The 916,227-nt window shown below is 72.9% G+C and carries 786 protein-coding genes, 9 tRNA genes, 3 rRNA genes, 1 other RNA gene, 6 pseudogenes and 2 riboswitches (2 of these 807 running past the window's edge); of the genes and pseudogenes, 323 read left to right on the top strand and 482 right to left on the bottom strand.

Annotation, left to right across the window (positions count from 1 at the left end):
* Both AC3RJ8_RS05770 and AC3RJ8_RS05765 read left to right on the top strand, forming a co-directional pair.
* Positions 1-144: the final stretch of a DEAD/DEAH box helicase gene (locus AC3RJ8_RS05770; RefSeq protein ID WP_489714966.1), read on the top strand. 2,592 nt of this gene lie to the left of the window's left edge; only the last 144 of its 2,736 coding nucleotides appear in the window; the start codon falls outside the window, past its left edge; the stop codon is at positions 142-144.
* 124 nt (positions 145-268) lie between these two features.
* A complete protein-coding gene (locus AC3RJ8_RS05765) occupies positions 269-760 on the top strand; it encodes a hypothetical protein (protein WP_489714965.1) in 492 nt (163 codons plus the stop codon).
* An 18-nt stretch (positions 761-778) separates the two neighbouring features.
* Here the strand turns inward: AC3RJ8_RS05765 and AC3RJ8_RS05760 are convergent, their stop codons facing one another.
* Entirely contained in the window at positions 779-1,531 is a 753-nt protein-coding gene (locus AC3RJ8_RS05760; RefSeq protein WP_489714964.1) for a sulfite exporter TauE/SafE family protein, read from the bottom strand.
* An 82-nt stretch (positions 1,532-1,613) separates the two neighbouring features.
* Between AC3RJ8_RS05760 and ybaK the strand changes: the two genes are divergently transcribed.
* Positions 1,614-2,108: a Cys-tRNA(Pro) deacylase gene (gene ybaK / locus AC3RJ8_RS05755; RefSeq protein WP_489715589.1), complete on the top strand. Its 495-nt coding sequence runs from the start codon at positions 1,614-1,616 to the stop codon at positions 2,106-2,108.
* Positions 2,109-2,112: 4 nt separating this feature from the next.
* Positions 2,113-2,676, top strand: coding sequence for a putative immunity protein (locus AC3RJ8_RS05750; RefSeq protein ID WP_489714963.1), 564 nt, complete (start codon positions 2,113-2,115; stop codon positions 2,674-2,676).
* On the opposite strand, the gene AC3RJ8_RS05745 is transcribed toward AC3RJ8_RS05750, so the two are convergent.
* Positions 2,661-3,062: a YccF domain-containing protein gene (locus tag AC3RJ8_RS05745; protein ID WP_489714962.1), complete on the bottom strand. Its 402-nt coding sequence runs from the start codon at positions 3,060-3,062 to the stop codon at positions 2,661-2,663. The genes AC3RJ8_RS05750 and AC3RJ8_RS05745 overlap by 16 nt on opposite strands.
* 81 nt (positions 3,063-3,143) lie before the next feature.
* On the opposite strand from AC3RJ8_RS05745, the gene AC3RJ8_RS05740 reads away from it, so the two are divergent.
* Positions 3,144-3,890 carry a YggS family pyridoxal phosphate-dependent enzyme gene (locus AC3RJ8_RS05740; protein WP_489714961.1) on the top strand — a complete coding sequence of 249 codons (747 nt, stop codon included), beginning with the start codon at positions 3,144-3,146 and terminating at the stop codon, positions 3,888-3,890.
* Between the two features lie 6 nt (positions 3,891-3,896).
* Here the strand turns inward: AC3RJ8_RS05740 and lplB are convergent, their stop codons facing one another.
* Both lplB and cimA read right to left on the bottom strand, forming a co-directional pair.
* A complete protein-coding gene (lplB, locus tag AC3RJ8_RS05735) occupies positions 3,897-4,985 on the bottom strand; it encodes a lipoate-protein ligase small subunit (RefSeq protein ID WP_489714960.1) in 1,089 nt (362 codons plus the stop codon).
* Positions 4,986-5,005: 20 nt separating this feature from the next.
* Positions 5,006-6,661 carry a citramalate synthase gene (gene cimA, locus AC3RJ8_RS05730; RefSeq protein WP_489714959.1) on the bottom strand — a complete coding sequence of 552 codons (1,656 nt, stop codon included), beginning with the start codon at positions 6,659-6,661 and terminating at the stop codon, positions 5,006-5,008.
* A 299-nt stretch (positions 6,662-6,960) separates the two neighbouring features.
* Here cimA and AC3RJ8_RS05725 point away from each other — a divergent pair, with 299 nt between their 5' ends.
* Positions 6,961-7,527 (top strand): hypothetical protein, encoded by a 567-nt coding sequence (locus AC3RJ8_RS05725; protein WP_489714958.1) that lies wholly within the window; start codon positions 6,961-6,963, stop codon positions 7,525-7,527.
* On the opposite strand, the gene AC3RJ8_RS05720 is transcribed toward AC3RJ8_RS05725, so the two are convergent.
* From AC3RJ8_RS05720 to ilvD (AC3RJ8_RS05640), 17 genes are all read right to left on the bottom strand, one after another.
* On the bottom strand, positions 7,502-7,903 hold the full coding sequence (locus tag AC3RJ8_RS05720; RefSeq protein ID WP_489714957.1) for a hypothetical protein: 402 nt from the start codon (positions 7,901-7,903) through the stop codon (positions 7,502-7,504). The genes AC3RJ8_RS05725 and AC3RJ8_RS05720 overlap by 26 nt on opposite strands.
* A gap of 12 nt (positions 7,904-7,915) precedes the next feature.
* The gene (locus AC3RJ8_RS05715; RefSeq protein ID WP_489714956.1) at positions 7,916-9,049 is read right to left on the bottom strand and encodes a branched-chain amino acid aminotransferase; all 1,134 of its coding nucleotides are present in this window, start codon (positions 9,047-9,049) and stop codon (positions 7,916-7,918) included.
* 126 nt (positions 9,050-9,175) lie between these two features.
* Complete coding sequence (locus AC3RJ8_RS05710) at positions 9,176-10,219, bottom strand: 3-isopropylmalate dehydrogenase (RefSeq protein ID WP_489714955.1); 1,044 nt, start codon at positions 10,217-10,219, stop codon at positions 9,176-9,178.
* 58 nt (positions 10,220-10,277) lie between these two features.
* Positions 10,278-10,625: a VOC family protein gene (locus AC3RJ8_RS05705; protein ID WP_489715588.1), complete on the bottom strand. Its 348-nt coding sequence runs from the start codon at positions 10,623-10,625 to the stop codon at positions 10,278-10,280.
* Between the two features lie 81 nt (positions 10,626-10,706).
* On the bottom strand, positions 10,707-11,270 hold the full coding sequence (locus tag AC3RJ8_RS05700; RefSeq protein ID WP_489714954.1) for an ASCH domain-containing protein: 564 nt from the start codon (positions 11,268-11,270) through the stop codon (positions 10,707-10,709).
* A 127-nt stretch (positions 11,271-11,397) separates the two neighbouring features.
* Entirely contained in the window at positions 11,398-12,426 is a 1,029-nt protein-coding gene (gene ilvC, locus AC3RJ8_RS05695) for a ketol-acid reductoisomerase (protein WP_343036521.1), read from the bottom strand.
* A gap of 87 nt (positions 12,427-12,513) precedes the next feature.
* The gene (gene ilvN, locus AC3RJ8_RS05690; RefSeq protein WP_489714953.1) at positions 12,514-13,035 is read right to left on the bottom strand and encodes an acetolactate synthase small subunit; all 522 of its coding nucleotides are present in this window, start codon (positions 13,033-13,035) and stop codon (positions 12,514-12,516) included.
* A 14-nt stretch (positions 13,036-13,049) separates the two neighbouring features.
* Positions 13,050-14,873 carry an acetolactate synthase large subunit gene (locus tag AC3RJ8_RS05685; protein ID WP_489714952.1) on the bottom strand — a complete coding sequence of 608 codons (1,824 nt, stop codon included), beginning with the start codon at positions 14,871-14,873 and terminating at the stop codon, positions 13,050-13,052.
* Between the two features lie 259 nt (positions 14,874-15,132).
* The gene (locus AC3RJ8_RS05680; RefSeq protein WP_489714951.1) at positions 15,133-15,720 is read right to left on the bottom strand and encodes a pyridoxamine 5'-phosphate oxidase family protein; all 588 of its coding nucleotides are present in this window, start codon (positions 15,718-15,720) and stop codon (positions 15,133-15,135) included.
* A 4-nt stretch (positions 15,721-15,724) separates the two neighbouring features.
* Positions 15,725-17,404 carry a class I adenylate-forming enzyme family protein gene (locus AC3RJ8_RS05675; protein ID WP_489714950.1) on the bottom strand — a complete coding sequence of 560 codons (1,680 nt, stop codon included), beginning with the start codon at positions 17,402-17,404 and terminating at the stop codon, positions 15,725-15,727.
* Positions 17,401-18,585, bottom strand: a complete 1,185-nt coding sequence (locus tag AC3RJ8_RS05670; RefSeq protein WP_489714949.1) for a cytochrome P450 — start codon at positions 18,583-18,585, stop codon at positions 17,401-17,403. The genes AC3RJ8_RS05675 and AC3RJ8_RS05670 overlap by 4 nt, the downstream gene beginning before the upstream one ends.
* On the bottom strand, positions 18,582-19,322 hold the full coding sequence (locus tag AC3RJ8_RS05665) for a glycosyltransferase (RefSeq protein ID WP_489714948.1): 741 nt from the start codon (positions 19,320-19,322) through the stop codon (positions 18,582-18,584). The genes AC3RJ8_RS05670 and AC3RJ8_RS05665 overlap by 4 nt, the downstream gene beginning before the upstream one ends.
* Positions 19,323-19,375: 53 nt before the next feature.
* On the bottom strand, positions 19,376-20,470 hold the full coding sequence (locus AC3RJ8_RS05660) for a 3-oxoacyl-ACP synthase III family protein (protein ID WP_489714947.1): 1,095 nt from the start codon (positions 20,468-20,470) through the stop codon (positions 19,376-19,378).
* A gap of 49 nt (positions 20,471-20,519) precedes the next feature.
* Positions 20,520-21,194, bottom strand: a complete 675-nt coding sequence (locus AC3RJ8_RS05655) for a 4a-hydroxytetrahydrobiopterin dehydratase (RefSeq protein ID WP_489714946.1) — start codon at positions 21,192-21,194, stop codon at positions 20,520-20,522.
* A gap of 93 nt (positions 21,195-21,287) precedes the next feature.
* A complete protein-coding gene (ilvD, locus tag AC3RJ8_RS05650) occupies positions 21,288-23,009 on the bottom strand; it encodes a dihydroxy-acid dehydratase (RefSeq protein WP_489714945.1) in 1,722 nt (573 codons plus the stop codon).
* Between the two features lie 89 nt (positions 23,010-23,098).
* Positions 23,099-23,599, bottom strand: a complete 501-nt coding sequence (locus tag AC3RJ8_RS05645; RefSeq protein WP_489714944.1) for a GNAT family N-acetyltransferase — start codon at positions 23,597-23,599, stop codon at positions 23,099-23,101.
* Between the two features lie 2 nt (positions 23,600-23,601).
* Positions 23,602-25,464, bottom strand: coding sequence for a dihydroxy-acid dehydratase (gene ilvD / locus AC3RJ8_RS05640; RefSeq protein ID WP_489714943.1), 1,863 nt, complete (start codon positions 25,462-25,464; stop codon positions 23,602-23,604).
* Between the two features lie 201 nt (positions 25,465-25,665).
* On the opposite strand from ilvD (AC3RJ8_RS05640), the gene AC3RJ8_RS05635 reads away from it, so the two are divergent.
* Positions 25,666-26,259 (top strand): DoxX family protein, encoded by a 594-nt coding sequence (locus AC3RJ8_RS05635; protein WP_489714942.1) that lies wholly within the window; start codon positions 25,666-25,668, stop codon positions 26,257-26,259.
* Between the two features lie 41 nt (positions 26,260-26,300).
* On the opposite strand, the gene AC3RJ8_RS05630 is transcribed toward AC3RJ8_RS05635, so the two are convergent.
* Together AC3RJ8_RS05630 and AC3RJ8_RS05625 are read right to left on the bottom strand one after the other, a co-directional pair.
* On the bottom strand, positions 26,301-26,603 hold the full coding sequence (locus AC3RJ8_RS05630; RefSeq protein WP_489714941.1) for a hypothetical protein: 303 nt from the start codon (positions 26,601-26,603) through the stop codon (positions 26,301-26,303).
* Positions 26,584-26,754, bottom strand: coding sequence for a POT-type proton-dependent oligopeptide transporter (locus AC3RJ8_RS05625; protein WP_489714940.1), 171 nt, complete (start codon positions 26,752-26,754; stop codon positions 26,584-26,586). Before AC3RJ8_RS05625 ends, AC3RJ8_RS05630 begins: the two co-directional genes overlap by 20 nt.
* A 270-nt stretch (positions 26,755-27,024) precedes the next feature.
* On the opposite strand from AC3RJ8_RS05625, the gene AC3RJ8_RS05620 reads away from it, so the two are divergent.
* Positions 27,025-28,401, top strand: coding sequence for a cryptochrome/photolyase family protein (locus AC3RJ8_RS05620; protein ID WP_489714939.1), 1,377 nt, complete (start codon positions 27,025-27,027; stop codon positions 28,399-28,401).
* A gap of 29 nt (positions 28,402-28,430) precedes the next feature.
* On the opposite strand, the gene AC3RJ8_RS05615 is transcribed toward AC3RJ8_RS05620, so the two are convergent.
* The 7 genes from AC3RJ8_RS05615 to AC3RJ8_RS05585 form a co-directional block, all read right to left on the bottom strand.
* Entirely contained in the window at positions 28,431-28,985 is a 555-nt protein-coding gene (locus AC3RJ8_RS05615) for a GNAT family N-acetyltransferase (protein WP_489715587.1), read from the bottom strand.
* A 23-nt stretch (positions 28,986-29,008) separates the two neighbouring features.
* Complete coding sequence (gene gatB, locus AC3RJ8_RS05610) at positions 29,009-30,511, bottom strand: Asp-tRNA(Asn)/Glu-tRNA(Gln) amidotransferase subunit GatB (protein WP_489714938.1); 1,503 nt, start codon at positions 30,509-30,511, stop codon at positions 29,009-29,011.
* Positions 30,512-30,527: 16 nt separating this feature from the next.
* Entirely contained in the window at positions 30,528-32,033 is a 1,506-nt protein-coding gene (gatA, locus tag AC3RJ8_RS05605) for an Asp-tRNA(Asn)/Glu-tRNA(Gln) amidotransferase subunit GatA (RefSeq protein WP_489714937.1), read from the bottom strand.
* Between the two features lies 1 nt (position 32,034).
* Positions 32,035-32,331, bottom strand: a complete 297-nt coding sequence (gatC, locus tag AC3RJ8_RS05600; protein WP_489714936.1) for an Asp-tRNA(Asn)/Glu-tRNA(Gln) amidotransferase subunit GatC — start codon at positions 32,329-32,331, stop codon at positions 32,035-32,037.
* Positions 32,332-32,488: 157 nt separating this feature from the next.
* Positions 32,489-32,605, bottom strand: a 5S ribosomal RNA gene (gene rrf, locus AC3RJ8_RS05595).
* A 113-nt stretch (positions 32,606-32,718) separates the two neighbouring features.
* Positions 32,719-35,832, bottom strand: a 23S ribosomal RNA gene (locus tag AC3RJ8_RS05590).
* 475 nt (positions 35,833-36,307) lie between these two features.
* Positions 36,308-37,834: ribosomal RNA gene (locus AC3RJ8_RS05585) — 16S ribosomal RNA — on the bottom strand.
* The 16S, 23S and 5S rRNA genes sit together here, the layout of an rRNA operon.
* 607 nt (positions 37,835-38,441) lie before the next feature.
* Here AC3RJ8_RS05585 and AC3RJ8_RS05580 point away from each other — a divergent pair.
* Complete coding sequence (locus AC3RJ8_RS05580) at positions 38,442-39,011, top strand: GNAT family N-acetyltransferase (RefSeq protein ID WP_489714935.1); 570 nt, start codon at positions 38,442-38,444, stop codon at positions 39,009-39,011.
* Between the two features lie 5 nt (positions 39,012-39,016).
* Here the strand turns inward: AC3RJ8_RS05580 and AC3RJ8_RS05575 are convergent, their stop codons facing one another.
* The 7 genes from AC3RJ8_RS05575 to AC3RJ8_RS05545 all read right to left on the bottom strand — a co-directional run bounded on the left by AC3RJ8_RS05575 (position 39,017) and on the right by AC3RJ8_RS05545 (position 51,895).
* Positions 39,017-40,015: a sugar phosphate isomerase/epimerase family protein gene (locus tag AC3RJ8_RS05575; RefSeq protein ID WP_407317139.1), complete on the bottom strand. Its 999-nt coding sequence runs from the start codon at positions 40,013-40,015 to the stop codon at positions 39,017-39,019.
* Positions 40,016-40,063: 48 nt separating this feature from the next.
* A complete protein-coding gene (locus AC3RJ8_RS05570; RefSeq protein ID WP_489714934.1) occupies positions 40,064-40,678 on the bottom strand; it encodes a hypothetical protein in 615 nt (204 codons plus the stop codon).
* A gap of 215 nt (positions 40,679-40,893) precedes the next feature.
* The gene (locus AC3RJ8_RS05565; RefSeq protein ID WP_489714933.1) at positions 40,894-46,788 is read right to left on the bottom strand and encodes a ThuA domain-containing protein; all 5,895 of its coding nucleotides are present in this window, start codon (positions 46,786-46,788) and stop codon (positions 40,894-40,896) included.
* Positions 46,789-46,935: 147 nt separating this feature from the next.
* Positions 46,936-48,111 carry a Gfo/Idh/MocA family protein gene (locus tag AC3RJ8_RS05560; protein WP_489714932.1) on the bottom strand — a complete coding sequence of 392 codons (1,176 nt, stop codon included), beginning with the start codon at positions 48,109-48,111 and terminating at the stop codon, positions 46,936-46,938.
* 108 nt (positions 48,112-48,219) lie between these two features.
* Positions 48,220-49,284 (bottom strand): substrate-binding domain-containing protein, encoded by a 1,065-nt coding sequence (locus tag AC3RJ8_RS05555; RefSeq protein WP_489714931.1) that lies wholly within the window; start codon positions 49,282-49,284, stop codon positions 48,220-48,222.
* Positions 49,285-49,346: 62 nt separating this feature from the next.
* Positions 49,347-50,378: an ABC transporter permease gene (locus AC3RJ8_RS05550; RefSeq protein ID WP_489714930.1), complete on the bottom strand. Its 1,032-nt coding sequence runs from the start codon at positions 50,376-50,378 to the stop codon at positions 49,347-49,349.
* On the bottom strand, positions 50,375-51,895 hold the full coding sequence (locus AC3RJ8_RS05545) for a sugar ABC transporter ATP-binding protein (protein WP_489714929.1): 1,521 nt from the start codon (positions 51,893-51,895) through the stop codon (positions 50,375-50,377). Before AC3RJ8_RS05545 ends, AC3RJ8_RS05550 begins: the two co-directional genes overlap by 4 nt.
* A 128-nt stretch (positions 51,896-52,023) precedes the next feature.
* On the opposite strand from AC3RJ8_RS05545, the gene AC3RJ8_RS05540 reads away from it, so the two are divergent.
* On the top strand, positions 52,024-53,220 hold the full coding sequence (locus AC3RJ8_RS05540; RefSeq protein ID WP_489714928.1) for an ROK family protein: 1,197 nt from the start codon (positions 52,024-52,026) through the stop codon (positions 53,218-53,220).
* Positions 53,217-53,894, top strand: a complete 678-nt coding sequence (locus AC3RJ8_RS05535) for a ThuA domain-containing protein (RefSeq protein ID WP_489714927.1) — start codon at positions 53,217-53,219, stop codon at positions 53,892-53,894. Before AC3RJ8_RS05540 ends, AC3RJ8_RS05535 begins: the two co-directional genes overlap by 4 nt.
* A 25-nt stretch (positions 53,895-53,919) precedes the next feature.
* On the opposite strand, the gene ligA is transcribed toward AC3RJ8_RS05535, so the two are convergent.
* Complete coding sequence (gene ligA, locus AC3RJ8_RS05530) at positions 53,920-56,400, bottom strand: NAD-dependent DNA ligase LigA (protein ID WP_489714926.1); 2,481 nt, start codon at positions 56,398-56,400, stop codon at positions 53,920-53,922.
* A gap of 167 nt (positions 56,401-56,567) precedes the next feature.
* On the opposite strand from ligA, the gene AC3RJ8_RS05525 reads away from it, so the two are divergent.
* A complete protein-coding gene (locus AC3RJ8_RS05525; RefSeq protein ID WP_489714925.1) occupies positions 56,568-58,058 on the top strand; it encodes a flavin-containing monooxygenase in 1,491 nt (496 codons plus the stop codon).
* Between the two features lie 39 nt (positions 58,059-58,097).
* On the opposite strand, the gene AC3RJ8_RS05520 is transcribed toward AC3RJ8_RS05525, so the two are convergent.
* Genes AC3RJ8_RS05520 through AC3RJ8_RS05500 form a run of 5 tightly spaced genes read right to left on the bottom strand, consistent with a single transcriptional unit; the run spans position 58,098 to position 62,100 of the window.
* Complete coding sequence (locus AC3RJ8_RS05520) at positions 58,098-59,327, bottom strand: cytochrome P450 family protein (RefSeq protein ID WP_489714924.1); 1,230 nt, start codon at positions 59,325-59,327, stop codon at positions 58,098-58,100.
* Positions 59,324-59,932: a GTP-binding protein gene (locus AC3RJ8_RS05515; RefSeq protein ID WP_489714923.1), complete on the bottom strand. Its 609-nt coding sequence runs from the start codon at positions 59,930-59,932 to the stop codon at positions 59,324-59,326. Before AC3RJ8_RS05515 ends, AC3RJ8_RS05520 begins: the two co-directional genes overlap by 4 nt.
* The gene (locus AC3RJ8_RS05510) at positions 59,913-60,266 is read right to left on the bottom strand and encodes a DUF742 domain-containing protein (protein WP_407317127.1); all 354 of its coding nucleotides are present in this window, start codon (positions 60,264-60,266) and stop codon (positions 59,913-59,915) included. Before AC3RJ8_RS05510 ends, AC3RJ8_RS05515 begins: the two co-directional genes overlap by 20 nt.
* An 11-nt stretch (positions 60,267-60,277) precedes the next feature.
* Positions 60,278-60,691 carry a roadblock/LC7 domain-containing protein gene (locus tag AC3RJ8_RS05505; protein WP_489714922.1) on the bottom strand — a complete coding sequence of 138 codons (414 nt, stop codon included), beginning with the start codon at positions 60,689-60,691 and terminating at the stop codon, positions 60,278-60,280.
* Positions 60,688-62,100: an ATP-binding protein gene (locus tag AC3RJ8_RS05500; protein WP_489714921.1), complete on the bottom strand. Its 1,413-nt coding sequence runs from the start codon at positions 62,098-62,100 to the stop codon at positions 60,688-60,690. Before AC3RJ8_RS05500 ends, AC3RJ8_RS05505 begins: the two co-directional genes overlap by 4 nt.
* Positions 62,101-62,312: 212 nt before the next feature.
* On the opposite strand from AC3RJ8_RS05500, the gene AC3RJ8_RS05495 reads away from it, so the two are divergent.
* Positions 62,313-64,565 carry a prolyl oligopeptidase family serine peptidase gene (locus AC3RJ8_RS05495; RefSeq protein WP_489714920.1) on the top strand — a complete coding sequence of 751 codons (2,253 nt, stop codon included), beginning with the start codon at positions 62,313-62,315 and terminating at the stop codon, positions 64,563-64,565.
* A 21-nt stretch (positions 64,566-64,586) separates the two neighbouring features.
* Here AC3RJ8_RS05495 and AC3RJ8_RS05490 read toward each other — a convergent pair whose 3' ends face one another.
* From AC3RJ8_RS05490 to AC3RJ8_RS05460, 7 genes are all read right to left on the bottom strand, one after another.
* Complete coding sequence (locus AC3RJ8_RS05490) at positions 64,587-65,624, bottom strand: uroporphyrinogen decarboxylase/cobalamine-independent methonine synthase family protein (RefSeq protein WP_489714919.1); 1,038 nt, start codon at positions 65,622-65,624, stop codon at positions 64,587-64,589.
* The gene (gene mnmA, locus AC3RJ8_RS05485; RefSeq protein WP_489714918.1) at positions 65,621-66,745 is read right to left on the bottom strand and encodes a tRNA 2-thiouridine(34) synthase MnmA; all 1,125 of its coding nucleotides are present in this window, start codon (positions 66,743-66,745) and stop codon (positions 65,621-65,623) included. The genes AC3RJ8_RS05490 and mnmA overlap by 4 nt, the downstream gene beginning before the upstream one ends.
* Before the next feature lie 46 nt (positions 66,746-66,791).
* Positions 66,792-68,039: a cysteine desulfurase family protein gene (locus AC3RJ8_RS05480; protein WP_489714917.1), complete on the bottom strand. Its 1,248-nt coding sequence runs from the start codon at positions 68,037-68,039 to the stop codon at positions 66,792-66,794.
* 56 nt (positions 68,040-68,095) lie between these two features.
* Positions 68,096-70,336 carry a PhoX family protein gene (locus AC3RJ8_RS05475; RefSeq protein WP_489714916.1) on the bottom strand — a complete coding sequence of 747 codons (2,241 nt, stop codon included), beginning with the start codon at positions 70,334-70,336 and terminating at the stop codon, positions 68,096-68,098.
* A 126-nt stretch (positions 70,337-70,462) separates the two neighbouring features.
* The gene (locus AC3RJ8_RS05470; RefSeq protein WP_489714915.1) at positions 70,463-71,437 is read right to left on the bottom strand and encodes a molybdenum cofactor biosynthesis protein MoaE; all 975 of its coding nucleotides are present in this window, start codon (positions 71,435-71,437) and stop codon (positions 70,463-70,465) included.
* A complete protein-coding gene (gene moaC, locus AC3RJ8_RS05465) occupies positions 71,434-71,925 on the bottom strand; it encodes a cyclic pyranopterin monophosphate synthase MoaC (protein WP_489714914.1) in 492 nt (163 codons plus the stop codon). Before moaC ends, AC3RJ8_RS05470 begins: the two co-directional genes overlap by 4 nt.
* Positions 71,922-73,253 (bottom strand): molybdopterin molybdotransferase MoeA, encoded by a 1,332-nt coding sequence (locus AC3RJ8_RS05460; RefSeq protein WP_489714913.1) that lies wholly within the window; start codon positions 73,251-73,253, stop codon positions 71,922-71,924. Before AC3RJ8_RS05460 ends, moaC begins: the two co-directional genes overlap by 4 nt.
* A 96-nt stretch (positions 73,254-73,349) precedes the next feature.
* Here AC3RJ8_RS05460 and AC3RJ8_RS05455 point away from each other — a divergent pair, with 96 nt between their 5' ends.
* From AC3RJ8_RS05455 to AC3RJ8_RS05440, 4 genes are read left to right on the top strand one after another with little or no spacing between them, the layout of a single operon-like run.
* Positions 73,350-73,757: a TOBE domain-containing protein gene (locus tag AC3RJ8_RS05455; RefSeq protein WP_489714912.1), complete on the top strand. Its 408-nt coding sequence runs from the start codon at positions 73,350-73,352 to the stop codon at positions 73,755-73,757.
* Positions 73,754-74,536 (top strand): molybdate ABC transporter substrate-binding protein, encoded by a 783-nt coding sequence (gene modA / locus AC3RJ8_RS05450; RefSeq protein ID WP_489714911.1) that lies wholly within the window; start codon positions 73,754-73,756, stop codon positions 74,534-74,536. Before AC3RJ8_RS05455 ends, modA begins: the two co-directional genes overlap by 4 nt.
* Entirely contained in the window at positions 74,533-75,372 is an 840-nt protein-coding gene (locus AC3RJ8_RS05445) for an ABC transporter permease (RefSeq protein WP_489714910.1), read from the top strand. The genes modA and AC3RJ8_RS05445 overlap by 4 nt, the downstream gene beginning before the upstream one ends.
* On the top strand, positions 75,369-76,424 hold the full coding sequence (locus AC3RJ8_RS05440) for a sulfate/molybdate ABC transporter ATP-binding protein (RefSeq protein ID WP_489714909.1): 1,056 nt from the start codon (positions 75,369-75,371) through the stop codon (positions 76,422-76,424). The genes AC3RJ8_RS05445 and AC3RJ8_RS05440 overlap by 4 nt, the downstream gene beginning before the upstream one ends.
* Positions 76,425-76,455: 31 nt before the next feature.
* Here AC3RJ8_RS05440 and AC3RJ8_RS05435 read toward each other — a convergent pair whose 3' ends face one another.
* The 3 genes from AC3RJ8_RS05435 to AC3RJ8_RS05425 are packed head-to-tail and all read right to left on the bottom strand — an operon-like array spanning position 76,456 to position 79,149.
* Positions 76,456-77,322 (bottom strand): DUF2705 family protein, encoded by an 867-nt coding sequence (locus AC3RJ8_RS05435; protein WP_489714908.1) that lies wholly within the window; start codon positions 77,320-77,322, stop codon positions 76,456-76,458.
* Complete coding sequence (locus AC3RJ8_RS05430; RefSeq protein WP_489714907.1) at positions 77,309-78,268, bottom strand: ABC transporter ATP-binding protein; 960 nt, start codon at positions 78,266-78,268, stop codon at positions 77,309-77,311. The genes AC3RJ8_RS05435 and AC3RJ8_RS05430 overlap by 14 nt, the downstream gene beginning before the upstream one ends.
* On the bottom strand, positions 78,265-79,149 hold the full coding sequence (locus tag AC3RJ8_RS05425; RefSeq protein WP_489714906.1) for a LolA family protein: 885 nt from the start codon (positions 79,147-79,149) through the stop codon (positions 78,265-78,267). The genes AC3RJ8_RS05430 and AC3RJ8_RS05425 overlap by 4 nt, the downstream gene beginning before the upstream one ends.
* Positions 79,150-79,642: 493 nt before the next feature.
* Here AC3RJ8_RS05425 and AC3RJ8_RS05420 point away from each other — a divergent pair, with 493 nt between their 5' ends.
* Positions 79,643-80,299, top strand: coding sequence for a response regulator transcription factor (locus AC3RJ8_RS05420; protein ID WP_489714905.1), 657 nt, complete (start codon positions 79,643-79,645; stop codon positions 80,297-80,299).
* A complete protein-coding gene (locus AC3RJ8_RS05415; protein ID WP_489714904.1) occupies positions 80,296-81,633 on the top strand; it encodes a sensor histidine kinase in 1,338 nt (445 codons plus the stop codon). Before AC3RJ8_RS05420 ends, AC3RJ8_RS05415 begins: the two co-directional genes overlap by 4 nt.
* Here AC3RJ8_RS05415 and AC3RJ8_RS05410 read toward each other — a convergent pair.
* The 4 genes from AC3RJ8_RS05410 to nirB are packed head-to-tail and all read right to left on the bottom strand — an operon-like array spanning position 81,599 to position 86,597.
* A complete protein-coding gene (locus AC3RJ8_RS05410; protein WP_489715586.1) occupies positions 81,599-82,693 on the bottom strand; it encodes a uroporphyrinogen-III synthase in 1,095 nt (364 codons plus the stop codon). The genes AC3RJ8_RS05415 and AC3RJ8_RS05410 overlap by 35 nt on opposite strands.
* 31 nt (positions 82,694-82,724) lie before the next feature.
* Entirely contained in the window at positions 82,725-83,504 is a 780-nt protein-coding gene (gene cobA / locus AC3RJ8_RS05405) for a uroporphyrinogen-III C-methyltransferase (protein WP_489714903.1), read from the bottom strand.
* 1 nt (position 83,505) lies between these two features.
* Positions 83,506-83,913, bottom strand: coding sequence for a nitrite reductase small subunit NirD (nirD, locus tag AC3RJ8_RS05400; RefSeq protein WP_489714902.1), 408 nt, complete (start codon positions 83,911-83,913; stop codon positions 83,506-83,508).
* Positions 83,910-86,597, bottom strand: coding sequence for a nitrite reductase large subunit NirB (gene nirB / locus AC3RJ8_RS05395; protein ID WP_489714901.1), 2,688 nt, complete (start codon positions 86,595-86,597; stop codon positions 83,910-83,912). The genes nirD and nirB overlap by 4 nt, the downstream gene beginning before the upstream one ends.
* Before the next feature lie 220 nt (positions 86,598-86,817).
* Between nirB and AC3RJ8_RS05390 the strand changes: the two genes are divergently transcribed.
* Positions 86,818-88,179, top strand: coding sequence for a cellulase family glycosylhydrolase (locus AC3RJ8_RS05390; protein ID WP_489714900.1), 1,362 nt, complete (start codon positions 86,818-86,820; stop codon positions 88,177-88,179).
* Between the two features lie 62 nt (positions 88,180-88,241).
* Here the strand turns inward: AC3RJ8_RS05390 and AC3RJ8_RS05385 are convergent, their stop codons facing one another.
* Genes AC3RJ8_RS05385 through AC3RJ8_RS05375 form a run of 3 tightly spaced genes read right to left on the bottom strand, consistent with a single transcriptional unit; the run spans position 88,242 to position 93,636 of the window.
* Entirely contained in the window at positions 88,242-89,924 is a 1,683-nt protein-coding gene (locus AC3RJ8_RS05385) for an FAD-dependent oxidoreductase (protein ID WP_489714899.1), read from the bottom strand.
* Positions 89,921-92,230: a molybdopterin oxidoreductase family protein gene (locus AC3RJ8_RS05380; RefSeq protein WP_489714898.1), complete on the bottom strand. Its 2,310-nt coding sequence runs from the start codon at positions 92,228-92,230 to the stop codon at positions 89,921-89,923. Before AC3RJ8_RS05380 ends, AC3RJ8_RS05385 begins: the two co-directional genes overlap by 4 nt.
* Entirely contained in the window at positions 92,227-93,636 is a 1,410-nt protein-coding gene (locus tag AC3RJ8_RS05375) for an MFS transporter (protein WP_489714897.1), read from the bottom strand. The genes AC3RJ8_RS05380 and AC3RJ8_RS05375 overlap by 4 nt, the downstream gene beginning before the upstream one ends.
* A 289-nt stretch (positions 93,637-93,925) precedes the next feature.
* Here AC3RJ8_RS05375 and AC3RJ8_RS05370 point away from each other — a divergent pair, with 289 nt between their 5' ends.
* Genes AC3RJ8_RS05370 through AC3RJ8_RS05350 form a run of 5 tightly spaced genes read left to right on the top strand, consistent with a single transcriptional unit; the run spans position 93,926 to position 97,426 of the window.
* Positions 93,926-95,212, top strand: coding sequence for a molybdopterin molybdotransferase MoeA (locus AC3RJ8_RS05370; RefSeq protein WP_489714896.1), 1,287 nt, complete (start codon positions 93,926-93,928; stop codon positions 95,210-95,212).
* A complete protein-coding gene (mobA, locus tag AC3RJ8_RS05365) occupies positions 95,209-95,778 on the top strand; it encodes a molybdenum cofactor guanylyltransferase (protein ID WP_489714895.1) in 570 nt (189 codons plus the stop codon). Before AC3RJ8_RS05370 ends, mobA begins: the two co-directional genes overlap by 4 nt.
* Positions 95,779-95,819: 41 nt before the next feature.
* On the top strand, positions 95,820-96,092 hold the full coding sequence (locus AC3RJ8_RS05360) for a DUF6457 domain-containing protein (RefSeq protein ID WP_489714894.1): 273 nt from the start codon (positions 95,820-95,822) through the stop codon (positions 96,090-96,092).
* Positions 96,093-96,102: 10 nt separating this feature from the next.
* Entirely contained in the window at positions 96,103-97,182 is a 1,080-nt protein-coding gene (gene moaA / locus AC3RJ8_RS05355; protein ID WP_489714893.1) for a GTP 3',8-cyclase MoaA, read from the top strand.
* Position 97,183: 1 nt separating this feature from the next.
* Positions 97,184-97,426: a MoaD/ThiS family protein gene (locus tag AC3RJ8_RS05350; RefSeq protein ID WP_489714892.1), complete on the top strand. Its 243-nt coding sequence runs from the start codon at positions 97,184-97,186 to the stop codon at positions 97,424-97,426.
* Between the two features lie 15 nt (positions 97,427-97,441).
* Here the strand turns inward: AC3RJ8_RS05350 and AC3RJ8_RS05345 are convergent, their stop codons facing one another.
* Genes AC3RJ8_RS05345 through AC3RJ8_RS05335 form a run of 3 tightly spaced genes read right to left on the bottom strand, consistent with a single transcriptional unit; the run spans position 97,442 to position 99,937 of the window.
* The gene (locus AC3RJ8_RS05345) at positions 97,442-98,089 is read right to left on the bottom strand and encodes a hypothetical protein (RefSeq protein WP_489714891.1); all 648 of its coding nucleotides are present in this window, start codon (positions 98,087-98,089) and stop codon (positions 97,442-97,444) included.
* Between the two features lie 40 nt (positions 98,090-98,129).
* Positions 98,130-99,119, bottom strand: coding sequence for an electron transfer flavoprotein subunit alpha/FixB family protein (locus tag AC3RJ8_RS05340; RefSeq protein ID WP_489714890.1), 990 nt, complete (start codon positions 99,117-99,119; stop codon positions 98,130-98,132).
* 14 nt (positions 99,120-99,133) lie between these two features.
* Positions 99,134-99,937, bottom strand: a complete 804-nt coding sequence (locus AC3RJ8_RS05335; RefSeq protein ID WP_489714889.1) for an electron transfer flavoprotein subunit beta/FixA family protein — start codon at positions 99,935-99,937, stop codon at positions 99,134-99,136.
* Between the two features lie 163 nt (positions 99,938-100,100).
* Here AC3RJ8_RS05335 and glgX point away from each other — a divergent pair, with 163 nt between their 5' ends.
* The 5 genes from glgX (at position 100,101) to AC3RJ8_RS05310 (ending at position 109,485) form a co-directional block, all read left to right on the top strand.
* Positions 100,101-102,341 (top strand): glycogen debranching protein GlgX, encoded by a 2,241-nt coding sequence (gene glgX, locus AC3RJ8_RS05330; protein ID WP_489714888.1) that lies wholly within the window; start codon positions 100,101-100,103, stop codon positions 102,339-102,341.
* 40 nt (positions 102,342-102,381) lie between these two features.
* Positions 102,382-104,082, top strand: coding sequence for an FAD-binding dehydrogenase (locus AC3RJ8_RS05325; protein WP_489714887.1), 1,701 nt, complete (start codon positions 102,382-102,384; stop codon positions 104,080-104,082).
* Positions 104,083-104,198: 116 nt separating this feature from the next.
* Positions 104,199-106,262, top strand: coding sequence for an alpha-1,4-glucan--maltose-1-phosphate maltosyltransferase (locus AC3RJ8_RS05320; RefSeq protein WP_489715585.1), 2,064 nt, complete (start codon positions 104,199-104,201; stop codon positions 106,260-106,262).
* 8 nt (positions 106,263-106,270) lie between these two features.
* A complete protein-coding gene (gene treS, locus AC3RJ8_RS05315; protein ID WP_489714886.1) occupies positions 106,271-108,058 on the top strand; it encodes a maltose alpha-D-glucosyltransferase in 1,788 nt (595 codons plus the stop codon).
* Entirely contained in the window at positions 108,055-109,485 is a 1,431-nt protein-coding gene (locus tag AC3RJ8_RS05310) for a phosphotransferase (RefSeq protein WP_489714885.1), read from the top strand. The genes treS and AC3RJ8_RS05310 overlap by 4 nt, the downstream gene beginning before the upstream one ends.
* On the opposite strand, the gene AC3RJ8_RS05305 is transcribed toward AC3RJ8_RS05310, so the two are convergent.
* From AC3RJ8_RS05305 to AC3RJ8_RS05275, 7 genes are all read right to left on the bottom strand, one after another.
* Complete coding sequence (locus AC3RJ8_RS05305) at positions 109,469-111,622, bottom strand: alpha-galactosidase (protein ID WP_489714884.1); 2,154 nt, start codon at positions 111,620-111,622, stop codon at positions 109,469-109,471. The genes AC3RJ8_RS05310 and AC3RJ8_RS05305 overlap by 17 nt on opposite strands.
* On the bottom strand, positions 111,619-112,626 hold the full coding sequence (locus AC3RJ8_RS05300) for a glycoside hydrolase family 113 (protein WP_489714883.1): 1,008 nt from the start codon (positions 112,624-112,626) through the stop codon (positions 111,619-111,621). Before AC3RJ8_RS05300 ends, AC3RJ8_RS05305 begins: the two co-directional genes overlap by 4 nt.
* Positions 112,623-115,154 carry a glycoside hydrolase family 2 protein gene (locus AC3RJ8_RS05295; RefSeq protein ID WP_489714882.1) on the bottom strand — a complete coding sequence of 844 codons (2,532 nt, stop codon included), beginning with the start codon at positions 115,152-115,154 and terminating at the stop codon, positions 112,623-112,625. The genes AC3RJ8_RS05300 and AC3RJ8_RS05295 overlap by 4 nt, the downstream gene beginning before the upstream one ends.
* Complete coding sequence (locus AC3RJ8_RS05290) at positions 115,151-116,062, bottom strand: carbohydrate ABC transporter permease (RefSeq protein ID WP_489714881.1); 912 nt, start codon at positions 116,060-116,062, stop codon at positions 115,151-115,153. Before AC3RJ8_RS05290 ends, AC3RJ8_RS05295 begins: the two co-directional genes overlap by 4 nt.
* Positions 116,059-117,075 carry a carbohydrate ABC transporter permease gene (locus AC3RJ8_RS05285; protein WP_489714880.1) on the bottom strand — a complete coding sequence of 339 codons (1,017 nt, stop codon included), beginning with the start codon at positions 117,073-117,075 and terminating at the stop codon, positions 116,059-116,061. The genes AC3RJ8_RS05290 and AC3RJ8_RS05285 overlap by 4 nt, the downstream gene beginning before the upstream one ends.
* Positions 117,072-118,391, bottom strand: coding sequence for an ABC transporter substrate-binding protein (locus tag AC3RJ8_RS05280; protein WP_489714879.1), 1,320 nt, complete (start codon positions 118,389-118,391; stop codon positions 117,072-117,074). The genes AC3RJ8_RS05285 and AC3RJ8_RS05280 overlap by 4 nt, the downstream gene beginning before the upstream one ends.
* A 113-nt stretch (positions 118,392-118,504) precedes the next feature.
* Positions 118,505-119,527 (bottom strand): LacI family DNA-binding transcriptional regulator, encoded by a 1,023-nt coding sequence (locus AC3RJ8_RS05275; protein WP_489714878.1) that lies wholly within the window; start codon positions 119,525-119,527, stop codon positions 118,505-118,507.
* Positions 119,528-119,655: 128 nt separating this feature from the next.
* Here AC3RJ8_RS05275 and glgB point away from each other — a divergent pair, with 128 nt between their 5' ends.
* Positions 119,656-121,872, top strand: coding sequence for a 1,4-alpha-glucan branching protein GlgB (glgB, locus tag AC3RJ8_RS05270; protein ID WP_489714877.1), 2,217 nt, complete (start codon positions 119,656-119,658; stop codon positions 121,870-121,872).
* 3 nt (positions 121,873-121,875) lie between these two features.
* Here the strand turns inward: glgB and AC3RJ8_RS05265 are convergent, their stop codons facing one another.
* The 3 genes from AC3RJ8_RS05265 to AC3RJ8_RS05255 are packed head-to-tail and all read right to left on the bottom strand — an operon-like array spanning position 121,876 to position 125,441.
* On the bottom strand, positions 121,876-122,823 hold the full coding sequence (locus AC3RJ8_RS05265; protein ID WP_489714876.1) for a tetratricopeptide repeat protein: 948 nt from the start codon (positions 122,821-122,823) through the stop codon (positions 121,876-121,878).
* Positions 122,824-122,871: 48 nt separating this feature from the next.
* Positions 122,872-123,945 carry a DUF8094 domain-containing protein gene (locus tag AC3RJ8_RS05260; protein ID WP_489714875.1) on the bottom strand — a complete coding sequence of 358 codons (1,074 nt, stop codon included), beginning with the start codon at positions 123,943-123,945 and terminating at the stop codon, positions 122,872-122,874.
* Positions 123,942-125,441: a hypothetical protein gene (locus tag AC3RJ8_RS05255; RefSeq protein ID WP_489714874.1), complete on the bottom strand. Its 1,500-nt coding sequence runs from the start codon at positions 125,439-125,441 to the stop codon at positions 123,942-123,944. Before AC3RJ8_RS05255 ends, AC3RJ8_RS05260 begins: the two co-directional genes overlap by 4 nt.
* A gap of 284 nt (positions 125,442-125,725) precedes the next feature.
* Between AC3RJ8_RS05255 and AC3RJ8_RS05250 the strand changes: the two genes are divergently transcribed.
* Positions 125,726-127,132 (top strand): coiled-coil domain-containing protein, encoded by a 1,407-nt coding sequence (locus AC3RJ8_RS05250; protein ID WP_489714873.1) that lies wholly within the window; start codon positions 125,726-125,728, stop codon positions 127,130-127,132.
* A 76-nt stretch (positions 127,133-127,208) separates the two neighbouring features.
* Here the strand turns inward: AC3RJ8_RS05250 and AC3RJ8_RS05245 are convergent, their stop codons facing one another.
* The 3 genes from AC3RJ8_RS05245 to AC3RJ8_RS05235 form a co-directional block, all read right to left on the bottom strand.
* Positions 127,209-127,997, bottom strand: coding sequence for an alpha/beta fold hydrolase (locus tag AC3RJ8_RS05245; protein ID WP_489714872.1), 789 nt, complete (start codon positions 127,995-127,997; stop codon positions 127,209-127,211).
* A 5-nt stretch (positions 127,998-128,002) separates the two neighbouring features.
* Positions 128,003-128,743: an alpha/beta hydrolase gene (locus AC3RJ8_RS05240; RefSeq protein WP_489715584.1), complete on the bottom strand. Its 741-nt coding sequence runs from the start codon at positions 128,741-128,743 to the stop codon at positions 128,003-128,005.
* A gap of 98 nt (positions 128,744-128,841) precedes the next feature.
* Positions 128,842-129,141: a hypothetical protein gene (locus AC3RJ8_RS05235; protein ID WP_489714871.1), complete on the bottom strand. Its 300-nt coding sequence runs from the start codon at positions 129,139-129,141 to the stop codon at positions 128,842-128,844.
* 110 nt (positions 129,142-129,251) lie between these two features.
* Between AC3RJ8_RS05235 and AC3RJ8_RS05230 the strand changes: the two genes are divergently transcribed.
* On the top strand, positions 129,252-130,232 hold the full coding sequence (locus AC3RJ8_RS05230; RefSeq protein WP_489714870.1) for an FKBP-type peptidyl-prolyl cis-trans isomerase: 981 nt from the start codon (positions 129,252-129,254) through the stop codon (positions 130,230-130,232).
* Positions 130,233-130,485: 253 nt separating this feature from the next.
* On the opposite strand, the gene nrdF is transcribed toward AC3RJ8_RS05230, so the two are convergent.
* From nrdF to AC3RJ8_RS05180, 10 genes are all read right to left on the bottom strand, one after another.
* Positions 130,486-131,466, bottom strand: coding sequence for a class 1b ribonucleoside-diphosphate reductase subunit beta (nrdF, locus tag AC3RJ8_RS05225; RefSeq protein ID WP_489714869.1), 981 nt, complete (start codon positions 131,464-131,466; stop codon positions 130,486-130,488).
* A gap of 47 nt (positions 131,467-131,513) precedes the next feature.
* Positions 131,514-133,634: a class 1b ribonucleoside-diphosphate reductase subunit alpha gene (gene nrdE / locus AC3RJ8_RS05220; RefSeq protein ID WP_489715583.1), complete on the bottom strand. Its 2,121-nt coding sequence runs from the start codon at positions 133,632-133,634 to the stop codon at positions 131,514-131,516.
* 50 nt (positions 133,635-133,684) lie between these two features.
* Positions 133,685-134,116: a class Ib ribonucleoside-diphosphate reductase assembly flavoprotein NrdI gene (gene nrdI / locus AC3RJ8_RS05215; RefSeq protein WP_407317075.1), complete on the bottom strand. Its 432-nt coding sequence runs from the start codon at positions 134,114-134,116 to the stop codon at positions 133,685-133,687.
* 71 nt (positions 134,117-134,187) lie between these two features.
* Complete coding sequence (gene nrdH / locus AC3RJ8_RS05210; RefSeq protein ID WP_106268877.1) at positions 134,188-134,430, bottom strand: glutaredoxin-like protein NrdH; 243 nt, start codon at positions 134,428-134,430, stop codon at positions 134,188-134,190.
* Positions 134,431-135,016: 586 nt separating this feature from the next.
* Positions 135,017-136,468, bottom strand: coding sequence for a GH1 family beta-glucosidase (locus tag AC3RJ8_RS05205; protein WP_489714868.1), 1,452 nt, complete (start codon positions 136,466-136,468; stop codon positions 135,017-135,019).
* Complete coding sequence (yicI, locus tag AC3RJ8_RS05200; protein ID WP_489714867.1) at positions 136,465-138,765, bottom strand: alpha-xylosidase; 2,301 nt, start codon at positions 138,763-138,765, stop codon at positions 136,465-136,467. Before yicI ends, AC3RJ8_RS05205 begins: the two co-directional genes overlap by 4 nt.
* A 40-nt stretch (positions 138,766-138,805) precedes the next feature.
* Positions 138,806-139,705, bottom strand: a complete 900-nt coding sequence (locus tag AC3RJ8_RS05195) for a carbohydrate ABC transporter permease (protein ID WP_489714866.1) — start codon at positions 139,703-139,705, stop codon at positions 138,806-138,808.
* Positions 139,702-140,640 (bottom strand): carbohydrate ABC transporter permease, encoded by a 939-nt coding sequence (locus tag AC3RJ8_RS05190; protein WP_489714865.1) that lies wholly within the window; start codon positions 140,638-140,640, stop codon positions 139,702-139,704. Before AC3RJ8_RS05190 ends, AC3RJ8_RS05195 begins: the two co-directional genes overlap by 4 nt.
* A gap of 72 nt (positions 140,641-140,712) precedes the next feature.
* A complete protein-coding gene (locus tag AC3RJ8_RS05185; RefSeq protein ID WP_489714864.1) occupies positions 140,713-142,035 on the bottom strand; it encodes an ABC transporter substrate-binding protein in 1,323 nt (440 codons plus the stop codon).
* 93 nt (positions 142,036-142,128) lie between these two features.
* Positions 142,129-144,258: a beta-galactosidase gene (locus AC3RJ8_RS05180; protein WP_489714863.1), complete on the bottom strand. Its 2,130-nt coding sequence runs from the start codon at positions 144,256-144,258 to the stop codon at positions 142,129-142,131.
* A 127-nt stretch (positions 144,259-144,385) separates the two neighbouring features.
* Between AC3RJ8_RS05180 and AC3RJ8_RS05175 the strand changes: the two genes are divergently transcribed.
* Both AC3RJ8_RS05175 and AC3RJ8_RS05170 read left to right on the top strand, forming a co-directional pair.
* Positions 144,386-147,115 (top strand): glycosyl hydrolase family 95 catalytic domain-containing protein, encoded by a 2,730-nt coding sequence (locus tag AC3RJ8_RS05175; RefSeq protein WP_489714862.1) that lies wholly within the window; start codon positions 144,386-144,388, stop codon positions 147,113-147,115.
* 3 nt (positions 147,116-147,118) lie between these two features.
* Positions 147,119-148,114 (top strand): annotated as a pseudogene (locus AC3RJ8_RS05170) (LacI family DNA-binding transcriptional regulator); the annotation flags it as partial.
* 15 nt (positions 148,115-148,129) lie between these two features.
* Here AC3RJ8_RS05170 and AC3RJ8_RS05165 read toward each other — a convergent pair.
* The 3 genes from AC3RJ8_RS05165 to AC3RJ8_RS05155 all read right to left on the bottom strand — a co-directional run bounded on the left by AC3RJ8_RS05165 (position 148,130) and on the right by AC3RJ8_RS05155 (position 151,895).
* Positions 148,130-149,110 (bottom strand): carbohydrate ABC transporter permease, encoded by a 981-nt coding sequence (locus AC3RJ8_RS05165; protein ID WP_489714861.1) that lies wholly within the window; start codon positions 149,108-149,110, stop codon positions 148,130-148,132.
* Positions 149,107-150,015 (bottom strand): ABC transporter permease, encoded by a 909-nt coding sequence (locus AC3RJ8_RS05160; RefSeq protein WP_489715582.1) that lies wholly within the window; start codon positions 150,013-150,015, stop codon positions 149,107-149,109. Before AC3RJ8_RS05160 ends, AC3RJ8_RS05165 begins: the two co-directional genes overlap by 4 nt.
* Positions 150,016-150,227: 212 nt before the next feature.
* The gene (locus AC3RJ8_RS05155; protein WP_489714860.1) at positions 150,228-151,895 is read right to left on the bottom strand and encodes a type 2 periplasmic-binding domain-containing protein; all 1,668 of its coding nucleotides are present in this window, start codon (positions 151,893-151,895) and stop codon (positions 150,228-150,230) included.
* A 289-nt stretch (positions 151,896-152,184) separates the two neighbouring features.
* Between AC3RJ8_RS05155 and AC3RJ8_RS05150 the strand changes: the two genes are divergently transcribed.
* Positions 152,185-155,142, top strand: coding sequence for a glycoside hydrolase family 3 C-terminal domain-containing protein (locus tag AC3RJ8_RS05150; RefSeq protein ID WP_489714859.1), 2,958 nt, complete (start codon positions 152,185-152,187; stop codon positions 155,140-155,142).
* A gap of 55 nt (positions 155,143-155,197) precedes the next feature.
* On the opposite strand, the gene AC3RJ8_RS05145 is transcribed toward AC3RJ8_RS05150, so the two are convergent.
* From AC3RJ8_RS05145 to argS, 23 genes are all read right to left on the bottom strand, one after another.
* A complete protein-coding gene (locus AC3RJ8_RS05145; protein ID WP_489714858.1) occupies positions 155,198-156,469 on the bottom strand; it encodes an N-acetylglucosamine-6-phosphate deacetylase in 1,272 nt (423 codons plus the stop codon).
* A gap of 59 nt (positions 156,470-156,528) precedes the next feature.
* Positions 156,529-157,224: an endonuclease NucS gene (gene nucS, locus AC3RJ8_RS05140; RefSeq protein WP_489714857.1), complete on the bottom strand. Its 696-nt coding sequence runs from the start codon at positions 157,222-157,224 to the stop codon at positions 156,529-156,531.
* A 28-nt stretch (positions 157,225-157,252) separates the two neighbouring features.
* Positions 157,253-157,669: a DUF2550 domain-containing protein gene (locus AC3RJ8_RS05135; protein WP_489714856.1), complete on the bottom strand. Its 417-nt coding sequence runs from the start codon at positions 157,667-157,669 to the stop codon at positions 157,253-157,255.
* 12 nt (positions 157,670-157,681) lie between these two features.
* The gene (locus AC3RJ8_RS05130) at positions 157,682-157,969 is read right to left on the bottom strand and encodes a F0F1 ATP synthase subunit epsilon (protein ID WP_489714855.1); all 288 of its coding nucleotides are present in this window, start codon (positions 157,967-157,969) and stop codon (positions 157,682-157,684) included.
* A gap of 91 nt (positions 157,970-158,060) precedes the next feature.
* Positions 158,061-159,542 (bottom strand): F0F1 ATP synthase subunit beta, encoded by a 1,482-nt coding sequence (gene atpD, locus AC3RJ8_RS05125; RefSeq protein WP_489714854.1) that lies wholly within the window; start codon positions 159,540-159,542, stop codon positions 158,061-158,063.
* Between the two features lie 67 nt (positions 159,543-159,609).
* Entirely contained in the window at positions 159,610-160,509 is a 900-nt protein-coding gene (locus tag AC3RJ8_RS05120; RefSeq protein WP_489714853.1) for a F0F1 ATP synthase subunit gamma, read from the bottom strand.
* A gap of 4 nt (positions 160,510-160,513) precedes the next feature.
* On the bottom strand, positions 160,514-162,142 hold the full coding sequence (gene atpA, locus AC3RJ8_RS05115) for a F0F1 ATP synthase subunit alpha (RefSeq protein ID WP_489714852.1): 1,629 nt from the start codon (positions 162,140-162,142) through the stop codon (positions 160,514-160,516).
* 79 nt (positions 162,143-162,221) lie between these two features.
* Positions 162,222-163,037 carry a F0F1 ATP synthase subunit delta gene (locus AC3RJ8_RS05110; RefSeq protein ID WP_489714851.1) on the bottom strand — a complete coding sequence of 272 codons (816 nt, stop codon included), beginning with the start codon at positions 163,035-163,037 and terminating at the stop codon, positions 162,222-162,224.
* Positions 163,037-163,621: a F0F1 ATP synthase subunit B gene (locus AC3RJ8_RS05105; RefSeq protein WP_489714850.1), complete on the bottom strand. Its 585-nt coding sequence runs from the start codon at positions 163,619-163,621 to the stop codon at positions 163,037-163,039. The genes AC3RJ8_RS05110 and AC3RJ8_RS05105 overlap by 1 nt, the downstream gene beginning before the upstream one ends.
* Complete coding sequence (locus AC3RJ8_RS05100) at positions 163,621-163,857, bottom strand: ATP synthase F0 subunit C (protein ID WP_098464265.1); 237 nt, start codon at positions 163,855-163,857, stop codon at positions 163,621-163,623. The genes AC3RJ8_RS05105 and AC3RJ8_RS05100 overlap by 1 nt, the downstream gene beginning before the upstream one ends.
* A gap of 99 nt (positions 163,858-163,956) precedes the next feature.
* Positions 163,957-164,844: a F0F1 ATP synthase subunit A gene (atpB, locus tag AC3RJ8_RS05095; protein ID WP_489714849.1), complete on the bottom strand. Its 888-nt coding sequence runs from the start codon at positions 164,842-164,844 to the stop codon at positions 163,957-163,959.
* 140 nt (positions 164,845-164,984) lie between these two features.
* Positions 164,985-165,473, bottom strand: a complete 489-nt coding sequence (locus AC3RJ8_RS05090) for a Cg1360 family ATP-synthase-associated protein (RefSeq protein ID WP_489714848.1) — start codon at positions 165,471-165,473, stop codon at positions 164,985-164,987.
* Complete coding sequence (locus AC3RJ8_RS05085; protein WP_489714847.1) at positions 165,439-166,683, bottom strand: glycosyltransferase family 4 protein; 1,245 nt, start codon at positions 166,681-166,683, stop codon at positions 165,439-165,441. Before AC3RJ8_RS05085 ends, AC3RJ8_RS05090 begins: the two co-directional genes overlap by 35 nt.
* Positions 166,680-167,375 carry an L-threonylcarbamoyladenylate synthase gene (locus AC3RJ8_RS05080; RefSeq protein WP_489715581.1) on the bottom strand — a complete coding sequence of 232 codons (696 nt, stop codon included), beginning with the start codon at positions 167,373-167,375 and terminating at the stop codon, positions 166,680-166,682. The genes AC3RJ8_RS05085 and AC3RJ8_RS05080 overlap by 4 nt, the downstream gene beginning before the upstream one ends.
* 5 nt (positions 167,376-167,380) lie before the next feature.
* Positions 167,381-168,376, bottom strand: a complete 996-nt coding sequence (gene prmC / locus AC3RJ8_RS05075; RefSeq protein WP_489714846.1) for a peptide chain release factor N(5)-glutamine methyltransferase — start codon at positions 168,374-168,376, stop codon at positions 167,381-167,383.
* On the bottom strand, positions 168,369-169,490 hold the full coding sequence (prfA, locus tag AC3RJ8_RS05070) for a peptide chain release factor 1 (RefSeq protein ID WP_489714845.1): 1,122 nt from the start codon (positions 169,488-169,490) through the stop codon (positions 168,369-168,371). Before prfA ends, prmC begins: the two co-directional genes overlap by 8 nt.
* Before the next feature lie 162 nt (positions 169,491-169,652).
* Positions 169,653-169,859: a 50S ribosomal protein L31 gene (rpmE, locus tag AC3RJ8_RS05065; RefSeq protein WP_407317058.1), complete on the bottom strand. Its 207-nt coding sequence runs from the start codon at positions 169,857-169,859 to the stop codon at positions 169,653-169,655.
* A gap of 124 nt (positions 169,860-169,983) precedes the next feature.
* Positions 169,984-171,876 carry a transcription termination factor Rho gene (rho, locus tag AC3RJ8_RS05060; RefSeq protein ID WP_489715580.1) on the bottom strand — a complete coding sequence of 631 codons (1,893 nt, stop codon included), beginning with the start codon at positions 171,874-171,876 and terminating at the stop codon, positions 169,984-169,986.
* Between the two features lie 322 nt (positions 171,877-172,198).
* The gene (gene thrB / locus AC3RJ8_RS05055) at positions 172,199-173,149 is read right to left on the bottom strand and encodes a homoserine kinase (protein WP_489714844.1); all 951 of its coding nucleotides are present in this window, start codon (positions 173,147-173,149) and stop codon (positions 172,199-172,201) included.
* A gap of 1 nt (position 173,150) precedes the next feature.
* A complete protein-coding gene (thrC, locus tag AC3RJ8_RS05050; RefSeq protein ID WP_489714843.1) occupies positions 173,151-174,257 on the bottom strand; it encodes a threonine synthase in 1,107 nt (368 codons plus the stop codon).
* 2 nt (positions 174,258-174,259) lie between these two features.
* Positions 174,260-175,630, bottom strand: a complete 1,371-nt coding sequence (locus AC3RJ8_RS05045; RefSeq protein WP_489715579.1) for a homoserine dehydrogenase — start codon at positions 175,628-175,630, stop codon at positions 174,260-174,262.
* A gap of 116 nt (positions 175,631-175,746) precedes the next feature.
* Complete coding sequence (gene lysA, locus AC3RJ8_RS05040) at positions 175,747-177,168, bottom strand: diaminopimelate decarboxylase (protein WP_489714842.1); 1,422 nt, start codon at positions 177,166-177,168, stop codon at positions 175,747-175,749.
* Entirely contained in the window at positions 177,165-178,832 is a 1,668-nt protein-coding gene (gene argS / locus AC3RJ8_RS05035) for an arginine--tRNA ligase (protein WP_489714841.1), read from the bottom strand. Before argS ends, lysA begins: the two co-directional genes overlap by 4 nt.
* A gap of 129 nt (positions 178,833-178,961) precedes the next feature.
* On the opposite strand from argS, the gene AC3RJ8_RS05030 reads away from it, so the two are divergent.
* The 7 genes from AC3RJ8_RS05030 to AC3RJ8_RS05000 all read left to right on the top strand — a co-directional run bounded on the left by AC3RJ8_RS05030 (position 178,962) and on the right by AC3RJ8_RS05000 (position 184,633).
* Positions 178,962-179,034: transfer RNA gene (locus tag AC3RJ8_RS05030), tRNA-Arg, on the top strand.
* A 72-nt stretch (positions 179,035-179,106) separates the two neighbouring features.
* Complete coding sequence (locus AC3RJ8_RS05025) at positions 179,107-179,703, top strand: hypothetical protein (protein ID WP_489714840.1); 597 nt, start codon at positions 179,107-179,109, stop codon at positions 179,701-179,703.
* 46 nt (positions 179,704-179,749) lie between these two features.
* Positions 179,750-180,370, top strand: a complete 621-nt coding sequence (locus AC3RJ8_RS05020) for a hypothetical protein (protein WP_489714839.1) — start codon at positions 179,750-179,752, stop codon at positions 180,368-180,370.
* The gene (locus AC3RJ8_RS05015; protein ID WP_489714838.1) at positions 180,367-181,884 is read left to right on the top strand and encodes an MmgE/PrpD family protein; all 1,518 of its coding nucleotides are present in this window, start codon (positions 180,367-180,369) and stop codon (positions 181,882-181,884) included. The genes AC3RJ8_RS05020 and AC3RJ8_RS05015 overlap by 4 nt, the downstream gene beginning before the upstream one ends.
* Complete coding sequence (gene prpB, locus AC3RJ8_RS05010; RefSeq protein ID WP_489714837.1) at positions 181,884-182,792, top strand: methylisocitrate lyase; 909 nt, start codon at positions 181,884-181,886, stop codon at positions 182,790-182,792. The genes AC3RJ8_RS05015 and prpB overlap by 1 nt, the downstream gene beginning before the upstream one ends.
* A 58-nt stretch (positions 182,793-182,850) precedes the next feature.
* Positions 182,851-183,993, top strand: coding sequence for a bifunctional 2-methylcitrate synthase/citrate synthase (locus AC3RJ8_RS05005; protein ID WP_489714836.1), 1,143 nt, complete (start codon positions 182,851-182,853; stop codon positions 183,991-183,993).
* 10 nt (positions 183,994-184,003) lie between these two features.
* Positions 184,004-184,633, top strand: coding sequence for a CYTH domain-containing protein (locus tag AC3RJ8_RS05000; protein WP_489714835.1), 630 nt, complete (start codon positions 184,004-184,006; stop codon positions 184,631-184,633).
* Positions 184,634-184,673: 40 nt separating this feature from the next.
* Here the strand turns inward: AC3RJ8_RS05000 and AC3RJ8_RS04995 are convergent, their stop codons facing one another.
* The 3 genes from AC3RJ8_RS04995 to AC3RJ8_RS04985 form a co-directional block, all read right to left on the bottom strand.
* Complete coding sequence (locus AC3RJ8_RS04995; RefSeq protein WP_489714834.1) at positions 184,674-185,522, bottom strand: M15 family metallopeptidase; 849 nt, start codon at positions 185,520-185,522, stop codon at positions 184,674-184,676.
* Between the two features lie 158 nt (positions 185,523-185,680).
* Complete coding sequence (locus tag AC3RJ8_RS04990; protein ID WP_489714833.1) at positions 185,681-186,745, bottom strand: hemolysin family protein; 1,065 nt, start codon at positions 186,743-186,745, stop codon at positions 185,681-185,683.
* Positions 186,742-188,055 carry a hemolysin family protein gene (locus tag AC3RJ8_RS04985; RefSeq protein ID WP_489714832.1) on the bottom strand — a complete coding sequence of 438 codons (1,314 nt, stop codon included), beginning with the start codon at positions 188,053-188,055 and terminating at the stop codon, positions 186,742-186,744. The genes AC3RJ8_RS04990 and AC3RJ8_RS04985 overlap by 4 nt, the downstream gene beginning before the upstream one ends.
* A gap of 160 nt (positions 188,056-188,215) precedes the next feature.
* Here AC3RJ8_RS04985 and AC3RJ8_RS04980 point away from each other — a divergent pair, with 160 nt between their 5' ends.
* The 3 genes from AC3RJ8_RS04980 to AC3RJ8_RS04970 all read left to right on the top strand — a co-directional run bounded on the left by AC3RJ8_RS04980 (position 188,216) and on the right by AC3RJ8_RS04970 (position 194,158).
* Positions 188,216-188,944 carry a response regulator transcription factor gene (locus tag AC3RJ8_RS04980; protein WP_489714831.1) on the top strand — a complete coding sequence of 243 codons (729 nt, stop codon included), beginning with the start codon at positions 188,216-188,218 and terminating at the stop codon, positions 188,942-188,944.
* Between the two features lies 1 nt (position 188,945).
* Positions 188,946-190,046: a sensor histidine kinase gene (locus AC3RJ8_RS04975; RefSeq protein WP_489714830.1), complete on the top strand. Its 1,101-nt coding sequence runs from the start codon at positions 188,946-188,948 to the stop codon at positions 190,044-190,046.
* A 287-nt stretch (positions 190,047-190,333) separates the two neighbouring features.
* Positions 190,334-194,158 (top strand): multifunctional oxoglutarate decarboxylase/oxoglutarate dehydrogenase thiamine pyrophosphate-binding subunit/dihydrolipoyllysine-residue succinyltransferase subunit, encoded by a 3,825-nt coding sequence (locus AC3RJ8_RS04970; RefSeq protein WP_489715578.1) that lies wholly within the window; start codon positions 190,334-190,336, stop codon positions 194,156-194,158.
* Between the two features lie 74 nt (positions 194,159-194,232).
* Here AC3RJ8_RS04970 and AC3RJ8_RS04965 read toward each other — a convergent pair whose 3' ends face one another.
* Positions 194,233-195,228: an aldo/keto reductase gene (locus tag AC3RJ8_RS04965; RefSeq protein ID WP_489714829.1), complete on the bottom strand. Its 996-nt coding sequence runs from the start codon at positions 195,226-195,228 to the stop codon at positions 194,233-194,235.
* A gap of 78 nt (positions 195,229-195,306) precedes the next feature.
* Between AC3RJ8_RS04965 and AC3RJ8_RS04960 the strand changes: the two genes are divergently transcribed.
* Positions 195,307-196,239 (top strand): aldose 1-epimerase family protein, encoded by a 933-nt coding sequence (locus AC3RJ8_RS04960; RefSeq protein WP_489714828.1) that lies wholly within the window; start codon positions 195,307-195,309, stop codon positions 196,237-196,239.
* Positions 196,240-196,330: 91 nt separating this feature from the next.
* The gene (locus AC3RJ8_RS04955; RefSeq protein ID WP_489714827.1) at positions 196,331-196,942 is read left to right on the top strand and encodes a GDSL-type esterase/lipase family protein; all 612 of its coding nucleotides are present in this window, start codon (positions 196,331-196,333) and stop codon (positions 196,940-196,942) included.
* A gap of 42 nt (positions 196,943-196,984) precedes the next feature.
* Here AC3RJ8_RS04955 and AC3RJ8_RS04950 read toward each other — a convergent pair whose 3' ends face one another.
* Positions 196,985-197,779, bottom strand: a complete 795-nt coding sequence (locus AC3RJ8_RS04950; protein WP_489714826.1) for a DUF4097 family beta strand repeat-containing protein — start codon at positions 197,777-197,779, stop codon at positions 196,985-196,987.
* A 91-nt stretch (positions 197,780-197,870) separates the two neighbouring features.
* Here AC3RJ8_RS04950 and AC3RJ8_RS04945 point away from each other — a divergent pair, with 91 nt between their 5' ends.
* Entirely contained in the window at positions 197,871-197,945 is a 75-nt protein-coding gene (locus AC3RJ8_RS04945; protein ID WP_402375911.1) for a 50S ribosomal protein bL37, read from the top strand.
* A gap of 96 nt (positions 197,946-198,041) precedes the next feature.
* Here AC3RJ8_RS04945 and rsrA read toward each other — a convergent pair whose 3' ends face one another.
* From rsrA to AC3RJ8_RS04925, 4 genes are all read right to left on the bottom strand, one after another.
* A complete protein-coding gene (rsrA, locus tag AC3RJ8_RS04940) occupies positions 198,042-198,314 on the bottom strand; it encodes a mycothiol system anti-sigma-R factor (RefSeq protein ID WP_489714825.1) in 273 nt (90 codons plus the stop codon).
* Positions 198,311-199,036, bottom strand: a complete 726-nt coding sequence (locus AC3RJ8_RS04935; RefSeq protein ID WP_489714824.1) for a sigma-70 family RNA polymerase sigma factor — start codon at positions 199,034-199,036, stop codon at positions 198,311-198,313. The genes rsrA and AC3RJ8_RS04935 overlap by 4 nt, the downstream gene beginning before the upstream one ends.
* An 87-nt stretch (positions 199,037-199,123) precedes the next feature.
* Positions 199,124-200,101, bottom strand: coding sequence for a helix-turn-helix domain-containing protein (locus AC3RJ8_RS04930; RefSeq protein ID WP_489714823.1), 978 nt, complete (start codon positions 200,099-200,101; stop codon positions 199,124-199,126).
* Positions 200,102-200,188: 87 nt separating this feature from the next.
* Entirely contained in the window at positions 200,189-200,956 is a 768-nt protein-coding gene (locus AC3RJ8_RS04925) for a hypothetical protein (protein ID WP_489714822.1), read from the bottom strand.
* Positions 200,957-201,079: 123 nt separating this feature from the next.
* On the opposite strand from AC3RJ8_RS04925, the gene AC3RJ8_RS04920 reads away from it, so the two are divergent.
* The 5 genes from AC3RJ8_RS04920 to hisN all read left to right on the top strand — a co-directional run bounded on the left by AC3RJ8_RS04920 (position 201,080) and on the right by hisN (position 205,147).
* Positions 201,080-201,223 (top strand): hypothetical protein, encoded by a 144-nt coding sequence (locus tag AC3RJ8_RS04920; RefSeq protein ID WP_489714821.1) that lies wholly within the window; start codon positions 201,080-201,082, stop codon positions 201,221-201,223.
* A 67-nt stretch (positions 201,224-201,290) separates the two neighbouring features.
* Positions 201,291-201,902, top strand: coding sequence for a DoxX family membrane protein (locus tag AC3RJ8_RS04915; protein ID WP_489714820.1), 612 nt, complete (start codon positions 201,291-201,293; stop codon positions 201,900-201,902).
* A gap of 51 nt (positions 201,903-201,953) precedes the next feature.
* Positions 201,954-203,276 carry a 3-phosphoshikimate 1-carboxyvinyltransferase gene (aroA, locus tag AC3RJ8_RS04910; RefSeq protein WP_489714819.1) on the top strand — a complete coding sequence of 441 codons (1,323 nt, stop codon included), beginning with the start codon at positions 201,954-201,956 and terminating at the stop codon, positions 203,274-203,276.
* Complete coding sequence (gene rsgA / locus AC3RJ8_RS04905; RefSeq protein WP_489714818.1) at positions 203,276-204,325, top strand: ribosome small subunit-dependent GTPase A; 1,050 nt, start codon at positions 203,276-203,278, stop codon at positions 204,323-204,325. The genes aroA and rsgA overlap by 1 nt, the downstream gene beginning before the upstream one ends.
* Before the next feature lie 102 nt (positions 204,326-204,427).
* A complete protein-coding gene (hisN, locus tag AC3RJ8_RS04900) occupies positions 204,428-205,147 on the top strand; it encodes a histidinol-phosphatase (RefSeq protein WP_489715577.1) in 720 nt (239 codons plus the stop codon).
* 82 nt (positions 205,148-205,229) lie between these two features.
* Here the strand turns inward: hisN and AC3RJ8_RS04895 are convergent, their stop codons facing one another.
* The 3 genes from AC3RJ8_RS04895 to AC3RJ8_RS04885 form a co-directional block, all read right to left on the bottom strand.
* Positions 205,230-205,730, bottom strand: coding sequence for a DUF6912 family protein (locus tag AC3RJ8_RS04895; RefSeq protein WP_489714817.1), 501 nt, complete (start codon positions 205,728-205,730; stop codon positions 205,230-205,232).
* Between the two features lie 78 nt (positions 205,731-205,808).
* Positions 205,809-207,104, bottom strand: coding sequence for a CpaE/TadZ family protein (locus AC3RJ8_RS04890; RefSeq protein ID WP_489714816.1), 1,296 nt, complete (start codon positions 207,102-207,104; stop codon positions 205,809-205,811).
* Positions 207,104-207,751 (bottom strand): hypothetical protein, encoded by a 648-nt coding sequence (locus AC3RJ8_RS04885; protein ID WP_489714815.1) that lies wholly within the window; start codon positions 207,749-207,751, stop codon positions 207,104-207,106. The genes AC3RJ8_RS04890 and AC3RJ8_RS04885 overlap by 1 nt, the downstream gene beginning before the upstream one ends.
* Positions 207,752-207,953: 202 nt before the next feature.
* Here AC3RJ8_RS04885 and AC3RJ8_RS04880 point away from each other — a divergent pair, with 202 nt between their 5' ends.
* Positions 207,954-208,163, top strand: a complete 210-nt coding sequence (locus AC3RJ8_RS04880; RefSeq protein ID WP_489714814.1) for a helix-turn-helix domain-containing protein — start codon at positions 207,954-207,956, stop codon at positions 208,161-208,163.
* A gap of 63 nt (positions 208,164-208,226) precedes the next feature.
* On the opposite strand, the gene AC3RJ8_RS04875 is transcribed toward AC3RJ8_RS04880, so the two are convergent.
* On the bottom strand, positions 208,227-208,778 hold the full coding sequence (locus AC3RJ8_RS04875) for a hypothetical protein (protein WP_489714813.1): 552 nt from the start codon (positions 208,776-208,778) through the stop codon (positions 208,227-208,229).
* 155 nt (positions 208,779-208,933) lie between these two features.
* On the opposite strand from AC3RJ8_RS04875, the gene AC3RJ8_RS04870 reads away from it, so the two are divergent.
* Both AC3RJ8_RS04870 and AC3RJ8_RS04865 read left to right on the top strand, forming a co-directional pair.
* On the top strand, positions 208,934-209,836 hold the full coding sequence (locus tag AC3RJ8_RS04870; protein ID WP_489714812.1) for a LysM peptidoglycan-binding domain-containing protein: 903 nt from the start codon (positions 208,934-208,936) through the stop codon (positions 209,834-209,836).
* A gap of 52 nt (positions 209,837-209,888) precedes the next feature.
* Positions 209,889-210,437 (top strand): Rv3235 family protein, encoded by a 549-nt coding sequence (locus AC3RJ8_RS04865; protein ID WP_489714811.1) that lies wholly within the window; start codon positions 209,889-209,891, stop codon positions 210,435-210,437.
* Between the two features lie 61 nt (positions 210,438-210,498).
* Here AC3RJ8_RS04865 and secA read toward each other — a convergent pair whose 3' ends face one another.
* The 9 genes from secA to mtrA all read right to left on the bottom strand — a co-directional run bounded on the left by secA (position 210,499) and on the right by mtrA (position 224,040).
* A complete protein-coding gene (gene secA / locus AC3RJ8_RS04860) occupies positions 210,499-213,468 on the bottom strand; it encodes a preprotein translocase subunit SecA (RefSeq protein ID WP_489714810.1) in 2,970 nt (989 codons plus the stop codon).
* A 155-nt stretch (positions 213,469-213,623) separates the two neighbouring features.
* Positions 213,624-215,207: a cation:proton antiporter domain-containing protein gene (locus AC3RJ8_RS04855; protein WP_489714809.1), complete on the bottom strand. Its 1,584-nt coding sequence runs from the start codon at positions 215,205-215,207 to the stop codon at positions 213,624-213,626.
* Between the two features lie 2 nt (positions 215,208-215,209).
* Positions 215,210-216,709: a potassium/proton antiporter gene (locus tag AC3RJ8_RS04850; RefSeq protein WP_489714808.1), complete on the bottom strand. Its 1,500-nt coding sequence runs from the start codon at positions 216,707-216,709 to the stop codon at positions 215,210-215,212.
* A 64-nt stretch (positions 216,710-216,773) separates the two neighbouring features.
* Positions 216,774-218,039, bottom strand: a complete 1,266-nt coding sequence (locus AC3RJ8_RS04845) for a winged helix-turn-helix domain-containing protein (RefSeq protein WP_489714807.1) — start codon at positions 218,037-218,039, stop codon at positions 216,774-216,776.
* A 207-nt stretch (positions 218,040-218,246) separates the two neighbouring features.
* A complete protein-coding gene (hpf, locus tag AC3RJ8_RS04840; protein ID WP_489714806.1) occupies positions 218,247-218,906 on the bottom strand; it encodes a ribosome hibernation-promoting factor, HPF/YfiA family in 660 nt (219 codons plus the stop codon).
* Positions 218,907-219,087: 181 nt separating this feature from the next.
* On the bottom strand, positions 219,088-219,858 hold the full coding sequence (locus tag AC3RJ8_RS04835; protein WP_489714805.1) for a ComF family protein: 771 nt from the start codon (positions 219,856-219,858) through the stop codon (positions 219,088-219,090).
* Between the two features lie 90 nt (positions 219,859-219,948).
* Positions 219,949-221,673, bottom strand: a complete 1,725-nt coding sequence (locus AC3RJ8_RS04830; protein WP_489714804.1) for an LpqB family beta-propeller domain-containing protein — start codon at positions 221,671-221,673, stop codon at positions 219,949-219,951.
* Positions 221,670-223,373 carry an MtrAB system histidine kinase MtrB gene (mtrB, locus tag AC3RJ8_RS04825; RefSeq protein WP_489714803.1) on the bottom strand — a complete coding sequence of 568 codons (1,704 nt, stop codon included), beginning with the start codon at positions 223,371-223,373 and terminating at the stop codon, positions 221,670-221,672. Before mtrB ends, AC3RJ8_RS04830 begins: the two co-directional genes overlap by 4 nt.
* Positions 223,360-224,040: an MtrAB system response regulator MtrA gene (gene mtrA / locus AC3RJ8_RS04820; RefSeq protein ID WP_407317006.1), complete on the bottom strand. Its 681-nt coding sequence runs from the start codon at positions 224,038-224,040 to the stop codon at positions 223,360-223,362. The genes mtrB and mtrA overlap by 14 nt, the downstream gene beginning before the upstream one ends.
* 117 nt (positions 224,041-224,157) lie before the next feature.
* Here mtrA and AC3RJ8_RS04815 point away from each other — a divergent pair, with 117 nt between their 5' ends.
* Genes AC3RJ8_RS04815 through AC3RJ8_RS04795 form a run of 5 tightly spaced genes read left to right on the top strand, consistent with a single transcriptional unit; the run spans position 224,158 to position 229,762 of the window.
* The gene (locus tag AC3RJ8_RS04815) at positions 224,158-225,366 is read left to right on the top strand and encodes a glycerophosphoryl diester phosphodiesterase membrane domain-containing protein (RefSeq protein WP_489714802.1); all 1,209 of its coding nucleotides are present in this window, start codon (positions 224,158-224,160) and stop codon (positions 225,364-225,366) included.
* Complete coding sequence (locus AC3RJ8_RS04810; protein ID WP_489714801.1) at positions 225,363-226,034, top strand: DUF4129 domain-containing protein; 672 nt, start codon at positions 225,363-225,365, stop codon at positions 226,032-226,034. The genes AC3RJ8_RS04815 and AC3RJ8_RS04810 overlap by 4 nt, the downstream gene beginning before the upstream one ends.
* Positions 226,031-227,245, top strand: a complete 1,215-nt coding sequence (locus tag AC3RJ8_RS04805; RefSeq protein WP_489714800.1) for a DUF4350 domain-containing protein — start codon at positions 226,031-226,033, stop codon at positions 227,243-227,245. Before AC3RJ8_RS04810 ends, AC3RJ8_RS04805 begins: the two co-directional genes overlap by 4 nt.
* Positions 227,242-228,387, top strand: coding sequence for an AAA family ATPase (locus AC3RJ8_RS04800; protein ID WP_489714799.1), 1,146 nt, complete (start codon positions 227,242-227,244; stop codon positions 228,385-228,387). Before AC3RJ8_RS04805 ends, AC3RJ8_RS04800 begins: the two co-directional genes overlap by 4 nt.
* Position 228,388: 1 nt before the next feature.
* Complete coding sequence (locus AC3RJ8_RS04795) at positions 228,389-229,762, top strand: DUF58 domain-containing protein (RefSeq protein WP_489714798.1); 1,374 nt, start codon at positions 228,389-228,391, stop codon at positions 229,760-229,762.
* A gap of 66 nt (positions 229,763-229,828) precedes the next feature.
* Here the strand turns inward: AC3RJ8_RS04795 and AC3RJ8_RS04790 are convergent, their stop codons facing one another.
* Positions 229,829-230,311: a hypothetical protein gene (locus tag AC3RJ8_RS04790; RefSeq protein WP_489714797.1), complete on the bottom strand. Its 483-nt coding sequence runs from the start codon at positions 230,309-230,311 to the stop codon at positions 229,829-229,831.
* A gap of 480 nt (positions 230,312-230,791) precedes the next feature.
* A complete protein-coding gene (locus tag AC3RJ8_RS04785; RefSeq protein ID WP_489714796.1) occupies positions 230,792-231,781 on the bottom strand; it encodes a stage II sporulation protein M in 990 nt (329 codons plus the stop codon).
* Between the two features lie 76 nt (positions 231,782-231,857).
* On the opposite strand from AC3RJ8_RS04785, the gene AC3RJ8_RS04780 reads away from it, so the two are divergent.
* The 4 genes from AC3RJ8_RS04780 to AC3RJ8_RS04765 all read left to right on the top strand — a co-directional run bounded on the left by AC3RJ8_RS04780 (position 231,858) and on the right by AC3RJ8_RS04765 (position 235,028).
* On the top strand, positions 231,858-232,679 hold the full coding sequence (locus AC3RJ8_RS04780; RefSeq protein WP_489714795.1) for an RDD family protein: 822 nt from the start codon (positions 231,858-231,860) through the stop codon (positions 232,677-232,679).
* Positions 232,680-232,778: 99 nt separating this feature from the next.
* Positions 232,779-233,936, top strand: a complete 1,158-nt coding sequence (locus AC3RJ8_RS04775) for an AAA family ATPase (RefSeq protein ID WP_489714794.1) — start codon at positions 232,779-232,781, stop codon at positions 233,934-233,936.
* Positions 233,933-234,532 (top strand): hypothetical protein, encoded by a 600-nt coding sequence (locus AC3RJ8_RS04770; RefSeq protein ID WP_489714793.1) that lies wholly within the window; start codon positions 233,933-233,935, stop codon positions 234,530-234,532. Before AC3RJ8_RS04775 ends, AC3RJ8_RS04770 begins: the two co-directional genes overlap by 4 nt.
* A 73-nt stretch (positions 234,533-234,605) precedes the next feature.
* Complete coding sequence (locus AC3RJ8_RS04765; RefSeq protein WP_489714792.1) at positions 234,606-235,028, top strand: hypothetical protein; 423 nt, start codon at positions 234,606-234,608, stop codon at positions 235,026-235,028.
* 51 nt (positions 235,029-235,079) lie between these two features.
* Here AC3RJ8_RS04765 and AC3RJ8_RS04760 read toward each other — a convergent pair whose 3' ends face one another.
* The 5 genes from AC3RJ8_RS04760 to AC3RJ8_RS04740 all read right to left on the bottom strand — a co-directional run bounded on the left by AC3RJ8_RS04760 (position 235,080) and on the right by AC3RJ8_RS04740 (position 241,013).
* Positions 235,080-236,351, bottom strand: a complete 1,272-nt coding sequence (locus tag AC3RJ8_RS04760) for an acyltransferase family protein (RefSeq protein WP_489714791.1) — start codon at positions 236,349-236,351, stop codon at positions 235,080-235,082.
* A gap of 135 nt (positions 236,352-236,486) precedes the next feature.
* Positions 236,487-237,152, bottom strand: coding sequence for a response regulator transcription factor (locus AC3RJ8_RS04755; protein ID WP_489715576.1), 666 nt, complete (start codon positions 237,150-237,152; stop codon positions 236,487-236,489).
* A gap of 20 nt (positions 237,153-237,172) precedes the next feature.
* On the bottom strand, positions 237,173-238,585 hold the full coding sequence (locus AC3RJ8_RS04750) for a sensor histidine kinase (protein ID WP_489714790.1): 1,413 nt from the start codon (positions 238,583-238,585) through the stop codon (positions 237,173-237,175).
* A gap of 93 nt (positions 238,586-238,678) precedes the next feature.
* Complete coding sequence (gene ahcY / locus AC3RJ8_RS04745) at positions 238,679-240,238, bottom strand: adenosylhomocysteinase (RefSeq protein ID WP_489714789.1); 1,560 nt, start codon at positions 240,236-240,238, stop codon at positions 238,679-238,681.
* A gap of 118 nt (positions 240,239-240,356) precedes the next feature.
* Positions 240,357-241,013, bottom strand: coding sequence for a sunset domain-containing protein (locus tag AC3RJ8_RS04740; protein WP_489714788.1), 657 nt, complete (start codon positions 241,011-241,013; stop codon positions 240,357-240,359).
* A 169-nt stretch (positions 241,014-241,182) separates the two neighbouring features.
* Between AC3RJ8_RS04740 and AC3RJ8_RS04735 the strand changes: the two genes are divergently transcribed.
* A complete protein-coding gene (locus tag AC3RJ8_RS04735; protein WP_489714787.1) occupies positions 241,183-242,427 on the top strand; it encodes an acyltransferase family protein in 1,245 nt (414 codons plus the stop codon).
* Between the two features lie 106 nt (positions 242,428-242,533).
* Here AC3RJ8_RS04735 and AC3RJ8_RS04730 read toward each other — a convergent pair whose 3' ends face one another.
* The 3 genes from AC3RJ8_RS04730 to AC3RJ8_RS04720 form a co-directional block, all read right to left on the bottom strand.
* Positions 242,534-243,463 (bottom strand): glycine betaine ABC transporter substrate-binding protein, encoded by a 930-nt coding sequence (locus tag AC3RJ8_RS04730; protein ID WP_489714786.1) that lies wholly within the window; start codon positions 243,461-243,463, stop codon positions 242,534-242,536.
* Positions 243,464-243,575: 112 nt separating this feature from the next.
* Positions 243,576-244,493 carry an ABC transporter permease gene (locus tag AC3RJ8_RS04725; protein WP_489714785.1) on the bottom strand — a complete coding sequence of 306 codons (918 nt, stop codon included), beginning with the start codon at positions 244,491-244,493 and terminating at the stop codon, positions 243,576-243,578.
* Positions 244,494-244,501: 8 nt separating this feature from the next.
* On the bottom strand, positions 244,502-245,692 hold the full coding sequence (locus AC3RJ8_RS04720; protein WP_489714784.1) for a quaternary amine ABC transporter ATP-binding protein: 1,191 nt from the start codon (positions 245,690-245,692) through the stop codon (positions 244,502-244,504).
* A 344-nt stretch (positions 245,693-246,036) separates the two neighbouring features.
* On the opposite strand from AC3RJ8_RS04720, the gene AC3RJ8_RS04715 reads away from it, so the two are divergent.
* Positions 246,037-246,705, top strand: coding sequence for a YoaK family protein (locus AC3RJ8_RS04715; protein ID WP_489714783.1), 669 nt, complete (start codon positions 246,037-246,039; stop codon positions 246,703-246,705).
* Positions 246,702-248,528: a gamma-glutamyltransferase family protein gene (locus AC3RJ8_RS04710; protein ID WP_489714782.1), complete on the top strand. Its 1,827-nt coding sequence runs from the start codon at positions 246,702-246,704 to the stop codon at positions 248,526-248,528. The genes AC3RJ8_RS04715 and AC3RJ8_RS04710 overlap by 4 nt, the downstream gene beginning before the upstream one ends.
* Positions 248,529-248,556: 28 nt before the next feature.
* On the opposite strand, the gene AC3RJ8_RS04705 is transcribed toward AC3RJ8_RS04710, so the two are convergent.
* From AC3RJ8_RS04705 to AC3RJ8_RS04665, 9 genes are all read right to left on the bottom strand, one after another.
* The gene (locus AC3RJ8_RS04705) at positions 248,557-248,988 is read right to left on the bottom strand and encodes a TA system VapC family ribonuclease toxin (protein WP_489714781.1); all 432 of its coding nucleotides are present in this window, start codon (positions 248,986-248,988) and stop codon (positions 248,557-248,559) included.
* On the bottom strand, positions 248,981-249,238 hold the full coding sequence (locus AC3RJ8_RS04700; protein ID WP_489714780.1) for a hypothetical protein: 258 nt from the start codon (positions 249,236-249,238) through the stop codon (positions 248,981-248,983). Before AC3RJ8_RS04700 ends, AC3RJ8_RS04705 begins: the two co-directional genes overlap by 8 nt.
* Before the next feature lie 39 nt (positions 249,239-249,277).
* On the bottom strand, positions 249,278-250,921 hold the full coding sequence (locus tag AC3RJ8_RS04695; RefSeq protein WP_489714779.1) for an ABC transporter ATP-binding protein: 1,644 nt from the start codon (positions 250,919-250,921) through the stop codon (positions 249,278-249,280).
* Positions 250,918-252,600, bottom strand: a complete 1,683-nt coding sequence (locus AC3RJ8_RS04690) for an ABC transporter ATP-binding protein/permease (RefSeq protein WP_489714778.1) — start codon at positions 252,598-252,600, stop codon at positions 250,918-250,920. Before AC3RJ8_RS04690 ends, AC3RJ8_RS04695 begins: the two co-directional genes overlap by 4 nt.
* Positions 252,601-252,603: 3 nt before the next feature.
* Positions 252,604-253,614, bottom strand: coding sequence for an ABC transporter substrate-binding protein (locus AC3RJ8_RS04685; RefSeq protein ID WP_489714777.1), 1,011 nt, complete (start codon positions 253,612-253,614; stop codon positions 252,604-252,606).
* Positions 253,611-254,471, bottom strand: coding sequence for an ABC transporter ATP-binding protein (locus AC3RJ8_RS04680; protein ID WP_489714776.1), 861 nt, complete (start codon positions 254,469-254,471; stop codon positions 253,611-253,613). Before AC3RJ8_RS04680 ends, AC3RJ8_RS04685 begins: the two co-directional genes overlap by 4 nt.
* Positions 254,468-255,598 carry a FecCD family ABC transporter permease gene (locus AC3RJ8_RS04675; protein WP_489714775.1) on the bottom strand — a complete coding sequence of 377 codons (1,131 nt, stop codon included), beginning with the start codon at positions 255,596-255,598 and terminating at the stop codon, positions 254,468-254,470. Before AC3RJ8_RS04675 ends, AC3RJ8_RS04680 begins: the two co-directional genes overlap by 4 nt.
* 111 nt (positions 255,599-255,709) lie before the next feature.
* Complete coding sequence (locus AC3RJ8_RS04670) at positions 255,710-256,678, bottom strand: cation diffusion facilitator family transporter (RefSeq protein ID WP_489714774.1); 969 nt, start codon at positions 256,676-256,678, stop codon at positions 255,710-255,712.
* A gap of 39 nt (positions 256,679-256,717) precedes the next feature.
* Positions 256,718-258,001, bottom strand: a complete 1,284-nt coding sequence (locus AC3RJ8_RS04665; protein WP_489714773.1) for a CDP-glycerol glycerophosphotransferase family protein — start codon at positions 257,999-258,001, stop codon at positions 256,718-256,720.
* Between the two features lie 183 nt (positions 258,002-258,184).
* On the opposite strand from AC3RJ8_RS04665, the gene AC3RJ8_RS04660 reads away from it, so the two are divergent.
* The 5 genes from AC3RJ8_RS04660 (at position 258,185) to AC3RJ8_RS04640 (ending at position 264,740) form a co-directional block, all read left to right on the top strand.
* The gene (locus AC3RJ8_RS04660; RefSeq protein ID WP_489714772.1) at positions 258,185-259,411 is read left to right on the top strand and encodes a CDP-glycerol glycerophosphotransferase family protein; all 1,227 of its coding nucleotides are present in this window, start codon (positions 258,185-258,187) and stop codon (positions 259,409-259,411) included.
* An 84-nt stretch (positions 259,412-259,495) separates the two neighbouring features.
* A complete protein-coding gene (locus AC3RJ8_RS04655) occupies positions 259,496-261,580 on the top strand; it encodes an acyltransferase family protein (protein ID WP_489714771.1) in 2,085 nt (694 codons plus the stop codon).
* Between the two features lie 237 nt (positions 261,581-261,817).
* Complete coding sequence (locus AC3RJ8_RS04650; RefSeq protein WP_489714770.1) at positions 261,818-262,567, top strand: hypothetical protein; 750 nt, start codon at positions 261,818-261,820, stop codon at positions 262,565-262,567.
* The gene (locus AC3RJ8_RS04645) at positions 262,564-263,619 is read left to right on the top strand and encodes an ATP-grasp fold amidoligase family protein (protein ID WP_489714769.1); all 1,056 of its coding nucleotides are present in this window, start codon (positions 262,564-262,566) and stop codon (positions 263,617-263,619) included. The genes AC3RJ8_RS04650 and AC3RJ8_RS04645 overlap by 4 nt, the downstream gene beginning before the upstream one ends.
* Before the next feature lie 50 nt (positions 263,620-263,669).
* A complete protein-coding gene (locus tag AC3RJ8_RS04640; protein ID WP_489714768.1) occupies positions 263,670-264,740 on the top strand; it encodes an ATP-grasp fold amidoligase family protein in 1,071 nt (356 codons plus the stop codon).
* A 9-nt stretch (positions 264,741-264,749) separates the two neighbouring features.
* On the opposite strand, the gene AC3RJ8_RS04635 is transcribed toward AC3RJ8_RS04640, so the two are convergent.
* The 6 genes from AC3RJ8_RS04635 to AC3RJ8_RS04610 all read right to left on the bottom strand — a co-directional run bounded on the left by AC3RJ8_RS04635 (position 264,750) and on the right by AC3RJ8_RS04610 (position 273,870).
* Positions 264,750-266,966 carry a CDP-glycerol glycerophosphotransferase family protein gene (locus AC3RJ8_RS04635; protein WP_489714767.1) on the bottom strand — a complete coding sequence of 739 codons (2,217 nt, stop codon included), beginning with the start codon at positions 266,964-266,966 and terminating at the stop codon, positions 264,750-264,752.
* Positions 266,967-266,978: 12 nt separating this feature from the next.
* Positions 266,979-268,238, bottom strand: a complete 1,260-nt coding sequence (locus tag AC3RJ8_RS04630; protein ID WP_489714766.1) for a nucleotide sugar dehydrogenase — start codon at positions 268,236-268,238, stop codon at positions 266,979-266,981.
* 62 nt (positions 268,239-268,300) lie between these two features.
* On the bottom strand, positions 268,301-270,064 hold the full coding sequence (locus tag AC3RJ8_RS04625) for a CDP-glycerol glycerophosphotransferase family protein (protein ID WP_489714765.1): 1,764 nt from the start codon (positions 270,062-270,064) through the stop codon (positions 268,301-268,303).
* 693 nt (positions 270,065-270,757) lie between these two features.
* Positions 270,758-272,068: a sulfate adenylyltransferase subunit CysN gene (gene cysN, locus AC3RJ8_RS04620; protein WP_489714764.1), complete on the bottom strand. Its 1,311-nt coding sequence runs from the start codon at positions 272,066-272,068 to the stop codon at positions 270,758-270,760.
* 3 nt (positions 272,069-272,071) lie between these two features.
* Positions 272,072-272,974 (bottom strand): sulfate adenylyltransferase subunit CysD, encoded by a 903-nt coding sequence (cysD, locus tag AC3RJ8_RS04615; RefSeq protein WP_489714763.1) that lies wholly within the window; start codon positions 272,972-272,974, stop codon positions 272,072-272,074.
* Positions 272,971-273,870 carry an inositol monophosphatase family protein gene (locus AC3RJ8_RS04610; protein WP_489714762.1) on the bottom strand — a complete coding sequence of 300 codons (900 nt, stop codon included), beginning with the start codon at positions 273,868-273,870 and terminating at the stop codon, positions 272,971-272,973. The genes cysD and AC3RJ8_RS04610 overlap by 4 nt, the downstream gene beginning before the upstream one ends.
* Before the next feature lie 174 nt (positions 273,871-274,044).
* On the opposite strand from AC3RJ8_RS04610, the gene AC3RJ8_RS04605 reads away from it, so the two are divergent.
* Together AC3RJ8_RS04605 and cysC are read left to right on the top strand one after the other, a co-directional pair.
* Positions 274,045-274,998, top strand: a complete 954-nt coding sequence (locus AC3RJ8_RS04605; protein WP_489714761.1) for a sulfite exporter TauE/SafE family protein — start codon at positions 274,045-274,047, stop codon at positions 274,996-274,998.
* The gene (gene cysC / locus AC3RJ8_RS04600; RefSeq protein WP_489714760.1) at positions 274,995-276,230 is read left to right on the top strand and encodes an adenylyl-sulfate kinase; all 1,236 of its coding nucleotides are present in this window, start codon (positions 274,995-274,997) and stop codon (positions 276,228-276,230) included. Before AC3RJ8_RS04605 ends, cysC begins: the two co-directional genes overlap by 4 nt.
* A gap of 13 nt (positions 276,231-276,243) precedes the next feature.
* Here the strand turns inward: cysC and AC3RJ8_RS04595 are convergent, their stop codons facing one another.
* The 3 genes from AC3RJ8_RS04595 to AC3RJ8_RS04585 form a co-directional block, all read right to left on the bottom strand.
* Complete coding sequence (locus tag AC3RJ8_RS04595) at positions 276,244-277,206, bottom strand: ABC transporter ATP-binding protein (RefSeq protein ID WP_489714759.1); 963 nt, start codon at positions 277,204-277,206, stop codon at positions 276,244-276,246.
* Positions 277,199-278,191, bottom strand: coding sequence for an ABC transporter permease (locus AC3RJ8_RS04590; protein ID WP_489714758.1), 993 nt, complete (start codon positions 278,189-278,191; stop codon positions 277,199-277,201). The genes AC3RJ8_RS04595 and AC3RJ8_RS04590 overlap by 8 nt, the downstream gene beginning before the upstream one ends.
* 150 nt (positions 278,192-278,341) lie before the next feature.
* Positions 278,342-278,569: a hypothetical protein gene (locus tag AC3RJ8_RS04585; RefSeq protein WP_489714757.1), complete on the bottom strand. Its 228-nt coding sequence runs from the start codon at positions 278,567-278,569 to the stop codon at positions 278,342-278,344.
* 27 nt (positions 278,570-278,596) lie between these two features.
* Between AC3RJ8_RS04585 and AC3RJ8_RS04580 the strand changes: the two genes are divergently transcribed.
* Positions 278,597-279,577 (top strand): CDP-glycerol glycerophosphotransferase family protein, encoded by a 981-nt coding sequence (locus AC3RJ8_RS04580; protein ID WP_489714756.1) that lies wholly within the window; start codon positions 278,597-278,599, stop codon positions 279,575-279,577.
* Between the two features lie 50 nt (positions 279,578-279,627).
* Here the strand turns inward: AC3RJ8_RS04580 and AC3RJ8_RS04575 are convergent, their stop codons facing one another.
* The gene (locus AC3RJ8_RS04575) at positions 279,628-281,094 is read right to left on the bottom strand and encodes a glycosyltransferase (RefSeq protein ID WP_489715575.1); all 1,467 of its coding nucleotides are present in this window, start codon (positions 281,092-281,094) and stop codon (positions 279,628-279,630) included.
* A gap of 180 nt (positions 281,095-281,274) precedes the next feature.
* Between AC3RJ8_RS04575 and AC3RJ8_RS04570 the strand changes: the two genes are divergently transcribed.
* Complete coding sequence (locus AC3RJ8_RS04570) at positions 281,275-282,303, top strand: hypothetical protein (RefSeq protein WP_489714755.1); 1,029 nt, start codon at positions 281,275-281,277, stop codon at positions 282,301-282,303.
* A complete protein-coding gene (locus tag AC3RJ8_RS04565; RefSeq protein WP_489714754.1) occupies positions 282,300-283,532 on the top strand; it encodes a DUF6716 putative glycosyltransferase in 1,233 nt (410 codons plus the stop codon). Before AC3RJ8_RS04570 ends, AC3RJ8_RS04565 begins: the two co-directional genes overlap by 4 nt.
* 85 nt (positions 283,533-283,617) lie before the next feature.
* On the opposite strand, the gene AC3RJ8_RS04560 is transcribed toward AC3RJ8_RS04565, so the two are convergent.
* The 5 genes and pseudogenes from AC3RJ8_RS04560 to AC3RJ8_RS04540 form a co-directional block, all read right to left on the bottom strand.
* A complete protein-coding gene (locus AC3RJ8_RS04560) occupies positions 283,618-284,700 on the bottom strand; it encodes a glycosyltransferase (RefSeq protein WP_489714753.1) in 1,083 nt (360 codons plus the stop codon).
* Positions 284,693-286,162: a polysialyltransferase family glycosyltransferase gene (locus AC3RJ8_RS04555; protein ID WP_489714752.1), complete on the bottom strand. Its 1,470-nt coding sequence runs from the start codon at positions 286,160-286,162 to the stop codon at positions 284,693-284,695. Before AC3RJ8_RS04555 ends, AC3RJ8_RS04560 begins: the two co-directional genes overlap by 8 nt.
* On the bottom strand, positions 286,159-287,130 hold the full coding sequence (locus tag AC3RJ8_RS04550) for a glycosyltransferase family 2 protein (protein ID WP_489714751.1): 972 nt from the start codon (positions 287,128-287,130) through the stop codon (positions 286,159-286,161). Before AC3RJ8_RS04550 ends, AC3RJ8_RS04555 begins: the two co-directional genes overlap by 4 nt.
* A gap of 36 nt (positions 287,131-287,166) precedes the next feature.
* Positions 287,167-288,063, bottom strand: coding sequence for an N-acetylneuraminate synthase family protein (locus AC3RJ8_RS04545; RefSeq protein ID WP_489715574.1), 897 nt, complete (start codon positions 288,061-288,063; stop codon positions 287,167-287,169).
* Between the two features lie 111 nt (positions 288,064-288,174).
* A pseudogene (locus AC3RJ8_RS04540) lies at positions 288,175-289,281 on the bottom strand (cytidylyltransferase domain-containing protein); the annotation flags it as partial.
* 198 nt (positions 289,282-289,479) lie between these two features.
* On the opposite strand from AC3RJ8_RS04540, the gene AC3RJ8_RS04535 reads away from it, so the two are divergent.
* Positions 289,480-290,355, top strand: a complete 876-nt coding sequence (locus tag AC3RJ8_RS04535) for a hypothetical protein (RefSeq protein WP_489714750.1) — start codon at positions 289,480-289,482, stop codon at positions 290,353-290,355.
* The gene (locus AC3RJ8_RS04530; protein WP_489714749.1) at positions 290,352-291,290 is read left to right on the top strand and encodes a hypothetical protein; all 939 of its coding nucleotides are present in this window, start codon (positions 290,352-290,354) and stop codon (positions 291,288-291,290) included. The genes AC3RJ8_RS04535 and AC3RJ8_RS04530 overlap by 4 nt, the downstream gene beginning before the upstream one ends.
* Here AC3RJ8_RS04530 and AC3RJ8_RS04525 read toward each other — a convergent pair.
* Complete coding sequence (locus AC3RJ8_RS04525) at positions 291,242-292,000, bottom strand: hypothetical protein (RefSeq protein ID WP_489714748.1); 759 nt, start codon at positions 291,998-292,000, stop codon at positions 291,242-291,244. The genes AC3RJ8_RS04530 and AC3RJ8_RS04525 overlap by 49 nt on opposite strands.
* A 106-nt stretch (positions 292,001-292,106) precedes the next feature.
* Here AC3RJ8_RS04525 and manA point away from each other — a divergent pair, with 106 nt between their 5' ends.
* Positions 292,107-293,339, top strand: coding sequence for a mannose-6-phosphate isomerase, class I (manA, locus tag AC3RJ8_RS04520; RefSeq protein WP_489714747.1), 1,233 nt, complete (start codon positions 292,107-292,109; stop codon positions 293,337-293,339).
* Positions 293,340-293,417: 78 nt separating this feature from the next.
* Here the strand turns inward: manA and glf are convergent, their stop codons facing one another.
* Genes glf through AC3RJ8_RS04500 form a run of 4 tightly spaced genes read right to left on the bottom strand, consistent with a single transcriptional unit; the run spans position 293,418 to position 299,524 of the window.
* Positions 293,418-294,554 carry a UDP-galactopyranose mutase gene (gene glf, locus AC3RJ8_RS04515; RefSeq protein WP_489714746.1) on the bottom strand — a complete coding sequence of 379 codons (1,137 nt, stop codon included), beginning with the start codon at positions 294,552-294,554 and terminating at the stop codon, positions 293,418-293,420.
* 17 nt (positions 294,555-294,571) lie between these two features.
* Positions 294,572-296,431, bottom strand: a complete 1,860-nt coding sequence (locus AC3RJ8_RS04510) for a glycosyltransferase (RefSeq protein ID WP_489714745.1) — start codon at positions 296,429-296,431, stop codon at positions 294,572-294,574.
* 10 nt (positions 296,432-296,441) lie between these two features.
* The gene (locus tag AC3RJ8_RS04505) at positions 296,442-298,319 is read right to left on the bottom strand and encodes a glycosyltransferase (protein ID WP_489714744.1); all 1,878 of its coding nucleotides are present in this window, start codon (positions 298,317-298,319) and stop codon (positions 296,442-296,444) included.
* A gap of 8 nt (positions 298,320-298,327) precedes the next feature.
* On the bottom strand, positions 298,328-299,524 hold the full coding sequence (locus AC3RJ8_RS04500; protein ID WP_489714743.1) for a hypothetical protein: 1,197 nt from the start codon (positions 299,522-299,524) through the stop codon (positions 298,328-298,330).
* A 113-nt stretch (positions 299,525-299,637) separates the two neighbouring features.
* Between AC3RJ8_RS04500 and AC3RJ8_RS04495 the strand changes: the two genes are divergently transcribed.
* Together AC3RJ8_RS04495 and AC3RJ8_RS04490 are read left to right on the top strand one after the other, a co-directional pair.
* Positions 299,638-300,948, top strand: a complete 1,311-nt coding sequence (locus tag AC3RJ8_RS04495; protein ID WP_489714742.1) for a SpoIID/LytB domain-containing protein — start codon at positions 299,638-299,640, stop codon at positions 300,946-300,948.
* 107 nt (positions 300,949-301,055) lie between these two features.
* Positions 301,056-302,267 carry a polysaccharide pyruvyl transferase family protein gene (locus tag AC3RJ8_RS04490; protein ID WP_489714741.1) on the top strand — a complete coding sequence of 404 codons (1,212 nt, stop codon included), beginning with the start codon at positions 301,056-301,058 and terminating at the stop codon, positions 302,265-302,267.
* Positions 302,268-302,272: 5 nt separating this feature from the next.
* On the opposite strand, the gene AC3RJ8_RS04485 is transcribed toward AC3RJ8_RS04490, so the two are convergent.
* The 6 genes from AC3RJ8_RS04485 to AC3RJ8_RS04460 form a co-directional block, all read right to left on the bottom strand.
* Complete coding sequence (locus tag AC3RJ8_RS04485; RefSeq protein WP_489714740.1) at positions 302,273-304,630, bottom strand: glycosyltransferase; 2,358 nt, start codon at positions 304,628-304,630, stop codon at positions 302,273-302,275.
* Positions 304,627-305,979 (bottom strand): glycosyltransferase family 29 protein, encoded by a 1,353-nt coding sequence (locus tag AC3RJ8_RS04480; RefSeq protein ID WP_489714739.1) that lies wholly within the window; start codon positions 305,977-305,979, stop codon positions 304,627-304,629. The genes AC3RJ8_RS04485 and AC3RJ8_RS04480 overlap by 4 nt, the downstream gene beginning before the upstream one ends.
* A 161-nt stretch (positions 305,980-306,140) precedes the next feature.
* Entirely contained in the window at positions 306,141-306,338 is a 198-nt protein-coding gene (locus tag AC3RJ8_RS04475) for a Trm112 family protein (RefSeq protein ID WP_489714738.1), read from the bottom strand.
* Positions 306,335-307,774, bottom strand: coding sequence for a phosphomannomutase/phosphoglucomutase (locus AC3RJ8_RS04470; RefSeq protein WP_489714737.1), 1,440 nt, complete (start codon positions 307,772-307,774; stop codon positions 306,335-306,337). The genes AC3RJ8_RS04475 and AC3RJ8_RS04470 overlap by 4 nt, the downstream gene beginning before the upstream one ends.
* Positions 307,775-307,784: 10 nt before the next feature.
* Positions 307,785-309,863: an acyltransferase family protein gene (locus tag AC3RJ8_RS04465; RefSeq protein ID WP_489714736.1), complete on the bottom strand. Its 2,079-nt coding sequence runs from the start codon at positions 309,861-309,863 to the stop codon at positions 307,785-307,787.
* 120 nt (positions 309,864-309,983) lie between these two features.
* The gene (locus AC3RJ8_RS04460; RefSeq protein WP_407316888.1) at positions 309,984-310,352 is read right to left on the bottom strand and encodes a DUF3499 domain-containing protein; all 369 of its coding nucleotides are present in this window, start codon (positions 310,350-310,352) and stop codon (positions 309,984-309,986) included.
* A gap of 67 nt (positions 310,353-310,419) precedes the next feature.
* Here AC3RJ8_RS04460 and AC3RJ8_RS04455 point away from each other — a divergent pair, with 67 nt between their 5' ends.
* Positions 310,420-310,911 (top strand): metallopeptidase family protein, encoded by a 492-nt coding sequence (locus tag AC3RJ8_RS04455; protein WP_489714735.1) that lies wholly within the window; start codon positions 310,420-310,422, stop codon positions 310,909-310,911.
* Positions 310,912-310,920: 9 nt separating this feature from the next.
* On the opposite strand, the gene AC3RJ8_RS04450 is transcribed toward AC3RJ8_RS04455, so the two are convergent.
* The 3 genes from AC3RJ8_RS04450 to AC3RJ8_RS04440 are packed head-to-tail and all read right to left on the bottom strand — an operon-like array spanning position 310,921 to position 316,184.
* Positions 310,921-312,522, bottom strand: a complete 1,602-nt coding sequence (locus tag AC3RJ8_RS04450) for a DUF5719 family protein (protein ID WP_489714734.1) — start codon at positions 312,520-312,522, stop codon at positions 310,921-310,923.
* Positions 312,519-315,800, bottom strand: coding sequence for a glycosyltransferase (locus AC3RJ8_RS04445; protein ID WP_489714733.1), 3,282 nt, complete (start codon positions 315,798-315,800; stop codon positions 312,519-312,521). The genes AC3RJ8_RS04450 and AC3RJ8_RS04445 overlap by 4 nt, the downstream gene beginning before the upstream one ends.
* Positions 315,801-315,848: 48 nt before the next feature.
* Positions 315,849-316,184, bottom strand: coding sequence for a WhiB family transcriptional regulator (locus tag AC3RJ8_RS04440; RefSeq protein ID WP_489714732.1), 336 nt, complete (start codon positions 316,182-316,184; stop codon positions 315,849-315,851).
* A 200-nt stretch (positions 316,185-316,384) separates the two neighbouring features.
* On the opposite strand from AC3RJ8_RS04440, the gene AC3RJ8_RS04435 reads away from it, so the two are divergent.
* Entirely contained in the window at positions 316,385-317,128 is a 744-nt protein-coding gene (locus AC3RJ8_RS04435) for a TIGR03089 family protein (protein ID WP_489714731.1), read from the top strand.
* Between the two features lie 30 nt (positions 317,129-317,158).
* Here the strand turns inward: AC3RJ8_RS04435 and AC3RJ8_RS04430 are convergent, their stop codons facing one another.
* Entirely contained in the window at positions 317,159-318,472 is a 1,314-nt protein-coding gene (locus AC3RJ8_RS04430) for a UDP-glucose dehydrogenase family protein (RefSeq protein WP_489714730.1), read from the bottom strand.
* 171 nt (positions 318,473-318,643) lie between these two features.
* Between AC3RJ8_RS04430 and AC3RJ8_RS04425 the strand changes: the two genes are divergently transcribed.
* The 3 genes from AC3RJ8_RS04425 (at position 318,644) to AC3RJ8_RS04415 (ending at position 323,681) form a co-directional block, all read left to right on the top strand.
* Positions 318,644-320,821, top strand: a complete 2,178-nt coding sequence (locus AC3RJ8_RS04425) for an N-acetylmuramoyl-L-alanine amidase (RefSeq protein ID WP_489714729.1) — start codon at positions 318,644-318,646, stop codon at positions 320,819-320,821.
* Between the two features lie 75 nt (positions 320,822-320,896).
* Positions 320,897-322,273, top strand: a complete 1,377-nt coding sequence (locus AC3RJ8_RS04420) for an LCP family protein (RefSeq protein WP_489714728.1) — start codon at positions 320,897-320,899, stop codon at positions 322,271-322,273.
* A 4-nt stretch (positions 322,274-322,277) separates the two neighbouring features.
* Positions 322,278-323,681, top strand: coding sequence for an LCP family protein (locus AC3RJ8_RS04415; protein ID WP_489714727.1), 1,404 nt, complete (start codon positions 322,278-322,280; stop codon positions 323,679-323,681).
* A gap of 190 nt (positions 323,682-323,871) precedes the next feature.
* On the opposite strand, the gene purE is transcribed toward AC3RJ8_RS04415, so the two are convergent.
* Both purE and AC3RJ8_RS04405 read right to left on the bottom strand, forming a co-directional pair.
* A complete protein-coding gene (purE, locus tag AC3RJ8_RS04410) occupies positions 323,872-324,417 on the bottom strand; it encodes a 5-(carboxyamino)imidazole ribonucleotide mutase (RefSeq protein WP_489714726.1) in 546 nt (181 codons plus the stop codon).
* A complete protein-coding gene (locus tag AC3RJ8_RS04405) occupies positions 324,417-325,652 on the bottom strand; it encodes a 5-(carboxyamino)imidazole ribonucleotide synthase (protein ID WP_489714725.1) in 1,236 nt (411 codons plus the stop codon). Before AC3RJ8_RS04405 ends, purE begins: the two co-directional genes overlap by 1 nt.
* Before the next feature lie 40 nt (positions 325,653-325,692).
* Between AC3RJ8_RS04405 and AC3RJ8_RS04400 the strand changes: the two genes are divergently transcribed.
* Entirely contained in the window at positions 325,693-326,172 is a 480-nt protein-coding gene (locus AC3RJ8_RS04400; protein WP_489714724.1) for a GtrA family protein, read from the top strand.
* Positions 326,173-326,298: 126 nt separating this feature from the next.
* Here the strand turns inward: AC3RJ8_RS04400 and AC3RJ8_RS04395 are convergent, their stop codons facing one another.
* Positions 326,299-327,639, bottom strand: a complete 1,341-nt coding sequence (locus tag AC3RJ8_RS04395; protein WP_489714723.1) for an ATP-binding protein — start codon at positions 327,637-327,639, stop codon at positions 326,299-326,301.
* 6 nt (positions 327,640-327,645) lie between these two features.
* Complete coding sequence (locus AC3RJ8_RS04390) at positions 327,646-328,332, bottom strand: response regulator transcription factor (protein ID WP_489714722.1); 687 nt, start codon at positions 328,330-328,332, stop codon at positions 327,646-327,648.
* 141 nt (positions 328,333-328,473) lie between these two features.
* On the opposite strand from AC3RJ8_RS04390, the gene AC3RJ8_RS04385 reads away from it, so the two are divergent.
* From AC3RJ8_RS04385 to AC3RJ8_RS04375, 3 genes are read left to right on the top strand one after another with little or no spacing between them, the layout of a single operon-like run.
* Positions 328,474-329,934: a sensor histidine kinase gene (locus AC3RJ8_RS04385; protein ID WP_489714721.1), complete on the top strand. Its 1,461-nt coding sequence runs from the start codon at positions 328,474-328,476 to the stop codon at positions 329,932-329,934.
* Positions 329,931-330,602 carry a response regulator gene (locus AC3RJ8_RS04380; RefSeq protein WP_489714720.1) on the top strand — a complete coding sequence of 224 codons (672 nt, stop codon included), beginning with the start codon at positions 329,931-329,933 and terminating at the stop codon, positions 330,600-330,602. The genes AC3RJ8_RS04385 and AC3RJ8_RS04380 overlap by 4 nt, the downstream gene beginning before the upstream one ends.
* Before the next feature lie 47 nt (positions 330,603-330,649).
* Positions 330,650-331,312 (top strand): hypothetical protein, encoded by a 663-nt coding sequence (locus AC3RJ8_RS04375; RefSeq protein ID WP_489714719.1) that lies wholly within the window; start codon positions 330,650-330,652, stop codon positions 331,310-331,312.
* 124 nt (positions 331,313-331,436) lie between these two features.
* On the opposite strand, the gene AC3RJ8_RS04370 is transcribed toward AC3RJ8_RS04375, so the two are convergent.
* A complete protein-coding gene (locus AC3RJ8_RS04370; protein WP_489714718.1) occupies positions 331,437-332,369 on the bottom strand; it encodes a hypothetical protein in 933 nt (310 codons plus the stop codon).
* Between the two features lie 385 nt (positions 332,370-332,754).
* Between AC3RJ8_RS04370 and AC3RJ8_RS04365 the strand changes: the two genes are divergently transcribed.
* The 3 genes from AC3RJ8_RS04365 (at position 332,755) to AC3RJ8_RS04355 (ending at position 340,179) form a co-directional block, all read left to right on the top strand.
* Positions 332,755-333,570: an ABC transporter ATP-binding protein gene (locus tag AC3RJ8_RS04365; RefSeq protein WP_489714717.1), complete on the top strand. Its 816-nt coding sequence runs from the start codon at positions 332,755-332,757 to the stop codon at positions 333,568-333,570.
* Positions 333,570-336,155, top strand: coding sequence for an ABC transporter permease (locus AC3RJ8_RS04360; RefSeq protein ID WP_489714716.1), 2,586 nt, complete (start codon positions 333,570-333,572; stop codon positions 336,153-336,155). Before AC3RJ8_RS04365 ends, AC3RJ8_RS04360 begins: the two co-directional genes overlap by 1 nt.
* 79 nt (positions 336,156-336,234) lie before the next feature.
* Positions 336,235-340,179, top strand: coding sequence for an FtsK/SpoIIIE domain-containing protein (locus AC3RJ8_RS04355; protein WP_489714715.1), 3,945 nt, complete (start codon positions 336,235-336,237; stop codon positions 340,177-340,179).
* A 26-nt stretch (positions 340,180-340,205) separates the two neighbouring features.
* Here the strand turns inward: AC3RJ8_RS04355 and AC3RJ8_RS04350 are convergent, their stop codons facing one another.
* A complete protein-coding gene (locus AC3RJ8_RS04350) occupies positions 340,206-340,637 on the bottom strand; it encodes a hypothetical protein (RefSeq protein WP_489714714.1) in 432 nt (143 codons plus the stop codon).
* A 226-nt stretch (positions 340,638-340,863) separates the two neighbouring features.
* Here AC3RJ8_RS04350 and AC3RJ8_RS04345 point away from each other — a divergent pair, with 226 nt between their 5' ends.
* Entirely contained in the window at positions 340,864-341,112 is a 249-nt protein-coding gene (locus tag AC3RJ8_RS04345) for a WhiB family transcriptional regulator (RefSeq protein WP_106267737.1), read from the top strand.
* A gap of 87 nt (positions 341,113-341,199) precedes the next feature.
* Here AC3RJ8_RS04345 and AC3RJ8_RS04340 read toward each other — a convergent pair whose 3' ends face one another.
* Positions 341,200-342,675: a sensor histidine kinase gene (locus tag AC3RJ8_RS04340; RefSeq protein ID WP_489714713.1), complete on the bottom strand. Its 1,476-nt coding sequence runs from the start codon at positions 342,673-342,675 to the stop codon at positions 341,200-341,202.
* A 65-nt stretch (positions 342,676-342,740) separates the two neighbouring features.
* On the opposite strand from AC3RJ8_RS04340, the gene AC3RJ8_RS04335 reads away from it, so the two are divergent.
* The 6 genes from AC3RJ8_RS04335 to AC3RJ8_RS04310 all read left to right on the top strand — a co-directional run bounded on the left by AC3RJ8_RS04335 (position 342,741) and on the right by AC3RJ8_RS04310 (position 349,765).
* Positions 342,741-343,238, top strand: a complete 498-nt coding sequence (locus tag AC3RJ8_RS04335; RefSeq protein ID WP_489714712.1) for a DUF2505 domain-containing protein — start codon at positions 342,741-342,743, stop codon at positions 343,236-343,238.
* 285 nt (positions 343,239-343,523) lie between these two features.
* Entirely contained in the window at positions 343,524-344,858 is a 1,335-nt protein-coding gene (locus tag AC3RJ8_RS04330) for an ABC transporter substrate-binding protein (protein ID WP_489714711.1), read from the top strand.
* Positions 344,859-344,994: 136 nt separating this feature from the next.
* Positions 344,995-346,176 (top strand): carbohydrate ABC transporter permease, encoded by a 1,182-nt coding sequence (locus AC3RJ8_RS04325; RefSeq protein ID WP_489714710.1) that lies wholly within the window; start codon positions 344,995-344,997, stop codon positions 346,174-346,176.
* Entirely contained in the window at positions 346,173-347,096 is a 924-nt protein-coding gene (locus tag AC3RJ8_RS04320) for a carbohydrate ABC transporter permease (RefSeq protein WP_489714709.1), read from the top strand. The genes AC3RJ8_RS04325 and AC3RJ8_RS04320 overlap by 4 nt, the downstream gene beginning before the upstream one ends.
* 81 nt (positions 347,097-347,177) lie before the next feature.
* The gene (locus AC3RJ8_RS04315) at positions 347,178-348,734 is read left to right on the top strand and encodes a glycoside hydrolase family 1 protein (protein ID WP_489714708.1); all 1,557 of its coding nucleotides are present in this window, start codon (positions 347,178-347,180) and stop codon (positions 348,732-348,734) included.
* Positions 348,735-348,754: 20 nt separating this feature from the next.
* Entirely contained in the window at positions 348,755-349,765 is a 1,011-nt protein-coding gene (locus AC3RJ8_RS04310) for a LacI family DNA-binding transcriptional regulator (RefSeq protein ID WP_489714707.1), read from the top strand.
* Between the two features lie 103 nt (positions 349,766-349,868).
* On the opposite strand, the gene AC3RJ8_RS04305 is transcribed toward AC3RJ8_RS04310, so the two are convergent.
* A complete protein-coding gene (locus tag AC3RJ8_RS04305) occupies positions 349,869-353,387 on the bottom strand; it encodes a bifunctional proline dehydrogenase/L-glutamate gamma-semialdehyde dehydrogenase (protein WP_489714706.1) in 3,519 nt (1,172 codons plus the stop codon).
* Positions 353,388-353,497: 110 nt separating this feature from the next.
* Between AC3RJ8_RS04305 and AC3RJ8_RS04300 the strand changes: the two genes are divergently transcribed.
* The 3 genes from AC3RJ8_RS04300 to AC3RJ8_RS04290 all read left to right on the top strand — a co-directional run bounded on the left by AC3RJ8_RS04300 (position 353,498) and on the right by AC3RJ8_RS04290 (position 356,525).
* A complete protein-coding gene (locus tag AC3RJ8_RS04300) occupies positions 353,498-354,292 on the top strand; it encodes a helix-turn-helix domain-containing protein (protein ID WP_489714705.1) in 795 nt (264 codons plus the stop codon).
* A 128-nt stretch (positions 354,293-354,420) separates the two neighbouring features.
* Positions 354,421-355,689: a Glu/Leu/Phe/Val family dehydrogenase gene (locus tag AC3RJ8_RS04295; protein ID WP_489715573.1), complete on the top strand. Its 1,269-nt coding sequence runs from the start codon at positions 354,421-354,423 to the stop codon at positions 355,687-355,689.
* Positions 355,686-356,525, top strand: coding sequence for a putative protein N(5)-glutamine methyltransferase (locus AC3RJ8_RS04290; protein WP_489715572.1), 840 nt, complete (start codon positions 355,686-355,688; stop codon positions 356,523-356,525). Before AC3RJ8_RS04295 ends, AC3RJ8_RS04290 begins: the two co-directional genes overlap by 4 nt.
* Here AC3RJ8_RS04290 and AC3RJ8_RS04285 read toward each other — a convergent pair.
* The 3 genes from AC3RJ8_RS04285 to AC3RJ8_RS04275 all read right to left on the bottom strand — a co-directional run bounded on the left by AC3RJ8_RS04285 (position 356,500) and on the right by AC3RJ8_RS04275 (position 359,344).
* Positions 356,500-357,321 (bottom strand): tryptophan-rich sensory protein, encoded by an 822-nt coding sequence (locus AC3RJ8_RS04285; protein WP_489714704.1) that lies wholly within the window; start codon positions 357,319-357,321, stop codon positions 356,500-356,502. The genes AC3RJ8_RS04290 and AC3RJ8_RS04285 overlap by 26 nt on opposite strands.
* Positions 357,322-357,396: 75 nt before the next feature.
* Complete coding sequence (hemQ, locus tag AC3RJ8_RS04280; protein ID WP_489714703.1) at positions 357,397-358,161, bottom strand: hydrogen peroxide-dependent heme synthase; 765 nt, start codon at positions 358,159-358,161, stop codon at positions 357,397-357,399.
* Positions 358,162-358,198: 37 nt separating this feature from the next.
* The gene (locus AC3RJ8_RS04275) at positions 358,199-359,344 is read right to left on the bottom strand and encodes a ferrochelatase (RefSeq protein WP_489714702.1); all 1,146 of its coding nucleotides are present in this window, start codon (positions 359,342-359,344) and stop codon (positions 358,199-358,201) included.
* A 185-nt stretch (positions 359,345-359,529) separates the two neighbouring features.
* On the opposite strand from AC3RJ8_RS04275, the gene AC3RJ8_RS04270 reads away from it, so the two are divergent.
* Positions 359,530-361,458, top strand: coding sequence for a S1 domain-containing protein (locus AC3RJ8_RS04270; RefSeq protein WP_489714701.1), 1,929 nt, complete (start codon positions 359,530-359,532; stop codon positions 361,456-361,458).
* Between the two features lie 63 nt (positions 361,459-361,521).
* Here AC3RJ8_RS04270 and AC3RJ8_RS04265 read toward each other — a convergent pair whose 3' ends face one another.
* The 4 genes from AC3RJ8_RS04265 to AC3RJ8_RS04250 form a co-directional block, all read right to left on the bottom strand.
* Positions 361,522-365,589, bottom strand: a complete 4,068-nt coding sequence (locus AC3RJ8_RS04265; protein ID WP_489714700.1) for a phosphodiester glycosidase family protein — start codon at positions 365,587-365,589, stop codon at positions 361,522-361,524.
* Positions 365,590-365,705: 116 nt separating this feature from the next.
* Positions 365,706-366,908, bottom strand: coding sequence for a glycerate kinase (locus AC3RJ8_RS04260; RefSeq protein WP_489714699.1), 1,203 nt, complete (start codon positions 366,906-366,908; stop codon positions 365,706-365,708).
* 22 nt (positions 366,909-366,930) lie between these two features.
* Positions 366,931-367,419 (bottom strand): MarR family winged helix-turn-helix transcriptional regulator, encoded by a 489-nt coding sequence (locus AC3RJ8_RS04255; protein WP_489714698.1) that lies wholly within the window; start codon positions 367,417-367,419, stop codon positions 366,931-366,933.
* Between the two features lie 42 nt (positions 367,420-367,461).
* Positions 367,462-368,223 carry an isoprenyl transferase gene (locus tag AC3RJ8_RS04250; RefSeq protein ID WP_489714697.1) on the bottom strand — a complete coding sequence of 254 codons (762 nt, stop codon included), beginning with the start codon at positions 368,221-368,223 and terminating at the stop codon, positions 367,462-367,464.
* A 333-nt stretch (positions 368,224-368,556) separates the two neighbouring features.
* On the opposite strand from AC3RJ8_RS04250, the gene trhA reads away from it, so the two are divergent.
* The gene (trhA, locus tag AC3RJ8_RS04245) at positions 368,557-369,213 is read left to right on the top strand and encodes a PAQR family membrane homeostasis protein TrhA (RefSeq protein WP_489715571.1); all 657 of its coding nucleotides are present in this window, start codon (positions 368,557-368,559) and stop codon (positions 369,211-369,213) included.
* A gap of 20 nt (positions 369,214-369,233) precedes the next feature.
* On the opposite strand, the gene AC3RJ8_RS04240 is transcribed toward trhA, so the two are convergent.
* The 3 genes from AC3RJ8_RS04240 to mca are packed head-to-tail and all read right to left on the bottom strand — an operon-like array spanning position 369,234 to position 371,304.
* Positions 369,234-370,049 carry a carbon-nitrogen hydrolase family protein gene (locus AC3RJ8_RS04240; protein WP_489714696.1) on the bottom strand — a complete coding sequence of 272 codons (816 nt, stop codon included), beginning with the start codon at positions 370,047-370,049 and terminating at the stop codon, positions 369,234-369,236.
* Complete coding sequence (locus AC3RJ8_RS04235) at positions 370,046-370,408, bottom strand: hypothetical protein (RefSeq protein WP_489714695.1); 363 nt, start codon at positions 370,406-370,408, stop codon at positions 370,046-370,048. The genes AC3RJ8_RS04240 and AC3RJ8_RS04235 overlap by 4 nt, the downstream gene beginning before the upstream one ends.
* Positions 370,408-371,304 (bottom strand): mycothiol conjugate amidase Mca, encoded by an 897-nt coding sequence (gene mca, locus AC3RJ8_RS04230; RefSeq protein ID WP_489714694.1) that lies wholly within the window; start codon positions 371,302-371,304, stop codon positions 370,408-370,410. The genes AC3RJ8_RS04235 and mca overlap by 1 nt, the downstream gene beginning before the upstream one ends.
* Before the next feature lie 53 nt (positions 371,305-371,357).
* Between mca and AC3RJ8_RS04225 the strand changes: the two genes are divergently transcribed.
* From AC3RJ8_RS04225 to AC3RJ8_RS04205, 5 genes are all read left to right on the top strand, one after another.
* Positions 371,358-371,804, top strand: coding sequence for a DUF4307 domain-containing protein (locus AC3RJ8_RS04225; RefSeq protein WP_489714693.1), 447 nt, complete (start codon positions 371,358-371,360; stop codon positions 371,802-371,804).
* A 163-nt stretch (positions 371,805-371,967) separates the two neighbouring features.
* Positions 371,968-372,450, top strand: a complete 483-nt coding sequence (gene greA, locus AC3RJ8_RS04220) for a transcription elongation factor GreA (RefSeq protein ID WP_489714692.1) — start codon at positions 371,968-371,970, stop codon at positions 372,448-372,450.
* 124 nt (positions 372,451-372,574) lie between these two features.
* On the top strand, positions 372,575-373,135 hold the full coding sequence (gene ectA / locus AC3RJ8_RS04215; RefSeq protein ID WP_407316776.1) for a diaminobutyrate acetyltransferase: 561 nt from the start codon (positions 372,575-372,577) through the stop codon (positions 373,133-373,135).
* A 98-nt stretch (positions 373,136-373,233) separates the two neighbouring features.
* Complete coding sequence (gene ectB / locus AC3RJ8_RS04210; protein ID WP_489714691.1) at positions 373,234-374,529, top strand: diaminobutyrate--2-oxoglutarate transaminase; 1,296 nt, start codon at positions 373,234-373,236, stop codon at positions 374,527-374,529.
* A 43-nt stretch (positions 374,530-374,572) separates the two neighbouring features.
* Positions 374,573-374,977, top strand: a complete 405-nt coding sequence (locus tag AC3RJ8_RS04205) for an ectoine synthase (RefSeq protein ID WP_489714690.1) — start codon at positions 374,573-374,575, stop codon at positions 374,975-374,977.
* A gap of 135 nt (positions 374,978-375,112) precedes the next feature.
* Here the strand turns inward: AC3RJ8_RS04205 and ilvA are convergent, their stop codons facing one another.
* From ilvA to AC3RJ8_RS04190, 3 genes are all read right to left on the bottom strand, one after another.
* A complete protein-coding gene (gene ilvA / locus AC3RJ8_RS04200) occupies positions 375,113-376,333 on the bottom strand; it encodes a threonine ammonia-lyase (protein ID WP_489714689.1) in 1,221 nt (406 codons plus the stop codon).
* Positions 376,330-377,556 (bottom strand): AI-2E family transporter, encoded by a 1,227-nt coding sequence (locus tag AC3RJ8_RS04195; RefSeq protein ID WP_489714688.1) that lies wholly within the window; start codon positions 377,554-377,556, stop codon positions 376,330-376,332. The genes ilvA and AC3RJ8_RS04195 overlap by 4 nt, the downstream gene beginning before the upstream one ends.
* Positions 377,557-377,669: 113 nt before the next feature.
* The gene (locus AC3RJ8_RS04190) at positions 377,670-378,290 is read right to left on the bottom strand and encodes a YdeI/OmpD-associated family protein (protein ID WP_489714687.1); all 621 of its coding nucleotides are present in this window, start codon (positions 378,288-378,290) and stop codon (positions 377,670-377,672) included.
* A 98-nt stretch (positions 378,291-378,388) separates the two neighbouring features.
* Here AC3RJ8_RS04190 and AC3RJ8_RS04185 point away from each other — a divergent pair, with 98 nt between their 5' ends.
* Both AC3RJ8_RS04185 and msrA read left to right on the top strand, forming a co-directional pair.
* Positions 378,389-379,981 (top strand): Na+/H+ antiporter, encoded by a 1,593-nt coding sequence (locus AC3RJ8_RS04185; protein ID WP_489714686.1) that lies wholly within the window; start codon positions 378,389-378,391, stop codon positions 379,979-379,981.
* 168 nt (positions 379,982-380,149) lie between these two features.
* Entirely contained in the window at positions 380,150-380,821 is a 672-nt protein-coding gene (msrA, locus tag AC3RJ8_RS04180) for a peptide-methionine (S)-S-oxide reductase MsrA (RefSeq protein ID WP_489714685.1), read from the top strand.
* A gap of 74 nt (positions 380,822-380,895) precedes the next feature.
* On the opposite strand, the gene AC3RJ8_RS04175 is transcribed toward msrA, so the two are convergent.
* Positions 380,896-381,540: an NAD(P)-dependent oxidoreductase gene (locus AC3RJ8_RS04175; RefSeq protein ID WP_489714684.1), complete on the bottom strand. Its 645-nt coding sequence runs from the start codon at positions 381,538-381,540 to the stop codon at positions 380,896-380,898.
* Positions 381,541-381,628: 88 nt separating this feature from the next.
* Between AC3RJ8_RS04175 and AC3RJ8_RS04170 the strand changes: the two genes are divergently transcribed.
* The gene (locus AC3RJ8_RS04170) at positions 381,629-382,012 is read left to right on the top strand and encodes a winged helix-turn-helix transcriptional regulator (protein ID WP_489714683.1); all 384 of its coding nucleotides are present in this window, start codon (positions 381,629-381,631) and stop codon (positions 382,010-382,012) included.
* A 106-nt stretch (positions 382,013-382,118) separates the two neighbouring features.
* Positions 382,119-383,738 (top strand): ATP-dependent DNA ligase, encoded by a 1,620-nt coding sequence (locus AC3RJ8_RS04165; RefSeq protein WP_489714682.1) that lies wholly within the window; start codon positions 382,119-382,121, stop codon positions 383,736-383,738.
* Here the strand turns inward: AC3RJ8_RS04165 and AC3RJ8_RS04160 are convergent.
* Positions 383,682-384,617: a LysR family transcriptional regulator substrate-binding protein gene (locus AC3RJ8_RS04160; RefSeq protein WP_489714681.1), complete on the bottom strand. Its 936-nt coding sequence runs from the start codon at positions 384,615-384,617 to the stop codon at positions 383,682-383,684. The genes AC3RJ8_RS04165 and AC3RJ8_RS04160 overlap by 57 nt on opposite strands.
* A 52-nt stretch (positions 384,618-384,669) precedes the next feature.
* Between AC3RJ8_RS04160 and AC3RJ8_RS04155 the strand changes: the two genes are divergently transcribed.
* Positions 384,670-385,077, top strand: a complete 408-nt coding sequence (locus AC3RJ8_RS04155) for a DUF5997 family protein (protein ID WP_489714680.1) — start codon at positions 384,670-384,672, stop codon at positions 385,075-385,077.
* A gap of 1 nt (position 385,078) precedes the next feature.
* On the opposite strand, the gene AC3RJ8_RS04150 is transcribed toward AC3RJ8_RS04155, so the two are convergent.
* Positions 385,079-385,435 carry an Rdx family protein gene (locus AC3RJ8_RS04150; protein WP_489714679.1) on the bottom strand — a complete coding sequence of 119 codons (357 nt, stop codon included), beginning with the start codon at positions 385,433-385,435 and terminating at the stop codon, positions 385,079-385,081.
* Between the two features lie 98 nt (positions 385,436-385,533).
* On the opposite strand from AC3RJ8_RS04150, the gene AC3RJ8_RS04145 reads away from it, so the two are divergent.
* Positions 385,534-386,823, top strand: coding sequence for a class I SAM-dependent methyltransferase (locus AC3RJ8_RS04145; RefSeq protein ID WP_489714678.1), 1,290 nt, complete (start codon positions 385,534-385,536; stop codon positions 386,821-386,823).
* Positions 386,824-386,997: 174 nt separating this feature from the next.
* Here the strand turns inward: AC3RJ8_RS04145 and AC3RJ8_RS04140 are convergent, their stop codons facing one another.
* Together AC3RJ8_RS04140 and AC3RJ8_RS04135 are read right to left on the bottom strand one after the other, a co-directional pair.
* On the bottom strand, positions 386,998-387,399 hold the full coding sequence (locus AC3RJ8_RS04140) for an FKBP-type peptidyl-prolyl cis-trans isomerase (RefSeq protein ID WP_489714677.1): 402 nt from the start codon (positions 387,397-387,399) through the stop codon (positions 386,998-387,000).
* Between the two features lie 224 nt (positions 387,400-387,623).
* Positions 387,624-388,532, bottom strand: coding sequence for a LysR family transcriptional regulator (locus AC3RJ8_RS04135; protein WP_489714676.1), 909 nt, complete (start codon positions 388,530-388,532; stop codon positions 387,624-387,626).
* An 81-nt stretch (positions 388,533-388,613) separates the two neighbouring features.
* On the opposite strand from AC3RJ8_RS04135, the gene AC3RJ8_RS04130 reads away from it, so the two are divergent.
* On the top strand, positions 388,614-389,639 hold the full coding sequence (locus AC3RJ8_RS04130; protein ID WP_489714675.1) for a DMT family transporter: 1,026 nt from the start codon (positions 388,614-388,616) through the stop codon (positions 389,637-389,639).
* A 4-nt stretch (positions 389,640-389,643) separates the two neighbouring features.
* Here the strand turns inward: AC3RJ8_RS04130 and AC3RJ8_RS04125 are convergent, their stop codons facing one another.
* From AC3RJ8_RS04125 to AC3RJ8_RS04115, 3 genes are all read right to left on the bottom strand, one after another.
* Positions 389,644-390,996, bottom strand: a complete 1,353-nt coding sequence (locus AC3RJ8_RS04125; protein WP_489714674.1) for an RNA polymerase sigma factor — start codon at positions 390,994-390,996, stop codon at positions 389,644-389,646.
* Complete coding sequence (locus tag AC3RJ8_RS04120; RefSeq protein WP_489714673.1) at positions 390,993-391,415, bottom strand: YciI family protein; 423 nt, start codon at positions 391,413-391,415, stop codon at positions 390,993-390,995. Before AC3RJ8_RS04120 ends, AC3RJ8_RS04125 begins: the two co-directional genes overlap by 4 nt.
* Positions 391,416-391,478: 63 nt before the next feature.
* Positions 391,479-391,907, bottom strand: a complete 429-nt coding sequence (locus tag AC3RJ8_RS04115; protein ID WP_489714672.1) for a YciI family protein — start codon at positions 391,905-391,907, stop codon at positions 391,479-391,481.
* A gap of 165 nt (positions 391,908-392,072) precedes the next feature.
* Between AC3RJ8_RS04115 and AC3RJ8_RS04110 the strand changes: the two genes are divergently transcribed.
* The 3 genes from AC3RJ8_RS04110 to AC3RJ8_RS04100 all read left to right on the top strand — a co-directional run bounded on the left by AC3RJ8_RS04110 (position 392,073) and on the right by AC3RJ8_RS04100 (position 395,497).
* Complete coding sequence (locus tag AC3RJ8_RS04110) at positions 392,073-393,989, top strand: glycoside hydrolase family 15 protein (protein WP_489714671.1); 1,917 nt, start codon at positions 392,073-392,075, stop codon at positions 393,987-393,989.
* 67 nt (positions 393,990-394,056) lie between these two features.
* The gene (locus tag AC3RJ8_RS04105; RefSeq protein ID WP_489714670.1) at positions 394,057-394,911 is read left to right on the top strand and encodes an alpha/beta fold hydrolase; all 855 of its coding nucleotides are present in this window, start codon (positions 394,057-394,059) and stop codon (positions 394,909-394,911) included.
* Complete coding sequence (locus AC3RJ8_RS04100) at positions 394,904-395,497, top strand: TetR/AcrR family transcriptional regulator (protein WP_489714669.1); 594 nt, start codon at positions 394,904-394,906, stop codon at positions 395,495-395,497. The genes AC3RJ8_RS04105 and AC3RJ8_RS04100 overlap by 8 nt, the downstream gene beginning before the upstream one ends.
* Before the next feature lie 152 nt (positions 395,498-395,649).
* Here the strand turns inward: AC3RJ8_RS04100 and AC3RJ8_RS04095 are convergent, their stop codons facing one another.
* Together AC3RJ8_RS04095 and AC3RJ8_RS04090 are read right to left on the bottom strand one after the other, a co-directional pair.
* The gene (locus AC3RJ8_RS04095) at positions 395,650-396,492 is read right to left on the bottom strand and encodes a Bax inhibitor-1/YccA family protein (RefSeq protein WP_489714668.1); all 843 of its coding nucleotides are present in this window, start codon (positions 396,490-396,492) and stop codon (positions 395,650-395,652) included.
* A gap of 140 nt (positions 396,493-396,632) precedes the next feature.
* The gene (locus AC3RJ8_RS04090; protein ID WP_489714667.1) at positions 396,633-400,010 is read right to left on the bottom strand and encodes an efflux RND transporter permease subunit; all 3,378 of its coding nucleotides are present in this window, start codon (positions 400,008-400,010) and stop codon (positions 396,633-396,635) included.
* 288 nt (positions 400,011-400,298) lie between these two features.
* Between AC3RJ8_RS04090 and AC3RJ8_RS04085 the strand changes: the two genes are divergently transcribed.
* Both AC3RJ8_RS04085 and AC3RJ8_RS04080 read left to right on the top strand, forming a co-directional pair.
* Positions 400,299-400,538 carry a hypothetical protein gene (locus AC3RJ8_RS04085; protein ID WP_489714666.1) on the top strand — a complete coding sequence of 80 codons (240 nt, stop codon included), beginning with the start codon at positions 400,299-400,301 and terminating at the stop codon, positions 400,536-400,538.
* Positions 400,539-400,561: 23 nt separating this feature from the next.
* The gene (locus tag AC3RJ8_RS04080) at positions 400,562-401,215 is read left to right on the top strand and encodes a helix-turn-helix domain-containing protein (RefSeq protein WP_489714665.1); all 654 of its coding nucleotides are present in this window, start codon (positions 400,562-400,564) and stop codon (positions 401,213-401,215) included.
* Here the strand turns inward: AC3RJ8_RS04080 and AC3RJ8_RS04075 are convergent.
* Positions 401,192-402,133 carry an EamA family transporter gene (locus tag AC3RJ8_RS04075; RefSeq protein WP_489714664.1) on the bottom strand — a complete coding sequence of 314 codons (942 nt, stop codon included), beginning with the start codon at positions 402,131-402,133 and terminating at the stop codon, positions 401,192-401,194. The two genes, AC3RJ8_RS04080 and AC3RJ8_RS04075, sit on opposite strands and share 24 nt — an antisense overlap.
* Before the next feature lie 71 nt (positions 402,134-402,204).
* On the opposite strand from AC3RJ8_RS04075, the gene AC3RJ8_RS04070 reads away from it, so the two are divergent.
* The 3 genes from AC3RJ8_RS04070 to AC3RJ8_RS04060 all read left to right on the top strand — a co-directional run bounded on the left by AC3RJ8_RS04070 (position 402,205) and on the right by AC3RJ8_RS04060 (position 404,428).
* Entirely contained in the window at positions 402,205-403,128 is a 924-nt protein-coding gene (locus AC3RJ8_RS04070) for a LysR family transcriptional regulator (protein WP_489714663.1), read from the top strand.
* 146 nt (positions 403,129-403,274) lie between these two features.
* On the top strand, positions 403,275-403,829 hold the full coding sequence (locus AC3RJ8_RS04065; RefSeq protein WP_489715570.1) for a ClpP family protease: 555 nt from the start codon (positions 403,275-403,277) through the stop codon (positions 403,827-403,829).
* Positions 403,826-404,428, top strand: coding sequence for a ClpP family protease (locus AC3RJ8_RS04060; RefSeq protein ID WP_489714662.1), 603 nt, complete (start codon positions 403,826-403,828; stop codon positions 404,426-404,428). Before AC3RJ8_RS04065 ends, AC3RJ8_RS04060 begins: the two co-directional genes overlap by 4 nt.
* 114 nt (positions 404,429-404,542) lie before the next feature.
* Here AC3RJ8_RS04060 and AC3RJ8_RS04055 read toward each other — a convergent pair whose 3' ends face one another.
* The 7 genes from AC3RJ8_RS04055 to eno form a co-directional block, all read right to left on the bottom strand.
* Positions 404,543-404,929, bottom strand: coding sequence for a helix-turn-helix domain-containing protein (locus tag AC3RJ8_RS04055; RefSeq protein WP_489714661.1), 387 nt, complete (start codon positions 404,927-404,929; stop codon positions 404,543-404,545).
* Positions 404,930-405,023: 94 nt separating this feature from the next.
* Positions 405,024-405,097: transfer RNA gene (locus AC3RJ8_RS04050), tRNA-Leu, on the bottom strand.
* A gap of 94 nt (positions 405,098-405,191) precedes the next feature.
* The gene (locus AC3RJ8_RS04045) at positions 405,192-406,643 is read right to left on the bottom strand and encodes an NAD(P)/FAD-dependent oxidoreductase (RefSeq protein WP_489714660.1); all 1,452 of its coding nucleotides are present in this window, start codon (positions 406,641-406,643) and stop codon (positions 405,192-405,194) included.
* Between the two features lie 252 nt (positions 406,644-406,895).
* Complete coding sequence (locus tag AC3RJ8_RS04040; RefSeq protein ID WP_489714659.1) at positions 406,896-407,846, bottom strand: Ppx/GppA phosphatase family protein; 951 nt, start codon at positions 407,844-407,846, stop codon at positions 406,896-406,898.
* Positions 407,847-407,895: 49 nt separating this feature from the next.
* A complete protein-coding gene (locus AC3RJ8_RS04035; protein WP_489714658.1) occupies positions 407,896-408,417 on the bottom strand; it encodes a DUF501 domain-containing protein in 522 nt (173 codons plus the stop codon).
* A 4-nt stretch (positions 408,418-408,421) separates the two neighbouring features.
* Positions 408,422-409,102: an FtsB family cell division protein gene (locus AC3RJ8_RS04030; protein ID WP_489714657.1), complete on the bottom strand. Its 681-nt coding sequence runs from the start codon at positions 409,100-409,102 to the stop codon at positions 408,422-408,424.
* A gap of 149 nt (positions 409,103-409,251) precedes the next feature.
* Positions 409,252-410,532 carry a phosphopyruvate hydratase gene (eno, locus tag AC3RJ8_RS04025; RefSeq protein ID WP_489714656.1) on the bottom strand — a complete coding sequence of 427 codons (1,281 nt, stop codon included), beginning with the start codon at positions 410,530-410,532 and terminating at the stop codon, positions 409,252-409,254.
* Between the two features lie 190 nt (positions 410,533-410,722).
* Between eno and AC3RJ8_RS04020 the strand changes: the two genes are divergently transcribed.
* Complete coding sequence (locus AC3RJ8_RS04020; RefSeq protein WP_489714655.1) at positions 410,723-411,424, top strand: hypothetical protein; 702 nt, start codon at positions 410,723-410,725, stop codon at positions 411,422-411,424.
* Between the two features lie 66 nt (positions 411,425-411,490).
* Here the strand turns inward: AC3RJ8_RS04020 and AC3RJ8_RS04015 are convergent, their stop codons facing one another.
* Together AC3RJ8_RS04015 and AC3RJ8_RS04010 are read right to left on the bottom strand one after the other, a co-directional pair.
* Positions 411,491-415,564 (bottom strand): endo-1,4-beta-xylanase, encoded by a 4,074-nt coding sequence (locus tag AC3RJ8_RS04015; RefSeq protein ID WP_489714654.1) that lies wholly within the window; start codon positions 415,562-415,564, stop codon positions 411,491-411,493.
* Positions 415,565-415,838: 274 nt separating this feature from the next.
* Positions 415,839-416,099, bottom strand: a complete 261-nt coding sequence (locus AC3RJ8_RS04010) for a PqqD family protein (protein ID WP_489714653.1) — start codon at positions 416,097-416,099, stop codon at positions 415,839-415,841.
* Positions 416,100-416,298: 199 nt separating this feature from the next.
* Between AC3RJ8_RS04010 and AC3RJ8_RS04005 the strand changes: the two genes are divergently transcribed.
* The 4 genes from AC3RJ8_RS04005 (at position 416,299) to AC3RJ8_RS03990 (ending at position 419,067) form a co-directional block, all read left to right on the top strand.
* Positions 416,299-416,424: a lasso RiPP family leader peptide-containing protein gene (locus AC3RJ8_RS04005; RefSeq protein ID WP_489714652.1), complete on the top strand. Its 126-nt coding sequence runs from the start codon at positions 416,299-416,301 to the stop codon at positions 416,422-416,424.
* Positions 416,425-416,492: 68 nt separating this feature from the next.
* Positions 416,493-417,644 (top strand): asparagine synthase-related protein, encoded by a 1,152-nt coding sequence (locus AC3RJ8_RS04000; RefSeq protein ID WP_489714651.1) that lies wholly within the window; start codon positions 416,493-416,495, stop codon positions 417,642-417,644.
* Positions 417,641-418,090: a lasso peptide biosynthesis B2 protein gene (locus AC3RJ8_RS03995; protein ID WP_489714650.1), complete on the top strand. Its 450-nt coding sequence runs from the start codon at positions 417,641-417,643 to the stop codon at positions 418,088-418,090. Before AC3RJ8_RS04000 ends, AC3RJ8_RS03995 begins: the two co-directional genes overlap by 4 nt.
* A complete protein-coding gene (locus AC3RJ8_RS03990) occupies positions 418,087-419,067 on the top strand; it encodes a hypothetical protein (RefSeq protein WP_489714649.1) in 981 nt (326 codons plus the stop codon). Before AC3RJ8_RS03995 ends, AC3RJ8_RS03990 begins: the two co-directional genes overlap by 4 nt.
* Here the strand turns inward: AC3RJ8_RS03990 and AC3RJ8_RS03985 are convergent.
* Together AC3RJ8_RS03985 and AC3RJ8_RS03980 are read right to left on the bottom strand one after the other, a co-directional pair.
* Positions 419,019-420,866, bottom strand: coding sequence for an ABC transporter ATP-binding protein (locus AC3RJ8_RS03985; protein WP_489714648.1), 1,848 nt, complete (start codon positions 420,864-420,866; stop codon positions 419,019-419,021). The genes AC3RJ8_RS03990 and AC3RJ8_RS03985 overlap by 49 nt on opposite strands.
* On the bottom strand, positions 420,863-422,026 hold the full coding sequence (locus AC3RJ8_RS03980) for a nucleotidyltransferase family protein (RefSeq protein WP_489714647.1): 1,164 nt from the start codon (positions 422,024-422,026) through the stop codon (positions 420,863-420,865). The genes AC3RJ8_RS03985 and AC3RJ8_RS03980 overlap by 4 nt, the downstream gene beginning before the upstream one ends.
* 136 nt (positions 422,027-422,162) lie before the next feature.
* Between AC3RJ8_RS03980 and AC3RJ8_RS03975 the strand changes: the two genes are divergently transcribed.
* Positions 422,163-422,573 (top strand): PPOX class F420-dependent oxidoreductase, encoded by a 411-nt coding sequence (locus AC3RJ8_RS03975; RefSeq protein ID WP_489714646.1) that lies wholly within the window; start codon positions 422,163-422,165, stop codon positions 422,571-422,573.
* Between the two features lie 12 nt (positions 422,574-422,585).
* Here AC3RJ8_RS03975 and mfd read toward each other — a convergent pair whose 3' ends face one another.
* Positions 422,586-426,215 carry a transcription-repair coupling factor gene (gene mfd / locus AC3RJ8_RS03970; RefSeq protein ID WP_489714645.1) on the bottom strand — a complete coding sequence of 1,210 codons (3,630 nt, stop codon included), beginning with the start codon at positions 426,213-426,215 and terminating at the stop codon, positions 422,586-422,588.
* A gap of 181 nt (positions 426,216-426,396) precedes the next feature.
* Here mfd and AC3RJ8_RS03965 point away from each other — a divergent pair, with 181 nt between their 5' ends.
* Complete coding sequence (locus AC3RJ8_RS03965) at positions 426,397-427,062, top strand: phosphatase PAP2 family protein (protein ID WP_489714644.1); 666 nt, start codon at positions 426,397-426,399, stop codon at positions 427,060-427,062.
* Between the two features lie 39 nt (positions 427,063-427,101).
* Entirely contained in the window at positions 427,102-428,505 is a 1,404-nt protein-coding gene (locus tag AC3RJ8_RS03960) for a hypothetical protein (protein ID WP_489714643.1), read from the top strand.
* A 2-nt stretch (positions 428,506-428,507) separates the two neighbouring features.
* On the opposite strand, the gene AC3RJ8_RS03955 is transcribed toward AC3RJ8_RS03960, so the two are convergent.
* From AC3RJ8_RS03955 to AC3RJ8_RS03945, 3 genes are all read right to left on the bottom strand, one after another.
* Positions 428,508-429,587 carry a glycosyltransferase family 4 protein gene (locus AC3RJ8_RS03955; protein ID WP_489714642.1) on the bottom strand — a complete coding sequence of 360 codons (1,080 nt, stop codon included), beginning with the start codon at positions 429,585-429,587 and terminating at the stop codon, positions 428,508-428,510.
* Positions 429,584-430,654, bottom strand: coding sequence for a glycosyltransferase WbsX family protein (locus tag AC3RJ8_RS03950; protein ID WP_489714641.1), 1,071 nt, complete (start codon positions 430,652-430,654; stop codon positions 429,584-429,586). The genes AC3RJ8_RS03955 and AC3RJ8_RS03950 overlap by 4 nt, the downstream gene beginning before the upstream one ends.
* Before the next feature lie 137 nt (positions 430,655-430,791).
* On the bottom strand, positions 430,792-434,085 hold the full coding sequence (locus AC3RJ8_RS03945) for a hypothetical protein (protein WP_489714640.1): 3,294 nt from the start codon (positions 434,083-434,085) through the stop codon (positions 430,792-430,794).
* Between the two features lie 181 nt (positions 434,086-434,266).
* On the opposite strand from AC3RJ8_RS03945, the gene AC3RJ8_RS03940 reads away from it, so the two are divergent.
* The 5 genes from AC3RJ8_RS03940 (at position 434,267) to AC3RJ8_RS03920 (ending at position 439,156) form a co-directional block, all read left to right on the top strand.
* Positions 434,267-435,106 carry a hypothetical protein gene (locus tag AC3RJ8_RS03940; protein ID WP_489714639.1) on the top strand — a complete coding sequence of 280 codons (840 nt, stop codon included), beginning with the start codon at positions 434,267-434,269 and terminating at the stop codon, positions 435,104-435,106.
* Between the two features lies 1 nt (position 435,107).
* Positions 435,108-436,055, top strand: a complete 948-nt coding sequence (locus AC3RJ8_RS03935) for a glycosyltransferase family 2 protein (RefSeq protein ID WP_489714638.1) — start codon at positions 435,108-435,110, stop codon at positions 436,053-436,055.
* A gap of 131 nt (positions 436,056-436,186) precedes the next feature.
* Complete coding sequence (locus tag AC3RJ8_RS03930; protein WP_489714637.1) at positions 436,187-437,401, top strand: ABC transporter ATP-binding protein; 1,215 nt, start codon at positions 436,187-436,189, stop codon at positions 437,399-437,401.
* 7 nt (positions 437,402-437,408) lie between these two features.
* Positions 437,409-438,233, top strand: coding sequence for an ABC transporter permease (locus AC3RJ8_RS03925; protein WP_489714636.1), 825 nt, complete (start codon positions 437,409-437,411; stop codon positions 438,231-438,233).
* The gene (locus AC3RJ8_RS03920; RefSeq protein ID WP_489714635.1) at positions 438,233-439,156 is read left to right on the top strand and encodes a glycosyltransferase family 2 protein; all 924 of its coding nucleotides are present in this window, start codon (positions 438,233-438,235) and stop codon (positions 439,154-439,156) included. Before AC3RJ8_RS03925 ends, AC3RJ8_RS03920 begins: the two co-directional genes overlap by 1 nt.
* Positions 439,157-439,175: 19 nt before the next feature.
* On the opposite strand, the gene AC3RJ8_RS03915 is transcribed toward AC3RJ8_RS03920, so the two are convergent.
* The 4 genes from AC3RJ8_RS03915 to AC3RJ8_RS03900 form a co-directional block, all read right to left on the bottom strand.
* Positions 439,176-440,609: an apiosidase-like domain-containing protein gene (locus AC3RJ8_RS03915; protein WP_489714634.1), complete on the bottom strand. Its 1,434-nt coding sequence runs from the start codon at positions 440,607-440,609 to the stop codon at positions 439,176-439,178.
* Complete coding sequence (locus AC3RJ8_RS03910; RefSeq protein WP_489714633.1) at positions 440,606-441,886, bottom strand: polysaccharide pyruvyl transferase family protein; 1,281 nt, start codon at positions 441,884-441,886, stop codon at positions 440,606-440,608. Before AC3RJ8_RS03910 ends, AC3RJ8_RS03915 begins: the two co-directional genes overlap by 4 nt.
* A gap of 96 nt (positions 441,887-441,982) precedes the next feature.
* Positions 441,983-442,693 (bottom strand): class I SAM-dependent methyltransferase, encoded by a 711-nt coding sequence (locus tag AC3RJ8_RS03905; protein WP_489714632.1) that lies wholly within the window; start codon positions 442,691-442,693, stop codon positions 441,983-441,985.
* 60 nt (positions 442,694-442,753) lie between these two features.
* On the bottom strand, positions 442,754-444,235 hold the full coding sequence (locus AC3RJ8_RS03900) for an apiosidase-like domain-containing protein (RefSeq protein WP_489714631.1): 1,482 nt from the start codon (positions 444,233-444,235) through the stop codon (positions 442,754-442,756).
* Between the two features lie 149 nt (positions 444,236-444,384).
* On the opposite strand from AC3RJ8_RS03900, the gene AC3RJ8_RS03895 reads away from it, so the two are divergent.
* Positions 444,385-445,530 carry a glycosyltransferase family 4 protein gene (locus tag AC3RJ8_RS03895; RefSeq protein ID WP_489714630.1) on the top strand — a complete coding sequence of 382 codons (1,146 nt, stop codon included), beginning with the start codon at positions 444,385-444,387 and terminating at the stop codon, positions 445,528-445,530.
* A gap of 1 nt (position 445,531) precedes the next feature.
* On the opposite strand, the gene AC3RJ8_RS03890 is transcribed toward AC3RJ8_RS03895, so the two are convergent.
* The 5 genes from AC3RJ8_RS03890 to AC3RJ8_RS03870 are packed head-to-tail and all read right to left on the bottom strand — an operon-like array spanning position 445,532 to position 450,531.
* A complete protein-coding gene (locus tag AC3RJ8_RS03890) occupies positions 445,532-446,425 on the bottom strand; it encodes a glycosyltransferase family 2 protein (protein ID WP_489714629.1) in 894 nt (297 codons plus the stop codon).
* Entirely contained in the window at positions 446,422-447,054 is a 633-nt protein-coding gene (locus AC3RJ8_RS03885; RefSeq protein ID WP_489714628.1) for a PIG-L deacetylase family protein, read from the bottom strand. The genes AC3RJ8_RS03890 and AC3RJ8_RS03885 overlap by 4 nt, the downstream gene beginning before the upstream one ends.
* Positions 447,051-448,277: a polysaccharide pyruvyl transferase family protein gene (locus AC3RJ8_RS03880; RefSeq protein WP_489714627.1), complete on the bottom strand. Its 1,227-nt coding sequence runs from the start codon at positions 448,275-448,277 to the stop codon at positions 447,051-447,053. Before AC3RJ8_RS03880 ends, AC3RJ8_RS03885 begins: the two co-directional genes overlap by 4 nt.
* A complete protein-coding gene (locus tag AC3RJ8_RS03875) occupies positions 448,274-449,128 on the bottom strand; it encodes a sugar phosphate nucleotidyltransferase (RefSeq protein WP_489714626.1) in 855 nt (284 codons plus the stop codon). The genes AC3RJ8_RS03880 and AC3RJ8_RS03875 overlap by 4 nt, the downstream gene beginning before the upstream one ends.
* On the bottom strand, positions 449,125-450,531 hold the full coding sequence (locus tag AC3RJ8_RS03870; protein WP_489714625.1) for a glutamate-1-semialdehyde 2,1-aminomutase: 1,407 nt from the start codon (positions 450,529-450,531) through the stop codon (positions 449,125-449,127). The genes AC3RJ8_RS03875 and AC3RJ8_RS03870 overlap by 4 nt, the downstream gene beginning before the upstream one ends.
* Before the next feature lie 169 nt (positions 450,532-450,700).
* Here AC3RJ8_RS03870 and AC3RJ8_RS03865 point away from each other — a divergent pair, with 169 nt between their 5' ends.
* On the top strand, positions 450,701-451,252 hold the full coding sequence (locus AC3RJ8_RS03865; protein ID WP_489714624.1) for a dTDP-4-dehydrorhamnose 3,5-epimerase family protein: 552 nt from the start codon (positions 450,701-450,703) through the stop codon (positions 451,250-451,252).
* Here the strand turns inward: AC3RJ8_RS03865 and AC3RJ8_RS03860 are convergent.
* The 3 genes from AC3RJ8_RS03860 to AC3RJ8_RS03850 are packed head-to-tail and all read right to left on the bottom strand — an operon-like array spanning position 451,239 to position 454,767.
* A complete protein-coding gene (locus tag AC3RJ8_RS03860; protein ID WP_489714623.1) occupies positions 451,239-452,447 on the bottom strand; it encodes a class I SAM-dependent methyltransferase in 1,209 nt (402 codons plus the stop codon). The genes AC3RJ8_RS03865 and AC3RJ8_RS03860 overlap by 14 nt on opposite strands.
* Positions 452,444-453,742, bottom strand: coding sequence for a methyltransferase domain-containing protein (locus AC3RJ8_RS03855; protein ID WP_489714622.1), 1,299 nt, complete (start codon positions 453,740-453,742; stop codon positions 452,444-452,446). Before AC3RJ8_RS03855 ends, AC3RJ8_RS03860 begins: the two co-directional genes overlap by 4 nt.
* Positions 453,739-454,767 (bottom strand): NAD-dependent epimerase/dehydratase family protein, encoded by a 1,029-nt coding sequence (locus AC3RJ8_RS03850; RefSeq protein ID WP_489714621.1) that lies wholly within the window; start codon positions 454,765-454,767, stop codon positions 453,739-453,741. The genes AC3RJ8_RS03855 and AC3RJ8_RS03850 overlap by 4 nt, the downstream gene beginning before the upstream one ends.
* Positions 454,768-454,969: 202 nt before the next feature.
* On the opposite strand from AC3RJ8_RS03850, the gene AC3RJ8_RS03845 reads away from it, so the two are divergent.
* From AC3RJ8_RS03845 to AC3RJ8_RS03830, 4 genes are read left to right on the top strand one after another with little or no spacing between them, the layout of a single operon-like run.
* Positions 454,970-456,970 carry a glycosyltransferase gene (locus tag AC3RJ8_RS03845; RefSeq protein WP_489714620.1) on the top strand — a complete coding sequence of 667 codons (2,001 nt, stop codon included), beginning with the start codon at positions 454,970-454,972 and terminating at the stop codon, positions 456,968-456,970.
* Complete coding sequence (locus AC3RJ8_RS03840; RefSeq protein WP_489714619.1) at positions 456,967-458,298, top strand: O-antigen ligase family protein; 1,332 nt, start codon at positions 456,967-456,969, stop codon at positions 458,296-458,298. The genes AC3RJ8_RS03845 and AC3RJ8_RS03840 overlap by 4 nt, the downstream gene beginning before the upstream one ends.
* Positions 458,295-459,434, top strand: coding sequence for a glycosyltransferase family 4 protein (locus AC3RJ8_RS03835; RefSeq protein WP_489714618.1), 1,140 nt, complete (start codon positions 458,295-458,297; stop codon positions 459,432-459,434). Before AC3RJ8_RS03840 ends, AC3RJ8_RS03835 begins: the two co-directional genes overlap by 4 nt.
* Entirely contained in the window at positions 459,431-461,668 is a 2,238-nt protein-coding gene (locus tag AC3RJ8_RS03830; RefSeq protein ID WP_489714617.1) for a glycosyltransferase family 4 protein, read from the top strand. The genes AC3RJ8_RS03835 and AC3RJ8_RS03830 overlap by 4 nt, the downstream gene beginning before the upstream one ends.
* Here AC3RJ8_RS03830 and AC3RJ8_RS03825 read toward each other — a convergent pair.
* The 8 genes from AC3RJ8_RS03825 to AC3RJ8_RS03790 all read right to left on the bottom strand — a co-directional run bounded on the left by AC3RJ8_RS03825 (position 461,628) and on the right by AC3RJ8_RS03790 (position 470,294).
* Positions 461,628-462,833 (bottom strand): glycosyltransferase, encoded by a 1,206-nt coding sequence (locus AC3RJ8_RS03825; RefSeq protein ID WP_489714616.1) that lies wholly within the window; start codon positions 462,831-462,833, stop codon positions 461,628-461,630. The genes AC3RJ8_RS03830 and AC3RJ8_RS03825 overlap by 41 nt on opposite strands.
* On the bottom strand, positions 462,830-464,557 hold the full coding sequence (locus AC3RJ8_RS03820) for a CpsD/CapB family tyrosine-protein kinase (protein ID WP_489714615.1): 1,728 nt from the start codon (positions 464,555-464,557) through the stop codon (positions 462,830-462,832). Before AC3RJ8_RS03820 ends, AC3RJ8_RS03825 begins: the two co-directional genes overlap by 4 nt.
* A gap of 16 nt (positions 464,558-464,573) precedes the next feature.
* Complete coding sequence (locus tag AC3RJ8_RS03815; RefSeq protein WP_489714614.1) at positions 464,574-465,722, bottom strand: glycosyltransferase; 1,149 nt, start codon at positions 465,720-465,722, stop codon at positions 464,574-464,576.
* A gap of 115 nt (positions 465,723-465,837) precedes the next feature.
* On the bottom strand, positions 465,838-466,440 hold the full coding sequence (pth, locus tag AC3RJ8_RS03810; protein WP_489714613.1) for an aminoacyl-tRNA hydrolase: 603 nt from the start codon (positions 466,438-466,440) through the stop codon (positions 465,838-465,840).
* A gap of 109 nt (positions 466,441-466,549) precedes the next feature.
* Positions 466,550-467,152: a 50S ribosomal protein L25/general stress protein Ctc gene (locus AC3RJ8_RS03805; protein ID WP_489714612.1), complete on the bottom strand. Its 603-nt coding sequence runs from the start codon at positions 467,150-467,152 to the stop codon at positions 466,550-466,552.
* Between the two features lie 329 nt (positions 467,153-467,481).
* Positions 467,482-468,465, bottom strand: coding sequence for a ribose-phosphate diphosphokinase (locus tag AC3RJ8_RS03800; RefSeq protein WP_407316530.1), 984 nt, complete (start codon positions 468,463-468,465; stop codon positions 467,482-467,484).
* Between the two features lie 41 nt (positions 468,466-468,506).
* The gene (gene glmU / locus AC3RJ8_RS03795) at positions 468,507-470,072 is read right to left on the bottom strand and encodes a bifunctional UDP-N-acetylglucosamine diphosphorylase/glucosamine-1-phosphate N-acetyltransferase GlmU (RefSeq protein WP_489715569.1); all 1,566 of its coding nucleotides are present in this window, start codon (positions 470,070-470,072) and stop codon (positions 468,507-468,509) included.
* A gap of 150 nt (positions 470,073-470,222) precedes the next feature.
* Positions 470,223-470,294: transfer RNA gene (locus tag AC3RJ8_RS03790), tRNA-Gln, on the bottom strand.
* 240 nt (positions 470,295-470,534) lie between these two features.
* On the opposite strand from AC3RJ8_RS03790, the gene AC3RJ8_RS03785 reads away from it, so the two are divergent.
* The 4 genes from AC3RJ8_RS03785 (at position 470,535) to AC3RJ8_RS03770 (ending at position 474,052) form a co-directional block, all read left to right on the top strand.
* Complete coding sequence (locus tag AC3RJ8_RS03785) at positions 470,535-471,131, top strand: TetR/AcrR family transcriptional regulator (protein WP_489715568.1); 597 nt, start codon at positions 470,535-470,537, stop codon at positions 471,129-471,131.
* Positions 471,132-471,277: 146 nt separating this feature from the next.
* On the top strand, positions 471,278-472,177 hold the full coding sequence (locus tag AC3RJ8_RS03780) for a DUF559 domain-containing protein (RefSeq protein WP_489714611.1): 900 nt from the start codon (positions 471,278-471,280) through the stop codon (positions 472,175-472,177).
* 136 nt (positions 472,178-472,313) lie between these two features.
* On the top strand, positions 472,314-472,817 hold the full coding sequence (locus tag AC3RJ8_RS03775; RefSeq protein WP_489714610.1) for a MarR family winged helix-turn-helix transcriptional regulator: 504 nt from the start codon (positions 472,314-472,316) through the stop codon (positions 472,815-472,817).
* Positions 472,814-474,052, top strand: coding sequence for an MFS transporter (locus tag AC3RJ8_RS03770; protein ID WP_489714609.1), 1,239 nt, complete (start codon positions 472,814-472,816; stop codon positions 474,050-474,052). Before AC3RJ8_RS03775 ends, AC3RJ8_RS03770 begins: the two co-directional genes overlap by 4 nt.
* 7 nt (positions 474,053-474,059) lie before the next feature.
* On the opposite strand, the gene AC3RJ8_RS03765 is transcribed toward AC3RJ8_RS03770, so the two are convergent.
* Positions 474,060-474,953 (bottom strand): LysR family transcriptional regulator, encoded by an 894-nt coding sequence (locus AC3RJ8_RS03765; protein WP_489714608.1) that lies wholly within the window; start codon positions 474,951-474,953, stop codon positions 474,060-474,062.
* Positions 474,954-475,056: 103 nt separating this feature from the next.
* Here AC3RJ8_RS03765 and AC3RJ8_RS03760 point away from each other — a divergent pair, with 103 nt between their 5' ends.
* Together AC3RJ8_RS03760 and AC3RJ8_RS03755 are read left to right on the top strand one after the other, a co-directional pair.
* Complete coding sequence (locus tag AC3RJ8_RS03760; protein ID WP_489714607.1) at positions 475,057-475,917, top strand: aldo/keto reductase; 861 nt, start codon at positions 475,057-475,059, stop codon at positions 475,915-475,917.
* 28 nt (positions 475,918-475,945) lie between these two features.
* The gene (locus tag AC3RJ8_RS03755; RefSeq protein ID WP_489714606.1) at positions 475,946-476,878 is read left to right on the top strand and encodes an aldo/keto reductase; all 933 of its coding nucleotides are present in this window, start codon (positions 475,946-475,948) and stop codon (positions 476,876-476,878) included.
* A 118-nt stretch (positions 476,879-476,996) separates the two neighbouring features.
* Here AC3RJ8_RS03755 and AC3RJ8_RS03750 read toward each other — a convergent pair whose 3' ends face one another.
* The 3 genes from AC3RJ8_RS03750 to AC3RJ8_RS03740 form a co-directional block, all read right to left on the bottom strand.
* A complete protein-coding gene (locus AC3RJ8_RS03750) occupies positions 476,997-477,968 on the bottom strand; it encodes a hypothetical protein (RefSeq protein WP_489714605.1) in 972 nt (323 codons plus the stop codon).
* On the bottom strand, positions 477,965-478,591 hold the full coding sequence (locus AC3RJ8_RS03745) for a SigE family RNA polymerase sigma factor (protein WP_489714604.1): 627 nt from the start codon (positions 478,589-478,591) through the stop codon (positions 477,965-477,967). The genes AC3RJ8_RS03750 and AC3RJ8_RS03745 overlap by 4 nt, the downstream gene beginning before the upstream one ends.
* Positions 478,592-478,735: 144 nt before the next feature.
* Positions 478,736-480,574, bottom strand: coding sequence for an ABC-F family ATP-binding cassette domain-containing protein (locus tag AC3RJ8_RS03740; RefSeq protein WP_489714603.1), 1,839 nt, complete (start codon positions 480,572-480,574; stop codon positions 478,736-478,738).
* A gap of 69 nt (positions 480,575-480,643) precedes the next feature.
* Here AC3RJ8_RS03740 and AC3RJ8_RS03735 point away from each other — a divergent pair, with 69 nt between their 5' ends.
* Entirely contained in the window at positions 480,644-481,621 is a 978-nt protein-coding gene (locus AC3RJ8_RS03735) for an acetylxylan esterase (protein WP_489714602.1), read from the top strand.
* A gap of 60 nt (positions 481,622-481,681) precedes the next feature.
* Here the strand turns inward: AC3RJ8_RS03735 and AC3RJ8_RS03730 are convergent, their stop codons facing one another.
* The 7 genes from AC3RJ8_RS03730 to metG form a co-directional block, all read right to left on the bottom strand.
* Positions 481,682-482,614 carry a 4-(cytidine 5'-diphospho)-2-C-methyl-D-erythritol kinase gene (locus AC3RJ8_RS03730; RefSeq protein WP_489714601.1) on the bottom strand — a complete coding sequence of 311 codons (933 nt, stop codon included), beginning with the start codon at positions 482,612-482,614 and terminating at the stop codon, positions 481,682-481,684.
* Positions 482,611-483,483, bottom strand: coding sequence for a 16S rRNA (adenine(1518)-N(6)/adenine(1519)-N(6))-dimethyltransferase RsmA (gene rsmA, locus AC3RJ8_RS03725; RefSeq protein WP_489714600.1), 873 nt, complete (start codon positions 483,481-483,483; stop codon positions 482,611-482,613). The genes AC3RJ8_RS03730 and rsmA overlap by 4 nt, the downstream gene beginning before the upstream one ends.
* A gap of 28 nt (positions 483,484-483,511) precedes the next feature.
* A complete protein-coding gene (locus AC3RJ8_RS03720; protein WP_489714599.1) occupies positions 483,512-484,849 on the bottom strand; it encodes a resuscitation-promoting factor in 1,338 nt (445 codons plus the stop codon).
* A 224-nt stretch (positions 484,850-485,073) separates the two neighbouring features.
* A complete protein-coding gene (locus AC3RJ8_RS03715; RefSeq protein ID WP_489714598.1) occupies positions 485,074-486,387 on the bottom strand; it encodes a resuscitation-promoting factor in 1,314 nt (437 codons plus the stop codon).
* 208 nt (positions 486,388-486,595) lie between these two features.
* Positions 486,596-487,732: a resuscitation-promoting factor gene (locus tag AC3RJ8_RS03710; protein WP_489714597.1), complete on the bottom strand. Its 1,137-nt coding sequence runs from the start codon at positions 487,730-487,732 to the stop codon at positions 486,596-486,598.
* Positions 487,733-487,875: 143 nt separating this feature from the next.
* The gene (locus AC3RJ8_RS03705) at positions 487,876-488,865 is read right to left on the bottom strand and encodes a TatD family hydrolase (RefSeq protein ID WP_489714596.1); all 990 of its coding nucleotides are present in this window, start codon (positions 488,863-488,865) and stop codon (positions 487,876-487,878) included.
* Complete coding sequence (gene metG / locus AC3RJ8_RS03700) at positions 488,865-490,661, bottom strand: methionine--tRNA ligase (RefSeq protein WP_489714595.1); 1,797 nt, start codon at positions 490,659-490,661, stop codon at positions 488,865-488,867. The genes AC3RJ8_RS03705 and metG overlap by 1 nt, the downstream gene beginning before the upstream one ends.
* 101 nt (positions 490,662-490,762) lie before the next feature.
* Between metG and AC3RJ8_RS03695 the strand changes: the two genes are divergently transcribed.
* Positions 490,763-491,341: an isochorismatase family protein gene (locus AC3RJ8_RS03695; protein ID WP_489714594.1), complete on the top strand. Its 579-nt coding sequence runs from the start codon at positions 490,763-490,765 to the stop codon at positions 491,339-491,341.
* A gap of 8 nt (positions 491,342-491,349) precedes the next feature.
* On the opposite strand, the pseudogene AC3RJ8_RS03690 reads toward AC3RJ8_RS03695, so the two are convergent.
* Together AC3RJ8_RS03690 and AC3RJ8_RS03685 are read right to left on the bottom strand one after the other, a co-directional pair.
* Positions 491,350-491,547, bottom strand: a pseudogene (locus tag AC3RJ8_RS03690) (WCX domain-containing protein); the annotation flags it as partial.
* On the bottom strand, positions 491,457-492,326 hold the full coding sequence (locus AC3RJ8_RS03685; protein WP_489714593.1) for a helix-turn-helix transcriptional regulator: 870 nt from the start codon (positions 492,324-492,326) through the stop codon (positions 491,457-491,459). The pseudogene AC3RJ8_RS03690 and the gene AC3RJ8_RS03685, both read right to left, overlap by 91 nt.
* Before the next feature lie 42 nt (positions 492,327-492,368).
* On the opposite strand from AC3RJ8_RS03685, the gene AC3RJ8_RS03680 reads away from it, so the two are divergent.
* On the top strand, positions 492,369-493,511 hold the full coding sequence (locus AC3RJ8_RS03680) for an epoxide hydrolase family protein (RefSeq protein ID WP_489714592.1): 1,143 nt from the start codon (positions 492,369-492,371) through the stop codon (positions 493,509-493,511).
* A 37-nt stretch (positions 493,512-493,548) separates the two neighbouring features.
* On the opposite strand, the gene rsmI is transcribed toward AC3RJ8_RS03680, so the two are convergent.
* Complete coding sequence (rsmI, locus tag AC3RJ8_RS03675) at positions 493,549-494,421, bottom strand: 16S rRNA (cytidine(1402)-2'-O)-methyltransferase (RefSeq protein ID WP_489714591.1); 873 nt, start codon at positions 494,419-494,421, stop codon at positions 493,549-493,551.
* Between the two features lie 48 nt (positions 494,422-494,469).
* On the opposite strand from rsmI, the gene AC3RJ8_RS03670 reads away from it, so the two are divergent.
* A complete protein-coding gene (locus tag AC3RJ8_RS03670) occupies positions 494,470-496,419 on the top strand; it encodes a dolichyl-phosphate-mannose--protein mannosyltransferase (protein WP_489714590.1) in 1,950 nt (649 codons plus the stop codon).
* Between the two features lie 128 nt (positions 496,420-496,547).
* Here AC3RJ8_RS03670 and AC3RJ8_RS03665 read toward each other — a convergent pair whose 3' ends face one another.
* The 3 genes from AC3RJ8_RS03665 to AC3RJ8_RS03655 all read right to left on the bottom strand — a co-directional run bounded on the left by AC3RJ8_RS03665 (position 496,548) and on the right by AC3RJ8_RS03655 (position 501,103).
* Positions 496,548-498,029, bottom strand: coding sequence for a beta-N-acetylhexosaminidase (locus tag AC3RJ8_RS03665; RefSeq protein WP_489714589.1), 1,482 nt, complete (start codon positions 498,027-498,029; stop codon positions 496,548-496,550).
* Positions 498,030-498,041: 12 nt separating this feature from the next.
* Complete coding sequence (locus AC3RJ8_RS03660; protein WP_489714588.1) at positions 498,042-499,736, bottom strand: hypothetical protein; 1,695 nt, start codon at positions 499,734-499,736, stop codon at positions 498,042-498,044.
* Between the two features lie 305 nt (positions 499,737-500,041).
* Positions 500,042-501,103, bottom strand: a complete 1,062-nt coding sequence (locus tag AC3RJ8_RS03655; RefSeq protein ID WP_489714587.1) for a sensor domain-containing diguanylate cyclase — start codon at positions 501,101-501,103, stop codon at positions 500,042-500,044.
* A 252-nt stretch (positions 501,104-501,355) separates the two neighbouring features.
* Between AC3RJ8_RS03655 and AC3RJ8_RS03650 the strand changes: the two genes are divergently transcribed.
* The 3 genes from AC3RJ8_RS03650 to AC3RJ8_RS03640 all read left to right on the top strand — a co-directional run bounded on the left by AC3RJ8_RS03650 (position 501,356) and on the right by AC3RJ8_RS03640 (position 506,362).
* On the top strand, positions 501,356-502,957 hold the full coding sequence (locus tag AC3RJ8_RS03650) for a leucine-rich repeat domain-containing protein (RefSeq protein ID WP_489714586.1): 1,602 nt from the start codon (positions 501,356-501,358) through the stop codon (positions 502,955-502,957).
* 94 nt (positions 502,958-503,051) lie between these two features.
* Entirely contained in the window at positions 503,052-503,630 is a 579-nt protein-coding gene (locus AC3RJ8_RS03645) for a hypothetical protein (protein ID WP_489714585.1), read from the top strand.
* A gap of 137 nt (positions 503,631-503,767) precedes the next feature.
* Positions 503,768-506,362 carry a LuxR C-terminal-related transcriptional regulator gene (locus AC3RJ8_RS03640; RefSeq protein WP_489714584.1) on the top strand — a complete coding sequence of 865 codons (2,595 nt, stop codon included), beginning with the start codon at positions 503,768-503,770 and terminating at the stop codon, positions 506,360-506,362.
* A gap of 248 nt (positions 506,363-506,610) precedes the next feature.
* Here AC3RJ8_RS03640 and AC3RJ8_RS03635 read toward each other — a convergent pair.
* The 3 genes from AC3RJ8_RS03635 to AC3RJ8_RS03625 form a co-directional block, all read right to left on the bottom strand.
* Positions 506,611-506,683 (bottom strand) — tRNA-Ala (locus AC3RJ8_RS03635).
* Positions 506,684-506,791: 108 nt separating this feature from the next.
* Complete coding sequence (locus AC3RJ8_RS03630) at positions 506,792-507,916, bottom strand: hypothetical protein (protein WP_489714583.1); 1,125 nt, start codon at positions 507,914-507,916, stop codon at positions 506,792-506,794.
* Positions 507,917-507,985: 69 nt separating this feature from the next.
* Positions 507,986-508,621, bottom strand: coding sequence for a GNAT family N-acetyltransferase (locus tag AC3RJ8_RS03625; RefSeq protein ID WP_489714582.1), 636 nt, complete (start codon positions 508,619-508,621; stop codon positions 507,986-507,988).
* 66 nt (positions 508,622-508,687) lie between these two features.
* On the opposite strand from AC3RJ8_RS03625, the gene AC3RJ8_RS03620 reads away from it, so the two are divergent.
* The gene (locus tag AC3RJ8_RS03620) at positions 508,688-509,344 is read left to right on the top strand and encodes a 5-formyltetrahydrofolate cyclo-ligase (protein ID WP_489714581.1); all 657 of its coding nucleotides are present in this window, start codon (positions 508,688-508,690) and stop codon (positions 509,342-509,344) included.
* Between the two features lie 7 nt (positions 509,345-509,351).
* Here AC3RJ8_RS03620 and AC3RJ8_RS03615 read toward each other — a convergent pair whose 3' ends face one another.
* Positions 509,352-511,916 (bottom strand): penicillin acylase family protein, encoded by a 2,565-nt coding sequence (locus tag AC3RJ8_RS03615; protein WP_489715567.1) that lies wholly within the window; start codon positions 511,914-511,916, stop codon positions 509,352-509,354.
* Between the two features lie 183 nt (positions 511,917-512,099).
* On the opposite strand from AC3RJ8_RS03615, the gene AC3RJ8_RS03610 reads away from it, so the two are divergent.
* The 3 genes from AC3RJ8_RS03610 to mscL all read left to right on the top strand — a co-directional run bounded on the left by AC3RJ8_RS03610 (position 512,100) and on the right by mscL (position 513,696).
* Positions 512,100-512,453, top strand: a complete 354-nt coding sequence (locus tag AC3RJ8_RS03610) for an FmdB family zinc ribbon protein (RefSeq protein WP_489714580.1) — start codon at positions 512,100-512,102, stop codon at positions 512,451-512,453.
* Between the two features lie 94 nt (positions 512,454-512,547).
* Positions 512,548-513,198 carry an SAF domain-containing protein gene (locus AC3RJ8_RS03605; RefSeq protein ID WP_489714579.1) on the top strand — a complete coding sequence of 217 codons (651 nt, stop codon included), beginning with the start codon at positions 512,548-512,550 and terminating at the stop codon, positions 513,196-513,198.
* Positions 513,199-513,300: 102 nt separating this feature from the next.
* Entirely contained in the window at positions 513,301-513,696 is a 396-nt protein-coding gene (gene mscL / locus AC3RJ8_RS03600; RefSeq protein WP_489714578.1) for a large conductance mechanosensitive channel protein MscL, read from the top strand.
* Between the two features lie 4 nt (positions 513,697-513,700).
* On the opposite strand, the gene AC3RJ8_RS03595 is transcribed toward mscL, so the two are convergent.
* Both AC3RJ8_RS03595 and AC3RJ8_RS03590 read right to left on the bottom strand, forming a co-directional pair.
* Positions 513,701-513,943 carry a hypothetical protein gene (locus tag AC3RJ8_RS03595; RefSeq protein WP_489714577.1) on the bottom strand — a complete coding sequence of 81 codons (243 nt, stop codon included), beginning with the start codon at positions 513,941-513,943 and terminating at the stop codon, positions 513,701-513,703.
* The gene (locus tag AC3RJ8_RS03590) at positions 513,940-518,139 is read right to left on the bottom strand and encodes a hypothetical protein (protein ID WP_489714576.1); all 4,200 of its coding nucleotides are present in this window, start codon (positions 518,137-518,139) and stop codon (positions 513,940-513,942) included. Before AC3RJ8_RS03590 ends, AC3RJ8_RS03595 begins: the two co-directional genes overlap by 4 nt.
* A gap of 321 nt (positions 518,140-518,460) precedes the next feature.
* Between AC3RJ8_RS03590 and AC3RJ8_RS03585 the strand changes: the two genes are divergently transcribed.
* From AC3RJ8_RS03585 to AC3RJ8_RS03565, 5 genes are all read left to right on the top strand, one after another.
* Complete coding sequence (locus AC3RJ8_RS03585; RefSeq protein WP_489714575.1) at positions 518,461-519,687, top strand: MFS transporter; 1,227 nt, start codon at positions 518,461-518,463, stop codon at positions 519,685-519,687.
* 81 nt (positions 519,688-519,768) lie between these two features.
* On the top strand, positions 519,769-521,868 hold the full coding sequence (locus AC3RJ8_RS03580) for a sigma-70 family RNA polymerase sigma factor (protein WP_489714574.1): 2,100 nt from the start codon (positions 519,769-519,771) through the stop codon (positions 521,866-521,868).
* Between the two features lie 51 nt (positions 521,869-521,919).
* Positions 521,920-522,312, top strand: coding sequence for a nuclear transport factor 2 family protein (locus AC3RJ8_RS03575; protein WP_489714573.1), 393 nt, complete (start codon positions 521,920-521,922; stop codon positions 522,310-522,312).
* Between the two features lie 29 nt (positions 522,313-522,341).
* The gene (locus AC3RJ8_RS03570; protein WP_489714572.1) at positions 522,342-525,365 is read left to right on the top strand and encodes a non-ribosomal peptide synthetase; all 3,024 of its coding nucleotides are present in this window, start codon (positions 522,342-522,344) and stop codon (positions 525,363-525,365) included.
* Positions 525,362-525,910 carry a hypothetical protein gene (locus tag AC3RJ8_RS03565; protein WP_489714571.1) on the top strand — a complete coding sequence of 183 codons (549 nt, stop codon included), beginning with the start codon at positions 525,362-525,364 and terminating at the stop codon, positions 525,908-525,910. Before AC3RJ8_RS03570 ends, AC3RJ8_RS03565 begins: the two co-directional genes overlap by 4 nt.
* Before the next feature lie 25 nt (positions 525,911-525,935).
* Here the strand turns inward: AC3RJ8_RS03565 and AC3RJ8_RS03560 are convergent, their stop codons facing one another.
* The 5 genes from AC3RJ8_RS03560 to AC3RJ8_RS03540 form a co-directional block, all read right to left on the bottom strand.
* Positions 525,936-527,669, bottom strand: coding sequence for a choice-of-anchor A family protein (locus AC3RJ8_RS03560; RefSeq protein WP_489714570.1), 1,734 nt, complete (start codon positions 527,667-527,669; stop codon positions 525,936-525,938).
* A gap of 283 nt (positions 527,670-527,952) precedes the next feature.
* A complete protein-coding gene (locus AC3RJ8_RS03555) occupies positions 527,953-528,453 on the bottom strand; it encodes a hypothetical protein (protein ID WP_489714569.1) in 501 nt (166 codons plus the stop codon).
* Between the two features lie 161 nt (positions 528,454-528,614).
* Entirely contained in the window at positions 528,615-536,000 is a 7,386-nt protein-coding gene (locus tag AC3RJ8_RS03550; protein ID WP_489714568.1) for a DUF5979 domain-containing protein, read from the bottom strand.
* A gap of 225 nt (positions 536,001-536,225) precedes the next feature.
* Positions 536,226-542,519, bottom strand: a complete 6,294-nt coding sequence (locus AC3RJ8_RS03545) for a DUF7507 domain-containing protein (protein WP_489714567.1) — start codon at positions 542,517-542,519, stop codon at positions 536,226-536,228.
* Positions 542,520-542,780: 261 nt separating this feature from the next.
* Positions 542,781-543,347: an RNA polymerase sigma factor gene (locus AC3RJ8_RS03540; RefSeq protein ID WP_489714566.1), complete on the bottom strand. Its 567-nt coding sequence runs from the start codon at positions 543,345-543,347 to the stop codon at positions 542,781-542,783.
* A 368-nt stretch (positions 543,348-543,715) separates the two neighbouring features.
* On the opposite strand from AC3RJ8_RS03540, the gene AC3RJ8_RS03535 reads away from it, so the two are divergent.
* A complete protein-coding gene (locus tag AC3RJ8_RS03535; protein ID WP_489714565.1) occupies positions 543,716-545,416 on the top strand; it encodes a collagen-binding domain-containing protein in 1,701 nt (566 codons plus the stop codon).
* Between the two features lie 79 nt (positions 545,417-545,495).
* On the opposite strand, the gene AC3RJ8_RS03530 is transcribed toward AC3RJ8_RS03535, so the two are convergent.
* Genes AC3RJ8_RS03530 through AC3RJ8_RS03515 form a run of 4 tightly spaced genes read right to left on the bottom strand, consistent with a single transcriptional unit; the run spans position 545,496 to position 549,726 of the window.
* Positions 545,496-546,533 carry a glycoside hydrolase family 43 protein gene (locus AC3RJ8_RS03530; protein WP_489714564.1) on the bottom strand — a complete coding sequence of 346 codons (1,038 nt, stop codon included), beginning with the start codon at positions 546,531-546,533 and terminating at the stop codon, positions 545,496-545,498.
* Entirely contained in the window at positions 546,530-547,423 is an 894-nt protein-coding gene (locus tag AC3RJ8_RS03525; RefSeq protein WP_489714563.1) for a carbohydrate ABC transporter permease, read from the bottom strand. Before AC3RJ8_RS03525 ends, AC3RJ8_RS03530 begins: the two co-directional genes overlap by 4 nt.
* Positions 547,420-548,406, bottom strand: coding sequence for a carbohydrate ABC transporter permease (locus tag AC3RJ8_RS03520; protein WP_489714562.1), 987 nt, complete (start codon positions 548,404-548,406; stop codon positions 547,420-547,422). The genes AC3RJ8_RS03525 and AC3RJ8_RS03520 overlap by 4 nt, the downstream gene beginning before the upstream one ends.
* A gap of 3 nt (positions 548,407-548,409) precedes the next feature.
* Positions 548,410-549,726 (bottom strand): ABC transporter substrate-binding protein, encoded by a 1,317-nt coding sequence (locus AC3RJ8_RS03515; protein WP_489714561.1) that lies wholly within the window; start codon positions 549,724-549,726, stop codon positions 548,410-548,412.
* A gap of 156 nt (positions 549,727-549,882) precedes the next feature.
* Here AC3RJ8_RS03515 and AC3RJ8_RS03510 point away from each other — a divergent pair, with 156 nt between their 5' ends.
* Together AC3RJ8_RS03510 and AC3RJ8_RS03505 are read left to right on the top strand one after the other, a co-directional pair.
* Entirely contained in the window at positions 549,883-550,893 is a 1,011-nt protein-coding gene (locus tag AC3RJ8_RS03510) for a LacI family DNA-binding transcriptional regulator (RefSeq protein ID WP_489714560.1), read from the top strand.
* A gap of 79 nt (positions 550,894-550,972) precedes the next feature.
* Positions 550,973-552,781, top strand: a complete 1,809-nt coding sequence (locus tag AC3RJ8_RS03505; RefSeq protein WP_489714559.1) for a glycoside hydrolase family 2 protein — start codon at positions 550,973-550,975, stop codon at positions 552,779-552,781.
* 106 nt (positions 552,782-552,887) lie between these two features.
* On the opposite strand, the gene AC3RJ8_RS03500 is transcribed toward AC3RJ8_RS03505, so the two are convergent.
* The 4 genes from AC3RJ8_RS03500 to AC3RJ8_RS03485 all read right to left on the bottom strand — a co-directional run bounded on the left by AC3RJ8_RS03500 (position 552,888) and on the right by AC3RJ8_RS03485 (position 557,083).
* On the bottom strand, positions 552,888-554,693 hold the full coding sequence (locus tag AC3RJ8_RS03500; protein ID WP_489714558.1) for a family 43 glycosylhydrolase: 1,806 nt from the start codon (positions 554,691-554,693) through the stop codon (positions 552,888-552,890).
* Positions 554,694-554,900: 207 nt separating this feature from the next.
* A complete protein-coding gene (locus AC3RJ8_RS03495; RefSeq protein WP_489714557.1) occupies positions 554,901-555,419 on the bottom strand; it encodes a DinB family protein in 519 nt (172 codons plus the stop codon).
* A 120-nt stretch (positions 555,420-555,539) separates the two neighbouring features.
* On the bottom strand, positions 555,540-556,964 hold the full coding sequence (locus tag AC3RJ8_RS03490; RefSeq protein WP_489714556.1) for an RNA-guided endonuclease TnpB family protein: 1,425 nt from the start codon (positions 556,962-556,964) through the stop codon (positions 555,540-555,542).
* A 46-nt stretch (positions 556,965-557,010) separates the two neighbouring features.
* Positions 557,011-557,083: transfer RNA gene (locus AC3RJ8_RS03485), tRNA-Arg, on the bottom strand.
* 211 nt (positions 557,084-557,294) lie between these two features.
* Here AC3RJ8_RS03485 and AC3RJ8_RS03480 point away from each other — a divergent pair.
* Together AC3RJ8_RS03480 and AC3RJ8_RS03475 are read left to right on the top strand one after the other, a co-directional pair.
* A complete protein-coding gene (locus AC3RJ8_RS03480; protein ID WP_489714555.1) occupies positions 557,295-557,840 on the top strand; it encodes a hypothetical protein in 546 nt (181 codons plus the stop codon).
* On the top strand, positions 557,834-558,826 hold the full coding sequence (locus AC3RJ8_RS03475) for a hypothetical protein (protein WP_489714554.1): 993 nt from the start codon (positions 557,834-557,836) through the stop codon (positions 558,824-558,826). Before AC3RJ8_RS03480 ends, AC3RJ8_RS03475 begins: the two co-directional genes overlap by 7 nt.
* Positions 558,827-558,835: 9 nt before the next feature.
* On the opposite strand, the gene AC3RJ8_RS03470 is transcribed toward AC3RJ8_RS03475, so the two are convergent.
* A complete protein-coding gene (locus AC3RJ8_RS03470; RefSeq protein WP_489714553.1) occupies positions 558,836-560,095 on the bottom strand; it encodes an ROK family protein in 1,260 nt (419 codons plus the stop codon).
* 94 nt (positions 560,096-560,189) lie between these two features.
* Here AC3RJ8_RS03470 and xylA point away from each other — a divergent pair, with 94 nt between their 5' ends.
* The 4 genes from xylA to AC3RJ8_RS03450 all read left to right on the top strand — a co-directional run bounded on the left by xylA (position 560,190) and on the right by AC3RJ8_RS03450 (position 565,888).
* Positions 560,190-561,353 (top strand): xylose isomerase, encoded by a 1,164-nt coding sequence (gene xylA, locus AC3RJ8_RS03465; RefSeq protein WP_489714552.1) that lies wholly within the window; start codon positions 560,190-560,192, stop codon positions 561,351-561,353.
* A gap of 151 nt (positions 561,354-561,504) precedes the next feature.
* Positions 561,505-563,013, top strand: a complete 1,509-nt coding sequence (locus AC3RJ8_RS03460; RefSeq protein WP_489714551.1) for a xylulokinase — start codon at positions 561,505-561,507, stop codon at positions 563,011-563,013.
* A gap of 7 nt (positions 563,014-563,020) precedes the next feature.
* Positions 563,021-564,436, top strand: a complete 1,416-nt coding sequence (locus AC3RJ8_RS03455; protein ID WP_489714550.1) for a serine hydrolase domain-containing protein — start codon at positions 563,021-563,023, stop codon at positions 564,434-564,436.
* Between the two features lie 90 nt (positions 564,437-564,526).
* Positions 564,527-565,888 (top strand): glycoside hydrolase family 6 protein, encoded by a 1,362-nt coding sequence (locus AC3RJ8_RS03450; RefSeq protein WP_489714549.1) that lies wholly within the window; start codon positions 564,527-564,529, stop codon positions 565,886-565,888.
* A 67-nt stretch (positions 565,889-565,955) separates the two neighbouring features.
* Here AC3RJ8_RS03450 and AC3RJ8_RS03445 read toward each other — a convergent pair whose 3' ends face one another.
* Both AC3RJ8_RS03445 and AC3RJ8_RS03440 read right to left on the bottom strand, forming a co-directional pair.
* Positions 565,956-566,510, bottom strand: a complete 555-nt coding sequence (locus tag AC3RJ8_RS03445; RefSeq protein WP_489714548.1) for a dihydrofolate reductase — start codon at positions 566,508-566,510, stop codon at positions 565,956-565,958.
* A complete protein-coding gene (locus AC3RJ8_RS03440; RefSeq protein WP_489714547.1) occupies positions 566,507-567,325 on the bottom strand; it encodes a thymidylate synthase in 819 nt (272 codons plus the stop codon). Before AC3RJ8_RS03440 ends, AC3RJ8_RS03445 begins: the two co-directional genes overlap by 4 nt.
* Before the next feature lie 42 nt (positions 567,326-567,367).
* On the opposite strand from AC3RJ8_RS03440, the gene AC3RJ8_RS03435 reads away from it, so the two are divergent.
* Entirely contained in the window at positions 567,368-567,970 is a 603-nt protein-coding gene (locus tag AC3RJ8_RS03435; RefSeq protein WP_489714546.1) for a hypothetical protein, read from the top strand.
* A 6-nt stretch (positions 567,971-567,976) separates the two neighbouring features.
* On the opposite strand, the gene AC3RJ8_RS03430 is transcribed toward AC3RJ8_RS03435, so the two are convergent.
* A complete protein-coding gene (locus AC3RJ8_RS03430) occupies positions 567,977-568,276 on the bottom strand; it encodes a hypothetical protein (RefSeq protein WP_489714545.1) in 300 nt (99 codons plus the stop codon).
* A gap of 122 nt (positions 568,277-568,398) precedes the next feature.
* Here AC3RJ8_RS03430 and AC3RJ8_RS03425 point away from each other — a divergent pair, with 122 nt between their 5' ends.
* From AC3RJ8_RS03425 to AC3RJ8_RS03405, 5 genes are all read left to right on the top strand, one after another.
* Positions 568,399-568,869 (top strand): OsmC family protein, encoded by a 471-nt coding sequence (locus tag AC3RJ8_RS03425; protein WP_489714544.1) that lies wholly within the window; start codon positions 568,399-568,401, stop codon positions 568,867-568,869.
* Between the two features lie 7 nt (positions 568,870-568,876).
* Complete coding sequence (locus tag AC3RJ8_RS03420; protein ID WP_489714543.1) at positions 568,877-569,371, top strand: SRPBCC family protein; 495 nt, start codon at positions 568,877-568,879, stop codon at positions 569,369-569,371.
* Positions 569,372-569,381: 10 nt separating this feature from the next.
* On the top strand, positions 569,382-570,215 hold the full coding sequence (locus AC3RJ8_RS03415; protein WP_489714542.1) for a hypothetical protein: 834 nt from the start codon (positions 569,382-569,384) through the stop codon (positions 570,213-570,215).
* Between the two features lie 10 nt (positions 570,216-570,225).
* Positions 570,226-571,515: an aspartate aminotransferase type Ic gene (locus AC3RJ8_RS03410; RefSeq protein ID WP_489714541.1), complete on the top strand. Its 1,290-nt coding sequence runs from the start codon at positions 570,226-570,228 to the stop codon at positions 571,513-571,515.
* A gap of 263 nt (positions 571,516-571,778) precedes the next feature.
* A complete protein-coding gene (locus AC3RJ8_RS03405; protein WP_489714540.1) occupies positions 571,779-572,759 on the top strand; it encodes a hypothetical protein in 981 nt (326 codons plus the stop codon).
* Between the two features lie 78 nt (positions 572,760-572,837).
* Here AC3RJ8_RS03405 and AC3RJ8_RS03400 read toward each other — a convergent pair whose 3' ends face one another.
* Genes AC3RJ8_RS03400 through AC3RJ8_RS03385 form a run of 4 tightly spaced genes read right to left on the bottom strand, consistent with a single transcriptional unit; the run spans position 572,838 to position 576,024 of the window.
* The gene (locus AC3RJ8_RS03400; RefSeq protein ID WP_489714539.1) at positions 572,838-573,623 is read right to left on the bottom strand and encodes an amino acid ABC transporter ATP-binding protein; all 786 of its coding nucleotides are present in this window, start codon (positions 573,621-573,623) and stop codon (positions 572,838-572,840) included.
* 28 nt (positions 573,624-573,651) lie between these two features.
* Positions 573,652-574,299, bottom strand: coding sequence for an ectoine/hydroxyectoine ABC transporter permease subunit EhuD (ehuD, locus tag AC3RJ8_RS03395; RefSeq protein ID WP_489714538.1), 648 nt, complete (start codon positions 574,297-574,299; stop codon positions 573,652-573,654).
* Entirely contained in the window at positions 574,296-575,057 is a 762-nt protein-coding gene (gene ehuC / locus AC3RJ8_RS03390) for an ectoine/hydroxyectoine ABC transporter permease subunit EhuC (RefSeq protein WP_489714537.1), read from the bottom strand. The genes ehuD and ehuC overlap by 4 nt, the downstream gene beginning before the upstream one ends.
* Positions 575,058-575,061: 4 nt before the next feature.
* Positions 575,062-576,024, bottom strand: a complete 963-nt coding sequence (locus AC3RJ8_RS03385) for a transporter substrate-binding domain-containing protein (protein ID WP_489714536.1) — start codon at positions 576,022-576,024, stop codon at positions 575,062-575,064.
* Between the two features lie 240 nt (positions 576,025-576,264).
* On the opposite strand from AC3RJ8_RS03385, the gene AC3RJ8_RS03380 reads away from it, so the two are divergent.
* Positions 576,265-577,020 carry a GntR family transcriptional regulator gene (locus tag AC3RJ8_RS03380; protein ID WP_489714535.1) on the top strand — a complete coding sequence of 252 codons (756 nt, stop codon included), beginning with the start codon at positions 576,265-576,267 and terminating at the stop codon, positions 577,018-577,020.
* Positions 577,021-577,024: 4 nt separating this feature from the next.
* On the opposite strand, the gene AC3RJ8_RS03375 is transcribed toward AC3RJ8_RS03380, so the two are convergent.
* Positions 577,025-578,470, bottom strand: coding sequence for a serine hydrolase domain-containing protein (locus tag AC3RJ8_RS03375; RefSeq protein WP_489714534.1), 1,446 nt, complete (start codon positions 578,468-578,470; stop codon positions 577,025-577,027).
* A 65-nt stretch (positions 578,471-578,535) separates the two neighbouring features.
* Here AC3RJ8_RS03375 and AC3RJ8_RS03370 point away from each other — a divergent pair, with 65 nt between their 5' ends.
* From AC3RJ8_RS03370 to AC3RJ8_RS03355, 4 genes are read left to right on the top strand one after another with little or no spacing between them, the layout of a single operon-like run.
* Complete coding sequence (locus AC3RJ8_RS03370) at positions 578,536-579,459, top strand: hypothetical protein (RefSeq protein ID WP_489714533.1); 924 nt, start codon at positions 578,536-578,538, stop codon at positions 579,457-579,459.
* The gene (locus tag AC3RJ8_RS03365; RefSeq protein WP_489714532.1) at positions 579,456-579,857 is read left to right on the top strand and encodes a GntR family transcriptional regulator; all 402 of its coding nucleotides are present in this window, start codon (positions 579,456-579,458) and stop codon (positions 579,855-579,857) included. The genes AC3RJ8_RS03370 and AC3RJ8_RS03365 overlap by 4 nt, the downstream gene beginning before the upstream one ends.
* 36 nt (positions 579,858-579,893) lie before the next feature.
* Entirely contained in the window at positions 579,894-580,922 is a 1,029-nt protein-coding gene (locus AC3RJ8_RS03360; RefSeq protein ID WP_489714531.1) for an ATP-binding cassette domain-containing protein, read from the top strand.
* The gene (locus AC3RJ8_RS03355) at positions 580,919-581,743 is read left to right on the top strand and encodes an ABC transporter permease (protein ID WP_489714530.1); all 825 of its coding nucleotides are present in this window, start codon (positions 580,919-580,921) and stop codon (positions 581,741-581,743) included. Before AC3RJ8_RS03360 ends, AC3RJ8_RS03355 begins: the two co-directional genes overlap by 4 nt.
* A gap of 59 nt (positions 581,744-581,802) precedes the next feature.
* Here AC3RJ8_RS03355 and AC3RJ8_RS03350 read toward each other — a convergent pair whose 3' ends face one another.
* The 4 genes from AC3RJ8_RS03350 to AC3RJ8_RS03335 form a co-directional block, all read right to left on the bottom strand.
* Positions 581,803-582,744: a universal stress protein gene (locus AC3RJ8_RS03350; protein ID WP_489714529.1), complete on the bottom strand. Its 942-nt coding sequence runs from the start codon at positions 582,742-582,744 to the stop codon at positions 581,803-581,805.
* Positions 582,745-582,895: 151 nt separating this feature from the next.
* Positions 582,896-583,624: a C40 family peptidase gene (locus AC3RJ8_RS03345; protein ID WP_489714528.1), complete on the bottom strand. Its 729-nt coding sequence runs from the start codon at positions 583,622-583,624 to the stop codon at positions 582,896-582,898.
* A gap of 96 nt (positions 583,625-583,720) precedes the next feature.
* Positions 583,721-583,912: riboswitch (cyclic di-AMP (ydaO/yuaA leader) on the bottom strand.
* Between the two features lie 285 nt (positions 583,913-584,197).
* Entirely contained in the window at positions 584,198-584,941 is a 744-nt protein-coding gene (locus AC3RJ8_RS03340; RefSeq protein ID WP_489715566.1) for a C40 family peptidase, read from the bottom strand.
* Between the two features lie 51 nt (positions 584,942-584,992).
* Positions 584,993-585,150: riboswitch (cyclic di-AMP (ydaO/yuaA leader) on the bottom strand.
* 162 nt (positions 585,151-585,312) lie between these two features.
* Complete coding sequence (locus AC3RJ8_RS03335) at positions 585,313-586,011, bottom strand: iron-dependent transcriptional repressor DtxR (RefSeq protein WP_489714527.1); 699 nt, start codon at positions 586,009-586,011, stop codon at positions 585,313-585,315.
* 102 nt (positions 586,012-586,113) lie between these two features.
* On the opposite strand from AC3RJ8_RS03335, the gene serC reads away from it, so the two are divergent.
* Positions 586,114-587,241: a phosphoserine transaminase gene (gene serC, locus AC3RJ8_RS03330; RefSeq protein WP_489714526.1), complete on the top strand. Its 1,128-nt coding sequence runs from the start codon at positions 586,114-586,116 to the stop codon at positions 587,239-587,241.
* A gap of 89 nt (positions 587,242-587,330) precedes the next feature.
* Complete coding sequence (locus AC3RJ8_RS03325; RefSeq protein WP_489715565.1) at positions 587,331-587,993, top strand: MHYT domain-containing protein; 663 nt, start codon at positions 587,331-587,333, stop codon at positions 587,991-587,993.
* A gap of 134 nt (positions 587,994-588,127) precedes the next feature.
* Here AC3RJ8_RS03325 and AC3RJ8_RS03320 read toward each other — a convergent pair whose 3' ends face one another.
* The 7 genes from AC3RJ8_RS03320 to AC3RJ8_RS03290 all read right to left on the bottom strand — a co-directional run bounded on the left by AC3RJ8_RS03320 (position 588,128) and on the right by AC3RJ8_RS03290 (position 596,247).
* Positions 588,128-589,423, bottom strand: coding sequence for an MFS transporter (locus AC3RJ8_RS03320; RefSeq protein ID WP_489714525.1), 1,296 nt, complete (start codon positions 589,421-589,423; stop codon positions 588,128-588,130).
* Entirely contained in the window at positions 589,420-589,845 is a 426-nt protein-coding gene (locus AC3RJ8_RS03315) for a MarR family winged helix-turn-helix transcriptional regulator (RefSeq protein ID WP_489714524.1), read from the bottom strand. The genes AC3RJ8_RS03320 and AC3RJ8_RS03315 overlap by 4 nt, the downstream gene beginning before the upstream one ends.
* A gap of 66 nt (positions 589,846-589,911) precedes the next feature.
* A complete protein-coding gene (locus AC3RJ8_RS03310; RefSeq protein WP_489714523.1) occupies positions 589,912-590,646 on the bottom strand; it encodes a class I SAM-dependent methyltransferase in 735 nt (244 codons plus the stop codon).
* Positions 590,643-592,355 carry a methyltransferase domain-containing protein gene (locus AC3RJ8_RS03305; RefSeq protein WP_489714522.1) on the bottom strand — a complete coding sequence of 571 codons (1,713 nt, stop codon included), beginning with the start codon at positions 592,353-592,355 and terminating at the stop codon, positions 590,643-590,645. Before AC3RJ8_RS03305 ends, AC3RJ8_RS03310 begins: the two co-directional genes overlap by 4 nt.
* A complete protein-coding gene (locus AC3RJ8_RS03300; RefSeq protein WP_489714521.1) occupies positions 592,352-593,530 on the bottom strand; it encodes a glycosyltransferase in 1,179 nt (392 codons plus the stop codon). The genes AC3RJ8_RS03305 and AC3RJ8_RS03300 overlap by 4 nt, the downstream gene beginning before the upstream one ends.
* Entirely contained in the window at positions 593,527-594,474 is a 948-nt protein-coding gene (locus AC3RJ8_RS03295; protein WP_489714520.1) for a glycosyltransferase family 2 protein, read from the bottom strand. Before AC3RJ8_RS03295 ends, AC3RJ8_RS03300 begins: the two co-directional genes overlap by 4 nt.
* Before the next feature lie 144 nt (positions 594,475-594,618).
* Positions 594,619-596,247: a DUF2142 domain-containing protein gene (locus AC3RJ8_RS03290; RefSeq protein ID WP_489714519.1), complete on the bottom strand. Its 1,629-nt coding sequence runs from the start codon at positions 596,245-596,247 to the stop codon at positions 594,619-594,621.
* Positions 596,248-596,523: 276 nt separating this feature from the next.
* On the opposite strand from AC3RJ8_RS03290, the gene rfbA reads away from it, so the two are divergent.
* Together rfbA and AC3RJ8_RS03280 are read left to right on the top strand one after the other, a co-directional pair.
* Positions 596,524-597,387, top strand: a complete 864-nt coding sequence (gene rfbA / locus AC3RJ8_RS03285; protein WP_489714518.1) for a glucose-1-phosphate thymidylyltransferase RfbA — start codon at positions 596,524-596,526, stop codon at positions 597,385-597,387.
* Between the two features lie 168 nt (positions 597,388-597,555).
* The gene (locus tag AC3RJ8_RS03280) at positions 597,556-599,118 is read left to right on the top strand and encodes an ATP-binding protein (RefSeq protein WP_489714517.1); all 1,563 of its coding nucleotides are present in this window, start codon (positions 597,556-597,558) and stop codon (positions 599,116-599,118) included.
* 45 nt (positions 599,119-599,163) lie between these two features.
* On the opposite strand, the gene rfbD is transcribed toward AC3RJ8_RS03280, so the two are convergent.
* Positions 599,164-599,997, bottom strand: a complete 834-nt coding sequence (gene rfbD, locus AC3RJ8_RS03275) for a dTDP-4-dehydrorhamnose reductase (protein ID WP_489715564.1) — start codon at positions 599,995-599,997, stop codon at positions 599,164-599,166.
* A 77-nt stretch (positions 599,998-600,074) separates the two neighbouring features.
* Here rfbD and AC3RJ8_RS03270 point away from each other — a divergent pair, with 77 nt between their 5' ends.
* Entirely contained in the window at positions 600,075-600,692 is a 618-nt protein-coding gene (locus tag AC3RJ8_RS03270; protein WP_489714516.1) for a dTDP-4-dehydrorhamnose 3,5-epimerase family protein, read from the top strand.
* A gap of 4 nt (positions 600,693-600,696) precedes the next feature.
* Here the strand turns inward: AC3RJ8_RS03270 and rfbB are convergent, their stop codons facing one another.
* The 3 genes from rfbB to tagD are packed head-to-tail and all read right to left on the bottom strand — an operon-like array spanning position 600,697 to position 603,583.
* Positions 600,697-601,692 carry a dTDP-glucose 4,6-dehydratase gene (gene rfbB, locus AC3RJ8_RS03265; RefSeq protein WP_489714515.1) on the bottom strand — a complete coding sequence of 332 codons (996 nt, stop codon included), beginning with the start codon at positions 601,690-601,692 and terminating at the stop codon, positions 600,697-600,699.
* A 2-nt stretch (positions 601,693-601,694) separates the two neighbouring features.
* Positions 601,695-603,149, bottom strand: coding sequence for an NCS2 family permease (locus AC3RJ8_RS03260; RefSeq protein ID WP_489714514.1), 1,455 nt, complete (start codon positions 603,147-603,149; stop codon positions 601,695-601,697).
* Between the two features lie 41 nt (positions 603,150-603,190).
* Positions 603,191-603,583, bottom strand: coding sequence for a glycerol-3-phosphate cytidylyltransferase (gene tagD, locus AC3RJ8_RS03255; protein ID WP_407320615.1), 393 nt, complete (start codon positions 603,581-603,583; stop codon positions 603,191-603,193).
* A 107-nt stretch (positions 603,584-603,690) separates the two neighbouring features.
* Between tagD and AC3RJ8_RS03250 the strand changes: the two genes are divergently transcribed.
* Both AC3RJ8_RS03250 and AC3RJ8_RS03245 read left to right on the top strand, forming a co-directional pair.
* Entirely contained in the window at positions 603,691-603,942 is a 252-nt protein-coding gene (locus AC3RJ8_RS03250) for a DUF2530 domain-containing protein (RefSeq protein ID WP_489714513.1), read from the top strand.
* A gap of 86 nt (positions 603,943-604,028) precedes the next feature.
* Positions 604,029-604,367 carry a hypothetical protein gene (locus tag AC3RJ8_RS03245; protein ID WP_489714512.1) on the top strand — a complete coding sequence of 113 codons (339 nt, stop codon included), beginning with the start codon at positions 604,029-604,031 and terminating at the stop codon, positions 604,365-604,367.
* A 111-nt stretch (positions 604,368-604,478) separates the two neighbouring features.
* On the opposite strand, the gene AC3RJ8_RS03240 is transcribed toward AC3RJ8_RS03245, so the two are convergent.
* Together AC3RJ8_RS03240 and AC3RJ8_RS03235 are read right to left on the bottom strand one after the other, a co-directional pair.
* A complete protein-coding gene (locus tag AC3RJ8_RS03240; protein WP_489715563.1) occupies positions 604,479-604,895 on the bottom strand; it encodes an SDR family oxidoreductase in 417 nt (138 codons plus the stop codon).
* 103 nt (positions 604,896-604,998) lie between these two features.
* A pseudogene (locus tag AC3RJ8_RS03235) lies at positions 604,999-605,274 on the bottom strand (SDR family NAD(P)-dependent oxidoreductase); the annotation flags it as partial.
* A gap of 140 nt (positions 605,275-605,414) precedes the next feature.
* Between AC3RJ8_RS03235 and AC3RJ8_RS03230 the strand changes: the two are divergent.
* The gene (locus AC3RJ8_RS03230; protein WP_489714511.1) at positions 605,415-606,035 is read left to right on the top strand and encodes a TetR/AcrR family transcriptional regulator; all 621 of its coding nucleotides are present in this window, start codon (positions 605,415-605,417) and stop codon (positions 606,033-606,035) included.
* A 96-nt stretch (positions 606,036-606,131) separates the two neighbouring features.
* Here the strand turns inward: AC3RJ8_RS03230 and AC3RJ8_RS03225 are convergent, their stop codons facing one another.
* The 5 genes from AC3RJ8_RS03225 to AC3RJ8_RS03205 form a co-directional block, all read right to left on the bottom strand.
* Positions 606,132-609,191: a sacsin N-terminal ATP-binding-like domain-containing protein gene (locus tag AC3RJ8_RS03225; protein ID WP_489714510.1), complete on the bottom strand. Its 3,060-nt coding sequence runs from the start codon at positions 609,189-609,191 to the stop codon at positions 606,132-606,134.
* Positions 609,188-610,054 (bottom strand): DUF3027 domain-containing protein, encoded by an 867-nt coding sequence (locus tag AC3RJ8_RS03220; protein WP_489714509.1) that lies wholly within the window; start codon positions 610,052-610,054, stop codon positions 609,188-609,190. Before AC3RJ8_RS03220 ends, AC3RJ8_RS03225 begins: the two co-directional genes overlap by 4 nt.
* Positions 610,055-610,067: 13 nt before the next feature.
* Entirely contained in the window at positions 610,068-610,451 is a 384-nt protein-coding gene (locus AC3RJ8_RS03215) for a cold-shock protein (RefSeq protein ID WP_489714508.1), read from the bottom strand.
* Between the two features lie 124 nt (positions 610,452-610,575).
* A complete protein-coding gene (locus AC3RJ8_RS03210; RefSeq protein WP_489714507.1) occupies positions 610,576-612,078 on the bottom strand; it encodes a sugar transferase in 1,503 nt (500 codons plus the stop codon).
* 138 nt (positions 612,079-612,216) lie between these two features.
* Complete coding sequence (locus tag AC3RJ8_RS03205) at positions 612,217-612,954, bottom strand: TetR/AcrR family transcriptional regulator (protein WP_489714506.1); 738 nt, start codon at positions 612,952-612,954, stop codon at positions 612,217-612,219.
* 115 nt (positions 612,955-613,069) lie between these two features.
* Between AC3RJ8_RS03205 and AC3RJ8_RS03200 the strand changes: the two genes are divergently transcribed.
* The 6 genes from AC3RJ8_RS03200 (at position 613,070) to AC3RJ8_RS03175 (ending at position 621,759) form a co-directional block, all read left to right on the top strand.
* The gene (locus AC3RJ8_RS03200; RefSeq protein WP_489714505.1) at positions 613,070-613,987 is read left to right on the top strand and encodes an NAD-dependent epimerase/dehydratase family protein; all 918 of its coding nucleotides are present in this window, start codon (positions 613,070-613,072) and stop codon (positions 613,985-613,987) included.
* A 65-nt stretch (positions 613,988-614,052) separates the two neighbouring features.
* Positions 614,053-616,383, top strand: a complete 2,331-nt coding sequence (locus tag AC3RJ8_RS03195; RefSeq protein WP_489714504.1) for a helicase-associated domain-containing protein — start codon at positions 614,053-614,055, stop codon at positions 616,381-616,383.
* Positions 616,384-616,446: 63 nt separating this feature from the next.
* Entirely contained in the window at positions 616,447-618,126 is a 1,680-nt protein-coding gene (locus tag AC3RJ8_RS03190) for a DNA repair helicase XPB (RefSeq protein ID WP_489714503.1), read from the top strand.
* A 317-nt stretch (positions 618,127-618,443) separates the two neighbouring features.
* Positions 618,444-619,250, top strand: a complete 807-nt coding sequence (locus AC3RJ8_RS03185; RefSeq protein WP_489714502.1) for a bestrophin-like domain — start codon at positions 618,444-618,446, stop codon at positions 619,248-619,250.
* 19 nt (positions 619,251-619,269) lie between these two features.
* Positions 619,270-620,682 (top strand): glutamate decarboxylase, encoded by a 1,413-nt coding sequence (gene gad, locus AC3RJ8_RS03180; RefSeq protein ID WP_489714501.1) that lies wholly within the window; start codon positions 619,270-619,272, stop codon positions 620,680-620,682.
* An 81-nt stretch (positions 620,683-620,763) separates the two neighbouring features.
* Positions 620,764-621,759, top strand: coding sequence for a TIGR03557 family F420-dependent LLM class oxidoreductase (locus AC3RJ8_RS03175; RefSeq protein WP_489714500.1), 996 nt, complete (start codon positions 620,764-620,766; stop codon positions 621,757-621,759).
* A 37-nt stretch (positions 621,760-621,796) separates the two neighbouring features.
* On the opposite strand, the gene AC3RJ8_RS03170 is transcribed toward AC3RJ8_RS03175, so the two are convergent.
* A complete protein-coding gene (locus tag AC3RJ8_RS03170) occupies positions 621,797-622,135 on the bottom strand; it encodes a winged helix-turn-helix transcriptional regulator (RefSeq protein WP_489714499.1) in 339 nt (112 codons plus the stop codon).
* Here AC3RJ8_RS03170 and AC3RJ8_RS03165 point away from each other — a divergent pair.
* From AC3RJ8_RS03165 to AC3RJ8_RS03150, 4 genes are all read left to right on the top strand, one after another.
* A complete protein-coding gene (locus AC3RJ8_RS03165) occupies positions 622,134-623,138 on the top strand; it encodes an NAD(P)-dependent oxidoreductase (RefSeq protein ID WP_489714498.1) in 1,005 nt (334 codons plus the stop codon). The two genes, AC3RJ8_RS03170 and AC3RJ8_RS03165, sit on opposite strands and share 2 nt — an antisense overlap.
* A gap of 31 nt (positions 623,139-623,169) precedes the next feature.
* The gene (locus AC3RJ8_RS03160; RefSeq protein ID WP_489714497.1) at positions 623,170-623,733 is read left to right on the top strand and encodes an AI-2E family transporter; all 564 of its coding nucleotides are present in this window, start codon (positions 623,170-623,172) and stop codon (positions 623,731-623,733) included.
* A 70-nt stretch (positions 623,734-623,803) separates the two neighbouring features.
* Positions 623,804-625,939 (top strand): TPM domain-containing protein, encoded by a 2,136-nt coding sequence (locus tag AC3RJ8_RS03155; protein WP_489714496.1) that lies wholly within the window; start codon positions 623,804-623,806, stop codon positions 625,937-625,939.
* Positions 625,940-626,036: 97 nt separating this feature from the next.
* Positions 626,037-626,774: a PspA/IM30 family protein gene (locus AC3RJ8_RS03150; protein ID WP_489714495.1), complete on the top strand. Its 738-nt coding sequence runs from the start codon at positions 626,037-626,039 to the stop codon at positions 626,772-626,774.
* Between the two features lie 99 nt (positions 626,775-626,873).
* On the opposite strand, the gene AC3RJ8_RS03145 is transcribed toward AC3RJ8_RS03150, so the two are convergent.
* Positions 626,874-627,629: a type 1 glutamine amidotransferase gene (locus AC3RJ8_RS03145; RefSeq protein ID WP_489714494.1), complete on the bottom strand. Its 756-nt coding sequence runs from the start codon at positions 627,627-627,629 to the stop codon at positions 626,874-626,876.
* A gap of 91 nt (positions 627,630-627,720) precedes the next feature.
* Between AC3RJ8_RS03145 and AC3RJ8_RS03140 the strand changes: the two genes are divergently transcribed.
* Positions 627,721-628,365, top strand: a complete 645-nt coding sequence (locus AC3RJ8_RS03140; protein WP_407320589.1) for an NYN domain-containing protein — start codon at positions 627,721-627,723, stop codon at positions 628,363-628,365.
* Positions 628,366-628,368: 3 nt separating this feature from the next.
* Here the strand turns inward: AC3RJ8_RS03140 and AC3RJ8_RS03135 are convergent, their stop codons facing one another.
* Positions 628,369-629,751 carry a hypothetical protein gene (locus AC3RJ8_RS03135; RefSeq protein ID WP_489714493.1) on the bottom strand — a complete coding sequence of 461 codons (1,383 nt, stop codon included), beginning with the start codon at positions 629,749-629,751 and terminating at the stop codon, positions 628,369-628,371.
* 89 nt (positions 629,752-629,840) lie between these two features.
* Between AC3RJ8_RS03135 and AC3RJ8_RS03130 the strand changes: the two genes are divergently transcribed.
* From AC3RJ8_RS03130 to AC3RJ8_RS03115, 4 genes are all read left to right on the top strand, one after another.
* On the top strand, positions 629,841-630,584 hold the full coding sequence (locus tag AC3RJ8_RS03130; RefSeq protein WP_489714492.1) for a response regulator transcription factor: 744 nt from the start codon (positions 629,841-629,843) through the stop codon (positions 630,582-630,584).
* Positions 630,581-632,224: a sensor histidine kinase gene (locus AC3RJ8_RS03125; protein WP_489714491.1), complete on the top strand. Its 1,644-nt coding sequence runs from the start codon at positions 630,581-630,583 to the stop codon at positions 632,222-632,224. The genes AC3RJ8_RS03130 and AC3RJ8_RS03125 overlap by 4 nt, the downstream gene beginning before the upstream one ends.
* A gap of 104 nt (positions 632,225-632,328) precedes the next feature.
* Positions 632,329-633,057 (top strand): HD domain-containing protein, encoded by a 729-nt coding sequence (locus AC3RJ8_RS03120; protein WP_407320583.1) that lies wholly within the window; start codon positions 632,329-632,331, stop codon positions 633,055-633,057.
* Positions 633,058-633,172: 115 nt separating this feature from the next.
* Positions 633,173-633,460, top strand: a complete 288-nt coding sequence (locus AC3RJ8_RS03115) for a WXG100 family type VII secretion target (RefSeq protein WP_489714490.1) — start codon at positions 633,173-633,175, stop codon at positions 633,458-633,460.
* A 169-nt stretch (positions 633,461-633,629) separates the two neighbouring features.
* Here AC3RJ8_RS03115 and groL read toward each other — a convergent pair whose 3' ends face one another.
* From groL to AC3RJ8_RS03095, 4 genes are all read right to left on the bottom strand, one after another.
* A complete protein-coding gene (gene groL / locus AC3RJ8_RS03110) occupies positions 633,630-635,264 on the bottom strand; it encodes a chaperonin GroEL (RefSeq protein WP_489714489.1) in 1,635 nt (544 codons plus the stop codon).
* A 340-nt stretch (positions 635,265-635,604) separates the two neighbouring features.
* Positions 635,605-635,808, bottom strand: a complete 204-nt coding sequence (cspE, locus tag AC3RJ8_RS03105) for a transcription antiterminator/RNA stability regulator CspE (protein WP_106266085.1) — start codon at positions 635,806-635,808, stop codon at positions 635,605-635,607.
* A 126-nt stretch (positions 635,809-635,934) separates the two neighbouring features.
* Positions 635,935-636,651, bottom strand: a complete 717-nt coding sequence (locus AC3RJ8_RS03100; RefSeq protein ID WP_489714488.1) for a LytR C-terminal domain-containing protein — start codon at positions 636,649-636,651, stop codon at positions 635,935-635,937.
* A 79-nt stretch (positions 636,652-636,730) separates the two neighbouring features.
* Positions 636,731-637,042 carry a DUF3263 domain-containing protein gene (locus AC3RJ8_RS03095; RefSeq protein WP_489715562.1) on the bottom strand — a complete coding sequence of 104 codons (312 nt, stop codon included), beginning with the start codon at positions 637,040-637,042 and terminating at the stop codon, positions 636,731-636,733.
* Positions 637,043-637,237: 195 nt separating this feature from the next.
* Here AC3RJ8_RS03095 and AC3RJ8_RS03090 point away from each other — a divergent pair, with 195 nt between their 5' ends.
* Both AC3RJ8_RS03090 and AC3RJ8_RS03085 read left to right on the top strand, forming a co-directional pair.
* The gene (locus AC3RJ8_RS03090) at positions 637,238-637,888 is read left to right on the top strand and encodes a uracil-DNA glycosylase (protein WP_489715561.1); all 651 of its coding nucleotides are present in this window, start codon (positions 637,238-637,240) and stop codon (positions 637,886-637,888) included.
* Positions 637,889-637,910: 22 nt separating this feature from the next.
* A complete protein-coding gene (locus AC3RJ8_RS03085; protein WP_489714487.1) occupies positions 637,911-638,756 on the top strand; it encodes an SGNH/GDSL hydrolase family protein in 846 nt (281 codons plus the stop codon).
* A 77-nt stretch (positions 638,757-638,833) separates the two neighbouring features.
* Here AC3RJ8_RS03085 and AC3RJ8_RS03080 read toward each other — a convergent pair.
* From AC3RJ8_RS03080 to AC3RJ8_RS03070, 3 genes are all read right to left on the bottom strand, one after another.
* A tRNA-Thr gene (locus AC3RJ8_RS03080) sits at positions 638,834-638,909 on the bottom strand.
* Between the two features lie 126 nt (positions 638,910-639,035).
* Positions 639,036-639,905, bottom strand: coding sequence for a DsbA family protein (locus AC3RJ8_RS03075; RefSeq protein WP_489714486.1), 870 nt, complete (start codon positions 639,903-639,905; stop codon positions 639,036-639,038).
* A 121-nt stretch (positions 639,906-640,026) separates the two neighbouring features.
* Positions 640,027-641,946, bottom strand: coding sequence for a serine/threonine-protein kinase (locus tag AC3RJ8_RS03070; protein ID WP_489714485.1), 1,920 nt, complete (start codon positions 641,944-641,946; stop codon positions 640,027-640,029).
* Between the two features lie 182 nt (positions 641,947-642,128).
* On the opposite strand from AC3RJ8_RS03070, the gene AC3RJ8_RS03065 reads away from it, so the two are divergent.
* From AC3RJ8_RS03065 to AC3RJ8_RS03050, 4 genes are all read left to right on the top strand, one after another.
* Positions 642,129-643,589 (top strand): alpha,alpha-trehalose-phosphate synthase (UDP-forming), encoded by a 1,461-nt coding sequence (locus tag AC3RJ8_RS03065; RefSeq protein ID WP_489714484.1) that lies wholly within the window; start codon positions 642,129-642,131, stop codon positions 643,587-643,589.
* On the top strand, positions 643,582-644,415 hold the full coding sequence (gene otsB, locus AC3RJ8_RS03060; protein WP_489714483.1) for a trehalose-phosphatase: 834 nt from the start codon (positions 643,582-643,584) through the stop codon (positions 644,413-644,415). The genes AC3RJ8_RS03065 and otsB overlap by 8 nt, the downstream gene beginning before the upstream one ends.
* 209 nt (positions 644,416-644,624) lie before the next feature.
* The gene (locus AC3RJ8_RS03055) at positions 644,625-645,740 is read left to right on the top strand and encodes an ABC transporter ATP-binding protein (protein ID WP_489714482.1); all 1,116 of its coding nucleotides are present in this window, start codon (positions 644,625-644,627) and stop codon (positions 645,738-645,740) included.
* A gap of 83 nt (positions 645,741-645,823) precedes the next feature.
* Positions 645,824-647,119, top strand: coding sequence for a DUF4032 domain-containing protein (locus AC3RJ8_RS03050; protein WP_489714481.1), 1,296 nt, complete (start codon positions 645,824-645,826; stop codon positions 647,117-647,119).
* Positions 647,120-647,159: 40 nt separating this feature from the next.
* On the opposite strand, the gene rlmB is transcribed toward AC3RJ8_RS03050, so the two are convergent.
* The 3 genes from rlmB to AC3RJ8_RS03035 are packed head-to-tail and all read right to left on the bottom strand — an operon-like array spanning position 647,160 to position 650,823.
* A complete protein-coding gene (rlmB, locus tag AC3RJ8_RS03045) occupies positions 647,160-648,146 on the bottom strand; it encodes a 23S rRNA (guanosine(2251)-2'-O)-methyltransferase RlmB (RefSeq protein WP_489714480.1) in 987 nt (328 codons plus the stop codon).
* The gene (gene cysS / locus AC3RJ8_RS03040; RefSeq protein WP_489714479.1) at positions 648,146-649,576 is read right to left on the bottom strand and encodes a cysteine--tRNA ligase; all 1,431 of its coding nucleotides are present in this window, start codon (positions 649,574-649,576) and stop codon (positions 648,146-648,148) included. The genes rlmB and cysS overlap by 1 nt, the downstream gene beginning before the upstream one ends.
* A gap of 23 nt (positions 649,577-649,599) precedes the next feature.
* Positions 649,600-650,823 carry an alanine racemase gene (locus AC3RJ8_RS03035; RefSeq protein ID WP_489714478.1) on the bottom strand — a complete coding sequence of 408 codons (1,224 nt, stop codon included), beginning with the start codon at positions 650,821-650,823 and terminating at the stop codon, positions 649,600-649,602.
* Between the two features lie 44 nt (positions 650,824-650,867).
* On the opposite strand from AC3RJ8_RS03035, the gene AC3RJ8_RS03030 reads away from it, so the two are divergent.
* Positions 650,868-652,232: a D-arabinono-1,4-lactone oxidase gene (locus AC3RJ8_RS03030; protein WP_489714477.1), complete on the top strand. Its 1,365-nt coding sequence runs from the start codon at positions 650,868-650,870 to the stop codon at positions 652,230-652,232.
* Here AC3RJ8_RS03030 and ispD read toward each other — a convergent pair.
* Complete coding sequence (gene ispD, locus AC3RJ8_RS03025; RefSeq protein ID WP_489715560.1) at positions 652,202-653,461, bottom strand: 2-C-methyl-D-erythritol 4-phosphate cytidylyltransferase; 1,260 nt, start codon at positions 653,459-653,461, stop codon at positions 652,202-652,204. The two genes, AC3RJ8_RS03030 and ispD, sit on opposite strands and share 31 nt — an antisense overlap.
* An 11-nt stretch (positions 653,462-653,472) precedes the next feature.
* On the bottom strand, positions 653,473-653,955 hold the full coding sequence (locus AC3RJ8_RS03020; protein ID WP_171783492.1) for a CarD family transcriptional regulator: 483 nt from the start codon (positions 653,953-653,955) through the stop codon (positions 653,473-653,475).
* Positions 653,956-654,204: 249 nt separating this feature from the next.
* Between AC3RJ8_RS03020 and AC3RJ8_RS03015 the strand changes: the two genes are divergently transcribed.
* On the top strand, positions 654,205-654,675 hold the full coding sequence (locus tag AC3RJ8_RS03015; RefSeq protein ID WP_489714476.1) for a hypothetical protein: 471 nt from the start codon (positions 654,205-654,207) through the stop codon (positions 654,673-654,675).
* Positions 654,676-654,758: 83 nt separating this feature from the next.
* Here the strand turns inward: AC3RJ8_RS03015 and pstB are convergent, their stop codons facing one another.
* The 6 genes from pstB to AC3RJ8_RS02985 all read right to left on the bottom strand — a co-directional run bounded on the left by pstB (position 654,759) and on the right by AC3RJ8_RS02985 (position 660,932).
* On the bottom strand, positions 654,759-655,538 hold the full coding sequence (gene pstB, locus AC3RJ8_RS03010) for a phosphate ABC transporter ATP-binding protein PstB (protein WP_407320565.1): 780 nt from the start codon (positions 655,536-655,538) through the stop codon (positions 654,759-654,761).
* Positions 655,539-655,584: 46 nt separating this feature from the next.
* Positions 655,585-656,547: a phosphate ABC transporter permease PstA gene (gene pstA / locus AC3RJ8_RS03005; protein WP_489714475.1), complete on the bottom strand. Its 963-nt coding sequence runs from the start codon at positions 656,545-656,547 to the stop codon at positions 655,585-655,587.
* The gene (pstC, locus tag AC3RJ8_RS03000; RefSeq protein WP_489714474.1) at positions 656,547-657,533 is read right to left on the bottom strand and encodes a phosphate ABC transporter permease subunit PstC; all 987 of its coding nucleotides are present in this window, start codon (positions 657,531-657,533) and stop codon (positions 656,547-656,549) included. The genes pstA and pstC overlap by 1 nt, the downstream gene beginning before the upstream one ends.
* Before the next feature lie 130 nt (positions 657,534-657,663).
* The gene (locus tag AC3RJ8_RS02995; RefSeq protein WP_489714473.1) at positions 657,664-658,791 is read right to left on the bottom strand and encodes a phosphate ABC transporter substrate-binding protein PstS; all 1,128 of its coding nucleotides are present in this window, start codon (positions 658,789-658,791) and stop codon (positions 657,664-657,666) included.
* A gap of 138 nt (positions 658,792-658,929) precedes the next feature.
* Positions 658,930-659,652, bottom strand: coding sequence for a response regulator (locus AC3RJ8_RS02990; RefSeq protein WP_489714472.1), 723 nt, complete (start codon positions 659,650-659,652; stop codon positions 658,930-658,932).
* On the bottom strand, positions 659,649-660,932 hold the full coding sequence (locus AC3RJ8_RS02985) for a sensor histidine kinase (RefSeq protein WP_489714471.1): 1,284 nt from the start codon (positions 660,930-660,932) through the stop codon (positions 659,649-659,651). Before AC3RJ8_RS02985 ends, AC3RJ8_RS02990 begins: the two co-directional genes overlap by 4 nt.
* Before the next feature lie 156 nt (positions 660,933-661,088).
* Here AC3RJ8_RS02985 and phoU point away from each other — a divergent pair, with 156 nt between their 5' ends.
* Positions 661,089-661,760, top strand: coding sequence for a phosphate signaling complex protein PhoU (gene phoU, locus AC3RJ8_RS02980; protein WP_489714470.1), 672 nt, complete (start codon positions 661,089-661,091; stop codon positions 661,758-661,760).
* A gap of 31 nt (positions 661,761-661,791) precedes the next feature.
* On the opposite strand, the gene AC3RJ8_RS02975 is transcribed toward phoU, so the two are convergent.
* The 13 genes from AC3RJ8_RS02975 to AC3RJ8_RS02915 all read right to left on the bottom strand — a co-directional run bounded on the left by AC3RJ8_RS02975 (position 661,792) and on the right by AC3RJ8_RS02915 (position 670,176).
* Complete coding sequence (locus AC3RJ8_RS02975; protein ID WP_489714469.1) at positions 661,792-662,148, bottom strand: hypothetical protein; 357 nt, start codon at positions 662,146-662,148, stop codon at positions 661,792-661,794.
* A gap of 83 nt (positions 662,149-662,231) precedes the next feature.
* Positions 662,232-662,972: a phosphoglyceromutase gene (locus AC3RJ8_RS02970; RefSeq protein ID WP_489714468.1), complete on the bottom strand. Its 741-nt coding sequence runs from the start codon at positions 662,970-662,972 to the stop codon at positions 662,232-662,234.
* 57 nt (positions 662,973-663,029) lie between these two features.
* On the bottom strand, positions 663,030-663,470 hold the full coding sequence (locus AC3RJ8_RS02965; RefSeq protein WP_489715559.1) for a nitroreductase family deazaflavin-dependent oxidoreductase: 441 nt from the start codon (positions 663,468-663,470) through the stop codon (positions 663,030-663,032).
* Positions 663,471-663,570: 100 nt separating this feature from the next.
* Positions 663,571-664,827 carry a D-inositol-3-phosphate glycosyltransferase gene (gene mshA, locus AC3RJ8_RS02960; protein WP_489715558.1) on the bottom strand — a complete coding sequence of 419 codons (1,257 nt, stop codon included), beginning with the start codon at positions 664,825-664,827 and terminating at the stop codon, positions 663,571-663,573.
* Between the two features lie 32 nt (positions 664,828-664,859).
* The gene (locus AC3RJ8_RS02955; RefSeq protein WP_489714467.1) at positions 664,860-665,942 is read right to left on the bottom strand and encodes a lactonase family protein; all 1,083 of its coding nucleotides are present in this window, start codon (positions 665,940-665,942) and stop codon (positions 664,860-664,862) included.
* Positions 665,943-666,062: 120 nt separating this feature from the next.
* Positions 666,063-666,398 carry a histone-like nucleoid-structuring protein Lsr2 gene (locus tag AC3RJ8_RS02950; protein ID WP_489714466.1) on the bottom strand — a complete coding sequence of 112 codons (336 nt, stop codon included), beginning with the start codon at positions 666,396-666,398 and terminating at the stop codon, positions 666,063-666,065.
* Between the two features lie 71 nt (positions 666,399-666,469).
* Positions 666,470-666,673 carry a hypothetical protein gene (locus AC3RJ8_RS02945; RefSeq protein WP_489714465.1) on the bottom strand — a complete coding sequence of 68 codons (204 nt, stop codon included), beginning with the start codon at positions 666,671-666,673 and terminating at the stop codon, positions 666,470-666,472.
* An 11-nt stretch (positions 666,674-666,684) separates the two neighbouring features.
* On the bottom strand, positions 666,685-668,223 hold the full coding sequence (gene lysS, locus AC3RJ8_RS02940; protein WP_489714464.1) for a lysine--tRNA ligase: 1,539 nt from the start codon (positions 668,221-668,223) through the stop codon (positions 666,685-666,687).
* 41 nt (positions 668,224-668,264) lie between these two features.
* The gene (locus AC3RJ8_RS02935; protein WP_489714463.1) at positions 668,265-668,726 is read right to left on the bottom strand and encodes a hypothetical protein; all 462 of its coding nucleotides are present in this window, start codon (positions 668,724-668,726) and stop codon (positions 668,265-668,267) included.
* Entirely contained in the window at positions 668,695-669,084 is a 390-nt protein-coding gene (locus AC3RJ8_RS02930; RefSeq protein ID WP_489714462.1) for a hypothetical protein, read from the bottom strand. The genes AC3RJ8_RS02935 and AC3RJ8_RS02930 overlap by 32 nt, the downstream gene beginning before the upstream one ends.
* A complete protein-coding gene (locus tag AC3RJ8_RS02925) occupies positions 669,081-669,509 on the bottom strand; it encodes an AAA family ATPase (protein ID WP_489714461.1) in 429 nt (142 codons plus the stop codon). The genes AC3RJ8_RS02930 and AC3RJ8_RS02925 overlap by 4 nt, the downstream gene beginning before the upstream one ends.
* Before the next feature lie 36 nt (positions 669,510-669,545).
* Positions 669,546-669,785: an ATP-binding cassette domain-containing protein gene (locus AC3RJ8_RS02920; protein ID WP_489714460.1), complete on the bottom strand. Its 240-nt coding sequence runs from the start codon at positions 669,783-669,785 to the stop codon at positions 669,546-669,548.
* Positions 669,775-670,176: a GntR family transcriptional regulator gene (locus AC3RJ8_RS02915; protein WP_489714459.1), complete on the bottom strand. Its 402-nt coding sequence runs from the start codon at positions 670,174-670,176 to the stop codon at positions 669,775-669,777. Before AC3RJ8_RS02915 ends, AC3RJ8_RS02920 begins: the two co-directional genes overlap by 11 nt.
* 153 nt (positions 670,177-670,329) lie before the next feature.
* Here AC3RJ8_RS02915 and nadC point away from each other — a divergent pair, with 153 nt between their 5' ends.
* Positions 670,330-671,271 carry a carboxylating nicotinate-nucleotide diphosphorylase gene (gene nadC, locus AC3RJ8_RS02910; RefSeq protein WP_489714458.1) on the top strand — a complete coding sequence of 314 codons (942 nt, stop codon included), beginning with the start codon at positions 670,330-670,332 and terminating at the stop codon, positions 671,269-671,271.
* A gap of 63 nt (positions 671,272-671,334) precedes the next feature.
* On the opposite strand, the gene AC3RJ8_RS02905 is transcribed toward nadC, so the two are convergent.
* The 21 genes and pseudogenes from AC3RJ8_RS02905 to dacB all read right to left on the bottom strand — a co-directional run bounded on the left by AC3RJ8_RS02905 (position 671,335) and on the right by dacB (position 692,322).
* The gene (locus tag AC3RJ8_RS02905) at positions 671,335-673,011 is read right to left on the bottom strand and encodes an L-aspartate oxidase (RefSeq protein WP_489714457.1); all 1,677 of its coding nucleotides are present in this window, start codon (positions 673,009-673,011) and stop codon (positions 671,335-671,337) included.
* The gene (panD, locus tag AC3RJ8_RS02900) at positions 673,008-673,418 is read right to left on the bottom strand and encodes an aspartate 1-decarboxylase (RefSeq protein WP_489715557.1); all 411 of its coding nucleotides are present in this window, start codon (positions 673,416-673,418) and stop codon (positions 673,008-673,010) included. Before panD ends, AC3RJ8_RS02905 begins: the two co-directional genes overlap by 4 nt.
* 88 nt (positions 673,419-673,506) lie before the next feature.
* Positions 673,507-674,487 (bottom strand): pantoate--beta-alanine ligase, encoded by a 981-nt coding sequence (panC, locus tag AC3RJ8_RS02895; RefSeq protein WP_489714456.1) that lies wholly within the window; start codon positions 674,485-674,487, stop codon positions 673,507-673,509.
* Entirely contained in the window at positions 674,484-675,461 is a 978-nt protein-coding gene (locus AC3RJ8_RS02890) for a Rossmann-like and DUF2520 domain-containing protein (protein WP_489714455.1), read from the bottom strand. Before AC3RJ8_RS02890 ends, panC begins: the two co-directional genes overlap by 4 nt.
* Positions 675,458-677,164 carry a PH domain-containing protein gene (locus tag AC3RJ8_RS02885; RefSeq protein ID WP_489714454.1) on the bottom strand — a complete coding sequence of 569 codons (1,707 nt, stop codon included), beginning with the start codon at positions 677,162-677,164 and terminating at the stop codon, positions 675,458-675,460. The genes AC3RJ8_RS02890 and AC3RJ8_RS02885 overlap by 4 nt, the downstream gene beginning before the upstream one ends.
* Complete coding sequence (locus tag AC3RJ8_RS02880; protein WP_489714453.1) at positions 677,161-677,733, bottom strand: PH domain-containing protein; 573 nt, start codon at positions 677,731-677,733, stop codon at positions 677,161-677,163. The genes AC3RJ8_RS02885 and AC3RJ8_RS02880 overlap by 4 nt, the downstream gene beginning before the upstream one ends.
* A gap of 58 nt (positions 677,734-677,791) precedes the next feature.
* The gene (locus AC3RJ8_RS02875) at positions 677,792-678,880 is read right to left on the bottom strand and encodes a hypothetical protein (protein WP_489714452.1); all 1,089 of its coding nucleotides are present in this window, start codon (positions 678,878-678,880) and stop codon (positions 677,792-677,794) included.
* 2 nt (positions 678,881-678,882) lie between these two features.
* Positions 678,883-679,509: an ABC transporter ATP-binding protein gene (locus AC3RJ8_RS02870; RefSeq protein ID WP_489714451.1), complete on the bottom strand. Its 627-nt coding sequence runs from the start codon at positions 679,507-679,509 to the stop codon at positions 678,883-678,885.
* The gene (locus AC3RJ8_RS02865) at positions 679,509-680,015 is read right to left on the bottom strand and encodes a hypothetical protein (protein ID WP_489715671.1); all 507 of its coding nucleotides are present in this window, start codon (positions 680,013-680,015) and stop codon (positions 679,509-679,511) included. The genes AC3RJ8_RS02870 and AC3RJ8_RS02865 overlap by 1 nt, the downstream gene beginning before the upstream one ends.
* A 6-nt stretch (positions 680,016-680,021) precedes the next feature.
* A pseudogene (locus AC3RJ8_RS02860) lies at positions 680,022-680,189 on the bottom strand (peptidoglycan-binding domain-containing protein); the annotation flags it as partial.
* 341 nt (positions 680,190-680,530) lie between these two features.
* Positions 680,531-681,091, bottom strand: coding sequence for a hypothetical protein (locus tag AC3RJ8_RS02855; protein ID WP_489714450.1), 561 nt, complete (start codon positions 681,089-681,091; stop codon positions 680,531-680,533).
* Positions 681,092-681,174: 83 nt separating this feature from the next.
* On the bottom strand, positions 681,175-681,513 hold the full coding sequence (locus AC3RJ8_RS02850; protein WP_489714449.1) for a hypothetical protein: 339 nt from the start codon (positions 681,511-681,513) through the stop codon (positions 681,175-681,177).
* 192 nt (positions 681,514-681,705) lie between these two features.
* Positions 681,706-682,179 carry a DUF3180 domain-containing protein gene (locus AC3RJ8_RS02845; RefSeq protein WP_489714448.1) on the bottom strand — a complete coding sequence of 158 codons (474 nt, stop codon included), beginning with the start codon at positions 682,177-682,179 and terminating at the stop codon, positions 681,706-681,708.
* A 1-nt stretch (position 682,180) separates the two neighbouring features.
* Positions 682,181-684,250 carry a 2-amino-4-hydroxy-6-hydroxymethyldihydropteridine diphosphokinase gene (gene folK, locus AC3RJ8_RS02840; protein ID WP_489714447.1) on the bottom strand — a complete coding sequence of 690 codons (2,070 nt, stop codon included), beginning with the start codon at positions 684,248-684,250 and terminating at the stop codon, positions 682,181-682,183.
* Entirely contained in the window at positions 684,247-685,176 is a 930-nt protein-coding gene (gene folP, locus AC3RJ8_RS02835) for a dihydropteroate synthase (protein ID WP_489714446.1), read from the bottom strand. Before folP ends, folK begins: the two co-directional genes overlap by 4 nt.
* Before the next feature lie 4 nt (positions 685,177-685,180).
* Positions 685,181-685,795, bottom strand: a complete 615-nt coding sequence (gene folE / locus AC3RJ8_RS02830; RefSeq protein ID WP_489715556.1) for a GTP cyclohydrolase I FolE — start codon at positions 685,793-685,795, stop codon at positions 685,181-685,183.
* A gap of 11 nt (positions 685,796-685,806) precedes the next feature.
* A complete protein-coding gene (gene ftsH / locus AC3RJ8_RS02825; RefSeq protein ID WP_489714445.1) occupies positions 685,807-687,912 on the bottom strand; it encodes an ATP-dependent zinc metalloprotease FtsH in 2,106 nt (701 codons plus the stop codon).
* A gap of 109 nt (positions 687,913-688,021) precedes the next feature.
* On the bottom strand, positions 688,022-688,573 hold the full coding sequence (gene hpt, locus AC3RJ8_RS02820; RefSeq protein WP_489714444.1) for a hypoxanthine phosphoribosyltransferase: 552 nt from the start codon (positions 688,571-688,573) through the stop codon (positions 688,022-688,024).
* A gap of 3 nt (positions 688,574-688,576) precedes the next feature.
* Complete coding sequence (gene tilS, locus AC3RJ8_RS02815; RefSeq protein ID WP_489714443.1) at positions 688,577-689,677, bottom strand: tRNA lysidine(34) synthetase TilS; 1,101 nt, start codon at positions 689,675-689,677, stop codon at positions 688,577-688,579.
* A 7-nt stretch (positions 689,678-689,684) separates the two neighbouring features.
* Positions 689,685-690,812 carry a zinc-dependent metalloprotease gene (locus AC3RJ8_RS02810; protein WP_489714442.1) on the bottom strand — a complete coding sequence of 376 codons (1,128 nt, stop codon included), beginning with the start codon at positions 690,810-690,812 and terminating at the stop codon, positions 689,685-689,687.
* 94 nt (positions 690,813-690,906) lie between these two features.
* A complete protein-coding gene (gene dacB, locus AC3RJ8_RS02805; RefSeq protein WP_489714441.1) occupies positions 690,907-692,322 on the bottom strand; it encodes a D-alanyl-D-alanine carboxypeptidase/D-alanyl-D-alanine endopeptidase in 1,416 nt (471 codons plus the stop codon).
* Between the two features lie 156 nt (positions 692,323-692,478).
* Here dacB and AC3RJ8_RS02800 point away from each other — a divergent pair, with 156 nt between their 5' ends.
* The 3 genes from AC3RJ8_RS02800 (at position 692,479) to AC3RJ8_RS02790 (ending at position 695,575) form a co-directional block, all read left to right on the top strand.
* On the top strand, positions 692,479-692,973 hold the full coding sequence (locus AC3RJ8_RS02800; protein ID WP_407320524.1) for an inorganic diphosphatase: 495 nt from the start codon (positions 692,479-692,481) through the stop codon (positions 692,971-692,973).
* A gap of 103 nt (positions 692,974-693,076) precedes the next feature.
* Positions 693,077-694,408 (top strand): bifunctional o-acetylhomoserine/o-acetylserine sulfhydrylase, encoded by a 1,332-nt coding sequence (locus AC3RJ8_RS02795; RefSeq protein WP_489714440.1) that lies wholly within the window; start codon positions 693,077-693,079, stop codon positions 694,406-694,408.
* Between the two features lie 105 nt (positions 694,409-694,513).
* Positions 694,514-695,575: a zinc-dependent alcohol dehydrogenase family protein gene (locus AC3RJ8_RS02790; protein WP_489714439.1), complete on the top strand. Its 1,062-nt coding sequence runs from the start codon at positions 694,514-694,516 to the stop codon at positions 695,573-695,575.
* Between the two features lie 15 nt (positions 695,576-695,590).
* Here AC3RJ8_RS02790 and AC3RJ8_RS02785 read toward each other — a convergent pair whose 3' ends face one another.
* Positions 695,591-696,361, bottom strand: coding sequence for an NAD(P)H-dependent oxidoreductase (locus tag AC3RJ8_RS02785; protein WP_489714438.1), 771 nt, complete (start codon positions 696,359-696,361; stop codon positions 695,591-695,593).
* 107 nt (positions 696,362-696,468) lie between these two features.
* Between AC3RJ8_RS02785 and AC3RJ8_RS02780 the strand changes: the two genes are divergently transcribed.
* The 3 genes from AC3RJ8_RS02780 (at position 696,469) to AC3RJ8_RS02770 (ending at position 698,767) form a co-directional block, all read left to right on the top strand.
* Entirely contained in the window at positions 696,469-696,846 is a 378-nt protein-coding gene (locus AC3RJ8_RS02780) for a winged helix-turn-helix transcriptional regulator (protein WP_489714437.1), read from the top strand.
* Between the two features lie 159 nt (positions 696,847-697,005).
* Positions 697,006-698,244, top strand: coding sequence for a homoserine O-acetyltransferase MetX (gene metX, locus AC3RJ8_RS02775; protein ID WP_489714436.1), 1,239 nt, complete (start codon positions 697,006-697,008; stop codon positions 698,242-698,244).
* Between the two features lie 103 nt (positions 698,245-698,347).
* Positions 698,348-698,767 carry a VOC family protein gene (locus AC3RJ8_RS02770; protein ID WP_489714435.1) on the top strand — a complete coding sequence of 140 codons (420 nt, stop codon included), beginning with the start codon at positions 698,348-698,350 and terminating at the stop codon, positions 698,765-698,767.
* 59 nt (positions 698,768-698,826) lie between these two features.
* Here AC3RJ8_RS02770 and AC3RJ8_RS02765 read toward each other — a convergent pair whose 3' ends face one another.
* The gene (locus tag AC3RJ8_RS02765) at positions 698,827-699,816 is read right to left on the bottom strand and encodes a hypothetical protein (RefSeq protein WP_489714434.1); all 990 of its coding nucleotides are present in this window, start codon (positions 699,814-699,816) and stop codon (positions 698,827-698,829) included.
* A gap of 51 nt (positions 699,817-699,867) precedes the next feature.
* On the opposite strand from AC3RJ8_RS02765, the gene AC3RJ8_RS02760 reads away from it, so the two are divergent.
* Positions 699,868-700,827: a zinc-binding dehydrogenase gene (locus AC3RJ8_RS02760; RefSeq protein WP_489714433.1), complete on the top strand. Its 960-nt coding sequence runs from the start codon at positions 699,868-699,870 to the stop codon at positions 700,825-700,827.
* Between the two features lie 69 nt (positions 700,828-700,896).
* Here the strand turns inward: AC3RJ8_RS02760 and AC3RJ8_RS02755 are convergent, their stop codons facing one another.
* Together AC3RJ8_RS02755 and AC3RJ8_RS02750 are read right to left on the bottom strand one after the other, a co-directional pair.
* Positions 700,897-702,675 carry a restriction system modified-DNA reader domain-containing protein gene (locus tag AC3RJ8_RS02755; protein ID WP_489714432.1) on the bottom strand — a complete coding sequence of 593 codons (1,779 nt, stop codon included), beginning with the start codon at positions 702,673-702,675 and terminating at the stop codon, positions 700,897-700,899.
* Between the two features lie 106 nt (positions 702,676-702,781).
* Positions 702,782-703,102: a thiamine-binding protein gene (locus tag AC3RJ8_RS02750; RefSeq protein ID WP_407320508.1), complete on the bottom strand. Its 321-nt coding sequence runs from the start codon at positions 703,100-703,102 to the stop codon at positions 702,782-702,784.
* Positions 703,103-703,165: 63 nt separating this feature from the next.
* Here AC3RJ8_RS02750 and cofD point away from each other — a divergent pair, with 63 nt between their 5' ends.
* Both cofD and cofC read left to right on the top strand, forming a co-directional pair.
* Positions 703,166-704,152: a 2-phospho-L-lactate transferase gene (gene cofD, locus AC3RJ8_RS02745; protein WP_489714431.1), complete on the top strand. Its 987-nt coding sequence runs from the start codon at positions 703,166-703,168 to the stop codon at positions 704,150-704,152.
* Positions 704,149-704,838 (top strand): 2-phospho-L-lactate guanylyltransferase, encoded by a 690-nt coding sequence (cofC, locus tag AC3RJ8_RS02740; RefSeq protein ID WP_489714430.1) that lies wholly within the window; start codon positions 704,149-704,151, stop codon positions 704,836-704,838. The genes cofD and cofC overlap by 4 nt, the downstream gene beginning before the upstream one ends.
* Positions 704,839-704,843: 5 nt before the next feature.
* Here the strand turns inward: cofC and AC3RJ8_RS02735 are convergent, their stop codons facing one another.
* Both AC3RJ8_RS02735 and AC3RJ8_RS02730 read right to left on the bottom strand, forming a co-directional pair.
* Positions 704,844-705,812, bottom strand: a complete 969-nt coding sequence (locus AC3RJ8_RS02735) for an aldo/keto reductase (protein WP_489714429.1) — start codon at positions 705,810-705,812, stop codon at positions 704,844-704,846.
* Positions 705,813-705,843: 31 nt separating this feature from the next.
* Positions 705,844-706,020, bottom strand: a complete 177-nt coding sequence (locus tag AC3RJ8_RS02730) for an aldo/keto reductase (RefSeq protein ID WP_489714428.1) — start codon at positions 706,018-706,020, stop codon at positions 705,844-705,846.
* 237 nt (positions 706,021-706,257) lie between these two features.
* Between AC3RJ8_RS02730 and pdxR the strand changes: the two genes are divergently transcribed.
* Entirely contained in the window at positions 706,258-707,721 is a 1,464-nt protein-coding gene (gene pdxR / locus AC3RJ8_RS02725; protein WP_489714427.1) for a MocR-like pyridoxine biosynthesis transcription factor PdxR, read from the top strand.
* Positions 707,722-707,725: 4 nt separating this feature from the next.
* Here the strand turns inward: pdxR and AC3RJ8_RS02720 are convergent, their stop codons facing one another.
* Both AC3RJ8_RS02720 and AC3RJ8_RS02715 read right to left on the bottom strand, forming a co-directional pair.
* On the bottom strand, positions 707,726-708,331 hold the full coding sequence (locus AC3RJ8_RS02720; protein WP_489714426.1) for a nitroreductase family protein: 606 nt from the start codon (positions 708,329-708,331) through the stop codon (positions 707,726-707,728).
* A 135-nt stretch (positions 708,332-708,466) separates the two neighbouring features.
* On the bottom strand, positions 708,467-711,364 hold the full coding sequence (locus AC3RJ8_RS02715; RefSeq protein ID WP_489715555.1) for an FAD-binding and (Fe-S)-binding domain-containing protein: 2,898 nt from the start codon (positions 711,362-711,364) through the stop codon (positions 708,467-708,469).
* Positions 711,365-711,789: 425 nt separating this feature from the next.
* Here AC3RJ8_RS02715 and AC3RJ8_RS02710 point away from each other — a divergent pair, with 425 nt between their 5' ends.
* Complete coding sequence (locus AC3RJ8_RS02710) at positions 711,790-712,905, top strand: NAD-dependent epimerase/dehydratase family protein (protein WP_489714425.1); 1,116 nt, start codon at positions 711,790-711,792, stop codon at positions 712,903-712,905.
* Positions 712,906-713,036: 131 nt separating this feature from the next.
* Here AC3RJ8_RS02710 and AC3RJ8_RS02705 read toward each other — a convergent pair whose 3' ends face one another.
* From AC3RJ8_RS02705 to AC3RJ8_RS02695, 3 genes are read right to left on the bottom strand one after another with little or no spacing between them, the layout of a single operon-like run.
* Positions 713,037-713,480: an OsmC family peroxiredoxin gene (locus AC3RJ8_RS02705; RefSeq protein ID WP_407320498.1), complete on the bottom strand. Its 444-nt coding sequence runs from the start codon at positions 713,478-713,480 to the stop codon at positions 713,037-713,039.
* Between the two features lie 50 nt (positions 713,481-713,530).
* On the bottom strand, positions 713,531-714,958 hold the full coding sequence (locus AC3RJ8_RS02700; RefSeq protein ID WP_489714424.1) for a hypothetical protein: 1,428 nt from the start codon (positions 714,956-714,958) through the stop codon (positions 713,531-713,533).
* Positions 714,959-715,004: 46 nt separating this feature from the next.
* Entirely contained in the window at positions 715,005-715,616 is a 612-nt protein-coding gene (locus AC3RJ8_RS02695; RefSeq protein ID WP_489714423.1) for an RNA polymerase sigma factor, read from the bottom strand.
* Between the two features lie 190 nt (positions 715,617-715,806).
* On the opposite strand from AC3RJ8_RS02695, the gene AC3RJ8_RS02690 reads away from it, so the two are divergent.
* Together AC3RJ8_RS02690 and AC3RJ8_RS02685 are read left to right on the top strand one after the other, a co-directional pair.
* The gene (locus AC3RJ8_RS02690; RefSeq protein WP_489714422.1) at positions 715,807-717,678 is read left to right on the top strand and encodes a DUF4012 domain-containing protein; all 1,872 of its coding nucleotides are present in this window, start codon (positions 715,807-715,809) and stop codon (positions 717,676-717,678) included.
* A gap of 128 nt (positions 717,679-717,806) precedes the next feature.
* Positions 717,807-718,904 carry an LPXTG cell wall anchor domain-containing protein gene (locus AC3RJ8_RS02685; RefSeq protein WP_489714421.1) on the top strand — a complete coding sequence of 366 codons (1,098 nt, stop codon included), beginning with the start codon at positions 717,807-717,809 and terminating at the stop codon, positions 718,902-718,904.
* A gap of 73 nt (positions 718,905-718,977) precedes the next feature.
* Here AC3RJ8_RS02685 and AC3RJ8_RS02680 read toward each other — a convergent pair whose 3' ends face one another.
* From AC3RJ8_RS02680 to AC3RJ8_RS02645, 8 genes are all read right to left on the bottom strand, one after another.
* Positions 718,978-720,636, bottom strand: a complete 1,659-nt coding sequence (locus AC3RJ8_RS02680; RefSeq protein WP_489714420.1) for a glycosyl hydrolase family 18 protein — start codon at positions 720,634-720,636, stop codon at positions 718,978-718,980.
* Positions 720,637-720,694: 58 nt separating this feature from the next.
* A complete protein-coding gene (locus AC3RJ8_RS02675; protein ID WP_489714419.1) occupies positions 720,695-723,040 on the bottom strand; it encodes a glycosyl hydrolase family 18 protein in 2,346 nt (781 codons plus the stop codon).
* A gap of 123 nt (positions 723,041-723,163) precedes the next feature.
* A complete protein-coding gene (locus tag AC3RJ8_RS02670) occupies positions 723,164-724,840 on the bottom strand; it encodes a LuxR C-terminal-related transcriptional regulator (protein WP_489714418.1) in 1,677 nt (558 codons plus the stop codon).
* Between the two features lie 83 nt (positions 724,841-724,923).
* Positions 724,924-725,352, bottom strand: coding sequence for a D-aminoacyl-tRNA deacylase (dtd, locus tag AC3RJ8_RS02665; RefSeq protein ID WP_489714417.1), 429 nt, complete (start codon positions 725,350-725,352; stop codon positions 724,924-724,926).
* Positions 725,349-726,446, bottom strand: coding sequence for an asparaginase (locus AC3RJ8_RS02660; RefSeq protein ID WP_489714416.1), 1,098 nt, complete (start codon positions 726,444-726,446; stop codon positions 725,349-725,351). Before AC3RJ8_RS02660 ends, dtd begins: the two co-directional genes overlap by 4 nt.
* Complete coding sequence (locus AC3RJ8_RS02655; RefSeq protein ID WP_407320484.1) at positions 726,440-726,766, bottom strand: DUF2516 family protein; 327 nt, start codon at positions 726,764-726,766, stop codon at positions 726,440-726,442. Before AC3RJ8_RS02655 ends, AC3RJ8_RS02660 begins: the two co-directional genes overlap by 7 nt.
* A 9-nt stretch (positions 726,767-726,775) precedes the next feature.
* The gene (locus AC3RJ8_RS02650) at positions 726,776-727,198 is read right to left on the bottom strand and encodes a type II toxin-antitoxin system VapC family toxin (RefSeq protein ID WP_489714415.1); all 423 of its coding nucleotides are present in this window, start codon (positions 727,196-727,198) and stop codon (positions 726,776-726,778) included.
* 15 nt (positions 727,199-727,213) lie between these two features.
* On the bottom strand, positions 727,214-727,498 hold the full coding sequence (locus AC3RJ8_RS02645) for a type II toxin-antitoxin system Phd/YefM family antitoxin (protein ID WP_489714414.1): 285 nt from the start codon (positions 727,496-727,498) through the stop codon (positions 727,214-727,216).
* Between the two features lie 135 nt (positions 727,499-727,633).
* Here AC3RJ8_RS02645 and AC3RJ8_RS02640 point away from each other — a divergent pair, with 135 nt between their 5' ends.
* A complete protein-coding gene (locus AC3RJ8_RS02640; RefSeq protein ID WP_489714413.1) occupies positions 727,634-729,640 on the top strand; it encodes an MDR family MFS transporter in 2,007 nt (668 codons plus the stop codon).
* A 60-nt stretch (positions 729,641-729,700) separates the two neighbouring features.
* On the opposite strand, the gene AC3RJ8_RS02635 is transcribed toward AC3RJ8_RS02640, so the two are convergent.
* From AC3RJ8_RS02635 to AC3RJ8_RS02625, 3 genes are read right to left on the bottom strand one after another with little or no spacing between them, the layout of a single operon-like run.
* On the bottom strand, positions 729,701-730,834 hold the full coding sequence (locus AC3RJ8_RS02635) for an FUSC family protein (protein ID WP_489714412.1): 1,134 nt from the start codon (positions 730,832-730,834) through the stop codon (positions 729,701-729,703).
* 7 nt (positions 730,835-730,841) lie between these two features.
* Entirely contained in the window at positions 730,842-732,011 is a 1,170-nt protein-coding gene (ygfZ, locus tag AC3RJ8_RS02630) for a CAF17-like 4Fe-4S cluster assembly/insertion protein YgfZ (RefSeq protein ID WP_489714411.1), read from the bottom strand.
* Entirely contained in the window at positions 732,008-732,583 is a 576-nt protein-coding gene (locus AC3RJ8_RS02625; protein ID WP_489714410.1) for a heme-binding beta-barrel domain-containing protein, read from the bottom strand. The genes ygfZ and AC3RJ8_RS02625 overlap by 4 nt, the downstream gene beginning before the upstream one ends.
* A gap of 154 nt (positions 732,584-732,737) precedes the next feature.
* Here AC3RJ8_RS02625 and AC3RJ8_RS02620 point away from each other — a divergent pair, with 154 nt between their 5' ends.
* Positions 732,738-733,115 carry a DsrE family protein gene (locus tag AC3RJ8_RS02620; RefSeq protein WP_489714409.1) on the top strand — a complete coding sequence of 126 codons (378 nt, stop codon included), beginning with the start codon at positions 732,738-732,740 and terminating at the stop codon, positions 733,113-733,115.
* 3 nt (positions 733,116-733,118) lie between these two features.
* On the opposite strand, the gene AC3RJ8_RS02615 is transcribed toward AC3RJ8_RS02620, so the two are convergent.
* Positions 733,119-733,625 carry a DUF4395 domain-containing protein gene (locus tag AC3RJ8_RS02615; RefSeq protein ID WP_489714408.1) on the bottom strand — a complete coding sequence of 169 codons (507 nt, stop codon included), beginning with the start codon at positions 733,623-733,625 and terminating at the stop codon, positions 733,119-733,121.
* Positions 733,622-734,083, bottom strand: coding sequence for a thioredoxin domain-containing protein (locus tag AC3RJ8_RS02610; protein ID WP_489714407.1), 462 nt, complete (start codon positions 734,081-734,083; stop codon positions 733,622-733,624). Before AC3RJ8_RS02610 ends, AC3RJ8_RS02615 begins: the two co-directional genes overlap by 4 nt.
* Positions 734,084-734,269: 186 nt before the next feature.
* On the opposite strand from AC3RJ8_RS02610, the gene AC3RJ8_RS02605 reads away from it, so the two are divergent.
* Entirely contained in the window at positions 734,270-734,929 is a 660-nt protein-coding gene (locus AC3RJ8_RS02605; RefSeq protein WP_489714406.1) for a YceI family protein, read from the top strand.
* A gap of 34 nt (positions 734,930-734,963) precedes the next feature.
* Here the strand turns inward: AC3RJ8_RS02605 and AC3RJ8_RS02600 are convergent, their stop codons facing one another.
* Positions 734,964-735,698, bottom strand: coding sequence for a hypothetical protein (locus AC3RJ8_RS02600; protein WP_489714405.1), 735 nt, complete (start codon positions 735,696-735,698; stop codon positions 734,964-734,966).
* An 87-nt stretch (positions 735,699-735,785) separates the two neighbouring features.
* Between AC3RJ8_RS02600 and AC3RJ8_RS02595 the strand changes: the two genes are divergently transcribed.
* Entirely contained in the window at positions 735,786-736,532 is a 747-nt protein-coding gene (locus AC3RJ8_RS02595; protein WP_489714404.1) for a winged helix-turn-helix transcriptional regulator, read from the top strand.
* Positions 736,533-736,558: 26 nt separating this feature from the next.
* A complete protein-coding gene (locus tag AC3RJ8_RS02590; RefSeq protein ID WP_489715554.1) occupies positions 736,559-737,488 on the top strand; it encodes an alpha/beta fold hydrolase in 930 nt (309 codons plus the stop codon).
* A gap of 43 nt (positions 737,489-737,531) precedes the next feature.
* Here the strand turns inward: AC3RJ8_RS02590 and nth are convergent, their stop codons facing one another.
* Positions 737,532-738,263 carry an endonuclease III gene (gene nth, locus AC3RJ8_RS02585; protein ID WP_489714403.1) on the bottom strand — a complete coding sequence of 244 codons (732 nt, stop codon included), beginning with the start codon at positions 738,261-738,263 and terminating at the stop codon, positions 737,532-737,534.
* 204 nt (positions 738,264-738,467) lie between these two features.
* On the opposite strand from nth, the gene AC3RJ8_RS02580 reads away from it, so the two are divergent.
* Positions 738,468-739,145, top strand: a complete 678-nt coding sequence (locus AC3RJ8_RS02580) for a cyclic nucleotide-binding domain-containing protein (protein WP_277211188.1) — start codon at positions 738,468-738,470, stop codon at positions 739,143-739,145.
* 308 nt (positions 739,146-739,453) lie between these two features.
* Here AC3RJ8_RS02580 and AC3RJ8_RS02575 read toward each other — a convergent pair whose 3' ends face one another.
* Positions 739,454-739,921, bottom strand: a complete 468-nt coding sequence (locus AC3RJ8_RS02575; RefSeq protein ID WP_489714402.1) for a RidA family protein — start codon at positions 739,919-739,921, stop codon at positions 739,454-739,456.
* 5 nt (positions 739,922-739,926) lie between these two features.
* Entirely contained in the window at positions 739,927-740,088 is a 162-nt protein-coding gene (gene sp36 / locus AC3RJ8_RS02570; protein ID WP_407320466.1) for a Sp36 family protein, read from the bottom strand.
* Between the two features lie 130 nt (positions 740,089-740,218).
* Between sp36 and AC3RJ8_RS02565 the strand changes: the two genes are divergently transcribed.
* From AC3RJ8_RS02565 to AC3RJ8_RS02535, 7 genes are all read left to right on the top strand, one after another.
* Positions 740,219-742,531, top strand: coding sequence for a transglycosylase domain-containing protein (locus tag AC3RJ8_RS02565; protein WP_489714401.1), 2,313 nt, complete (start codon positions 740,219-740,221; stop codon positions 742,529-742,531).
* Positions 742,528-743,445 (top strand): metallophosphoesterase, encoded by a 918-nt coding sequence (locus tag AC3RJ8_RS02560; protein WP_489715553.1) that lies wholly within the window; start codon positions 742,528-742,530, stop codon positions 743,443-743,445. Before AC3RJ8_RS02565 ends, AC3RJ8_RS02560 begins: the two co-directional genes overlap by 4 nt.
* A 101-nt stretch (positions 743,446-743,546) precedes the next feature.
* A tRNA-Pro gene (locus AC3RJ8_RS02555) sits at positions 743,547-743,623 on the top strand.
* Between the two features lie 146 nt (positions 743,624-743,769).
* A complete protein-coding gene (locus AC3RJ8_RS02550) occupies positions 743,770-744,432 on the top strand; it encodes a hypothetical protein (RefSeq protein WP_489714400.1) in 663 nt (220 codons plus the stop codon).
* Between the two features lie 115 nt (positions 744,433-744,547).
* Positions 744,548-745,204, top strand: a complete 657-nt coding sequence (locus tag AC3RJ8_RS02545; RefSeq protein WP_489714399.1) for a hypothetical protein — start codon at positions 744,548-744,550, stop codon at positions 745,202-745,204.
* Positions 745,205-745,331: 127 nt separating this feature from the next.
* On the top strand, positions 745,332-746,237 hold the full coding sequence (locus AC3RJ8_RS02540) for a sigma-70 family RNA polymerase sigma factor (RefSeq protein ID WP_489714398.1): 906 nt from the start codon (positions 745,332-745,334) through the stop codon (positions 746,235-746,237).
* Positions 746,238-746,398: 161 nt separating this feature from the next.
* Positions 746,399-747,028: a DUF308 domain-containing protein gene (locus AC3RJ8_RS02535; RefSeq protein WP_489714397.1), complete on the top strand. Its 630-nt coding sequence runs from the start codon at positions 746,399-746,401 to the stop codon at positions 747,026-747,028.
* On the opposite strand, the gene AC3RJ8_RS02530 is transcribed toward AC3RJ8_RS02535, so the two are convergent.
* From AC3RJ8_RS02530 to AC3RJ8_RS02515, 4 genes are all read right to left on the bottom strand, one after another.
* The gene (locus tag AC3RJ8_RS02530; protein ID WP_489714396.1) at positions 747,018-748,334 is read right to left on the bottom strand and encodes a HipA domain-containing protein; all 1,317 of its coding nucleotides are present in this window, start codon (positions 748,332-748,334) and stop codon (positions 747,018-747,020) included. The genes AC3RJ8_RS02535 and AC3RJ8_RS02530 overlap by 11 nt on opposite strands.
* Positions 748,331-748,600 (bottom strand): helix-turn-helix domain-containing protein, encoded by a 270-nt coding sequence (locus AC3RJ8_RS02525; protein WP_489714395.1) that lies wholly within the window; start codon positions 748,598-748,600, stop codon positions 748,331-748,333. The genes AC3RJ8_RS02530 and AC3RJ8_RS02525 overlap by 4 nt, the downstream gene beginning before the upstream one ends.
* A gap of 77 nt (positions 748,601-748,677) precedes the next feature.
* The gene (locus AC3RJ8_RS02520) at positions 748,678-749,421 is read right to left on the bottom strand and encodes an SDR family oxidoreductase (protein WP_489714394.1); all 744 of its coding nucleotides are present in this window, start codon (positions 749,419-749,421) and stop codon (positions 748,678-748,680) included.
* Positions 749,418-749,810 carry a hypothetical protein gene (locus tag AC3RJ8_RS02515; protein ID WP_489714393.1) on the bottom strand — a complete coding sequence of 131 codons (393 nt, stop codon included), beginning with the start codon at positions 749,808-749,810 and terminating at the stop codon, positions 749,418-749,420. Before AC3RJ8_RS02515 ends, AC3RJ8_RS02520 begins: the two co-directional genes overlap by 4 nt.
* Positions 749,811-749,899: 89 nt before the next feature.
* Between AC3RJ8_RS02515 and AC3RJ8_RS02510 the strand changes: the two genes are divergently transcribed.
* Together AC3RJ8_RS02510 and AC3RJ8_RS02505 are read left to right on the top strand one after the other, a co-directional pair.
* Positions 749,900-751,096 carry an NAD(P)/FAD-dependent oxidoreductase gene (locus AC3RJ8_RS02510; protein WP_489714392.1) on the top strand — a complete coding sequence of 399 codons (1,197 nt, stop codon included), beginning with the start codon at positions 749,900-749,902 and terminating at the stop codon, positions 751,094-751,096.
* A 51-nt stretch (positions 751,097-751,147) separates the two neighbouring features.
* Positions 751,148-752,563 (top strand): DUF4232 domain-containing protein, encoded by a 1,416-nt coding sequence (locus tag AC3RJ8_RS02505; protein ID WP_489714391.1) that lies wholly within the window; start codon positions 751,148-751,150, stop codon positions 752,561-752,563.
* A gap of 9 nt (positions 752,564-752,572) precedes the next feature.
* Here AC3RJ8_RS02505 and AC3RJ8_RS02500 read toward each other — a convergent pair whose 3' ends face one another.
* Both AC3RJ8_RS02500 and AC3RJ8_RS02495 read right to left on the bottom strand, forming a co-directional pair.
* Positions 752,573-754,597 carry a cytochrome c biogenesis protein DipZ gene (locus AC3RJ8_RS02500; RefSeq protein WP_489714390.1) on the bottom strand — a complete coding sequence of 675 codons (2,025 nt, stop codon included), beginning with the start codon at positions 754,595-754,597 and terminating at the stop codon, positions 752,573-752,575.
* A gap of 63 nt (positions 754,598-754,660) precedes the next feature.
* Positions 754,661-755,275, bottom strand: a complete 615-nt coding sequence (locus AC3RJ8_RS02495; protein WP_489714389.1) for a hypothetical protein — start codon at positions 755,273-755,275, stop codon at positions 754,661-754,663.
* Between the two features lie 159 nt (positions 755,276-755,434).
* Between AC3RJ8_RS02495 and AC3RJ8_RS02490 the strand changes: the two genes are divergently transcribed.
* Both AC3RJ8_RS02490 and AC3RJ8_RS02485 read left to right on the top strand, forming a co-directional pair.
* A complete protein-coding gene (locus AC3RJ8_RS02490) occupies positions 755,435-756,136 on the top strand; it encodes a fasciclin domain-containing protein (protein ID WP_489714388.1) in 702 nt (233 codons plus the stop codon).
* Between the two features lie 145 nt (positions 756,137-756,281).
* Positions 756,282-756,668 (top strand): hypothetical protein, encoded by a 387-nt coding sequence (locus AC3RJ8_RS02485; RefSeq protein ID WP_489714387.1) that lies wholly within the window; start codon positions 756,282-756,284, stop codon positions 756,666-756,668.
* Between the two features lie 50 nt (positions 756,669-756,718).
* Here AC3RJ8_RS02485 and AC3RJ8_RS02480 read toward each other — a convergent pair whose 3' ends face one another.
* Both AC3RJ8_RS02480 and AC3RJ8_RS02475 read right to left on the bottom strand, forming a co-directional pair.
* Positions 756,719-757,495: an anti-sigma factor gene (locus tag AC3RJ8_RS02480; RefSeq protein ID WP_489714386.1), complete on the bottom strand. Its 777-nt coding sequence runs from the start codon at positions 757,493-757,495 to the stop codon at positions 756,719-756,721.
* Positions 757,488-758,054, bottom strand: coding sequence for a sigma-70 family RNA polymerase sigma factor (locus AC3RJ8_RS02475; protein ID WP_489714385.1), 567 nt, complete (start codon positions 758,052-758,054; stop codon positions 757,488-757,490). The genes AC3RJ8_RS02480 and AC3RJ8_RS02475 overlap by 8 nt, the downstream gene beginning before the upstream one ends.
* A 261-nt stretch (positions 758,055-758,315) precedes the next feature.
* Here AC3RJ8_RS02475 and AC3RJ8_RS02470 point away from each other — a divergent pair, with 261 nt between their 5' ends.
* Positions 758,316-759,311: a type IV toxin-antitoxin system AbiEi family antitoxin domain-containing protein gene (locus AC3RJ8_RS02470; RefSeq protein WP_489714384.1), complete on the top strand. Its 996-nt coding sequence runs from the start codon at positions 758,316-758,318 to the stop codon at positions 759,309-759,311.
* Positions 759,312-759,417: 106 nt separating this feature from the next.
* Here AC3RJ8_RS02470 and AC3RJ8_RS02465 read toward each other — a convergent pair whose 3' ends face one another.
* Positions 759,418-760,545: a 3-deoxy-7-phosphoheptulonate synthase gene (locus tag AC3RJ8_RS02465; protein WP_489714383.1), complete on the bottom strand. Its 1,128-nt coding sequence runs from the start codon at positions 760,543-760,545 to the stop codon at positions 759,418-759,420.
* A gap of 282 nt (positions 760,546-760,827) precedes the next feature.
* Here AC3RJ8_RS02465 and AC3RJ8_RS02460 point away from each other — a divergent pair, with 282 nt between their 5' ends.
* Complete coding sequence (locus AC3RJ8_RS02460; protein WP_489714382.1) at positions 760,828-761,325, top strand: NUDIX hydrolase; 498 nt, start codon at positions 760,828-760,830, stop codon at positions 761,323-761,325.
* Positions 761,326-761,486: 161 nt separating this feature from the next.
* Here the strand turns inward: AC3RJ8_RS02460 and AC3RJ8_RS02455 are convergent, their stop codons facing one another.
* From AC3RJ8_RS02455 to AC3RJ8_RS02420, 8 genes are all read right to left on the bottom strand, one after another.
* On the bottom strand, positions 761,487-762,218 hold the full coding sequence (locus AC3RJ8_RS02455) for a glutamine amidotransferase (RefSeq protein WP_489714381.1): 732 nt from the start codon (positions 762,216-762,218) through the stop codon (positions 761,487-761,489).
* Between the two features lie 101 nt (positions 762,219-762,319).
* A complete protein-coding gene (locus AC3RJ8_RS02450; RefSeq protein ID WP_489714380.1) occupies positions 762,320-763,126 on the bottom strand; it encodes an ABC transporter permease in 807 nt (268 codons plus the stop codon).
* The gene (locus AC3RJ8_RS02445; RefSeq protein WP_489714379.1) at positions 763,123-764,088 is read right to left on the bottom strand and encodes an ABC transporter ATP-binding protein; all 966 of its coding nucleotides are present in this window, start codon (positions 764,086-764,088) and stop codon (positions 763,123-763,125) included. The genes AC3RJ8_RS02450 and AC3RJ8_RS02445 overlap by 4 nt, the downstream gene beginning before the upstream one ends.
* Positions 764,089-764,129: 41 nt before the next feature.
* The gene (locus tag AC3RJ8_RS02440; RefSeq protein WP_489714378.1) at positions 764,130-764,882 is read right to left on the bottom strand and encodes a hypothetical protein; all 753 of its coding nucleotides are present in this window, start codon (positions 764,880-764,882) and stop codon (positions 764,130-764,132) included.
* A 5-nt stretch (positions 764,883-764,887) separates the two neighbouring features.
* Entirely contained in the window at positions 764,888-765,661 is a 774-nt protein-coding gene (locus AC3RJ8_RS02435; protein WP_489714377.1) for a hypothetical protein, read from the bottom strand.
* On the bottom strand, positions 765,658-766,305 hold the full coding sequence (locus tag AC3RJ8_RS02430) for an ATP-binding cassette domain-containing protein (protein ID WP_489714376.1): 648 nt from the start codon (positions 766,303-766,305) through the stop codon (positions 765,658-765,660). Before AC3RJ8_RS02430 ends, AC3RJ8_RS02435 begins: the two co-directional genes overlap by 4 nt.
* The gene (locus AC3RJ8_RS02425) at positions 766,298-766,621 is read right to left on the bottom strand and encodes an ATP-binding cassette domain-containing protein (protein ID WP_489714375.1); all 324 of its coding nucleotides are present in this window, start codon (positions 766,619-766,621) and stop codon (positions 766,298-766,300) included. The genes AC3RJ8_RS02430 and AC3RJ8_RS02425 overlap by 8 nt, the downstream gene beginning before the upstream one ends.
* Positions 766,618-767,004: a GntR family transcriptional regulator gene (locus tag AC3RJ8_RS02420; RefSeq protein ID WP_489714374.1), complete on the bottom strand. Its 387-nt coding sequence runs from the start codon at positions 767,002-767,004 to the stop codon at positions 766,618-766,620. The genes AC3RJ8_RS02425 and AC3RJ8_RS02420 overlap by 4 nt, the downstream gene beginning before the upstream one ends.
* Positions 767,005-767,219: 215 nt before the next feature.
* Here AC3RJ8_RS02420 and AC3RJ8_RS02415 point away from each other — a divergent pair, with 215 nt between their 5' ends.
* Positions 767,220-767,825: a DUF6318 family protein gene (locus AC3RJ8_RS02415; RefSeq protein WP_489714373.1), complete on the top strand. Its 606-nt coding sequence runs from the start codon at positions 767,220-767,222 to the stop codon at positions 767,823-767,825.
* 128 nt (positions 767,826-767,953) lie between these two features.
* Positions 767,954-768,802 carry a hypothetical protein gene (locus AC3RJ8_RS02410; protein WP_489714372.1) on the top strand — a complete coding sequence of 283 codons (849 nt, stop codon included), beginning with the start codon at positions 767,954-767,956 and terminating at the stop codon, positions 768,800-768,802.
* Positions 768,803-768,897: 95 nt separating this feature from the next.
* On the opposite strand, the gene AC3RJ8_RS02405 is transcribed toward AC3RJ8_RS02410, so the two are convergent.
* The gene (locus AC3RJ8_RS02405) at positions 768,898-769,389 is read right to left on the bottom strand and encodes a DUF6194 family protein (RefSeq protein WP_489714371.1); all 492 of its coding nucleotides are present in this window, start codon (positions 769,387-769,389) and stop codon (positions 768,898-768,900) included.
* Between the two features lie 51 nt (positions 769,390-769,440).
* On the opposite strand from AC3RJ8_RS02405, the gene AC3RJ8_RS02400 reads away from it, so the two are divergent.
* Positions 769,441-770,166 (top strand): MerR family transcriptional regulator, encoded by a 726-nt coding sequence (locus AC3RJ8_RS02400; protein ID WP_489714370.1) that lies wholly within the window; start codon positions 769,441-769,443, stop codon positions 770,164-770,166.
* 156 nt (positions 770,167-770,322) lie between these two features.
* Here the strand turns inward: AC3RJ8_RS02400 and AC3RJ8_RS02395 are convergent, their stop codons facing one another.
* The 4 genes from AC3RJ8_RS02395 to AC3RJ8_RS02380 form a co-directional block, all read right to left on the bottom strand.
* Complete coding sequence (locus tag AC3RJ8_RS02395; protein WP_489714369.1) at positions 770,323-771,435, bottom strand: aspartate-semialdehyde dehydrogenase; 1,113 nt, start codon at positions 771,433-771,435, stop codon at positions 770,323-770,325.
* Between the two features lie 7 nt (positions 771,436-771,442).
* On the bottom strand, positions 771,443-772,744 hold the full coding sequence (locus AC3RJ8_RS02390) for an aspartate kinase (RefSeq protein WP_489714368.1): 1,302 nt from the start codon (positions 772,742-772,744) through the stop codon (positions 771,443-771,445).
* A gap of 135 nt (positions 772,745-772,879) precedes the next feature.
* Positions 772,880-773,659, bottom strand: a complete 780-nt coding sequence (locus AC3RJ8_RS02385; RefSeq protein ID WP_489714367.1) for a TSUP family transporter — start codon at positions 773,657-773,659, stop codon at positions 772,880-772,882.
* Positions 773,660-773,734: 75 nt separating this feature from the next.
* Positions 773,735-776,044: a choice-of-anchor I family protein gene (locus AC3RJ8_RS02380; RefSeq protein ID WP_489714366.1), complete on the bottom strand. Its 2,310-nt coding sequence runs from the start codon at positions 776,042-776,044 to the stop codon at positions 773,735-773,737.
* Between the two features lie 175 nt (positions 776,045-776,219).
* On the opposite strand from AC3RJ8_RS02380, the gene AC3RJ8_RS02375 reads away from it, so the two are divergent.
* Together AC3RJ8_RS02375 and AC3RJ8_RS02370 are read left to right on the top strand one after the other, a co-directional pair.
* The gene (locus tag AC3RJ8_RS02375; RefSeq protein ID WP_489714365.1) at positions 776,220-777,143 is read left to right on the top strand and encodes an ABC transporter ATP-binding protein; all 924 of its coding nucleotides are present in this window, start codon (positions 776,220-776,222) and stop codon (positions 777,141-777,143) included.
* Positions 777,140-778,291 (top strand): ABC transporter permease, encoded by a 1,152-nt coding sequence (locus AC3RJ8_RS02370; RefSeq protein ID WP_489714364.1) that lies wholly within the window; start codon positions 777,140-777,142, stop codon positions 778,289-778,291. Before AC3RJ8_RS02375 ends, AC3RJ8_RS02370 begins: the two co-directional genes overlap by 4 nt.
* A gap of 83 nt (positions 778,292-778,374) precedes the next feature.
* Here AC3RJ8_RS02370 and AC3RJ8_RS02365 read toward each other — a convergent pair whose 3' ends face one another.
* Positions 778,375-778,944, bottom strand: a complete 570-nt coding sequence (locus AC3RJ8_RS02365) for a DUF5063 domain-containing protein (RefSeq protein ID WP_407320752.1) — start codon at positions 778,942-778,944, stop codon at positions 778,375-778,377.
* Positions 778,945-779,162: 218 nt separating this feature from the next.
* On the opposite strand from AC3RJ8_RS02365, the gene AC3RJ8_RS02360 reads away from it, so the two are divergent.
* On the top strand, positions 779,163-782,804 hold the full coding sequence (locus AC3RJ8_RS02360; protein ID WP_489714363.1) for a 3-keto-alpha-glucoside-1,2-lyase-like domain-containing protein: 3,642 nt from the start codon (positions 779,163-779,165) through the stop codon (positions 782,802-782,804).
* Positions 782,805-782,899: 95 nt separating this feature from the next.
* Here AC3RJ8_RS02360 and recR read toward each other — a convergent pair whose 3' ends face one another.
* The 8 genes from recR to AC3RJ8_RS02320 form a co-directional block, all read right to left on the bottom strand.
* A complete protein-coding gene (gene recR / locus AC3RJ8_RS02355; RefSeq protein ID WP_489714362.1) occupies positions 782,900-783,499 on the bottom strand; it encodes a recombination mediator RecR in 600 nt (199 codons plus the stop codon).
* Between the two features lie 127 nt (positions 783,500-783,626).
* The gene (locus AC3RJ8_RS02350; RefSeq protein WP_489714361.1) at positions 783,627-784,232 is read right to left on the bottom strand and encodes a response regulator transcription factor; all 606 of its coding nucleotides are present in this window, start codon (positions 784,230-784,232) and stop codon (positions 783,627-783,629) included.
* Positions 784,229-785,416, bottom strand: a complete 1,188-nt coding sequence (locus AC3RJ8_RS02345; protein WP_489714360.1) for a sensor histidine kinase — start codon at positions 785,414-785,416, stop codon at positions 784,229-784,231. Before AC3RJ8_RS02345 ends, AC3RJ8_RS02350 begins: the two co-directional genes overlap by 4 nt.
* A 109-nt stretch (positions 785,417-785,525) precedes the next feature.
* The gene (locus tag AC3RJ8_RS02340) at positions 785,526-786,353 is read right to left on the bottom strand and encodes an ABC transporter permease (protein ID WP_489714359.1); all 828 of its coding nucleotides are present in this window, start codon (positions 786,351-786,353) and stop codon (positions 785,526-785,528) included.
* Positions 786,350-787,297, bottom strand: a complete 948-nt coding sequence (locus AC3RJ8_RS02335) for an ABC transporter ATP-binding protein (RefSeq protein WP_489714358.1) — start codon at positions 787,295-787,297, stop codon at positions 786,350-786,352. Before AC3RJ8_RS02335 ends, AC3RJ8_RS02340 begins: the two co-directional genes overlap by 4 nt.
* A 130-nt stretch (positions 787,298-787,427) precedes the next feature.
* On the bottom strand, positions 787,428-789,005 hold the full coding sequence (locus tag AC3RJ8_RS02330) for a serine hydrolase domain-containing protein (RefSeq protein WP_489714357.1): 1,578 nt from the start codon (positions 789,003-789,005) through the stop codon (positions 787,428-787,430).
* A gap of 509 nt (positions 789,006-789,514) precedes the next feature.
* Entirely contained in the window at positions 789,515-789,910 is a 396-nt protein-coding gene (locus tag AC3RJ8_RS02325) for an NUDIX hydrolase (protein ID WP_489714356.1), read from the bottom strand.
* Positions 789,907-792,627 carry a DNA polymerase III subunit gamma and tau gene (locus tag AC3RJ8_RS02320; RefSeq protein ID WP_489714355.1) on the bottom strand — a complete coding sequence of 907 codons (2,721 nt, stop codon included), beginning with the start codon at positions 792,625-792,627 and terminating at the stop codon, positions 789,907-789,909. The genes AC3RJ8_RS02325 and AC3RJ8_RS02320 overlap by 4 nt, the downstream gene beginning before the upstream one ends.
* An 86-nt stretch (positions 792,628-792,713) precedes the next feature.
* On the opposite strand from AC3RJ8_RS02320, the gene AC3RJ8_RS02315 reads away from it, so the two are divergent.
* From AC3RJ8_RS02315 to AC3RJ8_RS02300, 4 genes are all read left to right on the top strand, one after another.
* Positions 792,714-793,289 carry a TetR/AcrR family transcriptional regulator gene (locus AC3RJ8_RS02315; protein ID WP_489714354.1) on the top strand — a complete coding sequence of 192 codons (576 nt, stop codon included), beginning with the start codon at positions 792,714-792,716 and terminating at the stop codon, positions 793,287-793,289.
* Positions 793,286-794,020 carry an ABC transporter ATP-binding protein gene (locus tag AC3RJ8_RS02310; RefSeq protein WP_489714353.1) on the top strand — a complete coding sequence of 245 codons (735 nt, stop codon included), beginning with the start codon at positions 793,286-793,288 and terminating at the stop codon, positions 794,018-794,020. The genes AC3RJ8_RS02315 and AC3RJ8_RS02310 overlap by 4 nt, the downstream gene beginning before the upstream one ends.
* The gene (locus AC3RJ8_RS02305) at positions 794,017-794,805 is read left to right on the top strand and encodes a hypothetical protein (RefSeq protein WP_489714352.1); all 789 of its coding nucleotides are present in this window, start codon (positions 794,017-794,019) and stop codon (positions 794,803-794,805) included. The genes AC3RJ8_RS02310 and AC3RJ8_RS02305 overlap by 4 nt, the downstream gene beginning before the upstream one ends.
* Positions 794,806-794,868: 63 nt before the next feature.
* Positions 794,869-795,582, top strand: a complete 714-nt coding sequence (locus AC3RJ8_RS02300; protein WP_489714351.1) for a rhamnogalacturonan acetylesterase — start codon at positions 794,869-794,871, stop codon at positions 795,580-795,582.
* A gap of 48 nt (positions 795,583-795,630) precedes the next feature.
* On the opposite strand, the gene AC3RJ8_RS02295 is transcribed toward AC3RJ8_RS02300, so the two are convergent.
* Complete coding sequence (locus AC3RJ8_RS02295; RefSeq protein ID WP_489714350.1) at positions 795,631-796,506, bottom strand: LysR family transcriptional regulator; 876 nt, start codon at positions 796,504-796,506, stop codon at positions 795,631-795,633.
* A gap of 79 nt (positions 796,507-796,585) precedes the next feature.
* Here AC3RJ8_RS02295 and AC3RJ8_RS02290 point away from each other — a divergent pair, with 79 nt between their 5' ends.
* Positions 796,586-797,614 (top strand): EamA family transporter, encoded by a 1,029-nt coding sequence (locus tag AC3RJ8_RS02290; RefSeq protein WP_489714349.1) that lies wholly within the window; start codon positions 796,586-796,588, stop codon positions 797,612-797,614.
* On the opposite strand, the gene AC3RJ8_RS02285 is transcribed toward AC3RJ8_RS02290, so the two are convergent.
* From AC3RJ8_RS02285 to ffs, 4 genes are all read right to left on the bottom strand, one after another.
* On the bottom strand, positions 797,547-798,200 hold the full coding sequence (locus tag AC3RJ8_RS02285; RefSeq protein WP_489714348.1) for a methionine ABC transporter permease: 654 nt from the start codon (positions 798,198-798,200) through the stop codon (positions 797,547-797,549). The genes AC3RJ8_RS02290 and AC3RJ8_RS02285 overlap by 68 nt on opposite strands.
* The gene (locus AC3RJ8_RS02280) at positions 798,197-799,279 is read right to left on the bottom strand and encodes a methionine ABC transporter ATP-binding protein (RefSeq protein ID WP_489714347.1); all 1,083 of its coding nucleotides are present in this window, start codon (positions 799,277-799,279) and stop codon (positions 798,197-798,199) included. Before AC3RJ8_RS02280 ends, AC3RJ8_RS02285 begins: the two co-directional genes overlap by 4 nt.
* A 141-nt stretch (positions 799,280-799,420) precedes the next feature.
* Positions 799,421-800,311, bottom strand: a complete 891-nt coding sequence (locus AC3RJ8_RS02275; protein ID WP_489714346.1) for a MetQ/NlpA family ABC transporter substrate-binding protein — start codon at positions 800,309-800,311, stop codon at positions 799,421-799,423.
* A gap of 360 nt (positions 800,312-800,671) precedes the next feature.
* An RNA gene (ffs, locus tag AC3RJ8_RS02270) (signal recognition particle sRNA small type) lies at positions 800,672-800,768 on the bottom strand.
* Between the two features lie 153 nt (positions 800,769-800,921).
* Between ffs and AC3RJ8_RS02265 the strand changes: the two genes are divergently transcribed.
* A tRNA-Ser gene (locus tag AC3RJ8_RS02265) sits at positions 800,922-801,006 on the top strand.
* Between the two features lie 101 nt (positions 801,007-801,107).
* Here AC3RJ8_RS02265 and AC3RJ8_RS02260 read toward each other — a convergent pair.
* Positions 801,108-801,704, bottom strand: a complete 597-nt coding sequence (locus AC3RJ8_RS02260) for a hypothetical protein (protein WP_489714345.1) — start codon at positions 801,702-801,704, stop codon at positions 801,108-801,110.
* A gap of 194 nt (positions 801,705-801,898) precedes the next feature.
* Between AC3RJ8_RS02260 and AC3RJ8_RS02255 the strand changes: the two genes are divergently transcribed.
* The 3 genes from AC3RJ8_RS02255 (at position 801,899) to AC3RJ8_RS02245 (ending at position 804,897) form a co-directional block, all read left to right on the top strand.
* On the top strand, positions 801,899-803,707 hold the full coding sequence (locus tag AC3RJ8_RS02255) for a glycoside hydrolase family 35 protein (RefSeq protein WP_489714344.1): 1,809 nt from the start codon (positions 801,899-801,901) through the stop codon (positions 803,705-803,707).
* A gap of 202 nt (positions 803,708-803,909) precedes the next feature.
* On the top strand, positions 803,910-804,206 hold the full coding sequence (locus AC3RJ8_RS02250) for a type II toxin-antitoxin system VapB family antitoxin (RefSeq protein WP_407320396.1): 297 nt from the start codon (positions 803,910-803,912) through the stop codon (positions 804,204-804,206).
* 37 nt (positions 804,207-804,243) lie between these two features.
* Entirely contained in the window at positions 804,244-804,897 is a 654-nt protein-coding gene (locus tag AC3RJ8_RS02245; RefSeq protein WP_489714343.1) for a LytR C-terminal domain-containing protein, read from the top strand.
* Between the two features lie 21 nt (positions 804,898-804,918).
* On the opposite strand, the gene AC3RJ8_RS02240 is transcribed toward AC3RJ8_RS02245, so the two are convergent.
* The 3 genes from AC3RJ8_RS02240 to AC3RJ8_RS02230 form a co-directional block, all read right to left on the bottom strand.
* Positions 804,919-806,220, bottom strand: a complete 1,302-nt coding sequence (locus AC3RJ8_RS02240) for a uracil-xanthine permease family protein (RefSeq protein ID WP_489714342.1) — start codon at positions 806,218-806,220, stop codon at positions 804,919-804,921.
* 75 nt (positions 806,221-806,295) lie between these two features.
* Positions 806,296-808,269, bottom strand: a complete 1,974-nt coding sequence (locus AC3RJ8_RS02235) for a glycosyl hydrolase (RefSeq protein WP_489714341.1) — start codon at positions 808,267-808,269, stop codon at positions 806,296-806,298.
* Between the two features lie 650 nt (positions 808,270-808,919).
* Positions 808,920-809,570 (bottom strand): hypothetical protein, encoded by a 651-nt coding sequence (locus AC3RJ8_RS02230; RefSeq protein ID WP_489714340.1) that lies wholly within the window; start codon positions 809,568-809,570, stop codon positions 808,920-808,922.
* Between the two features lie 101 nt (positions 809,571-809,671).
* Between AC3RJ8_RS02230 and AC3RJ8_RS02225 the strand changes: the two genes are divergently transcribed.
* Positions 809,672-810,328, top strand: a complete 657-nt coding sequence (locus tag AC3RJ8_RS02225) for a TetR/AcrR family transcriptional regulator (protein WP_489714339.1) — start codon at positions 809,672-809,674, stop codon at positions 810,326-810,328.
* Positions 810,329-810,340: 12 nt separating this feature from the next.
* Here the strand turns inward: AC3RJ8_RS02225 and AC3RJ8_RS02220 are convergent, their stop codons facing one another.
* Positions 810,341-811,264 carry an LLM class F420-dependent oxidoreductase gene (locus tag AC3RJ8_RS02220; protein WP_489714338.1) on the bottom strand — a complete coding sequence of 308 codons (924 nt, stop codon included), beginning with the start codon at positions 811,262-811,264 and terminating at the stop codon, positions 810,341-810,343.
* A gap of 28 nt (positions 811,265-811,292) precedes the next feature.
* Positions 811,293-811,913, bottom strand: a complete 621-nt coding sequence (locus AC3RJ8_RS02215; RefSeq protein WP_489714337.1) for a mycothiol-dependent nitroreductase Rv2466c family protein — start codon at positions 811,911-811,913, stop codon at positions 811,293-811,295.
* Positions 811,914-811,965: 52 nt separating this feature from the next.
* On the opposite strand from AC3RJ8_RS02215, the gene AC3RJ8_RS02210 reads away from it, so the two are divergent.
* Positions 811,966-812,193, top strand: a complete 228-nt coding sequence (locus AC3RJ8_RS02210) for a hypothetical protein (protein WP_489714336.1) — start codon at positions 811,966-811,968, stop codon at positions 812,191-812,193.
* A gap of 45 nt (positions 812,194-812,238) precedes the next feature.
* Here AC3RJ8_RS02210 and AC3RJ8_RS02205 read toward each other — a convergent pair whose 3' ends face one another.
* Genes AC3RJ8_RS02205 through AC3RJ8_RS02195 form a run of 3 tightly spaced genes read right to left on the bottom strand, consistent with a single transcriptional unit; the run spans position 812,239 to position 815,430 of the window.
* Positions 812,239-812,823 carry an ECF transporter S component gene (locus AC3RJ8_RS02205; protein ID WP_489714335.1) on the bottom strand — a complete coding sequence of 195 codons (585 nt, stop codon included), beginning with the start codon at positions 812,821-812,823 and terminating at the stop codon, positions 812,239-812,241.
* Positions 812,824-812,836: 13 nt separating this feature from the next.
* On the bottom strand, positions 812,837-813,664 hold the full coding sequence (locus AC3RJ8_RS02200) for an energy-coupling factor transporter transmembrane component T (RefSeq protein ID WP_489714334.1): 828 nt from the start codon (positions 813,662-813,664) through the stop codon (positions 812,837-812,839).
* Positions 813,661-815,430 carry an ABC transporter ATP-binding protein gene (locus AC3RJ8_RS02195; RefSeq protein ID WP_489714333.1) on the bottom strand — a complete coding sequence of 590 codons (1,770 nt, stop codon included), beginning with the start codon at positions 815,428-815,430 and terminating at the stop codon, positions 813,661-813,663. Before AC3RJ8_RS02195 ends, AC3RJ8_RS02200 begins: the two co-directional genes overlap by 4 nt.
* A 106-nt stretch (positions 815,431-815,536) precedes the next feature.
* On the opposite strand from AC3RJ8_RS02195, the gene AC3RJ8_RS02190 reads away from it, so the two are divergent.
* From AC3RJ8_RS02190 to pnuC, 3 genes are all read left to right on the top strand, one after another.
* The gene (locus AC3RJ8_RS02190) at positions 815,537-816,016 is read left to right on the top strand and encodes a hypothetical protein (protein WP_489714332.1); all 480 of its coding nucleotides are present in this window, start codon (positions 815,537-815,539) and stop codon (positions 816,014-816,016) included.
* A 64-nt stretch (positions 816,017-816,080) separates the two neighbouring features.
* Entirely contained in the window at positions 816,081-816,869 is a 789-nt protein-coding gene (locus tag AC3RJ8_RS02185; RefSeq protein ID WP_489714331.1) for a TetR/AcrR family transcriptional regulator, read from the top strand.
* Positions 816,866-817,561 (top strand): nicotinamide riboside transporter PnuC, encoded by a 696-nt coding sequence (gene pnuC, locus AC3RJ8_RS02180; protein ID WP_489715552.1) that lies wholly within the window; start codon positions 816,866-816,868, stop codon positions 817,559-817,561. The genes AC3RJ8_RS02185 and pnuC overlap by 4 nt, the downstream gene beginning before the upstream one ends.
* A gap of 20 nt (positions 817,562-817,581) precedes the next feature.
* Here the strand turns inward: pnuC and AC3RJ8_RS02175 are convergent, their stop codons facing one another.
* Positions 817,582-818,886 (bottom strand): ABC transporter substrate-binding protein, encoded by a 1,305-nt coding sequence (locus AC3RJ8_RS02175; protein ID WP_489714330.1) that lies wholly within the window; start codon positions 818,884-818,886, stop codon positions 817,582-817,584.
* A gap of 183 nt (positions 818,887-819,069) precedes the next feature.
* Positions 819,070-819,360 (bottom strand): hypothetical protein, encoded by a 291-nt coding sequence (locus AC3RJ8_RS02170; RefSeq protein WP_489714329.1) that lies wholly within the window; start codon positions 819,358-819,360, stop codon positions 819,070-819,072.
* A 114-nt stretch (positions 819,361-819,474) separates the two neighbouring features.
* On the opposite strand from AC3RJ8_RS02170, the gene AC3RJ8_RS02165 reads away from it, so the two are divergent.
* The 3 genes from AC3RJ8_RS02165 (at position 819,475) to AC3RJ8_RS02155 (ending at position 822,464) form a co-directional block, all read left to right on the top strand.
* A complete protein-coding gene (locus AC3RJ8_RS02165) occupies positions 819,475-820,077 on the top strand; it encodes a DUF2238 domain-containing protein (RefSeq protein WP_489714328.1) in 603 nt (200 codons plus the stop codon).
* 32 nt (positions 820,078-820,109) lie between these two features.
* The gene (locus tag AC3RJ8_RS02160) at positions 820,110-820,823 is read left to right on the top strand and encodes a glycosyltransferase family A protein (RefSeq protein WP_489714327.1); all 714 of its coding nucleotides are present in this window, start codon (positions 820,110-820,112) and stop codon (positions 820,821-820,823) included.
* A gap of 63 nt (positions 820,824-820,886) precedes the next feature.
* Positions 820,887-822,464, top strand: coding sequence for an NAD-dependent epimerase/dehydratase family protein (locus AC3RJ8_RS02155; RefSeq protein WP_489714326.1), 1,578 nt, complete (start codon positions 820,887-820,889; stop codon positions 822,462-822,464).
* Positions 822,465-822,602: 138 nt separating this feature from the next.
* Here the strand turns inward: AC3RJ8_RS02155 and AC3RJ8_RS02150 are convergent, their stop codons facing one another.
* Complete coding sequence (locus AC3RJ8_RS02150; protein WP_489714325.1) at positions 822,603-823,856, bottom strand: acyl-CoA dehydrogenase family protein; 1,254 nt, start codon at positions 823,854-823,856, stop codon at positions 822,603-822,605.
* A 143-nt stretch (positions 823,857-823,999) separates the two neighbouring features.
* Here AC3RJ8_RS02150 and AC3RJ8_RS02145 point away from each other — a divergent pair, with 143 nt between their 5' ends.
* The 8 genes from AC3RJ8_RS02145 to AC3RJ8_RS02110 all read left to right on the top strand — a co-directional run bounded on the left by AC3RJ8_RS02145 (position 824,000) and on the right by AC3RJ8_RS02110 (position 833,583).
* Positions 824,000-825,295: a glycosyltransferase 87 family protein gene (locus AC3RJ8_RS02145; RefSeq protein ID WP_489714324.1), complete on the top strand. Its 1,296-nt coding sequence runs from the start codon at positions 824,000-824,002 to the stop codon at positions 825,293-825,295.
* 96 nt (positions 825,296-825,391) lie between these two features.
* The gene (locus tag AC3RJ8_RS02140; protein WP_489714323.1) at positions 825,392-826,516 is read left to right on the top strand and encodes a glycosyltransferase family 4 protein; all 1,125 of its coding nucleotides are present in this window, start codon (positions 825,392-825,394) and stop codon (positions 826,514-826,516) included.
* 3 nt (positions 826,517-826,519) lie between these two features.
* Positions 826,520-827,812 (top strand): glycosyltransferase, encoded by a 1,293-nt coding sequence (locus AC3RJ8_RS02135; RefSeq protein ID WP_489714322.1) that lies wholly within the window; start codon positions 826,520-826,522, stop codon positions 827,810-827,812.
* The gene (locus tag AC3RJ8_RS02130) at positions 827,809-828,624 is read left to right on the top strand and encodes an SGNH/GDSL hydrolase family protein (protein WP_489714321.1); all 816 of its coding nucleotides are present in this window, start codon (positions 827,809-827,811) and stop codon (positions 828,622-828,624) included. The genes AC3RJ8_RS02135 and AC3RJ8_RS02130 overlap by 4 nt, the downstream gene beginning before the upstream one ends.
* Positions 828,625-828,717: 93 nt before the next feature.
* A complete protein-coding gene (locus AC3RJ8_RS02125; protein ID WP_489714320.1) occupies positions 828,718-830,223 on the top strand; it encodes an AAA family ATPase in 1,506 nt (501 codons plus the stop codon).
* Between the two features lie 206 nt (positions 830,224-830,429).
* A complete protein-coding gene (locus AC3RJ8_RS02120) occupies positions 830,430-831,752 on the top strand; it encodes an ABC transporter substrate-binding protein (protein ID WP_489714319.1) in 1,323 nt (440 codons plus the stop codon).
* Positions 831,753-831,829: 77 nt separating this feature from the next.
* On the top strand, positions 831,830-832,726 hold the full coding sequence (locus AC3RJ8_RS02115; protein WP_489714318.1) for a carbohydrate ABC transporter permease: 897 nt from the start codon (positions 831,830-831,832) through the stop codon (positions 832,724-832,726).
* Entirely contained in the window at positions 832,720-833,583 is an 864-nt protein-coding gene (locus AC3RJ8_RS02110; protein ID WP_489714317.1) for a carbohydrate ABC transporter permease, read from the top strand. Before AC3RJ8_RS02115 ends, AC3RJ8_RS02110 begins: the two co-directional genes overlap by 7 nt.
* A gap of 4 nt (positions 833,584-833,587) precedes the next feature.
* Here AC3RJ8_RS02110 and AC3RJ8_RS02105 read toward each other — a convergent pair whose 3' ends face one another.
* Positions 833,588-834,451: a helix-turn-helix domain-containing protein gene (locus AC3RJ8_RS02105; RefSeq protein ID WP_489714316.1), complete on the bottom strand. Its 864-nt coding sequence runs from the start codon at positions 834,449-834,451 to the stop codon at positions 833,588-833,590.
* A 94-nt stretch (positions 834,452-834,545) separates the two neighbouring features.
* On the opposite strand from AC3RJ8_RS02105, the gene AC3RJ8_RS02100 reads away from it, so the two are divergent.
* The 11 genes from AC3RJ8_RS02100 (at position 834,546) to AC3RJ8_RS02050 (ending at position 848,820) form a co-directional block, all read left to right on the top strand.
* Positions 834,546-837,788 (top strand): DUF5107 domain-containing protein, encoded by a 3,243-nt coding sequence (locus AC3RJ8_RS02100; RefSeq protein WP_489714315.1) that lies wholly within the window; start codon positions 834,546-834,548, stop codon positions 837,786-837,788.
* Positions 837,785-839,098, top strand: a complete 1,314-nt coding sequence (locus tag AC3RJ8_RS02095) for a cellulase-like family protein (protein WP_489714314.1) — start codon at positions 837,785-837,787, stop codon at positions 839,096-839,098. Before AC3RJ8_RS02100 ends, AC3RJ8_RS02095 begins: the two co-directional genes overlap by 4 nt.
* A gap of 113 nt (positions 839,099-839,211) precedes the next feature.
* Positions 839,212-839,838: a DUF305 domain-containing protein gene (locus AC3RJ8_RS02090; RefSeq protein WP_489714313.1), complete on the top strand. Its 627-nt coding sequence runs from the start codon at positions 839,212-839,214 to the stop codon at positions 839,836-839,838.
* Between the two features lie 93 nt (positions 839,839-839,931).
* Positions 839,932-840,213: a DUF1905 domain-containing protein gene (locus AC3RJ8_RS02085; protein ID WP_489714312.1), complete on the top strand. Its 282-nt coding sequence runs from the start codon at positions 839,932-839,934 to the stop codon at positions 840,211-840,213.
* Positions 840,214-840,301: 88 nt separating this feature from the next.
* Entirely contained in the window at positions 840,302-841,120 is an 819-nt protein-coding gene (locus AC3RJ8_RS02080) for an SDR family oxidoreductase (RefSeq protein ID WP_489714311.1), read from the top strand.
* A gap of 53 nt (positions 841,121-841,173) precedes the next feature.
* On the top strand, positions 841,174-841,950 hold the full coding sequence (locus tag AC3RJ8_RS02075) for a CPBP family intramembrane glutamic endopeptidase (RefSeq protein WP_489714310.1): 777 nt from the start codon (positions 841,174-841,176) through the stop codon (positions 841,948-841,950).
* Positions 841,951-842,110: 160 nt separating this feature from the next.
* Positions 842,111-842,602 (top strand): GyrI-like domain-containing protein, encoded by a 492-nt coding sequence (locus AC3RJ8_RS02070; protein WP_489714309.1) that lies wholly within the window; start codon positions 842,111-842,113, stop codon positions 842,600-842,602.
* A complete protein-coding gene (locus AC3RJ8_RS02065; protein ID WP_489714308.1) occupies positions 842,599-843,399 on the top strand; it encodes a MerR family transcriptional regulator in 801 nt (266 codons plus the stop codon). Before AC3RJ8_RS02070 ends, AC3RJ8_RS02065 begins: the two co-directional genes overlap by 4 nt.
* A gap of 290 nt (positions 843,400-843,689) precedes the next feature.
* Positions 843,690-844,262, top strand: a complete 573-nt coding sequence (locus AC3RJ8_RS02060) for a hypothetical protein (protein ID WP_489714307.1) — start codon at positions 843,690-843,692, stop codon at positions 844,260-844,262.
* Positions 844,263-844,893: 631 nt separating this feature from the next.
* On the top strand, positions 844,894-845,397 hold the full coding sequence (locus tag AC3RJ8_RS02055) for a hypothetical protein (protein WP_489714306.1): 504 nt from the start codon (positions 844,894-844,896) through the stop codon (positions 845,395-845,397).
* A 288-nt stretch (positions 845,398-845,685) separates the two neighbouring features.
* A complete protein-coding gene (locus AC3RJ8_RS02050; RefSeq protein WP_489714305.1) occupies positions 845,686-848,820 on the top strand; it encodes an Eco57I restriction-modification methylase domain-containing protein in 3,135 nt (1,044 codons plus the stop codon).
* A gap of 183 nt (positions 848,821-849,003) precedes the next feature.
* Here the strand turns inward: AC3RJ8_RS02050 and AC3RJ8_RS02045 are convergent.
* Together AC3RJ8_RS02045 and AC3RJ8_RS02040 are read right to left on the bottom strand one after the other, a co-directional pair.
* Positions 849,004-849,591, bottom strand: a pseudogene (locus AC3RJ8_RS02045) (transposase); the annotation flags it as partial.
* A gap of 23 nt (positions 849,592-849,614) precedes the next feature.
* A protein-coding gene (locus tag AC3RJ8_RS02040; protein WP_489714304.1) for an IS3 family transposase occupies positions 849,615-850,894 on the bottom strand; the annotation gives its coding sequence in 2 pieces (ribosomal slippage) (positions 849,615-850,591 and positions 850,591-850,894; 1,281 coding nt in all).
* Positions 850,895-851,011: 117 nt separating this feature from the next.
* Between AC3RJ8_RS02040 and AC3RJ8_RS02035 the strand changes: the two genes are divergently transcribed.
* Together AC3RJ8_RS02035 and AC3RJ8_RS02030 are read left to right on the top strand one after the other, a co-directional pair.
* Positions 851,012-851,674: a hypothetical protein gene (locus tag AC3RJ8_RS02035; protein ID WP_489714303.1), complete on the top strand. Its 663-nt coding sequence runs from the start codon at positions 851,012-851,014 to the stop codon at positions 851,672-851,674.
* Between the two features lies 1 nt (position 851,675).
* Positions 851,676-853,226 (top strand): replication initiator, encoded by a 1,551-nt coding sequence (locus AC3RJ8_RS02030; protein WP_489714302.1) that lies wholly within the window; start codon positions 851,676-851,678, stop codon positions 853,224-853,226.
* Here the strand turns inward: AC3RJ8_RS02030 and AC3RJ8_RS02025 are convergent.
* Positions 853,213-853,560 (bottom strand): hypothetical protein, encoded by a 348-nt coding sequence (locus AC3RJ8_RS02025; RefSeq protein WP_489714301.1) that lies wholly within the window; start codon positions 853,558-853,560, stop codon positions 853,213-853,215. The two genes, AC3RJ8_RS02030 and AC3RJ8_RS02025, sit on opposite strands and share 14 nt — an antisense overlap.
* A gap of 103 nt (positions 853,561-853,663) precedes the next feature.
* Here AC3RJ8_RS02025 and AC3RJ8_RS02020 point away from each other — a divergent pair, with 103 nt between their 5' ends.
* A complete protein-coding gene (locus AC3RJ8_RS02020) occupies positions 853,664-853,885 on the top strand; it encodes a helix-turn-helix domain-containing protein (RefSeq protein WP_489714300.1) in 222 nt (73 codons plus the stop codon).
* 3 nt (positions 853,886-853,888) lie between these two features.
* Positions 853,889-855,106 carry a site-specific integrase gene (locus tag AC3RJ8_RS02015; protein WP_489714299.1) on the top strand — a complete coding sequence of 406 codons (1,218 nt, stop codon included), beginning with the start codon at positions 853,889-853,891 and terminating at the stop codon, positions 855,104-855,106.
* Between the two features lie 68 nt (positions 855,107-855,174).
* On the opposite strand, the gene AC3RJ8_RS02010 is transcribed toward AC3RJ8_RS02015, so the two are convergent.
* Together AC3RJ8_RS02010 and AC3RJ8_RS02005 are read right to left on the bottom strand one after the other, a co-directional pair.
* Positions 855,175-855,263: transfer RNA gene (locus tag AC3RJ8_RS02010), tRNA-Ser, on the bottom strand.
* Between the two features lie 109 nt (positions 855,264-855,372).
* Positions 855,373-857,130: a glycosyl hydrolase family 18 protein gene (locus AC3RJ8_RS02005; RefSeq protein WP_489714298.1), complete on the bottom strand. Its 1,758-nt coding sequence runs from the start codon at positions 857,128-857,130 to the stop codon at positions 855,373-855,375.
* Between the two features lie 254 nt (positions 857,131-857,384).
* Between AC3RJ8_RS02005 and AC3RJ8_RS02000 the strand changes: the two genes are divergently transcribed.
* On the top strand, positions 857,385-858,083 hold the full coding sequence (locus AC3RJ8_RS02000; RefSeq protein WP_489714297.1) for a PAS and ANTAR domain-containing protein: 699 nt from the start codon (positions 857,385-857,387) through the stop codon (positions 858,081-858,083).
* Between the two features lie 254 nt (positions 858,084-858,337).
* The gene (locus tag AC3RJ8_RS01995; protein WP_489714296.1) at positions 858,338-859,024 is read left to right on the top strand and encodes a hypothetical protein; all 687 of its coding nucleotides are present in this window, start codon (positions 858,338-858,340) and stop codon (positions 859,022-859,024) included.
* Between the two features lie 73 nt (positions 859,025-859,097).
* Here AC3RJ8_RS01995 and AC3RJ8_RS01990 read toward each other — a convergent pair whose 3' ends face one another.
* Complete coding sequence (locus tag AC3RJ8_RS01990; RefSeq protein WP_489714295.1) at positions 859,098-862,868, bottom strand: right-handed parallel beta-helix repeat-containing protein; 3,771 nt, start codon at positions 862,866-862,868, stop codon at positions 859,098-859,100.
* 142 nt (positions 862,869-863,010) lie between these two features.
* Here AC3RJ8_RS01990 and AC3RJ8_RS01985 point away from each other — a divergent pair, with 142 nt between their 5' ends.
* Genes AC3RJ8_RS01985 through AC3RJ8_RS01975 form a run of 3 tightly spaced genes read left to right on the top strand, consistent with a single transcriptional unit; the run spans position 863,011 to position 867,651 of the window.
* The gene (locus AC3RJ8_RS01985) at positions 863,011-863,919 is read left to right on the top strand and encodes a Sir2 family NAD-dependent protein deacetylase (protein WP_489714294.1); all 909 of its coding nucleotides are present in this window, start codon (positions 863,011-863,013) and stop codon (positions 863,917-863,919) included.
* A 3-nt stretch (positions 863,920-863,922) separates the two neighbouring features.
* On the top strand, positions 863,923-866,115 hold the full coding sequence (locus tag AC3RJ8_RS01980) for an acyltransferase family protein (RefSeq protein WP_489714293.1): 2,193 nt from the start codon (positions 863,923-863,925) through the stop codon (positions 866,113-866,115).
* Between the two features lie 9 nt (positions 866,116-866,124).
* Positions 866,125-867,651, top strand: coding sequence for a phytoene desaturase family protein (locus AC3RJ8_RS01975; protein ID WP_489714292.1), 1,527 nt, complete (start codon positions 866,125-866,127; stop codon positions 867,649-867,651).
* A gap of 75 nt (positions 867,652-867,726) precedes the next feature.
* On the opposite strand, the gene AC3RJ8_RS01970 is transcribed toward AC3RJ8_RS01975, so the two are convergent.
* The 5 genes from AC3RJ8_RS01970 to AC3RJ8_RS01950 form a co-directional block, all read right to left on the bottom strand.
* Positions 867,727-868,731, bottom strand: coding sequence for a DUF4097 family beta strand repeat-containing protein (locus AC3RJ8_RS01970; protein ID WP_489714291.1), 1,005 nt, complete (start codon positions 868,729-868,731; stop codon positions 867,727-867,729).
* Entirely contained in the window at positions 868,728-869,387 is a 660-nt protein-coding gene (locus AC3RJ8_RS01965; RefSeq protein WP_489714290.1) for a response regulator, read from the bottom strand. Before AC3RJ8_RS01965 ends, AC3RJ8_RS01970 begins: the two co-directional genes overlap by 4 nt.
* On the bottom strand, positions 869,375-870,373 hold the full coding sequence (locus tag AC3RJ8_RS01960; protein ID WP_489714289.1) for a sensor histidine kinase: 999 nt from the start codon (positions 870,371-870,373) through the stop codon (positions 869,375-869,377). Before AC3RJ8_RS01960 ends, AC3RJ8_RS01965 begins: the two co-directional genes overlap by 13 nt.
* Entirely contained in the window at positions 870,370-870,768 is a 399-nt protein-coding gene (locus AC3RJ8_RS01955; RefSeq protein ID WP_489714288.1) for a sensor domain-containing protein, read from the bottom strand. The genes AC3RJ8_RS01960 and AC3RJ8_RS01955 overlap by 4 nt, the downstream gene beginning before the upstream one ends.
* 92 nt (positions 870,769-870,860) lie before the next feature.
* Entirely contained in the window at positions 870,861-871,292 is a 432-nt protein-coding gene (locus AC3RJ8_RS01950; RefSeq protein ID WP_489715551.1) for a nucleoside deaminase, read from the bottom strand.
* Positions 871,293-871,567: 275 nt separating this feature from the next.
* Here AC3RJ8_RS01950 and AC3RJ8_RS01945 point away from each other — a divergent pair, with 275 nt between their 5' ends.
* On the top strand, positions 871,568-873,388 hold the full coding sequence (locus tag AC3RJ8_RS01945) for a hypothetical protein (RefSeq protein WP_489714287.1): 1,821 nt from the start codon (positions 871,568-871,570) through the stop codon (positions 873,386-873,388).
* Positions 873,389-873,500: 112 nt separating this feature from the next.
* Positions 873,501-874,136, top strand: a complete 636-nt coding sequence (upp, locus tag AC3RJ8_RS01940) for a uracil phosphoribosyltransferase (RefSeq protein WP_407320320.1) — start codon at positions 873,501-873,503, stop codon at positions 874,134-874,136.
* Between the two features lie 67 nt (positions 874,137-874,203).
* On the opposite strand, the gene AC3RJ8_RS01935 is transcribed toward upp, so the two are convergent.
* Positions 874,204-878,097, bottom strand: coding sequence for a sigma-70 family RNA polymerase sigma factor (locus AC3RJ8_RS01935; RefSeq protein WP_489714286.1), 3,894 nt, complete (start codon positions 878,095-878,097; stop codon positions 874,204-874,206).
* 189 nt (positions 878,098-878,286) lie between these two features.
* Between AC3RJ8_RS01935 and AC3RJ8_RS01930 the strand changes: the two genes are divergently transcribed.
* A complete protein-coding gene (locus AC3RJ8_RS01930; RefSeq protein WP_489714285.1) occupies positions 878,287-879,048 on the top strand; it encodes a hypothetical protein in 762 nt (253 codons plus the stop codon).
* Positions 879,049-879,150: 102 nt separating this feature from the next.
* Here the strand turns inward: AC3RJ8_RS01930 and AC3RJ8_RS01925 are convergent, their stop codons facing one another.
* From AC3RJ8_RS01925 to AC3RJ8_RS01900, 6 genes are all read right to left on the bottom strand, one after another.
* Positions 879,151-879,459 carry a DUF1540 domain-containing protein gene (locus AC3RJ8_RS01925; protein WP_489714284.1) on the bottom strand — a complete coding sequence of 103 codons (309 nt, stop codon included), beginning with the start codon at positions 879,457-879,459 and terminating at the stop codon, positions 879,151-879,153.
* A 181-nt stretch (positions 879,460-879,640) separates the two neighbouring features.
* On the bottom strand, positions 879,641-880,093 hold the full coding sequence (locus tag AC3RJ8_RS01920; RefSeq protein ID WP_489714283.1) for a heat shock protein transcriptional repressor HspR: 453 nt from the start codon (positions 880,091-880,093) through the stop codon (positions 879,641-879,643).
* Positions 880,094-880,136: 43 nt separating this feature from the next.
* The gene (locus AC3RJ8_RS01915) at positions 880,137-881,129 is read right to left on the bottom strand and encodes a DnaJ C-terminal domain-containing protein (RefSeq protein ID WP_489714282.1); all 993 of its coding nucleotides are present in this window, start codon (positions 881,127-881,129) and stop codon (positions 880,137-880,139) included.
* A gap of 73 nt (positions 881,130-881,202) precedes the next feature.
* Positions 881,203-881,856 carry a nucleotide exchange factor GrpE gene (grpE, locus tag AC3RJ8_RS01910; protein WP_489714281.1) on the bottom strand — a complete coding sequence of 218 codons (654 nt, stop codon included), beginning with the start codon at positions 881,854-881,856 and terminating at the stop codon, positions 881,203-881,205.
* Complete coding sequence (gene dnaK / locus AC3RJ8_RS01905) at positions 881,853-883,733, bottom strand: molecular chaperone DnaK (protein WP_489714280.1); 1,881 nt, start codon at positions 883,731-883,733, stop codon at positions 881,853-881,855. The genes grpE and dnaK overlap by 4 nt, the downstream gene beginning before the upstream one ends.
* 425 nt (positions 883,734-884,158) lie before the next feature.
* On the bottom strand, positions 884,159-885,091 hold the full coding sequence (locus AC3RJ8_RS01900) for a cold-shock protein (RefSeq protein WP_489714279.1): 933 nt from the start codon (positions 885,089-885,091) through the stop codon (positions 884,159-884,161).
* A gap of 184 nt (positions 885,092-885,275) precedes the next feature.
* Here AC3RJ8_RS01900 and AC3RJ8_RS01895 point away from each other — a divergent pair, with 184 nt between their 5' ends.
* From AC3RJ8_RS01895 to AC3RJ8_RS01885, 3 genes are all read left to right on the top strand, one after another.
* Positions 885,276-886,550 (top strand): AAA family ATPase, encoded by a 1,275-nt coding sequence (locus AC3RJ8_RS01895; RefSeq protein ID WP_489714278.1) that lies wholly within the window; start codon positions 885,276-885,278, stop codon positions 886,548-886,550.
* On the top strand, positions 886,547-888,265 hold the full coding sequence (locus tag AC3RJ8_RS01890) for a tetratricopeptide repeat protein (RefSeq protein WP_489714277.1): 1,719 nt from the start codon (positions 886,547-886,549) through the stop codon (positions 888,263-888,265). Before AC3RJ8_RS01895 ends, AC3RJ8_RS01890 begins: the two co-directional genes overlap by 4 nt.
* Positions 888,266-888,327: 62 nt before the next feature.
* Positions 888,328-889,551 carry a glycosyltransferase gene (locus AC3RJ8_RS01885; RefSeq protein WP_489714276.1) on the top strand — a complete coding sequence of 408 codons (1,224 nt, stop codon included), beginning with the start codon at positions 888,328-888,330 and terminating at the stop codon, positions 889,549-889,551.
* On the opposite strand, the gene AC3RJ8_RS01880 is transcribed toward AC3RJ8_RS01885, so the two are convergent.
* The gene (locus tag AC3RJ8_RS01880; protein WP_489714275.1) at positions 889,529-889,708 is read right to left on the bottom strand and encodes a hypothetical protein; all 180 of its coding nucleotides are present in this window, start codon (positions 889,706-889,708) and stop codon (positions 889,529-889,531) included. The genes AC3RJ8_RS01885 and AC3RJ8_RS01880 overlap by 23 nt on opposite strands.
* Before the next feature lie 87 nt (positions 889,709-889,795).
* On the opposite strand from AC3RJ8_RS01880, the gene AC3RJ8_RS01875 reads away from it, so the two are divergent.
* The 5 genes from AC3RJ8_RS01875 to AC3RJ8_RS01855 are packed head-to-tail and all read left to right on the top strand — an operon-like array spanning position 889,796 to position 892,935.
* Complete coding sequence (locus tag AC3RJ8_RS01875; protein ID WP_489714274.1) at positions 889,796-890,131, top strand: ArsR/SmtB family transcription factor; 336 nt, start codon at positions 889,796-889,798, stop codon at positions 890,129-890,131.
* Positions 890,128-890,619: an SRPBCC family protein gene (locus AC3RJ8_RS01870; protein ID WP_489714273.1), complete on the top strand. Its 492-nt coding sequence runs from the start codon at positions 890,128-890,130 to the stop codon at positions 890,617-890,619. Before AC3RJ8_RS01875 ends, AC3RJ8_RS01870 begins: the two co-directional genes overlap by 4 nt.
* A 28-nt stretch (positions 890,620-890,647) precedes the next feature.
* Positions 890,648-891,778, top strand: coding sequence for an AI-2E family transporter (locus AC3RJ8_RS01865; RefSeq protein WP_489714272.1), 1,131 nt, complete (start codon positions 890,648-890,650; stop codon positions 891,776-891,778).
* A gap of 9 nt (positions 891,779-891,787) precedes the next feature.
* Positions 891,788-892,369, top strand: coding sequence for a 1-acyl-sn-glycerol-3-phosphate acyltransferase (locus AC3RJ8_RS01860; protein ID WP_489714271.1), 582 nt, complete (start codon positions 891,788-891,790; stop codon positions 892,367-892,369).
* A gap of 14 nt (positions 892,370-892,383) precedes the next feature.
* Positions 892,384-892,935: a GNAT family N-acetyltransferase gene (locus tag AC3RJ8_RS01855; RefSeq protein ID WP_489714270.1), complete on the top strand. Its 552-nt coding sequence runs from the start codon at positions 892,384-892,386 to the stop codon at positions 892,933-892,935.
* 38 nt (positions 892,936-892,973) lie between these two features.
* Here AC3RJ8_RS01855 and AC3RJ8_RS01850 read toward each other — a convergent pair whose 3' ends face one another.
* A complete protein-coding gene (locus AC3RJ8_RS01850; RefSeq protein WP_489714269.1) occupies positions 892,974-893,897 on the bottom strand; it encodes a universal stress protein in 924 nt (307 codons plus the stop codon).
* A 129-nt stretch (positions 893,898-894,026) separates the two neighbouring features.
* On the opposite strand from AC3RJ8_RS01850, the gene AC3RJ8_RS01845 reads away from it, so the two are divergent.
* On the top strand, positions 894,027-895,646 hold the full coding sequence (locus AC3RJ8_RS01845) for a sensor histidine kinase (RefSeq protein WP_489714268.1): 1,620 nt from the start codon (positions 894,027-894,029) through the stop codon (positions 895,644-895,646).
* Positions 895,647-895,662: 16 nt separating this feature from the next.
* Here the strand turns inward: AC3RJ8_RS01845 and AC3RJ8_RS01840 are convergent, their stop codons facing one another.
* From AC3RJ8_RS01840 to AC3RJ8_RS01825, 4 genes are all read right to left on the bottom strand, one after another.
* Positions 895,663-896,307 carry a response regulator gene (locus tag AC3RJ8_RS01840; RefSeq protein ID WP_489714267.1) on the bottom strand — a complete coding sequence of 215 codons (645 nt, stop codon included), beginning with the start codon at positions 896,305-896,307 and terminating at the stop codon, positions 895,663-895,665.
* A 10-nt stretch (positions 896,308-896,317) separates the two neighbouring features.
* Complete coding sequence (locus AC3RJ8_RS01835) at positions 896,318-897,232, bottom strand: universal stress protein (RefSeq protein ID WP_489714266.1); 915 nt, start codon at positions 897,230-897,232, stop codon at positions 896,318-896,320.
* A 148-nt stretch (positions 897,233-897,380) separates the two neighbouring features.
* Positions 897,381-897,920 (bottom strand): hypothetical protein, encoded by a 540-nt coding sequence (locus tag AC3RJ8_RS01830; RefSeq protein ID WP_489714265.1) that lies wholly within the window; start codon positions 897,918-897,920, stop codon positions 897,381-897,383.
* A 272-nt stretch (positions 897,921-898,192) separates the two neighbouring features.
* Positions 898,193-900,253, bottom strand: a complete 2,061-nt coding sequence (locus AC3RJ8_RS01825; protein ID WP_489714264.1) for a hypothetical protein — start codon at positions 900,251-900,253, stop codon at positions 898,193-898,195.
* A 215-nt stretch (positions 900,254-900,468) separates the two neighbouring features.
* On the opposite strand from AC3RJ8_RS01825, the gene AC3RJ8_RS01820 reads away from it, so the two are divergent.
* On the top strand, positions 900,469-900,729 hold the full coding sequence (locus AC3RJ8_RS01820; RefSeq protein WP_489714263.1) for a hypothetical protein: 261 nt from the start codon (positions 900,469-900,471) through the stop codon (positions 900,727-900,729).
* 61 nt (positions 900,730-900,790) lie between these two features.
* Positions 900,791-901,351, top strand: coding sequence for a hypothetical protein (locus AC3RJ8_RS01815; protein ID WP_489714262.1), 561 nt, complete (start codon positions 900,791-900,793; stop codon positions 901,349-901,351).
* A 34-nt stretch (positions 901,352-901,385) separates the two neighbouring features.
* Here AC3RJ8_RS01815 and AC3RJ8_RS01810 read toward each other — a convergent pair whose 3' ends face one another.
* Complete coding sequence (locus AC3RJ8_RS01810; protein ID WP_489714261.1) at positions 901,386-902,522, bottom strand: dipeptidase; 1,137 nt, start codon at positions 902,520-902,522, stop codon at positions 901,386-901,388.
* Positions 902,523-902,593: 71 nt separating this feature from the next.
* Here AC3RJ8_RS01810 and AC3RJ8_RS01805 point away from each other — a divergent pair, with 71 nt between their 5' ends.
* Entirely contained in the window at positions 902,594-902,980 is a 387-nt protein-coding gene (locus AC3RJ8_RS01805) for a MerR family transcriptional regulator (protein WP_489714260.1), read from the top strand.
* Between the two features lie 28 nt (positions 902,981-903,008).
* Here AC3RJ8_RS01805 and AC3RJ8_RS01800 read toward each other — a convergent pair whose 3' ends face one another.
* From AC3RJ8_RS01800 to AC3RJ8_RS01780, 5 genes are read right to left on the bottom strand one after another with little or no spacing between them, the layout of a single operon-like run.
* Positions 903,009-903,368, bottom strand: a complete 360-nt coding sequence (locus tag AC3RJ8_RS01800; RefSeq protein ID WP_489714259.1) for an RNA-binding S4 domain-containing protein — start codon at positions 903,366-903,368, stop codon at positions 903,009-903,011.
* A 33-nt stretch (positions 903,369-903,401) separates the two neighbouring features.
* Positions 903,402-905,855: a beta-xylosidase/alpha-l-arabinosidase gene (locus AC3RJ8_RS01795; protein WP_489715550.1), complete on the bottom strand. Its 2,454-nt coding sequence runs from the start codon at positions 905,853-905,855 to the stop codon at positions 903,402-903,404.
* Between the two features lie 20 nt (positions 905,856-905,875).
* Entirely contained in the window at positions 905,876-906,769 is an 894-nt protein-coding gene (locus AC3RJ8_RS01790) for a carbohydrate ABC transporter permease (protein WP_489714258.1), read from the bottom strand.
* Complete coding sequence (locus AC3RJ8_RS01785; RefSeq protein ID WP_489714257.1) at positions 906,769-907,779, bottom strand: carbohydrate ABC transporter permease; 1,011 nt, start codon at positions 907,777-907,779, stop codon at positions 906,769-906,771. The genes AC3RJ8_RS01790 and AC3RJ8_RS01785 overlap by 1 nt, the downstream gene beginning before the upstream one ends.
* Positions 907,780-907,784: 5 nt before the next feature.
* A complete protein-coding gene (locus AC3RJ8_RS01780; protein ID WP_489714256.1) occupies positions 907,785-909,110 on the bottom strand; it encodes an ABC transporter substrate-binding protein in 1,326 nt (441 codons plus the stop codon).
* A 264-nt stretch (positions 909,111-909,374) separates the two neighbouring features.
* Between AC3RJ8_RS01780 and AC3RJ8_RS01775 the strand changes: the two genes are divergently transcribed.
* Complete coding sequence (locus AC3RJ8_RS01775; RefSeq protein ID WP_489714255.1) at positions 909,375-910,373, top strand: LacI family DNA-binding transcriptional regulator; 999 nt, start codon at positions 909,375-909,377, stop codon at positions 910,371-910,373.
* A 43-nt stretch (positions 910,374-910,416) separates the two neighbouring features.
* Positions 910,417-911,526: a GNAT family N-acetyltransferase gene (locus AC3RJ8_RS01770; protein ID WP_489714254.1), complete on the top strand. Its 1,110-nt coding sequence runs from the start codon at positions 910,417-910,419 to the stop codon at positions 911,524-911,526.
* On the opposite strand, the gene AC3RJ8_RS01765 is transcribed toward AC3RJ8_RS01770, so the two are convergent.
* The 3 genes from AC3RJ8_RS01765 to AC3RJ8_RS01755 all read right to left on the bottom strand — a co-directional run bounded on the left by AC3RJ8_RS01765 (position 911,507) and on the right by AC3RJ8_RS01755 (position 914,358).
* Entirely contained in the window at positions 911,507-912,742 is a 1,236-nt protein-coding gene (locus tag AC3RJ8_RS01765) for a phosphotransferase (protein WP_489714253.1), read from the bottom strand. The two genes, AC3RJ8_RS01770 and AC3RJ8_RS01765, sit on opposite strands and share 20 nt — an antisense overlap.
* 77 nt (positions 912,743-912,819) lie before the next feature.
* Complete coding sequence (locus AC3RJ8_RS01760) at positions 912,820-913,305, bottom strand: DUF1269 domain-containing protein (RefSeq protein WP_489714252.1); 486 nt, start codon at positions 913,303-913,305, stop codon at positions 912,820-912,822.
* Positions 913,306-913,419: 114 nt separating this feature from the next.
* Positions 913,420-914,358 carry an SDR family oxidoreductase gene (locus AC3RJ8_RS01755; protein WP_489714251.1) on the bottom strand — a complete coding sequence of 313 codons (939 nt, stop codon included), beginning with the start codon at positions 914,356-914,358 and terminating at the stop codon, positions 913,420-913,422.
* A 196-nt stretch (positions 914,359-914,554) separates the two neighbouring features.
* Between AC3RJ8_RS01755 and pgi the strand changes: the two genes are divergently transcribed.
* Positions 914,555-916,227, top strand: the 5' portion of a protein-coding gene (gene pgi, locus AC3RJ8_RS01750) for a glucose-6-phosphate isomerase (protein WP_489714250.1). Its footprint extends 37 nt past the window's final position; only the first 1,673 of its 1,710 coding nucleotides appear in the window; the start codon lies at positions 914,555-914,557; its stop codon lies off the right edge, out of view.

The raw sequence follows: 916,227 nt of genomic DNA, 5'->3' as shown, positions 1-916,227 counted from the left end.
GCCGGGTCGTGGTGGGTCCGGCAGGTGCTCGACGACGCCGACGGCGACCGCGACTGGGCGATCACCGCCCTGGTCGACCTGGCGGCGAGCGACGAGGCCGGCGCGCCGGTCGTGCGCATCGTCCACGTCGGGCGTCTCGCGTAGCACGTCCCGAAGGCCCCGAAGGTCACGAAGGTCCCTGTCGTCGGCAGCGGGTTGCGGGCGCAACCGGTCCGCCGTTCAATAGCCTCAGAGGGGATCACCTCGCTCGACACGTCGGGGGGCAGCCATGGACAGCTCGACCACCCTGTGGATCGTCATCGCGCTCGTCGCCGTGATCCTGCTCGCGATCCTCGTCTGGTTCCTGGTGCGCCGGTCGCGGACCGTCTCGGCGAAACGGCACGAGGCCGAGCAGGCGAAGGCGGCCCAGCTGCGTCGTGACGCCGAGCGCGAGCGCATCGCGGTGCAGGAGCGTGAGGCGTCGGCCGAGAAGCTCGATGCCGAGGCACGGCTGCAGCAGGCCGAGGCCGATCGCAAGGCCGCCGAGGCGGCGCGGCTCCAGCAGGAGGCCCAGGACCGCAGCGCGAAGGTCGGCGAGAGCCGGGCCGACGTCGAGGAGCGCCTGCGCCGCGCCGACGAGCTCGACCCCGAGCACCGGGCCACCACCGGGACCGTCCGCATCGACGACACCGACCAGGAGCACCGTCCCGAGCACCGCGCCGACGCGCCGCCGGACAACCACGGCGACCGCACCGACCGCGAGGGTCGCCACCACACGTGAGCGCCCGGGCGCCCGCCGTCACAGGCCCGTGAGCCCCCGGGTCAGCGTCGCCAGCCCGCCGACGTAGGCGAGCACGATGAGCACCCGGCGGGTGGCCTCGGCGGACACCCGCGGGGCGAGCACCTCGCCGATCGCGAGCCCGCCGACGATGGCCACCATCAGCAGCACCCACTCCCACGGCGCCATGGTCGGGAACGACGCGTCGGCGAGCACCAGCTTGGCCACGAGGGCCGCGACGGCGTTCGCGACGAAGAACGGCTGCGCGGTGGCGGCGAACTGTCGGGGGTCCCAGCCGCTGAGCACGGCGTAGACCGCGACCGGCGGCCCCCCGATCCCCGCGGCGACCGAGCCGATGCCGCTGGCCGTCCCCGTCACGGCCAACGGCCAGCCCGCCGCGGCGTCCACGGGGTGCCGGTCCTCGCGGCGCAGGCGGGTGGTGACGACCGCCAGGGTCATCGCGGCGATGATGAACAGCCCGATGGTGACCTCGAGGGCCGGGGCGCTGACGTCCCGCAGGAGCAGCGCGGCAGGCACCGTGACGACGAACGACGACGTCACGAGCCAGGCGAACTTGCGCCACTCCACGTCCCGGACCACCCGTCCGAGGATCAGCGCCGAGGCGATGGCGCCGGCCAGGTTCACGAAGAGCACGCCTTCCAGCGGCCCGACGATCAGCACGATGAACGGGCCGGCGACCAGCCCGAACCCCATCCCCGTCACCCGTTGGAGGATCCCGCCGACGAGGATCGCGAGGACGAGGAGGGTGAGCACGGCCACCACCGTACGCCGCACGGGCCGCGGGACCGTGCTCGACGGCGGTGCGCGGGGTGCGAGATCGGGCACACTGGGCGTCGTGGCCCGGAAGAAGACCGCGCGCGGCGCGACCCCTGCTGTCAGCCTGCTGGAGCGGGCGGGCGTGCCGCACGGCGTCCACCCGTACGACCACGACCCGTCGAGCGAGCTCAGCTACGGCGACGAGGCGGCGCACGCGCTCGGCGTCGCGCCGTCCCAGGTGTTCAAGACGCTCCTGGCGGACGTCGACGGCACGCTCGTGGTCGCCGTCGTGCCCGTCACCGGCTCCCTGGACCTCAAGGCCCTGGCGCGCGCCGTGGGCGGCAAGCGGGGCGCGATGGCGGACGTGGCCCGGGCCGAACGGGCGACCGGGTACGTGGCCGGCGGCATCTCGCCGCTGGGCCAGCGCTCCCGGCACCGCACGGTGGTGGACACCACCGCGGAGGGCTTCGACGTCGTCTACGTCTCGGGCGGGCGCCGCGGGCTCGACGTCTCGCTGACCCCCGGGGACCTGGTGCGGCTCACCGACGCGACGTGCGCGACGATCGGTCGCTGAGCCGGTGGACGCTCCCCGCCCCGTGGACTCGCTGACCCTCGACGACCTCCGCACGATCACGGCCTACGGGGCCGCCCGGGCGAGGACGGTGCTGCACCACTTCACCCGTGCCCGGCCCGACGACGTCAGGGTGATGGACGCGCTCCGCGCCGCCGACGAGTTCAGCCAGGGCGCTCCGCGCCGAGCGACGCTCCGGTCGGCCGCCTGGGCCGCGCACCGCGCGGGACAGGAGGCCGGTGCGACACCAGCCCGAGAGGCCGCACGCGCTGCGATGAGCGCCGCGGCCGCCGCCTTCCTGCATCCGCTGGCCCGGCCCCACCAGATCAAGCACATCCTCGGGGCGGCCGCCCACGCGGCCTACGCCGTCGAGCTCGCGGAGGGTCCCGCCGCCGGCTCCGCACACCTGGTCCCCTCCCGGGAGCTGGCAGGAGCCCTCGTCCGTGCCGTCCTGCTCCGCTACCCCGTGGCCCCGCCGGGTGGCGGGCGGGTCGGTGAGCTGGTGCGGGCGCTGGACGAGGCGGTGCGTCGCCCCGCGCCACCGGGCACGCCGCTTCAGGCCCGCTGGTAGGTCGGGTACCGCGCGTCGCTGGGGACGATCTCCTTGCCCAGGGGAAGCAGGGAGATCGGGATCATCTTGAGGTTGGCGATCGCCAGCGGGATGCCGATGATCGTGATCGCCTGGGCGACCGCGGTGACCACGTGGCTGATGGCCAGCCAGATCCCGGCGACGACGATCCAGACGATGTTGCCCAGCACCGACCAGCCGCCGGCACCCGGCTTGTCCACCACGGTGCGCCCGAACGGCCACAGTGCGTACCCGGCGATCCGGAACGACGCGATACCCCACGGGATGGTGACGATGAGGACGCAGCAGATGATGCCCGCGGCGGCGTAGCCGAGCGCGAGCACGAGCCCTCCGAAGACGAGCCAGATGACGTTGAGCAGTGCCTTCACGCCTCCCATCGTCCCACCACCGGCGTCGGTACGGGATCCGGGGACACCCTGAGCGGACCCCGGCGTTCGTAGACTGGCCCCATGCCCTCCCTCCACGACCGGCTCGCCGCGGTGCGCGCGCGGGTCGACGCCGCCGCGACCGCCGCGGGCCGCGACCCCTCCGAGGTCCGGGTCCTGCTCGCGACCAAGACTCAGGACGCCGGGACGGTGCTGGCCGCCGTCGCTGCCGCGACCGACCTGGCCGCCTCCCGCGGGGACGACGGCGCGGTGCTCCTCGGGGAGAACCGCGTCCAGGAGCTCGTCGCGAAGGCCCCCGACCTCGCCGGGCTCGTCTCGGCAGGCCGGGTCGAGGTGCACATGATCGGCAACCTGCAGCGCAACAAGATCAACCAGATGCTGCCGACGGTGACCGGTCTGGAGACGGTCGACCGGGCGGAGCTCGCCGACGCGGTCGCGCTGCGAGCGGGCCGCGCGGGCCGCACCCTCGACGTCATGGTCCAGGTCAACGTCTCCGGCGAGGAGAGCAAGTCCGGGTCGGCGCCGACCGAGGCCGCCGCGCTCGCCCGGCACGTCGCCACGCTCGACGGGCTGCGGCTCACCGGGTTCATGACGATCGGTGCCCGCAGCCACGACGAGGCCGAGGTCCGCGCCGGGTTCACCCGGCTGCGCTCCCTCCGTGACGAGGTGGTGGCCTCCGGCGCCCCGGGCACGGCCGGCGCCCGCGAGCTGTCCATGGGGATGTCCGGCGACCTCGAGCTCGCCGTGACCGAGGGCGCGACGATCGTCCGCGTGGGGACCGGGGTCTTCGGGGACCGTCCACCGGTCTGAGGCCGCTCAGGGCACCCGGTGGATCCACTCCGGGGTCGCGAACTTGGTCCGGACCAGCTCCTCGGCCCGCTCCCGCTCCTCCGGCCGCAGCGCGGACTCCTGGGTCTTGTACTGCTCGGCGAAGTACCGCGCGAAGGCGTCGACGACGTCGTCGCGCGCCATCCCGGTCTGCGAGCGCAGGGGGTCCACCCGCTTGTTGGCGCTGCGCGTGCCCTTGTCGGACATCTTCTCGCGGCCGATCCGCAGCACCTCGAGCATCTTGTCGGCGTCGATGTCGTAGGCCATCGTCATGTGGTGCAGCACTGCTCCCCCGGCGAGCCGCTTCTGGGCGGACCCCGCGATCTTGCCGGCCGGTGAGGCGACGTCGTTCATCCCCGCGAACGAGGCCTCGACGCCGAGCTCGGCCAGCGCGCCGAGCACCCACGAGTCCAGGAACGCGTACGAGTCCTCGAAGCTCATGCCGTCCACCAGGGACCCCGGCACCACGAGCGAGAACGTCACGCAGTTGCCTGCCTCCATGAACATCGCTCCCCCGCCGGAGATGCGCCGCACCACGGTGACGTCGTGGCGGGCGACGCCGTCGTCGTCGATCTCGTTGCGGTACGACTGGAAGGAGCCGATGAACACCGCCCGCTCGTCCCAGTCCCAGAACCGCAGCGTGGGCCCGCGCCGTCCTTCGGCGAGCTCTTGGGTGAGCACCTGGTCCAGCGCCGCGAGCGTCCGGGGCGGCAGCGGGCCGGGCCGGAGCACCTCGAAGGTGTGCTGGTCCCACGTGGTGGCCAGGCCGAGGGCGCGGCGCACAGCGACGGCGACCGCCCGGGCGTCGAACCCGACCATGGCCACCGGGCCGGCCAGGGTCCCGGCCCGCTGCGCCGCGTCGAGCGCCTCGGTCACCACCCGGGCGAGCTCGCCCGTGGACGTCGACGACGCCAGCCCGGTCAGCGCGGCGTCGATGACGCCCAGCGCCTCGTCGGGCTCCAGGAAGAAGTCCCCGCTGAGCCGGACGTCGGTCAGGACGCCCGGGTCCGACGAGGTGTCGACGTCGAGGTCGACCGCCACGAGCTTGCCGCCGGAAACCTTGTACTCACCATGCACCCGGCCAGCCTAGCGGCGGTTCACCGAGGATCGACGCCCGCGTGGACCAGGCCGTAGACGTGCGCGTCGATGAGCGCCTCCCACGCGGCCTCGATGATGTTGGGCCCGACCCCGACGGTCGACCAGGTGTGGTGCCCGTCGGTGGTCTCGACCAGGACGCGAGTGGTGGCGTCGGTGCCGTGCTCGGCGTCGAGGATGCGCACCTTGAAGTCGACGAGGTCGAACTTCTCGATCTGCGGGTAGACGCGAGTGAGCGCGTGCCGCAGCGCCTGGTCGAGCGCGTTGACGGGACCGTTCCCCTCCCCCGTGACCACGATGCGCTCACCGCCGGCGTGCAGCTTCACGGTGGCCTCGGCCAACGCCTCGGCGTCACGACGGTCGGCGTCCGGCTGCCCACCGGCCCGGCCGCCCGACGTCTCGACGATCGCGCGCCAGGACTCGATGCGGAAGTAGTGCGGCCGCCCGCCGGTCAGCTCCTCGCGCAGGATCAGCTCGAAGGAGGCGTCGGCGGCGTCGAAGGTGTAGCCCTGCGCCTCCGCCTCCTTGACCCGGTTCGTCACCCGGGTCAGCAGCTCGCCTTGACCCGCCAGGTCGAAGCCGAGCTCTCGGCCCTTGAGCTCGATGGAGGCGCGGCCGGCCATGTCCGAGACGAGCATGCGCATGTCGTTGCCGACCGCGGTCGGGTCGATGTGCTGGTAGAGGTCCGGGTCGACCTTGATCGCGCTGGCGTGCAGACCGGCCTTGTGGGCGAAGGCGCTCGCCCCCACGTACGGCTGGCGGGCGTAGGGCGCGATGTTGGTGATCTCGGCGACCGCGTGGGCGATCCGCGTCGAGTCGGCGAGCCCGTCGCCGGGCAGGGTGGAGATCCCGTTCTTCAGGGCCAGGTTCGCCACGACCGCCACCAGGTCCACGTTGCCGGTCCGCTCGCCGTAGCCGTTCACCGTCCCCTGGACGTGCGCGCAGCCCGCGTCGACGGCGGCGAGCGTGTTGGCGATCGCGCACCCGGAGTCGTTGTGCGCGTGGATCCCGAGCAGGCTGTCGCCGGGCAGGGCGTCGCGGCCGTGCGCCATCCCGAGCGTCTCGCGCAGCTCGGCGACGGTGTCCGCGACCCAGCTCGGCAGCATGCCGCCGTTGGTGTCGCACAGGGCGACCACCTCGGCGCCCGCCTCGAAGGCGGTCCGCACGGCCGCCGTCGTGTACGCCGGGTCGAACCGGTAGCCGTCGAAGAAGTGCTCCGCGTCCACCACGACCCGGCGCCCCTCACCCACCAGGAACTCCACGGTGTCGCGGATCATCGCCAGGCCCTCGTCCGGCGTCGTGCGCAGGGCACGCTCGACGTGCCGGACGTCGGACTTGGCCACGAGCGTCACCACCGGCGCCTCGGAGTCCACCAGGGCGCGCACCTGCGGGTCGTCCCAGGCCCGGGTGGCGGCCTTGCGCGTCGCGCCGAACGCCGCCAGGACGGCGTTGCGCAGCTCGACCTCCTTGGCGGCACGCCGGAAGAACTCGGTGTCCTTCGGGATCGCCCCCGGCCACCCGCCCTCGATGAAGCCCACACCCAGCTCGTCGAGCAGGGGCGCGATCGCGAGCTTGTCCGCGACGGAGAGGTTCATCCCCTCCTGCTGCGCACCGTCGCGCAGGGTGGTGTCGTACACGTGGAACGGGGCGGCGGCCATCGGTGGCTCCCGTGGGGCTCGGTGCGGGCACAGATCTGGACAACAAAAAAGACCCCCCGGGTACGGAAGGTCTGCGCGTCCGGTCAGGTGGACCGGACGCGCTAGCTAATGCGGCAGGAGCAGCGGTGGTGGGGCTGCCGTGCGTGAGTCATGCCTCACATAGTGCCACAGTCGACCTACGAGGTCACCGACCGTCCGCGTCCTGGACCGGTCGATCCACGCCGGTACGGGGTGTCCGCGAGGTGTGCAGGGACCAGATGTGGTCGGCTAGGGCTGTCGACGACACGAGGAGGACGACGGTGAGCGATCCCCAGCGGCCCTACGGCGCGCAGGACCCCACGCAGCGTCAGGAGCCGGTGCACCCGGGCGAGCAGCCCCCCAGCGTCTTCCCGCCCCCCGGCCAGGCGTCCTGGGAGCCGACCGAGCCCGCCGGACCACCACGCCCCCGGCTCGACGCCGGGCGCTACTGGGCCGGTGCCGCGGCGACCGTCCTGGTGTGCGCGCTCCTCGGGTTCGCCGCCTCGGTCATCTTCGACGAGGTCTTCGACATCGGCCTGTACCCGCCGCCGGACGCGATCGGCGTCGGCGACCACGCCTCGTGGGCCGGTGCCGGAGCCCTGTTCGCCCTGCTGGCGGCCGTGGTGCTGCACCTGCTGGTCGTGGTCGCGCCACGGCCCGACATGTTCTTCCACTGGCTGGTGGGCCTGACCGCCGTGATCCTCGCGGTCCTGCCGTTCACCGGGCGACCGGACCCGTTGGCCGCGGCCATGACCGCCCTGGTGTGGATCGTCCTCGGGATCGCGGTCTCCTCGATGCTCGGGAGTGTCCTGGGCCGCACGCTCAACCGGCCGGCCGAGACCATGTGACGGCGCGCTCGGCGGCGTCCGGGGCGAGCCGCTCCACCAGGCGGACGCCCTCGGCGTCCAGCTCGTCGCGCAGCGCCGCGGTGAGGTCGGGCGCGGTGGCGGTCGACGTGACCGCGAGCGTCGCCCGATCGCCGTCGACGTCGAGGGCCCAGGTCCCCACGACCCGACCGTCGACCCAGCAGGCGTCGTCGAGGTCGGTGGTCGACGTCCCCGCCCGGCGCGCCCACAGCGCCGTGGACGGCATGCCCGGATGCTGGGCCTGCAGTCCGCCGGCGGCACCGACCATCTCCGCGACCGTGCCCTCCGCGCGGGCGAGGAGGTGCTGGCGGGCCCACGACGTCCGGCCGAGCTCCGCCGTCGTGAGCTGCGCCGTCACGGCCGCTCGCCCTCAGGCCAGGCGACGCATCCAGCCGTGCCGGTCCTCGGCGCGGCCGTACTGGATGTCGGTCAGCTCGGTGCGGATCTGCATGGTCAGCTCCCCGGGCTCGCCGTCGGCGACCGTGTGGTCGAACGTGCTCCCGGCGAGCCTGCCGATCGGCGTGACGACGGCGGCGGTGCCGCAGGCGAAGACCTCGCGCACGGTGCCGTCGGCGAGCCCGGCGACGATCTCGGCCAGCGGGATCCGGCGCTCGACGACGTCCCGGTCGCGGTCCGCGACGAGACGCAGGATCGAGGACCGGGTCACGCCCTCAAGGATCGAGCCGGTGAGCTCGGGCGTGTGCACGCTGCCGTCGGCCATGACGACGAACACGTTCATGCCGCCGAGCTCTTCGAGGTAGTGGTTCGTGGCGGCGTCGAGGAAGCACACCTGGTCGCAGCCGTTCTCCTGCGCCTGGGTCTGCGGCAGGAGGCTCGCGGCATAGTTGCCCCCGCACTTGGCGTCGCCCGTGCCGCCGGGGCCGGCGCGGTGGTAGTCCTCGGCGACCCAGATCGACACGGGCTTGACCCCGCCGGCGAAGTAGGGGCCGACCGGCGAGGCGATGCAGAGGTACTCGACCTCGGCGGCCGGCCGCACCCCGAGGAACGCCTCGGAGGCGAACATGAAGGGCCGCAGGTAGAGGCTGGAGTCCTCGCCGCCGGGGACCCACGCGAGGTCGGTCCGCACCAGCGCGGCGATGGACCCGATGAAGTCGTCGACGGAGAGCGCCGGCAGGGCCAGCCGGTGCGCGGACCGGGCGAACCGGGCCGCGTTCGCGTCCGGACGGAAGGTCCACACGGAGCCGTCGGCGTGCTTGTACGCCTTCATCCCCTCGAAGATCTCCTGCGCGTAGTGCAGGACGGCGGTCGCCGGGTCGAGCTGCAGCGGCCCGTACTTCTCGATCCGTCGGTCCAGCCAACCGGTGTCGCGACGCCAGGTGACGCGCGCCATGTGGTCGGTGAAGACCGTCCCGAAGCGCGGTGCGGCGAGCGCGGCCTCGCGCTCGTCGTCAGGCGTCGGGGCGTCGGACTGCTCGACGTCGAACAGTGCGACGAGGTCCTCGAGCTCGGCGGGGAGGATGGCGGAACTGTCGGTGCTGGTCATGTCTGCGGGACCCTTTCACGAACGGACCTTCGTAGTCTTCCACGGCTGGGGCGCCGTGACCTACGCGAGCACCGGTCCGATCCGGGAAGGATGGCCCTGCGGCCCCTCCCCGCACCGCGACCAGGCTCAGCCCGCTACTCGTGCGGCCAGGTCCCGGCCGACCTCCGCCGTCGTGCGCACCGTGTCACCACGGGTCGCCAGGTCCGCGGCCACGGCCGCCTCGACCCGCGCGGCCTCGTCGCTCAGGCCGAGGTGGTCGAGCATCAGCGAGACCGACAGCACGGTGGCGGTCGGGTCCGCCTTGCCCTGGCCGGCGATGTCCGGTGCCGAGCCGTGCACCGGCTCGAACATCGACGGCGCGGTGCGGTCCGGGTTGATGTTCGCCGAGGCGGCCAGGCCGATCCCGCCAGTGATGGCGGCCGCCTGGTCGGTGAGGATGTCACCGAACAGGTTGTCGGTGACGATGACGTCGAACCGCGACGGGTTCGTGGTCAGGAAGATCGTGGCGGCGTCGACGTGCAGGTAGTCGGTCGTGACGTCGGGGAACTCGGCGTTGACCGCCTCGACCGTCCGGCGCCACAGGTGACCGGCGTGCACCAGCACGTTGTGCTTGTGCACGAGGGTGAGGTGCTTGCGGGGACGCGCCTGGGCACGAGCGAACGCGTCACGCACGACGCGCTCCACGCCGAACGCCGTGTTGACCGACACCTCGGTGGCGATCTCGTGCGGCGTCCCCGTGCGGACGGAGCCACCGTTGCCGACGTATGGACCCTCGGTGCCCTCGCGGACGACGACGAAGTCGACGTCGCCGGGTGCGGCCAACGGGCTGGTCACGCCCTCGTACAGCTTGCCGGGGCGCAGGTTCACGTAGTGGTCGAGTGCGAAGCGCAGCTTGAGCAGCAGACCCCGCTCCAGGACGCCGGAGGGCACCGACGGGTCGCCGATCGCGCCGAGCAGGATCGCGTCGTGCTCGCGGATGCGCTGCAGGTCGGTGTCCGTGAGCGTCTCACCGGTGGCGTGCCACCGACGCGCACCGAGGTCGAGCTCGGTGGTGGAGATCTTGAGGTCGGATCCGGCGACGGCGGCGTCCAGGACCGCGAGGGCCTGCTCGACGACCTCGGTCCCGATGCCGTCTCCTGCCACCACTGCCAGGTCGATGTTGCGCGTCATGGGCCGAGCCTACGCCGTAGTCGGTCATGATGCGGACGCCCGTCTCGCGATACGGACGCTAGGTCTCCCGGGCGGACAGCACGCAGAACTCGTTGCCGTCCGGGTCCGCCAGGACCGTCCACGACACGTCGTCGGGCTGACCGACGTCGATCACGGTGGCACCCCGCCGGACCAGCCGCTCGATCTCGGCGTCACGGTCGTCGCTCGTGTGCGGCGCGAAGTCCCAGTGCAACCGGTTCTTGCCGGACTTCTCCTGCTCGACCCGGACGAAGACCATCCCGGGCGGCACCCGGTGGAAGTCGAGCTGCTCCACGAGCTCGGCCGCCCACGGCGGCACCAGGACGCACTCCTCGTCGGACTCGTGGTTGAACTGCCAACCGAGCGCCTCGGCCCACCAACCGGCCAGGCGACGCGAGGGTCGGTCGTCTCCACGACCGTCGAGTACCAGCGCAGCGACATCGTGCGTCTCCCTATTCCGAGTGTCTCCCTAATCCGAGTACAGGACCTTGAACCGTTCGCACACGACCGGCATCGACGGGTCGAACTCGCGCCCTCTCGCCGCGAGGGTGCGGCGCCAGTACCGTTCATGCCCCTCGCGCCAGTCCTCCAGCGTGCGGTCGCCCTCGCCCTCGAGACGGGCGTGCTCGACGGTCACCTCGTCGAACCGGACCGTCTCGACGCGGGTCGTCCGCAGCAGCAGCCGGGGCTCGCCCGCGCCGTCCAGCACGATCGAGAGGTCCCCCTCGCGCGGCACCGGCTCGCCCGCCGCCTCGAACTCCCACAGGGACTCCGCGGTCGCGGTCTTGGTCCCCGCCAGGACGAGCTCGAGCAGCTCGTCGGCGAGCTCGGGGTTGTCCCCGAACGCCCAGGCCGGCGGCGGCACCACGTTCTCCGACCGCTCGCCGACGGCACCGCCGTGGCTGGTCCGCCCTGCGCTCGGGCGGGCGGTGTCCCAGAACCGCGTGATGCGGTCGGCCTGGTCGGTGTCCGCCAGGTGAGGTGCGCTGCCTGAGGTCCCGGCGCCCTGCGCCTCGTTCGTCGGTTCGGTCATGCGAGCCATCCTGCCAGGGCGGCACCGCGGCGTCCCGCGCTGCGCCGCGCGCGCCCCGGATGCACGCGCGGCCGCCACCCCGGGGTCGGGGTGACGGCCGCACGCGTCGCTCGCGACAGGGGTGGCGTCAGCGAGCGGCGCTGCCCTCCTGGTAGTCGGAGTCAGCGGGCTTGATCCACGCGAACATCTTGCGGAGCTCGCGACCGGTCGTCTCGATGGGGTGCGCCTCCCCCTTGGCGCGCAGCTCCTTGAACTCCTGGCCGCCGTTGTCCTGGTCCGCGATGAAGCGCTCGGCGAAGGCACCCGACTGGATGTCGGCGAGCACGGCCTTCATGTTCTCCTTCACCTCGGGCGAGATGACCCGCGGCCCGGAGACGTAGTCGCCGTACTCGGCGGTGTCGGAGACGGACCAGCGCTGCTTGGCGATCCCGCCCTCGACCATGAGGTCGACAATGAGCTTGAGCTCGTGCAGCACCTCGAAGTAGGCGACCTCGGGCTGGTAGCCCGCCTCGGTGAGGGTCTCGAAGCCGTACTGGACGAGCTGCGAGGCGCCGCCGCACAGCACGGCCTGCTCACCGAACAGGTCCGTCTCGGTCTCCTCGGTGAAGGTGGTCTTGATACCACCGGCACGCAGGCCGCCGATGCCGGCCGCGTAGGACAGCGCGAGGTCCCAGGCCGAGCCGGAGGCGTCCTGCTCGACGGCGACGATCACCGGGACGCCGCGGCCGTCGACGTACTCGCGGCGCACGAGGTGGCCCGGGCCCTTGGGGGCGACCATGAGGACGTCGTGGCCGGCCTCGGGCTTGATGTAGCCGAAGCGGATGTTGAAACCGTGCCCGAACACGAGAGCGGTGCCCTCGGTGAGGTTCGGGGCGATCTCGTCGCGGTACAGGTCACGCTGGACCTGGTCCGGGGCCAGGATGACGACGACGTCGGCCTCCTTGACCGCGTCGGCGACGGGGAGGACCTTCAGGCCCTCGTTCTCGGCCTTCTGCTGCGACGCCGAGCCGGCACGCAGGCCGACACGGACGTCGACGCCGGAGTCGCGCAGGTTGAGCGCGTGGGCGTGGCCCTGGCTGCCGTAGCCGATGACCGCGACCTTGCGCTGCTGGATGATGGACAGGTCGGCGGCGTCCTCGTAGAACATCTCAGCCACGGTGGTGCTCCTCAATCTCGGGGTGGTTCGCGTCGGGGGGTGTCGGGTTGATGGTGCCAGGCCTCGGGCGGGAAATGACGCGGCGTCTCAGGCGCTGCGCACCCGTTCCAGGGCCCGGTCGGTGATGGACCGCGACCCGCGCCCGACGGCGAGGGTCCCGGACTTGACGATCTCGCGGACCCCGAAGGGTTCGAGCGCGGTCAGCAGCGCGTCGAGCTTGGCGCTCGTCCCGGTCGCCTCGATGACGACCGTGTCCGGCACCACGTCGACGACGTGGGCGCGGAACAGCTCGACGACCTCCAGGACGCCGGACCGCGTGGCGGCGTCGGCCTTGACCTTGACGAGCAGGAGCTCGCGCTGGACGGACACCTCGGCGTCGAGCTCCACGATCTTGATCACGTGCACGAGCTTGTTCAGCTGCTTGGTGACCTGCTCGAGCGGGTGCTCGTCGACGTCCACGACCACGGTGATCCGGGAGATCTCGTCGTGCTCGGTGGGACCGACGGCCAGGGAGTGGATGTTGAAGGCACGGCGGGCGAAGAGGCCGGCGACGCGTGTCAGGACGCCGGGCTTGTTCTCCACCAGCACGGACAGCGTGTGTCGCGACATGGTTCAGTCCTCACTCAGTCTTCGCGTTCCCAGGCGGGCGAGATGCCGCGCGCGTACTGGATGTCGTCGTTGCTCACGCCGGCCGCGACCATGGGCCACACCATCGCGTCGCGCGAGACGTTGAAGTCGACGACGACGGGGCGGTCGTCGATCTCGTTCGCCCGCTTGATGGCGTCGTCCACCTCGGACTCGTGCTCCACGCGGATCCCGACGCAGCCGTAGGCCTCGGCCAGCTTGACGAAGTCGGGGATCCGCACGGTCCCGTGGCCGGTGTGCAGGTCGGTGTTGGAGTACCGCTCGTTGTAGAAGAGCGTCTGCCACTGGCGGACCATGCCGAGCGAGCTGTTGTTGATCAGCGCCACCTTGATGGGGATGTCGTTGATCGCGCAGGTGGCGAGCTCCTGGTTGGTCATCTGGAAGCAGCCGTCGCCGTCGATCGCCCAGACGTCACGGTCGGGCTCACCGACCTTGGCGCCCATGGCCGCCGGCACCGAGTAGCCCATGGTGCCCAGGCCACCGGAGTTGATCCACGTGTTCGGGCGCTCGTACCGGATGAACTGCGCCGCCCACATCTGGTGCTGGCCCACGCCGGCGACGTAGATCGCGTCGGGCCCGGCGATCTCACCCAGCCGCGAGATCACGTGCTGCGGGGCGAGATGGCCGTCCGCCGTCGGGGAGAAGCCCAGCGGGTAGGTCTCGCGCCAGGTGTCGATCTGGTGCCACCAGGCCTCGACGTCGGGCTTGCCCGTCCGCTCCTGCTCCGCCTGCAGGGCGGGCACCAGGTCCTCGATCACCTCGCGCAGGTCTCCGACGATGGGGACGTCGACAGCGCGGTTCTTGCCGATCTCGGCGGGGTCGATGTCCGCGTGGATGACGGCGGCGTGCGGCGCGAAGCTGGACAGCTTGCCGGTCACACGGTCGTCGAACCGGGCGCCGAGCGCCACGACGAGGTCCGCCTTCTGCAGGGCCGCGACGGCCGGCACCGTGCCGTGCATGCCGGGCATGCCCAGGTGCTGCGGGTGCGAGTCCGGCACGGAGCCGCGGGCCATGAGCGTCGTGACGACCGCGGCACCCGAGGTGTCGACCAGGCGCCGCAGCGCCGCCGAGGCACCGGACCGGATGACGCCGCCACCGACGTACAGCACCGGGCGACGCGCCGTGGCGAGCAGCTTGGCGGCCTCGCGGACCTGCTTGGCGTGCGGCTTCGTCACCGGGTGGTAGCCGGGCAGCGCGAGCTCCTGCGGCCACGAGAACGTCGTGCGCTCCTGCATGGCGGACTTGGCGATGTCGACGAGCACGGGACCGGGGCGCCCGGTCGAGGCGATGTGGAACGCCTCGGCGATGGTGCGCGGGATCTCGTCGGGGTCCGTGACGAGGTAGGAGTGCTTGGTCACCGGCATCGTGATGCCGACGATGTCCGCCTCCTGGAAGGCGTCGGTCCCGATGGCCGGGGCGGCCACCTGACCGGTGATCGCGACCATCGGGATGGAGTCCATGTTGGCGTCGGCGAGCGGCGTGACCAGGTTGGTCGCGCCGGGGCCGGACGTCGCCATGGTCACGCCGACCTTGCCGGTGGCGTGCGCGTAGCCCGAGGCCGCGTGGCCGCCGCCCTGCTCGTGACGCACGAGGATGTGGCGCAGCTTCGCCGAGTCCATCAGCGGGTCGTAGGTCGGCAGGATCGCACCGCCGGGGATGCCGAAGACGTTCTCGACCCCGACGGCCTCGAGCGACCGGACGATCGACTGGGCGCCGGTGACCTGCTCGCCTACCACGCGGTCGACACCGCGGGGCGCGGTACGTGCAGCCACCTGGGCTGGTGTCGGGTTCGGCTGGCCCATGGGGTCTCTCCTGCCGCTCGATCTGGGTGGATCCGGGGTATCTGTGCAATGAAAAACCCCCCGGTCCCGGGACGAGGGACTGACGAGGGGTGAGCGCGCTGACGAAAGCCTGTGCGGGGCCTCAGCCGGCGCGCTCAGGAAGTACTACGAGAAGAATCGTCTGCACGTGACGCACGTTACGCCGTCGGACGATGGATGTCACGCCGTGGTCGAAGCGTCCCGCATGATGGACACGAGGGTGTCCGGGGCGTGACGGCGGTCACGGCTGCGACCCCACGGGCTCCTCGACCGGCGCGGGATCGTCGTCGAACGCCGGCAGCCCGTCGATGCTGGTCAGGTTCTTGGCCCGTCGGTAGGCGACCTGACCGTCGGCACCCTTGCGGTCCATGAACGCGGGCAGGAGGTCGCGCTCGCCGACGTGGTCGTAGAGCGGCACGCCGTACCCGCACGAGTCGGAGACCCGCTCCACGTCGACGACGATGACGGCCCGGGCACCGCGCCGCTCGGTGAAGTGCTCCACCAGGGTCGCGTACTCGTCGTCGTACAGGCTCACCACCCGGCCCCGGCCGTGCAGGCGCACGATGTTCGGCGGCCCCTCGAAGGCGCAGAACATCAGGGTGATCCGTCCGTTCTCCCGCAGGTGGGCGATCGTCTCCGCCCCGGACGCCGTGATGTCCAGGTAGGCGACCGTGCGGTCGTCCAGCACCACGAACGTCCCGCCGACCCCCTTCGGGCTCACGCTCACGCGCCCGTCCGTCGCCAGCGGCGCCGTCCCGACGAAGAACACGTGCTGAGCCTCGAGGAACGCCCGCAGCCGGTCGTCGATGCACTCATGGACTTTTCCCATGGCCCTACCCTGCCAGACGACCGGTGCCCGGCCCTGGCCCTGCCTCCGGGCACCACCGGGCCGCGGCGCGGGCGAGCGCCGTCCGGTCGGGCTTGCGGCTGCGCCCGGCCACCGGGACGTGCGACGCGTGCAGCACGACGTCGGGCAGCGCGTCGTGGTCGAGCACGTCCGGCAGCGCGGCCCGCACCTGCGCGACGAGCGGGTGGTCCGCATCGAGGGTCACCTCCCCCGGGAGGCCCGCCGGCGACGGTGCCGAGGTCACGACCAGCGCGACCACCTCGTCACCGTCCGTGCGGGGCACGCCGACGAGGACGGCCTCACCGACGCCGTCGAGCGCCGCGATCCGTGGCTCGAAGAGCCCGGGATAGATGTTCGTCGTCCCGCGGATGATCATGTCCCGCGTCCGGCCGACGAGCACGATGCGGCCGTCGGGCTCGAGGCGCGCGAGGTCACCGGTGCGGTGCTCGCGGGCACGTGCAGGAGCGACCGCGCCGTCGAGGTCGTGCAGGTAGCCCGTCATGAGCGAGGGGCCGCCGAGCACGAGCTCACCGACGCCGTCGTCCGCGTCCTGGGCACGGCCCAGCCATGCCTCCACCCGGGGCAACGGACGGCCCACCAGGTCCCCGTCGCCGCCGAACGCGAGCTTGTCGTCCGCCTCGACGACGGCGACCGGCAGGATCTCCGTCATCCCGTAGACGCCGACCCAGCGGGTGCCGGGCAGGACCCGGGTGGCGCGCTCGAGCAGCGCCCGGGTCACCGGCGCTCCCCCGACCAGCGCCACCCGCGGTCCCCGGGCCGGCAGCCGCCCGTCCTCGACGGCGTCCAGCAGCGCGGTCACGTCCGCCGGAACGAGGTAGGTCCCCGCGGCGTCGGCCAGGCACCGCCCGAACGCCACGACGTCCCGGCCGGGCGGGTCGGCGGGGACCGACCACGTCGCGCCGGCGAGCAGCGCGGGCATGCCCAGCAGCATCTGGTCGGTGTGCACCACGTCGCCGGGGGCGAGGTCGAACACCTCGCGCAGCAGGTCGCACCCGGCCAGCAGCGAGCCCGCGCTGTGCACCACCGCGCGGGGCTGCGCCGTCGTGCCGGAGGTGAAGACGACGAGCGCCTCGCGGTCCGGGTCGAGCTCCGGCAGGGAGCCGCCGTCCGGGACCGCTCGCGCCAGGGCCGCCGCCGACCGCGAACCGCGCGGCACCCCCGGCAGCCAGGCACCGGCGTGCACGTGCCGGACGGGCAGCGTGGCGTAGTCCGGCAGCAGGACGCCCCGGGCCCGCGCGACCCGGCGCAACGGGCCCCGCGAGACGGCGTAGAGCAGGGACTCGGTCATCGCGAGCGCCGGCCGGGCGGCGGCCACGCGGGCGGCGAACAGCTCCGGCGTCGACCCCGGGTCGACGAACACGACCGTCGCGCCGGCACGGACGGCCCCCAGCGCCAGCACGACGCCCTGGGGGCGTGGGCGCACCGAGAACAGCGCCCGGTCGCCCGGGGCGAGCCCGTCGGCGGCGAGCGCGGCAGCGGTCCCGGTGATCCGGCGGGCCAGGTCGCCGTACGTGACCTCCGCGCACACCCGCGGGCCGCGCCGTCCGCCGCGGGTCCACCGGCGCAGCGCGACGTCGTCAGCCCCGGGGTGCCCGGCGGCCCCGCGGGCGAGGACCGGGTCGAGCAGGTGGGCACCGGTGGTCATGCGGCCTCCACGGTCAACGAGCGGTAGGCGGGGATGAGGACGCCGCGCGCCACCGACCGGTCCACGACCCGGAGGTCACGCCCCGCCACGGCGACCGGCCGCAGCGCGTCGAGCACCGCGTCGACCTGCGCCAGGGCGAGCGGCATCCCGAGGCAGAAGTGCGGTCCGTCACCGAACCAGAGGTGCCGGACGGCGGCGTCGGCCGGCGTACCCGGGTCGAACGGGCCGGCGTCGCGGCAGCACGAGATCGTCGCGACGACGACGCGGTCACCTGCCCGGACCCGCACCGTGCCCACGGTCGCGTCCACGCGGACCGACCGGAGCATCGCCGGGGTGGGCGCCGTGACCCGCAGCGCCTCCTCGACCACCCGACCGCGCACGGCGGCGCCTTCCGGTGTCGCCGGGTCCGCAGCCAGCAGCCGGTCGAGCCAGCCCGTGTCCGCGGCGAGCGCCACCAGGCGCGGGACGAAGGACTGGACCGTCTCGGTCCCCGTGAGCACGAAGGCGCCCACCGCGCCCAACGCCTCCTCCTCCGACAGGCCCAGCTCACGCATCCGCCCCGGGACGGTGGCCGGGTCGCCGTCCCGGTAGGCGTCGCGCGCGGGCTCCGACAGCCGGGCGAGCACCGCCCGCGCATGGCGCACCTGGGAGGGGGTCAGGCTGTGCCGGTGCAGACGCACCAGGCCGACGACGGACTGGGCGGCGGTCATCGCTTCGCGCACGGCGGCGTCGGTCGGCGGCAGCCCCGTCATCGCGCAGATCACCGTCCCGGCGATGGTCGCCGTCTCCTCGACCAGGTCGACCCGGTCCCCCGCCAGCAGGCGCTCGGGCAGCGCCGCCAGGGCGGCCGGCACGCTCACCGCGACGAGCTCCCGCACGGCGCGCGGGGTGAACAGGCCGGCCAGCGTGCGGCGCAGGCGGCCGTGGTCGGTCCCCTCCATGTTGAGCAGCACGGAGGGGCCGAGCACCGGTGTCCACAGGTCCGACGGCGCTCCCGGACCGACCTTGGAGAACCGGTCGGTGTCGAGCAGCACCTCCCGGGCGGTCGCGGCGTCCGAGACGACGACGCCGATGCCGGGGACCCGCACCACCGGCCCGAGCCGCCGCAGCCCCCGGATCGCCGGGTAGGCCAGCGGGTGAGCCCCTCGCTGGACGCGTTCCTCCCACCGCAGGGCCGTCATCGGATGTCCACGACCTCGGGGCGGTACCGGTGGTCGGCGTACCAGCCGAGGGTGCGGACCAGGCCCCAGGCGTGGGCACGCCGCGCGGAGGCGCGCACCACGACCTCGCGGTGCGCGCCGTACCGGGTCGTGAGGCGGCGGACGGCGTTGACGAGGGCACGGTCCTCATGGAGGTCCTCGATGGCCGTGCGCGGAAAGCCCCCGGCCGCCTCGTACAGGGCCGCCGTGATCGCCATGTTGCACCCCGCCGCCATCACGTACGGACCCCGGTAGCCCGGGTCCTGGTTGCCGGGCCGGAAGCGGCCGAACGTGCTCGCGACGACCACCGCCGCCGCCAGCACGGCCTGCTGGACGCGCGAGACCGGACGGTCGTCGGTGCGGGCCACCAGGCGGCCGGCGACGAGGTCGTGCCCGGCGGCGAACGCGTCCCGGACGCGACGCGTCCAGTCGGGTGCGGGCAGGCAGTCGGCGTCGGTGCGCGCGAGGTGCGTCGCCCCGCCCGCGATCGCCGCCCGCATCCCCGTGTCGGCGGCGGCGCCGGTGCCCTTCTGCGCCTCGTCGACCACGCGCCACCGTGTCATGCCCCATGCCTCCGCCGTGGCCCGCACGAGCTCGCCGGTCCCGTCCGACGAGCCGTTGTCCACGACGACCAGGTCGAAGTCAGGGTCCTGCTGGTCGCGCAGCGCGGCGAGGGTGGCGCTGATGCCGTGCACCTCGTCACGAGCCGGGACGACCACGGCCAGACGGTACGGGGAACGCGGTCCGTCCGCCGGGGCGGACCGGGTCCCGCTCACAGCCGGACCACCGTCGCGCCGATGCTGATGCCGCCGGCGAGCCCGACGAGCACCACCAGGTCGCCCGGTCCGACCCGGCCGGTGTCGAGGGCGGTCCGGAGCTGCAGCGGGAGCGACGCCGAGGCCACGTTCCCGTGGTCGGCGACCGTGACGACGGTGCGCCCCGGTGGCAGGTCGAGCGCGACCCGAACGTCGTCGAGGTAGGCGACCGCCACCTGGTGGACGGCGACCAGGGCGACGTCGTCCCAGGTGACACCGGCCCGCTCCAGCGCCTGGTGGACGACGTCGGGCCCGAGGGCGAGGAACGCCTCGCGCAGCCGCGACCCGTCGATCTCGAAGTACGTCCGCTCGGGGTCGCGGGGGTGCGCGGTGCCGCCGCCGGGGAGCATCCCCACGTCCCAGCGCGTCGAGTCCGCACCGAAGGCGCTGGCGAGGATCCCGCGCGGCGCCAGCAGGCCCTGCGCGTCCCGGGCGCCGGACTCCTCGGGCGTGGCACGCCGCACGAGGACCGCCGCCCCGGCGTCGGACATGGTGTACCCGGGCGCGGAGAGCAGGTAGGTGGCCCGGTCCGGCACGTCACGACGAACCCCGCGCGTGGGCGCCTCGCCGCAGGCGACCAGGACCGTGCGGTACCCGCCGCCACCGACGAGCGCCTCGGCGACCTCGATCGCGTTGAGCACCGAGTTGCACGCGTTCTTGACGTCCATTACCGGCGCCCGCACGCCCAGCTTCGCCGCGACGATGTGGCTCGTCGCGGGTTCGATCATGTCCTGCGTCGCCGAGGCGAACAGCAGCAGGTCGACGTCGTCGGTGGCGAGGCCCTCGGCGGCGAGCAGCTTTCCGGCGGCGGCGACCGCGAGGTCCGACGCGTCCCACGAGTCGGGCAGGACGTGCACCCGGCGCACCCCCGTCAGTCGCGACACCAGGGGGACGCGGGGCACGGCGCCGGGGTTGCGCGCGGCGAGCTCGAGCTCGCTGGCGCGCACGTCGACGGTGCGTTCCGGCAGGTGGACGCCGACGCCGGCGATCACCGCCGTCGTGGACGTCGGGCGAGGTGCGGTCCGGTCGGACGGCTGGGCGGTGACGGGCACCCGCGACAGCGTAGCGACGCCGGCCGCCGCGCGTCCGACCGTCCACAGGTCAGTCGGACGGCGGCCAGGTGCACACGCAGGCCTCGTTGCCCTCGGCGTCCGCCAGCACCCACCAGGCGGGAGCGAACTCGTCGGTGACGAGGCGTCCGCCCGCGGCCACGGCGTCGGCGACCCGCTGCTCGGCGACGTCGGGGCCGACGTAGACGTCGAGATGGATCCGGTTGCGCTGCTCGCGGGGTGCGTCCATCTGCTGGAACCACACCGTGGGCAGCGCACCGGACGGGTCGACGAGGGCCGGTGCGGCGTCGTCGGCGTCGTCGCCGCTCGTCTCCTGGTAGCCGAGCACGGCCCGCCAGAACGGCTGCACGGCCCGGCCGTCGAGCACGTCGATGCCGACGGTGATCCCGGTCGGCGCCGCAGGGTCCGCCGGGACGTCGAGCTCGCGGGCCACCCGTGAGACCTGCACCGCGAGCGCCACGTCCCGCTCGCTCAGCCCGCCGACGTCGTGCGACGTCAGCCGCACCGTGACGGTCCCGTAGCGCAGGTCGACGTCAGGGTGATGGTTCGCGGCCTCGGCCAGCTCCCCGATCGCCTCGACGAGCTGCACCCCCGTGGTGAAGCTGCCCGTGCGGAAGACCGCGGACGCCCGCTCGTCGGCCGTCACCCGCCAGTCGTCGGTGCCGTCGGCCACCTGGAAGTCGGCAGCGCTGATTCGATCGCTCATGGGTCACACCTCCACGTGCCACGCTAGGGCCGGCGTCCGACACCCGCCGCCGCGCACGCCCGGGTCGGCCGGTCGCTGCGTGGGGCCGCCACCTCAGCCGAGCACCGCGCCACGCGACGCCGACTGCACCAGCTTCGTGTACTTGGCCAGCACGCCCCGGGTGTAGCCGTGCGGCACGGGCTGCCAGCCCGCGGCCCGACGGGCCGCGAGCTCCTCGTCGCCGACGAGGACGTCGAGGGTCTTGGCCGCGACGTCGAGACGGATCCGGTCGCCGTCGCGCACGAACGCGACCGGGCCGCCGTCGACGGCCTCCGGGGCGATGTGCCCGACGCACAGCCCGGTGGTCCCGCCCGAGAACCGGCCGTCGGTGATGAGCAGGACGTCCTTGCCGAGCCCGGCACCCTTGATCGCGCCGGTGATGGCGAGCATCTCGCGCATGCCCGGACCGCCCTTCGGGCCCTCGTAGCGGATGACGACGACGTCGCCCGCGGTGATCGTGCCGTCCTCGAGCGCGTCGAGCGCGCCACGCTCGCGCTCGAACACCCGCGCCGTGCCCTCGAAGACGTCGGAGTCGAAGCCCGCGCTCTTGACGACCGCGCCGTCCGGCGCGAGCGAGCCGTGCAGGATGGTGATCCCGCCGGTCGGGTGGATCGGCTCCGCGAGCGCCCGCAGGATCTTGCCGTCCGGGTCGGGCGGGTCGATCTCGGCCAGGTTCTCGCGCACGGTGCGGCCCGTGACCGTCAGGCAGTCGCCGTGCAGCAGCCCGGCGTCGAGCAGCGCCTTCATGATGACCGGCACGCCGCCGATGCGGTCGACGTCGTTCATCACGTAGCGCCCGAACGGCTTGAGGTCGCCCAGGTGGGGCACCCGGCTCGCGACCCGGTCGAAGTCCTCGAGCGTGAGGTCGACCTCGGCCTCGTGGGCGATGGCCAGCAGGTGCAGCACGGCGTTGGTCGAGCCGCCGAACGCCATGACGACGGCGATCGCGTTCTCGAACGCCTCCTTCGTCATGATGTCGCGGGCGGTGATCCCGCGGCGCAGCATCTCCACGACCGCCTCGCCGGAGGCGTGGGCGAACGTGTCGCGACGCCGGTCGGCCGACGGCGGGGCGGCGGACCCCGGCAGGGACATGCCCATGGCCTCGGCGGCGGAAGCCATCGTGTTGGCGGTGTACATCCCGCCGCACGCACCCTCGCCGGGGCAGATCGCCCGCTCGATGCGGTCCACGTCCTCGCGGCTCATGAGCCCGCGCGAGCACGCGCCGACCGCCTCGAAGGCGTCGATGATCGTGACGTCCTTCTCCGTGCCGTCCGAGAGCTTCACCCAGCCCGGCATGATGGAGCCCGCGTAGAGGAAGACGCTGGCCAGGTCGAGGCGAGCGGCGGCCATGAGCATCCCGGGCAGCGACTTGTCGCAGCCGGCGAGCAGCACCGATCCGTCGAGGCGCTCGGCCTGCATCACCGTCTCGACGGAGTCGGCGATGACGTCGCGGCTCACGAGCGAGAAGTGCATCCCCTCGTGCCCCATCGAGATGCCGTCCGAGACGGAGATGGTGCCGAACTCCAGCGGGAAGCCCCCGCCCGCGTGCACGCCGTTCTTCACCGCACCCGCCAGGCGGTCCAGCGACAGGTTGCACGGCGTGATCTCGTTCCACGAGCTCGCCACGCCGATCTGCGGCTTGGCGAAGTCGTCGTCGCCGAGCCCGACGGCGCGGAGCATGCCGCGCGCGGCGGTGGCCTCCAACCCGTCGGTGACCTGGCGGGAGCGAGGCTTGATGTCGGGCGTGGTCCGGGCGGCAGCAGCGTCGGCACTCATGCGCCCAGGCTAGGCCCGACGACGGCCCACGGCCGCGCGGACCTGCCGACGCGCGTCGTTCCTGGGCCCCGGCCGACCGACCCGGCGCGTCAGGACACGACCGGCCGCGTCCAGATCCGGGCCACGGACCGGACGCTCCCGGACTCGAAGGGTCTCGTCTCGCCCGTCAGGCGGTAGCCCATCGCACGCCAGAACGGTTCGGCGACCTCGCGGTTCGTGTCGACGACGGCGAGCCGGAGCATCGTGACCTCCGGCCATGTCGCCACCCGCTCCTCCACCGCACGGTGCAGCGCGCGGCCGACCCCTCGCCGGTGCCGCGTCGCCGCCGTCTGGAGCAGCCCGACGTGCGCGTGCTCGACGGTCGGCCAGCCACGGATCACGTCGGCGAGCGCTACCAGGTCGTCGCCGTCGGACAGACCGAGGACGTGCTTCGCCGTCGCCGGGACCTCCGGCGGACCCTCGGTGAGCACGGCCAGCGCGTCGGACGCCTCGGCCGATCGGCCGGTGACGCGCCGGCAGTACCCGCCGTCGTCGGCCAAGAGCCGCTGGACGGCGTCAGCGTCGTCCGCCCGGAGGTCGACGAACCGCACGGTCAGCGGCGGGTGACCAGGGAGACGTCCCGCACGGCGCCGCGGTCGGCCGACGTCGCCATCGCGGCGTAGGCCTGCAGGGCGGGCGAGACGTAGCGGTCCCGGTCGACCGGCTGCCACGGGTTCTCCGAGGCCTCCATCTTGGCGCGCCGCTCGGCGAGCACCTCGTCGGGGACGTTGAGCCTGATGGCCCGCGAGTCGACGTCGATCTCGATCTCGTCGCCGTCCTCGACCAGACCGATGAGCCCGCCGGCCGCCGCCTCCGGGGAGACGTGGCCGATCGAGATGCCGCTCGACCCGCCCGAGAACCGGCCGTCCGTGATGAGGGCGCAGACCTTGCCGAGCCCCCGGCCCTTGATGAACGAGGTGGGGTACAGCATCTCCTGCATCCCCGGACCGCCCGCAGGACCCTCGTAGCGCACGACGACGACGTGGCCGGGCTCGACCTGCTTGGTGAGGATCTTCTCCACGGCGTCCTCCTGCGACTCGCACACGAGGGCCTTGCCGACGAAGTGGAAGACGTCCGGGTCCACGCCCGCCGTCTTGAACACGGCGCCGTCCTCGGCGAGGTTGCCGCGCAGCACCGCGAGGCCGCCCTCCACGGTGTAGGCGTGCTCGAGGTCGCGGATGCAGCCTTCGGCCGCGTCGGTGTCCAAGGACTCCCAGCGGTTCTGCGTGGAGAACGCCTGGGTGGTGCGCACCCCGCCCGGCGCCGCGTGGAAGAGCTCCAGAGCCGTGGGCGTGGTCTTGCCGGACCGGATGTCCCAGTCGTCCAGCCAGGCCTCCAGGGTCGGGGTGTGCACGCTGGTCACGTCGGTCTCGAGGAGGTCGGCGCGACGCAGCTCGCCCAGGAGCGCGGGGATGCCGCCGGCCCGGTGGACGTCCTCCATGTGGTAGTCCGGGTGGTTGGGGGCCACCTTGCTCAGGCATGGCACGCGTCGGCTGATGTCCTCGATGTCGGCGAGCGTGAAGTCGATCTCGCCCTCCTGCGCGGCGGCCAGCACGTGCAGGACGGTGTTGGTCGAGCCGCCCATGGCGACGTCGAGCGCCATCGCGTTGTGGAACGCCGCCTTGGTCGCGATGCCTCGCGGCGCCGCGGAGTCGTCCTCGTCGTCGTAGTACCGCTTCGCCAGGTCGACGATGGTCCGTCCGGCCTCGAGGAACAGCTCCTTGCGCGCGGCGTGCGTGGCCAGCGTGGACCCGTTGCCGGGCAGCGACAGCCCGAGCGCCTCGGTGAGGCAGTTCATGGAGTTGGCGGTGAACATGCCCGAGCAGGAGCCGCACGTGGGGCACGCCGCCTCCTCGACCTTCGCCAGCGCCTCGTCCGAGACGTTGTCGTCCGCCGAGTAGTTGATCGCGTTGATGAGGTTGAGGCTGGTCTTGGCGACGCCGTCGGCCACGATCGCCTTGCCGGCCTCCATCGGGCCGCCCGAGACGAAGATGACCGGGATGTTGAGCCGCAGCGCCGCGTTGAGCATGCCCGGGGTGATCTTGTCGCAGTTGGAGATGCACACGAGGGCGTCCGCGCAGTGCGCGTTGACCATGTACTCGACCGAGTCCGCGATGAGGTCCCGGCTCGGCAGCGAGTAGAGCATGCCGCCGTGGCCCATCGCGATGCCGTCGTCCACGGCGATCGTGTTGAACTCCTTGGCGACCCCGCCGGCCTCCTGGATCGCGCCGGCCACCAGGTCGCCCATGTCCTTGAGGTGGACGTGCCCCGGGACGAACTGCGTATACGAGTTCGCGATCGCGACGATCGGCTTCCCGAAGTCCTCGGACCCCATGCCGGTCGCGCGCCACAGGGCGCGGGCGCCGGACATGTTGCGGCCGTGGGTGGACGTGCGAGAACGCAGGGGGCGGCTCATGTCACTCCTTCAAGACGGGGCGCGCATGCCGCGAGCGGCACGCTCGCGCAGCGTACGCCGTCGCTCGGCGGAGCGGCACACCTGTCCCGCGACGTGGGCATACGGGATGCCCCTCATCGGTCCACCAGGTGGACAGATCCGTACGCATAAACGCTTCACCTTGCGCCGGACGCTGGCCACCGCGTCCTCGAGGTGCCGAGGATGCAGGTGCCCACCCCCGAGACGAACGAGGACGAGACGATGACGGCCACGACCTCCGCACCGACCAGCACCAGCCCCGCCGACGCCGGGACGTCAGCCTCCGGGGCTGCGGCCCGCCGTGCGCTCGCCTCCTGTAGCCTCCTGCTCTCCGTGGTGTTCCTGTGGCCGGTGGCCGACAAGGCGTTCGGCCTGGGCCACGCCACCCCGCCCGAGGCGGCCTGGTTGACCACCGGGACGTCGCCGACGGCGGGCTACCTGGAGCACGTCACCGGACCGCTGTCCGGGACGTTCGCGACGCTGTCCGGTCCCGCGACGGACATCCTGTTCATGCTCGGCATGCTCGGCACCGGGCTCGCCCTGCTCCTGGGCATCGGGATGCGGGCCGCAGCGGTCGCCGGTGGCCTGCTCATGCTCTCCCTGTGGCTGTCGACGTGGCCGTTCGCCGCCGGGTCGCACAACCCGCTCGTCGACGAGCACGTCGTGTACACCGCCCTGCTGGTGACGCTGGCCCTGACCCGTGCCGGCGACACGTGGGGTCTCGGCCGCACCTGGGCCGCCTCGTCGGTGCCCGGGACGAGCAGCTGGCTGCGCTGAGCGCTCCGCCCGGGTCGGCCGGGTCACCGGGGTCACCGGGGTCACGCCCCGGCGGTCCGGACTCCCTCCGCCTCGTCCGCGGCCCGGACGTGCCGCACCACCCACGGCGAGACCGCCCAGACCAGCCCCGCCACCGCGAGCGCCACCACGCCGATCCCACCGAAGTAGGCGGTGTCCGAGACCCCCGCCGTCACCTGGACGAGCTGGGCCGTCACGGCCTGGCCGGAGGCGTTCGCCAGGAACCACAGGGCCATCGCCTGCCCACGGAACGCCCGCGGCGCCAGCAGCGTCGTGGCCGCCAGCCCGGGCGGGGACAGGCAGAGCTCACCGAGGGTCTGGATCACGTAGACGACCACCAGCACCCATGCGGGCGCCCGGCCCTCGCCGACGACGGCAGAGCGGCGCGAAGAGCGAGCCGAGGTTGATCCCCATGTAGAACAGCGAGAACCCCGACTCACGTCGCGGGTCGTCGCGTTCGTACAGCTCGCCCACCATCGCGGACACGTTGGGCTTGAGGAGTCCCGTGCCGAGCGGCGCGCATCCCGTGGTAGCTGAACCGTTCCCACGCCTCGGTGGTGAAGAGCGTCATCAGACCACGGGGGTGGCCGAAGAAGGTGCGATCCTCCCCGGGAGCGGGACCGCCCGCCGGCGGCCGCGACGACGCGCTCATGGGCAAACTCTGGCACCGGTGCGCCGGACCTGCGACCGGGCGCCCGGCCCGGCAGACGGCGAGCCGCGGCCCGGGTGCCGGACTACGGTGGACCGGTGCCCTCGACCGTCTTCTGGTTCCGCCGCGACCTGCGCCTCGCCGACAACCCCGCCCTGCTGGCCGCCGTCGAGACGGCCCGCCAGGACGGCAGCGACGTCGTCGGGCTCTACGTCCTCGACGACGCCCTGTGGTCACGGGCCGGCCGCAACCGGCTCGCCTACCTGCTCGAGGCTCTACGCGCGCTCGACGAGGCCTGCGACGGCGCGCTCGTGGTCCGGCACGGCGACCCGCGCACCGTCGTTCCCGGGGTCGCCCGCGAGGCCGGCGCCCGCGAGGTCCACGTCGCCGCCAGCCACGAGCCGTACGGGCGGCGACGTGACGACGCGGTCGCCGAGGCGCTCGCGGACGACAGCAGACGGCTCGTCGTGACCGGATCGGCCTACGCCGTCTCCCCCGGTCGCCTCCGCACCGGCGGCGGCACGCCGTACCGGGTCTTCACCCCGTTCCGGCGGGCCTGGCTGGAGCACGGGTGGCGGGCGCCCGCGGCGCGCCCACGGTCGATCCCGTGGGCGTCGCTGCCCGCCGACGACCTGCCCGCCGCGCCGGCCACCGAGGCGCGGCTGCCCCGGGCCGGCGAGGCGGCCGCGCGGCGCCGGTGGCACGCCTTCCTCGCCGACGGGCTCGCCGGCTACGACGACCGGCGCGACCGGCCCGACCTGGCCGGCACCTCGGCGATGTCGGTCCACCTGCGCTGGGGCGAGGTCCACCCGCGCACCCTGCTCGCCGACCTCGCCACCGCGGCGTCCGACGGAGCACCCGCCGCCGACGTCGCCTCGTTCCGTTCCGAGCTGGCGTGGCGGGAGTTCCACGCGGACGTCCTGCACCACCAGCCGGCGTCCCGCACCCGCTCGCTCCGCGCCGTCGTGCCGGAGGAGTCGTGGGCGCGGGGCGCGCAGGAGGACGAGCGCCTCGCCGCGTGGACGGCCGGTCGCACCGGCTACCCGATCGTCGACGCCGGCATGCGCCAGCTCCTGGCCACGGGATGGATGCACAACCGGGTGCGCATGGTCGTCGCGTCGTTCCTCGTCAAGGACCTGCACGTGCGCTGGCAGCGAGGTGCCGCGCACTTCATGGAGCACCTGGTCGACGGCGACGTGTCGCAGAACCAGCTCAACTGGCAGTGGGTGGCCGGCACCGGGTACGACGCGGCCCCGTACTTCCGGATCTTCAACCCCGTCACCCAGGGCAAGAAGTTCGACCCGGGCGGCGAGTACGTCCGCCGGTGGGTCCCCGAGCTCCGCGACGTCCCGGTCGCCCGCGTGCAGGAGCCCTGGCGGCTCGACCAGCCCCCGGCCGACTACCCCGCGCCGATCGTGGACCACGCCGTCGAGCGGCGCGTCGCCCTCGACGACTTCCAGCGGGCACCACGCTGAACGTGGCGCCGTGATCCGCTCGAGGCCGCTCAGCGCTGGTGGTCGCGGAACTCGTCCTCGAGGACGCTCATGACGATCGCGTCCGCCCACGTCGCGCCGTCCCGATAGACCTCGCGCAGACGCCCCTCCTCGACGAAGCCGAGCGAGGCGTACAGCGCCTTGGCCCGCGGGTTGATGCTGAGCACGTCGAGGCTCACGCGGTGCAGGCGGGGACCGTCGTCGCCCGGCACACCGTCGAAGGCGAACCGCAGCACCTCCTCGATGGCCTCCCGCCCGTACCCCCGGCCCCGGTAGTCCGGCAGCATCTGCAGGCGCAGGTTGGCGCTGCGGGCGGCCGTGTCCAGGTCGTTGAGGACGATCTCGCCGATCAGCTCGTCGCTGACCAGCTCGCCGTCCCGCACGGCGCCCGGGGTGATCGCCCAGTCGTAGCGGCCCTCGCGCTCGGAGACCGTGGCCGCCCACTCGTCGATCTGCCCCCGCGAGAAGGTCGCGGTCGTGCCCGTCAGGCGCATGCCCTCCGGGTCGTGCAGGGACTCCCACAGCCGGTCCGCGTCCCGCGCCTCGATCGGGCGCAGGCGCATCATCTCCCCGGCGAGGAGGGGGCCCCTCACGCGCCGATCCTCTCCAGCACGAGCTCGCGCACGCGCTTGGCGTCGGCCTGCCCCTTCGTGGCCTTCATGACGGCACCGATGATGGCGCCGACTGGTCCCTGGTTGCCGCCGCGGACCTTCTCCACGACGTCGGGCTGCGCGGCGAGCGCCTCGTCGATGGCGGCCAGCAACGCGCCGTCGTCCGAGACGATCTCCAGCCCGCGCGCCACGACGACCGCCTCGGGCTCGCCCTCACCGGCGAGCACGCCGTCGAGGACCTGGCGGGCGATCTTGTCGTTGATCCGCCCCTCGTCCACGAGGCGCTGCAGCTCGCCGATCTGCGCGGGGGTGATCGACAGCTCGGCCAGGTCGACGTCCGCCTCCTTGGCGCGACGGGCCAGCTCGCCCATCCACCACTTGCGCGCCGCTGCCGGGCTGGACCCGGCGGCCACCGTCGCCTCGATGAGCTCGATCGCCCCGGCGTTGACCACGTCACGCATCTCGGCGTCGGCGAAGCCCCACTCGGTCTGCAGCCGACGGCGGCGCGCCTGCGGTAGCTCGGGCAGGGTCGCGCGGATCTCCTCGACCCACTCGCGCGACGGCTCGACGGGCACCAGGTCGGGTTCCGGGAAGTAGCGGTAGTCCTCCGCGTCAGACTTCACCCGGCCGGACGTGGTGGTGCCCGTGTCCTCGTGCCAGTGGCGGGTCTCCTGGACGATCGTCTCGCCGGCGTCGAGGGCGCCCGCCTGGCGGGAGATCTCGTGCCGGACGACCCGTTCGACGGACCGGAAGGAGTTGACGTTCTTCGTCTCGGTGCGCGTGCCCAGCTCGTCCTGCGGGGTGGGACGCAACGAGACGTTGACGTCGGCACGGACGTTGCCGCGCTCCATCTTGGCCTCGGACACGTCGAGGACGCGGAAGATGTCCCGCAGCGCCTGGACGTAGGCGCGGGCGACCTCGGGTGCGCGGTCGCCCACGCCGGTGATCGGCTTGGTGACGATCTCCACCAGCGGGATCCCAGCCCGGTTGTAGTCCACGAGCGAGTACTCCGCGCCGTGGATGCGACCGGTGGAGCCGCCGACGTGGGTGTTCTTGCCCGCGTCCTCCTCCATGTGCGCCCGCTCGATCTCGACCCGGTGGATCGTGCCGTCCTCGAGCTCAACGTCGAGCCAGCCGTCGAACGCGATCGGCTCGTCGTACTGGGAGGTCTGGAAGTTCTTCGGCACGTCCGGGTAGAAGTAGTTCTTGCGGGCGAAGCGGCACGACTCCGCGATCTGGCAGTTCAACGCCAGTCCGATGCGGATCGCGTACTCCACCGCGGTGCCGTTGACCACCGGCAGCGCGCCGGGCAGGCCGAGGCTCACCGGCGTCGTCTGGGTGTTGGGTTCCGCGCCGAACGAGGCCTCGGCCGGGCAGAACATCTTGGTGCGGGTGCCGAGCTCGACGTGCACCTCGATGCCGAGCACCGGGTCGTACCGGCGGACCGCGTCGGCGTAGTCGACCATCTGGGTCACAGTCATCTCCTTCGTGGGTCCGTCAGCCGAGCTCGGGGGCGCGGTCGAGCAGCGGGCCGCCCCAGCGGGTCTCGAGCGCAGCCTCGAGGGCGGCGCCGACGCGGTAGAGACGGTCGTCGGCCTTCGCGGGGGCGAGCACCTGGAACCCGACCGGGAGGTTGTCGTCGGACAGGCCGTTCGGCACCGAGATCCCCGGTACACCGGCCAGGTTCGCCGGGATCGTGGCGACGTCGTTCAGGTACATCGCCAGCGGGTCGTCCAGCTTCTCGCCGAGCTTGAACGCCGTCGTCGGGGCCGTCGGGGACACCAGGACGTCGGCCTGCTCGAAGGCGGCCTCGAAGTCGCGCTGGATGAGCGTGCGCACCTTCTGCGCGCTGCCGTAGTACGCGTCGTAGTAGCCAGCGCTCAGGGCGTAGGTGCCCAGGATGATGCGGCGCTTGACCTCGTCGCCGAACCCGGCGCCGCGGGTGGCGGCCATGACGCGCTCGGCGGTGACCGGGCCCTCCTCCGGCTCGACACGCAGGCCGAAGCGCATGCCGTCGAACTTGGCGAGGTTGCTCGACGCCTCGGCCGGCAGGATGAGGTAGTAGGCGGCCAGCGCGTACTCGAAGTGCGGGCAGGAGACCTGGACGATCTCCGCGCCGGCCTCCTCCAGCAGCGCCAGCGACTCCTCGAACCGCGCCTGGACACCGGGCTGGTAGCCGTCGCCCTGCAGCTGCTCGACGACACCGACACGGACGCCGCTCAGGTCACCGAGCGCCCCCTGCCGAGCGGCACCGACGACGTCGGGCAGCGGCTCGGGGATCGACGTCGAGTCACGAGGGTCGTGCCCGCCGATGAGCTCGTGCAGCAGTGCGGAGTCCAGGACCGTCCTGGTCACCGGACCGGCCTGGTCGAGGCTCGACGCGAGCGCGATGAGTCCGTAGCGGGAGACTCCCCCGTAGGTCGGCTTGACGCCGACGGTGCCCGTGACGGCACCCGGCTGGCGGATGGACCCACCGGTGTCCGTGCCGATCGCGAGCGGCGCGGCGAAGGACGCGACCGCCGCGGCGGAGCCACCCCCGGAGCCGCCCGGGATGCGGTCCAGGTCCCACGGGTTGTGCGTGTTGCCGTACGCCGAGTGCTCCGTCGACGATCCCATGGCGAACTCGTCCATGTTCGTCTTGCCGAGGATGGGCATCCGCGCGGCACGGATCCGCTCGACGAGCGTCGCGTCGTACGGGGGGATCCAGCCCTCGAGGATCTTCGAGCCGGCGGTGGAGGGCATGCCCTGGGTGACCACCACGTCCTTGACGGCGATCGGCACACCGGCCAGGGGATGCAGGTCCTCGCCGGCCGCGCGCCGGGCGTCGACGTCGCGCGCGGTGGCCAGGGCCTCCTCGGCGGACACGTGGAGGTAGGCGTGGACGGCGGGCTCGACGACGGCGATCCGGTCGAGGTACGCCTGGGTGACCTCGGTACTCGTCACCTCGCGTGCACGGAGCCTCTCGGCGAGCTCGGCCGCCGACAGTCTGGTCAGGTCCGTCATGTCACTCCTCCCCCAGGATCTGCGGGACGGCGAACCGGCCGTCCTCGGCGTCCGGCGCGGCGGCCAGGACGTCCTCGACCGGCAGCGACGGGACGGGCTCGTCCACGCGAAAGACGTTCGACATCGGGAGCGGATGGCTCGTGGCGGGGACCTCAGGGGTCGCGACCGCGCTCACCTTGGCGATGGACTCGACGATCACGTCGAGCTCGCCGGCGAGCCGGTCCAGCTCGTCGGAGCGCAGCTCGATCCGCGCCAGTGCTGCGACGCGCGCGACCTCGTCACGGGAGATGGTGGACATGGCCGCCAGTCTAGTGGTCCCCCGAGCCTCGCCCGGGCACCGCGTGGTCACATCCGTGTGAACAAACGGACGGTGCTCGGCACAGCCAGCAGCGGGCACGTTCCCGGGGACGACAAAGGACCCCGCACCAGAAGGTGCGGGGTCCTTGTCAAAGGGTGTCCGGCGGCGTCCTACTCTCCCACCCCGTCTCCAGGGCAGTACCATCGGCGCTGAAGGGCTGAGCTTCCGGGTTCGGTATGGGACCGGGCGTTTCCCCTTCGCTGTGACCGCCGTAACGTTATCGAGTTGTTCGGGTTCCCCCTTGTTGTTTCACCTGGTCGAGGTGAAAGGGGGTGGTGCCCGTTTCTCGGGAACCGCACAGTGGACGCGTGCATAGCAGAAGTGTTGGTGTTGAAGTTGTTGGCTTATTAGTACCGGTCAGCTGCGACAGTCGTTGGTCCTGTCTTCCACTTCCGGCCTATCTACCCAGTGGTCTAGCTGGGTGCCTTCACCCCACGAGGGGGATGGAAACCTCATCTTGAAGCAGGCTTCCCGCTTAGATGCTTTCAGCGGTTATCCCTTCCGAACGTAGCGAACCAGCGGTGCTCCTGGCGGAACAACTGGCATACCAGAGGTTCGTCCGTCCCGGTCCTCTCGTACTAGGGACAGCCCTTCTCAAGTTTCCTGCGCGCGCAGCGGATAGGGACCGAACTGTCTCACGACGTTCTAAACCCAGCTCGCGTGCCGCTTTAATGGGCGAACAGCCCAACCCTTGGGACCTACTCCAGCCCCAGGATGCGACGAGCCGACATCGAGGTGCCAAACCATCCCGTCGATATGGACTCTTGGGGAAGATCAGCCTGTTATCCCCGGGGTACCTTTTATCCGTTGAGCGACGGCGCTTCCACAAGCCACCGCCGGATCACTAGTTCCGACTTTCGTCCCTGCTTGACCTGTCGGTCTCACAGTCAAGCTCCCTTGTGCACTTGCACTCGACACCTGATTGCCAACCAGGCTGAGGGAACCTTTGAGCGCCTCCGTTACATTTTGGGAGGCAACCGCCCCAGTTAAACTACCCACCAGGCACTGTCCCTGATCCGGATCACGGACCGAGGTTAGATGGTCGATGCGGTCAGAGTGGTATTTCAACGGCGACTCCACTCGCGCTGGCGCGCGGGCTTCAAAGTCTCCCACCTATCCTACACAAACCGCACCGAACACCAATACCAAGCTATAGTAAAGGTCCCGGGGTCTTTCCGTCCTGCTGCGCGTAACGAGCATCTTTACTCGTAGTGCAATTTCGCCGAGTTCGTGGTTGAGACAGCGGAGAAGTCGTTACGCCATTCGTGCAGGTCGGAACTTACCCGACAAGGAATTTCGCTACCTTAGGATGGTTATAGTTACCACCGCCGTTTACTGGGGCTTAAATTCTGAGCTTCGCTTACGCTGACTCGTCCTCTTAACCTTCCAGCACCGGGCAGGCGTCAGTCCGTATACATCGTCTTGCGACTTCGCACGGACCTGTGTTTTTAGTAAACAGTCGCTTCTCCCTGGTCTCTGCGGCCCTCACCGCTTCCCACCGCTAGGGTGTTCACGGATCGGGCCCCCCTTCTCCCGAAGTTACGGGGGCATTTTGCCGAGTTCCTTAACCACGATTATCTCGATCGCCTTGGTATTCTCTACCTGACCACCTGAGTCGGTTTGGGGTACGGGCGGCTAGAACCTCGCGTCGAGGCTTTTCTTGGCAGCTGAGGATCACCCGATTCCCGCTAGTGCGGTCACCGTCAGTTCTCACCGTCAATGCTTCGCGGATTTGCCTACGAAGCCGGCTACAACCTTGGACGTGGTCTACCATCGCCACGCCGGGCTACCTTCCTGCGTCACCCCTGTTAACACGCTTACCTACTACCGGATTGGGTCCCACGCCGTTGTACCGGTGTCACCCGAAGGCGACGGTGGTACTCGGGGGTGGTCAGCATCACCGGATTCGGTATGGGCGGTTCTTCGCCGGTAGGAGAATATCAACTCCTTGTCCATCGACTACGCCTGTCGGCCTCGCCTTAGGTCCCGACTTACCCAGGGCGGATTAACCTGGCCCTGGAACCCTTGGTCATTCGGCGGACGGGTTTCTCACCCGTCTTTCGCTACTCATGCCTGCATTCTCACTCGTGTGGTCTCCACCGCTAGGTCACCCTGCGGCTTCACTGCCCACACGACGCTCCCCTACCCACCCACACACCTGAACACCCCCTCGAAAGGGAATGCTGGGTAAAGTGTGAGTGCCACGGCTTCGGCGGTGTACTTGAGCCCCGCTACATTGTCGGCGCGGAATCACTTGACCAGTGAGCTATTACGCACTCTTTCAAGGGTGGCTGCTTCTAAGCCAACCTCCTGGTTGTCTGTGCAACTCCACATCCTTTCCCACTGAGCACACGCTTAGGGGCCTTAGCCGGTGGTCTGGGCTGTTTCCCTCTCGACTACGAAGCTTATCCCCCGCAGTCTCACTGCCACGCTCTGGCTTACCGGCATTCGGAGTTTGGTTGACGTCAGTAACCTGGTGAGGCCCATCGGCCATCCAGTAGCTCTACCTCCGGCAAGGAACGCGTGACGCTGCACCTAAATGCATTTCGGGGAGAACCAGCTATCACGAAGTTTGATTGGCCTTTCACCCCTAACCACAGGTCATCCCCTCAGTTTTCAACCTAAGTGGGTTCGGTCCTCCACGCCGTCTTACCGGCGCTTCAACCTGCCCATGGCTAGATCACTTCGCTTCGGGTCTAGACCCGGCGACTGAATCGCCCTATTCGGACTCGCTTTCGCTACGGCTTCCCCACACGGGTTAACCTCGCCACCGAGCACTAACTCGCAGGCTCATTCTTCAAAAGGCACGCCGTCACCCCTGCTAAGGAGGCTCCGACGGATTGTAGGCACACGGTTTCAGGTACTATTTCACTCCCCTCCCGGGGTACTTTTCACCTTTCCCTCACGGTACTTGTCCGCTATCGGTCACTAGGTAGTATTTAGGCTTAGCAAGTGGTCTTGCCAGATTCACACGAGATTTCACGGGCCCCGTGCTACTTGGGATCCCCTTCACCAGGCCGCACCATTTCGTCTACGGGACTCACACCCTCTACGGTCCGCCTTTCAATGCGGTTCGACTATGACACGACTTTCTTACTGGTCCAGACCATGTCAGTGATCTGAGAAAGGTCCCACAACCCCGCACACGCAACGCCTGACAGCTTGACACGCATACGGTTTGGCCTCATCCGCTTTCGCTCGCCACTACTCACGGAATATCTCTTCCTGCCGGTACTGAGATGTTTCACTTCCCGGCGTTCCCCCCTGCACCCTATGAATTCAGGTACAGGTAACCGCACATGACTGCGGCTGGGTTCCCCCATTCGGACATCCTCGGATCACAGCTCGTTTGCCAGCTCCCCGAGGCTTAACGCAGGCTACAACGTCCTTCTTCGGCTCCTAGTGCCAAGGCATCCACCATGTGCCCTTCTAAACTTCGACACACACTACAAATATGCTACAGAAATCCAAGAATAATACTTGAACATCTGGGATGCTCGCGTCCACTGTGCAGTTCTCAAGCAACGGACGGTCCCGCCGGCCACCAGGCCCACCCGACCCCCACACACCCCACCAACCATCACCCCCGAAGAAGCAACGACCCGGCACGACGCGCGAAGCGGTATGAAGACCCGACCAACGACCCGTATCCATCAAAGGTCACCCGACCACGCAGGCCGGTTGCCTCAGGACCCAACAGTGTGCTCACACGACCCACCAGAGGCCACCGACCACGTTCCCACCCACCACCGAAGCAGCAGACGTACTAGCAGCCGGCACGCACCCAGCGCACCGCAAACAGTCAATGTTCCACCCAGAGCAACCACCAGACACACGTTCGGCGCCTACGATGGCTGTGCATGACCACCCACCCCCAGGGCAGAACCCCACCAGGTGAGCAGTATGTGCTCCTTAGAAAGGAGGTGATCCAGCCGCACCTTCCGGTACGGCTACCTTGTTACGACTTAGTCCCAATCGCCAGTCCCACCTTCGACCACTCCCCCCGGACGAACCGGTTGGGCCATGAGCTTCGGGTGTTACCAACTTTCGTGACTTGACGGGCGGTGTGTACAAGGCCCGGGAACGTATTCACCGCAGCGTTGCTGATCTGCGATTACTAGCGACTCCGACTTCATGGGGTCGAGTTGCAGACCCCAATCCGAACTGAGACCGGCTTTTTGGGATTCGCTCCACCTTACGGTATCGCAGCCCTCTGTACCGGCCATTGTAGCATGCGTGAAGCCCAAGACATAAGGGGCATGATGATTTGACGTCATCCCCGCCTTCCTCCGAGTTGACCCCGGCAGTCTCCCATGAGTCCCCGGCATAACCCGCTGGCAACATGGGACGAGGGTTGCGCTCGTTGCGGGACTTAACCCAACATCTCACGACACGAGCTGACGACAACCATGCACCACCTGTGCACCGACCTTGCGGAACCACCATCTCTGGCAGCGTCCGGTGCATGTCAAGCCTTGGTAAGGTTCTTCGCGTTGCATCGAATTAATCCGCATGCTCCGCCGCTTGTGCGGGCCCCCGTCAATTCCTTTGAGTTTTAGCCTTGCGGCCGTACTCCCCAGGCGGGGCACTTAATGCGTTAGCTGCGGCACGGAACTCGTGGAATGAGCCCCACACCTAGTGCCCAACGTTTACGGCATGGACTACCAGGGTATCTAATCCTGTTCGCTCCCCATGCTTTCGCTCCTCAGCGTCAGTTGCGGCCCAGAGACCTGCCTTCGCCATCGGTGTTCCTCCTGATATCTGCGCATTCCACCGCTACACCAGGAATTCCAGTCTCCCCTACCGCACTCTAGTCTGCCCGTACCCGATGCAAGCCCGAGGTTGAGCCTCGGGTTTTCACACCAGACGCGACAGACCGCCTACGAGCTCTTTACGCCCAATAATTCCGGACAACGCTTGCGCCCTACGTATTACCGCGGCTGCTGGCACGTAGTTAGCCGGCGCTTCTTCTGCAGGTACCGTCCACCCGAAGGCCTTCTTCCCTGCTGAAAGAGGTTTACAACCCGAAGGCCGTCATCCCTCACGCGGCGTCGCTGCATCAGGCTTTCGCCCATTGTGCAATATTCCCCACTGCTGCCTCCCGTAGGAGTCTGGGCCGTGTCTCAGTCCCAGTGTGGCCGGTCGCCCTCTCAGGCCGGCTACCCGTCGACGCCTTGGTAGGCCATCACCCCACCAACAAGCTGATAGGCCGCGAGCCCATCCCCCACCGAAAAACTTTCCAACACCCACCATGCGGCAGATGCTCATATCCGGTATTAGACCCCGTTTCCAAGGCTTATCCCGAAGTGGAGGGCAGGTTGCTCACGTGTTACTCACCCGTTCGCCACTGATCCACCCAGCAAGCTGGGCTTCACCGTTCGACTTGCATGTGTTAAGCACGCCGCCAGCGTTCGTCCTGAGCCAGGATCAAACTCTCCGTAAAAGAGAGAAAACAACCAACAACCCCCAAAGAGGGCCACCAGTCGCCTATCGATACTGGCCAGACCAAACAGACTAGCTGTTCAATCCAGTCCAAAGGAACCAAAAAGGTTCAAAATTTGGCATTGACTATCAAGCACACTGTTGAGTTCTCAAACAACCGACGCACACCATCCACGACCGGAACTTCCCGTCCCGACCCCGTCCGGGGCAACCCTTCAACCTTACCCGATCGCCGCTCCCTGTCCAAACCGCCTGAGCGGCTCGATCAGTGGGACGACCACGACAAGACCCCCACACCCGAGACCGAGGCGCACGAAGCACTCTCGCCCTTCCGGTGGAGTTTCAACCCCGGCGGCCACCTCGCGGTGTCCGTTCCCTGTCGGGCTGACCTCGAGAACATTACACGGCCTGCGGCGCGACGCCAACTCCGCGCACCGTGACCCGGGGCACAGTCGCCAGATCAGCATCCCCGCAGGTCAGGCGACCGCACCCCTCGCCACCGTCCGTGAAGGCCCCGGCCCGGGCTCGCCCACCGGCCCGGACCGGTCCCCGAAGCACGCCTCGGAGCAGGCCTGGACCTGCTCCGCGGACACGCTACGTTCGGAGGCGTGACCACACCTTCCGTCGTCGTCCGCCCGGCCAGGGTCCACGAGGCGGCCGAGACCGCCTGGCTCGCGGCCCTCACCTTCCCGCTCGCCTGTCCCGCGGGAACGCCCGTCACCACGATGGCGACCCACATCGCCACCCACCTCACGCCGGCCCACTTCGCCGCCTGGGTCGCCTCGCACGAGCACGTGCTGCTCGTCGCAGAGACCACGACCGAGGGCACCAGCACTCTCGGGGGCTACGCGCTCCTGGCACGAGGCGAACCGGCCGGGGACGAGGAGTCGGCCGTCCTCCGGTCGGTCGCCGGGCCGGGCCCGTACGTCGAGCTGTCGAAGATCTACGTCCACCCCGACCATCTCGGCCTCGGCACGGCCGGCCGCCTGCTCGACGTCGCCACCACGGAAGCCCACCGCCTCGCCCCCGGCCGGCCGTTCTGGCTCGGCACCAACGGGGAGAACCGGCGCGCCCAGGCCTTCTACCGGCGGCACAGTTTCACCGTCGTCGGTCGCCGCACCTACGACGTCGGCGGGGTGCAGCACGACGACGTGATCATGCTGCACCCCGGTACCTGACGGGCTCAGCGCGAGGAGAAGGCCGCGTCGAACGCGGCGTCCGGGGCGTCGAACGCGTGCTTGCGCACGAAGCCCACCGCCTCGGCCGCGCCGACGAGACGGTCCATCCCCGCGTCCTCCCACTCGACGGACAGCGGACCGTCGTAGCCGATCGCGTTGAGCATCCGGAACGCGTCCTCCCACGGCACGTCTCCGTGACCCGTCGAGATGAAGTCCCAGCCGCGCCGCGGGTCCGCCCAGGCCAGGTGCGACGAGAGCCGGCCGTTGCGGCCGTTGAGGCGCTTCTTCGTGTCCTTGCAGTGGACGTGGTAGATCCGGTCGGCGAAGTCCCAGAGGAACGCCACCGGGTCCAGGTCCTGCCAGACCATGTGGCTCGGGTCCCAGTTGAGGCCGAACGACTCCCGGTGGCCGATCGCCTCGAGCGTCCGCTTCGCCGTCCAGTAGTCGTAGGCGATCTCGCTCGGGTGCACCTCGAGGGCGAAGCGGACCCCGACCTCCTCGAACACGTCGAGGATTGGGTTCCAGCGGTCCGCGAAGTCCTGGTAGCCCGCCTCGACCATGTCGGCCGGCACGGGCGGGAACATCGCCACGGTCTTCCAGATCGACGAGCCGGTGAAGCCGACGACGGTCTTCACGCCGAGCCTGGCCGCCATGCGCGCCGTGTCCTTCAGCGCCTCGGCCGCACGCTGCCGGACGCCCTCCGGGTCCCCGTCGCCCCAGACCTCGGGCGAAAGGATCTCCTCGTGGCGCCGGTCGATCGGGTCGTCGCAGACGGCCTGTCCGGTCAGATGGTTCGAGATGGCGACGATCCGCAGCCCGTGGCGGGCCATGAGGTCGAGGCGCCCCTGGACGTACTCGGCGTCGTCCCACCGGGTCACGTCCAGGTGGTCACCCCAGCAGCACAGCTCCAGGCCGTCGTAGCCCCACCCGGAAGCCAGCTCGGCCAGCTCCTCCAGCGGCATGTCCGCCCACTGGCCGGTGAACAGGCTGATCGGTCGTGTCATGGTCGTTCCTCTCGTTGATGTCTCCACGGTCGGTCGCGGAATCCCGCCTCAGCGCGCACGGCGCCGACGATGCAGGAGGACTGCGGTGACGCCGCCGGCGGCCACCAGGACCGCCAGACCGGCGATCGCCCAGGTGGACAGCCCGTCGCCCGCGTCGGGACCCGCTGCTGCCGCCTGGTCTCCGGAGGTACCGTCCGCGGCGACCTCCTCAACGCTCGGCTCGGCAGACGGCTCGGGGGCAGGGGGCGACGGCGGAGCAGCGACGTCGATCTCGGTCTCCCCCTCGTACTCGGCGGGCTCGGTCGCCGTCGCCGTGATCGTCCAGTGGCCCTCACTCAGAACTCCCGGCTCGGAGCGGTACCAGCCCACGCCCTCGGAGGCCGACTGGAGCTGGATCGGCCCCACCTCTTCACCGTCGTCGGAGACGGCCGTCACCGTCAGGTCTACGGTCTCCTCGACCGGGTGTCCGTCACCGGCCCAGGTCACGGAGGCGTCGATCCCGCCGGCGCCGTCCGTGCCGAGGTCGACCTTCAGGTCTCCGCCGTGAGCCACGGCAGGCATCGCCGTCGAGACCCCGGCCAGCGCGAACGCAGCGAGAATCGCCACGAGCACCGCTCTTGCGACCGTCCGGCCATCGACCAGCACGCCACGTTGCGTCGTCATCAGTCCTGCTCCTTCATCGTCATCGATAGGGCCCTCGGCGCAGGTGCGGAGCGCACCGACCTGCACCGAGGGCTTGCCGACACCAGGTCGGCGGTGTCGCCGCCCGCGGTACCGACCTCACGATCGTCCCCGGGCCGGGAGACCGTGAGGCGTTCCCGGCACCCGGGCGGCGACGGTGCGGGGAGCCGTGACGTGCACGGCTCCCCGCAGTCATGTCAGCCGCAGGCCACCTCCTCGACGGTGAGGATGACCTTGGCCTTGCCCGACGGGCTCAGCTCCCACTCACCCTCGACCTCGAGCTCGGTCTTCGGCTCGGGGCTCGCGATCACGCGATACTGACCAGGCTCGAGCTCCGCCAGGTCGGAGGGCTTGCCCTGCGCATGCCCGTCGACCCAGTTGTGCACCACGTAACCCTTCACGCCGGTCACGTCGACCGGGCTCAGCGAACCCGTCGTCGCGCCGCCGTCGGAGCACGTGGGCTGGACCAGGTCGACCGCCGGGACACGGTCGCAGCCGTAACCGTCGATCGTGACCACGAGCGTCGCCTTGCCCGACGGGCTCATCGCCCACTCACCGTCCACCTCGAGGAGGTGGTCGGCGTCGGGTGTGGCGATCACGTGGTACTGGCCCGGAGCAAGGTCGCCAAGGTCGGACGGCTTGCCGTCGTTCAGGTCACCGTCCACCCAGTTGTGCACCACGTAGCCCTTGACGCCCTCGACGGCCTCACCGGTGAGCGAACCACCGGTGCGGACGTTCTCGCCGTCGGCGTCGACCTCGCAGGTCGGCTGCGTCACGGAGACCACGGGGGTCGCCGTCGGGCAGTCGAACTCGTCGATCGTGACGGAGGTCTCCAGGCGCCCCTTGAAGATCTCCTCCCAGCCGTCACCGGGTACGAGGGTGTAGCCCTCGGCCGGCCAGGCGCGCACCAGGTACTCGCCGGGCGACATGTCCCCCGCACGCACGTACCGGCTGGAGTCGTCGGCGTCCTTGACGACGTAGCGGGCCACGCCGTCCATCTCCGCGCCGACCACCGAACCGTTCACCTGGTCGAACTCCCCGTCGACGACGGTGCAGCTCGACTGGTTCACGGTCACGGCCGGAGTCGCCTCCAGCTCGGCCGGCTCGGCGATGGTGAACGTGAGCTCCTCCCCGGTGACGTTGTCGTCACCGGCCGAGGCGCGCACCTGGACGGTGTGCTCCCCCGGTTCGGAGATCTCGACCGGAGCGGTGTACTCCGCCCAGCCCTCGCCGTCGAGGTTGTACTCGCGGTACACGAGCACGTCCTCAGGGCCACCGGTGGTCTCGATCGAGACCGTCACCGGACCGGTGTACGTGCCGTCCTCACCGTCGGGGGCCGCGGGGTCGAGCGACCCCGTGACGTCCAGCGGCTCGACGTCGTCGCCGACCACGTGGAAGTAGTCGAACGCCGCCGTCGACGAGGACTGCTGCACACCACCGAGGGTGAACAGACCGACCTTCGCGTCACCGAGGGACTCGTTGGTGACACTCTCCGGGAACTCCTCCCACGTCTCGCCGTCGGTGGAGTACGACGCGGAGAACGTCGTGCCCGCCTTGGCCAGTCGCAGGTGCCAGACGTCACCGGTCACGTCGGAGACCGTCGGGCCACCGGCGGAGGCGTTCTCCTCGGAGCGCACCTCCAGGTTGGCGGCCGTCGTCGCACCAGGCTGGTTCTTCGCCAGGTAGTCGAACTTGACGTAGTTGTCGTCGTCGACGTAGGCGATGAGACCCGCCTGCTGCCAGCGCTGGTCGAGGTCGGAGACGTCGACCTTGGTCTCGACCGTCCAATCACCGTCCGGCTGGTCCTGGACGACGATGTTCGGCGTCCCGGTGTTGTCCGCTCCGTAGATGTCCGTAGCGGTCGTGTCGATCTCGAGCGAACCGTCACCCACGCGGTACCCGGTCGGGTCCTCGCGGACCACGGCCCAGCGGCAGCCGTCGAGCTGGTCGCCCTCGAACTCGTCGTCCGGTCCCGGCGCCACCGCGGTGTCGTCGGGGGTGACCGAGAACCAGTCGAACCGGGCGTCGATGACGTCAGCCGGTGAGTTGACGTTGGCGAACGCGGTCAGCCCGATCTTCGGGTCGACGATGTCCGCCGTCGTCGTGCTCTCCGGCATGTCGGTGAAGGTGACGCCGTCCGCCGAGTACGACCCGACGAGCGACTCACCGGAACGGGTCAACCGCAGGTACACGGTGTCACCGAAGTCGGCACCGATGCCCGTGTTGATCTCCGACGGGTCGCCGTCGACCTCCGTGGCCAGCTGGAAGATGCGGGAGTCGGCATCGGGGCTGCTGCCCCGACCCTGGACCACCATCTTCACGTAGTTGGCGTCGTCCGCGTACAGGACGAGACCAGCCTGCTGGTAGTTGACCCGAGCCTCCAGGTCCACCTTCGTGGTGACCGTGAAGTCACCCTCAGGCAGGTCCTGCAGCACGATGTTCGACACGTCGTCGGCCGAGCCGCCATAGATGTCGGTCTTCGTCGCCGGGATCACCAGGTTCCCGTCGGACACCGCGAGGTTCTGGTCGCGGCGCACCACGGTCGTCCAGCGGTCCTCGTCGAGCTCGTCACCGAGGAAGTCGTCCGACCGGCCCGAGAAGCACTGGGTCGGTGGCACGACGATCTCGGAGACCTCCACCTCGACGTACTCGGTCGCATAGGCGCCGCCCGCGTCCGTCACACGCACCTGGACCCGGTACGTACCGGGCTCGGTGTACGTGTGCTCGAACGAGGACGTCCCCTCGACGAACCCGTCGCCGAGACCGGTGTCCCAGGCGTAGGTGAGCTCCTCGGAGTCACCGTCCGGGTCCGATGCCGTGGCGGTCGCGGTGACCGTCAGCGGCGCGTCCCCGGCCACCGGGTCGGCCTCGAGCGTGACGTCGGGGCGGACGTTGTCCGTGACACCACGTCCGTCGAACTCGGCCCAGTTGACGTTCACACGACCGTCGAGCGACACGAAGTACAACGTCCCGGATCCCGACGGCGGGTCCACGAGCTCGACCGGGTCGGTCGTGATCCAGTTCTGCCACCCGCCGGTACCCGGCACGGTGATCAGAGCGAGCTCCGGACCGTCCGGAGCGTCCCAGCGCATGGACACGCGCGACGAGCTGGCCGGCGTCGAGGCGCGCAGAGCGATCGCCTCGACGTTGTTCAGACTCACCGGCTCGAAGGCCCACCAGTCGTCGACCTCGGTCCACCCGATGTTGAGGCCGCCACCGGCCTCGTCCTCGGTCTCCTCGGTCTGCACGCCGGCCGTTCCCCCCGACGTCGAACCGTCGAGACGGCCTGTCGAGGTGAAGAACTCGGCCTGGAGCGCCTTGGGCTGCAGGACCTGCAGGTCGTTGCCGCCCAGCGGGACCCCAGCCTCACCACCGTCGTCGGTGTACGAGGCCTCGATCACCCAGAAGATGTTCTCGGAGATCCCGTGCCCCTCGTCCCGTGCCGTCTGGAGCATCCCCGAGCAGCCCGTGAGCTCCTCGAAGGGGTGGGCGTGGGTGTCGTGCCCGAGCGAGGTGTAGAGGTTGACCTCGGAACAGTCGACCTCGCCGTCGGGGTCGGTGACCTCGACCTCGTAGGCGACCTGGTCACCGAACTCGAAGAACCCGCCGTTCTCCGGGAACGTGATCGAGACCGTGGGCGCCTCGTTGCCCACGACGATGGTCACGTTCGCGGTGCTGACCTTCTCGTTCGCGGCCGTTACCGTCAGCTGTGCGGTGTACGAACCGTTCTCGGTGTAGGTGTGTGTCGGGTTCGCCTCCGTGCTGGGGGCGGAACCGTCGCCGAAGGTCCACTGCAGAGTGATCGGCTCGCCACCGGGGTGACGTGAACCCTCCGAGGAGAACTGCACGGTCAGCGGCGAGGCACCACTCGTCACGTCGGCCTCGGCCCGCGCGATCGGGGCCGGGTCGCCCTGGACGTAGTTCACCTTGAAGATGCCCGACGAGTCGTTGTTGCCGCCGAAACCGGCGCCCCAGTCGACCATGTACAGCACACCGTCGGGACCGAACTCGAAGTCCATCGGGCGGTTGAAGCCGGCCGAGGAGTCGAAGATGCCCGGCAGGATACGGTTGACGTCCACCACGTCCTCACGGGTCTCGCCCGTGAGCTGGATGGAGTACATCCGGCCCTGGTTCCACTCGCCGAAGAACGCCTTGCCGTCCCAGTACTCGGGCCACTTGTAGTCCGAGTCCAGGTCCGGGTCGTAGGAGTATGTCGGTCCCGCCATGGGCGCACCGCCCCCGCCGATCTCCGGAGAGACCTCGGAGCCGTCCTTGTCGTACGGGATCTCCGCACCGATGATCGGCGGCAGCTCCGTCAGGCCGGTGTTGTTCGGCGAGTCGTTCACCGGAGCGGCGCAGTCGAAGGCCTCACCCGACTGGCCGGTCGCGAAGTCGTAGTCGACGTACGCGTCCAGGTCACCGGTGCAGTACGGCCAGCCGTAGTTGCCCGGCTCCGCGACGACGTTCCACTCGACGGTACCGGCCGGACCGCGGTCCGGGTTGGCGTTGCGGTTGTCCGGGCCGTAGTCGCCGACCAGGATGTTGCCGCTCTGCGCGTCCAGGTCGATCCGGAACGGGTTCCGGAAGCCCATCGCATAGATCTCGGGCCGAGTCAGGTCCGTCCCCGGCTCGAACAGATTGCCGTCCGGGATCGTGTAGGTGCCGTCGTCCTGCGGGGTGATCCGCACGATCTTGCCGCGCAGGTCGTTCGTGTTCGCCGACGTGCCCTGGGCGTCGAAGTTCTCGCGGCCGTCGCGCTCGTCGATCGGGGTGTAGCCGTTCGACTGGAACGGGTTGGTGTTGTCGCCCGTCGCCAGGATGAGGTTCCCGGCGTCGTCGAACACCATGTCCCCGCCGGCGTGGCAGCAGGTGTCCCGCTGAGTCTCGACGACCAGCATCTTGACCTGCGAAGCCGGGTCGATGCTCCCGGTCTCCGGGTCGTAGGTGAACCGGGAGATCCGGTTGTGCGGCCCGTCCTCGTCGACGTCGGTCGGCGACCAGTAGACGTAGACCCACCCGTTGGACTCGAAGTCGGGATCGAGCACGAGGCCGAGCAGACCGTCCTCGTTGCCCTGCGTGACGCTGAGCTCCAGCGCCGTCGTCGTGATGCCCGACTCGGCACCGATGACTCGCACACGACCGTCGCGCTCGGCGTAGAACACGTCACCGTTCGGTGCCACGTCGAGCACCATCGGGTTCTGCGTCTCGTCGTCGAGCGTGACCTGCTCGTAGCTCTCGGTCTGGCTGGCGTTGCAGTCGTTGTCGACCACGCCGGCCGCCGTGCGGAGCCCGCCGAGCAGGTGCTCGAGGAACGCCGGCTCGGAGAACGAGGCGTCGGTGTGCCCGCCGCCGGTGTACCAGGACCGACCGCCCTCGAAGTTGTGGCACCACGCGATCGGGTGCTCGGCACCCATCGCCGTCCCGCCAGCGTTGTAGGTGCTCTCGTCGAGGGACGCGAGCACGTGGACCTCGTCGCGGGGGTCCGAGCGGAAGTTGTACCACTCGTCGAACCGGTCCCAACGCTCCGGCAGGTGTTCGGTCGACGGGTGCGCGTGGTCCTCCACCTTGATGGTGGCGTCCTGCTGGGCCGGGTGCCCGGCGAAGTAGGCGCCCACGAGCTCGCCGTACCACGGCCAGTCGTACTCGGTGTCGGACGCCGCGTGGATGCCGGCGTAGCCGCCGCCGTCCTCGATGTATCCCTCGAAGGCGGCCTGCTGGGTGTCGTCCAGGACGTCACCCGTGGTCGACAGGAAGACCACTGCCTCGTACTGCTCGAGGTTCTCCTCGGTGAACGCACCGGCGTCCTCCGTCGCGGTGACGGTGAAGCCGTTGTCCTGTCCGAGCTGCTCGATGGCAGCGACGCCGGTCGGGATCGACCCGTGGCGGAAGCCCGCCGTCTTGGAGAAGACGAGGACGTCGAACTCGTCGATCGCCTCGGCGGCGGGCGCTGCCTCGACCGGTCCGGGCTCGTCCTCGGCCGCCGCGGCGCTGAAGACGCCGGTCAACGACAGAGGCAGAGCGACGGTGGTCGCGACAGCCGCCGCCACGCCGCAACGCACGCGACGTGATCGTGAGCTGAGCACTGTTCTCACCAGGAACTCCTTTGTCTGGGTGGGTGCTGCTGATGGTGCGCGCTCCGCGGTGCCCGCTCACGTCGGCCCGGACGTGGTGGAACCGGCTCGTGCTGGTCCGCTGGGAGGGACCTCCTTCCCCGGCTTCTTCATGTCGGTCCGGACGGTTCACACGTCGAGCCAGGTGCCCTTCTCGGCACTGCGCTCCACGGCGTCCAGGACACGCTGGACGGCGAGCCCGTCGGCGAACGACGGCGCCGGGTCCTCTCCCGCCGCGATCGCCCCTACCAGGTCCACGACCTGGTGGGTGAACGCGTGCTCGTAGCCGAGCCCGTGGCCAGGCGGCCACCAGGCGGCGACATAGGCGTGGTGGTCGGCCTCCGTGACGACGATCCGGCGGAACCCGGCCGTCGCGCCCGACTCCTCGGCGTCGTAGAAGTGCAGGACGTTCATGTCCTCGAAGTCGAACGCCAGGGAGCCTCGCGACCCGTTGATCTCGATCCGGATGGCGTTCTTGCGGCCCTGGGCGTAGCGCGTGGCCTCGAAGACCCCGACCCCGCCGCCGGACATCCGCGCCAGGAAGCACGCGGCGTCGTCGACGGTCACCGGACCGGTCTCGTCGCCGCCGGTGCCGGACAGGCCGGCGAACTCGGTGGCGACGGGACGCTCGGTCACGAACGTCTCGAGCATGCCGGTCACGCCGGCGACCTGCTCGCCTGTGATGAACTGCGTCAGGTCGACGATGTGGGCGCCGATGTCACCGAGGGCACCGGACCCGGCCTTCTCCTTGTCCATCCGCCACGACAGCGGGGTGGCAGGGTCGGAGAGCCAGTCCTGCAGGTACTGCGCGCGTACGTGGCGCACCTGCCCGATGCGGCCGTCGGCGACGAGCTGCCGGGCGAGCTGGATCGCCGGGACGCGCCGGTAGGTGAAACCGACCATCGCCCGGACACCGCGGGCAGCGGCACGGTCGGCCGCGGCCACCATCTCCTCCGCCTCGCCCACGGTGTTGGCCAGGGGCTTCTCGCAGAGCACGTGCTTGCCGGCGTCCAGGGCGGCGATCGCGATCTCGGCGTGCGTGTTCCCGGGCGTGCAGATGTCGACCAGGTCGATGTCGTCCCGTTCCAGCAACCGGCGCCAGTCGGTCTCCGCGGACTCCCAGCCGAGCTTGTCAGCGGCCTCGGTGACCCGCGCCCGGTCACGGCCGACGACGGCGGTCATCTCCGTGCGCAGCGGCAGGTCGAAGAAGCGGGGTGCGGTACGCCACGCCTGGGAGTGCGCGGCGCCCATGAACGAGTAGCCGACCATCCCGACGCCGAGACGGGCACGTGCTGCATCACCCATGTGAGTGGTCCTTCCTTCGTAGGGCACGGCCCGGGCCCGCGCGCGGGCGAGCAGGGCCGCGGCGGCGGGGACAGGGCCCCGCCGCCGGGTCGTGGGTGCGTGGGTCCGTCAGGACTCGAACGCGCTGGACAGGTACTGCTCGACGTTGTCCGCCGTCACGACGGGCGCGTAGAGCTGCACGGTCCGCGGGACGTTCGACGAGGCCAGGTCGCTCATGCTTCCCTCGTGCGCGACCAGCCGGGCGAGCTTGATGCCGTCCGCGGCCTGCGTCGACGGGTAGATGACGGTCGCCTGGACGACGGACTCGCCGCTCTCGATCTCGCGCATCATGTTGGCGGAACCGGCCCCGCCGACGAGGAAGAACTCGTCGCGGCCGGCGTTCTCGATCGCCTGGAGGACGCCGACACCCTGGTCGTCGTCGTGGTTCCAGATGGCGTCGATCTCCGGGGCGGCCTGCAGCAGGCTCGCCGTCACCGACTCACCGCTCTGCACGGTGAAGTCGGCCGAGACCTGGTTGTCGACGTCCAGCCCGCACTCGCTCAGGGCGTCCTCGAAGCCCTGGCTGCGGTCCTGGGTCAGCGGCAGCGAGGCGATGCCCTGGATCTCGGCGACGACGGCGTCCGGCTGGTCACCGAGCTGCTCGCAGATGTACTGGCCGGCGGAGACGCCCATGCCGTAGTTGTCGCCAAGCACGGTCGTGCGGGCGGCGAACGGGTCGGAGAACTCGCGGTCGACGTTGATGACCGGGATGCCGGCCTCCATGGCCTCCATGGCGACGTCCGTGAGGGCCGCGCCGTCGAACGGCAGCAGCACGATGGCGTCCACGCCGTCGGCGATGAAGCCCTCGATCTGGCTGATCTGCACGTTGACGTCGTTGGTGCCTTCGGCGACCCGAAGCTCGACGTCCTCGTAGTTCTCGGCCTCGGCCTCGGCGGCCGACGTGATCGCACCCATCCAGCCGTGGTCGGCCGCGGGGGCGGAGAAGCCGATGACGACCTCCTCACCTGCTGCGTCGTTGTCGGAGACGGCGCCCGCCTCCTCGCTCATGGAGTCGCCGTCGCTCTCCTCCTCGGCCGGTTCGTTGCTGACACAGGCGGTCAGCAGGAGCGCGGAGGCGGCGAGAGCGGCAGGGACGGTGAGCAGGCGGTGCCGGCGGTTCATTCGTGCGGACATGTGATCTTCCTCGATTCGGTCCGGTCGTGCAGGGTCTGGATTCTGGTGGGACGTCTGGGGTGTCAGCTGGATCTCGGTGCCGAGATCCGCTGCTGGAGCAGCACGGCGCCGACGATGATCACGCCTCTGGCGATCTGCTGCACCGAGCTGTCGAGGTTGTTGATGATGAAGACGTTCTGGAGCGTCGCGAAGATGAGGACGCCGATGACGGTGCCGATGATGGTGCCGCGGCCGCCGGCGAGGAGCGTGCCGCCGACGACGACCGCGGCGATCACCTCGAGCTCCATGAGCAGGCCGTTGGTCGACGAACCGGCGCCGGTGCGGGCGAGCATCATGACGCCGGCGATGCCCACCGTGAGACCGGAGAGCCCGTAGACGTACATCAGGTGCCGCTTGACCTTGATGCCGGCCAGGCGCGCCGCCTCCGGGTTGCCGCCGACGGCCACCGTGCGGCGGCCGAACGTGGTGCGGTTGAGCAGGAACCAGCCGGCGACGGCGACGAGCGCGAAGATCCACACGATCTTCGGCACACCGAGCAGGTCACCCTGGAACGTGTCCTCGAAGGACGGCTGGTCGACGATCTGGGTGCGCCGGTTGGCGATGAGCTCGGCGAGGCCGCGGGCCGCGACGAGCATCGCGAGGGTCGCGATGAACGCGACGACCTTGCCGTAGGCGATGACCACGCCGTTGACGAGCCCGGCAGCGAGCCCCACCAGGAGCGAGCACCCGACCATGACGACCCAGCCGTACTGGCCGGCCAGGTTCTGCGTGGACAGCGTCGAGGCCCATACGGTCGTCAACCCGAGCACGGAGCCGACCGACAGGTCGATGCCGCCCGTCGTGATGACGAAGGTCATGCCGATGGCGATGACCCCGATCACCGAGGCGAGGCTCAGGATGATCATCAGGTTCGACAGGCTCGCGAACCGCTCGCCGCCCGTGAGGAAACCGACCAGGCACAGCAGCACGAGGGCGGCGACCAGGCCGAGGTTCCGGACCGTCCCGCCCGAGAGGCCGAAGCGTCCGCGTCCGCCCCCCGCCCGAGTCTTGGGGGTGTCCGCCGCCGGGTTCGACGACGTCTGCTGCTCGCTCACGCGACACTTCCTTCCATGACCATGTCGAGCACCTGGTGCTCGTCGATCGACTCGGCGGGCCCGGAGTGCACGACCTGTCCGTCGGAGATGACGAGGACACGGTCAGCCAGGCCCAGGACTTCGGGAATCTCGCTGGAGACGACGAGGACGGCGGTGCCGGCGTCGGCGAGGCGGCGCACGAGGGCGTAGATCTCCGACCGGGCCCCGACGTCGACGCCGCGGGTGGGCTCGTCGAGCAGGAGCACCTCGCAGCCGTGGACCAGCCACCGGGCGAGCATCGCCTTCTGCTGGTTGCCGCCCGACAGCGTGCGGATGGCGCGCTCGACGTCCGGCGGCCGCAGGTCGAGGGCGGTCGCCTGCTCCCGCGCGGCCTTCTTCTCGGCGCGCTCGTCGAGCCAGCCGGCGCGCGCGGTCCGCGCGAACGTCGACAGCGTGATGTTGCGGTAGACGGGCTCGTCGAGCACGAGTCCCTGGCTCTTGCGCTCCTCCGGGGCCAGGCCGATGCCCGCACCGACGGCCGCGGTCACGGAACCGTTGCGCAGCCGCCGACCGTCGAGGGCCACGGTCCCGCCGGTGGAACGCCGCGCCCCGCAGATCGTCTCGAGGATCTCCGAGCGTCCCGAGCCCACCAGGCCCGCGAGGCCGACGATCTCACCGGCCCGGATGCTCAGCGACACGTCCGAGAACACGCCGCCCAGCGAGAGGTCCTCGACCTCGAGCCGCACCGGGGCGTCGTCGGGGACCCCGGGACGCTCGGGGAACGCGTACTCGACGTCCTTGCCGGTCATCAGCTTGATGAGCTCGTCCGTCGACGTGGACGCCACGTCCAGGTTGCGCCCGACCGTCCGGCCGTCCTTGATGACCGTGATGCGGTCGCCGATCCGGCGGATCTCCTCGAGCCGGTGCGAGATGTAGATGATCGCGATGCCCTGCTCGACCAGCTCCTCGACCACCCGGAAGAGGTTGTCGACCTCACCGGAGTCGAGGACGGCCGAGGGCTCGTCCATGACGATCACGCGGGCGTCGCGCGAGAGTGCACGGGCCATCGACACGACCTGCTTGCCGGCCGCCGAGAGCGAGCCGACCTCGCGGTGCGGCGAGATCTCCGGGTGCCCGAGCCGTTCCATGAGCTGACGGGTGCGGCTCGCGACCGCGCGCCGCTGGGTGAAGCCCACGGACGCCAGCTCATGGCCGAGGAAGATGTTCTCGGCCACGGTGAGCCCGTCGACGACGTCCAGCTCCTGGTACATCGTGGCGACGCCGTGCTCGAGCGCGGCCACCGGGTGCGGGATCTGGATCGGCTCGCCATCCATGAGGATCGTGCCCTCGGTCGGCTGGTGGGCTCCGGCGAGCACCTTGATGAGCGTGGACTTGCCGGCGCCGTTCTGCCCGAGGAGACAGTGCACCTCTCCGGGCCGGACGTCGAGGTCCACCCCGTCGAGCGCGCGGGCTCCCGGGAACGTCTTCACGATGCCTTGCATCTGCAGCAGCAATGCTGGGGGGTCTTCTGTGACCATGTGACGAACGTAGACGGACTTATGTTGCCCGTCAAGCAAAAGTGCGGGTACTTTGTGATCGTTACCCGCTCGTGATAGACACCGAGCAACAAAACACGGATGCCGGAGGGGCGTGGTTCACTGTGCTCATGGAAGGGCTGCAGAAGTTCCCGCCACGTCCCACAGGGGCCGGCGAGATGTTCCAGCTGTTCCGCGACGGCACTCCGCACACCCGGGCGTCGCTCGTCTCCGAGACGGGCCAGTCCCGCTCCACCGTCGCGGCACGCATCGACGCCCTGACCGCAATCGGGCTCCTGACCCCGGCCGGTGAGGCCACGAGCACCGGCGGACGCCCGCCGTCCACGTTCGCCTTCGACCCGTCGAACCGGATCGTGCTCGGGGTGGACCTCGGCGCCACGCACGCGCGCTTGGCCATCACGGATCTCGCCGCCAACCCGATCGCGTCCGCCCAGGAACCGCTCGCCATCGCGGACGGTCCCGAGCACGTGCTCTCGTGGGTCGCGGACACCGGGGCGAAGCTGATCACCGAGGCGGGCCGGCGGGTCGAGGAGCTCGCCGGCATCGGCATCGGGCTGCCCGGCCCCGTCGACCACGCCGACGGCCGCCCCGTGAACCCGCCGATCATGCCCGGGTGGGACGGCACGGACGTCCCCGGCATCCTGCACCGGCTCCTCGGCGCGCCCGTCGTCGTCGACAACGACGTCAACGTGATGGCGCTCGGCGAGCACCGGACGGTGTGCCCCGACGAGCAGAACCTGCTGTTCGTCAAGGTCGCGACCGGGATCGGCGCCGGTGTCGTCATGGACGGCGAGCTGCGCCGCGGCGCGCAGGGCGCCGCCGGCGACATGGGGCACGTCGCGGTGTCCGGCGCCGCCGAGATCCCCTGCCGCTGCGGCAACACCGGATGCCTCGAGGCGGTGGCCGGAGGGATGGCCATCGCCGCCTCGCTGCGGGAGGGTGGAGCACGGATCACGACCACCCAGGACATCGTCGACCTCGTCCGCACGGGCGACGTCGCGGCCGGTCAGGCCGTCCGGCAGGCAGGTCGCGACATCGGCACGGTGCTGGCGGCCTCCGTCAGCCTGCTCAACCCGTCGCGGATCATCATCGGGGGCGTGCTCGCGGGCGCCGGCGAACACCTCGTCGCCGGGATCCGGGAGGTCGTCTACCAGCGGTCCCTGCCGCTGGCCACCCAGCACCTGCGGATCAACACCTCGCAGGCGGGCGCCCAGGCGGGGGTCGTGGGTGCCGCCACGCTGGTGACCGACCGGTTCCTGGCCCCCCACTCGATCGACGCACTCATCACCGTCAAGGAGGACACGTGAGCAACCGCAGGGCCCTCGTGGTCCGGGGAGGCTGGCAGGGGCACGACCCCGTCGGCTCCACCGACCTCTTCCTCCCCGTCCTGGCCGACGCCGGGTTCGACGTCACCGTCGAGGACTCCCTCGAGGTCTATGCCGACGAGGCCGTCATGTCCGGCACGGACCTCATCGTCCAGAGCTGGACCATGGGCGACATCCTCGCCGACGAGATGCACGGGCTGCGCCTCGCCGTCGAGAACGGCACGGGCCTGGCCGGCTGGCACGGCGGTCTGCTCGACGCGTTCCGCAACGCCACGGACTACCAGCACATCGTCGGTGGGCAGTTCGTCGCGCACCCGGGCGACATCGTCGACCACGAGATCCACGTCCGACCCGAGCGGGCCGACCACCCGATCGTCGAGGGGATCGGCCCTCGCCTCCGGATGACCACCGAGCAGTACTGGCTCCACACCGACCCGTTGTGCGACGTGCTCGCCACGACCACCCACGCCGTCAGCCCCGACAGCCCGTGGCGCGAGCCCACGACCGTTCCGGTGGCGTGGACCCGTCGGTGGGGCCGCGGCAAGGTCTTCGCCTGCACGGTCGGCCACAGCGTCGAGGACCTCCAGGTCCCCGAGATCCACACGATCGTCAGCCGGGGGCTCGTCTGGGCCGCGCGGGAGCCCGACACGGTCTGACGACCGGCAGGCACGGCCCGGGCGGTCAGTCCGCGAGCGCCTCCGGGCCGCCCTCCAGCAGCCGCGTGAACTGGTCCTCGTCGAGGATCGTCAGCCCGAGGTCGCGCGCCTTGGTCTCCTTCGACCCGGCCTTCTCCCCCACGACGACGTAGTCGGTCTTCTTCGAGACGGACCCGGACGACTTGCCGCCCGCCGCGATGACCGCCTCCTTGGCGCCGTCGCGCGAGTACCCCTCGAGGGAACCGGTGACGACGACGGTCAGCCCGGCGAGCGGACCGGTCGGCCCCTCGGCGACCTTCTCGGCCATGACGACAGGGCCCGGGTGTCCGGGGATCTCGAACCGCACCCCCGCCTGCTGCCACGCGTCGACGATCTCCTGGTGCCAGCCGACGTCGAACCAGGCGAGCACCTCGTCGGCGATGACCGGGCCAACCCCCTCGACGGCCGCGAGCTCCTCGCGTGACGCACGCCGGATCGCCGCGACGGACCCGAACCACTCCGCGAGCGCCCGCGCCGCCACCGGGCCGACGTGCCGGATGTTGAGGGAGACCAGGATGCGCCACAGGTCCTTGGTCTTCGCACGCGCCAGCTCGGCGACGAGCTTCTCCGCGGTGGAGGACGGCCCGTACACCGGGAAGTCCTTGCGCACACCGGCGGCGCGACGTTCGGCCGGGGTGGCGTCCTCGAAGCCCGGCGGGTAGGTACGCCGGAGGACCTTCTGGAACGGGCGGGCGACCTTGGCGCTCATCGTCGAGCCGTCCGACATCACGACGTCGGCCGCCTCGCCCTGCCCGTCGCTCGGGCGCGGCAGCCCGGTCTCCGCATCTCGGACGACGACGCGGATCGGCGCAAGCTGCTCGACGGTGAGGTCGAACAGGTCCTTCTCGGTGCGCAGCGGCGGTTCCTTCGGCTCCAGCGGCTGCGTGAGCGCGGCCGCCGTCACCTCACCGAGCGCCTCGACGTCGAGCCCGCCCCTTGACCCGATGTGCTCCACGCGGCCGCGCACCTGAGCCGGGCAGGACTCGGCGTTGGGGCACCGCAGGTCGACGTCCCCCTCCTTCATCGGACGCAACGGGGTGCCGCACTCCGGGCACCCGGCCGGCATCACGAAGTCCTCGCGGGGATGGCCGTCGTCGGCGAGCGCGGTCACGGGGCCCAGGATCTCGGGGATGACGTCGCCGGCCTTGCGCAGCACCACCATGTCGCCGATCCGCACCCCCTTCGCCTTGACGACGTCCTGGTTGTGCAGGGTGGCCTGCCGGACCGTGGAGCCGGCCACCGTGACCGGTTCCATGACGGCGTACGGGGTGGCGCGGCCGGTCCGCCCGACCCCCACCTGGATCGCGAGGAGCCGGGTGTTGACCTCCTCGGGCGGGTACTTGTACGCGGTGGCCCACCGCGGCGCGCGGCTCGTGGTCCCGAGCCGACGCTGGTCGGTCCGGGCGTCGACCTTGACCACGATGCCGTCGAGCTGGTGCTCGATGTCGTGCCGGTGCTCCGCGAAGTAGGTGATCATGTCGATCACGCCGTCGACGCCCTGGACCACCCGGTTGTGCGGCGAGACCGGGATCCCCCACCGCTCGAAGAGCGTGTACGCGTCCGACTGGTTCGCCAGCTCCGCGTGCTCGCCCTCGGTCCACTGCAGGGCACCGAGGCCGTGCGCGTAGATCCGCAGCGCCTTCACCCGGGCGAGGCCGGCCTCCCGCTCGAGCCCGCTCTTCTTGTCCAGGAGCTGGCGGAGCCCGCCGGCGGCCGCGTTGCGCGGGTTCGCGAACTGCGGGAACCGGCGCAGCGCGGCGACGCGTGCACGCTCCTCGTCGAACGCGCGGGAGGCCACGGCCCGGCCGTCCGCCCGGTCGCGTGCCTCGGCCACCGCGCGCTCCCGCAACTGCTCCTGCAGCTCGTTGAGCCGGTCGAACGCGGAGACGGGGATGAAGACCTCGCCGCGCACCTCGACGAGCTCGGGGTGGTCGTCGCCGGCGAGATGCTGCGGGATCTCCGCGATCCGCCGGGCGTTGGCCGTGATGTCCTCACCCGTCTGGCCGTCGCCGCGTGTCGCCGCGCGCACCAGGTGGCCACGCTCGTAGAGCAACGCGATCGCGAGCCCGTCGATCTTCACCTCGGACAGGTACCCGACGTCGCCCCCCTCGACCTCCAGGTCGCGGGTGACCCGCGCGTCCCAGGCGCGCAGCTCGTCGGTGCTGAACACGTTGTCCAGGGACAGCATGCGCTCGACGTGCTCGACGGTGGCGAACCCGACGGCGGCCTGCCCGCCGACCCGCTGCGTCGGCGACTCCGGCGTGCGCAGGGCGGGGTGTGCGGCCTCGATCGCCTCCAGCTCCCGCAGGCGTGCGTCGTACTCGGCGTCGGACACCTGGGGCGCGTCCTGCTGGTAGTAGGCCCGCTGGTCCTCCTCGACGAGAGCGGCCAGCTCGGCCCACCGACGCTGGGCGGCGGGCTCGTCGAGCGCGGTCGGGTCGGCGGCGGCATCGGTCGTGTCGGTCACGACCCCATCTTGCCGCGTCCTACCGACAGCAGCAGGACCGGCCCGCACCCCCGGACGTCTCGGGCCCTCCTGACCGATTGGTCCCTCCACGGGGTCTATCGCCCGGTGTGTCCGGACCGCTACGATCCATGCGATCGCCCGCACCGACCGAAAGCAAGGACGCCCTCATGAAGATCGCCGTCGTCGGCGCCGGATTCGCCGGTCTGGCCAGCGCCAAGGTCCTGACCGAGTTCGGCCACCAGGTCGTCGTGTTCGACAAGACCCCCGACGTCGGAGGGGTGTGGAGCGCGACCCGGCGGTACACCGGCCTCTACACCCAGAACAACAAGGGCTCGTACTCGTTCTCGGACCTGCCGATGCCGAAGCACTACCCCGAGTGGCCGAGCGGTGAGCAGGTCCAGGCCTACCTGGAGCAGTACGTCGAGACCCACGGGCTGTCCGAGGCGCTGCGCCTGTCCACCGAGGTGGTCCGGGCCGAGCTCACCGACTCCGAGGACGGCTGGCTCGTCACCTCCCGCCACGTCGGCGAGGCGGTCGGCGACCCCGAGCGGTTCGACCACCTGATCGTCGCCAACGGCATCTTCTCCGACCCGGTGATCCCGGCCTTCGACGGGCTCGCGGAGCTCCTGCGCGCCGGGGGCAAGGTGGTGGCCGCGAGCCAGCTCTCGTCCATGGAGGAGGCGCGCCACAAGAACGTCGTCGTCGTCGGTTACGGCAAGTCGGCGTGCGACGTCGCCGCGGAGATCGGCCCCGTCGCCGAGACGACCACGGTCGTGGCCCGCCAGCTGCTGTGGAAGCTCCCCAAGAAGCTCGGCAAGGCCCTGAACTACAAGTATCTGCTGCTCACCCGTCTGGGCGAGGCGCTGTTCCGCTACCAGACGCTGGACAGCGGCATGGAGAAGTTCCTGCACGGTCCGGGCGACGCCGTCCGCGGCTCGATGGTCTCCAGCGTCGGGGCCGTCTCGAAGAAGCAGCTCCGGCTCGAGGACCTCGGGCTGGTCCCGCGCGGCGAGTTCTCCGACATCGCCCGCTCGACGGTGTCGCTCGCCACCGACGGTTTCTACGAGCAGGTCGCCGACGGGGCGATCACCGTGCACCGCGACACCGAGATCGAGCGGTTCACGACCGACGACGGCGGCGCTCCGGTCGCCGTGCTCAGCGACGGCAGCACCGTCCGGGCCGACCTCGTGGTGTGCGGGACCGGGTTCCACCAGCGCGTTCCGTTCCTGGACCAGGAGGTCACCGGGCGGCTGCTCGATGACCGGGGCAACTTCCACCTCTACCGGCAGATCCTCCCGCACGACGTGCCGCACCTGACGTTCGCCGGGTACAACTCCTCCCTGTTCAGCCCGCTCTCGGCGGAGGTCGGCGCGGTGTGGACGGCGGGCTACCTGGCCGGCGCCCTGGACCTGCCGCCGCTCGAGGTGCGGCGTGAGCACGTGCGGGACCGGGTGGACTGGATGGAGAAGCGCACGGAGGGCAAGCACGCGCGAGGCACGAACGTCATCCCGTTCTCGATGCACCAGGTCGACGAGCTGCTCGGGGACCTCGACCTCAACCTCTCGGGTCCCGCACGAGCGAAGCAGTGGCTGCTGCCCGTCGACCCGAAGGCCTACCGCGGTGTGACCGACCAGTTGCGCGCCCGCGTCGGCGCCTGACGGCTCGGTCCCGCAGCGCGGGTTCCCGGTCCGGTTCCCTCAGCGGAACCGGACCGGGAGCTCGCGCGGGTAGCGCGTCCACGCCGAGCGCACGGGCACGATCTCCTCGGGCGCGACCGCGAGCTCCATCTCCGCCACCCTCCCGACGAAGTGGCCCACCACGAGCCGCGTGAGCAACGGGGCCGCCCGGTGCGCCGGGCAGGCGTGGGCCCCGACGCCCCACGTCAGGTGGAACCGCGAGTCGACCTGCTCCCACGGGTCGGACGCCTGCACGGCCCCGTCGGCGTTCGCGGCCGCGACCGCGGGCACGACGGCGTCACCCGCGGCGATCGGCTGGCCCCCGAGCTCGCAGTTCTCGAGCGCGTACCGCGGGAGCAGGTGCGGCACCGGCGGGGACTCGCGCGCGATCTCGTCGAGCGCGTCGTCGATCGACAGTCGGCCGCCGTGCACCGTCGCCGCGAAGCCCGGGTCGGCCAGCATCCGGTGCAACGCCGTCGCGATCCACGCGATCTCCGCGTCGTGCGCCGTCCGGAAGAGCAGCCCGACGGCGCCCATCACCTCCAGGTCGTGACGGTGCTGGGGGTGGGACAGCAGCCAGGACGTCATGTCGTCGCCCGGTTCCGCACGGCGACCCGCGACGAACGTCGCGAGGAGGTTCTCCGTCTCGGCGACCGCCGCGTAGGCGTCCTCGGTCCCGGACCGCCGCAGGACCGTGAGCTCGTGCAGCCGCCGGGCGTCCGCGAGCGTCATGCCGAGCAGGTCGGCGACGACGCGCACGGGGACGTCCACCGCGTAGTCCGCGACGAGGTCGGCACCGCCCCGGGCGGCGAGCCGGTCCAGCGTGGACGTGCACGCCACCGTGACCGTGCGGGTGAGCCGCTTGTCGTCGACGGCGGCCAGGGCGTCGGCCAGCGGGGCACGGAGGCGCCGGTGCTCCGCCCCGTCCCGGTCGTGGGCGCTGTCGGTCTGGGCCAGCACCGCCCGCACCGGCGACCGCCACGCCACGAGTCGCTCGGACTCGTATCGCCAGTCCCGCGAGTCGCGGGAGAAGAGCACCTCGTTGCGCAGCACCGTGCCGACCTCGTCGTAGCCGAGCGCGAGCCAGGCCGGCACCCCGGGCTCCAGGTCCACCGGGGCCACGGCCCCCCAGCGCGAACGCAGGTCGGCATACCGCTCGGCGGGGTGACGGGCCCCCGCGAGGTCCGCGAGCAGGGGGCGGTCGGTCACCTCCTCCAGCCGCACGACGCGGCCCGCCGCCGTGACGCTCACGCGGCGACGCCCGCGGCGCGCTGACGGTGCAGGGCGTGCGCGACGAGAGTCGTCAGCGCCTCGACCGCCTGGGCGCGGCCCCGCACGTCGCCGGCGACGACGGGAGTGTCCGGAGGCAGGTCGAGGGCGGAACGCACCTCGTCGACGCCGTGCCGCGGCGAGTCCGGGAACTCGTTGACCACCACGGCGACCGGGAGACGGGTGTGCTCCTCGAGCTGGTCGAGCACCTCGAAGCTCTGCGCCAGGTCGCGCGTATCGACGATCACCAGGACACCGACCGCGCCGTCGGCCAGGCCCGACCACAGGTCCCAGAAGCGGCGCTGACCGGGCGTGCCGAACAGGTAGAGCGCCGTGCTCGACCCGACGGTGACCCGGCCGAAGTCCATCGCGACGGTCGTCGTCCGCTTCTCGGCGCGCCGCGGGTCGACGCCCACGCTCGCGGTGGTGATCGACTCCTCGGTGCTGAGCACCGGGATCTCGCTGACCGTGCGGATGAGCGTCGTCTTGCCGACGCCGAACGCGCCGACCACCAGCACCTTGACCGACCGGTCGACCGTCGGTGCCAGGTGTCGTGCGGCGGGGGGCTCAGAGCCGACGGAGCCCATCGAGCACCTCCTCGAGCAGATCTGTCGCGGGCAGGTCGTGGACGGGGGTGGACAGCACCGCGAGGTAGCCGCCGTCGACGAGGTCGGAGACCAGCACGGCGACGAGGCTCACGGGCAGGCGCACGTGCGCGGCGAGCTCGGCGAGGGCCAGGGTGCCGCGGCAGGTCCGCAGCAGGGTCCGCTCGTGACGGCCCGCGCTGCCCGGCAGCTCACGTCCGTCGTCCACGGCGCGCAGCAGCGTCTCGGGCCGCAGCGTGTTGCGCGTGGGGTGCGCCCGCCCCCCGGTCAGGACGTAGGAACGTACCGGGTGGTCGCGGTATCCGTCCGAGTGCATGGCACCATCCCTCAGCTGACCGTGTCCGTACGGAGCGCGTGCTCACCGATCATCAGGACCTGTGCCTGCATCTGCTGGGCGACGAGACCCGGGTCGACGGTCGCGTCGGTGACGACGGCCAGCCGGGAACCGTCGCCGGCACCCCGGACGAAGAGGAAGCCGCCGTCGAACTCCACGACGACCTGCCGCAGCCGGTCGCCCGCCCCGAACTCGCGGCCCATGCTCATCCCGAGGGCGACGAGCCCGGCACACGCCGCGGCGACCTTGTCGGCCGTGTCCGGGTCCGTGTCGTCGGTGCGCACCTTCACCAGCCCGTCCGAGCTGAGCACGACGGCATGCTGCACGCCTCGCACCTCGGCGACGAGGTCGAGCATCCAGCTGTCGGGGTCGTCGGTCCCGGGTGAGGTCGAGGTCATGGTGGTCATCTGTCCTCCGAGGTCCCGTCCGTCGCGACGGACGGCTCATGGGTGTCAGGGTCGTCCTGCGGGGCGTCGGTCGTGGCGGCGAAGAAGGCGCCGATCCAGGCTCCCGCCTCCTCCGCCGTCTGGTCGGGCGTCGGGTCGGGCGTCGTGCCCGCGGTGCGGGAGGCGGCGACCCGGGGCAGACCGGTCCCGGACGTCGAGGGGCGGTCCAGCTCCGCCCGGCGCGACCGCCGCTGCGGCAACGCCGGCGGTCCGCTCGGGACCGCGGCGGCCTCCGGGCCGGCGTCCGGCCCGCCCCCGGTCGAGGTCGGCAGCGGGGCGCCGGGTGCGGCCCCGACCGGTTCGCCCTCACCGTGGCCGTCCCAGGCGTCGTCGACGCTGGGCGCCAGGACGTCGGGGGCGGTCGCGGCGACCTCCGTCAGCGTGTCCGGCACCATGACGACGGCGCGCAGCCCGCCGTACACGGACTCGGTGAGGTCCACACGCAGCTCGAGGAACCGGGCGTACGTCCCGACCACCGCGAGGCCCGTCTGCGGCACCTCGCCCAGGTCGGCGATCCCCACCGCCCGCTCACCGGCGGCGATCGCCCGAACGCGGGAGAGCTCGCGCGGATCCATCCCCACCCCGCAGTCGTCGATCTCGATGACCGCACCGCGCTGCACCTGCCGGATCATCACCAGCACCTGGGTGTTCGGGGGCGAGCACTGGGTGGCGTTGGCGAGGAGCTCGGCCACGACGTGCACCAGGGGCTCCACCGCGCGACCGGTGATCGCGAGACCCGGGTCCCCCGAGACCTCCACCCGGTGGAAGGCGGTGATGCGGCCGGCGGCGGCCTTCACGACGTCCGGCAGCGGCAGCGGGTCCTCCCACGTCTGCCCCGGGCGCCGACCGCACAGGGCGACCAGGTTCTGCGCCTGGCGCGCGTGCTGCGCCGCGGCGTGGTCGATGCGCATCGACGTCTGCAGCACGTCCGGGTCCGCAGCGTGCCGCTGGACCATGCGAGCCGCCTCCTCCTGGATGCGGTGCGCCGAGGACTGGACCTTGCGGCTCAGGGCGACGACCGCCGTCTCGACGGCCGTGCGCTGATCGACGCGCGCCTCCTTCTCGGCCGTGAGGGCCGCCGTCGTCTCCTGGAGAGTCCGGGTGGTCTCGTGGAGTCCGGCGGCGAGCTGGTCGCGTTCGGCGAGCACCGCCCGGAACGCCTCGTCGTCGCGACGGGACGTGCGGGCCAGCAGGACGGCGGCCAGGACCGGAAGCACCACGGCCGCTCCGCCGAGGAGCCAGCCGGCCCAGGCGCGGGCGGACACGTCCACGAGGGGCAGGGCCGCCACGCACAGGACCATGCCCGCGACGCAGAGCCATGGCAGCACGCGTCCGGCCGCCGGAGCTCGTCCGGGTCTCGTCGTGCTCACCGCACCTCCGTCGGGTGTGAGGTCGGGTCCCACGGCGTCGTGCACAGATCGCCCAGAGGTGATCTTCTCCGCGAACCCGGTGGAAGGTCTGAAGCGGGCAGCGAAGCCCTGACCAGGAGTTTCTACCACAGCGGGCAACCGGGTGAAAGAGGAACGCCTCCCGGCGCGCCCTCCCCGGAAGCCGTGTCGCCCCGGCGGGTTAGGGTCCGTCCATGAGTGCCGACGCCCCGACCCGGACCGACGCCACGCCGTCCGAGACCGTCCCCGGGAACGGGTCCGGTCCCGGTTCCGAGCCTGGTTCGGGGCCTGGTTCCGGGCCCGGTTCCGGGCCGGGGACCTCGGAGGACCCGTACCGCTGGCTCGAGCAGGTGTCCGACGACGACGCGCTCGACTGGGTGCGTGCTCGCAACGAGCACGCCCGCGCCGCCTCGGCCGGCCCCCTGTTCGAGGAGACGCGGGACGCGCTGCGCGAGGTCCTCGACTCCGACGACCGCATCCCGGCCGTCTCGCGCATCGGCGACCACCTGTACAACTTCTGGCGCGACGCCGACCACGAGCGTGGTCTCTGGCGACGCACCACCCTCGAGGAGTACCGCACCGACGAGCCACGCTGGGAGACCGTCCTCGACCTGGACGAGCTCGCGGCCGCCGAGGGCGAGTCGTGGGTCTGGCACGGCGCGTCGGTGCTGCGGCCGACGCCGGAGCGGCTCGCCGCCGGCGAACCCTGGCGGCGCGCCCTGGTCGACCTCTCCCCCGGCGGGTCGGACGCGGACGTGACCCGGGAGTTCGACCTCGTCGACAAGCGCTTCGTGCCGGCCGAGGAGGGCGGCTTCAGCCGGCCGCTGGCCAAGGGCGGCCTGTCGTGGGCGGACGAGGACACCGTCTACGTGTTCACCGACTTCGGCCCCGGCACCACGACCCCGTCGGGCTATCCCCGCATCGTCAAGCTCTGGCGGCGCGGGACCCCGGTCGACGACGCGGTGGTGGTCTACGAGGGCACCGACGACGACATGTACATCAGGGGACACCGGTCGCGTACACCAGGGTTCGAGCGCGACGTCGTCCAGCGGTCGATCGCCTTCTACCGCTCCGAGACCTACCTGGTCAGCGACGTCGGCACGGAGCACCAGGCGCTGACCCGGATCGACGTCCCCGACTCGGCGGAGGTGGGGTTCCACCGCGAGTGGCTGCTCGTCGAGCTGCGCGAGGACTGGGAGGTCCGGACCTCGTCCGGTCCCCGCACCTACCCCGGCGGCTCCCTGCTCGCGGCGCCCGTGGCCGCGTTCCTCGCCGGGTCCCGCGACCTGACCGCGGTGTTCACCCCGACGCCGTCGACCTCGCTCGCCGGGGCGGCCTGGACCCGCCACCACCTGGTGGTCAACGTGCTCGACGACGTGAAGAGCTCGGTGCACGTGCTCACACCCCCGGACCCCGCCGAGGACGGCGGGGCGGCCTGGACCCGCTCCGACCTGCCCGTCGGCGGCGAGCTCCTCACCGTCGGCGTCCGTGCCGTCTCGGCCGTGGACAGCGACGACGTGTGGGTGACCAGCAGCGGCTACCTCAGCCCGTCGACCCTGGCGATCGCCACCGTCGTCGGGCCGGACGACGCGCCGCGCGCCCCCGAGCCGTTGAAGTCCGCACCCTCTTTCTTCGACGCGACCGGCATGGTCGCCGAGCAACACTTCGCGACCTCCGACGACGGGACGCGGGTGCCGTACTTCGTCGTCGGCCGCGCGGACCTCGTGCGTCCCACGGACCCGGCGGCACCGGCCGTCGCCCCGACGCTCGTGTACGGGTACGGCGGGTTCGAGATCCCGCTGCTGCCCGGGTACTCGGGCGGCGCCGGACGGGCCTGGCTGGCCCGTGGCGGGGTGTACGTCGTGGCCAACATCCGCGGCGGCGGCGAGTACGGACCCCGGTGGCACCAGGCGGCGCTGCGGGAGAACCGGCACCGCGCCTACGAGGACTTCGCCGCGGTCGCCCGCGACCTCGTCGCCCGCGGCATCACGACGCCCGAGCACCTCGGTGCTCAGGGCGGCTCCAACGGCGGCCTGCTGGCGGGCAACATACTCACCCGGTACCCGGAGCTCTTCGGCGCCGTCGTCGTCCAGGTGCCGCTGCTCGACATGCAGCGGTACTCGCACCTGCTCGCCGGGGCGTCGTGGGTCGCGGAGTACGGCGACCCGGACGATCCCGAGGACTGGGCGTTCCTGCGGACCTTCTCCCCGTACCACCAGTTCGACGCGGACCGGGAGCACCCGCCGGTGCTGTTCACGACCTCCACCAAGGACGACCGCGTCCACCCCGGCCACGCCCGCAAGATGGCGGCGAAGATGCTCGCCGCCGGCCAGGACGTCACCTACTACGAGAACATCGAGGGCGGCCACGGCGGGGCGGCCAACAACGCGCAGGCCGCCCACATGTCGGCCCTGGCGTGGACGTTCCTGCACGACCGGCTCGCCTGACGACCCCGCCCGGCGACCGGTTCAGGCGGCGGCACGCTCCGCGAGCGACTCCCCGACCCGGCCGAGGTTGGCGAGCCCGGCACGGTGGTCGTCGACGCTCGCCGGCACGGTCCGCGGTGCGGCGAGCAGCGTGAGCGAGGCCAACCCGGCGGCGGGCAGCCCGACCCGGCGCCACGGTCCGGCGACGAGCGCCACGAGCTCGCCGAGCTGCGGGCCCGAGCACTGCGAGACGGTGGCGGGCGGCAACCCTGCCCAGAGACCGACCTCGCGCTCGGTCGCCCGGGCGACCAGCTCCCACGCCCGCTCGTTCCACCCGTCGGGACCGACCGCCGACAGGTCAAGGCCGATGGCGTCGGCGCCCGCCAGCACGGCGGGCGGGATGCCCACCCACGTGCCACCGAGGTGGACCACGACCGACGCCCCGGCGTCGTGCACGGCGTCGACCACGGGTCGCATCCCTTCCACGACCGTAGGTCCGTCCACCCCCCGGATCCGCGAGTAGCCCGAGAACGTCGGCAGTACGCCCGCGTGCACCTGTCCCAGCAACGGCTCGGCGAGCTGCACGACGACCTCGGCTCCGGGGACCTGGCCGCGCACGTCGGCGACGTGCTCCGCCAGTCCCGTCGCCAGCGCCACCGCCAGGTCGGCACGCGCTCCCTGGTCCGCCAGGACCCGGTCGCCCCGCGCCGACCACAGCTCGGCGGCGAGCGTCCACGGGCCGGTGACCTCCACGGTCAGCGGGCCGGCGTACCCGTGGGCCGCGACGGCGAGCGCCCCGAGGTCCTCACGCAGCAGGGCCCGGGCGAGGCGCTCGTCCCCACCCGGCCGGTCCGCGAGCTTCCAGCCGTGCGGGCCCAGCTCGATCGCCGTCCCGGCCAGCAGGGTCGCGCTGCGGCCGGTCGAGGCGGCGCCCGGTCCGCGGCCGGTCAGCTGGGTGAGGAACGGGACGGCGTCGACGCCGGTGGGCAGCTCGGCCAGGTCACCGACCACCTGGAGCTGCGCCTCGAGCACGTCGCGCTCGCCGCCGGGCCACGGTCCGTGGCCGCTCACCGCCGTCATGCCCGGGCCCCCGCGCTCGCCGCGGCGGGAGCGTCGCGCCAGGCACGCGCCACCGTCGCCTGCCCGAGGACCCTCGTGCCCCGGTAGGCCACGACCGACTGCCCCGCCGCCACGCCGCGCAGGTGCTCGCCAAGCCGGATCTCCAGACCGGCCGCGCCGGCGTCGGACGCTCGCACCTCGGCGGGCACCGCGCGCCCGTGGGCGCGCACCTGGACGCTGCACGCCGTCCACGCGGCGGGCGGGTCGACGAGCCAGACGGCCTCGCCCCCGGCGATCCGGTCGACGCTCAGCAGCTCGGCCGGGCCGACCACCACGGTGTTCGACCCGGTGTCGATGTCCACGACGTAGCGCGCCCGCCCGTCCGGCGCAGGTCGGCCGAGGCCCAGGCCCTTGCGCTGCCCGACCGTGTACGCGTACGCGCCCTGGTGCTCCCCGACGACGTTGCCGTCGGTGTCGCGCACCTCGCCGGGCCTTGCACCGAGCCGGTCGCGCAGGAAACCGCGGGTGTCGCCGTCGGCGACGAAGCAGATGTCGTAGGAGTCCGGCTTCGCGCTGACCGACAGGCCCCGGCGCGCGGCCTCGGCGCGCACCTCCTCCTTGCTGGCGAACCCGCCGAGCGGGAAGAGGGACCGGTCGAGCCGTTCGCGCCCCATCACCGCCAGCACGTACGACTGGTCCTTGGCGTCGTTCGGGGAGCGGTGCAGCTCGCGCGCGCCGTCCGGACCGGTCTCGATCCGCGCGTAGTGGCCGGTGGCGACGGCGTCGAAGCCGAGCGCCGTCGCCTTGTCCAGCAGGGCCTCGAACTTGATGTGCTCGTTGCAGCGCACGCACGGGTTCGGTGTGCGCCCCGCCGAGTACTCGGAGAGGAAGTCCGCGACCACCGTCTCCTCGAACGTCTCGGACAGGTCCCACACGTAGTACGGGATACCGAGCACGTCGGCGGCACGACGCGCGTCCCCGGCGTCCTCGATCGAGCAGCACCCGCGCGACCCGGTGCGGAACTGGTCCCGGTTGCGGCTCAGGGCCATGTGGACGCCGACGACGTCGTGGCCCGCCTCGACGGCGAGAGCGGCCGCGACGGCCGAGTCGACCCCGCCGGACATGGCGGCGAGCACCCTCATGGGACGTCCCTCCTGCAGGATGGCTGCGGTGCCTCGCTCCGGGCGTTCACGCGGCACCGCCCATCGACGGACGGGCGGCGACGAGACCGGCGGCCCGTGCCCGTTCGGCCACCTGGGGAAGCGCCGCCAGGAGCCGTTCGACGTCGTCGCGCACGGACGTGGCGCCGAGCGAGAAGCGCAGCGCGCCACGGGCGTCCGTCTCGCTGATCCCCATCGCCAGGAGCACGTGGCTGGGCTGTGGGACCCCGGCCTGACAGGCCGACCCGGTGGAGGCCTGCACCCCGGCCGAGTCGAGCAGGTACAGCAGGGAGTCGCCCTCGGCGCCGGGAAACGTGAAGTGCGCGTTGGCCGGGAGGCGGGCGGGCAGGCCCTCGGGTGTGGTGGACCGGGGTTCGGGCCCGCGCAGCACGGCGTCGGGGACGGCGCGGAGCACCCCGGCGACGAGCTCGTCGCGCAGCGCCGCCAGGGCGACCGCCTGTTCCTCGCGCGCACCGACCGCCTCGGCGAGTGCGACGGCGAAGGCACGGATGGCGGCGACGTCGAGCGTCCCGGAGCGCACGCCACGCTCCTGCCCCCCGCCGTGCGAGACCGCCTCCAGAGGAAGGTCGCGCCGGGCGAGCAGCGCGCCGACCCCGACCGGGCCGCCCAGCTTGTGGCCCGTCACCGTCAGGGCGTCGACGCCCGAGGCGGCGAAGTCGACCTCGACCTGGCCCACGGCCTGGACCGCGTCCGTGTGCACGGGGACGCCGTGGCGGTGAGCGATCCGCGCCACCTCGCGCACCGGCTGGAGCGTGCCCACCTCGTTGTTCGCCCACATCACCGAGACCAGCGCGACCTCGTCGCCGTGGGCGGCGAGCTCGGCGCGCAACGCGTCGAGATCGAGGCGCCCCTCGCCGTCGACCGGGAGCAGCGTGATGTCCGCCCCGGCGTGCCCCGCCAGCCAGAACGCGGGGTCGAGCACGGCGTGGTGCTCGACGGCGGAGACCAGCACGCGCCGTCGCCGCGCGTCCTGGGAACGCCGTCCCCAGAACATGCCCTTGACGGCGAGGTTGTCCGCCTCGGTGCCCCCACCGGTGAAGATCACCTCGCTGGGCCGGGCACCGAGCGCGTCCGCGACGGTCTCCCTGGACTCCTCGACGGCGCGCCGGGCGGCCCGGCCGGCGGAGTGCAGCGACGACGCGTTGCCGGTGCGACCCGCCTCGGCGACGAACGCCTCGAGGGCCGCCGCCGACATGGGCGTCGTGGCGGCGTGATCGAGGTAGGCGCCGGGCGCCTGGGTGGTTGTCACAGTCATCAAGTCTACGAACCACGCCAGGCGCCCGTGTCATCCCGTCGCGCCGCCTCCCGGGATCAGCCCCGGAACTGCTCCCCGGCCTCGGGGCGGAACGAGCTGCGGTTGCGCGATCCCCGGCCCCGGCCACCGCGGCCACCGGGGAACGGCCCCGGCCCGTCGTGCCGGTCGCCGCGGCCGGGGTGCTCGTCGTCCGCGTCCGCGAGGTAGACCTGGATGGTCGACGGCCGCGGGCCGCGCCAGGCGCCCGCCGGCACGTCCTCGTCGGCGTCGAGGTAGTCCGGGAAGTAGGACGTCGGGGCGTCCCAGCTGCCGTCGTCGCCCGGGTGCTGGACGTTGACGTAGGCCATCGAGTCCCGGACGTCGAGCACCGGCCCGCACGTCTCCGCCCGGCGGGGGACGGAGAGGAACTGCTCGACCCGGCCGCGCCGGCGCCCGTAGAGGGTGACCTTGAACAGCCCGTCGCACTTCTGGATCGCCGACGGCTGGCCGTCCGTGGAGATCCACAGGTTGCCGTCGGTGTCGAAGGCCAGGTTGTCCGGGCAGGAGATCGGCGAGACCTTCTCGGCCGGGTAGCCGGAGAAGTACGTGGAGTCGTTGACCTCGGGGTCACCGGCGACCAGCAGCAGGTTCCACGTGAACGTGGTGGCCGTCTGGTCGCCGCCGTCCTCGATGATCTCCACGATGTGACCGTCACGGTTCGAGCCGCGGGGGTTGGCCTCGTCGGCGGGCGCGTTCGACCCGACGCCGCGGTTCGAGTTGTTCGTGCACGCCACGTAGACGCGGCCCGTGAACGGGTTGGGCTCGACGTCCTCGGGGCGGTCCATCTTGGTGGCGCCGACCGCGTCGCCGGCCAGCCGCGTGAAGACGAGCACCTCCTCGAGGGACATGCCCTCGACCTGCGACTCGCCGTCGAGCACGAGCGGCAGCCACTCACCGGTGCCGTCGAACGCGCCGTCGGACGGCACCGCGCCGGAGCCGTCGATCTCGGAGGCCGGCGAGTCACCGGTGAACCGCGCGACGTACAGGTCGCCGGAGGACAGCAGCGTCTTGTTGTGCTCGCGCGCCCAGCGGCTGTTGCCGTGGCGCATCCGCCCGGTCGAGACGAACTTGTAGACGTAGTCGAAGCGCTCGTCGTCACCCATGTAGACGACCGCGCGGTCGTCGTCGGACAGGATGACGTTCGCGCCCTCGTGCTTGAACCGGCCGAGCGCCGTGTGCTTGACGGGCGCGGCGTCCGGGTCGTACGGGTCGAGCTCGACGACCCAGCCGAACCGGTGGTTCTCGTTCTCGAAGCCGGGGTTGTTGCCGTCGAACCGCGGCTCGTCGAGCTCCCAGCCGTACCCGGTCGCGGAGTTGCGCAGGCCGTAGCGGGCGTCGCGCGGGTCGCTCCCGTCCACCCGCAGGTAACCGTGGAAGTTCTCCTCGCCGGAGACGACCGTGCCCCACGGCGTCGTGCCGCCGGCGCAGTTGTTCAGCGTCCCGAGGACTTTCCGCCCGGTCGGGTCGTCCACGGTCTTCAGCAGGTCGTGACCCGCTGCCGGGCCGTCGACGACGAACTCGGAGCCGATGTGGATCCGGCGGTTGAGCCGGGCGATGCGGTCGTACTCCCACGGCGTCCCGGGGCGGTCGCGGCGCAGCTCGACGACCGACATGCCGTGCGCGGCCCGCTCGATCGCGCGACGCGTGGCGGCGTCGTAGGACGCGTCGAACATGATCTGCGGGTTCGTGTACTCGTGGTTGGACACCAGCACGCCGCGCTTGCCGCGCCGGGTCTCGACCATCGAGGTGATGTGCTTCGGGTCCTCGGGCAGGATGTCGAGGTAGTCGCAGTTGTAGCCGAACTGCCTCGCCTGCTGCTCCGGCGTCTGGCGCGCCGGGTCGAAGGCGCGGCCACCGGGCAGGATCGGGTCGCCCCAGCGGATGATCGGCGACCACTCGTACCCCTCGGGGACCACGAAGTCGTCGATCGCCATCGGCTGCGGGTCGATGGCACCGAAGGCCAGCCCCCGCCCGCCCCCGCGGTGCGTCGGCGCGGCGGTCGCGGGCTCGGCGCCCAGCACCTCGGCGCCCACCACGACGGCGGCCGCCGCGGCGGCCACGCCACCGAGCATGACCCGCCGGCTCAGCGCCCGGGAGGCGACGTCGCGGAAGTACTCGTTGGCGCTGAGGTTCGGTGCGGGGTGCGCGCAGGCGTCGGCGCACTTGTAGCGGCAGGTCGCCGCGGCTCGCTTGCCGCGCGCGTAGTGCGGGGCCACCGTGACGGGCAGCTGCGGGCGGGACTCGGGGGCGATCGTCATCGGACACTCCTGGATCGGGACCGGGGGGTCGCGACCGACGGTAGGAACGGTCCGTGGCGCCCCGGCATCGACCGGCCGACCACCCGGTGAACAGCCGATGACCTGCGGGTGGGAGCCCGCCCGAGGTCAGCCGAGCGAACCCACCCACTCGCTGGAGCCGTCGATGAAGCCCTGCTCCTTCCAGATCGGCACCTCGGCCTTGAGCTCCTCGACGAGGTCGCTCGCGCAGGTGAACGCGGCCTGCCGGTGGCCGGAGGCGACGGCCACGACGACGGCGACGTCGCCGATGGCGAGGTCGCCCACCCGGTGCGAGGCGGCGACCCGCACGGTGTCGCCGGTGGCCTCGGCCGTCCGGCGGGCCACCCGGTCGGCGACGCGGGCCAGGACGGCGGCGGCGTCCGGGTGCGACTCGTAGCGCAGCGCGGTCACGCCCCGGCCCTCGTCGTGGTCGCGGACGTGCCCGACGAAGGTGGCGACCGCTCCGCAGGTGTCGTCGCGGACCTCCTCGGCGAGACGTGCCAGGGCGTCCTCGAGCGGGGTGCCCACGACGTCCGCACGCAGCACGACGGCGCCGCCCCGCGGTGCAGGTGGCTGCGAGGGGGCGGGGTGGTCGCCGCCACGGAGCTGGTCGACGGCGTGCGTGAGCACGTCCGCCAGCGCGTCGAGCCCGTCGACCACTCCCCCGACCGATCCGGGCAGGTTGACGACCAGCGTCCGATCGGCCACGCCGGCCGTGCCGCGGGACAGCGCAGCACCGGGGACGGCCCTCTTGCCGGGATCGGTGGGGGCCAGCGAGCGCGCCCGTACCAGCTCCGCGATCCCCGGCACCTCGCGGCCCAGCACGGCCCGCGTGGCCTCGGGGGTGGCGTCCGACGGCGCGATCCCGGTCCCGCCCGAGGTCACGATGACGTCGGGGGTGCCGTCACCCGACTCGAGCAGGTCGAGGAGGGCGTCGCGGACGGGTTCGCCGTCCGGCACCACCAGCACGGGCAGCACCTCCCATCCGCGTGCGGTGAACCACTCGGCCGCTGCAGGCCCGGAGCGGTCCGGGTACGTCCCGGCGGCGGCGCGGTCGGAGGCCACGACGACGGCGGCCCTCACGAGCGCTCCTCGCCGCGGACCCAGTCGCCCGACTTCCCGCCGGACTTCGCCACGACCCCGATGTCCGTGAGCACCGCGGCCTTGTCGACCGCCTTGATCATGTCGTAGAGCGTCAGGCCCGCGACGGTGACGGCGGTGAGCGCCTCCATCTCGACGCCCGTGCGGCCGGTGGTGCGCACGGTGGCGGTGATCTCCACGGTGCCCGCCACGTCGCCGACCGGGGTGATGTCGATCTCGACGCCGGACAGCGGCAACGGGTGGCACAGGGGCACCAGGTCCGGGGTGCGCTTGGCGCCCATGATCCCGGCGACGCGCGCGGTCGCGATCGCCTCGCCCTTGGGCAGGTCGCCGGACGCGATGCGCTCCACGACGTCCGCCCGGGTGCGCAGCACGCCGCGGGCGGTGGCCGCACGCTTCGTGACGTCCTTCGCGGTGACGTCGACCATGTGGGCGGCACCGTCGTCGCGGTAGTGGGACAGGTCGCTCATCTGATCTCCCAGCAGTCGACGTCGTCGCCCTCCTCGAGGTGGGCGACGCCGGGTGGCACGTGCACGAGGAGCGTAGCCGCCGCGAGGTGGGCCAGCAGATGGGATCCCGGTCCGCCGACCATCTCCACGCGGCCGTCGGCGTCGAGGCGCCCCCGGCGGACCTGGTGCAGGGCGGACGGGGAGTCGAGGGGCGCGGCAAGCGGCGCCCGTCGGCGGGGCCGGTGGGCCGTGGCGGCGCCCGTCGACGCGGCCAGGACGGGGCGCAGGAACAGCTCGAAGGACACCAGCGCGCTGACGGGGTTGCCCGGGAACGCGACCAGCGGCACCGCCCTGGAGCTGTCAGACCTGGAGTTGTCAGACTCAGGACGGTCCCTACCCGGCAGCGAGTCTGACAGGCCGCCGAGCACGATGGTCCCGAGCCCCTGCGGCCCGCCGGGCTGGACGGCCACGTGCCCGAACCAGGCGTCGGTGAGAGTCTGGCGCACCACCTCGTAGGCACCGGCGGAGACACCGCCGCTGGTCACGACGAGAGCGACGTCGTCGGGCGCCTCGGCGAGGACCGCCCGCAGCGCGGCCGGGTCGTCGGGCACGACGCGATGGGTGACGCGCGCCCCCACCTCCGCGAGCGCCGCCGTGAGCATGGCGCCGTTGGCGTCGTGCACCTGGGCGTCACCGAGGGTCCGGCCGGCGGGCACGAGCTCGGAACCGGTGGAGACCAGCAGCACGTGCGGGGGTTCGGCGACTTCGACCGCGGCGACACCCGCGGCGACGAGCACGCCGAGCTGCGCCGGCCCGAGCGGGGTCCCGGCCGGGACGACGACGTCACCGGCGGTGACGTCGGAGCCGGTGCGGCGCACGAACGTGCCGGGGTGGACAGGCGCGGCGAACCGGACCGTCGCCGGCGTGCCCGGCTCGGGGAAGGCAGGCGGGTCGGCGTCCTCGATCCTGACGACGGCGTCCGCGCCGTCCGGGATCGCGGCGCCGGTCATGACGGGCGCCGCGGTGCCGCGTGCGAGCGGCGGCGGCTGCGTGCCGGCCGGGACGGGAGCCACGACGGGCAGCACGACCGGGTCCGACGGCGTCGCCCCGGTCGTGTCGGCAGCGCGGACGGCGTAGCCGTCCATCTGCGAGTTGTCGAAGCCCGGTAGGTCCGCGGCCGCGACCGTGCCACCGGCGACGGCGTGCGGCAGCGCGCCGCGACCGGCCCCGTCGAGGAGCGTGGTCAGCGCGAGAGTCCGGCGGCGCGGCCGGGACAGCGCCCGTCCCACGAGGGCGCCGAGCGCCTGCTGATGATCGCCGACCGGTCGCCGCGTCGTCTGGTGGTCCACACCGGCAGCCTACGGCCCGGTCCGGAGCTGCCGGGCGGGGACCCGGCCGGTCGAGCACCGCAGCGCTTCCTCATCCGCGGGTCTAGAGTGGACAGTGTGCCGCAGATGAGGATCAGTGAGGCTGCCGTCTACCTCGGCGTCAGCGACGACACCGTCCGCCGCTGGGTCGACCGCGGACTGCTGACCGCCGACCGGGACGACGCCGGCCGCCAGGTCGTCGACGGGTACGACGTCGCGATGGTCGCCCGCGAGCACGCCACCGCGCCCGGGCTCCCCGACGGGATGAAAAGCTCGGCCCGCAACCGGTTCGTCGGCCTGGTCACCGACCTGACGGTCGACACCGTCATGGCGCAGGTCGAGCTGCAGTGCGGCCCGTTCCGGGTCGTGTCGCTCATGAGCAGCGAGGCGGTCCGTGACCTCGGCCTCGAACGCGGTGCCGTCGCGGTCGCGACCATCAAGTCGACGAACGTCGTCGTCGAGGCACCTGACCGGGGCGTGGCGTGAGGGCGGCACCGACGTCAGGCCTGCGAGGCCGTGCCGCGCTCCTGGCCGCGAGCGCCGCCGTCGCGCTCACGGGGTGCGGCACCGGCGCGACCGCCGACACCACCCTCACGGTCTACGCCGCCGCCTCCCTGTCCGAGGCCTTCGAACAGATCGCGGCTGACTTCGAGGCCGCGCACGACGGCGTCGACGTCCGGCTGAGCGTCGCAGGCTCGTCCAGCCTCGTCGCGCAGATCCAGCAGGGTGCCCCGGCCGACGTCTTCGCCTCCGCCGACACGGCGACCATGGCCATGCTCGTCGCGGACGGCCTGGCGGGCACTCCCCAGGACTTCGCGACCAACACCCTCGAGATCGCCGTCCCGCCCGGCAACCCCGCGGGCGTCGCCACGCTGGCAGACCTCGCCGACCCCGGCCTCCACCTGGTCGTCTGCGCACCCGAGGTGCCGTGCGGGGCCGCCGCGGCCGCCGTCGCCGACCGTGCGGGGCTGACGCTGCACCCGGCCAGCGAGGAGCAGAGCGTCACCGACGCCCTCGGCAAGGTGACCAGCGGGCAGGCGGACGCCGGTCTCGTCTACGTCACCGACGTCGCCCGCGCCGGCGACCAGGTCGAGGGCATCGCGTTCCCCGAGGCCGACTCCGCGGTGAACACCTATCCGATCGCCACCGTCCGCCGCACCGGCCAGACCGGCGACCAGGCCGAGCTCGCCCAGGAGCTCGTCGAGTCCGTCCTCGGCGAGGGCGGCCAGGCGACGCTCGCCGACCACGGGTTCGCCGCACCATGACGGCCGCCCGTCGACCCACCGCGGCCGAGCACGGCACCGACCCGGCCGAGGCTCCCGTCGGGCTGCCTCGCTGGACGTATCTTCCCGCCGCCGGTGGCGGCCTGTTCGTGGTGCTGCCGCTGTTCGCGATGACGACGAGGGTGGACTGGTCGGAGTACTGGAGCCTCGTCACCAGCGAGTCCGCGCGCGCCGCCCTGGTGCTCAGCCTGCAGACGGCGACCGTGAGCACCCTGGTCTGCCTGGTCCTCGGCGTCCCCCTGGCGCTCGTGCTGGCGCGCGGCCGGTTCCCCGGACGGAACATGCTGCGCTCCCTGGTGCTCGTCCCCCTGGTGCTGCCGCCGGTCGTGGGCGGCGTCGCGCTGCTGTCCACGTTCGGCCGCCGCGGCCTGCTGGGCGAGTCGATCGAGGTGCTCGGCCTGCAGGTCGCGTTCTCCACGACGGCGGTGGTCCTGGCACAGAGTTTCGTCGCGCTGCCGTTCCTCGTCGTCAGCCTAGAGGGCGCGCTGCGCACGGCGGGAACGCGGTACGACGTCGTCGCCTCGGGCCTCGGCGCGAGCCCCACCACGGTGCTGTGTCGCGTCACGCTGCCGCTGGTGGGGCCCGGGCTCGCCGCCGGCACGGTGCTCGCCTTCGCCCGGGCCCTGGGCGAGTTCGGCGCCACCATCACCTTCGCGGGCAGCCTGCAGGGCGTCACCCGGACGCTGCCGCTGGAGATCTACCTGCAGCGCGAGACCGACCCCGACGCCGCCGTCGCGCTGTCGCTGCTGCTGGTGGCCATCGCCGTCGTCGTCATCGCCGCGACGCACCGGCGGGGCGCTCAGGGAGCCTCGCGATGACGTTCACCATGACCGCCACCGTGCCGTCGCGCGGGCTCGACGTCCACCTCGACGTCGCGGACGGCAGCACGCTCGCGCTGCTCGGCCCCAACGGTGCCGGCAAGTCCACGGCCCTCGGTCTCGCGGCGGGCACGCTGCGCCCGCACGACGGCGAGATCGGCCTCGCGGGGCGGACGCTGGTGCGCGCCCGGTCCGGCCGGACGACCACCTGGGTGCCCCCGCACCGACGCCGCGTGGCCCTGCTCGCCCAGGAACCGACCCTGTTCCCGCACCTGACGGTCCGCGACAACGTCGCGTTCGGACCGCGGTCCCAAGGACGCTCCCGCCGGACGGCCGGTGCCACGGCCGACGGGTGGCTCGACGTGGTCGGCCTCGCCGGGCTGGCCGACCGCCGTCCTGCCGCGCTGTCCGGCGGGCAGGCACAACGGGTCGCGATCGCACGGGCGCTGGCGGCGGCCCCGCGGCTGCTGCTCCTCGACGAGCCGATGGCCGCCCTCGACGTGGACGTCACCCCCGCGCTGCGCCAGACGCTGCAGCACCTGCTCGCCGAGCGGACCGCCGTCCTCGCCACCCACGACGTGCTGGACGCGCTGCTGCTCGCCGACGAGATCGCCGTCGTCGACGGTGGCCGCGTCGTCGAACGCGGCCCGACGGCACAGGTCCTGGCACGCCCTCGCAGCGCCTTCGCCGCATCGATCGCGGGACTCAACCTGCTGTCCGGCACCTGGACCGGCGACGGTGTCGCCACCGCGGGCAGCGGCGTCGTGCACGGCCACGCCGCGCACCCCGAGGTGCCCGTCGGAGCCGCGATGACCGCCGTCTTCCGCCCCGCGGCCGTCGCCCTGCACCTGGCCGACCCGCACGGCTCGCCCCGGAACACCTTCCGCGCCACCGTGCGGTCGGTGGAACCGCACGGCGACCTGGTGCGCGTGCGCACCGAGCACCTGGCGGCGGACGTGACGCCGCAGGCCGTGGCCGAGCTGTCCCTGGTGCCCGGTCGCGCCGTGGTCGGGACCGTCAAGGCCGCCGAGGTCGACGTCTACCCGGTGTGACACGGGCGCCCTGAGACCGGCACGTCCTCGCTCAGGACGACACGTCCGCCGTCGTGAACCGGCTCCACGCCAGGGCACCGAAGACGGCCACCCACGCCGCCTGCACGGCCAGCCCCGCCAGCAGCGTCGAGGCGTCCACCTCCAGCCGGAGGAACTCCCCGAAGCCGAGCCAGTGGTGCGTCAGCAGCGCCGGGTGGATCGCGGACAGCTGAGGCAGCGCGTCGAGCACCCCGCTGACGATCGCGACGACCACCGTGGCGGCCATCGCCGCCACCGGGACCTCGGTCAGCGCCGACAGGAAGAGCCCGACCGCGACCAGCCCGGTGAGCGACGCGACCACGTAGCCGACCACGCCGAGCGTGCGCAGCATCCCCTCGGCGAGCGGGACCGTGTCGCCCGAGAGCAGGACGACGTCCCCCACGCCGAAGTACGCCGCCCCGGCCAGCAGGCCCACCACGGCGATCGCCGCGACGGCGGCCGCGGCGTACGCCAACGCCGCCACCGCCTTGACGAGCAGCAGGCGGGACCGCGGGACGGGCACCACCAGCAGGTACCGCAGGGTCCCCGCCGACGCCTCCCCGGCGATCGCGTCGCCGGAGACGATCGACACGCACAGGGGCAGGAGGAAGGGCAGGCAGCTCACCAGGGCCGCGAAGACGAGGAACACGCCGTTGCCGGTCACGCGGTCCAGGAACGGCGGCCCCTGACCGGCCACCGGCGTGTCCTGCGTGACGAACAGCACGGTGCCGATCAGCAGGGGGACGGCCGCCAGCCCCGCCAGCAGCACGACGTTGCGCACGCGGCCGAACACCAGGCGGAGCTCGCTGCGCAGCAGGCGGGCCGTCGCCCGCGCGGGTGCTGCCGGCGGCCCGGTCGGCGGAGCATCAGCGAGCGACATCGAAACCCTCCCCCGTCAGGCGGACGAACACGTCCTCGAGCGTGGGCCGGCGGACCTCCAGCCCGAGCAGGTCGATCCCGTCGCCCACCACCGCCTGGGCGACCTTCTCGACCGCCACGCTGCCCAGGGGTGCGGCGACGACCTCGCCGTCGACACGCGCGTCGCCCAGCCCGAGGCCCGCCAGGACGCGCACGAGGTGGTCGCGCTGGTCCGGCCGCGTCGCGACCCGCACCTCGGTGCTGCCCTCATCGGCGATCTCCTCGCGGGGACCCTGCGCGAGCAGCTCGCCCCGGCTCATGATCCCCACGTGCGAGCACACCTGCTCGATCTCGCTGAGCAGGTGCGACGAGACGAGGACGGTCGCGCCCGCGTCGGCGACCTCCCGCACCAGCGCCCGCACCTCGCGGGTGCCCTGCGGGTCGAGCCCGTTGGTGGGCTCGTCGAGCAGCAGCAGGTCCCGCGGCCGCAGGAGTGCCGCCGCGAGCCCGAGCCGCTGCTTCATGCCCAGCGAGTACTGCCGGTACCGCTTGCCCGCCGCTGCCGTCAGACCGACCCGATCCAGCGCTGCCCCGATCCGCCGCGGGCTCGAGCCGGGAGCGGCGGTCGGGTCCGCGGCGTCCAGGCGCCGCAGGTTCGCCTCGCCCGAGAGGTACGGATGGAAGGCCGGGCCCTCGACGAGCGCGCCGACCCGCGGCAGCACCGTCGCGCCACGCCCGGGCATCGACTCGCCCAGCAGCTCGACGGAGCCTGACGTCGGCGAGACGAGACCGAGGAGCATGCGGATCGTCGTCGTCTTGCCCGACCCGTTCGGGCCGAGGAACCCGTAGACCGCACCGCGCGGGACGAGCAGGTCGATCCCGGCGACACCCACCTGCCCCGAGCGGAACCGCTTCGTCAGACCCCGGGTGCGCACCGCGGGGACCGCGGTGCCCGACCCTGCCGTCATCCGGCGCGCTCCACGAGCGTCGCGGCCGGCACGGACCCCGCCAGCACCCGGCCGTCGTCGGTCACCAGCACGGACAGCAGCGCGGAGCTGAGGAGCCGCCCGCCGTCCACCGGGGTCGTGAGCTGCTCGTACAGCGCGCCCGTGTCGAGCTCGGGCATGCCCGGCAGCTCGCCGTCCTCGGACTCCGTGAGCTCCTCGAGCAGGTCGTCGGCGCCGCTCGACCCGGTGCTGCCCTCCGGCAGCCGGCCCTCGGCCGTCGCACCGAGGATCGCCTCGACGTCCACGTCCGTCAGCTCGACGACCGTCTCCCAGCCGGTGCCGGTCACCGCCACGTCCGCATCCTCGCCGAGCGCCTCGCTGCGGGGCTTCTCCATCGTTCCCGGCTGCTCCATCATGGCCGGGTCCGGGAGCGGGACCTCGACCTCGCGCACGTCGGCTCCCGAGGGGGCGGAGAACTCGAACACGCTGGGGTCCGGGGCTTCGAACGAGACGTCGGTGAAACCGACCTCGAGTGCCGGCGCCTCGGTGTCCTGGACGCTCCACACCTGGGTGCGCAGCGGCACGGAGGTCTCGGCGTCGACGGCGATCCGCACCTTGTCGACCAGCGTGCCGTCGGTCTGCGGCCGCAGCTCGACCTGGTACGCCGCACGCCCGGCCACCTCCACGGGCTCGGTGGTCTCGACGTCGGTCGTGACGCGGGCGTGCGCGAGCGCCAGGTCCGCCGCCTCCGCGGGGGTCGGGACGTCGCCTGAAACGCTCGGCCCGGCCGCCTCGTCGGCCAGCGCCTCGTACCGTGCCAGGTCGTCCGGGTCGACGACGTAGTGGACCGCCTCGTCGTCGGCGCTGGAGTAGGTCCACGCCTCCGCCCCCGAGCGGACCACCGAGTACTCCGAGACGTCGCCCAGCAGCGCGGCGCGGGACGAGTCGGCGCCGTCGGACCAGACCCGGACCGTGGTGCTGCCGCCGAGGAGGTCCAGGGGCCGGCCCCCTGGACCTCCGAGACGGTGACGTCCGGCAGGCCCAGCCGGGCCGTGTAGACGACGGTCCCGGAGACGGGGACCTTCTCGGCGACGGCCAGGCGCTCGACGAGCTCCTCGGCGGTGACGGCGGGGAGCTCGTCGCTCGCCACGGCCCCCACCGCGGCGGGCACGGCGAACGCGGCGGCGACGGCGCCGGCGACGACGGCGGGGACCGCCCACCGGGCTCGGGGCGAGAGGGTGCGCGTGGTGTCCATGGGACCACTGTGGCCGAGGCCACCTGAGACGAGCCTGAGAGAGCACGGGGTCAAGAAGGCAACGGGGTCAAGAAGGCACGGGGCCCGAGCAAGGACGGGGCGAGCACGCGCGACGTGCGCACGGGTGCCATGCTGCGGTGGTGCGCATCCTGGTGGTGGAGGACGAGACGGTGCTCGCGCGGGCACTGCGCCGGGGCCTGCAGGCGGAAGGGTTCGCCGTCGACGTCGCGTCCGACGGCGAGGCCGGGCTCCGGCTCGCTCTCGAGGGCGATCACGACGTCGTCGTCCTCGACCTCATGCTCCCCCAGCGGTCCGGGATCGACGTGCTGCGCACGATGCGCGACGAGGAGGTCTGGACGCCGGTGCTCGTCCTCAGCGCCAAGGGGACGGACGACGACGTCACCCGCGGCCTGGACGTCGGGGCCGACGACTACCTGCCCAAGCCGTTCGCGTTCACCGTCCTCGTCGCCCGGCTGCGGGCACTCCTGCGCCGCGGTGCGCCACCACGGCCCGCCGTGCTGCAGGTCGGGACGCTCACCCTGGACCCGGCCAGCCGCGAGGTGCGCCAGGACGGCCGGGAGGTCGAGCTGACGACCCGCGAGACGGCGCTGCTCGAGCACCTCATGCGCCGGCCCGGCGAGGTGCTCGCCAAGGTCGAGCTGCGTGACCACGTGTGGGACGCGGCCGGCGACGACCTCAACGTCGTGGAGGTCTACGTCGGATACCTGCGTCGCAAGCTCGGCCGGTCGGCGATCGAGACCGTGCGAGGCGCCGGCTACCGGGTCGTGGGACGGTGACAGGCTGGTCGCTGCGCCTGCGGCTGACCCTCGCGGCGGCAGGTCTGACGGGGATCGCCCTCGTCCTGGGCGCCCTGGCGCTGACCTCGGTCGTCTCGCAGAGCCGGATCGCGGCGACCGACGCCGTCCTGGCGGGCACGGCCGACCAGGTGGCCGCGCTCGTCACCGAGGACCGCCTGCCCGAGGTCCTGGCCGCCGACGAGCCGGGGGAGGTCGTCCAGCTCGTCGACGCCTCGGGCCGCGTCGTCGCCACCTCGCCCAACGCGAGCCGGACGCTGCCGGTCCTCGCAGCCGCCGTGCTGGACGAGATGCCCGACGGCGCCTCGACCCGCGACGACGCCGCCTACGGGACCGGGCCGGTGCGCGTGCTCGTCGACACCCAGCCCACCGGGGAGCGGGTCGTGGCGGCCCTGCCCCTGGGCACGATCGAGGGTGCGCTCGACGCGCTGCGGCTCTCCCTCGGGCTCGTGGTCCCCCTGCTGACGCTCACGCTGGGGCTGGTGACGTGGGTCGTGCTCGGGCGGGCCCTGCGCCCGGTCGAGGAGCTGCGCGCCGGCGCCGCGCGGGTCAGCGACGTCGGAGGGCCCGGCACGCTGCCGGTGCCGCGCGCCCAGGAGATCGCCGCCCTGGCGCGGACCCTCAACGCCATGCTGAACCGTCTGGACGCGTCGGCGCAGCGCCAGCGTCACTTCGTGGCCGACGCCGCCCACGAGCTGCGCTCACCGATCGCCGCCCTGCGCACGAGCCTGGAGGTGGCGCGTGCCCACCCCGAGGCGTACGAGGACGCCGAGCTGACGGCGGACCTCGAGCACGAGGTGGTCCGCCTGCAGGCGCTCGTCGACGACCTGCTCGTCCTCGCCCGGGTCGGTGCCACCCCGGTGGAGGTGCGCGACGTCGACCTGGCCGCGCTCGCCCGGGCGGCCGCGGGGGACGTCGCGGTCCACGGGGAGGGCAGAGCGGTCGTCGACCCCGCCGCCGTCGGCCGCGTGGTGCGCAACCTCGTGGACAACGCCCGCCGGTTCGCGCACGACCGCGTCGTGGTCGAGGTGGGGAACGGCGTCGTGACCGTGGACGACGACGGCCCGGGGATCGCCGCGGCGGACCGCGAACGCGTCTTCGAGCGGTTCACGAGGCTCGGGTCGGCACGCGGCCGCGACTCGGGCGGCACCGGGCTCGGCCTGGCCATCGCGCGCGAGATCGCGCGGGAGCACGGGGGCGACGTCACGCTGGGCGACAGCGACCTCGGCGGGCTGCGCGCCACGGTCACCCTGCCCGTGCCGGAGCGGGGCGCCCCCGACGTCAGTGCGCGAGCTCCAGGCGGTACCCCCGCTTGACGACGGTCTTGATGAGGTCGCGGCGGCCCGCGGCCTCACGCAGCCGTGCCACGGCGACCTCGACGGCGTGCCCGTCGCGGGAGACCCCGGGCAGCACCTCGAGCACCTGGTCGCGGGAGACGACGTCGCCGCCGGCGGACGCGAGCAGCCGCAGCACCTCGACGCCGGTGGGCGACAGCGGCAGCACCTGACCGTCCAGCACGGCGACCCGGGCCCGGATGACCAGCGGACCGGCGATCGTGCCCAGCGCGACGGACTCGATGTGCTCGTAGTGGCCCACCAGCGCCCGGACCAGCGCGCCGAGCCGTCCGCGCTCGGGCTCGAGCGGCGTGATGCCGCGGGCCGCGAGCGGCCGGGAGGTGACCGGTCCGACCGAGGCGACCACCATCTCGCCCGTGGTGCAGCGCGAGACGACCTCGTCCCGCACCCCGGCGGACTCCACCGCCTCCATCCACGCCTCCGCACCGGGCGCGGAGGTGAAGACGACGGCGTCGATCTCCCCGGCCGCCGCCGCCCGGACCGAGTCCTGCACCGCGCGGGGATCCGGTGCCGGCCCCCAGCGGTAGACGACCAGGGGCGAGACCTGCGCACCGGCCTTCGCGAAGACCTCGTCGAGCCCGTCCGCACCGGCGCCGTGGTGCTGGATCGCCACGTGCAGGCCGCCGACGCCCTCGCTGAGCAGCACCTCGGCCACCTCCGCGGACGTCTCGGACTCAGCCACCCAGTCGGCGGCGAGCCCGGCGGCCTGGACGGCACCACGCGCCTTGGGACCGCGGGCCACGATGCGGGCCTCGCCGAGGACCCGCAGCAGGTCGTCGGCCAGCCCGTGGGCGTCGGCCGCCTCGATCCAGGCGCGGAAGCCGACGCCCGTGGTGGCGACGACGACGTCGGGCGGGTCCTCGACGAGCGCGGCCGTCGCGGCGACGAGGGCGTCGTCGTCCACGTGCGGGATCATGCTCAGCGCGGGCGCGTGCCGGATCGTGGCACCCCGACGTTCGAGGGCGGCGGCAAGCTCGCCGGAGCGCCGGTCCGCGGTGACGAGCACGGTGCACCCCGCCATGACCTGTCCCAGGGCAGGCCGCGTCGAGGTGTCAGCCACGCGGGTCCCCCACGTCTCCTCGCTCACTCGTGCCCTCCAACAAGCCGTGCGCCGCCACGTCACCGATCACGATCACCGCCGGCGCCCGCACGCCGAGCTCGTCGGCGCGCTTCGCCGCCAGGTCCAGCCCGACGCGCGTCACCCGCTGCTCCGGCGTCGATCCCCGTTCCACGATCGCCACGGGAGTGTCCGGGGACGCTCCGGCGTCGAGCAACCGGGTCACGATCGCCGGGAGCGCGCACACGCCCATGAGGATCACCAGCGTAGCCGCCCGCTGCGTGACGCAGCCCACCGCGACGTCGTCGAGCTCCTGCTCACCGGCCCGCGTGTGGGCGGTGACGACGTGGAACGCCGTCGTCGTGCCCCGGTGGGTCAGCGGGACGCCGGCGAGCGCCGGCACGGCCAGGGCGGACGAGACGCCGGGCACGACGTCGACGGCGACGCCCGCCGCCACGCAGGCCGCGTACTCCTCGCCGCCGCGCCCGAAGACGAACGGGTCGCCGCCCTTGAGCCGCACCACCCGCCGCCCGGCCCGGGCGTGACGGACGAGCAGCGCGTTGATCCCGTCCTGGGGGACCTTGTGCCGGCCGGGCGCCTTGCCCACGTCGATCACCTCGACGTGCTCGCCCAGGTCGTCGAGCACCTCCAGCGGCACCAGCCGGTCGTGGACGACGACGTCGGCCCGCGCGACGGCGCGCCACGCCCGGTACGTGAGCAGGTCGGCCGCGCCGGGGCCGGCGCCGACGAGGGTGACGTGCCCGCCCGCGGTCATGTCAGGCCGATCCTGCGACGTCGAGGTGCACGACGCCGTCGCGCACCTCGGCGGCGAAGGCTTCGAGGTGGGCGCCGAGCCCGGGCTTCGGCGTCTTGCCGCCCGCCTCGAGGCACTGCCCGGAGGCCAGGGCGAAGACCTGCTTGTAGACGGGCGAGGCCACGGTGGGCTCCTCGCCCCGGCTGCCGACGATGCCGCGGGACATCACGTTCGCCCCGGAGTACGGGTCGAGCTGCTGGACCGCCCGCACGGAGTCGTCCAGGAGCCGGAAGACCGCGACCTGGACGGTCGAGCCGTCGCCGCGCTCCAGCAGGGCGGCGGCACCGCGTTCGGGCACGAGGTCGTCGAGCCGGCACACGGCGGTCCAGCGGTCGACGGCGGGGTCGGTGGGGGCGTCGGTGACGGTCATGCGCGGACCTCCAGGGTGGCGCCGGCCACGAGGACCGGTCCGGTGAGCGAGGGGTCGACGGGCCCGTCGGGCCCGGCGGCGATCTCCTCGGGAGTGGCGGGGCGCTTCTGCCCCCGCTCGGCGACGTACGCGAGGGCGGGGTCCGGCGTCGTCGGCGCGTTGACGAACGACCCGAACCGGGCGAGCTTCTCGGGGTCCTCCAGCACGGCCTTCCACTCGTCCTCGTACCCCTCGACGTGGGCGGCCATGGCGGCGTCGAGGTCGTCGGCGATGCCGAGGGAGTCGGCCAGGATGACCTCGCGGATGGCGTCGAGGCCGCCCTCGTACTCCTCCACCCAGGGCGCGGTGCGCTGCAGGCGGTCCGCGGTGCGGATGTAGAGCATGAGGAACCGGTCGATGGCGCGCAACATCTCGTCGGACGTGAGGTCCTCGGCCAGGAGCTGGGCGTGCTTCGGCGTCTGGCCGCCGTTGCCGCCCACGTACACGTTCCAGCCCTTGTCGGTCGCGATGACGCCGACGTCCTTGCCACGGGCCTCGGCGCACTCGCGGGCGCAGCCCGAGACGCCCATCTTCAGCTTGTGCGGCGAGCGCAGGCCGCGGTACCGCAGCTCCAGCTCGACGGCCATGCCGACGGAGTCCTGCACCCCGTAGCGGCACCACGTGGAGCCCACGCAGGACTTCACGGTGCGCAGGGACTTGCCGTAGGCGTGCCCGGACTCGAAACCGGCGTCCACCAGGCGCTTCCAGATCTCGGGGAGCTGTTCGACGCGGGCACCGAACATGTCGATGCGCTGGCCGCCGGTGATCTTCGTGTACAGCCCGAAGTCCTTCGCGACCTGCCCGACCACGATCAGCCCCTCGGGCGTCACCTCCCCGCCCGGCATGCGCGGCACCACGGAGTACGTGCCGTCCTTCTGCATGTTGGCGAGCATGTGGTCGTTGGTGTCCTGCAGCGCCGCCTGCTCGCCGGACAGGATGTGCCCGTTGCCGAGGCTGGCGAGGATCGAGCCGACGACGGGCTTGCAGATGTCGCAGCCGCGGCCCGGGCTCGCGGACGGCTCGGCGCGCACGCCGAACCGCTCGATGATCTCGCTGAACGAGTGCAGGTCCGCGACCCGCACGGCGTCGAAGAGCTGCGCCCGGGACAGCTCGAAGTGCTCGCACAGCGCGGTGGAGACCTCGATACCGGCCTTGGTCATCTCGGTCTCGGTGATCTTCTTGACCAGCGGCAGGCAGGCGCCGCAGGTGGTGCCGGCCCTGGTGCAGCTCTTGACGTCCCCGACGGAGGTGCAGTCGTGGTCCGTCACCGCGCCGCGGATCGTGCCCGCCGAGACGTTGTTGCACGAGCAGACGTTCGCCTCGTCGGGCAGCTCGAGGTCCGGCGCTCCGCCGCCCTCGGGCAGGAGGAACGCGGCCGGGTCCCCCGGGAGCTCGGCGCCGAGCATCGGTCGCAGCGAGGCGTACGGCGCGGCGTCGCCGACGAACACGCCGCCGAGCAGCGTCCGCGCGTCGTCGGACATGACGAGCTTCTTGTAGACGCCCGCGGTGGGGTCCGCCCACACGATCTCGATGCAGTCCTCGGTGCGGCCGTGCGCGTCGCCGAAGGACGCGACGTCGACGCCGGACAGCTTCAGCTTGGTCGCGGTGTCCGCGCCCGGGAACACGGCCTCGCCGCCGAGCAACTGGTCGACGACGACCTCGGCCATCGTGTTGCCGGGAGCCACCAGGCCGAGGCAGCGGCCCTCGATGCAGGCGACCTCGCCGATGGCCCACACGTGCGGGTCCTCGGTGCGGCAGCTGAGGTCGACGACGGCGCCGCCGCGCTCGCCGATCGGCAGGCCGGCCTCCCGGGCGAGCTCGTCGCGAGGCCGCACACCGGTGGCCATGACGACGACGTCGACGTCGAGCCGCCCGCCGTCGGCGAAGTCCATGCGCCCCACGTGGCCGGTGCGGCGGTGCGGCTTCATCTCCTTCGTGGCGGTCTCGGCGCGCACCGCGATGCCCTTGTCGTTGATGAGCCGCTTGAGGGCCTGCCCGCCGCCGAGGTCGACCTGGACGCCCATCAGGTGGGTGCCGAACTCGATGACGGTGGCCTGCGCACCGAGCGCCTTGAGCGCGCCGGCGGCCTCGAGGCCGAGCAGGCCGCCACCGATGACGGCGCCGCGGACCGGCTTCTCGACGACGCCGCCGCGGGTCGTGACCTTGTTGGCCTCCCGCTTGGCCTCGACCCAGCCGCGCAGCTCGGCCACGTCGTCGATGGTGCGGTAGACGAACACGCCGGGCAGCTCGTTGCCGGGGATCGAGGGACGCGCCGCGTTCGAGCCGGTGGCCAGGACCAGCTCGTCGTACGGGTGGACGGTGCCGAGGCGGTCGGTGACGGTCCGGGCCTCGCGGTCGATGGCGACGATCTTGCAGTCGCGGTGCAGCTCGACGAGCGGGTCGTCCCAGAGCGCGGGGTCGCCGAGGGTGAGCTCCTCGGCGTCGCGGACCTCGAAGTAGCGGGTGAGGCCGACGCGGTCGTACGGCTTGCGGGGCTCCTCGGCGAAGAGGCTCACGCGCCACTCGCCGGCGGAGTCGCGGGCACGCAGGGCCTCGACGAAGCGCTGCGCGACCATGCCGCCGCCGACGACGACGACGTGGCGCCGGCCGTCGCGCTGGACTGAGGTGGGGGGCTCGCTGGTCATGTCCCGAACCTAGGCAGCCGCCGTGACCGCACCGTCAGGAGGTGGTTACCCCACGGGAACATCTTGCTCACGCGGGCGCCGCGATCCGTGAGAGGAGCCCGACACAGTGGCGCGGGCGGACCGCTCCACGAGGACGACTTAAACGCTTAAGAGTCTTCCGGCGCCCGCCGCCGTCGGGCACGGTGACCGTGCCAGGGACCCGACCGGAAGGACCCCACCCATGACTCGCCAACGCGCCCGCACCGTCGCGGGCATCGCGGCCGCCACGCTCGCCGCCGGCGGCATGAGCGCGATCGCCGCCCACAGCGCCGCCGCCGACGACGCACCCGGCATCCACGTCGCCGACGGCCGCATCGTCGAGGCCGACGGCACCGACCTGGTGCTGCGCGGCGTCAATCATCCGCACGCCTGGTACACGCACACCACCACGCAGGCCCTGGCCGACATCAAGTCGGTCGACGCCAACGCCGTCCGGGTCGTGCTCGCGAGCGGCGATCGCTGGACGCGCACCGACGCCACCGAGGTCGCGGCGATCGTCGACGAGTGCGAGGCCAACCGGCTGATCTGCCAGCTCGAGGTGCACGACACCACCGGCTACGGCGAGCAGGCCGGCGCCGCCACGCTCGACCAGGCGGCCGACTACTGGGAGTACCTCTACCCCACCCTCGCCGGCAGCGAGGACCTCGTCATGGTCAACCTCGGCAACGAGCCCTACGGCAACGACGCCGCCACCAACGCCGGCTGGGCGGACGACACCTCGGCCGCAATCCAGCGCCTGCGCGACGTCGGCTACGAGCACGCGCTCGTCGTCGACGCCCCGAGCTGGGGCCAGGACTGGGCGCACATCATGCGTGACCAAGCACCCGAGGTCGCCGCGGCCGATCCCGACGGCAACACCGTCTTCTCCGTGCACATGTACGGCGTGTACAGCCAGGGGTCCACGGTCACGCAGTACCTCGAGCACTTCGTCGACGCCGGCCTGCCGCTGATGATCGGCGAGTTCGGGTACACCCACTCCGACGGGTCGGTGGCCTACGACACGATCCTCGCCGAGACCGAACGGCTCGGGATCGGCTGGCTCGCCTGGTCGTGGAGCGGCAACGGCGGCGGCGTCGAGTACCTCGACCTCGTCGAAGGCTTCGACGTGGGCTCCCCGTCGCCCTGGGGCGAGCGGATCTTCACCGGCCCGGACGGGCTCTCGGAGACGTCCGTCGAGGCCACGGTCTTCGACGGCGCCCCGGACCCGGACCCGACGCCGGACCCCACCCCGGACCCGGACCCGACGCCCGACCCTGAGCCGGGTGCCTGCACGGCCGAGCTCACCGTGGCCCACACCTGGCAGGGCGGCTACCAGGGCCAGGTCACCGTCACCGCGGGGGCCGAGGCGATCTCCGGCTGGAGCACCACGTTGCCCGCGGTCGACGTCGACCAGCTCTGGGGCGGCACCCTGGGCGCCGACGGCGTCACCGTCACCCACGCGCCCTGGAACGGCACGCTCGCCGCCGGTGCGACGGCGTCGTTCGGCTTCATCGGCTCCGGTGCCGCGCCGTCGGACGCCGACGTCGACTGCTCGGCCGGCTGACCGGCAGTGATCCGGTGCGCCCGACGGCGAGGGGATGCGTCGGGCGCACCGGAGTCGTGGGGTCACACGCTCGCGAGGTCGGCGGGCTCGGGTTCCTCGTCCGCGGTCCCGTCGCCGCCCCGGGTGGCGGCCAGCCAGTCGGCCAGCCCGCAGACGGCCTCGCGGCAGCTCCCGCAGCCCGTCGTGGCGCGGGTGGCGGTCGCGATGTCGTCCGCCGAGCGGGCGCCGTCGTCCCAGCAGGCCGTGATGTCGTGCTTGGTGACGCCGTTGCAGCGGCAGACCGTCGCGTCGTCGGGCATGTGCTCGGGTGACGACGCGGGCTCGGCGCTCGGCATGACCGGGGTCAGGAGCAGGAACGCGGGGTCCACCGGGACGGGGGTGCGGCGGGTGTACGCCGCGGTGAGGTCCGCGGCGACCCGGGGGTCGCCCACGCAGGTGGCCCCCACGAGGATCCCGTCGGCGACGACCGCCTCGACGTAGCGGCCGGCCGCCGGGTCGTGCAGGGTGACGGCCCGGTGCCCGGGCTCCGTCGTGTCCCGGCCCCCGCTGACGCCCATGGCGACGACGCTCAGGGCGCCCGCCTTGACCTTCACCACGTCGGTGCCGCGCGTGTCCACCCCCGCGTCGGTGGGTGTCCGGGTGGCGAGCAGCGTGCCGAGGCGCACCGCCATCGACGGTCGTTCGCCCTCGTGCGGGAAGCGCAGGTGCTCGCGCGGACCGCTCTGCCGCTTGGCGACTTCCGCCCGGACCGCCACCCGCGAGGCCAGGTGCTCCGCCAGCCGCCGCGCCTGGTCCCAGCCCTCGGCCACCAGCCCGCGCGAGCCCTGCGGCGGCTGCGCGCAGTCGCCGACGGCGAAGACGCGGGGATCGTCCGGGCTGGCCAGGTCGTGCCCGACGACGATCCCGCGGTCGATGGTCAACCCGGCGTCGCGGGCGATCTCGGCCTCCGGCACCGTGCCCGTCGCCAGCACGACGAGCCTGGCGCCCACCACCTCGCCGTCGCCCTCACCGGCTGCACCGTCGCCGGCACCGCCGGCACTGCTGTCCAGGCGGACGCCGACGACGCGCCCGCCCGCCACGAGCATCTCGCTGGGCCGCGCGCCGGTACGCAGCGTGACGCCCGCGTCCCGCAGGCCCGCCGCGAGGACGGAGCCCGCCGCCGTGTCGAGCTGGCGGGACATCGGCGCCGGCGAGGTGTCCACCAGCGTCACCTGCAGGCCCCGACCCGCCAGCCCGTACGCCGCCTCGACGCCCAGCACGCCGCCGCCGACGACGACCGCCCGCGGCGTGTTGACGCTCGCGGCCACGATCTCGCGCGCGTCGTCGAGGGTGCGCAGCGCGTGCGCCCCCGCCGGGAGCCGCACCTCGCCGTCGTCGCCGACCAACCCCGGCACGGGGACGACCCGGGCCCGCGAACCGGTCGCGAGGACGAGGTGGTCGTAGGCGTGCACGGCCCCGGCGGAGTCCGTGACCGTGCGGGCGCGCCGGTCCACGCGGACCGCGGTGACGCCGCGCAGGGTCGTCACGTGCTCCCCCGCCGGCTCGGGCATCGTGATCGCCGCGACGTCGGTCCGCCCGGCGACGACGTCGCTGAGCAGCACCCGGTTGTACGGCTCGTAGGGCTCCGCCCCGAGCACCGTGATATCGAAGGACTCGGCGCTGCGGCGGACCAGCTCGTCCACCAGGCGCGAGCCGACCATCCCGTGTCCGACGACCACGATCTTCAGCGGCACGTGGAGCGTCATACCGTCACCTCCTGGGCGTCGTGCGTGTCGTGCGTGCCGTGCGACGCCGGCGGGACCGGGTCGACGCTGACCGCGCACACCTTGAACTCGGGCATCGAGGAGATCGGGTCGACGGCGTCGCTCGTGATCCGGTTGACGCTGCCCGCCCCGCTCCAGTGGAACGGCATGAAGACGGTGTCGGGCCGCACGATGTCGGTCCACCGGGCGGTGGCCTCCACGGCGCCGCGCGCCGAGGTGACCCGGACGCGGGCGCCGTCGGCCACCCCGGTGCGCAACCCGAGCTGCGGGTGCAGCTCGACGTACGGCTCGGGCACGATCCGGTCGAGCTCCGGCACCCGGCGGGTCTGCGCACCCGACTGGTAGTGCTGCAGCACCCGGCCCGTGACCAGGTAGGTCGGGGCGTCGGCGCGGACGTCGTCCGTGGGCCCGGCATGATCCACCGGGACCATGCGCGCCCGGCCGTCAGGCGTCGCGAAGGCGTCGAGGAACATCCGTGGTGTCCCGGGGTGCTCCCCCTGCCCCGAGCTGTCAGGACCGGCGCTCGTCATACCCTGCCCTGGTCCTGACAGCTCGGGGGACGGGAGTGCCGGGCACGGCCAGTACAGGCCCGGCTCCCCCGCCTCCTCGGCGGCGTCGAGCCGCGCGTGGGACATCCCGGAGTAGTCAGCGACCCCACCGGCCGAGGCCCGGGCGAGCTCGTCGAACACCACGGCCGGGTCCGTGGGGAACGCGACGTCCGAGCCGAGCCGGCGGGCGAGCTCGGCGAGCAACCACAGCTCGGAGCACGCCTCGCCCGGCGCGTCGACCGCCCGACGACGACGGATCACCCGACCCTCCAGCGACGTCATCGTGCCCTCCTCCTCGGCCCACTGGGTCACCGGCAGCACCACGTCCGCCAGCCGCGCCGTCTCCGAGGGCACGAAGTCGCAGACGACCAGCAGGTCCAGCGCCTCCAGGCGCTCGCGGACCCGGTCCGCGTTGGGCGCCGAGACCAGCACGTTCGAGCCGTGCACGAACAGCGCCCGCGGCCCGTCGGGAGTGCCGAGCGCGTTGAGCAGCGCGACGGCGGGCAGGCCCGGACCCGGGATCGTGGCCGGGTCCACACCCCACACCCGCGCGACGTGCTCGCGGGCGGCCGGGTCGTCGATCTTGCGATAGCCCGGCAGCTGGTCGTTCTTCTGCCCGTGCTCGCGACCGCCCTGGCCGTTGCCCTGACCGGTGAGGCAGCCGTAGCCCGCACCCGGGCGGCCGACCAGACCGAGCGCCAGGGACAGGTTGATCGCCGCCGTGACGGTCGCGGTGCCCTGGGCGGACTGCTCGACCCCGCGCCCGGTGAGGACGTACGCGCCGCGTCCCCCGCGCGACGGCGCCGCGGCGGCCAGCCGGCGCGCCACGGTCCGCAGCTCCTCGGCAGGGATGCCGCACACCGTCTCGGCGCGCTCCGGCCACCACGCGGCGACGGACCGCACGACGTCGTCCCAGCCGCTGGTGCGCGCCGCGAGGTACTCCCGGTCGGCGAGCCCCTCGGCGATCACCACGTGCAGCAGCGCGAGCAGCACCACCATGTCGGTGCCGGGCACCGGCTGCAGGTGGGTCCCCTGGCCGTCGTCGGCGAGCCGCGCCGTGGCCGAGCGTCGCGGGTCCACGACCAAAAGCCCGCCGCGCTCGCGGGCGCCGGCGAGGTGCTGGACGAACGGCGGCATCGTCTCCGCCGGGTTGGAGCCGAGCAGCAGCACCACCTCGGCCCCGCCCAGGTCGGTCAGGGGGAACGGCAGCCCGCGGTCCGCGCCGAAGGCACGGTTGCCCGCCGCTGCCGCCGAGGACATGCAGAACCGGCCGTTGTAGTCGATGTTCGGCGTGCGCAGCACCGTCCGGGCGAACTTTCCCAGCGCGTACGCCTTCTCGTTGGTCAGACCGCCGCCGCCGAAGATGGCGACACCCTCGGGTCCGTGCTGGGCCTGGACCGCCCGCACGCGAGACACGACGAGCTCGAGCGCCTCGTCCCAGGTGGCGGCAGCCAGCTCGCCGTCGGCACCGCGGACCAGCGGCGTCGTGATCCGGTCCGGCACGCCGAGCACCGTGGCGCTCGTCCACCCCTTCTGGCACAGACCGCCCGCGTTCGTCGGGAAGTCCCGCGGCGCGACGACCGGCAGGGGCTCACGCCCGCCGGGGCCCGGCGCCGGCGCGGCGTGCGCGTCCGACGACGGGGCCCCGGCGGGCGTGAGGGTCATGCCGCACTGCAGGGCGCAGTACGGGCAGTGCGTCTTCCGAGGCACTGGCGGTGCCGTCGTGGTGTTCCTGCTCATACCCGGGCGGACCCCATCGCGCTGCCGCGCCGCCCGTAGACGGCCCAGGTGACCAGCGCCATGACCACGTAGGCACCGATGATCACCCAGAGGGCGGGGACCAGGGACCCGGTCATGGTGTCCGACATCGCGAACCCGCGCGGGATGAGGAACCCGCCGAAGGCACCGACGGCGCCCGCGATCCCGATGCAGCCCGCCGCGGCCTTCGCCGTCGCGGCGCCGCCACCGCCGACCTTCGCGACCCGGAAGGCGGCGGGGATCATCCGGTAGACCGACCCGTTGCCGACACCGGTGGCCACGAAGAGCAGCATGAAGGAACCGAAGAACAGGGCGAAGGAACCCGTCCCGAGTGCCTGGATCGCGCCCAGCGCGCCGACGATCATCACCGCGAAGCTCGCCACGCTGACGACGGCGCCGCCGAGACGGTCGGCGACCCAGCCGCCCAGGGGGCGGGTCAGCGACCCGACGAGCGCCCCCATGAACGCCAGCGACAGCGTCACGTCCGGGAACTCGCGGGCGAGCAGCGTGGGGAACGCGCCGGCGAAGCCGACGAAGCTGCCGAAGGTCCCGATGTAGATGAACGAGATGACCCAGGTGTGCTTCTCGCGGGCGGCCGCCCCGAAGGACCGAGGGTCGGCCTTGGCGGTGCCCAGGTTGTCCATGAGCCGCCACGCCAGGACCACCGCGAGCAGGATGAACGGGACGAACACGAGGCCCGCCCGCTGCAGGGAGACCCCGGCCGCGGTCACGATGACCAGCGGCACGACGAACTGCACCGCCGCCGTGCCGATGTTGCCGCCCGCCGCGTTCCAGCCGAGCGCGGCGCCCTTCTCCTTCTCCGGGAAGAAGAACGAGATGTTCGCCATCGAGGAGGCGAAGTTGCCGCCGCCGAAGCCCGCGAGCGCCGCCACGAGGAGCAGCACGCCGAACGAGGTCTCGGGGCGTTGCACCACCCACACCAGGGCCAGCGCCGGGATCAGGAGCAGGGCCGCGGAGATCATGGTCCAGTTGCGCCCGCCGAACACCGGGACGGCCAGCGTGTACGGCACGCGCAGGGCGGCGCCGACGAGGGCCGGCAGGCCGATGAGCCAGAACATCTGGTCGGCGGTCAGGTCGAACCCGGCCGCCGGGAGCTGCGGCACGACGATCGACCAGATCGCCCAGACGCAGAAGCCCAGGAACTCGGCGAAGATCGACACGACGAGGTTGCGGCGGGCGATGCTGCGCCCGCCGTTGCGCCAGAAGACCGGGTCCTCGGGGTCCCAGTGGTCGATCCACCGGCCCGAGCGGTGGACGGGCCGGCGCGGAGGCGCGTCGGCGACGACCGGGCCGGCAGTCTCGGCGGTGGTGGCGGTGCCGTCGGGCACCACCTCGGACGAGGTGGTCCCACTCGTCGGAGCAACCATCGTCGTTCTCCCATCCGTGCTCGTGCCCGGCGACGCCGGGCGGGGCCACGGCTCCCGACGGGTGCCGGGTGCCGGACCGGCGCGACGTCGTGCCGGTGAGGACGACAGTAGGAAGCGGGTGTTTCGTCGTGCCGCGCGACGGCGTGAACTCTCGATGAGGCGAATCTCTCAGCCGAGCGGGATCATGTGTGAGGTCTCTGCCGGGAGCCACGTCGACCTCACAGTGCCCGGGATCCTACCGTGAGATCGTTGCTGCACCGCCGACACATCGGCGGCCTACGGTGGCGGTATGACCGGTCCGACGCCGCGCACCATCGCCGAGCACGTCGCGGCGACGCTCGCCCGCGTCCGTCCGCTCGCGACGGTCGAGGTGTCGCTCACGGAGCTCGACGTCCTGGGCCTCGCCCTCGCGCACGACGTCGTCGCGGCGGCACCCGTGCCGGCCTTCGACAACTCCGCCATGGACGGCTACGCGGTGCGGCGCGCCGACCTGCCCGACGACGGCACGGAGGTCACGCTGCCGGTGCTGGCCGACGTCCGCCCCGGCGCCCCGCCCAGCGCTGTGGGTAGGAGATCTCCCGCTCCGGACCGGTCCGGAGCGGGAGATCTCCTACCCACAGCGGGGCGGGGGGTGGTGCGGATCATGACCGGTGCTCCCCTGCCCGAGGGGTTCGACGCCGTCGTGCCCGTCGAGCGCACGTCGACCGGCCGGTTCGTCGCCGGCCGCCCGACGACGGAACGGACCGTCACGCTCGGTCGCCAGCCGCGCGAGCACGTCCGACGCGCGGGGACCGACGTCGCGAGCGGTGACCTGCTCGCCACAGCCGGGGACACCGTCACCCCCGGCCTCGTCGCCGTCGCCGCGGCGGCCGGGCTCACCGCCCTGCGGGTGCACCGGCGTCCCCGCGTCGCCGTGCTCTCCACCGGCTCCGAGCTCACCGGCCTCGGCTCGACCACCCCGGGTACCGTCCCGGACTCGAACTCCCTCATGCTGGCCGCGCTCGCCCGGCGGGCCGGAGCGGACGTCGTGCGCGTCGGCGCGGTCCCCGACGCCGCCGACGCCCTGACGTCCGCCCTCGACAGCGTGGTGGGGGTGGACATGTTGGTCACCTCGGGAGGCGTCTCGGCCGGGTCCGGCGACGTCGTGCGGGAGGTCCTCGCCGGTGGCGCCCCCACCGACGTCGACGTCGCCGCGGTGGCCATGCGGCCCGGCCGCCCGCAGGCGCTGGCCACCTGGCGCGGCGTGCCGTGGATCGCCGTCCCGGGCAACCCCGTCAGCGCCTTCGTGTCGTTCACCCTGTTCGCCGCGCCGGCGCTGCGCCGCCTCGCGGGCCGTCCCGGCCACACGTCGCTGCGCACGGCCCGGGCCGCCGCCGCCTGGACGTGCCCGCCCCACGCCGAGCAGGTGCTCCTCGTCACCACCGGGCCCGACGGCGTCACGCCGGCCGCGCACGACGGGCACCACCTGTCCGCGCTGCCCCGCGCGGACGCCCTCGCCGTCGTCCCGCCCGGGACCGGGCAGGTCGCGGTCGGCGACGAGGTCACGATCCTCCCGCTCGACGGGGTGGTTCCATGAGGTACGACGCCATGATCCTCGCCGGCGGGCGCGCCCGTCGCCTCGGCGGCGCCCCCAAGGCGGGCGTCGTGGTCGGCGACGCCACCCTGCTGGAGCACGCGCTCGCCGCGACCGCCGGGGCGGTGCTGACCACCGTCGTCGGACCGGAGGACATGACGCTGCCGGCGCACGTGCGCCGCACCCGCGAGGACCCGCCGTTCGGCGGTCCCGTGGCCGGGATCGACGCCGGCCTGCGGGTGCTGGACCGGCCGGAGGCACCGCCGTGGGTCCTGGTGCTCGCCGTCGACGTCCCCGGCGCCGGTGCCGCCCTGCCCGCGCTGCGTGCCGCCGTCACGCAGGACCACCCGACCGACGGCGCGCACCTGGTGCGCCACGGCCGCGCCCAGTGGCTGGTCGGTCTCTACCGCCGGGACGCCCTCGCGGCGGCGCTGCGCGACATCGACTCGCACGGCGCACCGGTGCGCGCGCTCGTCGCCGCTCTCGACCTGGTCACGGTGCCCGACGAGGCCGGGGCGAGCGACGACGTCGACACCTGGGAGGATAGGGACCGGCTCACCGCACGCTAGGACGCCCGCCACGCGGTGGACGACGCAGAGGAGGAAGCGCGATGACGCAGGACACCCCGACCGCGGTCGCCCGCTGGGTCGAGGCCGTCGAGGCCGAGCTGGAGCTGCCCGCCGGCAGCATCGACGTCACCGAGGTGCTCGACCTCGCCCGGGACGCCGCGCACCACGTCGCCCGACCGGCCGCACCGGTCACCACCTACCTGGTCGGCTACGCCCGTGGGCTCGCCGCCTCGTCCGGCCGCCCGACGCCCGACGAGCAGGTCGCCGAACGCGTCTCGCGGCTGGCCCTGGGCTGGCAGCCCGACCCCACCTGAGAGGCCCGTGATGTCCGTCGACCTCGGAATCCCCACGCTGCCCACCCGGTGGCGCGACGCCGGGCTGCCCGCCGGCAGGCCGGCCGAGCCCGGCCTGGTGGACCGCTACGGGCGGGTCGCCACCGACCTGCGCGTCTCGCTCACCGACCGCTGCAACCTGCGCTGCACCTACTGCATGCCGGCCGAAGGGCTGCCGGCGCTCCCGAAGGACTCGGTGATGACGCGCGCCGAGATCGCCCGGCTCGTCGGGGTGGCGACCCGCGAGCTCGGGGTGCGCCAGGTGCGGTTCACCGGCGGCGAGCCCCTGCTGCGCCGTGACCTCGTGGACGTCGTGCGCGACGTCGCGGCCCTGGACCCGCGTCCGGAGATCAGCCTGACGACGAACGCCGTCGGCCTGGAGTCCCGGGCGGACGCGCTGCGCGATGCCGGCCTCGACCGGGTCAACGTCTCGCTCGACACGCTGGACCCCGACACGTTCGCCACGCTGGCCCGGCGCCCCTTCCTCGAACGGACGCTGGCCGGCATCGACGCCGCCGCCCGCGTGTTCGACCTCGTCAAGATCAACGCCGTGCTGGTGCGCGGGGTCAACCTCGACCACGCCGCCGACCTGCTCGCCTGGTCGCTGGAGCGGGGCTTCGAGCTGCGGTTCATCGAGCAGATGCCGCTCGACGCGGACCACTCCTGGGACCGCTCCGCGATGGTCACCGCCGCCGAGGTGCGGGAGCTGCTGGGGCAGCGGTTCGCGCTGGCCCCCGACGTCGAGCCGCGCGACGGCGCACCCGCCGAACGCTTCGAGGTGCGGTCGCCGGCCTCCGGGGAGCGGCTGGGGCGCGTCGGCATCATCGCCTCGGTCACCGAGCCGTTCTGCGGGGACTGCCGGCGCACCCGGCTCACCGCCGAGGGCGGGGTGCGCGACTGCCTGTTCGCCCACACCGAGACGGACCTGCTCGGCCCGCTGCGCGCCGGAGCGTCCGACGACCAGCTCGCCGACCTGTGGCGCACGGCCATGTGGGGCAAGGGCGCCGGGCACGGGCTGGACGACCCCTCGTTCGTCCAGCCCGACCGCACGATGAGCGCGATCGGGGGCTGAGATGGTCGAGCTGCGCTACTTCGCGGCGGCCCGGGCGGCGCTGGGCCGGTCCGGCGAGACGCTGACCGTGCCCGACGGCGCCACCGTCGGCGACGTCGTCGGCCGCGTCACGCAGGACTCGCCGGACGCGGCCCCGGTGCTGTCCCGCTGCTCGGTGCTGCTCGACGGCCGCCGGGCCGCGCCGGGCGACGTCGTGCCCGACGGCGCGACGCTCGACCTCCTGCCGCCCTTCGCCGGCGGCTGACCCGACCCGCAGGTTTCACGGACGGTAGGGACCGAACCGGAAGCCCGGCGGCAGCGGTGGCCGGTCTCGGGCGTCTTGTGACGGCCCGTCGTACTCGGGCTGCGCGGCCCGCGGGTCGGCGGGCACGACGTCGATCCCGGGGCTGTGGACGAGCGCGCCGACGGCGTCGGCCGACGCACCGATGCCCGCCCAGTGCGGGTCGACGTCGCAGGCCATGACCCAGGCACGGTCCTCGGGCCAGACCATGGCCAGCAGCAGGCCCCGCCCGGACAGCACCGACCGGCCGGGCTCGAGGTCGTCGGCGTCCCCGGCAAGGAGTGCGCACTCCGGCCGGTCCGGGAGGTCGAACGTCGGGCCGGGCGGGACGTCGTCGGACATGCCGTCGCCCAGCCACACCGCGAAGTAGACGCGATGCGGTGTCGTCGTCTTGCGGGTCAGGACGCGCAGCACCCGCGCGCCCCACTCCCCTTCCGACTCCACATGGACGGGCTCGTCCTCGACGTCACCCTCGTGCTGGCCGGGGGCCGTCGGGTCCGGGATGAGGCGCAGCCGGGCGGACGCCTCGAAGACGTCCGGTCCGAAGGTCAGCAGCTGCCAGGTGGGCGTGCTGGACCGGGTGATCCAGTCGGCGGCGGACAGGTCGGTGCAGCGCTGCAGGGACATGGCGGCAACCTACCGCCGCACCGACCGCCGTCGCGACGGACTACTGCGAGGCCCGGTGGGCGCGGATGACCTCGGCGGCCTGCGGGAGCACGTCGGCCAGGTCACCGACGACCGCGAAGTCGCAGATCTCGAAGATCGGCGCCTCGGGGTCGCTGTTGACCGCGACGATCACCTGGGAGGCCTGCATGCCACCACGGTGGTGCGGCGCCCCCGAGATGCCCGCACCGATGTAGAGGCGGGGCGCGACCGTCACGCCGGTCTGCCCGACGTACCGGTCGAACCAGCCCTCGAAGACGGCGTCGCGCGAGGCGCCGACCGCCGCACCCAGGGCGTCGGCGAACTCCTGGACGGGACCGAAGTCGCCGTCCGTGCCCCGCCCGCCGGCCACGACGATCGCCGCCTCCTCGAGCGTCGGCCGGTCCGAGTCACGAACGGTCGCCGTCCGGGCCGTGACGGTGGGCAGCGGCGCGCCGACCTCCACCGCGAAGCCCTCGACCTCGGTCGCGACCGCGGCATCGGCGGGCTGGGCGACGACGGCGTTGGCGCGGACGGTCAGCACGGCCACGTCGGTGGTCACCCGGCTCGAGGTGTCCCACGTCCCGGCGAAGACCCGCTTGGTGGCCACCACGTGACCGGAGGCGTCCTCGGCGACCCCGGCGGCGTCGATGACGACACCGGCGTCGAGAGCGCGCCCGGCCAGGGCCGCGGCCTCCTTGGCGGCGAACGTCGACGGTGCCAGCACGACGTCGGCGTCGGTGAGGCGGACGGCGGCGGCCAGCACCTCGGCGACGACGGCGGACAGGTGGCGGGCGTCGCCGCGCACCTGCGCGGGCAGCTCGGCCTGGTGGACCGTCTCGACGCCGTACGCGCCGAGCTGGGCGAGCACCTCGACGCCGGGCGACTCCAGGGTGACCGCCTCGACCCGGCCGAGGGAGCGGCCGATCGTGAGCAGCTCGAGCACGCTGGAGCGCACCTCGGTGGCGGGGTCGAGCAGGACCAGGACGGTTCGGTTGTGCGTGGGCTCAGTCATCGGGGCGGCTCCGTTCACACCAGCTCGTTGCGGATGAGGTACTCGGCCAGGGCCGTGCCGCCCTCGCCCTTGTCCTGGACGAGCTCGACCTCGGGCTTCTCGGGCCGTGGCGCCGCGACGGTCGTCTCGGTGCGAGCGGCGGCCTCCCCCGTGGTGGCCGGGTCCAGGCCGACGTCGGCGGCGGACCACGCCTCGATCTGCTTGGTCCGCGCGGCCATGATCAGCTTGAAGTTGGGGAACCGCGGGGTGTTCGCGGTGTCCGCCACCGACAGCACCGCGGGCAGCGGCGCCGTCAGCGTCTCGGTCGCCTCGTCGGTCACCCGGGAGATCTCCAGCGACCCGTCGGCGACCGACACCTGCTTGGCGAAGGTCAGCGCGGGCCGGCCGAGCTCGGCGGCGAGCAGCGCCGGAACCACGGAACCCAACCCGTCGAGGGCGGCCATGCCGGTGACGACCAGGTCCACCGGGCCCTCGGCCTCCAGCCGGCGCACCGCGGCCGCGAGCGCCGCCGTCGTGCCGAAGTAGTCGGACCCGGCGATCGCGTCGTCCGAGACCCGGACGCCGCGGTCGACACCCATCTGGAACGACTTGCGCAGCGCGATGTCGCCCTCCGCCGGGGCGACGGTGAGGGCCACCACCTCGGCGGCCTCGCGCTCGTCGTCGGGCAGCGCCTCGACGATGCGCAGCGCGGCCTCGAGAGCGTTCTCGTCGAGCTCGTTGAGCGTGCCCTCGGCCGGGTCGCGCACGACCCGACAGTCCGCGAGCTTCCGCTCCGCGTTGATGTCCGGCACGTACTTGACGAGAACGACGATGCGCACGGGGAACCTTCCGATCCAGGTGCTCGGCGGATGGACGCTGGCGGCATCGAGCCGCCAGGGGCGAGCCTACTCGGCCCGGACGGTCGGTCCCGCCGTCGTCCGCATCCTGCGACACGGCCGTGCTCGGTTCGTCGCTGTCGGCGCCCTGGTCCAGGATGGGCCCATGCAGGCCCGCCCCAAGGTCACCCCGCTGACCCGACCCAACCGGACGCGCAGCCACGTCCCCCCGCTCGGTGTGCGCACCACGCCCGACGGCGGCATCGACGTCGCCGTGCTGGCCTCGCACGCCGCCGGGGTGGAGCTGTGCCTCATCGACGTCGTCGCCCCCGAGAAGGACGAGCACGACCCGGCGCGGTACGCCGAGCGTCGCGTCGCGCTGGACGGGCCGACCTACGGCGTCTGGCACGGGCACGTCCCGGACGTCGCACCCGGGCAGCGCTACGGGTTCCGGGTGCACGGGACCTGGGACCCGGGCGCCGGGATGCGGCACAACCCCGCCAAGCTCCTGCTCGACCCGTACGCGCGCGGCTACCGGGGCGAGGTCGCCTACGTCCCGGCGACGCTGGGCGGAGGCGCGGCCGACGACGGCGGCCCGGACGACGAGGACTCGCTGCCGTACGTGCCGCACGCGGTCGTCGTCGCCGACCTCCCCGAGCCCGCTCCGCTGAGCCGCCCGCGCGTGCCCTGGGCCGACACCGTGGTCTACGAGGCTCACGTGCGCGGCCTGACGAAGCAGCATCCCGAGGTCCCCGAGGAGCTGCGCGGCACGTACGCCGGCGCGGCCCACCCGGCGGTGATCGAGCACCTGCGCTCGCTCGGCGTGACGACCCTGGAGCTGCTGCCGGTCCACGCCTCGACGGCCGAGCCCTGGCTGGCGGGCCGGGGCCTGGCGAACTACTGGGGCTACTCGACGATGGGGTTCTTCGCCCCGCACGCCGCCTACGCGACCCGGGCGGCCCAGGAGGCCGGCCCGGCGGCCGTGCTGGACGAGGTGCGCGGCATGGTCCACCTGCTGCACGAGGCGGGCATCGAGGTCCTGCTCGACGTCGTGTACAACCACACCTGCGAGGGCGGGGACGACGCCCTGTTCCTCTCCTGGCGCGGCCTGGACAACCCCCTGTACTACCTGCACGACGGCAACACCCCGGCGCGGCTGGCCGACGTCACCGGGACGGGCAACACGCTGGACTTCCGGCGCACCCGGGTGGTGCAGCTGGCCCTGGACTCGCTGCGCTACTGGGCCGAGGTCGTCGGCGTGGACGGGTTCCGCTTCGACCTGGCGGTCACGCTGGGCCGGGACCACGAGGGGTTCACGCCCGACCACCCGTTCCTCGTCGCGCTGCAGACGGACCCGTTGCTGTCCGGGCTCAAGCTCGTCGCGGAGCCGTGGGACGTGGGTCCTGGCGGCTGGCAGACCGGGCAGTTCCCCGCCCCGACGGCCGAGTGGAACGACCGCTTCCGCAACGCCGCCCGCTCGTTCTGGCTCGAGGCGCCCCGCCAGGGCTCCCAGGGGCAGCCCATGCACGGGATGCGCGAGCTGACGACCCGGCTGGCCGGTTCGGCCGACCTCTTCGGGCGTTCGGACCCGCCGCTGATGCGCGGCCCGGTCGCCTCCGTCAACTACGTCACGGCCCACGACGGCTTCACCCTCGCCGACCTGGTGGCGTTCGACCGCAAGCACAACGACGCCAACGGCGAGGACAACCGCGACGGCACGGACGACAACCGCTCCTGGAACCACGGGGTCGAGGGGCACGCGCCGGACGGCGACCACGACGACGCGACCGAACCGTGGTCCGCCGTCGTCCCGCTGCGGCGCCGGTCCCAGCGCAACCTGCTGGCCACCCTCCTGCTGTCGGCCGGCACCCCCATGCTCACGGCCGGGGACGAGATGGGACGCACCCAGGGCGGCAACAACAACGCCTACACCCAGGACTCCCCGGTGTCCTGGCTCGACTGGGACCTGGACGACGCCGGCCGCGAGCTGCTCGCCACCACCCGCTTCCTCACGAACCTGCGGGCGGAGCACGCCGCCCTGCGTGCCGAGTCGTTCTTCCTCGGCTCGCCGCGACCCGGCGAGGAGGTGCCGGACCTGCTGTGGTTCGACGACGCGGGCACCCCGATGGACCACGAGGCGTGGGCCGTGGACGGACGACGGGTCATCCAGATGCTGCGTCCGGGCCCGGGTCCGGACGAGGCCGACGTCCTGCTGCTGCTCCACGGCGGCCTCGAGGACGCCGACGTCACGCTTCCCGAACCCTTGGACGGGGCGGGGCCGTGGGAGCGCACCTGGAGCTCGACGTGGGACTCGCCGACGGGGCCCGAGCAGGCGGACGACGCGGAAGAGCCCGGCCACGTGACCCTGGAGTCGCTGAGCGTCGAGGTGTTCGTGGCGCGGCGCTGATCCCCTGGGATCCCACCGAGACCTCTGACAGACTGCCCGCATGGCAGACGCAGACGTCATCGTCATCGGGGCCGGCCTGTCCGGCCTGGTCACCGCGACCGAGCTCACCGCGGCCGGTCGCCGCGTGGTCCTGCTCGACCAGGAGCCGGAGGCCTCCCTCGGCGGGCAGGCCTGGTGGTCGTTCGGGGGGCTGTTCCTCGTGAACTCCCCCGAGCAGCGCCGCCTCGGGGTCCACGACTCCGCGGAGCTCGCCTGGTCGGACTGGCTCGGGTCGGCCGGGTTCGCCCCGGGCGCGGAGCACGGTGAGGGCCCAGACCGCCACGGGTACGCCTGGGCCAAGCACTACGTCGAGGCCGCCGCCGGCGACCTGCGCGCCTGGCTGCACGCCAAGGGAGTGCGCTGGTTCCCGCTGGTGCAGTGGGCCGAGCGGGGCGGCTACGCCTTCGGTCCGGGGCAGGGCACCGCGCACGGCAACACCGTGCCGCGCTTCCACGTCACCTGGGGCACCGGACCGGCGGTCATCGCGCCGTTCGTCACCGCTGCCCTGGAGGCACGGTCGGCCGGTCTCCTCGACCTGCGCTTCCGCCGCCGGGTCACCGACCTGGTCGTCATGGACGGCCGCGTGGCCGGCGTGCGCGCGGAGGTCCTGGCCGACGACGGCGCGGTCCGCGGCGCCCCCACGTCCCGCGACGTGGTGGGGACCGAGGAGATCGCCGCGGACGCCGTCGTCGTCGCCTCCGGCGGCATCGGGGCGAACCACGACCGGGCACGCGAACGCTGGTCCCCGCAGCACGGTGAGCTGCCGGCGCGGATGCTGTCCGGAGTGCCCGACTCCACGGACGGGCTGATGCTCGGCCACGCCGCCGCCGCCGGGGCGGCGCTGGTGCACGAGGACCGGATGTGGCACTACCCCGAGGGGATCGCCAACCACTCGCCGGTCTGGACGAACCACGGCATCCGCATCCTGCCCGGCCCGTCGTCGCTCTGGCTGGACGCCGACGGCGGACGGCTGCCCGCCCCGCTGTTCCCTGGCTTCGACGCCCTGGGCGCTTTGCAGCACGTCACCGCCCGCGGTGACGACCACTCCTGGTTCGTCCTCAACAAGGCGATCATGGACTCCGAGTTCGCCCTGTCCGGCTCCGAGCAGAACCCGGACCTGACGGGCAAGGACGTGCGGCTGCTCGCCCAGCGGGTGCTGCCCGGCGCCGTCGGGCCGGTGGCGAGGTTCGCCGCGGAGTCCCCCGAGTTCCTGTGGGCCGAGACCCCCGAGGAGCTGGCCGGGAAGATGAACGCGCTCACCGAGGCCACCCCGGGGTCGCGGGGACGGATCGACCCCGCCGCGCTGGCCGCCGTCGTCCGCGCGCGGGACGCCCAGGTCGCCTCCGGGCTCGGCAAGGACCCGCAGGTGGTGGCCACGCGCGCAGCGCGCGACTTCCGGGTCGACAAGCTCATCCGCGTCTCACCGCCCCGGCCGCTCACGACGCCCAAGGACGGACCCCTGCTGGCCGTCCGGTTGTCGGTGCTGACCCGCAAGACGCTGGGCGGGCTCTGGTGCGACCCCTCGGGCCGGGCGCTGCGTCCGGACGGGTCGGTGCTCGACGGGCTGTGGGCGGTCGGCGAGGCGGCCGGGTTCGGTGGCGGCGGGGTGCACGGGCACCGCGCCCTGGAGGGGACCTTCCTCGGTGGCTGCCTGCACACGGGGCGGGTCACGGGTCGGGCGCTGGCCGCGGGAACCTCCTGAGGCGCGTCGGACCTCCTGCTCTCCGGGAGTACCCGCGGCGTCCTCCCGGAGAACAGCAGGTACTACTTGGCGGCGAGCGGGGTGTTGTCGCGCACAGCGGCGACGCCGTGACTAGCGTGGGGTGCGTGACGTCGCCCCAACCAGCACCGCCCCGACCCGTCGGCCGCATCCCCGTGATCGAGGTCTCCCCCGTGATCGAGGGCGGCCGCTGGCCCGCCAAGGCCACCCCGGGCGAGGTCGTGCCCGTCGAGGCGACGGTCTTTCGCGAGGGCCACGACGCCGTCAACGCCACCGCCGTGCTGTTCGGCCCGGACCGCCGGGTGCACTCCTGGGCGCCCATGGAGGACGTGTCCCCCGGTCTGGACCGGTTCCGCGGATTCCTCCAGCCGGACGCCACCGGTGACTGGTCGTTCCGTGTCGAGGGATGGTCGGACCCCTACGCCACCTGGGCGCACGACGCCACCATCAAGGTCGAGGCCGGGCAGGACGTCGACCTCATGCTCGCCGAGGGCGCCCTGCTGTTCGAGCAGATCACGGCGAGGAGCCTGCAGCGCCGGCGCACTCCCGAGGACGCCGAGCTGCTCGCCGACGTGGCCCGGGAGCTCGCGGACACCACGCGCCCGGCCGAGGCCCGCCTGGCGATGGCCACCACGCACGCCGTGCGGGACGCCCTGCGCCGGATCCCGCTGCGCCGCATGATGAGCCCGAGCGCGACCTACCCGCTGCGCGTCCACCGCCGGCTGGCGCTCGCCGGCTCCTGGTACGAGATGTTCCCCCGCTCCGAGGGCGCCACGCAGCGGCGCGACGGCACCTGGCGGTCCGGCACGTTCGTCTCGGCGGCGAAGCGGCTCCCCGCCATCGCGGCCATGGGCTTCGACGTCGTCTACCTCACCCCGGTCCACCCCATCGGGACCACGTTCCGCAAGGGCCGCAACAACACCCTCGACGCGCAGCCCGGCGACCCCGGCAGCCCGTACGCGATCGGGTCGCCGGAGGGCGGCCACGACGCCGTCCATCCCGACCTGGGCACGGAGCGCGGGTTCAAGGCGTTCGTCGCCGAGGCCCACGACAACGGCCTGGAGGTCGCCCTCGACCTGGCGCTGCAGTGCTCGCCGGACCACCCGTGGGTCACCGAGCACCCGGAGTGGTTCACGGTCCGCGCCGACGGGTCCATCGCGTACGCCGAGAACCCGCCGAAGAAGTACCAGGACATCTACCCGCTGAACTTCGACAACGACCCCGCGGGGATCTACGCCGAGGTCCTGCGGGTCGTCCGGCTGTGGATCGAGCGGGGGGTGACCCTGTTCCGGGTCGACAACCCGCACACCAAGCCCCTGGACTTCTGGGAGTGGTTGCTCGCCGAGGTCCACGCGAGCGACCCAGACGTGATCTTCCTGTCGGAGGCGTTCACCAAGCCCGCCATGATGGCCACCCTCGCCCGGATCGGGTTCCACCAGTCGTACACCTACTTCACCTGGCGCAACACCAAGGAGGAGGTGCTCGAGTACCTCGAGGAGGTCTCGGGCGAGGCGGGCTCGGTGATGCGACCCAGCTTCTGGCCGACGACGCACGACATCCTGCCGCCGTACCTGCAGCAGGGCGGCATCGCCGGCTTCGCGATCCGTGCCGTCCTCGCCGCGACCGGCTCCCCCACCTGGGGCATCTACTCGGGCTACGAGCTCGTCGAGAACGTGCCCCGGCCCGGCGCCGACGAGCAGATCGACAACGAGAAGTACGAGTTCCGGCCGCGCGACTGGTCGCGGGCCGACGAGCTCGGCATCTCGATGCTGCTGGGTCGTCTCAACGAGATCCGGCGCGCCCACCCGGCGCTGCAGCAGCTGCGCAACCTCACCGTGCACCCGACCACCAACGACCAGGTGGTCGCGTTCTCCCGCAGGATCCGGGCCGAGCACCTGCCCGCCGCCGGCCACCCCGGTGCCACCCAGGACGACGTCGTCCTGGTCGTGCTCACGCTGGACCCCCACGAGGCCCAGGAGTCGACGGTGCTGCTCGACCTGGAGGCCCTCGGTCTCACGAGGCCCGGGGGTGTCGAGGACCAGCCCTTCTTCGCCGTCCACGACCTGCTCTCCGGGGACTCCTACCCCTGGGGCGAGCATCCGTACGTCCGTCTGGACCCTCGGCAGCAGGTGGCGCACGTGCTGCGGATCGGACCGGCATGAACGCCTCGGTGAGCGCAGGGGGCGTCGAGGTGCCGCGCCCCATCACGCGTCAGATCCCCGTCCAGGCGCTGCCGCCGCGCCAGCAGCCGGAACCGCCCCCGCTGGCCAAGCCGGGCCTGAGCGACGACCCGGACTGGTACCGCAAGGCGGTCTTCTACGAGGTGATCGTCCGCGCGTTCTCGGACACGGAGGGCGGTGGCACGGGCGACCTGCGCGGCATCGTCGACCGGCTCGACTACCTGCAGTGGCTCGGCGTGGACTGCCTGTGGCTGCCGCCGTTCTACCCGTCGCCCCTGCGCGACGGCGGCTACGACGTCGCGGACTTCACCGCCATCGCCGGGCAGTACGGGACGCTGCAGGACTTCCAGCGCCTCATCGAGGCGGCGCACGCCCGCGGCATCCGGGTGGTGATCGACCTGGTGATGAACCACACCAGCGACCAGCACCCGTGGTTCCAGGCCTCGCGCGCCGACCCGGAGGGTCCGTACGGCGACTTCTACGTGTGGTCCGACGAGGACACCCGCTACGAGGACGCGCGCATCATCTTCGTGGACACCGAGACGTCCAACTGGACGTTCGACCCGGTCCGCCGCCAGTACTACTGGCACCGGTTCTTCAGCCACCAGCCGGACCTCAACTTCGAGAACCCGAAGGTGACGCAGGCGATGATCGACGTCGCCCGGTTCTGGCTGCGGATCGGGGTCGACGGGTTCCGGCTCGACGCGGTGCCGTACCTCTTCGAGGAGGAGGGCACCAACTGCGAGAACCTGCCTCGCACGCACGACTTCCTGCACCAGGTGCGGCGCATGATCGACGACGAGTTCCCCGGCCGCATCATGCTCGCCGAGGCCAACCAGTGGCCCCAGGACGTCGTGGAGTACTTCGGCACGGACGACAAGCCCGAGTGCCACATGTGCTTCCACTTCCCGGTGATGCCGCGGATCTTCTACGCGGTGAAGGACCAGCGCGCGAACCAGCTCCTGGACATCCTGGCCGACACGCCGGAGATCCCCGCCCGGGGCGGGCAGTGGAGCACGTTCCTGCGCAACCACGACGAGCTCACCCTGGAGATGGTCTCCACGGAGGAGCGTGCCGCCATGTACGGCTGGTACGCGCAGGACCCGCGCATGCGGGCGAACGTGGGCATCCGCCGTCGTCTGGCACCGCTGCTGGACAACTCGCGCAAGGAGATCGAGCTCGTCCACGCCCTGCTGCTGTCGCTGCCGGGCAGCCCGTGCCTGTACTACGGCGACGAGATCGGCATGGGCGACAACATCTGGCTCCCGGACCGCGACGCCGTGCGCACGCCGATGCAGTGGACGCCGGACCGCAACGCGGGCTTCTCCACCGCGGATCCCGGGCGGCTCTACCTGCCGCTGATCCAGTCGTTGGTGCACCACTACCAGCACACCAACGTCGAGGCCCAGCTGGCCCAGCCGTCGTCGCTGCTGCACTGGGTGCACGGCATGCTGGCCGTGCGGCGGCTCCACCCGGCGTTCGGCACGGGCGCCTTCGCGGCGTGCGAGGCCGACGACGAGGCGATCCTCGCGTTCACCCGCACCGAGGACGAGACGCTCCTGGTGGCCGCGAACCTGTCGGCCACGGCCCGGTCGGCGACGATCGAGCTGCCCGGGCTCGAGGGGTGGTCGCTCACGGACCTGTTCGGGGGCGGGAAGTTCCCGGACGTCGGTCCCGAGGGGCGGGTCAGCCTGTCGTGGGGGTCGCGGGACTTCTACTGGCTCGTGGCCACGCCGCCGGACAGCGGCGCCCGCCGGGACGACGGCGGACCGGCATGATCGACGTCGCCGTGCGGTCCGCAGCCGAGGGGCCCGACCCGAGCATCGAGGCCCTCCTGGCCACCTGGCTGCCCACACGGCGCTGGTTCCCCGGTCACGGCGAGGTCCGTGCCGACCCGTGGCTCGCCGTCACGTTCGAGTCCGGCGACGGCGGGGAGACCACCACCGGGCCCGACGGCGAGCCGTTGGCCGCGACGTCGGAGGACGTCGTGCTGCTGCTCACCCGCCTGACGGGGCCCGCGCTGCCCGGCGGCGCCGTGACGGTGCAGGTCCCGCTGGTGCTGACCGACCCGGGGTCGCCCGGGCCCGGGTTCATCGACACCGTCACCACGCCGTCCGGCGAGATCGCGGTGCACGACGGCGGTGCCCACCCGGTCTGCTGGCTCACCCTGGCCCGCGCGATGGGCGTCGAGGGCGACGCCGAGACACTCACCGAGCGCGGGCGCGTCCTGGCCGGTGAGCAGTCGAACACGTCGGTGATCCTGCCCGGCGTCCCGTCACCCGGCGGCGCGGGGGGCATGCTCAAGATCCTGCGCACCGTGGCCGACGGGCCGCACCCGGACGTCGTGGTCCCGCAGGCCCTGACCGAGGACGGCTGGGACGGGGTGCCCCGGTTCCTCGGGGCGCTGGAGATCGACGGGGGCGGCACCGGGGCAGGACAGGACCCGGCGGGAAGCACGGTGCACCTGGCGATCATGTCGGAGCTGGTGCCACATGCCGCCGACGGGTTCGAGCTGGCGTGCGACGTCGCGAGCCGGGACGAGTCGTTCGCCGACCACGCGACGGCGCTCGGCCGGCTCGTCGCCGAGCTCCACGAGCGCCTGGCACGGGTGCTGCCCGCCGGACCGCCGCTCGACCCGGGTGCCTTCGTGACGGGCCTGCGCGTGCGGGCCGCGCGGGCGGTGGCCGACGCCCCGTCCCTCGCGGACCGCGCGGACGAGATCACGGCCCTGTTCGACGCGCTCCACGACAGGCTCGCCACCCTGCGGGACCCCGTGCCGACGCAGCACGTCCACGGCGACCTGCACCTGGGCCAGACGCTGTTCGGCGACGGCGCGTGGAAGGTCCTCGACTTCGAAGGGGAGCCGCAACGACCGGTCGCCGAGCGCACGCGCCCCGACCTGCCGCTGCGCGACGTCGCGGGGATGCTGCGGTCCTTCGACTACGCGGCCGCCGTCGGCGCGGCGTCGGACCCGACCGCGTGGCAGGCGGAGGCGACCACGGCCTTCATCGAGGGCTACCGCGCGGTCGCCTCGCGGCCGACGGGCTCCCTGGCGGACCTGGACGACGACACCGCCGAGCTGGTGCTCCGGGCGCTGGTCCTCGACAAGGCCCTGTACGAGGTGGTCTACGAGACGCACCACCGGCCGCAGTGGCTGCCCATCCCGCTCGGTGCCGTCGACCGCGTCTTCACCCGGCCGCGCTGACCCGCAGCAGCACCGCGCGGTCGGCGAAGAGCACCGGCATCGCCAGGCCCACCTCGGCCAGCAGCCGGCCGGGCAGCTCCGCTCCCCCGGCCTCGACCCAGGGCAGCGCCGCCCCCCAGCGCGCGGCGATCCCGTCGAGGTCGCGGGCCGGACCGTCGAGCGCCACCCGGTAGGTGCGATCGGGGTCAAGCCCCGGCAGCCGAACCGCCGGTGGCGGCCAGGTGTCCGACGACGCCGTGCACACCCAGGCGTACAGGGCGTCCGCACGGTCGTGCGCCACGACGCCGTGCAGGTCGTAGGCCGGGTCGGGAACCTCGGCGTGCACCACGCGGCCGGAGTGCAGCAGGCCGCGCCGACGCTTGTAGTACGCCACCCAGGCGGCCAGCCGGTCCCGTTCGGCGGCAGACGCCTCGGTGACGTCCCACTCGATGCCGAAGTGGCCGAACAGGGCGACCGCGCACCGGAAGTCCAGCGGCAGCGCGCGGCCCGACGTCGGCGCCACCGGTGCGGACACGTGCGCACCGAGCAGCTCGTACGGCACCAGGAGCGACGTCCAGCGCTGGATCGCCGTCCGCTCGTGCGCGTCGGTGGAGTCCGACGCCCACACCCGGTCGGTGTGCTGCAGCATCTCCAGGTCGACCCGCCCGCCGCCCGAGGCACAGGTCTCGATCTCCAGGCCCGGGTGCCGCGAGCGCAGCTCGTCCATCAGCCGGTGGACGGCGCGCGTCTGGGCGTGGACGGCACCACGGCCCGACGGCGGCAGCCCGGCGTCGCCGACCTCCCGGTTGTGGTCCCACTTGAGGTACGTGATCGGGTGCTCGTCGAGCAGCGCGTCGAGCTGGTCGAGCACGTGGGCGTACGCCCCGGGGTCGGCCAGGTTCAGCACCTGCTGGTGCCGTGCCTGCCCCGGCGGGCGGCCCCCGGCCGCCGTGAGGATCCACTCGGGACGGGACCGGGCGACGTCCGAGTCGGGGTTGACCATCTCCGGCTCGACCCACAGACCCATGTCCATCCCGAGCCCGCGCACGTGGTCCACCAGCGGTCCCAGCCCGTCCGGGTAGACGTCGCGCGAGACGGTCCAGTCGCCGAGTCCCGCGCGGTCGTCGCGCCGGGCGCCGAACCAGCCGTCGTCGAGCACGAACCGTTCCGCCCCCACCGCGGCGGCGGCGTCCGCGAGCGCCGTGAGCCGGTCGAGGGAGTGGTCGAAGGTGACGGCCTCCCAGGTGTTGACGACGACGGGGCGCGGCGTCCTGGGGTGCTCGGGGCGGGCCCGCAGCCAGTCGTGCACGCGCGCGCTGGCGTCGTCGAGCCCGGTGCCGTAGGTGGCGTACGTCCACGGCGAGACGTAGCTCTCGCCGGACCCGAGCCGGACCTCCCCAGGTTCGAGCAGCTCGCCGGCCGCCAGGAGGGACAGACCGTGGTACGAGCGTTCGGCGAGCATCCGCTGGTTGCCGGACCAGCCGGCGTGCACGGCCCACACCTCGCCGGACCGGGCGCCGAAGCCGGTCTCGCCCGCGCAGAGCAGGTAGCCGGAGTCGAACCCGGGCCGGCCACGGTGCCCGCTGCGCTCGTGGGTGCCGTGGGCGAAGGGCAGCCGCTGGGGCGCCCGTTCGCGGAGCTGGTGGCCCGTGAAGTCCAGGAGCTCGGTGGCCCGGGCGGGCACCGGCAGCGCGGGCAGCACGCCGGCCAGGTCCCACACCTCCCCCGAGGAGGGGAAGGCGGTGACGGTGGCGCGCAGGCGCACCAGCCCGGTGGTGGCCTGCTCGATCTCGAGCACGAGGCCCAGCGCGGCGGCCCGGTCGACGGCGCGCACGACGACGCCGGCCGCCCACGGCGCCGCGCGGCCGGCCTGCTCGACGTGGGTGACCACGAACCGGGACGACGGCGCCGCCCCGGCCCGGTGGCCGCTCACGCCGCGGACCCCGGGCCAGCCGGCGGACGCCTCCGGCAGCACGGAGACCGGCATCGGGCCGTCGACGGGGTACCCGAACGGCTGCGGCAGCATCGCGGTCCGCAGGGCGTCCAGCGCGCCCTCCGGCACCTCGCCGAGGTCCGCGCCCCAGTGCACGACCACCGGCAGGCGCCCCTCGCTCACGTCCAGCACGAGGCTCACGCCCCCGGCACGCAGGTGGATCACGTCGTGGCCTCCGCGACGGCCAGCCGCCGGTAGGTCGCGGCGATCACCGCGGCGGCCGGCTTGCCCGACGGGCAGTAGTCGTCGTTCGTCGCGGCGTCCTGCGGGGCGTAGAGCTCAGCGGGCCAGTCCCACAGCACCCACCCCTGGACCCAGGGCCGGGCCGCCGTGGCGGCGAGCATGTCGGCGTACCACCGGGCCTGCTCGTCGCCGTCGGGCGGGCCCTCCAGGGCCCAGTCGTTGGGCAGCGCCGCCGACCCGGTGCGGCTCGGGCAGCCGGTCTCCATGAAGAAGAACGGCTTGCCCTCCCGGGCGACCACGGGCCCGATGCGGTCGAGCTGGGCCTCCCACTCCCCCAGCGGGTAGTACCCCGAGGCACTCATCACGTCGACGGCGTCCCACCAGGTCAGCCGGTCCTCCTGGTACTTGTCGCAGTTGTAGGTCACCAGGCCGTCGTACACCTCGCGCACGGCGGCCACCACCGCGCGCCAGGAGTCGGCGTGCTCGTCGGCGCGCACCATCTCGCAGCCCACGCAGAACATCTCCGCGCCCTCGTCCGCCGCGATCCGGGCATGGTGCACCACGAACTCGGTGTAGGAGGCGAACCACTCGTCCCAGGTGGGTTCGTTCGGCACGTCGGGATGGAGGAACCCGATGTGGGCGCGCCAGGTGCCGTCCGCGACGTTAACGACCGGCTTGAGGCACACCTGCTGCCCCCGGGCCTTCGCGGCCCGCACGGCCCAGCGCACCTCGTCGTCGGTGAGCGTCGGCGCGTCGCGGAACGGGATCCGCGTCGACTGGGCGGTCGCCTGCTCGGCAGCGTACGTCACGGCCGTCCAGGTGGTGGCCAGCTCGGTGACCATCGCGTCCATCGAGGCCTGGGCCCGCGGCGTCGCCCACGTGCCCCGCACGCCGGTCCATCCCCAGGTCATGCCGAGGACGGGCCCGCCGGGCAGGGGCACCACCGGGACGTCCGTGCCCGACGCCGGTCGCTGCGCCGCGCTCATCGGGCACCGCCCGCCACGAGCTGGTTGAGCGAGCGGAGCACCCGCCCGGCCGTCAGCGCGTCGGCCTCCAGGGCGACGCCGTCAGGCACGTGCACCGTCAGGTCCGCGCTCTCGCCGGGCAGCAGGGTGACCATCTGCCGGTCGACGCGGGCGTCCGGGTGGACCTTGTCCGCGAGGAGCGTGAGGTCCCGCACGAGGTTCCCGGCACGCACGGTGACCCGGTACCCGCCGTCGGTGGCGGCGACGGCCGTCTCCAGCGCCGGGGCCTCGAGCGCGGAGTCGCGGGGCTCGGCGAAGAACCACAGCCCCCGCACCCCGTCGACCGTCGCGTGCACGAGCTCGGCCGCGGCGTCGCCGACCGCGGTCACGTCGTCGGGCAGCGCCACCGTCAGGGTGCCGCGCGGCTCGACGCTCACCTGCTCGCGGGCCTTGGCGAGCTCGGTCCCGGCGAGGTCGAGCCGCTGGGCGACGACGTCGCCCGTCCACGGCTCGTCGGTGTCGTTGACGATCACCGCGGCGAGACCCGCCCGTCCGGTGTCTCGCGGCTGGATGGTGACCAGCCGGTCGGCGTGGGCCTGCCCGAGGGCGGACAGGAGCGGCTTGGGCCGTTCGTCGCCGTCCACGGCCGCCCACGAGGTCACGGGCCAGCAGTCGTTGAGCTGCCAGACGACCGACCCCATGCACCGCGGCCCCCAGGAGCGCAGGTGCTCGACGGCGACCCGGACGGCGGTGGCCTGGTTCCACGACATCGCCCAGTGCCAGTCCTCCATGTCGTCCGGCACCCGTAGGTGCGCCGCGAGGCCCTGGCTGAGCTTCTTGTTGCCCTCCATCGCCTTCTGGTGCACCTGCATGCCGGGCGACTCGGGCGTCAGCGGGTCGTCGCTCACGGACCGGGTGAGCGTCGCCCAGGTCGGTGGCCCCTGCCAGCCGAACTCCGCCATGAATCGGGGGACGTCGTCGCGGTAGTGCGTCCAGTCGAGGCGGTTCCACACCTCCCACGAGTGCATCGACCCGTGGGCGACGTCGTTGGGGTGCAGGTCGAGCGATCCCGACCACGGGCTCGACGGCGTGTACGGGCGGGTGCCGTCGACCTCCGCCACGACGCGCGGCAGCAGCTCGGTGTAGTAGCCCAGCCCCCAGGTGCGGCCGTCGAGGACCGGCTCCCAGCCCCAGTCGTGGAAGCCCCAGACGTTCTCGTTCGAGCCGTTCCACAGCACCAGGGACGGGTGCGGGGCCAGACGGGCGACGTTGTCGCGGGCCTCGGCCTCGACCTCGCCGCGCAGCGGCTCCTCCTCCGCGTAGGCGGCGCAGGCGAACGCGAAGTCCTGCCAGGTGAGGATGCCACGGGCGTCGCACAGGTCGTAGAAGTCGTCGGACTCGTAGATGCCCCCGCCCCAGACCCGCAGCAGGTTGATCCCGGCCGACTCCGCCTGCGCGACCCGGCGGGCGTACCGGGCCCGGTCGACCCGGTGGACGAACGCGTCATCGGGGATCCAGTTGGCGCCCTTGACCCACACCGGGCGCTCGTTGACGACGAGGACGAACGAGGTCCCGTCGTCGTCAGGCGTCATGTCCAGGCGCACCGTGCGGAACCCGGTGCGCGCGGACCACGTGTCCAGGGGTGTGCTCGGTCCGGCCAGGGCCACCTCGACGTCGTAGAGCGGCTGGTCGCCGTACCCGCGCGGCCACCAGAGCTCGGCGTCGGGCACGTCGAGCCGCACCACCGCGACGTCCTCGCCGGCTGGCAGGCGCACGGTGGCGGTGTGCTCGGTCCCGTGGCCCACGAGGCGCACGACGACGGCGAGCGGTCCGTCCGGTGCGCCCGGCGCCCGCTCGACGGCGGCGCGCACGTCGAGGTGCCCGGTGGCGGGCGAGCCGGCGGCGGGGATCTCGGCGGTGGCGGTGGCGGTCACGGTGCCGAGCCGCGCGGCCGTCCAGGACTCGAGGCGGACCGTGCGCCAGATGCCCGCGGTCGCGACATCGATCCCCCAGTCCCAGCCGAAGTTGGCCGCCATCTTGCGCATCGCGTTGAACGGGTGGTGGTTCACCTGCGGGCGCTGACCCAGCGCGAGGCTCCGGGCGTCGGCGGAGGGCACAGGCGCGGCGAACCGGACGACGAGCTCGTTGGCGCCGTCCCGCAGCAGCGCCGTGACGTCGAACCGGTAGGACCGGTGCTGGTTGGCGGTGTGCGCCACCTCGGTGCCGTTGACCAGCACCGAGGCGACCGTGTCGAGCCCGTCGAAGGCCAGCTCGTGACGGTCGTGCTCGTCGGCGTGGTGGGTGAACGTCGTCGTGTACTCCCAGTCGCTGCGACCGATCCACGTCAGCAGGCGTTCGTTGTCGTCCAGGTACGGGTCGGGGATCAGCTCAGCAGCCAGCAGGTCGGTGTGGACGCTGCCCGGGACGTCGGCGGGGACGCCGGGCCCGGCGAGCCGCGCGGCGAGGTGGCCGGGCACCGCTCGGGACGTGCTGCGGACCGTCCAGCCCTCGTGGAGCTCGACGGTGCGGCGGGGGGAAGGCTGGGTCACTTGGTGGCTCCGGAGGTCAGGCCGCTGTAGATCTGGCGCTGCAGCAGCAGGAAGGCGATCAGGGTCGGCACGATCACGAGCACCGCACCCGCCGAGATGACCTCCCACTGCGCCCCGAACGGCCCCATGAACCGGAACAGGGAGGTGGAGACGACGCCGAGGTCGCGCGAGGGCATGTACAGGAACGGGATGTAGTACTCGTTGTAGATCGCGATGCCCTTGACGATGACGACGGTCGCGATGGCGGGGCGCAGGAGCGGGAAGACGATCCGCGCGTAGATCGTGAGGCGGTTGGCGCCGTCGAGCATGGCGGCCTCGTCGAGCGAGCGCGAGATGCCCCGCATGAACTGCAGGAAGATGTAGATGGAGATGATGTCGGTCCCCGTGAACAGCACGATCGCGGCCCAGCGGGTGTTGAACAGCCCGAGGCCGTTGACCACCTGGAAGGTGGCGACCTGGGTCGTCACGGCCGGGACCAGGGTGGCGAGCAGGAAGGCTCCCATGACCAGCCGCCGACCACGGAAGTCGAACCGGTCGACGGCGTAGGCCGTCATCGTCCCGATGATGATGGTCCCGACCAGCGCCACCACGAGGATGATCGAGGTGTTGACGAACCCCTGCACCATCCCGCCCTCGACGAAGGCGGTCGCGAAGTTGTCGAGGTTCGTCCAGCTCTGCGGAGGCGTCAGGGGGTCGGACGTCGCGAACTCCTCCTTCGTCTTGAAGGCGGCCATGAACACCGTCACCAGCGGGATGATCGCGGCGGCGGAGGCGACCACGAGGCTCGCGTACTTCGCGGTGGTGGCGACGGGGCCGAGCAGCGGGTGCAGCGCGCGCACGCCGTGCCGCGCCCGCAGGACCGTCCGTTCGACGGGCCCCGTCCGGCCGGGCAGCGTCGTCGTGCTCATGTCAGGTCCACCTTCTCGTCGGGGAAGATCCGGCGCTGGATCCAGGTGATGAGCAGCACGATGAGCAGCAGCACGACGGCCATGGCCGACGCCAGCCCGAACTTCTTGAACTCGAACGCCTGCTGGACGGTCTGGATGACGAACGTCGTCGTGCCGTTGGCCCCGCCGGTCATGATCCAGGGGATCTCGAACACGGCGAGGGACCCGGAGATCGCGAGGATCGTCGTCAGGCCGATCACCTGTTTGATGCCGGGCGCGATGATGTAGCGGAACTTCTGCCAGCTCGTGGCGCCGTCGAGGTCCGCCGCCTCGTACAGCTCGTTCGGGATCGACTGGATCGCCCCGAGGAACAGCACGAAGTTGAGCCCCATGTAGCGCCAGACGCTGGTGGAGGCCAGGGAGATGTTCGCGAGGTCGGGGTCGCCCAGCCACTGCGGGGGCTCGGCGACCCCGACGAGGGCGAGCAGCGCGTCCAGCGTGCCGCCGGGCCGCAGGAAGAACAGGAACACCAGACCGATCGCGACCCCGTTGATCAGGTAGGGGAAGAAGATGATCCCCTTGAAGAGGTTCCGCACCCGGGTGCGGAAGCTGAGCACCGTCGCGAAGTACAGGGCGAGCCCGAGCTGCAGGAAGGCGCCGGCCAGGTAGTAGAGGCTGACGAGGAAGACGCTGAACATGTCCGGGTCGGTGAAGATCCGCTGATAGTTCTCCAGCCCGACGGGTTCCTTGACGGGCGCCATCCCGTTCCAGCTCGTGAAGCTGTACCAGACCATGTTGGCGACGGGGACATAGGTGAACAGCACCAGCAGGCCGAGGGGTGCGACCAGGAAGAGCCACGGGGTGACCCTCCAGCCGCGGCCCGGCCCGCGCCGTCGTGGCGCGGGGGGCGGGGTGGCCGTGGTGCGGACTGCCGCCCCACGGACCGGGGACGAGACCGTCGACATGGCGGTCCTCCTCTCGGTGGGATCCCCGGGGCGGCGCAGGTCCTCCGCCGCCCCGGGGAGCTCGGTCACTCGCCGACGGTGGCGCGGGCGTCGGCCCAGCGCTGGTTCAGGTCGGCGAAGAAGGATTCCTTGTCGCCGTCCGCGGCACCCCGCGCGACGTCCACGAGCTTCTGGCGGTAGATGTTGCCGTAGAGGTCGATCTCGGCGGTGTTGACGACGTCGGTCTCGTACGCCTCCTGGCCCGCGGGGGCCGGGTTCATCTCGACGTACTCCACGCCGGCCGTCTCGAAGTCGCCCAGGGTCTCCGGCGTCGGGCCGTCCAGCAGCGGCGAGATGCCGCCCTCGTCGTACGCGTAGCCGGACTCCTCGGCGAACCAGTCGATCCAGGCGCGCGCCGCGGCCTTGTGCTCGCTGTTGACGTTGATCGCGTTCTTGTAGTCCCCGGCGACCTGGGCGTGGAACGCGCCGTCCACCTGGTGCGGGAACGGCATGTAGCCGATGTCGTCGGCCGACCCTCCGGCGTCCTCGGCAGCCTGCTGCATCTGGGTGATGGCCCAGGAGCCGAGCAGCATGGTGGCGACCTCGCCGGTGCCCAGGAGCGTCTTGGACTCCTCCCAGTTCGTGGTGGTCGGGTCGTCCTCGCTGAGGCCGCCTGCGACCACGTCGTACAGCAGGCCGTCGGAGATGCCGTGCCACTCGTCGTCGGCCCAGGGGGTGTCGGAGTGGGCGACGTGGGTGTTCTGGTAGTCAGGGTCGCCCATGGCCCCACGGTTGCCGTCCCACTGGCTCAGCGGCCAGCCGTCGGCGTAGTTGGTGTAGTACGGGACGGCGTCTGTGGTGTCCGCGATGGCCTGCAGGTCGGCGAGGAACTCGTCCGGCGTCGTCGGCAGGTCGGTGATCCCGGCCTCCTCCCAGACCCTCTTGTTGTAGACGAGCCCCTGGGTGTTGACGGTGATGGAGACGCCGTAGACCTGGTCCTCGTACGCCGCCTCCTCCACGAGGCGGTACGTCGGCCCCATCTCGGCCACGGTGCCCAGGGGCTCGAAGAAGCTCGCGTACTGGTCCTTGGTGACGCTGTTCGGGATGAGCAGGACGTCGCCGTAGTCGGCGGTGTTCATCCGGACGGCGATCTCGCCCTCGTAGTCGGTCAGCGCCTCGAAGTTCACGGTGACGTCGGGGTGTTCGGCCTCGAACTGCTCCTTGTACTCCATGAACACGGTGTCGACGATGTCGGTGCGCTGGGTGATGACGGTGATCTCGCCCGACGGTTCGCCGTCGCCAGGGTCCGCGTCGTCGCTCCCCGGTGTCCCGCCGCCGCAGGCGGTCAGTGCGAGCGCGGCGGCCGCGGTGGCGGCCACGCCGGTGATCCTGTGCTTCGTTGCCATGTCTGCTCGATTCCTGTCGTCGTTGACGGGGTGACGTCTCGCACATTAAGCGGTTAAGTAGTGCACGGTCAACCACCCCGTTCCCGCTGAGACCGATCCGTGACCCGCCGCGCTCAGGCGGCCGACGGCGCCGGGCCCGTCGAGCCCCGCACCTTCAGCTCGGGCGTCGCGTCGAGATAGCTCCCGTGCGGCGCGCCCTCCATGCGTTCGAACAGCCGCCGAGCCACGTGCGCGCCGTAGCTGGTGACGTCGTGGCTCAGGGCCGTGAGCTGCGGGAAGGCGGCCTCGCAGAGCGGGGAGTCGTCCCACGCCACGATCGACAGGTCCTGCGGGACCCGGAGACCCAGCTCGTGCGCCACCCCCAGGCCGGCGAGCGCCATGACGTCGTTGTCGAAGACGACCGCCGTGACCGGCTCGGGAGCCGTCAGCAGAGCCCGGGTGGCCGCGGCGCCCGCCTCGGGCGTGAAGTCCGCCCGCTCCACGCGGCCCACGAGGTCCGTGCCCCGCATCTCGTCGACGAACGCGAGGTCCCGGATGTGGGTGTGCCCGAACTCCTCCGTCCCCGAGACCCGCCCGATCCGCCGGTGGCCCAGCCCCTCGAGGAACCGCACGCACTCGCGCAGCGCGGAGGCGTCGTCCGTCCACACGGCGGTGACTCCGCCGGCCAGCGTCGGGTCGCCCACGACGACGGCGGGCAACGCGTCGGCATCGGTCAGCATCGGCAGCCGAGGGTCGTCCCGGCGGGGGTCCACCACCACCACGCCGTCCACCCGACGGGCGGCCCGCCAGCGCCGGTGCGCCGTGATCTCCGCGGCGACGTCGGGGACCACCTGCAGCAGCAGGCCGTACGAGCGCTCGGACAGCACCTGCTCGATGCCCGCGACGAACTGCATGTAGAACGACTCGAAGCCGAGCGTCTCGGGGGCACGGGCGAGGATCAGCCCCACCGTCTCGGCCCGCGCCCCGGACAGCGCGCGGGCCGCCTGGCTCGGCTGCCAGCCCATCTCCGCGGCGATCGCCAGGATGCGCTCGCGCGTCGTGGCCGAGACGCCGGGACGGTCGTTGAGCGCGTACGACACGGCTCCGGTCGACACCCCGGCGCGCTCGGCGATGTCGGCGATCGTGATGCGGGCCATTCCTCACCTCTCCTCGCCAGGATCGTACGTGCTCGCCCCACCGGCACGACGCGCCGCCCGCCACCGTTCTGCCCGGCACCGGCCCGGCCCCCCTGACAACTCCTCGTGGCGGTGGAAGGGTGGGGCACATGACACCCGAGCCCCCCGCCGTCGATCCCGAGGTCCTCACCGCCGTCGCGCAGGGCACCACGCACGACCCGCACTCCGTGCTGGGGCCGCACCTGCTCGACCCCGCCGCCGGCGCCTTCGCCGTGATCCGGGTGCTGCGCCCGCTCGCGGACGAGGTCGTGGTGGTCGTCACCGGCCCGGACGGGGCGACGACCGAGCACGCGGCCCGCCACGAGGCGGCCGGGGTGTGGTCCGTCGTCGTCCCCGTCCCGGTGGACGACGACGGCGGCCGCCACGCCCCCGACTACCGGGTCGGCTCCCGGTACGGCGACCACGTCTCCACGGTGGACGACCCCTACCGGTTCCTGCCGTCGCTGGGCGAGATGGACCTGCACCTGATCGGCGAGGGGCGCCACGAGACCCTCTGGCAGGTGCTCGGCGCGAACCCGAAGACCTACCCCGCGGCGGGCGGGGACATCACGGGCACGTCGTTCGCCGTGTGGGCCCCGAACGCCCGCGGCGTCCGCCTCGTGGGCGACCACAACCGCTGGTCGGCGGTGCACCCGATGCGGTCGCTCGGTTCCAGCGGCGTGTGGGAGATCTTCGTCCCGGGCGTCGGTGCCGGCACCCGCTACAAGTACGAGATCTGCGGCCCGGACGGCACCTGGCGCGCCAAGGCCGACCCCCTGGCCAAGGCGACCGAGACGCCGCCGGCGACGGCCTCCGTCGTCGCGCGGAGCGAGCACACCTGGGGCGACGACGCGTGGATGGCACGGCGTGCGTCGACCGACCCGCACGGCGGGCCGATCAGCGCCTACGAGGTGCACCTGGCATCGTGGCGACCGCACCTCGGCTACCGGGAGCTCGCCGAGGAGCTGACGGCCTACGTCGTCGAGCAGGGTTTCACCCACGTCGAGCTCATGCCGGTGGCCGAGCACCCGTTCGGCGGCTCGTGGGGCTACCAGGTGACCGGCTACTTCGCGCCCACCGCGCGGCTCGGGACCCCCGACGACTTCCGGTACCTCGTCGACCGGCTCCACCAGGCGGGCATCGGCGTCATCCTCGACTGGGTGCCCGCGCACTTCCCCCGCGACGAGTTCGCCCTCGCCCGGTTCGACGGGACGCCCCTGTACGAGCACCCCGACCCCCGCCGCGGCGAGCAGCCGGACTGGGGCACACTCGTGTTCGACTTCGGCCGGCCCGAGGTGCGCAACTTCCTCGTGGCCAACGCCACCTACTGGTTCGAGGAGTTCCACGCCGACGGCCTGCGCGTGGACGCCGTCGCCTCCATGCTCTACCTCGACTACTCGCGCGAGGAGGGCGGCTGGACGCCCAACGTCCACGGCGGACGCGAGAACCTCGAGGCCATCTCGTTCCTGCAGGAGGCGAACGCCACGGCCTACCGGCGCAGCCCCGGCGTCATGATGATCGCCGAGGAGTCCACGGCGTTCCCGGGTGTCACCCGCCCCACCGACTCCGGCGGACTCGGGTTCGGCCTGAAGTGGAACATGGGCTGGATGAACGACTCCCTGCGCTACATGGCCAAGGACCCGATGTACCGCAGCCACCACCACGGCGAGCTGACCTTCTCGCTCGTCTACGCGTTCTCCGAGCAGTACGTCCTGCCGATCAGCCACGACGAGGTGGTGCACGGCAAGGGGTCGCTGCTGCGCAAGATGCCCGGCGACCGCTGGCAGCAGCTCGCCGGGGTGCGCGCCTTCCTCACCTACCAGTGGACGCACCCCGGCAAGCAGCTGCTGTTCATGGGCTCCGAGTTCGCCCAGGAGGCCGAGTGGGACGAGGGCCGGGGCCTCGACTGGTGGCACCTGGACGACGCCGGGCACGCCGGCGTCCAGCGAGCGGTCCGGGACCTCAACGCCCTCTACCGCGCCACGCCCGCGCTGTGGCAGCGCGACTTCGACGGTTCCGGCTTCGAGTGGATCGAGGCCGACGACGCCGCCCGCAACGTGCTCGCGTACGTGCGGCGCGCCGCGGACGGCGAACCCGTCGTCGTGGTCGTCAACTTCGCGGGGGTCCCCCACGAGGGCTACCGGATCGGGCTGCCCGACGGCGGCACGTGGGTCGAGGCGTTCTGCTCGGACGCGCTCGACTACGGCGGCTCCGGCGTGGTCAACATCGGCGAGCTGCACGCCGAGCGCACCTCGTGGCACGGTCGGGAGCACTCCCTCGCCCTGCGCGTCCCCCCGCTCGGCGGTCTCGTGCTGCGCCGGGCGTAGCCGTCAGTAGAGGTACATCGCCAGGTGGCGACGGGCCTTGCCCACGCGCGGGTCGGAGACGCCGACGACCTCGAAGTACTCGACGAGCCGGGTGCGGAGCTTCTCCTTGCCGTCGTCATCGGCCGCCGGGAGGAGCTCGAGGAGCCGGGCGAAGGCGTCGTCGACCTTGCCACCGAGCATGTCGAGGTCGGCCACGGCGAGCTGTGCGTCGACGTCGGACGGTGCGTCCGCGGCCGCCGTCCGGACCTGCTGCAGGTCAGCGCCACGGGTGCGCTGCATGAGTCCCACCTGGGCGAGGCCCGCGACGGCCTGGGCGTCCTTCGGGTCCTGCTTGAGCGCCTTGGTGTAGGCCGCGGCGGCGCCGTCGAGGTCGTCCCGCTCGATCGCGTCGTACGCCTCCTGGTGCAGCGGCGGCAGCGGCTCCTCCGGCTCCTCGACCGGCTCGTCGGCGACCGGCGCCGACCCGTCCTGCGCCGGGGCGCGACCTGTCACGCCGTTCTGCTCAGCGGCCGCGAGGAGCTGGTCGAGGACACCGCGGACCTGCTCGGCCGGCGCCCCGCCCGCGAAGAGCGGCACCGGCTGCCCCTGCAGGACGGCGACCACGGTGGGCACGCCCTCCGGCTGGAAGGCCGCGGCGATCTGCGGGTGGGCGTCGACGTCGAGGCGGCCCAGGAGGAACTTGCCGGCAAGCTCGTCGGCGATCGTGCCGAGCGTCGTGGCCAGGTCCGCGTTCGCCTGGTCGGTGGGCTTCCACAGCAGGACGACCACGAGGTACTTCGTGGAGTCCTGCACGACCTGCTGGAAGTTCTCCTCCGTGAGGTCGACGACGTACCCGCCGGCGGTGGGGGCGCCGCCGGGCTCGCCGGGGGGCGGAGACTGCGGGCGGTTCAGCGCGGACAGGTCGACGGCGCCGCGCGGGCTGAAGCTCGGTTCGGGCACGGGGTTGCTCATGTGCTCATCCTACGAAGAAGTGCTGGTGGGTGGGACGGGCCCGGGAGGTCATTCCTCGGCGTCCTCGCGATCGGTGTTCCGCTCCTTCGGGATCTCGTTCGCCGCGTCGACCATGTCGTGGGCGTAGCCGAGCGGGCGGATCTGCTCCTCGGACTCCGCCGGCGGGATGTACAGCGCCACCTGGTCGGTGTACTCCATGTACAGCTCGTTGGTCTCGTCCGCACCGTCCAGGAGCGCGGTCTGGGTGTTGGTGAACGCCGGGATGACGCCGTCCTCCTCCACGTCGAGCCGCGCGTTGCCGTCGAGGACGCCCATGACGACGGCACCGCCGTCGGACGTGCGCACCGCGAGCGGCTCCTCGCGCGGGGCGTACGTCAGGCGGTAGCGCCCGTCGGCCGCCTCGAAGTTCTCCGCCCCGCGCACGTTGCGGGCGTCGGCCTGGACCCGCTTGACCAGGTCCTGGCTGTCCTCGGGCAGCGCGAACGTGTCCGCGTGCTCGGAGTCGTCGGGCCCCTTCTGGACCAGGTCGGCGTACCGGGTGATCGCCTCGGTGGGCGTCATCACGAGCGTGTCGTCGTCCGGGGCGACCGCTTCGGAACCGATCGCCTCGGGATCGGCGAAGTTCGGCATCGTGGTGCCCGGGATCAGCTGGACCCAGGACCACAGCTTGTAGTTCTCGCGGGCCGACTCCTGCTGGTAGGCGACCATCCGCGGGACCTCGAGGTTCTCCGTCGGCTGGGTGATGGTGTAGCTGACCCGCGGCCACGTCTCGGTGGTCGGCACGATCATCGCCGCGAGGTCCGTGGGGATGTCGGTGATCAGCGAGTCGTCGTCACGCGCCGCGGCCACCTGGATCTGGCTCTTGCGCACCTCGAACGCCGGTCCGGCGACACGATCGCGCAGCAGCTTCGGCTCCTCCTCGGTCGCCGCCTCGTCCAGGGCGGCCGCGACGTCCTCCACCACGGCCCCCTCCTGCTCGACGGTCAGCACCGGGCCGGTGAACGGGTCGTCCGCCGTGGGCGTCGGCAGCTCCTGGGCACAGCCCGCGAGGAGCGCGGCGGTGGCCGCGACCCCGACGGCGGCGGTCGTGCGACGCACGGCGCGCGGGTTCGTGGCGGTCATCGGGTCCCCTCCTCGTTCGGGTCGTCGTGGGGCGCTTGCTGCCCGGTGGCCGTGGCGTCGAAGCCCCAGGTCTCGCGCCACGCGGCGGCGCGACGTCCAGGGGCCGCCGAAGGCTCGGCGACCTCCGGCGGGGCCGCATCGGCGGGCGGGACCACCGGCGTCTGGCCGGTCAGGGCACGCAGCGCCCGGCCCATGCCCGACGGCGCGTTCGCCCGGCGCTCCTCCTCCTGCCGGCGCAGCTCGCGCCGTGTCAGCGGCCGTCCGTCGGGAAGCGTCTTCTGCGAGCCCGTGGCGGTGGGCTCCGCGTGCCCGGGGGCGGCGTCCGGGGACGCCGACTCCGTCGCGGTGTCGTCAAGGGCCGGTTCCGGCGCCGAGCGGGTGCGGCGCAGGCGCGAACGCCGCGAGAAGCGACCGGCGACGGGCACCGGTGCGGTGCCGGAGCCCTCCTGCTCGGTGGTGTCCTCGAAACCCTGCGGGGTGCCGTGTCCGTCGTCGGACGAGTGCTCGGTCGGCGACGTCGGCGGCACGTCCGGCGGACCGACGGTGCTCGGGCCGACGGGCGAGACGGCGGTCTGGGCCGGGTCCGGTCGCACGGCCACCGCCGGCCAGGCCGCCCCGGCGGCCGGTCCGGCCCACGAGGGCCCACCGGCCGTGTCCGCCGCGGGAGCGGCGGGTGCCGCGGGCGAGTCCGGCGACGCGGGCGAGTCCGGCGAGGTCGGGCTGTCCGCCGCCGCGGCCGCACCGCCGGGCGCCGGCGAGCGGCGATCGCCGCGCGACGGCCGGCGACGCCGTCCGACGATCAGCAGCACGATGCCCGCCAGCAGCAGCACGCCGCCGATCCCGACGGCGGGCCACAGCAGCGGCGTGCTGACCTCCCGCTCCCAGGTGAGCTCGAGCGTCGGGGCCACGGCCTCCTGGGCGGTTGCCTCCGCGTCGCTGCTCTCGGCGTCGGCGTCCTCGCCGTCCTCCGCGGGCGCGGCGCCGGTCCCGGCGGCCAGCAGGACCCACGGTCCGGGACGGTCGTTCCAGCGCAGGCTGACCTCCTCCGCGGCGGAGAGCTCCGTGAGCCACATGTCCGAGCCCGCGGGGTCCGCCGGCTCGGCGGGCTCCGCCTCCTCGGACTCCTCGGACTCCTCGGCCTCGGCGTCCTCGGTGTCCTCCGCGGCCGTCACGGCCGACGTCGAGAGGGTCTCCCAGTCCGCCAGCCCGGTCACCCGTGCGTAGGGGTCGTCCCCGAGCCAGCCGAGCACGTCGACGTCGCGGCCGACGACGACGGTGACCTCCTGGCCCGCCGGGACGGAGGCGGTGACGGTGACGTCGTCGTCGACGAGGTCGAGGACCCCGGGGTCGGTGACGATCATCGTGCCGTCACCGACGGGCCGGGCGGTCGCGACGACCGTGTCCGACTCGCGCAGGACGGTCGCCGTGGCGACCCCGAACGCGATGGCGGCGAGGCCGGCGACGACCAGGACGGCACCGAGAATGCGTTGCAGCACCAAGCTTCCCTTCGACGTGAGACACCTCAGGATAAGGAGGTGTGGCGATCGGCCCGGACCACGAGGGCACCTGGGCCGGATCGGTTCACGAACCCTTCACGAGTCCGGTACCAGCGTCCTCGAGCCTCCCACGGCTGCGGGCCTCACGACCACCGCACCGCCCCTCGCACCGCGGTGATCTTTCCGTTTCGCGAGGAACGAACCCCTCGTTCGGGTGTCGGAGGCTCCACGTGACGTCTATCCTGGCCGGAGCCTCGGCACCCACGACAGACGGAGGTCTTCACGTGTCCGACGAGCGCACGCTCTTCCCGATCACCATGCGTGGTTACGACCGCGCCGCGGTCGAGAACCAGATCTCCCGCCTCGAGCAGGCCGTCGAGGAGGCTCGACGCAACGTCGAGGCGACGGACGCCCGCGCCATGCAGCTCTCCTCCGAGCTCGCCGAGGCGCACCGCCAGCTGCGGGAGAACGACAAGCCGTCCTACGCAGGTCTCGGCGCCCGTGCCGAACGGCTCCTGCGGTCGGCCGACGAGCAGGCCGCCGAAGTCCTCACGCAGGCCAACCAGCAGGCCTCGGACGTCATGGCACGCGCCAAGCTGGCCGCCGGGCAGGTGCGCCAGCGGGCCGAGACCGAGGCGTCCGAGCTGCTGTCGAGCGCACGGCGCGAGGCCGAGGAGATCCGTTCGACCACCGCCTCGGAGGCGGAGGGCACGCTGCAGGGCGCCCAGCGCCGCGCGGAGGAGCTCGTCGGCTCGGCCGAGCGCGAGTCCGCGCTCATCATGAGCACCCTCACCACCGAGGAGAGCGAACGGCGCGCCGGGCTCGAGCGGGAGATCGGCACCCTGCGCTCGACCGCCGAGCGCGAGGTCACCGAGGCACGCGTCACCGCGGACCGCGAGGTCGCACAGCTCCGGGCCGAGGCCGCCGCGGAGTCGGCCGCGCTGCGCGAGGAGGCGGAGCGGGAGTCCAACGACCTGCTCGAGCGCACCCGCACCGAGGCCGCGCGCATCGTCGCGGAGGCCAAGCACCAGGCCGCCGAGGCCGCCAACGCCGTCACCGCCGAGCTCGAGGACCTCCGCGAGCGGGCCCGCCGGACGCTCTCGGACGCCGAGCTCGAGGTCGCCCAGAAGCGCGAGCAGGTGGAGACCGAGGCGGCCGAGCGGCACGAGGTCGCCCGGGCCGAGACCGAGCGGCTCGTCAGCGCCGCCGAGGAGCACGCCGCGGAGGCGGAGAAGCGGGTCGCCATCGCCCTGCAGCAGGCCGACCAGGTCCGCAGCGAGTCCGACACGTACGTCAAGGAGCTCGTCGCCGACGCACGCCGCACCGCCGACGCGATCGTGGCGGAGGCCCGCACGTTCGCCGAGCAGACGGTCTCCGACGCCCAGGCCGAGGCCGAGCAGAGCCGCACGACGGCGGAGCGGCAGCTCGAGGACCTCACGCGGCGGCACGACTCGATCAACTCCTACCTCGAGGAGCTGCGCAGCCTCCTCGGGACCGAGAAGTCGTCCGGCGAGACCCCCGTGGAGACAATCGCCGCGCCGGCCGAGCTGCGGTCCGTCGAGAGCTCGGAGAGCCCCACGGCCGAGGGTGCCCTCGACCAGACGCCCGCGCAGCGGGCCCGGGCGGCATCCGCCCAGTCCGCCGAGGACGACGCTTCGTCCAGCGACGAGACGGCGGCCAGCCGCGCCTGACCCGGCGCGGGCGGCGGCTCCGCCGTCACGGGCGCACCGCCGTCACGGGCGCACCGCCGTCACGGGCGCACCGCCGTCACGGGCGCTGGGCGCGCTCGTGCAGGTCGGCGAGGGCCTTCGCCACCACGTCCGGCTCCTCCACCGTGCTGAGGTGGGCCGCGTTCGGCACGACGGTGAGCGTCGCCGCCGGCGCGGCGTCGGCCATGTGGTGGGCGTCCTCGAGGGGCGTCACGTGGTCCTCGGCGCCGACCACGACGGCGACCGGCCCGGTGAAGGACCGCAGGACGTGCGTGCGGTCCGGGCGGGCGGCCATCGCCCGTTGCGCCCAGGCGACCCCGGCGACCGACTGCGAACGGATCCAGGCGTAGACGGTCGCGTAGAGCTCCCGCCGCTCCAGCTCGGAGGTGGGCCCGAGGAGCTTGGACGGCATCCCCATCACGGCGTCGAGGGTCTGCGAGCCGGTGACGGCGGCCGCCACCTGCCGCCGCGTGTCGCGAGCGGCGTCGTCGTCGGCGGTGGACTTGGTGTCGACGAGACCGAGACCGTGCACGAAGCCCGGGTGACGCTCCGCGAGAGCGAGCGCCACGTAGCCGCCCATCGACAGCCCGACCACGACGGCGTTGCCCTCGCCCTGCTCGCGCAGCGTGGTGTGCACGAGGTCGGCCGCGGCGTCCAGGCTCGGCGGGAGCTGGCCGAGGTCGCTGTGCCCGTGCCCCGGCAGGTCGACGGCGATGACGCGCACCCCGGGCGGGAGCCGGTCGACCGTGGAGGCCCACATGCGGTGGTCGAGCGGGAAGCCGTGCAGCAGCACCAGGGGCACGCCGGCACCGTCACGCAGCAGGTAGGTCGCCAGGGTCGGGGTCATCGTCCTCATCCTCTCGTCGTGACCGGAGCGACGTCCGAGGCGTGCTGCACCTCGCCGTCGTGGTGCGTGGGCAGCGGGGCGTGGCCCGGCAGCACGTGCTGGACGATCTCGTCGAGCACGCGTCGCACGGCCGGCTCCCCCACCCACAGGTGCTTGGCGCCGTCCACCCCGATCACCTCGGCCTGCGGGACGCGCGCGAACCGCTCCCGCGCCTCGGCGGGCCGCAGGTAGTCGTCGTGCTCGGGAACGAGGACGACGAGCGGCTTGCCGAACTGTGCCCACCGGTCGAGATCGGCGTCGGTCGCCCGGTGCAGCGGCGGGGAGAGCAGGATCGCGCCCTCGATGCTGGGGTCCGCGCCGTGCTTGAGCACCAGCTCGGTGCCGAACGACCAGCCGACCAGCCAGGGGCGCGGCAGCTCGCGGAACTCGGCGAGCTCCAGCGCGGCCGCGACGTCGTAGCGTTCCGCGTCACCGCCGTCGAACTCCCCCTCGGAGGTGCCGCGCGGGGACGACGTGCCGCGCGTGTTGAAGCGCAGCACGGCCAGGTCGGCGAGCTCGGGCAGCCGCCAGGCCGCCTTGCGGTAGACGTGCGAGTCCATGTACCCGCCGTGCGTGGGCAACGGGTGCAGGGTGAGCAGGCTCGCGACCGGTTCCCGTCCCGCCGGCAGGGCGAGCTCACCGACGAGCGTGAGCCCGTCGGCGGTGTGCAGCTCGACGTCCTCGCGCCGCGCGGGCAGCACGGTCATCGAGCGGATCTGGTGGCCGGTGGTGGCGTCGTCGTTCACCCTTCCACCCTAGTTCGGGCTGCGGCTCTCGCCCGCCCAGCCCGCTGTGGCCGGCCAGGTCAGCGCAGGCGCTCGCGCCGTTCCCAGCACGAGGAGTGCCAGTGCCGCCGTGCCTCGAGCCCGGCCTGCTCGCCACCGAGCGCGTCGCGTGCCCACGCGACCACGTGCGGCGTGCCGGGCGGGATCTGCTGGTGGCAGGTGGGACAGACGTAGGCCTTCTCGCTGCCGCGCACCCGGCGCACCGTCCACTCGCCGTCACCGGCGCTGACGTGCCGTACCCCGCCGAGGGCTCGGTCCAGGTCGAGGGGCTGGTGATCCGCACCCCACGGGCGCTTCCGGGACGGTCGACGCGACGGCATGTCTTCCATTGTCACGCCTCCGTCCCGCGGCCCGCACCGGACCTGTGAATCCCGCCCAGGTTCGGCCGCTAGAGTGTCTAGGATCCCACCTTTCGATCGAAGGACACCCTGTGAAGCTCCGTACCTCCGCCGGCGCGACAGGCGTCGTGCTGGCCGCCTCTCTCGCACTGGCGGGCTGCGCCGACGACGGCGCCGGACCCGAGGAGAACTCGCCGTCGGCCGAGGCCTCTGCCGAAGCCTCGGAGTCGGCTGACGCCACCCAGCCGTCCGAGCCCACCGAGGCGGACATCGCCGCCGTGGAGGCCATCGAGGTCACCGGTGAGGCGGGCGCCGAGCCCGAGCTCTCCTTCGACTCGATCGAGGTCTCCGTGCCCACCACGGTCACCGTGGACGCTGGTGACGGTGCCGAGCTCGCCGAGGGCATGAAGGTCACCATGCAGTACGTCGCGTACGACGCCGCGGGCGAGCGCGTCGGTTCCACGTGGGAGAACGACTCCCCGGAGAGCTTCACGCTCGGCGACGAGCGCTACTCGGTCCTCACCGAGCCGCTGGTCGGCCAGGCCGTCGGGACGCGGCTCCTCATCGCCAACCCGACCATGGACGCGCAGAACCAGCCGTCCACCGTGGTGAACCTCATCGAGATCACCGACGCCGTCGAGATCCCGTCCCGCGCCGAGGGCGAGGCCGTCGAGCCCGCCGAGGGCCTGCCCACCGTCACGCTCGGCGACGACGGCGCACCCTCGGTCGAGATCCCGGACGGCTACGAGGCCCCGGACGAGCTCGTCGCCCAGACCCTGATCGAGGGCGACGGCGAGGAGGTCGCCGCCGAGCAGACGGTGATCGCCCACTACACCGGCTGGACGCTGGACGGCGAGGTCTTCGACTCGTCCTGGGAGCGGGGCGAGCCGTCGTCGTTCTCCCTGCAGCAGGTCATCCCGGGCTGGACCGACGGGATCTCCGGCCAGACCGTGGGCAGCCAGGTGCTGCTGGTGATCCCCGCCGAGCAGGCCTACGGCGCCGAGGCGAACGAGAGCAACGAGCTCGCCGGCGAGGACCTCATCTTCGTCGTCGACATCCTCGACGCCGAGTGATCCACCCCGGGTGATTCACCCCGGGCCAAGGCGCCCGGCATGACGCACGGCGGGTCCTCGCTCCACGCGAGGGCCCGCCGTGCGTCATCGTCCGGGCGCTGCCGCCGAGGTAGCGCAGCCCGGCGCGAAGTAGCGCAGCCCGGCGCGAGGTAGCGCCCACGAGAGAGCCGGCACGCCAAGAGGCCCGGCACCGCAGACTCTGCGGTGCCGGGCCTCTGGTCGGCCGAAGCGCGCTGCTGAGCTCCTGGGAGTCTCAGAAGTCCCAGTCGTCGTCCTCGGTGTGGACCGCCTTGCCGATGACGTACGAGGATCCCGACCCGGAGAAGAAGTCGTGGTTCTCGTCCGCGTTCGGGCTCAGTGCCGCGAGGATCGCCGGGTTCACGTCCGTCTCGTCCTTGGGGAACAGCCCCTCGTAGCCCAGGTTCATCAGGGCCTTGTTGGCGTTGTACCGCAGGAACTTCTTGACGTCCTCGGTCAGCCCCAGCTCGCCGTAGAGCGCGTCGGTGTACTCGACCTCGTTCTCGTACAGCTCGAAGAGGAGCTCGAAGGTGTACGCCTTCATCTCGTCCTGCTCGGCCGAGGTGAGCTTGGCCAGGCCCTTCTGGAACTTGTAGCCGATGTAGTACCCGTGCACGGCCTCGTCGCGGATGATGAGGCGGATGAGGTCGGCGGTGTTGGTCAGCTTGGCGCGGCTGGACCAGTACATCGGCGCGTAGAAGCCCGAGTAGAACAGGAACGACTCGAGCATGGTCGAGGCGACCTTGCGCTTGAGCGGGTCGTCGCCGCGGTAGTAGTCGAGGACGATCTCCGCCTTGCGCTGCAGGGCAGGGTTCTCCTCGGACCAGGCGAAGGCCTCGTCGATCTCCTTGGTCGAGATGAGCGTGGAGAAGATCGAGGAGTAGCTCTTGGCGTGCACGGACTCCATGAACGCGATGTTGGTGTACACCGCCTCCTCGTGGGGCGTGATCGCGTCCGGGATGAGGGACACCGCCCCGACCGTGCCCTGGATCGTGTCCAGCAGCGTCAGGCCGGTGAACACGCGCGTGGTCATCAGCTTCTCGGCCTTCGACAGCGTGTTCCACGACTGGATGTCGTTGGACACCGGCACCTTCTCGGGCAGCCAGAAGTTGCCGACCAGGCGGTCCCAGACCTCGAGGTCCTTCTCGTCCTGGACGCGGTTCCAGTTGATCGCGCTGACGCGGTCGATGAGCTTGAGCTGTCCGGTGGGTGCCATGGCGGGTTCCTTCGTCGTGCGCAACAGGTCAGGGGTGGAGCGGTGTGTCAGAGCATGCAGCTGACGCAGCCCTCGATCTCGGTCCCCTCGAGCGCCAGCTGTCGCAGGCGGATGTAGTAGAGCGTCTTGATGCCCTTGCGCCAGGCGTAGATCTGCGCCTTGTTGACGTCCCGGGTGGTCACGGTGTCCGGGAAGAACAGCGTCAGCGACAGGCCCTGGTCGACGTGCTGGGTGGCCGCCGCGTAGGTGTCGATGATCTTCTCGTAGCCGATCTCGTACGCGTCCTGGTAGTACTCCAGGTTGTCGTTCGTCATGTACGGCGCCGGGTAGTACGCGCGACCGAGCTTGCCTTCCTTGCGGATCTCGATCTTGGCGGCCACCGGGTGGATCGACGACGTCGAGTTGTTGATGTAGCTGATCGACCCCGTCGGCGGCACGGCCTGCAGGTTCTGGTTGTACAGCCCGTGCTCCATGACCGAGGCCTTGAGCGCACGCCAGTCGTCCTGCGTCGGGAGGTGCACGCCGGCCTCGGCGAAGAGCTCGGCGACCCGACCCGTGGCGGGCTTCCACTCGGCCTCGGTGTACTTGTCGAAGTACTCGCCGGAGGCGTACGTGGACTCCTCGAACCCGCCGAACGCGCGCCCCCGCTCCTTCGCGAGCCGGTTGGAGGCCGCGATCGCGTGATACGCGACAGTGTAGAAGTACATGTTCGTGAAGTCGATGCCCTCGTCGGACCCGTAGTAGATCCGCTCGCGGGCGAGGTAGCCGTGCAGGTTCATCTGGCCCAGGCCGATCGCGTGCCCGAGCTCGTTGGCCTTCTTGATCGACGGCACCGACTCGATGCTCGTCTGGTCGGAGACCGCGGTCAGCGCACGGATCGCGGTGTCGATGGTGTGCCCGAAGTCCGGCGAGTCCATCGTCCTGGCGATGTTCAGCGAGCCGAGGTTGCAGGAGATGTCCCGGCCGACCTCGTCGTAGGACAGGTCCTCGTGGAACGTCGACGTGGTAGAGACCTGCAGGATCTCCGAGCACAGGTTCGAGTGGGTGATGCGCCCGGCGATCGGGTTCGCCCGGTTCACGGTGTCCTCGAACATGACGTACGGGTAGCCGGACTCGAACTGCAGCTCGGCGATCGTCTGGAAGAAGTCGCGGGCCTTGATCGTCGTGGACCGGATCCGGTCGTCGGCGACGAGCTCGTCGTACTTCTCCGTGATCGAGATGTCCGCGAACGGCTTGCCGTAGACGCGCTCGACGTCGTACGGGCTGAACAGGTGCATGTCCTCGTTGCGCTTGGCGAGCTCGAACGTGATGTCCGGGATCACGACACCCAGCGAGAGCGTCTTGATCCGGATCTTCTCGTCCGCGTTCTCCCGTTTGGTGTCGAGGAACCGCAGGATGTCCGGGTGGTGCGCGTGCAGGTACACCGCGCCGGCACCCTGGCGGGCGCCGAGCTGGTTGGCGTAGGAGAACGAGTCCTCCAGGAGCTTCATCACGGGGATGACGCCGGACGACTGGTTCTCGATGTGCTTGATCGGCGCGCCGTGCTCGCGCACGTTGCTCAGCAGCAGGGCCACGCCGCCACCGCGCTTGGAGAGCTGCAGGGCGGAGTTGATGCCGCGCGCGATGGACTCCATGTTGTCCTCGATACGCAGCAGGAAGCAGGACACGGGCTCGCCGCGCTGCGCCTTGCCGACGTTGAGGAAGGTCGGCGTGGCCGGCTGGAAGCGTCCGGAGATGACCTCGTCGACGATGTCGCGGGCCGTCTGCTCGTCGCCGTCGGCCAGGCCGAGCGCGACCATCGAGACACGGTCCTCGAAGCGCTCGAGGTACTTCTTCCCGTCGAACGTCTTGAGCGTGTACGACGTGTAGTACTTGAACGCGCCGAGGAACGACTCGAAGCGGAAGTCCGCGGCGTAGGCCCGCTGGAACAGCTCCTTGACGAAGGTGCGCGAGTACTTCGCGAGCACGGTCGGGTCATAGTACTTGTTGTCGACCAGGTGGTCGAGCTTCTCGTCGAGCGTGTCGAACTCGATCGTGTTGGGCAGCACGTGCTGCCGGAAGTAGGCGGAGGCCGCCTCGCGGTCCTTGTCGAACTGGATCGTGCCGTCCGGTCCGTACAGGTTCAGCATCGCGTTGAGCGCGTGGTAGTCGAGCTCCGACTGCTGCAGGGGCGCCGTGGCGGCGCCGTCCTGCGCCGGGGCGTCGGCGGAGGTCGCGCTCACGCCGAGATCAGTGACTGTCGTTGCCAAAATCGTCCCAATCCGTCACGGACGCGCTGGGCGTCCTCGGCCGTCCCGAGCAGCTCGAAGGCGTACAGGTACGGCACCTGGCACTTCGCCGAGATGATGTCGCCGGCGATGCAGTAGGCAGCGCCGAAGTTGGTGTTGCCCGCGGCGATGACGCCACGGATCAACGACCGGTTGTGCGTGTCGCCGAGGAATCGGCGGACCTGACGTGGCACCGATCCACCCTCGTTGCCCCCGCCGTAGGTGGGGACCATGAGGACGTACGGTTCGTCGACCGTCAGGAAGCCGTCGGCGGGGCGCAGCGGGATGCGGTGGACCGGCGTCCCGAGCTCCTCGAGCCCGAGACGCTGGACGAACCGGTGCGTGTTCTCCGAGACGCTGGAGAAGTAGACGAGCGACCCCATGTCACCCTCCCCCCGAAGGACGTGCAGTGTGCCTCGTCGGCCACGGACGCCACGGACGCCGCAGCCGGGTGTCAGGCCGAGACGGCCTGCTGCGCCGCGACGGCGCTGATCTGGTCGGGGCGGAAGCCCGACCAGTGCGTGTCGCCGGCGACGACGACGGGAGCCTGCAGGTAGCCGAGCCCGCGGACCATCTCGAGCGCCTCGGCGTCCTCGGTGATGTCCACGACGGTGTACTCCACGCCCTTGCGGTCGAGGGCGCGGTAGGTCGCATCGCACTGCACGCAGGCCGGCTTGCTGTAGACCGTGACGCTCATGTCGCACTCCCTGTCTCGCCGCCCGATCGGCGGTCGTCCGGTGTCATGTGTGGTGGTTCCTGACGGAGCTCCGCTCCCGCCGCCGCCGGTCCCCCGACGCCCTTGCCGGGAGCCTGTGACCAGTGACGACACCGGTGGAACTACGCCGATGTTGTTCACGCGGAGCCAGTGGCTTCCGCGTCCCACAAACACTACACCTAGTGTTCGGCGACCGCCTGCCCACGACATGTTGTGGTCGACACGGTCGTACTTACGCCTGTGTGATTCGCCCGGTATGGCCGTCGCGAGCCGTCCCGGAGCACCTGCGAGCATCGTCGCACGAGCGTGTGACACCCCCGGCCGTCCACCGCCCGGTCCACCGGCCGCGCACCGCGGGGAGCGCGCGCCGACGCGCCTGGACGGGCGTCGTCCACAGCCCGTGGACGACGCCCGTCCACACCTGTGCACGACGTCCGGGCACGGCCGCGGGCGGTCTCGGGCCGGCCCTCGGGAGCGTCCCTCAGATCTTCCTCACACCTGGCGCGCCCGGGCGTGTCGAGCACACCCGGGCGCGCCGCGCCGAACCCGCCACCGGAGGGCGCAGGAGTCAGGCCGTCGGGCCGGCCTCGAACACCGCAGGGATCCGGCCGGTCCGGGTGAGCCGGGCGTACCAGTACGCCGAGTCCTTCCAGGTGCGCTCACCGGTCGGGTAGTCCACGCGCAGCAGGCCGAACCGCTTGGAGTAGCCGTAGGCCCACTCGAAGTTGTCCATGAGCGACCACGCGAAGTAGCCGCGGACGTCGGCACCGGCGTCGATCGCCGCGGCGACGGCGGCCACGTGGTCGCGCAGGTACGCCACCCGCGCGACGTCGTGGACGCGGTCGATGCCCAGGGCCGGGTCCTCGACGACCTCGTCCTCGAACGCGGCCCCGTTCTCGGTGACGGCGAGCGCCTGGTCGGGGTACCGCTCGTGCAGCCCGAGCAGGAGCTCGGTCAGCCCGGCGGGCTCGACGTTCCAGCCCATGGCCGTGCGGGGGCCGGGCTGCGCCAGGAACTCGACGTCGTCGGCGGCGACCCAGGGCGAGACCGCGGTCGTCTTGTGCCCGTCGGCCCGCACTGGCTCACCCTCGCCGTCGAACCGGCGCACCCGGGTGGACGAGTAGTAGTTGACGCCCAGCACGTCGAGCGGCTGCCGCACGACGTCGAGGTCTCCGTCCTGCACGAACGACCAGTCCGTGACGCCCGCCGTGTCCGTCAGCACGTCGGCCGGGTAGGCGCCCTCGAGCAGCGGCCCGAGGAACACCCGGTTGGCGAGCCCGTCGACCTGGCGCACCGCGTCCGCGTCCGCCGCCGAGCCGGAGTCCGCGCGGAACACGTGCAGGTTGAGGGTGATGGAGCAGGCGGCCCCCGGGATCTCGTCGCGGATCGCGCGGACCGCGAGCCCGTGGGCGAGGTTGAGGTGGTGCACGGCGGCGAGCGCGGCGGCCGGCTCGGTCCGGCCCGGGGCGTGCACGCCCGAGGCGTACCCGAGGTAGGCCGAGCACCACGGCTCGTTGAGTGTGGTCCACAGCGCGACCCGGTCGCCGAGCTCTCGGGCCATCGCCCGGGCATAGTCCGCGAAGGCCTCCGCCGTCTCGCGCACGGCCCAGCCGCCGGCGTCCTCCAGCTCCTGGGGCAGGTCCCAGTGGTAGAGCGTGACGTACGGGGTGATGCCCCGCCCACGGAGCGCGTCGAGCAGGTTCCGGTAGAACTCGACGCCCTCGGCGTTCAACGGGCCACGACCACCGGGCTGGACGCGCGACCACGAGATGGACAGCCGGTAGGCGGTGACGCCCAGTCGGGCCAGGTGGTCCACGTCCTCGGCCCACCGGTGGTAGTGGTCGCAGGCGACGTCGCCGGTGTCGCCGCCCTGGACGGCACCGGGCACGCGGCACAGCGTGTCCCAGATCGACGGCCCGCGGCCACCCTCGGCCGCTGCCCCCTCGATCTGGTAGGCCGCGGTCGCGGTCCCCCACAGGAAGTCCGGCGGGAACTGGCCGGTGGTGCTGATGCTGCTCACAGGTGGATCCTCACTTCTCCCGGACCGTCTGCCTCGGTCCGCAGGCCACCGACCTGGACCGCCCATCGCGTGGGAGCGTTCCCACTCGAGACGACGACGGCGTCCTCGGTGCGTCGAACACGGAAGGTCGCCGGTGCGCCCTCGCCACCGGGCACACGGACCTCGGAGTCGTGACCGGCTGCCAGCTCCACGCAGTGCAGCGTCACGTCCTCGGCCCAGGCGTAGTCGGGACGGTCGGTGCGGGCCCCGACGGGGAGCACGCTACCCGGTCTAACGAACAGGGGCAGCGACGCGAACCCGTGTGTCTCGCCCACCCACCGCGGGCCGGTGACGACGGGCCCGTCGAGCGCCCCGCCGTCGGCCACCGCGCCGGGGTCGATCCGTGTCCATCGCCCCTCGGGCAGGTAGACGTCGGCGGTGCCGTCCTCGCGCAGCACGGGCGCCACCAGCAGCGCGCCACCCAGCATGTACTGCGTGTCGACGCCGAAGGTCGACCGGTCGCCGGGGAACTCCAGCACCATGGGACGCATCATCGGGGTGCCGGCAGCGACCACCTCCTCGGCGAGCGAGGCGAGGTACGGCATGAGGCGCATCTTCAGGTGCGTGAAGCGCCGGGCGACGTCCACGGCCTCCTCGTCGAACGCCCACGGCACGCGGTACGACGACGACCCGTGCAGCCGCGAGTGGCTCGACAGCAGGCCGAAGGCCAGCCACCGCTTGAAGACCCCCGCGTCAGGGGTGCCCTCGAACCCGCCGATGTCGTGGCTCCAGTAGCCGAACCCGGACATCGCCAGCGACAGCCCGCCGCGCAACGACTCGGCCATGGCCGCGAAGGTGGAGTCGCAGTCGCCGCCCCAGTGGACCGGCATCTGCTGGCCGCCGGTGGTGGCCGCCCGCGCGAAGACGACCGCCTCGCCCGTCCCCCGCCGGCGCTCGAGCAGCCCGAAGACCGCCTCGTTGTAGAGCTGTGCGTAGTAGTTGTGCATGCGCTGGGGGTCGGACCCGTCGTGCCAGACGACGTCGTCGACCGGTACGCGCTCGCCGAAGTCCGTCTTGAAGCAGTCGACGCCCTGGTCGAGCAGGCGCTCCAGGTGCCCGAGGTACCAGGCGGTCGCCTCCGGGTTGGTGAAATCCACCAGGCCCATCCCCGCCTGCCACATGTCCCACTGCCAGGTGCCGCCGTCGGCGGTGCGCAGCAGGTAGCCGCGCTCCGCGGCCTCGGCGAACAGCGGCGAGCGCTGCCCGACGTACGGGTTGATCCACGCGCTGACCTTCAGGCCGCGGTCGTGCAGGCGGGCGAGCATGCCCTCCGGGTCGGGGAACGTGCGCGGGTCCCACTCGAAGTCGCACCACTGGTACTCGCGCATCCAGAAGCAGTCGAAGTGGAAGACGCTCAGCGGCAGGTCCCGCTCGGCCATCCCGTCGATGAAGGACATGACGGTCCGCTCGTCGTAGTCCGTGGTGAACGACGTCGACAGCCACAGCCCGTAGGACCAGGCCGGCACGCGCGGCGGCCGGCCGGTGAGCGCCGTGTACCGGCGCAGCACGTCCTTGGGCTCCGGACCCGCGACGACGTGGTAGGTCAGCGACTGCCCTGGCACGGAGACCTGCACCCGGGAGCTCACCTCCGAGGCGATCTCCAACGAGACCTTCTCGGGCTGGTCCACGAACACGCCGTATCCCCCGCTGGTGAGGTAGAACGGGACGTTCTTGTACGCCTGCTCGCTGGACGTGCCGCCGTCGGCGTTCCACACGTCGACCTCCTGGCCGTTCTTGACGAACGGTCCGAACCGCTCCCCCAGGCCGTACACGTGCTCGCCGGGCGCGAGGGCGAGCTGCTCGTGCATCCAGTGCGAACCGTCGTCCGCGGTGATCGCCGCGACCGACTTCGGCAGGCTGGACGTCAGCACCCGGCCGTCGTGCTCGAAGTCCACGCGCCACGGGCCCTGCCGGTGCACGCGCACGGTCAGGCCGCCGGTCTCCAGCACCCCGGCCGTCTCGTCGACCTTCACCACGGGCACGAACCCGGGCTCACGGCGCAGCGCGAAGTCCGGGCCGCGTCGCACCCCTCCGGCGTGGTGCTCGACACGCACGGTGACCACGCCGGGAGCCGGCGAGGAGTACGTCAAGGTGAGCAACGGGCGGTTGAGGGTGTCGCCCCGGTGGCGGATGACGGCCGTCGGCGCGTAGACGGTCATCGTGCCCGCCGCCTCGTCGACCCGGACGTCGTCGACCTCGACGGCGTAGAGCGGGTCGATGCCGGGCCTGGACTGCCAGTAGCCGTCCGTGAACTTCATGGTCGCTTCACCTTCTGGTCGGTAGTGGTGCGGGGTGGTCTCACTTGACCGCTCCCGCGGTGACGCCCCGCGTCAGGGTGCGCTGGAAGATCAGGAAGAACACGAGGGCGGGAAGCAGCGAGATGAGCGCGCCGGCGTTCGTCGTCGGGGCGTCCATCATGCGGTCGCCCTGCAGCGACGCCAGGGCGATCGGGATGGTCTGGGTGTCGTTGGTCGTCAGCATCACCAGCGGGATGAAGAACTCGTTCCAGGTCCAGATGAAGAAGAAGATCATCAGGACGCCGAGCGTCGGCCGCACGATGGGGTAGACCACCTGCCACAGGATCCGCCAGCGGCTCGCGCCGTCGAGGGCGGCCGCCTCGAGCAGGGCCGGCGGGAACGTGCCCAGCACGGACGCCAGGAGGTAGGTGCCGAACGCGGACTGGACCACCGTGAAGATGATGATCACCGACCACTGGGAGTTCGTCAGGCCCACCTGCCGGGCCATGTCGAACAGCGGGTAGATCAGCGCCTCCTGCGGCAGCATGTTCGCCAGCAGGAACAGCATCACCACCCACAGCCGCCCCTTGATCCGTCCGATGCCGATCGCGTAGGCGTTGAGCAGGGAGAGCAGGCAGCCCAGCACGGCGACGACGCCGGCGATGAAGAACGAGTTCCACAGCTTGACCGGGAAGTCGACGCGCTGCCAGAAGGTGACGATCCCGTCGAGGTAGAGCTCGCCGGGGATGCTGAGCGGACCGTCCTGGGAGTACTCCGCCGGGGACTTCACGGCGTTGAGGACCATGATGACGAACGGCGCGAGCATCACGAGGGCGACGAGCACCGCGCCGGCGAGCACGAACCAGCGGGCCGGGCCGTGGCGGCCGCGGCCGTCGGGTCGCAGGGTCTGGGTGCCCGACGGCGCGGGCACGGGCGGGGCGGTACGGGCGACGGCGGTCATCGGTGACCGGCCTCCTCTCGGCGCTCGGAACGCGCCTGCAGGGCAAGGATCACCAGGGCCACCGCGATGATGACGACGGTGAGCACGGTCGCGACCGCGGCGCCGTAGCCGACCCGGGACTTGTCGAAGAAGTTCAGGTAGGAGTAGTAGCTCGGCACGAGCGTGGAGCTCTCCGGGCCGCCGCGCGTCAGCACGTAGATCGGACCGAACACCTTGAGGGCGGCGACCGTGGAGGTGAGCGTCACGACGAACGTCTCGGGGCGGATCTGCGGGACCGTGATGGCCCGGAACCGGCGCCACCATCCGGCGCCGTCGAGCTCGGCGGCCTCGTAGAGCTCGGGGTCGACCCGTTGCAGCGCCGCCATGAAGATGACCACGGGATAGCCGATCTGCACCCAGATGAGCACGAGCATCACGCTCGGCAGCGCCGTGGCGGGATCACCGAGCCAGTTCGGCGGGTCCTGGACGCCCAGACCGCGCAGGACGACGTTGAGCGCGCCGGTCTGGGCGTTGAGGATCCAGTTCCACAGCACGCCCGCCACGGCGACCGGGAGGATCTGCGGCAGGTAGTACGTGGCCCGCAGCACCGCGGCGACGCGGCCGCCGAACCGGCGGCCGAGGTAGTCGAAGAGCACGGCGGCCAGGACCAGGCCGATCAGCGTCGGCACGATCACCATCGCCACGATCATCGCCACGGAGTTCTGGAACGACGTCCAGAACGCGGTGTCGCCCCACAGCTCGGCGTAGTTCTCGAGCCCGACCCACTCCAGGGGGGCCAGGCCGCCGGGCCAGTCGAACAGGCTGATGTAGACGTTGGTGACGAGGGGGTACCCGATGATGAGCACGAACCCGACGGCGCCGGGGATCAGGTACGGCAGGTAGGGCAGCCACGCGGGCCGACGGCGGCGCGCGCGCACGGTGGGTGGGGCAGGCATCGGGGCTCCTTCGAAGACGGACGGCCGGGTCCCGGGCCGGCCGCCGGATCGCTCCGGCGGCCGGCCCGGGTCTCAGTCACCGACCAGGTCGGCCTTGCCGTCGACGTAGGCGGACTCGAGCCCGTCGAGGACCTCCTCGGGCGACTTCGACCGGTTGACGAGCGACTGGAGCTGGCTGACGACCACGTCGTAGTAGCCCGGGACGGGCCAGTCCGGGTAGAACGCCAGGCCGTCGTCGTCGAGGATCGCCTGGAAGTTCTCGGTCAGCTCGCGGGTCTTCTCGTCCTCGATGACGGAGGGGTCGCCGGCGACGGGCAGACCTCCGGTCTCGGCGAGCACCTCCTGCACCTCGGGCCGCAGGGTGACGTCGATGAACTCGGCGGCGAGCGACGGGGAGTCGGCGTTGGTCGGCACGACCCAGAGGTTCCCGGACGACCCGGCGTGCAGCGTGTTGCCGGGGAAGTTGAACTGCCCCCACTCGGCGTCCATCTCCTCGACGACGCGGCCGAACCACCAGGAGCCGGAGACCATCATCGGGTAGGTGCCGTTGATGAACGACACGCCCATGTCCTCGGCGGTGAGCGCGGCAGAGTCGTCCGCGACGTACCCGGCCTCGACCCACTCGGCGAGCTGCTCCGTGGCGGCCGTCATCTCGGGGCCGTGGAAGTCGACGTCGCCCTCGAACAGCTGGTACTGGTCCACGAGCTCTCGGTCGCCGTGCGCCAGGACCAGCTGGTACCAGAGCTGGCCGAGCGGGTACTCGGCGCCGGCCTCGGCCAACGGGGTGATCCCCTCGTCGGCGAAGGCGTCCATGACGTCCTCGAGCTCGTCGAGGGTGGTGGGCACCTCGAGCCCGTGGGCGTCGAACATCTCCTGGTTGTAGTAGACGCCGACGAACTCACCGTAGTTCGGCACCCCGTACCACTCGCCGGCACCCATGAGGCCGGACTCGTCGTACCGCGCCGTGGTCGCCAGCGAGCCGGGCAGCGAGTCCGCCCATCCACGCTCCTCGGCGACGTCGGTCAACGGCGTCAGCAACCCCTGCGAGGCGAGCTGCCCGGCGGTCGCGTTGCCCTTGTTGTACTCCATGACGTCGGGCACGTCGTCGCCGGTGAGCACGATCTTGGCGTTCTTCTGGATCTGCTCGAACGTCTGCTTCTCGACCACGACCTCCACGTCCGGGTGCTCCGCGGAGAAGATCTCGATGGCCTCGGCCCAGGCCTGGCCCATCGCCGAGTCGTCGTTCTCGTAGTGCCAGATGGTGAGGGTCTCGTCGTCGGCGTCCTGCCCTCCGGACGGTGCCGCGGCGTCGCCGCCACCACCGACGCAGGCCGTCAGCACCAGAGGCAGGGTCACCAGCGTGGCGATCGTCGAGACGCGGGTACGGTACTTCATCGGTCCTCCTCGTTGAGTCCGGCGGTGGGCCGGCACGCTGTCGAAGCGCTTCGATGAACGAGTATCAGCGAGGCCACTCCTCTCGTCAAGAGGTCACCGCGTGCCGGGGTCGCCCCCGGCCCCTCGCGGCACCAGCACGACGGCGTCCTCGCCGGCGACCGTGACGGTGTCGTCGCAGGTCACACCGGACAACAGATCTTCGGCCGGGCCGTCGAGCGGCACCTCGACCGGCACATCACCATGGTTGAGCACGATGAGGTGCTCGCCCCGGCGAATCGCTTCGACGCCCGGTCGTGCAGAGATCCCCGGGACCCCGGCGACCCCCACCCGGTGGCAGGCGTCGACGAGGACGTCGCGCAGCAGCGGCCCGGGCGGCACCGTGCCGACGTACCACGCCACCCCGGCGCCGGCCGCGTGCCGCGTCACCGCCGGCCGGCCGGCGAGGTGCCCGCTCGAGAACGTCGCCAGGACGCGAGCACCCTCGGCCCGCAACAGCTCACCGAGGATGCTCGCGCGGTGGTCCCCCGCCGGGACGGGTGCGCTCCCGCCCGCGGACGACCGCGGCCACCGGTCGTCGAGATCGAGCCGCACCCCGTCGTCGGGCAGCGGCACCCACTCCTCCCCGCTGACGCCGAGCACGCCGCACAGCAGGGCGGGGAACCGTCCGGTGAGCACGTGCGCGCACTCGTCCACCACCCCGGTGAAGGGCCCGACGACGAGGCTCGCTCCCCGGGCGACGGCCTCGGTGAGGCCCGCGGCCGCGGCGGGCGTCAGCAGGGAGGACTGCGGGACCAGCACGACGTCGTAGGCGGCGAGGCCTGCGCCCGGCCGGACGAGGTCGACGGTGACACCCTCGTCCCAGAGCACCCGGTACCAGGCGCGCAGCTGGTCCAGCGTCCGCAGCCGCCGGGTGGGGACCGCCTGCTCCTCGGCCGCCCACCAGGACTCCCAGTCGAAGAGCATCGCCACCCGCGCCCGTACGCGGCCTCCGACGACGCCGCGCAACCGCCGCAGGTCCGCCCCCACGCGGCGCACGCCGTCGTGCACACGGGTGTCCGGCCCGGCGTGCGGCAGCATCGCCGAGTGGAAGCGCTCGGCGCCCGCCCGTGCGGCACGCCACTGGAAGTAGCAGACCCCGTCGGCGCCGCGAGCCACGGCCTGGAGCGCCTCGAGGCGGGACCGGCCGGGCGACTTGGGCAGGTTGTGCTCGCGCCAGCTCACCGCGCCGACGGCGGCCTCCATCAGCATCCAGGGATCACCGCCCCCGAGGGATCGCATGAGGTCGCAGGTCAGCGCGGCGTCGGCCGGTGCCCGCGGGTCGGCCGGGTCGGGATAGGCGTCGTCCGCGACCACGTCGAGCTCGTCGGCCCAGGACCAGTAGTCGGCCAGCGGGAAGAACCCCATGAGGTTGGTCGTGACCGGCCGGTCGGCGTCGAGTCCGCGGACGACCTCCCGCTGCTCGCGGTAGAGCGCGAGCAACTGGTCGGAGGAGTACCGCCGGAAGTCCAGGGCCTGGGTCGGGTTGACGTGGTACGGCATGCGGCGCGGCGGGAGGATCTCGTCGAAGGCGTCGTAGCGCTGCGACCACACCTGCGTCGCCCAGGCCTCGTTGAGGGCGTCGATCGTGCCGTACCGCCCACGGAGCCAGGCCCGGAACGCCCGGGCCGACTCCTCGCCGAAGCAGACCTGGCCGAGCTCGTTGCCGACGTGCCACATCCGCACGGCGGGGTGGCCGGCATACCGGGCGACGAGGTCGCGGGTGATCGCGAGCGCCGCCTCGCGATAGACCCGGGACGCCGGGCTGAACTGGTTGCGTGACCCCGCCACGAGGCGCACGCCGTCGGCGTCGACCGGCAGCGTCTCAGGATGGAGCACACCCAGCCAGGGCGGCGGTGAGGCCGTGGGGGTCGCCAGGTCGACGGCGATGCCGGCGCCGTGCAGCAGGTCGAGCACCTCGTCGAGCCACCCGAAGTCACGCACCCCGGGACGCGGTTCGTAGCGCGCCCACGAGAAGACGCCCACCGTGACCAGGTTGACGCCCGCCGCGGCCATGAGCCGGGCGTCCTCGCACCACGTCTCGCGGTCCCACTGCTCCGGGTTGTAGTCGCCGCCGTAGAGGATGCCGAGGTCCGCGGTCAGGGCGGCGAACCGGTCGCGCGTCCCCGTGCCGCCGGCCGCGGCGTGCGGCCCGGCCCGTCCGGCAGCGTCGTCCTGGTGCGGCATCCTCGCCCTCCTGATCCTCCGGCGCCTCGCTGCGCCGGTCGTGACACTCGGCCCCGGTCGCGACCCGCTCCCGAGCGCTCGGGTGCGGGGCGGCTGTCGAAGCGTTTCAACACGCTAGCCTGTGCTCATGCCCACCGTCCAGGGGTTCACCGGTCCCACGGCCCGCGTCCGGCAGCACGGCACCGACACCGGGCCTCCGGCCGAGGAACCTCCTGCCACCAGGACCGACGGCGGTGCTCCGACGTCGGCGGCCGACGCGGCGCTGCACACCCTCCGGTACCGGCATCCTGCGGACGACTGGATCGAAGCGCTTCCGGTCGGCAACGGTCATCGTGGCGCGTTGTGCGCCGGACGGCCGGGGACCGAGCACCTCTGGCTCAACGACGCCACCGCCTGGTCGGGAACCCCGGGGCGCGACCCCCTCGCCGGCGTCGCCGCGCACGGGCCGGAGCACCTCGCCGCCATCCGTGCGGCGCTCGACCGCGGTGACGGCCGTCGCGCCGAGAAGCTGCTCGCCTCGATGCAGAGCCCGTGGGTCCAGGCGTACCTGCCGCTGGCCTCGGCGGACGTCACCGTGCGTCCCGCCGGTCCCGGCACGACGCCGAGCGGCGCCCCGGCCCCGGCCCCGGAGGAACCTGCCGACGCACCGCGGCTGGTGCACCGTGCGCTCGACCTGCGCACCGCGGTCGCCACGCACACGTGGACCTCGGCCGCCACCGGCACCGTCGTCCAGGAGACGTGGGCGGACGCCGCGGACCCGGACGGCGGACCGCTGGTGCACACCGTGCACGCCGAGCAGCCCGTGGCCCTCCGGGTCGCGCTCACGAGCCTGCTGCGAGCGGCCGACGGCGCACCGCGCGCCGACGACGCGCCCGCCGGACCGCCGTCGGGCGCCCCGAGCGCCCTGCACCGCACCTGGCACCTCCCGGTCGACGTGGCCCCGGGCCACGAGGACGTCCCCCGGCCCGTGCGCTACGACCCCCGGACGGGCCGCCGCGGCCACGTCACCGTCACGGCTCTCGACGACCCCGACGCCACCGTCGCCCACGGCACCCTGCACACCTCCCCCCGCCACCACCACACCCTGCTCATCCACACGAGCACGACGCCCTCCGTCACCGCACCGAACCGGGCGGACGAGGGCGGGGCGCCCGGCCGTCAACCCCGAAGTGGAGGGCGCCCCGCGCCCGTGAACGCGGCTGGGCGCCCGGTCCTCGTCCGCTCGGCCGTCACCGGCCTGCACGCAGACCGCGCGGACCGCGCGGACCGCGCGGAGCACGTCCGAGCCCACGCCGCGCTCTACGCCCCGTTCCACCTGGACCTCCCCAGCGCGACCGGCGCCGAGACCCTCCCCACCGACCAGCGCGTCGCCGCGGCCGTCGAGCGTCCCGACCCCGGGCTCGCGGCGCTCGCGGTCCACTACGGTCGGTACCTGCTCCTGTCGTCGTCGCGCCCCGGCGGCCCGCCAGCCACGCTGCAGGGGATGTGGAACACCGAGCTCCCCGGCCCGTGGTCCAGCGCGTACACGCTCAACATCAACCTGCAGATGGCGTACTGGCCGGCCGAGGTCACCGGTCTCGCGACGTGTCACGAGCCTCTGCTGCGGTTCGTCCGGGAGCTCGCCGACGGGCCCGGTGCCGCCGTGGCGCACGGCCTCTACGGCGCCGAGGGCTGGGTGGCGCACCACAACTCGGACCTGTGGGGGCACGCGGCGCCGGTCGGCGCCGGGCACGGCGACGCGTCGTGGGCGGCCTGGCCGTGGGGCGGGGTCTGGCTCGCCCACCACCTGTGGGAGCACCACCGGTTCGGCGGCGACCGGACGTTCCTGCGGGAGTCGGCGTGGCCCGTCCTGGCCGGCGCCGCACGCTTCGTCCTGGACTGGGTGCGCACCGGGACGACGCCGGAGGGCTCGCTGGGCGCCTGGACCTCACCGTCCACCTCCCCCGAGAACACGTTCGTCGCCGACGACGGCGCACCGGCCGCCGTGACGACGTCGGCCACCATGGACGTCGCCCTGGTGCGGTGGCTCGCACGCACCTGCCGGGAGGCGGCCGTCGAGCTGGCGCTCGACCGCGGCGGCGACGGCGCCCGGGGCCAGGACGCCGGCGACGACGAGCCGTGGCTCGCGCGGTTGGAGGCGGTCGCCGCGGCCCTGCCCGCCCCCCGGGTCGACCGTCGCGGTGCGCTCGCCGAGTGGGCGACCGACCTTCCCGAGGCCGAGCCGGAGCACCGGCACCTGTCGCACCTGGTCGGGCTGTTCCCGCTCGGGACGCTCGACCCGACGACGACGCCGGAGCTCGCCGCGGCCGCCGGCCGCAGCCTCGATCTGCGCGGCCCGGAGTCGACGGGCTGGTCGCTGGCGTGGCGGATCGCTCTGTGGGCCCGGCTCGGCGCGGCCGGGCGCGCCCACGACCAGGTGCTCCTGGCCCTGCGCCCCGCCCTCGGCGACGGGCCCGGGCCGCGCGGCGGGCACCGCGGCGGGCTCTACCCGAACCTGCTCAGCGCCCATCCGCCCTATCAGATGGACGGCAACTGCGGCCTGACGGCCGGTGTCGTCGAGATGCTCCTGCAGTCGCACCGCAGCGTGGACGGGCTGGTCCGTCTCGACCTGCTCCCGGCGCTGCCGGACGCCTGGCCCGACGGGTCCGTCGAGGGTCTGCGAGCCCGCGGTGGGATCCGGGTCGGCCTGTCCTGGCGGGACGGTCGCCTCACCGGGGCCACGCTGCGGGCCGCGAGCGCCACCGCCGTCGTCGTCCGCACGGGTGAACTCACCCTGTCGGGTCCGGTCCACCTGCCGCCGGGCGTTACGGTTTCCCTCACCGAGGGTGCCGTGCCGTACCCCACCACGAGGAGCTGAGGAATGGCCACGATCGAGGACGTCGCCCACGCGGCCGGGGTGTCGGCGTCGACGGTGTCGTACGTGCTGTCGGGCAAGCGGTCCATCAGCCCGCCCACACGACGCCGTGTGGAGCAGGCGATCGCGGACCTCGGGTACCGCCCGCACATGGGGGCTCGGGCGCTCGCCTCGAACCGGACGAACGTCATCGGACTCATGGCCCCGCTGCGGGCCGGCGTCGACGTGTCGGTGATCATGCAGTTCGTGACCGGTGTGGTGACGCGGGCGCGCGGGTTCGAGCACGACGTGCTGCTGCTGACGCAGGACGACGTCGGTGGCCTGGAGCGCGTGGCGGCGGGCTCGATGGTCGACGCCATCGTGGTGATGGACGTCGAGGCGGACGACCCGCGCATCCCGGTGCTCGGCTCGCTGCGCCAGCCCACGGTGCTCATCGGCCTGCCCCGGGACGCGGGCGGGCTGAGCTGTGTGGACCTCGACTTCGAGGCGGTCGGCGCCGTGGGTGCCCGCCACCTGGCGGGGACGGGCCACCACGACGTCGCGCTCCTCGGCTCGCCGCCGGAGGTCATGGACCGCCACACCTCCTACGCCGACCGGGTGGTGCGGGGCTTCACCGCGACGGCGGGCGCCCGCGGCCTCGACGCCACGGTCGAGCCGTGCGAGCCGACCCTGGCGGGCGCCCAGCGTGCCGTCGACGCCGTGCTCGACCGCGCGCCGGGCACCACGGGGCTGCTGGTGCACAACGAACGCGCCCTGCCGCACGTGCTGGCCCACCTGCGCGAGCGGGGACGCGTCGTCGGCGACGACACGTCGGTGATCGCCGTCTGCCCGGAGGACGTCGCCCTCGCGCAGGCGCTGCCGATGACGAGCATCGACATCCCGGCCGCGATGATCGGTTCCGTGGCCGTCGAGATGGTCATGGCACGGCTGCAGGGCGAGCAGCCGGCCGAGACGCGGCTGCTCGCCCCGGTGCTCACCGAGCGGGCCAGCGGGGCACCCGGCCGGCGGCACCCGCGCTCACCCCTTGATGGCGCCGAAGATGACGCCCTTCGTGAAGTGCCGCTGCACGAAGGGGTAGATGAGCAGGATCGGCACGACGGCGAGCACCAGCACGGCCATCTTCACTGGCAGGCCGGTCACGGCCCCGGTGGCGACGTCCACCTGCCCGACGCCGGAGCCCGGCAGCGTGGCACCCTGCAGCACGTAGGACCGCAGGACGAGCTGCAGCGGCCACTTCGCGTTGTCGTTGATGTAGAGCATCGCGTTGAAGAAGGCGTTCCAGTAGCCGACGCCGTAGAACAGCGCGACGACGGCGATCGCGGCCTTCGACATGGGCGCGACGATCTGGAACAGCACCCGCCAGTCCCCCGCGCCGTCGATCCGGGCGGCGTCGGTGATCGCCGGGTCGATCCCCATGAAGAACGACCGCAGGATCAGCACGTTGAACGCCGAGACGGCCGTGGGCAGGATCAGCGCCCAGTAGGAGTCGATGAGCCCGAGCGCGGAGACGAGCAGGTACGTCGGGATCATGCCCGCACCGAAGAACATCGTGATGAGCAGGACGAACAGCAGCGGACGGTGGCCGAACGACCCGGGGCGCGACAGCCCGAAGGCCGCCAGCACGGAGACCACCGTGGACAGCAGCGTGCCCACGGCGGTGATCGCGATGGACACCACGGCCGCCCGGGTCACGATGCCGCCGGACAGGATCTGCTCGTAGGCGCTCAGCGAGATCGCCCCGGGCACGGTGACCAGTCCTCCGGACCGGGTGACGTCCGGCTGGGTGGAGAGGCTGGTCAGCACGATGGTGTAGAGGGGAAAGGCGACGGCCAGCACGATGAACGCCAGCAGGACCACCTTGCCGGTGAACCCGAGCGGGCCGGGCGCCTCCTCCCACACGGGGCGGTGCTTCGACCGCCGACGTCGGCGCACCGCCGTCGGACGGGTCGTCGAGCCCCGCGTGGTCGTGGGCTGGTTCGTGCGTGTCTGGATGGTCATGCGCGCTGATACACCCCCGCCTCGCCGAACACGTGGGCGAGCTTGTTGGCGCCGAGGACGAGCACGAGCGAGACGATGCCCTTGAGGAGCCCGGCCGCCGCGGCGAAGGACCAGTCGCCGTTGACGACGCCCTGGTAGTAGACGAACGTGTCGAGGACCTCCGCCGCCTCGACGCCGACGGCACCCCGCTGCAGGATGAGCTGCTCGAACCCGACCGTCAGGGCGTCACCGAGACGCAGGATGAGCAGCAGGATGATGACGGGCCGCAGCGCGGGCAGCGTGATGTGCCAGATGCGCCGCCACCGGTTGGCCCCGTCGACGACCGACGCCTCGTAGAGCGCCGGGTCGACGGTGGACAGCGCCGCGAGGAAGATGATCATCCCCCAGCCGGCGTCCTTCCAGACGCTCTGCATCGTGATGAGGGCGAGGAACGTGTCCGGGTCCGTCATCAGGTCGAAGCCGTCGAACCCCAGGTCGGCGAGGCGCTGGGCGACGAATCCCGCTCCCCCGAAGATCTGCTGGAAGACGGTCACCACGATCACCCACGAGAAGAAGTGCGGCAGGTAGACGATCGACTGGATCGTCGTGCGCACGCGGGGCGTCATCACGCTGTTGAGCAGCAGCGCCATGGCGATCGGCACCGGGAAGAAGAACACGAGCTGGAAGGCGGTGATCAGCAACGTGTTGCCCACCGCGTGCCAGAAGGCGTCGTTGGTGAACAGGCGCTCGAAGTTGTACCAGCCGACCCACTGACTGTCGGCGATCCCGACGAACGGCGAGTAGTCCTGCCAGGCGACGACGTTCCCCGCGATGGGGACGTAGGCGAAGACGGCCAGCAGCAGGACCGCCGGCATCGTCATGATGATCAGCGACCGGTCGCGGGCGAACCGGGTGCGCCACGACACCTTCCGCCGGACCGGCGGGGCCGTACCGGTGGTCGCGGCGTGGTCGTCGCCGCCGGAGTGGTCGTCGCCGCCGGAGCCGCTCCGGGTGGGGTCGTCCGGGAGCGCGGCGGCGACTGCTCGGGTCCCCGCGCTCGCCGTGGCCGAGGCGGCCACCGCGAGCGCGGGTTCGTCCGCGGTCCCCCGTCCGCGGACCTCCTGGGGAGAGCCGTCCGTCACTGCTCGTCCAGGATGTCCTGGTAGAACTGCCGCAGCTCGTCACCGCCGGAGGTGCGCCAGGTGTCGACCGCCTCGTCCAGGTCGGCCATGGACTTGCGCCCGCGCGCGATGTCCTTCTCCAGGTCGGGGAAGGGTGCGTCCAGCGCGGCGAACCGGCTGGGCTCGCTGATCTGCATGCCGTAGAACAGCGGGTCGGCGAGGTACTGGGCCGCGTCCGCCATCCACGTGCAGTAGTCCTCGACGAACCCGGGGTACTGCACCTTGGTGTTCACCACGGGCGGGTCGACGAGGAACGTGTAGGTGGGCTGCAGCTCGGTGGCTGCCAGGTCGGTCGGCACGGGGAGCCCGTCGCCGTCGGTCTCGTAGTGCACCCCTTCGACGCCGAAGTTCACCAGGTGGTACTCCTGGGTGCCGAAGGGCGCCGCGAGGAAGTCGGCGACGGCGAGGAGCTCCTCGATCTTGGCCGGGTCCTCGTTCTTCTTGAGGAACGAGAAGATGTTGGCCGGGGCGCCCTTGTAGAGCACCGGGGTGCCGCCGTCGGCGGCGATCGGGGCGAAGGCCTGCTGGTCGTAGTCCGGGTTGTCCCGGAGCTGGCGCGAGAGCGCCTCGTGCCAGCCGCCCACGCCGTCGGTCGCGATGAGGGATTCGCCCGTCTCGAAGCGCTGCTTGGACTCCTCGGTCTTGTCGGCGACCGCGGCCGGGTGGACGGCGCCGGACGCGTAGAGCTCGATCTGCCACTCGAGGGCGGCCCGGTACTGCTCGGTCTCGATGCGGTGCACCAGGTTGCCGGCGTCGTCCTGGGTCCACTTCTCGGGGACCGCGAACATCATCGTCGCGGCGGTCCACATGTCCTCGCAGCCCCAGCGCTGCGCGGAGGAGTCGGTCACCTCGACGGCCAGGTCCAGCAGCTCCTGGGCGGAGGTCGGCTGCTCGGTGATGCCGAGCCCGTCGAGGAGGTCCTTGCGGTAGAAGACCGCGTTGTTGATGACCTCCCCGGGGAACGGCAGGGCGTAGAGCTGGTCCTGGAAGACGCAGAACTTCCAGACGTCGGTGGGGATGTTGGCCAGGTTCTTGTACTTCTCGACCTTGTCGCCGGCGAGGTACGGGGTGAGGTCCTCGAACAGCCCCTGGACCGCCTCGGTGAACCGTGGCGGCACGTTCCAGGTCGGGATGCTGACCCAGTCCGGCACGTCGTCGGCGGACGCGAGGACCGCGGCGAGCTTGTCGCCGTAGGTGTTGCCGTCGGAGATCTGGAAGCGGAGCGTCGAGCCCAGCGCCCCGTTGACGGCGTCGTAGTACTGGTTGCCCTCGGTCGGAGGGATGGTGCCCCACAGCGGTGTCATCGCGGTGAAGGTGCTTCCCGCACCGGGCGGCCCGGAGAAGGCCTTCACGAGGTCGGCCGGGATCGAGGCGTACCCGGCCGTCGAGCCGTTGACGCTCGGGAAGTCCGGGGCGATGTACTCGATGGGGACGTAGTTGGGCAGGACGCCGGCCGTCACCGATCCCCCGCCGCCGGCCGACCCGACGGGTCCGCCGCCGCTGCTGCAGGCGGCGAGCAGCGAGGGCGAGCCGATCGCCGCGGCACCGAGTCCCATCAGGCCGAGGAACCCTCGGCGGCCGACCCTGGCACGGGCCGGCGTGTTTCCGGGAGACTTCGTCGTCATGCGGACACTCCTTCGTGGACACCACGGCACCCGGTGGCACCGTGCAGACAACTGCTCTGCGATTCTCCGTCGAAGCGCTTCGATGTGGGAGCGTATCCATCTCCGAGCGTCCTGACAACACCTCCGAGGCAGTCGTCGCGAGCGCGTCCGGGCTCATCGGTCACCGTTCAGGTACCGCCGGTGGACCCGACCTCGCGCTGCCGACGGCCGTGGCGTAGTCTCGGGCCTCGCGCACCGCTGCCCCTCTCTAGTCGAACCGTTTCGACCGTTTGGAAAGGATCACGACGCCGTGACCCCCCTCTTCCGCGACCCCTCGTCACCGCTGCGCGAGCGCGCGCTCGACCTGCTGGGCCGCCTCGACCGTGCCGAGCGGCTCGCCCTGCTCCACCAGGTCTCCCCCGGTGTCGGACACCTCGGCCTCGCGCCCTTCCGCACGGGCACCGAGGGGCTGCACGGGGTGGCCTGGCTCGGGACGGCGACCGTGTTCCCCCAGCCGGTCGGCCTCGCCGCCACCTGGGACACCGGGCTGCTGCGGCGGGTCGGCGACGCCGTCGCGACAGAGGTCCGCGCCAAGCACGCCGCCGACCCCGCCGTCAGCCTCAACGTCTGGGCACCGGTCGTCAACCCGCTGCGCCACCCCCGGTGGGGACGCACCGAGGAGGGGTGGTCCGAGGACCCCCACCTGACCGCCCACCTCGCCGGCGCCTTCGCGGCCGGGCTGCGCGGCGACCATCCGCGCGTCTGGAAGACCGTGCCCACGCTCAAGCACTTCCTCGGCTACGGCCACGAGACCGACCGGGCCGTCACCAGCTCCCACCTGACGCTGCGCACGCTGCACGAGCACGAGCTCCCCGCCTACCGCGGTCCCGTCGAGGCAGGCGTCGTCGGCGCCGTCATGCCCGCCTACAACCTCGTGGACGGACGCCCCTGCCACGTCTCCGGCGAGCTTCTCGACGCGCTGCGCGGCTGGTCGGACACGTCGCTCGAGGGCTCGCTGGCCGTGGTCTCCGACGCCGCCGCACCGACGAACCTCGTGACCGGCGAACGCTACTTCCCCGACCACGTGACGTCGCACGCCGCCGCGCTGCGGGCCGGCATCGACTCCTTCACCGACAACGACGCCGACGCGGGACCCACCGTCGAACGCCTCACGACCGCCCTGGCCCGGGGGCTGATCGACGAGGCCGACGTCGACCGAGCCGTGCTGCGACTGCTCGAGCTGCGCCTGCGGACCGGCGAGATGGACGGCGACGCCGACCCGTACGCGGAGATCGGCACGGACCAGCTCGACCGTCCCGAGCACCGTGCCCTGGCCCGCGAGGCCGCCGCTCGCTCCGTCGTCGTGCTGCGCAACACCGGCCCCCTGCCGCTCGGCGGCGAGACCGCCCCCGCCCGTGTCGCCGTCGTCGGGCCGCTCGCGGACCGGGTCCTCACCGACTGGTACTCCGGCACCCCGCCGTACGCCGTCGACCTCGCCGCCGCGCTGCGCGAGCGATGGCCCGAGGCCACGTTGACCGTCGCCACCGGCGCCGACGTCGTGGCCCTGCGCTCCACCACGGCGCACGCCTACCTGGCCGTGGCCGAGGACGGCGACCCCGTCCTGGTCGCCTCCGCACCGGACGTCTCCGACGCGACACACCTCGAGGTGACCGACTGGGGCGACGGGCTGCTGACCCTGCGCGCCCGGGCGAACGGCCGACTGCTCACCGGCGCCGACTGGATGGTGCGGGCCGCGGCGACGCGGGTCGGCGGGTGGATCGCCCAGGAGAGCTTCCGTCGTCACCACCACACGGACGGCACCTGGTCGCTCCAGCACGTCGGCTCGGGGCGGTGGCTGCGCGTCCAGCACGGCTCCGGCGTCCTCGTCGCCGAGGCGCTCTCCCCCGACAGCGCGGAGCGGTTCTCGTGGCGCACGGTCCGGTCCGGCCACGCCGACGTCGCCGCGGCCGCCGCCCGTGCCGACGCCGTGGTCGTCGCGGTCGGCAACGACCCGCACCTGGCCGGACGCGAGACCGAGGACCGCCCGCACCTGCGGCTGCCCGAGGCCGCCCTGGAGGTGTGGCGCACCGCTCGCTCCGCGCACGACGACGCCGTGCTGGTGCTCGTCTCGAGCTACCCGTACGTGCTGGGTCCAGAGACCGACGACGCCCGCGCCGTGGTGTGGTCGTCCCACGGGGGCCAAGAGCTCGGCCACGGTCTCGTCGACGTCCTGACGGGTGACACCGAGCCCACCGGTCGGCTCGCCCAGAGCTGGCCCGCCGCCGAGGACGACCCCGGCGACCTGCTCGACCACGACCTCGCCGCCCAGCGCGCCACGTACCGCTACGCCGACGCCGAGCCGGCGTTCGCTCTCGGGCACGGACTGACGTACTCCACGGTCGAGTACACCGGGCTCCGGCTCGACCGCGCCGACCTGTCCGCCCCGGAGCCGACCCGTGCGCACCCCGCCTACGGGGCGACGACGTCCGGCCCCGACCGCACCGTCCGGGCGGGGGTCACCGTGCGCAACACCGGTCCGCGCCCCGCGCACGAGCTCGTCCAGCTCTACGCGCTCCCCGGTGACCACCCGGTCGCGGCGCCCCGCCGGCTACTGATCGCCCACGAGCGGGTGGTGCTCGCGCCCGGCGAGCAGCGCGAGGTCGAGCTGGTCGCGGACGTCGCCCGCCTCGCCGTGTGGGACGTCGCCGCACGGGTACCGGGCGGGCCGGACGACTGGGTGCACACGGGCGGGCTGCGGGTGCAGCCCGGCCCGTACGCGGTGGCGGCGGGACCGTCGGCCACGGAGCTGCCCGTGCGCGGCCTCCTGCACGTCGACGGGCCGGGGGCACGGGTACGCCGGCTCGCCGACGAGCCCCTCGCCGGCCACGCCTTCCACGTGGCCCGCGGCGCCGTCGTCGGTGACCTCACCCGGGCGGGCGGCGCCTGTGCCGAGACTCCCGCCGGTGCCGCGACGGCCGGCGCCGTCCGGTACGACGGCGTGGACCTCGACGGGTGCACCACGGTGCGGCTCCGTCTGGCCGCCGCGCGCACCGTCCACGGACCGGTGACGCTGGGCTGGCGCCCGGCCGGCGACACCGACGTACCCTGGCGACCGCTCGGGTCGGCGCGGGCACCGGCCTCCTCGGGCCCCGACGCCCGCTACGCGTGGCGCGACGCCTCCGTCGTGCTCGACGACGTGCCGACCGGCCCCGTCGACCTCCGCGTCACCCTGCCGCCGGGAGCCCGGCTGGCCGGTATCGGCGGCTGAGCCCCGGGCTGCCGGCGCGGTCGTCGGACGACGCGGTCGTCGGACGGCGCGCTCGTCAGACCGCGCGCCCGCCCCGGCACACGTGCTGCACCCGCAGGTCGCGGTCGGTCACCACGAGGTCGGCACGCCGCCCGGCGACGAGCCCGCCGACGTCCGTCAGCCCGAGCACGCCCGCGGGCACCCAGGAGGCGCTGCGCACGGCGGCCACGAGCGGGACGCCGGCGTCCACCGTGGCACGGACCACGTCGACCAGGTGCGCGGTGCCCCCGGCGATCGCCCCGCCCCCGGGGTGGTCGGCGTCGACCACGCGCGCGACGCCGTCGGTCACCGCGACCGACACCGGGCCCAGGTCGTAGTCGCCGTCCGCCATGCCGGCGGCCGCCATGGCGTCGGTGACCAGCACCACCTGGTCGACGCCGACCGTCTGCACGACGGTGCGGACGACGGCGGGGTCCAGATGCACCCCGTCCCCGACGAGCTCGACGACGAGCCTGCCACGACGCGCGGCCGCGAGGCAGGCGGCGACCGGCCCGGCCTCGCGGTGGTGCAACGGGCGCATGGCGTTGAACAGGTGGGTCGCCGTCATCCGGCGGGTCGGCCGGGCGTCGGCCAGTGCACCGGCCACCTGGGCGATGAGCTCCTCGGCCTGCTCGGTGGAGGCGTCCGTGTGCCCGATCGAGGGCACGACGCCGGCGCGCACCAGGGCGTCGGCGACGCCCCCCGGGCCGCTCACCCCGTCGACGTCGGGCGCGACCGTCATGGTGCGCAGGTGCCCGCGCGAGGCGTCGACGAGCTCACGCACGAGCGAGACGTCGCCGGGAAGGAGGTGCGCCGGGTCGTGGGCGCCGCGCCGGGCGGGCGCGAGGAACGGGCCCTCGGCATGGATCCCGGCGATCTCGCCGTCGTCCGCCAGGTCCGCCAGGAGGCCGGCCCTCTCGAGGAGGGTGGCCCGGTCCGCGGTGACCAGCGACGCGAGCAGGGTGGTCGTGCCGTGGCCGCGGTGCTCCAGGACGGCCCGCATGGCCTCGTCCCGGCTCGTCGCGTCGGGAAAGCTCGCGCCGCCGCCGCCGTGGTCGTGCAGGTCGACCAGCCCGGGCAGCACGTAGGTGCCGGGAGGTGGCTCGGACGCGTCCCGGACCGCGTCGCCGACGCCGGCCGCGGCGGCGTCCTCCAGAGGGCCGACCCAGACGATCCGGTCGCCCGCGACGACGACGGCCCCGTCGGGGACGAGCGCGTCGGGCGTGACGACGTCTCCACGGACAGCGAACACCGCCGGGGCGACAGGCGTCTCCGGCGGGTCGGGCGGGGGCGTGTGATCGGGGACCATCTGTCCATCCTGCACCACTGGCAGCAGATTGAGTAACCCGCCTCACAAACCTCGCGCTCTCAGAACAGGCGGGAATCCGGGTCGTCCACGCCCCGCATGGCGTCGTAGTCGAGCACCAGGCAGCCGATCCCCCGGTCCGTGGCGAGCACCCGCGCCTGCGGCTTGATCTCCTGCGCCGCGAACACCCCGCGCACGGGGGCGAGCAACGGGTCACGGTTGAGCAGCTCGAGGTACCGCGTGAGCTGCTCGACCCCGTCGATGTCTCCGCGCCGCTTGAGCTCGACCGCCACCGTGCCGCCGTCGGCGTCCCGGGCCAGGATGTCCACCGGCCCGATCGCCGTCATGTACTCGCGGCGCACCAGCGTGTGACCCGCGCCCAGCAGCTCGATCTGTGCGGCGAGCAGCTCCTGCAGGTGAGCCTCGACGCCGTCCTTCACCAACCCGGGGTCGAGGCCCAGATCGTGCGAGGAGTCGTGGTGCACCTCGTGCAGCTCGATCTCGAGCCGGTCGTCGGACTTCTGGTGCTGGACGGCCCAGACCTCCGTCACGCCGCGGGCGGCGGCCTCGTCACCCGGCGCGGCCAGGGCCAGCGAGCACGGGGGGCTCATCCAGTTCAGCGGCTTGTACGAGCCGCCGTCGGAGTGCAGGAGCACGCTCCCGTCGCTCTTGACGACCAGGAGGCGGACGGCGAGCGGAAGGTGCGCGGTGAGCCGGCCCGTGTACCGGGCCGAGCAGCGGGCGACGACGAGACGCACGGTCCCCCTTCGGGTACAGGTTGGTCGGTCAGACGACGAGACCGCGTCGGCCCGGAGGCGCGGCCTCGAGCCAGGACGCCAGGCCGGCGTAGGCGCCGGAGGACATCGTCAGCTCGAAGTCGACACCGTCGTAGCGACAGCGGACCAGGTACTGGTCGACCTGGCCCGCCTGGTCGAGCGGGGCGCGGCCCGTGACCGTCAGCCGGTCACGGTGCCAGGTCCGGGCCGGACGCGGGGCGAGCGACCAGCAGCGCCACCAGTCGATCCGGCCGACACCGTACTGGGCGATGCCGGCGGACCACGGTGCCTGTGGTCGCGCCGGCCGGGCACCGCACTGGAACGAGCCGACGCGGCGCGAGAGCGTCCGCAGTCGCGACGCCCCGAGGACGAGGCCCAGGGCGAGCACCACCGCGACCGCGATGACGACCCCGAGCGCGTACCCCATGTGCGTGCCGCCTCAGGCCAGCGAGCTCTCGCGGTCGGCGACCTCGGTGATCTCGTCGACGACGATCGTCACGACGTCGTCGTCCACCGAGACGAAGCCACCGGTGACGTGCGCCTCGACCGCCACCCGGCCCGGGCCGGTGGAGACCTTGACGGTGCCGGGCCGCAGCACCGCGAGCAGCGGCGTGTGTCCGGCGAGGATGCCGATCTGACCGTCGGCGGACGGTGCGCTGACCTCGCGCGCCGCGCCGGACCAGACCTTGCGGTCGGCCGCGACGAGATCGACGTTCAGCTCTGCCATGTCGGGCTCCAGAGTTCTTCAGTCGAGAGGGGGAAGTCGTCCTGCCGGCCCGTGGCCGGGCCGGCAGGACGACGCGGGTGCGTCCGAGGGCTCAGGCCCCGTACTCCTTCTGGATGCGCGCCCAGTTCTGCTCGAGGTCCTCGAGCCCACCGATGTTGTAGAAGGCCTGCTCGGCGACGTGGTCGTACTCGCCCTCCGAGATCTTCTTGAAGGCCTCGATGGTCTCGCTCAGCGGCACCGTCGAACCCTCGACACCGGTGAACTTCTTGGCCATGTAGGTGTTCTGGGAGAGGAACTGCTGGATGCGGCGAGCACGCGCCACCAGCGTCTTGTCCTCCTCCGAGAGCTCGTCCACACCGAGGATCGCGATGATGTCCTGCAGCTCCTTGTTGCGCTGGAGGATCTGCTTGACCGTGGTCGCGACCTCGTAGTGCTCCTGGCCCACGTACCGCGGGTCCAGGATCCGGGAGGTCGACGTGAGCGGGTCGATCGCCGGGTACAGACCCTTCGAGGCGATCTCTCGCGAGAGCTCGGTCGTCGCGTCCAGGTGGGCGAACGTCGTCGCCGGGGCCGGGTCGGTGTAGTCGTCGGCCGGCACGTAGATCGCCTGCAGCGAGGTGATCGAGTGACCGCGCGTCGAGGTGATGCGCTCCTGCAGGATGCCCATCTCGTCCGCGAGGTTCGGCTGGTAGCCCACGGCGGAGGGCATGCGGCCCAGCAGCGTGGAGACCTCGGAGCCCGCCTGCGTGAAGCGGAAGATGTTGTCGATGAAGAGCAGCACGTCCTGCTTCTTCACGTCGCGGAAGTACTCCGCCATCGTCAGCGCCGAGAGCGCCACGCGCAGACGCGTGCCCGGCGGCTCGTCCATCTGGCCGAAGACAAGGGCCGTCTTGTCGAAGACGCCGGCCTCGTCCATCTCGGCGATCAGGTCGTTGCCCTCACGGGTGCGTTCGCCGACACCGGCGAACACGGACACACCGCCGTGGTCCTGGGCGACTCGCTGGATCATCTCCTGGATGAGGACCGTCTTGCCGACGCCCGCACCACCGAAGAGACCGATCTTCCCGCCCTGGACGTACGGCGTCAGCAGGTCGATGGACTTGATGCCGGTCTCGAACATCTGGGTCTTCGACTCGAGCTGGTCGAAGGCCGGGGGCTTGCGGTGGATCGGCCAGCGCTCGGTGACCTCGAACTTCTCGCCCTCGGCGAGGTTGAGGACCTCGCCCGTGACGTTGAAGACCCTGCCCTTGGTGATGTCACCGACGGGCACGGAGATCGGCTCGCCGGTGTCCGTGACCACGGCGCCGCGGACCAGGCCGTCGGTCGGCTTGAGCGCGATCGCGCGGATCAGCGAGTCGCCGAGGTGCTGGGCGGTCTCGAGCGTGAGGGTGAACTTGCTCTCCCCCTCGCCCATGCCGGACAGGTCCAGCTCGACGGTCAGGGCGTTGTAGATGTCGGGGATCGAGTCCTCGGGGAACTCGATGTCGACGACAGGGCCGATCACGCGGGCAACACGGCCAGTTGCCGGCTCAGCCGGGGCCGCGCCGCGTGAGTCCACGGTGGTGGCGGTCATTGCTTGCCTCGCTTCGAAAGGTTCGGGTGTGAGTTCGTCGGTCGACGGCGTCGTGCGCGGGTGGTCGTCACGACGCCGCGAGGGCGTCAGCACCCGAGACGATCTCGCTGATCTCCTGGGTGATGTCCGCCTGGCGGGCCTGGTTCGCCAGGCGCGTGTAGGTACGGATCAGGTCCTCGGCGTTGTCCGTCGCCGTGTGCATCGCGCGCTGGCGCGAGGCCAGCTCGGAGGCCGCGGCGTCGAGCATGAAGCTGAAGATCCGGCTGCGCACGTACCGCGGGAGCAGGGAGTCGAGCACCAGCTCGGGCGACGGCTCGAAGTCGTACAGCGGCAGCGCCTCGTTCTCGCCGGGGACGGCGACGCCCTCGACGACCTCCAGCGGCAGCATCCGCACGACGCGCGGGCGCTGGGTCACCATGTTGACGAACTGCGTATACACGACGTGCAGCTCGCCCACGCCACCCTCGGCCACCGGCGCGAGGAACGCACCGAGGAGGGTGTCCGCGATCTCCGTGGCCGTGTCCGACTGCGGGCTGTCCGAGCCGTACGACCACTGGGCGGCGAGTTCGCGCCCGCGGTAGCGGTAGAAGGAGATCGCGCGGCGGCCCGCGGCGTAGATCGTGACGTCCTTGCCCTCGGCCGTGAGCTGGGCGACGAGGCGCTCGGACTCACGGATGATCGACGCCGAGTACGACCCCGCCATGCCGCGGTCCGACGCGATGACGAGCACCGCGGCACGGTTGGTGTCCGGCCGCTCGTTCGTCAGCGGGTGGTCGGTCGAGGTGTGCGTGGCCACGGCCGACACGGCCCGCGTGATCGCCCGCTCGTACGGGGCCGCGGCCGCCGTCCGACCGCGCGCCTTGCTGATGCGGGAGGCCGCGATCAGCTCCTGCGCACGGAACATCTTCTTCAGCGACTGCGTCGACTTGATCCGCTGCTTGTAGACGCGCTGGGATCCTCCGGCCATACGATCAGGCCTTCTTCTGCACGACGAGCTGCTCCTGCTCGACGTCCGACTCGGCGGCCGCGTCCTCGCCACCGAGCAGCGGGGTGCCGTCGCCCTTGAGGAAGCCGTTGCGGAAGTCGTCGACGGCGGCCGCGAGGGCGTCCTCGGTGTCCTGCTCCAGCTTGCCGGACGACACGATGGCGTCGAAGACGTCGGTGTTCCGGCGGAGGTGGTCGAGGAGCTCGGACTCGAACCGCTTGACGTCCGGGACCGGGACGTCGTCGAGCCGGCCCTTGGTGCCGGCCCAGATCGACGCGACCTGCTCCTCGACGGGGTACGGGGTGTACTGGGGCTGCTTGAGCAGCTCCATGAGCACCGCACCTCGTGCGAGCTGGCCACGGGACGCCGCGTCGAGGTCGGAGGCGAACATCGCGAAGGCCTCGAGCGAGCGGTACTGCGCCAGCTCGAGCTTCAGCGTGCCGGAGACCTTCTTCATGGCCTTGACCTGGGCGTCACCGCCGACTCGGGAGACCGAGATGCCGACGTCGACCGCGGGACGCTGGTCGGCGTTGAACAGGTCGGACTGCAGGAAGATCTGCCCGTCGGTGATCGAGATGACGTTGGTCGGGATGAAGGCCGACACGTCGTTCGCCTTGGTCTCGATGATCGGCAGCCCCGTCATCGAACCGGCACCGAGCTCGTCCGAGAGCTTCGCGCAACGCTCGAGCAGGCGGGAGTGCAGGTAGAAGACGTCACCGGGGTACGCCTCGCGGCCCGGCGGGCGGCGCAGCAGCAGCGAGACGGCACGGTAGGCGTCGGCCTGCTTCGACAGGTCGTCGAAGATGATCAGGACGTGCTTGCCGTCGTACATCCAGTGCTGACCGATGGCCGAGCCCGTGTACGGGGCCAGGTACTTGAAACCGGCCGGGTCGGACGCCGGGGCCGCGACGATCGTCGTGTACTCGAGCGCGCCGGCCTCCTCGAGGGCGCCACGCACCGAGGCGATCGTCGAGCCCTTCTGGCCGATGGCGACGTAGATGCAGCGAACCTGCTTCGTGGGGTCGCCCGACTCCCAGTTGGCCTTCTGGTTGATGATCGTGTCGACCGCGATCGCCGTCTTGCCGGTCTGGCGGTCGCCGATGATGAGCTGCCGCTGGCCGCGGCCCACGGGGATCATCGAGTCGATCGCCTTGATGCCCGTCTGCAGCGGCTCGTGGACCGACTTGCGCTGCATGACGCCGGGCGCCTGCAGCTCGAGCGCACGGCGCCCGTCGGTCTCGATCTCGCCGAGACCGTCGATCGGGTTGCCCAGCGGGTCGACGACGCGACCCAGGTAGCCCTCGCCGACCGGGACGGACAGGACCTCGCCCGTACGACGGACCTCCTGGCCCTCCTCGATGCCGGTGAACTCCCCGAGGACCACGACGCCGATCTCGCGCACGTCCAGGTTCAGCGCGAGGCCGAGCGTGCCGTCCTCGAAACGGAGCAGCTCGTTGGCCATCGCGCCGGGCAGACCCTCGACGCGGGCGATGCCGTCGGCGGCGAAAGTGACGCGACCGACCTCCTCGGTCACCGCGCCCTCGGGCTCGTAGGACTTCACGAAGCTGTCCAGAGCGGCGCGGATCTCCTCCGGCCTGATCGTCAGCTCAGCCATTGCTCTTCTCCTGTCGTGGCCGCGTCCGCGACCGAACGTTCATCTGCGCCGACCGGTGGCCGGCTGGGCGTCGAATGGATCAGCCGGCCAGCCGGCGACGGGCGTCAGCCAGGCGGGACAGCACGGTGGAGTCGACGACGTCAGCGCCGACCTGGATACGCAGCCCGCCCACGACGGCCGGGTCGACCGTCACGTTGAGCTGCACGGGACGGCCGTAGGCACGCTCGAGGATCCCGGCGAGACGCTCTTCCTGCGCCTCGGTCAGGACCGAGCCGCTCGTCACCGTGGCGACGAGGCGCCGACGGCGCTCGGCCGCGACCTCCCCGTACCAGGTGAGCGTCGGGACGAACCGCCGTCCTCGCAGCGTCGTCGTCGCGCGGCGGACGAGCACGAGGGTGACCTCGTCGACCTTGCCCTCGACGAGGGCGTCCACGAGCGCCGTGCGGCGCTCGGGTGCGGCGGACTCGTCCGACAGCGCCTGCCGCGCCTCGCGCTGACCCACCAGGGTCCGCGTGAGGCGGAAGAGCTCGTCCTCCACCGTCTCGAGGGCGCCCCGAGAGTCGGCGGCGGCGAGCACGGCGTCCAGACCGAGCCGCTCGACGGCGTCGGTCAGGTCGGCGTCGCTCGACCAGCGCGCACGGGCCAGGCCCGCCACGAGGTCGACCACACGCTCGTCGAACCGGTCGGCCAGCACGGCCGACACGACGCGCGCCTTGTCCTCACCGCCACGCGACGGGTCCGCGAGCGAGCGGCGCAGCGCCCCCGAGCCGTCGAGCGCGGTCACGACGGCGAACAGCTGCTCGCCGAGCGTGATCGCCTCACCGGCCGCAGACCGCAGCACCGGCTCGAACCGCTCCTGGGCGGCCGCCAGCGATGCTCCGCTCGTTCCTCGCATCAGCCCTCCTTGACGCTCGTCGTCGCCGACTGGTCCGCCTCGAGCTCGTCGAGGAACCGGTCGACCACACGCGACTGGCGGGCAGTGTCCTCGAGGGACTCACCGACGATCTTCGACGCCAGCTCGGTGGCCAGCGTGCCGACCTCGGCCCGCAGCGAGACCGCCGCGGACTGACGCTCGGCCTCGATCTGCCGGTGCGCCGTCTCGACGATGCGCGCCGCCTCCTCGTTGGCCTTCGTCTTCAGCTCCGCGACGATGGCCGTGCCCTCGGCACGCGCCTCCTCGCGGGTCTTCGAGGCCTCGGCGCGGGCCTCGGCCAGCTGCTGGTGGTACTCCGCCAGCGCAGCCGCGGCCTCCTCCTGCGCCTTCTCTGCCTTCGCGAGGCCGCCCTCGATCTTCGCCGTGCGCTCGTCCAGGACGACCTGGAACTTCGGCAGCACGTACTTGTAGAAGACGACGGCGATGACGAGCATGACGACCGACGACCAGATGATGTCGTACCAGGCGGGGATGAAGAGGTCGATGCCCTCCGCGGTCCCCTCCGCCGCCACGATGACCGGGGCGGCGTTCTGCGCCGCCGCCATCACGCGGCCGGGAACAGGAAGCCGGCGACGAGGCCGAGGAGCGCGAGGAGCTCGACGAACGCGACACCGAGGAACATGGTGGCGCGGAGCTGGCCGGCGACCTCGGGCTGACGGGCCATGCCCTCGATCGTCTTGCCGATGAGGATACCGAGACCGATGCCCGGGCCGACCGCGGCGAGGCCGTAGCCGACAGCGTTGAGGTTACCGGTGACCTCGGCGAGGGTGGTGACGTCCACTGGGTTTCCTTCCGTTGGGCGTCGGACCGGCGGTCCGACGTCGCTGACTTGCGTCTGTGTGGGTGGTGGGCGTGTTCAGTCGAGGAGCCGACCGGCAGGTCAGTGCTCCTCCTCCAGCGAGAGGCTGATGTAGACCGCGGCGAGCAGGGCGAAGATATACGCCTGCAGTGCCGCGACCAGGAGCTCGAACAGCGTGATGGCGAAGCCACCGGCGAGCGTGAGCGCGCCGATCCCCTTGAGGGCCGGAGCCGCCTCGAGGAGGAAGAACTGCGTCGCCGCGAAGCACAGGACGAGCATGATGTGCCCGGCGATCATGTTGGCCGCGAGTCGCAGCGCGAGCGAGAGCGGGCGGACCACGAGGATCTGCAGCGCCTCGATCGGCGTCACGATGAGGTAGATCGGCCACGGGATGCCGGGCGGGAAGAGGTTGTTCTTCAGGTACCCGCCGAGGCCGTGCTGCCGGATGCCCACCCACCAGTAGGTGACGAAGACCCACAGGGCGAGCACCAGGGGGAGCCCGATCCGGGCAGTCCCGGCCATGTTGAGGAACGGGATGACACCCGTGAGGTTGAAGACGAGGATCGCCAGGAAGATCGTCGTCAGCATCGGGACGAAGCGCCGGGCGTTCGCCTTGCCGAGGATCTCCTCCGCGATCTGGACCCGCACGAAGTCGAGGATCATCTCGATCGCGCCCTGGAACCGACCGGGCACGAGCTTGGCCCGCTTGGCGGCGACGACGAAGACCGTCAGCAGCACGACCGCCGCGAGGACGCGGATGATCCAGATCCGGTCGATCTGGAAGATCGTGTCCTCGAAGAGGATCGCCGGCGGGAAGAACTCGTCGATGGACGGCACGTGGAAGCCGCCCTCACCCTCGGAGGCGGCGAGCAGCGTGGGGGTCGCTGACGTAAACAGGAGGACTCCCGGAGGTCGAAGGTCGTTCGGCACTCCCACGGTCGTGGGCACGCCGTCGGACCTGGCCGTCATGGATTCGGGTACAGCCTACCGGATGCTGTGCCGTGCTCCGACACATCCGTGGCGAACCGAGGCTGGAATCCTGCGCCTTGTGAACGACCGCACTTTCTCGGCGGTCGACCGGCGGCCACCGCGAGCGGCCGCGCAGGACGTCAGGGCTGGACGTACGGCATGCGCGCGCCCTTGACCGCCTGGTAGTCGAGCAGCGCGGAACCGATCGCCCCGATCGCCAGCACGACGAAGAGCACGTAGGGGTCGTAGAAGTCGGCACCCCTCAGCACCGCCAGAACGATCACCAGCACGACGATCTTCGCCAACCAGGCGCCCATGACCACCCCGGCCATCACCGTCGGGGGCTTGCCCACCGTGCGCTGCATCGACCAGATGGTCGTGGCGCAGAAGAACGCGGCGAGGCCCGCGCCCACGAGAGCGCCCCACAGTCCAGCGGTCCCCGCGACCAGCGCACCCACCGCGGAGCCCAGCACGACGAGCGCGCCGACCAGGACGAGCGTCCACCGCATGGCACGGCGCAGCATGTCGCGCTCGCCCGCCTGGACCTCGTCGAACGAACGTCCGCCCGGCGCCGGTTCGGCACCGGCAGCGTCATCAGGGCTGTCCGGGGCGGGAGACTGTGCGGTCATGGTCCGACTCCTTCGGGTTCGCGGCGGACGGTCGGGCCGTCGTCGCCGTGGGTGCGGTGTGCGCGGCGTGCGCCGTGGGCAGCGCCCCCGAGGCCACGTCGTCGTCGAGGAAGCGCCCCCGCGTCCGCAGGGGGCCCAGCGTGAGCACCAACGCGACCACGACGGCGACGAGCAGCCACGCCAGGACCACCTGCCAGCGCCAGCGGACGAACGCCGCGGCACCGAACGCGAACACCGCCGTCCAGACGTAGAGGATGAGGACCGCACGCCGGTGCGAGTGCCCGAGGGCGAGCATCCGGTGGTGCAGGTGCCTCCGGTCGGGGGCCATGGGCGACTTGCCGGCGGCGAGCCGCCGCACCACCGCCATCGTCATGTCGAGCAGGGGCAGCACCACGACGGCGAGCGGGAGCAGCAGCGGGATGAACAGGGGGGCGCGCTGGGCCCCGGAGAGCGCGTCAGTGATGGTCGGGTCGATCCGCCCGGTCACGGAGATCGCGGCACCGGCGAAGACCAGCCCGAGCACCATCGACCCGGAGTCGCCCATGAAGATGTGGGACGGGTAGAAGTTGTGCGGCAGGAACCCCAGGCAGACGCCCACGAGCACGGCCGTCATCATGGCGGCGAGGCTCGAGAAGTCCGTCGGGCTGGCCTGCGTGGTGAGCGAGTACGTGTACAGGAAGAACGCCGACCCGCCGATCGCCACGATCCCGGCCGCCAGGCCGTCGAGCCCGTCGACGAAGTTCACGGCGTTCATCGCGACGACCACCACGAGCACCGTGACGAACAGCGACAGCCGCGCCGACGGGATCGTCAGACCGCCCGGCGTCGGCAGCGACGTGAGCTGGACCTGGTTGAACGCCATGAAGCCGGCGGCGAGCACCTGTCCGGCGAGCTTCGTCATCCAGTCGAGGTCCCAGACGTCGTCGGCCCACCCCAGCAGGCACACGATGACCGCTCCCCCGACGATCCCGATCACCTGCGGCTCGCCGGCCGCGTCGTCGAGGAACGGCATCTGGCCCGCGAGGACCACCGCGACGACGATCCCCAGGAGCATCGCCAGCCCGCCGAGGCGCGGCGTCGGCAGCACGTGCACGTCGCGGGCGCGGACCGCCGAGATCGCGTTGGTCCGGGTGGCGACCCACCGAGCTCCGGGGGTGGCCAGGTAGGTCACCGCCGCGGCGACGAGCATGACCAGCAGGTAGGCCCTCACCCGCCGGGCACCTCGCTCGGGTCGTCGGGCCGGCCCTCGGCCTGCTCGTCCGCCTGCTCGTCACGCCCGAGCACGGGCGCGACCGCCCGGAGCTCCGCCAGGGACACCGCGCCGTCACGCACCACTCGCAGGTGCTCCCCCGTCGCGTCGACGATGGTGGAGGCCACGCCGCCGGGCGCCGTCCCGCCGTCGAGGTAGCACCCGACGGCGTCGCCGAGCTGCTCGACGGCGTCGGCCGCCTCGAGGGCCGCCGGCCGACCCGTCCGGTTCGCGCTGGAGACGGCGAGCGGACCCGTGCGACGCAGCAGCGCGAGCGCCGCCTCGTGGTCGGGCATGCGCAGCGCCACGGTCCCGTGCGTCTCGCCCAGGTCCCACTGCAGCGAGGGCTGCGCGCGCAGGATGATGGTGAAGCCGCCGGGCCAGAACTCCTCGACGAGCGCCCGCGCCGCGTCGGGGACCTCGGTGGCCAGGCCGTCGAGGGTGCGCGCGTCCGGCACCAGGACCGGGGGTGGCATCTGCCGACCCCTCCCCTTCGCCGCCAGGAGCGCGGCGACCGCGTCGGCGTCGAAGGCGTCGGCCCCGATGCCGTAGACGGTGTCGGTCGGGAGGACCACCAGGCCGCCGCGGGAGATCGTGTTGACCGCCTCGTCGATGCCGGGACCCCAGGTGTTCGCGTCGGTGACGTCGTGCACGCTGCTCACACGCCCCAGTCTGTCACGGTTCGTGGACCGCCCGACGCATCGTCCGGCGCTCGGCCGACCGTCATGCGCGGCCGCCCGGTGAGGTCCGCCCGGGTGCTGACGTCGACGAACCCGGCGCGCGACACCATCGCGCGGGCCGCCGCGGCCTGCACCTCGGCGTGCTCCATGACGAGCACACCGCCGGGCCGGAGCAGCCGCCGGGCGGCCGCCGCCACCCCGCGGGGCACCTCGAGCCCGTCGCTCCCGAGCCCGTACAGCGCGACGGGCGGGTCGTGGTCCGCGACCTCCGGGTCCTGCGGCACGGCTCCCGGCGGCACGTACGGCGGGTTGGACACCACGACGTCGACCCTCCCGTCCAGGTCGCCCAGCGCGGTGCGGGCGTCCCCCCGCACGAGGCGCACGACGGCGTCGGCTCCGGCAGGCGAGAGCGCCGCGACGTTGCGGGCGGCCCAGCAGTGCGCGACCGCGTCCAGCTCGACCGCATGCACGGACGACCCCGCCACCTCGGTCGCGACGGCCAGCGCGATGGCGCCCGAACCCGTGCAGAGGTCGACGACGACGGCGGTCCCCCGGTCGCGCACCACGCTCGCCGCCGCATCGATCGCCACCTGGGCGACCTCCTCGGTCTCGGGCCGGGGCACGAAGACCCCCGGGCCCACCGCGAGCTCCAGGTGCCGGAACGGCGCGGTCCCGGTCAGGTGCTGCAGCGGCTCGCGACGGGCACGACGGGCCACGAGCCCGGCGAAACGTTCGGCGGATCCGACGGCCGCCACCGGACCGCCGTCGGACCCGGCGCCGCGGGACGCGTCGAGCGGCGCGTCGAGCGGCGCGTCGAGCACGACGAGACGTCGCACCTCGCCCCGGTCGGCCCCGAGGGAGTGGGCGAGCAGGATCTCGGCATCGACCCGTGGCGACGGGACACCGGCGTCGGCGAGCGTGCTCACCGCCGAGCCCAGGACGGCGGACAGCCGCTCCACGGGGCGCTCAGGCATCGCCGGCGGCGGCGAGCCGGGCCGCCTCGTCGGCGTCGATCGCCGACTGCACCACCGGGTCCAGGTCGCCCGCCAGCACGTGGTCGAGGTTGTACGCCTTGTACCCCGTGCGGTGGTCCGCGATGCGGTTCTCCGGGAAGTTGTACGTCCGGATGCGTTCGGAGCGGTCCACGGTCCGGATCTGCGAACGGCGGATGTCGGCGGCAGCGGCGGCCGCCTCCTCCTGCTGGGCGGCGAGCAGCCGTGCCCGCAGGACGCGCATCGCCTGCTCCTTGTTCTGCAGCTGGGACTTCTCGTTCTGCATCGACACCACGATCCCGGTGGGCAGGTGGGTGATGCGCACCGCCGAGTCGGTCGTGTTGACGGACTGCCCGCCCGGCCCGGAGGAGCGGTAGACGTCGATGCGCAGGTCGTTCGGCTCGATCGCGACCTCGCCGGGGTCGTCGACCTCGGGGAACACCAGGACGCCCGCGGCCGACGTGTGGATGCGGCCTTGCGACTCGGTGACGGGGACCCGCTGCACGCGGTGGACGCCGCCCTCGTACTTGAGGTGCGCCCACACGCCGTCGGCCGGGTCCTGCGGCACGCCCCGGGACTTCACGGCGACCTGCACGTCCTTGTACCCGCCGAGCTCGGTGGCCGTGGACTCCAGCACCTGGGTCGCCCAGCCGTGGCGCTCGGCGTACCGCAGGTACATCCGCAGCAGGTCCCCGGCGAAGAGGGCCGACTCGTCGCCGCCCTCCCCGGCCTTGATCTCCAGGATGACGTCCCGCCCGTCGTCGGGATCGCGCGGGACGAGCACCCGGCGCAGGTGTTCCGCCGCCTCGGCGAGCGACTCCTCCATGGCCGGCAGCTCGGCCACGAGCTCCGGTGCGTCGCCACCCGACAGCTCGATGAGCTCCGCCGCCGCGGCGACGTCGTCCCGCGCCGCCGACCAGGACCGGTACGCACCGACGACGCGGCTCAGCTCCGCGTACCGGCGCCCGAGGGTCCGGGCGCGGGCGGCGTCGGCGTGCACGGCGGGGTCGGCGAGCTCGCGCTCGATGTCGGCGTGCTCGGCGAGCAGCGGCTCGGCCACCGCGAAGGACTCGGTCACGTCGTCTCGTCTCGTCATCGTTGTGGGTATGAGATCTTCAGTTCTCCATCGATAGAGGTCCGTCGATTCGATACCCACAGCGGAGGGGTGGAGGGATGCGGAGACACGACAGCGCCGGTGGTCCGTCGTCCGACTGCCCCTGGAGAGGTTGTCGGGCGGACCACCGGCGCTGCGTGGGTGCTACTTCTTGCCGTAGCGAGCCTGGAACCGGGCGACGCGGCCACCGGTGTCGAGGATCTTCTGCTTGCCCGTGTAGAACGGGTGGCAGGCGCTGCAGACGTCGGCGGCGATCTTGCCCGACTTCTCGGTGCTGCGCGTGGTGAACGTGTTGCCGCAGGTGCAGGTGACCTCGGTCGCGACGTACTCGGGGTGGATACCGGACTTCATGATGCTCCTTGGTGTGATGTCGCCGGGTCGCCTCGCAGGACCGCGAGCCGTGAACCGGTCGACCGACGAACCATTGTGCCAGAACGCGTGCACGCCCGGGGGTGTTCCCGGGTGTGACGTGGGATCAGATCGTCTCGCCCGGGTCGCCGTCCGACAGCCCCGACGGGGTGGTCTTCTGGACGTGCAGGAGGAACTCGACGTTGGTCTTGGACTTCTTGAGCTGGCCGAGCAGGAGCTCGATGGCCTGCTGCTGGTCCAGCGCCCCCATGACGCGACGCAGCTTGTAGACGATCCCGAGCTCGTCCTTCGACAGCAGGATCTCCTCGCGGCGGGTACCGGAGGCATTGACGTCCACGGCCGGGAAGATCCGCTTGTCCGCGAGGTTGCGGGACAGGCGCAGCTCCATGTTGCCGGTGCCCTTGAACTCCTCGAAGATCACCTCGTCCATCTTCGAGCCGGTCTCGACGAGCGCGGAGCCGAGGATGGTCAGCGAGCCGCCCTCCTCGATGTTCCGGGCGGCGCCGAAGAACTTCTTCGGCGGGTAGAGCGCCGCGGCGTCCACACCACCGGAGAGGATGCGGCCCGACGCCGGCGCGGCCAGGTTGTAGGCACGCGACAGGCGGGTGATGGAGTCGAGCAGCACGACGACGTCCTGGCCCAGCTCGACGAGGCGCTTGGCGCGCTCGATGGCCAGCTCGGCGACGATCGTGTGGTCCGAGGCGGGGCGGTCGAACGTCGAGGCGATGACCTCGCCCTTGACGGTCCGCTCCATGTCGGTGACCTCTTCGGGCCGCTCGTCCACGAGCACCACCATGAGGTGGACCTCAGGGTTGTTGGCCGTGATCGCGTTGGCGATCTGCTGCATGATGATCGTCTTGCCGGCCTTCGGGGGCGAGACGATGAGTCCGCGCTGGCCCTTGCCGATCGGCGCGACGATGTCGATGACGCGCGGCGTGAGCCGGGTCGCCTCGGGGTTCTCGAGACGCAGGCGGTCCTGCGGGTACAGCGGCGTCAGCTTGTTGAACTCCGCACGCTTGCGCGCCTCGTCCGGCGTCATGCCGTTGACCGTGTCCAGGCGCACGAGCGCGGCGAACTTGCTGCGCACGTTCTTGCCGGTCTGGGTGCCACCGCTGGGCGGCTCCTCACCCTCGCGCGGCTGACGGATCGCCCCGACGACGGCGTCGCCGCGGCGCAGGCCCGACTTGCGGACCTGGTTCAGGGAGACGTACACGTCCTTCGGCCCGGGCAGGTAGCCGCTGGTGCGCACGAAGGCGTAGTTGTCGAGGATGTCGAGGATGCCGGCGACGGGGAGCAGGACGTCGTCCTCGCGGACCTCGACCTCTTCCGGGCCGAGGTCGGGCGCGCCTCCGCGGCCGCCACCCTGACCGCCGCGGTTGCGCTTGCGGTCGCGACCACGGTCACGACCCCGACGGCGACGCGAACCGTTGCGGTCCTGCTGGTCGCCGCGCTGGCGGTCCTGCTGGTCACCGCCGCGCCCGCCCGCTCCGCGGTCGTCGAGGTCGGCGCCCTGGTCGGAGCTCTTCGGTGCGTTCTGGTTGCCCTGGTTGCCCTGGTTGCCGTTCTGGCCGGGCTGCCGGTCACCGCGCTGGCGCTGGCCGCGCTCACGAGGGGCCGCCACGGCGTCGGCGAGCTCGGCGAGCCGGGCCTCCCGGTCCGCGCCGCTCTCGCCAGGCTGCTCGCCGGCGCCGCCGGTCGGCCGGGTGGCGCGGCGACGCCGCTGGCCGGACTCGGCCGGGGCGTCGGTGCGCACCGTCGGTGCGTCCGTCGCGGCCGCCGCGACCGGGGCGGCGGTCGACGCCTGCTCCACGGTCCGCCCGGCGTCACCCGTCGGGCGCTGCTCGGCGGGGGGCTTCTGCGCGCTGCGCTGCTCGGTGGCCGGGGCTGCCGCACCACCGCGTCGGGCACGGATGGTCTCTGCCAGGTCTCCCTTGCGCATGCGGCTCGTGCCCTTGACGCCCATCTGGGACGCCAGTGCCTGGAGCTCGGCAAGCTTCATCGAGCTCAGGTTGTCGTTGGTGTTCGTCACGAAGGACCCTTCCCCCTCGTATGCGGACCGACGGTGTGAACCGCTCGGGCCGGGGTGGTGGGCGTCCGGGCGCAGGGGGCGCCTGGACGCGGAACCTCACGTCAGTGGTACGACGACGTCGGCTGGCGAGGTTGCTGTCGGCCTTCTGCACGGGACGTCGGTGGCGTTGGAGCTGCCGCCGCGAACTGACACTCCTCGGACTGCGACGACGCGCGCGATCACGCGGTGCAGTGTGGGGTGGGTGCCGTCGAACCCGTATCCGAGCGCGACCCCGAAGGCTTGATTCATGCTATCACTCCTGCGCGACGCTCCGGCACGTCGCCCCGGTCCCGTCGATCGCCAGGTCGGCGACCCGCCAGCCGGTGCCCCCAACCCGGTCCCCGCCGAGGTCTCCGAGCAGGTCGGACAGCACCGCGTCGAGCGCGGCCCGCTGCTCGGCGACGGCGAGCACGAGCACCGTCGGCCCGGCGCCCGAGACGGTCGCCGCCAGCCCCGCGGCCCGCAGCGCACGCACGAGCTCCGCCGTCGACGCCATCACCTCGGCCCGGTAGTCCTGGTGGAGCCGGTCCTCGGTCGCGTCGAGCAGGAGCTCCGGGCGACGGGCGAGGGCCTCGACCAGCAGGGCCGCTCGCCCGGCCGTGAACGCGGCGTCGGCGTGCGGGACGTACTCGGGCAGCACACCGCGGGCCCGGCTGGTGGCCAGTCGCACGTCGGGGACCAGCACCGTCGCACGGATCCGCGGGTCGACCTCGAGGTCCACCGCGCGCGGCCCGTCCGCCCCCGACCAGGCCAGCGTCGCACCGCCGCGCAGCGCAGGGGCGGCGTTGTCAGGGTGCCCCTCGAACGCGGTGGCGATGCCCAGCATGGTCCGGGCGTCCAGGACGTGCGGGTCGGCGAGCAGCCCCCGGGCCGCGACGATCCCGGAGACCACGGCCGCCGCCGAGGAGCCCAGGCCACGCCCGTGCGGGATCCTGTTCGTGCACCGCAGGTGGACCCCGGTCAGCGGCGCCCCGGCCGCCTCCAACGTGTGCTGCAGCGCCCGCACCACGAGGTGGTCCGCGCCGTCGGGGACCTCGCCGGCGCCCTCTCCGACGACCTCGACCGTGACGTCGTCGCTCGCGACGAGCTGGACCTCGATCTCGTCGTGCAGGCCGAGCGCGAGGCCCATCGCGTCGAAGCCGGGGCCGAGGTTCGCGCTCGTGGCGGGGACGGTGACCAGCACGTGGTCGGCGCCGAGCCTCATCTCACTCCAGCCCGAGCGCGTCGGCGACCGACACGACGTCGGCCGTGACGCGGGTCGGGGTGACCTCCCCGCCGTCCGGCGTCCGCAGGGCCCACTGCGGGTCCTTGAGGCCGTGCCCCGTCACCGTGACGACGACCCGGGCGCCGGCCGGCACCAGCCCGCGCTCCGCCCGGGCGAGCAGACCCGCGACGCCGGCCGCGGAGGCAGGCTCCACGAACACCCCGACGTCGGCCGAGAGCACCCGGTGCGCGGCGAGGATCTCCTCGTCGGTCACCGCCTCGATGACGCCGCCGGAGTCGTCGCGCGCCGCCTCGGCCTGCGCCCACGAGGCCGGGTTGCCGATCCGGATAGCCGTCGCCACGGTCTCCGGGTCCACCGGGTGGCCCTTGACGATGGGCGCGGCGCCCGCCGCCTGGAAGCCCCACATCGCCGGGGTGCGGGTCGCCACCGCCTGCGGCGCGGCACCCGGGCCCTCGTCGCTGGTCGCGATGCCCGCGTACTCGCGGTAGCCCTTCCAGTACGCCGTGATGTTGCCCGCGTTGCCCACCGGCAGCGCGTGGATGTCCGGAGCGTCGCCGAGGGCGTCGACCACCTCGAAGGCACCGGTCTTCTGCCCCTCGATGCGGTCGGGGTTGACCGAGTTGACCAGCTCGACCGGGTAGGCCTCGGCCAGCTTGCGCGCCACCACGAGGCAGTCGTCGAAGTTGCCGTCCACCTGCAGCAGCACGGCGCCGTGCGCGATCGCCTGGCTCAGCTTGCCCATCGCGATCTTGCCGTCCGGCACCAGCACCGCGCAGGTCATGCCCGCCCGGGTCGCGTATGCCGCCGCCGACGCGGAGGTGTTACCCGTCGAGGCGCACACGACGACCTTCGCCCCGCGGCCGGCGGCCGCCGACATCGCCGTCGTCATGCCCCGGTCCTTGAAGGAACCGGTCGGGTTCATGCCCTCGACCTTGACGTACACCTCGGCACCCGTGCGCTCGGAGAGCGCGGGGGCCGCGACGAGCGGCGTGCCGCCCTCCCCCAGGGTGACGATCTTCTCGGCGACGTGGGCCGGCAGGCGGTCGGCGTACTCGGTGATGACACCCCGCCACTGGTGTGCCGGCATTCTCAGACTCCCTCGACTCGCAGGACGGACGTGATCTGGCGGACGGGGTCGAGCCCGTCCAGGGCCGCGACGGTCGCGGCCAGCGACGCCTCACGCGCCGCATGGGTGGTGATGACCAGCCGCGCGACGGGCTCGGTCTCCTCGGGCTCGATCTCGGCCGACGGTTCGGACGACGGCTCCGCCTCGAACGACGCCGTGAGCGCCTCGCTCTGGCGCACCGTGTCGATGGAGACTCCGTGGTCGGCGAGCACCCCGGCGACCTGGGCGAGCACACCGGTACGGTCCGCGACCTCGAGCCGGACCTGGTACCGCGTCACGGCGGCGTCCGCCGAGAGCACCGGCAGCGACGCGTACGCCGACTCCCGCGGCCCCTTGCCGCCGACGAGCCGGTCGCGGGCGGCGGACACCAGGTCGCCGAGCACGGCGGACGAAGTCGGCCGGCCCCCGGCGCCCTGGCCGTAGAACATCAGCGGACCGGCGGACTCGGCCTCCACGAAGATGGCGTTGAACGCCCCCCGGACGGCGGCCAGCGGGTGGTCGGTCGGCACGAGCGCCGGGTGCACGCGCGCGGCGACACCCTCCGAGGTCCGCTCGGCGATGGCGAGCAGCTTGAGCACGTAGCCCGTCCGGCGCGCCCACTCGACGTCCTCCGTGGTGATCGCCCGGATGCCCTCCCGGGCGACCTGGTGGATCGAGACGCGGGTGTGGAAGGCGAGCGACGCCAGGATCGCGGCCTTGGCCGCGGCGTCGTACCCGTCGACGTCGGCGGTCGGGTCGGCCTCGGCGTACCCGAGCTCTTGGGCCCGCTGGACGACGTCCTCGAGGTCGAGCCCCTGGCTGGTCATCTCGTCGAGGACGTAGTTCGTGGTGCCGTTGACGATGCCCAGGACCCGCTGGACCTGGTCGCCGGCCAGCGACTCGCGCACGGGCCGCACGATCGGGATGGCTCCGGCGACGGCCGCCTCGAAGGAGAGGTCGGCCCGGGCGGCGTCCGCCGCCTCGAAGAGCACCGGGCCCTGCTCGGCGAGGAGCTGCTTGTTCGCCGTCACGACGCTCGCGCCCCGGTCGAGGGCCCGCAGGATGAGCGTCCGGGCCGGCTCGATGCCCCCCATCAGCTCGACGACGACGTCGGCCTCGGCCACCAGCGCCTCGGCGTCCTCGGTGAGCAGCTCGGGAGGGATGCCCTCCCGGTGCCGGGAGGCGTCGCGCACCGCGATGCCGACCAGCTCGAGCGGCGCACCGGCACGGGCGGCCAGCTCGGTCGAGTTCTCGAGCAGGCCGCGCGCCACCTCGGTCCCCACCACGCCGCAGCCCAGCAGGACGACGCGCAGGGCGCGATCCTCGGTGCGCGGGGTGCCCGACGGTGCGGGCACGGCGGGCGGGTCAGCTGCAGCAGGCACGAAACCACCTTGGTCGAGGTCGGGAGGACGTGGCTCAGGATAGCCGCGGCCGACCGGCCGCGGGCCACCGTCCCGGATGGTGAGGAGGCTCAGCCCTGGTCGAGCGCGAGCAGGTCCTCGACCGTCTCGCGACGCACGAGGACGCGGGACGTGCCGTCCGCGACGGCGACCACCGGCGGGCGGGTCAGGGCGTTGTAGTTCGAGGCCATCGAACGCCCGTAGGCTCCGGTCGCCGCGACCGCCAGCAGGTCCCCGGCACGCACGTCGCCCGGCAGCATGACCTGGTGGACGACGACGTCGCCGCTCTCGCAGTGCTTGCCCACGACGCGGGCGAGCACGGGGACGGCGTCCGACGTCCGGCCCACGAGCTCGGCGTGGTAGTCGGCGCCGTACAGGGCGGGACGGATGTTGTCGCTCATGCCGCCGTCCACGGAGACGTACAGACGGGTGAAGGTGCCGGCCGCGTCGTCCGACACCGTGACCGGCTTGACCGTCCCCACCGTGTAGAGCGTCAGCCCGGCCGGCCCGGCGATCGCGCGACCGGGCTCGATCGAGAACTGGGGCAGGGGCGTGCCCAGCTCGCGGGCGACGGTCGCGACGGCCCGCGCCACCGAGACGGCCACCGGTGCCGGCTCGAGCGCCTCCTCGCCCGGCAGGTAGGCGATGCCGTACCCGCCGCCGAGGTCGACCTCCTCGACGAGCACCCCGGTGCGGCTCGCCAGGTCGGCCCGCAGCTGCAGCACCACGCGCGCCGCCGCCTCGAAGCCCGACGGCTCGAGGATCTGCGAGCCGATGTGCGAGTGGATGCCGAGCAGCTCCAGCTCCGGCCGGGCCACGACGGCCTCCAGGGCCGCGAGCGCCGGCGACGTGCCGCCGTCGGGCCCGGGGTTCACCGAGAGCCCGAACTTCTGGTCCTCGTGGGCCGTCGAGATGTACTCGTGGCCGCCGGCGTGCACACCCGTGGTCACGCGCACCATCACCGGCGCGCGCACGCCCCGGGACACCGCGAGGTCTGCCACGCGCTCGATCTCCACGAGCGAGTCGACGATGAGGCGCCCCACGCCGGCGTCCAGCGCGGCGAGGATCTCGCCGTCGGACTTGTTGTTGCCGTGCAGCCCGATGGACGTGCCCGGCACACCGGCGCGCAGCGCCACCGCGAGCTCGCCTCCCGAGGCCGTGTCCACGCGCAGCCCCTCCTGGGTGGCCCAGCGGGCGACCGCGACGGTCAGCAGGGCCTTGCCCGCGTAGTAGACGTCGACGCCGGCACCCACCTGCTCGAACGCGGCCTCGAACGCCGACCGGTAGGCCCGCGCCCGGGCACGGAAGTCCGCCTCGTCGAGCACGTAGGCGGGCGTGCCGTGCGCGGCGGCCAGCTCGCTCGCCGGGACGCCGGCCACCTCGACCCGGCCGTCCGCGCGCCGGCGGACGCCCGAGGACCACGGTGCGCCCAGGGCTCCGGGGCCGCCCAACGGGAGCGCGGCGGCCCGGCCGGTCTCCGGCCCGGCGCTCACATCCGCTCCGGGGCGGACACGCCCAGCAGGTCGAGCCCGTTGGCCAGCACCTGGCGGACCGCGTCGTTGAGCCACAGGCGGGTGCCGTGGACCGCCTCGACGGGCTCGTCGGGATACGGCAGCACGCGGCGCTCGGCGTACCACTTGTGGTAGTCGGCGGCGAGCGACTCCAGGTAGCGGGCGATGCGGTGGGGCTCGCGCAGCTCGGCGGCCTGGGCCACGATCCGCGGGAACTCGGTGAGGCGGCCGATCAGCGCGGCCTCGGTCGCGTGGTCGAGCAGGGCCGGGTCGAAGGCGTCCGTGCCGTCGTCGAGGTGCCGACGCACCTGGCGGTCCGCGGCGTTGCGGTCCACCGCGCAGGTGCGCGAGTGGGCGTACTGCACGTAGAAGACCGGGTTGTCGTTCGACTGCTTGAGCATCTCCTCGCCGGCGAGCTCCAGCGGGGTGTCCGCCGGGTAGCGCGACAGTGAGTAGCGCACCGCGTCCGCGCCGATCCACTCGACGAGGTCCCGCAGCTCGATGATGTTGCCCGCCCGCTTGGAGAGCTTGGCGCCCTCGACGGAGACGAGCTGACCGATGAGGACCTCGATGTTGCGTGCGGGGTCGTCGCCCGCGGCCGCCGAGATCGCCTTGAGGCGGTTGATGTACCCGTGGTGGTCGGCGCCCAGCAGGTAGATCTTCCCGGGGAAGCCGCGGTCCTTCTTGGACAGGTAGTACGCCGCGTCCGCCGCGAAGTAGGTGGGCTCACCGTTGGCGCGGATCAGCACCCGGTCCTTGTCGTCCGTGAAGTCGGTGGTGCGCAGCCAGACCGCACCGCCGTCGTCGTACACGTGCCCCTGCTCGCGCAGGCGCTCGACGGCCTTGGTCACGGCACCCGACTCGTGCAGGCTCCGCTCGGAGAACCACACGTCGAAGTGCACGCCGAACGAGGCGAGCACGTCGCGGATCTCGGCGAGCTGGACCTGGTACCCGGCCTCGCGGGCGAGTGCCAGGGCCTCGTCGTCGGGCAGGTCGACGATCTCCGGGTGCTGCGCGACGACCTTGGCGCCCAGCTCGGCGACGTACTCGCCCCGGTAGCCGCCCTCCGGCACCTCCGTGCCACGGATCCGCGCCAGCACCGACCCGCCGAAGCGGTCCATCTGTGCTCCGGCGTCGTTGACGTAGTACTCGGCCGTCACGTCCGCGCCGGCGGCCCGCAGGATGCGGACCAGCGCGTCGCCCAGCGCCGCCCACCGGGTGTGGCCGATGTGCAGCGGGCCGGTCGGGTTCGCGGAGATGTACTCGAGGTTGATCTTCTGGTCGGCGAGCGCTTCGCTGCGGCCGTACGCGACGCCCGCCGTGACCACGGTGCGCGCCAGCTCGCCGGCGGCCCCGGCCTCCAGGGTGATGTTGAGGAACCCGGGGCCGGCGACCTCCACCGCCGCGATGCCCTCGTGCGTACCCAGGCGCGTCGCCAGCTCCTCGGCGAGCGCGCGCGGCGCCGTGCCCGCCTTCTTCGCGAGCTGGAGCGCCACGTTGGTCGCCCAGTCACCGTGCTCGCGCTGGCGGGGTCGCTCGACGTGGACCGACGCCGGCACGGCGTCGGCGGGCAGGGCGAGGGTGCCGTCGGCCACGGCCGAGGCGAGGGCAGCGCTGAGTGCATGCGAGAGCTCGTCGGGTGTCACCGGACGATCCTATCGGCCCGACGGCGGCCCCCTCCCGCGGATTCCGGCCCGGTTTCCGACCTGCAGACTCGCGGTGATAGTCTCGGTCACCGTGCCGACGGGTCGCCCCGAGCGAACCTGACGGTGCCCGCGCCTGTAGCTCAGTGGATAGAGCGTCTGCCTCCGGAGCAGAAGGTCGGGGGTTCGAGTCCCTCCAGGCGCACCGCAGAAGGCCCGGGCCGCGACACCGATCGCAGCCCGGGCCTTCGTCGTCGGTGGCGGATATCCTCCCCCGGTGAGCACGACCGCCGTCACCTGGTCCCCGCACGGCGCCCGGGGGTACTCCGTGCGGGCACTCCTGCTCCTGATCGTCCCGGCGACCGTCGTCACCGGCACCACCGTGTTCATCGGCCTGTCCCGCTTCGTCGTCGGCCTGGCGGCCGCCGCCACCTTCGCGGGGCTGACGGCCTTCGTCGCGGTCGGCCTCCTCCGGCTGTGCACCTACACCCTGCGGGTCGAGCACGACCCCGACCGCGGCATCCTCGATATCGTGCGCCACTCCTGGGGCGGCACCCGGCGCGATCGGATCGCCGTCGGCGACCTCACGTCGTGGTACTACCTGGAGGCGATCCAGGCGCTGACCTTCGTCTGCCGAGACCGCCGACCCCTGCGGTTCGTCCTGCACGTCCCGGGGACGTCGCCCGCGGCCGGCGACTCCGCGCCGCGGATCACGACGTGGCTCGCGCACGGACCTCTCGGACCGCTGCGCGACACCGACCACGAGGTCCGTGGAGACCGGCGCGCCCGCCGACGGCTGATGACGGGCTTCGGCGTCGGCGTGCCCCTGGTCGGCGCCGCGCTGGGCTGGGGCCTCGCGAAGATCTTCGGCTGACGGACCGGCGGTCGACCCCGCACCCGGACGCCGCTACCGTCGCCGCGTGCCTCCGACCGCTTTCCACGAATCCCGTCTCAAGGCCCTCGGGCTCGCCGCCGCGTGCCTCGTCGTCCTGGCCGCTACGGCCGCCGGGCTCGTCCTGGACGATCCCGGACCCTTCGGAGTCGTCGCCCTGCTGCTCGCGGCGTCCGTCGCCGCCGTGTGCCTGGTCCCGCTGCTGCGCCAGGCGGTGCGCCCGCGCTCGATCGCCCTGTCGCTCGACGCGGAGGGGTTCGGCTATCGCGGCCTCCGGGTCGACTGGGACGAGGCGACCGGGCACACGTCACGTCACGTCTACCGGCGAGGGACCGTCGTCGTCGTGCACGTCGAGGACCCGCACACGCTCGCCGCCCGGTGGCGGGCCGCCGGGCTGCACGGCGCCGACCGTTCGCTGCGTACCTGGGGTACTCCGGTCGTGCTCGACACCGCGGGGCTCGACGCACGGCCACGCCGCGTGGTCGCCGCCTTCGCGGCCCATGTCGACCCGTGCCGTCGTGCGGCACCCACCGCTTGGACGCCGCCGCGCCCACGCGTTAGGTTCCAAGCAGCAGTCGATGACGACGACGCGTGGGCACGCGCCACCCGGCGGCCCGCGCGGCCTTTCCGCGACCCGGAGGACCCATGATCGACCACACCGTGCGCACCTACGGATCCGAGGAGCCCCTGGCCCGCACCGACCAGCTCGCCTGGAAGATCGCTGCGGTCGCCACCGAGCGGGTGGACCCCACGGACGCGGTGACCGACATGGTGATCAACCGCGTCATCGACAACGCCGCGGTCGCCACCGCCTCGCTGGGCCGCGCACCGATCCTCGCGGCTCGCGCCCAGGCGGAGGCCCACCCGGTGTCCCGGGGCGGCGCGGGCGCCACGATCGTCGGCAGCCGCGAGCGCACCAGCCCCGAGTGGGCGGCGTGGGCCAACGGGGTCGCCGTGCGCGAGCTCGACTACCACGACACCTTCCTGGCCGCGGACTACTCGCACCCGGGCGACAACATCCCGCCGATCCTCGCCGTCGCCCAGCACCTCGGGCGCGACGGCGCCGACCTGCTGCACGGCATCATCACCGGCTACGAGATCCAGGTGGACCTGGTCAAGGGCATCTGCCTGCACGAGCACAAGATCGACCATGTCGCGCACCTCGGTCCCGGCGCGGCGGCGGGCATCGGGACCCTCCTCGGCCTGCCCACCGAGGCCGTCTACCAGGCGGTCGGGCAGGCGTTGCACACCACCACGGCCACCCGCCAGTCCCGCAAGGGCGAGATCTCGACGTGGAAGGCGCACGCCCCGGCGTTCGCCGGGAAGATGGCGATCGAGGCGGTGGACCGCGCGATGCGCGGGCAGACCTCCCCCAGCCCGATCTACGAGGGTTCCGACGGCTTCATCGCCTGGCTGCTCTCCGGGCCCGAGGCGCGCTACACCGTGCCGCTGCCCGAGGAGGGCGAGGCGCGCACCGCGATCCTCGAGACCTACACCAAGGAGCACTCCGCCGAGTACCAGGCGCAGGCCTGGATCGACCTCGCCCGACGGCTCGGCGCCGAGCGCCCCGAGCTGCGCGACCCGGGCCAGGTGCGCTCCGTCGTGCTGCACACCTCGCACCACACCCACTTCGTCATCGGCTCCGGCTCCGGCGACCCGCAGAAGTACGACCCCACGGCCAGCCGCGAGACGCTCGACCACTCGATCCCGTACATCTTCACCGTGGCCCTGCAGGACGGCGCCTGGGATCATGCCGCCAGCTACGCGCCGGACCGTGCCGGGCGTCCCGACACCATCGAGCTGTGGCGCAAGGTCACCACGGCCGAGGACCCGGAGTGGACCCGCCGGTACCACTCGTCCGACCCGGCCGAGAAGTCGTTCGGCGGCCGAGTCGAGATCGAGCTCGTCGACGGCGAGCGCGTCGTCGAGGAGATCGCCGTGGCCGACGCCCACCCGCTCGGTGCGCGTCCGTTCGGCCGCGAGCAGTACGTCGCGAAGTTCCGCGCCCTGGCCGACGGCGTGCTGGCCCCCGAGGAGATCGAGCGCTTCCTCGACGTGGCCCAGCGCCTGCCGGAGCTGACCGCCGACGAGCTCGCCGGGCTCACCGTGACCCCGGCCGACGACCCGGCGGCACGGGCCGCCGTCGTGCCCGGGATCTTCTGATGCTGTACTCCACGCTGACCCCCGCGGCGAAGCGCGCCGCCTTCCGCGAGCGCCTGCGGTCCGGCGAGCTGCTCCAGCTCCCCGGCGCCGTCAACCCCCTGTCGGCCCGGATGATCGCGGCCAAGGGGTTCGACGGCGTCTACGTCTCGGGCGCCGTCGTCGCGGCCGACCTCGGCCTGCCCGACGTCGGCCTGACCACGCTGTCCGAGGTCGCGGGCCGCGCCGGCCAGATCGCCCGGATGACCGACCTGCCGACCCTCGTCGACGCCGACACCGGGTTCGGCGAGGCGATGAACGTCGCCCGGACCGTGCAGACCATGGAGGACGCCGGCGTCGCCGGGCTGCACATCGAGGACCAGGTCAACCCCAAGCGGTGCGGCCACCTCGACGGCAAGCAGGTGGTGGACGACGCGACGGCGCTGCAGCGCATCCGTGCGGCCGTCACGGCCCGCCGTGACGAGAACCTGCTGATCATGGCGCGCACCGACATCCGGGCCGGCGCCGGGCTGGGGGTCGCGATCGAGCGGGCCCGGGCCCTCGTCGACGCCGGGGCCGACGCCGTCTTCCCCGAGGCCATGAGCGACCTCGGCGAGTTCGAGGCCATGGCGTCCGCGCTCGACGTGCCCGTCCTGGCCAACATGACGGAGTTCGGCAAGTCGGAGCTGTTCACGGCCGCCCAGCTGCGCGACGCCGGGGTGGCGCTCGTGATCTACCCGGTCTCTCTGCTGCGCCTGGCGATGGGCGCCGCCGACCGCGCCCTCGACGCGCTGCGCACCGAGGGGTCGCTCACGTCGCAGGTGCCGCACATGCAGACCCGCGCCGAGCTCTACGAGCTCCTCGACTACCCGGCGTACAGCACGTTCGACGCCGGCGTGTACGACTTCTCCCTGGAGGGCCACCACCACTGAACCGCGAGGCCGGCGCCGTACCCCGGCGCCCGGCGTCATGGCGAGCGAAGGAGCACCGATGACCGAGCCCCGTACCGAGTCCGAGGTCCGCAAGGGCCTGGCCGGCGTCGTCGCGGACACCACCGCGATCTCGAAGGTCGATCCCGAGACCAACTCCCTGCTGTACCGCGGGTACCCCGTGCAGGACCTGGCGACGACCCAGCCGTTCGAGGCTGTGGCGCACCTGCTCTGGCACGGCGAGCTGCCCACCCGCTCCGAGCTCGAGGAGCTGGAGGCGCTGGAGCGGTCCCTGCGGCCGCTCGACGAGCGCACCCGCCGGGCGATCGACGACCTGCCGCTCGAGGCGCACCCCATGGACGTGCTGCGCACCGCCGTCAGCCAGCTCGGCGGGCTGGACGACACGCTCGGCCGCGAGAACGGCATCCTCGACCCCGAGCTGAACCGCGGCCGCGCCGTGTACCTGTTCGCCCAGCTCCCCGGGATCGTCGCGTACAGCCAGCGCCGGCGGCACGGCCTGGAGCCCGTCGCCCCGCGCGACGACCTCGACTACACCCGCAACTTCCTGTGGCAGACGTTCGGCGAGGTCCCGGACGACACCGTCGTGGACGCGTTCCGCGTCTCCCTCGTGCTTTACGCCGAGCACTCCTTCAACGCCTCGACGTTCACGGCACGGGTGATCGCCTCGACCCTGTCCGACGTGTACTCGGCCGTGACCGGCGCCGTCGGCGCCCTCAAGGGCCCGTTGCACGGCGGCGCCAACGAGGCCGTGATGCACGCCTTCGCCGAGATCGGCTCCGCGGACCGCGCCGAGGCCTGGCTCGACGAGGCGTTCGCCGCCAAGCGCAAGGTCATGGGGTTCGGCCACCGGGTCTACCGGCACGGGGACTCGCGGGTGCCGTCGATGAAGACCGCGCTGGACTCGCTGGTGGAGCACTACGACCGGCCCGACCTCGGCGAGCTCTACGCCGCGCTCGAGTCGGCGTTCGTCGAGCGCAAGGGCATCTACCCCAACCTCGACTACCCCGCCGGCCCGGCCTATCACCTCATGGGCTTCGACACCCCGACCTTCACGCCGATCTTCGTCGCCGCGCGCGTGACCGGGTGGACGGCGCACGTCGCGGAGCAGCACGGCGCCAACTCCCTCATCCGCCCGTTGTCGCAGTACGTCGGCCCGGACCGCCGTGAGGTGCCGTCCGAGTAGTGTCGGGACCATGTCCACCAGCTACTCCGACTTCGAGTTCGAACGCCGCTTCCTCGTGCGGCGGCTCCCGGCTGTGCTCCGGGACGCGCCGTCCCTCATCGTGCAGTCGTACTACCTGTCCGACGGCGGCTACGCGCTGCGGGTCCGGGTCCAGGCGGGTGGCGTCGAGGCGGGGGTCGACGGCCAGAGCGACCCGCGCGAGGTCCTCGACGCCCACCGGGACCAGTTCGACTTCGCCGCCGTCACGGTCAAGGGCCCGTCGACGGGCGGCACCCGGTACGAGGCCGAGCGGCAGCTCGACCCGTTGGTGGGCGTGGAGCTGGTCCGACGCGGCGGCGCGCGGATCGCCAAGACCCGCTACGCGGTGTGGCTGGGTGCGGACGGCTGGTCCGTCGACGTGTTCGGCGGTGCCAACCATCCGCTCGTCGTCGCGGAGTGCGAACGCTCGGGACCGGTGACCGGTCTGCAGATCCCGGACTTCTGCGTCACGGAGATCACGGACGACCGCCGGTTCTCCAACGAGTCGCTGGCGGTCGAGCCCTACGGGGAGTGGTCGGCCGCGCACGCGCAGGAGCTCGCGCGCACAGGTCCGCGGTTCCGCGAGGACTTCGGCGAGAACCAGCGGCTGGAGTCGCCGTAGCCGGGCACCGCGGCGCGGCCCCTCGGTGCCCTCAGTGCCCTCAGTGCCAGGTCGAGACTTCCTCGACCCCGGCACGGAACTCGAAGTGCCAGGGTTCGTACTTGCCGGAGCCGCCGCGCTGCGCCCACGGCGGGTTCTCCCAGCCGTAGGCGGGGGCGTTGTCCCACAGCCACTTGTAGACCTCGGCGCTGCCGGTCTCCTTCGAGCACAGGTCGATGGCCAGGCCCCAGCCGTGCATCGAGGTCCCCGGCGTCGCCGCGAGGTACCCGCGGCTCGCCTTGACCGAGTACTGCGAGGACAGCGACCGGTAGCTGTCCACGAGGCACAGGTCCCGGCCGAACCGTGCGCGGAACGCCTCGTTGAGCGCGCTGAGCGACACGGCGGCGTCCGGTCGCAGCTGCTCGCCGCTCTGCCACAGGTCGCACAGGGAGTGGTCGGCGAGCTGCCCGTTGGTGCCCTCGACCGGGGCTGTCGTGTCGCAGTCCGGCAGCGGGTCACGCTCGGTGGACCGGCTGGCGACCTCGACGCTGCGCTCCCGCGGCGCCGCGGCGATGGCGGACGCCGTGCCGGGGGTGTCGGCACCGGACTGCAGCAACGCCAGGGTCGAGGGACCGGTCGGGGGCGCGTCGAGGTCGAACGGAGAGCGCTCGTCCGCGTCCGCGGCGCCCGTCAGGGGGACGGCGATCGTCGCCGCCGCGAGGGAACCGAGGACCGTGGCACGGGTGATCCAGGCATGGCCCGCCGGCGCCGCGTGGGCGCCCCGCCCGGCCTTGCGCGACGACCCCGGGGGGCGTCGCCGCGGCGTCCGTCCGGTGCGCGCCTCGGCCGCTTCACGGATCTCGCGTCGGGAGCGGGGGGCGGGGGCGTCGCCCTGCGACGTCGTGTCCACGCCACCTCCGTGCCTCACGCCGCGCGCTCGCGCGACACCTGTTCAACCCGCCGATCCGGACCGCCTCCGGTGCTCCGCACCGCCGGCGTGATCGTTCCGTGACCGCACACTAGCGGTGACGTCGCCCACCGCCAAGTCCCTCCTTGTTCAAGACCTGTTCATCGCAGCCGCTGCATCGCGTCACGCACCTCGCCGACGAGCTCCTCGAGGATGTCCTCGAGGAAGACGACGCCGACCGTGCGCTCGCCGTCGTCGACCCGCGCGAGGTGCGCACCCGACCGCTGCATCGCCCGCAGGGCGTCCTCGACCTCGTCGTCGGGCCCCACCTGGGCCGTGGCACGCACCCGCCACGCGGGCACCGGGCGGTCCCGGTCGCCGTTCGCCGCGTAGAGCACGTCCTTGAGGTGCAGGTAGCCGACCATGGCGCCCGGCACGCTCGCGCCGGACGGGTCGGCCGACGCCTCGACCACCGGGAACCGGCTGTAGCCGGTGCGTGACACCTCGTGCTCGACGTCGTCGGGCGTCGCACCCGGCGTGAGCGTGACGAGGGAGTCGAGCGGGACCATCACGTCGCGGGCCGTGCGCTCGGAGAACTCCAGGGCTCCCGACAGGAGCCCCTGCTCGTCGGCCAGCACGCCCTCGGCCCGGGAGTGCTCGACGATCGACTGCACCTCCTCGGCCGTGAAGGCCGACGCGACCTCGTCCTTCGGCTCGACGCCGAGCGCGCGGATCGCATGGTTCGCGACCCAGTTGAGCGCCACGATGACGGGCTTCACGACGCGCGCGATGAGCACCAGCGGCGGCGCGAACCACAGCGCGGCCGTCTCGGGACCCGTCACGGCGAGGTTCTTCGGCACCATCTCCCCGAGCACCACGTGCAGGTAGACGACGATGCCCAGGGCGATGACCAGGGCGACCGGGTGCAGGAGCTGCTCCGGGACGCCGAGCGCCGCGAACGGCACCTCCAGCAGGTGCGCGAGCGCCGGCTCGGCGATGATGCCGAGCCCCGTCGAGCACACGGTGATGCCGAGCTGGGCGCACGCGAGCATCAGCGAGACGTGCTCCATCGCCCACAGCACGATCTGGGCCCGCTTCTCCCCCGCCTCGGCACGCGGCTCGATCGTGCTCCGGCGCACGGACAGCACGGCGAACTCCGCGCCCACGAAGAACGCGTTGCCGACGAGCAGCAGCAGCCCGACCCACAGGGCGGTCGCGTTGCTCATGACGCCACCTCCTGCACGCGCAGGCGTTCGACGCGGCGACCGTCGACCAGCTCGACGCGCAGCCGCACGCCCTCCACGTCGACCGTGTCGCCGGCCTCGGGCAGCCGGCCGAGGTGAGCCATCACGAGCCCGCCGAGCGTCTCGTAGGCCGACCCGTCGGGCACGCGCAGCCCGGTCGTCTCGGCCAGCTCGTCCGGTCGCAGCACGCCGGGCACCGTCCACGTCCCGTCGGCGGCGCGGGCGGCGCCGCCCCGACGGCGGTCGTGCTCGTCCGCGACGTCGCCGACGAGCTCCTCGACGACGTCCTCCAGCGTCACGACGCCGGAGGTCCCCCCGTACTCGTCCACGACGACGGCCATCTGGAGACCGAGGCCCCGCAGCTCGACGAGCAGCGGCCCCAGGCTCACGGTGTCCGGCACCCGGGGCGCGTCGGTCATCAGCGCCCCGGCGGGCACGTCCTGCCGCCGGGCGAACGGGACGCCGACGGCGCGGCGCAGGTGCACCAGCCCGACGATGTCGTCCCGGTCGTCCCCGATCACCGGGAACCGGGAGTGCCCGGTGCGGTGGGCCAGCGCCAGCACCTCGGCGGCGCTGGTGTCACGACGCACGACCGACATCCGCGTGCGGTCGGTCATCACGTCCCGGGCGACCAGGCCGTTCAGCTCAAGAGAGTTCGCCAGGAGCGTCGCCGTGCCCTTCTCGAGGGTTCCCTCCTGGGCGGAGCGGCGCACGAGCGAGAGCAGCTCGGTCGCTGACCGCGCCCCCGAGAGCTCCTCGCGCGGCTCGATGCCCATCCGGCGCAGGATGGCGTTCGCCGACCCGTTGAACATGGCGATGAGGGGCCCGCACACGATGGTGAACACCCGCTGCAGCGGCACGACCGCCCGCGCGGTCGGGTGCGGGGCCGACAGGGCGAAGTTCTTGGGGATGAGCTCGCCGAAGAGCATCGAGAAGGCGTTGACCACCACCAGCGCCAGGATCCCGGCCAGCACACCGGCCGCGGTGGCGCCCAGCGGGGTCGCGGCGAGCCCGGCGTCGAACATGCTCAGCAGCGCCGGCTGCGCGGTGTACCCGAGCAGGATGGTCGTCACGGTGATGCCCACCTGAGCGGAGCTGAGCTCCGTCGACAGGTGCTTCAGACCCGACCGGACGATGCGGTCACGTCGGTCGGGCGCCCGGCGTCCGGGCCCCGGACTGTCGCCCTCCTCGTCGTCGCCACCGACGACGGCGGGGTCCAGGGTGACGAGCGAGAACTCGCTCGCCACGAAGATCGCGGTCCCTGCGGTCAGCAGGACGCCCACGGCGATCATGATCGTCTCGTTCAGCACGGCAGGCCCCGCAGGCCGGTATCTCGACTCTCGTCCATCGTGGCACCGATGCTATCCCGACGGGCGGACCGTCGTCGTGCTCCGTCCCGCCACGCCAGCCCAACCCCAGCGAACACCCAGGTCTTGCGTGCAAGATGGGACCATGACCACCACTGCGACCAGCCCGGGACAGGGCCAGCAGAACGCCACGGTCCTCGTCGTCGAGGACGAGCCGGCGATCGCGACGGCGATCGCCCAGCGCCTGTCCGCGGAAGGATGGCGGGTCGAGGTGGCCCGCGACGGGACCTCCGGCGTGGACGCCGCCGCCCGGCTCCACCCCGACGCGGTGGTCCTCGACGTCATGCTCCCGGGCATCGACGGCCTGGAGGTGTGCCGCCGCATCCAGGCGGACCACCCCACGCCCATCCTCATGCTGACGGCACGCGACGACGAGACCGACATGCTCATCGGCCTCGGCGTCGGCGCCGACGACTACATGACCAAGCCGTTCTCGATGCGCGAGCTCGTCGCCCGCGTCAAGGCTCTCCTGCGCCGGGTCGAGCGTGCCGCGCAGGCCGCGGCCGCGGCGCCCGCCGACCCGCCGCTCGTCGCCGGGGACGTCACGATCGACCGTGCCCAGCGCCGGGTGCACCGGGCCGGCGACGAGGTGCACCTCACACCGACCGAGTTCGAGCTGCTGGTCATGCTCGCCAGCGCTCCCAAGACGGTGCAGACCCGCGAGAAGCTCCTGGCCGAGGTCTGGGACTGGGCCGACGCGAGCGGCACGCGCACGGTCGACTCCCACATCAAGGCGCTGCGTCGCAAGCTCGGCCCGGACCTGATCCGGACCGTGCACGGGGTCGGCTACGCCTTCGAACCCCCGGCCGGCTGACGTGGGTGGTGCGCACGACGACGGCACGCGGTGGCGCGACCACCGCCTGCCGGACGTCCGCCCGCTCGACCCGGTCCACTCCCTCAAGGTCAAGCTGGGTCTGCTGGTCGTCGCGAGCGTCACGGTGGCCGTCGTCATCACGTGGGTGGGCCTGCGCAACGAGCTCGGCCCCAGCCGGACGTTCCCCCTGGCGATCATCGTCTCCCTGCTCCTCACCCAGGTCCTCGCCCGCGGCATGACGTCGCCGCTGCGGCAGATGACGGCGGCCGCGCAGGTGATGGCCGACGGCGACTACTCCGTCCGGGTGCGCTCCACCAGCCAGGACGAGGTCGGCCAGCTGGCCGAGGCGTTCAACACGATGGCGCGCGACCTGGAGGCCTCGGACCACATCCGCCGGGACCTCATCGCGAACGTCTCGCACGAGCTGCGCACACCGGTGGCCGCGCTGCAGGCCCAGCTCGAGAACATGGTGGACGGCGTCACCGAGCCGACGGCGTCGTCCCTCGAGCTCTCGCTGGAGCAGACCGAGCGGCTCAGCCGCCTCGTCACCTACCTCCTCGACCTCTCACGCGTCGAGGCCGGCGCCTCCGCCCTGATGCTGACCGAGTTCTCCGTGGGCGACTTCCTCGAGGAGTGCGCCGAGGCGATGTCGATGGTCGACGCCGCCAAGGGGCTGACGTACGTCGTGGACGTCACGCCCGAGGACCTCCCGCTCGAGGCCGACGTCGAACGGCTGCGCCAGGTGGTCACCAACCTGCTGCAGAACGCGATCCGGCACTCCCCCCACGGCGGGACGGTCCGGCTGGACGCCTACCCGGACGGCGAGCACGTGATCATCGAGGTCGGCGACGAGGGGCCGGGCATCGCCCCCGAGGACCGCGACCGCGTCTTCGAGCGGTTCGCGCGCGGCACCACCGACGTCCGGCCGCAGCCCAGCGCGAGCGGCGGGACCGGCATCGGCCTCGCCATCGTGCGGTGGGCCGTCGACCTGCACGGCGGTCACGTCGAGGTCGCCGACACGGAGTCCGGGGCGACGATGCGCGTCGCCCTGCCGGCCGTCGCGCGCCCGGCACCCGGAGTCACGACGGAGTCGGCCGCGTAGACAGGTGAGATCGATCACACCGGTTGCCCGCGGCACGGCGTTCGTGAGGTGTGCATGACGCCGGGGGAAGCAACCCCGGCCATCACCTGACTGCCGTATTACCGGGGCACCACGCTGCGGTGAGAGAGGCCCTCCGGAGGCGCCGAACGGCCGAACTCCGGGCTCCGTGAAGGTCGCCGAGGGCATAGGCTGGAACTGCCCGACAACGGGTGCAGAGCCGAAAGAGCAGCTCGACCGAGCTGTTCGACCAAGCAGTCGAGCAACGTGGGAAAGTGGGCGATCCGGGCGTGGTGTCCCCCAAGGCAGGGTCAGAGTCGATCAACGCCGGAAGTGCGTCGTTCGGAGCCAACGAGTGGCTCGTGGACGAGCTCTACGAGCAGTACCTGAAGGACAAGAACGCGGTCGACCCCGCGTGGTGGGACTTCTTCGCCGACTACACGCCGGACGAGTCCACCGACGGGGGCAGCGAGCGCTCGGCCGCGCCCACGGCACCCGCCTCCGAGACGCCCGCGCGGCAGTCCGCCGCGGCGCCGGCCGCGGAGACCGAGGAGGCCACGACGGCGTCGCCGGCGTCCGGCACGGCGGCCGCCGAGGCCTCCCAGCCGTCCGAGCCCGCCCCGGTCCCCGCCGATCCCGAGGTCTCCCCGGCGGACGCCCCGGTCGCCGAGGCCCTCCCCTCCACCGCCCCGTACGCCGAGGTCGCCCGGTCCGCGCCCAAGGACGACGACGGCGAGGCCACGGACGAGGTGCAGAAGCTCCGCGGTCCGGCGGCCCGGGTCGTGACGAACATGGAGTCGTCGATCGCGGTGCCGACCGCGACTTCGGTCCGCGCCGTGCCCGCCAAGCTCATGGTGGACAACCGGATCGTCATCAACAACCACCTCAAGCGTGGTCGCGGCGGCAAGATCTCGTTCACGCACCTCATCGGCTTCGCCCTCGTCGAGGCGCTGGCCGACATGCCGGTGATGAACGCGCACTTCCAGGAGACCGACGGCAAGCCGCACGTCGTGCAGCCGGCCCACGTCGGCTTCGGCCTGGCGATCGACCTGGCCAAGCCCGACGGCTCCCGCCAGCTCCTCGTGCCCAGCATCAAGAAGGCCGAGGAGATGGACTTCGCCGGCTTCTGGACGGCGTACGAGGAGCTCGTCCGCAAGGCCCGCGGCGGCAAGCTCGGTATGGACGACTTCGCCGGGACCACCATCTCGCTGACGAACCCCGGCGGGATCGGGACGGTCCACTCCGTCCCGCGCCTCATGCAGGGCCAGGGCACGATCATCGGCGTCGGCGCCATGGACTATCCGGCGGAGTTCGCCGGCGCCTCCGAGGAGCGGTTGGCGCGGCTGGGCGTCTCGAAGGTCATGACGATCACCTCGACCTACGACCACCGCATCATCCAGGGCGCGCAGTCCGGCGAGTTCCTCAAGATCCTGTCGGGCAAGCTGCTCGGCCTGGACGGCTTCTACGACCGCGTCTTCGCGGCCCTGCGCGTGCCGTACGAGCCCGTGCGCTGGGTCCGTGACAACACGGTGGACGCCGAGGTCGAGGCCGCCAAGCCCGCCAAGATCGCCGAGCTCATCCACTCGTACCGCTCGCGCGGCCACCTGATGGCCGACACCGACCCCCTCGCCTACCGCCAGCGCAAGCACCCGGACCTGGACATCCAGAACCACGGGCTCACGCTGTGGGACCTCGACCGGGTGTTCCCCACGGGCGGGTTCGGCGGCACGCCGAAGGCGACCCTGCGCGACACCCTCGGGCTCCTGCGCGACTCGTACTGCCGCTCGATCGGCATCGAGTACATGCACATCGCCGACCCGGCGCAGCGCAAGTGGCTGCAGGACCGGCTCGAGCACGGCTACGCCCGCACACCGCGCGAGGACCAGCTGCGCATCCTGCGCCGACTGAACTCCGCCGAGGCGTTCGAGACGTTCCTGCAGACCAAGTACGTGGGCCAGAAGCGCTTCTCGCTCGAGGGCGGCGAGTCGGTGATCCCGCTGCTCGACGCGATCCTGTCGAAGTCCGCGGAGAACGGCCTCGACGAGGTCGGCATCGGCATGGCGCACCGTGGGCGGCTCAACGTGCTCGCGAACATCGCCGGCAAGAGCTACGGCCAGATCTTCAAGGAGTTCGAGGGCCAGATCGACCCGAAGTCCGTCCAGGGCTCGGGCGACGTGAAGTACCACCTCGGCACCGAGGGCACCTTCACCGCCGAGTCCGGCGCGACCACCAAGGTCTACCTCGCGGCGAACCCCTCCCACCTCGAGGCGGTGGACCCGGTCCTCGAGGGGATCGTGCGCGCCAAGCAGGACCGCATCGACCTCGGCGGGGACGGGTTCTCCGTCCTGCCGATCCTCATCCACGGTGACGCCGCGTTCGCCGGGCAGGGTGTCGTGCCGGAGGTGCTCAACCTCGCCCAGCTGCGCGGCTACCGCACCGGCGGCACCATCCACGTGGTCATCAACAACCAGGTGGGCTTCACGACGGGTCCGACGTCGTCGCGCTCGACCACCTACTCCACCGACGTGGCCAAGGGTTACCAGGTCCCGGTCCTGCACGTGAACGGGGACGACCCGGAGGCCTGCGTCCGCGTGGCCGAGCTCGCCTTCGCGTACCGCGAGCAGTTCGACCGCGACGTCATCATCGACCTGGTGTGCTACCGCCGTCGCGGGCACAACGAGGGGGACGACCCCTCGATGACGCAGCCCCTGATGACCAAGCTCATCGAGGCCAAGCAGTCGGTGCGCAAGCTGTACACGAAGAACCTCGTGGCGCGCGGCGACATCACCGTCGAGGAGGCCGAGCAGGCGCTCAAGGACTACCAGGCGCAGCTCGAGCGAGTCTTCACGGAGACGAAGGACAGCGGGTACACCGCACCCGACGGTGCCGAGGAGTTCGCCGGCCTCGAGCGCCCGGAGTCCCAGCGCGAGGACGCCGGGACGATGGTCGGCTGGCAGACGTCGGTCCCACACTCGGTGCTCGAGCGCGTCGGCGACGTGCACGTCGCCCCGCCCGAAGGATTCTCGGTCCACCCGAAGCTGGCCAAGCTGCTCGAGAGGCGCCAGCTCATGGCCAAGGAGGGTGGCATCGACTGGGGCTTCGGCGAGCTCGCCGCGTTCGGGTCGCTCCTCATGGAAGGCACGCCGGTGCGGCTGGCCGGGCAGGACTCGCGCCGTGGCACCTTCGTCCAGCGGCACGCCGTCCTGCACGACCACCACACCGGTGCGGAGTGGACGCCGCTGCTGTACCTGTCGGGCGACCAGGCCAAGTTCTGGGTGTACGACTCCTCGCTGAGCGAGTACGCGGCCCTCGGCTTCGAGTACGGCTACTCGGTGGAGCGGCCCGACGCCCTGGTGCTCTGGGAGGCGCAGTTCGGCGACTTCGTCAACGGCGCCCAGACGGTGATCGACGAGTTCATCTCGTCCGCCGAGCAGAAGTGGGCGCAGAACTCCTCGGTGGTCATGCTCCTGCCGCACGGCTACGAGGGCCAGGGCCCGGACCACTCGTCGGCACGTATCGAGCGGTTCCTGCAGCTCGCGGCGGAGGAGAACATGACGGTGGCGCAGCCCTCGACGCCGGCGTCCTACTTCCACCTGCTGCGTCGGCAGGCGTACGACCGGCCGCGCCGCCCGCTCGTCGTGCTCACGCCGAAGCAGCTACTGCGGCTCAAGGCGGCCGCCTCGAGCGTCGAGGACTTCACCTCGGGGACGTTCGAGCCGATCCTGGGTGACGCCGCCGTCGCGGCCGGCACGATCTCGCCGTCCGCCGTCGAGCGTGTCGTCCTGTGCACCGGCCGCGTCTACTACGACCTGATCGCCGAGCGTGAGGAGCGGGGCGACACGGCGACGGCCATCATCCGCCTCGAGCAGCTCTACCCGTTCCCGGAGGAGCAGCTGCGCGAGCAGCTCGCCCAGTACCCCGGTGCCGAGGTGGTGTGGGTCCAGGACGAGCCGCGCAACCAGGGCGCCTGGTGGTACCTGCACCTGGCGATGCCCGAGGACATGCCGCGCGTGGGTGTGATCTCCCGCCCGGCGTCCGCCTCGACCGCCGCGGGCACCGCCAAGCGGCACAAGGAGGAGCAGGTCGTGCTCCTGGAGCAGGTCTTCACCCGCTGAGGGCCCGCACGACGAAGGCCCCGGTCGCGCGCTCGGCGCGACCGGGGCCTTCGTGGTCCGTCATCGGGACCGGTCTACCACCTGTCGTGGACGTGCTCGCGCACGAGCTCGTCGTACAGCTCCCGCACACCCGAGACGAACAGCGGACCGAGCACCTCGGCGTCGCCGGCGGCCGCGTTGAGACGCGCCTGCTCCGGGTTGCGGGCCCCCGGGATCACCGTCGAGACGCCTGCCCGCTGCCACACCCACGCCAGCGCGGCCTGCGCCGGGGTGAGCTCCTGCTGGAGCGCGGACTCCACGAGCCGCGAGAACCGTGTCGCGGCCTCGACGCCCTCCTCGAACGGGACGCCGGAGAACGTCTCGCCGACGTCGAAGGCCTCGCCGGAACGGTTGAACGTCCGGTGGTCGTCCGCCGCGAAGGTGGTGTCCTTCGTGTAGCGGCCCGACAGGAGCCCGGACGCGAGCGGCACGCGGGCGATGATCCCGACGCCGGCCTCGGAGGCCGCCGGCAGGACCTCCTCCAGGGGCTTGTGGCGGAACGCGTTGAGGATGATCTGCACCGTCGCCACACCCGGCCGGGCGATCGCCGTGAGCGCCTCGTCGACGGTCTCCACCGAGACGCCGTAGGCAGCGATCACGCCCTCGGACACCAGCGTGTCGAGGGCGTCGTAGACCTCGTCGTCGGAGTAGACCGCGGTGGGCGGGCAGTGCAGCTGGACCAGGTCGAGCCGCTCGACGCCCAGGTTCCGGCGCGACCGGTCGGTCCACTCCCGGAAGTTCGCCAGCACGTAGTTCTCGGGGACCTGGTCGGCGCGACGACCCATCTTGGTCGCCACCGTGATCCCCTCGCCCGGGTGGTCCGCGAGGAACCGTCCCAAGGCCTGCTCGCTGCGGCCGTCACCGTAGACGTCCGCCGTGTCGTAGAAGGTGACACCGGCCTCGAGCGACGCCTCGAGGACGGCACGCGACTCGTCGTCGCCCACCTCGCCCCAGTCGGCGCCGAGCTGCCAGGTCCCCAGTCCCACGACTGACACCATGCGCCGGGTCCGGCCGAGCACCCGCTGATCCATAGAGACTCTCCCCCTCTGACGTGACCACCACACGGTACGCGGGACACGGCCCCTCGGCGCGGCGACTACGGTGTGATCGTGAACACGACCTCTCTCCCCGCCGCGCCACCGGCGCCGTCGGGCACCCAGCACCGCATCGCCGCCGGGCCGCACGCCGCCACGATCACCGAGGTCGGGGCGATGGTGCGCGAGTACACCGTGGGTGGCCGGGACGTCTTCGTCCCGTTCGCCGAGGACGAACCCGCCCCCGTCTTCAACGCCGCCGTGCTGCTGCCCTGGCCGAACCGGCTGCGCGACGGCCGCTACACGGCCGACGGTGAGACCTACCAGCTCGCGCTCAGCGAGCCGGACCGTGGCACCGCCCTGCACGGTCTGGGCTGCTGGTACCGCTGGACCGCCGTCGAGGTCGCCGAGGACGCCGTCACGCTCGAGCTGGCACTGCCCGCCCAGAAGGGCTGGCCCTTCCAGCTGACCAGCCAGGTCCGGTACTCGCTCGACGCGACCCACGGCCTGGAGGTGCGCGTGACGACCCGCAACGTCGGCCAGGGCACGGCGCCCTACGGCATCGGGTTCCACCCGTGGCTGTCCACGGGTGGCGCGGACCTCGACGCCTGCACGGTCCGGCTCGACGCGACGGAGCACGTGACGGTCGACGAGCGCCTGCTGCCCACCGGCGTCGAGCCCGTCCACGGCGACCACGACCTGCGCGCGACGCGCTCGCTGGCCGGCCTCGACCTGGACGACGCCTGGGTCGGAGCCACGCGGGACGCGGACGGGATGTCGTGGTGCCTGCTGGGCTGCCCGGACGGCACGACCCCGGCGATCTGGATGGACGACTCGATGGACTGCTGGCAGGTCTGCTCGGCCGACCACATCGAGGGGCACCGCCGGTTCGGGCTCGCCGCGGAGCCGATGAGCTGCTACGCCGACGCCTTCAACTCGGGCGACCGGCTCGTGCACCTGCCGCCGGGCGGGTCGCACACGGTGCGCTGGGGTGCCACGCTGCGCTGACGGCCCCGGCCCGGCGTGGGATCATGCGGTGCCGCGTCCGGGCACGGAACAATGGCGGCGCAACGGCAACACGGCAGGGTGGTGAAGTTTCGTGACGGAGCGCGAGGTGCGCATCTGTGTGGTGGGCGACGAGCTCGGCGTGGGCGTCGGCGACGCCCGCGCCCTGGGCTGGACCGGCCGCGTGCTGGCCCGGACGCGGTTCGACCGGCCCGCGATGTCCTTCGTCCTCGCCGTCCCCGGGGAGACGACGTCGCAGCTCGGCGCCCGCTGGGAGGCGGAGACGGAACCGCGGTTCGGTCCGGAGTCGACCCACGACAACCGGCTCGTCGTCGCGCTGGGCCGGCACGACCTGGCCGCCGGGCTGTCCGTCGCCCGGTCGCGGTTGAACCTGGCGAACGTCCTCGACGTCGCGGACTCCCGGCGGCTGGCGACGTTCGTCGTGGGGCCGCCGCCGGGGCGACCGGAGGACGGCGACCGCATCGCCGAGCTGTCGGCGGCGTTCGCGGACGTCGCCAACCGACGCCGGGTGCCGTACGTGGACACGTACACCCCCCTCGCCCAGCACGAGCAGTGGCTGGCCGACCTCGCGACCACGGGGGCGACCTACCCGGGGCAGGCGGGCTACGGCCTCATGGCCTGGCTCGTGCTGCACACCGGATGGCACTCCTGGCTGGGGCTGCCGAACGACTCCGACGGGGCCTGACCAGCCCCGACCTGACCAGCCCCGCCGGCGGTGCCGGGACGGTCAGCCGCGCGAGACGATGACGCGCGCGGAGGTGACGTTCGCCGTGAGGTAGGCGACGGCACCGGCGCCCGTCTCCGTGCGGTCCACGGCGAGGGTCCGCGTGGCGGAGGGCTGGACCTCACCGTCGAGCACCACCTGCCCGGCGGCGCCGCGCACCTTGAGGCTGACGGGCGTGCCCTCGTCGAGCCGCAGTGCGACGTCGCCGGAGACCGTCTTGGCGGTGAGCATCGGGGCCGTCCCCCGCGCGGTGACCACCACGGCCCCGGAGACGCTGCTGGCGGAGACCCTGCCGAGCGCCCCGTCGAGCGCGAGCGCGGCGGAGACCACCTGGGCGGAGACGTCTCCGGTGTGCCCCGACGCGGCGACGTCGCCGGAGACGGACCGCACGTACAGCGAGCCCGTGGTGTCCGTCGTCCTGATGGTGCCGGTCACGGTCTTGGCGACGGTCCCGGCGGTGCCGACGACGTCGATGTCGGCCTCCGTGGTCCCGACGTCGACGCTCACCCCGGCGGGGACCGTGAGTCGCACGACGGCGCGTTCCGAGTCGCCCAGCGCCTTCACCCGGGCGACGAAGGCCTCGACCTTGGAGCGCTCGTAGCCGATCCGGAGCCGGTCGCCCTCGCGCACCACCTGCAACGGCTTCGCCCCGACCTCGAGCACCTCGAGCGTCGTGCGGGTCGCCGCGGCGTCGGCGACGACGTCGGCACGGCCGTCCTGGAGGCGGACGGACACGGCGGACGCCCGGTCCACCTCGAGGGTCTGCGGGGCGGCGACCGCCCAGGACTCGGTGCTCATGCTGCCTCCGTGAATGCCAGGGTGCCGGACGAGATCGCCCGTATGGGATCATAGAGCGACCCCGTGTCAACCTTCCCCTGAGGAGACGATGATGAGCAAGCGCGGAAGCAAGCGGCGCGGCCGCAAGAGCAAGGCCGCCAACCACGGCAAGCGCCCCAACGCCTGAGGCGCCACCGGGCACCGCCCGACCCACGCCGTGGGTATGAAAAATGCAGGCTTCCCCGACAGGAGGCCTGCATCTTTCATGTCCCCGCGAGGCGTGTCAGCCGGTGGCGAGGATCTGCGCACGGATGCGCAGCCGCAGCGTCTCGGGCGCCTGCTCGGCGCACGAGCGCCGGACGAGCTTCTTGACGAGCTCCTCGAGGCTGAGCTCGGCCAGGCACGGCGAGCAGTGCGCGACGTGCGCGCGCATGCGGTGCTCGTCGGCCGCCGTCATCTCCGAGTCGAGGTACTCGTACAGGTGCGTCAGCACGTGCTCGCAGTCGCTCTCCCCCTCGGCGGGCTCGTGCGGCACGGGGGTGATGTCGCCGGTCATGACTCTCCTCCGCGTGCTGCTGTCAGGCCCCGGTCGGCCGCGTAGTCGGCGAGCAGCTCACGCAGCTGCCGCCGGCCTCGGTGCAGGCGGGACATCACGGTCCCGATCGGTGTTCCCATGATCTCGGCGATCTCCTTGTAGGGGAAGCCCTCGACGTCGGCGTAGTAGACCACCATGCGGCGGTCCTCGGGCAGCTCGGCGAGCGCCCGCTTGACGTCGGAGTCGGGCAACCGGTCCAGCGCCTCGACCTCGGCCGACCGCAGCCCCTGCGAGGTGTGCGTCGCCGCCCGGGCGATCTGCCAGTCCTCGATGTCGTCGGTCTGCGACTGCTGCGGCTGCCGCTGCTTCTTGCGGTAGTTGTTGATGAACGTGTTGGTCAGGATGCGGTACAGCCAGGCCTTGAGGTTCGTCCCCGGCCGGTACTGGTGGAAGGCGGCGAACGCCTTCGCGAACGTCTCCTGGACCAGGTCCTCGGCGTCCGCGGGGTTCCGGGTCATGCGCAGCGCGGCGGAGTAGAGCTGGTCGAGGTACTGCAGGGCGTCACGCTCGAAGCGCGCGGCGCGGTCCGCCGTCGTCTCCTCCGGGGCGCGCTCGGTGTCCTCGCCGATCTCGTCCGCGGTCGGTTGCGCACCCGGAGTGCGCTCGGTGTCGTCGGTCATCACCGTCGAGCCTAGTTCAGGAGGTCCGACGGCGTTCGGTCGTGCAGGTGCAAGCGTGGCCACGGTCGGTGCAACGACGTGAGGCCGGGCCGCATTCCCCGGGGCTGACGGCGACCGACGAACGCGCACCGGGCCGCCGCCGTCGGACCCTCACGAGGCGACCGCCGCGAACCGCCGCCGGTATGCCACCGGGCTGGTGCCGAGGCGCCGGGCGAAGTGGTGGCGCATGACGGCGGCGCTGCCGAACCCCACGAGGCGGGCGATCTCGTCGACCGGCGCCTCGGTGGACTCCAGGAGCTCCTGGGCGCGGGCGACCCGTTGCCGGGCGAGCCACGCGGCGGGGGTGGCCCCGGTCTCGTCCCGGAAACGCCGGGCGAAGGTGCGTTCGGAGAGCATGGCGCGCCGTGCCAGCGTGGCGACGGTGTGCGGCAGCGCGAGGTGCTCGCGCATCCACGCGAGCAGGTCCGACAGGGAGTCGGCCTCGCACGGCAGCGGGTCGACGACGTACTGCGCCTGCCCGCCGTCACGCTGCGGCGGGACGACCATCCGGCGGGCGACCGAGCGCGCCGCCTCGCCGCCGAGCTCGGTGCGCACCAGGTGCAGGGCCGCGTCGATGCCGGCGGCGGTGCCCGCGCTCGTGATGATGCGGTCGTCGTCGACGAACAGCACGTCGGGGTCGACGTCGGCGTGCGGCGCGGCGGCCGCGAGCCGGTCGGCGAACATCCAGTGGGTGGTGCACCGCCGGCCGTCGAGCAGGCCGGCCGCGGCGAGCACGAAGGCCCCGGAGCACAGCGAGAGGATCCAGGCGCCGCGGGCGTGGGCACGCCGGACGGCGTCGAGATAGGCGGGCGGGACGTCGATTCGATGGCCGGGTCCGGCCTCCGCGCCGATGACGTCGTAGGCCACCACGACGACGACGTCGGCCTCGTCGGCGGCCTCCAGCCCGGCATCGACCCCGACGGGGAACCCGCCCTTCGTGGCCACCATCCCAGGCTCGGGCGTGCACAGCGTGAAGTCGAAGGTCGGCCCGCCCGTGTCGCGGCGGTCGATGCCGAAGACCTCGTAGGCGATGCCCAGCTCGAAGGGGGCGACACCCGGCACGACGACGGCAGCGACCTTGTGGATCATTCCGCCATGCTGCCACGAGGGTGGCTGGAAGTCGATGAGTGCCGAAGAACTGCCGCAGGCCCGCCGTGTCGCGCGACACGGCGGGCGTCAGGTCGGGCTGATCGCGACGAGCGCGAGGAGCAGCGTCACGAGTCCGCCCCACAGCGCGAGGGGAACACGCCCGGCCACCGGGCCCCCGCGCCGCCCGCCGCGCGCACCGACCAGACACACGACGAGCGTGGAGACCGCCGCGCCGATCGCGCCGGCCCAGAGGAACGGCACCGCGGCCGACGGGTCACCGGGCTCCCCGAAGAACGACGCCGCCGAGATCATGGCGGCGAAGCCCGCCCAGGCGGGCAGGAGGAGGAGACCGAGCGTCGCCGCGAGCCAGACGAGCGGAGACCGCCAGTCGTCCGTCCGGTCCGCGGGCTCCTGCGCGGCCGAGCCGTCCACGTCATGTCGTCGGACGTCCCGCCACGCCACCCACGCGCGCCCACCGGCGGCGCCACCCACGGCGGCGACCACGGACGACGGCGTGGAACCCCACGCCGGCAGCAGGAGGGAGCCGAGCAGGCCGCCGGCCGCGAAGACCGCCACCTGGACCGGCACGGGCCGCGCCGCGAGCAGGGCGGTGACGAGGGCGGCTCCGGGAACACCCACGAGCACGGCCGGGATGCCGGCGCTCCACAGCACTCCCACCGCGGTGGAGCTCGCGGCGCCCGGGCCCGCCGTCAGCGCGGCCAGCCCGACCGCGACCACCCAGAAGACGAGGAAGCCCGCGCCGCAGGCACGCCAGGCGACCCGCCACGGGCTCGCGACGGGCACGGCGGTGCGGCGGGCATCGGCGCCCTCGACGCCAGGTCGCGGAGAGGTCATGCTCCGCGCATCCAACCGCTCGCGACCGGACGGGTCAAGGGATCGAACTCTTGGCAGGATCTCAACGAAGCATGCCCCTCCTGCCACTCGTGGCTGGAATCTAACGGGCGAAGAATTGCTGCCATGACCTTCCTCTTCCTGCTCACCGCCCTCCTCCTCGCCGCGTGGCTCGTCGCGCTCGTCCGCGTCGTCCACCACGACGGTCTCGGTACCCGCCGGCCTCCGCGGTCCCACACGGACTGGTGGGACGACCCCGCGCCGGGGTGACCACCCGAGCGCCGACACGCGACGGCGTCGGCGAGCATGCACCCGCAGCCTCTGCCACAGTGGGCCCATGCTGCTGCGACGACTCGCCCGACCCCTGCTGGCCGCCCCCTTCGTCCATGACGGGCTCTCCGCCGCGCTGCACCCGGCCGATCACACCGACGCGGCGCGCGAGGGTGCCGACCGGGTCACGAGGGCGCTCGGGGTCGACGAGCTGGACGACACCCAGGTCTCCCTCCTGGTCCGTGCCCACGGCGCCGCCACGGTCGCCGCGGCCCTGCTCCTCGCCGTCGGGCGCGCTCCCCGGACCGCCGCCCTGACCCTCGCCGCGCTGACCGCCCCGCTCGCCGTCGTCAACCAGCCGTTCACGTCCCGTGGCGACGCGAAGCGCGAGCGGACCGGCAAGTTCGTCCGGAACCTCGGCGCCGTCGGTGCCGCCGTGATCGCCGGCATCGACCTCGAGGGCCGGCCCGGCGTCGGCTACCGGATCGAGCAGAAGCGGGCCGCGGCGTCGAGGTCCGCCAAGCACGTCGCGGAGTCGGTGTCCAAGGACGCCCAGCACGCCGCGTCGTCGGCGTCGAAGTCCGTCAAGCACACCGCCCGGTCGGCGACCAAGGACGCCCGGGCCGCCTCCCGGCAGGCCAAGGCGTCCGCGGCGAAGATGAAGGCGAAGGTGTCCTGACCGCCGGACGCCGTCACCGCCGTCGGGCCCCCGTCAATTAGGCTCGGGACCATGACGACAGCGCCCGACCAGACCACCGCACCGCTCTGGGACGCCCCGGTGGCCGAGGGCTCCCTGGACGCGACAGTCGAGGTCCCGGGCAGCAAGTCCCTCACGAACCGGCTGCTCGTGCTCGCCGCGCTCGCCGACGCTCCGGGGACGCTGCACGGCGCGCTGCGCTCCCGCGACGCCGACCTCATGATCGGCGCGCTGCGGTCCCTGGGCACCACCGTCGCCGAGGGCGAGTCCCCCAGCACCCTGCACGTGACCCCCGGCCGCCTCACCGGCGACACCGCCGTCGACTGCGGCCTCGCCGGGACGGTCATGCGGTTCCTGCCGCCCGTCGCCGCGCTGGCCCACGGCGACGTCCGGTTCGACGGCGACCCCGAGGCACGCGTGCGCCCGATGCTCCCGGTGCTCGCCGGGCTGCACAGCCTCGGCGTGCAGGTGACCGGGGACGGCGCGGGCTTCCCGACCCACCTGCCGTTCACCGTGCGCGGCCGCGGGCGCGTCGCCGGCGGTGCCGTCGACGTCGACGCCTCCGGGTCGTCGCAGTTCGTCTCCGCGCTCCTGCTGGCCGCCCCCCGCTTCGAGCGGCCGCTGGAGCTGCGCCACATCGGGGCCACCCTGCCGAGCCTGCCGCACATCGAGATGACCGTCGCCACCCTCCGCGACGTCGGCGTCGTGGTCGACGACTCCCGCGACGGCATCTGGCAGGTCACGCCCGGCCCGATCGCCGCCCGCGACGTCCGCGTCGAGCCCGACCTGTCCAACGCCGCGCCGTTCCTCGCCGCCGCCCTCGTCGCCGGCGGCACGGTCCGCGTCCCGGGGTGGCCGGCGCGCACCACGCAGCCCGGCGCAATGGTCCCCGAGCTGCTGGAGCGGATGGGCGGTGCCGCCTCCCTGGAGGGCGACGTCCTCACCGTCACGGGGACCGGGCAGATCCGCGGCGTCGACGTCGACCTGCACGCGGGCGGCGAGCTCGCCCCGACGTTCGCCGTCCTGGCCGCGCTCGCCGACTCCCCGAGCCGGCTGCGAGGCATCGCCCACCTGCGCGGCCACGAGACCGACCGGCTGGCCGCCCTCGCCACGGAGATCACCCGCCTGGGCGGACGGTGCGAGGAGACGCGCGACGGCCTGGTCATCACCCCGCGCCCGTTGCACGGAGGCGTCTTCCGCACCTACGCCGACCACCGGATGGCGACGTCGGCGGCGTTGCTCGGGCTGCGGGTGCCGGGGGTCCAGGTCGAGGACGTGGCCACCACCGCCAAGACGCTGCCCGGGTTCGACACGATGTGGCTGCGGATGCTGCGCCGGACGGCGCAGGAGGCCTGATGGCGCGCCGGGTCCGCGACGAGCACGCACGGTACGCGCGCCCGTCGAAGCACGGTTCACGGCCCCGCAGCAAGCAGCGTCCCGAGCACGCCGACGCCGTGGCCGGGCTGGTCGTCGGCGTCGACCGGGGGCGGTACACCCTGGTCCTCGACGAGGGCGGTCCGGACGAGCGCGAGATCCTCGCCATGAAGGCGCGCGAGCTCAGCCGCACCCGCGCCGTCGTCGGCGACGTAGTCGACGTGGTGGGCGACACCTCGGGGCAGGAGGGTACGCTCGCCCGCATCGTCCGCATCACCGAGCGCACGTCGGTGCTGCGCCGCACCGCCGACGACAACGACCCCTACGAGCGCATCGTCGTGGCCAACGCCGACCAGCTCGTCGTCGTGACCGCGCTCGCCGAGCCCGAGCCGCGCACCGGCATGATCGACCGCTGCGTCGTCGCCGCCTACGAAGCCGGCATGGACGTGCTGCTCTGCCTGACGAAGGCGGACCTCGCCTCCCCGGACGAGCTGCGCGACCTCTACACCCCGCTGGGAGTGGAGGTGGTCGTCGCCCGTCGCGACGCCGCCGACACCGTCGAGGCGGTCCGCGAGCACCTGCTCGGGCGCACGTCGGTGCTGGTGGGGCACTCCGGCGTCGGCAAGTCGACGCTCATCAACGCGCTCGTGCCCGACGCCGCGCGGGCCACGGGCGTGGTCAACGACGTGACCGGCCGCGGCCGGCACACGTCCACCTCCGCCGTCGCGCTCCGCCTGCCCGTCGCCGCCGGGACCGCCGAGCGCACCCACGACGGCTGGGTGATCGACACCCCGGGGGTACGCTCCTTCGGCCTCGCGCACGTCGAGGTCGCCCACCTCCTGGCAGCGTTCGAGGACCTCGACGAGGTGGCGGCGCAGTGCCCGCGAGGCTGCACCCACCTGGCGGACGCCCCGGACTGCGCGCTCGACGAGTGGGTCGACAAGGCGCCGGACGAGGAGTCCCGCACGACACGCGCGTCCCGCCTGACGTCGTTCCGCCGCCTGCTGGTCTCCCGGACCGCTACCGTGTGAGTCGTGGCCACCTTTCAGCGAACCTCCAGCCAGCACGGGCACGGACGCACGTACGAGGACGACCTGCGCCTGGCCCACGTGATCGCCGACCAGGTGGACTCGATGACGATGTCCCGGTTCCGCGCGGTGGACCTGCACGTGGAGACCAAGCCCGACCAGACCCCCGTGTCCGACGCCGACCGCGGTGCCGAGGACTTCATCCGCGCCCAGCTCGCCCGGGCCCGGACGCGGGACGCCATCGTGGGCGAGGAGCGGGGCGAGTCCGGCAGCGGCGCGCGCCGCTGGATCATCGACCCGATCGACGGCACCAAGAACTTCGTGCGCGGGGTCCCCGTGTGGGCGACGCTCATCGCCCTGGCCGAGGGCGACGAGGTCGTCATGGGGCTCGTCTCCGCACCGGCCCTGGGGCGTCGCTGGTGGGCGGCCAAGGGATCAGGGGCCTGGACGGGCAAGTCGATCGCGGCCGCTACGCGGATGCACGTCTCGGGGGTGTCCTCCCTGCGCGACGCGTCCTTCGCGTACTCGTCCCTGGACGGCTGGGAGGAGCGCGACAAGCTCAACGGGTTCCTGGACCTGACCCGCGAGTGCTGGCGCACGCGCGGGTACGGCGACTTCTGGTCGTACATGCTCGTGGCCGAGGGTGCTGCGGACATCGCGGCGGAACCCGAGCTGGAGCTCTACGACATGGCCGCGCTGGTGCCGATCGTCGTCGAGGCGGGCGGTCGCTTCACGTCCCTCGACGGCGCGGACGGGCCGTGGGGCGGCAACGCCCTGGCGACCAACGGGCTGCTGCACGACAAGGCCCTCGTCTACCTCGGCTGACCCCTCGCTGTGGGTATGGAATCTCCCGTTCTTGTCCGCCAAGAACGGGAGATTCCATACCCACAGCGACGGGTGGGCGGGATCAGGTGAGACGGGGGACGTCGTGGGCCTCGGTGGGGTCGTACCAGAGCAGGTCCCGCTCCGCGACCCGGTCGGTCGCCACCTCCAGCGCTTCGTCGTCACCGGCGTCCACGGCGGCCAGCACCGCTCGCACGTCACCCGCGGCGGCCGGCTCGTCGACGTGGACCGCCTCGACCTTCGTGCCGGGGACGGCGACGACGTCGACGCCCGAGGGCGCCGTCTCCCCCGCCGCCGGGGTCGTGGCGTCGTCGGGCACGTCCACGGTGACGACCGCGCGCAGCGGTACGGCGCCTGCCCGGCCGACCACGAGCACGAGCGACGCGTCCGCGGCGGCGAGGAACGCCTCGTACTCCCGGGACTCCTCGTCCTCGTCGGGCAGCGCGGCCGCGAGCTCGGCGGTCACCGCGTGCGCGCCGCGGGCCGGAACGTCCCAGCGGGCGCCGCGCGCCGTCACGGTCAGGGCGTCGAGGTCGTCGAAGGTCGCGGGGACGTAGAGGCGCATGGCCCCAGTGTGCCCTGTCGTGGCACGCCGGGCAGGCAGAGTGGTCCCCAGCCCGGCGCCTCGGCCCGAGTGGGCCCGTCAGGCCGGCACGTTCACGCCGGCCCGTTCCCGCACGAGCGCCGCCAGCCCGGCGAAGGCCTGCCGGGCCGCCGACGACGGCGCGTGCTCGGCGAGGGTCCGCCCGGCCAGCAGCGCCGCGTCGAGAGCCGGACCGTCGTCCGGGACGGCGTGCACCTCACCGACGCCCGCGTAGCGGGCGAGCGCGTCGCCGACCGCCCGCGCGGGATCCGGGCCCACCGCGGAGGAACGGACCCGGTTGGCGACCACGATCCGGGCCGCCGGGACGGGCACCGGCGCCTCGGCCAGGTCCTCCAGCGCACGGACGACCCGCTGCACGCCGACGGGGTCGGCGGCACCGACGACCACGACCAGGTCAGCCGCCTGCAGCGCCGCCAGCGTCGCACCGTTGCGCTGCGGGGCGTGCGTGTCGTACATGAGCAGCTCGTCGGCCTCCACCAGCGGACCGCAGTCCACCACCGTCCAGTCCACGAGGGCGCGGGCTCGCTCGAGCACGACCTCCAGCGCGCTGGCGGGCAGCTCCGGCCAGCGCGCCGCCCGCGTGATGCCCGTCAGGACTCGCAGCCGGCCCTCGACGACCGGCGCGTGCCGGGACAGCGTGGCCAGGTCCAGGGTGCCGTGCCCCGCCGCCCGGGCGACGGCGGCCAGGCCGGGGGCGTCGTCGAGCAGGCCGAGCCGCGAGGCGACGCACGACCCGTACGTGTCGGCGTCGACGACGAGGGCGGACGCGGCCGGCCCGGCGGGCGCCTCGCGGCGGCCGCGCCGCCGTCCGGAGCGCCGCCCGCCCACGCCGGCCAGCTCGGCGGCCAGCTCGATGGCGGTCGTGGTCCGGCCCGGTGCCCCGACCGGCCCCCAGACGGCGACGACCGCACCGTGCCGCGCACCCTCGGCGTCGTGGCCGGCCAGCGCGGAAAGGTCGTTCTCGCGGGTGGCGAGCGGGTCGTCCACGCGCGCCGTGTCCCGCACCGCGTCCAGGAGCCTCGGGTCGGCGGACCCGTCGAGGACGGCCTCGAAGCCGAGGGCACGGAGGCGCTCGGCCGGGCCGTCGTCGGCCAGCGCGACCACGCGGGCACCGGCCCCGTGGAGCCGTCCCACCGCCTCGCGGTCCAGGCCCGGCAGGTCCGCGGACACGACGGCGACCTGCCCAGCGCCCGCTGCCGCCGCCGCCAGCAGCTCGGTCAGGTCCCCGCAGCGGCGTGTGACGCTGGTCCCGGTCCCGGGAGCACCCAGGGCGAGCACCACGTCCATCTCGGCAGGTCCGCTCACCGCGCAGAGGACGGTGATCTCGGCCGGCATCAGGTGCCGACCACGGGCACGACGGCGACCTGACCGTCGGCGCCCAGCGCGGACAGGACGGCGGACAGGTCCTCGGCACCGACCAGGACGTGCAGCGTCCCGCGGTCGGCGACGACCAGACCTCCCTCGGTGGCGTCCACCTGCTCGACGACGACGCCGGCGACGAGCGGTTCCGGTGCCGCCGCCTCCTGGGCGCCCTGCGCCGCCGTGGGGACGAACCACAGGTCGACGACGGCGCCCTCGCGGATCCGCTCGGAGAGACCGGCCCCGATCGGCACGGCGACCGAGCGCACGTCGACGGAGTCGGCGGCCCCGATCGCGGTGGCCGCGACGAGCTCGCCGTCCCCCACCACCCGCACGGCGACCTGCCCGTCCGGGAGACCGGCGTCGGCCCGCAGGTAGCGGTCCGCCTCCACGCCGAGGTTGACGTCGACGGTGCGCAGCCGCGACGCGTCGACGGGCTCGCCGGGGGTCAGGGTGCCGGACGCCGCGTACACGGACACGGTGCGGTCGGCGCCGGAGACGACCCACGATCCCAGCGCGACGGCGACCGCCACCAGGACGACACCGACGACGAACCGAGGGTCTCGCCAGGTCGGGCGGCGCAGACGCGGGGCGGTCGGGGCCGGGAGTGCTTCGTTGGTCACGCTGGTCCTTCGGGAGTCGGACGGACGCTTCGCTGCGTCCGGTACGGGTGATCGGTCCGTCGGGCGCGACGAACGCTAGCGGCCGTCGCACTCGTGATGACGGCCCGATCCATCATCCGGGACATCACGGCGAACCGGAAGCATCGACCATCATCTGTGGACAACTCGCACGTACCGAGGCCCTGTGTGGGAAGATCGGCCCATGGCCAGCCGCTTCCTCTCCCTCGCCGAGGTGCAGGAGATCCTCAGCATCTCCGCCGCCCAGGCGTACTCGCTCGTCCGCTCGGGCGAGCTGCCGGCGATCCAGGTGGGCCCCAAGAAGGTCTGGCGCGTGGAGACCGTCCAGCTCGAGGAGTACATCGCCCGGCAGTACGACCGGACCCGCGCCCGCATCGACGCCGGCGACCTGTGACCACCGTTCCGCACGACCGGCACGACCGGCACGACCGGCACGACCGGCACGACCGGCGAACCGTCAGGCCTCGCTGACCCGGACCAGGGCAGAGAACGGCACGACGCGCGTCCCCGACCCGGCCGCATCGAGCTCCGCCACGTCGAGGTGGTCCGCGCCGACCCGCGCGACCCGTCCGAGCAGCACCTGAGCCGAGGTGCGGACCTGCACCCGGGCGCGGTCGCGCTGCAGCCCCCGCAGGGCGGTCCCCAGGCCCAGCCCGTCCGTGCGTGCGGCAGATGGCGTCGCGTAGGGCCCCAGGCCGGTGACACCCACGACGGCGGACAGCGGCACGAGGTGCTGCACCCGGCCACCCTGCGCGGTGCGGGCGTCGACCTGCACCCAGGTCGTGGCCACCCGCTCGAGCCGCCCCGCGAGCGACTCGCCGTCGGACAGGTCGAGGCGCAGCACCCGGCCCTGCGCGGCCCGCAGCCGGTCCACGAGCGGCACCGAGGCCTGCTCGGCACGGGTGAGCTCGGCGACGGCGCCGTCGCGCTCGGCCGCCTCCTCCGCCGCGAGCTGCGCCTCCAGATCGGCGAAGAGCAGCGTCCAGCGGGCCGCCCCTGATGTCGTCACCGGTGGTCCTCCCGTCCGTCGGCCCTGGTCGGGCCGCGGCCCAGGATGCCCTGCCCTGGACAGGAGGGCCACAGTGCGGTTCAATATCTGCCACCAGAGCACATCAAATGGCATCAAACGACATGATCGACGTTGATTCGACGGAAGGTTGCCAGATGAACCACCGGGCGACGACACCCGGCCAGCCGCGTCACCGCTCCGCCGGAGCGGTGCGCAGCACCCTGGGGCTGCTCGCGATGCTCCTGGCGTCCGCCGGCGCCGCGACGCTGCTCGCGCTCCGGGTCCAGGCGGTCGTCCCCACGCGAGAGACGGCGCCGACGCTCGGGGTCGACACGTGGGTCGAGCTCGCGGTCCTCGTCGCCGGCCTCGGCGCCACGGCCTGGACCCTGCTGGGGACGGTCGCCGCGCTCGTCGGCGTCGTCGCGGTGCGCCGAGGACGGCCCGGTCGCACGGCAGACGCGGTCGTGGGCCGCTGGGCGCCCGCCGTCGTGCGCCGGCTCGCCTGCGGTGCCGTCGGTGCCGGCCTCGGTGCCGGCCTGGCGCTGACCCCCGCCGCCGCCCTCGCCGACGACCGGCCAGGGACGGACACCGACCCGGCCGTCGTCCTCGAGCTCGGCTGGGAGAGCACCGCCCAGGACCCGGCGCCCGAGCCTCCGCCCGCGGCGGACGCCGACCTGCCGGACGGGCCTGCCCCGTCCCCCGAGGACGAGGCCGGCGACGGGTCGCCCGGCGAAGAGCCCGCCAAGCCGTCCGCCGAGCCGTCCGCCGAGCCGCCGGCCGACCCGACCGGCGAGGGACCGGACGACCGAGCGGAGGGGCAGCGTGCCGACCCCGTCCTCGGCGAGGTCCAGCGGACGTCGAACCAGGTCCACGCCGCGGACGAGACCGTCGTCGTGCGCGGCGACACCTTGTGGGACATCGCCGCGCGCGGCCTTCCCCCGGGCGCCACGGACGCGGACATACTCCGGGCGGTCACGGCCTGGCACGACGCCAACCGGGACGTCATCGGCGGCGACCCCGACACGATCCTCCCCGGCCAGGTGCTGCACGCGCCCTGACCGGCTCTCGCACCCGGCCACACCCGTTGCCCGCACCACTCCCGGAGACCCCATGACCGCCACCGCGTCCGAGAACACCCGACCGACTGACGCCGCGACGCGCCGGCTGCGCGTCACCGGCACACCCCGCGGCCGCCGTCCGGCCGAGCCGCCACGCGCGACGAGCCGCAGACCCGCACCGTCCCGCCGGGTGCGCCTCGGTGCCGTCCCGGCCGATCCGGTCCCGACTCCCGGCCGCCCGTCGGCCCAGACGCCGGCCGCACCGGCACGGCTGCCGGACCCCACAGCGATGTGCGGCTCCGTCGTCCGTGCCGCCGTCGAGGTGCTGCGGGGCGAACGTCCGGCGACCCACCTCGCGCGGTGGGTGACACCCACGGTCCTCGACCAGCTCGTGCACCGGGCTCGGCTCGTCCAGGCGCAGCGCGGCGAGGGGCGTGCCGGGCTGCCGGTGACCGTCCGGCGGATCCGCACCGTCCGCCTCGGGGACAGCACGGCCGAGGCGACCGTCGTCCTCGAGGACTCCGGACGCGTCCGCGCCGCCGCCGTCCGGCTGGAGGCTCGACGAGGCGTCTGGCGGGTGGCCGTGCTCGAGCTCGGCTGAGGTGCAGACTCAGCCGAGAAGGCACCGCCGAGGCGGAGGTGCGGCTATCCGGGCACCGAGGTCACTCGTTGACGCCGTGGCACATCTTGTACTTCTTGCCGGAGCCGCAGGGGCAGTGCGCGTTGCGAGGGGTTCCGGGGAAGGTACGGCCGTCGGCGTTCGCGGCGGACGCCTCACCGTGCAGCGCCCGACGCTCCGCCCGCGAGCCACCGCCGGACGACGAGGCCGAACCGTCCTCGCTGGGTGCCGTGTACTGCAGGTTCTGCGGGGGCTTGGGGTTCTCGAGCCCCTTGGCGACCAGCACGGGCTCCTCGGTCCCGCCGAACGCGGCGGGCACCTCCGGGCCGTCGGCAGCCGTCGTCGCGGGCTCCTCGTCGTCGGGAGCGTCCTCGACCGCGTCGGCACCGGCGACGGCCGGCGCCCCGCCGGCCCCGATCGCCTGCGCCGCCGACGAGCCGGCAGCGGCGACGGCAGCGTCCACCGAGAGGGTCGGACCGTCGCCCGTCGCCGGGTCGCCCGACCCGCCGGCCTGCTTGACCTCGACCTCGAGGTTGAAGAGGTAGCCGACCGACTCCTCCTTGATCGCCTCCGTCATGGCCTGGAAGAGCTGGTAGCCCTCGCGCTGGTACTCGATGAGCGGGTCGCGCTGGGCCATCGCGCGCAGACCGATGCCCTCCTTGAGGTAGTCCATCTCGTAGAGGTGCTCGCGCCACTTGCGGTCCAGGACCGAGAGCACGACGCGTCGCTCGAGCTGACGCATCGCCGGCGACCCCAGGGACTCCTCGCGGGCCGCGTACGCCACCCGGGCGTCCGACAGCAGCTCCTCGAGCAGCATCTCCCGGGTGAGACGGTCGCGACCGCCCGCCTCCGAGACGACGTCGTCCACCGTGATCGAGACCGGGTAGACCGACCGCAGGGCGGTCCAGAGCCCGTCGAGGTCCCAGCCTTCGGCGTTGCCGTCGTCGGCCGTGCCCTCCACGTACGCGGTGATGACATCGGTGACGAAGTGCTGGACCTGCTCGTGCAGGTCCTCACCCTCCAGGACGCGGTGACGCTCGTCGTAAATGACGGTGCGCTGACGGGACAGGACGTCGTCGTACTTGAGGACGTTCTTGCGGATCTCGAAGTTGCGGGACTCGACCTGCGACTGCGCGCTCTGGATGCCGCGCGTGACCATCTTCGACTCGAGAGGCATGTCGTCCGGGAATCCCGCGCGGCCCATCATGGACTCGGCGAGCCCCGAGTTGAACAGCCGCATCAGGTCGTCCTGCATCGACAGGTAGAAGCGCGACTCACCCGGGTCGCCCTGACGACCCGACCGCCCGCGCAGCTGGTTGTCGATCCGCCGCGACTCGTGGCGCTCGGTGCCCAGCACGTAGAGGCCGCCGAGCTCGACGACCTCCTCGTGCTCCGCGGCGACGGACTCGGTGGCCTTCTCCAGGACCTCCGGCCAGGCCGCCTCGTAGGCCTCCGGGTCCTCGGTCGAGTCGAAGCCCCGGGCCGCCATCTCGGCGACCGCCGTGAACTCGGCGTTGCCGCCGAGCATGATGTCGGTACCGCGACCGGCCATGTTCGTCGCGACCGTGACCGCGCCCTTGCGTCCCGCCTGCGCGACGATCGAGGCCTCGCGCTCGTGCTCCTTGGCGTTGAGGACGTCGTGCGGCACGCCGGCCTTCTTCAGCAGCCGGGACAGCAGCTCGGACTTCTCGACGCTCGTGGTGCCCACGAGGACCGGCTGCCCCTTGGCGTGCCGCTCGACGATGTCCGCGACGACGGCGTTGAACTTGCCGTCCTCGTTCTTGTAGACGAGGTCGGGCTGGTCCTTGCGGATCATCGGCCGGTTGGTCGGGATCGGCACGACGCCGAGCGTGTAGGTGCCCTGGAACTCGGCCGCCTCGGTCTCGGCGGTACCGGTCATGCCGCCGATCTTGTCGTACAGGCGGAAGTAGTTCTGCAGGGTGATCGTGGCGAGGGTCTGGTTCTCCGCCTTGATCTGCACGCCCTCCTTGGCCTCGATGGCCTGGTGCATGCCCTCGTTGTAGCGACGGCCGGCGAGGATGCGGCCGGTGTGCTCGTCGACGATCATGACCTCGCCGTTGAGCACGACGTAGTCCTTGTCGCGCTTGAACAGCTCCTTGGCCTTGATGGCGTTGTTGAGGAAGCCGATGAGCGGCGTGTTGAGCGACTCGTACAGATTGTCGATCCCGAGGTAGTCCTCGATCTTCTCGATGCCCGGCTCGAGCACGCCGACGGTGCGCTTCTTCTCGTCGACCTCGTAGTCCTTCTCGACCTGCAGGCGCTTGACGACCTTGGCGAACTCCACGTACCAGCGGTTCGCGTCGCCCGAGGAGGGACCCGAGATGATGAGCGGGGTCCGCGCCTCGTCGATGAGGATCGAGTCGACCTCGTCGACGATCGCGAAGTGGTGACCGCGCTGGACCAGGTCGTCCGGCGACCACGCCATGTTGTCGCGCAGGTAGTCGAACCCGAACTCGTTGTTCGTGCCGTAGGTGATGTCGGCCGCGTACTGGGCGCGCCGCTCCGCCGGGTTCTGGCCCGACACGATCACGCCCGTCGTCATGCCGAGGAACCGGTAGACGCGGCCCATCAGGTCACCCTGGTAGCGCGCGAGGAAGTCGTTCGTCGTGACGACGTGCACACCCTTGCCGGTGAGCGCGTTGAGGTAGGCCGCCGTCGTCGCGACGAGCGTCTTGCCCTCACCGGTCTTCATCTCGGCGATGTTCCCGAGGTGCAGGGCCGCGCCGCCCATGAGCTGGACGTCGAAGTGGCGTTGGCCGAGCGTGCGGCGGGAAGCCTCGCGCACCGTCGCGAAGGCCTCGGGGAGCAGGTCGTCGAGCGACGCCCCGTGCTCGAGCCGCTCCTTGAACCGGCCCGTCTCCTCCTGCAGCTCGGTGTCGCTGAGCTCGGTGAAGCTCGACTCGAGCTGGTTCACCTGCTCGGCGAGTCCGGTCAGCTTCTTGAGGATCCGGCCTTCGCCCAGGCGGAGGATCTTCTCGAGGATCGCAGGCACGCAGTTCTCCCGTGTCGGTGGTGCCCGGGAAGCCTCCCGAGCCCGTTCGGTGGCGGCGACCGGGGCCGGACGACGGCGTCGTCGTCCCGGTCGCACCGCCTGTCATCCTATTCCCCCGCGGCAGAGCTCGGGGCCAGGTTCGCGACCGACGAACGTCACCGGTCGGTGGCCAGCACCTCCGCGGCGCGGTCCGCGAGCTCCGCACCGGCGGCGCCGTACAGGTGGAACACCGCGTCGGCCCCGTGCCGCCGCAGCTCGTCGGCGTCGTCGTCGTAGCGCGCGATCGCGGCGACGAGCCCCTCGAACCCCGCGTCCTGCAACCGGGACAGGGCGATGAGGTTGGCGTTGTGGAACGGCATCGCCAGCACGGCGAGGCGCACGTGCCCGGCGCGCTTGACCCGGGCCCAGAACTCCAGGTCCGTCGCGTCGGCGCGGACCACCTCGAAGCCATCGGACTGCAGCGCGTTCACCCGCTGGTCGTCGTGCTCGACCCCCACCACCCGCAGACCGTACACGTCACGCAGGCGGGCGCACGCCGTGTTCCCGACCCGCCCGAGCCCGAGCACCACGGCGTCGGCGTGCCCGATGTCGACCAGGCGGTCGTCCGGGTGCAGCGACGTCGGCGGCTTCCTCGGCAGCAGGCGCGTGAGCGCCGAGGCGATCTCGACGCCGCGCCGGTTCACCACGGAGGCCAAGACGAAGCTCATCGCCACGGCCAGGGACACGACGACCACCCAGTCCTCGTCGAGCAGGCCGTGCTCCGCGCCCACCACCGCGACGATGATGCCGAACTCGGAGAAGTTGCCGAGCACGAGCCCGACGAGCATCGCCGTCCGCCGTCGCAGCCGCATCATCCACAGCAGCACCGCGAACCCGGCCGCCTGGAGCGGCAGCAGCACGAGCAGTGCCGCCGCCATGCCGAGATGCTGCAGGGTGGGCGTGCCGTGCAGCCCGATCTCGAGGAAGAACGCCACCAGCATGAGGTCCTTGAACGACATCAGCGACCGCGACATCTCTCCGGCGCCGGGGTGGGACGCCAGCAGCATGCCCATGACGAGGGCGCCGAGGTCTCCGGAGATCCCCAGGTGCTCGAAGAGGTAGAACCCGGGCCCGAGCGCGAGCGCGACCCCGAAGAGGGCCTGGAGCTCGCCGTGCCCGACCCGGTCCCAGACGGCGTGCAGCGCCCGGCGTCCCGGGACGAGCAGGACGAGCAGCAGCGCCCACGGGCTCGGGAGCTCCCCGGTCGCGAGCACGAGGAAGACGACCGCGGCGATGTCCTGGAGCACCAGGATGCCCACGGCGATCCGGCCGTACAGGCTGGTCGCGTCCGAGCGGTCCTCGAGGACCTTGACGACGAACACGGTCGAGGAGAACGACAGGGCGAACGCGATCAGCGCGATCGTCGTCAGCGCCTCACCACCGAGGAGCGCGGCCCCGGCGACGGCGAGCAGGGCCAGGAACCCGACGCCGACCAGCGTGCTGATCACCATGTGCGAGACGGTGGTCACCCAGATCTCCGACCGGGCGAGGGTCCGCACGTCGAGCTTGAGCCCGATGGTGAACAGCAGCAGCGAGACGCCGACCTCGGCGATCGTGCCGATGCCCGGCAGCTCGGGCGCCCCGGCGGCACCCAGGGCGAACCCGGCCACCAGGAAGCCCACGAGGGGCGGCAGCTTGACGAGGCGGGCCAGCAGCCCGCCCGCGAACGCCGCCCCGAGGTACAGCGCGATGACCTCCATGGTCAGCCACCCTTCTTGCGGTCGTCCGACGTGCCGGCGCCCACCGGCTCGCCCCGGGCCCACGCGGTGACCTGGCGGGCGGCGTCGGGGCGGCGGGGGACGACCAGCAGCAGCACGTCCCCGGCCCGGAGCTCGACCGGGTCGTGCGGCAGGAGCGTCTCCTGGTCGCGCACGACGGCGGTGATCCGCCCGCACGGTGGTTCGACGTCCATCACGCGACACCCGACGAGCGCCAGGTCGGGCCGGACAGGGATCTCAAACAGCTCCGTGGCGGTGCCCGCGAGCGGCCGGCCCGAGGCGACGGGGTCCAGGTCGTGCGCGGCGGCGGCGATACCGAGGAACCGGGCGACGCTGCGGATGCTGACACCCTGGACGGCCGCGGAGGCCAGCACCACGAAGAACACGACGTTGAAGATGAGGGCACCCTCCGGGTACCCGGCCACCGCGGGGAAGGTCGCCAGCACGATCGGTACCGCTCCACGCAGCCCGACCCACGAGACGAAGGCGATCTCCCGCCACGTGTACCCGAACCACACCAGGCACAACCCGACGGCGAGCGGGCGGGCGACGAGCACGAGCACCACCGCCACGAGCACCGCCGTCCCTGCCACCGGCGGCAGCTGGGACGGGAAGACGAGCATGCCGAGCAGGAGGAAGAGCCCCACCTCCGCCGTGTTGGACAGCCCTTCGTGGAAGGTGCGGATCTCGCGACGGTGCAGCGTCACCCTGGCGCCGACCACCAGGCCGGCGAGGTACACGGCCAGGAACCCCGAGCCGCCGACGAGGGCCGCCGCGCCGTAGGCCAGCCCGGCGACGCCCAGCGCCAGCACGGGGTACACCCCCGTCGGCCCGAGCGCGGCCCGGGACAGCGTCCAGCTCCCGGCCAGCCCGACGACGGCGCCCGCCACGATGCCCCCGACGACCTGCGTCACGCCGAACACGACCCAGTCGACCGGTTCCGGCGTGCCCGTGAAGGTCGCGACCAGACCGACGGTGAGCATGATCGCGACCGGGTCGTTCGCGCCCGACTCGACCTCGAGCAGCGCGGACATCCGCCGCGGCAGGGGCGAACGCCGCAGCACGGCGAACACGGCGGCGGCGTCGGTCGAGGAGACCACCGCGCCGATGAGCATGGCGGTCAGCGGGTCGAGACCGAGCAGCCACCATCCGGCGAGCGCGACGACCGCGGCGGTGACGACGACACCCGCGGTCGCCAGGACGAGCGCCGGCCCGGCGGCCCGGCGCACGTCACCGGGCTTGGTCGTCAACCCGCCCTCGAAGAGGATCAGCAGCAGGGCGACGGTGCCGAGCGTCTGGGCCAGCTCCACGTCGGACAGCCGGACGAGGCCGAGGCCGTCGTCGGCGACGAGCATCCCCAGCACCAGGAACAGCAGCAGGCCGGGGATCCGGACCTTCCCGGCGAAACCGGCCGCGAGGATCGCTGCGACGAGCAGCGCGCCGGCGGCGAGGATCCAGACGTCCGCGGGAAGGCCTGCTGTCATCCGAACTCCTCCACACGCGCGCCGACCGGGTAGGCAGTCTATCGGCGTGGCGGCCCGGGGGCGTTCAGCCGCCTGCTGCCGACACCGCCGCTCCGCGCCCGGCGTGCTGCGCGGGGACCTCCATCGCCAGGGCGTCGGCGAGGTCGCCGACAGGTGCGACCTCCACCTCGTCCAGACCGAGCCAGGACGCCAGGAGCCACAGCTCGCCCGCCAGCGCGCCGGGGGTCGCGGCGTCGGCGTGCGGCGTCCGGTGCGCTGCGACCACGCGCAGGACGCCGGCCGCCCGGTCCGCCTTGAGGTCGACCATCGCGGTGATGGCGTCGCCCTGCAGGTACGGGAGCACGTAGTAGCCGAGCCGCCGCCGGGGCGCCGGGACGTAGATCTCGATGCGGTAGAACACGTCGAACAGCGCCTCCAGCCGGCGCCGCTCCCACACGAGCGGGTCGAACGGGCTGAGCAGCGCACCGCCGGTGGCCCGCCGCGGCACGACGGCGTCGCGGTGCCGGTACGTCGGGTCGTCCCAGCCGTCGACCGCGACAGGGACGAGGACCCCGGCGTCGACCAGCTCGCCCAGCGCCTGCTGCGCCCGCGGCCCGCGCAGCCGGAAGTAGTCCCGGAAGCAGCGCGCCGTGCCGATGCCGTGCGCCCGGGCACCGAGCTCGAGGAGCCGGCGGACGGCATCCTGGTCGGACACGGCGGGCAGGTCGCGCACGGCGGGCGGAAGCACGCGCTCGGGCAGGTCGTAGCACCGCTCGAACGCGCCGTTGCGCCGGGCCGACATCACCTCGCCGGTGAAGAACAGGTACTCGAGGCAGCGTTTCGCCGTGGTCCAGTTCCACCCCCACTCGAGACGTGAGCGCGGTGCGGTCCGCCCGACGCGCTCGAGCTCGTCGTGGATCCGGCTGGCCGTCACCGGCCCCTGCTCGGCCACGAGCGCGCGCACGAGGTCGAGCTCGTGCGGGTGCGCCTGCGGCACGGCGGAGATGGAGCCCCACGCCTCGCGCTCGTGGGCACGACGGCGCCAGGCGAGCAGCGGGTACGTCGAGGTGGGGACGTAGGAGGCGACGTGCGCCCAGGTCTCGACCAGCCGCCGTGGCGCGCGCCCCGCGGCCCGGTCCAGCAGCCCCGTGTCGTACGGTCCGAGCCGCGAGAAGAGAGGCACCAGGTGCGCACGGGCCAGCACGTTCACCGAGTCGATCTGCAGCAGGTTGAGCTGCTCCACGGTGGCGGTGACCCGCCGCATCGTGACGGGACCTGGCCGCCGCGGGCGGTCCAGCCCCTGCGCGCGCAGCGCGACGCGACGGGCCTCGGCGATCGACAACGACTCCATGACCGCATCCTGCCCGCCCCCACCGACACGCCTGCCCCGCTCCCCCCACCCAGTGCCTGCCGGATGCTGGCCGAACAGTCGTGTCGAGGGCGAGGGAGGGCCTCCCGCCGTACGGTCGTCATCCCCGATGTGGAGGGCGCGCAGCGCCCGTGAACGCGACCGTGCGGCGGGAGGCCCTTCCTCGTCCGGGCCGGACCGGGCCGGACCTCAGCCCAGCTCGGTCACCGGCGCGACCCCGCTGCACGTCGCGTCCAGCTCGATGACGCCGTACGACCAGCCCCGGCGGCGGTACACGGCGGCCGGACGGGCCGACTCCTTGTCGATGAAGAGGAAGAAGTCGTGGCCGACCAGCTCCATGTGCTCCACGGCCTCGTCGGCCGTCATGGGCTCACCCCGGTGGAGCTTCTGCCGGATCACGACGGGCGAGTCGCCGAGCTGGTACTCGACGGCGTCACCGGGCGTCGAGAGCGACGCCGGCTCCACCTCGGGCTCCGGCTGGTCCGCCTGGACCTCGTCGTAGGGGCGCACGTCCACGGGCGGCATGACGTCCGCGCCACGACGCCGGTGGTCCTTGCGGCGGTCCCGGGAGCGGCGCAACCGCTCGTTGAGCTTGTCGATCGCGAGGTCGAGGGCTGCGAAGCGGTCGTCTGCGGCCGCCTCCGCCCGGATCACGGGTCCCTTGTCCCGGACGGTCAGCTCCACCCGCTCGCTCATGTCGCTGAGCCGGGGGTTCTTCTCGTGCGTGACCTCGACGTCCACGCGGCGCGCGTTCGGCGCGAGCTGCGAGACCTTGGCGAGCTTGTCCTCCACGTGGTCACGGAACCGGTCCGTGACCTCGGTGTGCCTGCCGACGACGGCGATCTCCATCGTGTTGCTCCACTTCGTCGTGGGCCACCCTCGCTGCATCTCTCGGGGCGGCCCGTCGTGAGGTCTGGGCACCGCGGTGGGTGCCGGTCGGGGCACCACCTCCCGGTCGCCGGACGTCGTCCGGCCCGCTCGTGAGATGCGACGAACCGTCCGCTGCCGCGGGCTGCTCGCCGTCGGGTTCTCACACTAACCCCAACGTGTCGGCCGGGTGAACCGCAGACGTCGAACCGGTGTGAGGAGATTCCGTGACAGTGTCCGGCGGCGGCGTCGCGGCCAGCACCGAGGCGCCGAGGACCACGGCCCCGGCGTCGGTCAGGGCCTGCTCCGCCGCCGCGAGCGTCGCGCCCGTGGTGAGCACGTCGTCGACGAGCAGGCACGGGGTGCCGGGGCCCAGGGCGTGCCGGCGGACCGCCAGGGACGCGGCGAGGTTGCGGCCCCGGGCCCGCACACCGAGACCGACCTGGTCGCGGGTGATCCGCCGTCGCCGCAGGGCGGGCACGACGTCGGCACGCACCGACCGGGCGCGGAGCCCGTCCGCGAGCGCCCGCGCCAGCACGCCGACGGGGTCCCGTCCGCGACGCAGCCGGGCACCCGGGGCCGAGGGCGCCGGTACGACGACCACCCGTGCCCGCCCGGCCGCCGTCCGGACCGCCGGGGCCACGACGGTGCCCGCACGACGCAGTGCGGCGGCGAGCAGCCCGTCGAGGTCGGCACGCTCGCGGTCCTTCCACGCCACGACGACGTCGCGCACCGGGCCGGCGTAGTCACCGACCGCCCACACGGGCAGGGGTCCACCCGCCTCCAGGCGGTCCAGCCGCGGTGCGCCGAGCTCGACGCGGCACACCGGACCGCCGGCGGTCGCGGCGGCGCACGCGGGGCAGCAACGCACGTCGTACGCACCACAGCCCGGGCAGGAGACGGGGACGACGAGGCGGGCGAGTCGGACGAGCATCCCGCCAGGCTGCCGGACGCCGCCCGTGCCGCGGCGGCTGTCGCTGCGGCGCCTGTGGACGGCCCTCGCGGTGGAAGGGGTCAGGGACGGTCAGCCCGGGTAGGCCACCGCGACGACGTCGCTCGCGATGGCCGGCCACAGGGCGGCACTCTGCCGGACCCGGAGCGTCCCGTCGTCGTCGAGGACGAGCGTCGGGCTCGCCCCCACGCCGGTGGCCACCACCGTCGGCGGCTCGGTCGTCGGCAGCGGACGCGTCAGCCCGTCGTTGGAGCCGGCCAGCCCGCCGACACCCGCGACGAACAGGGTCCGGGACACGCCCGGGGGGGCGGACAGCAGGGTGAGCGTCGACTCCTCGGACCAGTCGACGGCCACGACGTCGTCGACCGGGCCCCCGACGCGCACGGGCGTCGACAGGCCGGTCGGGACGTCCTCGGCGTCGCGCTCGATCCCCGCGGACCAGACCTCCGCACCGTCGGGGCCGTCCGTGACGACCGCGACCCGCGCACCCTCCGGGGAGACCCGCAACGACCGCACCGGCAGCCCGGTCAGCCACTCGGCCTCGACCGGGGCCACGCCCCCGGTGGGCAGGACGACCCGCAGCCCACCGCCCGTCGCGGTCCAGACCATGTCGAACCGGTCGACCGACGGCGCCGCGAGCGACCTGCCGACGAGCACCTCGACCGGCCCTTCCTCCGTGAGCCGCAGCAGCCGGTCGGAGCCGTCACGCACCACGATCGTCCCGTCGTCGGGGCCGACGCCGACCGCGGTCACGTCGAGCCCCGACGTGTCCACCGGCTCGTCGAGGTCGGTCAGCTCCCGTCCGACCACGCGTCGCAGCACCTGCCCGTCGGCGGTGTCCTGGACGGCGACGGCGTCCCCCACCGTGACCGGTCGCGAGGGCGCGTCCGCGACGGTGGGAGCGAGCGGCGACGTCCCCTCCGAGAGCACCACGGTGCGGCCGTCGCCCTCGCGCAGCGTCGCCTCGAGCTGGGCCACCAGCAGCGCGCGGTCCTCGGTGGGCGCCTCGGTGATCGCCGAGGTCAGGCTCACGTCGATCGTGCCGTCGTTCGAGACGGTCACGGCATCGATCGCCAGCGTCGCCCCCTCGGGGACGACGGAGATCGCCGACTGCGACAGGTTCTCGGGCGGCCCGGCGAGGACCGCCTGCGTCGCCGCGGTGCGCCACGACTGCTTGGGATACCAGCGCACCGCCGGCACCCACCACTGACGGTCGGACGTCGGGTAGTACAGGGGCGTGCGGTGGAACCCGTCCGTGAGGAACTCGGCCAGCACGAGCAACCCGTCGTCGAGCCCGCTGATGCGCCACTGCCCGTCGGTGCCCCGGGCCAGCTCGAACTCCACGTCCACGACGCTGGGCCCGGGCAGCTCGGTGTAGACGCCGGACTCGTCGAGCGACGCGACCACGGTCGCCTCGCCGCGCACCGACGTCGTGGCCGACGCGTCGTCGTACTCCTCGACCGTCCACTGGGGGTACTCGGAGAGCATCAGGACCTGCGTGTACGGGTCCCACGACGCACGGGCGACCGGTGTCGTGTACTCGCGGGCGATGTCGAAGGTCTGCGACGACGCCGGGCCGAGCTGCGCCGCGCTGACGAACCCCTGCACGATCTGCTGCGGGTCGGCGTCCACGGCGGGGCCCTGGACGTCGAAGGCGATCGGCTGCGCGTCGTCGACCTCGGCGGAGCCCTCCATCACGCCACCCGTCGTCGGGATGCTCGCGCACGCCGCGACGGACGCCACGAGCACGCCGGCGCACGCGACGGACAGGGCGCGGCGAGCGTTCGGCCGGCTCATCGGGACTCCTCCTCGGGCGGCAGGTCGGGGATGGCGGTCGGCGTGGGGCCCGTCGGCGGGTTGACGACCGGCACCTGCCCGGTGGGGACGTGCTGGCCCCCGGCTCGCGGCGGCCCGTCGACGGGCAGCGGCGGGCGCCCGATCTCGATGCCGGCCCGGCGCGGCAGCGTGAGCCGGAAGCTCGCCCCGTGGCCGATCCGTCCCCACACGTCCAGGCGGCCACCGTGCAGGCGGGCGTCCTCCTGCGAGATGGCCAGGCCGAGGCCCGTCCCGCCCGTGGTGCGGGCGCGCGCCGGATCACCTCGCCAGAACCGGTCGAAGACCCGGTTGAGCTGGTCGGGCGAGAGCCCGACACCGTGGTCGCGGACCACCACCGCGACCGCCTCGGCGTCCTGGCCGACCGTCACCTCGACCGGCTTGCCCTCCGCGTGCTCGATCGCGTTGACCACGAGGTTGCGCAGGATCCGCTCGACGCGGCGCGGGTCGATGTCCGCCGTCGTGCGGTCCTCCGGCATGTCGACGGACAGGAACACGGAGCGGCGCTCGGCGAGCGGTGCGCACGTGTCGACGACGGCGGTCACCACGCCGCGCACGTCGCGGTGCTCGACGTCGAGCACGGCCGCCCCGGCGTCGAACCTGCTGATCTCCAGCAGGTCGGTCAGGAGCTCCTCGAACCGGTCGAGCTGGGTCTGCAGCAGCTCCGCGGAGCGCCGGGCGGACGGGTCGAGGTCCTCGCGCGCGCCGTGGATGACCTCGCCCGCCATGCGGATCGTCGTCAGGGGCGTCCGCAGCTCGTGCGACACGTCGGAGACGAACCGCCGCTGAGCGGCCGAGAGATCCTCCATCCGGGCGATCTGCTCCTCGAGGTTGTCGGCCATCTCGTTGAAGGTCCGGGCCAGGGTCGCCATCTCGTCGTAGCCGCGCGACCCGGGCACCCGGACGTCCAGGTGCCCCTCGCCGAGACGGGCCGCCGCCGTGGCGGCGCGGCGCACCGGGGCGACCGTCTGACGCGTGACGGTCCACGTGAGCAGCCCGATCATCGCCAGGATGGCGACCGCACCGATCGCCAGGGTGCGTTGCACGAACCGCAGCGTCTCCTGCTCCGGGGCGAGCGAGTACAACGAGTACAGCTCGAACGTCCCGGCCGACGGCAGCTCCACGGTGGCGCCGACCACCACGCCCGGCTCCGCCATCCCGGTCCCGGAGGCGTCGGCCGGGATCGGCACCGACTGCAGCACCTGGTCCGTCGTCGCGAGCGTGGCGGTCCGCATCTCGGGCGTGACGACGTCGGTGACGGCCAGGCCCTGACGCGAGGAGGGGTCGGCGAGCGGGAGCCGCAGGTCCGGCGCCTGCCGCAGGAAGTAGTCCTGGGCGCTGGACCCGCCCGCGCTCAACGACAGGATCTGGTCACGCAGGAGCGCCTGCTGCTCGCCGGTCTGGGTCGCGGGGGAGCTGCCCAGGCGCGATCGGACCTCCTGGATCACTGCGGCGTTCTCGCGCTCGATCTGGTCCACGCGCTGGTCGAACAGCCCGTCGCGGATCGAGTACGACAGGTACAGGCCGAGGACGGCCACGGCCAGCACCCCGAGGGCGACCGCCGAGGTGACCACCCGCACCTGCATCGAGGAGCGCCACCGGTGCACGAGCGACCGGGCGCTGCGGCCCAGCGCACCGACGGCGCGCCGGTCAGCGCGCGGCACCGGCCTTGTAACCCACCCCACGCACCGTCTGGACGACCTCGGGGTTCTCCGGGTCGTTCTCGATCTTGGAGCGCAGCCGTTGGACGTGGACGTTCACCAGGCGCGTGTCGGCGCTGTGGCGGTACCCCCAGACCTTCTCCAGGAGCACCTCGCGCGTGAACACCTGCCAGGGCTTGCGGGCCAGCTCGACCAGGAGGTCGAACTCCAGCGGCGTGAGGCTGATGCGCTCGCCGTCCCGCGTGACGGTGTGCCCGGTGACGTCGATGTCGACGTCACCGATCTTCAGGCGCTCGGGTCCGGGCTCGTCGGACCGGCGCAGCCGGGCACGCACGCGGGCGACGAGCTCCTTCGGCTTGAAGGGCTTGGTGACGTAGTCGTCCGCACCGGACTCCAGCCCGAGCACGACGTCGACCGTGTCGGTCTTCGCCGTGAGCATGATGATCGGCACCCCGGACTCGGCCCGGATCTCGCGGGCGATCTCGATTCCGTCCTTCCCGGGGAGCATGAGGTCGAGCAGGACGAGGTCGGGCTGGGTCGACCGGAACATGCCGATGGCGGCATCGCCGTCGGAGCAGAAGCTCAGCTCGAGGCCTTCGGACTCCAGGACGATGCCGATCATCTCGGCGAGGGCAGTGTCGTCGTCGACCACCAGGACGCGGGACTTCATGGCCATAGTCTGCCAGTGTCCATGACCATTCGTCCGAGACGCGCCCGCACGGGCCCGGAGCCTATAGGGTCGTGGCGGTCACGTCCCCGCCCCGTTCGCCGTGCCCCAGGAGGCAGCATGAGCACGCCCGACCAGCCGACGCCGCCCTCCGGCTGGGGAGACGCCCCGCGGCCGCCAGCGTACGGGCAGTACGGGCCTGGCCAGTACGGCTCCGGACAGTACGGCGGCGGGCAGCAGCCGGGCCGGTACGGCCCCGCCCGACCCTCCCCCGGGCCGCAGCCGCCCCACCCCTACGGCCCGACGGCGACCAAGCCCGGCGTCGTCCCGCTGCGCCCGCTGTCCCTCGGCGAGATCTTCGACGGCGCGTTCAGCGCCGTCCGGCACAACCCGGCGGTCATGCTCGGGCTCGTGTCGATCGTGGTGGCCGCCGCCACGCTGCTCGCCGCGCTGCTCGCGCAGTTCGCGGTCCCGGCGCTGACGAGCCTGTTCGCCGAGCCGTTCAGCGGCGAGGCCACCGTCGACGGGTTCACGGCGGCGGACCTCGACTGGTTCGCCCAGCTCATGGCCATCTCCGGCGCCCTGTCGCTGACGCTGCTCATCGCACAGCCCGTCACCGAGGGGTTCATCACCGTCTCGGTGAGCCAGTCCGTCATCGGCCGCAAGCTGACCGTGGGCGAGGTCTGGCGCAAGGTGCGCCCCCGCCTCGCCGTCCTCATCGGCTGGATGCTGCTGCGGTCCATGGTCGTCGGTACGGCCCTCACCGTCGCGACGATCGGGCTCGTGCTGCTCGTGACCGCCGTCGCCGTCGCGACCGAGTCGGTGGCCCTCACGATCGTCCTCGGGCTGCTGTGCCTCGCCGTGGTCGTGGCGCTGGCCGGCTGGCTGTGGGTGCGGCTCATGCTGGTCGCCCCGGCGCTGGTGCTGGAGGGCAGCGGCCTGGGCCGGACGATCGCCCGCGCCTGGCGACTCACCCGCGGCGCGTTCTGGCGGGTCCTCGGGACCGTGCTGCTCGCGAGCATCATCGCGAGCGTCGCCGGCCAGGTCGTCGCCTACCCGCTCAGTCTGCTAGGCGTGTTCGTCGACGGGGGCGACGTCGGCTGGGGGCTCATCGTGGCGTCGGTCGCGGCGTCCGTCATCGCGAGCATCGTCTACCTCGTCTTCGTCTCGAGCGTCGTCGCCCTGGTCTACACCGACGTGCGGATGCGCGGCGAGGGCCTCGACGTCCAGCTCGCCGCGGCCGCCGAGCGGGCGGCGAACCAGCCTCCCGACGGGGCCGCCGGCATGCCGGGGTCCCAGCCGCCGCCCGGGGGCAGCCCGCAGTGGTGAGCGTCGTGGCGACGGGCCGTGCGCTCCTGCACGCCACCGAGGTGCCCGTGGTGCCGGACCGCGAGACGGCACGCGACTGGCTGGTCGAGGAGCTCGCGAAGCCCGAGTACGCCCAGGACCCCTCACTCCTGATGCGGCTGCTCGAGTGGATCCTGGACCTCTTCTCCGGGATCGGCACCGTCGACGTCAGCCCGTGGCGGCTCGCCGTCGTCGTCGCGGTCGTGCTGGTGGCGGTCGTGGCGGTCGCGTACTTCGTGGCGGGCCCCGCCCGGCTGCGGCGCCACGCCGCCCGCAGCTCCGCCGTCCTGCACGAGGACGACGCCCGCACCGCCGACCAGATGCGCGCCGCGGCCGACCAGGCCGCCGCCCGCCAGGACTGGACCCTCGCCGTGCTCGAACGCTTCCGCGCCGTGGTGCGCGGGCTGGAGGAGCGTGTGGTGCTCGACGAACGTCCCGGGCGGACCGCACGGGAGGCCGCGGCCGCCGCGAGCGCCCGGCTGCCCGACCTCGGCAGCGCGCTGCACGACGCAGCCGAGCGGTTCGACGGCGTCTGCTACGGCCACCTACCCGCCGGCCCGGACGACGACGCGGCGATGCGCACGCTCGACGCCCGGGCGACGGCGACCCGGCCCACCCCGACCACGACCGTCGCGGAGGTGGCACCGTGAGCGCACCCACGGCGTCCCCGACGGGCTCCTGGACGTCGGCACCGGTCACGGGTGACGGGACCACCGTCGGCTCGCGGAGCCGACGGCGGTGGCGTGCCGTGCGCTGGGTGGTCTGGGGGATGGCCGCCCTGCTCCTGGCCGTTCTGGTCCTCGCCGTCATGCGCCCCCCGGGGTCGGTCGTGGCCTACGACCCGGAGAACTCCCGGCCCGACGGGTCCCGGGCGCTCGCCCAGGTCCTCGGGCGGCAGGGCGTCCAGGTCGAGCACGTCACGCGGGTCGCCGACGCCGTGGACGCCGCCGACGCCGGGGCGACGCTCCTCGTCACGCCCGCGCCGTTCCTCCTGCCGGAGCAGGTCGACGCGCTCGCCTCGGCCGAGGCCGACGTCGTGCTCGCAGGTGCCGACGACGGGCTGCTGCGGGCGGTGACCGGGGACCAGGTCCAGCGCACGCGGTGGCACGAGGGGCCGGCTTTCCCGGTCGAGCCCGGCTGCGACGTCCCTGCCGCCGTCGCCGCCGGCCCGTCGGACCTGCAGCCCGGCCTCGAGGCGGTCGGCCCCGCGGTGACCACGTGCTGGGCGGACGGTCAGGGCGCGTCGGTGCTCGCCGCGCTCGAGCGGGACGGCCGCTCCGTGGTCGCCGTGGACGACCCGGCCCTGCTGCGCAACGACGCGGTGCTCACCGAGGGCAACGCGGCGCTCGCGCTGCACCTCCTCGGCGCTCACGAGCGGCTGGTCTGGCTGGTGCCGGACCCCGCCGACTCCACGGTCGAGAGCTCCGCGCCCGATCCGGCGCCCACCAGCGTGCTCCCGGACTGGTTCGACACGGTGCTGTGGTGGGCCGTCCTGGTCGCCCTCGTCGCCATCTTCTGGCGCGGTCGTCGTCTGGGCGGGCTCGTCGCCGAGCGGCTCCCCGTCGTGGTGCCGTCCGCCGAGTCCACCCGCGGCCGCGCCCGGCTGTACCGCCGGGCACGCTCGCGCGGGCACGCCGCGGCAGGTCTGCGGGCCTCGACCGCGCAGACCGTCGCCCTGCGCCTCGGCCTGGCGCGCTCCGCGCACCCCGACGCCGTGGTGGACGCCGTCGTGCGCGCCACGGGACGCGACCCCCGCGAGGTCGCCGACCTGATCTACGGACCACCACCCGCCGACGACGCCGCGCTCAGCGAGCTCGCCCGCCGGCTCGACACCCTGGAGAGCGAGGTTCACCGACCGTGACCCCATCCGACGAGAACCAGCAGACGCCGTCCGTCCCCGGCCCGCCGCCACCGGGCGACGCGCCGGCAGCGCCCGCCACGCACACCGCGGCGGCGCAGCAGGTCTCCCCGGCCGACGGGCCGGCCGCACAGGTCGAGGCGCCCGCTGCACCGGCCGAGGCACCGGCTGCTCCCCCGGAGCCGCCGCAGCCCTCGCTGGAGCTGCGCCGCGCGCTGGCCGGCGTGCGCACCGAGGTGGGCAAGGCCGTGGTCGGCCAGGACTCGGCCGTGACGAGCCTGCTCATCGCGCTGCTGTGCTCGGGCCACGTGCTGCTCGAGGGCGTGCCCGGGGTGGCGAAGACCCTCCTGGTCCGCTCGCTCGCCGCCTCGCTCGACCTCGACTTCAAGCGCGTCCAGTTCACGCCGGACCTCATGCCGGGTGACGTGACCGGCTCTCTGGTCTACGACGCCCGCAGCGCGGAGTTCTCCTTCCGCCAGGGCCCGGTGTTCACCAACCTGCTGCTCGCCGACGAGATCAACCGCACGCCCCCGAAGACCCAGGCCTCGCTCCTGGAGTCGATGGAGGAGCGTCAGGTGTCCGTGGACGGCGACCCGCGCCCGTTGCCGGAGCCGTTCGTCGTCATCGCCACCCAGAACCCGGTGGAGCACGAAGGCACCTACCCGTTGCCGGAGGCTCAGCTCGACCGGTTCCTGCTCAAGGTGCTGCTGCCGCTGCCCGAGCGGGACGCCGAGGTCGAGGTGCTCGCCCGGCACGCCGGCGGGTTCGACCCCCGCGACCTGGGCGCGGCCGGGGTGCGCGCCGTCGCCGACGCGGACGTGCTCGCCGCGGCGCGGGCCGAGGTCCGCCAGGTGGAGGTCTCCGGCGAGGTCCTCGGCTACGCCGTCGACGTGTGCCGGGCGACCCGCCAGTCGCCGTCGCTGCAGCTCGGCGTCTCGCCCCGTGGCGCGACGGCCCTGCTCGCGGCGGCCCGGGCGTGGGCCTGGCTGTCGGGGCGCATGTACGTCACCCCGGACGACGTCAAGGCGCTCGCCCACCCGACGCTGCGCCACCGCGTCCAGCTCCGCCCCGAGGCGGAGCTCGAGGGCGTGACGGCCGAGTCCGTGCTCGGCACCGTCCTGGCCGCCGTCCCGGTCCCCCGCTGAGATGGCGCTGTCCTGGCGCGCCGTCGTGCTGGCGGCGCTCGGTCTGGTGCCGGTCGCGATCTGGCCGGTGCCCGGCACGGTGCTGCTCTGGGCCGTGGTGGTCGTGATCGTCTGCCTGGTCGACGCGGCCCTGGCGGTCTCGCCGCGGCAGGTCACCCTGCAACGGACGGTCCCCACCTCGGTCCGCCTGGGCACCCCGACGACGTCCCGGCTCGTCCTGACCAACACGGCCCGACGGCGGTTGCGTGCGCTGGTGCGGGACGCCTGGCCGCCGTCGCTGGCCACGGCCCGGGACGACGACGGAGGGCTGCGCCCGCACACCGACGCCGCGGAGCCCACTCGGACGGCACGGCACCGGGTGGACCTGCCCACCGGCGAGTCGGTGCGGCTGAGCACTCCCCTGCTGCCCACCCGGCGCGGCGACCGGGCCGCCGGTCCGGTGACGATCAGGACCCTGGGCCCGCTCCGGGTGGCCGGCCTGCAGGCCTCGATCGCCGTAGGCGGCCGGATCCGGGTGCTGCCTGAGTTCGCCTCGCGGCGTCACCTGCCGAGCCGTCTGGCGCGCCTGCGCGAGATGGACGGGCGCGCCTCGGTGCAGGTGCGCGGCGAGGGGACCGAGTTCGACTCGCTGCGGGAGTACGTGGTGGGCGACGACGTCCGCTCGATCGACTGGCGGGCCACCGCCCGCGGCGGCGACGTGGTCGTACGCACGTGGCGTCCCGAACGGGACCGCCGGGTGGTCGTCGTGCTGGACACCGGCCGGACGTCGGCGGCGCGGATCGGCACGTCGTCGCAGGGGTCGGTGAACAACGGCGGGACCCGGCTGGAGGCGAGCGTCGAGGCGGCCCTGCTGCTGACGGCGCTGGCCGACCGGGCGGGCGACCGCGTCCAGGTGCTCGCCTACGACCGGACGCTGCGGGCGCGGGTCGCGGGGGCGTCGGGGCCGCGGCTGCTGCCCGCCCTGGCCGACGCGCTCTCCGCCGTCGAGCCGGTGCTGCTGGAGACGGACTGGACGGGACTGGTGGGCCAGGTGCGGGCCCGGGTCTCGCAGCGCGCGCTCGTGGTGCTGCTGACCTCGCTCGACCCGGCCGTCGTGGAGACGGGGCTGCTGCCCGTGGTCGACCAGCTCGCCGCCCAGCACCAGGTCGTGGTCGCGGCGGTCACCGACGCCGAGGTGGCGCGGATGCGGTCCGGCCGCGCGGACGTCGACGAGGTCTACGACGCCGCCGCGGCGGTGCGGGGGGACCTCGAGCGCTCCGCCGTGGCGGCCGTCCTGCGCCAGCACGGTGCCGAGGTGCTCGAGGCCCTGCCGGACGACCTCGCGCCGCGCCTGGCGGACACCTACCTGGCGCTCAAGGCCGCCGGCCGCCTCTAGGTGTTGCGAGTCATGACGCTGGGCCGGGGATGAGGAAGGGTGATCCGGGGCTCCTCCACCTGCCGGTCAGCACCGGAGCGCTGCAAGGCGTCGGCGGTGTGCCGTCACACCGGCTGCACCAGCCGCGACCAGCAGCACCGAGAGCGCGACGAGGAGCGTAACGCCGTCGGCACCGGTCCGCGCCAGCGAGGGCGGCGCAGACGTGAAGGCATCCTGCTCCGGGCCCTGCTCGTGCGCGCTCGAGATCGGCTCGTCGGCCGCGTCCTCAGCGGGTGGCTCCTCGGCGTCGTCAGGGCCCTCGGCAGGTGGGGCCTCCGGACCTGGTGCGTCGGTTGGAACGCACTCGTCCGCCTCGGCCTGTGTCATGTCACGGATGCGGGACTCCTCGATGGAGACCGGCTCGCTGTAGCCGTTGTCCGGCAGCTGCCCACCAGCGGGGGTCGACACCGCGTCGGCGGTGATGCTCGGGTCGAAGGTGAGGCCCTGGACGGTATCGATGACGTAGGTGGCGTCGGTCAGGGCGACCTCGGTTGCCGCATAGAGCCGCATTGTCCTCGTCGCTCCCTCGCCCCACGCCTCAGCATCTGCCCCCCCCAGCCGTCGGCGTTGACCTCGCCCATCTCGTCGCCGACCGTCTCTTGATGCGCTCGGTGATGTCACCGACGTAGACGGTCCACAGCGTCTGGCCGAGGAACTCAGCTGTGCAGTCCTCGGGTTCCGGGGTCGGCTGCGGCAGACTCGGGCGGTCGACGATCTCGCACTGCCGAGTGTTGCCACTGCAGCAAGAGATCGCTTTCTCACGGTCGTCCCCTTCGTTGTCGGACGAATCGCCTGCCGCGGTGAGCAGCACAGTGATCCGACGTTCCCTCGAGGCCTGCCGGTTGGGTATTCCCTGCTGCCAGGTCGGGCCAGGTTGGCCCGGGGCGCCCACACCTCACGGACACCCACCCATCAAGACTCTGAAGGTGGGCGTTCATGACGCCGCGAGCGAGGCCCTTTCCTCGAAGCGGGCTCCGATGGACGTCGGATCTAGCCGGCAGTGGGCAGGACGGCGCCCGCGCGGTCGGCGTCGAGGTCCCCGGTCTCCCCGGCCCGCACCGCACGGCGGCCGAGCACCAGGCAGTACGTGAGGAACGCGGCCAGGGCCAGCGCCCCGATGAGGATCTTGAGCCACCACGGCAGGCCGGAGCCGGTGACGAAGCCCTCGACCAGGCCGGACAGCGCCAGCGCCCCGACGAGTCCGACGCCCACCGTGACGAGCGCGCGCCCCTCGGCCGCGAGCGCCGTCGAGCGGGGTCGCGGGCCCGGGTCGACCCACGCCCAGAACAGCCGCAGCCCGGCCGCCCCGGCGACGAAGATGCTGGTCAGCTCGAGGAGCCCGTGCGGTGTGATGAGCTGCAGGAAGAGCGTCAGCTCGCCGTGCGCCGCCATCATCCCGCCGATCGAGCCGACGCTCACGGCGTTCTGCAGCAGCACGTACACCGGCCAGATCCCCGTGACGCCGAAGGCCACCATCTGCAGGGCGATCCACGCGTTGTTCGTCCACACCATCGCGGCGAACGACGTGCCGGGGTCGTAGTAGGAGGCGAACGCCTCGTCGACATACTGTTCCTGCTGCGACGGCGACATGAGGGCGGCGAGCGCGTCGGGGTCGGTCGCGACCTGCACGCCGGCGACCAGGGCGACCAGCAGGAAGCCGACGGTCACCCAGAAGCTCCACCACCGGATCCGGTAGAGGGCTGCGGGCACGCTGACCGTGGCGTACCGCACGACCTCCGACCAGGCGGGTTCGTGGGCACCGGCGATCCGGGTGCGCGCCCGGCTCAGGAGCTCGGACAGGCGGGTGACCAGGACGGGGTCGGGGGCCGCGGACCGCACGGTCGACAGGTGGGTCGCGACGGCCTGGTAGAGCCGCACGAGCTCGTCCGCCTCGGCGCCGTCGAGCCGGCGCTGCTTCGCGAGACGGGCGAGGCGGTCCCACTCCGGGCGGTGCACGGCGGTGAAGGCATCCAGGTCCACGACCGCTACCCTGCCACAGGAGACGATGTCGCGACGACGGCGTCTTCCCCAGTCCGACCGAGGAGACGGAGGCACGGTGCAGGACGGAATCCTCATCGGCGAGGGCGTGGTCCTCGACGCCCGCCCGGCGTCGTTCGCGACGCGTGCGGGAGGCGCGCTGCTGGACGCGCTGGCGACGGTGGTGCTGTTCGGCGTCACGGCGAGCGTCGTGCTGGGCACCACCATCGACCGGCTGAACGAGCAGTGGGGCAACACGCTGGCGGTCGTGCTCCTGGTGACGTTCCTCGTCGCCCTGCCGGTCGCCGTGGAGACGCTGACCCGCGGACGGTCGCTGGGCAAGCTGGCGACGGGGTTGCGGGTGGTGCGCGACGACGGCGGCCCGGTGCGTCTGCGGCACGCGTTCGTGCGGGCGCTGGTGGGGGTGTTCGAGCTGTGGTTCACCTTCGGGGCGGTCGCGATGATCACGTCGCTCGCCAACGCCCGCGGCAAGCGGCTCGGTGACCTCCTCGCGGGCACCTACGCGGTGCGGGTGCGAGGCGCGCGGGGCTGGGAGCGGCCGCTGGTGATGGCTCCGGACCTGGCGGGATGGGCGCACACCGCGGACATCCGCCGGCTGCCGGACGGGCTGGCGCTGCGGGCGCGGCAGGTGCTCGACCGGGCGGCCCGGCTCGCGCCGTCCTCGCGTGCGCAGCTCACGGACGAGCTCGCTGGCCAGGTGGAGGCCTACGTGGCCCCCGGGCCCCCGCCCGGGACCCCCGCCGAGGCGTTCCTGCACGCCGTCCTGCACGAGCGGCGGGACCGCGAGCTGGTCCGCGGCCGCGCGGAGCGGGAGCGCGCGGCGCAGCAGGCCGAGGTGCTGCACCGGCTGCCGTACGCGATCACGGACCCGCGCGACTGAACGCAACGCCTTCCAGCGTCCCGATCGACCCGCCAGGCGGCCAGTAGCCTGGCACCACCGACCGCACCGGAGCCGGGGATCACCCAAGGAGTATCGACCGTGCAGATTACCCGCGTCACCGCGCACAACTGGCGCAACTTCAAGACGGTGGACTTCGAGTTCGGCGACCGTGTGTTCATCGTCGGGCCGAATGCTTCCGGGAAGTCGAACCTCCTCGATATCTTCCGGTTCCTCGGCGACATCGCATCGGCCGGGAACGGGCTCGCGGCAGCAATCTCCAGCCGTGGTGGCCTGAGCAAGGTGCGGAGCCTCTTCGCCAGAAACCACCACCAGGGGCAGATCGTCGTCGACGTCCGTCTTGAGGACGGTACCGACCAGTGGCGCTACCGGCTCGCCATCAAGGGTGAGGCAGGTGGGCGGAACCGCCCCGTTGTGGCAGAAGAACTCGTCGAGCACAACGGCGTCGAGATCCTGCGCCGTCCCGACACCGACGACTCCAACGACCGCGAGCGACTGACCCAGACCCATCTCGAGCAGATTGCCGCGAACCAGAGTTTCCGTCCGGTCGCCGAACACTTCGCGAAGGTCCGCTACTTCCACCTCGTCCCGCAGGTCATCCGCAACCCGGGGCGGGTCGCCCAGGTAGAGAACGACCCGTTCGGTGCCGACTTCATCGCACAGATGAACGCGACACCTCTGCGGACACGCAACGCCTGGATCAAGCGGATGGAGTCGGCGCTGCAGGCGGCCGTGCCGTACTTCGAGTCGCTGAGCCTCGAACAGGATCACACCGGACGCCCCCACCTGATCGCCGGGTACCGAAACTGGCGCAAGAACCCGGCGCGGCAGAGCGAGCACGAATTCTCCGATGGCACCCTCCGGCTGATCGGACTGCTGTGGACCATCGTGAGCACGCCGGCACACGGTGGTGTGCTCCTGCTGGAAGAGCCTGAGCTCTCCCTCAACGCTGCAATCGTCCGAACGCTCCCTCATCTCCTCGCCGCGGCCCAACGAGATCCAGGTATGCAGATCGCCCTGGCCACACACGCTCCCGAGATCCTCGACGACGAAGGTGTGCGGCCCGACGAAGTCCTCGTGCTGCGTGTGACGGACGACGGCAGCACTGCTCAGCTCCTGTCCAGCATCCCCGAGGCAGCGGGAGAGGTCGCGGCCGGGCTGCCGGCGTCTGAGACCGTTGGTGATCTCATCGCGCCCGGCGACCTCGGCGGGCTCGTCGCGGCGGGCCGTCGGCGGTGACCGTCGTCAACATTGCGGTCGAGGGCGATTCGGACGTCGAGCTCGCGAAGCAAGTAGTGCGGGCCGCCGGCCACATTCCCGGGACGGTTCGGCCCGCGCGCGGCACCGGTCGCCTTGACCCGAAGATCGCCAAGTACCACGCGGCGTCACGCTGGCAGCCTTGGGTCGTCCTGCGCGACACGGACGGCGAGTGCCCGGTCCGGCTCCGCGAGAGGCTCCTTGCAGGAACGGCATCTCTCGACGGGCTGCTCCCGACGTTTCGGCTTCGCTTCGCCCGGACGATGTCGGAGGCGTGGCTGCTCGCCGACTCCTCCGGGTTCGCCGAGTACTTCCGAGTCCGGCCGGGCCAGGTTCCCCAGGACCCTGAGAGTCTTCCGCACGCCAAGCGAACACTGCTGGATCTGTGTGCAGGATCCCGATCAGCGACCATCCGCGACGAAGTCGTCAGCGAAGGACCGCGCCCTGGACCGCTCTACGTCTATCATCTCAATAGCTTCGCGGCTGACCGCTGGGACATCGACGCCGCCCTCTACCGCTCAGACAGCCTCCGGCGCGCTGTCGAACGGATCCGCACCATCTCGGACACTCCAACTTGACGTAGTCGCTTTTCATCGTCTCGACCACCAGACGACCTGTGGTGTTCCTTGGAGCAACCTCTAAGATGGCTGTATGCGAAACCACCTTTCCCGGACCACCGCTCTGGCTGCTGCCGGCGTGCTCACCCTCTCGCTGACGGCCTGCGGCGGCTCGGACGAGAGCGCGCAGGCGTTCTGCGACTCCTTCAGCTCGATGGACGAGCTGACGACGGACCTGCAGAACGTCGACCCGAGCGACCCGGAGGCCGCGGTCGCCTCGCTCGAGGAGCTGGCGACCGAGGTCGAGTCGGTCGAGGCCCCGGAGGAGATCGCCGACTCGTACGCGGTCATCACCTCCGCCTTCCGCACCTTCACGGACACGGCCTCCGAGGCGCTGTCCGACATCGAGAACGCCGACCCGACGGCCCTCACCGAGGCCATGGGCGAGTTCTCCAGCGAGGAGTTCACCACGGCGAACGCCGAGATCAACGAGTACACCTCGGAGAACTGCTCCTGACCGACCCCCTCGACGCCCCGCCCGGTCCGGACCGGGCGGGGCGTCGGTGTCTCACCGGCGGGACGCCTCCCGCGCCCCGGTGACGCCGGCCCGCCGGCTCCCGGCGCCACGACCCCCGGCGCCACGACTCCCGGCGCCACGGCTCCCGGCCCGCGACGACTCGAACCGTCCGCACAGCGCGACCAGACCGGCCAGCACGAGCAGGTAGGCGCCGAACCACACCGGCCGACCCGCCCACCAGTCCGTCGACCACGCCTCGGGCAGCCCCCGGCCCAGCCCGAGGAGCACCGTGCCCACGACGACGAACATCGCCGTCAGGTGCCACAGGTACACGGTCATGGAGCGCCTCGCCATCGCGCCGACGACCGGACGGGCCCCGGCCGCCCACCCGACCAGCACCGGGCGCGCCGCGAGTGCCAGGCACACCATGGCGACGGCGTGCAGCACGACGGGCGCGGTGGGCGGAGCCAGGTTGGAGATCTGGGCCCCCGGCATCCCGACGAGGCTCGCGGGGTAGGGCCCGACGGCGACCAGCAGCGCCGCACCCGCCAGCGCCGCCAGCGCTGCGCCCACCAGGACGCGGGCGCGTGGACCCGTCCGCCGGCCGTCGCGCCGGTCGGTCGCGTACGCCGCGCCGGCGCCGAACGGCACGGCCCACGCCAGGACCACCGTGGTCCAGGCCGCGCCGTCCAGGCCGGCGCCGAACCGCAGGGCGTCCACCCCCAGCGGCAGGGCGACGACGACCGCCGCGGCCGCCCACCGCCATCGGCGCCAGGCCAGGACCAGCAGCGGAGCGCACGCCAGGAGCACGAGCCACACGCCGAGGAACCACAACGGCTGCGGCACCATCCGTACCAGGCGCCACACCGCGCCGTCGGGCACCCCCGCGGCCAGCAGCACCAGGGCCGCCGCCGTCCAGGCGACCAGCAGGACGGCGACGGGCCGTGCCGCACCGCGCGCGCTGCCCGCCACGCCCCGCCACCACCCGGCCACGCCCGACGGCACGCCTCGGTAGGCGGCGGCCGCGCCCGCCGCGAAGAAGAGCAGCGGCAACGGCTGGAGCCAGGTGAGGGTCCAGCCTGCCCCGTGGGCCAGGGCGTTGCCGATGCGCAGCGTCGTCCCGTCCCAGGAGGCGTCCGCCATCAACCAGTGGAGCGCCACGACCGCCATGACCCCCAGGGCCCGGACGACGTCGACGAACCGGTCGCGGTCGGTCGGGACGGGTGCCGGCGCCGACGGCGGTGCCGCGGGCTGGTCGAGCAGCGCCACCGCCGCCGGTACGAGTGGTGGCGCGCTGTGCACCGGTGTGGTCGTCGAGGGCATGTCAGGCTCCGCGGTCAAGGGGTCGAGAGGACCCCTTCAGCCTGCTGACCTGCGAGGACGATCACCATGGGTGGTTCCCCCGGTCTGGGGGCCGCGAACCCCCGGACTTTCCCGGGGGACACCCCTCCTGCCGGGCTACTCGGGCACGCCGAGGTGCCGCAGCACGGCGAGGACCCGGCGGTGGTCCGCCGCGTCCTGCGGGAGGTCGAGCTTGGTGAAGATCGACGCGACGTTCTTCTCGACCGCCCCGTACGACAGGAAGAGCAGGTCGGCGATCGCACCGTTGGAGCGGCCCTGCGCCATGAGGCCGAGCACCTCGCGCTCGCGGGACGAGAGCCGGGAGAGCCCGTCGTCGCCGTGCGAGGCCCCCATGAGCTGGGAGACCACCTCGGGATCGAGGACCGTCTGGCCGTCGGCGATCCGCACGAGGGCGTCCAGGAAGTCGCCGACGTCGGCCACGCGGTCCTTGAGGAGGTAGCCGACCCCGCGCGAGCTGCCGGCCAGCAGCCGCCCGGCGTACCGGGTCTCCACGTACTGGCTGAACAGCAGCACACCGAGGTCCGGGTGGGCCGCGCGGAGCGCCAGCGCGGACCGCAATCCCTCGTCGGTGAAGGTGGGCGGCATGCGGATGTCGACGACGACGACGTCCGGCGGCTCACCGGCGGAGTACCCCAGCGCGACCTCCTGCTCCAGCGAGACGCCGTCGGCCACGGCCGCGACGACGGTGTGACCGCGCCGTTCGACGAGGGCGGCCAGGCCGTCGCGCAGGACGGCGGAGTCCTCCGCGATCGCCACGCGCAGGGTGCGGTGCGCGGCCGGACTCATCGGCGCGGCCGGGATGGGGCGGGACGGGCAGGGCGAGGCCGGGCCTGGGTGGGGAGCAGCACGGTGACCACCGTAGGCCCGCCGGCAGGGCTGGACAGGTCGAGGGTGCCGTCGACGGCGCGGATGCGGTCGGTCAGCCCGGCCAGACCCGTGCGGTGGCCGCTGCCGTCCGGCGCGACGACGACGGCGCCGCCCTGACCGTCGTCGCGCACGCGCAGGCGCAGCCCGTCGGGCGTCCGCTCGACGAGCACGTACGCCCCGCTGGCGCCGGCATGCTTGACGACGTTGGTGACCAGTTCTGCGACCGTGTAGTAGGCGATGGACTCCACCGCCGGGGCGAGTCGACCGCCGGCCTCCACGGCCGGGTCGACGTCGACGGTCACCGGCACCGGAGCCCGCGCCCCGAGCGTCTCCAGCGCGACCGCCAGGCCGGAGTCCAGCGCGGGCGGGTGGATGCCGCGGGCGATCTCGCGCAGCTCGGTGAGCGCCTCCTTGGTGGAGTCGTGCGCGGTGCCGACGAGGTCTCCGGCCACCGCGACGTCGCGGCCGCCGTCACCGTCGTCACGGTCGCTGCCAGGGTCCGCGGCGAGCAGGTCCCGGGCCTCGCCGAGCTGCATCGACACCGCGACGAGGCGTACCTGGGTGCCGTCGTGCAGGTCCCGCTCGATGCGCCGCAGACGGTCGTCCGCGTCCTCGACGACCCCGGCGCGAGTGGCCTCCAGCTCGGCGACGCGCAGGCTCGCCGTCGTCGGGCCGAGCAGCGCACGCGCGAGGAGCCGGAACAGTGCGACGAGCAGGGCCTGGACCCGGGGCCAGAGGAGGAGGAGCGCGAGCCCGGCGACCACCAGGAGGAGCTGCCGCGGCGGGGTGTCCGCGAACCAGGACCGCTCCCCCGCGACGATCGAGAAGCCGCGGTGCATCGACCCGTCCGGGGCCTCCTGCCAGGGCAGGGACCACGACCAGAGCCAGTGCGTCATCCCTCCGAGCGCGACCGCCAGGACCACCGTGCTGACCACGAACGAGACGATCGCGAGCGGGAACGTCGCCACCAGGAAGAGCACGGCGCGCCAGCCGGTCGGGTCGGTGACGGTCTTGCCGAGCCGGCGCCAGAACCCCTGGTACCGCGCACGAGCGGGCGGGTCGCCGACGTCGGCGCCGAGGAGGCTGCGCGCCATCCGCCGGTACATGCCGCCCCAGCCCCGGGCGCCGACGACGAGCTCACCCGCGGCGATCAGCCCGAGCACGGGCAGCAGGATGCCGACAGTGAACGTGAACACGGTGGTGACGAGCGCGTAGGCGAAGGCGAAGGGCGCGAGCAGGAGCGCGAGCCACAGGAACCCGTAGGCCCGCCAGGTGCTCCGCGTGAAGGGCGCGGCGAGGAGTCCGGGCGCGCGCGTGGTGGTGGTCATGGTGCCCATCCTCGCGAGCGTCGCGCCTGCTGCCCAGGGTGCGTGCCGCCGTCGGGCACGGGGGTTGTCCCCCGTGCCCGACGGCACCGTGGGTCAGTAGCGGTAGTGCTCCGGCTTGTACGGGCCCTCGACGGGCACGCCGAGGTAGTCCGCCTGCTGCGGGCTCAGCTCGGTCAGGCGCACGCCGAGCGCGTCGAGGTGCAGGCGGGCGACCTTCTCGTCGAGCACCTTGGGCAGGCGGTAGACCTGACGCTCGTACTGACGCTCGTCGGCCGGGCGGGCCATGTCCGCGAAGAGCTCGAGCTGGCCGATGACCTGGTTGGCGAACGAGTTCGACATGACGAACGACGGGTGGCCGGTCGCGTTGCCGAGGTTGAGCAGGCGCCCCTCGGAGAGCACGATGATCGACCGCTCGGCACGCTCCGCACCGTCCGCACCGGACGGCCCGCTGCCCGCGGGCAGCGTCCACTCGTGCACCTGCGCCTTGATCTCGGTCTTGACCACGCCCAGCACGTCGGCCAGCCCGGCCATGTCGATCTCGTTGTCGAAGTGGCCGATGTTGCCGACCACGGCCTTGTCCTTCATCGCCAGCATGTGCTCGGCGGTGATGACGCCGAAGTTGCCGGTGGTGGTGATGAAGAAGTCGGCCTCGCCGACGACATCCTCGATCCGCGCGACCTGGAAGCCGTCCATCGCGGCCTGCAGCGCGCAGATCGGGTCGACCTCGGAGACGACGACGCGCGCGCCCTGACCACGGAACGCCTCGGCAGCCCCCTTGCCGACGTCGCCGTAGCCCGCCACGAAGGCCACCTTGCCGCCGATGAGGATGTCGGTGGCGCGGTTGATCCCGTCGGGCAGCGAGTGGCGGATGCCGTACTTGTTGTCGAACTTCGACTTGGTGACCGAGTCGTTGACGTTGATCGCCGGGAACAGCAGCTCGCCGGACTCCGCCAGGTGGTACAGGCGGTGCACACCGGTGGTGGTCTCCTCAGTGACGCCGCCGATCTGCTGGGCGATCCCGGTCCAGCGCAGCGGGTCGGCCTCCAGCGCCCCGCGCAGGACGTCGCGCACGACGTTCATCTCCTGGGTGTGGTCCGGCTCGCCGGGCAGCGTGTTGGGCGGCACGACGCCGGCACGCTCGTACTGCAGCCCGAGGTGGACCAGCATCGTGGCGTCGCCGCCGTCGTCGAGGATGAGGTTGGGGCCCTCGCCCGCCGGCCAGACGAGGATCTGCTCGGTGCAGGCCCAGTACTCCTCGAGCGACTCGCCCTTCCAGGCGAACACCGGCACGCCCTGGGGGTCGCCGGGCGTGCCGTCCTTGCCGACGACGACGGCTGCCGCGGCCTCGTCCTGCGTGCTGAAGATGTTGCAGCTCGCCCACCGCACCTCCGCGCCGAGCGCGGTGAGGGTCTCGATGAGCACGGCGGTCTGGACGGTCATGTGCAGCGAGCCGGCGATCCGCGCGCCGGCCAGCGGCTGCGCCTCGCCGAACTCCTCGCGCAGGGCCATCAGGCCGGGCATCTCGTGCTCGGCGAGCCGGATCTGGTGACGCCCCGCCTCGGCGAGCGCGAGCGAGCGGACCTTGTAGCGGCCCGGCGACTCGTCGAACCCGGGCGTCGGCTGGGTGGTGGTGGCCTCGGCGGTGTCGGTCATGGGTGCCCTCCTGGGACGTCGATCGGTGCTGTGCGCACTGGGGGCTCCCGTCGGCGCTGTGGCACGCCACCAGGCGTGCACCTTCCAGAGTAGTAGGTGGGCGACACCCGGTCAGCGGTCAGCCGTTCTTGGAGGCGCGATACCCGGCGTTGCGCGCGGCGCTCGCCGTGGTGAAGCACTCCTCAGGGCTCGTGATGTCGTAGTAGCGGCCGCCCGGGAGGTGGTAGATGCCCGACTGGTTGCCCTTGATCGGTGCCCAGCTCGGGCAGTTCCACTTGCTGGCCGGGGCCGTGCGCGCGGGACGCTTGCCCTGCTTGACCACGAGCTTCTGCTTCAGCGTCCTGGTCTTCGTCGGTCCGTAGACCCGCACGGTGCCCCGGGCGGTGGACTTGAGCGAGTATCGCTTGAACGTCGCCTTCGTGGTCACCCGGTAGGTGCCGGGCTTGAGCGAGACGACCTTCTTGTTCTTCGCGACGGTCTTGCCCGACCGCTTGACGGTCAGCGTCTTCGACGTGATCTTGACCTGCCCGGTCTTCGTCACCCGGGGCTTCACCTTCGCCTTCCCACCGTAGGGTGCGGTCCTCGTGCCGATCTTCTTGACGGTGACCTTCGCGGGCTTCTTGGCGGTGGACACGCCGGTCGGCACGGACGACGCCTGGACGACGCCCGGCACGGCGACGGCGGACGGCGCGGCCGACGCCGCAGAGCCGGTGGCGACGACCGCGCCGGAGGCGAGCAGCGCACCGAGGGCGAGCGAGGCGAGCAACGAGCGCATGAGGGGATCCTTCGCGACGGGCCGGGACGACGACCGGCGGGTGGGGGCGCTTGATCGTAGGAGCACGCGGTCGGTCGCGCCCCGTCAACGGGTGCGTCGCCCCGATATTTCACCCGAGCCAGGCGCCCCGAGCTAGAATGTTATCTATTCGTGATCTAAGGTCGGCGAGATGACTCCGGCACCCACGACGACGACGCCAGCACCGCGCAAGCACCTGCTCGACGTGCTGCGGTTCGGCGCGGCGTTCGCCGTCGTGGTCTACCACTTCACGGCGACGCCCACGGCGAGCACCTACTGGGGCACCGACGTCACCGCGTTGTTCGACGGCATCAACCAGGTCTCCCGCTACGGCTGGCTGGCGGTCGAGGCGTTCTTCGTCATCAGCGGGTTCGCCATCCTCTGGTCGAGCCAGGGCCGCACCGTGGCCCAGTTCACCGGGTCCCGCGCCGGACGCCTCTACCCCGCCCTGTGGGCCTGCGTGCTGGTCACCGCCCTGCTGCAGTCGGTCTGGACGGGCGGACGCGAGCTGAGCGTCGGCGACACCCTCCTCAACCTCACGATGGCCCCTGACGTCTTCAGCGCCGAGCTGTCCCAGGTCGTCTACTGGACGTTGCTCGTCGAGCTGAAGTTCTACGTGCTGGTCGGCCTGCTCATGCTGCTCGGCCCGCTGACCCGTGGCCGCATCCTGGCGCTCGCCCTGGCCTGGCCCGCCGCCGGGATGCTCGTGCGCGGGTTCGGCTACCCCGAGGTCGCCGAGCACCTCGTCGTGCGGCACTCCGTCTACTTCGGCATCGGCATGATCCTGTTCCTGCTCTGGCAGGACGTCTCGGCCCGCCGCGAGACCGAGCCCGACGGCACCCGCCGCGCGCTCGCCGTCGACGCCGGTGCGCTGGCGCTGCTCCTCGTCCTCGCCGTCGACCGGGTCACCACGTCCAGCGAGCACGCGGCCGCGTTGCAGGGCGTGCCCGTCCACGCCGGCGTCGCGGTCGTGGTGCTGCTCGCCGTCATCGGCGCCGTCTGGCTCGCCGTGCAGCCGGGGGCCACCGTCCGCGAACCGCACCTCGCCGCACTCTGCGAGCTCGCCGGCGCGCTGACCTACCCGCTGTACCTGGTGCACACCCAGTTCGGCTGGGCCGTCACCGAGGCGCTGGCCGGGCAGGGCGTCAACGCCTGGGCCGTGCTCGTCGCCGCCACCGCCGTCTCCCTGCTGCTGGCCGCGGCGATCCACTACGCCGTGGAACGGCCGTTCTCGACCCGCCTGCGACGTGCGGTGACCCGCGGGCTGTCGTCCCGCCCGGCACTGCCCACGACGCACCCGTCGCCCGGACACCTCGCTGTCGGCCGCCCGCTGTCGGCCCCGCCGGTCCAGGAGCTGCACGAACCGGCGCTCGCCCTTCACCGCGCCGCGAGGTGACCGTAAGCCCTTCCACGCACCCGGGCCGACGCGGTTCCGGAACGACAGATGCCCGCCCCGGCGCAGGCCGGGACGGGCATCTGTGAAGGCAGTCGAGCCGTCAGGCTCAGCCCTCGAACGCAGGGATCACGTCGGGGTTCGCCTCGAGCCACGCCTCGACGCCCGCGGCCGGGTCGTCCGGGTTCTCGTTGACGACGGAGTCCTCGAGAGCGCCGTACTGGTTGTCGTCCAGCTTGATCTGGGCGATCCAGTCAGCGACCTCGGGGTGCTCCTCCGCGAAGCCGTCGGTGCCGAGGAAGTGCAGGCCCTCGGCCTCACCGAGCGCACCCTCCGGGTCCTCGAGCGTCTTGACGGGGTAGGACGCGTTCGCCCAGAACGGCTGCCACAGCGTGACGAGGATGTCCTCCTCGTTCTCCGTGGCCTGCTCCAGCTCGGTGAGCATGGCCGTCGTGGAGGAGGTCTGCAGCTCGTAGCCGGCCTCGTCCAGACCGTAGGTCGGGATGACGTTGTCCTGCACGGCCGCCGTCAGGCCGGCACCCGGCTCGATGCCGGTGATGGTGCCGTCGAACAGGTCGGCGTTGTCGGCGAGCTCGTCGATCGAGTCGATGTCGGTGTACTCCGGCACCGCCATGGTCAGCTTGGCGTTGTCGTAATAGGTGCCGATGTCCTCGATGGAGTCGCCGTACTCCTCCATGTACTGGGCATGGGTCACGTCGGGCCAGGCCGACGGGTACATGTCGACGTCACCCTCGGCGAGCGCGGTGTACAGCAGGCCCGCCTCCTGGATCTCCTGGTGCTCGACCGTGTAACCCGCCTCCGTGAGCACGTGGTCCAGCAGGTAGGCGGTGCTCAGCCCGTCGGTCCACGACGGGATGTAGCCCAGGTCGATGGTCATGTCCTCGGCGGCCGTCTCGTCGGTGGCGCCGTCGGAGCCGGCGTCGTCCGAGCCGCACGCGGTCAGGGTCAGCCCGAGGGCGGCGGCGGAGACGAGGGCGACGCCCTGGCGGCGACGCAGATGCTTGCGATGGGTGCTCATGTGATGAGTTCCTTTCGTGTCGAGGAACGGTGGCCCCGGTCGGGGCCGGTCCCGGGACGTGGGGTTCCGGACGGGTCGGTTCCCGTTCGGCGGGTCGGTGTGCTGCGGCAGTTCAGGCCGCGCCGGCGGTGGCGGCTCGAGCGCCGTCGCCCTTCCGGCTGCTGAGGATGGCGACCAGCGAGCGGCCGGTGGGCTGGCCGATCGCGCCGGTGAGCCGGTCGAGGAAGATCGCGAGGATCACGACGGACAGGCCGCCCTCGACCCCGAGCGGGACGTCGAGCGTGGAGATGGAGGAGACGACCCTGCCGCCGAGGCCGCCGGCACCGACGATGCCGGCCACGACGGCCATCGACAGGGCCAGCATGATGACCTGGTTGACGCCGGCCATGATGGTGGGCAGGCCCAGCGGGAGCTGGATGCCGCCCAGGATCTGCCGCGGGGTGCCGCCGAACGCCTCCCCGGCCTCGACCGTCTCGGAGTCGACCTGACGGATGCCCAGCTCGGTGAGCCGGACCCCGGGCGGCAGCGCGAAGACGATGGTCGCGCACACGCCGGGGACGACGCCGATCCCGAAGAAGACGACGACGGGGACCAGGTAGACGAAGGCCGGCATGGTCTGCATGAAGTCCAGCACCGGCCGGACGAAGGCGCTCACCGTGTCGTTGCGCGCGGCGAGGATCCCCACCGGGACGGCGATGACGACCGCGATGACGGTCGCGACCAGCACGAGGCTGAGCGTCTCCATCGCCGGTTCCCACATCTCCATGCTGATGATGAGCAGCATGCCCACCAGCGTGAAGACCGCCAGCCCCCAGGACCGCACGAGCAGCGCGAGCAGGGTGAACACCGCGACCATGATCAGCGGCGCGGGGAGCAGCAGCAGCTCGGTGATGCCGTCGATGAGGAAGGACATCACCGCGGTGATGCCGTCCAGCAGCCACTCGAGGTTGTCGTTGATCCAGTCGATGCCGCTGTCGACGGCCTCACCGATCGGCACCTTCGGGATGGTGGTGCCGTCAGAAGTTGACATCGGTGCCATCACTTTGCTCCTGCGGTGTCGAGGACGGACTCACCGTCGGCGGGGCCGTCGCCCGGCGCGGCCGGGCTGAGCGCGCTGTCGGCGCCCGGTACGGCGAGGGCGCTGAGCAGCGTCACCCGCGGGATGACGCCCTGCAGGCGACCGTCCGCCCCGACCACGGCCAGGGGCGCCTGGCTGGTCGCCGCGTCGTGGAACAGGTCGGCCAGCGCCGTGTCCGGGGAGACCTGCGCGACCGGGTCGCTGCTCACCGGGAGCGTGTCCGTGCCCTGCCGCACGGCGTCGGCGACGTCCTTCTCCCACACGATGCCGACGACCTTGCGGTCGCGGGCCGTGACGAGCAGGGAGGAGACCTGGTGCTCGCGCATCAGCTTGTGCGCGGCCTTCGGACCCGACTCCGGGCCGACCACGGCGACGGGTCGTTCCATCACGTCGGCGGCGGACAGGACGCGCGAGCGGTCCACGTCCGCGACGAACTGGGCGACGTAGTCGTTGGCGGGCTCGTTGAGGATCTGCTCCGACGTGCCGACCTGCACCACCCGCCCGTCGCGCATCATCGCGATGCGGTCGCCGAGGCGCATGGCCTCGTTGAGGTCGTGGGTGATGAACAGGATCGTCTTGCCGAGCTCCGCCTGGAGCTCGAGGAGCTGGTCCTGCATCTCCTTGCGGATGAGCGGGTCGAGGGCGCTGAACGCCTCGTCCATCAGCATGATGTCGGTGCCGGCGGCGAGCGCGCGGGCGAGGCCGACGCGCTGGCGCATGCCGCCCGAGAGCTCTGACGGCAACGAGCCGCCCCAGCCCTTGAGCCCGACCATTGCGAGGGCCTCCTCGGCCTTGGCCTCGCGCTCGGCCTTGTTCACCCCGCGCAGCTTGAGCGGGTAGGCGGCGTTCTCACCGACGGTGCGGTGCGGCAGCAGGGCGAAGTGCTGGAACACCATGGAGACCTTGGTGCGGCGTACCTCGCGCAGGGCCGTGGCGGACAGGTGCGTGACGTCCTGGCCGTCGATGCGCATGACGCCGTCGGTCGGCTCGAGCAGCCCGTTCACCATGCGGATGAGCGTCGACTTGCCGGAGCCGGACAGGCCCATGACCACGAAGATCTCGCCGGGGGCGACCTCGAAGGTCGCGTCGATGACGGCGGGTGTCAGGCCTTCTCGTCGGAGCTGGGCGCGGTCCGCGCCTTCTTTGAGCATCTTGACGCCGCGTTGTGGCCGGCGTCCGAAGATCTTTGTCAGGCCGTTTGCCTCGATGGCTGGCACAGTTCTCCCGGGTCGGGGACATTGGCGTGCCGTCGAACCGCCCGTGGACGTGCCCGAGCGGGTCCTCGACCCGCACTCGACGGCCTGCGGGCCATGAGTCGGCATTCACGTTCTTTGCACGAGCGTATGTCACGCTCTGCACGGCTCCCGTCCATCCCGGGCAATTCGGCGATGATCTTTATCACGATGTGACCAAAGGTGCCTGTTCGACCTGCACTTGGCGTGCAGATGTCCCGGTGAAGATCCTCACGCCGCCGCCACGCTCTAGAGTGGCCGACGTGCCTCGCGACCGTCTTCACCTCGGCCTCATGCTGGCCCTGACCTTCTCGACGGGGATCGCCGACGCCGTCGGCTACCTCGGCCTCGACCGGGTCTTCACCGGGAACATGACCGGCAACGTGGTCATCCTGGGCATGGCGCTCGCCGGGGCGGACGACCTGCCCGTCGTCGGGCCGCTGCTGGCCTTCGCGACGTTCCTGGCCGGGGCCGCGCTCGGCGGCCTGGTGGTCCGCTCGGAGGACGTGGGCTGGACCGGCCGGACGACGGCGCTCTTCGGCTCCGTCGGCGCGATGCTGGTGGCGATCGCGGTGACGCTGGCGGTGTTCGACGGCGCGATGCCCTACGGCGTGCAGCTCGCGGTGACGGGTTCGCTGGCCGGGGCCATGGGTCTGCAGGCGGCGACGGCCCGGCACCTCGCCGTCAAGGAGATCACCACCGTCGTGGTGACGAGCGCGATCACGGGGCTGGCGATGGACTCGCGCCTGGTGGGCGGCCACGGCCTGCTCGTGCGGCGGCGGGTCGCGGCGATCGCGCTGATCGGCGCGGGGGCGTGCGCGGGCGCCCTGCTGCTCCAGGTGCACGTCGCCTGGGGCGTGGCCCTCGCCGCGGCGCTCACCCTGGCGGTCACCGTGCTCGGCCACGCCCGCGGACGGGCGGTGCCGGCATGAGCTTCACGCCGCCCGACCCGCACCGCACGCGCCCGGACCTGCAGGGCACCTTCGGCATGGCCGCCACCACGCACTGGCTCGCCACGGCGACCGCCCAGTCCGTGCTGGAGCGCGGCGGCAACGCGTTCGACGCCGCCACGGCGGCCGCGTTCGTGCTCCACGTCGTCGAACCGCACCTCAACGGCCCCGGGGGCGACATGACGGGCGTCCTCGCCACCTCCGACGGCGCCACGAAGGTCCTGGCGGGCCAGGGGCCCGCACCAGCGGGCGCCACGGTCGCGCACTACCGCGACACCGAGGGGCTCGACCTCGTGCCCGGCTCAGGAGCGCTGGCTGCCGCCGTGCCGGGCGCCGTCGACGCCTGGCTCCTGCTGCTGCGCGACCACGGCACCTGGCCGCTGCGCGAGGTGCTGGCCTACGCCGTCGGCTACGCCCGCGACGGGCACCCCGTCCTGGGCGCCGTCGTCACCACGATCGAACGGGTCGCGGGACTGTTCTCCCAGCACTGGCCGACGTCCGCCGCCCGCTGGCTGCCGGACGGCCGTGTCCCCCGGGCCGGGGAGATCGTCACCAACCCGGACCACGCCGTCGTCCTGGACCGGCTCGCCGACGCCGCCGACGGCGCGCCCGACCGGGAGGCGGGCGTCGACGCGGCACGCGCGGCTTGGCGCGAGATCGTCGGGCCGGCCGTCGAGGCGTTCGTCGCCACGCCGCACCGGCACGCCGACGGCCGCGACCACGCCGGGGTCCTGACCGCCGACGACGTCGCCCGCTTCCGGGCGGGCTACGAGGCGCCGGCGACGGTGGGCTTCCGGGGGCACACGGTGGTCAAGACGGGTGCGTGGGGGCAGGGCCCGGTGCTGCTGCAGGCGCTGCGGATACTCGACGGCTTCGACGGGTCCGACAGCGACCGCCTCGACCCCTCGACCGAGCGCGGCGCGCACACAGTCCTGGAGGTGCTCAAGCTGGCGCTGGCGGACCGGGACACCTGGTACGGCGACGCCGACGTCCCGCTCGAGCACCTGCTGTCCGAGGGGTACGTCGCCGACCGACGAGCGCTCGTCGGCGAGCGCGCCTCGCACGAGGTGCGCCCCGGCGTCGTCCCCGGACGTGCCGCTCCCCCGCTGCCGCCGCTGCGCACGGCGGCGGCAGCGGCGTCGGGCGCCTCCGGAGCGGGCGCCGCCTCGTCGCAGGGCGCGGGCGAGCCGACCGTGCAGACGAACGGCACGACGCGTGGGGACACCTGCCACCTCGACGTCGTGGACCGGTGGGGGAACATGATCAGCGCGACACCGTCGGGCGGATGGCTGCAGTCCTCGCCCACGGTGCCCGGGCTCGGGTTCTGCCTCGGCACGCGGTTGCAGATGACCTGGCTGGACGAGACGTCGCCGTCCCGGCTCGTGCCCGGAGCACGGCCCCGGACCACTCTCTCCCCCACGCTGGTGCTGGACGGGGACGGCGCCCCGGTGCTGGCGTGCGGCACGCCGGGGGGCGACCAGCAGGACCAGTGGCAGGTGCCGTTCCTGCTGCGGGTGCTCGTGGGCGGGTACACCCCGCAGCAGGCGATCGACGCCCCCACGCTACACACCACGTCGATGGTCGACTCGTTCTGGCCGCGGACCTGGACGCCCGGCGGCGCCGTGGTCGAGTCCCGCCTCGGGGCCGACGTGCTCGCCGGGCTCGCGGCGCGCGGGCACGTGCTGACCGAGGCGGGGCCGTGGTCGCTCGGGCGGATCTCCGCGGTGACGCGCGACCCGGCGACCGGGATGCTCGGCGCGGCCGCGAACTCCCGCGGGGCCCAGGGGTACGCGGCGGGGCGGTAGGCCCACGGGCCGACGGCCAGGCGGTCCGTCAGCCGGCGAGCGTCAGGACGTGACGCCGGTCCGAGGGTGTCAGCGCACGCTCGACCTTCGCGTCGAGGGTGACGAGCACTCCACGGCGGTCCGCCGCGAGATTCAGCAGATGAAAGTCCGTCACCTGCCGGTGCCCCGTCATGCGCGACAGGTCGACGACCGGGTCCGCCAGGCTCGTGTCGTCGCGCCAGAACTCGTGCTGTCGCCGCGCACGGACACGACCCAGTGCGGCGAGCGCATCGGCGGTGGACGCACCGGGGTTGGCCACAGAGTTCGACAGCAGCCGCACCAACCCCTGTTCGGTCGTCGGACACGTGGCGAACGACGAGACGCCCCGCAACCAGCTCAGGGCCGTCGTGTGGTGCTGGTGCGCGGCAACGTGCGCCGCGAACAGGACGTTGACATCCGGCAGGCAGACGCGATCATTCACGCCGCGTCTCCGCGACGGCGTCCGAGTCGTCCTCGTCCAGCAGCTCGGCGACGTCGTCCGTGGTGATCGTCGGGCGGTCCGGGTGGAAGACCAGGAAGTCCTCGTCCCGCGCAGACAGCAGATCCGCCTTCTCGACGAGCCGCGCCACGGTGGCCGCGCGCGGTTCCCCCGCCACGGCGTTCCGGTCGATGATCGCCGCCAGGCGCGCCGTCTCCGTGAGGTGGATTCGTCGTCGTGTCGCTGCAGACATGGCATCCATGCTATCCGCAGCGGCAGCCACAAGGAAGCCCTACCGTTCCCCGAGGGTCACCTGACGGTCCGCGGCGGCGATCGTGGCGGGGCGGTGGGCGACCAGGAGGGTCGCCCGATCCTCCGCCTGGCCGAGCAGCTCCAGCAGTGCGGCGTCGGCGTCCGGGTCGAGGGACGCCGTCGGCTCGTCGAGGACGAGCACGCGCGGGTCGCGCAGGAGCGCCCGGGCGATCGCGACCCGGGCGCGCTGCCCGCCCGAGAGCCCACTGCCGTGCTCCCCCACCGGGGTGTCCAGCCCGGCGGGCAGTCCGGCCGCCCGGTCCAGCAGCCCGGCCGCACGGGCGGCGGCGTCCACCGCGCCGCCCGAGATGTCCGGGTCGCCGAGCACGATGTTGGAGCGCACCGTGCCGCGCAGCAGCGGGGAGGACTGGGGGACGACGGCGAGGCGCGCGCGCAGCTCGGCGTCAGGCAGGGTGCGCACGTCGTCGCCGTCGACCCGCACGGCGCCGCCGTCCGGGTCCCACAGCCGCTGGGCGATCCGGGCCGCCGTGGTCTTGCCCGCACCGGACGGGCCGACCAGCGCCACGACCTCCCCCGGCCGGACGTGCAGGCTGAAGCCCTCGAGCACGGGCCGCGCCGGGTCGTAGGCGAAGCTGACGCGGTCCAGCACGAGGCCCGTCTCGTCCGGCACGCCGTCGGACACGGCGTCGGGCACGGCGTCGGAGGCCAGGCCGACGACGGCGGGCGGCAGCGCCAGCACGTCGTCGATCCGTTCGGCCGACGCACGCAGCGTGCTCGCGCTGCGCAGCAGGTCCGCGATCTGCGCGGCGGGCCCGAGTCCGGCGACGGCGACCGTCACCGCGAGCGGGATGTCGGCCGGGGCGATCGCGTCACGCTGGAGCAGCACGACCGCGAGCGTGCCGAGCGCGGCGGCGGCCAGCGCGACGTCGGCGATGCCGCGCTCGAGGCCGAGCCGGGCGGACTCGCGCACCTGCAGCCGGGCGAGGGCCCGGGTGTCCTGCGCGACGCGGTCGAGCTGCGCGTCGAGGGCACCGGACCCGGTGAGCTCCCGCAGCCCACGGACCGTGTCGAGCAGCTCGGAACGGACGGTCGCGGAACCGGCCGCGAGCGCGTCGCTGTCCCGTCGTGCCCACCGGGCGGTGGCCAGGGGTACCGCGACACCGAGGACGAGCAGCGGCACCCACACGAGCAGCAGCGACGGGTCGAGCGCGACGGACACCCCGGTGCTCACGGCGAGGACGAGCAGCGCGCTGAGGCTCTGGGCGGCGGTGTGGGCGTAGAGCCACTCCAGCGTCTCGATGTCGGAGACCGCGGTGGTGACGAGCTCGCCGGTGCGGCGGTGCCGGGTGCGGGTGGGCAGTGCCCGGCGCAACGCGTCGAAGAGCCGGCCCCGCAACACCCCGATGAGCCGGTAGGCCAGGTCGTGCGACACCCACGACTCGCGCCACGCCGCGAGCGACGCGAGGACGCCGACAGCGCCCAGCGCGAGGGCCGGTCCGGCCAGCCCGGGCGACTCTCCCGCGACGACCCTCCCGACGACGACCGCCAGTCCGAGCGCGAGCCCGAGCACCGCCGCCTGGGACACGACGCTCCACAGCACCGTCTCGACGAAGCGTCCGCGGTGGGTCGTGACCACCGGCAGCAGCCGCAGCACGGCCCTCATCGCGCGCCTGCCAGCACCTCGGTGGCCGGGGCGCCGTCGCCGGTCGCGACGATCCGACCGTCCTGGAGACGCACCCACCGGTCGGCGTGGGTGCAGGCGCTCTCGCGGTGCGCGACGACGATCAGGGTGCGCTCCTCGCTGGCGGCCACGACGGCGTCCATGACCCGGCGCTCGGTGTCGACGTCGAGCGCCGAGGTGATCTCGTCCAGCACGAGCACCGGGGCCGTGGAGAGCAGCGCCCGGGCGAGGGCCAGCCGTTGCCGCTGCCCGCCGGAGAGCTGCCCGCCGTCCTCGGCCAGCACGGTGTCGTAGCCGTCGGGCAGGGAGCGGATCACGTCGTGGACGTCCGCGGTGCGTGCGGCCCGTTCGACCTCGACGTCCGTGGCCCCGGGACGGTACAGGCGCAGGCTCTCCGCGACGGTCCACGCGAACAGCGTGGGGTCCTGCGGGACGACGACGACGCTGCGGCAGCGCGCCGCCGCGGTGTACTCGGGCAGAGGCACGTCGTCGAGGCGCACGGTGCCGCCGCACGGGTCCGCCTCACGTTCCAGCAGTCGCGCCAGCGTGCTCTTGCCGGACCCGGACGGGCCGACGACGGCCACGGTCTGGCCCGCGGCGACGCGCAGGCTCAGGTCCTGCACCCCGGTGGAGGTGCCGGGGTAGCGATACGTGACGTCGGCGAGCTCGACGGCTCCGGTCGTGGCGGGGGTGGTGTGCCCACCGGTCTCGGCGACCGACGGCCGCATCGACAGCAGGCGGTCGAGGCCGTCGACGGCGGTCAGGCCGAGGTAGCCCGCGTGCCACGCGGTGCCGAGGTCCTGCACCGGCCGGAAGCACTCGCGGGCCAGGAGCAGCACGGTCACCGCGACCGGCGCGCGCACGTCGCCGGAGAGCACCCCGTGCAGAGCGGCGACGACGGCCAGGGCGGTGCCCAGGTGCAGCGCCAGCGCGCTCACGACGGTCTCGACGAGTGAGACGCGCAACTGGGTCATGGTCGTGCGGCGCAGGCCCTCGGCAGACGTGGCCAGCCGGTCCGCGACGCGGCCCGTGGCGCCGAAGGCACGCAGCAGCGGGATCTGCTGCAGCGCCTCGACGAAGTCTGCCGTGAGCCGGGTGAAGACGTCCCAGCGTCGGCGCCCGTCGCGCAGCAGCCGCGCGTCCCAGACGCGAGGGGCGAGAACCGCGACCGCGGTCGCGACGGCGAGCACGGCTCCGGCCGCCGTCGAACGGTCCGCCACCAGGACGACGACGGCGGCGGGCACCACGAGCACGACGACCAGCTGCGGCAGGTAGCGGGTGTAGTAGGCGTCGAGGCCGTCGACGCCGTCGATCACCGAGGTCGCCACCTGACCTGCGTCCCGCTCCGCGGCGGGTACCGCGACGAGCTGCGCGAGCAACCGGCGCCGCAACCGCAGCCGCACCGACGCACCGAGGCGCGTGGCCAAGGGTTCTCGTACCGCGACCACCGCACCCCGGACGACGGCGATCGCTGCCAGCGCGACCAGGGCGGGCACCGTCGAGGCCAGGTCCCGGCCGTCCCGCACGAGGGCGGCGATCACCGAGCCGGCGGTGACCGCGAACGCGACGTGCAGGGCGGACAGCAGCACGCCGACACCGGCCAGGGCGAGGATCGCGCCCGGGACGGCGCCGGCGAGCTGCAGCAGACGACGATGGATCACCGGTCAGAACGCGTCGGGGTAGAGCTGTTCGGCGATGTCGCGGACGATCGTGATGTTGCCGAGGGTTCCCGGGAAGACGTCGGCGCTGGAGACGGCGACGAGCCGGTCCTCGCGGACGGCCGGCAGGTCGGGGAACGTCGTCGTCAGGTACTCGCGGGTGGCCGCCTCGTGCTCGTCGTCGTAGACGGAGAACACCAGTGCCTCGGGCTGCTCGGCGGCCAGCGACTCGGGGGTGATGGTCGCAGCGAAGAAGTCGGCGAACATCGGGTCCTCAGGGCCGTAGACGTTGTCCGCTCCCGCCCGAGCGAGGATGTCGTGCTCGATGCCGGCGCCGATGGCCTGCAGGTTCGTGCCCTCGACGTAGACCTGGGCGACGCGCAGCGGCTCGACGTCCTCGATGGCCGTGGCGACCTCGTCGAGCTGTGCCTGGCTCTCCACGACCAGCTCGGCCGCCTCGTCCGGGACCCCGAAGATCTCCCCGAGGTTCTCCAGGTCTACGAACAGGTCGGTCACCTCGCCGGCCATGCGGCGCTCCGCGCACCCGCCCGTGGCGACGTAGACGGCGGCGTCGGCCTGCTCGAGCTGGTCGATGCTCGCGAAGCCCTGCTCGGCGGTGAACTCGTACGTGGTGGGCGAGTAGACGAAGTCCGGCTCGACGGCCAGGAGGTCCTCGCGGCTCGGGGGCATCACGTCACCGATGACGGGGACATCTGTCGCGAGCGCCGCGACGTCGTCCGGCAGGGCCTGTGCGGCGGCCTGGGCCTGTCCGGCGAGCCGGTCGGCCAGGCCGAGGCGCAGCATGAGCTCCGTCTGGGCGGGGTGCATGCCGACGGCGGCCTCCGGGGCGCCCTCGACGACGACCTCGCGGTCGCAGTTCTCCAGCGTGACCGTGGTGGCGTCGGCGTCGGTCGCGCCCGCCTCGGTGGTCACGGAGGACCCGCAGCCGGTGGTCGCCAGCGCTGCGGCGCTCAGCATGCCGATCGTGGCGGTGTGTCGGAAGGTTCGGCGGTTCATGTGGGGATGCTGCTTTCTGTGCGGAGCTCGAGGGAGGCCGGCTCGGTGGCCTGTTCATGGGCATGCTCGGCGGCTTGCTCGGCGACTCGTTCGGCGGCTCGTTCGAGCCGGTGGAAGCCGAAGACGGGGTCGTGCCCGCCGAGCACGCGGACATCGACGCGGAAGGTCGCCCGGATCAGCTCGGGGGTGAAGACCTGCCGCGGCGGGCCGGCGGCGACCACTCGGCCGGCGTCGAGCACGACGACGTGGTCGCAGTACTGCGTGGCGAGGTTCAGGTCGTGCAGAGCGGTGATCACGGTGCGGCCGAGGCTGCGGACGGTGCTCAGCAGCTCGTGCTGGTGGCTGATGTCGAGGTGGTTGCTCGGTTCGTCCAGCACCATGACGTCGCTCTGCTGGGCGAGGGCGCGGGCGAGCATCACGCGCTGTCGCTGCCCGCCGGACAGCGTCGCGACCATGCGGTCTGCCAGGTCGGTGATCTCGGCACGACGCATCGCGTCCGCCACCACCTCCACGTCCTCGGCGGTGTCCCGGCCGAAGGAGGCGTGGTGCGGCACGCGGCCGAGCATGACCGTCTCCTCGACGCTGAGGTCGAAGTCCGTGGGCGGGTCCTGGAGCATGACCGCCACGGCCCGCGCCGCCTGCCGGCCGCGGAGGCTCTGGACGTCGCGACCGTCGATCCGGCACGTGCCGAGCCGTGGCCGCACGGCACGATAGATCGTGCGCAGCAACGACGACTTGCCGCTGCCGTTGGGACCGACGAGGCCGACGACCGCGCCCGGCTCGGCGACCAGCGACGCGTGCTGCACCACGTCGCGACCACCGAGGGTCACCGTGACGTCGTCGAGCTCGACCCTCATCGCCCGAACCCCGCTCGTTCGGCGCCGCCGCGCCGCATCAGCCAGAGGAAGAAGGGCGCCCCGACGAACGCGGTGAGGATGCCCAGCGGGATCTCGGTGGGGACCGCCACGGTGCGGGCGAGCAGGTCGGCGCCCATGAGGAACACGGCCCCGCCGAGCACGGTCACGGGCAGCATCCGCCGGTGGTCCGCGCCGACCACGATGCGGGCGATGTGCGGGATGACGAGGCCGACGAACCCGATCCCGCCGGCCACGGACACCACGGTGCCGGTGAGCAGGGAGGCCACGACGAGCAGCAGGCCACGCAGGCGGGTGGCGTCGACGCCGAGCGAGACGGCGGACTCGTCGCCGGTCATGAGGGCGTTGAGCGAGCGCGCCAGCAGTGCGGAGACCACGACGGCGGCGCTCAGGGCGAGCGCCGGTCCGATCAGGCTCGACATCGTGGCCGCGGAGACGCTGCCGAGCAGGAAGAACAGCACGCTGACGACGTTCTGCGCGCTGGTGGTGATCGTCAGGTAGCTGGTGATCGCACTGAACAGGGTTCCCAGGGCGACGCCGGCGAGGATCATCCGCGTCGGGGACAGCGCCCCGTCCTTGCGGGCGAGCGCGGCCACGCAGACGCACGCTCCGAGCGCGCCGGCGAAGGCCGCCAGGTTCAACGACAGACCACCCAGGGCTGCCGAACCGAAGACGATCACGAGCACCGCGCCCACGCTCGCGCCGGACGACACCCCCAGGATGTAGGGCTCGGCCAGCGGGTTGCGGACCGTGACCTGCATGAGGGCGCCGGCCAGGGCCAGGCCGGCGCCCGCGAGCCCGGCGAGCAGAGCGCGGGGCAGCCGGAACTGCCAGACCGCCTGGTCCTGCAACGGCGTGAGCGAACCGTCCGACATCCACGGCATCCCCGGGACGAGGTGCCCGATGACGACCTGGGCGGCCTGGGTCGGATCGACGTCCACGGATCCGACGGCGCCGGAGACCACGACGAGCAGGACCAGACACAGCGTCAGCGCCCCGCAGGTCCACCACGCCCGGCGGGCCAGACGACGGCGGGCGCCGGGCGAGGATCCCGCCGCAGCAGCCCGGCGGTCGACCGCCGCGGAGAGGGTCGTCGGTTCTGGTGGCACGCGACGGAACTCTACGGAGAATGATTCTCAGGTGCAAGAGAGGTCTGCCGTGGGGGCGCTCCCGCCGCTCGGTGGCTCGCGGCAGGCCGGCCGGGTCCTGCCCGGCGCGACTCAGCCTTCGGCGCCCTCGGTACCCCCGGTGACCTCGGTACCCCCGGGGGCCGCCGGGGCACGGCGCAGGTCGGGTTCGAGGTAGACGACCCGGGCGATGTCGACGGCGCCGCGCACCCGGGACTCGGCGTCGTCGATCGCGCGGGCGACGTCCGCGGCGGTCGAGGCGCCGTCGACCTCGATCTTGGCGGCGACCAGCAGCTCGTCCGGGCCGAGGTGCAGCGTCTTGAGGTGGATGACCGACCGGACGCCGTCGCCGACCAGAGCAGACCGGATCGCGGCGACGTGCGCCCGCGTGGCGGACTCCCCCAGCAGCAACGACTTCGTCTCGATCGCCAGGACGATCGCGATGAGCACCAGCAGGACACCGATGCACGCGGTCCCGGCGGCGTCCCACCGACCATCCCCGGTCAGCAGCGTCAGGCTCACCCCGAACAGGGCGAGCACCAGACCGACGAGCGCGCCGATGTCCTCCAGCAGGACCACCGGCAGCTCAGGCTGCTTGGCCCGCCGCACGAACTGCACCCAGGAGGCACGCCCGCGCACGGCGTTCGACTCGCGGACGGCCGTGCGCAGCGAGAACGACTCCATGACGATCGCCGCGACCAGGACGGCGAGCGGCACCCACCACCAGCGCCCCTCGATGGGCTCCGGGTGCTGCCACTTGTGGAAGGCCTCGTAGAGGGCGAACAGGCCGCCGACCGAGAACAGGACGATCGAGACCACGAACGCGTAGACGTAGCGCTCGCGCCCGTACCCGAACGGGTGCTCCTCGTCCGCCGCCCGCTTGGCCTTCCGGCCGCCCAGGAGCAGCAGCCCCTGGTTGCCCGAGTCGGCGAGCGAGTGAACGCCCTCCGCGAGCATCGACGACGAACCGGTCAGCGCCCACGCGCCGAACTTGGTCACCGCGATGCCGAGGTTCGCGAGCAGTGCAGCGATCACGGCCTTGGTGCCGCCCTGTGCAGACATGCCTCGGATCCTAGCGGGGCCCGATTTCGCTGCCCCGACCTACAAGGGATCGGACGTGTCGTCGCGCCGGACCTCGACGAGACGCGCCAACTCGGCCTCATGGCGCGCGATGGCGCTCTCGCACGCTGTGACGAACCTTTCCAGGGAGGCACCCGGCGTCACATCGCCGAGATAGTACTCCACCAGCCGGCGGCGCTCTTCGCGCGCGGCACCGTCCGAGGACTCCGACCGCACCAGCCCGACGATGCCCTCGACGTCGTCGACGCGCAGACGTCGGGCCGCTCGGAGGAGTGGCGTGCTGGCGATCGTCGCCCACGGCGCGGCCACGTCCGTGACGATCAGGGGCCTGAGAGTCGGCAACCACTCGGTCGCAGCGGCGGAGATGTCACAGACGAGGACATCAGCCTCCGCGAACGTGGTCGCGAGCTCACCCCCGTCGCGGGCGGCATGTCCGGCACCGGGGTCGGACTCGGCAGCTGCCCGGACAATCTCCCGCACCTCGGCATCAGCGTCCGCATAGGCCTGGGAACGGACGCCGGTCAGTGGGTGCGGTCGGTACAGGAGCCGCGCCCGGCGGTCCGAGACGACTGCGCGGGCCAGTTCCGGCCCCAGGACGTCGACCGAACCATAAGCGACCGAGGGATTGGCACCCTCCCACGTCGGCGCATAGAGGATCGTGGATCGCTCGGCCTGCTTCCGAGCGACAGGGTCCGGTCCGAGCAGGTCGAGCTGAGGCCGCCCGACCTGCACGCACCGCGACTCCGCGTCAAAGTAGGGCAGGTTGCGTGCAAACCGGTCGACCGCGGCCTGGCCGGCGACGAACACGAGGTCATAGGCCTTGTGCTGGTTCGAGACGGAGACGGTCTTGTCCGAGTCGCCGTGCAGTAGGGAGACGTGTACGAGCTCGCCGAAGCTCAACATCGTGAAGTTCTGCGGGCTGTGGTTGACATAGAGCGCAAGCCGCACGTCACTACCGGTCAGAATCTCATCGAGCGTCGCGTGCTGCGCCACCGTCACGACGCGTAGCGGCGTCTCATGACGGAGCAGGCGCGCCGTCCGGGAGTCTCCGGTGATCACTACGAGCGGGACACGCCGGTTCAGGGCTTCGAGCGCCGTATACCACTGACGGATCTGGTACATGCTCTCCGGCGGGTCTCCGAAGAAGACCACGGCACGCGCAGACAGAGTGGTTCCCTGCAGGACGCCGTCTTCTCCCAGGCCATCCGGAACGCCTCCGGGAAGCAGGCCAAGACGACGAATGAGCTTGCCACCGGTCGACCGGACCGTGCGGCGCAGCCCTCCGCCGCGCGTCGAGCCGACCATGAGCACCTCACCTCTGCGACAGGTCCGGCGAGCGCCGGACATCTGCGCGCAGTTTAGCGGCGGGTCCAGCGAGAGCAGGGAGACTGCGGCCGGGCCGACCGGAAAGCACCGCGTCGGAGGCTTCCCCAGCCTCGGTAGGATGTTCAGGTCTCGACCCCGGCTACCGAAGGTGCTGTCGCACGCATGCAGTTGATCCAGGACGTACGAAACTTGGCACGTCTCGTGCAGAGGGCCGCTCGTAGGCGCCGGGACCGGGCGGCCTGGCAGCACTACGAAGCCACCCGGACGCCCCTCACTCGGCAGTTCGAAGCAGCTGTCTTCTTCTCCGACGGCCCGGTCAACATCTACCAAGTACGGCAGTGGTACGAGCCGATGCGCCATCTCGCCGAGCAGCATCCCGTGGTGGTGATCACTCGGAACCTGTCTGCCGCCCTCGCGCTCAAGGGAGAGTGCCCACTCCCGGTGCTCTACCAGCCGAAGATCGCCGAGACAGAGGAGTGGCTCACCACACATCCCGTCGGGGCTGTCTTCTACGTCAATCAGAACATCGTGAACTTCCGCATGATGCGATTCCGTGACCCGGCGCACATCTTCATCAGCCACGGCGAGTCCGACAAGGACTACATGGCCTCGAACCAGCTCAAGGCGTACGACTACACGTTTATTGCCGGGCAAGCTGCCTTCGACCGCATCGGACGCCGTCTCATCGACTTCGACCGTGACAAGCACCTCGTACGGATCGGTCGCCCCCAGGTCGACGTCGAGAATCCCGGACCGTCCCTCCCCGACGACGGCCGAACCGTCGTGCTGTATGCGCCGACCTGGGAGGGCGACCGGCCCTCTATGCGCTACTCTTCCCTGCAGTCCCACGCCCCGGAGATGCTGCGAGTCCTGCTGGGAACGGGGAAGCACCGGATCGTGTACCGCCCTCACCCGCGGACCGGGGCGGCCCAACCAGAGTACCGGAAGGCGCATGAAGCGATCGTCCGGCAGATCCAGTCCGCCAACTCCACCGACCCGAGCGCCCAGCACATGGTGGACACGGACTCCGTGTTCGGCTGGCACCTCCGGGCGGCGGACGTCGCCATCGCGGACATCTCCGCCGTCGCCTTCGACTTCCTGGCGACCGGCAAGCCCCTGCTCCTGACAGAGCCGGCCGACCCGCTGGCAGAGATGGACCACGATGGTCTCGCTGGGCAGATCCGTACGGTCCAGCAGCACGAGTCCGCGGACGTCCTCAACATCATCAACTCGATCCTCCACGGCGCCGACCGGGGAACATACGCGAAGATCGTCGAGCACTACTTCGGAGACACAACTCCCGGTGTGCCGCTGCAACGCTTCCTCGAAGCAGCGAGCACCATCATCACGGCGCGCACCGGTTCCGATCTGTCCGCGCCACAGCGGTGACCGAACTGCAGTAGTTATGAGCGCACGTCTGCCCGGCAGCAAGCACTCCCGTCCACATGACCCCGTACGAAGGACCCTAGAGACTTGACCAGCAGCGACACCAGTGCGGGACCTGCCAAGGAGCGACCGTCCGCCGTCTTCCGTCCCGACATCGAGGGCATGCGCGCCATAGCCATCGGGCTGGTCCTCGTCTACCACGCCGGGGTTCGGCAGCTGCCCGGTGGGTTCGTGGGCGTCGACGTCTTCTTCGTCATCTCGGGCTTCCTCATCACCGGACTACTCATCCGGGAGCTCGAGCGCACGGGCCGGATCTCACTTTCGCGGTTCTACGCGCGGCGCGCCAAGCGCCTCCTTCCCGCGACGGGTCTCGTGCTCGTCGCCACCGCCGCCCTGACATGGTGGACGGTCTCCGCGGTCGACTGGCGAGCTTTCGGCGGCGACATCGTCTCCGCCGCGCTCTACGTGGTGAATTGGCGGCTCGCCGACCGCAGCGTCGACTACCTTGCGGAGGACATCGGCGCCTCACCGGTCCAGCATTTCTGGTCCTTGGCGGTGGAGGAACAGTTCTACATCGTCTGGCCGCTGCTGATCGTCGCCCTGGCGTGGTGGCTGCGCCGCCAGGGGCACCTGAGGTTCCGACCGGCGCTTGCGGCCGGCATCCTGGCCGTGATCGTGCCCTCACTCGCCTACTCCGTATACCTGACGACGAACAGCCCCGCCACCGCGTTCTTCGTCACCCCCACGCGCCTGTGGGAGCTGGGGATCGGAGCCTTGGTCGCCATCGGAACCGCGACCTGGCAGCGCTTGCCCCGCCCGACTTCGATCGCGCTCGGCTGGGCGGGGTTCGCTGCGGTGGTGGCGAGCGGGTTCGTGTTCTCCACCAGCACCCCGTGGCCTGGCTATGCGGCACTCCTGCCGACTCTGGGGACCGCGGCGATGATCGTCGCCGGCCATACCTCGGGTCGCGGCGGGGTGGCAGGCATCCTCTCCTGGCGTCCCGCCGTATGGATCGGTGGCCTGTCCTACTCGCTCTACCTGTGGCACTGGCCCCTCGTCGTCGCGGCGACCGCCTACTGGGGCGATCTCGGCGCACGTCGAGGCCTGCTGGTCGTCGCCGCCTCGTTCATCCCGGCCTACCTTTCGTACCGATTGGTCGAGAACCCTGTCAGGTTTGCGCCGGCCCTGAAGTCCAATCGGCTGAGCCTGTCCGTCGGCGCGAACTTCACGGCCGTAGGTGTGGTTGCCGGACTGGTGCTCGTCCTCCTCGTCCCGTCGAGTAGCGGTGGCGGTGGCGACCGGCAGGCACCGGGAGCGTCCGCGATCGGGTCCGGCGCCGAGCCTGCGCCGGGTACCACCGCCAGCCTCGCTGACGTCGGCTGGTTCGTCCCGGACGCCGTGACCGCCGTCGACGATGTGCCTCCGTATCCACGCGAGTGTCAGGTCGACCAGGAATCCGCTGACCCGGTCCGTTGCGACTGGGGCGACACCGACGGCAGCCTCACGGTCGCCGTGGTCGGCGACTCGAAGATCATGCAGTACTACACCCCCCTCGACGAGATCGCCCGCGAGGAAGGCTGGCACATCGTGTCGTACACCAAGTCCGCGTGCGGCTTCCACGACGGGATGCAGGTCAACAAGGGTGAGCCGTACGAGTCCTGCGCCGCATGGAACGACGCCGTCTTCGACAAGCTGATCGAGCTGAGGCCAGATCTCGTCCTCACGTCGCAACGCCCCAACGATGCCATGGCCGACCTCGACGATGTTGAGAGCCGTTCTGTCGATGCCATGGTCGACGCGATGGTCCGGCGGTGGACCGCGCTCACCGAGACCGGCACGCCCCTGGTCGTGCTGCTGGACAATCCGAACCCCAGCATGGCGGTCTACGAGTGCATCGCAGACAACCCCGACAACCTGGCGGAGTGCACTTTCGACCTACAGCACGGCATCAGCCGGAGCGGCGCCTTCGCCCAACAGCCAGCCGCTGACGAGGTGGACGGTGTCCACACCGTCGATCTGCGGTCCGAGATCTGTCCGGACGATCCTTGCGTTCCGATCATCGGCAATGTCTTGCTCTACCGCCAGACATCGCACCTTACGGACACGTATGCGCTCACGCTGATCGATCAACTGCGCGACTCCCTAGTAACCGTCGTCGACGAGGTCGCCTGAGGCAGACGGCCCCGTCATGAGGCTGGAGCAGGCCCGGCCACGAAACATGGTCGAGCTCCCCCCAGCACGGTGACGCTCTGTGCAATGATGCCCATTACGAACTGGAAACACGCGAGGTGGTCAGTGCCCATCAGAAAGCCCACACTTCTGCACAGGCTCACGTCTCGTTGGTGGCCCGACGTCGCCCCCGGTGCTACTGCCGCGGATAGCGTCCAGGAACCAGCGTCCCCGACCGTCATGGAGGAACTCCGCGCCGCCGAACGGGAGCTCGAGGCGCTCGAAATCGAGAAGAAGGCCATCGGCGCAGAACGGCGCCGCCTGCAGAAAGTCTTGGGCGAGCGTGCCGGCCTGCGCCTCATGCCCCTGTCCCGAGTCGAGAAGACCAACGGCACTCCGAGTTTCGTCGCCGGAGCCCGGCTCATACAGCGAATTCACCGTCGCGCCGAGAATCCCCGAGACGGACTCGACGGAGCTGGGGCGATCTTCTCCGACCAGAAGCGCACCGAAATGTTCGCCGCGTCACACGGGATTCCGTTCGATCGGTCCGCACCAACGTCAGCACGGCGCATTATTGTCCACGCGTTCAAGGGCGAGGTCGGTCTCGTCGAGGTGCGGGATCATGGCGGAGCGCGACATTTCGACGCCACGATGAAGGACCTCGGTGACGTTCGATCGGCTGTCCTGTACCGCCAGGACATCGCGGCACCCAGCTCGGCAACACAGATCTGCACCTGGTCCGAGGAACTTTCGCGGAGCATCCCCAGACCCTACGTCCAACTCTTGTGGTCAGAGAACGACGGTCGCGCCTCCCTGCATGGTGTTGACGTCGACCCCGAACGGATACCGGTCCTCGTCGACCGCTGGGACAGGCAACTCGGCCGGCTCTTCGACAGCGCCCACGCCCGCATGCTGCTGCAGCCCTATCATCAGGGCGCGCTCGACAACAGGGTGCCCGGCGGAACCTTCGATCCTGAGGACCCCGCGTGAGCGCGACCAGGTCCAAACCAACTGCGGACGAAGAGCTCCGTGCCCAGCTAGCAAGGGCGCGGCGACGCATCGAGCGTCGGCGACGGCAGATCGAAACTTTGAAGGCTCAAGTCGTCATCCTGTCCGAAGAGGTCAGGTCCCCCCTGGAACGCACGGTCGCTGCCGCTGCGGATCCTGAGACCACCCTGGGAGTGCCTTCCTACGCTTTGGCGGCCCGAATGCACCGGCGACACAACACGACCGGCGTGAACCTCGGCGAAGGCCTACGGGAACCTATTCTGCAGCTCTACACGAAACTGACTGCGCAGCGCTTCGCCGCCGCGCACGGTGTCCGGGTGCCAGCTGTCCTGGGGCGATGGCCCGATCCCGATGGGATCGACTGGGACTCACTGCCTGATCGAGTCGTCGTCAAGAGCAACATCGGCGGCGGTGGAGTCAACGTCTTCCCACTCGTGCGCGACGGCGACAACTACATCGACATGCTGACGGGTGAGCTGACGTCGCGAGAAGAGATCACTCAGAAGCTTTGGATCAAGCACGAGGAGCGTTCCTTCTACTTCGCCGAGGAGTTCCTCGTCGCCAGAGGGACTGGAAACAACTCCATGCCGAACGACGTGAAGGTCTTCTGCTTCTATGGCGAGCCGATGTACCTCGAAGTCCGAACCGGCGACTGGTCGCGTGCACGAGACGTCACCTCTCAGGTGAGGACGTTCACGGCGGACGGGACGGAATTATTCAACGTCAGAGCCCTCATTGATGTCGGTCACGATCTTCAGAAGCCGGGGAGTTTGGAGGAGATCGTACTTGCAAGCGCTCGCCTTTCCCGGGCCATTCGACGACCGCTGGAGCGGCTGGACTTCTTCGAGACCGACGATGGGCTCGTCTTCGGTGAGGTCACGCAGAATCCTGGGCACCTGCCCGCGCTCGTACCGGAGTGGGATCACCGGCTCGGCAATGCCTACGAGGACGCCTACGCCCGCCTGCTGAGCGACCTCGCAGCGGAAGGTGCGCTCGGGGTCACGTACGGTGAGACCGAGCCCGCCATTCGGTAGCACGGTCCGCAGGCGGACAGCGACCAGATCCGGACGGTAGGAGCCCGACCATGGCGAGAGAACCTCTCTCGGAATCGCCCGTCGAGGCACGACGCAACCTGAAGCGCGTCCGGGCCATGATCGATCGACGACAAGCCCAGGTGCACCACGTCACGGCGCAGGTCATCATCCTGCGTGAGGAGCTCAGGTCCCCGCTGGAACGAACCATCGAGGCTGCCGAGGACCCAGAGACCTTCCTCGGCAGGCCCTCCTACCTGCTCGCTGGGCGTATGCACCGTCGCCACTCCACCGACGGCATCAATGCTCGAGAAGGGCTCGATGAACCCGTCGATCAATTCCTCGACAAGAGAGCCGCTCAGAGGTTCGCAGCGCGCCATGGCGTCCGTGTCCCACAGACGCTCGGCGAATGGGGGGACCCCAGTGCCGTCGACTGGACCGCCATGCCCGAAGGGTTCGCGCTCAAGAGTACCCGCGGCGGTGGAGGCTTCAACGTCTTTCCCCTCTTGCGCCGTTCCGACGGGATCTACACCGACTTGCTGACCAACGAACAGACCACTCCCGAGGCGGTCACCCAGCAGCTCTGGAAGACCCATCGCACGACGTCACACTACTTCGCCGAGGAGCTCCTGACGGCACAAGGCTCCGCGCCGGGCACGATACCGAACGATATCAAGGTCCATTGCCTCTACGGCCGCCCCGTGTATCTGGAGGTACGTACCGGTTCGTGGTCCCGGGCGAAGAAGACGAAGAACGTCCGGACGCGAATGCGGGCCTTCGACGCCAGCGGTAGCAAGCTTGTCGACGTTCGCGCACTCGTCGACCATGATTCCGGGCTTCCGACACCCCGGAGGCTCAACACGGTCCTCGACGTTTGTGCCCGACTCTCGGGCTCCATCCGCCGGCCGATGGAGCGCATTGATGTCTTCGAGACCGACGAGGGCATCGTCTTCGGCGAGATCACGCCGTCGCCGGGTGCCATTCCAGCTCTCGTGCCGGAGTGGGACGAGCGGCTCGGAGAAGAGTACGAGGGCGCCTACAGCAGGTTCGTCTCCGACCTCGTCGCTGACGGCGGTCTCCGTGTGCTGCACGGCGAGACCGCTGTCACGAGCGACGAGGCGTGAGCCAGGACGTCATCGACGAGCATGCCGGCGTCGCAGCTCGTCGACCGACGCGACGGTCCGCGTGCAGTTCTCCGTGTCACGGAACGTGAACGTCGCATCGACGCGGGCGAGGTAGTAGGGGTCGGGTCGGCACTCGCGAGCGATGAGCTCCTCGACCGCATCGAGCGTCTCGTCCAGCGTGCGGACCACCGGCCCAAAACCATCACGTTCGTAATCGAACCAGGAAGGCGAGGCATGCTTCGTCTCGAAATCCTCCTCGTCGAACCGAGCATAGATGATCGGCGTACCGACGTACGCGACATCAAAATGCACCGACGAGTAGTCCGTGATGAATCCGTCGCAGCCACGGAGGAGGTCCTGGAGGTTGACTGCATTCGCGTCGGCAACATCGATGCGGGAGCCAGCGACGCTAACACCGTCGAAGCGGGACGCCATGTTGTAGTGCGGGAGGAACGTGAGTCGGTAGTCGTGTTTCTCTAGCATGTCATGCAATCGCTCGCTGCCGAGGAAATCGAGCATAAATCGCTGGTACAGGGAACCCTCGTATCCGACGTCGCCCTCCTTCGCACCGTCAAGAACCTTCGAGACCAGGTACTTGCGCCACGTGGGCATGAAGAGCAGGGTCCGGCTCGGTGGCGTCGGCGTCAGCGCGTCGAACCGCGGCATCCCTACCTCGACGAGTTGGTGGTCGTATCCGGACGCATGGCGCAACGCCTCCGTCTCGCGGGGCATCGCCGTGAGGCACAGGTCGTATCCGGTCGTCCCTCGCTTCACAGCATTCGGGCTCAGATGCACGCCGTGCTTGAGATACACGCGGGTGGCCCCGACCCGCCAGACCAGGTGGCGTGTGTAGCTACCAGGATTCCACGTCGACGGGATCAGATAACGAATCGAGTAGGCATTGGCCAGGACCGAGGCATGGAGCATCAGCAACTGGTGTTTCCAGGATGAGTGCTCGACCACGTTGCCGATATCCGCGACGCGTCCGTACTGGGGGCTCGACTTATCGATAACGTAGTAGACGGACCTGTCTGGGTTGTGCTGGCGCATGTGCCGGAAGAGGTGGATCCCATTGTCTTGTGCGGTATCCGTCCGTTCACCGATCAGCCAGATCTCTTTCCGGGCAAAGAAGACCTGCGTCAGCAGTCGCACCAACCGGAGCCGTCGCATCTGAAGGCGTCGGCGTCCGCGGACGATGAACCCAACATCCTTCCGAAAGAGGGTCGCCGCCCAACGCAGACGCGCCTTTCGTCCGCTGCCCAACTGCGACGTAATGTAGGAGGAAAGGCCTCTGCCAGTGGTGTGCAAGAGGTACCGCACCACGGCGGGTGCCGCGACATCATCGCCTGACTGTGGCACCTGCATCTCGACCGTCCGTGCACTGATCAGCGCACCCCGCCGTGGGCGGAGGTTGCGCCGGAGGCGCAGCTGAGGAAACTCCGTGTCGAGCTCGATCACGATCCTGTAGTGCCCGCTATCGGCGGCGCCGAGATCGAGTCGCGCCGTGAGCTCTTCCCAGCGTTCGTCGCCGCGCGAGTCGATCCTCCGAGCCAACGCTGTGGGCTCGGACTGGACAACGTCACCTTCTGGACTGGTCAAGACGAACCGGTACCGCCACGGTGGCGTTGTCATTCCTGGGACGAACTGCGCCGCCAAATAGCTGAGCAGCACGATGTCGCCATCTTCTGGGTCAACCGCCTCAAGAAGCGGGGTGGCGGCAGAAAGAGAAAGCCGACCGAGGAAGTCAGCCAACGGCGAGCCCTTCAGGACGGAGTGCTCGCCAAGTACGTGGTGAACGTACCGGGCGGCGACCTGCTTGATCCCGTACTCGCTCCAGATGAGCACTGGTACTTCGGCGGGGAGGTCGACCGTATCGAGCCGCCCGATCGAACGCAGGACCCTGCGCGCCCACGACGCCATCTTTGACGAACGTGAGACTCTCGCGACGGAAACGTAGCGCGTCTCAGGGTCGACCACCAAGTTGCTCGCCGCGTCGACCAGATCGGACTCCAGGTCCGAGGCTGCCACGACTCTCCGTACGTCCGGGATGCCAGAGAGGCACTCTTCCGTCTCGACGCTCGGTGCGTGGACAATTGTTACGCCAACCTCGTTCAGGCCCGGTACCGACCGGATCATCGTCAAGGCACCGGGCATCTCCCGACACGACGCTTCGTCCACGACGAGGACGAGCGAGAGGTTTGCAGGGGCCACATCGATGTCGGTCACCAGCAGTACCCCTCAAAGCCGAACGGCGCGCGCATCCTTCGATGCACCCTTGGTGTCGAAGAAGCGCTGCGACTGGGCGACCAGCGCGTCGACCTCGTACGCCGTGTGGTCCTGGACGAGTATGACGAGGTCAGCCTCTCGGACCGACGTCTCGAGGTCGTCGACTCGCGTCAGCACGGTGCCGTCCACGTTCCACTCCTCCACGGCCGGGTCGTGATAAAGCACGTCCGCTCCACTGGCAAGCAGGGCATGGGCCAGAGGGATCGCCGGCGACTCGCGCTGGTCGGCGATGTCACGCTTGTAGGTGACGCCGAGCAGGAGAACCTTGGAGCCACGCAGCGCCTTGGAGTCCTCGTTGAGCGCGTCCTGCGCACGGCGAGCCACGTACGACGGCATCGTCGCGTTGATCTCCTGGGCGAGCTCGACGAAGCGGAACGGGTAACCAAGACGCGAGCGCACGTTGTGGCTGAGGTAGTTTGGGTCGATCGGGATGCAGTGCCCACCCACGCCCGGGCCCGGGTAGAACGCCTGGAAGCCGAACGGCTTAGTCTTCGCCAGGTCGATGACGTCCCACAGGTCGATGTCGAGCTCGTGGCAGAAGCGCGCCATCTCGTTGACCAGCGCGATGTTGATGTGCCGGTAGGTGTTCTCCAGCAGCTTGGCCGTCTCGGCCTCCCGGGCACCCTTTGCCTCGACGACGGTGTCGACGAACCGGCCGTAGAGTTCGGCGGCACGACGCGTCGCGGCCTCGGTGGTACCGCCGACGACCTTGGGCGTGTTCTTCATGCCGTAGACCGCGTTGCCCGGGTCGATGCGCTCGGGCGAGTAGGCGAGCAGGAAGTCCGTCTCGGAGCTCAGGCCCCCCTTCTCCAGGAGCGGGCGCAGCACCTCCTCCGTCGTGCCTGGGTACGTCGTCGACTCGAGGACGACCAGCATCCCCGGGCGGAGCACCTCTGCAGCCGTGCGGGTGGCGGACACCACAGCGCCCAGGTCCGGGCCGCCGTCCGGGCTCAGCGGCGTCGGCACGCAGATGACCACCGCGTCGGTGTCACGGATGTCGTCGACGGTGGAGGTCGCCGCGAACCCTGCGTCTAGCATCTCCTGGACATCCGCGTCCGAGAGGTCGTCCACGTGGGACTTCCCGGAGTTCAGACCGTCGATGATCCGAGGGCTCACGTCGAACCCTCGGACCTTGAGGCCGGCTCGAACGGCTTCCTGCGCCAGCGGGAGGCCCACGTATCCGAGTCCGACAACAACGAGGTCAAGCGCCATTTCTTGCTCCAGTCCTTAAAGGTAGGTATCTGTCTCTGCGAGGCCAGGCGTGATCTGCCCGTTCACGAGGTCGGGTCGTGGGCCCGCTGCTCCGGCACTCCGCGCCGGTCCTGCAGGCGCCACCACTGCACCCTTGGCCCACCGGCTCTGCGGACCGACGCCGCGACGCGCTCACAGTTCCGGCGGTCATGGTAGCGAACCATGCTCGCGGCACGGTCTGCGTACTCCGGCCGCATCACCGAGCCTGCGGCCATCAGGTTCACGACCTCGTCGACGAGCGGGGCGACGTCCGCGAGGATCGGCCCCGGCAGGTCCTGCTCGAGGTCCAGGTGCGAGCCTTGCGGTCCGAAGAACCGCTCCTGGTCGAACTGGTAGTAGACGACCGGGCGTCGTTGGAGCGCGAAATCGAAACCGACCGACGAGTAGTCGGTCACGAGCACGGCGTGCTCGCGCAGGAGTGTTTGGACATCCGCGTCTCCCTGGCGCAGCACACGCACGCCAGGCGCATCGAGGAGGTCGGTGTAGTGACGCATGTTGGGATGCAGGATGAGAGTCACTTCCAACCCGCCCTCCATCGCCGCGACCAGCCGAGGATGAGTGAGGAACCCCTGCCACCGGTCGCGGTACTCGCTCGACGCGAAGGCGTCGCGGTGCCCCAGCCACTCCCGCCAGGTGGGGATCACCAGCAGGCCGGAAGGCGGGTCGTCCACGGGTGCCAGCAGCTGGTCGAAGCGCGGCAGACCGGTCACCCGGACCTGAGCAGGTCGGTACCCGAACTCGTCGACGACGAGCTGGCGTTCACGGTCTGAGCTGACGTGGAAGCGGTCGGTGGAGAAACCCGGAGCGAAACGGCCGTAGTTGGCCACCATGTTCTTCGTTCCCGAGATGCCGTGCCGCAGGAAGACACGGACGCCGCGGGCACCGGCGACCACCCGGGGGTCCCGAGAGGGCAGCAGGTACTCCGCGTGGTGGGTGCCGACCAGCCGGCTTGCAAGGAAAGCCACCCGTACGTGCTCCCGGGAGTTCCGGAGAACGACGTTGCCCAGGCCTTCCAGACGCCGCCGATCAGGCGAGTCCCGATCGATCACGTAATACGCCCGGCGGCGGGGGTGGTGCTCGCGGAGCCAGCGGAAGAAGTGGTACCCGTTGTCCTGGGCCTTGTACGGCAGCTCCCCGATCAGCCAGATGCCGAGAGCCGGCCGGACCAGTGGGAGCCACCGCGCGCAGCGGGTCCAACGCCTCAGAGATCGATGGACGTCCGGGCTCATCCGCTCTACGCGGAACGACCTGTTGGCGCCACGGAACGTCGTGTACGGAACGAGCTGGACCAGCCCGTCGTCGGAGCGAGCCGGACCCCACGGAGCGGTCCGATCGCCTGCGGCAGACTTGATGCGCGAGGTCTGCACCTCGCCGTTCTCGTCCTCGACCTCGAGGTAGAGGTCGAGCATCTCGTCGCGAGCGTCGAGCTGCGGCACGACGACGTCGAGGTCGAACGTGATGGACGCCGATTGGACGAACCGTCCGTAACCTGTGCGCGACCGCTCGGGGTGGTCGACGGGCACGCCGGCGAACTCGTGGCGACTCTCGCTCTCCCTCGACACCGCGACGACGCGAACGGTGGCCGCGCGTCTGTCCCCGCCGCGCAGATCGACGTCGAACCCCAGCGCCTCCGTCTCGGGTCGCTCCCCGACCTCGACGTCGAACCGGCGTCGGTGGGGTTCACCGAACGAGATGGCGAGGTTGCCGTTCTGCGTGACGACGATCCTCTCCAGGCCTGTCGTGCCGCTCGGTGCCGGATGGCGGACGGTATCGGTGAACTTGCCCAAGCGAAGAGGCGCCGACTCGGCCGGACTCCCCGACGGGCGGCCGTCGTCGATCGGCACGAGGTGCATCCAGAGGTCGGCAACATCGCCCGTACCGGCCGCCAGGCGGCGCAACTGGGCAAGTGGGAGGGCGGCGACCACCGAGTTCCTGTCCTCGACACTCGTCCTCACCACCGACCCGCTCTCCCGGAGAACGGCCGAGACCTCGTCGACGCGCCAACCCGTCTGCACGTAGTCGATGGTGAGGTGCAATGCCTCGTCCGTGAGGGTGAGCTCAACGCTACGCCGGCGCGAGCTTGAGGCGTCCGTCGTACCAGGACGCACCTTCTGCGGCGCACGTCGCCCCACGAGGTGCTGAATCGACTGACGCAGCCGGCCGAAGACGGACACGCTCACGACGGGCCGCGAACGGTCCCGAGCGCCCAGGAATGGTGCTGCGCCTTCGACGTGCTGCCAGCCAGCCGGGCGTCGCGACGGTGATCTGCGCACCGCGCCGAGCCAGTCATCCTCAACCTCTCTCTCGTTCACCCACAGTTACCGGGCGGTTCATCATAGTGCGCCGAATCGGGTCGTCTGCACCACCACGACAGGACGGACCCCTTGCTCTATTCCCGTCAGTTTCACGGCGGGAATAGAAGCAAGGGGTCCGTGGCGGTAGCCGGCGCGCCCGATCGAACTCAGCTGCAGCGTTCGACCTCAGGCGCTGTGTGGCAGGCCGCCGACCATGCCGGCGGCGACCGTCTTGTTCGTGGACTCGTCGACCAGGATGAACGACCCGGTCTCCGGGTTCTGCTGGTAGGGGTCGACGAACAGCGGCTGCGTGACCCGGAGCTGGATGCGACCGATCTCGTTGAGCTTGATCTCGGTGACGTCCTCGTCCCGGTGCAGCGTGTTGACGTCCACCCGGTAGTTGATGTTCTTCACCATGGCACGCGCCCAGCGTGTCGTGTGCTTGATCGCGTACTTCTTGCCCACCGTCAGCGGCGACGTCTCGTCCATCCAGCAGATCTGCGCGTCGATGTTCTGCAGGGCGGCCGGCGTGTTGTTCGGACGGGCGATCATGTCGCCCCGGGAGATGTCGATCTCGTCGGCCAGGCGCACGGTGACCGCCATGGGCGGGTAGGCCTCCTCGACCGGGCCGTCCGCGGTGTCGATCGACTCGATCGTCGTCTCCAGCCCGGCCGGTAGCGCCACCACCTTGTCGCCCGGCTTCATGACGCCGGACGCGACGGTGCCCGCGTAGCCGCGGTAGTCGCGGGCCTCGTGGGACTGCGGCCGGATCACGTACTGCACCGGGAAGCGGACGTCCACCAGGTTGCGGTCCGAGGCGACGTGCAGCCGTTCGAGGTGGCTCAGCAGCGGCGACCCCTCGTACCACGGCGTGTTCTCGGAGCGGTTGACGACGTTGTCGCCCTCCAGCGCGGAGATCGGGATGAACGTCAGGTCCGGCACACGCAGTCGCGAGGCGAACTCCGTGAAGTCCCGGCGGATGCCCTCGAAGACCTCCTCCGAGTAGTCCACGAGGTCCATCTTGTTGACGCACACCACGATGTGCGGCACGCCGAGCAGCGTCGCGAGGAACGTGTGGCGGCGCGACTGCTCGATGACGCCCTTGCGCGCGTCCACGAGGATCAGCGCGACGTCCGCCGTCGAGGCGCCCGTGACCATGTTGCGGGTGTACTGGATGTGGCCCGGGGTGTCCGCGATGATGAACTTGCGCTTCGGCGTCGCGAAGTAGCGGTAGGCGACGTCGATCGTGATGCCCTGCTCGCGCTCGGCGCGCAGGCCGTCGGTGAGCAGCGAGAGGTCGGTGTAGTCGTTGCCGCGGTCCTTGGAGACGCTCTCCACGGAGTCGAGCTGGTCCTCGAAGATCGTCTTCGAGTCGAACAGCAAGCGGCCGATGAGGGTCGACTTGCCGTCGTCGACCGATCCCGCCGTCGCGAAGCGCAGCAGGTCGGTGGAGCCGTCGGTCAGGGCCTCGGCCAGGTTCTCGGTCGTGGTGCTCATGGCTTAGAAGTAGCCCTCTCGCTTGCGGTCCTCCATGGCGGCCTCGCTCACCTTGTCGTCGCCACGCGTGGCGCCGCGCTCGGTGATGCGCACCGCGGCGGTCTCCTCGACGATGGCGGTCAGGGTGGTGGCCTCGGACTCGACGGCTGCCGTCAGGTTGGCGTCGCCCACGGTGCGGTAGCGCACCGAGCGCTTCTCGGACGTCTCGCCGTCCTTGAGCGGCGTGAACTCGTTGACGGCGAACAGCATGCCGTCGCGGTTCACGACCTCGCGCTCCTGGGCGAGGTACAGGTCCGGGATGTCGATGCACTCGGCGGCGATGTAGGACCAGATGTCCAGCTCGGTCCAGTTCGACAGCGGGAACACGCGGATCGACTCGCCCTGGTGGACCCGGCCGTTGTACAGGCTCCAGATCTCCGGGCGCTGGTTCTTGGGGTCCCACTGGCCGAAGTCGTCGCGGAAGGAGAAGACGCGCTCCTTGGCGCGGGCCTTCTCCTCGTCGCGCCGACCACCGCCGAACGCCGCGTCGAAGCCGTGCTTCTCGACGGCCTCCAGCAGCACGGGCGTCTGGATCCGATTGCGCGAGCCGTTCGGCTCCTCCTTCACCAGGCCGCGGTCGATGGCGTCCTGGACGGACGCGACGACGAGCTGGATGCCGAGCCGCTCGACCCACCGGTCGCGGCAGTCGAGCACCGTCTGGAAGTTGAGGCCCGTGTCGACGTGCATGATCGGGAACGGGATCCGCGCCGGCGCGAACGCCTTGGCCGCCATGTGCAGCATGACGATCGAGTCCTTGCCGCCGGAGAACAGCAGCACGGGCCGCTCCATCTCGGCGACCACCTCGCGGATGATGTGGATGCTCTCCGCCTCGAGGCTGCGGAGCTGGCTCAGGACGTGGGACGTCACGACTGGGCACCTTCCTTGATCGCCACGCCGACTCCCTGGAGCGCCGCGCGCAGGTGCGCGGCCAGGGCCGGGTGGCAGACGAACAGATCGGGGAGCCAGGGATCCTGGCGGTTGTACTCGAGCGGGGTGCCGTCGAGCCTCGTGCAGTCGTAGCCGGCGGCGAGCGCGACCGCGACCGGTGCCGCGGAGTCCCACTCGTACTGGCCACCGCCGTGCACGTAGGCGTCGACCGTACCGTCCACGACGGAGACGACCTTCACCCCGGCCGATCCCATCGGGACCAGCTCGACGTCGTCCCGCCGGGCCAGCTCGGCGACGAACGCGGGCGGGCGGCTGCGGCTCGCCGCGATGCGCAGCGGCCGCTTCCCCGCCAGCACGGCACGCGCCTCGTCATCCTGTGTTGCCGACGACGACGGCGCACCGGTCGTGTGCACGATGCCCCGGGCCGGCAGGGCCACCGCACCGGCGGCCAGGCCGCCGGGACCCGCCGTGCCGTCGGCGGTCCCCCGGTTCCACAGGGCGACGTGCACGGCGAAGTCATCGCGCCAGGGTGCACCACCCGGGTGAACGTCCGCCGAACGTTCCGCGAACTCCCGGGTGCCGTCGAGCGGGTCGATGATCCAGACACGGTCCGCCGCGGTGCGGGCGGCGTCGTCCTTCGCCTCCTCGGACAGGACGGCGTCGTCGGGGCGCGCGTGGGCCAGCGCGGCGGCGAGCCACGACTGGGCCGCGGCGTCCCCCGCGTCCTTGAGATCTCGCGGTTCGAACGCCTCGGCAGTGTTGTCCACCTCGGCACGGAGAGCGAGCAGCACGGACCCCGCCCCCTCGGCGAGCGCGGCCGCGAGCGCGGCGTCGTCGAGCGCCGGTTCGGGGAGGACCGGGGTGGTCGTGGTCATCGAGTTCCTCGGTGTCTCGGGTGGTGGCGCACATCGGCTCTGAGCCGTCGCTGAGGCTACCATTTCGACCATGCCTGCCACCCTGGTCCACCGACTGCCGAGACTCGCGCGAACCGGCGCCGTCCCGTGTTGTCGCCGCACGGGCCCCCGCCCCGCCGGTGGTGGCGGCGCGGCATGATCGACATCGACCCCGGCCTGATCGTCGGAGGTCTGCTGGTCGGCTTCATCGTGGGGCTGACCGGGATGGGCGGCGGCGCCCTCATGACCCCCATGCTGATCTTCGTCTTCCGCGTCGACCCGCTCGTCGCGGTCTCCAGCGACATCGTGGCGAGCCTCTTCATGAAGCCCGCGGGCGCGGTCGTGCACCTGCGGCGGCGCACCGTGAACCTCCAGCTCGTGCTGTGGCTGTGCATCGGCTCGGTGCCCGCCGCGTTCTGCGGGGTCTTCATCATCCGGGCACTGCCGTTCGGGGACTCGCTCGACGAGGCGCTGCAGGTGATCCTCGGCGTCGCCCTGCTCATGGCCGCCACCATGCTGGTCGTCCGCGCGGCCCTCGGCATGGTCCAGCACCGCCGCGCGCTCGGCGAGGGCCCCACCCGGCCCACGAACGCCCAGGTCGTCGTCCGCAAGGTCCCCACGGTGCTCCTCGGCGTCGTCGCCGGCCTCATGGTCGGGATGACGTCGGTGGGATCGGGTTCGATCATCATCGTCGCGCTGCTCATGCTCTACCCGGCGCTCAAGGCCTCGAACCTGGTGGGCACGGACCTCGTCCAGGCCGTCCCCCTGGTCGCGGCGGCCTCGCTCGGCCACCTGCTGTACGGGGAGTTCTCGCTCGCGCTGACCACGTCGCTCCTCATCGGTGCGATCCCTGGTGCGTGGTTCGGCGCCCAGGTCTCCAGCCGCGCCCCCGGCGGGCTCATCCGCCGCGCGCTGGCCATCCTGCTGCTCGCCTCCGGGCTGAAGCTCCTCGGCGCCTCCGTCGCCGTCGTCGCCGGCGCCGCGGTCGCCGCCCTGGTGCTCGGCAACCTCGCCTGGGTGGTCGTGCGCGAGCAGCTCAAGAAGCGTCCGCTCCCGCCGACGCCCCGCGAACCGGCCACGGCCACCAAGGACGGCACCGAGAGCCCATGAACCTCCCCCCGAGCACCCACGTCCTGACGGCCGACGAGCTCGACCTGCTCGAGCTCCACCTCGGTGGCGGCACCCCGACGATGCCGCTGCCCGGGACCGCCGAGCCCCCGGCCACGCTGACCGACGCCGAGAACACGCCGCTCGCCGTCCTGGACGCGGACGGGCACGCCGTCCCGGTCAAGCCGCTCGCCCGGGCCGCCGGACCGCACTGGGACCCGAGCCTGCGACGACCGGCCCACGACGTCCGCGACGGCGTCCGCCGCACCGTCGGCCCCGACGCCGACGTCCTCGCCGTGGTGGTCGAGGAACCGCCCACCCGTGACGAGCTCGCCGCGCTCGCGGACCTCACGGCCGGAGCGGCCGCCGTCGTCGTCCTGGCTCCCGCCGCACGGCGCCCGCCGCGGCCCGGCACCCTCGGCGGGCCCGGTCTGGCCCGCGCCGCCACCGTCGTGCGCGACGCGCTGCCCGCCCCGGTGGCGGGACGCAGCACCGCCGCCGTCGTCCCCTGGCCGACGGCGGCGCCCGGCGCGACCGAGCTGACCTGGGACCAGGTCGCCGCGGCCTACGGGGCGGACCGGGCGGTCCGCCTCGCCGACCACCGCGCCGCGGCCACGCGCGAACGCCTCGCCCGCCTGGACGGGCTCTGGGCCACCGAGGTGGACGCGCTGTTCCCCGACGCCGTCGCCGCGGAGGTCACCCGTGCCGCACAGGGCGCCCGCCAGGAGGGCACCGTCGTGTTCTTCACGGGCCTGTCCGGCTCCGGCAAGTCGACCGTCGCCCGTGCCCTGGCGGCCGAGCTCGACGACGAGGGCCGGCACACCACGCTGCTCGACGGCGACGAGGTGCGCCAGCACCTGTCCCAGGGGCTCGGGTTCGACAAGGCGTCGCGCGAGCTGAACGTCGAGCGGATCGGCTACGTCGCCTCCCTGGTCGCCTACCACGGCGGCATCGCCGTCGCGGCGCCCATCGCGCCGTTCGCCAGCGGGCGCGCCCGCGTGCGAGAGCTGGCGGAGGCCGCCGGGCGCTTCGTGCTCGTGCACGTCTCCACCCCGCTCGAGGTGTGCGAGGCCCGCGACCGCAAGGGCCTCTACGCCAAGGCGCGCGCCGGCGAGATCGGCGAGTTCACCGGGATCTCCTCCCCCTACGAGGAGCCCGACGACGCCGACCTCGTCGTCGACACGTCGGTGACGTCCGTCGAGGACGCCGTCGCCCAGGTGCGCGCGCTCCTCTGACGCGGCGGGCGCCCTACTTCTTCTTGTCGTCGCCGCCGTTGCGCCGGCGACGCGCGCCGCCGGCGCGACCCCCCGACCGCGCCTGGCGGTGCGCCCGGACGAACTGCCGGTAGGCCGCCGTGACCTCCTCGACCGGCCCGTCCATGACGAGCTTGCCCTGGTGCATCCACAGCACCCGGGTGCACATGGCCTCGATGGTCGTGATCGAGTGGCTCACGAGGAACACCGTGCCCGCCTGCTGGCGGACCTCCTCGATCCGCGCCTTGGACCGCGCCTTGAAGGCAGCGTCGCCCGTGGCCAGCGCCTCGTCCACCATGAGGATGTCCGGGATCGCGGCCGAGCTGATCGCGAACCGCAGGCGCGCGGCCATGCCCGAGGAGTACGTCTTCATGGGCAGGTCGACGAAGCTGCCGATGTCGGCAAACTCCACCACCTCGTCGAACTTCTCGTCGATCTGCTTGGGCGTCATCCCCAGGGCCAGACCACCGATCTCGATGTTCTTCGCCCCGGTCATCTGCGGCATCAGCGCCGCGTTGACGCCCAGCAGCGCCGGCTCGCCGTCGACGAAGACCGACCCCGAGTGCGGCGGGATGAGCCCCGTCACCGCCCGTAGCAGCGTCGACTTGCCGGAGCCGTTGATCCCGACGATGCCGATGGACTCGCCGTGCCGCGCCGTGAACGACACACCGCGCACCGCGTGCACCTCGCTCACCGCCCCGACGTGCTGGCGCCCAGCGCCGAGCAGCCGCTTGACGAGCGGCTTCTTCTTCGGTGCCGCCGCCTGCACGTGCGCACCGGACTTCTCCGCCCGCTCGCGGCTCTTGCCGCCGAACACGCGGAACACGATGTGCAGGTCGTCCACGACCAGGCACGGGTCGCCCAGCGGGATCGCGCCCGCGTGCTCCCCGGCGTCGTCCTCGTCGACCTCCAGGTCGAAGTCGAGGTGCGCGTCCGCCTCGGTCACGTCGTCAGTCACGTCCGTACCTCTCCTCACCGCGCCAGAAGATGATGAACCCGGCCACGAAGAACACGATCGCCCACACGACGCCGAGGATCCACATGAAGGGGTCCTGCACGAACGCGTCCTCGTTCATCAGCGACGAGCGCCCCAGGTAGAGGTAGACGGCGATCGGCTGGTACTCCAGGATCGGGCCCAGCCACACCTGGATGGCGTCGGGCAGCTCGTTGACGTACCGCACCACCGGGAAGATGACACCCGAGCCGTACATGGCGAACCGCAGGACGAACGAGATGACGTTGTCCAGGTCCGGGGTGATGGCCACCGCCCGCGCCATGACGAAGGCCAGCCCCATGTTGAAGATCCACAGCAGCGCCACGGCCGGGATGAGCAGCAGCCACTGCCACGTGACCGGTACGGCGTCGTACTCGGGGAAGTATCCCGAGGCCCACACGATGACGGCCATGACGACCAGCGCCGGGATCAGCGTGGTCAGGTGCGACATGACGTTCGAGATCGGCAGCACCGCCCGCGGGAAGTGCAGCGAGCGGATGAGATTGGTGCGCTTCGCGATCGACTGGGCCCCGCCGTTGACGGACTGCTCGACGAACCGGAACAGGAACACGCCGATCACGATGAAGGCGATCGTGTTCTCCACCCCGCGGCTCACGTCGAGCAGCACCCCGAAGATGAGCACGTAGACGGTCGCGTTGAGGATCGGGTTGAGGACCGCCCAGAGCTGCCCGAGGTACGTGTTCTGGTTGCGCGCGTAGGCGGTCGCGGTGCCGAGCACCCGGATGAACGCCCACCGGGAGGCGACGTCCTTGACGTACGGCCACAGCGGAGGGCGCACGCCCATCTTGGTCAGGCCGTATCGTTCGGCCAGAGCAAGGCGCTCGGCCGACGACGTCTCCGGCACGATCGGGTCCGGTGGTTCCGGAGCTGCGGGTCGCTCGCCGCCCGGCGAGGCCGCACCCGCGGCCGGGGTCTTCTCAGAGGTCACGGTGGGTTGCGAACCTGTCCTTCAGGGGGGGATCCGACCGCATGATCCTACCCACAAGGTGAGATACTGAGCGCCGTATCGTTCGAACGCGACCGACTCCCGGAAGGGCCCATGCCGAGGACCGCAGCCGCATACCGTCGCTCTTTCACGTCAAAGACTGCCGACGTCATCCTCCAGGTCGGGTCCCGCGTCAAGCGTGCACTGTACGCTGCCGCCGATCAGCAACCGGACATCGATCCACCGCTTGACGACGTCGCCCGAGCGACGGTCGCGGTGCACTTCGCCGACGCTCCCGCAACGATCTACCAGATCGAACAGTGGCTCCCCGTCCTTGAGAAGGTCGCCGGACGCCACCGGCTCGTCATCGTCACCGGTCACCCCGCAACCACGACTCGGCTGCGCTCGATGACGGCACTGCCGGTCGTGTCCGCGCGCACGATCGACTCCGTTCTCAAGCTGTACGAGCAGATCGGCGTCAAGACCGTGATGTACGTCAACAACGGGATGCGAAACTTCCAGTCGCTGATCTACCAGCGCGCGCTGCACGTGCACGTCAACCACGGCGAGTCCGACAAGGTCTCGATGGTCTCCAACCAGGCCAAGTCCTACGACCGGGTGGTGGTCGCCGGGCAGGCCGCGATCGAGCGGCACCGCCGCGCCCTCATCAACTTCGACGAGGCCCGGCTGGCCGTGTGCGGCCGCCCTCAGCTCGACCTCGACGTCGCCCCGGCGCTGCCCTCCGCTCCAGACGGCGTGCGGACGGTGCTCTACGCCCCCACGTGGTCCGGGGAGAACGACGCCAACAACTACACGTCGCTGGACCGCTACGGCGTCAAGATCGTCCGCGCCGCGCTGGCCCAGGACGGCGTCCGCCTGGTCTACAAGCCGCACCCGCGCGTCATCAACGGCACCGACCCGGCCTGCGGCGCCGCGCACGACGAGATCCTCCACCTCGTCGAGACCGCCAACCACGGTGGCGGCAAGCACCTCATGCCGTTCGACGCCGACCCGCTGGCCGTCTTCGAGGGCGTCGACCTGCTCGTCACCGACATCTCGTCGATCGGGCTCGACTTCCTCTACCTGCACCCCGAGACGCCGATCATCCTCACCGACCGCCGCACGGACCGCACCCGGCTGGTGGCCGAGTCTCCCATCGCCGGAGCGGTCGACGTCGTCGACGGCGACACGGTGGGCACGGTCGCCGACCTCCTGCGGGGCAACCTGGCCAAGGACCAGCGCAGCGACGCCCGGAAGGCCGCCCGCCAGCACTACTTCGGCTTCGAGCGCGGCGAGTCGAGCGCCCGGTTCCTCGACTTCGTCGACGAGTGCCTGCTCGAGCGCGACCGGCTCGTGGGTGCGGTCGCGGCGGCCGACGGCGGGAGCTGACCCGGGTCCGGCCGCGCGGCGGACCGGCTGGACCCGGAACAACGGTCCGGTCAGTCCGCCGTCGCGGTCGTGGCGGTGCGACGGCGCCCCTCGGCGCGCTCCGCCGCCGACCGGAACACCTGCGCCCAGCGTGCCACCACGGCGCCGTCGGCGTACTGCTCCGCCGTCGCCCGGGCCGCGTGCCGCATCCGGCGCACGTCGTCCTCGTCGAGGTTGAACAACCGCTCGATACGGTCCGCGATCCCCTCGACGTCCCCGTCCGGCACGAGGAACCCGTCGACGCCGTCGGTGATGAAGTCCGCCGGACCGTAGCGCACGTCGTAGACGATCGGCAGGCTCCCGCGCGACATGGCCTCCGCCAGCACCAGGGGCAGCCCCTCGCTGCGGCTGGTCAGGAGCAGGTACGACGCCTTGGCCAGCCGGTCGGCGGCGCGGGGGACGTAGCCGTGCAGGCGGACACCGGTGGTCCGGCGTGCCGCCGCCTCCACCTCGGCACGGCGCGGGCCGTCCCCGTAGACGTCGAGGCGCATCCGGGCCCCGGTGCGCTCGGCGGCCAGCGCGTAGCCGGCGACGGCCTGGTCGACCTGCTTGCGGTCGGAGAGCTGGGCGATCACGGCCCCGGCGCCCCGGTCGCGGGCCCGGTCAGGAGCGACGCGCGGGAGGTCGGTACTGTTCGGCACCACGTGGACGTGGTCGCGCGGACCGACCCGCTCCAGCACGTCGCGTCGCTGACCGTCGGTGAGCAGCACCACCGCGTCGAAGTCGTCGAGGTGCCGCACGAGCGCCCTGCGGCTCCCGGACAGCGGGCCCAGCGCGTCGTCGGCGCGGCCGCTCAGGTGAGCCCCGTGGACGACGTGCGCGACCGCCGTGCCGGGCCGCTCCAGCCGGGCGAAGGGGCGGACCATCGACTTGCTGTCGACCACCACGTACGCGGGTCCGGGCGGCAGGATCCCGTCGATCCAGTCGGCGTACAGGCCCCAGATCGACGTCCACCGCCGCCCCGGCCGACCTGCACGGTCGAAGACCCGCACCAGGCGTCCGCGCCGGCGTACCTTCTCCAGGGCCGCGAGCGTGCCGTCGGGACGGTAGTGCCACCGCCGGACCAGCGCGCCGTCGTCGTCGACCTCGGAGCGGGACCGGCGTCCGCCATCGGCGCGGGGGTACGTGCGGGGCTCCGCGCCGGGCGCGACGCCCAGGGCGTCGTCCGGCCAGGCCGCGAGATCCTCCCACAGGTGGTGCAGGGTGACGCCACCGTCGAGCTCGCCCACCTTGCTCAGCCGCGCCCGGGCGCGGGCGGCGTCGAGCGCCGGGTCGAACGTGAGGATCCGCACCGGCTCGCCGGTGTCCCGCGCGAAGGCCCGCGAACGGCGGAGCAACGCCGACGTCATCCCGCCGTAGTCGTCCGGGATCGTCCACGTCACCGCGAGGTGACTGCCGCGGGGCAGCATCGAGCCGGCGGGGGTCGACGGCTTTTCCGTCTCGTGCCCCCGCAGCCTGTCGCGTAGTGCACGGAGCATCGACACCCCATGATGCTAAGACACCCCGGACGCTCGCCGCTGTGCGGACCCACCAGCTCGATCCACCGCCCGGCAGCTGTTCGACAGCCCGTTCGACCGAATGCGCCGCTCGTCGCCTCGTTCATCCGGTGGACACCCACGGGTCGCCCGCAGGACGCCCGGGCGTGCTTCCCTGGACCTGTGAGCGCCCTGGTCGAGTCCCCGCTGCAGCTGCTGTGCGCCGTCGAGGCCCACGCCGCGGGCCATCTGCGCACGTCGTCCGACGACCGGACCCGGGTGGTGGCCCGCGCGGACGTCCCCACGCTGGCCACCGCCGTCGGTACCGTCCGTGACCTCGGGCTGCCCGACGGGCTCGACGTGACGGTCGGTCCCGCCGGGCGGTCTCTCGACGGTGCACCCGTCCACCTGGTCGGCGACCCGTTCTCCGGCGTCTTCCAGACCGCGCTGGCCCGCGCCGGCACCGTGGGGCGGATCGTCGTCGTCGACGACGGCCTGGCCACCCTCGACGTGGCGCGCCGTCTCGTGGACGCCGAGCCCATGGTCCGGCTCTCGACCTCCGCCGGTCCGTTGCGGTACACCCTCGGGACCCTCACGACGCGCCGGCTGCGGCGCCTGGCACGGGCCGGGCGGCTGACCCTGTGCACCATGCTCCCGCTCGACGACGACCTCACCGCCGCGCTCACCGCGCTGGGCGTCGACGTCGTCGAGCACTCGTTCGCCTGGCTCTCGTCGCGGCCCGACGACGGCGCCCCCGCCGAGATCGACGAGCCGACCGTCGTCGTCGGCTCCGGGCTGGTCGCCGACCGGCTCGTCCACGCCGACCAGTACGCGGCCTGGCTGACCGGCCTCGCCGCCGACGGGCCCGTGCGCTACATCCCGCACCGCCGGCACGACCCGCTGGTGACCGCTCTGTTCGAACAACTCCCCGGGGTGCAGGTGGACGCGCCCGGAGCCCCGGTCGAGCTCCGGCTGCGCCGGCTGACCTCCGCCCAGCGAGTCGTGTCCCTGCCGTCGACCTCCGCGGTGACGCTCACCCGGCTGCTGACACCACGCGGCGTCGGCGTGCTGCCGCAGGACGTGCCCGAGGCGTGGTGGACGTCCCGCGCCACCCCCGCGCTGCGCGAGCACCTCGGGCTGGCCGCGGACCTCGCGCGCGGCGCCGACGCCCGCCGCGACGACCGTCGACGCGGCTCCCGATCGGTCGCATGACGCCCGTCCGCGTACTGGCCGTCGCCGACGCCGACTCCTACCTCAAGTGGGCCGCCTGGAGCCTCGCCCGGTTGCGCGACGACGGCGGCGGCGCACCGGCCGTGGACCCCGCCGTCGTCGTCGTCCGCTCACCCCTGGCGCCCAGCACCGAGCAGGCGCACGCGGCGGTGGCCGGGACGGCCCTGAGCCCGCCCGCGGTGCTCTCCCCCGGTGCGCTCGCCCGCCTCGTGGCGACCCGGCGCCCGGACGTCGTCCTGGTGGCGGCCACCGGGCCCGTCGCCGAGCTCGTCGCCCGCCGCGTCCTGCGCGCCGCGCGCGGCGGCCGGCGACCAGCCCTCGTCACCGGCCTGCCCGGCATGGCCCTGCCCGCCACCGAGCGCGGCACCGGGTGGCGGCGCTGGGCCGACGCGTTCGTCGTGCACGGCCGCCGCGAGACCGCCCCCTACGCCACCGCCTTCGCCGCCCACGGCGCCACACCGCGGATCGTGCTGTCCCGGCTGCCGTTCCTCGACGCCGCGAGCGGCCCGACCGCCGAGGCCGGCACCACGGCATCGCCCTCCTCCCCGCAGCGCACCCCCGGCATCCCGCACCGCGTGGTGCTCGCGGCCCAGGCCAAGGTGCCGGCCACGCGCGAGGAGCGGGTCCGGCTGCTCGACGGCCTCGCACGCCTCACCGACGACGGCCTCGAGGTCACCGTCAAGCTGCGGGCCCGCGCCGGGGAGCGCCAGACGCACAACGAGCCGTACCCCCTCGACGCCCTCTGGACCGCCGAGCACCGGCGGCTCGGGCGGACCGCCGACGCGCTGAGCTTCGCCGTCGGCCCCCTGGCCGACCACCTCACACCCGGCACCGCGCTGCTCACCGTCAGCTCGACCGCCGGGCTGGAGTCGCTCGCCCGCGGGCTGCCCACCGTGTTCCTCACCGACTTCGGCGTGGGCCCCGACCAGCTCAACGAGGCCTACGCCGGCTCCGGGTGCCTGCGACGGCTCGACGAGGTCGCCGCCACGCTGCGCACCGGCGGCCCGACGCCGGAGCCCGCCTGGTGCGAGGACGGCTACCTGCACGCCGGTGACGAGCTCGGGCCGGCGGTGCGCGCGCTCGCTGAGCGGTCGCGCGCCGGAACGCTGACGCCGCGGGACGTCGTCGGACCGTGGTCGTGGCCGCGGCACCTGTGGTCCGTCGCGCGGTCCGCGCTGCCCGTGGCGCTCTCCGCGCGCCTCACCCGCTGACCTCCCCGGCCTCGGTGCCGAACAGGACGTTGGTCCCGCTATCGAGCCGAATGCGGGCTCAACTTCCTGCTCGGCCGCCGAAAGGTCAGGCGCGGTGGTCCGCCGCCGCGCGAGCCGTCAGCCCGCGCACGAACCCGGCCCCCCAGCACACGTGCATCACCACCAGCACGACCGGCAGCACCAGCGCCGCCCGGGCGCGCAGGACCGGACGCCGCGCCGCCGCGTGGGCGGCCGCGGCCAGCACCCCCACCACGTACGCCACCGGCAGCGACAGGCCCGCACCGACCACGAACGGCGACGCCAGCAGCAGCCCGCACACCGTCAACAGCACCGCGAGCGCGAGCACCAGCACCAGCGCCGGCGGCGCCAGGTAGCGCGGGCTCGCCGTCGACGGGTCCCGGCGGACCACCTCCCGGCGCCACATCCCGGTGCGCCAGAACTGCTTGGCCACGGCCCGCAGGGTGCGGCGTGGGCGGTACTCCACGACCAGCGACGGGTCGAACCACAGCAGGCCGCCCGCCCGCCGCAGGCGCAGGCACAGCTCCCAGTCCTCGGCCCGGAACAGCGTCGGGTCGTACCCGCCGACGGCCCGGACGGCGTCGCGGCGGAACGCGCCGAGGTAGACCGTCTCGGTCTCGCCGGGGCGACCACCGGTGTGGAAGGACACCGCCCCGATGCCGGCCGGGTGGCTCATCGCCCGGGCGGCCGCCTCCTGCACCGCCCCGTCACCCACCGGCGTCATCATCCCGCCCACGCCCACGGCACCCGTGACCCGCAGCAGCTCGACGCACCGGCGGACGTAGTCCGGCGGCAGCTCGGTGTGCCCGTCCACCCGCACGACGACGGCGTGGTCGTCCGGCGTGCCGTCCGCGGCGTCGTGCTCCATCGCCAGGTTCAGCCCGATCGACCGCGAGCCGGTCGGGTTGTCCACGACGGTGACCCGGTCGTCCTCGGCCAGCCGCGCGGCGATGCCCGCGGTGTCGTCGTGGGACGGACCCACCGCGAGGACCAGGTGCAGGCCACCCGCGTGGTCCTGGGCCAGCACCGACCGCACGGCGTCCGCCAGGTAGGCCTCCTCGTCGCGCACGCACGCGACGACCCGCACGCCGCAGTCCCGCGGCAGGTCGCCCACCAGCCGCAGCGCGCCCGCGTCGTCCGGCTCAGCCATCCATCTCGCCCCTCACCGACGCGACGGCGGCCCGGACGTCGTCCCCCGCACCGGCGTAGCGCCGTCGGACGAGACGACGCAGGCGACCGCCCAGCAGGCGCCGGTCGACGCCGTCCACCAGCGCGATCACCCGGGCCGAGCGCCACCGCGGCACCGGCAGCCCGCCGGGCAGACCGAGGGCGGTGAGGCGCTTGCGGCGGAACCACAGCCGCAGGGTGCTCTCGTCGAGCCCACCCAACAGACCGGCCGCCTCCCCCCGGAAGCGCGCCAGGAGCTGCGGCTGCTGGCAGTACGACACCGCGCGGACCAGCCGCTGCATCTCGGCCGGGTCCTGCCAGCGTCCGTCCGGCCGCCCGAGGGCGTCCACCACGACGGCCGGCACCCGGTTCGAGTTCGGGTACGGCTCGAGCCGCTCGAGCAGCATGCCGGTGCCGACGTTCAGCGTCGGCACGTCGTACAGGGCGCGAGCCGTGGCCAGCGCCGTCGAGAAGCAGGACACCACGAGCCCCGGCGCCGACTCCCCGTACAGGGACTCGGCGAGCACCGCGGCGGGAGCCACCTCGAGCTCGACGCCCACGCTCCGGGCGTGCTCGACCAGCTCCGCGGTGCCCTGGCGGGGTGCCGACGGATGCGGCTTGAGCAGCACGTGCGTGAACCCGCGCTCCGCCGCCGCCTCCACCATGCGCCGGTGCAGCGCCGCCTCCTCGGTGTCCGTCACCAGCCCGATCGCCGCCATGTACTGGCCGAGCAGCAGGGCGTACGAGCCGGGTTCCGGCAACCGTTCCGCGAGCGTGCGCGGCACGACGGCGGAGTGCCCGTTGGTCGGTCCCCGCCGCTCGGCGCGGGCCACGTCGGTCGCCACGGCCTGCTCCGTCAGCGCACCGACGACCTTGCGGAACGCCTCCGCCGGCACGACGGCGCCCGGGACGTCCCACTCGGCGAGGAGCGTCGGGCGCACCCCCGGCAGCAGGTCGAGGTGCAGCAGGCGGTCGACGCGCCCGCCGACCTCGTGACGGAGGTCGAACCGCGTCGGGCCATAGACCATCAGACCGTCCGCGTACACGCTCACCGCGGCCGAGGCGAAGATGGCGACGAGGGCTCCGGTCGGCGGCGTGGCCACCGACTCGCCCACGATCTCCAGCGGTCCGTCGCCCAGCTCCCACCGCTCGCGCAGCAGCCGCTGCCACAGCGGGACGTCCGCGGGCCGCGGCTTCCACTCCTTGGGGTGGTGCGGCGTGATGACGTCGTTCCAGGCCACCACGGCGTCGAAGCGGTCGGCGAGCGCCGCGAAGGCCGGCCCCGCCGTGAAGTCGTCCGAGCACTCCGGGGCCGGCACGTTGTGCTGGACCACCAGAACCGTGCGGTCGCGTCGCGGCAGGGCGCCCGCGTCCCAGGCGGCGGCCACCGTGGCCGCCCCGAACAGCGTGGACGCCGTGACGATCTGCGTGTGCACGTCGCTCACAGCGCCACCCCCTGCTTGCGGACGGTGCGGACCCTCTCGGGGCCGAGCGCGGCGACCTGCTGGGCGACGACCGACTTGTCGAACCGTCCCACCACCTGCCGGGCCCGCGCCGTCATCGTGTCCCACACGTCGTCCGGGTAGACCTTCCGGCGGGACGCGTGGTGGTGCAGCACCGCCAGGACGTCCCGCAGCACCTTGGGCTCGTACTGGTCCAGGCCGTCACGGCGAAGCCGCTCCAGCACCGTGTCGTAGGCCTCGAGGAACCCGAGCTGGCGGCCGTCGCCGACATCGGTGAGCGACCCGGTCACCGCCCGGCGGTAGACGTAGCCGGGCGCGTCCACGACGGCGTAACGCCGGGCGCCGAGCAGCAGGCGCCAGGCCCACTCCCGGTCCTCCGCCGTGGGCAGGCCCTCGTCGAAGACGGCCAGGCCGTCGTCGACCACCCGCCGTGACAGGAAGCGCGAGGAGACCTGGACGTAGTTCACCATCGTGGACCGCGAGGTGGGCAGGATGCCGGTGCGCGGGTCGAGCGGCACGTGCCGGCGCGGCTCCGGCGCGCGGACCCGGCGCCGTTCGTTGCCGTACGCCTGCACCTGGTCGCACACCAGGAAGTCGACGTCGTACCGTTCGGCGGCGCCCACCATCGCGGCGAGGTGGCCGGGGAAGAACCAGTCGTCCGGGTCGAGGAACGTGACCCAGCGGCCGCGCGACTCCCGGACCCCCCGGTTCCGGGCCGCCGAGACGCCCTGCGGGGTGCGGTGGTGCACCCAGCGCAGAGCGGGAAGGTGCGCGGAGGCCTCCTCCAGCACCGCGAGGGTGTCGTCCGTCGACCCGTCGTCGACGACCACCACCTCGAGGTCGCACAGGTCGAGGTCCTGCCGCTGCAGGCTGCCCAGGGCGTCGGGCAGGTGCCCGCCGGCGTCCCGGGCGGGGACGACGACGGACACCTGGGGTCGGGAGACGGTCATGCGGTCCTGTCCTTCGTGCGGTGCTCTGGCTCGCGGTCAGGCGCCGATGCGGCGCAGGCGCGACATCGGCGCGAGCTCGCCGGGCATGACCTTCTTCTCGCCGTCGCCCAGGGCGTCCTGGAGGATGCGGATGTCGCGCACGAGGTTGCTGAGCCCCTTGGGCTCGAGCGACGCGGCGTGGTCCGAGCCCCACATCGCACGGTCGAGGGTGATGTGCCGCTCGACGGCGACCGCGCCGAGGGCCACGGCGGCCAGCGAGATCTGCAGGCCGGTCTCGTGACCCGAGTAGCCGACGGGCACGCCGTACCGCTCCTGGAGCGTGTTGATCGTGCGCAGGTTCGCCTCCTCCGGGGGCAGCGGGTACGTCGAGGTGGAGTGCAGGATCACCAGGCCGTCCGTGCCGAGGATCTCCACGGCCTCGTCGATCTGCTCGAGCGTGGACATCCCGGTCGACAGGATGAGCGGCTTGCCGGTGTCGGCGAGAGCCCGCAGCAGCTCGTGGTCGGTCACGGACGCCGAGGCGATCTTGTGCGTCGGCACGCCGAACTCCTCGAGGAACCCGACCGAGGGGACGTCCCACGGCGAGGCGAACCACTGCAGGCCCTGCGCCTTGGCGTACTGGTCGATCTCGGTGTACTGCTCGTGCTCGAACTCGACCTTGTACTTGTACTCCAGGTAGGTCATCTCGCCCCACGGCGTCTGCCGGATCTTGTCCCGCTGGTCCTTCGGGGTGGAGATCTCCGGCGTGCGCTTCTGGAACTTCACGGCCTGGCAGCCCGCGGCCACCGCGACGTCGATGAGCTGCTTGGCGATCTCGACGTCACCGTTGTGGTTGATGCCGATCTCCCCGATCACGTACACGGGCTCGCCCGTGCCCACGGCGTGCTCGCCGATCTGGACGGGCTGGGCCGGGGCGGTGGAGGTGGCGGTCATGACGGGGTCCTTCCGATGGGTGGTGATGCGGTCGCAGATCTCGCGGACGGCGCCGTGGCCGCCTCGCTCTTCGGTGACGACCCGCGCGGCGGCGAGCACGTCGGGGTGGGCGTCGGCGACGGCGATGGGCCAGCCGACGACGCGCAGGGCAGGGAGGTCGTTGACGTCGTTGCCGACGTAGGCGACCCGGTCGGGGTCGAGCCGGTGCGCGGCGCACCAGTCGCGCAGCGCGGTGGCCTTGTCGTCGATGCCCTGCAGGACGTCGACCCCGAGCTTGCGGGCCCGGGCCGTCACGACCGGGTTGGTCTCCTTGGACAGGATGAGCATCGGGACGCCGGCCGTGCGCAGGTGGCCGACGCCGAGGCCGTCGCCGCGGTGGACGCGCACCTGCTCGACACCGTCCTGGGAGACGTACACGCCGTCGTCGGTGTGCACGCCGTCGAAGTCGGTCACGAGGGCGTCGACGTCGATCCGTTCCGCCGAGCGCCCGGGCTCGGCACGGTTCGAGGCGTCGGACCCCACCGCACCCGGACGCTCGGCGGGCTGGTCGAGGAGCGTGCGGGCGAGCCACAGGTCACGGGGCTCGTCGATCTCGACCGCCCACTCCGGCGCCACCTCCTGCAGGCCGACCGAGCCGAAGAACCGGGTGCCGTGCTCGCGCAGGCCGGCGGTGCGCATGACGTAGAACGCGCCGGTCTCGCGGAAGTGGGGTGCCCGGTCCTGGCGGCGGGGGCGATGATCGGTGGTGTGACCCACCGGGACCGGCCCGTCGGCGTCGAGGCGCCACTGGAAGTCGTGCGTCGGCGAGACGGCGACGACGACGTCGTGGCGTCCGTCGAGCACCTGACGGACCGCGGCGTCCAGGTCGGCCGGGTCGACGAACGGGCTCGTCGCCTGCAGCAGCACGGTGACGGCCGGGTCCGGCGCGCCCTGGGCCGCCAGCTCGTCGAGGACGTGCAGCACGGCGGACTCGGAGCTGGCGGTGCCTCCGGCCAGGTCCGCGGGACGCTCCACGACCCGGGCGCCGTGCACCGCACCCTCGCGGGCGATCTCGGCGTGGTCGGTCGACACGACGACGTCGGTCACCGCGGGGGCGGCGGCCGCCGAGCGCACCGCACGGGCCACCAGGGAGCTGCCCCCGACCCTTTGCAGGTTCTTCAGGGGTACCCCGGCAGACCCGCCACGGGCAGGCACGACGACGAGCACGGATTCGTTCATGGCGGCGACACTATGAGCCCCAGGAGGCGAAGTCGGCCATATCGCGAAAACTGTCGAAGAACATCATGTGACCCGTCGGTGAACATTGGCGATCTCCTGTCGCCCATTGTGCTCCCGGGCCACCAGGATGTCACTTCTCACCCGTCGGGGGGACTAACGTTCCCATCGTCCGGCACACGGCAAGAAGGAGTCCGAGAGATGCCCGAGGCGAGATCGCCGGTGGCCGTCCACCTGAGCACCCACCGCCCCACGGTGCGCACCGTGCGGGCGTGGTGCGACACGCACCGCACCGCGCTCGGCGAGCGGGGCGTGACGGCCCGGACGTCCTGGTCCGAGCTGCGCGACGCGGTGCCCGGCCTCGACTGGCGCTCCGACAAGGGCCGCGACCGCCTGCGCGAGCACCTCACCGCCGACGGCCCCGTGCTGTTCTCCTCCAACGCCCCCCTCGGGCCCGTCTACCTGCCCCGCGGCGGCGCCCTGCACCCCCACGCGCAGGCCGGGGTCGACGCCCTCGCCGCGGCCCTCGCCGGCACGTCCTGGACCGTCGACGTGACGCTCACCGCCCACGCCGACGCCGTCACCTCCGGCTGGGTCGCCTCCGTGCGCCACGGGCACGACGTCGGCCTCGACGCGTTCTGGGACGGTGTCGAGGACCCGAGCTGGGTCCCGCTCGTCGAGTCGTTCGTCGCCGCCGTCGGGCCCGAGCGGGTCCGCGTCCACGACGCGACCACCCTGCGAGGAGCCGACGACCCTGTCGCGGCGACCGCCGCCGTCGGGCGCGCCGTGCTCGCCAGCACGCTCGGCCGCCTGACCACGCTCGACGGCCTTCCGCTGGACGACGTGCCCGGCACCCCCGACGAGCACTGGACCGACCGGCAGCTCCGGGTCGCCCGTACCGCGCTGCCGCACCTGCGCTCCCACGACGAGCGCCGCAGCCTGCGCGCCTTCGTCGACCGCCAGGTGGACACCCACGGCACGCCCGCCCGCCCGCTCTCCCCCGCGCAGGAGGCCGGGCTCGCCGACCGCGACCGTGCCGACCTCGCCCGCCTGCGCGACCTCGTGGAGGTCCGATGAACCTCGTCCAGCGCCTGCGCGACGCCGTCGCCGCACGCCGCCCCCTGCCGGCCGGTCACCAGGTCGTGCTGCACCTCGGCTCGCAGAAGACCGGCACCACCGCCGTGCAGTCCTGGTGCCGCGAGCACGACACCGAGCTCACCGCCGCCGGCGTCGTCACCCGGACCACGCAGCCCGACATCCGTGCCGCCCTCGACGGCTGGTACGACGTCGCCCGGCCGGGCGCCGACGACCGCCTGCGTGCCTTCCTCGAGGACGCCTGGCGCGGCACGCGAGCACCCGGGCTGTTCTACTCCTGCGAGTCGAACACCGGTCCGGCCTTCGCTCGCGACAGCGCGGAGCTGTACCCGCGGATCGCGGAGAACGTCGCCGGGATCGCCCGCGCGACCGACGGCGTCCCGCGGCACGTCCAGTTCACCGTTCGCGGGTACGCCGCGTTCCTGGAGTCCGCCTACCAGCAGCAGCTCAAGCACGGCAGGGCCGTCCGGTTCGACGAGCTCGCCGACCGGGTCCAGGCGCGGCTGTCCTGGCGCGGCGTCGTCGAGCAGCTCGCCCGCACCTTCGGCGCCGAGCACGTGACCGTCTACGACTACGACCGGGACCGCGGCGACGCCCGCCCGCTCGTGGGGCAGATCCTCACCGACGCCCTCGAGCGCCTGGGGGCGACCGGCGTCGAGGTGGGCGACGAGGTGTCCCGGCGCACCAACACGCGGTACACCCAGCGCATGGCCGACCTCTCCCTCGAGGTGCTGCCGCTGCTGGACGGCGCCGACGAGCGGGCGGCCTTCCACCGGTTCGTGACCGACGCGCTCGGCAGGCACCCTGCCCCGGGCGACGTCCCGGCGTCGTTCCTGTCCCCCGACGCCGTCGCCGCCCTGGACGAGCGCTACGCCGAGGACCTCGCCCGGATCGGATCGGTCGTGGAGCTGCGATGACCGTCCTCGTACCCGAAGACCTCCGTGAGCAGGCGCTCGCGGGCCGCCACCCGGCGTCGGGCGTCCTCCGGGACCTCGAACCGCGCGTCGTCGTCGAGCCGGCGGCTGGTGTTCAGACGGCGCTGGGCCCGCAGCGCCTCGAGCGCGACGTCCCGCGACGGGCGCCACGCCAGGTCCTCGCGCTGCACCAACGCCTCGAGGTCCTCTGTCAGCGTCTCGTTGTGCAGGACGACGTCGACGACGGTGTGCTCGCGGTAGCGCGCCACGAAGTCTTCCGGCGACGTCACGCGGCGGATCCAGCGTCTCGCTCGCGGGCTCGACAGCCGCGCCACCCGGTAGGACAGCAGTCCCGCGTGCTCCGCAACGCCGGACCGCTGATAGCTGCGCGGGTTCATCGCCCCGGCGTGGGCGGGGTCGAGCACGACGTCGAGCCACCTGTCGAACCCGGCGGGGGTACCGTCGTAGAGGTGGCCGAGACCCGCCGCGCGGACCGAGCCCGCGAGTCCACCCTTGCGCTGGCAGCCGTAGGAGTACAACGACAGGTAGGACTCCAGCGGGTCACGGACGGAGATGACGTGCAGGCGGCCCGACGGCGGCCGGTCCTCCAGCTCGACGTGCTTGCGAAAGGACACCTCGTCGTCGTCCAGGAAATCGCGCAGAAAACGCGACACGTACGTGGACCCCGACTTCTCGACGTCGAGATAGGCCATGGAATGAAATGCATGCACGAGGTCTCCGGTGGGTCGGTTCCGTCAGGGCGCCTGGATCGAGCGCCGAGTGAATCACATCCGTCTCAGGAAAGTCGATGAACCGCTGATGAACACCATCCCAACAGCACCGGTCGACCTCACTGCCGCGCATCGGCTCGAGAACACCGTCCAACCCTATGACTGGGGCTCCCACCACCACATCCAGGGTCTGCTCGGCCGACCGCGCGACGGGCGACCCGCCGCCGAGCTGTGGCTGGGTGCCCATCCCTCCGCGCCGTCGCGCGTGAGCAGCGGTTCCACCGTCGCCGACCTGGTCGCCGCGGCCCCCGTGGAGGTGCTGGGCCGCCGCGTCGCGGACCGGTTCGGGCCCCGGCTGCCCTACCTGCTCAAGGTGCTGGCCGCCGAGCGGGCGCTGTCGTTGCAGGTGCACCCCCGGCCGCACCAGGCGCGGGCCGGCTACCACCGCGAGAACCGGGCCGGTCTGCCCGCCAAGGCGCCGCACCGGTCCTTCCACGACACCGAGCACAAGCCCGAGATGCTGGTGGCGCTCACGCCGTTCGAGGGGCTGGCCGGGTTCCGCAGCCCGCGAGCCGTCCTCGAGCTGCTCGACGGCCTGGACGGCGAGCTCGTCGGCCGGCTCCAGGACGCGCTGGTCGGCACCCGGTCGTCGGCCGGCCTCCGCGCGGCCATGGAGCTCCTCGTCGCCGCGCGGGACGGCGCCACCTGCGCGGACGACGTCGCCGCCACCGTCGCCTCGGTCCGGGCCCGCGCCCGGTCGGGCTCGCCGTCGGACCGCGCCGACGCGACGGTGCTGCAGCTCGCCGACGAGCACCCCGGGGACCCCGGCGCCGTGGCGTCGCTGCTGCTCAACCGGGTCTCCCTCGAACCCGGCGAGGCCATGTTCATCCCCGCCGGGGAGGTGCACGCCTACCTGTCCGGCCTGGGGGTCGAGATCATGGCCGCCTCGGACAACGTGCTCCGCGCCGGCCTGACGACCAAGCACGTCGACGCGGGGGCGCTCCTGGAGTGCGCGGCGTTCGCACCCCGCCCGCCGGTGCGTCCCGACACCGTCGTGGCCGGGACGGCGAGCCTGGTGACGAGCTACCGGGCACCCGTGAGCGAGTTCGCCCTCATGACGGCGGACGTCGACCCGGCGGAGCCGGTGGCTCTCGCCCCGGACGGCCCGCGGATCGTGCTCGTGCTCGACGGCGCGGTGCGACTGCTGACCGCGACCGGCGAGGTCGAGCTGCGCCGCGGCGAGTCGTGCCTCGTGCCGGACGCCGCCGGGCCGGTGAGCGCGGACGGCGCCGCCCACCTCGTCTGCGCCTGGGTCCCCTGACCCCTCGGTGCCGAACAGGAGCTTGGGCCCGCTGTGGACGTCCACAGCGGGCCCAAGCTCCTGTTCGGCACCGAGGGGTCAGGCGAGCTGGTTGTCCACCATTGACAGCGCCGAGCCGATCGCCATGTGCATGTCCAGGTACTGGTACGTGCCCAGGCGGCCCCCGAAGTAGACCTGGGGCTCGTCGCGCATCAGCTCGCGGTAGCGCAGCAGCCGCGCACGGTCCTCAGGGGTGTTCACCGGGTAGTACGGCTCGTCCTGACGGGCGGCGAACCGCGAGAACTCCCGCATGATGACGGTCTTGTCGCGCGGGTAGTCCCGCTCCGGGTGGAAGTGCCGGAACTCGTGGATCCGGGTGTACGGCACCTCGGCGTCGGCGTAGTTCATCACCGTCGTGCCCTGGAAGTCGCCGACGTCGAGCACCTCGGTCTCGAAGTCCAGCGTCCGCCACGACAGCTCGCCCTCGACGTCGTCGAAGTACCGGTCGACCGGCCCGGTGTACACGACCGGGACCTGTCCCACCACGGCGGCCTGGTGCACCGGCTGCGAGGTGTCGAAGAAGTCGGTGGAGAGCCGCACCTCGATGTTCGGGTGGTCGGCCATCCGCTCCAGCCAGGCGGTGTACCCGTCGACGGGCAGACCCTCGTGCCGGTCGGAGAAGTAGCGGTTGTCGTACGTGTACCGCACGGGCAGCCGGGAGATGACCGACGCCGGCAGCTCGCGCGGGTCGGTCTGCCACTGCTTGGCGGTGTAGTCACGGATGAACGCCTCGTAGAGCGGACGCCCGATGAGGCGCACCCCCTGCTCGTCGAGGTTCTCCGGCTCCTTGTCGCCCAGCTCGGCGGCCTGCTCGCGCACCAGCTGGCGCGCGGCCTCGGGACCGTACGCCGACCGGAAGAACTGGTTGATGGTGCCCAGGTTGATCGGCATCGGGAACACCTCGCCGCGGTGCGTGGTGTACACCCGGTGCTGGTAGCCCGTGAAGTCGGTGAACCGGTTGGCGTACTCCCACACCCGCTCGTTCGAGGTGTGGAACAGGTGCGCCCCGTAGCGGTGCACCTCGATGCCGGTGGTCGGCTCGTCCTCCGAGTAGGCGTTGCCGCCCAGGTGGTCACGGCGGTCGATCATCAGCACGCGGCGGCCGGCGGCGGCCATCCGCTCGGCCACGGTGAGACCGAAGAACCCGGTCCCGACGACGACGAGGTCGGCGTTCATGCACAGCTCCTGAAGGACTAGATGTCGTCGGGGACGTAACCGCCCCGTCGGCGGGTGTAGCGGCGGTAGCCGGCCTGGCGCACGCGCTGCGGCACGAGCCGGTAGCCGGCGCGCACGACGACGTTGCGCACCATCTGCGGCGTCGAGACGAAACCTTCGTCGTGCAGGGTGCGCTGCAGCGCCAGCTCGGAGGCGAGCAGCCGCCGTCCGCCCCGGCGGGCGTACGCCCCGGCGCCGACGCGGTACAGCACGAGCGGCTCGGTGATGTTCTGGGCGTGGGCACCGGCGGCCAGCATCCGGGCGAACAGCAGGTAGTCCTCCATGAGGTCGAGGTGCTGGTAGCCCCCGACGGCCGCGACGGCGGACCTCCGGTAGACGACGGACGGGTGGTTGAAGGGGTCGCGGAACCGGGCGGCCTCGGCGATGCCCTCGCCGGTCGGCGGCACGCGCACCATGCCGCGGTCGTCCTCGTCCTCCTCGAACTCCCAGATCGCCGAACCGACGATGTCGTAGCCCTTGGCCACGAGCGGCACCTGGACGGCGAACCGTTCGGGCAGGGAGATGTCGTCCGCGTCGGCGCGCGCCACGATCTCGTGGCGGCACACGGCGAGACCCTCCTCGAGCGCCCGCGCGAGACCCAGGTTGTGCGGCAGCGCCACCACGGTGACCGGTACGTCGGTGATCTCCTCGAGCCGGGACAGGACGGCGGCGATCTCGTCGCCGACCGGCCCGTCGCGCACGACGACGACCTCGTCGGGGCGCAGCGTCTGATCGACCGTCGCCGAGCGGAAGCCTCGCTCGAGGTGCTCGGCGTCGTCGCCGCGGTAGACGGGCAGCAGCACGGAGAACCGCTGGTCGTCCACCGGCTCGCCGGTGCCGAAGCTCCCGCTCGACGCCGCGGTGCGGTTCACGTGCACCGGCGCCGGGAGGGAGGCGCCGGCCTCGAGCCGCGCGACCGTCAGCGCGGCCGGCCCGACGCCGGACAGCACCTCCGTGTCGGGGCGGGGTCCGCGAGTGATCCCGTGCCAGAACCCCCGCCATCCCGCACCGAGGAGGGTGCGCCGGTCGCTCGAGCGCAGCACGGTGCGCAGCCACCGCCGCACCGTGGACCCGCCGTAGAGCACGCGCTCGCGGAACGACAGCGCCCCCGACCGGGAGAACATCCAGATCTTGTTGCGCACCTCGTAGTAGAAGCGCGGCCCGGGGTCGGCGTCGGTGGCGCCGAGCTTCTTGGTGCGGTGCTCGACGACGCTGCCCGGCACGGACAGCCCGACGCGGTGGCGCAGCAGGCGGGTGGCGTACTCGAAGTCGTCGTTCCAGATGAAGTAGTCGGTGACCGGCAGCCCCGAGCGGCGCACGGCCGCGGCGTCGATCATCATCGACACGAAGGACATCGAGCGCACCGGCATCGCGCCGGCGGCGCGCGCCCGCTCGACCTCGTCGGCGGAGGCGCCCGGCCGACGGCGCGGCGTGTTCATCGGGTGGTCGGTGCCGTCCGTCCACACGACCCGGCTGCACAGCGCGGCGACCTCGCCGTCATAGGCGTCCCGCGCCGCCAGGAGGGCGCACAGCGCGGTGGGCGTCGGGATGGTGTCGTCGTCCATGACCCACACGAGGTCGGCGCCGAGCTCGGCGACGGCGGTCGCGATCCCCACGGCGAACCCGCCCGCGCCACCGGTGTTGCGGGCCAGCGGGACGACGTGGGGGGCGCTGGGGTGCGCGCGCGCGACGGCGAGCGCGTCGTCGGTCGAGGCGTTGTCGACGACGACGACGCGGTCCACGGGGCGGCTCTGGTCACCCAGGGCGTCGAGCGCGGCACCGAGCAGCTCGGCTCGGTTGTACGACACGACGACGGCGACAACGACAGGGGCGGGCATCCGGAACATCCTAGTCGGCGTGACCAGGTGCGAAGTCCGCGCGCCAGGTCTCGACGGCGGCCAGGTCGGGCGCCGCGGCGCGCCACGTCCGGGCGAGAGCCCGCCAGCGCAGGGCCAGGCGGGCGTGGCCGACGACGGCGGCACCCGCCAGGCGCCAGAACGTGCGGCGGTCGCGCCGCAACCACACCCCCGAGGTCGCCTCGGAGTCCAGCACCAGCACCGAGTCGTGGGAGGGTACCTGCCACCATGTCGCGGCGGTCCGTGCCAGGACGGTGGTCGGCGCCTCCCGCGCGGCGGGTGGGACAGGTCGCAAGGTGCGTGCCGCCCCGCGCAGCACGAAGCCGGCGAGCCCGAGCATCCCCGTCGGGCGGGATCCCGGCTCGTGCCCCGCCGTCGGTCCGGTCCCCGCGGGCCCGTGCTGCGCCGTCGTGCCCACGGCGGCGTCGAAAGCCGGGTCGCCCGGGCGGTGGCGGACGGTCTCGGGATGCTCGGCACCGACGCCCCGCACCCGTCCGACGACGGTCGCGAGCTCGGGGTGCAGCCGCCCCGGTCCGTCGAGCACCTCGCCCAGCGCACGCACGTGCAGGTCGACCGGGTAGTAGCGCATCGCCAGCAGCAGCTTGAGGTCGGTGGCGAGCAGGGCGGCCGGCAGCAACCCGGGGCCGTCCGCGTGCAGCAGGGCCGTGATCACCCGGTTGCGCACGTGCAGGTACGCCTGCCACTCGACGCTGTCGTCCTTCTCCGTCCAGGCCATGTGCCACAGGCAGGCGCCCGGCAACGAGACCGTGGGGAACCCTGCCTCGCCCGCCCGCAGGCAGAACTCCGCGTCGTCCCACTTGAGGAAGAGCGGCAGGCTGAGACCCACCTCGCGCAGGACGACGGCGGGGACGAGGCACATCCACCAGCCGTTGAAGTCCGAGTCGGCGCGCCGGTGCAGCCACGGGGTCGCCCGCAGACCGCCCGCGAGGTCGTGCCACTGACGGTCCATGACCGGCGGGCCCCAGTTGAAGATGCGCCGGTGGACGACCTCGCTGAAGGAGTTCAGCACCGTCGGCCGCGCCAGGTCGAGCATGTGCCCGCCGACCACGACCGGCGACGTCGCCGCCCGGTGCAGCCGGACGGCACGCAGCAGCGCCTCGGGCTCCACCTCGACGTCGTCGTCGCAGATCAGCACCGCGTCGGCGCCGTCGTCGATGGTCTCCAGCATCCCGCGCGAGAACCCGCCCGAGCCGCCGAGGTTCGGCTGCTCCACGACCCGGAGCCGGTCCCCGAGCGCGGCCGCGACCTCCGCGAAGCCCGGGTGCGCCGCGACCTTGCGGCTGCCCTGGTCCACGACCTGCACGCGGACGTCCTCGGCAGCCAGCTCCGGGGCGGCGGCGAGGGTCGCGAGCGTGGCCACACAGTACTCGGGCTTGTCCATCGTGGTGATCGACACCACGACCTCCCCGGCCCGGCGCGCGGGCGCGTCCACGGACCACTCACCCCCGGTGACGACGACGCCGTCCGGCCCGCCCGCGGCGTCCGGCCCGCCCGGTGTGCCGTCGGCCACGACCTCGCACCACCACCAGCCGCCCTCGACGCTCAGCGGCGCCTCCAGCGGCTCCGCGACGGGGCCGGACGCGACCTCGGTGACCCGCCCCTCGGCGTCGGACCGCAGCAGGCGCAGCGTCCCGGCGCCCGTGGCCGCCAGGCGGACCCGCGCGCGCGTGGCGCCGGCCCACCGCGCCCAGTACGACCCGGGGAACCCGTTGAGGTAGGTGCCCATGCCCTGCGTGGCGCCGGACGGGACACGCAGCACGCCGCCGTCGAGGACCCCGGGCCCGTCCTCGACGCACAGGGGGCGCCGCTCGGGCCGGTCGGAGAGGATCAGACGGTGGGCGAGATGCACAGCCTCTGTCACTGGAGCCGACTGCGCACACGACGAAGAAGCGCGCGGACCAACTCACGTCCTGAGGCCTCGTCAACCCGCGGTACACCGGTATCGAACGTGTCCGCCGGGGACTCGGCCTGCTCCGCCAACAGCCGCTGCGCCTTGTCGTACTGCATCTGCCCTCGACCGACAGCGCCGATGATCGCCTGTGCGGCGGCGTCGACGGGCACGCTGCTAGAGCGCGCCTCCTTGCGACCGACGGACCGCACCCGCTGCTCCAACAACCTGAGATCGCCGACGACCCTCACACCGGACTCCTTGATCTCGGAGACGAAGCGCGCACTTCGCTGGGCGGCCTTCTCGGCCGCCGGTTCCGGCAAGAGCAGCTTGGACTCCCCGTCCCCGGGTGCGCGTCGGCTCATCATCGCCGCGACGGCCCCTTGCCTGATCCAGTAGCGATACTCCTTCCACGACAGCTCGTTGCGGATCTCGGCGTTCACTGCTCGGAGCAGCTCAACCTCCTCCAGGCTCATGCTGCGGTTGGAGGCAAAGCCGTCTAGGTCAGCGCTGGCAAGGACCCCTCGTTCGAGTCCCAACATGTCCTCGAACGCGTCGAACAGGAGAGTCGGGGTCGACTTGTCCACCACAACGACGGTGACCCGTTCCGGTCCCACGACGCGTGCCCAGCGTGAAGTAACTGCGCCTTGGTCCAGCCGGTCGCGCTCGAGGCGCAACCGAGGATGACTGATGTCGTCGGCGAGCACCCTCTTGAGCCAGTGACCGAAGGACATGGTCCGACCGGACTTAAGTGTCTGCTGCCATGCTGAGGGTAGGACATCCGCGTAATTGCGCAACGCGATCACCACATGGGTCCGGTTCCCGAGAGCCTCGTAAACGCGCCTTGCTGTCGCGTCGTCTGCCTCGGAGACGAACTCGTGGCTGAGCAGCACCCGGCGGCTCTGGTCGGCCTCGATCTCGGTGTGGAGGTCGTTCCACGTCCGTGGCCGCATCGCCACGCCCGGCAACTTGCGCTCCATGAGCGCCGCCAAAGCCAGGCGGTGGTTGACTGCCGTCCCGGGATACAGGACGCCACGTGGAACAAGGTCGTCCCTCAACGCAGAGGCAGCGTTCTGCAGGCTGGTCGTCCCCGTCTTCATCAGGCCAATGTGCAGCAGCCTCGCTCGTTCGGGCAGGAGCAGCCCCTCCGCGCTGGGACCGGTCACCGGGACCTCTCTCTCCGTCGACGTTGCATAGATCGGCCTACCTTAGCGGATGGGCCGCGCCTCGAGATGCTGAGGACGGATGCCTGAGGCACAGTGAACGAGGGGGTAACCACATGAACCAGCACCACTGGTACCGGCGCACCGTCGCCGTCGTCACCGCACTCTTCGTCGCCGCAGCCGGAGGGGTCGTCGCGAGCGCCCCGGCGGCCGCCGCCGACGTGCCCGACAGGTTCACCGTCACCGGGTCCGGCTACGGGCACGGCGTCGGCATGAGCCAGTACGGCGCGTACGAGCTCGCCCGCCAGGGGAAGTCGGGCGTGAAGATCCTCAAGCACTACTACACCGGGGCACGAGCGCCGTACACCTCGACGCCGAAGCGCATCCGTGTGCAGGTCCACGGGCCCGACCCGTACGGGTACGCGAGCTACGGCGACTCGGGGCGCAACACGTGGGTCACGATCACCGGCGGCGACTGGCGCGTCCGCAAGCCCGGCAAGGGCACCGTGGCCCAGGGATCGGGCACCACGACCATGAAGGTCCGGATCGGCACCAAGGGAGCGGTGCGCGTCAAGGTCGACGGCAAGGTCCACAAGGGCGACAAGATGCGGATCCAGTGGTCCGGCACCACGTTCTGGCGCCCGAACGGCAAGGAGGCCGTCGCCACCGTCGACGGCGCGCACGGCGCCTACCGGCACGGCCGCCTGACCGTGGTGAACAAGGAGGCGACGCCGAACATCACCAACGACGTGCTCCTCAACACCGAGTACCTCTACGGCATCGCGGAGATGCCCTCGTCGTGGGGCCTGAACGGCGGCGCCCGCGCGCTGCGCGCCCAGGCCATGACCGCCCGCTCGTACGCGGTGGCCAAGCACGACGGCAAGCCGAGGTGCCGCTGCCACGTGGTCGACGACGTGCGCGACCAGCACTTCACCGGCTGGAAGAAGGAGGACGAGGGCACCGGCGGTCGCTACGGCGCGGTGTGGACCAAGGCGGTCGACGCCACGACCAAGCACGCCACGCGGGCGCGGGTGCTGCAGGTCGGCGGACGACCCGTCACCGCCCACTACTTCTCCTCCAGCGGCGGTCGCACCGCCAACTCCGAGGACGTCTGGTCGTCCGCGCTGTCCTACGAGCGCAGCGTCTCTGACCCCTACAGCCTGCGCGCACCGGGCAACTCCATGCGGTCCTGGACGCGGACCATCACCCAGCAGGAGGCCCGCGACCTCTTCGGCCTCAAGAACGTCGAGTCGATCAAGGTCACCCGCCAGTGGTCCAGCGGCCAGGTGCGCACGCTGACCGCCACGCAACCCAACGGGCGCACGGCGAGCATCAGCGGCAAGGCCGACCAGATGCGCTCCTGGGTGGGCCGGGCCACGACCCACGGCAGCATGCCTGCCTCGTGGATCACCAAGATCCGGGGGTAGCAGCGTTCACCCGACGTTCACCGACGACCTGGCTGACAGGGTCCTCCCGGCGGCCTAGCGTGGGGCGACAGCCCCGCGCTGGGCACGGCCGACGAGGAGGAGCCCCGGTGGAACGACGTCGCACCTGCGTGCTGCGCATGCACGAGGCGCAGACCCGGCTGAACTGGGGAGGCCGGTCGACGAGCCTCGCGCTGGCGGAGATCCTCGAGGTGCACGCGGGGCGCACCATCGTCTCGACGATCGGTGCCCCCCACATCCTCGGACAGCTCGGTGACCTCGACGTCCGGTCGGACGGTCACAGCGTGTTCGAGATGGTCGACGACCTCGCCGTCCAGATCGCCGCCCCGCACCCGACGTCGGAGAAGCTGGCGGACGTCCGGGCGGCGATCACGGCGGCCGACGAGCTGGTGGTCAACGGCGAGGGCGACTTCATCCTCACCGAGCGGCTCACGCTGGTGCGGACGATGGCGATGATGCGTGCCGCCAAGCTGCTGGGCAAGCCCGTGTACCTGGTGAACAGCATCCTGTCTTACGCCACCGGCCGGTCCGGTGCCGACGCGCTCGCCCGCGAGGAGGTGGGCCGCACCCTGGCCCGGTGCGACGCCGTCTGCTACCGGGACCCCGCCAGCCTGGCGCTCCACCAGGAGCTCTATCCGGACGTCCCCGCCTCGTGGCTGCCCGACGCGCTCTTCGCGTGGGCGCCGCACGCCGCGACGTCCCTCGCTGACCGCGTGGGCTTCTCGCCGCGGTCCGAAGGACTGCCGCTGCCGGTCCAGCGGCTCGTCTCCGGGGACGACCCCTACGTCGTGCTGTCCGGGACCTCCCTCGCGGGTGTCGACCCGCAAGCGTTCCGGACGACCGTCGCAGCACTCGGCGAGCACCTCGCCCACGACGGGACCCGGCTGGTCTTCGCCGGGTCGGACACGCCGGACCGTGCCCTGGCCGAGTCGCTCGCCGGCCTGGACGTCCACGTGGTCGACCCGCGGGTCCCGCTCACGGCGGCGTCGCTCCTGCTGTGGAACGCCGCGGCGATGATCTCGGGCCGGTACCACCCGAGCATCCTCGCCTCGCTCGGCGGCACCCCGTTCCTGCTCATGGCGTCGAACTCCCACAAGACCCGCTCGCTGCTGGACGTCGTGGACAGCGGCTGGCGAGGTGCGGAACAGCAGTTCTTCACCGGTGGGGCCGAGCAGGCCGCGGGCCTCGCACGCAGCGTGAGCGAGGTCCGCGGCCGTCACGGCGTCCGCAGCCACGTGCGCCGCAGCGCACGGGCCAACGGGACCGCCGTGGCACGCGGCGTCAGCGATCTGCTGAGCTGACCGGGTCAGACCAGGGCGAGCAGCTTGCCGAGGGCCTCGTCGTAGCGGCCGCGCAGCACGGCCCGAGCCTCGGCGACCTGGCCGCGGTAGCGCTCCTGGTCGCCGAGCACGTCACGGACCAGCTCGGTGAGCCGCTCGGCGAGGTCCGGCGCGTGGATCGACAGTCCCCACTCCGGGTGTTCGACGTCCTCGAGGAAGTACCGCAGCTTGGGGTGCGACACCAGGGAGACGATCGGTGTCCCGACGCCGAACGGGATCATGCCGGCATGGCCGCGCATCCCGACCACGACGGCGGCGTCGGCGTACGCCTGCAGGGCACCGTCGACGCCCTTGCGGAAGAAGGCGTCGACAGGGATCCGCGTGCCGTGGTGCGCGTACAGGTCGTGCGCGACACGCTCGTCCCCCACGGTGTGCGCGGCGACCCGGACGTCGGCGGTACCGCCCACGGAACGGACGAACGAGTCGATCGCGGCGAGGAACGCCGGGTAGTCGTCCTTGAAGCGCAGCGACGAACGGTCGTAGGCGATGTTGACGTAGACGACCGGTGCCGCCCCCTCGTCCACGGCACGACGGACGCGAGCCCCGGGGCCGTGGTCGAGCAGGCCCAGGAACGTCGTCGGGCACGGCATGTAGACGACCTTCTCGGCGAGTGCCGCGGGAAGGACGGACCGCACCCGGTCGATGGACCCGTGGTTGCGCAGGCCGACCAGCGCCGCGGTGTCGACGGTGAGCCGCAGCGACTCGGCGAACCGGTCGCCGTGGATCTCCTGGCCGTCGAAGAGGTTGTAGCCCACCGCCGTCAGCGCCAGGGGGACCTCCAGCCGGCGCAGGCTCTCGTCCGGCACGTTCCACTGCCAGCCGCTGTTGCCGTTGGGCATGGTGTCCGGCAGGAACAGTCCCCCGCCACCGACGAGCAGGGCGTCCGTCGCGTTGACGCGTTCGACCGCCGACTCGTCGAAGACCTGGTGCACGTGGAGGCCGGTCCACGACCCGACCGGGCGCAGAGCGGCGACGCTCTCCCGGACGGCGACGGGCAGGAGCTCGTCGCCGAAGTTGCCGAGCTCGTCGACGTAGAAGGCCGCGTGGGACAACCGCAGCCCTCCGTCCACGAGCGTCGACCCGACGCGCGCGTCGGGGCTCGGCCACTCCAGGCGCCGCTGCAGCGAGCGGGCCTTGGCGTGCACCGGCTGGCGGGCCAGCGTGGCACCGACGTGGGCGGTGGCCACCTCCAGGTCCCCTCGGACCCAGGCGGTCTCCGCCTGGAAGTAGCGGCCGTCGACCGCGTCCCCGTCGACGGCGCCGAGGCCGGCGACGGCCATGGCGTCGTCGTACCGCCCCACGGCCCGGAGCGCGGTGGCGTACCGCAGCGGCTGGTCGACCCGACCGGTCTGCACGGCCACGAGCCGACGCACCGCGACAGCGCCGGCGAAGTCGCCCTGCGCCGACAGCTCGGCCGCGGTCCACAGCAGCGCCTTCATGGTGAGGTCCTCCCGCTGGAGCCGCTCGACGAGCTCCGCCGGCAGGTCGCGGACCAGCTCCGTGCAGTGGGCGAGGAAGGCGTCGTCGACGGCACCGCCCGCGTCGACGTGCGCGCGAGCGGCCTCGACGAACCGGCAGAGGAAGGCGGCGTCCGAGACCGCGAAGCGGTGCCAGGTCTGCTCGAGGGCCGCGTAGCCCTGCTCGCCACCGGTCCACGGCTTGAACCGTCCCGTGTAGTGGATGATCCGCGCGTCGGCAGGGGCCTCGTCTCCCGGCCGGGTCGCACGCTTGACCCAGTTGAAGACCCGGTCCAGTCGGGTGTAGTCCCCGTCCAGCGCCGCGGTGAGGACGCCCTGGTCGTGCCGTTCGAGCTCGTACTCCCCGGACTCACCGATCTCGTCCAGACGCGCGACGAACTCGTCGCTCATGTGCTCGCGGCCGAAGACCAGCAGACCGCTGTTGAGCTTGCGGCCGCCGTCCGAGTCGAAGAGCTGCGGCACCGCGGCGAACGTCGCCGGATGGTCGAAGAGCTCCTCGACGGGCCCGGTGACGATCATGTCGGTGTCGAGCGTCACGACCCGGTCGTAGTCACGCAGCCGGAAGGCATCGAGGATGTAGTACGCCTTGGTGTACAGGTAGTTCGCGTCGTCGCCCTTGCGGTACCTCTCGTACGGTGCCGGGTCGACGCGGACGAACCGCACGTCCGGCCGCAGCACACGGAGCCGTGCCACGTGGGCGGGGTCCAGCCCGTCGTGGAGCACGACCAGCTCCGCGGTGGATCCCGGCTCGCTCAGGTGCAGGCTCTTGAGCAGCGCGACGAAACCGACGAAGTAGGCGTCGTCGACGAAGGACACGTAGGCACGTCGTCCCGTGGTGGTGGTCATCGCAGGGAGATCCTTCCCGGGGCGGTCTCGACGGTTCGTTCGGCGACCCACTCGCGCTCCACCTCGTACGAGTGGGCCTCCGCGATGGGTAGGTGCATGGCGTCGTCACGCCGGTAGGGGGCCCCGGAGTGGAAGTTGAAGCCGAACAGGTCGATGCGGGTGCTCACGTCGAGGTAGTCGAGCAGGAGCAGCGTGTTGAACCCCGTGGTGGGCACCGTGCACCGTTCGCGCAGGGCGGGGCTCAGCAGGCTGCGACGGGGCCAGCGCAAGGACTCGTCCCCGAGCAGCCTCTGCGCCTCCGGGCGCACGTACCGGCGCACGTTCTCCGCCCAGGGTGCCGGAGCGCCGCCGAAGACGATCCGGAGGTCGACGGGGACGTCCCAGTTGAAGTCGTGCAGGTGGATGGTGGCGTGCACGTCGGTCTTCACACCGGTGCGGACCGGGTCCGTCGCGAACGAGTTGAACCGGACCACGACGTCGTGGGCGTCGATCTCCTGTCCCAGCTCCAGGTCGAGCAGCTCGGCAGAGTTCGCGACGAGGCAGATCGACTTGCCGGCGAGCTCGTCGCGAAGTCCGGAGATATTCACCGTGTCGATATCGACGATCTCGGGCCGTACCTTTCCCGAGAACTGTTCCGCCGTGGCGTCGAGGATCTCTTGCGAACGACCCAGCGGAAGACCTCCCGCGAGCCCGCGAGCGATGCCGGCGTGCAGGGAAGGGATGTAGGCGCGATCGGCACCCGGTTCACCCAGGTAGGCGCGCCGGAGCTCGGGCGCCGTCGCGAGCGCGAGGTCGTCCCCTGCGCGCAACGACTCCTCGACGCCGAACCAGCCGGCGTCGACCGGCGCGGGTCCGGACAGCGCCGAGAGCTTCGAGGCGACCGCGTCCGTGGCAGACCGGCGGGCGGCACGCTTGCGCCACGGCTCCTCCGTCGCGGACCGGACGGCCTGCAACGCCTCCTGCGAGACCTCGCTCGCCTCCGCGTCGTCCGGTCGCGCCGCCAGGAGCAGCGCCGCGATCCGCGCCGCCAGAGCCGGATCGCTGCGGCGCGCGCGCCGGGCGACCAGCAGCAGGGCCTCCCACGTCCGCGACGGGCTCGCGTGCCAGGCCGAACGGCCAAGCGCGAGATCGACGTTGCGCGCCTCGTCCTGCTGGTCGGCCGCGTGGGCCGCCTGCAGCTCGACGACTGCCCGGGTGAGCTGGACGTCACGCCAGGCGGCGCTCGCCGAGAGCACGGAGGCGAGCCCGCCCAGCTCGGCGACGAGGGCGGCGAACTCCACGTTCTGACGCCGGGTCCGTGGTCCCCCGCGCAGTCGTTCCATCGCGGCTGCGCGGAGTCTCCGCTTCACCGCCGACACCGTCCGGCTCATCGATCTCAACTCTCCTCGGGCCACGTGCTGACCGAGGCATCGTAGCGATAGAGAAGTCGAATTCTGACGAGATGAACCCGAGAAGGAGAAGTTCACTCCGAGGCGTCGATGAATTCATCGCGCGTTCATTCTTTGCCGCCTCACAACGGCCGCGCCTCCACCTCCAGCAGGACGGGGATGCCGTCCCGTACCGGGTAGGCCAGCGGCCGGTCGGTGTCCGTCGAGTGCAGCTCCGGCGACCCGTCGGGCCCCGTCGCGTCGACGAGGTCGGCCCCGGTCACCGGGCACCGGAGCACCGACCGGACCCACGGGTCGATCCAGGGCGTGTCGTCGGTCATGCGTTCTCCTCCCGCACGAGCGACAGGACGTCGTCGCGCACCTTGATCATGATGTCCTCGTCGGCCGCCTCGACGTTGAGGCGCAGCAGGGGTTCGGTGTTCGAGGCCCGCAGGTTGAACCACCACTGCGGGTGCAGCCCGTCCCAGTGGGCCACGGTCATGCCGTCGAGGGTATCCACGACCGCCTCGGGGTAGGCGCGGGTGTAGGCCTCGCGGACCCGTGCGACCACCCCGTCCGCGTCGCTCACCGTGGAGTTGATCTCCCCCGAGGCCGAGTAGGGCGTGTACATCTCGGCCAGCGCCGACAGCGGGTGGGGCTGGCCGCCCAGCGCGGCCAGGACGTGCAGCGCGGCGAGCATCCCGGTGTCGGCGAACCAGAAGTCACGGAAGTAGTAGTGCGCCGAGTGCTCACCGCCGAACACCGCGTCCTGCTCGGCCATGGACTGCTTGATGAACGAGTGCCCCACCCGGGTGCGCACCAGTCGCGCCTCGGCGGCACCCAGGAGGTCCGGCACGGCCCGGGAGGTGATGAGGTTGTGGATGATCGTCGCGGTGCGTCCCGCGGCCCGCTCCCGGTCGATCTCCCGCATCCCGACGAGCGCCGTGACCGCCGACGGCGAGACCGCGCCGCCGCGCTCGTCGACCACGAAGCACCGGTCGGCGTCGCCGTCGAACGCGAGCCCGATGTCCGCCTCGTGGGCCACGACCGCGGCCTGCAGGTCGACCAGGTTCGCCGGCTCGAGCGGGTTCGCCTCGTGGTTCGGGAACGTGCCGTCCAGCTCGAAGTACAACGGCACGACTTCCAGCGGCAGCCCGGGCAGACCGGCCGCGGTACCCAGGACCGCCGGGACGGTCAGACCCGCCATCCCGTTGCCCGCATCGACCACCACCTTCAGCGGCCGTACCCCCGAGATGTCCACCAGGCCTCGCAGGAACGCCGCGTACTCGCCGAGGAGGTCGACGTCGCTGACCTGTCCGGCCTGCCCGGGCAGGCCGGACAGCGTCGCCTGCCCGGCACCGTCGAGCAGCCCCTCGGCCAGCTCACGTACCTGCGCCAGACCGGTCTCCTGCCCCACCGGTCGCGCCCCCGCACGGCACAGCTTGATCCCGTTGTACCGCGCCGGGTTGTGCGAGGCCGTGAACATCGCCCCCGGGGCATCCAGCGAACCCGAGGCGTAGTAGAGCCCGTCGGTCGAGCACGACCCGATCCGCACCACGTCGACGCCCTGCGAGGTCACCCCCTCGGCGAACGCCTCTACCAGCGCAGGCCCCGAGTCACGCATGTCCTGGCCGACCACCACCCGCGCACCGCCCTCGGGCACCACCACCGCCGCGGCGAACGCCTCCCCGACTGCCCGCGCCACAGCCGGCGAGAGCTCGTCCGGGACGACGCCACGCACGTCGTAGGCCTTGATGATGTTCGACAGGTCGGTCACGCGGACCAGCCTACGGTGCGGCCGCCTGCGCGTCGTCGGCGTAGAGCCAGGGGGTCTCGGCGCGCAGCCGCTCGTCGAGGAACGGCGCCAGCGAACGGACGTACGTCGCGGACAGGTGTCCCTTGTCGCGGTAGACGAGGACGTTGCCGACCACCGCCGGGCACGCGTCCCCGTCGCAGATCCACCGCGTGAGGTCGACGTGCGTGACCGAGCCGGGGACGTCCGGGGCGTGCTCCGCGGGGTCCCGCGGGGCGAGCGCCTCGCGGCGGACCTTCCCGCAGGGCGCGTCGATCCCGTCCTCTCGCAGGCACACCGTCGGTGAACGTTCGAAGCGAGGGTTGTACCGCACCGTGAGCACCCGGAGCCCGGCGGCGTCGAGGTCCCGCCACCCGGCGACGTGCGACGGGATGACCCGGTCCGGGCCGTCACGTCGCGAGACCGCTCCCAGGACCACGACGAGGTCGGGGTCCAGCGCGACGACCCGCTCGCGAGCGCCCTGGTTCCAGTCCCGGCAGCTCGCCTCGGTGCTCTCGTCGGTGTCCATGAAGTGGCACCCGGACTTCGAGACCGTGAGCACCTCCCAGTCGTGCGCGGCCCCGAGCGCGGCGAAGGCGGGCTCGTACTGGACCACGTGCGAGGCACCGAGCAGCACGACGGTCGCCGTCACCTCGGCGGGCACCTCCGGCTCGTGGACCGTGCACACCCGGACCTCGGCATGCCCCGGCCCGGAGTCGACCGCGCAACCGTCCAGGTTGCTCGGCGCCGCGTCCTTGCTGGCGAGCGCGGGCTCGGGTCGCGGAGCGGCCGTCCACGTGCGGGGACCGGCGTACGCGTCCCCCAGCACCGCGGCCCCGGGGTGGTCGGCCGAGGGTCGCGCGAGGCGGCTGAGGTCTCCGCGCTCCTGGACGCCTTCCGCCACCACGACACCGCCGACCACGAGACAGAAGGCGGCGGTGGCGGCCAGGGCAGCCGCGCCACCTCGCCCGGTACCGCGCCGGACCAGCAGGGCGCGACCACGCTGCTCGACCAGGGCGTGCGTCGCCCAGGCCAGCAGGACGGAGACGCCGAGGATGACCGCCGCCCCGCGCCAGCCGACAGCCGCCCGCCCCCGCACCGCCAGGTAGGTGATCAGCAGCGGCCAGTGCCACAGGTACAACGAGTAGGAGATCCGGGCGACGAAGCGCAGCGGTGCGGTCTCGAGCAGCAGTCGCGGGCCGCTCCGTGTCGTGCTGCCGGAGCCGACGATCACCAGGATCGCGCCGCCGACGGGGACGAGCGCCCACGGGCCCGGGTAGTGGGTCGCGCCGTCCACGACCAGCCCCGAGGCGACGACGAGTCCGAGCCCGCACCAGGCCAGGACGTCGCGCATCCGCCCGGGAAGCGCCAGGGACGGGAGAAGGACGGCGAGCAGCGCTCCCGCTCCGAGCTCCCAGAACCTCGCGCCGGTGTGGAAGTAGGCCACCTGCTGGTCGACGTCGACCAGCCGGACGGCCCAGAGGAACGAGACCACCGTGGCGACGCCTGCCGAGGCCAGGACCAGCCGGTCGAGCCGCAGGGCTCCTCGGCGGGCCACTGCCGCCAGCACCAGGACGACGACCGGCCACAGGAGGAAGAACTGCCCCTGCACGGCGAGCGACCAGAAGTGCTGGACCGGGCTCGTCTGCGGACCCGCGGCGTCGTACGTGAGCTGCGAGAAGATGAGCTCCCAGTTCTCGAGGTAGAGCGCCGAGGCCACGATCTCCCGACCGGTCTGCAGCGCCTGCTGCGGCGGGAGGACGGTGTGCGCCGCGACCGCCACGAAGGCCAGGACGACCAGCGCGGGCGGGACCAGCCGGGTGGCGAAGCTCCCGTAGCGCTCGGCGAGCGAGAGCCGCCCCTCGTCCGCGCGCCGCAGCAGGGCGACCGTCACGAGGAAGCCGGACACCATGAGGAAGACGTCGACCCCGCCGGAGACCCGTCCGTCGCCGAAGAGGTGGAAGACGACGACGAGCGACAGTGCGAGTCCACGCAGCCCGTGCAGCTCGGCGATGTGCCGCGGACGTCGCGCCACGATGTCCGCGCGGCCCTCCACCGATGCCGTCACCACCACGTGCTCCTCCTCGCCGGGGGCCGAGAGGGTCGGCCGCGCCCGGCGGACGGTAGCCGGTGCCCGTGGCCGGAAGGCGACCGCGGGGTGAACAGCGAGTTTCGGGCCGAACGGCCCGTCGCGTCAGTCGGACTCGGCGCGCAGGACGCGCAGGTGACCCCGCCGAGCGGTCTCGGTGACGCTGTCCGGCTCTCCGCCCGACGGTGTGCCGGGCCGGGCGCCGCGCCCGGCCTCACGCACGGCCTCGGCGAGCGCGGAGAGGTCGTCCTTCGAGGGGGGCGGGACGGCGAACTCCGGCTGCAGGCGCACGACCTCCCAGCCCCGCGGCGCGGTCAGCCGTTCGGCGTGCACCGAGCACAGGTCGTAGCTGTGCGGCTCCGCGTGCTGGGCGAGCGGCCCGAGCACCGCGGTGGAGTCCGCGTAGACGTAGGTGAGGGTCGCCACAGCAGCTTCCGTGCATGCCGTGCGCGAGCACTGCCTGGTCGATCTCACGCGGGGAGAATACGCGTCGGCGTGCCTCGCCCGCTCCAGGCGCGCCGGTCGTGGGTACCCTCGGACGGTGAGCAGCTTCGACCTGACCCCTCCGGCCGGCGACCACCACGGCGGCGCCGGGCGGGGTGCGCAGGCCCCGGTCGCGCCGACGGTCCGCCGCCGTCGCGACCGACGGGGGCGCGGGATCCGCGGTCCGCTGCTGCCCCCGGGGTCGCCCGGTCACCGGACGCGTGCCGAGCGGTTCGACGACCTGGTGCTGGACGCCCTCGCGCGGGTCGAGCGCACCTGGCCGGCGGTGGGCGGCACGGAGCTCGCCGTGGAGGACGTGCCACCGTCCGACCCGGCCCCGTGGGAGCCCGGCGGGGTCACGCTCGGTCGCCTCTTCCCGGCGGAGGCGGGGCAGCCGCCGCGGATCGTCGTCTACCGGCGGCCGGTCGAGACCCGCAGCCTGGACACCGACGACCTCGCGGTCCTGGTGCACGACGTCGTCGTGGAGCAGGTGGCCCATCTGCTCGCCCGCACGCCCGAGGAGATCGATCCCGGCTTCGGGACGCGCTGACCGAGCGGCTTACCAGGCGTCGACGCGCCGCACGGCGACGCCGCCGGGCGCGACGACGGTGGACGCAGGGTCGAGCGTGGCGACCAGGGCGCCGGGCGTCCGGGCGGCGTCGGCGGCGGTGAGCCGGACGGACCAGGCGACCGAGGCGGAGCCGGCGGCGGCATCGACCAGGACGGCGGAGGTCGCCCCGACGGCGGACGCCGGGACCTCGACGGTGCCGCCCACCGGCACGGTGACCTCCTGCGCGTCACCCACCGTGCCGTCGGCGCCCAGACCGCGGACGGTGGCGGTCAGCTCGTCGCCGGCGGGATCGGCCCCCCGCTCGGCGGGAACTCCCGTGAGCACCACGGTCGCGTCGTCCGCACCGCTCGGCAACGCCACCTGGCCCGACGTCGGCTCCTGCGGCGCGGCGATCGCCTGACCGGCGCTCCACGCGACGTCGTAGGGCGTGCCCTCGACGACGTCGTCGTCGGTCAGCTCACCCGGGACGGCGAACCGCGCGGCCCCGGTGACGGAGACGTCCGCGTCCACCACCACGGTGTAGGTCCCGGCCTCGAGACCGCCGAGCGGGACGCCGACGACGCCGCCGGCGGTGAGCGCCACCTGCTCGGCACCGCGGAGTGTCACCCGGCCCTCGGGGCCGAACACCCTCACCTGCGCGGTGCCGTCGCTCTCCGGGGCCAGCAGCCACATGGTGGCGGCGTGGTCGTCGTCGGTTGCTTCGCCCCGGCTGACGACGCCGCTGACGGCGAACGACTCCGCGGGGGCCGTCCCCGGTTCCACGAGGTCGGTCCCGGCGGGCACCAGGCCGTCGATCCCCTGGCTCTGCAGGGAGGTGGTCACGCGGGCGCCGGAGGCCCGCACGTGCACCGCGAGGCGTCGCTGCTCGGGGGCGAGCGAGTCCAGGCGGATGACGACCTGCTCCCCCGGCGCGACGGTGAAGGCGGCCTGGCCGCCGACCGCGACGGGCCCCGAGGGGCCGAAGACCTCGAGGGCGACCGACGCCGGCCGCGAGCTGGGGTTCTGCACCGCGAGGAGCGCGCTGGAACCGACCTCGCTGCTCCCGCCGACCAGCCAGTGCGAGGTGCGGGGCGTGGTGCAGGAGGCCGCCGCGAGCCCCCGCAGGTCTCCCGCCGTGGTGAGGGACGCGAGCGCCGCGGCGGACCGCAGGGGGTCGACCGCCGTGGGCTGGGTGTGCAGCACCCGGACCCGGCCGGCCGCCCCGGCGGCGGTCGCGGCGTCGGGCCCGTCGACCAGGGTGTTGTCCCGCGCGCCGTCCAGGTCGGTCAGGCGCGGCGGCTCGGCGGCACCGACGACCGCCGCCGCCAGGGCCGAGGTGGTCCGCACGGGCGTCGCCTCGAACTGCTCGTCGCCGACGTCGGCACCGTCCGGCAGGGCGACGGGAGCAGGGCAGGCGGAGACCAGCTCGGCCGGCTCGACGGGCACCTCGCGGGTGCCGGCGTCCACCGCCGCCCGGGTGGCGCCCGTCCAGCGGCCGACCCACTGGTCCCCGACGGCGGCGGTCACGCCGAGGACGCCGACCACGGCGATGCCGGAGAGGGTGGCGACGGCGACCCGGACGGCACGCGCGGCGCCCGCGAGGCGGCTCATCGGATCCTCCGTCGCCCGACGGGCAGCGCCAGCAGCACGTACACGACGAGCACGAAGCCCGCCAGGAGGAACCACGGCGGCCGGGACGGCGCGTCGTACGCGACGTCGACGTGCCCGGCAGACTCGCCGAGCTCGAACGCCTGGCGGCCGTCCACCTCCACCGCGGTGAGCCGGTGGCCGTCCAGCGTGGCCCGCCAGCCGGGACCGGAGGTCTCCGCGAGCACGAGCAGGCGGTCCTCGTCGCCCGCGGTCACGTCGTCGGAGACCCGGGTGCCGTCCGCGGCGAGGGTTCGCGCGGCCACGCCGCTCGTGCCGTCGCCGGGCGGGCCGGCCAGCACGGACGCCCAGCCGGGTGGTGGCGCGTCGTCCAGGTCGACGCGCCACAGCAGCACCCCGTCCTCGGTGACCCGGGTCAGCCCGGGCACGAGGTCGAGCGTGGTGGCCAGCTCGGGGTCGCCGTCCCGCGGGAGCTGGACCGCGCCGACGCCCAGCGCACCGAGACGCGGGGCGAGGTCGGGCGCCCGGCCGACGGCGACCTGGGCGACGAGCTCGTCGAGCGCCGCCACGTCGTCGCGGGCGGGGCCCGGCAGCAGGCCGGCGTCACGGCCTCGCACCACGACGGAGGAGTCGACCAGGCTGGAGCCGTCCGCGTGCAGCACCGTGTAGTCGACGACGCCGTCGGCACGGTCGAGCTGGAGCACGCGCGCCGCCCGGGGGGCCGCCTGCATCTGCTGCCCGACGGCCGGCACCACGGTGGCGTCCGTCGCGCGCAGGTCCGCGACGGCGTCCCCCCGGGCGTCGTCGTGCCACCACACAGCCAGCCCGGCGGCCGGGACGAGGAGCGCGACGGCCGCGAGCACTCCCGCGCCGATCGGCCGCAGGCGCCCGGTGCCGGGTTCCGGCGTGGCGGCCAGGGCCGCGACGCCGAGGCCGAGGAGCAGCACCGACAGGCCGGCACCCGGCCACCCCTGCACGGCGGTCGCCGTCCCGTCGGCGGCGCGACCGGACGCGACCGTCGTCCCGGCGGCGAGCAGCGCCGCCACGAGGCCCAGGACCGCCAGCGCGACGCCCAGCCGGGACGCCACGACGCGGCGCCGCACGAGCAGGCCGGCCGTCGCGAGCACGAGCACACCGGCCCCGAGCAGCCACGGCCCCGCCGCCAGCAGCAGACCGGCAGGCCCGTCCGCCGGTCCCACGCCGGCCAGCCACGGGGCCGGGTCGGCCGGCTGCCCGAGCAGGAGCATGAGCCCGTGCGGCGCCGGCGTCGCCACCGGGACGCCCGGCTCGGCGACGAGGAGCCGCCAGCCACCGTCGGACCAGATCGCCACGGCATGCCACCAGAACGGCAGGGGGACGACGACGGCGGGCAGCAGCACGAGCGCCAGCCGCCGCCACTGGCGCCAGGCGACGACGGTCCCGCCGACGACCGCGACCACCGCGACCGGCAGCAGGACGGGCGCGGCGCAGACCGCCACGGCCAGGAGCAGACCGGCGGCCGCCGCGGCGCCGAGCGACCCGCGCGCGACGGGATGCCCGGGCACCCGGTCGCGGGCCTGCGCGCCGACGGCCCGCGCGGCGGCGACCAGGACCCACGGCAGCGTCAGGTGCGCCACGAGCGCACCGACGCGCCCCGAGCCGAGGCTCTCCACGAACCCTGGTGCTGCCGCCCAGACGAGGGCGCCGGCCGCGCGCGCCCACACCGAGCGGGTGACGGCTCCGGCGCCGAACCAGCCGCCGAGCGCCGCGAGCGGCACGGCCGCGACCACCAGGGCGTTCACGGCGGTCTGGGCGCTGCCGCCGGCGAGAGCCGTCAGCAGGGTGACCACCAGCAGCACGGGGTCCGCGGGCGCACCGGTGCCCAGGCCGTCACGCACCCAGCCGGACGTCGCCGCCCAGGCCGTCTGCCCGAGGTCGGCGGGCGCCGGGAGCAGCGCCCCGCCGACGATCCGGCCGCCGTCGGCCAACGTCCCCTGCCAGGAACCGAAGCCCGCTGCCCCGACCGCGACGACGGCGACCATCACGAGCACCAGCGCCGTCCGGCGGCGCCGGGCGAGGGCACGCAGCTCGGCCCGCTCGAGGTCGGACGGTTGGCGGACGGTCCGGTGGGCCTCCGCCCGGGCCAGCCGGGCGTCGCGCCGCTCCGCAGCGACCTGGCGCCACCCCGCCTGCAGGGGCCGCAGGACCCGGCGCGGGAGCCGACGCGTCCGGGCGGCCCGCCGTCGTCCCCGGACCAGCGGCACGACCCGCAGGACGGTGACGAGGGGGGCGACGATCTCGTCGCGGGCCCGGGCCGGGCGCTTGAGCGCCAGCCGGTAGGCCGCCGCGAACGGCGCCCACACGATCATCGCGAGCGCCGCCAGCGGCAGCAGGCCCAGCGGCACCCCGACCAGGCGCGCGTAGAGCTGGCTGCGCCGCCGGGCGTACGCGGAGGACTCGATCCCCCCGTGCGCCCGGTGGCCCCGCACCCCGCGCAACGACGCCTGGACGTGGTGGACGACGGCGTCGGGCACCACGACGACGCGGTGACCGGCGAGCCGGGCGCGGCGGCACAGGTCCAGGCTGTCGCCGAACCGGCCGACCTCGGGGTCGGTCCCGCCGAGGGCGTTCCACACGCTGCGCCGCACGAGCGCACCGGCGAGCCCCACGGCCAGCACGTCCTCGCGCGCGTCGTGCTGACCCTGGTCGATCTCGGTGTCGTCGACGCCGGTCATGCGGCGGCCCAGCGGCGAGACGGTGTAGCCGACCTCGACGAGGAGGCCGGGGTGGTCGGGGTCCGGGACGGAGGCACGCCCGTCCTCGTCCGGCTGCCACCGGCGCTGCTTGCAGCCGGCGACGGCGACCGCCGCGGAGTGCTCCACGGCTCGCAGCAGGCGCCCCAGGGCGTCCGGCGCGGGGAGCGAGTCGTCGTGCAGGACCCACAGCCAGGTGGTGGGCGGCAGGTCGGCGATCGCCAGCGCGCGATCGACGGCCTCGCCGAGGGTGCGGGCGCCGGCGCCGCCGACGAACCGGCGTCCACCCATGCGCAGGTCGGTGTGGCCCGCGGTGGACTGGGTGGTGTCGACGTCGACGACCACCACGTCCTCCGGCGCGCGGTCCTGGGCGGCGACGGCGTCGAGCGTCGCCTGCAGGTAGGGCGTCCGGCCCTGGGTGACGACCACCGTCGTGACGGTGACGGCCACCCGGGCGCCGCAGCTCACGGAGGGCACGACCTCCGGGGCCGCGCCGGGCGGCGCGTCCCCGTCGTGCGCGGGTGCCTGGGTCAGGTGCGAAGCAGTCATCCTGTCCGCCATGATGCGGCGAACGAGGCGGACCGCGTGGGATATCCGTCAGACGGCGCGCCGCTTGAGCTTGCGGCGCTCCCGTTCCGACAGCCCGCCCCAGATGCCGAAGCGCTCGTCGTTCTCGAGGGCGTAGTCCAGACACTCGGACCGGACCTCGCAGGAGGCGCAGACCTTCTTGGCTTCGCGCGTGGACCCGCCCTTCTCGGGGAAGAAAGCCTCCGGGTCGGTCTGGGCGCACAGCGCTCGTTCCTGCCACCCCAGCAGGGTCTCGTCGTCCTCGACGACCTCCTGCCCGAACAGCGGCAGGACCGGTGCGACCCGGTCCGGCTCGCTCGTCACGTCAGACGGGAAGACCTCGTCCCCGTCGAGCAAGTTCCACATGGCGTGCCCCTCCATGCCGTTCTGTCGGAAACTGCATACCTGGAATTACACGCGTGTCTTTCCGGGTCGTCAAGCCGAAATGTGCTAAGTCGCCAAACTGCACCGCGTGTTCACAACTGTCTGAGGTCGAGTTGAGGTGATTCTCCACCGCCGGGGGGCACGCGAGGCCTGGTCACGGCCCTGCTCGTAGGCTGGGGCCCGTGAGCACCGCACCCACCACCGTCACCGACCTCCTCGACCGCCTCACGGCCACCGGCGGGCGCCCCGCACTGACCTGGTACGGCGACGACGGCGAGCGCATCGAGCTGTCCGGCGCCGTCCTGGGCAACTGGGTCGCCAAGACCGTGAACCTGCTCGTCGAGGAGTTCGACGCCGGGCCGGGCACCACCGTCGTCGTCGACCTTCCCGTCGGGTGGCGCCAGACCGTGTGGTCGCTCGCGGCGGCGCGCTGCGGCGCGGAGGTGACCCTGGAGGAACCGGGCGGGCCGGGGACGCCCGGCGAGCAGGACGCCGCCGACGTCGTCGTCACCTCCCGGCCCGGGGCCTGGACCGGCACGACCGCCGAGCTCGTCGCGGTCGCCCTGCCCGCGCTGGCCCGCCGGTTCGACGGCGATCTCCCGGCCGACGCGATCGACGCGGCCGCGGCCGTCATGACCTACGGCGACGCCATCGGCCTCGACCCGGTCGCCGGACGCGCACCGTCGCTGACCGTGCTGCCCGTCGTGCCCGCCGGTGACGCCGGGACCAGCGCCGGCGCACCGGGCGGCGGTCGCACGCTCGTCCGCGGCGACCGCGACGTCGCCACGGTGCTCGGCGAGACCCTCGACGTGTGGACGCGCGGCGGCTCCGTCGTCCTGACCTCCGCGGCCACCGCCCAGGAGCTCGCCGCCGACCCGGCGCGCCTCGAGCGCCTGGCCGCCACCGAGCAGATCACCCGTCCGTAGCCGCCGGCCGCCGCCGGCACCGGCGACCCGTCAGGCGCGGCCCAGCGCCCGGTAGCGCCATCCGGCGGCCTCCCACGCCGCCCGGTCGAGGGCGTTGCGGCCGTCGAGCACCGTCCGGTGGGCCACGAGCTCGCCCGCCCGCACCGGGTCGAGCGAGCGGAACTGCCGCCACTCGGTGAGCACCAGGACGACGTCGGCGCCCGCGAGCGCCACCTCGACGTCCTCGGTGCACGTCAGCTGCGGTGCGCGAGCCCGCGCCGTCGGGACCGCCTGCGGGTCGGTGACGACGACGTCGGCACCCGCGGCGTCGAGCCGGGCGGCGACGTCGAGGGCCGGCGAGTCGCGCACGTCGTCGCTCTCCGGCTTGAAGGCGGCACCCAGCACCGCCACGCGACGGCCGGCCACGGACCCGCCGAGCACCTCGGCCGTCAGCTCCACCATCCGCGCCCGACGGCGGTGGTTGATGCGGTCCACCTCGCCCAGGAAGGCCACCGCCTCCCCGGCACCCAGCTCGTCCGCACGGGCGGTGAACGCCCGGATGTCCTTGGGCAGGCAACCCCCGCCGAACCCGAGCCCGGCGTTGAGGAAGGCCCGTCCGATCCGCGCGTCGTGCCCGATCGCGTCCGCGAGCTGCGTCACGTCCCCGCCCGCGACCTCGCACAGCTCGGCCATCGCGTTGATGAACGAGATCTTCGTGGCCAGGAACGAGTTCGCCGCGACCTTCACGAGCTCGGCCGTCGGGTAGTCCGCCAGGATCCGGGGCACGCCCTCGGCCAGCGGGCCCGCGTAGACCTCGTCGAGCAGCGCCGTGGCGCGCTCCCCCGCCTCGCCGGTCGGCACGCCGTAGACGATCCGGTCCGGGTGCAGTGTGTCGTCCACCGCGTGCCCCTCGCGGAGGAACTCCGGGTTCCAGGCGAGCACGGCGTGCGGCTCCGCGGCGGTGACGACGGCGGCCAGCCGCTCCGCCGTGCCGACCGGGACCGTCGACTTGCCCACGACGACGTCGCCCGGCGCCAGGTGCGGCAGGAGGGAGGCCACGGCCGCGTCCACGAACCGCAGGTCCGCGGCCGGCGAGTCGGCCGACTGCGGGGTGCCCACGCACACGAAGTGCACCGAGCACCCGGCCACCGCGCCCACGTCGGTGCCCACCCGGAGGCGTCCGCCGCGCATGACGTCGGCCAGCAGCGCGTCGAACCCGGGCTCGTAGAACGGCGCCTTGCCGAGCGCCAGGGCCGCGACCTTCTCGGCGTCGACGTCGACGCCCACGACGTCGTGGCCGGCCGCCGCGAGCGCCGCGGCGTGGACGGCGCCGAGATAGCCCAGCCCGATCACCGAGATCCGCATGATCGCGAGTCTAGGGACGCCGGACGCCGCCGGGGAGAGGCGGGGGCGAATCCGAGGTGGCCCGGAGATGAAATCTCGCGGCGCGGGCCGCGTGGTCCGACATGCCGCCTGGATCCTGATCCGCCCGTTGTCGCCCTGCGCAACAGCTCGAGCGACCGTAGCGTGCCCGGTGTGACACGCGCCACCCTCTCTCGGAGCCGTACCGTCCTCGCGTCCGGCGTCGCCGGGCTCCTGACGTTCGCCCTGGCCGTCCCGCCGGGCGCCCAGGCCGATCCGCTGGTCGCCGGTGCTCCCGTCCAGCAGGACGCCGCGGGGGTGGCCGCCGACCAGGAGGCTCCCGAGGAGGCGGACGACCCGACCGACGGTGCCGCCCGACCCGTCGCGCCCGACGCCGAGGAGGCCGAGTTCGCCCCGGCCGAGGGCGACGCGGCGCGAGTCCAGGAGCCGTCGCCGACCGTCGACGCCGACGCCGACGAGGAAGCTCCCGAGGACGCTGACGGCGAGGAGCCCGAGGACGCCGCCCCGCTGGTCACCCCCGGCACCGTGGAGCCGCAGGTCGCGACCGCCGACGCAACCGGGTTCGCCGTCGTGGGCGTCACCTGGAGCGGGGACGTCGCCGAGGACGCCCTCGTCGTCGAGGTGCGCACCAGCGAGCACCCGGACGCCCCCGACGACGCCGACGACGGCTGGGACGCCTGGGAGGAGGTCTCCGCGGAGCCGTCGCCCGACGGGACGCTCGACGGGACCGAACCGGTCGTCGTCGGCGACGTCGCCCGCGTCCAGGCACGCGTCACCGGTTCCGCCCCGGTCCGCGACCTCACGCTGACCGTCGTCGACCCGGGAACCTCCAGCGCCGACGACGACGTGCCCACCCCGCCCCAGGGCACCTCGCCCGGGGGGACCGCCGTCGCGGCCGCCGCCGTGCCGGACCGGCCCACGATCTCCTCGCGCAAGGCCTGGGGCGCCGACGAGTCGATCATGACGTGGAAGACCCGCCAGGGAACGATCCGCGGGGCGGCCATCCACCACACCGCCGGCACCAACAGCTACTCGAAGTCCGACGTGCCGCGCATCATCCGCGGGATCTACGCCTACCACGCCCAGGCCCGGGACTGGGGCGACATCGGCTACAACTTCGTCGTCGACAAGTTCGGCCGTGTCTGGGAGGGCCGGGCCGGGGGCATCACCCGCCAGACCATCGGCGGGCACGCCCGGGGGTACAACACCAACTCCACCGGCATCTCCGTGCTCGGCGACTACGACAAGACCACCGTCTCCAGCGCGGCCGTGACCGCCGTCGTCGAGGTGGCCGCCTGGAAGCTCGCCCTGCACGGCGTGCCCGCCACCGGCTCGACCACCATCAACGGCACCCGCGAGCAGCGCATCTTCGGGCACCGGGACGTCGCCGCGACCGCCTGCCCCGGGCGCACCCTCTACGCGAAGATGGGCGAGATCCGCCGTCGGGCCGACACCCTGCAGGACCGGGCCGCGGCGTCCCAGGCGCCGAAGGTCGCCGACGGCACGTTCGTCGAGAACCCCAACGGCAACCTCGCGATGGTCGAGAAGGGCCGCAAGCACGTCGCCTACTGCTCCGTGGTCGAGGAGTTCGGGGCCAGCTGCCACCGGGCCACGAAGGTGACCAGGGAGCAGTGGAAGGCGCTCGTGCCCGGAGGCCGACTGCAACGCACCGTCAAGACGACGGACGGACGGCTGTACCGGATCGTCAACGGCAAGAAGCGCGAAGCGTTCGACATGAGGTCGCTCGAACGGGTGAACAAGAAGACCAAGGTCGTCACCATGCACGCGAACGCCCTGAGGGACCTGCGCTACGGCAGCCCGATCGTGCGCGCCGGGGTGGTCGTGGTGAACCGGAGCAACGGCAACCACCGGCTCGTGGTGAAGGGTCGCAAGCACGGGTACCTGGGTTCCGCGCTGCGTGAGCGCACGCCGCTGAAGTACGTCGAGCGCGGACGGCTCGACGGCGAGAGCGTGTCCCGCATCCCCAAGGTCACGAAGACGACGGGCGTCATCAAGCGCTCGAACGGCCGGCAGTTCCTGCTGACGACCCGCGGACTGCTGTGGATCGACGACACGGGTCGCCTGCGGTCGTCCGCCAAGACCCAGAGCTGGGGCACGCTGCCCATGGAGGCGGTCCCGCGGATCAAGGGCAAGCCCGACGTCGTGGTCCTCAAGGTGCGCAACAAGAGCCAGCTCTACGTCCTGCGTGACGGGATGCTCCGGCCCGTGTCGAAGGCGCGCGCCCGGCAGATCAACGGCGGCACGACGCCCCGGGTCCATGTCATCCTCAAGCTCACGAAGCAACAGCTCCCCGTCGGTTCACGGCTCTGACCCTCACAGGACCTCTACCTCATCGGACCCGCGCGACCCCAGGACCGACGGTCGGGGCATCTATGCTCACCTCTTGTGAACCACACGCCAGCCCGCCACGTCGCCCCGCGGCAGGCCCCGTCCCGGGGGCCCGCGCACGCGAGGTCGCTGCGACGGCACTCGGTGGTCCGCGCGGTCGGGATGGTGGCGACCGCGGTCGTCGCCTTCGCGGGCGTCGGCGCCGCGACGGCCGCCGTCACGCTCACCGGCAACATCCGGACCGTCGACGCCGACGCCGCACTCGGGACCGACCGTCCCGAGGTGGTCGCGCCCGAGGACCCGTCCGCCGGCTCACCGCTGAACATCCTGCTGCTGGGCTCGGACTCCCGCGGCGGTGACAACGCCGACGTCGTCGGCGACGGCGTGTCCGGCGCGCGGTCCGACACCACGATGGTCATGCACCTCTCGGCCGACCGCTCGCGCGTCGAGCTGATGTCCATCCCCCGTGACACCACGATCGACGTGCCGGCCTGCCCGACGTCCTCCGGCGGCGAGACCGCGCCGATGTACGGCGTGAAGTTCAACGCCGCCTTCGCGCAGGGCGTCATGACCGGCGGCGACGTCGAGTCGGGCGCGCTGTGCACGATGAAGACGTTCGAGACGATCTCCGACGTGTTCGTGGACGGGTTCATCGTCGTGGACTTCGCCGGGTTCGAGAACATGATCGAGTCGCTCGGCGGCGTCGAGATGTGCATCCCGAACGACATCTCCTCCAAGAAGGCGGACAACCTGGTGCTCGAGGCCGGTGTCCAGACGCTCGACGGCGAGACCGCCCTGAAGTACGCCCGCGCCCGGACCGGCGAAGGTCTCGGCGACGGCTCGGACATCGGCCGCATCGGCCGCCAGCAGGAGCTCATGGCAGCCCTCGCCCGCACGGTGCTGGGCCAGAACCTGCTAACCGACTCGCCGCAGCTCCTGCAGTTCCTCGGAGCCGTGACCGGCTCGCTGACGATGAGCAGCAACCTGGGCTCGATGCAGGGACTCGCCGGGCTCGCGTACAGCGCGCGCAACGTGCGACCTGACAACATCGCCTTCATGACGGTCCCGTGGCAGTACGACCCGTCGAACCCGAACAACGTGGTCCTCACCGAGGAGGCCACGACGGTTTTCGACAACCTGAGGAACGACCGTCCCCTCAGCGACGTGATCGAGGAGCCGGAGGACGAGACGAGCGAGGACGGCAGCGGCGCCGACGACGCGGGCGAGGACGGAGCGGACAAGACCTCCGAGGAGAAGTCCGCCGCCGAGGACGAGACCGCCGAGGACGAGACCGAGAAGCCGGCCACGGACGAGACCGAGAATTCCGCCGCCGAGGACGACGCGTCCGCGGAGGAGGAGCCGGAGCCCGCCGAGACCCGTGAGGCCGGCGAGGAAGCCTTCACCGGCGCCGACGTGACCTCGGTCTGCGGGTGATCGCATGACGGACGAACGACGGATCCCACCGAGCTTCACGCCCACCGGCGGCCGGGACTCGCGGCCCCAGCAGACGGGTGACGCCATCTCCGTGGGCGGCCCCGCGTCCGCCCAGCCCCGGCCGGGAGGCCGGGTGGGGCGACGCGACGACGCCGTGCCGATGGAGCCCCGCGAGCCGCGGGTGCGCCGCCAGTCGTCCCGGGAGATCCCCGTGACACCGCCGCAGCGGCGCTCGGCCGCCCCGACACGCCCGCCGCAGTCCTACGCACCCGCGGTGGGCAGCTCCCGCACCACCCGGGCGTCCCGGCCCGCGACGCCAACCCCGGCGGGCGACTCCGGCACCCGGGTGATGCCCGCCCGGCAACGGTCCGGCGCCGCCCCGCCCGCCACGCACGGGGCGGGCGGCTCCGGCGGGTCCTCGGGTCGTCGCGCCGCAACGGCCGCACCCGGCAGCGGGTCCGGCGGCATCCGGGTGCGCAAGGGCCGGGTCGCCGGCCTGGCGTTCCTGCTCGTGCTGGTCCTGCTCCTCGCCTGGCCGATCGGCCTGGTCATCTGGGCCGACGGCCAGATCCAGCACACCGACGCCCTCTCCGACGCCGAGGGCACGGCCGGGACGACCTACCTGCTCGCCGGGTCCGACGCCCGCGGCTCGGGCGGCGTCGACGACGAGACCTCCGGTGCCCGCACCGACACGATCATGGTGCTGCACAAGCCGCAGAGCGGCCCCGCCGCGCTGATCTCCATCCCTCGCGACACCTACGCCGAGATCCCGGGCAACGGCATGAGCAAGATCAACGCCGCCTACGCCTGGGGCGGCGCGCCCCTGCTGGTCGAGACGGTCGAGGGGCTGACCGGACTCACGGTCGACCACTACGCCGAGGTCGGCTTCGGCAGCCTCGAGGAGATCGTCGACGCCGTCGGCGGTGTCGAGCTGTGCCTGGACTACGACGTGGACGACCCGAAGTCCGAGCTGGTCTGGGAGGCCGGGTGCCACCAGGCCGACGGCGCGACGGCGCTCGCGTTCTCGCGGATGCGCTACTCCGACCCGCAGGGCGACATCGGCCGCGCCGAGCGCCAGCAGCAGGTGATCGCCGCCATCGCCGACACGGCGGTGCAGCCGAGCGTGCTCGCCAACCCGCTCGACCAGGTGCAGCTCGTCGGGGCCGGGACGGACGCCCTGGTCGTCGACGAGAGCACCGGGATCATCGACCTCGGCAGGCTCGCCCTCGCCTTCAAGGCCGCGACGGGCCCCGACGGCGTCACGGGCACCCCGCCGATCGCCGACCCGGGCTACAACCCCGGCAACGGCGTCGGCTCGACCGTGCTCCTCTCCGAGGACGCCGACCAGTTCTGGGTCGACGTGCGCGACGGCGAGCTGGAGCCCGGCTCGACCGTCGGCGGCCTCTGACCGCGAGGTAGCGCACCACGGCACGAGGTAGCGCAGGAGACCGCGAGGTAGCGCACCCGGAGGGCTCGCGCTAGCTCGGCAGGTCGAGCGCTACCTCGCGCGACCGAGCGCTACCTCGCGCGACCGAACGCTACCTCGCGCGACCGAACGCTACCTCGCGCGACCGAACGCTACCTCGGCAGGTCGAGCGCTACCTCGTCGTGAAGCCGGTGGACGCAGCGCCACGCCGGCTCGCACGCAGGCGCTCGCCCTTGGCGTGCGCGACGTCGCGCAGCTCCGCCTGGAACGCCACCATGCGTTCCCGCAGCGCCAGCGACGCCGCGTCGGTGCCGGCGCCCAGGATCTGCGCGGCGAGCAGCCCGGCGTTGCGGGCACCACCGATCGAGACCGTCGCGACCGGCACACCGGCCGGCATCTGCACGATCGACAGCAGGGAGTCCATCCCGTCGAGGTGCTTGAGGGGGACCGGCACGCCGATCACGGGCAGCGGGGTCACCGCCGCGAGCATCCCCGGCAGGTGCGCCGCTCCCCCGGCTCCGGCGACGATCACCCGGATCCCGCGGTCCGCGGCCTCGCGGCCGTAGTCGATCATCTCCGTCGGCATCCGGTGCGCGGACACGACGTCCACCTCGCTGGGGACCCCCAGCTCGTCGAGGGCCTCCGCCGCGGCCTGCATGACCGGCCAGTCGGAGTCGGACCCCATGACGATCCCGACGGCGGGCTCGTTGTCGCTCATCAGTTCTCCTCGATCCTCTCGCCGCGCAGCAGCGCCGCCGCGGCCAGCGCCCGGCGGCGGACCTCGTCCAGGTCGTCACCGCTCACGTTCACGTGGCCCAGCTTGCGGCCCGGGCGGATGCCCTTGCCGTACAGGTTGACGCGCGCCTCCGGGAACCGCGCGCCGAGCTCCGGCAGCGCGTCCGTCAGCCGACCGAGCGTGGAACCGAGCACGTTGGCCATGACGGTCCAGCGCGCCGTCGGCTCCGTGGCGCCGAGCGGCAGGTCGAGCACCGCCCGCAGGTGCTGCTCGAACTGGCTCGTCACCGCGCCGTCGATGGTCCAGTGGCCGGAGTTGTGCGGGCGCATCGCGAGCTCGTTGACCAGCACCTCCGGGCCGGCGTCGCCGCCCGGGACCTCGAACATCTCGACGGCGAGGACGCCGGTGACGTCGAGGCCCTCGGCGACCCGGACGGCCACGGCGCGCGCCCGCTCGGCCAGCGCGGGATCGAGCGCGGGCGCCGGAGCGATCACCTCGGCGCACACGCCGTCGCGCTGGACCGACTCCACCACCGGCCAGGTGCGTACCTCGCCGGAGGGGCGACGCGCCACCAGCACGGCGAGCTCACGGGTGAACGGCACCTTGTCCTCGACGAGCAGCTCCGGGCCGCCGGCGACGTGCGCGGCGACCCAGTCGTCCGCCTCGGCGGCCGTGGCGACCACCCGCACGCCCTTGCCGTCGTAACCGCCGCGCGCGGTCTTCACCACCGCCTCGCCGCCCGGCGCCGCACGCAGGAACTCCGTCAGCGCCTCGCGGGCCGCGTCCGGGTCCGCGGGCAGCGCCGCCCAGCGGGGGCACGGAGCCCCCAGCGCGGTGAGCCGACGGCGCATGACGATCTTGTCCTGCGCCTGCACGAGGGCGGCCGGCCCCGGCCGCACCGGCGTGCCGGCGTCGGCCAGCTCGGTGAGCAGCGCGTTCGGCACGTGCTCGTGCTCGAAGGTGAGGACGTCCGCCGCAGGGCGCCCGTCCGCCGGGGCCACCAGCGCACGGATCGCGGCGTCGTCGGACGCGTCGCCCACCGGGGCGTCCACGACGACCTGGGCGGCCGCCGTCGTCGGGTCCTCGACGAGCACGCGCAGGTGCACGCCGAGCTCGGCAGCGGGCGGGGCCATCATGCGGGCGAGCTGGCCGCCGCCGACGACGGCGACCACGGGCGGGACGGAGGCACTGGCGCGGCCACTGGCTGGGGATGTCACGGACGTCGAGGATACCGGCCGGGCCGATAGGGTGGCCCGCATGTCTCGCCCTCCGGCCCCGGCCGTCCCGGTCCGGTGGCCCACCCGGCTGGTCGTCGGTGCGTGGGGCCGCCGTGGCGAGCTCCTGCGGTTCGGGTCCGTCGGCGCCCTGGCGTTCGTGGTGGACCTGGCCGTGTTCAACCTCATGCTGCACGGGCCGGTCGACGTCCTGGCGCACAAACCGATCACGGTGCGGGTCATCGCCGCGGCCGTCGCGACGCTCGTCGCCTGGATCGGCAACCGCTACTGGACCTTCGCCGCCCGGCGCACCCGGCGCCGAGGACGCGAGCTCCTGGAGTTCGCGGCGGTGAACGTCGGCGGGCTGGCGATCTCCGCCGGGTGCCTGGCCGTGTCCCGCTACGTGCTGGGCCTCGACTCGCCGCTCGCCGACAACGTGGCCGCGAACGGCGTCGGGCTCGTGCTGAGCACCGCGTTCCGCTATGTGATGTACCGCGCCGTCGTCTTCCGCGGCGACGACTGACCCCGTGCTGTGGGTAGGAGATCTACCGTCCGCGCGCATCCAGACTCGTCGTTCTCATACCCACAACGAGGGGGGCGGGTCGGCCTTCAGCACCTTCGCCCGGCCGAACCTGCACTGCGCTCCGGTTCAGCCTTCGTGGTGGTGGAGCCAGCCACGACGGCGGCCGCGCGACGAGATCGTCGACCCCGGCGGCAGGACCACGCTCGGGTCGAGGGCCCGGGGCACCCCCACGAGGAAGATGCGGAACACCGGGGGCCGGCGCTGCGCGAGCTCGAGACGCCCACCGTCCGCGGCCACCAGGTCCCGTGCCAGCGCCAGCCCCAGCCCGGTGCTGCCGCCCGTCGTCGCACCCCGCTCGAAGATCCGGGGAGCGATCTCGTCCGGGACGCCCGGGCCCTCGTCCGACACCTCCAGCGCCACGGCCCCCTTGGGGCCGGACGGCTTGGACCGGACCGTCGTGGTGCCGTCGCCGTACTTCAGCGAGTTCTCCAGGAGGGTGGCGATGACCTGCGCCAGCGCGCCCGGTGTCGCCAGGACGCGGTGCTCCGGGGCGACGTCCACCACGAGCACCCGGCCCGCCGTGCGGAACGTCTCCGCCCACTCCTCCTCCTGCTGGTGCACGACGTCGAGCAGCGTGACCGCCTCGGTGGTCCCCCCGGTCGACCGGCGGGACGTCGAGAGCAGGTCGTCGACCACCGTGACCAGCCGCTCCACCTGCTCCAGCGAGACCCTCGCCTCCTCGACGACGCCGTCCTCGCCACTGGTCAGCATGATCTCCTCGAGCCGCATCGTCAGGGCGGTCAGCGGGGTGCGGAGCTGGTGGGAGGCGTCCTGCGCGAACTGCCGCTCGGCGGCCAGGCCGGCGAGCCGGTCGGCGCTGCGAGCCAGCTCCGCCGCGACGAGGTCGATCTCCTCGACCCCCGAGGGTTCCAGGCTCGGTCGGACCTGACCGGACCCCAGCTGCTCCGCCGAGGCCGCCAGGTAGACCAGCGGCGCGGAGAGCCTGTTCGCCTGCCACACCGCCATCGCGACCCCCGCGGCGATCGCCACGACCCCCGCCACGACGACGAGGGCGACGATCTGGGCCGCCTTGATGTAGGCGCCCCAGGCCGACACCTCGAAGGACACCGACGCCCGCTCGGTGGTCTGCACCGCGAGGAAGAGGGTCGGCTCCCGCAGCTCGCCGCCGTAGGTGAGCTGCTCGCCGTCGGGCAGGCTCACCGTGATGCGCGCGGGCAGGTCGCCGTCACGCCCCTCGGCGGCGCGCTGGAGCTGCTCGTCCGTGGGGCTCTCGCCGCGCTCGACCGCACGGTCGACGGTTCGCGCGAACGTGTCGAGCCGGTCGGAGAGCCGCCGCTCCTCGGTGGCGATGACGTACTGCGCGCCGAAGATGCCCAGGGGGACGCCGAGCAGGACGACGGCGACGGCGACCGCCGAGATCGTCGCCAGCAGGACGCGACGGCGCACCGGAGGTCAGGCCTGCTGGCCGAGCTCGAACCGGAAGCCGAGGCCCCGGACCGTGGAGACGTACCGCGGTGCGTTCGCGTCGTCGCCGAGCTTGCGACGCAGCCAGGAGACGTGCATGTCGAGCGTCTTCGTCGACCCGACGGGGTCGGAGCCCCACACGTCACGCATGAGCGTGTCCCGCACGACGACGGAGCCCGCGTTGCCCACGAGCACCTTGAGCAGGTCGAACTCCTTGGTGGTCAGGTGCAGCTCGCGCTCGCCCTGGAACGCGCGGTGGGCCGCGACGTCGACGCGCACGTCCTGCGCGCGCAGCTCCTCGTCGTCCGCGGTCTCGCCGTGCGTGCGACGCAGCAGCGCCCGCACGCGAGCGAGCAGCTCGGCGAGCCGGAACGGCTTCGTCACGTAGTCGTCGGCACCGGCGTCGAGACCGACCACCAGGTCCACCTCGTCGGCGCGGGCGGTGAGCACCAGGATCGGGGTGCTGAGGCCCCTTCCGCGGATCTCCCGCGCGACGTCGAGGCCGTCGATGTCCGGCAGGCCGAGGTCCAGGACGACGATGTCCGCGTCCCCGGCGTTGTCGATCGCTCCTTGACCGGTCCCTTGCACGACGACGTCGTAACCCTCACGTGTGAGAGCCCGCGCCAAAGGCTCGGCAATCGCCGGGTCGTCCTCGGCCAGCAGTACGTGGGTCATTCCCTCATGCTAGCGGCAATGTGCCTGGTCCCGGCACGTCACGACACGGCGATCTCGTCAGTCCCAGGTGGCATGTCAGGATCTCCCGCGTCCCCCTGGGGGCGGACGCGCAGCACCGCCGACCTGCCTACCCTGACAGCCATGGGTTGGTCAGCGCGAGTCGCCGGGTGGTTCGAGCGCCACCGGTTCGTCATGGACGCCACCGGCACGGCGCTCTTCGGCCTCTTCGTCGCCGGCACGGCCTCCTCGTGGGACGGCTCGGACACCCGGGGGGTCTCCGTCCTCGCCTGGTCCCTGGCCACCGTCGCTCCCCTGGCCTGGCGGCGCACCCGGCCCGTGGCGTCGGCGGTCGCCGTGTACGCCGTGGCCCTCGCGCACCTGCTCGTCGGCCACCCCCTCCTCGTCCCCGCCGACTTCGCCGTCCTCGCCGCGCTGTGGGCCGTCACCGTCTACGGCCCGGGCTGGGCGCACATGACGGCCATCATCTCGACCGTCGTGGGCTCGTTCCTCATCGGTCCGGTCGTGGCGGTGCAGGAGCAGAGCACGGCATTCCTCCCCCAGCTCGCCTCTCTCAGCCTCTTCTGCACCCTCCTAGGTCTCGCCGTGTGGGCGCTCGCCCTCGTCCGCCGCCAACGACGGGTCACCCTCGACGCCCTGCGCGACCGCGCGGAACGCCTCGAGCTCGAGCGCGACCAGCAGGCCCGCATCGCCACGGCCGCGGAGCGCGCACGGATCGCGCGCGAGATGCACGACATCGTCGCCCACTCCCTGTCGATCGTCGTCGCCCAGGCGGACGGCGGCCGGTACGCCGCCACGAACGACCCCGCGGCAGCCGTGCGGTCCCTCGACGTGATCTCCGAGACCGGGCGGGCGGCGCTCGCCGACATGCGCCGGCTGCTCGGCGTCCTGCGGGAGGACGACGGTGGCCCCGGCGCCTCAGCACCCTGGCAGGAAGGCGGCGGGGTGACGACGGGCCACGGCACGCACCCCCCGGCACCCGGGCGGGCACGGCGCGCGGACGGCAGGCCCTCCGCCGACGGCGCGGCCCGGGCGGGCGACGCCTCGGCCGCCACGGTGCCGCCCGGGCGGGCGACGTCGTCGGGCACCGCGCCCCTCGCCCCGCAGCCTGACGACGCCGACCTGACGACCCTCGTGGCGCAGGCGCGCGACGCCGGCACGCGCGTCTCGCTGGTGCGCGTCGGCGTCGCGCGACGCCTGCCGCCCGGCGCCGGGCTGACGCTGCACCGCGTCACGCAGGAGGCGCTGAGCAACGTGCGCAAGCACGCCGGACCCGACCCGCGGGTGACCGTCGTGCTGCGCTGGGAGGCCGAGTCCGTCACGGTGGAGGTCGCCGACGACGGCCGCGGGGCGGCGGCCGGCGACGGCGAGGCGGGCTTCGGGCTGCTCGGGATGCGTGAGCGCGCGGCGATGTTCGGCGGCTCGGTGACGGCAGGTCCGCGCCCCGGTGGCGGCTGGCGGGTACGGTTCACGATGCCGGTGCCCGCCGCCGCCCCCGCGGTCCCCTCCGCGGCCGCGGGAAGTCCGGCGTCCCCCGTGCCGCCGGTGCACCCCGGCGCCCCTGACGACAAGGAGCCCGCATGACCGACGTCGTGAAGGTCGCGCTCGTCGACGACCAGCAGCTCGTGCGGGCCGGCTTCCGGATGGTCATCGACTCCCAGCCGGACCTCACCGTGGCGGTCGAGGCGTCGGACGGGGCCCAGGCGCTGCGCCTCCTCGCCGACCACCCCGTCGACGTCGTGCTCATGGACGTGCGCATGCCCACCATGGACGGCCTCACGGCGACCGGGCGGCTGACCGCCCGACCGGACGCACCGCGCGTCGTCGTGCTGACCACCTTCGACCTCGACGAGTACGTCCTCGAGGCGATCCGGGCCGGGGCCTCCGGGTTCCTGCTCAAGGACGCCCCGCCCGAGGAGATGCTGGGCGCCATCCGGACCGTGCACCGCGGCGACGCCGTCATCGCGCCCTCGTCCACGCGCCGGCTCCTGGAGCACCTCGTCACCGCGCTGCCGACGACGGCGGCGGGCCCGGCGCACCAGGCGCTCGGCGGGCTCACCGAGCGCGAGCGCGAGGTGCTGGTCCTCATGGCGCGGGGGCAGTCGAACACCGAGATCGCCGCCGAGCTGTTCGTCGCCGAGGCGACGGTCAAGACGCACGTGGGCCGGGTCCTGGCCAAGCTCGGCGCCCGCGACCGGGTGCAGGCCGTGGTCACCGCCTACGAGACCGGCCTGGTGCGTCCCGGGTCGTAGTACCGGGGCTCGCCCCCTCTCCCCTCGGCCTCCCCTACCCTGGGGCGGTGGTTGCTGACGTCCCCGCCTCCCCCGGGACCGAGCCGGAGGACGCCGAGGACCGGTGGCAGCGACGGTTCGCCGTCCCCGTGCTCGTCGCGGCCCTCGTGTCGGTCCCCGCCGTGTGGCTCACGCTCCTGGAGGATCCGTACGCCACGGTCGGCACCACCGTCAGCCTCCTGACCGGCGCGGTCCTCCTCGGCGAGACCGTCGTGCTCTTCGTCGTCTCCGACGACAAGCGCCGGTGGGTGCGCAAGAACCGGTGGCTGGTGATCGTCACGCTCGCCATCGTGGTCTCCGTGATCCTCGCGGTCGGTCCCACGCAGCTCCTGCGCCTCGTGCGCGCCGTCGGAGCGCTGCGGCTCCTGCGGGCCCGCCACATCGTGCGGGCCGGGCGCCGGCTGATGGACAACGCCTCCCTCGACACCCGCTGGGAACGGGTGGTGACGGGCGTCGTGATCGCCGTCGTCGCGGCGTTCGTCGCCGTCGTGCTGGCCGACCCCACGTCCCGCAGCCGCGCCCTGATCGAGGACCTGCTCGGTGCGCCCGCGTCCGTGTGGGCCGTCGTCGTCGCGGGCCTGCTCCTGGCCGGCGCGGTGTTCGTGCTGACCAGGTACCGGCCCCGCCGCGACGGCGACCCGCAGGTCGAGGAGTCCTCGACCCGAGCCTGAGACCGCCCAGCTGTCAGACCCTGGCAGGCGCACACCGCGACCAGGTTCTGACAACTCGCGGGTCCGCACCGTTGTCAGACCCTGGCAGGTGCATACCGCCACCAGGTTCTGACACGTCGACGGGCTACCAGCCGAGGTGACGGCGGACGATCGCCACCACGCGTCCCGGCTCGTGACGTGCCGCCATCGCCGGGAGCCGGATCCGGACCGTGGCCGCGTCGGCACCGATCTCGGCGTCCCGCAGCAGGTCGTCGTACCACCGGTCGCGCTCCAGGTGCCCGACGCCGTCCACCTCGACCACGAAGCGTCGCCCACCGCCGAGCCGCCACTCGACGTCGAGGAACCGCCGGCGGCCCCGGGCGTCCGTCCGGACGGACTGGCGGCTCGGCTCCGGAAGACCTGCGCCCCGGCACAACCGGGCGAGGTCGATCTCGGCGAGCGAGTCGGCACCACCGGCGATGTCCGCGAGCGCCAGTCGCATGGTGCGCCGGTGCCGGACCTGGCCGACGGCGTCGAGCACCCCGAACAGGTCGTCCGTCGAGGTGAGCCGCTGCTGCACGACGGCGGCCATCACGCCCGCGGCGGTCCGCCACGACCGCTGCCAGGCGGCCGCGTCGACGGCGGCGCGGGCGACGGTGTGCACGGGCAGCCCGTCCCGCGTGGTGACGTGCTCGTCGCACAGGCGGCGCGACTCGTGGACGACGAGCCAGCGGTACCGGTCGTGGGCCGATCCTCGGTCCACGACGAGGTGGACGGGTTCGCGGTGCCAACCCTGCAGGCGGTGCAGCTCCAGGGCCGTCCACGCCCCGATCACGCTGCCGGCCGGCGCCCCGAGGACCGCCGCCCACCTCCGCGCGGGTCGGGTGAGCGGTCCCCGGTGCGTCACCAGGACGGTGCCGCTGAGCGCTCGCCAGCGCAGGGCGCGCAGGTGGCACGCCACGTGGTCCGGCCCCACACCCAGCCGGGCGAGCTGTCCACGGGTCAGCACCATGTGCTGACGCCGGAGCACGTCCATCAGGCCCGGTACGGCCCTGTACACCTTCGCGGTCCCTGTCATGCCGACGCACGGTGCTCCCTTTCGGCGGGCCGCGACGTGGGGCCGGACGACCGCTGTGGACGAGCGCCGCCGTCGGCCCCCTGGGGGTGGCCTCCCCGCCCCGACCTGTCAGACCCACGACCCGGAACTCCCCCGGCATGTTCTGACAGCTCACGCGGCCCCGGACCTGTCAGACCCACGACTTCGTACACCGGCACGAGGTTCTGACAGGTCTCGGGGTGCCCCTCAGGGAGCTCTCAGGGTGGGTGTCATACCTGGGTATGACCTGGGCGGCGCCACGACCAGCCCGGGGACCGACGACGGCGCACCGGCCGGTCCGTAGCGTCGGTGGTGTCATCGAGCTCCCGTCCCGGGAGCCGCAGGAGCAAGCCCGTGGAGACACCTCGTGGACACCACCGTGTTCGTCCCCGTCACAGACACCGACACCCCCGGCACCGACCGGCTCGCCGTCAGGGCGCGTGGACTCACCAAGACCTACGGCTCCGGCGAGGCGCAGGTGCGCGCCCTGGACGGCGTGGACGTCGACTTCGCCGAGGGCCGGTTCACCGCGATCATGGGGCCCTCCGGCTCCGGCAAGTCCACGCTCATGCACCTGCTGGCCGGGCTCGACAGCGCGACGGCCGGACAGGCGTTCCTCGGGAGCACCGAGATCACCGGCCTCGGCGACAAGGCGCTCACCCGCCTGCGCCGGGACCGCGTGGGCTTCGTGTTCCAGCAGTTCAACCTGCTGCCGATGTTCTCCGCGCGCGACAACATCACGCTGCCCCTCGAGCTCGCAGGCGCGAAGGCCGACGCCGGGTGGTTCGACACGCTCGCGCGCACCCTCGGCCTCGAGCAGCGGCTCGAGCACCGCCCGAGCGAGCTCTCGGGCGGGCAGCAGCAGCGGGTCGCCATCGCCCGCGCCCTCATCGCCCAGCCCGAGGTCGTCTTCGCCGACGAACCGACCGGCAACCTGGACTCGCGCTCCGGTGCCGAGGTGCTCAGCTTCCTGCGTCGCTCCGTGCGCGAGCTGGGCCGCACGATCATCATGGTCACGCACGACCCGGCCGCCGCCGCCTACGCCGACCGCGTGGTCCTCATCGCCGACGGCCGCATCGCGGGCGAGATCAGCGACCCCACGCCCGAGGCCGTCCTCGCCGGCCTCGACGCGCTGCGGTCCCTCGAGGGCCCCGTGGCCGACGACGCGCAGGCGGGTGCCTGATGCTGCGGATCACCCTGGCGCAGATGCGCCGCAGCACCGGCCGGCTCGCGGCCGCCGGCATCGCGATCGTCATCGGCACGGCGTTCGTCGCCGCGACGCTGCTGGCGGGCGACGTCGTCACCCGCACGACCTACGACTCGATCGCCGCCCGGTACGCCGACGCCGACCTGGTGGTCGGCGCGACCCAGGAGGACCCGGTCACGGACGTCGCCGCCCTCGACGCGATCGACGGCGTGGACGCCGTGGCCCCGATGAGCAGCACCTACGCCGAGCTGTCCGCGGGGTCGCGGTCCGTCTTCCAGACCATCATCCCCACCGCCGACGACCGGCTCATGCCGATGGTCGCGACGGTCGGGTCGATGCCCACGCAGGCCGACGAGATCGCGCTCCCGCAGGACGTCGCCGAGCGCCTCGGCGTCGAGACCGGCGAGCGCGTCAACCTGAACCGCGACGTGCCCACCGAGGACGGCGGCTGGGAGCGGGTGACCGTCCGACCGGTCGTCGTCGGGATCCTCGACGACCCGTACGGCGCGTACTCGCAGACGGGTGGTGCCGCCGTCGTCGACGCCGACACCGTCGCGTCGTGGAGCGCCGAGGACTACGGCGGCGAGGTGGGAGCCGTGGAGGTCGCGGTCGCCGTCTCGCCCGGTGCCGACGTCGCCGCCGTCCAGGGGGCGCTGGCCACCGCGGTGGGCGGCACGACCGACCTCGACGACGCCCGCTGGGTGGTGCCGACCGACGAGCGGGCCGCCGCCGTGGCAGCGAGCCTGACCGGCGGCCAGGACCTGATGTTCCTCATCTTCGTGCTGACCTTCGCCGCGATCGCCCTCGTCGTGGCCGGTCTGGTCATCGCCAACACCTTCCAGGTGCTGGTCGCCCAGCGTGCCCGCACCCTGGCACTGCTGCGGTGCGTCGGGGCGAACAAGGGGCAGGTGGGCCGCGGGGTGCTCACCGAGGCCGCGATCCTGGGTGCTGTCGCGTCGGTCGCCGGAGTGCTGCTCGGCGCGGCGCTCGGGCAGGGTGCCCTCTGGGTCGCCGGCACGATGGACCTGCCGGTGCCGCTGCCCGACAGCATCACCGTGACCTGGCAGGTCGTGGTGGTCCCCGTGCTCGTCGGCACGCTCGTGACCGTGGGTGCGGCGCTCGTCCCCGCCCGGGTCGCGACGCGGGTCGCTCCGCTGGCGGCGCTGCGTCCCGCCGACGCCCCCTCCGCCTCGCGCCGGGCGGGCCGCGTCCGCCTGGTGCTGTCGATGCTGGCCGCCGTGCTCGGCTTCGCGCTGCTCGGCCTGGGCGCGGCGCTCGGCACGGTGGCGCAGGAGCCCACGTTCGGTCTCCTGGCCGGGATCGCCGGCGGTGCGCTGTCGTTCGTCGGCGTGGCGGTCGGTGCCGTCTTCTGGCTGCCGAAGGTCGCGGCGCTCGCCGGCCGGCTGGTCGGGGCCTCGGGCCCGACGGCGCGGCTCGCCAGCGCCAACACCTTGCGCAACCCGCGGCGCACGGCGACGACCAGCACCGCCCTGCTCATCGGTGTGACGCTCGTGGCGATGATGTCCACGGGGGCGGCCAGCGCCCGGACCTCGCTGACGTCGGCGCTCGACGAGCAGTTCCCGGTGGACGTCGAGGTGTCGAGCTCAACCTACGACGAGGAAGGCGCCAGGACGGCGCTGTCGGACGGCCTGCGTGCCGACGTCGCGGGCGTGGCCGACGTCGCGGCGATCACCGACCTGACCGACGTGTCGCTGGGCGTCCCGGAGATCGTCGACCCGGACGGCGAGCCCGTCTCGGTGGACTTCACGGCACTCGACCCGGGCGCCGGCCGCGAGGTGCTGAACGCGCCCGACCACATCGACGGCCTGGCGCCCGGCACCGCTCTGATGGGCTATGCCAACGCCGAGTCGCTGGAGCTCGCCGACGGCGACCGGCTGACGCTCGCCGGTGCCGACGGCACGGCCACGTTCACCGTCGCGGTGAACGAGGTGGAGCCCTACCTCAACTACCTCGCTGCCGACGACCTGCCCCAGGTGCAGGCGGCCACGGTGGTCACCGCGATGTACGTGGCCCTCGCGGACTCGGCGGATGCCGCCGGCACCGTCGCGACCATCCAGGACGTCGTCTCGGACTCCGGCGAGTCGGCCCAGGTCACGGGGATCGCGGTCGAGCGCGCCATGTACGACGAGGTGATCGACACGGCGCTGGCGATCGTCCTGGGCCTGCTGGCGGTCGCGGTGGTCATCGCGCTCATCGGCGTGGCGAACACCCTGTCGCTGTCCGTGATCGAGCGGCGCAAGGAGTCCGCGACGCTGCGCGCGATCGGCCTGTCGAAGGCCCAGCTGCGCGGGATGCTGGCGATCGAGGGCCTGCTCATCGCGGGTGTGGGTGCGGTGCTCGGCATCGTGCTGGGGCTGGTGTACGGCTGGGGCGGCTCGGCCGCGGCGCTGGGGATCATGGGTGACGTCACCCTCACGGTCCCCTGGCTCGACGTGGCGCTGGTCCTGGTGATCGCCCTGGCGGCCGGCCTGGTCGCCTCGGTGGCCCCGGCCCGCACGGCGCTCAAGGCCTCCCCGGTGGAGGCGCTCGCCGCGGACTGAGCCTCCGCTCCCGCCGGCGTCGTCCACACCCTGTGGACGGCGTCGGCGGTCGTGCGTCCGACGGCGGCAGGCTGCTCCCATGCCCGTTGGACTCACGCTGCACCCCGCCGAGGACGTCGAGCTGCCGGAGGGTGTCCGGCTCGGCGACCTCCGCGCTCCCCTGGCCGAGCTCGTCCGCCGCCCCGAGCTTCGGCACGCCCGTCTCGAGGCCGACGGCACCCCGGTGGACGACGACGCGGTCGTCGGCCGTCGCCCGCTCCTGCCGGGTGCGACGCTGCGGGTCGCCCCCGCGGGCGGAGGGCGCACCGAGGCCCCCGACCTCGCCGCCCTGCGCAGCCCCTGGCTCGTCACCCCGACCACCGGACCCGATGCCGGGGAGGCGCTGCCGCTCGCGCCCGGCCGGCCGGTCGTCCTGCCCGGCACGGACCTGCGCGTCACCGTGCGGCTCGACGCCCGCCGCCCTGCCCGGGTCCGGGTGCACGGGCGCCTGCACCGGGCGTCCGGACGCCGGTGGCCGGCCGTGCCGGGCACCGGGGCACGCGCCGCGCTCGTCAGGGCCGACGGCGACCGCGAGCGCCGCCGCCCCGTGGGCCCGCTGGGCCGCCGGTGGCGGCCCGGCCCCCTGCTGGAGGCGGGCGGACGCCGGTACGCGCTGCACCGGTCCGGCGACGTCGCCACGTGGCTCGCCCCGCCCGCCGCCGATCCCGTGCCGTCGCCGCCGGTGAACCCCGCGATGCTGCTCACCGGGCTGGTGCCGGTCCTGGGGTCGGTGGCCCTGGCCGTCATGCTGCGCCAACCCCTGTACGCGCTGTTCTCCCTCGTGGCGGTCGTCGCGCTGGTGCCGCAGGTCGTGGCGGCCGTCCGTCGTCGGCGGGCGGCGCGCGAGGAGCCGGCCGGTGGCGTCCCGCAGGCGCCCCCGCCCGGCACCGCCCCCGGCCGGACGGCAGCCCGGGTGGCCGCCGCGCACCAGGCCTCCGCGGTGGCCTGGCGCCAGGCGCTCGACAGCCTGTCCGCCCAGGCGCGCTCGACCTCGCAGCCGGTCGTGCCCACGGCGCCCGCCCCGCACGACCTGCTGCCCGACGGTGCGCTCGCCGTGCGGGGGCCGGCCGGCGCCGCCCGGGCCGCCGCACGCGCCGTCGTCGTCGATCTCGCCGCCGCCGGGGCGGACGTGCAGGTGACAGGCGCGGGACGCGGTGCGTGGGCGTGGGCCCGCTGGCTCTCCCCGGGCGCGGGTACCCCGGAGGCCGTGGACCGTGTCCTGGTGGTCGACGATCCCGACCAGGACGCCCGGTCCGCCGCGGAGGAGGCCGCCCGGTCCGGCCACGCCGTGGTGCTGTGCCTGCCGCACGAGCCGGGTGGACCGGAGGTCGCCGCCCCGTCGTGGTGCCGTGCCACGCTGCGCGTCGTCCCCGGCGGACTGGTGCACCGCACCGCACCGGACGGGACCGACGGCACGGTGCCGTACGTCGGCGTCTCCACCGGCTGGGCCGAGCGCACCGCTCGACGCCTGGCGGGCCTGCGGGCCCTGCGGCGCTCGTTGCGCGACCTCGACACCGCCGCACGGTCCGGGCCGGTCGCGACCGCGACGGAGTCGGACGAGGCGGACGCCACGGCGGCCGGCCTGCCCGGCGTCGTGCCCCTCGGCGACCTGCTCGACGGCTCGGACCCGGCACGGCGGTGGGCGGACGCGTCCGGCTGGCGGGTACCCCTCGGTGTGGACGCCGCGGGCAGCGCCGTGGAGCTCGACCTCGTCGCCGACGGACCCCACCTGCTGGTCGCCGGGACCACGGGCGCGGGCAAGTCCGAGCTCCTGCAGTCGCTCGTGCTGGGTCTGGCCCTGACCCGCTCCCCCACCGACCTGACCCTCGCGCTGGTCGACTTCAAGGGCGGTGCGTCCTTCGGGGCGTGCGCCGACCTGCCGCACGTCGTCGGCCAGGTCACCGACCTGGAACCGGGGCTGGCGGGGCGCGCCCTCGCCGGCCTGCGCGCCGAGCTCCACCGCCGCGAGCGGGTGCTCGCCGAGCACCGGATCGCGTCGCTCGACGACGCCCCGCCGGGCACGCTGCCGAGGCTCGTCGTGGTGATCGACGAGTTCCGGGCGCTGGCCGACGACCTGCCGGACTTCCTGCCCGGCCTGCTGCGGGTCGCCGCGCAGGGCCGGTCCCTGGGGGTCCACCTCGTGCTCGCGACGCAGCGACCGTCGGGCGCCGTCAGCACCGACGTCCGCGCCAACGTCTCGACGCGGATCGCGCTGCGCGTCGTGGACGCCGCCGACTCCCACGACGTGGTGGGCACGGCGGCGGCCGCCCGCATCCCGGTCGGCACCCCGGGCCGCGCCGTGCTGCGCGTCGGCTCCGCGCCGCCCGTCGCCCTGCAGTGCGCCCACGCGGGGACCCTGCCCGACGGCGGCGGGCCCGTCGTGCGGCGAGCGCCCACCTGGGGCCGCGCGACGGTCGGCCCGCCGACAGCGGCTGGGCCGGTGCCCGGGCCCAGCGCCGCCCCCACGGGCGGAGCCGGTCCGGTCGGCTCGACGGTGCGGGCGGTGCGCCGCGCCGCCGCCCGTCGGGGCCACCGCCCCGGCCCCGCGCCGTGGCTTCCTCCGCTGCCCGTCCGGGCGACCGAGGCGGACCTGGCGCCGGACCTCCCGGCGTCGGACGAGCAACCCGGCGGCCTGCCGCTCGCGCTCGCCGACGACCCGGACCGCCAGCGACGGGTCCTGGTGCGCTGGCACCCGCGCAGCGGGCACCTCGCCGTCGTCGGTGCCACCCGGTCCGGCCGCACGACGGCGCTCGTGTCGCTCGCCGCCGCCGCGCTCGCGCGCGGCCTGCACGTGCACGTGCTCGCACCGCCGGCAGCGGCGGCGGCCTTCGCGGACCTCGCCCGGCATCCCGGGCTGGGGACCGTGACCGGACCTGACGACCCGCGCCGCGCCCGTCGCGTGCTGCGCCTCGTCGACAGGTCGCCGGAACCGGGTGCCGGCACCCCGTCGACGCTCGTCGTCGTGGACCAGGTCGACGAGCTGCGGGCGGCGCTCGCCGGACGCGACCCGTGGGACCCGCTCGTCTCCGCGCTCACCGCCGGCGCGGCGGCCTTCGCCCTGTCCGCCGACTCGGCGACCGTCGGCGGGGTGGCCGCACGGGTCGGGCCGCGTCTCGTCCTGCTCGGCACCGACCAGCACGAGGACGTCATGCGCGGAGCACCCGCGGGGCTCGCCGGAGGCGGCGGCCCACCCGGCCGTGCCGCGTGGCTCGGGCCCGGTGCCCCGCTGGGCTGCCAGGTGCTCGCGCCGTCGGTGCCGGCCGCCACGGCCGCGCACCGAGGGCACACCGGCCCCGTCCGGGTTGAACCGCTGCCCGCGCGGCTGACGTGGGACGACCTCGCCCGCGAGCACGGTGCCGACGCCGATACCGGTGCTGAGGGCCCTCGCTGCCCGGTCGTGATCGGGGTGGGTGACGACGGCGCGGTGCCCGTCGTCCTCGACGTGGCCGCCGGGGCGCTGGTCGTCGGTCCACGGGGTGCGGGCCGGTCGACGGTGCTGCGCACGGTGGTGCGCTCACTGTCGGCACGGGGACGGCTCGTCGCCGTGGTGTCCCGCGACGCCCTGCTGCGGTCCGAGCCGGGCGGCCACACGGCGACCGCCCCCACACCGTCGGCGGTGCGTCGGCTGGTCGAAGGCCTGCCGACGGCCGGTCCCGGGAGGCCGACCGTCGTCGTCGACGACCTCGACGCGCTCGCCCAGGCGTGCCCCGTGGAGATCGAGCAGCTCGGGGCGCTCGTCGACGACGGCCGGGTCGCGCTGGTCGCGTCCGCCACCACCCAGGGGGCCCTCATGGCGCACCGTGGCCCGCTGGCCGAGCTGCGCGCACGGCGTCACGGCGTCGTGCTGGCAGCCGGGAGTCGCGAGGCCGACGAGGTGCTCGGCACGCCGCTCGGAGAGGTCGCCGATCCCGGTCCCCCGCGGCCCGGCCGCGGCGCGCTCGTGCGGGAGGGCGCGGCCGTCGCGCTGCAGGCCGCCGGGCCGTGAGGTCGCCCCGGCCGCTCGGCGACCCGTCAGCCGGAGGTGTACGCCACCACCTGGCGCGTCATGAGCCCCGCGAAGGACCCGACCGCCAGCAGGATCAGCATGATGCCGCCCACGACGGCGACCGTCGCACCGCCGGTCAGCAGCGAGACACCGATGATCCCCTGGAAGACCTGCCACCCCGCGACGGGGGCTCGGCCGCGCCGGCTGCCACGCCACAGGGCACGGGCGCAGCCGACGAGGAGCCCCGCCAGCCCGAGGAAGAACACCACGACGAAGACGCTGACGCCGAGGCTCGTGGAGCCGCCGCCCACCAGCTCGACGAGCACGGCACCGGCGAACACGACCATGGCGGCCGCCTCGAGGCCCACGGCCGCCAGCACGCCGAGCAGCACCCGGGGGGCGGGACGTCGCGGTCCGACCGGGCCGGGCTCGGGCGAGGGGGTGACAGGAGCGGGCATGACACGTCAGGATACGGCGGTGGCGAAACTTTGTGCAGTGTGATGAAACCCTCAGGGTTCACGGCGTAGAAATCTCGCCGTAACCCCTTGTGCGCACCTTCACGAGGTGTGATTCTGGACAGAGATTCCGAACCCCCCTGAACGATCCGCCCCGGAGACGGCTGCCTCTCGGCATGCCCGGCCGCGCGCCGCCCGGGACCGATCACGGACCAATTGAGGAGATGACATGGACTGGCGCCACAAGGCAGCCTGCCTCGACGAGGACCCGGAGCTCTTCTTCCCCATCGGCAACACCGGCCCCGCCCTCATGCAGATCGAGGAGGCCAAGGCCGTCTGCCGGCGCTGCGACGTCGTCGACAACTGCCTCAAGTGGGCCATGGAGTCCGGGCAGGACGCCGGCGTCTGGGGCGGCATGAGCGAGGACGAGCGCCGCGCCCTCAAGCGCCGCACCGCACGCGCCCGCCGGGCCGGCTGACCCCGTCCCGGGCTCGAAGGGCTCTCTGCTCCTGGTGAGCAGGGAGCCCTTCGGCGTCTGCCGGCCGTACCGCCGCAGCGATGGCCCTCAGCGGTGCCCCTCGCCCCGCAACCTCACCTGCAGGACCACCTCGGTGCCTCCACCCTCGCGCGGGCCCCAGTCGATGGTGCCGCGCAGCTCGTTCACGACCAGCGTCTTGACGATCTGCGACCCCAGGCCGCTGCGGGAGGCCCTGCCGAGCTCGTCGATCCCGTCGCGCATCCCCACGCCGTCGTCCGCCACGAGCACCCGCAGCGACGAGTCCACGCGCTCGACGTCGATCGACACCGTGCCGGTCTCCTGCCCCGGGAAGCCGTGCTCGACGGCGTTGGTCACGAGCTCGGTGAGCACCAGCGCGAGCGGGGTCGCGTCCTGGGCGGGCACGAGCCCGAAGGACCCGCTCTGCCGCGTGCTGATCTGCGCACGGGTGGACGCGACGTCGGCCGCGAGGCGCAGCGCACGCTTGAGCATGTCGTCCAGCTCGACGCTCTCGTCGAGCGTCTGGGACAACGACTCGTGCACCAGCGAGATGGTGGCCACCCGCCGCATCGCCTCCTCGAGCGCGGCCCGCGCCTCCGGCACCTCCATGCGTCGCGCCTGCAGGCGCAGCAGGGCCGCGACGGTGGCGAGGTTGTTCTTGACGCGGTGGTGGATCTCGCGGATCGTCGCGTCCTTGGTCATGAGCTCGCGCTCACGGCGGCGCAGCTCGGACACGTCCCGGCACAGCAGGACCGCGCCGATCCGCTGCCCACGGTCCGTCAGCGGCAGCGCGCGCAACGACAGGGCCACGCGCCCGGCCTCGATGTCGGTGCGCCAGGGCGCACGGCCCATCACCACGAGCGGCAACGACTCGTCGACGGTGCTCTGCTGCTCGGCGATCCCGGCGGTCACCTCGACGAGGGACTGACCCACGAGCGGGCCGATGACGCCGAGGCGGTGGAAGCAGGACAGGGCGTTCGGGCTGGCGTACAGCACCTCACCCTCGGAGTTGAGGCGGATCAGCCCGTCACCGACCCGCGGCGCCCCGCGGCGCGGCCCGGTCGCCGCGTTGGGCGACGGGTACTCGCCGCGCCCGATCATCGCGAGCAGGTCGTCCGCGGACTCCACGTAGTTGAGCTCGAGCCGGCTCGGCGTGCGCCCCGACCCCAGGTTCGTCTGCCGGGCGACGACGGCGATCGCGCGGCCGTCGTGCACCACGGGCACGGCCTCCTCCCGCACCGCGTAGGCGCCGAACCAGCGCGGCTCGCGCGAGCGCTGGGCACGTGCCTCGTGCATCGCGGCGGTGAGCTGCGGGCGCTGCCCCTCGGGGGCGAAGGAACCCACGACGTCGTCGTAGTGGACCGTGGCCCCGGTGCTGGGCCGGCACTGCGCGACGGCGACGAACCGGCCGTCGGCGGTGGGCAGCCACAGCACGAGGTCGGCGAAGGCGAGGTCGGAGACGATCTGCCAGTCACCGACGAGCAGGTGGAGCCACTCGAGGTCCCCTCCGGCCAGCTCGGCGTGCTCGGCGATCAGATCACTCATGGCGGACACGCCCACCAGCGTACGGGGCACTCCGCGGCTCGGGGCACGCCGGTAGGGTGTGGGACGTGCACCTGACCGTGGAGCAGACCTATCCGGCGGACGTGTCCGCCGTGGCCGCCATGCTCAGCGACGCGGAGTTCGTCCGCTGGCGGAGCGGCCGCTCGGACGCCGGTGCCGCCTCCCAGGTGGACGTCACGGGAGACCCGGCGTCGGGGTTCACGGTGTCGTTGCGGCGCACCCTGCCCACGGACCTCATCCCCGCCCAGGTCCGGCAGCTCGTCGGCGACCACCTCGAGGTGCGCCAGGCCGAGGCGTGGGAGCCGGAGCGGGCGGGCCGTCACGTGGGGACCGTCGCGGTGGAGATCGCCGGCGCCCCTGTCCGCATGACCGGGTCGTTGCGGCTCGAGCCGGTCTCCGACGGCACCCGGGTGGTCTACGACGGAGAGGTCAAGACCTCGCTGCCGGTGTTCTCCTCGACCGTCGAGGAGGCCGCTGCCCGAGCCGTCCGACGCACCCTGGAGGCGGAGGAGCAGGCCGGTCGGGAGTGGTTGTCCCAGGCCTGACCCGGGGTCGCCGGCGTCGGCGCACGGGCCACGGACCGCGGCGCCATCCTGCCGCGATGCCGCACACGCATCACGGTTTGGTCACGGGAGCGCTCCCAACACGTCGCTGACCTGCGAAGACACGGTGGGGCGAGATCACCGTCCCGCATCGTTCGCCCACAGGGCTTGACGTAGAACGCGGACGACGGAAGCATCATGGTCGGTCGTGGAAGCGCTACCACGTCAGAGTTGGTCGCGCTTCCAGAAGCGTCCTTCGCATGATCCGAACCAGACAAGGGAGTCATCGTGCTCAGCAGCACCCGCCCCCGCCGCAGCCGTCGCATCGCAGCGACCACTGCCGGCATCGCGTCCCTCGCCCTGCTCCTCGGCGCCTGCTCCGGCGACACCGAGGACCCCGGAACCTCCGGCGAGGGCGACGGCGAGGAGACCGACGAGGAGATCACCCTCACCGTCGCCACCTTCAACAACTTCGGCTACACCGACGAGCTCCTCGCGCAGTACGAGGAGGAGCACCCGAACGTCACCGTCGAGCACGTCACGGCCGCCGAGTCGGGTGACGCCCGCACGAACCTGACCACCAAGCTCGCCGCCGGCGGCGAGGGCCTGGCCGACATCGAGGCCATCGAGGTCGACTGGCTGCCGGAGCTCATGCAGTACCCCGACCTCTTCTCGGACCTGCCGACGATCGACGGCCGGTGGGTGGACTGGAAGGTCGCGCAGGCCACGACGCCCGAGGACAAGCTCATCGGCTACGGCACCGACATCGGCCCGGAGGCCATCTGCTACCGCTCCGACCTGCTCGAGGCGGCCGGGCTGCCCCACGAGCGCGAGGAGGTCGCCGAGTGGATCGGCGGCGACGGCGCCACGTGGGACACCTACTTCGCGGCCGGCAAGGAGTACGTCGAGGAGAGCGGCAACGCGTGGTTCGACTCGGCGCAGGCCACCTTCCAGGGCATGGTCAACCAGCTCCCCGCGGCCTACGAGGACCCGGAGACCGGTGAGCCGACCGACCTCGCCGGCAACACCGAGGTCAAGGGCCTCTACGACCAGGTGCTCGCCGCCTCCGTCGAGGACGAACTGTCCGCCGGCCTCGAGCAGTGGGGCGACGACTGGGCGGCGGGCTTCCAGAACGACGCGTTCGCCACGATGCTCTGCCCCGCGTGGATGACCGGTCCGATCGAGCAGAACGCCGGCAACATCGAGGGCTGGGACATCGCCGACGTCTTCCCCGGCGGCGGTGGCAACTGGGGCGGTTCGTTCCTCACCGTGCCTGCCTCCGGCGCGAACACCGAGGCCGCCATCGAGCTGGCCGACTGGCTGACCTCCCCCGAGGTCCAGACCCAGGCGTTCGAAGAGGCCGGCACGTTCCCGTCGCAGATCGAGGCGCAGGAGTCCACGGCGGTCCAGGAGTTCACGAACGACTTCATGAGCGGCGCCCCGGCCGGCGCGATCTTCTCCACGCGGGCCCAGGCCATCGACGGTGCCCCGTTCAAGGGTGCGAACTACTTCGCGATCCACGCCGAGGTCCAGAACGGCATCAACCGTGTCGACCTCAACGGGGAGGACCCGGAGGCGTCGTGGGAGACCACGCTGTCCGACGTCCAGGCCCTCGTGCCGTGACGTCCTCGGACGTCCGGGCGTGAGGCCCAGCCTCCCCGCCCACCTCTGAGACACCGTGTCGGGCCGGTCGCCATCCCGGCGGCCGGCCCGACCCGCGCCCCGCCCCGCCCCACGGAGAGACGTACAGGAACTGCTCATGGCCCTCTTGTCCCCCACCAAGCCCGCGCACGCGCGCGGCGAGCCGGACCGTCCGCCACGACGACTCGGGCTCTCCCAGCGGCTCGGCCGCCTGGACGTGAAGCTCTCGCCCTACCTGTACATCTCCCCGTTCTTCCTGCTGTTCGCGGTCGTCGGCCTGTTCCCCCTCGTCTACACCGCGATCGTGTCGGTGTACGACTGGAACCTGCTCGGCGGCCAGGGCGACTTCGTCGGGATGGCGAACTACGTCGCCGTCCTGCAGCAGCCCCTGTTCTGGAAGTCGGTCGTCAACACCTTCTCGATCTTCCTGTTCTCGTCCGTGCCGCAGGTGATCATGGCGATCACCATCGCCGCGATCCTCGACCAGAACCTGCGTGCGGCCACCTTCTGGCGCATGGGCGTGCTGGTGCCCTTCGTCGTGGCACCGGTCGCCATCTCGATGATCTTCGGCCGCCTGTTCGCCGACCAGTACGGCTTCATCAACGAGATGCTCGGCCTGGTCGGGATCGACCCGGTCGCCTGGCACGGGGACCGCCTGGCCAGCCACTTCGCGATCTCCACGATGGTCAACTACCGCTGGACCGGCTACAACACCCTGATCTTCCTCGCCGCCATGCAGGCCGTGCCGCGCGAGCTCTACGAGGCCGCCGTCATCGACGGTGCCGGCCGCATCCGCCAGTTCTTCTCCGTGACGGTGCCCCAGATCCGCGCCACCGTGATCTTCGTGGTCATCACCTCGACCGTCGGCGGCATGCAGATCTTCGACGAGGTCCGCATGTACGACGCCCAGGGGCTCGGCGGGCCGGACCGTGACTGGATGACCACCGTGGTCTACCTCTACGACGTCGCCTGGGGGAACCAGAAGAGCTTCGGGCGAGCGGCCGCCGTCGCCTGGCTGCTGTTCCTCATCATCGTCCTGGTCGGCATGGCCAACTTCATCATGACCCAGCGGATCGCCACCGCCGGGTCGAGAGGCCCGAAGGTGAGCCGCCGGCACACCAAGCGCCTGCTCGCCGAGGCGCGTGCCGCGGCCGCCCGGACCGACGGCCCGACACCGTCCGCCGCACCCGGCGGCACCCCCGGACCACAGCCAGGGTCACCGCCACCACCACCGTCGATCCCGCCCACGCAGCCGCACGCCGGCTCGCAGAGCCCGAACCACGGGGAGGACGCCCGATGAGCTCCGTCGCCGTCACCGCCCAGACCGCGGGGCCCGGCGCCGCCCGCGCCGCCGCCAAGCGCCGCTCGCGGGGCAAGGCGCCCGTGGGTGGTTCCGCCCGCCGCGCAGGCAAGGTCACCTACGTCCTGCTCGGCGCGGTCCTGCTGATCTCGATCTTCCCGCTCTACTACACGCTCCTGCTGGGTTCGTCCGACCCGACCGCGATCGCCCAGAACGCGATCCCGCAGTGGCTGCCGGACGCGAGCCTCTTCACGCAGTTCGCCACCGTCATCAGCGACTCGAACATCAACTTCTGGCTGGCCCTGTGGAACTCCACCCTCATCGGGGTGATCTCCTCGGCGTCCGTCGTGCTGTTCTCGACGCTGGCGGGCTACTCGTTCGCCAAGCTGAACTTCCGGGGCCGGGGGCCGCTGCTGGTCTTCGTCATCGCCACGATGGCCGTCCCGGTCCAGCTCGGCATCATCCCGCTGTACATCCTCATGAGCGAGATCGGCTGGTACGGCAAGGTCCAGGCGGTCATCCTGCCCGGCCTCGTCACGGCGTTCGGCGTGTTCTGGATGACCCAGTACCTCTCCGAGGCGCTGCCGTACGAGCTCATCGAGGCCGCCCGCGTGGACGGGGCCTCGATGATCCGCACCTTCTGGTCGATCGCGTTGCCCGCCGCGCTCCCGGCTGCCGCGATGCTCGGCCTGTTCCAGTTCGTGCAGCAGTGGACCAACTACTTCTGGCCGTCGATCATCCTCACCAACGAGAACCCGACGCTGCCGCTCGTGGTCCGGTCGCTGCAGGCGAACTACTTCGTCGACTACTCGCTGGTGATGGGCGGAATCTTCCTGGTCACCCTCCCGCTCCTGGTGCTCTTCTTCTTCGTGGGCCGCCAGCTCGTGGCCGGGATCATGGCTGGCGCGGTGAAGGGCTGACACGCACACTCGACCACAGGGCTGTCCGGACGTCCGGAGACGTCCGGACAGCCCTCTCACCGACAGGGAAGTACAGCTGAGATGACTCTGAGCATGCCGGGCACAGGTGCCCGCACCGCCGCACCGGGGACGGCCGTGCCGTTCACACCGTCGGCCCCGCTGACCCGGACGACGCCGAACAGCAGCGGCCGGGTCGCCTTCCCCGACGGTTTCCTGTGGGGCACCGCGACCGCCGCCTACCAGGTCGAGGGTGCCGGCGACGAGGACGGCCGTCAGGAATCCGTCTGGGACGTCTTCTGCCGGATCCCCGGAGCCGTCCACCAGGGCGACGACGGCATGGTCGCCTGCGACCACTACCACCGGTACCGCGAGGACGTGGCTCTCATGAAGAGCCTCCACCTGGACACCTACCGCTTCTCGACCTCGTGGGCGCGCGTGGTGCCGGACGGCCGGACCGTCAACCGGCAAGGGATCGACTTCTACTCCCGGCTGGTGGACGAGCTGCTCGCGGCCGACATCCTGCCGTGGCTCACGCTGTACCACTGGGACCTGCCGCAGGCCCTCGAGGAGCTCGGCGGGTGGCCCGAACGGGACACCGCCTACCGGTTCGCCGACTACGCGGCGGTGATGGCCGACGCCCTGGGCGACCGCGTACCCGTGTGGACCACGCTCAACGAGCCGTGGTGCTCGGCGTTCCTCGGCTACACCTCCGGCGCGCACGCACCCGGCAAGAAGTCGCCGGAGCTGGGCCTGGCGGCGGCGCACCACCTCATGCTCGGCCACGGCCTGGCCCTGGAGACGCTCCGCGAGCGCGTCCCGGAGGCGTCGCTCGGCATCACGCTGAACTTCACCGTGTCCGACCCGGTCGACCCGACGAACCCGGCGGACGTCGACGCCGCCCGACGCGACGACGGCATGTTCAACCGGATCTTCCTCGACCCGATCCTGCGGGGTGCCTACCCGCAGGACCTGCTGGTCGACGTCGCGCACCTCGGCCTCGCGGACCACATCCGCCCCGGCGACCTCGAGATCATCTCCGCACCGATCGACGTGCTGGGCGTGAACTACTACAACGGTGGTGCCGTCGCGGCGACGCCGGAACCGCGCGACGGCACCCCGCTGGGCACGGCGGGCCCCGACGGCGCCCGCGAGGACGCCGCCGGAGCCCCGGTGTGGGAGACCCGCTCACCCAACCCGGTGCCCGAGGGCGTCCACCCGCACAGCCGGGGCCTGCCGACCACGGACATGGGCTGGGAGGTGCAGCCGGAAGGGCTGACCCGTCTGCTGGTCCGGATCCAGGAGGACTACACCGGGCCGCGCGGCACCGCGATGTTCGTCACGGAGAACGGCGCGGCCTACCCGGACGTCGTCGAGCAGGACGGCACGGTCGACGACCAGGACCGCCTGGCCTTCCTCGACGCCCACCTGCGCGCGCTCAAGGACGCGATCGACGCCGGTGCTGACGTGCGCGGATACTTCGCCTGGTCGCTGATGGACAACTTCGAGTGGGCCCTCGGCTACTCCAAGCGCTTCGGCCTCACGCGCGTGGACTACGAGACCCAGGAACGCACGGTCAAGTCCTCGGGTCGCTGGTACGCGGACGTCGCTCGGGACAACGCCGTCCCGGCCCGCGGTTGAGCGAAAGGTAGTCTCCGAACGTGGTCACGAAGCACATCGTCCCGACGCTCGACGACGTCGCCCGCGCCGCGGGGGTCTCCCGGTCGACCGCGTCCCGCGCGATCAACGGGGGCGACCGGGTCTCCCCCGAGGCGCAGCAAGCCGTCGACGCCGCCATCCTCCGGCTGGGGTACGCCCCGAACCGGGCGGCCCGATCACTCGTGACCCGCCGCACGGACTCCATCGCGCTGGTGGTGCCCGAGCCGGATGCCCGGATCCTCACCGACCCGTTCCTCGCGGGCGTCGTCCGCGGGGTGAGCGAGGGCCTCGGCGGGACGGACCTGCAGCTCGTGCTCCTGCTCGCGCGGCAGGGTGAGCGGCCCGGCCACATCGCGCGCTACCTCAACAGCGGGCACGTGGACGGCGTCATCATCGCGTCGCACCACAAGGACGACCGGCTGGAGCCGGAGCTGCGGTCGGGCACCCTGCCGGGTGTCTTCGTGGGCCGTCCGTTCGACAGCGCGGGGCTGCACTACGTGGACGTCGACAACGCCGCCGGGGCGCGGGTCGCGACCCAGCGCCTCGTCGACCGCGGGTGCCGCCGGATCGCGGCGCTCACCGGACCGCAGGACATGACGGCCGCCCTCGACCGCCACGAGGGGTGGCGCCGGACCCTGAGCCGCGCCGGGCTGCCCGCGGACGCGGTCGCGAACGGGGACTTCACCGTCGAGGGCGGTGCCGTGGCGATGGAACGCATCCTCGCCGATCACCCGGACGTCGACGGGGTCTTCGCCGCCTCGGACCTCATGGCCTCCGGCGCCCTCCAGGTGCTGCGAGCCCACGGCAAGAACGTCCCTGACGACGTCGCGATCGTCGGGTTCGACGCCCTCGGCGCGGAGCGCACGACGCCTCGGCTCACGACGGTCCTGCAGCCGGTGGTGGAGATGGTGGCGGCGGCGACGTCCACCCTGCTCGACATGCTGGCGGGCGAGGACGTGCACCCCGAGCCGCGGATCTTCGTCCCGCGCCTCGTCGAGGGCGACTCCGCCTGAGCCGAAGCCTCAGCCCGCCAACGCTGTGGGTGCACGACACGCCGCTTGGCCGAATGGGCCAGCGGCGTGTCGTGCACCCACAGCGTGGGGGGGGGTGGGGTGATCAGTCCCGCAGGTGCCCGTACCGGTGCTTCGTGCGGCTGACGGCCTGCTCGCGCAGGAAGGTCAGCAGCTCGCGACGCCCGGCGGCCAGGACCGGTCCGTCGAGCACGGTCACCTCGCCGACGCGTCCCGCGGCCGCCTCGCGCAGTCCCGGTGCCGACCCGACGACCCGGACCCGCCCGGTCACCCGTCCGTCGGCGACGGCGGCGGCGAACTGCGCGTGGGAGACCGGCTCCTCGTGCGGCACGCCCCAGCCGGCGTCGGCCTCGGGCACGACGACGGTACGCACGCCGGCACGCCGGGCGGCGGCGAGGACACGACGCACCTCGACCGGGAGGGCGTCGTCGCCGACGCGCACGGTCACCGTGTCCACGGCCCGGTACCAGAACGTGTTCTCCTCGACGCTCAACCCGGACTCGTCGTGGTCGACGCCGAGCTCGGCGACCCAGGCGGCGTCGTCCGACGCCTCGGCCCAGGTGAGCCAGCCCTGCGGGTCGTCGCCACGCGCGGGCGGGCCACCGGCCGCGGAGGCCGTGTCGCTCCAGGAGCCGAGCTGGGCCACGTAGTTCGGGCCGCCCGCCTTGGCACCCGGTCCGACGGCGGAGGCCTTCCACCCGCCGAACGACTGCCGCTGGACGATCGCCCCGGTGATGTGCCGGTTGACGTAGGCGTTGCCGACCTCGACGCGGTCGAGCCACGTGGCGATCTCGTCCCCGTCGAGGGAGTGGATGCCGCCGGTGAGCCCGAACGACACCTGGTTCTGCAGGTCGATCGCCTCGTCGAGGGTGTCGGCACGCAGGATGCCCAGCACCGGCCCGAACACCTCGGTGAGGTGGAAGAACGAGCCCGGAGCGACGCCGTCGCGCAGGCCGGGGGTCCACAGCCGGTCGGGGTCGATCCCGGCGTCGGCCGCGACGTCGTCGAGCCGGCGCGGCTCGACCAGCCACGACTCCCCCGGCTCCAGCGAGGTCAGCGCGCGGTGCAGCTTGCCGGCGGCCGGTTCGGTGAGCGGTCCCATGACCGTGGACAGCGAGGTCGACGGGCCGACGGCCAGGGAGCGCACGGCGTCGACGAGCTGGCGGCGGAAGCGCTCGCCCGTGACCGTCGTCGGGTCGCCGACGGAGCCGACGAGGATCACCAGGGAGGCGGCGGAGCACTTCTGCCCGGCATGGCCGAACGCGCTGCGCACCACGTCCGCCACCGCCAGGTCGAGGTCGGCCGACGCCGTCACCACCAGGGCGTTCTTGCCCGACGTCTCGGCGAGCACGGGCCGCTCGGGCCGCCACCGGGCGAACAGCTCGGCGGTCTCGATGGATCCGGTGAGCACCACGCGGGCCACGTCCGGGTGGGTGACGAGGTGCTTGCCAAGGTCTCCGTCGGGCACGCGCAGGTACTGCACGGCGTCGCGGGCGACGTCGGGGGCCAGGCCGATCTCGGGTGCCACGGCCTCGAGCGCCTCGTGGACCGCCTCGACTGCGAGCTCGTAGCAGCGGGGGGTCGGCGGCGCGGGCTTGGCCAGCACCGTCGACCCGGCCGCGAGCGCGGCGAGCACGCCACCGATCGGGATCGCGACGGGGAAGTTCCACGGCGGCGTGACGAGCGTGACGCCGTCGGGCGTGAACTCGGCGCCGTCCACGGTGTCGAGCGCCTCGGCCGAGGCGGCGTAGTAGTTGGCGAAGTCGATCGCCTCGGTGACCTCGGGGTCCGTCTCCGGGACGGTCTTGCCCGCCTCGTGCACGGCGGCGGCGACGAGGTCGCCGCGGTGCGCCTCGAGCCGGCGGGCGGCCTCGCGCAGCACCCGGGCGCGCCCGGCGGCGGGCACCGCGGCCCACTGCTCGCGCACCTCGACGGCACGTGCCACGGCCGCGTCGACCGTTGCCACGTCGGTGACCTCGGGAGCCTGCACGGGCACGAACCCGCTGTCCGGTCCGACGAGCCGGGCGGCCCACTCGCGGTGCTCCGCCACGGACGGGTCGGTGTCGATCGCGTTGCGGAACGGTCCGTCGGTGGCGGGTGCGGGCTCGGCGTCGAAGCGGGACCGCCGACGGGGCGTGACGTCGTCCGCGGCGTACGGCACGGCACCGGACACGGACGAGCGGAACGCGACCTCCTGACGCTCCATCGGCGCCTCGGAGACCCCCGGCACCGCCGACGACGGGGCGAACGAGGCGTGCAGGAAGTTCTGCTCGGCCGCGTTCTCCTCGAGGCGGCGCACGAGGTAGGAGATCGCGACGTCGAAGTCCTCGTCGCGGACCACGGGGGTGTAGAGCACCACCTCACCGTGCTCGCCGGGTGCACCCTTCGAGGCCAGCTCCGCCCGCACCAGCCGCGCCTCGATGGGCGCCATGCCCTGCAGCATCTCGACGTCGAGCCCCTCGCTGACCCCGCGACCCCGGGCGAGGAGCACGGCGAGGGCCACGTGGAACAGGTTGTGCGACGCGGCGCCGAGGCGGACGGCGGCCGTCCGCTCGGGGGTGAGGTGGTGGTCGAGGATGCGCACGTAGTTGGCGTCGACGTCGGCCTTGGTCGGGTACGGCGCGGCGGCCCAGTCGTGCAGCTCCGCCTCGACGTCCTCCATCGCGAGGTTGGCGCCCTTGACCAGGCGTACCTTGATCCGCGCGCCGCCGGCCGCCACCCGCTCCTGCGCCCAGGCGGTGAGCTCGTCCAGGGCGCCCATCGCGTCGGGGAGGTAGGCCTGCAGCACGATCCCGGCCTCGAGGTCACGGAACTCGTCGCGGCCCAGCACGTCGCGGAAGACGGCGGTGGTCAGCGCGAGGTCCTTGTACTCCTCCATGTCGAGGTTGAGGAACACACCGTGGTCGCGGGCGGCGCGGTACAGGGGCAGCAGCTGGGCGACCACGCGCTCGCGCGAGCCGTCGAGGTCCCAGGTGACGAGCTGGGCCGCCACGGAGGAGACCTTGATCGACACGTAGTCGACGTCGTCGCGACGCACCAGGTCGAGCGTGCGCTGCAGGCGTGCCTCGGCCTCGTCGGCGCCGAGCACGGCCTCGCCGAGCAGGTTGACGTTGAGCGTGTAGCCCTCGTCGCGGGTACGCGCGAGGTGCTTGCCGAGCCCGCGGCCGGCGTCGGCGACGAGGTGGCCCACGAGCTGGCGCAGCCGGACCCGGGCGGCGGGCACGACGACGGCGGGCAGCACGGGGGCGACCGCCGCGCCGACGCGGAACAGGGTGCGGTCCACCGGGGACAGGAAGCTGGCGCTCCCGGCGTCCCGGCCCAGCCGGGCGAGCGCCTTCGCGGCGACCCGGACGTCCTGGGGCCGGGCGACGTCGTCGACGAACCCGACGGCGAGGTCGAGGCCCGCCGGGTCGGCGACCAGGTCGCCGAGGCGTTCGGCCGTGGCCCGGGTGCGCCGGTCGGCACGGGTGGCGCCGCCGGCGCCGTCGGCAGCCGCGATCCAGGAGTGCGCGAGGGCGACGGCGTCCTCGACCAGCTCGGCGGCCGTCGGCTGGCCGGACGTGTCGGTGGCGGTGGCGCCGCGCTCGTTCAGGTGGGTGCTCATCCCTCCAGCCTGCTCCTGTTCGGCCGTGCTCGTCTTGTACAGGACGCCCCGCGGCACGGGCCTCCTGCGACAAACTTGCCCGACGGCTCGCGGCCGGGTAGACCAGCACCGTGCCCCACCCCGTGCCTCCGTCCGCCGACGGCCCCCTCGGCGGCCCGCCGTGGCCGGCCGCCGAGGCCCTCCTCGCGGCGATGGCACGCACGACGGTCGCGCTGATGGACGAGCTGAACGAGGTGATGTTCTGCGCCAAGGACGTCTCCGGGCGGTACGTGCTGGTCAACCGGACGTTCGTGCACCGGACGAACGAGCGGTCGCGGCGCCAGGTCGTCGGTCGGCGCGCCCGGGACCTGTTCGTGCCGGAGCTCGCCGAGCGCTACGAGGCCCAGGACGCCGAGGTGCTGCGCGGTGGCCGGCCGCTGCGCGGCGAGCTGGAGCTCATCCGCCGCCTGGGCGGGTCCGCCGGGTGGTACCTCACCTCCAAGCTGCCCGTGCACGACGACGGTGGCCGCCTCGTGGGGATCGTCTCGGTCTCGCACGACCTGCGCTCGCGCGACGCCGACGACGTCACGATGGACGCGATGGCCCGCCTGCGCGCCGCGGTCGACCGGCACCTGGACCTCTCCCCCGAGGTGGCGCTGACGGTCCGGGACCTGGCACGGATGGCCGGGTGCACCCCGGCCGTGCTGGAGCGGCGGGTCAAGCAGGTGTTCGGCCTCTCCCCGCGGCAGCTCGTCCTGCGCACCCGCGTGGACCGCGCCGCCGACCTCCTCACCGGCGGCACGACGCCGATCGCGGAGGTCGCCGCCGTGACCGGTTTCTACGACCAGGCGGCGTTCACCCGGGCCTTCGCGCGGCTGACGGGCGAGACACCGGCCTCGTTCCGCCGTCGGGCACGCCGTGGCTGACCGGGTGGGACGCACCGGGCCTGCCGCGGGGCTACGGTTTGCCTGCGGTCCCGCACAGGACCGACCGACCCGCCGGGCCCGACCCGACCGCCCGGCACGTTCCTTCCGAGGAGGACCCGTTGACGACGATGTCGATCGATGCACCCGTGGTGGCTGACGCCTCACCCCTGGCGACGGCGCACAGCCAGCTGGCGACCGCCGTCGCGCACCTGGGGTACGACGAGGGCGTGCACGAGATGCTCGCCACGCCGCGCCGCGAGACGCACGTCGCCGTGCCCCTGCGGCGCGACAGCGGCGAGACGGTGCTGTTCCACGGCTTCCGGGTGCAGCATAACGTCTCGCGGGGCCCGGGCAAGGGCGGGCTGCGCTACCACCCGGCGGTGGACGTCGACGAGGTCCGCGCGCTGGCGATGTGGATGACCTGGAAGTGCAGCATCGTCGACCTGCCGTACGGCGGTGCCAAGGGCGGGATCGGCATCGACCCCCGCGCGTACTCGGCAGCGGAGCTGGAGCGGGTGACGCGCCGCTACACGTCGGAGATCATGCCGATGATCGGCCCGGACACCGACATCATGGCGCCCGACATGGGGACGGACGCGCAGACGATGGCGTGGGTGATGGACACCTACTCGGTCAACCGTGGCTTCACGATCCCGGCCGTCGTGACGGGCAAGCCGCTCGCGGTGGGCGGCTCCCTCGGCCGCGGGACCGCCACGAGCGCGGGCATCGTGCACGTGACGGCCGCCGCGCTCAAGGAGGCGGAGGTGCAGCTGGCCGAGGTCACCGTCGCCATCCAGGGGTTCGGCAAGGTGGGCGGTCACGCCGCGACGATCTTCGCCGACCGCGGTGCCCGCGTCGTCGCCGTGAGCGACCAGTACGGCGGCGTCCGCGCGGACGACGGGCTCGACGTGGTGCGCCTGCAGCAGCACGTCGAGGCGACCGGCTCGGTCGTGGGCTTCGACGACGCCGACCCGATCACGAACGCCGAGCTGCTGGCCCTCGACGTCGACGTGCTCGTGCCCGCCGCGCTCGAGGGCGTGCTCGACGAGTCCACGGCGGGCTCGGTCCGCGCGCGCTGGGTCGTCGAGGGCGCGAACGGGCCGACCACGGCCAGGGGCGACCGGATCCTGGCGGCGAACGGCGTGACGGTCGTGCCGGACGTCCTGGCGAACGCGGGCGGCGTCGTCGTCTCCTACTTCGAGTGGGTGCAGGCCAACCAGACGTACTGGTGGTCCGAGCAGGAGATCGCGGAGAAGCTGGCCCGCCGCATGTCCTCCGCGTACGCCGACGTCTCGGCCCTCGCCCGGCGCGACGGCATCTCGCTGCGGGACGCCGCCCTGGTCATCGGCGTCCAGCGCACGGCCGAGGCGCACGAGACCCGGGGTCTGTACCCCTGACCGGCACCGAGGAGGCGCTCGTCGCCCGGCTGCGCGCGGCCGGGTGCGTGTTCGCCGAGGAGGAGGCCCGGCTGCTCGTCGAGCAGGGCGGCGACGTCGACGCGCTCGCCGCGCGCCGGGCCGCGGGCGAACCGCTGGAGCACCTGCTCGGGTGGGTGGAGCTCGCGGGGCGCCGGTGGTCGGTGGGCCCGGGCGTCTTCGTCCCGCGCCGGCGGTCCGAGCTGCTGGTCCGCGCCGCCCTCGCCGCACCGGGGGCCGCGGGGGCCGGCCGTGCGCGAGCGGCGGTGGTGCTGGACCTGTGCTGCGGGTGCGGCGCCGTCGGGGGCGCGGTGGCGGGCGCCCTGCCGGGCGCGGTGCTGCACGCGAGCGACGTCGACCCGGCGGCCGTGGCGCACGCCCGCACCAACCTCACGCCGCTCGGGGGGACCGTGCACCGCGGCGACCTGTTCGACCCGGTGCCCGGCGCGCTGCGCGGTGCGGTCGACGTGCTCCTGTGCCACGCGCCGTACGTCCCGACGGCGGCGATCGCGACGATGCCGCCCGAGGCGCGGGAGCACGAACCGCGGGTGGCGCTCGACGGCGGAGCCGACGGCCTCGACGTGCTGCGCCGGGTGGTCGCCGAGGCGCCCGGCTGGCTCCGGCCGGGTGGCAGCCTGCTGTTCGAGGTGGGCACCGACCAGGTGACCGGTGCCCTGGCGCTCGTCGGGTCGGCCGGCCTCATGGGCCGTGTCGTGCACGACGAGGACGACGATGGACCGGGCGGCACCGTCGTCGTCGCCACGGCCGCCGGAGCGAGCCGGCCCCGGACGCTCAGCGCGGGCGACGAGCGAGCGTGACGACGACCGGCGCCGCCACGGCCACGACGGCCGTGATCGTGGCGGCGACCGCGACGACGACGTCGGTCAGCGGGCCCTGCGTGCGGGCGACGGCGATCCAGGCGAGGCCCCAGCCCGCGGCGAGCCCGACCGGGATGATCGTGGTGGGTCGCGACCGGCCGAAGACGGCGACCGCGACGACCATCAGCGCCCCGGCGCCGGCCAGGACGGCGCCCCAGACGCTCTCGCCGAGGCCGAGCCCGCCGACCTCGTCCGCAGCGAGCGTCGCAGCCACGTCGGCGATCGTCGCGATGCTGACCCACCCCAGGTAGAGCCCCATGGTGACGTCGGTCGCGACGGTGTCGAGCGGCCGTGCCGCCGGGATCCGCACGATCCGCACGAAGACCACGCACAGCACGGCGAGCAGCGCGACGATGACCAGCACGCTGCCCCACAGCCAACCGGCCTGGACGACGCCGATCCAGACGGCGTTGAGCAGCATGGACCCGAGCACCCACCAGCCCACCGCCCGCATCCGCGGGTCGGCGGCGCGTCCGGGGAGCAGCTGGACGATCGCGAACAGCAGGAGGCCGGCGTAGATCACCGACCAGATGGAGAAGGCCGGCGAGCCGGGTGCGACCACGGTGGCCTCGGCGGAGAGGGCTCCTCCGGCCGCCTCGGAGACCGGCTGGCCACCGGCCGCGCCGGAACCGAGGGCGGCACCGGCGATCGCGAGGAGCGACCCGAGCAGCACGACGACCTGACGCACCCGGTCGCCGGCGGTGGCTGAGGACGTGGTGGTGCTCTCGGTACTCATGGCTCCAGCATGACGAACATCAACCTGCTGAGCATCTGGGGACGCACCGAGCACCCCGTGCGGCGACGCGGCCGGTCAGGCGAGCGGCTGCCGCTCCGCCCAGTCGGCGAGCGCGACGCGGGGTCCCGTGAAGAAGGGCACCTCCTCGCGCACGTGCCGGCGCGCCTCGGTGGCCCGCAGGTCGCGCATGAGGTCCACGATGCGGTGGAGCTCGTCGGCCTCGAAGGCGAGCAGCCACTCGTAGTCGCTCAGCGCGAAGGTGCTCAGAGTGTTCGCCCGCACGTCCTCGTAGCCGGCGGCGGCCATCCCGTGGTCGCGCAGCATGGTGCGGCGCTCGGCGTCGGGCAGCAGGTACCAGTCGTAGGAGCGCACGAACGGGTAGACGCACAGGTAGTCGCGGGGGCGCTCACCCGCGAGGAAGGCCGGCACGTGACCGCGGTTGAACTCCGCGGCGCGGTGCAGGGCCACGACCGACCACTCGGGGGCGAGCGCGGCTCCCAGCCGCGAGGCGCGCAGGCGCTGGTACGCGCCCTGCACGGACTCCACGGTGGGCCCGTGGACCCAGACCATGAGGTCGGCGTCGGCACGCAGGCCGGCGACGTCGTAGAGTCCGCGCACGACGACGTCACCGTCGGTCCGGGCGGGGTCGCGCGACCCGGCGTCCGCCCCGTCCCACAGCGCCGACTCCGCCCCGGCCACGACCTCCGCCCGCTCCACCGGGTCGGCGGGCAGCGGCTCGGCGACGGAGAACACCGCGATCATCGCGTAGCGGATCGAGGTGTTGATCGCCTCAGCGTCGACGGCCTCACCGGTGTCGGCGTGGGTGTGCTGGTCGGTCATCGTGCGCTCCTCCTGCGGGGCCGGGCGGTCGGGATGGTCAGCGGTAGAGATCTCGTGAGCACAGCGCGGGCACGCCGCTCGGCTCGCCGTCGCGCCGCAGGCAGCAGTCCACCTCGCAGACCGACCGGAAGGCGGGCAGGCCGCCGACGGTCTCCTCCGCGACGGCCTCGCCCCGGGCGATCGCGGCGCGTTCGAGCACCAGGTCGACCAGACCGGACACGAACTCCGGCCGGGTGCCGACGGTGCCCGCCCGCACCGCGGTCATCCCGAGCTCGGTCGCGGTCTGCATCGCCTCGGTGTCGAGGTCGTAGGCGACCTCCATGTGGTCCGAGACGAACCCGATCGGGGACATCACGACGTCGCGCAGGCCCTCGCCCGCCCGTGCGGTGAGCAGGTCGTTGACGTCGGGCTCGAGCCACGGCTGCGACGGCGGGCCGGAGCGGGAGCAGTAGGCCAGCTCCCACTCGACGGCGTGCCCGAGCCGGTCGGCGACCTGCCCGGCGATGACCCCGGCGACGTCCAGGTGCTGCTCCGAGTAGGTCGCGGACGAGACCCGCGAGGCCGCCTCCATCGTGTCGGGGATGGAGTGCGTGACGAAGACGAGCTTTGCCGCGGCGGGGGCCCCGCCCTTCTCGGCGAGCTGCACGTAGGCCTCGACGACGGCCTCGACGTTGGCCTGCACGAACCCGGGGTGGTTGAAGTACGACCGGATCTTGTCGAACCGCACGCCCGTCGAGCCGTCGGGCCCGAGCTGACCGCGCCCGTCCAGGGTGACGGCGAGGTCCTCGCGGTACTGCCGGCATCCCGAGTACGACGAGTAGGCGGAGGTCACCAGGGCGACGGCCCGCTGCGCGCCGAGGCGCTCGAGCTCGTCGATCGCGTCGGTGGTGTACGGCTCCCAGTTGCGGTTGCCCCACACGACGGGCAGCTCGAGGCCGCGGCGCGCCAGCTCGGCCTCGAGCGCCGCCTGCAGCGCGAGGTTCTGCTCGTTGATGGGGCTCTTGCCGCCGAACCCGTAGTAGTGCTCGCCGACCTCCTCGAGGCGGGCGTCGGGTATCCCCTTGCCGGCGGTCACGTTGCGGAGGAACGGGACGACGTCCTCCGCCTTGTTCGGGCCACCGAAGGAGTACAGGAGCAGGGCGTCGTACGGGCCGGTGTCGGCCGACCAGGGGGTCATCGGCATGACCCTCATCCTCGCACCGGTCGGGGTCCGCGGGCGCCCCGGACGGCTCGCGCAGGACGTGACATCGAACCGACACCGTGTCACCTCGTCGCGTGGCTCGCCGAGCACCCCGTGAAATGTCACGATCAGGTCACGACGACGGTAGGCTCGAGGTCCCGGTCCGACCGCGAGCCGAAGGAGGCGACGTGACACTGCGCACCTCCGCCCCTCGCGGCACACGTCCGGCAGACCGCCCGCGCGCCGTGCCCACCGTGGTCGACCACGTGCGCAGCGCGGCCCAGGCCGAGGACCTCGCCGCCCGGCTCCAGCACCCTGACCGCACGTGGCCCGTCGTCGTCGTCTCCACCCCGAGGGGCCGCGGACGCCCCTACGTCGACCCGGCCCGCGTGCTCGACGAGGTCCGCGGGCTCGCCGAGGTCGTCGTCGTCCACACCGGCGAACCGTCGTGGGCCTTCTCCCACGGCATGCCACCGGGCACCCCCGTGTACGGCGGCGCGTCCCGCGTCTACCCGGTGGGCGTGGAGTGGGTGCACGACCTGTCGCGCTCGACCCTGTGGTTCGCCGACGACGACGCCGAGGGCACCCGGGTGCACGAGCTGCTCGTGCAGGACGCCCTCACCGCGGCCGCCTCCGCCGGGCTCGCCGGCACCACCGCGGCGCCCGGCGGGAGCACCACGGGCGCCCGCGTCCTCGGCATCGTCGGCACCCGCGCGCTCGTCCAGACCTCCGCCGGCGCGACGGCGCAGGTCGCCCAGGAGCTCACCCTGCCGATCGTGCCGATCGACCGCCTGCTGGCGCCACGCATGCGGGTGCGCGGCGTCCTCGACGCCGGCGCCCGACGCCTCGACGTGCGCGGCATGCTCCCCGACCCGGCCGCCCAGCTGGCACGGGTCCAGGACTCCTACCCGCCCGGCACCGTCGTCCCCGCGCAGGTGCACGAGGTCGCCGACGACTCCGTGCTGCTGGCCCTCGCCCCCGCCGTGACCGTCCGGGTCGCGCGGGAGCGGGCGACCCGCGGCGACGACGACCTGCGAGACCTGTTCTCCGTCGGCGAGACGGTCGCGGCCCGGTTGCTGCCGGGCCACCCCGTCCCGGGACCGGGCGGCGGCACGATCCGCCCCGACCTGCGGCTCGACGACGTGGCGGACACCGAGCCGGTGCACCCGGCGCTCAGCCTCCTCGGCGGCGGCCCGCCGTGGTTGCCGCCGCCGACGCCCGTGCACGACTCCCTCGGCTCGACGGACTCCGCCGGGACACCCGACGAGCCGACGGACGAGCACCGCGCCACGACGCCGCCGCGGCCGCTCCCCGGTCCGGGGCCGCGCCCGGCGGTCCCGCCGCCCGGCACCGGACCTCGTCCGGGGCTGACCTCCGCCCCGCCCGACGGCGGCGAACCGTCGGCGCCCGTGGTCGCGGAACCGGTACCGCCGAACCCGCCCAAGAAGGCCCTCGTCAACCAGCTCGAGCTGTCCGTCCACGAGCACCGCTCACGGGCCGACCGGGCCGAGCACGAGGTCACCGAGCTCCGTGCCACCGTCCGGGCCCTGGAGCTGGAGGTCGCCGGGCTGCGTGACGTGGCCCGCGAGCAGCGCGACCGGCTCGACCGGTTGCACACCACCGTCGAGCGGTACAAGTCCAAGATCCGCAGCGCCCGCAAGGACCGTGCCCGCACGCAGGACACGGGGACGGGCGCACCCGCACGATGCTTCACGGATCCCGAGGCGCAGCTCCGGTTCGACGTGCTGCGCACCTGGGTGCAGATCATCGGTCCGGCCGAGAAGGACCGGTACCCCCTGCCCGGCTTCACCGTGGGCCCCCGGTTCTGCGAGTCCCTCGCCGACGTCGGGCGCGGTCTGGAGGACAAGGTGCACCGCGCCGTCGTCCTGGTGCTCGTCGGGCGCGCACCGGAGGTCTCCGGGTTCGAGCTGCACCGGCTCCGGCGCGGCGACGGCGGCGGCAGCCCCTACCTGGTGCGCGAGTCGGACGGCGCCCAGGCCATGCGCCTGTCGCTGCAGGTCAGCTCGCCGCAGGCCCGCCGGCTGCACTACTGGGTGCTGCCCGGCGGTGAGGTGGAGCTGTCCCGCGTCGTGCTGCACGACGACATCGACCCCTGAGGTCGCGCTCGTGCGGTGGCACCTCCCGGTGCCCCGCACGAGCGCCCTCCGTCGGACGCCCGGTCAGTCGCGCACCCGGACCCGCAGCTCCCGGCTGCGGGTCTCCCCGGCGTCGTTGGTGAGCACCGCGGTGTAGCGGTACGTGCCGGGCTCCCGTCCGGAGAGCAGCGTCGAGGCCGACTGCGCCTCGCCGCCGATGCCCGCCACCAGCTCCTGCCGGTCGACCTCCGTGCCGTTCTCGTACAGCACGTACCCGGTGGCCTGCGTGCCCCACCACTTGTCCACCGTGACGGTGTAGGAGCCGTCACGGTCGTGGTTGTCGTGCGACAGCACGGGCGTGCCCGGGGTGGCGTCCGTGACCCGCACGGTGTGCTCGCCGCGGCACGGGGTCGTCCCGGCCGCGTTGACCAGCTCGCACGTGTACGCGTACTCGCCGTCGTGGCGTCCCGTGACCGGGACGGTGACGCGCTGCGCCCCGGTGCCCCCGTGGGAGAGGTCCTCGGTGTGCAGCAGCTCGTCGTCCTCGAAGAGGCGCAGCGAGGTGGCGTTCTCGCCCCACCAGAGGTCGACCATGACCTGGTAGTCACCGTCGCGCAGACCGGTGTCCCACCCGTTGTCGTCGCTGAGCCGCGCCTCGCCGGGCGCCCCGGCCGGGACGAGCACCTCGTGGGCACCCACCGCCCCGTTGACCTCGACCTCGATCGTCGCCCGGCCGGGGGCGACGGCGGTGACCTCGCGGGTGCGCGGGTCGAGCGCCAGCACGGTGCCCGACGGCGCGTCGCTCGCGGCGCCGAGGAAGACGCCGTCGCCGCCCCACCGGGCCGAGACCGGCCACTCGACCGGGACCTCGCGGTCGCCGTCCTGGGTGACCAGGGCGCTGACCCGCCCCCGGGTGTCGACCGCGAGCTCGGCCGGACCGGAGACGGCGACGTGCTCGGCCCGCGCGTTGACCTCCCACCCGAGCCAACCGTCCGGGCCGGTGCCCGTGGCCGCCGGGTCGACGCCGAGCATCGACCAGCCGGTGAACCCGCCGTCGTCGGGCGTGCTCGCCGGGCCCTTGCCGGAGTTGCCGTTGACGACGGAGGGGACGCCGTCCCGCGTCGAGGCGTGGAAGACGCCGGTGTGCGCACCGACCGACGCGATCTCCTTGCCGGAGGTCTCGCGGAACTCCTCGAACCAGCCGCGCAGCGTCTCCGCCTCGAGCCGGTCGGACAGCTGGGAGGCCTTCGTGGGCAGCGGGTCGTCCAGCGGGTGGTGGAACAGGGTCACCACACCGGTCACCGCGTCGTCGGCCGCCGCCTCGTCCAGGGACTCGCGCAGCAGCCGCAGCTGGGCGAAGTCGCTGCCGAGACGCCCGGTGGACGAGTCGAGCAGGATCAGTCGGGTGGTCCCGCCGTCGGCCGGCACGTCCACGACGTGCGTCCGCTCGCCGAACTCCGCCTCGAAGTTCTCGATGGAGCCGCCCATGATCTCGTGGTTGCCGGGCACGTAGTACCAGGGGAAGTCCACGCCGGCGAGCTCGTCGGCGAGGATGTCGCGCGCCAGGTCGAAGTCGGCCGGCGAGGCCTCGTCGACCAGGTCCCCGTTGACGACCAGCAGGTCCGGGTCCTCGGCCGCGATCTCCGCCAGCGTCTGCCGGGCGCCCTGGACCGCTCCCGATCCGGGCGAGCGGGCCACGAACTGGGCGTCCGACATGACGGCGACGCGCAGCGGTGCGTCGTCGGTGGCACCTTCGGGCACCACCACCGGGTCGGCGACCTCGACCTGCTCGGGGACCTCGACGTCCGGAGGCACGAGCGCCCGGACGTCGGAGATCACCAGCTCGCCGGCGTACTGCGCGGCCGCGCTGGTCTCCAGGGCGCGTACCCGCTGCACCACCAACGGGTACTGCACCCCGTCCGGCACGGCAAGCTCGACCTGGCGCCAGCCTTCCCACGACACGGTCGGACCGTCGAGGTTGGTCACCACACCGTCGCCCTGCTGCACCTGCAGGCGCAGCCAGGCACCGTTCGCGTCGCCGTGCACCCACATCGTCACCTTGCGCGGCTGGCCGGGGATCTCGCGGCCGCCGGCGGGGACCACCGCGTACTGCCCACGGGTCGCGGTGGACTGCGTGAAGTCGTAGACCATCCGCAGCCCGGCGGCGCCGTCGTGCCCCTCGGCCGGCTCGACCCGGCCTCCCGGGGCACGGGCGTGCGCGGAGGTCCAGTCGCTCGCGTCGGCGAGGTCGGCGACGACGGCCTCCTCCAGGGAGACGGCGACGGCGAGCTCGACGGTCAGGTCGTCGACCGTGAGCGTGAAGCTCGCGGCGCCCGAGGGTTCCAGCGCCCGCACGACGAACGACCCGTCCGCGGCGGGCTCGAGCGTCGCGACGCCGTCCCCGCCGGCGACCTCGACGTCACGCGCCTCGACCGGGGCCCGGTAGCCGTCGGCGTCGTGGCCGACGACGGTCACCGCCGCGGTGTCCTCGGCGTCGGAGAGCGTGACCACCGGCTCCGGCACGTTGAGACGCACCGGGTCGCCGAGCACGGTGAGCTCGGCGGCCCCGGTCGCCACGCCGTCACCGGTCACCGTCGCCGCCCTGACGGTCGCCGTGCCCGCCCCGGCACCGGTAACGACGCCGGAGCCGTCGTCGGCGCGGGCGACCCGCGCGACGTCGTCGTCCGTCGTCGTCCACTCCTCGGGTGCGACCTCGACGGCGGCCATCGTCTCGTCGTACCCCGCGGCGACCAGCGTCCGGTGCAGGCCGGGGAACACCCGCAGGGAGTCGTCGGCGGCCGAGGCCGTGCGCACGTCGTAGGCGTCCACGACGCCCGACCCGCCGTCGACGAACAAGCCCAGGCCGTTCGCGTCCCGACGTTCCGTCCCGTCCGACGGGCTGTTCACCACCGAGGTGGTCGTGTCGCCCGGCACGCGGGCGTTCATCTGCGACGACCCTCCGCCGTCGAGGTTGAGGGCGTCGTCGGCGCCGAGCTGTGCCATGAGCTCCCCGAGCTCGGCCAGGCTCATGCCCGTGCTGGCCGCCTGCCGCCCGTCGACCACCACGAGGTAGGCCGTGGACCCGTCCGCCGAGAACCCGACCGCCGTGCGCGGGTGCCGCGCGGTGGCGAAGCTGCTCGTGGCGGACGTGACCTTGCCGTCGTCGAGCAACCAGTCGTCCGGGTCACCGCCGATCGCGACCGCGACGTCACCGGCGTCCTCGCGCAGGCCGTAGGCGAGGGTCACCTCGTCTCCGACCTCCAGGGCGGCCAGCGTGTCCGCCGCGTCCCCGGGGCGCGCCACCAGGGCGCGCACGTCGTCGGCCAGGCGTCCCTCGCCCGGCGTCCCGACGGCGACCACCTCGCCGCGGACGTCGTCCGTCAGGGCGACCCGCACCTCGACGCCGGTCTCGTCGCCGCCGAGCGGGCGGGCACGGCTCGCGTCGCCCCAGGAGGCGTCGTAGACGACGAGCCCGCCGGCCGGGACGCCCGTGACGTTGAGACCGTCCACGGGGAGCTCCGTGGTGGCGCCGTCCTCCCCTGCCGGCACCTCCACCGACCCGCGGAGGAACAGCTCGGCCAGCCGGCCCATGCCGTCGGAGCCGAAGACCACCGACCGGTGCCGCCCGGGCGTGGCCGACTTCAGCAGCTCGCCGTCGTCCACGGCGGTGCCGAGCGCCGCGCCGGAGTTGTTGATGTCGAAGAAGTCCCCGTTGACCGCGGCGACGGCGCCGGCAGAGTCCGCCATCTCCGACACGGTGGCGTTGCCCGCCACGTCCTCGGCACCGAGGTAGCCGAAGTCCGCGGAGCCGTCGGCCAGGTCGACGACGAGCACCTCGCCACTGAGCCAGCCGTCGGCCGACACCCGGGCGAACTCGGTGAGCTCCACGCCGGGAGCGACGAGCCGTTCGACGCGCTCGGTGACGAGGGCGTCGCCGTCGTCGTCCAGCGCGAGGTCGACGACGTCGTCCCGCAGGAACTCGCCGGCCGGTGCGACGGCCGCCGCCGCGACCGGGGGCTCCTCCGTCGCGGCCGCCGCGGGCACGGCCGGTACGAGCAGCGCCAGTCCTGCCGCCGAGGCGGCGGCCATGGTCCGGGCCCGCGGCCGGGACGGCCCGTGTCGCTCGCGGTGACGGGTGGTCGCAGGACTCATCGTGGTGCTCCCCTGATCGGCTGCGCGCACCAGGTCGGTGGCTCAGTCGCAGGGTGGCGCGGAGAGGTTGCCGCGAACCGTCCCCGGGGCGACCGTCGGGCGAAGTCTCGGTGGCGTCAGCGCCGGGCGAGGGTCAGGTTCGTCACCGACGCCGCGACGTCGGTCAGGCGCGCCGCCGTGCGCGACATCAGGTCATCGAGCCCGACGGGCCCCGGCGCGATCGAGAACGCCGCCGTGATCCCGGCGGCCCGCGTCTGCTCGGCGGGCAGCAGGACCTGGCCCGCGACCACGACGACCGGTGGGCGGGCGAGAGACGCCGCGGCGAGCCGCGCGACGCCGTCGGCCACCTTGCCGCGCACCGACTGGGAGTCGAACGACCCCTCGCCGGTGAGCACCAGGACGGCGTCCTCGAGCGCGGCCGGCAGCCCGACCGCCTCCGCGACCAGGGTGGCACCCGGTTCCGGCTCGGCGCCGAGCAGCGCCACGAGGGCCGCCGGGACCCCGCCGGCGGCCCCCGCGCCCGGGAGGTCGTGCGTCCGGACGCCGGTCTCCCGCTCGAGCAGGTTCGCCCACCGGGTCAGCGCCTCGTCCAGGAAGGCCACCTCCCCGGTGCCGGCGCCCTTCTGCGGGGCGAACACGGCCGCCGCGCCGAGCTCGCCGACCAGCGGGTTGGTGACGTCGACGGCCAGCCGCCACCGCACCTGGCGGGCGCGCGGGTGCAGGCCGGACAGATCGAGCTGCGCGACCTGCGCGAGCCCCTCCCCGCCGTCGGGCACGGACCGGCCGTCCGCGTCCAGGAGGCGCGCACCCAGGCCGACGAGGAGACCCGCCCCGCCGTCCGTGGACGCGGACCCGCCGAGGCAGACGAGCACCTCCTGCACGCCCGCGTCGAGCACAGCCGCCGCGACGTCGCCGGTGCCGCGGGTGCCGGCGTGCAGCGGCTGCAGGGGCACGTCGCTCACGGCGGGCAGGCCGCTGGCCTCCGCGAGCTCGACGACGCCGGTGCGCCCGTCGGGCGAGACGGAGTAGCGCGCGGTGGTGGCCCGGCCGACGGCGTCGACGGTCGCGACCTGACGGACCGGCGACCGCCAGGTGGTGAGCAGCGCGTCGAGGGTGCCCTCGCCGCCGTCGGCCATGGCCAGGCACGTCACCCGGGCGTCGGGCGCCGCGGCGAGCACCCCGTCGCGCAGCGCCGCGGCGACGTCGGGGGCCGCGAGGCTGCCCTTGAAGGAGTCGGGGACGACGACGACGTGGGGTGCGTCGGGCGTCGGGGGAACCGCAGCGGGCCCCGTGGTCTCAGCAGGCGTCGGCGAGGTCACGCGCCGAGGATATCGGCACCGATCAACCCCGGGGGGACCAGTCCGGGATCCCGGACTGGGCACCCCGCAGCTTGTCGAGCAGGCGCGTCAGCTCTGCCTGCTCGGCCGTGTCGAGCGCACCGCCGACGTACTGCTCCATGGCACGCACGTGCCGTCGACCGACAGCACGCTGCATCCTCCGCCCCGTCTCGGTCAGGGCCACGAGGGTCCCGCGGGCGTCGTCCACCGGGACCGAGCGCAGCACCAGCTCACGGTCCTCGAGCCGCTCGACGAGACGGGAGAGCGAGGACTGGGCCATGAGCACGCTCTCGTTGAGGTCGCGCAGCCGCATCGTGCCGTCGGCGGCGCGGGACAGGGTGAAGAGCACGTCGTACTCACGGATGGAGATCTCGTGCCAGACCGCGTCCGCCTGGAACCGGCGCATGAGCGTGACCTGGGTGCGGAACAGCGCCTCCCACGTCCGGGCGGCGTCCCGGGCGGTGCCGGGCAGGGGGCTGTCGGTCGGTGTCATGGAGTCTCCCGTCCCGGCGTCGTCGCCGCGGTGTGTCGGTACCTATCGTCCCAGCCGGCGCTCACGCCGGGAGAAGTCGCGCAGCGCCCGCAGGAAGTCGACACGCCGGAAGTCGGGCCAGAAGGCCTCGACGAAGGACAGCTCGGAGTGCGCGCTCTGCCACATGAGGAAGCCGCCCACCCGCAGCTCGCCCGACGTGCGGATCACCAGCTCCGGGTCGGGCTGGCCCTTGGTGTAGAGGTGGGCGGCGATGTCCTCGACGTCCAGCCGCTCGGCGAGCTCGGCGAGCGTCGTGCCGTCGACCTCCGCCGCCCGCAGGTAGGACCGCACGGCGTCGGCGATCTCGTGCCGCCCGCCATAGCCCACGGCGACGTTGACGTGCAGGCCGTCCACCTGCGCCGTCTCGGCGGCCGCGGCGCGCAGGGCGGCGGCGAGACGTTCGGGCAGCAGGTCCAGGCGTCCCATGATCCGCAGCCGCCAGCGGCCGGACCCGGCGAGGTCGCGCACCGCGTCCTCGATGATGTCGAGCAGGTTGGCCAGCTCGTCCTTCGGGCGGGCCAGGTTGTCCGTGGAGAGCATCCACAGCGTCACGACCTCGATCCCGAGCTCCTCGGCCCAGCCCAGGAACTCGGTGATCTTGTCGGCGCCCTTGCGGTGCCCGGTGGCCGCCGTCTCGCCGAACGACTTCGCCCAGCGCCGGTTGCCGTCGAGGATGACGCCGACGTGCCGCGGCATCTGCTCGTGGTCCAGCGAGCCGGCGAGCCGACGCTCGTACAGGCTGTACAGCGGATGGGGCAGGCGCACGCTGGTCCTTCACGGGTGAGGCGGACGAATCGGGACAACGGTACCGCTCCCCCGAGCACGGGCGGCACGCCGGACGCAGGCCCCCGGCGAGGGTGCGTCGCCTCGTCGCACGATCTTCACACGCGGGCGCGACACGGCGCGGAGCGATCGCCTACGCTGGCATAACCTACGGGACCGTAGGTTGTCGGTCGGGGGTACGCAGCGGACGCTGGCACGCCACGGCACCGAGCAGGAAGCACCGAGCAGGGAGATCACGTGTCAGGAAGAACCGGGCGACGCGCGCCCCGGTCCGGGGCGCCGGAGACGAGCGACCTCACCGCCGCCGCCCAGGAGGTGGCGCTCGAGGCGAAGGAGGCCGCGCGACGGCTCAAGCCGCACCTGCGTGGCTGGATCCACGCCGTCACCACGCCGCTGGCCCTCGTGGCGAGCATCGTCCTCGTCGTGCTCGCGGAGCCGGTGGCCGGCAAGGTGGCCGCCGCCGTCTTCGGGCTCAGCGCGTTCCTGCTCTTCGGCACCAGCGCCGTCTACCACCTCGGCAGCTGGTCGCCCCGGGTGGCGGCCGTCCTGCGCCGCATGGACCACGCCAACATCTTCCTCATCATCGCGGGCACGTACACCCCGCTCGCGGTCATGCTCCTCGACCCGCGCACGGCGACCACCCTGCTGACGATCGTGTGGACCGGCGCGGTCGCCGGGCTCCTGGCGCGCGTGCTGTGGATGAACGCACCGCGCTGGTTCTACGTGCCGGTCTACGTAGCGCTCGGCTGGGTGGCGGTCGCCTACCTGGGGCAGTTCGGCGCCGCCGGCGGCCCCGCGGTCGTGTGGCTGGTCGCCGGCGGCGGGCTGGCCTACACGGTGGGCGCCGTCGTGTACGGGACCAAGTTCCCGGACCCGTCGCCCCGCTGGTTCGGGTTCCACGAGATCTTCCACGCCCTGACGGTCGTGGGGTTCACCTGCCACACCGTCGCGATCTACCTCGCCGCCGTCTGAGGAGCTCGGCGTGGACGGGCTCAGCGCGGCACGACGGTGTACCGGCGGTTGGCCAGCGACGGGTTGGCGCGACGCACGGCGGCGAGCCCCTCGGGGTCCAGGTCCACGGTCCGGTACTGCGGCCGCTCGTCGAGCTCCAGGCCGACGACGCCGTCCGGCCCGGCCAGCAGCGACCGTCCCGTGACACCCTTGCCGGCCATGCCCACGCCGATCACCACGGCGGTGTTCTCGATGGCCCGGGCCGTCAGCAGCGTGCGCCAGTGCTCAGCCTTGAGCGGCCCGTCCACCCAGGCCGCCGGCACGACCAGCACGTCCGCGCCCGCGTCGACCACGCGGCGCGCCGACTCGGGGAACCGCAGGTCGTAGCAGGTGATGACGCCGAACGTGAGCTCGCCGACGCGGACGGTCAACGGCTCCGCGTCCGCCGGCCCGGGCTCGAGGCGGTCGGACTCGCGGGTCCCGAACGCGTCGTACAGGTGCACCTTGCGGTAGACCCCCACGAGGTCGCCGTCGGCCCCCACCGCGACGACGGCGTTGACCGCGCGCCGCGGACCGTCGTCGTCCGGCCCGGGTTCGCCGCCCGGCAGCGTGGTGCCGGCCACGACCGCCACCCCGTACCGCGCCGCGAGGGTCCGCAGCGTCGTCACGAACGGACCGTCGAGGGGCTCGGCGTGCTCGATGCCGACGCCGTGCCGGTGGTACCCGGAGGCGTACTCGGGCAGGACGAGCAGCTCGGCGTCGACCGCCGCGGCCGCCTCGAAGGCGTCGGCGACCATGTAGCGGTTCGCCTCGTGGTCGTCCGCGACGGCGACCTGCGCGACCGTGACCCGCGTCATGACGGCGGCCGCCCGCCGCCCGGCTCGTCCGGCGTGCCGTCGTCGGGCACGTCCGGGGAGACCGGGGTCGCCGCCTCTCCGGCGGACGCCGCCGCACGCTCCGGCTCGGGGCGGTCGCGCCGGAACCCGATGGTCCGGCGCTCCGGGACCTCGATGCCGTGCGCCCGCGCGTAGGCGTTGGCCTTGCGCATGTGGCGGCTCAGGGACAGGAAGAGGAGGACCGCCGCGACCGCGACGCCGAAGGTGGCGAGGAACCCCGTCAGCCCGGGCGTCACCTCCCAGTCCTCCAGCGGCGGCGTCGACGGGCTGGGTGACGGGTCGACGTCGGCGACCAGGCCCACGAGCAGCTCCAGGGACATCAGGATCCCTCCCGGAGGCCGGCGAACAGGTCGTCCTCCGGCGTCGTGGCCTCGACCCGGGAGTCCGCGAGCTCGAACTCCTCGGTGGGCCACACGTCCGCCTCCAGGTCGCGCGGCACCGCGAAGAAGAACCCGTCGGGGTCGATCTGCGACGCGTGCGCGGTCAGCGCGGCATCACGCTGCGCGAAGAACTCGGCCACGTGGACCTTCGTCGTGGCCAGGCGCTCCGGGATCTCCCGGACGGCCCGCGACTCGATCCAGTCGCCGAACGGGGACTCGAGGCCGGCCCCCTCCATCGCCTCGTGGACGGCACGCAGGCGGTCGACCGAGAACCCGTGGTTGTAGTAGAGCTTGCTCGGCTCCCACGGGGCGGCGCCGCCGTCGACCACGTAGCGGCTGTCGTCGCCGGCCGCGTGGTAGGCCTCGAACGCGACCTCGTGGCAGCGGATGTGGTCGGGGTGCGGGTAGCCGCCCGAGGGGTCGTACGTCGTCATGACGTGCGGGCGGAACTCGCGCACGAGCTCGACCAGGGGGGCGGACGCCTCCTCCAGGGGCAGCAGCGCGAAGCAGCCGTCCGGCAGCGGCGGCAGCGGGTCGCCCTCCGGCAGCCCCGAGTCGACGAACCCGAGCCAGTGCTGACGCACACCGAGCGCCGCGGCCGCGGCCGCCATCTCGAGGCGGCGGACCGCGCGCTTCTCCTCGAGCGTGTCGAACCGGTGGCCCGACGGCGGTTCGAACGACGGGTTGAGCACGTCGCCCCGCTCACCGCCCGTGCAGGTCACGACCAGCACCTCGACGCCCTCCGCGGCGTAGCGCGCCGTCGTGGCCGCGCCCTTGCTCGACTCGTCGTCCGGGTGCGCGTGCACCGCCATGAGACGCAGTGGTTCGCCGGCCAAGGGTCCTCCAGGGATGGTTCGGGACGTCAGCGTTCGTCGGGGACAATGGTGTCATGACCTCCGAGCAGCCCCCCACCGTCCCCGCCGGTCGGTACGGCGCGGCGCGTCCCGCCGCGGGGCCGGCCGGTCGACGGACGTCGCAGGCCCGCCGGCGGCGCGGGACCCGGGCCGCGATCGTGGTCGCCCTGGCCGCCGCCGTCGCGCTCGTCGCGTGGTTCTCCTTCTCGCTGAGCGCGAGCGACCCGGTGACGGCCGAGATGATCGGGTTCGACGCCGTCGACGCCGAGCAGGTCGACGTCACCTTCCAGGTCCACATGCCCCCCGGCACGACGGCCGTCTGCACCGTCGACGCCCTGTCGACGAGCTACGCGCAGGTCGGCACGCTCGACGTCGCGGTGGGACCCGTGGAGGGCCGGACCTCGGCGTACGAGGTGTCGGTCGGCACCTCCGAGCTCGCCACCTCCGCGGACGTCGTCGGGTGCGAGACCGACGGTTCCTGAGCCGCCTCCCCGCCGTGTTCCTCGCGGTCCGTGGCCCCCGTCGGCTATCCTGAGGGATTCACACGCAGTCCTGCGCCGTCCGGCGCGCGTACCGACGCCCCGCCGGGCGCGCCGACGCGTGCCGTCCGGAGCAGGCGACGAGCACCACGAAAGGAGAGCCCTCGTGACCGAGAGCAACGTCACCTGGCTCACCCAGGAGGCTCACGACCGGTTGCAGTCCGAGCTGAAGCACCTCTCCGGCCCGGCCCGCACCGAGATCGCTGAGCGCATCGCTGCCGCACGCGACGAGGGTGACCTCAAGGAGAACGGCGGCTACCACGCGGCTCGTGAGGAGCAGGCCAAGAACGAGGCCCGCATCCGCGAGCTGACGGAGAAGCTGCGCAACGTCGCGGTGAGCAGGCCCGCCGACGACGGCAGGGTCGAGGCGGGCATGGTCGTCGTCGCCGAGGTCGCGGGCGACGAGATGACGTTCCTGCTGGGCTCGCGCGAGATCGCCGGGACCACCGACCTCGACGTGTACTCCCCCACCTCCCCGCTCGGCGCGGCCATCGACGGCAAGAAGGTCGGTGACTCCACGAGCTACACCGCACCGAACGGACGCGACATCCCGGTGCTCGTCCGCAGCGCCAAGCCCTTCTCGGGCTGACCACGGTGCCGGGACGCGCGACGACGGACGTCCCGGCACCGTGCGGCTGTGGTCAACGTCGCACCCAGATCTCCCCCCGCAGGGGTGGGCTTATCCCTCGATCGTGTCTATGGTTGATAGCGGTATGACAATTTCTGACGGTACCTCGACCACTCCGACCAGCCCGTCCGGTGCGGCCGCCGCCCAGGCAGCCACCCCGGACGAGGCCACACCGCTCACGATCCGCCGGCCCACCGTCGACGACGGCGGCGCCATGTGGCGGGTCGCACGAGACTCCGGTTCCCTGGACCTCAACTCGTCGTACAGCTATCTGCTGCTGGCCGACCACTTCGGCGACACGTGCCGCATCGCCCTCCTGGGTGACGACGTCGTCGGCTTCGTCACCGGGTACCGGCTGCCGCGCGATCCCGGCCGGTACTTCCTGTGGCAGGTCGCGGTCGACGAGCGCGCCCGCGGGCGCCGCGTCGCCGGACGGCTCATCGACGCCGTCATCGACGACCAGCCCGAGATCACCTCGCTCGTGACCACGGTCACCGAGGACAACCTCGCCTCCCGCCGCGTCTTCCAGCGCTGGTCGGCAGCCCGGGACGCCACGCTCACCGAGGTGTCCGGCTTCGAGGCCCACCACTTCCCCGACGGTCACGAGGCCGAACCGCTGCTCGTGATCGAGGGCTTCCGCCACTGACAAGATCCCCGGGCTGCGCCGGTCCCGCGCGCAGGTGACGACGTAGCCCCCGCTCCACTCGAAGCACCCGCGCGCACCACCTCAGAGGAGTGTCCTTCGTGACGACCCTGACCCCCCAGTCCGACGCGTCGACCGCCGATGACCCGACAGGCTTCACCGCCCTCGAGTCCGAGGTCCGCAGCTACTCCCGCGCCTGGCCCGTGGTGTTCGACCGCGCCGTCGGCGCCACCGTGTACGCCGAGGACGGCACCGAGTACCTCGACTTCTTCGCGGGCGCAGGATCCCTCAACTACGGGCACAACAACCCGCTGCTCAAGAAGGTCCTGATCGACTACCTCACGGACGATCGCATGGTCCACTCGCTCGACATGCTGACCACGGCGCGTCGCGACTTCCTGCAGACCTTCCGCTCGCACATCCTCGAGCCGCGCGACCTCGACCACAAGGTCGTCTTCCCCGGCCCGGGCGGCGCCAACGCCGTCGAGGCGGCGTTGAAGCTCGCCCGCAAGGTGACCGGCCGAGAGTCGGTCATCAACTTCACCAACGCCTTCCACGGCATGACGCTCGGCGCGCTGTCCGTCACGGGCAACTCCATGAAGCGCGGCGGTGCCGGCATCCCGCTGGTGCACGCCACCCCCATGCCGTACGACGACTACTTCAACGGTGACGTCGACGACTTCCAGTACTTCCAGCGCATGCTCGAGGACGGTGGCTCCGGGCTCAACGAGCCGGCCGCCGTCATCGTCGAGACGGTGCAGGGCGAGGGCGGCATCAACGCCGCCCGCGCCGAGTGGCTGCGCGGCCTGGCGGACCTGTGCAAGACGCACGGGATCCTCCTCATCCTGGACGACATCCAGATGGGCTGCGGCCGCACCGGTGGGTTCTTCTCCTTCGAGGAGGCCGGCATCGTGCCCGACATCATCTGCCTGTCGAAGTCGATCTCCGGCTACGGCCTGCCGATGGCCATCACGCTGGTGCGCCCCGAGCTCGACGTGTGGGAGCCCGGCGAGCACAACGGCACCTTCCGTGGGCTCGCGCCCGCGTTCGCCACGGCGTCCGAGGCGATCCGGACCTACTGGGCCGACGACACCCTCGAGAAGGAGATCAAGGCCAAGGGCCTGATCGTCGAGAGCCACTTCAACTCGGTCGTCTCGCGCTACCCCGACCACGAGCTGATCGCCAAGGGGCGCGGCCTGGCCCGCGGTCTCCAGCTCCCCGACGGCGAGCTCGCCGGCCGGGTGACCCAGTACGCGTTCGAGCACGGCCTGCTCGTCGAGACGTCCGGTCCCGACGGGGAGGTCGTCAAGCTGCTCCCGCCGCTGACCATCGCCGAGGACGAGCTGCGCCGCGGCCTGGCCATCCTCGACGAGGCGTTCGACACCGTCCTCGGCTGACGGCCGCCCCTTCCCCACCCGACCTTCACGACCGAGGAGAACCATGATCGTCCGCACCCTCGACGAGATCACCGACACCGAGGCCGACATCAAGACCGAGAACTGGCGCTCCAAGCGCATCGTCCTCGCCAAGGAGGGCGTCGGCTTCTCGGTGCACGAGACCACGCTGTACGCCGGGACCGAGAGCTTCTTCTGGTACGCCAACCACATCGAGGCCGTCTTCATCACCTCGGGCGAGGGCGAGATCGAGGACATGGCCACCGGTGAGGTGCACGAGCTCAAGCCCGGCACGCTCTACCTGCTCAACGACGCCGACAAGCACAAGGTGCGCCCGCGCACCGAGATCAAGTGCGTCTGCGTGTTCAACCCGCCGGTCACGGGCCGCGAGGTCCATGACGAGAACGGTGTGTACCCGCTCATCACCGAGCCGGAGACCACCACGGTCTGACCCGCACGCATCAACGCGGCGGGACGAGAAGATCCCCGCCGCACGGTCGTCAGACGCGAAGTGCAGGGCGCGCAGCGCCCGTGAACGCGACCGTGCGGCGGGGATCTTCTCGTCCCGCTCGGCCGAGCCCTGTCGTCACCCGATCCGGTAGCCGTCGCTGCGCAGCCGGTCCAGGACCGCCGCACGGTGCTCGTAGCCCTTGGTCTCGAGCTGCAGCGTCACCAGCACCTCCGACACCTCCAGGGTGGTGTCGGTGCGCCGGTGGTCCACGCGCACGATGTTCCCCTCGGCGGCCGCGATCGTCTCCAGCAGGGTCGCCAGCGCACCCGGCTTGTCGTCCAGGCGCACGGACAGCTGCAGGTAGCGTCCCGCGGCCACGAGCCCGTGCTGGACGACCCGCTGCAGCAGGAGCGGGTCGATGTTCCCCCCGGTCAGGACCGGGACCACCGTCCCGTCGAAGGCGTTCGGTGACGCCATGACCGCGGCGACCGCCGCCGCGGCCGACGGCTCGACGACGAGCTTGCCGCGTTCGGCCACCAGCAGCAGCGCTCGCGACATCTGGTCCTCGGTGACCGTGCGGACCTCGACGCCGAGCCGGGTGAGCACCTCGAAGGGCACGTCGCCGGGCGTGCCGACGGCGATGCCGTCGGCCATCGTCGCGCCGAGGTCCCCGGCCATCGGGCGCCCGGCGGCGAGCGACGCCGGGTAGGCCGCCGCCGAGGCGGCCTGCACCCCCACGACCCGCACGTGCGGCGCCAGCTCGGCCAGCACCGTCGCCATCCCGGCCACGAGCCCGCCGCCACCGAGCGGCACGACGACCGTGCCGACGTCGGGCACCTGCTCGAGGATCTCGAGGGCGACCGTCCCCTGCCCGGCCACCACGTCGACGTGGTCGAACGGGTGGATCAGCACCTTGCCGGTCCGGGCCGCCTCGGCCCGGGCCGCACCGAGCGCCTCGTCGACGGTGGCCCCGATCTGGCGCACCTCCGCGCCGTATCCCCTCGTCGCCTCCAGCTTCGGCACCGAGGCACCCTGCGGCATGTAGACGACGGCGGGGATACCGAGCTGCTCCGCGGCGAGCGCGACGCCCTGGGCGTGGTTCCCCGCGGAGGCCGCGACGACCCCCCGCTCCTGCTGCTCCGGCGTGAGGCCGGCGAGACGGGTGTACGCGCCGCGGATCTTGAACGACCCGGCGCGCTGGAGGTTCTCGCACTTGAGGACGACGTCGGCCCCCGCCAGCTGGGACAGCGCCCGGAACGGGTGCACCGGCGTGCGGGTCACCACCGGTTCCAGCAGCGCGGCGGCCGCGCGGACGTCGTCGAGCGTCACTCGATGGATGGGGTGGGGTGCGGTCACGTCCTGCTCTCTCCTGCCGGTCCGGCGTCGTGAGCCGGTCCGGCAGGAACGTCACCCGGGGTGGTGGGTGCCGCGCCGTCGTCCTCGGACGTGCCGGACCGGTTCGGCCACAGGAGCGTACCTGGTAGGTCGGCGAGCGACGGACGACGGCGCAGGAGCGGCAGGTGGTCGTCCGTGCCGAGCTCGGGGAACTTGTCGTGACCGTGCAGGTACTGCATCACCGTGTTGAGCACCGCCGCCAGGGGGACCGCGAACAGCGCACCGATGAGGCCCGCCGCGAGGCTGCCGGCCGCGACGACGAGCACGACCGCCACGGGGTGCAGCGAGACGGCGTGCCCCATGAGGAAGGGCTGCAGGATGTGGCTCTCGGCCTGCTGCACCAGCAGCACGATGCCCAGCATGATGAGTGCGGCGATCCATCCCTCGGCGACGAGCACGACGGCGCACGCGATGGCACCCGTGACGATGGCGCCGAGGATCGGCACGAACGAGCCGACGAAGACGAGGATCCCGATCGGGATGGCGAGCGCCGGGACGAAGAAGGCGGCGCCGATGCCGATGCCGAGGGCGTCGACCAGCGCCACGAGGATCTGCGTGCGCACGTACGACGACAGGGTCACCATGCCGCGGCGGCCGGCCTGGTGAACCTTCTCGCGGGCGGCGATCGGCAGGAGGTTGACCACCCACGTCCAGATGTTCCGGCCGTCCTGCAGGAAGAAGATGATGCAGAACAGCGAGATGATGATCCCGACGAGCACGTGGCCCACCGTCGTGGCCGCGCCGAGCGCACCGGTGATCAGCGAGGAGCTCTGCTGCGCGACCATGTCCTGCGCCTGGTTGCCGAGGTCGCTCAACGTGGCCGTGTCGAGGCCGAGCGGACCGTCGGACAGCCAGGACAGGAACTCGTCGAAGCCCGCGACGGCCTGGTCCCAGAGGTCCTGGAACCCGTTGACGATCGACTGGCCCGCGATGACGATCAGACCGGTGACGAAGGCGATGAGCCCGATGATGGACAGCGTCGTGGCCAGCCCGCGGGGCACGCCCCAGCGCTGCAGGGCGATCCGCACCGGCCGGAGCAGGATGGTGACGAGCAGCGCGATCGCGACCGGGACGACGATCGTCTTGAGCTGGGCGAGGAGCCAGAGGAGGCCGGCGACACCGGCAGCGATCATCAGCAGCCGCCACGACCAGGCCGCGGCACCGCGCACGCTGGCAGGGACCATGTCACGACCGCTGGCGGACGCCTCCTGAGGGGTAACCACGGGCCCACACTAGGGCGGCGGCGGCGGCATCGCTCGGCGGTGTCCCGGCAGGTCGTGTGGGGAAGCTGTGGACGTCACCGCTCCGTGCCGCGCGTGCGTCGCTCGGGGTAGGGCGTCTCACCGCGTTCGAGCATCGCGACGAACTTCTCCGCGTTGCGGACCCGGGTCTCCTCCTTCTTCACGATCGCCAACCGGTGCAGGATCGCGTACCGGTTCTGGGAGCTGAGGACGTCCCACAGGGCCGCCGCCCGCGGGCTCCGCGCGAGCGCGGCGGACAGCGCCGGGGGCACCTCGATGGTCGCCGGGCCCGCGTAGGCGGCGTCCCAGCGGCCGTCCTGCTGCGCGCGCTCGATCTCGGTGTGCCCCCGCGGCCGCATCCGACCGTCGGCGATCAGCCGGGCGACGATCTCGCGGTTGCGCACGGACCAGATGCTGCGGCGCCGGCGCGGGCAGTACCGCTGGAGGCTGGTCGCCTCGTCGCGACTCTTCGCCTGCGCGTCGATCCATCCGCTGCACAGGGCCTCCTCCAGCGCCGTGGCGCGGGTGAGGGTGGTCGGGGCGTCCTGGCCCTTCTTCGCCACGACGAGCCACACGCCGTCGGGCACGGTGTCCTCGTGCTCGTCCAGCCACGCCCGCCAGGCGGCGACATCGGGCAGGAGCAGGGCGTCGGCGTCGGCGTCGACCGGTGGCGTCATGGTCCGACGCTACGGCCTGCGACCGACAGGGTGCAGCACCTTCCCGGGACGGGCAGACTGTGCGCGACCACCGCCGTCGTCCGCGAGGAGCCGCACCCATGTCATCGCTCGCGCTGTGGGGTGTGGTGATCGCGGGCCTGGTGGTCCTGACCCCGCTCGCGGACCGGATCAAGGTGCCGCAGCCGGTGCTGCTGACGATCTTCGGCATCGCGCTGCCGCTCGTCCCGGGCACGCCGCACCTGTCGATCGAGCCCGAGCACGTGCTGCCGATCGTGCTGCCGCCGCTGCTGTTCGCCGCGACGCAGCGTTCGACCTCGCGCGAGTTCCGGGGGCAGGCGCGGCCCATCCTGCTGACGGCCGTCGGGCTGACCGTCGCCTCCGCGGCCGTGGTCGCCGTCGTCGCGCACGCCGCGGGGGTGCCCTGGGCGGTGGCCTGGGTGCTCGGCGCGATCGTCGCGCCGCCCGACCCGGTCGCGGCCACGGCGGTCGCCCGCCGGCTGCGGCTGCCGGGACGGGTCGTGACGGTGCTCGAGGGCGAGGGCATGTTCAACGACGCCACCGCCCTGGTGATGTACCACGTGGCGGTGGCGGCGGTCGTCGCCGGGTCCGTCACGGCGGGCGAGGTGGGCCTGGACCTGCTGCTCGCCGTCGTGGTCGGGGTCGGTGTGGGGGCCGGTGTCGGCTGGCTCGGCCACCGCCTGCTGGGACGGATCCGGGTGCCCGCCGCCGAGACGACGATCACCCTCGCGCTGCCGTTCGTCGGGTACCTGCTCGCCGAGGAGCTCCACGGGTCGGGCGTGCTCGCCGTGCTCACCCTCGGGCTCCTGCTCCGCGACGTCAGCCACACGTCGGTGAGCTCCGGCGGGTGGCTGCTCGGCCGGTCCGTGTGGGAGTACGCGGACTACCTCATCACGGGGGTCGTGTTCGTCCTCATCGGGTTCGAGCTCACGTCGGTGCTGGAGGACAACCCGGTGGCCGCCACGACGCTCCCGCTTGCCCTCGCCGTCGTCGCGCTGCTCGTGGCGGTGCGCTTCGCGTGGATGTTCCCCGCGGTGTGGCTGCTCGAGCGGGGGCTCGCAGCCCACGCCGTCCGCCAGGGCGTGCCCGAGGAGGTCGCCGGCGTCGGCGCCTTCACGCCGCGGGAGACGACCGTCATCTCCTGGGCGGGCATGCGAGGGGTGGTCTCGGTGGCGTCCGCGCTGGCGCTGCCGCACCTCGTGGCCTCCGGGGACGACTTCCCGCACCGGGACACCGTGGTGTTCGTCGGGCTCGTGGTGGTGCTGATGACGTTGGTGCTGCAGGGCCTCACGCTCGCCCCCGTGGTGCGCCGGCTCGGTGTGGGCAGCACGGTCGACGACGCCGCCGAGGTGGCCCGCTTGCGCGAGGAGGCCACCCGCGCCGCGCTGGCGGCGGTCCTCGCCCGCGAGGACGTCCCCGCACCGGTGCGGGACGCCGTCGCGCTGCAGTACGAGGGCTACCTGACGGCCCAGCTCGCCCTGGCGCGCGCCCGTGCCGCCGGCGACGACGCCGAGGGCCGCTACGGCGAGCTCGTCGACGCCCTGCTGCGGGACGCCGTGGAGGTGGAGCGCGGCGTCGTCGTCCGGGCGCGGGCGGAGGGGCTCGCGAGCCCGCACGTCGCCGACGAGGTGCTCTCCGACGTCGAGGCCCGGGCCGTCCGCGACCTCGACTGACCTCCCTCCCCCTGTGGGTGCACGACACGCCGTCATGCCCGTCGTGCCAACGGCGCGTCGTGCACCCACAGCGACGGGGGCCGACGGCGGAACACGGCGGGACGCTGCGTCGTTGCGCAGGTGCGGGGTCGGCGGACCGGCCCCGTGACCCACCAAGGAGGCGACGCGATGTTCGAGAACCTGTTCGGCCAGTCGGCGAAGACCACGATGGTGGCGCCGGAGGAAGCGCTGCCCGGCCGCGAGTCCCCGATCCTGCCCGCCCCCCGGACGCACACCGTGCTGGGCACGTCGCTCACCGGACCGTGGGAGCCGGGCACGAGGGTGCTCTACCTCGCGATGGGCTGCTTCTGGGGCGCGGAGGAGATCTACTGGCAGGTCCCCGGCGTGGTGAGCACCGCCGTCGGTTACATGGGCGGGACGACGCCGAACCCCACCTACGAGGAGGTGTGCTCGGCGCGCACCGGGCACACCGAGACGGCGATGGTCGCCTACGACCCGTCGGTGGTCTCCGAGGAGGAGCTGCTCAGGATCTTCTGGGAGCGGCACGACCCGACCCAGGGTTTCCGCCAGGGCAACGACGTGGGCACGCAGTACCGGTCCGGCGTGTACTGGACGACGCCAGAGCAGGCGGAGGCCGTGCGCGGCACCGCGGAGCGCTACGGCCAGGTGCTCGCCGCGAGGGGCTACGACCCGATCACCACCGACATGCGACCGGCCGCCGAGGCAGGGCCGTTCTTCTACGCCGAGGACTACCACCAGCAGTACCTGTCGGCGACGAAGAACCCGCACGGCTACCGCTGCCACGCGACGACCGGCGTCCCGTTCCCGGACGCCGCCTGACCGGCCGCGCCGCCCCACGGCGTCGTGGAAGGTCACACCTCGGACGCTGAAGCGTGACCTTCCACGACGTCGGGTCAGTGCGCGACGGTGAACCGGGTGCGCCGGTGCGCGGGCTCCTCGATCTCGTCGACGACGGCGCGGGCGAAGTCGGGACCGGAGATCTCCGACCGCCCCGCGTCGTCGGTGACCAGCACGTCCCCGCCGACGCGATAGCTGCCGGTGTCCTCGCCCGGGGCGTAGGCGCCGAACGTCCCGGCGGGGCTCAGGTAGAACCAGTCGAGCTCCGCGGGCCCCGCGCGCAGGTCGTCGAGGATGCCGGTGAACTCGCTCGCCTCGTCCTTGAACGCGTCCGGGAACTCCGGGGTGTCGAGCAGTCGGGGGCCGCCCTCGGCCACCTGCAGCGAGGCGGCTCCGCCGACGACGGCGAGGCGCACGCCGCGCTGCTGGGCCGCGGCGGCGAGCCGCGCATACGCGGGCCGGACCTGCCCGGCCATGTCACCGCGGGGCGACACGGCGGCCACGACGACGTCCGCGCCGTCGAGCGCGGCGGCGACCGCGGCGTCGTCGAGCACCGAGCCCTCGGTGTACGCGACGCCGTCGATCGGTTCGGTGGGGACGGACCGGCTGAGCGATCGGACCTGGTGGCCGCGCGTGGCGGCCTCGCGGACGATGTGGGTGCCGGCGTAGCCGGTGCCGCCGATCACGGTGATGCGAGCCATCTGGCGTGCTCCTCTGATAGTTACTGATGGAGAGTCACTCTCCATTGGAGAGATTAAGTCGTAGAATGTCGCTGCGCAAGGAGGAACCGTGAACCAGCTCCCGTTCGACCCGTACCAGCGCGGCTGCCCGAGCCGCACCGTCCTGGACCGCATCGCCGACCGCTGGTCGGTGCTCGTCCTCGGCGCGCTCGACGGCGGCCCGCTGCGCTTCACTGCGCTCGCGCACCGGGTCGACGGGGTGTCCCAGAAGATGCTCACGCAGACCCTGCGCGGCCTCGAGCGCGACGGGCTCGTCGCCCGGACCGTCCACGCCGAGGTGCCGCCGCGCGTCGAGTACGCCCTCACCGACGCCGGGCAGGGCGCGCTCGAACCGATCCGCGCGATGGAGCGCTGGACGCTCGACCATGCCGGCGACGTGCTCGCCGCCCGGGCCGGCTACGACGCCGACCACGCGATCCCCGCCGCGACGTAGCACCTGCCGCGCCGCCGGAGGCCCCGCGGGGTGCGACCGGAGGCCCCTGCGGCACTGCTTCTCGGTACGACCGGCGGGCGTCGGTGGCCGCTGCCACGATGGGACGGTGCTGCTGACCGAGCTCGTCACGACCCACGCCGCCGTCGCCGCGACGCGCTCACGGCTGCGCAAGCGAGAGCTGCTGGCCGACGCGCTGCGTCGCGTCGGCGACGGCACGGAGACCAGCCCGGGTGCCGACGAGGTCGAGATCGTCGCCTCGTTCCTCTCGGGACGCCTGCGGCAGCGCCGCACCGGCGTCGGCTGGCGGTCGCTGACCGACCTGCCCGCGGCGGCGACCGAGCCGACGCTCACGCCCGTCGAGGTGGACCGGGCCTTCGAGGCCATGTCCGCGCTGACCGGCGCCGGCTCCCACGTGGCACGTTCTGGCGCGCTCGCCGCGCTCCTGGCCCGCGCCACGCCGGACGAGCAGCGCTTCCTGCGCGGGCTGGTGCTGGGTGAGCTGCGTCAGGGCGCCCTCGACTCCCTGCTGCTCGACGCCATCGCCGCGGCGGCGGACGTACCGCCGAAGGCCGTCCGCCGGGCCGCGATGTTCAGCGCACCGTCGGGTCCGGTCGCCCGGGCCGCCCTCACCGGCGGTGTCGGCGCGCTCGAGGACTTCCGGCTGCGGGTCGGGCGTCCGGTCCGGCCGATGCTCGCCTCCTCCGCCCCCGACGTCGCCGCCGCGCTCGCCCGGTTCGACGGCACCGAGGTGGCCGCGGACGTCAAGCTCGACGGGATCCGCGTCCAGGTGCACGTCGCGGGCGGCGACGTCGCGGTGTTCACCCGTTCCCTGGACGACATCACCGAGCGGCTCCCCGAGGTCGTGTCCCTCGCCCGCGACCTGGACGTCCGGGCCGCGGTGCTCGACGGCGAGGCCCTCGCCCTGGACGACGGCGGACGCCCGCGCCCGTTCCAGGAGACCGCCGCACGCACCGGGACGCACGACGTCGGCTCCGCCGCCCCGTCGGTGCCGCTGAGCGTGCGGTTCTTCGACGTCCTGCACCTGGACGGCACCGACCTGCTGGACGCCCCCGCCCACGAGCGGCTCGCCGCGCTGGACCGCGTCGCGCCACCGGCCGCCGTCGTGCCCCGCGTCGTGACCGCCGACCCCGACGCCGTCCAGCAGTTCTTCGACGACACCGTCGGTGCCGGGCACGAGGGCCTGGTCGTCAAGGCGCTCGACGCCCCCTACGACGCCGGACGGCGCGGTGCCGCCTGGGTGAAGATCAAGCCGCGGCACACGCTCGACCTCGTGGTGCTCGCCGTCGAGCGGGGCTCAGGGCGCCGGGAGGGCTGGCTGTCCAACATCCACCTCGGCGCGCGCGAACCGGGCGGCGGGTTCGTCATGCTCGGCAAGACGTTCAAGGGGATGACCGACGAGACGCTCGCCTGGCAGACCCAGCGGTTCCGCGAGCTGGCCGTGGACGACGACGGCCGGGTCGTGACGGTCCGACCGGAACAGGTCGTGGAGATCGCGTTCGACGGCGTCCAGCGCTCCACCCGCTACCCCGGCGGTGTCGCCCTGCGGTTCGCTCGCGTCATCCGCTACCGCGACGACAAGACCGCGGACGAGGCGGACACCCTCGACGCCGTCCTCGCGCTGCGCACGTCGCCGGCAGCGCCGGCGCGGTCACCGCTTGCGGCGCCGGCCCTGCCCGGTGCCGCCCGCGCGACCCCGGCCGCGTGACGGGCGGCCCGACGCCCCCGCGCTCCCCCGGCCCGAGCGGCCCCTCGCGGGACCGCCCTTCGCTGGACCGCCCTTCGCGGTGCCACCCTCGCGTCCCGACGAGCCCGCCCGTGCCGTCGCCGCACCCTTCGCGCCCTCGGCCCCGGCGGCTCGCCCGCCTCGGCCGCGTGAGCTGTTCGCCGTCCGGCCGCGGACGATCCCGACCATCTCCTCCACGAGCTCCGTGACGTCCTCGGTCAGCCCGTCCCGGCGCCACACCAGGCCTACGGGCGCCTCCGGCACGCCGTCGACGACCCGCGTGACCACGTCCTTGCGGTGGTGCAGGCGCGCGAGGGACATCGGCACCACGACGACGCCAGACCCGGCGGCGGTCCACGCGACCGCCTCCTCGGTGGTCGCCGGCTCGGGCTCCACCAGGGTTCCGGTCCCGTCGTCGTAGGCCTCGGGCCGCCGGCCCGGGCGGTCGACGCCGGCGTCGAACAGCACGTCGTCGCGGGGTACCCACAGCACGTCGTCGGCCAGGTCGTCGACCGTGACCCGCTCGTCGTCCTCGGTCGCGGCCAGCAGGTGGTCGCGGGAGACCACCACCACGGGCAGCTCGTCGTACAACGGGATGGCATGGAAGACGTCCTTGTCGACGGGCAGTCGCGCGATCGCTGCCTCGACCTCACCGCCACGCAGGGCGCCGGGGACGTCGGCGGCGCCCACCTGCACGAGGTCGAGCCGGACGCCGGGCAGCCGCTCGCGCCACGTCCGCGCCCACCGGCCGGGCGTCGCCCCGGGGACGTACCCCAGCCGGAACCGGGGGGCGTCCGCCGCACCGTTACCGCCGTCGTCGGGCCCGGGCTCGTCCGGCGCCGGTCGCGTGTCGTCGCTCACGCGCCCAGGCTACGGGGCGCCGGGGGCGCTCACCCGCGACTAGGCTGGGCCCATGGCCGGAACCCCCTTCTCCCAGCAGGTCCTCAAGCCGACGAACGCGGCGAAGAAGCTCGGGGTGTACCTGCCCGCCACCCCGCCCGAGTTCCAGGAGCACGGCGTCACGCGCGCCGAGCTCGAGGAGCTCGAGAAGAACCCCCCGCAGTGGCTCGCCGACCTGCGCCGCAACGGCCCGCACCCGCGGCCCGTCGTCGCCGGACGGCTCGGCGTCTCGATCGCGGGCCTGGCCCGCGGGGGCATCACCGACCCCCTCACGAGCGAGCAGATCGACGAGCTGCGCGCGGACCCGCCCGAGTGGCTGGTCCGCGAGCGCGAGACGGCCGCGAAGGTCCGCGCCGAGGACGACCGCGTCGCCGCCGAGGCGGAGAAGGCCGCGAGGAAGGCAGCCCGCGAGACCCGCTGAGCTACGCCTGGTCCGCCGACGCCTGGTCCGCGGCGACGCGGTCCGTGTGCCCGAGGGGCAGGTCCGGGGCCACGGCGTCGCGGACGGCCTTCTTCAGGGGCGGGATCTCCGGGAACCCGCCCTCGGCCTTGCGGTCCCACAGCAGCGTCGGCTCCGCGCCGGGGGCACGGACCAGCTCGACGCGGAACACACCGTCGGTGCCCGGCACCAGCGCCACCTCCCCGAGTCGCGTGCGGAAGGTCTGCAGGAGCTCCTGGGCCACCCAGGCGGCCCGCAGGAGCCAGCGGCACTGCGTGCAGTAGGTGATGGTCACCCGGGCGTCCGACGACGGCACGGACTTCTCGCTGGCTGCACTCATGGGGCCAGGGTAGGCCGCCGTCCGAGACCGCCAGATCCCCGACGGGACGGACGGGCGGCCGTGGCGTGGTCGGGGCCGACATCGGGGAGACTGGACACGTGCACCACACCCCTGACCCCACCCGGCCGGACGCGTCGCGCCACGCCGACAAGACGTCTCCCCTCGACCCGGGGACGCGGGCGGCGACCGTCCTCGCCTCGCTCGTCCCGTTCCCTGACGACGGCTCGCGCCCCGACGGCCCCGTCGCGGTGGACGCCACCGATCGTCTGCTGCTGGCCGAGGCGGCTCCGCTCGTCGCGGACGCCGGGCCGCGCGGCGTCGTCGTCCTCGGTGACCGGTTCGGAGCGCTGACCCTGGGCGCGCTGGCGCTCGGTGCCGAGACCGTCCGCGCCCACCACGACACGATCGACGCGGAGGCGGCGACGCTCCACAACGCCACCCGGGCGCAGGACGCGCACGGCGTGCCGGACGCCGCGTCGCACGTCACGACGTCGGACGAGCTGAGCCCCGAGCTGCTCGACGGTGCCCGGCTGGTCCTGCTGCAGCTGCCCAAGTCGCTGGGCGAGCTCACTGAGATCGCGGAGGCCGTCGCACGGTTCGCCGACGACGACGTGACACTCCTGGCGGGCGGGCGCATCAAGCACATGACCCGGTCGATGAACGACGTGCTCGGCGACCGCTTCGCGTCGGTGCACGCCACCCTGGCGCGCAGCAAGTCCCGCGCCCTGGTCGCCACGACGCCCCGGCCCGAGGTCCGTTCGGCCGCACCGCTCTACCCGGCGCGCGAGCGCCTCACGGATCCCGAGCTGCTGGCAGCGGCCACACCGACGCACGACGGCGCTGCCCCGGCCGAGCACGTCGAGGTGGTCGCCCACGGCGGGACCTTCGCGGGTACGGGGCTGGACCACGGCACCCGGTTCCTGCTGAGCACGGCGGGCCGGTGGCCGGCGGCGCCCCGGGTGCAGGACGCCGTCGACCTCGGCTCCGGCACGGGGCTGCTCGCCGTGGTGCTGGGTCGCCGCTACCCGGACGCCCAGGTGGTCGCCACGGACCGGTCCGCGGCGGCGGTCGCCTCGACGCGGGCCACCCTCGCGGCGAACGGCGTCGAGGGCGTCGTGACGAGGAGCGACGTCGGCTCCGACCTGCCCGACGCGAGCGCGGACCTCGTCCTCCTCAACCCACCGTTCCACGACCGGGCCGCGGTGAGCACGGACGCCGCCCACCGGATGTTCGCCACGGCCGGGCGGATCCTGCGGCCGGGCGGTGAGCTGTGGTGCGTGTTCAACACGAAGCTGCGCTACCGCGGCTCGCTGGTCCGCGCCGTCGGCCCCACGGACCACGTGGCCCAGGCTCCCCGCTTCACGGTCACCCGCTCCCGCAAGCGCTGACCTCACCCCTGCCCAGTCCTCCGCTCCCGTCGAGACGGAGGACCCGAGCGGGCGGCGGGGCAAGGCGGGGTGAAGGGTGCCGTGCACGGTCGTCCTCCCCGAAGTGGAGGGCCCCCTGGGGCCCGTGAACGCGACCGTGCACGGCACCCTTCACCCCGCCGGACGAAGAAGAGCTCAGCGCACGCCGACGACGTCGACGACGAAGACCAGCGTCGCCCCACCGGGGATGCCCGCCTGCGGCACACCGCGGGAGCCGTAGCCGTGCTCGGCCGGGATGGAGAGCAGCACGCGGTCGCCGACGTTGCGGCCCACGAGGCCCTTGTCCCAGCCGCCGATGACGGCACCGACGCCGATCGGGAAGTCGATGGTCTGGCCGCGGTCCCAGGAGTTGTCGAAGACGTCGCCGCCCCAGGTCTGGCCGAGGTAGTTGACGACGATGGTGCGGCCGGCGTCGACGACGGGACCGTCGCCCTCGGCGAGGACCTGGACCTGCAGGCCCGACGGCGCGTCGCCCTCGGGGAAGGTGATCGCGGGCTTGTCGCCGAAGGAACCGGTGGCGGTGGGCAGGGTGGTCACGGGAGAACCTCATCCGTCTCGGGAGGCCGCGGGCCGTGTCGCCCGGCGGCAGTGCGCGTCAAGCCTACGCGGCCCCACCCTCCCCCCGAGTTGTCAGAGTGTGAGCCGCGCATACCTCGACGAGACCCTGACAGGTCGCGAGCGCTCCGAGCTGTCAGAACCTGCGGGAGGTCGACGTCGCTCACACGCTGACAACTCGACGGCGGGAGGGGCGTCGGTGCAGGTCAGTGCGCCTCGGCGGCGACGTTCCCGGCGGCGACCTCGCGCAGCACGTCGAGCGCGGCCCGGACCGGCGGCGTGTGCGCGACGGCGTCCTGCACCACCGCGTAGATGGTCCGCGAGGGCGTGGGCCGGACGGCGGGGACACCGACCGTGCCGGGCGGCAGGTGCACGGCACCCAGCGCGGGGAGCACGGTGATGCCGATCCCGGCGGCGACGAACGCGAGGGCGGTCGGGTAGTCGTGCGCCTCGACGCGGAACGCCGGACTGAACCCGGCGGCCCGGCACGCCTCGAGCAGGTTCCGGCGGCACCAGCCGCGGGCAAAGTCGTTGTCGACCCAGGCTTCGTCGGCCAGCTCTCCGAGCTCGATCTCGTCGCGGCCGGCGAACGGGTGGGCGGCAGGCAGGACGGCGACGTACGGGTCGTCGAGCAGGTGGTGCGCGGTGAAGCCCTGACCTGCCTCGTACCCCTGCCGGGCGACGACGACCTGCAGGTCGGCCCGAGCTGCGGGGTCGGCGGGGATCTCCTCGCGCAGCTCGAGCTCGAGGCGCAGCCTGGGGAACCGGTCGGTGACGGTGCTGACCACGTGCGGCAGCCAGGCCGCGCCGACCGAGGCGAAGTACGCGACGGTGAGCCGGCCGGTCCGACCCGAGCGGAGGTCCGCGACGAACGACTCGGCCTCGCCGAGCCGCGCGAGGACGCCGTCGGCCTGGGCCGCGAGCGCCTCGCCCGCCGCGGTGGGCCGCACACCGCGGCCGTGCCGGGCGAGGAGCTGCAGGCCGGTCTCGCGCTGGAGCGCCGTGACGTGCTGGCTCACGGCCGACGGCGTGTAGCCGAGGTTGGCGGCGGCAGCGGCGACGGAGCCGCTCGCCACGACCGAGCGGAAGATGCGCAGGCGGTGGACGTCGAGCATCCTTCAACAGTACAGCCGGACTGAAGCGTTCGGTAGACATCAGGACTGGTGCTGAATGGTACTCGGAGCGACGATCGTGCCATGACGACGACGAGCACCCCGGCAGCCACCCTCGGACGCGCCACCTCCTCCCGCGCCGGACGCCTCACGGCCGCGGCGATGGCGGTCACCGTGCTGCTCTGGGCGTCGGCCTTCGTCGCGATCCGCGCCGTCGGCCACGACGTCGACCCCGGCCCCCTGACCCTCGGCCGCGTCGCCGTGGGCAGCGTCGCCCTGACCGTGATGCTCCTCGTCGTGCGCGCCCGGCGGCGCGTCCGCGCCGCGGGGGCAGCGGCCCGCACAGGCGGGCCGACGGCCGGGCCGGGGCGGGCCGCCGTCCCGCGGGGGCGCCTGCTGCTCCTCGTCGCGGTCTGGGGCGTGGCCTGGTTCGGCGCGTACAACCTCAGCCTGAACGCCGCCGAGCAGCACCTGGACGCCGGGACCACCGCGCTGCTGGTGAACATCGCGCCCATGCTCGTCGCCGTCCTCGCCGGCGCGCTCCTCGGCGAGGGGTTCCCGCGCCGGCTGCTCGTCGGGATCGGCGTCGCGTTCACCGGCGTCGTGATCATCGCCGTCGCCACGTCCTCGGGGAGGTTCGACGCCGTCGGCGTCGTGCTGGGCCTCGTCTCCGCCGTCCTGTACGCCGGTGCCGCGACGCTCCAGAAGCGGCTGCTCCCCCACGTGGACGCCCTCACCATGACCTGGCTCGGCTGCCTCGCCGGCACGGTGGTCTCGCTGCCGTTCCTGCCGGGCCTGGTCGACCAGGTGTCCGTGGCCACGTCCTCGACCGTGCTCGGCATCGTCTATCTCGGAGTGTTCCCGACCGCGATCGCGTTCAGCACGTGGGGGTACGTGCTGACCCGGGCCAGCGCCGGACGCACCGCGGCCACCACCTACGCGGTGGCCGCCGTCGTCGTCCTGCTGTCGTGGGCGCTCCTGGCGGAGATCCCCACGCCGGCCGCGCTGCTCGGCGGCGTCCTCGCGCTCGCCGGGGTCGCAGTGGCCACCCTGCCCGCACGCCGCCGAGCTGTCGGGGCGAGGCAGATGGATACCGCCCGGTCATCCTGACAACTCAGGCGAGCGCGGCGGCCTTGGCCTCCAGCACCCCCCGCTCGCGCTCGTTGCCGCACCGCTGTGCCGCCAGCTCGAGCTCGGCCCGCGCCTCGGCGTGGCGGCCCAGCCGGGACAGGAGCTCGCCGCGCACGCTGGGCAGCAGGTAGGAGCCGGCCAGCGCGCCGGTCCCCGCCAGCGCGTCCACCTCCTCGAGACCCGCCGCCGGCCCGGACGCCATCGACACGGCCACCGCACGGTTGAGCTCGACCACGGGCGACGGCGCCACTCGACCGAGCGCCTCGTACAGCGCCACGATGCTGTCCCAGTCGGTGGCCTCCACGGAGGCGGCGACGTCGTGCTGCTCGGCGATCGCCGCCTGCAGGCCGTACGGCCCCAGCCCACGACCGGCGCCCTGGGCACGGGCGAGCGCCGCGCGACCCCGCCGGATCGCGCCGGCGTCCCAGCGACGGCGGTCCTGGTCCGCCAGGAGGATCGGCTCGCCGTCGGAGCCGGTGCGTGCGGGGAACCGGGCGGCCGTCAGCTCGAGCAGGGCGAGCAGCCCGGCAACCTCCGGCTCGTCGGGCACCAGCCGCGCGAGCACCCGGGCGAGCCGGATCGCCTCGCGGGCGAGGTCGGTGCGGATCCAGTCACCGCCGCCCGACGCCGAGGACCCCTCCGAGAAAATGAGGTACAGGACGTTGAGCACCGAGCCGAGCCGGGCGGTCCGCTCGTCGGCCGGCGGGACCTGGAACCGGACCCGGGCCGCACCGAGCTGCTTCTTCGCCCGCGTGATGCGGGCCTGGATCGTGGGTGTGGGGACCAGGAAGGCACGCGCGATCTCCTCGCTCGACAACCCCCCGACCACCCGGAGCGTCAGCGCGACCCGCGCCTCCTTGGCGAGCACCGGGTGGCAGGCGGTGAAGATCAGGGCGAGCTTGTCGTCCTCGATCCGGTCGGGGTCCCACAGCAGGTCGGGCTCGCCGCCCTCGGACGGCGTGGCCCCCGCGTGCGCCCCGCCCTCGCCCAGGTCCCGGGCGAACGCGGCGTACCGCACGTCCCGCGCCGCCCGACGGCGGAACGCGTCGATCGCCCGACAACGCCCGGTGGCGAGCAGCCAGCCCGTCGGGTCGCGCGGCACACCGTCACGGGGCCAGCTCACGAGCGCCTCCGCGACAGCCTCGGAGGCGACGTCCTCGGCGAGCGCGAGGTCGCCGGTGTACCGGGCCAGCGCACCGACGATCCGTGCCGACTCGATCCGCCAGGTGGCCTCGACCGCGCGGCGTCCGGCGTCGGGGCCCTCCTCGACCCCGCCGCCGGACGTCGGTGCTGCTGCCGGGGTGCCGCCGTCGGGCACCCCGCCGGTGCCGTTCACTCGGTCCCGAGCTCCTTGCGCCACTCCTTCTCCTTCTCGATCCACTCGTTCTCCTGGGGGAAGTCCTCGACCCCGTGGACGCGCCGGACCTCGAGCTTGGTGCCGGGCCCGCTGAGCGGCGCCCGCTTGGCCCACTCGACGGCCTCGTCCTTCGACGCGACGTCGAGGATCCAGAAGCCGTTGAACAGCTCCTTGGTCTCGCCGTACGGCCCGTCCGTCACCACGGGGGTGTCGGTGGAGAAGTCGACGACGGCGCCCTCGGAGGCGTCGGCGAGCCCCTCGCCGGCGGTGAGCACCCCCGCGTCCATCATCTGCTCGTTGTAGCGGCCCATCGCGGCGATGACCTCGGTAAAGTCCATCGCCTCGTAGTCGGCCTGTCCCTCGTCGGTGCCCCGCATGATCAGCATGTACTTCGTCATCGTCCTGTCCTCTTCTCAGGTCTGCCCGGCTGGCGCCGGCGTGATCGGTCGGCTCGGCTCGGCTCAGAGCTGGCCGGTGCGCTCGCGCCAGGCGCGCTCGGCCTGGATCCACTCGTTGTCGGCCGGGAACTCGTCGATCGTGGGGATGCGGCGGATTTCCGACTTCATGCCGGGCCCGGCGAGCGGTGCCTTCTTCGCCCAGGCGACGGCGTCGTCGATCGTCGGGACGTCGAGGATCCAGAAACCGTTGAAGAGCTCCTTGGTCTCGCCGTACGGTCCGTCGGTGACGGTCGGCTCGTCGCTCGAGTAGTCGACGACGACACCCTTGTCGGCCTCCTCGAGACCGTCCATCGCGACCAGGACCCCGGCCTCGATCAGCTCGTTGTTGAAACGACCCATCGTCGCGAGCATCTCCTCGAAGTCGGTGCCGGACTCGGCGAACGCCGCCTCGGCCTCGTCGGTGCTGCGCATGATCAGCATGTATTTCGCCATGGTTCTCATCTCCTGTGACGACGGTCCCCCCGCTGGGGACCTTCTCACCCCCAGGTCGAACGGGAAACCCGTGGATCGACACGCGACGTCACAAGTGTGTGAATCTTCCGCGACCCGGGGGTCACCAACTGGCGCCCGGACCCCCACGCGACGCAGTCTGGTCCCATGACGCTCGATGCCCAGCCCACCCCCCGGTCCGACGGCCGCAGCACGTTCCCCTCCATCGCGGAGTACGCGTTCCTGTCCGACTGCGAGACCAACGCCCTGGTCGCTCCCAGCGGCGCGATCGAGTGGATGTGCCTGCCCCGCCCCGACTCCCCGAGCGTCTTCTCCTCGATCCTGGACCGCGGGGCGGGGATGTTCCGCGTGGGGCCGCACGGCGCGCGCGTCCCGGTGGCGCGGCGGTACCTGCCGGGCACGCTCATCCTCGAGACGACGTGGCAGACCTCGACCGGCTGGCTCGTGGTGCGCGACGCGATGGTCATGGGCCCGTGGCACAACCTCGACGAGCGGTCGCAGACGCACAAGCGCACCCCGACCGACCACGACGCCGAGCACGTCCTGCTGCGCACCGTGAAGTGCGTCTCGGGCACCGTCGACCTCGAGGTGGTCTGCTCCCCCAAGCCCGACTACGCGCGCGGCGAGCCGGACTGGGAGTACCTGGACGACGGCTACTCGTCGGTCGTGGCCCGCATGGGCGACGAGAACCCGGACCTGCGCCTGAGCTCCAGCCTCCGGTTCGGCCTAGAGGGGCAGCGCGCCCAGGCCCGGACCCGGATGAGCGAGGGCGAGACGGCCTTCGTGGCGCTCGCGTGGTCGCCGCTGCCGGCGCCGGGATCGTTCGAGGAGGCCGCCGACAAGATGTGGCGCACCGAGCAGTTCTGGCGCGACTGGATCACGCAGGGCTCGTTCCCCGACCACCCGTGGCGCATCTTCCTGCAGCGGTCGGCCCTGACGCTCAAGGGGCTGACCTACGCCCCGACGGGGGCGCTGCTGGCCGCGGCGACGACGTCGCTGCCCGAGACTCCGGGCGGTGAACGCAACTGGGACTACCGCTACGCGTGGATCCGGGACTCGACGTTCGCGCTGTGGGGTCTGTACACGCTCGGCCTGGACCGCGAGGCCAACGACTTCTTCGCGTTCATCCAGGACGCCTGCCACGACAACAAGCAGCTCCAGATCATGTACGGCGTGGGCGGCGAGGAGAAGCTCACCGAGTCCGAGCTGAGCCACCTGTCGGGCTACGAGGGCGCCCAGCCGGTCCGTGTGGGCAACGCCGCGTACAACCAGCGCCAGCACGACGTCTGGGGTGCCGTCCTGGACTCGGTGTACCTGCACACGCGCAACCGCGAACAGCTCCCGGAGGCCCTGTGGCCGGTGCTCAAGCGCCAGGTGGAGGAGGCCGCCAAGCACTGGCACCTGCCCGACCGGGGCATCTGGGAGGTGCGGGGCGAGCCGCAGCACTTCACGTCGTCGAAGCTCATGTGCTGGGTCGCGCTCGACCGGGGGGCGCGGCTCGCCCGCCTGTACGACGAGCCCGACTTCGCCGAGCAGTGGCAGAAGCTCGCCGACGAGATCCACGCGGACATCTGCACCAAGGGGGTCGACGGCCGCGGCGTCTTCACCCAGCGCTACGGCGACGACGCCCTGGACGCGTCGCTCCTGCTCGTCCCGCTCCTGCGGTTCCTGCCGCCCGACGACGAGCGCGTGCGGGCCACGGTGCTGGCGATCGCCGACGAGCTCACCGAGGACGGGCTCGTGCTGCGCTACCGGACCGAGGAGACCGACGACGGGCTGGCCGGCGAGGAGGGCACGTTCACGATCTGCTCGTTCTGGCTGGTGAGCGCACTGTGCGAGATCGGGGAGATCGACCGGGCGCGGTCCCTGTGCGAGCGGCTGCTGTCGTTCGCCTCCTCGCTGAACCTCTACGCCGAGGAGATCGACCCGCGCACGGGGCGGCACCTGGGCAACTTCCCGCAGGCGTTCACGCACCTGGCGCTCATCAACGCCGTCATGCACGTGATCCGCGCCGAGGAGGAGCCCACCGACCACCGGTCGTTCCGCACCCCGAGCGGCGCCTGAACACAGCCCACCAGTGTGGCGCAGCACCCTCTTGCGCGCACTGGCTAATAGGTATAGCTTGAAGGCTATGTCTGATACCCTGCGCTTCCTCCGGCTCCCCGAGGGGCGCCTCGCCTACAGCGACTCCGGCGTGACGGACGACCCGCTCGTCGTCGCCGTCCCCGGGATGGGCGACCTGCGCTCCACCTACGACGACGTCACCCCGGCCCTCGTCGAGGCCGGGTGGCGCGTCGTGGTCGCCGACCTGCGTGGTCACGGCGACTCCGGCACGAGCTTCACCCGGCACGGGGACGAGGCGACCGGTGCCGACCTCCTGGCGCTCGTCGAGCACCTCGACGCCGGCCCCGCGGTGCTCATGGGCAACTCCATGGGGGCGTCGTCCGCGGCCTGGGCGGCCGCCGAGCGGCCCGACCTCGTGCGCGGCCTCGTGCTGCTCAGCCCGTTCCTCCGCGAGACCCTCTCCCCCGCCAAGCAGCGGCTCCTGCGCGCGGCCTACCGCGTGCTCTTCGCCCGTCCGTGGGGCGCAGCCGTCTGGGCCGGCTACTACTCGATGATCAGCAAGGGTCGACGGTCGCCCCGGCACCGCGAACACGTCGCCCAGGTCAGGGCCGCGATGTCCGACGGCGCCCGCCTGCGATCGTTCCGCGCGCTGACGGTCGCGCTCGACCACGCCGTCGTCGAGCGCCGGCTGGCCGACGTGCGGGCGCCCGCGCTCGCCGTCGTCGGCGCCCTCGACCCCGACTTCGCCGACCCGGCGGCCGAGCTCGCCTGGGTGCGCGAGGCGATCGGCGTACCACCGGAGCACGGCGTCCTCGTGCCGGACGCCGGGCACTACCCCCAGCACCAGACCCCCGACGTCGTGGTCCCGGCCGTGCTCGGGTTCCTCGCCGGCCTGCCCGTGGCGGGTGATCACGGTGCCTAGGGCCGGCCTGTCGCGCGACGCGGTCGTCGACCTCGCGCTCGGGATCGTCGACGACGGCGGTCCGGACGGGTTCGCCGGCCTCACGCTCGCGCAGGTCGCCGCCCGAGCCGGCGTGGCCACGCCCAGCCTGTACAAGCACGTCGGGTCGTTGGCCGAGCTGCGCCGCGAGGTGGCCGTCCGCACCGTCCGCGAGCTCGCCGTCGTCAGCGCACGCGCGACCGTCGGACTGTCCGGGGCCGACGCCGTCCGCGCCATGGCGCACGCCTGGCGCGACCACGCCCGCACGTACCCCGGCAGGTACGCCGCCACCCAGCTCGGTCCCGACCCCGACGACCCGGCGCACGCCGAGCACCGCGCCGCCGCCGCCGAGAGCGTCGCCGTCGCCGTCGCGGCGCTGCGCGGCTTCGGGCTGCCGGACGACGGCGTGATCGATGCCGTGCGCGCCGTGCGCTCGGCCGTGCACGGGTTCGTCGCCCTGGAGCTCGGCGGCGGGTTCCGCATGCCCCAGGACCTCGACCGCAGCTTCGAGGCCCTGGTGACCATGCTCGTCGCCGGGATCACCTCGCTGAGCGACCAGAACAGCTGATCGTCCGACGGTGCGCTACCTCGCGGGGGTGTGCGCTACCTCGCGGGGGTGAGCGCTACCTCGCCGCCTGGGGCGCTACCTCGGTGGGGGACGACGACGGCCGGCCACCCGGGGCAGGGTGGCCGGCCGTCGCACGGGGATCGAGCGCTGGATCAGTCGCCGCGCAGGATCGCGAGGAGTCGCAGGATCTCGAGGTACATCCAGATGAGCGTGACCATGAGGCCGAAGGCCGCCGACCAGGCGAACTTGGCCGGGACGCCGCCCTCGACACCACGCTTGATGGAGTCGAAGTCGATCATGAGCATCGCCGCGGCGAGACCGACGGCGAACAGGCCGATGACGATGCCGAGCGTGCCGCCGCGCATGCCCCAGCCGTCGAGGACGCCGGTCCACACGAGCACCACGTTGACGAGGGAGAACACGAGGTAGCCGACCATCGAGATGAGCACCCACCGCGTGAACTTCGGGGTGACGCGCACCTTGCCGGAGCTGAACAGCGCCAGCGAGACCGCGAAGACCGACAGCGTGGCGAGCACGGCCTGCAGGACGACGCCGTCGTAGAACGACTCGTACATCTTGGAGATGCCACCGAGGAACGCACCCTGCGCGATCGCGTAGAGGGTGATCAGCAGCGGGCTCGGGTTCTTCTTGAAGGCGTTGACCAGACCGAGGACGAGCCCGACGATCATGCCGCCGATCCACAGGGCCGGCATGGTCTCGGTGAGCGACCAGCTGATCGCCGCCACCACCACGAGCAGCGAGAACAGCCCCGCCGTCTTCATGATGACGTCGGTGTAGGTCAGACGCTTGGTGTCGACGGGGGACGCCGACGGCGCGTTGTACATGTTCTGCAGCGAGGCGGCGTCGGCCGCCTGGGCGCCGAACTGACCGGCCTGGCCGTACTGGCCCGGGCCGCCCGGTGCTGTCGTGGCACCGCCGGCACCGCGCCGGGGCTCGCCGAAGGCGGCGCTGTTCGAGAAGACGGGGTTGCTCATGAGCTCCTCCTGGTCGCGGCTGCCGGGTGCCCGACGACGGGTCGTCGCGCGGACAGGGCCGGGTCGCTGGCCGTGGCCATCATCCTAGGCAACGCGCGACCCGGCCGTCAGGTTCCCGGCCGATCTGTGACGTGCTCGGGTCAGTCGGCGGCCTGCGCGGCGCGGACCGCCTCCCGGTCCTGACGCTCGGCCCGCTTCGCGGCCCTGCGGTCCCGCCGAGCGGCCCGGCGGTCCTTGCGGCCCTCGACCAGCACGTACAGCACCGGCACGATGAGCAGGGTCAGCAGGGTCGAGGAGATCAGTCCGCCGATCACCACGAGCGCGAGCGGCTGCGAGATGAACGCCCCGCCGCCGGTGATCCCGACGGCCATGGGCGTGAGCGCACCGATGGTGGCGAGCGCCGTCATGACGATCGGCCGCAGGCGCTTGCGGGCGCCCTCGCGCACCGCCTCGTCCAGCGACCGGCCGCGCAGCCGGTACTGGTTGATGAGGTCGATGAGCACGATGGCGTTGGACACCACGATGCCGATCAGCATGAGCACGCCGATGAGCGCCGGGACGCCGAGAGGCGTGTCGGTCGCCAGCAGCGCCACGAGGGCGCCGGTGGCGGACAGCGGCACGGAGACCAGCAGGATGAGCGGCTGCACCAGCGACTTGAACGTCGCGACCATGATCAGGTAGACGATCGCGATGGCGGCGAGCAGGGCCAGACTCAGGTCGGCGAAGGCCTCCTCCTGGTCGGCGGCGACACCGCCGATCTCCACGGTCGCGCCCGGCGGCAGCTCGAGCCCGTCGACGGCCGTGGCCACGTCGGTGCTCAGCGTGCCGAGATCCTGGCTCTCCGGGGTGATCGACACGGTGGCCGAACGCTCCCCGTCGACGCGGCTGATCGACGTCGGCGTCTCGACCTCCGCGACCTCGGCCACGTCCGTCAGCGGAACCATGCCGGCGGCGGTCGGGATCTCGATCCCCTCGACCTCCTCGACGGTCGCGGGCGCCTCGCCCGAGACGACGACGGCGTCCACCGGCCCGTCCCCGAGGTCGACCTCGCCGACGGTCTGCTCCGGGTTCATCGTGCCGGACACGATCCCGGCCACCTGGGTCTCGGTGAGGCCGGCCTCGGCGGCCGCCTCGCGGTCCACCGTGACCTGCAGGACCGGCTGGGCCGAGGCGAGGTCGTTGGTGACCTCCGCGACGCCGTCGAGGCCGGAGACGGCCGCCGTGGCCTCGTCGGCCGCCGCGGTGAGGTCGTCGGCGTCGTGGGCGCGGACCACCAGGTCGATGGTGGTGGACCCGAAGCCGGAGTCGCCGCCCGCCACGCTGACCTCCGTCGTCGGGCCGTCGCCGGTGAGCGACTCCGCCGCGTCCCGGACGTCGCCCTGGACGGCGAGCGGGTCGGCCTCCTCGTCGAGCGTGATCGAGAAGGTCGCGGTCGGCGCCGAACCGCCGCCGAAGAACGCGGCCTCGCCGGCGTCGCCCGAGCCCACCGAGGTCTGGACGGTCTCGATCCCCTCGACGCCGTCGAGGGCCTCCTCCATGTCGCGGGCGGCCTCGTCCTGCGCCTCCAACGACGCCGTGTCGGTGAAGGTCTGCGTGACCGAGACGGTGTCCTGGCCGGAGTCACCGATGAAGTTGGTCTCGAGCCGCGGCACGAGCGCGAGCGTGCCCGCGAGGATGCCGACGGCGATCACCAGCGAGATCCACGGGTGCCGCAGCGACGCGGCGAGGCTCGGCACGTACGCGCGCTGCCACAGGCCGCGACGCTCCTTGGCCTCGGCGGCCTCGCGGATCGCCTCGCCCCCGTCATCAGCGACACCGTCGGAGCCGGCGCTGCCCTTCGGCGCCTTGACGAACCAGTAGGCGAGCACCGGCACGATGGTCAGCGCCACGAGCAGCGACGCGAGCATCGCGATGGCGACGGTGAACGCGAACGGCCGGAACAGCTCGCCGGTCATGCCGGAGACGAGACCCAGGGGCAGGAACACCGCCACGGTGCAGATGGTCGAGGCGGCGATGGCGCCCGCGACCTCGCCGACGGCGGTGAGGATCGCCTGCTTCTTGTCCTCGCCGTAGGACAGGTGTCTCTTGATGTTCTCGATGACGACGATCGCGTCGTCGACCACGCGCCCGATGGAGATGGTCAGCGCGGCCAGCGTGAGGATGTTCAGGGTGTACCCGGTCAGGTCCATGACGAGGAACGCCGTCGCGAGGGACAGCGGGATCGACACGGCCGAGACGAGCGTCGAACGCACGGACAGCAGGAACACCAGGATGATGAGGATCGCGAAGATCAGCCCGAGGCCGCCTTCGGTGGCCAGGCCCTCGATGGACTCCTCGATGAAGGGCGCCTGGTCGAACACGACCGCTGTGCTCACGCCGGCCGCGTCCAGCTCGGCCGCGTTGTCGTCCAGGACATCCTGCACCGCGTGCGAGACGTCGACGGTGTTGCCCTGCGGGGTCTTGGTGATGGCGATGCCCAGCGACGGCTCGCCGTCCAGCCGGGAGAAGGAGTCCGCCTCGGTGGGAGCCACGGTGATCTCGGCGACGTCGCCGAGCAGCACGGGCTCCGGCAGCTCGGGCGGCGCCGGGGGCGCGTTGGCGTCCGGCAGCAGCTCGTCCTCGCCGGGGACGACCGCCTCGTCGCCGGTGCCGGGCTCTCCCCCGGTGTCCGACGGCGGCACATCGGTCGCGCCGTCGGGCGCGGTGGCGTCGCCGCCCGCTCCGGAGTCCGTGCCGGTGCCGTCGGCAGCGCCGCCCGTGCCGCCGGTCTCGGCGGCGGACGGCACGAGGGGGATGTCCTCGAGGTCGTCGACGCTCTCGACGCGGGTCCCGGCCTGCAGGGAGTAGGTCGCGCCGTCCTCGGTGACGGTGCCGGCGGGGATCACCACGCCGTAGTCCGCCAGGACGTCGGTCACCTGGGTGAGCTCGAGGCCGTCGTCCGCCAGCTCGGCCGGGTCGACCTCGATGAGCACCTGCTCCGCCTGCCCCCCGGTGACGGCCACGGAGCGCACGTCGCCGATCTCCTCGAGCGCGGGGACCAGGACGGTGTCGATCTCGTCGGCGAGAGCGGCGACGTCGTCGGACCCGGCGGCGGCCAGCTGGACCACCGGCAGGTCGTCGAGCGAGCCGGTGACGACCTGCGGGTCGACGTCCTCCGGGAGCTGCGACTGGGTGCGCGTCACCGCGGTGGTGAGCCGCTGGGTGGCGGCATCCATGTCTGTGCCGTACTCGAAGGCGACCGTGGTCATCGACATGCCGGTGGACGCCGTCGAGGTGATCGACTCGATCCCGTCGACCGTCTGCGCCGCCGCCTCGAGGGGCTCGGTCACGTTCTGCTCGACCACCTCGGGCGACGCGCCGGGGTACACGGCGACGACGGCACCGGCCGGGAGCTCGAGCGACGGGATGAGCTCCTGCTTGAGCGACGTCAGGCTCAGGGTGCCGAACGCGAAGATCGCGATCGTCGCGAGAGCGACGACGGCACGGTTGGCCAGGGACAGGCGGGCAAGGCGGAACACACACACTCCTGAGGGGCGGGGGGAGGTGCACGACGGCGGCATCGTACGGCTGCACAACGGAGCGTACGCCGGTCGAGTTCCCGCGAGGTCACGGGTGGATGAACCTTGGCCTCCGTGTTCGAACACTTGTACGATCGAAGGCGCTGCACCGTGCACCTCGTACCGCACTGCACTGCACTGCACCGCACCGCACCGCGAGGCAATCCAAAGAACATGTTGCAAAGCTATCTTTGCAACGCTATCTTGGTACCACTTCGATGCACCGTCCGTCACCACCGGGAGCCCGACATGCTGCTCGCCATCACCTTCCCCACGACCACCTCCCGCTCCGAGCGCCGCCTGCTCGACGACCTCGTCGACCGCCTCGGCCACGCACTGGTCGCGCTGGGCACCCGGATGACCCGGACCGCCGCTCGCCCGCCGCGCACCGACCACACCGCTGCGCGACGCACCGCCGAGGCGCGGTACCGCGCCGACGAGCACATGCGGGACAACGCCGCCCAGGTCAACCCGCTCGGCCTACGCTGAGCGCCTCGCTGTACCGTCGTCGCATGAGCGACACCCCCGAGGCTCCGTCCGGCGGCGACCGGCGGCCCGACCGGCTGAGCGCGTTGCGGCTCCGAGGCCTCTCGCACCCGCTGCGGGTGCGGATCCTCGATCTCCTGCAGGTCCACGGCGCGCTCACCGCGAGCCGGCTCGCCGAGCTCGTCGGCGAGTCCAGCGGCTCGACCAGCTACCACCTGCGCCAGCTCGCCAAGCACGACTTCGTCCGGGAGGTCGAGGGTCGCGGTACGGCCCGCGAGCGGTGGTGGGAGGCCTCGCCGGGCGGGTTCTCCATCGGCCCGGAGGACCACGACGACGCCGGCCTGCGGACCACCAAGTCCCTCGTGAACGCCGAGTTCGAGCGCACCCGTCAGGACAAGATCTGGCGGCTCCTTGCCGTCATGGACACGGACCTCGAGCAGACGGAGCTCGCCCGGTGGAAGGATGCCGTCACGCTCAGCACCTCCAACTTCTTCGCCACGCCCGCACAGCTCTCGCGCCTGATCCAGGCCGTCAGCGCCGTCCTCGACGAGCAGCTGGAGCCGCTGAAGGACCAGGACGACGTGCCCGGTGCGGTGCCCGTCCAGATCCACTTCAACGCGTTCCCCGTGGTGGACGCCGTGCGCGACGACCGGCCCTCACCGCGCGACGACGGGCACTGAGGGTGCTCCCTCGGGTGCCGCGCCCTCGGACCCGTTCGGCTCGGCGGCGCGCGCCCGACGACGCGCCCCGCCCCACAGCACGCCCGCGACGACCAGCGCCCCGCCGCCCAGCTCCAGCAGGCTGACCGCCTCGCCCAGCACGACCCATGCCGCCGTCATCCCCACCACCGGGACCAGCATCGAGTAGGGCGCGACCACCCCGGCGGGGTGGCGAGCCATCAGCCAGGTCCAGACGCCGGAACCCAGCACCGTCCCGACGACCACCGTGTAGGCGAGGCCGACGAGCGCGCCCACCGCACCCGGCTCGTCGAACGACGTCAGCGACCCCACGATCCGGGCCGGACCCTCGACGGCCAGGGCGAGCGCCAGCATCGGCAGGGGTGGCACGACCGACATCCACAGGGTGAGGTGCAGTGGGTTCTGCGGCCGCGCCTGCCGGTTGGAGATGTTGCCGAGCGCCCAGCCCAGCGCACCGGCGAGCGTGAGCAGGAACGGCAGGAGCGCCGCCGTCTGCGCCTGCTGCCAGCCGACCACCGTGAGGCCGGCGACGGCCACCAGGATCCCGGCGACCTGCCGCGGCCCAACCCGCTCGCGGAGGAACGTCGCTCCGAGGACCACCGTGAACGGCCCCGACGCCTGGAGCACCAGGGACGCCAGCCCGGCCGGCATCCCGACGGCCATCCCCCAGTAGAGGAAGGCGAACTGCAGGATGCCGAAGCCGACGCCGTAGCCGATGAGCCACCGGACGGGCACCCGGGGCCGCGGCACCAGGAACAGCGTCGGGACGGCGATCACCGCGAACCGCAGGGCCACGAGGAACATCGGTGGGAAGTGTCCGAGCGACGCGTCGATGGCCAGGAAGTTCAGACCCCACATGACGGCGACGGACGCGGCGAGCAGACGGTGGCGCAAGGGCATACCGCCATCGTCGACCCGACCTCGGTGAAGGACAAGCGAGAGTTTCTGTCATGACTCTGTAGGCTGCCTTCATGGATGTCCGACACCTCGAGCTCCTGCGCGAGCTGGCCGACCGCGGCAGCGTCTCCGCCGTCGCGGCCGCGACGCACCGGACACCGTCGGCCGTCTCGCAGCAGCTGCGCACGGCGCAGCGTGAGCTCGGGGCACCGCTCGTCGAGCCGCACGGCCGCGGCCTCCGTCTGACCGACGCCGGACGCCTGCTCGCCGAGGGCGCGGTCGACGTGGCCACGGCCCTCGCCGAGGTGCAGGCACGCTGGGACGCCTTCCGGGACGCGCCGACGGGCACCGTCACCGTCGCCGCGCTGCCGAGCGCCGCGGCGTTCCTGCTCCCCGCCGTCGACCGTGCGCTCACCGGCAGCGGGATCGACCTGCGCTACACCGACGTCGACCTCGCCGAGTCCGCGTACGGCGCCCTGACCGCCGACCACGACGTCGTCATCGCGCACAGCCTGACCAGCGTCCGGCCGGCCGGGACCGACGGCCTCGTCGTGGTCCCCGTGGCGGGCGAGCCGCTCGACGTGGCGATGGCCACCGACCACCCGCTCGCCGTCCGGGAGACGGTCGACGCCCACGACGTGGTCGACTCCGCATGGATCGGCGTGCCGGCCGGATACCCGTTCGACACGGTCCTGCGGAGCATCGAGCAGACGACCGGCGCGCAGCTCGACGTCCGGCAGCGGCTCGTGGACAACCGGCTCATCGAGTCCCTCGTCGCGGCCGGCGACCGCCTGGCGGTCCTCCCCCGCTTCACCACCCCGACCGGGGACCGGCTGACTCTGCGGCCCCTGACGGGCGTCCCGGCCACGCGGCACGTCGCCGCGGTGATGCGTCCGGACCGTGCCCGCCGCCGGGCCGTGCGCCAGGTGCTCGACGCCGTCGTCCGCGCCGCCGAGGAGACCGCACGCCGGCACCACGCCGACCCGGCGGCGCGCTGATCTGCCAGGAGCAGATGCGCTGACGGCAGATCGCCGTTCCCCCGCCGGCGCCGACGACCCACCGTGGAGCCATGACCACCACCACGCTCCGCTCCTCGGACGCTCCCCCGCCCGTCGCACCGTTCGACGACTAGCTCGCCACGCGGCTGCTGCACCAGCGCATCGTCGTCGTCGGCACCGAGATCGACGACGCCGTCGCGAACCGCGTCTGCGCCCAGCTCCTGCTGCTCTCCGCCGAGGACCCGGCCTCCGACGTCGCCCTCTACGTCAACTCCCCCGGCGGCTCGGTCAGCGCCGGGCTCGCCGTCTACGACACGATGCGGCTGCTGCCGAACCACGTCGTCACCGTCGGCTTCGGCTTCGCCGCCAGCATGGGCCAGTTCCTGCTGACCGCCGGCACGCCCGGCAAGCGCTACGCGCTGCCGCACACGCGGGTGATGATGCACCAGCCGTCGGCGGGGATCGGCGGCACCGCGGTCGACATCGCCATCCAGGCCGAGAACCTCGAGCACACCAAGCGACTGATGCACGAGCTCACCGCGCAGCACACCGGGCGCAGCGTCGAGCAGGTCACGGCGGACGCCGACCGCGACCGGTGGTTCACCGCCACCGAGGCGCTGGAGTACGGCCTCGTCGACCGGATCGTGGAGTCCGTCGCGGACGTCCGCCCCGCGGCCGCCGGCCGGAAGGCGGGTCTGTGATGAGCTACACGATCCCCAGCGTCGTCGAGCGCACCCCGCTCGGCGAGCGCGCCTCGGACGTCTTCAGCCGCCTGCTGCGCGACCGCATCATCTTCCTCGGCACCGAGATCGACGACGGCGTGGCGAACGTCGTCATGGCGCAGCTGCTGCACCTCGAGTCGGAGGCGCCCGACCTCGAGATCGGCCTGTACATCAACTCCCCCGGCGGCTCCGCGACGGCCATGGCGGCCATCTACGACACGATGCAGTTCGTGCGCTGCGAGGTCGCCACCACGTGCATGGGGCAGGCGGCGTCGGCGGCCGCCGTGCTGCTGGCCGCCGGAGCGCCCGGCCGCCGCGCCGTGCTGGAGCACTCCCGCGTGCTGCTGCACCAGCCGTCCGGGCAGGCCCAGGGCACCGTGTCCGATCTGGCGATCCAGGCCCGCGAGGTGCTGCGGCTGCGCGCCGAGACGGAGGAGCTGCTCGCCCGGCACACCGGCCACGCGGTGGACCGGTTGCGGGCGGACACCGACCGCGACCTCATCCTGTCGGCGTCCGAGGCCGTCGCCTACGGCGTGGCCGACGCCGTCGTGACCTCTCGCAAGCACGCGGCGGCCTGACCAGCGCCGGCCCGTCCGGCACGGCCCGTCCGGCACGGCGCCGGTCCGGCACGGCGCCGGTCCGGCAGGGCGGGCCGGCGCTGAGCCGGCGTGGACGTCGTCGTACGGACCTGCTCAGGCAGCGAGCGCGACGACGTCGCGCGTCGGGCGCGGGCCACCGCCGGGCAGCGCCGCCACGCCGGTCGACGAGCGCACGTGCCGGACCGTCGTCGGGCGCGTGGACGTCAGGACCACGCGTGGCTCGGTCGCCGCGACGAGCGTGGCGTGGGTGTCGGCGACGAGGTCGACGAGCCGCAGGTCGAGCGCCCGGCAGACGGCGGCGAGCACCTCCGACGACGGCTCCTTGCGGCCACGCTCCACCTCGGACAGGTAGGCGGTCGACATGCGTGCCGCCTCGGCGACCTCCTGCAGCGTGCGCCCCTGGCGCTGCCGCGCGCGGCGCAGGATCGCACCCAGGAGGTGCCTCAGCAGCGGCTCGTGCGCGTCGTCGCTCCTCGTCATGCCCCGACGCTACTCCGGGTCTGTGCCGGGACGCGGGCCGTGCGCGCCGTGCGGGCGCCCGTTCTGCCACGGGCAGAAGAACCCGGCGGCCGCGTGCCCCCGCCCGGGTTCGAACCGGGACTGGACCGGGTTTAAGCCGGCTGCCTCTGCCAGTTGGGCTACGGGGGCGCCGACGACGCGAACGGGCGGCCACGTTCGGCACTTCCGGCCTCGTTCGGCAGTTCAAGGTACCGAACGTGACACAAAGTGCCGAACGGGACCGTCAGCCCTTCTCGGCCCTCGCCGCGGAGGACTCCGCCTTCTGCTCGACCTTCTCGTCCTTCGGCTTCGGCGGCACCGAGGCCTTGCGGAACTCGTCGCGCGGGTCGTGCAGCGAACCCAGCGAGACGATCTCGCGGCCCATGAGGAACTGGCCGATCCACCCGATGAGGATGCGCAGCTTGCGGTTCCCCGTCGGCATCGCCATCACGTGGTAGCCGCGGTGGGCGAGCCAGGCGAGGGGGCCCTTGAGCTTGAGGAAGCCGAACAGCTCGGCGACGCCCTTGTAGAGGCCGAGCGACGCCACCACGCCGACGCTCTTGTGCTTGTACTCCACGAGCTCGGCGCCCTTGAGCTGCGCGATGATGTTGTCGGCGAGCCGGGTGGCCTCACGGATCGCGTGCTGGGCGTTCGGCGGGCAGAAGCTGCCCGGGTTCAGCAGGTCCGGGACCGCGGCGCAGTCGCCGGCGGCCCAGGCGTCGGGGACGACCTCGCCGTTCTCGTCCTCGACCTGCAGCGTCGCCCGGACGGTGACGCGCCCCATCTTGTCGGCCGGGAGGTCCGAGCTCTCCTTGATGACCGGGTTCGCCTTGACGCCGGCGGTCCACACGATCGTCTCGGTGTCGAACTCGACGCCCGTCGACGTGACCACGTGGCCGTCCTCGCACGAGCTCAGGAACGTGCTGAGGTGGAACTCGATGCCCCGCTTCTTCATCTCCTCGAGCGCCCACTCGCCCATCGGCTCGGAGACCTCGGGCAGGATGCGCCCGGTGCCCTCGATCATCACGAAGCGCAGGTCCTCGGCCTCGATCGTCGGGTAGTTGCGCGTCGCGTAGCGCGCCATGTCCTCGATCTCGGCGAGCGCCTCGATGCCGGCGAAGCCGCCCCCGACGAACGTGAAGGTCAGCATCTTCTGGCGCAGGTCCGCGTCCCACGTCGACGACGCGACGTCCATGCGGTTCAGCACGTGGTTGCGGACCGCGATGGCCTCTTCGACGTTCTTGAAACCGATCGCGTTCTCCGCGAGCCCCGGAATGGGCAGCGTGCGCGAGACCGAGCCGAGGCCGATCACGAGCTGGTCGTAGGAGACCTCGTAGTCCGGCCCCTCCTCCGGGCGGATGGTGATCTTCTTGTCGCCGTGCGCGATGTGCGACACCTTGCCCTGCAGCACGTCGATGCCCTTGAGCGCGATGCGGTGCGGGGCGACGACGTCGCGCGCGTCGATCGAGCCGGCGCCGGCCTCGGGCAGGAACGGCGCGTACGTCATGTACGGCCGGGGATCGACGACGACGATCGCCGCCTCGCGCTTCCCGAGCTTCTTGCGCAACCGGCGCGCCACGTAGAGCCCGACGGATCCACCGCCGAGCACGACGATGCGCGGGACCTTGCGCGGACGCGGTGTGGGCGCGGGTGCGTCCTGGGCAGGGGTGTCCGTCGACAGAACGTTCTGAGGCATGGCTCCCAGTCTACGACCGACAGCGGACCGCTCGCGCGCGGGTCCGATGTACCGTCCGTCACCGCCGCGGACTGGCGTCCAGCACGGTGGTCGCGCCGCCCGTCGTGGACGGTTCCGGGGAGGGGAACCGCGCGACACGCCCACCCGGTGCTGTGGGTAGGAGATCTCCTGGTCTGCACGCCGAGAGTCGGGAGAGTTCCTACCCACGGCGCGGGGCGAGGTGGGGCGGTGGCGCAGGTGGTGGGTCGTCGGTCAGGCGAGAGACAGGGCGATGCCGTCGAGGATGTCGCTCTCGGACGTCACGACCTGCGTGAGCTCGCCGCCGGCGGCCGCGACCTCGTCGCGTACCCGGCGCACCACCCGGGACCACACCAGCGCCCCGGCGCCGATGACGTCCGCCCGGCCCGGGTGCATGAAGCCCAGCGCGAGCCTCTCCTCACGCGTCCGGCGCAGCAGGTCGTCGCACGCCGCGAGCACGTCCGCCACGCTCAGCACCGCGCCGTTGATCGTCTCGCGACGGTAGGTGGTGAGCCCCAGGGCGTGCGCCGTCACCGACGTCACCGAGCCCGCCAGGCCCACGAGGGTCGCGGTGCGCCCGAGCGGGACGACGGCGGCCGCCTCGTCCAGCGCCGCGTCGACGTCCGCTCCCGCGCTCGCGACCTCCGCCGTCGTCGGCGGGTCGGAGTGCAGGTGGCGCTCCGTGAGCCGCACGGACCCGACGTCCATCGACACCGCGGCGTCCGGCGTCGACGTGCCCAGCACGAGCTCCGTGGAGCCGCCGCCGAGATCGACCACCAGGTACGGATCGGGGTGCTCGCTCGCCGACCCGCTCGTGGCGCCGCGGAAGGACAGCAGAGCCTCCTCCTCGCCCGAGACGACCTCCGGGTCCACGCCCAGCGCGGTACGGACCCCGTCGACGAAGTCTCCCCGGTTCCGGGCGTCGCGGGTGGCGGACGTCGCGACGAAGCGCACGCGGGTGGACCCGAGCTCGGCCGCGACCTTCGCGTACTCGCGCGACGCGGCCAGCGTGCGCTCCAGCGCCTCCGGGGCCAGCTCACCGGTGCGGTCGACACCCTGTCCCAGGCGCACGATCTCCATGCGCCGGTCCAGCTCGGTGAGGGTGCCGTCGCCGGAGACGTCGGCGACCAGAAGACGGATCGAGTTGGTGCCGCAGTCCACGGCGGCGACACGGGTGCTGCTCATCACGGACGCACCCTCTCATCCCGGGCCGACACGTGCCCGTCCGCGGGCGTCAGCACGAGCACCGGTCCGGTCGCCACTGGTCACGGACGCGCTCCAGCGCCTCGTCGCCCAGGGGGTTCACGCCCGGCCCCGCCGCCAGGGCGTGCCCGACCAGCACGTGCAGGCACTTGACGCGGGTCGGCATGCCGCCCGCGGAGATCCCGTCGATCTCCTCGACGTGCCCCAGCTCGGCCCGCCGGGCCAGGTAGTGCTCGTGCGCGCCCCGGTAGGCCGCGGCGAGGTCGTCGTCCTCGGTCAGTCGCTGCGACATCTCTCGCATCACCCCGTCCGCCTCGAGCCGCGACGCCGCCGCGACGGCCCCCGGGTGCGTGAGGTAGTAGGTCGTGGGGAACGGGGTGCCGTCGGGCAGGCGCGGCGCGGTCCGCACCACAAGCGGCCGTCCGCACACGCAACGGGCCGCGATGCCCACCACGCCGCGCGGCACCCGGCCGAGCTGCTCGGCCAGCACCTCGAGGTCATGGTCGGTCACGGCCGCGGGGTCGTCGGCAGGAGCCTCGTGCTGAGATGTCACGGGGTCATTCTCCCCCGTCGGCGCCGCCCGGTTCCACGTCCGTGCCGTCGCTCTCGTCACCCTCGGCGTTCTCGCCGTCGACGTGGGTCGCGGCGTCGTCGGTCACCTGCACCGACTCCCACAGGGCCTGGTACCAGGGTGCGCCCGTCGGGCCGGCGCGCGAGACCGGCTCCGCCGACGCCTCGTCCCCGGCCGGCACGTCGCCGTCGGACACCTCGTCGCCGTCGATCACCCGCCACACCGTGTCTCCCGGCATGACGTAGTTCAGGCGCGTGCGCGCCTGCTCCACCACGTACGAACGGTCCTCCCAGCGACCGAGCTCGTTCTCCAGCTCGGTGCGCTCCGACTCGTAGGCGGTGAGCTCTGCCTGCAGGCGGTCGATCTCGGCGCGCTGCTGGACGGCGCCGCGCACGGTGGGCAGCAGCAGCACGAAGGCCAGGAGGACCACCACGGACAGCACCAGCAACCGGACGGTGAGCACCTCGGGCAGCACGAGCCCCAGCCGGCTGCGGCGCCGGTCGTCCCGGGACGGGCCCGCGGGCCGCCGAGCGCTGCCCCGCTTCGTCGACGTCGTCCTGCTCGCGCCGGTCGCTCGCGAGCGCGCCGTCGACGCCGGTCGGGACGGTGTGCGCGCGCCCGGGCGAGAGGCGGGGCGACGCGGCGTGGTCGGTCGACGGGAGGGCACGTCTCGATTGTGCCGAATCGGCAGCCCGTGCCGCCGCACCCTCCCCGGCGCGCCATCCCTCGGTCGGAGGGGGTCCGGGCGCGACGACGGCCGGCCACCTCGGTGAGATGACCGGCCGTCGCCGGGCCCGGCGAGCGGGCGGGGGGGTGTCAGCCCTGGAAGCGCGGGAACGCCGAGCGGCCGGCGTAGCGGCCGGCGTCGTCGAGGGCGTCCTCGATGCGCAGGAGCTGGTTGTACTTGTTGATGCGCTCACCGCGGGCCGGGGCACCGGTCTTGATCTGACCGGCGTTGGTGGCCACGGACAGGTCCGCGATGGTGGTGTCCTCGGTCTCGCCGGAGCGGTGCGAGGTCATCGTGGTGAAGCCGTTGCGCTGCGCGAGCGTGACGGCGTCGAGCGTCTCGGTGAGCGTGCCGATCTGGTTGAGCTTGACCAGCAGCGAGTTCGCGGCCTTGGTCTCGATGCCCTTGGCCAGGCGCTCCGGGTTGGTGACGAACAGGTCGTCGCCGACGATCTGGACCTTGTCGCCGACCTTCGCCACGAGCGCGGACCAGGAGTCCCACTCGTCCTCGGACAGCGGGTCCTCGATGGAGACCAGCGGGTAGTCGGCGACGAGGCCCTCGTAGAACGCGATCATCTCGTCGGGCGTCTTGGCGCCGCCCTCCCACTGGTACGCGCCGTCGGAGAAGAACTCCGTGGCGGCGACGTCGAGCGCCAGCGCGACGTCCGTGCCCGGCGTGAAGCCGGCCTTCTCGATCGCGGTGATGATGAGGTCGAGCGCCGCACGGTTGCTCGACAGGTTCGGCGCGAAGCCGCCCTCGTCGCCCAGCCCGGTGGCCAGGCCCTCGGCCTTGAGCACCGACTTCAGCGCGTGGTAGACCTCGGCGCCGGTGCGCAGGGCCTCCTTGAAGGAGCTCGCGCCGATCGGGGCAATCATGAACTCCTGGATGTCGACGTTCGAGTCCGCGTGGGACCCGCCGTTGAGGATGTTCATCATCGGCACGGGCAGGACGTGCGCGTTCGGGCCGCCCACGTAGCGGAACAGGTCCAGACCGGCGCTCTTCGCGGCCGCCTTGGCCACCGCCAGGGAGACGCCGAGGATCGCGTTCGCGCCCAGCTTGGCCTTGTTCGGGGTGCCGTCCAGGTCGATCAGCGCCTGGTCGATGAGGCGCTGCTCCTCGGCGTCGTAGCCGATGAGCTCGGGAGCGATGTCGTCGATGACGGCGTTGACCGCGCCCTCGACGCCCTTGCCCAGGTAGCGGCCGGAGTCGCCGTCCCGGCGCTCGACGGCCTCGAAGGCGCCCGTGGAGGCGCCCGACGGGACGCCGGCACGTGCGAACGTGCCGTCGTCGAGGGCGATCTCGACCTCCACGGTGGGGTTGCCGCGAGAGTCCAGGATCTCGCGCGCGCCAACGGCTTCGATGCTTGCCACGGATGCTCCTTTGAGAGGGCACGCGGGCCGCCGCGGCCCGGCTCAGGCACGCTCAGTGCCCGGGGCCGCCGACGCCCGCGACGATGGAGGGTTGACGCCCCCAGGGTAGCCCCGTCCGACGCCCGCTGCGCCCGCGCCCACGTGGCGAGCAGCCGCACCGCGCCCGGTGGCGCGCACTATCGTGGGGGCGGTGGATGGGTTCTGGGACTTCGTCGGCTCGTACTGGTGGCTCGTCTTCCCGTTGGGCGGGATGGCCGGCGCCTGGTTCGAGGGTGTCCGCAAGTGGGACGAGCGCCGACGCCGGGACAAGATCGAGATGTACCGGATCAAGCACGGCGCCGTGGGCCACGGGTCCGACGCTCCGGACGCTTCCGAGGCGCTCGGCCGAGAGATCGAGCGCGTCGTCGCCGCGCACGAGGAGACCGACCGGCGGTGGCTCTCCTACGAGCTGGACGCCGCCAAGACGCTCGAGTACCCGGTGATCACCGACATGCGCGAGGAGGTCACCGTCGCCTTCCACCGTGCCCGGCGGGACGCCGACGCCCTGCGGCCCGACGACCCCGACGAGCTGCGCGACCGCGGGCTGCTGGACCGCTACCGGGAAGCGGTGCGCGACTACCAGCTCGCCTTCGACGTCGCCGAGCGCGAGGCGAAGCGCCGGCGCGACTCCGACCTCACGGCCGACGAGCGACGCGCCCTGGACCGCGCCAAGAAGCTACTGGCGCTGGCCGACGACGCCGGTGCCGGCCACGCCGAGCGCCAGGCCGCCTACCGGCGCGCGATGAAGGAGCTCGAGGGGATCCTCGTGCTGCCCGACGCCGCTACCGAGGCCATCGAGCAGCGCATCGCCGGCGTGCTCGGCCGCTTCCCCGGCGAGGACCAGCGAGCCTGAGGTCGCGGCGCACGGCCGCGCCCGGGGCGACGCGAGCACGTCGCCCCGGGGCGGGCCGGGGGTCCGTCAGCCCAGCGGGGACCACGGCCCCCAGGGCGAGTCGCCCGGGGCCTGGTTGCGGGTCCACCACCGCGCCTCGTAGGTCTCGCCGTCGTGCACCACGACGTCACCCGCGGTGAAGATCCGCGACGCGGTCCACTCCGCCGTGCCGTCCGGCGCCGTGGCGATCTCCTGCCACGAACCCCAGGGCGAGTCGCCCGGCGTCTCGGTGGTCCACCAGGTCGCCCGGTACAGGGAACCGTCGTGGCGCACCTCGTCGCCGGCCGTGTAGACCTGCCCCGCCACCCACTCCGGCGCGGGCGGCGCGGGGGCCGTCACGAGCTCGGCCACGCCCCAGCGGTTCGTGTACTGGTAGCCGGTGCCGGTCGGGTCGGCCCACGTCGTGACCCCGGTCCGCTCGCCGCCGGTGGCGTCGTTGACCTGGAGGTCCAGGCCGTGGAACGTCCCCACGCCGCCCTCGCCGAGCAGGTCGATCGCGGCCTCCACGCGGTAGCCGTCGTCCGTGAGCGTCGTCGCCGACTCGAGGCGTGCAGCCTGGTCCGCGGCGTCCCCGGTGCCGAACGAGACCTCGTTCTCCGCGCTGATGCGGATCTGCGTGTCCTCGGCCCGGTAGGCACCGTTCTTCGCGTTGCCCGCGTCGAGGAAGATCTCCACCGAGTCCTGGATCCACGGGTCGGACCCGCTGACGTCCACCTCCGGGTCCGGGACCTCCGCCAGCACGTGCAGCGTGTCGTCGGTCCACAGGGTCCGCACGGTCGCGACGGCGCCGTCCGTGCCCTCGACGGTCCTGTCGGTCGTGACGGCGTTCGCCGCGGACCACACGTCGTCGACCTCCCCGTCGACCTCCGGGGCGGCCGGCGCCTCGACGACCTCGACGACGCTCAGCGACTCACGGAGCGTGAGCGTGCCGAGCGCGCCGGGGGTGTTCCACCCGGCGGTGGTGCCGCCGTCGGACACGCGGACGTCCAGGCCGAGGGTGTCACCCTCGCTCGCCGCCTGCAGCGGCAGCCGGACGACGACGACGTACCCGTCGTCGGTCCCGGTGACCTCGGCCGCGCTGTCCGCTGCCAGGTCGCCGGTGACGTCGCCGTCGCGGCCGACGACGGCGGTCGCCCCGTCGAGGTCGAACGTCACCGTGTCGCCGTCGCCGGGCGAGGCGTCGTCGACCGCCACGTAGGCGGTCAGGTGATCGGGCGCCCAGCGCAGCTGGAAGCCGGCGACCCGCTCCCCCGCCGCGGACACGGCGTGCAGCGGCAGGCGGTCCCAGACGGGCGACGCGGCGGCCTCGCCGTCGAGCGGCACCTCGCCGGCGAAGACGTCCGCGGCGCGCAGCTGCGCGGGCAGCTCGTCGTCGACGGCCCCGTGGTAGGCGGGCTTGGCCTGGTAGGCGTCGTCGAAGAGCAGCGGCGCGCCGTCGTCCGCCCGCCACGACCGCCCGTCGGTGAGGCCCCACACGGTCACGGAGTACAGGGAGTCCGCCCGGTCGCGGAACAGCCGGAAGGCGTCCCGGTAGTAGTAGCCCTGCTCGACGAGCCGGGCCTGGGTCTCCGGCGTGCCGGTGGTGACGTCCAGCTCGGTGACCGCCTGGGTGACCGGCAGGTCGGCGAAGCGGTCGATCGCGGCACCCAGGGCCGAGATGGGCATCGCGAGCGACACGTGGAACTGGTGGCCCACGCCGTCCAGCGGGACGTCGCGGTCGAGCAGGCGCTCCACCAGCGCGCGGTAGCGGTCCTGCTTGCCGTCCTGCTCGGTGTTGTAGTCGTTGATGAACAGCGCCACCGGACGGTCCGCACCCTCGGCGGCGTAGCGCTCGTTGAACGCCTCGTCGGCGTACTCGAAGGAGCGGTCGATGAACTCCTCGCCGAGGATCCGGTACCACTCGCTGCGGCGCAGGCCGTCGTCGGTGGCACCGTCGGACACGACCTCGTTGACCACGTCGAACGCCGTCACAGGGTTCTCGCCACCGAACGCGCCGTAGGTCGCCAGCCACTCGGCCACCGCGAAGATGTGCGTGCGCAGCCGGTCGCGCAGCACCTGCTGGTCGGCCGCGGAGTCCGTGAGCGGCTCACCCGCGGCGTCGGTGAAGAACCAGTCCGGCGTCTGGGAGTGCCAGGTCAGCACGTGCCCGTACATCGCGAGGTCGTTCGCGGCCGCGAAGTCCATCAGCGCGACGGCCTCCGGGTGCGGGCGGAACGTGCCCTCGTCGTCGTACCAGGCCTCCGGCTTCATGTGGTTCTCGGCGGTGATCTGGTCGAAGTGCCGCAGCAGCAGTTCGGCGGCCGACCCGGTGGTCTCGCGCGAGTCGATCGCCACCCCGGCCGGGAACGGCACCGTCTCGTGGACCGGCGTGAGGTCCTGCACGACGGCCGGCGCGGGCACCGAGACCACGACGTCGTCGACCAGGAGGTCGCTCGTGTTGGAGCCGTTGTAGTCGGTCTCCAGGTAGAGGTGCTGCTCCTCGCCGGCCGGCGCCTGGAACGTCCCGGTGACCTCGGTCCAGCCGTCGGCGGTCACCTCCGACCACTGCGCGAGCGTGGCGTACGAGGTGCTGCCGTCCGCGGTGCTGGCCAGCGACAGCCAGACGGCGTCCGGCTGCTGGCCCGCCGGGAACCGCACCTGGGCAGAGATCTCGTAGCGCACCCCGGAGGTCAGCACCTCCGAGACGTCGCGCCCGATGCCGTCACCCTGACCGTCGCGACCCGTGACCAGCGCGGCCGCGTCGCCCGAGGCCGCGTCCGCCGTCGTGATCTCCACGGTCGGGTCCGTGTCGTCGCCGGTGCGCGGCCCCCAGCCGTCGAGACCGTCCTCGAAGTCGGTGCTCAGCACGGGGCCGGACGCCGGGGGCACGCCCTGGACCGGGGTGAACTCCCAGCCGTCGGCGAGCCGCTCGGCGACCACGGTCTCGACCGCGGCGAGGGAACCGGAGCGGTCGCCGCCGCCGTCGTGCACGAGCACGAGCTCGCCGTCGGTCAGGGCGGCGCGCAGGTTCTCCGTCAGGGTCGCCTCGTCCTGGGTCTCCCAGTCGGCGATCGTGTTCGTCACCGCGAGCGGCTGCATGCCGAGGTTCACCGCGACGCCCGGGGTGGCTCCCCACGAACCGTTCGGGGCCCGCCAGAACGGGACCTTCGCGTTCGGGTCACCGAGGGCGTCGCGGATGATGTCGAGGTTGGCGATCATGTCGGCCTGCGCCTGCTCGGGCGTCATCGACCCCATGTCCGCGTAGCCGGTGGAGTGGTTGCACAGGGTGTGCCCCTCCGCGACGATCCGGCGCAGGAGCTCGGCGCCGCCGTCGGCCTCGACGTTCTGGCCGATGACGCAGAACGTGGCCGGCAGGTCGCGCGCGGCGAGGAAGTCGAGCAGCGCGGGCGTGACGTCCGGGTTCGTGCCGTCGTCGAACGTGAGCGCGGCGACGGGGCCGCCGGTGGAGCCGGGCTGCGCCCCGGACACGGGTGTGGCCGTGGGGCTGACCGCTCCGCCGGGGACGAACCCGTCGGGCAGGCCGGTGTCGACCTGCTGGCCGGTGATCGTCAGGTCGTCCACGAGGAAGTCGGGGTGCACGTCGCCGACGGGCGCGGCCTCCAGGTAGAGCTGAGCGGCGGTGAGACCGGCGGGCATCGTGTACGACCCGCCGACCTGGACCCAGTCGTCGGCGGTGGCCGTGACGGCTCCGCCGACCCAGGTGTACGCGTCGTCGCCGTCGTCCGCGGGCGTCTCCTGGACGGTGAAGTGGACGTCGGTGGCGTCCGTGGCCCCGGCGGGCAGCTTGACCCAGGCCTCGACCTGGTAGACGCCGTCCTCGGCGAAGAGGCCCACGACGTCGGTCGCGGGACCGTTCCACTCCCCCGTGCGGTCGGTGACGCTGAGCGCCCCGTCGCCGGTGCGTGCGTCGTCGGTGATCCCGAGGGTCACGGGACCGCGCGGACCCCAGGGGTCGACTGTCGACTCGAAATCGTTTTCCAGCACGACGGCGTCGTCCGCCGCAGCACTGGACGCCCCCGCGGCGGTGGCGCCGAACGCGACCCCCGCCGCCAGGACTGCTGTACCGAGACGGGCGACCGCCCCGGTGAAACTCTGCCTCATCGTCGCTCCCTTGCGATGTGCGGTCGGGGCGCCGGCATCGATGCTCACGGCCCCGGGCAGGGCGCACCGCGCCCCGTCACCCGGCACGCTACGGCGGCGCGGTGACCAGGGTCAACGTCTGAGCCACACCGTTCGAAATCGTTATCTCACGCATGCCAACGCTGCGCCGTGCTCCCAGGGGTTCGCGTCGGTCAGGGCAACGTGCGTGCCGGCCCGTGACGGTGTCCGGCAGGATCGCCACGGACCGGCACGCACGTTGGTCGGCGGGGACTTCTCAGTCGTGCAGGAGGTCGCGGTCCCGCAGGTCGGCGAGGAAGGCCGCGGTGTCGGTCCGTGCGACGGACTCGTCGATCCCGTACTCCCGCACGAGCGCTCGCGCGAGCTGGTCCTCGGTGGCGCCGTCCGCGTCGGCGAGCGTCCGGGCGAGGAGGGTGCCGGCCCCGTTGGTCGTGAGGTACGTCGACGAGTTCAGGTCCAGGAGCACCATCTCGCCGTCGATCTCCTGCCAGGTCACCCCGTCTGCGCGAAGCCGCATGGTTCTCCCCGATCGTCGCGGTCGTCCGCAGGCATCAAACCACCGGACGGCGGGCCACACCGGCCTGCTCGTGGATTTCATCCGCAGGGCCGCGGCATTCACCCGCTCTGCGGGCCTTTTCACCCCCACCTCACCTGCCGAGGTCACACCGTGCTCGGAATACTGAAACGGTCCGGCACAACACACAGGAGGCACTTCTATGTACGAGGCACCCAGCATCCGTGAGGTCGGCACGGTCGCCGACCTCACGCTCGAGGCGCAGTTCGACCTCGACTACGACGGCGACCTGTTCCGCGGCGACAGGGACAACGGCGGCGTCTCCTGACGTTCCGCCACCGGATCGGCGGCGCCCACGGCACGGCCGCGGGCGCCGCCGACCTGAGGGAGGCCGACATGACCCTCGACGTACACCGCCCGACACCTCGCGAGACGGCGTGGGCGTGGCTTCCCGGACTGGTCGACGCGCCGTCCGGCCGCAGGACCACCTTCGAGCCGCTCGACGTCCTGCCGTCCCGCATCGCCGAGAGCGCCGGCGACCGACAGGTCTACGTCACGTTCTCCGGAGGACGTGACTCCTCGGCCGTCCTGGCTGCCGCGTGCCGCGCCACCGCGCTGTGCGGCACCCCGCCCCCGATCCCGGTGACGTTCGTCTACCCCGGCGTCTCTGAGGCCGACGAGTCCGACTGGCAGCGGGCTGTCATCGACCACCTCGGCCTGCACGACTGGTGGCGGCTTTCCGTCACCACGGAGAACGACCTGCTCGGCCCGGTCGCCCAGGACAGCCTGCGGCGGCACGGCCTGCTCTGGCCGGCCACCATGCACGCACGCGGTCCCCTGCTCGAACGGTGCGCCGGCGGCGTCGTCCTCACCGGCGAGGGTGGCGACGAGATCTTCGGCAACCGCCGGATCCGAGCCCTCCGCCGCACCGTTCGCCGACCTTTCGCGCCGGGAAGCCCGCGCCGCTCCGCGCTCGCAGCGGTCTCTCCTGCCGCTCTCCGCCGTCGCCGGCTGCGGACGGCGATGCCGCTGCCCTGGCTCCGGCCTGCCGCCCACGACGAGCTGGTCGAGCGGATCGGTGCCGACGACATGGCCGAGCCGCTGTCCTTCGGTGGCTCGCTGCGCTGGGTCGCGCGCCGTCGGTCGGTCACCGAGTTCTTCCGCACCTACTCCGCCCTCGCGGCCGAGCACAACGCCGACGTCGCCCACCCGCTGCTCGACCCGACGTTCCTCGCCGCCGTGGCTCGTCGGCACCCGACCGGCTTCTCGTCGCGGACGGAGGGCATGCGCGCGGTGTTCGCCGACGTGCTCCCGGACGCCGTCCTCGCGCGCACCTCGAAGGCGACCTTCACTCTCGCCTACCTCGGCGCGGCGACGCGTGACTTCGCGCGGAGCTGGACCGGCAGCGGCGTACCGCACGACCTGGTCGACGCCGAGGAGCTGCAGAAAGCCTGGCTGGGCGAACGCCCGCCAGGCCCCACCGGCCTCCTGCTGCAGTCCGCCTGGCTGGCGAGCCAGGCCCGCACCCCTGCCCAGGACGCGGCATGAGCCCCCGGCGGCAGGTGGGCGGGCTGCTGCGGGCGGCCCGGTCCGGGCTCGTGTACCTCGTGGCCGAGACGGGCCTGCGCACGGTCGGGCTGCGCCGGACCGCCGCGGTGCTGGGTCTGCGGCTCGGCGGAGCGCCGGGCACGACTCCGCGCGCCGCCTTCGACACGGCGCGGCTCACCGCCGTCGAGCTACGCACGCTGCGCATCGACCGCCGCGTGCTGCGCCTGCGGTGGGTCAACGGGACATGCCTGCGCACCGCCCTCGTGCTCGGCCGGAGCCTGCGTTCTCGCGACCCGCAGATCGTGCTGGGCGTCCGTCGCGACGACGGCGGCCAGATCAGGGCCCACGCTTGGCTGCGGATCGACGGCACCGATCTCGACCCCGAGGGCGCCGCCTGGCTGTACCGCGAGTTCGAGCGGGCCCGGACCACCGGAGGATCGGCATGACGGCGCCGACCACGCTGTACGGGCTGTCCGTCGACACCGACGTGCCGATGCCCTCACGGGCGGAGTCCGTGACGGTCGACGGCAGGGTTCGCCTCCGCAGCGGCGCCGACCGCCTCCACACCTACGAGGACCCGGCCGGTGAGGTGGTCCTGCGCTACGCGAGCCCGGAACGCCCCTGGTACACGGCGACCCGGTCGGACGACGGCTACCGGCTCCGCTTCCACGGGACCTGCGACTTCGTCCTCACGCCCGACCTCGAGGAGGTCACGCTGCACGTGGTCGACGGCGCCGACGGCGGTGTGGCACGGGTGCTCGCCTCCGGTGCGCACATGGCGTTCCAGCTCTACCTCCGCGGGCACGCGGTCCTGCATGCGAGTGCCGTACAGCTCGAGGACGATGTCATCGGGTTCGTCGGGCGGTCCGGGATGGGCAAGTCCACGATGGCGGCGCTGCTCTGTGCCGAGGGCGGCGCGCTCGTCACTGACGACGTGCTCCGCGTCGACCCGGCGGGCGACGACCACCTGGCTCGGCTCGGGGCGACGGAGCTGCGGCTCCGCAAGGGTGCGGACACCCTCACCGCGCGGTTCGGTGTGGACTCACCGCGCCGGGGACGCAGCGCGGACGGCCGCGACCTGCTGGCGCCCGGGCGCGAACCGACGGACGCTCGCCGGGTCGGTGCGCTGGTCGTCCCGCTCCCCGACCGCACGTGCGAGGAGCTGCGTGTCGACCGGGTCCGTGGCGGGGCAGCGGCGTTCGCGCTCATGCAGTTCCCCCGCCTGCTCGGGTGGCGGGACCCGCGGGTGACCGCCCAGCAGTTCGCCCTGGTCTCTGCGCTCGCCGCGAAGGTGCCCGTCTTCACGGCGCGGGTGCCCTGGGGACCGCCGTTCCGCGAGCGCCTGGGGGCTGAGCTCGTCGCGGCGCTGCGGGCTCAGGGCGCCGAGCTGGACCAGCCGTCGGGAAAGTACGCACCCGCCTGAAGGTCGAACAGCTCGGCGTACAGCCCACGCGCGGCCATCAGCTCGGCGTGCGTCCCTGCCTCGACCACGCGACCCGAGTCCATGACGTAGATGCGGTCGGCGCCCCGCACGGTGGCGAAGCGGTGCGAGACGAACAGGGCGGACCGGCCGTGCAGCGTCGTGCGCAACGAGCTGAACAGGTCGTGCTCGGCCCTCGGGTCGAGCGCCGCGGACGGTTCGTCGAGGATGACCAGGTCCGCGTCCCGGTAGAACGCCCGGGCGATGGCGAGGCGCTGCCACTGGCCGCCCGACAGGTCCGCGCTGTCGTCGAACATCCTCGACAGCCGAGTCGCGTACCCGTGGGGCAGGCGCGAGAGGGCGCCGTCGATGTCCGCGGCCCGCGCCGCCGCCCGGATGTCGTCCCGGCCGAGCTCGTCCTGCCGGGCGTCGGCCCCGGCACGGTCCAGGGCGATGTTCTCCGCGGCCGAGAAGGCGTACCGGACGAAGTCCTGGAAGATCACCGCCACCCGACTGCGCAGGGCGTCCTGCGAGAGCTTGGCGTAGGGCGTCTCGCCCCAGAGGACGTCGCCGGCGTCCGGCTCGTACAGCCCGGCCAGCACCTTCGCCGCGGTGGTCTTGCCGGACCCGTTCTCGCCGACGACGGCGACGACCTCCCCGCGACCGACCTCGATGGTGACGTCCTGCAGCGCCGCCGTGCCGGCCCCCGGGTACCGGAACGAGACGCCCTCGATCCGCGCGCCGTCGAACGCAGGGAGATCGTCGAGCCCGGAAGGCCCGGCCGCCTCGTCGGCGTGGTGCTGGAAGAACGCCTCCAGGTCGTCGAGGTAGAGCCCCGACTCGTGGATCTGCTGCACCCCGCCGACGAGGCCCTGGATCTGTCCCTGCAACACTCGGATGCCGACGATCGCGGCACCGGCGTCCGCGACACCCACCTCTCCGTTCGCGATGAGCACCACGAGGAGGAGCAGCGTCCCCACGAGGACGACGCCGGAGAGCACCTGCCCGAGGGTCGCCAGCCGCAACCGGCGCCCGAGGTGCTTGCGCAGCGCCTGGAGGTAGGTGTCGTACAACGCCCGGTACCGGTCCCGCAGCCACGGAGAGACCTGGAAGGCGCGGATCTCCTTCGCCTCGTCGCGGTTGGTCTGCACGTGGTTGACGTACATGCGCTCACGCTGGTTGGTCGTCTGCGCGACCGTGAACCGGAACTCCAAACCGCTCTCGCGGCGGCTGGTCAGCAGCACGGGGACGGCACCGACGGCCAGCAGCGGCAGCAGCCACGGGTAGAGCGCGACCAGCGCCGCCCCGACCGCGACGCTCGATGCCAGCGTCCCGATGACGGTGAACAGACCCTGGGTGACCTGGAACGGCCGGGTCATGGCGCTCTGCCGGACGCGCTGGAGGTTCTCGAAGAACTCGGGTGCCTCGAAGTTGCGCAACGGCACCGTGGTGGCGACGTCCTGAACCCTCTCGTTCATCGATCGGGCGACGAGCTCGCCGAGGAGCCGCCGCACGCTGCCCTGCGCCACCCCGATGACCGAGCCCAGGGCCATCAGCCCGGCGAGCGCCGCGACCGACCAGACGAGGCCGGGGGTCATCCCGGCGTCTGCCACGTCGAGGATGCGCTCGAGGACCTGGGCGACCACGAGCACCTGAGCGCCGAGCGCGGCCGCCGCCACGACCTGGAGCGCGACCAGCGACACGAAGAGGCGCGGGCTGCACGACCACACGATCCGGGTCGAGCGGCGGACCAGCTCGACGACCCGCCGACCGCGGGACGGGGCGGACCGCCCGCCGCTCATCGTCCTTCGCCCACGGCGGTGGCGAAGTAGGCCTCGCGAGCCCGCGGGTCGGGGACGTCCTGCTGCAGGGGCCGGACGGTGCTCCGGCCGTGTCGGTGCTGCCAACCCCGGTACCGGGCCGCGACGTGGTTCCTCGCGAGCCCCCACACGCTCGCCGCCACCGTGGGCCGCGCGGCCCCGTAGATGTTCCCCCCGAGCCTCGGGTCCCCCGGCAGACCGGGGAACGGGTGGAGATCGTCACGGGAGCGCGCGAGCCGCCCCCAGACGCCGTCGGCGACCTTCGCCAGGTCCCGCGACGGGACGCTGCCCCGACCGGCGATGCGGTACGCCCGGTCCAGGACGAGCGCCACGGGCACCGTGGCGTGCGCTCGTCGGCACCGGCGCGCCAGCTCGTCCCAGTCGATGCCGCGCGTCGCGTAGTAGGCGTCGGCGAGCCACACCAGTCGGTTGGCGCCCGCCTGGGCGGCGTGCACGGCCACGTGCAGCGCCTGGTCCTCCGGGTCGAGCATCGGCATCGGCACGGCCGACAGGTGGTGGCGACGGCGTCGTGCGAGCATCGCGTCGACCTCGAGAGGGAAGGCGCGCCGCACCGAGGGCGCGACAGCCAGGTGCCAGTGCAGGTCGAGGGGCGTGCCGTGCCGGCCGATCATGGCCAGCTCGCCCCGGCCCGACGTGCTCAACGCGGGCCAGTTGCGGTCGAGCAGTCGGCCGCCCGTGGACTCGACGACCTCCACGGCGTCGCGGAACGACGCCGGCTGGACGAGCAGGTCGAGGTCGTAGTACTCCCGCATGTCCGCATGCGGCCAGACGACGGAGGCGAGCGTCGCACCCTTGACCACCACCCAGGCGATGCCTGCCCGGTCGAGGGCCGCACCGGCGACCTTGAGATCTTCCAGCGCTCGCAGGTGCCTGAGCATCTGGCCGTGCTGCACCCTCTGCAACGGCGCACGCCACGCGTCCGGCCGCTCGGCCCAGCCCCGCGTCGCGCGGGCGACCGCGGGCGAGATCCGGTGCAGGAAGCCCGCCTCCACCACGTCGTCACCGGCGACGGCCGCTAGACCGTCGTCCCAGGTGGCGCGCCGGTCGAAGGCAGCATCGAGCAGCAGCCGCGCCAGCGGACGCAGCGGCCGGCCGGGTCCCGGTGCCGCCCGTCGTCTCACAAGTACCACCAGCCGAGCATGACGCGCGCTCGGCACGCTCAACACCTCGGGAGCGGATTTCACCCGAGTGAAAGCGCGCCGGCGACCGAGGCGCAGACGGCCGATGAGTCCGCGGGCTGCCGCCGGTCGACCTGGTATGGCCACCACACCAGTTCCCGTACCTCTCCCCGACCTCGCCCGCGAGCTCGTCGCAGGGCCGCACGTCGCCCACCTCGCCACGGTTCTGCCCGACGGTGCGCCGCACAGCGTCCCGCTGTGGGTGTCCTGGGAGGGTGACCGGCTGGCGTTCCTCACCGGCCCGGACTCGCGCAAGGCCCGCAACGTGGCCCGGGACCCGCGGGTCTCGGTGTCCGTGACGCACACGGAGCGGCCCTGGCTCATGGCGACCCTCTTCGGACGGGTCGCCCGCGTCCTCGACGGGGACGAGGGATGGGCGGTCGTCGACCGCATCTCCCACCAGTACACGGGCGGCCCCTACCCGCGGGGCGAGGACCGGGTCGCGTTCCTCGTGGACGTCGACCGGGCGAGCGCGGCGTCGTTCGGCTGAGCCCGGCGGCGCCTACCGCGCCGCCGTCCCGACGGCGGCGGCCGAGGCCACCTCGCCGAGGATCACGGCGTCGATGAGCTGCTTCGCCCAGGCGAGCACCGCGGTGCCGCGCAACGGCTTGCCGCCGATGCGCGCCGTCGTCGGGAACGGCACGAGCACCGCGCGGATGCCGGGCTTGAGGATCGTGCCGGGGTAGAGCCGCTTGAGGCGCATCTGGGCGGACTCGGGCAGGTCGACCGGCGCGAACCGGATGTGCTTGCCCTGGGCCGTGATGTCCGTGAGCCCCGCCCGCCGGGCGTGGTTGCGGAACTCGGCGACCTCGAACAGCGCCTCCGTCGGCTCCGGCAGGGCGCCGTACCGGTCCACGAGCTCCGCCCGCACCTCCGCGAGCGCGGCGGCGTCCTGGGCGGCGGCGATCTTCTTGTACGCCTCGAGCCGCAGCCGCTCGGTGGCGATGTACGACTCGGGCAGGTGGGCGTCCACCGGCAGCTCGATCGTCACCTCGGGCTGCTCCTCCTCCCGGTCGCCGCGGAACGCCGCCACGGCCTCTCCCACCATGCGCACGTACAGGTCGAAGCCGACGCCGGCGATGTGCCCGGACTGCTCCCCGCCGAGCAGGTTGCCCGCACCGCGGATCTCGAGGTCCTTCATGGCGATCTGCATGCCCGCACCGAGGTCGGTGTGGGCGGCCATCGTGGCCAGCCGGTCGTGGGCGGTCTCGGTGAGGGGCCGCTCGGGCGGGTAGAGGAAGTAGGCGTAGGCGCGCTCACGGCCACGTCCCACCCGCCCACGCAGCTGGTGCAGCTGGGACAGCCCGAGGGTGTCTGAGCGCTCCAGGATGAGCGTGTTCGCGTTCGAGATGTCCATGCCGGTCTCGATGATCGTGGTGCACACCAGGACGTCGAGCTCCTTCTCCCAGAAGGCGCGGATGACCTGGTCGAGCTGCTGCTCGCTCATCTTGCCGTGCGCGACGCCGATCCGGGCCTCCGGCACCAGCTCGGCGAGCCGGGACGCGGCCCGCTGGATCGACTCGACCTTGTTGTGCACGTAGAACACCTGGCCCTCGCGCAGGAGCTCGCGCCGGATCGCCGCGGAGATCTGCCGCTCCTCGTACCCCCCGACATAGGTGAGCACCGGGTGGCGTTCCTCCGGCGGCGTCGCCAGCGTCGACATCTCGCGGATGCCGGTGACGGCCATCTCGAGCGTGCGCGGGATCGGCGTCGCGGACATCGCCAGCACGTCCACGTTGGTGCGCAGCTGCTTGAGCGTCTCCTTGTGCTCGACGCCGAACCGCTGCTCCTCGTCGATGATCACCAGCCCGAGGTCCTTGAAGTGCACCGACCCGGTGATGATGCGGTGGGTGCCGATGACCACGTCGACGCTCCCGTCCCGGAGACCGGCCAGCGTCTCTTCGGACTCCTTGGCGCTCTCGAAGCGCGACAGCGCCCGCACGTTCACGGGGAACCCGGCGTACCGCTCGGAGAACGTGTCGAAGTGCTGCTGGACCAGCAGCGTGGTGGGCACCAGGATGGCGACCTGCTTGCCGTCCTGCACGGCCTTGAACGCCGCGCGCAGAGCGATCTCCGTCTTGCCGTAGCCGACGTCGCCGCACACCAGGCGGTCCATCGGCACGGACTTCTCCATGTCCGCCTTGACCTCGTCGATGGTGACGAGCTGGTCGGGCGTCTCGACGTAGGCGAAAGCGTCCTCCAGCTCGCGCTGCCACGGCGTGTCGGGGCCGAACGCGTGCCCCTGCGTCGCCATCCGCGCGGAGTAGAGCCGGATCAGCTCGCTCGCGATCTCCTTGACGTGCTTGCGGGCGCGCGCCTTGGTGTTCTTCCAGTCGGCACCGCCCATCTTGGACAGGCTCGGGGACTCGCCGCCGGTGTACTTGGTGACCTGGTCGAGCTGGTCCGTGGGCACGAAGAGCCGGTCGCCGGGGTGCCCCCGCTTGGAGGACGCGTACTCGATGACCAGGTACTCGCGCGTCGCGGCGTTCGCCCCGGCCCCGAGCGTGCGCTGCACCATCTCGATGAACCGGCCCACGCCGTGCTGCTCGTGCACCACGAAGTCGCCCGCCGTGAGCTGCAGCGGGTCGACGACGTTGCGGCGTCGCGAGGGCATCTTGCGCATGTCCCGGGTCGAGGACCCCTGACGGCCGGTGAGGTCCGACTCGCTGAAGACCGCGAGCCGCAGCTCGGGCACCACGAAGCCCTTGCCCACCAGGGCGGGCGCGACGTGCACGACGCCGCCCTCGGGCACGTCGGTGAGCTCGGTGACGAGGCGCGCGGCCGTGTCCGCGGCACGCAGCTGCTCGGTCATGCGCTGCGCCGGGCCGTGCCCCTCGGTGGTCAGCACCAGGCGCCAGCCGGCCTTCTGCAGCCCCTGCACGTCGTCCAGGGCGCGTGCCACGTCGCCGCGGTAGGACTCGACGTCGCGCGCCGCGACCGTGAAGGTGCTCGCGTCGTCGTCGGTCGCGACCGGTTCCGCGGCCGCGGCGTCGTCGTCCGCTGCTGCGGCGCTCGCGGTGTCGAGCGAGAAGGCCGAGAGCGTCCACCAGCCGAGGCCGCGCCGGGCGGCGACCTCGCGGGTCTCGGCGAAGGTCGCGAACGACGCGGCCGACAGGTCGAGGGGGGCTTCGCCGCCCGCGACGGCACCCGTCCAGGCCGCGGCGAGGAACTCCTCGGTGGTGGCGACCAGGTCGTGGGCACGACGGCGCACCCGCTCGGGCTCGTCGAGCACCAGCAGGGAGTCGGCCCGCACGAGGTCGAGGACGGGCACCATCCGCTCCACCAGCGCGGGAGCGAGGGACTCCATGCCCTCCACGGCGATGCCCGCGGCGAGCCTGTCCAGCATGTCGGTGGCGCCCGGCAGCTGCGGGACGAGGCCGGCGGCGCGCTCCCGCACGGCGTCCGTCAGCAGGATCTCGCGGCACGGCGGCGCCCACAGCCCGCGGTCGGCGAGCTCGAGGGAACGCTGGTCCGCCACCGAGAACCACCGGATCTCCGAGACCTCGTCGCCCCAGAACTCGAGGCGCAGCGGGTGGTCCTCGGTGGGCGGGAAGACGTCGAGGATCCCGCCGCGGACGGCGAACTCGCCCCGGCGCTCCACCATATCGACGCGCGTGTAGGCGGCGGCGACCAGCGCGTCACCGACGGCGGTCAGGTCCGCCGTCTGCCCGGTGTGCAGCTCGACGGGGACGAGCTCGCCCAGCCCCTCGACCACCGGTTGCAGCAGGGCGCGCACCGGCATCACGAGCACCCGCACCGGGCCCGCCTGCGCGTTGCCCGGGTCCGTGTCGGGGTGCGCCAGGCGGCGGAACACGGCCAGCCGCTTGGCCACCGTGTCGGCCCGGGGGCTCAGCCGCTCGTGCGGCAGCGTCTCCCACGCGGGCAGTACCGCGACGTCGTCGGCACGGTCGTCCGGCAGGTAGGCACGGACGGCGGCGGCGAGTTCGTCGGCGTCCCGCCCGGTGGCCGTGACCACCACGAGGGGACGCTTCTCGGCGGCGGCGGCCACCAGCGGGGCGCGCACACCCTTCGGCCCGACGACGTCGACCTCGCCGCCGAGCGGCACCGCCTCCAGGGCGGCAGCCGCTCCGGGGTCGGCGAGCAGGGCGGGAACGATGCCGGTGAGGTTCATGGGGGCCCTTCGGACGCGCGACGACTGGCCCACTTCTCCCTCGGAGGGAGTGCGGGCTGACCGTCCCAGGGTACGCCGGACCGCCCACGGACTCCTGTACCGGCCTGGCGGCCGGCAGTCGGCCCAGTTTCATCCGGCGGCGCACTCGACCCCGGCTCGTGCGTCGAGAATCATCGAAGGTGTGACAGGACGGTGGGAGGGTCGGCGCAACCACGCGGCGCGAGCGGTCGTCGGAGCCGGTGCCTTCGTGGTCCTCTTCACGACCGCGGTCCTCAGCTCCTGGGGCCAAGGGGTGGACGAGGCGCTCTTCGGCGTCCTGGTCCGCGGCGGGGAACCGACCCGTGCCGTGGCGGGCGTCCTGCGCGAGGCGGTCGTCGGGATGCTCACCGTGACGGTCGTCGTCCTGTGCGTCATCGCGTTGCGGCGGTGGCGGTGGCGGCAACCGGTGGCCCTCGCGATGCTGACCGGGGTCGCCGCCCTCGTGAGCATGGCCCTGCGGGACGACATCCTGACCCGCCCCGACCTCGGGCACCTCCACGGGTACGCCCACAACACCTTCCCCAGCACGCACGCCACGGTCGCCACAGCTCTCGGTCTGGCGATCATCGTGCTGTGGCCCGCACGGAGCCGGCTCGAGTGGACCAGGGTGCGTGCCGTCACCCTGACGGCGGTCGCCCTGGCATGCCTCGTCAACGTCACGACGTTCGCTCACCGCCCGGCCGACGTCGTGGGTTCCCTGCTGCTGGTCGCGTGTCTCGCGTCGATGGTCGGCGCGATCGCCCCGCCCCTCGTCCAGCCCAGCATCGCTGGATTTCACCCCGCGGACGACGGCACTTCACCCCGGTGACGACTGCCCGGGCGGGCAGCCCGCACGTACGGTCAGCCTATGGCGAAAAGGCTTTCCTGGGTCGTGCGTTCGCTGATCGTGGCTCTCGGCGTGTTCGCCCTGAGCTCGCCCGCCGCGGCCGAGGAGGTCACCAGCACGTCGTCGCAGGTGACGTGGTCCTGCACCGGTGACCCGTGCCCGTGGGGCCAGCAGCTGTCCGGCAACGCCGCCGTCTGGCCCGACGGCATCACCAGCCGCTACGGCTACACCACCTCAGCCAGCATCTACCTGCCCGCCACCGCCGCCCAGGGGACCACCATCACCCTCACCGAGGGCAACGCCGCCGTCTACGCCGGCCCCACCGACAGCCCCCACAGCCGCCTCGCCCAGCTCTCCACCGGCGACAGCTACACCCTCACCGACCTGCCCGGCACCCACGTCGTCTCCGTCCAGAACGACAACGGCGCCTTCGCCTACACCCTCAACCGCGGCCCCGCGCCCACACCCACACCCACACCGGAACCCAGCGACGAGCCCACGCCCGATCCCACACCCGAGCCCACGCCCAGCGACGACCCGACCCCCGATCCCACACCCGAGCCCACGCCGGAACCGACGGACCATGCGAGCACGCCCTCCCAACCGGTGACGTGGACGTGCACGGGCAGCCCGTGCCCGTGGGGGCAGCAGACCACCGGCAACGCCGCCACCTGGCCGGAGTCCACCGGTGCACAGTCCACGCGGCACGGATACACGACGTCCGCCGCGATCTACCTGCCTGCCGAGACGGCCAACGGCGACACCTTCGCCGTGATCAGCGGTTCGGCCGCGCTCTTCGCGGGGACGCCGAACGGCTCCCACCGCAAGATCGCAGACCTGGCGGCGGGCGAGCAGCACTCGATCTCGGGGCTGGCCGCCGGCGAGGTGGTCTCGCTCCAGAACGACGGCGCCTCGTTCACCTTCGCGGCCGTGCCGGGCGACGCCCCGACCCCGGATCCGGAACCCACCCCTGAACCCGAACCCACGCCGTCCGTCCCCGCCGGCGCCGTCGTCATGGAGTCCACACTGGCTCTATGGCACTGCACGGCCTACCCGGGCTGCGAGGAAGACGGCTGGTCGCCCTGGGTGGGAGGGGCAGTGGCGTGGCCCGACTGGGCGGCCTACCCCGACAACGCCCGGGAGGGGTCGAACGAGCGCATCGTGAAGTCCCTCGACGGCGAGGTGATCTACCCGTACATGGGGTCCTGGGCCGACGGCTGCGAGATCCTCGTGCTGGACGGCGACGTGCTGGTCATCGAGTGGGAGCGCGGGACCGACGTGTGGCGATCCACCTACCTCAGCCCGGGTGACACCTACACGATCGACCTGGTCGCACCGGAGGACGGGGTGCTCATCGAGACGCCCGACACGCCGACCACGTTCCAGGTGGCGCTGTCGAGCTGCACGCCGGAGCCTCTTCCCTGAGGTCAGGCGACCCCGCGGTAGAGCTCCTCGTAGCGGTCGACGACGCGGCGGAGCGAGTACTCCTGGGCACGCTGCGAGCCGGCCTCGGCGAGCGCCTCCCGTCGGGCGCCGTCCGCCAGCAGGCCGGCGAGCGCGGTACCGACGCTCTCGAGGGGCGTGAGCAGAGCGGCGCGACCCTCGTCGCTGACGTAGCGGGCACCGACGTTCGCGGTGGCGACCACGGGCAGCCCGCTCGCCATCGCCTCCACGTACGGGATGCCGAAGCCCTCGTAGTCCGACGGCAGGCAGAACACCCAGGCACGTCGGTAGGCGTCGGCGAGCGCCGCGTCGTCGAGAGCCCCCAGCGACCTGACGCCCGGACCGGCATCCTCGGGGACGTCGCGCGAGACCATCCACAGCTCGGCCTCGGGATGCCGGGTACGGACGTCCGCCACGAACTGACGGGCGAGCTCGTCACCGTTCTTGCGGCCGCGCCACGCCCCGACGAACAGCACCACGGGATGCGCCGCCCGGACCTCCGGCTGCGGCCGGAAACGCCGCAGGTCCACCCCGTTCGGCACGACGTCGCGCACCCACGGGTACCAGCGGCGAGTGCCCGGGGAGACGACGACGGTCCGGTCCGCGACGACGCTCGCCAGCACCTCCGACAGGCCGAGCAGCACCATGCGGGTCCGCTCCTTGGCGCCGCGGATGCGGCGCGCCTCCTCGAAGCACGAGCCGTGCAACGTGCGCACGTGCCGATCGGTCCGGCGGCGCCACATCCAGTAGTCGTCACCGTGGGCGTGCACGACGTCGTAGCCCGACAGGTCGAGGCGCCGCACCGCCGTGGCGAACCTGAACGTCCGCAGAGATCCGGTCAGCTCGAGGTGTCGGTGCCCGTAGACGGCATCCTGGACCGGGGGGCACTCGCTGATCACGTCCACGTGGTGGCCGCGGCGCACGAGCTCGGTGGCGAGCTCGTGCACCTGGTAGCCGATGCCCTGCTTGCTGCCGCTCGGCAGGTAGTAGGAGATCATCGCGACGCGCAGCGGTCGGTCCGCAGCGGCCTGGACGCTCGTCGGGCTCGCTGCGGGCGTCGTCATGCCGTGTCCCGCAGACCGTCGCGCAGGGCTTCCAGCCAGCCGTGACCGTGCCGCAGGTCCGGCTCGAGATGATTCCCCTCCGCCCACTCGTTCCACGACTTGACCCACAGCAGCCGCTCGTCCGCGGGACGGTGCGCCACCGACTCGGCGGCCTGACGCACGTTGTCCCGGAACGCCGACGGCGTCGCACCGTGCAGCACGACGCCGCGACGACCCGACCGCGGGGTGTTGTCCCAGTTCGGGTAGACGCAGGGCTGGATCAGGTCGCCCGTCCGGTTCTGCTCGGCCCAGTCCGTGGAGTACGGGTGGATCTGCGGCCCGCCGGCGGTCTTGCGGAAGGCACGCATGCGCAGCATGTCGAGCCGTGAGGTGCCGGCCGGCATCCGCATGTACACGCCGGCGTCGAAGCCGTCCTCCTTGACGCTGTCGTAGCGCACGCCGGTACCGAAGAGGTCGCTCATCTCGGCGACCAGGTAGAGACCCTCCAGGCCCGCACGCCGGGCCAGCGACTGCCACAGGTCCACGAAGCGGGCGGCGTCGGGCAGCTCCTCAGGACGGAAGACGTAGAAGACCGGCCGTCCCCCGACCCGCAGGTAGCGGGGGTCGCGGAACGCGGGCAGGACGGCCTCGAAGTGGGCGACGTGGTCCTCGTCCCCCGGGTACTCCTGACGCACCAGGACACGGTCGGCGTCGCCGTGCCAGATGCCGCTCCACGTCTGGTTCGCCCAGGCGAGGCAGAACGACAGGTCGGGGCTGCCGGAGTCGAGCACCTCCGTGAAGGGCCGCTCGAGGATGCGTCGGCCACGACCGAACCAGTAGTGCCAGTAGGCGAACGCCTCGATGCCGTAGGAGGTCGCGAGCTCGGCCTGCGAGGCGCGCACCTCCGGCACCCGCAGGTCGTAGAACCCGAGGTCGGCGGGCACGAGCGGCTGGACGTGCCCCGGGTAGAGGCGGCGCGCTCGTGCCACGTTGGTCCACTCGGTGAACCCCCGTCCCCACCATGCGTCGTTCTCGGGGACGGGATGGAACTGCGGCAGGTAGAACGCCACCGCACGCGTCGTCGTCATGGCGCCCTCCTCTCGCGGCTCGGCCTCCCCCAGTCTCGACCGGCGATCACGGCCGCTCAACGCTTCTCCGGGCTTTTCACCCTGGTCGGCGGCCACGGGAGGGAAGTTCACCCCTGACTCTCGGCCTGCTCCTCGGGTCAGGGCGGCGACCACGCCCGGACCGCGCTCACCGCGACGAGCCAGTCGCTCTCCGTCACCAGCCCCATGAACGGCTGCGGCAGCCCGCCGAGCACACCCGTGTAGTTGAGGTCGAGCACACGGCTGCCACGGATCCGCGTCCACGGCACGCTCACCCGCACGGCGGTGATCTCCACCGGGTCGGTGCGCAGCAGCGCCACCCGCTCCCACAGCTGGTCCGTCGGCGCGGGGATCTCCCGCCAGTCACCGTCCCGCGTCCGGACCTCCACCGTGTAGTGGCGCAGGCCCGCGGTGCAGCACCGGATGCCGGCCGTGGCGACGGCGATGCGGTCCACCACGACAGGAGCGTCCGTCTCCACCGTCACCGACGGCGCGGGGTCCACCGACCCGTCCTCCAGCCGCCCCGAGCGCCACGGGTCGCGGACGGTGAGCGAGCCGGAGGTGACCGTCGCCGGGTCCCCGGCGTCCGGGTGGGTGGAGGACGCCGTCACCGGCGCCCCGGCGAGGACGTCCTCGCCGAACGGTTCGACGGCCCGCACCACGAGCTCCGTCCCCGCGGGCACGAGCAGCACCACCGGGCTGCCGGTCACGGGCACCTCGGTGCCGCTCGCCGCGACGTGCAGCGGGACCTCGGCCCCGTAGACGTCCCGGCGGACGACGTCGACGCCGGCGTCGGCGCCGGCGTCGGACGAGACCAGGACGGACGTGCGCAGGTCCTCCGACCACAGCGCGAGTGCCGACGCCCCGTCGTCGGCGACCGCCCGGACGGCGTGCACGCCGGGCACGCCGGTCGCCACCGCCGTCGCGGCGTCGTAGCGCTCCACCACCGGAGCGGTGGCCGCCATCGCCGCCCCGGCGGGCTTGACGTAGGCGTCGTGCTGCACGAGCGACCAGGAGACCCCGTTCTCCCCGAACCCGCCCTCGCTGAAGAAGTAGGTCCACTCGGCGACGTCCTCGACCTCGTACCACCACAGCTTGCGGGCCACGTCCCACCCGGACGCCCAGAAGTTCACGGCGCCGTCCGACCACCAGCCGGACTCCGTGTCCCACCAGGGCAGCTCGTCGCAGTCGGCGAGGATCTCGCGCAGCTCGTCCATCTCGGCACCGGCTCGGGAGAACCCCTCCTCCTCCCACGAGCGGTTGAACCCGGTGTACGGATGGACCCCCACGGCGTCCATCGACGCGCACCCGCCGGCATCCACCAGCCCGCGCCACCAGTCCGGCGCGAGCCCGAGCGTGTTGCCCCCCACGACGACGGCCTCCGGGTCGGCCGCGCGCACGCCGTCGGCGAACGGGGCGCCCACCTCCCGCTCGTAGCGGGCGGCGTCCTCGTAGCCGGTGTTGTTCGGCTCGTTCCACGGCTGCCAGGCGGTGATCCCGGGTGCCCGCTCGCGCAGGCCGGCGACGACGACCTCCACCCAGCCCCGCCAGGTACCGGCGTCGACGGCGGCACGGTCCGCCTCGCTGCCCTGTCCCACCTGGACCACGAGCCGGACCCCGGTGCGCTCGGCCAGCCGGGCGGCGGCGGCCAGCTCGGCGAACGGATCGACGATCTCGCCGTCCCGGGAGTGCAGCCCGGCCCCGGGCAGGCCGTCCCAGACGATCGAGGCCGGGTCGGGGCGGGCCGCCGGGTCCGGCACGAGGGCGCCGAGGTCCAGCTGGACCCGGTGGGAGCCCACCCCGAGCTGGTCGGCGAGCTGGACCCCGCGCAGAGGCGCCGCGCCGCCCCAGTCGGCGCCGTCGGCGAGCGCCGCCGGGTCCAGCCTGCTGCCCGGCGGCGTCACTGTGTAGCGCAGGCAGGTCCCCGACACCGGCACGTCGTCGGCGTCCAGCAGGGCAGCGTCGACCTCGTACACGCCGGGGCGGGCGGGCGGCAGGTCCAGCTCGATCTCGCCGCCGTCGGGCGGCAGGTCGGCGACGTGGACCTCACCGACGACCGGGTCGGGCACGCGAGGATCGCCGCGCACCTGGTAGCGCAGCCGGTACCGGTCGGACTGCGCACCCCACGCCGGGTCGAAGGCGGCGACGACGCGAGGGGACTCGTCGGCACCGAACACCGCGAACGGTCGCTCGACGAGCAGGCCGGCACCGAGACCGAGCGTGGCGACGAGGGACTCGGTGCCGGCGGTGACCTCGACGGGGTCGCGCAGCCCGTAGGCCATCCGGTCGTCCCGGATCGCGGTGAGCGCGACGGTCCCTCCGTGCCCGTGGGTGAGCAGGTAGTAGTCGTCGCCGTGGTGCAGCACGGGGGTGCGGTCCCACGGCGAGAACGGGTGGTCGACGTCGGTGCCCGTGGCGGGCCAGAACCCGCGACGCACGCCGTCGGTGCCGAACCAGCGCAGCTCGGTGCCGGGCTCGGCCAGCAGCAGACCGCCGTCGGGCGCGGTCGCGACCCCGGTCGCGTCGGTCCACGGCAGGGCCGGCACCCCGACCGGCCGGTCCGTCCGTGCGGGCGCGCCGAGGCGGGCCAGGACCTCGCCCTCCGGGCCGGCGACGGTGAGCGAGCGGCCCCGCGGGCCGTCGGCGGCGTAGACCACGGCCCCGTCGTCCAGCGCACCCAGGATCGATCCGTCGACGTCCAGGGGATCCAGGCGCTCGCCGTCGGCCGTGACGCGGTGCACGACGGCTCCGGCGTCCCCCACACCGACGACCCGCCCCCCGTCGGGGTCGTCCCACGCCACGGTGCCGCCCGCCAGGTCGGTGACGGCACCGGAGCTGTGGTCCCCGGCGGGCAGGTGGACCCGCCACCGCTCGCTGCCGTCCGCGGCGACCTTGAGCAGGTCGCGGCGGCCCATGAGCGTGTCGACGAGGTACACGGCGCCGTCGTCGTCCACCTCGAACGAGCCGATGCCGAAGAGCTCGTGGGCCGGGTCCCACCGCAGCTCGACGACGGTCTCGCCCTGCGGGCTCCCGTCGCCGACGTCGAAGCGCGCGACGGTGTACGTCGCCTCGTCGCGCGACATCACGAAGGCCGTCCCGCGGTGCACCCTGACGGCGACGAGCTCGCCGGCGGCCGGGAGGACGTCGTCGACGACGGTCCGCCACCCGGGCAGCGACGTCGCGTCGACGCCGTCGTCCACCACCTGCGCGAGGTCCGGGATCCCGCACACGGGTACCTCGCCCGTGACCACCTCGACGCCGGGCACCGCCACGGCCGGAGCGGTGACGGCCGGACCCGTGGCAGCCGGGCGCGTCGGACGCGCCCCCTCGCCCTGGCTGCGCAGGACGACGGTCGCCAGCACCACCGAGCACGCCAGCAGCAGGACCAGGGCCACCCCGACGTGTCGTCTCACGGCGCCTCCCGCCCACTCCCCCACCGGCCACGCTAGGCACGCGGGGCGCCCGACGGCGAGGGCCCGGTCGAGAGTTCACCCGGGCGGAACCGCACCGACCGGTGTCGCCGCACGGTGGCGACCAGCAATGATGAACGGGGCGACACCCACCTGCGGATCCGCCGGACGAGAGGGGGCAGAGATGAGCAGCGCACGTCGTGTGGGTGCGTACGTCCTGCCCGGGGACCCCACCTGGCTGGAACGCACCCTCTCGGTCTACTACCCCCTGCTCGACGACCTCGTCGTCCCCGTCCCGCAGGACGGCCGCGGCTGGACCGGGCGGCGGCTGCCCGTCGAGACGTGCGTCGACATCGTCCGGTCCGTCGACACCCGTGGGATCGCGCGCTTCGTCCACGGGAGCTGGGTCGATGCCCGGGACCCCCTCGCCGCCGAGACGCGCCAGCGCCAGGCTGCCGTCGACGCCATGCCGGACGTGGACTGGGTGGTCCAGCTCGACGGTGACGAGCTGCTCCCCTCACCCGGTCCGCTCGTCCACGCGATGGACCGCGCCGACGCCCGGGACGTCGACGCCGTCGAGCTGCCGATGCGGGTGGTCTTCCGGCGCACCCGGCGGGCCCGCTTCGAGGTGGTGCGGCCGGGCGGCGCACCGCACCTCGAGTATCCCGGCCCGGTCCTCGTGCGTCCGACGGTACCCCTGGCCTCCACCCGCCGGACGGCCGGCGGTTTCCTGCGCCTGGTCGTTCCCGGTGACACCTCGCTGCAGTCGGCCCGGGCACCCGAGCCCGGCGAGATCCGCGAGGAGCTCCCGGCCCACTTCGAGAGCATCGTGCACAACTCCTGGGGGCGGTCTCCCGGCGAGATCCTGGCCAAGGTCCGTTCGTGGGGACACGCGAACGACATCCACCGCTACCGCTACTACGTCGCGGTGTGGCTGCCCACCCCGGCGACATGGCGCCTCCTGCGGAACTTCCATCCGCTCGTGGGTGAGCTGTGGCCCCGCCTCCGACGGGTCGCCGACTGACATGCCGCCGACGGTCCGCAGCCTCGTCGTGGTCCTGTCGTTCCACGGGGCCGACGACACCCTCGCCTGCGTCGACTCCGTGCTCCGGGGGTCTCCCGGGCACGACGTCCTCGTCATCGACAACGGGTCGTTCGACGGGGTCCTGGAGAAGGTGAGTGCCGAGTGGCCAGGCATCCTGACGATGCAGACCGGGACGAACCGGGGCTACTCCGGCGGGATGAACGCCGGGCTCGCTCACGGGCTCCGCTCCGGCTACGACGTCGTCACGGTCCTGAACAACGACACCCTGGTCGAGACCGGCGCGCTCGACGAGCTGGTGGCGGTCGCCGCCGGCGGTGCCACGGCGGTGAGTCCCCGTGTCCTGTACCAGGACGACCCGGGCTGCGCCTGGTTCGAGGGTGGCCGTCTGGACCCCGTCGACGGGTTGCCCCGGCACATGACACCGCAGGAGGCCGTCGAGGCGGGTCGGCAGGTGGAGGGCGAGCCCTACGCCGTCGACCTCTTGGCCGGGTGCTGCGTCACGGCGTCCGCCGCCACGTGGCGGCACGTCGGGCTCTTCGACGACCGGTACTTCCTCAACTTCGAGGACTCGGACTGGAGCATGCGGGCCCGGCGCTCCGGCGTCACCTTGCGCGTGGTCCCGCGCTCCCGTGTCCACCACGGCGTCTCGCGCTCCTTCACCGGCGCCTACGCGTACCTGGGCACCTACTACTACCTGCGCAACCTCCTGCTGTTCGCCCGGACCTGGCTGCCGCCCCGGCAACGCCGACGGCTGCTGCGGACGCGGGTCCTGCCGGCCCCGGTCCGGGACTGTCGCGAACGAGGGCTGACGGCCGGCCTGCGCACCGGACGGATCCTCGTGGCGGTCGCCGGGGCGCAGGTGCGACGGCGGTACGGACCAGCACCGTCCCGTCTCGAGCAGCGAGCACGACGCTGGTCGCGGAGATGAGCGGGTCCCGGAAGGAACCGGTCACGATCCCCTCGGCAGGACGAGGTTTCACCCCTGCCCAGGCGTCGCCGCGCCAGATTCACCCGTCCACGCCGTTCCGGACCTCGACGGCACCTGCCTACGGTTCACCTGTGCAACCACCGGCCGGTTCGGCGATCGTGGCGCGCGGTCTGGGCAAGTCCTACCGCATCGCCACCTCGGGACGTTCCCACGACCGCCTCTCCGAGGCGTTGGTGGCACGCGCCAAGGATCCGTTCCACCGGCGCGAGTTCGAGACGTTCGACGCCCTGCACGACATGTCGTTCGACATCCCCTGGGGCGAGGCGGTGGGGATCGTCGGACGGAACGGCGCCGGCAAGAGCACGCTGCTGAAGATCCTCACCCGCATCACCGCGCCGACGACCGGACGGGTCGAGCTCGGGGGACGCGTGGGCAGCCTGCTCGAGGTCGGCACCGGGTTCCACCCGGAGCTGACCGGGCGCGAGAACATCTTCCTCAACGGTTCGCTGCTGGGCATGGGGCGCAGCGAGATCCGGCGCCGCTTCGACGACATCGTCCGGTTCTCCGGCATCGAGAAGTTCCTCGAGACGCCGGTCAAGAGGTTCTCGTCGGGGATGTACGTGCGCCTGGCGTTCGCCGTGGCGGCACACCTGGAGACCGAGATCCTCGCCATCGACGAGGTGCTCGCCGTCGGCGACGCCGAGTTCCAGCGCAAGTCCCTGGACAAGATGCGCGACGTCGCCAAGGACGGTCGCGCCGTGCTCTACGTCAGCCACCAGATGCAGACCGTGACGGCGCTGTGCAGCTCCGCCATGTTCATCGACCGCGGACGCCTGGTCCGGACCGGCTCCGTGGACGACGTCATGACGGCCTACCGCGACAGCTTCGACGACTGGCGGTCGCGGCAGGTGGAGGCGAAGCACCGCCCCGGCACCGGCGAGATCCGGCTCGAGCGCGTCGACACCACCGAGGTGCGCGACCCGGTCGACGACACGGTCGTGTCCTTCTCCGTCGGCGCGAACCCGGAGATCGTGGGCAAGTACTTCGTCTCCCTGCACATCGTCGACCACCAAGGGGCCGTGGTGGCGCAGTGCGACTCCCGGCTGGTGAGCCAGTGGTTCGACCCCTCCGAGCCCCACAGCGGTGAGCTGCGGGTCAAGAATCTCTGGCTCAAGCCGGGCACCTACACGGTCGACGCCTTCGTGTGCCAGAACGGGGTGTTCGACGGGTGGCGCGGGGCCGCGGCGTTCGAGGTGCTCCCGCACCTGCCGTACCCCGACCTGGTGATGGACGAGGGCGTGGAGCTCGGTGCCGTCTTCGCCGACTTCGACTACGAGGCCTGGTGAGACCGGCATGAGCGCACCACGGATCGTCATCACCCCGCCCGGACGGCTCAACATGCCGCGCTGGCGCGAGGTGTGGGAGGCCCGCGAGATCTTCTATCGCTTCGGCATCCGCGACGTGGTGCTGCGCTACCGGCAGACGGCGATCGGCATCGCCTGGGTGGTGCTGCAGCCGCTCGTCACGGCGGGCATCTTCGCGATCGTCTTCGGGCGGGTCGCGGGCCTGCCGACCGGCGGCGTGCCGTACCTGCTCTTCGCCTTCGCCGGCACGACGGCGTGGACGGTGTTCTCCGGCGTCCTGACGCGTGCCGCGCCCTCCCTGGTGGCGAACCAGGCGCTGGTGTCCAAGGTGTTCTTCCCCCGGGTGGTCGTCCCGCTGTCGACGTCGCTGTCGGTGCTGCTCGACTTCTGCGTGTCCCTCGCGATGTTCGCCGTGCTGCTGGTCGTCTACGGGGTCAACCCGGGGTGGGCGCTGCTGGGCCTGCCGCTGTGGACCGTCTGCGCCGTGGTGTTCGGCTCCGGTCTGGGTCTGGCCGCGTCCGCGGTGATGGTGAAGTACCGGGACGTCACCTACGTGCTGCCCTGGCTCGTGCAGGTGCTGATGTACGCCACCCCGGTGGCGTACTCGCTCGACGCCGTCCCGGCGAACCTCTCCTGGCTGTTCGCGGCGAACCCGCTGACGTGGCTCATGGAGTGCTTCCGGTGGTCGATGCTCGGGACGCCGGCGCCGCCCGTGTGGCAGATCGCCGGACTGGTCGCGATCTCCGCCCTGACGCTCGCCGGAGGGCTGCTGGTGTTCCAGCAGCGCGAGCGCGAGTTCGCGGACGTGATCTGATGGAGGCTCGCCGGGTCACGGTCGTCATGTCGACCAACCGCGTGTCTCCGTACCTCCCCGAGGCTCTGCAGAGCCTGAAGGACCAGTCCTTCACGGACTGGGACCTGATCGTCATGGACAACGGCTCGCCCGACCCGGACGGGGTGCGGGACGCGGTGTCGGCCGTGCCCGGGGCCGAGGTCGTGCCGGAGGCCGGGCACGGCGTCTCCGTCCCGCTCAACCACGGCGCCGCGCTGGCACGCGGCGAGCTCCTCACCTTCCTGGACGACGACGACGTCTGGCTGCCGGACCGGCTGGGGCGGCTCGTGGCCGCTCTCGACGCCGCCCCGGACGCGGGCGCCGCCTACTCCTCGGTCGACTTCGTCGACTCCCACGGGGAGCGGGGCGAGCCGCTGTTCGTCGCCGCCGACGAGAGCCCACGGGACCTGCTGGCCGGCCGGTACCCGTTCCCCAACGTGGTCTCGATCATGTACCGGCGCACGGAGTTCCTGCGTGTCGGCGGGTTCAACCCGGCGCTCCACTACGCGGAGGACACGGACCTGACCTTCCGCATGATGCAGTACTCGCGGATGGTCGCGGTCCCGGAGGTCCTGACCCTGTACCGGCGTCACGAGCAGAACGTCACCCGGGTGCTCCCGACCGACCTGCACGACGCGTCGCGCCGGATGATCGGCATGCAGCTCTGGGGCGCCGAGCACCACCGGGACCCCAGGATGCTCGAGGACGTACGGGCCAACCTCGAGGCGCTGGACGCCCGGGACTCCGTGGACTCGGTGGGGGTGGGGATCGAACGGCTGCGCCACGGTCACGTCGTCGGGGCAGGGCGCATGTTCACGCGCGCGGTGCGGCTCGACGCGCCGGTCGCCGTCCGCGAGGTCACACGACGGGTCGGGAACCGGCTGCGTCGCCCCACCGCTTCCTGACCGGCCCGCCGGGCGGCGGTCATCCCACGGGGTGGGCGCCCAGCACGAGCAACCAGTCGCGGTCCCCGGCCGCGTTGGCGCCCGGTGCCGCCATCGACACCTCCAGCTCGGCGGACGTCGCCTCGCCCGTCGTGGGGTCGACCCACCAGGCCCGCGCGCCGTCCACCAGGCGGTCGACGTCGAGCGTGACGGTCCGCGCCGTCGGCACGTAGACCAGCGCGAGGTCGCCGTCCGGGCTGACCGCGGCCGTCGCGAGGTCGCTCTCGAGCTGGTCCGACGCCTCGTCGGCTCCGCCGGCGCCACCGGTCAGCAGCTCGCCCGGGTCGGGGACGAGCGTCCACCACGGCAGCGAGGCCACGACGTCGCGGACCCGGGAGACCTGTTCGGCACCCTCCGAGCGCAGCCGGCCCTGCCACCCGGGCAGGAACTCCCAGTCGTCGCTGCCGTAGACGTCCCCCGGCGAACCCGACGTGATCGCCCACAGCACCTGGCGACGAAGCGTCTGCGTCGTGGTGGGCTCGCCACCGGTGTTGTTCTCCCCCTCGTAGTTCGACTCCGCGAGCAGGGCGGGGCGCACCGGCAGCGAGTCGTACGCCGCACGCACGGCCTCGTGGACGGGCTGGTAGGTGTACACGAAGTCCCAGTCCACGAGCGGGTCCCAGTGGGGGTCCTGGCCGGCGAACCGCACCGAGATCAGCTGGGCCGAGAAGGGGCGGTCGTCACCCGTGGAACGGATGCCCTCCTGGACCCCCTCGAAGCACGCGTCGGTCTCCGGGACGGGGGTGTAGTCACCTCCCGTCATCCACAGCACGTTCGGCAGGTCGGCCGCCCACTCCCCGACCATCGCGCCGTACCGGTGGCACGTGTCGGCCGACGGCGAGCCGAACGGCTCGTCGATGGTCCAGCTGTCCACCGGGTAGAGCAGCACCGTGAGGCCCAGCCCGGCCGCCCGCTGCAGGGTCGCGTGCGCCCGGTCCCAGTAGGGCTCGTTCCAGCGCGTCACGTCGCCGTCGAGGAACGGCAGGACGCCGTCCACGGTCGCGCCGTCGCCCGTCACTCCTCCGTTGGCCGGATTGCCCAGGAGCGAGACGACGAGAGCGTTGACGCCCTGGTCCGACCGGGTGGACAGGTAGACCTCGGCCTCGTCGGGCACCAGGTCCACGAGCAGCGACCACGGCGCGTCTCCTCGCACGAGGATCGGCTCCCCGTCCTGGTCGACGAAGGACCGGCCCCCGGGCGAGACACCGCTGATCAGCCGGGGCGCGCCGTCCTGCGCGGAACGTGCCGTCGACGGCGCCACCGGCCGCAGGGGCGCACCGGCCGCCGGCGGCTGCTCGTTCCATCCGTCCTGCGTCGGGACGGACGGCTGGAGCGCGCGGAACACCACGACTCCTGCGGCGGCGACGACGATCACGGCGAGCGCCACGGCCAGCGCCCGGCCCCGCCGGTTCATGCGCTGACGGAATCGGGCGCCCGGAGCCCGAGCGCGGCACGGACCCGGACGGCCTGCGCCCGGACGGCAGCCCGGTCCCGGACCGCCACCTCGCGCACGCGCGCGGACTCGGCCGCGTGGTCGTCGAGGATCTCGCGCACCTGGTCCACGATCTGGGCCGCGTCGTAGGTGTCCCGGTGGTGCGCCCGGTCGGCCGGGCCGTACGACGCCACGAGCGAGGCCTGCTTGGGGCTGTAGCCGGTGGCCACGACAGGCACGCCCTCGCTCACCGCGGCGATCAGGTTGTGGTGGCGGGCCGCGACGAGGGCGTGGCAGCCCTCGAGGGAGCGTGCGACGTCCTCCACCGTGCGCGCCGCACCCAGCTCGACGGCGGCGCCCGCATCCGCGGCGCGGACGCGGCGGACCAGCTCGGCGGCCACCCGGTGGTCCAGGTCCTCGCCGATCACGACCCGGACGCGCATCCCGGCGTCGAGCAGGGCACGGACGAGGGCGACGCTACGGCCGGTGTACACCTCGCGCTCCGCATCGCGCTCGGTGCCGCCCCAGTCCATGACGCCGACCGCCACGAGCGGCTCCGTCCGGGAGCCGCCGGGTCGGCACGGGGCGGTCACGGGTTCCCGCCCGAGCACGAGGTCAGGGACGACCGGCGTCTCCCGCCGCACGCCGAGTGCCGCCACCGCGCGTGCCGACTCGCGGTCGCGCACCGTCACCAGGTCGGACCAGGCGAGCACCCGCGCGAAGAACCAGTTCACGCCCCGGGTCCCGGCGTCGTCGACCCCCACGCTCAGCAGCAGTAGCGGACGACGCCACCACCGCGACCACGCCGCCAGCCAGAACAGGGAGAAGGGGATGCCCCGCGGCCGGACCCCGCGGCCCTCGAAGATCCCCGTCCCGGGCACGATCACCGCGTCGACCGACCGCACGACCCCGCCCAGGTGCAGGACGTCGGCGAACCGACCGGTCAGGCTGGTGAGTCCGTGACGCATCGGTCCGGGACGGCGGATGTCCACCGCCTCGACGCCGTGCTCGGCGACGACGTCCGCGCACCGCTGCGCCACGGCGACGGGCTGCGCCCCCGTACCCTCGAGCAGCTGGATCCCGGCCACGAGGGAGGCCTCGTTGCCGAAGTTGCCGATCCCGGTCTCACCGAAGAGCGCGACCCGGCGAACCTCCCCCGGACGCCTCCGGGCACCGCCGTCCCGCGCACCGCCGTCCCGCGCACCGCCGTCCCGCGCACCGCCGTCGTCGTCCTCCGGCTCGGGAGAGATCCGGCGCATCCTCTGACTCCCGTCTCGTCGGGTGCTGCCATTCTCCCGTCCCCTCGGTCCCGGGGTGAAGCCGTTCGGCGGGAGTTCACCCGTCCGGGCGGGTGATCATCTGCCGCGCACCTCGGCGACCAGGGTGCGTCCCGAGCCGAGACGTTCGAGCACGCGATGCCAGAGCCGGCCCACCGGCCCGAGCGCGTCCCGCAGCCGTTTCGACGTGAGGACGCGTCGCCACGACGCGTCGCCCTGCGGAGTGATCGTGCGGATGCTGACGACCTCGCCGGCCATCTCGGCGAGATCGCGGAACCGCTGCGGACCGGGCCTGTCAGATCGTGCGCGGGGGTCGGGCGGCGGGAGGCGACCGTGCCTGCCGAGGACTGCGCCGTTCTGAGCGGCGATCATGATCAGCCCGCCCGGTGCGATCAGCCGTGCGAGCTCGCGCATGAACGCCTCCTGGTCAGAGACGTGCGGAAGGGTCTCGAGGCTCACGACGACGTCGAACGACGGGGCGGGCAGCTGTCCGACGAGGACGTCCCCCGTGATGAACGTCGCCCGCGGTGTGCGCTGTCGCGCCTCGGCGATCACGTCGCGACTGACGTCGATGCCCGTCACGTCGCCGTACTCGAGCAGCTGGTCGACGAGCCAGCCCGTGCCGCAGCCGATGTCGAGGAGGCGGAGGTCGGTGCGTCCCAGGCGCCGCACCCCCCGGTGGATCGCCTCGGCCTGGTCCAGCGGAACCTGGTCCAGCGTCCCGGGCCGACGATGTCTCGCGTTCCACTCGTCCCAGTAGGCAGCCTCGGCGTCGGCGACGTGATCCATACCCTGAGCATCCCCCACGGCCCGTCTCCCACCGCATGAACCGGACGCTTTCACCCACCGTCAACCAGCCGGCTGCTGTCCTTCGAAGACGAGCAGCCAGTCCGTCGCACCGTCGCTGTTCGCCCCCGGCGTCGCGTAGGACGGCCCGTCCCCTGCCGGGGTCCCGGCACCGGAGGCGGGGTCGACCCATCTCGCGCGCACGCCGGGCACGAGCCGCGCGGTGTCCACGGTGATCGTGCGCCTGCTCGGGACGTAGACCAGCGCCTGGGTCCCGTCGGCGGTCAGCGCGGCGGTGACGTAGTCGTTGTCAAGCACGTCCATCGGCTCGTCGCCGGTCACGAGCGTGCCACGACCGGCGGTCACCAGCGCCGTGCCGACGTCGGGCCGCAGCTCCCACCAGCGGAGCGACTCGACCACGTCGAGGGCCACGGCGGCGGCGCGAGCACCCGACGAGTCCATCCGTCCTTCCCAGCCCGGGAGCAGCTCCCAGTCGTCGGTACCGAAGAAGGCCCCGCACGCCCCCGACGTCAGCGCCCACAGGATCTGGCGCCGGATCGTCTCGTCGGTGGTCGGCGCGGTGTCCGGCTGGTTGTTCTCGCCCTCGTAGTTGGCCTCCCCGAGCACGGCGGGAACCGAAGGAGCGGCCCCGACCGCGTCGAGCACCGCTCGATACGTCGGGTAGTACGTGTAGACGAAGTTCCAGTCCACGCGCGGCCGCCAGTACGGGTTGTCCGTCGACACGGACTTGTCGTAGCCCAGATGGACGGAGAAGGGCCGCACCACCGCCTGGTCGAGCCCCTCCCGCACGGCGTCGAAGCAGTGGTCGACGTCGGAACCCTCGGCCGGCTCGTTCGTCACCGGGAAGTAGTCCCCGCCGGTCACCCACACGATGTTCGGCAGGTCGGCGAGCCTCCTTCCCACGGCTGCGCCGTACTGCCGGCACTCGTCGACGGAACGTGGCACGAACGAGGTCCCGATCGTCCAGCCGTCCACCGGGTAGAGGAACATCGTGATCCCGTGGTCGGCGGCCACCGTCACCGCGGCGTGCACCCGGTCCCAGTAGGCCGGCTCCAGCCGCGTGACGTCGTCGTCCACGAACGGACGGAGCCCGTCGTGGGTGGCCCCGGAGTCGGACGGCCCGCCGTTGCCCGTGCTGCCGAGCAGGGAGACGATCAGGGCGTTGAAACCCTGCCGCTCACGGGCGGTCACGTACGCCTCGACCTCGTCGACGGAGAGGTCCGTCAGGAGCGACCACGGGGAGTCTCCCCGGACGAGCATCGGCCGTCCCCGCTCGTCCTGGAAGGACGGCCCGTCCGCGGACAGGGTCCAGCCGGTCCCCGTGCCCGTGCCCGCCGGGGCCGAGGCCGAGGCCGCACCGGACAGGTCGGAGGCCGCCGAGGGTTCGGCGCTCACCGTGGAGTCGGAGATCGGCAGTCCCTGCGGACTCGCCGTCGTCCACCACCACGCGCCGACACCCGCGACGAGCAGGACGACCACGAGCGCGGCACCGAGCGCCACGCGACGCGTGCTCCACGCTCTCATCTCGGCCCTTCCGTGCGGACGTACAGCCAGTATCGAGGACCAGGCCGCCGACCACGGGCAGACGCCGACAACTTCACCCGTCCGCCACGGGCCCGGCCGCGGGCACCCTCGGTAGCATCGCTGCACACCATCTGCCGACTGGACGTGCCGTGGACCGTCGCCCCATCCATGTGATCACTCCCGGGGACCACTTCTCTCCGCGCACCGGGAGCGCGATCCCGACCGTCGTGCACGGGCTGGCGGCCGCGACACCGGACGGCGCCCCGCGGCCGGCTGTCGTCGTCGCGCAGGGGACGTACCCGGACCGCTACCGCAGCGCCGAGGTCCTCGAGTATCCCGCCTCACCGGCACGGCGCTCCGACCGCTGGCGGGACGCGGCGTGGTCCCGGGTCACCGCCACGCGGCCCGGCAGACGTCGTGAGCTCGCTGCCGCACTCGCCGACCAGCACTCCTGGGCACCGGCGTCCGTCCTCGCGCACAACGCTCCCCAGGCGGTCCCGCTCGTCGACACCCGGACCCACGCGGCGGTGCTCTACGCGCACAACGACCTGCTGAGCACCTACACCCGACGGGAGGTGCGCCGCGTCCTGGACCAGGTCGCAGGGGTGGTCTGCGTGAGCGAGTTCCTGGCCGACGTCACCCGGGACCGACTGCCGGGCCGGATGGCCGACGTCGTCCGCGTGGTCCACAACGGGGTGGACACGGAGCACTTCGCGCCCCGCGCCGCGCGGGGCGCCGGCGACCGGCTCGAGGTGCTCTTCGTCGGGCGCACGGTGCCGTCGAAGGGAGCGCACGTGGCGCTCGACGCGATGACGCGCCTCACCGACCGTGACGTGCGGCTCACCGTCGTGGGAAGTTCCGGGTTCGACGCCGAGCAGCCGCTCACCGACTACGAGCGGGCCGTCCGGCGCGCTGCGGCCGCCCTGGGAGATCGCGCCCGCGTGCTCCCCTTCGTGCCGAGGCACGACGTCGCGCGCCTGATGTCGGTGGCGGACGTCCTCGTCGTCCCGTCGGTCTGGCCGGAACCCTTCGCGCTCACGGCGCTGGAGGGCCTCGCGTCGGGCTGCGCCGTCGTGGCGTCCCGGGTCGGGGGCATCCCCGAGGCCACCGGCGACGCCGGCATCCTCGTCGAACCCGGCGACCCGTCCGCGATCGCGGCGGCGTTGGCCGCTCTGCACGACGACTCCGCTCGTCTCCGGACGGCGCGCCGGGGTGCCCGCGAGTACGCGCTCTCGCACGACTGGCGGGTGTCGTGGCAGGCGCTGGCGTCCGTGCTGTCCGAGATCTCGCCCTAGCTCATCCGGCGCGGACGGGCGCCGGGAGGCCGGTGGCCACCGCGACGTCACGAGCCACCCCCCGCCAGCGTGGCAGGACCCACGAGGTGCTGATCGCCTGCCACGCGCGGGCCTTCTGCTCCGGCGAGAGGGGTGCGAGCGCTGCGGCACGATAGAGCTCGAGACTCAGCCGGGTCTGCGGGAAGGCGAATCGCACGTCGCCCCGAGGGTCGTGCCATCGCACCTGCTCGTGCCCGTGCTGGGAGAGCTGTGCCCCGTGCTTGCGGGGCCGGAAGCACAGCTCGCTCGACTGCGCCATCGGCCCGCGGCAGAGCAGCTCGGTGTTGAGCACGATGTCGTCGCCCACCATCGAGATCAGTCCCCGCGTCCGGCGCAGGACGGCGGTCCGGATGAGGCCGTAGACCACATGCGAGGCCTGGGCCCGGAGCATGTTCCTGACCCGGACGACGGGATCCGGCGCGTCGAGGGCCATCGCGTCGTCGTGGAGCGTCTCGAGAACTGCCCCGTTCTCGTCGATGACCTGCGCACGGGTGCACGCGAACACCGCTCGTTCGTCGCCGTCCATCGCGCGGAGGCAGGCGAGGGTGAACCCGGGCAGCTTCACGTCGTCGGCGGCCAGCCAGGTGAAGTACCGGCCGCGAGCGCGTCTGGCCACGTTCATGTAGTTCCATCCGCCCCCGCGGTTCTCGTCGTAGCGGAGGTAGACGACGCGGTCGTCCTCCGCGGCGGCGGCGCGGCACATCTCTCGCGTGGCGTCGGTGGACCCGTTGTCGGAGACGATGATCTCGACGTCCTCGAAGGTCTGGGAGCGGGCAGACCGCAGAGCGTCCGCGAGGTAGTCCTCGCCGTTGAACACGGGAATGCCGATCGACACCCGTGGGACGCGCGCCGTCACAGCTCGAGCACCACCTTGTGGGTCGTGAACGCCTCGGCGTACCCGGTCCGTGCCTCGATCCCCCGGATCCTCAGGAGCCCGCGGAACGTCTCGGCGTCCCACCAGCCCCTGCCGGCCTGCGACGGGTAGCAGGCGTCCAGCAGCTCGATCTTCCGCCGCACCTGGTCGGCCGTCACCGGGACGTACACGTTGGGACGCCCGAGGTCGCCGTCCCACTTGGGGATCTCGTAGTGCAGCACCGTCGGTCCGCGCCAGACCGTCGACGCGAGCTCGCCGACGAGGCGATGGTCCTGGTGCGCGTCGTCGATCCGTGGCGCGAGGACCAGGTCCGGAGCGGGCACCCGCTCCGCCACCTCGTGCATCGCTGCCTTGACCCGACCCCAGTGCTCGGGGAGGCGCCCGTCCGGCAGCCCGGCGAAGTGCGCCTCGGCACCGGGCACGAAGGCCTGGGCGGCGGCACGCGACTCGTCCTCACGCTCCGCGCTGCCGGTCATCGTCAGGATCGCCCCGGAGACCTCCCTGCTCTCCCCGAGCGCCAGGAGCGTCGCCCCGCAACCGATCTCGACGTCGTCGGGGTGCGCCGCCAGGCAGACGACCGTGACCGGTCCGTCCACGTCCGCGAGCCTCATCGTCCGTCCTCCACCGAGGACGCGACCGGGGCTCGGGACCGTCCGGCCCACGTGCGCTCCACGGCCTCCCACTCACGGTCCAGGCCGGCGCGTGCCGCCGCGAGCCCGCGCTCTGCCGCGGCCAGGCGCCCGTCCCGCTCCCGCACGGCTCGTGCGACCGCGCCGACCACCCCCGACGGCACGAACGTGTCGATGTCGAAGCTGAGGTCGCTGCTGCCGAGCAGCCGCAGGAGCTCGCCGTGCTTGGTCCCGTAGGCGAGCGCGATCACCGGCGCACCGGCCAGCGCCGCGATGACGAGCGTGTGATAGCGCGCACCGATCACTGCCGCGGCTCCCGTCATGAGCGCCCGCAGCTCTTCGAGATCGCCTGCGGAGCTGACCCGGGCCGTGGACGCGGCGGCGACCCTGTGCGCCGTCGGCAGGTCGTACTCGTCCCCCCCGACCAGCACCACCCGATAGCCGGCCGCGTCGAGCAGGTCGACGAGCAGGACCGACCGGTCGACGTACTGCGCGTGGGCGTCGGCACGCCGCGCCGGGTCGTCGTCCTCGGCGAAGTACGTCATGACGCCCAGGACGACGACGGGCCGACCGGTGCCATCACCCCGCGGCCCGGCCTGGCCCCGGTTCCCGGACGCCCCCAGCACGAGATCGGCCACGACGGGATCGTCCGGGTCACCGGCACGCATGTCGAGCAGCGCGCGTCGGGACAGCTCGTCCCGGACGGACCGGTAGGCCGACCACCGTGCCACCTGACGGATGAAGGAGCGCGTGAGCCACGCGTCCTGCCGCTGCACACCGACGTCGAGCAGGACGAAGGTCCTGCGCCGGATCCGCGCCGCGGCGGCGAGGCACCAGATCTCGAAGGCAGTGCCGAACGGGCCTGCCCCCAACCGTTCCCAGACCCCGCAACCGGCCACGACGACCGCGTCGACGTCGCGCACGACCGCCCAGGCCCGGCCCAGCGCCGAGATCCGGTTGGCGGCCAGCCCGAACATCCCCGGCAGGGTCCTCCGCGGTCCGGTGAACGGCGGGACGAGCCGGACGGCGCCCACGTCTCGTTCGCGTGCCACCCGCTCCGCCCCCTCGGACACCACCAGGACGGCAGCACGGTCCCCGATCCTCCCGAGCACCGTCGACAGCGTCGCCTCGTTGCCGAAGTTGCCCGTCCCGAACAGGCCGAACACCGCCACCCGCGGCCGGACGTCCGGTCTCCAGCCGGTCACCGACGCCCGCCCGGGGCGGCCGGGTCCAGGACGGCGAGATCGACCACGGGGACCCTCCTCCCGGGCTCGCGGTGCCACCCTTCCCAGAGCGCCCACGGGCTCTGTCCCGTGCGGTGGAGCTCCTCGAGCTGCGACCGTTCCTTCAACGTGTCCATCGGGGCCCAGAAGCCGTCGTAGCGCTGTGCGCGGAAGAGTCCGTCCTTGGCGGCACGGACGCACCCGTCCATCACCAGGTCGTCGCCTTCCTCCAGGTAGTCGAAGATCCCCTGGCGCAGGACGAAGTAGCCGCCGTTGATGCGCATCTCCATGTCGGCGACGGGCTCGATGCCCTCCAGGTTGCCGTCCGGGTCGATCTTGACGACGTGGAAGGAGTCCTGCGGGTCGACGGCGAGCAGCGTGCCGACCGCGGGGGTCCGCGCGAAGTCCTCGATGATCTCGTCGAGGGGGGCGTCCGTGAGCACGTCACCGTAGTTGGCGAGGAACATCTCGTCCCCGTCCAGGTGCTTGCGCACGCGGCGCAGCCGCTCCCCGATCGAGGTGTCCATCCCGGTGTCGACGAACGTGATCGTCCAGTCGCTCACGTCGGTGGACAGCATCCTGACCTCGGTGCAGCCCTTGGTCAGGACGAAGTCGTTCGAGTGCGTCTCGCGGTAGTCGAGGAAGTAGTCCTTGACGGCGCGTGCGCCGTAGCCGAGGCACAGCACGAACTCCGTGTGCCCGAAGTGCGCGTAGTACTTCATGATGTGCCACAGGACGGGGCGCGAGCCGACGGGCATCATCGGCTTGGGCAGCTGGCTGTCGGCCGAACGCATGCGCATGCCGAGTCCGCCGCAGAAGAGCACGACCTTCATGAGTTGAACCTCTCGGTGAGCCGGTGGTCACGAAGACGCCGGGGCGCGGCCCGCGGACGCAGAGCCGGCGCCACGGGCCGTCCGCCGAGCAGGCCGTCGGTGGTGCCCGCGTCCAGAGCCGCGGCGTAGGCGGGCAGAGCGGCGCGGACGGCCTCGACGGTCCGGTCGACGTCCGTCGTGGTGTGCGCGGCCGAGACGACGAACGACTGCGCGAGCACCCCGCCGCGCAGCAGCTCGGCGAGGAACAGCGTCCGGTACGCCTGCGAGGCGCGGCCCGCGGGGTCGCGGGTGCCGAACACGAGACACGCCGGGTGTCCCGAGACGGTCACGTACGCGGAGAGCCCGGCGTCCGCCACGACCTGGGTGACGCCCGCTCGCAGGCGCTCGCCCCGCGCGGCCATGATCCCGGGGACGTCCGACCCGGCGTAGGCGTCGTGGACCGCGAGGTAGGCCGCGAGACCCGCCGTCTCGGCGCCGTGCGTCGTGGACATCAGGAACACCCGGTCGGCGTCGGTGTCGAGGCCGCCGAGCTCCATGAGGTCCCGGGTGCCCGCGAGCGCCGAGACCGCGAACCCGTTGCCGAGCGCCTTGCCCCAGGTGGACAGGTCGGGCGTCACCCCGTGGACGGCCTGGGCCCCGCCGGCCGACCACCGCATCCCGGTGATCATCTCGTCGAAGACGAGGACGATGCCCTCGCGGTCGCACAGCGTCCGCAGCCCCGGCAGGTAGCCCGGTGACGGCGACGCGCCGGCGGTCTCCGCCTCCAGCACGAGGGCGGCGACGCGGCCCGGGTGCTGCGCGACGAGCGCCTCGACGGCGGGCAGGTCGTCGTAGGGAAACGTCACCGTCAGGTCGCGCACCGCCTGCGGGATGCCGGCGGACATGGCGGTCGTGCCCATGAACCAGTCGTCCACGGAGAAGAAGGGCTGCGAGCGGCAGACCGCGACGAGGTCGCGGCCCGTCGCGGCGCGCGCCAGCCGCACGGCCGCCGTCGTCGCGTCCGAGCCGTTCTTGGCGAACTTGACCATCTCGGCGGTCGGGACCTGCTCGAGGAAGGCCTCGGCGGCACGCAGCTCCCACACCGTCGGCCGGGAGAAGCTGACGCCGTCCACGATCGCGGCGGCGACCGCGTCGACGACGGGGCGGTAGCCGTGTCCCAGGGTCACCGAACGCAGGCCCATGCCGTACTCGACGTACTCGTTGCCGTCCACGTCCCACACGTGCGCGCCGGCCCCTCGAGCCATGACAGGTGCCATGCCCTCGGGGTACTGGTCCGACCCGCGGGCGTAGGTGTGAGCTCCGCCCGGCACGAGCCGGTGCAGACGCGCCTGGGCGACGTCCGACCGGGTGAAGGACCGGTCCCGAAGTCCGGTCTCACCGTCTGCCGCCGTCTGCTGCGTCATGGTGCTCTCTCCGCCCGCGTCCGTGGCCGGCCAGCGCCGCCGTCGCTGTCAGTCTGAGTCGTCGACGTGCCGCGGTGTAGGTCTGCGCGGCCTTTTCATCCGCACCGGGACGAGAATTCACCCCGGCTCGGGGCCCGGCCCCGAGCCGGCCCCTCCTACGGTGGGGAGCATGGAGATCAGGACGACGTCGCTCGACGGCGTGCTGCTGCTCGTCCCCGTCCCGCACCGCGACGACCGGGGGCTGTTCACCCGCACCTTCGACGCCGAGACCGCCGCGTCGGCGGACCTGGACCCGGCCGCGTACGTCCAGGACAGCCAGTCCCGGTCCTCGCGTGGCGTGGTCCGCGGGCTGCACGGCCGGGTGGGGTCCGGTGAGGCGAAGCTGGTCCGGGTGGCCCACGGCGCGGTCCTCGACGTGGTCGTCGACGCCCGGCCCGGTTCGCCGACCTTCGGGCAGTGGGAGGCGTTCACGCTCGACGACGTCGACTTCCGGGTGCTGGCCGTCCCCCGCGGGATGCTCCACGGCCACCAAACCCTCACCGAGACCGCTGACGTCTGCTACCGGATCGACGCCGAGCACGACCCGACCGAGGACGTCGCGGTGCACCACCTCGACCCGGACCTGGGCATCGGGTGGCCCGTCGACATCACGACCGTGAGCGCGCGCGACCGTGGTGCCGGTTCGTGGCAGGACCTGGTCGCGCGGCTCAGGACGCGCTGACCGCTTCAGGCTCGATCTCGCGCGGGACCGGCTCGGCGACCACCCACCGCCCGCCCCGGCCCTCGACGCGGGGAAGCGCCCGACGCACCTCTCCGAGCAGGTCGGGGACGAACAGCAGCACCCACCGGGGACGGAGCGTGCCCAGTGCCGCCGCACCGACGATCGGGATCCTGGGCGTGCCGTCGGGACCGCCGGTGCCCGGCATCGCCAGTCCGTGCTTGGCCGGCGAGGCGTCGACCACGGCCTGGATGTCGCGCCCGCTCACCCCGGCGAGCGTCAGGAGGGCGACCGCTCGCGACGCCGCCCCGTAGCCGACGACCCCCTCGGAGCGATGGTCGGCGACCCAGCGGCCCAGGCTCTCGACCGTCTGCCGGACGGCGTCCTGGAGCCCCGCCACCGCCTCCGGTGCCGTCACGCCTGCTGCCCGCTCGGCGTCGAGCACCTCGTCCAGCGTGCCCAGCGGCGCCGTGCCGTCGGCGGCCCCGGCACGGGCGGAACCGGCACGGGCGAGAGCGAGCACGACCGTCCCGCCGTACAAGGGGTAGCGCCACAGGCCCACGGGTACGAGTCCCACCTCCCGGGCGGCGCGCACGAGCCAGGTCACCGAGTAGTAGGCGTAGTGCCCGTGCCGCAGCGCGTTCCAGGCGTTCGTGCGCAGGATCGTGCCGAGCGGGTGGACGTGCAGGGCGAGCACCCCCTCGGGGGCGAGGCGGCCGGCCCGGTCCGTGAGGGCCGCCCGCTGGTCGGCGTCGTGCATCATGCCGAGCGAGTCGACGAGGAGGTCCACCGGTCCGTCGTCGGAGCCCGGCTCGTCCGGGACGACCGTCAGGCCGCGCTCGGCCAGATGGCCCAGCCAGGAGCCGCCGTGCGGGCTGGGCCGTTCCGCCGCACGGGCACCGGGGGCCGCCAGGCCGGCGGCGGCGAGGTCGTCGACCGCCGCACGGGCCTGCGCGACGAGGGCTGCCGGTTCGATCCCCCGCGGCTCGTCGGCATCGGTCGGGTCCTCCTCGAGCTGGGCCAGGCCGCACCCGGCGCACAGGACCATCCGCAGCGGGTACGCGTCGTCCGCGCCCGTGGCTCCGACCGGGGGGAACACGTCGGCCGCGGGCTGCTCGCCCAGGTCGAGCACGACGGAGCCGTCGTCCGCCCCGCACCACCGGCACCGCCAGGACGCGACCGGCCGGGCGACCGTCACGTCCCCGGCTCGAACACCTCGAGGTGCGGGAGGGCCACGACGAGGCGGCCACCCCACTCCGCGACGTGCGCGAGCTGGGCGGAGATCTCCCTGCGCAGGTTCCACGGCATGATGACGACGTAGTCGGGTCGGGCGGCGTCGAGCGCCTCGGGAGCGTGCACGGGGATGTGCGTGCCGGGCAGGAACCGGCCGTGCTTGTAGGGGTTCCGGTCGACGGCGAGCTCGAGCAGGTCGGCTCGCACCCCGCAGTGGTTGAGCAGCGTGTTCCCCTTGCCCGGCGCCCCGTACGCGACCACCCGTTTGCCCTCGCGGCGGGCCGTGATGAGGAACGACACGAAGTCGTCGCGGACCTGTGCGACCTGCTCGGCGAAGCCGTCGTGCCCCTCGACGGTGTGCAGGCCGAAGTCGGCCTCGGCGGCGAGCACCTCGGCGACCGCCGCCGTCGGGGTGACGCTCCCGGACTCCACGGTCTCCGTCGGCGCCGACCACGTGCGCAAGGACCCGCCGTGGCTGGGGAGCTCCTCGACGTCGACCACCGTGAGCCCGGCGGCCGCGAGCACCCTCTGCGTGGTCAGCAACGACAGGTAGCTGAAGTGCTCGTGATAGATCGTGTCGTACTCGTTGCCCTCGATGAGGCGCAGCAGGTGCGGGATCTCGATGGTGACGCGCCCGTCGTCGGCGACCAGCTGCCGCAGGCCCTTCGCGAAGTCGACGATGTCCGGCACGTGCGCGAACACGTTGTTCGCCACGACGAGGTCGGCCGGTCCGTGCTCGGCGCGGACCGCGCGGCCCGTGTCCTCCCCGAGGAACTCCACGAGCGTCGGGATCCCCTGCGCCACGGCCGCCTCGGCGACCGTGCGGGACGGCTCGATCCCCAGGCAGCGGATGCCCTGCGCCTGCACGTGCTGGAGCAGGTAGCCGTCGTTGCTCGCCACCTCCACGACGAACGACGACCCGGCGTCGAGCCCGAGCCGGTCGGCCGCCTTCTCGACGTACTGACGGGCGTGCTCGACCCAGCTCGTGGAGAACGAGGAGAAGTAGGCGTAGTCGTCGAAGATCTCCGTCTCGGCGACGTAGGCGGGCAGCTGCACCAGCAGGCACTGCGTGCAGATCCGCACGTTGAGCGGGTAGAACGTCTCCCCCTGGTCGACCTGGTCCGCCCGCAGGATCGCCTCGCACGGCGGGGACATGCCCAGGTCGACGAACGTCCGCGTCAGCTCCGCGCCGCACAGGCGGCACGCCGGCACCGACGCCGCCAGCCCGGCAGCAGCCGCCGCGGCCGTCGTCGCCGTCACGCCGCCACCACCATGCGCAGCGAGGCGAGGTCCAGGCGACCGGCGGACGCCAGCTCTTCGATGCGGTGCAGCCGGACGAACGTCTGCTCGAAGTCCCCAGCCTCCAGGCCACGCTCGCGCATGTCCCGCCACAGCTCCTCGATACCGTCGCGCACCGTCCAGCAGGGGTCGGCCCCGGGCAGCAGGCTGCGGATCTTGCCGAAGTCGACGCGGTAGTTGCGGGCGTCGGCCCCCGCCCCCGGCGCGAAGGTCACCGGCGCCCCCGTGACCTCGGCGACCTGCTCGGCCACGGTGCGGATCTGCACGACGTCCTCGTCGCGGCCCACGTTGAACGCCTGGTCGTGCACCACCTCGCGCGGGGCCTCCAGCGCGGCCAGGAAGGCCCGGGAGATGTCCTGCACGTGCACCAGGGGCCGCCACGGCGAGCCGTCGGACTGCAACCGCACCTCGCCCCGTGTGAACGCCGTGCCCGTCAGGTTGTTGACGACGATGTCGGCCCGCAGCCGCCGCGACGACCCGTACGCCGTCGCGTTGCGCAGGTAGGTGGGGCTGAACGAGTCGTCCGCGAGCGGAGAGATCCCCCGCTCCGCGCGCACCTTCGACTCGCCGTACGGGGTGACCGGGTTGAACGCGCTCTGCTCGTCCACCGGCGCGTCCCCCGCCGCGCCGTACAGCGAGCACGACGACGAGAACAGGAAGCGCGGAACCCCCGCAGCCTTGGCCGACGCGGCCATGTGGATCGCTCCGCCCGCGTTCACCGAGAAGGTCGCGTCCGGTGCGAGGTGCCCGATCGGGTCGTTGCTGATCGCCGCCAGATGGACCACCGCGTCGAAGCCCTCGAGGTCCTCCGGTCGCGCGTCCCGCACGTCGCCGGTGCGCTGCTCGTAGTCCGCGGCGGGCGTGCCGAAGTCGCAGCCGTCGTACCACCCGACGTCGAGGCCGACGACCTCGTGCCCGTGCGCCCGCAGGAGCGGTACCAGGACGGCACCGACATAGCCCCGGTCGCCGTCGACGAGAACCCTCATGGCAGTCTCCTCAGGTCACGGAACAGGCGTCCCGTCGACAGTAACCAGTCGCTCCGGCGGCAGGACAGGCGGGGAGCGGGTGGAAATCCGCCCCGGGCGGGTGAACCGTCGCCCTGCCGTGCGGGGTGAACTTCCGCCCGCGCCGGGTGATTACCCGGCCGCCAGGTTCCCCGGCCCGCAGGAGCGGGGGACGATCGTCGACATGAAGGTCCTCCGCGTCTCGCACAGCGCTGTCGTCGACGCGTGGCGCGAGCGCGAGCGCGAGCTGCGCGCGCGCGGGGTGGACGTCCGGCTGCTCACGGCCCGCGCCTGGGACGAGGGCGGCTCCCGCGTCCGGCTCGTCCCCCGGGCGGGCGAACCGGTACGGGGCGTACGGACCCTGGGCCGGCACCCCGCCCTCTTCGTCTACGACCCGTTCGCGCTGTGGCGCGCGCTGGGCCAGGACTGGGACCTCGTCGACGTCCACGAGGAGCCCTTCGCGCTCGCGACCGCGGAGGTGCTGGCGCTGCGCCGCCTCCGGGCGGTGCTGGGCCGCCCGGTGCCGCCCGTCGTGCTGTACTCGGCGCAGAACCTGCCCAAGCGCTACCCGTGGCCCTTCCGCTGGTTCGAGGCCCGCGCGCTGCGTGTCGCCGCGGGCGTCTCGGTCTGCAACGAGGAGGCGCGACGCCTCTGCACCGCCAAGGGCGCCACCGGCCGGGTCGAGACGATCCCCTTGGGCGTGGACCCGGCGCACTTCTCCCCCGCGCCGGTCCCGTCGCAGGACGGCGGACGCCCGTGGCGGGTGGGCTACGCCGGGCGCCTCGCCGACCACAAGGGCGTCGACGCCCTGCTCCGGGCCGTCGCGGGAGAACCTGACCTCCGGCTCGAGCTGGCCGGGGACGGACCGGCTCGCCGAAGGCTGGAGGACCAGGCCCGGACGGCGGGACTGGACGCCCGCTTCCACGGGGCGCTCGACGGCGACGCGCTCGTGGCGTTCTACCGGTCGCTCGACGTCCTCGCGGTGCCGTCGCGCGAGACCCCCGGCTGGGTCGAGCAGTTCGGCCGCGTGGCGGTCGAGGCCATGGCGTGCGGCGTGCCCGTGGTGGCCACCCGCACCGGGGCGCTGCCCGACGTCGTCGGCGGTGCCGGACTGCTCGTCCCCCCGGACGACGCCGCGGCCCTGCGGACCGCCCTGCGGCGGGTGCGCGACGAGCCCGGCCTCGCGGACCGCCTGCGCAGCGCCGGTGCTGAACGGTCCGCGGCGTGCTCGTGGCAGGAGGTCGCCCGCCGCTACCACGAGCTCTACCGGGCGGTCGCCCCGGCCGCGCCGGCGCTGGCCACCGTCGACCCGCCCGAGGTGGTGGTCGTCGCCTACGGCTCTCCCGAGCTGGTCCGCGACGCGCTCGCCCCGCTGGTCGGCCGGTACCCGCTCACCGTGGTGGACAACTCCTCCCTGGCGCGGATCCGAGAGATCACCGAGGAGGCCGGAGGGCTCTACCTCGACCCGGGCCGCAACGGCGGGTTCGCGGCGGGCGTCAACCACGCCCTCGCCCACCGCCAGGTCCCGGGCGCCGACGTGCTCCTGCTCAACCCGGACGCCGTCGTCGGGCCCGAGGACGTCGCCACCCTCCAGGAGGCGTTGCGCGCGCGGCCCCGGACCGCGAGCGTCGGCCCCGCGCAGGTCGACGAGGCCGGCACGCCCGCGCGGGTCGTCTGGCCCTACCCCTCCCCCGCGGCGGCATGGGTCGAGGCGCTCGGGCTCGGTGCGCTGCGGCGCACCCGGCCGTCACGGTCCTTCGTGATCGGGTCGGTCCTGCTGCTCCGGGGCGAGGCGCTCGCCCAGGTCGGCGGCTTCGACGAACGGTTCTTCCTCTACGCTGAGGAGACCGACTGGGCCTACCGTGCCCACCGGGCCGGATGGCGCCACGCCGTCGTCCCGGAGGCGCGGGCGGTCCACCTCGGCGGGGCGACCAGCAGCGACCCGTCGCGCCGGGACGCTCACTTCCACGCCTCCCAGGAGCACTACCTGCGCAAGCACCACGGCCGCGTGGGCTGGCACGTGGCACGGGTCGGCGGGGTCGTGGGGGCCGCACCGCGCGCGCTGCTGCTGGACGGAGAGCGCGGTGCCGCCGCTCGCCGTCGGCTGCACTCGTACCTGCGCGGACCGGCCCGCACCGAGCTGCCGTACCGCGAGGCGGTACCCCGAGCGGTCGGGACGCCGTGATCCGGCGCTCGGCCGCCTGGGTCGTCGGGGTCGTCGCGGTGACGGCTGCACTCGCCACCGTCGGTCTCCTCGTCCCGGGCCACGCGGTGTACGCGGCCGCCGCGGCCGCGCTCGTGCTCGCCGTCGGCCTGACGATCTACGAGCCCGTCGCGCTGCCGGTCCTCGCGATGCCCGCCCTCGTCGTGATCGAGCGTGTCGGTGGCGGCGGGTTCGACCTGTCGATCTCCGACGTCGCGCTCTTCGGCGCCTTCTGGCTGGCCCTGTTCCTGGCCCCTCGGCCCTTCTCTCGGCCGATGCGCTCGATGCTGTGGCTCTCGGCCGCCTACCAGGTCGCCACGCTGTTCACGGTGGTCGTCAACCCCTACCAGGCCAACACCGTCGAGTGGTTCCACGCCTGGCTGTCCGTCGGCGGCGCTCTCGTCGTCGGGTGGGCCGTCGGACGAGCCGGACGGGCACGGCTCGGCCTGACCCTGTTCCTCGGGGCGTGCCTCGGCATCTCCGCGCTGACCCTGCTGGTCGCGGCGCGGCAGCTCGTCACCGGAGTGACCGGTCCGGTCTACCTCGAGTGGCCCTACCCCATGCACAAGAACCTCATCGGTGCGGTGGTGGCCTTCGCCGCGCTCGTGGCCTACGCCCGGCCGTGGTGGGTGGGCTGGCCGCGCTGGTTCGCACAGTCGGCCTTCTGGCTGTGCTCGCTGGCGGTGCTGGCGTCCCAGGCCCGGCAGGCGCTGGTCGGCCTGGCCGTCGGGGTCATCCTCATCACGCTGCGGGCGGACCCGGACCGCAAACGCTCCAAGCTCGTCCTGCTCGCCGCGGTCCCCGCGATCTACTTCGTGTGGGGCGCCGTCCAGGAGCAGCTGGCCGAGGACAACGAGTTCAACTCCGCCAACCAACGGCTCGCCTGGTACCAGGACGCCATCGAGGTCTGGCAGAGCAGCCCGTGGTTCGGTGTGGGCCTGCGCTGGTGGACGGCCGACCGCACCGACTTCGTCTTCCAGCCTCCCAACGCCGAGCTGGAGATGCTCTCCTCCGCCGGGGTCGTGGGTCTCGCAGGGTTCCTGACGCTGTTCCTCGGCGCTCTGGTCGTGCTGTGGCGGATCGACCCGCGGTTCGGCACGCTCGCGCTCTCGATCCTGCTCATGCGGCTGATCCAGGGGCAGTTCGACCTGTTCTGGACCGCCGTCGTGGTCTCCGTGCCGTTCGCCGTCATCGGCATCTGTCTGGGCGCGGAGGACTACGCCCGCGTCCGGCACGAGGCGCGCGTACGGACGGGCTCGGCGATGCCCGGGGACGACCTGCGATCCGTGCAGGAGATGGCGGCCCGATGAAGATCCTCCAGATCGCCCCGACCATCGGCCCCGGCACGGGCGTCGGCGCCGTCGCGCACCACCTGGAGCAGGAGTGGCTCGCGGCGGGGATCGACGTCGACCGGTTCACGCTGGACGACGCGCGCGGTGGCTGGCTCCCGCGGCCCGGCCCGGGCGTGCGCGGGCGGCTGGGCCTGCTGTGCCGGGTGGTGTGGTTCTCGACGGTCGGGTCGGTGCTCGCGCGGCGGAGGCTCGCCCGTGAGCCCGGCACGGTGGGCGTGTGCCACAACGACGCCCTCGCCGGAGCCGTCTACGTCAACCACGGGATCCTGCGCGTGGCCATGGCCGCGCGGGGCGGCTACGCGTGGCGGATGCTGCGCAACCCCGTGCACCTGTTCACCTCCGTGCGGGACACGTGGCGCTACCGGAGCGGGACCCATCGCGCCGTCGTGAACCTCACGCCGGCGGAGCGCGACGCGCTGCACAGCACCTACCCCCGGGTGCGGCCGCGCACCTCCGTCATCGGCAACGGCGTCGACGTCGAGAGGTTCCGCCCACCGACGGCCGCCGAACGAGAGCTCGCCCGCGCCGCGATCCCCGACGGCGCGACGAACGTCGTGTTCGTCGGCCACGAGTTCGACCGCAAGGGCCTCCCGCTGGTCCTCGAGGCAGCGGTCGAGCTGCCCGGCGTCCACGTCACCGTCGTCGGAGGCACCTCCACGATGCTCGACGCCCTGCGGCGCGACGTCGCCCGACTCGGGATCGCCGACCGGGTGCACGTCGCGGGCCAGGTCCAGGACTCCCGGCCGTTCCTGCACGGCGCCGACGTCCTCGCCCTGCCCAGCGCCTACGAGGCGAACGCCCTCGTGGTGCTCGAGGCGCTCTCGTGCGGCGTCCCGGTCGTGGCGACCCCCGTGGGCTACGCACCACAGGTGGTTCGTGACGGCGTCGACGGGTATCTCGTCGATCGCACCGTCGAGGACGTGCGGCGAGGCCTCGCGCAGGTCGTGCGGGCGAGCCCGCGCGAACGGGAGACGCTCGCACGTGCCGCGCGCCAGGAGGCCGAGACGCACACCTGGGACCGGGTGGCCGGGCAGTACCTGGACCTGTTGCGCTCGATCGCCGGGGACGTCGACCAGAGGGCGGCACACCGATGAGGATCGTCCACGCCGTCCGGTCCGACGGCTTCGCCGGGGTCGAGCGGCACGTGGCCCGGCTCGCCGCCGCCCAGGCCGCGGCCGGGCACGACGTGCGCGTCGTCGGGGGCGCCACCGACCGGATGCGCGCGGCCGTCGGCGACCGGTCGGTCGGGCTGGCGCCGGCCACGTCGACGGCCGCCGTCGTCCGGGCGCTGCGCGCCGCCTCCGACGCCGACCTGGTCCACACCCACATGACCGCCGCCGAGGTCGCGGCCGCCCTCGCCTCCCGGACGCTGCCGCCGGGCCGGTTCCCGCCGGTGGTGACCACCCGTCACTTCGGTCGGGCCCGCGGGTCCGGGACCCTCGGAGGCCTGGTGGCGCGGTTCGCCCGCAGCGTGGTCCAGGCACAGCTCTCGATCAGCGAGTACGTCGCGGACCGGGTCGACGGGACCAGCACCGTGGTCCCGCCCGGGATCTGCGCGCGGCCCGACGGACCCCGGGCGGCGGGACGGCGTCGGGTGGTGCTCATGGCCCAGCGTCTCGAACCGGAGAAGCGCACCGACGTCGGGATCGAGGCGTTCGCGGCCTCCGGGCTCGGGGCCGACGGGTGGCACCTCGTGGTGGCGGGCGACGGCTCGCGCCGGCCCGCGCTCGAGCAGCAGACCCGTCGGCTCGGTCTCGACGGCTCGGTGACGTTCCTCGGGGAGCGTGGGGACGTCGACGCGCTGATGTCGCGGGCCGCCCTGTTCCTCGCCCCCTGTCCCGTCGAAGGGCTCGGTCTGAGCGTCCTCGAGGCGATGTCGCAGGGGCTTCCCGTCGTCGCGGCCGGAGCCGGTGGCCACCTAGAGCTCCTGGACGGCCTGGACCCGCTCGCGTGCTTCCCGCCGCACGACGCCGACATCGCCGGCAAGCACCTGGCCGAGCTCGCCGCCGACCCGGAGCACCGCGACGCCTACGGGACCGCCGCCAGGGAACGTCAGCGGCGGCACTTCACCCCGGAGGCGCAACAGACGGCCACCGACGCCGTGTACCGCAGGGTGCTCGCCGGGTCGGCAGCGACACACCGCGGGCGCCGGCCCCGACCTGCCGCCGGTGACGAGCTCGTGATCGCGTCGCTCGAGGACTGGGACCTCGTGCGCCGCCGCAACCAGCACCTCGTCACCGAGCTGTTGGCGACGCACCCGGACCTGCGGATCCTCTTCGTCGAGCCCCCCGCCGACCCTCTGCACCAGATCAGCAGGCGGTCCCGGCCCCGCGCGGGCCGTGGGCTGCACCGTCCGCCCGCCGGCGAACCGGGCGCGGGCCGGCTGTGGCTGTACCAGCCGACCAAGCTGCTGCCCCGGCGCATCGACCCGCGCGCCGACGAGCGCCTGGCACGCGGCGTCCGGCGTGCCGCTCGCTCCCTCGGGTTCGTCACACCGGTGCTCTGGGTGAACGACCCGGCAGCCGCCACGCTGGTCCGGACCAGCGGGTGGCCGGCCCTCTACGACGTCACCGACGACTGGACCCGGGCGGCGCGGACCACGGCCGAGAGGACGCGGCTCGACGCGGACGAGGAGCTCCTGCTGGACCGGTGCGCCGCCGTCACGGTGTGCTCGCCCGACCTCGTGCGCACCAAGGGCGGACGGCGGCGCGCGCTCGGTCGCGACGACGCCGTCCTCGTGACCAACGGCGTCGACGTCGACAGGTACCGGCGGCCCGTCCCACGCCCCGACGACATGCCACCGGGCACCGTGGCCCTCTACCTCGGGACGGTGCACCCCGACCGGTTCGACGTCCCGCTCCTGCTCCGGACGGCCCGGGACGTCGCCGGGGAGGCGACGGTCGTCGTCGTCGGCCCGGTCGTGGACGTCCCGCCCGACGAACGCGCGTCGCTGCGCGACGCAGGGGTGGCCCTGCTCGGCGCCCGCCCCTGGACCGCCGTACCGGCGTACCTCCAGCACGCCGACGTCCTGCTGGTGCCGCACCTGGTCAACGGCTTCACGTCGAGCCTCGACCCGCTCAAGCTCTACGAGTACCAGGCCGTCCGGAGACCGGTCGTCGCGACACCGGTCGCCGGGTTCGACGACAGCGCGGACCCGCTGGTGACGAGCGTCGACGCCGGCGGCTTCCCTGCCGCCGTCCGGGCCGCGCTGCGGGGGGCCGGACCTGCCGCCGGCGGTGCGGACGACCTCCCCACCTGGCGCACCCAGGCGGCCCGGATGGCCGAGGTCATCGCCGCCGTGCGGCAGCCCGGCGCCACACGGCGGTGACGACGGCGGCGGTCCGCTCCACGGTGAACCGATCCTCCGCCACCGTGCGCGCCCTGCGTGCCCGCTCCCTCGAGGCGTCGGGGTCGTCCAGCACGGCCAGGACCCCGGCGGCCAGGGCGTCGACGTCACCCGGGGCGACGAGGACCCCGAGGTCGCCGTCCGGGTGCGACAGGATCTCCGTCACGCCTCCGGCGCGCGTCGCGACGACCGGGACCTCACGCACCATCGCCTCCACGACCACCTGCCCGAACGGCTCCGGGACCGGGGAGGCGTGGACGCAGACGTCGAACCGGTCGAGCTCGGGTCCCGGGTCGGGGACGTGCCCGGTCCACACGACGTGCGCCCCGACGCCGAGGCGTTCGGCCTCGGTCCGGACCTGGCGGGCATGCTCCCCGCCGCCGAAGAGCGCCCCGCCCACGATCCGCACCGTCGCCCGCGGGTACCTCGCCAGGACGGCGGGCAGCGCACCGACGAGCTCGAGCTGCCCCTTGGTCGGGCTGACCCGGCCGACGATCCCCACGACGGGTGCGTCCCCGACGGGTGCGTCCCCCGGGGCCTCCCGCGGCGCGCGGTCCGCCCTCTGGTCGGCGGCGAAGCCCGGGTAGGCGACGGTGGCGCGTCGGGGCAGGGTGCTGGCGGTGGCCCGCGAGTTCGCGATCAGCGCCCGCGGGGCGCGGGCGAGCGTGCGGACGAGACGGACCAACGGTCGAGGCAGGTAGTCGGCGGCGATCCGGTCGTGGACGTACCAGACGACGGGACGACCGGCAGCGACCGCCGCGACGGTCCCGAGCAGGTCGGCCTTCAACGAGGTGGTGTGCACCACGTCGGGGCGCAGGCGACGCAGCAGGCGCACGAGCCGGGCGACGAACAGCAGGGTACCGAGGGTGCCGCGCCACCCGAGGCCGCCTCGCAGAGCCTCACGGCGCCCGAGACCCGCCACCCCGGGCTCCAGCTCCAGGACGTCGACCGGCACGCCCACGTCGGTGAGGGCGGCGCGCAGGGGACCGTCGGCGAACAGCACGGCACGGACGCTGACCTCCGGACCGATCGCCGCGCAGAGCCGGACCAGGGCGAGCTCGGCACCTCCGGGGTCCGCCGTGTGGTCCAGCACCAGCACACGCAGGGTCTCCGGCGGCGGACGCCGGGTCGCCCGGTCGGGGATCACGTGGCCGGCGGACGACGCCCGTCCACGGGTTCGGGCACACGGACCTCCGCACCGGCGGCGGGGCTGTCGGCCGACGGCTCAGGGGCGCTGCTCGGGTCCGCCTCCGGCGACCCGGGCACGGCGTCCCACAGCGGCACCCGGTTCGACGAGCGCGCCGGAGGACCTGACGCCGGCTCGGCGGCCGCGCTCCCCGGGTCCGGTACCGCGGCGGGCTCCGAGCGCCGGCCGAACGAGCGCACCCGGCGCGGGGCGCCGTCGTCCTCGCCGTACGTCGAGGCGTAGAGCATCCGGCGGTCGCTCTTGACGCCCTCGAGGGCGATCCCTGCGAGCCGGACGTTCGTCGTCCGGAGCCGTTCCGCGGCCTCGCGAAGCACCGTGGAGTCCGTCCGGCCCGCCGACGCGAGGAGCACCACACCGTCGGCATAGCGACCGAGGATCGTCGCGTCCGCGGCCGCCAGCACGGGCGGGGCGTCGATCACGACGACGTCCGCCCGTCGACGCAGGTCGTCGATCAACGCCGTGGCCCGGGCGGTCGCGAGGAAGTCAGCGGGATCCATCGCGTCCTCGGTGATCGTCAGGACACCGAGGTTCGGCACGCGGGTCCCCCGCACGCCCTTCCGTCCGCCGTGCCAGCCGTCCGGGTACGGCAGCATGCGGTCGAGCTGCGGCCGCCTGAGGTCGGCGGAGACGGCGATGGTCCGCCGGCCGCTCAGCGCGAACGACGCCGCCAGGTTCGCGGTGATGAAGGACCGCGGAGCGTGCGGGTCCGCCGCCGTGACCGCGATGACGACCGAGTCGACGGCATCGAGGGAGACCTGCACGGACGTCCGTAGCTCACGGATGGACTCGGTGAACGGGGTGGCGACCTTGCTCGAGACGGGCAGCACCTGCGTGCTCCCGAAGTCCCGGCGTGCGTCCCGGACGGAGTAGAGCTCCGCGAGCACCGGGGAGTCGGCGAGGCGCGCGGCCTCGGCGGTCGAGCGGACCCGGAAGTCGAGCCCACGGCGGGCGAAGGCCAGCCCGATCCCCGCGAGGAGGCCCACCAGGACGGCGACCGCTCCGACGACCGCGGGAGACGTGCCCAGCTCGGTCGCGCTGTCCGCCGGGATGCTGACCTCGGCCGGCTCGGTGATCGATCCCAACGTGTTGAACCGCTCGGTGAGCGTCGTGTACTCGCCCACGATGGTGTCCTGCTCGGCGAGGGCGAGCGGGTCCTCCGGCTTGCGCTCGATCCGCCCGGTCACCCCGTCGAGCTGCTCGGCGAGCACCTCTCGGCGTCCGTCGAGAGCGGCGAGCTGCTCCTCCTGGAGCACCGGGACGTGAGCGGCGTACGCCTCGGCGACGGCGTTCGCGAGGGCCACGGAGCGGGCAGGGTCCGTCGTCTCCACGCTGACCGTGACGATCGAGGCGTCCTCGTCGTCTCCCTCGACCGTCACGAGCGCCGCCAGCTGGGCCGCGGACACCTCGCCCGACGTCTCGGCCGCTGCCTCCATCACCGGCGCGGCCAGCACGTCGTCGGCCGAGGTGTCGACCGTGACGCGGACGACCTCGTCGCTGCCGCCCTGCGCGGTCTGCACCCCGAGGACGCGCACCTCGGCGGTGGCGCTGTACGTCGTCTCCTGACGGTCGAGATAGACCAGCGCGGCCGCACCGACCACCACGACAGCCGCCAGCACCAGGTACTTGGCGGTCCACACCGTGCGCAGGAACTCTCTGATGGTCATGAGACGTCCTCTCCCGTCACCGGCCCGCACCGGCCGTCGTGCGTTGTTCGGCGACGACGGCCTGGAGCCGTTCCGCGAAGCGCGTGGCCGAGAACCGGTCCACGTGCTCGACGATGCGCGCCTCGTCCCAGCGTGACGACGCCGCGAGCTCGATCGCGGCGGCGACGAGGTCGGCACGCGGGGCGTCGAAGAACACGCCGTTGACCCCTGCGACGACGGTGTCCAGGTATCCCCCGTCGCGCAGGACGACGCTCGGGCGGCCGAACGCTCCCGCCTCGAGCGGGGAGAGCCCGTAGTCCTCGTACGAGGCGGCCACCAGCAAGCACGCGCGGCGGTAGAGCCAGCGCAACGTGGCGTCGTCGACCCGGCCGAGCAGGTGCACCCGACCCCTCGATCTCCCGCTCCGCGCGGCCAGCGCCTCGAGCCGGGCCCGGTCGGGACCGGAGCCCACCACCACGAGCTCTCGGCCGGTGGCCTGCGCGGCCCCGACGACGACGTCGACGTTCTTGTAGGGCAGCAACCGTGCCACGCAGAGCAGGAACCCCGGGGCGAGAGCGGCCACCTCGCGCTCGGGCCCGGTCGGCAGCATCGCCGGTGGCGGCGGCAGGACCTCGGCGTCGATGCCGTACACGTCCCGGACGGCGCGCCGCGTGACCGTCGAGTTCACCAGGTAGGCGTCGGCCCGGTCCGCGGCCGCGGCGTCCCAGCGTCGCAGTCCGGGTGAGACGGCGCCCAGGCCAGTGGCGACGACGGCGCGCCGCACCCGGCGCGACGGGCCCCCGCCGACAGGACCGAGGTACCGGTCGCGCTGGTAGAGCCAGCGGGCCGGGGCGTGGCAGTAGACGACGGTCCGCTGCGCACCCCGGTAGCCGTGCGCCCAGCCCGTGGACGAGGCGACGAGGACGTCGGCGTCGACCCGCTGTCCGTCGACGGCGCGAGCGAGCAGGGGCAGCGCGAGCCGGTGGTTCCGGCGCAGCACCCCCACCCGGTCGAGGCGGGAGGTGCGCAGGTCGAGCCCGGCGAACTCCGGGAACGTCCCGTCCGGGTCGTGCAGCGTGGTGTACAGGGGCGAACCGGGGAACGCCTCCGCGAGCAGCAGCGCCACCCTCTCCGCGCCGCCGCGCTGCGTCGCGTAGTCGTGCGCGAGCGCGACACCTGTCGTCATGTGCCCTCCCTCGCGGACCGACCACCAGCGTAGGCAGGTGACGGTCGCCCGAGGCCGCCGTCGGCGGGTGAATCAGGGCAGGACGGGCGGGTGAAACTGGCGCCCACGGCACCCGTCAGGCGCGCGCGTGGTATTTCCCCTGCGCGGCCAGGAGCCCCTCGGTGACGACCATCTCGACGGCGTCGGCGGCGTCGTCGACCAGCATCGGCAGGTCCTTGCGCTCCGTCGCCGAGAAGTCGCGCAGCACGTGGTCCGCCGTGTCCATCCGGCCCGGGGGGCGCCCGACGCCGACCCTGACCCGGGTGTAGTCGCGCGTCCCCAACGCCTTGGAGATGTCGCGCAGGCCGTTGTGCCCGCCCTCTCCCCCGCCCGCCTTGAGCTTGACGGTGTCGAACGGGATGTCCACCTCGTCGTGAACCGCCAGCACGTGGTCGGCGTCGATCCCGTAGTACCGGGCCAGCGCCGAGACGGGTCCGCCGGAGGTGTTCATGTAGGTGGTCGGCTTGGCCAGGACCACGCGCGGTCCGGGGGCCCCGCCGGCCAGCGTCCCGAGGCGCGCCTCGGCGACCACGGCCTGCGCCCGGGGGTGCTTCGCGAACCGGCTGCCGGTCCGCCCGGCCAGCAGGTCGAGCACCATCTGACCCACGTTGTGCCGGTTGCCGGCGTACTTCGGTCCGGGGTTGCCGAGCCCGACGACGAGCCAGGGCGTGTCCGACATGCTCTCCATCCTTCCGCCGGGTGCACTGTAGCCCCGGCAAGCAGAACGCCCGACGGCGGCGCGGGGCCGCCGTCGGGCGTTCGGGTGCTGCTGCCTCGTCAGACGAGGGTCACTCGGGGGACGAGCCGCTCTCCGGGGAGGCGGACGCGGCCGACTCCTCGTCCGCGGACTCCTCGCCGCGCGGCTCGGTGATCGTCACGACGGTGTAGGAGGCGTCCGTGAGGAGCTCGACGCCCTCCGGGAGCTCGACGTCGCCCGCGACGATGTGGTCGCCGGCCTCGCGGCCCTCGATGGAGACCTCGACGTACTCCGGGATGTTGGTGGCGTCGGCCTCGACGGAGAGCGTCTGCTCCTCGACCAGGTGGATCGAGCCCGGGGCGGACTCGCCCACGACGTGCACCGTGATGTCGACGGCGATCTTCTCGCCCTTGTTCACCAGGAGCAGGTCGACGTGCTCGATGTCGGCGCGCACGGGGTGACGCTGGACGTCCTTGACGACCGCCAGGTAGCCCTCGCCGTCGACGTCGAGGCCGATCAGCGCGTTGGTGTGGCGGACGGCGAGCATCGTCTCGTGGCCCGGCAGGTTGATGTGCAGCGGGTCGGCGCCGTGGCCGTAGAGGACGGCGGGGATCTTGCCGGCGCGGCGGGCGCGGCGGGCGGCCCCCTTGCCGAACTCGGTGCGGGCCTCGGCGGCGAGCTTGATCTCGGCCATGTGGATCACTCCTGCTAAAGGTCTGTGCGTGCCGACGACCAGAGGGAGCCATCGGCTGTCCGCGATGGGGAACCGGCGCGGACGGGCGGCTGCGTCGGCGTGGGACACGTGACGGACGCGATCGTGAGCGCCGCACGGTCGGCGCGGGTGCGCGCTCTACCGGCAGCCGCCCAGTCGATCACGGAAATCCGACGGATCCAGCTCTGCGGGCGATTCTTGCGAAAAGCCGGCGCCCGTCAGACGTCCCTCGCCGAGGCAACCTGACTACTGTACCCGGAGGGGCGGGACGGAGGGAAGTCGGCGAGGGACGCGGCCCTGTCGTGCTCGTCTCAGCTGTTGCCGTCGAACAGCGAGGTGACCGACCCGTCGTCGAAGACCTCGCGGATCGCCCGCCCGATGAGCGGCGCGATCGACAGCACGGTCAGCCGGTCGAACCTCTTCTCGGCCGAGATCGGCAGGGTGTTGGTGACCACGACCTCCGAGGCGCCGCACTCGCTGAGCCGCTGCCCCGCTGGGTCGGAGAGCACACCGTGCGTCGCCGCGACCACGACGGACTTCGCCCCGGCGTCCATGATGACCTTGACCGCCTCGGCGATCGTGCCACCGGTGTCGATGAGGTCGTCGACCAGCACGCACTCGCGCCCCTCGACGTCGCCGACGACGCGGTTGGCGACGGCCTGGTTGGGCCGGGTGACGTCGCGGGTCTTGTGGACGAAGGCCAGCGGCCCGCCGCCCAGCTTCTCGGCCCACTGCTCGGCGACGCGGATGCGGCCGGCGTCTGGGGACACCACCGTCACGTTGGAGGTGTCGACGCGGGTGCGCACGTACTCGGTGAGCAGCGGCATCGCCCACAGGTGGTCGACCGGCCCGTTGAAGAACCCCTGGATCTGCGCGGTGTGGAGGTCGACGCTCATGATCCGGTCCGCACCCGCGGTGCGCAGCAGGTCGGCGACGAGCCGCGCCGAGATCGGCTCGCGCCCCCGCGACTTCTTGTCCTGGCGGGCGTACCCGTAGAACGGCGTCACGGCGGTCACCGTGCGCGCCGACGCGCGCTTCGCGGCGTCGACCATGAGCAGGTGCTCCATCAACCACTGGTTGACCGGAGCGGTGTGGCTCTGCAGCAGGAAGATGTCCGCGCCACGCACCGACTCGCCGAAGCGCACGTACGTCTCGCTGTTCGCGAAGTCGTACGCCGACACCGGCAGCAGGCCGATGCCGAGCTCGTCGGCGACGGCTTCAGCCAGCTCGGGGTGTGCCCTGCCCGCCGCGAGGACGAGGTTGCGCTCTCCGGTACCGGGGATCGAGGTGTTCATGTGGGGGTTGCTTCCTTCGGTGCGAGGCTCGGGGCGGGCGATCAGGCGGACTCGGAGGACTCCGGGGTCCCGGCGTCGTCGGGGGACGTCGGGGTGGCCCCGGTGAGGGCATTGTGCTCGGCCAGCTCGCGCTGCGCCTGCGCGCCGAGCCCGTCGGTGCCAGCCTCGGCGCGCGCCCGGACGGCGGCCTCCGCGGCGGCGGTCCCCGGACGGCGGCGCTCGACCCAGCCGTCGACGTTCTTCTGCTGGGAGCGGCTGACACCGAGCGCCCCGGACGGCACGTCGCGCGTGATGACGCTGCCGGCGGCCGTGTACGCGCCGTCGCCCACCGTCACCGGGGCGACGAACATGTTGTCCGCGCCCGTGCGGGCGTGGGAGCCGATCACGGTGCGGTGCTTGTGCACGCCGTCGTAGTTGACCGTGACCGACGCGGCGCCGATGTTGCTCTGCTCGCCGATGGTCGTGTCCCCGACGTACGACAGGTGCGGGATCTTCGAGCCCTCGCCGATCTCGCTGTTCTTCGTCTCGACGAACGTGCCGATCTTGCCGCGGGCCCCGAGCACCGTGTTCGGGCGCAGGTAGGCGAACGGCCCGACGCTCGCGCCGGCCCCGATCACGGCGAGCGAGCCGTGGGTCCGCACCACGGTCGCGTCCGGGCCGACCTCGACGTCGGTCAGCGTGGTGTCCGGGCCGATGGTGGCGCCGGCCTCGACGCGGGTGGCCCCGTGCAGCTGCGTGCCGGGCAGCAGGGTGACGTCCTGGGCGAGCTCGACGTCGGCGTCGACCCACGTGGTGCCCGGGTCGACCACGGTCACGCCGGCCCGCATCCAGTCCGCGAGGATGCGGCGGTTCAGCTCGGCACCGAGGGTCGCCAGCGCGAGGCGGTCGTTGACGCCCTCGACGAGCATGGGGTCGTCGCTGAGCAGCGCACGCACGGCGCCGCCCTCGGCCCGGGCCGAGGCGATGACGTCGGTCAGGTACACCTCGCCCTGCGCGTTGTCGTCGCCGAGACTGCCGAGACCGCGGCGCAGCACCGCGGCGTCGAACACGTAGACCGAGGAGTTGATCTCGCGGATCTCGCGCTGCTCGGCCGTGGCGTCGGCGTGCTCGACGATGGCCACGACGTCGCCCGTGCCCTGCTCGCGCACGATCCGGCCGTAGCCGGTGGCGTCGTCGAGCTCGGTGGTCAGGACCGTCACGGCGTTGCCGTCGGCGTGGTGGGCGGCCAGCAGCTCGCCGAGCGCGGCGCCGTCGAGCAGCGGGATGTCCCCGGCGAGGACCACGACGGAGCCCTCCAGCCCGTCGCCGAGCGAGCTCTCGGCGTCGCCGCCCGCGTCCGCGAGCCGGGCGGCCGCCGCGGCGTGCGCCCGGGCGTCGAGCGCGTCGAGCGCGCACTGCACGGCGCGCCCCGTGCCGGGGATCTCGTCCTGGTCCACGACCACGGCCGCCTCGTCGAGCTCGTGCGCCGCGGCGGCGACCTGCTCCCGCTCGTGGCGGACGACGACGGCGAGGTGCGCCGGGTCGAGCTCGCGCGCGGCGGTCATCGCGTGCCCGAGCATCGAGCGACCGCCGAGGGCGTGCAGCACCTTCGGCGTCGCGGACCTCATGCGGGTGCCCTGCCCGGCCGCGAGGACGACGACGGCGGCCGGTCGCGGCAGGTCGTCCGGTACGGGCGTCGGACCGCGAGCTGCGTCCTGGTTGACCTGGGGGGCCGTGGGAACCACCGGTGCTCCGTCTCTGTCGGGGTGTCGCGAGCGCTCCGCCCCCAGGGCTCGAACCTGGACCAAGGGCACCAAAAACCCGTGTGCTGCCGATTACACCAAGGCGGATCGGTGCGCCACGGCGGCCCGGGATGCTCCCCGCAGCACGCGGTACTGCCCACCTGCTGCGCACCGCCGTCACGCGTCCGTGCCCCAGTCTGCCAGGTCGCCCGGGGTGCCCCGCGCACATCCGGGCGAACCGGACGAGGGGCCGGCGTGGCGCGGACCACACGGTGGGCGGCCCGGAGCAGGCATGATGGACTCATGCCTGCCGACTCCCGCGCGTCCAAGCGTGTCCCGCGTGCCCGGATGACCGCGAGCCAGCGCCGGGAGCAGCTCCTCGCGGTGAGCCGCGGTCTGTTCGCCGCGAAGGGGTTCGAGGGCACCAGCGTCGAGGAGATCGCCGCCACCGCGGAGGTCTCCAAGCCCGTGGTCTACGAGCACTTCGGCGGCAAGGAGGGCATCTACGCCGTCATCGTCGACCGCGAGGTGCAGGCGCTGACCTCCGCGCTGACGGGCGCCCTGGCCGAGGGCGGGCACCCCAAGCTCATGGTGGAGCGCACCGCGCTGGCGCTGCTCGGCTACATCGAGACGTCCGAGGACGGGTTCCGCATCCTGGTGCGCGACTCTCCCGTGGCGCAGGCGACCGGCACGTTCTCCTCGCTGATCGGCGACGTCGCCGCGCAGGTCGAGCACATCCTCGCGGACCAGTTCAAGGGCAACGGGCTGGACCCGAAGATCGCGCCGCTGTACGCGCAGATGCTCGTGGGGATGGTGGCGCTGACCGGTCAGTACTGGCTGGACGCCCGCCGCCCCAAGAAGGCCGACGTCGCCGCGCACCTGGTGAACCTGGCCTGGAACGGTCTGGCAGGCATGGAGCGCAAGCCCGGCCTCATCGACAGCTGACCCCCCTCGCTGTGGGTGCACGACGCGCCGTCTGACCGGTCGCCGCCGCGGCGTGTCGTGCACCCACAGGCGACGGGTGGCAAGGTTGTCCACAGATGCTGGATCGGCGCTCCCGCCACACCGGCACCCCCGGGCACCGTGTGCCCGTGCCTCGCCCACCGCTCGACCCACGCCTCCCCCTCGACCGACCGTTCCGGGTGTCCGACGCCGTCCGTCACGGCGTCCCGCGCCACCGGCTCCGCTCCTCGCAGCTGGCGACCCCGTTCCGCGGGGTCCGGTCGGCCGCGGCGCCGCAGACCCTGGCCGAGACCTGCCGCGCCCTCGCCGAACGCCTCGGCCCCGACGTGGCGTTCTCGCACACGACGGCGCTCGACCTGCTCGGCGTCGAACGACCCTGGACCCTGGAGCACGACGACGCCGTCCATGTGGTCACCGCCCGGCAGGAGGACCGGCCCCGGTACGACGGCGTGGTCGCGCACCGCTCACGGCAGCCGTGCCTGGAGGTCGTCGAGCACGAGGGACTGCTCGTGACGACGGCAGCCCAGACGTTCGTGCACGTCGGCGTCGGACTGCGCCGCCCCGACGACGTCGTCGTCCTCGGTGACGCGATGATGCGCCGGGAGCGTTCGTTGACCACCGTCGCAGGCCTGACCGACCTCGCCGAGAGGACCCGAAAGGTCAAAGGCATCGCCCAGGTGCGCGAGCAGATCCCGCGGATGCGGCCGGGCACCGACTCCAGCCCGGAGACCGTGACGCGGCTCGGCCTGGTGACCGGCGGTCTGCCGTGCCCGCTGGTGAACGAGGTCGTCACCGACCCTGAGGGCCGCTACGTCAAGCGCGTCGACCTGGTCTACCGCGCCGAGCGGATCATCATCGAGTACGACGGCGACCAGCACCGCACCGACCGGGCTCAGTGGCGTGAGGACGTCCGCGCCCGACGACGGCTGGAAGAGCTCGGCTGGGTGGTGGTCGTCGTCGTCGGCGACGACCTGCGCGATCTCGGTCGCGTCGTCGAGCGTGTCCGTGTCGCCTTGCGTCGCCGCTAGCACGCCTCCCCTCGCCGCTGTGGGTGGACGACGCGCCGTCGGCCAGCACGTCGCGACGGCGAGTCGTGCACCCACAGCGTGCCGGCGGGATGCGTCAAGAGTCTTGACGTCGAGAGACCCGCGTTACCCTGGGCGGATGGACAGCACGCAGCGGGGGGACGAGGTCGACCGGATCGTCGACGCGTGGCAGCGGGAGCGACCCGACCTGGACGTCGAGCCGCTCACCGTCTTCTCCCGCATCAGCCGCCTGGCGCGCCATCTCGACCGCGCCCGCCGCGGCGCCTTCGCCGGCCACGACCTCGAGACCTGGGAGTTCGACGTCCTGTCCGCGCTGCGCCGCTCGGGCGCCCCCTACCGGCTCTCCCCCGGCACGCTCGTGGCCCAGACCCTCGTCACGAGCGGCACCATGACCAACCGGATCGACCGGCTCGAACGCCGCGGCCTCGTCGAGAGGCACCGCTCACCGGACGACCGTCGCGGGGTGCTCGTGCAGCTCACGGCGTCCGGTCGCCGCCGTGTCGATGCCGCGATGAGCGACCTGCTCGACGTCGAGGCCCGCGTGCTGGACGCCCTGCCGATCACCGAACGCCCCCGCCTGGCCGGTCTTCTGCGCGCCCTCGGTGCGCAGTTCGACGAGTGAGCGCCACGAACAGGGGTCACGAGGACGACGACGGCGCCCGACCGGGTCCGGCCCTGGCCGCCGGCGCGGGCGGCCTGGCACTGGCCGCGCTGCTGCTCGTGGCGGTCAACCTGCGCGCGCCGCTGACTGCGCTCGCCCCCGTCGCCGACGACGTTGCCGCCGGCCTGGGGCTGACACCCGCCGGGGTCGGCCTGCTGACCTCGATCCCCGTCCTGACCTTCGCCCTGTGCACTCCCGGGGCGGCCGTCCTCGTCGGACGCTGGGGTCCCGAACGGGCGATCGCGCTCGGGCTGCTGGCGATCGTCGGCGGCACCCTGCTGCGGTCGAGCGGGTCGGTCGACACCGCCCTGGTCGGGACCGCGGTGCTCGGCGCGGGCATCACCGTCGGCAACGTCGCCGTGCCCGTGGTGATCACCCGTGACTTCCGTCGGCGGGCCGCCGGGGTGACCGGCGCCTACACCGCCACGATGAACGCCGGTTCCACGGTGACCACGCTCTGCACCGTGCCCCTGGCCGTGGCCTTCGGGTGGCAGTGGGCGTTGGCCGGCTGGGCCGTCCTGGCGGTCGTCGCGCTGGCCGCGTGGGTCCCCGCCGGACGTTCGCTCGCGCGCCGCCACGCCGGTGAGCCCACGCCACGGCCCGGTGACCCTGGAGCGGCAGGACCGGTGGCCGTGCAGCGCGGCCTGGCGGTGCTGCTCATGATCGCGTTCGCCGGGCAGACCTCCGGGTACTACGCGATGTCCACGTGGTTGCCGACGATCCTGGCGGACCGGATCGGGTTCGAGGCGGCGGCCGCGGGCGGCGCTGCCGCACCGTTCCAGCTCGCGGCAGTCGCCGGGGCGTTCCTCGTGCCGCTCGGCCTCGCCGGACGGTTGTCCGAACGCACGGTCGCCAGCGTGCTGTGCGCCTTCTGGCTCACCCTCCCGGCAGCCCTGGTGCTCGCCCCGCAGGCCTGGTGGGTCGGCGTCTGCCTGGCCGGGGCGGCCCAGGGCGGCATCTTCACGGTGATCTTCACGCTGATCGCCCGGCGGTCGCCGTCGGTGGCCGCGGCCCGCCGGACCTCCGCCGTCGTGCAGACCGGCGGGTACGCCTGCGGTGCCGCCGTGCCGACCGTGCTCGGCGCCGTGCACGAGTCGAGCGGCGGGTGGACCGCACCGCTGCTGGTGGTCGTCGGCCTGCTCGTCGCGATGACGGCGGCCCTGTGGGTAGCGGCGCGTCCGACCTCCGTCCGCTGAGGAGTGCTCAGCCGCGGGCGACCTCGAGATTCGCCTCGCCCAGCAGGTCGAGGAGCCGACCGGCGGTCGGCTCGGCCCCGGCGGACGAGACCGCGGAGACCACCCACTCGGGGCGCCCCTCGGCAGGCAGCTCCAGCACGGCCAGCCCGGCAGCCTGAGACTTGCCCGCGACGTGCTGCGGCACGACGGCGATCCCGAGCCCGCGCTGCACGAAGTCCAGCAGGGTGTGGACGTCGTCCACGCTCATCCGGACCCGCCGGTCGAGGTGCCGGTCGGTGAACGCACCGTCGACGAGGTGCCGGATTCCCCACGGCTCGCGGAAGTCGACGAAGTCGCGGCTCGCGAGATCCTCCCACGAGACCTCCGTGGAGCCCGCGAGCACGTCGGTGGGGTGGGCGAGCACCACGACGGGGCGCCGGCCCAGCTCGAGGCGCCGCAGGGTGCCCAGGTGCTCCGTCGTCGCGACGAACGCGATGTCGAGGTCGCCCGCGCGCAGCTGGGCGGCGAGCTCGTGCGAGCCGGCCTGCGCGAACTGGATGTCGACGAGCGGGTAGCGGAGCTGGAAACGTTCCAGCAGCGGACCGACATCGACCACGCCGAGGCACTGCTCGGATCCCACACGGAGGCGCCCGGAGAGCTGCTGGCTCGCCCGGACGACGGCGTCCCGGCCGGCGGAAGCCTGCGCCAGCATCCGGCGGGCGAACGGCACGAGCGCACGTCCGGCGTCGGTGAGGCTCACCTGGCGCGTCGTGCGCAGGAAGAGCGGCGCGCCGAGCTCGTTCTCCAGGGACCGGATCGCGGCGGACAGCCCCGACTGGCTCACGCCGCACAGGGCGGCCGCCCGGGTGAAGTGGCCTTCGTCGGCCACCGCGACCACGTACTCCATCTGCCGCAGCTCCATCGATCACTCCTGGTTCTGAATCTCATGACTCTCAGTCGTTGGACTTCTCATCATCCTCGTCCCTATCGTCGAGCGCACACCACCGTCGTCACGAGGGAGAACCGTGGAGATCCGCACCATCGGAAACCGCAGCGTCAGCGCGATCGGTCTCGGCGGCATGCCGATGTCCATCGAGGGACGCCCCGACGAGGCACGCTCCGTCGCCACCGTCCACGCCGCGCTCGACGCCGGCGTCACGCTGATCGACACCGCCGACGCCTACCACCGCGACGCCGCCGAGGTGGGCCACAACGAGGAGCTGATCGCCCGCGCCCTGCGGGCCTGGGGCGGTGACGCCTCCGAGGTGCTGGTCGCGACGAAGGGCGGTCACCTCCGCCCCGGCGACGGCACCTGGACCCAGGACGGCCGCCCCGAGTACCTCAAGCAGGCCGCCAAGGCCTCCGCACAGCGCCTCGGGGTCGAGGCGATCGGTCTCTACCAGTTCCACCGGCCCGACCCGTCGGTGCCCTACGCCGAGTCCGTCGGCGCCCTGGCCGAGCTGCTCGACGAGGGCGTCATCCAGCAGGCCGGCATCTCCAACGCGAACGTCGACCAGATCGACGAGGCCCGTCAGGTCCTCGGCGGCCGGCTCGCCTCGGTGCAGAACCAGTTCTCCCCCCGGTTCCGCTCCAGCATGGACGAGCTGCGGCACTGCGCCGAGATCGGCGTCGCCTTCCTGCCCTGGTCCCCGCTCGGCGGTATCGCCCAGGCCGCCGAGCTGGGCTCCGCGCACGCCGCGTTCGGCCGCGTCGCCGAGCACCACGGGGTGAGCCCCCAGCAGGTCACGCTCGCCTGGGAGCTCGCGCTCGCCCCCGTCGTCGTGCCCATCCCGGGTGCGTCGCGTCCTGCGAGCATCGCGGACTCGGCCCGCGCCGTAGAGCTCGAGCTCACCGCCGACGAGCTCGCCGAGCTCTCGGCCTCCTGACCGCCGGAAGACCGAGGAGAAACACCCCATGAAGACCGTCCCCCTGGGCACCACGGGACGCCAGGTCCCCAACGTCGTCCTCGGCCTCATGCGCATCGCGCAGATGGACGACGACGCCGTCCGCGAGCTCGTGCGCACCGCCCGCGACGCCGGCATCGACTTCATCGACCACGCCGACGTGTACGGCGCGGAGCTGCACGGCTGCGAGCGCCGGTTCGCCGAGGCCATGCAGCTCACGCCGTCGCAGCGCGCGGAGCTGACCATCCAGTCGAAGGCCGGGATCGTGCCTGACGGCCCGTACTTCGACTACTCGTACGACCACCTGGTGGAGTCGGTCGAGGGGTCGCTGCGGGCGCTCGAGACGGACTACCTGGACGTGCTGCTGCTGCACCGCCCCGACGCGCTGGTGGAGCCCGACGAGGTGGCCCGGGCGTTCGACCACCTGGAGTCGTCCGGCAAGGTGCGCGCCTTCGGCGTCTCCAACCACACGCCGGGCCAGATCGAGCTGCTGAAGAAGTCGGTGCGTCAGCCGCTCGTGGCCAACCAGCTCCAGCTGTCGATCACGCACGCGCCGATGGTCGCGCAGGGCGTGGCGGCCAACATGGCGGGTCTGGACCAGTCGACGGTCCGCGACGGCGGCATCCTCGACTACTGCCGCCTGCACGACATCACCGTGCAGGCCTGGTCGCCGTTCCAGGCCGGGTTCTTCACCGGCGTGTTCCTCGGCCACGAGGACTACCCGGAGCTGAACGCCGTCATCGACCGGTTGGCCGCGACGTACGACGTGCCCGCCATCGCGATCGCGACGGCCTGGATCACGCGCCACCCTGCCGGCATGCAGGTGGTGCTCGGCACGACGACGCCGGAGCGCGTCGCGGGTGCGGCGCAGGGATCGGACGTCCCGCTGACCCGTGCCGAGTGGTACGAGCTGTTCCGCGCGGCCGGCTACACCGTGCCGTGACCGGGGACGACGGTGCTTAGGCGCCGTCTCCACCGCTGTGGGTGCACGACACGCCGCTGGCCTCAACTGGCCGACGGCGTGTCGTGTACCCACAGCGAGAACAGGGCGTCAGACGACGTCAGCACGTCTCCCAGCTCGCACAGCCGGCCATCTCCAGCGTGGGCTCGACCGGTGGCTGGTGAGCGGGGCGCTCGTCGATGAACGTCTCGGTCCAGAGATGGTCGTCCGCGCGCTCCTCGAACCCGTGCACCGTCCGCTCCAGCAACAGTTGCTCGGTCGGCGAGTAGACGAGCTCGACCATGCCGCTCTCCGCAGGCTGGTAGGTCATCCGCGCCCCCGGCCGCCCCGTCGTGTCCGTCGCACCGTCCTCCACGACGGCGCCGGCCAGGCCGGTGACGACCTCCCACACGGCGTCTCGCAAAGGCGGTGGCGCGGGACTCGCCGTCAGCAGCTCCGTCGCCATCTCCAGCACCTTGTCGTCCGGCGTGCCGACACTCCTGCCCTCCTGGACGCTGTCGTACAGGATCGCCTCGATCTGTGCGGGGTCCGTCGGCAGCGCCTCGAGCGCGTCCCACCCGATGTGCACCCACTCGTCGTCGACGAGCAGGGTGCCCCACAACCCGACGGGACCGAAGGCGATCGGGTTCTCTGCGTCGTCGTCGCGGATGACGATCCCCGGGTCGGTCCGTCCATACCACCCCTCCTCGGGGTGGCTCTCCTCCCGACCACCGTCCACGGCGACGTTCACCGAGCGGACGTACCAGTAGTCGGCGTCCGGCCACCCTTCACTCCCGGTCACCACCTGGCGCTCCGCGCTCGCGGCGGGCGCCGACTCCGCCGGGGCGGACGATGCCGGGGCAGGCGCCGCCGGGGCGATCTCCGCCGTCGTCGGCCTCCATGGCTGCGCCTGGGCGACCCACCCGGCCGCGAGCGCCACCGCCCCCACCGAGGCGACACCGGTCGCGACCACCCGGCGGGCGCGCCGCCGTCGGGCCCTGGGCAGCACCGCGTCGGTGTCGACGTCGACGGCCGGGGCAGCCCGGTCGACGCACGCGCGCAGCTGGTGGGCGAAGGTCTCGTCGTCGTTCATCGTCCCGCCTCCTCGTCGGTCGTCGATGCGCCGGCGGCTCCGAGCACAGAACGCAGCTGGGCGAGCCCTCGGGACGCCGTGGACTTCACGGTGCCTGTCGAGACGCCGAGGTCGTCAGCGACCTCGCGCTCGCTGAGCCCGACCAGGTGGCGCAGGACCACGATCCGTCGCTGCCGTCCGGTCAGGGTGGCCAGCGCACGGACGAGCTGGTCACGTTCGGCGTGCTGGTCGGCTGCCCCGCTCCGGCCCGAGGCCGGCTCGGGCAGCTCGGTGGGTGCGGTGAGCACCTCGCGCCGACGACGGCGCCACAGGTCGATGCGCTGGTTGGCCAGCACCCGCCGGGCATAGGCGAGCGGGTCCCGCTCCCGCGCCGTCGGCCACTTCAGGTAGGTCTTGGTCAGAGCGCGCTGGACCAGCTCGTCGGCCTGGTGCTCGTCACCGCACAGCAGCCAGGCCGTGCGGGCGAGCGCAGGGGCGGCCTCCCGCATGAAGGCGGTGAACTCCTCGGCGTGCGTCGTCCCGGCGGCGACCACGCGGACGCGCGGGGCGCCACTCGTGGCGACACCTTCGTCGTCGGGCGGATCAGGCAGGTCGGCCCAGCGGTCGAACGTCCTCGTGGTCACTGTCACACCCTGTACACGTCCGGGCTCGCTCAAAGGTTGAGCCGGGAGCGCCTCAGGGCCGCGCAACCCTGCGTTGTGGGTGCACGACACGCCGCCGGCATCAGCTGGCCGACGGCGTGTCGTGCGCCCACAGCACGGTCGGGGTCACTCGGCGAGCTCGGCGGCCTCCAGCCACTCCATCTCGACCTCGTCCTTCTCGGCGAGCAGCTCCCGCAGCCGGGCGTCCAGCCTGGCCGTGGCCTCGAAGTCGGTCGGGTCGGCGGCCATCGTCTCGTGCAACCGTGCCTCCTCCTCCGCCAGCCGGGTCAGGCGCTTCTCCAGCCGCTGCACGGTCTTCTTCGCAGCCCGCTGCTCAGCGGGCGACGCCTTCGGCACGGCCGTCCCGCCCGTGCCGGGCTCCTGCCCCGACTCCCGACCACGGGGCGAGCCGGACGCCGACGCCGACGCCGCAGCACGGCGCAGCTCCAGGTACTGCTCCACTCCCCCGGGCAGGTCCCGCAGCGTGCCGTCGCCGAGCAGCGCCCACTGTCGGTCGCACACCCGCTCCAGCAGGTACCGGTCGTGCGAGACCACGATGAGGGTGCCGGGCCAGCCGTCGAGCAGGTCCTCCACCGCGGCGAGGGTGTCCGTGTCGAGGTCGTTGGTGGGCTCGTCGAGCAGCAGCACGTTCGGCTCGGAGACCAGCAGCCGCAGCAGCTGGAGGCGACGACGCTCACCGCCGGACAGGTCCCGCACGGGCGTGTGCGCCCGCTCGCGCGTGAAGCCGAGCCGTTCGGTGAGCTGGCCCGCCGTCATCTCCTTGCCGTCGACGACGACGGTCCGCTTCTCGGCGTCCACCACCTGCACGGCCGTCCGGTCACCGACCTCGTCGAGCTCGGTCACCTCCTGGGTCAGCTCGGCGACCTCGACCGTCTTGCCGCGACGCACGTGTCCGCCGTCGGGCTCTCGCCTGCCCGCGAGGAGGGCGAGCACCGTCGTCTTGCCGGCACCGTTGACGCCGACCAGCCCGTAGCGGTCGCCGGGCCCGAGCCGCCAGGTGACGTCGTCGAGCAGGGTGCGTTCGCCGCCGTCCGGCCGCGGGACGGTGACGGTGACGTCCTCGAGGTCGAGCACGTCCTTGCCGAGCCGCTTGGTGGCCATCTGGGTGAGCTCGAGCGTGTCGCGCGGCGGCGGCTCGTCGTCGATGAGCGCGGCGGCGGCGTCGAGCCGGAACTTCGGCTTGGAGGTGCGGGCGGGGGCGCCGCGCTTGAGCCAGGCGAGCTCCTTGCGCAGCAGGTTGTTGCGCTTCTCGGCGGCGGCGGCCGCCTGCCGGGACCGCTCGGCACGCGCGAGGATGTAGGCGGCGTACCCACCCTCGTAGCCGTCGACGGCGCCGGTCCCGTCGCCGCGCACCTCCCACATGCGCGAGCAGACGGCGTCGAGGAACCACCGGTCGTGGGTGACGACCACGAGGGCACCCGTCGCGCCAGGACGTCCGTACCGGTCGCGCAGGTGCTCGGCCAGCCAGGCCACCCCTTCGACGTCGAGGTGGTTCGTGGGCTCGTCGAGCAGCAGCACGTCGGGGTCGGTGACCAGCAGCGCGGCCAGCGCCGCCCGGCGACGCTGCCCGCCGGAGAGGGTCGACACCGGCTGGTCCAGGTCGAGGTCCGCGAGCAGCCCGGCGTGCACGGCGCGGATGCGGGAGTCCGACGCCCACTCGTGCGTGGCGTCGTCACCGTGCACGAGGTCCAGCACCGTGGCACCGGGCCGGGCGTCGTCACGCTGGTCGAGCATCCCCAGCCGGGAGCCGCCCACCCGGGTGACCCGCCCGCCGTCGGGCGTCGCGGTGTCCGCGAGCAGGCGCAGGAGGGTGGACTTGCCGGCGCCGTTGGGGCCGACGACGCCGATGCGGTCGCCGTCGTCCAGCCCGAGGGAGACGCCGTCGAGCAGGGTGCGGGTGCCGATGGTCAGGGAGATGCCGTCCGCACCGAGGAGATGAGCCACCGCAACAGCGTAGTGGCGAGCTAGCCTCGGACCGACGCCGCCGTCCGCAGCAGCCCGAAGGAGACCCGCATGGCCCAGTTCGACCTGCCCCTGGCCGAGCTCGAGCAGTACACGCCCGAGATCGACGAACCCGCCGACTTCGACACGTTCTGGTCCGGCACGGTGGCGGAGGCCCGCGGCCACGGCGGCGAGGTACGCGTGGAGCGGATCGACAGCGGGCTGACCGAGCTCACCGTCGACGACGTCACGTTCCCGGGGTTCGGCGGCCACCCGATCAAGGCATGGCTCGTCCGCCCGGCCCGCACGGACGCCCCGCTGCCGGCTGTCGTCGAGTTCGTCGGCTACGGCGGCGGGCGCGGGCTGCCGCACGAGCAGCTCGGTCTCGCGGCGGCGGGGTTCGCCCACCTGGTCATGGACACCCGGGGCCAGGGTTCCGGCTGGGGCTCGGGCGGGGACACCCCCGACCCGGTGGGGCACTCCCCCGCGGCCCCCGGCTTCCTGACCCGCGGCATCCTCGACCCGGCCGAGCACTACTACCGCCGGGTCTTCACGGACGGAGTACGAGCCGTCGACGCCGTCCGGCAGGTCGACGGGATCGACCCGGCACGCGTCGCGGTCGCCGGGACGAGCCAGGGTGGCGGCATCGCGACCGCCGTGGCGGGGCTTCTCCCGGACGTCGTCGCCGCCGCCCCGAACGTGCCGTTCCTCAGCCACTTCCGGCGGGCGGTCCGGATCACCGACGCCTTCCCGTACGGCGAGATCACGCAGTACCTGTCCGTGCACCGCGAGCACGAGGAGGCGGTGTGGCGCACGCTGTCCTACCTGGACGGCGTGTCGTTCGCGCGCCGGGCGCACGCCGCCGGGCTGTTCTCGGTCGCGCTCAGGGACGACGTCTGCCCGCCCTCGACGGTGTACGCCGCGTACAACGCGTGGGGCGCTGCGGACAAGCAGATCGACGTCTACCCGTACAACGGGCACGAAGGTGGCCAGCACTACCGGTTCGCGCCCACCCTGGCGTTCCTGCGCAAGCACCTCGACCAGGCCTGAGTCTGCGCTACCTCGGCACCAGCAGCGCTACCTCGGCACCAGCAGCGCTACCTCGGCGGGTCAGAGGACCCGCGCCCCCGGGGCGGGGGCCGTCGTGCACCACACCGCGTCGGCGGTGTCCTCGGCGGTCCACGTCGCGGCGATCGCCAGCGCGTGCTGGCGCGACCGCGCCAGCGCCGCGACCGTCGGCCCGGACCCGGAGACCATCACCCCGAGCGCGCCGCCGTCGCGTGCGACCTGCAGGGTGCGCTCCAGCTCGGGACGCAGGTCGAGCGCCGCGGCCTCGAGGTCGTTCTGCAACGCCGCACCGAGCGCCGTCGGGTCCCCGGCACGCAGGGCCTGCATGAGGCCGTTGTCGTCGGCGTCGTCGACGGAGGGCGCGGTGGGGCCGGTGAGCTCGTCGAACCGCCGGTAGACCGCCGGGGTGGAGAGCCCGTCGTCGCGCGTGGCGAAGGCCCAGTGGAACTCGCCGCGGGTCATCGCCGGCGTGAGCAGGTGCCCGCGGCCGGTGCCGACGGCGGTGTGCCCCAGCAGCGCGAACGGCACGTCCGAGCCGAGGGTCGCCGCCAGACCGGCGAGCTCGTCACGGGGCAGCGCGGTCCCCCACAGCGCGTCGCAGGCCAGCAGCGTCGCGGCGGCGTCGGCGGACCCTCCGGCCATCCCGCCGGCGACCGGGACACCCTTGGCGATGTGCAGCGCCACGCTGGGGTCCAGCCCGACGTGCCGGGCGATCACCTCGACGGCCCGCCAGGCGAGGTTGGTGCCGTCCAGCGGGACGCGGTCGGCCTGCGGCCCCTCGACGGTCAGCGAGATGCCGGCGCCCTCGGGCACCTCGGTCGCGGTGACCTCCTCGTACAGCGACACCGCCTGGAAGACCGTCACCAGGGGGTGGTAGCCGTCGTCGGCCACGGGCCCGACGCGCAGCGTGAGGTTGATCTTTCCCGGGGCGCGCACGCGGACGGACGGCGCGGGGGCGGCGGCGAGGTGGCTCACGCGTCCACCGTGCCAGCACCGGCGCCCAGGCGCTCGGCGATGCGGGCGAAGTCCGTGATCGCCAGGCGCTCACCGCGCAACGACGGGTCGATACCGGCGGCGCGCAGCGCCTCCTCGGCAGCGGCGCCGGAGCCGAACAGGCCGGACAGCGCCGCCCGCAGCGTCTTGCGTCGCTGCGCGAACGCGGCGTCGACCACGGAGAAGACCTCCTGGCGGGTCGCGGTGGTCGACGGCGGCTCGTGCCGCACGATCTCCACCAGCGCCGAGTCCACGTTCGGCACGGGCCAGAACACGTGCCGGCTGATCGTCAGGGAGCGCCGGGCGGCCCCGTACCAGGCGGCCTTCGCGGACGGCACGCCGTAGGTGCGGGAACCGGGGGGCGCCGCGAGACGGTCCGCCACCTCGGCCTGCACCATGACGAGCACCGACCGCAGCGACTCGAAGCGCTGGAGGAACGTGAGCAGCACGGGCACGGCGACGTTGTAGGGCAGGTTCGCCACGAGGGCCGTGGGCGGAGCGCCGGGCAGGTCGGTGACGGTCATCGCGTCGGCGGTCACCAGCTCGAGGTCAGCGTCGGGCAGGTGGCGGTGCACGGTGGTCGTGAGCTGGCCGGCCAGGACCGGGTCGATCTCGACGGCGACCACGGAGGCGCCGGCCTCCAGCAGCCCGAGGGTCAGGGACCCGAGGCCGGGGCCCACCTCCACGACCCGGTCGCCGGGCTGCACCCCCGCCGCACGGACGATCTTGCGGACGGTACCGCCGTCGTGCACGAAGTTCTGCCCGAGCGTCTTGGTGGGCCGGACGCCGAGACGCCCTGCCAGCTCGCGGATCTCCGCGGGGCCGAGCAGGGCGCCAGGGGTGTCAGTCATGGGGCTGAGTATCGCCCGTCGGGGCGGCTCAGTACCAGTTGTTGGCCTGGGAGTGGCCCCAGGCCCCGCACGGAGAGCCGTAGCGGCCGGCGATGTAGTCCAGGCCCCAGGCGATCTGCGTGGCCGGGTTGCTCTGCCAGTCGGCACCGGCGGTCGCCATCTTGCTGCCCGGCAGCGACTGCGGGATGCCGTAGGCACCCGACGACGGGTTGGCGGCCGTGTGCGACCAGCCGGACTCCTTGGTCCACAGGCTCTCCAGGCACGTCCACTCGCTGCCCGTCCACCCGCGGTCCGCGGCCATCTGCTGGCCGATCTGGCGGTTCGACCCGGAGTAGCCGGACGAGGTGCTCGACGACGACCCGGAGGACGAACCCGACGACGTCGCGGGCTCCGGCTCCGGCTCAGGCTCGGGCTCGGGCTCGGGACGCTCCTTGGTGCCCTGGAGGAGCACCTCGGTGACCGGCTCCGCGGTCACCATCGAGGTGATCTTCTTGTTCGAGATCTCCTTGCCGTCGACCGTGGTGATCTCCCGGACGACGGTGCGCGAGCCGGGCTCGCCCTTCTTCTTGACCTTCGGGTCGAGGTCCTCGTAGCGCTTCGAGCTCTCCTTGGTCCGGGTGTCGAAGGCGATCTCCTTGACCTTCGTGACCCGCTCGACCTCGACGCGCTCGACGACGACGGCGACCTGCGGCAGGTCGGCGTCCTGGGGCACGTCGGCGGCCTCCACCCCGGCGTCGTGGGTCGTGGACAGGGTGACGGAGTCGTCCTCGTCCACCTCCACGTCGGCCGCGGCCAGGACGGCATCCACGTCGTCGGAGCCGTCGACCACGTCGACGGTGTCGTCGTGGACCACGGCGACCTCGTCGCCGTCGTGGACCTCCAGGGGCAGCTCGACGCGGTCGTCGGCGCGGGAGGCCACGAGCGCGATGTCGTTGCCGCGCTGGGAGAGCAGGTCGAGGGCCTCGTAGGCGTCGGCGGCGGTCACCCACGCGGAGGTGGGCTCGCCGTCGATCTCGACGTCGACCTGCTTGCCGGTGCGCACGACGACGTCGCTCGCGTCGGTCAGCGGGTCGGCGAGAGCGGGCGAGACCAGGTCGCGGTCGGTCACGGCAATGTCCTCGGCGGCGAGCAGTCCCTCGACGTCGCCGGCGAAGCTACTGACGGTGCGGGACTCGCCGTCGACGTCGAGCGTGACGGTCTTGTGGGCCTGGGACACGGCGACGGCGGAGCCGCCGCCGACGACGAGGGCGCCACCGGCGACGGTGGCGACCAGCGCCCGACGGCGGCGGGTGCGGCGCGTCCGGGTGACGGCGCGGGTCTCGGCCGTGGTGGGCCGGGGCTCGTGGTTCTCCGGTGCGGAGCTCATGGATCTCCTGAAAGACGGGGGGGTGGCCCCCTCAGGGGCCATGGCTCATACAGCAGATGTCGACTGTCGAGCGCGAACGACACCCGACCGTAACTGATTCGTTATGGAGCGCAACACGGTCTGGGTCACACTCCGCGGCCCGCCACGATGACTTCACCTGGCTTCACACGCCGGGCACACGAAGGCCGCCGGGGCGGCTGGGCGCCCCGGCGGCCTTCAGCGGGTCAGAGCAGGCCGAGCTTGCTGGCGCAGTGCGGCCACTGTCCCCAGCCCGAGCGCTCCTGCAGGATCTGCGCGCGCTTCGTCTGCTCGGCAGCGGATGCGTCCGAGGGCAGCCCGGAACCGCCCACGGCCTGCCACGTCGGCAGCGAGAACTGGTAGAGCCCGTAGTAGCCGTTGCCGGTGTTGGTGGACGGGTTGCCACCGGACTCGCACTGGGCGAGCTGGGACCACACGCCCGCCGGGGCGCTGCCACCGGAGGAGCTGGTCGAGCCGGAGTCGCTCGAGGAGCTGCTGGACGACGAGCCGGACGAGGAACCGGACGACGTCGCAGTCTCGGGCTCGGGCTCCGGCTCCGGCTCGGGCCGCTCCTTGGTGCCGACGACGACGATCTCGTCGACCGGCTTCTTCGTGACCTCGTTCGAGACCTTCTCGCGCGACTCGACCTCACCGTCGACGCGCGTCACGCGCTTGACGATGGTCCGCTCGCCCTTCGAGCCCTCCTGCGAGACGAACGACCCCTCGTCGCTGTAGCGGTCCGAGTCCTTCTTGGTGACGGTGTCGAAGTCGATCTTCTTCGTCTTCTCGACCTTCTTGACGTCCACGACCTGCACGACGACGCGCACGGTCGGCTCGCCGGCGGCGCCGGGTTCGACGCGGTCGACGTGGACGCGGTCGTCGTCGTCGATCTCGACCGACTCCGCCTCGAAGAGCTCCGAGAGCGTGCGGGCACCGTCGTCGACCACGGTCTCCTCGCCGCCCACGACGAGGGCGACCGGCTGGTCGGCGTCGAGGCGGATCGGCAGGGACGCGCGGTCGGCGGACCGCGAGGGCAGCAGGCGGACCTGCTCGTCGCGGGTGGCGAGCTGCTCGAGGGCGTCGTCGGCGTCGAGGGCGGCGACCCAGACGTCCTCCTGCTCGCCGTCCGCCTCGACCGTCAGCTCGCGGCCGTACCGGACCTCGACCACGGCGCCGTCCCGCAGCGCGTCGCCGGCCGCGGGGGTGACCTCGTCGTTGTCGCCGACGCGGACTCCCTCCTCGGCGAGGACGTCGTCGACGGTGTCGGCGTACGTCGTGACGGTGACGAGGTTGCCGTCGACGTCGAGCGTGACGTCCTTGCGGAGCTGCTCCACCACGGCGAAGCTCGCGCCGCCGGCGACCACGAGGCTCAGCGCGACCACCATGGCGACCAGCGGCCACCGGCGGCGCCGTCGGGCCGTCGCGGCGGCAGGCGCCTCGCCGGCCGTGGCCGTGGGCTCGGCACTGACGGGGACGGGGGCGGTCGGCGGCGTGACGGAGTCGTCGGGCCAGTCGTTCAAGATGGTTCCAGACGTCGGCGGTACCGGCCACGACGGCGGTTCCCGACGGGTGGTCGGGCACGCGGTCGATCCGGTGGCTCCGACGACCGTAACCGCATCGTGATGTTCATCCAAGGGCACCTGTGGTAGGTATGCCCGACTACGGCGCGGTATGCCGGAAAAGAACTCCGGGTTTCCGGGACGGAGATCACACCCCTGAGGGGGTGGCTCAGTACCAGCCGACCGACATCGAGTGGTTCCAGGCACCGCACGGCGTGCCGTACCGGCCCGAGATGTAGCCCAGCCCCCACGAGATCTGCGTGGCGGGGTTCGTCCGCCAGTCCGAACCGGCCGACGCCATCTTCGAACCCGGCAGGGCCTGCGGGATGCCGTACGCGCCGCTCGAGGAGTTCTCCGCGTTCCAGCGCCAGTTGGACTCCTTGGTCCACAGCTTGTCGAGGCAGACGAACTGGTCGTCACCCCAGCCACGCTCCGCCGCGAGCGACCGGGCGACCGCCTTGGCCGAGCCCGGGTCGACCTGCACCTGCGAGACGTCGAGCGTGCCGACCACCACCACCTCGTCGACCGGCTCGACCGTGACCGCACGGTCGACGACCGTCCGGCGCACCTCCGCACCGTCGAGGGTGTGCACCTCGTACGTCGTCACCCGCTCCCCCGGCACGCCGCGGGTCTGCACGGACTCGTACCCCAGGGGCAGGTCGTCGGACTCGACCCGCTCGGTGTCGAACGGCATCACCTCGGTGACGATGTCCGACGCCGTCTCGCCCCGGTTCACCACCACGACCATGCCGTCGACGGCGGCCGCACCGAGCGGCACCGAGGTCCTGTCGTCGTCCCCGAGTGAGATCTCGACCTCGGCGAGGACGTCCCGCACCGTGGCCTCCGTGGTGCGCAGCGGCAGCACGGACCCGTCCACGGACACGTGCACCGTCTTGAGCGTCGAGACCCGCACCGGGCCGCGGCCCAGCGGCTCACTGCGGGACGCCGTCGTCACCGCACCGTCGCCGCGCGGCCCCAGGGCGGCGAGCAGCTCGCCCACCGTGTGCGCCGTCGTCGTGAAGGTGGTGGTCTCGCCGTCGACCTCGAGCGTGACCTCCTTGCTGGTGCGCACCACCACCTCGCCACCGTCCGGGGCCGGGGCGGAGGCGGCCGGCTGGACGAGGTCGTCCGGGCCGGGCCGGATGTCGTGGAACGCGAGGACGTCACCCACCGTCCGGCCGTAGCCGTCGAGGGTCTGCACCTGGCCGTCCACGTCGACCAGGACCTCGTGGTGCGTGTCGACCACGCCGTACGCCCCGACCGCCACCGCCGTCACCACGAGGGCCTGCAGCGCACCACGGACCACGCCGCCGAGCGGGCCCCGGCGCCCTACGTAGCGCCCCGGGGGTCGGCGACCGGAGGTGGCATCACGCCGGTCCCGCCGTCGTCCCTGCTCACGCCTCGTCACGATCACCAGACCGTAGTCGAACCAGCGCCTCAGCGACAGGGTCACCACGTCCCGTAGACGCGCTCGGCGTTCCGCGAGACCGCTCGGCAGAGCTCGTCGAGCGGGCGCTGCAGCGTGTCCGCCATCGCCCGCACGGTGTGCGCGACGACGTACGGGGCGTTGGGGCGGCCGCGGAACGGGTGCGGCGGCAGGTAGGGCGCGTCGGTCTCGACCAGCACCAGGTCGAGGGGCACGGTCCGCAGCGCCTCGCGCAGGTGGTCGTTCTTCGGGTAGGTCACCGGGCCCGCGAAGGACAGGTACCAGCCGTGCTCGGCGGCCAGCGCCGCCATCTCGGCGTCCCCGCTGTAGCAGTGGAACACCGTGCGCTCCGGGGCGCCGTCGGCCAGCAGGACGTCGATCACCTGCTGGTGGGCGTCACGGTCGTGGATCTGCATCGCCAGCCCGAGCTCCTTGGCCAGCGCGACGTGCGCCCGGAAGGCCTCGCGCTGCACCGCCTCGCCCTGCGGTCCGGTCCGGAACAGGTCCATCCCGGTCTCGCCGACGGCCCGGACGCGGGGGTTGTCCCGGGCGACCTGGGCGACGCGCGCGATCGCGTCGTCGAGCCCGACGGCGTGGTGCTCGCGCGGGGACGGTTCGAGGCCGTCCGGGCCCACCTCGCGCACGCCGGCGTGCAGGACCGCCTCGTTGGGGTGGATCGCCACCGCGCCGACCAACGCACGGGTGCCGAACAGGAGCTTGCGCCCGCTTTCAGGCGCGAAACCGGGCCCAGGCTCCTGTTCGGCACCGGTGGTGCGCAGCAGAGCGTCGGTCCACTCGATCGACGGCAGGTCGCAGCCCACCTGCACCATCCGGTCGACGCCGACGGCGGCCGCCCGGGCGAGATGGTCCGCCACGGTCGGGACCGGCTCGCCGGGCGACGCGTCGCGCGCCAGCGCACCGATCGCGTCCAGGTGCGTGTGGTTGTCGACGACGGCGACCGGCAGCGGCTCCGGGTCGGGCGGGAAGCCCCGCTCGCGCTTCGACCGTCCCATCAGGCCTTCTCGCGCAGGCGTTCCAGCTCCTCCTCGACGATCGAGTCGTCGAGCTTGGTGAACACCGGGGTCGGCTTGGCGATCGGGGTGCCCGGCGTGACGGGGCGGGACTCCCACGCCGGGAACCGGTACGTGCCGTCGTGGTCGCCCGTGATGACCGGATAGTGCCGGGAGTCGTCGTCGAGGTCGGTGACCTCCTCGATGCGCGGCTGCGGGGCGAACTCCCCCGTGCCGCCGAGCACCTCGTGCACGGACTGGGCCGAGTGTGGCAGGAACGGCGCGAGCAGGGTGTTGCAGTCGCTCACCGCCTGGGTGGTGGTGTGCAGCACGGTGGCGAGCCGGTCCGGGTCCGCCTTGAGCTTCCACGGCTCCGTCTCGGAGACGTAGCGGTTGACGTCGCCGACGACGCGCATCGCCTCCGCGATCGCGGCCCGTTGCCGGTTCGACTCGATGAGCGACCCGATGTCACCGAACGCCTTCCGCGTGGCCGCCAGGACGTCGTGGTCCGTGTCGGTCAGCTCACCGGCCGTCGGGATCTCCCCGAAGTTCTTGTGCACCATCGACGCCGTGCGGTTGACCAGGTTGCCCCAGCCCGCCACCAGCTCGTCGTTGGTGCGGCGCAGGAACCCGTCCCACGTGAAGTCGACGTCCTGGTTCTCCGGCCCGGCCGCCGCGACGTAGTAGCGGAACGCGTCGGGCTGGTAGCGCGCCAGCATGTCGCGCACGTAGATGACCACGCCGCGCGAGGACGAGAACTTCTGGCCCTCCACGTTGAGGAACTCGCTGGAGACGACCTCCGTGGGGAGCTGGAGCGACCCGAACTCGCCCGGTGCACCTCCGCGCGACCCGCCGCCGTCGTACGCCAGCAGCTCGGCCGGCCAGATCTGGGAGTGGAAGGTGATGTTGTCCTTGCCCATGAAGTAGTACGAGCGGGCGTCGGGGTTGGTCCACCACTCGCGCCACGCCTCGGGCGTGCCCTGGCGGCGGGACCACTCGATCGAGCTGGACAGGTAGCCGATGACGGCGTCGAACCACACGTAGAGCCGCTTGGCGGGGTTGTCCTCCCAGCCCTCCAGCGGCACGGGGATGCCCCAGTCGATGTCGCGCGTCATGGCGCGCGGGCGGACGTCGTCGAGCAGGTTGCGGCTGAAGTTCAGCACGTTGGGCCGCCAGCCGCTACGGGTCTCGAGCCACGACGACAACGCGTCGACGAGCGCCGGCAGGTCGAGGAAGAAGTGGTTCGACTCGACGAACTTCGGCGTCTCGCCGTTGATGCGGCTGCGCGGGTTCTTCAGGTCGATGGGGTCGAGCTGGTTGCCGCAGTTGTCGCACTGGTCGCCGCGCGCGCCGTCGTAGCCGCAGATCGGGCAGGTGCCCTCGATGAAACGGTCCGGCAGCGTGCGCCCCGTGGACGGGGAGATGGCGCCCATGGTCGACTTCTCGACCATGTAGCCGTTCTTGTGCACCGTGCGGAACATCTCCTGCACGACGGCGTAGTGGTTGCGCGTCGTGGTCCGCGTGAACAGGTCGTAGCTGAGGCCCAGGTCCGCAAGATCCTTGGTGATCACGCGGTTGTAGCGGTCCGCGAGCTCCTGCGGCGTGACGCCCTCCTGCTCCGCCTGGACGAGGATCGGGGTGCCGTGCTCGTCGGTGCCGGAGACCATCAGGACGTCGTGACCCGCCATCCGCATGTGCCGGCTGAAGACGTCGGAGGGAACGCCGAAGCCGGCGACGTGGCCGATGTGCCGCGGGCCGTTGGCATAGGGCCACGCCACGGCCGAGAGGATGTGGGTCATGCCCCGAATCCTAATGGCCGACGGCGGTGGGTGACCGGGGCGTCCAGGCTGCGGCCCCGTCACCCCTGGGCGGCCCTCGCCCGCGGTGGCACAGTAGGAGCATGAGCACGCGCGCACTGATCGTCGTGGACGTCCAGCCGACCTTCTGCGAGGGCGGCGAGCTCGGCGTGGAGGGCGGCCACCGCGTCGCGGCCGACGTCGCCGCGTACGCCGGGGCGCACCGCGACCGGTACGGCCTGGTCGTCACCACCCAGGACTGGCACATCGATCCCGGCGAGCACTTCAGCGACACCCCGGACTTCGTGACGTCGTGGCCCGTCCACGGCGTCGCGGACTCCCCGAATGCGCAGCTCCACCCGGCGCTCGCGGACCTGGCCGCCGACGTCACCGTGAAGAAGGGCCAGTACGACCACGGGTACTCCGGGTTCGACGGGGCCGACGACGAGGGGCACAGGCTGGTCGACGCGCTGCGGGACGCCGGTGCCGACGCCGTCGACGTGGTCGGCCTCGCCGAGTCGCACTGCGTCAAGCACACCGCGCTCGACGCGGCACGCCTGGGCTTCACCACCCGCGTGCTGACCGACCTCACCGCTCCGGTCTCGCCGGAGCTCGGGGAGCAGGCCCGCAGCGAGCTCGCCGACGCCGGGGTCGAGCTCACGGGGTCCGGGGACGTCGGGTAGGCCCGACCTCACGTCGCGGGAACGCCCGCGGCGCGGCGGAACCTTGCCGCCAGCCGGTCGAACGCCACCGCGAGCTCGTCACCCTCGAGCACCTCGACGTCGGCGTCGAGCTGGGTCAACCACAGTGCGAGCCGGTCCGGGTCGTCGGACCCCAGCTCGACGCGGCACGAGGACGCGTCAGCCGCCTCGATGTCGAGCGGGACGACGAGCCTCGCGGCGACCTCGGCGGCGGGAGCATGCACCAGCACCCGGGCGCGGTATCTCCAGGCTCCCTTGCTGACACGTCGCACGACGAACTCGACGACCTTGTCCTCCGGGATCGCCCGCGGAACCGCGCGCCCGTGGGTGCGTGCGGAACCATGCGGTCCACGCGGAAGACCCGCCAGTCGTCACGGTGGAGGTCCCACGCGAGCAGGTACCAGTACGGCCCCCACGTCACGAGTCGCTGCGGCTCGGTGTGCCGCGCCGCCTCGCTGCCCCCGGGCTTCGTGTACCCGAACCGGAGCCGTTCGTGGCCACGGATCGCGGCGGCGACGGCGCCGAGCACCGCGAGGTCGAGCGGCGGACCGGCCCCGGCGACCGCGCTCGTCGCCTCACGGACCGCCTCGACGCGCCGCCGCAGGCGTGCGGGCAGCACCTGCTCGAGCTTCGCGAGCGCGGTGAGGGACGTCTCCTCCACGCCGATCCGACGGGTGGCGACCGCACCGAGCCCGACCGCGACGGCGACGGCCTCGTCGTCGTCGAGCAGCAGCGGGGGCATCGCCGTCCCGGCGGCCAACCGGTACCCGCCCGCGACGCCGGGGCTCGAGTCCACCGGGTAACCGAGCGACCGCAGCTTGCCGACGTCGGAACGCACGGTCCGTGCACTCACGCCGAGCCGGTCGGCCAGCTCGGGTCCCTTCCAGTCGCGCTTGAGCTGGAGCAACGACAACAGCTCGAGCAGGCGGGCCGACGTCTCCAGCATGTTCCCGATCATCTCAGCCATCGCGGAAGAAAACCTGCCGCATCGGCTGCGAACGTCGTCGTCATGACCGAGAACACAGCACTCACCCCCTTCCGCATCGACATCCCGCAGGCCGACGTCGACGACCTGCGTCACCGGCTCGCGCAGACCCGCTGGCCGCACCCCGTCCCGGGCCGGTCCGACCGCACGGACTTCAGCCGAGGCATCCCGCTGGCGTACCTGCGCGAGCTCGCCGAGTACTGGCGCGACGGTTTCGACTGGCGCGCCCAGGAGGCGGCGCTCAACGAGCTCGAGCAGCTCACCACCGTCGTCGACGGCCAGGCGTTCCACGTGGTCCACGTGCGTTCGGCGAACCCGGACGCGATCCCGCTCGTCCTCCACCACGGCTGGCCGGGCTCCTTCGTCGAGTACCAGCGCCTCGTGCCGTTGCTGACCGACGACTTCCACGTCGTCGTCCCCTCGCTGCCCGGCTTCGGGTTCTCCACGCCGCTGTCCGGGACCGGCTGGGAGCTGGCACGGACCACGGAGGCCTTCGCCGAGATCCTGACGCGCCTGGGGTACGAGCGCTTCGCGGCCCACGGCACCGACATCGGCTCGGGGATCGTCGGCCGGCTCGCGGCCCTCCACCCGGAACGGGTCATCGGCACGCACGTCGCGACGGAACGCCGGCTGCTCGGGATGGTGGGCGACAAGTTCCCGGTGCCCGACGGTCTCACCGACGACGAGACGGCCGAGATCGACGCGATCCGTGCCGAGGGCGCGGCCGAGCGCGGGTACTACGAGATGCAGAACCACCGTCCCGACACGATCGGGCCGGCCCTCACCGACTCGCCGGTCGGCCAGCTCGCGTGGATCGCGGAGAAGTTCAACGGCTGGACCGGCGGCGCGTCCCGGACGCCGGACGAGTCGGTCGACCGCGACCAGCTCCTGACCAACATCAGCCTGTACTGGTTCACCCGTGCCGGCGCGTCGAGCGCGCAGTTCTACTACGAGGGCGAGCACTCGGGGCTCGAGTGGGCCATGGCCGCCGACGTGCCGGCCGGATGGGCGGTGTTCGACACCCATCCGCTCGTGCGCCGCGTGATGGACCCGTGGGGCGCGGCCAGCCGCTGGAGCGAGTTCCGCGAGGGCGGCCACTTCCCCGCGATGGAGGAGCCGAAGCTGCTCGCGGACGACCTCCGCACGTTCTTCCGCAGCCTCTCCTGACCGCGCGCCGGCGTCGTCGGTGCCCCGTTCCGGCGCCCTACCTCGACGGGCGGGCGGCGAGGGCGCCGGCGTAGAGGTCCCGCTTGGGGACGCCGGCCGCCGTCGCGACCTCGGCCACCACGGCCTTGAGGCGTTCACCGGACTCCACGCGCTCGAGGACCTCGGGCACCAGGTCCTCGAGCCGTGGCGGCCCCGCGGCCGGGGCGCCGCCGACGACCACGCAGATCTCGCCGCGCAGCCCCCGGCCGTCGGCGGCCCGCTCGCCCGCGAGCGCCGCGAGCTCACCGAGGGTGCCGCGCAGCACCTCCTCGTACGTCTTCGTCAGCTCACGGCAGACGGCCGCCGGGCGGTGCTCGCCGAACGCCGTCGCCATCGCGGCCAGTGTCTCGACGATGCGGTGCGGCGCCTCGAAGAAGACCATGGTGCGCGGCTCGGCCGCGAGCGCGTCGAGGAACCGGCCCCGGTCCCCCGCCTTGCGCGGCACGAACCCGTCGAAGGTGAACCGGTCGGTGGGCAGCCCGGACAGCGCGAGCGCGGTGGGTACCGCGGAGGCTCCCGGCGCCGCCGTCACGGGCAGGCCGCGCTCGACGGCCCGCTCGACCAGCCGGAAGCCTGGGTCGGAGACAGCCGGCATCCCGGCGTCGGTGACGACGACGACGGTCCCGCCGCCGTCGACGACGTCCAGCAGGTCGTCGGCGCGGTCGCGCTCGTTGTGCTCGTGGTACGACACGACGCGGCCACCGACCTGGATCCCGAGCCGCCCGGCCAGGCCGTGCAGGCGACGGGTGTCCTCGGCGGCGACGACGTCGGCCTCCTGCAGCAGGCGGAGCAGTCGCGGCGAGGCGTCCTCGACGTTGCCGATGGGGGTGGCGGCCAGCACGACGGACCCGGCCTCGGCGTCACGACTCATGTGGCCCACTGTCCCACGGCGCCGTCATGACCCTCTAAAGTGGCCGAGGTGAGCGCCCCCGATGCCGACGCCCCGACCACCGGTGAGAACTCCGCTGCCGACGCCGCATCGGAGAACCGCCAGCAGTACCCCTCGCGACGCGACATCCACGGGCACCGCCGCACGGACACCCGCGGCATCCCCCTCGTGACCGGCGCGATCCGTGCCGTGACCGGGGCGATCCCGAGCGTGCGGTCGAACGGCACGGCCGACGCCCCGTCGGACGCGGCACCGGGACCGGGACCGGCACCGGCACCGGGACCGGCACCGGCATCCGACCACGGCCGTGTCCCGCCGTCGGACGCGGACCCGGCACCAGGCACGGACGTCGGGACACCGCGGCCCGGTGACGGGCCGGAGGAGCCCGCCCTGACCGAGCAGTCGCTCCTGGTCCGGCTGCTGGGCGAACGACGCCTCGCTCTCGGCGCGACGTGGCGGGCCCGCGCGCTGGGGTGGCTCGGCGCCGTCCTCGTCACGCTCGTCGCGGCCGCCACCCGGCTGTGGGAGCTCGGCAAGCCCGGGACCCTCGTCTTCGACGAGACGTACTACGTCAAGGACGCCTACACCCTGGGCCGCGAGGGCGCCGAGAGGCAGTGGCCCGACGACCCCAACCCGGCGTTCGAGGCGGGCGACGTCGACACCTACCTCGACCAGGCCGCCTACGTGGTCCATCCCCCGGTGGGCAAGTGGATGATCTGGCTCGGCATGGAGGCGGGCGGCGGGGCGACCGACCCGTTCGCCTGGCGGCTGGCGAGCGCCGTCGTCGGCATCCTCGCGGTGCTGCTGCTGGCCCGCATCGCGCGGCGGCTGTTCTCGAGCACCGTGATGGGCCTCGCGGCGGGCTTCCTCCTGGCGATCGACGGTCAGGCGATCGTCCACTCGCGGACCGCGCTGCTGGACCAGTTCCTCATGTTCTGGGTGCTGGTGGCGTTCGGGTGCCTGCTGCTGGACCGGGAGCAGACCCGACGACGGCTGGCCGCCCGCGTGGGAGCGATCTCCCCGGCGGGCGGTCCCGTCACCGGGTGGTCCCCGGCCTGGCTGGGCGTGCGGTGGTGGCGACTCGCCGCGGGGGTCTCGCTCGGGCTCGCGTGCGGGGTCAAGTGGTCCGGGCTGTGGTTCGTCGCCGTGTTCGGGCTGCTCACGGTGCTGTGGGACATGACCGCGCGACACCGGGCGGGCCTCCCCGGGGGCGCCGCCAGGTCGCTGCTCCTCGACGCCCCGTACGCCTTCGTCCAGATCGTGCCGGTCGCGCTGGTCACCTACGTGGCGTCGTGGTGGCGGTGGATCGCCAGCGCCGGTTCGTCCGTCCCCGCGTACAACCGCACGTGGGCGCAGGACGACCCCGACCAGGCGTCGTGGGTCCCGGACTGGCTGGAGAGCCTCTGGCACTACCACCAGCAGGTGTACGGCTTCCACCGGGATCTCGACTCCGAGCACGCCTACGCGGCCCACCCGCTGGGCTGGATCGTGCAGTGGCGGCCCACGTCGTTCTTCTGGGAGCGCTCGGCCGCCGGGGAGAGCGGCTGTCCCGCGGACGCCGACGGCGCGTGCGCGGTCGCGGTGACCGCGCTCGGCAACCCGCTGCTGTGGTTCCTCGCGGCGATCGCGATCGTGGTGACGATCGTGCTCGGTGCGTGGTGGCGGGACTGGCGGGCGATCGCCGTGCTGTCCGGCACGGTCGCCGGCTGGCTGCCCTGGTTCCTGTACACCGACCGGACGATCTTCGCGTTCTACTCGATCGTGTTCACGCCGTGGGTGATCCTCACGCTGCTGTACCCGATGGTGGTAGCGCTGGAACGCAGCGCACGAGGTCGCGGGCGCGGCGGCACGGTCGGGGTGGTCGTGGGCGTCCTGCTGGCCGTCACGGCCGTGTCGGTGGCGTTCTACCCGTTCTGGTCGGCGATGCAGGTGCCGTACGACTACTGGCGCGAGATCATCCGCTTCCAGAACTGGATCTGAGCGGGCGAGTCGCCGGGGCGAGGAGAACCGCGCACGACCGCGTTCACGCGCCCCAGGGGGCGCTCCACTTCGGGACCGACGGTCGTGCGCGGTTCTCCTCGCCCCGGCTGCGGCCGGATCGCTTCAGCTCACCAGGCGACCTGCGGGGTCTGGTGGAACGCCCAGCCCGCGGACCGCCACGCCGGTGCGGCGGCGGCGGTGCGGGCGGCGAACCCGTCGAAGTCCTTGTGCTCCGGCGCGGACCAGGCCACCTCGGCGACGGCGCCGAGGCGCGGCAGCAGCATCGAGAACAGCTCGTCGCGCGTGGTGAGGGTCTCGGTCCAGACGGCGGCGGACACCCCTTCGACGGCCGAGGGCGGCAGGCCGTCGATGACGGCGCTCGGCTCCCACGCGTAGGCGTCACGCAGCTCGACGTGACCCGCCCACTCCAGGCCCAGCGGGTGCTCGGGGGTGTACTTCATGTCGAGGTAGGCGTGGTTCCCCGGCGACATGACGAACCGCGCCCCGCTCTCGGCCGCGGCGACGAACCGGTCGAACTCCTCGCCCTTCGGCTCCCAGTACTGCAGCAGCGTCCCGGCCTCGACCGGCCCGCGGGCACCCTCCTGCCAGAAGATCGGCGTCTTGCCGTGCTCGCGGACGATCCGCTGCGCCAGGTCGACGAACCGCGCGAACTCGGCGTGGTCCATCGTCAGGACCTCGTCGCCGCCGACGTGCACCCACTCGCCGTGCGTCATGCGGGCGAGGTCGCCGATCACGTCCCGCAGGAACGGTTCGGTCGCCGGGTTGTCGAACCACAGCCGGGAGAACCCGACCTCGATGCCGTCGTAGGCGTCGGTCGCGAGACCGTCGGCGGTGAGCGCGCCGTAGACGTGCGTGGCGGCGTTGACGTGGCCCGGCATGTCGAACTCGGGCACGATCGTGACGAACCGGGCCGCGGCGTACTCCTGGAGGGCCGCGTAGTCGGCCGAGGTGAGGTGACCGGCAGGCCCGCCACCGACCTGGTTGTCCGAGGCCTTCTCCAGCTCGGGCCGCGACGGGATCTCGATCCGCCAGCCCTGGTCGTCCGTCAGGTGCAGGTGCAGCACGCGCAGCTTGAACGCCCCCACCAGGTCGACCACCGCCCGGATGTCGTCCGGCCCGAACCAGTGGCGCACCACGTCGAAGCTGAGCCCGCGCCAGGCGTAGCGCGGGGCGTCGTGCACGACGCCGAGGGGCGCGCTCGCGCCGTCGGTCACGAGCTGCCGCAGCGTCCGGGCCGCGTGCAGCAGCCCGACCGGTGCGGCCGCGGTCGCCTCGACACCCGCCTCCGTCACCCGCAGCGTGTAGCGCTCCGGGCTGTCCGAGGCGGCGGGGCCGGCGGCCGGGTCGAGACGCAGGGTGAACGGCACGGCGTCGGCAGCACCGGCGGCGGGCTCGGCCGTGTCGGCGCCGGCACCGGCACCGGCACCGACGACGGGCACGCCGGCGGCGGCGAGCTGTTCGGCGACGACGGCGGTGAGGTCGGCGGGGGCGTCGATCCGCACGGCGGGCAGCGGGAGCCGCGCGGCGCCACGCTCGGAGGCGTCGGTGGCCTCGATGACCTCGGTGGGCCACGGGATGAGGGGCAGCATGGGTTCTCCTGGTCAGGGCCCGGCGACGAGCAGCGGCGCCGGGTCTGTCGGGACGAGGTCGGCCGCCGGGCCCGGGAGGTAGGTCGGTCCCGCCCAGCCGGCGTGCACCCCGTCGGGGACGTCGTCGATCACACGGCCCCACACCCACTCCGTGGTGGTCGGTCCGCCGGTGCGGTCCGCGGCGAGGACGATCTCGACCGCGTCCGTGGCGGCGGCCACGTCGGCGAGGTGCTCACGGTCGACGACGGACTCGGGACGCGTCTGGTGCACGACCACCGTCGTCGGGGGCAGACCGTGATTAGTAACCACCCCTTCAATATAGGCGATCACGGCCTCCACCTCCTCCACCGCCACCTGTCCGGGCGGCAGCCCCTCGCCCCGGCGCTGCTCCGGGTGCAGCGCGACCCCCACGCCCGGTCGCTCCAGGAGCTCGGCGAGCGGTTCGACGCCCTCGATCAGCGTCGACTCCCCCGCCCCGACGTCCAGCAGCACGTACTGGTCCGCCGCGAGCGCCGCGTCGACCAGGGGCTCCAGCTCGGCGAGCGGCTCCACGGCGCTGCCCTCGACGACGACCGTCGGCACGACCGGCCCGCCCTCCAGGTCGGCATACGCCTCCGCCGTCGCCGCGGCCCGGGCCACGACGTCGGAGGGCTCGTCGTAGCGGCTCCCCGCGGTGGTGACGTAGCGGGCCGGGAGCAGGTGCTGGGTACCCGTCGGCAGCAGCTCGCCCCGTTCGGCCGCCGCCACGCGCCACGCGAACTCGGTCGCGTCCCCGAACGTGGGGCCCACCCCGACGACGGCGAGCGCCTGGGCCATGTCGATCTGCTCGATGGACTCCGGCGAGGCGCCGATGTCCCCGTCCGGCACCTCGTGGTCGACCGCACCGGCCGCACGCAGCGTCGCGATCGCGGCCTCCTGGCCGGGCTGCGGGTCGGTCAGCGCGAGAACCTCGCGCAGGCCGGCCTGCGCGGCCTCACCGCTGCCCGCCGTCGCTCCGCTCGCGAGGGCCGCGGCCACCTCGTCCTGCAGCCGCGACGCCTCGGTGGCGCTCAGCGCCCCGGGTTCCTCGGAGCGGTCCGGCAGGGCGCCTGCGCGCAGGTGCACGACGGCGGCACCCGCGGTCGTCGCCGCCCGCTCCGCGTCGCTCGACCCGGCCGCCGTGCCGCCGTCGGACGGCGCCCCGCTCTCGGCGCCCCCCGGGCTCCCCGACGCCTCGGCCCCCGCAGATCCTGGAGCCGCCGCCGGACTCACCACCACCGCCACCTGCACACCCAGCCGCTCGAGCTCGTCAGTGACGCCGTGGGACGAGACGGCGCCGCCGACCACGAGGGCGGGCGCGCCGAGCAGCTCGGCGGCCGCGGCCTGCGCTCCTCGCACCGCCGCGCCGTCGGACGCGAGGTCGGAGGCGGGGTCAGATGCCGGAGCGTCGGACGTGCCGTCGTCAGGTGCACCGTCGGGCCCGTCCGCGACCGGGTACCCGGCGGCCACGACCGCCACCGGCGAGCGTTCGAAGACCTGCTGACTCGTCGTCAGCGCGAGCTCGGCCGGGTCCGTCGCCGGCAGCAGCAGGGTGTGGCTCGTCGGGGCAGCGACGACCGTGTCGCCGGCCGGGCCGGCGGGCTCGGGCGGTGGGTCGTCAGCAGCGCAGCCGGCGACGAGCACCGCCAGGCAGATGGTCAGGACGAATCGGGCGTTCCGTACACGCACGTACCCCATCCTCGCGCATTCTGGGCACCAGGTCGATGCCGCGTCCCCCTGCTCAGCCCTTCGGCTCCCACGGGTTCTCGATCACGGCGCCCCACGGCGCGAAGTCCTTCTCGTGGCGCGTCGCGACGACCAGCCGATGGACCACGGCCGCTCGATCCCGCTGCGCAGCTCCAGGAGCGTGATCACCGACAGGAACGAGTCTCTGGGCTGACGCCGTCCGCCCAGAGGTTGAACTCCTGCACACGGCGCCGGGGCAGCTTGCGCAGCTCGGAAAGGACGTTCGTGTCGGCCGTCGTCGAGCGGGGTCAGCCGACCTGGCGCAACGGGAGGGCAGCTGCGTCCGGGTGCCGCTGCGCAGGCGCCGCGGGCTGCGGAGCCGGTGGCGTCGGATCGCGCGGTACCTCAGGACCGGCCGGCCGCTCGGTCTGGCCCGCGCCCCGCGTCAGCCGGGACTCGGCCTCGCGCACCAGCTCCTCGGACGAAGCCGAACCCGCCACCGACCACACCACCGAGGAGCGCAGCGCCGGCCACACGAGGCCGTCGACGGCGCCGGAGGGCTCGGCGAGGTTCGCCAGCACGTGCCGCCGCAGGTGGTCGGCCGACGCCGCGGCCTGGATGTCGTCCATCGGCGGAAGGGTCGCGAGCACCGCGAAGCGGTCACCGTCCACCCGACCGGCCTCGCACCCGCGCGGCAGCCCGCCGGAGATCCGTGCGGCCAGCTCGACGAGCACCGTGTCCCCCACCGTGAAGCCGTGGCGGGCGTTGAGCGTCGCCATGCCGCGCACGTCCAGCAGCACGAGCACGACCCGTGTGCCGGTGCCCCGCACGAGCTCGCACCGCCGGGCCAACGAGTGCCAGGTCGCCGCCCGCGTGGGCAGTCGCGTCTGCGGGTCGTGCGTGGACCGGTCCGCGAGCGCCGCCACGAGCGAGCGCATCAGGTCCGCGGTGCTGGCGCTCTCCCAGCGGTCGCCGGCGACGAGCACGTCGTCGTAACGGTGGTCGTCGGCGCGCTCCATGGCCCGGGTGGCGACGGCGGACACGGCGTCGTGCGGGTGCACCACCATCGGGTTCCAGTCGGTGACGGCGGCCGTGGGCCTGCGCTCGAGCACCGCGCGCCCGTAGCCGAGCCGCCCGGTCAGCGAGGCCGTGAGGCCGGACCGCATGATGACACCGGTGCGCGTCCCGCCGTCCTCGACGACGACGACGCACGTCACCTCCGGGTTGCGGAACATCACCTCGAGCTGGCCGACGGGCATCGTCGACCCGACGACGTCGACGGGTCGCGCCAGGTCGGTGACGATCCCGGCGAGCCGGGCACCGCCGCGGACCTGACGATGCCGGGCCACCTCGGAGATCTCGTCATGCACGCGGCCAAGGATGACGCGACCGCCTCGCGCACTTCCAGACATATCGGGCAGCGTGCGCAGTGTTCGGCCATTGTTCACGGTCGTTCATGCTGAGGTCACGGAGGAGGGTGTGCGCGTGCGGCTGCGTCCGACCCGTCCGGTCGGCACCGGCACCGGCACCGGCACCGACACGTAGTCAACAAGTGACCATTGCTGCGTCTCACGGGCCGCTCCTACCGTCTTGGGGTCCGACAGTCCCTGGAGAAAGCCGCCATGCAGATTTCTCGATGCCCCGACGTCCGACCGGCCCGCTGGGTCCTCGGTGCGGCCGCGCTCGTCCTGCTCGTCCCTGCCCTGGCCACCCCTGCTGCGGCCGCCGACACCGTCGATGTCGACGGGGTGGGCTACGAGCTCCGGTCCCCCGCGAGCCCGAGCCTCGGCGCTGCGGCGACGTCCTACGACCCGGTCGGCAACGACGAGCACCCCGCCGTCACCCTGCCCCCGTCGGTGACGATCGACGGTCGGAGCGTCCCGGTCCGCGCGGTCGGTGCGGGCGCGTTCCAGGACGAGGGGCTCGAGGCGGTCGCGCTGCCCGACGGGCTGACCACTATCGGCAACCGTGCCTTCGAGGGCAACCGGCTCACCGAGCTCGTGCTGCCCCCGTCGGTCACGGGGATCAACGGCGTCCGCGCGTTCGGCGGGAACGCCCTGGCCTCGATCGACCTGCCCGGGTCGATGACGCACCTGGGCAACAGCGTGTTCAGCGAGAACGAGCTGACCTCGATCGACCTGCCGGCCGGGCTGGAGTACCTGGGCCACGGCGTGTTCAGCGACAACGCCCTCGCACAGGTCGACCTACCCCCCGCGCTCGCGACCATGGGCCAGGACGTCTTCCAGGACAACCCCACCCTCGGGACGATCCGGTTCCTCGGGCCGGCACCCGAGATCATCGGCGGGCCGGAGAACTCGCCCGTCGCGCGGGACGTCGCCACGACGCCGCGCGTCGAGCACCTCTGGCGGCACGGTGAGACGAGCGGCCTCCCGCAGGCCTTCACCTGGCCGACCTGGTACGGGCTGGCGACCGAACCGTTGATCGAGGTCGACTTCGTCGCCGGCGCCGCCACCGGCGCGCACCTGCCGGAGAGCCGGCTCGTCCCCCTCTACCTCGGCACCCCGCAGGACGACGCGCCCTGGGGCACCATCGCCCCGGACGACGCCCCGCCGACGCCGACCGCCCCCGGACTGCTCTTCGCCGGCTGGACGACCGTCGGCGACGACCCTTCACCGTGGACCTATGGCCAGCCGCTGCGCGCCGACACGACCCTGTCGGCGCTGTGGCGGGACGACTCCCCGCGCGTCGCGGCCATCGAGGTGACGGCGTCGGCCGCCCGGGTGGACGTCGGCGGGACGGTCACGCTGGCCGCCGAGGGCTTCGACGCCGCCGGGACCTCGCTCGGCGACGTCACCGACGACACGCTGTTCGCCTCGGACGTCGCCACCGACGTCGTCGCGGGCGACCAGGTCACCTTCCCCACCGCCAGCTCCCACACGATCACGGGCACGCACGAGGCCAGCGAGGCGCGAGGCAGCGTGGTCGTCGAGGTCGACGAGGTCGACGGAACGGACACCGCCGACGCTCCGGCGGGGTTCGTCGACGACGGCGGGGTGTCCAGAGGCGGGACGGAAGGGGGCGACGACGACGGCGCGAGGCCCGCGACGACGCCGGTTCCGACCGACACCGTCGCGGCGTCGTCCGCGCTGCCCGCCACCGGCGCCTCGCCAGCTGTGGCCGTCGTGGTCGCCGTCGGGACGATGCTGCTCGGCATGGCGCTCGTCCTGACCGCCCGTCGAGCCGCAGCCGGGCGCAAAGCATGACCGTCCATCACGCGGTCACCGCCGCCGTCTCCTGTCCGTGACGGCATCCATGATCACCCGAGAGGTAGCACCCACGATGAGAACCCTCTGCCGCATGCCGGCCCGCGCGTTCGCCGCTGCCGCCCTGACCACCCTGCTCGTCGGCGGCTGCGCCGCAGGTGACGACACCATCCCCGACGACGACGTCGTCGAGGAGTCGGCAGCAGGCACGGAGACCGACGCAGCGGCCGGCCCCGACGGTGCCCCGGAGACGGAGCCGGAGGCGACCGCATCGGACGAGCGTTCCGGGCCGGAGGAGCCCGACGACGACGGGTCGAGCGCCGGCACGGTGACCGTCGGCGGCATCGAGTACTCGCTCGACGAGGTCCGCAGCTGCGATCCGCTGCAGGACGCGGGGATCGACCGCGAGCTCGAGCTGCAAGGGCTGGGCACGCACGAGGGAGAGCGCGTCCAGGTCGACGTCTCCGTGCAGACGATCGGCGGTGCGCCGTTCGACGACGTCTCGTGGGCCGGGCCCGAGGGAGTCTTCGGCAGCCCGGAGTCGGCCGAGGTCGTGCACGAGGACGGCACGATCATCGGTGCGGCCACCCTGGTCGACGGGCTGACGCAGACCGAGACGGTCGACGTCGAGTTCGTGATGGACGTCCCCGCCGAGACCGTCGCCTGCCGGTGAGCGCCGACATCGGTCAGGTGCCGGCGGGGGCGGACCCGGGCGGGTGAAGTCCTCGACACCCGTCCGGTCCGGCGGGTCGTCGGGGCCGGGGCGCCATAGTTTGGAGGCCTCAGCCCCGCACCGGAGGACGATCACGCTTGCCCGGCCCTGCCCTGACGTCGAACGCCCACGACGAGATCGTCGCCCTGACCCGCACTGGTCGGGCGGTGCTGATCACCGGCCCGCCCGGCATCGGCAAGAGCCACCTGCTGCGCGCCGTGGCAGCGGACCACGAGGGCCGAGGCGGCAGCGCACCGGTCCTCAGCGCCTGCGGCCTCGGCCGGGAGATCCCCCTCGGCGTCTTCGCGGGCCTGCCGGGCATCGACCCCGCGGAGCAGACGCCGGCCGGCCTCGTCGACGTCCTGACCCGGCGCCGCTCGACCACCCTGCTCCTGGTCGACGACGTCGAGCACCTCGACGACGCCTCCCTGTTCGTCGTGGGCCAGCTGCTGCGCAGGGCTCGCCTCCGCGCCGTGCTCACCGCCCGTGACCTCGCCGCCCTCCCCGAGACCGTCGGGAGCCTGTACGACGCCGGCGACATCGACGCGGTGCGACTCGAAGGGCTCGACACCGCCCGGTCGGCGCAGTTCCTCACGGACGAGCTGTCGGGTCCCGTCACCCCGGCGACCCTGCCCCGCCTGGTCGCCGCGACGGGCGGCAACCCGCTGCACCTGCGCGAGGTCGTGCGCGGCTCTCTCGACGAGGGCCGCCTCGTGCCGACGCCGCACGGGTGGGAGCTGGTGGGCGACCCTGTGCCGACGACCCGCCTGGCACAGGCCCTGCGCCGCCGGTTCGACCGGCTCGACGAGGCCGCCCGCGAGGCCGCGGCCGTCGTCGCGATCGCCGGCGAGTGCCCACCGGCGGCCCTGGACGACGCACTGCGGCGCGCCCTCGTCCGGGCGGGCGTCGTCGACGTCACCACGGACGGACGGCTGCAGCTCGCGGGCCCCCTCGACGGTGAGGCGCTGCGTGCCGCGATGCCTGCCGCGCTGTGGCGAGATCTCACTGCCGAGGCCGTCCGTGCCCTGCGCGACGGCGACGCGGCCTCCGCCGGGCCGGGACCCGGCGGGCCGTCCCGCCGTCGGGCCGCACTTCTGGCGCTCGACCTCGGTGAGCCGTTCGATGTCGCCGCGACCCTCGACCTCGCGCGGCTGGCCCTGGCCGCCCACGACGACCGCCTGGCGTTCAGAGCTGCCAACGCCGCGCTCGGCCAGGCGCCCGACGCGGTCGAGGCGCACCGGATCGCGGGCCTGGCCGCTTCCGGGCTCGGGGACACCGAGCAGGGCGACCGGTATCTGGACGCGGCCCAGGACAGGGCGACGACGCCCGCCGAGCAGGTGGCGGTCGCCCTCGCCCGGGCACACCACCACGGGCTGCACCACCGGGACGCCACGGGAGCGCAGACGGTCCTGGAGGAGACCCTGGCCCGGCTGCCGGACGGCGACGACGCCGCTCACCTGCGCCGCGCCGCCCTGCGGTGGCGTGCGGTCGCCGGCGCCACGGCCACCACGCCCGTCGAGGCACCGAGCGGACCCACCGACGCCGAGACGACCTACGGGATGATCATGGTCGCGATGTCGGGCGTCGTCACCGGACCGCTGGAGATGACCGAGCGGCTCGTGGACCGGCTACGGCGGACGCCTGCGGAGATGCTCGCGCAGGTGCCGGCCGGCTCGCTGCTCGTCGAGCTGGCCGACGCCATGGCCCTGTCCTACACCGGCGACGTGCAGGCCACGCGCCGCCGGGTCCGGGACGCGATCGCCGCGGCCACCGAGCAGACCCCCGAGGCGGTCGGCGCATGGCAGTACGCCCTGGGGCTGACCGAGCTGCTGGCCGCCGACGCCGAGGAGGCCTTCGCGCTGGCCACCGATGCCGTGTCCCGGCTGCAGTGGCGGGACGTCTCGGGTGTGCTGCCGGCCGCCCTGGCGCTCGCGGGAGCCGCGGCACAAGCGACGGGCCGCACTGTCGAGGCGCGCAAGGCGTGGGACGCCCTGCCGGGCGCGGCCTCCGGTGACCCCAAGGTGGTCATGCTGCGTACGTGGGGCGAGGCGTGGCGCTCCGGCGCGGACGGGTACCGCGACCGGGCCGCCGAGCAGCTGGTCGACTCGGCCCGGTGGCTGCTCGCGGCCCAGCACACCTACCTCGCCGGCATGCTCGCTCACTGCGCCGTCCGCATCGACCGGCAGGTGTCGGCCGCGACGTCCGTCCTCGACGACGCCGTGGCGACGGCCGGCGGGGGGCTGCTGCAGCTCCTCGCCCGCCACGGGCGTGCGGCGGCGGACGGGGACCTCGAGGCTCTGTCCACGATCGCCGACGAGGCGAACGAGCTCGGGCTGGTGACCACGGCCACGGACACCTGGCTCGCACTCGCCGACCACCTCGACCGCAGGCGGCGCACGCCGGCCTGCCTGCGCCACCGGGTCCGGGCGGACGCGCTGCGGTCCCAGGTGCCGGGCATGGCCACCTGGCGGGGCGACGCCGACCGGAAGCTGTTGCTCAGCGCCCGCGAGCTGCAGGTGGTGCGGCTCGCCGCCGACCGGTACACGGCCAAGGAGATCGCCGCGGTCACCGGGACGTCACCGAACACGGTCACGAACCAGCTCTCGTCCGCGTTCCGCAAGCTCAGCGTCCGCAGCCGTGCGGAGCTGCGGGAGTGCCTCGCCGCCGGGCCCGACCGGACTGACCTGGGATGAGCACGTCATGGACCGGCCGGTGCCCGCGCCCGCGACGCCGGGCAGGTGTGCCGCGGTTCAGCGATCTTGATGATTCCCTGAGGTGTTCCCGACGGGGCCCTGACGGTGCGTCACTAGCGTGAGGAACAGACGCCCTGCCGGGCTCATCCCCCAAAGCGGGTCCGGCGGGGCGTCAACCATCTCCCCTCCCGTCGCCGCCGTCGGGGGACGACGAAGGCCCGGAACCATCGGTTCCGGGCCTTCTGCGGTGGAGCTAGGGGGATTCGAACCCCCGACCTTCTCATTGCGAACGAGACGCGCTACCAACTGCGCCATAGCCCCATGCACTGCCCCGTGGAGCGGTAGCAAGATTAGCACCCTGCCACCGTCCCCGACCAAATCGGCCCGCCGGCCGGGACGTGACATGAGCCACCCGGCCGGGCGGGTGAGTCAGCCCGCGGCCCGGCGTCGCGCGAGGATCTGCTCGAGCGGCAGCCCGAGCGTCTCGGTGCGCGGGCGGGGATCCTCGATGGTCGACGAGGCATCCTGCCCGTCACGTGCCGGGTGCACCGGCGCAGCAGGAGCGGACGCGGCCGAGGACGCGGCGGCCGGACCGCTCTCGCGTGCCGGGCCCGGCGTCTCCACGTCCCGGGTCCGGTGGGTCGGCACGGTCGTGGCCTGCTCCCGTCGCGGCGCGGCGGGCTTGGTCACGTAGGTGGGCAGGGGCACGGGAACCGGCTCCCAGGGCTCGCCCGTGGGGCGCGACGCGACCGGAGCCTCTCGGACGGGCTCCTGGTCGTCGTCGCCCGCCCGGTCTCCGGAGCCGGCGACGGAGGTGGCCGGCTCGCGCGGTGCGGTCGCACGCCCGGCGGGCTCGGGTTCCGCCGCGGGCGCCGCCTGCTGCACGCGCGGGATCATCCGTGTGCTGGTGTCCGACGGGTGCACGGCGCGCCCCGTGATCCGCGCCCGGTTGCGCGGTGCGTACGGTCCGCCGTGCGCCAGCGTGCGCTGCTGGGTCGCCCACTGCTGCTCGGCCCGTCGCTCCGCACGCCACCGCGCGTCCGAGCGCCGCGCCGCGAGCACCGCGAACCGGCCCAGGAGCAGCACGCCCGCCAGCATCGCCGAGGGGATCACCGCACCCCACCAGACCAGGTACCCCAGCCCGACGGCTGCCCACGCCCCGCCCGTGCCCAGCGCCAGGAGCAACGTCACCAGAAGACGGCGGCGCGCACGCGCGGCACGCCGTTCCAGCACGGCGAGCCGCTGGGTGCGCACGTGCGGCGTGGCGTCCGACGGCGGCCCGGCCGCCCGTGCGGCAGCGAGCGGGACGCCGCCGGTCGCCGTCGAGACGCTGTCGCGGTCCTGTCGCATCGCACGCTCCTTCCGTCGCCCACCGGTTCCCGGTCCATCTGTGCCTGCGTCCGCCACCGCGAGGACCCGCAGACCGCCGGAGAACCGGTCGTCGAGCTGCGCGTCGGCGAGCTGCTGACGGTGACGCACCCGCTGCGGGACCCAGAAGCCCAGCCACAGCACGAACAGCGCGAGGGCTGCGAGTCCTGCCGGCGACGTCTCCACACGACGACGGTAGGCGAGGCAGGGCGAGCCGTGCCGGACCGACGGGCGGCGTGTCCGCGACCTGGACGCTCAGGCGCTGCCGCGCACCTGCTGCCACCGGGCCAGCAGCCCGCCCGGCACCTCCTCGGTCGTCAGTGCGAAGGTGCGGTGGTCCCGCCAGTCGCCCTGGATGTGCAGGTACCGCTCCCGCAGCCCCTCGTCACGGAAGCCGAGCTTGGTCACGACCCGCAGGCTCGCGGCGTTCTCGGGCCGGATGTTGATCTCGATCCGGTGCAGCCCCAGCACGAAGAAGCAGTAGTCCGTCGCCATGGCCACCGCGGTGGGGATGATGCCGCGGCCCGCGTGCTCGCGCGCCACCCAGTAGCCGATGCTGCCCGAGCACAGCGACCCGTACTGGATGGACGACACGGTGAGCTGTCCGACGAGCGCCCCGTCCAGCTCCACCACGAAGGGCAGCCCCGTACCCGCCCGGGCCTGGGCGCTCAGCGCGCGCACGTAGTCGGCGAACGAGGTGGCCTCCGGCCGGTCGCCCGGGGTCGTCGCCTCCCAGCTCTGCAGCCAGGACGCGTTGAGCTGGCGCAGCCGCATCCACTCGCCGCCGTCCCGGCGGCGCAACGGGCGCAGCACCACGGCGCCCGACGGCGTGTCCTCCCGCAGGGTGACGGGCCAGGGCCTGGTCACCGCCCACCTCTTCGCATCGTTCATCCCGGCTTCCCTCGTCCACCCGGCGCGCCGGGTCCCCCGTGACCAGGACCCTGCCACAATGAGGACATGCACGGCGACCTCAAGGCCTCGACAGCGCGCCAGCCGTACCCGGTCGTCGCGGGCATGGAACCCGAAGACGCCAAGGACGAGCTCCGGCGCGCGATCCGGCACCATCGCACGGAACGGTCCCAGCGGCTCCGCGACGAGGCGGCTGCCGCGCTGGCCGAGGTCCTCGCCACCATCCCCGCGGTGCGCGACGCCGCCGTCGTGGTCGCCTACGCGGCGCGGCCCACCGAACCGGGCACGGGACCGCTGCTGGAGATGCTCGCCGGACGCGGCGCACGCGTGCTGCTGCCCGTCCTCGGTGCCGGGCTGGCCCGCGACTGGGCCGACTACACCGGCCCCGACGACCTGCTCGAACGTGCTCCGGGACGCCCACCCGAACCGGGCGGCCCCAACCTGGGCGCCGACGTGATCGCCGAGGCCGACGTCGTCATCGCCCCGGCGCTGGCCGTCGACACCCGCGGCACGCGCCTGGGACAGGGCGGCGGCTGGTACGACCGCGTACTCAAGCAGGTGCGCGCCGGCGTGCCGTCCGTCGCCGTGGTGTTCCCCGAGGAGCTGTACGACGCGACCCAGCGGCCACTGCCCGTCCTGGAGCACGACGTGGCGGTGGACGCCGTCGCGACGCAGGACGGCTGGCTCCCGCTGCCGGCGGTCTAGCAGGCGCTCAGGGCACCAGCGTCGCGGTGGCCTGCGCCGACTCCTCGACGGCCTGCCGGCTGAACGGCCAGGCGAACGTCTCGCCGGCCGCCCACGCCGAGAGCTGGTCCGTGTAGTGCGCGGACCCGGGGTGCCCCGACGTGCCGGTCACGGTCACCCACGTCGACCCGTCCAGGTCGCCGAGGTCGACCACCATCCGCATCGACGGGCCGGTGGTCACCGCGAAGCTGCCCGTAGAGGCGTCCCACGACGTCGCGTTGACGATGGAGCTGCCGCCGGGCATCTCGACGGGCCGCGGGTTGACGTAGTCGCGCACGAGCGCGGGCACGTCGTCGCCACCGACCACGGGGTGCGTGAGGGACAGGGTGTGCAGCGCGCCCCAGCTCCAGTCCTCCGGTTCCTTGGACAGCTCGACCGTGAGGTCGCGACGGGCGGTCACCAGCGCCTGGGTGAGGGCCTCGTCCCGGGTCTCGACGACGTTGACGGTGGAGCGGTCGTCCCAGAACGGGTCCTCGGGCCGCTCCAGCATGTCTCGCACGACGACGAGCCACCGGGAGCCGCCGGTCGGTCGCATGCCCTCGGGGACGTCGTCCCAGAAGGTCGCCTGCAGCAGGTTGCGCCACACGGCGTTGAAGTAGGCCGCGGCCGCCGAGTCCGTGCCCGTCGTGTAGTCCCACCCGGCCAGCAGCTCCTGGCCGGCGGCGTCGTACGGGTCGTCGAGCTCGACGTCCAGCAGCACCGGGACGAGCTCGGCGGCGAACGGAGACCAGCCGTCGTTCTGCAGGGCGTTCATGTCGGTGACGGTGAACGGGCGGCCGGCCGCGACCTGCTCGCCGAGGAGCTCGCGGATGCGCTCCGAACGGAACCCGTGGTCCCAGTCCTGCGTCAGGTACGGCCCGGCCCCCGAGGGCAGCACCGCCTGGTTCGCGGCCACGATGAACCCCTCCTCGGGGTCCAGCGCACGCGGCATGTCCTCCGCGTCGACCCGGCCCTGCCAGTCGTAGCGCGGGTCCCAGCCCGGCCGCGGCCAGGTCCCGTCCGCGGGGACCGGGCCGGCGACGCGCCGGCGGTCCGGCACGCGCCCCGGCGCCTGGTAGCCGATGTGGCCGTCCGTGGTCGCGAACACGATGTTCTGCGCCGGCACGTCGAAGAGCGCGGCCGCGGCCTGGACGTCGTCGGCGTCGCTCGCGGCGTCCATCGCGAAGATCGCGTCCGCCGTGCGTCCCGGTTCGAGGGCGGTCCACGACAACGACACGGCGTACTCGCCGAACGCGGTGCCCGCCTCTGTCGGGGAGCCGACGACGGCGCCGACGTCGACGACGGACGACACCACCGGGCCGTGGCCGGTCGAGCGCACCTCGAGCTCGACAGAGTCGCCGCCCGCGACCCGGATCGTCTCGGAGCGCACCTCCATCGGCTCCCACTCCTCCGCGTCGGCGTCGCGCAGCCAGGTGTCGTCGCGGATCCGCTCGACGAAGAAGTCCGTGACGTCGGCGCCCATGTTGGTCAGGCCCCAGGCGAGGTCCGCGTTGTGACCGATGATCACCCCGGGGAACCCTGCGAGCGAGAACCCGGCCACGTCGAAGGGGCAGTCGTCGCCCACCTGCTCGCAGTGCAGACCCACCTGGGACCACAGGCTGGGCACGTCGAGCGCCAGGTGCGGGTCGTTGGCCAGGATCGGGGAGCCGGACTCTGTGAGGTCTCCGGAGACGACCCACGAGTTGGACCCGGTGCCCTCCCCGGTACCGACGAGGACGGGGACGGCCTCCACGGCGGCGGCGGCGGACGACACGGCGCCGTCCAGCGCCGCGTCGCCCCAGGCGATCTCCGTGGCGGAGCGGGACCGCTGGGAGCCGCCCTCGCCGCCGGCGGTCAGGTCGCTCTCCGCGAGGATCGGTGTGTTGCCACCCTCGGCGAAGCTCGGGAAGAGCTCGTTCACGAGCTCGACGTCCTCGAGCGTGCTGTAGGCGAGCGCCCGGTCCAGCTCGTCGTCGTAGTTGCCGCGCAGGTCCCAGGCCATGGCCTTGAGCCAGGCCAGGGAGTCGACGGGGTCCCAGGGTGCCGGGTCGGGGACGTCAACGGTGGTGCCGAGCACGGTGTACTCGAGGGCGATCTCGTCCGGGCTCCGGTCGGCGAGGTAGGCGTTGACCCCCTGCGCGTACGCCTGCAGGTAGCCGCGCGACTCCGGGGAGATGAGGTTCCACTCCTCCTCGGCGACGTCGCGCCAGCCGAAGGTGCGGATGACCTTGTCGGCGTCGATCGCGGCGGGGACGTCGCCGACGAGCTCGGCGAGCCGGCCGGCCGTCACGTGGCGGCGGTAGTCCATCTCGAAGAACCGCTCCTGGGCGTGCAGGTAGCCCTGGGCGGCGAACAGGTCCTCGGACGTGGAGGCGTAGACCTGGGGCACGCCCTGCTCGTCGCGGTGGACCGTGACCTGACCGGTCAGCCCGGGCACGTTCTGCGTCCCGGACACCTCGGGCAGCGGCTTGCGGACCGTGACGACGGTGAACGTGACGGTCGCGACGAGCGCAAGCGCCACCAGCACCGCGACCCCGACCAGGGCGCGGCGCAACCGGGAGTGCGCAGGAGCGGGATCGGCCTCACGAGCCGGTTCGTCCGGCCGTTCCGGCTCACCGGGCTCGAGGTCGGAGTCGTTCGCTGAGGGCAGGTCGCTCGCTGACACGCAGGCGAGACTACCGTCCGCGTATGATTGGCACTCGCAACTTCTGAGTGCCAGCCCGACGAGGAGAGCCCCGTGCCCACGTACGCCTACCGGTGCGCCGACTGCGGCCACGCCTTCGACATCCACCAGGCGTTCACCGACGACTCGCTGACCGTCTGCCCCGAGTGCTCCGGACAGCTGCGCAAGCAGTACGGGTCGGTGGGCGTGACGTTCAAGGGGAGCGGGTTCTACCGCACCGACTCGCGCAGCGGCTCGAAGAGCTCGAGCGGATCGTCGTCCGGGGACTCCGGCTCCGGCGCCAAGAAGTCGGGCAGCTCCGGTTCCAGCGGCTCGTCGGGCTCGGGTTCCAGCGGTTCGTCGGGCTCCGGCTCCTCCGGCGCGGGGTCCAGCGGATCCGGGAGCTCGTCCAAGGCCGCCTCCGCCTGACCTCGGGCCACCGCAGCCACCCACAGGCCGCCGGCGTCCACACGGACCCGCGCCGCCGCCCCGGCGTGCCGGGCACCGACCTAGCGTGCCGGACATGCAGCCCACCACCAGGACCCGGATCGCCCGCCACGCCCGGACGCTGCTGTGGCGCGGACGGTTCGTCGTCGCCGCCGTCTGCTGCGGTCTCGCCGCCGGGGCGACCGTCGAGGCGCTGCGGCCCGCGCCGCCGCCCACCCGGGAGATCGTCGTCGCGGCCCGCGCGCTGCCCGCCGGCGCGACGCTGACACCCGGAGACCTGGACACGGTCACCGTGGCGGCCGAGCTCGCCCCGCCGGGCGTGCTGACCGACCCCGCCGACGCCGTCGGCCGGTCCCCGGCCGTCGCGCTGGCCCAGGGCCTGCCGCTGCACGCCGACCTCGTCGCCGGCGGCGGCATGGCGGCGCGGGCACCCGAGGGGACCGTCGTCGTCGGCGTGCGCCTCACCGAGGCGTCGTGGCTGCGGCCCGGCGACCGCGTCGACCTGCTGGGCACCGACGAGGACGCCGACTACCTCGCGCGGCGAGCGCTCGTCCTGCCGCCACTGGGGTCCGACGACGCCGCGCCCGGAGCCGCGGGGCTGCTCGGCAGCGCACCACCCGCAGCCCGGGACGCGGCCGTGACCCTCGTGGCCGTCGACCCCGACGACGCCGCTGCCGTCTCGTCCGCCGCGGAGTGGGGCGCCGTGGCCGCCGTGCTCGTGCCCTGAGGGCCACGTTGCTCCCGCGCCCGTCGGCCGCGACAATCGGGGCCGGATGCCGGGACCGTCCCGGCAGGGCGCACCGCGCCCGGGCAGGAGGACTCACCACGCATGCTGGCCGGATTCAAGACCTTCGTCCTGCGGGGCAACGTCATCGACCTCGCCGTCGGGATCGTCATCGGGGCGGCGTTCACGGCCGTCGTCACCGGGCTGATGGACGGGATCATCACCCCGCTGATCGCCGCGATCTTCGGTGAGCCGCACATCACCGGGGTCGGGCACTTCAGGCTCAACGGGGCCGACTTCAGCATCGGCCTGTTCCTCGATGCCGTGCTGAACTTCGTGCTCGTCGCCGCGGCGCTCTACTTCGTCATCGTCATGCCGATGAACAAGCTCAACGAGCGCCGGCAGCGGGTGGACGACGAGGTCGCCGAGGAGCCGGCGGCCGACCTGGCGCTGCTCACCGAGATCCGCGACCTGCTCGCCGCGCAGTCCCGGCAGCCCTGACCCGTCACCAGTGCGGCGGCACGTCGCGACGCAGGCGCTCGTCGTTGGAGTCGTGACCGCCCCCGTCGTCGGTCGTCGCGCCCCAGACCGTCTCCCGCTCGGTCCCGCGGCGCACGGCCCGCCGAGGGCCACGCCGCCGGCCGGCAGCGGCCTCGTCCGGTACGGCCGGCTCGTCCGGCGCGGCGGGGCCGTCGCCCGGCGCGGACCGGGGGGACTCGTCGGGGTGCTTCGCTGCGGGGTCTGTCACTCCCCCATTGTCTCCCGCGGGTCCTGGACGATCTCGTCGGGCTCGTCGTCGGCCAGCACCGGCACGACGACCTCCGGCGGCACCGGTACGCCGCCAGGGGTGCCGACCCGGTCGTCGCGCACCTGCTGCACCAGCCGGCGCACGCGGTCGGCCTCGCCCTCCGGGTCGAGGAACGCCGCCGCCGACCACACCTGGGCGACGGTCCAGCCCAGCCGTTCGAGGCGCTGGGCGAGCTGGCGGTCACGCACCCGGACCGACGGCTCCGCCACGTACGCGGCGTCGTCCGTCAGCACGGCCACGAGGAGCTCCCCCGGCAGGTCAGGGTGGCCCACCACGAGCGGGATGCGGTCGCCGTCGCCGATGCCGTAATCCGTCTCCACGAGATACCCCAGGCGCCACAGCCGCTCGCCGAGGTCCATGAGCAGCCGGTCCGGGACCCGCCCGGCGTCGATCCCGTTGCCCAGCTCGACCTGGTCCGCGACGCCGGACCTGCGCTCCGCGAGCTCAAGGAGCTCGCGCAGCAGCCGCGGGCCGCGACCGCGCAACCGGTCGGGGTCGAGGGCGTCGGCCGGGAAGCACGAGACCACGTGCAACCGGTGCCGCGTCGCGCCGAGCGCACCGAGGAGCATCGCCGCCCCGCCGTCGTCGCCGAGCACGCCGAACCGGTGCAGCACCCGCCCGTGGGGTGTGCGGCCGAAGCCCAGCGAGAGCAGGATCGTGTCCCGCGACAGACCGGCGACCCCCGTGATGTCGGCCACGACGACGGGCTCGGCCCGGCGCCCCGAGAAGAACGGCGCGAGGGCCGGGTTCGCCCGCACCTCGGCCAGGAGCGCGTCCCGGATGCGGTCGGCGTGCGCCGCGGTGACGGTGACGATGCCCAGGGTCTCCTCGGGACGGGTCAGCGCGTGCTCGATGGAGACCTCCACGACGCGGTCCACCTCGGCACGGGTGCTCTCGACCGACCCGGAGTCCGGGTCGGGCATGCCCGTGCCGTCGACCACGTCGAGCCGGACCAGCGCCTCCGGCCGGGGCAGCGGCGCGGGACGCAGCAGCCCCTCGTAGCCGTGCGCGGCCAGGAGCCGGGTGAGCTCGGGGTCGCGCCGGTTCTCCTGCGGCTGGAGGGTCACCGTCGGCAGCAGCTCCGACAGCTCGCGCACGCTCGTGCCCGACGCCGTGCGCGGGTCCCCGACGACGACCACCTGCCGGCCGCGGGCGAGGCAGGTGACGACGACCTCGATCGGCACGTGCTGGACGGCGTCGAGGACCACCAGGTCCACGGTGCGGTGCGGCGGCAGCAGGTGCGGCACGAGGGTCGGCGTGGCCAGGACGACCGGTCGCAGGCGGCGGGCGACGTCGCCGTAGTCCTCGACGAGGTCGCGCAGGGACGTCATCCGCCCCTCGATGAGCTCGGTGAACAGCGCCTCCGCACCCTCCCGGTCCTCACGCATCGCCGTGCCCAGGTGCGCCCGGGCCGCGACCCGCGCCGGCTGGGACAGCGCGGCGAGGTGGCGCACGTCCAGGTCGCGGAACCGACGGGCCAGGGCGTCCAGGCCGGCGCCGTCCTGCCCGGCGAGGGTCGGGTCGCCGTCGAGGATCTGCTCGAACACCGTCGTCCACCAGGCCAGGTCGAGCTCGGCGCCCACCTGGTCGGCGGCCGCGCGACGGGAGGTGAGGTCGTCCACGAGCTCGCCGATCCCGGCGTCCCGGGCCCGGCGCAGCAGGTTCGTGCGCTCCGGCAGGGTCTCCAGCGCCTCGGGGTCGTCCGCGAGCCGGTGCAGGCGCTCGGAGAGCGCGTCGAGATCCAGGTCGAGCAGCCTGCCGCCGTGCGTGGTCGGGCTCAGGACGGGTTCCAGGGCGGCCAGGTCGATGCGGACGGCCTCGTAGGTGTCCTCGATGGTGGCCAGCCCCTCGGGCAGGGTGGGCCACCCGCCGCGGGGCGAGTGCTCGGCCCAGACGTCGCGCTGCTCGGCGACCTCGACGAGAGCCGCGTGCAGGTTCGTCACCCGCACGCCGGGCCGGACCATGTCGCGCGCCCGCTTGCGCAGCCGGCGGCGCGTGAACCAGCCCATCTCGACGCCCCGCTCCCGGCGCCAGCCGCGGGTCGCGGTCGCCTGGACCAGGTCGGTGGCGGTGCGCTCGAAGACCATGGGGTGGAAGACGTCCAGGGTGCTGCGCATCCCGGCGAGCATCGAGAGCTGGGTGCCCCACGAGCTCACGGTGGTCGGCGCGGCCAGCCCGGTCACCTCGCCGGTGTAGGCGATCTGCCGGCGCAGCTGGGGCAGGCTCGCCTCCTGCAGCCGCCGCACCCGCGCCAGCGCCTCGCGCGCCTCGTCCATGGTCGTCAGGTGCGCCCCGAACCACGGGGTCGACGACGGCCGGAGCGTGAACGCGCCGAGCGCGGCCGCGCGTCCCAGGTCCGCGGCGAGCCGCCGTCGTCGGTCGCCGTCCAGGGCGACGGCCGTGCGGGCGTCCAGCCGGACGGACGTCGACGGCGCCGGGCGCTCCGAGGTGAGACGGGCCAGCTCCTGCAGCGCGTCGTAGGCGGAGACCCCCCACGGCTCGCGCCGGGCGTGCAGGGCGTCGATGTACCCGGTGAGCTGGGCGCGCGCGCCGATGAGGGCGTCACGCAGGCCGGCCGTCTCCGCCGTGCTCACGGACTCGGGCTCCGTCGCCATCGCGGACAGCAGCCGTTCGGACATGTCGTCACGCCACGTCTGCCGCGGGGTCACGTCCAGCGAGAGGCCGTCGAGGCCGAGCTCGTCCAGGCGCTGCGCGAGCCGGTCGGCGGCCCGGCGGTGACCCGTCACGTACAGCACGGACCGGCCGGCGGCCGCCGCCTCGGTGACCACGGCGGCGAGGGTGCCGGCGACGTCCGCGCCGAGCGGCGCGTCGACGAAGAAGTGCTGCCCCGAGCCCAGCACGTCGACCACGTGCCGCTGGTGCGGGTCCAGGTCACCGACGCCACGCTCCCGCGACGGGTCGGCGTCCCCCCGGCGCGAGGACGGCAGCTCCGCCGTCGACACGCGCTCCACCGCCTGGTCGGCCCCCGCGAGCGCCGCGACGAGCTCGTGGCGGCCCAGCGCGGGCGCCAGCTCGTCCAGGTCGTCGACGAGCGCCTGCCCCGGGTGCACGAACGTGCCCACGAGCACCCTCTTCTCCCACCGGAAGTCGGCGAGGTGCTCGGCCGCAACCGCGGCGACCCGGTCGAGCACGTCGTCCGGGTCGAACCCGGCGGCCGTGAAGGTCGCCTGGGCGAGGGCGGTCAGGTCCTCGCGCACGCCGCGGGCCCGCAACGTGCGCGCCAGGACCGGGTTGATCTCCGCCGTCGGCTCCAGCGTGAGCTCGTAGTCGGTCTCGCCGTCACCACGGGGCGTGAGCGTCACCGGCCGCAGCAGGATCGGGACGTGCACGGTCCGGGTGCCCGGCGTCACCTCGTCGGGCGGCGTCGGGCGACGCGCCGGAGCGTCGCGGCGCCGGGCCACGCTCACAACCGGGATCGACGTCGTGACGGCCGGCGCCGTGTCTCCCGCCTGCTCGAGCCGGGCGGGAGACACGGCGGAGGCGGAGCCGACGTCGTTCGCGGAGTCCGCGGAGTCCTCCACCGGGCTCGGCGAGCTCGCGCTGGCCACCTCCGCGAGCGCGGTCAGGTCGCCGTGGCGGTCATCGGCTGTCTGGCCCGCCTCGCCGGCCTCGACGGGCTCGGACCACGACGCGACCCCGATCGCCAGGGACGTCGGGGCCAGACCGTACTGCGCGGCGTGCTCCGCCGAGCGGACGACGACGGCGCGCGCCCGGCGCCGGGCCGTCGGGAACGTGCCGGGTTCGCGCACCAGGTTGGACAACCGGGTGGACCGTCCGGCGAACAGCTGGGCGACACCGGAGGGGTGCGCGGCCGACAGGTCGACGACGGCCTCGCCCAGCGTGCCGACGTCCGTGAGCGTGGAGCCCCCGACCATCTCGGCGAGCCCGGCACGCCACCGGCGCACCGCCTCGACGAGCGGGGTCGTCGTGGTGGGCCCGGACGGACGCGGCGGCCCGTCGGGTCCGGTCGGCTCGTGCGGACCGGTCGTCGGGGGGCGCGGGCCGGCGTCCGACGGGCTCGTGGCATCGGATGGCCGCTGCGGCGCGCTGTCGTCCTGCGGCTCGACCGAGGGTTCGGCCGCGGCCGCGGCTGTGGATCGGCGGAGGACTCTCACGCGAGCACGGTAGACCCGGTCGTCCGGGCGGCGGCGCCGGGCACGCCGGGTCGGCCGGAATCACCGGCGCACCGAGCGGTCGAACCGTCGACGCCCCCTCGGTGGGGGGCCGAGGAGGCGTCTGACCGGAAGTCCGGTCGAGGACAGCGCGCACCGCGCAGGGGGCGGGCGATGCGCGCTGCCACCAGGTAGTCTGCCCCGCGTCTCACCTGGCAGTCAATACAGAAGCAGCATTCACCGCCTCCAATGCGAGACCGCTCCCACACCCTGTGACGTCGAAAGATGTGGCACGGCACCCCGCCGCGGACCTACGCTCCACCGGTGAGGAGAGTCGTCGAGGCCGTCGTGCCGGCACGGATGGGCGTGCCCTTCCGCTGGATGCTCGCGTCGAGCTGGACGAGCAACATCGGCGACGGGATCGCGCTGGCCGCCGGCCCCCTCCTCGTCGCCTCGCAGACCGACTCGGCGTTCCTCGTCGCGCTGGCCGCCATGCTGCAACGTCTGCCGTGGCTGCTCTTCGGGCTGTGGGCCGGTGCGCTCGCCGACCGGCTCGACCGGCGCCGCGTCGTCGTGGTCGCCAACGTCCTGCGGGCCGCCGTCGTCGCCCTGCTCGTCGCCGTGATCGCGACCGGGCACGTCTCCATCGAGCTCGTACTGCTCGCCATGCTGCTCATGGGCACCGCCGAGGTGTTCGCCGACACCACCTCCCAGACGCTGCTGCCGATGCTCGTCCCCACGAACGACCTCGGCACCGGCAACGCCCGCCTGCAGGCCGGCTTCCTCACCGCGAACCAGCTCGTCGGGCCGCCGGTCGGGGCGGCGCTCTTCGCCCTCGGCACCGCGTGGCCGTTCGCCGTCCAGGTCGTCACGGCGCTGCTGGCCGTCCTCCTCATCGCCCGGATGGCGCTGCCCGCCGTGCCCCCGCCCATCGAACCGACCCGGGTGCGCCAGGACATCGTCGACGGCCTGCGCTGGACGTGGACCAACCCGCCGGTACGGACTCTCGCCCTCGTGATGCTCTCCTTCAACGTCACCTGGGCGGCGCCGTGGGGCGTGCTCGTCCTCTACTCCCTCGACCACCTGCACATGGGGCCGGTCGGCTACGGACTCCTGACGACGTCGGCGGCGGCCGGCGGGCTGGTCGGTACCGTGCTCTACGGACGGCTCGAACGACGGTTCGCGCTGTCCACGCTCATGAAGGTCTGCCTCTCGCTCGAGGTGCTGTTCCACCTCGTCCTCGCCCTGACCGACACGGGCTGGGTGGCAATGGCGGTGCTGTTCGTCTTCGGCGTCTACGGCTTCGTGTGGGGGACGGTGGCGAACACCGTGCGGCACCGGGCCGTGCCCACCCGCTACCAGGGACGCGTCGGGTCGCTGTACATGATGAGCCTGTTCGGCGGCATCGTCGTGGGCAACGCCCTCGGTGGCGTCATCGCCCAGCACTGGGGACTGACCGCACCGTTCTGGTTCGGGTTCGTCGGCGCGGGGCTCACGCTGGCGCTCGTGTGGCGCCAGCTCGCCCACGTGGCGCACGCCCAGGCGGACTGACGGCCGACCCGGCACGGGCACCGCCCGTGGTGCGTGACAATAGGTGGGCAGCAGGCACGTGCGCGGGGGGAGGCTGCGTCGATGAGGTTCGGTCACCGAGGACCGCGGGACGACGAGACCGCCGAGCTCCGCGAGCTCGGGGACGACCAGCTCGCCGCGGCGGTCCGGACGGGCACCGAGCGTGCGTTCGGCGTCCTGTGGGACCGCCACGCCGGGGCCGGCATGGCCGCCGCACGCCGCATGACGGCCGCCTTCGACCCCGAGGACCTGGTCCAGGAGGCCTACCTCCGCATCTGGAACGCCCTGCTCAACGGCCGCGGCCCCGACGGCCCGTTCCGCCCGTACCTGTACCAGACGCTGCGCAACATCGCGGCCTCCTGGTCCCACCGGCCCGCGGACCTGCCCGTCGAGCACCTGCCCGAGCAGGCCGACCCCCGCGACCTGTCCGACGACGTCGTCGAGGGCTCCGTGGCGATGCACGCCTTCCGCGCCCTGCCCGAGCGGTGGCAGTCCGTGCTGTGGTACCTCGAGGTCGAGGAGATGCGGCCCCGTGAGGCCGCGCCCCTGCTCGGGCTGTCCGCCTCGGCCACCGCGGCGCTCGCCTACCGGGCACGCGAGGGGCTGCGGCGGGCATGGCTGCAGGCCCACGTCAACGTCGGGGCGGTGGCACCGGCCTGCCGGTGGAGCGTCGAGCGGATGGGCGACTTCCTGCGCGACACCCTCAGCCGCGACGTCTACCACAAGGTCCGTCGGCACGTGTCGCAGTGCGACGACTGCACCGCGCTCGTCGGTGAGCTCGACGACGTCTCGTCGCGGTTGCGCGCCGGACTGCTCCCGCTGTTCCTCGTCCCCGCGCTCGCCGGCGAGGCGGGGCTCGGAGGGACCGCTGCCGTCGGCGCCGCTGGTGGGAATCCCGGTAGCGGCGGTGGGGTCTGGCGACGGGCAGGGCGGCTCAGCACCCGCCAGGTTCAGGCCGTCGTGGGTGGTTTCGCGGTCACCGCCGTCGTCGGCGCCGGGGCCTGGGCAGGCAGCACCGTGCTCGGCGGGTCACCCGCGTCCGACGGCGCAGGTGCGGCACCCGTGGCCTCCCCGGCCCCGCCGGCGTCGACGGCCGACGAGGAGCAGGCGGCACCGGAGGAACCGGTTGTGGACCCGAGCCCGACGGCGGAGCCCACGCCCACCGGCGTCGACGAGACCGACGATGTCGAGCAGACCGCGGAACCTGAACCACCCGCCACGGGATCGCCATCCACGGACGGGATCACCACCGATCCGGCCGAATTCACGGACCCGGACGACGACAGCTCCCACGACGACGGCTCCGACGAGGTGCCGTCCCCGGTCGGCACGGCCCCCGGTCAGGACACGACGCCGGAGATGGGTCCGACGACCGCGCCCACGGAGCCGACGGCGGCTCCTGCGGGCCCGACACCCACGCCCAGACCCACCCCCTCAGCGACCCCCACACCGACGCCCAGCCTGTCCCCGTCCCCGTCCCCGTCCCCGTCCCCGTCCCCGTCCCCGTCCCCGTCCCCGTCCCCGTCCCCGTCCCCGTCCCCGTCCCCGACGGAGCATCCCGTGGAGCCGCCGGTGCTCAGCTCGGCGACGCCCGCGGGCACCGTCGCGGTGTTCCCGCGGACCAGCGGGGAGGCACCGCCGGAGACTGTCGTGACCGTCGTCGACGCAGCCGGGACGATCGTGGACACCCTCACCGTGGGCGACGACGGCACATGGGAGCTGACGCTCGATGGGCTGGGGACCGGGGACCACGGTGAGCTCACCGTGACGCAGGAGGCCCCCGGCCAGGTGCCGGTCGAGGACACGATCGGGCCGTACACGTTCGACCTGCCGCAGATCCTCGCGCCGGCCGACGGCGCGGTGGTGACCGGTCGGCTGGTCTTCGGTCAGCCGGGGCTGACGGTCGACGTCGAGTTCGGCGGCACCACCGGCCGGACCGTTCAGGCGGCGGTCGACGAGGCCTGGACCGGGAACACGCACACCCTCGGGAACGAGCCCCTGGAACGCGTCGTGCACGGCCTGGAGCCCGGCAAGCACGCCCTCGGGCTCCGGATGGCGGAGGACCTCGACGGCGACGAGCCCCGCTACGGGCCGACGACGACGGTGACCTTCACCGTGGTCTCCCCGTTCGGCGTCGCGGGTGCGGTGCCCGCATACCCGTGAGACGGTGAGTGCGGCTCGACACCCCACCCACCTCGCACTGAGGAGAGTTCCGTGTCCCTGACCCACCGCAGCGTCCTCGCGAAGGTCTACGAAGCCTTCAACGCCGCCGACGCCGACGCCCTCGACCAGCTCATCCACGACGACGCCGTCATGTCGGTCCCGGGTGAGACGCAGATCTCTGGTGTCTACCGCGGCAAGACGGAGATCTTCGGAGCGTTCGCCCGCATGGCCGAGCTCACCGACGGGACCTCGCACGCCGTGGCCCACCGCATCACGCTCGACGACGACGGCGGCGTGGTGATCGCCGTCGACGAGGCCACGCGCTTCGGGGAGCGGGTCACGGCTGAGTTCGCCGACGTCTACACCCTCCGGGACGGCGCCGTGAGCGAGCTCCGCGTGTTCCCCGCCGACCCCGCAGCGATGACGTACTTCTGGCGCGACTGAGCCCGACCACCCACAGTCGAGGAGACCTCATGGCCGACATCCGTGGTCTGATCGAGCACCTCGACGGGCTGACCGAGCGGCAGCCCGACGAACCAGCGATGGTCGACGCCTCCGGGACGAGCACCTATGCGGACCTGCGACGGGCCTCGACGAGGATCGCCGCGGACCTCGCGGCAGCAGGGGTCGGACGCGGCGACGTCGTCGGAGTCCTGGGACCCCGGGGCCGTCGCACCCTCGCGGCGATGATCGGGGTGCTGCGCCGAGGCGCCGCGTACATGCCGATCGACCAAGCCGTACCGCGTCGCCGGTTGGCGACCATGCTCGACGTGGCCGGCTGCGGAGTCGTCGTCTCGACGGCACCGGACACGTCGGTCGCCGATGGCCTGGTCGACATCGTCGACGCCCGGTCGGACGAGTCGGCCGCCGACGTTCCGGACCTGCGCGCCGTCGCGGTCCCCTCGACGGCGGAGGACCACGCCTACGTGATGTTCACCTCGGGATCCACGGGCACGCCCAAGGCTGTCGCCGTGTCGCAGGCCGGTGTGGCGCGGCTCGCCACGCAGAACGGGTGCTGGAGCGTCGGGCCGGGCAGCCGCTTCCTGCACGCCTCCACGCTCGCCTTCGACGCCTCGACCATCGAGATCTGGTCGTCGCTGCTGAACGGCGCCTGCCTCGTCGCCGTCGACACCGACATGCTGCTCGCCCCCGAGGCGCTCCGTGAGCACCTGCGCCACCACGCGGTGGACACCGCGTTCTTCACCACCAGCCTGCTCCACCACCTGGCACGGACGTCGCCCGAGGTGTTCGACGGCCTGGCTCAGGTGATCACCGGCGGCGAGGCTCTCGACGCCCGGTACGCCGAGGTCGTGGCTCGACGCGTCGGCGTCCTGATCAACGTCTACGGTCCCACCGAGGGGACGGCGGTGGCCATCGCCCACGTCGTCGAACCAGGGGCTGCCGGTCCGGTGCCCATCGGCCGTCCTCTCCCGTACGTCGAGTGCCTCCTGCTCGACGGCGACCGAACGGTCTCGGGGGAGGGCACCGGCGAGCTCCTCATCGGGGGCGTCGGCGTCGCATCCGGCTATCTCTCCGACCCGGAGCGGACACGGGAACGATTCGTGGAGATGAGCGCGGGCGAGAGCGGGGTCCGCTCGTTCTATCGCACCGGCGACCTGGTCCGTCGATCGTCGGACGGTACCTACGAGTTCGTGCGCAGGCTCGACGGGCAGGTGAAGATCCGTGGGTTCCGCGTCGAGCTGGGTGATGTCGAACAGGCGCTGCGCGGTCTCGACCACGTCGGCGAGGCGGTCGCGGTGGTCGTCGGCGAGGGAGCCGACAAGCGACTGGTCGCCGTCGTCGTCCCCGCGGCGGGCGCGCGGTTCGACGCGGCCGGTCTCCGTGCCCGGTTGTCCGAGGTCCTGCCGACCTACATGCTGCCCAACGACATCATCCAGGTGACCGAGATCCCCCGGACGCAGAACGACAAGGCCGACCGCGATGCGCTGCAGCGCATCGCGGCCGAGCACACCGTCCCGCCAGGTCGGGACCACGGACCTGCACACGGGTCGGTCGCCGACCAGGTCGCGGCATCGTGGATGGCGACCCTCGGCACCTCGGAAGCGGCGCCGGACGAGCACTACTTCGACGTCGGCGGGACCTCGCTCGGCGCCGCTCGCCTCGTCGCCCGGGTCCAGGCCGACCTAGGCCTCGCGGGCACGACGGGCTACGACCTGATCCGGGCGCTGCTCTCCGCACCACGCCTGGACGAGTTCACGTCGCACGTGACGTCCATGGTCGATGGCAGCCGGTCGGGCGCCGACGAGGCCGACGGTGCCGCGGACCGCTGGCACGGCGACATCCATCTGCCGGCGACCACACCGCTGAACCCCACTCCGACGGGGGACCGCATCCTCCTGACCGGGGCGACCGGGTTCTTCGGTTCGTACGTGCTGCGCGACCTCCTTGCCACCACCGACGCTGTCGTCGAGTGCGCGGTCCGCGCCCCCGACCCCGTGGCGGGTCGGCAGCGCATCGCCGAGGCCCAGGTCCGGTATGGGCACGGACCGCTCGACGACGCCGACCGCGTCGTCGCGCTCCCCGCGGACCTGACGGCGGTGGACCTCGGGCTCCCGCCGGACGAGTTCGACGCGCTGGCGGGCCGTACGCGCGCCATCCACCACTCGGCCGCTCACGTCAACTTCGTCTATCCCTACGAGTGGCTGCGACCGACGAACGTCGACGGGACTCGCACGGTGGCCCGGCTCGCATTGCGGGGTGGCGGTATCCCCGTGCACTACGTCTCGACGATCGCGGTCCTCTCGGGCATGGGGTCGGCGGACGTCCGGCACCTCTCGGAGGACGACGATGTCGGCCACGTGGAGCGGATGTCGATGGGCTACCCGGAGAGCAAGTGGGTGGCGGAGAAGATCCTGGGCCTGGCGGCGGAACGCGGTGTCCCTGTCTCGGTGTACCGCCCATACGAGATCACGGGGAACCTGCGCGACGGCGCCTGGAACACCGAAGCGGCGATCGTCGCGTTCTTCAAGACCATCGCCGAGATGGGTCTCGCACCCGACGCCCGCCTGCCGCTGGACTTCGTGCCGGCGGACTACCTGGCGCGTGCGTTGGTCCATCTCGCCGAACAGCCGGATCACGTCGCGGCCACCTACCACCTGACGAACCCGTCCTTCGCCGTCCTGTCTGACATGGTCGAGCGTCTTCGGCTCGCGGGACACCGGATCAGGACGATCGGCTACGACGAGTGGGTCGGTGCACTGCGAGAGTTCTGCACCGCTCACCCGGAGCACCCGATCGTGGCCTTCCTCCCGATCTTCACCACCGTGGCTGCCCAGCGCGATGTCAGCGTCAAGGAGCTGTACTTCGAGGACCTGTTCCCTCAGTTCGGCCGCGAGAACGTCGAGGCAGGGCTCGCGGGATCAGGCATCGAGTGCCCCCCGGTCGACGAGGCGATGCTGGACACCTACATCGACTGGTTCCACACGATCGGTTGGATCGATGCTCCGGCACGCACCGACGCGTTCGAGAGGGCGTGATCGTCGAGCTCTGGGCCGGTCCGGTGGCCCCGGTGGCGCGCTGCGTCGCCTCGCTGTCCGCGGCGGACGCGGCCGCGGTCCGTCGCGCGGCGTCGCCCGCTCTCGCTGACCTCGTCGCGACGTCGCGGGCGATGCAGCGCTCGGTGCTCGCCCGGACGCTGGGCGTCGACGTCGAGGACGTCCGGATCGTCCGTCGCTGCGCGCGCTGCGGCCGCAGTGATCACGGCCGTCCCGTGGCCGTGGACGGACCGCCGTACTCGGTGACCCGTACCGGACGGCTCGCGGCGATGGCCGTCGTCCCGGACGGCGTCGTCGGGCTCGACGCCGAGAAGGTCCGTGAGGGTTCACGCGCCTGGGTGCGCGGCGAGGCGGCGCTCAAGGCGCGGGGCCTCGGGATCGACCGGCTGTGGGCGCCGGACCCGCAACGGATCTTCGACGGTCTGCACCTGGTCGACCTGCGCGCGGGTCCGCAGATCGGCGCCCTCGCGACCGACCGCCCGGTCACCTCGGTGCGCTGGCACCGGTGGCGTCCCGGGCCGCCCTGAGCGTCAGGGCGACCCGGGACGGGCCTCAGACCCGCCCGTCGCGAGCCCGGCGGCGCGCCATCACGACGAGCCACGCACCGGCGGCGAGCAGCGCGACCGCGACCGCCGCCGCGATGCCGGCCTCGGTACCGGTGACGGGCAGCGTGCCCGTCTCGTCCGACGTCGCGACCATCTGGTCGGCCGTCTCCGTGTCGGGGCCTTCCCCCGCCACCTGCTGACCGGCGGAGTCCTGCGTGCCCTCCGCCCCGCCCGGCTCCCCGGACTCCGGCTCCTCGACCTCGGGCGTGGTCTCGTCGCCGGGCTCGGTCACCTCGGGCGTGGGCCCAGGGGTCTCCTCCTCCGTGCCGACGACGTCCGCGGTGTTGGTGAGGGTCACCCGCACGACCTCGTCGGTCGTCACGGTCACCGACGACGGCGAGAACTCCGGAGCACCCCACACGACGCCCTCGACCTCGGGAGGCCCCGACTCGGCGAACGTCACGACCGTCCCGGCCGGCAGGTCCTGCGGGCCCTCCACGACGGTCCCGTCCGCCGGGACCGTCAGCGTGCCCGCGACGGGCTCGCCGTCGACGGTCGCGGCGTACTCGACGGAGAACTCCGTGCCCGGGTCCACCAGGTCGGCGCCCGCGCCGGTGACCTCCTTGACCACGGAGAACCCGCCGACCTCGGCGATCTCGGTGACGCAGCTCATCTCCGGCGCGCCGATCCAGGGGTAGTTGTGCTGCTCGTTGCCGGCGCCGCTGGTCGTCAGGTCACCGCCGACGTAGACGCGACCGTTGGTGCTGGCCGTGATCTCGGTGTCTGCGGCGGGCGCGAGGATCGAGCCCATGAACTGGCTCGTCCCGCCGATGGTCACCTGCTCGGCGTCCGCGAGGTTCCACAGGAGCTGGGACGCGGCGTTCCCGTAGTTGGGGCTGGCGAAGTCGTCCACCCGCTCCCCGTCGATCATGAAGTAGGTCGGGGCGAAGTCGACGGGACCACCCGTGACGGTGATCGCGACGGCGGCGCCCTCGTCGATCCCCTCGACGTAGACCTCGGTGGCGCCGTTCAGGTCCGCCGCCGAGATCTCGAAGGTCTCGAGGTCGGTGCCGCCGCTCCCGGTGAACGTGACCTGCTGTCCGGACCGCGCCGCGGTGCCGGTGGTGCCCGCGCCCGCAAGGTCGGACGACACCTCGGTGATCGTGGACTGGAAGTCCGCGTACGGGGACATGGCGGACTCGGCGCCGAGGCCTTCCTCCACGGTCCCCCCGAAGGCGTCCACGCCGCCTCCCGGCGTCAGGGTCCCGCCGACGCGGACCGCTCCGCCACCGTCCACGAGCGCCCCGACGTGCAGCTCGGTGAGGTCGGTGACCGTGAGGTTCCCGCCGACGGCGAGCATCGTCTCGCCCGGCGCCGGGCTGATGCCGGAACCGAGGCCGACGGAGCCGACGTTGAAGACACCCTCGGACTCCTTGGCGAACGTCGCGTCGCCGCGGACGAGAAGCAGCCCCTCGGACTCGGCCGCGGTCCCGGTGGCCAGGTAGTCGCCGCCCGCGTAGACGGCGACGTTGCCGTCGGTGAAGGTGGGCACCTGGCCGATTCCCGGCATCTCGCCCTCCGCCGCACACCGGTCGGCGGGCACCGCGGCGGCAGCGGGCGCCGCTCCGGGCCCGACGGTGACGGCGAGAGCGCCGCCGAGCGCGAGGCCGGTCGCGGCGGCCACGGTCGCCGCACGCCGGAGGCGTCCGCGGACGGTCCACCCGTCCACTGCGTGAGTCATGAACACTCCGTTCGATCGCTGGTGGAGGCTCTCACCACCAGATAGTTAGACAACCGTACTTATCGATCATGACGCGAGTCGATCGTGAGGTGAATCACTCTGCGCCGCGTCATCGAACCGGCCCGGCGAGGTCTGTGCAGGTGGCGGCGGCTCACGGGCGGCACCCCCCTCGTCCGAGGGGCGTCGCTGCCAGCACGGGTCGACATCGACCGCGGTCCGGGACACGTCGCAGGGGGACGGGTCCCGGACCACGTGCCGCGGCACCGTCAGGTGCGGTCCGACGTCAGGCGCGGTCCGACGTCGCCAGCAGAGCCTCCAGCGCCAGCACCGCGTCGACCATGCTCGGGGTGTCCCCCACGCACGCCGCCCGGACACCGGCCCAGGCCAGCTCGCGCGCCAGCGCAGCACGGGAGACCGTGAGCATGCTCTGCCCGCCGCGGACCACCAGGCCAGCGAACGCGCCGACCAGGGGCGACTCGGCCACGTTACGGTCGGCCCGGTCGAGCGCCTCGCTCGTCCGGACCTCGATCGCTCCGGCGAGGGCCTCCCGGACGACGCGACGAGTCCCCAGCCCGGCGTCGACCTCCCGGCCGCCTTCCGCCGCCGTCGGCCGCAGACGCGAGTGGAGGTCGGCCAGCTCGTCGGGCGTCAGGAGCGGCGGGACCATCACGTCGACACGGACCGCTCCGGCCTGTGCTCCGGGCTGTTCCGGCGGCCCGGCGCCACCGATCCGTGCATACCCCCAGATCGTCGGGGTCAACGCATACGTCGTCCGCATCCTCACCGAGGCCCCCTCGCCTGTCGCCACCCGGTACCTGTCATGACGCCCGTCGCACCCGCACCTGACGGCAGCCACCGGGTGAAGTCCGGACGGGTGCACCGACGCGACCCGACGACGGCGCCCCCGCCGGCGTGGGCGGGGGCGCCGTCGGCCGGTGCTCGGCCTCAGGACTCCCGACGGCGGCGGACCGTCAGCAGGAGTGCACCGGCCGCGAGCAGCAGGACCATGAGGCCCAGTGTCCCGGCCACCGCGACACCGGTGCGGGGCAGGTCGCCGCCGCCCGAGACGTTGTCGTCGGTGCCCTGGGGACGGGAATCACCGTCGTCCCCGGAACCACCGGTCCCGGGCTCGGCCGGCACCGGACCGAACGTGTTCGTGACGGTCACCCCGGCGGCCTCGCCGGACGCCACGGTGACCGCACCGGGCTCACCACCGTCGACGGCCGACACCGTCGTGGCGTCCGCACCACCGTCGTCCGTCTCGGTGACGAGGCAGTCCGCCCCGACGGGGAGCTGGCCGTACTCGACCGGCTCGCCCGCGACGATCTCGCGCGCCGCGCCACCCGGCACGTCGATCGGCTCACCGACGAACGTGCACGCCAGGGTCACCTCGAACGGTCCGGCACCCCAGAGCTCAGCACCCGGGCCGTCCACGACCTTGTCCACCTGCACCACTCCGACATCGAAGGTGTTGGTGACGGTGATGACGGCCGGATCGGCGCCGGCGCCCGGCACCACCACCTCACCGGGTGCACCGCCGTCGACCGTCGTGGAGACCTCGCTGCTCGTCGCGCCGTACGCGTCGGTCTCGGTCACCAGGCAGTCGGAGCCGACGGGCAGCCCGGTGTACGTCACCGTGCCGTCCGCCGCGAGAGCTCGGGTCGCGCCGCCCGGGACCTCGACCGGCTGGCCCCGGAACGTGCACTCCAGCGCCACGTCGAAGGGCCCGACGCCGAAGGCCGCACCCGGGCCGTCGACCACCTTGGTGACCGCGACCTGCCCGAGGTCGAACGTGTTGGTCACGACGACCTCGACCGGGTCAGCCCCGACGGTCACGGTGCCGGGGGCGCCGTCGTCGACCGACGACACCTGGACGGAGGTCGCCCCGCCGTCGGCGGTCTCGGTGACGACGCAGTCGGCGCCGACGGGCAGGCCGTCGTAGGTCACCGGCTCGCCCGGCACCAGCTCGCGCGCGGCGCCGCCGGGGACCGCCAGGCCCTCGCCCTGCCAGGCGCAGTCCAGGGTCACCTCGTACGGACCGGTGGCGAACTCTGCCGCGTCACCGACGACGACCTTGTCCACCACGACGGACCCGACGTCGAACGTGTTGACGACCTCGACGTCGACACTCTCGCCGCCGTCCACGACCACGGACTCCGGGGTGACGACCGTGCTGGTCGCCCCACCGTCCTCGCTCTCGGTGACCGCGCACTCCGCGCCGGCCGCCAGGTTCGTGATCTGCGCCTCGAGCGGGCCGGCTCCGCCGAGCACCACGGAGCCATCGTAGACGACCCGCGGGTCCGGCTCGGTCCCCGTCACGACGCACACGGCGTCGAGGACGAACGGGCCGGTGCCGTAGGCCTCGGCGCCGTCACCGTCGACCTCCTTGAGCAGGTCGAGCGACCCGACCTCGTAGGTGTTGGTGATCTCGACCGAGGTGGCGACGTCGTCCTCAGAGCCTTCGGGCAGCTCGGTGAGCACGACGGTGGCGGACGTCCCGTCCGTCGTCACCGGGTCGGTGCCCTCCTGGCTGACCTCGATCGACGTCGAGGCGGCGGACATCGTCTCGGTCTCGGTGACGGTGCACTCGGTCCCCACGGGGAAGCCGTCGAGGGTCGTGGGGGCCGCACCGTCCTCGAGCGTCAACACCATCGGGGTGTCGGCGTCGTAGCCGTCGGCGTACACCGCCTCGTCGAGGAACGTGCACTCCACGGCGACCTCGAACGGGCCGTACGGGACGGCCCCGCCGGTGGCGTCGACGGCGTCGCTCTCCACCTGCTTGGCGAGCTCCATGCCGGTGAGCTGGTAGTCGTTCGTCGCCGTGATCTCGGCGACGTCCGGCTCCTGGCCGATGGTCACCGTCTCGGTGGAGAAGCTCGACTGCCCGTTGTCGCCCTCGGTCAGCGTGCACCTGGCGCCGTACGGCAGGTTCGGCACGGTCACCGGCTCACCCGGGGTCACCGTCACCGTGATCGGCTCCAGCGCGGTCTCGACCCAGGTGTCGACGGCGGAGACGCACTCGACCGTGAGCTCGAAGCTGTCCGGGGCGTAACCGAGGCCAGGCCCCGTCACCTCCTTGTCCACAGTGAGGGAGCCGGTCGCCGTCGCGACGCCGACCTTCGTACCCTCGGTGGGCAGGATCGATGACGAGCTGCCGTCGGCGAACACCGACCCCGAGGCCGCCGCGGAGTTCCAGGCGATCGAGAGATCGCCGGCCTCGGGCGCCACGGGCGGCGTCGTCGTGGTGCCGTCCAGGTCGATGTGGTCGCCGGGCTGGAAGAGGTCGTCCTCGGGGAACGTGATGACCATCTTGATCGCTGTGATCGACGCGAACAGCTCGTCGGACTCCGTGCCCGTCAGCGGCACCCACCCCGTCTCGGGGTCGTCCGTCGGGCAGATCGGCTCGTTGGTCGCTTCCTCGAGGTCGTCCATGCAGTAGTCCTGCACGGTCGAGTACGCGAAGCTCAGGTCGGCCCCCTCGGGAGCGTCGACCAGCTCCGGCGGCGGGTCGGTGGTGAGGTACGGGCCCCACGCCGAGTCGCGCGCCGAGTCCGCGTAGGAGCCGGTGTCCCCGGGCGTCGGCAGCCGGTCGTAGATCACGAGCTTGTCCATCGGCAGGTTGCCGACGTTGTTGATCTCGATCCGCCACGTCTCGTTCTGGCCCGGGGCGATGACCGGGGTGCAGGGGTAGGAGTAGAAGCCGTCCGCGTCCGGGACGCACTCCGCCGGCGGGTTCGAGGCCGCCGGGTCGACGATCACGTCGAGCTCGTCGTCCTCGGTGGCCTTGACATGCTTGGTCTGGGAGAGCACCGCGGCCGGGATCGGGGTGACGTCGGCGTCCGCCTCGCAGGCGCCGCTCTCCTCGTCGAGCCGGGGCTCACAGAGGTCCCACGGCCGGTCGGCCGTGACCCCGGCCGTGTTCTCCACCAGCGTCCGGGCCGGCAGGCCGAGCCGGAACTGCACCTGCACGGTGATGGTGTACGACTGCCCCACCTCGAGCACCGACCCCTCCGGGAAGGTGAACCCGAGGGTGTCGAGGTCGCCGGTCTGGTCGACCGTCACCTCCGCAGGGTCGGTCGGCAGCGCGGGTCCGGTGGCGGGGTCGGGTGCGGCGCCGTCGAGCGTGTAGCTGAACGGTTCGTCGACGTCGGCCAGCCGGAGCTGGGCGCCGTCGCCGTCCGCCGGCATCGGGTCGTCCACGATCACCGGGTCGACGATCGCGCGGTCACCGGTGTTGGTGACCGTGATGTTCATCGGGAACACGCCGTTGGGCGTCTGCGTGCCGCCGGAGACGACGTCGTCGAAGTCCTTGACGATCTCGACGGCGTTCGTGGCGTGCACGTAGACGATCTCGGCGTCGGCCTCGTCCGTCGCGGAGACCGGGACGGTCTCGCCGGAGTCCGGGTCGACCACGAGGTCGGCGCCGGTCACCTCGCCGTCCACGGTGTTGCTCCCGACGCCCGGTGCCGACTCCCCCGGTGCGGGGTCGTTGCCCACGAGGTCGTGCTGGACGGCACCGCCGCTGCGCATCTCGTGGCGCCGCTCGACCGAGACCGGTACCTCCTGCACGGGGCTGGCCGGGTTCTCCCAGACGGAGCCGTCCGTCCGGGTGAAGGTGAATCGCAGGCCCTGCACGTCGCCCGGGGCGACGCCGTCGGGCAGCTCGAAGGCCGCGGACGGCGTCCCCTCGACCCAGGTGCCGCCGTCGACCGCGACCGGGTCGGCCGACCCGGGCTCACCGGTGAAGGTCGCGCCGGTGAAGGCGTCGACCTGGACCTGCTGGATCGGGGCCGAGAGCGTCGCGCCGTCGAAGCCCACGAAGTCGTACTGGTTCCAGAACTGCGGGTCGTCGTCGGTGAGCACCATCTCGACCGCGCGCGACGGGCCGACCGGCTCCCCGGTCAGGGTCATCGTCACCGGTCCCGTGCCGGGCTCGACGATCTGCTCGGGCGAGAAGGACTTGCCGACCTCGAGGCCGATCTCGGCGTCCTGCAGCGCCATCGTGGCGTCGTCGTACGCGAGCCGGACGTCGTCCTCGGTGCCGCCCGGGTCGGCGATGGTCGCCACGGCCCCGTTCGGCACGGGGTTCGACTCGAGCGTGTCGAGGGTGATGGTCTCGCCGGTGTACCGGTCCGCCTCCCGCAGCTGCAGCGTGAGGTCCATCGCGCCCTGCGCGCCGGCCTCGACGAGGCCGTCGTAGGCCACCTCGACACCGACGACGTCGGACAGGTCGGCGGGCAGACCCGTGCCGTCGGCCTCGACCACGTACTCCGTGCCGGTCGCGGCTCCGCCGTCCCACGTGGTGAGGGTGACGGTGATCGTCTCGGTGCCGTCCGGGGGCGAGAGGTCGATCGCCGTCAGGGTGAAGTCGTCGAACGGGCGGGTGCCCTCGGCGGTCTGCACGTCGCCGCTGCCCGGCACGCCCGGGTCGGCGAGCAGAAGCTGGTCGACCTTCGCCGCGGACGTGTTGGTGCCGGTGATCGTCGACGTCGTCGACGGGTAGGACCCCGCGGGGGTGCCAGCCGGCGGGACGGAGATCGGGCCGCCGGTCCAGGCCTTGTCGACCGTGACGTTGAGCGGCTGGTCGATGATCAGCACGTCGTCGCCGTCGACGTCGGTGTACTCCGTCTCGCCCAGCGTGGCGGTCTCGCGAGCGGTGTCGTTCACCAGCCCCGGGTCCGCCGTGTTGTAGTCCGACGCACCGAGCGCCGGGCTGCCGTCGCTGCGCGTGTAGTCCCGCACCTGGAAGGTCAGGTCGAGGTGCCGGCCCGTGTCCAGGGTCGAGCGAGCCACGCCGTCGCCCGGCTGCGGCGCCGACGGGTCGTCCGTGCCGCGCGTGGGCGACTCGACGTAGGTGAGCCGGACGGACGTGGCCGCCTCCTGCTCGGCCTCGGTGAGCGTGTAGCCGGGGAAGCCGCCGTCGCACGGGCACGGGTCGCCCTCCGCGGCGACCCACGCACCGTCGATGAACAGCTCGACGGACTCGGCCTGGTCGTACGGCAGCAGCGGGTCGTCCGCCGCGATGCTCACCAGGTCGAAGGCGTCGAAGAACGAGTCCGCGATCGCCGGGTCGTCGGCCGCGACGGGGTCGGCGGTGTCCTGCACGACGACCTGCTCCATCCCGGAGAACCCTCCGGTCGACCAGGTCAGGCGTGCCGTGGCCTGCTCGTCGGAGCGGGCGATCACGTCGGCCGGGTCCTCGAGGAACTCCTTGGTGAGGAGGTCGGGGCCCGCGCCCGGGTCGACGGGCTCCGGCGTCACGTCGGCACACCCCTCGGCCCAGGGAGTCTGGGCGACGGCGTCCGACGACGCGCTGGACGCCGCGCAGTTGGTGAGCGGTGCGGTCTGGTCCGGCGAACCGGTGTACTCGGCGACGAGGTTCGGCTGCACCTGGGTACCGGGGGCGAAGCCGTCGGCGGTGGAGTCGTAGACGAGCTGGACCCCCTGCGCGTCGGCGGGCAGGTCGCAGCTGACGGTGTCGGGGCCGGCGAACGGGCCGCAGCCGGGCGCGGCCACCCAGCCGGTGCCGTCCCAGTAGCTGACCGTGAGCGTGGAGTCGGCCGGGACGTCGGTGCTGCGCACCTCGGTGGGGGCGAAGCTGCCCCAGAAGCTCGACGGGTTCTCGGGGTCGGTCGGGTCCTGCACGACGATCTGGTCGGCGTTGGTCGTGGAGCCGTCCGGGCCGAACGGCAGGAGCTGCGTCGGCAGCTGCACGATGACGTTCTGCCCGGGCACGGCCGGGATCGTCGACGGCGTGACCGACTTGGTCGTCTCGGTGGCGAGCCGGTCGGTCAGGGTGACGAGCTCCGCGGCGGCGGTGTCCTCGGCGTTCGGGACCTGCGCGGTGATCTCGTTCGGGTGCGTGACGTCGTCGGCGTCCTGGTCGGGGTCCGTGTCCGCCGTGAAGGGGATCGTCGCCTCGGCGCTCGAGACGATGTCGCCGGTGAACTCGACGGTGAAGCCGACCACCTCGCAGCCGTCGGGCGGAGCGGGCAGGCCGTTCACCGTCGTCATGCTCTCCTCGGACATCCCGCCGTCGGCGCACGTGAACGTCACGGTGGCCTCGGTGGCGTCCGCCGGCCAGACGACGCCCGCCCCGGCGCCGTCGGTGCCCCACCCGGTGAAGGTGATCGGGTCGTCGCCCTCGAAGGGGCTGTCGGTCCCCGGCGACGGCTCGGTGATCGTCAGCGAGCCGACCTGGGTCCCGGCGTTCGTGGCGCCCAGGGTGACCGTGGTCGGGTCTCCGGCGCTCACGGTGGCCGGGTCGAAGCTCTTGGACGCGGTCACGGCGTTGTTCGGCGGCGTGATGACGTAGGTGTCCTCCGCCGTCGTCGGGTCGGACTCGCCCTCGGGGTGGGTGACGTGGGAGGACACGTCGTTGGTGACCGTGGTCTGGTCGGCGAGCTCGGTGACGGCATCGCTCTGCTGCACCTCGACGGGGATGGTCGCCGTGGCGCCGGGCTGGACGTCGCCGCTGAACGTGTAGCGCACGCCCTGCACGGTGCTCGGGTCCACCGCGGCGACGAGCGGCTCCCAGGAGTCGCCGTCCCAGTACTCGCTGTCCACGGTGTCCGCGTCCGGCGGGAGCGTGATGTCACCGGTGCCCGTGTACTCGAGGTACGTGAACGGGTTCGGCTCGGCGGTCGGGTCCACCGGGTCCTGGACCACCAGCGTGTCGACCGCGTCGTTGGAGGTGTTGGTGGCCTCCAACGTCATCGTGGCCGGCGTGCCGGGCTCGGCGAGCGCACCCTCGGGCTCGATCGTCTTGGCGGTCTCGGAGTCGAGGACCAGCTCGACGACCGGGACGATGTCGTCCGTGTCGCTGGTCTCGGCGGCGTTGTCCGCGACGACGGTCGCCGTGTTGGTGATCGGCACCTCGGACGCGCTGTACGGCAGGTCGGGGTCGATGCGCCCGGTGATGGCGATCTGGACCTGCGTGCCGTTGGTGACGCTCGGTGCCGTGTACGTCACCGTGTCCGACTCGGTGTCGGCGACGATCTCGCCGTCCGAGCCGTTCTGATTCTGGATGGTGGCGCTCACGAGTTCGACGCCCTCGGGCAACGGGTCGCTGAGGACGGTGTTGGTGCACGGGTCCTGGTTCGGGTCCGAGCAGGAGATCGTCACGAGCCACCGTACGTCCTCACCGGGCGCGTACGGGCCGGCGCTCGTCTCCTGCTTCTGGATGCCCCAGGTCGCCGCGCTCGCCGAGGTCGCGGGGACGGCGGCGAGGGGAAGCGCGAGCGCGAGGACGCCTAGGAGCGACCAGCCGCGCCGCCACCGTCCTGCCCGCCGCTCGTGGTGTACTCCAGCAGCAACTCGCCTGTCCATCATCTCGCCCTCTCGTCATCGCTCGTGCGGGGGTGGCTGTCGACCGCTGCAGCTCAGGGTCGGCACAGGCACCAGCAGGCAAGACATCGAAAGGACGCCGACATGACGGGGCGAGACGTGAGGTGACGCACATGTTCCGGTGCGGGTCGGCGACTCCGCACACGACGACGGCGCCGCCCGCCCCGCAGGATGAGCGGCGCCGTCGTGGTCGACGACCTGAGCCGTCGGCTACTGGTGCGTCCGGCGGTGGCGCGTGGTCAGGACGACCGCCGCGCCGAGCAGCAGCAGCAGGACTGCGGCCGCGGAGAGCCACCCGATCGTCGCGCCGGTGACGGGCAGGCTGCCCGGTCCGGCCGGCGTCGGGTCTTCCGGCTCGTCAGGTGTCGCGCAGGCCTCGGCCGCCCCGGTCAGACCGTTGTGGTCGATCCCTGCGGTGTTGGCGAACCCGCCCGGCTCCCCCGAACCGGGTGCAGGGCAGGCGAACGTGGACTCGTTCGCCTGGTCCTCGTCGAGGTTCGCCGTGACCCGCACCCGGTAGGTGTGGGCCTGCTCCGCACCCAGCAGGACGTCGGTGGCGACCACGTTCGCGGGGGCGCCCTCACCGCCCTGACCGGTCCAGCTCGACGACGCCGCGACGCCGTCGGGCGTCATGGTCACCGCCGCGGACGTGATGTCCAGGCCGGCACCGAACCGCAGACGGTCGGTGAGGGTGTACTCGCCCTCGGCCGCGCCGTCGTTGGTGGCCGTGATCTCGTACACGACCGTCCACGTACCCCCGCTGCCCTCGGTCGGCTCCCCGACGAGCTGCTTGTCGATCGAGATGGACGGCAGCGGACCGCAGTCGGTGTCCGTGGTCTCGTTGCCGTTCTCGTCGGACAGGGTGGCCGCGTTGTTGAGCCCCTGCTCCAGGGTGTTGTCCCCGGCGGGCTCGGTGCAGTCCGGCGACCCGGCGCCGTCGGCCCCGCCGGGGCCGACCTGCATCGGCACGTCGGCCAGCACCGTGACGGTATAGACGTGCGGGGCGTAACCCTCGTCGTCCAGCCCGATGATCGGCACGTCGGTGGAGATCCGCGTGTCCTCCATCCCGTCGAAGGTGTCGCTGACCGTGACGCCCTCCGGACCGGTGACACCCACGTCCGTGACGGTGACGTCGGCGGCGAAGAGCAGCTGGTCGTCCAGGTCGTAGAAGGTGCCCTGGTCACCGACGTTGCCGACGGTGATGTCGTAGACGACCTCCCACTGACCGTCGCCGACGGGCTCGGCGGACGTCAGCTCCTTGTCGATCGTCGGCTTCCCGGCGCGGAGGCACTCCTCGTCCTCCTCGGTAATCCCGTTCCAGTCCACGGAGGCCTCGTTGGCCAGCGCACCGGGGACGGGTCCGCCGTCGGCGGTCGAGCAGACGTCGTCGGTCGGGACCTCGACGCCGAACAGGTCCGCGCTGTACCGCACGACCACCTCGTAGCGGTGCTCCACCGTCTCCGGCTCGGCGCCCACGATCGCCTGGTCGGCCACGATGAGCGTGTCCTCCAGTCCGTCGAAGCCGTCGTTGAGCACGGCCTCCGGCGCATCGGTCGTCACGTCCTGGACGCCGATGACCTCGATGCCCTCTCCGGCCGACAGGGTGTCGGTCAGGTCGTAGGTGCCGGCTCCTTCGCCCTCATTCGTCACGAGCAGCTCGTAGGTGGCGTCGTACACGCCGTCCTCGCCCTCGACCGGCATCACCGCGCCCACGAGGGACTTGGTGATGTCGATCAGCGGCAGCGGGGCGCACACGTCGTCGTCCCGGTTCTCACCGTTGTGGGTGAGCTCCGTGGAGTTCGCCAGCCCCCCGCTCTCGCCGGATCCCGGCTCGGGGCAGGCCAGCGCGTCCGGCGTGACGGTCTCACGGTCCAAGGAGACCGTGACGTCCACCTCGTAGGTGTGGTCGCTCTCGGCAGGCAGGGTGACGCCGGAGGCGATGACGTTCTCCGCCGCGCCCTCGGCGCCCTGACCCGTCCAGCCGGCCTCGGTCTCGACACCGTCCGGAGCCGTGACCACGGCCGCCGACTCCACGACGATGCCCTCGCCGTAGATCAGCCGGTCCACGAGGTCGTAGTCGCCCTCGGCCCCACCGGAGTTCGTGGCCACCAGCTCGTAGGAGATGGTCCACGTCCCGTCGCCGTTCGGCACCGGACCGTCGCCGATCGTCTTGTCGATGTCGATCAGCGGCAGCGAGGCGCACACCTCGTCACCGTCGGTGATCCCGTTGTGATCCAGCCCTGTCGAGTTGGCCAGACCACCGGACTCACCGGAGCCCGGCTCGGGGCACTGCAGCACGGACGGGTCGATCGTGTCCTCGTCCAGCTGGACCGTGACCTCGACCTGGTAGGTGTGCGTCGCCCCGGCATCGAGGGTGACGCCGTCGGCCACGACGTTGACCGCCGCACCCTCGGCACCCACACCGGTCCAGTCCGGGTTGGTGGTCACGCCCTCGGGGGCGGTGACGATCCCGGCCTCGGTGATCTCGATGCCCTCGCCGTACTGCAACCGGTCGGTGACCTCGTAGTCGCCTGCGGCGCCACCGACGTTCTCGGCCACCAGGTCATAGGTGATCGTGAACGTCCCGTCACCGTTGGGCACCGGCCCGGCCGAGATCGACTTGTCGATCACGATCGCGGCCACCGAGGTGCACTCGGCGTCGGTGTCGGTCAGGTCGTTGTGGTCGATCTCGACCGTGTTGGCCAGACCACCACCATCAGCACCCGGCTCGGCCGGGCAGGCCGACACGTCCGGCGGGTAGGCGGCGTCCTCGGCCATGCCGAGCACCACCTGCACCTGGTACGTGTGCATCCCGCCACCGGCCAGCGTCTCGTCGCGCACGATGACGTTCTCCGGCGACCCTTCGGCGCCCAGCCCGGTCCACAGCTCGTCCGGAGTGACACCCTCCGGCCAACCGACGAGCGAGGTGTCGACGACCTCCAGGTCCCCGGCCGCCGTCATCGCGTCGGCGAGGTCGTACTCCCCCTCGGCGGCGCCATCGTTCGTGGCGACCAGGTCGTAGGACACCGTCCACGTCCCGTCACCGTTGGGCACCGGCCCGTCCGTGATCGACTTCGTCACGTCGATCGAGGGCAGCTCGGCGCAGGCCTCGTCGACCTCCGTCTCACCGGTGGACTTGGTCAGCTCCGAGGTGTTCGTGAACGCCCGGTCCTCGGGCTCGCCGTCCTCGGCGCCGCAGGCCGTCGGGTCATCGGCACCCGAGCCGGCACCCTCGAGCTGCAGCGGCACGTCGGCGACGACCGTCACCTGGTAGACGTGCGGCTCGTAGTCGGGGTTCTCCATGCCCTCGATGTCGGCGAAGTCCGTGATCATCAGGTTGCCCTGACCGTCCCATGCCGGGTCGGTGAGCGTCACGTCGGCCGGGGACGCCGTGACCTCAGCCGAGGTGATCGTCGCCTGGTCGGTGAAGTGCAGCTCGTCCGCCAGCGCGTAGTACGCGGCCGGCGTCTCGATGCTCTCCACGACGATCTCGTAGACGATCTCCCACTGCCCGTCACCGATCGGTGCGGCCGAGACCAGCTCCTTGGAGTGGGTGGTGTCCCCCACCGGCGTGAACCTGGCGGGGTCGCAGTTGATCTCCGGCGGCAGCGGGTCGCCGTTCTCGTCCACCGAGTCCTCGGGGATGTCGGACTCGGCGCACGCCGTGTTCACCACGTCGTCCTCGCCCACCGGCTCGGTCAGCACGATCTCGAACTCGTGGACGTAGCTCTCCCCCGGCTCGAGCACGTCGATCGTGAACGAGCCGAGCTCCGGGTACAGGTCGTCCGTGACCTCGATGTTGGTCAGCGTGCCCTGCCCGGTGTTCTCCACCACGATCCGGTACGGGACGGTGTCCCCGATGTGGAACTCGGGGCCGGTCCCCGGCTCCTGCGCGTCCTGCCACTCCCCCTCGGTGTCCTGGACGTACTTCTTCAGGTTCGCCGAGTAGTAGGTGGCGATCTGCGTCTCCGCCGAGGTCCGCATCACCAGACGAGTGTTCTCTGCCCGGCCCTGCGCCCGGTTGACCAGCACGTCCGCGCTGTCCATCCCGTCGGTCACGATCGGGATCGTGAAGTTGAACGCACCCCGCGGCTCCAGCTCGTCGGTGATGACACGCACCGCCGTCGCGTCCGGGGTGAACGTCGTGGTCCACCCGACCGTGTTGCCCGTCGTGTCACCCGCGGCCCCGTTCATCGGGTCGGCCGGGTCGTCCGACAGCGTCGCCGGGTCCGCCGTCGTGTAGTAGACGGTGGCACCCATGCTCACCGTGACGTCGCCGCTGAGGTCGTAGGTGCCGGCCATGTCCGTGCCCCGGCCGTCACCGTTGTACGGCAGGATGTCGATCGTGTCCGTGAAGGCCTGCGGCGACGGGTCCTCCGCGACGATGTCGACCGTCCACGAACCCTCGCCGACGCCGTCGCCGTTGACGTTCGGGATGAACGCCTGGTCCGCCGTCTTGAGGATCGACGTGGACCCCGCGGAATTCACCGTCACGGCGGCCGTCGCCGGCTCGCTCGTGAGCCCCCCGACGCTGCCCGTGACGCTGTTGACCAACCGGTCACCGCCTTCGACATCGTCAGCGATGTCCACCGTGTAGGCCAGCGTGTTCTCCGTGTTGGTCGGCACGCCGTCCACAGTCCACGTCAACACCTGCTGCCCGTCGCCATTGGTCGATTCCACCGGGTCGGGATCGGTCGAACCGGTGACATAGGTAGCCCCGACCGGCAGCGTGTCCTTCACGACGTACCCGTCGACCTCCTCAGGCACATCCATACCCTCGGCCGTGTACGTCACCGTGAACGTCGCCGTACCACCCGGGTCCACCGTCGGCGGGTCCACCGACTTGGACACCTGCGGCTCAACGGTAGAGATCCGCAGGATATCGCGACCACTACCCGCATACGGGTAGCGCGCACCAGGCGTCGTGGTCCCCGAATTGGGAACGTCAGCCGGGTCCATGGTGCGATTGCGGTAGACCCAGTCACCGGCACTGGAGACCGCCCGGTGCGCGCCCCAGGTCCAGATATCCTGACCAGCGACCACGTCGTCGTCGATCACCTGGGTCACCTGGAGCTGAGGCGCCGCCTCGCCCATCCCGCCACCGAGGCCGTAGCGGGCGCGCACCGCATGCACCGTCGACAGATCCGCCGGCGGGCTCGAGACCCAGTTGGCGTTGTCGTTCCCACAAACCTCAGAACCATTGGGGTCGCCGATCGGCGTATCGCGCACGAGATATTCGAGCGGGGTGTCGAGAGGAGATCGATCGTTGTTCCGGTCGACCACTTGAGCACCTGTGTACGTGACGTACTCGCCGTCAAGGACCACGCACAAGCCACCGAATCCCACCTCGGGATCCACATTGGTATAGTCCACAGAGGCGCTTCCCATGACTTCGGTACCAGGGGGCACGCGGTACTGGTCCTGCCAGAGCCTCGCACTGGTGTTTGTATAAGCGGGGTACCAGTTGGCTACACCGAAACCAGACACCCAGTTGATCTCTGAGCCGTTGTTCTGCACTTCATCCTTGCTCGTCGAGCCAGTCTCCGAGACATACGTCGGCGCGTTGGACGTCAAGCTCACGGTTCCCGAGTTCGCCTCGGTGACGACGCGGAACTGCACCTCGCCGGACGCCACCGCGACGCGCTGAGTGGGCAGCGCCCGCCCCCGTGAGTCCTCGGTCGGGACCTGCGCGTGGCTGTAGTCGATCCCGCTCAAGGTCAGGTCGTACGTCGAGTCGTTGATCCTGGTCAGGGTGCAGCTGTCGACGAACGGCGCCATCTGCGTCGTCGGGTTGTCACCCCCGGAGTACGGATGACCCCCCGCACCACCAGTGGTGAACGGGGAGCAGCGCTGAGGTCCACGCTGCATCGGAGCATCGTCGGTGTTGTCGAGCCTCAACCGGTACGTCACCGTGTCGGGACCGTCCGGGCCGAGCGCCCCCTGGAAGAGCGTCCAGTTGAACGTGACGTCGCGCGACCCGCCGTTGTCGACCGCCTTGCCTGCGTTGTTGTCCCACAGGATGTCCATGACGAACGCGTTCTCGACCGGCACCGGCGTCAGGTCCGCCGTCTGGTCGGCGATCGCCCCTGACAGCGACACCGCCTCACCGTCCACGGCCGTCACCGTCACCGACGTGTCCACCCGGAACGCCGTGCCCTGATCGAACGTCCCCCCGTTGCACACCAGCACCGAACCGTCGCCCGAGATGCTCGACGACGGGTTCACACCCTCGGTCAGGCAGGCCGGCGGAACCTCCTCGAAGATCGCACCGTCCGCCGTCACCGTGATCGTGACGTTCTCGACCGGCTCGTTGCCCGGCGCCTCGGCGTCGTCGTTGACGTTCGCCCACCAGGTCCCTGCGACCGAGTCGCCGGTCCTCACGACCTCCGGCGTGTCGTCATCCCACTCGCCCACGATCTCGTAGACCGTCGCCGCCTGCGCGGGCATCGCGATCGCGACGCTGCCGACCAACGCGGCCACCAGCAGCACGGCGAGGCCGGCCAACCGGTGTCGCAGCGTGGCGAGACGAGTGGTAGGGGGGGCGGACTCTCTGCCCCTGGAGATCCGGTGCGAGGCGATCACGCTGGCCCCTTTCCTTGGCGTGACACTGAACGTTCGTCATCGAGGTACTGCTCAAGCTCGCGTGAGGCTCGAAGGCCCGTTCGACGGACGCCCTCGTGTGGTCTCCGTCACTTCACCGATCACCCGTCAAGACCCTGGCCCCCGGAGGAAGTGACGGAAGCATCTATGTGATATAGATCACACCTAGGGAGACCGTTCCTGCCACCCCGGAGTGCGCTCGGCCGTCAGGAACCGCCACTCGCGCCGGAGCCCGGCCCGCGCGCGGTACAGCAGCGCGGAGACCGCCCCGTCGTCGATGCCCAGCAGCTCGCCGATCTGGTGGCGCGGCAGATCCTCGACCTCGGCCGCCCACAGGGCGACCCGGTGCCGCTCGGGGAGGCTCTCGAAGGCCTCGCGGACGGCGAGTCCCTCGGTCGCGTCGCGGGGCACGATGACTTCCTCGTGTGCGGCGGCCTGCTCGGCCGCGACCTTGCGGGCCTCGCGCGCCGCCCGGGTGAACACCACGGACCGGATCGCCGAGTAGTAGTACGGGGTGAACTCCTCGCGCGGCCCGGCGCCGGCATGGATCGCGTGCAGGATCTTGGCCCAGGCGTCGTGCAGCGCGTCCTCGGGCTCGAACGACCGGCTGATCCGCCGCACGAGGCGCAGCCCCGCCGGACGGTGACGTTCGTAGAGTTGCGAGGCGGCCCAACTGGCACCCCCGCGGATCTCGCTCAACAGCTCGGAGTCCCCCTGCTCCGCCACGCTCACCAACCCCCTCCGGGCAGGGGGCGACAAGCCTCGCGGCGTGCCCCCTGCAGCGCCTCGTTACCCGTCATCGCTGACGGGCCGGTCGCCAGCGACGTTAGGTGTCGCCCTGAGCAAGCGCATGCGGGAGGGCAATTTTCACCCGCCCCAGGTCTTGTCAGACAGCTCGCGACGTGCAGCCCTTACCACGAGTGCTCCGAGGCAGCATCTTGAGTGAGCGACGGCACAGACCATGGCGTCATGGTCCTGCCGCCCCGGTGTCTTGCCTCGTGGTCGACCGGCCTGCCCGGCGTCCGCCACAGCCCACCGAGAGGATGACCGTGAACTCACCCGACCGCCGTCGGACCCCGTCCCACCGCACGCGACGCGGAGTGCTGACTCGTACCGCCGCCCCGCTCGGGCTCGCGCTCGCCGTCAACGCGCTCGCAGCCCCCGCCGGCGCCGCGACCACCCAGGTCGATCCGTTCGACCTCGCCGGCGGCTTCTCCGTCTACGCCCTGGGCGACGCGACCTTGGACAACCACGAGACCGAGGGCGCCATCGCCGTCGGCGGCGAGCTGACCGTCCGGGCTGACGGCGGCACCTACCCGGTGATCCACCAGGCCGCCGGCACGGCCGACTACACGATCCCGACCGTCGACGGCGACCCCACCCGGCTGCTCATCGGCTCCTACGCCCCGACCTCCGGGCTCACGAAGGTCGAGAACAAGGGGGTCCCGGCGGGCAGCGGCAGCGAGCTCGAGGGATACCTCAAGGTGGTCGGTGACGATCCCGCCTTCGGCACGTACGAGCGCGGGGGCTGGACCCGCTACCGGACCGCGACGGAGGGCGCCCCCGCCATCGACGCCACCAACCAGGCGTGGCCCGACGGCGCGGACACCGTCGGCACCGAGCACGACTCGGTCGCGGCGTACGTCGAGTCCGGCCCCGGCGTCGACGCGGTCCGTCAGTGCCTCGCCGAGCTGAGCGGCGATCTGGCGCACCGGCTCGATGTCGCCGAGGACGTCGGGGACCGCGTCGTGCTGTCCGCGGTCGAGCCCGGCATGCCGAACGTCGTCGACTACGCCGACATCGCCGGAGCATCCCAGGTGCAGTTCGCCGACGGCACGCTGCCCTCGGCCGACGCCCCGTTGATCGTGTCCGTCCCTGCCGACGTCACCCAGGTCTCCGGCGCGGTGTTCGGCACCGAGGGCCAGGTGGCGCGTTTCGTGATGTGGGACCTCTCCCGGCACGACGGCGCCGTCGCGCTCGACGGCTCCGGCACGCGCATCGACGGTTCCGTCTACGCGCCCGAGGCGGACCTCACCGTCGACGCCGCCCCGATCGACGGCCAGATCGTCGCCCGGGACCTCGACCTGCGCGGCGGCGAGGCCCACGCCTACTTCTTCGCCGGCACCCTCCCGTGCGGCACGCCGGCGGAACCGACCGGGAGCATCAGCATCACCAAGGTGGTCGGCGGCCAGGCCGCGGACATCGTCCCCGGCAGCACCGTGTACACGGTGTCCTACCAGGTGGCCGGCGGTGAGACCGGCACGCTTGAGCTGGTGGCCGGCGAGGAGCAGACGCTCGCCCCGCTGCCCGTCGGCACCGAGGTCACGCTCACCGAGCAGGACCTGCCGCCGGTCGACGACGTCGTCTGGGAGCCGGTCGAGTGGCGCGTCGACGGCGATCCCGTCACCGGCGCGTCGGCGACCGTGTCGGTGGGGACCGACGTCGAGGTCGTGCTCGTCAACACCGCCACCGACAAGCCGGACGAGCCCGCCGACCCGTCGGAGCCGAGCGAAGAGCCGTCGGACCCGACCGAGGACCCGTCGTCCTCGCCCGAGCCGACCGAGCCGGGAAGCGAGACGGGAACCAGCGAGCCGGGCGAACCCACCGACGCACCCTCGACGGCCGACGACGGGCCGGGCGACCCCACCTCCGACGTCGTCCGGGCCCAGTCCATGTCCGACGTCGCCACCGACGGGCAGCTGCCCGTCACCGGTCCCCGGGTGGCCGCGCTGGTCCTGCTCGCCCTCGCCCTCGTCGGATCGGGTGTCCTGGTCGTGCTGTTCCGCCGTCAGCGCCGCTGACCTCGAGGCCGGGTCGATCGGCGCCTGCCCGGGGCGCCGATCGATCCGGCCTTGCCACTACAGCGCGGCGAGACGGGGATCAGCGCGACGAGCGCGCGACGGGCAGCACGGCGAGCGGCTGGTCACCGTCCCACCCGAGCGGTACGGAGTGCAGCTGCCGCGCGACATACGCCCCGTCCCACCCGTGGAACACGAGCACGTCCCCGTCCGGCGTCGCGACGACGTCCTGCCCACCCGGCCCACGGAACATCTCCCCCGTGCCCGCGGTGGAGAGCAACGGCTCCGAGTCCTTGGTCCACGGTCCGTCCAGGGCGGGTGCGGTCGCGTGCCCGACGGCGTAGGTGTCGTCGCCGTAGAAGTTCGCCGAGTAGAACGCGTGGTAAGTCCCACCACGACGCACGATCGTCGGCGCCTCCACGAGCTCGCCCTCCCACGCCAGGTCCTGCCGGAACAGCCGCACCGGGTCGCCCGCGAGCGCGGTCCCGTCCGGAGCCAGCGGGGCGGCCTGGATCCAGGTGTCGTGCCCGCAGCAGTTGCCGTCGTTCTTCCACAGCAGGTACGTCGTGCCGTCGTCGTCGAAGGTCGCCGCGTCGATGGCCCCACCCTCGCCCTCCGGGCAGACGAGCATCCCGTCGCCGACGGCCTCGAAGGGCCCGAGCGGGTCGTCCGACACCGCCACACCGACGCACTGGACGCCGTGCTCGGCGCTCGCCGCGGTGAAGTACAGGACGTACGTGCCGTCGTCGGACCGCGTGACCTCCGGCGCCCACGTCCTGCCGGGGATCACCCAGGGCGGCAGGTCCGGCATGGCGTCGTCGTGCTGCTCCCAGGTCGCGAGGTCGTCCGACGTCGCGACGCGCACGTTGGTGTGCGGGCCGTTGGTGGCGTAGGCGACATACCCGTCGTCGGTCACGAGCACGTCGGGGTCGGGGAAGTCCTGGCCGATCAGCGGCTCCGGACGCCAGGTCTCCGCTCCCTGCTCGGCCACGACGTCCGCCCCCGGTGCCTCGCCCGGACCACAGGCCGTCAGGCCGACGACGACGGCACCCGCCCACGCCGCGCACGCCACCCGTGGCCAGGGCCGGGCCGGGCCGTGCCGGTGCGCGGCGGCGCTCACCCCTTGAGGCCCGACCGCGAGACGCCCTCGATGATGAAGCGCTGCAGGAACGAGAACAGCACCATGACGGGCACGCTCGCGATCACGGCGCCGGCCATCAGCAGGTCGTACCGCACCTGGTTGGCACCCTGCAGGGTCGCCAGGCCTGCGGGCAAGGTGCGCGTCTCGGGGCTGAACAGGACGTACACGGGCCACAGGAAGTCGTTCCAGTTGGTGAGGAACGCCAGCAGGGCGAGCGTCGCCATGGCCGGTCGCGCGAGGGGTAGGACGATCTTGACGAACACCTCCCAGCGGTTGGCGCCGTCGAGCAGCGCCGCCTCCTCGAGCTCGACGGGCAGGTTGACGAAGAACTGCCGCATGAAGAACACCCCGAAGGCGGAGGCCGCCGTCGGCACGATGATCGCGAGCAGGGAGTTCAGCCAGCCGATCTCGGACACGATGAGGTAGTTCGGGATGACGAGGATGACGCCGGGCACCAGCAGCATGGCCACCACCAGCCCGAAGACGATGCCCTTGCCGCGGAACTCCATGCGCGCCAGCGGGTACGCCGCCATCGACGCCGTCGCCACGACGAGCACGGCGTTGGCCGTGGCGGCGACCATCGAGTTCGCGAACCAGGTCAGCACCGGCGTGTCCGACGCGGTGAACAGCGTCTGGAACGCCTGGGTCGTGAACGGGTCCGGTATCCAGCTCGGCGTGACGCCGGTGGCGTCGGCGCGGGTCTTGAACGACGTCACCAGCATGTACAGCAGCGGGCTGACGAAGACCAGCGCGAGGGCGTAGAGCGCCACGTACCGGGCGACCCGCCGTCGGACAACGCTGCCGGCGCGGTGGCCGGCGACCCGCACGGTGCGGTCGGTGAGGGGTGCGGTGGGAGGAGCGGCGGTCATCGGCGCACCTTCTTTCCTGTGCGGCGGGCGTCCCGGTCCCGGAAGAGCCAGAAGACCGCGGCGCTGAGGATCATCAGGCACACGGTGAGGATGTAGCTCATGGCTGCGGCGCTGCCCATCTGGAACGAGCTGAGGCCCGTGTCGGCGATGAGGTAGATCGCGGTGCGGGTGCTCCGGCCGGGTCCGCCCTCGGTCATCAGGTAGGACTGGCCGAACATGTTGGCGGAGAGGATCAGCGTGTTGACGACGACGAACATCAGCACCGGCTTGAGCCCGGGGAAGGTCACCGCCCAGAAGCGCTGCCAGGCGCTCGCGCCGTCGACGTGCGCCGCCTCGTACAGCTCGGCGGGGATGTCCTGCAGCGCCGCCAGGTAGATGACGGCGTTGAAGCCGAGGGTCCACCACACGGTGACCCCCACCAGCGCGACCCACGCCCAGGGCAGGGACGTCAGCCACGCCGTGGCGTCGGGCAGCCCGACGAGGCCGAGGTAGTGGTTGACCAGCCCGATGTTGGTGTCGAGCAGGTACCGCCACAGGACGGAGACGACGGCGACGCCGAGCACGAACGGCGCGAAGTAGACGGCCCGCAGGAAGTTCCGCCCGGGGAACCGCGCGTTCATCATCATCGCCACCAGCAGCGGGATCACCAGCAGCAGCGGGACGCTCGCCAGCGTGAAGATGCCGGTCGCGCGCATCGACTCCCAGAACGGCCCACTCGCCGTGGACGACGGGTCGATCAGGGCCTGGTAGTTCTCGAGCCCGACGAACGGGTGGTTCGGGAACGTGTAGTCCCAGTCGTGCAGGGAGATCCACACCCCGAGCGCCGCGGGGAGCAGGACGAACGTCCCGAACAGCAGGAGGAACGGTGCGAGGAACAGCCAGGGCGTGGCCGGGGCAGGGTCGATCGGACTCCGACGGCGCCGAGCGCCCCGGGCGGACGCCCTCGCCGTGGCGAGGGCGTCCGTCGGAAGGGTGGCGGTCATGCGTCAGCCTCCGAACCGGGCCAGGTTCTCTTCCATCAGCGCGGTGGCGCGCTCGGCCTCCTCGGTGAGGGCGACGTCGGGGGCGCGGTCACCGAGCACGCCGTCGGCCACCGCGACCTCGAGAGTCTCGGCCTGGATCGTCCCGAGGCCGGGGACCGGCGGGAGGAAGCGCATGGTGTCGATCGCGTCGGCGACGGGCTCCTGCACCGTGCCGTCGAGCACGCCGCTGGTCCGCACGGACTCGCGGGCGGGGATCATGCCGGCGCCGGCCCACTCCCCCGAGTGCTCGCTCATCCAGGCGACGAACACCTGGGCGGCGGCGACCTTGTCCTCGTCCGGGTCGTTCTGGTGCGGCAGGAAGAACTGGTGCGAGCTCGCCCAGGTCGCCTGCTCGCCGAGGAGCGCGGGGACGGGCACGGCCGCGTACGGCAGGCCTGACTCCTCCAGGTCGTTGATCTGCCAGATGCCGTCGAACGTGATCGACGTCTCGCTGTTCTTGAACGCGACGTACTGGGCGTCGGCGTCGACGCTCTCCGGGCTGTACCCGTCGTCGACGATCGAGCGCATCCACTCGAGGGTCTCGACGCCCTCGGCGGAGTCGAAGGTGGCGCTGGCGCCGTCGGTGGCGTACGGCTCGCCGCCGCCCTGCCAGACTCCCGACAGGAACATGAGGTGGGCGGGCCACCGGGCGGGCATCCAGAACGGGTGCTCGTGCCCGGCCTCCTGCAGCGCGTCGAGCGCGGCGTCGAACGACTCGGCGTCCGTCGGCGGCTCGGCGATCCCGGCCTTCTCGAAGTGCTCGGTGTTGTAGTACATCGCGAGCGAGTGGACGTCGAGCGGGACGCCGTAGTGCTGCCCCTCGTACTCGGTGGCGTCCCAGATCTCCTGCGTGAAGTCGTCGGCCGTCAGCCCGATGCCCTCCAGGAGGGGGTCGACGGGGTCGATCACCTGGCGCACGGCGTTCGACGAGAGCTGCTCGATGTGCATGACACCGACGTCCGGACCCTCGCCGGCGGTCACCGCGGCGGGCAGCTTCTGGTAGAACTCCGCCCACTCGATCGTGTTCGACTCGACGGTGATGTTGTCGTGCTCGGCGTTGAACTCGTCCACCATGCTCTGCATGAACGGGCCGTCGCCACCGGTGAAGCCGTTCCAGTAGCTGAGCGTGACCTCGGGGCCGTCGTAGGTGCCGGTGAACTCGGCCGCCTGCTGCTGGCCCGGGGCGTCGCCGCCGCCGGAGCACGCAGCCAGGGCAAGTGCTCCGGCGGCAGCGAGGGCTGTGGCGCGAACGGTGCGTCCGCGCCCGGTGTGGTTCGTCATGAGTGTCGTCCTCCTCGTCGAAAACGCCTGCGCGATGCGCGCTGGCGACGAATGTACAGCGCTGTAACGGGCATTGTCGACCCCCGACCTCGACGAGGACCCCACGGGCACTACGATCACGACAACGAGCGGGCAGCGGCGGGCGAGGGAGGCGGCATGGCACGGGTACGGCTGGTCGACGTGGCCGAGCGGGCCAACGTCTCCATGAAGACGGTGTCCAACGTGGTCAACGGCTACGCCCACGTGCAGCCGGCGACGCGCGCCCGGGTGCAGGCGGCCATCGACGAGCTCGGCTACAAGCCGAACCTCACCGCACGCCGGCTGGCGACCGGCAGGACGGGCATGATCGCCCTGGCCATGCCCGAGATCGACCACCCGTACTTCGCCGAGGTCGCCCGGCACGTCGCCGAGGTCGCGAGCGACCACGGCTACCGCGTCATCATCGAGCAGACGCTCGGCGACGAGACGGCCGAGCGGGCCGTGCTGCGCGACCGGGACGCCGGGCTCGTCGACGGGGTCATCTTCCAGCCGCTGCGCATCGCCACGCTCGACATCGCGCGGTTCCACCAGGACCTCCCCCTCGTGCTGCTCGGCGAGGTCGAGGCCCCGGTGACCACCGACCACGTCATGGTGGACAACGTGCGCGGGGCCGCGGACGCCACCGCCCACCTGCTCGCCGCGGGGCGCACGCGCATCGGCTTCCTCGGCCTGGTGGAGGGCGACATCACGGCGACGAACAGCCGCCGGCTGCTCGGCTACCAGGAGGCGCTCGTGGGCGCGGGCGTGCCCCTCGACCCGGGCCTGGTGCTCACCACCTCGGGCTTCGGCTCGGACGCCGCCGCGGCGGCCGTGGACGACGCCCTGTCGCGAGGGCTCCGGTTCGACGCCCTCGTCTGCCGCGACGACCGCTTCGCGGTCGGCGCGCTCACCGCGCTGCGGCGGCACGGCCGTGAGGTGCCGGGCGACGTGGCGCTGGTCGGGTGGGACGACTCCGCGATGGCGCAGTGGGCCTGGCCGCCGCTGACGTCGCTGGCCCCGGACAAGCACGAGCTCGCCCGCGTCGCGTTCGAGCTGCTGCTGGAGCGGATGCAGGGGACCACGGGCGTGGGCCGGCACCGGCTGGTCCCCCACACGCTGCAGGTCCGCGCCTCCGCACCCGGCGCCTGACCGGCCCTCGCCCGGACCGAGGCACCAGTGTCTCGATGCCCTGCTTTACAGCGCTGTATTATTGGTTCATGCTCATGCCATGCGTGAGACCTCGATGATGAGCACCACCGACGGCACCTGCCCCCGACCCCAGCTCGTGCGCCCGCAGTGGCACGAGCTGTCGGGAGAGTGGGAGTTCGCCATCGGCGACGACGACGCCCCCGCGCGCCGCGCCGGCGATACCGCCCTTCCCCGGCACATCCGGGTGCCGTACCCGCCCGAGTCCGCCCTGTCCGGGATCGGCGACACCAGCGCCTACGACGTCGTCTGGTATCGCCGGACGATCACCGCCGACGACGTCGCCACCGCCGGTCTCGGCACGCAGGGTGACGTGCTCATGGTTCACTTCGGCGCCGTCGACCACGACGCGCAGGTCTGGGCGGACGGCCACCTGCTCGGTACCCACACCGGCGGGCAGACCCCGTTCTCCCTCGAGGTTCCCGCGGAGATCGCCCAGCGCGGTTCCTTCGCCCTCGTGGTCCGCGCCCACGACGACCCGCACGACGTCTCGCAACCACGCGGCAAGCAGGACTGGCGCGACGAGCCCCACAGCATCTGGTACCACCGCACCACCGGCATCTGGCAGCCCGTCTGGCTCGAGGCCGTGCCCCGGGCCGCCGTCGTTCGCCTCGACTGGTGCTCCGACGTGCCGCGCGGCACCGTCGATCTCACCGCGCTGCTCGCGCGCCGACCGGACCGGGGCACCCGGATCGCCGTCGAGATCACCACCGGTGACGAGACCCTGGCCCGCCAGGAGATCGAGATCGACGACCCCCAGATCACCCTCTCGCTCACACTGCCGCGGCAGACCAACGGCCAGGCGTACGAGGAGCTCCTGTGGAGCCCCGAGCGCCCCACCCTCCTGGACGCGCAGGTCACGGTCGTCGGACCGGACGGATCGGTGCTCGACGACGTCGCGTCCTACCTCGGGCTGCGATCGTGCGGTGAGGCGGACGGAAGGTTCCTGCTCAACGACCGCCCGTACTACGTGCGCTCCGTGCTCGAGCAGGGCTACTGGCCCGACTCGCACCTCGCGGCCCCGAGCGCCGACGCGCTGCGCGACGAGGTGCAGCTCATCAAGGACCTCGGGTTCAACGCCGCACGCGTGCACCAGAAGGCCGAGGACCCGCGGTTCCTGTACTGGGCGGACCGCCTCGGCCTGCTCGTCTGGGGCGAGGTCGCGGCGCCGTTCACCTTCACGTCACGCGCGGTCGAGCGCACCGTGCGCGAGTGGACCGACCTCGTGCTCCGGGACCGGTCGCACCCGTGCATCGTGACGTGGGTGCCCGTCAACGAGAGCTGGGGCGTCCAGCACATCGCGCACGACCCGGCGCAGCAGCACCTCACCCGCGCCCTGTACCACCTGACCAAGGCGCTCGACCCGACACGACCCGTGATCTCCAACGACGGGTGGGAGCACACCGAGTCGGACCTGCTGACCCTGCACGACTACGCCTCCGAGCGTGCGGTCCTCGAGCCCCGGTACGCGACCGCCGAGGCGCTGGCAGCGCTCCCCGGCTCCATCGGCCCTGCCGGCCGACGGGTGGCCCTGCTGCCCTCCGCGGTACAGGGCAAGCCGGTCATGGTGACGGAGTTCGGCGGCGTCACCTGGGCGCCCGATGCGGACATCGACACCTGGGGGTACTCGGTGGCCGGCTCACCGGAGGACTTCGAGGACCGGGTCCGCTCGCTGTTCGACGCCCTCCATGCCAGCCCCGTGCTGGCCGGGGTCTGCTACACCCAGCTCACGGACACGCTGCAGGAGGCCAACGGGCTGGTGGACTCCCACCGCAAGCCCAAGCTGCCGGTGGAGGTCATCCGCTCGATCGTGCAGGGCACATCCCGCTGATCCAGGGCGCCCCGATGATCCGGGGCTCCGGCCCGTGGCGCGCGACGCCGTGGGCGCGCATCCCGGTGATGCGCGCCCACGGGCGTCGTGCGCGGACGGGGGTGGATCACGCCACGTCGATCGCGTCGATCTCCGCGTACCAGCTCAGGCGCGTCAACGTGACGGTGTTCCAGCCCGGCTCGAGCGTGACCTGGTGCTCGACGACGTTCCAGTTGCCCCAGCCGGTGTGGGGATAGGTGACGGTCCCGTTCGGTACTCCGTCGACCGTGACCGCATGCTCCGTCTCGAGCGGGTACCAGCCCCGCTCGGAGCCGTTGGCGAACCGGACCCCGAGCATCACCGGGCCCCCACGGTCGGACCAGACCTGCACCGAGACGGCGCTGTCGACGAAGTCCAGCCCGCCGACGACGTGGCCCCCGGACGCCGCGCTGTCGGCGCGGACGTGGGCGCGGTAGATGACGCCGTCCTCCGCCTCGTACCGCGTGGCGTCGACGAGGTCCTCGGGGTGGACAGGCACGACAGCATCGGCCTTCCCGCGCGACAGGTAGATCGCGTCAAGCTCGGCGAACAGGTCGCTCCCGCGCAGGGTGATCGTGTTGGTGCCCCGGGCAAGCCGGACCGGCACCTCGACCGTCTGCCAGTTCTCCCACCGGGTGTGCCAGTAGTCGACAGCACCGACCTCGTCGTCGTTGACCGTCAGGACGTGGCGTGCGCTCGCCGGTCGCCCGTCGGCGTCGAGGGAACCGTTGGCGAACCGGATCCCGAGGGTGTGCGGACCCGACGTGCCCGCCTCGACGGTGAACGTGACCGCGCTGGAGTCGTGGTCGAGCCCGCCGACCTTGCCGAGACCCGACGCCGCCGGGTCGTCCAACGCGACGGCGTCGGTGAGTAGAGCGTCCTCCGCCTCGTATCGCGCGGCCGTCCCCTCGACGGAGGGAACGCCGTCGGGACCGTAGTGGAGCGCGGCGGTGTAGACGCCGCGCTGGGTGAAGTCGTCGTCCCACCCGTGGAAGACGACCCGAGGGTCTCCCTTGCGCGTGGTGACGACGTCGAGCCCGCCTGGGCCGACGATCTCGCCGGCGAAGTCCTCGCTGGTGAGCAGCTCGTCCTCAGCGACGGTGAAGGGTCCGGTGACGCTGTCCGCGACGGCCCAGCCGGTCCGGTACTCGCCGCCGAAGTAGTCGTTCGCCGCGAAGAACAGGTAGTACCTGCCGTCGTGCTGCGTCATGGCGGGGGCCTCGACCACGGAACCCTGCCACGGGAGGTCGTTGCGCATCAGCTCCACGGGCGGACCGGCGAGCGTGAGCCCGTCTGCGGACAGCGGCTGGGTGTAGATGATCGCCGGCTGGGCGCAGCAGTTCCCGTCCGACTTCCACAGCAGGTGGAGCTGGTCGCCGTCCCGGAACGTCTCGGCGTCGATGGCGCCACCCAGCTCGACCGGACACACGAGGGGCTCACCCAGCGCGTCGACGAACGGACCGTCCGGGGTGTCGGCCGTCGCCGCCCCGATGCACTGCCTGCCCGACGCGGCGTCGCGCGCCGTGTAGTAGAGCACGTACCCGCCGCCGACGGCCGCGACCTCAGGTGCCCACACGCAGTAGTCGTGGGTCCCGTCCGGGAGGGTACGGCACGGGCCGACCCAGTCACCGGCGGCCTGGCCGATCCCCGGAGCCGCGTCGGGCTGCGTCTTCCACACCCGCAGGTTCCTGGACGTGCGGTGCTGGACCTGGTGCTGGCCGTCGTTGTTGGTGGCGTAGGCGTGGTAGGTCCCGTCGACCAGCAGCACGTCGGGGTCAGGAAAGTCAGCGTCGATGACGAGCCGTGGTGAGTCGGCGTCTGGTGCGGCGTGCGCGGTCGGTAGCGCGACGAGTGCTCCTGCGAGGACGAGGAAGCCCCCCAGGACGGCGGCCATTGATCGGCGGGGTCTCGGACGACGAGGCATGCGTGCTCCTTCGCAACATGGGCAGCCCACCATCGGGCCGCGCTGGGTCGTGCGTTGCCATCTTGTCGGTCCGGGAACACTACAGCGCTGTAATGCTGAGCACCAGAGGGAGATCAACCTAAAAATGGGGCAGTTGACCCGATCTACAGCGCTGAAACGATGGAACAGCCAGCTCGACTACTCGCCGGTCGCGCCGTCGGACAGCTCCCGGGCGACGTCGAGGTGCCCCGCGTGGCGGGCGTACTCCTGCAGCACGTGGAAGCAGATCCACGTCAGGGTGGGCGGGTCCTCGGTGAACCGGCCGCCGACGGCGCCTCGGGCGGCGAGGTCGTGCTCGGCCAGGATCGCCCGGGTCCGCTCGCCCCCGGCGTGCAGCGCGCCGACCAGCTCGGCCGGGGTGACGCCGTCGGGCACCTGCCACGTGCCGTCGGGCTCGCCGTCGGCGTGGTCGCCCCACGGGTCGGGCACCTCCTCGCCGAGGAAGCCCCACACGAACCAGCGCCGCTCCATGTGCACCAGGTGGACGAGCAGCTCCAGCGGGGTCCAGCCAGAGGGCAGTCGGCTGGTGCGGAGCTGGGCGTCGGTCATGCCGTCGAGCTTCCGCTCGACGACCTCGCGGTAGTAGTCGAGGTAGGCGACGAGCTGCGCCTGCGGGTCGGGCGAGTCGAGGCGGGGTTCGACGGCGGAGAGCGGCATGCGTTGAGCGTATGACGGCGCAGTCGCACCGACACCCGCTTTGCAGCGTGCACAGCACCGACCTACCGCTTGCAGCGTCCGCACGATCGGCGTGCACCGCCCTCCTCGGGCGTCCTTCGCTCAGGCGGCGGGCGCCTGGTCTCCGGTTCCTACGTCATCCGGGCTCGTTGCACCGTCGCGGAGGCGACGGCCAGAGCGTTCCCGTCGGTGGGCGTTGATGACCGGGCCCTCTGCTGGAAGGTCCCGGGCCCAGACGTCTGCACCGTGGTGCAGCTCGGCCCAGGCGGCGAGGTTGGCCGCGGCGTTGAGATCGCGGTCGAGGGTCAACCCGCAGGCGCGGCAGTCGAACGTCCGGACCGCCACCCCGCCCATGTCCTGCACCGAGCGGCAGCCCGAGCACGTCTTCGACGACGGGAAGAAGCGGTCGACGACGGCGACCTCTCCCCCGCGCCACGCCTGCTTGTCAGCGATCTGCTGGGTGATGAGGTTCCAGCCGACGTCGTGGATCGCCTCCGCCAGGTGCGGGTTGCGGGCAAGCATGCCCCGGACGTCGAGGTGCTCGATCGCGAGCCGGTCGTGGGTCTTGACCAGTCGGTTCGAGATCTCGTGAGTATGGTGGCGACGCAGCCGTGCCGTGCGGGCGTAGTACCGGCCGAGCCGTTCGGCGGCCGTGCGGCGGTTGCGGGACCCCCGCTTCTTGCGTGTCACGGCCTTGTGCAATCGCCGGCGCCGACGAGCGGTCCTCGCCAGCACACGAGGCCAGCCGTCGACGCGGTCGACCTCCGTGCCGTCGCTGCGTGCCGCCACAATGAGCGTCGTCAGCCCCAGGTCGACGCCTACCCAAGGTGACGCCCCGTCCCGACGATGCTGCCGGTCCGGGTGGAGGTCGGCGGCCTCGACGTTGAGCGACACCCACCACCGCCCCTGGCCGCGCGCCACCGTCGCGAAGAGGATCCTCGCCCGACCCTTCGTGATCATCCGCCGGAGCCGACGGGTGTCCTCGCGGACCCGCAGTGCGCCGACCCTCGGGAGCCGCACTGACCGTGGTGTGCCGTCACCGACCCGGATCGCCGGCTTCCCACCCTTCGGGAACTGGTTGCGGATCCGGAACGACACGCGCGCCGTCGACTTCTTCTTGAAGCGTGGGTGCGAGATGCGCGGACCCGCTCGCTCACCACGCCGGGACTCGGACCACGCTGTGAGCCCCCGACCGAGGTCGACGGCAGCCTCCTCGAAGACCTGTTGATACACCTCACGGCGCCACACCAGACCGTGGTCGCCGACGTGGGCGACGCCGTCTGCATCGACGGTGAAGACCCGCCCGGCGTCCTCCGACCTCTTCCACCTGTTGAAGCGGTTGATGAGGTCGTACCCGGTCCGTGGGACCTGGACGTCCTGACCGCCCTCACGCTCACGGCGAGCGTCGAAGACGAACCGAAGACACTGGTTGTAGGCGAACCGCGAGGCCCCCGCATGGCGTTCGAGCACACGTTCCTGCTCGACCGCGAGGTCGAGACTGAAGCGGAAGGTCGTGTGCCGTGTCATCGCTGGTCATGATGCCAGGAGCCACCGACAGCGACGCGAACGAGTGTGCGCCCGACTGGATTCGAACCAGCAGCCTGATCTTTAGGAGAGATCTGCTCTATCCATTGAGCTACGGGCGCTCGCCGCCCCGAGGACGGCGACGTCGCCAGACCTGCGACCGACGACGCCCACAGCCTAGCGCGGACCGGTCCGCGCACCGGAATCGGCGCCCTGCGATGCTGCCGCGCCCGCTACTGTCTGTGCCCGGGCGCTCCCGCGCCCACCGAGACCGACCACGAGGACCCGAAGCACGCCGCCCGTCGCGCTCTGACGGCCGTCACGACGGCCGCCGTGGTGGTCGTCGTCGGCGCCTGCGGACCCGACGAGGCGGACGGCGTCGTCCCCCTGGAGACCGCTGCCACCCCCGAGACGCCCTCGAGCACCTCGGCCGACCCCGGCGAGCAGGCGCACGTCGACGAGGCGCTCGCGCTGGTCACCGCCTACTACGACGACCTCAACGAGCTCGGCCGAGGCGGGTACGCGGAGGGTGTGCGGATGCGGGGGTACTGGAGCAACAGCGAGGCGTGGCAGGGCAAGGAAGCGACCTACGCGCAGCGCCACGAGGACGGCTGGCGGCTGGAGGGCGGCACCGAGATCGTGTCCACCGAGGTCGTCGAGTACGTCCCCGACCCGACCGGTGAGGGCTACGAGCAGGTCCGCATCGACGTCTGCGGTGACGTGAGCTCCTCGCGGATGTTCGACGGCGACGACACCGAGCTCGAGCGCGCCGCCGACGTCCCCGACCGCTACATCACCCAGTACCTGATCGCCCACCAGGGTCCCCTGGACCGGCGGGCGATCGCCGAGCTCGACGCCGAGGTGGACCGCACATGCTGAAGCACCTGAGCCAGGCTCTCGTCGTCGCCCTGCTGGCCCTCGGCGCCGTCGTCGCGCCACCGGCGGTCGCCCCGGCCAGCGCGTGCCCCGGCTCGGGGTCGGTCGACGAGGGCGGCTGGGCTGAGGTCGGCGGCGAGTGCCCCGGCGGCGAGGAGGAGAGCGACCAGCCGAACCCGGGCGGCGGCAGCGGCGGCGACCCGGTGTGCATGTACAGCGAGCACGTCATCCCGTGCGTCACGGACGCCGGGTACTGGGACGGCACGTGCTACGTCGCGATCGTCGACCCGCCGCCTGCCAAGGACGCCCCCGTCTGGGAGGGCAACGAGGAGGGCTACATCATCAGCTGCAGCCTGCCCCCGGAGTGCCTGGACGGGCTCGAGATCGACGAGGGATCCGGCCAAGGGTCGCACTGGTGCGCGCCCTTCACGGAGTGGGTCGCCGAGCCGCCGGAACCCGCAGGGGTCTCTCCGCTCGAGCTCGCCCAGCGGCTGCTGGCGGGCATGCAGATGTCGATGGGCGAGATCGGTACGACACCGCCGTCGACGTCGGAGCGGGCGGACTCGGTGGGGCTGGTCGGCGTCCCGATCTGGCTCTGGGTCGCCGACCCCGGCGAGAGCACCACGGGCCCTATCACCCGCACGGCGTCCGAGGGCGGTCTGACCGTCACGGGCACCGGCACGCTGGACCGTATCGAGTGGACGCTGGCCGACGAGTCCGGGGAGGTCTACCGCTCGGTCACGTGCGCCGGTGCGGACGCGCCCGGGACCCCCTGGTCAGAGGCGGCCGGCGACGGCGGCCGGGCGGGCTCGCCGACGTGCGGGTTCGACGGCTGGGACAACACGCGCTCCGGACGCCTCACGCTCACCGGCACGGCCTACTGGACGTTCGAGTGGTCCGCCGGCGCCGTGTCCGGAACCCTCGACATCCCGCCGCAGGTCCGGAGCGCCGAGCTGGTCATGGGCGAGGTCCAGGTCGTCACGCAGTAGGCGGCGCGGTCAGCCCCAGGCGACCGGGTCGGCCACGACCTCGCGCAGCACCTCGCGCGCTCCCCCCGTGAGGGCCGCGTGCGCCCCGGCGTGCGCGGGACGCACCTCGACGGGGGCGAAGGGCGCGGCCAGCACGCGCTCGCGCAGCACCGCCACGACGCCGTCACGCAGCCACGGCTCGAGCTCGGTGTACACGCCGCCGAGCACGACGGTCGAGACCCCGGTGAGGTTGACGAAGTCGGCGAGCGCCGAGCCGAGCGCCTGCCCGGCCCGCTCGACGGCGGCACGGGCGTGCGCGGCCGGTGCGTCACCCCCGCCCCGGGGTGCGGACGCGGTCAGCAGGGAGACGAGCTCGCTCAGCGGGGACTCCGCGGCGAGCCCGGCGGCGCGCAGCACGGCCTCCTTGCCGGCGTACTGCTCGAGGCAGCCGTGCGCGCCGCAGGAGCAGCGCGGCCCGGCGGGGTCGACGACGACGTGGCCCACCTCGCCGTTCCAGCCGCGCTCGGCGAGGAACAGGGCACGGTCGACGACGATCGCGGCACCGATGCCGACGTCGCCGGAGACGTAGAGGAACGACGGCGGGACGTCGCCGGAGAGCTCGGCGAGCGCGGCGAGCTTGGCCTCGTTGGCGACGTGCACGGGCAGGTCGCCGAGACCCAGCAGGCCGACGGGGTCCACCGACGACCATCCGAGGTTGGGGGCGACCTCGAGCTCGCCGGTGCGGGCGTCGACGAGGCCGGGCAGTGCGAGGCGCGCACCGGCGACCCGCATCCCATCGGCCTGCAGGCGCGCGACGACGTCGGCGGCGAGCGCTCCGAGGCGGGCGAGCACCGTGGTGGGGTCGGAGTCGTGGAACGACCCGTGCTCGACGGCGTCGGCGACGGCCTCACCGGACAGGTCGAGGGCGCGCACGCCGAGGTAGTCGACGTTGACCTCGAGGCCGAGGCCGACGACGGTGCGTCGCGCCGGGACGAGCGGTACCGCGGGTCGGCCGGCCCGCTGGGCGGCGACCGGCGCGAGCTCGGCGACGAGCCGTGCCGCGACCAGGTGGTCGACCAGGGTGGAGACGGTCGCGCGGGTGAGCCCGGTGGCGGCGGCGACGTCGGCGCGAGACGGTGGCGTGGCGGCCGACGTCAGGGAGGGCGCGGCGTCGTAGATCGCCCTCGCCACGAGCCGGAGGTTGCGTTCGCGCAGCGTGTGCTGGCGCGAGGCGCTGCCGGTCGAGGGGCGACCGGTGGCGCGCTGGGTCGTCGTCGGCTCGGCGGTCACGTCTTGACTCTAGCCCAACGACCCGCAATAGTTCATCCGTACAACAAAACGCCGCGGCCGTGCCCGGCGACGAGCTCTCGACGAGGAGAAAACCGTGAGCGACATCAAGTACTCCTTCGGCCTGTGGACCGTGGGCTGGCCGGCGAACGACCCCTTCGGCACCGCGACGCGTCCCGAGCTGGACCCCGCCGAGTCGGTCCGCAAGCTCGCGGACCTCGGCGCGTGGGGCTTCACCTACCACGACAACGACGTGTTCCCCTTCGGTGCCTCCGAGACGGACCGCCAGGCCGGCATTGACAGCGTGAAGAAGGCCGCCCAGGAGTCGGGCCTGGTCTGCGAGATGGTCACGACCAACACGTTCAGCCACCCGATCTTCAAGGACGGCGCGTTCACGTCGAACAACCGCGACGTGCGCCGGTTCGGCCTGAAGAAGGTGCTGCGCAGCGTCGACAACGCCGCCGAGATGGGTGCCTCCACGTTCGTCATGTGGGGCGGCCGCGAGGGCACCGAGTACGACAACTCCAAGGACCTCGCCTCCGCGCACGCCCGCTACGCCGAGGGCATCGACACCGTCGCCGCCTACATCAAGTCCAAGGGCTACGACCTGAAGATCGGTCTCGAGCCGAAGCCGAACGAGCCCCGCGGCGACATCTTCCTGCCGACCATCGGGCACGCCATCGCGCTGATCAACACTCTCGACAACGGCGACATCGTGGGCCTCAACCCGGAGACCGGGCACGAGCAGATGGCGGGCCTCAACTACACGCACGGCCTCGCGCTGGCGCTGTACTGCGGCAAGCTGTTCCACATCGACCTCAACGGCCAGCACGGCCCGCGCTACGACCAGGACCTCGTGTTCGGCCACGGCGACCTGCTGTCCGCGTTCTTCACCGTCGACCTGCTTGAGAACGGGTTCCCCAACGGCGGTCCCCGCTACGAGGGCCCGCGGCACTTCGACTACAAGCCGAGCCGTACCGAGCACCTCGACGGCGTGTGGGAGTCGGCGAAGGCCAACATGGCCACCTACGACATGCTCGCCGCCAAGGCGAAGGCCTACCGCGAGGACCCGAAGGTCCAGGAGGCGTTCGAGCACGCCGGCATCTTCGAGCTGGGCGAGTCGACGCTGGGTGCGGGCGAGTCGTTCGACGCGTTCCTCGCCGACGAGTCCGTGGACGGCATCGACGTCGACGCGACCGCCGCACGCGACTACGGTCTGGTGAGGCTGCACCAGCTCGCGCTGGAGCACCTCATCGGCTGAGCCGGAGCGGAACCCACGAGTTGTCAGACTCTCGGCCACGTATACCGGGCCGAGAGTCTGACAACTCTGCAACGTAGGGAGCTGTCAGGACGAGAGCGAGGCATACCGCGCTCTCGTCCTGACAGCTCGTGAAGCACAGACTGGAGCGAAGATGCCCCTCGTGGCCGGCGTGGACACCTCCACGCAGTCCTGCAAGATCGTCGTCCGCGACGCCGAGACCGGCGCCCTGGTCCGCTCGGGCTCCGCCCAGCACCCGGACGGCACGGAGGTCCACCCCGACCACTGGTGGACGGCGTTCACCGAGGCGGCCCGCGCCGCCGGCGGGCTCGACGACGTCGCCGCGATCGCCGTCGGCGGCCAGCAGCACGGCATGGTCGCCCTCGACGCCGAGGGGCGCGTCGTGCGCGACGCCCTGCTGTGGAACGACACCCGCTCCGCCCCGGCCGCCGAGGACCTGATCCGCGAGCTCGGTGACGGCGACCGCGCCACCGGCGCCCAGCGGTGGGCCGACGTCACCGGATCCGTCCTCGTCGCCTCGCTGACCATCACCAAGCTGCGGTGGCTGCGCGACGCCGAGCCCGACAACGCCGCCCGCGTCGCCGCCGTCGCGCTCCCCCACGACTGGCTGAGCTGGCGCATCGCCGGCTACGGCCCCGCAGGCGAGTCCCCGCTCGGCCCGGACCTCGACGCGCTGTTCACCGACCGCTCCGACGCCTCGGGCACGGGCTACTACGACGCCGAGGCCCCCGGCGGGCCCGACGGCGCCGGCCCGGACCAGCGAGGTGCTTACCGGCCCGACCTCCTGCGCCTCGCGCTCGGTCGAGACGACGTCGTGCTGCCCCGCGTCGTGGCGCCGTCCGGGTCCGGCGGCCGGGCCCACCCGTCGGTGGCGGGTGCCGACGTCGGCGGTGGCGCGCTGATCGGTCCGGGGACCGGCGACAACGCCGGCGCCGCGCTCGGCCTGGGGATGCGCCCCGGTGACATCGCGATCTCCCTCGGCACGTCCGGCGTGGTGTCCGCCGTCGCCCCGCAGCGCACCGCCGACGGCTCCGGCGCCATCAACGGGTTCGCCGACGCCACGGGCAACGCGCTCATGCTCGCCGTGACCCTCAACGCGGCCCGGGTGCTCGACGCCGCCCGCTCGGTGCTCGACGTCGACTACGACGAGCTCTCCCGCCTGGCCCTCGCCGCCCCGCCCGGCGCCGACGGCCTCGTGCTCGTGCCGTACCTCGAGGGCGAGCGCACCCCCAACCGCCCGGACGCCACCGGCACGCTGCACGGCATCCGGATCGCCACGTCGACGCGTGAGCACCTCGCCCGCGCCTACGTCGAGGGCATGCTGTGCGGGCTGGCCGACGGCCTCGACGCCCTGCGCGCCCAGGGCGTGCCCGTCGAGCAGGTCATGCTCATCGGCGGGGCGGCGCAGTCCCCGGCCGTGCAGGCCGTCGCCACGCAGGTGTTCGGCCTGCCCATCGGTGTCCCCGAACCCGGCGAGTACGTGGCCGACGGCGCCGCGCGCCAGGCGGCATGGGTCCTGGCGGCGGCGAGCGCCCCGGACGCGACGGCGCCGCAGTGGTCCACACGGGTGGCCACCACCCTCGACGCCGACCCTCGTCCGGAGGTCCGGGAGCGGTACGCCGCCGTCCGCGACCTCTTCTGAGTCGACGGTGCATCCGCTCGCCCGCCTGCGGCGCGAGGCCGAGGCGCTCGGCCTCGCGCTGCACAGCGTGGAGGTGCTGCACGGCGACGACCTGGTACTGAGCACCACGTGCCCGCCGCTGACCGTGCACACCCCACGGCGGACCTACTCGGTGTCCAAGACGGTGACGGCGCTCGCCGTCGGTCTCCTGGCCGCCGAGGGCCGCCTCGACCTGGACGACGCCGTCGTGCAGCACTTCCCGGAGCACCTCCCGGTGCACCCGTGGGTCGCGGCCACACGCGTGCGCGACCTGCTGACCATGCGCGGGCCGCACCATGCCACGACCTACGACCGGGCGGGCCGCGACTGGGTGGCGTCGTGGTTCCGGGTGGAGCCGACCCACCGGCCCGGCGCCGTCTTCACCTACGACACCAGCGGGTCGCACGTGCTCGCGGCCCTGGTCGAGCGGCTCGCCGGGACGTCCCTGACCGACTACCTGCGCCCGCGGGTGCTCGACCCACTGGAGGTGAGCGACGGCTTCCGGTTCCTCACCGACCCCGAGGGCGTCTCGCAGGGCGGCTCCGGCCTGGTGTGCAGCCCGCGTGACCTGCTGCGGCTGGGACGCCTGCTGCGCGACGGCGGCACCTCCGGCGCTGAGCGTCTCGTCCCGGCCGACCTCGTGCAGCAGATGACGACGGCACAGGCGGACACGTCGCTGCAGGGCTGGGGCGCGCAGCTCACCGGCGGCTACGGGCACCTGCTCTGGCTGCCGAGAGGTGGCGGATGGCTGATGTTCGGGATGGGCGGCCAGCTCGTCCACGTCGACCCGGTCCGCGACCTCGTCGTGGTGGTCACCGGGGACACCCAGGCCTGCCCGACGGGCGACCACCGACTCATCGACCTGCTCGTCGGAGAGCTCGCCGACGGCTGGGACCCCGACGCCCGGGACCTCGACGCCCCCGCCGGGCCGACTCCGGCCCCTCCGGCCGAGCTGTCGTGGCCCGCACCGCGGCACGCCCCCGCGCACGCACGGCACGTCGTGGGGCGCTGGGTGTTCCGCACCGAGCACGGGCCGGTCACGATCGACCTGGACCTGGGTGCCGACGGTGGGACGCTGCGCCGAGAGACCGCCGGGGTCGGCGGCACGGTCGTGCTGCCGCTGCGGTGCGGCGAACCGGTGAGCGTCGACCTGACGGCGCGGCACACCGCACTGCCGGGCCACGGCGGTCCCGGCACGGTCGTGGTGACCAGCGGCTGGACCGGGCCCCCCACCACCGGGCCGTCCACGCTCGACGTGCGCTGCGCCGTCGTCGGCGACGAGCTCGCCACGCTCGTGCTGCGGGTCGTGGTGCACCCCGACGGACCACCGACCGTCCGGTCGTGGGGCCACGGGGAGGCCGTCGACCCGACGTGGACGTTCGTGGCGACCGGCCACGAGGCCTGACCTCGGTCGAAACGTTTAGGCGGTGTGCCCGCCCCGAGCGCCGTCGTAGCGTGGCCCGCGACCGACTCGACGACGATGCGGAGACCACCGATGACCCAGGGACGACGACGTACCCGCCTGACCGCGCTCACCGCGACCCTGGCCCTGCTAGGGGCCGGGACGGCCGGCGCGCTCGCCGCGACCAGCGCAGCAGCCGCCACCGGATGCACGGTCGACTACCGGGTGACCAACGAGTGGGCCGGAGGCTTCCAGGCCGACGTCACCGTCACCAACCTCGGCGACCCGGTGCCCTCGTGGGAGCTCGGGTGGACCACGGCCGCGGGGCAGGCCGTCACCCAGGCCTGGAACGCGGACGTGACCCAGTCCGGCACGTCGGCGACGGCGTCCGGCGTGAGCTGGAATGCCGACCTGGGCACCGACGCGAGCGCGAGCTTCGGCTTCATCGGCACCTGGTCGGGGTCGAACCCCGTCCCGACGGACTTCGTGCTCGCGGGCGTGCCGTGCACGGGCGACGTCGGCGGGCCGGACCCGACGCCGGACCCCACCGACGAGCCGACCGACGAGCCCACCCCCGACCCCACGGACGACCCGACCGACGAGCCCACGCCGCCGGCGTCGGAGCTCTACGTGGACGTGACGAACCAGTCGTACGAGGCGTGGGAAGCCGCGACCGGCGCCGACAAGGACCTCCTGGCCAAGATCGCGCACACGCCGCAGGCCTACTGGGTCGGCAACTGGAACGACGCCACGACGGAGCGCGAGGCGGTCGCCGACTACACCGGCCGCGCGGTGGCTGATGGCACCACGCCCCTCCTCGCCGTCTACGCCATCCCCGGCCGCGACTGCGGCAACCACTCCGGCGGCGGGGTGGAACAGAGCGAGTACGCCCAGTGGATCGACGAGGTCGCGGCCGGCATCCAGGGCAACCCGTCCATCGTCCTCGAGCCGGACGCGCTCGCCCAGCTCGGAGACTGCGACGGCCAGGGTGACCGGGTCGGCTACCTGCGGTACGCCGCCGAGCAGCTCACCGCTGCCGGCGGCCGCGTGTACATCGACGCGGGTCACTCGGGCTGGCTGAGCCCGTCCGAGGCGGCGGACCGGTTGAACCAGGTCGGGTTCGAGCACGCCGTCGGGTTCGCGCTGAACACGTCGAACTACAACACGACGGCCTCCGAGCGGGCGTACGGCGAGCAGATCTCGGCGCTGACCGGCGGGGCGCGGTTCGTCATCGACACCTCGCGCAACGGCAACGGTTCCAACGGCGAGTGGTGCAACCCGCGCGGACGGGCGCTCGGAGAGCGGCCCGCGGTCGTGACCGAGTCCGGTGGCCTGGACGCGTTGCTGTGGGTCAAGCTGCCCGGCGAGTCGGACGGAACCTGCAACGGCGGTCCGGCGGCCGGCGCCTGGTGGCAGGAGATCGCCCTCGAGATGGCGGCGAACGCCTCCTGGTGACGCCCGCTGTGGGTATGAGACCTACGGCCTCGACACGTCCAGGACCGTAGATCTCATACCCACAGCGTCAGGGGCGCCGGGGGGATCGGCGTTCGTAGGAACGGATGCGGTAGCGCAGCCCGCCCGACGACGTCGCCCACCCGGCGCCGTCGTCGGCCCGCCCGCCCTCGGACTGCCCGCTGTCGGCCCGCCACGTGGCAGGGTCGAGCACCGGCGCGAACGCGTCTCCGGCAACCTGCAGGTCGATCTCCGTGACGACGCAGCGGTCCGCGAGCGCCACCGTCTCCGCGTACACCTGTCCGCCGCCCATGACCCAGACCTCGTCGCCCCCGGCGGCGTCCCCGGCGAGATCCAGCGCGGCGGGCACCGACGACGCCACCACGGCACCGTCGTCGGACCACCCCGGCCGCCGGGTCACGACGACGTTGGTCCGGCCGGGCAGGGGGCGCACCCGAGCCGGCAGCGACTCCCAGGTGAGCCGTCCCATCACCACGGGGTGCCCCGCCGTCGTGCGCTTGAAGTGGGCGAAGTCCTCGGGAACGTGCCACGGGATCGTCCCGCCCGCGCCGATCACCGGGCGACCCTCGGCGTCGCGTGCCTGGGCCCAGATCAGCCCGATCACACCGCCACCGGAGCCTTGATGCCCGGGTGGTGCTGGTAGCCGAGCACCTCGATGTCCTCGTACTCGTAGGCGTCGATCGACTCCCGGGGTGCGAGGCGCAGCGTCGGGTACGGGTACGGGTCGCGGCCGAGCTGCGTGGTCACCTGCTCGACGTGGTTGTCGTAGACGTGGCAGTCACCGCCGGTCCAGACGAAGTCGCCGACGGCGAGACCGGTCTGCGCGGCGACCATGTGGGTCAGCAACGCGTAGGAGGCGATGTTGAACGGCACGCCGAGGAACAGGTCCGCGGAACGCTGGTAGAGCTGGCAGCTCAGCCGCCCGTCGGCCACGTAGAACTGGAACATCACGTGGCACGGCGGCAGCGCCATGGTGTCGATCTCCGCGACGTTCCACGCGGAGACGATGTGCCGCCGCGAGTCGGGGTTGCTGCGAATCTGCTCGATCACCGCGGCGATCTGGTCGACGTGGCGGCCGTCCGGCGTCGGCCACGAACGCCACTGCACGCCGTAGACGGGGCCGAGCTCGCCGTCGTCGTCGGCCCACTCGTCCCAGATGCTCACGCCGCGCTCCTGCAACCAGCGCACGTTGGAGTCGCCGCGCAGGAACCACAGGAGCTCGTAGGCGATCGACTTCAGGTGGACGCGTTTGGTCGTGATCAGCGGGAAGCCCTGCGAGAGGTCGTAGCGGAGCTGGCGGCCGAACACGCTCCGAGTGCCCGTGCCGGTGCGGTCGCCCTTGGGGGTGCCGTGCTCCAGCACCTCCCGCAGCAGGTCCTCGTACGGTGTGGGGATGCTCGGCACCGGGGCTGCACTCATGTGCGAGAGTCTACGGATCGCACGCTGACGGAAGGGGAGACCATGCCGCGACGCGCGACGCCCGGACGCGGCTTCGGCACCGGTGGGCTGGCCGGGCTGGTCTCGGTGCTGATCGTGCTGCTGGTGCTCGCGCGGATCGGGCGCCGGCTCGACACCCCGGGCGTGCTCACGGGGCTGGGCGTGGTGCTCGTCGTCGCCACGCTCGGCGTGCTCCTGTGGCTCGCGTTCGTCAGTGCCCGGGTGCGCGGCCAGGTCGCGCGCGTGGCCCCGCACCGTCCAGGGACCCCGCTGTTCGTGGGGCGCCCGACGGCGGCGCTGACGGCCGAGGCACGGCGCCTGCGGGCCGGGACGCGTGGCCTGCCACCCGACTGCCCGGACCGCGAGCACGTCGTCTACGCCGTCCTCACGGATCGCGTGGAGCTGTGGGTGCGCGGGGACGACGCGCCGCGCTGGTGGGTGACGCTGCCCGCCCCCGTCGCGACCGGGTCGGTCCGGGTGGGCTGGACGACGCTCGAGACGCTGACGATCCGGGACGCGTCGGCACACCTGGAGCTCGCCCCGACGTCGCACGCCGGACGCGCGTGGCCCTTCCGCGCCCGCCGGTCCGCCGCCGTCGAGCAGGTGCGGGCGCTGCTGCGTCGCTGACTGCGGCTACGCGGAGCCTGCCGACCGCGCGTGCTTCGGCGGATGCGGCGGGTCCACGGGTTCCTGCGGGGCGTCGTCGCCCTCGTCGGCCCGGAAGTGCGCTCCGCGTTCCACGGCCGGAGCGTGGGCGGCACGGTCGGCGGCCTCGGCCGCGGCGATGTCGGGGCCCGTCGCCCAGTCACGGTCGGGGTGCACGACGCCATGGTCCCCGTCCGCGGCGGCCGCGTCGTCGGAGCCCGCCGCGCCGGGCAGCTCGTCCGGCAGGATCTTCCCCGACCCGAAGTCGGACTTGTCCCGTGTGCTCATCCTCCGATCCAAGCACCGTCCGGCCTGCCTCGCCCGGGATGAGCCCTCCCGGGGCGAGACCGCGGCCCGCACTGTGACGGACGCCGTCGCGCCGGGACTCGTGCCGGTGCGAGGATCGACCCATGAGCGACCAGACCGACACCGAGGCGCCCGCCGCCGTCACCCCCTCCCCGACCGACCCCCTGTGGGTCGAGCGCACCGGGACCCGTACCTACCGCGGACATACCGCGCGGGGCGCCAGCGTCGAGATCGGGCCGGCCTCCGAGGGTGCCGTCTTCACGCCGGGCGAGCTGCTGAAGATCGCGCTCGCCGCCTGCGCCGGCATGTCCAGCGACACGAAGTTCTCCCGCGTGCTCGGTGACGACTACCGCGTGACCGTGCGGGTCGAGGACCCCAAGGACATGGAGGACGACAGCTACCCGGTGCTCACCGAGAAGTTCGAGATCGACCTGTCGAGCCTGGACGACAAGACGCGCGAGAAGACCCTCCTGCTCGCCCAGCGCTCGATCGACCGGGCCTGCACCGTCGGTCGCACGCTCAAGGCCGGCGCCGAGGTCCCGCCCGCGGTGTTCGTCCAGCCGGACGAGGGCTGAGGACGCCGTGACCGCGCGCGCGGCGCACCGCGTCGAGGTGTCCCGGCTGGTGCCGGTCGGCGCCGAGGCCGCGTTCGAGCGCGTCGCGGACCCCCGGAACCACCCCCGCTGGATCCCGCTGACCCGCTACGACGGTCCGACGGCGGCACCCGCCCCGGGCGAGGCGTTCACCATGGTCAGCGGGCCCGGGGCACTGCGGGGCGGCCGCGGGTTCGTCGACCGGATGACCGTCCTGGAGCACGCGCCGCCGTCGACGGCGCGGGCGACCGTCGGTCGCAGCGTGCTGCGCAAGGACGGGCCCGCGCTGATCGGGACGGCGGGGCTCGACGTCGTCCCCATCGACGGGCACCGGGCGCGCGTCGTGTGGTGGGAGGAGACGCACCTCGCCGGACCGTTGCCACGACGACTCAACGAGGCCGCCGTCGGGGTGTTCCTGCGCGGCATGCTGGCGCTCGCCCTGTGGCGGTTCGGCCGTGAGGTCACCAGAGGCGGTCGCGGGTAGAGTCCCGGACGTGAGCACGTCGGACGTTTCACCACCGGGCGGCGGCGAGGTCGAGAGCTGGACCCGCTACCGCCCCACTCCCCTGCTCGACTCCCTGCTCGACAAGGCCGTGACGATCCCGTCCGCCGCGATCCACAAGCACGTCGACTCGGTCCGGCGCCGCAACCCGGAGGCGGACCCCGCCCGCGTCATCCGCATCCTGGAGCGCGAGTACCTCACCGTGGTGTCCACCACCGGGGGCGCCGTGGGCGCCGCGGCCGCCGCGCCCGCGATCGGCACGACGGCAGCCGCCGTGCTCACCTCGAGCGACATCGCGACGTTCTTCGCGACGTCGGCGGCGTTCTCCCTCGCGGTCGCCGACGTGCACGGCATCCCCATCGACAACGTCGCCCGGCGCCGGGCCCTGCTGCTGGCGAGCGTGCTCGGCGAGGCCGGCGCCCGCGACGTCCAGCGCGCCACCGAGGGGTCCCAGCTCGCCTGGGGCAAGGTGCTGCTGACCTCCATGCCGCAGACCGCGATCAAGCGTGTGAACAACGTGCTGACGCACCGGTTCCTCAAGCGCCAGATCGCCAAGCAGGGCACGCTGGCGCTCGGTCGGATGATCCCGTTCGGGGTGGGCGCCGTCGTCGGGTTCGCCGGTGGGCGCGCCCTGGGGCACGGGGTGGTGTCACAGTCCCGCTCGGCGTTCGGGGTGCCCCCGGACCACTTTCCCCGGGTGATCGAGAACGAGAGCCCGGCTCTCGAGGAGGGTGGCGGCGAGGCCCGTCGGACTGTGCGGTTCCGCCGATTCCGTCGGCGAGGTTCGGCCATCTCCGACGACGACGGCGCGCAGCCGGGCGCGTAGTCTCGTGCGCGTGAGCATCTCACCCGACCAAGCAACCGCCGTCGACCCCGCGCTCGCCGCCCGCCTGCCGGAGCTGCGCGAGCAGTACGCCGCCCTGCAGGCTCGCGGGCTGAGTCTCGACCTCACCCGCGGCAAGCCCTCGGCCGAGCAGCTCGACCTGTCCGAGGGGCTGCTGTCGCTGCCCGGCGAGGGCAACCACACCTCCGCGTCCGGCACGGACGTGCGCAACTACGGCGGTCTCGCGGGCCTGCCGGAGCTGCGCGAGATCTTCGCCGAGCTGCTCGGCGTGCCGACCGACCAGCTCCTGGCCCAGGACAACGCGTCCCTGCGCCTCATGTACGACTGCATGGTGCAGGCGATCCTGTTCGGCGTGCCCGGCGGCGACGGACCGTGGTCCGCGCACGACGGGCCGGTGACGTTCGTCTGCCCGGTCCCCGGGTACGACCGGCACTTCGCGATCTGCGAGGAGCTCGGCATCCGCATGGTGACCGTCCCCATGACGCCGGCCGGCCCCGACGCGGAGGCCGTGGCCGAGCTTGTGGCCGACGACCCGTCGGTCAAGGGGCTCTGGGCCGTGCCCACGTACGCCAACCCGGACGGTTCGGTGGTCTCCGAGGCCGTCGCGCGGCGTCTGGTCTCGATGCCGACGGCCGCCCCGGACTTCCGCATCTTCTGGGACAACGCCTACGCCGTCCACCACCTGACCGAGCACGAGACGAAGACGGCGAACGCGATCGAGCTCGCCGCCGAGGCCGGGAACCCCGACCGGGTCCTGATGTTCGCCTCGACGTCCAAGGTGACGTTCGCCGGTGCGGGCGTGTCGTTCCTCGCGTCCTCGCCGGCCAACATCGCGTGGTTCTCGGAGCACCTGGCGTTCCGGTCGATCGGCCCGGACAAGGTGAACCAGCTCCGGCACGCGCAGTTCTTCGGTGACGCGGACGGCGTGCGGGCCCACATGGCGAAGCACCGCGAGATCCTCGCGCCGAAGTTCGCCGCCGTCGTCTCGATCCTGTCCGAGCGGCTCGCGAACACCGGCGTCGCCACCTGGACCGACCCGGACGGCGGGTACTTCGTCTCCGTCGACGTGGTGCCCGGGACGGCGTCGCGCGTGGTGGAGCTCGCCGGCGAGGCCGGGATCAAGCTGACCCCCGCCGGCGCGACGTTCCCGTACGGGCATGACCCGCACGACCGCAACATCCGGCTCGCACCGTCGATGCCGCCGCTGGACGAGGTGCAGGTGGCGATGGACGGCGTCGCGACGTGCATCCTGCTCGCCGCCGCGGAGACCGCCTCCGCCTGACCCTCCGCCCCCCTCTCGCTGTGGGTGCACGACACGCCCTCCTTCCGGAGGGGCGACCGGCGTGTCGTGCACCCACAGCGCATGGGGGGAGGCAGGGAGCGCCTGAGACGTTCGGCACGACACGAAAACTCCGCAGCGTCTGTCGGGGTGCTGCACATCGGTCGGCCTAGGCTCGGGGCACGCCCGCCGCCGACGCCGCAGCACGCCACGGCACCTGAGCGCCGGGTGATGCGGGCGCTCCACCGCTGCACCCTGGAGGCCCCGTGCCGGCGACCACCGCTCCCCCGACCGACGACCGCGCCGACGACCGCGCGACGACCCCGTCGACGCGCCTGTCCGGCACCCAGATCCTCGCCAGCGGTCTCGCCGCCGTCAGCACCACGGTGCTGCTCTCGTTCTTCGGCGTCGCCGGCACCATCATCGGCGCCGGCCTGGCGAGCGTCCTCACCGTCGTGGCGAACTTCCTCTACACCCGCTCGATCGAGAAGACGCACGCGCAGTTCAGGCCGGTGGTCGGTCAGATCGTGCGTCCCCGGCCAGGGTCCAGCGCGGTGGCCACCGGGTCCACCGCTGTGTCCGTCACGTCCGCCGGTACCGTCGTCGAGCCAGACGACGCCGACGGCGGCACCGCGGTGGCGCTCGACGTCGACGGCGCAGAGGCTGCCGCCCCGGGCAACGCCTGGCTGCGACTGATCGACCGGCACGGCAAGGTCCGTGTGCTCACCGCCTCGGCCGCCGTGGTGTTCGTCGCCGTCATGGGCGTCGTGGTCGCCGTGGAGCTGATGATCGGCAAGCCGCTCGCCGACGCTGTCCAGGGCACCGAGGGATCCGGGACGAGCATCAGCCGGACGGCCGGAGACGACGCCAGCTCGTCGTCGTCGCGGGCGGGGAGCGGCGAGGACCGCGAGACACCGGCGGACCAGCGGCCGGCAGGCAGCACGACCGAGGACTCCACGTCGCCGGAGGACTCCGGCGAGGAGCCGACCGAGCCCACGCAGGAGCCCACGACCGAGGACGGTACCGGCACCACGGATCCGACGGGACCGGCGGAACCGGAGGACTCCGGCGAGGAGCCGACCGGCGGGTCCACCGTCGAGGAGTCGACCGGCGGGTCCACGGACGAGGAGACCACCGGCGGCTCCACCGGTGACGAGACGACCGGCGGGTCCGGCACCGACACGCCCTCGTCGGGAACGTCGGACCAGGAGTCGAGCACCTCCACGGACGGCGCCACCACGGGCTGAAAGGCCACCGGCCGAGAACGACGGCGGCCCGCACCGTCCGGTGGAGGGACGGCACGGGCCGGGGCAGGCGGGTCCTGTTCAGCCGAGGACGGCCTTGAGGAACGCCTGTGTCCGCTCGTGCGACGGGTTGGTGAACATCGTCTCGGGGTCGGCCTCCTCGACGATCTGCCCCTTGTCGAACATGAGCACGCGGTCCGACACCTCGCGGGCGAACTGCATCTCGTGCGTGACCAGCAGCATCGTGATGTCCGTGGTGTCCGCGATCTCGCGGAGCACGTCGAGCACGTCGGCCACGATCTCGGGGTCGAGCGCCGACGTGACCTCGTCGAGCAGCAGGATCTCGGGATCCATCGCCAGCGCCCGGGCGATCGCCACCCGCTGCTGCTGACCGCCCGAGAGCTCGTTCGTCTTGAAGTCTCGCTTCTCCGTCATCCCGACCTTCTCGAGCAGCCGCTCGGCGTCGGAGACGGCCTCGTCCTTCGACTTGCGCAGGACGTGGACGGGCGACTCGATGATGTTCTCGAGCACGGACATGTTCGGGAACAGGTTGAACTGCTGGAAGACCATCCCCACGCGGTTGCGCACCACGCGGCGGCGCTTCTCGGAGACGGGGACCCACTTGTCACCCTTGTACTCGTGGGTGTAAGGGTCGCCGTCGATGAGGATGAGGCCGCCGCTGAGCTCCTCGAGCGTCATGAGCAGGCGCAGGATCGTCGTCTTGCCCGAACCGGACGGACCGATGAGCGTGATCCGCTGGCCCTGCGGCACGGAGAAGTTCAGCTTGTCCAGGACGGTGTTGTCACCGAACCGCTTGACGACGTCCTGGAACTCGATGGCGGGCACGTCGCCCGAGGCAGTGGTCATGGTCTGGCTTCCTGTGGGACGAGTCGAGTCAGGCAAGGCGGATCTCCATCCTGCGCACCAGCAGCGAGGTCGGGTAGCTCACCGCGAGGAAGAGCAGGCCCACCATCGTCAAGGCCTCGACGTACGAGAACGTGTTGGCGCCGTAACTCTGCGCCTCGGTGTACATCTCGACGATGCCGATCGCGAAGAGGAACGGTGTCTCCTTGAACATCGAGATCGCGTAGTTGCCCAGGCCCGGCAGGGTGTTGCGGATCGCCTGCGGCAGGATCACCGCGCGCCAGGTGCGGCCCGGTGCCATGTTGAGGGCTGTGGCCGCCTCCCACTGGCCCTTCGGCACCGCCTCGATGCCCGCCCGGTAGACCTCGGACATGTACGTCGCGTAGTGAATGCCCAGCACGCTGAATCCGATGAACAGGACAGGCACCCATGGCGGCGAGAGCAGGTAGACAAAGACCAGCTGCACCAGGAGGGGCGTCATCCTGATGAAGTCGGTGACGAACCGCAGCGGCATCGTCACCCAGCGGGTCGGGGTCCGCATCGCCAGCGCGATGAAGAGACCGAGGATCGAGGCGATCACCATGCCGACGACGGTGGCCTCGATCGTGATGACGAGGCCCTCGAGGAGTCGAGGGAGGACCTCCCAGGCCTTCTCCCAGTCCCAGATGCCGTCATTCATTCGGGACCTCCTGCCTGCGGCGCCATCTGCGTGTTCGCGAGCCTCGTGTTGACGGTCGGCTTGATGCCGAAGGTCTCACGCAGCGTCGGCTTCGTGCCGCGGCCCAAGCGTCGCTTGGCGCGTTCCTCGAGCAGGTTCATCCCCCAGGTCAACAGATAGGCGATGACGAAGTAGACGATGAGCCCGGCGCCATAGCTGAAGATCGTGTCGTTCGTGGCCTTGCGCAGTTCGACCGTCCAAAAGTTCAGGTCGTGCAAGGTGATGTAGTACGCCAGCGCCGATCCCTTGATGAGCTGGATCAGCAGGTTCGCCAGCATCGGGATCATCAGTGCCCACGCCTGCGGGAAGATCACCCGCCGCACCTTGTGGAACCACGTCATGTTCAGTGCGGTGGCGGCTTCCCACTGCCCCTTCGGCACGGACGCGATGGAGCCACGGACGACCTCGGACGCGTAAGCCCCGTAGTTGAGCCCCAGCGCGACAATGGCGACGGCGAGAGCCTCCATCTTGAAGCCGAACTGCGGCAGCACGTAGAAGATCCAGAAGATCTGGACGACCAGCGAGGTCCCCCGGAAGAACTCCACGATGACGCGGGACGGCCCGCGCACCCAGAGGGACTGGGTGCGCGAGCCGAATCCGAGTACCACGGCGACGACCATGGCGAGGGCGGCCCCGCCGAGCGTCATCTCCAAGGTGACGAGGACACTGGTTCCGAGGTCAGGAAGCCTGTCGATCAGTGCCTGGATGTCATCGGACATGCGTTCAGTAGTCCATACCCAGCTCGTCCGCGAGGTCGGACAGGTCCTGCTCCGGGTCGCACAGCTGGTCAGCCGTCAGGCCCTCGGGCGGGAACTCGGTGGCGCTGAAGCCGAAGGGCTCCATGACCTCGAGCCACGCGGCCTCGTCGCCGAGGTAGGTGGCAAGCTCCTCGTTGTAGGCCTCAAGGAGCTCGGTGTCGTCCTGGCGGAAGACCTCGGCGCCGGCGCCGATCTGCGGCTCACCGTTGATCGTGGCGACGAACGCCTCGGTAGCCTCCACAGCCTCGTCGGTCTCCTCAGCCAGCGCACGCAGCGAGATGCCGGTCAGGGCGTACGCGTCGGCACGACCGGTCGTGACGGCGTCCAGGCCGGCCTGACGGTCCGGGACCTCCATGCCGTCCACGTCGGTGTCCTCGACGTAGCCAGCCTCGATAGCGCCCTGCGTCACGGCGACCGTGACGTCGCCGCCCTCGACCGACTGCCAGTCGGTCAGACCCTTCGGGTTGCCCTCAGGCACCAGGAAGGCGGTGGTGTACATGATGGTCGGGTCGGCAAACGCGGCCTGCTCACAACGCTCCGGCAGGATCGACATGCCGGCGCTGACGGCGTCGAACCGGTCGGCCTGGACACCCGGGATGAGGGCGTTCCACTCGACCTGGGTGCCCTCGACCGTGTCAATGCCGAGCTCACCGTAGATCTGGCGACCCAGCTCGATGGTGGCGCCCGTGAGCTCGCCGTCCTCCTCGTAGCTGTAGGGCACCTCGCCGAAGAAGCCGACGTTGATGCTGCCGGCGTCCTGCAGCTCGGCCAGGTGCGACATGCTCTCGCCGTCGCCGTCGCCGCCGTCCGAGCCGCCGTCCGAGCCGCCGTCGTCGACGCTCGAGCACGCGGCCAGCGCGGTCAGAGCAAGAACTGAGCCGGCCGCGGCCAGTGCGCGGCGGCGATGCGTGGTCCTGGTGGACTGCACGGTGGTCTCCTTCCGTCGCCCCGACGCGAGCGCTGCGGGGCTGGATGTGCGGACGATCCGTTACGGTAGCCGCGTTCCGGACGATCCGACAATGGGCGTGTCCCCTCGTCTGATTGTCCTACAATCTTGAGATCGGCGCGAACAAGCGGTTGAGCACGGCAGAATTCACCCCGCGACACACGCCGGCAACATCGCGCGATCCGTGATCGTTGTCGTGTCGTGACCTCGGAAGGAGCCTGGATGCCCTCGTCCCGCCGCGCTGCGCCCGGCGCAGCGCCCACGCTGTCGCCCGTGACGCGACCCTCGACCGTGGACCTCATCACCGCCGAGCTGCGCAACGCGATCTACTCCGGGGCGCTGCGCGTCGGTACCCCGATCCGCGAGGTCGTGATGGCCGGTCAGCTCGGGGTGAGCCGCGGACCGTTCCGCGAGGCGGCACAGCGCCTCGTCTCTGAGGGTCTCGTCGTCGCCACGCCGGGGCGCGGGCTCTCGGTACGGACGATCGGGAAGGACCGGATCCGACCGCTCTACGACGCCCGCACGGTGGTCGAGACGTCGGCCGCACGCCTCGCCGTCGCGCACGCGACCGACGAGCAGGTCGCATCCGTCCGCGCCGCGCACGATGCGCTCGCCGTCGCGGACGCGACGCACGACGCCCTCCAGGTGGGTGCCGCCGACCTCAACGTGCACTGGGCCCTCGTCGCCGCGAGCGGCAACCCGTGGCTGCTGCGCTGGATGACCACGCTCATCGTGGAGGTGCGCATCGCCAGCTTCACGGTCAGCGAGGAGTACGTGGTCCGCAAGGACGCGGCCGAGTCGCACGCGCCGCTGGTCGAACGGCTCGAGGCACGTGACGCCGACGGCCTTGACGCGGCCATCCGCGCGAACCTCGACGACGCCGTCACCCGCCTGCTGACCCCGGAGGCCGCCGGCGTGGAGACGCTCGAGGAGCCGCGCCCGCTCCCGGCTCCCCGCCTGGACCCGATCGACCTGTAGGACGTCAGCTCGCGAGCCGCGCCCCCTGAGCACGCCGCTCGCGCTCGTAGTCGACCGCCCGCCACGACGTCATCCCGCCGACGACGACGGCGACCGGTTCGTCGGCGGCGTCACGCAGCATCTCGACCGGCTCGCCGACCGGGCCGAACCCGTCGTGGACCTCGGGCCGCAGCACCGCCCCGTCCACCGTGAGCCGCTCGGCGCCGACGAACGGGTCGGCCTGGCGCGGGTCGATCAGCCACAGCCGGCCCCCCAGCCGTGCCACGTCGACCATGCCCCACAGGTTCGCGAACCGGCCGGTCCACCGGTCGAGGCCGGCGTGGTCGACGCCGGCCGTCCCGCCGTCGTCGGACAGCGCCGTGCTGACCAGGGCGAACAGGCCGGAGGCGATCTGGTCGGCAGGACCGTCGACGGCGTTGGTCAGGACGGCGACGGCGATGCGGCGCCGCGGGTCGAACCACGTGCGGGTGATCTGCCCGGGGAAGCCGCCCGAGTGCCCGACGACCCGGTGCCCGGCGATCTCGCGAGCCTCGAAGCCGAGGCCGTACTCGCGGCGCGGAGCGCCCGGCCGCTCCACGACGGACTCCGCGCGCTGCAGCAGTCGTCGCATCGTCGGGCCGAGCAGTCCGGATCCCTCTCCGTGCGCCGCCGCCCACCGCACCAGGTCGCGGGCGGTGGAGCAGAAGCCCGTGGCCGCGGCGAGCGCACCGGTGCTGACGGCCGCGACGGGCAGCCTCCCGTCGGCGAAGCGCGCGGGCAGGCCCGGCTCGGCGAGGGTCGGCGCGGAGTGCCCGACGACGGCGCGGCGCTCCAGGCTCTCCTCGAGCTCCGGGTGCGTGTCCCTCAGGCCGAGCGGGTCGAGCAGGTCGCTGCGGACGTGCTCGGCGTACGGGGTGCCGGTGACGGCCTCCACGGCGAGGCCGAGCAGCCCGTAGGCGAGGTTCGAGTACTTGAACGCCTCCCCCCGCGCGAGCACGTCGCCACCGGTGAGCACCTCGTCGAGCAGGCGGGCGCGGTCAGGGAAGGGCGCGCCGAGCTGCCAGAAGTCGGCGTCCCGGCCGTCGCGGCGGACCCCGCCGGTGTGCCCGAGCGCCTCGCGGACCGTGACTTCGCCGACAGGGGCGCCGTCGAGCTCGGGCACGAACGACCCCAGCGGGTCGTCGAGCCGCATCTCCCCCCGCTCCACGAGTCGCGCGACGGCCGTCGCGGTGAACGTCTTGGAGTGCGAGGCGACCCGGAAGAGGTGGTCCGGGCGCAGCGGGCTGCCGGACGTGAGGTCGGTGACGCCCCACGCGCCATCCAGGACCACCTCGTCGTCGACGAGCACGGCGTACTGCACGCCGGGGACCCGGGAGAGGGCGGCACGGGTCGTGACCCAGTCGCCGAGGTAGGAGGTGTTCAGGTCCGTGGTCGGGCGCCCGAGGGCGCGCTCGGGGGCACCGGCGGTCATGGTCGTCACCCTAGCCGCGCACACCATGGTTGAATGAACCAACTTATTGACTCAAAGGAGCGGTCGTGTCCAGCATCTTCCTGACGGTCGTCGTGGGCGTCCCCGTGGTCGCCGCCGCCCTGGTCCTGTGGCTCGCCGGCCGTCGCACGCCCGACGACGGCGCGGCGACCCGCCGGGCGCGGCGCCACGACTCCCTCATCACCCTCGTCGCGACGCTGGCGGCCGCGGCCACCGCCGTCGTCGCGCTCGGCCTGCCCCTGGCACCGGACGGCCTGCCGGCCCCCACCGCGCCGGGGGCCGTGCAGGCCGTCGCCCCCTTCGCCGTCGCCGTCGTGCACTGCCTGGTCCGCGTCGCCGGCGAGCTGACCTGGCCCCGCCCGAGCGGCACCGTGCGGCACGCGTCGCTCGCGCGGCGGACCGTGCGCCGGACGGGCGGGGGCTCGCTGACCCACCTCACGGTGACGTCCGCGGTCCTCACCGGCACCCTGCTCGTCACCGGGGTCACGGCCGCTCCCGACGGCCGCTCGATCGCCAGGCACCCCGTCACGCTGCCCGACGGCGGCCTCCTCACCGGAAGCAGCGGCCCCTACCCCGGCTGGCCGTACGCCGTGCCGATGCTCGCCGGGCTCGCCGCGGCGCTGCTGGCGACCTTCGCCACGCTGCGCGTCGTCGCCCGCCGGGCGCCGCTGACGAGCCTCGACCGTCGGCAGGACGACGCGCTGCGCCGGACGTCGGCGGCCCGTGTCCTCGCCATGACCCACGTCTGCGTCGGCGCCGCGACCACGCTGACCCTGCTCGTGGTCGCGCTGGCGGTCCGCAACGCCGCGACCTACGAGGACGCGACCAGGTCCTCCTCCGACCCCGCGATGCTCGTCGTCGCCGCCGTGGCGGGAACGCTCGCCGTCGCCGTCGCCGTCGGCACCGCCGTGGCGGTCGGCCGCAGCGGTGCGGTCGGCGGCGGAGGCATCAGCGCACCGGACCGGCCATGACCGACGTCAGCGTCGACCTGCGCTCCCCCACCCCGGTCTACGAGCAGATCCGCCGCCAGGTCGCCGGGCTCGTCGCCGTGGGCGTGCTGGGTCCCGGCGAGCGGCTGCCGACCTCGCGCGACCTCGCCCGGGACCTCGGGATCGCCGTCGGGACCGTCCAACGGGCGTACCGCGAGCTCGAGGCCGCCGGCGTCGTGACGTCCCGGCGCCGGGTCGGCACGGTCGTCGCGGCCGTCGCGGCCGGCCGCCCGGGCGCGGCGGCGGTCGCCGAGCTGCGGGCGGCGGTGCGCCGGGCTCGAGCGAGCGGGCTCGGCGACGCGGCGGTCCTCGACGTCGTGCACGGCGAGCTGCGCACCGTGCGGCCGACCGATGAAAAGGCTGTCGGAGGCGGGTCCTAGGTTCTACGTTGGGAACAACCACCTGAGGAGCTCACCATGACCGACCACGCGGGCGGGTCGCCGTCTCTCGCCGTCGAGGCGACCGGCCTCGTCAAGCACTTCACCTCCGGCAAGAAGACGACCAAGGCCGTGGACGGCGTCGACCTCTCGATCCCCACGGGCAGCGTGTTCGGTCTGCTCGGTCCCAACGGTGCCGGCAAGACGACGGTCGTGCGCATGCTCGCCACGCTGCTGCGCCCGGACGGCGGCACCGCCCGCGTGCTCGGCCACGACGTCGCGCACGACGCCGACGCCGTCCGCGCCGCCGTCGGCCTCACCGGCCAGTACGCCTCCGTCGACGAGGACCTGACCGGCACCGAGAACCTCCTGATGCTCGCCCGGCTGTACGGGTTCCGCGGCCGCGCGGCGACCGAACGGGTGGCGAACCTGCTCGAGGCCTTCAGCCTCACCGACGCCGGCCCGCGGCAGGTCAAGACCTACTCCGGCGGCATGCGGCGCCGCATCGACCTCGCCGCCTCGCTCGTGCTCTCCCCCCGGGTGCTGTTCCTCGACGAGCCGACCACCGGCCTCGACCCCCGGTCGCGCAACCAGGTGTGGGACATCGTGCGCGTCCTCGTCGACGACGGGGCGACCGTCCTGCTCACCACGCAGTACCTCGAGGAGGCCGACCAGCTCGCCGACCGGATCGGTGTCATCGACCACGGCCAGCTCATCGCGGAGGGCACGTCCACCGAGCTCAAGCGGTCCGTCGGCCAGGGCGCGGTGGACCTCCGCCTCGCGGACGCCTCGCAGCGCGCCGCGGCGGCCACCGTCCTGCAGCGGGTGCTCGGGACCGAGCCGACACTGCCCACCGATCCCTACGCGCTGAGTGCCCGGGTGCCCGACGACGGCGCCCACCTCGTGGCACAGGTCCTGCCCGCGCTGGGCGAGGCCGGGATCGCCGTGCCCGAGTTCTCGCTCGGCCAGCCGAGCCTCGACGAGGTGTTCCTGACCCTCACCGGCGCACCGTTGCCGGCGGACGAGACGAGCGACGGCACCGCCGTCGAGGAGGAGGTGGCCCGATGAGCGCCGTCGACATCAGCACGACCTCCCTGCGCGAGGCCGTGGCGCTGGACGAACGGCCGGCGCGGCCCTCCGCGGTCGCCACCTCGCTGACCTTCGGCTGGCGGGCACTGCTCAAGATCAAGCACGTGCCGGAGCAGCTCTTCGACGTGCTCGTCTCGCCGGTCATCTTCACCCTGATGTTCACGTACCTGTTCGGCGGGGCGATCGCAGGCTCCACGGATGCCTACATCCAGTTCCTGCTGCCCGGCATCCTGGTGCAGACGATCATCATCGTGACCGTGTACACGGGCTACACCCTCAACACCGACATCACCAAGGGGGTGTTCGACAGGTTCCGGTCGCTGCCGATCTGGCGCCCCGCCCCGATCGTGGGCGCGCTGCTGGGCGACACCGTCCGGTACACGATCGCGTCGATCATGTGCATCGGGCTGGGCCTGCTCATCGGGTTCCGGCCGGACGGCGGCGTGCTCGGGGTGGTCGCGGGGGTCGCGCTGCTCCTGGTGTTCGCCTTCGCGCTCAGCTGGATCTTCACCATCCTCGGCCTGCTGCTGCGCACCCCGAACGCCGTGATGGGGGTGTCGATGATGGTGCTCATGCCGCTGACGTTCGCGTCGAACATCTTCGTGGACCCCTCCACCATGCCGTCCGGGCTGCAGACCTTCGTGGACCTGAACCCGGTGTCGCACCTCGTCACGGCGGTGCGGGGTCTCATGGCGGGCACCGCGGACCTGGGTGAGGTCACCACGGTACTGATCTCCGCCGTCGTCATGACCGCGGTGTTCGCGCCGATCACGATGTACCTCTACCGCAACCGCCACTGACCCGTTCCCCGCCCCGCCGCCTCGCGGCGGGGCGGGGCCGGGCGGGTCGTGTGGGGAGGTCAGGCGGCAGGGTCGGCCTGCATCTCCTCGTCGCACTTGCGGGTGACCACCAGCACGGGGCACTGCGAGTGGTGCAGCACGGCCTGGCTGGTCGACCCGAGCAGCAGCCCGCGGAAACCGCCACGGCCCCGTGAGCCGACGACGACGAGATCCGCGGCGGAGGAGAACTCGGTGAGCAGCTCGGCACCGGACCCGTCCAGCACGTGCCGCTTGATCGTGATGTCCGGATGCTCGGCCTCGACCTGGTCCACGATGACGTCCAGCCCGGCCTTGACGTCGGCCAGCACCTGCTCGTGGTCGATCTGGGACGGCAACCAGGCGAGCACCCCGGCACCCGAGCCGAGCGGGACGCCGGCGACGGCGACCAGCTCGGCGCCCCAGGACTCCGCCTGCTCGACGGCGTGCCGCAGGGCGACCTCAGACGTCGGCGAGCCGTCCACACCGACGACGATCCGCCGGACCTCGTGCACGACGTCACCGTCGCGACGCTCCGGGTTCTCCGCTCCCTCACGGTGCGGGACCACGACGGTCGGACAGTGGGCGTGCGCGGGCAGCGCGGAGGAGACGGTACCGAGCAGCCGCTCCGCGAAACCTCCGCGTCCGCGCGTGCCGACGACGGCGAGGCAGTGGTCGCTCGACATCTCGACGAGCACACCGGCCGCGTCTCCCGTGGCGACGGTCCCTTCCACGGGGATGCCCAGCCCCTCGACGCGCGCCTGCGCCTCGGCGAGGACCGCCTTCGCCCCCTCGGCGATGGCCGTGTCGTCGAGAGCCGCGTACCCGCCGTCGAGCGATGCCGCTGTGAACGACGGCAGCGAATAGCTGCACACGATGTGCAGCCCCCATCCGACCCGCTGGGCGTACGTCGCCGCCCAGTCCAGGGCGTGCAGGCTCGCGGTGGAACCGTCGACGCCCACCAGGACGACCTCAGGACGTGTCATGTCGCGCCTCCCGTCATGCCCGGACCTCGACGTCCGGAACAACTGTGGTTCAAGCGTAACGAAAGACGGCCGCAAGGTGTAGCAAAGGACAGCACGACGCCCCGACCTTCACGGGGAACGTCGGGGCGTCGTGGATGCTGGGGCGGTCAGGTCAGCCGGTCACCCGCAGGTAGGTGGGGCTGGACTGCCAGATGCCGGACTGTCGCACGACCCAGCCACCGGGACGCGTCGCCTCGATCTGCTGGCCGTTGCCGATGTAGATCGAGATGTGTCCGGGCGACCAGATGAGGTCACCGGCACGAGCCTCCGACGCGGAGATGACGGTGGTGTTCGACGCGCTGCGGATCGCGCTGGAGGAGTGCGGCAGCGACACGCCGAGCTGGTTGTAGACGTAGGTCACGAGCCCGGAGCAGTCGAAGCCGGACGGCGACGCGCCACCCACGACGTACTTGACGCCGATGTAGCGGGCGGCGATCGAGACGGCCGAGGAGCCGCTCGCGCTCGCGGCGGGTGCCGCCGTGGACTCGGTGCTGGACGACTCGGTGCTCGACTCGGTGCTCGACTCGCTGGTGGACTCCACCGCGGTCCGCTCGGCCGAACGCGACGGCGCGACCTCACGCACCGGCTCCGGCTCGGGCTCCGGCGCCGCCTTGATCTCGGCACGCGCAGCGATCTTCGGCGTGACCTTCTCCACCGAGACCTTCGCCTCGGAGTCCACGGTCACGACCGGAGCCGCCTCCAGCGCCGAACGCGCCTGATCCGTCAGAGCACCCAGATCGACCGTGCTCAGCTTCTTCGCCGCGTCGCTGTCGACCGGAGCGGCGTGCGCCGCAGAAGCCCCACCGATCGTCGAGACCAGCAGACCACCAGCAGTGGCCACCACAGCAGCCCGACGACCGGCCGCCGCGGACGGCGCAGCCAACATCGGACGCCGCGCAGCGCGGTGCTTGCCGCGCGTCCTGGTAGATGCGTTCACGTCTTCCCTCTCCTGTCGCCTACGAGGTCAGCTGTCGGGTTCGGGTGGGAGAAATCACCCGGCCCCACAGAACCAGAGGTCCCGTGCGGCTTCACCCCAAGGACACCGTCACCGATGCCCACAAATGGGTCCCCCGCTCCTGCCGGCGGTCTTGGTTCCCCGACCGGTGGCAGGACTCGGCGTCCGGTCAGGATCCGGCAGAATGCTCCACCGGACGAGGAAACCGTAGCGGATCACGGCGCCCATGTCACGTTTAGGTCACGGTGACGAGGGATGGCCTCCGTCACCAGCCCCCTGGAGGTGCTGGAGGGCCCGCTGAGCGCCGGAGATCCTCCGCCCGCCCCCCTGTCGCGATACCCGAAGCAAGGCCTCCAGCGCCCCGGCATGGCGCAGCGGCGCACAGAGGCCGGGACGGCACGAGGCCCTGCCGCGCGTGGTGCGCGGCAGGGCCTCGTGGTGGCGTGGCGACCCGGGGGGTCAGCCGACGCGGATGAACGTGGGGTTCGACTGCCAGATGCTCCGGAACTGGATCGTCTTGCCCGGGCGCGGGGCGTCGATCTGGGTGTTGCCGCCGGCGTAGATGGCGATGTGACCCGGCGACCAGATGAGGTCGCCCGGCTGCGCGTCCGCGCGGGAGACGACCGTGCCGGCGTAGCGCTGCGCCGAGGAGGCGCGCGGGAGCGAGATGCCCGCCTGCGCGAAGACGTACTGGGTGAAGCCCGAGCAGTCGAAGCCGGACGGCGAGGTGCCGCCCGAGACGTAGGGCACACCCACGTAGCGCGAGGCGATCGAGATGATGGAGCCGTTGGCCGACGCGGGTGCCGCCGTGGACTCGGTGCTGGACGACTCGGTGCTCGACTCGCTGGTGGACTCCACCGCGGTCCGCTCGGCCGAACGCGACGGCGCGACCTCACGCACCGGCTCCGGCTCGGGCTCCGGCGCCGCCTTGATCTCGGCACGCGCAGCGATCTTCGGCGTGACCTTCTCCACCGAGACCTTCGCCTCGGAGTCCACGGTCACGACCGGAGCCGCCTCCAGCGCCGAACGCGCCTGATCCGTCAGAGCACCCAGATCGACCGTGCTCAGCTTCTTCGCCGCGTCGCTGTCGACCGGAGCGGCGTGCGCCGCAGAAGCCCCACCGATCGTCGAGACCAGCAGACCACCAGCAGTGGCCACCACAGCAGCCCGACGACCGGCCGCCGCGGACGGCGCAGCCAACATCGGACGCCGCGCAGCGCGGTGCTTGCCGCGCGTCCTGGTAGATGCGTTCACGTCTTCCCTCTCCTGTCGCCTACGAGGTCAGCTGTCGGGTTCGGGTGGGAGAAATCACCCGGCCCCACAGAACCAGAGGTCCCGTGCGGCTTCACCCCAAGGACACCGTCACCGATGCCCACAAATGGGTCCCCCGCTCCTGCCGGCGGTCTTCCGTGGGGCCGGGACGGCGGCAGGACTTGGCGGTCCGGCCCGGCACTCGGCGGAGGGCACTCCGGCGAGCGTGTCTGACCGTACCCGAACCCACCGGTGATGTCACGTTCCGATCACAGCCCGCCCGCCGCGGTGTCCCGTGCGTCGCGACGGGCCCGCGGGAACGGTCAGCGGGCCGCCACGAACAGGTGCTTGGCGAGGTCGTCGGGTAGCTCGAGGCCCTCGCTCGCGCCGTCGGCCTGGACGGCGTAGTAGTCGCCGAGCGTGCGGGCCTCGATGCGAGCCCCCGGCACCAGCCCGACGCGCTCGAGCCGGGCGAGGAACTCGTCGTCGACCTGCACGGGCTCGGCGATGCGCTGCAGGACGATCTCGACGTTCTCTGTCTGCCCGCGCAGGAAGGCGGGCAGCGACTGCACACCCTCGAGGAACGGCACGTCCTCGTACTGCTCGCCGAGCTCGGACAGCCCCGGGATGGGGTTCCCGTACGGGTCGTGGTGCGGGTGGTCGAGGAGGGTGACGAGGCGGCGCTCGACGAGGTCGCTCATCACGTGCTCCCAGCGGCACGCCTCGTTGTGGACGTGCTCCCAGTCCAGCTTGATCACGTCGGTCAGGAGCCGCTCGGCCAGCCGGTGCTTGCGCATGACGCGCGTCGCCTTCGCCTGGCCGTCGTCGGTGAGCTCGAGGTGCCGGTCGCCGGTCACGACCACGAGCCCGTCCCGCTCCATCCGGGCGATCGTCTGCGAGACCGTCGGACCGGAGTGCCCGAGGCGTTCCGCGATCCGCGCGCGGAGCGGCGTGATGCCCTCCTCGCCGAGCTCGTAGATCGTCTTCAGGTACATCTCGGTGGTGTCGATCAGGTCGGTCACGTCCACTCCCGTCTTGAGGCCCGGGCCTAGTCTATTCGCACACGTCACCGTTCCGGCGTCCGCCACCGGCGGCCGCCCCACCACGCCAGCCACGGAGTCCCCATGCCCCTCCAGATCCCCTCGTCGCTGCTGCCGTCCGACGGCAGGTTCGGTGCCGGACCGTCCAAGGTCCGCCCCGCCCAGGTCGACGCCCTGCGGGCGGCGGGCGACCCTCGGCGGCCGCTGCTGGGCACCTCGCACCGCCAGCCCGGCGTCAAGGACCTGGTACGCCGCGTGCGCACGGGTCTCGCGGAGCTGTTCGACCTCCCCCCGGGGTACGAGGTCGTGCTCGGCAACGGCGGGTCGACGGCGTTCTGGGAGGTCGCGACGGCGAGCCTCGTCCGGGAGCGGGCGCAGCACGCCGTGTTCGGCGAGTTCGGCGGGAAGTTCGCCGCAGCCACCCGCCGCGCCCCCTTCCTGGCGGACCCGGAGGTCGTCGAGGCCGCACCCGGCCGCGTCGCGCACCTCACGCCGTCGGCGTCCGTCGACGTGTACGCGACACCTCACAACGAGACCTCGACGGGCGCGATGGCCCCGGTGCGTCGCCCGGCCGGCTCCGACCAGCTCGTCCTGACCGACGCGACGTCGGGCGCGGGGGCCCTGCCGGTGGACCTGCGCGAGACCGACGTCTACTACTTCGGCCCGCAGAAGGTCTTTGGGGCCGACGGCGGGCTCTGGCTCGCGCTGTGCAGCCCGGCCGCGATCGAGCGCGCTGCCGTCGTGGAGGCGTCCGGAGGCGGACGCTGGGTGCCCGAGTTCCTGTCCCTGACGACGGCGTTGGCGAACTCCCGCCAGGACCAGACCCTGAACACCCCGGCCGTCGGGACGCTGGTGATGCTGGTGGAGCAGATCGAGTGGATCCTCGAGCAGGGCGGTCTGGAGTGGTCGAGCGGGCGGTCGGCGACGTCGGCCGGGATCCTCTACGACTGGGCGGAGGCCCGTGAGTGGGCGACGCCGTTCGTCGCGGACCCGGCGGAGCGGTCCACCGTGGTGGGGACGATCGACCTGGACGAGCGCGTGGACGCGAGCGCCGTCGTCGGCCACCTGCGCGACAACGGGGTCCTCGACGTGTTCCCGTACCGCAAGCTGGGCCGCAATCAGGTCCGAGTGGGGATGTTCCCCGCCGTGGACCCCAAGGACGTCGAGGCACTCACTGAGATCATGGATTTCGTCGTGGATCAAGTCATGTAGCCTTCGACGAGAAATTTCACCCGCTCCACTGCTAGCATTCCGGCGTTTCGTACAAAGCCGACATAGCAAAGGAGCTGGACGTGCCAGAGATGGAGCACTTCACCTACGGGCTGCTGACCCCGCTCGCCGGGTACATCGCGTCGTTCATCGGCTGCCTGACAGGACTGTCGGCCACCTCGCGGGCACGTGCGGCCACGGGCGCCGTGGCCAAGAGCGTCTGGCTCACCCTCGGCGGCGTCGCGATCGGCGGCACCGGCGTGTGGGTCATGCACTTCATCGCCATGCTCGGCTTCACCGTCGACGAGATGCCGATCAACTACGACGTCCCGCTGACCATCCTCTCCGCTCTGCTGGCGATGGCCGTCGTCACGGCAGGGCTGTTCCTCGTCGGGTTCCTCGGCGACAAGCTGCTCTACCTGCTGGTGGGCGGGCTGTTCGTCGGCCTGGGCGTGGCGAGCATGCACTACCTGGGCATGGCCGCGATGGAGATGAGCGGGGAGACCCACTACGACAGCCTCCTGGTCGGAGCGTCTCTGGTCATCGCCGTCGTCGCCGGCACGGCCGCGCTCTGGCTCTGCGTGAACGTCAAGGGCTGGCTGCTCGCGACGGTGGCCGCGCTGGTGATGGCCGCCGCGGTCGCCGGCATGCACTACACGGGCATGGCCGCGATGCACATGACCGGGCCGGCCCGCCGCCGGGCGGCACCTCGGCCCTGGAGCTGCTCGGCCCGCTCATCGCCGGGGTCTTCCTGAGCACGGTGGCGATGGTCTTCGTGGTCCTCATGTGGCCGACGGAGGACGAGATGCGCGAGCGACAGGCGCTCGAGGAGCGGATCACGCCCACGCCGGCCGGCTGACCCGACCCGCAGCAGCACGCTCGCGCGCCGTCAGGCGGCGCGGGCGTGCTCGCGCTCGACGGCGGGCGGGTCGAGGTAGACCACCTCGAGGTGCGGGCGGCTCAGCAGCCGGTAGCGCACCCGGAGGCGCCAGTTCCGGACGGCCCACGCCGTGGCGCCGAGCGCCACGAGGAGGGTCGCGATCGAGCCGATGAGGATCGCCCAGCGAGGGCCGAACGTCTCGCCGACCCAGCCGACGATCGGCGAACCGATCGGCGTCGCGCCGAGGAACACCATCATGTAGAGCGCCATGACACGCCCCCGCATCGCCGGGTCGGTCGAGGTCTGGATGGTGGAGTTCGCGGCGGTCATCATCGTCAACGACGCGAGCCCGACGGGGATGCACGCCACGACGAACGCCGGGAACGTCGGCATGAGCGCCATGACCGCCGTGGCGACGGCGAAGGCGAAGGCGGACCCGATCACCAGCCGCACGCGGGGGCGGTCGCGACGGGCCGCCAGCAGCGCCCCCGTGAGCGACCCGATGGCGAGCACCGACCCGAGCAGCCCGAACTCGCCGGCGCCACGCTCGAACTCGACCCTCGCCATCATCGCCGAGGTGAGCTGGAAGTTGAGGCCGAACATCGACACGACGGCGAGGACCACCATGATCACCACGATGTCCGAACGCCCCCGCACGTAGCGCAGGCCTTCGCGGATCTGCCCCTTGCCGCGCGGCGTCGGCTCCCGCGACCAGGTCGCCTCGGCCTTCATGAGGGCGACCGCCGCGATGGTGGCCGCGAAGGTGGCGCCGTTGATGACGAACACCCAGCCGGAGCCGACGGCGGCGATCAGCAGGCCGGCCACCCCCGGGCCGACCAGCCGGGCCGCGTTGAACGACGCCGAGTTCAGCCCGACGGCGTTCGCGAGGCGCTCGGGGGGCACCAGCTCGGCGACGAACGTCTGCCGCACCGGGTTGTCGAACGCGGTGACGACGCCGAGCCCGAGCGCGAACGCGTACACCTGCCAGAGCTGCGCGTGACCGGACAGCACCAGCACCCCGAGGCCGAGGGCGAGCACGCCCATCGCCCCCTGGGTGACCATGAGCAGGCGGCGGCGCGGCAGCCGGTCGGCGAGCAGGCCGGCCCACGGACCGAGCAGCAGCAGGGGCAGGAACTGCAGGGCGGTGGTGATGCCGAGGGCGACGCCGGAGTCGTCGGTGAGGTCGGTGAGCACGAGCCAGTCCTGGGCGACGCGCTGCATCCAGGTGCCGACGTTGGCCACGAGGGCGGCGCCGAACCAGAGCCGGTAGTTGGGGTAGCGCAGGGAGGAGAAGGTCGCGCTCATCCGGCCGCCACCCGGGCCAGGATCTCGGTGGCGGCGGCGAGCGTGGCCCGCTCGTCAGGGTCGAGCTCCTCGAGCCGGCAGGTGAGCCAGGCGTCCCGACGACGGCGCGTCTCGGCGATCTCGTGGCGTCCGGCGTCGGTGAGCCGCACGACGACCTGGCGCCGGTCGGTGGGGTGGTCGGCCTTCTCGACGAGGCCGAGCTCGGCCAGCGTGGTGACGGCACGGGTCATCGCGGGAGGACGCACTCGTTCGTGCTCCGCGAGCGCGCCCGGGCTCATCTCCCCGTGGCGGTTCAGCACGGCGAGGACCCCGAACTGACCCTCGGGCAGGTCCGCCTCGCCGCGCTGGGTCCGCAGCCGGCGGGCAGCGCGGGTGAGGGCGACACGGAGGTCGCTGCTGAGCTGGGCGGGGTCGTCAGTCACTTCTCTTACTCTAGGTCATTACCTTCCCGAATGATATGTGGGGGCAATCACAAACGGCGCGCACGGTCAGCGCGTGCCCCAGGCGACGAGCGCCGGCCCGGAGCGCGGCAGCGCCCGCTGGGCCACCCGGAACGGCCACGTCGCCACGGCGACGGCCGTCCCCTGCGCCGCCGACGACGGCTGGAAGAGGCGGCCCGAGCGCGCGGTGCGCTCCGCCGTCGTCGTCCCGTCGTCCTCCAGCCGCCGCGCGGCCACCCGGTTGCGCACCGCTTCCAGGGCATAGCCCAGGGGCGCGCCGTAGAGCCGCCCGCCGACGTCGGTCAGCCCGGCCCCGGTCAGCAGCGCCCGCATCTGCGCGGGCTCGTAGCGACGGTGGTGGCCGACGGCGGCGTCCATGGGTCCGTAGCGCGCCTGCCACGCGGGGGTGGAGACGAGCACCAGGCCGCCCGGACGCAGCAGCTCGACCCAGGAGGCGAGCGCCCCGGCGTCGTCCTCCAGGTGCTCGAGCACCTCGAAGGCGCAGACGACGTCGAACCCGGCGCCGGCGTCGAGCTCCCGGGCGTCCCCGTGGACCACCTCGCCGTCCAGCCCGGCGTCCACGAACCGCCGACGGGCCACCTCGGCGCTGGCGCCGTCGAGCTCGACCCCCGTGTACCGGTGCCCGGCGGCCGCGAGCCGGACGCCCACGGCGCCCTGCCCGCAGCCGACCTCGAGCACGCGGCCGGGCTCGGGCGGGAGCACGCGCCGCACGACGTCCCAGCGCAGGGAACCGAACAGGGTCAGGGGTGGGGCGGTGGTCACGCGTCCTCCGGGTGTCCGTGGGGTGAGCGGCGTACCGGGTCCGGGGCGGGGAGGCGGCCGTGGGCCACGATGCCCGTCCCGCGGTGGGGCAGGGCCCGCTGCAGCAGGCAGAACGGCCAGACCGCCGCGGTGACGAGGGCGCCCGCGACCTGCGAAGTGGGCTGCAGCACCCGGCCGCTGACCGCCGTCTGCTCCGCCGGGACCGGGGCGCCGGACCGGGAGCGCGCCCGCCGGCGGGCCACGCGGTTGCGCACGGCCTCCAGCAGATAGCCGAGCGGGGCGTCGTAGAGGCGCACGTCGACGTCGATCAGCCCGGCGTCCCCCAGCAGGGTGCGCAGCCGCTCGGGGTCGTAGCGGCGGTAGTGCCCGGCGAGGGTGTCCCACGGGCCGAAGCGCTCGGGCCACGCCGGGGTGGACAGCAGCAGCAGCCCGCCGGGCCGCAGCCGGGCGGCCCACTCGGCGAGGGCCGCGGCGTCGTCGGCGACGTGCTCGACCACCTCGAACGCACACACGACGTCGAAGCGTTCGTCGACGCCGAGCGCGTCCGTCCCGCCGTGCACGACGCGCGCTCCCGGCGCCACCGCCTGCACCCGTGCGGCCGCGACGGCCCGCGTCGTCTCGTCGAGCTCCACGGCGGTGTAGTCGTGGCGGGCGGCGATCCGGGCGCCGACGGCGCCCTGGCCGCACCCGACCTCCAGCACCCGTGCCCGCTCCCGCGGCAGGGCACGGCGCACCACGTCCCAGCGCAGGCGGCCGCGGGGTGCGAGCGGCGGGGGTGGTGCCCGGCGCACGAGCGCTCCCGCGACGGCGAACTTGAGGTCGGCAAGCGTCACCAGGGCACGGCTGACCAGGACGACGAGCAACAGCTCGGCGTGCGGCAGCGTGCCGGCCAGGACCGCGAGCAGCACGAGCTCGCGCGCCCCGGCCCCGGCCGGCACCACGACGACGAGGAACCCCACCATCCAGGCCAGCGCGTAGCCGCCGACCGCGAGCGCGAGCGTCCGTGCCCCGGTCGCCATCCCGAGGCCGGTGGCCAGCAACCACACCTGCAGACCCGCGCACACCCACCCGAGCACGGCCCACGCGGTGGCAGCCCCGAGACCCCGCCACGACAGGGGGTGCTCGAGCGGTGCCCGACGCGCGAGGCGCAGGGCGAGGGCGAGCAGCCGGTTGAGCACCGGCGGCAGCAGCAGGACGACGACGGCGGGCAGCAGCCACAGCGTCCAGCCCCACGGACCGAGCGCGTCGGCGGCGAGGAACGGCAGCGCGACGGCGCCGACGACCGCCCCGGAGACGACCCCGACACCGGTCGCGACGGCGGTGGCCGTCATCGTGCGCCGGCGCGGGACGCCGTGGTCGGCACCGACCTCGGCCGCCGCGACGATGTTCCACACCCCGCCGGGCACGTACTTGCCGAGCTGGCTGATGCCGAACACCGCGACGGCGGAGCTCGTCCCGAGCCGCGAACCGAGGTCGGCGAGCACGGCCCGCCACGACATCATCGTCGCGGCGACGAAGAGCAGGGAGACGCCGAGCGCCGCGGCGAGCCGCCCGGCGGACATGGCCCGGGCAGCCTCGAGCAGGTCCGCACGGACGGCGACGACGGCGTAGACGGCCAGGCCCAGCGCGAGCACGAGGAACCCCCACCGCACCCACGGTGAGCGCAGCACGGCCAGCAGCCGTGCGGTCGCACCGCGCCGCCCGGTCACGGTCGGACCCCGCGGTCGGCGAGCGCCGCGTGCAGAGGCCCGACGACGGCGCCCGGCCGGACCTGCGCACGCGCGGCGGTCGCGCGGGCACGGGCGGCGGCGAGGCGACCGGGACCGGCGAGGTCGAGGAGCCGCCGGGCAAGGGCGGCGGGGTCGGCGGGAGGCACGAGCTCGACGTGGTCGGCGAGCAGCCGGCGCTGCGGCGGGGTGTCGGAGGTGACGACGACGCACCCGGCGGCGAGCCCCTGGAACACCTTGTTGGGCACCACCCGCAGGCCCTTGGCGGTGTCCGAGAAGATGCCGAGGCAGACGTCGTGCCCGGCCACGAGGGCGGGCAGGTCGGCCGGTTCGACCCAGTCGTGCCACGTCACGTCGGGCACGCCGTCGAGCACGGCCTGTGCGGCGGCGTGGTCCTGGCCGTGCCCCACCAGCGTGGCCTCGAGGGGCCGGCCGGCGTCGCGGTCGCGGGAGCGGGGCAGGGCATCCGCGAGCGCCGCGGCCACCACGGTGGCGCCCTGCAGGGGGGTGAACAGGCCGAAGAACACCACGCGCAGCGGCGCGGGACCAGCCGGGGCGGCGCCGTCGGAGGCCGCACGCGGGGGTGGTGTGCCGCCGTCGTGCGCGGGCGGGTCGGCGAACCAGGCGTCCGGGGCGCCCACGGGCACGACGACCCCTCGCCGCCCTCGTGAGGGCGCCAGGTGCGCGAGCATGTCGCGGTGCTCGGCGGTGTCGAGGACGACGACGTCGGCGCACGCCACCGCGAGCCGGTCCAGGCCGCGCAGGAGCGTCACGCGCAGGCCGGCCGCGCCGCGGTCGGTGGCGGTGTCGGCGGCGAAGACCAGGTGGTCGAGCACCACCGTGGTGCGGGGGTGCAGCAGGCGGGCGAGGACCACGTCGAAGTGGCCGAGGTAGCCGACCAGCAGGGCGTCCGGGGCGCCGTGCACACGCCGGTGGGCGACGTCGTCGCGGACGAGCAGCGCCCAGCAGGCCAGGAGACGGACGAGCAGCAGCGGCAGGCGCCACGGCTGGCGGAGCATGCGGACGCGTTCGGCGGTGCTGAACCCGAGGGGGCGGTTCAGCTCGGTGACGGTGTACCCGTGGGCGCGCAGCCCGGCCACGAGGATCCCGGCCCGGGGGTGCCGGGCGGCGTCATAGGTGCCGAACGCGACGATCACTCGTCCGGCCCGTACTGCAATTTCTTGAGCCGTTCGAGGGAGTCCTCGAGCAGCGTGCGGTTGGTGCGCAGCAGGTCCGCGAGGACCAGCAGCGCCAGGCACAGCAACGAGCCGACCAGCATGGCCGCGGCGAACACCAGCGACTGCACGTGCCCCCCGCCCTCGCCCTGGGCGAAGTACACGAGGAACCGCACGGCGGGTATCGCGGACGCCAGGAAGAACAGGCCCGCGAGCGAGAGGAACACCAGGTGCGGGCGGAACATGATCCAGCTGCGCACGATGGCGCGCGCGGAGCGGCCCATGTGCTGCCAGATGTTGCGGAAGAGCCGCGACTCCCGCGTCTTCGGATTGGTGGTCACCGGGACCGAGGCGATCCGCAGCCCTTTGTTGCCCGCCTGGACGATGGTCTCCATCGTGTAGCTGAACTGGGTGACCACGTTGAGCCGCATCAGGCCGTGGCGCGAGTAGGCGCGGAACCCGCTCGCGGCGTCGGGCAGGCTCGTCCGGGCTGCGGCACTGACCACCCGGCTGCCCACGCGCTGCATGCGCTTCTTGAAGGGGCTGAAGTGCTCGATGGTGGCCGTCTGCCGGTCGCCGACCACGACGTCGGCCTCCCCGGACAGGATCGGCGCGACGAGGTCGGCGACCTTCTCGGACGGGTACTGGTTGTCGCCGTCGGTGTTGACCACCACGTCGGCACCGCGGGAGAGCGCGAAGTCGACGCCGTCGCGGAACGAGCGGGCCAGGCCCATCGTGCTGCGGTGCCGCACCACGTGGTCGACCCCGAGGTTCTTCGCGACCTCGGCCGTGCCGTCGGTGGAGCCGTCGTCGATGACCAGCCACTCGACCTCGTCGAAGCCGGGCACCTCGCGCGGCAGGTGGGCGAGCACGAGCGGGAGCGTCTCGGCCTCGTCGAGGCACGGGATCTGGACGACGAGCTTCATCGAGGCCCTTCAGTGGGGACGACGGCGGCGTTGGCGGGTCGGCGCGGAGGCACCGACGGCGCGAGTCTAGCGACGAAGGGCCGCACCCGACGGGACCCGGACGGTCTGTTTGAGCGCGGACGACCAGGTCGGCGTCATGGGGAGTCAGGCATCAGGGGGTGATGCCTGAACGTGCACGACGTCGCCCCGCGCCGCTGGCTGCCGTGCTCGCCAGTGGGCCGCGACGACCACCGCAGCCACCATGCCGACGACCGCGACGACCAGCACGACGGCGACGGCCGGCTCGCTCAGCGGACTCCACGCGACCCAGCGCTCCCACGCGACGCCCACCGGCTCCCCCGGACCTCGGTACATCGCGACGAACGCCCACGCCAGACCGGCGACGGCCGCCAGCACGCCGAGGCCGGTGGCGACCGGCACGGCCAGGGCCACCGCCCGTTCCCGTCGGCGGCACACCTGCCAGACGGCGACGGCCAGCAGCGCGGCGAGCGCCGTCAGCCCGCCGAAGACGTACCGGCCCTGCAGCGCGACGAGCACGCCCGACTCGGACCAGCTCCTGACCGCGTTGACGATCACGCCTGCCGCGAGGCCCCCGGGCAGCAGCGCGATCGTCAGGGAGCCACGCCGCGCCCCGGGGACGACGACGGCGACCAGCGTGGCGCCGACCAGCAGCACCGAGCCGAGCACCACCAGGTCGCCCGGCAGACGCACCTCCAGCCAGCCGAGATTGCCGAAGAACGCCTGGGCGGTGCGCCCGAGCGCGTCCTGGAGCACCTGGTCCGCGGGGACGGGTGTCATCCCGGAGTAGTCGCGAGGCAGCCCGACCGGCTGCACGGCGCCGTCGATGATCCAGTTGCGCGCCCACCACCAGCCGCCGACGACGAAGGCGAGCGCCAGGGCGACGAACCCGCGCACGGCGCGGGAGACCGCCGTCGGACCCGCGCGGGCGCTGCGCGGACCAGGGGCGAGCAGGTAGGCGAGCGCCACCGTGGGGATGGCGAACGCGAGCATCACCTTGGTGAGCAGCCCGGCGCCGAGGACGAGACCGATCGCCACGGCGACCCGCCACCGGGCGTCGCCGGTGACCACGCGTGCGGCGAGGTAGGTGACGCCGGCACCGGTGAGCACCACGAGGGCGTCGTTGTTCGCGGCACCCATGATGTGTCCTACCTGGGGGATCAGCATCGGGAACGGCGCAGCGACCAGCGCCGCCGAGCGCGACCCCGTCAGCCGGCGGGCGGTCGCCGCCGCGAGCGGGACGGTGGCGGCGAACAGGGCGACGTCGAGCAGCCGCAGGGTCAGCAGCGCGACGTCCCACCGGGCGTCCGCCGTCCCGGTGGCGTGCAGGACGGCCGCCCCGAGGGCGTAGTACGCCGGCGGGTGCTGGGTCATCTGGTCGACGGTGGCGCTCGTGCCCGGGGCGGGCAGCGCGTTCTCCGCACTGATTTGCACACGCTCGTCCGCGGGGACGGGCGTGAGCTCGACGAACTGCGTCGCGCGGTCCCGGTACCGCCAGCGGCCCGGCAGGTCGGCGGGGTAGGCGGCCTCCGCGACGGCCTGGTCGGTGACGGGCGCGAAGTGCGCGTCACCCGGCGCGGGCCAGCCGCCGCCGTAGGCGATCCGGACCACGCTGTTGAGATGGTTCTGCTCGTCGGGCGAGCGGAACCCGGGGGTCAGCACGGCCCAGGCCACGGCCCACAGCGCCACGGCGAGCGTCAGGACGGCGAGGGTGCGGCGGTAGGCACGCTCGCACGGCGGCGTGTCACGCGTCACAGGGACAGTGTGCCAGGAGCCGGCGTCCGAGGTCGTCGGGCCCGGATGCGACGAGCCGCTCTCCGGGCCAGTGCTGTGACCGCTGGTGGTGACGGCCTGGACACAGGCGCCGACGAGGTCCGCCTGTCCGTGCCGAAGGACCGGCTCGCGGGCTGAGCCGTCAGCGCCGCCGCCCGGGCCGCGGCGATCGTGGCGGCCCACGGCGGGTGCGGGCACATCGCGTCCCGGCGATGGTGGCTGAGCTCGGCCGAGACGGGACGTGAGACCATCCATCACATGCGCGGCATCATCCTGGCCGGCGGTTCCGGCACACGGTTGCACCCGATCACGCTGGGCGTGAGCAAGCAGCTCGTGCCGGTGTTCGACAAGCCGATGATCTACTACCCGCTCTCGACGCTGATGCTCGCGGGTATCCGGGACGTGCTGGTGATCACCACACCGCACGACGCGGAGCAGTTCCGGCGCCTCCTCGGCGACGGGTCCCAGTTCGGCATCTCGATCGAGTACGCCGTGCAGGCCGAGCCGAACGGGCTGGCGCAGGCTTTCGTGCTCGGCGAGGAGTTCATCGAGGACGACTCGGTGGCTCTCGTGCTGGGCGACAACATCTTCTACGGCCAGGGCCTGGGCGACCAGCTCCAACGCTTCGCGGACGTGGACGGCGGCTCGATCTTCGCCTACCGGGTCGCGCAGCCCTCGGCGTACGGCGTGGTCGAGTTCGACGACGCGGGGCACGCCGTCTCGCTCGAGGAGAAGCCCTTCGTGCCGAAGTCCAGCTACGCGGTGCCCGGGCTGTACTTCTACGACAACGACGTCGTCGAGATCGCCAAGAACATCCGGCCCTCGGCCCGGGGCGAGTACGAGATCACCGACGTCAACAGCGCCTACCTGGCCGCTGGGAAGCTGCACGTCGAGGTGCTGCCCCGCGGCACGGCATGGCTGGACACCGGCACGTTCGACTCGCTCCTCGAGGCGGGCGACTTCGTGCGGACCATCGAGCAGCGCCAGGGACTCAAGGTCGGCTCGCCCGAGGAGGTCGCCTGGCGGCGCGGGTTCCTGTCCGACGACGAGCTGCGCGTGCGCGGCGAGAAGCTGGTGAAGTCCGGCTACGGCAGCTACCTGCTCAGTCTGCTCGACGACTGAGCTACGCGAGCACCTCGGGCGCCGCGGCAGGTCCTGCTGTCCACCGTCGAGGCGGTAGAGGCCTATCTGGCCTGGCTTCGAGCCCGCAAAGTGTGACCGAAGGGCAGCACGCCTGCTTGAACATACTTTTCTCGAGAAAGAATCATGGTCGAGCGGTGTGATCGCACCATGACCATCACTTTCGGCCCCGACCCTGTCGGCGACGCGGTCGTCGCAGCACTGGAGGCTCTGGAGGCTGGAGAGCCCGTCGTCGAGTGGTTGCGTGCGCGCATCTACGAACTCACGAACCGCCTTCTGACAGTCGACGCCCGACCGGCAACGGTCCGCGGGACGCGACTGCTCATCCTCACCATGGTCGAGGCCATGGAACCTGTGCGATGGAAGGGCAGGATCACGTGGCGAGTTGCCGACCGCTGCGTCGAGATGGACTCGTCCACCTGGCACGCGCGGCGCCTACAGTCGATGCGGGTCGACTGGTCCGCTCATTCCAGCAATCTCACTGCCGATGAGGTCCGTGCGGACGCGATCGAGATCGTTCGCGACTTCCTCCGCGCCTCGCAGGACACGTCCGCCAACGACCTCGCCGAGGTGGAGACTCCCGACCTGCTCCGACGGCTCAACGCTGTCACCGGATCAGGGCACCTCACCAATGCCGCGGCGTTGCTGTTCGTCGGACGCGAGACCCCGGGACTGGACTACATCCGACGTGACGCGCCCGGCGGAGACAGCACCGAACGAGTGCGGCGAGGTGGTCGCCCCCTGATTCGCGAGCTCGACGAGGTCTTCACCGCCGCACGTGCCCACAACCCCTTGATCCATCTGAGGTCCGGCCTCGTCATCGGGCGGGAGCGCCGCATCCCGGATCGGACCGTCCGCGAAGCGATCGTCAACGCCGTCGCGCACCGAGAATGGTCGATGCCGGAACCCAGTCTGGTCGAACACGTCGGCAACCAACTTCGTGTGACGAGCCCTGGCGGGTTCTACGGAGGCGTGACTCCGACGAACATCATCAATCACCCGTCGGAGTCGCGAAACACGGCCCTCACCGCCCTGCTCGCCGACGTGCGCATCGCCGAGCGCGAAGGCATCGGCGTCGACCGCATGGTGGCGGACATGCTTCGCTTCGGGTACCCCCTCCCTGACATCCGCGAGACAGGATCGCCGAGCGTCGTCCTCACCCTCGTCGCGGACAACGTCGACGCAGGATGGATGTCGTGGTTGGCGCGCTTCGACGACGGACGGGCGCGTTCAGACCTGCGCTGGCTCATGGCGTTGCACCTGTTGGCTCGTCGAGGCTGGTTCGACGTCGCATCGCTAGCCCGTTTCCTCCAGGTGTCCGCACCGGAGAGCGAGTCCGTGATCGCCGAGATCTACAGCACCTCGATCGGGAGCACCCCGGTTCTCGCGCCGGTCGACGGCGTTCCGGATTCGGCCGATTCCGCGTGGGCCATCACTCGCAAGGCACGCTCCGCGCTGGACAACGAGGGAGCGCCTCACGGTGCACGACGCCGAGCCCCGGGTCGGGCATCGATCGCCACCACCTACGCCCGCGAGCGAGGGCGTATCAGCTCCACCGAGCTCGGCTCCCTGGTCGGCGCCGCCCCCAGCAACGTCAGCCCGGTGCTCCGCACTCTGGAGGCGGAAGGGTTTCTGGAGCCGTCTCGTCCCAATCGGCGCGGAGCAGGGTTCTTCTACCGTCCGACGGCCGTCAGCAGTGCGGCTTCCGAATAGCGCGCCGCTACGGCACTTGCCCGCTCGGCTTGCTCGACGACTGAGCTACGCGAGCACCTCGGGCGCCGCGGCGTCCCACCGCTCGGCCCAGCCTCCGATCGGTGCGACGCCCGCCGCGCGCAGGGCGTCGTGGCCGAGCACCGAGTAGGCGGGCCGCGGAGCGGGGCGCGGGAACGCGTCGCTCGTCGTCGGCTCGACCGGCGTCGACAGCCCCGCCGAGGCGACGACCCGCCGCGCGAACTCGTACCAGGACGTCTGGCCGGTCGAGGTGCCGTGATAGATCCCCGCCGGCGCCCCGGAGGCCACGAGCCGGACGATGAGCTCGGCGAGGTCGCGCGTCCACGTAGGTTGGCCCACCTGGTCGTCGACGACGGCGAGCTGGTCCCGCTCGGCGGCGAGCCGGGCCATCGTCCTCGGGAAGCATCCGCCGTGCGCCCCGTAGAGCCACGCCGTCCGGATGATCAGGTGGTCGGAAGCTTCCGCGCGCACCGCCCACTCCCCCGCCGCCTTGGTGCGGCCGTAGGCGGACCGCGGGGCGACGGGCGCGTCCTCGGCGTACGGCTCATGTGCGTCGCCGTCGAACACGTAGTCGGTGGAGACGTGCACCAGCCGGGCGCCCGCCAGCCGTGCCGCGCGCGCGACGTGGGCTGCACCCGTCGCGTTGACGGCGAAGGCTTCTGCCTCGTGGGTCTCGGCGCCGTCCACGTCGGTCCAGGCGGCAGCGTTGACGACGACGTCGGCCCCGACGAGCGCTCGACGCGCAGCCTCGGCATCGGTCACGTCGAGGTCCGCGTGGCGCAGACCGACCACGTCGACGTCTGCCTGCTCGAGCACGGCGATCAGATCGCGGCCCAACATCCCGCCGGCGCCGACGACCATCCAGCGCTGCGACTGCGAGACGGAAGGCACGCGTAGCATCCTAGGGCCACGGAGTATCGACGCCGGGAGGTCTACCAGTGCAGTTCCGAGAGCTCGCCGTCCCTGGCGCGCTGGAGATCACGCCGCAGCAGTTCGGCGATCCGCGCGGGGTGTTCCTCGAGTGGTTCAAGTCGGGACCGTTCGTCGAGGCCGTCGGCCACCCGCTCGACCTGCAGCAGGCCAACTGCTCCGTCTCGGCCGCCGGCGTGCTCCGCGGCATCCACTTCGCCGACGTCCCACCGGGCCAGGCCAAGTACGTCACCTGCGCCCAGGGGGCGGTGCTCGACGTCGTGGTCGACGTCCGCGTGGGCTCGCCCACCTTCGGCCGCTGGGACTCGGTACTGCTCGACGACACCGACCGGCGAGCCATCTACCTCGGCGAGGGCCTCGGGCACGCGTTCATGTCCCTGGAGGATGACTCGACGGTGCTGTATCTGTGCTCGTCGGGCTATGCGCCGGAGCGTGAGCACGGTATTCACCCGCTGGACGCGACCGTGGGTATCGAGTGGCCGACGACGGCGCGTGACGGGTCAGCGCTGACGCCGCAGCTCTCGGACAAGGACACGGCGGCGCCGAGTCTGCACGAGGCCGAGCAGCAGGGTCTGCTGCCGTCGTTCGACGAAGTGAACGACTACCTGGCGACCCTGCGAGCCTGAGGCCTCACTGGCCGGTCCGGGCGTACTTCGCCTCGACCGCGGCCTTGACGGGCCGCCACCACGCCTCGTGCGAGCGGTACCAGTCGACCGTTGCCTCCAGGCCGGCGCGGAAGTCGGTGAAGCGCGGGGTCCAACCGAGCTCGTCGCGCAGCTTGCTGGCATCGATCGCGTAGCGCATGTCGTGCCCCGGCCGGTCGTTGACGTGCTCGAAGTCGTCGGGATCGCGGCCGAACACCTCGAGCAGCGTCCGCACGACCTGGAGGTTGTTCGTCTCCCCGTCAGCGCCGATCAGATAGGTCTCCCCGATCTGTCCGCGGTCGATGATCGCCCAGACCGCCGCGTTGTGGTCCTCGACGTGGATCCAGTCGCGCACGTTCAGTCCCGCGCCGTACAGCTTGGGCCGCACGCCGTCGATCAGGTTGGTGATCTGGCGCGGGATGAACTTCTCGACGTGCTGGTACGGGCCGTAGTTGTTCGAGCAGTTCGAGATCGTCGCCTGCACCCCGAACGACCGCACCCACGCCCGGACCAACAGGTCCGAACCGGCCTTGGTCGACGAGTACGGGCTCGACGGGTTGTAGGGCGTCTCGGGGGTGAACTTGGCCGGATCGTCCAGCTCCAGATCGCCGTAGACCTCGTCGGTGGAGATGTGATGGAACCGCACACCGTGCTTCCGCACGGCCTCCAGCAGCGTGAACGTCCCCACCAGGTTCGTCTGCACGAACGGCGACGGGTCGTTCAAGGAGTTGTCGTTGTGGGACTCCGCAGCGAAGTGCACCACCACGTCCGCCTCGCCCACCAACCGGTCCACCAACACCTCGTCGGCGACCGAACCCTCGACGAAGGTGATCTCCTCAGCGACCGGCGCCAGGGACGAGCGATCCCCCGCATACGTCAACGCGTCCAGCACCGTCACCCGCACCTGCGGGCGCTCACGCACCGTCTGGTGCACGAAGTTCGCACCGATGAAGCCGGCACCGCCGGTGACGAGGACCTGCATGATCAGCCGATCACCGACTCCAGCGGCTCCAGGAGGAAGTACGCGAGGAAGGCCAACGACGACACCCACATCAGCCAGTGGATCTGCCGGACCTTGCCGAGCGCCAGCTTGATGACCACGAACGCGATGAAGCCCGCGCCGATGCCGTCCGCGATCGAGTAGGTGAACGGCATGATGACGATCGTGAGGAACGCCGGGATGGCGATCTCCACGTTCTTCCAGGAGATCGCGGCGACCTGCATCATCATGAGATAGCCGACGAACACCAGCGCCGGCGCCGCCGCCTCGTACGGCACGAGGGCGACCAGCGGGGACAGGAAGGTCGCGGCGAGGAACGCCAGACCCGTCACCACGGAGGCCAGACCGGTGCGCGCGCCGTCGCCGACGCCCGACGTCGACTCGACGTACGCCGTGTTGGAGGAGACCGAGCCCATGCCGCCGGCCACAGCGCCGAGCGAGTCGACCACCAGGATCTGGCGGGTCTTGGGCGGGTTGCCCTTCGCGTCGAGCAGCTTCGCCTCGGCCCCGACGGCGACCATCGTTCCCATCGTGTCGAAGAAGTCCGCGATGAGCAGCGAGAACACCAGCAGCAGGACGGTGACGACGGCGATCGACTCGAACGAACCCAGCAGCGAGAACTGTCCGAGCAGACCGAAGTCCGGCACGGTCACGATGCCGTTCCACGTGGGGGCGTTGAGGTTGAAGCCGTTCGGGTTGGAACCGTCGGGCGCCTTGGCACCGATGTCGAGCGTGTTCTCGAGGACGACGGCCAGCACTGTGGCAGCGGCGATGGCGATGAACATCGCCCCGCGCACCTTGCGCACGAACAGGACGATGACCAGCAGCAGTCCGACCACGAACACGAGGATCGGCCACGTCCCGAGGTAGCCGAGCGCGACGGGAGTACCGTCGCCCGGCACCACGAAGCCCGCGTTGACGAACCCGATGAGGGCGATGAACAGGCCGATACCCACGCTGATCGCCGTCTTGAGCTCCAGCGGCACCGCGTTGAACACGGCCTCGCGGAAGCCGGTGAGCACCAGGACGAGGATGATCAGGCCCTCGATGACCACCAGCCCCATCGCGTCCGCCCACGTGACGTCCGGCAGGCTCGCGATCGAGTAGGCGACGACGGCGTTCAGGCCGAGGCCCGCGGCCAGCGCGAGCGGGAAGTTCGCGGCCAGGCCCATCGCGATGGTCACCACACCGGCGACGAGCGCTGTCGCGGCGGCGACCATCCCGAGGTTCGGCCCGTCTCCCCCACCGAGGAACTGCCCCGTGCCGTCCTGCACCGTGCCGATGATGAGCGGGTTGAGCACGATGATGTAGCTCATCGCGAAGAAGGTGACGAGACCGCCCCGGACCTCTCTGCCCACGGTCGAGCCGCGTTCGGTGATCTTGAAGAACCGGTCGATCGCGCTGGACCCCTGAGTGGGCGCGCTGGTCTGGTTGGCCATGAGCACCTATGGTGCCAGAGCCGTGAAGGTGCTGGGGAGGATCAGGCCTTGGAGGCCAGGCCCGCCTTGATCTGTGTGGTGGAGATCTCGGGCGTCCGCTCGAGGTACACGACCTCGCAGTGCTCCTTGAGCTCGTCGAACTTGCCTGCCCAGTCGTCGCCGATGACGAACGTGTCGACGTGGTAGAGCTTGATGTCCTCGGCCTTCTGCTCCCAGGTGTTCTCCGGGATGACGAGGTCCACGTGCCGGATGGCCTCGAGCATGCGGCGGCGGTCCTCGAACGAGAAGTAGGACTTCTTGCCCTTGCCCGCGTTGAACTCGTCCGTGGACAGCGCGACGATCAGGTAGTCACCGAGTGCACGCGCCCTGCGGAGCAGCTCGATGTGCCCGTAGTGCAGCAGGTCGTAGGTGCCGTAGGTGATGACTCGCTTCATGCCCTCGTCCCTCGTCGTAACCGTCACGCCGCGCAGCGTTCGTCGCGCGTTCATCCTACGCCGCGCGGAGTCACCTGCGGCGACACGCGCCGACGTACGATCGACCCGTGCCCACCGTGATGTCCCTGCTGCTCCACCCGGAGCGACGCCGCCCGACGCCGCCGCCCGAGCGCGTCGACCTGCGGCGCATCATCCTGCTCGGCATCATCGTCTGGTCGATCGCCCTGGTGGTCACGAGCATCCTCGCGATCGCCGGACAGCCCACCGCCGACGCCGTCGCCGTGTGCCTCGCCGGCATCGCTCTGGGGGGTCTCGGCCTGCTCTGGGCGCGCCGCCACCGCGACGACCCCGCGGACTGACGCGCTCAGCCCACGCGACGCGTCAGCCGAGGCCGGCTCACCGTGAGGCCCCTTGACCGCCCCGAGACGGATCACGGTCACGCCCGATGACAGAACGTGATGCGCATCAGTCGGCTGTCGGCCCAGTCGTCGAGTCGGGTCGGCCGGATGGTGCCGGGATCGTGGGGCTGGTTGAGATCCGCAACGATCTCCGCCAGCACGGCCCGGCGTTCAGCGAGGTCGGTGACCGGCGTGGCCTGTGCCGGCAGATCTGCACGGACACCGTTCTTGAGGTGGAAGGTGAAGCCGGGGTCGGCGAGAAGGTACGCATGCCAGTCGGTTGCCGCCCCGCCGGCGCCGCTGCACAGGTAGGTTGCGCCGGCGGCTCGGTAGAAGAAGATCTCGATGCGGTGCGCTCGGCCCGTCCGGCGCCCCCCGCGTCGTGATGTCGACGATCCGTTCTCTGGTGCCCGCGGCGGGCGTGATCTCGATGGCTCGTCGGACGGGGTGGGGCAGGTGGGACAGGGACGCGTCCGGTGCCGAGGCGTCCGACCCGATCATGTCCGACGTGCTCCTGCGGCCTCGACCTGAAGCGCGGGACCGAGGGAGAGCCCACCGTCGATGACGTACTCCGCGCCGGTGATGAACGACGCCTCCGACGACGTGAGGAACAGGAGAAGCCGGGTGACGTCGTCCGGCTCGCCGAGCCGGGGGACGGCGAACGGCGCGGGCGAGTAGAAGTCGGCGATCGCCGCGGTGGCGCCGGCTGCTGGTTCGTGGATGAAGGGGGTCGCGATCACGCCGGGGTGGATGCTGTTCACGCGGATGTCGTCACGGCCGAGCTCGAGGGCTGCCGTCTGGGTGAGCCCTCGCACGGCCCACTTGCTGGCGACGTAGGGCGCGTAGCATGCTGTGCCGCCCAGGGCCATGGTCGACGCGATGTTGACGACGGCTCCACCTGCCGCACGGCGCAGAGCCGGAGCGGCGACCTTGATCCCGAGGAACGTCCCGCCGACGTTTGACGTCGAGGATGCGCGACCACGTGGCCGGGTCCGTGTCCTCGATCAGTGCCGGGGGGTTCTGGACGCCGGCGTTGTTGACGAGCACGTCCAGGGCGCCGAAGGCGCTCTCGGCGGCCTCCACGGCGGCCGACCACGAGTCCTCGTCCCTGACGTCGAGGCGGGCGAAGCGAGCGCGGGTCCCGAGCTCGTCGGCGAGAGCGGTGCCGCGGTCGGCGTCGAGGCCTCCGATGACCACGTTCGCCCCCTCCGCGTGAAAGGCGCGGACGTGGCTCGAGCCCTGACCACCGGTCCCGCCGGTCACGAGCACTGTCTGGTCGTCGAATCGGGGCATCAGAGTTTCCTCACTCGAGGGGCGACCGACCGGCATCCGTCGTCGACTGCGGCCAGTGGTGATCCGTCTGACTCACCATGTCATCGACACTAGGCCCGACAGAGAGGTGAGTCAATCCACTCACCTCATAGGCTCCACCCATGAGCAGCGTCCTGTCGGAGTACCACCAGCGTGTCGCCCAGGAGAAACGTGCCCTGATCGTGGCGGCCGCGACCGAGCTCTTCCTCGATCTGGGCTACGACCGGACGTCGCTGGCGCGGATCGCGGAGCGCTCAGGCGTCTCCCGGGCCACCCTGTTCAAGCAGTTCCGGACCAAGGCCGCCCTGTTCGACGCCATCGTCACCGAGTCCTGGTCGACCGCGACCGAGGAGGATCCGCCGTCGGCGGGCGACGTCGTCGACGGTCTCACCACCCTCGGTCGCCGCTACGCCGCACTGTTGAGTCGCCAGCAGATGACCGACCTCTTCCGCATCGTCATCGCCGAGCTCCCGCGCTTCCCCGAGCTGGCCCAGGCGCAGTTCTCCCAGGGCAAGATGCCCTACTTCGAGTCCGTACGGAACTACCTGCTAGCAGAGCACGAGGCCGGAACGGTGCGGGTCGACGACGCCGATCTGGCCGCCACCCAGTTCCTGGGCATGATCTCCAACTACGTCTTCTGGCCGGCACTCCTGGTACCGGGCTGGGAGGTGAGCGCCGAACGCGTCGATCAGGTGGTCGACGAGGCCGTCCGCACCGCCGTCGCCCGCTACGCCGCCGGCTGACCAGGAAACACCGCGCCTGCCACGTGGGCCAGCTCTCCCGTGCGACTCTCCTCCGGCTCGACGGGTGGCGCCGCACGAAGGCCGCGACCCGTCGCTCTATCCCCAGGCGGTGGTCGCCCAGAGCGCGACGGCGCGGTCCGGGTCCGCGAGCACGGCGCTCACCAGCACGGTCCGGTCCGGGCGGCCGAGCACGTCGGCGATGCCCGCGGCGAGTCCCGCCACCGAGGTCGCGTGCACCCGCCCGTTCGCCTCGACCCACCACGGCACGGGACGACCGGCCACCGACAGGCGCTCGTGCTCGTACCAGGACGTCGGCATGCGGTGGTCCAGCGCCGCCAGGCGCGGGTCCAGCTCCCGCTCGACACCGGGCATGTCGGGGGCCGGCAGACCACCCTCGCCGGCCAGCGGCAGGTCGAGCAGGTCGGCCAGCGCCTCGGCGTCGGCCGCCAGCGCCGGCAGCACCGCGCCGAGGGCGGCCCAGCGGGCGGTCCCGGCCACCTCGACGTCGTCCGCCCGGTGCACGACGACGTCGCTCGCATCGAGCGCGGGCAGACGGTCCGGCAGGGGGTCGAGGGCCGAGGAGCGGTCCGCGGGGTCGAGCCGGGCGGAGAGCCGCGCCAGCCCGCGCCACACGACCAGGGCGTCGCGCAGGGGCAGGCTCGACCCGGCGGCAGGCAGCCGGTCGAGGGCGGCCGGCCAGTCCTCGGCGTCGAGGTCCGTGAGGGCCTCCACACCCCCCAGAGCGCGGCGCGTCGCGATGTCGAGCCCGGCCAGGGCCCGCGGCGCGGTGGGCAGGAGGGGCACGCCGTCGTGCAGGGCGAAGGGCGCGCCGAACCGTCGGCGCAACCACCACGCGGTGTACGACGGCGCCGCGGCGCGACCGTTGCGCACGGGTGCGAGCAGGGCGTGCCGGGCGTCCGGGTCGGACGCGAGCCGGGAGAGCACGCTCGGCCAGGCGTCGTCGCCGACGGCGTCCAGGTCGGCCACGGCCACCAGGTCACCGAGACCGACGCCCCCGCCGAACCGTGCCGTGAGCACGTCCAGGTAGTCCGACCACCCGGCGAGCCACCCGGACGGGTCGTCCGGCCCCTGGTCCGCACCGTGGCCGCCGCCCTCGCCCAGGTCAGGGTCGTCCTCGTCGGGCGTGACGACGTCCGCCACCGTGTACACGGCGGGCTCGGTCCGCGCACCGGCGGCGGCGAGGACGGGCGCGCTGTACCGGGCGACGAACTCGGGGGCGACGGGCGCCAGCCCCGTGAACAGCTCGGCCGCCCACGTGCCGGGCAGCACGGCCTCGCGCAGGGCGACGGTCTCACCGTCCGCCGTCGGGACGGGCAGCTCGCCGGTCCAGAACGGCACGTCGGTGCCTCCCGCCAGGCGCACGAGGGCGAGCGCGTGGCTGACCAGCTCCAGGGCGCCATCGTCGCCGCCGTCGTCGAGGACGGCTTCCGCGGCGGCCAGCGAGATGTCCCGCACCTCCGGGTCGTGCAGGAGCCGGCGAGGGTCCGTCGCCACGGCCCCGGCACGCAGCAGCAGCGGGTGCGTGGCGTCCGGGTGCACCACCCGCAGCCCCAGGGCGCGGGCGGTCGCGGCGAGGGACGCCTCGTCGCCGTCGTCCGCGGACTCGGGCAGCACCACCGCTCCCCGCACGCCCGCGACCCGACCGTCCGCCAGCGGGATGCGGACGCCGGCGAGCGCCTCGAGCACCCCGGGCTCGGCGGCGTGCGGCTCGAGGGCGGTCAGCAGCTCGTGCCAGCGGGAGGCAGGTAGCCCCGAGGGGAGGTCGTCGACGATGTCGGCGAGCGTGGCAACCGTGGCACCCAGCGACCGCACCACGGCCTGGTGGGCCGCGGCGACGGTGACGATCCCGGGAAGCACCGGCGCCAGCGCCGCGACGAGCGCCGGATCCTCACCGGGCGCGCCCGCGATCGCCAGGGCGTCCACCGGTGCGACGCCGCCGTCCAGCACGGGGGTGGTGCGCAGGGCGTCGGCCGCCGCCGAGCGGATCGCGGCGTCGAGATCCGACGCCGGCAGCCCGGTGGGCACGAGGCCGAGCACGCCGGCCGCGCCGCCGTTCTCCGCACCGTCCGCGCCGTCGGCACGCTCCTGCCCGCGAGCCACCTCGCCCAGCAGGGCCGCGTACTCCCGGCCGGCCGCCGCGGCGAGCCGTTCCGTCGCCGCGCAGGGCAGCACGTGGCGCCGCCCGGCGTCCACGGGGAACGTGGCCAGCAGGACGGCCGGCAGGTCGAGCGCGACGTCGGTCGGGGTGGGCGCGTGCAGGACGCGGCGCCGGGAACCGTCCGGGGTGCCGTCGTCGGGCACGAGCGCCCAGGTGAGCGACCAGTCGAGCCGCCGGTGCTCGCGCGGCAGGTCCGCGACGTCGGCGTCCTCGAACCGGCCCGTCGCCGTCCTCCGGGGGCGGGAGGTCTGGCCCGACAGGTGCCGCGTGTCCCCGTCCGTGCCCGCCACGGTGACGGTGACCCTGTCGAGAGCGGGGAACGCGAGCAGCAGCACGTCGTCCAGACCGTCGAGCTGTGCGCGCACCGAGGCGAGCGCCGCGTCGTCGCGCAGCTCGAGCTCGACCACCGTGTCGTGCTCGGCGTCGGCGGGCAGCGCCGGGGCCTCCACCGGCAGACGCAGCACCGGCAGGTCGTCGCCACGCCCCGCGACGTCCGCGGCGAGCCGCTCGACACCCGCGGGGTCCTCCGCGGTCAGCTTGGCCAGGAACTCGCGCGTCGCCACCGCCGAGAAGCGCACACCGCCCGAGCGCGATCGCACCGCCACGTCGTCGGACACCGAGCGCACCGCGGCGAACCCCACGCCGAAGCGACCCACCTGGCCGGGGCCGGACTTCGCGGAGGCGCGCAGCGAGGCGAGCGACGCCACGCCGTCGGCGTCCAGCGCGGCTCCCGTGTTCGCCACCACGAGGCGGCGCTCGGCGGGCTCGAGGCGGACGAGAGCGTGGCCCCGCACGCCGGCGCGCGCCGCGGCGTCGGCCGCGTTCTGCAGCAGCTCGACGACGACACGGTCGCGGTAGTGGCCGCGGGCGTGGTCCTCCTCCGAGTTCGCGTCCTCACGGAAGCGGGTGGCGGACCCGAGCCACGCCTCCGCGACCGCGTGCCGCAGCGCGGCGGTCCCGAAGACGTCTTCCGTCACGCGATCCCGTTGCCTTCCGTCACGTCGCCGGACTCCTGCTCCGCCGAGGGCTCGGTCTGCGCAGGACCGGTCCCCGGGACCGCGACCCGCTCGATCGACGACTCGTCGATCAGCGGGGCGGGAGCCGGCCAGTCGGTCCGACGGCGGCTCACGTCCGTCTCCGAGTGGGCACCGCAGCCGTGGTCGAGCGAGACCACCTTGCCGTCGTCGGGCGACCACTCGTTCGCGCACACCCCGAAAAGCTGGCCCAGCGGGCCCTGGAGCGGGACGAGGAACCCGCAGGTCGTGCACTCGGCCGGCGAGGCGACGGCACCGGGCGCCGTCGGGCCGCGCGAGCCGCGGTACCAGCGCTCGGCCGCCTCGTCGCGGCCCTGCGGGGACAGCACCCGCTGACGGGCCAGCGCGAGCTCGTCGATCGCGACGCCGTCCAGCTCCTCGTCGCCGGTCGGCGTCCAGCCGGGCTCCAGGCGCGGATCGTCGGCACGGAACGGCAGGGTGTCGCCCGGGCGGACGTCACCGGGTCGCAGCCGCTCCGACCACGGCACCCACTCCGGGGCGAGGATCGCGTCGTCGCCGGGCAGCAGCTCGACCTCGCACACGGTCGCGGACCGGCCGCGCGGCACGCGGGCCAGCGTGACCGTCCAGTGCCAGCCCTGGTAGCCCTTCATGCCGGCCGCGAACCGGTGCGACATGAGCCGCTCACCCTCGGCGACCGTGCCCAGGTGCTCACCGACGTCGTCCGGCGATGAGGCGACGTCCAGCGCCGCGGCGCGCGCGAGCTCGACGGCGCCCAGCAGGACGGCGTCGTTCCGGGCGCGCGAGCTCACGCGGCGTGCCCTCGCGGGCGCGTCGGCGGTTGCCATGATCGTCTCGCTCTCAGGAATCGAGGTTGTCGGCGACGGCACGGAGCATGGTGGCGACGCGCTTGCCGGCCTCGCCCTCGGGATACTTGCCGCGCTTGAGCTGGTCGCCCGTGCGGTCGAGCACCCGGATGAGGTCCTCCACGATGCCCGCGAGCTCCGACGGCGGCCGACGCTTGGCCTTCACCACCGACGGCTGCGGGTCGAGCAGGGTCACCGACAGCGCGGACGGTCCACGACGCCCGTCCGCCACACCGAAGTCGACCCGCGTGCCCGGCTTCGGGCTCGGGACGTCCTCGGGCAGCGCCGAAGCGTGCAGGAAGACCTCACCGCCGTCGTCGTTGGCGATGAAACCGAACCCGCGCTCCGCGTCGTACCACTTGACCTTGCCGGTAGGCACCTGGACCTCTTCGTGCTCGTCGTTCTTCTCAGCCGCCTGGCCGGGTGCGGCCGAGGCAGTGTCCCAGGGTACCGGGAAGTTCGGCGCCGCTCCGTCGCAGCACCTCTGCGTCTCCAGCGGATGCTCAGTAGGCGCCCCGCGCGCCGAGCACGACCTTGGCCGTGCGGGCCAGGATCAGCAGGTCGCCGAACGGCGTCCAGTTCTCCGCGTAGTACACGTCGAGGCGCACGGTCTCCTCCCAGGGCAGGTCGGACCGCCCGCCGACCTGCCACAGCCCGGTGATCCCGGGCTTGACGAGCAGGCGGCGGCGCATCCGCGCCTCGTACCGGCTGACCTCCTGCGGGAGCGGCGGGCGCGGGCCCACCAGGGACATCTGTCCCGCCAGGACGTTGAAGAGCTGCGGCAGCTCGTCCAGGGAGTAGCGGCGCAGCGTGCGGCCGGCGGTGGTCACACGCGGGTCGTCGCGGCGCTTGAACAGCACTCCGGCACCGTCGTGGTCGCCCTCGAGCACCGCGTCCTCCCTGTCGGCGCCGACCCGCATCGTGCGGAACTTCAGCATCCGGAAGGCGCGCCCGCCGCGGCCCACCCGCTGCTGGCTGTAGAGGACGGGCCCACGGCTGGTCGTCACCACGACGAGGGCCACCCCGACCAGGACCGGCAGCACGAGCAAGGTGATCAGCGCGGCGCCGGTCCAGTCCATGATCGTCTTGGCCACGTACTTGGGGCCGGCGAACCGCGGGGCGTCGACGTGCAGCAGGGAGACCGACTGCTCGGGAGTGACGGTGATGCGCGGGCCCGCCACGTCGGCCAGCTCGGCCATCAGCATGAGGTCCACGCCCACGGGCTCCAGCTCCCAGCCAAGGCGGCGCACCGCGTCGGCGGTCATGTGGTCGGAGCCCGCCACGGCCACGCAGTCCGCGCCGACCTGCGCCGCGATCGTCGCGGCCCCGTCGAGGTCGCCCAGCACCGGCACGCCGAGCACCTCCTCACCGGGTCGCACCTCGGCGGGCGGGCAGCACATGCCCACCACCTTGTAGCCCGACGCGCGCTCGTTGAGCTCACGCACGAGCCGCTCGGCCTGGTCGCGCAGCCCCACGGCGAGCACCGACGTCGTCGACTCGCCCCGGGCCCGGCGGCGCCGGAGCCAGCCGCGCCACTGCCAGCGGCCCAGGAGCAGCAGGACGAGACCTACCGGGAAGGTCACGAGGAGGTAGGAGCGCAGGCCCGGCCAGGACAGCAGGAACGCCCCCAGCGCGAGCACCGCGAAGAGACGCAGGGTGGCGTCGAAGACCCGCTCGAACTCCCGGGGACCCGACCCGAAGACGCGGACGTCGTAGCCCCGGCTCATGGCGATCGACACCGGCCACACCACGGACACCACGGCGATGAACACGACCTGGTCCGCCCGGAGCCCGGCCGCGGGCGGCCACGCGCCGCCCAGGTTGTTCACGACGACGGCGAGCAGTGCCGCCAGGGCGACCAGCACGCCGTCGGAGGCCATGAGGCGGCGGCGGTACGCGGACTGCCAGCTCGCCGCCCGGAAGATGGCGCGCACCTCCCGCAACCGGACAGCGCGCACACCGGCGAGCGCACTGCGGGTGCGCTGCTGGACGTCGGTGATGGACACGGTAGCGGCTCCTCGGGATGACCTGTTCTGTCATGACTGTAGGAGCGCCGAAGCGGTTCGATGTGCTTTTTCGGGGGCCTTTCACCCCCTCTTTCACCCCGTGCCTGAAGGCGGTGTTTTCCCCGGTCAAGCGCCATTTCACCCGGGTGAGAAGCCCTCCTGGAGGCCGATTCCCAGGTCAGCGGCCAAGCGCAGCGAGACGACGTCGAACCATGCGTGCGGATCGACCACGGAGCCGACCAGATGACCGAAGAGCTCGAACGACACGGTGCCGAGCACCGTGGTCCACGCCATGAGGGTGCGCACGACCAGCTCGGGCGGGGCGTCGTCGATCAGGCCCCGCGCCGCGACGACCTCCCGCGCCGGGGCCACGAGGGACGTCAGGCCGCTCTCGGCCGTCGGCCCGAGCGGCGGCACGACGCCGGCGTGGTACGCGTCGGCGACGACCCGGACGAGGACCAGGACCGTGCGGATCGCCGGGTCCACGGTGTCCCGGGGCGCCGCGTAGCCGGGGACCGGGGTGCCGTAGAGCAGGGCGAACTCGCCCGGGTGCGCGACGGACCACGTCCGGGCGGCCCGGCAGGCGGCGAGCCAGCGGGTGGCGAGGTCCTCCCGGTCGGGCACCTGCCGCTCGGCGTCCTCGACGGCGGCACCCAGCTCGTCGTAGCACTCGACGATCAGCAGCGTCAGCAGGGCGTCCCGGTTCTCGACGTACCGGTACACGGCAGAGGACACCATGCCGACGTCGCGGGCCACGGCGCGCAGCGACAGACCCGCCGGGCCGTCGGCCGCGAGCCGTGCGCGGGCCGCGGTGAGGATCTCGCGGGTGATCGTCTCGCGGGCGAGGGCTCGGGCGGTGCGGGGCGCGGTGGTCACGTCGGCATCGTCGCACGGAGTGGTGCTCCTTTTCGAGAGCGCCGCTCTTGCCTCCTGGTCCCGGAAGGTCCACACTGGGCAACGAGAGCACCGTTCACATCAAGGAGCACTGATCATGGATCGTCATCTCGTCGTCGGCGCCGGACCGGTCGGCCGGCACGTCGCCGCCCTGCTGGCCGCGCAGGGCGAGACCGTCGCCGTCGCCACGCGCTCGGGGCGCAGCACCGGCATCGACGGCGTGGAGCACCTGACGCTGGACGCCTCCGACCCCGACGCCCTCAGCCGCGCCACCGAGCACACGGCCGTGCTGTACAACTGCGCCAACCCGACCGACTACACGCGGTGGGACGAGGTCTGGCCACCGCTCGCCGCCGCGTTCCTCACCGCCGCCGAGCGCACCGGCGCCGTCTACGCCATCACCGGCAACCTCTACCCCTACGGACCCGTCGACGTCCCGATGACCGAGGACCTCCCCGACGTCGCCGCCGACCACAAGGGCCGCCTGCGCGCCCGGCTGTGGGCCGACGCACGGGCCGCCCACGACGCCGGCCGCCTGCGCGCCGTCGAGGTCCGCGGCTCCGACTACATGGGTCCCGGCGTCGGGCAGAACGGGCACGTCTCCCGCGTCCTGCCGGCCGCCCTGCGCGGACGTCGGGCCTGGATGCTGGGACGCACCGACCAACCGCACACGTTCACCGACGTGCGCGACGTCGCCCGGACCCTGGTCGCCGCCGCGGCAGACCCCGGCGCCCACGGCCGCACGTGGCACGTCCCCAGCAACCCGCCGGTCACCCAGGTCCAGGCGTTGACCGACACCCTCGCGGCGGCCGGACGACCTGCGGTGCCGGTGTCGTCGCTGCGCGGCCCGGCGCTGGCCGCCGCCGCCGCGTTCTCCCCGCTGCTGCGCGAGCTGCGACAGCTCGGCTACCAGTGGGAGGCGCCGTACGTGCTGAACTCCTCGTCGGCGCAGGACCGCTTCGGGATCGACCCCACGCCGTGGCAGGAGGTCTGCCGCGCCACCGCCGAGCCCTGACCCCTGCGGTCCGTACAGCCGGGACCAGGGCCCCGCGCCCAGGCAGCGGGCGTAGCATCGTGCAGATGGTCGGCAGCTACACCGAATGGGTGCGCCACCGCACCGACGACGAGCTCCTCGCGCTGCTCTCTGCCCGCCCCGACCTCAGCACGCCCGCCCCGTCGACGCTCCGGTCCCTCGCGGCCCGCGCCGCCAGCCGGACCAGCCTCGACCGCGCGCTGAGCCACCTCGACGCCGGCACGCTGCAGGTCCTCGAGTCGTTGCTCGCGCTGTCCGACGGCGACGGCCCGGTGGGGGCCGAGCAGGTCGCGGCCGCGCTCGGGGCACCCGGGGCGAGCACCGGCGTCAGGCACCTGCTCGACGCGGCCCGCACCGCCGCGCTGGTGTGGGACGACGAGGACGGGGTGCACCCGGCCCCGGGCCTGGACGAGGTGCTCGGCCCCTACCCGGCGGGCCTCGGCCCCGTGCGCGACGCCCCGCCCACGGCGCCCCCGGCGCTCGACGACCTGCCGCCCGGTGCCCGCCCGATCCTCGACGCCCTCGCATGGGGACCGCCGGTCGGCGTCGTGCCACCCCCCGGGACGGCGCCCCGCGAGGCCGTCGACGCGCTCGTCACCTCCGGCCTCCTGCTGCGCTCCGACGGCCGGCACGTTCTCCTGCCCCGCGACGTCGGCCTGGCGCTGCGCGGCGGCCGCACCCACCGGGAACCCGACCTGGCGCCACCTCGGCCCGCGGGCCGGGAGGTACCTGCCGCCGGCGCCGACGCGGAGACGGCCACCGCGGCCCTGGAGACGGTGCGGCAGGTGGCCCGGCTGATCACCTCCTGGGACGACACCCCGCCGGCGACCCTGCGCGCCGGCGGCCTCGGCGTCCGCGACCTGCGCCGCACCGCGCTGCTGCTCGACACGGACGAGCCGACCGCCGCGTTCGTCGTCGAGCTCGCCGCGAGCGCCGGCCTCGTGGCCGACGACGGCGACGCCCCGGCGTCGTACGTGCCGACCACCCGGGCGGACACGTGGGAGGAGCACGACGACGCCGAGCGGTGGGCGTGGCTGGCGACCGCGTGGCTGACGTCGCGGCGCACCCCGTGGCAGGTCGGGTCGCGCGACGAGAAGGGCGTCCTGCGCGCACCGCTGTCCCCGGACCTGCACCGCCCGTGGGTGCCGCGGCTGCGCGCCCAGGTCCTCGACACGCTGGCGGCGCAGCCCGGCACGGCGCTGGCGCCCGACGACGTGCTGGCGGTGCTGCGGTGGCACTCGCCGCGGGCGGTGCCCCCGGAGGCGGCGCTGACGGGGCTGCTGCGCGAGGCGGCGCTCCTGGGGGTGACGGGTGCCGGTGCGCTGTCGTCGCCGGGCGCCGCTCTCCGGTCGGTGGGCGACGGCCCGTCGGAGGTCACGCCGGGCGGGCCGGACACCGCGGACGTCGCCCGCGCGCTGCGCGACGTGCTGCCCACGGAGGTCGACGAGGTGCTCCTGCAGGGTGACCTCACCGGGATCGTCCCGGGGCGCCCGTCGCCGGGGCTCGCGCGGCTCCTGGACCAGGCCGCCGACGTCGAGTCGCGCGGCGCGGCGACCACCGTGCGGTTCTCCACGGCCTCGGTCACGCGGGCGCTGGACCACGGCCGCAGCGGTCCGGAGCTCCTCGCCGAGCTCGCCGGTCGCTCCCCCGTGCCCGTGCCCCAGCCGCTGGAGTACCTGGTCAAGGACACCGCGCGCCGGCACGAGGCCGTGCGGGTCGGGTCGGCGACCTCCTACGTGCGCGCCGCCGACCCGACGGCGCTGGCCGGCCTCGCCGACGACCCCCGGCTCGCTGGACTGGGCCTCGTCCGCCTCGCGCCCACGGTGCTGGCCGCCGCGGTCCCGGCCGTCGAGCTGCACGAGGCGCTGCGGGACCGTGGGCTGCTCTCCGGTCTGGAGGGGCCCGACGGCCGCCCTCTCGGGCCGGTCCGCCGCACGGTCAGGCTGGACCGCACGGCCCGGTCGCGCCGACCCGCGGCCCCCGTCCGGGACACGTCGGCCGAGGCCCGGGCGGCGCTCGTGGCACGGCTGCGCGGCACGGCGCCGTCCGCGAGCGCCTCGCCCGACAGCGGCCCGTCCGCCCCGGTGAGCACGTCCGCCCCGGCGAGCTCGTCCGGCCGCGGGGAACCGCCGAGGGTGAGCGACGCCGTCGGGCACGGCACGTCGGAACCCGGGGACGCGTTGGCCGTCCTGCACGACGCCTTGCGCGAGGGCCGCACCGTGCGCATCGAGATGGTGGGCGGCTCCGGCACGCTCGTGCGACGTGAGCTCAAGCCGATGCGGCTCGACGGCGGTCGCCTGCGGGCTCTCGACCCGCAGCGCGAGGCGGAGCTGACGGTCGCGGTGCACCGCATCGCATCGGTGGAACCCGTCGACTGACGCGCGGAACACCACGGCGGCGCACGGCGTTGCCATCCTGGACACCCCACCGGAAGGACCCGCATGCCCGACGGCCCCCTCATCGTCCAGAGCGACAAGTCGATCCTCCTGGAGGTCGAGCACCCGCAGTCCGGCGACGCCCGCCGCGCCATCGCGCCGTTCGCCGAGCTGGAGCGCGCCCCCGAGCACGTGCACACGTACCGGCTGACCAACCTCGGCCTGTGGAACGCCCGCGCCGCGGGCCACGACGCGGAGCAGGTCGTCGACACCCTCATGGCGTACTCGCGCTACCCGGTGCCGCACGCGCTGCTCATCGACGTCGCCGAGACGATGGGGCGCTACGGGCGCCTCACCCTCGCCTCGCACCCCGTGCACGGGCTCGTGCTGGAGTCCACGGACGCCGCCGTGCTCGCCGAGGTGCTCAAGTCCAAGCGCACCGCCGGACTGGTGGGCGAGCGGATCGACACCACGACCGTGGCGGTGCACCCCTCCGAGCGCGGGAACCTCAAGCAGGCCCTGGTCAAGCTGGGCTGGCCGGCCGAGGACCTGGCCGGGTACGTCGACGGCGAGAAGCACGCCATCGCGCTGTCGCCCACGACGAAGCCCGTCTACCCGGGCGAGGACGCCGCCGAGTGGGAGCCCCGGCCGTACCAGGCGCAGGCCGTGGACGGCTTCTGGCACGGTGGCTCCGGCGTCGTCGTGCTGCCCTGCGGGGCCGGCAAGACGATCGTCGGTGCGGGAGCGATGGCGAGGTCCGGGACCACCACGCTCATCCTCGTCACCAACACCGTCAGCGCCCGGCAGTGGCGGGACGAGCTGATCCGGCGCACGTCGCTCACCGAGGACGAGATCGGCGAGTACTCGGGCTCCCGCAAGGAGATCCGCCCGGTCACCATCGCGACGTACCAGGTGCTGACCACCAAGCGGAAGGGCGTCTACACGCACCTGGAGCTGCTCGACGCCCGCGACTGGGGCCTGGTCGTGTACGACGAGGTGCACCTGCTGCCCGCGCCGATCTTCCGCATGACGGCGGACCTCCAGGCCCGTCGTCGGCTCGGCCTCACGGCGACGCTGGTGCGCGAGGACGGCCGCGAGGACGAGGTGTTCTCCCTCATCGGGCCCAAGCGCTACGACGCCCCGTGGAAGGACATCGAGGCGCAGGGCTACATCGCCCCGGCGGACTGCGTCGAGGTGCGCCTGACCCTGCCCGAGCACGAGCGGATGCTCTACGCGACGGCCGAGCCGGAGGACAAGTACCGGCTCGCCGCGTGCGCACCGGGCAAGAACCGGGTGGTCGAGCGACTGGTCGCCCAGCACCCCGACGACCAGGTGCTGGTCATCGGGCAGTACATCGACCAGCTCGAGGAGCTCGCCGAGCACCTCGACGCACCGCTGATCACCGGCGCGACCACCGTCCGCGAGCGCCAGAAGCTGTTCGGCGCGTTCCGGTCGGGCGAGGTCTCCCGGCTGGTGGTGTCCAAGGTGGCGAACTTCTCCATCGACCTGCCGGAGGCGTCCGTGGCGATCCAGGTCTCGGGGTCGTTCGGGTCCCGGCAGGAGGAGGCGCAGCGGCTGGGGCGTGTGATGCGGCCCAAGCAGGACGGTCGCACGGCGCACTTCTACGCCGTCGTCGCCCGGGACACCGTGGACCAGGACTTCGCGGCCCACCGCCAGCGGTTCCTGGCGGAGCAGGGGTACGCCTACCGCATCGTCGACTCCGAGGAGCTGGACGGAGCGAAGTGACGGGTGGGGGCCGAGGAACGAGGCACCCGCCCGGCACGGCACGACGTCCAGGTCCGACCATCAGGACCGAGGAGCTGGACATCGTGCAGGAGAGGGTGAAGACCATCGCCCCTCGTGCCGCAACCCGTGCGGGCGCGTAGCGTGACCCGTGGCGATGACGCCCGCGAGCCGGGCGCCGCGTCGGCGAGCGGCACGTCCCGGGTCGCCGCTGGACGGAGGCCTTCGATGTCGATCCAGGAGCGTGGCCCCGGGGGCGCCGGCCGCCTCGAGGTCGGCGCCGTCGTGCCGTGCCCGGCATCCTCGGACGGTGGCGGGCGGTGACGATCTCGACGACCGCAGCGATCTTGCTGACGACGGCGGTCGTCGCGTTCGGTCTGAGCCTCCTGACCCGGCGCCTGGTGCGCGGCATCAGCTTCGACACCGGCCCGTGGACCGCGACGCTCTCCTACGTGGCGACGGCCTACGGCATCGTCCTCGGCTTCTCGATCGTCTTCCTCTTCGGAGAGTTCTCCGCCGCGCGCAACGCGATCGGGGACGAGGCGACGTCGATCGGCACCGCCTTCGACCAGGCTCAGCTGTTCCCGGACAGCCAGGCCGCCATCCAGCACTCCTTGATCTGCTACGCGCGGGCCGTCCCCGAGCACGACTGGCCCGCGCTGCAGGACGGTGGGTCGTCGCCCGTGGTGGACGCCGCCTACAGCGACCTGTTCGTGACCCTGGGCGAGTCGACGGAACCCACCGGCGGGACGTTCCAGCCCGCGACCGCGACGAACATGCTGGCACAGCTGGGCAACATCTCCACCGCCCGTGAGACCCGGCTCGTCGCCGCCGAGATCCAGACGCCTCCGTTGCTGTGGGTGCTGCTGATCTTCGGCGGAGTCCTCATCCTCGTGCTGCTGTTCGTCGTGACCCTCCCCGCCCGCTCGGTTCCTCAGGCGGTCCTGGTCGCGGTGTCGGCGGTGTTCACGCTGGTGATGCTGCTGATCGTGATCGCGCTGAGCACGCCGTTCAGCCCCGGCGCCGGACGGTTGTCCCCCCTCTTGATCGAGCAGACGACGGACTTCATGGAGACCGCGGCCCCCGACCTGGCGGCGCTGCCCTGCGCCACCGAGACCGACGACTGACCGAACGAAGGAGACCCCGATGAGCGACGACCCGAACGGTCCGATCCACGGCACCGCGGCTTTCCGCGAGCATCTCGACCCGTTCGAGTTCCCGGCGTCGGGGATGGCGGCGGGGACGGCCTACGAGCTGCTGCACACCGGCCTGATGCTCGACGGTCGCGAGACGCTGAACCTGGCCTCGTTCGTGACGACGTGGATGGAACCCGAGGCGGAGCGCCTCATCATGGGTTCCCTGCGCAAGAACCACATCGACCACGAGGAGTACCCGGCGTCGTCGCTGATGGAGGAGGCCTGCGTCCACATGCTGGGCGACCTGTTCAACGCGCCGGACCCGGCCGAGGTCGTCGGCGTCGGCACCATCGGCTCCTCCGAGGCGATCATGCTGGGGCTGCTCGCGCACAAGCGCAGCTGGCGCGACCGTCGTCGTGCCGCGGGTCTGCCGACCGACCGGCCGAACGTCGTCTACGGGGCCGAGACCCACGTGGTGTGGGACAAGTTCGCCAACTACTTCGACGTCGAGATGCGCAAGATCCCGATGAAGCCGGACCGGTACGTCATCAGCGCCGACGAGGTGGCCGAGCAGGTCGACGAGAACACGATCGCCGTCGGGGTCGTCCTCGGTACCACCCACATCGGCGAGGCGGACCCGATCGAGGAGATCAACGACCGCCTGGTGCAGATCAAGGAGCAGCAGGGGTGGGACGTCCCGATCCACGTCGACGGCGCCAGCGGCGCGTTCGTCGCGCCGTTCGCCGAGCCCGACCTGAGGTTCGACTTCCGGCTCGAGCAAGTCGCGTCGATCAACGCCTCGGGGCACAAGTACGGGCTGGTCTACCCGGGCGTCGGCTGGCTGGTGTTCCGCGACCGGACCAAGCTTCCCCAGGACCTCGTGTTCAGCGTGAACTACCTCGGCGGCGCGCAGCCCACGTTCACGTTCAACTTCTCGCGAGGGTCGGCGATGATCCAGGCGCAGCTGTACAACTTCCTGCGGCTCGGGCGCTCCGGGTACCAGGAGATCGTGGCGACGATGCTCGCCAACGCACGACACCTCAACGACGAGCTGGCCGCAGGCCGCTGGTTCGAGATCCTCAACCCGGGTCTGAGCGAGCCGGTGGTGACGTTCCGGCTCCGCGACGACCCCGGGTTCGACGTCTACCACCTCTCGGCACGGCTGCGGGAGCACGGGTGGATCGTCCCGGCGTACAGCCTCCCGCCCGACGCCGAGGACGTGCACCTGCTGCGCATCGTGGTGCGGATCGACCTGAGCCGGCAGATGGTCGACATGCTGCTGCGTGACCTGGAGGACGCCTGCACCCACCTGGCGGAGGAGAAGCCCGGGGCGCGCAAGCGCCCGGCGCCCGACGTGTGGACGGCGCCCGCCCTCATGGCGGCGCACCAGAAGGAGCGCACCGGACAGCGGCGCCGTTCCTGACGTCCACGAGGCCGGACGGCGCCACCGCGAGCGGCCCGGCGTCCGGGTGCGGGCACAGCGCATCCGCCGCACGGTAGTCGGGTGACCAGATTCGGATACACCCTGATGACCGAGCAGTCCGGTCCGCGGAGCCTCGTCGACTACGCGGTCCGGGCTGAGGACGCCGGCTTCGAGTTCGAGGTGATGAGCGACCACTACTTCCCGTGGCTCGACTCCCAGGGCCACTCGCCGTACGCGTGGAGCGTGCTGGGAGCCGTCGCCCACGCGACGGAGCGCGTCGGGCTCATGTCGTACGTGACGTGCCCGACGCTGCGCTACCACCCCGCCGTCGTCGCCCAGAAGGCAGCCACCGTGGGCCTGCTGTCCGAGGGACGTTTCACCCTCGGGCTCGGTGCCGGCGAGAACCTCAACGAGCACGTCGTGGGGGCCGGCTGGCCGGCCGTCGACGAGCGCCACGAGATGCTCTCCGAGGCGGTCCAGATCATCGCGGCGCTGTTCGAGGGCAACCTGCTCAGCTTCCGCGGCGACCACTTCCAGGTGGACTCGGCTCGGCTGTGGGACGTGCCGGACGAGCCCGTGGAGATCGGTGTCGCGGTCTCCGGTCAGCAGTCGGTGGGCGGCTTCGCCACCTTGGCGGACCACCTGATCTCCACCGAACCGAAGCCCGGCCTGCTGCAGCAGTGGGACTCCGCACGCTCGGACGCCGACCTGCCGGCCTCCCGCAAGATCGGGCAGATGCCGATCTCCTGGGACCCGGACCCCGACGCGGCCGTGGAGCGGGCGCACGAGCAGTTCCGCTGGTTCGGCCTCGGCTGGCCGGTGAACGCCAACCTCCCGACCACGGAGGCGTTCGACAGCGCCAGCGCGTTCGTGCGCCCGGAGGACGTCGCCGAGTCGATCCCGTGCGGTCCGGACCTCGACGCGATCGTCGAAGCGGCGTCGGCCTTCTGGGAGGCCGGCTACACCGACCTGGCGCTGCACCAGATCGGCGACGCCAAGCAGGAGGAGTTCCTCGGCACGGCCGCCGGGCCGCTGCTCGAGAAGCTGCAGGCCGCCGCGCCCGACGACTCGATGTGAGGCGCGCCCGCAGAAGGTCCGGCCGTCACGGCCGCCGTCAGCGCACGCCTTCCCGACGGACCGAGCTGATCTCGGCCATCTGTGCCTCTCCCCAGTCTCCGAGCGGACGCAGCGCCCGGTCCAGCGCGACGCCGTCGTCGGTCAGGCTGTAGACGACCTTGGGCGGCACCTGGTCGTGCACCTCGCGCCGCACGACGCCGTCGCGCTCCAGCTCTCGGAGCTGCTGGATGAGGACCTTCTCGGAGACGCCGGGCAGCTCCCGGCGCAGCTCGCCGGTGCGCCGCGGGTGCTCGGACAGCGCCCACAGGATCAACGGCTTCCACTTCCCGCCGACGACGGCGACCGCCGCGTCGAGCCCGCACAGGAACTCGGCCATGCCACTCCGTCCTCCCTGGTCACGCACCTGGAGGTCAGTACGTACTTCAAAGTGGGTACTTCACCGCGGGAGCGGTTCCCCCGAGACTCACTGTATGACCACCGAACGGAACGCACCCACCACCGCCGTCGTCGGCCTCGGCCCCATGGGCAGCGCCCTCGCCCGAGCCCTGCTGGCCGCTGGACCGGCTCCCGTCGTGTGGAACCGCACGCGCTCGCGGGTGGAGGATCTCGCCGCCGAGGGCGCCGTGGCCGCACCGGACCTTGCCTCGGCCGCCTCGGCCGACCTGGTGATCACCTGCCTGCGCGACCACGGGACGACGCGCTCCGTGCTCGCTGCCGTGCCGCCCGCGGCGCTGCGGGGACGCACCGTCGTCGTGCTCGCCTCGGCGACGCCGGACGAGGCCCGTGCCACGCACTCCTGGGCCGCCGAGAGAGGGTTGTCGGTCCTGCTCGGCGCGATCATGGTTCCCGTCCCGCTGATCGGTTCGCCCGAGGCGCAGATCCTCTACGCCGGGGACCCGGACCTCCTCGAACGCCACCGTGCCGTGCTCGAACGGCTCGCCGGGCGCTCCGAGCACGTCGGCACCGACCCCGGGCTGGCGTCCCTGCTCGACACCGCGATGCTCGAGGTCTACTTCGCAGGGATGACGGCGTTCCTGCACGCCGCCGCGATGGTCACCGACGCCGGCCTCGACGCCACCGCCTTCGCCGCCCGTGCCCGGGACGTGCTGGCGCTGCTGCCCGAGACGGTCGACGCGCTGGCGGGCGACGTCGACGCCGGCCGCCACCCCGGTCACGAGGACACGATCGCCATGGAGCTGGGTGCGCTGGAGCACATGGTCTCCACCAGCCGGGCGAGCGGGACCGACCCCGCCCTGCCGGAGCTGATGCGCTCGCTGGCCCAGGAGGCGGTCGACGCCGGGCACGGCACCGACTCGTGGTCGCGTGTCGTCGACCTGCTGCGCCGGACCGGACGGGGAGGGGCTCGCCCCGCGGCGTGACCGCAGGCGGCGGCTGTGGGAGATCACGCAGGTGAAGGTCTCGGACTTCATCAGCTCACGCATCGTGCTCGCCGCGCTCTCGGCGGCGTTCACCGCGGTGTTCCTCGTGGTCCTCGGGACGCCCTACGCCCTGCCGTTGGCCCTGTTCACCGGCGTCGTCTCGCAGTTCATCCCGACGATCGGCACCTACATCGGCGGGGCGCTGCCCGTCGCCGTCGCGCTGACCTCTCAGGGGATGCCGCAGGCCGTCGCCGTGCTGGCGTTCGTCATCGCCTACCAGCAGCTCGAGAACCTGTACTTCTCCCCCAAGATCTCGGCGCGGGCGCCGGAGATGAACCCGGCGGTGAGCTTCGTCGTCGTGCTCGCGTTCGGTGCGGTGTTCGGGGCTCTCGGGGCGTTCCTCGCGCTGCCCGTCGCCGCGACGATCCAGGCCGTGGCGAACACCTACCTCACCCGGCACGAGCTCGTCGACTCCGAGCTCCTGCGCGACCCGGAGCGCGCGCCGCCCCGGGAGTCGCGACGGTCGCGGAACCTGCGTGCCGCACGGGAGGCTGCTCGCACGGTCGACGCGCGCCGGGCGGACGGCGTCGAGTAGGCGCGGTGCCGAGGCCTCGCGTCGAACGTCACCCACCCCGGGATTGCGCCGTGCGTCCGCGCGCGGAACGATGCAGTCCGTGATCCCGTCTTCCCAGGCCGCGCGGCGACGCGCGGCCACGCTCGCCCGTCGGACGCTGCTGCTGGCCGCCGCGCTGCCGGTGGCGTTCACCCTCGCCGTCGGCGTCTCGCACGCACAGCCTCCGTTGACCGACCTGGACGGTGACGTCACGGACACCGCCGACGTGCTGACCGAGGACGAGCTCGCCGAGGTGCAGGGCGCGCTCGACGAGCTCGCCGACGAGACGCCCTACCAGCTGTTCGTCGTGTACACGGACCGGTTCGACGGGGTGGACGGCCGCTCCTGGGCGGACGCGACGGCGACGAACGCCCAGCTCGGCCCCTCCGACCTGCTGCTGGCCGTCGCGACCGAGGACCGCCTCTACGGTCTGAGCTGGGACAACAACGTCGACCTGACCGACGAGCAGCTCGACACGGTCCGCGACGCCACCGTCGACGCCCTGCGCGACGACGACTGGGCCGGCGCCACGGTCGCCGCGGTCGACGCGACGCTCGCCGTCACGGGGGCGGGCGACACCGGCGGGGGCGACCCCGGCGGCACGTCCGGCGGGTTCTCGGTGCCCGGGCCGCTGCTGGTCGGCGGGGCCGCCGTCGTCGTCGGCGGGGGCGTCTTCCTGTGGGCCCGCTCCCGTCGCGACAAGGAGCTGACCCGCCGCGGTGCCGCCGCGGCGGCCGCCCGCACCGGCGCGGGCGGACCGGACCCGGACCCGCTCGCGAACCTCACGACCCAGGAGCTGGCCCAGCGGGCGGGCAGCGCCCTCGTGAGCGTCGACGACGCGATCCGGACGTCCGAGCAGGAGCTCGGCTTCGCCCAGGCGGAGTTCGGGCTCGAGGCGACCCGGGAGTTCACCACCGCCCTGGAGCAGGCCCGCGCGGACGTCGCCGAGGCGTTCCGCCTCCGCCAGGAGCTCGAGGACGGCGTACCGGCCGGCGAGTCGCTCGGTGACGCGCCGGCCTCGGACGCCGCGCGGCAGCGCGCCGTGCTCGCGGACGTCGTCCGGCGCTGCGAGGCGGCGGCCGCGGCCCTGGACGCGCAGACCGACTCCTTCGACGACCTGCGCCGGCTGCAGTCCCGCGCCCCGCAGGTCCTCGACGAGGCGGAGCAGCGCGCCGGTGAGATCGCGGCCCGCATCGAGGTGGCCCGCAGCACGCTCGCCGGGCTCACCGCCACCTATCCCGCCTCGGCGCTGACCAGCGTGCGCGACAACCCGGACCAGGCGGCGGCTCTCGTCGCGAACGCCCGCGCGGCGGTCACCGTGGGCCGCACCGCCGTGCAGAAGCGCAAGAAGGCGGTCGCGGTCGCCGACGCGCGCGCCGCGCAGAACGCCCTCGGCCAGGCGGTGGCGCTGCTCGACGCCGTGGCGAGCGCCGGCGACGACCTCGCCTCCGCCGGGACGAACCTCGACAAGGGCATCGCCTCGATCACGCAGGACATCGTCGACGCCGAGCGGCTGGCACCGCATGACCCCGCCGTGCAGCACGCAGCGTCCGAGGCACGGTCCGCCGCCGAGCAGGCACGCGGTGCCCGGGGCGGCGGTGACCCGCTGGCGGCCCTCGCCCGGCTGACCGAGGCCGAGGCAGCGCTCGACACGGCGCTGGCGCCGGCCCGCCAGCAGGCGGAGTCCGACGCCCGTGCCCGCGCCCTGCTCCGGGACGTCCTGGGCCGCGTCGAGTCGCAGGTCCGCGCGACGCAGAGCTACGTCACGACGCGGCGCGGCGCCGTCGGCCCCGACGCCCGTACCCGGCTGGCCGAGGCGGAGCGCCTCGCCGCCGAGGCGCGCAGCCGGCAGACGACGGACCCGCACGGGGCGCTGGTGGCCGCGCAGCAGGCCGAGCGCTTCGTGCAGCAGGCCGCGCAGATGGCCCAGACGGACACCTCCGGGTGGGACATGCGCCACGGCGGCCCCGGCGGCTTCGCCGGGTCGGGCGGGCGATCGACGAACGTGGGCGGCATGATCCTCGGAGGGATCGTCCTCGACTCGGTGCTGCGTGGCGGGTCCCGGCGCGGCCGGCGCGGTGGCGGGCTCGGAGGCTTCGGCGGCGGGTTCGGCGGCGGCTCGCGCGGCGGGTTCGGCGGGGGCTTCGGCGGCGGCGGTGGCCGGGGCGGCGCCGGGGGGCGCTTCTGATCGTCCGGCAGCGTCCGGCCCGGGAACTACCGGGCCCGCGCCGTCGTCCTCTTCACATCGGCAACACACCGGGTACAAGGCACCAGGAAGGCACGTCATGACGCAGAAGCAGAGCATCCTCGGGCGCATGAGCCAGCTCGCGAAGGCGAACCTCAACGCGCTGCTCGATCGCGCCGAGGACCCCCAGAAGATGCTGGACCAGCTCATCCGGGACTACACGAACAACATCGCCGAGGCCGAGCAGGCCATCGCCCAGACGATCGGCAACCTGCGCCTGGCCGAGCAGGACTACCAGGAGGACGTCCAGTCGGTCCGGGAGTGGGGCGGCAAGGCGTTGGCGGCCTCCCGCAAGGCCGACGAGCGGCGCGCCGCCGGTGACGCGGCCAACGCCGACCGGTTCGACGAGCTCGCCAAGGTCGCCCTGCGCAAGCAGCTCGACGCCGAGGGCGAGGTCCGGTCCGCACAGCCGATGATCGAGCAGCAGCAGGTCACCGTCGACAAGCTCAAGACCGGCCTGGCACAGATGAAGGACAAGCTGGTCGAGCTGAAGTCCAGGCGCGACCAGCTCGTCGCGCGGCAGAAGGCCGCAGAGGCGCAGCAGACCGTCCACGGCGCGATCAGCTCGATCAACATCCTGGACCCCACCAGCGAGCTCAGCCGGTACGAGGAGATCGTGCGCCGCGAGGAGGCCCAGGCCATGGGCCAGGCCGAGATCGCGGCGTCGTCCCTGGACTCGCAGTTCGCCGAGCTGGAGGGCTCCATGGAGGACGTCGAGCTGGAGGCCCGCCTCGCTGCGCTGAAGTCCGGCGAGACCCCGGGCCAGATCGGCTCCTGACGACTCGCCCGCCCCCTCAGCGCTGTGGGTGCACGACACGCCGTCGGACGCCATCCGGCGACGGCGCGTCGTGCACGCACAGCGCTGAGGGGCAGCCGGTCAGGCGGCGGCCCGCGCCTGGTCGAGGAACGCCGCGGCGAGCAGGTCCCCGGCCCGCGCCAGACCGTCGTCGTGCGCGGTGACCTGGGCGTGCACGACGGCGGTGTCGACGTCGGTCTCCCCCAGCGCCCAGCGCACGGCCAGCGACGGGCTCGCCTCCGGGTGGAACTGCACGCCGAGCGCCGACCCCCACCGGAACGCCTGGTACGGATAGGTGTCCGACCAGGCGAGCCACTCCGCACCCGCCGGCAGCTCGATGACCGCGTCGGAGTGCATGGACACCGCGGGGGTGACGCAACCGGGCAGCTCGACGTCGTCCTCGCAGGCCGCTCCGGCGTCCCGCACCAGCGGTCCGAGGACCGGGTCGTGCAGCGCCGGGGCACGCCAGTGCACGTCGACGACGCCGGCCTCTCGCCCGGGCGGGGCGGCGACCTGGACGGCCCCTCCCCCGGCGACGGCGAGGAGCTGGGCGCCCAGGCAGATGCCGAGCGTGGGCAGCCCGGCACCGACCACGCCGGCCAGCAGCGACCGGACCGCGGGCAGCCAGGGCGCCTCGTCGTCCGCGTAGGCGTGCATCCGACCGCCGAGGACGACGAGCCCGTCCCCGCACTCGTCGAGGGCCGGGACCGGGTCGCCGGCGAACAGCCGCACGACGCGGGCGTCGTGGAACCGGCGCGCGAACCGGTCGAGGGGGACGTCGGAACCGTGCTGCAGGACGGTCACCCGCGGGTGGTCGAGCCTCGTGATGTCGGACACGGCCGCTGAGATTACTCCGCCGGGCGGCCCGGGTCCATGGGCGGGAGCGTCCCGGCCGCCGGACCGGCGTCGTCGCGCGTACCCTGGGCGCATGGTCTCCCCCTTCTCTGCGTCGACCGCCTCGCCTGCCCCGGTGCCGGCACCGGACCCGGTGTCGCCGGACGTGCCGAACGAGCCGCGCCGGACCACCTACCTGCTGGTGGACGGCGAGAACATCGATGCCACGCTCGGCATGAACGTGCTGAACCGCCGCCCGAACCCGGAGGAGCGACCGCGGTGGGACCGGATCACGAAGTTCGCGAGCCGGGTGTGGGGATCCGACGTCGTCCCGCTGTTCTTCCTCAACGCGACCAGCGGCCAGATGCCGATGTCCTTCGTCCAGGCGCTGCTCGCGATGGGCTACCGGCCCATCCCCCTGGCGGCGAACGGCGACGAGAAGGTCGTCGACCTCGGTATCCAGCGCACGCTGGAGGCGATCGCCGGACGCGACGGCGACGTCCTCCTCGCCAGCCACGACGGCGACTTCCTGCCCCAGGTCGAGCGGCTGCTGGCCGACGACGGCCGGCGGGTCGGCCTGCTGGCCTTCCGCGAGTTCGTCAACGGCCAGCTGACGTCGCTGACCGACGAGGGGCTGGAGATCTTCGACCTGGAGGGTGACGTCGACGCGTTCACCAGCCCGCTGCCGCGCGTGCGGATCATCCCGATCGACGAGTTCGACCCGCTGCGCTTCCTCTGACGGTCAGAGGGTGGGTGCCTGCGTCGAGCGGCGCTCACCGGGGACGTCCGCCGTCCGCTGGGCGACGGAGATGCCCACCAGGCATGCCGCGCCGAACAGCGCGACGAGGACGAGTGCCACCCAGCTGAACCCGGTGAGCACCAGCACGAGCACGGCGATCCCGATCACCGTGACCCGCAGGGCGTCGGCGTGCCGGGCGACCCACCGGGCCTGCCGGCCGTCCCCGCCGGTCACGGTCCGCACCCACGGTGTCCGCCCGGCCGCCCGCTCGAGCCAGACCGGGCGGCCGAGCAGCACCCCGACGACGACGCCCACGGCAGCGATGATGCCGACCAGCCAGAAGATCTCGTGGAGGCCCCCGGAGACGGTGTCGAACAGCACCGCCGCGACCCGTTCACCGTCCGGCGCACGGGCGACGTCGAGCACGAGCCCGCGGAGCCGCCCCACCAGGGCGGCGGCCAGCACCAGGCCCACGACGACGCCGATCCCGAGCTGCACGACGGCACGCCGCCGGTCGGGGGCGACCAGCACGGTCGCGACGATCAGCACCACGGTGAGCGCCAGCAGCAGCCAGACGGCACGGTCCGCGGTCACGACGGCGGCCTGGACGAGCTCGAACGTCTCGGTGTCCATCAGCACGACCTGGCCGAAGCCGTCCGGGAGCCGGGATCCCAGCGCGTCCCCGAGCTGCGCGCGCGCCTCGGGGGCGCGGTCGGCGACGGCGTCGGGCACGGTCACGTCCGGCAGCAGGTCACCGAGGCCGGCGAGGGACTCGCGCAACGCCTCGGTCACCAGCGGCACGGTGTTGAGCTTGACGGCGTCGTCCGTGAGGTAGACGTTCGGGTAGTCGTCGACGTCCGCTCGCGCGAGCCCGATCCCGGCGGCGTGCGCGCGCTCGACGAGCTGCGGCAGCCGTTCGCCGAAGGCCTCAGAGGTCACGAGCCGGTCGACCACCGTCTCCACCCGGTCCTCGAGGCGGTCCACCACGACGGGCGTCAGCGCGGCGAGGGTGGGCCGATCGATGCGGGAGCCGAGCGCCTCGAGCAGCGGGCCCTCGTCGACCTCCAGGCGTTCGACGAGGGCCAGCGCCAGCACCTCGTCGAGCTCGGTGAGCCGCTGGGAGACACGCGTGTCCAGGTCGAGCGCCAGGAGCGTCTGCTCGGTGATGTTGTCCGCGAGCGCGGCGTCGAACGCCGGGTCGTCGAGCGCGGGGCCGACGGTGTCCATGAACTGGTCGGTGTCGAGCACGGTGCGGTGCGCCCAGACCGCCACGGAGGACGCCACCGCCAGCAGCGTCGTGACGACGACGAGCACGATGCTGGTCCATCGGCGCACGCGCAGGCCACGCGGGCCGGGACGGGCGGGTGCGGATCCGGGTCCTGTCACACCCCCACCCTGGCCCGGGGCCGCCCGTCGCGCGACTGCACGCGGCGGGCGTCCAGGAAACCTTCAGGGAATCGGCGCACACTGGAGCCATGGCTGCCTCCACCGACACGCCCGAAGCCCGGCTCGTCGTCGTCGACGACGAACCGAACATCCGTGAGCTGCTCTCCACCTCCCTGCGCTTCGCCGGGTTCGAGGTGCACGCCGCCGCCGACGGCGCGAGCGCCCTGCAGCTCGTACGCGACACGGAGCCGGACCTCGTGGTGCTCGACGTGATGCTGCCCGACATGGACGGCTTCACCGTGACCCGCCGCATGCGCGCCACCGGGCGACACACGCCGGTGCTGTTCCTCACCGCCCGCGACGACACCCAGGACAAGATCCAGGGCCTGACCGTCGGCGGCGACGACTACGTCACCAAGCCGTTCAGCCTCGAGGAGGTCGTGGCCCGGATCCGCGCGGTGCTGCGCCGCACCGCGGGCGGCGAGCCCGACGACGACGCCGTCGTGCGCGTCGGCGACCTCGAGCTCGACGAGGACTCGCACGAGGTGCGCCGGTCCGGGGTCGAGATCGACCTGTCCCCCACCGAGTTCAAGCTGCTGCGCTACCTCATGCTCAACGCCGGCCGGGTGCTGTCGAAGGCGCAGATCCTCGACCACGTGTGGCAGTACGACTGGGGCGGCGACGCGAACATCGTCGAGTCCTACATCTCCTACCTGCGGCGCAAGATCGACCACGTGGCCGTCACCGGCCCGGACGGCGAGGACGTCGAGCTGCCGCCGCTGATCCACACGAAGCGGGGCGTCGGCTACCTGCTGCGAGCCCCGCAGCGATGACCTCGGACCGCCCCGACCGCACCGAGCCGACGTTCGCCGCACCGGAGGCCCCCGGGGCGGCGAACGCGGTGGCGGTCCCGCCGTCGGGCACGGACGCCCCCGGCCCGACGGCGGAGGCCGCCGAGGGCGCGGCGGCACCTGCGGGCGCAGGCGCGACCGAGGAGCCGGTACCGGAGGGGTCGCGCGGGGGCTGGCTCGCCCGGGTGCCGCTGCGGGTGCGGCTCGTCGCGATCATCGTGCTGCTGCTGGGCGCCGGGATGATCATCGCCGGCCTGACGACCCGGACCGTCGTGTCGAACTATCTGGTCGACCAGCTCGACACGCAGCTCAAGCAGTCGGCCCAGGGCGTGGCCCGGATGACGGCCCTGAACCCCACGGAGAGCAGCCAGCACATCCCCAGCGACTACGCCGTCGCCCTGCGCAACTGCAACGGCCTCTACGGCGGGCCCGAGGGCTGGAACGCGACGCTCGAGCGCTTCGGCGAGCCGAGGATTCCCGACGAGTCGCTGACCACCGTGGTGGACCGTGGGCTCGAGCCCTTCACCGTCGACTCCGCGGGCGGCTCCGACCCGACGACGTGGCGGGTCGTGTCCATCCCCTGCCGCCAGACCCAGGACAGCCCCGTGGAGGGCGCCGCGTACGTCGCGCTGCCCATGGCCGCCGTCGACAAGACGACCGCCTACCTGTCGAGCTCCCTGCTCTGGTCGGGCCTCGGCATCGTGGTGCTGGGCGGCGCCCTGGCCCTCTGGCTCGTGCAGCACTCGTTGCGCCCGCTGCGCCGGATCGAGGCCACGGCGGCCGCCATCGCCGAGGGCGACCTGTCGCGCCGCGTGCCGGAGCAGCCGCCCTCGACCGAGGTGGGCTCCCTGTCCCGCTCGCTCAACGCGATGCTCGCCCAGATCGAGGTGGCGTTCGCCGCCCAGGAGGCTTCCGAGCAGCGGATGCGGCGATTCGTCTCGGACGCGAGTCACGAGCTGCGCACCCCGCTGGCGACGGTCCGCGGCTACGGCGAGCTCTACCGGATGGGCGCCCTCGACACCGAGGACAAGGTGGACGACACCATGGTCCGCATCGAGGACTCCGCCCGCCGGATGGGTGCGCTGGTCAACGACCTGCTGGTGCTGGCCCGCCTCGACGAGGGCCGCCCGATGCGGCACGACGTCGTCGATCTCGCGGACCTCGCCCGGGAGACCGCTCAGGACCTCCACGCCCTCGACCCGACCCGCACCGTCACGGTCACGGGGCTGCGTCCCGGCGAGGCCCCGCCGTCGGCCCTGCGCACCGTCGGGGACGCGGACCGGCTGCGGCAGGTGCTCACCAACCTGGTCGGCAACGTCGCGCGCCACACGCCGGCCGGGTCGCCGGCCGAGCTCGCCCTCGGGACCGCGGCGGGCGGCGTCGTCGTCGAGGTGCGGGACCACGGACCGGGCATCCCGGCGGACCAGACCGGGCGGATCTTCGAACGCTTCTACCGGGCCGACTCCTCGCGCAACCGGGAGTCCGGCGGGTCCGGGCTGGGGCTGGCGATCGTGGCGGCGATCCTCGGGGCGCACGGCGGCTCCGCGTCCGTGGCGCAGACGCCCGGCAGTGGACTGACCGTGCGGGTTCTCCTTCCGAGCGCCGACGACTACGCTGCGTGACGGCCCTGTCGGCACGGGTCGGCGCACCGGACACGTTTGTCGGTCGGCGGTCGTAGGCTGGCAGGGAGACAGAGAACGATCTCCGAGCGAAGGTCTTGATAGCGATGGGCGTCCTCAGCGCCGGCGCGCCGCAGTGGTTTCTCTCGGCGTTCGTCCGCACCTGTCGAGGGGCGGGTGCCACGGGGTCCGAGGACTCGATCCGCGCGGTGGGTGAAGAGCTCATCGAGCGCTGGTCCGGGCCGGGCCGCCACTTCCACAACCTGCGTCACCTGGCCGCCGTCCTGCACCGGGTCGACGAGCTCGCGCACGAGACCCACGGGCCCGACCTCGTCCGGCTCGCCGCCTGGTACCACGGCGCCGTCTTCGACGCCGACCGCAAGGTCGCCTACGCGACGCGCGGCGGCGAGCAGACGACGCTCAGCGCCGAGCTCGCGCGCACCCAGCTCGTGGAGCTCGGGATCCCCGCCGAGTCGGCGGACCGCGTCGGGGAGCTCGTCGACACGCTCGCCCGGCACAAGGCGGCACCCGGCGACTTCGACTCCGCCGTCCTCAACGACGCCGACCTGGGCATGCTCGCCGCCGAGCCCCAGCGCTACAAGGAGTACGTGGCGGAGATCCGCGCCGAGTACGCCCACATCCCGCTGTCGGACTATCTCGACGCCCGGATCAACGTCCTGACCAAGCTGCTGGGCCGCCCGAAGCTCTACGTGAGCCCCCTCGGCGCGACGTGGGAGGAACCTGCTCGGCAGAACCTCGACGCCGAGCTGCACCGCCTGGTCAAGGAGCGCCGCAAGCTGGGCCAGGAGGCGACGGCCGGGCCGGCCCGGCGCTGACCCTCCGTACGTCCGGTCGTCCACAGGCTGTGGACGACGACGGCGCGGGACGCGCACCGCGCCCTACCGTCGAGGCCAGCCCGGTCCACCGGGACCCACGACGAAGGAGCAGCACGTGCGATACGAGGTCGACAGCGATCGGGTGGCGCAGGCGAGCGCCGCGGTGAACGGTTCCGTGGGCGAGATCCGCGCGGAGGTGGGCGCCATGATGCGGCACCTGCAGGATCTGCAGGCGAGCTGGCACGGCAGCGCGGCGACGTCCTTCGCGGGAGTCATGACGCAGTGGCAGTCGGCGCAGGCCCAGGTGGAGACGGCCCTCGACTCCGTGACGGCGGCGCTGCAGTCGGCGTCGACGACGTACGCGGAGGCCGAGAGCCAGGCAGCGCGCCTCTTCGCCCGCTGACCCCCCGCGCCGCCGCTGTGGGGAGGAAATCTCCAGGCCTGAGCGACGACAGCTCGTAGATTTCATACCCACAGCGAAAGGCGACGGCCGGTCGTCCCGGGAGCGAGGCTCCCAGGACGACCGGCCGTCGTCGTGCGTGGCGCGGTCTACCGCGCCGAGCGGGCGTGGATCAGAAGCCCATGCCGCCCATGTCACCCATGCCGCCACCGTCGCCGGCCGAGGCACCGGCGGGCTCCGGCTTGTCGGCCACGACGGCCTCGGTGGTGAGGAACAGCGCGGCGATCGACGCGGCGTTCTGCAGCGCGGAGCGCGTGACCTTGACCGGGTCGTTGACGCCCGCGGCGAGCAGGTCCTCGTACACACCGGTCGCGGCGTTGAGGCCGTGACCCGGGGTGAGACCGCGGACCTTCTCCGCCACGACGCCGCCCTCGAGGCCGGCGTTGATGGCGATCTGCTTCAGCGGGGCCGAGATCGCCGCGTTGACGATCTGCGCACCGATCGCCTCGTCGTCCTCGAGCTCCAGCTTGGCGAACGCGGCGGCACCGGCCTGCAGGAGCGCGACGCCACCACCGGCGACGATGCCCTCCTCGACGGCGGCCTTCGCGTTGCGCACCGCGTCCTCGATGCGGTGCTTGCGCTCCTTGAGCTCCACCTCGGTGGCCGCACCGGCCTTGATGACGGCGACGCCGCCGGCCAGCTTGGCGAGGCGCTCCTGGAGCTTCTCGCGGTCGTAGTCCGAGTCCGACTTCTCGATCTCGGAACGGATCTGCTGCACGCGACCGGCGATGAGGTCGGCGTCGCCGGTGCCCTCAACGATGGTGGTCTCGTCCTTGGTGACGACGACCTTGCGGGCCTGACCGAGCTCCTCGAGCGTGGCGTTCTCCAGCTTGAGGCCGACGGTCTCGGTGATGACCTGACCGCCGGTGAGCACGGCGATGTCCTGCAGCATGGCCTTGCGGCGGTCGCCGAAGCCCGGGGCCTTGACGGCGACGGACTTGAAGGTGCCACGGATCTTGTTCAGCACCAGGGTCGCCAGGGCCTCGCCCTCGACGTCCTCGGCGATGATCAGCAGCGAGCGACCGGACTTCATGACCTGGTCGAGCAGCGGCAGCATGTCCTTGACGTTCGAGATCTTCGACTCGACGATCAGGACGTACGGGTCCTCGAGGACGGCCTCCTGGCGCTCCGGGTCCGTCTCGAAGTAGCGGGCGAGGAAGCCCTTGTCGAAGCGCATGCCCTCGGTGAGCTCGAGCTCGAGGCCGAAGGTGTTCGACTCCTCGACGGTGATGACGCCTTCCTTGCCCACCTTGTCGAGGGCCTCGGCGATGAGCTCGCCGATGGCGAGGTCGCCGGCGGAGATCGCGGCCGTGGCGGCGATCTGCTCCTTGGTCTCGACCTCGACCGAGGCGTTGAGCAGCTGCTCGGTGACCGCCTCGACGGCCTTCTCGATGCCGCGCTTGACGGCGATCGGGTTCGCGCCGGCCGCGACGACGCGCAGGCCCTCGCGCACGAGCGCCTGGGCGAGCACGGTCGCGGTGGTGGTGCCGTCACCCGCGACGTCGTCGGTCTTCTTGGCGACCTCCTTGACGAGCTCGGCGCCGATCTTCTCGAACGCGTCCTCGAGCTCGATCTCCTTGGCGATGGAGACACCGTCGTTGGTGATCGTGGGGGCGCCCCACTTCTTGTCCAGGACGACGTTGCGGCCCTTGGGGCCGAGCGTGACCTTGACGGTGTCGGCGAGCTGGTTGAGCCCGCGCTCCATGCTCCGACGAGCTTCCTCGTCGAACGCGATGATCTTGGCCATGGGGACTGATCCTCCGCTGTGGCTGGTGGACGGTCGACCGGTGCCCGCGACGGACGACGCGCCCCCGCACCGTTCACATCACGGGCGTGGGCGTGCCTCACCTTTCGACCAAGGTTGTTCACCCCGGCTGTCACTCGACAGTCGAGAGTGCTAACCCATTATTGGCACTCTCCACCCGAGAGTGCAAGACGTTCCGCCGCCAGCGCACAGCGCTCCCCCGCCCGGGCCCGTCGACGCCCGGCGTCGGCACCCCGGACACGGCGAAGGCCGGCGCCCCCGACGCATCGCTGCGCCGTCGGACGCCGGCCCTCGCCGACGCTGCCCGTCGAGACCTCCGCGGTCAGAGCGGGCGGACCTGCTCCGCCTGCGGACCCTTCTGACCCTGGCCGACCTCGAACTCCACCTGCTGACCCTCGTCAAGGGTGCGGTACCCGTCTGCCTGGATCGAGCTGAAGTGGACGAACAGGTCCTGTCCGCCGTCGGCCGGCGTGACGAAGCCGTACCCCTTCTCGGCGTTGAACCACTTGACGGTGCCCTGAGCCATCTACTTCTCCTCATCGTTCTGGCACACGGGGCCGGTGCCCCGCAGTGGACAGGAGACTAGTGGTGAAGGTCACTCGAAGGGAAGCATCCTCGCAGGGACGTCCCCCTCCTCGGCGAGCGACGCCGGCTACTCCGCGATGTCGAGGGCCTCCTTGACGACGACGACGACGTCACCGCTGGCCAGCGGCTGCTGCGACGTCTCCTCGGCCGGGATGCCCATGATCGCGGCGACCGCCGCCGCCGTCTCCGCACGCCCCTCGGCGTACCAGACGACGTTGGTCGACTGGCCCGAGTCGCCGTCGTAGTTGTTCGCCTCGGTATTGGTGAAGCCGTGCTCCGCGAGCGCGTCGGCACCACGCCCCGCCTCGCCGCTCTCGCCGCTGTCGTCGTTCAGCACCCGCACGAGGGCGCCGGTGTCGCCGGCGGCGACGAGGGCCTCGATGTCGGCTCCCTCGTCGGTCTCCTCGTCGCTCGGCTCCTCCGACTCGTCGTCCTCGGACCCGTCGTCCCCGGCACCGTCCTCGGCGCTCTCGCCGTCCGTCGGCTCCTCACCGTCGGCCGGCTCCTCGCCCTCGGCCCCCTCGGCGTCCTCACCGCCCTCGGAGTCCTCCGGCGCAGGCGACTGCTCGGAGGCCGCGGGCGGGTTCGCCTCGGGCGTGTCCCCGCCGTCGGACAGGTAGGCGACGATGCCGACGCCGAGGCCGGCGAAGACCACGGCCACGAGCAGGAACGGCCACATCGAGCTCCACCCGCTCCGGGGCTCGCGGTGGACACCCACCGGCGCGCCCTCCGGACCGCGGACGTCGAACTCGTCGGGCGGGTACGGGTACTGGCTCTTGGTCACGCCGGACAGGGTAGCGGTTCCCCGTCGCGAGACCTACAGCCCTTGTTCAGCGTCCCGGTCAGCATCGCGCCGCCGCAGGTCAGCCGTTCGTGCCGTCGAGGCGCCGGGCCGTGCGGGCGCGCTGCCGGGTCGCCCGCATCCGGCGCAGCCGCTTGACGAGCATGGGGTCGTGCTCGAGCGCGGCGGGGGTGTCGATCAGGGCGTTGAGCACCTGGTAGTACCGCGTGGCCGACATGTCGAAGAGCTCGCGCACGGCCTGCTCCTTGGAGCCGGCGTACTTCCACCACTGCTTCTCGAAGGCGAGGATCTCGCGGTCCCGGTCGGTCAGCGCACCGGTGTCGGTGGCCGACGACGGGGCCTCCGTCGTGGTGTCGATGTCCTGGACCAGCATCTCGCTCATAGCGGCCAGTATGGGGCACCTCGGGCGCTGTCCCGGGCATCTGTCGCCGCGCGTCGCGACCCACCCGAGTTGTCAGAACCACGTGGCGACAGACAGGAGCCTTGTTCTGACAGCTCCCGGGGCGGGTGCGCTAGCGTCGCCGTCGTGGACACCCCGACGACGACGCGCCCGGCGCTCGACACCGTGATGACACCCGACTGGGCGGCCGCCCTCTCCTCCGTCGCACCGCAGATCCACGCCATGGGGGACTTCCTGCGCGACGAGGTCTCCGCGGGCCGCACGTACCTGCCCGCCCCGGGCGACGTCTTCGCCGCGTTCCGGCGCCCGCTGGCCGACGTCCGGGTGCTGGTGGTCGGCCAGGACCCGTACCCGACGCCCGGGCATCCCATGGGGCTGTCGTTCTCCGTCCAGCCGCACGTGCGCCCGGTCCCCAAGTCCCTGGCCAACATCTACACGGAGCTGGCGGACGACGTCGGCGCTCCCCCGCCGTCGTCGGGCGACCTGAGCCCGTGGGCCGACCAGGGTGTGATGATGCTCAACCGGGTGCTGACGGTGCGACCGGGCGAGCCGGCGTCGCACCGCGGCAAGGGGTGGGAGCAGGTGACGGAGGCCGCGATCAAGGCGCTCGTGGCGCGCGGCGGACCGCTGGTCGCGATCCTGTGGGGCCGGGACGCGGCGTCGCTCAAGCCGTGGCTCGGCGAGACCCCCACGGTGGAGTCCGCTCATCCGAGCCCGCTGGCTGCCTACCGCGGATTCTTCGGCTCCAAGCCGTTCTCGCGCGTCAACGCGCTGCTGGAGGCGCAGGGGGCCGCACCCGTGGACTGGCGCTTGCCCTGAGCGACGGGTGCAGAATGGCGGGGTGACTTCGCCCGAGAGCACCCCTGCCGGCCCCCCGCGCTGGTCGCGCTACGTCGCGATCGGCGACTCGTTCTCCGAGGGGCTCTGGGACCCCTACCCACGCACGGACGGCACCCCCGTCGCCGCCGGCACGGAGTCCGACGGCGTCCAGCGTGGCTGGACCGACCGGCTCGCCGACCACCTGGCCGAGCGCCGCGGCGACGCCCCGCTGGAGTACGCCAACCTGGCGATCCGGGGCCGCAAGCTGCGCCAGATCATCGCCGAGCAGGTCCCGACGGCCCTCGCCACGGCACCGGACCTGGTGTCGCTCGTCGGTGGCGGCAACGACATCCTGCGGCCGCAGGCCGACGTCCACGGGCTCTCGGCGACCCTCGAGCGGGCCGTCGCACAGATCCGCGCCACGGGCGCTGACGTGCTGCTGGCCACCGGGTTCCGCACGGCGGGAGCCCTGAACTGGACGCAGGGGCGCGTCGGCATCTACAACGCGAACATCTGGTCCATCGCGCGGCGCCACGGTGCGTTCGTGCTCGACACGTGGGGGCTGCAGAGCCTGCAGGACTGGCGGATGTGGTCCGACGACCGCATCCACCTCACCGACGAGGGGCACCGCCGCATCGCGAACGCCGCGCTCGTCGGGCTCGGGCTCGTACCGGACGACCCGGCGTTCGACGCCCCGCTGGACGCGGCGCCCGCGGTGCGGTTGCGGCAGCGGCTGCAGGCGGACGCGCAGTGGGCCCGGGTGCACGTCGCGCCGTGGGTCCGACGGCGGCTCACCGGCACGTCGAGCGGCGACGGCCGGCTGCCGAAGTGGGCCGAGCCGCAGGCGTGGCCCCCGTCCGAGCGCTGACCGGGCCAGGGGGCGCCGACCCGGGAGCACCGGGCGGAGACTCGGGCGTCGGGCGGAGACCTGCGACGGGTGAGCGGTGGAGCCGCCTGTCGGATTCGAACCGACGACCTTCCGTTTACAAGACGGGAGCTCTACCAGCTGAGCTAAGGCGGCGAGGCGGGGTCCATCGTACCGAGCGCAGGCCCGCCACCGAACCCCGAGCGCTGTGGGTATGAAATCTCCGGGTTCCGTCGCCGGAGACCCGGAGATCTCATACCCGCAGCACGGTGGGAGCGGGGGTCAGCCCTCCGAGGACTCCTCGGCCGGCTCCTCCTCCGACGGCGCGGGCTCGTCGCCCTGGACCGCCGCGAGCAGGGCGCCGGGCTGGTTCCAGCCCTCGAAGCGCTCACCGTCGATGAGGATGGTCGGCGTGCCGAAGCCGCCGTTGGCGTTGAACAGCGCCTCGTCCGACGTCGCGTCGTTCGTCAGGGAGTGCACGTACTGCCCGAAGGTCGCCCGCGCGGTGCCGTCCGCGATCCCCGCGGCGGCGTCCGCGGGCACGCCGGCGTCTTCGGCGATCTGCGCGAGCTCGTCGTCGTCCAGGCCCGGCGAGTTCTCCTCCGGCTGGTTCGCGAACAGCGCCTCGTTGAACGCGTAGAACGACGCCGGGGCCTGGTCGGCCACCCAGTAGGCGGCGGACGCGGCGCGCGTGGAGTACTCGGTGTTGCTCGACATCCGGTCGAGGATCGACACCGGGTGGAACACGACGGTGGCGTCACCGGAGGTGAGCATCGTCTCGACGTCGGCGCCGTTGATCTCCTCGAACTGGCCGCAGACGGGGCACAGGTAGTCGAGGTACTCGTCCACGACCGGCGCCTCGGGGTTCTCCGACCCGGCGACCAGGTCGGAGCCGACCGGGATGCCGCCCGACTCCAGCGCCGTCGACGGCACGTTCTCGACCTCGGACAGCGGGATGTCCTCGACGTTCTTCTTCTCGCCCTCGTTGATGAGGATGAACGCCGCCACGGCGACCAGCGCGGCGATCGCGACCCCGAGCCCGCCGAAGACGAGGAGGCGGTTGCGCCGGTCACGCTGCGCCTGCTTCTGCTGCAGCGCGAGCGCCTCGGCGCGCGCCTCTTCGCGGCGCTGGGCCTTGTTCTTGTTCGACATCTGGGTAGAGGTCCTTCGGTTCGTGGGTTCCGGAGCGACAGATCCGCGCGCCAGCCTACCTGTGCGGACGCGTCGACCCGCGTGACCGTAGCGAGCCTTCCTGGGAGGGACCTGAAGAGCCTCAGAAGAACGAGGGCGGCCCGTCCATCGGCCACCACTCGATCGGGTGCGGGTCACCGGTGAGCTGGCCGTACAGGATCCAGGACCCGACGAGGCACAGCCCGACCACGACCGCGGCACCGACCAGCCCGGGGGCGAGGTTGCCGAGGATCGTGCGCGCCCCGTCGCGCGCCGTCCGGCCGGCCGGACCGAACCACGTCGCCAGGACCGCCGCCACCATCGCCCCCACGAGCACGAGCCCGAAGACGACGGGAGCGTTGCGGCCACCGACCGACCGCGACTCGACATCGGTCAACGGGGCGACGATAAGGTTCCCGTCGCCGAACAGCCAGTAGCCCCCCACGATCGCGAGCAGCCCCACGCAGCCGCCGACCAGCGCGGCCGGGATGATCCCCAGCGCCCCGACCACCGCGTGGTAGGGCAGCAGCAGCGCCGCCACCCAGCCGTCCGAGCGCCGGACGCCCTTGTGCTCGCGCCGCTCGTGGAACCGGTGGCCCGCCGTCCCCACGATGCGGCACAGGACGGTGACCCCGCAGAAGACACCGAACGCGACCAGCGGGTAGAACGCGGCCAGGACGACGAACGGCAGGCCGAGCGCCAGCACCGTCCCCCACCGCCGCGGATGGCGCGGGGCCACGTACGGCCCGGCCGGCTCGTCGGGCACGTGGTCGGGCACGACGTCGCCCAGCTCGTCGTAGCTGCGGTAGCGCACGTCCCCGACGGGCACGGCCTGGGTCGCGCCGTCGTGGACGAGTGCCCGCTCCCGGTCGTCGGCCGTCATGACGTGCCCGGTGTCCTGCGCGTCGGGCGGCAGCGGTGGGCCGAGGACGGCGGTCTCGTCGCCACCCGGTGCCGGCGGCACGCCGGGCGGTCCGGCCGGGGCGACGTCGGCGGTCCCGGTGCCCGGCTCGTCGCCCGACGCCCCCGAGACCGCGGTGTCGGAGCTCGCGCGGGCCCCGGCCGCCGTGGCTCCGGCCAGGGCGGCCGTCGCGGCCCCCGCCGCGACCACGATGCGCTGGGTCGCCTGCGGGTCGTCCGGCACGCCGACGACGCCGTTCCCCCCGTCCTCGAGGTCCCGGCGGACGGCGCGGACCACGTCGGTCGGGCCCCACCGGCGCGCCGGGTCGGCGTGCAGCGCCCCGGCGAGGGCACGGCCGGTCCGTGCCGGCACGCCCACGAGGTCGGCCCGCCCCTCCCGGGACCGGCGCAGCACCAGGTCGGTGGGGCGCACCCCGAACGGCGAGCGGCCGGTGGCGGCGAAGGCCAGGAGCGCGGCCCAGCTCCACCAGTCCGTCTCGGGCACCGGGTCGCCGCCGTCGAGCAGCTCGGGGGCGATGTACCCGGGGGTGCCCATGACGAATCCCGTCATGGTGGTGCGGGCGTCCTCCGTGCTCTGCGCGATCCCGAAGTCGATGAGCGTCGGCCCGGCGCCGGTGACCATGACGTTGGAGGGTTTGAGGTCGCGGTGCACCACGCCGGCGGCGTGCACCGACTCGAGCGCGTCGGCGAGCTGGTCGGCCAGGGAGAACAGGTCGGCGACGTCCAGCGGACCGCGGGCGTCCACCTCCTCCTCGAGCGTGAGCCCCTCGACGAGCTCGGTGACGACGAACGCGTGCGGCCCCTCGAACTCCGCGTCCAGCACCTGCGCCACGGCGGGGTGCCGCAGGCGCTGCAGGGCGGCGACCTCGCGGCGCAGCCGCTGCCGGCCCGCCGGGTCGGCGTCGACGTGCGCGTGCAGCACCTTGAGCGCGACCCGCTGGCCGCCGCCGTCGACGGCCTCGTAGACCGCCCCCATCGCCCCCCGGCCGAGCAGGGACACCACGGAGTAGCCGCCGACGTCCGCGCCGGCGGGGAGCGCCCCGTCGGCTCCGGACGCGGGAGCACCCGTCGTCATCACCTGCGCCTCGTCGCCCTCACCCATGGGCCACACCGTAGCGCCGGGGCACGGGTCCGCGCGTCCGCGGTGCGCCCGTGACGCCGCGTGTCGCGGCCCTGCACGGACAGGCCGAGCGGCCCCTACCGGTGCTCGGTAAGGTTCGCCGTGGGCGTCTGGCTACCCTGTCGAGCACACGGCAGGGGCCACCAACCTGGGGAGAGAACACGTTGACGGATCAGGGATCGGCACGCAGCTCCGAAGACTCAGGAGGCTACGACCTGGTCGTCGTCGCGAACAGGCTCCCCGTCGACTTCTCGGTGGGGGCCGACGGCGAGGTCGACTGGCAGCGCTCCCCGGGAGGCCTGGTCTCCGCGCTCGAACCGGTCATGCAGGAGAACGACGGCGCCTGGGTGGGCTGGTCCGGGGCACCGGACCTCGCGCACGAGCCCTTCGAGGCGGACGGCATGATGCTCGTGCCGGTGACGCTGTCGGCGAGCGAGATCCGCAAGTACTACGAGGGGTTCTCCAACGACACCCTGTGGCCGCTCTACCACGACGTGATCGCCCCGCCCGCCTACCACCGGCAGTGGTGGGAGGCCTACCGGCGCGTCAACCAGCGGTTCGCCGAGGCGGCGGCCGCCCAGGCGGCCCGGGGCGGCGTCGTCTGGGTGCACGACTACCAGCTGCAGCTGGTCCCCAAGATGCTGCGGGACCTGCGGCCCGACCTGCGTATCGGGTTCTTCGACCACATCCCGTTCCCCCCGGTCGAGCTGTTCCAGCAGCTCCCGTGGCGGCGCAGCATCCTCGAGGGTCTGCTCGGCGCCGACCTCGTCGGGTTCCAGCGGGGCGGGGACGCCTCGAACTTCGTCCGTGCCGTCCGCCGGCTCACCGACCACCCCACCCGCGGGTCGGTCGTGTCCATGGACGACGGCGACACCCCGGGCCGGCGCGTGCGGGCGGCGGCCTTCCCGATCTCGATCGACACCCAGCGCTTCGACGACCTGGCCCGCAACCCCGACGTGCAGGCCCGGGCCCGGGAGGTGCGGGCCGACCTGGGCGACCCGGACGTCGTCATGCTCGGCGTCGACCGCCTGGACTACACCAAGGGAATCCGCCACCGGATCAAGGCGTACGGCGAGATCCTGCAGGACGGCCGCATCGACGCCGAGCACACGACGCTGGTGCAGGTCGCGAGCCCGTCGCGCGAGAACGTGGGCGCCTACCAGGAGCTCCGGGAGCACGTCGAGGGCCTGGTGGGGCGCCTCAACGGCGAGTTCGGCGAGATCGGGCACTCGGCGATCCACTACCTCCACCACTCCTATCCTCCCGAGGAGATGGCGGCCCTGTACCTCGCGGCGGACGTCATGCTCGTCACCTCGCTCCGCGACGGCATGAACCTGGTCGCCAAGGAGTACATCGCCGCACGCTCGGACCTGGGCGGTGTGCTCGTGCTCAGCGAGTTCACCGGGGCGGCGGACGAGCTCGCTCCGGGCCCGCTGCTGGTCAACCCGCACGACATCGACGGGATGAAGGACACCATCGTGGCCGCCGCGCATATGGACCCCAAGGAGAAGCGGCGCCGCATGCGACGGCTGCGGCGCAAGGTCATGGGCGACGACGTCGCGAAGTGGTCCAAGAGCTTCCTCGGTGTGCTCACCGCGATGCCCTCCCGGGACACGCATGTCTGACACGCTCGGCACCCCGCTCGGCACCGCCCTGGAGCGGCTCGTGGCCGACGACGGCGCCGCGGTGCTCGTCGCCCTCGACTTCGACGGGGTGCTCGCCCCGCTCGTCGACGACCCGACGGCCTCCCGCATGACGCCGGCCACCCGCGCGGCCGTGGACGGGCTCGCCGCGCTCGTCCGCGGGGCGACGCACGGCAGCGCGGGGCGCGCTCGGCTCGCCTTCGTCTCGGGCCGCGACCTCGAGGACCTTGCCCTGCGATCGCTCCCGCCGGCCGGCGCCTACCTCGTGGGCAGCCACGGGGCGCAGACCGGCCACGCGACCGCCGACGGGCTCGACACGGTGCCGCTCGAGCTCACGTCCGAGCAGGCCGACACCCTGGCCGCGCTCACCGCGGCGCTCGACGCCGCCGTCGTCGGCAGGGACGGCGCCTGGGTGCAGCGCAAGCCGAGCGCCGCCGTCCTGCACACGCGGCAGGCCGGCCCGGACGACACGGCGGCCGCCGTCGCCGCCGCGGACCAGGCCGCCGCACGCCTCGGGCTGGACGCGATGCACGGCAAGGACGTGGTCGAGATCGCCGTGCTGCTCACGTCCAAGGGCGAGGCGCTCGAACGGCTGCGCACCGTCGTCGCGCGGGACGTCGACGCCCCGGTCACGCGGGTCCTGTACGCGGGCGACGACACCACCGACGAGAAGGCGTTCGCCGTGCTCGGGGCCGACGACGTGACCGTCAAGGTCGGGCCCGGCGAGACCCTCGCGACGCACCGCGTCGCCGACAGCGACGGCGTCGCCGCGGTCCTGGACCGGATCGCCGGGCTCCTCGCGCCGTGACCGGGGGCGCCGCGGAGGCGTGACCAGCGACATGGCGTGATCCCTGTCACGGGCATGTACTATCGAGCAGCGCGCCGGAGCCCCGGGACGGACCGTGGCGGGGCGCGCCGAACAACAGAATGTGTCACCGCCGACACGCACGTCGTGAACGCAAGACACCCGACCACAACGGATCGTCCGGCACGTACCTGCCGGTGGAGGGAATCATCATGGCTTCGGTCACCTACGACCACGCGACACGTATCTACCCGGGCACCGAGCGCCCGGCCGTGGACCAGCTCAACCTCGAGGTGGAGGACGGCGAGTTCCTCGTCCTCGTCGGCCCCTCGGGCTGCGGGAAGTCCACGTCGCTGCGCATGCTGGCTGGGCTCGAGGACGTCAACGGCGGGCACATTTACATCGGCGACCGCGACGTCACCGACGTGCAGCCCAAGGACCGCGACATCGCGATGGTCTTCCAGAACTACGCGCTGTACCCGCACATGTCCGTCGCGGACAACATGGGCTTCGCGCTGAAGATCTCCGGCACGCCGAAGGCGGAGATCCGCCAGCGCGTCGAGGAGGCCGCGAAGATCCTCGACCTCACCGAGTACCTCGACCGCAAGCCGAAGGCGCTCTCCGGTGGTCAGCGCCAACGTGTCGCCATGGGCCGCGCCATCGTGCGTCAGCCGCAGGTGTTCCTCATGGACGAGCCGCTGTCGAACCTGGACGCCAAGCTCCGTGTGCAGACCCGTACGCAGATCGCCTCCCTGCAGCGTCGTCTCGGCGTCACGACCGTCTACGTGACCCACGACCAGACCGAGGCCCTCACCATGGGCGACCGCATCGCGGTGCTCAAGGACGGGCTGCTGCAGCAGGTCGGCACCCCGCGCGAGATGTACGACACCCCGGCGAACGTGTTCGTCGCGGGCTTCATCGGCTCCCCGGCCATGAACGTCGGCACGTTCGACGTCAAGGACGGCAAGGCCGTCGTCGGCCACGCGGCCGTGCCGATCGACCGCGACGCCATCAGCCAGCTCACGGACGCCGACGGCGGCAAGATCACCGTCGGGTTCCGCCCCGAGGCGCTGAACATCGTCCCCGCCGGCTCGCCCGACGCGCTGCAGGTCGAGGTCAACCTCGTCGAGGAGCTCGGCTCGGACGCCTTCGTCTACGGCTCGCTCAAGAGCGAGGGCGTCACCGGCGACCTGCACTCCGGCAACTCCGACCAGGTCATCGTGCGCATCGACCCGCGCGACGTCCCGATGAAGGGTGACACCATCCACGTCACCATCGAGCCGGGCAAGTCGCACGTCTTCTCGCCCGCCACGGGCGCCCGCCTCTGAGCGAGCGCACCGCGTAGCAGCACGCCGCGGGGCGGGTCCGGCTTCGGCCGGGCCTGCCCCGTCGTCGTCTACGCTGACTCCCGATGGAACAGCTGCAGATCACCTCGGCGACACCGAACTCGGCGCTGCTCGACCTCCCGTGGCGGCAGCCGCTCGCCGAGTGGCCCGCCGACGTGCTCGCCGCCCTGCCACGCGGCATCTCGCGGCACGTGGTCCGCTTCGTGCGCCTCGACGGCCGGGTGCTGGCCATCAAGGAGATCAGCGAGGCGGTCGCGTTCCGCGAGTACGAGATGCTGCGCCAGCTGCGCAAGCTCGAGGTCCCGGCCGTCAAGCCGGTCGGCGTCGTCACCGGCCGGCGGTCCGACAGCGGGGAGCCGCTCGAGGCCGCGCTGGTCACCGAGCACCTCGCCTTCTCGCTGCCGTACCGCTCCGTGTTCAGCCAGGCGCTGCGCGACGAGACCGCCAACCGGCTCATCGACGCCCTGGCCGTGCTGCTCGTCCGGCTGCACCTGACCGGGTTCTTCTGGGGCGACGTCTCGCTGTCCAACACCCTGTTCCGCCGCGACGCCGAGCAGTTCGCCGCCTACCTCGTCGACGCGGAGACCGGCGCGCTGCACCGCGAGCTCACCCGCGGCCAGCGCGACTACGACCTCGAGCTCGCCCGCGTCAACATCATCGGCGAGCTCATGGACCTCGCCGCCGGCGAGCTGCTCGACGAGGAGGTCGACGAGATCGGCATCGGTACCTCGCTCGTGGCGCGGTACACCGAGCTCTGGGAGGCGCTCACCGGGGTCGAGGCCTTCCACACCGACGAGCGCTGGCGCGTGGCCGCCCGCATCGAGCGGCTCAACGAGCTCGGCTTCGACGTCGGCGAGCTGTCGATCACGACCGACATCGACGGGACGACGGTCCAGATCCAGCCCCAGGTGGTCGACGCCGGCCACCACTCGCGGCGCCTGCTGAAGCTGACGGGCCTCGACGTCCAGGACAACCAGGCGCGGCGACTGCTCAACGACCTCGACTCGTACCAGGCCGCGACCGAACGTCAGGAGGACGACGAACAGCTCGTCGCGCACGACTGGCTGCAGAACGTCTTCCACCCGACCATCCGGGCGGTGCCGCGCGAGCTGCGCCGCAAGCTGGAGCCCGCGCAGCTCTACCACGAGATCCTCGACCACCGCTGGTTCATCTCCGAGCAGGCGCAACGCGACGTCCCCATGCCCGAGACGGTGGCGTCGTACGTCGAGAACGTCCTGCAGCACCGGCCCGACGAGAAGGCGATCCTCGGGCTGGCACCGGGCGAGGAGCCCGAGGCCGGCCCCGAGGCGGACTACTTCCACTACGCCGCCGCCGATCCCGACGACGACCCGGCAGGCTAGCCCTACCTCGCGGAGATCGCCCTACCTCGCGGAGATCGCGCTACTGCGCGGAGCGAGCCTGGGCGACCTCGTAGAGCGCGATTCCCGCAGCCACGCCGGCGTTGAGCGACTCCACGGACGAGGCGATCGGGATGGACGCGACGGCGTCGCACGTCTCGCGCACCAGGCGCGACAGGCCCTTCCCCTCGGACCCGACGACGATCACCAGCGGGTCGGTCGCGAACGCGAGGTCACGCACGGCCGTGTCGCCGCCGGCGTCGAGGCCCACGACGAACACACCAGACTTCTTCAGCTCGGTCAGCGTGCGCGCCAGGTTCGTCTCCTTGGCGACCGGCACCCGGGCCGCGGCACCGGCCGAGACCTTCCAGGCCGACGCCGTCATCGACGCCGAGCGCCGTGAGGGCACCAGCACGCCGTGCGCCCCGAACGCGCCGGCCGACCGCAGCACCGCCCCGAGGTTGCGCGGGTCGGTGACGGAGTCGAGCGCCACGATGAGCGGCTGCTCGTCCGCCTCGGCGGCCGCATCGAGGAGGTCGTCGACCGAGGCGTACTCGTACGGCGGCACCTCGAGCGCCACACCCTGGTGCACGGAGCCCTCGGTGAGCTGGTCCAGCGCACCGCGCGAGGACTCCAGCAGCCGGGCGCCGCGCATCGAGGCCAGCTCGAGGATCTCACGGGTGCGGTCGTCGTGGTCGATGCGGTCGGCGATGTGCACCGCCGTCACCGGCGCCTGGGTGCGCAGCGCCTCCAGGACGGCGTTGCGGCCCGCCACGACCTCGGCGCCGCCCGTCGCCTTGCGCGTCCCGCGGGCCACACCCTTGCGGGCACCCTGCGTGGCCTGCGACGCCTGCCGCTTCTCGGCGGCGACCTTCTTCCGGTGCGCCGGGTGGTAGGTGCGGTCCTCCGCCTTCGGCGTCGGGCCCTTGCCCTGCAACGCCTTGCGGGAGTGCCCCCCGGTGCCGACCTGGGCACCCTTCTTCGTGCCGTCCTTGCGCTTCGCGCCCGGGCGCTGCGAGTTGCCCGCCATCAGTTCTCCTCGGCTGTGGACAGCGTCCAGCGGGCGCCGTCGGGTGAGTCCTGCACGACGACGCCGGCCGCGGCGAGGCGGTCCCGGATCGCGTCGCTGGTGGCCCAGTCCTTGGCGGCACGTGCCGCGGCCCGGGCGTCGAGCTCGGCGCGCACGACGGCGTCCAGCGCGTCGGCGACCTTCGTGTCGGTGCTGCTCGCCCACCAGGGGTCGGCCGGGTCGAGCCCGAGCACGTCCAGCATGCCCCGCAGGGCGACGAGCGCGGCGCGCGCACCGTCGTCGTCGGACGCCGCGAGCGCCGTGTTCCCCGCGCGGAGCGTCTCGTGCACGACGGCGAGCGCGGCCGGTACGTTGAGGTCGTCGTCCATCGCGGCCTCGAACGCCTCGGGGAGCGCGGCCGTGGCGACCTCGTCGCGAGACACTTCGCCGACCCGCTCGGAGGCGCGCCCCACGAACCCGCCGAGCCGCTCCCACGTGGTGCGGGCCTCGTCGAGCGTGTCCGGACCCCACTCGAGCATCGACCGGTACTGGACCGCCGCGAGGGCGTACCGCACCACGGGTGCCGGCGCCTTGGCGAGCAGCTCGCTCATGAGCAGCCCGTTGCCGAGGGACTTGCTCATCTTCACGCCCTGCTGCGTCACCCAGGCGGAGTGCATCCACCGGTCGGCGAACCCGTAGCCGGCCGCACGGGACTGCGCCTGCTCGTTCTCGTGGTGCGGGAACCGCAGGTCGAGACCGCCGCCGTGGATGTCGAACTCCTCGCCCAGGTAGCGGTGCGCCATGGCCGAGCACTCGAGGTGCCAGCCGGGACGCCCGCGCCCGTAGGGCGTGTCCCAGGCCGCCGTCTCCGGCTCTCCCGGACGCGGTGCCTTCCACAGGGCGAAGTCGTGCGGGTCGCGCTTCTCGGTGGCGACGGCGTCGTCGGTCGCCTCGGGGTTGAGGTCCTCGAGCCGCTGCGTGGTCAGCTCGCCGTAGGACGGCCATGAGCGGACGTCGAACCAGACGTTCCCCGGGCCCGTGCTGTAGGCGTGGCCGCGCTCGACGAGCCGTTCCATGAGCTCGATCATCTGTGGCACGTGCCCGGTGGCGCGCGGTTCGTAGGTGGGGGGCATGATGCCCAGCGCGTCGTAGGCGGCCGTGAAGCCGCGCTCGTGGACGGCCGCGTGCGCCCACCACTCGACACCGGCGGCAGCCGCCTTGGTGAGGATCTTGTCGTCGATGTCGGTGACGTTGCGGATGAGCGTGACGTCCAGCCCCTTGCGCAGGAGCCAGCGGCGCAGGATGTCGAAGGCGACGGCGGGGCGCAGGTGACCGACGTGAGGCGCCGACTGCACGGTCGCCCCGCAGAGGTAGATGCCGACCTTGCCCGGGTTTCGAGGGACGAGCTCGCGCACGGTGCGCGTGGCGGTGTCATACAGGTGCAAGGTCACCGGTCCAGGGTACCGGCCAGGTGTCAACCGAACGTGCGACCCTCGCCCCGGTAGGTGGGCACCGTGTCGACCACCTCGTCGCCGCGCACCAGGTGCACGGCGGCGAACCGCTCCATCGGCTCGCCCGCCTTGGCGGGCCGGAACCACACCCGGTCGCCCACGTGGAGGGTCCGGCCCCCGCGCAGCCGCAACGGTGTCTGGACTTCCCCGGCGGCCTCCTGCCGGGTCAGCGACCAGCCGGGCGTGACCAGCCGCGGCAGCCGGGACGTCCCCGCCGGCCCCGAGGCCACGTACCCGCCACCGAACGCCGTCGCCCACCCCGGTTCCGGCCGACGCACCACGTCGAGCCCGAAGAACGCCGACGGCCGCTGCGTCACCCGGCGCATCCCGTCGAAGGTCCCTGGCACGAACAGCCCCGAGCCCGACGTCACCTCGGTCACACCGGTGCCGGCCGACGACGTCTCGAGGGACCCGGTGCCACCGGCGTTGACGAGCTCGAGGTCCTGCCCGACGGCGGCACGCACCGCGGCGAGGATGTCGCGGCGCCGGCGGTCGACGTCGGGCACGGACAGCGCCTTGACGACGCGGACCGCGGCCGTGTCGGGCAGGCCGGCGACCTGCGCCTCGTAGAACATCAGCCCCCGCAGGCGGAGGCCCTCGGCGCCGGCGACCCGGGCGGCGAGCTCCGCCACCTGCTCGGGCCTGCGCAGCGGCGAGCGCCGGGTGCCCAGGTGCACCTGCACCGGGCCGGCGCCCAGGCGCAGCGAGGAGTCCACGTCGAGGCACACCGCCACGTCGCCTGAGGGGTCGGAGGTGCCGGCTGGCCCGGGTGCGGCGCTCGGCCCGCCGTCCGCCCGGACGCGCTCCAGGGCCGTGCGCGCGAGCGCGAGCTGGGCGACGTCGTCGACCATCAGGGTGATCTCGCGCCGGGCGACCGGGTCGGCGGCGAGGCGGTCGAGCGCGGCGGCGTCGACCGTCGGGTACCCGAGCAGCACGTCGCGCACACCGGTGCCGACGAGCCACAGCGCCTCCTCGAGGGAGTAGGCCATGACGCCGGCGAACCCGGCGCCCAGGGCGCGGGCGATCAGGGAGCGCACGCGGACGGACTTGCTCGCCACGCGGACAGGGGTCCCGCCCGCCCGCCGCAGCAGGCTCGCGGCGTTGGCGTCGAACGCGTCGAGATCGACGACGGCGAGCGGCGCGGGCAGGCCCCGGGTCGCCCGGGTCAGTCGCTCGGTCGCGTTCATGCAGGCACGCTACACCGGCGGCTCGACGTGGCAGAGTGTGCGCCGTGACGTTCACCACGTGGGGGCGGACCTTCACCGCCGAGCCGGCACGGCGCGCGACGCCGCGGGACGAGCCGGAGCTCTGCGCGCTCGTGGCGCGCGCCGCACAGGACGGCCTGCACGTCCGAGCGGTCGGTGCCGGGCACTCGTTCACCGACGCGGCGGTCACCGACGGGCTGCTGCTGAGCCTCGACCACCTGCGCGGGATCGAGTCGGTGCAGCGGCTGCCGTCGGGCGGCGCGCTGGTGACGGTCGCGGCCGGCACCCGCCTGTTCGAGCTCAACCGGCTCCTCGCCGCGAACGGGCTGGCGATGCGCAACCTCGGCGACATCGACCGGCAGTCCGTGGCCGGTGCGATCTCCACGGGGACGCACGGCACCGGGGAGCGGCTCGGCGGGCTCGCGACCCAGGTCCGCGGGGTGCGCGTCGTGCTGCCGGACGGCTCGGTGCGCTCCGTGTCCGACGACGACCCGGACGGCTCGCCCGAGCGGGTGCTCTTCGAGGTCGCCCGCCTCGGTCTCGGCGCGGTCGGGGTGCTGGCGGCCGTGACGCTGGAGGTCGTGCCCGCGTACCTGCTGCGTTCCACGGAGACGGTGCGGCCGTGGCGCGAGGTCGTGGACGGCTACGACGAGCTGGTGGCCCGGCACGAGCGGGTGGACGCGTACTGGTTCCCCGGCACGGACCGGATGCTCACCTGGTGCAACGACCCGCTCGACCCGGACGAGGCGGCGGCGCACGCCGCGCGGCAGGAGGGACCGGCCGGGGTGGTGCGGAGGCTCGGTGCGGGCGCGCGGACCTTCCTCGACGAGGAGGTGCTGGCCAACGCGGCGCTGGGAGCCGTCATGCGGACGGCCACCGTGGCCCCACGGTGGGTGCCGCGGATCAACCGGGTCAGCGCGGCGCTCCTCGGCGACCGCACCTACGTCGCGCCGTCGGACCGGGTGCTGGTGACCCGGCGCCGGGTGCGGTTCGCGGAGATGGAGTACGCCGTACCCCGGTCGGAGCTGGCCGGGGTGCTGACGGAGCTCGCGACGTGGTTGCGCACCTCGGGCGAGCCGGTGCCGTTCCCGGTCGAGGTGCGGTGCGCGGCCGCGGACGACGTCTGGCTGTCGACCGCGCGGGGCCGGGACACGGCCTACGTGGCCGTCCACCAGTTCCACCGGATGCCCCGCGAGCGGTACTTCGCCGCCGCCGAGGAGATCTTCGTCGCCGCGGGCGGACGGCCGCACTGGGGCAAGCTGCACACCCGCACGGCGGACGACCTGGCCACGCACTACCCGTTGGACGACGTGGCGAAGGTGCGGGCCGTCGTCGATCCCGACGGCGTCCTGCGGAACCGCTACACGGACCGCGTCCTCGGCACCCCGTAGCGGGGGGCGACGACGGCGGTGGCGATGGCGGCGACGCCCTCGCCGCGGCCCGTGAGCCCCAGACCGTCGGCCGTGGTCGCGCTGAGCGACACCGGTGCCCCGGCCGCGTCCGACAGTACGGCCTCGGCCTCCGTGCGGCGCGTGCCCAGCCGGGGCCGGTTCCCGATCACCTGGACTCCGACGTTCCCGATCTCGAAGCCCGCGGCGCGCACCCGGTGGGCGGCCTCCGCGAGCAGCGCGGCACCGCTCGCCCCGGCCCACTCGGGCTCGCTCGTGCCGAAGTGCGCGCCCAGGTCGCCGATCCCGGCGGCGTTGAACAGAGCGTCGGCCGCCGCGTGCGCCGCGACGTCGGCGTCCGAGTGCCCGGCCAGCCCTCGCTCCCCCGGCCAGCGCAGCCCGCCGAGCCACAGCTCGCGCTCGGTCCCGTCGGGAGCGAAGGCGTGCACGTCGACGCCGACCCCGGTCCTCGGCAGAGCCCTCATCGTTCCTCCGGCGCGCTCGTCCAGCAGCAGGGCCGCGCGCGCGAGATCGGCCTCGGTCGTGATCTTCAGGGCCGCCGGATCGCCGGCGACCACGTGGACCGGCTGGCCGAGCGCCTCGACCAGGCCCGCGTCGTCGGTGGCGGCGAGGTGCTCCGCGGCGGCCCGGGCGGTCCCGTCGGCGTGGGCACGCTGCAACAGCTCGCGCTCGAAGCCCTGCGGGGTCTGCACCGCGCGCAGCACGCCACGGTCGGGGGTGTCGACGACCCTCTCGGCCACCGGCTCGCGGGAGGCGGGGCGGTCGCCCGGGGTCCTGCCGTCGCCACCCGGGGAGGCGGGCAGCACGCGCTTGACCGTGTCGGTGACCGCGAGCCCGGGCACGACGGCGCGATGCCCGCCGCGCACCGCCGCGACCACGCGCTCCACGAGGGAGGGCGGCGCGAAGGGGCGGGCGGCGTCGTGCACCAGGACGACGTCGACGTCCGGACCGGCGAGGGCGAGCCCCGCGGCGACCGAGGCCTGCCGGGTGGCTCCTCCGTCGACCACCCGGACGTCCACGTCGAGCGACCCGACGGCGGCACGCATCTCCGCGCTGCGCCCGGGGGGTGCGGTGACGACCAGCGCGTCCACCACGCCCGACCGCACGAGTCCGCGGGCCGCGTGGGTGATCATCGGCAGCCCACCGACCTCGACGAGCGCCTTGGGGAGGTCGCGCCCGAGTCTCGTCCCCGACCCGGCGGCAGTGAGGATCGCGAGGGTCGTCAGGAGGCGAGCACCTCGTCGATGATGGCGCCGGCCTTCTCCTCGTCCACACCCTCCGCGAGGGCGACCTCGGACTCGAGGATCTGCCGGGCCTTGGCGAGCATGCGCTTCTCGCCGGCGCTCAGGCCGCGGTCCGCGTCACGGCGCGAGAGGTCGCGCACGACCTCGCCGACCTTGATCACGTCGCCCGATGCCAGCTTCTCGAGGTTGGCCTTGTAACGGCGCGACCAGTTCGTCGGCTCCTCGGTGTACGGGGCACGCAGCACGTCGAAGACCTTGTCGAGCCCTTCCTGGTCGACTACGTCGCGCACGCCGACCAGGTCGACGTTCTCGGCCGGGACCTCGATCGTCAGATCACCCTGGGCGACCTTGAGCTTGAGGTACATCTTCTCTTCGCCACGGATCTTGCGCGTCTTGACCTCTTCGATCAGCGCGGCGCCGTGATGCGGGTAGACAACCGTCTCGCCTACTGTGAACGTCATCTGTAGATGTCCCCTTTCCCAGTGGCCGAGTCTATCACGGGAAAGGGCTCCCTCCCCGTGCCCGAACGGTTCGCCGCCGCCGCTCGAGAGCGCATCACTGCAGGTCAGAGGGCTGTAGCTGGCCTCGGTGGATGTCGGTCTCCCTCCCCCACTAGGATGGCTTCGGGCGCACTGCGTCCTCCCATCCAGTGACACAACGCGTGCACAAGACCTGCCGTCGGCACGCACGCTCCACCCGAAGGAGAGCACGTGGCCCGCTCCGCCCGTCCTGCCCGTCCCGCCCTCGCCGTCGCGGCCACCGCCGCCGGGGCGCTGCTGCTCGGGGCGTGCGCGCCGATCACCACGCAGCTCCCGTACGCGCCGTCCGACGGGGCACGCGTCGACTTCGAGGACCTCGACGTCCGCGGCCTCAACCTGCTGCTGATCTCGCCCGAGGAGGGCGCCGAGGGCAACGTCCTGGGAGCGCTGGCCAACAACACGTCCGAGGAGGTCGAGTTCGTCCTCACCGTCTCGGGCGCCGCCCCTCTCACGTTCGTCGTCCCGGCCGAGGAGACCGCCTACCTCGGCACCGACGGCGTGGAGACCCTGGTCGACTCCGTGGCGACCATCCCCGGCGGGACGCTCGAGGCCACCCTGTCGGTCGACGGCTCGAGCGAGGACTTCTTCATCCCGGTGTTCGACGCGACCCTGCCGGAGTACGCCGAGTACGTCCCCTCCTGACCACGCACGAAGCCCCTCCCGCTCGAGCGAGCGGGAGGGGCTTCGTCGTTCCACGACCGAGGTTCACCGGCCGGGCGCGAGGGTCACCCGAAGCGGCCGGAGACGTAGTCCTCGGTGGACTTCTCGGCGGGCGACGAGAAGATCGTCGAGGTGTCGTCCATCTCGATGAGCTTGCCCGGCTTGCCGGTGCCCGCGATGTTGAAGAACGCCGTCCGGTCACTCACGCGGGCCGCCTGCTGCATGTTGTGCGTGACGATCACGATCGTGTACTCGCTCTTGAGCTCGCCGATGAGGTCCTCGATCGCGATCGTGGAGATCGGGTCCAGGGCCGAGCACGGCTCGTCCATGAGGAGCACCTGCGGCTTGACGGCGATGGCCCGGGCGATGCACAGGCGCTGCTGCTGCCCGCCCGAGAGGCCCGACCCGGGCTTCTCCAGACGGTCCTTCACCTCGTTCCACAGGTTCGCCCCGTGCAGCGAGGACTCGACCAGGTCGTCGGCGTCGGCCTTCGAGATCCGCTTGTTGTTCAGCTTGACACCCGCCAGCACGTTGTCGCGGATCGACATCGTGGGGAACGGGTTCGGCCGCTGGAACACCATCCCGACGTTGCGCCGCACCGCCACGGGGTCGACGTCGCTGCCGTAGAGGTCGACGCCCTCGAGCTCGACGGTCCCCTCGACGCGCGCGCCCGGGATCACCTCGTGCATCCGGTTGAGCGTGCGCAGGTAGGTCGACTTACCGCAGCCGGAGGGGCCGATGAGGGCCGTCACCGACTTCGGCTCGATCGTCATCGCGACGTCCTGCACGGCGAGGAAGTCGCCGTAGTAGATGTTGAGATCCTTGACATCGATGCGCTGTGCCATCGTTAATTCCTTCGTGTGAGCTGCGGCTGATCGACAGGTCTGCGCGTCAGCGCAGCTTCGGGGAGAACCATCGGTTCACCAGTCGGCCGACGAGGTTGAGGAGCAGGACGATCACGATGAGCACCAGCGCGGCGCCCCACGCGTTCTGGAACGCGATGTCGGCGACGCACGACGCCGACTCGCCGGCGGGGCACGGGGCGTACCCCTGGTGGTACTGCCGGTAGCTGAAGACCGGCAGCGTCATCATGCGGCCGTCGAACGGGTTGAAGTTGATCGAGTCCGTGACACCGACGGTCACGAGCAGGGGCGCCGTCTCCCCGATCACCCGGGCGACGGCGAGCAGCACGCCGGTGGTCAGGCCGGCCACCGAGGTGCGGAGCACCACCTTGACGATGGTCAGCCACTTCGGCACGCCGAGGGCGTAGGAGGCCTCGCGCAGCTCGTTCGGCACGAGCTTGAGCATCTCCTCGCAGGAGCGCACCACCACGGGGATCATCAGCACCGAGAGCGCCACGGCGCCCATGATGCCCATCTGCGCGCTCGGTCCGAGGAAGAGCGCGAAGAGCGAGAAGGCGAAGAGGCCGGCGACGATGGACGGGATGCCCGTCATGACGTCCACGAAGAACGTGACCGACCGGGCGAGCCAGCCCTTGCCGTACTCCACCAGGTAGATCGCCGTGAGGATGCCCACCGGCACGGAGATCAGCGCGGCGATCCCGGTGATGATCAGCGTGCCCATGATGGCGTGGTAGATGCCGCCGCCGGGGTCGCCGCCGAAGATGTTGCGCGTCGACAGCGTCAGGAAGTCGATGCTCATCCGGCCGACGCCCTCGACCGTGACGGTCCACAGCAGCCAGACCAGCGGGATCATCGCCAGGGCGAAGGCGAACCAGATCAGGCCCTGCATGATGCAGTCCGTGCGCCGGCGGCCCGAGTCGGCGGTCGTGAGCAGGGCGCGCGTGCGCTCGGTGGCGTCCAGGGAGTTCGTGCTTTCGGTCGCGGCACTCATCAGTTGGCCCCCGAGAATTCCTTGCGGCGCGCGACGATCCAGCGCGCGGTCATGTTGACGGCCAGCGTGATGACGAAGAGGACCAGGCCCGCGGCGATCAGCGTGTTGATGCCGAGCCCGGTGGACTCCGGGAAGTCGGCCGCGATGTAGGCGGCGATGGTCTGGTGCTGGCCGGCGGCGAGGATGTCCAGGCTGTAGCTGAATCCGGGCGAGATGATCATGAGCACCGCCATGGTCTCGCCGAGCGCACGCCCGAGGCCGAGCATCGCCGCCGAGATGACACCGGAGCGCCCGAACGGCAGCACGGCGGTCCGTACCACCTCCCACCGCGTCGCACCCAGGGCGAGGGCGGCCTCCTCGTGCAGCTTCGGCGTCTGGAGGAAGACCTCGCGCGAGACAGCGGTGATGATCGGCAGGATCATCACCGCGAGCACCACGCCGACGGTCGCCATCGCGCGCCCCGTCGTCGAGGCCTGCCCGCCGTACAGCGGGATCCAGCTCAGGTTCTCGTTGAGCCAGAGCCAGAACGGGGTCAGCACGGGCGCCAGGACCAGGAAGCCCCACAGCCCATAGACGACCGAGGGGATCGCGGCCAGCAGGTCGACCAGGTACCCCAGCGCCTGCGACAACCTCCGCGGCGAGTAGTGCGAGATGAACAGGGCGATCCCGATCGCCACCGGCACCGCCAGGCACAACGCGAGCACGGCGGCCAGGAGCGTGCCGAAGACCAGCGGGCCCACGTACGCCAGGAAGGACGTGTCCTCCGGGAACCGCGGGACCTCGGCGGCGAGCTCGTCCCCGCCCGCCGTGAGAGCCGGCCACGCCTGCCAGAGCAGGAACAGGGCCACCGCGGCCAGGACGACGAGGATCAGGATGCCGGAGCTGACGGCGATCCAGCGGAAGCCACGGTTGAAGCCGCGGTCGGACGACCGCCGTCGGCGGACCGTACGGGTGCCCGCTCTCGGCGGGCTGTCGGTGGTGGTCACTCGGATTCCTCGCTCATGCTGGGTGCGCTGCTCTCGTCTCTGCAGTGGGGCCCGTGCCGGTGCCGGCGGCCGGGTGCCACGCCTCGTGCGGCGGGGTCACCCGGCCGCCGGCCGGTGTCGTCGGGTCGGGTCAGCCCGCGGAGATCGACTCGATGCCGGGCATGATCGCCTCACGGATCGTGTCGGACAGCGGCGCGGAGCCGGCGGCGTCCGCGGCGGCCTGCTGACCCTCGTCGCTGGCGACGTAGGTCAGGAAGCCCTTGACCAGCTCGGCCGTCTCCTCGTCCTCGTAGGTGGTGCAGGCGAGGCTGTAGGAGACGAGGACGATCGGGTAGGTGCCCGCGATGTCCCGCTCGAGCTCGATCGAGTAGACGTAGTCGCTGGTGCCCTCGGTCCGCGGCGACTGGGCCACGACCTCGGCGGCAGCCTCGGCGGAGTAGGGCACGAACTCGTCACCGACGCCGACGGCGACGGTGCCCAGGTCGGCGACCTGCGAGGCGTCGGCGTAGGTGATGGTGCCGTCACCGGCCTGGGCGGCACCCACGACACCGGAGGTGCCCTGCGCGGACTCCTGGCCCTCGACGGGCCAGACGCCGGAGGCCTCGGTCGTCCAGATGTCCGGCGCGACGGTGTGGAGGTACTCCTCGAAGTTCTCCGTGGTGCCCGACTCGTCCGAGCGGTGCACGACGGTGATCGCCGTGTCCGGCAGCTCGACGTCGGTGTTGTCCGCGGCGATCGCCTCGTCGTTCCAGGTGCTGATCTCACCGAGGAAGACCCCGGCGATGGTCTCCGGGGACATGTTCAGCGAGTCGACACCCTCGAGGTTGAAGGCCACGGCGACCGGGCTGACGTAGCCGGGGAACTCGATGACGCCACCCTCGCCGCACTGGGCCTCGGCGGCGGCGAGCTCCTCGTCGTCCAGCGCGGCGTCCGAGCCGGCGAACTTGTACGAGCCGTCACCGAAGCCTGTGCGGCCACCGCCGGAGCCGACGGGGTCGTAGTTGACGGTCGCGTCCGGGTTCGCCTGCTGGAAGCCGGCGCGCCACGCGTTCATCGCGGCCTCCTGCGACGAGGCGCCGCCGCCCGAGAGCTCGCCGGCGAGCGATGCCATCTCGCCGGACTCCGTCTCGGACGACTCCGGGGCGTCGCCCGCCGCGTCGTCCGCGGGCTCCGGGTCCGAACCGCACGCGGCGAGGCTCAGAGCGAGCACACCGACGGCGACGGCAGATCCGGCACGAGTGAATCGGCTGAGGTTCACGAGTCGTCCATCCTTCACGCATTTGGTGGCACCGGCGGCCGCCGGCGTTCGTCAGGAACGCTAGGGAGGCCAGGTGGACCGGTGACCAGGAGCAGGTGAACGACGAATGAACAGCCGACGGCCGATAGGCGAGAACGCCTACGACTCGTCGTCGGCGAGCTTGTAGCCGAGTCCTCGGACGGTCAGCAGCAGGGTGGGTGAACCGGGGTCGGACTCGATCTTGGACCGGATCCGCTTGACGTGGACGTCGAGGGTCTTGGTGTCGCCGACGTAGTCCGCACCCCACACCCGGTCGATGAGCTGCCCGCGGGTCAGGACGCGACCCGCGTTGCGCAGCAGGAGCTCCAGCAGGTCGAACTCCTTGAGCGGCAGCGACACCGCCGTCCCGTCCACCGCCACCGTGTGGCGCTCCACGTCCATGCGGACGGAGCCGACCTCGAGCACGGACTCGCCGTCGTCGTCGTGGCCGTTGGCGCCGCTGTCGACGCTGCCGGTGCCGGTGCCGCGACGCCGCATGACCGCGCGCATCCGCGCCAGGAGCTCGCGGAAGGAGTACGGCTTGGTGACGTAGTCGTCGGCGCCGAGCTCGAGGCCCACGACCTTGTCGATCTCGGAGTCCTTGGCCGTGAGCATGATGATCGGGACGTCGCCGCGCTGGCGCAGCTCGCGGCACACCTCCGTACCGCTCAGGCCGGGGAGCATCAGGTCGAGCAGCACGAGGTCCGCGCCGCCGTCGTCGAAACGGTCCAGCGCGTCGTTGCCGTTCGACGTCGCCACGACCTCGTAGCCCTCACGGGTGAGCTGGTACGTCAGCGGGTCGCGGTAGGACTCCTCGTCCTCGACCACCAGGATGCGCGTCACGCGCCTACCTCCTCGTTCGTCGGGCCTTCCGGCCCGCGGTCATGGTCACCGGCGCGTCCCGCCGTCGGGGGCGCGTCGGTGGGGTGCTTCACGTCGTCGGTGTGGTCGTCGGGGCTGTCCGACGAGCCGGACGGCAGCTCGCCGGCCGGAAGGTCCGCGGCAGGTATCCGCAGGGTGAACGTCGAACCCTTGCCCGGCTCGGACCACACCCGCACGTCCCCGCCGTGGTCGGCGGCGACGTGCTTGACGATGCTCAGGCCGAGCCCGGTGCCGCCCGTGTCGCGCGAGCGTGCCGGGTCCACGCGGTAGAAGCGTTCGAACACCCGCTCCTGGACCTCGGCCGAGATGCCGATGCCCTGGTCGACGACGTCGATCTCGACCAGGCCGCCGCGCTCGTGCACGCCCACGCCCACCCGGGTGTTCTCCCCCGAGTAGGACACGGCGTTGTCCAGGAGGTTGCGCACGGCCGTCACGAGCAGGTTGTGGTCGCCGAACACCACGCAGTCCGCGGAGCCGCCGACCGTGATGGTGATGTTCTTGCCCTGCGCCGTGGTGCGGGCCCGGTCGACGGCCTCGTCGACGACGTCGCGCACCGGGACGGGCCGGACCTTCTGCAGCGCTCCGGCCACCTGGAGGCGGGACAGCTCGATGATCTCGTGCACGAGCGCGGAGAGGCGGTGCGCCTCCGACTGCATGCGTTCGGTGAACCGCCGGACCGCGACCGGGTCGTCGGCGGCGTCCTGCACGGTCTCCGCGAGGAGGGCGAGCGCGCCGACCGGCGTCTTGAGCTCGTGCGAGACGTTGACGACGAAGTCGCGCCGGATGGCCTCGACGCGGCGGGCCTCGGTGCGGTCCTCGGCGAGGACCAGCAGCTTGTCGAGCCCGAGCGCGGCGACCCTCACCTGCAGCAGTACGGTGCCCGAGCCGATCGGGCCCCGCGGCAGCTCGAGCTCCTCCTCGCGGATGACGCCGTCGCGCCGCACCTCGCGCACCATGTCGACGATGGCGGGGTGCACGAGGGCGTCGTTGCGGACGACGCCGAGGGCGTAGGCGGGCGGCGAGGCACGGACGACCTCGTCGTCGTCGTCCAGCACGACGGCGGCCGAGCGCAGGACCGAGAGCACGCGGACCAGCCCGCTGTCGAGCTCGGCGGCACCGGAGTCCGCGTCGCGGTGCTGGGCGCGGTCCGAGAAGCGGAAGGCGAGGGCAGCGACGAGCCCGACGACGACGCCGAGCACGCCGGCGACGACGGCGGTCGCACCCTGGATGATTCCTTCCACACCCTCAGCCTAGGTCGCGCGAGGCCCGCCACCGTGCCAGGGCGCCTTCTGCTCCCTGACGTGTCGTCCACTGTTCACCTGTGGACCTCGCGACGTTCACCTGAGAGTCTGTGCCGGCTGCGAGAGTTGCTCAGCACCAGAATCGAGAGGACACCCATGCGAGAGATCTTCGACGCCGAGCTGCAGCAGATCGGTGAGGGACTGGTCGAGATGAGCCGGCTGGTCGAGTCCGCGATCACGCGGGCCGGCGCCGCGCTGCTCGACGGCGAGCACCAGCTCGCCCAGGACGTCATCGCCGCCGATCACGAGATCGACCGGCTGGAGAAGGAGCTGGACGAGCGGTGCGTCCACCTGCTCGCCCAGCAGGCGCCCGTGGCCACCGACCTGCGGGTCGTCATCAGCGCCCTGCGGATCAGCGCCACGCTGGAGCGCATGGGTGACCTCGCCCAGCACGTCGCCGAGGTGGCGCGGGGCCGCTACCCCGCGGCGGCGGTGCCGGAGCCGGCGCGCGAGACCTTCGTGCGGATGAACGAGGCGGCGACACTCGTGGCCCGGCGCACCACCGAGCTCCTCGCCACCCGGGACGTCGCGCTGGCGGCCGAGGTCGAGCAGGGCGACGACGACCTCGACCAGCTCCACCAGGACACGTTCGCCGCCACCCTGTCGCCCGAGTGGGCGGGGACGGCGCAGGAGACCGTTGACGTGACCCTCCTGGGTCGCTACTACGAGCGGTTCGGCGACCACGGCGTCTCGGTCGCGCGTCGCATCACGTTCCTCGTGACCGGCGAGTTCGAGGCGGAGCACGGCACGGCGAGCCCGACCGCCTGATCCGACGGCTCCTCCGGCCCGGCCCGCAGGTTCAGCGCGAACCTGCGGGCCGGAGCGCGTCCGAGGCACGCACGCGACGACGTCCCGCACCCCGTGGGACGGACGGTCGAAGAACGGCCCGGTGGCCGGGCCCTCCGGCGCCGGGAGCCCCACCGCGCGCTGCCGCTCCAGGACCGCGAGCACGCGGGACCCCAGGTCGTCGCCCCGCGCAGCCCCAGTCGTGGTCGCGGGACATGGCGTCGTCCAGACCCAGCACGTCCGAGCCGCAGCCGAGCCGCGCCGCCGCGTGCGGCAGGCCGGGCCGCCAGGCGTCCAGCAACGGCCCCACCACCTCCGTGAAGTAGCGGCGGGCCTGCTCGGTGCCGGACATCTCCCGGGTGGTGTCCATGGCGTCATGGTGCCAGCACCGACGACGACGGCGACGCACCGGTCGGGTGCGTCGCCGTCAGGTCGTGCAGCGGTCGTGCTGGCCTACTTGCCCTGGTTGGCCACGGCCGCGATGGCGTCCTTCGCGGCCTCCGGGTCGAGGTAGGTGCCGCCCGGGTTGGTCGGCTTCAGCGTCTCCTCGTCGAGCTCGTACACCAGCGGGATGCCGGTGGGGATGTTGAGCCCGGCGATCGTCTCGTCGTCGACCCCGTCGAGGTGCTTGACGAGCGCGCGCAGGGAGTTGCCGTGCGCGGCGACCAAGACCGTCTGGCCGGAACGCAGGTCGGGCACGATCTGGGCGTCCCAGTACGGCATCGCCCGCTCGAGGACCTGCTTGAGGGCCTCGGAGCGGGGGATCGGCTCACCGGCGTAGCGCACGTCGGAGTCCTGGGAGAACTCCGAGCCCAGCTCGATCTCGGGCGGCGGCACGTCGTAGGAACGGCGCCAGAGCATGAACTGCTCCTCGCCGTACTGGTCGCGCACCTGCTTCTTGTCCTTGCCCTGCAGATCACCGTAGTGGCGCTCGTTGAGGCGCCACGACCGCTTGACCGGGATCCAGTGGCGGTCGGCGGCGTCGAGGGCGTAGTTCGCCGTCATGATGGCGCGGCGCAGCAGCGAGGTGTGCAGCACGTCGGGCATGACGCCCGCCTCGGCGAGCAGGGTGCCGCCGCGCTTCGCCTCCCCGATGCCCTTGTCCGACAGCGGGACGTCGACCCAGCCGGTGAAGAGGTTCTTGGCGTTCCACTCGCTCTCGCCGTGGCGGAGCAGCACGAGGGTGTAGGTCATGGCTCCATCCTGCCCTGACCGACGGCCCGGACGCACCATCCGGCCGGATCGCGGACGTCAGGCGTCCGTGCGCTCCAGGACGAAGACCGGGATCTCGCGGTCCGTCTTCTTCTGATACTCGGCGTAGTCGGGCCACGTCTCGACGGCGCGCTCCCACCAGACGGCCTTCTCCTCGCCGGTGACCTCGCGGGCGACGTAGTCGTGCTTCACGGTGCCGTCCTGCAGCTCGACCTGCGGGTTCGCCACGATGTTGTGGTACCAGACGGGGTGCTTCGGCGCACCGCCCAACGAGGCGACGACGGCGTAGGCACCGTCGTGCTCGACGCGCATCAGCGGCGTCTTGCGCACCTTGCCGCTCCGGGCGCCGAGCGTCGTCAGGACGACGACCGGCCGGCCCCTGAGCGTGGTGCCCTCGGTGCCACCCGAGGACTCGTACGTCGAGACCTGGTCGGCGGCCCAGGTGGACGGGCTGGGAACGTACTCTCCGGTGATCGGCATGTCCGCGACAACGTCGTCGTCCGGCTCGGGCATTCCCGCGCTACCTCGCGGGTCCCTGCGCTACCTCGCGGGTCCCTGCGCTACCTCGCGGGTCCCTGCGCTACCTCGCGCGACGGACCTTGCCCGCCTGAGAGTACACGTCCAGCATCGCCGCGGCGGCCCGGTCCCAGGAGAACCGTTCGCTCGCCCGCCGGGCGCCGGCCGCGAGCCGTGCGAGCCGCTCCTCGTCGCCGAGGAGGTCCCCCAGCTCGCGCGCCCAGGTCCACGGGCTGTGGTCGTGCACGAGCACCCCGGAGACGCCGTCGACGACGACGGTCCGCAGCCCGCCCACCGCCGCGGCGACGACGGGCGTCCCGCAGGCCTGCGCCTCGGCAGCCACCAGGCCGAACGACTCGTTGTGCGAGGGCACGGCCACCACGTCCGCCGCCCGGTACCAGTCGGCGAGCTCCTCGCGGGGCACCGGGGGACGCACGTCGAGCCGGTCCGCGACGCCGGTCTGGTGGGCCAGCGCCTCGAGCTCGCGCACCGCCGTCGGGCGGCCGCTCGCGCCACCGAGGACGACGAGCCGTGGCAGGTGCGCGCCGCCCGGCGCCGTCGGGTCGGCGTGGTCGGCCATCACCCCGAGCGCGCGGACGAGCACGTCGGGCCCCTTGAGGAGCTGCACCCGGCCGGCGAACAGGACCACCGGGCCGTCCACCGGCAGCCCGAGGCGACGCCGCGCCGCACGCCGGGCGTCGGCCGCCCCGCCGGGCCCGGGGGCGAACTGCTCCAGGTCGACGCCGGGCGCCACCACGTGGACGCGGTCCGGGTCGGCGGCGTAGTACCGCACGAGGTCGTCGGCCTCCTCCCGGGTGGAGGCGACGAGCGCGTCGGCGGCCTCCACCACCTGCTCCTCGCCGATCACCCGGCCCTGCGGCTCCGGGCTGTCCCCCGGGGCGAGGGCCGCGTTCTTCACCCTCGCCATCGTGTGCATCGTGTGCACCAGGGGGACGTCCCACCGCTCGCCCGCCAGCCATCCGACCTGGCCCGAGAGCCAGTAGTGCGCGTGCACGACGTCGTACCAGCCCGCCGGGCGGTGCGCCTCGGCCCGCAGCACACCCGCCGTGAACGCACACAGCTGACCGGGCAGGTCGTTCTTGTCCAGCCCCTCGTACGGTCCGGCCGCCACGTGCACCACCCGGACACCCGGTTCGGCGTCCAGGACTCTCGGCTGCGCCGACGTCGTCGCCCGGGTATAGATCTCCACCTCGGCGCCGCGGCGGGCGAGGGCACGGGACAGCTCCAGCACGTAGACGTTCATCCCGCCGGCGTCGCCCGCGCCCGGCTGGTCCAGCGGCGAGGTGTGGACCGAGAGCATCGCGACCCGGGGGCCGTGCCCCGGTGAGCCGCTCACCGTGCCACCAGCACGCAGGCCGGCGGCGTGTCCCAGGAGGTCCGGTCGACGACCCTCCCGGCGCCGGTGGCCCCGTCGACGCGCACGGAGGCCAGCTCGGCCGTCCCCTGCAGGGCGACCACCACGAGGCCGTCGTCCCCGACCACCTCGTGGTGCCGGGGCCAGGCGCCCTCGCCCAGTGCGACGTCGGCGAGGTGCTCGATCCGCGGGACCGCGCCGTCGGCGACCGCGTGCACAGCCAGGACGTCCGCGCCGCGCACGCCGACGTGCAGGTGGGTCGCGTCAGGGCTGAGCGTCACGTGCCCCCCGAAGTCCTGGCCCGCCACGGCACCGGGGGCGACCGGCACGCTGCCGGCGTGCTCCCACCCTCCGCCGGCCGGGACCAGGACGTGCAGACGCGCGTCGAGCTCGCCGACGACCACGAGCGCCCCGCTCGGCAGGACGACGAGGTGCCGCGGGCCGGTACCGGCGGGCAGCCGCGCGGCCACCGCGTCACCACCCGCGACCCCGGCCGGTCCGGCTCCCGGAGCCCGGTCCGGCGCGGGGTCGACGGGGTAGCGCCGGACGAGGTCGGCCCCGAGGTCGGTGACCAGCACGTGGTCGCCGACGGCGGTGACCTGGTGGGCGTGCGGTCCTTCCTGGCGGTCCGCCACGGGCCCGGAGCCCGTCCCGGCGTGCCGCACGCGACGGTCCGCAGGGACGCCGTCCTCGGCGACGCCGAGGGCGGCGGCGGTCCCGTCGCCGTAGTTCGCGACCCACACCGCGCGGCGCGTCGCCAGGAGGTGGCACGGGTCATCACCGCCGGAGGAGGTCTCGCCCAGCGGTGCGAGCGTGCCGTCGTCGTGGACCCGCCACGCGCTGACGCGTCCGGCCGGCGACTCCGTCACGGCGTAGAGCGCCGGTGCCTGCGGGTGCGACGCGAGGAAGGACGGCGAGCGGACCTCCGCAGCGAGCGTCCTGGCGCCGAGGGCACCGGACGCCGGGTCGACGTCGACGCGCCAGACGCCCTCCCCCGAGCCCGGGCCGTCGTCGCCCGGGTACGTACCGATCCACAGGGTGCGCGAGCTCGTGGCGATCATGGGTCAAGCGTAGGCTCCGGCCGGTTCACCGGCGGCCGGGCCCGGAGCCGCCCGTCCCGACACAGCACCGCGCCCCGGCCGGGTCGATCCGGCCGGGGCGCAGGCTGACTGGGGAGAGGGTCAGTGCGCGGCCTCGTAGGCCTCCAGCACCCGCCCCGGGATGCGACCACGGTCGTTGACCGTGTGGCCGTTGGCGCGGGCCCACTCGCGGATCTTCTGGAGCTGTTCCCGGTCGGTCCGCCCGCGGCGCGGCCCGGAGGTGGCACGCGGTGCCGTCCTCGAGGCCGTCTTGCGGCCGTGCCCGATCCACTGGGCGAGAGCATCGCGCAGCTCCGTGGCGTGCGCCGCGGAGAGGTCGATCTCGTAGGACACGCCGTCCAGCGCGAAGGTGACCGTCTCGTCGCCCTCCGTGCCGTCGATGTCATCGATCAGCACGACCTGTGTCTTCTGAACCACGCTGTCACCCTCCGGTGCCTCGAAAGTCTTGAGCGATTCGAGCATGCACGAACAGAGAATGAAAAGTCAACTCACGGCGAGGAGTTTCGCATTGCCTGCGACGGATCCTTGAGCAATTCCTTCTGCGTGGCCAGACGCGCCTCGTCGTCGTGCCGTTCCAGGGCGGCCCGCTCGTTCCGGTCCGCCCGGACGATCTTTCGCATCGCCAACCAGAAGAGCAGGCCCACACCGATGGAAGGGACCAAACCTGCGATCACTGCCCAGAACGTACCCATGACCGGTCCTCTCAGTGCGTCGGCTTGACGAGGGGAAAGAGAATGGTCTCGCGGATCCCGGCGCCGGTGAGTGCCATGAGCAACCTGTCGATCCCCATCCCCATGCCGCCCGCCGGAGGCATCGCGAACTCCATGGCGGTGAGGAAGTCGTCGTCCAGGCGCATGGCCTCGTCGTCGCCCGCGGCGGCCAGCCTGGCCTGCGCCTCGAAGCGCTGCCGCTGGATCACGGGGTCCACGAGCTCGGAATAGGCCGTGGCGAGCTCGAAGCCGCGCACGTAGAGGTCCCACTTCTCGACCTGGCCCGGAACGGTCCGGTGGTCCCGGGTCAACGGTGAGGTCTCGACGGGGAAGTCACGGACGAATGTCGGCTCGTGCAGATGGTCGCCGACATGGTGCTCCCACAGCTCCTCGACGAGCTTTCCGTGGCTGGTCTTGCGCGGGTCGACCGAGATATCGGCCTTCTCGGCCAGCGCCATGAGGTGGTCCACCGACGTCTGCGGGGTGATCTCCTCGCCCGCGGCGGCCGAGAGGGAGTCGTACATCTTGATATCGGCCCACTCGCCGCCGAGGTCGTACTCCTCACCGTCGGCCAGCGTGACGAGCGTGGTGCCGAACACGTCCTCGGCCGCCTGCTGCACGAGATTCTTGGTGAGCGCCGCCATCGTGTCGTAATCACCGTAGGACTCGTACGCCTCAACCATCGCGAACTCCGGCGAGTGCGAGGAGTCGGCCCCCTCGTTGCGGAAGTTGCGATTGATCTCGAAGACGCGCTCCACACCCCCGACGACAGCCTTCTTGAGGAACAGCTCCGGCGCGATGCGCAGGAAGAGGTCCATGTCGTAGGCGTTCATGTGCGTCTCGAACGGCCGGGCGGAGGCACCGGAGGCCACCGCCTGGAGCATCGGGGTCTCCACCTCGAGGAAGTCGCGGCGGTGGAAGTTCTCCCGCAGGGAACGCACGACACCGGCGCGCACGCGGACCATGTCGCGCGCCGCGGGGCGGGCGATGAGGTCCACGTACCGCTGGCGGACGCGAGCCTCCTCCGACAGCTCCTTGTGCAGGACCGGCAACGGGCGCAGCGCCTTGGCCGCCATCTGCCAGGAGTCCGCGAAGACGCTGAGCTCGCCCCGGCGGGAGGCCCCGACCCGCCCGTGGACGAACAGGTGGTCGCCGAGGTCGACGTCGGCCTTGAAGGCCGTCAGCGACTCCTCGCCGACGACCTTCTGGCTGAGCATCGCCTGCAGGCGGTTGCCCTCGCCGTCCTGCAGCGACACGAAGCAGAGCTTGCCCGTGTTGCGCAGGAACACGACGCGGCCGGCCACGCCGACGAGGTCGTCGGTCTCGACACCCGGCTCGAGGTGACCGTACCCGTCGCGGACCGCAGCGATCGTGCTCGTGATCGGCAGGCTGACGGGGTACGCCTCGCCCCCCGCGGCGATGATGCGGTCGCGCTTCTCGCGGCGGACGCGCAGCTGCTCGGGCAGGTCGTCGGAGAGGTCGTCGGGCACGTTGTCGGGCACAGGTGAACCGGCATTCTCGGGGGAGGTCACCGTCCGATTCTACGGGCGTCGCCGGCCACCGCCCCACGCCGTCAGACCAACGAGACCCGGCGGTTCCACGAGCGGACGGTCCACACGACGCACACCAGCGTGATGACCAGCAGCGCCACGAGGAACCCGATCGGCATGACCTCGGCGGGGTTGCCCGCCACCATCTCGGCGACGAGGTCGAACCGGACCAGGGCGAGCCGGCCGTCCTCGACCCCGACGGCGAGCGGCACAGCAGCGAGCGAGACGGCCGTGAGCATCTGCGTGACGACGTACACCCCCAGCCAGACGAGCACCGGCCCTCCGAGCCCCAGCCGGTTCATCGGTGCCTGACTGCCGATGGAGGCGGCGAAGAAGTACTGCACCGGCCAGACCAGCACGAGCGCCACGAGCAGGAGCGCCGCGGCGGCGATGGCCCAGGCAGGTGCCATCTCGGTCAGCAACGCCCACCCTTCGCGCAGCGGTGCCAGCAGGTCACCCCTGCCGACGCCGGCACCGCGCTCCACCAGCGGCAGCACGGCCAGCGCGAGCCCGACGGAGGCGGCGACCGCGGCGAGCGAGACGACGAACGCCCAGGCGAGCTTGGCCCGGTAGATGACGGACCCCCCGGAGCGGGAAGGTCTGCGTCAGGTAGCCCGTCCGGCCGTAGCTGGAACGCCAGTAGGTGACGGCCAGCACGATCTGGGCCGCCGGGACGAGGCCGAAGATCACCGCGACGGCGAGCATCAGCCCGAACGGGGCGAGCGCGGGCCAGCCGGTCGCGGCGAACAGTGCGCCGACGACCGACACGAGCAGGGCCACCAGGCCCACCACTCCGAGCATCGCGCGGGTCTGGACGACCTCGTGCTTGAGGAGCGTGATCATGAGCGGTACACCTTCCGGAAGATCTGGTCGAGGCTGGCGCCGTGCTCGGCGCGCAGGTCGTCCACCGCCCCCGTGAGCAGCACCCGGCCGTGGCGCATCATGACGACCGCGTCGAGCGTGGTCTCGAGGTCGTGGACCAGGTGGGTGGCGACGAGCAGCGACGACCCCGGCTCGAGGTTGTCGAGGACACCCGCGAGGATGCCCTCCCGAGCGGCCGGGTCGACGCCGGAGATGGGCTCGTCGAGCAGGAACACCCTGGCCCGGCGCGCCATGGTGAGGGACACCTGCACCTTCTCGCGCATGCCCTTGGACATCTGCTTGAGCCGCATCGACTCGTCCAGCCCGAAGCCGGCGACCAGCCGGCGGGCCTTGTCGAGGTCGAAGTCGGCGAAGACGTCGGCGAACAGCTCCAGGCAGTAGCACACCCGGACGTGGTCCGGCAGCGCGCTGCGGTCCGGGAGTTAGGACACGATCGCCTTGGACTCCGGGCCGGGCGCACAGCCACCGACCCGGACCTCCCCGCTGTAGTCGGCATAGAGACCGGCGAGGGTCTTGAGGAGGGTCGACTTGCCGCAGCCGTTCTCCCCCAGGAGACCGACGATCTGGCCGGCGGGCACGTCCAGGTCCAGCCCGTCCAGGGCGGTGCGGGAGCCGTAGCGGACGGTGAGACCACGGGTGCTGACGAGCTGCTCAGCCGTCATCGTGCTCTCCCTGTCCGACAGGGGAAGGGGTGTCGTCATGGGTCCATCTCTCCTCGATGAGCTGCCGGGCCCGGACCGGGCCCATGCCCAGCCCCCGCGCCCGGCGGACGAAGTCGTCGGCGGCCTCGCGGGCGAGTTCCGCTCTCAGGTCGTCGATCGTCGGTCCGTCGGTGGTGACGAACCTGCCGGCCGTCCGCTCCGAGCGGCACAGGCCCCGGCGCTCGAGCTCGGCGAGCGCCCGCTGGACAGTGTTGGGGTTGACGCCCAGACCGGACGCCAGCTCTCGCACGCCCGGGATCCTGTCGCCGGCGGACCACTCCTCGGTGACGATGCGCCGGGAGAACTCGGTAACCAGCTGTGCCCAGATGGGCGAGCCGGTGTCGAACTCCACGCCGCACCTCCTGTGTCGCTGTACTAAGACCTTAATGCACTAACACGCCGCCACGACCCGCTGTGGGTGGACGACGCGCCGGTGGCCCGTCCGGGTAGGCGGCGCGTCGTCCACCCACAGCGGGCGGGAGGGCTCGGCGGGTACCGTTCCAGCGTGAGCACGCCCGAGACCCCCCTGCCCGTCCACGCGTCACCCTCCGCCGTCGAACCGGCTCTCGACGACGCGTGGCTCGCCCACGCGGTCGAGACGGCGCTCGACGAGGACCTCGGCCCGGCTCCCGGCCGCGACGTCACCACCCAGGCGACCGTCCCGCCGTCGGCCACCGGCACCGCCGGGCTGGTCGCCCGCGCCGAGGGCACCGTCGCGGGCCTGGTCGTGGTGGCCGAGACGCTGCGACAGACGGCGGACCGCCTCGCCCTGGCGGCGCCGGAGGTGACGTTCCACGCGCAGGACGGCGACACCGTCGTCCCCGGGCAGGTGCTCGCCACGCTCGTGGGGCCGACGCAGGTGCTGCTCGTCGCCGAGCGGACCCTGCTCAACCTCGCCTCCCGCGCCTCCGGCGTGGCCACCGCGGCCGCGGCCTTCACGCGCGAGCTCGACGGCACCGGCGCCCAGGTGCTCGACACCCGCAAGACGACGCCGGGGCTCCGGGAGCTCGACAAGTACGCCGTCCGAGCAGGCGGCGGGACGAACAAGCGGATGGGCCTCTACGACGTCGCGATGGTGAAGGACAACCACGTCGTCGCGGCCGGCGGTGTGGCCGCCGCGATCCGCGCGGTCCGCGCCGCGTTCCCCGACGTGCTCGTCCAGGTGGAGGCCGACACGACCGACCAGGCCATGGAGGCCCTCGACGCCGGCGCGGACTTCCTGCTGCTGGACAACATGCCGACGCCGGTGCTCGCCGCGACCGTCCGGGCGGTCCGCGAGCGCGAGGGCCGCGACGGCGTGCCGGAGCACGTCGAGCTCGAGGCCACCGGCAACCTCACGCTCGACCGCGCGCGGGAGGTCGCTTCGACGGGCGTCGACCACCTCTCGGTCGGGGCGCTGACGCACTCGGCGCCGATCCTCGACCTGGCGCTCGACCTGCGGGACTGAGCGCTACCTCGCGCCACGCAGCGCTACCTCGCGCCACGCAGCGCTACCTCGCGCCACGCAGCGCTACCTCGCGAGCAGGGTTCCGTCGGCGTCCAACGAAACCGTCACGCGCCGCTCCCACGCGGGGTCCCGGTCGGGGAAGTCCGTGCGGAAGTGCCCGCCGCGACTCTCGGTCCGCACCCACGCCGCGCGCACCAGGGCGCGGGCGACCTGGTGGACATTCGTCGTCTCCCACTCGGCCGTCTGCGGGGCCGCGACGACGTCCGCCTGCCGGTGGGCCGACGTCGTCACCCCGGCGAGCACCGCGTCGGCGCGTTCCAGCGACTCCGCCGCACGGACCGGTCCGGCACCCTCGGAGGCTGCCCGCTGCACCCTCGACCGGGCGACCGCCGCGACCAGCGCCGCCTCCCCGGGACGCGCCACCGCCGCGGGGGCGTGCCGCAGCTCACCGCTCTCGTAGCGGCGCACGGCGTCCGCCGCCGCGCGCTGGGCGAACACGAGCCCCTCGAGCAGCGAGTTGGACGCGAGCCGGTTGGCGCCGTGCACCCCCGTGCACGCCACCTCCCCCACGGCGTACAGCCCCGGCACGGAGCTCCGCCCGTGCAGGTCCGTGACGACACCGCCGGAGTGGTAGTGCTGCGCGGGTTCGACGGGCACCGGCTCCTCGGTCCAGTCGATGCCCGCCTGGAGGAGCCGCGCCGTGATGCCGGGGAACCGCCGGCGCAGGAAGTCGGCGCCGAGCGCACGGGCGTCGAGCAGCACGTGGTCGGCCGACGTCGCGGCCATCCTCCGCACGATCGCGTGCGCGACAACGTCGCGCGGGGCGAGCTCCGCCAGGGGGTGCGCGTCCGGCATGAACCGATGGCCGGTCACGTCGAGCAGCAGCGCGCCCTCCCCGCGGACGGCCTCGCTGATGAGCGGCAGCTGGCCGCGCGCCCCCGCGCCGAGCCACAGGACGGTGGGGTGGAACTGGACGAACTCCAGGTCGCCGAGCACGGCACCGGCGCGCAGCGCCGCGGCGATGCCGTCCGCCGTCGCGCCGGGCGGGTTCGTCGACGAGCGGAACACCTGGCCCACTCCCCCGGTCGCCAGGACCACCGTGGGGGCCAGGACCGCCCCGACGCCGTCCCGCGACCCCTCGCCCCGCACGTGCAGGGTCACGCCGGCCACCGGGCCCGGACCGTCCGACGACGGCGCCCCGGTCAGGACGTCCAGGACGAGGGCGTTCTCGATCACCTCGATGCCGGGGTCGTGCTGGACCGCCTCGATCTGGGCGACCAGCGCCCGGGAGATCTCCGCACCGGTCGCGTCGCCGCCGGCATGGGCGATCCGGTCCGCGCGGTGCCCACCCTCCCGGGTGAGCGCGATGCCGCCGTCGTCGGCCAGGTCGAACGTCGCGCCGCGCGCCACGAGCTCACGCACCCGGTCCGGCCCCTCGGTGACGAGCACCTCGACCGCGGCCGGGTCGCTGAGGCCGCCGCCCGCGACGAGGGTGTCGTGCTGGTGGGCCGCCGGGGTGTCGTCCGGGTGCAGCACCGCCGCGATGCCGCCCTGCGCCCAGACGGTCGAGCCGGAGGACAGCGCCGCCTTGGTGACGAGCAGCACCCGGGGCACGCGGGTGCGCAGCTCGAGCGCGGCGGTCAGCCCGGCGATGCCCGACCCGACGACGACGGCGTCCGCGTGCGCCGTCCAGCCCGGTGCGGGCGCGGCGAGGGTGCGGGCGAGCCGGGCCGGCCTCACCGGGCCGCGACGGGGATGCCGGAGCTGACCAGACCGAATCCGTCCGGGACCTGGCCCGGGTCGTCGTCGACCTGGACGATCCGGTTCTCGGCGTCGACGAACACCACGTGCGGCAGGAAGCTGCGCGCGTCCGCGTCGGACAGCATCCCGTAGGCGATGATGATGACCGTGTCGCCGGGGTGCACCAGGTGCGCGGCGGCGCCGTTGATGCTGATCTGCCCGGAGCCGGCCTCGCCGGGGATGACGTAGGTGGTCAGCCGGGCCCCGTTGTCCACGTCCACGACGTCGACCTGCTGGCCGGGGATCAGGTCCGCGGCGTCGAGCAGGTCGGTGTCGACCGTGATGGATCCCACATAGTGCAGGTCCGCCTGCGTCACCGTCGCGCGGTGGATCTTGCCGATCATCATCGGGCGCTGCAACGAGGCGGGGCGCCGTGCCGGCGTGCGGGGGTCGCGCACGCCGCCGGCGGCGACGTCCGCGGCAGAAGCGGTCTGGTCAGTCACGAGATGCCTCCTGGCCTGGGGTCTCGTTGCCGTCGGAAGGCGCGACGACGTCCACGGCCTGGTTGTCGATCAGTCGGGTGGTCCCCACGCGTGCCGCGACGAGCAGGAGCGCGGGTCCGGTGTGCTCGGCGGGAACCTCCTCCACGGTATCCGGGTCGACGAGCGCGAGGTAGTCCACCACAACGTCGGTGGCGTCGTTGAGGATTCCCGAGGCCGTCGCCCGGACCGCGGCCGCACCCGCCCCGGCGGCCGCCCACTCCGCCCCCGCCCGCAGCGCGCGGGACAGCGCCAGCGCGGAGCGACGCTCGCCGTCGGACAGGTAGGCGTTGCGGGAGGAGAGCGCCAGGCCGGCGTCGTCGCGGCGGGTGGGCACCCCGACGACCTCGACGTCCAGGTCGAGGTCGCGCACCATGCGGCGCACCGCGAGCAGCTGCTGGGCGTCCTTCTGCCCGAACAGCGCGACGTCGGGCCGGGTCTGGTGCATCAGCTTGAGCACCACCGTGAGCACGCCGTCGAGGTGGCCGGGCCGGAACGCCCCCTCGAGCACGTCACCGATCTGACCTGCGCTGACGCGCACGATCGGGTCACCGTCGGGGTAGACGACGTCGGGCGTGGGCGCGTAGACGACGTCGGCCCCCGCGGTCGCGAGCAGCGCGACGTCCCGCTCGAGGTCGCGCGGGTAGCTGTCGAGGTCCTCCCCGGCGCCGAACTGCAGCGGGTTGACGAAGATCGTCACCAGCACCTGCCCGCCCGGGCCGGCCTCCTCGCGAGCACGCCGCACCAGGTCGAGGTGCCCCTCGTGCAGCGCCCCCATCGTCATGACCACGGCGCGCCGGTCGGTGGCGGCCGGCGCGGTCAGCGCCCAGACCGCCATGGCGTCCCGCAGGGCGGCGCGGGTCGTGACGACCGCGGGTCGCGGGGTCGGCGCAGCCCCGTCCTGCGACGTCGTCTCAGGTTCGGTGGGAGTGTTCATTCCTGCTCCTGGGGTGGTGCACCGAGGACGTCGAGCAGCGTGCGCGCGGCGTCCTCGTCGATCCGGTGGCTGGCCAGGGCGCGCCGCGTGGCACCCCTCGCGAGCCGGGTGTAGCTGTCGGGCACGTCCGTCGCGCCGGTCCGGGCGGCGAGGTCGCCGAGGACGTCGAGGTGCGCGGTCACCGTGCCGCTGTCGCCGCGCGAGACCGGCCCTGTCAGGGCGGCGATGGCCCCGGGGCCGACGCCGTCGCGCACGTCCGCGGACCGCGTGGCGCCGTCCAGCGCCGCGCCGAGCAGCGGCGCGAGCACCCGGCCGGGCCGCTCGATCCCGGCGGCCTCCAGGGCCTGCGCGGCCTGCGCCACGAGCACCACGAGGTGGTTCGCGCCGTGGGCGAGGGCCGCGTGGTAGAGACCTCGGGCCGACTCGTCGACGACGACGGGCTCCCCGCCGATCTCCACGACCAGCGCCTGGCCGATGGGCAGCACCGCGGCCGGGCCCGTGACGGCGAACGTGCAGCCCGTCAGGCGGGCGAGGTCGAGGGACGTGCCCGAGAACGTCATCGCCGGATGGATCGCCAGCGGGATGGCACCGGCCCGCTGCGCGGGGGCGAGCACGTCGGTGCCGTAACGGCCGGACGTGTGCACCACGATCTGACCGCCCTGCCACGCCCCGACCTCCGCGAGACCCGCGACCAGGTCGGCCAGCGCGTCGTCGGGCACCGCGAGCAGCACCAGCTCCGCCCGCTCGACGATCTCGGGGATCTGCAGGTTCTCGACGCCCGGCAGCAACATCTCGATCCGTTCGCGGGAGTCGTCCGAGACGCCGCTCGCGCCGACGACGGCGTGGCCGGCCGACCGCAGCGCGCTGCCCAGCACGGCGCCCACGCGGCCCGCGCCGACGACGCCCACGCCGAGCCGTCCCGGTCGTGACGGGCCCGCGGGGTCCGGGCCGCCCGACGACGGCACGACGCTCACGCGTCCTCCTCCGGCGCCGTCGGGGCCGGTGCGCCGCCGGCCTCGTCGTCGCCACCGGAGCGCGCCGCGGCGACCGCCGCGACCGTCTCCATCCACCGTTCCGGGGTCTGGTGCGACCGGGCGGTCCGGGCGCGCACGGACTGCTCGTCCAGCAGCCGGGCGGCGTCAGGCGCGTCGAGATGGTGCACCGCCGGGCTGATCGGCCCCGGCGTGGAGTGCACGGTGAACGACGCCACGCCCCGGCGTCGCTGCCACGGGCCCTGCTCGACGCCCAGCGACTGGGTGCGCTCGTGCGGCACGACCGTGAGCCGCCGGGTCAGCCGGCCGCCCCGCAGCAGCAGCGCCCTCCCGGTGACGGCGAACCCGTTCCGCCGCCAGGTCAGCGGGTCCAGGATCAGCGCGCGCCGGGGGCTCGTCGTGAACGTCCGGTCGGTCCGCGCGTCGCCCGTCAGACCCTCGTCCACCAGGGCGGCCGGGTCGTCCGTGCCGAGGTCCGGCAGCACGAGCCACATCGCGGTGAGCGCCTCCTGGCGGGTGCCGACGGGCAGCAGGACGCTCTGCACGCCGTCCGTGCCCTCGATGCCGTACCCGGCGACGTTCACCTTGATCCGCCACCAGTCCTTGCCCCGCCACCAGAACCCCTGGGTCAGCTGGATCGCCTGCACCCGGCCCGGCGGGATCGTCTGGGCCCTCGTCTCGAGCAGCCCGTGCCGCAGCCGGATGCCGTCCGGCGACACCGCGGCGCGGAACCCGAACTCGCCCGCGAACCGGTTGAACAGGAAGGTCCCCACGCCGAGCAGGGCGGGCAGCAGCGAGAACAGCAGGCCGACGTTGCGCGTCGCGGCCACCGTGACACCGAGCGCGACGACCAGGAGGAACGAGATCCAGACCGCGGGCAGCCGCACCAGCGACGCCAGCAGCCGGCCCGGGGGCACCTCGTACACCTGGTTCTCCGGCGCCTCTGCGGCCTCCGGACCGACCGGCGCCGTCGCACCGACGTCGGCGGGTGGTCCGACCGCCGTCCCGTCGGCGTCCGAGGGTTCCGCCTCCGACCCGGGCGCGGGCTGGTCCCGGCCGGGGCCCGTGCCCGCAGCGGCCGTGCCCGTGCCCGCGTCGACCGTCCCGGTGCGCGCACCGCCGGACCGCCGCGCCTTCACGCCGGCCGCGCGGGCGAGCAGGTCCGCGCGCAGCGCGGTCGCGTCGTCGAGGCGCAGGAACCCGATCGCGACCGCGGAGTCCGTGCCACCGGCCACCTCCAGGGTGAGCTCGGCCAGCCCGAAGATCCGGGCGAGCAGCGGCTGACGGACGTCGACGGCCTGCAGCCGGTCGAGCCGAGCGTGCCGCTGCTGGCGGAACAGGATGCCCTTGCGCAGGTGCGCGGCGTCGTCGTCGACCGCGTAGCTTGTCATCCGCCAGGCGAGCGCCGCGTAGCCGAAGACGAGCAGGAGGACGCCGAGCACCCCGAGGGCGAACACCCACCAGATCCGGGCGAGGCCGTCGACGAGCTCGCCGTACGGGATCCCCTCGAAGCTCTGCTGGGCGACGACGAAGAGCAGCGCGACGATGATCGCCCAGCCGCGCACGAACGGCGTGACCGGGTGGACACGACGCCACTTCAGGCCCTCGCTCGGCCCGGGGGGACCGCCGTCCGAGGGCGTCGACGGGTTCTGCGCCGGGACGGGCGCGGCGCCGCTGTCGCTCACAGGCCCGCCAGCCTCGCCTCGCCCCGCGCGGTGAGGCGGTCGCGGAGTCGCTCCGCCTCGTCCGGGGCGAGCCCGGGGATGACGGCGTCCGTGCTCGCCGCCGCGGTGTGCAGCTGCACCTTGGCGATGTCCAGCTTGCGGTCGAGCGGACCGGCCTGGACGTCGACGAACTGCATCCGCCCGTAGGGGACGACGACGAGCTGACGGAACAGGATGCCCTTGCGGATCAGCAGGTCGTCGTCGCGCTCGGCGTAACCGATCGCGCGGACCTGGCGCGGGACGAGCAGCACCACCCACAGCAGCAGGACCCCCAGGACGCCCGCCGGGATCCAGACCCAGGGCGTCACCAGCACGGCCACCACGACGCAGGCGAGCGTCGGCAGGCCCAGCCAGACGCCGAGCGAGACGAGCCGCGCCGTGACGAGCCGCGGCGAGACGCGGTCCCAGGTGATGTCCGGCGGGTCGAACGGGCCCCTGGAGGCTTCGGGCACGGTGGCGCCCGACGGCGGCACGGGCGTCGCGCCGTCTGCGGGAGCCGGCGGCACCGGCGAGGACTCGGGACTGGTCATGGGTCCATCCTGGCATCGACCAGGGCCAGGAACAGCACCGGCTACCGGCTGCGCGAGGTCAACGCTCCTTGAAGTAGCGGAAGAGGTGCTTCTCCCGGGTCGTCAGCACCCCGACCAGCGTGCCGATCAGCGTCGCTGCCGCGCCGGCACCGGCGGCCATCCCAGCCGTCGCCCACGTCCCGAGAAACGGTCCCGGGCTGCCGACCAGCGCTGCGACGCCGGTCGCTGCGGTCGTGACGGACAGTGCTGCGGCGAGCCAGCACCCGGCCTCCAACAAGTGCTGCCAGGTCAGGACAGGCTTCGACACCCTGGCGTGCAGCGCCGCGGCGAGCTCGAGCCGCCGAGCCCGGACCGCGAGGTAGCCCAGCACGAGTCCCACGGCAGCGGCCGCTGCCGGAGCGACTGCCGTGGGACGTGCGTCGACCAGCCCGGGCAGGTCGTAGGCGCTCCCTCGGGTGGAGTTGAGGTGCCCGAGTCGTAGGTCGTCGGCGCCCGGAGACATCGCGGAGTAGAGCAGCCCGGCGGCATCGTCGTCGACCGGCCAGGCTTCGGCCCAGCACCGCTCGAAGGCCCCCGTCGCCGGCACCGCGACGACGGCGGCATTGGCCAGCACGCGGTCACGGCCGTCGTCGGGCCAGGTGTACACGCCGGCGACGCGCACGCGCCCGTTGTCGATGACGAGCTCGTCACCGGCTGACGCCCCGAGGGCAGCGGCAAGGTCGTCCGACAACCAGATGCCGCCCGCCGTCGTGCCGATCGCCGCGTGAACCGGACGGGCCGTCGTGGTCAGCAGCTCGAGGACACCGGGGGTGACCTCCCACACCGTCAGGTCAGAGCTCGGCATGTTCGCCGCGCGGACGGGTGCGCCCGGCCGCAGTGCTCCCGCACCGGTCAGCGCCGAGACGCCGCTCAGCGCCTGGCAGCGTGTCCCGTCCACGACCTGCTCACGCTCGGACGCCAGAGTCAGCACGGCGGCTCCGGCGGACCGGAAGGCGTCGGCGTCCTGCCAGACCCGTACGAGCACCCGGGCGTCGGCCACGGCCAGACCACCGACGAGGACGACGAACGCCAGCGCCCACCACAGCGCTCGCGTGGTCCCCGTGACCAGGTTCCGTGCCGCTTCACCGGCAACAGAACGAGCCTGCATGCTCACGCTGCCGCACGGACGGCAGGCGAGAACTCAGCCAGGTCGACCACGCGGGTGCAGGCGTCACGGGTGGCCGGATCGTGCGTCGCGACGAGCACGGCCGTGTCGTCCTGCACCAGCTGTGCCAGGACACCGTTCACGGTCGCTGAGGTGGCGAGGTCGAGCTGTGCCGTCGGCTCGTCGACCAGCAGCAAATCCGGTGCGGTGGCCACGGCACGCGCGAGCATGAGCCGCTGCGCCTCGCCACCCGACAGAGCCTGGAACGGGCGTTCAGCGATGCCCGCCAGGTCGAACCGGGCCATGAGCTCGAGCGCCTCGGACTCAGCAGCACGCCGGGTGAGTCCCCGAGCAAGGAGCGGGAGCACGACGTGGTCCAGAGTGCTGCGGCGGGCGGACCCGTGCGGGTTCTGAAACACCCATCCGGTGCGCACGACACCTTTCCGGACGATCTGGCCGCGGTAAGGCACGACCCATCCCGCAAGGATCGCCATCAGGGTCGACTTGCCCGAGCCGGACGGCCCGACGAGTGCCACGACGTCACCCGCGTGCACCTCCAGGTCGAGATCTTCGAAGAGCATCCCTTCCGGCGGGAACCTGTGCGCGAGCCCGGTGGCGTGCAGCACCGCCATCAGCAGTCCACCTCGTGTGGTTCCAGGCGGACCGAACGCAGCCCCTCCGCCTCGACGAGGCGCACCATCGTCTGCCCCAGCGATGACGCCACCACCTCCACGCGCAGCGCCTCACCGTCGTCGGTCTGGACACACCCCTGTCCGTCCCCGGTGGCGACGATCGCCGATGGCGGAACCACCACCACGTCGATCTCCTGCGCGAGGGCGATCGCCATCGTCAACCTGTCCGTCCCCTCGTCCCTGCCCTGCCGAAACGGCTCGCTGCCCTCGACCGCCGCGAGTAGCTGGGGGTCGCGCACGACGCCGTCGCTATCGATCGTTCCAACGTGGCCGTCGTGCCGCACGACCCAGCCCTCACCGGGCGGATCGACGACCGTCAGTTCCGTCAGGCCTCCGGAGACCGTCGCGATCTCGCCTTCGGTGACCCGGTCACCCACCTGTGCGAGGCACTCGGAGACCACCACCTCGGGATCCGGCAGCCACAGGACAGAAGCCGCGACCAGCACCCCGTCAGGTCGTCCGACCCCAGCACCCCCCTGGACCGCGCGGACGGCGGCTCGCGTCACGTCCCCGAAGTAGCCCTCCAGCTCCAGATCGTGGCCCAACCGGGCGAGCTCCTCCTGCAGTGCGAGAACGTCCTCTCCTCGGGAACCCGACTGCAGATCGCGCCACAGGGGCACGTCGGTGGCCAGAGCGACGACGGGCCGGTCGTCGATGACCAGCGGGACGTCACCGGACTCGACGGTCCCACCGGGCTCGCAGGCCGACGCCGTCACCCGGCCTGTGTCGGCGACCGTCAATGACTCCGCTGCCCTCACGGTGGCCCGGACCGAGACCTGCCGAGCACCGTCGTAGGTCTCGGTCGTCACCGCTACAGCGCCCTCGCCGACGGATGTCTCCGCCGAAGCCTCCTCGACGGGACCGGGCAGCAAGATCAGTGCCGCTGTCACGCCGCCAGCGGCCAGTGCCGCGACCGCCAGCAGCCCCGCGGAGAATGCGACCCGAAGGTCCCCGCGCCCCTTCACTCCCCGCCGACCTCCATCTGACTGTCAGCCAGGAGCTCTCCGGCGGCATCGGGCGTGAGGCCCTGCGTCCCGAACGGATCGTGCAGGCAGACCATCGCCTCGGTGGTGGTCGGCTGCATCTCGGCCGCCTTGATCTGCCGGTCCAGCTCGGTCCCGGGCACTCCGGCGAACTCCGTTGCCCCGGAGTCGTCCAAGCAGCGGCGCATCGCCTCACCCAGGCCCAGCCCCTCGGGGTTCTCTCGCATACCAAGGTAGATCGCCTCGACGGGCCCGGTCGTACTGTCCATGCACTCGGTCACCAGCTCAAGCGTCTGGGAGCCGTCGTCATCCCCGGCGATATCCGACGTCTCCAGACTTCCACCCTGATCCGAATTCATTTCATGATCGATCCCGTGCCCGGAAAGGCAGTCCGACAACTGTTGGCGGAGTCCACCATACTCGGCCTCACTGATGTTGTAGTCGGCGAGAATCTGGCGGTGCGCCTCCGTCACCGTAGCGCTGTCACTGGCGAGAACCTGCTCGATCTGCCCACGCCACAGCTCCGGAGTATCGTCCACCTCTTCCTCGGAGGCCGTGCATCCCGCCAGAGCAATCAGGGCCAGGGTCGCGACTGAAACAGTCCTCACGGCACGTCGATGCATCAGTACGTGTACCACGCGGAGTTCGCCGCTCCGACCTGGGCTCGCACACCGCGAACGATGTCAGACGAGTTCCCTGCCGAGGCAGAAGAATACCCTGCCATGGCACCGTAGTTCGTGACACTGGTGCCGTAGTTGTTGTACCTGATGTAGACCTGCACCTTGTTGCAAGCCGCCGCCTGCGCATTCGCCGCCAGCGAAGGTTTGTACACGTCGACCGTACAACTGTACGCACCGCGTGTGATCGTCTTCGGCGCAGCCTGCGAAGGCGCCGCGCCCACGGCAAAGACGAGCCCCGCCGAGGCCAGGACGGTCACCGTCGCACGAACGAACTTGCGCATCTTTGCACTCCCTCTCGTTGCGGAGCGCTCCCATCGTTGTGGAGCGCTCCCATCGTTGTGGAGCGCTCCCATCGTTGTGGAGCGCTCCCATCGTTGTGGAGCGCTCCCATGCCCGAAATTTAACGGTACGTCGATGATGTCGTCAAGGCGTTTGCGATGGCGCACCTGGGCGCCATGCAGTGGTGCACGGCATCAGGACGTGAGCGGCTCCGCCTCGCCGTCGTCGTCCTCGGGCGGCGGGATCTGGCAGAACTTCTCGACGAGCACGCCCGCAGCGCTGAGGACCACCGCGGCCAGCGCGGCGACGCCGGAGGCGATCGCCTGGTCGCGCCGGGCCTCGACCTCGAGCTGTGGCAGCACCACCAGCACGGACGCCGCGTACCGTCCGGCGAGCAGCGCACCGGTGTAGGCGGCGGCCTTGGCCATCGCGAAGGTCCGTGCCGCGCGCAACCCGTCGAGGTCCGGCTTGTCGCCGCGCAGGTAGGCACGGACCGACCAGCCGGCCGAGAACACGAGCCCGGCGATCAGGAGGACCGCGAGGACCTCGACCCACGCCGCACCGGGCAGGTACACACCGCGGGTCTCGAGCAGCCGCAGCACCAGCGCACCGACCACGGCGACGGCCGCCGCGACGGCTACCAGCGTGCGGACGCGGGTGCGGCGCACGTCAGGGATGCCTCGGCGGGCCGGCGTCCGGGGCGGGCGGGATCGGGGCGTGCTGCGGCGAGAAGTCCTGCACGGGGAACGCCTGCGGGGCGCGCTCCTGCGGCGAGAAGTCCTGCACGGGGAACGCCTGCGGCGCGTAGGACTGCGGCTGGGGCGCGGGGATGGTGGCCTGCTCGGCCGACGACGGCGGCCGGACCGCCGGGGGCATCGGCGCGAGCGGTGCGGCACCTGGCTGGTCGGCGTGGACGGGCTGCGTGCCGTACGCGGACCGCGGCTCGTAGGGCTCCTGGGGTTCGTAGGGCTCGTAGCCCGGCTGCGGCTCGTAGCCCGGCTGCGGCTCGTAGCCCGGCTGCGGCTCGGCGGCCTGCTGCATGCCGTCCGGGCGATCGTCGTGCTCGGGCTGCACGGACCGGGGCGCGGCGGGAGGGCCGGGCGCGGCCGGCACGAAGGCGGGCGGCTCCTGCCGTTCGGGCAGCACCTCCGGCTCGTAGCTCCACCCGGTCTCCGCCGGCTGCTGCGGCAGACCGTGGCCCGGATCAGCGACCGGCTCCGGAGCAGCCGCTTCGTACCCCTGGACGGGGCCCGTCGGCGGGGTCTCCTGACGAGGGACCGGGATCGACGGGGGCATCTGGTCGCGGTCCATCGAGGGGGCCTGTGACGGGGCGGCCTCGTGCCCTGCCTCCGGGTACCCGGCCGGGGCGTGCGGCGCCGCGCCCTCGACCGCGGGCTGCGCCCCCGACGAGGGCTCCTGGACCGGGTGCGGCTGCTCCGCGGCCTGCGGCTGAGCAGCGACCGCGCCGGTCGTCGCCGCCTCGGTCAACCAGTCCAGCGCCAGCCAGCGGATGCCGGGACGGTCGGGGGCGGTCGCGGCCAGCTGCGCCACGGGACCCCCGCCGAGCCCGCCGAGCACCGCCTCCGGATCGACCTCCGCCCACGGCACGAGGACGAAGGCCCGCTCCCGCGCCCGCGGGTGCGGGAGATCGAGGTCGTCCGCGCTCGCCACGAGCGAGCCGTACTGCACGACGTCGACGTCCAGCGTGCGCGGCCCCCAGCGCTCGTCGCGGACACGGCCGTGCAGCAGCTCGACCTCCTGGCAGGCGCCCAGCAGCTCCCGGGGCGGCAGGGTGGTCCGCACGAGCAGCACGGCGTTGAGGAAGTCCGGCTGCTCGGGCCCGACGGCGGCGGTGCGGGCCAGCGGCGAGACCTCCATGACCTGCAGCCCCGGGATCCGGTCGATGTCCGTGACGGCGGCGCGCAACGTGCCCTGCGGGTCGCCGAGGTTGGAGCCCAGGGCGAGCACCGCCTCCACCGGCTCCGACGGCGGGGCGTCCAGCGGGTCCTGCGGTGCGGTCTCCTCCGGTGCGGGGTCCAGCGCGGGCGCGGGAACCGGAGCGGCCGCGAACTGCGACGGCACGGCGGAGATCATCGTCCCGTCGAGATCGGGCACCGCGGTGGCCTCGTCCGGCTCGACGGGCTCGGTGTGCTGGTCGTACTCGGCGTGCTGGGCGTGCTCGGAGGGCCCGACCGGGAGCGCGTCCGGCGTCGGGGCCGCCGGGGGCGCGGGCGGGGCCGGGACGTCCTCGGGCTCGTGCGCCGACGTCGCGACCGGACCTTCGCCCGTGCGAGGGGCGGGCACCGCAGCGGCCGGGGACGCCGCCACCGCGGGACGGTGCTCACGGTCGCGGCGCACCACGACCTCCACGTCGTCGAACGGCACCGCGATGGGTGCCTGCGGCTTGTGGACCCGCACGTCGACCGCGTGCACGGCGGAGTACGCGAGCACGGCGGCGGCGATCCTCTCGGCGACAGTCTCGACGAGATCGGCAGGCGGCCCGGCGAGCACGTCGTGCACGTCCTCGGCCACCTCGGCGTAGCTCACCGTCGCGGCCAGGTCGTCCGACCCCGCCGCGACCTGCGTGTCGAGGTGCAGCACCACGTCGGCGCGGAAGGTCTGCCCCTCCGCACGCTCCTGGGCGAGGACTCCGTGGTGACCGGTCGCGGTCACGCCGGACAACCGGATCTGGTCGAGAGGACGACCGTCCGGGCCGGGCACGGCATCGGCAAACGTCACGGGGTGGCCTCCGTCTCGTGGACCGGGTGCGCGACGTCGTCGCGCCCCGGAGGGGTCTTCTCCTGGGTGGTGCACGCTGCGTCCCAGGCGGCTGCCACGCGCACGGCGTCCACGCTCGCACGCGTGGCGTGCACGCGCACGCACCATGCCCCGGCGTGTGCGGCGAGCGCGGAGATCGCTGCGGTGGCGTCGTCCCGCGCGAGCGGCGGCGCCGGGTCGCCGTCGGCGAGCAGGTGACCGAGGAACCTCTTGCGCGAGGCGCCGACCAGCACCGGCCGACCGAGGGTGTGCAGCGCGTCCAGGTGCGCCAGCAGCGGCCAGTTCAGCGACCCCGCCTTGGCGAACCCCAGGCCGGGGTCGAGGACGACCTGCTCGGGGGCGACACCAGCGTCGTGCAGCGCGGCCAGGCGCGCACCGAGCTCGTCACGCACGTCCGTGACGACGTCGTCGTACTGCTGGAGGTCGTCCATGACGTCGGAGTGACCGCGCCAGTGCATGGCCACGTAGGCCGTCCCGGTCTCCGCGACGACACCGGCCATCGCCGGGTCGGCGAGGCCGCCGGAGACGTCGTTGACGAGCCGCGCACCGGCCGCCACCGCGCGCTCGGCGACCGCGGCGCGCGTCGTGTCCACCGAGACGACGGCGCCGGCCGCGGCGAGCCGGCCGATGACCGGGATCACGCGGCGCAGCTCCTCCTCCTCGTCCACGCGGACGGCCCCGGGCCGGGTCGACTCGCCACCGACGTCGAGGATGTCCGCCCCGTCCGCGAGCAGCTCCAGGCCGTGCTGGACCCCGGCGTCCGGCTCGAACCACTCGCCGCCGTCGGAGAACGAGTCGGGGGTGATGTTGACGACCCCCATGACCAGGCAGCGGCCGGTGCCGGACAGCTCCGGGAGCCCGGCGACCACGGCGTCGCGCGCGACCATCGGGCTACCGTCCCAGGATGAGGCTCATCGCCTCGGCCCGGGTCGCCGCGTTCTGCATGCCGCCGCGCACCGCCGAGGTGACGGTGCGCGAACCCGGCTTGCGCACGCCGCGCATCGACATGCACAGGTGCTCGCACTCGACGACGACGATGACGCCCCGAGGATCCAGGATCCGCACCAGGGCGTCCGCCACCTGCGACGTCAGCCGCTCCTGCACCTGCGGACGCTTCGCGTAGACCTCGACGAGCCGCGCCAGCTTCGACAGCCCGGTGATCCGGCCGTCCGTGCTGGGGATGTAGCCGACGTGCGCGACCCCGTGGAACGGGACCAGGTGGTGCTCGCAGGTCGAGTACACCTCGATGTCCTTGACCAGCACCATCTCCTCGTGGCCGAGGTCGAAGGTCGTGGTCAGCACGTCCTCGGGCTCCTGGTGCAGGCCGGCGAAGATCTCCCGGTAGGCGCGGGCGACCCGCGCGGGGGTGTCGCGCAGGCCCTCGCGGTCGGGGTCCTCGCCGACGGCCAGCAGGAGCTCGCGCACCGCGGCCTCGGCTCGCGGGGCGTCGTACGCCGGCACCTCGGCGGCCGGGCGGACGCCGAGGGACACCGCGCTCAGCGGCAGGTCCTCCCCCGTCACGGACTCTCCTCGGTGGGCCCGTCGTCCGACGTGCGACCCTCGCCGTCGCCGGCGGCTCGCGCGATCCGCCCGCCGACGTCGGACCGCGCCGCCTCCTCCGCCTCGCGGTTGCCGACGACGGCAGCCTCGTCCTGCGGGACGCCCGGCGTGCCGTTCGTCGAGAAGGCGGCCTTCTCGCCGTCGGTCATGACCGGGCCGCGGATGTGCACGGCACGCTGCTCACTGGACAGCCAGACGTCCCGTGCGGGTCGCTTCACGACGGGACCGAAGACCTCGGCGAGCTCGGCCTGGTTGAGCGTCTCCTTCTCGAGGAGCTGGAGGACGAGGTCGTCGAGCACGTCGCGGTACTGGGTCAGCACCTCCCACGCCTCGTCGTGCGCCGCCTCGATCAGCCGGCGCACCTCGTGGTCGACGGTGCCCGCCACGGCCTCCGAGTAGTCGCGCTGGTGCCCCATGTCCTTGCCGAGGAACGGCTCCGACGACGCGGACCCGAGCTTGATCGCCCCGACCTTGTCGCTCATGCCGTACTCCATGACCATCTTGCGGGCGATGGCGCTGGCCTTCTCGATGTCGTTGCTCGCACCCGTGGTCGGGTCGTGGAACACGATCTCCTCGGCCACGCGGCCACCCATGGCGTACGCCAGCTGGTCGAGCAACTCGTTGCGCGTGGTGGAGTACTTGTCCTCGGTGGGCATGACCATCGTGTAGCCGAGCGCGCGACCGCGCGGCAGGATCGTCACCTTCGTGACGGGGTCCGTGTACCGCATGGCGGCGGCCACCAGGGCGTGACCGCCCTCGTGGTACGCCGTGATCTTCTGCTCCTTGACCTGCATCACGCGGGTGCGCTTCTGCGGTCCGGCGATGACGCGGTCGATCGCCTCGTCGAGCGCGCGGTCGTCGATGAGCTGGGCACCAGAGCGGGCGGTGAGCAGCGCGGCCTCGTTGAGCACGTTGGCCAGGTCGGCGCCGGTGAAGCCGGGGGTGCGGCGGGCGACGGCGGCCAGGTCGATCTCGTCGACCATCGGCTTGCCCTGGGCGTGCACCTGCAGGATCCGCTCGCGGCCCTTGAGGTCCGGCGCCTCCACCGCGACCTGCCGGTCGAAGCGGCCGGGACGCAGCAGCGCCGGGTCCAGGATGTCGGGACGGTTCGTCGCGGCGATGAGGATGACGTTCGTCTTGACGTCGAACCCGTCCATCTCGACGAGCATCTGGTTGAGCGTCTGCTCGCGCTCGTCGTGCCCGCCGCCCATGCCGGCCCCGCGGTGGCGGCCGACGGCGTCGATCTCGTCGACGAAGATGATCGCGGGCGCGTTGTTCTTCGCCTGCTCGAACAGGTCACGGACGCGCGAGGCGCCCACGCCGACGAACATCTCGACGAAGTCCGAGCCGGAGATCGTGTAGAACGGCACGCCTGCCTCGCCCGCGACGGCGCGGGCGAGCAGCGTCTTGCCGGTGCCGGGCGGGCCGTACAGCAGCACGCCCTTGGGGATCTTCGCCCCGACCGCCTGGAACTTGTCCGGCTCGGCGAGGAACTCCTTGATCTCGTGCAGCTCCTCGACCGCCTCGTCGACGCCCGCGACGTCCGCGAAGGTCACCTGCGGCATGTCCTTGCTGATCAGCTTCGCCTTGGACTTGCCGAAGCCCATCACGCGGTTGCCGCCACCCTGCATGCGCGACATCACGAACCAGAAGATGGCCAGGATGATGAGGAACGGGATGAGGAACGACAGCATCGACCCCCAGAACGACGCCTGCGGCACGTCGGTGTCGTAGCCGTCCGGCAGGTCCGCGCTCTCGACCGCCGCGACGACGTCCTCGCCCTGCGGCGCCACCCAGAAGAAGTCGACCTTCTCGCCGTGGTCCACCTCGTCGTCGGTGTCCGCGTCCACGACGTACGGCTCGGACAGGTCGAGCTCGACGCGTTGCTCGCCGTCGACGATGAGGGCGTGCTCGACCGTGTCACCCTGCAGCAGCTCGAGGCCCTGCGAGGTCTCGACACGGCTCACGCGCTCGCCGGTGAAGGCCGAGAACGCGAGCGCGACGAGCACCAGGCCGAGGACGATCCAGACGATCGGTCCGCTGAAGATCTTCTTGAGGTTCATCCGTGACGGGGCGCTGCCCCGCTTCCCTTCGTCCGGGCGGTGGTTCGACAACCGAAACTACACGGCGGCCCTGAAAGTTCCCCGTGTGTTCGCGCAGGGCTCAGCACGGTCAGGAGTAGACGTGCGGCGCCAGGGTCCCGATGAACGGCAGGTTGCGATACTTCTCCGCGTAGTCGAGGCCGTAGCCGACCACGAACTCGTTGGGGATGTCGAACCCGACGTACTTGACGTCGACCTCCACCTTCGCGGCCTCCGGCTTGCGGAGCATCGTCGCGATCTCGACCGAGGCGGGGCCGCGCGAGCGCAGGTTCTGCACCAGCCAGGACAGGGTCAGCCCCGAGTCGATGATGTCCTCGGCGATGAGGACGTTGCGGCCCGACAGATCGGAGTCGAGGTCCTTGAGGATGCGCACCACGCCCGAGGAACGGGTGCCGGAGCCGTACGACGACACCGCCATCCAGTCCATCTCGACCGGGTGGTGCAGGCGGCGCGAGAGGTCGGCCATGACCATCACGGCGCCCTTGAGGACGCCGACCAGCAGCAGGTCCTTGCCCGCGTAGTCCGCGTCGATCTGGGCGGCCATCTCGTCGAGCCGCTCGCCGAGCTGGTCCTCGGTGAGCAGGATGTCGGCAAGGTCGCCGGCGACGTCCGACTGGTCCACGGGCTACTCCTCATGGTGCGGGGTGGGGGCAGCGCCGGGACCGGGGCCCGAGCGCAGCACCAGCCTGCCACACGCGCGAGCGGCCCGTGCACCACCGGGCAGGTGCACCTCGCCCTGCCCGCGCCACCGCACGACCAGGGCGTCGAGCGCCTCCACGTGCCGCGCCGTCGTCCTCCCCGCAGGACATCCGGCCTCCAGCGCCGCCGCCCGGAGCGCACGACGACGCAGGGCGGCGGGCGCCTCGACGAGCGGTGTGACGTCCAGCACGACGTCGGCGCCCCCTTCAACCATCTTGCCGACGTCGGTAGAAGGCCTGCGGGGGGACGGGCGGGCAGCGGCGAGGAGGTCCGCGGCGAGCTCGTCGAGCAGGTCCGCGTCGTCGCGCAGGTGGTCGGCGCTGCGCCCGAGCGCCTCGACCGCGCCGGGCCCGAGCACGTCGGACAGGGCCGGCAGCAGCCGGCCCCGGACCTGTGAGCGCAGCGGGGCCCCGGCCGCCGACCCGTCGTTCGTGGGGTCGTGCCAGGGCTCGAGGCCGACGACGGCGCACACCCGCTGCGTCTCGGCCCGCCGGAGCCCCAGGAAGGGGCGGCGGTAGCGGCCGCGCCGCCGCGGCATCCCGGCGAGCGACCGCGTCCCGCTCCCCCGCGCCAGCCCCAGCAGCACCTGTTCGGCCTGGTCGTCGAGGGTGTGGCCCAGCAGGACGGCGACCGCCCCCGTGGCCGTGGCCACGTCCTCGAACGCTCCGTAGCGGGCGTCGCGCGCACCGGCCTCCGGACCGCCCGCCGCCGGGTCCACGGCGACACGACGGACGACCACCGGGTCGAGACCCAGCCCGCGGCACTGCTGCGCGGCCCGCTCCGCCACGCCGTCGGACCCGGGCTGCAGCGCGTGGTCGACCACGACGGCCCCGGCCCGCACCGCGTACCCGCGCGACCGCACGGACCGGCCCACCCGTCGCGCCTCCGTGGCGACGGCGGCCGCGAGCGCCAGGGAGTCCGGGCCACCGGAGCACGCGACGAGCACCAGGTCGTCCGGGGCGAGGTCGGCGAGCTCGGCCCGCACGGCGGTGCGGGCCGCGGCCAGGGCCGGGTCGACGGGAGGCACGCGGGCCCTAGGAGTGGACCCGGCGGACCCAGGCGCGCGGGTCGTGGATCTCCCGCGGCCCGGGCAGGTTCTCGGGCGCCGCCCAGACGGCGTTGAGCCCGGGGCGCCCGACCTGCTTCTCGACGGCGCGCACGAAGGCCGCCCCGTCGCGGTACTGGGCGAGCTTGGCGTCCATGCCGAGCACCCGGCGCAGGACGGCGTCGAACCCGGGCGCACCCTCGCCGTCGCGCCGCTTCTCGAACCGGGCGCGGATGGTCCGCACGCTGGGCACGACGCGTCGCCCGACGGCGTCCATCATCACGTCGGCGTGGCCCTCGAGCAGCGCCATCACGGCGGTGATCTCGGCGAGCACACGCTTCTGCTCCGGTCCCAGCACGGGGTCCAGCGGGGTGGTGAGGTCACCGCGGACGGCGTCGAGCACGGCACGTCCCACCAGCGCGGCCTTGTCGCGCCACGGGGCGCTGGTCAGGTCCCGGGAGGTGGCGGTGACGTCCCGCAGGAGGGTGGCGAGCCGGCCCGCGAGATGGTCGGCGAGCCACGGCGCGGTGGCGAACTGCAGGGCGTGGGTCTGCTCGTGCAGGCACACCCACAGCCGGAAGTCGTGAGGGTCGAGGCGCAGGGCACGCTCGGTGGCGAGCACGTTGGGGGCCACCAGCAGCAGCACGGGCCGCCCCTCGCCGTAGGGGTCGAACTGCCCGAGCACCTTCGAGGAGAGCAGGGCGAGCAGCCCGCCGACCTCGGCGGCACCGGCGAGCCGGGCGGCGCCGGTGCCGCCCGGGCGGGCGTCCGGCGCGATCGTCGCGAGGGCCGGACCGGTCATGGCCGCCATGGACCGGGTGTTCGCGAGAGCCCACGTCGCGCGGTCGACGACGCGGACGTCGCCCAGGTCGGGGCGTGGCACCCGCACCCTGCGCAGGCGGCCGTCCGGGTGGTGGTGCCGCTCGACGTCGCCGGCCGCCGGGCGCATCCGGGTGACGCGCAGCACGTGCCCGACGGCGTCGTCGGCCGCCGTGCGCAGCCCCCCGACGAGGTCGTCGAGCTCGGCGCGCGAGGCGACCGGACCGGGCCGCGCGACGTGGCGGGCGATCTGGGCGGCCGTCGCCCAGTCGACGAGTGCGGTGCTGGGTGCGGTCACGACTCCACCGTAGCCGCACGGTGCCGAGCAGGAACCTGGTCCCGCAAAGGCGAAGGATTGCGGGCACAACTTCCTGTTCGGCGCCGCTGGGGGGTCAGGAGCAGCCGCAGGCAGCGAGATCGCCGACGAAGTCGTCGAAGATCAGGTTGGCTCCGAACGAACCGCCCTCGGGGACCCGGTCGGCGACGGTGGCAAAGACGAGCAGGCGGTCGTCGGCCGTGACGACGGTCCCGGCGAGCGCCCGGACGTCCGGCAGGCTGCCCGTCTTGGCCTCGGAGTACCCCCGCCCGGGGTTGTCGCCGCCGAACCTGTCGCTCAGCGTGCCCTGCAGCCCGGCGACGGGCAGCCCGGCGACGGCCTCGCGCAGCTCCGGCTCGGCGGCGGCCGCGACGAGCGTATCGACGAGCTGGCGAGCGGTCATCCGCGAGCCGGTGCCGAGCCCGGACAGGTCGGTGAGCTCCGCGCCGGTGAGGTCCACGCCGAGCCCCTCGACCTCGGCCAGCACCTCGCTGACGGCGGCCTCGCCCGACCCGGGCAGCCCGGCGTCGATCGCGACGAGCCGTCCGACCACCTCGGTGATCGTGTTGTCGGACTCCCGCAGCAGGTAGCTGACGATCTCGCCCAGCCGCGCGGACTCGACGCGGCCGACCTCCTGGGCCGACGACGGCGCCGCCTGACGCACGATCTCGCCGGACACCTCGACTCCCCGCTGGGCGAGGGCGTCGGCGAACGTCTCGGCGGCCGCCAGGGCGGGGTCGTCCTCGCGGAGGGCGTACTTGTCGTCGGAGAGCCGCGCGACGTCCACCGCGAGCGCGGCGACCGGCGCGATGTAGTCCTGACCGTTCTCCCCGCGCCTCTTCTCCGTGACGGACGGCGGGATCGCCGGTCCGGTGAACAGGGTGTCGTCGACGGCGAGGGTCACCCGGTCGACGCCGGTGAGCGCGATCCGCGCGACCACCTGGTCGGCGAGATCGCCGAGCCCGGCGCGGCCGTTGACCGCCTCCGGGTCGCCGTCCCCGGCGGCGAGCATCATGTCGCCGCCGCCGACGAGCACGAGCCGGTTGTCGCCGTGCAGCATCGCCCGGGTGACCAGCCGCGTGTCGCCCCCGGGCCCGGCGTAGGCGGCGACGGCGGTGAGGACCTTCTGCGTGGACGCCGGCACGAGGAGCCGGTCCTGGCCGGAGGCGCCGAGCGTCTCGCCGGTGTCGGCGTCGGCCACCATCGCGCCGACGCGCCTGCCGAGGCGGTCGTCGTCGGCGAGCTCCTCGACGAGGTCGCCCGTCGCGGAGGCGGACGGCAGGGGTGCCTCGTCCGGCAGGGCGGGCACGGCGACGGCAGGGCTGGGACCGGTGACGGCGCCGGGTGCGGTGGGGAACGGGGCGGCGGGTTCGGGGGCGGGCTCCAGGGTGACCATGCCGGGCACGACGTCGTACGCGTCGGCCACGAGGTAGCCGCCGAAGAGCGCCACGACCGTCGTCACGGTGGCGCCGACCCTCAGCCGCCACCCCATGCGGTCCTCCCCGTTCTCGTGAACCTGGTCACAAGCAGGTTCCTCCACCGGCATTCTCGCACGTCCTCGCCCGTGAGCGGCACTGCGCCACGGCGTCCGGACGGCGTCCGCGTGGCACACTGGGGGGTGCGCGCACGCCCCGAGACTGGAGGAACAGTGGAGTTCGACGTCACGATCGAGATCCCGAAGGGTCAGCGAAACAAGTACGAGGTCGATCACGAGTCAGGTCGTATCCGCCTCGACCGCATGCTCTTCACCTCGACCCGCTACCCGGACGACTACGGGTTCATCGAGGGGACTCTCGGCGAGGACGGCGACCCGCTGGACGCCCTCGTCCTGCTGGAGGAGCCCACGTTCCCCGGCTGCCTCATCAAGTGCCGGGCGCTCGGCATGTTCCGCATGCGCGACGAGGCCGGCGGTGACGACAAGGTGCTGTGCGTCCCGCTCGGCGACCAGCGGGCAGCGTGGCGCCAGGACATCGACGACGTGTCGGACTTCCACCGCCTGGAGATCCAGCACTTCTTCGAGGTCTACAAGGACCTGGAGCCCGGCAAGTCGGTCGAGGGTGCGCACTGGGTCGGCCGCGAGGACGCCGAGGCGGAGATCGAGCGCTCGTTCCAGCGCGCGAAGGACTCCGGCTACAACCACTGACCTGCACGACGGCGGGCCCCCACCTCGGGTGGGGGCCCGCCGTTCGTCTCAGGTGGTGGATCACCCCTTCCGCCCACCGAGACCGGCCTCGTACGGTCACGACATGACAGACGCACCGCGGTGGTCGTTCGCGACCCGCCAGATCCACGCCGGCCAGGAGCCCGACCCGACGACGGGCGCCCGGGCACTGCCCATCTTCCAGACGACGTCGTTCGTCTTCCCGGACGCGGAGACCGCTGCCAAGCGGTTCGCGCTCGCCGAGCTCGGCCCGATCTACACCCGCATCAACAACCCGACCCAGGAGGTCGTGGAGAACCGCATCGCGGACCTGGAGGGCGGTGTCGGCGCGCTGCTGCTCGCCTCCGGCCAGGCGGCCGAGACGTTCGCGATCCTCAACCTCGCGGGCGCCGGCGACCACGTCGTGGCCAGCGCCAGCCTGTACGGCGGCACGTACAACCTGCTCAAGCACACCCTGCCCCGGCTGGGCATCGAGACCACGTTCGTCGAGGACGCCGACGACGCCGACGCCTGGCGCGCCGCCGTGCAGGACAACACCAAGGCGTTCTTCGCCGAGACGATCCCCAACCCGAAGAACGACTTCCTCGACATCACGCTCGTCGCCGACGTCGCGCACGCGGCCGGGGTGCCGCTCATCGTCGACAACACGGTGGCGACCCCGTACCTGGTCCGGCCGATCGAGCACGGGGCGGACGTCGTCGTGCACTCGGCGACGAAGTACCTGGGCGGGCACGGCACCACCGTCGCCGGCGTCATCGTGGACTCCGGGAACTTCGACTACGCCCAGCACCCGGAGCGGTTCCCCGGGTTCAACACCCCCGACCCCTCCTACAACGGCCTCGTGTACGCCCGCGACCTGGGCGTCGACGGAATCCTGGGTGCCAACCTCGCGTACGTGCTCAAGGCGCGCGTCCAGCTCCTGCGCGACCTCGGCTCGGCCCTGTCGCCGTTCAACGCGTTCCAGATCGCCCAGGGCATCGAGACGCTGTCCCTGCGGGTGGAGCGGCACGTCGAGAACGCCCAGCAGGTCGCCGAGTGGCTCGAGGCCCGCGACGACGTCCGCACCGTGCACTACGCGGGCCTGGAGTCCAGCCCGTGGCACGCCACCCAGCAGCGCTACGCCCCGCGCGGCGCCGGTGCCGTCCTGGCGTTCGAGCTCGACGGCGGCGCGGACGCCGGCCAGGCGTTCGTCTCGGCCCTGCGGCTGCACTCGAACGTCGCGAACATCGGCGACGTGCGCTCGTTGGTGATCCACCCGGCCTCGACGACGCACAGTCAGCTCACCGCCGCGGAGCAGGAACGCTCGGGCGTCACGCCGGGGCTGGTGCGCCTCGCCGTCGGCATCGAGGACGTCGAGGACATCATCGCGGACCTCGAGCTGGGCTTCACCGCCGCCAAGTCGGCGCTCGACGGCTGATCCGGCAGCCGACGAGCCGGGTCGGCCGCTTCCTGAGACGAGGTCTCACGACGTCGGCCGACGACGGTGCCGCGCAGGCGCCGTCGTCGGCCTACGGTGGGGACCATGCTCTCGACGATGATCCACGGCGCGCGGGACGTGCGTGCCGAGCGACGCCCCGACCCGGTGCTGCGCACCCCGCACGACGCGGTGCTGCGGGTCACGGCCGCCTGCGTGTGCGGCTCGGACCTGTGGCCCTACCGCGGGGTGGCGCCCACCCAGGAGCCGCACCCGATCGGGCACGAGCTGGTCGGCGTCGTCGAGGAGGTCGGCGCCGAGGTGACCTCGGCCGTCCCCGGGGACTTCGTCCTCGTGCCGTTCTCGCTGAGCTGCGGGCGGTGCCAGTCCTGCCGGGCCGGGTTCCCCTCGGCCTGCGACCTCGTGACCGGGTTCGGCTCGACCGACCGCGACGGCCACCCGGTCGACGGTGCCCAGAGCGAGCGGGTGCGCATCCCGCTGGCGCAGCACTCCCTGTTCCCGGTGGGGCGGAGCGAGGCCGACCTGGAGGCCGCAGGGCTCGTGCCGCACCTGCTGACCCTGTCCGACGTGATGTCCACGGGTCATCACGCGGCCGTCTCGGCCGGCGTCGGCCCCGGTGACACCGTGGCGGTGGTCGGGGACGGTGCGGTCGGCCTCTGCGGGGTGATCGCCGCCCGGCGGCTGGGCGCCGCACGCGTGGTCGCGTTCTCCCGGCACCCGGACCGGGCCGCGCTCGCCCGAGAGCTCGGCGCGACCGACGTGGTCGCCGCGCGGGGCGACGAGGGCGTGGCCGCACTGCGCGAGCTCCTGGGCGGCGACCTTGCGGACGCGGCGCTGGAGTGCGTGGGCACCGAGCAGTCGATGGCGCAGGCGCTGGGTTCCGTCCGCGGTGGCGGTCGCGTCGGGTTCGTCGGCGTGCCGCACGGCGGCTCCCGGGTCCCGATCGGCAAGCTGTTCGGCCGGAACATCACCGTCGGCGGCGGCATGGCGCCCGCCCGGGCGCACATGGCCACGCTGCTCGACGACGTCCTGTCCGGGGCGATCAGCCCGGGGAAGGTCTTCGACGCCGAGATGCCGCTGGCCGACGTCGCGGACGCCTACGCCGCGATGGACGAGCGCCGCGCGACGAAGGTCCTGCTGCGGCCCTGAGCTCCGCCGTCGGCCTCACGCTCCCCGCGGACGCCGGTGGATCGCCAGGTCGCCGCGCCCCGGGGCGTGCTCGTCGAGCAGCCGGCGCTGCCCGTCGTAGTCGTCGAGCATGCGGCGGTACGGCAGCGGCCGGTCGGTGCCGAGGTTCTCGAACCGCTTGCGCACCTGCGCCCGGGCGTCGTCGACGCCGGCCCACACCGGGGAGTCCACACCCAGCAGGGCGAGCGGCGCGAGCGGCTCGATGCCCGTGTACCAGAGGATGCCGTGGTTGACCGGGAACAGCAGGTCCTCGATGTGACCGTTGACGCCGCGGGGCCCGAAGGCCTCCGCGCGGTCCCCCGCCGTCGTCACCACGAGCCCTCGCTTGCCGGCGAAGGCGCCGTCGCCGTACTTGCGAGGGTTGTCCTCGGCGTCCCGCAGCCCGTAGGCGAACCCCTGCGTGAGGACCCGGTCGAACCAGCCCTTGAGGATGGCCGGCATCCCGGCCCACCACAGCGGGAAGACGAGGACGAGGAGGTCGGTCTGCCGCAGCAGCTCCTGGTGGCGGCGGACCTCCGCGTCGAGGGTCCCGGCGGCCGCCGCCTCGACGGCATGGGTGCCGACGGGCGCCGAGAGCTCCTCGACCCCGTAGTCGGAGCGGCGCACCGCCGGGTGCCAGCCGAGCCGGACCAGGTCGAGGACGTCGACGTCGTGACCCTGGTCGTGGAGGGTCGCGGCGGCCGTGCGGGTGAGGTCGGCGGTGAGGGCGCCGTCCGAGGGGGCGGCGGAGACGATGAGCGTGTGCATGCTTCGACCGTAGGCAGAACGATCCACGAGCGGTAGTACGGTCATTCTTGTCACCAAGGGTCATCACAGACAGCATCGGGGCGGTGCGGAGCGGGAGCGAGGACGAGATGCGTGAAGCCGTACGGCGCGCCCTGGAGGTGTGCCCGATCGAGGTCGGCGTCGCCGTCGCTGGTGGCGACTGGAAGCTGACCGCCGTGTGGAAGCTCAGCGACGGCCCGCTCCGGTTCGGGGAGCTGCAGCGTGCCGTCGGACCCGTCTCGGCCAAGACCCTCACGCGCCAGCTCCGTGCGCTGGAGGCCGACGGGGTCGTGGTGCGCACCGTGTTCCCCGAGGTGCCGCCGCGGGTGACGTACGAGCTCACGGAGGCCGGACGGGAGCTGGCCTCGATCGCCGTGCTGCTCGGCCGGTGGAGCGAGCGGTTCGTCGCGCGGGACGACAGGGAGTGGGACGAGAACAGCGTCTCAGAATATGGTCCCGAATCGTGAGATCCGGTGGGCAGCGTCCCACCTGGGGGTTACCGTCGAATCCATGACTCGTCGAATGCGCCGCTGACCATCGCGCACCGTCGCCTGCCTGCGGCCACCGGGCAGCCGCACGCCGTGTGCGCCCGCCCGCACCGCCGGAGACCGCAGCCAGGAGAGACGATGACCTCGACGCCGACCAGCACCCCGGGCCACCGCGCCACCGGCGGCCACCACCGGGGGCCCCGCACCGGGCGCCGCAGCCCCGCCGGGCCGGTCCCGGCCTCCGGCGCCTGGCGCGTCGGCGACCCGCCCGCAGACCGGAAGTTCGCCGACGTCGGCACGTTCGACCTGGAGGCCGGGGGCCGTCTGCCGGACGTGCGGGTCGCGTACGAGACGTACGGAGAGCTCGCCGAGGACGGTTCCAACGCCCTCCTCGTGCTGCACGCGCTCACCGGCGACGCCCACGTCCGCGGTCCGGCCGGACCGGGCCAGCTCACCGCCGGCTGGTGGGAGCCGATGATCGGGCCCGGCGCACCGATCGACACCGACCGGTACTTCGTCGTCGTGCCCAATGTGCTCGGCGGGTGCCAGGGCACCACGGGACCGTCCTCCCCCGCCCCCGACGGCCGACCCTGGGGCGGACGGTTCCCCCGCATCACCACGCGCGACCAGGTGGCCGTGGAGATCGAGCTGGCGCGCCTGCTCGGCATCGACTCGTGGGCATCCGTGGTGGGCGCCTCCATGGGCGGCATGCGGGTGCTGGAGTGGTCGCTCCTCGGCCCGGAGGCCGGGATCGCCGTGCGCTCGATCGCCGCCATCGCCACCGCGGCGCAGTCCTCCGGCGACCAGATCGCCTGGGCCCACCCGCAGCTCGGCGCCATCCGCGCCGACCCGGGCTGGAACGGCGGTGACTACTACGACGCTCCCGACGGCGAGGGCCCGCACGCCGGGCTGGCGATCGCCCGCCAGATCGCGCACACGACGTACCGCACCGCCGTCGAGCTCGACGAGCGGTTCGGACGGCTGCCGCAGGGCGGGGAGGACCCGTTCGACGACGGCCGGTTCGCCGTGCAGTCCTACCTCGACCACCACGGGCACAAGCTCGCGCGCCGGTTCGACGCCAACTCCTACCTGCGCCTGACCGAGACGATGATGACGCACGACCTCGGCCGCGACCGCGGCGGGGTGGAGTCCGCGCTGGCGCAGATCACCGCGCGGGCGCTCGTCGTGGCGGTGGACAGCGACCGCCTCTTCCCGCCGCCGCAGGCGGCGCGGCTCGCGGCCGGGATCCCGCAGGCCGAGGACCTGCGGGTCATCACCTCGGACTTCGGGCACGACGGCTTCCTCCTCGAGCACGACCAGACGGGTCCGCTCCTGCGGGACTTCCTGGCCCAGGTCGCCCCGGTGCCCCCCGCGTAGCCGGACCGGACTGGCGTCCGCCGCCGCGCGAGCGCCGTGCCCGCGCCCCACGATGGTGCCGGACGCCGACGACGGCGGCCCGGAGCACCGCCTGGAGGGCACCATGGCTCGACTGAACCCCTATCTCAGCTTCCGCACCGAGGCGCGCGAGGCGCTGGAGCTCTACCGCTCCGCGCTGGGCGGCGAGCTCGACATCTCGACGTTCGACGCCGTCCCCGGCATGGTGGAGGACCCTGCCGAGGAAGGTCTCGTCATGCACGGCCAGCTCGAGACGCCCGGCGGGCTCACGCTCATGGCCGCCGACACGCCGTCGTCCATGCCGTACGCCGCACCGACGGCCGGTGTCACCGTCGCGCTCACGGGCGTGGCGGAGGACATGGAGTACGTCCAGGCCGCCGTCGCCGTCCTGCTCGAGGGCGCCACCGACGTCCTGCCGTTCGAGCCGGCCCCCTGGGGCGACCACTACGGTCAGCTCACCGACCGGTACGGCGTCACCTGGATGTTCGACGTCGGTACGCCCTGAGCCACCTCCGCACGCGCCGCCGTCCGCATCACCGGCCTCTCGCGAAGCGTCACGTCACGTCACGTCAGCAGGAGGTTCTCCCACCGGCGGTCGAGGCCGACGAGGTCCTCCTCGACCGCGGCCAGCCGGTCGGCGAGCCGTCCGTCGACGTGCTGCACCGCGGCCCGGGCCGCGTCCACCCGGTCCCGCGAGTCCCGGATGTGGCGCGCCACCGACAGGTCGCTGAAGACGTTGTCGAACCAGATGTCGAACGTGCGCGCCATACCCTCGACGCCCAGCCGGCCGACCCCGCGCTCGCCCACGTCGCCCAGCTCGACCGCGAGGTGAGCGAGCGCCGCGTCGGCCGCACGGGCCCGCTCGGCCGCGCGGTCCAGACGGTCATGCTTGGCCATGCTGGCGAGCAGGTCACCGCCGAAGAAGGTGTCGTAGGTCGACCAGCCGTCGGCCCCGGCCAGCTCCTCCGCCGCGGCGTCGAGGGCGTGCCGGGCGAGGTCCGCGGCCTGCTGCGCCTCGGCGATCTCGACCAGCTCGGCCTGACGCCGTCCGCGCCGTTCCGCGATGTCGACCAGCTCGGCACCGCGTCCCGTCCCGGAGGACCACAGCCACGCCTCCTTGTCCGCGAGCGCCTGCAGCCGGCGGCCGGCGACGTCCCCCAGACCTTCCACGGCCTCCTGGGCGCGGGTCAGCTCGCGGCGTGCCGCCTCCTGACGCGTCCGTGCCGCGGCGAGCGCGTACTCCGCGCGACGCAGCTCGGCGCGCTCCTCGTCGAGTCGCGCGTCGCGGTCGCCCCGCAGGCTCGCCCAGAGCCGGACGAGGCTCAGGGACTCCAGGCGGTCCACGTCGCCGGACTCGTGGGACAGCTTTGCCTCGGCCTGCGCGACCGCCTGCTCGGCACCGTGCAGCGCCGTCGTCGCCCGCTCCCGTCGCGCCAGGTAGTCGGCGAGCAGCGTGGCGTCCCGCTGCGCCCTTTCGACGCGCTCCTCGAGTGCTGCCGGGCCGGGACCTGCCGGATCGAGGTCGGTCGGGTGGTCCTGGACGTCTTCAGCCATGCCGACCAACATAGTGGCCCGCCGCACCATGGCATCACCTAGGTTGGGACCATGCTCGCTGCCACCGTCGCCCGTTTCTCCCCCGATGCTCCCCTCGAGGGACTGGAGGTGTCCGACCGGCCCTCACCGGCCGCGCGGGAGCACTGGACCACCGTCGACGTCCGCGCCGCCAGCCTGAACCACCACGACCTGTGGTCGCTGCGCGGCGTCGGGCTGCGCGAGGAGCAGCTCCCGATGATCCTCGGTACGGACGCAGCCGGCGTCACCCCCGACGGCACCGAGGTCGTCGTCCACGGGGTGATCGGCGCGGACGGCCACGGCGTCGGACCCCACGAGCGCCGCTCGCTGCTCTCCGAACGGTACCCGGGAACCCTCGCGGAACAGGTCGCCGTCCCCACGGCCAACCTCGTGCCCAAGCCACCGGAGCTCACCTTCGCGGAGGCCGCCTGCCTGCCGACGGCGTGGCTCACGGCCTACCGGATGCTCTTCGGCGCCGCGTCGTTGCGGCCGGGCGACCGGGTGCTCGTCCAAGGGGTCGGCGGCGGTGTCGCCACCGCCGCGATCGTGCTGGGCGCCGCCGCGGGCCTCGAGGTCACGGCCACGTCCCGCGACGAGGCGAAGCGGGACCGCGCCCTGGCGCTCGGCGCCGCCCACGCCCTCGCGCCCGGGGAACGGCTGCCCGCCCGGGTGGACGCCGTCGTCGAGTCGGTGGGGGAGGCGACCTGGGCGCACTCGGTGCGGTCGGTGCGCCCCGGCGGGGTGATCGTGGTCTGCGGGGCGACCAGCGGCGACGCCCCGCCGGCCGAGCTGACGCGGGTGTTCTTCTCCGAGATCCGGGTGCAGGGCGTCACGATGGGGTCCCGGGCGGACCTCACGGCGCTGCTGCGGTTCTGCGCGCGGACCGGCGTGCGGCCGATCGTCGACTCCGAGGTGTCGCTGCCCGACGTCGCCGCCGGGCTCGCGCGGATGGCGGCCGGTGAGCAGACGGGCAAGATCGTCGTCGTCCCCTGACGGGAGGCGCCTCGCGGATCAGCTCCGGCGAAGGTGCCGGGTCCGACGACCGCGGTCGAACACGCCGGCTCAGGCGAACCGGGCGCGGTAGGCGTCCAGGAGCGACGGCCCGCCGGGCCCCAGGTGCCAGACGTTCCACCCGTCGTCGGTCAGGGTGCCGCAGGCGGCCGACGCGGCATGGTCCGGGTGCTGGAACCGCGAGCCGTCGGCCAGCTCGATGACCCCGTCCGGGTGCAGCACCGCCTCGAAGTGCTGGCGTCGCCGCGGGCGCGACCAGACGAGCAGGGCGGGCTGGCGCAGGGTGGAGGCCAGGGCGATGAGGTCCCCGTCGATCTCGTCGTCGAGCATCACCGGAGCACGCTCGGCCGTGTCATAGAGGCCCCGCTCGGGCGGCGGCGTGTACGACGGCGCCTCGAGCGGCGGGACCTCGAGGCGCGGCAGGTCGTCGGACGCGTTCGTCCAGCCCGACGGCGTCGACGGCTCCCACTCGGTCGAGCCGTACGGTGCCGGGTCGTTCAACGGGTCGTCCCACCGCTGCGCCGGCGGGTCCCACGGCGCCGGCTCCCGGCGGGGGGCGGGCGGTGCGGGAGGCGCGGGCGGAAGGTCCAGCGCGGGGGCGGTGTACCGCGCGAAGTCCTCGCCGAGACCGGGGGTGTCGGTGCTCGCGGCCGAGGTGGTGGTCCGTCGGGCCAGCTCGGCGAGGTCGAGGTCCTCCGCCGAGCCCGCGGACGCCGCGGTGAACGCCGCGAGGTCGGGCGTCGGCTGCTGGGGCCGGGACGTGAACCGGTCGGTCCGCGAGCGGCGGCGGGTGCGCTCCGGGGCCGGCGGTGGCGTCGCCTCCGCCGCGGTCCACGACGGTGCGCGCACGGGCGCGGGGCCGGCGGACGGCGGGTCGGCAGGCGGGGCGGGGACCGGCGGGACGTCGGTCCGGACCGCGGGGAGCGAGAGGCTGCCGGCGTTGGCCGCCGTCCGCCGACCGGACCGCGTGCGCGGCTGCTCGGCCGTGTCGCGGGTGGCGTCGGCGCCGGCGGCGTCGGCGCGAGTGCGCGCGGCGCGGGTCGGGGCGGCCGGGCGGGCCGGAGCGGGAGCGCTCTCGTGCACCGCGCCGGGCGTGCTCGCACCCCCGGGCTGCGCGACCGCCGGGTGCTTCCCGGTGAGCGCGATGCCGACCTTGACACCCTCGGCGAACGACTCCGGCTCGGTGTCGCCGGCCGCCGGGGCACCGCGACGCTCCTCCGCGGGCGCAGCACCGGACAGGCGCGGCGCCGCCGGCGTGGAGGCCGGGTGGATCACCAACGGCGAGACGTCGACGAACCGCCGGCCGTCCTGGCTGTGGACCACGCCCATCTTCAGCACCTCGACCGGCATGGTCGGCTGGCGCAGGAAGTCGACGGCGTTGAGGATCTCCTCCCCGGCCTCCTGGCAGATGACGATGAGCCGGGCGCTGGACCGCCCCGGCTGGGACCGGGTGATGGGGACCGAGTCGTAGAACGACGCGACGTCGCGCTGGAACGCGTTCGGGCCGCCGTGGTACCGCGAGGCCAGCTCGCCCCGGGTGAGCCGCCCGGCCCAGCCCGCGTGGTCGAGCGCACGGGTCAGCGCCGGCCGGTCGAGCTCGGCGACCAGCTCGACGACCACGGGCGACCCGGTGGCGTCGAGGGCCAGCAGGTGCGGTTCGTCCGGCCCGACGCCCTGCGCGACGGGGAAGATCTGCTCCCCGAGGAGACCGTCGATGTGCGAGTCCACGACCCGGTGCGCCGTCGTCCCGAGCCCCGGCTCACCACCGCCCGGCGTGCGCCCGGACTGCACGAGGAGCGGCCTGCTGGCGTCGACCTCGAACAGTGGCATCGCGCTGACTTCTCCCCGGTTGCTGCACACGGCCCTGTGCCGTGTGCGGCATAGCCTACGGCGAGTCGTCCCGTGACCTGCAACACCCCAGGTGGGGTGATCACGGTCACGCGTGCCCGGCCTGCTCCTCGTCCGCCGCGAGGGCTTCCTCGACCCTGCGGACCTTGGCGTCGAGCTGGCCGGTGAACCCCGGGCGGATGTCCGCCTTGAGGACGAGCGAGACCCGGTGCCCACCCGCGCCCACCGCCTCGGTGGCGCGCTGGATCACCGGCATCACCTCGTCCCACTCGCCCTCGACCTCGGTGAACATGGACGTGGTCCGGTGCGGCAGCCCGGACTCCCGCACGATGCGGACGGCCTCGGCGACGGGGCCCGCGACGGACTCGCCGGCGCCGAGCGGGGACACGGAGAACGCGAAGACAGCCATGCCCCCATGATGCCCCGGGGAACGCGGCAGGGCGTGCACGCACCATCCGTCATGATGGTGGCCATGCGCACCGAGTCGACGTCAGCCACCCCCAGCACCTCGGTGACGGTCCTGGCCGGCGGCGTCGGTGGCGCCCGGCTCGCGCACGGCTTCGCGCTGGCGCTGCCCGACGGCGGTGCCCCGGCGGACGGCGGCGGCCTGACCTGCGTGGTGAACGTGGGCGACGACACCGAGCGCCACGGGCTGCACGTCTCGCCCGACCTGGACACCGTCATGTACACGCTCGCCCGGCTGAACGACGAGGAGCGCGGCTGGGGGCTGACGGGCGAGTCGTACGCGACGCTGGCACAGCTGGAGCGGCTCGGCGAGGACACGTGGTTCACCCTCGGGGACAAGGACCTGGCGACGCACGTGGTGCGCACGGCGCGCCTGCGCGAGGGCGTCCCGCTGAGCGAGGTGACCGCCGCGCTGACGGCCGCCCTGGGCGTGCGCGCCCGGCTGCTCCCCGTCACGGACGACCCGCTGCGCACCCGCGTGACGACGCCGTCGGGCACGCTGGCCTTCCAGGAGTACTTCGTGCGCCGCCAGCACGCGGACGCCGTGCTGGACCTGACCTTCGACGGCATCGGGTCGGCGCGCCCGGCGCCCGGGGTGCTCGACGCCGTGACCGGTACCGACCTGCTGGTGGTGGCGCCGTCGAACCCGTTCCTGTCGGTGGAGCCGGTGCTCGGTGTGGCCGGTGTGCGCGACGCCGTGCGGACCTCGCCGGCCCGCCGGGTGGCCGTGAGCCCGATCGTGGGCGGCCAGGCGGTCAAGGGGCCGGCGGCACAGATCCTGGAGACCCTCGGGCACGAGGTCTCGGCGCTCGGCGTCGCCCGCCTGTACGCCGGCGTCGTGGACACGATGGTGATCGACGACGCCGACGCCGCGCTGGCCGGCCCGGTCGAGGACCTCGGCCTCGAGGTGGTCGTCACCGACACGATCATGCGCGGGCCCGCGGGCCGCGAGCGCCTCGCCCGCGAGCTGCTCGCCACCGCCGGACCGCGATGACGGGCACGGTCGCCGTCGTCCCGCTGCGGGACGGCGTCTCGGGCAAGTCCCGGCTCGCGGCCGCCCTGGACCCGGGGGCCCGACGGCGGCTGGTCGTCGCGCTCGCCCGGCACGTCCTGGAGGTGCTCACCTCGCCCGCGGGCGGACGGCTGGCGGGGGTCGTCGTGGTGACGGCGGACGTGCCGTTTGTCGAGGAGGTGCTGACCGGTCTGACCGGCAGCTCGGGTCGGGAGTCCGAGCTCCCGACCCGGGCTGTCGACGTGATCGCGGAGCCGCCCGACCGCCCCGGCCTCGACGGCGCCCTCGACCGTGCCCGCGCGCACCTCCGGGATCTCGGCGCCGACCGGATGCTGGCGGTGCACGCCGACCTGCCGGGGCTGGGCACCGACGACGTCGAGGCGCTCCTGGCGACCCCGGCGGACGTCGCCGTCGCCACCGACCGGCACGGGACCGGCACGAACCTGCTCGCTGTGCCCCTCGACCCGCCGGATCTCCGGTTCCGGTTCGGTCCCGGCTCGCGGGCCGCCCACGAGGCGGAGGCCGCCGCGCACGGCCTGACCTCCGCCGTCGTGCGGCGCCCCGGCACCGCCGCCGACCTGGACACGATCGACGACTGGGCCGAGCTCCCGGCCGGGCTCCGCGCCCGGGTGGGTGCCGTCGTCGGGCACCCGCTGGCCGCGCGGTAGCGTCCTCAGGCCGCGTCGAGCCGGGCGCGGACCTCGTCCGGCAGGTCGAGGTGCACCGCGCCGAGGAGCTCGTCGAGCTGCTCCACCGAGCTCGGGCCGGTCACCGGGATCACCGGGACCTCACCGCCCATCATCCAGGCGAGCGCCACCTGCGCGGGGGTGGCGCCGATCTCGCGGGCTACCTCGCGCAGGACCCGGACGCGGTGCTCGGAGCCCGGGTGGTCGGCGTCGTGGTACAGCCCCTTGTCGTGCCGCATCAGGGCCCCGGCCTGCAGCGGCCCGTACCCCACGACGTCCAGCGACGGCCGGTCGGGCGTCCCCGTGGACGCGGCGTAGTCGAGCAGGTCGCGGGTCACCCAGGGCCGCGACGTCGGCCGCGGGTAGACGTACGAGTGCTGCTGCTGCACGACGGCGTAGGGGGCCACGCCCTGGCGCTCGGCCTCCGCCCGTGCCTCGACGAGCCGCCAGAGCGTCACGTTCGAGATGCCGCTCAGCCGGACGGCACCCTCCGACTGGAGCTTGCCGAACGCGCCGACCGTCTCGGCGAGCGGGGTGGCCCGGTCGTCCACGTGGCCGTAGAGCACGTCGATCTGCTCGATGCCGAGGTGGCGCAGGCTCTCGTGCGCCTCCCGGGTCACGACGTCGGCACCGAGCCCCTCGAAGTTGTCGGGTCCGAACGTCACCGCCGGGTCGCGAGGACCGGCACCCGCCTTGGTCGCGATGCGGACCTGGTCACGCACCCCCCGGGAGGCCAGCCAGCCGCCGAGGAGGTCCTCGCTGTCGCGGCCGTGACCTCCGTTCCAGATCGCATAGTTGTTCGCGGTGTCGAGGAAGGTGCCGCCGGCCTCGACGAACCGGTCGAGGATCGCCTCCGACGTGGCCGGGTCCACGAGGGTCCCGTAGTTCATGGTGCCCAGGCACAGCAGCGAGACCTCGATCGCGGTGTCCCCGGTGCCGATGGTGCGGTAGCGCATGGTGTTCTCCGTTCGGTGGTGTCGGTTCGGTTCAGACGGCGTCGAGCCGGGCGCGCAGCTCCGGGTCGAGGTCCAGGTCGGCGGCGCCCAGCAGCTCGTCGAGCTGTTCCACGCTGCTCGCCCCCGCGATGGGGACCACCGGCACGTCGCCGCCGAGCAGCCAGGCGAGCATCACCTGGTGCGAGGTGGCGCCGGACTCGTCCGCCACGCAGCGCCACGGTGGAGATCCCGGAGATGCCGACCAGCCCCTCGGCCTGCAGCTTGCCGAACGCGCCGACGGTCTCGGCGAGCGGCGTCGCGTCGTCGTCGACGTGCCCGTCGTGTCGAACGACGTCGAGCCGTTGCTGAGCGTGCGACAGCGCATGGTTTCTCCGTGGGAAGGCGGTCGTCGGGAGGACACCGTCGACGCTAGGCGCGGATCGGTCCGGGTGTACGGTCCAATGCCATGGCCGCCAACCAGACCAATCTGGCGTGGGAGACCCTGCTCGACCTCGAGGCCGGCAGCGGCCCACGCGTGGTCCGCCTCGAGCGCGCGCTGCGCGACGCCGTCGGTTCCGGACGGGTCCCCGCCGGCGCTGCGCTGCCCGCCAGCCGCCGCCTCGCCGACGCGCTCGGGGTCTCGCGGTGGGTGGTCACCGAGGCGTACGGCCAGCTCGTCGCCGAGGGCGTGCTCGACGCCCGCGTCGGTGCGAGCACCCGCGTGGCCCGCACGGCACCCCCGGGCTCCCACCACGGCTCCACGACCGCCACCCGCGACGTGGCGCCCCCGGCACCCGGCGCAGTCCCGCCGTTGCCCCCGCGGCCCCGGTTCGACCTGCGCCCCGGGGTCCCCGACCTGCGGCACGTCCCCCTCGACGCCTGGCTGCGCGCCGTCCGGGACGCCGTCGCCACCGCGAGCAGCGCAGACCTGTCGGCCCCGCCGGCCCCCGGGCACCCCGCCGCGCGGACCGCCGTGGCCACCTACCTGCGACGCGCGCGGACGGTCGACGCCCCGGACACCGCCGTCGTCGTCACGCGCGGGGCCACCGACGCGATGGGCCGGGTCGCCGCCGCCCTGCGGTCCACCGGGCACACGCACCTCCTGGTCGAGGACCCGTCCTGGCCGGTGCTGCGCGACGTGGCGCACCGGGCGGGCCTGGCACCTGTGCCCGTGCCGGTCGACGCCCACGGGGTCGACGTGGAGGCGCTCGCCGGCGCCGCCGCCCGGACCGGCGCACGGGCGGCGCTGCTCACCCCCGCCCACCAGTTCCCCACCGGGGTGGCCCTGTCCGGCGGCCGCCGCGAGGCCGTGCTCGACTGGGCGCGGTCGGTGGACGGGCTGGTCGTCGAGGACGACTACGACGCCGAGTTCCGCTACGACCGGCGCCCCGTGGCCGCGCTGCAGCGACTGGACCCGGAGCGGGTGGTGCTGCTCGGGTCCGTGAGCAAGACGATGTCACCGGCGTTCGGGATCGGCTGGATGGTGGTGCCCGCACGGTGGCGGCCCGCCCTCGCCGAGGCGGGAGGGCCCCTGCCGGGGCCCTCGGCGATCGACCAGCTCGCCCTCACCGGCTTCCTCGACGACGGCGGCTACGACCGGCACCTGCGCGCCGCGCGCGGCCGGTACCGGCGCCGGCACGACGCGCTGGCGACCGCCGTCGGGCACCGGCTGCCCGAGGCGCGGCTGCACGGCATGGCCGCCGGTCTGCACGCCCTGCTGGCGCTGCCCGGCGGCGAGCGCGGCACGGGGCCCGCGCCCGACGCCGCCGACGTGGTGCGCGCCGCCGCGGCCCGCGACGTCGGGGTGGTGGACCTGCGCCGGTACCAGGCCCGTCCCGCGACACGGTCCCGGACGCTGGTGCTCGGCTACGGCAACCTCGTGGACGCCCGCCTGGACGAGGCGGTGTCCCGGCTGGCGGAGTGCGTCTGAGGACTCACCAGCGCCCGCGGTGCACGACGTCGGCCATCGGCTTGCGCTGCCGTCGTGCCGGCGACCCCTTCGCACCCCCGGGCACCGGGTGCCCGACGGCGACCACACCGGTGGGTGCCCACTCCGCCGGCACCCCGAACGCGTCCCGGAAGGCCCCGAGACGGCCGGCGTCGATCCCGAAGAAGCAGGCGCCGAGCCCCTCGTCCACGCACGTCTGCAGCACGAGCAGGGACGCCATGCCGGCGTCGACGTGCCAGTACGGCACGGGCCAGCGGGCCTCGTCCCGGTCGGTCCACCCCTTGTCCGGCTCGGCGTACCGGCCGACGTACGCGTCCCGGGACGTCAGGACCACGATCAGCACCGGGGCGGTGCGCATCCCGGCCAGCCATGCGGACATGTCGCGCACCGAGTCCTCCGGCGTGGTCGCCGCCCAGAACCGCTCGCGCTCCGCGTCCGTGGTCAGCACCAGGAACGACCAGCCCTGCGTGAACCCGGCGCTCGGGGCGCGCACGGCGTGGTCGAGCAGCCGGTCGACCACCTCGGGCGCGACCGGCTCGTCGCTGAAGCGGCGGACCATGCGCCGCCGTCGGACCACGTCACGGAACTCCATGCGAGCGATGCCTCCCGAGCTGTCAGAACCACGCACCGGTCTACCTGCACCTCATTCTGACAACTCCCCGAGGGCGCGAGTTGTCAGACCCACGTCGCGGTGGACCCGGGCCACGTCCTGACAGCTCGCGGGAGGTCAGAGACGCTCGGCCAGGACCTCGACGAGCGCCTTGCCCTCGACACCCTCGAGCTGGACGGCCTGGGTGCGGCAGGAGAACCCGTCGGCGATGAACTCCTCGCCCTCGCCCTGCGCCCGCAGGGCGGGGAGCAGGGCGTTCTCCGCCACGGCGACCGACACGTCGTAGTGGCCCTTCTGCATGCCGAAGTTGCCGGCCAGCCCGCAGCAGCCCGCCAGCTCCGTCACGGTCGCCCCGGCGTCGGCCAGCAGCGACCGGTCGGCCGCGAAGCCCATCACGGAGTGCTGGTGGCAGTGCGGCTGCACGACGGCGGTGACGTCGCTGAGGTCCGGCAGCTCCCAGCCGGAGTCCTCGGCGGGTGCCGTCGCCGGGTCGGTCAGCAGCTCGGCGAGGGTCTTGGTCGCGCCCGCCACGGCGGTCGCGCGCGGGTCGTCCGGGAACAGGTCGAGCAGGTCCGAGCGCAGCACCGCCGTGCAGGACGGCTCCAGCCCCAGGATCGGGATGCCGTTGACCGCGTACGGTCCGAGCACCGTCAGCAGGTCGCTCAGCCGCCGCCGGGCACCGTCGAGCTGGCCGGTGGAGATCCACGTCAGCCCGCAGCAGGCCTGCTTGTCGGGGACGACGACGTCGTAGCCCGCCGCCTCGAGCACCTTCACCGCGGCCTGGGGCACAGACGGCGAGAGCGAGTCGCTGAACGAGTCGGTCCACAGCACGACCTTCGGCCGGGTCGCCGGGGCCGGCTTGCCCGGCAGCTCGCGGTGCGCCAGGCCGGGCACGCCGCTGGTGGCGTAGCCGCGGCGCCACCAGGTGCGGAACGGCAGCTCGGCGAAACGGGGCATCTGCCGCCGGGTGTCCATGCCGCCGCCCCACAGGACGGCCCGGCGGACCCAGTCGACGGACAGCAGCCTGTTGATCGCCCGGGGGGCCAGACCCGCCAGACGCGCCCAGCGCGGCAGCCAGCCCAGCGCGTAGTGGTCCACGGGCCGCAGCCGCCCCTTGTACGTCCGGTGCAGCACCTCGGACTTGTACTGCGCCATGTCGACGCCGGCCGGGCAGTCGGACGAGCACGCCTTGCAGCTCAGGCACAGGTCGAGGGACTCACGCACCTCGGGCGCCGTGAGGCCCCCCACGAGCGAGCCGTTGACCGCCTCCTGCAGCACGCGCGCCCGGCCCCGGGTCACGTCCTTCTCGTCCTTCGTCGCCAGGTAGCTCGGGCACATGAACCCACCGGCGGCCGTGTTGTCCGCGCGGCACTTGCCGACCCCGACGCAGCGGTGCACCGCCGTCGTGAGGTCGTGGTGGTCATGGGCAAAGCTGAACCCTGCATAGCCGCTCTTCTTCGCGACGCCCCGCAGCGTGCCGGAGCCCAGCAGCCCGCGCTCCCCGATCGGTGCGGTCGACGTCACGGCCTGGGCGGCCGGTCGGCGCAGGTCGGCGTCGACCGCCGCCGGACGCACCACCACGCCCGGGTTGAGGACGTCGTCCGGGTCGAACAGCGCCTTGACCTGCTCCAGCAGCGCGATCGCCTCGGGCGAGTACATGACGGGCAGCAGCTCGGAGCGGGCGCGGCCGTCGCCGTGCTCGCCGGACAACGACCCGCCGTACTTCGCGACGAGCTCGGCCGCCTCGATCATGAACGTGCGCAGCACCGAGCCGGACGCCTCCAGCGGGATGTCGATCCGCAGGTGCATGCAGCCGTCGCCGAAGTGCCCGTACGGCAGGCCGTCGACGCCGTAGCGCGCCATGAGCGCGTCGAGGTCGCGCAGGTAGTCGCCGAGCTTCTCGGGCGGGACCGCCGAGTCCTCCCAGCCGGGCCACGCCTGCTCCCCCGCCGGGGTGCGTCCCGCGAGCCCCGCGCCGTCGGCCCGGATCCGCCACATCTGCGTCGCCTCCGGGCCCGCCGGGTAGATGGACGCGTCGATCGCCGCCGAGGCCCCGACGATCATCTCGGCGATCTCGCGGGCCTCCCCCGGGGAGGTGCCACCGACCTCGATCATCAGCCAGCCCGCGCCGTCGGGCAGGTCCGGCACCGAGTCCACGCCGTTCGCCCGCCGCACCACGTCGACGAGCCGCGCGTCGAGGCCCTCGATCGCGAGCGGGTCGTGCCGCAGCAGCACGGGAACGTCGTCGGCCGCGGCGGGCATGTCCGAGTAGCCGAGCACCACGAGCGTGGGAGCCTTCGGCACTGGGACCAGCTCCAGGGTGGCGCCGAGCACGGTGACGAGCGTGCCCTCCGTCCCGACGAGCATCTTGGCGAGGTCCGAGCCGTTCTCCGGCAGCAGGTGCTCCAGCGAGTACCCGGACACCTGGCGTCCGAACCGCCCGAACTCGGTACGGATGAGCGCGAGGTTCTCGCGCACGAGCTCCGCGAGGCCCGGCACGGCCGCGAACGTCGGGTCGCCCTTGCCGGCCACGAAGCGGCGACCCCGCCCGTCCACCACGTCGAGCGACACCACGTTGTCCGCCGTGCGGCCGTACGCCACGGCGTGCGGCCCGCAGGCGTTGTTGCCGATCATGCCGCCGAGCGTGGCCCGGTTCTGCGTGGACGGGTCGGGGCCGAACCGCAGCCCGTGCGGCGCGGCCTCGCGCTGCAACGAGGACATGATGACGCCCGGTTCGACGACGGCGGTGCGGGTGTCCGGGTCGATCGCTCCGATGCCGTGCAGGTGCTGGGAGAGGTCGAGCACGACGCCCGGTCCCACCGAGTTGCCCGCCACCGACGTCCCGGCACCCCGCGCCGTCACCGGCACCCCGAGCTCGCGCAGCACCTCCAGCGCGGCCACGACGTCGTCGGTCGAGGTCGGGAAGGCCACGACGTCGGGCACCACCCGGTAGTTCGACGCGTCCGTGGAGTACTCGGCCCGACGGCGCGTGGTCGTGTCGACCGTGCCGGCCATCACCGTGCGCAGCGCGGCGGCCACCGCCTCACGCGCCTCGGCGGCCGCCTGCTGCGCCTCGCGCTCGGCCTCCCGCTGCGCGGCGAGCGCCGCCGCCCTCTCGTCCGCCGCGGAGGGCGCGGCGTCCGCTGACGAGTGGTGGCCTGAGGGTGTGGTCGTCGACTGGGCAGACACGGAGCGATTGTGCCACCGCTCGCCACGGGGCCGCGGCAACGACCACGTCGCCGCGCGATTCCCCTGCGACCGTCACCGACGAGGCCACGACGCCCGGGCCGGTGTGTCGCCCTGCTGCTCGGCGAGCAGGCTCGCGGTGAGGACGACGGGCCGGAGCGCCTGGTCGCCCGCGGCGCCCCGATCGACCGAAGGACGGAGCCGCCCTGACCTGCGCCCGCGCGTCGGGCGCCCGTGGCCGATAGCGTCGGGGCATGCGCGTCGTCGTCGTAGGAGCCACCGGGAACGTCGGGATGTCCGTGCTGCGTGCCCTCGCCGCGGAACCGGTGGTGACATCGGTCGTCGGGGTCGCCCGCCGGGTGCCCCGCACCGACGGCAGCAGCACCGTCACCCCGCCGTTCGACACGGCCGAGTGGGTGCGGGCCGACCTCGCGGACGAGGGCGCCGTCGCCCAGCAGCTCGACCAGGCGGTCGCCGGCGCCGACGTCGTCATCCACCTGGTCTGGGCGATCCAGCCGGCCCGCGAGCCCGACGTGCTGCACCACGTCAACGTCGACGGGACGCGTGCCGTCGTGGACGCCGTCCTCCGCCACCGGGTGCCGCACCTGCTGTTCATGTCAGCCTCCGGGGTGTACTCCCCCGGACCGGCCGACGGGCACGCCGTCGACGAGGACTGGCCGACGGGCGGTGTGCCCGGGTCCTCCTACGCCCTCGACAAGGCCGAGGTCGAGCACCTCCTCGACGACGTCGAGGCCAGCGAGCCCTGGCTGACCGTGACGCGGCTGCGACCCGCGATCATGCTGCAACGGGAGGCGGGCGCCGAGATCGGCCGCTACTTCCTCGGACCGGTCGGGCGGCTGGGGCTCAAGGTGGCGGCCGGACCGGTCGGGCACGTGGCCAGCGGGCTGCTCCGCGGATGGCAGGCCGACGAGCCGCCCGCGCCCGCCGACCCCCCGATGTTCCCGCTGGTGCCGTTCCCCGCCGGTGTCCGTCTGCAGGTGCTGCACCCGGACGACACCGCGAGCGCTGTCCGGGCCGCCGTCGTCGGCCGCCACCGCGGGGCGTTCAACCTCGCGCCGGACGGGGCGCTGACCGGTCAGGACCTCGCGGACCTGCTCGCCGACGGTCGGGTCCTCGAGCTGCCCGTCGGGCTGATGCGGCGCGGGCTCGACCTGGCGTCGCGGGCCCGGCTGGTCCCGATCGACGCCGGCTGGCTCGACATGGCCGCCGCGAACATCGTCATGGACGCGTCCCGCGCCCGGGACGTGCTGCGGTGGCAGCCGACCCGGACGCAGGACGAGGTGCTGCTCGAGGTGCTCGGCGGCGTGCTCGACGGCACGCACGCCGACACCCCGCCTCTCAGCAAGTAACCCCCGTCCGCTGTGGGTATGAGATCGACGACGTTCCACCAGCGAAAGCCGTAGACCTCATACCCACGACAGGGGGTCAGCCCTCGGACGTGCTGGTCGGGCCGACCCTGCACTCGCGGGCTCGCTCCGGGTCAGCCCTCGTAGCTGACGTCGAGGGTGATGTCCTCGACCGCACCCAGCGCCTTCGAGACCGGGCAGCCGGCCTTCGCGGCCTCGGCGGCCTTGCGGAAGCCCGCCTCGTCGGTGCCCGCGGCGTAGCCGCGCACGCTGAGCGCGATCTTCGAGATCTTCAGCCCGCCGGCGGGGTCGGGGCTCAGCGTGACGTCGGCGGAGACCTCCACCTGCTCTGGCGTGGCGCCGGCGTTGCCCAGCTCGCCCGAGAACGCCATCGCGAAGCAGGAGGTGTGTGCCGCGGCGATCAGCTCCTCGGGGCTCGTGACACCCTCGGCGGAGTCGGCCGTGCGGCGCGGGAACGAGACCTCGAACGTCCCGGCGCCCGAGCTGGTCAGCTCCGTCTGGCCGGTCCCCTCCTGCAGGGTGCCGTTCCAGGCGGTGCGGGCGGTACGAGTAGACATGGAAACTCCTTCGCGGGGTACGGCAGGGACGTCCCGACCGTACCCCGCCCTCACGACGAGGTCGTGTCCAGACCCTCCTCCGCCACGGCGAGCACCGACCAGGTGTTCCCCGCGGCGTCGCTCAGCTCGTAGGCGGGCAGCAGCAGCACCGACCCGCTCGCGTCGTGGTGCCGGGTGAGGCCCAGCCGCGCCTCCGTGATCGTCACCTCGGACACGGGCCACGGCAGGGCGTCGCCCGACGCCGGTGGTGCGGGCGGAGGGGTCGGCTCGCTCCCGTCCTCCTCCGCCCACCTCTCCTCCAGCATCGCCTCCGACTCCGCCGCGTAGGCGACCGGCCACGAGGACCCGCCGAACCGCGGGTCACCGAGCCGCTCGACCGCGTCGGCAGGGCTCACCACCGGGTAGTCACCGAGCGGGACCGTCGGAGCGAGGAACCCGTCGAGCCACGCGATGCCCTCGTCGCCGACGGTCGCGCTCCAGGTCGTCCCCGTCTCCTGGCCGTCGACCACCTGCTGGGCGCTCACCCACACCGCGCCCTCGCCGCCGTCGTCGGGCGCCTCGAACGCGAACCCGTCCGGGTCGACGTCGAGGCGCTCCATGAGGGCACGCACCTCGTCGATCGCGTCCTGCGGGGAGATCTGCGGGTCGCCCGGCGCCTCGCAGGGCGCCGGCTCGATCATGTCTCCGTCGCCCGTGTCCTCACGCTCCATCGTCTCGACCGGCTCGTCGGCGCAGCGCCACGGGTTGGCCGCCGGGTCGTTGAAGCTGAAGGTCCCGGTGCCGTCCGCGGAGAGCCAGATGCTCGGCCCGTCACCGTCGCGCGGACCCACGCTCCACGCTCCCCACTCCCAGCGGGGCTCGCCGGACACCCCGAGCGTCTCGGCCAGCCGCGCGGCCGCCTCCTGGGTACCGACGTCGCGGGCGTCGTAGGCGTACGCCGTCGCGGTGCCGGCCTCGGCGGAGAGCCCGCTCGCGCTGAACACGGACCGGCCCTCGTACCAGCCCGGCAGCTCGACGTCGGCGGTCGCCGCGTCGTCGCCCGACTCCGTGCGGGCCAGCGCCTCGCCGTCGGCCGCCCCCGCCGCGTCCTGGGCGCCGCCCTCCGCGCCGCCGCGGGCGTCGCCCAGCGTGATCGGCGGCAGCGCGTCACCGGCGGCCTCGCCGCCCGCCGTCGTCCCGGCCCCCGAGCTGCCGAGCGCGTACCCGCCGCCACCGATCGCGACGGCGCCGACCACCGCCGCGGCGACCAGCCACGACGCCCGGGGGCGCGCCCTGCGGGACGACAGGTCGTCGCCCGGCCGGGAACCGGCGCGGAGCGGGTCCGCCTCCGCGGTGCCGTCCGTTCCCGACGACGTGGCCGACAGCGCCTCGGCGGCGCGCGTGTCGGTCTTGGCCCGGAGCACCTCCGGGCGCGAGGCGGTGCCGGCCGCGGGATCGGCGGCGACGAGCCGCTCGTAGGCCTCGTCCTCGGTGTTCATCACGGCCTCCTCGGGGCGCTTCGGGTCTGGCACCCTTCCTGTGTCGTCACCGGCCGCGACCTTGCGTGCCGTCCAGCTCCTGCGCGTCCCGCGCGACGCCGTCGCCGGCCGCCGGACGGCCGGGGGCCGCCTCGTCGGTGGCCGCCTCGTCGGTGGCGTCCCAGGCGTCACGCAGCCTCGCCCTCGCCCGGCTCAGCGCCGCGTCAGCCCCGCCGCGGGTGACGCCGAGGACCTGCGCGAGGTCGTCCCCGCCGAGCCCGTCCCACGCCACCAGCAGCAGGATCCGCCGGTCCCGTGCCGAGAGCCGGGCCAGCGCCTCGCGGACCCGGTCGTCGACCACGGCGAGCACGGCGGGGTCGACGTCGTCCGGTTCGTCGGGGACGACGGCGACGGGCAGGGCGCGGTGCTTGCGCCGATGGTTGGCGAGCACGTACCCCGCCGTGCGGTAGAGCCAGGGCAGCTCCGCGCCGTGCGGGACGTCCGTGCGTCGCCGCCACGCGGTGGCGAGCACCTCGGCGGCGAGGTCCTCGGCCTCGTCCCGCGACCCGTCCCCGCCGGGGAGCCGTCGCAGGAAGTACCGGTGGACGGCGCCCGCGTGCGCGGCGAAGAGCGTGTCGAACCAGGCGTCGTCGTGCTCGGTCGCCTCGTCGGGGGTCACAGGGCCTCCTGCGGTCGGTGGTCGCCCCGGCACGGTGCTGCCACCTGCTGGTCATCGGGACGTCGGACGTGCCGGTCACCTGCACTGTGTCGCGGGAGGCCCCGGCCTTGCACCTCGTCGCGCCTTCTCACGAGCGGTTTCACCCCGCCGGGGACCACCCCGCGGCCGGCCGACGACGTAGCCTGCGGACATGACCGTCGAGACCCGCGGTACGGCAGGTCCGTCGGCAGCACCTCCTCGCCGCCACGTCCTGCGCTGGGTGCTGCTGTGCATGCTGGTGCTCGTCGTCGCCACCGCCGTCGCCGCCGTCGTCATGGTCCGTGAGGCCCTGGTCGCCCGCGACGCGCTGGAGGAGGCCGCCGACCAGATCCCCGCCGTCGAGCAGGCCCTGCGCGACGGTCTCCTCGACGGGTCCGTCGGCTCCCTGGCGGGCTCCCCGGAGCTGGCCGTCCTGCAGGAGCAGACGTCGACCGCGCGCGACGCCACGGACGGGGTGCTGTGGACTCTCGCGGCGTACCTGCCGGTGATCGGACCGTCGGTCGACGCGGTGCAGTCGGTGGCCGCGGCACTCGACGACGTCGCCGCCGACGTCCTGCCCGCGCTCGCGTCGACCGCGGACGCCGGGGCGGCGACCAGCCGGACCGACGACGGCGGCGTCGACCTCTCGCCGCTGACGGCGGTGGCGGCACCGGTGGCCGACGCCCGCGAGACCCTCGACGCCGCCCGGGCCGACCTCGACGAGATCGACCCGAGCCGCGTCCGGCCCGAGCTCGTCGACCCGCTGGTGACGCTCGAGTCCCGCCTGGGCACCCTGGCCGGGCTGACGGCGACCGCCGAACGCGCCACCTCGCTCCTGCCGCCGATGCTGGGCGCGGACGGACCCCGCCAGTACCTCCTGCTCGGCGTGAACAACGCCGAGCTGCGCACCGCCGGCGGGATCGTCGGCTCGCTGACGCTGCTGTCCGTCGAGGACGGCCGCGTCACGGTCGAGGACCAGGCCTCGAGCGGCGACGTCGGGCCGTTCGACGAGCCCGTGGTCCCCCTCGAGTCCGAGGTCGAGGCGGCGTACTCCGAACGGCTGGGACGGTTCGTGCAGGACGTGACGGCCACCCCGGAGTTCCCCACGACCGGCGAGATCGCCGCCGAGATGTGGTCCCGCGACCAGGGCGACGAGGTCGACGGCGTGGTGGCCACCGACCCGGTCGCGCTGTCGTTCCTCCTCGAGGTCACCGGCCCGGTCGAGGTCCCGCTGCCCGCGGAGGTCGCTGCCGCCGTCGGGCGGGACACCCTCGAGGTCAGCTCCGAGAACGTGGTGGACCTGCTCCTGCGCCGCGTGTACGACACGCTGCGGCCGGAGGAGGCCGACGCCCTCTTCGCGGCGGTCGCCGCAGCGGTCTTCGACTCGCTCACGACCGGTGACCTGGAGCCCGGCGCCGTCCTGCCCGCCTTCGAGCGGGCGGCGCAGCAGCACCGGTTCCTGGTGTGGTCGCCGCAGCCCGCCGAGCAGGAGCTGCTGACCGGCACCCTGATCGCCGGGACGTTCACGGCCGACCGGGCGGCGGACGCCGTCGGTGTGTTCCTCGACGACACGCGGGCGGGGAAGATGACCGCGTACCTGGACGTGGAGGTCGCCGCGACGTCGTCCGTCTGCACGGGCGACGTCCGCCACGACACGGTGCAGGTGACGCTGACCAGCACGCTGGACCGGGCCGCCGCCCGCGACCTCCCCTTCTACGTCGCCGGTCCGGAGGACGCCCGGCGCCGCGGGGACATCGAGGTCAACCTCACGGCGGCGGGGGTGCAGGGCGGGCCCACCCCCACGCTGACGCAGGACGGCGACGCCGTCGGCGGCTCGACGTACTCCGTGGGCGGGCGGGAGAACACCGCCGTGCCCGTGACGCTCCGCCCCGGGCGCACGACGACGTTCGAGGTCACCGTGCCGGCGTCGGCCGCGGCGGCGCACGGTGCGGGTGCCGGTGCCCCCGGCACCCTGGAGGTGTGGTCCACGCCGACCGCGAGCACGTCCGGTCTGCACGTCTTCGACGTGCCGTTCTGCGGGTGAAATCGGCCGTCCGCCCGCTTTCACCCGTGCCCGCTCTCCCCGCCGTGACGCGCCGTGGCTAGCGTGAATGGAGCAACGAGACGGCAGGCCACCGCCTGCGGACGGCGACCACCAAAGGGGACGGACCCATGACTTCGGGACCACGCGCGCGGCGACGCGCACTGACGGCGGTCGGGCTGAGCGCCGCCGTCGTGCTCGGCGGCGCGTCGCTCGCGGTCGCCGACACGGAGGACGACCCGGGCGCGGAGCCCAGCCCGAGCGCGTCGGGGTACGTGGAGGAGCCCGAGGAGGGGCTCGAGCTCGACATCCTCGAGCCGATCTGCGACGGCGACGTGCCCTACCTCCGCTACGACGCCGTGGTCACCGGCGTCGAACCTCCGCCCGAGACCGCGACGATCACGTTCGTGAACCCGTCGGGCGACGACTACGTCCTCGCGGACCAGCCCCTGTCGGGCCGCGTGCTGTGGCCCGGCGCCGAGGTCGACGGCGCGGGCGAGCCGGTGGACTGGCCGGGTTGGAGCCTCGTGGACGGCGAGTGGGTCGTCGGCGACGAGTGGGACTGGGTGCGCCCCTCGGTCGAGATCCTGGTCGAGGTGAACCCGACGGTCAGCAGGACCGTCGGATACCCGCCGTCCTCGCCGGACTGCGACGCGAACCCGCCGGGCGCGGAGGAACCGTCGATCGACGTCGACACCCTCACCCCCGTGTGCGTCGAGGGCGTGACCTACCTGGACTACGGGGTCACCGTGGACGGCGTCCCGGAGTCCGAGGTGACGCTCACGTGGCACAACCCCGACGGCGACGACTTCGTCCACAGCGACCAGCCGTTGCGCGGCCGCGTGCTGTGGCCCGGCGCCTACCCGGAGCGGTTCGTCGAGCTGTCGCCCGACGACGGCTGGGAGCTCGTGAACAACATGTGGCAGAACACGCGCGACTTCGGCTGGGCCGTGGGCACCGTGGACGTCACGTTCTCCGTCAACCCGGAGGTGACCGTGCCGGTGACCTTCCCGACGGACACGGACGGGTGTGTCGACCAGGACGCCCCGCCGCCCGGCAGCGGCGCGGAACCGCCGCCGTCCACCACCGGCGCTGCGCCGCCCTCGTTCCTGCCGAACACGGGCGCCGAGGTGCTGGGCCTGCTCGCGGCGGCCGCCGGGCTCCTCGTCGTGGGTGCCGGGATCGTCCTCGTGGTGCGCCGTCGCCACCGGTCCGCGGACGCCGACTGAGACGTCCCGCCCGGAGCAGCCGGAAGGCCCGGTCCCTCGACCTGTCGTCGAGGGACCGGGCCTTCCACGTGGGTCAGCAGGCGCCGAGGTCCCTCCACACGCCCCACTCACCCGTGGTGCCGGGCTCCTCGCCCGTCGTCCACCACTGGGCCCGCCACTCGTGGCCGCCCCAGGAGACGACGTCGCCCCCGGTGTAGACGTCGGCGGCGACCCACGGCGTGCTCGCGCAGCCGGGGTCCGGGTCCGGCGTCGGGTCGGGATCCGGCGTCGGGTCCGGCGTCGGGTCGGGGTCCGGCGTCGGGTCCGGGTCCGGCGTACCGGGGTCGACCGGGCCGGCCGGGCCGGTGAACAGCCCGCCCGCGACGGCGTCGAGCAGCTCGGCGTCGTCGTCACCGGACAGGTCCCACCACATGGCTCCGCCGAGACCCTCGTCCCGGATGTAGGCGGACTTCTGCGCCACGGTCTGGGGCGTGTCCAGGGACCACCACTGGTCGCCGTCGTAGCGCCAGGCGGCGCCCAGCGCGGCGTCGTAGTGCTCCGTGCCGACGTTCTTCAGCACGTCGTAGTCCTCGATGCCGGCCTCCCACGTGCCCGGCGCGGCACCGGTCGCCGGCCCCCACGCGTCGGCCGAGTCAGCACCCTGCCAGCCGCGGCCGTACATGGCCATGCCGACGCCGAGCTGTGCGGGGTCCACGCCGGCCGAGACGTACTCCTGGACGGCCTTGTCCACCGAGAACTGGCGGCTCGGCTCGCGGGTGTCCGCCGGGTCGTCGTAGAGGTTGATCTGGTGACCCGTCAGGTCGGGGTCCCAGGCGCCGTGCAGGTCGTAGCCCTGCACGTTGCCGAAGTCGAGCGAGTCGAAGATCCGCGGGTCGTTCCAGCCGCCGGCGGCGATGTCGTCCGGGTTGGCCGGGAGGAATGCGCTGAGCAGGTAGTCCTCTCCGGTCTGCGCCCCGTAGGCGTCGAGCTGCTCACGGAACTCGGCGAGCAGCAGGCGGAAGTTCTCGGCGTCGTTCTCCTCGTCGACGTGGTTGCCCTCCAGCCCGCTGTTCGTGCCGGGCCACTCCCAGTCGATGTCGATGCCGTCGAACACACCGGCAGCGGCTCCGGGGCCGCCCCGACCGTCGATGACGGGCAGGTCGCCCTTGAGGTAGAGGTCGATGCAGGAGGACACGAAGTTCTCCCGGGACGCGGCCGTGGCCGCGGCGCGCGAGAAGTTCTTCGACCAGGTCCAGCCACCGATCGACAGCATGACCTTGAGGTCCGGGTGCAGCTCCTTGAGCTGCTTGAGCTGGTTGAACGAGCCGGCCAGCGGCTGGTCCCAGGCGTCGGCGACGCCGGCCACCGAGCTCGCCGCCGTGTAGCCCATCCCGTAGTCCGCCCAGGCGTCGCCCGCGCCGTCGGAGCCGTTGGGCCCGGTGCCCTGCGCCTTGTTGGCCACGAAGCACTCGAGGCTCTCGTGGTGGATGTTGCCGAAGGAGTAGTTGATGTGGGTGAGCTGGTCGGCCGCGCCGGAGGTCACCAGGTCCTTGACCTGGAAGTCGCGCCCGTAGACGCCCCACTGCGTGAAGTAGCCGACGTTGCGGAAGCCGTTGATCGCACTGTCGCCCGACGACGTCGGCGCTGCGGACGCGCTGGTCGCGGCGACGGTGCCCAGGGCACCGACGAGCGCGACGGCCGCCCCGGCGAGGGCCGCCGTGAGGCGGCGTCCTCCTCGTGCTGTTCTGGACATGGTCCTTCCTCTCTCAAGGGCCCGAAAGCTCTGTCGGGCCGTGGTCTGGTCCCGTGCGTCAGCAGCCGCCGCCGCACGGTGCGTCGACGACGGTCACGCCGCGCGGGTGGTCATAGGTGATCGCGTGGTCGACGCCGTCGATCGTGACGACGACGTTCGAGAACTGCGCGACGGGTAGCGCCCACTTCAGCTGGTTGGTGATCGAGCCGCCGGCAGGGATGCCGCCGGCCGGCACGGTGAACGTCGCGGTGTGGAAGCTCGCCCCCAGCCCGCCGACGTTGTCCCCGCTGCGTCCCGGCGTCGTCGTCGTGCCGAGGCCGGACCAGTCGCTCATCTCGCCGGTGTCGGTCGTGCCGTACTGGAAGGTGACCGTGGCACCCGCCGGGATGTCGGTCGTCCCGCGGTTGTGGAAGAGGACCTTGGGGGCGATGGGGTAGTTGTTGTCCCCGAGGGCGAACTCCGTGTACTCCAGGTCCACGTCCAGGGCCTCGTCGGGCATCGGTGCCTCCGCCTTGGTCGCGCCGTACGGAGTGGTGCCGGACAGCTTGCTGTGCATGAGGTCGACGAGGTCGCTGCCCATGGCGTACTGGCCGGCCGCCTCGTCGTAGGAGTAGTCCCCCGCCAGCTCCCAGATCATGAGGCCACCGAGTCCCGTGTCGGCGACGTAGTCGGCCTTGGCGCTGATCGCGTCGGCGGAGTCACCGGACAGGAACGTCCTGGTCTCGGCGTTCCACCACCACTCGTTCTTGGTGACCTCGTCGAAGTGGTGGGTGTAGTCGCCCTCGATGGTGGTCGGGACGCCGTACGCCTCGGCGTAGTCGCCCACCACTCCGTCCTGGAGGTTCAGGGCGTGCCAGATCGGGTTCACGCCGGCCGGGACGGCGTTGCCCTGCGGGTCGGTGTCGTACCAGAGGTTGTCGATGCCGTCCGCGCCGAACCCGCACTTGTTGTTGGTGCCCGCCGGGCAGGCGAACCCGGACGGCGCCGGCGCCCGTCCGCCCATGCCGTGCGTCCCGCCCGTCACGTCCTGGAAGCCGCGGGTGTAGAACGGCACGCCCAGGTTGATGCGCCCGGCCTGCATGGCGCCGCGGAAGTAGTGGGCGGCCCAGTCACCGTTCAGGTACCCGATCCCGTCGTAGGCCGTGTAGACACCGCCGGCCGCGAGCTCCGGGTCCTGACCGTCGTCGAAGAGCGCGGCGTTGCCGCCGACGTACTCGTTCCAGGCACCGTGCAGGTCGTAGGTCATCATGTTGACGTAGTCGACGTACTCGGTGATCTGGTGGACCTCCATGCCGCGCAGCAGCCAACCCGACGACGGCGTGGCGGTCGTCAGGACGTAGTACTCACCGTCCTCGGCACCGGCCCGGTCGAGGTGCTCGCGCAGGGTCTTCATGAGGGCCACGTAGCCGTCGAACAGCTCGCCGCGGCGCGCGTTGGAGATCTCGAAGTCGTCCGGGTTGCCGGCGTCGGCGTTGGACGTCGGGTACTCGTAGTCGATGTCGATGCCGTCGAACCCGTACTCGCGCACGAAGTCGACGACGGAGGCTGCGAAGGTGTCCATGCGGTCCTGCGACTCGGTGAGGGTGTAGAAGCCGCCCGACGCGACCCGGTCGCCGTCACCGTCGAAGTAGCCGCCGGTCTCGGCCCAGCCGCCGACGGCGGGGATCACCTTCACGCCGGGGTTCTCCGCCCGGTAGCGCGACAGCAGGTTGAAGTGGCCGGTGTAGTCCAGGGACGGGTCCATCTCCGCCCCGGGGACCTCGGGCCACGTCATGTCGGTGGCCGCGTTGCCGGGCACCTCGGCGTTGACGGAGACCTTGTCATCCGGGCCCACGTGCGCGAACGCGTAGTTGATGTGGCTCAGCGAGTCCCAAGGGATGTCGTTCGCGAGGTAGGCGGGCTGGCCGTTCTTGCCGGTGCGCCAGCTCGTGAAGTAGCCGATCACGCGGCGGTCGAGACCGTTCGGCAGGATCTCGCGGCCGTCGGTGTCGTAGACGTCGCAGTAGGGGGTGTCGACGCCGTCGGTCGGGGCCATCCCGTCGGGGCGGCAGACCTCGTCAGGGTTGTCCGACGGCGGGCCGGTCGGGTCGGGGTCGGGCGTCGGGTCGGGGTCGGGCGTCGGGTCGGGGTCGGGCTCGCCGCAGGCGCCTTGCGACGTCCACGGACCCCATGCCGCTGCTCCGGGCTCCTCGCCCTGCGTCCACCACGAGGCCGTGTAGTTCTCGCCGTCGTACGACGCGAGGTCTCCCTGGGTGTAGACGGTGGTGGCTACCCAGGCGGGTGCGCACTCGGCGGCAGCCGTGGCGGTCGTGCCGGCTGCAGCCGTCAACCCGGCGGTGCCCAGGAGAAGTGCGGTGGCCGCGGCGCCGAGTCGGCGCCGGCCGGTGGACAAGGCTGCTCGCATCGAAGAGTCTCCCTGCGTCGTCGGTCGATGCCGCGTTGCATCGTCCGCCAAATGTAAGGACTCTTTCTCATTGCGTGCATGAGGGATGCCCACATGATCGGGGCGACCTCTACGTGGTTTCCCCTACGCGGGCCGCACCGGGGCCAGCGCCAGCACGACGAGCTCCGAGCGGGAGCGCACGTCGAGCTTGCGGAACACCCGGCTCAGGTGCACCTCCACCGTCCGTACCGAGACGCACAACGCCGCGGCGACCTCCCGGTTCGTCATCCCGGAGGTGACGAGCCGGGCCACCTCCGCCTCGCGCTCCGTGAGCGCCGCGGACCAGCCGGCCGACGGTGCCGGGCCGCCGTCCGCCACCCCGGACGACTCCGCGGGCCGGTCGCGGGCCGTCACCGTGGCGAGCAGCGAGCCGCAGGTCCGCACGGCGGCTCCGCCATGGGCGGCCCGGCCTCGGGCGGCCCGGCCTCGGGTGGTCCGCCCGGACCTCACGACGGCCGACGCGGCCGACGGGCCGTCGGGGTCCCGCGGGCCGGCGGCCTCCAGCGCCGCCGTCGTGCGCGTCGTCCGCGCGCCGAGCTCGTCGAGACGGCGGGACAGCACCGCCGCGAGCCCGCCCGCCACGTGCGTCACCGGCAGCCGGGCCGCGGCGTCCTCGAGGACGGCGGCGGCCGCCTCAGCCTCGGTCCCGTGCAGCAGGAGCAGGGCCTGGGTCACGCGGACGTGCGCCTCGGCCAGCGGCGAGAGCACACCGGCCGACCTCGGCCACGGCCCGGGACGCGACCGGGCCGGCGTGGCCGCGAGGACCGCGCGCGCGAGCAGACTCTCGGCACCGGCCCCGTCGACGTCGAGCAGGCTCAGGCACCCCACGACGGCAGACATCGCGGCGCGGTCCGGGCGGGTCGCCGGGAGGTGGACCAGGGGTTCGACCAGCCGAGCGAGGCGGGCGCCCGGGCCGGTGGAGCGCACGGCGGCCTGCTCGGCACCCTCGACCGCAGTACCCGCCCGCAGCGCCCCGGTGGCGGCGGCGCAGTGCTCGGCGGCCCGGCCGACGGCCGGCACGTCGCTGCCCGCCGCCCGGCGCAACCAGTCGTCGGCGTCGGCGAGGTGGCCGCTCCAGAGAGCGGCACGCCCGGCCGCGAGGAAGGCTCGCGCCCGGCGCTCGCCGGTGGCATGGCTCGCGGCCTCACGAGCGACCTCGTGAGCCGCCTCCATGTCTCCGCGTGCGGTGAGGGCGGCCGCGAGCTCGACCAGCCCGTCGGCGAGGAGCTCGTCCCCGGCGATGGTGCCCAGCGCGGTGTGCCAGAGGGCGACCTCGGGCTCGCCGAGGTCCCGGGCCGACCGAGCCAGCGCGGAGTGGGCCGCCGTGCGTGCGCCCAGGTCCGCGTCGTCGTGCACCACGCACCGCAGGCGCGCGTCCGTCACCCGGGTACGGCCGGCCACGACCTCGACACCGGCAGCCGCCGGCCCGGCGACCAGGACCTCGGCGGCCGGGCCGACCGCCTGCAGCAGCACGTCGGCCCGATCGGTGACCGCCACGGCGGCGCAGAGCAGCGCCCACCGGTCGTCGCCGCCCCGGGGCGCCACGTCCAGGCCCGCGCGGACGGCCGGGACGGCCGGCAACGGGTCCGGCAGGAGGGCGAGGCCGGCCAGGTGCTCGGGACGCAGGACGGCGGCCACCTGCGCCAGCGCGGCAGCGTCGCCGCCGACGGTCCGCGACAGTCGCACGGCGACGTGCGGCGCCACGGGCCCGCGACCTGCGTCGAGCAGGGCGAGCGCTGCGGCCGGTCGGTACGACGTCATCGTCAACCTCCGGGACGACCTGCGCCGCTCAGCGTAGGTCAGTGCAGGTCAGGCGTGCGGCCGAGTTTGTGAGGTCTCCTCCCTCAGGAGGTTTCCACCATCATAGTGATCGGCCCGTCGTTCACCAGCTCGACCGCCATGTCCGCCCCGAACACCCCCGTCGAGACCTCGATCCCCCGGGCACGCAGGTCCGCCACGACGGCCTCCACCAGCGGCTCCGCGACCGGCCGGGGAGCGGCGGCCTGCCAGGTCGGCCGGCGGCCCTTGCGGGCGTCGCCGTACAGCGTGAACTGGCTGACGACCAGGACCGGTGCTCCCACATCGGTCACCGACCGCTCGTCGCGCAGGATCCGCAGGTCCGCGATCTTGCGGGCCACCGTCGCGGCGTCGGAGGGGCCGTCGTCGTGCGTCACGCCGACCAGCGCCACCAACCCCGGCCGGTCGAACGCGCCGACCACCTCGCCGTCGACCGTCACGCTCGCCCGCGTCGCCCGCTGCAGGACCGCCCTCACGACCGCTCCCCCGGCCCGACGGCGGACCGTCCGCCGGTCGTGCCGAGCACGGCGCCGTCGAGCACGGCGCCGTCGAGCACCGCGTCGTCGAGCACCGCGCGGACCTCGCCCACGGGCCGGCCACCGCCCAGCACCGGGACGTGACCGACCGCCGCCAACGCGTCCGCGTCGGCGCCCGGCACGTCGGCGGCGCCGGCGCGCCGCAACGCCGCCGCCAGCACCGCCGGGCGGGGCCGGGCGGCGCCGTCCAGCACCTTGAACGCCAGCGCCGAGCCGTCCGGCAGGCCTGCCGCGCAGACCCCGTCCGCGCCGATCTTGGCGACCAGCCCCGGCACCGCCTGCATCGTCAGCGTGTCCTCCCGACCGGTGCCCGCCACCATGTGCGGGTGCGTGCTCATCGCCCGCGCCACCTGCGCCGTCGGGTCGGCGTGAGCGTCGGCGTCACCGTCGGCGCGTGCCGCCGCGGCTGCCAGCCGGCCGAACGACCGTGCCAGCCCGTCCAGCGTCGTCGCGAACAACGGCGCCCCGCAGCCGTCGACGGTCACGTGGGCGGGCTCCGCCCCGGTCAGTTCCGCGACCGTGGTCCGCACCGCGCGCTGCAGCGGATGGGTCGGGTCGAGGTAGCCGTCGGTGCCCCACCCCGCCGCGACACAGGTCGCGAGCATGCCCGCGTGCTTGCCCGAGCAGTCCTGGGTGACGGACGCCGCCGAGCGACCGGCACGGAGCCAGTCCGCGGCCGCGGGCGGGTACATCGGCAAGGCCGGGGTGTTGCGCAGCGCGTCGAGCCCCAGCCCGGCGCCGCCGAGGATCGTGCGGACCCCGTCGCGGTGCACCGCCTCCCCGTTGTGGCTCGCCGCGACGAGGGCCAGCAGCTCGGGCGGCAGGTCGAGACCCGCACGCACCATCGCCACCGCCTGCAGCGGCTTGACGGCCGAGCGCGGCCAGATCTCCGCCGTCGGGTCCCCCGCCGCGAGGACGACCTCCCCCGCGGCGTCGAGCACCACGAGATGGCCCAGGTGCACCGACTCGACGAGCTCGCCGCGCACCACCTCCGCGAGCGGGACGGCCCCTCGGGCGACGGGGGCGCTCACCATCCGCTCGGTCCCTGACGGCGACCCTTGCCCGGGCCGTACGCCTGGAGCTTCGGGCGCACGTCGACGAGGTACACGATGGCAGCCACGCACGCGATGAGGTTGAGGAAGCTGGTCGAGGTCAGCATCATCGGCGGCAGCCCGAGAAAGCCGAGCGCGGCCGCGACCCCCAGGATGAGCAGCCAGATCGGCTTGGTCAGCTTGCCCTCCGCGGTGAACCCGCGCGCCGGGCGGCGCAGCGCGTCGACGAGCGCCCAGGCCTGCACGACGAAGACGACGATCGCCAGGAGGACGAAGACGTAGTACTGCAGGTTCGCGATCACGCGACCAGGCTACGGGAGGACGCGCATCCGTCGGTCCCGTGCGGCGGTCGCGACGTGCTCGTCCCACGCGGCGACGAGCGTGTCCTCGTGCGCGACGGCGAGCGCGCTCGCCACGTGCACGGCGTCGCCCCCGCGCAACGGGTGCGGGCCGGAGGCGAGCTCGGCGGCCGTGGCGGCCACCCGGGCCGTGACCTCGACGACGTGCAGGCCCGGCCAGAGCGTGGTCCAGCGCTCGAGCGCGCGGTGGCGGGCCGCGGCGTCGAGGACGCCCGCACGCTCCCCGGCGGCCAGGGTCGCGCGCATCTCGGTGTCCGCCAGGCGCGAGGTGACGACGACGTCGGCCCGGTTCCACAGAGCGCTCGCCAGGGCGGAGCCCTGCTCGGGGACGCACAGCTTCACCAGCGCGCTGGCGTCGAAGTAGACCAGTGCCATCGCTTCCTCCCCGGCTCAGCGGCGGATGCGCCGGACGAGGCCGGACAGACCGGAGCGCGAGGCGCCGTTGCCCGCCCCGACCGCCTGCGCCGTCGTCGGCACCGTGTGCGTGGGCCGCTCCGCCTGCGCCGGTGTGAGCAGGCCGTCACGGACGAGCTCGCCGACCAGGTCGGCGCTGCCGACGGCGGTGAGCCGGGCCACCGGGACGCCGCGCTCGGTGATGACGACGTCCTCCCCGTCGCGCGCCTTCTCGATCCACGACTTCAGCTCGGCGCGCAACGCGCTGACGGAGACCTCCATGGGCGACGACGCTACCGCGCCGTGCGCTGCAGGAACAGCCCTCGCCGTGTCGTGGCGACGTTCGTCCCGCTGCGCGCGCGACACCGCGCCGGCCGTGACAGGCTGCCGAGCAGGCAGGCACCAGGGAGGACCCGCGTGACGGCGCAGACCACGGACCCGCAGGCGCTACCGCAGTCGAAGATCTGGGCGATCTTCGGCGGGCTCATGCTCGCTATGCTGCTCGCCGCGCTCGACCAGACCATCGTCGCCACCGCGCTGCCCACCATCGTCAGCGACCTGGGCGGCGCCGAGCACCTGTCCTGGGTCGTGACGGCCTACATGCTGGCCACCACGGCCACCACGGTGCTGTGGGGCAAGCTCGGCGACCTGCTCGGCCGCAAGGTGCTGTTCATCGTCTGCATCGCCATCTTCCTCGGCGGCTCGATGCTGTGCGGCACGTCGGAGACGATGGGGCAGCTCATCGCCTGGCGTGCGCTCCAGGGCGTGGGCGGCGGCGGGCTCATGGTGCTGAGCCAGGCCATCATCGGGGACGTCGTCTCCCCGCGTGAGCGCGGGAAGTACCAGGGGATGTTCGGTGCCGTGTTCGGCGTCGCCTCCGTCGCCGGACCGCTGCTGGGCGGCTGGTTCGTGGACAACCTGTCCTGGCAGTGGGTGTTCTACATCAACGTCCCCCTCGGCATCGTGGCGCTGGTCGTGGTCGTCGCCGTGCTGCCGCCCATCACCCCGCGCAACCGGCCGCGGATCGACTACGCCGGCATCGTGCTCCTCGCCGTCGTGTCCACGGCCGTCGTGCTCACGACCAGCCTCGGCGGCACCACGTGGGGCTGGGACTCGGTGCAGGTGTACTCGATGGTCACCGTGGCCGTCGTGGGCGTGGTCGCGTTCGTGCTCGTGGAGCGCCGCGCCCCTGAGCCGGTGCTGCCGCTGCATCTCTTCCGCAACCGGGTGTTCTCCGTGGCAGCGGTGGTCGGGTTCGTCGTCGGGTTCGCCATGTTCGGCGCCATCACCTACCTGCCCCTCTACCTGCAGACGGTCAAGGGCTCCTCCCCGACGATGTCCGGCCTCGAGATGACGCCGATGATGCTGGGGCTGCTGCTCACCTCGATCGGCTCCGGGCAGCTGATCACCCGCACCGGCCGGTACAAGGTCTTCCCGATCCTCGGCACGGCGATCACCACCGTCGGCCTCTTCCTGCTGTCCCTCATGGACCGCGACACGAGCACGCTCCAGTCGAGCCTGAGCATGTTCGTGCTGGGCATGGGGCTCGGCATGGTCACCCAGGTGCTCGTCATCGCCGTGCAGAACGCGGTCGCCTACCGCGACCTGGGGACCGCGACGTCGGGCGCCACGTACTTCCGCACCATCGGGTCGTCCGTCGGCGTCGCCGTGTTCGGCACGATCTTCGCCAACCAGCTCGTCGCGAACCTCTCGACCGACGTCCCCTCCGCCGCGCAGGGCCGCTGCGGCCCCGCCGTCCTCGAGGCGTCGGTCGAAGGGCTCGCCCAGTGCCCGCCCGAGGTGCAAGGCTGGTTCCTCGACGGATACGCCGACACCCTGCAGACCGTGTTCCTGTGGGCCGTGCCGGTCGCCGCCGTCGCCTTCGCCCTGGCCTGGCTCCTGCCCCAGGTCGAGCTGCGCACCGCGACCCGCGACGCCGACCCCGCCGTCGTGGCGGCCCACTCTGCCGGCGAGTCCTTCGCCCTGCCGTCGAGCCGCACCTCCCTCGAGGAGCTGCGGATGATCCTGTGGCGCCGGGTGGGGGTCCAGGACCCGCTGCGCGTGTACGAGATCACCGCGCCCGACGCCGACCTGTCCCCCGAGGAGGCGTGGATGGTCACCCGGGTCTCGCTCAAGCGGTCCCGGACGGTCGCGGTCATGGCGGAACGCAGCCATGTGTCGTCGGAGACGGTGCGGCACGTCGCGTCGGGGCTGGCGGCGCGCGGGCTCGTCGCCGTCGACGGCGACACCGTGCGGGCGACCGACCAGACGGACGTCGCTGCGGAGATCCTGCGCGAGGCCGAGCGACGCCGGCTCCAGCAGGTCGTGGCCGAGTGGCCCGGCGACGAGCCAGAGATCGACGCCCTGGTCCACGAGGTGTCGACGCTCGTCTTCGCCGACGCCACGGACGGTGCCGCACCCTGACGTCCGCACCACTCGCCGCGTCCGCCGGGGCGTTCTGCCGATGTCGGCAGAACGGGAGAATCAGAGCTCCGGCAGGTGCTCCCGCGCCGCCTGCGCGTCCAGCCCGCTCGCCTCGAGGGCGTCCACCACGGGCGAGCGCAGCAGCACGACCAGCGAGGCGACGCGCAGGTCACCACCCCCGAGCGCGTGCGGGTCGGCCGCCTCGGCGACGTCGACCAGGAGCTCGCGGGCCTCCTCGAGAGACCCCCCGCCGCCGACGGCGGACGCCAGCAACCGTGCCCCGCCGGCGAACCGCTCCACCTCGTCGGCCAGCGCACCGAGCTCGGGCCACGTCCCGTCGGGTCCGACGACGGTCGGGGCGCGGCGAGCGAGCAGGCGCACGCTGCGCATGGCCCGGTCCACCAGCACCGCCTGCCCCGCGAGGTGGTGGATGTCCCCGCGCTGCCCGCGGTTGACGCCGACCCGAGCGATCTCCTCGGCCTTGCGTGCGGTGTCCCGCCAGTCGGCCAGCACCGACTCCGACGCCCGGCCACGGACCAGGGCCGCGCCGAGGTCGTCCATGTCCCGGTCCCGCAGCCCGCGACCGACCGCCTCCAGCGTCTCGGCCAGCTCGGTGGTCGCCTCGTAGGCCAACGAGCGCAGCCTGCGCAGCGGGTCGCTCGGCAGCAGCAGCGTCACCGCCAGGGCGACGAGCCCGCCGACAGCGGCGTCCGTCCACCGGCCGAAAGCGCCGTCGTGCGCGACGGCCGCCGGGAGCCCGACCACGACGATGGCCTGCACACCTGCCTGTGTGACGAGCAAGGGTCCGCGGTCGATGAAGCGGGCGAGGAGCGCCGAGACGAGCAGCACGACCGTGAGCTGCCACCACCCGGTGCCGATGAGCTCGACGATGACCTCGCCGATGCCGACGCCGACCGCGACGCCCACGGCGACCTCGGCCACCCGGCGCAGCTCCCGGTCGAACGAGAACCCCAGGCACACCCAGGCGGCGACCGCCGCGAAGAACGGTTGCTCGTGGCCCAGCACGAGGTGCGCCAGCAGGTAGGCCACCCCGGCGGCGAGCGACGCCTGGACGATGGGCCAGAACCCCGACCGCACCCGTGCGAAGCCCTGCCGGATGCGGATCCGGCGGAGGAGCGTCCGCACCGCGGCACCCGCCGCAGCACCCGCCTCGCGCGGGTCCGGTGCTCTCACCGCACGATCACAGCAGGCTCTGGGTCCCGTCGCCACCGCGTGGGGTCAGGCCGCGCAGCGTCTCGCCGCGCCCCTCGGGCCGGTCGGCGGAGACACCCTCGCCCGGGACGATCGTCTCCTGGGTCGCGTCGACGACGAGCTCCTGAGCGTCCGCGCCGGTCCCGACCGTCCCGACGACGACCAGCGGGGCGTCGTCCGGCAGGTTCCGCTTGACCACGGCGAGCGCCACCGGGCCGAGCTCGTGGTGGCGGGCGACCGAGGTGACCTGGCCGACCACCTTGCCGTCGACGCCCTCGCGCCGGACGTCCGCACCGGCGTCGGGCACGACGTGCTGCGACCCGTCGAGGTGGAGCAGGACGATGCGCCGCGGGGGCCGTCCGAGGTTGTGCACCCGCGCGACGGTCTCCTGGCCGCGGTAGCAGCCCTTGTGCAGATGGACCGCGGTGCGCAGCCAGTCGAGCTCGTGCGGGACGGAGCGGTCGTCGACCTCGCGGGCCAGCCGCGGACGCCACGCCTCGACGCGCAGCGCCTCGGTGGCCCAGGTGCCGGCGAGCCGCCAGCCGGCGGCCTCGCGCTCGGCGACGGCCTCGGCCAGCGTCGCCCGCGGCACGAGCACGAGCCGCCAGGCGCGGTCCGCTCCGGGGTGCTCCTCCTCGGGCGGGCCGTACCGGGTGCCGCCGACGGCGACGCGCGGCCAGGTGTCCCACCACGTCACGGGCTCGTCCGCGGTGCCCTCGGCGGCCACGGGCTCGCCGAGCGCGGCGTAGTCGTCGGAGACGTCGTCGATCTGGACACGCATCATGAAGCGCATCCGCGTCAGCCAGGCGACGAGCGGCTCGACACGGTCCCGCTCGGTGACCAGCCACGTGGACGTGCCGTCGTCGACGACGCCCAACGCGTGCTCGACGCGGCCCTGCGGGGACAGCACGAGCAGCTCGGTGGAGGTGCGCGGGGCGAGGTGCTCGACGTCCTGCGAGGTGATCGAGTGCAACCAGCTCAGGCGGTCGGGGCCGGTGAGTCGGACGACACCGAGGTGCGACTGGTCGACGACGGCACCGCCGCGGGTCAGCGCGCGCTGCTCCGCGACGGGCTCGCCGTAGTGCCAGGCGACGCCCTCGTCGGGCCCCGTGGCGGCGACGGCTCCGGGTCGGTCCAGGATCGGGCTGCGGTACGTCATGACGCGTCGTCGGCCCGGTCGAGCTCGCCGGAGGCGTAGGAGCCCATGGGGTGGCCGAACGCGGCCAGCTCCTCGAGCCACAGCAGGCGACCCTCGACGTTGCCGTACAGCCGCTTGGCCGCGGTGACCTCGGCGGCGGTCGAGGTCCGTGCCACGAAGTCCGTGGCCAGGTCGACCCGGCCGTCGCCGACGATCCCCAGGAACAGGGACAACCGGCCCGAGGCGTCGGTGACGAGCACCTCGAGGGGGTGCTTGCCCTCGGGCAGGTCGTCGGGGCGCTCGGTGGCCACGCGCCAGTAACCGGTCTCGGTCGACCAGACGGTGTCGAAGGCGTCGTCGCCCTCGCCGTCACGGTCCGTCGTCTCGCCGTCGGCCGCCGCACCGGACCGGACCCGCAGCGTCGAGGTGAAGCGCAGGTACGGGCCGCCGTCGTGATCGAAGAGGAGCTCCTGGCGGAACGGTGTCTCGGCGATGCCCTCGTACTTGATGACGCCGCCGCCGGTCCACCGGCCGACGAGCCAGGCCAGCGGGTACACCTCGGGCGCGAGACCCTCGGGGAAGGCGAAGGGCATCAGCGCTGCCCCTGGAACAGCTTGTAGACGACGTAGCCCGCGAACCAGGTGATCACCCCGACGGTGACGACCAGGAGGCTGGTGAAGAAGATCTCGAGCGCGTGGACCGACATGCCTCGATCGTACCCACCGCCGCGCGGCTAGGGTCGGCGCTATGACCGAGACCACATCGCAGCGCTCCCTCGTCGTCAAGACCACCGCCGGCACGGAGCGACCGGAGGCGACGAACCAGGCGCTCACCGTCGCCGCGGCGGCCGTCGCCGCCGGCGTGGAGGTCTCGCTGTGGCTCACCGGCGAGTCGGCCTGGTTCGCGCTGCCGGGCCGTGCCGCCGAGCTCGAGCTCGACCACGCCGCGCCGGCGGCCGATCTGCTCGAGGCCGTCCTGGCGGCGGGGACGGTGACCCTGTGCACCCAGTGCGCGGCACGGCGGGGCATCGGGCCCGACGACGTCGTGCCGGGGGTGCGGATCGCGGGCGCGCCGGTGTTCGTCGAGGAGTCGCTGCGCCCGGGCGCGCAGGCGCTCGTCTACTGACGGTCAGACGCGGACGCCGCGGAACCGCCGTCCCAGCAGGTACAGCTCGCACCCGAGGCAGAGCCCGACGGTCGCGTTGAGCGCGGCCGCGAGGAACGCGATACCGGCCGCCCACGGCACGGCGCCCGGCACGCCCACGAGGCCGAGCGTCACCCCGGCCGCGGTGACGACGAGCCCGACGAGCTGGGCGAACCGCGGAGGCCGGGGGTCCTCGAGGTGCTCGGGGGCACCGAGCCGCGGGCGCACCAGTGTGCGGAACAACCAGCCCTGCCACGTCGCGTGCGTGCCGCGCAGCGCGCCGGGGAGGAAGCTGAGCGCGACGACGGCGAGCAGCGTGAGCGCCTCGGTGCCGGGACCGAGCAGCACGACGACGGCGAGCAGCGCCGCGGTGATGCCGGCGCCGACCCGGGGGCCGCGAGGGTCGATGCCCGCCGGCTCCGACGTCCGGGAGGTGCTCGGAGCCGGCGGTGCGGTGCGTGCGGTGGGTGCGGGGCGGTCGGACGAGGTCATGCGGTCCTCCCGGACGGCAGGTCGACGGGTGTGACGGCGTCGAGCGCCGCGCGCGCCTGGGCGGGCGTCATCGCCCCGGACGCCCGGGCCGCCTCGGCCCCGGCGGCGTCGAGCACGACCACGGTGGGCGTGCGCAGGACCCGGGCCCGGAGCACGAGATCGAGGTGGTCCTCGACGTCGACCTCGACGTGCACGACGTCCGGGCGGGTGGCGACGAGCTCGCCGAGAGCGCGGGCGGTGACTCGGCACGGTGCGCACACCGCCGCCGAGAACTGCACGAAAGTGGCCCGGGCGCCGGGCTCGGCGCCCAGCGCGGTCAGGTCCGCGTGCCAGGAATCCTGCGTCGTCGCGCGACCGGCGGCTCCGACCCGGACCCGGCCCTGCCTGCGACGCCAGACCAGGCCCACCACGACGGTCAGCGCCACGAGCGCGCCGAGCACCACGGGCTGCGGTTCCATCCGGACCTCCTGTTCGCGGGACATGTCACGACCACGTCGTCGGCAGGAACAGATCGGTTTGCATGAATGTTCCCGGTACCGTGGGCGTGGTGACGCGCCCGTAGCGTACGCGCACCTGTCCCGGCACCGCCGCCCCGCACTCGAACACCGGGTGCCCAGCGTCGTCGGGCATCCAGGAGGCCCCTGATGACCGAAGCACCCACGCGGACCTGGAACGGCCTCGTCGTCCCCGCTGGCGGGACGTACGAGCTCGACGTCGCCCACCAGCGCATCGGCTTCCTGGCGATGCACATGATGGTCAGCCCCGTGCGCGGGCAGTTCGGCACCGGGGGCGCCGTCATCCACGTCGCCGAGGACCCCCTCGCCTCGTCCGTCGCGGCCACCATCGACGCCGCCTCGATCGAGACGGCGAACGTCGACCGGGACACGCACCTGCGCAGCCCCGACTTCCTCGACGTCGAGGCGTTCCCTACCATCGAGTTCCGGTCGACCGCGGTGGAGTGGAACCCGGCACCGGACCCGATCTTCTCGTGGGCCGCGCTCAAGGGCCGCACGCCCGGTCGCGACGTGGACACGAGCCGGGCAGCGGCCGGCACCAGCACCAGGTTCGTGCTGCACGGGCACCTGACGATCCGGGGGATCACGCAGCCGATCGCGCTCGACGCGGAGTTCGGTGGGGTCGGGGCCGACCCGTACGGCCGCCACCTCTTCGGGTTCAGCGCCACCGCGGACTTCGAGCGCGCGGCGTTCGGCCTGCTGTGGAACGTGGCCCTGGAGGCCGGCGGCGTGCTCGTGGCCAAGACGGTCCGGATCGAGCTGGCCGGCGAAGCGCTCCGCGTCGGGTGACCCGGCGACCTCGCCGCCCGGGCCCGGAGACGCGTCAGATGACGACGCGCCCCACCACGAACACCAGGATCCCCGTCACCACGACGGGCACCGCCGCCGCTGACGCCCCGGCCCGGCGACGGGACAGCGCCGGCTGCCGCTCGAAGAGGAAGCGCAGCGCGGCGGAGACGAGACCGGCGACCAGTCCCGTCAGGGCACCGGTCAGCGGCTCCACCTCGGGGACGACGCTCCCGGCCGCCGCGCCGGCCACGGCGCCGAGGGCGACCGAGAGCAACGAACCGGTCCAGCCGGCCGCGACCGGGAGCGCGGAGACCGCGGAGGCGACGACCAGCGACACGGCGCTGGTCACCACCAGGGCGGCGCCCGCGTCCGAGCGGCCGGTGGCGACCCATCCCGCGGCGGCGGTCGCGACCACGACGCCGGCCGTCATGCCGCTCACCGACTCCACCAGCCGAGGACGCCCCCCACGCCGAAGCATCTGGGCCACGAAAGCCAGGACCAGGGCCATCGCGATCACGACCGGGACGTGCCGCAGCACGGGCTCGTCCGGTGTCGCCCAGGCCACCGCCACCGCGCCCAGGCCCCCGAGCAGGACGACGAGGACGGTCGCGCCCTCGGCAGGGAGCCGCAGTAGCGCGGGCCAGCCGACCGCCACCAGGACCACCAGCCCGGCGGCCGCCGCCGTCGTCCACAGCGGCCCCAGGTACGCCGCCGCGGCGACGAGAGCGGCGAGCGCAGCGGTCGTCACGGCACGGGTGGTCACGGTCACGTCGAAGAGTCTCGCATGCCGACCCGTTGTGACCCGCGGTCCGCGGCACGGTACCTTTACCACCACCGGTGGCGGGAGGAGGTGCGCGTGGCCGAGCTGTTGATCCTGACACCCGCGACGGGCGGGTCGGTCGAGGTACTACCTGCTCTCGGACTGCTCTCGCACAAGGTGCGGGTGCTGCCGATGGAGCCGTCCGCGCTGGTGGACGCGCCCGACTCGGACGTCGTGCTCCTGGACGCGCGCCGCGACCTCGTCGCCGCCCGCACCACCTGCCGGCTGCTGCACGCGACCGGCCTGACCGTCCCGCTCGTGCTCGTCCTCACCGAGGGCGGCCTGACCGTGGTGAACCACGAGTGGGGCGCCGACGACCTGCTGCTGGAGAACGCCGCCCCCGCCGAGGTGGAGGCGCGGCTGCGGCTCGTCGTGGAACGGTCCGCGCACGGGCCCGCCGAGGACTCTCCCCAGGAGATCTCCGCCGGCGAGCTGGCGATCGACGCCGGCGGGTACACCGCCCGGCTCCGCGGCCGCCCCATCGACCTCACCTACAAGGAGTTCGAGCTCCTCAAGTACCTCGTCCAGCACCCGGGCCGGGTCTTCACCCGGGCCCAGCTGCTGCAGGAGGTGTGGGGGTACGACTACTACGGCGGCACCCGCACCGTGGACGTGCACGTCCGGCGGCTGCGGGCCAAGCTCGGCCCCGAGCACGAGCAGCTCATCGGCACGGTGCGCAACGTCGGCTACCGGTTCGACCCGCCGAAGGAGCCTCGCGAGGACCGCGACGGCGAGCCCGGACCTGGCACGAAAGGGTCCACCCGGGTGTCCTCCGGCGGTTGAGCCGGTAGGTTCGGCGCGTGACCGCCATGCCTGACGCCGACTACACGTCCGCCCTCGTGGAGGGCCCGTGGCGTCACGAGTTCGTCCCCGCCAACGGTTCGCGGTTCCATGTCGCCACGGCCGGCCCGGCCCGCGGGAACGGCGACCGGGCCCCGCTCGTGCTGTTCCTGCACGGCTTCCCGGAGTTCTGGTGGGCCTGGCGCCACCAGCTCGAGGCCCTGGCCGACGACGGCGTCCGGGTCGCCGCGCTCGACCTGCGGGGGGTCGGCGCGTCCGACAAGCCACCGTCAGGTCACGACGTCCCCACCCGGACGCGGGACGTCGCGGGCGTGGTGCGATCCCTCGGCCACGACCGCGCCGTCGTCGTCGGTGCCGGCACCGGCGGCGTACTCGCCTGGGCGATGGCGGCGCTGCAACCGGCGGTCACGGCGGGGGTGGCGGTGCTCGCCGCGCCGCACCCGCTGCGCCTGCACGTGCCCAGCCGGCGGCTCCTCACGCCCGTCGCCCGGCGGACGCTCGCCCTCTACCAGGTGCCCTCGCTCGCCGAGCGTCGTCTCGCCGACGGCGACGAGGTCGCGCGCGTGCTCGACGCCGGCGCCGCTCGGCCGCTCGCCCGCGACGCGGTGGAGCGGTACCGGGAGGTCCTGCGCGTGCCCTTCGCCGCGCACAGCGCGGTGGAGTCGGTGCGCTGGTTGACACGGTACGCCGTGCGGCCCAGCGGGCGCCGGTTCCTCGGCGCCCTGCGGCGCCGGGTCGACGTGCCCGTGCTGCAGGTGCACGGCTCGGCGGACGGGTTCGTCCGGGCCGCGACCGCGGACGTCGACGGCGCGGCCCTGGCCCGCGACTTCCGGTTCGAGGTGGTCGACGGGGCGGGGCACTACCTCGCCGAGGAGGATCCCGAGGCGGTCACCGCGCTCCTCGCCGACTGGCTGCCCCACGCCCTCGCCGCGGGGTAGACCAGCGGGCACCGCGGGACGGCTCGGACGCACCCGCCCGTGCTCAGGCGCGCCCGCCCGTGCGGACGAGCTTCGCCGCGGCCGCCGGGTCCGTCTCCCCCGCCCCGTACGACGGGCACCAGCGGGCGACCGGGCACGCCCCGCACGCAGGACGCCGCGCATGGCACACCCGCCGGCCGTGCCACACCAGGTGGTGGCTGAGCATCGTCCAGTCCTTCTTCGGGAAGATGGCACCGACCGCGTGCTCCACCTTCACCGGGTCCTCCTCACGGGTGAACCCCAGCCGGCGCGCCAGCCGCCCGAAGTGCGTGTCGACGGTGATCCCCGGGGTCCCGAACGCGTTGCCCAGCACCACGTTCGCCGTCTTGCGGCCCACGCCGGGCAGCGTGACGAGATCCTGCAGCCGCGGAGGGACCTCGCCGTCGAACCTCTCCACGAGCGCCCGGCCGAGACCCATCACCGCGCGGGTCTTGGCACGGTAGAAGCCCAGCGGCCGCAGGATCTCCTCCATCTCGGCAGGGTCCGCACCGGCGAGCGCGGCCGCGTCGGGATACCGCTCGAAGAGGACGGGTGTGGTCGCGTTGACCCGGACGTCCGTGGTCTGCGCGGACAGCACCGTCGCGACCAACAGCTCCAGGGGCGTGGTGAAGTCGAGCTCGGCGCGCGCCTCGGGGTACGTCTCGGCGAGCACCCGGTCGATCCGTCGCGCCCGACGGACCAGTGCCAGGGACGACTCCCCCGTCGGGGTAGGCTGCTGTGGCTTCTCGGCGGTCACCTCGGCAGCGTATCGGCCACCCTCCGACAAGGACCTCGGTGTCCCTGTCAGGAACCGCCGGCGGTCCCCGGACGTTCGCCAGGGAGCCACCTGAGACACCCCTTCCAGGCATGATGCCCCTGCGTGAGGCACACTGAGACCTGGAACACATTTCGAGACAGCACACGTCCCGAGCGGACGCGACCTGAGAACGTGAGGATTCCTGTGGACGACACCGTCGTGCTCTCCGCCCCCCTCTTCGCGGACATGGACAGCGAAGAGTCGAAGGCGCTCTTCGAGTCCATGGTCCCCGTGGAGCTGACCCGCGGAGACGTCCTGTTCCGCGAGGGAGAGCCGGGCGACCGCCTCTACGTGATCGCCCAGGGCAAGATCAAGCTCGGTCGTCGCTCGAGCGACGGACGCGAGAACCTGCTCTCGATCCTCGGTCCGGGCGAGATGTTCGGCGAGCTCTCGCTGTTCGACCCCGGCCCCCGCACCGCCACGGCCTCGTCCGTCTCCGACGCGCTCTGCTACGAGCTCCGCCACCAGGCGCTCGTGCAGTGGATCGCCGCGCACCCCAACGTCGCCACCACCCTCCTCGGCGCGCTGGCCCGGCGCCTGCGCCGCACCAACGAGACCCTGGCCGACCTCGTCTTCTCCGACGTGCCTGGTCGTGTCGCCAAGGCGCTGCTCGACCTGTCCAACCGGTTCGGCGAGCCGAACGACGAGGGCGTCCGCGTCGCGCACGACCTCACCCAGGAGGAGCTCGCCCAGCTCGTCGGCGCCTCCCGCGAGACCGTCAACAAGGCGCTGGCCGACTTCGCCACCCGCGGCTGGGTCCGGCGCGAGGGCCGCGCCGTCGTCCTCCTCGACCTCGACCGCCTGGAGCGCCGCGCCCGCTGAGCCTCCTTCGCTCCTCGGCCACCTCCGCGGACGAAGGGGCCCCGCAGTCCCGGTCGCGTTCACGGGCGCGAGGGCGCCCTCCACTTCGGGACAGAAACGACCAGGACTGCGGGGCCCCTTCGTCCGCTCACGCTGTCTGCTCGCGAGCACGCTGCCAGCCGCAGCCCGACGACGGAGCGGGGGAGCGGCGAGCCGCGCGCGGTCGTCTCTTTTCCCGAAGTGGAGCGCCCCCTGGGGCGCGTGAACGCGACCGCGCACGGCTCGGCGCTCCCCCGCGGACCGCACCGAACGGTCTGCACAAACGACCGTCAGTCGGTGAGCTCCGCGATCAGCTCGACCTCGACAGGGGCGTCGAGCGGCAGGACCGCGACGCCGACGGCGGAGCGTGCGTGAATACCGGCGTCGCCGAAGATCTCGCCCAGCACGTTCGAGGCGCCGTTGAGGACCGCAGGCTGTCCGGTGAACGACGGGTCGCTCGCGACGAATCCCGTCACCTTGACGATGCGGACGTCGTCGAGGGAGCCGACGACGGAGCGCACCGCCGCGAGGGCGTTCAGCGCGCAGGTGCGGGCCAGGTCCGCGGCGGCGGCCGGGTCGACGAGACCCTCGCCGTCGCCGACCTTGCCCGTGGCGGGCAGCGCGCCGTCGACGAACGGCAGCTGACCCGCGGTGTAGACGTGCACGCCCGAGCGCACGGCCGGCTGGTAGGACGCCACCGGCGCGGCGACGTCGGGCAGGGTGATCCCGAGCTCGGCGAGTCGCGCGTCGACGCTCATCGCGCTCACTGTCCCGAAGGCCGCTTGAGGTAGGCGACCAGGCCGGTACCGTCCGGGCCGGGCACGACCTGCACGAGTTCCCAGCCGTCCGCACCCCACTGGTCGAGGATCGCCTTGGTGTTGTGGATGAGGAGGGGGATGGTCGCGTATTCCCACGTGGTAGCCATGCCGCGATGGTAGCCCGACCGGGTGAAACCTCGCCCCGTGAGGTCGTGCCGACGAGCGCTCCACAGGACCTGCACACGCGCACCGTCCGGATCGGCTGGCCCGTCCCACCTGACCCTCTAGGCTGAGAACATGGCGAATCCTGAGCCGCGCCGCATCACGCGCACGATCCCCGCCACCCAGATGGTCGCACTCCTGCTGGCGTTCCTGCTCGCCGCGGGAGCCGGCGGCGTGCTCGCGGCCGGGTTCGTCATCCCCGCCGTGGCGGGTGCCAACGCCGCAGCCGACAGCACCATCGAGATGTACGACGAGGTGCCGGCGGAGCTCGAGCCGCAGCCGCTGTCGCAGCAGTCGCGTATCTATGCGGACAACGGGAAGCTCCTCGCGACGTTCTACTACCAGAACCGCATCGTGGTCTCCCTCGACGAGATCTCCGACCACATGGAGCACGCGGCCGTCGCCATCGAGGACGAGCGCTTCTACGACCACAACGGCGTCGACCCGAAGGGCATCACCCGTGCCGCGCTGAACAACCTCAGCGGCTCCGCCACGCAGGGCGCGTCCACGATCACGCAGCAGTACGTGAAGAACATGCTCATCGAGGCGGCGCTCCAGGAGGACGACCCGTTCGCGGTGATCGACGCGCACGAGGACACGCTCAACCGCAAGCTCCGCGAGGCGAAGATGGCGATCGCCATCGAGAAGAAGATGTCCAAGGACGAGATCCTCCAGGGCTACCTCAACGTGGCGCAGTACGGCGTGAACCAGATTTACGGCGTCGAGAGCGCCGCGCGCTACTACTTCGACAAGTCGGCGGCCGACCTCAGCATCGTCGAGGCCGCCACGATCGCCGGGGTGACGAAGGCCCCGAGCGACTTCGACCCGACGCGCGAGCCCGAGCAGGCCGAGAAGCGCCGCAACCTCGTGCTGCAGAACATGTGGAGCCTCGGGTACATCACCACGGGCGAGCGCGAGGAGGCGCAGGCCACCCCGATCGCGGACACCCTGAACGTCAGCCCCGTGTCCGCCGGGTGCCAGTCCGCGAAGGGTTCGGCGTTCTTCTGCGACTACGTCATCAAGGAGATCCTCCTCGACCCGACGTACGGCGAGACCCGCGCCGACCGCAACGAGCTGCTGTACCGCGGTGGCCTCGAGATCCACACCACGCTCGACATGAAGATGCAGCGGGAGGCGAACAAGACGATCAAGGCGCACGTCCCCCCGGACGACGCGAGCGGCCTCGAGGCATCCGTCGTGTCGGTCGAGCCGGGCACCGGTGAGATCAAGGCGATGGCCCAGAACGTGCCCTACTCGGGGACGGCCGCGGCCGAGAAGACCCGCCACACCACCGTGAACTACAACGCGGACTACATCCACGGCGCGTCCGGGGGGTTCCAGCCGGGCTCGAACTTCAAGCCGGTGGTGCTGGCCCAGTGGCTGCGCGAGGGCCACACGCTGAACGAGACGGTCACGGCCAACAAGGTGGGACGTTGGCCGCAGAACTTCAACGCTCCCTGCACCCGGCTCACCAGCGAGAAGCCGTGGGAGCCGGCCAACGCCGAGGGCAACACGGCTGGCAACATCTCCGTGCTCCGCGCGACGTACGAGTCGGTGAACACGGCCTACGCGTCGATGGGCTACGAGATCAACCTGTGCGACCTGGCGGACAACGCCTGGGACATGGGCTTCCGGCCCACGAGCAAGACCGGGCACGGCCCACTGACCGTCGCCGAGAAGCCGGACGTCGACGTCCAGGCGCCGATGGTGCTCGGGACGCAGGAGTCCTCCCCGCTCAACATGGCCGCCATGTACGCCACGCTCGCCTCGGGCGGCACGTACTGCACGCCGGTCGCGATCACCGAGGTCACCGGCCCTGACGGCGAGGGGTACGACGTCCCCAAGGCCCAGTGCGACTCGAACGCCCTGCCCAGCAACATCGCGAACACCGTCGTCTACGCGATGGAGCAGGTCTTCACCGGGACCGGTACGGCGCGCTCCCTCGGCGGGCTCGCCGACGGCCGACCCGTCGCCGGCAAGACCGGTACGTCGCAGCTGGCCGCCCAGACGTGGTTCAGCGGGTTCGTCCCGCAGCTCGCGACGTCCGTCTGGGTCGGGTCGGTGGACGACCCGCAGGAGAACCACGCGACGGTGCCGATCACGGTCAACGGGGTGACCCACATCCCCATGTACGGCTCCCGGGTCGCCGCGCCGGCGTGGAAGGACTACATGGACGACGCCGTCGCCGGCATGCCCGTCCAGGACTTCGGCGCACCCGACCAGAACCTGATCGGGCGAGCCCCGGTCACGTACACGCCGTCGGACGACGATGACGACGACTCCGGCGAGTCGGACGAGAGCAGCGATGACGGCGGGGACGACAGCCCCGGGAACAGCGGCGGCAACGGCGGCGGCAACGGGAACAGCGACGACGGGGACGACGACTGAGCCCCCGGACGCTGCTCGGCGGTGCCGCCGCCGTCACGGCAGCCGGTCTCGCCTACGCCCACCTCGAGACCAAGCTCTTCACCGTCCGGCACGTCACGATCCCGGCGCTGCCGCGCGGTGAGCGGGACCTGCGCGTGCTGCACGTCTCCGACCTGCACCTCACACCGACGCAGCACCGCAAGATCGCCTGGGTGCGGTCGCTGGCCGACCTCGAGCCGGACCTGGTGATCGACACCGGCGACAACCTGGCGCACCGCGAGGCCCTGGGCCCGCTGCTGCACGCCCTGGAGCCGCTCCTCGAACGGGCTCCCGGCGCCTTCGTCATGGGGTCGAACGACTACTACGTCCCCAAGCCGAAGAACCCGGCCCGCTACCTGTGGACGAGGTCCGGGCCCCGTACCCGCAGCAAGCCCAACCTGCCGGCCGCCGAGCTCGCCGCGGCGATGTCCGGCGCCGGGTGGGCCGACCTGACGAACCGGCGTGACGCCGTCGTCGTCGACGGGCGTCGCATCGCCTTCGCGGGCGTCGACGACCCGCACCTCGGCCTCGACGACTTCCCCGCCCCGGCGCCTGAGCACGACGACGGCGCCCTGCTCCGACTCGGCGTGACGCACGCGCCGTACACCCGCGTGCTGGACCAGATGTACGCCGACGGTGCGGACGCCATCATCGCGGGGCACACGCACGGCGGCCAGCTCTGCGTGCCGTTCTATGGCGCGCTGGTGACGAACTGCGACATCGACCGCCGGCGGGCCCAGGGGTTGCACGGCTGGCCCGGCGCCCGCCCGGACGCGCCCGACGGCGCAGCCTCCACATGGCTGCACGTCTCGGCGGGTGCGGGGACCTCGCCGTATGCGCCGGTGCGCTTCGCGTGCCGTCCCGAGGCGACCTTGATCACGTTCACCGCCCGGTAGCCGGATCCGGTTTTCGTTCCGGGGCGATCGTCGGCTATTCTGAGCAGGCTTCCGCACACGGGACTGGCCTTCGGGTCGGATCGCCAGCGGGCGCAGTCCTTCGGGGTGTGGCGCAGCTTGGTAGCGCGCTTCGTTCGGGACGAAGAGGTCGCAGGTTCAAATCCTGTCACCCCGACCAGCCGAAAGGCCCTCTGACCGGCGGAAACGCTGAGTTCGGAGGGCCTTTCGTTTTGTCCAGGAGGCCGCGAAGAGGCACTGGGCGACTCATTGGCCGAGCGGCCGCACCGGTTGACCGATGCCTTCGCGTCAGCGAAACTGTCTGTCATGTCGCTGGTGGCGGTGCGGGACACGGCCGAGCTCCTCGGGGTCTCACCCCGGCAGGTGCAGCACCTTGTTGTCCAGGGCGAGTTGGTGTCACCCGCCCGTGGGATCATCGAGTCGGACTCGATCGACCGGTTTCTCGCGGTGCGTGGCGAGCGGCGCACCAGAGCATGGTCGCCCGAGACGGCGTGGGGAGCGGTCGCGATCCTGTCCGGGGTCGAGGCGTCCTGGATGGGCGGCACACAACGGTCTCGCCTCAAGGCGCGGCTTCGAACCATGGGCGCCGCGGACCTGGTCGAGCGGACGAGGGACCGCGCCGATCCCGTGCGGTTCGCCGGACACTCGTCCGTGGCCGAGCGCGTGCGGCGTGCGATCGTCGACACGGGCTCGATGCGATCCCAGCTCGGACTCGCGGACACCGGCACGGTCGATGGCTACGTCGCCGCAAGCGAGGTCGACGAGCTGGTGCGCGAGTTCGGTCTCGCGCCTGACCTCGACGGCCACATCACGTTGCGCGCGACAGGAGTCCCGATCGCCACGATCAGGCGCGTCGTCGGTGCCGACACGGTGCTTGCCGCGCTGGACCTTGCCGCCTCTCTCGACGTGCGTGAGCGCACGGCCGGGTTGAACGCTCTCGCCACCGCCCTGGAGCGAGTGCATGGCTGACCGTCCCACGATCACCATCCCCACGCCGCCGGGCGGATGGCTCGCACCGTGGCCCAACGTCGCCGAGATCGCCGCCACCCTGCCGCACACCGCATGGACCCTCGTCGGCGGGCTCATGACCCAGCTCCACACGATCCACCACGGACTGGACGTCGTTCGCCCGACCAACGACGTCGACATCGTGCTGCACGTGGAGACCACCCGCAGCCTGGCGGCCCAGGCCGCGCGAGCCCTGGAGTCCCTCGGCTACCAGATGATCACCTCGATCGATCCATGCGAACGCACCGCGCACCGGTTCGTTCGCGGCATCGACCGCATAGACCTGGTCACAACCAAGGACGACGTCGTCGACGTCCTCGTCGCCGACCACGCCGCACCGCGCGTGATCGAGCCGCTCCGTGGCCGAGACCTCGTCGCCATCGAAGGTGGCACCCAAGCGCTGCGCCGCACCGTCAACGCAGAACTGGTCATCGACGGCGACCAGACGACGATCAGTGTGCCCAACGAGTTCGGGGCACTGATCCTCAAGGCCGCCGCCTACCGTTCTGACTCACGCGATCGTGAACGCCACCTGCAAGACGCCGCGGCCCTGCTGTGCTGTCTCGACGACCCCGTCGCCACACGGGAGACCTTTGCCGGATCAGACCGGCAACGCATCGCCACGCTCGCGCGCAACCTACCCGGCGACGCCAGGTACTGGAACGCGATACCGACCCAGGCTCGCCGCGAAGGGCGGGCGGCGCTGCGGATCCTTGCCGCCTCCCTCGGGTGACCAACTGGCCGACGACGGCGCCCAGACGGGCGGCGACGTGCTGACCAGCGGAAACGCTGGGTGCGGAGGGCCTTTCGTCGTGTCCTGAACAGGCCGGCACGGCCATCGTCTGGCGTAGCGTGACCGTATGACGTCGCGCCCCTCCGCGCCCGAACGCCCCGACAACCTCGACGACGACGCGGCGGTCGACGCGTTCCTCGCCGCCCGCCCGCAGCTCTTCGGCATCGCCTACCGCATGCTGGGCAGCGTCGTCGAGGCGGAGGACGTGCTGCAGGAGGCATGGATCCGGTGGCAGGGCACCGACCGGACCCGCGTGGCGAACCCCGCCGCGTTCCTCACCACCGTCGTGACGCGTCTCGCGATCAACGCGACGACGTCGGCGTACGCCCGGCGCGAGACGACGTACGTCGGGCCGTGGCTGCCAGAGCCCGTCGACACCGCCGCTGATCCTGCGCTGGGCGCGGAGCGGGCCGAGGCACTCGAGCTGGCGGTCCTCGTCCTGCTCGAGCGGCTCACACCCGTCGAGCGCGCCGTCTACGTGCTGCGGGAGGCCTTCGACTACCCCCACCGCAGGGTCGCGGAGATCCTGGGCCTGACCGAGGCGAACACGCGCCAGCTCGCCCGCCGGTCCCGCGAGCGTCTCGGCACCCGCGACGCGGTCGCCGTGGACGCGAGCGAGCACCGCCGTCTGCTCGGGGAGTTCGTCGCCGCCGCGCGCGACGGCGACCTGGCGCGCTTCGAGCAGTTCCTCGCCGAGGGCGTCGTGGCCCGGACGGACGGCGGCGATCGTGTGCACGCCGCGCGCATCGACCTCGTGGGGCCGGCACGGGTGGCGTCGTACTTCGACAAGATCTGGCACAAGTACGGCACCGGCATCGAGGCGCACCTGGTCGAGGCGAACGGCCGTCCCGCGCTCGCTCTCCGACGGGAGGAGACCCTCGTCGGACTCCTGGCGCTTGAGGTGGCGGCCGCGGGCATCGAGCGGGTGTTCGTCCAGCTCAACCCCGACAAGCTGGAGGGGTTCACACCGTGAGCTCCTGAGCTGGACCGCGCACCGGTGCCCGCCTCACGTCGCGGGCGCATGGTCGGCCATCGGCGCGACAGCCGACCTGTTCGACGGAGTTCCCGGAGCGCGCACCCGCGGCATCGCTCGTAGCATCGCACCAGGCAGTTACGCCACGAGGAGGCACCGCGATGTCAGACACCAGCGCCCCGATGTCCAGCCGCACGGTGGGGACGGCGCGGCGGCTGTGGGGCCTCGTGTACCTCCGCGCCGCCGTCCAGCTGGTGGCCGGCGTCGTCCTGTTCGTCAACCCGGACGAGGGACTGACGTGGCTGCGCTGGCTCGTCGGCATCGCGATCGCGGTGCAGGGTGTGCTGCTGGTCGTCGAGAACCGGCGTGCCACCGGCGGTTCCGGCGGTGAGGATCTCAACGCGCGGCTGGTCGCGGGGATCGTCAGCGTCGTGGCGGGCGTGCTGGTCGTGGTCTGGCCGTCGATGACCAGTCCGCTCCTCTTCCTCGTGGTGGGCATCTGGGCGTGCGTCGCCGGCGCCATGGCCCTCGTCGGCGGGTTGCGGGGCCGTTCCGCCCGCACCATGGCGTGGGACTGGCAGCTCGTCAACGCGGCGCTCTGGCTGGTGCTGGGCGTCGTGCTGCTGGCCCGACCCACCGATGACACGACGACCGTCGCGATGCTGCTCGCGCTCTACCTGCTGCTGTCGGGCGCGGTCGTCCTGGTGGGCGGCCTGGCGACGACCACGCGTCAGAAGGACACGGACTCCTTCGCATCCGGGCGCCCCTCGGGGACCGCGGCTACGCTTTAGGCGATCGGCGCCTGTCCGCCGGGAGCTCCACGGGGTCGTCAAGTCGCTCCAGCACTCGTCGGGCATGCCGGAGGACCGGGTCGACCGATCGCACGCGCACCTCGTCCGCCTCCGAGGTCCCGATCTCGCACAGCGCCTCCGCGAACGCCTCCGGGAACGCCTCCGCCATACCTCTGACCCTGGAACGCATCTCATCGCTCGACATGTTCAGCAGCGCGGCGGCACGGTCCCAGTGCTTGCCGAGGACCTGCCCGAAGGCCCTCCGTCCGCCGATGGAGACGGCGACCTCCTGCAGAGCGCGGTTCGTCGCCTCGTACGGCAGCGCGGTGGCGAGGTCATAGAGGGGCGCGACCCGCATCGTCCCTGGCAGCAGGAGCAGCGACACATTCTTCGCGTGGCCGTCCGGTGCGCCCGCCACGTAGTTGAACGCGACGAAGTCCCCCAACGCTCGGAGGCCGGCCTTCCGATCACCGACGTTCTGACGGACGATCCTCGCCATGTCTGCGAGTCCGGGTCCACCGTTCGACTCGTACTTGCGACGCGGTGATCGGCCGGTGGCGGAGCAGAAGTCCTCCTGATGAAGCCTGAGGACCGACCCATCCCGCCTGCGCGCTCGGTCGTAGCGCGCGACGACGATCGCGGACTCGTCGTCGAACTGTCGGTACTCGCTGCGTGCGATGTCCAGACCGAGAGATCGCGCAGCACGCATCGTGGCGTGCTCGACCAGCGCCTGGTGGCTGAGGATGCCGATCCCCGGCTTGAAGATATGAGTAGTCGCCGCTGAACCGCGGGCCTCCGACCAGCCGTCGTCGTCACGCCGGAGGGCGAACTTCGCCTGTTGGCCCGCGAGAGACCAGTGCTCGCCAGGCTGCGTCCACGACGGCGCCGACCCGGCGCGCAGTGCTCGCAACCGCTCAGCGATGTCGGCGACGCTCACCGATGCCGTCTCGTGGGACCGAGTCCGCATCTCCTCGAGATCCTCCGGTCGGCAGAACTGGACTGCCCCGGGGCAGTCCCAGCCCATCTGCGAGAGCACCCCTATCGCGTCACCGGCGGGCACCGACAGCCGGCGCGCCCACTGCTCCCGCGCCCACTGCGCCTCGGGGAGCAGCCCGTCGAGGAAGTTCTGTACGGGTCGTCCTCGGTAGGTGGTGTCCGCGAGCGGCATCCGGACCCCGAGCGGCGTGGAACCCTGCGCGAGGTACTCGGGTGTGTAGGTGAACTCGGGTTCGGACGACGGAGCACGTTGGTCGATCCGGCCGACCATCGCCCCGTACAGGCTGACGACCAGCCGTCGGGCTGTCATGGCCGTTCCTCCGCCGCGAGCGCGTCGAGGACGTCCGCCTCTGCTGCAGTGACCTTTCGTTCGGTCACGGCGAGTCCCAGACCCAACGTGTCGAGGACGCGGAAGACCGGTTCGAGGCTGGCTGCCGGATGCCCTCCTTCGAACCGAGCGAGCCATGCCCGGGATACGCCGGACGCCGCGGCGAGCGCCGACTGGGAGAGACCACGATCACGCCTGGCGGCCCGGACGACGGCGCCGAGCTGCCGGGCGCCGCTCACTGCCACCATGTCGAACTCCGTCCACGAACGTAGACAACTGACCGATGTCTACGTTCGTAGACGATAGCAGATGTCTACGTTCATAGTCAGGCCTGCCATGCTCCCAACCACTCGTCGAACGTCACCACCCCGCGCGGCCCGTCGCCGTCGGGCAGCAGCGCCCCGCCCCGGAACGCGGCCCCCGTCCCGGGGAAGTCGATCGGCAGCACCCACCGCCGTCGGCCCCGCGCCCGCAGCAGCCGGCGGGCCATGTCCACCATCTGCTCCTCGCGCGGCCCGGCGATCTCCGGCGCGTGGCCCTGCGCCGGCCGCGCGGCGACCTCGGCCAGGTACGCGCCGACCTCGGCCGCCGCCACCGGCCGGCACCGCATCCGCGGCATGATCGCCACCGGCCCCGGCACCGCCCCGAGCACCTGCTCCGGAAACTCGTGGAACTGCGTCGCGCGCACCACGGACCACGGCACGTCCCCCGCGCGCACCACCGCCTCCTGGGCCAGCTTGGCCCGGTAGTAGCCGTACCCCGACGCCCGGTCGACCCCGACGATCGACAGCAGGACGTGGTGGCCGACGCCGGCCCGGACCTCGGCAGCCAGCAGGTTGCGCGAGGTGGTGGTGAAGAACTCGGTGGCGACCCTCTCCTTGAGATTCACGACGTTCAGCGTGTCGACGACGGCCTCCACCCCGTCCAGCGCCGCGTCCAGCCCGGAACCGGACGCCACGTCCACGCCGCGGGCGCGAGCCAGCACCACCACCTCGTGCCCAGACTTCTCCAGCGCCGCGACGACGTGACGCCCGACGACCCCGGTCCCACCGGCGACTGCGATCTTCATGATGTTCCCTCCGAGGAAGAGCGGACCAGCAGCAGCGACGCCGAGACGAGCAGGAGCCCGCTCAGCCCGACGACGTTGAGCGCCTGGTCCACCGTGTCGTACACGTGCAGGTGTGGCACGTGGTAGATCAGGTGGAGCGCGTTGAACACGGTCCATGCCGCCGCGACCGCCCGGACGACGCCGACGTCAGCGGACCGGCGCAGCGCCAGGCACGTCACGACCGCGAGCGCCAGGTAGAGCGCTCCGGTGTCCTTGGCCAGGTGCTCGTTGTAGGGGCCGAGCGGGGGCAGCCAGCGCCGCCCGAGACCGGGGAAGGTCGCGTACCAGCCTGCCGGGTCCAGGTAGGCCCAGCCCCCGACGACCAGCCCGGTCACGACGAGAAGGCTCAACAGTGTTCTTCGCATACCTCGACGACCGCACACCAGCCCCCGACGTGACAGGCTGTGAGGCGGATCACTGCCACTGCAGGGGAGGACCGATGGAGCCGATCGTCGTCGTCGGAGGCGGGTTCGCCGCCGCCCGCGCCACCGAGGCGCTGCGCACGGAGGGGTACGACGGCGATCTCGTCGTCGTCGCCGGGGAGGCGGTCCCGCCGTACGAGCGACCACCGCTGTCCAAGGCCTACCTGCGCGGGGAGGTCGGGCGCGACGCCCTGGTCCCCCTGGACGAGCGCTGGTACCGGGACCACGGCGTCGACCTGCGCACGTCGACGACGGCGGTCGGCCTGGACGTCGCCGGACGGACGGTCACCCTGGCACCGGGCGGCTCGCTGCGCTACTCGCGGCTGCTGCTGGCCACCGGGTCCCGGGTCCGGCGGCTCGACGTCCCGGGCAGCGAGCTGCCCGGAGTCCTCCACCTGCGCAGCGTGCGCGACGCCGACCGGCTGGCGAGGGCGCTCGACCACGACGGTCCGGTCGTGGTGGTCGGCGACGGCTGGATCGGTATGGAGGTGGCGGCGTCAGCCCGGCAGCTCGGCCACGACGTCACCGTGGTCGGCAGGTCCCCGCACCCGCTGCGCGGCCTCGGTCCGCAGGTCGGGCAGATCTTCGCGGACCTCCACGAGAAGAACGGCGTCCGCCTCGTGCGCGAGGCCACCGTGACGAGCCTGCCCGGGACGGACCGGGTCACCGGGGTGACGCTCGACGACGGCCGCACGCTCGAGGCGCGCACCGTCGTGGTGGGCATCGGTGTCACGCCCGAGGTCGGCGTCGTCCAGGGCGCCGGGATCGAGCTGCGCCCGGCGTCCGACGGCGGAGGGATCGTCGTGGACGGGACGCTGCGGACCACCGCGCCCGACGTGTGGGCGGCGGGCGACATCGCCTCGGTCCCGTCCCCGCGCTACGGGCGACCGCTGCGGACCGAGCACTGGGCGACCGCTGACCAGACCGGCCGGCACGCCGCCCGGTCGATGCTCGGGGACGGGACCGCCTACGACGTGCTGCCGTACTTCTTCACCGACCAGTTCGACCTGGGCATGGAGTCTAAGGGTGTCACCGAGGGTGAGGTGGTGGTCAGCGGATCGCCGGCGGACTGCGAGGGCGTCGTCTTCTGGGTCTCCGACGGGCGGGTCTCCGCGGCGATGGGCCTCAACGTGTGGGACCGCATGGACGAGGCGGAGGAGCTGATCCGGGCCGACGGCCCCGTCGACCGAGCCATGCTGGAGTCGTTCGTCTGATCCGGTCCGGACCGGCGCGGACGGCGCGCCGCGGTCTGGCACGATCAGCACATGTCACGTCGCGTCGTCCTCGGGTGGGTGGCGCTGCTCGCCGTCGGCCTCGTCGCGATCGGGCTCTGGCGTCCGTGGGACGCGGTGCCGGGCACCGTGCCGGACACGGTGCCGCACGCCCTGCGCGACGCCGTCGGCCAGATCGAGTCCGTCCCCGGCGTCGTCGGAGCAGAGGTCCGCTACGACGTCCTGCACCACGACGCGAAGGACGGCGACACTGCCGTGGCCGGGCTCGAGGTCCGGCTCGAGGAGGACCTGACGCCGCAGGAAGCCGGTCACGCGGCCGGCCAGGTGTCAGCACTGTTCACCGCGGTCCCTGTCCCCGGCGTCGAGCTGACCCGGTCGATAGGGATCGTCGCCGGCCAGCCGGACGAGAGCGGCACTGCCCCTGCCTACCCGCTGAGCGTGCGGACCCTCGACAACCCCGACCTCGACATCGCCGTCGCCCAGGCCTACGAGCTGTGGCAGGCAGGCGCCGCACGCGCCTCCGACAACTCCGCCGAGACGAGCACACCGGACGAGCTCCTCGCGTTGGCCGACTTCGCCGAGCGGCGCGGAATCATCGCCGCTCTCGCCACGCTCGACCGCACGGTCCGCTACGAGCCCGGCATCCCCGTCGTCGTCGACGTCGCTCTGGTCCGCCTCGCCGTCGAGGCTGCCGAGCGAGACGGCGTCGAGTCGGCGTTCTCCACCGGTGAGAGGGGCCTGACGCTGCACCTGGCGGACGACCGGGCGAGCACGACCGCCTCGCTCGTGGACTGGCTGGAGACGCACGCCGTGGCGGGCGACCCCGTGCCCTACACCCTCTTCTCGCCCGGCTACGCGACGATCGCCGAGGGCTGGCTCGGCGGCGTCGCGCCGCCCGAGCCTGAGCCGCGCACCCTCCCGCTGCCCGACGGCACCGAGGCCTGGCCCGCCGACGCCGCGGCGCCCGCATGCACCGGCGCGGACCTCGAGCTCGCCCTCACCTCGCCCGACGCCGCCACGGGAGCGCGCTACCTGTCGGTGCGGGCGCGCAACGTCTCCGGCACCCCCTGCGCCGTCGACGGCGTGCCCGAGCTCGCGTTCCTGAACGCGGACGGCGAGCGCCAGCGGGACGTCACGATCGTGCCGACGGCCCCGGGCGTCGTCGCCGGACGCGTCGTCGTACCGCCCGGGGAAGCGCTGATCGCCACCCTGGAGTGGCGGGCCATGTCGACGGCGAACGACCCCGACGTCACCACCGCGGTCGAGGTGGTCTCGGTGCCCGGGGCCGACCCCGTGCGCCTCGTGCCGCGCGCACCGGGCCTCGCCGACCACCCGCCCGCCGAGGGCGGGGACTCCGCGGCCGGCGGCGCCCCGGCCCCGCTGGACGTGCTCGACGGCGCCGAGGTGCGGGTCGGACCGTGGGCCCAGGCGGTCGCCGGCTGGTCCTGACCCGGACGATCACCCGAAGGTGAACGTGTAGACCGACATCCCGGCGGGCACCTCCAGCTCGACGATGCCGTCCGTCGGGCCGTCACCGCGCAGCACGTCGTACAGGGTGGGGTTGCCGCCGACGGCGATCTCCTCCTCGGACCGCACCGTCCCGTCCGGTGCGGTCACGCGCGCCGTCACCGTGCCCTCGCCGCCGAGCACCGCGAACACGTCCGTCGACCGGTAGGCGAGACGCAACCGGGCGCCGTCGGACACCGCCGTCGCGCCCTGGAAGTCGACGTCCCACGTCCCTGCCAGCGAGAACGTGTCCGGCTGCTGCTCCGCGGCCGGCTCGAACCGTTCCTCCCCGCTGCCGTACGCCGTCGGGCCCGCGTAGTTGAAGACCTTGTTCAGCGCGAGGTACGTCTCCGGCGTGGTCTCCGCGTCCGGCGTGGTGTCGACGACGTCGGACGGGGGCGGCAGGTCGACGTCCGGGTCGGCGGCACGCAGCAGGTCGCGGATGTGCTGCTCGGTGACGTCGTAGTCGCCCTCACCGAACTTCAGGTAGCGCACCGTCCCGTCGGCGTCGATCAGGTACTCCGCCGGCCAGTACCGGTTCCGGTAGGTGGTCCAGGTCGAGTAGGAGTTGTCCTGGGCGATCGGGTACTCCACGCCCAGGTCCTCCGCGCCCGCGATCACGTTGCGCGTCTCGCGCTCGAACGCGAACTCCGGCGTGTGCACCCCGATGACCTCGAGCCCGGCGGACTGGTACTTCTCGTACCAGTCCGCGATGTGCGGGATGGCGCGCTGGCAGTTGATGCAGGAGTACGTCCAGAAGTCGACGAGGACCACGTCGCCGCGCAGGTCCGCCAGCTCGACGGGCTGCTCGCCCGGCGTGTTGAGCCACTGCGTGATGCCCGTCAGGGGCGGCGCGGTGCCGCAGTCGGCCAGCTCGGTGGACCCGCTCGTGCAGTTCGACAGCTCACGGTTCGCGTCGGTGACGATGCCGCCGAGCTCCAGGGCCTCCTGCACCGACTCGTTGGAGTCGACCTGCTCCTGCAGCGCGCCGGTGTAGTCCGGCAGCGCGCGTTGGATCTGGGCCGGCACGTCGAAGGCGAGCCCGACGGCCAGGACGATCATCACCGCACCACCGGTGACCCGGATGCCGCGCTGGTGGCGCTGGAACCCGCGCACCCGCTCGGCGACCCGGCGCCCGGCCAGCGCGAAGACCAGCAGCGGGATCGCGGCGCCGACGGCGAAGCTCACCGTGAGCGCGACCGTGCCCGGCCCGATGTTGCCCGTCGCGCCGGCGACGGTGATGGCGGCCAGCACCGGCCCCGCGCACGGCACGTACAGCACGCCGAGCCCGAGGCCCAGGAGGAACGCCCCGCGGTCCTGACGGGCGGCACCCTTCCGGGAGCCGAACGCGGCGATGCGCTGGAACGGGCGCTCCAGCACCTCCTCGATCCGCGGCACGATCATGCCGACGCCGATGGCCGCCAGCAGCGTGATCCCCAGCCAGCGCAGCAGGTCCTGCGGCAGCCCCAGAGCCGTCAGGAGCACGGAACCGAGCAGGGTGAACACCGTGAAGCTCAGCACCAGCCCGGCGATCACCAGGTAGGGGCGCCACGACCGGCCCGCGGCGCCCGCGGACCGGCCGCGACGCCGGTCGGCCCGGCGGGTGGTGCCGTCGCCGCGGCCCGACGGCCGGTCGTCCGCCGTCTCGTCCTCCGTCTCGTCCGGCGCGAGCGGCAGCGTCACCGTGCCGGCGCGACCTGTCGGGGGGCCGCTCGTGACCTGCCCGGACCGGCCGACCCGCACCGCGGACGGGGCACCCGCGAACAACGCGGGGCTGACGCCCTTGCCGGCCGCGGCGTCCGAGCCGGCGTCCGGGGTGCCGTCGTCGGCCGCTGCGCTTCCCCCGGCTGCTGCCGCGCGCTGCCGGGCCCCCTCGACGCCGCCAGCGAAGAAGATCACCGGCAGCATCGGCAGGATGCACGGCGAGATACCGGTGATGAGGCCGCCGAGCAGGCCGATGATGATCAGTGTCTCCATGCCACGGGTTCGGAACCGTGGGCCGCTCGGATGGGTCGCAGCACGCCGTGCGCCCCGTGCCCGTCAGCCGCGGACGGTGGTGACGACCTGCGTCAGGGACGGCCGCCGGGGCGTCGAACCGAACCCGAACCGCACCGGAGGGTCCACGTCCGCGAGCGCGCCGAGGCCCCTGCCGTCCCACGTCGCGCGGACCGCCGTGAGGGCGCGGACGTCCGTCGCACCGTAGGTCTCGGACCGCCCGCTGCCCGCGCTCCCCCGGGTGCGCACCCCGTCGAGCAGGAGTCGCGCGACCGGGTCGGTGAGCAGCGCGAACCGTGGCGACGTGGCGAGCCGCGCCGGGACGAGCCGCAGCGCCCACCCCAGGGCGGTCCGGCGCCCGACGGCGGCACGCAGCCGGAGCGGGCCGGCCTCGGCCTCGACGTGGCCACCGGGCCCGCGGCCGGTGTCGGCCCGGACGGTGACCGGCGTCTCGACGACCTCGTCGAACCGGTACGTGGTGGACACGAAGTCGGCGATCTGCGGCGGGGCGACCAGCACCCGGTGCCCGGCGACGTCCTCGACCATCACGTCGGCGAACGCGCCGAACGGCGACTCCCACCAGTGCCCCACGACCACGCGCGTGCCCGACGTCGTGCCGCACCCGAGGATCTGCCCGCGGAACCGCTGCTCGTCACCCATCCCCCGAGTCTGCTCCGGCGGTGCACCGGGTCGCGCGCCGGGCTCCTCCGACCCACGCGAAACAATCTTCGTCCGCGACCCATCCACGCCGTCGGGCGCTCCGAACCTCCGGTGAAGCGCCCCGGGACGAGGTCGGGGCGACGAGGCAAGGAGAGACCGATGAAGAACGTTCGTACCCGCACCGCCGCCGCCGGCTTCGCCACTCTGGCCCTGCTGGCCCTCGGCGCGTGCTCCTCCGACGACCCCGAGATGTCGGGCTCGACCGAGGAGACCATGGCCGAGGAGTCCCCGATGGCGGAGGACGAGATGGCCGAGGAGGACATGGCGGAAGAGGACATGGCCGAGGAGGACATGGCCATGGACCCCGCCGCCAACCTGGTGGGCCCCGGCTGCGAGGCCTACGCCGAGGAGGTCCCCGAGGGTGACGGCTCGATCACCGGGATGTCGACCGACCCGGTCGCCGTGGCCGCCTCCAACAACCCGCTGCTGACCACGCTCGTCTCGGCCGTCAGCGGCGAGCTGAACCCCGACGTGAACCTCGTCGACACCCTCAACGGTGACGAGTTCACCGTCTTCGCCCCGGTCGACGACGCGTTCGCCGCGGTGGACGCCGAGACGATCGACACCCTCTCCACCGACGCGGACCTGCTGACCACGGTGCTCACCTACCACGTGGTGCCCGGTCAGATCCTGCCCGAGGACATCTCGGGCGAGCTCGAGACCGTGCAGGGCGAGACCGTCGAGGTCACCGGATCGGGCGACGAGCTCATGGTGAACGACGCCAACGTGATCTGCGGTGGCGTCATGACGCAGAACGCCACGGTCTACCTCGTCGACTCGGTGCTCATGCCGCCCATGTGATCGGCGCCCTTCCGGTCCGGTTCCCGGGCACGCAGGGGGTGTCCGGGGCCCTCCGAGGCCGGGCCCGTCTCGTCATCCGACGAGGCGGGCTCGGCCTCTTCGTGCGCGCGCAGGAGCCGCTCCGCACAGGCGTTAGGGTCGGCCCATGCCTCGTCCTCGTCCCCGTGTCGTCGTCGTCGGAGCCGCCGTCGTCGCCCTGCTCGCCGGGCTCTTCCTCGCCGTCCCGGTGGCGTGGCTCGAGCTCGACGGCCCGCCGGCGCCGCCTGTCGCGGCGATCGCCGACCTGCCCGAGGGTGCTCAGGTCACGGCGATCGACCGGGCCTGCGGGTCGGGCGGCTGCTGGCTCGAGGTCTCCGTGCTGGCCGCTGCGGGAACCACGGGTCAGGAGCTGTCGAACGAGGTCACCCCGGACGGAGAGGAGTGCGGGGTCCGCAGCATCGTGGACCTGCGCCGGGTGTGCACCTCGACCAGCGCGGTCGGGCCGACAGACGCACGGTTCGTCGTCCGGTACGACCGGTACCTCGATCTCTGAGGCAGCCGGTGCCGTCGACCCTGGACCGTCGCGTCGACGGGCGGGCGTCCTCAGCCCTCGGCGAGGACCACGATCGGGTCGCTGGTCGGCTGCTCCGAGCCGCCCTCGGGCTCCACGGAGACCGCTAGGCCCACGCCGGAGACGTCGCTGACCAGCTGCTCCACCTCGCCGTCCTGCGGCTCGAGGAGCCCGGCCGACGTCACGCCGCCCTCAGCACCGACCAGCCAAAGCTGGTAGACCGAGTCGTCGCCGACGTCGGGCAGGTCGCCCGCGCTGAAGAGGAAGTCGTCGCCCGCCGCGAGCACCGTGGCGTAGCCGCCACCGGTGACGTCGCTGCGCAGCAGGGTCGCCGACGGGTCGGCCATCATCTCGGCGACCGTGTCGACCTGCTCCTGCAGGCGGTTCTGCTCCGTCGTGGCCTGGATGGCCACGGTGGTGGGCACGGCGACGGCGACGACGGCGGCCGCCGCCACGGCGACGACGCCCCATCGACGACGGCGGCGCGACGAGAGCGGCACGACGTTCGTCCCGTCCGCGTGGCCGGTACCGGGCGAGGCGGGCGTGCCGCCGTCGTCCGCGACCGGTGCGCCGCCGTCGGCCGCTCCTGCCGACGCCACGATCCGGTCCATGACGGCGGCACGCAGGTGGGCCGGCGGTTCGTGCTCGACGGTGAAGGAGGCCACGACCTCGCGGTACTCGTCGAGCGCGCGCCGGGCCTCGGCGTCGTCCGCGAGGAGTCGCTCGACGGCGCGGCGCTCGAGGTCGTCGACCGCGTCGAGAGCGTAGGCGGGGAGCAGGTCCCAGGCGTCACGGGTGCTGTCAGGCACGGGCCACCCCCAGGCAGTCGCGCAGGCGGCCGAGGCCGTCGCGGATCCGGGACTTCACCGTGGGCAGCGCGGCGCCGAGCCGCTCGGCGACCTCGCGGTAGGTCCGTCCGCCGTAGTAGGCGTCGACGACGGCCTCACGCTGGGTCGCGGTCAACGAGTCCAGGCAGCGGCGCACGGCCGCACCCTCGAGCCGGCGCTCCACGTCCTCGGCGACGACGTCGTGCTCGCTCACCGCGCGCGTGCCGTCGAGATCGCGCTGGTCGCGGTCGCGGCGCGCCTGCTCGGCACGGACGCGGTCCACCGCCCGGCGCCGGGCCAGGGTGGCGACCCAGGTGCGCGCCGAGGCGCGGGACGGGTCGAAACGCGCTGATGTCTGCCACACCTCGACCATCACCTCCTGGGTCACCTCGGCGGCGTGGTCCGGGTCGCGAAGCACACCGAGCGACGTGCCGTAGGCCACCGGGGCCAGGGCGTCGTAGACGGGCCCGAACGCCGCCGGGTCACCGTCGACGCACGCCACGAGGGCATCGTCGACAGGAGTCGGCAGGGAAGGCGGCACCGTCACAGTGTGCCGCACCCCAGCCGTCCGGTCGATCTGCACCCGTCCCGCGTCGCTCGTCCCGGGCCTTCCGGGACGTCATGGGTTCGGCGCGGACGGCGTCCTGGATGGGTGGTCGCGCCGTGGCGCGCATCACTCGCCGGGCGCGGGCGTCTCTGTTCGTCAGGAATGAGGCGTTGATTCCTGACGAACAGAGACGCCCGCGAGCAGGGCTGTGGATGACGACGGCGGCGCAGGCAAGAGATCTGCTTCGCTCGCTCGGTGCCCGGTCGTCCTCAGCCCGTCCCCGAGTCGTTGCTCCTGATCGCCGCGCAGCAAGAAGGCCTCGTCTCGGTGCGACAGTGCCTCGCTGCCGGGATGACCCGCGAGCAGGTGGCCGCGCGGACACGTACCAAGGAGTGGGAACGTGTCGCCCGCGCGGTCCTCGACACCGGACTGACCGGCGTGAACCGGGCCGACCAGGGCCTCGAGATCGAGCATCGCCGGCGCCGGGCCGCGCTGCTCGGGCTGCTGGCGCACCCGGGGTCCGTGGCCACCGGTCTCTGCGCCCTCGTGCTCCACGGCGTGCAGGGTGCGCCGGCGCGGCTCACGCCCGAGGTCGCGATGCCCACCGGAGCCCCCCGGGCGGGACGGCCGCCGGTCAGGCTGCGGCGCTCGCCGGTCGACCGATGGGTCGACGTCGGAGGCTTCCGCTGCGTGCCCGTGGACCGAGCGCTCGTCGAGGCCGTGCCGCAGGTCGGGCGCCGCCACGCCGTGGCACTCATGGACTCGGCGCTGCACCGAGGGCTCATCGACGCCGAGCGACTCGAAACCACCTATCGGGCCGCCGCCGGGCGCCGCGGCATGGCGCGGACACGCGAGTGGTGGCCGTTGGCCGACGGACGTTCCGAGTCGCCGGCCGAGACGTGGGCCCGGCTGTCCTGCGTCGAGGACGGTTTCCCGCCCGACACCCTCCAGCTCCAGGTCGCCGGACCCGGTGAGCAGGTCTTCGCCCGCGTGGACCTGGCCTGGCGGTTGCCGGACGGCACGGCGCTGCTCGTGGAGATCGACGGGCAGGAGGTCCACTCGGCACCGCGGGCGCTCTACCGTGACCGCGCCCGCCAGAACCGTCTGGCCACCTCGCGCACCGTCGTACGCCGGTTCACCGGCACCGACGCCTGGCACGGGCGGGTCGGACCCGAGGTCGCCACCGTGCTCCGAGGCTCCGGGTGGCGGCCGCACCCGCTGCCGGCGGACGCGATCCTGCACCTTGCCTGACGGCACACCGTCGCGAGCGTCTCTGTTCGTCAGCTATCAGGCCTCCATTCCTGACGAACAGAGACGCTCGTGGCAGCAGGTGCCGACGACGGCGCGCCACCCGGCGTCAGGCGTCCCGTCGCGAACGCACCGCAGCGGCCAGGACCTCCAGCAGCTCCGCCGTCGTGCCCCAGTCCATGCACTTGTCCGTGACGGACTGGCCGTACACGAGCGAGTCCAGCGGGCCGGGCTTCTGGGCGCCGGCCTCGATGAAGCTCTCCAGCATCAGGCCGGTGATGCCCTGCTCACCGTCGGCCAGCCGCGAGGCGACCTCCCGCACCACCTCGGCCTGGCGCACGTGGTCCTTGCCGGAGTTGCCGTGGGAGGCGTCGACGATCACGCCCGTCTCGACGGCTCCGCCCAGCCCCGAGGTGCGGGCGACCGCCAGAGCCGCGGCGACGTCCTCGGTCCCGTAGTTCGGGCCGCCGCGCCCGCCGCGCAGGATGACGTGACAGTCCGGGTTCCCGGCGGTCTCGACGGCGGCGGCCCGGCCCTCGGAGTCCGCCCCGAAGAACGTGTGCTCGCTGGCCGCCGTGATGCAGCCGTCCACCGCGATCTGCACGTCGCCGTCGGTGGCGTTCTTGAAGCCGACCGGCATCGACAGCCCCGACGCGAGCTGGCGGTGCACCTGCGACTCGGCGTTGCGCGCGCCGATGGCGCCCCAGGTGACGGCGTCGGCGATGTACTGCGGGGAGGTCGGCTCGAGGAACTCGCACGCGGCCGGGACGCCGGCGTCCAGCACGCCGAGCAGCACCTCGCGGGCGAGGCGCAGGCCGTGGTGCACGTCGTGCGAGCCGTCCAGGTGCGGGTCGTTGATGAGACCCTTCCACCCGACCGTGGTGCGCGGCTTCTCGAAGTAGACCCGCATCACGACCACCAGGTCGTCCGACAGGTCGCGTGCGACGGGTGCGAGCCGGCGGGCGTAGTCGAGCGCGGCGGCCGGGTCGTGCACGGAGCAGGGCCCGACGATGACGACCAGCCGGTCGTCCTCCCCGGTCAGCACGTCGCGGACCTCGCGGCGCGACGTGGTCACCAGGTCGCTGCGCCGGGTGCCCAGCGGCAGCTCGGTGCGCATCGCGCGGGGTGCGGGCAGGGGGTCCAGGGCGCGGACGCGCAGGTCGGAGGTCTCGGCCATCAGGTCAGTATCGTCGGTCGTCGCGGTGGCGCGCGCGGCGGGCGAGGTGGTGGGACTCATCGGGGGCTCCTGGTGGTGGCGGTCTCGTCGGTCGGTCGGCGCCGTCGCAGGCGGTCCGGTCCCGACCGGAAGCCCCGACGACAAAGGGCCCGGACGCGCGGTGCGTCCCAGGCCCTGTGCTGGCTCCGGTGGAAGGAGTCGGTCAGGCGCGAGCCCGCCGAGCTCCCAGCGGAGCCGGCGTAAAGCGCCAATACCAACGGATGTTCACGGCGATGACAGTACGCCCGGCCACGCCGCACCGTCCAGCGGTGTCCACGATCCGGTCCCGGGTACGGTCGCCCCATGCCGATCCCCGAGTTCGTCGCCGCCCTCCGCGCCCAGGTCGGGACCGCACCGCTGTGGCTTCCCGGGGTGACCGCCGTCGTGCACGACGACGCCGGGCGTCTGCTGCTGGGCCGGCGCGCCGACAACGGGCTCTGGGCTCTGGTCAGCGGGATCCTGGAACCTGGCGAGGAGCCGGCGCGCGGCCTCGTGCGCGAGGTCCTCGAGGAGACCGGCGTCGAGGTGGAGGTCGACGCGCTGGCCGCGGTGTCCACCACGCCGGAGGTCGTCTACCCGAACGGCGACCGCAGCGCGTACCTCGACCTGTGCTTCCTCGCGCGGCCGGTCTCGGCCGCGTCCGCCGCCGCCGCGCACGTCGCCGACGACGAGTCGGTCGCGGTGGCGTGGTTCGCGCGGGACGCGCTGCCCGAGGACCTCGCACCCTCCACGCGCCGGCGGCTCGCGTCGGCGGAGCGGTACCGTGCCGACCCCGGTGCCGGCACGGTCTTCGTCCGCTGAGGTCACGGATCGGGCACGAGCGGCCCGATCCGCCGTTCCGTCGTCGTCGCCCCGACCGCCTCGGAACGTGACCACGGTGCTGGTCAACCGACGGAGCTGTCAGGCTCATGACGGTGTATCCCGGGTCCTGAGCCTGACAGCTCCGGACGCGGGGCGGAGCGTCAGCGTCGGTACAGCTCGACGAAGTTGCGCAGGATCCGCATCGGCTCCGTCACGCGGCGCGCGGCCGCCCGGGTGACGACGTCGTCGGCCTCGTTCGCCGCGAAGTAGCCGTAGTCGCGGTACACCTGCACCCGCTGGGTCAGGCCGGCGAGGTCGAGCTCGGGGTGGAACTGCGTCGCGTACAGGTGGGACCGGATCCGGAACATCTGCACGGGCGAGCGTGGCGAGAGCGCGAGCCGGACGGCGCCGGGCGGCAGGCCCCGCATGGCCTCCTTGTGCCCCACGAACGCGGTGAACGCGGGTGGCAGGCCCGCCAGCAGGGGGTCGGCGATGCCCTCCTGGGTGAGCTCGACGGTCGCGAGGCCGACCGCCTCGCCGTAGAGCCGGTCCACCACTCCCCCGGCGTACTGGCCGAGGGTCCCGACGCCGTAGCAGGCACCGAGGAACGGGAAGTCGCGGTCCACGACCTCGTCGAGCAGCGTCCTGAACTCACGCTCCACCCGGCGCTGCACCGCCGACTTGGTGTCCTCGGGGTCGGAGGAGTTGAAGGGTCCGCCGCCGACGATGATCCCGGCGTAGTCGTCGAGGTCGATCCGCGGCATCGGGGCGGCCTCGAGGCGCACCCGGTGGAGCTGTTCCGGGGCGAGCCCGGAGTAGCGGCACATCGCGGCGTACTCGCCGTCGGCGGCGACGTCCTCGGCACGCGTCGCCAGGAGCAGGAACGGCTTCACTCCCGCAGCGTAGGCCGAACCCGCCCCGGGGTGCCGAACAGGAGGTTGGGCCCGCTATGGCGGGGCAAAGCGGGCACAACCTCCTGTTCGGCACCGTGGGGTCAGGACCAGCGGAACATCCGGACTGCCAGCGGCAGCAGCACGGCCGTCCACACGGCCATGACGACCATCTGCAGCAGGGGGAAGCCCGTCTCGAACCAGCCCGTGGTCAACGCCTGGGCCGCCGCCCCCAGCGGGGTGAACTGCCCGATCTGCTGCAGCAGCTCCGGCATGATCGGTCCCGGCGTCCACAGGCCGGCGAGCATCAGCATCGGGAAGTAGAGCAGCATCGACACGGCGTTCGCCGTCGACGCCTTGGGCGCCCACGCCGCGATGAGCATGCCGAGCGAGAACATCGCCGCCATGCCGAGCACGAAGGCGAGCAGCACCACGCCGAGCTGCCCCGGCATCGGGACGTCGAACATGAACCGGCCGACCAGGACGGCGACCAGCACACCCACCAGTGTGGTGGCGACGTTGATGATCAGGTGCGCGACGACGATCCCCTGCGAGCGCATCGGCGTGGTGCCCAGCCGGCGCAGCACCCCCTTCTCGCGGAACGTGGCGAAGGTGACCGGCAGGACGGTCAGCGCGGCGGTGCCCAGCGCCATCGCGACGACCACCGGCAGGTAGGTCGCGATCGGCGTGAGCCCGTACCAGACGGACGTCTCGGGGGCGTCGAGGATGGGTTCGCGCATCCCCGGGATCGCGTAGCCGACACCGATCATGAGGACCGTCGGGAACAGGATGCCGAAGAACACGGCGGCGAAGTCGCGCAGCCAGACCTTCGTCTCGGTGGTCAGCAGCGTGCCGAAGCCACGCCAGGACCCGGCGGACCGGCGGGTGGCGGGCAGCGTGGTGGTGGTCATGAGCGGGCTCCTTCGGTGAGCTCCTGCGGGTCGTAGGTGCGGCCGGTGACGGCGAGGAACACGTCCTCGAGCGAGCGGGCGACGGTGGCGACGTCGTCGGGCACGACGTCGGCCTCGGCGAGCGCGGGCACGACGGCGAGCAGCACCCGCCGCGACCCGGTGACGGCGATGCGCCGCTCCCCCGCGTCCCCGGTGCGGTAGACGTCGGGGTGCCGGTCGGCGAGGTCGGCGAGCAGGGCCCGTGCCCGGTCGGTGTCCTCGGTGGCGAAGCGCACGATGACGGTGCGTTCGTCGTCCAGGTCGTCGATGAGCCCGTCGGGGGTCCCCTCGGCGACGACGCGGCCGCGGTCGATGACGACCAGCCGGTCGCAGAGCCGCTCGGCCTCGTCCATGAAGTGGGTGACGAGCAGGATCGTCACGCCGGAGTCGCGCACCCGCTCGACCAGGTCCCAGGTGCTGCGGCGAGCCTGCGGGTCGAGCCCGGTGGTGAGCTCGTCGAGGATGGCGACCTTCGGGTTGCCGACGAGCGCGAGCGCGATCGACAACCGCTGCTTCTGCCCGCCGGACAGCTTCGCGAACTGCTGGCCGGTGTGCTCGGTGAGGTCGAGCATGCGGGCGAGCTCGTCGACGTCGGCCGGGTCCGGGTAGAACGAGGCGAACAGCCGTAGGGCCTCGCCCACGGTGATCTTGTCGTGCAGCGCGGCCTCCTGGAGCTGGACCCCGAGGTGCTCGCGCACCCGCTCGGGGTGCCGCTGCGGGTCGATGCCGAGCACGCGGACCGTGCCGCCGTCGGCGTGCCGCAGGCCCGCGAGGGTCTCCACGCTGGTGGTCTTGCCGGCGCCGTTGGGGCCGAGGATCCCGAAGATCTCCCCGGGCTGGACGGCGAACGACACGTCGTCGACGGCGATCTTGTCGCCGTAGGTCTTGCGGAGGTTGCGGACCTCCACGATCGGCTGGGCCATCTCTGGCCTCCTTCTGCGAGGTGGGACGAGGTGCGGGCGGTTCACGACGGACGCACGGTGGCGTCGCGGAGCATGAGGTGCGCCACCACCGCGGCCAGGACCGCGGCGAGGAGCGCGCCGACGAGGCTGACGGCGACGCCGGCCGCCGAGTCGACGGGGCTGTCGCGGAGCGGGATCGCGAAGACGCCGGAGCGGCTGCCGAGGTCGGCGAGCGCGGCGGGGACCAGCAGCGGGACGACGGCGAGGGTGCCGCGGACGGCCCCCCAGCGCCGGTAGCCGCCGTGGACGGCCGTGCCGACGAGCACGTAGGTGACGATGACGAGCGTCTGCGCGACGACGGTCGCCGCCACGCCGGACACGGTGTCGAGCGGGAACCCGCCCGCGCCCTGGTAGGGCCGCTCGAGCGCCGTGTAGACCTGTTCCTCGACGAGGCCGAGCGCGACGGTCAGCACGCCGAAGACGAGCCCGCCGACGACGGCGCCGCGTGCGATCCCCTCCACGAGGGAGCGCCGCGACCCGCCGGCGGCCAGGTGGGTGCGCAGGAGCGCGGCGGTGAGGATGATGCCGACGGCGAACGCCGGCCAGCGCGCGGGGCTCCCGGCGGCGTCGTAGGTCAGGCCGTCGGCCACGCCGCCGTAGCGGTTCACGATCACCGGTACGGACAGGACGAGCAGCGCCCAGCAGGCCCAGAACCAGATCGCCGTCCTGAGCAGGTAGCGCTGGAGCCGGCGTCGGGCCGCGGAGACCGCGCGGCGGTGGGGCGTGGCGTCGCGGACGGCCGTCGTCGTGGTCATGGCGGTCACCTCGTCGGCCGGAGTCGGACGGTGCGCAGGCGCAGGTGCAGCCACACGGCCGAGAGGCCGATCGCGGCGAGGGCCACGACGATCCCGGCGACCGTGTCCGACGCCTCGTCGGGAAGCAGGGAGCCGAGCACGTCCGTGGCCCAGCCGCTGCGGGTGGCGAGCTCGACGAGACCCAGCAGCACCAGGCCGGGCAGGAGGAGCAGCGTGCCGCGCCACGGACCGTCGGACGTGTACCCGATCGCGACGGCGCACCCGACGAGTACGTAGACCACGACGACGAGAACCTCGGCGCCCGCGGTGGCGAGGACGCCTCCGCTCCCGGTGGCCAGGCCGCCCTCGGGCTCCGGCCAGGGCCATCCCACGGCGCGGAACACCTCCCGTTCGGCCACCGTCGCGAGGGCACGGAGCACCCCGTAGGCCGGGGCGGTGACGACGGCGGTGACCAGCGCGGCGTCGCGGAGCGCCCGGCGGGTGCCGCCGGCGGCCAGGTGCGTCGCCAGGATGGTCGAGCAGGTGATGAGTCCCAGCGAGAACGCGAACCACCGGGCGCTGTACTCGGCAGCGACCAGCACGCCGACGTCCATGTGCCCGCCGGCGCGGTCGACGACGAACGGCACCACGACCGCCGCCGTCGCGAAGAACACCCAGAAGCCGGTGCCGACGAGCAGCGAGGGGACGGCCATCGACCGCGTCGCCCGGCGGGTGGCGCGCCGCTGCGAGGCGGCGGCGAGCGCTGCCCGGGACGGCGGGGTGGTCGTGGTGGCGCTCATCGGTCCGCCCCCGTCCGGTTCGGCTCGGTGAGGCGCACGAACAGGTCCTGCAGCGGGAGCGCGCCCAGCTCGACGCCGGCGGCTCGTGCGGCTGCCGCCTCGCCGTCCTCGGGCGTGCCCTCGAGCGTGACCTGCAGCGTGCCGCCGAGCTGCTGGCGGTGCAGCACCCGACGGTCCCCGGCGAGCCGCTCGACGGCGGAGGCGGGGCCGGTGAGGCTGAACCCGCGCCGGCCCATCTCCTCGGCCGTCTCGGCGAGCAGGATCCGGCCGCGGTCGAGCACGATCACGTCCTCGAAGAGCCGCTCGACCTCCTCGACCAGGTGGCTGGAGAGCAGGATCGTGCGGGGGTGCTCGGCGTAGTCGGCGAGGACCTCGTCGTAGAACGCGTACCGCGTCGGGGCGTCCATGCCGAGGTAGACCTCGTCGAAGATCGTCAGCGGCGCGCGGGCGGCGAGGCCGATGGTGGCCCCGACGGCGGACTTCTTGCCGCGCGAGAGGGCGGCCGGCTTCTTGCGGGGGTTCACCTCGAACATGTCCAGCAGGCGGGCCGCGAGCTCCGCGTCCCAGTGCGGGCGCAGGTCCGCGTAGTACTGGAGGGACTCGGACAGCTTCTCGTCGTCCTGGAGGTCGCCGGACTCACGCACCAGCTGGACGTTCGAGGTGACCCAGGCGTTCTCCCAGGGGTCCCCACGCCTCCGGGGCGTCGCCGTCGGGCCCGAGGCGCACGGTACCGGCGGTGGGCCGGTTGAAGGCCGCCAGCAACGAGAGCAGCGTGGACTTGCCGGCGCCGTTGCGCCCGAGGATCCCGGTGATCACACCGGGGCGGAGGGCGAGATCCACGCCGTCGAGCGCGACGGTCGCCTCGTCCTGGTAGGTCGTGCCGTCGACCGTCATCCGGCGCTGCTTGCCGAACCGGACGCCGACGTCCTCGAGGCGCGCGCCGAAGGGCTCGGGGGTCATGACTTCTCCTGGGTGGTCTCGGTGGGCGAGTCGTCGCCGCCCTGGACGTAGGCGACGATCTCCGCGGTCGGGATGCCGAGGACGTCCGCCTGGGCGAGCGCCGGGGCGAGCACGTCGTCGAAGTAGGCCTTGCGGTGCTGGTCGAGGAGGCGTTCGCGCGCGCCCGGGGCGACGAACATGCCGAGCCCCCGCCGCTTGTAGAGCACCCCCTCGTCGACGAGCCCGGTGAAGGCCTTCGCCGCGGTGGCCGGGTTGATGCGGAACGTCGTCGCGAACTGGGTGGTGGACATGACCTGCTCCTCCTCCGCGAGCTCGCCCGCGAGGACCTGCGACCGGATCATCCTGGCGATCTGGACGTAGATCGGTTCGGGGCCGTCGAACACGCGACCCTCCTCAGGGTGTGCTGGTGCTGTGGTTCATTACTGGACTAATGAACCACAGAGCGGCGGCGAGGGTCAACCCCTGCCGCCGCGCGGCCGGTCGTGACCGTCTGGTGAGACGTCGTCCACAGGCCCGTGCCCGAGATGGTCCGGTTTCGCTACGGTGTCGAGGTGTCGCCGTCGACCCGCTGGTGAAGGAAGCCGTGAAGGAGCCCTCGATGTCCCCTGCCGCCCCTGCGCTCGGTGCGCTCGCCCTGGTGGCGCTCCTGCTCACCGGCTGCACCCAGCCCGCTCCCGCGCCGACGGATCAGGGCACGACGGCGGAAGTCACCTCCAGCCCGTCGCCCTCCGTCGCCGAGTCCTCGCCGGCACCGTCGCCGACACCCGTGGTCGTCGCGCCCGAGCGGCCCGCCGCGATGGACGACGACGGGTACGAAGGTGCCCAGGCGGCAGCGAAGTACTTCCTCAGCCTGGACGACTACATCATGAAGACCGGCGACACCGCCGAGTGGGAAGCGATGTCGCACAAGGAGTGCGGGTACTGCTCGCGACGCCTCGAACAGGCGCGAGAAATCCACGACAACGCGTACGTGTGGACAGGCGGCGAAGCGGCGGTTGAAATCACACACGTCTACGAGCGGGATGATCCGACAGGAATCTGGCCAGTCGATGTGAGAGTGTCCGCCGATCGAGCGAGCATCCAGAAACCGAATGGCGATGTGGTGTTCGAAGAAGGGGCGTCCACCTTCAAGCAACGTGTCGAAATCAAGAACTCAGGCACAGGCTGGCATGTAGTTGCCGTGAGCGGCCTGGAGGACGAGTAGTGCTGAAGGAAGTACTCTTCGCCGCCGCAATGGTCCTAGTGGCTTCCGAAGCGCCGCAGATTCCGGCGCAACCGGCGGCCGAGCCAACCTTCGACGGCAGGACCGACGATCAGGACAATTCAGCCGTTGTGACGGGCGTCGGCGATGCGGAGAGCCCCGCGACGTCCGGGGACGACGGTCCCCGCGACCGCTACTTCCGCACCGACTCCACCACCTGCAACCTCGCCGCCACCACCGACGGCGCAGACTTCATCACCACCCTGGACTCCTGCCCCGACGGCTCCCAGGAAGCGGACTTCCAAGGCGCACCCTGCGCGGACGACGAGTACGAGCTCGCCGAGCTCTGGGTCGAGCGTCTCCAGAACGACGGCACCTACACCGCCCCCGAACGCGTCTCCGGCAGCGAGTGCGTCACCCCCGCCGACCTCGCCGCCCCCGCCCAGCACGAGTTCGCCACCATGCACATCCCCACCCCCGACGCCGTGCTGCAGGCCCGCGAACCCCTCCTGGTCAACGTCCACTACCCCGCCTACGCCACGACCCAGCCCCAGATCGCCGACGTCACCCTGCTCGACGTCCCGGTCCAGATCCGCGCCGACCCCGTCCAGTACACCTGGGACTTCGACGACCCCCACACCCCCGGCGGCGCCACCCTGACCACCACCGACCCCGGCCACCCCTGGACCGACGGCACCCCCATACCCGACAGCACCTGGATCGGCCACACCTACACCCACCTCGGCCACCCCGACACCCATACCGGCACCCTCCGCGACCAGGCCGGCAACTGGTACCGCGACGACGTCACCACCACCCTGACCACCACCTGGGAAGGACACTTCCGCATCACCGGCACCAGCACCTGGACCCCCATCGACGGCACCATCACCACCACCAGCACCACCGACCCCGTCACTCTCACCGAAGCCCGCGTCCGCCTCGTGTGCGACGACACCCACGGCGATCCCACCTGCTGACCCCCCCCGACCGTTGTGGGTGCACGACACGCCACCAACGACCCGACCACCACCGCGTGTCGTGCACCCACAGCGAGGGTGCCGGGTCGCCACGGCTACCCGAGGGAGCTCCGGCGCTCGTACCGCCGTCGGGCCGCGTCGTGCGCCTCCCGCAGCAACGCCAGGACGGTGCCGGAGGTGCGGTCGGCGGGGTCGACGACGCACACCCAGCCCAGCTCCCCGTACACCGGGTGGGCCATCAGCACGTCCGTGGGGACGTCGGCCGACGGCCGCGCCCCGGCCGCACCGCCGCCATCGGCAGCGGTCGGCGCGTGCACGGGGTCCAGCTCGACGGAGCGCCGGCGGCCCACGTGGATGTTGACGCGCCACCGTCCTGGCCGGTCGAGGTCGCAGCTGGTGTCGTCCGGGTAGTCCTTCGTGACGATCGTGCCGTAGGGCTGCACGGTGGTCGGTACCCGACCGTCGGGTGCGCAGTAGAAGAAGGCGTCACCCCAGGCGAGCTCCGGGGCGCCGCTGCCAGGTCCGGGCTGCAGGACGAGGGCGCCGTCCCACCCGCGCACCGTCTCGATGATCTGGTCCATACTCATGGTTCAAGCATCACCTTGAAGTGCTTCTGTGGGGTTGTCATGGATCGACCGATGCGGACCGTCGAGGTCGCCCGCGCGACGGGGTACTCCGTGCAGGAGGTGCGGGACCTCGAACGGCTCGGCGTCCTCCCGTCGGCCGCACGGTCCGCCACCGGCTACCGGCTGTACCGGCCGGTCCATGTCCGGGCGGTCCGTGCCTACCGGGGGCTCGCCACCGCCGTCGGCCCCGTCGTCGCGCGCCGCACGATGGCCGGACTGTGGGGATCGGCGCCCGATGTCGCCGTGGCGGCCCTGACCGATCTGCACGTCGGCCTCGCCGAGGACCGCCGGCAGACCCTCCTGGCGCTCGACGCGCTCGACGAGATCGGTGCCGAGCCGGCGGCGACCCGTCCCGGGGACGTCCTGACCATCACCGAGCTCGCCGACGCCCTGGGTGTCCGGACCTCGACGCTGCGCCACTGGGAGGCCGAAGGACTGGTCACCGCACAACGAGTCGGGTCCCTGCGCGTCCGCACCTACGACGTCGAGCAGGTCGGTTCCGCGCGGATCGTCGCGGCGTTGCGCGCGGCAGGCTACGGCGTCCCGGCGGTGGCGACCGTCCTGGCGGCGCTGCGAGGACCCGGAACCACATCCCAGGCCGAGACCACCCTGCGCGCACGGCTGGATTCGATCGCGACACGGTCACGGGCGCTGCTGCGCGCCGGTGCCGACCTGGCCGACCTGCTCGACGCCGTCCAGCACGGGCGGACCGAGGTCAGCGACGCCGCACGCCCGTGAGCCCACTTGTGGGTGTACGACACGCCGTCGTCCACTCGGCGACAACCGCGTGTCGTACACCCACAGCGGAAGAGGGGGACGGCGAAGGGCCGCGGCGGGACGAGTCCCACCGCGGCCCTTCGTGCGCTACCTCGCGCAGAGTTGCGCTACCTCGCGTCAGGCGTCGACGGCGGCAGCGTCGACCTCGTCGTACGTCGAGAGCTCGGCGAGGTCACCGGCGACGATCTCCGCGATCTGCACGGCGTTCAGCGCCGCCCCCTTGCGCAGGTTGTCGTTGGAGACGAAGAGGACGAGCCCCCGACCGTCCGGCACTGACTGGTCGGTGCGGATGCGGCCCACGAACGACGGGTCGGCACCCGCCGCGCCCAGCGGCGTCGGGACGTCCGCCAGCTCGACACCCGGAGCGGCGGCCAGCAGCTCGCGCGCCCGCTCGGGCGACAGAGCCGCGCCGAACTCGGCGTGGATCGCGAGCGAGTGACCGGAGAACACCGGCACCCGGACGCAGGTCCCGGCCACCGCCAGGGAAGGCAGCCCGAGGATCTTGCGCGACTCGTTGCGGAGCTTCTGCTCCTCGTCGGTCTCCCCCGACCCGTCGTCGACGATCGACCCGGCGAGCGCGATGACGTCGAACGCGATCGGCGCGACGTACTTCTCCGGCTCGGGGAACTGCACGGCCGAGCCGTCGTGGGTGAGCCCCTCGAGGTCACCGGCGACGGCGGCGCGCGCCTGGTCGGCGAGCTCCTTGACGCCGCCGAGCCCGGACCCCGAGACCGCCTGGTACGTCGCGACCCGCAGCCGCTCCAGCCCGGCCTCGGCGGCCAGCGGCTTGAGCACCGGCATCGCGGCCATCGTGGTGCAGTTCGGGTTGGCGATGATGCCCTTGGCCGCGTCGCTGATCGCCTCCGGGTTCACCTCGGAGACCACCAGCGGGACCTCGGGGTCGAGACGCCAGGCGGACGAGTTGTCGATGACGACGGCGCCCGCCTCCGCGAAGCGGGGCGCGTGCTCGCGCGACGTGCCCCCGCCCGCCGAGAAGAGGGCGACGTCGATGTCGGCGAGCTCCGCCGTCGGCGTCGCCGCGACGTCCTCGACCGTGACGTCGACGCCCTCGTAGGCGAGGGTCGACCCCGCCGACCGCGCCGAGGCGAAGAGCCGCAGCTCCTTGACCGGGAACCCGCGCTCCGTGAGGAGACGGCGGATCACGGCGCCGACCTGACCGGTCGCGCCGACCACGGCGACGTTGACTCCCTGAGCGTTGATGACAGTCATCAGCCGATCACCGCCCCGACCCGGCGTAGACCACGGCCTCGCCCTCGGAGGAGTCCAGACCGAACGCCGTGTGGATGGCCCGGACCGCGTCGTCGAGGTTGTCGGCGCGGGTGACCACCGAGATGCGGATCTCCGAGGTGGAGATCATCTCGATGTTGATCCCGGCGTCCCGCAGCGCACCGAAGAGGCGCGCCGAGATGCCGGGGTGCGACTTCATGCCGGCACCGACGAGCGACACCTTGCCGATCTCGTCGTCGATCTGCAGCTCGTCGAACTTCAGCTCCGACTTCACGGCGTTGAGCGCGGCCACCGTGGAACGGACGTCGCCGTGCGGCAGCGTGAACGAGATGTCCGTGCGCCCGGTCGCGGCGACCGAGACGTTCTGGACGATCATGTCGATGTTCGCGCCGGCGCTGGCCACCACCTCGAAGATGCGGGCGGCCTGGCCGAGCGTGTCGGGGACACCGACGACGGTGATCTTGGCCTCGCTGCTGTCGTGCGCGACGCCGGAGATGATCGGGTCTTCCATGGCTTCCTCCTGGTCACCGGTGCTGGCGTTCGGGTCGATGAGATCTCCGTGAGTACCGGCCACGAGCGTGCCGGTCTTGCCCGAGAACGAGCTGCGCACGTGCACGGGCACGCCGTACCGGCGGGCGTACTCGACGGCGCGCAGCGCGAGGACCTTGGCGCCGGACGCCGCCAGCTCGAGCATCTCTTCGTAGGTGACCCGGTCGATCTTGCGGGCGCCCGGCACGATGCGCGGGTCGGCGCTGAAGATGCCGTCGACGTCGGTGTAGATCTCGCAGACGTCCGCGTCGAGCCCGGCGGCCAGGGCGACCGCCGTCGTGTCGGATCCACCACGACCCAGCGTGGTGACGTCGTTGGAGGTGCTGACGCCCTGGAACCCCGCGACGATCGCGACCTGGCCCTTGGAGAGCGTCTGCCGGATCCGGTGCGGGACGACGTCGACGATGCGCGCCTTGCCGTGGACGGCATCGGTGAGGAGACCGGCCTGCTGACCGGTGAAGGACTTCGCCTTGACCCCGAGCTTGTCGATCGCCATCGCGAGGAGGGACATCGAGATCCGCTCACCGGCGGTGAGCAGGATGTCCATCTCGCGCTGCGGGGGCTTCGGGCTGATCTCTCCGGCAAGATCGAGGAGCTCGTCCGTGGTGTCGCCCATGGCGCTCACCACGACGACCACGTCGTTGCCGGCGCGCCTGGCCTCGGCGATGCGCTTGGCCACGCGCTTGATGGAGCGGGCGTCCGAGACGGACGACCCGCCGTACTTCTGCACGACCAGTGCCATGCATGCAACCTTTCTGTTGCCGACCACCGTCTCTCTCAACGGCCCGCCGGTGTCTTGTGTGTGCGCGGACCATCGTAGCGACCGACTCCCGGGACCGGTGTGTCGACGGTCACAAGGAGAGCCTGGACACCCGCGCTACGCCGCGCCGGTGACGACGTCGTAGCCCAGCTTGCAGATGAGCGCACCGACCACCACGACGAAGACGACGCGCACGAACCCGGAGCCCTTCGCCACCGCCATGCGCGCCCCGACGTACCCGCCCACCAGGTTCGCGGCGCCCATCGCGAGCCCGAGCCCCCAGATCACGGCGCCGGCCGGCACGAAGTACAGCAGCGCCCCCAGGTTCGTGGCGAAGTTGACGATCTTCGCGAGCGCCGACGCCGGGAGGAAGGCGTAGCCGAGCACGCTCACGAGCGAGATCACCAGGAACGTCCCCGTCCCGGGACCGAGCAGACCGTCGTAGGCGCCGATGACCAGCCCGATCCCGGCGGCCGTCCCGCGGTGCCGGTTGCCCTCCCAGCGCAGGTTGTCCTGCTGGCCGAGCTGGGGCTTGAGGAGGGTGAACGTCGCGACGGCGATGAGCACCACGAGGATGATCGGAGTGAACAGCTCGGCGGGGATCTGGGTGGCGAGCGCGGCGCCACCCACCGCGCCGGCCAGGGCGGCGACGGCCATCGGCCCCGCCGTCGTCAGGTCCGGCCCCACCCGCCGGTAGTACGTGATCGAGCTGACCGACGTGCCCATGATCGAGCCGAGCTTGTTCGTGGCCAGCGCCTGCACGGGCGAGATGCCCGGCACGAGCAGCAGCGCCGGCAGCTGGATCAGCCCACCACCGCCGACGACGGCGTCGACCCAGCCGGCCGCGAGACCGGCCAGGACGAGCAGCAGGATGGTGGTGACGTCGAGATCGAGCACGTCCGGAATCCTCGCACGTGGTCACCCCGGTCGTCGGTCTCCCCGCCGACCTCTGTTCTGCGTGCCGCCTCGCGCCTACTTCACGCGGACGGTGAGCTCCTTGCTGGAGGTCTCGCCGAGGTCGTTGGCGAAGACGATCCGGTAGGCGTGCCTGCCGGGCTCGCGCCCGGTGAGCGGCACCTCGACGTGCTGGGCCGACGGCGTCGCGTCGGTCAGCTCGCCGGTCGCCACCTCAGCGCCGTCCTCGAGCAGCGTCCAGGAGGTGGCGTTGGTGCCCCACCACAGGTCCGCGGAGACCGTGTACGTGCCGTCCTTGTCGTGGTTGTCGTGGCTGAGCTTCGGCACGGCGGGGGCCGCGTCCGTGACCCGGACCGTGTGCGAGCGGCAGTCGGTGGTGCCGGCCGCGTTCACCAGCTCGCAGGCATAGGAGTACGTGCCGTCGGTACGCCCGGTGAGGGCGAAGTCGACGTGCTGCGACGACGGCGAGGCGTCCACCAGGTGGCGCCTGGCGACGACCTCGCCGTTCTCGAGCAGTCGCACCTGGGTGGCGTTCTGGCCCCACCACAGGTCGACGGACACGGTGTAGTCGCCGCCACGGACGCCGTCGTGCGCGTTGTCGTCGCTGAGCACACCGCGCGCCGGGACCTCGGTGGGGGCCGGACCGTCGATCGCGTAGAGGGTCGTGGAACCAGAGACCTCGTTGCCGACGGCGAGCAGCGGCTCACCGGTCGGTGAGTCCTCGGCCGCGATGAAGTCCAGGCCCTCGGGACCCAGGTCGCCGGCCGCGGCGACGGTGGCGGCCGGGTCGGCGCCGTCGTCGATCGCGTCCTCGGCGGAGACGGAGAAGTCGCGGTTGTTGACGTACTGCACGAGCTGCGCCCCGGCCGGGTCGGTGACGTCGTAGACCATGATCCCGCCGACCCGTTCGAGCCCGACGAACGCGTAGGTGCGGCCGTCGACCTCGCCGATCGCCAGGTTCTCCGGCTCCGGGCCCTTCGCGTCCGAGCGGGACTCGAAGGACGACTCGCCGTGGTCGGAGTTGAAGTTCTCCGGCGCGACCTCCGCGGTGACCCGCTCGAAGTCGTCGCCGGAGTCGAAGACCTGCTCGCCGTCGGTGGTCCAGATCGAGAAGGAACGGCCGCCGAACGCGAACACCTCCTCGTAGCATGCGCCGTCGGCCCGCAGCCCGGAGGCCCGCGAGACGTCCAGACGACCCAGGTCCTCGTCGGCCGTGCGCCCCGCGACCGGGCTGCCCTCGCACAGCGGCGCGACGCCGTCCTCGCCCAGGTCCTTGATCCGCACGGGCTCCTCGTAGTCGCCCCACTCGCGGGCGTCGCCCTCGTTGGCGGTGACCAGGTAGGTCTCGCCGCCGGTGGTGTAGGCGTTGATCCCGTCCGGCATGTACAGGCCCTGGACCGGGATCGTCCGGACGTCGATCCCGCCGTCCTTGTCGGACGGGTCGATGCCCTGGCCCTCGACCGAGAAGTCCTTGGCGCCGAGCGGCCAGATCTCGGTGACCTCGGCGGCGGCCAGGTCGACGACCGCCACGGCGTTCGCCTCCTGCAGCACCGCGTAGGCGGTGGCCGAGTCGGCCGAGACGGCCACGTACTCGGGCTCGAGGTTGCGCGAGACCGGGTGGTCGACGCCCTCGATGCCCGCGAAGACGCGCACGCCGTCGGGCAGCGCCCCGTCCGCCTCGTACGCGTGGAAGTCCGCGATCCGCACGGCGTCCTGCGACGGCGCGGCCACGCCGTCGGGCAGGTCCACGACGGCGACGTCCCCCTCGGGGTCGACGGCGTAGTCGTCGTCCGGCTCCCCCTCGTCGGCGACGACGGCGCGGGCACCGTCCGGCGTGATCGTCACCATGTCGGGCAGCGCCCCGACGCGGACCGCACCGAGTGCGGCACCGTCGGCGGCGGCGTCGAAGAAGACGAGCCAGCCGGAGTCGGTCTTCGGGTCGGACTCGACGGCGACGGCGACGAGCCCGTCCGCGCGCACGGTCACGGAGTTGGCCACGGCACCGGCCGGGACCGTGGAACCGTCGTCGGCCGCCACGCCCGCCGTCCGCAGGGCGAAGAGCTTCACGGGCGAGGCCGGGTCGGCGACGTCGAGCACGGTGACCTCTCCGGCGTGCGCGTTGACCGAGAAAAGCCGCTGCGAGCCGCCGTGGTGGGCGACGATCTCGGCCGCGGACTCGTCGAACAGCCCGGTCTCGTAGCTGCCGAGCGCCCGCAGGTCGATCGCGGCGTCGTCGGCGCTCGTGCCGACCGGGTCGTCGACCACGGACGCCCGGGCGGGGAGCGCCAGCGCGGCCCCGCAGAGCGCGAGCCCGGCCGCGGCGGCGACGGCGCGGGCGACAGGTGGGTGGATGCCTCGGACGGGCACAGGTGCCTCCGGTGTGAGGGGACGGGTCCTGGCGCACGCTAGGAGGCCCCGGTAGCGCCGGCGGGCCCGCGCGGTGAACGCCGGGTGACGCCCGGGTGGCGGGACGTCGTCGCACGTCAGAGATCATCCCCGAGGATGACGCTCGCCCCCTCCGGCACCGCGTAGGTTCGTCGCTATGACCGACGACGGTGGTGGGATCAGGACACGTGACGTGCGGCGCGCGTTCGGGGCGGTGCACGCGGTGGTGAGCGTCGACCTCGACGCGCGGCCCGGGCGGGTGACGGCGCTCGTGGGCCCCAACGGGTCCGGCAAGACGACGCTGCTGCTGATGCTGGCGGGCCTGCTGGCCCCGGACCGGGGCGAGATCCGCGTCGCCGGACTCGACCCGGCCACGCACGGACGTGCCGCCCGCGCCCGGATCGGCTGGATGCCCGACGTGTTCGGGACGTGGGAGTCGCTCACCGCGCGCGAGGTCTTGGTCACCGTCGCGGCGGCCTACCGGATGACGCCCGACGCCGGCGCCCGACGCGCGGTCGAGCTGCTCGACCTGGTCCATCTCACCGAGCTGGCCGACGCCCCCGCGCACGTGCTCTCGCGCGGGCAGAAGCAGCGTCTCGGCCTGGCGCGCGCGCTCGTGCACGACCCGGACGTGCTCCTGCTCGACGAGCCGGCCTCCGGCCTGGACCCGCGCTCGCGCGTCGACCTGCGGGTGCTCGTGCGCCGGCTCGCCGCCGCCGGCAAGACGGTCCTCATCAGCTCGCACGTGCTCACCGAGCTCGACGAGATGGCTGACGACGCCGTCTTCCTCTCCCAGGGGCGGACCGTGCGGTCCCAGTCGGTCGACGACGCCGCGGCCGAGCGCCGGGCGTGGCGGATCGCCGCGCTCTCGCCAGTGGCGCTCACGGACTGGCTCACCACGGCGGGGATCCCTGCCCGTGCCGAGGAGGACGGGGCCGCGCTGGTCGAGCTGGACGGCGACGAGGCCGCGGCGGCCCTGCTGCGGGACGCGATCGCGGCCGACGTGCCGGTGGTCAGCCTGGCGCCTGCCGGCGGTGCGCTGGAACAGGCATACCTGCGACTCGAGGAGGAACGGCGATGAGCGTCGACACGCAGGAGGCACCGGCGTCGGGCGACCGGCCGTCGAAGGTGCCGACGAGCGACTGGTCGCTCTCCTGGCAGGGCGTCCGGACCGTCACGCAGCTCGAGCTGCGCCAACGGGTGCGGTCCACCCGCTGGAAGATCGCGCTCGTCGTGTGGTTCGTGGTCGTCGGGGTGATCACGCTGCTCACCTCCGGCGCGATCGCCATGCTCTTCGACGATCCCTCGATGGGCGCGGGCGCGGGCCGCACGATGTTCGGCGTCGTGGTGTTCTTCGTGCTGTTCCTCGGGCTGCTCGTCGCACCGGCGCTCACCGCCTCCGCGATCAACGGCGACCGGACCGCCGGCACCTTGGCGACCCTCCAGGCGACCCTCCTGACGCCGGCCGAGATCGTGGTCGGCAAGCTGCTCGCCGCCTGGCTGGCAGCGCTGGCGTTCCTCGCGACGAGCGTGCCGTTCCTCGCGTGGGCGTTCGTCGTGGGCGGGCTGCCGTTCTGGTCGCTCGTGTCGGTGCTGCTGGTGCTGGCGATCGTGCTCGGCGTGGTGTGCGCCGTCGGGCTCGGCTTCTCCGCCCTGACGGCGAAGACCTCCGGCTCGGCCGTGCTCACCTACCTCACGGTGGGCGGGCTGTCGGTGGTCACCGTGGCGCTGTTCGGGCTCAGCGTCCCGCTGGTGACCACCACCGAGGAGGTGCGGACCTGGGACGTGCCGGTCGGCTACGACTGGGAGGACACGGAACCGCCCGAGTGCGAGTGGACCACCCAGAGGCAGGAGGTCTGGCACTCGGAGCGCACCTGGTGGCTGCTGGCGGCCAACCCGTTCGTCGTCGTCGCCGACGCCCAGCCGCTGACGGACCCGGAGACGTACGACTACGCCGCGGACCCATTGACCCTGATCCAGTACGGGGTCCGGTACGCGCGCACCGGCCCTGCCCCGGAGCAGGACTGGTGCGGCGACATGTGGTACTCGGAGAGCCAGAGCGGGGTGCCGATGGCCTCGCCGGTCGAGGAGCCGGAGCCGAGCGAGTCGCCCGTGTGGCCGTGGGGCCTCGGGATCTACGTGCTGCTGGGCGCGGGCGGCATCGTCACCGCCGTCCGGCGCCTGCAGATACCGGCCCAGCGCCTCCCGCAGGGCACGCGCGTCGCCTGACCCCCGTCCGCTGTGGGGATGAAATCGACGAGTCTCCGCCAGGAAAACTCGTCGATTTCATACCCACAGCGAGACGGCGGGCGTCAGGCGTGCAGGGCGTCGTACTCCGCCTCGGCGGCGACGTCGTCCGCGACGTCGAGGCGCAGGTGCGCCAGCACACCCTGGAGCACCCGCAGCGCCGAGGAGGCGCGTTCTCCCCAGCTCGACAGGTAGCTGAACTGCCACCACCACAGGCCCTCGAGCTCGTGGCCGTCGTCGAAGTGCTGGAGCCCCTTGGCGATCTCGTCGGCGACGCAGGCCAGGTCGCCCGAGAGCGCGGCGGGCGCGACGTCGGTGCTCAGCACCGGGTCGGATACCTCGACGTAGTCGTCGAACCCGTCGAACATCTGGGCCAGGGCGATCCGCAGCGGGTCCATGTCGGTCTCGCGACCGGCGTCGGGCTCGAAGCGTTCGACGGGGACGACGTCGGTGATCGCGGCGAGGCGCGCACCGGCGGCGAGCAGGTCCGACGTCGCGAGGATGAGCAGCGACAGCTCGGCACCAGGGAAGCCTCCCGAGGCGACCTGCGACGTCGTCGACAGAAAGGTCCGCGCCTGGGCGGACATCTGCTCGGCGACGTCCCGCAGCTCGGAGTCGGGGGAGATCTCTGGCACGTTCCTCACCTGTCCCTGCGTTCGGTGCCTGGCCGAGCATGTCCTCGGCCGCGTGCTGCCAGTGTCCCCCGAGCGGCCGTCGAGGCGCCAGGCGGGTCACGGATCGGCCAAGGACCGAGCATGATCCGAAGATGAACTTTCAACTTTTGCTTGATCGTTAGCATAAGTGGGGCTACGGTCGAGGACGGTCGATCGCACCGTCTTCGAGGAGGAAGAACATGCCAGCACGGCCGTCAGGCCCCGCCAGGAGATCTCTCGCGGGACTCGTCACCCTGACCCTGGCGGGCGGCACCGTAGCCCTCGCCACCGCACCCGCCGGGGCCGTCGAGCCCGCTTCCCCGGCCGCCACCCAGCTCCGGACCGCCGACCTGCCGCCGCAGGAACCCGGCGTCACCCTGCGCACCTACGACCTGCGCCAGGGCATCGACCAGCTCTGCCGCCTCAAGGACGGGCAGACCCCCAACATCGACAAGCTCATGCCGACGGTCGACTGGACCGAGGCGAGCCAGTTCGGGCTCGAGGACCACTTCCTCACCCACGTGGTCGGCAACGTGCACGCCCCCGAGGACGGCGAGTACACGTTCCGCCTCACCAGCGACGACGGATCCCGGCTGTCGATCGGCGACGAGGTCGTCGTCGACAACGACGGCCTGCACGGCGAGGAGTCCGTGGACGGCACCGTCACGCTGACGGCTGGTGCGCACCCGCTGTTCGTCGAGTTCTTCGAGGACGCCTACGGCCAGGTCCTGCGGCTCGAGTGGATGCCGCCGGGCGCCACCGAGTTCACCGTGGTGCCGCAGGAGGCGCTGAGCACCGAGGCCGGCGTCGTCCGCGTCACGGCACCCGGCACCAAGTACTGCGAGGGCGCCGAGGACACCGCCGGCGACGGCCTGCCCCTGGACGCCGTCCACCCCGGCTACGACCTCACCGACCTGCGGCCCGAGGGCTTCGAGCCCATGGTCTCCGGCATGGACTGGACCGCCGACGGCGACCTCGTCGTCGCGACGTCCGGCTCCGTGAGCCCCGGCGGCTGGGTCGAGGACCCGGAGCCCGGCGAGCTCTTCGTGCTCGACCAGGTGACCGGCGAGACGAGCGCCGAGGAGGTGACGGCGACCAAGATCGCCACCGACCTGTTCAACCCGATGGGCGTGGCCGTCATCGACGACTCGATCTTCGTCACCGAGCGCGACGCACTCACCGAGCTCACCGACCCGGACGGCGACGGCTTCTACGACCAGCGCTCCACCGTCGCGGAGTGGCCGTTCGGCGGCAACTTCCACGAGTTCGCGTTCGGCCTGCTGCACGACGAGGACCACTTCTACGTCAACCTCTCCGTGGCCATCAACAACGGTGGAGCGACGACCGACCCGCAACCGGCCGAGAACCGCGGCACGAGCATCACGGTCGACCGCGAGACGGGCGAGATCGACTACGTGGCCGGTGGTCTGCGGACGCCGAACGGCATGACGTTCGGGCCGGAGGACGAGCTGTTCGTCATGGACAACCAGGGCGCCTGGCTGCCCAGCTCCAAGCTGGTGCACGTCGAGCAGGACCGGTTCTTCAACCACTACACGAACCCGGACGGCCCGTTCGACGACCAGCCCGTCACCCAGCCGGCCCTGTGGATCCCCCAGAACGAGATCGGCAACTCGCCCAGCGAGCCCGTGCAGCTCTCCGAGGGCCGGTTCGCCGGCCAGCTCCTGTTCGGCGACGTCACCTACGGCGGTCTGCAGCGCGGGTTCCTCGAGAAGGTCGACGGCGACTTCCAGGGCGCCGTCTTCCGGCACACCGCGGGCCTCGAGGCGGGCGTCAACCGCACCGTGATCGGGCCCGACGGCGCCGTCTACGTGGGCGGCATCGGCGAGGCCGGCAACTGGAGCGAGCCCAACAAGCTCCGGTACGGCCTGCAGAAGCTGACGCCGACCGGCCAGGAGTCGTTCGACATGCTGGAGATGCGCGTGCAGGAGGGCGGCTTCGAGATCGAGTACAGCCAGCCGCTGTCCGACGAGACGGTCGCGAAGATCGCCGACGACGCCGCGCAGGCGTACCGCGTCGACCAGTGGCGCTACGTGCCCACCCAGCAGTACGGCGGACCGAAGATCGACGAGGAGGTGCTGCACGTCAGCGACGCCACCGTCTCGGAGGACGGCACCACCGTCAGCCTCTCCGTCGACGGGCTCAAGCCGGGCCGGGTCGTGCACCTGCGCTCGCCGCGCCCGTTCAGCGACGCCGAGGGCCGCGAGCTGTGGAACACCGAGGCCTGGTACACGCTCAACAGCCTGCCCGGCTACGTGGCACCCGCGGACCGCGGGTACTACGAGGCCGAGGAGTCGGTGCTGCTCGGGTCCGCGGGGCTCGACAGCGAGCACAGCGGCTACTCGGGCTCCGGGTTCGTGGACGGCATCCAGTCGCCCGGCGCCGGCGTGACGTTCACCGTCGACGCGGACACGGCCGGCACGCAGCCGGTCAACCTGCGCTACGCCAACGGTCCCAACCCGTTCGAGGGCGACAAGTCGATCTCGGTGCTCGTCAACGGCACCGAGGTGGACCCGTGGGTGCTGCCGAGCACGGGTGACTGGAAGACGTGGGACTTCGTCACGCGCGACCTCGACCTGCGCGAGGGCGGCAACACGATCACCCTCCGGTTCGACGAGGGGGACGACGGCAACGTCAACCTCGACGTCCTGTCGATCGGCGAGAACCCGGACCTGTGCGCACCGAGCGAGCCCAACGAGGGCTACACCGCCCTGTTCGACGGCACGCTCGCCTCCTTCGACGACTGGCGTCTCGCCGGCGCCGGGTCGTTCGGGCGGCAGGCCGACTGCACGCTCGAGGGCGCCGGGGGGATGGGCCTGCTCTGGCACACCGAGGAGCTGCAGGGCTCCTACAGCCTCCAGCTCGACTGGAAGCTGGTCAAGGACGACAACGGCGGCGTGTTCGTCGGGTTCCCCGACCCGGGCAACGACCCGTGGGTCGCCGTCGACCAGGGCTACGAGATCCAGATCGACGCCAGCGACGAGCCGGACCGCACCACCGGTGCGATCTACACCTTCCAGGGTGCGGACGCCGAGGCGCGTGACGCGGCCCTCCACCCGGTGCCGGAGTGGAACAGCTACGACATCCGCGTCGTGGGCGACACGATCCGGATCTTCCTCAACGGGGTGCTGGTGAACGACTTCGTCAGCACGGACCCGGCGCGAGACCTCTCCCGCGGCTTCCTCGGGGTCCAGAACCACGGCGCCGGCGAGACGGTCTTCTACCGGGACATCCAGGTGAAGCCGCTCGGCGACCTGGCCGTCGCCGCGACCGCGGAGGTGCGGTGCGAGGCGGAGTCCGCCGTCGTCGACGTCACCGTGACGAACGACGAGGTCGACGTCCCGGTGGACCTCGCCGTCGACACGGCGCTCGGGTCCCGCACCGTCGAGGGCGTCGAGCCGGGAGCCTCCGTCACGGAGTCGTTCGCGGCCGAGGCCGCCGAGCTCGCCGCGGGCACCGTCCAGGTGACGGCGTCGGGCGACAAGCGCACCCTCGACGTCGAGGCGTCCTACGACGCCGTGGACTGCGCCGAGGGACTGCCGGCCGAGGTCCGGGCGAAGCTCGCGCCGCCGAAGGTCAAGGCCGGCAAGGACACCAAGGTGATGGTCTGGGTGTCCGGCGCGGAGGGCGACCCGGTCCCGACCGGCACCGTGCGCGTCACTCTGGGCGACGAGGTCGTCGAGACCGAGCTCGGTGACGGCCCGGCCAAGGTGAAGCTGCCGACGGCGGAGCTCACCGACGGGGCGCACACCGTGACCGTGGAGTACCTGGGCGACTCGCTCTACGAGGAGGTGACGACGACGGCGGAGCTCACCGTCCGCTGATCTCCCACCTCAGGACCCGGCCGGGCCCGCTCCGCCACCGTGCGGGGCGGGCCCGGCCGCGTCTGCGGGCCTGCGCCGCGCGGGCCGGCGGCGGCTCAGCTGCCGACGACCCGGCGTCCCTCGAACGCCCGGCCGAGCGTGACCTCGTCGGCGTACTCGAGGTCGCCGCCGACGGGCAGGCCGGACGCCAGCCGCGAGACGGTCAGCCCCATGGGGCCGATGAGGCGCGAGAGATAGGTGGCGGTCGCCTCTCCCTCGACGTTCGGGTCCGTGGCGATGATGACCTCGGTGACGGCGCCGTCGGCCAGCCGCGACATCAGCTCGGAGATGCGCAGGTCGTCCGGACCGACGTTGTCCAGCGGATTGATGGCCCCGCCGAGCACGTGGTACCTGCCGCGGAACTCCCGCGTGCGTTCGATCGCGACGACGTCCTTCGGCTCCTCGACCACGCAGATCACGTCGTCACCACGCCGGGGGTCGGCGCACACGCGGCAGCGCTCGGACTCCGCGACGTTGCCGCACACCTCGCAGAACCGCACCCGCAGCTTGACCTCGGTGAGCGCGTCGGTGAGCCGCCGCACGTCGGCGGCGTCCGCGGCCAGCAGGTGGAACGCGATCCGCTGCGCGCTCTTGGGCCCGACGCCGGGTAGGCGGCCGAGCTCGTCGATCAGGTCCTGGACCGCTCCTTCGTACACGCGCCCAGCCTACGGGCCGTACCCGACAGCCACGCCCCGCCCCCCGTCGCTGTGGGTGCACGACACGCCGTCTGGCCAACAAGCCAGACGGCGTGTCGTGCACCCACAGCGAGAGAGGGGGGGCGGGTCAGACCCAGCCTTTGGCACGCGCCACCCGGACCGCCTCGTGCCGGTTGGTCACCCCGAGCTTCGCCACCGCCGAGGACAGGTAGTTGCGCACCGTCCCGGGGGCGAGCGCGGCGCGGTCGGCGATCTCCTCCACCGGCGCACTGTCGGCGGCGAGCTCGAGCACGTCCGCCTCGCGCGCCGTCAGCGGCGAGTCGCCCGCGGCGATGGCGTCGGCCGCCAGCTCCGGGTCGACGTACCGGCCGCCGGACGCGACCTGCCGGATCGCGGCGGCGAGCACCGTCGCCGACACCGTCTTGGGCAGGAACCCCCGCACCCCGGCCCCGAGCGCCTTCTTGAGGTGCCCCGGCCGGCCGTGCCCGGTGACGATGACGATCCCGCAGCCGGGGACCTCTCCCCGCACGGCCTCGGCCACCTCGATCCCGTCGGCGCCCGGCATCTGCAGGTCCAGCACCGCGACGTCCGGCGCGTAGTGCCGCACCACCGCGACGGCCTCCGTCCCGGAGCTCGCGACGGCCACCACGTCCAGGTCCTCCTCCAGGTCCAGGAGCTGAGCGACGGCGTCCCGGATGAGGGTCTCGTCGTCGGCGAGGACGATCCGGATCATGCGGCAGCTCCAGGAGTCGGGACGCGCGCCGTCACGGTGAACCGGTCACCGTGCGCTGCCACGTCGAGGGTGCCGCCCACGGCGGCAAGTCGTTCACGCAGACCGGCCAGCCCGGTCCCGCCCCGGTCACCAGTACCGCCGGCGCCCGCGCCGCCGACGCCGTCGTTCGCGATCCGCAGGACCGTCGCCCCGGCGTCGTCGTCGAGCTCGAGCCGGCACTCCGTCGCCCGCGAGTGCCGCACCACGTTGGTCACCGTCTCGCGCACCACCCAGGCGAGCGCCTCCTGCTGGGGCGTGCCGAGCGGTGGCACCTCACCGATGACGCGGACCGTGATCCCGGCCGCCCGCAGGACGGATCGCGCCCCGGCCAGCTCGGTCGTGAGATCGGTCGAGCGATAGCCGGCGACGACGCCGCGCACCTCGCGCAGCGACTCCTGGGCCAGCGCGCGCACCTCGTCCATCTCGTCGGCCGCGCGCTCGTCACCACGGCGGGCCAGGGCGGCGGCCAGGTCGCTCTTGACGGCGACGGCTGACAGGGCACGCCCCACGACGTCGTGCATGTCGCGCGAGATGCGCAGCCGTTCCTCCGCGACGGCGAGCCGGCCGGCCACCTCCCGGGCCGCCTCGAGCTCGCGCACCACCTCGACGATCCACATCGAGATGCGCACGGTTCCCGTCCAGAACATCACCAGGCCGTAGAGGAACACGGCAGCCACGACCGCGCCGCCGCTGAACGAGCCGTCGAGGACCCAGGTGACCAGGACGACCACCGGCACCCACAGCGCGACGACGGCGAGCGGCCGGATCGCGAACCCGGTGGCCAGCGCTCCGCAGGTCGCGGCGCCGCAGACCGCGATCGTCATGGCACGAGCATCGAGGCGCACCGCGTCCGTCGCCGTCCCGGGCAAGGCCACCAGGGCGAGGACGACGACGGCGGCGGTGGCGACGAGGAGGGCGATGACGATCGGGTGCAGCCTGCCGCCGGCGACCAGCGGCCGGTCGAAGCCGACGTGCACCGTCGCGAACGCCGTCCCGATGTGGACCAGGGCGGCGACGGCGAGCGCTCCCAGCCCGACGGCGGACGGCAGCGGGTCGTGCTCCGCCAGCGCGACGACCGCGTACAGGTAGAAGAAGCCCTCCAGCGGCACGAACAGGTACAGGCTGATCCGCGTGTAGATCTCCACGCCCCGGGCGCCGCCGGCCAGCGAGGCGGCCTGCGCGACGCCGTGCGAGGAGCGGTGGTGGGCTCGGAGGTCACGTCGTCAGCCTGCCACGTCCGCGCGACGGTCGAGATCACCGCCGCGGTGCCCAACGCATCCAGCGGCGTGCCGCCAGCACCCCGAGCACCGACCAGCCCACGAGCACGGCGACGGGCAGGGCCGCCGCCCCGAACGTCTCGACGAACGACAGCGTCTGACCGTCGACGTCTGTCCCGGTCAGCCCCAGGGTCATGAGCTCGGACACGGGCCGCAGCGGTGTGAACCGCGCGACCGTGCCGAGCACCCCGGCGTCCGACGTCGGGAACATTCCCGCGAACGGCAGGACCAGCGCGATCACGGGCAGCGTGGTGAGCTGCACGGACTCCACCGTCCGGGAGAAGCCCGCGGTCGCGGCCGCGAGCGCCCCGAGCACCGCCGCGCCACCGAGCGCGGCGACGAGGAGCAGGACCGGGTTGACCAGGCCCGGCGGCTCGATCACCACGGCCACCGCCGCGTAGCCGAGCCCGAGCTGGGCGAGGGTGACGACGACGGCGGGCAGCGCGGGCGCGAGCAGCGCCTCGACGCGCGTCGTGGAACCGGTGAGCAGCCGCTGGAGCACACGGTCCTCGCGACGGGCCACGTACGCCGTCGTGAGGTTGTAGTAGACGACGAAGAGCAGGGCCACGAGCAGCAGCATCACCAGGACGCTGGTCGCCACGGCCGCTCCCGGCGCGCCGTCCTCGCCCACGGCGCCCAGGACGGCGAACAGGCCGACGAACCCGACGGGCAGCAGCAGGGCGTTCGCGAGCGCCGTGCGGTTGCGCACCAGGAGCAGCGTCTCGGCGCGCCCCAGCGCGAGCAGCCGTCGGGTGGGTGACGCCGTCGGCCGGGCGGCCCGCGCGGTGCCGGTCGGGGCGTTCATGCGGCGACCTCCTCGACGTCGGACTGCTCGGCGAGCGAGAGGAACGCCTGCTCCAGGGACGCCGACCGGGCGTCCAGCTCCCCCAACCGCATCCCGCGCTGACGCGCCCAGACCAGCACCGTCTCCAGGTCCTCCTGGAGCGCCGTGGTGCGCAGGTGCACCCGCGCCCGCCGGACCTCGGCGTCCACGAGCCCGGCAAGGGCCGGCAGGTCCGCCGTCGTGAGCGTCAGCAGCGCGCCGGCGCCGTCGTGCGGCACGAACTCGATGCGTGCCGGCTCGGCGGCGACCGCCTCGGCGACCGTGCCCTCCCGCACGACCCGCCCGGCCCGCATGATCGCGACCCGGTCGGCGAGCTCTTCCGCCTCCTGGAGGTAGTGGGTGGTCAGCAGGACGGTGACACCGTCCTCCAGCATCCCGCGCACCAGCCGCCACACCGCACGCCGGCTCTCGGGGTCGAGGCCCGTGGTCGGCTCGTCCAGCACCAGCAGCTCCGGGCGGCCGAGGATGGCGAGCGCCAGGTCGAGCCGACGGCGCTCCCCACCGGAGAGGCTGCCCACCCGCACGTCGGCGCGGGAGGTGAGCGCCACGTCGTCGAGCACCTCCTCGAGCGGGCGAGGCCGGGCGAGGGTCCCCGCCCACAGGCGCATCGTCTCGACGGTGGTCAGGTCGGAGGAGAAGCCGGCCTCCTGGAGCATCACGCCCAGGCCGCCGACGATCCGCGCCCGCTCGCGGTAGGGGTCGTGGCCCAGCACACGGATCTGGCCGGCGTCGGCCGGGGCGAGCCCCTCGACGAGCTCGACGAGCGAGGTCTTCCCGGCGCCGTTGGTGCCGAGCAGCGCCAGCAGCTCGCCACGCCGGACGTCGAGGTCGACTCCGCGCACGGACTCGAAGTCACCGTACCGGCGCCGGACCCCGCGGACAGAGACGATCGGTTCGTAGGTCATGCCCCGAGCCTGCCGCCACCGCGTCGCCGCAGGTAGTGCCCTGTCTCACCGGTGGCCGTGAAGTTCCCATCGGCCGGGCATGACATCTGTCAGCAGGGCGAGGTCGCCGACACCGACGGCGCGGGCGGGCTCAGCGTGCGGTGCCGATCCCGGTGGCGCGGAGCAACACCGTCGGGCCAAACGACACGTTCTGGTCGACGGCCACCTCGACCCGGCGTCCCTCGCCGTCCCCGCCGAAGCGAAGGCGGACGTCGAGGGCGAACGGCGTGCTCCGCCACAGCAGCCGGCACGTCAGCTCGTGCGGGGCCGTCCATGCGGCGGCCCCGGCGACGGGCACCTCCTCGTCGTCGACCTGGGCGCGTCCCAGCGCCCAGCGCCCGACGCCGCAGCGCACCACCTGGCGCTCGTCGTTGTCCGTGAAGGTCCAGCCGAGCGCGATCTCGTCACCCTGGCGGTCGATGCTCACGGAGTCCCACCGCAGGACGGACGGCGCGTGCTTGTCCGGCGCTCCCGGCACCGGGCCGTCCGGCGTGCCCGGGCCCCCGCCGTCGTGCGCCCCGAGCGTGAACGTCGAGCCGCGCACGAGGTCCTCAAGCGCCACGTGCGACGCTCCGCGGGGCAGCGCGACGGCGAGGCCCTCGCGGGAGAGGGGGCTCCCGCCGTCGGACGGCGTGTCCGTGCCGGACGGCACCTCCGCGCCGGTCGCGACGTGCCCGGCGGCAGGGTCAGCGGGGTCGGCGCCCATCACCTCGAGGACCGCCTCGAGCTCGGCGGCCGTCGCCGAGGTGCCCGAGGTGAGCACCGCGACCATGTCGTGCTCCGGCGACACCACGCAGAACTGCCCGAACGCTCCGTCGGCACGGTACGCACCGCCGCGGCACCGCCAGAACTGGTAGCCGTACCCCTGCTCCCAGTCGGCGTTCTGGTCGGGGCCGTTGGGCACCTGGGCGCTGGTCATCTCGTCGACCCACGCGGCCGGGACGAGCTGTTCGCCGCGCCAGGCGCCACGCTGGAGCAGGAGCTGGCCGAACACGGCGAGGTCCTCGGTGGTCAGCCGCAGGCCGTACCCGCCGACGTCGATGCCGCGCGGGCACTGCTCCCAGGTGGCGCCCACGATGCCCAGCGGAGCCAGGAGACGCGGTTCGAGGTAGTCGAGGAGCCGACCGCCCGTGAGCCGGTGCAGGACCGCCGAGAGGAGGTAGGTGGCTCCCGTGTTGTAGACGAAGCGGGTCCCCGGCTCGTGGGTCACCGGCGCGGCGAGGATCGCCCGCGCCCAGCTCGACCCGAGGACGTGCAGGTTCGTCAGGGTGAAGTTCATCGTGTCGGTGCCGTGGCCGGACGTCATCGTCAGCAGGTCGCGGACGGTCATGGCGGCGAGGTTGTCGCCCGGGTCGGCGGGGGCGTCCTCGGGCAGCAGGTCGATCACGCGGTCGTCGGTGGTGAGCAGGCCCTCGTCGACGGCGAGGCCGACGGCCGTGGCTGTGAAGGACTTGGACACCGAGAACATCGTGTGCGGCTCGTCGGGTGCGTAGGGGTGCCACCAGGCCTCGGCCACGACGGCACCGTGACGCAGCACCATGAGGCTGTGCACGTCACGGATCCCGTCGAGCCTCTCGATCAACCGTGTCAGCACGGCGCGGTCCACCCCCCGGGTCTCCGGGGTGGTGCGAGGCAGGCGGGCTGAGGTCGTCGGCGTCGTCGTCGGCACGGGGCCAGTGTGCCGCACCACTGCCGCGAGCGTCTCTGTTCGTCAGGATTCAGCGGTCGGACTCTGACGAACAGAGACGCTCGTGGGAGGGCGGCCGTGGGCTACTCCACGATCTGGTGCAGCCCGGGCAGCGTCTCGACCGTGTCGTCGCCGTAGGCGCTGAAATCCAGGGAGTGGAGGACGCCCCTCCTCGACCCACAGCTCGAGCACGCCCAGCGGTGTCTCGCCGTCCGCGACCTCGAAGCCGGCGACCGGGCCGCCGTCGTGCGGCGGGATCCTCGGCAGGTCCGTCCCGACCGGGACGTGGAGGACGAAGCAGGCGTCCCCCCTCGTGGTCCTTGCCGCCCCAGCGGGCGTGCGCGAGCTGCGCCCGGGCCTCCTCGGCCCCTCGCCAGGGGCCCGCACAGATCCGCTCCAGCAGTGCTCTCTCGTGCGGGGTCAGCGGTGCGCCGGGCCGACGAGGCGCCTCGCCGGGGGGCCGGTGTGCCGCACGGCTCGCGCGAGCGAGGTCAGGAGCGCGCGCGGGCGAGCAGGTCGACCGAGAGGGCCGCGACCGGGTGGGTCGTGACGGGCTCGGCCGGGTCCACCCAGACGAGCTCGGCCAGCTCGGCCCGGGGCTCGGGCTCGAACCCGGCCGGGAGCTCGACGGTGAAGGCGTCCGCGACGACGACGTGGTCCGGCTCGTTGGCGGCGGGTGCGCTGGAGCGCCCCAGCGGCACCACCCCGGCCGGGTCGACCACGAGGCCGATCTCCTCCGCGCACTCGCGCACGAGCGCCGCCAGCGGCTCCTCGCCCGGCTCAGGCTTGCCGCCGACCTGCATGAACGCGCTCGTGCCTCGCTTGCGGACCAGGAGGAACCGGCCCTCACGCACGATGACGGCCGCCACCACGTGGACGGTTCTCACGGCTGGTCCGCGACCTCCTCCACGACCGTGCCGTCCAGCACCTTGACGACCAGCGGCACGCCGACCAGCCCGGTCGAGGCGATGTCGGGGTCGTCGTCCGAGGCGTCGTCGTAGCCGCCCGCCGACGGGCGCGCCCGCTGCTCGGAACGCTCCTGCGCGTGCGAGGCGGCGGCCGCCTGCTCGGCCGCCTGGCGCGGCGTCCGCGTCGGGGCCGACGGCGGCACCGCGGTGCGCTGCGGCGTGCCGGCGCGCGGCGGCTCGGCGCCGACTGCCGGTGCCGGCGCGGACGACGCACCGTCCGGCGAGGTGGACGATCCGGCGAGCCAGGCCGCGTCCGCGGCGTCGGCTGCCGACTGCGCGGTCTCCGCGGACTGCGCGGCAGGGGCAGCGGACCGTGCGGCAGGGGCGGCCGCATCGGGCTGCGCGGCCGGCGCGACGGCGGTGCCCTGCGGGTCGCCGGCACGGACGTCGCCACCTGGAGCCGCTCGACGTCGCGCCTCAGGAGCGTCTGGAGCCTCACCCTGCGGGCCGCCGGGTGCGGGCACGTCCGGCCACGGGTCGGTGGCAGGAGGGGCGTCGGGAGGCGCGGCACCGTCCGAGCCGCCGGACCGCGCAGGAGCCGGGCTCGCCGCCGGGCCGGGTGCACCCACCGTGGCCTCGAGACGGACCTGGACACCGAGCGTCTGGAAGAGGGCGTCCACCACGGCGTCGACGTGGCGCGGCTGCGCGGAGAACGTGCGGGCCATCCCCTCCGCGTCGAAGGCGATGCGCAGCACGCCACCGGACAGCGAGGCCACCTGCGCGTTGGGTCCCACCAGGGCCCGGGTGACCGGGCTGGACAGGTTCGCGACCACCTCGTCCCAGCGCCGCCGGACGAGCTCCGCCGTCACCTCGGGCGACCCCGCGGACGGTGCGGGCGCAGCGTCGGGAGCAGGACCGTCGTCGGCGACGGCCACCGTCGGCTGAGCGGTCGCAGGCTCGGCAGGCACCGCCTCCGCCGCCGCAGGTTCGGCCGGCACCGGCTCAGCGGGCCCAGCGGGCACCGGCTCAGCGGGCACCGGCTCGGCCGGCTCGTCCGACCACGGGGGCTCGCCGGCGGAGGCGGAGACCGCTGGCTGCTCGGCCGGATCGTCGGCACGGTCGGCCGCGGCGTCGTGCGCACCGGCACCGTGCCCTCCGGCACCCACCGGCTCGGTACCGTCCACCCCGGCACCGTCCGCCGAGGTGTCGGACGCAGGGGCGGCCCCGGGCGCAGGTGCCGGCGGAGCTGTCGGCGCGGGCGCGGCCGACGCCACCGACGAGGTCGACGCCGCGGAGGCGGCCGACCCCACCGAGGCGGTCGTTCCGGCGTCCTTGGCGACCGGTCGCCGGCTCTGCTGCAGGGCGGCCCGCGCGGCCGCAGCACCGGACAGGCCCGCCGTCGCCGCGCCCCCGGCGGCCTGGCCGGGCCCGCCGGACGCGGGTGCCGCCGTCGGCCGCTGCTCCGTGGCGTCGCTGCCGGCAGGCCGTTCCGCCGCGGCGACGGGCGCGCCCGACGGCGCCGCGGCGATCGCGCCGCGCTCGAGCCGGTCGATGCGTGCGGCGAGTCCGTCGGCGCCGTCGTCGGCGCCCGGCAGCAGCAGCCGCGCGCAGAGCAGCTCCAGGTGCAGGCGCGGCGACGTGGCGCCGGTCATCTCGGTGAGCGCGGAGTTGACCAGGTCGGCGGCCCGGGACAGCTCCGCGAGCCCGAGATGGGAGGCCTGCTCGGCCATGCGCTCGAGCTGGTCGGCGGGCAGCCCGCGCAGCACGGCCTCGGCGGCGTCCCCGGAGACCGCGATGACGACGAGGTCCCGCAGCCGCTCCAGGACGTCCTCGACGAACCGGCGCGGCTCGTGCCCCGTCGCGATGATCTGGTCGACGACCCGGAAGATCGAGGCGCCGTCGCGCGCCGCGAGGGCGTCCACGACGTCGTCAAGGAGGGTGGCGTGCGTGAAACCGAGGAGTCCGACGGCGGTGTCGTACTCGACCGAACCGCCGGTCGCGCCGGCGATGAGCTGGTCCATGACGGAGAGCGAGTCACGGACGGACCCGCCCCCGGCGCGCGTCACCAGCGGCACGACTCCCCCGCCGATCTGCACCCCCTCGGCGGTGCACAGCTCCTCGAGGTACGGGCCCAGGACGTCGGGCGGGACGAGCCGGAACGGGTAGTGGTGGGTGCGTGAGCGGATGGTGCCGATCACCTTGTCCGGCTCCGTCGTCGCGAAGACGAACTTGATGTGCGGCGGCGGCTCCTCGACGATCTTGAGCAGTGCGTTGAAGCCCTGCTGGGTGACCATGTGGGCCTCGTCGAGGATGAAGATCTTGTACCGGTCGCGCGCGGGGGCGAACGTGGCCCGCTCGCGCAGGTCGCGGGCGTCGTCGACGCCGTTGTGCGAGGCGGCGTCGATCTCGACCACGTCGAGCGAACCGGAGCCGCCGCGCGCCAGCTCCACGCACGAGGGGCACTCGCCGCACGGGGTGTCGAGCGGCTTCTCGGGGGTGTTGCGGGCGCAGTTGAGCGTGCGCGCGAGGATGCGTGCCGAGGTCGTCTTGCCGCAGCCCCGCGGGCCGGAGAACAGGTAGGCGTGGTTGACGCGCCCGCTGCGCAACGCCTGCATGAGCGGCGCGGTGACGTGCTCCTGGCCGATCACCTCGGCGAAGGTCTCGGGCCGGTAGCGGCGGTACAGGGCGGTGGTCACGCACGCCACGATAGACGCCGCGGCTGACAGGGACACGTCTCGACCCGACGGTGGCCGTGGCGAATGTTAGTGAGTAACATCATGGGGTGACCCCCTCGAGCCCACGGGCGCTGCGCACCCGGGCACGCATCCTCGACGCCGCGCTCGACCTCTTCGAGCGGCAGGGCTACGACGCGACCACCGTGGCCGAGATCGCGGCGCGGGCGCAGATCACCCCGATGACGTTCTTCCGGCACTTCCCCACCAAGGACGCCGTGCTGGTCTCCGACCCCTACGACCCGCTCATCGCCCGGTCCGTGGCCGCCCAGCCCCGTGACCTGCCACCCGTCGAGCGCGTCCGTCGCGGCCTGCTCGCGGCGCTCGGCACCATCGAGCCCGTCGAGGACGCCACGGCGGCACGCCGCGTCCGGCTGATCGCGGCGCACCCGTCGCTGCGCTCCGCCGTCGTCGCCGCCACGGCGGACACCGAGCGGGCGATCGTCGACACCCTGGTGGCCGACGGCGCCGACCCCTTCGACGCCGGTGTCGCCGCGGCCGCCTGCCTCGGCGCGTGCAACGCCGCCCTGCTCACGCTGCCGGACCTGCACGACCGGACCGGCGGCGCGCTCCACCTCGGCGCGGCCATCACCCGTGCGCTGAACCTTCTCGGGAGGACCTCATGACCTCGCTGACCCTGCGCGACCTGCGCCACCGATTCGGCGACCGCCCGGCGCTCGACGGGTTCTCCCTGGAGGTGGCACCCGGCGAGGTCGTGGCGATGGTGGGCCTCAACGGGGCGGGCAAGACGACGGCGCTGCGCATCCTGACCGGCCGGCTCCGTCCGGAGCAGGGCACCGCCCGCGTGCTCGGCGCGGACCCTGTCGCGCTGGGCACGGCGGCGGCCCGCCGGTTCGGCCACGTCGTCGGCACCGCGCTCGTCTCGCCCGACCTCACCGTCACGGAGAACGTCCGCACCGCCGCACTGCTGCACGGCGTGGCCCCGCCGGACGTCGCGACCGCGAGCGCCGCCGTCGTCGACCGCCTGGACCTCACCGCATGGGCCGGAGCCCGTGCCCGCACGCTGTCCGCCGGCAACGCCCAGCGGCTCGGGATCGCCTGCGCGGTGGTGCACGGACCGTCGGCCCTGGTGCTCGACGAGCCCACCTCCGCCCTGGACCCGCGCGGCGTCGTGCTCGTGCGTGAGCTGGTCCGCTCCCTGGCCGACGAGGGTGCCGCCGTGCTGGTCTCCAGCCATCACCTGGACGAGGTGGCGCGCGTGGCCGACCGGGTCGTCGTCGTGCACGGCGGGCGGGACGTGGGCGAGCTCGCGCCGGGCCCGGAGATGGAGCAGCGGTTCTTCGCGCGGGTGCTCGCGGCGGACGCCGGGACGGCCACGCCCGGAGCGGCGGCATGACCGGGCTCGGTACGGCACTGCGGGTGGAGACGCTCGCCTGGCGCCGCTCGGCGGTGCAGCGGGTCACGACACCGCTGCTGGTCCTGCTCGTCCCGCTCGGCGCGGTCGGCCTGGTGGCGCTGGCCAGGTCGGGCGCGATCGTCGGGGCGGGTGCGGCCAAGCTCGCCGACTACGGGACCGGCCCGCTGTCCACCACCCACCTGACCGTGGCCGGGCAGGTGCTGTCGGTCGGGCTCCTCATGGCGGGCGGCTTCGCGTACGCGGCGGCGTTCGGCCAACCGCTCTCCGACGGACGCGCGGGAGCGCTGTTCGGGCTCGCGACACCGCGGTCGACGATCGCGCTGGCGCGGTGCCTCGTGGTGCTCGGCTGGGCGGCGGCGTGCGTGGTCCTCGCGGTCGGGCTGACGGCCGCGGCGTCGGCGGCGGCCGCGGCCCTGAGCGGCGAACCGTTCACGGCCGCGGCCTGGGCGTCGGCCGGGAGGGCGCTGCTGGCCGGGCTGCTCGCCGCCTGCCTGGCACCGCCCTTCGCCGCGTTGGCGACGGCGACCCGCAGCCCGCTGGGGACCGTCGGGGCGCTGATCGGGGTCGTCGCGGCGACGCAGATGATCGTCCTCGTCGCCGGCGGGGCCTGGTTCCCCTACGCCGTGCCCTCCCTGTGGACGGGGACGGGCGGCGCGGAGGCGGCGGCGTCGGTCACCCCGGCGGCGCTCTGGCTGACCGCGGCCGTCGCACCGGTGGCGATCGCCCTCGTCGTGGGCCAGTGGCGGCGCCTCACCGATGTGTGAGCGTTGACGCGGCAGCGTGCTCGCCCTAGTGTTTAATCGATTCAACCACTGACCGGAGGACCGATGACGATCCACCTCGCGGGCGACTCCACCGTCGCCCCCACCGACCACGGCGCCACCTCGGGCCACCCGGAGATCCCGCTGCTGGGCTGGGGGGACGAGCTCGCCGCGCTGGTCGACGACGCCGTGCACAACGCCGCGATCGGCGGTGCCACCACGAGGTCGTTCCGCGAGGAGGGCCACTGGGACCGTGTGACGGAGGCGGTGCGGCCCGGGGACACCGTCATCATCCAGTTCGGCCACAACGACCAGAAGCACCCCGAGGACCTGGCCGCCGAGGGCGGGTACCGCCGTCGGCTCACCGAGTTCGTCGCCGAGGTGCGCGACGCCGGAGCCCGCCCCGTCCTGGCCACCAGCGTCGAGCGCCGCTGGTTCGCCGACGACGGGTCGCTGCGCTGGTCGCACGGCCCCTACCCCGCGACCGTGCGCGCCCTGGCGAAGGAGCTCGACGTGCCGGTCGTCGACCTGACCGTGTTCACGCGCTGGCTGTACACGTGGCTCGGCGAGACGGCGTCGGCCGCGCTCTTCCCGCACGGCGCCGCCGCGGCGGCCGGCCTGCCCGTGGGCGACCCCCTGGCCCAGGACAACACCCATTTCACCACCGCCGGAGCCCGGTACGTGGCGCAGTACGTCGCCGAGGCGCTCGTCTCGATCGACGGTGTGCACGACGGCACCGAGCCGATGGGCGCGGCGATCATGGCGGCCCAGCAGGGGTGACCGACGTCGCGGACGGTCATGCATCAGCCCCTCATGCGTGACTCGCCGCTACGGCGACGCGTCGGCCACCAGGTCGAGGAACGCCAGGGCGGCCGGGCGAGGGTTCAGGTCGCTCCACGCGAGGTACTGGACCCGCGCCGGGCCGCGCGTCACGGGCAGCGCGGCCACGCCGTCGGCGCCGGTGACCACCCCCTCGGGCAGCATGGCGACCGCGAGCCCCTCGCGGACGAGGCCGAGCAGCACCTCGCTCGTCGGTGCCTCGAAGGCGACCTCGCGGCGCAGCCCGGCCGCGGCGAACGCGCGGTCGCTCTGCGCCCTGCCGGGCGAGCCGGCCGGGAAGTCCCCGAAGGTCTCGTCCGCCAGGACCGCGAGATCGATGCGTGCCCGCCCGCGGAGCGGATGGTCCGGGCCGACGGCGGCCACCAGGCGTTCCCGGAGCAGCTCCCGGGAGCGCACGCCCGCCGGCGGCGGGCCCTCCGGCAGGCCCAGCAGCGCGACGTCGGACTCCCCGGCCCGGACGGCGGCGACGAGCGCGTCGCTGGCATCGACGCGCAGGGAGACCGTCACCTGCGGGTGGGCCGACCGGAACCGTCGCAGGGCGGCCGGCACGTCGAGAGCGGTCACCGTGGGGATGATCCCCAGCCGCAGCGCCCCACGCACCCGGCCGGCCGCGGCGGCCGCCTCGACACCGGCGCGCTCGGCAGCGTCCAGCGCGACCCGCGCGGAGGCCAGGAACGACTCCCCCGCCGCCGTGATCTCGACCCGCCGGCTGGTCCGGGCGAACAGCCGGACCCCGAGCTCGCGCTCGAGCGCGGCGATCTGGTGGCTCAGGGCCGACTGCACGACGAAGCACCGTTCGGCCGCGCGGGTGAAGCTCCCCGTCTCCGCGACGGCGACCACGTAGCGCATCTGCTGCAGCTCCATCCATCTATCGTGTTCCACGATCGATGCGGTGACAAGCATGTGTTGGACTCATGACGGCGTCCGGGAGCACCGTAGGTGCATGGCCACCACCGCCCCGCCGCCGGGCACGACGACGACACCGACGCCCGCCCGGCACACCTTCGGCACACCGCTGCTCCGCACCACGGGCCTGACTGCCCTGACCCCGGTCGTCTGGGGAACCACCTACCTCGTCACCACGGAGCTGCTGCCGCCGGGCCACCCGGTGTTCGCCGCGGCCGCCCGCGCCCTGCCCGCCGGGCTGCTCGCGCTCGCGCTCACACGGACCCTGCCCCGCGGGTCCTGGTGGTGGCGCGCGGCCGTTCTCGGGGTGCTCAACATCGGCGCGTTCTTCCCCCTGCTCTTCGTGGCCGCCGAGCGGCTCCCCGGCGGCGTCGCGGCCACCATGGGTGCCGCGACGCCGCTCGTCGCGACCGTCCTCGCCGTCGTCGTCCTGGGCGAGCGGTGGTCGCGGTGGCGGCTCGTGTGGGGCGTCGTCGGGGTGCTGGGCGTCGGGTTCGTCGTCCTGGGCCCCGACGCCGCTCTCGACCCTGTCGGCATCGTGGCCGGCCTGGGTGGCGCGGCCGTCATGGCGCTCGGCGTCACGCTCACCAAGAAGTGGGGCCCGCCGCCCGGCGTCGGTCCGATGGCGTTCGCCGGCTGGCTGCTCACCGCGGGCGGCCTGGCCCTGCTGCCGCTGGCGCTCGTCGAGGGCGTCCCCACACAGGTGGACGCCCCGGCGCTGGGGGGCTACCTCTGGCTCGGGATCGTCGGCGGGCTCGTGGCCTACACCCTCTGGTTCTCGGGCATCCGCCGGCTGTCCGTCCCCGCGGTGGCGTTCCTCGGCCTGCTGTCGCCCCTGACCGCGGCCGTCCTCGGCGCGGCGGTGCTCGGCGAGTCGCTGGACCCGCTGCAGCTCGTGGGGTTCGGCCTCGCGCTGCTGGCCCTGGTCGCCGGGCAGGTGGTCCCGCGCCGGCGACGGGTCGGGGTCGCTCGCCCGCGTCCGGTCGAGGACTCGGCGGTCAGCGCCGCAGCGCCTTCCGGGCCAGCGAGTTCCCCAGCCACTGCACGAGCTGGACGATCACGATGATGATCACCACGACGATCGCCGTCACGGCCCAGTCGTACTGCCGGTAGCCGTAGACGATGGCGAAGTCGCCGAGGCCGCCCGCACCGAGATAGCCCGCGATCGCGGACATGTCGAGCACCCCGATGAACAGGAACGTGTAGCCCAGGATGAGGGGCGACAGCGCCTCAGGCACCACGACGGTGCGCACGATCCGCAGCGGGGAGGCACCCATCGCCCGAGCCGCCTCGATGACCCCCGGGTCGATGGACACGAGGTTCTGCTCCACGAGGCGGGCGAACACGAACGCCGCCATGATGCACATCGCGAACGTGAACGCCTCGATGCCGATCGTGGTCCCGACCACCGCCCGCGTCAGCGGGCCGATGGCGACCAGGAAGATGAGGAACGGCACGGGTCGCACGATGTTGACGGCCACGTTGAGCACGGCGAACACCGGACGGTTCGCCAGCAGGTTGCCGGGGCGCGTCAGGTACAGGCCGAGGCCGAGCAGCAGCCCGAAGAACCCGCCGACGGCCAGGGTGATCAGCACCATGAACAGGGTCTGACCGAACGCCTCCCACAGCAGGGGCACCAGGTCGGGTCTCATCGGTCGCTCCCTTCATGGGCGGGCGCGGCCGCCGTCCCGTGGTCGACGACGGCGGTGACCGCGCGCAAGCCGTTGAGCGCGGCCGACACCGCGGCGTCGGACCCGACCAGCTCGAGCGTGAGCGAGCCGTAGGGGCGCTCGGCCACCTCGGTGATCCCGCCGTAGACGATCGTGCCGGAGACACCGTGCCGCGCGAGCACGCTCATGACCTGCGCCGAGGAGCCCGCGACCTCGTCGATCCGGACGGTGACGACGCGACCGGCGTGCCGCTGCCGCAACCGCTCCAGCACCGCCGTCGACGGCACGTCCCGCAGGGCGGAGCCCACGAACCGTCGGGTGACCGCCTGCTGGGGTGCGCTGAACACCTGGTAGGCGTCGCCGAGCTCGACCACGCGCCCGCACTCCATGACCGCGACGCGGTGGCAGACGGACCGGACGACCTCCATCTCGTGGGTGATGACCACCACGGTGATGCCGAGCTCGCGGTTGACCCGCTGCAGCAGGGCGAGCACGTCCGCCGTGGTCTCGGGATCGAGCGCGCTCGTCGCCTCGTCGGCCAGCAGGATCTTGGGGTTCGTGGCGAGCGCCCGGGCGATGCCGACGCGCTGCTTCTGCCCGCCCGAGAGAGCCGACGGGTACGCACCCGCCTTGTCCGCGATGCCGACGAACTCGAGCAGCTCGGCGACGCGGGCGTCCCGGTCGGCACGCGACCAGCCCGCCACCTCCAGCGGGTAGGCCACGTTCCCGGCGGCCGTGCGGGACCGCAGCAGGTTGAACTGCTGGAAGATCATGCCGATCCCCGCGCGCACCGGCCGCAGCCGCGCCTCGCTCAGCCCCGACAGGTCGGTGCCGTCCACGACGACGGAACCCGCCGTCGTCGTCTCCAGCGCGTTGACGAGCCGCACCAGCGTGGACTTGCCGGCGCCCGAGTAGCCGATGACGCCGAAGATCTCCCCCGCCCGGATGTCGAGGCTCACGCCGTCGACGGCGCGGACGGGCTCGCTCCGGCGGCGGCCACGAGCCCCCCGGCCGGGGAACTCCTTGACCACGTCACGGAAGCTGATGACGGGCTCGCTCACGACAGTCCTTTCGGCGAGGTAGCGCGGATCAGCGCGAGGTAGCGCACACCGGTGCGAGGTAGCGCACACCGGTGCGAGGTAGCGCACACCGGTGCGAGGTAGCGCTACCTCGGCACGGGATGCGCTACCTCGCGCATCCGGTCACTGGGCGGCGAGGTTGGTCTTGATCTCGTCGAGGATGGCCTGCAGGTCCGCGGCGTCGTTGTCCTTGATGACGCCGGTGCCGCCGGACGCCTCGACGACGCCCTGCTCGATCTCCTCGGTGTGGAAGATGTCGACGAGCTTGTTCAGCGTCTCGTCGTCGGCGTCCGCGGCGCGGGAGACCCAGACGTTGATGTACGGCTCGGCGGCCGAGGCGTCCGGGTCGTCGGAGTAGAGGGCGTCGTCCGCGGTGAGGCCGGCGTCGCCGACGAAGTCGTTGTTGACGATCGAGGCGTCGACGTCCTGCAGGGCCAGTGCCGTCTGCGCGGCGTCCACCGGGGTGACGGTCACGCGGGACTCGTCGGCAAGGACGTCGGCCGGGGTCGAGAACGAGTTGCCGCCGTCGCGCAGGGCGATGAGCCCGGCCTCCTGCAGCACCAGCAGCGCGCGGGCCTGGTTGGTGTCGTCGTTGGGGATGGCGACCTCGCCGCCCTCCGGGATCTCTGCGAGGCTCGCGTGGGTCGTGGAGTACAGGCCCAGCGGGTAGACGGCGGTCGCCCCGATGGGGGTGAGGTCGTCGCCCCGTGCCACGTTGTAGCCCGCGAGGAACTGGATGTGCTGGAACTGGTTGAGGTCGAGGTCCCCTTCGCTGAGCCCCTGGTTCGGGAGCTGGTAGTCGGAGAAGTTCACGATCTCGACCGTGATGCCCTCGGCGTCGGCGGCGTCGACGAACGTGTCCCAGTAGGCCTCGCCGGACGAGACGACGCCGATGCGGATCGGGTCCTCGGCGGTGCCCTCGGCGACGGCGGCCTCGGCACCCCCGGAGCAGGCGGCGAGGGCAAGGACGGAGACGACGGCACCGGCGGAGAGCAGGGTGGAGCGCACAGACATGGGTGGGTCCTTCCACGGGCACGACGGCAGGGGGCGCCGTCGGCGGTTCAAGAACAGAGGACAAGCAGGCAGGCCGCGGCCATCAGCACGCGGCGGGCGCAGGGAGAGAGGGTGCCGTCAGGAATGCCCGACGGCGGTGCGGAGCGCTGTCAGCGCACGCACATTCGGGTGCTCCGCATCGCGGCACGGCACATCCGGTCGCGCAGCGAGGTGCGCGCGGTGCGGGGTGCGGTGACGTCGAAGCGGTGCATGAGCCCACTTGAACACCGCGAGGGCCACTTCTCCAACTCGAACGACCCAAAATCCCGCGATGTGGGCGTCGCCTGTCTCGCCATATAAGAACCTGCTGGCCAGCGGGACGCAAAGGACCCCTCGCGCACCCACCAGAGCTCACTTACCCTTGCTGCCTTCCGGCCCTGGGGGAGTTCGGCGAGGTGATGCCGCACGAGGGGTCTGCCCTCAGCCTAACGGAGGGAGGCCACGGATCCGAAACCGGATCCGCGGCTCATGCCGACCGAGACGAGGGTCACCCCGACGCGATTCGGAGAAGACCGCACACGTCGGCTATTGTGCTGGGGTTGCCTGCGCCGCGTGCGGAGGCGGCACCAGAGGAGGATTCGCCTAGCGGCCTATGGCGCACGCTTGGAAAGCGTGTTGGGTTCACGCCCTCGGGGGTTCGAATCCCCCATCCTCCGCAGCGAGCCCGCCTCCCGCACCAGGTGCAGGAGGCGGGCTCTTTCGCGTCATGGACCCTCGGCACCCGTGGGCTGCGGCGCTGCCGGCACCTCGAGGGCCGTCACTCCGTGACGACGAGCACCTCGTCCTGCGCCCCCGCGGCACACTCGTCGGGAAGCCCGTCCACCGCGTCCACCGGCACCGGCACGGCGGTGACGTCGAAGTCCTCACCCACGCGGACGGTGCCCAGCCCGGACGTCGTCACGGACGGGCGGGCGTCACGGAGCACGAGCTCCGCACCGTCGGCGAAGACGAGCACCTGCGGCGGCGCGTCGTCCTCCATCGCCAGGCAGCCCCCGGGCCCGGCGATGAGCATCCCCGAGTAGTCCTGCACCTCGCCGTCCGGCCCGTCCGCCGTCAGCAGCCCGAAAGGTCCCTCACCCTCGACCTCGACGGTCAGTGAGCCGGGATCGGTGCTCTCGTCGGCGTCCTCGTCGGCATCCTCACCGGCACCGTCGGTGACCTCGGGCGTCGAGTCCTCGGCGTCCTCGGCACCCTCGGCAGACGGGCTGTCGCCGTCGGGCTCCATCGTGGCCTCGGCGTCCGGGGAGGCGGTGCCTCCCTGGTCCGGCGCCGGGTCGCCGTCGGAGCAGCCGGTGAGCACCGCGCCCGCCAGCAGTCCGACGAGCAGCAGGTTGCGCACGCGAGGTCGCGCCATGATCCGTCCCTCCAGTCCCCGAAGGGTTCGTGGCTGACGACCTCCCGCGCGACGAGCGCCGCGCGGGATGGCCGTCGATGTCGACGGCCAGGCTAGCCATCGACGGATGCACCGGCAACGACCGCTCGGAGTGCCCCTGGCCAGGCGACTCCTTCCCGGCCCGGCCTCGTCCGGCACCGTGTTTAAATCGGTTCATGCCTCGCTTCGAGATCGGTGACCAGGACTTCCTCCTCGACAACCGACCCCACCAGATCGTCAGCGGCGCGCTGCACTACTTCCGCGTCCACCCGGACCAGTGGGCCGACCGCCTCCGCAAGGCGCGTCTCATGGGCCTGAACGCGATCGAGACGTACGTCGCCTGGAACGTCCACTCCCCCGACCGCGGCGCGTTCCGCACCGACGGCCCCCGCGACCTCGGCCGGTTCCTCGATCTCGTCGCCGCCGAGGGCATGCAGGCCATCGTGCGCCCCGGCCCCTACATCTGCGCCGAGTGGACGGGCGGCGGGCTGCCGGGCTGGCTGTTCACCGACCCGACGGTGGGCGTGCGGCGCGCCGAGCCGCAGTTCCTCGCGGCGATCGAGGAGTACTACGCGGCAGTGGCCGGGGTCGTGGCGCCCCGACAGGTCACGGCAGGCGGCCCCGTGCTCATGGTGCAGGTCGAGAACGAGTACGGCGCGTACGGTGCCGACCCGTTGGACGAGCGACAGCACTACCTGCGCACCCTGGCCGCGATGCTGCGCCGTCACGGCATCGACGTCCCGCTCTTCACGAGCGACCAGGCGAACGACGACCACCTGACCCTCGGCAGTCTGCCCGAGCTGCTCACGACGGCGAACTTCGGCTCCCGCACGGCCGAACGGCTCGCGACGCTGCGCCGTCACCAGCCCACGGGCCCGCTGATGTGCATGGAGTTCTGGGACGGCTGGTTCGACTCGTGGGGTCTGCACCACCACGTCACCGCCCCGGAGGCCAACGCCGGCGACCTCGACGCCCTGCTCGCGGCCGGCGCGTCCGTCAACCTCTACATGTTCCACGGGGGCACGAACTTCGGGTTCACGGCCGGCGCGAACGACAAGGGCACGTACCGCGCGATCACCACCTCGTACGACTACGACGCCCCGCTGGCCGAGCACGGCGCGCCGACGGCGACGTTCCACGCGCTGCGCGAGGTGATCTCCCGCTACCGGGCGGTCCCCGAGGAGCAGCCCGCGCCGCCCGGGCCGGCCCCCGAGCTCACCGTCCCGCTCGACCGCCGGGTCCCGCTGGACGAGGTCGCCGACGACCTGGGCGAGACGCACCGCGGCCACCACCCGCCCACGCACGACGACGTCGCCGCGTGGGAGGGGTTCGTCCGCTACCGAGCTCGCATCGCGGCCGACGACGCCGTCCTCGTGGTCGAGGACGTCCGGGACCGTGGGCTCGTCACGCTCGACGGCAAGCCGGTCGGCCTGCTGGACCGCACGACGCACACCACCGCCGTCGCCCTACCCGCTCGTGCCGGCCGGCTCGAGGTGCTCGTCGAGGACCAGGGTCGCGTCAACTACGGCCCACGCATCGGCGAGCCCAAGGGCATCATCGGCCCCGTGCGGACCGCGACGCGCGAGCTCACCGGCTGGGAGGTCACACCGCTGCGGTTCGCCGACGACGACGGGACGCTGCGCGAGGAGGTCACCTCCGCGCTGCGCGCCACCTCACCCCGCCCGATGCCGCCGTCGGCCCCGGACGCGCCGCTGGCCGGGCCGGTGCTGGCGCACGGGACGTTCGCGAGCGTGGAGGGCGCCGACCACTTCCTCGCGTTGGACGGCTGGACCAAGGGCGTGGTGTGGATCAACGGCTTCTGCCTCGGCCGCTACTGGAGCGCCGGGCCGACGGGCACCCTGTACGTGCCGGGGCCACTGGTGCGAGCCACCGGCAACGAGATCGTGGTGCTCGAGCTGCACGGTGCGCGCGGCGGCACCGTGCAGCTCGTCGCCGGCCCTCGGCTCGGCCCCGTCGAGGAGTGAGCACACGACGAGCGCGCCGCCGTCGCGGTCTCGGCACCACCACGTCGTGTGATGCCGGTCACGTCACAGGCCGTTGCCGGGGTGAACGTTGCGAAGAGGGTGTGTGCACCATGTCGAGAACGACCTGATCGTGACCTCATCGTGACGACTTCTTGCCCTGAGGTGCGCGTCGGCCCGGACACCCACCTCTACGATGACAGCCATGATCTTCAAGGCCGTGGGCGACGGGCGTCCCTACCCGGACCACGGGCGCGAGAGCACCAACGACTGGTCCGACGTCCCGCCCCGCCAGGTCCGCCTGGACGAGCTCGTCACGACCAAGCGCACGCTGGACCTCGACGCCCTGCTCGCAGACGACTCCACGTTCTTCGGTGACCTCTTCGCCCACGTCGTGGAGTACCAGGGCACGCTGTACCTCGAGGACGGTCTGCACCGCGCCGTCCGGGCCGCCCTCCAGCAGCGCCCGATCCTGCACGCTCGCGTCCTCGCCGTCGGATGATCACTCCGGATCCGCGATTCTCAGGTAGTTTCTTCGCGTGACATCACCAGCCCAGGACCCGGCGCGGGTCGCCCGCCGTCGGCGCAAGCACGAGCGCCAGGCGGTCGTCTTCGGGCTCATCATCGCCTTCCTCGTGGTCCTCGGCCTGGGCGCCCTGGCCATCTACACGGACACGATCGACTCGCCGATCTCGGAACCGATCTACACCCCGAGCACGGCCGTCGAGCACATGGCGCCCGCCTGCCTGCCCGACAACGAGGACTCACCCGACGGCGTGCTGCCGATGCCGTACGACAAGGTGCGGGTCCGGATCTTCAACGCGGCCGACAACCGCTTCGCCCTCGCCGGGGCCAGCGAGGACGTCCTGTCCGACCGCGGGTTCGACATCCGCGACACCGGTGACTTCACCTACCAGGTGGAGGGGCCGTCGGAGATCCGCTACGGCACGAGCGGCATCGTGCAGGCCTACACGCTGGCCGCGCAGTTCGACGACATCGAGCTGATCCTGGACGACCGCGGGGGCAAGGTCGTGGACCTCGTCATCGGCACGGGCTGGGCCGAGCCGCTGCCCGTCGAGGAGGTTCCCCTCGCCGCCGACCAGCCGCTCGAGAACCTGCCCGGCTGCGTCCCCGCGGCCGACATGGAGCCGGTCGAGCGCGAGTACGGCCTGGGTCGCCAGCCCGAGGCCTGAGGCCCCGCACCCGACCTCGCGCTAGTTCGCCGCGCCGTCGCGCTCCTCGACCGGCGACGGCGACGGCCGGGTCGTCCCGCGCCAGCGGCCGATCGCCCGCATGCCGTGGTAGACGACCAGTGCCGCCCCGGTGCCGAGCGCGATGCCCTCGAAGCTCAGCTCACCCACCACCCAGGTGTAGTTGGCGACACCGATGACCAGCGGCACGGCGGCGGTGGTGAGGTTGACGGGGTCGGCGAAGTCCACCCGGTTCTGCACCCAGATGCGGAAGCCGAGCACGGCGATCATGCCGTAGAGGATGGTCGTCACCCCGCCCAGGACCCCGGGCGGCACGGTGTTGATCACCTCGCCGAACTTCGGGGAGAACGACAGCAGGAGTGCGCAGACGCCCGCGACCCAGTACGCGGCCGTCGAGTAGACGCGGGTGGCGGCCATGACACCGATGTTCTCGGCGTACGTGGTGGTGCCGGAGCCGCCGCCGGTCCCCGCGAGCGTGGTGGCCACACCGTCCGCGAACAGCGCCCGTCCCATGCGGTCGTCCAGGTCCTGGCCCGTCATCGCCGCGACCGACTTCACGTGGCCCACGTTCTCCGCCACGAGCACGAAGACCACCGGCAGGAAGAGTCCCAGGACGCTGGGCTCGAAGCTCGGCGCCGTGAACTCGGGCAGGCCCAGCCAGCCGGCCTCGTCGACCTTGGTGAAGTCGACCTCACCGCGCCACACCGCGAACGCGTACCCGAGGAGCACCCCGACGAGGATCGACAGCCGCCCGAGGATCCCGCGGAACAGGACGGACACGAGCACCACCGCGACCAGCGTGACCAGCGCCGTCGACGGTGACTGCTGGAAGTTGCCCCAGGCCGCCGGCGCGAGGTTGAGGCCGATGAGCGCCACGATGACGCCGGTCACCACGGGCGGCATGACGACGTCGATCCAGCGGGACCCGGCCCGGTGCACGACGGCGCCGACGACCATCAGCAGCACCCCCGTGACGAAGATGCCGCCGATCGCCGCGGCGTGGCCCTGCGACGCCGTCACCGCGCTGATCGGTGCGATGAAGGCGAAGCTCGACCCCAGGTAGCTCGGCAGCCGGTTGCCGGTGAGGAGCAGGAAGCCGATGGTGCCGACCGCCGAGAAGAAGAGCGTCGTGGACGGCGGGAAACCGGTCAGCAGCGGCACCAGGAAGGTGGCGCCGAACATCGCCACGACGTGCTGCGCCCCGATGCCGATGGTGCGCGGCCAGGACAGCCGCTCCCCCGGTGCCACCGTCGCGCCGGGGGCGATCGACCGGCCGTCGCCGTGCTTGGTCCAACCCCACTGCATGCGTGCGCTCCGTCCGTGAAGGTTCCGTGAATCCACGGCACACCTTAACGGCGTCCGGCAGAGCGCCACCCCCGGCTATCCTGCGCGGCTCATCAACCAGGCGAGCATCCACGACCTGGTCGAGCCGTCGTCGATCCGCTCGTCCGGGAGACCACGCGCCACCTCCAGCGCCGCCTCGGCGTCGTCGGTCCCGAGCAGGCCCGCGTACATGAGGAGCTGGTCGCCGAAGAGGACGTCCCAGACCTCCGGGTCGGACCAGAGCTCGTCGGTGCCCAGCGCCTCCTCGAGGTTCGCCCGCACACGGTCGCGGTCCTCCCCCAGGTAGGCAGACACACCCGTCACCGGAAGCACCACGATGCCCAACGCCGCGCTCGGCTCGGCCGAGAACCAGGTCGCCCGCTCCCTCTTGCCGTCCCACACCAGGGACGTCACCGAGGCGTCGAGACCGGCGGTCGCCGGATCGGCGGTGTCGAAGTCCGTCCAGTAGGCACGCGCCGACGCCGCTTCCAGGGCGAGCATCCAGCGCGCCTGCTCGTCTAGCCCGTCGTCGTCGAGCCCGGCCGCCTCGCGCGCCCCGGCCCACAGCGCCAGGCCGTGCCAGGCCGAGACCGCCTCGGAAGCGGACTCCTGGTTGTTCCCGTCGGCAAAGGGCGACTGACCGGAAGCCCACGAGTGTCCCATCACCACATCGAGGACCCGCAGTCCTGGCATCGGCGCGCCACCCTCCACGGGCACGTCGGCCACTGCGGCCACGTCCGCAGCGAGCAGGTCGAGCACCGGCGCCAGGTCACGGGCCAGCTCGGCGTCGTCGGCCGCCACGAGCCCTGCGGCGTAGAGGAAGTACCCGTAGTGGAAGTGATGGTCGTTGCCCTCCTCCGAGCCGAAGGACGTCGCCTGCCCCACGACGGTGCGCAGAGTCGGCTCCCACGTGAAGCAGCGTTCGGCTCGCTCAGCGCAGCCCGCGGGCTCCGCCCAGGTCCGCAGGTCGGCCGCGACGCTCGCGTGCAGGTCGGCCGCCACCTCGTCGAGCCCGAGCTCCCGGGCCAGCATCCACAGCTGGGCGTCGCGGGCCAGCGCCTTGCCGCCGAAGTACGTGTCCGCCGGCCTGACCTCGTCCAGCACAGCCGCGGCATCCGCGCTCACCTGGCCCGCGAGCGCCTCCCGTGCCGACCCGTCGAGACCGGACAGGTCCAGCCCGCGCACCGGCTCGCGGACCGGTGAGCGCCACGACAGGGTCGTCGTGAGGCACACCTCGGCGGTCCCGCGCACGGTGGCGTAGGTGCCCAGACCGCACGTGGTCCCCTCGGACGGGCCGGCGTCGTCCTGCTGGTGGGGCCAGCGCACGACGACGGCGGGTCCCCCGGAGCTCGTCGCGTAGGTCAGAGACGTGGTCACCTCGTCGACGGCGCTCTCGTAGCCGACCTCCGCGCGGACGACGGGCTCGCGCGCGGCCTCGACGAGCTCGGCGAGCGTGCCGGGATCGTCCGCGTCCGGGGCGACGAGCCAGGACACGGCGTCGCCCGCGCTCAGCGTCAGGGCCGTGCCGGCCGCGTCGAGGGCGGCCGCTGCGTCGAGGCCGTCGGCACCGACCAGTACGTGGGCGCGTCCGTCGATCTCCGTGGAGGCGACGTCGTCGGGCAACCCGGCCGCTCCCCGGGCGAAGGCGGTGCCGGTCCCGAGCTCCTGGTCCGTCACCGCGGTGTACGTCAGCACCGGCGATCCGCGGGTCAGGTGGAGGCGCCCGAGGGCCCTCTCGTCGCCGCCGACCAGGTCGACCGTCACGGTCGCCGGGTCGTAGGCCGACACGACTCCGGTGACGGGCTCGCGCAGGTCCATCTGCATCCGCGGGGCGTACGGGCCCGTCAGCACGGTGCCGTCACCGCGCACCTGCGGCAGTCCGTAGGCGAACCCGGACGCGGTCAGTCCCACGGCCAGCGGCAGCGGGAACACCGGCTGCGGGGACTCGCCGAACACCAGCCCGGAGAACCACCGGTTGGTCGGCGGCGCGAGCCCGTCCGCGAGGCGCATCGGGACGTCCCCGCGGTCCACCGCCGGCAGCACCGTCGGGTCGACGGCGGGAGGTGCGACGTCGGCCAGGCCGGCGCCGGAGGACGGGACCGCCGGCGAAGTCGCGCGGGTCGTAGCCCGACGAGAGCACCGTCCACATGGCCAGCAGCGCGAGGACGAGCAGGATGGACTCGGCGACGATCACCAGGCTGTAGGGCAGCCAGTCGCCCCGGTGGTCCGGGTCGAGCAGGAACACGGCGTAGGCGACGCCTCCGAGGGTCGCGAGCATCATGACCAGCATCAGCGACGGCGAGTGCGCCGCGGCGTTGGCGTCCCGCCGTCGGGCGGCGGACCGGGGATCGCCCTGGACGGTGGTGCTCGGGTCCCGGGGCGCCGCGTCGAGCAGCCGGGGCGGGGTGGAGCGGGTGTCGAGCGTGGGCATCAGCGTGTCTGCTCACGAGAGCACGAACCACGGTGGGTGCGGGTCGGCACTGCACGGGGGTCACCCGGGAACGACGAAGGTGGGTCCCTGGCGTTCGCCGGAGAACCCACCTCGTCGTCTGGTGCCAGACGCTAGAACGTGCTGTCGGAGGTGTCACGGGTGAAAGGTGCTCGCTGCGAGAACCTCCACGAACCGGAAACAGCACAGGTCGTTCCGTGCAACCTGCCGGCCTCAATCCCTGCTCGGCGTGTCAGCTGGCCAGGCTGTCCAGCCAGGAGGCGCGCAGGCGGAGCGCGCGCTCGACGCTGCCGAGGACTGCGGCGACACCCACGGTGATCTCGGCCCACAGCGGAAGGTCCAGCGGAGACTCGAAGGTGCCGACGGACTCGGCGATCGGCGGGATCTGCGAGACCGGCTCGATGATCGCCGGCAGGGCCACGCAGAGCCCCACGAGCACGGCGACGATCGAGAGCACCCCGAGGTTCCGGCTCGTCCGCGGGTGGTCCCGGTCGAGGCGAGCCCGTCGCCCCTCGGCCGACCGTGGGTGCGGGACCATCAGCTGCTCGGCGCCGTCCTCGGCCACGAAGTGGCACCGCTTCATGCCGAAGCCGCCCACCGCGACCTCGACCGCTCCACCCGGCACCGGGAACCGGGCGGGGAGCTTCGACACCAGGTGCAGGGCGCCGTCGACGTAGAGACGTGCGCGCACCTCGCCGTCGCTCCCGTCGCCCAGGTGGCGGACGTCCACGGCGTACGACGACGTCTCCCCGCCCTGGTCGGGAAGCTCGAGGGTGAAGAACGACCGGGACAGGACGTGCCACCACCGGTAGCGCGGCAGCGGTCCCCCGTCGCCGGGCTCGACCCGCTTGTCCAGTCGTCGGTCACGCCAGCGCCTGATCATCCGAGGACCTCCCGGGGACGAGTCCGACGAGCACGCTGTACCAGTCGACGGAGGCGCTACGCTATCACGGTGTACTAGTCGAGATCCGGAGGGCGAGCAGGATGGCGAGGTCGGAGAGCGACGGGCACAGCACGCGCGACAAGATCCTCGTCGCGGCGGCGACCATGATCGGGGAGGACCCGACGGCGCGGCTCTCCGTCCGTGCGGTCGCCGCGCGGGCCGGGGTGAGCACCGGTTCGCTCCGGCACTTCTTCCCGACGCAGCAGGACCTGCTCGACACGGTCGTCGCCGGGATGTACGACGTCGCGCTCCCCGGCGACCCCCTCCACGACCGCGAGCAGCCCGCGGCGGAACGCCTCGTCGCCTGCCTGCAGCAGGTCCTGACCCTGGTGGGCACCGGGGACAAGGCACGCGAGACGTGGCGCTCGACCTATCAGGCCTACATGGCGTCCCGGCCGTCGGACGGCGCGACGACGACGTACCTCGCCCTCGAGCGCAGCGGACGACGACGCATCGAGCAGTGGCTGGCCGTCCTCGCCGACGAGGGAGCGATCCCGGCCGGGGACGACGTCCAGCGCGCACGCTTCCTCAGCACCGTCCTCAACGGGCTCACGGTCGAGCGGGCGCTGCCCGCCGACGGACCGCGGCTCGCCGCCGAGGCCGACACCCTGCGCCGGGCGGTCCTCAGCGTCCTCCACGACGACGGCGGCCGTCGGGGCACGGAGACACCGCCCAGCCCCTCACCCTCCCGCGCATGAGCGACGCGCCGGTCAGAGCTGCGGCGCGATCTCCCGGGCGACGAGGTCCAGGTGGTCCAGGTCCTGCTGGTCGAGGACCTGCAGGTAGACACGCTCGACGCCCTGGTCACGCAGCGACGCCAGCCGGTCGACCGCCTCGGGGACGGTCCCCGCGATCCCGTGCTCGCGCAGCTCGGCCGGCTCGCGACCGATGGCGGCGGCACGTCGCGAGAACTCGGCCTCGTCGGCACCGACCGCCAGCACCAGCGCGACGGACTGCGTCAGCGAGTCCGCCGGCCGTCCGGCGTCGGCGAGCGCCTGGTTGATCACGCCGATCCGCGGTCCGATCGCGTCCAGCTCCGGGAAGGCCTGGTTGTACTCGGTCGCGAACCGGGCGGCGAGCGCCGGGGTGCGCCGCGGACCCCCGCCGCCGACGATGATCGGGACCTGGTCCTGGACCGGCTTCGGCAGCGCCGGGGAGTCCGTCAGCGTGTAGTGCGTCCCGGAGAAGTCGAACGTCTCGCCGGCGGGCGTCCCCCAGAGCCCGGTGAGGATCTCCAGCTGCTCCTCCAGGATCCCGAACCGCTTGTCGGGGAACGGGATCCCGTAGGCGGCGTGCTCGGCGGCGAACCAACCGGTGCCGAGGCCGAGCTCGACGCGGCCGCCGGACATCTGGTCGACCTGGGCGACCTGGATGGCGAGCACCCCCGGCAGACGGAAGGTCGCTGAGGACACCAGCGTGCCGATCCGCACGGTGGACGTCTCACGGGCGATGCCGGCCAGGGTGGTCCACGAGTCGGTGGGGCCGGGCAGGCCGTCGCCGCCCATGGCCAGGTAGTGGTCGGAGCGGAAGAACGCGCTGAACCCCAGCTTCTCGGTCGCCTGGGCGACGGCGAGCTGGGTGTCGTACGAGGCGCCCTGCTGGGGCTCGGTGAAGATGCGCAGGTCGAGGGTCATGCGGGGGAAGGTCTCCTCGGTCGGGGGCTCAGTCGTGGACCGGACGCTCGGTCCGCGTCCGCTTGAGCTCGAAGAAGTGCGGGTTGGCGGCGAGCGTGACGGCGGCGTCGAAGAGGCGCGCCGCCTCCGCGCCGCGGGGCACGCGGGTGAGGACGGGCCCGAAGAAGGCGACGCCGTCGACGTGCAGGGTCGGGGTGCCGACCTCCTCGCCGACGGGGTCCATGCCGGCGTGGTGCGAGGCGGCGAGCGCGTCGTCGTACGCGTCGGAGGTCGCGGCGTCGGCCAGCTCCGCGGGCAGGCCGGCCTCGGCGAGCGACTCGCGGACCACGGCGTCGACGTCCTTGTTCTCCTGGTCGTGCCACCGGGTGCCGAACGCCGTGTAGTAGGCGGACAGGGCCTGGGGCCCGTGCTCGGTCTGCACGGCGGCGGCGACCCGGCCGGTGCCGCGGGACGCCTCGATCTTGCGGCGGTAGTCCGCGGGGATGTCCTTGTCCTTGTTGAGCAGGTACAGGCTCATCAGCCGGAAGGTGAGGTCGACGTCGCGGTGCTGCGCCACCTCGAGCGCCCACCGGGAGGTGACCCAGGCGAACGGGCAGGTGGGATCGACGTAGACGTCGACGACGGGCGTGGAGGTCTCGGCGGAAGTCACGTCCAGCACAGTACTCGTCCTGGCGGGGGTCACGATGGGTAGGCTCTGGGCCGTGCTCTCGACGGTGCGCTCGATCCGCTGGTCCAGCCTCGCGATGGTGGCCGGGGCCGCCGTCGTCGCCGTGCTCTGCCTCCTCGTCGCGCTGCGGGGCCGGCCGTGGGCGTGGCTGCCGTTCGTCTTCGCCGCGGCGATCGTGGTGCGCGAGGTCCGGTTCCTGCAACGCTCCCGACGGCGGCACGCCGGGTTCGACGAGCCGGACCGTCGCGAGCAGTCCCGCTGAGGCGCCCGGCCCGCCGAGGCCCGCGCTACCTCGCCGGGCGTTGCGCTACCTCGCCGGGCGTTGCGCTACCTCGCCGGGTGTTGCGCTACCTCGCGACGGGGTGAGGCCCCGGGCGACACCGGCCTGCGCGAGCCGGCGCGCCAGGAGCCGCCCGAGCCAGGTGCACGCGAGGAAGCTGCCCATCATGAGCACCACGAAGGTCACCAGCACGGCCGGTGCCATCGCGTCCATGTGGAACGCCGCCCAGCCCGAGGCCACGTACGCCGCTCCGAACAGCAGCGCGTCGACGTAGTACAGCCACGCCGACCACACGCGGTACCGCGTCAGGAGGAAGGCCAGCTCCACCGCGGCACCGGCCATGAGGCAGGTGACGACCGACCAGGCTCCGACGGGTGAGGCGGCCGAGACGACGCCGGCCACGAACGTCGTGAGCACGGCCGCTCCCGGCCGCCGCAGCAGCGCCAGGGCCAGCACGGGCCCGATGACCCACAGGCCCACGAGCGGTGCGTAGGCCATCGGTGCGGACGCGGCCAGCGGCGCGCTGAGGAAGTTGGCGGGGATGAGCAGCACCCCCATGGCGGCGCCGATGGCGGCGCACGTCATGAGGTAGCGGGTGGTCAGGTTCTTCATGGCACTCCGATGGTCAGGCGAACGAGGCGGCCAGGACCGCGCACGCGGCGCCCCCGGCCCAGAACGAGAGGAGCAGGACGACGTCCCGCGCGCGGAACGGCACGGTCACGCGGTCGGTGCGCCGCAGGTGCGCGCCGAAACCGCGGGCCTCCATGGCCAGCGACACCCGTTCGGCGTGCCGGATGCCGCCGGCGAGCAGCGGCACCACGTAGCCGGCCTGCCGCCGCACCGGTGCAAAGGGACCCCGGCCCGCGGCCACGCCCCGTACCCGGTGGGCACCGCGGATCACCTCGAGCTCGTGGGAGAACCGCGGCACGAACCGCAGGGCGGCCAGCGCCGCGTACCCGACCCGGTACGGCAGCCGGAGCTGCTGGGTCAGCGCCCGCACGAAGTCCGCACCCGACGTCGTGAGCCCGCCGAGCAGCACCAGCATCAGCAGGGCGACGGTCCGCACGGCGGTCGCCAGGCCGGTCATCAGGGCACCGGACCTGACCTCGAACCCTCCGACGGTCGCGATCAGCGCCGTGCCGCGGACCGCAGCGGGGTCGGTCAGCAGCCCGAACGACAGCGTCATGACCACGGTGAGCAGCACCGCCCCCAGCGCCATCGCCGCGAGCACCCGGACGCGCAGCCGCCCCATGACGACCACCGCGGCGTACGCCGCGAGCGCCACCAGGGCCGGGGTCAGCACGTCGCGCGTGGCCACCACGAAGACCATGACGGGCACCGGCCCGAGGATCTTCACCAACGGGTTGTAGGTGCGCAGGTCGCTCAGCCCGCGGGCGGCCGGCCGGGCGGGCGCGGACGTCGCCGAGGTGCCGGAGATCGCGACGGTGCTCATGCGTCCACCGCCACCCGTCGCGCCGCGGGCAGGTCGGCGAGCCGCGCGACCGCACGCCAGGCGGGGTCCCGCAGCCCGCGAGTGGCCCGGGCCAGGGGCGGGATGCGCAACCCGGCCGTGGCCAGCAGCGCGTCGTCGCCGAGCACGACGTCGGGCCGCCCGTCGGCCAGCACCCGCCCGCCGGCGAGCGCCACCACACGGGTGGCGTGCTCGGCGACCAGCTGCATGTCGTGGCTGACCACCACGACCGTGGTGCCGTCGTCGTGCAGGTCGGTGAGCAGGTCGAGGAGCTCGACGGCGCGCTCGCGGTCTTGGCCGTAGGTGGGTTCGTCGAGGACGAGCACCTCGGGGCGGCACACGATGGCGGTGCCGACCGACAGCCGGCGCTTCTGCCCGCCGGAGAGCAAGAAGGGGTGCCGGTCGCGCAGGTCGGCGAGGCCGAAGCGTTCGAGGACGTCGTCCACCCGGGCGGCGACCTCGGCGTCGGGCACGCCGCGCACGCGCAGCCCGTGCGCGAGCTCATCGTCGACGCGGCCGGTGACGAACTGGTGCTCGGGGTTCTGGAAGACGAAGCCGACGGCGGCGGTGAGGTCGGCGGGAGCGGCCCGGCGGGGGTCGAGACCGGCCACGCGGACGGTCCCGGTGATGGCCCGGCGCGGGGGCCGCAGCACGCCGGCGACGACCTGGGCGAGCGTCGTCTTGCCGGCTCCGTTGCCGCCGACCAGGGCGAGCAGCTCGCCGGGGGCGACGTCGAGGCTCACGTCGTCGAGCACGGTGCGCCCGCCGCGGCGCACGGTGAGGCGGTCGACGCCGATCACCGGCGGTGTGGGCGCGGCAGGGCGAGGTGCCGTCGGGGCCAGGGCCGGTGCGGGAACGCCCGGGGCCTCGTCGACGGAGGTCGTGAGCACGGCGGCGAGCTCGTCGGGGGTGAGGGGCAGCGGGTCGACGGGCACCCCGGCCGCGCGGAGCCGCAGCGCGGCGAGGGTGGCGGTGGGCAGCCAGACCCCCAGGTCGGCGAGCAGCTCGGCCTGGCCCGCGAGGACGTCGCGCACGGGGCCGGCGGTCGCGAGACGCCCCGCGCGGTCGAGCACCACCACGCGGTCGGCGACGGGTACGGCGGCGTCGAGGTCGTGCTCGACGAGGAGCACCCCGCGCTCGCCGGTGGCGGCGATCGAACGCAGGACGTCGTAGACCTCCTCGACCCCGGCCGGGTCGAGGTTCGCGGTGGGCTCGTCGAGCACGAGCAGCCGCGCGCCAGTGGCGAGCGCACAGGCCAGGGCGAGCCGCTGACGCCCCCCGCCGGACAGGACGGCCGGGTCGTCGTGGCGGCGCTCCCAGAGCCCGACCTGGCGCAGCGCGGTCCCCGCGCGGGCCAGCACCTCCGCGACGGGCAGGCAGAGGTTCTCGGGGGCGAAGCAGACCTCGTCGAGCACGGACCCGGTGACCACCTGGGCATCCGGGTCCTGGAAGACCATGGCGACGTCGGCGGCGAGCAGCGGCGGACGGGACCGCGCGACGTCCTGGCCCCCGACGTGCACGGTGCCGTCGGTCTCGGCACCGACGACCTGCGGCACGAGCCCGTTCGTCGCGAGCGCCAGCGTGGACTTGCCGCAGCCGGACGGCCCGAGCAGCAGGACGACCTCGCCCGGCTCCACGAGGAGGTCGACGCCGTCGGGCGCCGGGGCACCGAGGTGGTGCCCGCCGTCGTCGTGGGGCACGTGGTGCCGCACGCGCAGCGCACGCAGGTCGAGGAGCGGAGAGGTCACCGAGACAGGATAGGCAAACCTCACCTGGGACCGCGAGCCCCGTCCCGCCCGCTGGACCCGCGGCGTCGTCGGCGCCGCCTGCCGGCGCCCCGCTAACCTCGAACCGATGCGACACAGCCTTGCTCTCCGCCCTGCCCACGTCGTCCTGCCGGCCGTGCTGGAGTACGACGACGGCGGCGAGGTCGCCGCGATGCGCCTGCGGTCCACCGACGCCGACGGCAACGTCACCGAGGAGTACCGGTTCGTCGACGGCACGATGTACGAGCGGACCACCGAGGGCCGGTTCACGGTGGCGCAGGACGGGGACGCGGTCCTGGAGGCGTGGGACTGGGCCGCGGTGGCCGGCTACTGGGGCGATCCCGTCTCGATGGAGGTGCTCGACGAGGAGGAGATCGACGGGGTGCGCACCACGCCGTACCACCTGACGTTCGAGGAGGACGGCGGCGAGCAGACCTGGTGGGTCGACGACGAGGACCCGATGCTGCGGTTCGAGAGCGAGAGCGAGCTCGGGGTGTCGGTGGGCGAGCTCACGGGCTACGGCGAGGACGTGGAGATCACCCTCCCGGCGGACCTGATCGACGAGTGACGGGCGGTCGGCCGCCTCGGACGTCGCGCGCGGTGCGGGCTCGTCCCGGAGTAGCCTCCTGCCCATGACTGCCGTCCGGACGCACACCCACGCCCAGGCCGTCGACGCCGCGATCGACCTGTTCTCCCGGCAGGGCTACGAGCAGACGACCGTCGAGGAGATCGCCGACGCCGCGCAGGTCAGCCGCGCCACCTTCTTCCGCCGCTTCCGGTCGAAGGAGGACGTGGTCTTCGCCGACCACGAGCTGCTGCTGGAGGAGGTGGTCGTCATGCTGGCCGCCACCCGTCCCGAGGCCCGCGACAGCGTCGAGGCGGGCGCCCGGGAGACCGTCTGGAACCCCGCCGTCGACCCGTACCTGGAGGTCTGCCGCGCCGCCCGGCTGGTGTTCGACCACCACGTGGGCCAGCGCGAGACGTCCCTGGCACGGCACCGGCTGCTGCAGGAGGTGCCCGCGCTGCGGGACCGCGAGCTCGTCACCACGCACCGCTACGAGCGCGCGTTCACAGCGTACCTGCGGGACACGCTGCCCCCGGACCGGTCAACGACGACCATGTCGATCGCGTTCGCGGCGTCGGTCGTCGCCGTCCACAACGCGGTGCTGCGCCGCTGGCTGCGCAACCCCTACCTCGACCTGCGCCCCGACCTGGAGGAGGCGTTCGCCGAGCTGCGCCGCGCGGCCTGGGCACCGGGGGCCGACGGCGCAGGGTCCGACGGCGACACCCCGGACGATCCGTCGGCCGCGGCCTCGTCGGGGGGCGCCGCCGGGTCGAACCGCCGGGTCGTCGTGGCCGTCCTGGACCAGGACGCCGACGCCGACGACATCGCGCGGGCCGTGCGCGACGTGCTGGCCTGACGATGATCGACTGGCTCTTCACCGCGACGTTCACCGTCGGCGCCGAGCAGATCCTGTGGCGCGAGGTGATCGGCAACGCCTTCGGGCTGGCGTCGGCGCTCGGCGGGATGCGGCGCAAGGTGTGGGCGTGGCCCGTGGGGATCGTCGGGAACCTGCTGCTGTTCACCGTGTTCCTTGGCTCGCTGTTCGGCGACGCCGGCCGGGTGGACATGCTGGGCCAGGCGGGCCGGCAGGTCATGTTCATCGCCGTGTCGGTGTACGGGTGGATGCGGTGGCGCGAGACGCGCCGTCAGGACCTGGAGGTCCGCGCGGACGGCAAGGTGCCGTCGTCGGGCGGCGAGGGAGTGCACCCGCGGTGGGCGACGTGGCCGCAGCGCGCGTTCCTCGTCGTCGCGCTGGTGGGCGGGACGCTCGCGCTCACGCCGCTGTTCACGGCGCTCGGGTCCTACGAGCCGGTGTGGGCGGACGCCTGGATCTTCATGGGCTCGCTGCTCGCCACGTACGGCATGGCGCGCGGCTGGGTGGAGTTCTGGCTGATCTGGGTCGCGGTGGACATGGTGGGCGTGCCGCTGCTGTGGAGCGCCGGGTACTACGCGACGTCGCTGATGTACGTCTTCTACGGCGCGTTCACCCTGGTGGGCTTCTTCGTGTGGTGGCGCGTGAACCGCCGCGAGCAGGTGGCCACGATCTGATCGCTCGGTGTGAACACCGGTCAGAGGGTCTCGTCCATCGCGTCCGCGAAGCCGCGCGGGGTCAGCTCCCCGGTGAAGACGCGGTGCAGGTTGTCGAGCAGGGGGCCGGCCTGGTCGGCGGGGAGCGCCTGGTCCCACGAGAGCTGGAAGTGCGGCGCCGACGCGACCATGTCGTGGACGAAGCGCAGATAGTCCTCGCTCTCCAGGCCGTCGAGCCGGCGGTCCAGCTTGCGCACCGGCGGGACGGTCCGCACGACGAGGAACCGCTCGACCTCTCGTTCCGCGTACGTCTGCTCCACGAGGAAGTCGATCGCGACCTGCTGCGCCTCGGGGCTGGCGGCGGCGGACACGGACCAGAAGTTGGCGGGGTTGCCGACCACGTTGTCGGGGTCGCCCGTCCCACCGTCGACGATGGGGAACGGGGCGAACCCGAGCCCGTCGCGGGCGACCAGCGCGGGGTCCGACGCGAGGAAGTCCGGGTAGACCCAGGCCCCCTGCAGGACGAACGCCGCGTTGCCGGTCGCCACGAGCGACACGTCGCCCGACCCGTCCGCGACGGTCTCCGTGAAGTACTCGCCGAAGGCGCCCGCGTCCACGAGCTCGCGGATCAGGCGCAGCGCCTCGAGGATCGCGGGGTCGGACCACGCGCCGGGCTCGCCATCGACGACCCGTTGGAAGACCTCCGGGCCGCCGATCCGGTCGGTGAGGTACTGGATGTACATGAGCTCGGGCCACCGGCTGCCTCCCGCGAGGGCGATAGGCAGCACGCCGGCCTCCTCCAGCACGGGCACGGCCGCGAGCAGGTCGTCGTAGGTCTCGGGCGGCTCGACGCCGGCCGCCTCCAGCACCTCGACGTTGTGGTAGAGCACCACGGGCTGGGTCTGGTTGTTCGGCACGGCGTAGGTGCGTCCGTCGACCTCACCGTTCGCGGCGACGGCGGGCAGCATCCTGTCGAGCACGGGCTCGACGGCGTCGGTGAGGTCCACGACGGCGTCGTCGGCCACCAGCCGGTCGAGGTCGCTGCCCGCCCAGCCGAGGATGAGGGTGGGCGGGTCGCCGGCGTCGAGAGCCTCGCCGATCCGCGCCTTGTAGGCGTCGTTCTCGAGCCACGACACGGCGATCTCCTCGCCGGGGTGCTCACGGTTCCACTGGTCGAACGCCCCTTCGAGGACGACGTCGCTGCCCCCGGAGAGCGCCCAGGCGGTGGCCGCGGCGGCCGGCTGGTCGCTCGTGGCCGGCCCCTGGTCGGCCCCGTCGGCGCACGCCGCGAGCAGCAGGCTCGCTCCTGCCGCCCCTGCCAGGACCTCCGCGTACCGTCGCCTCATCGCCTGCACCCTCCACGCCGTCGTGTCTCACCGGATGACCTCGTCGTCGAAACCGTTTTCTATCCGATGGGACGAACCTTAGGGCAGAGAGCGGGTGTCCGGTCAAGGGGCTCCGCGCTTTCGGCACGCCGGCGACTGCCGCCTCGACACCGTGGGGTTCGGCCGACGGGCGACCACGCGGGGCTATCTCGAGGTGGCCCCGGACGTCCCGGCGCCGGCCGCCTCGTCCGTCGGCGTGGGTTCAGCGTCGCGCCGGGGCCGGAAGATCTCGACGGTCATGCCGACGACGGCGCCCGCGAACAGCGCGACGGCGAGCGCCGACGTGCCCCCGACGAGGACGACGGCGGAGACGAGCGCGATCAGGGCGAGGCGTGAACGGACCCGCGCCCGCCGGAGGTGCTCGTGCGCCGAGACACTGCCGAGCACCGCGCCCACGGCCCCGGCCAGGGCGATCGCCGCCCACCCCTCGGTCATGCGACCAGCGTGTCCGCCCTGACGGAGCCCTGTCAACCGGGCCAGAGCCCCCTCGCCCCGCACGCCGCTGCCCGCCGACGGGTGAGCAGCACGGCTCCCGCCTACCGTGTCCGCGTGACCTCGACCTCGGACGCCCCCCACCGGCCACGGGCCCGGCGCACGGCAGCGGACGGTCCGGCACGGGGCGTCCCGGGCGACCTGCTGCGGATCGCTGGGGTGGCGAGCGTGGTGGTGGCCGGCGTCGTGTTCGGCTGGCTCGCCGTCGCGCTGTTCCTCCTGGTGCTCGGCGGCACGATGGTCCCCCGCGCCGTCGGGACGCGCACCGCTCTGGACGTGACGTACTGCGCCGCGCTCCTCGCGGCCGCGTGGTGCGCCCAGCTCGGGGTCTACGAGCAGGTGGCCTGGCTCGACCTCCTGGTCCATGCCGTGACGACCGGCGCGATCGCCGCGCTCGCCCACCAGGTGCTCGTGCGCACCGGGCTGGTCGGACCCGCCCGGCGTGCCGGCGCCGCCACGGCCGTGTCGGTCGTCGGGCTGGGATCGCTCGTCGCCGTGGTCTGGGAGGTGCTCGAGTGGGCGGGGCACCGGTTCGTCGACGACGACATCTTCGTCACCTACACCGACACCCTCGGCGACCTGGCCGCGGCGCTGGTCGGCAGCGGCGTCGCGGCCCTCCTGGTCGCGCGACGCGCCAGGGGCGCCGGGGGCGAGCGATGAGGGCGCCCGCCGCACGGCCGAGCGTGTCCGTCGTGATCCCCGCCCGCGACGACGCCGACGAGCTGGACCGGTGCCTCGCCCTGCTCGCCGCCCAGTCGGTGGCGCCGCTCGAGGTGGTCGTGGTCGACAACGCCTCGCAGGACGCGACGGCGGCCGTCGCCCGTCGCTGGGGTGCCGTGGTGGTGCACGAGCCGCACCGCGGCATCCCCGCGGCGGCTGCCACCGGCTACGACGCCGCACGGGGCGAGGTCGTCGCGCGCCTCGACGCGGACTCCCGGCCCGGCCCCCACTGGGTGCGCGCGGTCGCGGACTCGATGGCCGCCGCCCCGGCGCCGGACGCGGTCACGGGTTCCGGCACGTTCACCGACCTGCGGTACGGCGGCCGTCTCGCCTGCTCGCTCTACCTGGGGGCGTACTACGCCCTGACCCGGCTGGCGCTCGGGCACACCGCCCTGTGGGGGTCGAGCATGGCGCTGCGGCGCAGCGTGTGGCAGGAGGTCCGCGCGACGGTGGAACGCTCGGACCCGGACGTGCACGACGACATGGACCTCGCCTTCGCGCTCGGACCGCACCGCCGGGTCGTGCGCGAGCGCGAGCTGCACGTCGGCGTCTCGGCCCGGTCGCTACGCGCGGGACGACGCCGCCGGTTGCTGCGGGCGTGGAACACGCTGCAGGCCAACTGGGCCGCGGCTCCGCCCTGGGAGCGGTGGCGGGAGCGGTGGCGGGAGCGGTGGCGGAGCTCCTGAGCGACCCCGGGGGGCCGCCGTCGGACGCCGTGCGTCCACCGGGCTTCGATGCCACGGTGAACCATGCGCGTCGTCGTCGTGGGACAGTCCGGGAACGTGGGGACCGCCGTGCTGCGGGCCCTGCGAGCAGCCGAGCAGGTCGACTCCGTCCTGGGCGTGGCCCGGCGCCTGCCGGACCGGACCGCCGACCCCTACCGTGACGCCGAGTGGGCGGCCCTCGACCTCTCGGACCCCGACGAGGAGAGCGTCGTGGACGGGCTCGCCACGCTCTTCAGAGGTGCCGACGCCGTCGTGCACCTCGCGTGGCTCCTCCAGCCGAACCGCGACCGTGACCTGCTGCGGCGGACCAACGTCGACGGGACCGCCCGGGTGGCCCGCGCGGTCGTGCGCGCCGGGGTGCCGCACCTCGTGGTCGCCTCGTCCGTGGGGGCGTACTCGACGGTCGACGACGACCAGCCCCGCCGCGAGGACTGGCCGGCGACCGGCATCCCGACGTCGCACTACAGCGTCGACAAGGCCGCGCAGGAACGGGTGCTGGACGAGCTCGAGCGGGACCACCCCGAGGTGACCGTCGCCCGGCTGCGCACCGCCCTGGTCTTCCAGGGCGACGCCGGGCACGAGATCGTGCGCTACTTCGTGGGGAGCCTCGTCCCCGTGAGCCTGCTGCACGACCACCGGCTGCCCCTGGTGCCGCTGCCGGCCGGCGTGCGCGCCCAGGCCGTGCACGCCGACGACGCCGCCGACGCTTACGTCCGGGTCGTGCTGCAGCGCGCCGCGGGCGCGTTCAACGTCGCCGCGCACGACCTGCTGCGCGGGCCCGACCTGGCCGCCGTCCTCGACCACGGGCGTCACGTCGAGCTGCCGCCACGGGCCGTGCGCGCGGCCCTCGCCGCCGCGTACGCCGCCCACGCCGTGCCGACAGACCCGGGATGGATCGACATGGCCATGGGCGTGCCCGTCATGGACACCACGCGCGCGACGACGGAGCTCGGGTGGGAGCCGCGGCACAGCGCCGCCCAGGCGCTCGAGGAGGTCGTGGCCGGCATGGCCGAGGGCCGCGGGCTCGCCTCCGCACCGCTGCGCCCGAGCCCGCGCCTCGCCGTCGGACCGCCGGCCCTGCCGTCTGCCGAACGGGACGCCGCCGTCCCGCCGGACGTCGACCGCGAGCTGTTCGGGCTCTACCTGTCCGACCACCTGACCGGCGCGACCGCCGGGCTCGACCGCATCGAGCGGATGGTGGAGAGCTACCGCGACACCCCGTTCCACGCCGACCTGGCAGAGCTGGCCGAGCAGGTCCGCGGCGAACGACAGCTCTACCGCACGCTGCTCGCCACCCTGGGGATCCGCCGTCGTCGCTACCGGCAGGTGCTCGCCGCGGTCGCGGAGCGCGCCGGGCGCCTCAAGCTCAACGGCCGGGTCCTGCAGACGTCGCCGCTGACGCCGCTGCTCGAGGTCGAGCTCATGCGGTCCGCGGTGCTGGGCAAGCTGGGCGGCTGGCGGACCCTCGAGGAGTACGCCGACGACGTCGGGCTCGACCCGGGGCGGTTCGAGGCGCTGGCCGAAGTGGCCCAGCGCCAGCTCGCCCTGCTCGACCGGCTCCACGAGCAGACCCGTGAGCGCGCCTTCCGCCGTACCCTCTGAAAACGACGGAGCGCCGCCCCGGATCCCTCGGGGCGGCGCTCGCCGCTGGAGCACCACGCCGTCGGCTGGTGGACGACGACGGTGATGCACACGACCGGCGTCGACCCACGCCGGGAGCTGGGGTGCTGCTGCGACGTCTCAGGCGAAGGAGGAGACGCCGGTGATGTCGCGGCCCACGATGAGCGCGTTCATCGACTCGGTGCCCTCGTAGGTGTGCAGCGCCTCAATGTCGGCGAAGTGCCGCGCCACGCGGTTGGCGAGCAGGATGCCGTTGCCGCCGAGCATGTCGCGGGCGACGGAGGCCACCTCGCGCGCACCGCGGGTGCACGTGTACTTGGCCAGGGACGCCTGCGCACCGGTGAGCCGGCCGGCGTCGGCGAGCTCGGTGAGGCGCCCGACGAGGAGCTGCATCTGGGTGACGGTGGAGAGCATCCGGGTCAGGCGCTCCTGCACCATCTGCTTGGCGGCGAGCGGCTTGCCGAACTGGACACGCTGCGTCGCGTACTGCACGGCCGCCTCGTAGCAGGCCACGGCGTGCCCGACGGCGGACCACGCCACGGCGAGGCGCGTCGCGAAGAGCACGGCGGCGGTCGCCTTGAACGACGTGGCGCCGGGCAGCGCGGCGTCGGCCGGGACGAAGACGCCGTCGAGCTCGATGTGCGCCTGCCAGATCGCCCGCAGCGCCATCTTGCCCTCGATGGTGGTGCCGGTGTAGCCGGGGGCGTCCTGCGGCACGATGAAGCCGTGCACCTGCCCGTGGCGCTCGCCGTCGTCCGGGTCGTCGAGCCGGGCCCAGACCACGGTGATGTCACCGCACGAGCCGAACCCGATCCACTTCTTCTCACCGTCGATGACGTAGCCCTCGACACCGTCGCGCGTCTCCTTGCGGGCGGTGGTCTCCAGGGAGACGGAGTCGGAGCCGTGCGTGGGCTCGGTGAGCGCGAAGGCGCCGAGAATCTCGCCGCGCGCCATCGGCTCGGCGTACCGCTCGACCTGCTCGGGCGAACCGTGCATGACGATGGAGCGCAGCGCGAGCCCGCCCTGGACGCCGCAGATGGTCGCGACCGAGCCGTCGCCACGGGACATCTCCATGCTCGCGAGGCCCTCGGCCATGAAGGAGACCTTCGGGCGGCCGGGGACGTCGACGCCGTCGCGCAGGAAGTCGTGCTCACCGAGCTTCTTGACCAGGTCGAACGGCACCTCGGCGCGCTCCCAGTACCCGTCGATGACGGGCAGCACCTCGTCCTGGACGAACTGCCGCACGGCGAGCTGGTGCTCGCGCTCGGCCGGCGCGACGTCGGCGAACGCCTGCGCGTAGTCGATGTCCGACGGCTGGGAGACGTCGTAGTCGGGCGCGGTGACGCCGGGCAGGACGGGGGCGGTGCGGGACATGCGGTGCTCACTTTCCACGGGGGCGACCGCGCCGCCGCAGAGGCTGGGGACGACGGCGTCGGTCTGCCTCCATAGTGCTCCGCGACGCAGTCTCAGTCAAGCGATACGGAGTATCAGATGGCGCCGTCTGGCACGATGTGCCCGTGCCCGACGCCGCGGACAGCCGCCACCCCGCCGACGCGCGCGACGCGCCGCCGTCGACCAGCGACCGTGGCGGCAGCCTGCTGCAGTCGCCCTGGCTGCTGACCCTCGCCTTCGTCGTCGTGCACGCCCGCCTGGTGCACGAGGCGATCACCTGGCAGCACACGATCTTCGGCGACGTCACGCTGTACGAGTGGTGGGCCCGCTACGGGCTCGACACCGGGCAGTGGCCCGTCCTGGACTACGACTGGGTCTACCCCGCCGGCGCCCTCGCACCCGTGGTCGCTCCGTCGCTCGTCACCGACGACCTGCTCGGCTACGAGATCCTGTGGACGGCGATGATCGTGGCGCTCAACGCCGTCGCCACCGTCCTTCTGGTGCGCTCGACGCCCCGCGGCGTCCTCGGCGCCTGGTGGTGGCTGCTCTTCCTGCTGGCCCTCGGCCCGATCTTCCTCGGCCGGCTCGACGGCGTCGTCGCGCCCATGATCCTCGTCGCCCTCGTCCTGGCCCGACGGCACCCGCGGCTCGCCGTCGCCGTCGCCACCGCCGGGGCGTGGGTCAAGATCGCGCCGGGCGCCGTCGTCGTCGCGATCGCCGCGACCCGCCGCACCCTGGGCGACCTGCTGCGCGCCGTCGTCGTCCCCGGCGCGATCGTCTCCTTCGTCGTCGTCGGGCTCGCGCTGGCGGGCGGCGCCGGGACGCGCGCCCTGAGCGTGTTCGGCGAGCAGGGCGACCGCACCCTGCAGGCCGAGTCCGTGGCGGGCACCTGGTTCTCCGTCGCGCGGCTGTGGGACCCGAGCATCGCCATCGACTACAACGACGTGATCTTCACCTACGAGTTCCAGGGCACGGCCGCGGCCGCCGTCGCCGACGCCCTCGATTGGCTGCTGCCGCTGGTCGTCGTGGCGCTCGCGGCGATCACCCTGTGGGCCGCCCGGCGCCACCCCGAGCACGCGCACGAGCTGCTGCTGCTCTCGGCCGCCACCCAGCTCGTGGCGCTCGTCGTGTTCAACAAGGTCGGCTCGCCGCAGTTCGTCGCCTGGCTCGGCCCGCCCGTCGCCGTCGCGCTGGCGACGCTCCCGTCCGGCCGCGCGCTGCGCTGGTGGTGGCCGCCCGCGCTGGGCATGGTGCTCGTCGGCTACGCGACCTACCTCGTCTACCCCGTCGCCTACGGCCCGTTCCTCGAGGGCGCGCCCTGGATGATCGCCGTCGAGGCGCTGCGCAACCTCGCCCTGGTGGCGATCATGGCCGGGGGCGTCTGGCGGATCGCCCGGCTCGGCGCCGCCCGGTCCGCGTAGTTCCGCCTCAACGTTTCCCCACCGTTCGGGACATCGACCCCGACACGTCGTCCCCCGCACGCCCACCGGTCACCCTGGGCCGTGACAGTGCGGAGCGTGAGGGTAGCGATCGTCGCAGAGTCCTTCCTCCCGCAGGTCAACGGGGTCACGAACTCCGTGCTGCGGGTCCTCGAACACCTCCAGCGGTGCGGGCACGAGGCCCTGGTCCTCGCCCCCGACTCCGACGAGGCCGACATCCCCCCGTTCGTGCACGGCGCTCCCGTCGTCGAGATCCCCTCCGTGGGGCTGCCCGGGTACGCCGACGTGCGCGTCGTCGTGGGCCAGCGCGCCCGCATCGAGCGCACGCTCGCGGCGTTCGGGCCCGACGTCGTCCACCTCGCCTCGCCGTTCACGCTCGGCTGGCGCGGGATGCAGGCCGCCGAGGCCCTCGGCGTGCCGACCGTCGCCGTCTACCAGACCGAGGTGCCCAGCTACGCCGCCCGGTACGGCATGCGGCACCTGGAGCCGCTGCTGTGGCGACGGGTGCGCACCCTGCACGAGCGCGCCTCGGTGACCCTCGCGCCGTCGACGCCCACCATCGACCACCTGCGCGCCCGCGGCGTCCCCCGCCTGCACCGCTGGGGGCGCGGCGTGGACACCGTGCAGTTCCGGCCCGGGGCCCGCGACGAGGCCTGGCGGCGCGAGGTCGGCGCCGGCCTGCCGCTGCTGGTCGGGTACGTCGGTCGGCTCGCCGCCGAGAAGCAGGTCGAGGCCCTGCGCGTCCTGTCCGGGCGCGAGGACGTCCGGCTCGTCGTCGTCGGCGAGGGTCCCGAGCGCGCGCTGCTCGAGGAGCTGCTGCCGGACGCGCACTTCACCGGGCTGCTGCGCGGCGAGGAGCTGGCGCGAGCGATGGCGAGCCTCGACGTGTTCGTCCACCCGGGCGAGCTGGAGACGTTCGGGCAGACGCTGCAGGAGGCGAGCGCCTCCGGGGTACCCGTCGTCGCGCCGGCCGCGGGCGGGCCGATCGACGTCGTCGCGCACTCGCACACCGGCTGGCTGTACCCGCCGGGCGACCACTCCGCGATGCGCGCCCACGTCGACGACCTGCTGGGCGACGCCCGCAAACGGCGCGCGTTCGGCACCGCCGCCCGCGAACGAGCCCTCGGCCGCACCTGGGCGAAGATCTGCCACGACCTCGTCCGGCACTACGAGAGCGTCATCCGGATCGCCACGGAGGTGTGAGCCGTGCGGATCGTGCACGTCGCCAACGCGTACGCCCCGCGGTCGGGCGGGATCCGCACCGCGATGCACGCCCTGTCGCACGAGTACCTCGCCCGCGGCCACGAGCCGGTGCTGGTGGTGCCGGGCCCGACGGCGGCGGTGCGGTGGGTCGGCGACGTCCGGGTGGTGCAGGTGGCCGCGCCGCGCGTACCCGGCGTGGCCGGCTACCGGATGGTGGTGCGGCCCGGCGCCGTGCGCTCCGTGCTCGACGCGTTGGCCCCGGACCGGCTGGAGGTCTCCGACCGCGCCTCCCTCACCGGGCTCGGCCTGTGGGCGCGCGAGGCCGAGGTGCCGTCGCTGCTCATGCTGCACGAGCGTCTCGACGGCGTGCTCTCGGCGTTCTGGCCCGGGGCGGGCAGCGGGGCGCGACCGGGCGGCGTCGGGCACCGGCTGGCGCCGGTGGTGGCGGACCGGTGGAACCTCACGACGCTCGGCCGGTTCGACCGGCTGGTCGCCACGACGCAGTTCGCCGCCGGGGAGGTGGAGCGCCTCGCCGGGCGACGCGCCGGACGCTCCGCGGCGGCCGACGGCGGCACGCGGCCCGGGCGGACGGGTGCGGCGACGCTGCCCCCGCTGCACCGGGTACCGCTGGGCGTGGACCTCGACCGGTTCAGCCCGGACCGGTTCGACACCGCGCTGCGGCGACGGGTGGCTCCGCACGGCGAGGCGGTCGTGCTGGTGATGAGCAGGCTGTCCCGGGAGAAGCGCGTCGACCTCGCCGTCGAGGCCGTGGGGCGGCTGGTCGCCGACGGCGTGCCGGTGCGGCTGGTGGTGGCCGGCAGCGGGGCGCGGCTCGCCGGTCTGCGGGAACGTGCCGAGCGGCTCGGCGTGCCGCACCGGTTCCTCGGGTTCGTGCCCGACCGCGACGAGGTGGCGGCGCTGCTGGCGAGCGCCGACGTCGTCGTCGCCCCCGGGCCGATCGAGACGTTCGGGCTGGCCGCGCTGGAGGCGCTGGCCTCCGGGACGCCGGTCGTGTGCTCCGCGACGAGCGCCCTGCCCGAGGTGGTCGCGGCCGCCGGCGCGAGCGCCGCCCCCGAGCCGGCCGCCCTTGCCGTGGCGATCCGCGACGTGCTCACCCGGCCGGCGGGGCACCGGCGGACAGTGGCTCGCGCGCGGGCCGAGCTGTTCCCCTGGTCGGCCACGGGGGCGGCGATGCTGACCCTCCACACCCCCCCACCGTCCGCTGTGGGTAGATCTCCAGCTCTGGACCGGCACAGACCCGTAGATTTCATACCCACGACGGGGGGTGCGTGGTGAGCGGGCCGGCCGTCGTCGCGCTCGGCGACTCGATCACCGCGGGTGTCGGCGACGCCGTCGGGCCCGACGCCGAACACGGCCCCGGCTGGGCGGCGCACCTCGCGCTGCTGGCCGGGACGGACCGCTTCGAGAACCTGGCGCGCAACGGGGCCCGGACCCGGACGGTCGTCGACGAGCAGCTCGACCTCGCCCTGACGGCACGGGCCGACCTCGCGACGCTCGTGATCGGCGGCAACGACGCGCTGCGCAGCGACTTCGCCCCCGCCGACGTCGCCCGCCGGCTCACCACCTGCGTCGGCGCCCTGCGCGGCCGGGGTGCCGCCGTCGTCCTCGCGACCCTGCCACCCATCGGCCTGTTCGAGCTGTGCGGAGGCCGGGTCCGCCGGGTCATGCGGGCACGGATCGACGCCGTCAACGCCGTCGTCCGCACCGTGGCGGCGAGCCACGGGCCCGGCGTGGTCGTGTTCGACGTCGCCGCGGCCGTGCAGCCCCTCGGGCACGGCGCCTGGTACGTCGACCGGGTGCACCCCTCTCCCCTGGGCCACCGGCACCTCGCGGTGACCGCCGGCCGCGCGCTGCACGTCGCGCTGCCCGAGCTCTCGCGGCTCCCCGTTCCGCCGCCCCCGCCGCCGGCGTGGGAGCGCGCGGCCTGGCTGGCGCTCGCCGGCGTGCCGTGGGTGCTGCGCCGAGGCCGCGACTTCCTGCCCGGGCTGGTCCGCGCCGTCGTCGACGACCTGCGGGGCTCCGGCGTCGGGCGGCTCGATCTGGAGCTGTCGCAGGTCGACGCCGAGCCGCTGGTGCGGGCCACGTAGCCCGAGAGGCCGCTGCGAGCCGCACCTTCCCAACAACAGTAAATAGCGTTACCGTAAACGTCGTTACTGTTGTTCCGACGGAGGGCCCCGACCGTGCCGACCATCCCTCGCCCTGACGATCTCTTCGACAGGACGCTCGAGTGGGGCGATCTGACGAACCTCACGGGGTCGGACGCCTCCGGGTTGAGGATCGGCATCGTCACGGGGCGACGACGGCATGGAAAGAGCTATGTGCTGCGCCGCCTCGCCCACGCCGTCGACGGGCTCTACCACCAGGCCCGCGAGCTCGAGCGGCGCCCCGCCCTGGACCAGTTCGCACTCGACATCGCCGACCACCTCGATCTCGATCCGGACTCGCTGCGGTTCGATAACTGGGAGGCCGCGCTCCGCGTCGCACTGGGGATGCGGCGTGGAGCGCGCACCCCACGCCGCCGCGGCGGAACACGCCTGTTGGTCATCGACGAGCTGCCGTACCTGCTCGCTCACTCTCCGGAGATCCCGTCCGTGCTGCAGCTGCTGTACGACGAGGCGCAGAGCGACCCTGACGTCCCACCGACCGTCGTGATCCTCTGCGGGTCTTCGCTGTCGGTCATGCGAGACCTGCTCACGGGCAGCAAGCCGCTCCGCGGGCGCGCCCAGCTCGAGCTCACGATGCCGCCGTTCGACTACCGCCAGTCGCGCCAGTACTGGGGCATCGACGATCCCGCTGTCGCCTTTCACGTCGACGCGATCCTCGGCGGCACCCCCGGTTACAAGCAGCTCGTCACCGCGCCGCCGCCGGCCACGGTGGACGGGCTGCAGGCGTGGCTCGGCAGCCAGGTGCTCAGCCCGGCGGCTGCGCTCTTCAACGAGAAGTCGTTCCTGCTGCGCGAAGACCCACGCAACCTCGACAAGGCCGTCTACCACAGCGTCCTCCAGGCCGTCGCCGACGGGCACCGCTCGCCCACCGCCATCGGATCAGCGATCGGGCGCGAGTACAACACTCTGAAGCACCCGCTCGGCATCCTGGAAGCCGCGGGCTTCCTGCTCCGCCTCGACGACGTGCTCACCCGCAGGCGCCCGCTCTACTACCTGGCCGACCCGGTCATCCGGTTCGCCCAGGTCGTCATCGACCCGTACCGAGCGCTCCTCGAGGAGCGCGATGTGGCGGCCGCCTGGCACGCGGCGGACGCCAGCTATTCCGCGCAGGTGCTCGGCCCGCACTTCGAGCACCTCGCCCGCGTCTGGACCGCACGGTTCTCCGGCGACCGGTGGGGAACACTCGTCGGCGAGGTCGGCCCGGCCGTCGTCAACGACAGCAAGGGGCGCTCGCAGCACGAGCTGGACGTCGTCGCGCTCCCGCGCGGGCGACGGCGTCACGACGACAAAGCGCCGATCGTCATGCTGGGCGAGGCGAAGTCGACAACCAAGCGGCGCACGCGCGCCGACCTGCATCGGCTCCAACACATCCGCGACGTCCTCCACCGCTCCGGCCGCGATGTGCGGCAAGCCCACCTCGCCATGTTCAGCAGGGCCGGGTTCGACGACAGCCTGATCTCCGAGGCCGCCGACCACGACGACATACACCTGATCACTCTCGAGGATCTCTACTCCTCCTGATCGTTCACCGCGCATCTGGTCGACCAGGCGCGGCGTCGGGCGGCTCGACCTGGAGCTCGAGCTGTCGAGCCTGGGGGCGATGCAGAGCATCCGATCGTCCAGGTGACGCGTCGCATCCCCCATGTACCGGTGCGACGGGACATACATATTGTCAGGCCTGCACCACCTCTGACGAGGGTGTCCCGCCTGCACGCAAAGGAGCTTGTATGTCCATCTATGCCGCGCGCCGCGCGAGGTTCACCACGCTGATCGCTGGTGGGGCCGCAGCCGTCGTCATGCTCGCCGGGTGCTCCGCCGGGTCCGACGACGGGAGCGCCGACGAGCCCGTCGAGCTCACCTTCCAGTCCTGGGTACCGAACATCGACCAGGCCGTCGACGCCTTCAACGCCTCGCACGACGACATCCAGGTGACCCTCGAGACCATCACCGCCGGGCCGGACGGCGGGTACGCGAAGATGCTCTCTGCCGTGCAGGCCGGCGACCCCGCCGACGTCGTCCAGCTCGGCTACGACGCGATCCCCGACTTCCTGGTCAACGACGCGCTCGAGGACATCACCGACCACGTCGCGCACGCCGAGGACACGTTCGTGCCCTGGCAGTGGCAGACCGGCGTCTTCGGCGACCGCGTCTACGCCGTGCCCCAGGCGTCCGGCCCGCTCGGGCAGTTCTACCGGCAGGACATCTTCGACGACCTCGGCATCGAGTACCCCGAGACGTGGGAGGAGTACTACGAGGCGGCCAAGGTCATCCGCGCGTCGGACCCCGACCGCTACATCACCGCCTTCGCGTTCAACCAGGCGCCGTGGCTCATCGGTCTGTCGCAGCAGGGCGGTGCCGAGTGGTTCACCGCGGAGGACGACGCCTGGACGGTGTCGATCGACGACGAGACCACGCTGACCGTCGCCGAGTTCTGGCAGAAGCTCATCGACGAGGACCTGGTCAAGGTCGAGGCGGACTTCTCCAACGAGTGGAACGCGGACCTCCAGAACGGCAACATCGTCACGTGGATCTCCGGGTCGTGGGCCGACGCGATCCTGCGCGGAACGGCACCTGACACGGCTGGGAAGTGGGCCGTCGGTGCGGTGCCGCAGTGGTCCGCCGGCGAGAACGTCTCGGCGACGTGGGCGGGCGGATCGGCCAGCGCCGTGCTGAAGGGGTCGGAGCACCCGGAGGCCGCCGCGGAGTTCGCCCTCTGGCTGAACTCCGACCCGGAGAGCGTCGACATCCTCACCAACGTCGGCGCCGGCTGGCCGGCCATCGCCGACACCAGCGAGATCGCGTCCCTCCAGGACGACCCGGAGGTGTTCGAGTTCTACGGCGGCCAGGACATCTGGGACGTCTTCGCGGAGTCCGACGCCGCGGTGGACACGTCGTGGACGTGGCCGCCGCTCTCGTCGACGCTCTTCGCCTCGCTCACGGACAACGTCAAGAACGCCGTGGACACGGGCACCCCGCTCGTCGACGCCTACCGACAGACGCAGACCGACATGGTGGCAGCGCTCAAGGAGCGCGGCATCTCGGTCAACTGACGCCACGCGGCGGGGACCGGGGCCGGACGCTCCGGTCCCCGCCGTCGGGAAAGGCCCTCGTGACTACCACCTCGCCTGTGCGACGTCGACCGCAGCGGCGGCCCGCCCTCTGGGTGCTCCTGCTGCCGTTCGTCGTCATGTTCCTGCTGTTCTTCGTCGCGCCGATCGTCTACGCGATCGTCCAGAGCCTGCTGTCGACGCGCAGCTCCGGGCTCGGGCTCGGCGCCCCCGAGACCACGTTCGTCCTGTTCGACAACTACGGGCGAGCGCTGACCGACCCGGACTTCGTCGCCAGCCTCGGTCGCCTCCTCGCGTTCGCGGCGATCGAGGTGCCGCTGATGGTCGTCACCGCCCTGGGGCTCGCGCTGCTCCTGGACAGCGGACGCGCCCGAGCACCGCGCTTCTTCCGCGTGCTGGCGTTCGCGCCGTACGGCGTGCCCGGCGTGATCGCCACGCTGCTGTGGGGGTTCCTCTACATCCCGGCGACCAGCCCGGTCCTGCAGGTGCTCGCGAGCGTCGGCATCGACGTCCAGCCGCTCGCCAGCGGCAACGTCCTGTTCGCCATCGCCAACATCGCGCTCTGGGGCTTCGCGGGATACAACATGGTGATCCTCATGGCCGCGCTCGACGCCATCCCCGCGGAGCTCGGCGAGGCGGCCCGCATGGACGGGGCCTCGATGTGGGCCATCACCTGGCACATCAAGCTGCCGCTCGTGCGTCCCTCCGTGATCCTCGTGACCGTCTTCACGATCATCGGCACGCTCCAGCTCTTCGTCGAGCCGCTCGTGCTGCAACCGCTGACGACGGCGATCAGCTCGACCTACACGCCGAACCTCGCGGCGTACAACCAGGCGTTCTCGCAGGGCAACCCGAACCTCGCCGCCGCGATGGCCGTGATCGTCGCGGTGCTCGGGTTCATGTTCTCCTTCGGATTTCTTCGCCTCGTCAACAGGAAGGGGAACCGCGCATGGTGACCGCCTCGCGCCGATCGACCCCCACGGTCAGCACCCTGGCGGTCAACGGCGCCCTCGTCGTGGCCGCGGTCTACTTCCTCCTGCCGCTCGTGTGGGTCCTGGTGGCCGCCACGAAGTCCCCCGGCGACCTGTTCTCCACGTTCGGGCTGTGGTTCTCCGACAGCCCCCAGGCGTGGTCGAACCTCGTCGGGCTCTTCACCGAGAGCGACGGCATCTTCTCCCGGTGGGTCGTCAACAGCATCGTCTACTCCGGGCTCGGCGCACTGGTGGCGACGATCATCTCCGCGGCGTGCGGCTACGCGATCGCGAAGTTCCTCTTCCCCGCCCGCGAGATGCTCTTCTCCGTGATCCTGGGAGGCGTCCTCGTCCCCGCGACCGTGATCGCGCTGCCGCTGTACTTCCTGCTCAACAGCGTCGGGCTCACCGGCACCTACTGGGCCGTCCTGCTGCCGAGCATGGTGAGCCCGTTCGGTGTCTACCTGGCCCGCATCCACGCGAACGCCAGCGTGCCGGACGAGGTGGTCGAGGCGGCGCGGCTCGACGGCGCCGGCGACCTGCGGATCTTCGCCGCGATCGCCACCCGCATGATGAGCCCGGCGCTGGTCACCATCTTCCTGTTCCAGTTCGTGACGATCTGGAACAACTACCTCCTGCCCCTCGTGATGCTCAACGACACGAAGACCTTCCCGGTGACCCTGGGGCTGACCCTGTGGAACTCGCAGACCCAGCGCGACCCGATGTTCTACCAGCTCGTGGTGACGGGGTCGGCGGTGTCGGCGGTCCTCCTGGTGGTCCTGATGATCGCCCTGCAGCGGTTCTGGCGAGCCGATCTGACGTCGGGCGCGTCGAAGGGCTGACGCCTCACCCCTTGCGGGTCTCGCGATATCCCCGCGGGCTCACGCCGTGCATCCTGCGGAACTGCCGCGAGAAGTAGAACGGGTCGTCCATGCCGACCTGCCGGCCGACATCGGCGACCGGCAGGTCGGTGGTGTCCAGGAGGACCCGTGCCCGCGCCATCTTCAGCGCGGTGTGGTGAGCGAGCACCCCTCCCCCGGTGGCCTCCCGGAACAACGAGGCCAGGTGCGAGGGGGAGATCCCCACCATCGCGGCGAGCTCGGGAACCTGGATGCGCCCGTCGACCCGCTCCTCCAAGTACCGCATCGCCCGCTGCAGGGGCGTGCCCTGCTCGGCCAGCGTCCGGTCGACGGCCAGCTGCGTGAGCAGGCGCCAGGCGATGCCCGCGGTCGTGAGCAGGCGAGCCGGCGTCGTGTCGCGGGCGAGGGTGACGGCGATCTCGTCCAGGAGCGCGGTGACGGTCTCGACCGCGCGCAACGAGACCACGGGGGCATCGGGGCGCGCACCGATGGCCCCGACCAGCTCCGGCACATCGGTGCCGCGCACGTGGCACCACCAGATCGTCCAGGGATCGTCGGGCGACGCACCGTAGGCGTGCGGCGCGCCGCCGGGCAGGACGATCGCCGTCGACGTCCCGACCCGGGTCCGCACGCCGCCCGACTCGACCCAGCCGGACCCGGCCACGCACACGATGACGATCGTCTCCGGGGCCCCCTGGGGGCGGTGCCGGCCGTGGTCCCGGGCCCGCGGGAAGTATCCGGCGTCCGTCACCAGCATGCGGCGCGTCCCGGGGCGCAGCAGGGCGGCGTCGACCAGTGGCCTCGGCACGACGCTCAGGCGTTGGTGCTCGAACCCGTCAGCCTTCTCCATGCCGGCATGATGTCACGGGTACATCAGCGAAACGTCCATGCCTCATGGTTGATCCGCCATGGTTCCCGCTCCCGCAGCACCGTAGGTTCGTCGGGTGCCGACCTACGACGACGCCACGAGCCGTCTCCAGCTCCCGGACCCCCCTGCCGACCAAGCCGCTCTCCTCGCCGACGGCGGAGTCGCCTGCTGGAGCGAGCCGGTCGAGATCGACACCTACCGCCCGGGCGAGCCGGACGGCTACCCGCTCTTCCTGGACCGGCGGGTGTACCAGGGGTCGAGCGGCAAGGTCTATCCGCTGCCGCTGATCGACAGCGTCTCCGCGACCAAGGCGCCGCGACGCTGGCAGGCCGTCCACCTCGAGAACGCCTCCGTCCGCCTCATGCTGCTGCCCGAGATCGGCGGCCGGATCCACGTCGGCTACGACAAGGTCGCCGACTACGACTTCTTCTACCGCAACAACGTCATCAAGCCGGCTCTCGTCGGGCTCGCCGGGCCGTGGATCTCCGGCGGGGTCGAGTTCAACTGGCCGCAGCACCACCGGCCCGCGACCTTCCTGCCCGTGGAGACCCGCATCGAGCGCGAGGCCGACGGCGCCGTCGTCGTCTGGCACAGCGACCTCGACCCGTTGCAGCGCATGCGCGGCACGCACGGCGTCCGCCTGCGTCCGGACAGCTCCGTCATCGAGGCGGAGGTGCTGCTGCACAACCGCACCGATCTGCCGCAGACGTTCCTGTGGTGGGCGAACGTGGCCGCCCGGGCACACGAGGAGTACCAGTCGTTCTTCCCCGACGGCGTGGCGATGGTCGCCGACCACGCGCGGCGGGCGATCACCACGTTCCCGCGCGCGGACCGCCCCTACTACGGGGTCGACTACCCGGCGCTGACCGCCAGGCGGCCCGACGCGGACCGCATCGACCTCTACTCCAACATCCCCGTGCCGACGTCGTACATGGTCACGGACACCGAGCAGGAGTTCTTCGGCGGCTACGACCACCGCGCCGAGGCCGGGTTCGTCCACTGGGCCGACCGGTCGATCTCTCCCGGCAAGAAGCAGTGGACCTGGGGGAACGGTCCCCTCGGTCAGGCGTGGGACGACCAGCTCACCGACACCGACGGCCCGTACGTCGAGCTGATGGCCGGCGTCTACACCGACAACCAGCCCGACTTCGCCTGGCTGCTGCCCGGCGAGACCAAGACCTTCAGCCAGTACTGGTACCCCATCCATCGCATCGGCCCGGCCCGGCAGGCGAGCACGGACGCCGCCGTGTCGGTCACGGCCCGCGACGGTGCGGTGCAGGTCGGGGTGCTGGCGACCCGTGCGCACGCGGGCGCGACGGTACGGGCCCACGGAACCGACGGCGTCGTCGGCGAGTGGACCGTCGACCTGGGCCCCGACCGCCCGGTCGTCCGGACGGTGGACTCCGACGACGTCGAGCGGGTCGAGGTCCTCGCCGCCGGTCGCGTCCTGGTCACCTGGACCGCCGTCGCGGCACCCGACGACGAGCCGTGGGTCGCGACCGCGCCGGACGCTCCCGCGGAGATCGCGTCGAGCGACGAGCTGTACCTCACGGCCGTGCACCTGCACCAGTACCGCCACCCCACCCGCTCGCCGCTGCCCTACCTGCGCGAGGCGCTGCGCCGCGACCCCGCGGACTCCCGTGCCGCGACCGCGCTCGGGTCGTGGCACCTGGTCCGCGGCGAGTACGCGGCCGCCCGCACCGCGCTCGAGACCGCACGGGCACGCCTCACGCGCCGCAACCTCAACCCGCGCGACGGCGAGTCGGCCTACCTGCTGGGTCTGGCGTGCGAGCGTCTCGGGGACGACGACGCCGCCGACCGCGCCTTCGGCCGGGCGACCTGGAACGCCGCCTGGGCCGCTCCCGCGCAGCTCGCGCGCGCACGCCTGGCCCTGCGTCGCGGCGACGCCGAGGCGGCCCGCCGGCTGGCGGACGCGGCCGGCACGATCCCGGAGGCACGTCGCGTCGCGGCCCTCGCACGGCAGGCGCTCGGCGACGCCGAGGGCGCCCGCGGGCTGCTGGAGCGCGAGCACGCCGTCGACCCCCTCGACGTGGCCACCGCCGCCCTGCTCGGGCAGCACGCGTTCGGCGACGCCCGGACCCCGCTCGACGTCGGCGCCGAGCTGGCTCGTGCCGGGGCGTACGACGCCGCGCTCGACGCCACCGCCGACGACGTCACCGCGGTCCCGGCACGCGGCCTCGCCGGGCCGATCCGGCACTACCTGCGCGCCCACTGGCTCGACCGTGCGGGACGCGCCGCACGGGCCGCGGACGAGCGACGGCAGGCCCGGACGACGGCGGTCGCGCTCGCGTTCCCGGCCGGCCTCGACCAGCGGGACGCACTCGAGGCAGCCCTCGTCGCCGACCCGGACGACGACGTCGCGGCGGGCCTGCTGGGCATGTGGCTGCTCGACGCCGGACGCGCCGCCGACGCGCTGCACCACCTGCGGCACGCGACGGCCTGCGGGTCGCCCGACCCCGTCGTGTGGCGCAACCTCGCGATCGCGGCCGTCACGGTCGACGACGACGAGGAGCTCGCCGACCGTGCTCTGCAGCAGGCGCTGGCCCTGCGCGGGGACGCCCGCCTCGTGCTGGAGCGCGACGTGCTCGCGCAACGCCGCGGGCTCGACCCGGCCGCCCGCCTCGACCTGCTGCGAACCCACGGCGAGCTCCTCGACGCGCGGGACGACCTCGCGCTGCGGCACGTCGAGCTGCTGCTCGACGTCGGCGACGTGGACGCGGCCTGGACGATCCTCACGAGCCGCACGTTCCGGCCCTTCGAGGGCGGTGAGGGGCGGGCGGTCGCCGCGTTCGACCGCGCGTCCTGCGCACGGGCCCGGCGGACGGCCGAGGCGGACCCGGCCCAGGCAGCGGCGTTCCTGGAGGCCGGGCTCACGCCTCCCGGCACCCTGGGCGAGGGGCGCCACCCCGCGCAGCGCCCGGCGGAGCGGTGGGTGCTGCTCGGCGACTGCCGCGCCGCGGCCGGGGACGACGACGGTGCTCGCGCGGCGTGGGAGCAGGCGCGCGCCACCACCCCGCTCGCCGTCGACCCTCGCCCCGCGGACGAGCAGACCTACTGGATCGGCGTGGCGCACGCACGCCTGGGCGACCGGAGGGCCGCCGTCGCCGTGTGGCGCGAGCTCGAAGAACGGGCCGCCGCCCTCGTCGAGGCCGCGGACGACGTCGACTACTTCGCGACGTCGCTGCCCGAGCTGGACCTGTTCGACACCGGGACCGGCGCCTCCCGGGCACGCACGGCCGCCACCCTCCGGCGGCTCGCGGCCGCCGGACGCACGTTCACCGAAGGGATCCGACCATGACCGAGCGCTACCTGGGCTCCGGCCACCTCACCGCCGACGAGAGCAGCCTCACCGGCCCCGTGCCCGCGCACCTGCCGCGACGACTCACCATCACCCTGTGGGACTTCTCCTGGTACACCCAGGCCGGTCCCGGCGACCCCTACGAGGACCTGGACGCCGCCGTCGCCGACGCCGCCGCGCTCGGGTACAACACGATCCGGATCTGCGCCGCGCCGCTGCTGCTCTGCGGCGATCTCGGCCTGGATGACCAGGCCGGTGCCCTCGAGGTCCAGGGGCTCGGCCCCTCCCCCGACGGCGGGTACTTCGGGCGCCGCACCCGCTGGTACGACGCACCGGGCGGCTACACGACCGACCTGCGCGAGCGCCTGCTCGCCCTGTTCGAGGCGGCCCGGCGGCACGGCGTCGTCGTGGTGCTGGCGAGCTGGGAGTACCAGCAGTCGCCGGCGTTCGCGGCGTCGTCGGCCTGGTTCGACGCGATCGACGCGGTGCCGCTCGACCAGCGGTACGCGGCGCTCGCCGACGCGTGGGACCGCATGATCGGATGGCTCACCGCGCACGGGTTCCGCGAGCAGATCGCCCTCGTCGAGCTGCACAACGAGGTCGACTTCTCGATCCTGCCGGTGCTCGACCAGGGCGCCCCGGCGCTGCGGCGGCTCCGCCAGCGCCACCCGGACCTGCTGATCACCGCGAGCTACGGCAAGCCGCCGCACCTGGCGATGCACCAGGTGCCGGACGGGCTCGGCGCGGCCCAGTTCCACGTGTACAGCTACGGGGTGCTGGACGCCCTGCAGCAGGTGCTCGACATCCGGTCCGAGGGCAGCGCGGACTTCCCCAACGCGGAGCTGGCCCGGATGCTGCGCGACGACACCCCCGACGTCGCCGGCTACGGGCGCGCCGCGGAGTGGAAGTACCGCGCCACCGTCGTCACCGACCAGATGATCTACGGGTACGACTGGATCGACCCGGAGGCCTGGGACGCCTGGCTGGAGGAGCACTACCCGCCGTACGAGGCGGTCATGCTGCGCGAGATCGAGTCCCGCACGATCGCGATCGCCCGGTGGGCGCGCTGGCAGGGTGTCCCGGCCGTGGTCGGCGAGGGCTGGGTGGGCTACACGCCCCTGCACGGCACGTTCGAGGAGGGCAGCATCGGCCGGGCGCTCGCCGAGCACGGCATCGACACGGCGCTGGAGCACGGCGTGTGGGGCGTGGTGCTGTGCTCGAACGCGGCACCGCACCATCCGATGTGGGAGCAGCGCGACTGGCAGGCGCGGGTGAACGCGCGCATCCTCGACCACGGGACCGCTCGCTGAACCCTGCTGCCCTGCATCGTCACGTCCGGTGCGAGCACGGAACCCCGCTTGTAGCGTCGAGAGCACCACAGCTCAGAGGTTTCCGCGCCGGCAACGATGGGAGGGCCGAACCCATGACGGCGGAGGAGCAGCACGACGGCGGAGCTCAGCACGCCGAGACGCAGCACTCGGACGACCAGCACCAGCACGGCTCCGACGGTCACCAGACCGGCATGTACCTGCGCTTCGCCGCGATGATCCTCACGGCCATGGTCGTCATGTACTGGGTGATGTTCGTCGGCTCCTGGGAGTGGAGCCACGTCCGCTTCAGCCAGAGCCGCGTCTTCATGGCGATCACCATGGGCGGCACCATGGGCCTGATCATGCTCGCCTGGATGCTGAACATGTACAAGAACACCAAGGCGAACGTGGCGATCGTCGTCGCGAGCCTGGTCCTCCTCGCCGGTGGTGCCGCCCTGGACCGGAGCCAGGTGACGGTCGACGACACGGCGTTCATGAGCGCGATGATCCCCCACCACTCTCTGGCCATCACGCGGTCCGAGCGCGCACAGATCTCCGACGTGCGGGTGTGCGAGCTCGCGGTCGAGATCATCGAGGCGCAGAACCGCGAGATCGCCGAGATGGACTGGCTCATCGAGGACATCGAGCGCAACGGCCTGGCCCTGACGCCCGCGGAGGCCGAGGCGCGGCCCGTGCCGACGTTCCCCGGCACCGCGCTCCGCGGCTGCCCGACCGGCTGAGGGCACGACGGCGGCACTCTCCGCGACCGATGAGTTCGGCGACGCCACCCGGTCCAGACGACGACAACCCGCTCCAGCCACCGGAGGACACCTGTGCCCCACGCTCTCGACCACACGTTCACCGCGCCGATCGGCGTCGACGTCAAGGGGGAGGTCTGGCCCTGCGTCGAGCTCTCCGGGGCGGCCGAGCTCCTCGGGACGGGCCGCTCGGTCCGGGTCGACGCCACCGTCGACGACGTCCCGCTCGAGAACGTCGGCCTCATGCCGACGGGACGCGGTGAGCTGATGCTGTCCCTCAACGCCAAGCTGCGCAAGCGGTTGACCAAGGACGTCGGGGACCCCGTCGTCGTGCACCTCACGCGCCGCCTGAGCTGAGCTCGCCGGCGGGCTCGGCAGCACCTGGTGAGTGCGGGACGAGCCCGCCGCCGCGAGGGCCGCCTCCGGCGCGCGAGGTGCGGGCACCGTGGCTAGCGTCGACGGCGTCGACCACGGAAGGAGCACCATGACGATGGAAGGCAAGGTCGCGCTCGTCACGGGCGCCGGGTCCGGTATCGGTCGGGCGACCGCGGTACGCCTGGCACGCGAAGGCGCCACCGTCGTCCCGCTGGGACACCGGCAGGAGAGCGCAGACGACGTCGCGCAGGAGATCCGGGGCGACGGCGGCACGGCGTTCCCGGTGGCGGCGAACGTCGAGGACGCGGCCATGGTGCGCGACGTGCTCGACCGGGTCGAGCAGGAGCTCGGCCGGCTCGACGTCGTCGTCGCGAACGCCGGGGTCAACGGCGTCTGGGCCCCGCTCGAGGAGCTGGAGCCCGAGGACTGGGCGAGCACGATCGACACGAACCTCGCCGGCACGTTCCACACCGTGCGGTACGCGGTACCCCTGCTCGTGCGGCAGGGCGGCGCGGTCGTCGTCGTCTCGTCGATCAACGGGACGCGCACGTTCAGCAACTCCGGCGCGTCGGCCTACGCGACGAGTAAAGCGGGCCAGGTGGCGTTCGCGCGCATGGCCGCCGTCGAGCTCGGACCGCGCGGGGTGCGGGTCAACTCCGTGTGCCCCGGCGCGATCGACACCGAGATCGACGACAACACCGAGCAGCGCAACACCGACGACCTGGGTGTCGAGGCCGAGTACCCGGAGGGTCAGATCCCGCTGACCGGCGAGGAATCGGGCGAGGCGGCGCAGGTGGCCGACGCCATCGCCTACCTCGTCTCGGACGCGGCGAGCCACGTGACTGGCACCGAGGTGTTCGTCGACGGGGGGCAGTCGCTCATCGCCTGACGGCGGACCGGCAGGCTTGACCGTGTCCGGACCACATGGTTTCTCCTGCCGTCATGCACACAACGTCCGGCACGACAGCGTTGCGCGTCCGTCCTCGGGTCTGGCTGGGCCTCGGTCTCTTCGCGACCTACCTGGCGGTCTTCTACGCCGTCTGGATAGTCAACGGCATCGACTACGCCCGCGTCGGGGAGAGCGAAGAGACGCTGCTGAGGTGGTACGTGGCACCCCTCGGTGGTGGCCTCGTGGTGATCCTGGTCGGCCTTTCGGTCCTGGGGTGGTGGCGGCCGACCCTGCGTGACACGAAGCGGCTCCCGAGAAGTGGCGCCGTCGTCCCGGTGATCATGGCCGTCGTCGCGGTCCTCAACCTGGTGTTCGGTGAGTTTTCCCGGGTGACGATGACGATGTGGATCCTCCTCGTGATCGGCAGCGTCCTGGTGGGGTTCAACGAGGAGGTCGTCGCGCGCGGTCAGCTCTTCGTCGCGCTGCGCAGCCGGTTCGGCGAGATGGGCGTCTGGTTCCTCTCCACCGCCCTGTTCTCGCTGCTGCACCTGCCCAACTTCTTCTTCGGCATCGGATCGCTCGCGTTCCTCCAGGTCGTCATCCAGTTCGGACTCGGATCCGTGTACTACCTGGCGTTCCGCTCGACGGGGTCGCTGGTCCCCGCCATGCTCCTTCACGGCCTGTGGGACTTCTCGACGTTCTCGTCGAGCCTCCCCTGGGCCGGGCTCATCGCCCCGTTCCTCGGGATCGCAGGCGTCGTCGTGGCCGTCGTCCTTCTGGTGAACGAACGACGGCGGGACGCGGACGTGAGGAGTCAGCCGATCCGCTGATCGGCGCTCGGCCACCGGCACGCAACGCGTCCGCGATCGTCTCGAAGCCGGCTCCCGAAGTGCACCACGCCGAGCCACGGTTGACTCTGCCCCTGGGTCAACCTGTCTGCTCGGTACCGGCCCACCCGAGAGCCGGGTGGCGACCGGAGGGAGAAGACCCATGACCACATTCACCGTCGAAGAGCGCCCTGGGCGCCCGTGGGTCGGCGTGTCCACCGTCGGCGAGCTCGCTCACTGGGATCGTGTGAACGCACTCGTCCCGCAGATCTACGCCGCGCTCGCCGCGGCAGGTGGGATTCCGGAGGGCGGCCCGATCTACCAGTACCACCGGATGCAGACGGTCGCCGACCCGATGGACGTCACCGTCGCGATCCCAGTGTCCGCACGTCTCGAGATCGGCGAGGGCTTCGAGACCGGCGCCCTCCCCGCCGGCCGCTATCTCGTCGCGCGCCCGGAAGGCGGCCCTGACGTGTTGGGTCGCGTGCACGGCGAGATGTGGCAGTGGGCCAACGCCCAAGGGCTGGACCTGGCGATCGACGAACGAGCCGACGGGATCCACTGGGAGGCGAGGACCGAGCAGTTCCTCACCGACCCGCAGACCGAACCCGATCGCAGCAAGTGGGTGGTCGACGTCGCATACTTGCTGAGGTGAGCGAGACCGCCAGGCTGTCGATCGGGGAGTTCAGCCGTCTGACGTGGCTGTCGCCGAAGGCGCTGCGCCTGTACGAGCGGCGAGGTCTCCTCCCGCCGGATCTCGTCGACGAGTTCACCGGCTACCGCTACTACAGCCGTTCCCAGGCCGAGCGTGCGCGGACGATCGCTCTGCTCCGCCGCGTCGGGATGCCGCTGGAACGGATCGGGGCGGTGCTCGACTCCACAGGGGAACAGCGACGCGAAGCCATCGAGGCGTACCGGGTGGAGACGACTCGTGCCCATCAACGCGCCGTCGCCCTGCTGGACAGCCTGGCCGGCAACCTCGCGGACGAGGACCCGTCCGAGACGATGCCGCAGGCGCTGAGCCGCGTGGTCAGCTCCTGGGCGTTCGTCGCGCGCACCCTGCGGACGACTGCCGCCGATCTTCCCTCGCACATCGAGCGAACCGCCGCCGCGCTCGTCCACCGCGCCGGGGCGAACGTCGACCGGTCTCAGCCGCTCGTGGTTCTGTACCACGGCGAGGTGAGCTGGGAGTCGGACGGGCCGATCGAGGTCCGCGTGCCGGTGGTCGACAGCGCCGCGGCCGACGGCGTCGAACCGGAGGGAACAGAGCTCTACCTCGACGTCCCGCTCGGCGAGGTGCAGTTCCCCACGATCCTCCGCTTCTTCGACGCGGCACGAGAGGCCGCCGCCAGCGACCCGTACCGTCCGCTCGGGTCGCCGCGTGAGATCTATCTCGGCGGCGACCCGTTCCGATGCCAGGTCGCACAACGCGTTCTCGTCACCTCGAGCTGAGCTCGCCCGACATCAGGAGGTGTCGCAACGGACCTGCGAAGCGGCCAGAATCGGGCGACCCGCCGCGGATGATGGAACCTTCTTGCGCACCATCACCGTCGGTGTCGCCCTCGGCCGACTCGATGGGAGACGATCAGGTTGCCTGCCAGCGACCACACGACCGTTCCCCAGAGCAGGACGAGGCCGCCTCGAGGGGAGGTAGGCCGGCAGCGGACAACCCGGTCCTGAGACCGAGGGGCGCGAGGTCGCCCGCGTTGCCCCCGCCTACCACGGCCGATACGTTCGACAGCGTGTCTTCGCGTGCATGGAAGGGGCAGGATCGGGTGACAAATTCGGAGCGCAGCAGTACTGCGGCGGTGGCCCTCGGCCTGAAAGCACTCGTCCCTGTGATCGTGGTGGTGGCCTACCTCGTCGTGGTGGGCTATCTGAATCTGCACGCCAAGACTATCGTCACGGGCGCGGCGCTCGACTGGAGCGCCTCCGTCGTCGCCATCGTGCCGCCGGCACCACCCCTGGGGTCCGCGGTAGGTGTCGCGATCGTGTCGGCGCTCGCCTTCTTCCTCGCCTGGCGCGCTCACACCTCTGCAACCCGTCGACGGCACCAACTGCCGATCTGGATGGCCACCGTTGCGCTGATCGCGCTCTCGACCTACGCGATGGTCTCTGCCGACTTCCCATACAGCGCGCTCGCTTCGACTTTCGACAACCGTGTCGGATTGATGGAAAGAGCGAGCCCCGAGCCGCTGCCACTGGCGTTAGTCCGCGAGGGAGCGTTGAGCCCCGCGGCGCACGCCCTCGCCGGCGTCATGGTGGTGCTGTCGCTCCTCCGGCCGAAGCAACCGGCTTGCTCCACTGGAGCCTGACCCGCCTGGAGAAAAAGTATGCGGGTCGAGAGGATCTGTCTTGCAACTCGCATAGCCCCCCCCCCCCCCCCCCGGCCGCGCTTCACGTCCGCCCCGTACCGTGGACGACAACGCGATCCTCACGTGGAGACGAGCCGAAAGACGCTATGGCGGCCAGCCGCGCACTGGCTGTACAGGCAGCCCAACAACGAAGGGCCCCACAGCCGCAGAATCTTGCGGGTGGGGGCCCTTCGGGTGGCGGTAGCGGTGGGCTTGAGAGCGGCGAGTTGGCTGGCACTGCTCGGCTGGGTGGTTTTGGCACCTGACCTGGCCTTTCGCGGTGCCGACCGTTGGACGATCTTGCACCCGTGGGGACCGGTCCGGCGACGAAAGCGGAGGCAAACCGGAGACCTCTCAGCGCCACTCCGGACGGGGACACTCCGAGGCGCCGTACCGATAGCGGAGCACCAGAGGTCGGCGGAGGCCCGGGTCGAGGGTGGCCGCAGGCCATCGCGCAGCGACGCCGTAGGCGCCCTTGACGCGGGCTGGAGTCGGCCGGATGCTCGGCGGTCGGTGCGGGGCCGAAACGCACCCGGGCTGATGACGTCCGCCAGGGAGCAGGTTCCTTCGCAGCGCTACGTACACTCGCGGCGTGCCTTCCCTCCCACAACGTCGTCGGATCGTCTCGTTCTGGTTGGTCATCGTCCCGGCCTGGGCCTTCTCGCTCACCGTCAGCGGCCTTTGGCTCGGCGTCGGCATCTTCTGGACCCTCGACAGCTGGCAGGCTACACACGCGGGCACCGAGGGGATCTTCATCCCCCAAGAGAAGACCTGCAACACGCGAGGCTGCAACTGGTATGGGGACTTCGTTTCCGGCGACGGCGAGAGCGACGTACTGGGCGTCCAGTTCTCGAGCGGCTTCGGCGACCCCCAACCGCAGGAGACCGGTGTGGCAGTTGACCCAGTAGTCATGGCCCCGGGCGGTGAAGACGTCTACAACCCGCAAGACAAGACTTGGGTCTTCGGACTGCTCTTCGTGGTGACAGCCCCCATCATTGCCTGGCTCATGATCCTTCGGACCCACCAGGTGCGTCGCGACTGGCTTCGCAAGGATGACGACCGGGCGAGCGACGGAGCGAAAGCCGAAGCGACGTGATCCGTGACCGAAGACGAGTCCAGCTTGACGGACGCGGGCACGGTTGCGATCGGACGTTCGGTGGGCAGAGCCGCGGGGTGCGCGCAGCGAGCCTGCGAGCGGAGCGCGGGGCCCCGCTGCGCCGCCCGCCGTGGGCCAGCGCGGCGGAGCCGCGCCTTGAGTCAGTAAGGAAAGTCCTCACACGGGCACGCACGCTCACGCTGAGCCAGTGTGCCGCCGTCGTGTCAGAGGCCCCGGATTCCGCCGCCGCTGGTAGCGTCCCGATCACCCCAGTGCGAGGAGGAGACAGTGCCAGCGGCGTCATCGAAGAAGGAGGGCCAGGCGAAGGTCGAGGCCCTGGTCGCGGAGTACAAGGAAAACGAGACCTACTTCCGGTCGTCGGAGTTCGACGAGACTAGTACCCGAACCTCGTTCATCGACCGCTTCTTCGAGGCCCTCGGTTGGAACGTCACGTACGCAGGCCCGGACAGGGAGGTGACGTTCCACCCTCGACACAGCGTCGTCGCACAGATCGCCGGTGACGCTGCGTGGGACGACGACCTCAGCCAGGACGACCTCGACCTCCGGGCCGAGCACACCTTGGTCCCCGACTACTCCTTCCAGATCGGAGGAAGGCTCCAGTTCTACGTCGAGGCGAAGCGGCCTTCGATCCCGCTCACCCGCGCCGACGCCGTCTTCCAGTTGAAGTCCTACGCGTGGTCCAGGGAGCTCGCCTTCTCTGTTCTGACGAACTTCGCCAGACTGAGGGTTTTCGCGACCACGGTTCGTCCCGACCGCGACAGGCCCTCCGTCGGCCTTCTTCCCGGCTTTGACCTCACGTGCGAGGACTACTCGGCGAACTGGGACGCGATCTGGGGACTGCTGTCTCGTGAAGCAGTAGTCGCCGGTGAAGCGGAACGCAAGGCGCGCGCTACTCGAGTCCGTGGTGCGATCACAGTCGGGGATGCCTTCCTAGCCGACCTGGAAGCGTGGCGTCAGGACCTCGGCAACGACCTGCTCCGACGTCACCCGGACCTCGAGGATTTCCAACTCGACGAGGCAACGCAGCGGATCCTCGACCGGCTCGTGTTCATCCGTGTGGTCGAGGACCGAGACATCGAGCCGAAAGTCCTCCTGCGCAAGTTCGCACGGCTGACCGACTCATACCGCCAACTCACTACCGAGTTCCGACGACTGGATGTGGTCTACAACGGCCAGCTCTTCGCGGAACACTGGTCCGAGAAACTCGAGGTCTCGGATGGGATGATCTCCCGGATTATCGCAGGCCTGTATGCGGTCGACGGCTCGCCGTTCCGCTTCGACGCATTCCGCGCCGACTTCCTCGGCAAGGTGTACGAGCACTTCTTGGGCAAGGAATTCGCGGTCGACGGGGCTGCGGCCCGATTGATCAAGAAGCCGGAAGTGCAGCATGCCGGAGGCGTCTACTACACACCCCGATGGGTCGTCGAGCACATGGTCTCGACCGTCCTCAACCCCCTCCTCGAAGGCCGCAAGCCGGACTACGTTTCCAAGCTGCGGTTCGTCGACCCGGCATCGGGTTCCGGTTCGTTCCTTCTCGGCGTCCTCGACCACCTCATCGCGTGGCACGAGGCGTACTACACCGAACATCCCGACGAACACAAAGAGCGCCACTACCTTGGCACTGATGGACGCCGGAAGCTGACGTCCGACTTTAAGGGCAAGATCGCAGTCAACAACGTCTACGGAACGGACATTGACCCGCAAGCCGTTGAGGTCGCCCAGATGAGCGTGTACCTGCGAATTCTAGAGGAGGAGACGTCCGCGACACTAGCGCAGCAGACGCGCCTCTTCGACGGTCCCCGGCTCCCCTCTCTGTCCAATAATATTCGCTCCGGCAACTCGCTAGTATCTCCGGCCGACATTCCCTCCGGTGCGACCTTGACTCACGAAGAGCAACGGGACCTCAATGCTTTCGACTGGAAAGACCCGATCCGGGGATTCGGAACGATCTTCAACGAGAATGGCGGATTCGACGCCGTGATCGGTAACCCGCCGTACACGCGGGTGCAGGTCATGCGCGAATATCACGGTCTCCAAACTCAACTGATTGAGACGAAGTACAAGTCCGCACACTCTGCCTTTGACCTATCCTCAGTATTCATCGAGCGGGGCTTGGAGATACTTCGACCCGCTGCCGGTAGCCGACTGTCAGGAGTCCTCTGCTTCATCACCACGAGGACATTCGTCGAGACAGACTCCGCTTCTTCGCTGCGGCAAATGCTGACATCCGGGCACCACATCCGATCAATCGTGGACTTCCGCGAGGGCCTCGTCTTCAACACTGCGTCGGCATACACGTTGATCGTCACTGCGACCCTGTCGCCATCTCGGAACTGGACGTTGACCCGAGTAGCAGCACCACCGGACGCCAACAAGCTAGTGCGCGCACTGGCGTCCACCAAGCGGACCGCGACGAACCAATCAATGAAGACGTCAGACGCATCTTGGGACCTTACTTTGCCGGCCGAGTCGGCATTGCTGGATCGCCTTGCGCGAGACTTCCCGACTCTCGGCACGGTGTCCGGTGGAGCCGTTTTCCAAGGAATTGTAACGGGCGCCGATTCGGTGTTCCGACTGGAAGACCTCGGACCTAGTCCTACCGATCCAAAGCTGAGACTGGTCCGCCCGAAATCACTCGGAGCCAGCGACCCGGCAATAGAGCTTGAACCAGGTCTGATCCATCCAGTAATGGCCGGTCGGTCGAGCATTCAACCCTTCTGGGCGACCGACAACGAGGAACTCGTGATCGTGCCCTACGAGTTCGTTGGCGACGCGGAGAGGATGACCTTGGTGCCTCTGGAGAGGCTGGCACGGGAGTACCCGCGGACCCTCGAGTGGCTGCGGAGCAATGAGAACATCCTGCGCACGAGGGCCGGCACGTGGGACGACGAGAACTGGTACTCACACTCCCGGCGCCAGAACCTGGAGCGTTGGTCCGGATCGAAGATCATGGTCCCGTCGATGATCGAGGCACTGTCAGCTCTGGACGACGGCAAGGGCCGGTTCTTCGTAAACGTGTCGACCGGTGGCTACGGCATTGTCGTGGATCCGATACAGCCATTCTCGTCCGCTTACGTGGCTGCAATCCTGAACGCCCGACTGCTCACTTGGATTCTGAAGCTGTTCTCTCGGTCATGGCGTGGAGGCTGGTTTGAGGCGAGGACCGGGAACCTGATCAGGCTTCCAATCGCGAACGCCAGCGCCTCAGAACAGGAGCGGATCGTCGCCCTGGCCCAAGAAACCGCCGTATCGGTGAGAGACGCCAGAAGCAAGCACGCTACAGCGCAGCAGATGCACGTTGCAGACCTGGCGAGACAGAGGTTCGACTTCGAAGTGGAGCGCCTCTACGGTCTGACGTTAGCCGAGTCCGCTGTGATCTCCGGATCGCTGGACGAGGGGTGACCAGGTTTGCGAGGGACTACTGTCATTAAGGCAGCACGTTAAGCATCACGCATGCTGCGAACTCTGGCGCCGTGCAAGCCAGAGAGTGTGTTCTCTAGAGAATGCGGCCTCGGCATCGTGGACTTTCTGCGCCCAGTCATCCTCCGAAAACTCACCTTCAACAGTGGCCACTACCAAACCGGCTCAACGCAGTTGAGGGTGTAGTCGCGGTCTGAAGCCGCCGGCTTCCAGGAGCGAGCGGGCGATGTAGTGGGTCAGGTTGCGGAACCCGAGGGCGGAGCCGCGTAGGTGTTCGAGGCGCCCGTTGATCGCCTCCGTCGGTCCGTTGCTCGAGCCGGGAAGGTCGAAGAACGCCAGCACGTCGGCGGCGCGCTTCTTGAGGGTCCGGCCGAGGGTGACGAGCTCGCTCAGGGCCGCCGGAACGCCGCGGGCCACCGAGTCGATCACGGCGGTCATGAGAGCACGGCCGTGTGCGCGGTCGGGGTGGCGGTAGGCGGTGATCATGCGCTGGTAGATGCCCCAGGTCGCCTCGACGGGCACGTGCTCCTCGGTGGCGAACAGCGCCTCCAGCCGGTTCTTCTGCTTGTCGGTGAGCAGGTCGGCGCCGGTGTGCAGGGTCCGGCGCGCCTTGTAGAGCGGATCGTTCGCGCGTCCACGGTGGCCGTGCAGATCGAGCTGGACCCTGCGCCTGCAGCGGTCCAGCGCGTCACCGGCCAGGCGGACCACGTGGAAGGGGTCCATGACTGCGGTCGCGTCGGGCAGCTGAATCGCCCTGGGTCTGATGGAGGCTCTGGTCATTTGATTTCGGTCAGGGCCCTCGACCCTTGCTGGGTAGCGTAGAGGCTGTTTTCGAACTCGGCGGGCGGGACGTCGCCGAGGTAGCCGTGCAGGCGCTCGGTGTTGTGCCAGTGGACCCATCCGAGGGTTGCGAGCTCGACGTCCTCGACGCTCTTCCACGGCCCCGATCGGGCCGGGCCGCGGATGAGCTCGGCCTTGTAGTAGCCGTTCACGGTCTCGGCGAGGGCGTTGTCATACGAGTCGCCCACGGTCCCGATCGACGGCGTGGCGCCGATCTCGGCGAGGCGTTCGCCGTAGCGGATGCTCGTGAACTGAGCTCCGGCGTCCGAGTGGCACCGCAGTCCGGCCAGGCGGGTGCCGCGGGACCAGCGGGCCATCTCGATCGCGTCGAGGACCATCGTGGTGCGCATGTGCGCCGCGACCCTCCAGCCGACGATCATGCGCGAGTAGGCGTCGATGATGAAGCACACGTAGGCGATGCCGGCCCAGGTCGGCACGTAGGTCAGATCGGTGACCCACAACTGGTCCGCCCCGGTGGCGGTGAAGTCCCGACCCACCAGGTCCGGATGCCGCGAGGTGCCCTCGGCCGCCTTGGTGGTGCGCACCCGCTTGGTCCGGCGGGCTCCTTCGATGCCCTCGGCGCGCATCAACCGGGCCACCTGGTCGCGTCCGATCTCCAGCCCGGCCCGGTGGGCGGCCTTCCACAGCTTCCGCGCGCCGTAGACGCGGTAGTTGTCGTCCCACAACGCCCGCAACCGCGGGCGCAGCTCGGCGTCACGGATCGCCCGCGCCGAGGCCGGGCGCTTCTTCGCCGCGTAGTACGTGCTCACAGCCACCTGCACCCCTGCCGCGCGCAGCACGGTGCAGATGGACTCGACTGTGAGCCGCAGCCCGCCCGCGACGTCGTCGCGGTTCGCGTCGATGAACGCGACTACCTCTTGTGTTGGCGGTCGAGCTCCGCCCCGAAGAAACTCGCAGCCCGCTTCAAGATCTCGTTCGCTCGCCGCAACTCGCGGTTCTCCTGCTCGAGCTCCTTGATCCGCCGTGCCTCCGCGGTAGAGACCCCGGGCGTGTGGCCGTCATCGATGTCAGCCTGCTTGACCCATTGGCGCACCGACTCCACCCCGTAGCCCAGCTGCGTCGCGACCCGCTGCACCGTGCCGTGCTCGGTCCCCAGCTCGGCTCTCAGGGTGCGCACCATCCGCACCGCGGCCGCCTTCTCATCATCCGAGTACCGCCGCGTCTGCGGCTTCCCGGGCGTCTGCTCCATCGGCATGGCTCCATCCTCGTTTCCAAGGTCACGAGCCTCCAACCAACCCAGGGCGATTCAGAGGACCGGGCCGTCGAGGCCCTGCAAGACCTGCTCGCCGTCGTCGACCGCCGCCAGCGGCAGATGTACGGCCGGACGCGGGACTTCGAGCCCACGCCCGGGGACCCGGTGCACGTACTCATGATCGACGAGCTCGCGGTGCTGACGGCCTACGCCTCCAAAAAGGTCCAGAGCGAGGCATCGGACCTGCTGCGGCGCATCCTCACCCAGGGGCGTGCGCTCGGCGTGGTCGTGGCAGCGTTCGTCCAAGATCCCCGCAAAGAGACCGTCGGTATGCGTGGGCTGTTCACACAGACCGTCGCGCTACGGCTGCGGTCGGCGTCCGAGACGTCGATGGTGCTCGGCGAGGGCATGGCCGACTTGGCTCCCGCTCACCAGATCAGCCCAGCCCACCCGGGCACGGGATATGTGGTGGCCGACGACGGGCACGTGGAGCGGGTGCGGGCCGACTTCTGGGAGGACACGTTCATCCGGATGGTGGCCGACACCTATCCGGCGCCCGATCGGCACGAGCTCGAGGTGGTCTCGCCCCAGGTCGACGAGGCTCCGGACGCCGACCCGATGGACGACGAGAACATGGGTCCGGTCGCGGCCTCGTCGGGCGCGGCGTCCGCCAATACCGACGCCGCACCGCCTGCGAGCAACGGGCCCGCGCCTCGCGTGCGGACACCTCGCAAGCCCCGTGCTGCTCGCCAGCCAGCCGCCTCGGGGGCCCGCGGTGAGTGACGTGCACACTACGACGGGAGAGTTCCCGGGGTTCGGGCAGGACGCCCCGCTCGACCTCGGGAACCTCTCCCCCGCCGCCGTCGCCGGCATCACGTCCCGGCTGCGCGACCGCTCCGTCGGCGCCTTCTCCGAGGCTGCCGCTCGGGTGGGCTTCTGCTCTCACCCGGTCCGACTCAAGGGCTCGTCGGCCACCATCGACGCTTCGACGGGCGAGGTGCTGGCCGAGTTCAGCTCTGCCGATGCTCCGCTCGGCGTCCTGTACCGGGCCTGCGGAAACCGCCGCGAATCCGTCTGTCCGGCCTGCTCGCGTGTGTACGCCCGCGACACGTTCGAGATGATCCGCGCCGGGTTGCTGGGCGGCAAGACCGTCCCGGCCGAGGTTGCGGACAACCCGCTCGTCTTCGCCACCCTCACTGCGCCGTCGTTCGGGCACGTCCACGGCACCCGCTCCAAGAACGGTGGAGCCGGTCGCTGCCGCCCTCACGGTCGAGGAACCTGCCCGCACGGCGTCCCGCGCTCCTGCACCGCGCAGCACTCCGAGCACGACCCCGCCGTCGGCGGTCCGCTGTGCGAGACCTGCTACGACTGGAAGTCCGCCGTCGTGTGGCAGTGGCACGCCCCGGAACTGTGGCGGCGGTTCACCATCGCGATGCGCCGCCAGGTCGCCGAGACACTGGGCGTGCGAGAGTCGGCGCTCCGCGACATCGCCTCGGTTCAGTTCGCCAAGGTCGCCGAGTACCAGGTGCGCGGCCTCGTGCACTTCCACGCCCTCATCCGCCTCGACGGACCTGACGGCCCCGGCTCAGCCGCTCCCCTCCCCGGCGCGGTGCTCGGTGAGGCTGTCCGAGAGGCTGCACGGACGGTCTCCGTCACGGCACCTCCGGTCGACGGTGCGGACGTCCCGCGCGTGCTGCGCTTCGGTCAGCAGCTCGACGTGCGGTGCGTGCGCTCTGGCGTGCCGGAGAACGACGAGGGCTCGGACGACCTCCGGCCCGAACAGGTGGCCGGCTACCTCGCGAAGTACTCGACCAAGGGCACGGGCACCGACCCGTCGGCCCCGCGACCGCACCACCGGCGCCTCATCCGCACATGCCGATGGCTGGCCGAGCGCGCCGCCACCGCCTGCCGTGGCCTCGCCGGCCCCGATCCCGAGGACGACGCCGGCTGCGTCTGCGGGCAGTGTGCCGACAGCCCGTACCGGCTCCTGGCGAAGTGGGCCCACATGCTCGGCTTCCGCGGGCACTTCTCAAGCAAGTCGCGCCGCTACTCCATCCCGCTGGGACGACTGCGCCGGGCACGGATGCGGTTCCAGCGCCTCAAGGCCGATGCCGACCGCGACGGCACGCCCATGGACACCGCCGACCTCGAGAACCGCCTGCTGGCCGAGGACGAGGAAACCACGCTCGTCGTCGGCTCCTGGACCTACCAGGGCACCGGCTGGACCAACCCCGGCGACAAAGCCCTGGCCGACGCCGCAGCCGCCCGGGCCCGCGAGTACGCGCAGTGGAAGGCGCAGCGTCGGGTAGAACGCCGAACAGCTAGGCCGTCATAGCTGCCAGCGACCACACCACGATCATCAGCATCGTCGCCTGGATAGTCACTTGAACCGGGTGCCACCGCTGTCCCGCCAAGAAGACGAACTGCATCGTGAAGATCCCCAGGAAGGCCAGCAGCGTCGCGGCGCTCAGCATCAACGAACCCGTTGCGGGCGTTACCAGCCTCTCGCCCAGATGCGTCAGCCAATCCGACGCGAAGAAGCATGCGACGACGAACTGCCCGATGAAGGCCGCGCCCATCGTCAGGTTCCTGGCGAGGCCAGGGCCGGGGTATTCGGAGCATCGCGCCGGCGGTGCGCTCCGCTCATCGGTCCGGGGGTTCGCGTCCATGCGTTGGCCTCCTGGGTCGGTAGCGGTCCACACCCTACCGACGGCATTCCGACACGACGCAAGAGCCGATCAGCAACCACACCACAACGACGTAGGAGGAACCATGATGAGCAACCAGACCGCACCGACCACCACCCGCCGCCGGCGCCTGATGACGCCGGACGAGCTCGCCGACTACCTGGGGGTGACCCTGCATTGCGTGTACGCCTGGTCCAGCCGCGGCGGCGGACCCAACGTGCTGCGGGTGGGCGCCCGGCTGCGCTATCGCCCCGACGACGTCGAGGCCTGGCTGGACCGGGTCACCGACAGCCGTGTGGCGGGCTGAGCCGTGCCGCGCAAGCCGATCGAGCCGGGCCGCTGGGGGAACATCAGCCGGACCGAACTCGCCCCGGGCTCCTGGCGGGCTCGCGCACGGTTCCGGGACTTCGCCGGCAACCTGCGGACCGTCGAGGCTCGGGGCAGGTCGGGCGCCGCTGCGCAGCGTCAGCTCGAGGACAAGCTGCACCGGATGAACCATGACGGGACGACGGCGGGAAGTGCCGCTATCGACCCCGATACCCGTATGGCGGCGGTGTTCGACCAGTGGCTCGCGGAGAAGCGGGCCGAGGGCCAGATCACCCCGCAGTCGTTGACGATCTACCTCGGCACGCTCGATCGTGAGATCCGGCCCGCCTTCGACGCGCTGCGGGTGCGTGAGGTGACGCCCGTGGCCGTGAACCGCATGCTCATGGCGCTGGTCAACGCCCGGAAGTTCGATACCGCCCGGCAGGCGCGCAACGTCATGTCACAGGTCATGATGATGTGCGTCCGCTACGGGGCGGCGTCGTTCAACCCGGTTCGTGACGCCGTGACGGTCCGCAAGCCCCAGCGTGCCGAGGTCCGCACCCTCGGGCTCGAGGACATCGCTCTGCTGCGCAAGGCCGTCCGCGCCTGGGAGGACCGTCCGCCCGCGATCCGGGGCCGTCGCAACATCACGCTGCTGCCGCAGATCGTCGACACGATGCTCGGCACCGGCCTGCGGATCGGTGAGTGCCTGGCACTGCGGGAAGCAGACCTCGACCTCGACGCAGAGGTCCCGACGCTCACCGTCACCGGGACCGTCGTCCGTGCCGAGGGCCGGCTGCTGCGTCAGACCAAGCCGAAATCGGACTCCTCGCGGCGGACCATCACCCTGCCGGCGTTCGTCGTCGCGGCGATCACCGAGTCGCTGGATCTCGGCCTCGACGGCGGACCGGACGGCCTGGTGTTCCCCTCGACACGGGGCACGCCGCGCTCCCCCAGCCGGATCCGCGACCAGCTCCGTGAGGCGCAGGAGGGCAACGCCGTCGTCGTCACCCCGCACGACTTCCGCCGCACCGTCGCCACCCAGGTCGCGAACAACACCACTATCGCCAACGCAACCGCGCTGCTCGGCCACGCCGACGAGGGCACCACCGTGCGCCACTACGTGAAGCGGACCCATGTGGCCCCGGATCTGCGGGTCGTCATCGACCAGCTGATCGAACAGGCCACCGCGGCCACCGACGTCGTCCCGGGAAAGCGGTGAGTTTCCGGTGACCTGGCAACGACGAAGGGCCCCACAGCCGCAGAATCTCGCGGGTGGGGCCCTTCGGGTGGCGGTAGCGGTGGGATTTGAACCCACGGTGGCTATGAACCACACAGCATTTCGAGTGCTGCACCTTCGGCCGCTCGGACACGCTACCTCGCCGGACGAACCGGCCCACCGAGGATACCGAACGTGGACGCATCTGCGAAATCTGCGCCGCTGCGACGTCGGTCACCTCGGCGGGTCGGTCGAACCGTCCGAGCGGGTCAGACGCAGGGCACCCCTGCGTCCCACCCGCCGGTGACGGACGTGCCCGGCGTCTCGCCGCGGGTCCACCACATCGCGGTGTGGTTCACGCCGGCCCGCGAGACGACGTCGCCGGAGGTGTAGGTCGCGGAGGCGTCGAACGCCTCCCCGCACTCCTCGGCGGCCACGGGGTTGTCCCCGTGCACCCCGATCTCACGCCACGGGCCCCGCTTGGCAGCGGTCCCCGGCTCCTGGTTGCGGGTCCACCACTTCGCCGCGTACTCGGTGCCGTTGTGGGAGACGACGTCGCCGGAGGTGTAGACACCCGAGGCGTACCAGGGCGCGGCCCCGTCGCCCACCACGCGCGGCCCTGGAGCTGCGGCACGGAAGGTGTCGGCCAGCGTGCCGCCGAGCTCGTTGCGGTAGTCGCCGGCGATGTCCCAGAAGTAGGCGCCGCCGAACCCGTTCTCCGCCAGCCACTCGGCCTTGGCGGTCACGGACGTCGGGGTGTCGAGGCTCCACCACTGGTCGCCGTCCCACCGGTAGGACGCCACGGCCTCGGCGTCGTAGTACTCCTCGCCCAGGGTCCGCAGCTCGGAGTAGTTCTTCAGCCCGGCGGCACCGGTCGCCGGGGCACCCGGCGTCGGGTCCTCGACGCCTTCCCAGCCCTGTCCGTACGCGGCGAGGCCGAGCACGATCTGCTCGTCGCGGTACCCGGCGGCACGGTAGGCACCGAGCAGCCCGTCGGCCGCGAGGCCCCAGTTGGCGTCCTGGTCGGGCGCGTCCGGCCAGGAGTAGGTGTGCAGGTTGCCCTGGTGGCCGGTCCGGTCCGCCACCCACGTGCCGTGGTAGTCGTAGCCCTGGATGTTGAGGAAGTCGACGACGGCGGCGAGCCGGGGATCCACCCAGCCTCCGTTGGTGCGCGGGGCCCAGCCGGCCGGCGCGAACCCGGTCAGCAGGTAGTCCTCGCCGTCGGCGGCGGACCGCTCGTCGAGCTCGGCGCGGAACAGCTCCATGAGGGCTAGGAAGTTCTCCTGGTCGACCTCGGGGTTCGGCGACGGGTGCTCACCGGTGGCGGCGGGCCACTCCCAGTCGACGTCGAACCCGTCGAAGATCCCGGCCGCGACGCCGTCGCCGCCCTGGTCGCCGTACACCGGCAGGTTCCCGTCGAGGTACACGTCGAGGCAGGACTCGACGAGCCGCTCGCGTCCGGCAACGGTCGAAGCCGCCTCGGAGAAGTTGTCCGACCAGGTCCACCCGCCCAGCGAGATCATGATCTTCAGGTCGGGGTAGAGCTCCTTGAGCTTGCGGAGCTGGTTGAAGTTGCCGGCGAGCGCCTGTCCCTCGACGTCGGCGACGCCGTCCACGGAGTCCTCGGCGCCGACGAGACGGAGGTAGTCGTTCTCGGGGTCGCCCTCGGGCTGGCCGGGGTCGACGCCGTCGTCGGGCACGACATCGTCGCTGATGTCGCACACCAGGTCGCTGGTGACGTTGCCGAAGGCGTAGGTGAGGTGGGTGAGGTCGGCGGCGGCACCGGTGCGCACGAGGTCGGCGACCTCGTAGTCGTGCGCGTCGCCGGGTGCCCAGCCCGGGAAGTAGCCGAGCGTCGTGTAGCCGTTGGCGCCGTCGGCGTCGTGCGTGGAGCCGGCGTCGGGGACGGGGGCCGGGGGTGCGGCGGCGGCCGGCGCGGCCGCGAGCGCGGCGGCGGCGAGCCCGACGGCGGTGGTCGCCCCGGCGAGGGTCGACAGGACGGCGGATCTGCGGGACGTGTGTGGCATCGGGAGCCTCGTTGCTTCCTCCGGGGCGGCGGGCGCCCCGGACCGGGTTTGTTCGGTTCCCTGCACATTAGCGATCGGCAGCCCCTGACGCCAGAGGCCCGGCCAGACGGCCTGCCCGGACGCCACCGTGGGGAATCGGTGAAGACCTACGCCAGCGCGCGCAGAAGGCACCGGCGTATGTCACGTTCAGATAACGAAGGGGGCATGTCTGCTTGAGAACCTGGCGGACAGCGCCGCTGAACGAGGAGTACCCGATGAACACCGCACAACAGACATCGACGCTGGAGAACGTCCTCGCCCTCGGTGACCGCACCCCGACGGGCCGATACCGCGTGGACCTCGCCACCGAGGAGTGGTGGTGGTCGGACGAGACCTATCGCATCCACGGCTTCGAGCCCGGCGAGATCGTCCCGACCACCGCCATGGTGCTGGCCCACAAGCACCCGGACGATCGCGACCAGGTCCGCGACGTCCTCGACGACGCACGCCGCACCGGGGAGCCCTTCTCCACGGTGCACCGCATCATCGACGCCCACGGCGGTCCGCACGTCGTCTCGATCGTCGGCGAGGGCCGCCGCGACCAGGACGGCGAGACCGTGGAGCTCGCCGGCTACGTCCTCGACCTCACCGGCAGCGTCGACCGCTTCGCCGCCGAGCGCGCCGACTCCTCCATCCGCGCCGCGGCCCGCAGCCGGCGGGACATCGAGCAGGCCAAGTTCCTCGTCGGCATGGCCCTCGAGGTGGACGACGACGAGGCCTTCAGCATCCTTCGACGCGGCTCCAACGACGCCAACGTCCCCGTGCGCACGCTGTCGAGGAATCTGGTCCAGGAGATCCGCTCCACCACCACGCCCGACCGACCGTTCGAGGCCTCGCGCGTGCTGGCGGTCCTCAGGGCGCCGACCACGACGACGGCGCCCACCCAGGGATCGGCCGAGGCTCAGGCCCGCTGACCGCAGCCCCCGGCCCCCGGGGAGCTCGCACCCGTGATCCGGCGTCGGCTCAGGCGTCGACGCTGTCGGTGATCGACGCCCCCCGTCGTCTCCCGTGCGCAGTGGCTGCAGCAGAACGTCTCGTCCTCGACGTCCACCCCGTGCCCCAGCACCATGCACCCGCAGTGAGCGCACCGCGGGGCCATCGCGTGGGCCGCGCACTCGAACGAGTCGTAGACGCCGCTGGCACCGTCGGCCTTCGTGATCGTGAACGTGTGTGCGTACTCGTTGCCGCACATGTCGACGACGGGCTCAACGCGACCGTCAAGGAGGCCACGGACGGCTCGGAGGACTCCGACGCGGAGTCCGACACAGAGTCCGACGAGGGGTCCGACGAGACCGGGACGACGGACGAGACGCAGGAGATGGCCGGCCCCGGTGGTGGGGGCGGCGGCGAGGCCGTGCAGGAGGGCGCCTCCCTGACGGTGACCGGCGGTGCGCTGACGGTCGCCGCCGGCGGTGACGGGCTGGACTCCAACGGCGTCATCGACGTCTCCGGTGGCACGATCGCGATCGCTGCGACGTCGAACGGCGGCGAGGGCGCGGTCGACGCCAACGGCGACGTGACCAGCGCGGACGGCTGGCTCTCCGTGGACGGGTCGGCCGACGCGGGTGCCACCGTCACCGTGCTCGACGCCGAGGGCGCCGAGGTCGCGTCGATCGTCGTCGGTGAGGCGCTGTCCTCGCTGGACCTCACCGCTGACGGGATCGTCGCCGGTGAGAGCTACACGGTGCAGGTCGACGGCGAGGACGTCGGCTCCGCCACCGCCGAGCAGTCGATCGCCACCACGATGGGTGGCGGCCCCGGCGGCGGGGCAGGTGGCGGGGCAGGCGGCGGGCGGCCCCCGGCCGACGGCGAGCTGCCGGAGGGCGCCCGGCCGCCGTCGGACGCCGGAGCCTGAGGTAGCGCAAGGCCCGGTGAGGTAGCGGAACGCGCTACCTCACCGGGCCTTGCGCTACCTCACCGGAGGTGGGTCAGCCGATCCCGAGCAGCCGCTTCAGCCAGTCGGGAAGCCCGTCGATCAGGTCGTCGAGCCAGCCCGGCCACGAACCGTGCCCGCCGTCGTCCCCGCCGTCGTGGTCCTCGTCCTCGACCGTCACCGGCTCGGAGACCGCCACGACCGGGTCCTGGCCCGGCGCGACGGCCGTGACCTCGACGGACAGCTCGTGCCCGACGTCGGCACGCTTGACCTTGTACGTCTCGCGCTCGCCCTTCTTCCCGATCGGCTCGCCGTCACGCAGCCACCGGTAGGAGAGCTCGGCCTCGGCCGACCACTCCCCCGGATCGACCGTCAGGCGCGACCCCTTGACGGCGTCGCCGGAGATCGAGGGCGCCACCAGGTTCTCCAGCGGCTCCTGGACCTCAGGCAGCAGCTCGATCTCGGTCGGGTCCGGGTTCGCGGTCAGGCGGGCCCCGGTGTCCGACGGCGCCACGTCCGTGAGCTCGTAGAGCCCGTTCGTCTCGATCGAGCCGTCCGCGGCGATCTCCGGCAGCGCGGCCGACGCGTCCGTCGTCGTGAACCAGTCCTCGCCGACCTCGGCCGGGCGCCCGTCGGAGGTGTCCGCCGTCGTGCCGTCGAAGTAGTTCGAGGGGTCGGTCAGCAGCGACTCGTCGTCCTGGGCGAGGCCCAGCACGTCGGGGGCCGCGGACCGCCAGGACAGGACCCCGCCGGCCTCGTACGCCGTCGAGCTCGCGTTCGTCTCCAGCCGCACCCCGCGGTCGTTGTCGACGGAGGTCACGTCCTGCAACCGGATGTCCGGTCCGGAGTTCGACGTCACGCCCGTGGCGAGGTTGCCGAAGCTGACCGCGTTGCGCAGCAGGTGGTCGCCCGGCATGGACTCGCCGCCGAGCTTGAACCCGTTGCCCTCGCCGGTCCAGGACGGGTCGTCCTCGGTCCAGCCGTTGGCGTAGGCGACCGAGTCCTCGACCACCACGGTGCCGATCGGGCCGGTGGTGGACTTGGCGTACAGGTCCCAGCCGTCGTCGATGTTGTGGTGGGCGATGTTGTACCGGAACACGTTGCCCTCGCCGACGGTGAGCTTCGCGGCGAACCCGTCGGCGTCGTTCCCGCCCGCGTCGGCGTTGTTGTGCGCCACGGACGACACGACGAGGTTGTGCGACGGCCACATCGACGGCGGCTCGGCCGACAGACCCGAGATCTGGATGCCTGTGTCGGCGTTGTGGTGGGACTCGACCCGTTCGATGACGTTGTGGTGCCCCTGGACGAGCATCGGCTTCGCCTTGTCGGCGGAGCCGGTGATCTCCAGGTCGTACACGTGCCACCAGTCGCCGCGGACGACGAGCCCGCCGTCGGGCGACTCGCCGAGGTCGAGCACCGCGCGGCTGCCCGGCTCGGACATCAGCGTGATCGGGGCGTCCTCGGTGCCGTCACGGCCCCGCTCCGCCACGATGCTGTGCTGCGGCGTGTACGTGCCACCGGTCAGGACGATCTGCTGACCCGCCTGCGCGAAGCCGACCGCCGTGTGGATGTCGAGCGGGTCCTCCTGGGTGCCGGAGCCGTCGGCGGTGCCGTCCGGCGCGACCCAGATCGACTGACCCGGCTCGCCGAAGGAGTCGACCGTGACGGTCACCGGCACGTCCACGGGATCGGTGGACTCCAGCTCCTCGTACTCGCCGAGCTGGGGCTGCTCGTCACCCGGCGTCGCCCGGGCGGTGAAGTGGTTCTCCCCCGGTTCCAGGTCGACCGTGCCGAGCGCCCGCTCGCCCGGGGCCAGCTCGAGGCCGTCGACGACGACGTCGCCCGCGGCGTCGAGGATCTGCCCGGTGCCGTGGAAGTCGGCCACGAGCGGGACATCGAGCGACCGTTCCGGCGTCGTGGTGGTCACGTCCACGTCGAGCGTCGTCGGCACGTACTCCGTCGGCGGCTCCTGGGCGGGGTCGTCGTCGTCCGGGTGGACGGTGCTGAGCTGCCAGTCGGTGACGGTCACGGCGATCTTGCGCGCCACGGCCATGCCGACGTACATCGCCTCCCCGTCCTGCTGCAGGAGCATCTGCGGGTCGTACTGGATGACCTCGACGTCCTCGCCGTCGGCGCCACCGCCCTCCCAGACGGCGTGGAAGCCGGTGTTGGACCGGCGCAGGGTGAGCTCGTAGACGTCCCCGGTGTCGAACTTCGGGCCGGTGACGTCGGCCCGGTAGCCGGGGTCGAAGGGCTCGGCGTCGCTCGTGTCCCGCGCACCGGCGGTGTTGTCGTCGGTGGCTCCGGTGTACCCCTGGACGAACCGGGCGCCGGGCGTCCCGTTCAGCACCGTGTCGGTGCCCTCCCCGTAGCGGGTGACCAGGGCGCCCGCGGAGTTGAAGTAGCGGTGCGGGGAGGACTCCGTGACCAGGTCGTCGACGGCGACGACGCCGAACCCGGACTGGTTGTCCTTCGCCGAGGCGTCGTCCACGTGGAACGTCGCGGTGAGCGTGAAGTTCTCCGTGGCCGGGTCCACCTGCGTGAAGTAGTACTGGAAGCCGTCCTCGGACGAGGCGAGCTTCGTCGAGCTGTCCCGCGCGTCGAACGTGATGGTCCCGTCGCCGTTGTCCGTGACGGAACCGCCGGACCCGGCGTTGGAGCCGACGTCGGCGGACTGCCAGCGCTCCACGGAGCTGGCGACCTCGACGTCGGACGCCGGACCGGTCGCCTGGTCGTCGCCACGGTGCGCGGTGACGCGGACCTGGTAGGTCGCGCCGGCCGTCAGGCCGGGCACCTCGGTGGAGGTCCCGGTGACGCCGTCGACGGCGGTGGTGAAGCCGGCGCCGTCGAGGCTGGTCGCGACGGAGTAGGTCTCGGCCTCGGGCACGCCGGTCCAGTCGAGCGTGACGGTCGCCTGGCCGCCGTCGACGGCGCTGGTGAGGGCGCCCGTGATCTCCGGGGCGACCAGGGGCAGCGAGAACGCGGGGGCGGCGACGCGCTCGGAGACCAGGGCGTCGTCCTGCCCGGAACGGGTCAGCCGGACCTCGACCTCGTAGGTCCCCGAGGAGGGCGGCGTGAGCGCGATGGTCCCGGCATCGCCCTCGGCCGCGGTGAACGCGCGGTCGACGACCTCGCCGTCGGCGTCGTACAGCGCGGCGTGCGCGATGTCGGCGCCGTCGGTACCGATCAGCCCGGTGTAGGCGACCTCGATCCGCGTCGGGTCGTCCGCGTCGAGGGTGACGCCGTCGACCGCCGGGGCGACGACGTCGGACCACGGCGCCCGCTCGGGCGTGGTGCCGTCGCTGATCTCGGCGTAGTAGACGTTGACGCCGGAGCTCGGGGACGCGATCCAGTAGGTGCCGGCCGCGGGCACCTCGAGGGTCTCCGTGGTGATCGGGACGCCGCCGTCATCGGCGAGCGCGGGGACGGAGTCGATCTCGGTCCAGGAGGCGTCGTAGAGGGCGAGGGCGCGGTCGGAGCTGCCGCTGCCGCTGCGCGCGTGGACGATCACCTCGGACGGCTCGTCGACGGTGAGCTGCAGCGAGCGCTGGTCGGCGTCGCCGGAGCCGTTGAGCTTGAGTCGCTGGGAGTAGACGTCGCCGCGGTCGGAGGTGCGCCCGTGGGCCCCGACGTCGACGGCCTTGGCCTCGGTGGCCTTGACGGTGAAGTCACCGGCGACGACGTCGCTCGTGTACTCCCCGACGGCGAGGTCGTCGGCGGCGAGCGCCGTTCCGGGTCCCGCGGCGGCGGCTGCGGTGATCGACGTGGCGGTGAGGGCCGCAGCCGTCACCGCGGCCAACGCCGTCCTGAGTCTGGTGGCTGACATGGATCTCCTCGTCGAGACATGTGTCGTTCGTCGTCGAACGACCGGTGAGAAACCGGTTTCCCGTACGGTAATCGCCTTCCCACGCCGCCGTCAAGGCTCCGCCCCCCCGTGACGTTCTGCCGACCCGTCGTACGCTCGAACCGTGCAACCCGCCGCCCGCCCGCTCGCCCCGACGTACCAGCAACGCCGCTGGGAGCTCCCGCCGGACGCCGTCATCCACCACGGCACGGTGGACGACGCCGCCCGCGTCCTGCAGGGCCGCACGCTCACCGTGCTCACCGGCGCCGGGATCTCCACCGACTCCGGCATCCCCGACTACCGCAGCCCCGACTCGCCGCCACGCAACCCGATGACGTTCCAGCAGTTCGTCAGCGACGCGGACTTCCGGCGGCACTACTGGGCCCGCAACCACGTCGGCTGGCGGCACGTGGACCGCACACACCCGAACGCCGGGCACCGCGCGCTCACCGAGCTGGAGGAGCGCGGCATCGTGCGCGGCGTCATCACCCAGAACGTCGACCTGCTGCACGAGGAGGCGGGCTCGCGCACCGTCATCGACCTGCACGGGCGCTACGACTCCGTCGTCTGCCTGCAGTGCGGCCGCACGATCTCGCGCACCCACCTGGCCGAGCGCCTCGACGCGCTCAACCCGGGCTTCGTGGAGTCGGTGCTCGACGGCGGCACCACCGTCGCGGACATCGAGGTCGCCCCGGACGCGGACGCCGTCATCGCCAAGACCTCCCACTTCCGCCCGGCGGACTGCGAGTTCTGCGGCGGGGTCCTCAAGCCGGAGATCGTCTACTTCGGCGAGAACGTGCCACGGGCGCGCGTGGACGAGGCGTACGCGCTGGTCGACTCCGCCGACGCCCTGCTCGTCGCCGGCACCAGCCTGACCGTCATGAGCGGCCTGCGGTTCGTGCGGCGTGCCGCCAAGGCCGAGCAGCCGGTCGTCATCGTCAACCGGGGCGAGACCCGTGGCGACCCGCTCGCCACGGTCAAGGTCGAGGCCGGCGTCACCGAAACCCTCCTCACCCTGGGTGAGATGCTCTGACGCGTGCCCGCCCCCTCGTCCCCGCGGACCGACATCCAGGGTCTGCGCGCCGTCGCCGTCGCGGCCGTGCTCGGCTTCCACCTGTGGCCGGCCTGGGTCACCGGCGGCTACGTGGGCGTCGACGTGTTCTTCGTGGTGTCCGGGTTCCTCATCACGAGCCACCTGCTGCGCCGCCCGGTCCGCAGCGGGCGTGACCTGCTCGGCTTCTGGGCACGACGGGTGCGCCGGCTGATCCCCGCCGCGAGCCTCGTGCTGCTGGCCACGCTCGTCGCGTCGGCCGCCTGGCTGCCCACGACCACGCTGGTGCAGGTGGGACGCGAGGTGCTCGCCTCGGCGCTGTACGTGGAGAACTGGGCGCTGGCGAGGACGGAGACGGACTACCTGGCGGCCGACCAGCTCCACTCCCCCGTGCAGCACTACTGGTCGCTGTCCATCGAGGAGCAGTTCTACCTCGTGTGGCCGCTGCTGCTCGCGGCGGTCGCCTGGCTGGGGCTGCGGTCCCGGCGGCGCCGCCACGAGGAGCGCACGACGGCGGTGCTGGCGGTGGCGCTGACCGGTGCGGTCGTGGTCGCCTCGCTCGGCTGGTCGGTGTGGATGACGTGGGCCGAACCGGCGGCGGCGTACTTCGTGTCGACGACGCGGTTCTGGGAGCTCGCCCTGGGCGGACTGCTCGCCGCCGTCCTCGCGCTGCGGGCGGCGCGTCCGGCGCCGGCCCTCGTCCCCGCCGGAGCCGCAGGGGCCGCCGGAGCCCCGGGGGCCGCCGTGGCCGCGCCCGTCCCGGCGCCGCAGGTCGGTGCCGAGCCGGGCACCCTCCGCTCGTTCCCGCGGCTGCGCGCCACCGGGGCCTGGGCGGGTCTGGCGATGATCGTCGCCGCGGTCCTGACGTTCGACGGCGCCACCCCGTTCCCCGGCTACACCGCGCTGCTGCCCACCGTCGGGGCGCTGCTCGTCATCCTCGCGGACGCCGACCGTCTGCGCGGCGGACCAGGTGCCGCGCTGCGGTGGCGACCGGTCCAGTGGCTCGGAGACACCTCATACTCCGTGTACCTGTGGCACTGGCCGCTCGTCGTCATCGCCCCGTTCGCGCTGGGCCGCGACGTCGGACCCGTCGGCATGCTGGGGATCCTCGCCACGACCCTCCTGCTGGCGTGGTTCTCCCAGCGGCACGTCGAGGACCGCCTGCGCTTCCACCCGCTGCTCACCCGCCGTCTCGGCGCGACCTTCGCGATGCTCGGGCTCTGCGTGGTGGTCGTCGGAGGTGCCGCCGTCGGCGTCTGGGTCACGGCGAGCGCCACGGAGCGGGACGCCCTGGGCGAGGCGCGTGCCGCCGTCGCGCAGGCGGAACCGTGCGTCGGCGCGGCGGTGGTGCGCGACGACGGCTGCGAGGACCCCGGCCTACTGCTCGGACCGACGGCGGCCGCCCAGGACAAGCCGGTCGTGTACGCCGACGGCTGCTGGAACGACGCGCCGTTCACCACTCGGAACACATGCACGTACGGCGGTGAGGCACGCGGCGGGGCCGAGGAGCCGACGGCGCGGATCGCCCTGGTGGGCAACTCGCACGCCGGGCACTGGGTCCCGGCGCTGGAGGACGCGATCGCCACGGAGGGCTGGCAGCTCGACACGTACCTGCAGTCCGTCTGCTATCCGGTGGACGCGCCGATCTCGTTCCCCGGCGAGGGCGTCTCGGAGGCCTGCCGAGCCACGAACCGGTGGGCCGTCGACAGCATCGTGGCGGGCGGCTACGACCTGGTGATCATGTCGGCCCGCACCGACCAGCACCTGGCCGGCGTCCCCCTGGAGGACCAGGACGCCGTGGCGGAGGACGCCTACCGGGAGACGCTCGCGGCGTTCACGGACGCCGGCGTGCCGGTGCTGGTGCTGCGCGACACGCCCGCGATGCCCGAGAACGTGCCCGACTGCCTCGCCCAGCACTCCGGCGACCCCGACGCCTGCGGCGCCCCGCCCGCGACCGCGCTCGAGCCCGACCCGCTCGCCGCGGCCGCACGTGCCGACACCACCGGCGACGTCTCGGTGACGAGCGTGGACCACCTCATGTGCGACGAGGTCTGCCACCCGGTGATCGGCGGTCTCACGGCCTACTTCGACCACGGGCACCTCACGGCGACGTTCGCCCGGACGCTCGCGCCGGAGGTCACCGGGGCAGTCCGCGCGGCGGTCGGTGGCGAGCCGTAGGCTGCTGACATGCTGGACGCCGTCGTCGTCGGATCAGGCCCGAACGGGCTCGTCGCCGCGGTGACGCTCGCCCGCGCGGGCCTCGAGGTCACGGTGCTGGAGGCCCAGCCCACCGTCGGCGGGGGTTCGCGCACGCTCGACCTCGGGCTGGCGGACGGGATCGTCCACGACGTCTGCTCGGCCGTGCACCCGATGGCCTGGGCCTCGCCGGTGCTGCGCGCGTTCGACCTGCCCGCGCACGGGGTCGAGCTGCTCACCCCGGAGGTGTCGTACGCCCAGCCGCTGCCGGACGGCCGCGCCGGCATCGCGTACCACGACGTCGACCGCACCGCCGAGCGCCTCGGGGCCGACGGCGACGCCTGGCGGTCGCTGCTCGGCCCGCTCGCCGAGCACTGGGAGGCGGTGGTGGCGGTCGGGATGAGCGACAAGCGGTCGCTGCCCCGAGGGCTGGCCGACGACGGCGGTCTCCTCGCGGCCGCCCGCTTCGGGCTCGCCGTGGCCGAGCAGGGCACCGGGCTGTGGGGGCGGCGGTTCCGCACCGAGGAGGCGGCCGCCCTGCTGACCGGGGTCGCGGCGCACGCCATCGCCCCGTTGCCGACGCTCGGGGCGGCCGGCACGGCGCTGCTGCTCGGTTCGCTGGCGCACGCGACGCCCGGCAGCGGAGGTGCCGGCGCAGCGCTCGCCGGGGGGTCCGGCGGTGGATCCGCCGCAGCGCTCGCCGGGGGCTGGCCGATCCCGCGCGGTGGGTCCGGGGCGATCACGGCCGCGCTGCGGGCGGAGCTGGAGGCGCACGGCGGGACGGTCGTCACCGACCATCCGGTGCGGTCGCGCGACGACCTGCCGCACGCCGCCACCTACGTCTTCGACACCTCGCCGGCCACCCTGCTCGACGTGCTGGGCGACGACCTGCCGCCCTCGCGCCGGCGGGCGCTCTCCGGCCTCCCCGCCGGCGACGCGGCCGCCAAGGTGGACCTGGTGCTGTCGGGTCCGGTGCCCTGGAGGGCACCGGAGGTCGGCCGTGCGGGCACGGTGCACGTCGGCGGGACGCGCGCCGAGATGGCCCGGGCCGAGGCCACCGTCGCCGCGGGCGGGCACGCCGAGCGGCCGATGTGCCTCGTCAGCGACCCGACCGTCGTGGATCCCTCGCGGGCCGTCGGGGGGCTGCGGCCGCTGTGGGCCTACGCGCACGTCCCCGCCGGGTCGACCCGGGACGTCACCGACGACGTGCTGGACCAGATCGAACGCTTCGCACCCGGCGTGCGTGACGTCGTCGTCGCCTCGCGCTGCACGCCGGCCGACCGGCTGGCGGGCCACAACGCGAACCTGGCCGAAGGCGACATCGCGGGCGGGCGCGTGACCCTGTGGCGGATGATCGCCCGGCCCAGCCTGCACCCGAACCCGTACCGGCAGGGCGTCGGCGTGTACCTGTGCTCGGCCTCCACGCCGCCCGGCCCCGGGGTGCACGGGATGGGCGGCTGGTACGCCGCCCGGCACGCGCTGCGCGAGGTGTACGACGTGCGCGTCGCGCGCCTGTGAGCCCGTTCGGCACTTCCTGCTCCGTTCGGCAGCTTGAACTGCCGAACGGAGCAGGAAGTGCCGAACAGCCACGGGTCACGGGGCGAGGTAGGCCACGTCCCCGTTCGACGACCCGATCTCCACCGTGCGCGGCGCGTCCGGATCGGTCGGCCCCTCGATCGTCTCGTCACCGTTCGACGTGCTGATCGTCAGGTCCACCGGTTCCCCGTCCCCGACCACCGTCACCGCACCGTTGCTCGTCCGGGCCAGCACGTCACCGGCCGCCCCGGCGACCTCGACGCTGCCGTTCGAGGACCGGGCCTCGACGTCGCCGCCCGCCGTGGACACCTTCACCGTCCCGTTGCTCGACCGCGCCACGACCGCACCCCCGGCGTCGGAGACCTCGACGTCGCCGTTGCTCGACCGCGCCGTCACCCGGCCCTCGACACGGGCCAGGTCGAGCGACCCGTTGGCGGTCCGTGCCTCCACGTCGCCCCGGACGTCGTCGACGACCACGTCGCCGTTGCTCGAGGTGGCCAGCACCTCGCCGCCTATCACGCCGGCGACGACGTCGCCGTTCGCCGACCGCAGCTCGACACCGCCGTCGAGCCCGGAGGCGGAGACGTCACCGTTGCCCGCGCTCGCCACCACCGCAGTGCCGGCCGGGACCGTGGCGTGCAGCTCGCCCGAGCAGACCCAGGAGAACCACGCCCACGCAGGGCACTCGTTCGTCAGCACCAGCCGGCCGTCGACCGTCTCCACGGAGTACTCCGGGCCCACCAGCCCGCTGCGCGAGACGACCTCGACGTCGATGCCGGTGGCGTCGTCGTCGGCGCGCACGTCGACGTCGCCGGTCGTCGAGAGCCCGAGGTCCGCGACGGCGTCGTAGTCCTCGCGCGTCGTGGTGGTCTCGGACAGCGCCCAGTCGACGAGGTGCAGGGCCACCCAGGCGAACAGCAACCCGCCGAGGGCGAGGCCGACGACGAGCAGGACGCGACCGGCCGGGCCGCGGCGGGGGTCGGACGGCGGTGCGGGCGGCACGCCGGCTCCCGCGGGGCCCGGTGCAGGTGCCGGGGCAGGGTGCGCGCTGGGTGTGGTCATCGCAGGTCTCCGTTCAGGTCGAGCCAGCGCAGCACCGCCAGGACGCGACGGTGCGCGTCCGCGTCGGGCGGCAGCCCCGGCTTCGTGAGGATGTTGGTCACGTGCTTCTCCACGGCCGCGGGACCGACGACGAGCCGGTCGGCGATCGCGGCGTTGGAGCGGCCCTCGGCCATCAGGGCGAGCACCTCGCGCTCACGCGGGGTGAGGTCGGCGAGGTCGTGGCGGGACCGGGCGAGCACCTGTGAGACGACCTCCGGGTCCAGCACCGTGCCCCCGCCGGCGACGCGGTCGACGGCGTCGAGGAACTCGTCGACATCGGCGACCCGGTCCTTGAGCACGTAGCCCAGGCCGCGGGTGCCGCGGGCGAACAGCTCCGCGGCGTAGCGCTGCTCGACGTACTGCGAGAGCACCAGCACCGGCAGGTCCGGGTGCAGGCTGCGCAGGTGCACGGCCGCGCGCAGCCCCTCGTCGGTGTGCGACGGCGGCATGCGCACGTCGGTGACGAGCAGGTCGGGCAGCACGGCGTGCGGCGCGGTGAGCGCGGCGACCGTCTCCAGGGCCGTGCGGTGGCCCGTCACCTCGTGGCCCTCCGCGGCCAGCAGCCGGGTGAGCCCGTCGAGCAGGAGGACGGAGTCCTCGGCGATCACGATGCGCACGGGAGCTCCACGGTGAGTCGGGTGCCGGCGTCGGCCGGGCTGGTCAGTCGGAAGGTGCCGTCCAGGGCGGCGACCCGCCCACGCAGTCCGGCGAGCCCGCCGCCGGGAGCGGGATCGGCGCCGCCCCGGCCGTCGTCAGTCACCTCGACCCGCAGGACGGGTGCGGCGACGCCTTCGGGTGCCTCTGCCTCGGCGACCTCGGGCACGACGACGGCGGCGCTCACCACAGCGCGGGACGCCTCGGCGTGCTTGGCGACGTTCGTCAGCGCCTCCGCGACGACGAAGTACGCCGCGGCCTGCGCCGTCGTCCCCGCGGCGTCCAGGTCGGACGTCTCGACCCGGACCGGGACGGCGCTGCGGGCGGCGAGCGCCGACAGGGCGGCGTCCAGTCCGCGGTCGGAGAGCACGGCCGGGTGGATGCCGCGCACGAGGTCGCGCAGCTCGGCGAGCGTCTCCTTGATCTCGCCGTGCGCGTGGTCGAGCGCCGCGACGGCGGTGCCGGGGTCGCGCTCGGCGGCCCGGCGGGCGGTGCCCAGCGCGACGCCGAGGGCGACCAGGCGCTGCTGGGCGCCGTCGTGCAGGTCGCGCTCGATGCGGCGGCGCTCGGAGTCGGCGGCCTCCAGGGCGGCGGCGCGCGTCTCGGTCAGGACGTCTGCCCGCTCGGCCGCCGCGGCGGCTGCCGACTCGGCGGCGCGCGCGTCGGACTCCGCGGCCCGCTGCGCAGCCCGCGCCTCGGCCGTGGCGGACGGCCCGAGCAGCGTGCGGGCCAGGCGGACGGTCGTCAGGGTGCCGGCCTGGGCGCTGCACGCCGCGAACCACAGCGCGACGACGACGGCGAGACCGACGAACGCGGCCACCGCGGCGGACACCAGCCACACGCGGCCGTCGGTCGTCAGGAGCCGGGCCGCCAGCACGACACCACCAACGGCAGCGGCGACGAGGCCGGCCACGAACGCCAGGTAGAGGCTCTGCAGCAGGAGCGTCACGACCGCGTAGCCGGTGGCCTTCCACCCGACGGGTTCGGTGGCGGCCGCCCACAGGCGGGCACCGAGGCGTCGGTCGTTGGCGGACGGTCGGCCGGGGCGGGGACGACGACGCCGGTCTGTGCGACGAGCCGGGCACGCTCGACGGCGCCGTAGGCCCGCGCGAGGGCGAGGCTGAGGGGCAGCAGGAGCAGACCGAGGCCCAGGACGGGGACGAGGGCCGCGGACACGACGACGCCGACCACCACGAGGAGACCCGCGGTGATCGACCACAGCCAGCCGACGGCGAGCTCGGCCACGCCGCGATAGGTGGCCTCCGCGACCGGGGCCCGGAAGAACCCCCGGTGCGTGGTCAGCGCGGGCGCTATCCGGGGAGCGGCCGTCCAGGTGCTGGTCATGCCACCGACACTACGGAGGTGCTGAGCCGAGCGGGATGCGGTGCACCCACCGGTCGACAGTAGGGACTGCCCTACCCACGCCGGGGTCGGGCTCAGCGACGCTCCTCGAAGAAGGTGCGCAGGACCTCGGCGCACTCGTCGGCGCGGATGCCGGCGACCACTTCAACCTCGTGCAGCGCCCTCTGGTCGCGGACCATGTCCCAGACCGACCCGGTGGCCCCCGCCTTCGGGTCCCACGCGCCGAGCACCAGACGGTCGACCCGCGCCGCGACGAGCGCACCGGCGCACATCACGCACGGCTCGAGGGTGACGACCAGGGTGCAGCCGTCCAGCCGCCAGCCGCCCCGTGCGACGGCCGCCTCGCGCAGGGCGAGCACCTCGGCGTGCGCGATCGGGTCGGCCGTCTCCTCGCGGCGGTTGCGGCCGGTCCCGAGCACCTGCCCGTCCGGGCCGACGACGACGGCGCCCACCGGGACGTCACCCGTCGCGACGGCCTGGCGCGCCTCGTCCAGCGCGAGGCCCATCAGCTCGTCCCACACGGCACGGCGCTCCGGGAGCGTGGCGGGAGGGAACGGGTCGGCCGGGCGCTGGTCGGGGTGCTGCACCCGGCCAGGCTACCGACGCCGTCAGCGTCACGACCGCCCGGCGCGTGACCCTACGGCGTTGCCTTGGACAATTCACCCGCATCCGCATCTTCCGTCCAGGGCAGGCATGATGCTCTAATAGCATCCATCTCCGTTTTCCGCCTGCTGAGTGCGTCGCGCGCACTCGCACCCACCCGTGAAGGGACCACACAGCCGTGAAGAGAATGCTCGCGAGCATCGCCACCGCGACGCTCGCACTCGGAGGGCTCGTCGCCACCGCGACGCCCGCCTCCGCCCACACGCCGGACATCGATGTCGACTGCGAGAACCTCACCGTCGAACTCTGGGCCTACGCCGACGCCGGCCAGCACAGCTGGTGGCACAGCGAGGAGCGCGGTAAGAAGCACGGGTCGGACGGCAAGAAGAACACCGTCACGGTCACCGTGAACGGCGAGGTGGAGATCGACGAGTCCTTCGGGAAGTCGTTCAAGCGATCCGTCGAGCTGGACCCGACGAAGGCCAACGACTGGACCGTCGAGGTCGACGCCTGGGACGACGACGCCTACGACCTCGACGAGTCGGGCACGACCGAGCCCTGCGCAGCGCCCTCGCCGACTCCGACGGCGGATCCGGAGCCGGAGCGTGAGATCGAGACCGCGTTCTACGTGTACCCGAAGCTGCGTGCGGACGAGCCCGCCGCCTGGCACAACTCGGGCAAGCAGACGCTCATCACGACCCGCGACGGCGGTGAGTTCTGGGAGACCCTTCCCGAGGAGTACCCCGGCGAGCACTTCGACGTCGACAACCTGCCGGAGGACGTCTGCACGGCCTGGGGTGTGCAGCAGGACGTCGTCGGGATCCACGAGGGCTTCGACTGGTCCGACTACGTGCACATCACCTACCCCCACGGCCCCCTGTTCCAGGACCTCAAGAAGGCGCGTCACGACGAGCTGAGCAAGTACCTCCCCGCGTGCGCGGAGGAGCCGCCCGGAACACCGGAGGCGCCTGAGCCCGTCACCCCGCCGACGCCGTCTTTCATCGACGAGTGCTTCGCCGAGAGCTCCGTCGTGCACCCCGAGACCGAGCTGGCGACGTACACCGACGAGTGGAACGCGGACAAGACCGAGGTGACGGTCACCGCCTCGGCGGCCGAGGGTGTCCAGTTCGCCGAGGGAGCCGAGACGTCGTGGACCTTCACGTTCAGCGACAAGATCTGCGACGAGCCCGTCACGCCGGAGCTGCCGAAGGTCGAGGACCTGTGCGGCACGGAGAACGACGACGTCCGCGCGCCGAAGAACACTGACGAGGTCACCTACGAGACGACCTCCACAGGCATCGTCGCCACGCCGGCCGAGGGCTACGTCTTCGACGAGCTGCCCACCGAGTACACCGCGCACGAGAACGGGACCGCCCTCTACACGGTTCCCGAGGGCGCCCTCACCGACGAGCCGTGCGCGACCGAGGAGCCGGCCGCCGAGCTGATCCCCGGTGACATCGGCGCCGTCTGCGACGCCGAGACGCCGTACCTCGTCTACGAGGTCTCGCTGCCGGAGGGTGCCGAGGCGCCCGGCGAGAACCCGCTGACGGTCACGTTCCTCAACCCGGACGGTGACGACCACGTCACCGAGAACCTCCCGCTCGAGGGCCGACTGTTGTGGCCGGGCGCCTCCGCCGAGGAGCCCCTGCAGTGGCCGGGCTGGGAGCAGCTCGACGACGGCTCGTACGTCGAGACCGACGGCAACTTCGCGTGGACCCGTGACGGTGTCCAGGTCGAGTTCCGGGTCAACCCGGACTACTCGACCGTCGTGGACTACCCGGCGGCCTCCGAGGACTGCGCCGACGCGCCCAGCGACGTCCGTCAGGCTGCCGCCCAGACCGTCGTCGACGTCCCCGAGGACGGCGCCGAGGTCTCCGCGGAGGAGGACGAGCTCGCCGTGACCGGCGCGACCGTGGGCGTCGCCACCGCGGTGGCGCTCCTGCTCATCGCCGGTGGTGTGACGCTGTTCATCGTGCGTCGCCGCCTGCAGCAGAGCTGAGCCGCTGACACGGCGCTGATCCGCTGAGACGAAGGGCCCGACCGGACTCCGGTCGGGCCCTTCGTCGTCCGCGGCGACCAGCCACGTCAACCGGCCCCGGTACGGTGTGACCATGCGCCTGCACGTCACCGACCACCCGCTGGTCGCCCACAAGCTCAGCGTCCTGCGCGACGAGTCGACGCCGTCGCCCATCTTCCGGTTGCTCGTCGACGAGCTGGTGACGCTGCTCGCCTACGAGGCGACGCGGCACGTGCGCACCGAGCCTCGCGAGGTGCGCACCCCGGTGACGACCACGACCGGCGTCGCGCTGAGCGACCCGAGCCCGATCGTCATCCCGATCCTGCGCGCCGGGCTGGGCATGCTCGAGGGGATGACCCGCCTGCTGCCGACCGCCGAGGTCGGGTTCCTCGGTCTCCAGCGCGACGAGGAGACGTTCGAAGCCGTCACGTACGCCAACCGCCTGCCCGACGACCTCACGAACCGCCAGGTCTTCCTCCTCGACCCGATGCTCGCCACCGGCGCCACCCTCGTCGCCGCGATCGACTACGTGCTCGAGCGCGGCGCGCACGACGTCACCGCCGTGTGCCTCCTGGCCGCCCCGGAGGGCCTGCAGGTCGTGCAGGAGGCCGTGGGCGACCGGGTGGACGTGCAGGTCGTCGTCGCGGCCGTCGACGAGCGGCTCAACGAGAAGAAGTACATCGTCCCGGGCCTCGGGGACGCCGGGGACCGCCTCTACGGCATCGTCTGAGCTGGTTCGACGTCGGTCAGCACCGCGTCAGCCCGCACCGGATCAGCGGGGCCCGCCGCACGGGGCGTCACCGATACTCGCAGATGCCGATCTCGTCCCACTGCCCCCACTGGCCCATCCACACGCCGCGCCACTTCTCGTCGTCGTACCAGTGACGGCCCTGGTCGCCGCTCTTGCCGCGACCGTCGCTGTTGTCTCGCTCACCGCCGGGGCGACTGCCGTCCCACCCGAGGTAGCGGTAGGCCTTGCCGTTCCACGACCGCACGTCACCCTCGGCGTACTGCTCGCCCCAGGACACCCGGTCGGCGCACCAGCCCGCCTCGGTCGCGGTGAAGGTCTCGGCCTGGAGCCGCGTCGACCACTCCCCCGACGACACGCTCCAGGTCCCGCCCTGACGCCCGTCGACCCGTCGGGGGTCGACGGTCCGGGTCTCGCCCGCCGGGACGCGGACCCGCTCCTCCGCGCCGTGCGGACCGACCACGCGGAACCACGAGCGCACGGTGGACCCAGTGTTGTCGAGCACGACGCCGACGTCGCGCCACGACGTCGCGTAGTCGCCGTACCGGTCCATCTGCACCGCCCCCTGGTCCAGGCGCGCCTGCGGGTCCCGCACGACGCACCGGACGGCGTCGTGCGCGGCGGTGCGTTCCACCGTGAAGGTCTGGTCCTCGATGGTGCGTGCGAGCAGAACGGCCACGTCACCCGTCGGGGCGTGCCACGAGCCGGCGTCCACGACGAACTGCACGGCGCCGCCCGCGTCGAGGCGCTGGGTGCCGACGGTCTTCCCGTCCCGCACCAGGGTGGCCGTCCAGGCCCGGGCGTCCTCGCCCGCGACGTCCACGACGACCTGCGCGCTGCCGCCGTCGCACTGCGCCGCCGCGCTCACCTGGACGGTGGACGGCCAGGACGGGCTCTCGGCACAGCTCGTGAAGCCGACGTCGAGGTCGCGCAGGTGGGCGCCGTCGGCAGACACGGTCCCGGTCGCCACGCCCCACGCGACCCGCAGCTCGATCGTGGCCTTCTCACCGGCGGGGACCCGCAGCTCCCCGGTGCTGTCGCCGGCCCGCGCCACGAAGACGACGGGCAGTGTCGAGGCGGTGTTGTCGACGGGGACGGTGAACGTGCGCCACGACGTCTCGTTGCCGGCGTCGTACGTGCAGGCCTCCGCCGCTGCGGCGTCCGCGGCGCGCGGCGCGATGGTGGCGGTGGCGTGGTCGGCGGTCGGGGGGCGGGCCGGGACGACGCCGGTGACCGGCTGGTCCCCGTCCGCGTCGGTGACCCACCGGTACAGCTCGAACGTGGCGGTCCCGGCGCTCAGCTCGGTGCGGTCCGTGGTGCGACCCAGGGTCGCGGTCTCGCCGGCACCGAGGCGCACGGCCTCGGTGCGCCCGCCCGCCGCGGCCATCGCCGCCTGCATCGGCTCGCCGGTCCGGTTCGTGATCGTGCCCTCGACGCGCACCTTGCCGCCGTCGTTGAGCACCTGGGAGGTCGTCCGCACGTCCCAGCTCGGGTCGTAGCACTCGGCGGCGCCGTGCGCCCCCGCGTCCACCGTCCGGCTGTAGGTCAGCCCGTCCACGACCGTCTCGAGGGTCCAGGTACCGCCACCGGCGGGCACTCTCAGCCCGTCCCGCGCGGTCAGCGTGACCGACTCCCCGGGCGCCAGCACGCCGTCGCCCGCCACGGTGGTGCCGGCGGCCGCGAACGCGACGCTGATCGGCTGACCGGTGCGGTTCGTGTAGGTCCCGACGACGGCGGCGTCGGCCTCGTCCAGCCCGCCCGTCGCACGACAGGTCGCCTGGGCGGACACGGCGCCGGCGTTGGCTCCCTGCCAGGCCCGGGGAGCCGTGACGACCGCGACGGAGCGGAGGCCGGGGCCACCGTCCGGGAGGGCGGGGACCACGCGCACCTCGTAGGAGCCCTTGCCCGTGGCGCCGTCCGCGATCACCGTGGCGCGCCCCGTCGCCGACGCGCCGGGGGCGAGCCCGCCACCCGAGCACAGCCAGACCGCCGTGGCGGCCCCCGAGACCCCTTCGTCCCGGGCCTCGCAGTCGAGGTCGCCGTCGACGGCGCGCGGCACCAGCCCGGCAGGCACGCGCACCTCTGCCGTCCATGCGTCGGCGGGTCGGTCGCCGGTGTTCTGGACGCTGAAGGGCACCGCGGCGAGCCCGGGGTTCTCGACGGCGACCTCACCACCGGTCCGCGCGGTGAGCTCGGGCCCGAAGTACTCGACCTGCACCGGGTCCAGCTCGACGCTGCGCGGCTCCACGCCGTCGGCCCAGGTCTGCGCGGCGACGGTGTAGACGCCTCCGGCGTGGGCGACGAGCGGGACGGCGACCGTCCGCGACTCCCCCGGCCCGATCGTCCCGAGCGCGCACACGACGTCCTGGGACCCCTCGGCCGGGGTGCACGGGAGCGACTCGACCGTCAGGGCCGGGGCGGCCCCGGCCCCGGAGGGCGACGTCGGGGAGACCGACCGCACCCCGGCCGGGAGGGTGAGGCGCACGTGGGCACCGGTCGCCTCGACCTCGCCGGGGTTGTCGACCTGCAGCGTCAGGTGCTCGGTGACGCGTGGGCGCAGGTCCTGGCCCGGCTCGGCGACGGCGACACCGATCTCCGGAGGGTCCGGGATGTCCGCCGGGTCGATCACCTGGTCGAACGGGTCCTGCGGGTCGTCGGAGGGTTCCGGCAGGACGAGCACCTCGTCGTCCTCGGTGGGCCACGGCTCGCTCGCGACGGAGTAGGGAGGTTCGTGCGGGACAGCGGTCGGTTCCTCGCCGCCCATGGCGCCGAGCACGCTGACGACGCCGACGGTCGCGACGGCGACCGCACCGGCCGAGGCGGCCACGGTCGCGCCGGAGACTCCCGCCGTCGTGGCGGCGACGGCCGTCGTCGCCGTCGTGGCTGTGGCCGTCGCCGTGGCGGTGGTCGTGGCTGCGGCACCGGCGGCGGCCGACGCCGCTCCCGTGCCGGCGGCCGTGCCCACCGTCGCCGTCCCGGTGGCGGCAGCACCGGCTCCGGCCCCTGCCCCGGCGGAGAGCCCCGAGCCGGCGGCGGTGCCCACGCCACCCGCGGCCGACCCCACGGCACCCGACGCCGCGGCACCCGACGCGGACCCGGCAGCCACCCCGAGGGCGCTCCCGGTGAGGGCACCGAGCGGCAGCGCACCGAGCACGGCCATCCCGGCCAGGCCGACCACGAGGGGTGCGACGACGGCCCGCATCCCGTGGGCGACGTCGGCGAGCTCGAGGACCAGGGCGCGGCAGTCACCGCACCCGTCGAGGTGGCCGTCGACCTGGACGACCTCGCGGCGCGAGAGGCTTCCGCGCACGTAGCTGCCGAGCAGCGAGCTGACGGCCCGGCAGGAGTCCGCAGGCTCTGCGGTGAGGTGCTGCTGCAGGTAGCCCACGCGCAGACCTTCGCGCGCCCGGTACGCGAGCGCGGACACACCGTTCGGGGTGAGGCCGAGAATCGGCGCGACCTGCGCCGGGGTGAGCTGTTCGACCTCCGTGTACCAGAGGACGGCCTGCCACCGTTCGGGGAGCCGCTCGTAGGCGCGCGCGACGACGGAGTTCTCGAAGCCTGCCAGCGCCGGGTCCTCGGGCGACGCCGACGGGCCGAGCGCCGACTCGAACGTCCCGTCGTCCGCCGTCGGACGCGTGCGGCGCGCCCGGCGCGAGAGGTCCGCAGCGAGGCGCCGCACGACGGTGAAGAGGTAGGCGCGGAAGTGGGTGTCGGGGCCGTCGCCCTGCTGCAGCACGCCCAGCACGCGGTGGAAGGCCTCCGCGACGACGTCGTCCGCGTCGCTGGTCATGTTGACGTACTGCCGGGCCAGGAGCTGGGCCGCCGCGGCGTGCCGTTCGTAGAGGGCGCCGTAGGCGTCGAGGCTGCCGCCGCGCACCTCGAGGATCAGCTCGCCGTCGCTGGGAGCTGTGCCGTCCGAGCCCACGTAGACGTCGGTCACGTCGCCATCCGCTTCTTCGCCCCAAGTCCCCCCGTCGCGCGCGCTCGGGAGAGCGCGAACGGCGCCACTCTACGCGCGTCGGCCCCACGGTGGGCGGTGAGGCGCGGGTGAATCAATTCGTGACGCGGTTCACCCGCGCCGATTCACCAGAACTGCGTCATGATGAAGGCCTATGGACGTCTCACCATCATGAGCCTGACTCCCCACGGCGCACCGGCCGCCGACACCCGTGAACGCTGGCGTGCCGCCAGCCTGACGGAAGTGTGGTTGCGCCCCGGCGACTGGTACCACCCCGCGGTGGACGCCCTGGTCGAGGCGCTGGAGGCCGGTCGCTCGCCCGAGATGGCGGCGCACCGGCTGGGCACCGCCCGCAGCGCCGCCGGCATCGGCCTGGACGAGACGCTGGACGACCTGGCGTGCCTGTACCGGTCGGTGGGAGAACCGCTCGACGTCGATGCCGTGCGCGGTGCGGCACAGGGATGGGTCGAGGTCCGGGAGCGCGACCCGGCACCGACGGGCGTACGCGACCCCGCTACCGGCCTGCCGACGGCCGACTATCTCGGGGAGCGGCTGCGCGAGACCTACGGTCGCGCCGCGGCGAGCGGCGACGACGTCACGACGTCACACTGCCTGGTCGTGCTCGACGTCGCCGTGGACTCCCTGGGCGCGTGGCAACGGATGGCACGCGCGGCCTCGGTCGGCAGCACGCTCGACCAGGTCTTCGGCTCCGGTCACCCGATGGCGGCCCTGAGCGACGGCGTCTTCGCGGTCCTCTGCGAGCGCGACCCGGAGACCACCCGCCTCGCACAGTCGGTGCGCAGCATCGTGGAGCGCAACGCCGAGGTGCTGGGGGTCGCGGGGAGCATCCGGCGCCCGGTCCGTGTGTGGGTGGAGCGCCTGCCGATCTCGCACGAGAATGCCGTCGACCTGCTCAGGCACCTGCGCCGCTGACCGAGGGCCGCACCGACGGCGGCCTCGGTGGGACCACGTCGCGAGGCCCCGGACGGTGCGTCCGGGGCCTCGCTGCTGCACCGTCGGTCGGTGCGCGACGGGTCAGCGCGTCTCGAAGGTGAGGCAGTCGGCGTGATTCGGGTCCTGTGGACCGGCGCCGACGCGGATGGAGCTGGCCGCGCACTCCAGCTCCTCGTTGTGGACGCAGTCGACCCGCTGGCAGGCGCCGACGTGCGCGACGACCTTCTCCAGGCCGCCCTTGGTGCTGAGCGGGATGAACGTGGCGCAGGACGCGTCACCGGGCACCCCGGCGATCGTCACCGCACCGGCGTGACAGTCGTGGTCGTGGTTGTAGCTGCAGCCGTCGACGGTGCAGCTCGTGACCTCGGGCATCTCCATCAGGGTCGTCATGGTGCGCTCCTCGTGTCAGGTCTCGTCGTCGCCGTGATCTCGATCATAGGCACGAATTCGATTCCTGCACAGGAAGGAGAAACATTCCTACCAAAGTAAGGAAAGCCTTGCCAGAGGAGAATTCAATAACGAAAGAATGACGTCCCGAAAATTGTCCGACGGCGGACGGGGCGTCCGGGCGTCAGTCGCGGTGCGGCGTCGGGCGCCACAGCACCAGGGCGCCGCCCTGCTCACGACGCGTCTCGACGTAGAGCTCGGTGCGCCGCACCCGCTGCCCGCGCGGCACCGCCACGACGTCCCCCGCGGTGCCGGCCGCGAAGACGCGGCCCTCGGCGCGCTCACGCTCGGCGAGCACGCTCGCGAGCTCGTGCAGGCGCTGCTCGAGCACCGCGACGTGCTGCTCGAGGTCGAGGATGCGCTTCACCCCGGCGAGGTTGATCCCCTCGTCCTGCGCGAGGTGCTGGACCTCCAGCAGGCGCGCGACGTCGCGGCGGGAGTACCGCCGCCCGCGTCCGCGGGTACGACGCGGCACCACGAGCCCGAGGCGGTCGTACTGGCGGAGGGTCTGCGGGTGCATGTCCGTCAGCTGTGCGGCCTGCGACACCGTGAGCACGGGTGCGTCGTCGGTGACCATGGCGACCTCCTTCGCTCCCTGACCTGATCCGGCGGACCCGACCCTACTGCGCGGCCTGAGCCGACAGCTCCGCGCGCACGTCCTCGCCGTCGGCCTCCGCGGCGAAGTCCTCCAGCGCCTTCTTGGCGCCCTTGCTCAGCTTCTGCGGGACCACCACCTGCACGGTCACCATCAGGTCGCCGGTGCGCTTGGCCGTCGCCACCCCGCGCCCCTTGACCCGCAGCACCCGGCCCGACGGCGTCCCGGAGGGCACCTTCAGGCGCACCTTCTCGCCGGAGAGCGTCGGCACCTCCACCGTGGTGCCCAGCGTGGCCTCCGCGAAGGTGACCGGCAGAGTCATGCGCAGGTTGGCACCTTCGATCGAGTACACCGGGTGCTCGGTGACGTGCACCGCGATGAGCAGGTCGCCCGCGGGACCGCCGGCCTGCCCGGGCCGACCCTTGCCGCGCAGCCGGATCTTCTGCCCGTCGTGCACCCCGGCCGGGATGCGCGCGGTGATCTTCTTACCGTCCACGGTCAGCTCCACCGTGGTGCCCTCCACCGCGGCACGGAACGGGAGCGTGGCGCGCGTCTCGACGTCGGCGCCCTTGCGCTGCTGCGGACCGCCGAACCCGGCCAGGCCGCCACCCATGCCGCCGCCGAACATCGAACCGAGGATGTCCTCGAACCCGCCGCCGGACTGGTACTGCTGATACTGCGGGCCGGCGCCCGGACGGGCGCTGCCGCCGAACATCGAGCTGAACACGTCCTCGAAGCCGCCGGACGCACCGCCCGGTCCGGCGTTGAAGCGTGCGCCGCCGCCGGCCATCGAGCGCACCGCGTCGTACTGCTGGCGCTGCTCGGTGTCCGAGAGCACGGCGTAGGCCTCGCCGATCTCCTTGAAGCGGGTCTCGGCGGAGGCATCCCCCGGGTTCTGGTCCGGGTGGTACTGACGCGCCAGCTTGCGGTACGCCTTCTTGATGGCCGCCTGGTCGGCGTCCTTGGGGACGCCGAGCGCGGCGTAGAAGTCCTTCTCGATCCAGTCCTGACCGGTCACGACGTCCCTTCCTTGTCTCCTCGGACGCGGCGGGCGCGGCCCCTGGCGGCACCAGGGGCCGCGCCCGCCACCGTCACTCGGGTCCGACGACGCCCACGCGGGCGGCGCGGACCACCTTGTCACCGATGCGGTAGCCGGGCTCGACGACCAGGTTGACCGTGGTCGCCTCGGCCTCGGCGTCCGTGTTGTGCATGAGCGCCTCGTGCACGGTCGGGTCGAACTCCTCGCCCACCTGGCCGAAGCGCTCGATGCCGAACTTGGCGAGCGACGCGTCGAGCTTCTCCGCGATGGCGGCCATCGGCCCCGACAGCTCGGCGTGCTGCTTGGCACGCTCGATGTCGTCGAGCACCGGCAGCAGCGCCGCGAGGACGTCCTGCGTGCCCTGGGTCCGCGCGGCCTCCTGGTCACGCAGCGCCCGGTTGCGGTAGTTCGTGAAGCTCGCGCGCTCCCGCTGCAGGGCGTCGAGGTTCTCCGCCGCCTGGGCCTTGGCCTGCAGCAGCTCGGAGTCCTCGACCGCCTCGCCCGAGGGCTCGAAGTCGAGCGCCTCCAGCGGGTCGCCGGCGTCGGCCCCCGCGCCCGCGGCGTCGGACGTGTCCGACGCCTGCTCGGGGCGCTTCTCGCCCGACGTGGGGTCGACCTTGCGCTTGTCCCTGAACTGGAAGGGGGTGTCCCCCGAGCGGCCTTCCTCCGGCTGCTCGGGGGTTCCCTGCGTGTCGTCAGACGTCACTTGGCGTCCTTCTTGTCGTCCTCGTCGTCCACGATCTCGGCGTCGACGACGTCCTCGTCGGAGTCCTTCGACTCCGGCGTGGCGCCGTCGGCCGGTGCGCCCTCGGCGCCAGCACCCGCGGCCTGCTCGGCCGAGTACAGGGCCTCACCGATCTTCTGCGAGGAGGCGCCGAGCTTCTCGTAGGCGGTCTTGACGGCGTCGGCGTCCTCGCCCTCCAGGGCGGTCTTCACGCCGGCGATGTCCGCCTCGACCTCGGTGACGACGTCGGCGGGGAGCTTGTCGCGGTTGTCCGCGATCTGCTTCTCCATCGAGTAGGCGAAGGACTCCGCCTGGTTGCGGGTCTCGGCCTCCTCGCGACGCTTCTTGTCCTCCTCGGCGTGCTCCTCGGCCTCCTTGACCATCCGGTCGATGTCCTCCTGCGGGAGGGCGGACCCGCCGGTGATCTTCATCGACTGCTCGGTGCCCGTGCCGCGGTCCGTGGCGGACACGTGCACGATGCCGTTCGCGTCGATGTCGAAGGTGACCTCGATCTGCGGGACGCCGCGCGGCGCCGGCGCGATACCGGTCAGCTCGAAGGTGCCCAGCGGCTTGTTGTCCCGGGTGAACTCACGCTCGCCCTGGAACACCTGGATCGCCACCGACGGCTGGTTGTCCTCGGCCGTGGAGAAGATCTCGCTGCGCTTGGTCGGGATGGCCGTGTTGCGCTCGATGAGCTTGGTCATCACGCCGCCCTTGGTCTCGATGCCGAGGGACAGCGGGGTGACGTCGATGAGCAGGATGTCCTTGCGCTCACCGCCGATGACACCGGCCTGCAGGGCGGCGCCGACGGCGACGACCTCGTCCGGGTTGACGCCCTTGTTGGGCTCCTTGCCACCGGTGAGCTCTCGCACGACGTCGGCCACGGCCGGCATGCGGGTGGAACCGCCGACGAGCACGACGTGGTCGATCTCCGAGATGGAGACGCCCGCGTCCCGGATGACCGCGTGGAACGGCTCCTTGGTGCGGTCGATGAGGTCCTGCGTCATCTGCTGGAACTGCGCGCGGGTCAGCTTCTCGTCCAGGTGGACGGGGCCGTTCTCGCTCATCGAGAGGTACTGCATCGAGATGTTGGTGCTCGTCGCGGAGGAGAGCTCCTTCTTGGCCTGCTCGGCCGCCTCGCGCAGACGCTGCAGGGCGATCTTGTCCTTGGACAGGTCGACGCCCGCGGAGTTCTTCACCTGCTTGATGAGGTGCTCGACGATGCGCTGGTCCCAGTCGTCACCACCGAGGCGGTTGTCACCGGAGGTGGCGCGCACCTGGATCGTGGAGAAGTCGTCCTCGTCCTTGCCGACCTCGAGCAGGGAGACGTCGAACGTGCCGCCACCGAGGTCGAAGACGAGGATGAGCTCGTCCTCCTTGCCGCGGTCGAGCCCGTAGGCGAGCGCCGCGGCGGTCGGCTCGTTGACGATGCGCTGCACCTTGAGGCCGGCGATCTGGCCGGCATCCTTCGTGGCCTGGCGCTCGGCGTCGTTGAAGTACGCCGGGACGGTGATGACGGCGTCGGTGACGGCCTCGCCGAGGTACTCCTCGGCGTCGCGCTTCAGCTTGCCCAGGATGCGGGCGCTGATCTCCTGCGCGCTGTACTTCTTGTCGTCGATCTCCTGCGACCAGTCGGTGCCCATGTGGCGCTTGACCGAGCTGATGGTGCGGTCGACGTTGGTGACGGCCTGCCGCTTGGCGACCTCTCCGACGAGAACCTCGCCGTTCTTGGAGAACGCGACGACGGACGGGGTGGTGCGGGCACCCTCGGCGTTCGCGATGACGGTGGGCTCGCCGCCCTCCAGGACGGCGACCACCGAGTTGGTGGTTCCGAGGTCGATGCCGACTGCACGAGCCATGGTGGTGCTCCTTCGTGACGGGGATTGAGTCGTCTGCACTCAACTTAGGACGCGGCGCCGGAGGTGTCCAGCCACGGGCGTCAAAGTTGAGTCTGCTTCACTCAACTTCCACGGTGCGGCGACTATTCCACCTGCTGGGAGCGGTGTTCGCCGTGAGCGAAATGCCGCTCCTCCAGCCTCGATCGACCTCGCTCCTGGCCCGGCCGGGACCGCCGCACGGAGCGCGCCGACGTCCGCCGAAGCGAAAGGCGCAAGCGAGGTGAACGCACGACAGGATCCGTGACGGCTGTGCGCATCTCGGATCCGCCGTGCGTGAGAATCACGCAGCGCGTGATCGACGTGCGCTGCGCCGGAGCCGGTCACGCCGAGCGGAAGACGTCGATCCGCACACCGCCCGGCGGCAAGGGGCTGTGGAGCGCGTCAGCTCAGATCAGCTCGACGCCGTCGGCCTGCGGGCCCCGGTCGCTCTGCCGGACCTTGAAGCGGACGCGGTCGCCCTCCTCCAGGACCTCGTCGCCCCGCACGACCGACACGTGCACGAACAGGTCCGCGCCCCCGGAGTCGGGCGAGATGAACCCGAAGCCGCGGTCCGCGTCGTATCGCGCGACCGTGCCCTCGCCGCCGCGCACCGGCGCGCCCGATCCCGGGCGACTCGACCGACCGCGGTCCGCGCCCCCGCGAGCACCGCCGGCACCGCGCACGAGCCGCACGTTGCGGGCGTTCGGTCCCTTGTCGCCGTCGACGACGTCGTACGTCACGCGGGCACCCTCGGACAGCTCGGTCAGCCCGCCGGCGAGCGCCTTGGCGTGGACGAAGACGTCCTCGCCGCCGGCGTCGGGGACGATGAACCCGAAGCCCTTGGTGCCGTCGTAGAAGGTCACCGTGCCGTCCGCGCCGTCGGAGGCCACCGCCTGCGGGGCGGCCTGGGCCCCGAGCGGGAGCAGGTGGTCCGCCTGCGGCCCCTTCTCCCCGTCGACGACGAGGAACGCCACCCGCTGACCCTCCACGATCACACCGTCGGTGACGATGGCCGAGCTGTGCACGAAGATCTCGCCGCGACCGCCGTCGGGCGTGACGAAGCCGTACCCCTTGGCGGGCTCGTACCAGTTGACGGTGCCGAGCACGCCCACGGGGGCGTCGGCGGCGAGATCGCCCGTGACACGGACGCGGCGTGCCTGCGGGCCCCGGTCACCCTCGCCCACTTCGAACTCGACGGCCTGCCCCTCGCGGAGCGCCTTGGGCCCCTCGTCGCCGACGATCTCGGACGCGTGGACGAACAGGTCCTCGGCCTCGTTCCCGCGGTCGATGAAGCCGAAACCTCGGTCGGCGTCGAACCATCGGACAGTTCCCTGGTGCACTGAGGACTCCTCGTCTTGGCAGATGTTGCTGCCTCCAGTGTCCCTGACGGAACCGCAGCCAGGCGGCTCCGGCCACCTCCCGGGGCGAGAGACTTCCCACGGTGCCGCGGCGGGCGCGGGCTGTAGCATCCACACCTGTCCGGTGCGCCACTCCGTGTCCTGCAGCCAGCCGAGGAGCCCTCCCGTGTCCGACATCCTGGAGCACATGGCCGTGGCCGTGCAGGCCGCCCCCGAGAACGCACCCCTGCGCGTGCAGTACGCCCGCCTGCTGCTGGAGCACGACCGCCACGCGGAGGCGCTCGAGAACGCCAGCACGGCCCTGCGTCTCGACCCGACGGACGGCACCGCCCTCGCCCTCGTCACCGAGGCCGCGGCCGCGCTGACGGCCCCAGCGCAGGCGGCACCGGACCCGGCACCGGAAGCGACGTCGTCGGACGCTCAGGGCTTCGACTGGGAGCGGGTGGAGGCCGAGCTGGGCGTCGACGTCCCGCAGCCGTTCGTGGAGGACGCCCCGGCGGGACCGAGCGACGAGCCGTCCCCCGTGCCCGTCCACGACGAGACACCCTCGGCGGAGGGTCTGCTCGAGGTCTCCCACGAGACGATCACGCTGGACGACGTGGGCGGCCTGGAGCCTGTGAAGAAGCGCATCCGCGAGGCGTTCCTCGAACCGATGCGCCACCAGGCGATCGCCAAGGCCTTCGGCAAGTCGCTGCGCGGCGGGCTGCTGCTGTACGGGCCTCCCGGGACGGGCAAGACGTTCATGGCGCGGGCTGTCGCCGGCGAGCTCGGCGCGCGGTTCCTCACCGTGACGCTCGCGGACATCCTCGACAAGTACATCGGGCAGAGCGAGCAGAACCTGCACCGGCTCTTCCAGCGGGCCCGGACGCTCGCGCCGGCCGTCCTGTTCCTCGACGAGGTCGACGCGATCGGGGGCAAGCGGACCCAGTACTCGGGGTCGTCAGGGATGCGGACCGTCGTCAACCAGCTCCTGCAGGAGATGGACGGCATGGGGTCGGACAACGACGGCCTGTTCGTGCTCGGTGCGACCAACCACCCCTGGGACGTCGACAGCGCCCTGCTGCGACCCGGCCGGTTCGACCGCATGATCCTCGTGCTCCCGCCGGACGCGCCCGCGCGCCGGTCGATCCTCCGCCACTACCTGGAGGGCCGACCCGTCGCGGGGATCTCGCTGTCGACCATCGTGGACCAGACCGACGGGTTCTCCGGGGCGGACCTGGAGCACCTGTGCGCCTCGGCCGCCGAGAAGGCGATGACGGACTCGATCGCCAGCGGGGAGATCCGTCCCATCTCCATGGACGACGTCCGGGCGGCGCTGACCGAGGTGCGCCCGTCGACGACGGCGTGGCTGCAGTCGGCGCGCAACGTCGTGTCGTTCGCCAACAACGACGGGCGCTACGACGAGCTGGCGGCGTACCTGCGGTCGCGCCACATGCTGTGAGCACCGGGTCCCCACCCGGGCACGACCCGGTGGCCGGGCAGGTCACGCGCGCCGAGATGCTGGTCGACGCCGGCCGGCCCGAGCAGGCGCTCGACGGCATCACGGCCGCGCTGGCCGAGCACCCGGACGACGTCCGGCTGCACCTGACGGCGGGCTGGCTCCACCTGCGCCTGCAGCGTTCCGCGGAGGCGCAACGGATCCTCGAGCAGGTCGTGGCGGGCTCGCCGGACCTCGCGCAGGGACACGTGCTGCTGTCCGTCGCCCGGCAGAACTGCGGCCGGCTCACCGAGGCGCGCGCCGCCGTCGAGCGCGCGCTCGAGCTCCGGCCCGACGACGCGGCGACCCTCGTCCAGCACGCCGACGTCCTCCTGAGCGGCCGCGTGCGACCCCAGGACCGCAAGCTGGCGAGGGGGCAGGTCGCCCGGGCCCTCGAGCTCGAGCCGGAGAACCCGAGCCGGCTCCTCGGCGCCGCGTCGATCCACACCCGGCTGGGCGAACGCGACCGGGCCCGCGCGCTCGTGCGCCAGGGCCTGGCGACGGCCCCGCAGCACGAGGGCCTGCTCTACGCCGACGCCCAGCTCTCGGTGGACGACGGTCAGCACTCCAAGGCGCTCGTCGGGGTCCTCGCGCAGAACCCCGAGCATGCCGAGGCCGGGTACGTGCTGTTCCTGCGCGTCTGGCAGCGACTGCTCGCGCCGATGGACACGGCGATCGCCGTCGTGACCGCAGCCGTGCTCCTGCTGGCGTGGACCATGCGGGACAGCATGGTCGGACTCCTCCCGATCTGGGCCGCGGTCCTCGCCGTGCTGCTCGTCGTCTCGGCGTTCCGGTCGTGGTCGGTGCTGCACCACGTGCCCCGGGTGCTGGTGCGCCGCAGCCTGCTCGACGGCACCTGGCCCGGTCGCCTCGGCACGGTCGGGCTGGTGACGGGGTGGGTCGCCGCGGTCCTCGCGCTGGCCACCCTGCTCCTGGTGCGCGACGCCGTCGCCGTCCGGTGGTTCCTCGTCGTGCTCGCCCTCGCGCTGCTGATTGCGGGGACCGGCGCGGTCATGCTGCCGCGCACCATGCTGCGGCACGCGCGGGACGCCGGGCACCTCGGGGCCTCCGAGCCGGGCCTGACGCGCATGGATGCGCTGCGCGGCAGCTTCCGGGCGACGACGGCACGCCGGGCCGCGCTCGTGGTGCTCGTCGCGCTGCCGAGCGCAGCGACCGCATCGGGTGCCGCACGGCCCGACGCGCTGCCCGTCGCGGCTCTCGGTGCCGTCACGTGGCTGCTCCCTGGCCTCCTGGCCGTCTGGCAGCTCCGTGCGCTCGGCGCCGCCCTGCGCCGGAAGGGCGCCGAGCCCGCCGCCACCGGGGGCGCCGGACGTGGCGCGCGCGAGACCGTGAGCGTCGCGGGGCTCGTCCTGGCCACCGCGGTGATCGGCGCGAGCGGGTTGTTCGCCGTCGCGCACGTGCCCGTCCTGCCGAACGAGCACGACGCCGACGGCCGGTACGTCGCGACGCCCGGGTCCGGTGTCTCGGACTCGACGTGCGGCGGGTCGCGCTACACCCGGATCAGCTGCGTCCTGCGGGAGAACCGGGAGCGGATGGAGGAGTGGGAGGACCGCGAGCCGATCGACATCCCGACCTTCGACCTGGACGTCCCGGAGATCCCCGACGTCGAGGACCTCGACGGCCCAGCGATCGACGTCCCGGACGGCGGGACGGGCTGAGGGGAGCGGCGCGGGGGCTCGACGCACCATACTCGTGGTGACGACCACCGATGGGGGTACGCGTGAGCACCGTCCTGTTCTGCCCGGTGATGTTCAACCTCGCGGAGACCACGCGCATGATCCAGGTCGCCCGCGCCCTCGACCCCGCGCACTCACCGGTGTTCATGGGCTACGAGCACGACTACGTCGACCTGGTCCGCGATGCGGGCTTCCCGTACCGCGCGTGCCTGCCGGCGTGGTCGCGCGCGCAACGGGACCAGGCGCTGGCGTTCGACCAGGGTCGGTCCTTGCGCACTCCCTTCACCACCGCGCTGATGCGCGAGCGGGTGGCGGTCGAACGCCAGCTCGTCCGGAAGACCGGGGCCCGTGCGGTGGTGACCGGATCGAACCTCACGTCGTTCCTCTCTGCCCGGGCGGAGGGCGTCCCGCTGTTCTACCCGGTTCCGTTCGCGCTGACCGGTCCGCAGGTCGAGCAGACACGCCGGATGGAGTTCGTCGGCGGCGGGAGCGGTCTGGCCCGTGCCGCTGACCGCCTCGCGACGTCGGCCTTCCGCTGGGCGTACACCTCGGCGCCGCTCGCTCCACGAGCGTTCGCGACGGTCGCCCGCGAGCACGGGGTGCCGGCCCTGCGCACGGCCGCCTCGCTGCTCCGCGCGGACCACAACCTGCTCACCGAGATGGACTGGGAGCTCGACGGCTTCGATCTACCGGACGACTTCGAGCGGGTGGGCCCGATCTTCGCCCACCTCGACGCGCCGCTGCCGCCCGTGGTCGAGGAGCTGGCCGCCGCACCGGAGCCGCTGGTGTACCTGGGGCTCGGGTCGTCGGCGAGCCGAGCCCTGGTGCTGCGAACGGCACGTGCCCTCGCGGACCTGCCGGTGAACGTCGTCGCGCCCGTGCGCCACTACCTCAAGCCCGACGACGTCCTGCCGCCGAACGTCCACGTCACCGACCTGCTGCCCGCCCACCGCCTCGGCGGCCTGGTGGACGCCGCCGTGCTGCACGGCGGGCAGGGCACGGTGCAGACCGCCTGCGCGACCGGCGTGCCGTTCGTCGGCATGGGTCTGCAGCCGGAGCAGACGTGGCACGTGCGCCGGTGCGCGGAGCGCGGCAACGCCGTCGCGGTCTCACCTCGGCGGGTCGGCGCGCAGGACTTCCGCACGGCCGTGCACCGCGTGCTGCACGACCCGGCCGTCCGGACCGCCGCAGCCGAGGTCCGGGAGGCATACGCGGGCGCGGACGGCGCCGCGGCCACCGCCCGCGTCATCGAGCGCCACATCGCCTGAGGCACGCGCCACTCAGCTCCAGATCCCGGCCGCTCAGCGGACGCGGGCGATCGCGAACCTGTCCCAGCGCACGCGCCGCGACCAGCGCCTCGTCCTCGGTGACCAGCTCACCGGCCAGATAGTCGTCGACGTCGCCCCACTGCTCCCCGGTGTCCATGCCCCGATCCTGGCACGCCGTCCCGTCCGGCGTCCGATCCGCGACGGCAGGTCTGCGCAACGCGTAAGAACCTGCTTACCTATATCCATGGACGTCTTCGAGGCCCTCGGCACCCCGCACCGGCGCCGCATCGTGGAGCTGGTCTCCGCCGAGGAGCGCACCGCCGGGGAGATCGCCTCGCACTTCGCGATCTCCCGCCCCGGCGTGTCCCAGCACCTGACCGCCCTGGTCTCCGCCGGGGTCCTCACCGCCCGCAAGGCCGGCCGCGAGCGCCGCTACTCCCTGCGCACCGAGACCCTCGCGGAGGCGGGGGCCTGGCTCGAGGCCCAGCAGCACCGGTGGAACGACGCGCTCGACCGGCTCGAGCGCGAGATCGCCGCCGACGAGATCGGCGCAGCACCCGACGAGAGAGGGACACCATGACAATCGACACCGCCCGCGGCACCCTGGGTCTCGACCCGTCCGGGACCGCGCAGATCCAGTTCGTCCGGCACCTGCCCGTTCCTCCGGAGCGCGCCTGGGCGTGGCTCACCGACCCCGAGCTCCTGGAGCGCTGGCTGCCGGGCTGCCGCATCGAGCCGCATGTCGGTGGCGGGGCCGTGTTCGACTTCGGTGAGGAGGGCACGGCCACCGGCGAGGTCACCGCGGTCGAGGAGCCCTCCCTGATCGAGCACACCTGGGTCTGGGACGGCGTCCCCGACTCGGTGGTGCGCTGGGAGCTGGCGGCCGACGACGGCGGCACGCGCCTCACGCTGACCCATGCGGACGTGGCCTCGGGCCCCGCGCCCGAGTTCGCCGTCGGATGGCACGTCATGCTCGACACGCTCGCCTTGGCGGCTGACGGAGCGGACGACCCCGTGGCGGCCGCGTGGTCGCAGATCGAGGACGTGGCCGCTCTCTACGCGGCGTGACGGCAGCAGCGCCCGGTAGGTTCGGGCCATGAACCCTGTCGACGCCGCCGCCGTCGGGAACGACCGTTCCACCCTGGAACGCTGGGGACGACGCGCCTGGGCGTTCGTGGGGCTGGCGCTGGCGGCGGTCGCGGTCTATCTGGGCACGTCGCTGATCTCGGGGCTCGTCGTGCCGCTGATCGTGGCGCTCGTGGTGGGCGCGCTGTTCGCCCCGCTGTGCTCGCGGCTCACCCGGTGGATGCCGCGCTGGCTCGCCGCGATCGTCGTGCTGCTGGGTCTGCTGCTCGTCGCGGCGGGGACGGTCGGGCTCGCGATACGAGGCGTCGTGCAGCAGGCTCCGGAGATCGGCCGGCAGCTCACCATCGGGTTCGACGCCGTCCAGGTCTGGGCGGCCGACCTCGGCCTGGAGATCCCGGAGGTCGACGACAGCGAGGCGGGCGGGCTCCCCCCGTGGGGCACCGTGCTGCTGTCCGGATTCACGGCGCAGCTCGGCAACGTGTTCTCCGGCACCGCGGCGCTGGCGATGGGCACGTTCGTCGGCCTCTTCCTGCTCTACTTCATCCTGGCCGACTGGGACTCCTTGACGCGGTGGACCGCCCGCCATCTGGGCGTCACCGAGGACGTCGGTGCCGGGATCATCGACGACAGCACGTGGGCGATGCGGCGGTACTTCCTCGCCCTGACGGCCTCCAGCGTCGTCGTGTCGGTCATGGTCGGCGTCACCGCCTGGCTCCTCGACCTCCCGCTGGCCCTCACCATCGCCGTCGTCACGCTCATCACCTCGTACGTGCCGTTCCTCGGCGCGATCGTCTCGGGGGCGTTCGCGGTGCTCATCGCGCTCGGATCCGGTGGCCTGGTGCCCGCCCTGGTGATGCTCGCCGTGATCCTCGTCGCCCAGAACGGCGTGCAGACGATCATCCAGACCTTCATGACCCAGGGGGCGCTGCGCCTCCACCCGATCGTCATCCTCGGCTCGACGATCGCTGGTGGCGCCCTGTTCGGCCTGCTGGGCGCCGCGCTGTCGACGCCCGTGGTCGCCATCCTCCTCAAGATCGTCGAACGGCTGCGCGCCCTCGACCGCACGGCGACGGGTCCGGCCGCGGACGGCGGCACACCGGACACCGACGACGCCGCACCGGCCCCGGCGGCGCGCGACTAAACTCGGACGATGCTCAACCCGTTGCGCCGCGCCGTCGCAGGCCTCTTCTGGCGACTCAGCCGGTGGACCCTGCGCAGCGAGCCGGCCCCTCGCCAGGCCGGCATCCTCATCGGCGCACCCCACACGTCCAACTGGGACTTCGTGCTGATGCTCGCCATCTCCTGGCGGCTCGGCCTGGACATCCGCTGGCTGGGCAAGCACACGCTGTTCAACGGCTGGAAGGGCCCGGTCATGCGGGCTCTCGGCGGCATCCCCGTCGACCGCCGCGACCCGTCGCGCGTCGTGCACGACGTCCTGGACCACGTGTCCCGGGGCGAGGTCTTCCACCTCGTGGTCACCCCCGAGGGCACCCGCTCCGGCGAGGGCTGGAAGTCCGGCTTCTACCGGATCGCCCGCGAGGCCGGGCTGCCCGTCACCCTCGGCTACGTGGACCGCACCACCATGACCACCGGCCTGGGCCCGACCCTCGACCTCACCGGCGACGTCGGTGCCGACATGGACCGCATCCGCGCCTTCTATGCCGACAAGGCCGGGTACAACCCGCAGCTGCGCACCGAGCCCCGCCTGCGCTCGGAGTCCGACGGCTTGTAGCTAGGCTCGCCGTCGTGCCCCTGCCGATCTCCCTGCCCGACGGCATCACCCTGCGCCTGCTCCGGTCCGACGACGGGCCGGGGCTCGCCGCGGCGTACACCCGCAACCGCGAGCACCTCGCACCGTGGGAGCCGGCGCGGACCGAGGCGTTCTTCACCGCCGAGCGCCAGACCGCGCAGGTCCTGGTCGGGCTCCGCGAGCACGAGGCTGGACGGCAGTGCCCCCTGGTCCTGGCCCGCGGCGACGCGATCGTCGGCCGCGTGAACGTCAGCGACGTCGTCCGCGGCGTCTTCCAGAACGGGCACCTCGGCTACTGGGTCGACGCCGGGCTCGCCGGCCGCGGGATCATGACGGCCGCCGTGCGGGCCACCGTCGGACTGGCCCGCGACGACCTCGTGCTGCACCGCCTGCAGGCGGCGACCCTCCTCCACAACACGGCGTCCCAGCGGGTCCTCGAGCGGGCCGGGTTCGCCCGCATCGGCCTGGCTCCGCGGTACCTGCGCATCGCCGGACGCTGGGCGGACCACCTGCTGTTCCAGCGGATCCTGCACGACGAACCCGCCTGACCGCCAGGGGGGCCGGCGGTCAGGCGGGAGCCAGGGGGTCACGGCTGCGCGTGCGCCACGATGACAGGGCACGGAGCCTCTCGCCCGAGGCGGTCGGGCACGGACCGCAGGACGCGTCCCATGACCGGGGTGTGCCGGCGTCCGCCGACGACGAGCACGTCGTGGCGGCCGAGGCGCGAGGCGACGACGTCCGCGTCCGACCCGTGCTCCACCTGGACGGACCAGTGCACGGTCGGGTACTTCTCCTCCCAGCGCCTCATCTCCTCCTGGAGCTGCTCCTTCGCCTCGTCGCGGTACTCGTGAACCCAGCCACCGGCGATCGCGTACGGGCCCGCGAGGAACTCCTCCGTCAGGGCGTGGACCGCGACCAGCGGCGCGCCGGCGTGCCGGGCCTCGTCGAAGGCGAGGTCGAGCACCCGGTCCAGGTGGTCGTCGAAGTCCACCGCGGCGACGACGCGCCACACCGGTCCGACGACGTCGGCCGCCGAGGCGGACCGCAGCGCGACGGGGTCGGTGGGCACCACGGCGACCGTGCCCTTCGCCATCGCCAGGAGCGCCGCGGAGACCGAGCCGAGCACCAGGCGGTCCAGGGCGTTGAGGCCCCGCCGCCCGACGACCACCAGCTCGCTGTTCTCGGAACGCTTGACGAGCACGCCGGCGGGCGCGCCCTCGACGGTCTCGTGGTCGATGTCCTCGACCGCGGGCACCGAGCCGGGCCGACGACGACGCAGCTCGGCGAGGCGACGCATCGCCGAGCCCACGACGTCCTCGGCGGACTCCCGCAGGGACGCCAGCCCCGTCCCGTAGGTGTCGGCGAGCGGCATGGTGGTCACCTCGAAGGCGGACAGCACCGTCAGCCGTTGCCGGCGTCGGACCGCCTCCGCGGCGGCCCACTCGAGCGCCTGGTCGCCGGCCGACGAACCGTCGATCCCGACGACCACTCCGTACCGCTTCTCGCTCATGGCGTCCTCCTCCATAGGTCCTGGACACCAGTACGCCACGCGGGCACGGGCCGCAGAAGGGGCTGTCGACCCCGGCGCGCGGGACCAAGGTCCCGGGCCGGACAGGCCCGGCACCGCTAGCGTGGCCACATGAGCGACGACGCGGACGTGCTGCTGGGAGCGGTGCTGTCCGTGGGCCGCGGCCTCGACCTCGAGACGACGCTGCAGCGCGTCGTGCAGGCCGCCGCCGACATCGCCGACGCCCGCTACGCCGCCCTGGGGGTCCTCGGCGAGGACGGGCAGATCGCCCAGTTCATCACCGTCGGGCTCACCGAGGACGAGATCCGTGCCATCGGCCCGTACCCCCGTGGCCGGGGACTGCTCGGCGAGCTGATCCGGCACCCGGTGGCCCTGCGGCTGCCTGACATGAGCGCGGACCACCGCTCGGTCGGCTTCCCCGCCCACCACCCCCCGATGCGGACCTTCCTGGGTGTCCCGCTCCGGGTCCGCGGCAGCGCGTTCGGCAACCTGTACCTCACCGACAAGCGCGGCGGCATGGAGTTCAGCGCCGAGGACCAACGGCTCGTCGAGGCGCTCGCCTCGGCCGCCAGCGTCGCCGTCGAGAACGCCCGGCTGTACGACGAGGCCCGGCTGCGGGAGCGCTGGGCGCACGGCAACGACGAGATCTCCCGCCGGGTCCTGGAGGGCGACGCGCCGCAGGAGGTGCTCGACGCCGTCGCGCGCGAGGCGTTGCAGGTCGCGGGAGCCGACGTGGCCGTGCTGGCCACCGTCCCCGACGAGTCGGCCGACCGCCTGCGGGTGCGCTCGGCCCATGGACCGGGCACCGAGGGCCTCGTCGGCGCCGACGTCCGGCTGGAGGGGACCTTCGCCGCGGAGGCCTACGTCTCCGGCCGTCCCGCCGTCACGGCCGACGCCGCCTCCGACCGGCGCCAGACGCTCTCGTTCAACCCGCCCAGCGTCGTCGGCCCGCTCGCCGCGCTGCCGCTCGGAGGGCCGGGACGGACGGCCGGGGTCCTCACCGTCGGGCGACGGCTGGGCACCCCGCCGTTCCCGCGGGTGGTCGTCGACGCGCTGGCCGCGTTCGCCGCACAGGCCGCGGTCGCCCTCGAGCTCGCCGAACGCCGTCGCGACGCCGAGCGGCTCGCGGTCGTCCGCGACCGGGACCGCATCGCCCGCGACCTGCACGACCTGGCGATCCAGCGCCTGTACGCCACCGGGCTGTCCCTGGAGGGTGTCGGACGGCGGCTGCAGGACGACGCCCCCGCCGACGCCGACCGGGTGAACCGGGCCGTGGGCGATCTCGACGAGACGATCAGCCTGATCCGCACCACGATCCGCGGGCTGCGCCCGTCCACCGGCGGCGCGCGCAGGGTCGGCGTGCGCGCCCGCCTCGTCGCCGAGGTCGACGCGGCCACCCGCACCCTCGGCTTCACCCCCGCGCTGCGCATGACCGGGCCTGTGGACACCCTGGTGGCCCCGCCCGTCGGGGACCACCTCGTGGCCGTGGTCCGTGAGGCGCTGTCGAACGTCGCCCGGCACGCCGAGGCACGCACGGCGAGCGTCGACCTCGTCGCCGGGGACGAGATCACGCTCACCGTGCGCGACGATGGGGGCGGGCTCCCGGCCGGGGCGGCCCGGAGCGGGCTGGCGAACCTCGAGAGACGCGCCCAGGAGCTGGGCGGGACGTTCGCGGCCGAGGACGCGCGGCCGGGGACACAGCTGCGCTGGAGCGTCCCCCTGGCGCCGTGACGCCGTCGTCGTCGGCTCAGGGCCGTTCGAGGCGGGTGGCGAGCACGGCCGCCTGGACGCGGCGCTCCAGGCCGAGCTTCGCCAGCACGCTGGAGACGTAGTTCTTCACGGTCTTCTCCGCGAGGTACAGCTCGGCACCGATCTGCCGGTTGGTGAGCCCCTGGCCGATGAGTGCCAGCACCCGACGCTCCTGGGTGGTGAGGTCCGCCAGAGGGTCGGCGTCCGGCCGGTCCTGGGACCGCATCCGTTCCATGACCAGCCGGGCCGCCCGGGGGTCGAGCGTGGACCCCCCGGCGGCGACCGTCCGGATCGCCGCGAGGAGGTCGTTGCCCCGCACCTGCTTGAGGACGTAGCCCGCCGCGCCGGCGAGGATCGCGTCGAACAGGGCCTCGTCGTCGTCGAAGGACGTGAGCATGAGGCACGCGACGTCCGTGGTGGACCGCAGCTCGCGGCACACGCTCACCCCGTCGCCGTCGGGGAGCCGGACGTCCAGCACCGCGACGTCCGGCCGCAGCGCCGGGATGCGGGCCAGCGCCTCCGAGGCCGACCCCGCCTCGCCGACGACCTCGAGGTCGGGCTCGGCCTCGAGGAGGTCCGCGACGCCGCGACGGACGACCTCGTGGTCGTCCAGGAGGAAGACCCGCACGGACTGCTCGCTCATGGTCATCAGGCTACGCGTGGGCCACGATGACCGGGCACTCGACGTCCCGCCCGAGGCGGTCGGCGTCCGACCGGAAGATCCGTCCGAGGACGGGCGCGTGCGGCCGACCGCCGACCACGACGAGGTCGTGCCGGCTGAGCCGTCGGGTGAGCACGTCGACGATCGACCCGCGTGCCATCTCGATGGTCCGCTGCACCGTCGGGTGCTTCCGCTCCGCACCGACCAGCTTGTCCTGGAGGCGGGCCGTCGCCTCGGTCTCGTACTCGTGGACCCAGGCGGTCTCCATGGCGTAGGGACCGGCGATGAACTCCGAGTGGAGTGCGTGGACCAGGAGCAGCGGGACGCCGGCGTGCGCGGCCTCCTCGAAGGCGAGGTCGAGCACCCGGTCCAGGTGGTCGTCGAAGTCCACCGCGGCGACGACGCGCCACACCGGACCGACGACGTCTCCCGGGCAGTCCGCCGTCGCCGCGACGGGGTCGAACGGCACGACGGCCGCCGGACCGTTCGCCCGGGCCGACACGACCGCGGAGACCGAGCCCAGGACGACCCGGTCGAAGGCGTGCAGACCACGTCGGCCGACGACCACGAGCGCGCTGCTCCCGGAGTGCTCGACGAGCGCGCCAGCTGCCGAACCGCGCACCGTCTCCCAGCTGATGTCGTCGGCCTCGGGCACCTGGCCGGCGCACTCCTCGCGGGCCTTCGCCAGCCGGTCGGCGGCCCGTCCGACCACCTGGGTGGCCTCGTCGTGCCTCGCCTCCGGCCCGATCCCGTTGCCGGTGCCGCCCGGGACGGTCGAGACGTCGTACGCACTCAGCACGGTCAGCGTGGTGCCCCGGCGGACGGCTTCCGCCGCCGCCCAGAAGAGCGCCTGGTCGCTGTCCGCCGAGCCGTCCACGCCGACGACCACTCCGTGTCGCTCGCTCATCGCATCCTCCTCGGTCCTGTTCCTCCATCGTGCGGGACCCGGACCTGCCCGGCACGACGTGCCGCGGCCCCCAGGTCCCACCGTGCCGACGACCCCGAGGCCGGGGGCCTCGGGGAGTGTCAGCGGTGCGATCGGTCCCGCGCCACGCTCAGCGCAGGATCGGGTAGCGCTGGACGAGGTCGGTCGCGGCCCAGCGGCGGCCGAGCCCGAGCGTGTCGCCCGCAGCGACGGCGGCCAGACCGATGAGCAGGACGGCCTCGATGAGGTGGTCGTCCAGGAACGGGTTGACCTCGATCGGCAGCGCGGCCATCCACATCATGACCAGCAGCAGGGCGCCCGAGACGGCGGCGATCCGCATCCCGATGCCGAGCGCGAAGGCCAGGCCGATGCCGAGCAGGCCGAGCATGAACAGCCAGTCGATGACGGCGACGCCTGCGAGCGCCCCGAAGAACCCGGCGAACGGGCCCTCGACGTGGCTGAGGAAGCCCTCCGTCGGCGAGCCCCCGGTGAGCCAGGCGTTCTCGGCCGGCGTCGACAGCCCCAGACCGAACGTCTTGTCCGCGAAGGCCCCCAGGAACTGGAAGGCGATGAGCAGGCGGAGCACCGCGAACGTGTACGCGGCGGCGGGCGACAGCCTGCGCTCCGGCGTGGTGGGGACCGACTGCGGACCCCGGACGGTGGTCGTCATGGCTTCCTCCTCCGGCCGGGGAGCCCGGCCCTCGCTGCCCGGATCCGTCCCCGGGCGACGAGACCAGCATCGCCGCCACGGACCCCGCCACGGCAGGGTGCAACGGCCCGGACCTGGGGGTACGTCGGCCCTGCACGACGGGCCGAAGGTCCCGACCCGGGCACGGAGGTCGCGGCGCCGGTCCGCCGCCGCCTGCTGACGACGCGGACGACGCGGACGACGCGGACGACAACGGCCTGTGGCGGGACGCCACGCCGTCTTCGGGTGAGCCCCTACCCGCCGACGGGCGTCTTCGCGCCGTCGGTTCCGTCGTCGGCCACGTCTCCCGGCGAGGGCGCGTCCGGCGCCGCACCCTCCGCCGTCGTGCCCGGCGCCGCGAGGACCGCGACGACCTGGGGCTCGGTGAGGACCACGGGACGACGACGACGGCGACGCACGAGCAGCACCGGCACGAGCACCAGCAGCGCGAGCAGGACCAGCCCGCCGCCGACGATGCCGATCCCCACCCAGAGCGCGCGGCCGGCCTGCTCGGAGGTATCGTCGGCGAGCGCCTGGGCCTGGTCCATCTCGCCGTCGTCGAGCGCCGCACGCGCCTCGACAGCGGTGGCCTCGACGTCGAGCACGGCCTCCCCCAGCTCGGTGAGCACATCACTCTGGGCGGCGACGGACTGCGACACCTGGCCCACCCGAGCGATCGCCGCGTCAGCGTCCTGCAGGAGGGGCGCGAGATCCTCGAACTTGCTGCGAGAGGCGTCCTCGTAGGCGCGCCGCACGGAGTCCGGGACGGGAAGGCCCTCGCGCTCGGCGGTCTGCTGAACCTCGGCGGCGAGCGGCGCCGATGCACCGATCTCCTCGGCGTTCTTCAGCGCGGCGTCGAAGTTCCACCGGGTCATCTCCGCGCGCAGCCCGAGCGGTGGCAGCCAGTCGCCGTCCGACTCATCGACCGTCCCGTAGGTCTCCCGCGCCTCGGCGCGAGCCTCCAGCAGGGCCTTGCCATCGGCATCGAGCACCCACCGGTCCAGGACCTTCTCGGCTCCGTCGGCGGCTCCGTGCATCTCGAGGAGGTCGAGGAACCGTCCCCAGTCGGTGGTGCCCGCCAGCTGGCCGGGACGGTCCGGGTCGGCGTACACGCTCGTCCCCTCGACGACGTCGGCTACCAGCGCCGTGAAGTCGGCGCCCTCCAGACCGGCCGTGAGCTGCTTCGCCGCCGTGTAGGCGGCGGCATACCCGTAGGCCTCCTCCTCGGGCTCGAGGGTGTAGGCATCCGCCCACTCTGCGAGCGGATAGGCGATCTTCGCCTTCCGGCGCGGAGGCTCGAGAGCCTCGGCCTCGGCATCCAGCGCGTCGACGGCCCGATGCGCGACGACCTCGGTCAGCCCTTCGGCGAGCCACCGGCCCTCGATCGTGTCGTAGTTGAGCCAGGCGTGCGTCAGCTCGTGCAGGAGGAGGGACGGGTCGAGGCTCTCGTCGACCACGATCTCCCGTTCGTCGTCGCTGAACCACCCGCCGTAGCCGAGCACGTTCGGGGACGTGTCCTGGCGGACCGTGTCGATGCTGGCCGGCCACTCGCTGCCCACGATGCCCGCCACGACGGGGATCCCCGTCTCCAGGTGGTCGGCGGCGAACTCCTGCCACCTCGTGTCGCCGGGGAAGCTGTGCAGGGTGATGACGTCCTCCCCGACGGTGACGTCGCGGGTGTCGGACTTCTCGGGGTCCCGCAGGGAGACGGCTGCCCACGTCCCGTACTCGTCGGTGCGCTCGTCCAGGGTGTAGACGTTCTTGCCGCCCTGACGCTTGGTGTCGAACTCCACGGAGGCGTCGAAGTCCATGCGCCGCGGGGCGACGACCTCCACGCTTGTGCGACCTTCGTCGCCGGTGGTCTGTGCCGCGAAGGTGGCGAAGCCGGGACCGACCCGGACCCAGTCCTTCGACCGGAAGCCTGACCCTCCGATCTCGTAGGTCCACGTGATGGTTCGCGTCCGCCCGTAGTTGAGCGGGGCGAAGGACGCCGTGGCCCACTGGATACTGGGGTCCTCGGGCTCGTCCTCCAACCTCACCGACAACGAGGCACCGCCGCTGGTGGCCCGCACATTCTTCGCGCTGGCCGGCACCGCGATCCCGTACGCGTCGAAGTAGTAGATGTACGAGCCGCTGTTCGGCGTGACGTTCGTGATGGTGGTGGTGATCTGCGCGGTCACGGCCCCCTTGGCCTTGACCACGTACCGCGCACGGGACTCCTCCGTGAGGCCGTCGGCCGCCGCGGCAGGGCCGACGCCGGCCGGTGCGAGGAGGCCCCCGAGGGCCAGCCCGAGCGCGACGACGGCTGTCGTCATGCGGCGGAGCGGGCGCCCCGATCGATTCGTCCGGGTCCGGTCCGCGCGCGCCACGTCTACTCCGTCGTGTTGTCCTGCGACGACCCCCTGGCCGTCGCAGGTGATGGTAGCGGCACCGGGTGACCGGTCGGTATCCGGTCGGGCAGGACCTCGGGTCGCGCGCACCCCCTCGGTGCGGTAGACCGGACACATCGGTCTGGACATCGGGGGATGCCATGGAGAACGAGGCGGGCGCGACCACCATCGCGCTGTTGACAGCGTGCTCGGACCCGGATCTGGGGATCCGGTCTCCCGTCGTCCAGGAGCTCCTCGACGAGGCCAGCCGCGACCCGCAGCTCGCCCGCCAGGTCATCACCACGATGCTGACCGCCTCCGTGATGTCTCTTCGCGCCTACACCGACGCGGCCCAACGCGACCCGTCCGAGGTGCTGCAGAGCCTCGGCCTGTCGTGGTCCGCCCGCAGCCTCGGCGTCTGACACACCGCCGGACCGGCACACTCGCCCTCAGCTCACCGGAGCGACCCTCATGAGGTCTCCAGTGACTCGAAGCCACCGGGCCACCAGGCTCGTGGCGCTCGCCTCCGCGGTGGTGCTGCTCTGCGGCCTGTCGGCGCCGACCGTCGCACACACCATGGCGCCAGCCGCAGGTGGCGACCTGGTCGTCTGCACGGGTTCCGTCACCATCGACTACTCCCCTGCCCTTGGCCCGTTGCCACGGTTGACGACGCAGGACGTCGAGGAGTCCCTCGGCAGCGCTGGCGGCGGCACCTGCACCGGGCCCTTCGCGGGCGGGACGGCCCACACCACTTTCGAGCAGGAGGTCGGCTGCCTGCTCCAGGGACTGGAGGACACTCTCGTCGAGAACGTCGTGACGTACAGCTGGCTCGGGGGTCAGTCGAGCACGATCACCTACCCGGTGACGACGGTCGCCCACGTGGCCGGGCAGCTGCTCGTCGCCTCGACCGGTTCGGTCACCGCGGGGTACGGCGTCGGGGCGCCGTCCACGAGGGTCGCCGTCTACCCGGAGCTCGATGTCCTCGGGTGTCTGTCCTCCACCATCGACCGGCAGTCGGGCACGATCACCGTCACGATCACCTGAGGCTGGCCTCGACGGAGAGCCCTCTTCGGTTCCGTCAGTGCATGCGGGTCGCCACGGCCTCGGCGTTGCGCATGACGCGCAGCATGTTGCGGCTGGTGAGCTGACCGAGGTCCTCGTCGGACCAGCCGCGCCCCGCGAGCGCCTCCAGCAGCGCGGGATAACCCGACACGTCGGCGAGCTCCGGTGCGAACCCGTCGGCGCCGTCGTAGTCCCCACCGAGGCCGACGTGCTCGATCCCGGCCACCTCGCGCACGTGCTCGACGTGCTCGACGACGTCGTCCAGGCGGGTCGGCGGTGCCGGGTGCTGCTCACGCCACCGGGCCAGGAAGGCGCTGAACCTCGGGTAGTCGCCGGCACGGATGCCCTCGGCCGCAGCCGCCTCCTCCGCTCCGGCCTTCCACTCCGCCACCTCGGGTGTGACGAAGTGCGGCACGAAGGTGACCATGCAGACCCCGCCATTGTCCGCCAGGCGGGACAGGACGTCGTCGGGCACGTTGCGGGGCACGTCGCAGACCGCGCGGGCGCTGGAGTGGGAGAAGATCACCGGCGCCTCGCTGACCGCGAGCGCGGCGTGCATCGTCCCGACGGCGACGTGGGAGAGGTCGACGAGCATCCCCAGCTTGTTCATCTCCCGCACCACCTCGCGGCCGAACCCGCTGAGGCCGCCGTGCTCGCTCGGGACGTCGGTCGCGGAGTCCGCCCAGGAGGTGCTGTCGTTGTGAGTGAGGGTCATGTAGGACACGCCCAGGGCGCAGAACATGCGCAGCACCCCGAGCGAACCGTCGATGGAGTGACCGCCCTCGGCGCCCAGCAGGCTGGCGATCCGGCCGTGGGCCCAGGCCTCCTCGACGTCGGCGGCGCTGGTGGCGAGCTGGAGCTGGTCGGTGTTGCGGGAGACCATCCGGTGCACGGCGTCGATCTGCTCCATCGTGGCCACGACCGCCTCCGCGCCGGGCAGCGTGGTCGGCACGTACACCGACCAGAACTGCGCGCCGACGCCACCGGCCCGCAGCCGCGGGATGTCGGTGTGGGTACGGCCCTTGGTGGAGCCGGAGATGTCGAGGCGGTCCCAGTCGTAGCCGACCTGCTCGCGGGCTTCCCACGCGAGGTCGTTGTGCCCGTCCCAGACGGGTTGGTCGGCCAGGAGGTCCCGCACTCGTTCACTCACCATGAGGCGACAGTAGCCCCGGGGCGCCCCGATAGAGTGCTCGTCCCGCCCCCGCCGTCGTCAGGATCCACCTCATGAGCACCCCGCAGACCATGCACATCGGAGCCGTCGCGGACCGTACCGGCTTGTCGTTGCGCACCCTGCGGCACTACGACCAGGTGGGTCTGCTCCCGCCGTCGGCCCGCTCGGAGGGTGGGTTCCGCCTGTACACCGAGTCCGACGTCGAACGTCTGCTCCTGATCCGCCGCATGAAGCCGCTCGGGTTCTCGCTCGAGGAGATGGCCGATCTCCTCGCCGTCGCCGACCGGCTCGGAGGCGGCCCGAACGGCACCGACGGCGAGGAGGAGGCCCTGCGCGCACGGCTCGCCGGGCACGTGGCCGCCGCGCAGGAACGCCGCGCCGCGCTGGCCCGCAAGCTCGGGATGGCCGACGAGCTGATCGAGCTGCTCCGCGCCCTGTGACGCACCGTACTCGCCCGGCCGAGGGCGCCTAGGTGCGTCGTCCGCGGAGCTTGTCGATCTCCCGGCGCTCGCGCTTGGTCGGCCGGCCGGTGCCGCGCTCCCGGAGCCCGACGGCGGCACGCTCCTCGCGGGTCGGCACCGGCGGGCTCTGGTCCTCGTAGGCCTTGACCGCGATCGGCGCGCCGACCCGCTTGGGGATCAGCTCGCGCACCACGACGACGCGTTCGCGCAGGGGGTCCCGCCAGGTGATGCGGTCGCCGACCGCTACCGACGTCGCCGGCTTGGCGACCGTGCCGTTGACGCGCACCCGGCCGGCGCGCAGCGTGGACGCTGCGACGGAGCGGCTCTTGAAGAGCCGCACCGCCCACAGCCAGATGTCGACCCGCATCCGTCCACTCTGCCACGCGCCGACGTCGTCCCCCTACCTCACGACGGCGGCGGTGACGATCCGCGGGTCGGCCGCCGTCACGACGTACCTCGTCCCGGTCAGCGCGACCGTCGCCCGTGGCGTCGCCGCCCCGGGCAGGTCCGCCCGGGCAACGGCCTTCTCGTTCGAGATCGCGCCACCGGTGGTGTTCTCGACGCTCTCGTGACCCGCCCCGTCGGTCGCCGCCGCGTGGGCACCAACCCAGACCTCCACGTCGCCGGGCTCGACGACGCGTTCGAGCCGTCGGTCGGTGAACGCGAACCGGGCCGCCGGCACCGAGAAGGCGACGACCGCCGACTCGCCCGGCTCCAGCGCGACCCGCTCGTAGGCCAGCAGCTGCACCACGGGGCGGGGCAACGAGCCGACGACGTCGCGCCCGTAGAGCTGCACGACCTCCGCACCGGCGACGTCCCCGGTGTTGGTGACGCGCACGGACGCAACGAGCGTCCCGTGGGTCGGCGCCGCGGCGCCGACCTCCAGCTCGGAGTACTCGAACCGGGTGTAGGTCAGCCCGAAGCCGAACGGGCGCACCGGGGTGGAGTCGGTCGACGTGACGTCGCTCGGCCCGCCGAGGACAGGGTGCAGGTAGCTGAACGGCTGGGCACCCGCCGACCGCGGCAGCGACACGGGGAGCCTCCCGGACGGGTTCACCGACCCGGTGAGGATCCCCCCGATCGCCGTGCCGCCCTCCTCGCCAGGGAAGAACGCCTGGAGCACGGCCGAGGGCCGCCGGTCGCCGTCGAGCGCCCAGTCGATCGCGTACGGACGGCCCGAGACGACCACCATCACCACGGGCGTGCCGGTGGCGACGAGGTCCTCGACGAGCCGGCGCTGCACGCCGGGCAGGTCCAGCGACTCGACGTCGTTGCCCTCTCCGACGGTGCCCCGCCCGAACAGCCCGGCCTGGTCACCGACCACCACGACGGCGACGTCGGCGGACCGCGTGGCGGCGACGGCCTCGCCGAACCCGGACGTGTCGTCGCCGTCGACGTCGCAGCCGCGCGCGTGCACCAGCGTGGGCTGCTGGACGCCCGCGTCGGCGAACGCGCCGCCCAACGACTCGAAGACGGTGGAGATCTCGAAGCCCAGCGGGTGCTCGGGGTGGTGGGCGAGCACGTGGTTGGCGAACGAGTAGCACCCCATCAGCGCGTCGGCACGATGGGCGTTGGGCCCGACGACGGCGACCCGCCCCGGTGCGCGGGTCCACCCGCTCAGCGGGAGCACGCCGTCGTTGGACAGCAGCACCACGGACTCCTCCGCGAGCCGCCGGGCGACGGCCCGGTGGCGCGGCGAGTCCAGGTCCACGCTGCTGGGCGGCTCGCCCGCGAACGCGTCGAGCTCGAGCAGCCCGAGCTCCTCCTTCTGGGTCAGCGCACGCAGCACCGCGCGGTCGACCAGCGACTCGTCGACGCGTCCGTCGCGGACGGCCGCGGCGAGCGGCTCCAGGAACGCGTCCCCGGTGGGGAGCTCGACGTCGAGGCCGGCCGCGAGCGCCTGTCCCGCCGCGTCGCCCCGGTCTGCCGCGACCGCGTGCATCACCTGCAGGAACGCAACGCCGAAGTAGTCCGCGACGACGACGCCGTCGAACCCCCAGCGGTCGCGCAGCACGTCGGTGAGGTACTCGTGCGAGGCGTGCCCGGGCACCCCGTCGGTCTGGTTGTAGGAGGCCATGACGGCCCGTGCGCCGCCGTCGCGCACGGCCATCTCGAAGGGCGGCAGGTAGACGTCGGCGACCTCGCGGGGGCCGGCCGAGACGGGTGCGTGGTTGCGTCCCGCCATCGACCCGGAGTAGCCGACGAAGTGCTTGAGGGTGGCGTGCACCCCGGCACCCTGGAGGCCCTTGACGTAGGACGTCCCGACGGTGCCCACCAGGTAGGGGTCCTCGGCGATGCACTCGTCGACGCGTCCCCACCGGGGGTCGCGCACGACGTCGAGCACGGGGGCGAGCCCCTGGTGGATGCCGAGGGTGCGCATCGACTCGCCGATCACGGCGCCCATCTCCTCGACGAGCGCGGGGTCGAACGACGCCCCCCAGGCGAGCGGCGTCGGGAACGTGGCGGCCTGCCAGGCGGCGAGCCCGGTCAGGCACTCCTCGTGGACGAGGGCCGGGATGCCCAGCCGGGTCGAGGCCTTGAGGCGCCGCTGCTCCTCCCAGAGCCAGCGGGCCCGTTCGACGGGGTCCACGGGGCGGGTGCCGTAGACCCGGGTGTAGTGGCCGATCCCGTGCCGGGTGACCTCGCCGAGCCGGTCGGACCCGACCTGCCCGGCGGCCATCTCCCCCTGCATGGGGGCGACGACCTCGCCGCCCTGGTCGAGCCAGTACCCGACGAGCTGGCCGAGCTTCTCCTCCAGGGTCATCTCCGCGTGGAGCGCGGCGACCCGGTCGGAGACCTGGGGGGCGACAGGAGGCGTCCCGGTCGCGCCCTCGATCACGGTCTCGGTCGGCATGCGGTCCTCTCTCTGCGCGGTCATCCCTTCACCGCGCCCTGCAGTCCGTTGACGATGCGCTTCTGCATCGCCAGGAAGAACACGAGCGCCGGGATCATGGCGAGCGTGGTGAACGCGAACACACCGGCGGTGTCGGAGGAGTGCTCGGAGGAGAAGTCGGCGACGCCGAGCGGCAGGGTCTTCATGTCGCCCTGCAGCAGGAGCAGCGGCAGCAGGTAGGCGTTCCACGAGCCGACGAACGCGAGGACACCGACGGTGACCATGCCCGGCCCGGAAAGGGGGATGAGGATCCGCCAGAAGAATCCGATCCGGCTGGTGCCGTCGAGCTGCGCCGCCTCCTCCAGCTCCTGGGGCAGCGCCTTGAGGAACGGCCGCAGGATGACCACGGTCATGGGGAGCGCGAACGCCGCCTGCGGCAGCGCGACGCCCCACCAGGTGTTGCCCAGCCCGAGGTTCTGCGTGAGCAGGATGAACAGCGGGATCACGGCGACCGTGGCCGGGAACAGCAGCCCGGCGACGAAGACCATGAACAGCGCCTCGCGCCCCTTGAACGTGTACCGGGCGAGCGGGTAGGCCGCCATGACGCCGAAGACCACGACGATCGCGGTCGTGACGACGGCGACCACCACCGAGTTGAACGTGTACTGCCAGAACGACGGGTTGGCGACCACGCCGGCGTAGTTGCTGAAGATCCACGGGTCCGGCAGGGCCGCGGGGTTCTCCGTGAGCTGGCCGTTGCTGCGGAAGCCGCCCAGCACGCCGTAGACGACGGGACCGAGGGTCGCGCAGACCACGACGAACGCGATCGCGTAGACGACCGGGTTGCCGCCCTGGAACTTGCCGGCACTGCCCCGGCGGCGCCGGGCCGGCGGGTTCGTCGGGGTCACGGCTGGTGTCTGAGTCGACGTGGTCATCACGCCACCCCCTTGGCGTCTCGGCGCAGGATGAGTCGCTGGTAGAGCACCGCCATGACGAGGGCGATGAGGAACAGGATCACGGAGGCGGCGCCGGCGATCCCGAAGTTGTTGCTCCGGGTGCCCTCGTTGACGAGGAAGACCGCCATGGTGCTGGTGGCGTTGGCGGGACCGCCCTTGGTGAGGATCCACACCATGTCGAAGAGCTGCAGGGACCCGATCATGGACAGGAATCCCCAGGTCCGGATCGTGGGGCCGAGCAGCGGGATGGTGATCCGGCGCTGCACCTGCCACCAGGAGGCGCCGTCGAGCTGGGCGGCCTCGTAGAGCTCTTCGGGCACGCCCTGCAGCCCGGCGAGGAAGAGGATCACGGCCAGGCCGAGGTACTTCCACGTCAGGATGGCGACGACGGTCCACAGCGCCAGGTCCATGTCGCCGAGCCAGCCCTGTGCCGGCGGCTCGATGCCCACCGACTGCAGCATCGTGTCGATCACGCCGTACTGCGGCTGGACCAGCTGGAACCAGATGACACCGGCCACGACCTCGGCGAGGACGTACGGCACGAAGATGATCGTCCGCAGCGCGCCCTGGCCCCACATCTTGCGGTTCAGCAGGAGCGCGATCGCGAGCCCCAGCGGGAGCTGGATGGCGATCGACATCACGACGATGATGAGGTTGTTCACGAGCGAACCGACGAACACGTCGTTGCCCAGGATCGAGGCGTAGTTCGCGAGCCCGACGAAGTCCACCAGGGGACCTCGTCCGTTCCACCGGAACACCGACATCTGGACGGCCGTGATGACCGGCCAGACGACGAAGAGGACGAGCATCGCGAGTGCCGGCGTCACGAAGAACGCGATCTCGAGGTACTTGCGTCGTTGTGAGCGCTTGGCCCGTCGCCCCCCAGCCGACGGCCCGGCGGCCGGGCGACCCTGACGGGTCGCACCGGCGGCGGGACCGGAGGAGGTGACAGGCGAGGCGGCCGTCGCGACGGACGCGTCGTCTGCCATCTCGATCACCCCTGCGCTGCCGCGGCTTCTTCGATGGCGTCGACGACGTCCTGCGGGCCCGCCTCGCCGGCGAACATCAGGGCGATCTCGTCGTTCATCGCGTTGCCGACGGACTGTCCCAGGCGGGTGTCCAGGTAGAGCTGGGTCTCGCCACCACCGTCGCGGACGGGGATGAGCTGGGCCAGCGTCTCGTTGGCCACCGAGCCGGTCGCGGCCGGGTTGGTCGGCAGGCCCATGTCGAGCTCGGCGAAGCCGGTCTGGACCTCGTCGGACAGGAGGTACTCGGCGAAGTCGACGGCAGCGTCCGAGGCGTCGTTCGACACCGCCCAGGCGTCACCGCCACCCATCTGGTCGCTGGGCTCGCCGGCCTGACCCGGGAAGGTCGGGAAGGCGAACCAGCCGAGCCAGTCCGGCACCTGCTCGTCCTCGCGCAGACCGCCCACGACACCGGGCTCCCAGTGACCGGCGAGCTCCATGCCGACACGCTCGCTAGCGAGCAGACCCGAGGCCGACGTCGGCCCCTCCTGCGCTCCGGTGGCCAGGAAGCCCGGGTTGAAGGGCTCCTTGGCGATGATGTCCTGGACGTTCTCGCCGGCCTGGAGGAAGCACTCGTCGGAGTAGTCGCCCGACTCGATGGCGGCCTCGACGGTCTCGAACTCGCACTCGCGGACGACGCCGTAGTACCAGTAGTGCGCGGCGGGCCACTTGTCCCCGGCACCGACGGAGAGCGGGTCGACGCCGGCGGCCTTCAGCTGGTCGATGTAGCCGTAGAACTCGTCGATCGTCGGGCTGTCCGACACGTCGGTGATCCCGGCCTCCTCGAAGAGGTCCTTGTTGTACCAGAAGCCGACCAGACCCATGGAGAACGGCAGCGCGTAGACGCTGTCGTCCACGGTGTACTGGCCGGTGAACGCCGAGATCGTCTCGACGGTGTCCGACGCGTCCTCGGTGAGGTCACGCAGGAGCCCGGCGTCGACGTCGTTCTGCAGCTCACCGCCACCACGGCTCATGAACACGTCGGGGATGCCGGAGCCGGCCTGCATGGCGGCCTGGAGCTTGGTGAGCATGTCCTCGTGCTGCATGGCCTCGACCTGGACCGTCACGCCCGGGTTGGCCTCCTCGAAGTCGGCGGCGACCTGGTCGTAGTAGACCTTGCCCTCGCCGGTGTTCGAGTTGTGCCACCACTCGACGGTGGACTCGCCACCCTCGGCGGTGGTCTCGCCGTCCGTCGTCTCCTGGTCGGCCGTCCCTTGACCGGCGCAGGCGCCTGCCAGCAGGGCGACGGTCGCCCCGAGCGCGACGGCGGTCGCGCCTCGCATCTTCCTCGTCATCGTGGAACCCCTTGGTCGTCGTCGACAGTGGTGCTTCGGTGGTGCGGTTACGGGCGGTCCGCACCTGCCCCTCGGCGCTGCGGCTGCCCGTCCGATTCCTACCCTGGCAGCAGACCCGCCGGGTCGTCAATCGTTTTCGATAACGGTTTCGATACGGCGCGACACGGTGCGCGGTGCGTCGGCGTTGCCGGATACTCTCGTCCTGTGAGCACCGCCGCCGACCCGCCTCCCGCGGGAACCCAGTCCGGACCCATCGTGGGTCGCGTGACGATCTCCGACGTCGCGCGGGTCGCGGGCGTCTCTGTCGCCACGGTCTCGAAGGTCGTCAACAACCGCTACGGGGTGGCGCCCTCGACCGCAGAACGCGTGCTCGGCGTCGTCGCTGACCTCGGCTACGAGTCCTCGCTCGTCGCCCGCAGCCTGCGCCGGCAGTCCACCAACGTCGTCGGCGTCCTGGTGGCGGAGTTCGAGCCCTACTCCACGGAGCTGCTCAAGGGGATCTCGTCCGCCGTCGACGGCACCGGCTACGAGCTCCTCGCCTACTCCGGAGGCACCGACGGCGGCGCCATCACCGGCTGGGAGCGCCGCTCCCTCTCCCGGCTCGCCGGCACCCTCATCGACGCCGCGATCGTCGTCACCCCGACCATGGTGCTCTCCGAGGCCAACGGCATCCCCGTCGTGGCGATCGACCCGCACACCGGGCCCGAGGGCACGCACACCGTCGACTCGGACAACACCACGGGTGCGCGCGAGGCCGTCGAGCACCTGCTGGCGCTCGGGCACCGCCGCATCGCCCACCTCGGCGGCCGCCCCGACCTCGAGTCGGCCCGGCTGCGCGAGCTCGGCTACCGCCAGGCCCTCGAGGCCGCCGGGATCACCGTCGACCAGTCGCTGATCCGCGTGGGCGGCTACCGGCCGAACACCGCCGACACCCCGGCGCGTGAGCTGCTCGCACCGTCGCGCGGCGAGCGCCCCACCGCTGTGTTCGCCGCCAACGACCAGTCGGCCATCCACGTCGTCGAGGTCGCCCAGGACCTCGGCCTGCGCGTGCCGGAGGACCTGTCGGTCGTCGGGTTCGACAACGTTCCCGAGTCGCTGACCACGACGCCGGCGCTCACGACCGTGTCGCAGCCGCTGCACGAGATGGGCACCGAGGCGCTGCGCATGGTGCTCGACCTCCTCGAGGGTTCCCCCCGCGAGCAGCACCTGAGACTGCCCACCTCGCTCGTGGTACGCGGCAGCACCGGTCCCGCGCCGGCCTGAGAAAACGCTGGCGCGCGCCACCCCCGGAGCGGATCCTGAGGGCATGACCGACACCGGGGCCTGGCACGTCGTCGAGGCGCCGCGTCCCGCCGCCCTGGACGCGCCCGAGGCGTGGGCGTACCACGGCATTGCCGCGCTGGAGCGGGCCGCCCTGGACGCCGACCTCGGCGACTCCGACGCTGCTTGGACCGCCGCCGCCCTGCACGCCGAGGCGCGGCACCAGGGGCATCGGCGAACGGTCTGGATCGTCGCGGTGGTGCCCGACGCCGGCACCCCGGGCGGCGTCGTCGGTGCGGCCACCCTGCGGGGCGAGCTCCAGGACAACCGCACCTGGGCGGACGTCGGCGTCGTCGTCCACCCGGCGTACCGTCGCCGGGGCATCGGGGCCGCGCTCGCCGACGGCATCGAGGCCGAGGCCGCCGCCGACGGCCGCCGCACGCTGGTCACGGAGGTCATGTTCACCGAGCCCGACCCGGGCGACCCGCTGCTCATCCCGCCCACCGGGACCGGGAGCGCCCCGGCGGACGACCGGGGCATCGCCCTCGCTCTCGCCCGCGGGTACCGGCTGGAACAGGTCGAGCGACGCTCGGTGCTGGCGCTGCCCGTCGTCCCCGCACGGTTCGAGCGCCTGGTGACCGGTGCCCAGGAGCACGCCGACGGCTACCGCCTGCACACCTGGCGCGACGAGGTCCCCGACGCCTGGCTGGACGGGTTCGCCGTCCTTGAAACTCGGATGTCCACCGACGTGCCGAGCGGGGAGATGGACTGGGCGGAGGAGGTCTGGGACGCCGGTCGCGTCCGCGACATGGTCGCCTGGCACCGCGAGGGCGGCCGTGAGGTGCTCGTGACGGCTGCCGAGCACGTGGCCAGCGGCGAGCTCGTCGCCATGACGATGCTGACGGTCCCCACCGGGGACGCAGGCTTCGCCGACCAGGAGGACACCATCGTGCTGCGGGCCCACCGCGGCCACCGGCTCGGGATGCTGGTCAAGGCCGTCAACCTCCAGGCCCTGGCCCGCGCGCACCCCTCGGTGCGCCGGGTCCACATCTGGAACGCCGAGGAGAACGAGCACATGCTCGCGATCAACGTCGCGCTGGGGTTCCGCCCGGAGGGCGGGTCCGCCACGCTCCGACTCACCCAGGACGCGCGCTGAGCCAGCTCTCGACAGTGTCCAGGCGACGGGAGGTCTGCCGCGGCCAGTCGGCCTCCTGGACCCGGTGCGGACCGGTCGCCAGGGACAGCAGCACGCCGGCGGTCCGGGCGTACAGCTCGTCCGCGTCCACCACCCGCGCGAACCCGTCGGCGTAGTCCATCGCCAGCCCGTGCAGTCGCTCGGTGTCCCAGCCCCGCAGCAGGGACAGCGTCTCGACGTGCGCGACCAGGCACGCCAGGTCGTCCGCCCGCCGCCCGGGACCCGCCGAGTCCACGTCGAGGAGCCCGGTGATCCGGCCGTCGCCGCCGAGCATGATCTGCGACTCGTACAGGTCGCCGTGCGTCGGCTCCGCCGACCCCTGGCCCGCGATCCGTCCGGCGACCACGGCGGCGAGCTGTGCCGCACGGTCCGCCTCCGCCGGGAGCGCCGCACCGATGACCGAGGCGTAGTGCGCCGCGTTCTCGCTCCAGGAGGCCCGCCGCGGCAGTTGTGTGACGCCGTCGGGCAGCCGTTCGAGGAGGTCGACGACGTCGCCCGCCGCCGGGACCGGGCCGCCGTCGCGCACCGCGTGCCGCATCGACTCCCCCGCCAGCGGGGCGATGATGAGCAGCCCGTCGGCGTTGCGCCCCAGCGGCTTGGGCACCGGCAGCCCCGCACCCGCCAGCAGGGCGTGCCGGGCGTACAGCTCGTCGCCCTTCTCGGGGCGGACGACCTTGAGGAACACCCGCGCGCCGGGGGTGCTCGCCTCGATGACGGCGCGCCGTGTCGGCCGGTACGCGCGCACCCGCAGCGTCACCGGACCCCGGGCCACCTCCGGCACACCGAGGTCCCCGAGCAGCGTGCTCACCGCCTCCGGGTCGTAGGCGGTGGCCAGCGCGGGCAGCCCCGGGTCGCCCGGGAACCGCCACACCGCGACCTCGTGCTCGCCGTCGTCCAGCGTCAGCACGCCGGGCACCTGCTGGTCCCCCGGACGTCCCAACGAGGCACCCAGCGTCTCCGTGCGCACCTGCGAGCCCGCGGCGCCGTCGGCCCCCCCGGCGTCCTTGACGGTCCAGCGCACCCGCGCGCGGTACGCGACCGTGGTGGACCGGCCCGGCCGGTGGTCCACCTGCCGGACGGTCCAGTCGACGAGCTCCCCACCGGCGGTGGACACGGCCGTCGCGAGCAGCTCGGTCGCGTCGTCGCCGGTGAGGAGCTCGAGGTTGCTGGTTCCCATCCCCCCATCCTCACCACGATCGGCCCTCGGCGCCCGAGATCGGCCCGACGGCGTGACGAGGTCGCGAAGCACCGGGATCAGCCCCCGAACATCTCCTTGAGCTCATGCGTCTCGGCGTCCGACAGGTTGCTGCTGACCAGCGTGGCCCGGAGCCCGTGCAGGCGCTCGCGGAAGCGGTCCGGGTCGCCCTGCTCCGTGATGAGGAACAGCCCCGACGTGCCCGGCACGACCTCCGCCTGGATCCGCTCCAGGTCCTCCTTCTTGATCCCGACGTCGGACAGCGCCCGGCTCAGGCCGCCGATCGCCGCACCGGCCACCGCTCCCACGACGGGGATGAAGAACAGCGCACCGATGAGCAGGCCCCAGAGGGCTCCCCAGCCGCCGGACTTCGCGGCGTCCTCGTTGACCCCATGAGTCTTGGGGTGCTTCTCCCCCTCCGGCCACTCGACCACGGCGTGGTCGACCAGGGTGACCAGGCCCTCCGAGGCGGCGTCCTTGACGATCGCGGCAGCCTTGGCCGCACCCTCGGGGTCGTCGAACTTCCAGACCGTGAACATGGCCATGAGCGGCGCCCTCTCTCCGTCCGAAGTGGCCGGGTTCGTCCCCGGCCGCTTCGATCCTGGCACCGGGGACGCAGGCCCGCCACAGGACGGGAGCACCGCCGACCGTCTGCCGTGTCAGCGGAGGACGATGCCGGTCAGCTTCTCCGAGACGTCCCACAGGCGCGCCGCGTCCTCGGTGCGGCGCAGGGGTGCCCACAGCCGCTGCGGCCCCGGTGGACCGCCGACGCGACCGGGCCACTGCGGCCCGTAGAACCCGCCGTCCTGCGCCGTCGGGGACGTCGCGGCCATCACCGCGGGCAGGGCCGCGCTCTCCACGGTCCCGGCGACGAGCCCGTGCTCCGAGAGCCACCGGATCATCCGCACGTCCCGGGTGTCCGCGGCGCGCCCCACCTCGGGACGTGCCGCCAGCAGGCTCGTCGGGGCGACGCCGGGGTGCGAGATGGTGCTCGTGACACCCCAGTCCGCGGCCCGGCTGCGCCGGCCGAGTTCCAGGCCGAACAGGCCGCACGCGATCTTCGACTGCCGGTAGGAGCGCATGCCGTCGTAGCGCCGCTCGCCGTTCAGGTCGTCCCACCCGATCGAGCCGCGGCGTGCGGCGATGCTCGTCTGCGTCGTCACCCGGGCCTGCCCCTGCCGCAGAAGCGGCAGGAGGTGCCCGATGAGCGCGAAGTGCCCGAGGTGGTTGGTGCCGAGCTGCAGCTCGAATCCGTCAGCGGTGGTGCGGCGCTCCGGCGGTGTCATGACGCCGGCGTTGTTGACGAGCAGGTGGACCGGTGCCCCCTCGGCACGCATCCGGTCGCCGAAGGCCTCGATCGAGGCCAGCGAGGACAGGTCGAGCTCCTCCAGGACGAGCCGCGCCCCGGGGTGCTGCTCACGGACGACGGCGGCGGCGTGCTCACCCTTGGCCAGGTTGCGCACCGGCATGACCACCTCGGCGCCGGCGCTGGCCAGCCGGGTCGCGATGTGCACCCCGAGACCGTCGCTGGCGCCTGTCACCACCGCCCGGCGTCCGGACAGGTCGGGGACGGCCAGGTCGTAGGTCCTGCGTGTCATGGTATGTGCTCCGTGTCTGCGTCGGTCAGGTCTGCGTCAGGACAAGACTGCCCCGGGCCACGGTTCTCATCCACGTCCTGACGATCCGTGGCTGAGCGGCCGCTCGCACGAGACGACAGGGCAGCGGCCCCGTGAGCGCCGCCGGACGCGCGAGACGGCCGCGCACGGCGCGGTCCGGGTCACTACGGTAGGGGCCATGACGACCTCTCCTGTCGATGCCACCACCACGTCCGCCTGGGGTGGGCTCCAGCGGCACCACGACGAGCTCCGCGGTGACCTGCGCGGCTGGTTCGCCACCGACCCGGGCCGGGCCGAGCGTCACAGCCACACCGCCGGAGACCTCTTCGTCGACCTGTCGAAGAACCTCGCCACCGACGAGACGTACGAGCTGCTGGTCGACCTCGCCGGCGAGGTCGACCTGCCCGGCCGCATCGAGGCCATGTTCACGGGCGAGCACATCAACGTCACCGAGGACCGCGCCGTGCTGCACACCGCCCTGCGTCGTGCGCCCGGCACCCGGCCGCCCCTCGTCGTCGACGGGCAGGACGTGGACGCGGACGTCGCGCGCGAGCTCGACCGGCTCAGCGCGTTCGCCGAGAAGGTGCGCACCGGCGAGTGGACGGGCGTCACCGGCAAGCCCGTCGAGACCATCGTCAACATCGGCATCGGGGGCTCCGACCTCGGCCCCGTCATGGTCTACGAGGCCCTGCGCCCGTACCTGCGCGACGGGCTGGAAGCCCGGTTCGTGTCGAACATCGACCCGACCGACGTCGCGCAGAAGACCGCCGGGCTGGACCCGGAGACCACGCTGTTCATCGTCGCCTCCAAGACGTTCGGGACGCTCGAGACCCTGACGAACGCCCGTCTCGCCCGCGCCTGGCTGTGGGAGGCGCTCGCCGCGTCCGGGGCGATCGAGGACACCGACGCCGCGCGACAGGCCGCCGTCGGGCAGCACTTCGTGGCCGTGTCGACGGCACTCGACAAGGTCGCCGCCTTCGGGATCGACCCCGACAACGCCTTCGGGTTCTGGGACTGGGTCGGCGGCCGCTACTCGGTCGACTCCGCGATCGGGCTGTCGCTCGCCATCGCGTTCGGCCCGGACCGGTTCCGCGAGCTCCTCGGCGGCTTCCGCACCATGGACGAGCACTTCCGCACCACGCCGCTGGCGCAGAACGTGCCCGCGCTGATGGGCCTGCTCAACGTCTGGTACACGAACTTCCTCGACGCGCACACCCACGCCGTCCTGCCGTACGCCCAGCAGCTCCACCGCTTCCCGGCCTACCTGCAGCAGCTCACCATGGAGTCCAACGGCAAGTCAGTGCGCTGGGACGGCTCACCCGTCACGACGCAGACCGGCGAGGTGTTCTGGGGCGAGCCCGGCACCAACGGCCAGCACGCGTTCTACCAGCTGATCCACCAGGGGACGCGCACCATCCCGGCCGACTTCATCGCGTTCGCGACCCCCGCCTACCCCCTCACCGACGCTCAGGGCGACGGGAAGGCGGTGCAGCCCGGCGCGGACGTCCACGAGCTGTTCCTCGCCAACTTCTTCGCCCAGACCAAGGCGCTCGCGTTCGGCAAGACGGCCGACGAGGTCCGCGCCGAGGGCACCGACGAGGCGATCGTCCCGGCCCGCGTGTTCTCCGGCAACCGGCCGACCACCTCCATCATGGCGCCCGCCCTCACCCCGGCCGTGCTCGGCCAGCTCGTCGCGCTGTACGAGCACATCACCTTCGTCCAGGGCGTCGTCTGGGGCATCGACTCGTTCGACCAGTGGGGCGTCGAGCTCGGCAAGAAGCTCGCGCTGGAGGTCGCACCGGCCGTCGCGGGCGACGACGCCGCGCTGGCCGACCAGGACGCCTCGACCCA

It is taken from the genome of Isoptericola sp. MSGPD8_1_ISO-PGPR-S23-394 (genome assembly GCF_058072785.1).
Note: the sequence above shows the minus strand (reverse complement) of the source record. Positions and strands in the feature narration are given on the sequence as shown.

Bases quoted from the DNA above. Each gene is read 5' to 3' on its own strand.
- AC3RJ8_RS03815 (WP_489714614.1), bottom strand. From the start codon at position 465,722: ATGACGACAGGTGTCGCGCTCGCGCACGACTACGCGACGCAGCGCGGC.
- AC3RJ8_RS02110 (WP_489714317.1), top strand. From the start codon at position 832,720: ATGGTGACCGCCTCGCGCCGATCGACCCCCACGGTCAGCACCCTGGCG.
- AC3RJ8_RS05685 (WP_489714952.1), bottom strand. From the start codon at position 14,873: ATGGGCCAGCCGAACCCGACACCAGCCCAGGTGGCTGCACGTACCGCG.
- AC3RJ8_RS01850 (WP_489714269.1), bottom strand. From the start codon at position 893,897: ATGAGCGAGAAGCGGTACGGAGTGGTCGTCGGGATCGACGGTTCGTCG.
- AC3RJ8_RS05260 (WP_489714875.1), bottom strand. From the start codon at position 123,945: ATGACCGCCACGAACCCGCGCGCCGTGCGTCGCACGACCGCCGCCGTC.
- AC3RJ8_RS04710 (WP_489714782.1), top strand. From the start codon at position 246,702: ATGAGCTTCACGCCGCCCGACCCGCACCGCACGCGCCCGGACCTGCAG.
- AC3RJ8_RS05715 (WP_489714956.1), bottom strand. From the start codon at position 9,049: ATGACCAGCACCGACAGTTCCGCCATCCTCCCCGCCGAGCTCGAGGAC.
- AC3RJ8_RS04320 (WP_489714709.1), top strand. From the start codon at position 346,173: ATGAGCTCCGTCGCCGTCACCGCCCAGACCGCGGGGCCCGGCGCCGCC.
- AC3RJ8_RS04255 (WP_489714698.1), bottom strand. From the start codon at position 367,419: ATGACACCGACCGACAGCCCCCTGCCCGGCACCGCCCGGGACGCCGCC.
- AC3RJ8_RS03125 (WP_489714491.1), top strand. From the start codon at position 630,581: ATGACCTCGGACCGCCCCGACCGCACCGAGCCGACGTTCGCCGCACCG.
- AC3RJ8_RS04930 (WP_489714823.1), bottom strand. From the start codon at position 200,101: ATGATCCACAAGGTCGCTGCCGTCGTCGTGCCGGGTGTCGCCCCCTTC.
- AC3RJ8_RS04355 (WP_489714715.1), top strand. From the start codon at position 336,235: ATGCCCGTTGGACTCACGCTGCACCCCGCCGAGGACGTCGAGCTGCCG.
- AC3RJ8_RS05380 (WP_489714898.1), bottom strand. From the start codon at position 92,230: ATGAGCAGGAACACCACGACGGCACCGCCAGTGCCTCGGAAGACGCAC.
- AC3RJ8_RS04055 (WP_489714661.1), bottom strand. From the start codon at position 404,929: ATGACGAGGAGCGACGACGCGCACGAGCCGCTGCTGAGGCACCTCCTG.
- AC3RJ8_RS04010 (WP_489714653.1), bottom strand. From the start codon at position 416,099: ATGCGGCTTCGCGCAGACGGGGTGACCTGGCAGGAGATCGACGGCGAG.
- folP (WP_489714446.1), bottom strand. From the start codon at position 685,176: ATGGTCGCGCGCGACGCCGTGGTCGCCGGGCTCCCGGAGCTGTCCGGC.
- AC3RJ8_RS02300 (WP_489714351.1), top strand. From the start codon at position 794,869: ATGACGATCCACCTCGCGGGCGACTCCACCGTCGCCCCCACCGACCAC.
- AC3RJ8_RS05505 (WP_489714922.1), bottom strand. From the start codon at position 60,691: ATGACCACCATGACCTCGACCTCACCCGGGACCGACGACCCCGACAGC.
- AC3RJ8_RS02435 (WP_489714377.1), bottom strand. From the start codon at position 765,661: ATGAGCGCCACCACGACCACCCCGCCGTCCCGGGCAGCGCTCGCCGCC.
- hisN (WP_489715577.1), top strand. From the start codon at position 204,428: ATGACGATGTCCCGGTTCCGCGCGGTGGACCTGCACGTGGAGACCAAG.
- AC3RJ8_RS03120 (WP_407320583.1), top strand. From the start codon at position 632,329: ATGGGCGTCCTCAGCGCCGGCGCGCCGCAGTGGTTTCTCTCGGCGTTC.
- AC3RJ8_RS03835 (WP_489714618.1), top strand. From the start codon at position 458,295: ATGAAGATCCTCCAGATCGCCCCGACCATCGGCCCCGGCACGGGCGTC.
- AC3RJ8_RS05635 (WP_489714942.1), top strand. From the start codon at position 25,666: ATGCAGGTGCCCACCCCCGAGACGAACGAGGACGAGACGATGACGGCC.
- AC3RJ8_RS03645 (WP_489714585.1), top strand. From the start codon at position 503,052: ATGCCGGCCCGCGCGTTCGCCGCTGCCGCCCTGACCACCCTGCTCGTC.
- AC3RJ8_RS03695 (WP_489714594.1), top strand. From the start codon at position 490,763: ATGAGCACGCGCGCACTGATCGTCGTGGACGTCCAGCCGACCTTCTGC.
- AC3RJ8_RS02525 (WP_489714395.1), bottom strand. From the start codon at position 748,600: ATGGTGGCAGTGAGCGGCGCCCGGCAGCTCGGCGCCGTCGTCCGGGCC.
- AC3RJ8_RS02465 (WP_489714383.1), bottom strand. From the start codon at position 760,545: ATGAGTCCCACCACCTCGCCCGCCGCGCGCGCCACCGCGACGACCGAC.
- AC3RJ8_RS01820 (WP_489714263.1), top strand. From the start codon at position 900,469: ATGGAGAACGAGGCGGGCGCGACCACCATCGCGCTGTTGACAGCGTGC.
- moaC (WP_489714914.1), bottom strand. From the start codon at position 71,925: ATGAGCGACCTGTCCCACTACCGCGACGACGGTGCCGCCCACATGGTC.
- AC3RJ8_RS03500 (WP_489714558.1), bottom strand. From the start codon at position 554,693: ATGGCCGCCGTCCTGGGGGGCTTCCTCGTCCTCGCAGGAGCACTCGTC.
- AC3RJ8_RS03985 (WP_489714648.1), bottom strand. From the start codon at position 420,866: ATGAGCGGCGGGCGGTCCGCCCCGTCCCGCGGTCGGCGGGTCGTCGAG.
- glgB (WP_489714877.1), top strand. From the start codon at position 119,656: ATGACACCCGAGCCCCCCGCCGTCGATCCCGAGGTCCTCACCGCCGTC.
- AC3RJ8_RS05275 (WP_489714878.1), bottom strand. From the start codon at position 119,527: ATGGCCCGCATCACGATCGCCGACATCGCCGAGCGCGCCGGGGTGTCG.
- AC3RJ8_RS01840 (WP_489714267.1), bottom strand. From the start codon at position 896,307: ATGAGCGAGCAGTCCGTGCGGGTCTTCCTCCTGGACGACCACGAGGTC.
- AC3RJ8_RS04155 (WP_489714680.1), top strand. From the start codon at position 384,670: ATGGCCGGAACCCCCTTCTCCCAGCAGGTCCTCAAGCCGACGAACGCG.
- AC3RJ8_RS04665 (WP_489714773.1), bottom strand. From the start codon at position 258,001: ATGGTCGGCTCGACGCGCGGCGGAGGGCTGCGCCGCACGGTCCGGTCG.
- AC3RJ8_RS04740 (WP_489714788.1), bottom strand. From the start codon at position 241,013: ATGCGCTCGTTGCTCGCCTCGCTCGCCCTCGGTGCGCTGCTCGCCTCC.
- AC3RJ8_RS05340 (WP_489714890.1), bottom strand. From the start codon at position 99,119: ATGACTGAGCCCACGCACAACCGAACCGTCCTGGTCCTGCTCGACCCC.
- AC3RJ8_RS03150 (WP_489714495.1), top strand. From the start codon at position 626,037: ATGACGCAGAAGCAGAGCATCCTCGGGCGCATGAGCCAGCTCGCGAAG.
- AC3RJ8_RS03230 (WP_489714511.1), top strand. From the start codon at position 605,415: ATGAGCAGCGTCCTGTCGGAGTACCACCAGCGTGTCGCCCAGGAGAAA.
- AC3RJ8_RS02650 (WP_489714415.1), bottom strand. From the start codon at position 727,198: ATGGCACTGGTCTACTTCGACGCCAGCGCGCTGGTGAAGCTGTGCGTC.
- AC3RJ8_RS03070 (WP_489714485.1), bottom strand. From the start codon at position 641,946: ATGGGTGAGGGCGACGAGGCGCAGGTGATGACGACGGGTGCTCCCGCG.
- AC3RJ8_RS02505 (WP_489714391.1), top strand. From the start codon at position 751,148: ATGTCACGTCGCGTCGTCCTCGGGTGGGTGGCGCTGCTCGCCGTCGGC.
- AC3RJ8_RS01785 (WP_489714257.1), bottom strand. From the start codon at position 907,779: ATGGCAGACGACGCGTCCGTCGCGACGGCCGCCTCGCCTGTCACCTCC.
- AC3RJ8_RS03090 (WP_489715561.1), top strand. From the start codon at position 637,238: ATGACACCCGACTGGGCGGCCGCCCTCTCCTCCGTCGCACCGCAGATC.
- AC3RJ8_RS02700 (WP_489714424.1), bottom strand. From the start codon at position 714,958: ATGAACACCGAGGACGAGGCCTACGAGCGGCTCGTCGCCGCCGATCCC.
- AC3RJ8_RS03960 (WP_489714643.1), top strand. From the start codon at position 427,102: ATGGCGAAAAGGCTTTCCTGGGTCGTGCGTTCGCTGATCGTGGCTCTC.
- AC3RJ8_RS04085 (WP_489714666.1), top strand. From the start codon at position 400,299: ATGCTGCTCGCCATCACCTTCCCCACGACCACCTCCCGCTCCGAGCGC.
- AC3RJ8_RS04630 (WP_489714766.1), bottom strand. From the start codon at position 268,238: ATGGCGCTTGACCTCGTTGTTGTCGGACTCGGATACGTGGGCCTCCCG.
- AC3RJ8_RS02975 (WP_489714469.1), bottom strand. From the start codon at position 662,148: ATGGACACCACCCGGGAGATGTCCGGCACCGAGCAGGCCCGCCGCTAC.
- AC3RJ8_RS03975 (WP_489714646.1), top strand. From the start codon at position 422,163: ATGGCCACCACACCAGTTCCCGTACCTCTCCCCGACCTCGCCCGCGAG.
- ygfZ (WP_489714411.1), bottom strand. From the start codon at position 732,011: ATGACGTACCGCAGCCCGATCCTGGACCGACCCGGAGCCGTCGCCGCC.
- AC3RJ8_RS01795 (WP_489715550.1), bottom strand. From the start codon at position 905,855: ATGCCGACCGAGACCGTGATCGAGGGCGCGACCGGGACGCCTCCTGTC.
- AC3RJ8_RS03775 (WP_489714610.1), top strand. From the start codon at position 472,314: ATGGACAGCACGCAGCGGGGGGACGAGGTCGACCGGATCGTCGACGCG.
- AC3RJ8_RS04855 (WP_489714809.1), bottom strand. From the start codon at position 215,207: ATGGAGGTCATCGCGCTGTACCTCGGGGCGGCGTTCGCGGGCGGGCTG.
- AC3RJ8_RS02545 (WP_489714399.1), top strand. From the start codon at position 744,548: ATGACCCAGCTCCACACGATCCACCACGGACTGGACGTCGTTCGCCCG.
- AC3RJ8_RS03665 (WP_489714589.1), bottom strand. From the start codon at position 498,029: ATGCTGCCCCTCATCCCGTGGCCCACCGAGGTCATCGAGGCCACCGAC.
- AC3RJ8_RS04175 (WP_489714684.1), bottom strand. From the start codon at position 381,540: ATGGCTCGCATCACCGTGATCGGCGGCACCGGCTACGCCGGCACCCAC.
- gad (WP_489714501.1), top strand. From the start codon at position 619,270: ATGAGCGACGACCCGAACGGTCCGATCCACGGCACCGCGGCTTTCCGC.
- AC3RJ8_RS03510 (WP_489714560.1), top strand. From the start codon at position 549,883: ATGGCACGGGTACGGCTGGTCGACGTGGCCGAGCGGGCCAACGTCTCC.
- ehuD (WP_489714538.1), bottom strand. From the start codon at position 574,299: ATGAATGACGGCATCTGGGACTGGGAGAAGGCCTGGGAGGTCCTCCCT.
- AC3RJ8_RS01930 (WP_489714285.1), top strand. From the start codon at position 878,287: ATGAGCCTGACTCCCCACGGCGCACCGGCCGCCGACACCCGTGAACGC.
- AC3RJ8_RS04725 (WP_489714785.1), bottom strand. From the start codon at position 244,493: ATGTCAACTTCTGACGGCACCACCATCCCGAAGGTGCCGATCGGTGAG.
- AC3RJ8_RS03620 (WP_489714581.1), top strand. From the start codon at position 508,688: ATGCACGGCGACCTCAAGGCCTCGACAGCGCGCCAGCCGTACCCGGTC.
- AC3RJ8_RS04525 (WP_489714748.1), bottom strand. From the start codon at position 292,000: ATGGCCTATCTCGACGTCGAGAAGTCGGGGTCCACGTACGTGTCGCGT.
- AC3RJ8_RS02240 (WP_489714342.1), bottom strand. From the start codon at position 806,220: ATGCAGTGGGGTTGGACCAAGCACGGCGACGGCCGGTCGATCGCCCCC.
- AC3RJ8_RS02500 (WP_489714390.1), bottom strand. From the start codon at position 754,597: ATGGAGACACTGATCATCATCGGCCTGCTCGGCGGCCTCATCACCGGT.
- AC3RJ8_RS02850 (WP_489714449.1), bottom strand. From the start codon at position 681,513: ATGCGCAAGTTCGTTCGTGCGACGGTGACCGTCCTGGCCTCGGCGGGG.
- AC3RJ8_RS01825 (WP_489714264.1), bottom strand. From the start codon at position 900,253: ATGACGACAGCCGTCGTCGCGCTCGGGCTGGCCCTCGGGGGCCTCCTC.
- AC3RJ8_RS03940 (WP_489714639.1), top strand. From the start codon at position 434,267: ATGAGCAGCGCACGTCGTGTGGGTGCGTACGTCCTGCCCGGGGACCCC.
- AC3RJ8_RS04340 (WP_489714713.1), bottom strand. From the start codon at position 342,675: ATGAGTGATCTGATCGCCGAGCACGCCGAGCTGGCCGGAGGGGACCTC.
- AC3RJ8_RS01755 (WP_489714251.1), bottom strand. From the start codon at position 914,358: ATGACACGCAGGACCTACGACCTGGCCGTCCCCGACCTGTCCGGACGC.
- AC3RJ8_RS02070 (WP_489714309.1), top strand. From the start codon at position 842,111: ATGACCACATTCACCGTCGAAGAGCGCCCTGGGCGCCCGTGGGTCGGC.
- AC3RJ8_RS02425 (WP_489714375.1), bottom strand. From the start codon at position 766,621: ATGACCCCCGAGCCCTTCGGCGCGCGCCTCGAGGACGTCGGCGTCCGG.
- AC3RJ8_RS03680 (WP_489714592.1), top strand. From the start codon at position 492,369: ATGACCGAGAACACAGCACTCACCCCCTTCCGCATCGACATCCCGCAG.
- AC3RJ8_RS02260 (WP_489714345.1), bottom strand. From the start codon at position 801,704: ATGGCGCGACCTCGCGTGCGCAACCTGCTGCTCGTCGGACTGCTGGCG.
- AC3RJ8_RS04640 (WP_489714768.1), top strand. From the start codon at position 263,670: ATGGCGAGAGAACCTCTCTCGGAATCGCCCGTCGAGGCACGACGCAAC.
- AC3RJ8_RS02450 (WP_489714380.1), bottom strand. From the start codon at position 763,126: ATGACCACCACCACGCTGCCCGCCACCCGCCGGTCCGCCGGGTCCTGG.
- AC3RJ8_RS04680 (WP_489714776.1), bottom strand. From the start codon at position 254,471: ATGAGGGTCGAGCTCGACGACGTCACGGTGACCCTCGGTGGTCGCGAC.
- panD (WP_489715557.1), bottom strand. From the start codon at position 673,418: ATGATGATCGGCAAGATCCACCGCGCGACGGTGACGCAGGCGGACCTG.
- AC3RJ8_RS05570 (WP_489714934.1), bottom strand. From the start codon at position 40,678: ATGACGACGCAACGTGGCGTGCTGGTCGATGGCCGGACGGTCGCAAGA.
- rfbA (WP_489714518.1), top strand. From the start codon at position 596,524: ATGCGCGGCATCATCCTGGCCGGCGGTTCCGGCACACGGTTGCACCCG.
- AC3RJ8_RS04880 (WP_489714814.1), top strand. From the start codon at position 207,954: ATGGCCAGCCGCTTCCTCTCCCTCGCCGAGGTGCAGGAGATCCTCAGC.
- prmC (WP_489714846.1), bottom strand. From the start codon at position 168,376: ATGCCTGAGCGCCCCGTGGAGCGGCTGTCCGCCGTCCTGGGCTCGGCG.
- AC3RJ8_RS03570 (WP_489714572.1), top strand. From the start codon at position 522,342: ATGGCCGACATCCGTGGTCTGATCGAGCACCTCGACGGGCTGACCGAG.
- AC3RJ8_RS03900 (WP_489714631.1), bottom strand. From the start codon at position 444,235: ATGAGAGCGTGGAGCACGCGTCGCGTGGCGCTCGGTGCCGCGCTCGTG.
- AC3RJ8_RS05740 (WP_489714961.1), top strand. From the start codon at position 3,144: ATGCCCTCCCTCCACGACCGGCTCGCCGCGGTGCGCGCGCGGGTCGAC.
- AC3RJ8_RS01970 (WP_489714291.1), bottom strand. From the start codon at position 868,731: ATGACCACACCCAGCGCGCACCCTGCCCCGGCACCTGCACCGGGCCCC.
- AC3RJ8_RS03425 (WP_489714544.1), top strand. From the start codon at position 568,399: ATGAGCGACCAGACCGACACCGAGGCGCCCGCCGCCGTCACCCCCTCC.
- AC3RJ8_RS02620 (WP_489714409.1), top strand. From the start codon at position 732,738: ATGACCGAGACCACATCGCAGCGCTCCCTCGTCGTCAAGACCACCGCC.
- AC3RJ8_RS03735 (WP_489714602.1), top strand. From the start codon at position 480,644: ATGGCCCAGTTCGACCTGCCCCTGGCCGAGCTCGAGCAGTACACGCCC.
- ilvD (WP_489714945.1), bottom strand. From the start codon at position 23,009: ATGAGTGCCGACGCTGCTGCCGCCCGGACCACGCCCGACATCAAGCCT.
- AC3RJ8_RS02590 (WP_489715554.1), top strand. From the start codon at position 736,559: ATGCCTGACGCCGACTACACGTCCGCCCTCGTGGAGGGCCCGTGGCGT.
- AC3RJ8_RS03765 (WP_489714608.1), bottom strand. From the start codon at position 474,953: ATGGAGCTGCGGCAGATGGAGTACGTGGTCGCGGTGGCCGACGAAGGC.
- AC3RJ8_RS05540 (WP_489714928.1), top strand. From the start codon at position 52,024: ATGGAAGGGCTGCAGAAGTTCCCGCCACGTCCCACAGGGGCCGGCGAG.
- AC3RJ8_RS02785 (WP_489714438.1), bottom strand. From the start codon at position 696,361: ATGCACACGCTCATCGTCTCCGCCGCCCCCTCGGACGGCGCCCTCACC.
- AC3RJ8_RS04545 (WP_489715574.1), bottom strand. From the start codon at position 288,063: ATGACCGCCACCTCCACCGCCCCGGCCCAGCCCGTCCAGATCGGCGAG.
- pdxR (WP_489714427.1), top strand. From the start codon at position 706,258: ATGGCCGCCAACCAGACCAATCTGGCGTGGGAGACCCTGCTCGACCTC.
- AC3RJ8_RS03075 (WP_489714486.1), bottom strand. From the start codon at position 639,905: ATGTCGAACAAGAACAAGGCCCAGCGCCGCGAAGAGGCGCGCGCCGAG.
- AC3RJ8_RS04575 (WP_489715575.1), bottom strand. From the start codon at position 281,094: ATGCTCCGTGCACTACGCGACAGGCTGCGGGGGCACGAGACGGAAAAG.
- rsgA (WP_489714818.1), top strand. From the start codon at position 203,276: ATGGCGCGCCGGGTCCGCGACGAGCACGCACGGTACGCGCGCCCGTCG.
- AC3RJ8_RS03755 (WP_489714606.1), top strand. From the start codon at position 475,946: ATGAAGACCGTCCCCCTGGGCACCACGGGACGCCAGGTCCCCAACGTC.
- AC3RJ8_RS04295 (WP_489715573.1), top strand. From the start codon at position 354,421: ATGTCGATCGATGCACCCGTGGTGGCTGACGCCTCACCCCTGGCGACG.
- AC3RJ8_RS04120 (WP_489714673.1), bottom strand. From the start codon at position 391,415: ATGACGAAGTACATGCTGATCATGCGGGGCACCGACGAGGGACAGGCC.
- AC3RJ8_RS05325 (WP_489714887.1), top strand. From the start codon at position 102,382: ATGGCAGACGCAGACGTCATCGTCATCGGGGCCGGCCTGTCCGGCCTG.
- ilvD (WP_489714943.1), bottom strand. From the start codon at position 25,464: ATGAGCCGCCCCCTGCGTTCTCGCACGTCCACCCACGGCCGCAACATG.
- ectA (WP_407316776.1), top strand. From the start codon at position 372,575: ATGACAATTTCTGACGGTACCTCGACCACTCCGACCAGCCCGTCCGGT.
- AC3RJ8_RS02415 (WP_489714373.1), top strand. From the start codon at position 767,220: ATGTCCCCTGCCGCCCCTGCGCTCGGTGCGCTCGCCCTGGTGGCGCTC.
- AC3RJ8_RS03915 (WP_489714634.1), bottom strand. From the start codon at position 440,609: ATGAACCGGCGGGGCCGGGCGCTGGCCGTGGCGCTCGCCGTGATCGTC.
- AC3RJ8_RS03910 (WP_489714633.1), bottom strand. From the start codon at position 441,886: ATGCGCCGGATCTCTCCCGAGCCGGAGGACGACGACGGCGGTGCGCGG.
- panC (WP_489714456.1), bottom strand. From the start codon at position 674,487: ATGAACACTCCCACCGAACCTGAGACGACGTCGCAGGACGGGGCTGCG.
- AC3RJ8_RS03165 (WP_489714498.1), top strand. From the start codon at position 622,134: ATGCCACTCCGTCCTCCCTGGTCACGCACCTGGAGGTCAGTACGTACT.
- AC3RJ8_RS05680 (WP_489714951.1), bottom strand. From the start codon at position 15,720: ATGGGAAAAGTCCATGAGTGCATCGACGACCGGCTGCGGGCGTTCCTC.
- AC3RJ8_RS04105 (WP_489714670.1), top strand. From the start codon at position 394,057: ATGTCTGATACCCTGCGCTTCCTCCGGCTCCCCGAGGGGCGCCTCGCC.
- AC3RJ8_RS04700 (WP_489714780.1), bottom strand. From the start codon at position 249,238: ATGTCTGCAGCGACACGACGACGAATCCACCTCACGGAGACGGCGCGC.
- ehuC (WP_489714537.1), bottom strand. From the start codon at position 575,057: ATGTCCGATGACATCCAGGCACTGATCGACAGGCTTCCTGACCTCGGA.
- glmU (WP_489715569.1), bottom strand. From the start codon at position 470,072: ATGAGGTCCGCGACGCCGAAGGTGCTGCACGCCCTCGGCGGTCGCTCG.
- AC3RJ8_RS02535 (WP_489714397.1), top strand. From the start codon at position 746,399: ATGTCAGACACCAGCGCCCCGATGTCCAGCCGCACGGTGGGGACGGCG.
- AC3RJ8_RS02685 (WP_489714421.1), top strand. From the start codon at position 717,807: ATGACTTCGGGACCACGCGCGCGGCGACGCGCACTGACGGCGGTCGGG.
- AC3RJ8_RS05710 (WP_489714955.1), bottom strand. From the start codon at position 10,219: ATGACGCGCAACATCGACCTGGCAGTGGTGGCAGGAGACGGCATCGGG.
- AC3RJ8_RS04550 (WP_489714751.1), bottom strand. From the start codon at position 287,130: ATGACCGTCTCCCGACCCCAGGTGTCCGTCGTCGTCCCCGCCCGGGAC.
- AC3RJ8_RS05165 (WP_489714861.1), bottom strand. From the start codon at position 149,110: ATGACCATCCAGACACGCACGAACCAGCCCACGACCACGCGGGGCTCG.
- AC3RJ8_RS04685 (WP_489714777.1), bottom strand. From the start codon at position 253,614: ATGAACCGCCGAACCTTCCGACACACCGCCACGATCGGCATGCTGAGC.
- thrC (WP_489714843.1), bottom strand. From the start codon at position 174,257: ATGCCGGCACACCAGTGGCGGGGTGTCATCACCGAGTACGCCGACCGC.
- AC3RJ8_RS05555 (WP_489714931.1), bottom strand. From the start codon at position 49,284: ATGTCCGCACGAATGAACCGCCGGCACCGCCTGCTCACCGTCCCTGCC.
- AC3RJ8_RS04565 (WP_489714754.1), top strand. From the start codon at position 282,300: ATGACGCCCGTCCGCGTACTGGCCGTCGCCGACGCCGACTCCTACCTC.
- AC3RJ8_RS04135 (WP_489714676.1), bottom strand. From the start codon at position 388,532: ATGCTCGACGTCCACCGCCTGCGCATCTTCCGCTCGGTCGTGGCGAGC.
- cofC (WP_489714430.1), top strand. From the start codon at position 704,149: ATGACGGGCACGGTCGCCGTCGTCCCGCTGCGGGACGGCGTCTCGGGC.
- AC3RJ8_RS03055 (WP_489714482.1), top strand. From the start codon at position 644,625: ATGGCTTCGGTCACCTACGACCACGCGACACGTATCTACCCGGGCACC.
- AC3RJ8_RS02780 (WP_489714437.1), top strand. From the start codon at position 696,469: ATGCGTGAAGCCGTACGGCGCGCCCTGGAGGTGTGCCCGATCGAGGTC.
- AC3RJ8_RS02690 (WP_489714422.1), top strand. From the start codon at position 715,807: ATGACCGTCGAGACCCGCGGTACGGCAGGTCCGTCGGCAGCACCTCCT.
- AC3RJ8_RS04150 (WP_489714679.1), bottom strand. From the start codon at position 385,435: ATGAGTGCAGCCAGCGAGAAGTCCGTGCCGTCGTCGGACGCCCGGGTG.
- AC3RJ8_RS05245 (WP_489714872.1), bottom strand. From the start codon at position 127,997: ATGACCCCGACCCTGGCGACCTACCTGCTGCGTGACGGTGCCGGCGTG.
- AC3RJ8_RS03260 (WP_489714514.1), bottom strand. From the start codon at position 603,149: ATGGCCAACCAGACCAGCGCGCCCACTCAGGGGTCCAGCGCGATCGAC.
- AC3RJ8_RS03515 (WP_489714561.1), bottom strand. From the start codon at position 549,726: ATGACGAACCACACCGGGCGCGGACGCACCGTTCGCGCCACAGCCCTC.
- upp (WP_407320320.1), top strand. From the start codon at position 873,501: ATGCGCCTGCACGTCACCGACCACCCGCTGGTCGCCCACAAGCTCAGC.
- AC3RJ8_RS04000 (WP_489714651.1), top strand. From the start codon at position 416,493: ATGACCCTCGACGTACACCGCCCGACACCTCGCGAGACGGCGTGGGCG.
- AC3RJ8_RS05430 (WP_489714907.1), bottom strand. From the start codon at position 78,268: ATGACGGCAGGGTCGGGCACCGCGGTCCCCGCGGTGCGCACCCGGGGT.
- nirB (WP_489714901.1), bottom strand. From the start codon at position 86,597: ATGACCAGCGAGCCCCCCACCTCAGTCCAGCGCGACGGCCGGCGCCAC.
- nrdI (WP_407317075.1), bottom strand. From the start codon at position 134,116: ATGGGGTCGCTCGTCTACTTCTCCAGCGTCTCGGAGAACACGCACCGG.
- ahcY (WP_489714789.1), bottom strand. From the start codon at position 240,238: ATGACCGACACCGCCGAGGCCACCACCACCCAGCCGACGCCCGGGTTC.
- AC3RJ8_RS04650 (WP_489714770.1), top strand. From the start codon at position 261,818: ATGGAGGAACTCCGCGCCGCCGAACGGGAGCTCGAGGCGCTCGAAATC.
- AC3RJ8_RS01955 (WP_489714288.1), bottom strand. From the start codon at position 870,768: ATGACCAGCACCTGGACGGCCGCTCCCCGGATAGCGCCCGCGCTGACC.
- serC (WP_489714526.1), top strand. From the start codon at position 586,114: ATGCCCCTCCAGATCCCCTCGTCGCTGCTGCCGTCCGACGGCAGGTTC.
- AC3RJ8_RS04400 (WP_489714724.1), top strand. From the start codon at position 325,693: ATGTCTCGCCCTCCGGCCCCGGCCGTCCCGGTCCGGTGGCCCACCCGG.
- AC3RJ8_RS05410 (WP_489715586.1), bottom strand. From the start codon at position 82,693: ATGGCGGGGTGCACCGTGCTCGTCACCGCGGACCGGCGCTCCGGCGAG.
- AC3RJ8_RS03195 (WP_489714504.1), top strand. From the start codon at position 614,053: ATGGTCGGCAGCTACACCGAATGGGTGCGCCACCGCACCGACGACGAG.
- AC3RJ8_RS05370 (WP_489714896.1), top strand. From the start codon at position 93,926: ATGACCGGTCCGACGCCGCGCACCATCGCCGAGCACGTCGCGGCGACG.
- AC3RJ8_RS04075 (WP_489714664.1), bottom strand. From the start codon at position 402,133: ATGCCCTTGCGCCACCGTCTGCTCGCCGCGTCCGTCGCCGTCATGTGG.
- AC3RJ8_RS05090 (WP_489714848.1), bottom strand. From the start codon at position 165,473: ATGACCGCACAGTCTCCCGCCCCGGACAGCCCTGATGACGCTGCCGGT.
- AC3RJ8_RS02295 (WP_489714350.1), bottom strand. From the start codon at position 796,506: ATGGAGCTGCAGCAGATGCGCTACGTGGTCGCCGTCGCGGAGACGGGG.
- mobA (WP_489714895.1), top strand. From the start codon at position 95,209: ATGAGGTACGACGCCATGATCCTCGCCGGCGGGCGCGCCCGTCGCCTC.
- AC3RJ8_RS02625 (WP_489714410.1), bottom strand. From the start codon at position 732,583: ATGCCCTTCGCCTTCCCCGAGGGTCTCGCGCCCGAGGTGTACCCGCTG.
- AC3RJ8_RS02440 (WP_489714378.1), bottom strand. From the start codon at position 764,882: ATGACCACGACGACGGCCGTCCGCGACGCCACGCCCCACCGCCGCGCG.
- AC3RJ8_RS05130 (WP_489714855.1), bottom strand. From the start codon at position 157,969: ATGGCAGAGCTGAACGTCGATCTCGTCGCGGCCGACCGCAAGGTCTGG.
- cofD (WP_489714431.1), top strand. From the start codon at position 703,166: ATGCGCACCGAGTCGACGTCAGCCACCCCCAGCACCTCGGTGACGGTC.
- AC3RJ8_RS03955 (WP_489714642.1), bottom strand. From the start codon at position 429,587: ATGACGACGCCCGCAGCGAGCCCGACGAGCGTCCAGGCCGCTGCGGAC.
- AC3RJ8_RS02875 (WP_489714452.1), bottom strand. From the start codon at position 678,880: ATGCAGGCTCGTTCTGTTGCCGGTGAAGCGGCACGGAACCTGGTCACG.
- AC3RJ8_RS03440 (WP_489714547.1), bottom strand. From the start codon at position 567,325: ATGAGTGCAGCCCCGGTGCCGAGCATCCCCACACCGTACGAGGACCTG.
- AC3RJ8_RS04950 (WP_489714826.1), bottom strand. From the start codon at position 197,779: ATGAGCACCGAGTCCTGGGCGGTCGCCGCCCCGCAGACCCTCGAGGTG.
- AC3RJ8_RS04045 (WP_489714660.1), bottom strand. From the start codon at position 406,643: ATGCCTCAGAACGTTCTGTCGACGGACACCCCTGCCCAGGACGCACCC.
- AC3RJ8_RS04495 (WP_489714742.1), top strand. From the start codon at position 299,638: ATGAACCAGCACCACTGGTACCGGCGCACCGTCGCCGTCGTCACCGCA.
- AC3RJ8_RS03720 (WP_489714599.1), bottom strand. From the start codon at position 484,849: ATGAGCTCCGCACCGGAGAACCACGAGCCCCGGCCCACCACGGCCGAG.
- pth (WP_489714613.1), bottom strand. From the start codon at position 466,440: ATGTCGGACACGCCCTGGCTCGTCGTCGGGCTCGGCAACCCCGGACCG.
- AC3RJ8_RS03170 (WP_489714499.1), bottom strand. From the start codon at position 622,135: ATGGCCGAGTTCCTGTGCGGGCTCGACGCGGCGGTCGCCGTCGTCGGC.
- AC3RJ8_RS05175 (WP_489714862.1), top strand. From the start codon at position 144,386: ATGCCCACCGTCCAGGGGTTCACCGGTCCCACGGCCCGCGTCCGGCAG.
- AC3RJ8_RS04440 (WP_489714732.1), bottom strand. From the start codon at position 316,184: ATGTGGAACTTGCTCGACGGGGACGAGGTCTTCCCGTCTGACGTGACG.
- AC3RJ8_RS02290 (WP_489714349.1), top strand. From the start codon at position 796,586: ATGGCCACCACCGCCCCGCCGCCGGGCACGACGACGACACCGACGCCC.
- AC3RJ8_RS02460 (WP_489714382.1), top strand. From the start codon at position 760,828: ATGCCGATCCCCGAGTTCGTCGCCGCCCTCCGCGCCCAGGTCGGGACC.
- AC3RJ8_RS04990 (WP_489714833.1), bottom strand. From the start codon at position 186,745: ATGAGCAACGCGACCGCCCTGTGGGTCGGGCTGCTGCTGCTCGTCGGC.
- AC3RJ8_RS02370 (WP_489714364.1), top strand. From the start codon at position 777,140: ATGAGCGTCGACACGCAGGAGGCACCGGCGTCGGGCGACCGGCCGTCG.
- AC3RJ8_RS03925 (WP_489714636.1), top strand. From the start codon at position 437,409: ATGAGCGCACCACGGATCGTCATCACCCCGCCCGGACGGCTCAACATG.
- AC3RJ8_RS01880 (WP_489714275.1), bottom strand. From the start codon at position 889,708: ATGGACACCGGGGAGCAGTGGGGCGACGTCGACGACTATCTGGCCGGT.
- nrdH (WP_106268877.1), bottom strand. From the start codon at position 134,430: ATGAGCGTCACGGTCTACAGCAAGCCGGCCTGCGTGCAGTGCGATGCG.
- AC3RJ8_RS02220 (WP_489714338.1), bottom strand. From the start codon at position 811,264: ATGACCCTCGACCTGCGCATCTTCACCGAGCCCCAGCAGGGCGCCTCG.
- AC3RJ8_RS04345 (WP_106267737.1), top strand. From the start codon at position 340,864: ATGGACTGGCGCCACAAGGCAGCCTGCCTCGACGAGGACCCGGAGCTC.
- AC3RJ8_RS02955 (WP_489714467.1), bottom strand. From the start codon at position 665,942: ATGATCGCCACGAGCTCGCGCACCCTGTGGATCGGTACGTACCCGGGC.
- AC3RJ8_RS01835 (WP_489714266.1), bottom strand. From the start codon at position 897,232: ATGAGCGAGCGACACGGAGTGGTCGTCGGCGTGGACGGCTCGGCGGAC.
- AC3RJ8_RS02000 (WP_489714297.1), top strand. From the start codon at position 857,385: ATGAACACCGCACAACAGACATCGACGCTGGAGAACGTCCTCGCCCTC.
- AC3RJ8_RS04130 (WP_489714675.1), top strand. From the start codon at position 388,614: ATGACGACGACGAGCACCCCGGCAGCCACCCTCGGACGCGCCACCTCC.
- dnaK (WP_489714280.1), bottom strand. From the start codon at position 883,733: ATGGCTCGTGCAGTCGGCATCGACCTCGGAACCACCAACTCGGTGGTC.
- AC3RJ8_RS03295 (WP_489714520.1), bottom strand. From the start codon at position 594,474: ATGAAGCTCGTCGTCCAGATCCCGTGCCTCGACGAGGCCGAGACGCTC.
- AC3RJ8_RS02395 (WP_489714369.1), bottom strand. From the start codon at position 771,435: ATGACTGTCATCAACGCTCAGGGAGTCAACGTCGCCGTGGTCGGCGCG.
- AC3RJ8_RS05185 (WP_489714864.1), bottom strand. From the start codon at position 142,035: ATGAAGTACCGTACCCGCGTCTCGACGATCGCCACGCTGGTGACCCTG.
- AC3RJ8_RS05290 (WP_489714881.1), bottom strand. From the start codon at position 116,062: ATGAGCACGACGACGCTGCCCGGCCGGACGGGGCCCGTCGAACGGACG.
- AC3RJ8_RS04415 (WP_489714727.1), top strand. From the start codon at position 322,278: ATGACGGACGAACGACGGATCCCACCGAGCTTCACGCCCACCGGCGGC.
- cysC (WP_489714760.1), top strand. From the start codon at position 274,995: ATGAACCTCCCCCCGAGCACCCACGTCCTGACGGCCGACGAGCTCGAC.
- AC3RJ8_RS03475 (WP_489714554.1), top strand. From the start codon at position 557,834: ATGCTGAAGCACCTGAGCCAGGCTCTCGTCGTCGCCCTGCTGGCCCTC.
- AC3RJ8_RS02495 (WP_489714389.1), bottom strand. From the start codon at position 755,275: ATGGGTGACGAGCAGCGGTTCCGCGGGCAGATCCTCGGGTGCGGCACG.
- AC3RJ8_RS01845 (WP_489714268.1), top strand. From the start codon at position 894,027: ATGAGCGACGACGCGGACGTGCTGCTGGGAGCGGTGCTGTCCGTGGGC.
- groL (WP_489714489.1), bottom strand. From the start codon at position 635,264: ATGGCCAAGATCATCGCGTTCGACGAGGAAGCTCGTCGGAGCATGGAG.
- AC3RJ8_RS02615 (WP_489714408.1), bottom strand. From the start codon at position 733,625: ATGACCTCGTCCGACCGCCCCGCACCCACCGCACGCACCGCACCGCCG.
- AC3RJ8_RS03800 (WP_407316530.1), bottom strand. From the start codon at position 468,465: ATGAACACCTCGATCCCCGGTACCGGAGAGCGCAACCTCGTCCTCGCG.
- AC3RJ8_RS04835 (WP_489714805.1), bottom strand. From the start codon at position 219,858: ATGCTCGTCCGACTCGCCCGCCTCGTCGTCCCCGTCTCCTGCCCGGGC.
- sp36 (WP_407320466.1), bottom strand. From the start codon at position 740,088: ATGGCTACCACGTGGGAATACGCGACCATCCCCCTCCTCATCCACAAC.
- tagD (WP_407320615.1), bottom strand. From the start codon at position 603,583: ATGAAGCGAGTCATCACCTACGGCACCTACGACCTGCTGCACTACGGG.
- rlmB (WP_489714480.1), bottom strand. From the start codon at position 648,146: ATGGCGGGCAACTCGCAGCGCCCGGGCGCGAAGCGCAAGGACGGCACG.
- AC3RJ8_RS03990 (WP_489714649.1), top strand. From the start codon at position 418,087: ATGACGGCGCCGACCACGCTGTACGGGCTGTCCGTCGACACCGACGTG.
- AC3RJ8_RS04275 (WP_489714702.1), bottom strand. From the start codon at position 359,344: ATGCCGATGACCCCCTGGTCGGCCGACACCGGCCCGTACGACGCCCTG.
- AC3RJ8_RS03130 (WP_489714492.1), top strand. From the start codon at position 629,841: ATGGCTGCCTCCACCGACACGCCCGAAGCCCGGCTCGTCGTCGTCGAC.
- AC3RJ8_RS02750 (WP_407320508.1), bottom strand. From the start codon at position 703,102: ATGGCTGTCTTCGCGTTCTCCGTGTCCCCGCTCGGCGCCGGCGAGTCC.
- AC3RJ8_RS04605 (WP_489714761.1), top strand. From the start codon at position 274,045: ATGATCGACATCGACCCCGGCCTGATCGTCGGAGGTCTGCTGGTCGGC.
- rsmA (WP_489714600.1), bottom strand. From the start codon at position 483,483: ATGACTGACACCCCTGGCGCCCTGCTCGGCCCCGCGGAGATCCGCGAG.
- AC3RJ8_RS04485 (WP_489714740.1), bottom strand. From the start codon at position 304,630: ATGACCACCACCACGGGACGACGTGCCTACGTGTCCTTCGTCGACGAC.
- AC3RJ8_RS05190 (WP_489714865.1), bottom strand. From the start codon at position 140,640: ATGCCTGCCCCACCCACCGTGCGCGCGCGCCGCCGTCGGCCCGCGTGG.
- AC3RJ8_RS05280 (WP_489714879.1), bottom strand. From the start codon at position 118,391: ATGGCAACGAAGCACAGGATCACCGGCGTGGCCGCCACCGCGGCCGCC.
- AC3RJ8_RS03950 (WP_489714641.1), bottom strand. From the start codon at position 430,654: ATGACGACGACGCGTGCGGTGGCGTTCTACCTGCCGCAGTTCCATCCC.
- AC3RJ8_RS03430 (WP_489714545.1), bottom strand. From the start codon at position 568,276: ATGAGCACACGGGACAAGTCCGACTTCGGGTCGGGGAAGATCCTGCCG.
- AC3RJ8_RS01760 (WP_489714252.1), bottom strand. From the start codon at position 913,305: ATGGCCATGTTCACGGTCTGGAAGTTCGACGACCCCGAGGGTGCGGCC.
- AC3RJ8_RS02670 (WP_489714418.1), bottom strand. From the start codon at position 724,840: ATGACGTCGTACCGACCGGCCGCAGCGCTCGCCCTGCTCGACGCAGGT.
- AC3RJ8_RS03865 (WP_489714624.1), top strand. From the start codon at position 450,701: ATGGAGATCAGGACGACGTCGCTCGACGGCGTGCTGCTGCTCGTCCCC.
- mfd (WP_489714645.1), bottom strand. From the start codon at position 426,215: ATGAACCTCACCGGCATCGTTCCCGCCCTGCTCGCCGACCCCGGAGCG.
- AC3RJ8_RS04730 (WP_489714786.1), bottom strand. From the start codon at position 243,463: ATGAGCACCCATCGCAAGCATCTGCGTCGCCGCCAGGGCGTCGCCCTC.
- AC3RJ8_RS03035 (WP_489714478.1), bottom strand. From the start codon at position 650,823: ATGAACGCGACCGAGCGACTGACCCGGGCGACCCGGGGCCTGCCCGCG.
- ilvN (WP_489714953.1), bottom strand. From the start codon at position 13,035: ATGTCGCGACACACGCTGTCCGTGCTGGTGGAGAACAAGCCCGGCGTC.
- AC3RJ8_RS04350 (WP_489714714.1), bottom strand. From the start codon at position 340,637: ATGCCCGCTCCTGTCACCCCCTCGCCCGAGCCCGGCCCGGTCGGACCG.
- AC3RJ8_RS03625 (WP_489714582.1), bottom strand. From the start codon at position 508,621: ATGAACGATGCGAAGAGGTGGGCGGTGACCAGGCCCTGGCCCGTCACC.
- AC3RJ8_RS04445 (WP_489714733.1), bottom strand. From the start codon at position 315,800: ATGACTGCTTCGCACCTGACCCAGGCACCCGCGCACGACGGGGACGCG.
- phoU (WP_489714470.1), top strand. From the start codon at position 661,089: ATGCGAGAGATCTTCGACGCCGAGCTGCAGCAGATCGGTGAGGGACTG.
- AC3RJ8_RS05545 (WP_489714929.1), bottom strand. From the start codon at position 51,895: ATGGTCACAGAAGACCCCCCAGCATTGCTGCTGCAGATGCAAGGCATC.
- AC3RJ8_RS03320 (WP_489714525.1), bottom strand. From the start codon at position 589,423: ATGAGCGCGACCTTCTCCTCCCTGCGCTACCCCAACTACCGGCTCTGG.
- AC3RJ8_RS03280 (WP_489714517.1), top strand. From the start codon at position 597,556: ATGACCATCACTTTCGGCCCCGACCCTGTCGGCGACGCGGTCGTCGCA.
- AC3RJ8_RS03380 (WP_489714535.1), top strand. From the start codon at position 576,265: ATGCCCTCGTCCCGCCGCGCTGCGCCCGGCGCAGCGCCCACGCTGTCG.
- AC3RJ8_RS04080 (WP_489714665.1), top strand. From the start codon at position 400,562: ATGAGCGACACCCCCGAGGCTCCGTCCGGCGGCGACCGGCGGCCCGAC.
- AC3RJ8_RS02285 (WP_489714348.1), bottom strand. From the start codon at position 798,200: ATGAGACCCGACCTGGTGCCCCTGCTGTGGGAGGCGTTCGGTCAGACC.
- ftsH (WP_489714445.1), bottom strand. From the start codon at position 687,912: ATGAACCTCAAGAAGATCTTCAGCGGACCGATCGTCTGGATCGTCCTC.
- AC3RJ8_RS03355 (WP_489714530.1), top strand. From the start codon at position 580,919: ATGAGCGCCGTCGACATCAGCACGACCTCCCTGCGCGAGGCCGTGGCG.
- AC3RJ8_RS02005 (WP_489714298.1), bottom strand. From the start codon at position 857,130: ATGCCACACACGTCCCGCAGATCCGCCGTCCTGTCGACCCTCGCCGGG.
- AC3RJ8_RS03200 (WP_489714505.1), top strand. From the start codon at position 613,070: ATGGATCGTCATCTCGTCGTCGGCGCCGGACCGGTCGGCCGGCACGTC.
- AC3RJ8_RS02150 (WP_489714325.1), bottom strand. From the start codon at position 823,856: ATGTCCCGCACCGCCCCCGTCCTGCCCGGCGTCACCGCGCCCGACTAC.
- AC3RJ8_RS04925 (WP_489714822.1), bottom strand. From the start codon at position 200,956: ATGACCTCTCCGCGACCTGGCGTCGAGGGCGCCGATGCCCGCCGCACC.
- AC3RJ8_RS05120 (WP_489714853.1), bottom strand. From the start codon at position 160,509: ATGGCCGGAGGATCCCAGCGCGTCTACAAGCAGCGGATCAAGTCGACG.
- gatC (WP_489714936.1), bottom strand. From the start codon at position 32,331: ATGTCCACCATCTCCCGTGACGAGGTCGCGCGCGTCGCAGCACTGGCG.
- AC3RJ8_RS02155 (WP_489714326.1), top strand. From the start codon at position 820,887: ATGCGCGTCGTCGTCGTGGGACAGTCCGGGAACGTGGGGACCGCCGTG.
- AC3RJ8_RS02400 (WP_489714370.1), top strand. From the start codon at position 769,441: ATGCGGACCGTCGAGGTCGCCCGCGCGACGGGGTACTCCGTGCAGGAG.
- AC3RJ8_RS05385 (WP_489714899.1), bottom strand. From the start codon at position 89,924: ATGACGCTCCACGTGCCGCTGAAGATCGTGGTCGTCGGACACGGGATG.
- rpmE (WP_407317058.1), bottom strand. From the start codon at position 169,859: ATGAAGTCCGGTATCCACCCCGAGTACGTCGCGACCGAGGTCACCTGC.
- AC3RJ8_RS04750 (WP_489714790.1), bottom strand. From the start codon at position 238,585: ATGACCACCACCACGCGCGCGCCCGGACTCCTCGCCGCGCCCTTCACG.
- AC3RJ8_RS03845 (WP_489714620.1), top strand. From the start codon at position 454,970: ATGAAGGTCCTCCGCGTCTCGCACAGCGCTGTCGTCGACGCGTGGCGC.
- prpB (WP_489714837.1), top strand. From the start codon at position 181,884: ATGCTGTACTCCACGCTGACCCCCGCGGCGAAGCGCGCCGCCTTCCGC.
- AC3RJ8_RS03870 (WP_489714625.1), bottom strand. From the start codon at position 450,531: ATGACGCAGCAGACGGCGGCAGACGGTGAGACCGGACTTCGGGACCGG.
- AC3RJ8_RS04870 (WP_489714812.1), top strand. From the start codon at position 208,934: ATGAACCACCGGGCGACGACACCCGGCCAGCCGCGTCACCGCTCCGCC.
- otsB (WP_489714483.1), top strand. From the start codon at position 643,582: ATGTCTGACACGCTCGGCACCCCGCTCGGCACCGCCCTGGAGCGGCTC.
- AC3RJ8_RS02190 (WP_489714332.1), top strand. From the start codon at position 815,537: ATGCGACACAGCCTTGCTCTCCGCCCTGCCCACGTCGTCCTGCCGGCC.
- AC3RJ8_RS02575 (WP_489714402.1), bottom strand. From the start codon at position 739,921: ATGAGCGTCGACGCGCGACTCGCCGAGCTCGGGATCACCCTGCCCGAC.
- AC3RJ8_RS05495 (WP_489714920.1), top strand. From the start codon at position 62,313: ATGAGTGCCGACGCCCCGACCCGGACCGACGCCACGCCGTCCGAGACC.
- AC3RJ8_RS05625 (WP_489714940.1), bottom strand. From the start codon at position 26,754: ATGGTGGGCGAGCTGTACGAACGCGACGACCCGCGACGTGAGTCGGGG.
- AC3RJ8_RS04660 (WP_489714772.1), top strand. From the start codon at position 258,185: ATGCAGTTGATCCAGGACGTACGAAACTTGGCACGTCTCGTGCAGAGG.
- pstB (WP_407320565.1), bottom strand. From the start codon at position 655,538: ATGGCACAGCGCATCGATGTCAAGGATCTCAACATCTACTACGGCGAC.
- AC3RJ8_RS02225 (WP_489714339.1), top strand. From the start codon at position 809,672: ATGGCGAGGTCGGAGAGCGACGGGCACAGCACGCGCGACAAGATCCTC.
- AC3RJ8_RS03220 (WP_489714509.1), bottom strand. From the start codon at position 610,054: ATGGCAACCGCCGACGCGCCCGCGAGGGCACGCCGCGTGAGCTCGCGC.
- AC3RJ8_RS01865 (WP_489714272.1), top strand. From the start codon at position 890,648: ATGAACCCTGTCGACGCCGCCGCCGTCGGGAACGACCGTTCCACCCTG.
- AC3RJ8_RS03325 (WP_489715565.1), top strand. From the start codon at position 587,331: ATGGAGCACTTCACCTACGGGCTGCTGACCCCGCTCGCCGGGTACATC.
- AC3RJ8_RS05145 (WP_489714858.1), bottom strand. From the start codon at position 156,469: ATGGTCCCCGATCACACGCCCCCGCCCGACCCGCCGGAGACGCCTGTC.
- AC3RJ8_RS04190 (WP_489714687.1), bottom strand. From the start codon at position 378,290: ATGACGCCACCGGTCGACGCCGACGCCGACGCCCTGCTCCTGCCCGAT.
- AC3RJ8_RS02705 (WP_407320498.1), bottom strand. From the start codon at position 713,480: ATGTCTACTCGTACCGCCCGCACCGCCTGGAACGGCACCCTGCAGGAG.
- AC3RJ8_RS01870 (WP_489714273.1), top strand. From the start codon at position 890,128: ATGACAATCGACACCGCCCGCGGCACCCTGGGTCTCGACCCGTCCGGG.
- AC3RJ8_RS02645 (WP_489714414.1), bottom strand. From the start codon at position 727,498: ATGGAGGTCTCCGTCAGCGCGTTGCGCGCCGAGCTGAAGTCGTGGATC.
- AC3RJ8_RS05675 (WP_489714950.1), bottom strand. From the start codon at position 17,404: ATGACCACCGGTGCCCACCTGCTCGACCCGGTCCTCGCCCGCGGGGCC.
- AC3RJ8_RS02540 (WP_489714398.1), top strand. From the start codon at position 745,332: ATGACGTCGCGCCCCTCCGCGCCCGAACGCCCCGACAACCTCGACGAC.
- AC3RJ8_RS01920 (WP_489714283.1), bottom strand. From the start codon at position 880,093: ATGGTCACCGACGACGCACCCGTGCTCACGGTGTCGCAGGCCGCACAG.
- AC3RJ8_RS02970 (WP_489714468.1), bottom strand. From the start codon at position 662,972: ATGACCTACACCCTCGTGCTGCTCCGCCACGGCGAGAGCGAGTGGAAC.
- AC3RJ8_RS05350 (WP_489714892.1), top strand. From the start codon at position 97,184: ATGGTCGAGCTGCGCTACTTCGCGGCGGCCCGGGCGGCGCTGGGCCGG.
- AC3RJ8_RS03520 (WP_489714562.1), bottom strand. From the start codon at position 548,406: ATGACCGCCACCCTTCCGACGGACGCCCTCGCCACGGCGAGGGCGTCC.
- AC3RJ8_RS04225 (WP_489714693.1), top strand. From the start codon at position 371,358: ATGACCTCCGAGCAGCCCCCCACCGTCCCCGCCGGTCGGTACGGCGCG.
- AC3RJ8_RS02405 (WP_489714371.1), bottom strand. From the start codon at position 769,389: ATGAGTATGGACCAGATCATCGAGACGGTGCGCGGGTGGGACGGCGCC.
- AC3RJ8_RS02930 (WP_489714462.1), bottom strand. From the start codon at position 669,084: ATGATCACGCTCCTCAAGCACGAGGTCGTCCAGACCCGCGCGATGCTC.
- AC3RJ8_RS03490 (WP_489714556.1), bottom strand. From the start codon at position 556,964: ATGACACGGCACACGACCTTCCGCTTCAGTCTCGACCTCGCGGTCGAG.
- AC3RJ8_RS04450 (WP_489714734.1), bottom strand. From the start codon at position 312,522: ATGAGCCGCCTCGCGGGCGCCGCGCGTGCCGTCCGGGTCGCCGTCGCC.
- AC3RJ8_RS02870 (WP_489714451.1), bottom strand. From the start codon at position 679,509: ATGGCGGTGCTGCACGCCACCGGGCTCGCGCACAGGTTCCCGCCGGAA.
- AC3RJ8_RS05700 (WP_489714954.1), bottom strand. From the start codon at position 11,270: ATGACCGAACCGACGAACGAGGCGCAGGGCGCCGGGACCTCAGGCAGC.
- AC3RJ8_RS03450 (WP_489714549.1), top strand. From the start codon at position 564,527: ATGACCCAGGGACGACGACGTACCCGCCTGACCGCGCTCACCGCGACC.
- AC3RJ8_RS05005 (WP_489714836.1), top strand. From the start codon at position 182,851: ATGACCGAGCCCCGTACCGAGTCCGAGGTCCGCAAGGGCCTGGCCGGC.
- glf (WP_489714746.1), bottom strand. From the start codon at position 294,554: ATGAACGCCGACCTCGTCGTCGTCGGGACCGGGTTCTTCGGTCTCACC.
- AC3RJ8_RS01925 (WP_489714284.1), bottom strand. From the start codon at position 879,459: ATGACGACCCTGATGGAGATGCCCGAGGTCACGAGCTGCACCGTCGAC.
- AC3RJ8_RS04610 (WP_489714762.1), bottom strand. From the start codon at position 273,870: ATGACCACGACCACCCCGGTCCTCCCCGAACCGGCGCTCGACGACGCC.
- AC3RJ8_RS01805 (WP_489714260.1), top strand. From the start codon at position 902,594: ATGAGCACCCCGCAGACCATGCACATCGGAGCCGTCGCGGACCGTACC.
- AC3RJ8_RS04235 (WP_489714695.1), bottom strand. From the start codon at position 370,408: ATGTCCCTGGAGCTGCTCGTGGGCCTGGTCGCCGACGTCGACCCGTCA.
- AC3RJ8_RS05180 (WP_489714863.1), bottom strand. From the start codon at position 144,258: ATGCCGCACCAGGACGACGCTGCCGGACGGGCCGGGCCGCACGCCGCG.
- AC3RJ8_RS04895 (WP_489714817.1), bottom strand. From the start codon at position 205,730: ATGCGCCTCTACGTCCCCGCGACCTTCGACGACCTCGACGCCCTGACC.
- AC3RJ8_RS03935 (WP_489714638.1), top strand. From the start codon at position 435,108: ATGCCGCCGACGGTCCGCAGCCTCGTCGTGGTCCTGTCGTTCCACGGG.
- AC3RJ8_RS04390 (WP_489714722.1), bottom strand. From the start codon at position 328,332: ATGACCCACGTACTGCTGGCCGAGGACGACCCGGCGATTGCCGAGCCT.
- AC3RJ8_RS04115 (WP_489714672.1), bottom strand. From the start codon at position 391,907: ATGGCGAAATACATGCTGATCATGCGCAGCACCGACGAGGCCGAGGCG.
- AC3RJ8_RS03365 (WP_489714532.1), top strand. From the start codon at position 579,456: ATGACCGACGTCAGCGTCGACCTGCGCTCCCCCACCCCGGTCTACGAG.
- AC3RJ8_RS03155 (WP_489714496.1), top strand. From the start codon at position 623,804: ATGCAGTCCGTGATCCCGTCTTCCCAGGCCGCGCGGCGACGCGCGGCC.
- AC3RJ8_RS02735 (WP_489714429.1), bottom strand. From the start codon at position 705,812: ATGCGCTACCGCACCATCGGCACCGGGGACACCGCGATCGAGGTCTCG.
- AC3RJ8_RS05240 (WP_489715584.1), bottom strand. From the start codon at position 128,743: ATGACCGTGCTGCCCGCGCGGCGCGAGGACGTCGAGCTGCACACCGCC.
- cobA (WP_489714903.1), bottom strand. From the start codon at position 83,504: ATGACCGCGGGCGGGCACGTCACCCTCGTCGGCGCCGGCCCCGGCGCG.
- AC3RJ8_RS03785 (WP_489715568.1), top strand. From the start codon at position 470,535: ATGACCGCGAGCCAGCGCCGGGAGCAGCTCCTCGCGGTGAGCCGCGGT.
- AC3RJ8_RS04815 (WP_489714802.1), top strand. From the start codon at position 224,158: ATGAGCACGCCCGACCAGCCGACGCCGCCCTCCGGCTGGGGAGACGCC.
- AC3RJ8_RS02945 (WP_489714465.1), bottom strand. From the start codon at position 666,673: ATGGGTACGTTCTGGGCAGTGATCGCAGGTTTGGTCCCTTCCATCGGT.
- AC3RJ8_RS05475 (WP_489714916.1), bottom strand. From the start codon at position 70,336: ATGACGATCGCCCCCGAGTCCCGCCCGCAGCTGCCCGTCACGGTGGCC.
- AC3RJ8_RS01990 (WP_489714295.1), bottom strand. From the start codon at position 862,868: ATGTCAGCCACCAGACTCAGGACGGCGTTGGCCGCGGTGACGGCTGCG.
- AC3RJ8_RS02770 (WP_489714435.1), top strand. From the start codon at position 698,348: ATGGCTCGACTGAACCCCTATCTCAGCTTCCGCACCGAGGCGCGCGAG.
- AC3RJ8_RS02035 (WP_489714303.1), top strand. From the start codon at position 851,012: ATGTACGGCCGGACGCGGGACTTCGAGCCCACGCCCGGGGACCCGGTG.
- AC3RJ8_RS04385 (WP_489714721.1), top strand. From the start codon at position 328,474: ATGGGTTGGTCAGCGCGAGTCGCCGGGTGGTTCGAGCGCCACCGGTTC.
- AC3RJ8_RS02360 (WP_489714363.1), top strand. From the start codon at position 779,163: ATGCCAGCACGGCCGTCAGGCCCCGCCAGGAGATCTCTCGCGGGACTC.
- mnmA (WP_489714918.1), bottom strand. From the start codon at position 66,745: ATGAGGGTGCTCGCCGCCATGTCCGGCGGGGTCGACTCGGCCGTCGCG.
- AC3RJ8_RS02275 (WP_489714346.1), bottom strand. From the start codon at position 800,311: ATGTCTGTGCGCTCCACCCTGCTCTCCGCCGGTGCCGTCGTCTCCGTC.
- AC3RJ8_RS04285 (WP_489714704.1), bottom strand. From the start codon at position 357,321: ATGAGTACCGAGAGCACCACCACGTCCTCAGCCACCGCCGGCGACCGG.
- AC3RJ8_RS05575 (WP_407317139.1), bottom strand. From the start codon at position 40,015: ATGACACGACCGATCAGCCTGTTCACCGGCCAGTGGGCGGACATGCCG.
- AC3RJ8_RS03820 (WP_489714615.1), bottom strand. From the start codon at position 464,557: ATGACCATCAGAGAGTTCCTGCGCACGGTGTGGACCGCCAAGTACCTG.
- AC3RJ8_RS04735 (WP_489714787.1), top strand. From the start codon at position 241,183: ATGACTCCGGCACCCACGACGACGACGCCAGCACCGCGCAAGCACCTG.
- moaA (WP_489714893.1), top strand. From the start codon at position 96,103: ATGTCCGTCGACCTCGGAATCCCCACGCTGCCCACCCGGTGGCGCGAC.
- AC3RJ8_RS02095 (WP_489714314.1), top strand. From the start codon at position 837,785: ATGACCGAGCGCTACCTGGGCTCCGGCCACCTCACCGCCGACGAGAGC.
- AC3RJ8_RS02710 (WP_489714425.1), top strand. From the start codon at position 711,790: ATGCGCGTCGTCGTCGTAGGAGCCACCGGGAACGTCGGGATGTCCGTG.
- pstA (WP_489714475.1), bottom strand. From the start codon at position 656,547: ATGAGTGCCGCGACCGAAAGCACGAACTCCCTGGACGCCACCGAGCGC.
- AC3RJ8_RS03685 (WP_489714593.1), bottom strand. From the start codon at position 492,326: ATGGCTGAGATGATCGGGAACATGCTGGAGACGTCGGCCCGCCTGCTC.
- rsrA (WP_489714825.1), bottom strand. From the start codon at position 198,314: ATGACCGGCGACATCACCCCCGTGCCGCACGAGCCCGCCGAGGGGGAG.
- AC3RJ8_RS02605 (WP_489714406.1), top strand. From the start codon at position 734,270: ATGACCGAAGCACCCACGCGGACCTGGAACGGCCTCGTCGTCCCCGCT.
- AC3RJ8_RS04370 (WP_489714718.1), bottom strand. From the start codon at position 332,369: ATGACAGGGACCGCGAAGGTGTACAGGGCCGTACCGGGCCTGATGGAC.
- AC3RJ8_RS05615 (WP_489715587.1), bottom strand. From the start codon at position 28,985: ATGATGCGCCTGCGCCCGATCGAGGCGCGGGACGCGGACCGGCTGTGG.
- AC3RJ8_RS01950 (WP_489715551.1), bottom strand. From the start codon at position 871,292: ATGGGCCTCGCGCTGGACGAGGCGCGCCAGGCCGTCGCGACGGGTGAC.
- AC3RJ8_RS05560 (WP_489714932.1), bottom strand. From the start codon at position 48,111: ATGGGTGATGCAGCACGTGCCCGTCTCGGCGTCGGGATGGTCGGCTAC.
- AC3RJ8_RS02340 (WP_489714359.1), bottom strand. From the start codon at position 786,353: ATGAACGCCCCGACCGGCACCGCGCGGGCCGCCCGGCCGACGGCGTCA.
- metX (WP_489714436.1), top strand. From the start codon at position 697,006: ATGACCTCGACGCCGACCAGCACCCCGGGCCACCGCGCCACCGGCGGC.
- AC3RJ8_RS02550 (WP_489714400.1), top strand. From the start codon at position 743,770: ATGTCGCTGGTGGCGGTGCGGGACACGGCCGAGCTCCTCGGGGTCTCA.
- AC3RJ8_RS04865 (WP_489714811.1), top strand. From the start codon at position 209,889: ATGACCGCCACCGCGTCCGAGAACACCCGACCGACTGACGCCGCGACG.
- dacB (WP_489714441.1), bottom strand. From the start codon at position 692,322: ATGGGGTGGCGGCTGAGGGTCGGCGCCACCGTGACGACGGTCGTGGCG.
- atpD (WP_489714854.1), bottom strand. From the start codon at position 159,542: ATGACCGCCACCACCGTGGACTCACGCGGCGCGGCCCCGGCTGAGCCG.
- AC3RJ8_RS05235 (WP_489714871.1), bottom strand. From the start codon at position 129,141: ATGCCGTCGCGTCGACCGTCCCGGAAGCGCCCGTGGGGTGCGGATCAC.
- AC3RJ8_RS04850 (WP_489714808.1), bottom strand. From the start codon at position 216,709: ATGACAGCAGGCCTTCCCGCGGACGTCTGGATCCTCGCCGCCGGCGCG.
- AC3RJ8_RS05000 (WP_489714835.1), top strand. From the start codon at position 184,004: ATGTCCACCAGCTACTCCGACTTCGAGTTCGAACGCCGCTTCCTCGTG.
- AC3RJ8_RS03375 (WP_489714534.1), bottom strand. From the start codon at position 578,470: ATGACCGCCGGTGCCCCCGAGCGCGCCCTCGGGCGCCCGACCACGGAC.
- AC3RJ8_RS03995 (WP_489714650.1), top strand. From the start codon at position 417,641: ATGAGCCCCCGGCGGCAGGTGGGCGGGCTGCTGCGGGCGGCCCGGTCC.
- AC3RJ8_RS03190 (WP_489714503.1), top strand. From the start codon at position 616,447: ATGCCCGACGGCCCCCTCATCGTCCAGAGCGACAAGTCGATCCTCCTG.
- AC3RJ8_RS03580 (WP_489714574.1), top strand. From the start codon at position 519,769: ATGAGGTTCGGTCACCGAGGACCGCGGGACGACGAGACCGCCGAGCTC.
- AC3RJ8_RS03460 (WP_489714551.1), top strand. From the start codon at position 561,505: ATGCCCCTCGTGGCCGGCGTGGACACCTCCACGCAGTCCTGCAAGATC.
- AC3RJ8_RS03650 (WP_489714586.1), top strand. From the start codon at position 501,356: ATGCAGATTTCTCGATGCCCCGACGTCCGACCGGCCCGCTGGGTCCTC.
- AC3RJ8_RS05435 (WP_489714908.1), bottom strand. From the start codon at position 77,322: ATGTCGCTCGCTGATGCTCCGCCGACCGGGCCGCCGGCAGCACCCGCG.
- AC3RJ8_RS05105 (WP_489714850.1), bottom strand. From the start codon at position 163,621: ATGGCGGCGGCGCAGAACGCCGCCCCGGTCATCGTGGCGGCGGAGGGG.
- AC3RJ8_RS05510 (WP_407317127.1), bottom strand. From the start codon at position 60,266: ATGCACTCGGACGGATACCGCGACCACCCGGTACGTTCCTACGTCCTG.
- AC3RJ8_RS04580 (WP_489714756.1), top strand. From the start codon at position 278,597: ATGACGGCACTGCCGGTCGTGTCCGCGCGCACGATCGACTCCGTTCTC.
- cspE (WP_106266085.1), bottom strand. From the start codon at position 635,808: ATGGCTCAGGGCACCGTCAAGTGGTTCAACGCCGAGAAGGGGTACGGC.
- AC3RJ8_RS04920 (WP_489714821.1), top strand. From the start codon at position 201,080: ATGACCTTCCTCTTCCTGCTCACCGCCCTCCTCCTCGCCGCGTGGCTC.
- AC3RJ8_RS02020 (WP_489714300.1), top strand. From the start codon at position 853,664: ATGATGAGCAACCAGACCGCACCGACCACCACCCGCCGCCGGCGCCTG.
- atpB (WP_489714849.1), bottom strand. From the start codon at position 164,844: ATGACGGCCAGGTCCGACGGCGTGCCCACGACCGTGGGAGTGCCGAAC.
- AC3RJ8_RS05195 (WP_489714866.1), bottom strand. From the start codon at position 139,705: ATGACCGCCGTCGCCCGTACCGCCCCGCCCGTGCCCGCGCCGTCGGGC.
- aroA (WP_489714819.1), top strand. From the start codon at position 201,954: ATGACGACAGCGCCCGACCAGACCACCGCACCGCTCTGGGACGCCCCG.
- AC3RJ8_RS03020 (WP_171783492.1), bottom strand. From the start codon at position 653,955: ATGACGTTCACAGTAGGCGAGACGGTTGTCTACCCGCATCACGGCGCC.
- AC3RJ8_RS02375 (WP_489714365.1), top strand. From the start codon at position 776,220: ATGACCGACGACGGTGGTGGGATCAGGACACGTGACGTGCGGCGCGCG.
- AC3RJ8_RS04325 (WP_489714710.1), top strand. From the start codon at position 344,995: ATGGCCCTCTTGTCCCCCACCAAGCCCGCGCACGCGCGCGGCGAGCCG.
- AC3RJ8_RS05015 (WP_489714838.1), top strand. From the start codon at position 180,367: ATGATCGACCACACCGTGCGCACCTACGGATCCGAGGAGCCCCTGGCC.
- AC3RJ8_RS02185 (WP_489714331.1), top strand. From the start codon at position 816,081: ATGACTGCCGTCCGGACGCACACCCACGCCCAGGCCGTCGACGCCGCG.
- AC3RJ8_RS04265 (WP_489714700.1), bottom strand. From the start codon at position 365,589: ATGAGTCCTGCGACCACCCGTCACCGCGAGCGACACGGGCCGTCCCGG.
- AC3RJ8_RS02610 (WP_489714407.1), bottom strand. From the start codon at position 734,083: ATGGAACCGCAGCCCGTGGTGCTCGGCGCGCTCGTGGCGCTGACCGTC.
- AC3RJ8_RS03340 (WP_489715566.1), bottom strand. From the start codon at position 584,941: ATGTTGGCTGCGCCGTCCGCGGCGGCCGGTCGTCGGGCTGCTGTGGTG.
- AC3RJ8_RS05110 (WP_489714851.1), bottom strand. From the start codon at position 163,037: ATGCGAGGAACGAGCGGAGCATCGCTGGCGGCCGCCCAGGAGCGGTTC.
- AC3RJ8_RS02510 (WP_489714392.1), top strand. From the start codon at position 749,900: ATGGAGCCGATCGTCGTCGTCGGAGGCGGGTTCGCCGCCGCCCGCGCC.
- AC3RJ8_RS02025 (WP_489714301.1), bottom strand. From the start codon at position 853,560: ATGGACGCGAACCCCCGGACCGATGAGCGGAGCGCACCGCCGGCGCGA.
- AC3RJ8_RS04005 (WP_489714652.1), top strand. From the start codon at position 416,299: ATGTACGAGGCACCCAGCATCCGTGAGGTCGGCACGGTCGCCGACCTC.
- AC3RJ8_RS02660 (WP_489714416.1), bottom strand. From the start codon at position 726,446: ATGGTGAGCGCCCCCGTCGCCCGAGGGGCCGTCCCGCTCGCGGAGGTG.
- AC3RJ8_RS02075 (WP_489714310.1), top strand. From the start codon at position 841,174: ATGCACACAACGTCCGGCACGACAGCGTTGCGCGTCCGTCCTCGGGTC.
- AC3RJ8_RS04535 (WP_489714750.1), top strand. From the start codon at position 289,480: ATGCCCGAGGCGAGATCGCCGGTGGCCGTCCACCTGAGCACCCACCGC.
- thrB (WP_489714844.1), bottom strand. From the start codon at position 173,149: ATGAGGCTCGGCGCCGACCACGTGCTGGTCACCGTCCCCGCCACGAGC.
- AC3RJ8_RS03875 (WP_489714626.1), bottom strand. From the start codon at position 449,128: ATGAAGGTCGTGCTCTTCTGCGGCGGACTCGGCATGCGCATGCGTTCG.
- AC3RJ8_RS01800 (WP_489714259.1), bottom strand. From the start codon at position 903,368: ATGCGGGTCGACATCTGGCTGTGGGCGGTGCGGCTCTTCAAGAGCCGC.
- AC3RJ8_RS04695 (WP_489714779.1), bottom strand. From the start codon at position 250,921: ATGAGGGCCGTGCTGCGGCTGCTGCCGGTGGTCACGACCCACCGCGGA.
- AC3RJ8_RS04380 (WP_489714720.1), top strand. From the start codon at position 329,931: ATGACCGACGTCGTGAAGGTCGCGCTCGTCGACGACCAGCAGCTCGTG.
- AC3RJ8_RS05480 (WP_489714917.1), bottom strand. From the start codon at position 68,039: ATGACTGTGACAACCACCCAGGCGCCCGGCGCCTACCTCGATCACGCC.
- purE (WP_489714726.1), bottom strand. From the start codon at position 324,417: ATGAGCGACAACGAGCCCGCCGTCGGGATCGTCATGGGGTCCGACTCC.
- AC3RJ8_RS02255 (WP_489714344.1), top strand. From the start codon at position 801,899: ATGCCTCGCTTCGAGATCGGTGACCAGGACTTCCTCCTCGACAACCGA.
- AC3RJ8_RS05525 (WP_489714925.1), top strand. From the start codon at position 56,568: ATGAAGATCGCCGTCGTCGGCGCCGGATTCGCCGGTCTGGCCAGCGCC.
- AC3RJ8_RS04070 (WP_489714663.1), top strand. From the start codon at position 402,205: ATGGATGTCCGACACCTCGAGCTCCTGCGCGAGCTGGCCGACCGCGGC.
- AC3RJ8_RS02120 (WP_489714319.1), top strand. From the start codon at position 830,430: ATGTCCATCTATGCCGCGCGCCGCGCGAGGTTCACCACGCTGATCGCT.
- rfbD (WP_489715564.1), bottom strand. From the start codon at position 599,997: ATGGTCGTCGGCGCCGGCGGGATGTTGGGCCGCGATCTGATCGCCGTG.
- AC3RJ8_RS04510 (WP_489714745.1), bottom strand. From the start codon at position 296,431: ATGCCCGCCCCTGTCGTTGTCGCCGTCGTCGTGTCGTACAACCGAGCC.
- AC3RJ8_RS03400 (WP_489714539.1), bottom strand. From the start codon at position 573,623: ATGACCACTGCCTCGGGCGACGTGCCCGCCATCGAGTTCCAGGACGTC.
- AC3RJ8_RS03050 (WP_489714481.1), top strand. From the start codon at position 645,824: ATGGAACAGCTGCAGATCACCTCGGCGACACCGAACTCGGCGCTGCTC.
- AC3RJ8_RS02920 (WP_489714460.1), bottom strand. From the start codon at position 669,785: ATGACGGCTGAGCAGCTCGTCAGCACCCGTGGTCTCACCGTCCGCTAC.
- AC3RJ8_RS04430 (WP_489714730.1), bottom strand. From the start codon at position 318,472: ATGCGGATCTCGGTGATCGGGCTGGGCTATCTCGGCGCCGTCCACGCC.
- AC3RJ8_RS05360 (WP_489714894.1), top strand. From the start codon at position 95,820: ATGACGCAGGACACCCCGACCGCGGTCGCCCGCTGGGTCGAGGCCGTC.
- AC3RJ8_RS04360 (WP_489714716.1), top strand. From the start codon at position 333,570: ATGCTGCGGATCACCCTGGCGCAGATGCGCCGCAGCACCGGCCGGCTC.
- AC3RJ8_RS05375 (WP_489714897.1), bottom strand. From the start codon at position 93,636: ATGGTTGCTCCGACGAGTGGGACCACCTCGTCCGAGGTGGTGCCCGAC.
- AC3RJ8_RS03495 (WP_489714557.1), bottom strand. From the start codon at position 555,419: ATGCCGCTCTCCGCCGTCGAACCCCGCCTCGACTCGCCCGACCCGCAG.
- AC3RJ8_RS05390 (WP_489714900.1), top strand. From the start codon at position 86,818: ATGACTCGCCAACGCGCCCGCACCGTCGCGGGCATCGCGGCCGCCACG.
- AC3RJ8_RS02755 (WP_489714432.1), bottom strand. From the start codon at position 702,675: ATGCCACTGTTCGAGGTCGACGCCAGCAGGCCGCTCCTCGTGCAGTCC.
- cysN (WP_489714764.1), bottom strand. From the start codon at position 272,068: ATGAGCACCACGACCGAGAACCTGGCCGAGGCCCTGACCGACGGCTCC.
- AC3RJ8_RS05265 (WP_489714876.1), bottom strand. From the start codon at position 122,823: ATGAGCAACCCCGTGCCCGAACCGAGCTTCAGCCCGCGCGGCGCCGTC.
- AC3RJ8_RS03435 (WP_489714546.1), top strand. From the start codon at position 567,368: ATGCCGCGACGCGCGACGCCCGGACGCGGCTTCGGCACCGGTGGGCTG.
- rho (WP_489715580.1), bottom strand. From the start codon at position 171,876: ATGAAGCTTGCCGAGCTCCAGGCACTGGCGTCCCAGATGGGCGTCAAG.
- AC3RJ8_RS03525 (WP_489714563.1), bottom strand. From the start codon at position 547,423: ATGACCGCCGCTCCTCCCACCGCACCCCTCACCGACCGCACCGTGCGG.
- AC3RJ8_RS02795 (WP_489714440.1), top strand. From the start codon at position 693,077: ATGACAGACGCACCGCGGTGGTCGTTCGCGACCCGCCAGATCCACGCC.
- cimA (WP_489714959.1), bottom strand. From the start codon at position 6,661: ATGGCCGCCGCCCCGTTCCACGTGTACGACACCACCCTGCGCGACGGT.
- AC3RJ8_RS01975 (WP_489714292.1), top strand. From the start codon at position 866,125: ATGCTGGACGCCGTCGTCGTCGGATCAGGCCCGAACGGGCTCGTCGCC.
- AC3RJ8_RS02205 (WP_489714335.1), bottom strand. From the start codon at position 812,823: ATGAAGAACCTGACCACCCGCTACCTCATGACGTGCGCCGCCATCGGC.
- AC3RJ8_RS04720 (WP_489714784.1), bottom strand. From the start codon at position 245,692: ATGCTCAAAGAAGGCGCGGACCGCGCCCAGCTCCGACGAGAAGGCCTG.
- msrA (WP_489714685.1), top strand. From the start codon at position 380,150: ATGTTCGAGAACCTGTTCGGCCAGTCGGCGAAGACCACGATGGTGGCG.
- AC3RJ8_RS04110 (WP_489714671.1), top strand. From the start codon at position 392,073: ATGACGCTCGATGCCCAGCCCACCCCCCGGTCCGACGGCCGCAGCACG.
- AC3RJ8_RS02310 (WP_489714353.1), top strand. From the start codon at position 793,286: ATGACCTCGCTGACCCTGCGCGACCTGCGCCACCGATTCGGCGACCGC.
- AC3RJ8_RS04915 (WP_489714820.1), top strand. From the start codon at position 201,291: ATGCTGCTGCGACGACTCGCCCGACCCCTGCTGGCCGCCCCCTTCGTC.
- AC3RJ8_RS03750 (WP_489714605.1), bottom strand. From the start codon at position 477,968: ATGAACGACGACGAGACCTTCGCCCACCAGCTGCGCGCGTGCGTCGAC.
- AC3RJ8_RS04240 (WP_489714696.1), bottom strand. From the start codon at position 370,049: ATGACGCGGGTCACGGTCGCGCAGGTCGCCGTCGCGGACGACCACGAG.
- AC3RJ8_RS03805 (WP_489714612.1), bottom strand. From the start codon at position 467,152: ATGGCCGAGATCAAGCTCGCCGCCGAGGCCCGCACCGAGTTCGGCAAG.
- AC3RJ8_RS01830 (WP_489714265.1), bottom strand. From the start codon at position 897,920: ATGACGACCACCGTCCGGGGTCCGCAGTCGGTCCCCACCACGCCGGAG.
- gatB (WP_489714938.1), bottom strand. From the start codon at position 30,511: ATGACTGTGACCCAGATGGTCGACTACGCCGACGCGGTCCGCCGGTAC.
- AC3RJ8_RS04205 (WP_489714690.1), top strand. From the start codon at position 374,573: ATGATCGTCCGCACCCTCGACGAGATCACCGACACCGAGGCCGACATC.
- gatA (WP_489714937.1), bottom strand. From the start codon at position 32,033: ATGACGGACCTGACCAGACTGTCGGCGGCCGAGCTCGCCGAGAGGCTC.
- AC3RJ8_RS02680 (WP_489714420.1), bottom strand. From the start codon at position 720,636: ATGTCCAGAACAGCACGAGGAGGACGCCGCCTCACGGCGGCCCTCGCC.
- AC3RJ8_RS04845 (WP_489714807.1), bottom strand. From the start codon at position 218,039: ATGGAGTCGTTGTCGATCGCCGAGGCCCGTCGCGTCGCGCTGCGCGCG.
- AC3RJ8_RS04980 (WP_489714831.1), top strand. From the start codon at position 188,216: ATGACCACCACTGCGACCAGCCCGGGACAGGGCCAGCAGAACGCCACG.
- AC3RJ8_RS05445 (WP_489714910.1), top strand. From the start codon at position 74,533: ATGACGGCCGCCCGTCGACCCACCGCGGCCGAGCACGGCACCGACCCG.
- AC3RJ8_RS02485 (WP_489714387.1), top strand. From the start codon at position 756,282: ATGCCTCGTCCTCGTCCCCGTGTCGTCGTCGTCGGAGCCGCCGTCGTC.
- AC3RJ8_RS05135 (WP_489714856.1), bottom strand. From the start codon at position 157,669: ATGGGGTACGCGCTCGGGGTCGTCATCGCGGTCGCGGTGGTGCTCGCC.
- manA (WP_489714747.1), top strand. From the start codon at position 292,107: ATGAACACCATCCCAACAGCACCGGTCGACCTCACTGCCGCGCATCGG.
- AC3RJ8_RS04765 (WP_489714792.1), top strand. From the start codon at position 234,606: ATGCGAAACCACCTTTCCCGGACCACCGCTCTGGCTGCTGCCGGCGTG.
- AC3RJ8_RS02090 (WP_489714313.1), top strand. From the start codon at position 839,212: ATGACGGCGGAGGAGCAGCACGACGGCGGAGCTCAGCACGCCGAGACG.
- AC3RJ8_RS02170 (WP_489714329.1), bottom strand. From the start codon at position 819,360: ATGACCGAGGGGTGGGCGGCGATCGCCCTGGCCGGGGCCGTGGGCGCG.
- yicI (WP_489714867.1), bottom strand. From the start codon at position 138,765: ATGAAGTTCACGGACGGCTACTGGCAGTCCAGGCCCGGCATCGACCCG.
- AC3RJ8_RS03830 (WP_489714617.1), top strand. From the start codon at position 459,431: ATGAGGATCGTCCACGCCGTCCGGTCCGACGGCTTCGCCGGGGTCGAG.
- AC3RJ8_RS05515 (WP_489714923.1), bottom strand. From the start codon at position 59,932: ATGGGCTCCGTCGGCTCTGAGCCCCCCGCCGCACGACACCTGGCACCG.
- AC3RJ8_RS05655 (WP_489714946.1), bottom strand. From the start codon at position 21,194: ATGAGCGATCGAATCAGCGCTGCCGACTTCCAGGTGGCCGACGGCACC.
- AC3RJ8_RS04475 (WP_489714738.1), bottom strand. From the start codon at position 306,338: ATGACCGACGACACGCCCTGGATCGACCCGTGGGTCCGGTCGGTGCTC.
- AC3RJ8_RS05300 (WP_489714883.1), bottom strand. From the start codon at position 112,626: ATGAGCGCGGCGCAGCGACCGGCGTCGGGCACGGACGTCCCGGTGGTG.
- AC3RJ8_RS02105 (WP_489714316.1), bottom strand. From the start codon at position 834,451: ATGGAGAAGGCTGACGGGTTCGAGCACCAACGCCTGAGCGTCGTGCCG.
- rsmI (WP_489714591.1), bottom strand. From the start codon at position 494,421: ATGAGTCGTGACGCCGAGGCCGGGTCCGTCGTGCTGGCCGCCACCCCC.
- prfA (WP_489714845.1), bottom strand. From the start codon at position 169,490: ATGACGAGACGAGACGACGTGACCGAGTCCTTCGCGGTGGCCGAGCCG.
- mscL (WP_489714578.1), top strand. From the start codon at position 513,301: ATGCTGGCCGGATTCAAGACCTTCGTCCTGCGGGGCAACGTCATCGAC.
- AC3RJ8_RS02760 (WP_489714433.1), top strand. From the start codon at position 699,868: ATGCTCGCTGCCACCGTCGCCCGTTTCTCCCCCGATGCTCCCCTCGAG.
- nirD (WP_489714902.1), bottom strand. From the start codon at position 83,913: ATGACCGTCACCGACGCCCCCACCGACCCCGCCGTCGACCGCTGGACC.
- AC3RJ8_RS03505 (WP_489714559.1), top strand. From the start codon at position 550,973: ATGCGTGAGACCTCGATGATGAGCACCACCGACGGCACCTGCCCCCGA.
- AC3RJ8_RS03140 (WP_407320589.1), top strand. From the start codon at position 627,721: ATGGTCTCCCCCTTCTCTGCGTCGACCGCCTCGCCTGCCCCGGTGCCG.
- AC3RJ8_RS02335 (WP_489714358.1), bottom strand. From the start codon at position 787,297: ATGACCTACGAACCGATCGTCTCTGTCCGCGGGGTCCGGCGCCGGTAC.
- AC3RJ8_RS03885 (WP_489714628.1), bottom strand. From the start codon at position 447,054: ATGAGGCTCGCGGACGTGGACGGACCGGTCACGGTCGTCTGCCTGGCG.
- AC3RJ8_RS03850 (WP_489714621.1), bottom strand. From the start codon at position 454,767: ATGAGGGTTCTCGTCGACGGCGACCGGGGCTATGTCGGTGCCGTCCTG.
- AC3RJ8_RS04040 (WP_489714659.1), bottom strand. From the start codon at position 407,846: ATGAGCAGCACCCGTGTCGCCGCCGTGGACTGCGGCACCAACTCGATC.
- AC3RJ8_RS04760 (WP_489714791.1), bottom strand. From the start codon at position 236,351: ATGCCCTCGACGACCACACCGGTGCACAGCGCGCCACCACTCGTACCG.
- AC3RJ8_RS02965 (WP_489715559.1), bottom strand. From the start codon at position 663,470: ATGCCGATCACCGGAGAGTACGTTCCCAGCCCGTCCACCTGGGCCGCC.
- AC3RJ8_RS03560 (WP_489714570.1), bottom strand. From the start codon at position 527,669: ATGACTCACGCAGTGGACGGGTGGACCGTCCGCGGACGCCTCCGGCGT.
- AC3RJ8_RS03350 (WP_489714529.1), bottom strand. From the start codon at position 582,744: ATGACACGTCCTGAGGTCGTCCTGGTGGGCGTCGACGGTTCCACCGCG.
- AC3RJ8_RS03095 (WP_489715562.1), bottom strand. From the start codon at position 637,042: ATGCTGGTCCAGGACATCGACACCACGACGGAGGCCCCGTCGTCGGCC.
- AC3RJ8_RS04830 (WP_489714804.1), bottom strand. From the start codon at position 221,673: ATGAGCCGGCCGAACGCTCGCCGCGCCCTGTCCGTCGCGTGCGCCGGC.
- AC3RJ8_RS03605 (WP_489714579.1), top strand. From the start codon at position 512,548: ATGCAGCCCACCACCAGGACCCGGATCGCCCGCCACGCCCGGACGCTG.
- AC3RJ8_RS04790 (WP_489714797.1), bottom strand. From the start codon at position 230,311: ATGCGGCTCTATGCGGCAACCGAGGTCGCCCTGACCGACGCCACCTAC.
- AC3RJ8_RS04560 (WP_489714753.1), bottom strand. From the start codon at position 284,700: ATGGCTGAGCCGGACGACGCGGGCGCGCTGCGGCTGGTGGGCGACCTG.
- mtrA (WP_407317006.1), bottom strand. From the start codon at position 224,040: ATGAAGTCCCGCGTCCTGGTGGTCGACGACGACACTGCCCTCGCCGAG.
- AC3RJ8_RS05155 (WP_489714860.1), bottom strand. From the start codon at position 151,895: ATGACGACGAAGTCTCCCGGAAACACGCCGGCCCGTGCCAGGGTCGGC.
- AC3RJ8_RS02675 (WP_489714419.1), bottom strand. From the start codon at position 723,040: ATGCGAGCAGCCTTGTCCACCGGCCGGCGCCGACTCGGCGCCGCGGCC.
- AC3RJ8_RS03245 (WP_489714512.1), top strand. From the start codon at position 604,029: ATGACAGAACGTGATGCGCATCAGTCGGCTGTCGGCCCAGTCGTCGAG.
- AC3RJ8_RS02390 (WP_489714368.1), bottom strand. From the start codon at position 772,744: ATGGCACTGGTCGTGCAGAAGTACGGCGGGTCGTCCGTCTCGGACGCC.
- AC3RJ8_RS04795 (WP_489714798.1), top strand. From the start codon at position 228,389: ATGGCGCTGTCCTGGCGCGCCGTCGTGCTGGCGGCGCTCGGTCTGGTG.
- AC3RJ8_RS02790 (WP_489714439.1), top strand. From the start codon at position 694,514: ATGCTCTCGACGATGATCCACGGCGCGCGGGACGTGCGTGCCGAGCGA.
- AC3RJ8_RS01875 (WP_489714274.1), top strand. From the start codon at position 889,796: ATGGACGTCTTCGAGGCCCTCGGCACCCCGCACCGGCGCCGCATCGTG.
- AC3RJ8_RS03550 (WP_489714568.1), bottom strand. From the start codon at position 536,000: ATGATGGACAGGCGAGTTGCTGCTGGAGTACACCACGAGCGGCGGGCA.
- metG (WP_489714595.1), bottom strand. From the start codon at position 490,661: ATGACCCACATCCTCTCGGCCGTGGCGTGGCCCTATGCCAACGGCCCG.
- AC3RJ8_RS02250 (WP_407320396.1), top strand. From the start codon at position 803,910: ATGATCTTCAAGGCCGTGGGCGACGGGCGTCCCTACCCGGACCACGGG.
- AC3RJ8_RS04670 (WP_489714774.1), bottom strand. From the start codon at position 256,678: ATGTCTGCACAGGGCGGCACCAAGGCCGTGATCGCTGCACTGCTCGCG.
- AC3RJ8_RS05490 (WP_489714919.1), bottom strand. From the start codon at position 65,624: ATGACGGCGGTGAGCGGCCACGGACCGTGGCCCGGCGGCGAGCGCGAC.
- AC3RJ8_RS05440 (WP_489714909.1), top strand. From the start codon at position 75,369: ATGACGTTCACCATGACCGCCACCGTGCCGTCGCGCGGGCTCGACGTC.
- AC3RJ8_RS02200 (WP_489714334.1), bottom strand. From the start codon at position 813,664: ATGAGCACCGTCGCGATCTCCGGCACCTCGGCGACGTCCGCGCCCGCC.
- AC3RJ8_RS05310 (WP_489714885.1), top strand. From the start codon at position 108,055: ATGATCGACGTCGCCGTGCGGTCCGCAGCCGAGGGGCCCGACCCGAGC.
- AC3RJ8_RS04890 (WP_489714816.1), bottom strand. From the start codon at position 207,104: ATGCCGGCCGAGATCACCGTCCTCTGCGCGGTGAGCGGACCTGCCGAG.
- AC3RJ8_RS02445 (WP_489714379.1), bottom strand. From the start codon at position 764,088: ATGGCCCAGCCGATCGTGGAGGTCCGCAACCTCCGCAAGACCTACGGC.
- AC3RJ8_RS03705 (WP_489714596.1), bottom strand. From the start codon at position 488,865: ATGGGACGGTCGAAGCGCGAGCGGGGCTTCCCGCCCGACCCGGAGCCG.
- AC3RJ8_RS03360 (WP_489714531.1), top strand. From the start codon at position 579,894: ATGACCGACCACGCGGGCGGGTCGCCGTCTCTCGCCGTCGAGGCGACC.
- AC3RJ8_RS01790 (WP_489714258.1), bottom strand. From the start codon at position 906,769: ATGACCACGTCGACTCAGACACCAGCCGTGACCCCGACGAACCCGCCG.
- AC3RJ8_RS02715 (WP_489715555.1), bottom strand. From the start codon at position 711,364: ATGGCCGGCACGGTCGACACGACCACGCGCCGTCGGGCCGAGTACTCC.
- AC3RJ8_RS03905 (WP_489714632.1), bottom strand. From the start codon at position 442,693: ATGGATCACGTCGCCGACGCCGAGGCTGCCTACTGGGACGAGTGGAAC.
- AC3RJ8_RS03920 (WP_489714635.1), top strand. From the start codon at position 438,233: ATGGAGGCTCGCCGGGTCACGGTCGTCATGTCGACCAACCGCGTGTCT.
- AC3RJ8_RS04305 (WP_489714706.1), bottom strand. From the start codon at position 353,387: ATGAGCACCCACCTGAACGAGCGCGGCGCCACCGCCACCGACACGTCC.
- AC3RJ8_RS01770 (WP_489714254.1), top strand. From the start codon at position 910,417: ATGACCGACACCGGGGCCTGGCACGTCGTCGAGGCGCCGCGTCCCGCC.
- AC3RJ8_RS04315 (WP_489714708.1), top strand. From the start codon at position 347,178: ATGACTCTGAGCATGCCGGGCACAGGTGCCCGCACCGCCGCACCGGGG.
- AC3RJ8_RS05670 (WP_489714949.1), bottom strand. From the start codon at position 18,585: ATGACGGCCCTGCGGTGGGAGGAACGCGTCCAGCGAGGGGCTCACCCG.
- AC3RJ8_RS04185 (WP_489714686.1), top strand. From the start codon at position 378,389: ATGTCATCGCTCGCGCTGTGGGGTGTGGTGATCGCGGGCCTGGTGGTC.
- AC3RJ8_RS01810 (WP_489714261.1), bottom strand. From the start codon at position 902,522: ATGGTGAGTGAACGAGTGCGGGACCTCCTGGCCGACCAACCCGTCTGG.
- glgX (WP_489714888.1), top strand. From the start codon at position 100,101: ATGCAGGCCCGCCCCAAGGTCACCCCGCTGACCCGACCCAACCGGACG.
- hemQ (WP_489714703.1), bottom strand. From the start codon at position 358,161: ATGACCGACCAGCACACCCACGCCGACACCGGTGAGGCCGTCGACGCT.
- AC3RJ8_RS01860 (WP_489714271.1), top strand. From the start codon at position 891,788: ATGCTCAACCCGTTGCGCCGCGCCGTCGCAGGCCTCTTCTGGCGACTC.
- AC3RJ8_RS02490 (WP_489714388.1), top strand. From the start codon at position 755,435: ATGAAGAACGTTCGTACCCGCACCGCCGCCGCCGGCTTCGCCACTCTG.
- AC3RJ8_RS05765 (WP_489714965.1), top strand. From the start codon at position 269: ATGGACAGCTCGACCACCCTGTGGATCGTCATCGCGCTCGTCGCCGTG.
- AC3RJ8_RS02530 (WP_489714396.1), bottom strand. From the start codon at position 748,334: ATGACAGCCCGACGGCTGGTCGTCAGCCTGTACGGGGCGATGGTCGGC.
- mshA (WP_489715558.1), bottom strand. From the start codon at position 664,827: ATGCTCTCGGTCCACACCTCGCCGCTGGACCAGCCGGGCGCGGGCGAC.
- AC3RJ8_RS04095 (WP_489714668.1), bottom strand. From the start codon at position 396,492: ATGAGCAACCCCGTCTTCTCGAACAGCGCCGCCTTCGGCGAGCCCCGG.
- AC3RJ8_RS02720 (WP_489714426.1), bottom strand. From the start codon at position 708,331: ATGGAGTTCCGTGACGTGGTCCGACGGCGGCGCATGGTCCGCCGCTTC.
- AC3RJ8_RS04195 (WP_489714688.1), bottom strand. From the start codon at position 377,556: ATGGTCCCTGCCAGCGTGCGCGGTGCCGCGGCCTGGTCGTGGCGGCTG.
- AC3RJ8_RS02175 (WP_489714330.1), bottom strand. From the start codon at position 818,886: ATGAGGCGACGGTACGCGGAGGTCCTGGCAGGGGCGGCAGGAGCGAGC.
- AC3RJ8_RS01780 (WP_489714256.1), bottom strand. From the start codon at position 909,110: ATGACGAGGAAGATGCGAGGCGCGACCGCCGTCGCGCTCGGGGCGACC.
- AC3RJ8_RS04965 (WP_489714829.1), bottom strand. From the start codon at position 195,228: ATGGATCAGCGGGTGCTCGGCCGGACCCGGCGCATGGTGTCAGTCGTG.
- AC3RJ8_RS02565 (WP_489714401.1), top strand. From the start codon at position 740,219: ATGGCGAATCCTGAGCCGCGCCGCATCACGCGCACGATCCCCGCCACC.
- AC3RJ8_RS04530 (WP_489714749.1), top strand. From the start codon at position 290,352: ATGAACCTCGTCCAGCGCCTGCGCGACGCCGTCGCCGCACGCCGCCCC.
- atpA (WP_489714852.1), bottom strand. From the start codon at position 162,142: ATGGCTGAGCTGACGATCAGGCCGGAGGAGATCCGCGCCGCTCTGGAC.
- AC3RJ8_RS02765 (WP_489714434.1), bottom strand. From the start codon at position 699,816: ATGGCTGAAGACGTCCAGGACCACCCGACCGACCTCGATCCGGCAGGT.
- AC3RJ8_RS02350 (WP_489714361.1), bottom strand. From the start codon at position 784,232: ATGATCCGGATCGTCCTCGCCGACGACGAGACCCTCATCCGGGACGCC.
- AC3RJ8_RS02305 (WP_489714352.1), top strand. From the start codon at position 794,017: ATGACCGGGCTCGGTACGGCACTGCGGGTGGAGACGCTCGCCTGGCGC.
- AC3RJ8_RS04015 (WP_489714654.1), bottom strand. From the start codon at position 415,564: ATGAGGCAGAGTTTCACCGGGGCGGTCGCCCGTCTCGGTACAGCAGTC.
- AC3RJ8_RS02230 (WP_489714340.1), bottom strand. From the start codon at position 809,570: ATGATCAGGCGCTGGCGTGACCGACGACTGGACAAGCGGGTCGAGCCC.
- AC3RJ8_RS01765 (WP_489714253.1), bottom strand. From the start codon at position 912,742: ATGGGAACCAGCAACCTCGAGCTCCTCACCGGCGACGACGCGACCGAG.
- rfbB (WP_489714515.1), bottom strand. From the start codon at position 601,692: ATGCAGGTCCTCGTCACCGGCGGTGCCGGCTTCATCGGTGCGAACTTC.
- nrdF (WP_489714869.1), bottom strand. From the start codon at position 131,466: ATGGCACCCACCGGACAGCTCAAGCTCATCGACCGCGTCAGCGCGATC.
- AC3RJ8_RS02520 (WP_489714394.1), bottom strand. From the start codon at position 749,421: ATGAAGATCGCAGTCGCCGGTGGGACCGGGGTCGTCGGGCGTCACGTC.
- AC3RJ8_RS02880 (WP_489714453.1), bottom strand. From the start codon at position 677,733: ATGACCAGTCCCGAGTCCTCGCCGGTGCCGCCGGCTCCCGCAGACGGC.
- AC3RJ8_RS04985 (WP_489714832.1), bottom strand. From the start codon at position 188,055: ATGATCGCCGTGGGCGTCCTGCTGACCGCAGGGACCGCGATCTTCGTG.
- hpf (WP_489714806.1), bottom strand. From the start codon at position 218,906: ATGGAGATCGCCGTCGTCGGCAGGCACACCGAGGTCACGGACCGGTTC.
- AC3RJ8_RS05345 (WP_489714891.1), bottom strand. From the start codon at position 98,089: ATGTCCCTGCAGCGCTGCACCGACCTGTCCGCCGCCGACTGGATCACC.